Below are 922746 nucleotides of genomic sequence, written 5' to 3' on the forward strand. Positions count from 1 at the left end.
GTGCTGCCTCGACCCGAGGCACTGCCCTATGTGGACGATGTCAATCTGTTTGGCGAGATCCAGATCCGCACTCGGCGTCGCTATCGGGACACGCCTGAAGGTGACTTCGACCCGCTCAAGTACAAGGAGAAGGTCCGTCGGCTGATCGATGAGCACATCACGGTGCTCGACCTGACCCAGAAGATTGCTCCAGCGAGAATCACCGACCCTGACTTTCGGATTCGTCTCAAAGGGGTCAGCGCGGATCGGGCCAAGGCGTCGGAGATGGAGCACGCGGTGCGCCACCACATCCGAGAGCACATCGACGAGGATCCCGCCTATTACGGAAAGCTCTCGAAACGGGTTGACGAGATTCTCGAGAGGCTTGAGGACCGATGGGATCAGATCGCCCTGGAGTTTGAAGAGCTGATTGCCCAGATCAACGCCGGGCGCAGCGACGAGGACAACACAGGGCTCAATCCCAACACCGAACTTCCCTTCCACGGTCTCATGGCCGACAAGGTGGCCAGCTCTAATCCTGATGCCGCTGACCTTCTCATCGAGCTCACCCACAACCTGGTTTCAGATGTCAGCAGGACCATTGGCACCGTGCGCTTTTGGGACAATCCCACTAAGCAAGACGAGCTCCGCAAGAGCATCAAGCGCAATCTCGACCAGAGCGACCTGTTCGACTACAAGAGCCTCGATGAGCTAGCCGTCGACCTGGTCGATCTGGCCAAAGCCAACCAGCACCGGCTCTCATGACTGCTACGGCTTTGGCTTCCATCCACGAGCTACCGGAGCTGGTTGTCGGGGATCTCGCTCTGGTGGTCGCACCGGCCAGTGAGCGGTCCACCATTGAGATCACCGTTGAACGCGACGCCACCCTGGTTCTCAAGGCTCCCCACGACACTTCTGTGGAGCGGGCCACCCAGTTCGTGAACGACAAACGCCAATGGGTGTACCGCAAGCTCGCTGAGAAGGACGCTCTCACCGGCCCGCCGATCACCAAGCAGTTCGTGGAAGGGGAGGGATTCGCCTACCTCGGTCGCAGCTACCGGCTCACGTTCACCGAGGGGGTTTCAGATGTACGCCTCGAACGGGGGCGCTTCCAGATGAACCCGTCTCAGGCCAGCGAGGGCGCTGCTGCGATGCGCCGCTGGTACACCACCACCGGCCCGCATTGGCTCCAAAAGAGAATCCGCCCCTGGGTCAAGCGGATGGGTCAGGACGACGTCAGCGTCGCTGTACGTGACCTCGGCTACCGCTGGGGCTCAGCCCGTCCTACTGACGGCCCCCAAAGCACCAACGTCCACTGGGCCGCTCTCCAACTCCCACCCAGCCTCATCGACTACATCCTCGTCCACGAACTCGCCCACCTCCACGAAGCCAACCACACTCCCGAGTTCTGGTCCATCGTTGCCCGCGTCATGCCCGCCTACGAAACCCACAAGACAGTTCTAGGCACCTTCGGCAAGAACATCTGGCTCGGCTCCGTTGACGAGCAGTAGACAGAACGGCTGCTCAGGAAAGGGAGAAAGGCGTAACCCCGGCCGTTTGCCGAAGCAGGGACGGTTCCGGGGTCTAGACCAGTAACTGTATCGGGCGCTGAAGTGCTGGGCAACGACTATTTTGGGTTCGGCAGCCTGGGCGTCTGTCAGGCCGGTCTGTCGGCCAGAACATCTGGGATGCGGGAAAGACCAGTCATCCAGACGTGGGTGTCGAGGCACATCCATTGAGCGAGTTCGAAGATCACTACGGCATCATCTACCAACCCCCGGCGGTGGATGGGCTTGTGGTGGGCTACTCGATTTCGGAGAAATTGGAGTTGCCTCATACGGGATTCCACATCGGCCCGGATATGAGCCGCGTTACCACCGGAAGGGTGGTTCGGGAACCGCGCATACAGAGCGGGGACCCACATAGTGGTGTGGTAGCGCGGTGAGCAGAGGTATCTCCAGAAACCAAAGTTCAGTTCAGAAATCAGCTCACTGTGGATCAGCGGGCGTCTCCCGCTGTCGGTGGCTCGTTGCTTTGCCTTTCGTATGTCGCGAAGTGCGTTCTTGGCATGCTTGCCAGGAAAGAGCGATGCGCGGTCGTACCAAGGGAGTGACCGTCCTACTGAAGCGGTGAGTTCGGTCAGGGCCTCGTCGAAGCGGTTGCGGAGTACGACTTCGAGCCGACCGAGGTCTTCGAGGAAGGCGGCGGCGATTTGGGCGTTCCAGGCGTAGAGGTCGAGTGCTCGGTTTGGGTCGTTGTCGCAATCGTCCAAGTACGACCGCAGGCAGTCGTAGCTCAAGCGATCCAAGATCACTGTGGGATCGAACGTTGACGGGTTGGGCATCGGCCGGTACCCTCACTTCTGAAGACCCCGGAACCGTCCCTGCTTCGGCAAACGGCCGGGGTTACGTCTTTGTTGGGGGAAGTGAGGGCGGCGGGATGCCGCGATAGCCGCCGTTAGACGGTGGGAATGAGGCTATAGGTTGAGTGGGCTATTTCGGCACGGCGACCTGGAACCCGCGTCTCTCAGTGTGCGGTGGAAGTTCAAGAGCTCGGTGGCGTGGGTTCCAGCGGCTGCGCGATGAGCCGCTAGTGGGGTCTGAGTACCAGGCTGAGCCAGCGGTCGATGGTGGCGGTCCAGCCTTGGGGGATTATCACGGTGGAGGAGGTCTCTTCGATGATGGCGGGGCCGGCGATGGTGGGACCGGGCAGGAGGGTGTGGCGGCGGTAGACGGGGGTGTCGGCCATTTCGCCGGCGAACCAGGCGGGGCGGTAGGAGAGGGGTACGGGCGGTCGAGCGGCTACTTGGTCGGTTGACCAGTCGGGCTTCGGGACAGGGCCGGTGACTCGCACCCGATAGTTGACGAACTCCACCGGGTCGGCCTGGCGGATGCCGTAGAGCTTTTCGTAGAGCTCGTTGAACGCGGCGGCGGCCTCGTCCAAGTCACAGCCATGCAGTGGAACGGTCAACTCGTGGGCTTGGTGGCGGTAGCGGACGTCGATCTCGCGCTCGAGCACGACCTCGTCGGCGGCGAACCCCTCCGCCCCGATCTCGGCGACGGCCACCGCTTCCAGCTCGGTGTAGATGGCCTCGACAACGCCAGCGTCAACGCCGACTGAGTCGATCACCTGGGTGCGGACGTGGTCGGTGACCACGTCGGAGGCCAACAGGCCCACCGCCGAGCCCACCCCAGGGTTGGCCGGGATAACCACTTCGGCGATTCCGAATTCCTCGGCCAAGCGGGCCACATGGACTCCGGCCGCACCGCCGGAAGCCAGCAAAGTGAAGTCGCGGGGGTCGACGCCCCGCTCCAGGGTCACCACCCGCACCGCGGCGGCCATGGTGGCGTTGACCACCTCGTACACCCCGGCGGCGGCCGCCTCCGGGGTAAGCCCCATGGGCTCGGCCAGTTCGGCCAGGGCGGCATGGGCCAGGTCGGCTCGGATGGCCATGCGGCCCCCGAGGAAGAAACCCGAATTGAGGTAGCCCAGCACCAGATCAGCGTCGGTCACGGTGGGTTGGGTGCCCCCCCGGTCGTAGCAGGCCGGTCCCGGCTCGGCTCCGGCGGAGTCCGGTCCCACTCGAAGCGCTCCGCCGCTGTCGAGGTAAGCGATCGATCCGCCGCCGGCGCCTACCTCGGCCAGATCGATCACCGGGATCTTGATGGGATAGCCGGTGTTGATCTGCTTCACGCCCGACGACGCCGTGCCCCCCACATAGAACTCGTGAGCAATGGCGGCGTGGCCGTTCCGCACCAGCCCTGCTTTGGCCGTGGTGCCCCCCATGTCGAAGGAAATCAGGTTGTCGATGCCGCTGAGTCGGCCCACATGAGCGGCGGCCATCACCCCGGCAGCCGGGCCTGACTCCACCAGTTGCACCGGCCTCCGGGCCACGGTGGCGGCCGAGATGATGCCGCCCGAAGAGCCCATGATCTGCAATCGGGCCCCGATGCCCTGGTGGGCCAGTTCGGTGTCCAGCCGGGCGATGTAGCGGGTAACGGTGGGGCCCACGTAGGCCGACATAACCGTGGTGCAGGCTCGGGGCAGCTCCCGGTACTCGGGCCACACCTCGCTGGAGACCGCCACGTAGAGGTCGGGGTCCAGCTCGGCGATGATGTCGGCCACCCGGCGCTCGTGCTCCCCGTTGGCGTATGAGTGAAGGAAGCACACTGCGACTGCATCCACCGGCTCGCGGGCCAATAGATCGGCCAGCGCCGTGCGGGCTTGGTCGACGTCGAGCGGCACCACCACCGAGCCGTCAGGTCCTGTCCGCTCCACCACGTCCACGGTGCGCCGTCGGGGGACGATGGGCGCCTGCTTGGTGTAGAACAGGTCGTACTTCTCGGCGTCGCCCTTGCGCTCGTTGCCGATGATCAAGATGTCGCCGAACCCGGCGGTGGTGACGTAGGCCACCGGGCCCCCCTTGCGCTCCAAGATCAAGTTGGTGGCCAGAGTGGTGGCGTGGACCGCCTGAGTTACCTCGGGGGGATCATGCCCAGCCTCGGCCAAGAGCTCGGCGATCCCGTGAAGCACCCCGGCCGCAGGGTCGTCGGGGGTGGTGAGCACTTTGGCGGTGCAGATATCGCCATCTGAGCGGTCGATCAGCACCACGTCGGTAAACGTTCCGCCGATGTCGATGCCGAGGGCGAGGGTCATCGGCTTCTCAGTGCCGCGGTGGCCGCCGGATCCACCTCCCCGGTCTCGACGTCGACCACCACCCCATAATCCCGGCGGGCGGCTTCAGGCGAGACTCGGCCGTCTCGCACGTCGGCGCCTACCAACTCTGGGTCGCGTTCATAGGGGTCTCCAAAGCCGCCGCCGGCCGAGGTGAGCATGGTGATCATGTCGCCGGCTCGCAGCGGGTAGGCAGTGACCTTGGCGGGCAGCGTTTCTTCGTCGGGAGTGCCTTCGTTGATTACCCAGCCCCCGCCCGCGCCGGGTGAGCCGCCGTATATGCCAGGAGGCGGGCGTCGGCAGCGATCGGTGGCCCGACCGGTGAACTGGCCGTCGCTCAGGATGCGTATGTCACGGCGCGCCCCGGTGCCTCCCCGCCACCGGCCCGGTCCGCCCGAGTCGGTCCACAGCTCGAAGCGCTCGAAGCGCACCGGGTGCTCCTGCTCGTAGGCCTCCACGGTGTGGAACGCCCCCCCGGCACCGAGCACCAGCGGGCCGGTCACGTCCACGCCGTCGCGGTCGGACCGGGCGCCGGAGCCGCCGAACTGGGGGTCCATGAACGCCCAAGGACGGCCGTCGGTTCCGGTGCCGTTCATGATGTAGACGTGGACGTTGCACGAGGCAGCCACCGCTCGGGCCGGGTCGAGTTGGGAGAACGCCCCCAACATGGCCTCCACCACCGCCATGACCGTGGCCATGCGGGCGTTGAGCGCAGCGGGCGGGTTGGGGTTGACCAGGGTGCCCGCCGGCAGCCGCAGCTCCATGGGGCGGAAGGCGCCGTCGTTCACCGGGATGTCGGGGGCCAGCATGCAGCGAACGGCGAACAGCACCCCGGAGGTGGTCTGCGACACCGCGGCGTTGATGGGCCCCGGGGCCTGGGGCGAAGTGCCCTCGAAATCGGCGGTTATGGTCGATCCTCGAACGGTCAGGGCCACATGCACCTCGTGGTCGGCGTCGGGGTTCACGCCGTCGTCGTCGATAATGAACGAGCCGGTGTAGGTGCCGTCGGCCAGCGCCTCGATACCCGCTCGGGTCCGGCGCTCGGTGTAGTCCAACAACTCGTCGGTGATCTCGTGCAGCCGCTCCAGGCCGTAGCGATCGGCCAGGTCGGCCAGCCGGTCGGCCCCCAGGTTGGTGGCCGCGATCATGGCCCGGATGTCGCCCAGCACCTTTTCGGGCGTGCGGCTGTTGGCCGCGATCACGTCCAGCATCGGCTGGTTGGGCTCCCCGGCCAATGCCAGCGGCACAGGAGGTAGCACCAGGCCCTCCTGGAACATCTCGGTGGCGTTGGCCGGCAGACCGCCGGCGGCCATGCCCCCCAGATCGGCCACATGCAAGAGGGCGCAGGTGAAGAACGCCAGGGTGTCGCTTATGAACACCGGACGGAACACCATCACGTCGTTGGAGTGGATCCCACCCCGGTAGGGGTCGTTGGAGGCGTACACGTCGCCCTCGGCCATGGATTCAGGCGGAAAGTCGTCCAGAAGAGAGCGCAGAGACGGCCGCAGGCTGGACAGATGCATCAGCGGGGCACCCATCGACTGGGCGATGAACTGGCCCCGATGGTCGAAAATCGCCGCGGTGGAGTCCCCGCCCTCTTTGACCACCGAGGAGTAGGCCGATCGCACCGTGGTCAGCCCCATCTCCTCGGCGATGGCCCCCAAGGCGTTCTTGACTACCTCCAGCGCGATGGGATCAGAAGGCCGGCCGTCGGTTGTCAAAGCTCGAACGGCCCCTTGCCCATCTGATCTCGGATGGTGACGACCGCCGGGTTGGTCATGGAGCGGCGCTGCCAGTTGGCCCCGTCCACCACCATGGTGTGGCCGCTGATGAACTGTGCGAAGGGGGAGGCCAAGAAAGTGGCGGCCCAGCCCAACTCCCGCAGTTGCCCCACTCGCATGGCTGGCTGGCAGGGGTCCTTCTCGTGGGTGCGGTCGAGGCTGGAGCGGATGTCGGCGGTCATGTCCTCATGGGGGAACAGCCCCGGCACCAGGCCGTTCACCTGGATGCCGTAGGGACCCCACTCCACGGCCAGGCTCTCGGTCATCGACTTGACCCCGGCCTTGGCCGCAGCCGAGTGGGCGAAGCCGGGGCCACCAGTCCAGGCGTAAGACGCCCCGATATTGACGATCGCCCCCGGCGTTCCCGCGTCCAGATGACGGCGGGCGAATTCCCGGGCACAGAAGAAGGTGCCGTTGAGGGTGATGTCAACCACCGTGCGCCACGCGTTGGGCGACATGTCCTCGGCCGGGACCGGGAAGTTGGCCGCCGCATTGTTGATGAGCACGTCGGGCAAGCCGAACCGGTCGGTGGCCGCGTCGAATGCCTCGGCGATCTGCTCGGCCTGGCGGATGTCGCAGCCCACCACCAGCACCTCGGCACCGATCTCCTCTATGGCCGCCTGGCCCGCTTCCAGGTGCTCGGGCTTGCGGCTGGCGATGACCAGGTTGGCCCCCAGCCGGGCGAACTCGGTGGCGATGGCCTTGCCCAGCCCAGTGCCTCCTCCAGTGACGAACACGGTTTGGCCGTCGTAGGTGCCCGGCACCAGGGCGGTGGCGCCCTCCGGGGCGGGCTCGGGCAGTCCGGTGATCTCAGCCATTTGTCATCTCCTCTTCAGGACCGCTTGTACTCAGGGTCGCGCTCTTCGGCCCGGGCCGCTCGGAACTCGGCGAAGTCGTCCGAGCGGTTGATCAGCGTCTGGAAGGCGTACTCGTCGTTCATGGAGCTGCGCAGCCCCTCCATGGCCAGGTTGCGGATCACCCGGCGGGCAAGCTGCACCGAATAAGGCGAGTGAGAGGCAATCTTGGCAGCCATCTCCATCACGGTGTCGTCCAACTCCTCAGGCGCCACAATGCGGGTCACGATGCCGTGGGTGAGGGCCTCCTCGGCGCTTAGCACCCGGCTGGTGAGCACCATGTCGCTGACCAGGCCCGATCCGCAGATCTCGAACAAGCGGCCCATTCCGCCGGTGTCGGGGATCACACCGTGGGTCAGTTCGGGGAGCAAGAAGCGGGCCCCCTCGGCCGCCACCCGGATGTCGCACAGCAGCGCTCGCTGGAACGAACCGCCGATTGCCCACCCCTGCATGGCCACGATGATGGGGGCGTCGATGTCCCAAACCTGCTGGATTCCCCGGTGGCCCCGCTCCATGCCGGCGTGGTGGGCAATGCCCATCTGCCCCCCGCCGATGGCCGACACGTCGCGCCCCGACGACCACGACTTGCCCTCTCCGCGCCACACAACGGCCCGGATGGACTTGTCGGCTTTGATCTCTCCCAAGATGTCGAATAACGCCACGTCCATGTCGTCGTCGAAGGCGTTGTGCTTGGCGGGATTGTTGTTGGTGATGACGGCGATATGCCCGTCCACCGTGAGCTGTACTCGATCGTCGGCCATTCCCTCACCGTAACCGTCGCTCTTGCTTTGGGAAGAATGGGGCCGGTTTGGGTCACAATGGCGGCATGGCGATGAACCTGGACTTGGTGGGAGAGCGGGGCAAGCCGCATCAGCGGGGGTGGCTGCCCCGGGACTGCACCCTGTATGCGCTCAGCGTGGGAGCGGGGTTTGACGATCTGGCCTTCGTGGGGGAACAGGCCGCCGGGCACCCCCAGCAGGTGTACCCCAGTTTCGTGTGCTCGGGGGGTCGGTCGGACAAGGCCAGCAGCGGCGAAGGTAATCCCATGTTCCGATACGGCGACTACCAGGTTCACCAGCTGGTACACGGCGAGCAGGAGCTGACCATTCATGGGGAAATCAGCCCCACCGGGTCGGTGGTCAGCACAGGAACGGTGGTGGGCATCTACGACAAGGGCTCCGGCGCGGTGGTCCACGCCGAAAGCGAGTCGGTGGATGCCGCCACCGGTGAGCCGCTGTTCACCACCGGTTCCAAGCTGTTCGTTATGGGCGAGGGGGGTTTCGGCGGCGACCCCGGCCCCAAAACTCCACCCTGGGATGTCGGCGACGCGCCCCCCGACGCCGCGGTGCACTGGCAGACCCTGCCGGTGCAGTCTCTGCTCTACCGCCACGGCGGCAACGACCCCAACCTCATCCACTACGACCCCACGGTGGCCGCGGCGGCCGGGTTTGACGGCCCCATCCTCATGGGGCTCAACACGTACGGTTTCGCCTGCCGGGCCCTGGTGGAGACGGTGTGCGGGGGCGACCCCCTAGCGCTGGGCTCGATAGGCGGGCGCTTCGCCTCCCCCGGCTACAACGGTGACGTGCTCACCACCCAGATCTGGCGCGATCCTGCCGAAGAGAACGAGGTGCTGTTCCGGGTGGTCTCAAACCGGGGGACCACGGTTTTCGACAAAGGCCGGGCCACGCTGCGTTAAGCAGCAGAGGGGGAAACACAATGAGCAGATTGGTAATCGACGCCGACGGCCACATCAGCGAGCCGCCCGAGCTGTGGGAGGAGTTCTGCGACCCGGATTTCCTGGCGTTCGCCCCCCGGCGGGTGCTCGACAACCAGGGCCGGCCCCGCACCTTCGTGGGGGGCGAGATGGCGCCCTACATCCCCTTCGACTCGCTGGCCTACGACAAAGAGCGCCCCAAGGGCGGTGTCGATCCCCACGCCCGGCTGGCCGACATGGACAGCGAGGGCATGGACATCTCAGTGATTTTCCCCACCACCGGACTCATGTTCGGCGGCGTCGCCGACGCGGCGGTGAACAACGCCCTGTGCCGGGCCTACAACGACTGGCTCCGCACCTACTGCGACACCGACACGTCCCGACTGCTGGGAGTGGCGGTGGTACCCCAAGTGGACCCGGCGCTTATGGTGGCCGAGGCCCGCCGGGCCATCGACGAACTGGGATTCGTAGCGGTGATGCTTCGGCCCAACGTGATTGCCGGTCGCACCCTCGACCATCCGGCCTACGACGGTCTGTGGTCGCTGCTGGCCGACCGGGGCCTCCCCGCCGCCCTGCACGAGGGCACCACCCAGAACGTGCCTCAATCAGGGCTGGACCGCTACGACAACTTCATGTTCCGCCACGTGTGCTCCCACCCCCATGAGCAGCAGATGGGCTGTTTGGAGCTGATCGCCGGCGGGGTGTTGGAGCGCCACCCCGAGTTGCGGGTGGTGTTCTTGGAGTCGGGCTGCGGCTGGGTGGACCACTGGCTCGAGCGCATCGACGAGCACTTGGACTCCTGGGGCCATGCCTCAGCCTCACTGGAGCTGAACGCCACCGAGTATTTCCAACGGCAGTGCTTCATCTCCTGCGACCCCGAAGAGCGGACTGTTTCCGGCGTGATGGACTCGCTCGGCGACGACTGCGTAGTTTTCGCCACCGACTACCCTCACCCCGACGGGGTCTTCCCCGGCGTGGTCAAAGCCCTGGCCGACCGGGACGACCTCAGCGAAATCCGCAAGGACAAGATCCTGGGCCTCAACGCCAAGCGGTGCTTTGGCCTCTGAGAGGGTTCGACAGAATCGAGGACAAGCCATGACCATGGGCAAGAAATGGGCTTCGACCGCAATGTTGCGCTGGATCGCACTGCTGATGGCAGTTGCACTGGTGGCCGGGGCCTGCGGGGGCGGCAACGACGACGATGAGAGCGGCGAGGTTGAGGCGTCTCAGGCCACTGCGGCCGCTCCGGCTCCCGAACCGGCCGACAGCGACGGTGAGACAGAACCGGCACCGGCAGAGAGCGAGCCCGAAGAGGCAGCACCGGCTCCCACCCAACAGCCAGCCGATACTGAGGCCCCGGCTCCAGAGGAGGAACCCGAGGCCACTCCTGAACCCATCGTTTTGACCGACTCGTTCCGAGGCGTGACCTCAGAGTTCATCCTCATCGGCCACTCTTCCATCGACTTCGAGAAGCTGAACGCCGACTTCGGGCTTGACTTGCCCTACCAAAACTTCGGGCCCCCGTTCTTGGCCATGGTGGACTGGTACAACGAGCAGGGCGGTGTCCTGGGGCGGCGCCTTGAGGTGGTTTCCGAGCTGTTCTTGCCGGTGGGCGCCACGACCGCAGAGGAGGCATGCCTCAAGCTGACCGAAGACGTGCAGGTCTTTGCGGTGATCAACGGGTTCGCCGGCCCGGGCGCGGAGCAAGTGAACACCTGCGTTACCGAGTTGCACGACACGATTCTGGTGGGTGGTCTTCCCACCCCGGAGCAGGCTGAGGCCGCTGGCGGGCTGTGGGTCAGCCCCCAGATGAGCCTGGAGCGGCGCAACACCGCAATGGTGTCGATACTTGAGCAAACCGGGCGGATCGACGAGTTGAGCCCGGTCATGATCATCGGCGCCCATCCCGAACAGCAGTCGTTGGTGGACGGCATCGCCGAGGACTTGCGGGCGGCTGGGGCTGAGGTGCCAGTGGTTGGGGTGGTGACCACCACCGGCGACCAATTCGCCACCCAGGCCGAGATGGACGTCTACATTGAGCGAGCCCGAAGCGACGGAATCGTGTCGATTTTGCTTGCCGGCGAGGACGAATACCGCAACTCCCATCTGTGGGACACGGCTCCGGAATTCGTCTATTTGATCGGAAACGGCGATCGGTTGGCCGATTGGCAGCGGGAGCAGCCTGATGGCCTCCAATCCGGCACCTTGGTGCTTACCTCCCGAGGCGGCCCATCCCCGATGGAAGATCCCCGCATCCTGCATTGCATCGACGTAATTGAGGGCGCTTTGGGCATCGAGATCTTGCCCCCCGAAGAGCTGGGCGATGATGACATCCAGCACTGGGCCGGAATGCTCAATGCCTGCCGCGACCTGTCTATGTTCGTCCAGATCGCCGAGGCCGCCGGGCCCGACCTCACCAACGATTCCTGGGTGGCGGCGCTGGACAACGTTCCCGACATTTCGGTTCCGGGAGTCGAGTTTGCCTCGCTCAGTTCTAGCAAGGTGGACGCGGCCGACGAGTTGTTCCTAGTTGAGTACGACTTTGAAGCCCGGGAGTTCATCGAACTGGCTGGCCCCATAGACGTGGGCTAGCGGCGTGTCGAACCAAATCGGCACGTGGAGCGAGCAGGACGAACGCCTATGGGAGTTGGCCAGCAGTCACGGGATGCCGCGTCGGCATTTCCTGGCGCTTCTGGTTGCCGGTGGCGCCGCGGCGGTGGTTGCCGCCTGCGGGGGCGGCAGATCTTCTTCGGTGCCGATTACCGGAAGTCTCACCTCGCCGAATGAGCCGGCCGCGCTGTTCAAGAACCCGTCGCCGTTCATTCAGCGGGGCGCATCGCTCGAGTCTCGCCTGGAGCTGATGCCAGGGCTGATCACGCCCAACGATCTGTTTTTCGTCCGCAACAACTCCTCCAGCGTCAAGGTCTCAGTGGGCGACTGGTCGCTGGTTATCGAGGGCGACGCGGTCAACCAGCGCCTTGATCTCAGCTACGACGACATCCTTCGGCTGCCCAGCCGCTCGCTGGTCGCCTACCTGGAATGCGCGGGGAACCACCGGGTGATGTTCGACCGTCTGCAAGGCCGAGCGGCCGAGGGCACGCAATGGGGGAGGGGCGCGATCGGCAACGGCGAGTGGCTCGGAGTCTCGCTGGCTGATGTTCTGACTCTGGCCGGCTTGGCCGATGACGCCGTCAGCGTGCTGCTGATCGGGCTAGACAAGGATTCTCCTGAAGGTGGCTTCCGGCGCGTGCTTCCTCTTGAGAAGGCTCTGGATCCCGACACAATCCTGGCCTACGAAATGAACGGCGAGCCGCTCCCCCGCGACCACGGATTCCCGTTGCGGGCCATCGTTCCCGGCTGGGTGGGCAGCTCGCAGATCAAGTGGCTGGGCCGGATCGTAGTGTCGTCCGATCCGCAGTGGACCCGCAACAACACCACGTCGTACGTGCTCATCGGCGACGACTATTCGCCCGAGGGTGAGGCCCTGGGCCAGGTCGTGACCGAGCAGAACATCAAGAGCGCCCTGGCCCTGCCCTGGCCAGCCCGGTTGGACGAGGGCCATCACCACCTGCGCGGGTTCGCGCATTCACCCCAGGGGCGAATAACCAGGGTGCAGTGGAGCGATGATGGCGGCACCAGCTGGCAAGACTCCCGGGTACTCACCCCGCAGCCCCAGCATTCGTGGGCCCAATTCGAATTCGACTGGTCGGCCACCGCTGGTGAGCACACCATCACCACCCGGGCCACCGATATCGAAGGCAACACCCAGCCCGACCGGGTGCCGTTCAATCAGAAGGGCTACCTGTTCAACCAGCCCCTACCCCACCCAGTGCGGGTGACCGCCTAGGGAAGATCTACAGCCCCATGTCGTGGTAGTCGGGCATTTCGTAGCGGCCAATGGCCTCGGCTCGGCGGTGGAGGAGGGCGACGGTGTCTTCGATGTTGCGGCCGATGATGAACCGACGTTCCTCCACGCAGTCCACCACGAAGTTGCCGTGCTCGAGCAGGTCGGCCACCTCGGGCTCGTAGCCCCGGACCTCGGTCATGATGTCCTTGAGCTCTTGGAAGGTCATGCTGCGCCGCCCAGTGGCGTCGCCCACCCGGGCGAAGTGGGCGGGGCGGTTGCGCTGGGCGGTGAACAACCCGGTGTCGAGCATGCCGCCCGACGGGTAGAGCACCGAGGCCCGCAGGTCGCTTCCCTCCCGAATCAGGTTGGTGTGCACGGTCTCGGTGAAGCAGCTCACCGCGGCCTTGGAGGCGGCGTACACCGACGCGGTGGGCACGGGGGCGAACCCGCCGTCGCCGGATGAGGTGTTGATGATCTGACCGGGCAGCCCGCCGGCCAACATGCGGGGCACGAATTCGGTGGTGCAGATGGCCACGCCGAACACGTTCACGCTGAAGCACCAGCGCCAGTCGTTGGGCTCCTGCTCCCACGGCTTGCCGCCCCCGCCGGAGGTGACCCCCGCGTTGTTGAAGAGCAGGTTGCACCGGCCGTGGGCGCCGTACACGTGGTCGGCCAGGGCGACCACCGAGCCTTCGTCGGCCACATCGGTGGGCCAGCCCGACACCGGGCCTAAGCCGGAAAGCTCGGCCACGGTGGCCTCTGTGGTGTCGGCCTCGATGTCGGCGATCACCACCGTGGCGCCCCGTCCCAACAGGGCGGTCACGATGCCCTTGCCGATGCCGCCGGCCCCGCCGGTGACCACCGCCACCATGCCGTTGACGTCGAGACGCTCAGTTGGGGTTTCGCTGCTCATGGTGACTCCTGTGATGGCTGACCCGCTGAGGTTTAGCAGTTTTTTCTCTACCCGCCCAACGCTCAGTCGGCGTTGAGGGACTCCCGGGCTATTTGGCCCGGATCGGGTGGCGCCGCGCTGGGCGTGGTGATGTCGATATAGGAGATGACGCCGGTCCACGGGAACGGCGGCTGGTAGTCGTCGTTGACCGGGAAGCCGGCGTCGTGGCCGATGATCAGCCCGGTGCCCCCGTTTTGCCACGAATTGGGGAACGTGCGGTCGAGGTCCAGCCGGGCGGCCACCTCACCGTCCACCAGCAGCTCCACGGTGCTCGAGGCCGGAGAGGTCGGCTGGTACCGGCATTCCAGGCTGGTGGCATCGGTCGGAACCGGCGGGGTGATCAGCTTGAACTGGTCCCCTGAAAGGCACATCCCCAGCACCAGGGCGCCGTCCAGCCCGTAGAGGGCCAGGCCGCTGGTCCAGTCGCCCATGGCCCACACGATGCCCTCGGCCCCGGCCGGCTCCAACGTCACTGAGGCCTCGATGGTGAAGCCCCGCACCAACACTGGCATCACCTCGTCGGCCACCCGGCCGGCGCCCGGTCGGTAACGGGCTTGGGCGGGGGGCGGATAGGCCGGGGGGTAGATGGCCGGCATCCGCCCGGCATAGCCGTCGTCGAGGGGCAGCACGTGGTGGCGCTCAGCGGCGGCCCACCAGGCCGATTCGAGCTCGGCCAGCTTCTCGGGGTGCTCAGCGGCCAGGTCACGAGCCTCGGAGAAGTCGTCATCGAGGCAGAACAGCGCCCAGGTGTCGTCGGTGAACGAGCGGCTTCCCTCCATGAGGGCGACCTCGTCGCCGTGGGCCTCGGCCACATGGTCGGTGGTGGCCTTCCAGCCGTTGAGGTAAATGGCCCGCGACCCCTGGACCTCGAAGTACTGCTCTGATCGGGGAGAGGGGGCGTCGGCATCATCGAACGTGGCCGCCAGGCTGGCCCCGTGTATCGGCATCTGGGCCACTCCGTCCACCGAATCGGGAGCATCCACCCCGCACAGCTCCAACACAGTGGGGGCTAGGTCGATGGCGTGGCAGAACTGGGAGCGCACCTCGCCTCGGGCGGCGATGCCCGCGGGCCAGTGCACCACCAGAGGCGTGCAGGTGCCGCCCAGCCAGGCGTAGCGCTTCCACAGCCGGAACGGCGTATTGCCGGCCCAGGCCCAACCCCAGGCGTAGTGGTTGTAGGTGCGGGGGCCGCCCAAATCGTCGAGCCACTCCAGATTGGCGGCCACCGATTCGGGCAGGCCCTTGGTGAACCGGTGCTCGTTGACCGATCCCACGTGGCCGCCCTCGGCGCTGGCCCCGTTGTCGGAGCACAGCATGACCACGGTGTTGTCCAGCTCGCCGATGGCCTCCAGATGGTTGATCACCCGGCCGATCTGGGCATCGGTGTGGGAAACGAATCCGGCGTACACCTCGTGCATGCGGGCGAATAGGCGCCGGGCGTCGGCGTCGAGTTCGTCCCAGGGCTGCACCCACGACGGCCGTTCGGTGAGCGTGGTGTTCTCCGGGGCGATGCCCGAGGCCAGTTGGCGGTCGAAGGCTCGCTCCCGCCACCGGTCCCACCCGTCGTCGAACATCCCCTGGTAGGGATCCACCCATTCGGGTGCCACGTGGTGGGGGGCATGGGTGGCCACCTCGGCGTAGTAGCAGAAGAACGGCTTGTCGGGGGCGGCGTGCTTCTGGTCGGTGATGTGGGCGATGGCCTGGTCGGCCAGATCGGCGCTGAGGTGGTAGCCGTCGTCATAGTGGGCCGGTGGTTTGATGTAGTGCTGGTCGCGCACCAGGTTGGGAGCCCAGCAGTTGGCTCCGCCGTGGAGCACCCCGTAGTACCGCTCGAAGCCCACCCCGGTGGGCCACAGGGTGAACGGGCCGGCCGCGCTGCGCTCCCCTCGGGGAGCGAGGTGCCACTTGCCGATGGCCATGGTGCCCCAGCCGGCGTCCCGCAGGATTCGGGGCAGCAGGGCGGCCGACGGGGGGATGCGGGCGGTGTAGCCGGGAAACCCCATGGTCATGTCGGACAGGAATCCCATGCCCACCGCGTGGTGGTTACGCCCGCTCAGCAGGGCGGCCCGAGTCGGCGAGCACAGGGCGGTCACGTGGAAGCGGTTGTAGGCCAGGCCGTTGGCGGCCAGCCGGTCGATGTTGGGGGTGGCGATGTCGGCCCCGAAGCAGCCGAGTTGGGCGAAGCCGGTGTCGTCCAGCAGGATGACCAGCACGTTGGGCGCCCCCTGGGGGGCTCGGGTCAGCTCAGGAGGACGAGGAGTGGACCCGGCCACGGTGAGCCCGATGCCGGGTGATGAGAGCGAAGAGGCAGTCATGGCGGGCTGCGGGGACTAGCGCCGTGACCGGTAGTCACTACCGGGGATGGAGGCGAAGGGAAATGGCTCGGGCTGGCGACCCTTGAGCAGCGCGAAACACTCGCCGGTGAGGCTCGAATCGAGGATCGCTATGGCGGCCTCGGCCACCTCCTCGGCGTCCATGATGACCATGCCGGCGGCTTCGAGGCGGTCGCGGTTGCCGCCGAGGAATCCGGTGTCCACCGTGGACGGGCAGATGGCGTTGAGGCTGATGCCCTGCTTGGCAAGATTAGGGGCGGCGCTGCGGACGAGGGCGGCCACCGCATGCTTCGTCATGGAATAGCCCAAGTCCAGCGGAAGGGGGCTGAAGGAGGCCATCGACGCGGTTACCAGCACGTGGCCGCCACCGGCCGCTTCCAACAGCGGCACCGCGGCCCGCAGGCCGAACACCACCCCGTGCTGGTTGATCCCGATGATGCGGAAGTAATCCTCGTCGCTCATCTCGGCGATGTTGCCTAGCCCCATCATGACTCCCGCGTTGAGGTGGGCCACATGCAGATGGCCGGGATTGTCGGCCAACTCCTCGGCCAGCGCGGCCCAAGCCGACGAGTCGGCCACGTCGAGGTGGCGGTACTGTCCGCCGATCTCATCAGCCACCTGCTGCCCGGCGTCGTCGGCCACGTCGGTGCAGACCACCCAGGCACCGGCCTCCGCGTAACGCCGAGCGCAGGCGGCGCCGATTCCCGAGGCTGCTCCGGTCACCAGGGCGGTCTTTCCCGACAGGTCCACGTTCAGCCCCCGTCCTTCTCGGCGCCCCGGGCGAAGGCGTCCTGAGTCTCAAGGTCGTAGAGGCCGTTGATGAACTGGAGCGGCGGCTTGGTGGTGTACTCCTGCTCGGCCCGACTGGGCATGATCTGCTCCCGGTGGCGCAGGTCCCACATGCTCTCGCACCGCCCGGAGTAGTCGTCGGGCTGCTCCAGCATCCAGATGATGCCGTCGGCGGGCACCGAGGTGGGCTCCCAGTCGGTTAGGTCGATGTCGCCCATGTTGGCCAGCGTGCCCTCTGACGCCACCGGGATGTCAATGCGGAAGCAGTTGACCGCGATGCGGTCGGGATAGAGCTGGCGGGCCATGTCGGTGGTCATCCGCTCCAGGGCCAGTTTCGACATGCCGTACGACATCAGGCCGGGAACCGGGCGCAGCGCGGCCTGCGACGACAGGCTTAGGATGCGTCCCCGACCCGCGGCCCGCAGGTGAGGCAGGGCGGCCCGAACGGTGAGCAGCGGAGCTCGCAGGTTGATGTCCATGATGAGGTCGTAGCGCTTGAGGGGAATGTCCACCTCGCCCACGAATGTGACCGCGGCGTTGTTCACCACCACGTCGAGGCGGCCCCACGCCTCCACCGGGGCAGCCACCATGGCCTCGATGTCGTCAGCCGAGGTCAGGTCGGTGGGCACGGCCAAGGCCTCCCCGCCGGCGTCGATCACCGTCTCGACGGTCTCGTCGATGGTGCCGGGAAGCGGCTTGGGCGACGCCTTGGTGGATCGGGCGGCGCACGCCACCTTGGCCCCCTTGGCTGCGGCGGCCACGGCAATGGCCGCGCCCACGCCCCGGCTGGACCCGGTGACCAGTACCACTTTCCCCGCGAGATCGAAGGGCTCAGACATCAGCGCTCCATGGCATGCGTCGCTACCCTAACGAATGACCAGTTCTCGGCTGGAGTGGATCCTGAATGGGCGAGTATCAGCATCTGACGGTGACGCCGGTGGGCGGCTGCATCGGCGCGGAGATCGGCGGGGTGGATCTCGGAGATAATCTGGCCGACGAGGTGGTGGCCGAGATTCGCCAAGCATGGCTGGCCCACTTGGTGGTGTTCTTCCGCAACCAGCACCTGACTCTCGAGCAGTACTCGGCGTTCGCCCGCCGCATCGGCACCCCCGGCCGCTACCCGTTTGTGCCCGGCCTGCCCGACCACCCCGAGATCATCGAGGTCAAGAAGCTGCCCCACGAGACCGTCAACTTCGGCGGTATCTGGCACACCGACACCGCCTACCTGGAACGGCCGCCGATGGCGTCGATGCTGTTGGCCCGGGAGGTGCCCGCCGCGGGCGGCGACACCGAGTTCGCCAACATGTACGCCGCGTACGATGCGCTGTCCGACGGGCTCAAGGAGTTCCTGCGGGGTCTGCGGTCCGTGAACAGCTCTGCGATGGCCGATGTGTCCAAAACCCGGGAAGACCGCATTGCCGACGCCACCGAGGCCGGCCACACCTCAGCCGAGAGCTATGAGGCGGTCCACCCGGTGGTCCGCACCCACCCCGAGACCGGTCAGCCGGCGCTCTATGTAAATGTGGCCCACACCGCCCGGTTCGAGGGCATGACCGAAGAAGAGAGCCAGCCCCTGTTGCGATTTCTGTTTACCCACCAGTCCCGGTCGGAGTTCACCTGCCGATTCCGCTGGGCGCCGGGCTCATTGGCACTGTGGGACAACCGCTGTGCCATGCACAACCCCATCAACGACTACCACGGCCAGCTCCGGGTAATGCACCGCATCACCTTCGAGGGCGACGAGCCCCGCTAGACGATTCGCGAGTCGGAGTCGCTAGGCCAGTGGCGGTCGCGCAGGTATCGCTTCATCAGCTTGCCGTTGGGGTCTCGGGGCAGCGACTCGTCGAAATCCACTCCCCGGGGACACTTGAAGGCGGCCAGCCGGTCGGCACACCACGTCAATAAAGCAGCCTCGGTGTCAGCGCCCGCCCGGCCTGGGTCCACCAGCTGGACCACCGCCCGCACCTCCTCGCCCAGGTCGTCATTGGGCACCCCGATCACGGCTGCGTCGGCCACATCGGGGTGCATGATGAGCGCGTCCTCGATCTCTTGGGGGTAGATGTTCACCCCGCCGCTGATAATGGTATGGGCCACCCGGTCGGTGAGGTACAGGTAGCCCTCCTCGTCGAGGCGGCCCATATCGCCCAGCGTCCGCCAGCCGTTGGGATGGGCCGCGGCCGCGGTTCGCTCGGGGTCGTTGTGGTACTGGAAGTCCCGCCCCCCGTCGAAGTACACCACCCCGACCTCGCCAGTGGGCACCTCATTGCCGTCGGGGCCCACGATGTGTACCGGCTGCAGCGGCCGTCCCACCGAGCCGGGGTGGGCCAGCCACTCCTCGGAGGTGATGGCGCTGTGGCCGATGTCCTCTGTGCCGGCGTAGTACTCGAACAGGTTCGGCCCCCACCACTCGATCATCCGCTGCTTGACCTCCACTGGGCAGGGAGCGGCGGCGTGGATGGCCAATTGGAGGCTGGACACATCGGCGGCCTCTCGGACATCGGCGGGCAGCTTCAGCATGCGGGAGAACATGGTGGGCACGAACTGAGCATGGGTCACCCGGTGCTCGCTGATGAGCCGTAGGCAGTCGACCGGGTCGAACCGCTCCATGAGCACCACGGTGCCCCCCACCCGATGCACGCACATGCAGAACACCAGCGGGGCCGAGTGGTACAGGGGAGCGGGCGACAGGTACACGCTGGTGCGGTCCACGCCGTAGTTGCCCATGGCCAGCGCGGTCTGCACCGCGGGGTTGGCCGGATCACCGATGCCGGTCTGGGCCGTCGGCTTGCGGATGCCCTTGGGCCGGCCGGTGGTGCCTCCCGAGTACACCATCTCTCGGCCCTCGCCCTCATCCGCGATGGGCGCGGTGGGCAGATCGGAGGCGGCCTCGGCCACGCACTCGAACCCGTCTGGGGCGTCGTCCCCGGTGGTCAGGCGCACCGGAACCCTGGCCAAGTCCAGATCGGCCACCACCGGAGCGGTTCGACTCGACGCCACCACCGCGCCAGCCCCGCAATCGTCCAGCACAGCCTGTACCTCGCCCCCAGTGAGGTGGTAGTTGATCGGCGTGTAGACAAGCCCGGCCAGTTGCGCGGCCCAGATCACCGTCATCGACTGCGAGGTGGTCTCCGACACAATGGCCAGATGGTCGCCAGCCCCAAGGCCCCGATCACGGAGAAGGTGGGCCAGCCGGTTGGCCTCCTCGTCGAGCATTCGGTAGGTGATCACCTTGCCGGTCCGGCCCATGATCACCGCTGGGTGGTCGGGCGCCTGGGCTGCGAACCGACGGGGATGGAGCATCTCCGAGTCCATCGGCGGGACGATAGTTGCTCATGCTGTCCGAGGGGTTCTCGGCTGAATCCCGGCTATAGGGTGAGGCCAGCCTTGGGCTAACAGGGAGAAATCAGCCATGTGGCACGAAGAACAGCTGTTGATCGACGGGGAGCTGAGGGCCGCCGATGGGGGCGGCGTCTTCGAGACTTTCAACCCGGCAACCGAGGAGGTGCTCGGGGTGGCCGCCAACGCCACCGATGCCGATGCGGTGGCCGCAGTGGCTGCCGCCCGCCGGGCATTCGACACCACCGACTGGGCCACCGACCACGACTTTCGGGCCCGGTGCCTGCGGCAGTTCCATGCCGCGCTGGAGGGCCATCTTGAAGAGATGCGTGATCTGACCGTGGCCGAGGTGGGCTCGCCGGTGATGCTCACCTACGGCGGTCCGCAGCTCGAGGCCCCGGTGGGGTCGGTCAAGTGGGTGGCCGACATGATGGACGGATACCAGTGGACCGAGGATCTTGGCGAGGTGGAGGCCTACGGCGGTCACCATCGGCGGTGGATTGAGCGGGAGGCAGTGGGCGTGGTGGCCGCCATCACCGCCTACAACTTCCCCGTCCAGCTCAACCTGGCCAAGCTGGCCCCCGCGCTGGCCGCCGGCAACACGGTGGTGTTGAAAGGGGCGCCCGACACCCCATGGTCGGCGCTGGCACTGGGCCAACTGATCGCCAACGAAACCGACATCCCCCCCGGCGTGGTCAACATCTTGACCTCGGCGGAGAACTCGGTGGGCGAGGTGCTCACCACCCACCCCGATGTGGACATGGTGACCTTCACCGGCTCCACCGCCACCGGGCGAAAGATCATGGCCGCGGCCAGCGCCACGGTGAAGAAGACCTTCCTGGAGCTGGGGGGCAAGAGCGCCTATGTGGTGCTGGACGACGCCGACGTGGAAGCCGCGGCCGCCATGAACTCGTTCATGATCTGCACCCACGCCGGGCAGGGGTGCGCCATCACCACTCGAATGCTGGTTCCCGCGGCCATGGCTGACACTGCCGCCGAAGTAGTGGCGGCCACGCTGGCCAACATCCCCTACGGCGATCCCACCGATCCCTCCATGATGATGGGACCGCTCATCAACTCCCACCAGCGCGACAAGGTCCACAAGCTGGTGACCGACGCCATCGACCAAGGGGCGAAGCTGGTCACCGGCGGCAAGCGGCCCGATCACCTGCCGGTGGGCTACTACTACGAGCCCACCTTGCTGGCCGGAGTGGGCGAGGACGATTTGGTGGCCCAAGAGGAGGTGTTCGGACCGGTGCTGGCCATCATCGGTTATGAGGGGGGCGACGACGAGGCCGTTCGGATCGCCAACAACTCCATCTACGGCCTGTCGGGCGCGGTGAACAGCGCCGACCCGGAGCGGGCCCGGGCTGTGGCTCGACAGATCCGCTCGGGCACGATCAGCGTGAACGGCGGCCTGTACTACGCCCCCGACGCGCCCTTCGGGGGCTACAAGCAATCGGGCATCGGCCGGGAGATGGGCGTGGCCGGATTCGAGGAGTTCCTCGAGATCAAGACCCTGGCTGAACCGGCCGCGTAGGCGGCAAGCTCAGGCCGCCATGACTGAATCGGGTGAGTGGGCCAGCATTCCGCACATGGCCCAAAGCGCTGCGGCCCGCTTCGGCGACGCCCTCGCGGTGGTGGAGGGCGACAACTCGGTGTCCTTCGCGGAATTGGGGCAGCAGATCGACCAAGCCGCCGCGGCCATGCAGGCCGCCGGGGTGCAGGCTGGCGACCGGGTGGCGATCTGGGCCCCCAACCGCTTGGAGTGGATCATCGCTGCACTGGGCCTCCAGGCGGCCGGGGCCGCGCTGGTGCCGGTGAACACCCGCTTCAAACCGGCCGAGACCTCCTACATCCTGGCCCGCAGCCGGGCTCGCCTCCTGGTGGCCGAGGCCGGGTTCGCCGGAATCGACCCCGCCGGTCTGTTCCGCCAGACCGATGCCGACCTGTCGGCACTGGAGCAGGTGGTGGTGTTGCCCCCCGGAGAGGCCGACTACGTGCCCGCAGCGGTGTCGTGGGCTGACTTTCTGAGGGCGGGGGAGACGGTATCTCCCGACGGAGTGGAAGCCCGGCGACAGGCGGTGGGATCCGACCAGATCAGCGACATCTTGTTCACGTCGGGCACCACCGGCGCACCCAAGGGCGTGATGATGACCCACGGCCAGACCCTGCGACAGTTCTCTGATTGGTGTGACTTCGCCGATCTGCGGCAGGGCGACCGGTATCTGATCGTCAACCCCTTCTTCCACATGTTCGGCTACAAGGCCGGTTGGCTGGCCTGCCTATTGCGGGGAGCGACCGTGTACCCGATGCCGGTGTTCGACGTCGACCAGGTTTTGGACCTAGTAGAGGCGGAGCAGATCGCGGTGCTGCCTGGTCCCCCCACCGTCTACCAGACGATTCTCGACCACCCCACCCGCCCGACCCGGGACCTGTCCAGCCTGCGGGTGGCTGTCACCGGTGCGGCCGACATCCCGGTGGAGTTGATCCGCCGGATGCACGAAGAGCTGCCGTTCCAGCGAGTCTGCACCGGCTACGGCCTCACCGAGGCCGGCACCTGCACTGGGACCCAGCCCGGCGACGACCCCGAGACCATCGCTACCACCGCGGGTCGAGCCATGCCCGACCTGGAAATCCGGGTGACCGACGGAGACCGGGAGGCCGCTGTTGGCGAGACCGGCGAGGTGTTGGTGCGAGGGTTCAGCGTGATGACCGGCTACTTCGACGACCCCGAGGCCACCGCCGCGGCCATCGATGCCGACGGGTGGCTCCACACCGGCGACCTGGGGATATTGGACGACCGGGGCTATCTGAGGATCGCCGGTCGCATCAAGGACATGTTCATCGTTGGCGGGTTCAACGCCTACCCCGCCGAGATCGAGAACATGCTGCTGGGCCATCCGGCGGTGGCCCAGGCCGCAGTGGTGGGGGTGCCCGACGAGCGGTTGGGGGAAGTAGGCCGAGCGTTCATCGTGTCCCAGTCCGGCGCCTCGGTGGATCCCAACGAGCTGATCGCGTGGTGCCGGGAGCGCATGGCCAACTACAAGGTGCCCCGGTCGGTGGTGCTGCGAGAGTCGTTACCGCTCAACGCCACCGGCAAGGTGATGAAGAGCGAGCTACTGACCGACTCCTAACCCGAAGGCGGCTCAAACTGGAGCTTCAGCTCTCTCCGCAGGGTCTTGCCTGAGGGCAGCCGGGGGACCGACTCCACAAAGTGAACGGCGTGGAGGCGCTTGTAGCCGGCCAGCGTGTCGGCCACCAGGGTCTTCAGCTCCTCTTCGGTGGCAGCAGCGCCATCAGCCAACTGCACAGCGGCGGTCACCGCCTCGCCGGAATCGGGATCGGGCAGCCCGAACACCGCGCAATCCATCACATCGGGATGGCCCAGCAGCACCGCCTCCACCTCGGCGGGGGCCACCTGGAAGCCCTTCACCTTGATCATCTCCTTCACCCGGTCGGTGATGTGCAGCCACCCGTCGGACTCCATCCACCCAACGTCGCCGGTGCGGTACCACCCGTCGGCGAATGCGTCGGCGTTTGCCTCCACCGGCAAGTAGCCGGCCATCATCGCCGGGCTGCGAGCCTGGATCTCGCCGACCTCGCCGGGGGGCAGCACCTCCCCGGTCTCCAAGTGGGTGATGCGGATCTCCACATCGTGGACGGGCGGTCCGGGAGAGTCCAGCCGCCACAGCTCGGGTCGGCGGATCGGGTTGCTGGTGAGCACGGGCGCCTCGCTGGCCCCGTAGGCCGGCATGAACGGAACGCCGGTGCGCTCGGTCACCCGCTGGGCCACGCTCTCGGTCACCGGGGTGGCCCCCCACATGATGTAGCGCAGGGACGACAGGTCGAATTCCTCCAAGTTGGGGTGGTTGGCCATGGCCAGGGCGATGGGGGCTACCGCCATCTCCAGGGTGATGCGGTCGGCCTCGATGGCGCCCAGCATGGCTTCGAGGTCGAACCGGGGGTGGAGGCGCACCGACGAGCCGGCCCACACCGAAGAGAACATGTTGAGCAGGCCCAGGATGTGAAACGGCGGGGTAGTGATCTGGAAGCGGTCCTCATGGTTCAGACCTAGGACTTCACCCCAGATGACGGTGGCCGCGTTGATGCTGGCGTGAGTGTGGCGCACCGCTTTGGGCATGCCGGTGGTGCCCGAGCTGAACATCAACACCGCCTCGGTGTGATCCCAATCGAGGTCCGCCGACGGGGAAATTGCGGGGCCGTCGGCCAGGGCGGCGACCTCGGGGTCGTTGTCGAGGTGGATCACACGGTCGGCCAGCTGGGGCGGGAGGCGCAGGTGGGTGTCACCGTCGGTGACGGCCAAAACCGGCCCGGTGAGGTCGACGGCGTGGGCGGTCTCAGCCTGCTTCCATGCCGAGCTGATCATCACCGCGGAGGCCCCCAGCTTGAGGATGCCGTATACCGCGGTGAAGAACTCAGGCCGGTTTGAGGCCATCACTGCCACGCGCTGATGGGCAGACACGCCCCGTCCGGCCAACAGGCGGGCGAACCCTTCAGCCTGCTGGTTGAATTCCCGATAGCTCAGCGTCTGGTCTTTGAACCGGACGGCCACCCGGTCGGCGTGCTGGTCGGCCGCTTTATCCAGCAGGCTGTGAGCGCTGGCGTTCTTCGGGTAGTCAAGCGGCGGAAATATCGAAGACATCTCTAGGCCGATGGGAAGCCCTTGCCCTCGAGCTCGGGATCGAGGGGCAGGTCGAAGCAGTTGAACGCCACCGCCAGGGTGTCGTAGGCCCCCACGGTGAACAGCAGGTCCATGACCTGGCGGGTATCGAACGCTTCAGCCAACTCGTTCCAAGTGGCATCGCACCAGCCGTGGTCGTGGTGGAGCTCATCCACCGCCCGCAGCAACAGGGCGTCCTCAGGCGCCCACCCTTCAAGGGCATCAGCGGCTGTGCGGTCGATTTCCTCGCCGGTCAGACCCGCCTCAAGAGCGGCGGCCGCATGCTGGACCCACTCGTATTCGCTTCGGCGCAGCCACGCCACTCTCAGCACCACCAACTCGATGGCCCGACCAGGCAAAGAGTTGAAGTACAGCAGATGGCGGTTGAACTCCAGGAATGCCCTGGCCAGCTCGGGATGGCGGGCCATTACCGACAAGGCGTTGTTGGGCCGCCTCACCTGCTGCTTGCGGTCGGTCTTGCGCTTGTCGTAGGCCGATCCCGCAGGAGGCCGCATGGGCTCCATGGCGGCAAATGCCTCCGGCGTCCACTCCGGCAATTCCAGAGGGGCGATTCGCGGTCGGTTGGCCGAGTCTTCAGATTCATCTACTGAGCTGCCCACCCGGTCCTCCTTGGAAGCCTCTGGGGATCGTAACCGACCCCGATTGGGCTCCCATCTCCGTCTAGCCGCTGGCGTCTGGTATGAACGGGGAGGAGGAGTTGTTGTGCGCATAGGACTGATGGTGGGGCCTGAGCGGCGCCGGTACGACACCAAGATCGCTCGCATGATCGAAGCGGCCCAGCAGGCCGAGGCGGCGGGGTTCTCGTCGGTGTGGATCCCCCAGATCCCCGACGAGTTCGATGCCATGACGGCGGCGGCGCTGATCGGCACGGCCACCTCGACGGTGGAGGTGGGAACCGCAGTGGTGGTGGCCCAAACCCGCCACCCCGTTGCGCTGTGCCAACAGGTGCTCTCGGTGCAACTCGCTTGCGAAGGCCGGCTCAGCTTGGGCCTAGGCCCATCGCACCACTGGATCGTGGAGGACATGCTGGGGCTGTCGTATGACCGGCCCGCAGCCCAGATCCGCTCGTACCTCGACGTGCTTGACCAAGCCCTGGCCGGGCCGGGGCCGGTTCAGGTCGACAACGAGCACTTTCAGATAAACAATCCGATGGACGTCACCGACCAGGCGGCCACCCCGGTGCTGTTGGCCGCCCTCGGGCCGATCATGCTGCGGTTGGCCGGAACCCGCACCGATGGCACCACGCTGTGGCTGGCCGATGAACGGGCCATCGGAGAGTTCATCGCCCCTCGGATCACCGAGGCGGCGGCCGAGGCCGGCCGGCCTCCACCCCGCATCGTGGCCGGGGTGCCGGTGTGTTTGTGCCGCCCCGGCGAGGTGGACGCGGCCAAGGCCCGGGCCGAGAGGCTGCTGGCCGAGGCCGAGGTGTCCCCCAACTACCAGCGGTTGCTGGATCGGGGCGACGCCGAGGGGGTGTCCGACATCATGGCCGTGGGGGATGAGGCCGCGGTGATGACGCGACTGCGCTCGTTTGCCGACGCCGGCGTCACCGACCTCTCTGTGCGGGTGCTACCCGTGGGTGACGGCCGCGACGAGCTCATTGCTTCCAGCCGGCGCACCCGGGAGTTTTTGGCCTCGTTGACCCCGGAGATTTGAGATCCGCTAAGCCGCGGGCTGGATCTGGTTGAGGGGGTTCATGCCCGGGCAGCCCTTGGCCCGCTCGGGGATGTCGGCGTAGTCGATGGGAGTGGCCACCTCGGCCTTGGTGGGGCAGAACTGCTCGGCCAGCGGGGCCAGCGCCTCGAGGTCGAAGCCATACACCTCAGCGGCGTTGGTGGTGAGGATCTGCGTGGTCTCCTCTTCAGTGAGGTTGGCGAAGGTGAGCCGCAGGTGCTGGCGGGTGTGGGGATGCGAGCCCTCGATGTGGGGATAGTCGGAGCCCCACATGATCCGGTCGGTGCCCACCGTGCGGGTAGCCAGAGCTTCCGACGGCCGCAGGAATGACGCCCCGATGTAGCACTGGCGGGCGAAGTACTCGCTGGGGGTGAGCGACATGTCGGCCACCGCCTGGCTGCCGAACACGGTCTCAGAGCCGTACTTGGAGTACTTCATCCGATGGAAGAAGCTCTCCAACTTCTCCAGGGTCTCGGGTACCCAGGCGGTGCCGGTCTCGGTGGTCACGTATTTCAGAGTGGGGTAGCGCTCGAACACTCCCGAGAACATGAGGTGCCACAGCGCCCGCTGGGTCCACCAGGTGGCTTCGAGGATGAACATGGCCAACGACGACGGGAAGTGGTTGCCGTAGTTGGGCGACCCGCCACCGGCATGGTGGTTCAGCGGCAGACCTGCCGCCGCGGTGGCCGCCCAGATGGGCTCGTAGGCCTTGGAGTACAGCGGCTCGAACGGTGAGTCGGGCGGAGCACCGGGGATGAGGACGCCGCCTTTCAACCCGTGCTCTGCGGCCCACTCGATCTCTTTGACCGACCCTTCCACATCACCCAAGAACACCTGGGCGATTCCAGCTCGGCGCTCAGGAGCCTGGCTGACGAAGTCGGCCACCCACCGGTTGTGGGCTCGCAGGCCGGCCCAGCGATGCTCGAAGTTGTCGCTATAGGGCGGCGCCTCAAAGGCGGTGGCGGCAGGCGGGGCGAACGGAGGCTGGGTATTGGGGAACAGCACTTCGGCGATGAAGCCGTCGGCCTCCTGCTCAGCTAGGCGATCCGACGAAGACCAGTTGCGATGGCCCCACACCTCGGGGTCGCCATCGACCCCCACCTCCATCGGCGAGCGCTCCATGTCGGCGAACATCTCCTTGCGCCGCTCGTTGTGCCCGTCCATGTAGTCGGCCCACTCGTCGAACTCGGCATGGTAGCGAGACTCCAAGTAGGGCCGGTAAGCCCTCAAGTCAGCACCACAGTGTGTGTCAGCGCTGATGACGATGTGATGATCCATCGGTCTCCTCCGTTGGCTGAGAATTTAGCGGTTGACGTCGACTACCACCCGGCCGCGGATTTCACCGGCGAGGATGTCGGCGGCGGCGGCGGGGACGTCGGCCAAGCCGATAGTTGAGGTCATGGCCTCGAGCCTGGCGGTGTCGAGGTCGCGGGCCAGGCGGTTCCAGGCTTGGGCTCGGCGTTCGGCGGGCTCGTAGACGCAGTTGATGCCGGCCAGGGTCACGGCCCGCAGGATAAAGGGGGCCACCGAGCTGGGGAAGTCCATGCCCTGAGCCAGCCCGCAGGCGGCCACGCACCCGTGGGGCTGGGTCTGAGAAATGATGTTGGCCAGGGTGTGGCTGCCCACCGTGTCGACCCCCCCGGCGAAACGGGCCTTGCCCAATGGCCGAGCTGGACCGGAGAGCTCGTCGCGGTGGATCAGCTCGGCTGCGCCCAGCTCCCGCAGATAGTTGCCCTCGGTGTCGATGCGACCGCTGGAGGCCACTACTTCATAGCCAAGCTGGGCCAGCACTGCGACGGCGACGCTGCCCACCCCGCCAGCGGCACCGGTGACCACCACTGGTCCGGAGTCAGGATTGATGTCGTGCTCCTCGAGGGCCAGCACGCACAGCATGGCGGTGTAGCCCGCCGTACCCACCGCCATGGCCTCATGCGAGGTGTAAGCATCGGGTAGGGGAGTGAGCCATCCTCCGTCCATGGCCGCCTTGGTGGCCATACCCCCCCAATGCGACTCACCAACGTCCCAGCCGTTCACGATCACCCCATCGCCCGGCGACCACGCCGGGTCGTCGCTGCGGGCCACCGTGCCGGCCAAGTCGATTCCCGGGACCATGGGCCAGGTGCGCACGATGGGGGCGCCGTTCACGACGGCCAGGCCGTCTTTGTAGTTGAGCGTGGAGTAGTCCACGTCCACGATCACCGGGTGGTCGGGGAGTTCGGTGTCGTCGAGTTCGGTGATGGCGTGGGAGCGATTGCCGTCGTCGTCTTGGTTGAGCAAAAGGGCTCTGAACATCCCGCCAGCCTGCCTCAGGCAACTCAAGCCCGCCTACCCGAGGACTCCTTCCGCGCGGAGGCTGTTTATTTCTTCTTCTGTCAGGCCGGCAATGTCTTGGAGTACTGCTTGGGTGCTGGTTCCTAGGGTTTCGGCGGGGGTTTGGTCGGTGTTGGCCCGGGAAAACTTGACTGGGAAGGCGGGGCCTAGGCGGTTGGTGGGTTGGGATGCGTGGGGGTGTTGGAGGGGGACTAGGGCTTGGCGGTGTTGGATTTGGGGGTCGTCGTCGGCGGCATAGGCGGAGGCCACCGCTCCGGCGGGGACGCGGATCTTTTGCAGGCGGGCCACCAGCTCCTCAGTGGTCTGCTGCGCCATCCAGGCGGCCACCTCACCGCAGATCTCGGCCCGGTTGTCGGCCCGAACTGGCACATTCGGGCCCAGCTCCCATAGATCGGGCCGACCCATCTCCTCGGTAAGCCGCTTGTACTGGGCGTCGGAGGTGATCACCAGGGTCACCCAGCCGTCTTGGGACTCGAAGGTGTCCAAGATGCCTCGGGGGTCGCCGTTGCCGATGCGGTCGGGCAGGCCTCGCTCGCGGTAGAGGTCCAGGGGCTCGTCCCACAGCATGGTCACCAGGCCGTCGAGCATGGCCACGTCGATGTACTGGCCTTGGCCGTCTATGTCGCGCTGGCGCAGGGCGGCCACCACCCCGAGGGCGCAGAGCGCGGCGGGAAACTGATCGCCGATGGTGGCACCGGCCTTGGTGGGGGGCCCGTCGGGGAAGCCCGACTTGGCCATCAGCCCCGAGCGCCCTTGGATGATGAGATCCATAGAGGCCAGATCGGCGTCGGGCCCGTCGGGGCCGAACCCGGTGATGGACGCATGGATCAGCCGGGGGTTGAGCTCGGACAGGGTCTCATAGCCCAGACCCAGCGAATCCATGACTCCGGGCCGGAAGTTGTCCACCAACACGTCGACGTTGGCCACCAACCTTCGAAATGCGTCCGCCCCCTCGGGCCGACCAAGGTCCAGCACCACGCTGCGCTTTCCCCGCCCCTTGCGCAGGTAGCTGATCCCGATGTCGTCGGGCCCCATGGCCTCCGACTGCTCGCCGTCAGGCCCCACCCACGGTGGAATGCGCCAGGTAACATCCCCACCCGGCGGATCCACCCGAATCACCTCCGCCCCCAATGAAGCCAAGAACCAAGTGCAAACCGGTCCTGAAACCACCCGAGTCAAGTCAACAACCCGAACACCCTCCAACGGCTTCATGTTCCCTTGCTTACCATTTCCCCAAGTCGCAACCCATCTCCGCCGCGACTAGACATTGAGGCCGTGGCCAAACACCCGTTTCACGACGTCGCCATCGTCGGCATAGCCAACTCCGAGCAAGCCCGTGTCCTTGAAGGCCACGATTCCACCACCATCACCTTCCAAGCCGTCCACCGGGTGCTGGCCGACACTGGCCTCACCCCGTGGGACATCGACGGCGTCGCCGCCGGTCCCTTCAGCGGTCCGCTCACCTACTACATGCGCAACGGCCCGTCGTGGCGGCACTACATGGCCCCGTCGATCCCCACCATTTTGGACGCCGCCTCCGCCATCGCCACCGGCCAGTGCCACACCGTGTTGGTGGCCCACGGATCGGCGGGCGTCTACACCGAGCGAGCCTCCACTGCCCCGTGGACCCGGCCGGCCCACGAGTTCGTGGTGGCCTACGGGATGTTCACCGCGGCGGAGTTCGCCCTCATCGCCCAGCGCCACATGCACATGCACGGCACCACCCCCGAGCAGTTGGCCACCGTGGCTGCCACCATCCGCAACAACGGCCATGCCCACCCCGATGCGGTATACCACGGGCGGGGGCCCTTTACTCCGGACGACATCTTGGCGTCCCGCATGGTGTCCGACCCCTTCCACCTGCTCGACTGCGCCATGACGTCCGAGGGGGCCTGCGCGCTGATCCTCACCACCCGGGAGCGGGCCCAAGACCTGCCCAACAAGCCGGTGTACATCCTGGGCGGGGCCTGCGACAGCTTCGGTCCCTCCTACCAGCACCCGCCGGCGTGGGACTTGGCCGGCCCCAGCGGGCGCAACAACGGCTACACCGGCCGATGGGCGGCCCAGAAGTCGTTTGCCATGGGCGAGCTCGGCCCCGCCGATGTGGACGTGTGCGAGTTCTACGACCCGTTCTCGTTCGAGATCATTCGCCAGTTCGAGGCCTACGGGTTTTGCGAGGAGGGCGAAGGCGGCGAGTTCATCATGGACGGCCGGATCGGCCCCGGTGGCCAGTATCCGGTGACCACCGACGGGGGAACCATGTCGTTCAGCCACGGCGGGGCGGCGGTGCAGCAGCTTCAGCGGGTCATTCGGGGGGTGGAGCAGCTGCGGGGAACGTGCGTGACGTCCCAAGTGCCCGATGCCCAGGTGGCCATGTGCTCCAACGGCGGCGCCGGTGCACTGTTCACCGACGTGATGCTGCTGGGAACAGAGACGCCATGAGCGAGATCCTCCAACCCCAGTCGCCCGGCATCCCCTTGCCCGTGCCCACGATTTACTCCCAGCCCTACTGGGACGGCTGCCAGGTCGGTGAGCTTCGCTTCCAGCGATGCCAGGACTGCGGCGCCATCACCATGGACCCGGCCCCGGCCTGCTCGGCCTGCTTCTCGGAGAACCTCGAGTGGGAGGTCAGCACCGGCCTCGGCGAGGTGTACTCCTGGACAACCGTATGGCGCCCCCAGACTCCGGCGTTCACCGTGCCCTACGTGGCGGTGATCGTCACCCTCGACGAAGGCTTCTGGCTGCTGGCCAACCTGATCAACTGCCCCGTAGACGCGGTCCACGTGGGAATGCGAGTGCAGACCACCTTCGTCGAGCTGAGCGAGGAAATCACCCTGCCCTACTTCGAGCCGGCTGACTAGCTAGCTCGAAGGCTCCAGATAGACGTGGGTGGCGGCGGGGACGGCGGCGCGCAGGCGCGCCTCTACCGCGGCTACGGCCGCGGGCATTTGGTCGCCGGATAAGTCATCGGCGAAGTCCACTTCAGCGGCCACCAGGAGTTCCTCGGGGCCGAGGTGCTGGGTGCGGATGTCCACCACCCGGTCGATTTCTGGCGAATCGTCCAGCGCCGCCCGCAGCCGTTCCCGGTCCTCTTCGGTGGCGCTCTCGCCGATCAGCAGGCTCTTCATCTCGATAGCCAAAACGATGGCGATAATTCCCAGGAGCACGCCGATGACCAGGGTGCCCACGCCGTCCCAGCGGGGCTCACCGGTGACCTCGGCCAGCACCACGGCAATGAGGGCGAAGACCAAGCCAAACATGGCGCCAAGATCTTCCAGCAGCACCACCGGCAGCTCGGGAGTGCGGGAGCGGCGGATGAACGTGCCCCAGGAGAGCTTGCCTCGCACCTTGTTGGATTCCACGATGGCGGTGCGAAACGACAGCGACTCGACCACAATGCCGAAGATCAGAATGCCGATGGCCACCCACAGCGATTCCAGCTTGTGGGGGTGGCGAACCTTCTCGATGCCCTCGTTGATGGCGAACAGCGCGCCCAGCGTGAACAGGATTATGGACACCACGAACGACCAGAAGTACCGCTCCCGGCCGTAGCCGAACGGATGCCGGGGGGTGGGGTCCCGTTTGGACAATCGGCCGCCCAACAGCAGTAGGGCCTGGTTGCCGGTATCGGCGCAGGAGTGCACCCCCTCGGCCAGCATGGAGGCCGAGCGAGTCACGGCGAAGCCCACGAACTTGGCGATGGCGATGGCCAGGTTGGCGAACAGCGCAGCCAATACGGCTTTCGTACCTCCTCCGGCGGCCATGCCTAATGGGTAGCACACCGAGGGCGGGTAACCTCTGGTTGTGTTCAGCATTGAGACCGACGGATCGGTGGCCCGCATCACGCTGGCCAACCCGAAGCGGCGCAACGCGCTGAGCTTGGAGTTGATGGAGTCCCTCGTCGAGTCGCTCCACAAACTCGGGGAGCGGACCGACGTCGCGGTGATCGTGATCGCGGCCGAGGGCCCAGCATTCTCCGCGGGCCATGACCTGTCGGAGATGGTCGACCGGGATGCCCAGTTCTACGACGACCTGTTCGAGGTGTGCACCGAGCTGATGGACGCCGTCCACACCGTGCCCCAGCCGGTTATCGCTGAGGTGGCCGGGGTGGCCACCGCCGCCGGATGCCAGTTGGTGGCGGCCTGCGACTTGGCCGTGGCCTCCACTGAGTCGACCTTCGCCACCCCCGGCGTTCGCATCGGCCTGTTCTGCTCCACGCCGATGGTGCCCATCTCTCGAGCGGTGGGCCGCAAGCGGGCCATGGAGATGCTGCTCACCGGCGATCCCATCGATGCGTCTACCGCCGCTGCTTGGGGTCTGGTGAACCGAGTGGTGCCTCCCGATGAGCTGCGGGCCGCGGTCGACGAATTGGCTGGCCGGATCACCCGCTTCAGCGATCACACCATCGCCATCGGCAAGCAGGCGTTCTACCGCCAACTCGATTGCGGCGAGCCCGAGGCCTACGACCTCACCCGCCAGGTGATGGCGGCCAACGCGGCCACTGCTGATGCCCAAGAGGGCATCGACGCCTTCTTGGCCAAGCGCTCCCCCTCGTGGTCGGGCCGCCAGGGGCAGTAGCTTCCCGCTTATGGGAACCGTTTTTGCCACTGTTGACGACCTGCCCGCCGCCGTCGGCCAGCACTTGGGCTATAGCGACTGGATGGAGATCACCCAGGAGCGAGTGAACCAGTTCGCCGACGCCACCGGCGACCACCAGTGGATCCACATCGACCCCGAACGGGCCGCCGCCGAGAGTCCGTACGGGGCCACCATCGCCCACGGCTATCTCACGCTGTCGCTGACCAACATGTTCTTGCCCAGCCTGATCACCGTTGAGCAGCTGTCCATGGGCATCAACTACGGCGTCAATAAGGTCCGGTTTCCTGCTCCCGTGCCGGTGGGATCGCGCATCCGGGTGGGCGCCGAGCTCAGTTCGGTGGACGAGATCGCCGGCGGCGTGCAAGCCGTCATCACCATCACCGTGGAAGTCGAGGGCAGCCCCAAACCAGCCTGCGTAGTGGAGAGCCTCACCCGCTACATGCGCTGAGCCTGGTTGCGACGAGGGCCGGTAGAGTTAGCGGGCGATGGCGAAGCGCAAGCGGTCGCGGACTGCGACGTTGGAGCGGGTGCCGGTCTCGGATCCTCCGGTGCGACCGGGATTGGTGGGGCCGCGGCGGCGGGTGCCTCGGGAGATTGAGCGACCTCCGTATGCCCGAACGGGGGAGCCGGGGCCTGCGACATCATCAGCAGTGCGGAACGCCGACGAGATCGAGGCCATGCGCCGGGCGGGGCAGATGGCCGCTGAGGTGCTGCTGTTCGCCGGTCGGCTGGTGGCCCCTGGAGTCACCACCGACAGCATCGACGCCGAAGTCCACGACGAAATCGTGCGCCGGGGGGCCTATCCCAGCCCGCTCAACTATCGGGGCTATCCCAAGTCGGTGTGTACGTCGATCAACGAGGTCATCTGCCACGGCATCCCCGACAGCCGGGCGCTAGCCGATGGCGACATCGTCAACATCGACGTGACTGTATTCCTCGACGGAGTTCACGGCGACACGTCGGTGACGTTCGAAGTCGGCGAGGTGGACGACCACTCCCGCCTGCTGGTGAGGGAGACGCGGACCGCCATGTACCAGGGCATCGGCGCAGTGAGAAACGGGGCTCCGGTAAGCGCCATCGGGAAGGCCATCGAATCCCATGCCCGGCTCCATCGTCTGGGGGTGGTGCGGGAGTTCATCGGCCACGGAGTGGGCACCGAGTTCCACTCCGGGTTGCAGATCCCCCATTACTACGACCGCGCCCACACCACGCCGCTGGAAACCGGAATGACCTTCACCATCGAGCCCATGCTCACGCTGGGCTCACCCAATCTGTATCTGTGGGACGACGAGTGGACCGCGGTCACCGCCGACCAGCGGCGCAGCGCACAGTTCGAGCACACCCTGTTGTGCCACGACGACGAGGCGGAGATCCTCACCCGAACACCGGCCGGAGAGGGCGCCGCCGAGGTCTACGCCAAAGAGTGAGCCACCTCGGCATTCGCTGAGCGCCGCTCTTCTTGTCAAGATGGGGCCATGGCACTTCCCGTCGAAGACATCCTGGCCATCCAGAAGCTGGCCGCCGACTACAACCACCTGATCGATAGCGGCTCCGCCGAAGCATGGGCCCAGCTATTCGTGCCCGACGGCACGCTGGAGTTCGGCATGCCCGAAGGGGTGAAGGGACACGAGGACTTGGTCGCATTCGCGGCGGCGATCAACCCGGCCACCCGCCACGTGATCAGCAACCTGTCAATTGACGGAGAGGGCGACGAAGCCTCCGCGAGGGTCTACTTGGAGGTGTACTACACCGCTCCTCCCGGCCAGCCTCGCGAGCTGATCATCACCGGCGTGTACCGCGATCACCTGCGCAAAGAGGATGGGCGGTGGCGCTATGTGTCGCGCCAGATGATGCCCGATATGGGCGACTGGGCTCCCGCCCTCGAGACCACTCCCGGGATTTAGTCCCAGTACCAGGCCAGGCCGCGGACCCCGGTCCCGGAGTTGATCATCATCGCCTGGCCAAAGCCGCTGATGAACGAGTCAGCGGGCTGCACCTCGGCGGTGACCGCGTCGAGCAGTTCGACGGCTCGGTCGGGAACCTCGGCGTGGAGGCTGACGAGGTGCAGTTGGGCGTCGCCCTCCGCAGGTCGGGAACGTCGCCATTGGGCCAGGATGCGCTGGTAGGCGGCCTCGTCGCTGAGTGCGGGGCGCAGACGGCCGATCACCCCGTCTTGTATGTCGAACATGGGGCGCAGCCCAAGCAGATTGCCGGCTCGGCCTGCCAGGCCCGGCACCCGGCCGCTGCGGATCAGCTGATCGAGGTTCGCCAGCGCTCCCACCAGCGTGATCCGCTTGGCGACATCCTCCGCACGGGCAACGACATTGTCCAACGCGGCGCCGGACTGGGCGGCTCGGGCCGCGGCTACCGCGACCAGGGCCTGGCCACCGGCTGCGGTTCGACTGTCTACCACCGCGATCGGGCCAGCCGCGCTCTTGGAGGCCAGAACGGCTGATTGATGGGTGATGCTCAGGGTGGACGTCACCGTCACCACCACAACGCCGTCGCCTTGGTCTTGATCGGCGATCGCCTCGACAAAGGCCCCCGGAGACGGGCCCGAAGACGAGTGGGTCTTGGCGGCAAGGATGTCTGAAGTGTCGAGTTCCCCGTCGGCCACTGTGCGGCCGTCCACGGTGATCATGAGCGGAACCACCGCAATGCCCCAGGCCGCCCGCACCTCCTCGGGTAGCGCCGCGGTGCTGTCGGTGATGATGCCGACGGTCACTCGCGGGCCTTTTCGACATCGACGTCGAGAATCGGGCGAACGGTGGCGGCTGAGGCCAGCACCAGCAGACCCGATGCCAAAAGCACCGACCGGGTGCCGGGCAGCCCGGCCCCGTTAAGCCCGTCGCCGATGGCCCCCGCCCCGAGCGCGGCCGCGCCCAGACCGATGCGGATCACCACGTGGAACGCCGAGAAGGCCAGTACCCGCTCTTCCTCCATGGGGATCCGGGCTTGGAGCGCGCTCATCCCCGAGGTGAGGGCCACGGTAGCCCCCGCCCCGAACCCGGCGGCACCGAGAAACGTCAGCCAAACCGTGGGACTCTGGCTCATCAGCGCTACTAGCGCGCCCATGACCAGCGCCCCCCGCCGGGTGAGCACGAGCAGGTCCACGTGCCGGGATTTATGGGTGAGCGCTAGGCCAATACCTGCACCGGCCCCGAACAGCACTATGAGCACGCCGTATTCGATGTCCGATGCCTTCAACTCCTCTTGCACCAGCTTGATGCCGAGTGAGAACAGGGCCCCTAGCCCAACCGCGGCTGCGGCGGTGGCCGGCAAAACCCGACGCACCAGCGGCACTGACCAGGCATCGCGGAGCCGACTGGGGGAGAGGGAAATCTCACTGTCGGAGACGACGACACTGTCTGGAACTGCTTGAGGGGAGGGTTCCCGCCTCTGAAGTCCACCGAGCGCTCGAGCGATGAAGTAAGCGGAGACGCCGAAGGTGAGGGCGTCGATCCAGAAAACCAGGGCGTAGGGGTGCGACCCCAGCCAGCCATCGTCGAGCGGAAGGGCGGCGAACGCCGCGAAAAGGCCCGCGCCGATCGGGATGTTGCCGTAGGACGATCCCATCATGGCGGCGTTGGCCAGCGGCAAATCGGGCTCGTCCACCAGATCGGGGATAGCAGAGTCCCGAGAGGCCAGGAACACCACGCTGGGCGCCTCCAACGCGAACGCCCACAAATACACCCACCACAGTTCCTGCACGAAGGGAACCACCGCGATCATCCCGGCCCGCAGCAGGTCCATGGTGATCATGGTTCGCCGGCGATCCCACCGGTTCACCAGCTTGGCGGCCAGCGTGCCCCCCAGCGCCGCGGGTATGAGCCGAAAGGCCAAGATGCCGCCCACGGCCGCAGCCGAGTCGCTCAGATGGTCGACCAGCGCCATGAGGGCGAAGGTCCCCATCCAGTCGCCGAGCGCGGACGCCCCCTGTCCGATCAGAAGGCGACGGAAGCCAACCTTGTTGCGAAGGCTCAAGGCTCTCGGGTCACTAGACCGGCGAGGACTACGAGAATCAAGGGTTGGTGGGGGTAGCTCCGACCCAGCTGTCGTTGTCGAAAACCAGTCGGTGGGCGGCCGCCTTCAGGCGGTTGGGGGCCGGGAGCGGCTCGTTTCCCAGAACGCGCTTGATCAATATGGGGACGATGATGATGGTGGTGGCGATCGCGGCTTGGCCGTCGGCCACCAGGAGCAGGAATGGGGGCAGCGCGGGCATGGTGATGAACACCACGAGCCCGGTGTGGCGCAGAATCCGGCCCAGGGCCAGCCCGCCCAGCAAGAACAAGGCCGCGGGCCAGGCGATAACCGCGAATGCCCCTAACGCCGGGGAGAGCCCCCGCCCGCCAGCGCCATTGAGGAACATCGACCAGTTGTGGCCGATCACCGACACCGCGCCGGCGAAGGCCATCAAAAGCCAGCGGTCCCCGGCCAAGAATGGCCCTAGAGCACCCTTCCCCACGTCGAGCAGGCCGCCCACCACCAAGGGGATGAATCCGGCTACACGGTAGAGGCCGGTGCCCGACACCGTGCCGGTACCCACTTGGCGCAGGTCCGTTCTGGCCAGCGACTGGGCAATCATGTAGGAGAAAGGAACCGCACCGGCCGCAAAGGCCACGATGAGCACCAGCGTCCCCCACATCATCGTTAGAGATTCTGCCCCATGCCAGGGCTGCTTTGCCACAGGTTGTCGAAGAAGCCTCTCTGGAAGCCCGAAGATGTGGTTCGGCGTGGCAATATGGGGCCGAGATGAGCTCCGGCGAACGAACCCGCTTGTTGTTGATCCGCCATGGCGAATCGGAGGTGACCGTCAAGCAGATCATCGGCGGCGATCTGGCCTGTACGGGTTTGTCGACCCTGGGCCGCCGTCAGGCCGAAGCCCTGGGAGAGCGATACATGCAGGGCTATGAGCCCAAGGTGGATGCTCTGTGGTCGAGCACGCTGCCTCGAGCGATCGAGACGGCCGATCTACTTTCTCCATCACTGGGCGGCTTGAAGGTGCATACCCATCCCGACCTGGTGGAGCGCCGCCCCGGTGAGGCCGATGGTGTCGGCTATCAGGAGTTCGGCTCCCTGTTCGAGTGGACCGGCGATTTCCACCCCCACTTGCCGCTGGCCCCCGGCGGGGAGAGCCTGGCGGCCTTCTCCTACCGCACCGGCCAAGCGCTCTACGAGCTGGTTGAGGGGTACCCGGGCACCACCATGATGGTGGTGTGCCATGGCGGGGTGATCGACATCGCCATGAGGCTCTTCATGGGCCTGGGGATGAACACGCAGTTCGTCCTTTGGACCCTCAACACCTCCATCACCGAGTTCGTGACCACCGACGAGCCCGGCGTGTGGCGACTGGTTCGATACAACGATGCTGCCCACTTGGACGGGATGCCTCCCCGCACCGAACCCGCCGACTAGTCAGATCACCACGACATATCCGGGATCGCTGGCGGTGATCTCTCCCACCACGGCCGCGGTGTGGCCATGATCGGCCAGATGGGCCACTGCGTCGATAGCCGCAACCGGTGAGCAACCGAACAACAGGCCGCCGGAGGTCTGGGCGTCGGCCAACATGGTCAAGACCCGCTGGTCGTCGGTTCCTTTGACCCAAGGGCGCACATGGTCGAGGTTGCGGGCCGTCCCGCCGGGGGCGAACCCTTGATCCAACAGATCCCAGGCGCTGGGGAGCACCGGCACCGCCTCGGCCCGGATCACCGCGCCGGTACCGCTGGCGGCTGCCAGCTTCTGGAGGTGGCCGAGCAGGCCGAAGCCGGTGATGTCGGTGGCCGTGGTGGCCTTGGCTTCAAGGGCAGCCATGGCGGCCCTGTCGTTGAGGCGGGTCATCTCGGCCACACCGGCGGCGTAGGCCTCGGCTAACCAGCCGCCGGGTTGGATCGCTTCTGACTCAGAGCGCTTGACCGCGGTGGCCAAAAGCCCAGTGCCGAGCGGCTTGGTCAGCACCAGCGACTGGCCCGGCTGGGCTCCAGCATTGGTGAGCAGGCTTTTCTCGTCGGCCTCTCCGGTTACCGCCTGGCCGTACATCGGCTCGGGTCCGTCCACCGTGTGGCCGCCGACCACCGCCCATCCCCCCTCCGCGGCGGCCGCCGTCCCACCGGCCAGCACTTCGGTGAGGATTTCCAGGGGAAGCTCGCCCTGGGGCCAGGCCACCAGATTCAGCCCGAACCGCGGAGTACCGCCCATGGCGTAGACATCGGAAGCAGCGTTGGTGGCCGCAATGCGCCCCCACGTGTGGGGATCGTCGACCACTGGAGCGAAGAAGTCGGCGGTCGAGATCAGGGCGCGGCCTTCCCCAAGACGCCATACCGCGGCGTCATCGCCGGTCTCGGTGCCCACGATCAGGTTCTCGTGGGTTGGGGTTGGCAGTGAGCGCACGACCTGCGCCAGCTCGGCTGGCCCGAGCTTGCCGGCTCAACCGGCGCCGTGGCTGTAGGCCGTGAGCCTTCCGGTTTTCGGGTTCACGGTTCCGACGCTACCGGGCCGCCACTGGTTGGAGTGGGTTAGCTTTGCTCTGGTGACTTCTCACGAGCAGGCAGTGCGGTCGATCAAGGCCCTCATGTACACCTATGCCGAATGCGTGGACTTGGCCCGGTTCGACGAGCTCGGCGAGCTCTTCTCCCACGGCGTGCTCACCTCCACCAGCGCAGCCGATCCCGACGATGGGATGTCGGGCGACGATGTTGCCGCCTTCTATCGAGCTACCAACAAGGTCCACGGTGATGGCACGCTGCGCACTCGGCACGTGGCCAGCAACGTGATCGTCGATATCGCCGAAGACGAAAAGACGGCCACCGCCCGCTCGTATTTTGCCGTCCACCAGGGCACCGATGCTCTGCCGTTGCAGCCCATAGTCGCCGGCCGCTACCACGATGACTTCGCGTTGGTCGACGGGCAGTGGCGGTTCGCGTGCCGGATGGTGATCGTCGACCAAATCGGGGATATGCGCGAGCACCTCACCTTTGACCTGTCCGAGGGAGATGTGCGCTATACCGACCACGTGGAGTCAGGATGAGCGACCCCCCGACTCGCCGGGCGCCACCCGGCTGGTACTCTGAGCAGGGCCAGCGCGACTACCGCTATTGGGACGGACAATCGTGGGCTGAATCGAGGGGTGAGGCGGTCGGATTCTCAGCTGCTTGGTCCGACAGCCGATCTTCTCTAAGGAGACAGAGAACGGGCCTTGCCTTCATGGGATCAGCAGTGGCTTTGATGACGGCTGGCTTGCTGCTTCCCTGGGCCCAAGCCGACTCGGGGGACCGGGGAGCGTTGGACAGCGAAATCCCCTGGCTGCTGGGGCTAGGGAGTGCTGCGGACTCCTGGCTGTTGATCCTGGTGGGGGCGGTGATGCTGTGGGCGCTGCTGACTGCGACGTTGGCGGGTAACAGCGCGCGCATGTGGCTGGCGGCTGTAGTTGCCGGATTGGCCGTGATGGGGTTCTGCGTCGCTGAAGGGTTGGCCATCGATGACGACTTGGATGTGGCCGGCGCAAGGGTTGGCCGGGGCCTCTTCGTGGCCTATGCCGGAGGGGCATCGGCGGCAATAGGTGGCGCACTGCTCAGACCAGCCCGATGAGGAAGTTCCGCTAGGCGCCGTCTCCGTCCCCGTCGTCTCCGGTCCCGCCTCCGTTGTCTCCGCTGGCTTCGACAAGGGGGGTGCTCTTGGCGCGGGTCAGCGGCAGCTCCACCACCATTTCGGTGAACTCGCCCGGTTCGGAATTGACAGTGATGGTGCCGCCGTGCTCGCGGATGATGTCGTTGGACAGCGCCAGGCCCAGTCCGGTGCCCTCGTTGGTGGGCTTGGTAGTGAAGAACGGGTCGAAGATTTTCGCGGCCACGTCCGGTGGAATGCCGCCGCCGTTGTCTCGGACACTGAGAATGGCGCTCTCGTCGGTACGGTGGCTCTTCAACAAGATGGTGGGGCTGTAGTCCCCCACCGTGCCCGCTTCCGCCAATTCCTTTTGCTTCTTGTTGGTGGCGTAGCCCGCGTTGGCCACGAAATTCAAGAACACTCTTCCCAAATCTTGGGGAACGACCTCCAGCCGCCCCATATCCGGGTCGAACTCCTCTTCAAGGGTGACGATGAAGTCGGGATCCTGGGCTCGGGCGCTGTGGAAGGCCAACAAGGAATGCTCGTGGATGAGGTCGTTGATGTCGGTCATCTGGGTCTCGCCCCCGCCTCGGCCCATCAACAGCATGTCTTGAACGATCCGGTTGGCCCGCTTTCCGTGCGATTGGATGCGCTGGAGGTTGTCGTTCAGGTCTTGGGTGATCTCCTCGACGAGGTCTTTATCCTCATCGGACAGGTCGTTGGTGAGCTCCTCATAGATCTCGGCCATCTCTTCCAGCAACTCGGCCGACGCTGCGGAGAAGTTGTTGATGAAATTGAGCGGGTTGCGGATCTCGTGGGCAACACCGGCGGTGACCTCTCCCAGAGCGGCCAATTTTTCCCGAGCGACGATCTGGTCTTGAGCCTGGCTCAGCTCTTCCAGCACCGCTTGCAGTTCGTCGTTGCGCTCGCTCAGCTCTTGGGCAAGCTGCTCCACCAAGTTCAGCCGCTGGATTTCCAGGGCGTGGCGGCGGAACACCTCCAGGGCTGATGCCATCTCAGCGATCTCGTCGCGGCCCACAACCTCGATCTCGTCTTCCAAGTCGCCCTTGGCCAGCGTCAGCATGCGGCCGGACAACCGCCCGATACGGCGCAACAGGACACGTCCGACGAACAGCCAGCTGATCAGCCCCGCTCCAATCACGCCGATGACGCTGATGATCACGAGGAGCAGTCGAGCGGTGCTGATTGTCTGCGAAGAGTTCTCAGTGGCTTGGCGTGCCTCGTCGCGGGCCACCTCCACCAGAGATCGAACCTCGTCTAGCAGTTCGACGGCGATTGTCTGGTTCTGAGCAAGCAGCATGTTCTGGCGCTCGATGATTTGCAGGCGGTTGGCCGAGGTTCGAAAAGCGCTCTCGTCGCCGACGCCCAACTGGAGGAGGCGGTTGATTGTTGTATCCAGCCCCGGAGCGACTTCTGAGGCGCTGATTGCCGACAGGCTGATTTCGATGCGGTCGGCCGTCGACTCAAAGCTCTCCTGAAGAGGCTCCACGAAGGCGGCCGAGGACGAGATCAGGGCGCTCCCCATCAGTGCGGATGCCTGGGCCACATCGGCCTGCAACGCGTTCAGATGCCGGTAGAGAAGCAACTCGTCTCCCGACGTGCGGGTGATGGCATCTGTCGGCTCGGAGGCGAAATCGCGATATCCCGTGACTTGGAAGAAGAGCTGGTTGTCGATGGCGGGAAGGATGATGTCGTTGGCCTCGCCTTGTAGAGCCGGAATCTCGCTTTGAAGCCCTTCGGTGATACTCGTCAGGCGGTGGAACTCGGACATGTCGCCGGCAATGGTCGAGATGTTGGCCATCAGAGTTCTGGCCGACTCTCGGATCCTCTTGATGTGCTCGTCACCGGGCATTTGCAGCGATAGGGAATCGAATCGGAATTGGAACTCCAGCTGAGCCGAGCTGACCTCTTGGGAAACAGCGGGAAACTGCTCGATGGTTGCGGTAGTGAGACGGGGGGCGGCGGCAACCAAGGCGTTGCTGAACTCAGCCAACCCGAATGCGCTGGCCAGCCTAGGCACGCTCTCCTCGCTCACCCGGTCTTGGCTTCTGCCCACGTTGCTGAATGAGACCCAGCTGACGATGCTGGCCACGATGGTCAGAGCCACCGCGCCGAAGATCCCGGCATACAGCTGGGTGGAAATCCGGCGATGGACCGCGGGTCGCTGCGCACCGCCGGTATTGGCCTCCGGTTCTGCACTCGGTAGGGCGGTGGACTCGGTCACGGGGTGGTTTCTCCCATAGAAGCCGCCGAGCGGTAGCTCCCGTTGGCGTCGATGACGGTCAAGAAGACAGCGTCCGATCCTTGGTTGTCCAGCTTCCGGTCTTCTTCCTCACCGAAGTCCATGGCGAATCCGTCAATATCAATGAGGCCAGCACCCAATATATTTTCCAAGAAGCAGTCGCGGGTGAGGTCTGCGCCGCACCCTTCAAGCCCTGCGATGGCCATTCGGCCGGCGATATAGCCCTCCAAGGATACAAAGCCCGGTTGTGCGTTCGGGTCGTACGCCGCCAATGCCGCGGTATAGGAGGCCACCACCGGGATCGACAGGTCGGTGGGGAACGGGATCACCTGGGTGACATACACGCCCTCGCCACCGGGGCCGAGTTCGTCGGCCAACGCGTTGCTCCCCACGAAGGAGACCGTCATGAAGATGGGATCGAAGTCGATGTGGCGGGCCCAGGAGATGAGGGCAGCCAAGGGTTGGTAGGCGCCGATCAGGATCACCGCTTCCGGTTCGCCCAACCTCAGGTCGAGCAGCCCCGATTTTACCGCGGTGGTGTTGCGGGGATACACGCCGGTGGCCACCAGGCTCATTCCCCGGCGTTCGAGGGCGGCCAGCGCTCCGTTGTACCCCGCTCGTCCGAACGAGTCGTCCTGGAACATCACCGCGATGCGGGTAATGCCCAAATCGGTGGTCAAGCGTTCGACCATCTCCTCGGTCTCCTGGGCGTAGGAGGCCCGGAGATTGATGATGTTCTCCCAGTGGTCGTCGCGAAGGAATCCAGCCCCGGTGAACGGGGCCACATAGGGGATGTTCGCCTCGGCGGCGACCGGAGTTGCTGAACGAGACGTTGGCGTGCCCACCGCGCCGATGAGGGAGAAAACCTGCTCGTCGTTGATCAGCGCCTGGGTATTGGTGATGGCCGCTTCGGGCTCATAGGCGTCATCTCGGGTGACGAGCTCCAGCGTGCGTCCGTGGACGCCACCGTTTCGGTTGGCTTCCTCGAACGCGGCCATGATTCCCAGGTTCATGTTGATGCCCAGCTCTTGGGCGGGACCGCTGAATGCGGCCGACTGTCCGAACACCACCCGGTCGTCGAAGACGCCGGGCACGCCGCTGGCGACCGGTGCGTCTGGAGTTGCTTGGGGATCCGCGGTGGGGGTCGCATCGGGAGTTGTGGAATCGGAACCGCTCGATCCGCACCCCGACAGCACGACGGCAACAGCGGCGATTGCCAGGGCAGCTAGCCGCGCTCTAGGCAGGTTTCTTTGCGCCGAATGCCTCACGACTCAGGGTGTACGACGAGCTTGAGATGGTTGCGGTCGTTTTCCCTGCGGTATTCCAACTCCTCGCCCATGGTCCGCACCAGATAGACCCCCAACCCTCCGATGGGCCGCTCGGCCAAAGGAAGCGTGACATCGGGCTCGGGGGCGTCGGTGAGCGGGTTGAATGGCGATCCGTCATCGGTGAGGCGGATGGTGAGCGCATGGTCATTGGACTCCAGCTCGAGATCGATCTTCGTAAGACCGCTGGTGTCGCCGTGGGTAAGGGTGTTGAGCACCAACTCTTCCAGAACCAGGTTGGCCCGCATGGTCAGCGTCATCGGCCAGTTGCCCTCTTCAGCCATCTCATTGAGGATGTCCTCGATCAGCGGCAAGACGTCGGAGGGGTGGCCTTGTTCCGGCGGGTGGGATAGGTGCAGGGTTCGTTGCATGTCACCAGCCCTTCATGTCGGGCACGGGAGACAGCGACCGGTCGGGAAGGGTGAACATCAGGGGCGTCGAAGTGTCAGGCAAGTGATGTCGTCGGACTGGGGGGCGTCACCTGCGAAATTCCGTACACACTCGAATACTGCATCGTTGGCGGCTAGAGCGCTGTCGGGCGCGCTGCCGTCGAACACGTCCGCCAGCCGCGTTAACCCGAACTGCTCATTGTCGGCGTTCATGGCCTCGGTCACTCCATCGGTGAACAAAATGACGGTGTCGCCCGGGGCCAAGGTGACCGTCTCCTGGGTGTAGACGATGTCGGGGGCGATTCCGAGTGCCACGCCCTTGGTGAGCGGCAGCTCGGTGACAGTGCCGTCTGCGCTTACCAGCATCGGGGGGTCGTGGCCTGCAATGGAATAGGTGAGCGAACCGCTGTCTGGATTGAACAGGGCATAGATCAGGGTGACGAACATGAACGTGGGGTTGTCCTGGTGGAGCTGGTTGTTGACTTCCTCCAGCACCTTCTCGGGGTCTCGGACGCCGATGGCCGCTCCCTTCAGAGCGGTCCGGCTGGACATCATGAACATCGATGCCGGTATGCCCTTGTCGGATACGTCGGCTACGACGAGGCCGACTTGCTCGTCGAGCTTGAAGAAGTCGTAGAAATCGCCGCCTACGTTGCGGGCCGGCTCCATGTTGGCCGAGACCTCATACGTCTCGGTGACCGGCGGGTTCTTGGGCAGGATGGACTGTTGGAGCTGGCTGGCGATGCTCAACTCGTTTTGGAGGGCCACGAGTTGGTCCCGGGACGAAAGCGCCTCCCGCCACTCGGCCAAATGCTCCAGTGTGCGGCTGATGGTGATCTTGAGGTCGTCGAAGTCGATGGGTTTGGTGACGAAGTCGAACGCGCCCCGATTCATGGCGGTGCGGATGTTGTCCATATCGCCGTACGCGGAGATGATCACCGCCCGGAGATTGGGGTCGACCCCGGGGAGCTGCTGGAGAAGGGTGAGGCCGTCCATCTTGGGCATGTTGATGTCCGACAGCACCATGTCGATGGTTGGATCGGCGTTGAGCTTTTCCAGTGCCTCCACCCCATTCTGGGCGAAGACAAACTCGTACTCGCTCGACCGGATCTGGCGGCGCATCCGCTGCAAGATCAGAGGCTCAAGATCCGGCTCGTCGTCGACGACCAGGATCCTGTAGGTCTGGGTCAAGGGATTACCCCTGTTTGGCGTCTTCTACCGATGGAAAAACGTTGATGATCTGATCGAAGCCACTGATGCGGAACACATCGCCCACCGCTTCGGTCAGAGAGCAGATGCTGAATGACTTGTTCTGCTTGTCGAGGTTCTGGGCCGCCATGAGCAATACGCGCAGCCCGGCGCTACTGATGTACTCAAGACCGCCGAGATCCAGGATGATCTTCTGGTCGCCGGGATCGAACATTCCTTGCAGCGACTCCAGGAAATCCGACGCGTTGGATCCGTCGACCCGGCCGGAAGCATTGACGACCAGTGTGTCGCCGGAGCGGTCGTGGCTGAATTCCATAGTTGGGCCTCTCTCGTTGGGTCCTGTCCTGGGTCATTCTGTCAGCCGGAATCATACACAAGCTAATGGGCTCAGGGCAGAGTGATGCCTAGGGAGTTGCAGATAATACAAGAGACTCGTCGCATCGGGAGCGTTATCGGGGCTGGGAGAGGATAAGCGCACTAGTGGGAACCGCCGTTCCTGCGGTGGCCAACACGTTCTCCACATTGTCGATTTGGTTCACCGAAGTGCCCCGAATTTGGCGCACACCCTCGGCGATGCCGTTGAGACCGTGGATGTAGGCCTCGCCGAGCTGGCCCCCGTTGGTGTTGATGGGCAAGCGGCCATCCCGCCCCAAGTGGCCGTCGCGGATGAAGTCCTTGGCCTCGCCTCGATCGCAGAAGCCAAACTCCTCAAGCTGGGGGAGCACCAGGGGGGTGAAGTGGTCGTAGATGATGGCGGTCTGGATGTCGTCGGCCGACAGGCCGCTTGACTGGTAGAGCTGGTCGGCGCATAGCCCCATCTCGGGGATGCCGGTGATGCTGTCTCGGTAGTAGCTCTTCATCATGTGCTGGTCTTCAGCTACTCCCTGGGCGGCCGAGGCGATGACGGCGGGCTTTTGCTTCAGGTCTTTGGCTCGCTCGGCGGTGGTCACCAGCAGGGCTTGGGCGCCGTCGGTCTCCTGGCAGCAGTCGAGCAGGCGCAGCGGCTCCACAATCCAGCGGCTGTTCTGGTGGTCTTCCAGGGTGATGGGCCGCTGGAAGAAGTGGGCGTAGGGGTTGGTGGCCGCGAAATCCCGGTCGACTACCGACACGCGGCCGAAGTCCTCGGTGGTGGCCCCGTATTCGTGCATGTAGCGGGTGGCGAACATGGCCACCCATGAGGCCGGGGTGACCAATCCGAAGGGCGAGCTCCACGAGAAGCTGACCTCAGACGCTTCGGCACCGGCCGGCCGGTCCTGCACTCCGGCTCCGAAGCGGTGCCAGGAGCGCTCGTTGAAGGCCCGGTAGCACAGCACGTAGTCGGCGGCGCCGGAGTAGATGGCCTGGCAGGCCACCGCGACCACCCCGCAGGCCGCCCCGCCGCCGTGGTGGACCATGGAGAAGTGGGTCAAGTCTTTGATGCCCAAGTTGCGAGCCACTTCGATCTCGGGGTTCTGCTCGGCCGAGTAGGTCACGAAGCCGTTGACCTTCTCGGGGGGTAGGCCAGCGTCCTCGCAGGCGGCCATACAGGCTTCCACGGCCTGGTCCATGGGGGTGCGGCCCGAGTCCTTGGTGAACGGGGTGGCGCCGATGCCGGCGATGGCCGAGTGGTAGGCGTATTTGAGGGTCATGGTGATCTCCTACTGGCGGGGCAGGGCCAGATCGATGGTTCCGGACACGTGGGGGCCCCGGCTGTTTTGACCCCGGAAGGAGATTTCCGCGATGGCCTCGCCGTCGGCTTCCCGCTTGGCGGTGACCGATCCCGACATGGTCATGCAGTCGTAGGGGTAGTTGGGGGCGCCGAGGCGGATCTTCAGGTTCTTGAACACGGCATCGGGACCGGCCCAGTCGCTGATGTAGCGGGCCGAGAGGCCGCTCGACGTCAAAATGTTCATGAAGATGTCTTCGGACCCCTTCTTGATGGCCATGTCCCGGTCGTGGTGGACATCTTGGTAGTCGCGCGACGCGATGGCGGTGGACACGATCAGCGTGGGAGTGAGCGGGATCGGGCAGAGCGGGAGCTCGTCGCCCACGCTCACCTCGTCGAATGTGAGCGTGGTTGGGTTGCGGGGGATCCGGGCGGGCCGGAACACCGGGAGGCTCACATCCTCGTGGGTCTGCATATGCCAGGCCTGAAGCGGCATGCCCACTTTGAGCTGATCGGGGTCGCAGTCGGTGATGTTGGTGACCAGGCGGACGCCCTCTTCCAGCTCCACCAGCCCGATGTTGAGGGGGTAGTCGAAGGAGGGCACCCGGGGGTGGTGGGCCACGACGTAGGAGTACAGAGTTCCTTTGCCAGAGGCTGTGATGTAGCCCATGTCGGTGGACCCGCAGGCGGGGCAGCGGGTGCCGGGCGGGTGCTGGAGGTACCCGCAATTGAGGCACTTTTGGATGCGCAGCTCGCCGGCCCGGCTGCCCTGCCAGAAGAAGTCGGTGTCCTGGTTGCGGCTGGGGCGGGGGCGGGGCGGGCGCTCCGCAGAGCTGTCGCCGTCGCCGGAGCCGGCGGTGCGCCCGGTGCCGGGGCGGAACTTGAGGATGCGGAAGAACATGGAGCCGACGTGGTTGCCGTGCTGGTCGTGGTACTCGGTCTCAGTGGTGACGAAGTGGCCGATGCCCAGAGCGGTCTGCTTCTCGTCGGAAACGTCCACCAGCTTCACGACGCCGGTTAGGTGGTCGCCCAGCTTGAGGTAGCGGTGGTAGACGTGCTCGGAGTTGGTGGCCACCACGCCGACGTAGCCGGCCTCGTCCAGCATGGCGTACACGCCGGAGGCGGGGTCTTTGGGGTCGTTGACCCGGGGGACCAAACCGATCATGGTCCAGGCGTTGAGCATGGCCGGAGGGGCGGTGATCTCCTTGTGGGGGCCTGTGCTGGCTGCATCGGGGTCGGTGTAGAGGGGGTTGGCGTCCTCCATGGCGTCGCACCAGTGGCGAATCATGGGTTGATTGACCGGGTCGCGGGCGGTCGTCGGGGTGCCGGTGCTCCCAACCTCTCGGCGCAGCTTGGCGACGAACGCCTCCTTCTGCGCGTCGGTCATCTCATCGCTCATGGGTTCCTCGTCTTCCTGCCAGCCGGGATGACACTAACGCGGCTGGCAATGGGGGCAGAAAGTAAGGGTGCGAGCGTCGTAGACGCGGTGTTGGAGCGTTGTGGCGCAGCGCAGGCAAGATTGACCAGAGCGGCCATAGCAGGCCAGAGCGTGCTGATGGCTTCCCTCGCCTCCGTCGGCGTTGCGGTAGTCCCGCAGCGTGGTTCCGCCATTGGCCAACCCGATTTCGAGCACCTCCACGAGAGCGGCGTGGAGTCTTGCGGCCGCTGCTCGGCTGATTTGGCGCTTGGCCGGATGGATTCCGGCCATCCACAGAGCCTCGGTTCCGTAGATGTTGCCCACGCCGGCCACCGGCTTCTGGCTGAGCAGTTGGGTGGGGATGCGGCGGCGGCTGTTGCGGAGGGCTTGGTAGAAGCCCTCCGCCGTGAAGTCGGGGCTGAGGGCGTCGGGGCCTTGGGCGGCCAACGTGGGGATGGTGTTGTATTGGCCGGCGGGCACGCAACGGATGCGGCCGAATCGGCGGACGTCCCGGTAGATCAGGGTCTCATCGCCGTCGAGCTGCCACCATGCCCGAATGTAGAGGTCGTCGTCGGGGGGCTGGGCGACGATGGTCAGCGAGCCGGTCATGCCCAGGTGGACAATGAGTTCCCGGCCGTCGTTCAAGCTGGCAATGAGGTACTTGCCCTTGCGGCTGAGTGTTTGGAACGTGGTGCCGATTGCCTCTTTGGCGGGGGTGAACTTCACCGACTCATGGGAGTGGGCATCGTTGACGCGGCGACCGTGGAGTCGGGGGGCCAGCTGACGGCGGATCGTCTCGACTTCGGGCAGCTCGGGCATGGGTCAGCGGGACTTGAGGGCCGCACGGGCCACTTCGAGGTCGTCGGGGTTGGTGACGCCGATCCAGTTTTCTTCGGTGGTGACAACCCTGACGGTTAGCCGGCCACCTTCCATTTCTGTCGCAACGGCGGTGGGGAGGAGGTATTCGGCAGAGGGGCTGTCTTGGTTTTGCTTCAGGAAGCGAGTGAAGCCGGCTTGGAGGGCGTCGAGGAATGCTGGGGAGAAGGCCCACAGGTTCATGGAGACGAGGGTGTCTTCGGGAAAGGTGTGGTCGGCTCGAGAGATGCCTTCTCGTTCCACAATCCCGGTGAGGCGGTCACCGTCCACCTGGCAGACGCCGCGGGTCACCGTGCCGTCAGCGGGAAGGGTGTGGTCGAGGTGGTAGCCGCACAGCCAGGCCTCGTTGTCAGCCATCCCGTGAATGGCGCGGGCGAGGGCCGCGTAGGCGGTAGGGCCGTAGTAGTCGTCGGCATTGCACACCATGAACGGCCCAGAAACCGCCTCGGCGGCCGACAGAACGGCGTGGGCGGTGCCCCACGGTTTGGGCCGGGATGGGCCATTCTCGTCTTGGCGCACATAGGCCATATCGAGATCGCCGGGCAGACCGCCGCGAGCCGCAAAGTGCTGGCGGACGTCGGCCTCGATGTCGCTTCGCACGATGAGCACCACCCGATCAGCGCCCGCAGCCCGGGCGTCGGCGATGGCGAAGTCCAAGAAGGCTTCCCCGTTGGGCCCCACCTGGGCAAGCTGCTTGGTCCCACCGAATCGCGACCCCAACCCCGCAGCCATCACCACCAACGTGAACATCCGCTTCACACCCTATGCCGCGGCGTCGACCAGCCTCCGGCGGACCTCCTGCTGGGCCAAGGCGAGTTCGCTGCCGGCGATTGTGACTTCTTCAGCGGGCCGGCCGGCTCGGGCGAACACCAGCACACAGTTGGTCACTTGCTCGCCCACTGCCTGTTCAACTGCCAAGGAGTAGGCGGCCAACTGATACTGGTAGCGGTCGATCTTGGCTTCAAGCGCATCTACATCTTCGTCGGGGATGTAGTCGGTCTTGTAGTCCACCACCACCAGGCCATCTGGAGTCCGGTACAGCAGGTCGATATAACCCTCCACCACGGTGCCTTCCACTGGGGCGGCCACGAACAGCTCCTTCCAGTGCTCGGTGGTGGCTGCCTCTCGCACGGTGTGGGACTCCAATGCGGACTTGGCCAGGGCGTGAACAGTGCTTCGGGCCTCGGAAACACCCTCGGCTTCGGCTTGGGCCTCAGCCACCGGGCCGAGACGGTCGGGGCTGGCGTCCAAGTCCACGGTTTGCAGCACACCGTGAACCGCGCTGCCCACCTTCGTGCCGTATCGGCCCTTGCGCCATGGCGACCGCTGGTCGTCGCCGTCGCTGGGCCCGTCCTTGGCCAGTCCAGGGAGATCGTCAGCCTCCGAGTCGGCAGCCTCTGCTGGGCTGGCGATAGCTGAGGCGCTCATGACCAGTGGCCGCAGGGCGGCTGCCAACGCGGCATCCCGTCTGCTGCGCCAGTCATCCACCGGCTGGTGGATGCCATCGGCTCCGGCTTCTGGGAGCAAGGCCACGGGTTGCCACTCTGCCTCCGGCAAGTTGGTGGCGTTGGCCGCCACCAACTCAGCCATGGATGCTCCTGAGTTGTTCTCATCACCGTCTAGGTCATCCGACTCAGGCCGGTGAGCGGACACGATCAGGTGATCCTTGGCCCGAGTGAGGGCAACGTACAGCAAGCGCACCTTCTCCGCGCCGTCCATTTGGTCTTCTTGCTCCTGATGCTCGGCGAAGACCTGAGTCCGCAGGACGTTGTTGAAGCGCACGCCGAAGCCGCCGTCTCGGGGCCACACAAGGTTGGAGGTCATCGGGGGTGACTTGGTGTGGGTGCCCGAAAGGATGACGATGGGGAACTCCCGGCCTTTGGAGGCGTGGACGGTGGTGATGCGGACGGCGTCGTCGTCGGTCTCCGACAAGATCACGTCGGTTTCCCGAGCCCGCTCGTCGATTTTGCGCTCCACCCAGGAGACAAACTCCCTCAGACCGCGACCTCCAGCCTCCTCAAACTGCCGGGCTTGATCGATCACAAGATGCAGGCTGCGCCACACATCGCGAGCCCGGTAGTGGCCGAAGCAAGCTGATTCCATGAGCCGCCGTTCTCGCACGATGCGCTCAAGCACCTCGCTGGGACTCGACCAACGCACTTGGCGGTGCTGCTCAGCCAGCCAGTCCATCGCCTCACCCACTGAGTGGTCGGCGAGCAGTGGCTCAGGCCGTGGGGCCTGGTAGTTCCATCGGCCCTGGTGGACAACCTTGAAGGTATACAGGTCGTCGTCGCCGCAGCCGAAGGCCGGGGATCGCAAGGCGTTGACAAGGGCCACCTCGTCGGTGGGATCGGCCAGCGCTCGGACGGTCGCCATCACCTCCCGGATCGCTTGGCTGGCCCAAATGAGCGAGCCGGCTTCGATCCGGTACGGGATGCCATGCCGTTGGAGCGTGGGTTCCAGTTGGGGCAGCGATGTGCGCGACGGGAGGAGAATGCAGATGTCTTGTAGCCGGGCCGAGCGCCAGAGCTCTTCGCCGCTCTCACTTCTGCCATCGCCCACCGACCAGCCTTGGCCTACGGCGGTCAGAATGGCCTCGGCCACCTCGTCGGCTTCGATTTCTCGCAACGTGGCCATGCTGGTCGCCTTGGGATGCTCGGTGTTCAGCACCGCCACCGGTGGACCTTGCGGCGGAGAGCCTCGAACAGCGTCGAGGGCCTGATAGTGGGGTTGGACATGCTCAGCGCGCTCGGCGGGCGGGGCCATGAAGCCCTCGAACACGCCATTTATCCAGGTGAGCAGGGGCTCGGCGGACCGGAAATTACGGGTCAGCGACTTCCGTGTGACGGTGGATGCGTTCCCGGCTTCGGTGAACAGCGCGATGTCGGCCCGGCGGAACCGGTAGATGGACTGCTTGGGATCGCCCACGTAGAACAGTCGGCCAGGACTGTCCCTCAATTGGGTCCAGCTTGAGGTGTCCTCTGGGGGTGTGGCAATGAGCTTGGCCAGATCGATCTGGAGGGGATCGGTGTCTTGAAATTCGTCCAGCAGCAGCCGCTGGTAGCGAGCGGCCAGCGCGGCCCGGACTCCGCTGCCGTGCTGAGGATGACGGAGCAGGTTTCTGGTAATCACCAGCAGGTCGTGGAACTCCAGCACCCCCCGGTGTCGGCGGTCGTCGGCGGCCTCCAAAGTGAATTGGGCCAGCGCCAGGGTCAGCCGTTCGATGACCGCGCTGGCGATCAGCTGCTTGGCCTCATCGACGGTTGCTTCGAGTTCTCCCACCTGGCCGCGCACCTCATCGAGCGGGTGGTCGTCGGGCCAGTTGCCCCTCCGGCCAAGTCTGCCGACCCGGAAGCTGGGCGGCTTGGTTGCGAACAAGACGTGGGTGGTCTCCTCGTTGTCGTCGAGGGCCGCAGCCAATCGACTCGCCCATTGCCCGACCTCATCGAGCCGCAGACGCATCTTGTCGTCGTCATTGAGGCAGTGGTGGGCGAGGTCAGCCGCGGCTTGAAGCTGACGGCATACGTCGCTGACATCGGGCAGGGTTACCGGGCCAATCGCCGGGGACTCGGCGCCCATCCGCTCTTGCACCAAATCCCAGTTGTCGTCGAGCGTTTGGGCGAGGCTCCGAAGGTGCCCGATGTTGATGCCCATTGTCTGGGCCAGGCTCAGCGCCTGCTTATGGTCGGCGCTGTAAAGCAGGCGGGTGCGGGTCTCCTCCCAGCGGTCTTGGAAGGCGTCGAGGGGGCTGACTTCAATGCGAGGGGGCAGTTCGGCCTCGATGGCGTGCTGCGACAGAATGCGGAGCGCGAAGCCGTGAAGGGTGGTGATGGCCGCCCCGTCCAGTTGGTCGAGGGCCTCGGGGTGACGTTTGGACTCAGCCAGCTTTAGGCGCAGGCGGTTCTTCAACTCATCGGCCGCCTTCTCCGTGAAGGTGATGGCTGCGATGTTTTCCATGGCCACCCCGGCATGAAGCAGGGCCAGCACCCGGTCGACCAAGGCGGTGGTCTTGCCCGATCCGGCCCCGGCCTCCACGAAGAGGGTCGCGTCCAAGTCGGTTTCGATGGCCTTGCGGTCGGCTTTGTCGCGGATGGCGCGCTCGGAAACAAGCATGGTCAGCGGGCCTGGCTATCCGGTGGCGGCTCGGCCAGGTAGCGGTAGCTGGCGAGCGCTGCTTGGTCCTGCTTCCGCTCCCAGGCACGGCGTTGGTCCTCGGTACCGAGCCGGTCGGCGTTGCAGTAATCGCAGCGCTGGCTGAAGGGACCGCCGGTCGAGTCTGGATCGGGCCGGTCGCAGAACACCCCGGCTTCGATGCCGTCGACGATGGCGGCCACGACCTCACCAAAGCGGTCCAGCACCCGCTCGTCCAGGGAGTATCCGCAGGTCTGGAAGCCACCGGTGTCGGTGACAAACCAGTACTGGGCTTTCACCGGTGTGCCAGGTTGACCATTGTGGGCTCGGGCGGCCAGCCCGTACACTGGGAGTTGGAGCCGGGTACCCCGCTGGACGGGATCCCAGTCGTCGCGGTGATCTCGACTCTCGTCCAGCCTCCGGTATCGGTTGGCCCTGCCGGTCTTGTAGTCGGTGACCAGCAGGCCCTGGTTGTGGATGCGGTCTACTCGGTCGGCTTGGCCCGTGAATCGGATCTGCTGCCCGCCGGGCAATTCGACTGGAACGGCCTCCAGATCGCTACCACGGATTCCAAAACCCTGCTCGGTGGCGATGGGGGTGGCGTGGAGCTCTTGGCGCTGCTGGTCGTCCTCGTCCAAGAAGCGGTTCAGGTCGGCCATGATCCGGTTTCTCTGGTGTTCCCAGTACACCGGTGCGCCCGTGAGCCCCTTCGATTCCGCTTCGTCGCAGAGTTTGCGGCCGATATCTTCGAGCTGGAGTCGCTGCTGCTCGCTCCATTGCCCACCGGGAGGCGGTACCGCATCAGCGGCTATCTGGGCCTTCATGAACTTCTCGAGTGCCTCGTGGATGAGCGAGCCCTTCTCCAATGCCGAGATTTCCAGCAGTTCCTCTGGCTGTTCGGCGGTTTGCACCCGCAGGACGTATCGGAACAGGTAGCGCATCGGGCAGTCGGCCCATGCCTCCAGGCTGGTGGGCGACAGGGCATCGGGAGCCAAGTCGGATGTGTCGAGGCCGGCCAGGTTGCCGTCGAAGCGGGTGAACAGGGTTGAAGATCGCGCCTTGACCAACGCGGCGCCTCGGGCCAGCACGAGGTCGTCAACCGGTGACGAGTGGTCGGATTGGACCAGGACTTGCAGGCGGAACTCCTGATCAGTGGCCGGGAAGTCGGCCTTCGCCACCCTTCCCGAGAATGAGGCGACGTGCTCGAACCAGGCGGCAGACTCGTGGCTGCTGAGGCTCTCCAGGCTGGTGGTGTCCACGGCTTGGCCTGTCAAGGCCGAAGCGGTATCCAACAGCCAACGTGAAGGGTGCTGTTCGGAGGCGCGTCGTGTGTCACCTCGGGCGTAGACCAACGTGGCAGTTTCAGCTGAGGCCAGCGCGCACAAGAGGTGGCGGTGCTGTTCGTCCAGCCGGTCGGAGAGCAGGGTCAGATCGTCGCCGACCGCTTTGCGCTCCCTGTCTGGCAGCAGCGGATCGTCGAGGGGGCTGTGGGGGAAGGTGCCCTCAGCCAGGCCGACCAGGATGACCCGATCCAGCTCCATTCCCAGCGAGTCGCCAATCCGCCCAGTGAGCACGCCATGGCCCACCCGGCCGATCCGCCCAGTGGGGTTACTCAATTCCGATGTCAGGGTGTGGCGGAAGGTGTCGGGTCGGGGATGGTGCTCGATTTTGTCCAGCTTGGCCAGCCGGCTGAGGATGCCGTCGATCTGCCCAGCAGCTTCTCGTTCACGATCAGGCCAACTCTGGCGGGCCTGGTCATTGCCCAAGTAGTCGTCGATCAGTCCGCTGATCCACTGGTGCCACTGGGTCCAGGTGGCGGGCCTGGGATCGGGGGAGAGGCGGTTTACCAACTCGGCCATGAATTGGGCCAGTGAGTCGGCGTGATCGGCCTCTCGGGAGAGCCGCTCAGCCCGGAATCCGGCTTCGTCCGGGTCTCGCTCTGCCTTTGCTACTTCCTCCCGCAGACGGGCAGCGTGCCGAGCCAGTCGAAGGGTCCACTGGTCGGCGCCTCGGGCCACGCCCGCTTGGCGCGATATCCGCTCCCAGGCCATCACCGGGGCTGGTTCATCGCCACCGGGTACGACAGGAGCCGCGGTCCACAGCAGGGCGAACACCTCGTCTCGGCGGAAGTAGCGGCTCTCCAGATTCAACAGCGCAAGGAGTCCCCGACCCATCAGCGAATCGGCCAGCGTGATTCCGCTGGGGCCGTTGAAGGGAATGCGAGCCGCCTGGAGGTGGCTTTGAAGTTGGCGGATGACCGGCGACCCGCCGCCGCAGAGCACTGCTATCCGGCTGAGGGGAATGCCGTCCCGGGCCGCATTGACCACCTCTCGGGCGGCAACCCGAATCTCCTCGTCAGCGCTGGCTGTGCTGATGATCCGGTGACCGTGGGGTGGGCTGGTCTCGGCGATGGCGTCCACGGCTCCCCCCATGCGAACAACGGACTCCAGCACCGCGTGATCGACGTTGTCGTGTCTGGTGAGTCCGACCACTGTCGTAACCGGTGTCACCTGAGCCAGGCTTGAGACGAGGCGACCTTGGGAGCGGGTGACCCGCTGGGGCAGGTGGACGATGACGGGGCCGAACTCGTCGAGGATTTTGCTGATTGAGCCCGAGCGCAGTTCTTCGATGGCCAGCTCATTCAGGTCTTGGCCGTCGTACCACCGCCCTTTTAGCTTGTCTCGGACTTGGCCGCAGATGCGGACGACATCGGCAGCCCGGTTGCTCTGGGCGGCCAGCACGGTGAGCTGGTCTTCGGACAGCTCGCGCAAGTCTCGGTACGACCGCACGAGGGCTTGCTCGGTGGCCGGGTGACGGGCTGAGGCCCGGAACAGGCCGGGGTCGGCGTTCAGCACCATCCGCACGTTGGCGCTGAGAACGGGTTCGGATAGCGGCCTGCGGCGGTGCTCATCGGCCATCTGTCTCCCCGCCAGGCGTTCCGCCAGGTCGAAGAGCTTGAGGAAATTCACCGCAGCAATCCCCCGGCCTGTGGCCCCCAACGCCCTTCGAACTGCCAACCCAGCGATGTTGGTGGGAACCACGACCGTGACCGGTGCCAACGGGTCGCCGTTCTTGAGCGCGGCAATCTGCTCGCCCAACCACTCAGTGGCAGCCGGCCCATACGGGGTGAAGATCACCTCAATGCTCACGGGTCAGACTCTAGAGACCCTCAGTGACAGTTCCTCAGATCTGGTGCATCAACGGGCTTCGACGCCCCGCCGAACCCCTCCGCGCCCCCGCCTGCGGTAAATATCAATCATCTATATTTACCAAAGCTAAGAATAGATGATTGGACGCCAAGAAACAATCGTTGATGCAACCCCCCCCCGAATTAACGCGGCATGTGGATGCCTTGGGTTGGGTGCTCTGGGTGGTAGCAGTAACCCGGATGATCCTCATCCAAGTAATCTATGCGGAGAATCCACCCGTTTTGGCAGAACAGCTCGTCGTAAAGCTGCCACATCCTCGCACCGCCGTAACCGCGGCATCCTCGCTCCTGCAAACTCCACTCGCAACCATATAGCTCACTCAGAAGTCGCTCTACTTCGTTCGTGTCTTCCGGATGATTGTGGCATTGCCGGAACGTTCCTTCCCAGTAACCGCAGGCAGCTATGAATTCCCCGACCCTCAGTCTTTCAGCCCAAGCTTCCTGATTGGGGGGAACTGGACCGAGATTCTCGGGGATGACGGGCGTCGGCTCTACCGTGCCGTCCGGTTCCGGCTGGGTGCCATGGGTTTGGCATCCAGCCGGAACAAGTTCGGTATCTATACTGAATTGGCAGCGGTATATGTTCAATAGTGCTTCTTGATCTGTAATCAATTGATCGCGAACTGCTATATCCCGGACTGTGGGAGTACCGGAGAATTGACCGGGGTCTTGCGGCGGTAAAGCAGGGGAGCCGTTAGAGCAGCCGCCGGGCACTACCTGGGTGTCCACGCTGAACATGCACCGATAGGTATTCAGTAGAGCCTCTTGATCAGCGATCAATTTGTCGCGGACTTCTATGTCTTGGAGGGTTTGGGCCGAAGCGGTTGACGCAGTGGTGAGGGCCAGTCCTCCGACCACCAATCCAAGCACCAGAGCCAACCCAACCCGCCGAACAGCTCTGCCAGCGCTCCAAACCATCGCCGCACAATAGCCCAGCCCACAGCCACTCCTGGAACTGGCCTCTTCGCCCTTGGGCTGCGGCGCTGACCACGGCGGAGGTCGATCAGGGCACTATAAGGACTCACGGGGCCGTGGAGGGCTGTGGGGATGTCTGCGATGCCGTCGTTGCGGCGGTAGGCGGATGGTCCAGTGGCGGAGGGAGGAGATTACGGTTTGTCCAGTCCCTAAATTACAGAATATCGAGTAAGTGCAGTACAGAATCTCCACTGAATGAGTGACAAGATCTCCGATTCTTGTCGAGTCAGGGGCGGGCTAGATGGGCGTGGGCGAGATGGCTCGGAGACGATCACTGTGGGTCTTGCGGAATCAATTCGTCGGTTTGGGGACGTCGTTGATCTGGTTCATTCGGGTCGGGTCGATGCCCGGTCGAAACCCGCTGTGATGAGGCTCCACGCGGTAGGTGGGCAGAGGGCTGGGGATCCCGAGGGAGAGGCCATATCGCAGCGTGTCGTTGACAACTTGGTCGAACGGCTGTTCCAGTTGGCGGGCCCGCTGCTTGAGGGCTGCAGCGAGATCGTCGTCGAGGGTCAGAGTTGTCCTCATATGGACAACATGATGCGTCGCAAGCTCGATTACAAGGTGGTTTTCGTTGTTGGGTGTCGTTGGTGTCGGTAGGGTGGTGGTCACCACGTGTGGGCGGTGTTTCGGTCCTCCTTTGAGATTTCTTGATGGGAGAGGCTGAGTATGCTTGTGGATGAGACGAGGCGTTTGGCGTTGCTGAGCCGTTTGAGCGAGGTGCTGGGTGAGGAGGAGGCAAAAACGTTGATCGACAGTCTGCCCCCTGTGCGCTGGGAACAGCTCGCCACCAAAGACGACGTCAAAGCGAGCGAAGACCGGATCCGCACCGAAATGAACGGCAAATTCGCCCAAGTCGACGCCGAGTTCGCCAGGGTTCACACCCGAATCGACGGCCTAGAGCACAAAATGGACGGCCTAGAGCACAAGATGGAAGCCGGATTCGAGAGTATGCGGGGCGAGATCGCGGAGCACCGAGGTGAGATCGCGCTTCAGATGGCCAGGCTGACCCGGACGATGGTGTTCATCATGTCGGGGTTCATGTTGACGATCTGGGGCACGATGCTCGGCATCGGGCTGACGTAGCCTCCCTCCGGGTGAGCAGCGGGGTCCGTCCGTAGGCGGTCAGCTGGCTTCGGCGTACACGGCGTAGAGGGGGTCGCCGGAGACTCCCGGGGGGATGCACTGCTGGATTACTGGCTCTCCCCATCCTTCGGCGGCTTCGAAGTAGCGTCGGACTATCTCCATGTGCCCGGCGTCGTCGGCGTAGAGCCAGCCTCGGATGGCTTTGGTGGGGAAGCACCGATTGGAGAACGTGACCACGAACAGGCCGCCGGGGCGCAGGACACGGGCCACGTCGGTGAACACCTCTACCGGCTGAGTCAGGTAGTCCACCGAGACGCAGCAGGTGGCGGAGCCGAAGGAATTGTCGTCGAAGGGGAGTCGCGGGATCTCGTTGAGGTCGTGAATGAGCCACTCGTGGGCCTGCGGATTGGCAGCCAGCTCGACCTCGTTCATTCCGAGGGCCACTAGCCGGTCTGGGGGGTCGATGAAGTGCGAGATCCACGACGACATCAGATCGAGCACCTCTCCGGTGAGCCCCAACTCGCGGTATAGAGCGCCGACCGCGGCGATGGCCTGGTCGTCAATGTGGGTGACCAAACGGGGTGGTGAGTAGAAGAAGTGGTCGGGGCTGGGATCAGCCCGATCAAAGAAGCCCGGTGGGAACACGAGGTGCTGAGCGTAGACGCACAATGCGCGGCAGGCGACGGAGAGGCTTAGCCTGGGTGAGTGAGCGAATTGGATCGCGAGCTGTTGACCTGGGTGGAAGAGTGCTGTGGGCGAGGGGTCGCTGATGCGGTTCGCATTCCGGGGGGTGCTTCCCGCCAGGCGTGGGTGGTGACCCTGGATGACGGGGGGCGGCGGTTCTTGCGGATGGATGCGGGAAGCTCGGCGCTCTCCGCGGTGGGTTACGACCTGGCTCGAGAGGCTCGGGCCTATCAGTGGCTGAGCGACAAGCCGGTAAGGGCGGCCGGATTCTGCGGTGTCAGTCCCGATGGGAAGTCGGTGCTCTTGGATTTCGTGGAGGGAACGCCGGGTTCGTTGGACGATCCTTCTTTGGCCCGGGACTTCATGGAGCAGGTCAATGTCCTTCATGCTCTTGAGCCGCCTGCTGATCTGGCTCATGATGATCTCGCGGTGTGGGCTCAGCTCTATGGGGAGCATTGCCCGGAGTCAGATCCGCTGATCGAACTGGGTTTGCGCCAATTGGTCGATATGGCGCCCGGCCCCCCGGAAAGGGCGGTGCTGGTTCACGGCGACTTAGGGCCGGGCAATGTGATGCACGACGGCCGCCGGGTGACCGGGCTGTGCGATTGGGAGCTGGCCCATGTGGGCGATCCCATGGAGGATCTGGCCTGGATCACGGTGCGGGCCATGCTCACTCCGTTTGTGGACATCGACACGGCCTTCGGGTGGTACGACGGCCCGGTGGACGCCGAGAGAGTGCGCTACTGGCAGCTGGCCTGCCAAGTTCGCAACTTGATCGGACTTGGGGTGGCTGGGGCGGCCGGGGGGGATTTGGGCATGGGCATGCTCTTCTCCACCCTCCACCGCCGGGTGACCGCGGAACTGCTGTGCGAGGCCCTCGAGGTGGTGCCGGAGCCGGTCGAGATACCTGAGCCGTCTGATACTGAATCCAGCGCGGTCTTCGGGGCGGTGCTCGACGACCTGCGCACGGTGATCACCCCTGCGCTGGGCGGATACGCCGCGGCCCGGGCCAAATCGGTGGCCCGGCTGGTGCGATACCTGGACATGGTGGACCGCATTGGACCGACGCTGGCCGACCAAGATCGTCGCGACCGGGTCCGCTTCGACATGGATGATGACGCCGAGGCGGCCCACTACTGGGTCAGAGCCGCCCAGCGGGATGAAGCGCTCATGCGGCCAGCCATGGGCCGTCTCGCAGGAACCCGGCTGGCCCGGATCTAGTCGCCGGCCTTCTCGGCTTGGGCGATCCGCTCTAATGCGGGGGCGTCGGATCGCAGCTTGCCGATCTTGTCGCGGTGGAGCACCTCCTCAGTGCCCTCCGGACATTGCGCCACGAAGGGGCACCAGCCGCACAGCGGGCCGGCAGAGGCCTCGAACTCCAGAGAGATGCAGCTCTCCATGATGGCCAACCAGGTGGTCCGCAGCTCATCGACGGCCTCGGTGAGGTTCTCGTTGGTGACCTCCACCTCGACCACCTTCTGGCCCAGGTAGAGAAGTTGGGCTTTGGCGGGTTTGCGGCCCTCCAACTCTGTCAGCGCGGCGGCGTAGAGGAGCATCTGGGTGGCGTAGTTGGATGAGAACCGCTCGGAGGGGGCCTTGCCCGACTTGTAGTCGGTGACCACCAAACCCCCCTCGGTTTCATCAACCCTGTCGATGATGCCCCGGAATGGGACCCCGTTGATCTCAACCCTTACGTCTTGCTCGGTAGATGCGACATTGACCTCGCGGGGGTCTTCCAGGTCCCAGAGCCCCTCGATGGCCCGCCAGCCGTTCTTGCGGAAGTCCAAACCGCCCCGTTCGTCCAACTCAAGGCCCTGGTAGTCGCGGTGGTTCTCCATCTTGGGCCACAGTTCGCGGGCCAGTTTCTTGGCCCGGTCCACGGTGCGGTTCTCCACCGGCTCCTGCATCAGCTTCTCCAGCACCATGTGGGCGAAGGTGCCGGTAACCGCGGCCTCGCCGGGCGGGTCGGGCAGGCGGTCGACGTAGCGGAACTTCCACCGACGGGCGCACTCCCGAAACGACGACGCGCTGGAGGGAGACAGATACTTGGGCACGTAGCGTTCGGGAATCTCCAAGAGCTTGTCGCCAGTGGGCTCTTCAGCCGACTCGGCCTGTTCGGCGGGTTCGGTCATGGTCATGTCTGTTTACCCGATTTTTCTCTTGAAGGTCAGTAGTCCAGGGCGTCGCGGTCGACCAGCTCGCTGTGGGCGATGAGAAAGTCCTTGCGGCGGCTCACATCGGAGCCCATCAGGGTCTCGAACATCTCCTCCGCGGTCTTGGCGTCGTCGAGGGTGAGCTGGCGCAGGGTGCGGGTTTCGGGGTCGAGGGCGCACTCGGCCAGTTCGTCGGTGTCCATCTCGCCCAGCCCCTTGAAGCGGGACCACCGGATGTTCTCGGCCTTGCGGTTGCCCTTGGCCAGCTCGGCGGTGATCTCGTCCCGCTCGGCGTCGGACCACGCCCGGTGGGTCTGGTCGCCCACCTTGGCGGTATACAGCGGGGGCTGGGCGGCATAAACCTGGCCTGCTTCCAGCATCGGGCGCATGAACCGGTGGATGAGGGTGAGCAGGAGGCAGCGGATATGGCTGCCGTCCACATCGGCGTCGCACAGAATCACGATGCGCCCGTACCGGGCCTTGTCGATCTCGAAGTCCTCGCCGGAGCCGGCCCCCATTGCGGTGAACAGGGCCTGGGCCTCGGCGTTGTCCAGCACCTGCTTCACCGAAGACTTGGCCGCGTTCACCACCTTTCCCCGCAGGGGCAGGATGGCCATGTTCTCGGCATTGCGCCCGGCCTTGGCCGGCCCGGCGGCCGAGTCGCCCTCCACCAGGATGAGCTCGGACTCCGGGCCGTGGACCCGGCAGTCGGCCAGCTTGTCGGGCATTCCGGTGGAGCCCAGCGACGCCGCCCGGCGCTTGTTCTCCAGGGTCTGGCGGGCCGACACCCGGCTCACCACCGCATCGGCGATCTTGGACTGCAAGGCGTTCACATGGCTCTTGGGGCCGGTTTGGAACCAGCTCTCCAATCCGTCTTTGAGCACGTTGTAGACGATGGACTGCACCGGCGGCGTGCCCAGCTCCTGTTTGGTCTGGCCCCGGAACTGAGGCTCGGGCAGGGTGACTTTGACCGCGGCCACCAGACCCTCCTGCACGTCTTCTCGCTGGGCCCGGTCATTGCCCTGCTTGGCCAGGCGGGCCAGCTTCTTGGAGTCGGCCAGCAGGCTGTCGTTCACCGCTCGGGTCAAGGCCCGCTCAAAGCCGGTGAGGTGGGTTCCGCCGTGGGGAGTGGGGATGGTGTTGACGAAGGTGACCACCTTGGCGTCGTAGCCCTTCACCCAGCGCATGGCGATATCCACCTGGCATTGCCGGGTGACCACCGTCATGGCCCCGTCCACCGGAACCTTCTCTTCGAACTCGTCTTCTCCGGGTATGGAGATGACCTCGGTCACCGCCTCTGAAGCCGATAGATGGCCCACCAGATCGGTCAGTCCCCCGTGGGAGATCAAATCCACCGGCTCGTTGTCGTAGCCCCGGCGCTTGTCCTCCACTCTGATCCGCAGGCCGGGCACCAAAAAGCAGGCCTGCTGGGCCCGCTGGCGGATGGTCTCGAAATCCACCGCCGCGTCGGGGTCGAACATGTCCCGATCGGGCCAGAAACGGATGCGGGTGCCGGTCTTGCGGGTGGAGCGCACCCGGCGGAGCTTGTGGCCCTTGGTGAACTTGTCGCCGTCGAGCTGGCCGGCCTTCTGCTTGACGAACCAAAGCTGCCTGGTCGCGCCGTCACGGTCCACTTCGGCCCGGAGCCGAGTCGACAGGGCGTTGACCACCGAGGCGCCCACACCGTGCAGGCCTCCCGAGGCGCCGTACACCCCGCCGCCGAACTTGCCGCCGGAGTGCAGTTCGGTGAGCACCACCTCGAGCGCCGAGACCTTCTTGGTCGGGTGGAGGTCGATAGGGATGCCCCGCCCGTTGTCGCTGACCTCTATCGAGCCGTCGGCATGGAGGGTCACATCGATGCGGGTGGCGAATCCGGCCCCGGCCTCGTCCACCCCGTTGTCGATCAGCTCCCACACCAAATGCATGAGACCGTCGCTCCCGGTGCCCCCGATATACATGCCGGGGCGCTTGCGAACGGCCTCCAACCCCTCCAGGGTGACGATGTCGGCCGCTTCATAGCTACCGTTGCCGTTTCCCCCGTTGGGAGGGGTGAACAAGTCGCCATTCTTGCCCCGGGCGCGGGTGGCCTGCGTCACCATCGGGGCATCCCCACGCTCAAGACCGCCGCGTGGCCGGCGTCGCCATTTTCCAAGGGGAACGGCACAGGGGCTTTGGCCGGCTTGCCGTTGTCGTCCACTTCGGCCAGAAGATCGGCTGGGAGCGTCACCACGGCCATGGCCAGCCGCTCCCCTCCGCCCAGCTGGGTACCGACTCCGTCCCGTCCGGTGGCTGGAATGTCAGTTACCGGGGTGATGTCCACCGAACCGCTTGCATCCACCAAAATCACGGCCTCGTCGCCCACCACACCGGCGGCGGCGATGATCCGGTCGCCATTTTTGAGCTTCATGCCCCTGACCCCCGATGCCCCCCGCCCCTGGACTGGGACCGAATCGAGTGGAGCGCGCAGCGCACGGCCGTCGGCGCTGACCAGCACCATCTCGGCGGTTTCCGGCGCGCAGAAGGCGGCCACCACCTTGTCGTTGGGCTTCAGCTTGATGACTTGTTTGGTCGCCCGGCCCTTGTCGGCGTCGGACAGGTCGACTCGCTTGACCGTGCCCGAGGCGGTGACCAGAACCAAGGGATCGCTGCCCGGCAGAACGAGGGTCAGCACCCCCTCGCTGCGAATGGTCCCGAAAACCTCAGACGCCCCCGCGCCCCGGCTGCGGCCCGTGACTTCGGGGAGGGCCGAAACGGTCGAGGCGATGATCCGGCCCCCCGAGGTGACGGCCAGCACCGCGTCGCCGAGACCGGCCTCCACCGATGCGGTCAACAAATCGTGGCGCCCGAACTGGGACCGCCGCCGCCCCCCGACCGAAGCCCGGCCCACGATGCCGGTGGTGGACAAAGTGATCACACACGGCCCCTCGGCCTTCGGGGTCAGCTCTTCTACCGGAGTGGCCTCGTACACCGGGGCGTCTTGGTGGGCCACGATCTCGGTTCGGCGGTCCTGCCCGAATTGCTCGACCAGCTCGTCCAGTTCCTTCAGCACCAGGGTGCGCTGGCGCTGTTCGGAGCCCAGCAGCTTCTCCAGATCGTCGATCAAGGCGAGCAGCTCGTCGCGCTCGTCGATGATCTTCTGCTTCTCCAGCGCGGTGAGTCGCCGAAGCTGCATGTCCAGGATGTGGGCGGCCTGAACCTCGGTCAGGTCCAAGGCGTCCTGCAATCGCTGCCGGGCCTCGGTGGCATCATCTGAGCTTCGGATGATGGCCACCACCTCGTCGATGTTGTCGAGCGCGGTGATCAGCCCCTCCAAGATGTGGTGGCGGTCTCGGGCCCGGCCCAGGCGATACCGGGTGCGCCGCACCACCACATCGAGGCGATGGTCGATGTAGTGGCGGCACAGGTCGTAGAGGCCCACGGTGGTGGGCACGCCGCCCACCAGCACCACGTTGTTGACCGCGAAGGTCTCCTCCAGCGGGGTGAGCCGGAACAGGTCGTAGTACAGCTTCTCGGGCTCTATGTGTGGCTCGCACTCGATGAGTATGCGCAGACCGTGGTGGCGGTCCGACAGGTTGCGGGCGTCGTGGATGCCGGGCAGCTTGCCGTCGACGATCAGGTCGTTGATGCGCTTCACCACCTTCTCGGGCCCGACCATGTAGGGCAACTCGGTGACCTCGATGCCCTTGCGGCTACGGGTGAGCTTCACCGGCGTCATCTTGGCCTGGACGCGGATCGAGCCCCGCCCGCTCTCGTAGATCTGGCGCAGCCCGCCCTCCTCGGAGTCGATGGCCAGGCCCCCAGAGGGGAAGTCGGGGCCGGGCAGCGCCTTCAACAGCTCGTCGATGGCAGGCTTGGGCCGGCGCTTGGTCATCACCAGCCGGATGGCCGCAGCCACCTCCCGCAGGTTGTGGGGGGCCATGTTGGTGGCCATGCCCACCGCGATCCCGGTGGTGCCGTTCACCAGCAGGTTGGGCAGCCGCCCCGGCAGGCACTCGGGCTCGGTGCTGTCGCCGTCGTAGGTCGGCCGGTGCTCCACGGTGTCCTCGTCGATCTCGGCCAGCATCTCCATGGCCGCGTCGGCCAGACGGCACTCGGTGTAGCGGGGGGCGGCCGGGGGGTCGTCGAGGGTTCCGAAGTTGCCGTGGGGGTCGACCAGGGTGATGGGCCGGGAGAACTCCTGGGCCAGCCTCACGAGGGCGTCGTAGATGGCGGCATCGCCGTGTGGGTGGTACTTGCCCATGGTGTCGCCCACCACCCGGGCACTCTTGCGATGGGGCCCGTCGGGGCGGATCCCCATGTTGAGCATGGAGTAGAGAATGCGGCGCTGCACCGGTTTCAGGCCGTCGCGGGCATCGGGTATGGCCCGGGAGGTGATGACCGACAGGGAGTAGGCCAGAAACGACTCCGACATCTCGTCGGCCACCGGGACAGGCACGATCTCACGGGCGAAATCGACATCCGTGTCGCGATCATCCGACACGCTGTCGAGCGTTAGCTGTGATTGTGGGGGCATGGTTCCCTTAGCGGATTTTGTAGGGGGAAGTTCGGGTTTTACCCCTGATTAGAAGGTACCCGCCAGCAGTGACGATTAGGGGTCAATCAGGCAGATCAACCAAGCAATTTGTTCAAATTTTCGGAATACGAGTGCGGCTGAGGCGCACCGTCTGCCCGAAGGAGCGCACGGCGGCCCGAAGCGCCCGCCAGCCCAGTATGGAAACCGCTCCGGTGGTGCGGTCTCGGTGAGGCACCGGCACCTCGGCCAGGCGGGCGCCCGATCGGGCCAGCATTCCTGAGAGCACCACGTTGGGGGCGAAGGTGTCGTCGGGGATGGGGGCCAGCAGCGGGGCCAGCGCCGACGAGCGCATCAGCCGGTAGGGGCAGTTCACGTCGGCCATACGGCAGCCGAACGCCACTCGGGCGGTGAGCCGGGCCAGCCGGCTGATCGCCCGCCGCCCGGGCGATTGGTTCCGGCTGGTGCGGATGCCGATCACCCCGTCCACATCGTGGCGAATCTCCCACAGCTCACCGAATGAAGCCGCGTGCATCTCGTCGTCGGAGTCGGTCTGGAACACCCAATCGGCGGTCGTCACCCCCCGTCGGTAGCCCCGCAAGATGGTAGGCCCGTGGCCGCTGTTGGGCTTGACGTCCACCACGAGCCGCCGATGGCTCTCGGCCACCGCCCGAAGTACCTGCTCGCTGGCGTCGGTGGCCCCGTCCACGATGGCCACCAGCTCGTAGTCGATGCCCAGGCCGTCGAGCACCCCGAGCCAGCTCTCCGCCACCGACCCGACGATTTCCTCCTCGTTGTACACCGGCATGACCGCGCACAACTCAAGCCGGTCGGCCGCTCCGGTGCCGACCGCTCCCTGGTCGGTCACTCTTGGGTGCTCTGGGCCAGAAGCTGCGCTTCCTTCTCGGCCAAGATGGCGCCGCTCAGGTCGTAGCGGATGGCCGCGGTGTTGGGTTCGGGACCGGCCCAACCGGGCAACAAGCCCCGCTCGTGGCAGAAGAACTGGGCCTCGATGTTGGCGCCGTTCAACTCCGCAGCCTCGGGGTCGGTGGCCAGCCAGGCCACCACTGCGCCGATCACATCGGCGGGCTGGCCGGTGTCCTCGAAGCCGAACTGGGCCATGTCTTGGGCGATGCGCTCGGTGGAGATGTAGCCCGGCTGCACGTTGAAGGTGTTGATGCCCTGGTCGCCGTGCTCCGCGGCCAAGAACCCGGCCACCCGGTGAAAGGCGCCCTTGCTGATGCCGTAGCCCATGCCCCAGCCCCCGTCGCCCGCCGCTTCGGTGGGATCGGCATAACCCGCGGCCGAGGTGATGTTCACCAGCGTGCCGCTACCCCGCTCAATCATCTGGGGCAAAAGCGCCTTGATGAGCACCAGCGGGGCCAGGCAGTTGGCCTTCAGGTGGTGGTCGAGCAGCTCAATCGGGGTGTCGAGCAGGCGGTCCATGTGGCCGGGCCCGATATAGCGCCCGTTGTTCACCACCACATCCACCCGCCCCCAGCGCTCCAACACCGTTGCTGCCGCAGCCTCCAAAGAGTCGAAGTCCAACAAGTCGGCCGCCACAATCAGGGCATCGCCCCCGGCCTCGGCCACCACCGCGGCGGTAGCCGACAGGCTGCCGGGCAGCGGCGAGGTGTCCGACCGCCTCACCGTGGACGAGTGCTCCCGCTGCTCGCCCTCCTGCACGGTGCGAGCCGACACCGCCACATCAAACCCCGCCCGGGCCAAATGCACCGAGCAAGACTTCCCAATCCCCCGGCTAGCCCCGGTCACAAACGCCACTGGTCGTTCAGACATGGCGGATCTCCACGTCGTGCCAGTCGCTTTTCAGCTCTTCGGGAGGTGCGGGGAAGGCGCCGCGGGCCCATTGGGGGCGGGCGGTGCGGGCGGTGATGAGCCAGCCGTCGTCGAAGCGGGCCACGTCGTCGCAGTAGTGCAGGCCCAAGATGAGATCGCCCACGTCCGAGTCCTCCGGGCGCATGTGGTAGGCCACCGCCCAGGTCTCTATGTGGCCCTCATCCGCGCCCTCTTCGAGATCGATGTACTGGTTGCCCATGAAGTGCAGGGTGGCCTCGAACTTGTGCAGCTCTTTCTCGGTCCAGTCGAGATAGGGGTCGAGATCTCCGGAGATCACCGTCCCGGAGATCTGGCAGTCGGGGTGGAAACTCGACCGCACCAGGTCGAAGTCGATGCGGTCGATTCCCCGGGCGTACCGCTGGGGAACTTCTTTGATCAACTCCCGATCCTTCAGCCATCGCACTGTGGTTTCGACGTCCATTTCGCCTCCTTCGACCCGCTCCGGCCCACTCTGCGTCGCGCTACGGTTGCGCTCATGAAAGAGCTGATCTATCACCGGCTGTTCTACCCGGCAGTGGAACGGTACGCCAACAGAGAGGCAATCGTCGACGGTGCCTACCGGACCGACTTCGCCACCCACGGCGAGCGGGTTACTCGGCTGGCCAATGCCATGGGCAGCGAGCTCGGGGTGAAGAAGGGCGACCGGGTGGCCATCATGGCCCTCAACAGCGCGTCCTACCTGGAGCTGTACCACGCCTGCTACCTGGGTGCCGGGATTGTGAACCCGCTGAACTTGCGGCTGGCCGGCCCGGAGCTGGAGTACATCGTGCGGGACTCGGGCACCGAGGTGGTCTTTGTAGACGCCTTCTTCGCCGGGCTGTTTGCCCAGGCCATGGAGGCGGCAGACGACAACCCAATCCGCCAAGTGGTGCTCATCGGCTCAGGCGATGCGCCCCACGATGTGGCCTACGAAGATCTGGTGGCCGCCGGCGCCAATACCACGCCGCCTGAGCCCGAAGAAGAAGACCCGGTGGTGCTCATGTACACCGGCGGCACCACCGGTTTGCCCAAGGGGGTGCTGCTCCAGCAGCGGGCCGAGATGCTCAACGTGTACCACGTGGCCATCGGGCTAGGAGGCACGAGAGACGACGACGTGTTCTTGAGCCAGACGCCGCTGTTCCACGCCGCGTCCATGGCCAGCTTGCTGGTGATTCCGGCTGCCGGCTCCAAGATGGTGACCATTCCCGCCTTCGATCCCGCCGGGGTGATGAACCTCATCGAGGCCGAGGGCATCACCCAAACGGTGATGGTGCCCACCATGATCGGCCTGTGCATCCAACACCCCGAATACCGGCCCGAGCGGCTGGCTTCGCTGCGAGAGCTGGTGTACGGCGCCTCTCCGATGCCCGAGGCCATCTTGAGCCATCTGCTGGAGCACTTGCCCGGTGTGAACCTGCTCCAGGGCTACGGCATGACCGAATGCTCGTCGGTGCTCACGTTTCTCTCGGCTGAAGACCATGCGGCCGGCGGCCCTCGGCTGCGGTCGGTGGGCCGCTCGGTGCTCGGCGTGAACCTGTGCATCCAGGACGAGGACGGCAACGTGCTGCCCTCCGGCGAGATCGGCGAGGTGTGCGCCCGGGGCGGCAACTACATGCGGGAGTACTGGAACAAGCCCGAGGCCACCGCCGAGGTGTTCCGGGATGGCTGGTACCACACCGGCGATGCTGGCTACCTCGACGAAGACGGCTATCTGTTCTTGGTCGACCGGGTGAAGGACATGATCGTCTCGGGCGGCGAAAACGTGTACTCCTCCGAGGTCGAGAGCGCCATCTCCACCCATCCCGGCGTGGCCCAGGTGGCGGTGATCGGGATTCCCGACCCGGTATGGGGGGAGGCAGTCCACGCCGTGGTGGTTCCCACGCCCGACCACGAGCTGACCGAAGAGGAGGTCTGCGAGCACGCCCGCCAGACCATCGCGGGCTACAAGGTGCCCAAGTCGGTGGAGTTCCGGGCTGAGCCCCTGCCCCTGTCCGGGGCCATGAAGGTGCTCAAGCGGGAGCTGCGGGCACCGTACTGGGAAGGCCAGGATAAAAACATCGGGTAGCGGCCAAGAGAAATCGCCCAAGACCGCCACCAGTTGGCGAAAAACGGTGGGTAGGCTCCCACCCATGCAGGTAGATATTCGTCATGCCCCCAGCTTTGCGGTCGCCCGGTGCGCCCTGAGCGGGGGCGAGCAAGTCAAAGTCGAGGCAGGTGCCATGTCGGCCCATTCCTCCGGGATGTCGCTGGAGGCCAAGGTGGAGGGCGGAATGCTCAAGGGGCTCAAGCGGAGCGTTTTGGGCGGAGAGTCGCTGTTCGTGTCCACCTACACCGCTCCCGCGGAAGGCGGCTGGGTGGATGTGGCCGCCAAGCTGCCCGGCGACCTCCGGGTGATCGAGCTGGACGGGTCGCAATCATGGATCATCGAGCGGGGCAACTGGCTGGCCTCCGACGCCTCGGTGGTGATGGACACCAAGTGGGGCGGTTTCAAGTCGCTGGTCGGCGGCGAGGGCGGGTTCATGGCCCACGCCACCGGCACCGGCAACGTGGTGGTGGCCTCCTATGGGGCGATCGACGTGATCTCGCTGGCGGCGGGCGAGACGGTGGTGGTGGACACCAGCCACATGCTGGCCTTCCCCGACACCGTGAGCTACGAGCTCCGCCGGGCCGTGGAGGGCCGCTCGATCCAGTCGATGAAGTCGGGCGAGGGTTTTGTGTTCCACTTCAGCGGCCCCGGCGACATATTGACCCAGACTCGCAACCAGGCCCAGCTCATCGCCTGGATCAACACCGAGATCGGTTCTCGCGAGTAGTTCCAGTTACCGCAGGCAGCAGTCGGCCGGGCAGGGCGTCGGCACAGGGCCCAGCACGAGATCGGCGATCATCTCGACGAACGCGGGGTGGGTGCCCACAGTGGGGACTCGGGTGAACCGCAGTCCGAGCATGTCGGCGTGCTGGCGGGCCTCGATGTCGAGGTCGTAGACCACCTCCATGTGGTCGGCCACGAAGCCGATGGGCACCACGGTCACCGCGTCGGCTCCGCCAACGGCCAGCCGATCCAGCTCGCTGCCGATGTCCGGTTCGAGCCAGGGAACCTGGGGCGGGCCGCTGCGGCTCTGATAGGCCAGCGACCATTGGCTCGTTCCGGTGCGGGCCGTCACCCGTCGGCAGGCCTCGTTGAGTTGGGCCACATAGGGGGCGGTGGCCGCCATGGTGTCGGGAATGCTGTGGGCGGTGAACAACACGGGGGCGGTCGGCTCGGTTTGGCGGGCCGCGGCCAGATGGTCGGCCACGGCCGACAAGAATCCCTCCTGGTCCCAGAACGGCGGCAGCTTGTGCACCACCGGCGCGTCGGGGCCGACCGCGGCCCGAGCCTGTTCGATGTCCTCGGCGTACTGGCGGCAGCCCGAGTACGAGCCGAACGCCGAAGTTACGAATCCCATTGCCCGAGAGATGCCGTCGTCGCGCATCTGGGCCACCGTGTCACCCAGCAAGGGCGACCAGTTCCGGTTGCCCCAGTACACCGGGAGTTCTACCCCGCGATGAGAAAGCTCATCGGCCAAGGCGGCGATCAAATCGCGGTTGCACTGGTTGATGGGGCTGACCCCGCCGAACAGGTGGTAGTGCTCGGCCACTGCGGCTAATCGCTCGTCACCGACGCCCCGCCCCCGGGTCACGTTGCGCAGAAACGGCATCACGTCGTCGGGTCCCTCCGGCCCGCCGAAGGAGACGATCAGGATCGCGTCGATTTCGGCGGCCGCTCCGGGCTGGACAGGGTCGTTTGAAGGGCCAGGGTCGTTTGAAGGAGTAGTGGGCATGATCGGTAGGCTTTTGGGGGCGAGTAGGGGGTTTTGCCGCCCAAAGCGATAGTGCGGTAAACCCGTTTTGAGGGTAGCCGAACTGGGGAGAGGGTTTGCGGGCTCGAGAACGCAGTCGCTTGACGGTTCTTTTAGTGGTGGTGGCCGCCGCCTTGGTGGCCGCCGGCGGAGTCGCGCTCGGACAGTCCGACAGCGGTGACGACCCCGCGCAGCCGGTCGCGGTCGAGTCGGCGATACCGGCGTGGCGAGATCTGGAACGGGCCCAAGAGGACTTGGAATTGGCCTTGGGGGTCCGCGAGTCCGTTCAGATGGCCATGGACCGCACGATGGACGAGCTCCACCTCGAATTGGCCCGGCTCGACAAACTCCACAACACCGATACCGGCCAGCAGCTCCTCATGGACGAGGCCGAGAGACTGGTTGTGCAGGAGTACATATCGGGGGGCGACGTAGAGGACTTTGCCTTCATTCTGGGGGTGTCAGAGGCCACCGATGCCCTGTGGCGGAAAGCACTGCTGTCGGAGGTTTCCGAACTCATTGATCAGGCCTTGGACGCAGTGGACGATGTGTCGGGAGAGCGGGATCGAACCGGGGCCCGAATTGGGCGGCTCAACGACACCATCCCCTATTTGAACAGCCGCCTGTTCGATGCGGATCAGTCGGTGGAAGCGGCCGAGTGGGTGGTGTACATCGCGGAGATCAACGACATGGCCGACCGCGAGATGGCGCAGAATGGGTTCATCCCACCCACCGAACGGCACTGGTACAACCTCCGCTTTTGCGAGTCCACCGATAACTACACCGCCGAGAGCGCCAACGGCCTGTTCTACGGCGCGTACCAATTCGAGCCCCGAACGTGGAGGACCGTGGGCGGTACCGGCAATCCGGCCCATGCCCCGCCCGAAGAGCAAGATGCCCGAGCCCGCCTGCTCTACGCCCGAAGGGGCGACCAGCCCTGGCCCCGGGACTACTGCGGCCGATTCTTGCCCCGGAACTAGTTTCTTGACCTGATGAAGCTGTGGGTGGCGCTGCTCCTCGCTGACTGTGTGCTGGTGGGCATCGGCCTCACCTATCTCACCGGGCTGAAGCTTCGCATCGAGGAGCGGGTGGCCTATGGCGCGGTGATCGGCTTCATGGCGGTCACCCTGGTGGGCTATGCCGCGGCCTGGGCTGTCGGCCGGTTAACCGGACCGGTAATCGTGGCAGCCGCTCTGGTGGCCACCGCGATCTCGGCCACCGGTTGGTGGACGGGCATCCGGCAGATCGGTGCCGAGTGCCGCGATTTCCGGCGCCGGCTGATGCGGCCCATCTCCCGCCCGGAGAACCCGGCGCCCCTTCTCATACTGACCGCCCCGGCCTGGGCGATCACTACCTGGATTTTGAACCAGGCCTACCTTCCCGGCGGCTCAGGGGGCGTGCTGGCCGGCCACCTCTCTTCGTGGACCGACTGGCAGGCCCATCTGACCTATGCCTCGTCGTTCGCCCACGCCGAGAACTTCCCACCCGAGCTGCCCACTGCCTTCGGCGTCGACCGGCTGCCCTATCACTTCGGCATCGACTTCTTCGCCGCCATGCTCGACCGGGCCGGTTTGAGCGCCTTCGGCGGGTTGGAGGTGTCGTCGGGCTATCTGGCGTTTGCCTTTGTGCCTGTGCTGTACCTGGTGGGAGTGAGGCTGTTCTCCAGCCGAGCAGTGGGGGTGACGGCGGTGTTGGTATTCACCCTGTTCGGCGGGCTGGGCTGGCTCCGCTTCTTCGGCGATGTGGCCGACGGGGGTTGGAGCATCATCTGGGATCTGCCCACCGACTACACCCGCCACCATGCCGGCAACATCTTGATGGAGAACGCGGTCACTGGGAACCTCTTCCCCCAGCGACCGACCCTGGCCGGGTTCTCCCTGCTGTTGATCGTCGTGGTGCTCATGCGCGAGGCCCACAAGTCGGGATCTCGCCGGCTGTTCGCCGCTGTTGGGGTGATTGTCGGGCTGATGCCGATATTCCACGTGTACTCATTTGGGATGGCACTGGGATTAGGCCTGATCTGGGCGGTGCTGGCCCACCGCTGGAAGTGGCTGTTGTTCGCCTTGCCCGCGTTGGCCTTCTCGCTGCCCGCCGCACTGTGGATCAAGCCGCTCAATACTGAGATCGTGTGGGAGACCTGGGTAGACGGCCCCTGGATGCAGCCGCCCAGCTACTCCGTCGACCACGACAACCCGTTCGAGTTCTGGTGGCGAAATGCCGGGGTGTTCCTGTTGCTGATGCTGGCGGCTCAGCTTTGGTGGCGCACAATGCCCCGAGTTGTGCTGTGGGGATCGATCCCGGTGTGGCTTTGGCTTATCGTGCCCAACTTCGTGCGGGTGGCCCCATCGCATCCCTGGAACAACACCCACTGGTTCGTCCCGGTGATTCTCCTGGGGTCGCTGTTGGTTGCCGCCGTGCTGGTTCGGCTGGCCTCGATCGGATGGCTCGGGATAGTGGCGGCGGTCGCGCTGTTCTTCACCCTCACTTTCGCGGGCGCGCTGGACATCTGGAAGGCGGTCGACCCCGAAGTGAACGTGTGGCCCCACCCCATTGCCTCGGGCGACGGGGTGGCTGCGGGAGAGTGGGTCCGGGACAACACACCGCCCGACAGCGTTTTTCTGATCGGCTTTGAGCACACCCATCCGGTGCCGGCGCTCAGCGGACGCCAGACGGTGGTGGGATTTGGCGGCTGGATCAACGACCTCGGGGTCACCGACTGGCATTCCCGCCAACATACGGCCCGCACCATGCTGGGCGGCTTAGAAGGGACCGAGAACCTGTTGGATGATTACGGGGTGGACTATGTGGTGGTCGGCCCGATCGAGCGACGGGTCGGGGTCAGCGAGCAGTTCTGGGCGGCCCGAGGCACCCCAGTCTTTGCCCAGGGCAGCTACACCGTCTACGAAGTGAACTGACCAATGCGATCCATGACCCGCGAGCGAGACGTCCCTCTGGAGGGCTGGAGACCGGCGGAACTCTGGCGCCGTCGGCCGGAGACGTCGCTGGCCATAGCCGTGGGGGCGATGGCCGTGGCCGGGCTGGTGCTGCGGCTGGTGGAATTGGCCGAGCGTCCACTGCACCATGACGAGAGCATCGATGCCTGGTACTCGTGGCAGTTCCTAGAGGGCACCTTCGAGGGGTACGACCCCGTGTACCACGGGCCGCTGCGCTTCTATCTGACGGCGGCGTTCTTCTGGGTGTTCGGGGAGTCGCACACCACCGCCCGCATGGTGGCCGTTTTGGCCGGGGTGGGGCTGATCGTGCTGCCGTGGTTCCTGCGCCGGTCGCTCGGACCGGCGGTGACCCTGGGTGCTTCGGCGGTGCTGGCATTCAGCCCCATCGCCCTTTACATGACCCGACTGGGCCGAGAAGATTCGCTAACCGCGTTCATCACGCTGGCCATGATGGTGGTTGTCGTGCGGTTGTTGGACCGCCCTCGGCTCTTGTTGCCCGCCCTCTTCGGGTTCTTGCTGGCCGCGGGCTTCGCAGTCAAAGAGACCACATTCATCGTCGTGTTCATCTTCGGGGGCTTCTTCTTGGCCTTGTTGGCCGAGCAGGCCGCTCAACGGAACGGCGAGGGCCGCGCCAATAGGCCCGGCAGGTTCGCCAGGTGGTCGTGGATGCTGCCGGCCGGACTGGTGCCCATGGGCATCGCCTTCGGGGTCAGCGCCTACTACGAGGCGGAGGTCTTCGTCACTCTGGGCGTCTACGGGGTGCTCATGGCGATGGTCATCCTCATGCAGGCCAGCCCGGCCCAGATTTGGGATCTGCCGGTGGTGCGGGCCGCTCGGGGCGTGCCCTGGTGGGGATGGGCGCTGGCCGCGGTGGTGTTCCTGTTCTTCTTCGCCCTGTGGTTCACGGTCTTCTTCACTAATTCAGCGGGCTTTTTGGACGGCTTCACCGAGGGCATCACCTACTGGCGGGGCGAACAGGACACCAACCGGGGCAGCGAGCCGTGGCACTACTACCTGTACACCATCGGGCTCTACGAGTACTTGGTGTGCATCCTCGCGGTGATCGGCACGGTTCACGTGTTCCGCAATCCCACATTTGTCGGCCAGTTCATGGTGTGGACTGCGGTGGCCAGTTGGTTCTCGTACTCCTGGGCCAGCGAGCGGTTCCCCTGGCTGGCTCTACACATTGTGGTGCCGATGGCCTTTTTGGCCGGCTACGGCGTCCAGGTGCTGTGGCGGGCGAGGAGAAGGGCGTGGATGGTCCCGGTTTGGGTGGTTCTGGCCGGGCTGTTGGCCAGCACGCTGTTCGTCTCCTGGAGATCCAACTATGTGAACCAACGCGACCCGCGGGAGCTGTTGACCCAGGTTCACACCACCCATGACTACGTCGACACCGTGCACCGCATCGAGGCGCTCAATGAGTACAGCAAGTCCGTTGGCGAGGCGCCGGTGACCGTCGCGGTGGACACCGCCATCTCGGTGCCCAACCTGTGGTACTTCCGCGACTACGAGGGGCGCCAATGGACCGACCGCGCTTCGGCGCAACACACCTCTGCTGATTTCGTTCTCGCCCTTCCCGAGAGCGGCATCGCCGGGGCTGCTCCCGATCTGGCCGACCACCAGACGACCCGAATGCCACTGCGGGACTGGTGGGCACCCCAATTCGAGTCGTATCACGACGGCTGGTTCTCGGGTTGGGGCAACTGGCTGATGGACCGGGAGGTGTGGAACGAGGGCACTCTGGGCAGTACCGACTTCGACCTCTCAGTGAGTCCTCGGGCCCTTGCCCTAGAGGCTCGAATGGGCGGGAGCTAGTTCGCCCTCAGGACACGTAGGGCAAGGCCAAAACGACCCGTTCGCCCAGATCACTGTCGCCGGCCACGGTTACCAGTCCCGCGGCCAGCGCACCGGCCGGATCGGTCCGGCCGCAGCACAGCGCGTTGTAGGTGTCCACGTCGGTGTGTACCGTCACGGTGGGGTTTTCGGCCGGTGCTGAGGGCTTGGCCCGGCCGTCGGCAACCGCTACACCTCGGGGGCCATCGGCGTCGCCGTCGATGGCGAACACCACCGTGCTGCCCTCGGGGGCGCCGGCCTTCTTGCCCACCACATAACCCATGTTGCGGGCATGCCAGTCCAAGCAATGCTGGACCACCGGGCCGCTCAAGTGGCCGGGAATGTCCAACGCCCGGCGCATGTCCTGCTCGTGGGCCCAACAGTCGAACACCCGTATGTGCATAAACGTCCGGTACGGGGCATCGCCGATGGGGGTGAAGCCCACCTCGTCCCATTTCTCATCGGGCAATTCCCGCAGCATCTCCAGCCGTTGGGCGCAGACGTCGTTCATCTCGGCCAGCACCTCTGAGCCGGGCCGCGACCGGCGGGGGGCGATTTGGCCCTCGTTGAAGGCGGCGATGCCCTCGAGGCCGCCCTCGGTGGCGGGGGGTTCAGCAGCCTCTCCGGCCAGCATCCGCTCAAGGCCGACGATGTGGCTCACCTGATCGCGCACCGACCAGCCGGGGCACTCGGTGGGGGTGTCCCACTGGTCATCGCTCAAGTCGGCGCCAAGCTGGGCGATGGAATCCCACACCGCTTCGAGCAGTTCGACAACTGGATCGCTCATGTTTGCTGTCCTCTCGATTTCGAGCAGTCGCCCATCACGTCAACCCGACAGTGAACGAGCGGGTGTCTTGGTCGAGCATCTCCCGTACCGATGTGGCCACCGGCCCCCGGATCACCCGCCTGGTGCCAGCGAAGGCTTTCAGGGCAAGGCCCTCGGCCAATCCGGCGGCTTCGCTCATGGCCGCATGCTCCAACTCGTCTTCGGGCACCACCCAGTCCAAATAGCCGACGTCGACCGCTTCGGCCGGGGAGTAAAGCCGGGCCAGCAGCACCGACGAGTGCACGTGGCGAGGCGACAGTCGGTCGCGGGCCAAGGTGACCACCGACGTGGGCAGCACCATCCCGATGGCTGTCTCGTTGAGCCCGACCTTGGTGGGCGTGTCGGCGCCGATGCGCACATCGCAGCTCATGAGCCAGATGGCCCCGGCGGCAAAGGCGTGGCCGGTGCAGGCGGCCACTACGGGGATGGGGAACTCGTAGAGCCGCACGAACAAGTCCATGCCCGCCCGGAACAAGTCTCTGGCTGCCTCGGGGCCCGATTGCATCACCTTCAGGTCGAATCCGGCGGTGAACTTACCGGGCCGGCCCGCCATCACCACCGCTTTGGCCTCTTGCTCGGCCCGGTTCAGGCAGTCGTGCTGGGCGGCGATCACTTCGTGGGTCAAGACGTTGACTTTGCCGTCGTCGAGGCGTATGACGGCGACGTCGCCGGTCAGCTCGTAGCTGACCGATGGGCACGATGTTTCGGACATGGGCGATGAGAATATCGCGGTGCTCATCGGTAGCATCATTAGTCGTGTCGGCTGCCATTTCCGCTCGTGGATTGCGCCGAACCTATGGCGAAGTGGTGGCGGTTGACTCGCTCGATCTGGAGGTTGCCTCCGGAGAGGTTTACGGATTCTTGGGGCCCAACGGCGCGGGCAAGTCCACTGTGGTGCGAATGCTGTGCACCCTGGCGTCGTTGACCGCGGGATCGGCATCGGTGGCGGGCTACGACGTGGCCCAGCAAGGCGATCTGGTGCGGCTCAGCATCGGCGTGGCCCTTCAAGATGCTGCTCTCGACGGCAAGCTCACCGGCCGGGAAACGCTGATGCTGCAAGGTCGCTACTACGGCTTGGAGCGGCCAGACATCGCCACCCGCATTGAGGAACTGGCCCCCTTGTTGGAGATGGACGCCATTGATCGGCGGGTGTCCACCTACTCGGGAGGCATGAAGCGCCGTTTGGATTTGGCTGCCGCGCTGATGCACAACCCCGAGGTGCTGTTCTTGGACGAACCCACCACCGGCCTCGACCCCATTAGCCGGGCGGTGGTGTGGGAGCAGATTCGCGAGTTGAACCGCGACTTGGGCATGACCATCTTCCTCACCACCCAGTATCTGGAGGAGGCTGACGCGCTGACCCACCGGGTGGGCATTTTGAATGAGGGCCGCCTGGTGGCCGAGGGCACTCCCGACGAGCTCAAGCGCACTGTGGGCTCTGATGTTGTGGTGGCCCGAGTAGAGGGGGATCCCGAAGCGGCTGCCCGGGCCATTGGAACGGTGTCCGGGATCAGCCACATCGAGGTGTACGGCAATGAGGTGAGCGCCGCCACCGGCGACGGGGCCTCGGTTATCAGCCCGGTGGCAGTGGCACTGTCGGCTGCCGGCGTGGTGGTGACCGACCTGTCCATTCACCCCACCACGCTCGACGATGTGTTCTTGGAGCTGACCGGAGCCCGAATCGAGGTTGAGGAATGAGCCAAGCTGCCCTAGCCGCCCCTGACCTGATCAGGGCCCGCCCGTCGGGTTTCTTCAGCGACATGGCCTCGGTATCGAGTCGCGCGCTACGGCTCTTGCCCCGTGATCTGGAGGCGATCATCCCCGCCATGCTGATCCCTCTCTTCTTCCTGCTGGTCACCATCGGGGCCATCCAGAACCTGGCTGGCGACGTGGTCTCCGACATCGACTACAAGGCCTTCCAGCTTCCGGTGGCCATCATGACTGCGGTTACCGGGATGTCTCGGGCCAACTCCCTGGTGATCGATATTTCCGACGGCTACTTCGACCGGCTGCTGATGACGCCGGTGAACCGCTATGCCCTGTTGCTGGGGCTGATGGTGGCCGACTTCACGCTGTTCGTTGTGATGGCCATACCAGTAATCGCGCTGGGCTTCGCCATCGGGGTGAGCTTCGGAGCGACGGGAGTGCTGGGCCTATTGGTATTTGTGCTGTTCGGCGCGCTGTGGGGGCTGGCCTTCACCGGCTTCCCTTACGCCATCGCGCTGCGCACTGGGAATCCGGGGGCGGTCAACTCCAGCTTCTTGTTGTTCTTCCCGTTCATGTTCCTGACCACCGCCTGGGTGAGCCGTGAGGTGATGACCGACTGGCTGGCCGCTATCACCTGGTTCAACCCGATGACCTATGCCCTGGAGGGAATGCGCTCGCTGTTCTCAGGCTGGGACGGCTGGGCGTTGGGGAGGGCGCTGCTGGCCATCGCCGTAGTAGGGCTCGTGGCCCAATCACTGGCCTTCCGGTCACTGCGAGGCCGAATCCGCCGCGGCTGATTTGCCGCTTGATTCGGCGGTTCAGGCCGTGGTGGCGGCGGTTGGGCTCGGGTAGGCTGGTGGTTGTGAGCGAAACCGTAGAAGCCCAACTGTTCGAAGTCAGCGAAGCGGCCATCGACAAGGTGCTCGAAATCCGGTCGAACGAGGACGATCCCGAAGCTCTCGGCCTGCGCATCGAGATAACCGGCACCAGCGGCGCCGACTACACCTACGACCTGGCGTTCGAGGAGGTGGCCGACTGCACCGAGGGCCATCGCCACATCATCACCGGTGGACTCACCGTGATGATCCCCGAGGAGTCGGTGGAGAACCTGACCGGCGCCACCCTGGATCTCCCCAACAACCCCATGCAGGGCGGGCTGGTCATCCGCAACCCCAACAAGCCCGATCTATTGGCCGGTGCCGACCTGGAGCTCTCGGGCACGATTCCCGAGCAGCTCCAGCAGCTGTTGGACCAGCACATCAACCCCTCGCTGGCTTCCCACGGCGGGTTCGCCAACTTGCTGGGGGTGGAGGGGTCTACCGCTTACATCACCATGGGCGGCGGCTGCCAGGGCTGCGCCATGAGCGCGGCCACGTTGCGGGAGGGCATCACCGTGATGATCACCGAGGCCATTCCCGAGATCACCGACGTGGTGGACGCCACCGACCACGAGGCCGGCGACAACCCCTATTTCGCCCGGGCCTGAGTCTTTTCCCATCTGAATTGCTCGCCCCTTAGGTACTGTCAGCGCGGCCTGGCAGCCAACTAATTGGGTTGAATCCCCCTGCCATGTCGTCGTTGTCATCGCGGCCTGGAAGAATGGCCCCATGCTTGATCTGTTGATTCGCGGGGGCACGGTTGTCGACGGGACGGGTGCCGCGCCGACCGTGGCCGATGTGGCGATTTCGAGCGGGCGGGTGGCCGCCATCGAGAGCCGTATCGACGCCGATGCTGCTGAGGTGATTGAGGCCGCGGGCCGCTATGTGACGCCGGGGTTCGTGGATGTCCACACCCACTACGACGGCCAGGCCACTTGGGATCCGATCATGGCCCCCTCGGCGTGGCATGGAGTGACCACGGTGGTAATGGGCAATTGCGGAGTGGGATTCGCCCCGGCCGATCCCAGCCGCCACGACTGGCTGATCGAGCTGATGGAGGGTGTCGAGGACATCCCCGGAGCCGCCCTCCACGAGGGGATCACCTGGCGGTGGGAGACCTTCCCCGAGTATCTCGACGAGCTCGAGCGGCTGGGCCGCACCATCGACGTGGCCGCCCAAGTGCCCCACGGCGCCGTGCGGGCTTATGTGATGGGCGAGCGGGGGGCTACCCCTGTGTCGGCCACCGCCGCGGAGCTGGCCGAGATGGCCCGCATTGTGGGCGAGGGAACCCAGGCTGGGGCGGTGGCGTTTTCCACCAACCGACTGCCCCTGCACACGTCGCTATCGGGTGTGCCGGTGCCGGGAACCTTCGCCGACCACGAGGAGTTGGCTGCCATCATGGGCGCGCTCGACGGACAATCGCTGGTGGAGGTGGTGCCGGCGGGAGCGATGGGCGAGGATCCCGATGCCCCCATCCGCGAGGTGGAGCTCTACCGGCGACTGAGCCTAGAGACCGGTCGGGCCATCACCTTCACCATGGTGCAGGTGCATGTCAACCCCGGCCAATGGCGCCAGCAGATGGACATCGTGGAGCGGGCCAACGCCGAAGGGGCCAAGCTGGTGCCTCAGGTGCAGGGCCGCCCCGGTGGGCTCCTGGCCGGCTGGGACCAGTTCAACCCGTTCAAGAAGCGGCCCACCTATGAGCCGCTCGACCACCTGCCGCTTGAGGAGCGCCTTGTTGAGCTGCGTCGCCCGGAAGTCAGAGCCGCCATATTGGCCGAGGACATCCCGGGCGACCCGGCCATGGGCATCTTGCGCCACTCGCTGCACGCCACGTTCCCATTCGACGGCGGCCCGGTATTCGAGCCCGACCCGTCGGACTCGGTGGCGGCTTTGGCTGATCGCACTGGGGCCGACGTGATCGAGCTGATATACGACCTGATGTGCGAGCGGGGAATGCTCCAGGTGTTCTTCACCGGCTATCGCCACGGCGACCTCGAGGATCTGCGGGAGATGATGGTGCACCCCATGACCGTGGTCGGGCTGGCCGACGGCGGGGCCCATTGCAGCGTGATCTCCGACGCCAGCCTGCCCACCTACATGCTCCAGCACTGGGTACGCGACCGGCAGCGGGGACCGAAGCTGTCTATAGCCGAGGCGGTGAAACTGCTCACTTCCGAGCCGGCCGATCTGTACGGCTTCGACGACCGGGGCGTGCTGGCGGTGGGCCGGCGGGCCGACGTGAACGTGATCGACCTCGACGGCATGCGGCTGCATCTGCCTGAAGTAGTGGGCGATTTGCCCACCGGCGCCTGTCGCCTGCTGCAATCCGCCGACGGCTACGACGCCACCGTCTGTGCTGGCCAGGTCACTTTCCGAGACGGCCAGCCCACCGGCCACCGCCCCGGCACCCTCATCCGCAGCTAGCAGCCTCTCCTCGAGCGGCGAGCACCGGGGTAGCTGTGAGAGGCCCGACGTGCCTGGGCCGAAGCGTCTTGGTCGGATTGGGTCAGGAGGCGCCTGAGCAGTGGAGGGATTGCCGACGGCTGACGGTTCGCACTGGTGAATTCGACCCCCAGGTTGGGCGGGAGCTGAGACGGGCCTGGGTAGAGCGCACTCCGCTGGTGATCGAGTTGGACGGCGAACTGCCGCCGGCCGATCCAGTGATGCACGCCCAGTGGTGGGACCTCAAACCGGGTCTGACCATGCCCGCAGAGGTGCTGCGCCATCTGCTGGTTTCCAACACCGTGGACTGCCGCGACCCCGAGCAGCCTCGGTTCGAGTCGAGCGAGCGGGCGTTGGCCTTGGGGGCGCGGCTGGCGGCTGTTGGCGACTCGGGTGATGTGATGACCGATGCCGGGCCAGCGTGGTGCGACGGCGGCCCGTTTACGGTGATGGCGCCTGAGGAACTCGGTGCAGGATGTGCCGGAGTGATTCCGTCGGCGAATCTGGCAGTGGGCAGCCTGGCAGCGCTGACCCCGGTCTCACCCCAGGCTGATCTGGCCGATGACCAACGGGCTGCCGTCGGCCACTTGGGCGGCGCAGCCTGCATTGTGGCCCCGGCCGGGTCGGGCAAAACCCGGGTGCTTACCGAGCGGGCTCGTTTCCTGGTGCGCGACCTCGGCGTCGACCCCCGAGCGGTGTGCCTGGTGGCGTTCAACGTGCGGGCTCGGGCGGAGATGCAAGAGCGCACCGCCGATCTGCCCGGCTTGGAAGTGCGCACCCTCAACAGCTTGGCGTTGGCCATCTGCAATGGCACTGGGCCGTTTGCCCGGCCCCGCGACCACGGCCGAGTGGAGGTGGTGGACGAGCGGGGAGTGCGGGATCTGCTCGACGGGATGGTGCCGCGCAAGCGGCGGGCCATGACCGACCAGATCGCTCCCTGGATCGAGGCATTGGGTGCTTCTCGGCTGGGATTGCTGGACCCCGCCGAGGTGGAAAGTGACTACCACCCCGACGTGCCCGATTTCTCGCTCATCGCGCCCCAGTACGTCGATCTGCTCGATGATCGCGGATTGGTGGACTTCGACCAGCAGATCATTCGGGCCATCGACATCCTGCTGTGCGATCCCGCCGCCCGAGCCGCTGCTCGCCGGACCTGCGGCATCTTGCTGGTGGACGAGTTCCAAGACCTCACCCCTGCCCACCTGTTGCTGGTGCGATTGCTGGCCGGGCCTCGGTCGGACGTGTTCGGGGTGGGTGACGACGACCAGACCATCTACGGCTACTCCGGCGCCTCCCCGGAATGGCTGATCGGCTACCACAAGCACTTCCCCGGAGCGAAGCGCCACGAACTGCACGTCAACTACCGCTGTCCTCCCGAGGTGGTGGCCGCGGCGTCGAACCTGCTCACCCACAACCGCCGCCGCATCGACAAACAGATCACCGCGGCTCCGGGTCGGGCTAGCTCAAACGAAGGCGGCTCTCGCTCGGCGGTCACCGTAGAGACGGCATCCGACGGCGCGCCGGTATTGCGCCGGGCGGTCGAGTCGCTGCTTGATGATGGCGTCAGCCCCCATGAGATCGCCGTGCTGACCAGGGTGAACAGCACGCTGCTGGTGCCCCAGATCGTTCTGGGCGATATGGAGGTGTCCTGCAATCAGCCGGTGGGCCGGCTGTTCTTGGAGCGCACTGGAGTGGCCGCCGCGCTGGCCTGGCTCGACATCGCCACCGCCTCCGAGCGCGATCTGCCGGCCCGGGCGCTGTCGGACGCGGCCCGCCGCCCGCCCCGGGGCATCTCCCCCCGGGTCATCGAGTGGATTGCCGAGCAGCAAAGCACCTTGCAGATCAAGGCCCTGGCCGGTCGCATCAAAGATGAGCGCTCTTCCAAAAAGGTGGGCGAGTTCGCCGACGACGTTGAGATGCTGCGGTCGAAATTCAAGAAGGCAAGCGGCGACGTCACCACCCGATCGCTGCTGGAGACAGTACGAGATGAGATGGGCCTCGGCGGAAGCCTCGACACCCGGCTGGATGCGTCGCGTCGATCGGTAGACCGGTCGGCCCACGGCGACGATCTGCGGGCGCTCATCTCGGTGGCCCACCTGCATCCCGATCCCACCGATTTCCGCCGGTGGCTGACCGACCGGTTGGCCGACGGCTACGAGAGCGAAGGCCATGGTCACGGCGTGCAACTGGCCACCGTCCACCGGGTGAAGGGCCGGGAATGGCCTCATGTGATCGTGTACGAGGCGTCGAAAGGGCTGATGCCTCACCGCCTGGCCGGCGACCTTGAGGAAGAACGGCGGGTGTTTCACGTGGCCATCACCCGGTGTTCGCAGTCGGTAACCCTCATCTGTGGCAACCCGCCCACCGACTTCAAGGGCGAACTGACTACCCGTTGTCAGCCCCCACCCGAACCAGATCCGGAGGCATCAACCGGCCTGCTCACCCCTCCGATGGTGGTCGCCCCGGCCTCGTCGCCGAGGGCAGCGGCGGCAGCCAAGTCGGCGAAGCGGGCCAAGGCCCAGCCCCCCACCGACCCGGTAGGCGCGGCCGCCTTCGACGCGCTGAAAACCTGGCGGCTTAAACGCAGCCGAGCCGACAACGTGCCTGCTTACGTGGTCTTCAGCAACGCCACTCTCATCGAACTGGCCACTCGCCGCCCCACCACCGATTCACAACTGCTGGCCACTCCCGGCATCGGCCCCGCCAAGCTGGCCGCCTACGGCGAGGCGGTAAAGGAGATCACTGGCCAGTTCGCTAAACCGTGACGGCGAGCGCTTCGCGAGCGGCGGCCGCGATCCCGGCGGCGTCGAGGCCGCAATCGGCGAGGATCTGATCGGGCACGCCCTGGGGGATGTACTCGTTGGGCACCCCTAGCACCCGGATGGCGGGCAAGGGGCCCTCGCGGCCAGAGTGAGCCAGGTGGTGGGCGACTGAGCTGCCCGCGCCGCCCTCTCGCCAACCGTCCTCCATGGTCACCACGGCCTTATGGCTGGCGGCATCGGCCAGCATGTCGTCGTCCAGGGGTTTGACGCAGCGGACGTCCCACACGGTGGTCGACACGCCGTCGGCCTCCAACAGCTCGGCAGCTTCTTGGGCGGAAGCCAGCATCTTTCCCACTGCCAGCAGGCACACGTCGGAGCCCTCTTTCACCTTGCGGCCTTTGAGGCCGTGACCCACCTCATCTTCGGGCACCGAAGGGGCGGCAGTCTTGGACCACCGCAGGGCCACTGGACCGGTGGTGATCTCTAGGGCATCGTGCAGCATCTGCTGAATTTCCTGATATGACGACGGCGCCAGCACGGTCATGCCCGGAATCTTGGTGAGCAGCACCATGTCGAGCACCCCGTGGTGCGACGGGCCGTCGTCGCCGGTGATGCCCGCCCGGTCGAGACAGAACACCACCGGCTGGTTGTGCAGTCCCACGTCGAGGTTCACCTGGTCGATGGCCCGGGTCAAGAACGTGGAGTAAATGGCCACCACCGGGCGGAGCCCGCCCATGGCCATGCCAGCGGCCGCGGTCACCGCGTGCTGCTCGGCGATGCCCACGTCGAAGCACCGATCGGGGAACCGCTCGGCGAACGGCAACAGACCGGTGGAGTCGGGCATGGCTGCGGTGATGGCTACCATTTCGGGCCGGGCCTCGGCCTCTTTGATCATCGCTTCGGTGAAGGCCTCGGTGTAGCTCCCCGGCTTGGCTTTCGACATGTCGTGCATGTTCTTGACCGGGTCGTTCTCAGCTGGCGCATACCCCCGACCCTTTTGGGTGAGCACGTGCACCAGGCAGGGCCCCTCCAGATGGGACACCCGGCTGAATACCCGCTCCAGCTTGGCCAGGTCGTGGCCGTCGAACGGGCCGAAATAGCTGATGCCCAGCTCGTCGAAGAACGTGCGAGGCTCCACCATTTCCCGCACCGCCGCCTTGGCCGCCCCCACGGTCCGGCCGGCCAGGTCGCCCACCCAGGGGATGTTCTGAAGGACCTTGCGAACCTGGTTGTCGGTGCGGACATAGCGGGGGTCCATCCGCACCCGCAGCAGGCTCTCCGACAGCCGGGAGATGGTGGGGGCATAGGAGCGCCCGTTGTCGTTGAGCACCAAGGTCACATTGCAGCCCGAGTGTCCGATGTTGTTGAGCCCCTCGAAGGCCACCCCCCCAGTGAGCGAGCCATCACCCACTACCGCAATCACTCGGCGCTGTTCGCCACCGGCGGCCTCTTGGGCGGTGGCCAGGCCGTGGGCGTAGCTCAACACGGTGGAGGCGTGGCTGTTCTCGATCCAGTCGTGGGGGGACTCTTCCCGGCTCGGGTAACCAGACAGGCCGCCGGGCTTGCGGAGTGTCTTGAACTGGTCGGTGCGCCCCGTGAGCATCTTGTGTACGTAGGCCTGGTGGCCGGTGTCCCACAGGATGATGTCGCGGGGAGAGTCGAATACCAGGTGAAGGGCCAGCGTCAATTCCACCACGCCCAGGTTGGATCCCAGATGACCACCGTTGGAGTTCACCGTCTCGACGATGAACTCGCGGATCTCCTCGGCCAATTCGGTCAGTTCTTCGTCACCCAGTCGGCGCAGATCAGCGGGACAGGTGATCTTGCGTAGATGATTGGTGTCCATTTCCCTCCCAGCGGGTTGGGGGATCCAGGTTACCCGCGGTTACGCCACGCGTGGTAGCCCCGGGCGGCCAGCCAGCCCACTCCCAACGCGCCCAGCCCGCCTACTGCGTCGATCCAGTAGTGGTTGGCGGTCACGATGATGGCGAACACCGTGAGCCAGGGGTAGGCGGCGATGGCCCATTTGCCGGCCGGGTTCTCCAGGTGCTTGCGCAGCGCCAGATAGCACCACATGGCCCAGGCGAAATGCAGGCTGGGCATGGCGGCGTACTGGTTGGAGAGCGTTTCGGCCGCGCCCGAGGTGAACGACCACAAACCGCCCAGATCAGTCACCGTGTCCACATATCCGGTGTCGGGCAAATCACCGCCGTAACGGCCGCCCACCGACAGCAGGCGGGGGGGCATCAGCGGGAACAGCGCGAACCCCACCAGGGCTGAGCCGGTGGTCAGCAGCCCGGTGGTGCGCCAGAAGGGGTAGTGGCGGGGGAAGCGCCAGTAGAGCCAGATGAGGGTGAAGGCGGTGACCGCGAAGTGGAACAGCCCGTAGAACAGGTTCCAGAACTGGATAAACGACACCCAGCCGATGAACAGGTCTTGGAGTTCGCGCTCGAAGTACAGGCCGATGCTGCGCTCCCAGTCGATCACCAGCTCGGCGTTGGCCTGGGCCTTGGCCGGTTCCACCGCGGCAGACCCGAATTGGTTCCGCACCCACGAGTAGATGCCGTAGAACGCTCCGATGACGGCCAGTTCCAGATACCAGCGGGGTCGGGTGCGGCTCTTGGCCTTACCACCTGATCGCAGGGCGCCCGGCTTCAGCGAGGACAGCGTCATGGCTCCGGGTGCTGGTGGGGGTCAGCGCTCATGGCGAGAGCGCGTGGCCCGTTGCCAGTAGCGGCCGCCGAAGACCAACGTTGGCAAACCCACCAGGCTGCCGGCCACGGTGAGGAAGTAGAGCAGCAGCCCCATGGCGATAGCCCGCTCGTCGATCACGCCCAAGTCGTGGAGGAACAGCACCAGGGCCCCCTCCCGCAGGCCGAGCCCTCCCAGACTGATGGGCAGCACCTGGATGATGAGCACCGCGGGGATGAACGCCATCAGTTCAGTGGGCCCCAGGCCGTTGATCCCCACCACCTTGGCTGCGCACCCGGCGGCGGCCAGCATGATCGCCTGGTAGGCAAAGGCGGTGATCAGCACTCGACTGGTGTCGCGGGGCTTGGCCCGCAGCTCGTCGATACCCATGTGCAGTCCGTTCACGAAGCGGACCCAGCCGTTGCGCCGGCTGACCAATCGGCCGAACCACTGATTGCCCACCAGCAGCAGGATCAGTCCGAGGGCCAGCAGGGTGAGAACGGCGGTGATGGCGGCCACTCGGGAGGGCGCCCCCAATCCCCGCAGCTCTTCGTCGAGCGCCAAGCCCAACAGCGTGAACACCGGCAGCACAATCCAGCCGCTGAGCCGCTCCAGCAGCACCGAGGCGAAGCTGTGAGGGCCGTCGCCGGTGTCGTTGGAGAGACGGGATATCCGCAGCACGTCGCCTCCCACCGTGGTGGGCACGAAGTTGGAGATGAACATTCCCGCCATATAGTGCGAGAACATGCGCCGGGGCTTCACCTTCAGCCCCAGGGCGACGGCCACCTCATACCACCGGGCAGTGGCCGCCATGTTGCCCAACACGGTGAGCATGAGCGCGCCGATCAGCCAGAACGGGGTGGCCGAGTTGAAGTCGGGCCACAGTTGGCCGGCGTCGAACGAAGGCAGCCACCAGATCAACAAGAAGAACAGGGCCACGCTGATGCCCACCCGGAGCAAGATGCTGAGCACCCGGCGGGCGGTGTGCCTCTCAGTCAAGCCCGGGCTCGCTGACGTGTAGGGGTGACTCCGGGCACGCGCCAGCGGTCGAGGCGGCCATCGGGGTCATTCAGCCAAGGCTATTGCCCCGCCACACCCCCATGGATATTACGGTGAGGCGAATGTCGGGAATACAGGTGTCGGGCCACGGGGGCGAACAGGTCTTGGCCGCATTGGTCCCCTTTGGGGTGCAGGAGCTATTCACCCTGTCGGGGGGCCACATCTTCCCGCTGTATGACGCCGCGGTGAAGCAGGGCGATGTGGTGCTCTACGACGTGCGCCACGAGCAGACCGCGGTATTCGCGGCCGAGGCGCTGGCCAAGCTGACCCGCCGTCCGGGGGTGGCCGCGGTGACTGCCGGCCCGGGCGTGACCAACTCGGTGAGCGCGGTGACCACCGCCTGGCTCAACGGTGCGCCGCTGGTGGTGCTGGGCGGTCGGGCCCCGGAAGCCCGCTGGGGGTCGGGATCGCTTCAGGAGCTCGACCACGTGCCCATCCTGGCCCCGGTCACCAAGCAGTCGCTTACTGCGGGGGGTGGCGACGATCTGGCCGCCGCCACCTACCGGGCGGTTCAGGGGGCCATGACCCCCCATCGGGGGCCGGTTTTTGTGGACTACCCCATGGACGTGCTGTTCTCTGAGGGCGTTGGCACGGTGCCCGACGAACCCATGCCGGTGGGGGCCACCCCCGATTCCGACGCAGTGGCCGCGGTGGCCGACATGGTGGCCGCGGCCCGTCGCCCGGCGCTGCTGGTGGGCACCGACGTGTACTGGGACGGTGCCTGGGAAGAGCTGCGGGCCTGGGTGGAGGCCCAGCGGCTGCCGGCCTTCGCCAACGGCTTGGGCCGAGGATGCCTGCCTGCCGACCACGAGCTGTTCTTCAGCCGCACTCGCCGGATGCTGCGCTCCGACGCCGATCTGGTGATCGTGGCCGGCACCCCGCTCGACTTCCGCCTCTCGTTCGGCCGATTCGGCGACGCCCAAGTGGTGCACCTGACCGACAGCGCCGAGTCGGTGTCCACTCACGCCCAGCCGGCCGCGGCGGTGTCGGGCGATCTGGTTCAAATGATCCGGGCGCTGGCCGAAGGACCCGCACCGGGCCATCCTGGCGATCGAGGCCAATGGGTAGCCCAGCTGCGCGACGCGGAGGACACCGCCCGAGCAGAAGAAGAGGACCTGCTGGCCACTGCGGCCGATCCGATCCTGCCCACCCGGGTGTACGGCGAGCTGCGCCAAGTGCTGGATCGAGATGCGGTGGTGATCGGCGACGGCGGCGATTTCGTGTCCTACGCCGGGCGGTTCGTGAACTCCTACCTGCCGGGCCACTGGCTGGATCCCGGCCCCTACGGCTGTCTGGGCACCGGCCTGGGCTACGCCATGGCCGCCCGGGTGGCCCATCCCGACCGGCAGGTGGTGCTGCTGCTGGGCGATGGGGCCGCCGGATTCTCGCTGATGGACGCCGACTCCCTGGTGCGCCACAACCTGCCGGTGGCCATCGTGGTGGGCAACAACGGCTGCTGGGGCTTGGAGAAGCACCCCATGCGCCAGATGTATGGCTACGACGTGGCCGCCGACCTCCAAGAGGGGTGCCGCTATGACCAAGTGGTGGCCGCTCTCGGCGGTGCCGGAGAGACGGTGGAGCACCCCGACGAGATCGGCCCCGCCCTCAAGCGAGCCCTCGACGCCGGTGTCCCCTACGTGGTCAACGTGATCTGCGACCCGGAACACGCCTACCCCCGCCGCTCCAACCTGGGCTGAGGTCGGCTCACCGGCGGCGGTTCCTGTTCCCGATTGGCGTGGGGGATCGGTAGGCTACGGCGTCATGACAAGGGAGAGAGAACGGCTGTGATTGACGAATCTGTGGTCGCGGGCACACTGTCGGAGGCGCTGCGCACCGGCGGCGAGTTCGCTGAGGTCTTTGTGGAGGACCGGCGCTCTTCGTCGGCGCTGTTGGACGATGGCAAAGTGGAGGAGTTGACCTCGGGCCGCACCCGGGGGGCGGGGATCCGGGTGGTGGTCGGGGAGACCACCGGGTTCGCCCACACGTCCGACCTGACCGAGGCTGGTTTGGCCAAAGCTGCTCGGGCCGCGGCGGCCGCCGCTCGAGGCGGAGGAGGGGGTCACCAGATCGTGGCGCTCGACCGGGTGGATGCGCCCTCACCCAACGAAGTCGAAGTACTGCCCGAAACGGTGGCCAAGGCGACCAAGGTGGATCTGCTGGGCCGGGCCGACGAGGCCGCCCGAGCGGCCGGCTCGGCCATTTCCCAGGTGTCGGCCCGCTACGCCGACGGCCGCCGCCGCATCCTGGTGGCCAACAGCGACGGGCTGCTGGCTGGCGACGACCAGGTGCGCACCCGGTTCGCGGTGTCGTGTGTGGCGGTGGGCGACACCGGCATGCAGACCGGGTTCGAGAGCGTGGGCCGACCCATCGGCTTCGAGCTGTTCGACGAATACGAGGTAGACGCCCTGGCCCGCACCGCGGCCAACCGGGCGCTCACCAAACTGGCCGCCCAGCCCGCGCCCAGCGGCTCGATGCCGGTGGTGATCGGTCCCGGCGGCGGCGGCGTGCTGTTCCACGAGGCCTGCGGTCACGGCCTCGAGGCCGACCTGGTGGCCAAGCAGGCCTCGGTGTTCCGCAACCGGGTGGGTGAGCAGGTGGCCCACCCCGAGGTCACCCTGATCGACGACGGAACCATGGCCCGGGAGTGGGGGGCGTACGCCATCGACGACGAGGGCCGTCCCGCCCAGCGCAATGTGCTCATCGAGAACGGCGTGCTCACCGACTACATGTGGGATCTGCTGAGGGCCCGCAAAGAGGGTCGTGACAGCTCGGGCAACGGTCGCCGCCAGAGCTACCAGCACCTGCCCATGGTGCGGATGACCAACACCTATCTGGCCAACGGCTCCGAGGATCCCGCCGACATCATCGGGTCCACCGACCGCGGCGTGTACGTGGCCCACTTGGGCGGCGGGCAGGTGAACACCGCCACCGGCGACTTCGTGTTCGGCATGAGCGAGGCCTACCTGATTGAGAACGGCGAGATCGGTTCCCCGATCCGGGAGGGCAACCTGATCGGCAACGGTCCCGAGGTGCTGACCGGAATCGAGGCGCTGGGCAACGACTTCGCCATGGGATCGCCGGGCACGTGCGGCAAAGACGGCCAGGGCGTGCCGGTGGGCGACGGCACCCCCACCCTGCGGGTGGCGTCGATGACCATCGGCGGAACCGCGGCGTGACCCCCCGCCCAACGCGGACGAACACCAACCGGACGGCACCATGAATCCCGAGGAGTTGCTGGAGGTTGCCGAGCGCATCGTGGGCTGGGGCCGCGACGGCGAGCAGATCGAGGCGGTGGTCGGCCACAGCCAGGAAACCGAAGTTCGGGTTTACGAGGGCGAGATCGAGTCGCTGTCGGTGGCCGAATCCCAGGGAGTGGGCATCCGGGTCATCGCCGGGCGACGCCAGGGGTTCGCCCACGCGGGCACCCTGGATCCCGACGTGCTGGAAGAGACCTTGGCCGAGGCCCGCGACAACGCGGTGTACGGCGCCCCCGACGAGTTCTTCGGCCTAGCCGAACCCGATGGAGTAGACCCCCCGGAACTCGACCTCTACAACGAAGCCCTGCTGGAGTTCAGCACTGAAGCCAAGATCGACCTGGCCCTGGAGCTGGAGCGGGCCGTGCAGGCGGGCGACCCCCGCATCGTGGGGGTGGAGTCGGCCGACTACGGCGACGCAGTGGGGGCCGACGCCATCGCCACCACCACCGGCATCCGCAGCACGGGTCGGGACACCTCCTGCTATCTCACCGCCTACTCACTGGCCTCAGAAAACGACGAGACCCAGACCGGCTTCGGCTTCTCGGTGGGTCGGGAACCCGGCAGCCTCGATGTAGGGGTGGCCGCGGCCGATGCGGTGGAGCGGGCCACCCGCATGCTGGGTGCGGCCCAACCCCCCACCGAGCGGGTCACTGTGGTGCTCGACCCCTTCGTGACCGCCCAGTTCCTGGGCATCATCGGCGGAACCCTGTCGGGCGAGGCGGTGCTCAAGGGCCGGTCGCTGTTCGCCGATCGTCTGGGCGACCAGGTGGCCGCCGCGGGCGTCACCTTGGTTGACGATCCCACCAACCCGGAAGCCTTCACCGCCTCCGACGCCGACGGGGAGGGGTTGGCCACCCGGCGCAACCAGCTCATCAGCGGCGGCCACCTCGAGCGGTTCTTGCACAACAGCTACACCGGTCGGCGCTCGGGAACTGCGTCTACCGGTTCGGCGGTGCGGGGCTACGCCAGCACTCCCGGCGTGGGCTGCCAGGCGCTGTCGCTGGTGCCTGGCGACCGTCCCCCCGCCGAGCTCATCGCCGGCATCGACAACGGGGTGTTGGTGCAAGGAGTGTCGGGCCTGCACTCGGGGGTGAACCCGGTGAGCGGCGACTTCTCCACCGGGGCCGAGGGACTGCGCATACGCAACGGGGAACTAGCCGAGCCAGTGAGGGAGATCACCATCGCCTCCACCCTCCAGCGGATGCTGCTCGACGTGGCCGCGGTGGGTTCCGACCTCACCTGGCTGCCGATGAGCTCGGCCGGGGTGTCGCTCGTGGTGGCCGAGGTCACCATGTCCGGTGCGTAGTCGGTAAAAAGGGCCATGTCGGTCCTGCACGCCATCCTCCTTGGTATTGCCCAGGGGCTGACCGAATTCCTGCCGGTGTCGTCCAGCGGCCACTTGCAGATCATTCCCTGGCTGGCCGAGTGGGACGACTTCGAGGGCAACGACGACCTCAAGCAGGCGTTTGACGTGGCTCTCCACCTGGGCACGCTGGTGGGACTGGTGGCCTGTCTTTGGCGAGAGGTGTGGGCACTGTTGCGAGATGGCATCAGTGCGGTGGTCAGACGGCACGGATCGATCACCGCCGAAGGTCGGCTGGGGTGGCTGTTGGTGCTGGCCACTGTGCCCGCCGCCGCGGTTGGGGTGGGCCTGCGGTCGGTGATCGACGAGGCCGACGACGAGGTCTGGCTCACCGCGGTCATGCTGGCTGTGTTCGGCATCCTGTTGTGGTGGGCCGACCGCCGCCAGGGACAGCGGACCGCTGGCGACGCGGGAGTGCGCGACGCGCTGCTGCTGGGGCTGGCCCAGGCTTGCTCGCTCCAGCCGGGAGTTTCCCGCTCGGGCGTGATCATGACTGCTGGGCGCCTGTTGGACTTCGACCGGGTGGCGGCCGCCCGGCTGGCCATGCTGATGAGCGTCCCGGTGATCGCTGGCGCCGGGGTGTACCTGTTCATCGACATCGGCGGGTGGGGCGGGATCCCCGCCGATGCCCGGGCCGGATTTGCCTGGGGCACGGCCGCCTCAGCGGTCACCGGATTCGCCGCAGTCAAAGGGCTGCTGGCCCTCGTGCGCACCCGCAGTTTCGGCCCCTTCGCGATATACCGGGTGTTGGTCGCCCTGCTGGTGCTCAGCCTGATTGCCGCGTCGGTTCGGTAAGGCTTGTCATCCTGGTTGCACCAGGGCCAAGGTGATCGAGCCTTGAATCACTGCTGAAGCTACGGGGAGCAACTCTTGGTCGGTGACGGCGATGGTGACGGCGTGCTCGGCTCGAGCAGTCACCACCGCGCTGTTGGCCACGGTGAGGGTGGCTTGGGTTGGGGTGCCGGTTTCATCGGAGATCGGCAAGGTCACCAACACATCCACCCGGTCGCCCGGAGCCAGCAGGGGCATGGCGGTGTGGGCGGGAACGGCCACTTCGATGCGATCACCGATGGGGATTCCGCCCAATCGGGCCGCCGTCACCACGTCGCCGACGTGAAGGGCGGCTGAGGCCACCTCGACGCCGCTCAAGACAGGCACCGCATCAGGGGGCAGCATTTGCACGGGGTACTGGCGGGTCTCGGTATTTCCCTCGTCCAGAGGTTGTCCGGCCTCGATGGTTTGGATGGCCACCACCACCGGAGTGAGCTCCCCCAAAGAGGGGCCGCCCCCGGCCATCCCGGCGACGAGCGCCACCGCCAAACCGGTTATCGCTGCGGCTCCAGCCACCACCAGCCAATAGCTGCGGCGCCCGCCTGGCAATCGGGCGAATAATGAGCCCCGCCACGTGAGAGGTTGATCGACAGTTCCGGGAGTTGCGTCCACGGGCGCGCCCCTCCACCAAGTTTTACAAGGGGGAAGCGCTTGTCAGGCTAGCGGCAGTTGGCTGCCCAGGAAAGGGGCCTCAAGAAGCTGGCTTGGGAGGCTCGATCCCGTTGGTGCGGGCGGAGCAGTCGGGGAGGTTGGGGGCAATGGCTCGGATGGCGCCGAAGAGCACGGCTCGCATCCGGTCGAGGTTTTGGGCGAAGAAGGCGAACACCTCGTCTTGGGTGACCGGCTTGATGTTGGGGTCGTCTTCGAGGCCCGCGTCGTAGTCGGTGACCAGAGCGGCGGTGGCGTAGCAGATGCCCAGTTCGGCGGCCAGCGCGGCCTCGGGATACTGGGTCATGCCCACCACATCCCAGCCGTTGTCGCGGAACCAGCGGGACTCGGCCCGGGTAGAAAAGCGAGGGCCGGAGATCACCGTCATGGTGCCGCCGTCGTGAGCGGTCATGCCCTCGGCCTGGGCGGCGGCCAGCAGCGCCTGGCGGAGCTCGTCGCAATAGGGGTCGGCGAGTGAGACGTGGTTGGTAACGGTGTCGAAATAGGTGTCGGCCCGGCCAGAGGTGCGGTCCACCAGCTGGTCGCACACCACCACATCGCCAGGAGCCAGCTCAGGGCGCAGCGAACCGCAGGCGCTGGGTCCGAAGATGGCTCGGACTCCGGCCTGGCGCAGGGCCCACAGGTTGGCCCGATAGTTGACTTTGTGGGCCGGATAGCGGTGTCCGGGGCCGTGGCGGGCCAGAAAGGCCACCTCGATATCGTCTACAAGGCCGATGGTGAGCGGTCCCGATGGCTGTCCCAAGGCGTCGTCGCCGGGAACTTCGGTTGCATCGTCCAGCAGGGAGTAGAGACCGGAGCCGCCGATGACGCCGATCTCGGGCATGGCTGTCAGTTAGTCGTCGGAAGAGCCTGAGGCGGCCTTGGCTGGCTCGCGGCTGGAGGACTCCGATGAGCTGCTGTCGGACTTCTCAGTGCTGGACTTTTCTGATCCATTGGAGCTGTCGCCGTTGGAGGAGGAGCCGGCCATGGTGGACGACTTGGTACCCGAGCGGCTGTCGTTGCGGTAGAAGCCGTCGCCCTTGAACGTGATGCTGGGGACGCTGAAGACCTTGGCAACCTGGCCCTTGCCGGGCTGGGTGCAGGCGGCGGGGCTGGCGATCGAGTCGGCTTGGGGGCAGGTGGTTAGCGAGTCTTCGGAGAAGGACTGGATGACCTCGAAGCGGGTGCCGCAGGTTTGGCAGCTGTAGTCGTAGGCGGGCACGAGGTTTAAGGATAGGGCTGTGTTTGGTTTTTTGGCTATCTGAGGGGCCTACCATCCTCCGGCAGGCTGGCGGGTCCTGTCCCGGCCCAGCCCGCCGTCCTCGCAGAGCTGCGGGCGGCGGGCGCCCTGAGCCGGGCCACCCCCCAGCCTGCCTGGGGTGGGCGCTCGCCTACTTTTGGGTAGAGAAGGGGAGATATGGCGCGTTTCAGTATTGTTGGCCCGTGGACTGGGAATGGGTTTTGGTCCTTGTGGGGTATGCGTGGGGGATGTTTCCTGGGGCGCTTTTGGTGGGGAGATATACGGGGCACGATCCGACTCGGGAGGGGTCCAAGAATCCGGGGGCCAGCAATGTGTACCGGGTGGCGGGAAGGTGGCCGGCGGCTTGGGTGCTGCTCAGTGATGTTGGCAAGGGAGTCATTGCTGCGGGGATCGGCCTGATATTCGGCGACCAGCTGATAGGGGCGGCGTGCGGGGCGGCTGCGGTCGTGGGCCACATTGTGCCGCTGGGGCGCTATCGCGAAGGGGGCAAGGGGGTGGCCACGTTTGGGGGAATGCTGTTGGCGCTCACGCCGGTGGTGGGGGTGATCCTCATCGGCGTGTGGGCGGTGGCTCTGGCCGCTACCAAACGGGCCGGGGCAGCCTCGCTGGTGGCGGTGGCGGCGGCGCCGATCGCGGTGGCCATTCAGGGGTGGCCGGCACCCGAGGTCGGGGTGGTGATCGGCGTAACGGTGGTGGTTGTCGCCCGCCACCATGAGAACATTCGCCGTATGTGGCGTAGACAAGAACCGGCGCTTTGGTGATGATCCCTCTAGCTGAGGCTCAAGAGCGGGTGCTGGCGGGGTGCGGCATCCTGGACGAGGTCACCCTGTCCGTCGACGACGCTCGGGGATTGGTGACCGCCGAAACGGTGGTGTCCCCTGAGCTCGTGCCCCCGTTCGACAACACGGCGATGGACGGCTTTGCGGTCCGGTCGGCCGATGTGGCCGATGCGCCGGTAATCCTGGCCATCGCAGGCACCATTGCCGCGGGGGTGCCGCCCGACATCACTGTGGCTGCTGGGCAGGCCGCCCGCATCATGACGGGAGCAGTCATTCCCCCCGGCGCCGACGCCGTGGTCATGGTGGAGCTGACCGAGGTCAGCCCTGACGGCACGGAAGTTACGGTGGCCCAGTCAGTGCCCGTGGGCAACCACATTCGCCGGGCCGGTGAAGACTTGACCGTCGGCCAGACGGTGTTCGGACCGGGTGAGGTCCTGACTCCGGGGCACTTGGGGGTGCTCACCAGCTTGGGCAGGTATCAGGTAAGGGTGCGGCCCAAGGCCCGGGTGGGGGTCATGTCTACCGGCGACGAACTGGTTGAGGGGCCGCAGCCGCTTGAGAAGGGCCAAATCCGCGATTCCAACCGGCACACGCTCTTGGCCCTGCTGGCCGAGTCCGGGTGCGAACCGGTGGATTTGGGCAGCATGGCCGATAACGAGGATGAGATTGCCGCCGGCATCCGGGCCGGGGTGGAGAAGTGCGACGCCCTCTTGACCTCGGGCGGAGTGAGCATGGGCGACTACGACTATGTGAAAAAGGTGCTCGACGAGATCGGCGACATGTCTTGGATGCAAGTGGCCATCAAACCGGCCAAGCCCCTGGCCTTCGGCGTGGTCGGGGGCATCCCCGTTTTTGGGCTGCCCGGCAACCCAGTGTCGTCCATGGTGTCGTTCGAGCTGTTCGCCCGGCCCGGTCTGCGCAAGATGATGGGCCATTCTCCCGAAACGTGGCACCGCCAGCCGGTGATGGGCCGCGTAGCAGAGCAGTTGCGCCGCCGACCCGACGGCAAGACCCACTTCGCCCGGGTGCGAGTCGACTACGCCGATGGCGAGTACTTGGCCCGATCGGCTGGTGGCCAGGGCTCGCACCAACTCTCGGCCATGGCCGCAGCCGATGCCCTGGCTGTGCTACCCGACGGCGACGGGCTCGATGAAGGCGATCCGGTGTCGCTTCTGGTACTGCGCTGACCGAAGCCGGTTTGGCTTTCCACAGTGTGTTCGGCGGATTATTCGGCCAGAATGTAACCGTGAGCGTGCCGCTTATCGACACCTTCGGGCGGGTCCACCGGGATCTGCGCATTTCGGTGACCGACCGGTGCAACTTTCGCTGCACGTATTGCATGCCCGCCGACGGGCTCGAATGGCTGCCCCGCGAAGACCTGCTCACCTTCGAGGAAATCGAACGCTTAGCCGCATTGATGGTGGAGAGGTTCGGGATCGACAGCATCCGGCTCACCGGCGGGGAGCCCACCGTGCGGGCCAACCTGCCGGTTTTGGTGGAAAAGCTCGCCGCGCTAGGGGTGGATTTGGCCCTGACCACCAACGGGGCCACGCTGGGGCTGCTGGCCGACAAGCTGGTGGCTGCGGGGCTGCGGCGGATCAACATCTCGCTCGACTCCCTTCAGCCCAACCGGTTTGAGCGCCTCACCCGCCGGGACGATTTGGACCGGGTGCTGGACGGAATCGACGCCGCGGTGGCTGCTGGCCTGGATCCGGTGAAGGTCAATGCGGTGATGATGCGGGGCGTCAACGACGACGAAATCGTGGATTTCGCCCGATTCGGCCGGGAGAAGGGCGTCGAGGTCCGGTTTATCGAGTTCATGCCACTGGATGCCGACCAGTCGTGGAGCAACGACAAGGTGGTCACCCTTGACGAGATCGTTTCCACGGTGGCCGAGGCCTTCCCGCTGGCCCCGGTCGAGCGCTCGCACTCGCCGGCCGCGGTGTGGCACTACGCCGACGGCCAGGGTTCGTTCGGGGTGATCGCCAGCGTGACCGACGCCTTCTGCGGAAGCTGCGATCGGGTGCGGCTCACCGCCGAGGGCATGTTCCGCAACTGCCTGTTCGCCGTAGACGAGCACGATCTCAGGAAGCTGCTGCGCTCAGGAGCGAGCGACGAGGAAATCGCTACGGTCATCTCCGATGTGGTGAAGGACAAGTGGGCCGGACACGCCATCAACCAGGTTCACTTCATCCGCCCCGGCCGTTCGATGTCGCAGATCGGGGGCTGACTATGACCGACGCCGGGTTCACCCACATCGACCCCCTCGGCCGGGCCCGCATGGTGGACGTCACCCCCAAAGAGGCGTCCCACCGCCGGGCCATCGCCCGGGCCAGGGTGTTCATGAGTTCCGACACTGCTTCGGCGGTGGCCCGAGGGGCGGTGGCCAAAGGAGATGTGCTGGCGGTAGCCCGGGTGGCCGGCATTCAGGCGGCCAAGCGCACACCCGAGCTGATTCCGCTGTGCCACCCGCTATTGGTGGGGGCGGTGCTGGTCAACTTCCGGATCGAGGACACCTACATCGAGATCGAAGCCGAGGTGGAAACGGTAGACCGGACGGGGGTCGAAATGGAGGCCCTCACCGCCTGTACGGTGGCCGCGCTGACCGTTTACGACATGTGCAAATCGCGCGACAAAGAGATGGTGATCGGCGAAGTGGCCCTGTGGGAGAAGTCGGGGGGCCGCTCCGGCCACTACCGGCGCCCGGGGGACGACGGCATCGGCTACGACAACTGAATTTGCGCCTGAACCTGCGCTTCGGCTGAGAGCGGAAGACGGGGTGGCAGGGGTGGACTTTTTGTAGTAGAACCGTAACAAGTGTCAGGTCACTGTAACTTCCAACAGCAGCCGGTAACCGCGCGTTTGTTTGCCCTGCGTAGGCGGGTGAAGCGCGACCATTCACCAGCAAGCACCTTGCCGTGGTTTACCATTTCGATTGTAAGGGACCTCCGAGATTGGTGACATCTGTGTTACTTATGATCTTGGCTGCCGCTTGGGCTGCCTTTCTGATACCGCCCTTGATCCGTCGAGCGCGTAACGGTCAGCTTGGCGGCAGGCGTCGGTCCCAATGGGGGATGAACGCCCCGATGCGATCGATACACCCCCGTTTGGCCGAGCGAGGTGCGGTAGCCGCGCCGGTGGTGGCCCTTCGCCCCAACATCGGAATTTCTTCTCCGGTATACGCTTCTGAGATGGCTACTACCCCGATGCGAGGTAGGTCCCTCTCGTCGATTGACGCTCGTCGCCGTCGTCGGCGCATCCTGGTCACGCTCATCTTCAGCGCGCTGGCTACATTCGTGCTGGCCATCTATTTGGGCGGAATCGCCCTCGTGGTCCATCTGCTGGTCGACGCCCTGCTGCTGGCCTACGCCCTGCTGTTGGTGCAGCACCAGCGGACCCGCGAAGAGCGCCTCAGCCCGGTTGACGTCAACGGCTCGGCGAACGAGCCGTGGAGCGCGGCCTCCGGCGAACACCGCTGATCAGCGGACGCGGCCGATTCCACGAGCGGACTCCGCGGACCAGCGGACGCGGCCGATTCCACTCGTTGTTCAGGAGTGGGCCGCTAGTAGGCTGGTCGGGCTTGGGGCTGTAGCTCAGTTGGCTAGAGCGCCTCGTTCGCAACGAGGAGGCCGGCGGTTCGAGTCCGCTCAGCTCCACTCCGCGGTCGGCAAGTACCTTTCTAGCGATGGCCAGTGAATTCGACATTGCGCTGGAGGGGTTCATCCGGCGCCGCTTGGGGGATGTAGACGGCATTCGGGTGGAAGGCGAGGCCCGGGCCATCGGCGGCCAATCGAGGGAGAACTGGCCTTTCGACTTGTTCTGGGAAGACGGCGGGGAGTCGCACCATCGACGCCTGTTCTTGCGGCGCGATCCGGTGGGAAGCGTGCTGGAAACCGACCGACGGATGGAGTACGAGGTGCTGCGGCGGCTGCACGACCAGCCGGTGCGAGCCCCCGAGGTGGTGTGGCTGGATGCCGACGGATCGGAGTTGGGCCGCCCGGCGCTGGTGATGACCCGCTACGACGGGCACAACGACCACTTCATACTGGATGGAGGTTCCAGCCAGCTCGACGAAGACACCCGGGCCGGCATCGCCTCGCAGATGGTGGATTTGATGAATGAGATCCACGCCCTGGACTGGAAGGGTGCCGGGCTTGACGAGGTGCTGGATGTGCCCGCCGACCCGGCAGCCGCGGCTATAGACGAATGGGCCGCGGTGATCGAGCGCCAGTCATTGGAGCCTCAGCCGCTGCTGGCCCTCATTGAGCAGTGGCTGCGCCGCAACCGGCCGGAGCCCGGTGAGATCACCGTTGTCCATGGAGACGTCAAGCCGGGCAATGTGCTGTTCAACGGCGATCAGGTACAGGTCTTGTTGGACTGGGAGACCGTCCACCTGGGCGACCCGGCCGAGGATGTGGGATGGGTGACCAACCCGGTTCGCCGGATTGAGCACCAGATTCCCGGACGCTGGGAGGCCGACGATCTGGTGTCGGCCTATGAGGCTCGCACCGGCCGGACCGTCGACCGGGATGCGCTGCGATTCTGGCAGGTGCTGGCCAACTACAAGCTGGTGGCCATTGTCATGACCGGGGTGCGCAGCTTCTGCGACGGTCGCACCCTTCGGGTGTGGTCCGGAGCCGGACTTCTGGCGAATGTGTTGTTGGCCCAAACCGCGGAGGAATTGCAATGAGACCGACTTTGAGCGAGCAGATAACGGGGGCCCGCCGGGTGCTGGTGGAGTTGGCTGCGCCCGAGGTGGCTGACTCCTATATGCAGGAGCAGATCACTTTCGCGGCCGCGGCCCTGGAGCACGCCGCGGCCCGATGGCCCCATGTGCTGCCCGACTTGGTGACCGACATCCGGGCCCTGGAGGAGGTCTTGGGGGTGGAGCCCCGAGTTCTGGAGGAGGCTGTGCCCGGCGTGGCCGACCATGCCGCCGCCGACGAGTACCACCGGGACCTCCGGGCCCGGCTGAGCGATGAGATCATGAGCGGATCCGTGCCGTCCCCCGCGGTGCGGGCCTACCTGGCCGACTCGACAGAAAGGCTGAGATAGCCATGCTTGGACCCCTTGATGACACCCTTTGGCACCAGATTGCCGAGCCGTTCGAACATGTCGGCACGTCTGATCCCCGCTTCTTCGACCGCTACTGGTTCGCGATCTACGACCCGGCGGGAGAGGCCGCGGTGCAGTTCACCATGGGGTCGTACAACAACATGAACGTGATCGACGGCGGGGTGGTGATGGTGCGGGGCGGCACCCAGCACAACCTGAGGGCGTCGCGGGCGCTGCGCCCCCGCTTCGAGCCCGAGGTCGGGCCGATGCGGGTGGAGCCGATGGTCCCGCTGGAGGAGCTGCGAATAATCCTGGCTCCCGGCGACCATTTCATCGCTTGCGATCTGGTGTGGCGGGCCGAGCTGGCCCCGGAGATCGAGAAGCCCCACATTGAGCGGGAACGGGGGCGGGTGGCCCAGGACTACCAGCGGTTCAACCAGGTCGGAGTGGTCGACGGCTGGATCACCGTGGGAGACGAGGGTCTGACGGTGGAAGGCTGGTGGGGCGGACGAGATCACTCATGGGGAGTGCGTCCCGCCATGGGTATCCCCGAGCCGGTCACTGGCCCGCCCCGACAGCACAGCCAGGCTGGCACGCTGTTCTATTTCCTGTTCTTCTCCACCAACCGGCGGGCTGGCCACGTGCAGATCATGGAGCGGGGCGCCGAGCGGGTGTACCTCACCGGGATGATCCGAGACCGGGATGCCCCCGATGTCGACCGCCACGTCACCAGAGCCGACCTGTCGTTGGACTTTTTTGACGGAACGCGGCGGTTCTCATCGGCCGACATGGCGGTGAGCCTGGATGACGGGCGCTCGCTGCGGCTGCATTCGACGCCGCTGGGCTCGGCGGTGGACATGGCCGGACTGGGCTACAGCGGCGGTTGGAACGACGAGCTCGGCCTCGGCGTGTATCGGGGCGAGTCCTACCTAGAGCACGAGATTTGGGACGTGAGCCATCCCGCCGACGTGGTGAGGGCCTCAGGCGAGGTAGCCACGCCCATGCACCGCATCGCCCCGGTCACCGTTACCACCGACGACCCCGACGAGACCGGCACCGGCAGCCTGACCATGATCGCCAACGGCCGCCTCCCCCAGTACGGCCTGGATTAGGCAGCGATTGAGGATTAGGGGGCGTCGGGGAGGTTGGTGAAGCCGCGGCCGCTGGCTCGGCGGTACCAGCCCTGGGCGGTCATGGTGCCGCCGTCCACCGGGAGGGTCTGACCGGTCATGAAGCGGGACTGGTCGGAGGCCAAGAACAGGGCCACCTCGGCGAAGTCGTCGGGGTTGCCGAAGCGGCACAGGGGGATATTCCGGGTGACCTGCTCGAGGGGACGCTCCCGCAGCATCTGATCCAGCGGGGTTTGCAGGGTGACGGCCATGTCCGGGGCGATGGCGTTGACCCGGATGTTCTGCTCGGCCATCTCCAATGCCACGGATCGAGTAAAGGCAATGATGGCGGCGTTGGACGCCGAGTACACCGCGATTCCGGGCATCGCCCTCATGGCCTCCACCGTGGACACATTCACGATGGTCCCCCTGCCCCCTTCCACCATGGTGGGCAGAAAGGCGCGGGTGCAGCGCAGCACATGGCGGAAGGTGATGTTGATCTGGGCGTCCCAGTCGGCTTCGGTAGTTCGGATAAACGTGCCCCTGCCCGGCCGGTAGTCCCCCACGTTGTTCACCAGTACGTCTGTCCGGCCACCGCCGAACTCCACCGCGGCTCGGTGGAACTCGGCCACCACATCGGCGTCGGTGATGTCGCCCACCACCGCGATGGCCCGCCCCCCGGCGTCGGTGATGTCGCCCACGGCGGCGTTGGCCAGGTCGGGATCAATGTCGTTGACCACCACGGCGGCACCGGCCTCGGCGAACAACCGGGATATTCCGCCCCCGATTCCCCCGCCCCCACCGGTGACGGCCGCGGTCTTGTTGGCTAATGGCGTTGCGCTCGGCATGCGGGCTTTCTAGCGCATCCCGTGTAGCGCTGCTCACATCGCGGAGCCGTTTGCGTTGGGCCGCCGCCGGAGTCGTTGCCAAGATGTCGGCATGGGCAATCGCTTGAACGGCAGGGTGGCCATCGTCACCGGAGGGGCCAACGGATTGGGAGAGGCCATCGCCGGCAAATTCGTTGGCGAAGGGGCAGTGGTGGTGATCGCCGATGTCGACGAGGTGGCCATGGAACAGGTGGGCAGCAAACTGGGAGTAGAAACCTCCTACTGCGATGTGTCGGACCGCGCGTCAGTGCAGGCGCTGGTGGACGGGGTGGTGGAGCGCCACGGGCGGCTCGACATCATGGTGGCCAACGCCGGTATCGCCAACTCCCCCAAGTATTTGGACATAGACGACGAGTTCTGGAGCCGGATGATCGACGTGAACCTGACCGGGGTGTTCTTGTGCAACCAGATCGCGGCTCGCCACATGGTGGCACGAGGCAATGGCGGCGTGTTGTTGAACACCGCGTCCATCCTCGGGGCTGAGGGCAACCCCCAGACGCCGGCATACGCCGCCTCGAAGGCCGGGGTGATCTCGCTGACCCGCAGTGGGGCCATGGCGCTCGGAGAATTCGGCATTCGGGTGAACGCGGTGGGTCCCGGCTACATGAAGACCCGAATGACCGAAGGGTTGCGGGCGGTGCCCGAGTTGGAGAAGTCGCTGGCCGAGATGGTGCCGCTGAACCGATTCGGCGAGGCCGGCGACATCGCCGACGCCGCGGTGTTCTTGGCCAGCGACGAGGCCTCCTACATCACCGGCCACACCCTGTTCGTGGACGGCGGCTGGCTGACCCACCACCTTCCCGCCCGCACCGAGGAGCAAGAGGAGATCCGCGTCCGCGCCCAGGCTGAGGCCGAAGCCCGCTAACGCAGTTCGGAAGGGGCTACTAACGGCGCCGTCGGGCCCGGTCGAGGTCTTGGTCGGCTAGCTCCTCGGCCAGCTCCAGGTAGCGCCGCAGCCGACCAGGGTCTACGTTGCCGGCCACCGCGCAGTCAGGCTCTCCCTGGTGCCAGCAGTCCTCAGCAAAGCGGCACTCATGGTCTAGGGCGTCGATCTCGGCGTAGGCCGCAGCCAAGCCCTCCCATGCATCCCACGGTCCCACGGCGCGGATGCCGGGCGTGTCTACGATCGAACCGCCGCTGGGCAGCGCGATGAGCCGTCGGGCGATGGTGGTGTGGCGGCCCCGGGAATCACCCGCCCGCACCTCCTGAGTGGCCTGCACCTCTTCCCCGACCAACGCGTTGATGAGCGTGGACTTTCCTACCCCCGACGGTCCCAAGAGCGCCATGGTTCGACCTCCCTTGAGCAGGGCGGTCAGGTTGTCGAGGCCATCTCCCCGCAGCGCGGCGGTGACCACCACCGAAGCCCCCGGCGCCAGGGCGGCGGCCTTTTCGGCGTCCCGCTCGGGATGGCGGCGGAGGTCGGCTTTGGCCAGGATTACTGCCACCGCCGCTCCTGATTGCCAGCCGACCACACAGAAGCGCTCCAGCTGAGCTGGATTGATGCGCCGGTCGAGACCGTGTACCACCCCCACCACATCAGCGTTGGCCACCAGTGTCTGGGCCCGGGCGTGCTCGGCCGGGTCTCTCCTCACCACCAGCGTGCGTCGCTCTAGTACCTGTTCTACGGCAAGGTCGTCGTCGGGGCCGGGAGCGACGGTGACCCAGTCCCCGGTCACCGGGGCTACATCGTCCTGAGCTCGTTGAGAATCGGATGACACCCTGATCTGGCTGTCATCGGTCACCACCTCGCACTCGCCCCGGTCAACCTGCACCACCCGGCCCAGGATGCCCGCCTGGCTCTGGGCCAACTCCCGCCACCGCTGGTCGGCGCCCAAGGCCTCCAACGGCGTCATGGGTTCACGAGGCCCACTGCTGCTGAAGGAGGGCGGCGTCGGCCATGGCCGCGCCAGTGTCGTAAGGGTTGTCCCATGCGCCGCCGCCCAGTTCCTTGTAGGCCCGGTGCACGTTGTAGGCCAGCCGCCATGGCTCGTTCCACGACGCGTACTCTCCGGGGTCGATGGCCTGGCAGGCCTGCGAGGCGGTACGCCCGGCCGAGTGGTGGGCCGACGATTCCTCCCATACGTACTCCAGGTATTCCCGCATGGCTCGCACGCCCTCCGTGTCGCAAAGCGGCCCATGGCCGGCCACCACCGTCTCGGGGGCCATCGCCTCGATGGTGGCCAGCGCATCCACCCAGGCTTGGTGGGTTCCCTCCCAGCCGATAGGAGTACACAGGTGAAACACCACATCGCCGGCGAACACCACCCCCTGCTCGGGAACGCTGACGATGAGGTCGCCCGCGGTATGGGCCGGTCCGACATAGCGGATCTCGGTGATCAGGCCATCGAGATCGAGCATCAGGTCGGCGTCGATCACCCGGTTGGGGGGCACCAGTTCCACGTCGTCGAAGTGAAACTCCCGAAATGCCTCGGCTATGCCAGCCAGATGCGGAGGCGGGCTCTCCATTGCGGCCATCGACGCAGCCTGCGCGGGGGTGAACTCGTCGAACCGCTCGGCGCAGCCGGTGTGGGCGATGATCTCCGCATCCTCGAAGATCTTGTTGCCCCAGCAGTGGTCGCCGTTGTGGTGGGTATTCACCACTCGGGCTGGCGCTTCGGGATGGACCTCGGCATAGAGGCTGGCCATTTGGGCGGTGAGTCTCTGGTCATACAGTGTGTCCACCACCATGCCACCACCCGCGGCAATGAACCCCGAGTTGCTCCAGCCCAAGCCCCGGTCGGGTTGCAAGCAGGCAAACAAGCGAGTGCCGATCGGCACGAGTTCCATATTTCGGCTCCAGGTAGTGGGTCTGTATGCCCCAAATGGCGGAAAATCACAATAGCCTTACTTCCACACCACCGGATGAAGAGCGCCGGTGCCACCAACTGATCGGAATCCAGCAATGAGCGAATCCGAAGCTGCCGCACCCGCCGAACGTCAAGCGGCTATCTCCCCGCTTCAAGCGATCTCCGCAGGAATCGTGGCCGCGGGGGCCGCGTTGGGCTTGAGCGAGATCCTGTCGGGATTGAGCCGCAAGATCCCGTCGCTGGTGGTCTCAGTGGCTGAGGAGATTGTGGACATCACCCCCGGGTTCATTGCGCGCTGGTCCATCGACACCTTGGGTAGCGCGCAGAAGCCAGCGTTGGTGTGGGGCATTGTTGTCGTGTCGATTCTGCTCGGCGCGGTGTTGGGCTGGCCCTCCAGCAAGCGCTGGTGGGTGATGCCCGCCGGTCTCGTGGTCTTCGCCGTTGTTGGCGGATGGGCTGCGGCCCGCAACCCCCTGTCCAGCGACGGGCTGGGATGGATGTCGGGGTTGGTGTCGGGTGCATTTGGCATCGCAGTGTTCATGAGTCTGTATGCGGTGGCCCTCTTCACCCGCTTTGCCGGTGATGAAGAGCCTTCGGGTGCCGAAGCCCGACCGGTGCCCATGGTGGGCCGGGGTCGGTTCAACGACCGGCGCCGCTTCGTGGGAGCGGTGGGCATCATGGCCGGAGCCTCGCTGGCCGGCGGCCTGCTCGGGCGGTGGCTGCGGCGGCGGGACACCGTGGAAGGGGCTCGCGAGGGAGTAGCCGAAGCCCTCCAAGGACGCACTATTGCGACACCGACCGCCCGACCCACTCCGGTTCCCACCGCGCAAGTTGGGGACGATGATGCCATGGTCGACTCCTCCCCAGGTTCAACCCCTGAAGCCACACCCGCCGCGGGCGCTGATCCCACGGCCGATCCCACGGCCGATCCCACCGCAGAGGCCACCCCCTCGGTCACCGCCGAGCCGGTGCGGGCGGCCAACTTCGACCACGTCGCCGGGATTGCGCCGCTCATTACCCCTAACGAGGACTTCTACTTGATCGATACCGCCCTGTCGTATCCCCAAGTCGACCCGGCCGACTGGTCGCTGCGGATCCACGGCATGGTGGACCGGGAGGTGGAGATCAGCTTCAACGAGTTGCTCGACTTGGGCTTGGTTCGAGAGCAAGTGACCCTGTCGTGTGTTTCCAACAGCGTGGGCGGCAGCTTGGTGGGCAACGCCGAATGGGTGGGGGTGCCGCTGTCCACCGTGCTGAACCAGGCCGGAGTGCAGCCGGGGGCCACGCAGATCGTGGGCCGCTCCATCGATCGTTGGACCGCGGGCTTTCCCACCGAGGTGGCGTTTGACGGCAGAGTTGCACTGGTGGCCGTGCAGATGAACGGCGAGCCGCTGCCCATCTCCCATGGATTTCCTGCTCGGCTGGTGGTGTCGGGACTATACGGCTACGTGTCGGCCACCAAGTGGCTGTCGGATATCGAGCTCACCACCTGGGAAGGCTTCAACGGCTACTGGATTCCCCGCGGCTGGTCCAAGAGGGGACCGATCAAGACCCAGTCTCGCATCGACGTACCCCGCCGGGGCTCCGTCATCGACCCCGGCCCAACGGCGATTGCCGGGGTGGCCTGGGCACCCAGCCGAGCCATCGAGAAGGTGGAAGTGCAGGTGAACGAAGAACCGTGGGTGGAGGCCGAACTCAGCCGCGAGACCACGATCAACTCCTGGCGACAGTGGATGGTCACCTGGAACGCCACCCCCGGTCGTCACCGGGTGCGGGTGCGGGCCACCGACGGTACGGGCACCACCCAGACATCGGAGATCAGCGACCCGGCCCCCGACGGCGCCACCGGCTGGCACACCATTCAGGTGAGAGCTGAAGAAGCCTGACCTCGGGGGTCTCTACTCCTCGACGAATGTATTGGCGGCGTCGCCCGTGAGCACGTGCTTGAGCACTTTGCCGGAGGCGTTGCGGGGCAGGGGGTCGGTCCGGACTTCCACGTGGGTCGGGACCTTGTAATAGGCCAGCTTCTCCCCGACAAACTGCTGGATTTCGGCTGCATCCAGCGAGACGCCCGCTTGGGGCACCACCACTGCTTTGACCTCCTGGCCCAGCGTTCGGTGGTCCACCCCGATCACGGTGGCCTCATGGATGCCGGGGTGCTCCTCCAGCCGATTCTCGATCTCGATGGGGTACACGTTCTCGCCGCCTCGGATGATCATGTCCCGCACCCGGGAGGCGATGGTCAGCATGTCGCCGTGCATATGGCCGAAATCGCCGGTGCGCAGCCAGTGGCCGTCGAAGAAGGCGGACTCGGTGGCATCGGACTGGTTCCAGTAGCCGGGCATCACGTTGGGGCCTCGCACGCACACCTCGCCGACGGTTCCGTCGGGCACCCGGTGGCCGCTGCTGTCGCGGATCTCCACCTGCACCGTGGGCAGGGGGGTTCCCGCGCACGTGGGGTCGTCGAACAGCATCTGCGAGGTGGCGATGGTGGCCAGCGCGCCGGTTTCGGTGCTGCCGTAGCCCACCTGCATCTGGGGGGCGGCGTCGGGCAGCCGCTCCCGGATGGCCCGCTGGAGCTCGGGCGACCATACCGACCCGCCACCGCCGCAAGCCATCACACTGGAGTGGTCGTAATCGTTCAGCGCCGGGTGCTCCAGCAGCCGCCACACCTGGGTCGTGACGCCGCCCCAGCGGGTGACCCGCTCTTGCTCGGTGAGCTGGAACACCTTTTCCGGATCGAACCGGCCGGTGGTCCACACCGACTTCACGCCGTTGGCCACCATGGCCACCGCCGCCGAGTGCAGCCCAGACACGTGGAACAGGGGACTGCCCACCAGCGAGCATGGCTCAGGGGCATCGGGGTCGGGCGTGCGGGTTGGGCCGCCGGCCAGCATGGCCGAGCGGGCGCCGGAGAAGGCGGTGATGCCCAAGAAGGCGATGATGTTGCGGTGGGTGCTGATCGCCCCCTTGGGCCGCCCGGTGGTGCCCGAGGTGAACAACACCACCGCGGGATCATCCTCTTTGATGGGGACGTCAGGCAGTGGAGCGGCCATGTCGAAGCCCGACAGCCGGTCGTCGAAGTCTTCCTCCACCACTACCGTCGCCATACCCGGGTCGGCTCCGTTGAGACGGGCGAGCCGCTTCTGGTCGGCGATGAGCAGCTTGGGCTCGGTCAACTCCAGCCCATAGACAATCTCGTCGCCGGTCCACCAGCCGTTCATGCCCACCGCGATGGCTCCCAGCGAGATGGCGGCCCACATCCCGATGATCCACTCGGGGCTGTTGGCCCCCAGCAGGGCCACCCGGTCGCCGGGGCCGATGCCGTAGCGATCGGCCATCGCCGCTGCGGCCGACGCCACCAGCCGTTCGTGCTCGGTGAAGGTGTAGCGCCGGCCGTCGTCCCAGATGAACAGTTCCCGATTGCCGTGCTCCACCGATTGGGCCAGTAGCTCCCGCAGATTCCCGGCCCGATTGGCGAACACCTCGTAGACCTCGCCATCAACGGTGTCGGTAGTGGTCTCGAATGGGCTTCCGGGAGCGAGCAGGATCTCTTCAGCCTCTTGAAGGGTCATTCCCATAGGACCCGACGCTAGATGGTGTCCGACCGAGACGGCGGGTCGTCCCTCCGGCCTGCCCGCCGGTAGATTTCCGGCAGATGGATTTCGACCTCAACCCCGCCGAGCGAGATTTCCGCGACGAGGTGCGGACGTGGCTCGAGGAGCACTTGGTGGGAGAATTCGCCGGGCTGCGGGGCCGGGGCGGTATGGGCCAAGAGGACATTCCTGTCGAGCAGCAGATCGCCTGGGAACGGGAAATGGCCGGCGGCGGCTGGCTGGGTATCGACTTTCCGGCCCACCTGGGCGGTCGGGAGTGCAGCTTGTCGGAGCAGGTGTTGTTCCACCAGACCTACGTGGAGGCTCGGGCGCCGGGTCGGCTGCCCAACATGGGTGTCACCTTGTTGGGACCGACGTTGGTGGCCTACGGCACCCCCGAGCAGCAGGAGCGATTCGTGCCGCCGATCCTGTCGGGCGAGGAGTTCTGGTGCCAGGGTTATTCCGAGCCCAATGCCGGATCGGATTTGGCCAACGTGGGCACCAAAGCGATGCTCGATGGCGATCACTGGGTGGTCAACGGCCAGAAGATCTGGACCTCGCTGGCCCAGTATTCCGACTGGTGCTTTGTGGTGTGCCGCACCGATCCCGACTCCGCCCGCCACGCCGGGCTGTCCTATCTGCTGGTGCCCATGGACCAGCCGGGGATTGAGATCCGCCCCATCGTGCAAATAACCGGCGGAACCGAGTTCAACGAGGTCTTCTTCGACGATGCGGTGACCGATGCCGATCTGGTGGTGGGCCAGCCCGGCCGGGGCTGGGAAGTGGCCATGGGCACGCTGGCCTTCGAGCGGGGGGCGTCCACGCTGGGCCAGCAGACCTACTTCCGCCAAGAGCTGGACGCGCTGTTGGCCGAGGCCCGGGCCAACGGCACTGCCGATGATTTGGTGGTCCGCCAGGAGCTGGCCCAGGCCTACGCCACGCTGGAGATCATGCGGTACAACAACCTGCGGATGCTCACCGTGGTCGACGCCGGCGGAGTGCCGGGGCCGGAGATGTCCATCGGCAAGCTGCTGTGGTCCAACTGGCACCGTTCGCTGGGCGAGTTGATGGTGAGGGTGAGGGGGGCGGACGGCATGGCGGTAGCGGCTGACGACGGTGAGGACTACTCGCTGGACTCCTGGCAGCGCACGTTCCTGTACAGCCGAGCCCACACTATCTATGCCGGGTCGAACGAGATTCAGCGGAACATCATCGGCGAGCGAGTTTTGGGCCTTCCTCGGGAGCCGCGATGATTTCAGGTATCAGAAAGAGGAGCAGCCATGGCTGAGGCATACATCATCGACGCGGTTCGCACCCCGGTGGGACGACGGGGCGGCAGCCTCTCGGAGATCCACCCCGCGGATCTGGGGGCCCATCCCATCCTCGGGCTTCTCGATCGCACCGGTGTCGACCCGGCCGCGGTCGACGACGTGATGTACGGCTGCGTGGACGCCCTCGGCCCCCAGGCCGGCGACATCGCCCGCACCGCCTGGCTAGCCGCCGGTCTGCCCGAGCACGTGCCCGGCACCACCATCGACCGCCAATGCGGATCGGCCCAGCAGGCCGTGCATTTCGCCGCTCAAGCGGTGATGGCCGGCGTGAACGACATGGTGGTGGCCGGCGGCGTTCAGAACATGAGCATGATCCCGATTGGCGCGGCAATGACCGTGGCCGAGCACGTGGGGGTGACTGATCCCGATCCCTTCACCGGCTCCGACGGCTGGGTCGACCGCTACGGCACCCAGGAGGTTTCGCAGTTCCGGGGGGCGGAGATGATCGCCGAGCATTGGGACATCAGCCGGGAGCAGATGGAGGAGTTCGCGCTGGCCAGCCATGAGCGGGCCGCCACCGCCACCGACGAGGGCCGGTTCGACAATGAGATCCTGCCCCTGGCCGGCTTGGAATTCGACGAGGGCATCCGACGGGGCACGACTTTGGAGAAGATGGCTGGCTTGTCCACACTGATCGAGGGCGGGCGGCTTACTGCGGCGGTGTCGAGCCAGATCTCCGATGCGGGCTGTGCCATGTTGATCTGCGGGGAGCAGGCGGTGGCCGACCACGGGTTGAAGCCCCGGGCCCGCTTCCACCACCTGTCGGTGCGGGGCGCCGACCCCATCTACATGCTCACCGGCCCCATCCCGGCCACCGAGTACGCGCTGGCCCGAACCGGCATGACTATCGACGACATCGACCTGTTCGAGTGCAACGAGGCCTTCGCCTCGGTGGTGCTGGCCTGGATGGGCGAGCACGACGTGCCCCACGAGAAGGTCAACGTGAACGGCGGGGCCATCGCCCTCGGTCATCCGCTCGGTGCCACCGGAGCCCGGCTGATGACCACTCTGCTGAACGAATTGGAGCGCACTGGTGGCCGCTACGGGCTGCAAACCATGTGCGAGGGCGGTGGGCAGGCCAACGTAACCATCATCGAGCGGCTGTAGCCAGGGCATGACCGAGTTCGCCGACAAGGTGGTGATCGTCACCGGCGCGGCTCGAGGGATCGGCCGGAGCACCGCGGCGTTGTTCGCTGACGCTGGAGCGGTGGTAGTGGGTGCCGACCGCGACGTGGAGGCACTGGAAGCGGTGGAGGGCCTGTCGCTTCGACTGGGCGGCGACGTGGGCGACACCCACGATGCCCATGCGATCATCGACGACACCCTGGAGTCCTACGGCCGACTCGACGTGCTGGTGAACAACGCCGGCGTCTGGGTGCTCAAGCCCACCTCCGAGATCACCCCCGAGGAGTGGGACGACCAGCTCTCCACCAACCTGCGGTCGTTCTTCCTGCTGATCCGCCGGGCCTATCCGACGCTGGCCGAGGTCCGCGGCAGCGTGGTGAACGTGGCCTCCATTGCCGCCCTGCGATTCACCACCCCCCATGTGGCCTACGCCTCGGCCAAGGCCGGTGTGGTCGCCTTGACCAGAGACCTGGCCGCCGAATACGCCCCCAACGTGAGGGTCAACGCCGTGGCCCCCGGCCCCATCGACACCATGCACCTCACCGCCTCGATGACCCCCGAGGAGAAGGACGACTTCGGCCGCCGCTATCCGCTGGGCCGTATGGGCGAACCCGAAGACGTGGCCCACGCCATCTTCTTCTTGGCCTCCCCCAAAGCCGCCTACATCACCGGCACAACCCTCCCCGTCACGGGAGGTACCGAACTGGGAGTGCCCAGCCTGTTCTAGCGGCTAGCCCTCGATTCGGTCGATGAGGCCCCAGGCCAGGGCGGTAGTTACGTCGATCTCGGTGTTGGTGAGGGCGAAGTAGCAGAGGCGCTGGCGGCCGATGCGGCGGGCGATGCTGACGGTGCCGCCCGCGCCGGGCACTAGGCCCATGGCCACTTCGGGCAGGCGGAAGGTGGTATCGGGGTGGGCGGACACGTCGTGGACGTAGGCAGGGAGTTCTACGCCCGCTCCCACACAGGTGCCGTGGATCATGACCCGGGTCTTGGCCGCCAAGCGGTCGATCCAAAAGGCGGCGCTGCGCACCGAGCGCACCCGGTGGGCGGTGCCGGGATCGGGGGTGGTGCCGAACTCGGCCAGGTCGCCGCCGGAGCAGAAGGTGGGCCCGGCGCCGTCGAGCACGATGCCGTCCAGGCTGGGATCGGCCCACGCGGCCCGGAGTTGCTCGACCAAGCCGTCGCGCATCTCGGCGCTGAAGGCGTTGTGGCGCTCGGGCCGGTTGAGGGTGAGCCGCAGGGTGGAGCCGGCGCGCTCGGCCCGCACCGCGGGTTCGGGGTTGTGGGGAACGAGCCGAGTGGGCTGGCTGGCCAGCCACCCCTGAAACTGAGGGCCGGACTGGAGGGTGGAGTAGGCCAGCGACTCGGCCACCAGACCGTCGGCGGTGGATCGGCCTTCGCTCAGGCGCAGCAATTGCACCAGCGCCACCGCCGCGGCTGGCGATGCTGTAGCCGCGGCGGCAATCAGCCCGATCTCGTCGGCGGACGCGGCTGCTGGGATGGGGAGATCACCAGGGGCCAGCACGATGTCGAAGGCGGCGCAGTGCTCGGCCAGCTTCGGAGCGTCGGCGGGGTCGTGATCGGCGGTTACAGAGGCTGCCATCACTGCTGGGGCGCTCTTGATCAGATCGGCCATCTCTTCGTCAGGCCATTGGGAGATGTCGGCGGCGGTGAGCTCTACGAGCATTACCGGGCAGTCAGCCAGACCCAAGTCCTCCCCGGCATAGGGGTGGGACAGGAGTTCGAGGGCCTCAGGCAGGCCCGTGGTCTGGATTGGCGCAGCCATTACTGAGTGACCGCAGACTAGCGCGGGGATTCAGCTGCTTTCGGCGAGCTCTTCGCGCAGGATCCGGCGCAGGAGTTTGCCGGTCTCGTTGTAGGGCAGCTCATCGCGCAGCTCGATGCGGTCCGGGGTGCGAGACGACCGCATCTGGGACTTCACGAAATCTTGGAGCTCGGCGATGTCCGCCGTCTGTCCCTTGGCCGGCACCACCACCGCCGCCACCGCTTCGCCCCACTGCTCGTCGGGCACGCCGACGGCGGCGGCGTCGGCCACCGACGGGTGGCTCAACAGCACGTCTTCGATCTCGCCGGGGGAGATGTTCTCACCGCCTCGCACGATGATGTCGTCGATGCGGCCCTCCACGTACAGGTAGCCGTCGTCGTCGAGCGAGCCTCCGTCGTTGGTGGGGAACCAGCCGTCGGGGGTCACCCGGGAGTTCCGCCCCAGGTACTCGCCGGAGACCTGCTCGCCCCGCACCCAGATCTCGCCGGAGGTGCCGGTGGCAACCGGGTTGCCCTCCTCGTCGCGGATATCCACCTCGATGGCGGGCAGCGGCCGACCCGCCGAGCCCAGCCGGGCCCGCACTGCGGGATCGTCGGAGCGATGGGCCTCGCGGTGTTCTTCGGGGCCGAGCACCGCCACGGTAGAGCTGGTCTCGGTCAGGCCGTAGGCGTTCACGAAGTTGGCCTCGGGCAGCACGTCGAGGGCTCGGGCGATGACCGGGGCGGGCATCTTGCCGCCGCCGTAGGAGAGGGCCCGCAGCGAGGGGAGCCCGCCTCCGACCTCTTCTAAGTGGTCCACTATGCGGGCCAGCATGGTGGGCACCACCATGGCGTGGGTGACCCCCTCGGTCCGGACCAGATTGACCCAGTCGGCGGGATCGAAGTTGGGCAGTTGCACGATGCGGCGCCCGGCGTACACCGAGCTCAAGATCGCGGCCATGCCGGCCACGTGGTAGGGCGGCACCGACACCAGCGTGGCCTCGTCTTCGCCCGCGCCCATGAACTCCACCGAGCCGATGATGTACGACACGAGATGCCGGTGGCGCAGCACCGCGGCCTTGGGGGCCCCGGTGGTGCCGCTGGTGTAGAGGAGGATGGCGATCTCCTCGGGGTCCACGTTCCAATCGCTGTCGGGCGTGGCTCCCTCGGCCCACTGGGCCAAGAAGTCGGGGCGGACAACGGCTCTCACGCCGTCGAGATCGCCGATGGCGGCGAGGGCGTCGTCGTTGCACACCGTGACCGACGGAGCCACCTCGGCAGCCAGATGGCGCAGCTCGGGCACGGTCAGGCGGTAGTTGAGGGGGACGAACGGCACCCCGGCCCAGGCCGAGCCGAACAGGGCGATGGGCAGGGCCTCGCTGCTCACGTCCACCATGCTGACCCGGTCGATTCCCGCCTCGCGGAAGCGCATGGCGGTGGCTCCGGCCCGCTGGAAGAGCTGCTCGTAGGTGAGGCCCCGCCCCTGGGATCCCACCGCGGTGCGGTCGCCGAACCCGCTGGACGCCATCTCCAGCAGCATCATCAGATTCATGGGTCCATCCCGACTGACAATCCTGCTAGCGGCGCTATGGCCTGACTAGTCGGAGGCGGGGAGGGGCTTGGCCTCTTTCAGGCTGAGGGCAGTGCCTCCCAGCGCCAGAGAGCCGTCTCCCGGTTTGGTGCACAAAACCTCGAGGGACTCGTCTTCGTTCACATAGCGTTTGCCCAGCGCGGTGCCTTCGGCAGCGCCGGCGGCAACCTCGCCGTTGCGCTCCGCGTCGGCCGGATCGGCCATCGGCGCGCCGCCACAGGTGATGTCCATGTCGCCGCTCGGTGCTTTGACCACTATGAGCTCGGTATCGCATACCGAGCTCTTGAGGCGGCTACCCGGTTTCAGGTCCATCCCTACCTCCTGAAAGATGTCCTCCAATCTTTTCCCGTCAGACTCAACAGGTACAAACTGCGTTGTGATGGATTCAACCTTGAGCGGCCGCCATCCGGCGCTGGTTTGGGCCGAGTCGGGCCTGATGGGCTTGAGCGGGCCCGAGCACGGGCCTCCGGCGCTGGCCTCTGGGCGCTGGGTGGAGCGGCTCGACGACGTGGTGAGAGACATCTCCACGCTGCGCGGCCAGCCGCTGCGAAGCGATGCCGCCGGCTTTTTGGGAGAGCGGGCGGCACTTGTGGGACGTGGTCGAAGGGGTTCTGTGTCAGTGGGGGGCGCATGCCGCATGGTGGCGGCGGCCGACGGCGTGTTGGCGGTGTCGCTGGCCCGCACCAGCGACTCCGAAGCGGTTCCCGCCTGGCTGGAGTTGGATAGTTCCAGCGACGACGTCTGGGCGGCAGTGGCTACGGGGGTGCGGGACAAGCCGGCGGCCGAACTGTTGGAGCGGGCCGAATGGCTGGGTTTGGCGGCGGGGGAGGTGGTCAGACCGCCACCGCCTGAGGAGCCGTGCCGGTTCACCGACACCGGGCTGGCTGGGCAAAACCGCAATCAGGTGCTGGACGTGAGCTCGCTGTGGGCCGGGCCGCTGTGCGCGTCGCTGCTGGGTGGCTTCGGATTCGAGGTGGTCAAGGTAGAGGCACCAGGTCGACCCGACGGCGCCCGATATGGCTCGCCGGCGTTCTACGAGCGGTTGAACCAGGGCAAGCAGGAAGCGATTATCGACCTTGGGTCCGAGGACGGACGCCGTCGGTTCCAGGATTCGTGCCGAGAGTCAGCCGTGGTGGTCAACGGTTTGCGACCCCGAGTGTGGGCTAACTGGGGTATCGACCCACTGGAGGTGGCCGAGCGTTTTGGGCTGGTGTGGGTGTCGATCTCTGGCCATGGCGACAACCGCGCTGGATTCGGCGACGACGCCGCGGTGAGCGGGGGCCTTTGGCTACAAGACCCGGCTGGCGGACTGCCCTGGTTCGTTGGCGACGCGGCCGCCGATCCAGTGGCTGGTTTGGTGGCGTGCCGAGCCGCAGCCGAGGCCCTGGCCGCAGGTCGGGCGGGACTAGTGGAAGTGGCCATGAGCCAAACGGTGAGCTGGGTAAGAGCAGACGACGACCTGAGCGCACCCGACGCCGAAGTCGTCCGCCGCGGCGACCAGTGGGTAGTGCGAGCCGACGGCGACGAGCAGGTGGTACTGGCTCCCCGAGGAAGTGGTTGAGCTGCTGCCCTGGTTCTTCCGCCGAAGCATGGCGAAAGGACGGTAGGTTGAGACGGTGTTCGCAAGAAAGCCCAGCGGCTCGGGACATCTCGGTGAGGGGCACCACCGCAATGTGACTCGGGGCGGGTACCGGGCGGCGGTGTTCGGGGTGAGCGACGGATTGGTGTCCAACGTGGCGCTGATCCTGGGTGTGGCCGGGGCCAGTTCGGGCCAAGAGCTGGTGCGAATCGCCGGACTGGCCGGGCTGATCGCTGGGGCGGTGTCGATGGCCGCGGGGGAGTACATCTCCATGCAAGCCCAGAGAGAACTGCTGGAGCGGGAGCTGGAGATGGAGCGGCGGGAGCACGTCCGCAACCCGGAGCATGAAGTGGAGGAGCTAGCCGAGATCTACGAATCCCGTGGGGTGGATCCCGACACGGCCCGGGAGATGGCCACCAACATCATGGACGACCCCGAAAAAGCCCTCGAAGTGCATGCCCGGGAGGAGATGGGGATCGATCCCAACGAGCTGGGCAATCCGGTGTTCGCGGCAACGACCTCGTTCTTTTCCTTCGCCCTCGGCGCGGTGCTGCCGCTGTTGCCCTGGTTCTTCGGAGGGGGCAACGGTGCCATAGTGGCGTCGATTCTCCTCGGAGCGGTGGGGGCAGTGCTGGTCGGGAGTGCCCTGGCGTTGGCCACCAACCGGTCGATTGTGCGGGGATCGCTTCGCCAGTTGGTCATTGCTGCGGCGGCGGCCGCTATCACATTTGGTATCGGCTCCGCAGTGGGGGTGGGAGTATGACCGATTGGGAATGGACTTTGGGCGGCCTCGAAAGCGACAAGCCTCCCATTTGGGGCGATGACAACGTGTTGGATCCGTCCAGTGCGCTGCTCACCGACAAGGTGGCCATCGTCACCGGCGGCGCCCGGGGAATCGGAGCGGCCACCGCGGTAGCACTGGCCCGCTTCGGGGCTGATCTGGCCATCTGCGACCGGGAGGCCGACGATATGGCCCGCACCGCCGCCGCGGTGGAAGGGCTGGGCCGCCGCTGCCTCACCGGGCTGTTCGACGTCCGCCATCCCGAGCCCCGCGATGCCTGGCTCGCCGAAGTGGACGAAACCTATGGCCGAGTAGACGTGCTGGTGAACAACGCCGGCGGCACGTTCAATTCCCCGTTTGCCGACATCAGCCTCAAGGGCGAAGCCGCGCTGATCGCCGAGAACTTCACCCAGGTCACCGGGTTCATCCGAGGCTGCATTCCCCTGATGAGCGAGGGCGGGTCGATCATCAACGTCACTTCCATCGAGGCCCATCGGGCCGGTCCCGGCTTCTCCATCTACTCGGCCATGAAGGCGGCCCAGGCCAACCTGACCATGAGCCTGTCGTTGGAGCTGGCGCCGGCGGGTATCCGGGTCAACTGCATTGCCCCCGATGTGATCCCCACCGAGGGCGAGCGCATGCTCGGCGACGAGAGCACCGACGAGAGGTCCCAGTTGGCCCCCCAGCCGTGGCTGGAGGGCGGCTCAGTTCACGACTGCGCCGCCTCGATCGTGTATCTGGCCGGGGACATGTCCCGATTCGTGACTGGATCCACCATCCATGTGGATGGCGGCAACATTGGCGCCGCCGGCTGGAAGCGCCGCACCACCAACCGCTAGTCCACGCAACCCAACCGCCTAGAGTTCCAGCCGGTAAGTCACCGCGGAGGAACTGACATGGACATCGACATCGATCGGGTAACTGAGATAGCCGGCGAAGTCGCCACCCACATGGCCGGAGCCACCACCATGGCCATGGTCCACATCGGCGATGAGCTGGGCTTGTATCAGGCCATGGCGGGAGCGGGGCCGATGACGGCGGAAGCCTTGGCCGTAGCTGTGGGCTGCCATCCCCGACTGGTCACCGAGTGGCTGCGCCAGCAGGCCGCGGTCGAGTTGGTGGAGATCGACGGTCAGGGCGACGACGACGTCACCTTCCAGTTGACCGACGAGGCCGCCGCGGTGCTGGCCTGGGAGGTGAGCCCCGCTTTCTTGGCCGGAGGCATCGGCATGTTCCGGGCGATGTTCGCCGACATGGACGGCATCCTTGAAGCCTTCCGGGGCGATGGCGGTATGGCCTGGGGTGACCACCACCCCTGTCTGTTCACCTCCACCGCCCGGTTCTTCCGCCCCCAGTACGAGATGTACCTGGCCAACGAGTGGATCCCCGCCGCCGACGGCATCGACGAACTGCTCAAGGCCGGGGCCACCGCCGCCGATGTGGGCTGCGGCTGCGGCGACTCGGTGCAGATCCTGGCCTCGGCCTACCCCGAGTCGCACTTCACCGGGTTCGACTTCCACGGCCCGTCCATCGACCAGGCCAGAGAACTGGCCGCCAACGCCGGGCTGACCAACGCATCCTTCGAAGTGGCCGACTCCAAGGGCTACCAAGGCGCCTACGACGTGATCTTCTTCCTAGACTGTCTGCACGACATGGGCGACCCAGTGGGAATCGCCACCCACGCCCGCAACCAGCTGGCCGAGGGGGGCTCGGTGCTCATGGTGGAGCCATTCGCCCTTGACGGCCACGTCCGAAACCTGACCGAGAACCCCATGGCCGCCACGTCGTACGGGGCGTCGGCCGTGTTTTGAGTCCCATGTTCTTTGGCCCAGCCGGTCGGGTTGGGAATGGGTGCACAAGCTGGCGAAGCCGCCATGCGAGAGGTCTTCTCCGCCGCGGGCTACTCCAGCTTCGAGCGGGTCACCGAGTCCAACGCCAACATCATCTACCAAGCCCGCCCCTAGTTTTTCGGATCGCCCAAAACCAGTCCGAGCCGGTAAACTGCGGCGTTCCTGCCCCGTTCGTCTAGAGGCCTAGGACGCCAGATTCTCAATCTGGTAACACGGGTTCGAATCCCGTACGGGGTGCCATTGCCCGTTTTCGCTGGTGGTGGACGGCGAAGAGTTGGCAGGCTAGGGCGGCGGTGCCGTAGGCGAGGTAGCCGACGCCGATGGGGGTGACTGAGCCGCTGATGGCTTGGTCGATTATGGCGGCGAGGCCGGCGCCGAGCATGGCCATGGTGAAGCCGAGCACGGCGGCCGCGGTGCCGGCCATCTCGCCCATGGGCTCAAGCGCCAGGCTCTGGCCCAGGGGGAAGAAAGCCACCATGCAGGCGTTGGCCAGGCTGAAGATGGTGATCCACAGAACAAACGGCGGACGGCCTCCGGTGGCCAGGGCCAGGCCCAGCATGGTTCCCGCGGCGCAGATCTGTAGACAGCCCGCCCCGAGCGCCACCGAGCGAGCCCGGAAACGGTGCAGCGCCCGGTTGTTGAGCAGCGTCACCAGGCCCATGCCCGCGGCCATGATTGAGAAGTAGGGCACGAACCAGTGCTCCTGATCGAAGACGTCGTCGAAGATCAGCTCGGAGCTGGCCAGGAACGAGAAGAAGGCACCGGCGCAGAACATGGTGGCCAGCGTGTAGCCCAGCGTCACCGGGTGGGTGGTTACCGACCGGAAGCCAGCCATCGTCGATCGGAAAGTCAGCGGTCGCCGGTGCTCGGGCTTCAGCGTCTCCTCCAATCGCATCGACCACGCCACGATCACCACGGCGGTGAACACGCTGAAGGCCATCACATACCGCCACGAACCCAGCTCCACCAACCCCTTCCCCAGCGGCGGCCCGGCCACCGGGGCCCAGAAGAACACCGCCATGACCAGGGTCATAACCCGGGCCATGGCGTCTCCGGAGTAGTAGTCGCGCACGATGGCTTGGGCGGCGGTTCGGGGGCCGGCCGCCGCGAAACCCCAAATGAAGCGGCTCACATAGAGCATGCCCAGCGACACCGACAGGGTGGCCATCAAGGAAGCGAGGCCGTACAGCACCATGCTTCCGATGAGGATCCTCTTTCGACCGAGAGCGTCGGCCATCGGGCCATACACCAGGTTGCCGATGCCCGAGCCCACGAAGAACAGCGTGATGGTCAACGACAGGCCAGTGGAGTCCTCGGGCAGGTTGAACGCATCCCGCATTTCCGAGAACGCGGGGAGCAGGGTGTCGATGGCCAGTGCCGACATGGCGCTGACCATGGCAATGAAGAGGATGAACTCCCGCTCGCTCAATCGGCGGCCGGTGTAGGAGGGTGCGGGAGCGGTCACTCCGGCCGACTTCTCATAACGGCGTAGCCTGTTCCCCCTATGACGGAGATGTCAAAGACATTAGAGGGCAAGGTGGCGCTGGTCACCGGGGCGGCCCGGGGGTTGGGTGCGGAGATCGTGCGGCGCATGGTGGCAGCCGGGGCCCGGGTGACCGCGGCCGACAAGCGGGTGGACGACGGGGCCGCGGTTGCTGCCGAGGCTGGGGCGCAGTTCATCGAGCTCGACGTGACCGACGCCGAGCAATGGGCCGCTGCGGTGGATGCGGCCGCCGTCGATGGTTGCCTGGACATCTTGGTCAACAACGCGGCGATCACCCGGGTGGTACCGATCTTGGATTGCGATCCCGCCGATTTCCGCAAGGTGATCGACACCAACCTGGTGGGCACGTTCTTGGGCATCCAGGCCGTTGCGCCCGCCATGGCGTCGAGTGGGGGAGGGTCGATCGTGAACCTGAGTTCGCCCAGCGCTTTCGAGGGCACGGTGGGGATGCCGGCCTACTCCACCTCCAAGTGGGGCATCCGGGGGCTGACCCGCACGGCGGCCCTGGAGCTGGCCGACCTAGGCATCCGGGTCAACGCGGTGGTGCCCGGTGCGCTGCGCACCGCCATGACCCGCCGACCGGGATGGGAAGACGAGGACTATGAGCGCCATTACGGCGCAACCGTGCCGCTGCGACGCATGGCCGAACTCGGAGAGGTGGCCGACCTGGTGGTGTGGCTGGCCTCCGACCAGGCCTCCTACTGCACCGGAGGCGACTACGCCGCCGACGGCGGCTTGGGCGCGGGCTCGCCTGCGCCGGTCTCCGACTAGGAGTCTGATGTCGATGGAGGCCCCACAATGAAGTTCGGGTTCCCGTTCATCTCGCTGCACCCGGGGGCGTGGGTCGAGGTGACCCAGGCCGCCGACGAGGCTGGGTTCGAGTCGTGCTGGATCGCCGACCATCTGGTGTTCCCGGTTGAGATGGAGGGCTCGTTGGGCGACGTCGAACACCCCAATGTCCCGCCCACGGTGCCGGTTTACGATGCCCCGGCCTACCTGTCGTATCTGGCCGGGCTGACCACCCGCATCAACCTCGGGGTGTACGTGTATCTGGTCGGGCTGCGCCACCCGTTCACCACTGCCCGGGGGTTCGCCACCCTGGATCACGTAAGCAATGGGAGAGCGCTGGTCGGCGTGGGCGCTGGATGGCTGCGCAACGAGTGGACGGCAGCCGGGATGGACCCCAAAACCCGGGGGCGTCGTCTGGACGAGGCCCTCGACGTGTGCGTGCGGCTCTGGACCCAGCCGGTGGTGGAGCACCACGGCGAGTTCTACGACTTCGAGCCGGTGGCCTTCGAGCCCAAACCGGTGCAACAGCCCCACCCTCCAGTGCTGGTCGGCGGCCTGTCGGACGCCGCCCTGCGCCGAGCCGCCCGCTTCCAGGGGTGGATGGGCATGTCCGACACCTTCGAGTCGGTGCGCCGAGCCGTTGACCGTCTGGCTGAGCTAGGTGCCCCCGACATCGAGATCACCGCCCAAGGCCGCTGTGAATCATTGGACGATCTGCGCCGATGGGAAGATGCCGGAGTCCACCGGCTGGTCGTCACCCCGTGGGAGAGCACCAGGGGTGCGGTGGATGCCGTTTGGCGATTCGCTGAGCAGTTCATCGCTTGAGTTCTGAAATGTGCCAAAAAGCCCAGTGGAGGGCGTACAATGGAATTTCTGCGCAAACAACGTCTGACTAGGGATTGCCATGGGTCGAGGATCAGAGAGCTTTCAGAAGCGACAGCGGGAAAAGAACAAGCGCGAGCGGGCTGCGGCCAAGCAGGCCCGCCGCCACGGCAAGCTTGAAGTCCCGTTCGAGGAGGAGGTCGAGGCTCCTTCCTCCAACGGAAAATCAGAAGCTGAGCTATACGAGGATTTCCGCCTTCTGAGCGAGAAATACCAGTCCGGGGGAATGGACGAGGAGACCTACGAGAAGCGCCGAGTCGAGATCTTCGAGCAACTCGGCCTCGAGGTCCACTGACCGAGCTCCTCAGCCCCCAGTACTGCTGATAACTGTGCGGCTGGTGGGCATGCCCAACATGCACGACAACCCCGCCGACTGAAGGCCGCCCGCGCCACCGGCCACCAGGATCACGAAATACTCGGGAGAGGGCACGATCGGCACCCGGTCGTTTTCCATGGCCACGCCCAGTTTCTCGAGCACGTCTCTGGTGGGCTGGCGCCTGTAGGGAGGATAGAAGTCCAGCGGCACCCGAGCCTCGGCAAACAGGTGCTCCCGCAACTCCTGTTTGGTGGGCAACAGGCTGGCCACCATCTCGGCGATGACCGGGCTCATCACCAGCACGGTCGGGAAGGGGTTGGGGGCGTCGTGGCCCCCGCACGGCCCGCTGATGGCCAGGCCGTGGGTCACATGGTGCAGCACCTGGTCGGGCTCGTGGTGCATGTCGGTGATGGGCCACATCCCGTTGACGGCCAGCACCGTCACCACATCTTCGTCGGCCTCGAACCCCACCTCGGTGTGGTAGGGCGCCCACGGGGACTCCTCCTCGTTCTCGGCCACGCACAGTGAGGTGGCCTTGCCGGGCCAGCCCAGCGGCGCCTTGTCCACCTCGCCGGGGATGGCCCCGCCGATGTTCACCAAGGCCAGCCGCAGGGCCCGCCCCACGGTGGCGTTGGTGTGCGACCCCGGCCCGAAACACCCCGCGCCGTAGTTGAAGCTCAAACGATGGCGGATCGGACCGTTAACCACCAGCATCGGTCCCACCGGGTTGGTGGTGGTTTGCACCCCGTGAGCGTTCATCTGCGGATCGCAGAAGGCGTCGATGGCGGCGATGAGCACCGGCATCACCTCGGGCGAGCAGCCGGCCATCACCGCGTTGACCGCGATCTTCTCCACGGTGGCCGGCGCATTCAGCGGAGGCACGTCGCTCACCACATGGTCGGCCGCCAGCCCGGAGGCCGCTACCGCCGCCGCTACCCGCTCGGGGGTGGGGGGGACGATGGGCAGCCCATCGGTCATGCCCCGCTCCCGCAGGTAGGCCTCTACCTCGTCAACTCCCCCGTCGACGGCTACCCGCTGAGTCATCTCACCCTTGTCTGGCAACCCGTGGTGGCGACGCCGTGCGTCACGAAACCAAAGCGTCCACGATCTCGTCGAGGCGAGAGGCGATGTCGGCTCTGATGTTTTCCTCCGACCACTCGTCGTAGCCCGACGGCAACACGATCAATGGCTGGTTGTCCACCCGCAGACCCCGGGCGGTGGCCTCGGCCAGGCCCCGGAACTGCTCGGTCACCAAGCCAACCGCCGGAGTTCCCATGGCTTCCAGCGTGCTGCTGGCGTGGATACACCACGCCGTACACGAGCCTCAATTGCCCAAGCCGCTGATCACCGCGTCGACTTCTCGGTGAAAAGCCTCCATCTCCTGCTGGTACTGCTTGGGGTCGGCGCCGTGCATGGGGCCGCTGGCCCGAACCACCACTCCGGCCGCCCCGGCCCTATCCACCAGCCGGCGGGACAGCTCGTCGGCCATGATGGCCATGGACCGCCACATGTCGTTGTCGATGATGCCCACCACCGCGCCGGCCAGCGAGTCCTTGCGGATGGCCAGCGGCTGGGCGGGCTCGTTCACCTCGCCGGTGGGCAACAAGATGGTGGTGGTTTCCATTGAATTCCTCCCGGTGATTCACCGGTCGACTCGCCAGGCAACCCGAGCGAGACCTTCCGGTCCACCCTACCCCGTGCCGTATTGTGTCGCGATGCGCACAACGACGCTGCCCCGGCCGCCGGTCATCATGGAACAGTCACTGGAGGATCCCGATGTGCTGTTGGGCATATTGCAGCGACAGTCTCCCCATCCGCTGACCTTGGCCGGGGCGGAATTCGTCGAGAGCCGGGCTGCGCTGCGAGCCGGAGCCCGCACCGGCGATGTCCCCCCGTTTGTCGATGTGGTCGACGGCGAGCCCCGGATCCCACCGGTGTTCCGCACCACTTGGGGAGCCGAACACGAGGCGGTGGAGGGGGCGGACACCATCGTCAACAACCCCCGGTTCATCGAAGCCGCCCAACAGCTCTATAGCGCCGAGGTGGTGCGGCCCTATTTCACCTACGTCAACATCAACGCTCCCAGCGGTCAGTACGCCCGCCACACCGACATTCCCGCCTTTCGGGGGATTGGCCGCGACCAGTATCCAACCTGGCTGCTCAACTGCATGATGCACTCGGGATGCTTCGACCGCTGGCGGGTGCAGATAGCCACCGCGGTGTGCTGGTACTACGAAGGCTCCGGAGGGGAGTTCACCTACTGGCCCGAGGGCTGGGACGGCGACATGGTGACGGTTGATCCGCCCTGGAACTACGGCGTGATGGGCGACAACGACTACATGCCCCATCGGGTGGAGCCCATCGGCGCCGAGGCCGACTATGCCAAGTACGGCTTTGATGCCACCATCACGCTGACGCCTGATCGGCGGTGGGTGATCGAAGAGCCCGGCCATGAGCCGGTTCGCTATGCCTTCAACGAGGTGCGGGTGTCGCTTTCGTGGAAGGCCTTCGTGTTCGCCGATGCCGCCGATGCCGAGGTGTACGACCGGCACTTGGACGACCTGGACGAACCCACGTTGATCGCCACAATGGCCGAGGACTGCGGTCGCCGGGGCATTGCCGTGCCTGACGGGCCCGACGCGCTCGCTCGCCCCGAGTTCGGCGAGCGGGTCAGAGACACTTATTTGTCGCCTGAACTACGATTCTGACCGCTTCTTGCGGGAGGTTTGTTTCGTGGCTGGTTCCTCACCGGGTTTCAAGGGTCTGCGCTGGCGTCGGTTGGCAATCGTCGGCGCGATGGCGCTGGCGGCTTCTGCTTGCGGCGGGGGAGGAGACAGCGACCGCGGCGATGGTGGTGACGGTGTGGTGGCCGGGGCAACCTCAGCTCCGACAGAGGGCACTGCCGACGGCGAGGATGGCACGGTCGAGGACGACCCCGCCGGTGATGGGGAGCCCGTCGGTGCCGACGAGGGCTCTGTTGCTCCCACCGCCGCGCCGTCGACGCCGGACGAAGAGATACCCCTTTCTGTAGACGACTCGGTCTATGGCGGCACGCTGGTGTTTGCTTTGGAGTCGGAAACCACTGCGGGGTGGAATCCGATCACCACCTCCGCCGCGACATCGGGCCACATCGTGCTGCGGCAACTCTACGACCCGCTGGTCATTGAGGGGGTCGACGGCGAGCCGATTCCGTTCCTGCTGGAGAGCTTCTCGCCCAATGAGGACTACACCGAGTGGACGTTCACGTTGCGCCCGGGGATCGCGTTCCATGATGGCCTGCCGGTGAACTCGGCTGCCCTGGTCCGCCATTTGGAGGAATTGGGGAATGCCACGTTGTCACGACTGGCTATCGAAGAAGCCGAGATACAGAGCTTCGAGGCCATCGACGACTTGACCGTGAAGGTCACCCTGGGAAAGACGTTCGTTGATTTCCCCCTGGGGTTCACCAGCGCGGGGGGCTTTCTGGGGTCGCCGGCCATGTACGACCTTGGTACCGATAGCGCCCGCAACCCGATCGGCACCGGCCCGTTCATGCTGGATGAGTGGGTCGAGCATGAAGTGACCCGCCTGGTGCGCAATCCCAACTACTGGCGCACCGATGCCGAGGGACAACAGCTCCCCTACCTTGACGCCATCGAGTTCCGCCCCTTCGAAGACGACGAGGCCCGGTACAACACCCTTCGGGCCGGCGATGTGGATGCCAGCGTCGACAACGGCGGAAGAAGGGTCGAGGAATACAACGAGGGGTTCAAGACCTTCTGGCAGGACGAGCGGTACTCGGCCACCACTTCGGTGTTGATGAACACCTCGAGACCGCCGTTCGACAATCTGGAGATGCGCCGGGCGCTGGCCCAGTGCACCGACCGGCAGACCCTCAACACCGTTCTGTGGGACGGGCAGCCTCCCGCCACCGGCCCGTTCTCTCCCGGTACCCCCGGCTATCTGGAGGACTCCGGGTTTCCCGACTACGACCCCGATGACGGCCGGGCGGTGTTCGAGCGGTTGGGCGCGCCCAGCTTTGACATCACCACCACGATCACCACGCTGGACCTTCTCCAAGCCGAACTGCTGGTCCAGATGTGGGGCGAGTGCGGGCTGGATGTGAGCATCAACCAAATGCTCCAGACCGAGGCGGTGACCACGGCTGTGTTCGGGAACTTCTCGGTGTTCGTGGCGGTCAACCACAGCGGGTACAGCCTGGCCATGGAGCGGTTCTGGTGGCACAGCGGCTACAGCCCGCCACCCCCGGTTCCGGCCATCAACTTCGGGCGCATCGTCGACCCCCGGATCGACGCCGCGCTCGACGAAGTCATCACCACCGCCGACGAGGGGCGGCAGCGGGAGCTCGCCGAGGAGGTCAACCAGGCGTTTGCCGAGGGCGTCTACAACATCTGGCTCTACCACTCGCGGTGGCTGATCGCCGCCCAAGACTACGTGAACGGCATCGACAACCTGACGATCCCCGGCGGGGGAGAACACCCCAAGATCTTCCTGGGCCGGGTTTTCTTGGCCGAGACCTGGCTGGACGACAGGTAGAAAGCGCATCTTCGCCCGCTGGACTAACGTCTTAACAGCAAGTGACATGGGGGGACCGTGTGATGGCAGATGTTTACCGTGTGATGGCAGATATTTGGCGAGTTTCGAAGCTAGCTCGGTGGCGATGGCTGGCTTTGCTTTGCGCATTGGCGCTGGTGGCCTCGGCTTGCGGAGGCGGGAACGATGATGATGACCCTGGCGGCGGCGTGGCCGCGGAAGCTACCGCCGCCCCCGCTGCGCCCTCGGATGACGGCGATGACGCCCCAGCCCCCAGCGGCGACGGCGGCGACGCCCCCGAGCCCGGCGCGGACGATGACGGTGAGCAAGACGCAGATACCTCAGAGGACACCGCCGCCCCAGAGCCGGAGGCCACTGAAGCACCCGAGGCTGCGCTAGAGCCCCAGTACGGCGGCACGCTGGTGGTTGGGCTGGAGGCGGAGACCACCAATGGGTTGAACCCGGTCAACGCCCAGGCCGCAGTGTCCGGGCACATCCTGTTCCGCGCCCTGTACGACACACTTACCGTCGAGGGCCCCGACGGCGAGGCCGTGCCCAACTTGCTGGAGAGCATGACCTCCAACGACGAGTTCACCGAGTGGACCATGACCCTGCGTCCGGGGATCACATTCCACGATGGGACACCGGCGGACTCGGCTGCGCTGAAGCGCCATTTCGAAGAGCAGGCCAACGGCACGCTGACTGGCATCGTGGTGAGCGATTGGGAAGTCCAATCCATTGACATCGTCGACGATCTGACCATCAAGATGAACTTGGGGAAGCCGTTCGCCCCCTTGCCCAATTATCTGACCAGCCATCTCGGCTATTTCGGGGCGCCGTCGATGCACGACTTGGGTGCGGAGGGTGCGGCCCGCAACCCCATCGGTGCCGGCCCGTTCATGCTGGAGGAGTGGATTCCCAACGAGGTCACCCGGATGGTGCGCAACCCGAACTACTGGCGAACCGACGCCGAGGGCCGTCAGCTTCCCTATCTCGATGCTTTGGAGTTCCGGCCTATCCCCGATACCGATGGCCGGTTCGCGGCCCTTCGGTCCGGCGACCTCGATGCCACCAGCGTGAACACCGGTCTCAGAATCGACGAGTACAACGAGGAGTTCAAGACGTTCTGGCAGTCGGAACGATACAACGAGACCACCTACCTCCTGCTTAACAACTCCCGGCCCCCGTTTGACAACGCGGACTTCCGCCGGGCTCTGGCCCAGTGCACCGACCGCCAGACCTTCAACACCATCCGCTGGGACGGGCAGGCACCGTCCTCCGGCCCCTTCTCGCCGGGAACCCCCGGCTACTTGGAGGACACTGGATTCCCGACCTTTGACCCCGGCGCGGGCAGCGCCACCATTGCCAGCCTCGGAATAAACGATGTCGAGATCGGCACTACCAACGATCCGGCCAACCTCCTCAACACCGAGCTGATCGCCGCCATGTGGGGCGACTGCGGATTGGATGTGACCATCACCCAGGTCGATCAGGCCGAGTTGATCACCAACGCGGTCTTCGGGCTGTTCACCGCCTTCTTATGGCGTCAACACGAAAGCTACGACTTGGCTATAGAGCGGGTCTGGTGGCACAACAAGTTCAGCCAAGGGATCGCGTTGAACTTTGGCCGCATCAACAACCCGACGATTGACGCGGCGCTGGACGAGACCCTGATCACCAAAGACCTCGACCGTCGCAGAGAACTCGCCGAGGAGATCAACCGAGCGTTTGCCGAACAGGTCCACTACATCTGGTTCTACCACTCGAACTGGCTGTTCGCGACCCAAGACCATGTACACGGCGTCGACAACCTCACACTTCCCGGCGGTGTAGAGCACGAGAAGGTGTTCAGCGGGAGAGTGTTCTTGACTGAGGCTTGGATCGAGCAGTAGCGGCAGGTTCCGGCCAAGAAGGGCGCTAGCAGGCCAAGGGGCGGGAGAGGCCGGTGCTTCGGTTCTTCGGAACGCGCTTGGCCCAGCTTGCTCTGGTCGTATTGGCAGTAACGCTGCTGTTCTACTGGATGCTGAACCTGTTGCCTGGCAACCCGTGTGTGGCCGCGTTCGGCGGGGCGGCTACCCAAGAGCAGATCGACGAATGCGAGCGGGATCGCAACCTGGACGACCCGGTGATCGTGCAGTGGGCCAAGTGGGGCGGCGACGTGCTCACCGGCGACTTCGGCAAGTCGTACCTCACCGGGCGGTCATTCGGGGAGGCCCTCAACACCGCGCTGCCTCGAACCCTGCTCCTTTTGGCCTACTCGCAGATCCTGGCGCTGGGCGCGGCCATTCCCCTCGGCCTGTGGTCGGGGTACAAGCAGAACAGCGTGGGCGACAAGATCGCCAGCGGAGGGGCGTTCGCGCTCTTGTCCACCCCGGTGTTCGTACTCGGACTGGTGCTGATCTTGGTGTTCGCCGTGAGGCTGGACTGGTTCGACCTAAGCGGCTACCAGCCGATTTCGGAGGGGCTGGTCGCCCATTTCAAGGTGATGTTCCTTCCCTCGATCACGCTGGCCGCCGGGCTGTTGCCCATCTATCTGAGACTGCTGCGCACTGACGTCATCGGCACCCTGCAAGAGGACTTCGTGGGGACCGCCCGGGCCAAGGGCCTTCCGGTCCGCCACGTGCTCATCCGCCATGTGCTGCGCCCGTCGAGCTTCACGCTGCTGACCATTTTCGGCATCCAGGCGGCCCAGGCGGTGAACGGCGCCATCGTGGTGGAGTTTTTGTTCGATCTCGACGGGGTCGGTTCGCTGCTGGTGAGCTGGGTAGCCGCCCGGGAGTTCTTGCTGGTCCAGACGCTGGTGGCGCTGATTGCGGCGGTGTTTGTGACCGTGACCACGATGGTCGACCTTCTCTACTCGGTACTCGACCCCCGGATACGGCGAAAATGACCGACGTTGCCACCACCGTCGTGACGGGTTCCCAACCCGAAGTCGCCCCTCGGCAGCGCCGTCACAATGTCGCCCTCTGGCTGTCGGTGGGGTGGTTGATCCTGGTGATCGCCAGCGCCGTGCTGGCCCCGTGGCTGGGATTCATCGACGACCCTCACAAGCCGCTGTCCGGGCAGCCTGAAGAGGGGCCGGGGTGGTCGAACTGGTTCGGTACCGATCAGCTCGGTCGGGACATGTTCGCCCGCTCGGTGTGGGGCGGTCGGCTGTCGCTGTCCATCGCCGGTCCGGCGGTGGGCATCGGGATTGTGGTGGGCGGTGTGCTGGGAGTGATGGCCGGCTACTTCGGCAAGTGGATCGACCTGGGAATCAGCAGCGTGGTCAACGTGGCGCTGGCCCTGCCCGCACTTGTATTTGCCCTGTTCATCGTGACCGTGCTGGGCCAGAGCTACTGGAACGTCACCATCGCCGTGACCATCCTGACGATCCCGGCCATCGCCCGCATTGCCCGGGCCCAGGCGCTGCGGTTCGCCGCTCGGGAGTTCGTGACCGTGGCCGACATGATGGGGGCTAAATGGCCCCGTTTGCTTTTCCGGGAAGTGCTGCCCAACGTGGTGCCCGCCTTGGCCTCGATCGCCTTTCTGGCCATGGGGATCGTGATCATCGCCGAGGGGAGCCTGTCGTTCATCGGGGTGAGCGTGGGCTCGCCCAGTATCACCTGGGGCAACATCTTGTCGGCCGGAAAGGGAAGGCTGGAGGATGCCCCCCACATCGCCCTGATCACCGGCGGAGTGATGTTCGTCACCCTCATGGCGTTGAACTTCGTGGGCGACGAGCTGCTCCGACGCCTCGACGTGCGCGAGGCCCGTATCTGAGCTCGCCCCGTCGGCCTACTGCTGCTGTTGTTGTTGCTGTTCTCGGGTGCGGGGGGTCTTGACGGCGGCCAACAGCGAAGGCCGCATCATCGTGGAGGGCTGGCGGGCCGGGTCCATGCGGCGGATCTCCACAGAGGCGTCGACTTCCGGAGCGCCGGGACCGGAGTAGACGCCCCGCAGCGGGGGGACGTCGTCGTAGTCCCGGCCGTGGCCGATCTTGACGTGCTGGCGGCCCACCGCCAACCGGTTGGTGGGATCGAGCGGCAGCCAGCCTTGACCGGGCACAGCTGCCTCGAACCACGCGTGGGTCTGCACTCGGACGAAGTCGCCCTCGATGCTGCCGGTGCGGTCGTTGCTGGAGAACAGGTAGCCCGACACATAGCGGGCTGGGATGCCGATACTGCGGCACAGGGCCACGGCCAGGTGGGCGTAGTCCTGGCAGACGCCGACGCCTGCGGCCAGAACATCGGCGATGGGCTGGCCGATCTCGGTGGCACCGGGCTCATAGGCCAGCCGGTCTCCGACGAACTCGTTGAGCCTCGACACCGCGCTCGCCACATCGGACCCGTCGGCGGTGGCCAGTCCTCGGGCCTGTTGGGCCATGGCCTCGTCCCAGTCGGTGTGACGGGTGGGCTTCAGGAACTCGTCGTGCTCATTGAGAAAACCGGGTTCGCCCAGCGACTCCATCGCAGAAGCGGCGGAGAGGGCTGGCGGGTCTTGGGTTTCCACTGCGGCTTCGGCGACGACCTCCAGGTTGGTGTGCGATTCGGTGACGCCGAAATGGTCTACCCGGGTGCCCCAGTAGTCGGTGAACGACAGCATCCTGGCCGACGGCTCCACCGACACCCGGTAGTCCAAGAGCTGCTGGCGCTCATCGGAAACCGGGCAGGCCCGCAGCTCGTTCTGGGATTCGCGCACCGACGAGTCGAAGGTGAACCTGGTGCGGTAGCAGATGTCCAGCCTCACGACGATGCTCCGGGGCTGATGGCCTGGCTGTGCAGGTCGAAGGCTTCGGCGTTGCGGAAGAAGTGCCCGCTCACCAGGTCGGCCACCTCCCGGACCCCGGTTTCCAGCCCGCTCAGATGTTCGGGCAGGTTGGCCGCCATGGCGTCGAAATCGGCGTACTCCAGCCCCGACCGCAACTGGCTCAGGCGGCGCAGGGACGGGGGTCTGCCGTTTTGGGCGAGGGCTTCAACCTGGGTCTCGCTCATTCGAAAGCAGTAGAGCACCGACCGGGGGAATGAATCGTTGACCAGCAGGAATCGGGCCACATCGGTAGCCAGGGGGGAGGACTGGTGGGCCCGCTGGTAGGCCTCGAGGGCCGATACCGAGCGCAGGGTGAGCGCCATCTCGTCGTACGACGAACCGTCCATGGCGGGGTAGCGGGTTTGGATCAGACGGCAGGTCATCAGCGCCCGCTCCAGGTTCTGGCCCAACACCAGAAATCGGTAGGCCTCTCCTCGGGCCATCGATGTCTCGAACACCCCGTTGAGCGTCTGGCAGCTCACTCGGATGAAGTCGAGGGTTTGGAACGGATCTTGTTCCATGGCTGTGGCGAAGTCTTCCCGACGGAGCCGCAAGTAGAACTGGTTGATCTGCTCCCACAGTTCTGAGGGGATCTGGTCGCGCAAGGATCGAAAGTTCTCCCGGGTGCGGCCGATGCAGAACACCACTGATCCGGCCAAAGAGGGCGAGGCCACCAAACGGGTAGCGGCCGCTTGCACGTCGATGCCCAGCCCGGCCTCACTTCGCAACATCGGCGGCGACGGGATCAGGTTCTCGGCCATGGTCTGCACATCCTCATCCGGTGTCGGCACTTCGAGGCGTAGGGTGCGGATCAGGTTCTGCATGTGGTCGATGGCCTGAGCCGGAGGCTCGGCCACGGTGCTGAGCAGCGTGGCCCGCACCATGCGGGCAGTGTCCTCGGCCCGCTCCAGGTAGCGCCCGGCCCAGAACATGTCCTCCGCGTGGCGGGCCAACATCAGCTTGCCGCGGCCTGATCGCGTTGGCCGGAATCGCCCAGTACCCAGGTGTCTTTGGAGCCGCCGCCCTGTGAGCTGTTGACGATGAGAGATCCCTCTCGCAGGGCCACTCGGGTTAGCCCGCCGGGAATCACCTCCACCTGCTCGCCACTCAGCACGAAGGGGCGCAGGTCGATGTGGCGGGGGGCGAAATGGTCGCCGGCCCAAGCGGGCAGGCGGGACAGGTTCACCACCTCCTGGGCGATCCAGTTGCGGGGATCGGCCAGGATCTTGTCGCGGGCCTCAGCCAGCTCGGCATCGGTGGCCTTGGGGCCGATCACGATGCCGTAGCCGCCCGATTCGGCCACCGGCTTGACCACAAGCTGGTCCATCCGCTCCAGCACCTCAGCCCGCTGGTCTTCCTCCCACAGCAGGTACGTGTCGGCGTTGGGGATGATCGGTGCCTCGCCCAGGTAATAGCGGATCATGTCGGGCACATAGGCGTACACCGCCTTGTCGTCGCCCACCCCGTTGCCCACCGAGTTGGCCAGCGACACCGTGCCGGCCCGGGCCGCGGCCATCAGCCCGGGCACTCCTAGGGTGGACTGGGGGTTGAACACCACCGGGTCCAGGAAGTGGTCGTCGATGCGGCGGTAGATCACGTCCACCCGCTCGAGGCCTCGGGTGGTGCGCATGGCCACGATGTGGTCGTCCACCACCAGGTCGCGCCCCTCCACCAGCTCCACGCCCATGCTCCGGGCCAAAAAGGCGTGCTCGAAGTAGGCCGAGTTGAAGATGCCGGGGGTGAGCACCACCACGGTGGGGTCGTCGCCGCAGGCTGGCGGGGCGATGGAGCGCAGGGCCCGCAAGAGCGAGCGCCCGTAGTGGTCTACCGAGCGGACCGCCAGGTCGGAGAAGGCGGCGGGGAGCAGCTTGGTCATGGCCGCCCGGTTCTCGATCACATAGGAGATGCCGCTGGGGCTGCGCAGGTTGTCTTCCAGTACCCGATAGGCGCCGTCGGCGTCGCGCACCAAGTCGATGCCGGCCACCAAACAGCGGGCCCCCAACGGGACCGCCACGTTCATGGCCTCCCGCTCAAAGCCGGTGCAGGAGGTGATCAGCCGCCGGGGCACGACGCCGTCGTTGATAATGGCCTGCTCGCCGATGTAGATGTCGTCGAGGAACCGGTTGAGCGCGGTGACCCGCTGGATCAGCCCCCGCTCCAGCATGGCCCATTCATCGGCGTCGATGACCCGGGGGAACAGGTCCATGGGCCAAGTGCGCTCGGTGCCCTCGTCGCCGCCATACACCGTGAACGTGATCCCCTGGCGGCGGAACGACTCATTGCGCTGTTCTTCGAGGTCCCGAACCTGCTCCAGCGTCAGCCGGTCGAACCACTCCTGCACCGGCCGATAGTGATCCCGAGTGCGCCCCTGCTCATCAACAGCCTCATCAAAGAAGCCGGGGGCGTCGGACATGGCCGCCATTCTAAGTGGTCGGGTTTCTCCCGCTTGGCGGTCGTGGGGTCGGGCTGGCCGGATTTGAACCGGCGACCCCCTGCTCCCAAAGCAGGTGCGCTGACCAAACTGCGCCACAGCCCGTACTGGCGTCCAGCGTACTCGGAGGCAGGGTGGCGGAGAGAAGCTTGTTTTCGGTTGAGCAGGCCTAGGACAGGGCCTGCTCCACTTGGTCGAGGGCTTCTTCTTCAGACACGTTCAGCGAGAAGCTCAGCTCGGACACCAGCACGTTGCGGGCCTTGGTGAACAGGCTCTTCTCGCCGGCGGACAGGCCCTTGTTCTGGTCCCGCAGGGCCAGATTCCGCACCACCTCGGCCACCTGGTAGACGTCGCCCGACTTGAGCTTCTCCTGGTGGTTCTTGAACCGGCGGCTCCAGTTGGCCGGCTCGCGCACATCCCGCTTGCGGAGCACCTCGAACAGGTCTTCCACGTCCTCGGTGGAGATGGGCCAGCGCATCCCCACCTCTTCGGCCTTGGCGACGGGCACTGAGAGCACCATCTCGCCGTGGGCCATGCGCAGCACCAGGTATTCGGTCTTCTCCCCGAAGGCCTCTTTCATCTCCTTTTTGACCACGGTCGCTGCTCCGTGGTGGGGGTAGACAACCTTGTCGCCTTTTTTGAACGTCATCGTGCTCCGTGGGGGGCTCAGGGGAACCCCATAAGGATGCCATCATCGGATGCGGTTTCGCATCTTGACTGGGAACTCGGTGCTTGGGGGGTTTTTCCGTCGGACTGCATGCAGCGATGCGGTCCAGCGACCAAGATGGGCGGAGATGGCTGCGCTTCGCACTGAGATAACCGAGATCGTCACCGGGCTGGGGATGCTCGGTTTGGCGTCGGTGGACGAGGCGTTGGCGGCCCGGCCCAGCGAGATGGTGGGGGTGGAGGGCCATCACTACGACAAGCTGGTTGCCGCTCGGGCCGACGGCAAGTACGGGTTGCAGTTCGAGGAGGCCTGGGCCAACGGCGTGGCCTTTGCCGCGGCGGAAGACGGTCTGCGGGATCGGCAGCCCAAGCGTGTGGAGTGGAAAGGACCGCACAAACTTCCGGGATATGACCAGGTTCCAGCCGATCTTCGAGTGGACTATGTCTATCTGGTGAGTTGCAAGTACGGATCAAAACTTCTGCATAACGTGTCGCCGTCCCACTTGTTCGATCGGCTGCTTGTTCAGCGGCATGGGCAGAGGGTGGATTGGTATGCCGATGTAGCACCGGATGAATATCAGCATCTCTACCGGGCATGTCGGGGCTACATGGGTGATTCGGAGTTGCCAGCAACAATCGGCGAACTGGATCGGCATGGACGGGGCCGACTGAAGGAAGCATTCCAGGGTGCATGGCCCGAGCCTCTGGCCGAACCATATCGCTGGTTTGCAATCGCGGTGTCGAGGGCCTCTGCGGAGCGGTGGCTTCAGGCGCTAGAAGACCGGGCTCTTCGGGAGCAAACTCTATGGCGCTTGCTGCGGCTTCAGCCCGCGCCTTACTTCGTGTTGGGAACCGATACCAGCTGGGAGCCCCTGCGCTATCGGGTGGACACGCCTTGGGACTTTCGCGTGCGATACCGGTTCAAGTCCCTGGACGCTTGGCCTGAAGCTCGAGGTCAGCCAGTGGTTTGCTGGAGGGCCGATCTGGTGGAGATTTCCACTGGTGCTCCCGTTCATGTCGACGGTCATGTTGAGGTGCGATGGAGCCATGGTCGGTTTAAGGGATCACCAGAGGCGAAGGTCTATTTGGACACCCCCCACTTGGAGACGCCGGGCTATACCGAGCTGTCGTAGTTCTCGATCAGGCCCAGATGGCCATCGGGTAGCCGGTTTCGTCGAGTTCGCCTTGCCCCAAGATCATTGCCGTGCCAGCGGCCATGCGCCGGGCGGTCCAGCCGGCGGCTGCGGCGTCGAGCAGGTCGTCGAGGTTTGCGCCCGAAATGGATGGGGGAGATGGGCTCAGGTTGTCGAATTCTGGTGACAGCGCAGCCATGCGCTCGGCTTGTCCTGCCGGTTGGCGTTTGGAAACCGACATCGGCCCACCGGCCAGCACGGCGAAGCTGGTCTCGGGGTGGACCTCGGCGGCCTGGGGCCGGGCCTGGGGAGAGAGGTCTTCTGGGGTCAGCACGGCTCGCACTTCCCGTACTTTGGGCAGCAGGTGGAACGCTTGGATTGACAGTCCCCGGCCGGTGTGGGCTCGCGCCTGGTGGTTGGCCTCGGCGTGGTCGGCGGCGTTGAGCACGCACAGGGGCGGAGTCCAGAACAGCGAGGAACGGCGGGGACCGAGCAACTCCCGGGCCTCGACATCGGAGCGGCGGAGGTCTTTGCCTGGGAGTCCGATGGGCATGTCAACGCCGACGGCCAGCAGCCTTTGGGACCGGGCTTGGCCCCATACGTCGGCGAACGATGGCCACACCGAGAACGCCACCGGGGAGCCGGGAGTGGTGGCGGTGACAGCCATGACCCATCCGCCCTTGGCCGCATCCACCCCGGCGACCAGCGCGGCGTCACTCAAAGCGGACCTCGAAGATGTTGGGCCAGCGCTTGCCGGTGATGAGGAATGTGCCGGTGTCGGGCCGATAGGCGATGCCGTTGAGAACGTTGTTGCTGTCGGCGTCAGCCGGGTGGGGGCTGATGATGCCGGCCATGTCGGCCTCGGCGATGACTGCGCCGGTGTCCGGGTCGATAATCACGATGCGGTCGGTGAGCCAGACGTTGGCCCACACGTCGTCGCCTATGCACTCCAGTTCGTTGAGCCGGTTGACCGGGCTGCCGTCGGTGTCGACAACCGCCACTGATCCCAGCGTTTCGAACGTCTCCGGGTGGCGGAAGGTGAGCGTGTTCGACCCGTCGCTCATCACAAGGCGGGTGCCGTCGTGGCACAGTCCCCAGCCCTCGCCGGAGTAGGTGAAGCTGCCGGTTTGCTCAAGGGTGTTCTGGTGGTAGACCCCGGCGGTGCCCGCCCGCCAGGTGAGCCAGATGAGCTGGTCGTCGACGAGGGCAAGCCCCTCACCGAAGTGCTGGGGGTCGGCGGCGGTCTCTTGGAGCACCCGCCCAGTGGGCAAGTCCACGATTCGCAGGACCGACTGCCCTCGCAGCCCGGTGCTCTCATACACCAGCCCGTCGAACCACAGCAGCCCTTGGGTAAATGCCGAGGTGTCGTGGGGATGAGTGGCCAGCACCTGGTAGGTGAGCGTTCCCGACCAAGAAGGGGTCGGTGTCGCCGTGGCGGTGGGCACCGCGGTTGCTGGGACAGTGGGCTCAGGGGTCGAGTCTGGAGGTCGGACGGTTGGCCGGGTGGTGGGTTGCGTGGTGGGTTGGACGGTCGTTGGCTGGGGGGTTGGCCCAGTCGTTGGCTGAGAGGTGGGCTGCGCGGTTGGCGGGAGAGTGGGCTGCGCCGTTGGCTGGACGGCGGTCGGTTGGGGGGCCGAGCCGGTCGGCGCCGCGGTTGCCGGGGCGGTGGGATCAGGTGCTGTTGTTGGCTGGGAAGTAGTACCAGCGGTTGCCGAGACGGTGGGGTCAGGAGATGCAAACGGCTCCGGCGATGCGGCTGCTTCCTCAGGAGCCGCCGCCTCAGGTAGAGCTGATGGAGAGGGCGCGTCGGCATCGCAAGCCGCCAGAAGAGCGACCACGGTCAGCAGCCAGATTGCCGCCCAGAACGTTTGGGTACGAGACAGAGCCGCCATTTTTGCCCAAATACGCCCTCAAGTCAGAGGGGTGTCACACTGCACTGGTGGATTTCTCCTTATCCGAGCAGGAGCAGGCGGTTGCCGATCTGAGCCGCCAGATCTTGGGCGACCTGTCGACCCCGGAGCGGCACAAGCACTTGGAGGCCGATGGCTTGACCCACGACGACTACGTGTGGGGGGAGTTGTGCGATGCCGGGCTGGTGGGCGTGTCGCTGCCCGAGGAGTGCGGCGGGGGCGGCTTGGGCTTTCTGGCCACCTGCCTGATGTTGGAGGAGATCGGACGCACCACGGCCCGAGTGCCGTTTCTGGCGCCGGTGGCGGCGATGGCGGTGGCCGAGTTCGACCCCGACGAGGATCTGCTGGCGGAGATGGCCACCGGATCGGCGCTGGTGTCGCCGGCGCTGGTGGAGCCGGGCCGCGACCCCGGTGATCCCTCCGCGACGGCGGTGGAAGCTGGTGACAGTTGGACTGTCAACGGCACCAAGGAGATGGTCCCGTTCGCCGATCAGGCCGACTGCTTCCTGGTTCCCGCAACCACGAGCCACGGAGTCGGGTTGCTTTTGGTACACGACTCCGCATCGGTCGAGGTCGTTCCCCAGGAGGCCACCTCTGGCCTGGTTGAGGGGAAGGTGGTGATGGTCGATGCCCCTGCCGACCGGCTGGGTACCGGCGCCGAGGCGGTGGAATGGCTGGTGCAGCGGTGTACGGCGGCGCTGAGCGCGGTGGCCGTGGGGGTGGTGAGCGAGGCTCTGCGGCTGACCGCGGCCTACACCAGCGAGCGAGAGCAGTTCGGCCGGCCCATCGCCACCTTCCAGGCCGTCGGCCAGCGGGTGGGCGACGCCTACATCGACACTGAGGCCATCCGCCTCACCGCCCTGCAAGCCTGCTGGCGTTTGGACCAAGGGCTGGAGGCATCAACCGAGGTGGCGATAGCCAAGTACTGGGCCGCCGACGGCGGCCAGCGGGTAGCCAACGCCGCCCAGCACCTCCACGGCGGCATGGGCGTAGACCGCGACTACCCCCTGTGGCGCTACTACGTATGGGCCAAGCACCTAGAGCTCTCGCTAGGCGGGTCCACCGCCCAACTCCTGCAAATCGGCAACGCCCTCGCCGCCGGCAGCGCCTGATATCGGCAGCTCTCTTGCGGCCCTTAGGGGAATAACTATATATTTTTATACGATTAGATTCATATAAACTATAGTCGTGTGAGGATGTTCTCAGGCAGAAAGGCGAGGAATGAAGGCAGGGGAGATCCAGCACAGGCTAGCGTCAACCAACCGCTGGTGGGTCGATCCGAAAGGGTGGCCGGACAATGATCCCGACTTGCGTGAGGCCGCTCGCGCTCCTTTCAGCTACACCACCGGAGTGCTCGACGATCTTGTTGCCGGGGGCCTCTATGTCGTGAGAGGACCGAGGCGGGTTGGCAAGTCGGTGACCATGAAGCGGGCCGTCAAAGAGCGGATCGACAGCGGGGTCGATCCGCGGCTGATCGTCCATATGTCGGTTGAAGGATGGAGCGAGGCTGACCTGGAGAGACTGGTGAGCGCTGCATCTCAGATCATGCCGGTCGGTGCGCCCCGGTACTGGTTTCTCGACGAGATCAGCGGTGTGTCGGGCCGCTGGCCCGACAGGGTGAAGTGGCTGAGAGACAACGATAAGCAGTTCCGCTCTGACACCGTTGTTCTCACTGGCTCTTCTTCGTCGAATTTGAAGGAATCGTTGGGGGCGTTGGCTGGGCGAAGAGGCGGGGTGGTTAACCCCGACAGGGTGATCTTGCCGATGGGCTTCCGGTCGTTCGTCGAGCTTGCCGCCCACCAAGCACCCCTGGTGGCAGACTTGGGGCCCGTCCAACCAGGCGACCTCGACTATGACCTCTTGGCAGAGGCTGCCTATGCACTGATGCCCGATCTGCACACGTTGGTCGCCGCGTGGGAGGCATACCTTCAGATTGGCGGCTTCCCGCAAGCAGTAGCTGGCTATGCCCGCGCCAAAGACGCTTCACAGCCGTGGCAGCAGTCAGTGCTGCCCGGCGTTGAATGGGCGCTGGCCCACGCCATCGATCCCGGCCTGCTCGCCAGCTTGCAGGAGGCCATCAATGCAGACGCCTTCAGGAGAGCCCGTCTCTCCAGCATCCAGTCCGGTGAACTTCTGCGTTTACTGGTTGACGGTCTGTGCTCGCCAACGAATCACACTCGCCTTGCCCGTGAAATCGACACCGCGCCGCGCACTGCCTCAGAGCGCATCAGTGATCTTCGAGAGGCGCTAGTCATTTGGCCTGCCTACCAAACTGACGGTACTCGGCTGATGCCAAAGCTCAGGGCTCAGGCCAAGACGTATTTTTGTGATCCCGCTTACACTCGGCTCGTCGGTGACGGTGCCCAAGACTTCACCCGTCTTTCCGAGCAGCAGCTGGGCATGGCTCTTCTGCGAAGCATCGAGCGGCGGCATCCCAGCAGCTATGTCGATTTCGGGAGGCTTCTCTACCACCGCAACCAGACAAGTCGCGAAATCGATTTTGTGGGTGGTGACCTCGGGGATTTGGCGATCGAGTCGAAGTATGTCGACGGTGGTTGGCGCGGCACCGCCGGCCGCACCATCAAAGCCTCCCCGTGGAGAGGCATCGTCGCTACCCGCACGGAGATCAATCTTGAAGATCCCCGGCTCATGGCGGTTCCGACAGCGTTGCTTGCCTGGCTGCTCGACAGTTGACGGCACGGTCGCTTCCGCTGACCTCCTCAGAGCCAAAGGAGGGTTGCTCCCTGGCATTGGGGCGTTAACCTACGCCACCATGAGCGATGCCAAGCGAGACGTCAGGGCCTCCGACAAGTCGTCCCTTCCCATGGTGGTGAGGGCGATGAACAGCTATGGCCGCACCGTTCGCCGCATCCGACCTGGGCACGGTCGGTTCAACGCCGATGCTCTGGTGGAGAAGGCCCAGGAGTCGGCCAAGCTCGACGACTTCGGCCCCGACGGCTGGCAAGAGGGACTCGAGATTCTGGTCGATTCCATCAATAGTGAGGGGAACCTGAGCCAGTTGGGGCGGATGATCCTGGGAGGTCTTATTGACTCCACGCTTCAGATGCGACTGCGGGTTGTCGATTGGTCCAACCAGCACCCAGAAGTGGCTAAAGAGCAGGTGTCCGCCCCGATTGTGGTCACCGGCCTGCCCCGTACCGGCACCACCCTGCTCAGCAACCTGCTGGACCTCGACCCGATGAATCGATCGCTGCTGGCGTGGGAAGGTGGCACGGTGGCCCCGCCGCCCACGCTCTCGGGACACCGGGAGGACCCCCGCATCGCCGAGGCGGCGAAGGGCTCGGGCCAGTTGGCCAAGCTGGCCCCCAAAGTGCAGGCCATGCACCCTATGGCTGCCACTCTTCCCACCGAGTGCGTGACGCTGTTGGGAGGCGAGTTCAAGTCGATCCACTTCGAGACCCAAGGCACGTTCAACACCTACGGGGCCTGGTTCGAGACCTGCGACATGGTGCCGGCCTATGAGTTCCACCGACTGTGCTTGCAGGTGCTGCAATCGGGCATCCCGACCCACCGGTGGTCGTTGAAGACACCCGGCCACATGTGGCACCTGGACGCGTTGTATGCCGTATACCCCGACGCCCGAGTGGTGTGGACCCATCGCGATCCGCTGAAGGTGGTCGGCTCAGTGGCCAGCCTCAACTGCACCCTCCACGCCACCAACACCGACAAGGTGGACTTCGACGCCGTGGGCCGCATCTGGCGAGACAAGTGCCTACACGGCATCAAGGCCGGCACCGAATTCCGGGACCGGCGCGGCTCAGACGACACCGTGTTCGATCTCCAGTACGCCGAGCTGATGGACGACCCTGTGGGCTCAGTTGAGCGCATCTACCGCCACTTCAACATGGAGCTAGACGATCTAGGCCGACGCAAGATGGCCGCCTGGATGGAGGAAAACCCCCAAGACCGCTTCGGCCGCCACCGCTACACCCTCGACCAGTTCGGCCTCTCAGCCGAAGAAGTCCGCCAGCAGTTCGCCCCCTACACCGAGCGCTACGAAGTCCCCTCTGAGGGCTAGATGATGACGGGGCTCTTCCCAGAGATTGAGCCATTCGAGGCTGGCCATTTGGACGTCGGCGATGGCAACAGCGTCTATTGGGAAGCTTGCGGCAACCCGGAGGGCAAGCCTGCCCTGGTAGTGCATGGCGGGCCGGGGAGCGGCTGCACTCCGACGCATCGGCGGTTCTTCGACCCTTCCGTCTACAGGATCGTGCTGGTCGATCAGCGAGGGGCGGGCCGGAGCACTCCGCATGCTGGCGACGAAGGCACGAGCCTTGAGCAAAATACGACTGACCACCTTGTGAGAGACATGGAGGCGCTCCGGTCCCATCTGAGCATCCACCGGTGGCTTATCTTCGGCAACAGCTGGGGGTCGACGCTCGCGCTGGTCTATGGCCAGCGGCACCCCGAACGGGTGTCAGAGATTGTGTTGCTGGCAGTGACGACTTCAGATCGGGACGAGATCCACTGGCTGTACCACGGTGCCGGCCGCTTATTTCCGGACGACTGGGAGCGGTTTCGCGCCGGTGCAGGGGGCAGCGGCCGAGATGACGACCTCGTTGGCGCCTACTACCGCTTGCTCAACAGTCCAGATCCCAGTGTTCGCGAACAGGCTGCCGCGGAGTGGTGTCGGTGGGAGGACGCAGTGGTCTCAGGTACCGAGCCGAATCCCCGATACGACGATCCACGCTTCCGAATGGCCTTCGCCCGCATCGTCACCCACTACTTCCATCACGGGGCCTGGCTCGAACCCCGCCAGATCATCCGCAACGTCCACCGCCTGCACGGCATTCCGGCGGTACTGATCCACGGCCAGCTCGACCACAGCACCCCGATCGCCACCGCCCAAGAGCTTGCCCACGCTTGGCCCGACAGCGAACTCATCGTCGTCGACGCCGGGCATCTCGCCAACGAGCCGGCAATGGTCGAGGCGGCAGTCGACGCTACCAACCGCTTCGGCGGCTAGAGGTGCGGCAGTACTTCGGTTTCGAAGAGGCGGAGGTTTTCCCAGGATAGGGCGGGGTCTAGGCCGCCCATTAGGGGGTGGAACATTAGGGCGTCGAAGTCGCCCATGGCCTTGATCATGTCGATGGCTTCGGCTGGGGAGATGAGGTGGTGCATGCCCATGGCCCGGAGGGCATCGGCGTCGTTCACGGGCTCGTAGCCGGTGGCGGCGCCGGACTCGGCGGCCCATTGGCCGTAGGCGTTCATCTCGTGGAGGGCGTGGGGGGCGACTTGGGCCCAGGTGGCGTCGGGGTCGTGGGTGATGTGCAGGTAGCCGACGCCGCCGGAGGTGGCCGGGCCGGGGTCGTCACGGCCGAGCTTGATCACCTCGTCGCGGTAGAAGTCCCAGAACTCGGGCATGGTGGGCAGGAACCCATCCGCGATGCGGGCCGCCCGCCGGGCCGCCGGTTCGCCGCTGCCGCCCAGCCAGATGGCCGGCCGGGGATTCTGATACGGGGTGGGGGTCACCCGCACGGTGCGGCCCCGGAACTCGAACGGCTCGCCGGTCCACGCCGCCTTGAGGGTCTCCACCATCTCCACGGTGAGCCGCACCCGGTCGCCGGTGGTATACCCGAACATCTCGAACTCCGAGGGCACATACCCCCCGGCCACCGTCACGCTGATGCGCCCCTTGCTGATCCGGTCCAGCACCGCCAGGTCTTCGGCGATCCGCAGCGGGTCGTGCATGGGGGCGATGAGCGCGGCCAGCATGATGTGGATGTTCTCGGTGCGAGCGGCGATGGCCGAGGCCAGCGCCACCAGCGAGGGCAGGTAGCCGTCGTCGGAGCCGTGGTGCTCCGACAGCGTGACCGACACGAAACCCAAGTCTTCGGCCCACACCGCCTGCTCGATGGCGGCGTGGTACAGCTCCTCCACCGGCACCGGGCAGATGTCCGGGCAGCGGAAGTCGTAGCGGATGTTGAGCAGGGCCATGGCCGCCTCCTGTCTGTGGTGCGCTAGCTCTTCTTGAACTCGGTTGGCAGTTTCACCAGCCAGCGTCAGTTCTTGAACTCCGGGATCACGTACTTGCCCATGAGCTCGATGGAGGTCATCACATCCTCGTGGGCCATCTTGTACGGGTTGAACAGGCAGAACAACAGGTCGCAGCCCACCGCCTCGTAGCGCTTGGCGATCTCCACGCACCGGTCGGGGTCGCCAATCACCGCGGCGCCCGACTCCCAGATGTAGTCCATGGTGATCTGGCCCAAAAGGCCCTCGTCGCGGCTCTTGGCCGCATCGCCGGTGTACTCGTAGGTGCCCAGCTCGGCCACCTCCAGGTCGGCCAGGTAGTCGGCCACCGAGGCGATGAGCCCGCCCCCGTAGCCCGGATACCACACAAACGACTCCTCGGCGGCGGCCCGGGCCTTCTCGTTGGTCTCGTTGCAGTGCACCATGGTGAAGGTGGCGGCCCGCTCGTTGCGGAACGCCCCCACCGGCTGGTCGCAGTCGGCGTGGCCCTTGCGGAACGCCTCGAGCCGCTCGGCCAAATCCTCGGGCGGCTGGCCCACGGTGAACGAGCACAGCCCGATGCCCCGCTTGCCGATCTCGTAGTGGCCGGGCACCGAGCTGGTGGCCCCCCAGATGGGCGGGTGGGGATCCTGGCGGGGCTTGGGCAGCACCCGGCGCTTGGGCATCGACCAGTAGTCGCCCTCGAACTCGTACTCGTCGTTGGTCCAGCAGCCCACGATGTGGCGCAGCGCCTCGTCCCACTGGGCCCGGGTCTCGTTGGGGTGGATGTTGAAGCCCTCCAGCTCGGCCCGGGTGGACGAGCGGCCGGTGCCGAACTCCACCCTCCCGTTGCTGATGAGATCCAGCACCGCCACCGACTCCGCCGTGCGCACCGGGTGGTTGTAGGGCTTGGGCAGAAGCCGCACGCCGTAGCCGATCCGCAGGTTCTCGGTGAGGGCCGCGATGTGGCCATACAGCACCTCGGGGTTGGAGCAGTGGGAGTACTCCTCCAAGAAGTGGTGTTCCACCGTCCAGAACGAGTGGAAGCCCATCTTGTCGCCCAGAACGGCTTGTTCGATGGTGTTCTGGTAGGCGTTGTACTCACTCTCACGAGTCCAGGGCCGAGCCACCGGAATCTCGTAGAACATCGCAAACTCCATGCCAATCCCCTTGTGTGTGCGGCGCAGTTCCGGGGCCGATGGTAAACGGCGCGACCCCGAGCAGGCGCATTGGGCTCGGTTAGTGTGCGGGCCATGGCACTAGATCCGGCCGCCAAGGCCGTCATGGACATGATGGAAGAAAACGGCGTGAGCTTTGCGGGCATCGCCTCGATGACCGCGGTGGAGCTGCGCAACCGCATGCAGCTCGGCGACATGCCGGTGGAGGATGTGGCCCGCACCGAAGACCGGGTGATCGCCGGCCCCGACGGCACCGACCTGCCCATCCGCATCTACTGGGCCGAGGTGACCGATGAGGCCCGCCCGGTGGTGGTGTTCTTCCACGGCGGGGGCTGGGTGATCGGCGGCATCGACAGCCACGACGGCCAGGTGCGCGAGATGGTGAACCGCACCGGCATGGTGTTCGTGTCGGTGGACTACCGGCTGGCGCCCGAGGCCAAGTTCCCGGCCGCCGCCGAGGACTGCTACGCCGCCACCCAGTGGGTGGCCGAGAATGCGGCCGACATCGGCGCGGATGCCGCCCGGCTGGGGGTGGCCGGCGACAGCGCCGGGGGCAACCTGGCCGCGGTGGTGGCCCAGATGGCCCGCGACCGGGGCGGCCCGGCCGTCGCCCATCAGTTGCTCGTGTATCCGTGCTGCGACATGGACTCCAACGCCTGGCCGTCGCAGACCGAGAACGGCTTCGACTATTTCCTCACCAAGGAGTCGATGGACTGGTTCTACGACCAGTACGCCGATGTGGCCGACCGCGACAACCCCTATGCCTCGCCCATCAAGGCCGACAGCCTCAGCGGGCTGCCCCCGGCGTGTGTGATCACCGCCGAGTACGACCCGCTGCGCGACGAGGGCGAGGCCTACGGGGCCGCGCTTCAGGAGGCCGGGGTGGCGTGTGAGGTCCACCGCTACGACGGCATGTTCCACGGCTTTTTCGGCATGACCCTGGCCATCCCCGGCGCAGTGGCCGCCCAGGAGGCCGCGGCCGCCGCGGTGACCGCCGCGCTGTCGGCTTGAGCTCGGCGTGACGCCCTGAGCACCGCCGCGGTCGGCTACGACGACCGCTACCGGTTCCGCCTGATGGCGGCCATCGTCCCCGTGCAGTTCGGGGTGAGCATGAGCCTGACGGTGATCGCGGTGGCCGTGGGCGACATCGCCCGAGACCTGAACACCGGAACCGGCGCCGCCAGCTGGACGGTGACCGGCGCCATCTTGGCCTCGGCGGTGTCCACGTCTTTGGGCGGCAAGTTTGGCGACATCTACGGCCACCGCCGGGCCTTCCTCGCCGCGGCGGTGATGCTGGTGGTGGTGACGCCGCTCAGCGGGCTGGCGTGGAGCATCGAGAGCCTCATCGGGTTCCGGGTGGCGGCCGGGGTGGCCAACGGGGTGGCCACCGCCGCGGGCACCGCCATGGTGCTGTTGGCGTTCCCCATCTCCACCCGCTCGAGGGCCATCGGCTGGTACCAGTCGGCGCTGTCGGGGGCGCCGGCCATCGGACTGATCGTGGGCGGGCAGATCGTGGAGCAGTTCGGCTGGCGGTGGGTGTTCGCCTTCTTCGGGGTGATCGCCGTGGTCGGCCTGGTAACCAGCGCCACGGTGGTGCGGCCCATGGGCGGCGGCCTGGAGGTGTCAATCGACTACTGGGGCGGCCTCACGCTCTCGGCCGGGGTGGCTCTGGTGCTGGTGGGGCTCACCCTCTTGGGCAACGACGGGGTGGGCGCCTCGGTGAGCATCGTGCTGATGGCCGGCGGAGTGGTGCTTTTGGCCGCGTTCGCCCGCATCGAACAGCGGGTGCCCGAGCCCATCATCAGCATGGACTACCTGCGAAAGCGCAACTTCAGCATCCCCATCTGGGTGGTGACCCTGGCCAACTTCTCGTTCATGGGCGGACTGGTGATCACCCCGTTCCTGTTCACCGAGCGGCTGGGCTGGGGCCTCGGGGCGGCCACGTTGCTGTTGGCTGTGCGGCCGATCACCTTCAGCTCGTGCGCCTTCGCCGGCGGCTACATCCACCCCCGCCTGGGGGCCCGGATGACCCCGGTGGTGGGATCGTCGCTTCTGGCGGTGGGCATGGTGTTCTTCGCCCTGTCGGCCTGGCAGGCCTCGCTCGGCTGGACGGTGGCGGGGCTGTTCGTGGTGGCCATCGGCCACGGCATCCAGCTCCCGTCGCTCACCACCACCGCCTCCGACGCCGTGGAGCCCGAGGACTACGGCGTGGCCTCCGGCATGCGGGGCACACTCACCCAAGTGGGCGTGACCACCGGCATGCAGACCATGGTCATCGTGATCGGCACCGACATCACCGGCACCTCCCTAGCCAACTCCTACCTCCTAGGCGCCGGAGCCGCAGTACTAGCCGTAGCCCTCTCCCTAGCCATCTCCCCCCGCTCTGTCTAAATTTAATAGAACATATTGGAATAGACGTAAAAAGCCTGTAACTTCAGTTCTGGCAGGGCACTAGTCCAACCTGGGCATCCATAGGCCGAACTGCACCCCTGCATTGGAGAGGTCGAAGGAAATGAGCGTCTCGCAGCGCAAAGAAGGACCCGTGGATGGCGAGAAGGTAAGGCCCTGGGGGTGGCGGCTTGAGCTCGCCACCCCCCGGCCAGCTATGCCCAAGGTCGCTTCACCGCAAAGGGGAGAGGCTAGCAAGGGCTTACGTCGTCCAGTATAGGGACAGGGCCTGTGACGGACAACGGTGTTTCCGGGTCTTTGAGTGCCTCCGAGGTGGCGGAATTACGTCGCGTGCTCTCAACAGAACGCTTCAAGAGCTACCTGTGGGCGACAAGAGGCGATGCGACGCAGGCCATTCAACTCCACGCTTGGAACACAATGGTCAGCGGCGCATTCTACGGGCCGTTGCAGATGGTCGAGCTGGCTCTGCGCAATGCTGTGCATGACTGCGTGTCGGCTGTACACGGTCGGCAATGGCTCGGGGATCGCCAGGTGCTTCAGGGGAATGAGCTGCGCAGAGTCGAGGAGGCCCGCGCTCATGTGAAGCGCGAACGGAAGAATCCAACAGCAGACCGTGTTGTTGCGGAGCTGAGTTTCGGATTTTGGTTGTCGCTGTTCGCTAGGCGTTACGACGGCCTCTGGAATGCCGTATTGAATCGGGCATTCACCCCCACTCCACTGCGGCGCGACCTCTACGCCAGACTGGCTCAACTTCGCGACCTTCGGAATCGGATCGCACATCACGAGCCAATCCACCACTTGGCGCTCAGCGACAATTACGACGGTGCCCTATGGGTGCTTGAGAGGATCTCTCCGGTTGCTGCGACTTGGGTCAGCCAGCACAGCCGAGTGCCTGAGATCCTCGCAGATCCCGACAGGAGCGCTGACAGTTTCTAGCGAGCACCGACAGATTCTGAGCCGACCGGGGCGGCGCGTTCTCAGATCAACGTGTGGCTAGGGGAGCGGCTAGCCGCCGACAGACTGGCTTGGAGCGTTCCAACCCGCAGAATGTGGGACTTTCAACCCGCAGAATGTGGAGTTTTCAACCCGCAGTTTGTGGGACTTTCAACCCGCAGAATGTGGACCGGGTTCAGCTCAAGGCGATGTCGGCGGTACCGATGGGGAGGGGAAGGCCCTGGGGGTGGCGGCTTGAGCTCCAGCTCACCACCCCCCGGCCACCGTGCCCAAGTTCGCTTCACCGAAATCGGGAGAGGCTAGCAAGGGCGTACGCCGCCAAGATTAGTGCATGTCATTGGCGACTCGGCACGCCAATTTCGCCACGAGGCCCTCAGTCGAGTTCGACCAAATCACCTGAAGCGATGTCTCGCTCGGCTTCAGCGATGGCGTTCATAGTGGCCTCATCGGCGAGGATGTTCAGCGTTTCGAGAAGCGATTCGTGTTCCTCGTATCTCATGACGACTGCTGCCGATCTGTGTCGCTCCAGCTCTCCATAGGGCCTTTAGTATTCCATTGTGATTGCCCATGCGCTCGGGTAGTCTGACCTTAGTATTCCCCGCCTGGCCTGCTCCGCAGGGCATGGCGGGGCTATTTTTTGCCACCCGGTTTCTGCGATGGTGCGAAAGGTGATTGAGACGCGTCGCTGGCGCTTGGTCTTTTGGCCGTTCAAGGTGTCGGATTGCCGCTTGGCGATGCCGTGGCGCCACTTGGAGCGAGCATCGCCGTGCAAGAGAACGAGGCTGCGTGGGGCCAGGCAATGCACGTATTCGTCTCCGGTCGATTCGCAGCAGAAGTCCATGTTGACCGCCGAGCCCAAGCTCACGGTGGCGACAACGGGGCCGAAGCAGTCTCTGTCGATGTGGGGGGCGATGCCCTGTCCAGGCAGGTACTCGTTGATGATCGCCTGTTCGAACGGTTGCTGGGAGTTGAGCAACTGCTTCGCTTCTTCAGATGCAGCTTCACGCACCATGTGCGACAGTTGTTCCAGCCACTCGGGCAATGGCCCAATGCGAGCCGATTCATCAAGGCTGCGACTGGTGTAGTCGTACTTGTAGCCGAAGTGCAGCACACGCCGCGACAGGTCCGTGAGCCACTCAGAATTGTCGATATGAGCGAGCAGTCCGTCTTCCTCGGAGGCAGCCAAGAAGTCCGGGTGGTACTCAAGCCCCATCGGCACAGTGGCCGGTTCCGTCAGGACATCAAACAACATGGGCGGGACCCTACCGACACCCAGTGACAGCTTGACCGGCTGTGCTTTCCGCCACGCGTGGCTGGTGACGTGGATCGAGCCTAAGCAGTGACACCCTCCGCCAGGGCGAGCAGTAGGTCGATCACTCGTTGGGCATCGCCTGCTGCAACAAGTTCCAGCGGCCTCTCGTAGCCAAGATCAGGATTGGGTGAGCGCAACCAGAGACTTGCTGCGTTATCGCTCATGACCGACCGGGCCAGGTCGTCGACAGTCGGATGCTCATGGAGCCAATCGGTGTAGTTCCAGCTCTCCATAGGGTCTTCAGTATTCGAGGGCTGAGGAAGTCTCAAAGGACAGTTCGTCGAAGGTTTGGCCGGTGGCGTCGAGATAGAGGCTTAGCGGGCAGGCATCGACTTCGGTGCCATCACCCCACGCCACCGCACCGGAATCGGCCACGATGTGTGCTGAGTGCCAGAAGTCCGGATCGGCCCATGCAGCGAACACGCCGCCGAGTGCCGCGCTGTCCGACATATCGACAACGCCGGTGGTGCCGTCATCGAATCGCAGCCGGAGCTTGTACGGCTCTTGAACCTCGAGTTCAACCACATGGGGCGACAGCATGAGAGAAACGATATTCCCAGCTCCCCACCAACCGCGAACGACTTGCGCCTGTCTCTAGTCGCTTGCTTGGAAGGGGGGCGGGATGAGGTCTTCGTACATGGCCGGGTCGGGAGGCACGACTGCTACCTTGCCGTTGCGCCGCGTCACCACGCCGGTCCCGGTTTGGTACGCCAAAAGATGCGCGTCCTTGGCGGCAAGCTGCAGCGACCGCAAGATGGATTCGGTCAACTCTTCGCCGCTCAAGACAGGAGGATGATCGATAAAGGCCTCTTGGTCGATGTCGCTTGACCCCGTTGAGTTCATGCCTTGCTCGGCAATCAGCGGCACCGGCCCGGTGTTGTCCAACGCTCTCCACTCGTTAGCCCTACCCATGTAGTGCTCACGCAAGTTCCGCAATCCAGAGTCGAAGCGCCTGCGAACCACATATTCAGGCACTTGATGGCCCCCCTGTTTAACCCGCTGCGCTACTCGTCGCACAGCATCCTCGGGGCTGCCAAGACTCAGAAACACCAGCACCACTCGATAGCCGTCGCGTCGCCACTGATCGATGCGCCTCAAGTAGCCGCGGCCCGCCAGGGTGGTCTCGAAAGCGAAGCTGCGCCCCTGGGCAGCCAGACGGTTGATCTCGGCCAGCATCAGCCGGCCGGCAGCGGCTTCCACACCGGTACCGAGATCAAGCGGCGACAAACCAGCGGCGATGAGATCAGCGTTGACGAAGTGCAGACCAGGCACCTCGCTTCGCAGATGCCTCATCGCAAACGTGGTCTTACCCGCACCGTTTGGGCCAGCGATCACGAAGATCTGCTTATCGGCCATGCAAGAACACGATAGGCGGCTCTTCGTCGTTGCTGGCCAGTGCCGCCCCTGCAATGGGTTGGCACTCAAATGGTTGACCGAATGCAGATGAGTTGTTGCGTTTTGTGCCTGAGTACGAGAGAGTGAGTGCGTGACGTCCGCCAATCTGGATCCCGAACGCCAGCAGAATGAGCGCGATGCGGGATCGTTCACGTCCAGGCCTGTGCCTACAGATGAGTGGCTCGGAGATGTGTTCTTCCGCGGGTACATCGGTGCTTCGGGAGAACCGAAGGGCATTATCCCGCAAGACTAGGTTCATCCGCTCGGTGCGGGTTCGAAGACCGTCCGGTCGCAGGTGAACACAGCCTCGGCCCCCACAGCGTCTACCACCTCAAGCCTCCATATGGGTAGCCCTGTTTCTCTGCGGTCGACGATCACAGGCTCAGAAGTGAGCTTCAGCGTGTCAATCCACTCGGCCTCCGGGGTCTTGATCCGCACCAAGTCTCCCTCCTTCAACGGTTGGACCGCATTTGCATTGAACTCATGGGTGTGGAGGCGGTCCAAGAGGTTGAGAAGCTGGTCTTCGGCCGCGGCGGAGCCCAGCGGCCTCATTAGTGCCCGGTACTGCCTTTGGGCGCACATCACCCAGTCACCCAAGTTCTGCTCCCACAGGTCGGTGACATAGCCGTGGCCACCAAGCTCGTAACCCACCCTTTCGAGGAGATGGCCCAAAGCCGTGATCAAATTCATCTGGTAGGTCAACCGGGGATCCTCTAGTGCCCTTTCTCTTGTGCCAACGACCGCCTCGGCCACCCTCTTAAATCCAGCGATCTGCTCCATCAAATCCGCAGGCCCGTCAAAATGAATGTCGATGAGGCTGTGGGGCGCATAGGGGAGGCTTCCCGCCATGAGGTGCACGGTCTTGAGAGCATTAGTGCGAGCCCCCGCAATTCCTCGACTCCCTGCCAGCACAACTCTTGCATTGCTGACGGTCAGGGTTAGCCACGCAACGTAGGCGTTGTGGTCTCGGCGGGTTTTGTGCGGCAGCAGCCAATAGTTCAGCCGAGGGTGGAGTACGTAGAAGGCGGCGGTTATCGCGACCACCGCTGAGGCGCCGCCGGCAATGTTGGCTGCCTTGACCGATCCCTCTTGGCTCCAAAAGACGACTAGACCGATGACTGAAGGGGGAACCGTGAAGATGGCAGCCTTCAGGTAAGCAACCCGGCCTGCATGCTTGATGCGAGCCAGCCAACCCTTGATTCCGCCTAACACGCCCATCGTGCTCGAAATATATCGAGATATACTAGAAAGTCAACGCCTCCATTCAACAGAGGCAAGCCCACCTACACCCGAGCGAAGCGGGTGATGAAGCGGTGGACTTGGGCTGGGGTGTTGCCGGGCCAGAAGGCGTGGAGCAGCCAGGTTGCGCCGGCCTCGGCGAATGGCGCGGTGTCGATCCATGTCGCACCACACCCGACCCTTCAGATTTCATCGATCAACTCGAAGCCGATCACATCGATCTGGCGGTGCTCGGTGTTTATGGTAAAGCCCACACCGATGCGCCACATGTCCCCTTGGTGGACAACGGCGTAGAATTCGCCGTGGTGATCCCTCTTCGCGGGGATGCCAAAAGGGTCAGCCATCAACTCCTTGATGAATTTAAGCCCATCTGCTTTGGCCTCGTCAGGAAGAGGACGCGAGCCACTGAACTTGTTCCAGCGCGATAGGGCATTGGTCTCCCAGAGGTTGTCGTTGCTCATTGTGGGGTTTCGTACTGAGCGATAAGGCTCTTTTGCTCAGCGGGAATCAGCTACAAATTTGCGGCCCCGTGGATGGTCCTTGAGCGCATCGCGAATTGGCTCCAGCTCCTTTGGCAGCCGCTTCGCATACTCCCGCATCGCCTCATGGGGGATGATCTGATTTGCGACTACGGTTCCGCCCTCTGTGACTTCCACCCAGGGCCCCTCCTCGTGAACGAGCGCAACTAGGTCTTTGCCGCTCTTCCCACGGAATCTGGCGACCACGGACCTCATAACATCATCGAGGTCTTGGGGAATGCTGCGGGACCTCGCACCCCTGCTGGGCCTGTCGTGCCAGACATCTGCAACCACAGGCCCGTTCTTCCATGCCTCTATGCTTTCCGGGAACGCCGGAGCACCGTACCAGGCAAGATGCTCTGCCTGGATGAAGAAAAGAAGCTTGTGGAGCTTCAGCTTTGAGAGCCGCGGGTTGCGATTGAGCAGCTCATCGGCAATGGCGAAAGCGCTTGATGCCGCACTCGCGCTGATGCTCATTTCGGGCTCCCAGGCTTCATGGGCGTAACAGTATACGCGTTGGGTGTGACAGCCCCCACGCCTTAGCTGGTGGGCTCGGTTCTGGAAGCAAGCCCGCCTATCCCTGGGCGAATCGGGTGATGAAGCGGTGGACTTGGGCTGGGGTGTTGGCGGGCCAGAAGGCGTGGAGCAGCCAGGTTGCGCCGGCCTCGGCGAATGGCATAGCCCTATTCGTCGACCACCCATGCGCCGGTGCGGTGCTGCACCCGCTCTTGGGACCACAGGCGGCCCAACAGCTCGGCCCCCTCGGTCAGCTTCGCCGCCCGCTCGGCGGGGTCATCGGGCTCGCCGAAGGCCGAGAGCTCCCGGGCCCGGTCGCTGCCGAGGCCGAGCCCGAGGATCACCCTTCCTGCGCTGAGCTGGTCGAGAGACAGCGTGGCCTGCGACACGTTGATGAGCCTGCGACGAGCCAGCGGGGTGACCATCGGCCCGATCCTGATCCGCCGGCTGCGAGTTGCCGCCACAGCCAGGGCCACCCAAGGATCGGCAATCGGCCAGTTGCCCTCAACCGGGCTGAGCACATGGTCCCAGACGAACACCCCGTCGAGCCCGGCCTCATCGGCAGCCTCAGCGATATCCCCAAACGCCACCAGGTCCGCCAACGCCCCGAACAACGGCATCGTCAACCCATGTCGCACCACTTCTGACCCTAGTTTGAGGCGGGGCGAGGAAATTGCCGTGGTGGTCGACTAAGGGTTCGGCTAGTCTGTCCGCAGTACTCCCCGCCTGGCCTGCTCCGCAGGGCATGGCGGGGCTATTTTTTTGCCGGTCCGTCGGTGTCACTCCTCTTTGCTGGTGGCCCGCAAGGGAATAACGGCCTTGGTCGGTGCTGGAAACCTCTCTGTGCAGCTATCGCAGATAGCCTGATGACAAGAGCGCCGAACCTGTGGGCAGCGACCACAACGAAGACAAAGTCCAATGGTCCAGGGTGCTGCAAGCAGTCACTGGGAAAGGAAGCCGGTTTGAAGAACTTTGATCTTGCGGCCCAGTTCGCCGCCGACGCCGACGACCTCGCAAGGGCCCGTGATGGGGCCGGAAGAGCACATCGGTCAGGGAACATAAGCACGGCGGGGAACGAAGTCGAGGAGGCGTGCCGGGACTATTTCAGGCGGATGCTCCCAGACCGCTACTGCGTAACCACCGGTCATCTGATTGACTTCAACGGCAATGTGAGTCCGCAGCAGGACATAATCGTTGCCGATACCACGAGGATGTCCTCTCTGTACACCACCAGGGACGGCACCGAGTACATCCCGGCGACCTCGGTCTTCGCCATCGGGGAGGTCAAGTCGGCGTATTACCACTCGGAGGACTATTTCGGGAAGTATCGGAACACGCTTCAGACGATCGGAGAGATGGACCGGCCCCTAATCGAGAACACCTGTCCTAACGGGGCGATAAATGCCAGCAGCCTGATCACGGACATAGTGCGTCCTCACATAAGCGATAAGTACAACAACCGCTTGTTCTCGTTCCTACTGTGCGTGGATGGCGGGGACTTCGAATTTGCCAAAGTCAGATCCCACCTGCGGGAGACGGATCCGGAGCTAGTGCCATGCGTCTCTGTGCTGCTGGACAGGGGCATGATTCTGTATGCCGAGAAAGATGTGGTGAAGGGGCTGGGAATCACTCCCTATCCCGGCGACCACGGCCCGGAGACGCACAATTGGTGCTGGTTTGAGGGCGTTCCCAAGCCCGGCGGCACCCGGGCGGGGGCGCACCTGTCAATGCTGTACGCGATACTGCTGGACCATCTGCTGAAGTCTGATCTGGGCCACAGCGGCCCCTTCAAGTATCTGGGACAGGACATGAGGATGGGCGACCGCCGCACCCTGCAGTGGGCCGACTAGACCAAATGGGGGATTCCACCAGTTCCTCTACGAAAGCGTTTCTATGCTTGCCAGGAGATCTTTTGGTTCTCTATGCGGGTCCTTCTTTGGAAGTTCATTCCATCATCCACAAGTAGTAGCCGTCAGTCTGGTTACACCAACAAGGTTTCAACCCCCAATAGAAGGATGTGCCAAGATTTCCGGCCATGACGGGTATCGCAAGTGTGAGGGATACATGCCTACCCCGTGAGGAGGTATTGCGGGGAGGGCTGGTCGACAAGCACTTTGCTGCTCAGCTCGATCAGGTGATCGCCAACGCGCCGGGTTACCACGACTACGCCGATGCCGACTCTTTCTTCAAGATCACCCACCCCACCCATGGCCTCAAAGACCTGCTGGCTGGCACGTTCGCCCGCTTATCGAACAACGCAGCCGCCGCAGCCAACGCTGAGCACGCCGTGTACCGCTACGAGACCAGCTTCGGTGGCGGAAAGACCCACGGCCTGATCGCTCTGTGGCACTTGGCCAAAGGCGCCCGGCCCCACAATCTCGACGAGTTCATCGATCCCGCCCTGCTCCCTCAAGAGTGCTCAGCCGCGGCTGTCGTGGGCGACAGCCTCGACCCGGTGAACGGCCTCACCACCGGCGACATCACCACCTACACCCTGTGGGGCGAGATCGGCCGCCAGCTCAGCCCCGAGGCGTGGGCCCTCGTCCAGGCTAGCGACGAGGCTCGCACCGCTCCCGGCAAGCAGGTATGGCTCGAGATGTTCGGCACAGCCCCCACCGTGATCGTTATCGACGAGATCGCCCAGTACCTGCGCCAGCTTGCCTCCTCGGCCAGATCGGACATCAACCAGCTGGCCAGAGCCACTGTCGCCAGTCTGAAGGTGCTGTTCGAGGCGGCCACGGCCGCTCCTGCCGTGCGGGTCATCGTGACCCTGGCCACCGGCACCGCTGCCTTCGGCCAGGAAACCACCGAGATCAGCCAAACGCTGAACGACGTGGCCGCCGAACAGCTCATCACCGAGGCCAACGACGTGATGGAGCGGCCCAAGGGGGCCATTGGCCGGCCCGCCGAGGATCACGAGATCGGCTTCATCCTGCGGCGCCGCCTGTTCTCCGAAGTCGACAACGAGGCCGCAGCAGCCGCCGCCGCCGCATATCAGGAGTTGTACCGCACTCTGGCCCAGCGGGGCGTGGCCGTTGGGGCGGCTACTGCCGACCCGGCCGCATACGCCGAGCGCATCGCTAGCGCCTATCCCTTCCACCCCGCGCTTATCGACTGCCTCGACAAGCGCATCGGCCCAATGCCGGGATTCCAGCGGGCACGGGGTGCTCTGAAGATGCTGGCTGAGGCAGTCGCTGCCCTGTGGGCCGACGGGGTGGACGCCCCCACCATCAATCTGGGCGACCTGCCGCTGCACTACTCCCAGGTACGGGCGTCAATCACCACCTCCATCGACCGTGACGCCCTCGACGGCCCGGCGGTAGCCGACTTCGCCGCCCCGAGCAGCCACGCCGGCGGGGTAGACCAAGAGCGCTGGCCCGCCCAGCGCACCGCCACCCGGGCGTGTACAACGGTCTTCTGCCACAGCGTGGCCGGCGAGCCTCTGCCCGGAGCAGCCCTGCCCGACATCTACGCCGGCACATGCCAGCCCGATGACGATCCTGACGCCATAGACGAGGCGTTGGTGGCCACCAGCCAGGTGGCATGGCACTTGGTGTCCGACGGAGCGACCTGGCGATTCCAGATTGCCCCAAACGCAAACCGGATCATTGCCTCGGAAATGGCAAACGTGGCCAACGCCGACATCACCGAGGAACTCGACCACCGCATCCGCCAACTCTTCCCCACCGACGGCCCAGTGAAGGCGATCCACTTTCCTTCAAGCACCGCCGACGTGCCCGACGAACAACAGCTCCGCCTGGTGGTGTTCTCCCACCTCGACGTAACAACCACTGCCCGCGACGCCCACATCCCGCACGAAAAGGTGGCCAACGTGGCCAATCGGTTCGGCGCGAGAGAGCAGAACCGCACCTACCGCAATGCGTTGGTCTCACTAGTGGCCGACGATGATGCCATCGAGGCCATGCGGGATCGCGTGGGCTTCGAACTGGCTGCCCATCGTGTCACTACGGATACCGCCCGCATGGACCAGTTCGACCGTGACGTGTCGAAAACTCTCAAGTCGCTGGCCGACAAGTCCGTCTTGGAGACCCGTATTGCCATCTGCGCTGCCTACCGCCACTTGTACTATCCGGCGCGCGACCCCGCCAACCAGAATCTTCGTCACCACGACCTACCCGCCCGCGACCAGGGGAGAGTGGAGCAAGCTCAGACCGCAGTGATCATCGAGGCCCTGCGGTCCAATGGCAAGATCACCGATACCGTGCCGACCACGGACCGGTTGGCCGCCGCGGTGGGGTTTAGCCCCAGCCATCCAGAGGTCACTACCGCTCAGCTGGCAGAAGGCCCGTGGCGAGACCACGCCCAAGCCATTGTGTTGAATCCCAGTCTCATCACCGATGCCATCGCCACCGGGGTGCGCTTCGGGGCTTGGGTGTATTACGACCCCGATCAAGGTAGGGCTTGGGGGCTGGGTGGTCCCCCGCCACCCGCTCGCATTGACGGCAATGTGTGGCTCTATACCGAGGAACGGGCCCAAGAGCTGGGCCTGCTCCGCCGACCGGTGGACCAGCCAACCATCAACACCGCGCTGGCCGCCAACGGCGGGAGCATTGACGGTGCTGCGCTCCGCCGCGAGCTGCACAAAGCACTAGACGGTGAACCGGAGAAATCCGAGGTGCTTGAGGCCTTGACCCGAGGTGTGCGTTCTGGAAGCTGTGTGGTTGTCCTGACAGATCCCAGCGGTACCAATAGTGATGATGCGGCGATTGCCGCTGACGAGATCATCGGGACGGAACTGGACAGTCTCCTAGTCTTTACCCCTGAGAAAGCCGAGGAAAAGGGGGTCGGCTCCACACCAGCAGATCGCGGTGGACCTGTCATCGTGCGGGGGGTGGGCGACACCGTGGGAGTCGCCTTTCGCCAGATCGACGACGCCCTCGTCGATCGGGGCGGCGGCCCGGTAGCCGGACTCACAGTTACTGCCACCGCTGACGTCGGAGAAGGTGCCCGAGACCTGCGGGTCCTGGGCTACTGCGTGAGCCAACTTCCCCGGTTCGACTGCCGAGTGACGGCCCAGATCATGGTGGAGTATGACGGCCTACACGGCAGCCTCTCCGCCGAGCTGACCGGCAGCGTCAGCGGATGGCGCCAGGTGGAGGACGCCCTGCTGGGCTTGGCCGACCGAGGTTCCGATGTGGATGGCAAGTTGGCCTTGGAGTTCACTCCGGCGGCACCCATCCCCTACGGCGGTCCAGACTGGGATCAGTTCCGCTCGGTAGTCACCACCAACGACCCCGGCGCAGTAGAGATCATCATCACGCTGGCTGAAGAAAGCAGCCGTGGCTAATGGGCGTGCCTACCACGAGGGAGCGGCGCTTTGTGTTGCGACTCCTTCCCACCGCCGCCGGGGACGGTTGGGGCTTCACCCTCACTGAAACCATCGGCAAGTCCAGCCTGCCAGTGGCCCAAGTGAACTCGGCGCAAGCTGTGGGCTATCGCCGGGCCGTGGTCGACGCGGTAGCCGCATCTGGCTATCTCCCCACTGCGGTTTCGCCCCGGCGATACCGTCCGTTCAATCTGGCTCAGGCACCCGGAGTGCGCCTTGCCCTTACGGTGACTGCTGCCGCCCCGGTGGCCCGACCCGGGCGCCGCCGGGTGATCACCGACGCCATAAACGGCCTGACGACCGAGGAAGCCCTGTACTGGTATGCCCAGTCCACCGGTCCGATCGGGAGGCGGGCGCTGCGGGCGTTGCGCCTGCTGCTAGCCGATGACTGAGCAAGACCGCCCCCGGCTACTCATAGAAGACTGGTTTCCAGTAGCCGAGCTGGGCATCGAGTCGGTGCGGGAAAGCAGCCCAATTCCCGGCCAGTTCCCCAAACTCAAGACCCTCCATGTGTGGTGGGCTCGACGCCCACTGGTAGCTAGCGCGGGCGCAGTGCTAGCCAGCCTGCTGCCCGCTTGGTCTTCTCAACTAGCCACTGAGTTTCATGACCACGACGAATTGGCTACTCCTCTGGCCTATCAGGAGTGGTTCCTCCACCTCTGTGGCATCTGGGGCGACCCGGTGGAAGCGCGCAGGTTGCTTGACGCCGCCAACGCCGCTGGTGTCAAGCTCAAGGGCAACGGCTACGGCTACAAGCAGGCGTACAAGAACTCTCCCGATGCCCAAAATCTCAGCCTCCTACATAAGGTTCTTGAGCATGCTTGGGGACAACTGCCCACGGTGTGCGATCCCACCGCCGGTGGTGGCTCGATTCCTTACGAGGCCGTGCGCTACCGACTTACCACCCATGCCAATGACCTTAACCCGGTGGCCGCGTCGGTGTTGCGAAGCGGAGTGGAGATGTCGGCTCGATATGGCTTTGACATCGCTGCCGATCTGCAGCAATGGGGCGGTGAATTTGTCAGTCGTCTGACTAACCACCTCTTGCCCTACTTCGAGGGGCCGGACACTCAAGAAAGAGTGGTTGCCTACATCTTCGCGCGTGCCGTGGATTGTCCCCGTACGGGCAAGATCGTGCCGTTGGTGAGCGATTGGTCGCTCAGGCGGGGAGATAAACCGGTGGCGGTGCGTTTGCTCACCCGGCGCAACGGCAATGAGTTAGATGCCCCCGAGTTCGAGATCGTCGAGGGCCGGAGCATCGACTTCGATCCTAAGAAAGAGGCCACTTGGTCGCAGGGGAAGGCGGTATCGCCCTGGGACCACCTGACCATCGACAGCAAGTACATCAAAGCCGAGGCCCAAGCCGGCCGCATGAACGAGGTGCTGTACGCGATTGCTATTCGCACCGCCTCTGGCCGAGGCTTTCGGGCCCCCAAACCAGTAGACCTCGACGCGCTGACCGCAGCCGAAGCCGAACTGGAACAGCTTTTGCCTCAATGGGAGCACGCCGACGTAATCCCTGCCGAGTACTTCCCAGAAGGCAACGATAACCGCCCCCTCAGCTACGGCATGCCCCGGTGGCGGGACTTCTTCACCCCTCGTCAGCTTCTAGTCCATGGATGCTTCGTAGATGAGTTCCGCAAGCTGGTTCCTGAGGTTCGCGCCGCCATTGACGGCCCCGGCCGAGCCGATGCAGTGCTCGCTTTACTGGCCACCATGCAGGGCAAGGCACTTAACTGGAACGCTCAGCTAGCTAGTTGGGACGTATCAAGACAGAAAATCCGCTCGGTTTTCGACTCTCACAGCTTTGCCTTCAAGAATACCTTTGCCGAGTTCGAGGGTGGCACCGAACTGTATGCCTGGACCCTGGACCAGCTCACCGACGCGTATGACGGCATCGCCGGGTTGCTCTACCCCGATCACGCATCCGACAAGCTCCTCAGTTACGAGTTGCCCGAGCCCCATGTCATCGTCACCCATGAGAACGCGGGCCATCTGGCATCGATAGTTGACGGATCGCAAACCCTGGTGTGCATCGATCCGCCGTATTACGACAACGTGATGTATGCCGAGCTGTCCGATTTCTTCTACGTATGGGAGAAACGCACTCTGGGCGTGCTGTGGCCCGATCTGTTTGCCGAGCCGCTTACCAACAAACATGACGAGGCGGTCACCAACAAGGCCCGTTTCTCCCACGCTGGGCGGCGGGCCCAAGAACTGGCAGATCACGACTACACCGCCAAGATGGCGGCGATCTTCGCCGAGTGCCGCCGGGTGCTGGCCGATGACGGCGTTCTCACGGTGATGTTCACCCACAAGCGGGCCGACGCCTGGGACTCCTTGGGAACTGCCCTCATCACCTCCGGGTTTACCATTGAGACTTCTTGGCCGGTTCACACCGAACCCGAGAAATCGCTCCACCAGGCCCGGAAGAATTCGGCTAAGTCCACCGTGTTCATGGTGTGCCGTAAGCGCAGCGAAGTCGACGCCAGCCTGGACCGTGTGTACCTCGATGACATCGAGGGCGACATCCGCCGAGCTGCGGGTGACGCGCTGGAACGGGCCGCCAAGCAGGGCCTCACCGGGGTGGATCTCTTGTTGTCAACCTACGGGCCGGCGCTGTCGGAGTTGTCGGCCCGCTGGCCGGTGTACTCCGACGAGGCCGACGCCGAGGGCCGCTCACGGCTGCTGCGCCCTGAAGAGGCCCTGGCTGTGGCCCGAACTGAGGTCACCCGTCGCCAGCGGGCTCGGCTGGCAGGCAGCGGAACCGAGTTCGACCCTCTCACCGATTTCATATTGATGTCCTGGAGCATGTTCGCCGCTCGGGAGTTCCCCTATGACGAAGCCCGCAAGCTGGCGCTGGCCACTGGTGGGCTGGAGGTAGCCGAAGTTGAGAGGGCCAAGCTGATCACCGCCAAATCCGGTTCTGTCACCATAACCCCGCCCCATCAGCGGCTGCGTCGGGATAGCGACAGCCACCTGCCAGGAGTGAACCGGGAGCGCCGCTCTTTCCCGGCGCTGATCGATGCCGTCCACACCGCGCTGTACATCACTGAGCAGGATGGCCCGGCCGCAGCCCGACGGTGGCTCAACGAGCGAAGCCTCACCGTTGACGCCCGATTCCGGGACTGCCTCCAGGCCCTGCTCCGAGCCGTGCCCCGCACCAAGTCGTCCGGCAAATGGAATGTGGACGAGGCCGAGCTGCTGGACCGGCTAGCCACCACCTGCTTCCCCGACTTGGACATTCCCCCCGACCCGCTGGACATCTCCGAGCAACAGCTCTTCTCACCCGATGGCTGAACCCGATCCTTCTTCAGGGCGGTTTGCCGATCTTTCTATCGAGTCCCGTTACACCAGCGACGGTGACCTTCTCGGATCGTTCTATGTGCCGGTGCTTCAGCGGGCGGTGGCTTACGACCGGGTAGCGGGTTACTTCTCTTCCTCGGCGTTTGTGTCGGCTGCCGCCGGGCTGGCCCGGTTCATCCACAACCAAGGCACCATCCGGTTTCTGGTGGGGGCGCAACTCTCTGAAGTCGACCGGGAGGCTCTGCTGGGCCGCACCCCCGTCGACGAGGTGCTCGCCCAGCGTCTGCTGGCCCATCTCGATGTGGGCGCCGATGAGATTGCGCAACAGCGATGGCAGGTCATCGCCTGGCTAGTGCAACAACAGCGACTCAACATCCGGGTGGGCGTGCCTTGCGACCCCAGCGGGATGCCGCTGACCGGCACCCAAGCGGGTCATCGCTATTTCCATTCCAAGTTCGGGGTGGTCACCGATGCCGCCGGAGATCGCTTAGCGTTCGATGGCAGCATCAACGAGTCGGCAGCCGGGTGGCAGGAGAACTTCGAGTCGTTCAGCGTGTACCAGTCGTGGAAACCCGAAATTTGGGAGAACTACGGCCAGCGGTGTGCTGACGACTTTGAGCGCCTATGGGAGGGCAACCCCATCCCCAGTGGCTCGGACGCAAACCGGGGAACGTGGCAGGTATTGCCGCTACCTGAGGCGGCCCGCGATCGGCTATTGCAATTGGTGCCCGAGCACTGGACTCCGCCAGTTCGCGATCCCCTAGAGCCCACACCGCTTAGCGACCAAGAGCGTCAGCGGCTGAACGACATCCGAGAGGCTCCTTCCACCGGTACCGGTGTGGGTCTGGCTTCTGCCGGCATCGTGCCGTGGCCCCACCAGGAGGCCATCGCCCGGCGCATTGTGGACACTTGGCCCCGGTCGTATTTGCTGGCCGACGAGGTGGGCCTTGGCAAGACCATCGAGACCGGGCTGGTTCTGCGAGAGCTGCTGCTGTCGGGTCGAGCCAAAACCGCGCTGTTGCTGGTGCCCGCATCGGTGCTCATCCAGTGGCAAGAAGAGCTGGCCGAGAAGTTCCTGCTGGATGTGCCCCGTCTTGAGGGGCGCGAACTGGTCTACGCCGACGGTCGCCATGAGCGGCTGCAGGCTAGCGCCAACCCGTGGCGGGCCGCACCAGTTCTGCTGGCGTCGTCGCATCTCGCTCGCCGTCGTCAGCAGCGTCCTTACCTGCTGGACGGCGAAGGCTGGGATCTGGTGTTCGTGGACGAGACCCACCACGCCCGCCGTCGGGGCGCCCGGCCCAATGACACTCCCAACCAGCTGCTGGCCACACTGCTGGCCCTCAAGGAGCAGGGGCTATGGCGGGCACTGCTGTTGGCTTCAGCCACTCCCATGCAGCTCCACACCCATGACTTGTGGGATTTGCTCAGCCTGTTCGGCTTGCCCCCCGAGTGGGATATCAGTGCCGAGCCCATGCAGCAGTACTACGAAGAGGTGCAGCAGCCTCTCGCCCATCGCCAATGGCAGTTCCTCAAACAGATGCTGGTTGGCCACTTTGCCACCTCCGAGCCTGACGCCACCGCGGCCCGGGTGCTACGGGCCGACCTCGGGCCGGTACAGGCCCAACGCATTACCCGATTCCACGAACGCCCCTTCTCCGCCTCCGCCCGCCGCCTTCTCGACCCCGACATAACGCCGCACTGGGACCTGTGGCTGAGGTCCAACACACCGGTGCGAGACCGGGTATTTCGCACCACCCGAACCACACTTCGTGCCTACCACGACCAGGGGAAGCTCCCGGCAGACACCGTTATTCCCGACCGGGAGGTGACCGATGAGTTCTGCGACTTGGGCACGGCCCACAGCCTTTACAACCGCATTGAGGGCTACATCACCCGCCACTACGACGCCTACCTCCAAGCTGTCGGCACCCGCAGGCCTCTGGGGTTCATAATGACCATCTACCGTCGGCGGCTCACCTCTAGCTTCCACGCCATCCGGTGCTCGCTGGATCGGCGGAGAGAGGTGCTAGCCGGTCGCCGCGCCGTAGCGGAGCTGTTCGATGCCGACGACGTGGCCGCGCTGGAGACCGCTGATTGGGGCGATGACCTCGAAGAACAGGAGGAGTCCGCCGCCGACCACCTCGCAGCTGAGATAGATGAACTCGACCGCTTCATCGCCGATCTCGACGCTCTGCCACCCGACGAGCCCAAAATGAGTCTGCTGGTAGACCTCTTGGCCCAGAGCTTCGCCGACGGACACCGCACCATCGTGGTGTTTACCCAGTACGCCGACACTCTTCGCTACGTGCGGGATCGCCTAACCCCGATCTACGGCGCTCAGATTGTGTGCTACTACGGCGGGCGAGGTGAGCGTTGGATGCCTGAGAGCCGCCAATGGGTGCCCATTCCAAAAGAAGAAGTAAAGGAGCTGTTCCGGCAGGGCGACGAGGTGCGGATCATGCTGGGCACCGACTCCATGTCAGAGGGACTCAACCTGCAAACCTGCGCTCGGGTGGTCAACTTCGACCTGCCGTGGAACTTCATGCGGGTGGAGCAGCGCATCGGCCGTGTGGACCGCATCGGAGGTCAGCCAAAGGTCGAAGTAACCAACCTGTTCTACTCCGACACGGTGGAAGACGACATCTACCGCCGCATCCGCGATCGGCTCGACTGGTTCACCAACGTGGTGGGAAACGCCCAACCCGTACTCGCCGCCACCGAGTCGGTGTTCGAGCGGGCCGCAATGGGCCGCATCGATCCAGCTACCGCCGCCAATGAGCTGATCGGGACAGCCGATCAGCTCGAACGGGCACCCATCAAGCTGGCCGACCTCGACGCCGTGCCCGAACACGAAACCCAACTGCAACCAGCCATGACCCTCAACGACCTCCGAGATGCCCTACTCAGCATCCCCTCGTGCCGCGACCGCCTCACCCCCCACACCGATTACTCCGACGCTTGGATCCTCTCCCTCGACGACGCCTCCCCCCACCCCGTGACCTTCAACCCCGCCCGCTACCAAGACACCCCCCACATCACCCTCCTCACCTGGGGCAGCCCGTTGCTCAATCGCCTCCTAGACCTGGCCGAATCTGCATAGCTAGCAACAAAGGCTTAGGGGCAAGGGGCAGTTGCACCAAATTCCTCGGCCCCTCAAATTTTCGGAACTAACCGATTTATCTTGCTGTGACGATCCTGGAGAGCATGCACTTGCAGCCATTGCGCTTGGTGTCCTGGTCCACCATCGGGATTGAGTCCAAGCCATCCACTGTCTCTTGCAACAAATCCTTCTAAGTATTAAGATTCACTTGCATCTACAAATCGTGCCGTCACACTTATTTCCGTTTGCAGCACTAGAATATATCCATTAGGGAAAGAAGTGTCTCTTCAGTGCTTGGATCAACATGGTGGTCTGCAGCTCTACCAACGAGCCACACAATTGCAAAAGTGATTCCTGCAGATACCATTAGCCTTAAAGCAATCCAATAGTGACCCAAGAGCGTTGTATTTGTATCCTCACCGCGTGGAATTGCATTGATATATAATTTTGCCAATTTCACTCTATTTGACGGGAACATATCCTTGCTCATCATGATGACATCTACAGTCCCATAAATTTTTTTGTTTCGCAAATTAGCTCCAGCTCCCATCATTCCCAAAATATGTAGAGCAAATGCAATCCACCAAGCGATTACCCAATTTCCTCCAATATCATTGTAGAAACCAATGACAAGCGCGAGAATACCTACTCCAGTCGCAAACAGAAATTGACTCAGGGATTCGATCCTCATCAACGCAAATTGCTGTCTCTCGTACTGATCCCTCGCTTCTTCGATAAATATATCGAGCGACTCTTTATCCCACTGGCCAGGTTCTCCTGGTTTATTGTCCCCATAGTAATTGCCATACGGAGGAAGTCTATATGGTATAACTGCAATCAGGAGATGGGTACAGTATAGACGATAATCATCGTACAGTCTTCTTAGCTTTGTTTTCTCTTTCTTTTCACAAGTCACGAGATGTGCCTAGTAACCACGTTGCAATGGCAGTTCCAACCCACTGGCTATCTTGCAAGAACAGCCATTGTCCAGAGGGATTCATGTCGATTACCCACTTCGTATCTCCATCATCTATCCAATCCTGACTTGAGTATCCAATGTTTAACTTATTAGCCAATGCTAATGAGGCGGATCGGATATCTTTATCTTCAAATGATACAAACCCGTCGTGGCCAGTCGGGGAATACCTCCAGTCTATTGGATCCCCATCTACTACCTCTTTTGTGTAGCACCAAGAATGGTCTCCAACAGTCACAACTCTGAAATGTCGTGCCGCCTGTATTCGTTCTTGATACAGGTATGGTTCAGGCAGAAAAGTCGTATCAAGCCAAGAGGTAAGACTGCTTGTCGGGATGGAAACATGATCTTGACCCATTAGGAAGTTTGAAGGCCCGATTGGTTTAGCAACAATATTTCTAGTTCCTAATATATTGACAGCATGTTGAGGTGAGCATGCTATCGCTGACTTCGGACTCTTTATCCCCATTTCGGCAGCAACTTGTGATAGCAACATCTTGTTTTCTGCAGAGACTAGCCTGTCAATCTCCGTAAGCCATTTCGCACTACTAGTCCTAATGAATGAAATCAGCATGGACAACCATGCTGCCTGCTCCATTGCTTGTCTGCTGTTTGCTTGTATTCCATGAGTCCAACCAGCAGGTGCCAACCTACGGATCCAACCCCGAGATAAATTAGCCTCATGATTGGTGATGCCAATAAGTTCACCTGCGACAACAGCTATGTCGCCTTTCTGAAGAGTCTCAACATCCAAGACGATAGGATTATCTAATCTATCTGCTACATCTTGAACATGCGGATCATTGTAGGAACCAATGATGATGGGCTGAGCAGCGGAAGTGCTCACGAAGGAGGTAATACTCCCAGCAACCAAGATTCTCTATCATTATCAATGGTCTCAAATGCCTTTGTATCAAATGTATTGACACTCCAACTTGGATCATCTTGGCTGTATTCTTCTGAACAGATGAATTTGTCAGTCAGCCTTGACTCATTTCGATTTGATTGGTCAATAATGTCACTTACTATTGGCATTGTTCTCCTTCTAGAGGGGAGTTATGTTGACAACATCACACCTAGGAACCAGGACTCGCGATCATTGTCGATGGTCTCAAGTGATAGGGTGCGATCAGTCCCGATTTTGGCTGCACTTTGCATAGACCCGGCGTCGCTTGGGGGCACGAACAGACAATCAGTCAACATGCCATGGACTTTGCGCTCGCGATCCACGCTTGACGACATTAGCAGTTCGCTCAGGTGTCCAAGGCGTTGACCCCCGAAGTGGTATTGAAGATGCAGTGACAGTCCCGGCAGTCTCAGCCAGATAGCCAGGTAGCTCCGTCTCTTCCGTCATCAGACGGTATCTCAGAGGATCGAACCACTTGCGTGTCCTGCCCTCAGTTCCTCGAGCGGCACTCCATGGCTTAAAACCGAATTGCCATTGCCCCCCAGAGTTATATCAACGGTGTGTAGCTGAGCTTCCGTGCCGCAAGGTCGCCCCGCAGGACTCCGCCGTCGTTATCTCGGAGTTGCCGCCATGCGGCGAATCCTTGGAGTACAGCTTGCTCGACCTCCCAGAGATGGCGCTGTTCGACCTCAAGGCCGGCGGTGAAGGTCTGAAACGTCTTGAGTGCGTGGTAGTCGAGGTGCCGCACGCCTTCGAGAAAATTGTGCTGGCGGGCGTACGCGAACATGAATGCGGCGATCGCCTCTTCGATCACGATTGCCCGGCCACCGTCCTCAACAGCATCTGCCATCGTTCCCTTGAGTCGCTTGCGACTGAAGATCTTGCCTCGGGCCACGGGAGACCAACTCAGCACTGCGGCGTTGGCCAAGTGGAATGCATCGTGGAATCGGTAGCCACTGTCGTCGTAGGTGTTGTCTCCAAGATTGTCAGCAACGCGTTTCCCATTCCAGATCACTTCGATCAGCGGTTCGGGTCCGCCGCTTGGTATCGGGCGAATCGTCACGGTGAACGTGCGGGGAAGCTGATGCCGCCGTGGTAGCCCGGCATCGAAATGTTCTGAAGGCTTCCGGCGCCTCGGCGATTCGCCTCCGCGAGCCGGCCATCGATCAGAAGTCTTATCCAGGTTGTTTCGGGCGATCTCGTCAAGCGAGAGCCCAGCCTTCTCGGCGGCATTTGCCGTGTACCACAGAATGTCCCCGAGCTCCTCTGCAACGTTGTCCTTGAAGAGTTCATACGCATCTCCATCTCGCAGCCACTTCTTGTAGCCGGCGTGCAACGTTCCTATTTCACCGGCGAGTCCGAGTAGCGGACCCAGCAGCGCGTCGTTTTCGTCGTCGCCGATCTGAGGGAAGTGATCGGTTCGTTGGGATCTGCGCTGGTATTCCGCAAGGGTGAGTGATTCGTTCGTCATCAGGAGTCGTTCCCCCATGTGCTTGGTTGTGGGCTGCTTGTGAAGCTCGTGGGGTCTATGGCGCCAGCGCGTGCTCCAAACGCGATTAGGTAGTCCAAAGGCAGCCACCCGTAGCCGCCTGCCCCCCATCCCGGTCCCCAGCTGTTTCGTACCAGCAGAGCTCGGACTCGTTCTTGTGTTCGAGCTCCAACCACCAGCACGGCGTGGTAGGAACCCTGTGGGGCCGTCAACGGAGGCACTTCAATGGTGCCGTTGGACGTGGCTTGCTCAAACTCCGTTGTGACTTCAATTATCAGCGCAACAACGAGACCGATCGCCAGCTTGTCTTCGATGCCATCTTCGATGCCGTCATTGGCGACCGGCACGGGGGACAAGTCGGCCTGGTGCCAGATGGACGTCTGGGCCGCCAACGGAATCTGATCGGCTTCGTGAATGATTGCAATATTGAATGGCCAAGCCGCCGAACTGGGCTGGCCATCCGTCCGGAGGGCGTCGGCGACAGCTTCCAGTGTTGTGCCCTCACGAGATGCCGTGCCGTTCGCGACGCAACTTGACCACAAGGCATCGGGTGCGAGCGGTTCGGGTGGCTGCGTGCGAGATGCTTCATGAGCGGCGGTCACGACAATGGGGATGCACAGCGGTCGGGTTCCTTGGTCGATCGCTGGAGCGAGCATCGGTCTCAAGTCGACTGGCAGCCGAGCCAAGCTGCGCTGCCGCCTCGCGTCGTACCCGGCCATTGCTTAGTGGGGCTCATCCACAGTTACTGCGGTGGTCGAGCGTCGGCGATCCCGCGCTTCTTCCACCCAGTCGTCGTCATCATCGCTGATCTGGTCGATGGCGAACGCCTCTCGCCGCGCCTCGACGGCTGCCGTGATTCGATACTCGTCGATCGGATCGGCGTTGCCGTACTCGTTGCGCAGCACGAGCCGGACCTCTGTCTGACCGGGTTCTTCCAACCGAATGCCGAAGATTCGGCGGCCCACTGCGCCTACGACGATTTTTTCGTCGCGAACCTGCTGTACGGCATCTCCCGATTCGGAGGCATCAAGTCTCGCTAGGCGGCGGCTTCGGATGGCCGCGTCGGTCGTCACCTGAGCGGAGCCATCTGCAATATAGACATCACCGACCACGGTTGCCCGCCCACCAGCGATAGGAATTGGCTCTGGTTTCTCCGCCGGGGCGGGCTTGCGCGCTCGGTCGACGGCTTGGCTTGGGGGCTTGCGGCGTGGTTCAGCCTTCGGTTCAGTCGTCGCCAGTTCTACCCAGCCCAGGAAATTGTCGTCGGCGAAGGGGGGCGGTGGCTGTGTCGCAGAGCGTCGTGGACTTGGGTCGGTACTTGGGATCGACCACCTGTAACCGGTGCTGCGGTCTTCGGGCAACGAAATGATGATCTCGTCATCAGTCCGGACGTTGAGTTGCTGGTCGCGCCAAGCCATATCAACCGGCCAAACGTCTGCAATGCCGACGACAGGTCGGCGTCCGGCGCCAATCGTCTGTTTGACCTTTAGCGGCGGCACTTTGAGCAGCTCTCGCAGATCATTCCGCGTGATCCGTTCAAGGTGGTACAGCTGCCTCGCAGCTGCCTCGTAGCTAACGCCTGCCTCACGGGCGACGGTGTAGATGTCCAGCGGGCCAAGCGAAGTCGTATTGCGCCGCGACAGAATGCTCTGGACGAGTGGGGGCGGCATAAGCAGCGCCCCAGCGAATACCTGGGCAAGTGTCTCCCGCTCGATGTCGGTGCGTCCCAGCACGTCCGCTTCTGTATCGAGTGAAGCATCGTGGCCACCATCGAGTCGCCAGTGGCCGAGCTCGTGCGCCGCGGTGTACCGCTGGATCGGCGTTGAGCGCTCGGTGGTTATGAGGATGCCGCCTGTGCCCTCTGGCAGGTACGCCCCTAACAGCCCATCAAGCGGAAAGAAGGCGAGCCACAACCCGAGGCTTTCGACCAAACCGAACACGTCCACCTGGCGCGTCTGATCCACGCCAGCCTCGTTCAAGAGCCGGTTCGCAGAGCTTGCAGCCATGAGTCGGCGTGTGTGTTCGGAAGCCACGGGCTACTCCGTTGGTTCTGCTCGGATGGCCCCGGGCCGCCCCGCCCCGGCCAAGAATTCAGCAAAGCGCAAGACCTGCTCTTTGTCTTGGTCCGACAGGGCCGCAGTCGCCCTATACAGGGGCGCATTCACGTCGACCTCAGTGTCCTCTTCTCCCAGCAACCATGCCACTGGCCGGCGATAAAGACGGCCGAGACGCCTGAGCTCAAGCGACGAGACGCGACGCTTTCCGGACTCAATCGCCGACACGCTTGCCCGGGGAATATCAAGCACAGCGGCGACATCCTCTTGGAGGAGCCCTATGTACTCGCGCGCCTCCCGTAGCCGTTGTGCGAGTGCCATCTGCTCGCTTGAGTCGGATTCGGGCTCGTCCATGCTCATGATCTGTCCTTTCGTTGGTGTGGCACTTCCAGATCCTCTTGTCCCATCCGTGCGGAGGCAACTGCGATTGCCGTAGCCCAGCCACTTTCATGGGAGGCAGAGACGTCCAACTTCGAGATCCCAAGCGATCGGGCCCGCTCGGCAGCCGAACCTCGCAACGAGACGCTTGGAGCTCCCGATTTCGACGACGAAATTTCGATGTTTCGCGGGTCGAGGTCGCTGATCCCTAGACCGAGGCACTTCATCACTGCTTCCTTCGCCGCCCACCTTGTCGCGAGCCGCTCCGGGTCACCATCGGCCTCAGCACTTTCTTCTGATGTCCAGCCACGGTCAAGAAACGCCGATCCGCCCTCGGAAACAAGTCGGGCCATTCTCGGGACGGATACAACATCAACTCCAACGCCCACGACACCGTTGCGATCCTCAGCCAGCGCCGAGGCTTCGAGTGCAGACGCGAGTGCCGCAGATGGCGATGTCAGTAGAGCATCGACGTCCCTCACAACAGTGCTCCCATTGACTTCAGAAGTGCTTGTGGCTTTGGTCGGTGACTCGGCTCCGCGTCGGCCAACGTTGCATGGACCAGCAGCTCACCGCACTCAGCACCCGTCTGTTCGCACAAGAAGTGCATGAGGCGGCTGAGGCCGACCAAGTTTCCGTATGCCTTTGTGATGAGGTACTGGTGTCGGTACACAGCTGTGCAGTGCAACGTTCCATCGAACAAGGTCAGATCGATATGGACTAAGCAGGGGAAGCCTCTGGTCCGCTGGTCATTAGGCGCATAGACCTGTATTCCTTCTAGCGACTCAGATGTGAGAGCGTCGGCACCAACATCGATGTCAAGCGTGTTGATGGTTCGACGATTTCTGGCGAACTCATTGCGAATGCGGGAGATCCTCAAGTCGAGCTGATTCGTTCCACCGGGTTCCTTCCCCGGATAGGTGATCATTCGTGAGAAATAGGTTCCTCGGCTGTTCGCCGGGACCCTACGCAACACCGGAAGCATTCCCTCGTAACGCTCGTAAAGGTTGTGTGCCGCAGCATCTAGCTCTCGGACAGCCTGCTCATGGAGGTCGGGCGACCATGAGAATCCGGGACTTTGGTAGAGCGAGCTGGGGAAAATGGTTCCTGCGACCGTCTCCACGCTCTGGTCTCCCGCCTCATCGAGCGCTAGATCGAGCACGTCGCGGATGGTCTCGTCCTCTAAGCCGGGACTCTCAACCGTCATCACCAAGTGAACGCAGCGGCCGTTCCGCTGACTGGCCGTGTGCGTTAATGCCTGAAGCCATGCCTCGCTCAGGGTCTTGGTCGCACCGAGTAGTTCGCTCATGACTTGACGAGGGGTGCATCTTGCTTGCGGATTTGTCGATGCAGCATTCGGCTCAGGGCTGTTGGAGTAGCGAAATCATCTTTGGTCAGGTCTTGAGGATTGACGAGACGACCAACTCCGCATGACTCTTCGACCTGGCTGATCACCCACACCGCCGTGAGGCTGGCTACGCCGGCACCTGAGCCGCTCAGAGCCTCACCGACGCTCGTCAGCAGCGCGTTTACATGGATCTCAAGCTCGCTCTCGCTGAGTCCACGGACATTGACCGTGCTCTCAACTTGGCGCTGAGGCGGGGAAATGCTCCCCGTGTCGATGTCATCTGTCATGACACGGATGTTAGATAATCTGACATTTACTGTCAAGCATAAAGTCTCACTGCCGTTATTCGGACCTAGCTAGCGGTCCCGAAACAGGACGGGGCCTGCGCGGACAACGGCAAGCCCCACTTGGGTGGGTAGCCCAGCGTTAGGGGCTCATGGTCGACCCGGTACACCTGTTTGATGCGGCCCGGCCCACCCACTGAGTGCTCGGGGTGAGCGACCCGGGCGTACTTGTCGACTTCGCAGAACAGGTTCTGGCAGTCAATGAGTTGAAGGGAACGACCCCACAGGTCTTGAAACGGTGTAGGCATCGGGGTCGTCTCGAAGAAGTCTGACGCCGAGCCCGCCATTGCCGCGATCACCCCGGCAGCGTCGAGCCCGCCGGTGTCCTCGAAGCACTTGCCAATGCCCCGAAGAGCGCCCGGGCCCGCCACAACGAACTCCATCTCGTCAAGGTCGAAGTGCGGTGAGTAGTTCAGGTCTATGGCGTACTGAAACGCCAAGAACGGCCCGAACGACTGCACCTCGCAGAGCCGCTCATATAGGCACTTCAGCGAACGGGCTTTTTCGAGGTCAGCAAGCACACCGTTCTGAAGCAGCATCTCGACCAGAGACAGGTGGTTGCGATGCTTGCGATCTTCGCCCAGCCGCGGATTCGGCATTATGTACGCTGCCGAATACACGCGTCGGTCTTGATCAAAAAGCTCGTCTAGTGCCTTCGCGTACCCCTCAGCGCTAAAGCCGACCACTGAGGGCTGCCCGACGCGGTCAACCAAGTGCTCCCAGGTGTCGACCCGGTTGAAGATCTTGAACAGCAGAACCCGCAGGATCGTGTCGAGTGTGTCGCGCTCTTGGTCGTAGATCACATGATGGAGCAGGTACTGGCTCACTCGATCCGACGCGCGATACGCATTCGTAAACCTGTAGCGCTCCAGAATGGGATCGTTCGTCCACGGACCAGCCTCTCCGGACACGCGGCGAAAGAAAATCGCCTGCCGCTCAGCCGCCAGCCGCCAATACGACCAGAACACCTCCGTCACCCGCACCCGCCTCCCGTCGAGTTCGATCACACCATTCCCCTCCATGGGAACTTCATCCCACGAATGACCCCCGCTGTCAACGATCTCCGCGAGATTTTGAGTTTTGGCGAAGTCGGCGGGGCGGATGGGGATGCGGGGGAGAGCTAGCTACCCGTTGTCTCTTCGACTCCGATGGCTCCTTCTTGTTGCAGCTCATGGCAGATGTCGACAACCAATTCGAGGTCGAGTCGCAAGCGGTCGGCGATGTCGGAGTAGTAGAGGGTCTCGCCGGTGGCGAAGATGTCGATGATCTCGGCTCTGGCCTCCTCCTTGGTGACCTCGCGCAACTCGATCACTTTCACCTCTGAGGAATGCTCCTCTAGCTGCGCGACCCGCTCTTCGAGGGCGGCTATTCGGGACTCCAACTGCTTGGTCATTGCTTAACCTCGTTTCAGGCTAGGGCGATGTCGGCGGGGCGGATGGGGATTCTGGGTAGGGGGAGGCCGGTAGCAGCTCTTACGGCGGCGGCTACTGCGGCGGAGGAGGAGATGGTGGGGGGTTCGCCTATTCCTTTGGCGCCGTAGGGGGCGTTGGGTTCGGGTTCTTCTACCCAGGCGGCGATGGTTACGTCGGGCATGTCGAGGGTGGTGGGGATCACGTAGTCGGTGAAGGATGCGTTGCGGACCAGGCCGTTGTCCAGCACGATTTCTTCCATTAGGGCCAGGCCTACGCCTTGGGCGGTGCCGCCTTCGATCTGGCCTACTGCTTGGGTGGGGTTGAGGATGCGGCCTACGTCTTGGGCGGTGGTGATGTCGCGGATTCTCACGAGGCCTAGGTCGGGGTCTACGTCGGCGACCACCCGGTGGGCGGCGCAGGCGAATGACACGTGGGCGTTGCCTTGGCCGTTCTCGTCGAGCGCCTCGGTGGGGGCGTGGTGGTATTCCACGTCGGCTTCGTAGCCGGCCCCGGCGGTGATCTGGGCCAGCAGTGCTTCTTGTTGGCCGTCTAGCGACACCACCAGGCCGTCGCGCAGCACTAGGCCGTCGGGGGACACTCCCCAGTCGGCGGCTACGTCGGCCAGGATCTGGTCGCGCACGGCCCGGCAGGCGGCCTGCACGGCCCCGCCCGACATCCAGGTTTGGCGGCTGGCCGACGACGACCCGGCCGAGCCGATGGTGGCGGTTTGGGCCGGGGCCAGGATCACCTCGTCCACCCCCAGCTCGGTGCGGGCGATCTGCTGGGCCAGCGTCACGAACCCCTGGCCCACCTCGGCACACGCGCATGTCACGGTGGCCACCCCGTCGGCCACCCGGCAGGCCGCCGATGAGTCGTCGTCGTAGCCCTCGGAGAACATCAGGTTCTTGAACCCCACGGCGAAGCCCGTTCCCCGCACGGTGTCGGCGGCGTCGGTGGTGCGGCCCGAGCCTCCCGGCAGGTCGCGCCGATCGTCGCTGGGGGGAATGTCCGGGGCAGGGGCCCCGGCGCACTGGCGGATCACCTCGGCCACTGGGAACGTGCCGGTGATCACCTGTCCGGTAACCAGGCGGTCGCCGGAGTCCAGGGCGTTGGTCAGCCTCAGCTCCACCGGGTCCATGCCCAGCGCAGCGGCCAGCTTGTCCATCTGCGACTCGTGGCCGAAGCAGGTCTGCACTGCGCCGAAGCCCCTCATGGCCCCGCACGGCGGGTTGTTGGTGCGGGCCGCCAAGCCCACGATGTGGGCGGCGGGCACCTTGTAGGGGCCGGCGGCGAAGCAGGAGGCGTTGGCGATGACCGCCGATGAGGTGGAGGCATAGGCCCCGCCGTCGAGCACGATGCGGGCCTCCACCTTCACCAGCCGCCCGTCGCCATCGGCGTGGTGGCGGTACCACATCTTGGCCGGGTGGCGGTGTACATGGCCGAAGAACGACTCGTCTCGGCTGTAGACCATCTTCACCGGCTTGCCGGTGTGCAGGGCTAAAAGGCACAGGTGGATCTGCAACGACAGGTCCTCACGGGCGCCGAACGCCCCGCCCACCCCGGCCAGGGTGAGGCGCACCTGCTCCTCGTCGATCCCCAGGCACGCCGCGATCTGCTCCCGGTCGACGTGCAGCCACTGGGTGGAGATGAACAGCTCCACGCCGCCGTCGTCATCGGGCAGGGCCAGGCCCGACTCGGGGCCCATGAAGGCCTGATCCTGCATGCCCACCTCATAGGTGCCCTCCACCACCACCTCGCCGGTTGCGTCCAGGTCGCCGTGGCGGATGTTGATCTCCCGGAAGACGTTGCCGTTGGGGTGGATGGGCGCCGCGGTGGGAGCGGCCTCGGGGTCGGTGAGGGGGTCGGTTACCTCGTAGTTGACCACGATGGCCTCGGCGGCCCGGCGGGCCACGTCGGGGTGGTCGGCGGCTACCACCGCCACCGGCTCGCCCACATAGCGAACCTGCCCGTCGGCCAGCACCGGCTGGTCGGGGTGCTCGAGCCCGTAGGTGAGCCGACCGGGCACGTCGCTTGCCAGCAGCACGGCGTGGACCCCGGCGGTGGCCAGCGCTGGGCCTATGTCGATGCCCAGGATGCGGGCCGAGGCGTGGGGTGAGCGCAGGGTGTGGCCCCACAAGAAGTCGTCGGCCCACAAATCGGACGAGAAGGCGAACCGGCCCTGCACCTTGGGCACCCCGTCGGGGCGGCCCACATCGGCGCCCACCCCTCGGGTGCCGGCGTCGACGATGGTGTCGGCCCCGGCTGCGCCCGCTGAGCTGCCCGCGGCGGTGTTGGCTGCCCCTGTGGTGGTGACTGGCTCAGCGGTCACGGCCCGCTCCGCTTGGTGGTGGCGGCGGAGTGGACGGCGGCCAGGATGCGGCCGTAGCCGGTGCAGCGGCAGAGGTTGCCCGACAGGGCTTCTCGCACGTCGCCGTCGCTGGGCTCGGGGTTGGCCTCCAATAGGTCGTGGACGGCCACGATCAGCCCCGGCGTGCAGAAGCCGCACTGCACTGCGCCCTCGTGTACGAACGCCTCTTGCACCACCGACAATTCGTCGCGCCCGTCGCCCAGGCCCTCCACGGTGGTGATCTCCTGGCCCGCGGCGGTGGCGGCCAGCACCAGACACGAGCAGGTGAGCACGCCGTCGATCAGCACCGCGCACGAGCTGCACTCGCCCTCGGTGCAGGCGTTTTTGGTGCCGGTGAGCCCGAGGCGTTCCCGGAGCACGAACAAAAGGCTCTCGGCTAAATCGGAGTCGGCCACCTCGCAGTCCACCCCGTTCACCCGCAGCGAATAGGGATCAGGCATCGCCGTTGCCTCCTTCAGCGAAGGCCCGCTTCAGAGCTCGGGTGGCCAGCACCGCCACCGCGTGGCGTCGGTAGGCGGCGGTGGAGCGATGGTCGTCGATGGGGGAGGAGGCGGCGGCCACCCGTTGGCCGAATTCGTCGGCCACGGCATCGCTTACCGCGGCGCCGTTGTCCCAGTCGATCCGCTCGGCCACCCAGGCCTCGGCCTCTCGGGCCCGGGGGATGCCGGCGGCCACCGCGCCCAGCGCGCAGCGCACGGTGCGGGCATCGTGGTCGGCCACCAGGGCCAGCCCGGCCATGGAGATCACCATGGCGTTGCGGGGGCCGATCTTCAAGAACTCCTGGCGCCCTCTCGGGCGATCGAGCTCGGCGGCCACGATCAGCTCGCCGGGGCGCAGACTCGTTTGCTTCACCCCGACCACGAAGTCGTCCAAACCCATCCGCCGCTCCCCGTCGGGGCCGGTCACCACGATCTCGGCGTTGAGGGCGGCCAGCACCGGCAGCGTGTCGCCCGCTGGCGAGGCGGTGCCCAGGTTGCCCCCCAGGGTTCCGGCGTTGCGGATGGGCGGCGATCCCACCGTGCGGGCGGCCTGGGCCAGGGCGGGGGCGGCGTCGGCCAGCGCCGTGGTCATCATCTCGGTGTAGGTGACCCCGGCGCCCACCACCACCCGGTTGTCGGCCACGCTCCAGCGGCGCAGCTCGGGCACCTGGGACACGCCCACCACATGGCGGGGACGGCGCAGTCCCCGATTGATCTCCACCATGAGATCGGTGCCCCCGGCCAGCACAGTGGCGTCGGGATGGCTGGCCAAGGCCTCTTGCGCCTCATCGAGGCTCCGGGCCACCACCACGTCGCTCATCGCAGCGCCCTCTGCTGGGCCTCTGAGGCAGGGCGGAAACCGCACCGGGCACGCAATCGGTTGAAACTCACAGCAGGTAAAATCTATTCGCTAAACGCCTTTCTCGTAAGGAGAGTTGGCAATTGCGGGGTACCCCGCTGGCGAAATCTCTGGCAAAATATGACTTCTGTGGCTACTGATATCAGCGTCGATGGTCAGGGCCTGAGCGACCGCCTGGCCGCTTTGGCCTCGATAGGCGAGATCGAGGGCACCGACGGTGCCTGCCGACTGGCTTTGACCGACGAGGATCGGGACGGCCGCGACCTCGTGGTCACCTGGATGCGGGACCTGGGCATGGAGATCAGCATCGACGGCATCGGCAACGTGGTGGGCACCCTGGCCGGGGCCGAGCCGGGGCCGCCGGTGATGTGCGGCAGCCACATCGACACCGTGCGCACCGGCGGGCGCTACGACGGCAACCTGGGCGTTTTGGCCGGCTTGCAGGTGGTGGAGGCGGTGCAGCGGGCCGGCATCACCACCCGCCGCCCCCTGGCGGTGGGGTTCTTCACCGATGAGGAGGGCTCCCGGTTCCCGCCCGACATGCTGGGCAGCCTGGTGTACACCGGCGAGATGCCCCTGGAGGAGGCGCTCGACATCGTGGGCACCGACGGCGCGGTGGTGGGCGAGGAGCTCGACCGCATCGGCTACCGGGGCCCGGCGCCGTGCCCGTCGCCTGCGCCCCATGCTTTTGTCGAATTGCACATCGAGCAGGGCCCGATTCTCGACACCGAAGACATCGTGATCGGCGCGGTCACCGGGGTGCAGGGCATCAGCTGGACCGAGATCACCGTGGCCGGCCAGTCGAACCACGCCGGCACCACCCCCATGGACATGCGCCACGACGCCGGATGGGTGGCCACCCGCATCGCGGTGTTCGTCCACGAGCTGGCCACCGAGTTCGGCCCCCCGCAGGTGTGCACCGTGGGGCGGGTGGAGCTGCACCCCAACCTGGTGAATGTGGTGGCGTCCGATGCGGTGCTCACCGTGGACATGCGCAACACCGACGACGATCTGTTGACCGAGGCCGAGAACCGCCTGGCCGCCTTCCTGGAGGAGCTGGCCGCCGAGTCGGGCACCGGGATCACCTCTCGGCGGCTGGCCCGGTTCGCCCCGGTGGAGTTCGACCCCGACATGATCCGCCTGGTGGAGAAGGCCGCCGCCGAGCTGGGCTTCAGCCACCGCCGGCTGTGCTCGGGGGCGGGCCACGACGCCCAGATGTTCGCCCCGGTGTGCCCCACCTCGATGGTGTTCGTCCCCTCCTGGGAGGGCATCAGCCACAACCCGTTCGAGCACACCGAGCCCGAGCACCTGGAAGCCGGGGCCAACGTGATGCTGCGGGTGATGCTGGAGCTGGCCGAGATCGCCGAGGCCTCCGAAGTGCAGGCCACCTCGGGGGCCACCTCGGGGGCCACCGCCGAAGAAACCGCGGGGGCAACGGCATGAGCGCCAACAACGACAAAACGCTCACCACCCATCTGGAGGCCGACCCCGCCGATGAGCGGGTGTCGCGCCTCTCCAGCAACCTGCGCGAGATCACCGTGGGCGCGGCCCAGCTCGGGCCCATCGCCCGCGACGAGACCCGGGCCGAGGTGGTGGAGCGGCTGCTGGCGCTGCTCCATGAGGGCCACAAGCAGGGCTGCGAGCTGGTGGTGTACCCCGAGATGGCCCTCACCACGTTCTTCCCCCGGTGGTGGATCGACGACGTCGACGAGCTGAACAGCTTCTATGAGACCGAGATGCCTTCGCCGGAGGTCAAGCCGCTGTTCGACGAGGCCGCCCGCCTGGGGATCGGCTTCTGTCTGGGCTACGCCGAGCTCACCCCCGACGGCCACCGCTACAACACCTATCTGCTGGTGGACGGCGAGGGCCATGAGGTGGCCAAATTCCGCAAGGTCCACATCCCCGGCCACGAGAAGCACGAGCCCCAGCGCCCCTTCCAGCACCTGGAGCGGGCCTATTTCGAGCCCGCCGAGGAGACCTTCCGCACCTGGACGGCGTTTCGGGGCGAGATCGGCCTGGCCCTGTGCAACGACCGGCGCTGGCCCGAGACCTACCGGGTGATGGGACTGGCCGACGTGGAGATGATCCTGATCGGCTATAACACTCCTATCCACTACTACCCCGATCCGTCGCAGGACTTCCTGGCCGGATTCCACAGCCGCCTGGTGATGCAGGCCGGCGCCTACCAGAACGGCACGTTCGTGGTGGGCGTGGCCAAGGGAGGCGAGGAGGAGGGGGTGGAGAGCCTGGCCGAGAGCTGCATCATCGGCCCCTCCGGCGAGGTGCTGGCCCAGGCCGCCACCGACGGCGACGAGCTGGTGGCCGCCACCTGCAACCTCAACTGGTGCGCGGCCTACAAGAACACGCTCTACGACTTCAGCCGCTACCGCCGCCCGGAGATGTACAAGTCGATATCCGAGGAGATGCCGGTCATCTATCAAAAGCCATACGTAGAGGGGGCGCCGATCATCGGCGGGGCGCCCCCAACCCAGGGGGAATAGCCATGACAACGCTCACCATCAACGGTCAATCGGTGACCATCACCGGCGATCACGAGCACCTGCTGGCCGCACTGCGCGACGAGCTGGGCATCATGTCGCCCAAAGACGGGTGCTCGCCCAGCGGCCAGTGCGGCTGCTGCGCCGTGCTGGTGGACGGGCGCGCCCGCGTGGCCTGCCAGACGTCGCTGGAGCGCTCGGCCGGCTGCGAGGTGCTGACCCTGGAAGGGGTGTCGGACGAGGAGCGCAACCGCATGGCCGACGTGTTCGCCGCCTGCGGGGCGCTTCAGTGCGGGTTCTGCACTCCGGGCATTCTCATTCGGACGAAGTCGCTGGTGGACCGCAAGGGCTCGGAGCTGACCCGCGAGGAGGCCTCCCGGCACCTGGGCGGCCACCTGTGCCGCTGCACCGGCTACACCAAGATCCTCGATGCGGTGGAGGCGCTGGCCCAGGGCGAGATGCCCGAGGCCGAGGTGCCCGGCGGCGTGGGCAGCCGGGGCATCAAGTACGAGGCCCGGGAGTTGGCCTTGGGCGACCGCGACTACATCGACGACCTGCGCCCCGAGGGGCTGCTGCACGCCGCGCTGCACCTGTCGGAGCACGCCCGGGCCGACATCGTGCGTATCGACACCTCAGCGGCCGAGGCCATCGACGGCGTGGCCGCGGTGTTCACCGGCGCCGATGTGCCCGGCGAGATGCGGGTGGGGATCATCCACACCGACTGGCCGGTGTTCATCCCCGAGGGAGGCCGCACCTCCTATGTGGGCGACGTGCTGGCCATCGTGGTGGCCGAAGACCGGGCCACCGCCCGCCGAGCCGCCGAGGCCATACAGGTGACCTATGAGGTACACACCCCGATCACCGACCCGGTGGCCGCGGTGACCAACGGCTGCGACGACGCGGTGTGGGAGCTCGACGGCAATGTGCTGTCGCGCTCGGTGTACGCCCGGGGCGACGTGGACGCCGCGTTGGCGGCCAGCGCCCACACCATCCACGAGGTGTTCCAAACCCAGCGCATCGAGCACGCCTTCTTGGAGCCCGAGTCCACCCTGGCGGTGCCCACCGACGACGGCGGCCTGCACGTGTACTCCGGCGGCCAGGGGGTGTGGGACGACCGCGACCAGATGGCCTCGGTGCTGGGGATCGACCCCCAGAAGATCACCGTGGAGCTGGTGAGCAACGGCGGGGCGTTCGGCGGCAAAGAAGACATGGCCAACCAGGCCCAAACCGCGCTGGCCGCCTGGCTGTTGGGCCGCCCGGTGCTGTGCACGGTTTCTCGGGAGGAGTCGCTGCGGATGCATCCCAAGCGCCATCCCATCCGCATCGAGGTGTGGGCCGGCTGCGACGCCGACGGCAAGCTCACCGCGCTGAAAGCCCGGATGGTGGGCGACTCCGGCCCGTATGCCTCGGTGGGCATGAAGGTGCTGGAGCGGGCGGCGGGCCATGCCAGCGGCCCCTACACGCTGCCCAACATCGACGTGGAGGCGGTGGCCGCCCGCACCAACAACCCGGTGTGCGGGGCCTTTAGGGGCTTCGGGGCCAACCAGGCCCAGTTCGCCATGGAGGGCGTGATGGACCGCCTGGCCGAGGCGGTGGGCATCGACGGCTGGGAGATGCGGTCGCGCAACGCGGTTTCCCCCGGCGCCATCTGGGGGCCGGGCCAGATCATGGACGACGGCTCGCTGGGGGCACGCGCCTGCCTGGAAGCAGTGAAACCGGCCTGGGACGAGGCTCGGGCCGCCGGCAAATCTGTGGGCTTGGGGCTTGGCCTCAAGAACTCCGGGCTGGGCAACGGCTTCAAGGAGATCGCCAAGGCGGTGGTGCGCTTCGACCACGACTACCACGAGGGCGGCCAGGTGGAGGTGCGCCACTGCTGGACCGAGATGGGCCAGGGCATCCACACCGTGGCCCAGCAGGTGGCGGTAACCGAGCTGGGCGTGAGCGCTGATCGGGTGCGGGTGGTGGTGGACACCACCTATGAGCTGGGCGCGGGCCAGACCACCGGCAGCCGGGGCACGCTGATGGGCGCCGGATCGGTGGCCGACGCCTGCCAGGCCGCGCTGGCCGACGGGTGCCAGCCGGGCGTGGACTACTTCGGCGAGTACCGGGTGGACTGGACCAACAAGCTGTCCGACGGGGTGGAGAACCCCATCATCCACTCCACCTTCGGCTACGCCGCCCAGATGGTGGTGCTCGATGACGAGGGCGCGGTGGAGAAGGTGGTGGCCGCCCACGACGTGGGCAAGGCCGTGAACCCGCTGCTGTGCGAGGGCCAGATCGAGGGGGCCGTCCACATGGGCCTGGGCTATGCCCTCACCGAGGACTTCCCCGCCGATGAGAACGGCTGGCCCACCAACATGACCCTCAAGTCGCTGGGCATCCTGCGGCCCAAGGACATGCCCCCGGTGGACGTGATCCTGGTGGAGTCGCCCCAGCCCGGTGCCCCCTACGGCATCAAGGGCGTGGGGGAGATCGGCCTGGTGCCCACCGCCGGGGCGGTGGCCGCCGCGCTGCGGGCCCACAGCGGAACGTGGCACAGCAGCCTTCCCATGGGGGAGTGAGCGAACCCGTCCCGGCAAAGCGGCTTATCCTTCACTCCTGATGGACACTGGGCACCCCACCGGCACGACGCCCGGGCTGGTCTGCGCCCACCATCACCTGTATTCCGCCCTGGCCCGGGGTATGCCCGCCCCGCCCCGCACTCCCACCGGCTTCACCGACATCTTGGAGCTGATCTGGTGGCGACTCGACCGGGCGCTCGACCTGAACATCATCGAGTGGTCGGCCAAGCTGGGGGCCCTGGAGGCGCTGGAGGCGGGCTGCACCGCCATCGTCGACCACCACGAGTCGCCCAACTCCATCGAGGGCTCGCTTCAGGTGATCGCCGATGCCTGCGCCGAGGTGGGGGTGCGGATCAACTGTGCCTACGGGGTGACCGACCGCCACGGCGCCGACGGCGCCCGGCGGGGCCTGGCCGAGAACGAGCAGTTTCTGCGGGCCGGGGGCCGGGGCATGGTCGGGGTGCACGCCGCCTTCACCTGCACCGACGACACCCTGGAGGCCGCCGCCGGCCTGGCTGCCGATTTGGGCACCGGGGTCCACATCCACGTGGCCGAGGGCCCGGTGGACGCCCCGGCCGCCGAGCGGCTGGCCCAGTTGAGCACCGACGAATGGCTGTTGATCCACGGCGTGCATCTGCCCGATGGCCACCAGCTCAAGGGCACCCTGGTACACAACCCCCGGTCCAATATGAACAACGCGGTGGGCTATGCCCGGCCGATCCGGTTCGACAACCCCATCGCGCTGGGCACCGATGGCATCGGGGCCGACATGCTCGAGGAGTTCCGGGTGGCCTACGCCCGCCACCGGGAGAACGACGTGACCGCCACCCCCGACACCGCGTGGGAGTGGCTGGCCCACGGCTGGGAGCTGTTCCCCGAGGCCCGCTCCGACACCGTCAGCTGGAGCTATGACCCCATCGACCCGTGGCGGCTGGCGTTCACCCCCGGCGTGCGGGCTGTCGACGTGGTGGTAGACGGGGAGACGCTGCTGGCCCAAGGGGTGGCCACCCGGGTGGACCCCGACGAGATCCGGGCCAAAGCCGCCGAGGCCGCTGATCGACTGTTCGCCAAATTGGAGGAGATCGACCCATGAGCTCATATCCCGTGGCCCTCTACCTGCAAGACGCCCACTCGGTGTCCGAGGCCATCGAGTACGTGCAATACGCCGAGCAGAAGGGGTTCGAGGCCGTGTGGCAGGCCGACTCCCGGCTGGTGCGGGAGGCCACCGTGCCCATGGCCGCCTTCGCCGCCTCCACCGACACCATCAAAGTCGGCAGCGGGGTGCTCGACATGTGGACCCGCAACCCGGCCCGCCTGGCCGCCACGTTCTCCACCCTCGACGACCTGGCGCCGGGGCGCATCCTGTGCGGCCTCGGGGCGTGGTGGGATCCGCTGGCCAGCAAGGTGGGCGTGGACCGCCGCCGCCCGCTGGGGGCCATGCGGGAGGTGGTCACCGTGGTGCGGGCGCTGTTGGCCGACGAGAACGTGACCTTCGACGGCGACTACGTGCACCTCGAAGACGTGGAGCTCGACTACGTGCATCAACCCCGCCGCCCCAAAGACGTGCCCATCTACATCGGGGCCACTGGCATGAAGATGATGGCGCTCACTGGCGAGATCGCCGATGGCGTGGTGCTCAACTACCTGGTGTCGCCCGACTACAACCGCCGGGCCATGGACGCCCTGGCCGAGGGCGCGGCCCGAGCCGGGCGAACGGTGGACGACCTGGATCGCCCGCAGCTCGTGGTGTGCTCGCTGGCCGAGGACCGGGGCGAGGCGCTGGACGCCGCCCGCCTGCTGGTGACCCAGTATCTGGGCCAGCAGCCCCACATCATGGCGGCCTCCGGGGTGCCCGACTCGCTGCTGGATCAGGTGAACGCCGTGCTCACCTGGCCCGCCACCATGGAGCAGGTGGAGGCGGCCTCCAAGCTGGTGCCCGACGACATCGTGCAGATGCTGTGCGCGGCGGGCACCGCCGATGAATGCCGGGAAAAGGTGGACGAGTACGTGGCCAACGGGGCAACCTGTCCCATCCTCTACCCCCTGGGCCCCGACGTGCGGGCCATGATCGACGCCTTCTCTCCCGCATAAGCTCGCCGGCATGAACAACCGGGAGGAGTGGAAGCCCTGGCTGGAGGAGCTCGACCGCCGGCGCACTGAGGGCACGGCCATGGGCGGCCCGGAGCGGGTGGAGAAGTACATGCACTCGCGGGGCAAGCTGGACGTGCGCCAGCGCGTCGACCGGCTGTTCGACCCCGGCACCTTTCGGGAGATCGGCCTGCTGGTGGGCACCCTGGAAGACATCCCCTCCGACGGCTTCGTGTGTGGCTACGGCCGCATCGACGGCCGCACGGTGCTGGCCGGGGCCGAGGACTTCACCGTGCTGGGTGGCTCCATCGGCGCGGGCAACACCGCCAAGCGCTACCGGGTGGCCGAGCTGGCCGCCCAGGAGGGCCTCCCGCTGGTGACCATGCTGGAGGGGGCCGGCCACCGGCTCACCGACACCGGGGGCAGCCGCTCACCCGGCGACCTCCAGGCCTACGCCGATCTGAACGGGCAGGTCCCCATGGTGTGTTTGGTGATGGGGGCCTCCGCGGGCCACGGCGCGCTGGCCGCCCCTCTCAGCGACTTCGTGATCATGACGTCGTATGCCTCCATGTTCACCGGCGGTCCGCCGCTGGTGAAGGCGGCCACCGGCGAGGACGTGACCAAAGAGGAGCTGGGCGGCGCCGACGTGTGTACCCGCATCGCGGGCTCGGCCCACAACGAGGCGCTCGACGACGAGGAAGCCATCGACATGGCCCGCCTCTATCTGTCGTACTTCCCCCAGAGGGCCGGTCAGCCGTCGCCCCGCAGCAGCGGCCCCGACACCGAGCCCCGGGTGGTGGAGGAACTGCTCGACATAATCCCTCCCAACGACCGCCGCCCCTACGACATGCATCAGGTGATCGACCACATCGTGGACGACGACAGCTTCTTCGAGATCCAGCCCGCCTACGGCCCGGCCATCATCATCGGCTTGGCCCGCTTCGGGGGGCGTCCCACCATGATCGTGGCCAACAACCCGGCCTACCTGGCCGGCTCGGTGGATGCGGCGGCGGCCATCAAGGCCACCGACTTCCTGGAGGTGATCGGCAACTACGACCACCCGGTGGTGTTTTTGGCCGACAACCCCGGGGTGATGGCCGGTACCAAGGCCGAGCGGGAGGGCATCTTGAAGTGGGGCGGCAAGATGTACAAGGCCGAGCGCCGCCTCTCCAACCCCAAGATCGAGATCACCATGCGCAAGGCGTTCGGCTTCGGCTCGGTGGTGATGGCCCAGAACCCGTTCGACAACCAGACCCAGTCGTTCTCCCTGCCCAGCGTGAACATGGCCGCCATGCCCGCCGATGCCGGCGGCCGCTCAGCCAAGCTCGACGCCGAAACCCAAGCCCAAGTAGAACGCGAGCAGCGCTCTGGTCCCTACCGCCTCGCCGGCCGCCTCGGCAGCGACGACGTGATCGACCCCCGAGACATGCGCAACGCCATCCTCGGTGCCCTTCAACTAGCCGAGAACCGCTAGTCCCAGAGGCGGCGGGCTCGCTGGGCGAGGTCGGCGTGGGCGGCGGCGAGGTCGCAGCCCAGCAACTGGCCGTCTTGGACCACGGGGTTGCCGCCGACGTAGAGGTGGCGGACCCGGCGGTCGGGGCCGAGCACCAGCCCGGCCAGGGGATCGACAACATCCGCGATGTCGTCGCCAGGCCACACCGCGAGATCGGCAGTCATGCCCGGTTCGATCTGGCCTAGGCGGTCGGATACCCCCAAGCAGGCCGCTCCGCCAGAGGTGCCCAGGCGGATTGCGTCGGCGGGCATGAAGGCGCTGGGGTCCATGGCCCGCAGGCGGGCGGCATAAAGCGACTGGTGCAGCTCGGGGAACAGTCCACCCACCTCGTTGGACGCCACCCCGTCTACCCCGAGGCCCACCGGCACACCGGCGGCTTCCAGGTCGGTCACTCGGCAGGTGCCGGCGGCCAAACGGGCGTTGGATGAGGGGCAGTGGGCCACGCCCACCCCGGCAGCACCCAGTCGGGCTATTTCCTCGTCGTTGAACCAGATGCCGTGGGCCAGCCAAACGTCGTCGCCCACCCAGCCCCATTCGTCGAGCTGCTCCACCGGCCGGCGGCCGAACCGCTCCAGGCAGTGCTCTTGCTCATCGATGGTCTCGCACAGGTGGGTGTGGAGTCGCAGGCCGTGTTGTCGGGCCAAAGCAGCCGACGCTTCCATCAGCTCAGAGCTGACCGAAAACGGGCTGCACGGCGCCACCACCACATGCACCATGTCGCCATCGTGGTGTTGGGCAATCACCCGCTCGGTGGAAGCCATTATGGAGTCCAGGTCTTCCACCACATGATCGGGAGGAAGCCCCCCCTGGGATTCGCCCAAGTCCATAGAGCCCCGGCTGAGGTGCAGCCGGATGCCCACGGTGGCCGCGGCGTCGACGATGGCGTCGAACACCGCGTCGTCTCCGTGGGGCACCAGGTAGTGGTGGTCGGAGGCGGAGGTGCAGCCGGTGGCGGCCAGCTCGCCCAACCCGACTAGCGCGGCGGCGGCCACGTCGTCCACCGACAGCCGTCCCCATACCGGGTACAGCTCCACCAGCCAGTTGAACAGATCACAGCCCACCGCCCGACCCCGGGTCATCCATTGGTAGAGGTGATGATGGGTGTTGGCCAGCCCGGCGGTGATGATGTCGCCGTCCACATTCACGACAGCATCGTCGGGTTGGGATTCGACGGTGCCCGTCTCCACGATGACGCCATCGGCGATAGCGATGTCCCCGGGCCAGCGGGCGCCTCGCAACACCGTGCGGGTGGTCATCGCTGCGCCCCAGTAAAGAGCACTGCCGGTTTGGCCTCGGCGGGCGGATCGTCACAAAGGAGGCCTGCCAATCCGGCCGAACCGGTAGGGCTGACGTTGATGCCGGTGGCTGACCGACCAGCCTCGCAGGCCTCGGTGACCACCGGTTCGGGAACCACGACGGGGTGGCCGCCAGTGGTCAACATGGCCTCGGTTACCGCGGCCCAGTCGTAAGTCTCGTCATCAAGAATCCCGGCGGCTGCTGAGGCGGGGGTCGGCGTCCACGGCCACATGACCGCCGAGCGCTGCCGCCGAGCTTCATCCAGCCCACCCAGCTCGGCAGTTCGTTCCCACGCCCGAGCCAGCGGAGCACACCCCTCGGTCTGCACCGCCACCAGAGCGGCCCGCGACTGCCCGATGGCCAGTCCCTGAGCCACCGACGACGCCAGCGCCCCCCCGCCCACCTGCACATACACCCGATCGATGTCCGGAGCCTGCTCAGCCAGCTCATAGCCCAGGGTGCGCCCCCCGTCGATGGTGTAGCCGTTGTCCGGCCCCTGGCAGCCAAAAGGAACCGCGCCCGCGCTGACCGCCTCCCGAAAGCGAAGGTAGGAAGGGTCGCCCTCCTCGCCATCAATCCGGGGACAGGACTCGATTCTCGCCCCCAGCTCTCGTAGTCGAGCCACCACGGCGGGCTCAGCATCCACAGGCACATAAACAGTGATCGGCCACCGCTCAGCAGCAGCCACCACCGCAGCAGCCACCGCAGCATTGCCACAAGAGGCGATAGCCAACGGAGGCCGCTCCCCAGCCCCCCCGTCCCGACGCTCCCGCACCAACAAATGCAACATCAGCCCAAACGTGTGCCGAGCCTTGTGCGACCCCGACACATTGTCGGTCTCGTCCTTAACGGTGATGGACCGCCCACCGATCAGAGACTCTGAACAGGGCGTGACCACAAAGCCGTGCCCGTCAACCCCAGCCACCGCAGCATCGAGCCGCCCCACCTCATCCACAAACCAAGCGTCATCGTCGGCCTCAACCCAAGACCGCAGCATCCGCCGATAACGAACAAACGGCTGCTGGCTGCTCTCGTCCACCGACCAATCCGGCACCGGCAAAGCCAGCACATGATCTTGATCATCACCCCCCCTTCTCCCACAAGCCCACGAGCCAGCATCCGCGACCGCCCCACAAGAACAAACCAGGGGTGGTGGGCTCATCAGCGCCCTCCCAGGGCTGTGGGTGGCGCCGCAGGCGGACGTGGCCGCTCCGACGGCCATGCCGCCGTAGGTGACAGGACCCGCAGCCCGGCCCCTGCCACGGCCCGACCGGAAGGCAAACAGAGCATTAAACCCCAGTACGGGCGTTGAAATCAGCGATCAGCTCGTCCCAAACCGGCACCAGATCCCGAAGCGCCACCCAAAACGCCTGATCCCGCCGGGCATCGAAGTGGGCCAAGTCCACCCCTTGCTGCTCCACCCAAGTGAAGTACCCCAGGTTGAACACCCGATCCCGGTCGCGGTCACTGAGCTGAAGCAGGTGGTCGGTGTCCACCCCGTTAAGCCACCGGCCAGCCACAGTTGCAGCCTCAGCCGCCCCGAATTCGCCCCCAAAGGCAGTGGCCACGGTCTTGTCCCGCTCGGAGCCATAAAGAGCAGCCCCGTCGGTAGCAATGGTCACGATCACGTCGTCGGGCCCGCAGCCCAACGCAGCGGCCATCTTGGCCGAGGCCAGCATGTTGCAGATGGACGACAGCCCCAGGTTGTCCAGGTTGGCGATCACGTCGTCGTCCACCCCTCGCTGGGCCAGCAGCGACCGCCCCTCCGGCGAGGCGAACAACACGCCCAATTCGTCGGTGGCCTGATCCGACACCGCCACCACCACGTCGGTATTGGTCACGTTGTGGATCAGCGGGACGTGCTTGTCGCCGATGCCCTGGATGTTGTGCTCGCCGTAGCCGTTGTACAGCAGCGTGGGGCACTCCAGCGCCTCCACCACTGCGGTGGCCGACCCGTGGCGCTCTTTGAGGGGGTCGCCCGCTCCCAGCGTCCCGGCGGAGCCCGAGGCGGCCACGAACCCGGCCAGCCGAGCCGAGGAATGCCCGTCGGTGTAATGCTCGAACACCCTCTCCACCGCGGCAGCGGTGGCGGTCACGTGGCCCAGGTGGTTGCCGTATTCACAGAACTGGTTGAGGATCACGTTGGCCTCGTCTTCGGCCAGCGCGGCGCAAGCGTCGTAGATCTCCTTCACGTTGCTCTCCGAGCCAGGGGTGCGGATCACATCGGAGGGGTCCGACGTCCAGCGGTCCAGCCATTCGAACCGCTCAGCCGACATGCCCTCGGGAAGCACGGCCACCCCCCGACAGCCCATGATCTTGGAGATGGCGATGCCACCGCGGGCGTAGTTGCCAGTAGAGGGCCACACCGCCCGGTTCTCGGTGGGGTCGAACTGCCCGGTCACCAGGCGAGGGGCGAGGCAGGAGTAGGCGGCCAGCACTTTGTGGGCCCCGATCATGGGGAACCGGTTGCCCAGCAGCATGATTATGGGCGACTCCACCCCCGAAAGCGCCGACGGGATCACCACGTACTCGGGCACCGCGGCCCGCCCCGCCCGGGATGCGTCGTTGTACCAGTTCACCCGCCACAAGTTGGCCGCGTCGGCGGCGTCGGGGTCGACCCCCGCCAAGGCGGAATCAGCCGCCGGCGGATCAGCCAGCTCCGCGAAGGTCGGCAGTCGGATGCCCACTTGGCGGCATCGCTCGACCGCTCGATCGCGCGCAGTGGTGTTGACTACTTCGGTTTCGAGGCCGAAACCCTCGGGAATGCTGTCGAATGTGGTCACGGGCCAACCTGTCGAATCGACGTTGTGATGAATCGGCAGTCAAGTTTCTCGCGACCACCTGAGCGTTACAGGCTACCCTCTTGGGGCTAGCTATTAGGGCCGACCCAAGGAGGGAATGATGGCAAAGAAGTTTTTGCTGAAGCTGCTAGTGGTGACGGCGACAATTGCGTTGGTCGCAGCGGGGTGCGGCGACGACGACGGCGACGACGAAGTGGTCGCCGCGTTCGTCTATGTGGGCCCGCCGGGTGACGCAGGCTGGACGTGGGCCCATGACCAGGGTCGCCAGTTTGCCGAGGCGCAGACTGGGGCGACCACGCTGTTTGTGGAGAGCGTCCCTGAAGTCGCTGAGGACTTCCGCGCGGTAGTGGTGGACTTCATCGAGAACGAGGATGCCGACGTCATCTTCGCCACCTCCTTCGGCTACATGGACCCGATGCTGGAGTTGGCCGGTGAATATCCCGACGTGGTGTTCGAGCACGCCAGCGGGTACAAGATGAACGACACCAACTTCGGCAACTACTTCGGCCGCATGTACCAGCCCCGCTACCTGTCGGGCATGGCCGCGGGTGCGATCACCGAGGCCAACCAGATCGGTTATGTGGCCGCGTTCCCGATCCCCGAGGTTCTGCGGGGCATCAACGCCTTCACACTGGGGGCGCAGCGGGTGAACCCCGACGTGGAAGTCCACGTCACCTGGACGTTCACCTGGTTCGACCCCGCGGTTGAGGGCGACAGCGCGGCGGCCTTGATCGAGGCCGGCGCCGACGTGATCGCCATGCACCAGGACTCCACGGCACCGGGTCTGGCCGCTCAAGAGGCCGGCGCCCGCTGGGTGTCGTACAACTCCGACATGAGCGCCTTCGCCCCTGATGCGTTCATCACCGCACCGGTGTGGAACTGGGGCCCGTACTACGCCCAGATCATCGAGGCAGTGGCTTCGGACGACTACACGCCAGGCGCCTACTGGGGCGGGATGGACGACGGCATCGTCGCCCTCGCTCCGCTGGCCGACGACGTGCCCGCCGATGTCGCTGCGGAGATCGACGAGGTGGCTGCTCAGCTGACCAATGGCTCCTGGGACGTGTTCACCGGCGAGATCAGGGACCAGGATGGCAACGTGGTCGTGGCCGCGGGCGAGACGATGGACGACGGCTCAATGCTGGGCATGAGCTTCTTCGTCGAGGGTGTCGTCGGCAACGCCTCGCCGTGACCTAAGCCGGGAGCCCCCCGGAAAAAGAAATGGCATCAAATGATGCTGACCATGCGGTCTGGCTCCGGGGAATCGAGAAGCGATTCCCCGGAGTGATCGCCTGTGCCGGGGCCGACCTGCGGGTTCGCCCTGGCACTATTCACGCGCTGCTGGGTGAGAACGGTGCGGGCAAGACCACCCTGGTCAACGTGCTGGCCGGGGTGTACCGGCCCGACGGAGGCGAGGTGTGGGTCAATGGCGAGCGGCGCCACTTCCAGTCGCCGGCTGACGCCATCGCCGCGGGCGTGGGCATGGTGTACCAGGAGTTCAGGCTCGTTCCCACTCTGACGGTGGCCGAGAACATCGTGCTGGGCGCCGCTCCCCGGCTGCTTCGGAGCGCGGAGATCGAGAACCGGGTGGCCGAGCTCTCGGCGGCCTACGGCATGGCCGCCGACCCCGGCCGTCCGGTGTGGCAGCTCTCGATGGGCGAGCGCCAGCGGGTGGAGATCCTCAAGGCCCTGTGGAGGGACGCATCGGTTCTGGTCATGGACGAGCCCACCGCGGTGCTCACCCCTGGCGAGGCCGCGGAGTTGGGGGCCACGCTGCGGGCGATGGCCGACGACGGCCGGTCGGTCATCTACATCAGCCACAAGCTGGACGAGGTGGTGGCGTTTTGCGATGAGGCCACCGTTTTGCGCCTGGGCAAGACGGTGGCCACCGTGGATGATTTGGAGACGGTGGATCGGGCCGCGCTGGCCGAGTTGATGGTGGGGTCATCAGAGGGCGGGTATGTGGATCGCCCACCGCCCATCAAGACCGGCAGTGAGGCATTGGTGCTGGAGGGCGTCAACGCCCTCAGCGACCGGGGCTTGCCTGCACTCTCCGACATAAGCCTCACGGTGCGGTCAGGGGAGATCGTGGGCATCGCCGGGGTGTCGGGCAACGGCCAAAAGGAGTTGGCCGAGACCATCGCGGGGCTGCGATCGCCTACCGGGGGTCGGGTGGAGCTTAACCAGAAGGACATCACCCGGATTCCGCCCGGTGCCCGCTATCGCCTCGGCTTGGCCTATGTGCCCGAGGATCGCCTCGGGGTTGGATTGGCCCCCAAGATGTCGGTGGTGGACAACTCAGTGGTCCGCTCGTATCGCTCCCAGCGGCGGGGCCTCATGCTGGTGATGGCTCAGTGTCTTCACTTCTGCCGTGATTTGGTGGAGAGGTTCGGGGTGCGGGTGGGCCGACTCCACGATCCGGTGGCCGGTTTGTCGGGGGGCAATCTCCAACGGTTGCTGCTGGGCCGGGAGCTGGCCGAGCAGCCATCGGTGCTGGTGGCGGCCCAGCCCACTCGGGGATTGGACGTGCAGGGGGTAGCAGCCATCCAAAGCCACCTTGTGGCCCAGCGGGCCGACGGGGTGGGGGTGTTGTTGATCTCTGAGGATCTGGACGAGCTGCTGGCCCTGTCCGATCGTCTCTTGGTGATGTATGAGGGCCGGGTAGTGGCCGAGTTGGACCCGGACGCCACCACCAGGGGCGAGGTGGGTGCCGCGATGGCGGGTCAGGTGTCGGCATGATTCGACCGGTCTTGGCCCGGCGGGAGCAGGTGATCCCCGCTACCCAGGCGGTGGCCTTCTTGGTGGGCATCGCGGTGGCGCTGCTGTTGGGGGTGGTTCTGTTGCTGGCCTCCGGCCACAGCCCGGTTGAGGTGTACGAGCGGATGTTCGACTCCGCGTTCGTGGGCACCGACTCGTTGGCTCGCACGTTGGAGCGGGCCACCCCGCTCGCACTGACCGGTTTGGCCGTCGCGGTGGCCGGATCGATGGGATTGTGGAACATCGGAGCGGAGGGTCAGATGATGGCCGGTGCCACCATCGCCGCCGGCGTGGCCATGGTGGCCGACGGTCTGTCCGGCCCGCTGCTGATTGCGGTGATGGTGGTGTGCGGCGTGGCCGGAGGCATGGTGCTGATGCTCGGTCCCGCGCTGGCCCGGTCGCATCTGGGGGTGAGCGAGATCATCACCACGCTGATGCTGGTTTATGTGGCCATCCGGGTGGTGGAGTGGCTCGAGACCGGCCCGTGGAAAGACCCCGAATCGTTTGGGTTCGCGGTGATCGAGCCGGTGCCGGAGCAGGCGTCGCTCCCAGGGCTGTTCGGCCGGGCCAACATCGGGACGCTCATTGCATTGGGACTGCTGATCGTGTTCTGGCTGGCCGTGTCCCGCACTGCATGGGGATATGAGCTGCGTCTGGCCGGGTCATCGCCCAACACCGCTCGCTACGCCGGGATCTCCCTGCGCCGAAAGATCCTGGCTGCGCTCTTGCTGTCGGGCGGCACCGCAGGCTTGGCCGGTGCAGTGCAGCTCATGGGGTCGGCCACCCGACTGGAATCAGGGTTGTCCAACGGCTACGGCTTTGCCGGCATCATCGTGGCCGCCCTCGCCCTTATGCGCCCATCGGGTGTGGCGGCCGCGGCCTTCGTGTTCGGCGCGGTGCAGGTGGGTGGCCAGAGCATCCAGACCCTCGGGGTCAGCGCGGCCATCTCCGACATATTGCAGGCCATGATCCTCTTCGGCGCCCTGGTGGCTGCGGTGTTCTTCAACTACCGGGTTCGCTGGATCGGGCTTTCTGGAGATTCGGCGACCGCGGAATCAGGGGAACCCGGAACAGCGGTGGAAGGCGCCTGATGTTTGAAGCCGATTCCTCCAGGGAAGGTCTCTAGTGTCTGAAGCGGCCTTGGTCGGGCTGTTTGTGGCCACCGTGCAGTTCGCCACGCTGGTGTTCTTGGCTGCGCTGGGCGAGCTGATCGCGGAGCGGGCCGGGGTGCTCAATCTCGGGGTCGAGGGGATGATGGCCATGGGCGCGGTGAGCGGGTTCATGGTCGGGCTGGAAACCGGCAGTCCGTGGGCCGCGTTCTTCGCCGCGGCTGGGGTGGGCGCCCTGGTGGGCGGGTTCCACGCCCTGGTGAGCGTGGTGCTGGGGGCCGACCAGGTGGTGTCGGGTTTGGCCCTCACCATCGGCGGACTGGGGTTGGCCGCCTATGTGGGGCGCAACGTGGTTGGGGAGCGGCCCGAAACCCAGTTCACCGACCTGGGCATTGCCGGGCTGGCCGACATCCGCTGGTTCGGCGAGATCTTCTTCGACCAGCCGCCGGTGGTGTACCTCGCTGTGCTGCTCGGCCTTGCGGTGTGGTTCGTGCTGGCCCGCACCCGGCTGGGCTTGGCCGTGCGGGCCGCGGGGGAGTCGGCGCCCACCACCGACACCGCCGGGCATTCGGTAGTGGCGCTGCGGTCGGGGGCGGTCATGGTCGGCGGAGCGTTTGCCGGAGCGGCTGGGGCGTTCCTCTCGCTGTATATGGCCCCGGGCTGGACCGAGGGCATGGTGGCTGGCCGGGGATGGATCGCGGTGGCCCTGGTGATCTTCGGGGCTTGGCGGCCGGGACGCCTGGCCTTGGGCGCGCTGTTGTTCGGCTTCACGCTGGCCCTGCAACCTCGCTTGCAGTCCTTCGACATCGAGCTGCTGGGAGTGGAGGTCAACCGGATCTCCCCGGCGCTGCTCGGCATCCTTCCCTTCGTGCTCACCGTGGTGGTGTTGGTGATCATCAGCTGGCGCTATCGTCATCGGCCCTCACCGGCTCCGGCTGCCTTGGGCCTTCCCTACCGCCGGGAAGAGCGCTGAGTCAATCGACACCAGCGGGGAGTAGGGTTCCCCGATGGCTGTGAACACCACCCTGGGTTCGGCGCGCCAGTTCTTGCCCTATTTCGTGGTCACCGGCGCCCTGTCCATGGGCTACGGGTCGGTGTTCACCCTGCTGGCCGAGTTCCGGGAGAAGTTCGGCTTCAGCGAGACCGAGCTGGGGTTCATTGCCGGGGTGGGTTTCTTCGCCGGTTTCATGGCCCAAGTCGGGTTGTCATGGCTTGCCGATCGAGGCCACGTCCGAAGTCTGATTCACATTGGGATGATTGTGGCCATCGTGTCCATGCTGGGTATGGCGGCAGCCGATCAGGCCTGGCAGTTCATGGCGGCTCGCTTCTTCCTCGGCGCCGGAACTGGGGCGGTAGCTCCGGCCATTCGCCGCATTCTCATTACCCGAGACCCGACGAATATGGGCAGCAACCTCGGCGCGATGGGGGCCTTCGATGTCAGCGGCTTTGTGCTCGGTCCGGTGGCCGCGGCGGCGTTCGCGGAGCTCATCAACCTGCGAGCTCCTTTCCTATTCTTGGCTGCCCTATTTGTCGTGGTCTATGTGTGGACCCTGGGATTGGACTTGTCGTCAGGCGGAACGGCCCGAGTTCAGGGCCCCATGTGGCAGTTGCTGACCAGCCGATCGGTGTGGGCCGGGATCTTGGCCGGCATCGCCTTCTACACCACCATCGGTGTGTTTGAAGCCTCGTGGGCAGTGCTGCTCGATGATCTGGGGGCCAGCACGCTCATCATTGCCCTGTCGATCAGCTTGTTCGCCCTACCGATGATCCCTTTGGCCCCCATTGGCGGCAGGTATGCCCAGCGGCGGGGTCCCATCCGGGTCATGGCGTTCACCATCATGGGGGCGGTGGCCTGCATGCTTGTGTACGGCTACGTGGAGTTCCTGTGGGTGCTCATCGCAGTGTCAGCGGCTCACGCCATGTTCGATGCATTCACCATGCCAGCAGGGCAATTAGCGGTGGCCATGTCGGCTCCCACCGAACATGCTGCCGCTGCTCAGGGAATATATGGAGCAGTCGGCTTGATCGTCTCAGGGTTGGCTGCGTTTGCCGCCGGCTCGGTATACGACGTCTGGGGACCTGAGGCGCTGTTCACCGGTTCGTCGGTGATCATGGTGGTGGCATTGGCGGGGGCGATTGCGCTGGGTGCAGAACTGATGGGTCCGGCGAGTCGCCCACCCAGTCAAGCAGCGCCCGCCAGTTCCTAATTGGTGGTGCCCTCGAGCATCGTTGTGCCGACCAGCTCGAACATCTCGTCGGTCACGTGGACGTGCTGGGTGGCGGCGTGGGCGTCTCGGAAGCACTGGTTCAGGGGATGGTCTTCGTAGAGGACTGATCCGCCGCCCCGGCGGTAGGCCATCGACGCCACTTCCACGGCGATGTCAGCGGCATGGGTGGCAGCCGCACGAGCCCGTTGCACCAGTTCGTCCTGCACTGGCTGATCCGCCACTCCCGCCGCCCAAATCTCGTCCAGCACTTCCAGTACCAGGGCCCGGGCGGCACGCAGCCTGGTGTCGGCCTGGCCGAGGTCGCGCTGAAACGCCGGTCGCTCATCGAGGGGGGCCGCGCTGGTGAGGCGGTTTTTGCCCGCCGCGGCGATGGCGATCTCATCCAGCGCCCGCCGGGCGATGCCCAGGCTCACCCCGCAGTGGTCGGGAGTGATCAAGGCGTACATAGGCAACCGGTGCAGGATGCCGCCTCGAGGCGGTGGCTGGGACAGGTCGAACATACGACTGTGGGGTACGAATACCTCTTCAACGCTGTAGTCGTGGCTCAAGGTCTCCTCTAGGCCGCTGACCTGCCAGGTGTCGTGTACGGTCACCTGCTCCACCGGGATCACCGCCCACCGCGGCCCCGACTCGGTGGTGCAACCGGCCACCACCCAGGCGGCTTCGACAATGCCGGAGCCGAATCCCCATCGCCCGGTCAACACCACGCCGTCGGGGGCCGGTGCAGCTCTACCTGACAGTGGGAACGTGCCGGTGAACGGCGGCCAGGCTGCCCCTCCAGTGGCGCTGGCCGCTACTTCGTTGAATCCATCTTGGGGCAAGCGGGCGGCGGCGATGGCCGCAGAAGTGGTTGTGAAAGTCTCGTTCCACCCGGCTGACCCGTCGGCGCGACTGGCGGTCTCGGTGGTCAGGAACTGGGAACGCAGGTCGGCTTCGAGGCCGCCGAGCTCTTTGGGGAGCTTCAGCGTCAGCAGACTCGGACTCTCGGTGCTCATGCTGTCCTCAAGCTGATTCTGCCGGGCCGACCTGCACTGGCAGGCCCGACTGCCAGACCATGCCGGTGAGTGGGTCGACGTCAACCTCGGCGGTGGTGAGGGTGCAGACGTTGGGGTCGGCCCAGCCGTGGGGGATGGACACTGCACCGGGGGCGATCTCGTCGCTGGTGCGGGCTGCACCCACCAATTCTCCGTGGGCGCTGCGCACCTGCACCGGCTGTCCGTCGGCGATGCCGTGGTCGGGATGGATCAGCACCTCGGGGCCGACATCGCCCAAGTCGCGGAGCTGCCCGTTCATGGTCCGCATCTGGCGGCGGGGCAGCAGCACGACCGGTGCGGGGTCGTCGAGGTCGGCCAACTGCGCCACAAGCGGCTCGGGGGCCAGTCGCCAGCGGCCTTCGGGTAGCACCCGGTCGAGAACCCAGCCGTGAACCGGGCGGGATTCGCCGATCAAGCCCCGCCGGGCGGCCAGCACGGTAGCGGCGTCGCTGCGGCCCCGATCGGCGATCAGTTCTAAGAGGTCCTCGTCGGTGGCGGTGTCGGGGTCGACTCCCCGGGGCAGCACGCCCACTCCCAAGCGACGGCCCAGCTCGGCGAAGGCCTGCCACATGAGTCGGCGGTCGGCGCCGGGCGGGACCACTGCCGGGGTGTAGTGGGTGGCGATGGCCGGTTGGTAGGCGTCGAGCATCCAGGGGAGGTCGGCCCGCTCCAGTTGGCCAGCGACGGGCAGCAGGTGGGTGGCCAGCGCGGTGGTGTCGGTTTCCACCACGTCGGCCACCGCCAGCACATCGAGCGATTCGAACGCTGCCTGGGTCCGGTCGCGGTCGGGGAAGGCGATCAGCGGGTTGCCGCCCACCACCACCAGCGCCCGCACGTTGCCGGCCTCGATCTCGTCTACCAAGGCGGCGCACGGGTACTCCCCGAATCGGCGGGGCAGTTCGGGACGGCTGGCCGGCCCGGGTTCGGGCTGACCGTCGGACGGCTGCCAGCTCCGGGTGTCGAGTTGCAGCAGGTAGCCGGGGTTGAACCACATCCCTCCCGGCTGGTCGTAAGAGCCGGTGACCACGGCCAGCGCCCACAGCAGCCACTCGGTCACGTTGGCGTTGCGGCCCATGGAAACGCCGGTGCCCGACAGAACCGACAGCCGACCGGCGGTTCGCACTGCGTCGAGGAGGTCGAGCAGGTCGGCGGGGTCCAGGCCAGTCCCGGTTGCCGCCCGGTCCAGAGTGAAGGGGGCCACCGCGGCGGTCAGGTCTTCGACCCCCACCGAGTGCTCGTTCAAGTAGTCCCAGTCAGCCCCATCCACCAACAGCTCACGCACCAGCCAGCCCAGAATCAGGTGGTCGGTGCTGGGCTGAGGGGCCAGATGACGGTCGGCCAGCCGGGCGGTCTCGGTGCGGCGGGGGTCGATCACCCACACCGGGCCGCGCTTCTGCTGGGTCCGCAGCCGGGTGATGGGGTCGGCCAAGCCGTTGCCGTGGCCGTGGGAGACCACCGGATTTGTCCCCACCAAGAGGAGCATCCGGGCTGCTTCCTGGTCCCACATGGGGGTTATCCCCGACCAGCCGCCCATGAGCTCGGCCACCAGCGGGCGCATGGGGGTGTCGATGGTGGTGGCGGTGTACTTCTGGCGGGAGCCGATGGCACCGAGGAACCGCTCCGCGGCCCTGCGGCCATTGGCGTCGTAGGCCGAACCGCTGGCCAGGTACATGGCCACCGCGTCGGGGCTGCTTTCTTCGATGATGGCGGCCAGTCGGCTGCCTAGGTCGTCAAGGCATTGGTCCCATCCCACGGCCTGATCGCCGATGTGGGGTCGGTCGAGCCGGAGCGGGTGGTGGTGCCATTCGGGGAGTGCTCGTCCCTTCGGACAGGTGTAGCCCTGGGAGATGGGGTGGGCGTCGTCGCCCCTTACCTTTAACACTCGGTCACCCTCGACGGTGACCGTGATGCCGCACATAGCGGTGCAGATGCGGCAGAAGGAGTGAACCTCCTGAGCCCTAGACAATGCCCCGGGCGCGGTCGATGCTCCATTGGCTCGCAGAAGGAGCGTTGGAGCTTGTCTTGTCGGCGATTTCGGCCATGATGCCCTCCCGCTGGGCCATGCCCACCATGCTCTCCAGCCTTCCGGTGTAGGTGGTGGGCTGTTGGAGCATCCACACGATGCCCTCGGCGGAAACCGAGGTGTCGGCCCAAGTGGAGTGATCGGCGTCGGGGGCGTTCATCACAAAGCCCTCGCTGGCCACCGCGGTGTCGATGCGGAAGCAGTTCACCGCGATCCCGTCGTCGGCCAGGATGGCGGCGCTGCTCACGGTCAGGTGCTCCAGTGCGGTTTTGGACATGCCGTAGGCCATCAGCGATGGGAAATAGGCGAGGCCGGCCGCCGATGAGACATTGACGATCCGCCCGCCGCGTTCGGCCAAATAGGGTCGGCAAAGCCGGGTGGCCAGCAGCGGCGCGGTGGTGTTGATGGCCATGGTCAGCTCATAGCGCTTTAACTCAATCTCGAGGTCGCCCACGAAGGTGACCGCGGCGTTGTTCACCAGGGCGTCGATGCGGCCGAAGTGGCTCACCACGGTTTCCACCATGGCCTCGATTTGGTCGGGACGGGACAGGTCGCAGGGCACGGCCAAGCCGTCGCCGCCGGCTTCGTCAACGGCGGCTGCGGTTTCGTCCACCGTGCCGGGCAGCTTGAACCGGGCCGAGTCGGTGGCTCGGGCCACGCAGGCCACCCCGGCGCCCAGCTCTCCGAGGCGGACGGCCAGTCCTCGGCCTACTCCGCGGCTGGCCCCGGTGACGATCACCACCTGGTCGCTGAAGAACTGATCTTGGTTCACCATGGCCTCACATCATCGTCCAGGCCCAAAAAGGGCACCCGCCCCGAGCAGATCACAATCTGGTGGCCGGCCAGCGGCTGGCCGTTCACCGTGCCCACCGCCGGGGCCTCGCGGTGGCCAGGAACGCGGACTTCCCCGGAGGGGAGCACCACGTTCTCTGGGTGGGACAGGTCGTAGGTGTCGGTCTCCGAGTAGTACTGCCCCCGGTAAACGCCGAGGCCGCCGCCGTCCTCCCAGCCCCAGTCGTAGCCGGTGCCGATCATGGCCCAGTCGCGGTGGATCTGGTTGGTCTCGATCTCGTAGACCTCGCCGGCGGAGTCGGTGAACTGCGACCGAACCTGCCGCCAGCGTCGGGTGTCGTCCCAGAAGTCAACCTCGAATTCGGCGGCCACCACCTCGGTCTCGGTGCCGTCGGACTGCCCGATCACCCCGTCCAAATAGTGCTGGCGGCCGTCGCCGGTGCTGTGGACCTGCACGTGGCCGCCAAAGTCGGCGCACGAGAACGGCAGCCAGTAGAACACCGAGCCGTGCTGGGCCCGCACGTCGATGCCGTCCTCGCCGGTGACCGGCTCCGGCCCGGCGGTTTGGGGCCGCACCCCCCAGGAGTGGTCCCGGCCGCCCCACCAGCCCTCCACGGAGTAGTCGGTGCCGTCCAATGTGACGGCCCCGTCCATTCGACCCACCTGGGTATAGCGCCGGTAGTCCTGGGTGACCCGGCCCCGCACCCGGCTGAAGTGGTGGTCTTCTTCTTTGGGGGGCAGAAAGCCAGTCCACGTCAAGTCCATGTCGATGGGGTGGTCGTCGCCTGATGCGGTGAGGCGAACACTCTTGAACGGCTCGATGATCTCGATGTCGAGCGGTCCCACTCCTACCCGGTCGATATCGGGGCGCAGCGCCCGGCTGAAGCGGAAGTTCCGCTGGTTGCTGCCCCGGTCGTCGCGGGGTACCTGGCAGGCCACGAAGCCGTCGAACACGTTCATGTTCATGTACAGCCCCACCCCGATGATCATGGTCAGCGACCCGGCTGGGTCGTAGCACGAGAACCAGTAGCGGTCGAAGAACCGGGGGTCGCTGGTTCCCACGTGATCGAACGTGGTGGGTATCTGATGGCGCAGCGTCTCGTCGAGTCTGGTCAATGGCACGGCGACATCCTATGGGCGCACTGTCGGCGAGGCTCAGGCCACGGTGCCGCTCGACCGCAGCTCCGCGATCTGATGGGGAGTGCGGCCCATGGCAGCCAGCACCTCGTCGGTGTGCTCCCCCAACTCAGGGGCCAGGCTGCGAGGCGCCCATGGGGTGCCGTGGAAGTCGACCGGGGTGGCCAGCATGGTGGTGCCGGTGGCCCCGTCGGGCACCTCCACCAGCGCCCCCGACGGGCCGGTCTGGGGGTCGGCCAGCAGGTCGTCGAGGGTGTTCACCGGGGCCCAGAACATGTCGGGCTCGGTGGCGAAGATCTCGGCCCACTCCTCCAGCGGACGAGCGGCGAAGGCCTCGTCGAGGGCGGCGATCAGCTCCACGGCGTTGACCACCCGGTCGCGAGGGGTGGCGAACCGCTCGTCTTCGATCCACTCGGGGTGGCCCACGGCTCGGGCCAGCGGGGGCCAGTGGCGGTCGCCCTCCAGGCCCACCACCCAGAACCGCCGCCCGTCGCCCGCGGTGTAGTTGTTGATGGCCGGGTTGCCCATGGCCTCCCGGGTGCCCACTGCCATATTGAGGCCCCACATCAACAGCACGTTGATGTCGAAGCCGATGGTGTACATGCCCTCCCGGAACAGCGACGACGACACCATCTGGCCCTCGCCAGTGCGCTCCCGGTGGTACAGGGCCGCGCTGATGGCCGCCGCCCCGGCCAGGCCCACGTTGTGATCGCCCATCCCGCCCCGCTGGAACGGCAGGGCGCCGCCGGGCGGGGTGAGCTGGGCGGCGATGCCCGAGCGGGCCCAGAAGGCGGCGATGTCGTATGCCGGGCGGTCGGCATCGGGTCCTTCGAGCCCGTAGCCGGTGATGGCGCAGTAGATCAGCCCCGGATTGCGGGCGGCGAGTGACTGGTAGTCCAACCCCAGCCGGTCGAGCGCGCTCAGCCGCAGGTTGGTGAGGAACACATCGGCGTCGTCGATGATCTCCGCCGCGATGGCTTGGCCATCTGCTTGGGCCAGATCAACCACGATCGAGCGCTTCGACCGGTTGTCGAGTTCGAACACCGGATTGGTGGGCATGTCCCCGCCCAGCATCCGCTGGAAGGTTCTTGCCGGGTCGCCCGCGGGCGGTTCGATCTTGACCACGTCGGCCCCCCAATCACTGAGGATCCCACCCGCCGCGGGGCCGGCCACCCACACCCCGAGCTCGACCACCTTCACTCCATCCATCGGACCTGTCATGGGTTGAGCATAGAAAGGCTGCGGTGTGGCTCTTACACTCCAACGCCATCAAGGTTCTGTTTGTTTGCACCGGCAACATCTGCCGCTCGCCGATGGCCGAGGTGTTGTTCGCCCATATGGCCCCCGACGCCGAGGTGAGCTCAGCCGGGACCATGGACTGGAGCGGGCAGCCCGCCCACGAGTACGCCATCGCCGCCATGGCCGAGCGGGGGCTGGACTTGTCGGCCCATCGCAGCCGTCGCCTCTCGGAGTATCTGGTGGACGAATCCGATTTGATCGTGGCCATGACCCGCAACCACGGCTGGTCGGTCGAGGCCCGCAGCGAGGCCAAAGCGGCGGCCACGTTCCTCCCCGCTGAGCTGAGCCGTCTCGCCGACCAAGTCGGAAACCGCAACGGGGCTGACTCTCAAACGTGGGTGAACAAGCTGCACAGCCAGCGCGACACCCAAACCAGCAACCGGTTTATCGGCCGGGCCGCCGACGAGATTCCCGACCCCATCGGCGAGTCTTTGCCTTACTTTCGAGTGATTGCCGACCGTTTGGAACGGGAGCTTGCCCCCGCCGCCGCCCGATTGCAGTCATAGCTTCGCCGACACTTTGCGCGCACTCTCAACTAATCCCTAAGGTCTGGCAACTTGCAGTCGGTTGAGGCTCGGCTGCCCATAGCCAAACCCGAGGGGGTCATGCTCATGAAATCGCGTTGGTTGAGGCTTCTTGCCGTCTTGTTGGCGCTCACCGTGTTTGCCGTATCTTGCGGCAACGATGACGACGACGGTCCAGGAGTAACCGCAGGCACACCGGCACCCGCAGCCGAGGAGCCGGAAGACGAGGCGCCCGCGGAGGAGGCTCCGGCCGAGGAAGCTCCCGCCGAGGAAGCTCCTGCGGAAGCCCCCGCCGAAGAGCCTGAAGACGAGCCGGTGGTGACCATCGAGGAGTCCGAAGAGGTGGAAGAGGAAGAAACGGGTGGAGTGCCCACCGGCAACACCGGGTACATCCCTGGTGAAATCCTCACCACCGAATGCTCTGACGGGCGGCCGACAGGCGGCAACCTCACTATCGGCATGTTCGGTGAGATCACCGGATGGGACCCCACCTTGATCCAGGGCGGGGCCTCGCTGGGCGGCACGCAGATGACCGCCATATACGGCGCGCTGTTCTACGAGGACTTCGGCACGGGCCAGCTGATTCCCGGCCTGGCCGAGAGCATCGCCACTGAAGACAATGAGTTGTTCACGCTTAAGCTGCGTGAGGGCGTCAACTTCACCGACGGCACCCCGTTGGATGTCGATGCGTTGATCTGGAACATCGAGCACCACCAGAATCCCGATATCGGGTCGCAGTCGCGGGCTCAGGCCGATCTGATCGCTTCGTGGGAGAAGATCGACGACTACACCATCGAGCTCACGGCCACCAGCAAGAACGCGGTGTTCGCACAGATCTTCGCCTCCCGCATGGCGTGGATGATGTCGCCCACCACCTATCAAGCTGGCCAGGATCCAGAAACCGGCCTCAACTCCGATGTCAACATCAATCCGGAGGGCGTGGGCGCCGGTCCGTTCATGCTCGAGTCGTGGGTCCAAGACGACCAGGCCGTTGTGGTGCGCAACCCGGATTACTTCCGCGAGGGATGCCCCTATCTGGACAGTGTGACCTTCAAGCCCATCATCGAGCCGCCGCAGCGCTACAACGCATTCAATGCCGGCGATCTCGACATTGGCTACGACCGCCATCCCCAGAATCTCCAGGACGCAATCGCCAAGGGCGTCAACACCACCTCCCGGGTTGACAACCACGGCGGATACTGGATGCTCAACAACGTGAAAGAGCCGTTCAACATCCGGGAGTGCCGGGTGGCTGCGGCCCACGCCATCGACTACGAGACCATCAACGAGATCGTGTACGAGGGTCTCAACAACATGATCCGCAGTTTGATGAGGCCGGGCTCTCCGTGGACCGATCCCGAAGCAGTGCTGCCGGGCTTTGACCAGGACGCGTCGCGAGCGGCGCTCGAAGAGTGTGAAGCGCAGCTAGGCGGCCCGCTGGAGTTCCAGACCTACTGCACCACGTCCCCGGAGAACGTGCTCCTCACCGAGACTTTGATTGCCATGTGGAGCGAGGTTGGCATCTCCGCCACCGCCAACTGCGTGGAGGTCGGCGAGATGGTCGGCGCCGTGTTCGGCGGCGAATCAGTGGCCAACCCGTGGGCCATCCCCGTGGGCGACCCCGACTACATGTACGACGTGTACTTCGGCGATTCCACCGAGGACGGCGTTTGCGGTCCCAACGTCTCATCCCGTAACTGGGCCAAGGCGTGCTACCCAGAATTTGACGCCTCGCTCAAGCAAGGACGGGAAGGCGTCACCTTCGAGGAGCGCTACGAGGGCTACAGCCGCTTCCAGCGCGAGTTCGTCTATCAGGTCCCGGTCATCGTGACCAGCAAGGGCGAGGTCGGCTACTACTGGACCGACGAGGTGTCGGGCATATTCCAGACTGACGCCGGCATCATCCTCTTGGAATTCACCGCCAAGGGCTAGCCAAGAAACTCATCTGAGAACGAGGGGGTGGGCACGGTTCCGTGCCCACCCCCTGTTCAATGGGGCATCATCTATGGGGCTGTGCTGAAGCGCAGGGGGAGGTGAAAAGAAGTTGAAGACCATCGGGCGCACCATCATCCGGATCATTCCGGTGCTGATCCTCGTGAGCTTCTTTTCCTCCTTCTATGTGGAGCTGCTGCCCGGTGACCCCACCATTCGCCTGTTGGGCCAAGAGCGGGCCCAGGAGCCTGCCGCCCGGGAGCTGGTCAACCGGGAGCTTCGACTCGACGAAAACGTCGTCGTTCGCTACGGCAAGTGGCTGGGGGATGCGCTTACCGGTGATCTGGGCGAGTCGGTAAGAACCCATGGCCTGAAAGTTTCGGACACCATTCGACAGCGGCTACCCATCACCCTGGAACTGACGGTGGTGGCCCAGGCTCTAGCGCTGATTCTGGCCATTCCATTGGGGGTGTATGCCGCCTATCGGGCGGGACGAAGAGTGGATCGAGCGTTGAACGCAGCATCGTTTGCCGCTATCTCCTTGCCCCAGTTTCTGGTCGGCATCCTGCTGATCTTCATCCTGTTCAATCAGCTCGACATATTGCCGCCCCAAGGGTGGACCCGGCTCACTGAATGGGACTGGTGGGACCATTCCCGCCGCTTGATCATGCCGGTGGTCGCGTTATCCCTGACCGAGATTGCCGTGTTCCAGCGGTTGCTGCGGGCCGACATGATGGCCACCCTGCAAAACGACTTCGTGCTGACGGCCCGGGCCAAGGGCATGTCGCCCGCCCACGTGTTGTTCCGCCACGCCCTGCGACCGTCGTCGTTCTCGCTCATCACTTTGGCGGGGGTGAGCACCGGCCGGCTCATCGGCGGCACCGTCATCATCGAGGTGCTGTTCCAGCTCCCGGGGATGGGGCTCAAGATGGTCGACTCCATTACCGGCAATGACTTGGTGGTGCTACAAGGTCTGGTGCTGGTGGTGGCGGTGGCCTACATCCTGTTGAACATGCTGGTGGAGATCACGTACGCCCTGCTAGATCCGAGGATTAGACGTGGCTGACATCACCGGCGCCGTTGCCGAGCCTGAGGCCGAGCTTGTCGACGATCCCGAGCGGGGTCGCCGCGCTCGCCTCGGTCGGGAGGGAAGTGCCCGACTGGTAGCCGGGCTGGCCTTGCTGCTGATACAGCTCTTGGTTACCTACGACGGCGCGGCCTGGCTTCAGGTGATCCTCGCCCTCGGAGGGATATACGGCATTCTCACCGGTGTAGGACAGCTGATTCGGGCGATTTTTGGGTCGCGGGTCGACGCGACCGTATGGATATCGATGGTTTGGCTGTTCATCCTGGTTCTTTTTGTGTTCTTGCAACTGGGTGGGCTGTTCGACAGCTTGGAGGCCGACTTCCAAGATCGGGAGCGGCCCCCGTCGTTCACCACCGACGAACCCCTGGGCACCGATCGGCTGGGCAAGAGCGTCATGAACCAGAGCATCCGGGGAGCGCGAATCTCCCTGATCGTGGGCTTGGGTGCCGTGGGCATCGGCTTGGCGGTGGGGTCGGTTATCGGTCTGGCTGCGGGCTTCTTCAGGGGGGCAACCGAAGGGACCTTCAACATCATCACCGACGCCGTCTTGGCGTTCCCTGCACTGATCTTGCTGTTTTCCATCGTGGCCATCTTCGGGGGCAGCGTGCTGGTCATCACGCTCGCGCTATCGGTGTTGAGCATCCCCACCATGGGACGACTGTCGCGCGCCAACACGCTGACCTTCGCGGCTCGGGAATTCGTTACCGCGGCCAAGGCCATGGGCGCGTCCAACAGCCGCATTCTGTTCCGGGAGATCATGCCCAACGTGGCCCTGCCGTTGGCCTCCTACGCCTTTATCGTGGTGGCCGTGGTGATCGTGGCTGAGACCTCATTGGCCTTCTTGGGGGTGGGCATCGATCCGATCAGCACGCCCACATGGGGCAACATGATCCAGGAGGGCCGCGATCCGAATTTGCTGGAAAAGGCGCCCCACATCGTGTTCGTGCCCGGGGTGATGATGTTCCTTACCGTGCTGTCGCTGAACCGCATCGGCGAATCCCTCCGAGCCCTCTGGGACCCCCGCGAGGCCAAGCTCTAATCTCACTCGGCATTCCGCGTTAGCTTTTGGTAGTGCGAATCCGCGGAGCCTTCGGGGCGGGCCGGTAGTGAGCGACGCCATTCGATACGAGGCCAATGAGCCCTGCCCTTCGGGGGTTGCTGCCGTCGCTGGACTTCAGGGCGTGGTGCTGGCACTAGCCCCGATCGTGTCGATTGTGGTCATCACCGCCCGGGCCGGAGGACAAGACGCGGGATATTTCTCGTGGTCCCTGTTTGCGGCCATGATTATCGCCGGAGCGCTGACTGCATTGCAGGCCAGTCGTTTCCGGCGGTTCGGCGCCGGGCACATCTTGATCATGGGCCCCACCCCGAACTTCATCGCGATCTCTGTATTGGCCCTGGCCGAGGGCGGTCCGAAACTGTTGGCCAGCCTCACCGTGGTGGCCTCGTTGTTCTACCTGGTGCTGGCTTTCTGGCTGCCGTTCATGCGCCGGGTTATCACCCCAGTGGTCACCGGCACGGTCTTGATGCTGATCGCGGCCACTATCTTGCCGGTGGCGCTCGACCGGCTGGAAGACGTCCCGGCCGACGCACCCGAGGCCACGGGACCGATCGTCGCCTTGGTCACGCTGTTGGTCTTCACCCTGCTGTACTTGCGGGCGTCAGGAGTATGGCGATTGTGGTCGCCGCTCATTGGGATTGTCTCCGGAAGCGTGGTGACCGTGCTGTTCGGCGCCTACGAGGTGGGCTCGGTGGGCGACGCAGCCTGGGTGGGCATTCCCGACTCTGGCGGGTTTCCCGGATTCGACCTCACCCCGGAGGCGAGCTTCTGGTCGCTTCTGCCTGCTTTTGTGGTGGTAACGCTGGCGGGCGGGGTCAAGAACGTGAGTGACAGCGTGGCCATCCAACAATCCTCCTGGCGTCGTCCTCAAGTCCCCGACTTCCGGCTGGTCCAGGGCTCCCTGAACACCAATGGACTGGGCATCTTGTCGGCCGGCATCTTTGGTATACCGCCAACCTCGGTTTATTCGGGGACCAGCGTGTCGCTTATCAGCTTCACCGGAGTGGCGGCTCGTCGCATCGGCTATGTCATCGGCGGCACTCTGGTTGTGCTGGCCTTTTTGCCCAAGCTGACCGCGTTCTTGCTCACCCTCCCCAGCCCAGTGGTGGCCGCCTACTTGCTGGTAACGATCGCGCTGCTTTTTGTGAGCGGCATCCGCACGGTTGTGCAGGACGGCCTCGATTCCCAGAAGGCCATGGTGGTGGGCTTGGCGTTCTCGCTCGGCGTGGGACTCGACAACCAGACAATCTTCACCGACCTGCTCGGCCACAAATGGGGTTTGCTGTTCGACAACGGCATGTTGATCGGGGCATTCGCCGCAGTGGCGATGGTCGTGTTCTTGGACCTGACCAGCCCGCAGCGGCGCAGCCGCCTGGAGGTCGATCTCAGCGTCTCCTCGCTACCCGACATTGATCGCTTCCTCCTGGGGCTTGCCGCGGGGAACAACTGGAACGAGGCTTCCACCCAGCGGCTGCGCTCCGCCGGGGAGGAGGCTCTGCTGAGTCTTGTAGAGACCGAAGAGGCCGGCGAGGAGATGTTGGAGAGCTTGGTACGGTCAAACGAATCCACCGACTCGGCCGCCCGATTGATCATCCAAGCCCGCCCCGAACCCGCCATGGTGGAGATGGAGTTCCTGGCGGTGTTCGACGAGGAGAACCTCGAGGATCGGTTGGCGTGCTTGAACGAAGAGTCCGAGGGATTGCATGAGGGCGAGGTGTCGCTTCGCCTGCTTCGGCACTACGCATCCTCCGTCCACCATCAGAAATACCACGGCCTAGACATCGTCACGGTGCAGGTGAAAGGCACTCGCTAGGGGAACAGTGAGCTCAGCCGAAGCCATCCGCTACGAAACCGACGACCGCTGTCCGCCGTTGGTCGCGTTTACCGTCGGCTTCCAAGGAGTGGCAGTAACCATTACATCGGTCGTGTTGTATGTGACCATCACGGTCCGGGCAGGGGGCCAGGATGAGGGCTATCTGTCTTGGGCAGTCTTCTCTGCGCTGATCATCGTCGGAGCTCTTACCGCGTTGCAGGCCAGCAAGATTCGGCGGTTCGGTTCCGGGCACCTGTTCCTCATGGTGGTGACCCCAACGTTCATAGCCATCTCGGTGCTGGCGTTGGACACGGGGGGCCCAGAAATGCTGGCCAGCCTCATTGTCGTCTCCTCTCTCGCCTATCTCGTGCTGGCCTGGCGGTTGCCGTTCATGCGCCGGGTGATCACGCCGACTGTCTCCGGAACGGTCATCATGCTGATCGCGGTCACGGTCTTGCCGGTCGCCCTCAATCGGGTCGATGAGATTCCCGCCGATGCCCCTGATGCCGCAGGTCCGGTTGCCGCCCTGGTCACGGTGCTCGTTTCCACCGGATTGTCGTTTCGGGTTTCCGGTGTCTGGCGGCTTTGGACGCCCCTCATCGGGATCGCCTCTGGCTGTGCTGTGGTGGCGCTGTTTGGTGCCTATGAATTGGGTTCGGTAGGCGATGCAGCATGGATCGGCGTTCCCAGCAGCAGTGGCTTCCAGGGATTCGAACTGACCCCAGGCCCTGATTTCTGGGCGCTTCTTCCTGCGTTCGTGGTGGTGACGATGGTGGGGGCAATCAAGAACATCGGCGGCAGCGTGGCCGTTCAACAAGTCGGCAGGCGCCAGCCGCGGGTTACCGATTTCCGTTTGGTGCAGGGCTCGCTCAACACCAACGGGCTGGGCGTACTGCTGTCGGGATTTGCCGGGACGCCCCCGTCAACCGTTCACACCTCGCGAACGGTGCAACTCGTCAGCCTCACCGGGGTTGCGTCCCGTCATGTGGGGTATGCCTACGGCATCATCTACGTGGGCTTGGCCTTTCTGCCCAAGTTGACGGCTGTCTTCACCACCATTCCCAGTCCGGTGATGGGGGCGTACATCTTGACCGCGGTAGGACTGCTATTCGTCGAGGGCGTTCGAACGGTTGTGCAAGACGGCCTCGATTCTCAAAAGGCGATGGTGGTGGGGGTGGCGTTTGCGGTGGGCGTGGGGTTGGACACCCAGACAATCTTTGCCGACCTGGTGGGCGGCACTTGGGGGGTATTGCTCGACAACGGCGTGCTCGTTGGGGCACTGGTGGCGATTGCGCTGACGATGTTCTTGGACTTGACCAGCCCGAGAATTCGAGAACGGCTCGAGACCGATCTGAACCTGTCCAAGCTGCCCGAGATCGACGGGTTCCTCCGAGGGCTGGCTTTGAAGCTGGGCTGGAATGAGGCTTCCGCTCAGCGATTGCGCTCGGCGGGCGAGGAGACGTTGATCAGCCTCTTGCAGTCGGAGGAAGTTGAGGGCGCCGAGGAAGTCCCCAGGTTGATCGTCATGGCCCATCTTGAGGGAGAAGCGGTGGAACTGGAGTTCTTGGCGGTGTTCGACGAGGAGAACCTCGAAGACCGGCTGGCGTATTTGAGCGATGAGACCGAGGGAATGGAAGAGGGGGAGATCTCGCTTCGCCTGCTGCGGCACTACGCCTCAACGGTCAACCATCAGAAATACCACGGTTTAGATATCGTTACGGTGCAGGTCAGAAGCTCTGGCTAGCCTCGAAGTGGGAGAGAACATGGCATCGCGAACAGGGGAATCAATCGCGGTTGTCGGGATGGCCTGCCGGTTTCCCGGTGCCAACAACCTGTCCGAGTTCTGGCGCCTGCTGGAAGAGGGCAAGAACACAGTTACAGAGGGGGTTCCCGGTTCGGGCGAGGGGCGAATAGGAGGGATTTTCCCAGACGCCGTTGTCGACAACGATGCCCTTCGCTTCGGCGGATTGATGGACGACATCGACCAGTTCGACGCCTCGTTCTTCCGCATTTCGCCGATTGAGGCCCATTTGCTGGATCCCCAGCAGCGGATGATGCTGGAGACGAGTTGGCAGGCCCTGGAAGACGCGGGGATCGACCATGAGAAGCTCCGGGGCAGCCGCACCGGGGTGTATGCCGGGATCAGCAACAACGACTACCGCGGACTGATAAAAACAGATGCCTTCACCGCCGATGCCGCGCTCAGCCTGTACTCGGTGAGCGGCAGTTCTCTCAACACCGCCATTGGGCGAGTTGCCTTCGCATTGGGACTGCAAGGTCCGGCGATGGCTGTGGACACCGCTTGCTCATCATCGCTGGCCGCGGTCCATCAGGCTGTGTCCGGGCTTCAGAGAGGAGAAGCCGATCTCGCCCTCGCCGGCGGCGTACACATCATTTTGTCGGGCTACCTGTTCCATTTGCGGGGCAACGCCGGGATGCTGGCCCCTGATGGAAAGTGCAAGGCATTCGACGCCTCTGCCAACGGGTTCGTGCGAGGCGAGGGCTGCGGGATCATGGTGCTGAAGAGGCTCAGCGAGGCGGAAGCCGACGGAGACCGGATTTGGGGCGTGATTCTGGGGTCTGCGCTGAACCAGGATGGCGCTTCCACCGGGCTGACCGTGCCCAGCGGAGAGGCCCAGCAACTGGTGATCTCCGAGGCGCTGGCCCGGGCCGGGGTTGCGTCATCACAGGTGGACTACCTCGAGGCGCACGGTACGGGGACGCCGGTGGGCGATCCCATCGAACTGGGGGCTATCGCCGGTGCCTACTGTCGAGATCGCGACCGCGATCAACCGCTGCTGGTCGGGTCTGTGAAGACCAATATCGCTCATCCGGAGTCGGCTGCCGGAGCGGCTGGCTTGATAAAGACGATGCTGGCGATGAAGCAGGGCGTGATTCCCCGGCACCTGCACTTTGAGAATCCGAACCCGGTGATCGACTGGGACCAGGTGCCGTTGAAGGTGACGTCTGAGCCCACACCCTGGCCGGGTGGCTCCGACCGCTTGCCCATCGCCGGCGTGAGCGGATTCGGCTGGTCGGGCACCAACGCCCACGTCATTGTGGAGGCTTATGAGCCTCCGGCGGGCGAGCCCGCACAGCCCGGTGAGGAGCGGTGGCCCAAAGGCGTTCCTCTGCCCATCGCCGTGGCTTCGTCCGAGGACACGGCGGCTACACCGGCGGTTGAGGCCGCCGACACCCGCCCGGCGAGACTGCTGCCCCTGTCGGCGAAGTCGGACAAAGCCCTGAGAGATCTGGCTCAGGGTTATCTGACGTGGCTTAATGGCAATTTTGAACCTTCAACCGACGAGCTGCTCGCCGACATGGCTTGGACCGCCGGGGTGGGTCGGAGCCATTACTCCCATCGAGCTGGGGTGGCGTTCAAAGACGCCGAGTCGCTGCGAGACAGGCTCGAAGCGCTGGTGGGCGCCGAAGATGAGGTGCCGGGATCGCGTACCGATTTGAAGGTGGCCTTTGCCTTCACCGGACTGGGCAGCCAGTGGGTTGGCATGGGGAAGTCGCTCTACGAGAGCGGGCCGGTGGTGCGAACGGTCTTGGATCGCTGTGAGGAGGTGTTCCGCGAGGAGTGCGGCACCTCGCTCTTGGACGTGATGTTCGGCGTGCCCGATGCCGACGGCGATCTGAATGATCCAACGTGGACACAACCCGCCATCTACGCCATGGAGTGTGCGCTGACCGCACTGTGGTCGAGCCTGGGGGTGCGGCCCGACTTGGTGGTCGGGCACAGCCTGGGTGAGATAGCGGCGGCCCACACCGCGGGGGTGCTCAGCCTGGAGGATGGCCTTCGGTTCGCTGTCGGACGGGGCAAGCTCACGGCCGAGCTGGAAGAGCCCGGTGCGATGGCCGCGGTGTTTACCGCAAAATCTGACGTGGCGGCCGCGGTGGAGGAGCAGTGCGCGGTGTCGGGCGATTCGCGGCTGGCCATCGCCGCCGACAACGGGACTCATGTGATGGTGAGCGGACCGGTGGACGATGTGGAGGCGGTGCTGCGGGACTTCGAGGCCAACGAGGTGAGGGTTCGGCGTTTGGAGAGAAGCGCCGGTTACCACAGCGCCATGGTGGAGCCCATTTTGGACGGTGTCGAGGCGCTCATAGCTGGCTGTTCGGTGGCCGCGCCGTCGATCACGTTGATAAGCAGCATGACCGGCCAAGTGCTGGATCCCGACCTATCGATGGACGGAATGTATTGGCGTCGGCTGGCCCGCCAACCGGTGGAGTATCGCAAGTGCGTCGAGACCTTGGCCGATATGGGAGTGGACGTGGTCCTCGAAGTCGGCCCGGGGGCGGTACTCGGCCCCATGACAGTTCTGTCTTGGCCGGACCAGGCTGGCGGCACCGAGCCGGTGGTGGTGTCGAGCATGAAGCGGCCCTCGTCTCGAACGCCGGACCCCGTGGACGGCTGCGGGTTCCTCGACGCGGTGGCGGGGTTGTACCAGGCCGGCGTCGATATCTCCTTCGAGGGCCAATTCGAAGGGGAAACCCGACGCCGTATCTCGATCCCGGGCTACCCGTTCCAGCGTCAGCGCTACTGGGTCGAGACCCCCAAGCGTCGTCGATCCAGCGCGGGGCACCCGCTGCTCGGCATTTGCCACGAATCCCCCCGAGGTGAGCTTCAGTTTGAGACGGAAATGGATTCCTCCGATCCGGGGTGGCTGAATGAACACCGGGTTTATGGGCAGGTGGTCACGCCGGGCGCGCTGTACGGAACGATGGCGGTCTCCGCGCTGGTGGCCAATGGAAACGGTCGGCCATCCACATCGAGGGGCCGCAGCTTCGTGATCGATGATCTCCAACTGCTCAGCCCGATGATCTTTTCTGAGTCGGACTCAGAAGACGGGGCGGTGTCAGAAGGTCGCCAAGTGCAGTTTGTGTTGGACGAGGCCGAACCCAAGGTGCCCACTCGATTCGAGATCTACAGCCGGGGCCCGGGTGAAGACGGGTGGACGCTGCACGCCGAGGGCCTGGCCCATTCGGAAGCCGGGCGGCCTGAGGCGGCCGAAAGCGTCGACTTGGAAGGCCTGAAGGCCGGATTGGAGCCTAAGAACGTCGCGGAGTTCTACCGCTCCCGGCTGAGCACAGGGGTAGAGCTCGGCGCTCCGTTCCGCACCCTTCGGGCGCTTTGGTCCACGGAGGGCGAAGCGTTAGGCGAATTGTCACTGCCTGAGTCCATTGATGCAGGCGGCATCGAAGCGCATCCGCTGCTTCTGGACGGTTGCTTCCAGGTCATGGCCGAGGCCCGCAGTGGGACTGGTGCCGAAGATGGCGTGGCCTACATGCCGTTCGCGTTGGAGCGGCTGTGGTTGAACGGTCCGCTGCCCGACCAGCTCGTTTGTCATGCTCGTTTGAGGACGGCCCCAGAGTCGACAGCCGGGACCCCTGAGGTCTTGACCGGAGATCTAGTGTTCTACGACCAGCGCGGCGCGGTGCTTGGCGGACTGGACGGGTACACGGTGAAGCGGGCCACCCGGGCCGCGCTGTTGTCGGCGGCCGGGAGCTTGGATGATCTCCTCTACGAGATTGTCTGGCGAGACCGCCCCCTCGCCCCCGGGATTCTGCCGGCGGACTTCCTGCCTGCCCCCAGCGCTATTGCCGCGGGCTCAGGGTCGTTCTCCCAGTATCTGGCGGCGGAAGGGGTTGAGGCTGAAAGCCGGGTCGGGTTGCTCTCCGACCTCGAACTGCTGGCGTGGTCATTCGCCCGTATGGCCCTGGACCGGCTGGGTTGGGAGCGCACCGCAGGCGAAACGGTGGTGCCCGAAGACCTGAGGGAGCAGTTGGGGGTCGCCCCCGAGCACGGGCGTTTGTTCCGCCGGATGCTCGAGATGATGGCCAAGGCCGGCGTGCTGGAGGAGGCTGGGGATGGGTTCACCGTGTTGGTTGGCTCCGATGACCCCCTGCCCGAGGTGCTGGACAGTGATCCCTCGACGCGGGCCGACTGGATGGAGGGCCAATACCCCCACGGTGCCGTGGAGATCGGTTTGTTCCGGCGAACCGGCGGAGCTTTGGCCGATGTGTTGGTTGGCGATGCCGATCCGCTGACGCTGCTATTCGGCAGCGGCGAGCCGAGCGCCGCCGACATGTACATCAAGGCACCGATGGCCATGGCTTCAAACCGCCTGCTCGGCGACGCGGTGGCGGCACTGTTAGCCGATTTGCCCGAGAGCCGGCGACTGCGAGTGCTGGAGGTGGGGGCGGGAACCGGGTCGGCAACTGCGTCGGTGCTGCCCGAGCTACCCGCGGAGCGCTTCGACTACACCTACACCGATATTTCGGCGGGTTTCTTCGCCGAGGCGGAGAGACGCTTCGGCGGAGCAGAGGCGTCAATCGACTACCGCGTGCTGGACATCGAAATCGACCCCGTGGAACAGGGCTTCGAGAAGCACGGCTACGACCTGGTGGTCGCGTCCAACGTGCTGCACGCCACCCGCTTTCTGGATGAGACGTTGGGCAATTGCCGGCAGCTGCTGGCGCCGTCAGGCCATTTGGTGGCATTGGAGACTCTCCGCGGCCTGGGTTGGCTGGATCTCTCCTTTGGGCCACTGGACGGCTGGTGGCGCTTCGACGACCACTATCGCCCCCATCACGCCCTGACCAGTCCCGACGTGTGGCTTTGGGCGTTGGGAGACTCGGGATTCGTAACGGCAGAAGTCTTGGGCCTGGACCCGCCTGACACCGGCCGACAGCCCGATCGCGGGGTGATCTTGGCTCAGGGACCGGCCGAGGTGAGCGAGCAGCCCGGCGTATGGATTCTGGCATCGGATTCTGGCGATGCAGCCGAGACCCTGGCGCAGGAGCTGGCATCCCGGAATCAGACGGTGGTGATGGTTGGCGATGGCTCTCCCAGCGGTGACCAGCCCGAACTGGATGAGCCCGGAATCAACCGCGTTTCCCTGGCGATGAGCCAACGGGAGTCGTGGCGGTCGATCTTCGAAGGCCTTTCCTCCGATACCGCACTCCGCGGTGTTGTCCACCTGGTGTCGCTCGACGGCCGGGGGTCGCAGGTGGCCACCGAGCAGCTCGCCGAGGACGCAGCTCAGGCTGGCCAGAGCGCGTTGGCCCTGTTGCAGGGGATGGGTGATGCCGACGTCGCTCCGACCGACGGGGTTTGGCTGGTGACCCAGGGGGCCCAAGTGCTGGAGCACGAGCGCGCCGAGGGCATCGCCGGGGCGATTCTCTGGGGACTCGGGAAGGTGGTGGCCCGCGAAGCGCCTCACCTCACCCCGAGGATGATCGATTTGGATCCCGACCGTCCGATGCCGCTGTCGGACTTGGCCAATGAGCTGCTCTATCCCGACGCGGAGACCCAGATTGCCTACCGCATGGGACTGCGCCAGACGGCCCGATTGGCTCGGGCCGGGGTCGGGTCGGGTCGCCCGAACCTGCCCGATCCCGCGGGAGAAGTGAGCTGGATGCTGGCGGCTGACGCTGGCGGCGACCTGGAAGGGGTCAAGCCAGAGCCTCATCCGCCGGTGGAGTTGGGAGAGCGGGATGTACGAGTGGCGGTGGAAGCCGCCGGGCTCAACTTCTTGGACATGTTCCGCTCTCTGGGAGTCATCGGCGAGGGTCTGCTGGGCGAGGAGTTCTGCGGCCGGGTGGTCGAGGTGGGCGCCGAGGTGTCCACCGTTTCGGTGGGCGACCGAGTGGTGGGACTGGGGTTCGGCACGCTGGGCTCCGAAGCGGTCACCACGGAGGAGTTGGTGGTGCGGGCCCCCTCGGGCATGGCGCCCGCGGCGCTGGCCACGTTGCCCACCGTCTTTGCATCGGCCTTGCTCTCATTCGATCTGGCCGGGCTGAAGGCGGGCGAGCGGGTTTTGATCCACGCCGGAACGGGAGGCGTGGGGTTGGCCGCGGTACAGCTGGCCCAGGCCGCGGGGGCGGAGGTTTTCGCCACTACCAGTGCTCCCAAGCAGTCGTATCTGCGGTCGCTGGGCGTGGAGCACGTGTTCGACAGCCGCCAGACCAAGTTCGGTGAGGAGATTCTTGAGGCCACCGGGGGCGAGGGAGTCCATGTGGTGCTCAACAGCCTCACCGGTCCAGGCTTCATCGACGCCAGCCTGTCCTGTTTGGCCCGAGACGGCCGCTTCGTGGAACTCGCCCGGGTGGACATTCTCAGTGAAGAGGAGATGGCCGCGGCTCGGCCCGACGTGGGCTACTGGATCTTGGAGCTCGACACTCTCAAACAAGAGACCCCAGCGGTGCCGGGAGACGCTCTCCAGCGGGTGGTGGGCCAGGTGGCGGCGGGCGAACTGGCGCCCTTGGTACACACCCGATGGTCGTTGGCCGAAGCGGGCTCGGCGATGAAGTACATGCAGGCGGCCCGCCACATCGGCAAACTCGTCCTCGCTGGTTCCCCCATTGAAACCGGGCAGTTGAGAGACGACCGGACCTACCTGGTGACCGGGGGCATGGGGGGCATCGGATGTGCGGTGGCCGGCTGGCTGGCCGAGCGAGGTGCGGGGGCCATCGTGTTGAACGGGCGACGGCCCCCTGATCCCGAGGCAGAGGAGACCATCAACGGGCTCCGCCAACAGGGAGTGACGGTGGAGGTCGAGCTGGCCGATGCGACCGACCCGTCGGCCCTCGACCAGATGCTGGCCCGGATCGACGCCAACCTGCCGCCGCTGGGGGGCGTGATCCACAGCGTGGGCGTGCTGTCCGACGGCGTGCTGGCCAACCAGACTTGGGAGAAGTTCGAAGAGGTGCTGGGGCCGAAGGTGCTGGGCGCCTGGCATCTCCATCGGGCCACCGAAGACCGCGACCTCGACATGTTCGTCTTGTTCTCCAGCATCGCCGGTGTCATGGGCAATTCAGGGCAGTCGAACCACGCCGCGGCCAATGTGTTCTTGGACCAGCTCGCCGCCCATCGCCGTTCGCTGGGTCTGCCCGGGCAGTCGATCGCCTGGGGGGCGTGGTCGGGTTTGGGTGAGGCCGAAGAGCAGCGGGAGCGAATCGCCGTACAACTCGAAGCCGCGGGCACGGGGTGGATGACCCCTGAACAGGGGATGAGGGCGTTCGACCATCTGGTGCGCCAGGACGTGACCATGGCCATGGCGGCGACGGTCGACTGGCAGGCAGTTGCCGAAGGCTCTGAGGCCCAATCGCTCTTCTTGGAAGAACTGCTGTCGGCCGACGCCTCTGCCGATACCCAGGAATCGTCGGTCGATCTGCTGGAAGCCCTCAGGAATGCCGCCGCCGCGGAGCGCGACCAGATGCTGATCTCACACCTGCAACGAGAGCTGCAAGCGGTGATGCGGTTGCCCGACCTGCCGGAGGATTCCGCCGTGTTCGCCGACCTGGGCATGGACTCGCTGATGGTGGTGGAGCTGCGGAATCGGCTGAACCGGGCATTCGCCGGCGAGTACACCGTGTCCAACACCGCAATATTCGACTATCCGAACATCACCGGACTGGCCCAGCACCTGTCCCAGGAGTTCGGACAGGCCGGCGAAGCCGTCGAACCCCGAGAAGCCGTGCAACCAGCTCTGCCCCGACCTGTCCGCATGGAGGACGAGGGGGTCGCCATTGTCGGTATGGCTTGTCGGCTTCCCGGTGCTGAGGATCTATCGGCCTATTGGCGCCTTCTGGAGGCCGGCGAGAACACGGTGACCGACGGTCGCCAAGACGACGGTCCGTGGGAGGGAGTCCTCGGAGATCCCGCGGCCACCGATGCCATCTACCGAAAGGGTTCGTTCATCGAGGGCCTCGACCGGTTTGATCCCCAGTTCTTCCGGATTGCGCCCAAGGAGGCATGGTCGATCGACCCGCTCCAGAGGATGTTGCTGGAGACCAGCTGGCAGGCGGTTGAGGATGCGGCCATCGACCCCGACCGCCTGAAGGCAAGCCGCGGCGGGCTGTATGTCGGGATCGGTGTCAGCGAATACCGGAGTGTCATCGAGAAACGAGGCCGAACCGGAGGACATCTCAACACCGCGGGAAGCTTGACCGTAGGGCGAGTGGCGTTCTCGCTGGGTCTGGAAGGACCGGCGGTGCCGTTTGACTTGGCCTGCACATCGTCGCTGGTTGCCGTGCATCAAGCGGTGGAGGCTCTTCGGCGAGGCGAGATAGACGTCGCCCTAGCCGGGGGCGCGAATGTCGTCTTGTCGACTGCGGTCACCAATGCCCTGGTCGAAGCGGACATCTTGTCATTGCAAGGGCAGTGCAAGTCGTTTGACGCGTCGGCCGACGGATATGTGCGAGGAGAGGGGTGCGGCGTTTTGGTGCTTAAGCGGCTCAGCGATGCCGAGGCGGACGGAGACCGGATCTGGGGCGTCGTCCGCGGGTCGGCAGTGAATCAGACCGGGGCCGGCCTGGCCGTCACCGTTCCCAGTGGCCGGGCCCAGGAGCGGGTCATGGTCGAAGCACTGGCCCGGGCTGGCGTCGCCCCTGATGAGGTTGACTATGTCGAGGCCCACGGCGTGGGCACGGAAGTAGGCGATTCAGTGGAGGCGAGCGCGATCGCCTCTGTCTACGGCCCAGGGCGCGGGGAAGACCGCCCGGTGTGGATCGGCTCGGTGAAAACCAACATCGGGCACCTCGAAGGCGCCGCAGGTATGGCCGGCCTGATCAAGGTAGTGCTGGGGATGAGGCATGGGTCGGTTCCGAGGCACCTTAACTTCAGCGAACCGAGTCCCGAGATTGCTTGGGAGAGGATGCCGTTGAGGGTTGCCACCGAAGCGATCGACTGGCCAGGAGACCCAGGTCGCCAGGCCTTGGCCGCGGTGAACTCGTTCGGTATCTCGGGGGCCAACTCCCACGTCGTGGTGGAGGGGTACGAAACCACTGCCGGCGACCCCGATGGGTTCAGCTCGCCCTGGCAGCCGATGGGGCCACCGCAAGCCGTGGCCGCCGAGGATTCGCCGTTCGATGAGGGAGCCGAGCCGCCCGAGAGACGGCTGCTGCCGTTGTCGGCCAAGGCTCCGGAGGCGTTGAGAGAGCTAGCCCAGCGGTATCTCTCCTGGCTGGACGAGCACGCTGAGGAGCTTTCGGCCGCTGGCGCCGCAACCGATCCGCTGCTCTCCGACATGGCGTGGACGGCCAGCATCGGGCGAAGCCACTTCTCCCACCGGGCTGGACTGGTGTTCAGCGATGCGGAGTCCCTCCGCCAGCAACTCAGGGCGCTCCTTGAGAGTGATGAACAGCAAGCCCAAAGCGGTGCAGCGGCGCCTGCGAACGGCGATGATCCGCTTGCGGTCGTTGCCGCGGAATATGCCGATGGCCAGGCGATTCAATTTGAGGGCTTGTTCCAGGGCGAGGCACGCCGTCGGATCTCGCTGCCCGACTACCCGTTCCAGCGGCAGCGCCACTGGGTAGAAGCGCGGTGAGAGCCCGGAGGCCCGTAGGTCGATTGACAATTGCCTGCTCCTTGGTACACTTTCCCCGCTTTCAATCTGTGGCAAAGGAGCAGGTCAATGTCATCAACTGAAGAGCGGATCAGGGCCATCGTCGATCAGACTTTGGAAATCGAGGGACGAGAGGCCGGTCAGCCTCTGGATCTGTCTCGCAACGTTGCCGATGCCGGTGTGGCTTCTTCCGACATCGTGGCGTTCTGGCAAATGGTCAACCAGGAGTTCGGCACCGATATCTCCGCTGAGGAGTTCGCCGAGCTCTTGACGCCTCAAGACCTCATCAACCATCTCGATTCCTCTGGTTGATCACCGACACAGATAGCTGGTGGCGCCGGTTCAAAAGCATTGGTGCCATTGCCGTTTTCCACGTCGACCTGAAATCCGATCAGGGGCGCGAGGCCGAAGCTCTGACGTGGCTTGACGGGGAAGAGAGCGCGCGCTGGGAGCGTTTTCAATCCCCCGTCGCTCAACGGCGGTATGTGCTGTGCCGTGCCGCGCTCCGTGCCGTCCTCTGCCGCCAGATCGATTGTCCAAACGAATCGCTGGCATTCCAGGCCGCCAAGCACGGCAAGCCCTTTGCCCTGGTCAACGGCTTGCCCGCTTCCATAAGCTTCAACGTGAGCCACAGCGGCAACCACGGATTGATTGCCGTGGCGCCCCAGGGTCGCCTCGGTGTGGATGTTGAGGAGCGGGCCGCTCGTCGAAGTCTTGAGAACCTCATCGAAGGCGTGTTCAGCCCGCGTGAGAAGGCCGAGTTGGAGTCGCTTGACGGGTGTCAGCAGTTGCACAAGTTTTTTCGCTTCTGGACGATCAAAGAGGCGCTAGTGAAGGCCCATGGCAAAGGACTTTCCATGAAAGTCGCAGAATTGGAGATCCCCGAAGACATGCGCCATGGGGCGACCAAAAGCATCTGCCAGTTTGCTCAGATCCCCGATACGTCCTGGTGCCTGGAAGATATGGGAACGAGGGAATTCGCCGCCGCCATCGCCTATGAAGTAAGCCCGTAGACGTGACGGAGCAGGAATCGGCTTGGAGCGTTCCCGAGCCGCGGTCTGTCCACGAAGTGAAAATGGACGAAGAGTCGTCCATCTTGCTTCGTCGCCACGGAAACCCCGATGGCACTCGACTGATCCTCAGCCATGGGAATGGTCTGGCCATCGACTTCTACTATCCGTTCTGGTCGCTCCTGACCCAAGACTTCGACGTCATCGTCCACGACTTGAGAAACCATGGTTGGAACCCAGTTGGCGGCCTGGAAAACCACAGTGTTCCGACGCTGGTCGGCGACCACGATCGCATACTTGAGGAGATTGGCGAGCAATTCGGCCAGAAACCACAGGTTGGCGTATTCCACTCCGTGTCATGCCTCACGCCCCTCATTTCTGAGTCCAAGGGCAGCGAGTATTCGGCGCTCGTCCTGTTCGACCCGCCTCTATGCAAACCGGGCAGGAACTTTCGGGACTTCGAAGAAGCCGCTATCCGCATGGCGAAGTCGGCCCGGCGCCGCTCGCATCAGTTCAAGACCAAGAGCGCATTCACCGAGCTATTCGGGATATTCCCCACCTACAAGGCGGCGGTGCCTGGCACGGTTGACCTGCTGGCCGACACCACCCTGCGGGAATCCCCCGATGGGGAGGGCTTCGAGCTGCGATGCCCGCGGGAGTACGAAGCGCAGATCATCGACTACGCCAGCGTCTTCGGGGCGTTCATCGACTTCTCAAAGATCCGCTGCCCGGTCAAGGTGCTCGGGGCCGACCCCACGCTGCCCTATTCGTACTTGCCGTCGCTGAACCTCAGCGACATCTCCAGCGTCGACTACGACTTCCTGCCCGACGCCACCCACATGCTCCAGTTGGAGCAGCCTGAAGAGTGCGTTGCCGTCATGCGCGATTTCATCGACTCTGCGCTCGTGTAGCTGGGAGCAAGAAGACCGCAGCCCGCCTCTTCTTGGCACCCCGATACAAGTCAGGTCCGCGGTTGCTCGGTATGAAAGTTGTACCTAGAGTGACGGGCACTCACAAGGGGGGAAGAACTCCATGCGTTCACATCTACTGAAGCTGCTCGCGTTGTTGATGGTCTTCGGCCTAGTGGCCGCGGCTTGTGGCAACGACGACGATGACGGGGTCGCGACTGGCCCTGATGAGCCTGCGGCTGAGCCTGCCGACGACGGCGACGGCGATGAGCCTGCGGCTGAGCCTGCCGACGACGGCGACGGCGATGAGCCTGCGGCTGAGCCTGCCGACGACGGCGACGGCGATGAGCCTGCGGCTGAGCCTGCCGACGACGGCGACGGCGATGAGCCTGCGGACGAAGAGATGATGGCCCCCTGCGAGGCCACAGTGGCGGGCACCAAGATCAACTACGCGGTCTTCTCGCCCAACGCCAACATGGACCCGACCGGCAGTAGCGGCGCCTTGGTTGGCGGAACCCAGTTAGTGAACGTGTGGGACGTGTTGATGGCGTTCGACCCCGCAGCTGGTGTGTCCAACGGCCAGGCCGCAGAATCGCTGACCCCCAATGACGACTTCACCGAGTGGACGTTGAAGATCCGCTCGGGCATCACCTACGGCAACGGCGATGAGTTCGTTGCCCAAGATGTCGTCGACTCGATGCTCCGGTTCTTTGACTCCCGCGGTGACGGCATGACCAACCGGGCGGCCGGCTCGGTGGCCCTCATCGACTTCGACAACACCGAAGTCCCCGATGACAGCACAGTGATATTCCGACTCCATCGGGGTTGGAGCACCTTCCATACGCTGTTGGGCGACGAGCCCGGCATGATCGTGAACCCGCGCATCATCGCCCAGCTTCTGGATGAAGAGGCGGCCAACGCCACCGAGGAAACCAGCGCAGCCCGTCTGGTCCGCAACCGGATGGCCGTCACCCCCGATCTCGTCAACGCAGCCAGCTTTGGCCCCTATGAGGTGGTGGAGGTGGAGCCCAACGTGCGCACCCTGCTCAGGGCCCGCGACAACTACTGGGGTGGCCCGGTATGCATCGAGGAGATCGAGTTCACCTTCCCGGGCAGCTCCACGGCCAACTGGGAGGCCTTCCAGGCTGGCGACTTCAATGCCGCATTCCTGCGTGATCCGCGGGTGTTCGCCGATGCCCGGGAAGCGGGTGCCGTGCTGAGCTCGGAGTTCCAGAACGTTGGCGGACTGTTCCTGTTCAACCAGGGAGTCCGTGGTGCCGATGTGATTGGAAAAGACATCAGAATCCGTCGAGCCGCCCACCACGCCATCAACCGGGAGATCATCAACGATCGGGCCTTCGAGGGCAAGCTCAATACCACTAATGCCATTGCCGACGAGGGCACCTTGCTGTGGTCGCCCGAGTTGCAGGAATGCGCCGATCAGGAACCGGCTTTCGACCCAGATGCCGCCGCGGCACTGGTTGAAGAGGTGAAGGCCGATACCGGCTGGGACGGCTCCCTGTTGCTGGTCCACGCCGACACCGATCCCGGCCCCGAGATTGCCCAAGCGGTGGAGGGAATGCTGGAGGCCGCCGGCTTCGAGGTGGAGGTGGACCTCGGTCCCGTCACCACCGTGTTGATTCCCAGGGTCATTATCCAGGCCGACTATGAGATGGCCGGCTGGGGCTTCAACGCCGACGGTGCAACCTGGGTCGCGTCGCTCAACGACAACCTGCTGTCTACCAGCGGCTCCAACCGGATGGCATTCGCCCACCCGGACATGGACGCTGCGCTGGGCGAGCTCTACGGAGCCGCGACCGTGGATGATCAGCGAGCCGCGTTGGCTGGAGTGCAGTGCGTCTGGTCGGAGCAACTGCCCGCCATGGTCTATTCGGTGACCGAGGAGGGCTTGGTGCTCGCCCCGAATGTCAAGGGCGTCCAGCGGGCAGGCGCCACTATCTTCCTCTTCGGTAACGCCTACATCGAGAACTGATCCGTCAAGCTCGAAGGTCGGGCAAGTTCGAAGGACGGGGACTAGGGCACGGCAGAATCCGTGTCCTAGTCCCCGTTCGCGTCCGGGGGTCGGGGGGCCGCTTCGTTTGCCCGTAGGGGCCTGGTTTTCTAGAGTGTCACGACCTAGCTCAATGAGGGGGATGTGGACATGCGTTCATGGATTTTGAAGCTGCTGGCGTTGCTTATGGTTTTCGGCCTGGTGGCCGCGGCCTGCGGCAACGACGACGATGACGGTGTCGCAACCGCCCCAGACGAGCCAGCTCCCGCCGAGCCCGCCGACGACGGCGACGACGAGCCCGCGCCGGCCCCGGCTGACGATGGCGACGACGAGCCAGCTCCCGCCGAGCCCGCCGACGACGGCGATGACGACAGCGCCATATCGGCTCCTGTGGAAGAGGATGAAGACGTCGCCCCCGCCGTTCCAGCTGAAGAAGAGCTGGCTGGCGGCTGCGAGGCCACGGTTGCGGGCACCAAGATCAACTACGCGAACTTCTCGCCCAACGCCAATATGGATCCGACCGCCAGCAGCGGATCGCTGGTGGGCGGTACCGAGCTGGTGAACGTGTGGGACGTGCTGATGACATTCGATCCCGACGCCGGCCAGTACAACGGCCACGTGGCGGAGTCACTCACCTCCAATGACGATTTCACCGAGTGGACGTTGAAGATCCCCTCGGGCATCACCTACGGCAACGGCGACGAGTTCATCGCTCAAGACGTGATCGACAACATGCAGCGGTTCCTGGAGGGTCGGGGCAACGGCGTGACCAACACCATTGCCGGCTCGGTGCAGGCCATCGACTTCGAGTCCACCGAGGTGCCCGATGACAACACCATCATTTTCCGGCTCCACCAGCCGTGGTCCACGTTCTCGCTCGTGTTGGGCGACGAGGCTGGCATGGTCGTCAACCCGCGGGTGATTGCCCAACTGCTGGAAGAAGAGGCGGCCAACGCCACCGAGGAGACCAGTGCAGAGCGACTGGTCCGCAACCGGATGGCGGTTTCCCCCGATCTGGTCAACGCCGCCAGCTTCGGCCCCTATGAGGTGGTCGAGGTGGAGCCCAACGTGCGCACCCTGCTCAGGGCCCGCGACAACTACTGGGGTGGCCCGGTGTGTATCGAGGAGATCGAGTTCACCTTCCCGGGCAGCTCCACGGCCAACTGGGAGGCCTTCCAGGCCGGGGACTACAACGCCGCATTCCTGCGTGATCCCCGGGTGTTCGCCGACGCCCGCGAGGCCGGTGCTGCGCTGAATACCGAGCTCCAGAACGTGGGCGGTGTGTTCCTCATCAACAATGGTGTGCGAGGAGCCGAGAGGATCGGCCAGGACTTCCGGATTCGCCAGGCCATCCACCACGCCGTCGACCGGCAGCTCATCAACGAGCGGGCTTTCGAGGGCACTGGCATCGTGACCAACGCCTTGGCCCACGAGGGCACGCTGATGTGGTCGCAGGAGTTGCAGGACTGCGCCGACCAGGAACCGGCCTACGATCCCGACGCCGCCGCTGCGCTGGTGGAGGAAGTCAAGGCCGAAACCGGCTGGGACGGCTCCCTGTTCTTCGTCTACACCGACCAGGATCCAGCCCCGGCCATCGGCCAGGCCTTTGAAGGCATGCTGGAGCGGGTCGGCTTCGACGTGACCGCCGAGTATGGAGGCATCACCACCGTCCTCATACCCCGAGTGATCATCCAGGCCGACTACGAAGTGTCGGGCTGGGGCCACAACATGGACGGCGCAGTGTGGGTCTCGTCGCTGAACCAGAACTACCGCTCCGACAGCGCATCCAACCGAACCGGCTTCGGCAACCAGGCTATGGATGACGCGCTTACCGGACTGTACGGAGCAGGCACGCTTGAAGATCAGCGGGCTGCGCTAGCTGCGGTTCAGTGCGTCTGGGCGGAGCATCTGCCCACCATGATCTGGTCGGTGAACGAGGAGGGCTTGGCTCTCGCACCGGAGATCAAGGGCGTACAGCGCTCCATGACCACGCTGTTCCTGTTCGGCAACGCATACATGGAGAACTAAGCGAACTGAGTTCTTAGAGCTCTAGGGGAGGAAGAGCACCGTGCTGCGAGTGGTCGGCTTGAAGCTGATCCGGCTCGTGCCGGTGCTCTTCCTCGTTTCCCTGGCCACGTTCTTCCTGATCGACCTCATACCCGGTGATCCGGCTGCGGTTGCGCTGGGAACCGACGCCACCCTCGAGGACCTAGAAGCCATCCGCAAGTCGCTCGGTCTGGATAAGCCCATCACCGAGCGGTACGGCGACTGGCTGGGCGGGGCGCTGACCGGTGATCTGGGCGACTCGTTGCGTCCCCCCAACGAGCCGGTCTCCGACCTGCTTCAGCGAAGTGCTGGGCCCACGCTGCGCCTCTCCGCCATGGCGCTGGGAATGTCGTTCACCATCTCCATCTTCTTGGGAGTGTGGTCGGCCCACGCCGCGGGGAACCGGGCCGACCGGTTGGTGAGCGGCACCATGTTCACCTTCATCTCGGTCCCCACGTTTTTGGCCGCCTTGCTGTTCATCTTCTTCTTTGTTTTCCGGCAGTCGGTTCCCCGATATCTGTGGTTGATCATCGTTGGTTTGGTTGCGCTGCGGTTGGTTTACCTGGCCATCAGCCGATGGTTGGAGGAGCGCAGAGATTTCTCTGGATGGGCGGGGTATGTGGTCGCTGCCCTGGTGGTCAGCGGACTATTGCTCTGGGTCTTCATCCAATGGCCTGACTTTCCCCGAACGGCGTCTCACCGCTACGACGACAATTGGCGGGAGCAGCTCCGCTCGCTGTTTTTGCCCGCGCTCGCCTTGGCCTTGAGCGAGATCGCCGTGTTTACCCGGCTGCTGCGGGCCGACATGCTGTCCACCCTTCAAGAGCAGTTCGTGCTGTCGTCCCGGGCCAAGGGAATGCCCACATGGCGGATCTTGTTCCGCGACGCGCTCCGGCCGTCGTCGTTCTCCCTAATCACCATTGCCGGCATTACCCTCGGCCGGCTCATTGGCGGCACGGTGATCATCGAGAGCATTTTCGGACTGGAGGGGCTCGGCAAACTGATCGTTGCCTTCGGCGTGCTCCCCAAGAACTACACCGTGGTTCAAGGAGGCGTGCTGGTGTTGGCGGTGGGCTATGTGCTGCTGAACGCCATCATCGATATCTCCTATCAGTACCTCGATCCCAGAATCAGGCGGGGCCGTGTCTGAGGCGGCGTTTGGCACCATCGCCCAAGGCGAGCCAGAGATCCGGGGTCGGGTCTCGGTGCCCCGGCCAATCTGGCAGGCACCGCTCTTGCCCATCGGCATCGCATTGATCTTCTTGGGCACCATGGTGTTCAACGGCATGACCGCGGAGATAAGGGTGTTGCTGGTGCTGGCTGGCATCGCGGCCGGCTATCTCGGATTGGATGCGATTTGCCAAAGACGCTGGGGTGCGGCGTTCGATACCTCCGCATGGCTGTCCGGAGTCTGGTTGGTCATGATCGGACTTGGGGCCATAACTGTGCAGTGGTTGCCGCTGCCCGAATCCAAATTGGTGAAGAATTCGTTCGGTGAAGGACTGCGGCTCCGCCCTGATCTGTTCTCCCGGCACCCCTTGGGTACCAACAGCCAAGAACTCGACCTGCTGGGCGGGGTTATGTGGGGGGCCCGCACCTCGCTCATCATCAGCTTGGGGGCGGTGGCGATCGGGCTGTTGATCGGCGGGGTCATCGGCATCACCGCCGGCTACTTCCGGGGAACACTCGACAGCGGCGTGGGCATTCTGGCCGATTCCATGCTGGCTTTCCCCCCGCTGATCTTGCTGGTGGCTATGGCCACGGTGTTCGAGCAGAACCAGTGGACCATGGCGTTGGAGCTGTCTCTGTTGGGCATCCCCACCTACATCCGATTGTCCCGAGCCAACACGCTGACCTTTGCCCAACGGGAATTCGTGTTGGCGGCCAAAGCCATGGGCTCGGGGGACCGGCGCGTCATTTTCCGTGAGCTGTTGCCCAACGTGGCCTTGCCTCTTTTGTCTTACGCCTTTTTGGTGACCGCGGTGTTGATTGTGGCCGAGGCCTCGCTCAGCTTCCTGGGGGTGGGCATCCAGCCCCCGGAGCCCACCTGGGGCAACATGATCGAAGCGGGCCAGGAGAACTACCAGGACCATCCCCACCTGGTGTTCGTGCCCGGCATCGTGATGTTCATGACCGTGTTCGCCCTCAACCGAGTGGGCGACAAGGCCCGCGAGCGCTGGGACCCCCGCGAAGCCCAGATTTAGGCGGGTCTATCGGCTGATGGCGGCGCGGAAGCGCTCGATGTTGGCCAGCTTGATGTGTTCGTAGCCGCGAACCAGATCGGCGGCTTCGGCGATGGCCACCGCGTCGAGCAAGTCGTCGGGGGCGGCGGCACCGTCGACGGCATGGCGCAATGCGGCGAGGTACTCCTCGGGCAGTCGGCGCTCTTCTCGGCGGACGTGGGCCCGGCCGAAGGGATCGAAGGGGGTGCCGCGCAGGCGCTTGCCCTTGGCCAATAAGCTGAACATCGGTCGCCAGCGCCTCACCGAGAAGGCGATCTTGTCCTTGCGGCCCATGGCGCGCAGGGTGGGCGGGTGCAGCCGCCAGGCCAGCCGGTCGCCGGGCTCAGCAACCGCCATGGCCGGGGCATGGCCGTCGGGGTCGAGCATCAGGCGGGCCACTTCGTACTCGTCTTTGTAGGCCATGAGCTTGAACAGGCCGGCGGCCACTGCCGCGGTCAGGGCAGCCGAGCCGGGGTTCGCCCTTCGCTCAACGGCGGCGAATTCGGCGACCCCGTCCAGATAGCGGGCGGCCAGCGCTCGGTTCTGGAACCTCACTATCTCGGCGGCGAACAGTTCCAGGGCGGCGGCCAACACTGAGTCTCCTTCGGACAGTTCTTCGATGCGGCCGCTCAGCTTGGGGCCCAGCACGCTGGCGTGGTCGTTCTCCAGCGCCCGGGCGTCGTCGGGCACCGGTGCCGGTCGCCCCGCCGCGGTGGTTTCCACCATCTCCTGGTCGGCCACCCACCAGCGTCCCCAGCGGAACGCGGCGGTGTTCAGTTCCACTGCCACTCCGTTGAGTTCTATGGCGGTTTCCAGAGCCTCAGGCGTCACCGGCAAAAGCCCGGTCTGGGTGGCCATGCCCACCACGAACACGTTGGCCCCCACCGCGTCGCCCACCAGTGCTTGGGCCAGGTCGGATGCGCCCGCCCAGAATTGGGCGTCGGCCCGGGTCTCGACCCGCACCCGCTCCAGTAGCTCTTCGGCAGTGGGCATGTCGATCTCGGGGTGGGCCGTCTTGGCACCGGGCGGCACCACATCCAGCGATCCCACCACCGAGGTGCGGGCCGCGTCGGCCGCGTCGAGGCCGGTGGCCGACGCTGCTACCAGCAGGTCGAAGGCCAAGAGCAGGTCGGCTTGGCGGTCACCCAGCCGGTTGCTGCCCGAACGGCCGCTTCGGGTGATGCGCAGGTCGCTGACCACCGGGCCGGCCTTTTGCGACAGGCCGATTTGGTCGAGCCCCTGCACGTTGGACCCGTCGAGCATGGCTGCGGTGCCGATGAGCTGGCCGGTGGTCACCACTCCGGTTCCGCCGATGCCGGTGATGTGGATGTTCACGTCGGCATCGGCCGACTCCGGCGGAGAGGGAATGGGTGTGGGTGGAACCGCCAGCGGGTCGCGGTCGGGAGCCCGTCGGCGCTTGGCCCGCTTCGGCCGGGTAATGGTGATGAACGCCGGGCAGTCTCCCTCCAGGCACGACAAGTCGATGTTGCAGCTGTCCTGGTCGATGGTGGTCTTGCGGCCGAACGGGGTGTCGAAGGGTTGCACCGACAGGCAGTTGGAGACTTCGGCACAGTGGCCGCACCCCTCGCACACCCGGTGGTTGATGGCCACCCGAGTCTGGGGTTGGCTGATCTTGCCCCGTTTGCGGTCCCGGCGCAGCTCGGCGGCACAGCGCTGGTCGTGGATGAGCACGGTCACCCCGTCCACCTCGGCCAGCTCCCGCTGCACGTCGGCCAGCTCGGTGCGGTCTCTCACGTCCACCTCGGAGGGAAGTCCGAGGTGGCGGGTGCGGGCCGGATCGTCGGAGGTGATGATGATGCGGACCACGCCTTGGGCCAGAAGCGACCGGCACACCCGGTCGAGGGGGATGCCGCCGGTGGGATTCTGCCCCCCGGTCATGGCCACCGCCCCGTTCCACAGCAGCTTGTAGGTGATGTTCACCCCCGCGGCGATGGCCGCGGTCATGGCCAGCTGTCCGGAGTGGAAGAACGTGCCGTCGCCCATGTTCTGGATCAGATGGGGGGTGTCCACGAACGGGGCCATGCCGATCCACTGGGTGCCCTCGCTGCCCATGCAGGTGAGCCCGGCGATGTCGCCGTAGCGCTCCTCGCCCCCCAACAGGATCATGGTGTGGCAGCCGATGCCGGCGCCCACCGCGGTACCGGGGTCGGTGACCGTGCTGCGGTTGTGGGGGCAACCCGAGCAGAAGTACGGAGTGCGGTTCACCGCCAGGGGGATTCGCTCCCGCACCGGGGGCTCCGAGGTCAGTCGGTCGCCCAGACGGGCCAATCGGCTGCGCAGCGGGCCCACCAGGTCGTCGGCGTGCAGGGCGCCATGGCTCTTGATGAGGCGCCGGTCGAACTCGTCGAACTCGCCCACGACCCGGGGCCGGTGCGCAGTGTTGTACAGGGCATCTTTGGCCCTCGACTCCACGTTGGGGGTCTTCTCCTCGATGACGAAAACCTCTTCCAGCCCGGCGGCGAAGTCCCTGATGGTGGAAGCGTTGAACGGGATGGGCAGGCCCATGCGCAGCATCCGGATGCCGGCGCTGGAGATCGCTTCGTCGCTGTCCAAGCCGATCACCGCCAGCGCCTCCCGTACCTCCCAGTAGGTGATGCCCGAGGAAATGATGCCTATCCAGGCGTCGGGGGAGTCCACCACCACTCGGTTGAGATGGTTGAGCTCGGCGTACTTCAGAGCCAGGTTGGTGCGGACCTCCACGATCTCCCGCTCGATGTCGAGGGTGTAGGGGGTGAGCAGCCGGGGGTCGGGGCGATGCTGGTAGGGCGCGCCCTCATGCAAGGGGATCTGGGGGTTGACCCGGTCGGGATCGAGGCTCACGTTGGCCGAGCCGTCGGCCACGTTGGCCACGATCTTCAACGCCACCCACAGGCCGGTGGCCCGGCTCATGGCGATGGCGTGGCGGCCCAGCTCCAGCACGTCGGCGGGATCGCCGGGGTAGAGCACGGGGATGTGCAGGTCGGCCAGCACCCCCGCTGAAGTGGACGGAAGGGTGGACGACTTGGCCGCGGGATCGTCGCCGGCCAGCAGCACCACACCGCCTGAGGGATCGGTGCCGGCGAACATGGCGTGGCGGATGGCATCGGAGGCCCGGTCGACACCGGGAGCCTTGCCGTACCAGATGCCGATGACCCCGTCGTAGCGGGCGTCGGGCCTCGACCCGGCGAGCTGGCTGCCCATCACCGCAGTGGCGGCATACTCCTCGTTCACCGACGGCCGCAGCACCACATCGCTTTCCCCCGATTCCCTCACGGCCCGAGCCAGCGCGGAATCGAGCCCGCCCAGCGGCGAGCCGGGGTAGCCGGCGGCGAAAGCTGCGGTGTTGAGGCCTGCCGCCCGATCGGCTCGAAGTTGCTCCAATGGGAGGCGGGCCATGGCTTGAATGCCGGTGAGGAAGACCGTTCCGTAATCGTTGGTAAAGCGATCGGAGAGCCGGTAGCTGCGATTCGACTCGGTGGCCGTCATGTGGAAGTCAGTCTAGGAGCAAGAATGCAAGATTGTGTTGTGCAATTCGTCCATCAACCCGAAGATCAGACAGCAGGGCTGGCAGGGGCGAATGCCGGACGGGTGCCGATGATCTGGGCGGCCTCGAGGCGGGCCATCTCTTCCTCGTCCACCCCGAGCAGGCCGCCCAGCACCTCGGCATTGTGCTCGCCGAGGGTGGGGGCCGGGCGGGCAAACCAGCGATCGGGTTGATGGCCGAATCGCACCGGGAAGGCCGGGAAGCGATGAGTGCCGGCCAGGGGATGTTCAACTGCTTCGTAGAAGCCGCGGGCGTTCACCTGGGGATTGCGATCGCCCCCTCGGCTGATCTCCAGCTCGGCGGCGGGAACACCGCAGGAGTTGAGCCTCTCCACCACCTCAGCGGCCGGCAAACCCCCGCACCATGGCTCGATCAGTTCGTCGAATCGGTGGCGGGCGGCGTAGCGGTCGGCCAGAGCCTCTGAGTCCGGCACCTGGTCCAACCCCAGCTCGGGCGCGGCTGCCAGCAGCCCCTGCCAGTGTTGGTCGGTTTCCACTGACAAGGCGATGTGCTGACCATCAGAGCAGGCGTAAACCCCTTGGGGACAGGCATACGGGTGGTGGTTGGCATCCCGCTCCATGAGATGGCCGGTAGCCGAATGCTCCACAACCTGCTCGGCTGCCGCATTGAGCGCGGTCTCAACCATGGTGGCCTCCACGAAGCTGCCCTTGCCGGTGCGCTCCCGGGCGTGCAGGCCGCAGATCACCGCGTAGGCCGCGTGCAATCCGGCCAATGGATCGGAAGGGCCTCGGGCCAACTGCGGCGCGGTGTCGGGGTAGCCGCTCAGCCAGCACATGCCGCTGACCTGCTCCATGGTTTGGGCGAAGCCCACCCGATCTCGCCACGGCCCGTCCAAACCGAAGGCCGGCATCCGGACCATCACCAGCCGGGGGTTCAGTTTGCTGACCGTGTCCCAGTCCAGTCCGAACTGGTCGATGACCCGAGGGGAGAAGTTCTCCACCAAAGCGTCGGACACCTCGATTAGTCGGCGCAACAGCGCCATGCCCTCCGGCCGGGTCAAGTCCAAGGTCACCGATCGCTTGCCCACGTTGGCATGCTGAAACGTCGGGCCGAACTCCCACCACTGGTCGTCGGCTGGGGTGCGGGCTGAACCGAATCTCATGCCGTCGGGCCGCTGCACCGACTCGATATGGATGACATCGGCCCCCAGAGAGGCCAATACCAGAGTTCCGTAGGGGCCGGCCCAAAAGGCGGTCATGTCCACCACGCGGACGCCGTCCAGGGGAAGGGCATGGGCTGAGGCCGACGGATCTGAGCCTGCCGGTGGGGTAGCGGCCGCGGGGCTGCCGCCCCGCACCATCTCGCCCACCACCTCGTCGGTGTGCTGTCCCAGGCGGGGGGCGGGCCGAAAGGCAACCGACGGATGGGTGTTGTTGCGGTAGGGCACCCGGGGTTGGACGAAGCCACCGCCGGGGTTGGGCACGTACACCCCCCGCTGGGCGAACTGGTCGAACTCGGGCAGGTTGGCGCCGTTGCCGATCGGAGCGACCGGGATGCGCAGCAAGATGGCCTCGTGCACCACTTCTTCGGTGGTGCGAGAGGAGGTCCACTCCCTGATGGCCCCGGCTATGGAATCCCCGGCGGCGATGCGTCCGCCCATGGTGGCTAGCTGGGGATCGTCGGCCCACTCCGGGTGGCCGACCAGCACGGTGAAGTCCTGCCACTGCTGGCCGGTGAACACGCAGAACCCCACGTAGCCATCACGGGTGGGTTCCACTGAAGGCACCTCCAGCAGGGCTTTGGTGTCGTAGTCGCCGGTGAACGAACCCCACAGGGTCTGCACGTTGGTGCAGGTAGGGGTGATGGTCTCCAGCAGGGAGAGGTCCACGTGGTCGCCCTGTCCGGTGCGGCGGGCCCGGCGCAGCGCAGCGGTGGCCGCCACTGCCGCGGACAACCCACCCATCCACTCGCCGATGCGCCCGCCGGCGTTGAACGGGGTCCTCCCCGGTTGGCCCCGGGTGGCGGTCGATCCGGCGATGGCCATGAGCGTGAATTCGTTGGCCGGACGCTGGCTCCACGGTCCACCCCGCCCGAAATTGGACACCGACACCATGGTGGCGTCGGGCCGCCGCCCGGCCAGTACCTCCCAGCCCAAACCCATGGCCTCGAGTTCGCCGGGCTCGGACCGCTCAACAACCAATTCGGCGGTGGCGTACAGGTCCAGCAGCCTGCCGCGCCCCTCTGGTGTCCGGTAGTCCAGCGCCACGGATCTCTTGGTGGTGTTCAAGAACCCGAACAGCGGACCGTGGTCGTCGATGGGGGCGAAGGAAGCCGAATAACTCCGCAGCGGGTCGCCGTCGGGTAGCTCTACTTTCACCACATCGGCCCCCGCGTCGGCCAGCAGTTTCGTGGCATAGCCCCCGGCGATGCCCCAGCCCAGATCGACTACCCGAACCCCGTCCAACGCTGGCCGCCCAACCATGAGTTTGTGACACTAGCGGGCTACCGTCGTTGGCGATGGGTGACAAGAAAACCAGCGTGGTGGACCAGCCTCGGATTGAGGCCGCGGTTCGGGAGTTACTGGCCGCCATCGGCGAGGACCCGAACCGAGACGGCTTGTTGGAAACCCCCGCGCGGGTGGCCCGCATGTACGCCAAGATCTGCGGGGGACTGCACGAAGACCCCGCATCCCACCTGACCCGCCAGTTCGAAGCCGACCACGACGAGATGATCCTGGTGCGCGACATCCCGCTGTACTCGCTGTGCGAGCACCACCTGATCCCGTTTTTGGGCAAAGCCCATGTGGGCTACATCCCCAACGAAGATGGGTGCATCACCGGGCTGTCGAAGCTGGCCCGGGTGGTGGATGGGTATTCCCGGATGCCCCAGGTGCAGGAGCGGCTCACCACTCAGATTGCCGACGCCATAGAAGGCGCCCTCAACCCCCGGGGCGTGTTGGTGGTGGTGGAGGCCGAGCACCTGTGCATGTCGATGCGGGGCATCCGCAAGCCAGGGGCCAACACGGTCACCTCGGCGGTGAGAGGCCTGTTCCGGACCGACATCGCCACCCGAGCCGAGGCCATGAGGTTCATCGACCGCTGAAAACCGTCCAGTGGGCCACTCGCATAGGGCAGCCCCAAAACGCAGGGGTACTCTGAGGCTGTGGAGTCATCGGCAATGGTCATGGGCATTCTGAACGTGACCCCCGACTCGTTTTCCGACGGCGAGCGGTTCTTGTCGCCCGAGGCAGCCGTGGACCGTGGTCGCCAGTTGTTCGAGGAGGGCGCCGCAGTGGTGGACGTGGGCGGCGAGTCCACCCGCCCGGGTGCTGAACCAGTGTCCGTTGACGAAGAGCTGGCTCGGGTAGTGGATGTGGTGGCCGGTTTGGCCCCGCACGGCCGAGTCTCCATTGACACCACCAAGCCCGAGGTGGCCCGAGCGGCGGTGGCCGCGGGGGCCGACATCCTCAACGACGTCTCGGCCTCCCTGCACGAAGTTGCTGCTGAGCTGAACGTGACCTGGATTGCCGTCCATCGCCAGGGCACCCCGGCCACCATGCAGGTCGCCCCTCAGTACGCCGACGTGGTTGCCGATGTGGCTGGTTTCTTGGCTGAGGCCGTTGAACGGGGACGAGCCGCGGGAGTTCCCGAGGTATGGGTCGATCCGGGAATCGGCTTCGGCAAGACCACCGACCACAATTTGAAGCTGCTGGCCAACTTGCGGCAGTTAGCCACGCAGGGAGCACCGCTCGTGCTCGGCGCCAGCCGCAAGCGCTTCATCGGGGAGCTGCACGCTATAAGCGATGGCAGTGATCTGGCGGAGGTGTCGACCGGTGACCGGCTGGAGGGGTCGCTGGCCGCCGCAGCCTGGGCATATGCCCAGGGGGCAACGGTTGTTCGGGCCCACGACGTGGCCGCCACAGTTTGCGCTATGAAGGTGGTGGCGGCGTGAAGGGCAAGTGGGCGGCCGGTATCTGTCCTCGGAACTTCTATTGGATCATGAAGGATCGCCTGGCGATTTGCGAGCGCCCGGGGGGTCGGGGGGATAGCCACCGCCGGGTTCGGCGCACCGAGGAGATCAACTGGATCCGCCAGCAGGGCTTCACTCGGGTTGTGTCGTTGATCCCGTCTACTCACAACCTCCACAACTACAGCGAGCAGAACATCGCTTGGAGCCACTGGCCCATCGCCGACAACGAGGACTACCGGACGCGGCTCGAACCGCTCTTCGCCGAGTTGCACTCTCTTTTGGCCAGCGGGGAGAAGCTGCTGGTCCACCGCCGTGCTCTGGGTGACGTGGTGTGCGGGTTCATGGCCGGATACCTGCTGTGGACCGGGATGGTTCCCAGCGAATCACAGGCGGTGGTAGTGGTGGAGAAGATGACCGAACGCCCCGTCGGCTCGGTGGGCCGCCGCATCGTCAACGCGGCCGCCGCCCTCCCCGAGCCGGAAGCGCACCTGTCTGCCGTTGTTGAGGACGAAGAGGAATCCAACGGCGATGACTGAAGATTGCCTGCAACTTCGCGGCCTGCGGGTGATGGCCCTGTGCGGTGCGCTTCCCGAAGAGAGAGTCCGGGCTCAGCCGTTCGAGTTGGATGTGGACATCGGTGCGGATCTGGCGCCGTCAGGTGAAACCGACGACTTGGGCGACACCATTGATTACGGCGAGGTGTGCGCGGCGGTGTGTGCGGCGGCCGAGGGCGGGCAGTTCACCCTCATGGAGGCCATGGCCCAGAGGGTGGCCGAGGTCTGTCTAGAGGCTGACCGACGGGTGCTTTGGGTCACCGTCGAGGTCCGAAAGCTGCGGCCCCCGGTGCCCCAGCACTTGTCCACTAGCGGGGTCCGCATCACCCGCGACCGCCAATGACCAGGGCTTTTCTCGGCCTAGGATCGAACTTGGGGGATCGGTTGGGCTATCTCAAAGCCGCAGTGGCCTCCATTGGCGACTGCGTCGCCGTTTCCGGGGTATACGAGACCGATCCGGTGGGCGGTCCCGACCAGGGCCGGTATCTGAATGTGGTGGCCGAACTGGACACTCATCGCTCGGCTCGGGGCCTCCTGGAGCTGTGCCGGGCGCTGGAGGCGTCGGCTGAGCGAGTGAGGGACGTGCGTTGGGGTCCCCGGACGCTGGACGTCGATGTTCTATGGGTCGACGGGGAAACCGTGGACGAGCCCGATCTGGTGGTGCCCCATCCCCGGATGTTCGAGCGGGCATTCGTGATGGTGCCCTTGGCAGAGTTGGCTCCCGATCTGGCCGAGGGGTGGACTGATCCCGCCGATGGCGATTGCCGCAGACTGGGCGATTGGGATGAGCTTGAGTCCTCAACGAGCGAGGGCATTTCGTGAGCGCCGTCACCCAGATCCCCATGGTTGAACGGGTGTCAGAGCTGCGGGCCGCATTGGATGCCGCCCGCCGAGATGGCGGCTCAGTCGGCCTCGTGCCCACCATGGGCTATCTCCACGAGGGCCACCAATCGCTGGTGACCCGCTCGGCGAGCGAGAACGACCTGACCGTGGTGAGCATCTTCGTCAACCCGCTTCAGTTCGCCGAGGGAGAGGACTACGGCACCTATCCCCGGGACTTGGACCGGGACCGGGAAATGTGCGCGGCCGCGGGGGCCGGGTTGATCTTCGCTCCCCCCACTGAGGAGATGTACCCCCAGACTCCGGTCACCGCAGTGACGGTCAAGGGGCTCAACGCCTTGCTCGAGGGCCGGTTCCGACCTACCCACTTCGATGGCGTCACCACCGTGGTGGCCAAGCTGTTCGCGTTGTTCGGGCCGGGGCGGGCCTATTTCGGGGAGAAGGACTACCAGCAACTGGCGATAATCCGTCGAATGACCGCCGATTTGTCCTTTCCGGTGGAGGTGGTGGGCTGCCCTACCTTCCGGGAGCCCGACGGTCTGGCGATGTCCAGTCGGAACGTCTACCTGGAGCCCGATGAGAGGCCAGCAGCCACCGTGTTGTGGCGGTCGCTCCAAGCCGGGCGGGAAGCGGTGGTGCAGGGCAGCCGCGACCCTGACGAGGTGGAGGCCGTCATGGCCGCGGTGCTAGCCGCCGAGCCCAAGGCGTCTCCCGACTACGCCACAGTGGTCGATGCCGCCACTCTGGATCGGCCCGATGTGCTGGACGGCGAACTGCGTCTGCTGGTGGCCGCCCACCTCGGCCGAGCCCGTCTCATCGACAACGTCGGAGTCGACTGTGACCGACTTTGACCCTCCGATGAAGGCGGTGCAGGCCGCGGTCAAGCTGGCTTTGGCCGAGGATGTGGGGCCACAGGGCGATCTCACCTCGTCTCTCATCCCCCCCGGAGAAATCGCCGCGGAGATAACCGCTCGAGATGCTGGTCGCCTTGCGGGGCGAGCCTGCGCCACCGAGGTATTCCGGCAGGTGGATCCCTCGGTGACGGTGGAGTGGCAAGCCACCGACAGCGACCCGGTGGCCCCTGATCAGACGCTGGCCGTGGTCGCCGGGCCCCGGGCCTCCGTTCTGACCGCGGAGCGCACGGCATTGAACTTCTTGAGCCACCTGTCGGGTATCGCCACCGAAGTATCCCGGTACGTTGCGTCCGCGGCGTCGGTCGATGGGGGCCGCGCCCGCATCCGGGACACCCGCAAGACCACGCCCGGTCTGCGGGTGCTGGAGAAGGCCGCGGTTCGCGCCGGCGGGGGCGACAACCATCGGATGGGGCTGTCGGAATGGGTCATGTTCAAAGACAACCACCTGGCGGGGATGTCCATTGCCGACGGGGTGGCGGCCGCCCGCAGGAGCTGGCCGGATCGCATCGTCTACGTGGAGTGCGACCGCATCGAACAGGTTGATGAGGCCTTGGCTGCGGGGGCCGATGCCCTGCTGCTGGACAATATGATCCCCGAGGAAGTGCGAGCCTGCGTGGCCCAGGCTGCCGGCCACGGCGCCCTCCTAGAGGTGAGCGGCGGTATCACCCTGGAGACGGTGGCTGAGTACGCAGCCACCGGCGTGGACTTCATCTCGGTGGGCCGCATCACCAACTCGGCTCCGGTGCTTGACATCGGGCTCGATGTTGGCAATGTTCCGGTTAGCGCAGAAGAGGAGTAGACAGGGGTTCCTATGCTGTTGGCCCTCGACATCGGCAATACCCAGACCGTGGTCGGCCTGTACGAGGCCGACCGGGCCGAGGACTGCCGGGCCGAAGATGGGCTGATCGAGAATTGGCGGCTGTCCACCGTTCACGAGCGCACCCCTGACGAGGTGGCCGTTTTGCTGCGGAGTCTGCTGGACAGCGTCGACGTGGTCATGGAGGACGATCTGACCGGGGTGGCGGTGTGCTCCGGGGTGCCCCAGATCCGCGAGAGCGTGCGGATGATGGTGCAGCGTTACTTCGAGTTCGAGCCGGTGGTGATCGAACCGGGCACCCGCAGCGGTATCCCCATCCTGTACGACAACCCCCGCGAGGTGGGCGCCGACCGCATCGCCAACGCGGTGGCCACCCACCACCTCTACGGCGGTCCCGCAGTGATCGTCGATTTCGGGACCACCAACAACTTCGACGTGGTCTCCGAGGCCGGCGAGTTTATGGGCGGGGCCATCGCACCGGGCATTGAGGTCAGCCTGGAAGCGATGGTGGGCCGAGCGGCTGCTTTGGGCCCGGTGGCCCTCACCGAGCCCCGCAGCGTGATCGGCAAGACCACCATGGAGTCGATCCAATCGGGCGTCATCTACGGGTTCGTTGCCCAGATCGACGGCATGGTGACCCGCTTCGCCAAGGAACTGGACGGCGAGGCGATCGTGATCGCCACCGGTGGGCTGGCCCACCTCATCGCCCCGTTGTCGGACACCATCCAATACGTCGAGCCTTACCTGACCCTCCACGGCCTGTGGCTGGTCCACGGCCGCAACCAGTAGGCCGGCTGGTGAGCGTTCCCTACCGGTTCGAGACCACCGCAACCGCCGCTGAGTGCCACCAACGCCACGGCGATATCGAGGCCGGCACCGAGACCGGCCAGACGGTGGCGGTGGCTGGGCGGATCATGCTGCGGCGAGTGCAGGGCAAACTGGCGTTCGCCACGCTTCAAGACGCCACCGGCCGCATCCAGCTGTTCGCCCCGGCCAAGGTCACCCCCGACTACGACGGGTTCTGTGACCTGTCTCTGGGGGACTGGGTTGGGGTAAGCGGCGAGGTGATGAAGACCCGGAAGGGGGAGCTGTCGGTAAAGGTGGAGCAGTGGGTGCTGCTGGCCGAGGCCCAGCGGAGCTTTCCCGACAAGTGGCACGGGCTGACTGACCCCGACATCCGATTCCGCCAGCGCTATGTGGATCTGTGGGTGACCGAGGAGGCCCGCCAGACCTTCCGGCTGCGCTCGGAGATGATGTCGCTCACCCGCCGCTGGCTGGAGGATCGGGACTTCATCGAGGTGGAGACGCCGGTGTTCCACCCGGTGCCCGGCGGCGCGCTGGCCCGGCCGTTCAGCACCCACCACAACGCACTGGATATGGACCTCTTCTTGAGGATCGCGCCGGAGCTGTACCTGAAGCGGCTGGTGGTGGGGGGTCTGGAACGGGTGTATGAGATCGCCCGAGTGTTCCGCAATGAGGGAATCTCCACCCGTCACAATCCCGAGTTCACGATGCTCGAGCTGTACTGGGCCTATGCCGACTACGGCGACATCATGGAGCTGGTCGAGGAACTCGTGGCCCATTTGGCGCTGGAACTGAAGGGCACCACCCAAATCAGCTACGGCGGTCGGGACTTGGACTTGACCCCGCCGTGGCCCCGGGCCCGGTTTGTCGACCTGCTAGCTGAGCACAGCGGTCTGGAGGTGGACCTCGGCACCCCGCTGGCCGAATTGCGATCCCACTGTGCCGACCGGGAGATACCGGTGGAAGACCGCTGGGGGCCGGGCAAGCTCCTCTTGGAGCTCTATGAGAAGACCACCGAGGCCGAGTTATGGGGCCCGGTGTTCGTGTGCGACTACCCCAAAGAGGTTTCGCCGCTGGCCCGGGAGCATCGGGACCACCCCGGCTGGGTGGAGCGCTTCGAGGCCATCGTGGCCGGCCGGGAGCTGGCCAACGCCTTCAGCGAGCTCACCGATCCCAGCGAGCAGCGGGCCCGCTTTGAAGACCAAGCAGCCGACCGGGACGCGGGAGACGCCGAAGCCATGGCCGTGGACCGGGACTACCTGCGAGCCCTAGAGTTCGGCCTCCCCCCCACCGGCGGATTGGGAGTAGGAATGGACCGCCTAGCCATGCTCCTAGCCGACGCCCCCAGCATCCGCGACGTGATCCTCTTCCCCACCCTCCGCCCCGAGCCTCCGGAGCGTTCCTAGGGCTAGCTATCGCCTAGGGGAATGCTGGCTCGATCGATCAGGTGGGCGGTGGCCACTCCGAGGGCCGCGGTCGCCGTGGTAGGAGGCAGCGCCTCCAAGCTGGCCGAGGCCTGCTGGGCGTAGTGCCGGGCCACGTCTAGAGCTTCCTGCACCCCGCCGCTGGCCTGCACCAATTGCAGGGCCGAGCGGACGGTTGCGTCGGACACCGTCCCCCCCAATAGATCCCTGAGCTGGGGGCCGTAGCTAGTGCCCAGCGCCCGGATCACCGGCAGCGTATAGATCCCCTCGTGCAGGTCGTTGCCCGACGGCTTCCCCAAGTGCTCGTCGGTGGCCACGATGTCCAAGATGTCGTCCACCACTTGGAAGGCCAGCCCGTAGTAGCGGCCGAACTCGGTAAGGGTGTCCACCATCGGCCGGTCCAGCCCGGCCACCAGGCCGCCGATGCGACAGGAGGTGGCCAACAAGGAGGCGGTCTTTCCCTCGATGGAGTGGGTGTAGGAGGTCTCGGTGCGGTCGGGGTTGCCGGTGTCCTGTAACTCTCGCACCTGGCCCTCACACAGCCGTCCAATGGTGGCCGCCAGCAGCCCGGCCACCTCGGTGCCCAGTGAGGCCGCCAGCTCTGATGCCCGGGCCAGCAGGAAATCCCCGGCCAGGATGGCCCGCAGGTTGCCCCACTTGGCGTTCACGCTGGCCACATTGCGCCGCACTTGGGCCTCGTCCATCACATCGTCGTGGTACAGCGAGCCGAGGTGAACGAGCTCCACGGCTACACCGCCGGTGAGCACATCGTCTTCGACGGGTGCCGGCTGGGTCTGGCCGATGGACGCCGATGCGATCACGAACCCCGGCCGAACCCGCTTTCCCCCCGCCCGGATGAGATGACCGGCTACTTCGGTGAGAAACGGGTGCTCGGTGTGGATCGACTCCTCCAGCCGGAGCTCCAGTCGTTCCAGGTCGCGCCCCATGGTGGGAATCGGATCGAGGGGGCTGCGAACCACGCATTCAGCGTAGTGGTCTAATCCTCATTTTCTCCCATTCAGCCCGATTCGCGGCGTCTTCGGCGGTGTTGGGTTGGGGGGTGGTTGGGGCTTCGGGAACGAAATCGGGGGGTGAGGGGGTTACACTTCGGGACAAGCCCCCTATTGGGAGACTGCCGTGTTCGAGAGATTCACAGATCGGGCCCGCCGGGTCGTTGTTTTGGCCCAGGAGGAGGCGCGCCTGCTCCACCACAACTACATCGGCACCGAGCACATCCTGCTCGGCCTGATACACGAGGGCGAGGGCGTGGCCGCCAAGTCCTTGGAGTCGCTGGGCATCTCCCTGGAGGCAGTGCGCAACCAGGTTGAGGAGATCATCGGCCAGGGCGGTTCGTCCCCGTCGGGCCACATTCCGTTCACCCCCCGGGCCAAGAAGGTGCTCGAGCTGTCATTGCGGGAGGCGCTCCAGCTCGGCCACAACTACATCGGCACCGAGCACATCCTGTTGGGCCTGATCCGAGAGGGAGAGGGAGTGGCCGCCCAGGTGCTGGTGAAGCTGGGCGCTGATTTGTCGAGGGTCCGTCAGCAGGTCATCCAACTCCTGTCGGGCTACGGAGGCCCCCAGGGATCAGGTGCCTCGGATAAGGCCACCACTGCTCCCGGCGACCGCGGCGAGACTGGATCAGGCTCGCTGGTGCTCGACCAGTTCGGCCGCAACCTCACCAAGCTGGCCCGAGACAGCGGGCTCGACCCGGTGATCGGTCGGCAGCGGGAGACCGAACGGGTCATGCAGGTGCTCTCCCGGCGCACCAAGAACAACCCGGTTCTGGTGGGCGAGCCCGGAGTGGGCAAGACCGCCATCGTGGAGGGCCTGGCCCAGAAGATCGCGGCCGACGACGTTCCCGAGACCATTCGCAACAAGCAGCTCTACACCCTGGACTTGGGGGCGCTGGTGGCCGGATCCCGCTACCGGGGGGATTTTGAGGAGCGCCTCAAGAAGGTGCTCAAGGAGATCAAGACTCGGGGCGACATCATCTTGTTCATCGACGAGCTGCACACCCTGGTGGGCGCGGGCGCGGCCGAGGGGGCCATCGACGCCGCCTCCATCCTCAAGCCCATGCTGGCCCGGGGCGAGCTCCAGACCATCGGGGCCACCACTCTCGACGAGTACCGCAAGCACCTGGAGAAGGACTCCGCTTTGGAGCGCCGTTTCCAGCCGGTGAAGGTGGATGAGCCCACCATCGCCCACACCATCGAGATCCTCAAGGGGTTGAGAGACCGCTACGAGGCCCACCACCGGGTCACCATCACCGACCAGGCGCTGGTGGCCTCGGCCAACCTGGCCGACCGCTACATCTCCGACCGCCACCTGCCCGACAAGGCCATCGACCTCATTGACGAGGCCGGCTCCCGCCTGCGCATCAAGCGGATGGACACTCCGAAGGACTACAAGGACTTCGAGGGCCAGCTATCCCAAGTCGTGGCCCAGAAGAAGAGCGCGGTGGAGCAGCAGGACTTCGAAGAGGCCGGGCGGCTGCGGGACCAGGAGAAGGAGCTGCTGGCCGGCAAGGAGCAGATGGAGGAGGAGATCCGGGCCAAGGGCGTGGATCTGTTCGACGAGGTGGACGAGGAGGCGGTGGCCGAGGTGCTGTCCATCTGGACCGGCATCCCCGTCTACAAGCTCACCGAAGAGGAGACGGCCAAGCTCCTGCGAATGGAAGATGAGCTGCACAAGCGGGTCGTCGGCCAGGAGGACTCCATCAAGGCGGTGTCGCAGGCCATCCGCCGCACCCGGGCCGGCCTCAAAGACCCCAAGCGGCCCAGCGGATCGTTCATCTTCTTGGGCCCGTCGGGCGTGGGCAAGACCGAGCTGGCCAAGACGCTGGCCGAGTTCCTGTTCGGCGACGAGCAGGCCCTCATCGCCCTGGACATGTCGGAGTACATGGAAAAGCACACCGTTAGCCGGCTGGTGGGCTCACCGCCGGGCTACGTCGGCTATGAGGAGGGCGGGCAGCTCACCGAGGCGGTGCGGCGCAAGCCCTTCTCGGTGGTTCTGTTCGACGAGATCGAGAAGGCCCATCCCGACGTGTTCAACACCCTCCTGCAAATCCTGGAGGAGGGCCGCCTGACCGACAGCCAGGGCCGGTCGGTGGACTTCCGCAACACCGTGCTGATCATGACCTCCAACCTGGGCACCCAGAACCTGCGCAAGGCCAACCTGGGGTTCACCAAGGCTGACGAGGCCATCACCTATGAGCGCATGAAGGAAAAGGTCACCGACGCCCTCAAAGACCACTTCCGCCCCGAGTTCCTGAACCGCATCGACGAGGTCATCGTGTTCCACGAGCTGACCCGGGCCGAGGTTACCCGGATCGTGGACTTGATGATCAAGCGGCTCCAGAACCAGCTTGAGGCCCAGGGCATCGGTTTGGAGCTCACTGAGGAGGCCAAAGTGCTGCTGGCCCTGCGGGGCTACGACCCGACGCTGGGGGCCCGTCCGCTTCGCCGGGCCATCCAGCGCCTGGTGGAGGATCCCCTTTCGGAGCGACTCTTGTGGAAGGAGTTCCGGGCGGGCGAGACCATTTTGGTGGATGCCGAGGAAGATCCCGACGAGCCCGGCTCGGAGCGGATCGGCTTCCGGGCGGTCGAGGGCTTCGAACCGCCCCCGGTGGAAGAGTTGGCTGGCGCTTAGTCGAATGCCCGCAGTGGTTCGCAGGGGGGCCGCGAGGCGACGGGCTGGCGTGTCCGCAGCAGTCCAAAGGGTGGCGCTCTTGGTTGTACTGGTTTTGGGACTGGCCGCCTGTCAGGTCGACATCGAGGTCGGTATCGGCTTCAACGAGGACGGCTCTGGGTTGGTCACGGTGGACGTGGCGCTCGATCAGGAGGCAGTTGCGCTGGCCCCCGACATCACCTCCCTGCTGTTGATCGACGACATCGAGGACCCTGCCTCGGGCTGGTCGTACAACGACCCCCGGATCGACGAACAGGGGCGCACCAGCTTCTCGGCATCCAAGCCGTTCGGGTCGCCCGAGCAGCTTGAGTCGGTTTTGGCTGAGATCTTCGGCTCGGAAAACGTGTTCCGGGATTTCACGTTCGAGCGGGCCACCTCCTTTGCGCAAACCGACTATCGGGTGACCGGGGTGGTCGATTTGTCGGAAGGTTCGGATCTGTTTATCGATCCGCGGCTCACCGAGCGCCTCGGCGGCGAACCCCTTGGTCAGCCAATTCCCAACTTGGAGGAGGCGCTATCGGGAGTAGCCGTGCGCTTGGTTTTGGATCTGCCGGTGGGTGCCGAACAAGAGGAGACTTTGGAGCTGGGACAGGGGGCGGTGAGCATCGAGATGACCGCCCAAGAGGAGAGCGGCACCGCGGTGACCCTTCGATGGGTGGCCTGGGCCGCGTTTGCGCTGCTGGGCCTGTCGGTGCTGGTTGCCGTAGCCGGCTATCTGCTGGAGCGCCGGAACCGCATCCGCAGCACCGATCCGAGCGTGCCCCAGGAGCCGTTGGTTCGATCCACCGCCGCGGCTGCGGCCCAGCCCCCGGCTCGCCGGTTGCGGCTGGTGGTCTTGAACCCGCTCGGGGTGCTGTTCGAGCCGTCCGACGAGCCGTCTCAGCTCCTGGCCGATTTCGCCGTCGAGCGCGGCTCAGAGGTGGATGCCGAGAGCGTGGAACAGCTTCATAACCAGGCAGTTCTCGGTCGCATCGCCCCCGCTGAGCTGTGGACCGGACTCGGGTTGGACGACGACCCCGCCGAGCTCACCGAGCAGTACTTGGAGCAGTTCACCATGCGGTCGGGGGCCCGGGACTTTATGGCCGAGATGGCCCGACGGGATTTGCCGGTGGCCTGTCTCACCAACGACATCGCCTCATGGTCGTCGGCATTGCGGGATCGGCTCGAGATCACCGGTGTGGACACCTGGATTGTGAGCAGCGAGGTCGGGGTGTGCATGCCCGCTCCGGGCATCTATGAAGCCCTGCGCCGGACGACAGCGGTTCCCTACGAGAACGCGCTGCTGGTGGATGTGAGAGTTGGGCATCTCGACGCCGCCCATGCACTGGGGATGTCCACCGCGCTGCTGGCCGATTCCCGGCCTCAAGACGGGGAGGCCCCTGGTCACGCGGTGGTGACCAGCTTCTCCGACTTCTTCCGGCGCCGTCCCCGGTCTTAGCCCAGAAGCTGGGCGGCCTGCGTCGCGAAGTAGGTGAGGATTACGTCGGCGCCTGCTCGGCGGATGCCGGTGAGCGTTTCGGCGACGATGGCCTGCTCGTCCAGCCACCCCGATGCTGCGGCCGCCTTGATCATCAAATATTCGCCGCTCACCTGGTAAGCGGCCACCGGCACCACCGAGGCTTCCGCGAACTGTCTCACCACGTCGAGATATGGTCCGGCTGGCTTGACCATGACCATGTCGGCGCCCTCGGCGATGTCCAACTCCAACTCCCGCAGGGCCTCGCGGCTGTTGGCCGGGTCCATCTGGTAGGTCTTCTTGTCGCCGGAGCGGGGAGCCGAGTCCAGCGCCCCCCGGAATGGCCCAAAGAATGCCGACGCATACTTGGCGGTGTAGGCGCAGATGCCCACCTCGGTGTGTCCGTGGTGGTCGAGCGTTTCTCGGATGGCCCCCACCCGGCCGTCCATCATGTCGCTGGGGGCCACGATGTCGGCGCCGGCATCGGCGTGGGTCAAGGCCTGGCGGCACAGCACTTCGACAGTCTCGTCGTTCACGATGGTGCCGTCGGGGGCCACGATGCCGTCGTGGCCGTCGCTGTTGTAGGGGTCGAGGGCCACGTCGGTCATCACCACCGTGGCGGGATGGGCCGACTTGATGGCTCCGATGGTTTGGGGGATGAGCCCGTCGGGGTTCCAGGCCTCGTCGCCGGTGGGGGTCTTGAGCTCATCGGGGGCGGCCTCGAACAGCACCACCCCCTGAACCCCCAGATCGGAGGCCCGCCCCACTTCGCCCACCAGGCCGTCGATACTCCACCGGTTTGTGCCGGGCATCGAGTCGATGGGCTCGTCGGGACCTCGGTGTACGAACAGGGGCAGCACGAGATGGGCTGGGCTCAGTTCGGTCTCGCGCACCATGTCCCGGATGGCCGGGGTGCGCCGGTTTCTCCTGGGCCGGGCGGTGAGCTCCAAATGCGGATGAGCCATGCCCCTATGCTCCCATCTCTGCTCTCTTTGCGCATTGCTGGTGAGCTAAACAAGGGCCATGCGCATTGAGTTGTCGACGGGAACGGCGGCTGAGTTGGTACGGGTTGAGGGGGCTGACCGAGGACTGGTGCTGATCCCCGACCTCATGGGACTGCGGCCCCTGTTCGACGACCACGTGGCTCGCTTGGCCACTGAGCAGGGCTGGACGGTATGCGCTCCCCAAGTATTCGCCGGTCGAGAACACCTGGAGGCCGAGGAGCGGATGGCCGCAGTTCGGGAGCTGGTGGACGACGAGGTGCTGGCCGACGTGCTGGCCGCAGCCGACGCCACCGAGTGCGAAACGGTGGTGCTCACCGGGTTTTGCATGGGCGGCATGTACACCATCAAGGCCGCAGCCACCGGGCGGTTCCACCGGGCGGCCGCGTTCTACGGGATGATCCGAATACCCGACGACTGGCAGGGCTCTGGCCAGGGGGAGCCGCTCGAACACCTGGCCGCAGGAGACCCGTGCCCGCTGCTGGCGATCATCGGCACCGAAGATCCGTTCACGCCGCCCGACGACGTGACCGCCCTAGAGGCGGCTGGTGCGGTAGTCGTGTCCTACGAGGGTGCCGATCACGGATTCGTACATGATCCGGTCCGCCCGGCCCACCGACCCGACGATGCGGCCGACGCCTGGGCTCGGGTCATCGAGTTCCTGAGCCAATAGCGGCGATGGCAACCCGGCCCCCGGTTTGGACGGTCATCGTGGCCGCGGGCTCGGGCAGCCGTTTCGGTGGCGCCAAGCAGTACCTGGAATTGGCGGGCAGCCGGGTGGTGGACCGCAGCGTGGCAGTAGCCGCCCAGGTGAGCGACGGGGTGGTGGTGGTAGTGCCTGCCTCCGATGTGGCCGCTGAGTCAGAGCGGTTGACCGCCTCCGCGGTGGTGGCCGGAGGGCCGAGCCGGGCCGCCTCGGTCCGCAATGGATTGGCCGCAGTGCCCCACGACGTGGCCATTGTGTGCGTCCACGACGCGGCCCGCCCGCTGGCCGGCACCGAGGTGTACCAGAGAGTCATCGACGAGGTGCGATCAGGGGCTGCCGGGGCCGTGCCCGTGGTGCCGGTGACCGATACCATCCGCAGCGTGGACGGGGGAGCGGTTGATCGCAGCACGCTGCAAGCGGTACAGACCCCGCAAGCCTTTGAAGCCGAATTGCTGCGGATGGCCCACGCCGACGCCGCTGAGGCCACCGACGATGCCAGCTTGGTGGAGGCGGCGGGCTATTCGGTGGTCGCGGTAGAGGGCCATCCCCGCAACATCAAGATCACCCATCCCGACGACTTGGCCGCCGCCGAGGCATGGTTGGCGACATGAGCGGGGATATGCGAGTCGGCCACGGATTCGACACCCACCGATTTAGCGACGACCCCGAACGCCCCTTGATCCTGGGCGGGATCCGGTTTGACGACATGCCAGGGCTGGTGGGCCACAGCGACGGCGATGCCGTGGCCCACGCGGTGACCGACGCCCTGTTGAGCGCCGCCGGATTGGGCGACATCGGCGTGCTGTTTCCCGACACCGATGACCAGTGGGCCGGTGCCGACAGCCTGGGATTGCTGGCCGATGCCGTGGCCCGCCTGGCCGATGCTGGTTGGCGGGTTGTGAACGCAGACTGCACCGTGGTGGCCGAGGCCCCCCGCATCGCCCCCCGACGAGATGAGATGCAGGCCCGGCTCAGCGACGTGGTCGGAGCTCCCGTCTTTGTGAAGGGCAAGCGGGCCGAGGCAATGGGCGCGCTGGGGCGGGGCGAGGGCCTGGCTTGCTGGGCGGTGGCCCTCATCGAGCGCCAGTGAGCGCACAGGGTCCGAGAGGCGGCAGCAGGCGAGGTCGGGGCGGCGGCCCCAACAGGGGCGCGAACAAGGGCCCCAACAAGGGTCACAGTAAGGGACGACCGCCAGGTGACCATCAGCGCAGCCGCCGCCAACAGGCCGGTCTGGGCGGTGACCGGATAGAGGGCCGCCAAGCGGTGCGAGAGCTGCTCCTGGCTGGCACCCGCCCGGTGCGTGAGGTTGTGGTCGCCGCCGGTCAAAACCAAACCGGAGCGCTGGCCCAAATCGTGGAGCTGGCCACCGAGCTGCGGGTGCCGATAAAGGAGCTGGCCAGGACCAAGTTCGATTCGATGGCCGTCACCGAAGCCCCCCAAGGGGTGATAGCCCGAGCCGCCCCCCTGACCGAGCACGACTTGGACGAGCTGGCTCGTCCCGCCGATGGCCGTCAGCCGTTCTTGTTGGTGCTTGACGGGGTTACCGACCCGGGCAATGTCGGGGCCGCGCTGCGGACCGCGGAGTGCGCCGGAGTCACCGGCGCAGTCTTGGGGCGGCACCGGTCAGCCCACATCACCCCAGCCGCCGCCAAGGCCGCCGCCGGGGCAATCGAGCACGTACCGATGGCCGTGGTCCCGGGCATTCCCAACGCGCTGGCCCGACTGGCCGAACTGGGCGTGTGGACCGTGGGCCTGGATGTCGCCTCCTCCACCTCGGTATATGAGCTGAGCGTGGCCTCCGAAGCCGTGGCGCTAGTAGTGGGCAGCGAGGGCCGGGGCCTGTCCCGCCTAGCCCGCCAACGCTGCGACGTAGTGGCCACCATCCCCCTGTCAGGCCACCTAGCCTCGCTAAATGCCGCCGCCGCAGTAGCCATAGGCACCTTCGAAGTAGCCCGCCACCGCCAGGGTGAGTAAAGTGCAGGAATGTCAATCAATATAATGTGATTCTAGTGATTGACAATTTCTGAGACTTTGTGTAGCATCATCGTATGGGAACTTTTGCTCTGCCGATTCGGGTTGCCAGCATGGACGGCGGGGAGTCCAAGGAGACCGAGGCGATCGTGGACACCGGCGCTGCCTACACCACCCTGCCCGGTCGGCTGCTACGCGAGATGGGAGTAGAGCCCATTGGTCAGCGCCGATTCCTTTTGGCCGACGGACGACGGGCGATCATGGAATACGGACGAGCATGGGTGACCGTGGAAGAAGAGAGCGAGGTAACCCTCGTTGTCTTCGGTGAAGACAACGGTCCGGCGTTGCTGGGCGCCTACACCCTCGAGGGCCTGGCCCTCGCCGTCGACCCGGTCGAACAACAGCTAGTGCCTACCCAACTCATCTTGTACCAAATAGCCAGTTGACCGCTAGGTCTGGGGTGGGGCGAGGGAGTCGGCGATTAGGGCTTGGACTACGGCGTGGAGGGCCTCGTCGTCGGTGGCGCCTTGCTCGAGCGCCTTGCGGTAGACGGATACTTGGCGGTCGGCCGAGGTGCCGCGTTGGCAGATGGTGCGGGTGTGCTCGATTTCCGACACGCAGTCGAGGGCCTCGGCGTCGGGCCTGACCAACTCGATCATCTCCTCCACCAGGTCGGGCATCGGCACCAGTTCGCCTTTGCCGAAGTCGATCAGGCTGTCGCTGATGCCGTATCGCTCGGCCCGCCACAGGTTCTCGGACACGAGGAAGTTGGCGTAGCTGCGCCACCGGCGGTTCTCCACCTTGAGCCTCCACAGCATCCGCAGCAAGCAGACGTACATGGCGGCCACGGCGATCGTGTCCTCCATTCGCGTGGGCAGATCGGTGACCCTCATCTCCAGAGTGGGGTAGCGCTCCGACGGACGGATGTCCCACCACACTTTGGTGGAGTCCTCGATGACCCCGGCCTGCACCAGCACCTCCACGTGGCGCCGGTACTCGGCCCACGAGTCGAACTTCTCCGGCAGCCCAGTGCGAGGTAGCGACCGGAACATTGCCATGCGGTAGCTCTTGAGGCCGGTGTCTCGTCCTTCCCAGAACGGCGACGAGGTGGACAGGGCCAGCAGGTGGGGCAAGAAATAGGTGACCTGGTTCATTAGATCCACCCGCAGGTCGGGGTCCTCGATGCCGACGTGGACGTGCAGTCCGGAAATGACCAGCCCGCGGGACACGCCTTGGAGATCGTCAGCCAGAGCCTGGTAGCGCTCCCCTTCGGTCACCTTCTGCTGGTGGGGGTGGGCGAATGGATGGGAAGAGGCCGCGATCGGCGCCAGCCCGTAGTCGTCGGCGGCCTCGGTGACCGCCAAGCGCAGCAGTCCGATGTCGGCTCTCAGATGCTTGAAGTCGGTGCAGATGCCGGTGCCGATCTCGAGCTGCGAGCTGAACAACTCCCGGGCGACGAGACCGTGGTGCAGGTCGGCCACCTTCTCCAGAATCCCAGACGGCTGCTCGGTGATGAGGGCTCCGCTCTCGCGCTCCACAAGGAGGTACTCCTCCTCAATCCCCATCGACCAGGCTGGTTCGTCGGCCACGGCGACTCCTTTCCGAGCAATGGCTGAGGACACGCGATATCAGAGCCCGAGACAGGAATCGAACCTGCGACCTGCTGTTTACAAGACAGCTGCTCTGCCGACTGAGCTACTCGGGCCTTTGTTGAGAAAGAGCATAAAGGGTGCGGTTTGGGGAGGGTGCTTGAATAGCGCCTAGTGGTGGGCAACGCTTGTTGGAATGGCCCTCACAAAACGGGATCGGGCGATCTTGGACTTTGAGCGAACCTGGTGGCAGGAGACCGGGTCGAAAGAGGCCGCTATCCGGGCGCGCTTTGAGCTTTCTACCACCCGGTATTATCAGCTGCTGAACGAACTATTGGAAGAGACGGATGCCATGGAGTACGACCCGATGGTTGTACGGCGACTGCGGCGGATTCGCGATCGCCGCAGACGATCCAAATTCGGTCAGACTTCGGTCGGCCGGCAGCCGTCTCGATAACAGTCCGGAGCCACAGGCACTATGGAGTCGAACCGAGCACCTAACAACCAGATGGCCATCAAAGGGGTGGTGCTGGTTCTCGCCCTGATCGCAGCCGGAGCATTCGTGCTGGCCCGCGGCCTCGACGACGGCGAGGATTCCGCGCCGGTTGCCACCCAGCCCACGGCTGAGGCCACGATGGCCCCCGAGGAGATCCCCGACCCAGTCGATACGCCGTCAGACGGCGGCGATGAAGCCGAGACTCCTGCCCCCGCACCTGACGAGACTCAGCCGGCCGCCCCAGCACCCGAGGTGACCCAGCCGCCCGCCCCCGACCCGGAGGAAGAGCTTGAGTGCCGTGATCCGTCCACCATCGGTGTGCTGGTGGCCAACGGCACCGATGTCTCGGGGGCAGCCGGTCGGCTCTCCGGTGAGTTGAACGCCGCGAATTACGTAACGCTTCAGCCGGTAAATGCCAGTCCCCAAACCAGCTCGGCCTTCTACTACCGGGCAGGCTATGAAGTTGACGCCCAGTGCATTGCCAGCCAGCTGGGCGTGGGTGCCGGGCCGTTCTTCCCGATGTCCGATCCTCCTCCCGGCGGAATCACCCTGGAGACACTGGGCAACGCTTACGTCCTGATTCTGATCGGACCCGACAGCCTGGCCCAGCGTCCTGGCTGACAGCCCGATGGCTCTGGCCAGATTGCCAACCGCGGTTTCGGCGGCCGTCTGCTGAATGGCGGAGGCCGCATGCATATCGTTGCTGCGCCCGACAAGTTCCGGGGCACGGCCACAGCCGTTCAAATCGCCGACGCCATAGTCCTCGCCGCCGAGCGGGCCGGGGCCACGGCCGACGCCGTACCCATGGCCGACGGGGGGGAGGGCACGCTGGAGGTGCTGGGAGGGGCCAATCGTACCACCACCGTGACCGGTCCCCTGGGCGACCCGGTGGAGGCCCCGTGGCGGTTTCACCGACACACCGCGGTGGTCGAGATGGCCCGGGCCTCGGGGCTGGCCCTGGTGGGCGGGGCTGAGGCCAACGATCCGGTGGGGGCGACCACTTACGGAACCGGGGAGCTGATCGAGGCGGCGATGGAGCGGGGCGCCCGCCGGGTTTTGGTAGGGGTGGGGGGCTCGGCCACCACCGACGGTGGACTGGGCGCGCTGAGGGCGCTGTACCCCCTACAACGTCTCAAAGGGGTCGAGCTGGCCGTGGCCTGCGACGTGAAGACCCGGTTCACCGACGCCGCCACGGTGTTCGGGCCCCAGAAGGGGGCCGGTCCGACTCAGGTGGAGTTGCTGCGCCGGCGGCTGGAACGGCTCAGCCAGGTGTATGCCGAAACCTACGGCGTGGCGGTGGATGACATCGAGGGCTCGGGGGCGGCTGGCGGCTTGGCTGGCGGCCTGGCGTGTGTGGGCGCCGAACTGGCCAACGGCTTCGAGCTGTTGGCTGAGGAAGTGGACCTGTACGGACGTATCGAGGAGGCCGATCTCGTGGTGACCGGCGAAGGCGCCCTCGACGCCACATCGTTCCAGGGGAAGGTAGTGGGCGGTGTGGCAGAGATGGCGGCGGCCGCCGGGGTGCCGTTGCTGACCGTGGTGGGACGGGTGGACGGCGCCGTTGCCCCGGCCTGCGGGGAGCTGGTCAGCCTGAGCGACCGCTTCGGTGCCGAGCAGGCCATGGCCAACACCGCCCGGCTGGTCGGCCAAGCGGTCCTGGACTATCTGGCCCCATAGCCGAGCCGTTCCCTCAAAGAGCCTGGCGGAAGTATCCGGGCACCTCGATCAGGGGCGGGCGTTCCTGCATGGTGATCTCGGTGTCGCCGAAACCGGGGCGGTGCAGCGTGATGGCGGTATTCACCAGCGTGCGGTCGGCCCGGTGCAGGGCCACCTGCATGACCTCGGTCGCCTGGGACGACAGCTCGTGCAGCGGGCGATTGCGGTGAACGCGGGTGCCCAGGTCCACTTGGGCTATGGCGTTGTAGCCCGCGAGCCGGCACACATCGATGAGCAGTCCCATCTCCACGCCGTATCCTTGGACGAACGGCACCCGCTCCAGCACCTCCCGCCGGCCGGCATACTCCCCCGCCAAGGGCTGGATAATCTCACCCAGTTCGGGGAACAACAGGGCAATAAGCGGGCGGGCCACCAGTTCGGTTGTGCGCCCCCCGCCCCGCTGGTCGGCCCCTACCGGGCGGTGGTAGAAGCCCTTGCAGTAGCCGATGGACTCGTCGATCAACAGCGGCCCCAGCAGGCCGAAGATGAAGTGGGGGCTGAAGTTGGCCACATCGCTGTCGCACCACACGACGAGGTCGCCGGTGGAGGCGTACAGCGACTTCCACAGGGTTTCTCCCTTGCCGGGCTGGTTGCCCAGATGGGCCAGCACGTCGGAGCAAGCCACCACCGTGGCCCCGGCGGCCTCGGCCACCTCGGCGGTGCGATCGGTGGAGTGGTCGTCCATCACGATCAGCTCGTCCACCAGGCCCAGCTTGTCCATGAGCTCGGCGCGGACCACCTCGGCGATGGTCCCGACGGTGGCCTCCTCATTGCGAGCGGGCAAACACACCGACACTCTCGTCGACCCCTTGCGCTCCACTAGGTCGGCAGCCGTGAACTCGCCAGCCGCGAATCTTCGCCGCCCGGTCACTGCCGCCCCCGGCTCACGAGTCGTCTTTGGTGCGTCATCCGAATAGCATCATGGCCCATGAGCGTGACCGTTCGGATACCGACCACCCTGCGTCCTCTGGCCGGAGGAGCCAGTGAGGTCGTCGTTGACGGCGAGAACGTCCGCGACGTGATCGTCTCGCTGGATGCCGCCCACCCCGGTTTCATGGACCGGCTCATCGACGAGTCGGGCGGCCTGCACCGGTACGTCAACGTGTTCGTGGACGATGACGACGTGCGGTTCGCCGACGGATTGGCCACCTCGGTTCCCGACGGCCAGACGGTGGCCATCGTGCCCGCCGTAGCCGGCGGTTGATTTCTCACTGCTCCACTGCTCGAGATTGGCCTACTTGAGTTTGGCGTTTCTCGGACTCCTCGGTAACCTTTAGCAGTCTCATACTGAGAGTGCTAAAAGCCGGCGCGACAAATGCCGGCGCGATAACCATCGGCACTATGCCAAATGGGTGTGGGCCGAAAGTGCAAAAGGGAGAGTTCGAGGATGCCCAAGATCATCTCATTCGATGAGCAGGCCCGACGCTCGCTGGAGTCGGGAATGAACCAGCTGGCCGACGCCGTGCGGGTCACGCTAGGCCCCAAGGGCCGCAACGTCGTTCTGGAGAAGAAGTGGGGCGCCCCCACGATCACCAACGACGGCGTGTCCATCGCCAAAGAGATCGAGCTGGAGGACCCCTACGAGAAGATCGGCGCTGAGCTGGTCAAAGAGGTGGCCAAGAAGACCGACGACGTGGCCGGCGACGGCACCACCACCGCCACCGTGCTGGCCTGGTCGATGGTGCGCGAGGGGCTGCGGAACGTGGCCGCCGGGGCCAACCCCATGTCCATCAAGAAGGGCATCGAGGCCGGGGTGGACGCCGCAGTGGAGGCCATCCACTCCCAATCGGTGGACGTGTCCTCCGACAAGGCCCAGATCGCCAACGTTGCCGCCATCTCGGCGGCCGACGCGGAGATAGGCGAGCTGATCTCCGAGGCCATCGACAAGGTGGGTAAAGACGGCGTGGTCACCGTGGAGGAATCGCAGACCTTCGGCTTGGAGCTGGACTTCACCGAGGGCATGCGCTTCGACAAGGGCTACATCTCGCCCTACTTCGTGACCGACGCCGAGCGGATGGAAGCCGTGCTAGACGAGCCCTACATCCTGTTCGTGGGATCGAAGATCACCGCGGTGCGCGACATCGTCCCGGTGCTGGAGAAGGTGATGCAGGCGGGCAAGCCGCTGCTGATCATCGCCGAGGACGTGGAGGGCGAAGCTCTGGCCACCCTGGTGGTAAACAAGATCCGGGGCACCTTCAACTCCACCTCGGTGAAGGCTCCCGGTTTCGGCGACCGCCGCAAGGCCATGCTCCAAGACATGGCAATTTTGACCGCCGGCCAGGTCATCAGCGAAGAGGTGGGCCTCAAGCTGGAGAACACCACACTCGACCTGTTGGGCCGGGCCCGCAAGGTGGTCATCACCAAAGACGAGACCACGATCGTGGAGGGCGCGGGCGACCGCAGCGATGTGGAGGGCCGCATCTCCCAGATCAAGGGCGAGATCGACAACACCGACTCCGACTACGACCGGGAGAAGCTGCAAGAGCGCTTGGCCAAGCTGTCGGGCGGCGTTGCCGTGCTCAAGGTGGGCGCCGCGACTGAAGTGGAGCTCAAAGAGAAGAAGCACCGCATCGAGGATGCCGTCAGCACCACCAAGGCGGCCATCGAAGAGGGCGTGGTCGCGGGCGGGGGCGTGACCCTGCTGCGGGCCCAAGACGCGGTAGACAGCGCCGCGGGGGATCTCGCGGTGGACGACGAGGCCACCGGCGCCCGCATCGTGTCCAAAGCGCTGGAGGGTCCGCTGACCCAGATCGCGGTCAACGCCGGCCTCGAGGGCGGCGTGATCGTGGAGCGGGTCCGCAATCTGGAGGGCAACTCCGGTCTGAATGCGGCCACCGGCGAGTACGAGGATCTGCTGACCGCGGGCATCATCGACGCCGCCAAGGTCACCCGCTCGGCGCTCCAGAATGCCGGCTCCATCGCCGGGCTGTTCTTGACCACCGAAGCGGTGGTGGCCGACAAGCCGGAGGAGAACGGCGGCATGCCCGGTGGCATGCCCGACATGGACTTCTAGTCCGCATCGCCGCTCGCGGCGGTAACGTCGCGGTATGGCCGAGCTTCATCCCGTTTGTGCGCCTCTGGCGTTCCTGTTGGGAACGTGGCAAGGCACCGGCACGGGGATATACCCCACCATTGAGGACTTCTCGTACACCGAAGAAGCATCCTTCGCCCATGTGGGCAAGCCGTTCGTGGCCTATGGGCAAAAGACCAGAGACGCCGACACCGGCCTGCCCCTCCACGCTGAGGCCGGGTATCTGCGCCCCCAGGGCGATGGTCGGGTCGAGCTAGTGCTGGTGCAGCCGTCGGGAATTGTCGAGCTGCTGGAAGGCACGGTGGAGGGCAGCACCGTACAGCTGGCGTCGACTGCCGTGCTGGGCACCGCATCGGCCAAGCCGGTGACCGCCACCGAGCGGCGCATATGGTTGGACGGCGATGTTCTGCGTTCCTCGGTGGCCATGGCGGCGGTGGGGCGGGAGCTCCAGCACCACGTGGTCTCCGAGATGTATCGGCTGCCATGACTCGAGGGCGCTCTGAGCGGGTGCTGGTGCGCCACTGGGACGGGTCCGAGGAGCACCGGCGCCCCGACGATCTGGTGGTGGAAGAGCCGCTCACCATTGAGCTCGACGCGGTGACAGTGACAACCACCATGCGCACTCCCGGTCACGACTTCGAACTGGCTGCCGGGTTCTGCTTCACCGAGGGACTCTTGGGCGACGCCTCGGTGACCTCTATCCGCTACTGCGCCAACGAGCCGGCGGCCGACACCGAGTACAACCTGGTCACGGTGGAAACCGACGGCGCCCCCGAGCCCACCCCCCGCCTGGGCTTGACCACGTCGGCGTGCGGGCTGTGCGGGGCCGAGAGCATCGAGGCGCTGCGGGAGCGGCTGAGCCCGCTGCCGGTGGGCGGGGCGCCCATATCGGCCGACGTGCTGGCTCAGGTGCCCGAGCGAGTGCGGGCCTTCCAAGAGCTGTTCGGCACCACCGGGGGGGTTCACGCCGCGGCGGCCTTCGGGGCCGACGGCCAGCCCACTTTGGTGCGTGAGGACATCGGCCGCCACAACGCGGTGGACAAGGTGGTGGGCCGAATGCTGCTCGACGGCAACCTGCCCGCCGAAGGCCAAGGGCTGTTCGTGAGCGGCCGGGCATCGTTCGAGATGGTGCAGAAGGCGTGGGCGGCAGGCTTTGGTGTGCTGGTGGCAGTGAGCGCCCCTTCCGCACTAGCGGTGGAGACGGCCGCGGCGGCGGGATTGTGCCTGGCCGGGTTCGTGCGCGACGGCCAACTCAACTTCTACTCCCCGTCTGGATAAGAATCTTGGGCATGCGCCCCCTGCCCAAGCTCACCCCCGAGAACGAGTTCTTCTGGACGGCGGGGGCCGACGGCGTGCTGCGCTTCCAGTACTGCGAGGCCGCCGACCGCTACCTCCATCCCCCCAGAGCGGTATGCCCGGGTTGCGAGGAGGCACCCAAGATCAGGGAGGTGTCGGGGCGGGCCACGGTGGTGGGGGTGACCGTCAACTATCAGCCGTGGCTGCCCGACATGGAGGTTCCCTATGTGATCGGGCTGGTGGCCATCGAGGAGGACCCCCTGGTGCGCCTCACCACCCTCATCGTGGACGCCGAGCCCGACGAGGTGGTTATCGGCCTGCCGGTGTCGGTGCGCTTCGAGCACCACAAGGACGTGTGGCTGCCGGTGTTCGCCCCCACCGGCGAGCCGGTGATTGAGGCGGACGAGTACGCCGAGCCCGCCCCGGCGCCGGTGCGGGCCATGCCTGTTTCCGACAAGTTCGAGTCAAAGGTGGCCATCACCGGGATCGGGTTGTCGCAGGTAGGCCGGCGACTGGGCCGCGACCCCATGGGTCTGGCGGTGGACGCCTGCCGGGCCGCGGTGGCCGACGCCGGGCTCACCATGGACGACATCGACGGCCTATCCACCTATCCGGGCGGCGGCGCCAAGGACGGCGGCCACTCCGAGGGGGGCATCTACCCGGTGGCCGACGCCCTGGGCATCGCTCCCACCTGGTTCTGCGGCACCATGGAAACCCCCGGCCAGAGCGGCGCGGTGGTCAACGCCATGCTGGCGGTGGCCTCCGGGCTGTGCCGTCATGTGCTGTGCTTTCGCACCGTTTGGGAGACCACATCGATCGCCTGGGGCAATCGCCAGAACACCGGGGTGGGCGGCGGAGCCCGCATCTCAGGGGAGATGGAGTGGCGGCTGCCCTATGGGGCCATGTCGGCGGGCAACTGGATCGCCCTCATGGCCAGCCACTATTTCCACCGCTATGGCGCCACCCGGGAGCAGCTGGGGTGGATCCCGGTGACCGAGCGAGCCGGCGCGGCCCACAACCCGGTGGCCATCTACCAAGAGCCCATGACCATCGACGACTACTTGGACGCCCGCATGGTCACCACCCCGTTCGGCCTGTTCGACTGCGACGTGCCCTGCGACGGTTCCACCGCTCTGGTGGTGTCGGCACTGGATCGTGCCTACGACGGCCCCCATCGCCCGGTGCTGGTGGAGGCAGTGGGCACCCAGATGGCGGAGCGGATGTCGTGGGACCAGGGGACGCTGCTGCACGAGCCCATGGTGGACGGCCCCTCTGCCCATCTGTGGAGCCGCACCGACTTGAAACCGGCCGACGTGGATGTGGCCCTGCTCTACGACGGGTTCAGCTTCAATGCCCTTTCATGGTTGGAAGGACTGGGGTTCTGCGGCAAAGGAGAGGGGGCTGCGTTCGTGGAGGGGGGCACTCGTATCGCCCGCGACGGAGAGATCCCGCTCAACCCCCACGGAGGCCAGCTCTCGGCCGGGCGGCTCCACGGCTATGGATTCCTGCATGAGGCGGTGACCCAGCTCCGGGGCCACGGCGGCGGGCGGCAAGTGGACGACGCCGAGTTGGCGGTGGTCAGCACCGGCGGCGGCCATCCCGGCGGGACGTTTCTTTTTGTGCGGGGATGACCTGGCCTCTTCGTCCGAGGCTGATCCGGTCTGCTAGAAGTGGGCCATGGCTGCATACATCATCGTCAATTACCAGGTCGACAACCCCGAGCTGTACGGGGAGTACATGCAGGGCGCCGCGGGCGCTCTGGGCATCGGTGACGGTGCCGAACTGGTTGCCTTCGACACTGAGTCGGAAGTCATCGAAGGAGACTCCGCTGGTCATCAGACCGTGGTGCTCAAGTTCGACTCCAAAGAGAAGGCCCGCGAGGTGTGGGAATCCGACGCCTACACCGCAGTGGTGGGCAAGCGCCACGACGCCACCAGCCGCCATTTCGCCGTGCTGGTGAACGGCTTCGGCGACTGACCATGCACCGGTGAAGGTGATGCGACATCGGGGCTACGGGTGGGTCGCCCTCGTTCTTGTCGGCGCGCTTTTGGCTGTTGGCTGTGGCGGCAGCTCTGACCGCTCGACCGGCGAGAGCGTCCCGGCTGAGCCGACAGAGGTGGCCCAGCCCGACGCGGCGACGGATTCCTTGGCCGACAGCTCGAGCGATGAGAGCGTCCCGGCTGAGCCGACAGAGGTGGCCCAGCCCGACGCGGCGACGGATTTCTTAGCCAATGCTCCTGAGCTGGTGATCGGCACGGTGTTGCCGGAGACCGGTGCACTCAGCTATCTGCATCCGCCGGAGATTTCCGGTGTGAAGCTGGCGGTGGAGGACATCATTGCCGCCGGAGGCCGGATAAGGCTCTTGCAAGGCGATTCGGGCACCGACCCCGACATTGCCGTGGAGACGGTGAACCGGCTGTTGGGGGAGGGCGCCCAGGTCATCGTGGGAGCGGCCGCGTCCGGAGTGTCGCAGTCGATCATCCAGACCCTGTATGAAACCCAGATCGTCCAGTGCGCGGCTTCCAACACATCCCCGTCGTTCAGCACGCAGGACAACGCTGAGTACTACTTCCGCACGGTGGTCACGGCCAGGGCCGATGCCCCGGTCATGGCCGACAACATCGCCCGGGGCGGGGGGACTCACGTGGCCATCTTGGCCCGGTCCGACGACTGGGGGAGGTCGCTGTCGGTTCTGCTGGAGGCGAGCTTGCAAGAACTGGGCATCGCAGCCGAGATCGTGCCGTTTTCCCAGGATGCCCCCAGCTTTGAGGACGTCGCGCAGTCGGTGCAGACGATGGGGGCTGACACTGTTGCGGTGCTTGCCTTTGCCGAGGGGGCTCAGATCCTCCGCAGCTTGTTGGAGAACAATGTGCCGCCCAGTGCCATTCACGCCGGGGCAGGTATGTTCGACCTCGAACTGCCCTCTCGGGTAAGCCCTGGCAATCCGGCCGACTTGGACGGGCTCACCGTGTATGGCGCATCGGGAGGGGATGAGTTCAACGAGAGGCTGTCGGAGACCGTTGGCGGGAATATCATCTTCGGCGGGCAGGCCTACGACTGTGTGACGATTCTGGCCCTGGCCACGCTGGCCGCGGGCACCCATAACGGCCCCGAGCTGATCGCCGTGGTTCCCGATATCACCCGCGGGGGCCAAAAGTGCACGTCGTTCAGAGAATGCGCCGCGCTGCTGGCCGACGGAGTGGACATCGACTACGACGGGGCCTCCGGTCCGGTGGAGCTCGATGATGTGGGCGATACCACGGTTGGCCGCTACGCCGTCGCCAAGGTGCGCGGCGGCAACCTGGAGGTGGTCAAGATCGAGGATGTCGTCCTCGGGGCGTAGGATTCATCGGTGATGAGCGACCTGGAACGCAACGCCGCCGGGCCGGTGGAGCCGTCGATCGGGATCGGCGTTCTCCACCTGTTTGGCAAGCTCGGCTCGACGGCGGAGCCCGAAGCCATCACCGCTGCGGTCAAAGATGCTGAGTCCCAGGGCGTCCAAGTGGTGACGGTGGCCGTGCTCGGCCACAAGGCCGACATCGCGTTCATGGCTCTCCATGCCGATTTGTGGCGGTTGCGGGATTTCCAGACCAAGTTGTGCCAGGGTGGGCTGAGCGCCGTGGATTCCTATGTGTCGCTCACCGAGCTGTCGGAGTACGCCGCAGGGCTGCCCGAGGAGACCAAGCAGGCCCGGCTGTACCCCCAGCTCCCCCCCGAGGGCAAGCCGGCGTGGTGCTTCTACCCCATGTCCAAGCGCCGCAACCCCGATCAGAACTGGTACGAACTGCCCTTCGAGCGCCGCCGGGAGCTCATGTACGAGCATGGGGCCACCGGCCGCACATTCGCTGGCCGGGTGTTGCAGCTCATCACCGGCTCCACCGGTATCGACGACTACGAGTGGGGTGTCACCCTGTTCTGTGAGCACCCTGACGACCTCAAAGAGGTGGTGTACACCATGCGCTACGACGTGGCGTCGGCCCGCTACGCCGAATTCGGCCCCTTCTATGTCGGCATGGTGGCCTCGATCGAGGCGGTGCTCGATCGGCTGGCATAGTAGTAGCTGCAGTAATCATGTAGGCGTGAAAGGCTCGTGGACATGAAGAGAACTCGCTGGTTATGGGCTGTTGTCTTGGTGGCGCTAATCGCCGCGGGGTGCGGCAACGACGACGATGGCGGGGATACCGCTCACCCCGAAAACGAGCTGGTGATCGGCTCGGTGATGCCCGAGACAGGTGCGTTGGCGTTTCTGGTCTCGCCGATGGTCGAGGGTATCGGCTTGGCCATGGAAGACATTGCCGCGGCGAACGGGAATGTGCGGCTCTTGACCGGCGACACCGCCACCGACCCCGACGTCGCCCCCGAGGCGGTCAACCGGCTGCTGGGCGAGGGGGCTCACGTCATCGTGGGAGCGGCGGCGTCAGGGGTGTCGCAGTCGTTCATCCAGACCCTCTACGACGCCCAGATCCCCCAATGCTCCCCGTCCAACACCTCGCCATCGTTCTCCACCCAGGAAAACGCCGCCTTCTACGTCCGGACGGTGCCGCCTGATGAGGCGGTGTCGCCGATCTTGGCCAGCATCGTGGCGGCCGACGGTGCCACCAATGTGGCCATTCCGGCCCGAGCCGACGATTGGGGCAACGCCCTCTCCAGCCTGCTGGTGGACAGCTTCGCCAAGCTTGGAGTGGGCGCCCAGATCATTGCCTATGACGAGGACGCCACCAGCTACGACGCCACGGTTGCGGCCATCGAGAGCATGGGAGCTGACGCAGTGGTACTGGTCACGTTTGCCGAGGGCGCTCAAATTATCCGGGGAATGCTTGAAGTCGGCATCCCGCCCGACGCCATGTACGGCAGCGACGGCATCTACGACCGGAACTTGGCTGAAACGGTGGATCCGTCCAACCCCAACGTGCTCGACGGCTTTGTGGCGGTGACGGCGGGAGGCGGTGATGAGTTCAGCGAGCGCCTGGTTGAACGGACCGGCGGAGACGTGGCCTACGGGGGCCAATCGTACGATTGCGTGGTGGTGTTGGCCTTGGCTGCGCTGGCCGCCGGTTCCACTGCCGGTCCTGCCATCATCGACCAGATTCAGGCGGTGACCCGCGGTGGCCAGAAGTGCTTCTCCTTCGCGGAATGCGCTGGATTGATAGCCGAGGGCGCCGACATCGACTACGACGGCGTCTCCGGGCCGCTGGAACTCGACGACGTGGGCGATCCCACATTTGGCCGCTACCTCATCGCCGAGTTCATCGACGGCGTGCTGACCGTGACCGGTAGCCAGGACGTCGACTTGGCCGAACTGGGCTGAGCCCGAACCACTGATCGCCCGGACTCAGCCCTAGAGCAGGTCGCTAGTTGTTGTAGGCCGTCTCGGCGTGGAGTGACTGGTCGAGGCCGACGCTCTCGTCATCGGCTGAGGCCCGGATTCCCATGGTGCGGTGGAGCACCCAGGTGATGATGAAGGTGGCCGCGAAGCTGTAGGCCATCACCGCCAGAATGGAGATGATCTGGTTGGCCAGCAGCTCGCCTCCGCCGAAGAAGACGCCGTCGATAAAGTCGGCTCCTTCGTAGACGCCGGAGTCGGCGAAGAACCCGATCAACACCCCGCCGATGATCCCGCCAAACATGTGGATGCCCACCACGTCGAGGCTGTCGTCGTACTGATAGCGCAGCTTGAGTCCGATGGCCAGGAAGCACAGCACGCCGGCCGCGGCGCCGATCACGATGGAGGCCAGCGCCCCCACGAAGCCAGCCGCCGGAGTGATGGCCACCAGCGCGGCCACGATGCCCGAGGCCATGCCCAAGGCGGTGGGCTTGCCATCTTTGATGGTCTCGGCCAGCATCCACGAGCACAGCCCCGCCGCCGCCGCCAGGAAGGTGGTCAAGAATGCGTGCGAGGCACCGGCACCGGCGGATAAAGCCGATCCGGCGTTGAAGCCGAACCAGCCGAACCACAGGATGCCGGCACCCAGAAGCACAAGCGGCAGGTTGTGGGGGAAGTCCACATCGCGGGGCCAACCCTTGCGGGGGCCGAGCAACAGCACGACGGCCAGGGCGGCGGCGCCGGCGTTGATGTGGATGGCGGTACCACCGGCGAAGTCGTGGGCCGGAAGCTTGGCGATCCAACCTTCCCCGCCGTAGATCCAATAGACCACCGGCGAGTACACCACGAACGACCAGACGGGCACGAAGATGGCCCAGGCGGAGAACTTCATTCGCCCGGCCACCGCCCCGGAGATGAGCGCAGGGGTGATGACCGCGAAGGTCATGCCGAACACGAATTCCCGCTTGCTCCCAAAGTCATCAACGCCATTCAAAAAAATGGTGTCGAAGTCTCCAAAGAGCGGGAAGCTCCAATCGCCCGAAGCGAACCCGAAGCCGAACAATGCCCACAGCAGGGGAACGATGCCCAGGCAGTAGAGGTTCATGTTCATCATGTTGAGCACGTTCTTCGCGCCGACCATGCCCCCGTAGAACAAGGCCAAGCCCGGCACCATGAACATCACCAGAGCAGCGGAAACAAGTACCCATGCAGTACTGCCCGCGTCACCGATACCGAGTTCCATCACACCCTCCGATAGTTGACGACTATTCCGCCTGTTGGCACCGCCAGTATGTCAGGTTTGGCGTGTCCGGCTCCGAACTGTCCTGAACCCCATCAACCGTGGCGTCGACGGTGGACAAATGCCTTAGCCGCCCCCCACGTCAGACCAGGGGTTTGCAAGTCGGGGTGGATGTCGCCGAATGACGCCGGGGTCAGGTCGTAGATGTCGTCGGGGAATCGGTCGATGGAGAAGTCGTCCCGCTCCACCGGGGCTACGCCGACTGCCCGGAGCACCTCGGTGGGATAGTGCACCGCCTGGCGCAGGAGGGCTAGGGGGTTCTCCCGCTGGTCGTCTATATCGGCGGCCAACAGCCGGGCCACCTGGCCTCCGATATCTGCCGCTGCGGCCGATCCGGCGGCCTCGGCCGCTTCTCGGATCATCGGGCTCATCTCCATAACCCGGCTCTCCACTGCCGACAACACCCATTCGGGCAGGGCTTGTTCAACGCCCTCCGACAGCACCCGGGCGCATTCGACGAGCTGCTGCTCTGCGGCCCGCAGCTCGGCGTTGTTCAAGGGAGTGGAGCCGTCGGGCCGAGACCCAGAGCGGAGTTCAGGTTGCCCGAGCGGAGGCCTTCCAAATCCAGCGTGGCGTACCGGTAACCGGCCCGGCGCACCGCCTCGACCACCGCGGTCCTCTGGGCCACCACATCGGCCAGGTGCTCATCGGGCACTTCAATGCGGGCCACCTCTCCGTAATGGCGCACCCGCAGCTCGGCGAAGCCCAATTTCCGCAGGGCGGCCTCGGCATCGCCCACTGAGGCCAGTGCCCCCAGCGTCACCGGTGTGCCGTAGGGGATCCTGGAGGCCAAGCAGGGAGCTGCGGGCTTATCCCAGGTGCGCAGTCCCAACCGCTTTGACCACTGCCGCACGTCGGCCTTGGAGAATCCGGCGTCTACCAAGGGAAAGACCGCGCCCCGCTCCGTCGCCGCCCGCTGCCCGGGACGGTGGTCGACCAGATCGTCGGTGTTCACTCCCAGTGCCACCGTGGATGAGGTGGCCTCGGCCAGTGGGGCCATCGCCTCCATCAGCGCGTCTTTGCACCAATAGCATCGGTCGCCGTTGTTGGCCACATAGGCGGTCTGCTCCATCTCGGAGGTATGCACCTCGCTCCATCGCAGACCCCACTCGGCGGCCAGCGAAGCGCAGTCCTCGCGCTCTGCTTCAGCCAATGACGGCGATACTGCGGTGACCGCATGGGCCTTGTCGCCCAGCACATCGTGGGCCACCCAGGCCAAGAATGAGGAGTCGACACCGCCGCTGAAGGCCACCATCAGGTTGCCGAACTCAGCCAGGTCGTTGCGAAGCCGCTCCCAGTCGCCCACGCCCCCATTGTGGCCGTTTATCGGCCGCTCATGAAACGGGGAACAGAATATTCGTCGTTTGCCGATCGCTCCCCAGGGCACCTTGTACCAGGCAGTAGCGTGAAAGCAGATGCGGAGATGTCTCGCGCTCGCTGGTCTGGTGCTCTGTGTGATGCTGGCCTGGGTCATCCCCGCTACGGCCCAGTCTGAAGGCGAGGCCGACAGCTCCCAGCCGACTGTGCTGGAGGGCACCCTTCGGCTGGGCTTCGATCAGTACTTCGCCGGAGTCAGCATTGCGGTGGCCGATCAATCCGACAGGAGCGTCGGCCAGGCAGTCACCAATGCAGAAGGCCAATGGTCAGTGGTCGTGCCGGGCGCAGGCACCTACACGGTCACCCTTGACGAGAGCACGCTTCCTGAGGGGATGGGGCTGCGAGAGGGCTACGACGCGACCACTGAGGTGACCGTGGCCCAAGGGGCGTCCCGAGCAGTGGTATTCGCGGTGGGCGAGGCCCCGAAGGGCACTCCGTTCGGGGAGCGGGCGGCGCAAACGGTGTTCAACGGCCTGAAATTCGGCCTGATCATCGCCATGAGCGCCATTGGTTTGTCGCTCATCTATGGAACTACCGGGCTGGTCAACTTCGCCCACGGTGAGCTGGTGACCTTCGGCGCGGTCATCGCCTGGTATTTCAACAGCTCCTGGGGTGAGCTGAACCTGATCGTGGCCGCCCTCGTCACCATGATCGTGTGCGGAATGCTGGGGGCGGGGTTGGAATCGGGGTTGTTCCGCCCGCTGCGGCACCGACGGCTGGGCATCTTCCAGCTTGTGGTGGTCACCATCGGTCTGTCGCTTCTCGGGCGCCAGGTGATCCAGCTGTTCTTTGGCGCTGAGCCGCTTCCCTACACCGACTTCCAGGTGCAGGAGCGATGGGAGTTCGGACCATGGGCGGTAACCCCTCGGGAGCTGGTGACCGTGGCGGTCATCATCGCCATCTTGCTGGCCGTGGGGCTGATGCTCCAGTGGACCCGGTTCGGCAAGGCCACCCGGGCGGTGTCGGACAACGCCAGCCTGGCCGAGGTATCGGGCATCAACGTGAACCGGGTTGTGCTGATGGTTTGGGCCATGGGGGCCGCTTTGGCCGGACTCGGCGGGGTGTTCCAGGGCCTCGACTCCGACATCGATCCGTTTCTGGGCTTCCAGCTCTTGTTGTTGATCTTCGCCGGGGTGGAGCTCGGCGGGCTGGGCACCGCCTTCGGCGCGCTGGCCGGGTCGCTGATCATCGGCATGTCCACCGAGGTGAGCACGCTGTGGATCTCGCCCGAGTTGAAGTTCGTGGTGCCGTTGGCCGCGCTCATCGGTGTGCTGCTGCTTCGGCCCCAAGGCCTGTTCGGGATCAAGGCTCGGGTGGGTTAGGTGGACTTCGGGTATTCCATGAGACGGGCGCGCTGAATGGACTTCGACATCATCTTTGGCAACGCGGCCCGAGCCGCCTTCGGGCCCGAGGCGGTGATCCTGGCCCTGGCTGCCATCGGCCTGAACGTGCATTTCGGCTTCACCGGCCTGTTGAACTTCGGCCAAGTCGGGTTCTTGCTGCTGGGGGCCTATGGCACCAGCGTGTCGGTGGCCACCTTCGGGTGGTCGCTGTGGGTGGGCGTTTTGGTGGGCCTGGTTCTGTCGGCGGCTTTGGCGGTGGCCCTCGGCTTTCCCACCCTGCGCCTGCATGCGGTGATGTTCGCCATCGTCACCATTGCTGCTGCGGAGATCATCCGAATCCTCATCGGCTCCACCGACGCCATCGGCCTCACCGGGGGACCGCTCAGCGTGAGTTTTGACGCCGGAGCGTTCTTCGACCTGAATCCCTATCCCGACGGTCCTCGCGACCGCTACGGCGTCGGCACCTTTGAGTTCACCGGCCAGCAGATGTGGGTGATCACAGTGGGCTGGGTGCTAGTGGCGCTGGTCAGCCTGGTGGTGTTCCTGATCGTGCGCAGTCCGTGGGGACGGGTGCTGAAGTCGATCCGGGAAGACGAGGACGCGGCCCGCAGCCTGGGCAAGAACGTGTTCTCCTACAAGATGCAGGCCCTAGTGATCGGCGGGGTGATCGGCGGCATGGGCGGGGTTATCGACGCCATCAAGACCTCGGGCGCCGACCCCAACGGATTCCGCCCTCAAGTCACTTTCTTCGCCTACACCGCGCTGTTGCTAGGCGGGGCCGCCACCTATGTGGGACCGGTAATCGGCGCCATCTTGTTCTGGTTCCTGCGGGAGTGGATTGAGTCGTTCTTGCGTCAGCTGACCGCCGAGGCGTGGCTGCCGGACGCAGTGGCCGACTTCTTGAACGGGGCCGAGGGGGTCATCAGCGTGGCCATGGTTGGCTTGACCCTGATTCTGCTCATGCTGTTCCGCCCACAGGGGATAACCGGCAATCGCACAGAAATGCAGTTGGATGCCCGATGAACTGACGCCGAAGCCGGGTGAGGCGCGCTCTGGGACCGATTCAGGGCCTGCCGGGACCGAGATCGAGCCAATCCTGACCGTGCCCCCGGTGGCCGGGGTGTCCAAACCTCACCCGATCTTGGTGGTGGATGATCTGACCAGGAGCTTCGGTGGGTTGCGAGCGGTAGACGTCGACCACTTGGAAGTAGAGCGAGGGGTGGTCACCGCCATCATCGGCCCCAACGGCGCGGGCAAGACAACCCTGTTCAATCTCCTCACCGGATTCGACCAGGCCGATACCGGGCACTGGTCGTTCGACGGACAGCCGGTGTCCTCGCCGTCGCCCGACCAGCTGGCTCGCAAAGGCATGATCCGCACCTTCCAGCTCACCAAGTCGCTGGCCAAGCTGACCGTGCTCGACAACGTGCTTCTGGGCGCTCCCAGCCAAGTAGGGGAGCGATTGTCGGCCGCCCCGTTCCGGTCGCGGTGGCAAGAGCAGGAAGAGGCCAACATCGAGAAGGCGGAGGAGTTGCTGGATCGGTTCAACCTGGCCCACATGCGCGACGAATTGGCCGGCACCTTGTCGGGGGGTCAGCGCAAGCTCTTGGAGGTGGCTCGGGCATTGATGGCCGACCCGGTGATGATCATGCTCGACGAGCCCATGGCCGGTGTGAACCCCGCCCTGGCCCAGTCACTGATGCACCACATCACCCAGCTGGCCTTCGAGGGTCTCACGGTGGTGTTCATCGAGCACGCCATGGACGTGGTGACCGGCATCAGCGACTGGGTGGTGGTGCTGGCCCAGGGCCGGATCATCGCCGAGGGACCACCGTGGAAGGTCATCCATGATGAAGAGGTAATCGATGCCTATCTGGGCCGACGCCGAGCGGGGGCAGAATCATGAGCGAGCCAGAATCGTGAGCGAGGCGGAATCGTGAGCGGGGCTGAGGCATGAACGAGTTAGGCCCCCTGATCCAGGTTGACGACATCGTGGCCGGATACCTGCCCGGAGTCGACATCTTGAACGGCTGTTCGTTGGATTTGCATCCCGGTGAGGTCATCGGGATCATCGGCCCCAACGGGGCGGGCAAGTCCACTCTGCTGAAAGCGGTGTTCGGGCTGGTGGACATCCGCTCGGGTTCAGTGAGCATGGCCAACGAGGACATCACCGGACTGCGTCCCCATGAGCTGGTGTCCCGGGGCATCGGCTTTGTGCCCCAAACCGACAACGTGTTCCCCCGGTTGACCATCAAGGAAAACCTCGAGATGGGGGCGTTTCAAGAACCCAGCCAGTTTGAACCGCGTTTCGAGGCGGTGGCCGAGCTGTTCCCCCTGTTGGCCGAACGCCGGGATCAGAGGGCCGACGGGCTGTCGGGAGGGCAGCGCCAGATGGTTGCCATCGGGAGAGCGCTGATGATGGACCCCCAAGTGGTGCTATTGGACGAGCCCTCGGCCGGACTTTCCCCCGCGTATCAAGACCAGGTGTTCGAACAGGTCACCCGCATCGCTCAACACGGGGTGTCGCTGATCATGGTGGAGCAGAATGCCCGGCGCTGTCTGGAGATCTGCGATCGGGGCTATGTGCTCGATCAGGGGACCAACGCCTACACCGGCACCGGTCGAGAGCTTCTCGACGACTCCAAGGTGGTCAGCCTCTACCTGGGCACGCTGATGGGGTCGTGATGGCTGGGGCCTTGTCTTCGGAATTCCATTCAAGGCGTTCGTCTCATTCAGCGGCGGAACACTAGCCTCGGCGGGTAGTGGCCCTAGGCGAGGCGAGAACGAGCGCACTGCGCCGCGATGAGCTATTGGCTGATCGCGCCATGGTGGGCACGGTTCTGTGCCGCGCGCTAGCCCGGCGAACTGACGAGTGGCTCCAGGGCATCTTCTCTGCCGAGGTGACCGATGCCGAGGGGATCGCGCTGGTGGCGGTCGGCGGGTACGGCCGGGCCGAGCTATGTCCCTATAGCGATATCGACCTTCTGCTGTTGCATCGGGACCGTCCCGACATCGGCGACATCGCCACCCGGCTGTGGTATCCGATCTGGGACGAGGGGTTGAAGCTCGGCCATTCGGTGCGGACGCCCAGAGAGACCCGGGAGTTGGCCAAGAGTGATCTGGACACGGCCACCTCGCTGCTGGACGCTCGCCACATTGCCGGTGATGCCGAGCTGACCGCCGACCTGACGGCCGACAACGCGGCCCAGTGGTTGCGCAGCGCCCGGCGGTGGCTTCCCCTGCTGGCTCAGCGGGTGGCCGAGCGCCATCGGCGCAGCGGGGAGGTGGCATACAAGCTGGAGCCCGACCTGAAACAAGGTCGGGGTGGATTGCGGGACGTTCACGCGCTGCGGTGGGCGGAAGCGGCCGTGTTTGAGATGGACGAGGCCGACAGCCGCAAGCTGTGGGCCGACTACGAGGTGATCCTGGCCGCCCGAGTGGAATTGCACCGCACCACCGACCGCCCCGGCGACCAGCTTCTGCTCCAAGAGCAGGATGGTGTGGCTGCTGCGCTGGACTATGCCGATGCCGATGAGTTGATGGCCGCCATCGCCAGCTCGGCCCGGTCGATTGCCTGGCGTAGCGACGAGATCTGGGCTTGGCTGCGGGATTCCGAGCTGCCTCCCGAATGGCGCCGAAGGCTGCGCCGGCGCACCAGTCGCAACAACACGGCGCTGGATGTCGACGTGATGACCCACGAGGGCCGGGCGGTGCTGGCCGATGATGCCGATGCCGCCGACCCCTGTACTGCGCTTCGCCTGGCCCGGGCGGCCGCCACCCACGGACTGCGCATGGACCGTCCCAGCCTGGAGCGTCTCCATGGGCAGATGGCCCCCATGCCCGAACAGTGGCCCGATGAGGCTCGCAAGATGTTCGTGGATTTGCTGTTGACCGGCACCGCGGCCCCGCCGGTGATCGAAGCGCTGGATCAAATGGACCTGTTCGTCCGCATTCTGCCGGAGTGGGCTCCCAATCGCAGCCGTCCCCAGCGCAACGCTTACCACCAGTTCACCGTGGATCGGCACCTGTGCGAGGCCGCTGCCTTGGCCGCCGAACTCGTCGACCGGGTGGACCGCCCCGACCTTTTGGTGGTGGGGGCTCTGCTCCATGACATTGGCAAGGGCTACCCCGGCGACCACACCGAGGTGGGAATGGGGTTGATAGCCGACATCGCCCATCGGATGGGGTACCCGCCCACCGATGTGGACGTGCTGGTGGCCATGGTGGAGCACCATCTGCTGTTGCCCGACGTAGCCACTCGGCGCGATCTGGAAGACCCCGACACCATTGCCGAGGTGGCTCGCCAGGCCCGCACCGTGGAGACGCTGCGTTTGCTGGGAGCGCTCACCGAGGCCGATTCGGTGGCCACCGGTCCCTCGGCGTGGAGCAAGTGGAAGGCCAGCCTGGTGCGCGAGCTGGTGGCCCGCTGCGCCCACGTAATGGAAGGCGGCGACATCGACGAGATCACGTCGAAGTTCCCCACCCCCGAGCAGCGGGGGATGATGGAGGCTGGGGAGCGCCTTGTGCTGGGCGAGGGCGACACCCTGCTGGTGATCGCCCCTGATCAGCACGGCATGTTCTCCCGGGTGGCCGGGGCGCTGGCTCTGAGCGGACTCCGGGTGCTTTTGGCCGCGGCTCACTCTGAGTATGGGATGGCGCTGGAGCGGTTCCAGGTAGAGAGCACCCTCGGGTTGGAGATCGACTGGCCCCAAGTCACGGCCTATGTGGAGCAGGCCCTGGCCGGACGCCTGGCCATTGAGGCCCGACTGGCCGAGCGAATCAGCACTTATGAGGTTGAGCCCGACTTCACCCCCCGGCCGGTGATCGCCCCCAAAGTGAGCGTGGACAACGATTCTTCGTCCACCGCCACCATCATCGAGCTGGCCGCCCAGGCCCGCATCGGCCTGCTGAGCCGGGTTACCAGCGCCCTGTCGCAGCTTGGACTCGACATTCTCAGCGCCAAGGTGCAAGACCTCGGTGGGGATGTGGTCCACGCCTACTACGTGCGCGACGGCGAGGGCAACAAGGTGACCGATCAAGACCACATCAACGAGATCAATCTGGCGCTCCAGCACGCCATCGATACCTCCTCTACCCGGGTATGAGGGCGATAGGGACCACCTAGCGGCGATGACTGACGAAGGCCGGGCCGTAGTAGGAGAGGGCGACCTGCGGCGGTGGTCGGAGGCCTTGGCCGGGATTGCCCGCACCGGGCTGGCCTTCACCGACAACAAATATGAGCAGGAGCGGTTCGAGGAGGTGTTGCACGTGGCGGCCGACATGGCGGCCACGCTGAGCACGGGATGGACGCCGGAAAATTTCGTGGCCGAGTGGATGAAGTCGGTGGGCGACGGCGTGCCCGGCTACGTCACCCCCAAAGTGGCGGTAGGCGCCGTGGTGGGCAACGACGACGGCGAGATCCTGCTGGTGCAGCGGGCCGACTCCGGGGTTTGGCTGTACCCCACCGGCTGGGCCGACGTGGGCTACTCCCCCTCAGAGGTGGTGGTCAAAGAAGTTCTGGAGGAGACCGGCATCGTCTGCGAAGTGGACCGGCCCATCGCCATCCACGACGGTCTGCGCCGGGGGTTCACCACCGTGCCCATGTACTCGATGGTGTTCTTATGCCGGGCGGTGGGCGGCCAACTCGATCCCCATCCCCTGGAGTGCAGCGACGTCGGATTCTTCGGCCCCGAAAACCTCCCCGACGGCGTCCACGGCAGCGACTGGTGGCTGTCCCACTCCTTCGCCGCCATCCGCGGCGAGCCCATCGAGTTCCTCTTCGACCGCCCCCGCACCCCACCCTGGCGCGACGGCCACTCTGAGTAGGCCCTAGAGAAGCCGACTACCGGGATTGGCAGGTGAGGCGACTCAGCTGCGCTGGTCGCGGAGGAATTGCTCGATTTGGTCGACGAACTCGGTGGGGTCGGTGGAGCGCATTTCCTCTATCTCGCCGTTCTCTTCGGCTTCCCGGTCGTAGGCGCTCTCCAGTTCGGCGATGTAGTCGGAGGTCTCGTCGGCTTGTTCGGCCAGTTCGGACACGTGGCGCTCGTAGCCTTCGGCCATCTCCTCAAGCTCGGAGGTGTCCGGTGAGATGTCCAGCAGGGTTCCCAGCCTTCTCACCAGGGCGAGGGAGGCCTTGGGCGATGGGATTTCCGAGGCGTAGCCCGGAACTGCGGCCCACAGAGAGGCGGTGTGCAACCCGGCGTTGGCGCAGGCGTTGTGGAGCACCCCCACGATCCCGGTGGGGCCCTCGTAGCTGGAGGGGGTGAGGCCGAGCTGCGCAGCCATCTCGGGGTTGTCGCTGCTGCCATAGATGGGAGTGGGCCGGGTATGGGGGACATCGGCCAACAGCGCCCCCAACGTGACCACCAGCGGGCTGTCGAGCCGTTGGGCCATGTCCACGATCTGCTGGGCGAAGGTCCGCCATTTGAGCTGCGGCTCGGTGCCCACCAACAGGGCCAGCTCAGTCTCGGCACCATCGGGCGTCTCGGCGCCGGTCACGGTGGCCGCGATCAGGTCGTTGCTGGGCCAGATCAGCGACCGGGAGCCGTCGTCTTCAAGGTGAAGCCGGGGACGGGTGTCGGCGAAATCGTAGAACGGCTCGGGATCCAGGGTGGCTACCTCGGTGGTGTCCCAGCGGCTGGCCAGCCAAGCCAGCGCCCCTGATGCGGCATCTCCGGCGTCGTTCCACCCGGTGAAGGCGGCCACCAATGCCGGTCGCTTGCGGGGGGATTCATCCACCCAGGTGATCAGCGTCACCCGCCCAACCTATCGCCCCGCTCAGAGGAACCTCATCTCGCGCCGGTAGTCTCGCCCCATGGCGGTTGAGATAACTGAGGCCACCGAGGCCACCGCGGAGCTGGTGGAGGCGTTCGAGCGCCTCACCCCCCAGCTCTCGTCGTCCAACCCGCCGCCGTCGGCTGAAGCTCTTGAGACCATCGCCACCTCTGATGCCACCAGGCTGTTGGTCGCCCGAGCCGACGGTGCCATCGTCGGCAGCCTCACCCTGGTGCTGGTGCGTATCCCCACCGGTCTGCGGGCCATCATCGAAGACGTAGTGGTGGATGAGCAGTGCCGAGGCCAGGGCGTGGGCCGGGCGCTCAATGAACATGCGCTAGAAGTAGCCCGTGCCGCGGGCGCGGTGACCGTGGATCTGACCTCTCGCCCGTCGAGAGAAGCGGCCAACCGCCTCTATCTGAGCCTCGGGTTCGAGGTGCGCGACACCAACGTTTACCGCTACAAGCTCTAAGTTCGCCGAGCGCGGCTAGCTGCTGTCGCCGTTGCCGTTGACGCTTACGGGGACCTCGTTGGGGAAGTGGCAGGCCACGTAGTGGTCGGTAGCGATCTCCCGGAGCACAGGTTCCTCTTCGGAGCACAGATCTTGCACCTTCTCGCACCGGGTGCGGAATCGGCAGCCCGACGGGGGGTTGATGGGCGACGGCAGCTCGCCTTCGATCTGGCGGTCGGACACCGGATGGTCGGGATCGGGCTCCGGGATAGAGGCCAATAGCACGTCGGTGTAGGGGTGGGCGGGATGGGCATAGAGGGTGTCGGGTCCGGCCACCTCGCACACTTTGCCCAGGTACATCACCACTACTCGGTCAGAGACGTTCTTGACCACGGCCAGGTCGTGGGCGATGAACACCAGGGTCAGCCCGTAGCGTTCCTTCATCTCCTCCAGGAGGTTCAGGATTTGGGCCTGCACCGATACGTCCAGCGCCGACACCGGCTCGTCGCAGATGATCACCTTGGGGTCGAGCACTAGGGCCCGGGCGATGCAGATGCGCTGGCACTGGCCCCCGGAGAACTGATGGGGGCGGCGGTCGGACACCACCTCGGGGTCGAGCCCCACCGCGTCGAGCACCTCGTTTACCTTCTGGACGGATTGGTCCCCGGTGTCGTTGTGCCAGATGGACAGGCCCTCGGCCACGATGTCCTTCACCTTGCGACGGGGGTTGAGCGAGGAGATCGGGTCTTGGAAGATCATCTGCATCCGGGTGCGGGTGCGGCGGAGATCCTCTTTGGGAAGCTCGGTCATCTCCACCCCGTCGAAGCGCACCGATCCCGCCGTAGGCGAGGGCAGCTGCATCATGGCCCGACCGGTCGTGGACTTGCCGCAGCCCGACTCGCCCACCAAGCCCAGGGTCTCTCCTTCGAGGATGTCGAAGCTGATGCCCGACACGGCGTGGACCACGGCCCGGCGTCCGGCCGGGAACTCCATCACCAAGTCCTCGACGGAAATCAGGGCTTCCTCGCCCCTCATGTGGGCCTTGCCTGTTCCTGCCATTCGAATGTCCTCCCCGAATTCGTGGTCGCTGGCTTATGAGACCGCGGCGGCGGTCAGGTCGAGACCGGCGGCGGTGATCCCGGTCTCCTGGTTGGCGGCCAGAGCCTCGGCGTTCTCCGGCGATCCCACCGGGTAGAAGCAAGCCTGGCGGTGCCCGGTCTGGCCGGTGTCGAACAGCTCCGGCTCATCGGTGACGCACTGCTGTTGGGCGTAGCGGCACCGAGGGGCGAACCGGCATCCCACTAGATCCAGCACCATGTCGGGCGGACGGCCGCTGATGGCGTCGAGACGGGTGTGGCTCTGGTGCTCCACCCGGGGGATCGACTTGAACAGCGCCTCGGTGTACGGGTGGTTCATGTGGTGGAACAGCGTGGTGGTATCGGCGGTCTCCACCATCTTTCCGGCGTACATCACCCCGATGCGTCGAGCCCGGCCAGCCACCACTCCCAGATCGTGGGTGATGAGGATCATGGCCATGCCCAATTCCTCTTGGAGCGAGGCCAGCAAATCCAAGATCTGCTTTTGCACGGTCACGTCCAGCGCGGTGGTGGGCTCATCGGCGATCAGCAGCTTGGGGTTGCAGGCCAACGCGATGGCGATGGTGACCCGCTGGCGCATCCCGCCCGAAAGCTGGTGGGGGTACTCCTTGAGCCGCTTGCGGGGTTCGGGGATGCCCACCTGCACCATGAGCTCGAGGGCCCGATCCATAGCCTCTTGTTTGGATGCTCCGAGGTGATAGCGAATGGACTCGGTGATTTGGACACCCACCTTCTTGACCGGATTCAACGAGGTCATCGGGTCTTGGAAGATCATGGCCATCTGGGTGCCCCAGAAGTGCTTGGCCTCGCTGCGGCTCAGGTTGCGGGTGTCCTTGCCGTCGAAGAACACCTCGGAGCCATCGGGAATGATGGCGTTGCTGGTCAAGATATTCATGATCGATCGCACCAGCACCGACTTGCCCGAACCCGACTCGCCCACGATGCCGATGGTCTCGCCCTTGTCCAGTGTGAAGCTCACCCCGTCGACGGCCTTCAGGATCCCGCGCGGCGTATCGAAGTAGGTGCGGAGGTTCTCCACCTCCAGAAGCGGACGCTCAGCTGCCACGGCATTCCCCCCGTTGTCTATGGGCTGATCTCGATGTGGCCGACATGGTACGCCAATCTCAGAGCCTCTGGGAATCCCGCGGTGATGTGCGGTCATCCCGATTCCGGTCGCCGAGCCGTCGGCCCAACCCGGTCAAGCCGCCGAAGAGGCCGTACTTGCGACGAATCTGCTCGCGGACCGTCATCGGCTGGCCGAACTCATCCAGCACTTCCTCGAGTTGTCCGTCGGGGTCTTCTTTGTCGCGGTCGTAGGCGATGACGGTGGTTCCGGCCAGCCAGTCCGACACCGTGCGGCGGCGGCGGTCGGCAGGGACGGTCACATAGGTGGCCGCGTTGACCACCAGCCCGCCGATAAACACCGGCGGCACGATCCACGAAGCCCCGCCCACCAGCCAACGGGCCGCGCATCGGCCGAGACCGAGGTGGCTGCCGTCTTTGGTGCGCACCGCCCGGAGGTTCAACAGGTCCATGGCCGGGGTCTGGCCCTCGTTCCAGCGCAGGAACACCATCGTGTATACGAAGTGGAAGAAGACGTAGGCCAGCACTGCGGCCGTGGCCCGCCCCCAGGGATCGGGCTGCCACCGGGTGGACACGTCGTCCATGAACCACAGCAACTGGATGACGGTGAGCATCCATTGGATGAAGAAAACGGTGACAGCGTCAATGAGCCGGGCCAACACCCGCCGCCATACGGCGGCCACCGGATACGGCTTCCCGTCGGGGCCGTCCACGATGGTCGCGCCCTCGGGAAATTCCTCGGTGTCCAACGGGGTCTTACGCGGTCTCCGGCGTCTCGACGAAGAATGCTGTCGTGCTCGGGCCTCAGCCTGAGACATGCCGCTCTCAACTCTCATAGCAGTTCTTCAACCAACTCTGAGGGGCGGGCGATCACGGCCTGGTCGCCGCGTACCACCACTGGGCGCTGCATCAGCTTGGGGTGCTCCAGCAGCAACTCGATCACTTGGTCGGCACTCTGGTAGTCGCCGATACTCAGTCCGAGTTGCTTGAAGTGGTTGTCTTCTCGAATCAGCTCGGCGGGCTCGTTGGGCAGCATCTCCAAGAACCGCTCCAGGTCGCCGCGGCTCAGCGGAGTCTTGAGGTACTGGACGACGTCGAACTCGACGCCCCGCGACTCGAGAATCTCGAGCGCGCCCCGAGACTTGCCTCAACCGGGGTTGTGATAAACGACGATCTCGGCCATCCCCCGACGTTATCTCAGTACCGGGAGTACTTCTGTTCTGACCGATTTGTTAGGGGCGCGGATCGGCGGTGGGAGTACGGCACCATCTACCATGGCGTCATGCACGACCTGGTGATCAAGGGCGGTTTGATTGTGGACGGCACGGGGGGTGAGCCGTTCACAGGGGATGTGGCCATCGACGGAGACCGGATCACAAGGGTCTACCCCGGCGGCAACCCCGACTTGGAGGGCAACGAGATCATCGACGCCGCCGGGCTGGTGGTGACCCCCGGTTTTGTGGACTGCCACACCCACTACGACGGCCAAGTGACGTGGGATCCGATCCTGGAGCCGTCGGCCCACCACGGAGTGACTACCGTGATGATGGGCAACTGCGGGGTGGGGTTCGCCCCGGTGCGTCCCGGCACCGAGGAATGGCTCATCCAGCTCATGGAGGGGGTGGAGGACATCCCCGGTGCTGCGCTGTCGGAGGGCATTACCTGGGAGTGGGAGACCTTCCCCGAGTACCTCGACGCCCTAGAGCGCAAGCCCCTGTCCCTCGACATCGGCTGCCAGGTACCGCATGGCGCGGTGCGGGCCTACGTCATGGGGGAGCGGGGGGCCAAGAACGAGCCGGCCACCCCAGAAGACATCGCCCAGATGCGCGAGATCGTGGCCGAGGCGCTGCGAGCCGGGGCCTTCGGATTCTCCACGTCCCGCACCATCGCCCACATGGCCATCGACGGCGAGCCGGTTCCCGGTACCTACGCGGCTGAGGACGAGCTGTTCGGCATCGGCGAGGCGCTGACCGAGGTGGGCCACGGCCTGTACGAGCTAGCCCCTGCCGGAGTGATCGGCGAAGACCTGGCCGCTCCCCACAAGGAGGTCGACTGGATGCGCCGCCTGTCGGCCGCCACCGGCCGCCCGGTCACCTTCGCCCTGGTGCAGGTGGACGCCGCCCCCGAGCTGTGGCGGGAGATTATGGACCTGTCGGCCGATGCTGTCGCCGAAGGCGCTCAGCTCCACCCGCAGGTCGCCCCTCGGTGCAACGGCATCCTGATCGGGCTTCAGACCAACCACGCCTTCAGCAGTCGGCCAAGCTTTGCCGAGATAGCCGAGCTGCCCATCGAAGAACTGGTGGCCGAGCTGCGCCGGCCCGAGCGCAAGGCGGCCATCTTGTCGGAGGAGAGCTCGTTTACCAACCAGTTCGCCGAGTACATGGGCACCCAACTCCACCGGATCTACGTGCTGGGCGATCCCCCCGACTATGAGCCCGGTCCCGAGCGGTCAGTAGCCGCCATTGCGGAGGCACAAAGCCGGGAGACCGAGGATCTGCTCTACGACCTTCTGTTGGAGGACGACGGCCGGGCCCTGCTGCTGTTCCCATTCCTGAACTACAGCCACGGCAACGCCGACGCAGTGCGGGAAATGTTCCTGCATCCCTCGGGAGTGTCGGGGCTCTCCGACGGCGGCGCCCACTGCGGAGCGATCTGCGACGCCTCCATGCCCACGTGGTTGCTCACCTTCTGGGCCCGAGACCGCCAGCGGGGCGAGAAGCTCCCCTTGGAGTATGTGGTGCGCAAGCAGTCACATGACACCGCCCGCCTCTTCGGCCTCACCGATCGGGGCACGCTGGAGCCGGGCATGAAGGCCGACATCAACGTGATCGACCACGAGCACCTGACGTTGCACCCGCCCAAACTGGTGGCCGACCTGCCCGCTGGGGGCCGGCGCTTCGACCAGAGGGCCACTGGGTATGTGGCTACGCTGGTCAGCGGAGTGGTGACCCGCCGCAACGGTGAAGACACCGGGGCTCGCCCCGGCAAGCTGCTCCGAGCCGGAGCCCCGGGCTAGCGGCCGCAAACCAAGAACAAAACGCAGAGCATCAACACTTGGAGGAAGAGCAGTGCTGGATCTGGTGATCGCCAACGGAACCGTGGTGGACGGGACTGGTGCCGACCAGTTCGTTGGCCACATTGGCGTAAAGGACGGCAAGGTGGCGGTGGTTGACCGCAGCGGGGGTCCGGCTCCCGAGGCGGCCAAGACCATCGACGCCACCGGGTTGCTGGTGACTCCGGGCTTCGTGGACTGCCATACCCACTACGACGGGCAGGTCACCTGGGATGACAAGCTCCAGCCGTCGTCCAACCACGGCGTGACCACGGTAGTGATGGGCAACTGCGGTGTGGGGTTCGCCCCGGTGCAGCCCGGCAAAGAGGACTGGCTCATCCAACTGATGGAAGGCGTGGAGGACATCCCCGGAGCGGCCCTCTCAGAAGGCATCTCTTGGGGGTGGGAGAGCTTCCCCGAGTACCTCGACGTTGTCGAGCAGCGCGAGCTGGCCATCGACGTGGCCGCCCAGGTGGCCCATGGCGCGGTACGGGGCTACGTGATGGGGGAGCGGGGGGCCAAGAACGAGCCGGCCACCCCTGAAGACATCGAGGCCATGTACGCCATCGTGCGCGAGGCCATCGAGGCCGGAGCGGTGGGGGTGTCCACGTCCCGCACGCTGGGCCACCGGGCCATCGACGGCGAACCGGTGCCGGGCACTTTCGCCGCCGAGGACGAGCTGTTCGGTCTGGGCCGGGCGCTGGCCGATGCCGGCTCCGGCGTGTTCGAGCTGGCTCCCGCGGGGGCGGCCGGACTGGATCTAGTGGCTCCGCCCAAGGAGATGGACTGGATGCGCCGGCTGTCGGCCCACTTCGACGTGCCGGTGTCGTTCGCTCTGTTGCAACTGGAGGCCGCTCCTGATTTGTGGCGAGAGATGATGGATGAGTCGCTTCGGGCGGTTGACGAGGGCGCCCGAATGTACCCCCAAATCGCTGGTCGCCCCTTCGGGATGCTCATCGGGCTTCAAACCAACCACGCCTTTGCCAAGCGGCCCACGTTCGCATCGCTGGCCCATCTGCCCTTCGATCAACTGGTGGCTGAGCTGCGCAAGCCGTCGGTCCGGGCCGCCATATTGGGCGAAGACGACCTACCCCCCGACCCGACCGTGCTGTTCGACCAGATGCCCAGCATGGTGGCGTCGATGATCCACAAGTTGTATGTGATCGGCGACCCGCCCGACTACGAGCCCACCCACGACCGCACCGTTACCGCCATGGCCGAGGCCCGCGGCGTGGACCCGTTTGAGATGCTGTACGACCTCAGCCTTACCGACGATGGCCGTGCTCTGATGATGCTGCCCATGTTCAACTACGTCGAGGAGAACCACGACGTAATCCGGGAGCAGTTGCTGCATCCGGCCGGGGTGTCGGGGCTGTCGGATGGCGGGGCTCACTGCGGCATGATCTGCGACGCCTCCATCCCCACCTTCATGATCACCCACTGGACCAGGGACCGCACCCGGGGCGAGCAGCTCCCCTTGGAGTGGGTGGTGAAGAAGCAGACCAACGACACCGCCTCCCTGTACGGGCTGGACGACCGGGGCACCCTGGAAGTGGGCAAGCGGGCCGACGCCAATGTGATCGACCATCAGGCGCTGACCTTGCGCTCTCCCCGGGTGGTCCACGACTTGCCGGCCGGGGGCCGCCGCCTCGACCAGCAGGCGGATGGCTACGTGGCCACCGTCGTGGCTGGGGAGGTGACCCGCAGCAACGGGACCGACACCGGGGCCCGCCCCGGCCGGTTGGTGCGCGGCACCCGATAGAAGCCGAATCGCCATGGGCATCGACCTGGATCGCTATCAGATTCGCCCAGGAAACGGCGACGGCACCCCGGCCCGGTTACCCAAAGGCCGCTACCTCAACGAGGAGTATGCCGAGGTGGAGCGGGAGCGGCTGTGGCCATCCACCTGGCAGCTGGCCTGTTTGACCAGTGACGTGGCCGAGCCCGGCGACTGGTTCGAGTACCGCATCGGCGATCAGAGCTACCTGGTGGTGCGAGGCCACGACGGCGAGCTGCGGGCGTTTTACAACGCCTGCCGCCACCGGGGATTCCAACTGTGCGAGGGCAAGGGGAACGCCGACGAGCTGCGCTGCGGGTTCCACGACTGGTGCTACGGCCTGGACGGCACGCTCAAAGAGATCGTCTACCGCAAGCACTTCGGGGTGGTGGCCAACGAGAACCTGTCGTTGGCTCCGGTGCGGTTGGGCACTTGGCATCAGATGGTGTTCATCAACCCATCTCCGGACGGCCCCGACCTTGACGAGTTTCTCGATCCGGTGGCGGCCACGCTGGCCCCCTTCAATCTTGGTGAGCGCAAGCTGACGGTTTGCTGGACCATCCCGCTGGCCGGCAACTGGAAGACCACGGTGGACGCCTTCAACGAGGCCTATCACCTGGAGGGGCTGCATCCCGGCCTGCGGGGGTTCATGGATGCGCTCAACACCACCTACGAGCTGTGGGACCGGGGCCACTCCATGATGAAGATTCCTCTGGGGATCGGCTCTCCCCGATTTCCGGAGGCCGATCAAAACGAGGTGGCCCGAGCCTTCGTGGACAACTACAGCACCATGCTGGGACTCCAGCCTGGCGACGATGTGGACCTGGCTGGCCGGAATGCCCGGGACTGGGCAGTGGGTCTTGTGCGAGACCGAGCGGCCGCCGAGGGGGTGGACTTCAGCCACTACACCGACGAGCAGATCCTCGACGACTACCACTATCTGGTGTTCCCCAACGTGGTGTTGAACGTGCACAGTGACATGTACACCATCTTTCGGGCTCGTCCCGGCGACCACGCCGGGCACTCGCACTTCGACTTCTGGCTATTCCATCGGCTCGGGGATCGAGCAGGATCAGGCCCGCCCCCCGAGATGATCCACTTCCCCGAGGGGACGGTCATCGCCGAAGTGGTGAACCAAGACCTCGACGGCATCGGGCGGGTGCAGGCTGGGATGGCCTCCGACGGCATTGACGAGCTTGTGCTGGGGGATTTCGACTGCCGCCTCGTCAACATGCACGCCGAGCTCGACCGGGTTCTGGCCCCGGCCGGCAGGGGTTCTTCCGAGTAGAAATCCCACCTATAACCGCAGGTAGAGCAAGAGGCTCTGGCGGAAGGGGGTCTGCATCGACAATAATCGGAGGTTTATTCCTTAAGTCAGCGCCATCGGGTTTTTGGCTCTCGATGGCGATACAAATGAGCTTGGGAGGCGCCTCATGTCGGATGTTGTCAGGGCGGCAATCGTGCAAGCCGCGTGGACCGGCGACCAGGAGTCCATGGTCGAGCAGCACGAGAAGTATGTGGCCGAGGCCGCGGCCGCAGGAACGCAGGTGATGTGCTTCCAGGAGCTATTCAACGGCCCCTACTTCTGCCAGGTGCAAGAAGCCGATTACTACAGCTACGCCGAAGCCATCCCCGACGGTCCCACCACCAAGCGGTTCCAGGAGATCGCCGCCAAGCACGGCATGGTGTTGGTGCTGCCGATGTATGAGGAGGAGCAACCGGGGTTCCTCTACAACACCGCAGCAGTCATCGATGCCGACGGCTCCTACTTGGGCAAGTACCGCAAGACCCACATTCCCCAAGTGAAGGGCTTCTGGGAAAAGTTCTACTTCCGCCCCGGCAACCTCGGCTACCCGGTGTTCGACACTGCCGTGGGAAGAGTCGGGGTCTATATCTGTTACGACCGCCATTTCCCCGAGGGTTGGCGGGCGCTGGGCATCAATGGCGCTCAGGTGGTGTTCAACCCCTCAGCCACCAGCCGGGGCCTGTCGGCTTATCTGTGGAAGCTTGAGCAGACCGCGTCGGCCGCGGCCAACATGTACTTCGTCGGAGCCATCAACCGCGTGGGCATCGAGCCTCTCGGCGACAACGACTTCTATGGCACGTCGTATTTCGCCAATCCCCGGGGCCAATTTGTCGAGGATCCAGCGTCAGACCAAGAAGAGGAGCTGGTGATTCGCGACCTTGATCTGGCCATGATCGATGAGACCCGCGCCCTGTGGGCCTTCTACCGCGATCGCCGCCCCGACATGTACGGACCGCTCACCGAGGCATAGGCCAGGTTCCGTGACCACCAACGCCGAGCTCCACCAGCGCTATCAGGCAATTCTTCCCTCCTACGTCAAGCCGCTCTACACCGAGCCCATCAGCATCGAGCGCGGTCAAGGAAGCTATGTGTGGGATGTCGAGGGAAACCGGTACCTCGACTTCTTCGGCGGCGTGCTCACCACCATGGTGGGACACAACAATCCGGCGGTCACCTCGGCCATACAAGAGCAGGCGACCAAGGTGCTGCACACCTCCACGCTGTACCTGTGCGAACCGATGATCGAGCTGGCCGAGGAGATCGCGGCCATCAGCGGCATTCCCGACGCCCGGGTGTTCTTCACCACCTCCGGGAGTGAGGCCAACGACACCGCCATCTTGCTGGCCACCAGCTACCGAAAGTCCAACGAAGTACTGGCCATGCGCAACAGCTACCACGGCCGGTCGTTTACCGCCCAGGCCATCACCTCGCACTCGTCATGGTCGTCGACCGCGCTGTCGGGCCTCTCGGTGAACTTCGTCCACGGGGCGTATCAGCTGCGCAGTCCATTTCGGCATCTGGACGACGACGAGTTCACCGAGGCCTGCACCGACGATCTTCGCCAAGTCCTCGACATGATGACCACCGGGTCGGCGGCCTGCCTCATCGCCGAGCCCATTCAGGGAGTCGGCGGGTTCGCCACCCCTCCGGACGGCTTTTTCGGTTCGATGCACAAGGTGCTGGCCAACCGGGGAATCCTCTTTGTAACCGACGAGGTGCAAACCGGCTGGGGGCGCACCGGAGAGCACTTCTGGGGCTACCAGGCCCACGACATCGTCCCCGACATGCTCACCTTCGCCAAGGGCGTGGGCAACGGGATCACGCTGGCGGGCATCGTGGCCCGAGCCGAGATCATGGACACCATCAAGGCCCTGAGCTTCTCCACGTTCGGCGGAAACCCGCTGTCGACGGCCGCGGGGCTGGCCACGTTGAACTATGTGCGGGAAAACGACCTCCAGGGCAACGCCCTGCGCATGGGCAAGCGGCTGGCCGACGCTGTGCAGCCGGTGGTCGATCGCACGCCGTGGATTGTTGAGTTGCGAGGCCGGGGTCTGATGCAGGCCATCGAGATCGTGGAGCCCGGTTCCATTCAGCCCGACGCCGCCCGAGCCGGCGAATTGCTGGAAGGGTGCAAGCGCAGAGGACTGCTAGTGGGCAAGGGCGGGCTGTACGGAAACGCCCTGCGGATCACGCCGATGCTGGATGTGACCGAGAAGGAGATCGACGAGGGCGTGACCGCCATTCTCGAGACCATCGAGGAAATCGACAAGCAGGTTTGAGGCATGACCACTTTCATCGAGGACGAATAGGGGGCAGAAACCATGACCATTTTGATCAAGAACGGCACGGTGGTGAGCTCGACCGGAGCTGATCCGGCCGAAGTCCTGATCGACGGCGAGGTCATCGTTGCCGTGCTGCAACCGGGATCGGAGCTGGCCCTGTCAGCCGAGAACGGGGCCGACCGGGTGATCGATGCCACCGGCAAGCTGGTCGTGCCCGGAGGGGTGGACGTGCACACCCACATGGAGCTGCCCTTCGGCGGCACCATCGCGTCCGACGACTTCGAAACCGGCACCCGGGCCGCGGCCTGGGGCGGCACCACCACCATCGTGGACTTCGCCACCCAGAGCTACGGGCTCGACGTGCGCGAGTGCTTCGACGCCCGCATGGAGCAGGCCGAGGGCCGCTGCGCCATCGACTACGGCTTCCACATGATCATCGGCGACGTCACCGACGCCGCCCTCAAAGAGATGGACCTGCTGGTGAACGAGGGGGTCACCAGCTTCAAGCTCTTCATGGCCTATCCCGGCGTCTTCTACAGCGACGACGGCCAGATCCTGCGGGCCATGCAGCAGTGCGCCGGCAACGGTGGGCTCATGATGATGCACGCCGAGAACGGGATCGCTATCGACGTGCTGGCCGAGCAGGCCTACGAGCGGGGGGAGACCGACCCGGTGAACCACGGATACGTGCGCCGGGCCGAATTCGAGTCGGAGGCCACCCACCGGGCCATCCAGCTGGCCAAGGTGGGCGTCGCCCCTCTGTACATCGTGCACCTCTCGGCCAAAGAGGCGCTGGAGCAGGTGGCCATCGCCCGCAACAACGGCGCCAACGTGTTCGCCGAGACCTGTCCGCAATACCTGTACTTCAGCCTCGAAGAGCATCTGGACCAGGGCTGGGATGGGGCGGCCTATGTGTGCTCGACTCCGATTCGCTCCCACCATCACCACCATCAAGACGAGCTGTGGAAGGGCTTGCGCACCAACGACTTGGCCGTGGTGTCCACCGACCACTGCCCGTTCTGCATGAAGGAGCAGAAGGAACTGGGCGTGGGCGACTTCCGGGCCATACCCAACGGCATAGGCACCGTCGAACACCGGATGGACCTGATCTATACGGGGGTGGCCTCCGGGGAGATCAACCTGCCCCGCTGGGTGGAGCTGTGCTCTACCACCCCGGCCCGCATGATGGGCCTCTATCCCCGCAAGGGCATCATCCAGCCCGGTTCCGACGCCGACGTGGTGATCTACGACCCCCAGGCAACCTGGACCATCAGCGTGGAGAACCACCACATGAACATCGACCACTCGGCCTATGAGGGGATCAAGGTCAGCGGCCACGTCGACACCGTGTTGTCGAGGGGCCGGATCATCATCGACAACAACCAGTACCTGGGCTCCAAGGGCGACGGGCAATACCTGCGCCGCGGCCTCAGCTCATATCTGATCTAGAACCTGGATTATCGGAGGGGGAATGCGTCAAATCCATCATTTAATCGACGGCCAATCCGTGGCTGGCACCTCGGGGAGGACGTCTCCGATCTTCAACCCGGCCAGCGGCGAACAGACTGGCCGGCTGTCGCTGGCGTCGGCCGATGAGGTGGATGCCGCGGTGGCTTCGTCGCGGGCCGCCTTCGAAGAATGGTCAAACGTGTCGGTTGCCCGGCGCACCACCTTGATGTTCGCCTTCCGGAACTTGGTGGTGGACAACGCCACCGACGTCGCCAGGCGCCTCACTGCCGAGCACGGCAAAGTTCACGGTGATGCGTTGGGCGAGGTGGCTCGGGCCATCGACAACATCGAGTTCGCCTGCGGTCTCGCCGAGCATCTCAAGGGAAGCCACAACGAGGCGGCATCCACCGGAATCGACGTCTACACCGTGCGCCGCCCGCTCGGTGTGGTAGCCGGGATCACGCCGTTCAACTTCCCGGCCATGGTTCCCATGTGGATGGCGCCCAATGCGATCGCCTGCGGAAACACATTCGTGCTCAAGCCCTCGGAGCGCGACCCGTCGGCCCCGATGTTCATCGCCGAGCTGTTCCAAGAAGCGGGCTTCCCTCCGGGGGTGCTGAACCTGGTGAACGGCGACAAGGTGGCGGTGGACCGGCTGTTGGAGCACCCCGATGTGAAGGCGGCCAGTTTTGTGGGGTCCACACCCATTGCCCGCTACGTGTACGCCACCGGGACTTCGCACGGCAAGCGGGTACAGGCACTGGGTGGGGCCAAGAACCACATGGTGGTTTTGCCCGATGCCGATATTGAACTGGCCGCGGATTCGGCGGTATCGGCGGCCTACGGCTCAGCCGGTGAGCGCTGCATGGCCATCTCGGTGGTGGCCGCGGTGGGCGATGTGGCCGACCCGCTAGTGGAGGCCATCAAGCTCCGCATGGAGAAGCTGGTCATCGGCGATGGCACCGATTCGGCATCGGATATGGGGCCGTTGATCACCCGTGAGCACCGCGACCGGGTCGCCGGTTATATCGGCTCCGCTGCCGAACAAGGGGCAACCGTGGTGGTTGATGGCCGCGACACCCGCTTTGACAACGACGGCTTCTTTCTCGGCGTGTCGCTGCTCGACAACGTCACCACCGACATGGACGCCTACCAAGACGAGATCTTCGGCCCGGTGCTCAGCGTGGTGCGGTGCGACACCTACGCCGAAGCGGTTCAGCTCATCGCCGACAACCCATGGGGCAACGGGGCCGCCATCTTCACCCGAGACGGCGGGGCGGCCCGCCAATTCCAATCCGACGCCGACGCCGGAATGGTGGGTATCAACGTCCCCATCCCGGTGCCGGTGGGCTACCACTCCTTCGGCGGGTGGAAGGACTCGCTCTTTGGCGACACCACCATGTATGGCCCCGAGGGAATTCGCTTCTACACCAGGCCCAAGGTCATGACCGCCCGATGGCCCGATCCCTCCACCAGCACAGTTGACCTGGGCTTTCCGACCAATGAGTGAGATTTCGCGGCCGCGCAATTGGATGAGGGGGTAGCGATGGATTTCGGCGTTGTGCTTCAAACCGATCCTCCGGCATGGAGGGTGGTCGAGCTGGCCAAACAGGCCGAGACGCTCGGCTTCAACTACGGCTGGACCTTCGACAGCCACGTCTTGTGGCAAGAGCCCTATGTGATTTACAGCCAGATGCTCTCGGCCACCAACCGAATGGTCGTCGGGCCCATGGTCACCAACCCCGGTACCCGGGACTGGACGGTCACCGCGTCGCTCTTCGCCACGCTGAACGACATGTTCGGCAATCGCACGGTGTGCGGCATCGGCCGGGGCGACTCCGCTATGCGGGTAATTGGCCACAAACCCCGCAGCCTCGCCACTCTGAGTGAGGCCATGCGGGTGATCAAAGACCTGGCTGAAGGGCGCAAGACCGAGTACAACGACACCCAGCAGCACTTCCCGTGGGCCGGGGAATCGGAGCTCAAGGTGCTGATGGCGGCCTATGGCCCCAAGGCGCTGCACCTGTGCGGAAGCGAGACAGACGGGTTCATTCTCCAACTGGCTGATCCCGCAATCGCCGAATGGACTATCAGCGCCGTCCGCCAGGCTGCCGAAGAGGCGGGCCGCGATCCCGACAGCCTGTACATCTGCGTGGCCGCGCCCGCCTATGTGGGCGACAACATCGAGCACCAGCGAGAGCAGTGCCGCTGGTTCGGTGGCATGGTGGGCAACCACGTGGCCGATCTGGTGGCCAGGTACGGCGACCAGGGCGTAGGCGTGCCCCAGGCGCTCACCGATTACATCGCGGGACGGGAGGGCTACGACTACAGCGGGCACGGCAAGGCCGGCCATGAGCACACCGACTTCGTGCCCGATGAGATCATCGACCGGTTCTGCCTCCTCGGCGATGAGGACGCCCACCTGGCCCGACTGAGGGAGTTGGAGTCGCTGGGCGTGGATCAGTTCGCCATCTATCTCATGCACGACCAGAAAGACGAGACCCTCAACGCGTACGGCCAGCGGATCATCCCGGCGATGAGCGGTTAGGGACGCAGCAGTATGCCGAACACCGACACCATGGCTGCTACGGACGATCCCCTAGTACGGGAGCACCGGATCAAGCAGCAAGCGGCCCAGGAGCAGCGCCGCGACACCGTGGTGCGGGTAGTTCGCCAGACGGTGACCTTCGTGGTGTTCCTGGGCCTGCTCGCCGGGCTGTACACCGGCTATAAGGCGTTCGGCCAGTCCATAGACGACGCCCAGCACGAATGGGCCGTGGTGGGATCGGTTCTACCCCGCACCGACGATCTGAACATGCCCCCGGTGGGCGAGATCTTCGGCCAATTCGGCGAGACGCCCGGGGGCCGAGACCAGATCTACGTGAAGATCCTGTTCGACGAGGCGCTCTTCACTCTGCGGGAGGCCTTTGCCGGCTTCATGGTGGGCCTGGTGATCGGCATGGCCATCGCCTTGGCCCTGGCGCAGTGGCGCCGGCTCGAACAGGGCCTGCTCCCGTACGTGATCGCCAGCCAGACCATCCCGCTCATCGCCATCGCGCCCATCATCGTGATCTGGGGGCGCAAGAACTTCGACGTGTTCCCGTGGGAATGGCAGGACTGGATGTCGGTCTCGGTCATCGCTACCTACCTCACATTCTTCCCGGTGGCGGTCAACGGGCTGCGGGGGCTGCAATCCCCCCGGCTGGAGAACAAGGAGCTGATGGAGTCTTATGCCGCCAGCTGGTTTCAGACGCTGTGGCGCCTGCGGCTGCCGGCGTCGCTGCCGTACTTGTTTGCCGCGCTCAAGATCGCGGCCACGGCCAGCATCGTGGGCGCCATTGTGGGCGAGATATCCGCCGGAGTCGAGGGAGGGCTCGGCCGTCGGATCCTGCGCGAGGCGTTCAACTACACCACCGGCCCCGACCGCCTGTTTGCCAGCGTGCTGGGGGCCGCCGTGCTGGGAATCTTCGTGTTCCTGGTGGTGACTGCTGTGGAGCGGATGGTGGTGGGCAACCAGACCCAGGAGTCGACGACATGAGCGAGGTTCCATCCATGGACGAGGCCATGTCCGCAGCTCAGGGGGCGTCTTCGCTGGTGATCGACATCCGCGGGGCCACCAAGGTATTCAACCCCGGCAAGAGCAACCAGGTGGAAGCTCTGGACGAGATCGACCTGTCGGTAGGACCGGGGGAGTTCATCACGCTCATCGGTCCGTCGGGGTGCGGCAAGAGCACCCTGCTTCGACTGGTCGCATCTCTGATTCCCCCGTCCACCGGGACGGTGCAGGTCAACGGCAAGCCCGCAGAGCAGGCCCGCCTCGACCGGGACTACGGCATGGCCTTCCAGACCGCGGGGCTGTTCGACTGGCGCACGGTGACCAAGAACATCGAGCTCCCGCTGGAGCTGATGGGATGGTCCAGGGGCGCCCGGCGGCGCCGGGCCGCCGAGATGCTGGAGATGGTGAAGCTCAGCGAGTTCGCCAGCCACCACCCCTCCGAGCTGTCGGGCGGCATGCAGCAGCGGGTGGCCATCGCCCGGGCGCTGTCGTTCAGCCCGTCGCTGCTGTTGATGGACGAACCTTTCGGGGCGCTCGACGAGATGACCCGCGAGCACATGCAGGACGAGCTGCTGCGGATCTGGGAGGAGACCGAGACCACCGTGGTGTTCGTCACCCACTCGATTCCCGAGGCGGTGTACCTGTCCACCCAGGTGGTTGTGATGTCGCCCCGTCCGGGGGGGATTGCCTCGATCATCGACGTGGACCTGGGTGATCGCAACGCCTCCACCCGCGACGACCCGGCGTTCTTCACCAAGGTCACCGAGGTGCGCACTGCCCTGCGGAAGGTGGAGGAGTGAACACCCTGAAAGGGTTCTCGGCCCCCATCGTGACCGGGGTGGTTCTGCTTGGTCTGTGGGAGGGGGTACTGGCCCTGCTCGACCCCCAGGGGTTCGTGCTGCCAGCGCCGAGCGAGATCGTCGGCGCGCTGATCGACAACTGGGATGCGGTGTTCCAGGGGGCCCGCATCACCGGCTTCGTGGCGGTGTCGGGGTTGATAGCCGGCATCATCCTGGGCGCCCTCGCCGCCTTGCTGGTGACCCGGTTCAGGACCGCGAACGAGACCATCACCCCGCTGGCCGTAGCCGTCAACGCCATTCCGATCATCGCGCTGGCCCCGATCTTCAACAACTGGTTCGGACTCACCTCGCCCCGCTCCAACCAGGCCATCGTGGTGGCGCTGGTGTTCTTCCCGATCTTCATCAACACCACCCGGGGACTCAGCCAGGTGGACCGAAGCCAGATCGAGCTCATGGAGTCGTACGCGGCCAGCCGGTCGCGCATCACCCGCGAGGTTCGGATTCCCAATGCCATGCCGTTCTTTTTCACCGCGCTGAAGCTGGCCGCGTCGCTGGCGGTGATCGCCGCCATCGTCGCTGAGTACTTCGGCGGCCGACAAGACGCCCTCGGCCCGATGATCACGCAATCGGCAGGCCTCACCCGATACGACGACGCCTGGGCAGCGGTGCTGGCCGGCACCGCTATCGGGGCCGTGCTGTATTTCGCCGTCATAGTGCTGGAGCGGGTGGCTATGCCGTGGAGCTCGCTCATCCGCGCCCAAAGTGACGACCGATGACCGCAAACCGCGGGTTGCCTCCGGGCAATTCGCTCACCAGAAAGGAATGATCAGCAGATCAGTGGTGAAACATGAATAAAGGGAACATTCACATGAGGGGGATCTGGCGGTTGCTTGCCCTGCTTCTCGCCTTCGTCGTGGTGGCCGCCTCGTGCGGCAACGACGACGATGATGTGAGCGAGCCCGCGCCTGCACCGGCCACCGAGGCGCCGGCGGCGCCCGAACCGGAGCCCGAGCCAACGGAGGCGCCTGAGCCGGAACCAGTTGAGCTGCAAGAGGTGTCGCTACAGCTCCAGTGGGTCCCGCAGTCGCAGTTCGCCGGCTTCTTTGCCGCTCGCGATCTCGGGTTCTACGAGGACGTAGGCCTGGATGTGACCATCATCGACGGTGGCCTCGACATCGTGCCGGCCACGGTTCTGGACTCCGGAGGAGCCGACTTCGCCATCTCCTGGGTGCCGCGGGGGCTGGTGCCCCGTGAGGAGGGCCTGAACATCACCAACATTGCCCAGGTCTTCCAGCGCAGCGGCACCTTGCAGGTGTCGTTCGTTGACGCCGGCATCACCGGCCCGTCCGACCTGGAGGGCAAGCTGGTGGGCAACTGGGGCTTCGGCAACGAGTTCGAGCTCTTGGCCGGCCTCGTCAGCGTGGGCCTCGACCCGCAGAGCGATGTCACCTTGGTGCAGCAGGACTTCAACATGACCGCGCTCATCAACGGCGACATCGACGCCGCTCAGGCGATGATCTACAACGAGTACGCCCAGGTGCTCGAGACCATCAATCCCGACACCGGCGAGCTGTTCCAGCCCGAGGACTTCTCGGTCATCGACTGGAACGACGTGGGCACGGCCATGCTGCAAGACGCCATCTGGGCCGACGCCGACAAGCTGGAAACCGATGCGGAGTACCGCGACATCGCGGTGCGCTTTGTGGAGGCGTCGCTGCGTGGTTGGATCCACTGCCGCGACAACTTCGACGAGTGCGTCGACATCGTGGTTGGCGCTTCTCCGCCCTTCGGCGGTCCGGCGCACCAGGCGTGGATGATGAACGAGATCAACGCCCTCATCTGGCCATCACCGGGTGGGGTCGGGATCATGGACCAAGCCCTGTATGACCAGACCATCGACGTGGCCACGTCCCAGGGCATCCTCCAAGCCGCTCCCGATGCCGGTGCATTCCGGCGGGATATCGCCGAGGAAGCGGTTGCCAATCTGGAAGCCGCGGGCCACGACGTGTACGGCAACGACTTCGCCCGCCGCACCGTCGAGGTCAAAGAGGGCGGCAATTGATCAACTGACCGAGCCATCGGGAAAACTGGGGCTGTGAAGTTCAGCTTTGGTTTTCCCCTGATGGCCCATCCGCAGAACCCCGAATTCCTGACCGCCGAGGCCGTCTCCGAGTTCGCTCGGGCGGCTGAGGCGGCGGGGTTCGACTCCTGCTCGCTCACCGAGCACCCCCTGCCCAGCGACCCCTGGCTGGCCAGCGGGGGGCACGACGCGCTCGATCCCTTTGTGGCGCTGGCAGTGGCGGCCGGTTGCACCACCCGGCTGCGGCTGCTCACCAACCTGACCCCGCTGCCCTATCGCAACCCGGCCATTCTGGCCAAGACTGTGGCCTCGCTAGACCGGCTCAGCGGCGGCCGGGTGATCCTCGGCGCCGGTGTGGGGTACCTCCACTCGGAGTTCGAGGCGGTGGGGGTGGACTTCGACCAACGTAATTTGCTGTTCGACGAGAGCCTGGAGGTGATGCGGCTCATCTGGTCGGGTGAGACGGTGAACTACCAGGGGCTCAACTTCACCATCTCAGACAGCACCGGTCTCCCTACCCCGGTTCAGTCGCCCGTGCCGGTGTGGATCGGGGGCAACTCCAAACTCTCCCGCCGACGGGTGGCCGAGAGGGCCCAAGGTTGGATGCCCATGCCCAATCCGGCCGCCCTCGCCTCCCGCCGCCGCTCGGCCCACCTGGAAACCCTGGACGAGTTGGCCGAGATGATCGCCTATCTGCACGACCACGCGGCTTCAGTGGGCCGTACCGAACCCATCGATATCAAGTACATGGACCTCGACGTAGGGCCAGTGGGCTCGCCGAGCTGGAACGCCGAGCGCCATCGGGAGAACATCGCCGCCCAAGCGGCCATAGGCGTCACCGCGATGGCCGCCGCCATCACTGGCGATACCCGCTCGCAAATTGTTGAGGCCCTGCATCAATACGGTGAGGAAATCATCGCCTATCGTTAGGCTCATGTTGAGATTCGTCGAGGGAGCTTTGGGCGGTCGCCGCGCAGAGGCCGAAAGGGGATTCCCATGTTGAGATTCGTCGAGGAGATCGTTCTCCTGTTGTTGCGCGACGACGACGGGAAGTTTGTCAACGTGCCCCAGTCGTCTATGGACCGGGCCATCGCCGGTGCGGTGCTCATGGAACTGGCCATGGAGAACCGGATCGACACCGACTTGGAGCACCTGATTCTGGTTGATGACACCCCGGTGGGCGACAGCCTGTTGGACCCGACGCTGGCCATGATTGCCGAAGGGCACGGGGTCGAGGGTCAGGAGAAGGACGCCCGCCACTGGGTGGAGCAGATGGCCCGCCTGGCACCGGAGATCCGCGAGGAAACGCTTGATCGCCTGGTGGAGCGGGGCATCCTCGAGCGCGAGGACGACCGCTTCTTGTGGGTGTTCCGGTCTCGCCGCTACCCGACGGTCGACGGGCACGCCGAGCGGGAGGTGAAGCTGCGGATCATGGGAGTGCTGTTCAGCAACGAGATCCCCAGCCCCCGCGACGTGGTGATCATCTGTTTGGCCCATGCCTGCGGCATTTTCGGGGAGCTGCTCTCCAAGCGGGAGTTGGAGCAGGCCTCCGACCGCATCGAGCAGGTGCGCAAGCTCGATCTCATCGGGCAGGCCATGACCCAGTCGATTCAGGATTTCGAGGTGTGGCTGGCCAACGCCGCCGTTCAGGGCCGCGGGTTCTTCTAGGGCGTCGAACAATGGCCGAGTGGACCGTAGAACCGTTCGGGGGAGTGCTCGGGGCTCGGGTGGTCGATATCGACCTGCGAGACCCGCTGGCCAACGGTGAGCGCGACGAGCTGTACAAGCATCTGCTGGAGCATCTGGTGCTGGTGTTTCCCGGCCAGTCCATCGAAGACGACCACCAGATGGAGTTGCTGGCCCCATGGGGTCGGCCCTACATCCACCCCATCGGCCGGGTGGCCGGCGCGGTTGAGGCCAAGGTGGAGCGCATAGTGGACGACGAGGAACGCCCGCCCTTCCAAGACAAATGGCACACCGACGTGACCTGGGACCCCGACCCGCCGATACTGGGAACGCTGAGGGCCATAGAGATGCCGGCCCGGGGCGGCGACACCTTGTTCGCCAGCATGTACGCCGCCTACGACGGCTTGTCGGAGACCTTGCGGGACCGGCTCGAGGGGGTTACCGCCTGGCACGACATTGGGCCGGGCCAATCGTTCAAGTCCAAGGCGGGCGTCGATTTGTACGAACGGGCCAAGGAGCAATTCCCGGGTGCCGAGCGGCCGGTGATTGCCGTGCACCCCGACACCGGCCGCCGCTTTCTCAACGTCAACAAGAACTTCACCAGCCATCTCGTGGGATTCGACCGGGCCGAGAGCGACGCCGTTCTCGACTATCTCTACGAGCACGCCACCCAGCCCAACTACACGATCCGCTACGAGTGGTCTGAGGGCGACGTGGTTCTGTGGGACGAGCGCTGCACTCAGCATTTTGCCGTGGCCGACCACTACCCCCAGCGCCGCGAGATGGCCCGTCTAACTGTCTCGGCCTTTGCCTAAGCGCTCGCTACTCACATCTGAGCGAACTTGATGATGGTGGCTAGGCTGCGCCCGTGATGTTTGACGACGAGAAATTCGACGTAAAGGCGGCGGCCGCGGGGGCATGGGCGCCCAGCCAATATGGGTCCGATGACGTGCTGGGCACCTACAACGAGGTCAACGAGCAGAAGCGGGCCGACGCCCTGGGGCTGCTAGACCAGACCAGGCCGATCCGCACCTATTCGATGGGCGACGGCATCTGGCCTGGCTATCCCGCCTACAGCTCCCGGGAGTTTGCTCAACGGCTGGTCATCGCGGGTTACGAACCCGGCGAAGGCTTCGAAGGCGAGATCATCAGCGGTACTCAAGGGCTGGGACCGTCGAAGTTGGGCTACTCCGAGGAGCGGGTGTCATACACCTTCAACATGAGCACCAAGATCAACGGATTCACCCATGCGGCGGTGGACGGCACCTTTTACAACGGCCACCAGGGCACTGACTTGGCCCGCACCGACGGGGTGACCGCCATGGACGTTCCCTCGTGGGGGGCGCCCCTGCTTACCCGGGGCCTGATGATCGACGTGGCCGCCCAGGTGGCTGCCACCACCGGCGATGTGGAGACGAACCAAGCCGGGTTGCCCCGGCTCATGGACCGCCACCGCATCACCGTCGAGCAGATCGAGGGCGCCTGCGAGCGCCAAGGGCTGCCCGCTCCCGAGCCGGGCGACGCCTTGTGCCTGCGCACCGGGTGGATCAGCCTCACCCGGGAAGATCCCGAGCGATTCTTGGCCGGTTCGCCCGGTCCGTGGATCGCGGAGAACAAGTGGTTGGCCTCCCACCGCCCGGCGCTGGTATCCACCGACAGCTGGATGTGGGGCTTCTACGACTTCGAGGCCACTGAGGGGTGGATGTCGGCGGGCCATCAGCTCATGCTGGTCAAAGAGGGCATCCGCCTGGGTGAGTCGCTGAGCTGCGAGGAAGTAGCCGCTGCTGGGGTGGACACGTTTGTGTTCTGCCACTCACCGTTCCGGGCAAAGGGGTCAACGTCGTGCTCGTCGCCCCCCATGGCCATTGCCAACCCACCCATTGCCAATCCACTCAGTGACAACCCACCGGAGGAACCATCATGAGCATTCTCGACGGATCGCCCTTGGCCGGGAAGGTGGCCCTGGTCACCGGGGCCAGTCGGGGCATCGGCAAGGGGTGTGCCATTGAGCTGGCCGCCGCCGGGGCCGCGGTATATGTCACCGGACGCACGACCGGCGCAGGCCAGCACCCGCTGCCCGGCACGGTGGGGGCCACCGCGGAGGAGATCACTGCCGCCGGCGGCACCGCGGTCGCCGTGGCCTGCGATCACCGCGACGACGACGCGGTGCGGGCGGTGTTCGACCAGATTGCTGCCGATCACGGACGATTGGACGTTCTGGTGAATAACGCCTTCATCGTCACCGACGAGCTGACCTCCGGGCTGCCCTTCTGGGAGGTACCCATCTCCAACTGGGACGACATGATCGACGTGGGTACCCGGTCGGCTTATGTGGCCTCGGTACTGGCCACCCCGGTGATGATCGGCCAGGGCGATGGGCTGATTGCCAACATCAGCTCGTCGGGGGCGGCCGAATACGCCTGGCATGTGGCTTATGGCGTGGGCAAATGCGCCCTCGATCGCATGACCTCCGACTGTGCCCGCGAGCTCCGGGACACCGGGGTGTCGATGGTCTCGGTGTGGCCCGGCTTTGTGCGAACCGAGCGCATCGACATGGCCGTCGACGCTGGGGTTGAGCTGCCGCCCAGCCTGGACCTGTCGGCGGCGGAATCGTCCCGGTTCACTGGCCGGGCGGTGACCGCCCTGGCCATCGACTCCGATCGGTCTCGCTATACCGGCCAGGCGGTTACCTCTCGGGACATGGCCGATTCCTACGGGTTCACCGACGTTGACGGCAGCTTGCCCGCCGGCCCCCTCCACGACCGCACCAGCTAGCCGGGGGAGCCACCGATGACCGCCGTGAAACCGTTCGCCATCGAGGTGCCTGATGAGGTGCTCGACGACCTGCACCGCCGCCTCGACGCCACCCGGTGGTTCGACCCGCTGCCCGGAGCCGGGTGGGAAGAGGGCACCGACCTGGATTATCTGAAGGAGCTGTGTCGGTACTGGCGCCACGACTACGACTGGAGGGCCGTCGAGGCCCAACTCAACCTATTCCCCCAGTACACCACCACCATCGACAACCAGCGGATCCACTTCATCCACGCCCGCTGCCGCAACCCCGACGCCATGGCCCTGGTCATCCACCATGGGTGGCCCGGCTCGATCACTGAGTTTGCCAAGGTGATCGAGCCGCTGCGGGAGCACTTCCACGTGGTGTGCCCGTCGCTGCCCGGCTACGGCTTTTCTGGGCCTACTTCTGAGCCGGGTTGGACGCCCCGGCGGATGGCCGCGGCCTCGCTGGAGCTGATGAGCCGGCTGGGCTATGACCGATTCGGGGCCCAGGGCGGGGACTGGGGGGCGATGGTAACCACTCAGATGGCACTCCAGGCCCCGGAACGACTCACAGGCATCCATCTGAACCTGATAATCGCGCCTGAGCCTCCGCCCGGATCAGTGCGCGACCTGACTGATGAGGAGAGGGCAGCCCTTTCCGAAGGCCGGACTCGCAACCTGGCGGAACGGGGCTACCGGGTGCAGCAGGCCACCCGCCCACAGACCTTGTCGGTTGGCTTGAACGACTCCCCGGCCGGACTGGCTGCCTGGATCGTCGAGAAGTTCCTGGTGTGGAGCGACATCGGCCCCGACAACGACATCGAGGCCAGCTTCACCAAAGACGAGCTGTTGACCAACGTGATGGTCTACTGGGTGACAGGCACAATCGCCTCGGCCAACCGCCTCTACTACGAGACCCGTATCGGCGGCCGAGGCGCATCGGCCCCCGACAGGCAGGTGGAGGTGCCCACCGCCTACGCCCGCTTCCCCGGCGATGGTATTTTCCCGGCCCGACCGTGGGTGGAGTACTGGTACAACATCGTCCGCTGGACAGAGATGCCCCGCGGCGGCCACTTCGCCTCCCTCGAAGCCCCCGATCTGTACATCGACGACGTGGTCGCAACGTTTGGAGAGCTGGGTCAATCGTGAACAGATTTTTCGCGGCCTACGGACGGTGGGTGGGCAACCGACCATGGATGGCGCTGGGGGCGGTGCTGATTGTCACCGTGGTGGCGGTGGTGGGTTTCAGTCTGACCGCGGAGATGGCCGATGATGCGGAGGCGTTCCTGCCCGACGGCAGCGAGCTGGTGGCGGCCCAGAACAAGCTGGCGGAGAGCTTTCCCGAGTCTGCTGAGCTGGAGGCAGTACAGGTAGTGCTGCGGGGCGACGTGCTGAGCCCGGCCGGAGCGGCCGACGCGGTGGCCGCCACCGCGACGGCGGCCACCCAACCGGAACTGTCCCGCTACTTGTTCCCCGCCCGGCCTCCCACCTCGCCGGGGCACATATTGTCGGCCATCCTCGCCGGTCCCGGAGGCGATCCGAGAGCGGTGAACTTGAAATCGGTGTCTCAGGGTGAGATCAACGCCGCTCTGGCCGATGAGGCCAACGCCGGCCTGGTGGCAGTCCTCGACGATCTGGTGGCCCGAGACCACAACGGCCAGGTGGTGGGCGGCATCGGCGTCGTGACGGTGAACGCCGACGGCGACAGAGAAGGCCTGGCCGAGGCGCAGCTGGCCGCCGACGATGTGGTGCAAGCGCTGGAGTTGGGCGGGCTTGATTCGGCCCGAACCCTGTCGTCGGGCAAGACCGAAAAGGAGTCCAACGACTCATCGGCTTCCTCGCTGGCCATATTGATGCTTCTGGCCTTTGCGGTGATCGCCGTTCTGCTTGTGCTGTTCTACCGCAACGTCAGCGACGTGTTGTTGAGCTTGGTCGGGCTCATCCTCACCATAGTGTGGGCATTGGGCTTTCAGGGCTTGCTCGGCCCTGATGGTTTGGGCCTCATCGGGGCGCCCAGCCTGTTGGCCCAGATGGTGCCGGTGATGCTCATCGGCCTCTGCGTGGACTATGGCATCCAGGGCACGTCGCGCTATCGCGAGATCAGGGCCGAAGGCGCCGGCCCGTCTGAGGGTACGTCGAAATCGGTGGCCTTCGTGATGCTGCCCTTGGGCCTTGCCGGGGTCACCACAATTGTCAGCTTCCTCACCAACCTGTTTGGCGAAATTTCCGGGCTGGCCGATTTCGGGGTGGTCGCCGGCGTGGGCGTGGCCTGCGGGCTGGTTGTGTTCCTCACCGGGGTGCCCGCCGCCCGGGCGATACTGGACCGGCGGGCCCAGGCCAAAGGAAAGCAGCCCAAGATCGTCCCCATCGATCAGGCCATCCCGGGCGCGGGGCCGGTGGTGGAGGCCATTGGCGGAATCACGGTCAAAAAACCGGCGGCCATCTTGGTTCTGGCCGGCATAGTCACGCTGTTCTTCGGAGTCATGACCACCCGCCTGGGCACTTCGTTCAACTCCTCCGACTTCTTGCCCGACGGCACCGAGAGCAAAGAAGACATCGAGTTCCTGTCCAAACACCTGGGGGGCAACAGCGAGCCGGTCACCGTTTTGGTGGAGTCGGATCTCTCCAACGACCGCACCATCCGCAATCTGCTGGATTTCGCCGAGGCTATTGAAGACCCCCTGCAACGCCCCGAGGCGGTCAGCAGTGACATCACTTTGTCGCTTGGCACCTACTTCATCTCGCTGCCGCCAGACGTGATTTCCCAGATCGCGAGCGATATCGAACTGAACCGCAGCAGTCCGCTGATTGTGGAGAGCAGTGCCATCGACCAGTCGCTAGAGCTCATGAGATCGCAAGATCCCGCGGCGTTCGACTCGGTGGTGGCGCTGGGCCCCGAGGGCGGCGACGACCGCACCATTCTCCAGTTCAGCGCGCTCACCGGCGAGTCAGAGCGCACCCGCGCCCTGTTCGACGATGTCGACGGCCTGTGGTTCGGCGACGACGATGACATAACGCCGGTGGCCGGCGAGATAATCTCGCTGGAGGTAACAGACAGCCTCACCGAGAGCCAGGCCACCTCGATTGCGCTCACCATCGTGGGTGCCTTGGTTGTGCTCGTGCTGTTCTTCTGGATCACTGAGTTTCGACCCATGCTGGCGGTGCTGTCGGTGCTGCCCATCTTGTTGGTGCTGGTCTGGGTACTGGGCACCATGGTGCTTCTCGGGTTCGACTACAACGTGATCACCGCGCTGATAACCGCCCTCTCTATCGGCATCGGGGTTGACTACACCATCCACATCACCCACCGATTCGTCGAGGAGCGCGAGGAGCATGGCAAATCCATCGGCGAGGCCATCGGCACAACGATGCGCACCACCGGGGGCGCGCTCATCGGCTCTGCGCTGACCACTGCATTGGGCTTCGGTGTTCTGGTGTTCAGCCCGATACCGCCCATGGGCCAGTTCGGCCTGCTCACCGCTATCACAGTGTCCTACTCCCTGATCGCCGCAATAGTGGTGTTGCCCCCCTTGCTAGTGACCTGGGCCGCCTACCACGATTGGCGCCAATCCAGTCAGGCCGCCGGCTGAGCAGGCTGTCACCGCCGAGGGTCGAGCACCTCTACGTCGTAGGCAATGATCTGGTGGTCGGTGGTGACCAGGGTGAGCAACTCGGCTTGGGCTTGGGCGACGAGCATCCGGTCGAACGGGTCTTGGTGGTGCAGGGGCAAGGCGGCCGCTCGCTCGGCATGGGCTACGGTGATCGGTAGTTCGACAAACCCATTGGCGATGAGGTCCGAAACCATATGGTCCGGGTAGTGGAGTCTGCCTTTTGCACGCTTGATGCCCAGTTCCCATAGTGTTGCTGCCGAGTAGTACACACTGGTTGCTGATCGGATGGATTCCCGGCACCGCTCTCCCATCTGAGAAGAGACGCCTGCTGCCCAGAGTACGGCGTGACTGTCGAGCAGCAGCCTCATGGTTAGAAGAGGTCTTGTTCCGCAGACTCTTCGAACATGGCGAGGATCTCAGGGTCGGAGCCGACGATGTCCTCCTCGTAGATGTGTATCTGGCCATCCAGAAATCCGATCTTCCGCTCCGGTGGTGCCGGGGGCCAAGGAATAATCTTGGCTATCGGCTCGCCGGCCCGGGCCACAATGACGTCGGTGCCGGCCTCTACCTCTCGAAGCAACTCCGACAGGCGGCTCTTCGCCGCATGGATGTTCACCTGCAAGGTAGTCATGGAGCGAGCTTAGCCCGACTTAGTTCATTTATTCGACTGTATTAGAGGCGTTTGCTTGGCTAGCGGAGACAGGCGTGTGGTGAACTTGCCGCCGTGCCCACGCTGCATGACGTTGATTACACCCTTGAGTACCCCTACACCCGCACCACCGGGCCGGTCATCGGTCCGTTCCTGACCGGGTTGCGCGACGGCCGCATCCTCGGGCAGCGGTGTGGCGACCGGGTGCTGTGCCCGCCCATGGAGTTCGATCCGGACTCTTTTGCCACCCTGGAGCCCGACCTGGTTGAGGTGGGCCCTGGCGGGGAGGTGGTGAACTGGACCTGGGTGGCCGAGCCCTCGGCCAAACACCCCTTTGACCGGCCCTTCGGCTTCGCCTTCATCAAGCTGGACGGGGCCGACACCGACCTCGTCCACGCGGTGGACACCGGGGGCGATCCCGAGGCCATGAGCACCGGCATGAGGGTGCGGGCCCAGTTCCGGGACGAGCGCCACGGCTCTGTCGCCGATGTGTACTTCGTGCCCGAGGCCGACGCCGCCGAGCAGGTGATTCAGCCGGGCGACGAGCCGGTGACCATCACCGAGCACCTCATTGGCTTGCGCATAAACGAGCCGCTGTACCCCCACCGGGCCCGGTTCGCCCAAGGGCTGCTGGACGGCAAGATCATCGGCCAGCGCAGCCCGGTCACCGGCAAGGTGTACGTGCCGGGTCGGGGCTACGACAACATGTCCCGGGTGCTGATGAGCGAGGCCGACGAGGTGGAAGTGTCCGATGTGGGCACCGTGGTGGCGTTCACCGAGCTGAACCCGGTGCAGTACTACGGCCAGACCGAGACCGAGCCCTACGTGCGGTGCTCGATCCTGTTCGACGGCACCGACCAGCCGGTGATCGGCATCGACATCCGCGACATGACGGTGGACGAGATGCGGGTGGGGATGCGGATGCGCTGCATCTGGCGCGACCCCGAGGAGCGGTCGGTGGAGGACATCGACAACCGCTACGGCAACATTCCCGAGACGGTGTACGCCCGGTTCGAGCCCACTGGCGAGCCCGATATTCCTGCCGACGAGCTGAAGGAGCACTCATGGTAAGCCTGGCTGAAGACGTGGCCATCGTCGCGTTCTCGCAAACCCCTTCTCACGCCCATTTCAACGACAGCGAGCCAGCAATGATCATGCCGTGCGTGAACTCGGTGATCGAGCAAACTGGCTTGGACCGCCACGACATCGACTTCACCATCGCGGGAAGCTGCGACTACCTGTCGGGGATGCCGTTCGCCTTCGTCATGAACATCGACGCGGTGGGGGCGTGGCCCCCGGTGTATGAGAGCCACGTGGAGATGGACGGGGCGTGGGCCCTGTTCGAGGGATTTGTGCGGCTCCAGTCGGGCGACATCGACACGGTGCTGGTGTCGGGTTCGGGCAAGTGCTCGCCGGGCAGCTACCGGGAGGGGTTCTCGCTCCAGACCGATCCCTACGTTCACGCCCCCATCGGTTTGGACCCCCGAACACAGGCCGGGTTCCAGGCCCAGGCGCTCATCGCCGCGGGCAAGGCCACCGAGCGGGACTTCGCCGAGGTGGTGGCCCGCAGCCACGCCAACGCCAAAGACAACCCCTACGCCCAACTCAGCGGCGACCTGTCGGTGGAGGAGCTGCTGGCTGAGCCCTACGTGCAGCAGCCGCTGCGCCGCCTCGACTGCCCGCCCACCAGTGACGGTGCCGCGGCCATGATCATCGCCCGAGCCGACAAGGCCCGGGAGCTGTGCGACAACCCGGTATGGATCCGGGCCATCGACCACCGCATCGACTCGCACCACCCCACGCTGCGGGACCTCACCGACTCCCCGTCGGTGCGCATCGCGGCCGATCGGGTGGGCCTGCACGACGGCCCGGTGGACATTGCCGAGCTGACCGTGACTTACAGCCCCGAGGAGATCATCCTGCGCGACGCCCTTGGCCTCAACGGCGACACCTCGGTGAACCCCTCGGGCGGGCCGCTTACCGGCAGCCCGTTCATGGCCGTGGGCCTCACTCGGGTGATCGAGCTGGCCCGGGCCATCCGCAACGGCGATGGCGGCCGGGGCGTGGCCCACGCATCCAGCGGCCCGGCCCTTCAACAGAACCTGCTCTGCGTCTTGGAAGGAGACAGCTGATGGCTCCACGACCCTGTGCGGTATTAGGCGTCGGCCAAACCAAATACAAGCGCCGCCGCGACGATGTGACCTTGGACGGCCTGGTACGGGAGGCCGCCCTCCGGGCCTTGGAAGACGCCGGTGCCACCTTCGACGACATCGATGCCATCGTGATCGGCAAGGCGCCCGACGCCCTCGAAGGGGTGATGATGCCGCTCTTGAGCCTGTGCGACGCACTGGGCGCGATCGGCAAGCCCATCCACCGGGTACACACCGCGGGGTCGGTGGGAGCGTCCACCGCCATCTCGGCGGTGAACCTGGTGGAATCGGGGATGTACAACACCGTGTTGACCATCGCCTACGAGAAGCAGTCGGAAGGCAACGCCACCTGGGCGCTGTCGGGCGGCAAGAGCGGCGGGCAGGGCGCGGGCGGCACGTTCGCCCCGTGGATCCGCAACTACATCGCCCGCTCCAAGGCCCCCGAGCACATCGGGTGGATGGTGGCGGTGAAGGATCGGCTCAACGCCCTCAAGAACCCCTACGCCCACCTGCATCTTCCCGACATCTCCATCGAGAAGGTGCGGGAGTCGCCCATGCTGTGGGACCCCCTTCACTTCTTGGAGTCGTGCCCCTCCTCGGATGGGGCCGCGGCGGTGGTGCTGGGCAACGACGACATCGCCAAGAAGTCGGGTCGCCCGCCGGCATGGGTCATCTCCCACGCCAAGCGCACCGAGTTCGGCCAGTTCCCCGGGCGCGACACGGTGAGGCCCCAGGCCGGCGTGGAGTGCTCGGAGGCCCTGTACCGCAAGGCGGGGATCACCAACCCCCGGGAGCAGATCGACTGTGCCGAGCTGTACGTGCCGTTCTCGTGGTACGAGCCCATGTGGCTGGAAGGGCACCTCATCGCCGAGGAGGGCGAGGGGTGGAAGATGACCGATGCCGGCGACACCGAGCTGGGCGGATCGTTCCCGGTGAACATGTCGGGCGGCGTTTTGTCGTCCAATCCCATCGGGGCGTCGGGCATGATCCGCTGCCTGGAGGCGGCCAACCAGGTGCGGGGCACCGCGGGCGAGTACCAGGTTCCGGGGGCCAAGATCTCCATCGGTCACGCCTACGGCGGCGCGGCCCAGTACTACGCCATGTGGATGGTGTCGTCTGAGCTGAACCCCGAGCTGTAACGATGGCTGGCATCGCCGACGGCCGAGTGGTGGTCATCACCGGAGCGGCTCGGGGTCTGGGCCGAGCCCACGCCCTGGAGTTCGCCGCCGAGGGGGCCCGAGTGCTGGTTAACGATCTGGGAGTCGACCGCGACGGCTCAGGCGGCGCGTCGGAGCCGGCCCAGGAGGTGGTGGCCGAGATACGGGCCATGGGAGGCGAGGCCGAGGCCAACGCCGCCGATGTGGCCGACTGGGATCAAGCCGAGGCCATGATCGCCCAGGCCATCGACTCGTGGGGCCGCCTCGACACGCTGGTGTGCAACGCGGGCTTTTTGCGCGACCGGATGCTGGCCAACATGAGCGAGCCGGAGTGGGACGCCATCATGCGGGTCCACCTCAAGGGGCACTTCGCCCCGGCCCGCCACGCGGTGGCCCACTGGCGGGACCGGTCCAAGGCCGGTGAGGACGTGCGAGGGCGGCTCATCAACACCAGTTCCGGGGCCGGGCTTTTAGGATCGATCGGCCAGGGCAACTACGCCGCGGCCAAGGCTGGAGTGGCGGCGCTGACCATCCAGCAGGCGGCGGAGTGGGGCCGCTACGGGGTGGCGGTTAACGCCATCGCCCCCGACGCCCGCACCCGCATGACGGCGGGGATCATGTACACCGAAGAGGCCCCCGAGGGCTGGGACGAGAAAGATCCGGCCAACGCCTCACCGTTGGTGGTGTGGCTGGGGTCGGATTTCTGCGATGTGACCGGTCGGGTGTTTGAGATCGCCGGCGGGGCGCTCAACGTGTGTGACGGGTGGCAGCACGGTCATGTGGTGGACGTGGGGCGCAAGTTTGCTGCTGCTGAGGTGGGTGACGCGGTGCAGGCTTCGATTGCCGGTTCGCCTGAGCCAGCACCGGTCTACGGCGCCAGCTAGCTGGGAATATCCCTAAACGGGATGCCTTTGTCTACTCGGATGTCGGGGGGGAGGCCTAGGACTTTCTCGCTGATGGTGTTGCGCTGGATGTTGTCGGTGCCGCCGCCGATGCGTGATGCCCACTGACCTAAGAACTCGTATTGCCAGCGCCCATCGTCTAGGGCGTTGTCGCCGTGGAGCATCCCGGCCGCGCCGTTCATGGCCATCACCAAGTCGCCCATCTCCCCGAAGTGCAGCGAGATGGCCAGCTTCATTGTGGAGCTCTCGGGACCGGGGAGCTCACCTCGGCTAGTGGCGGTGCGCACCCGGTATCCCTGATACTTCAGGATCTCCATGCGGGTGTAGGTCTTGGCCAGCTCCTGGCGGATGACGGGGTCGCGGTCGGTGCCGGTCTGCTGGGCCAGCTTCACCAACTCGTTGAATCGGGTCCGAGCGTTTGAGCTTCCGATCAGGGCCCGCTCGTTGGACAAGGTGGTCATGATCGGCCCCCAGCCGGTGTTGACCCCGCCGAGGATGTTCTCGTGGGGGATCCGCACATCCGACAAGAAGACCTCGTTGAAGTGGGCCGCGCCGGTGATCTGCACCAGGGGGCGCACCTCGATTCCGGGGGTGTTCATGTCGACCAGGAAGTAGGTGATGCCCCGGTGTTTGGGCTGGTCGGGGTCGGTGCGGGTCAGCAGGATGCCCCAGTCGCTGTACTGGGCCCCCGAGGTCCACACCTTCTGGCCGTTCACCACCCATTCATCGCCGTCGCGCACCGCGGTTGTGCGCAGTCCGCCGAGGTCCGATCCGGCTACCGGCTCGGAAAACAACTGGCACCACACCTCCTCGCCTTTGAGCATGGCGGGCAGGAACCGCTCCTTTTGGGCGTCGGTGCCGTGGCCGATGAGGGTGGGGCCGGCCATGCCGATGCCCACCGCGAACACCCCAGTAGCTGACACCCGCTTGGCCTCCTCCTCTTTGAAGATGCCCTCCTGGATGCCGCCCAGGCCTTTGCCGCCGTACTCGACAGGCCAGGTGATGGAGCCCCAGCCGCCGTCGTACTTGGTGCGCTGCCAGGCCTTGCACCGGGCCACGTAGGCATTCTCAACGTCGGGGTCGGAGATGGTGATGGCCGTCTGGTCGCGGGGACCGCCGCCGTCGGCGGGGACGTTGGCGTCGAGCCACTCAATGCACTCGGCTCGAAAGGCGGCTTCTTGGGGGGTCTCGTCGAAATCCATGCCGCGTCGATGGTAGCCAGAGGGCTCCCGGCAGTCCCCACCGTACGGGGAGGCCTTTTCTCCTTTATTCGGGCTCAGACGGCGGGGAGTGGTTCAATGATGGCCGTGAAATTCTCGATGATCTTCGAAGCCCAGATGGCCGACCCGTCCCGCGAGGTCGAGCAGCAGGTCATCCGCGACTGCGTGGAGCAGGCGGTGTTGGCCGAGGAGGTGGGTTTCGACCGGGTGTGGGCGGTGGAGCACCACTGCTTGAAGTGGTATGCCCACATGAGCGCCCCGGAGATCTTCTTGACCTGGGTGGCGGCCCGCACGTCCCGCATCCGCATAGGCCACGGGGTGGTGTGCATGCCGTTCGGCTACAACCACCCGCTGCGGGCCGCGGAGCGCATCGCCATGCTGGATGTGCTGTCGGGCGGACGGCTGGATGTGGGTGCTGGCCGGGGGGCCACCCTCCAGGAGATGTCGGCGTTCGGGGTGAAGCCCGAGGACACCTACGCCCAGGTGGAGGAGTCGCTGAGGATCATCTCCCACTGCTGGCGCGACGACGAGTTCGAGTGGGACGGCCTGCTCGACATCTCGCCGCACCCGATTCTGCCCCGGCCGGTGCAAGACCCCCACCCGCCGCTGTATCTGGCCTGCACCAAGGTGGACACTGTGCGGCTGGCCGCCGAGTTGGGCATCGGGGCCCTGGTGCTGGGGTTTGCCGGCGCCGACGAGATCCGCCTGATGAAGGAGACCTACGACGAGGCCATCGCCACCCGCACCGGGGAGCGGTTCGTGAGCGACCACCCCAACAACTGGTTCTCGGCGCTGTGCCCCACCACGATCCTCGACGACCGGGACGAGGCGTTCCGCATCGGGGCTCGGGGCCAGCGGTTCTTCGCCGAGGCCATCATGCACTGGAATCTGGGCACGCCCCCGCCTCGGGCCGGCTCAGCCGACGAGGACACCGCTGCGGCCATCGACGAGGCGGTGGGCAACGTCCACGCCAAGATCAGCGAGATGAACATCCCGCTGAGCCCCAACGCCACCAGCACCTTCAACATTGAGCACGCCTACGGCAACTACGAAGACGCCATCCGCTACGTGAGCGAGCTCGAGGCCATCGGCTGCGACGAGATCATGTGCATGATCCAAATGGGCACCATCCCCCAAGAGGTCATGTTAGAAACCATCCGCCAATTCGGCCACCACGTGATTCCGCACTTCCGAGCCAGGGAAGAAGCCGCCGTCCCGGCCTGACCAGTCATTAGTGGTTCATCGCGCTGGACGGCCCAGTTTTGGGATCTCACCAGTTATCCTCGCATCGGGCCCGACGCGACGAGGGAAAGGGCAGTGATGGGCGACTCGGCAGTGCTTGATCTCGAGATGTACTCCAAGAGCGATGCTGCCCGGCTGCTCGGCGTTGCACCCCAGACGCTCGGCAGGTGGCTTGACGGCTATACCGCTGCTGATGGCACGCGTCGGCCGCCCATCCTCGGAGTTGAACCCGTCGCTGGTGATTCCTCCACACCGCGGTTTGTCACTTGGGGTGAGTTCATCGAAGCGGGCCATCTTGCCGCGTACCGAGGGTTCCAGCGCATGCGGCTTCGGAAGCTGAGGAAGTATGCCTCAATATGGCAGAGAAGCTGCGATGTCCCGTACCCGCTCGCCCGCCGCAAACTCTGCACAACTCCTGGCTCTCATTTGAACGACAACGGCACCGTCACGGCCGAATCCGTCACCGCGTTCTTCGACCGGATCGATTTTGAGGGCGATATCCCCGTTCGCTATTGGCCTGACGGGCGCGATGCCCACATCGTGGTCGATCCCCGACGCCAGTTCGGAGCTCCGATTATCGAAGGCACCCGCATGGGCACCGAGGTGCTTCACGGAATGTATACAGCCGGGGACCCGGCAGAGTGGCTTGCCCATGCCTATAGCCTCGACCTCGTACAGGTCGAGGCCGCTATCCGGTTCGAGCAGAGGCTCGCCAACCGCAAGATCATCGCCTACCAAGCCGCTTGACCGCCCGTCCCGCCGCGGCGGGCCGTCGCTGGTTCTTTGATGAAAACCTTGAGGCTCTCGCCAACGCTCTCGAAGCAGTCGGCTTGAACGTCGTATGCCCTGGGCATCCAGCCTGCCCTGACATCTCAAGGGGCACCTCGGATGAACACTGGATTCCGATTATCGCCCGTGCGAGGTGGCCCATCCTGACTCAAGACGAGCGCATTCGCAGCAACCCAACGCAGGCAAGCGCTCTCCGGCTGCACGGTGCAACCGTGTTCTTCCTGACCGGAGGCCATTGGGCCTCCTGGGACAAGCTGCGCCTGATTGCCCGCCATTGGGACAGGACCGAACAAGCAGCTAGCTCAGCTGACAAGGACGGACCGCGGCTGCACAAGATCACCCCGAGCGGCGTAAAGCCAATCCGGGCCTGACCTTTCAGCGCAAGGTCAACACGGGCAGCTGCGTCTCAGGCGTAGCTGTTCAAGTGTAGGTGTCTAGCACTTCGAATCCGAGGCGACGCAACACGCAGACCGCAGAGGTCGGATTGCTCAACCCTCCATTCAGCTTGCGCTCCCATCTAGTCACCCCGGAGGCGATCCCTACGATCGCTTTCGATGGGTAGTACTGCTGCTCCCACACCAACCAATAGCGCCGCGCCGCCCGGTATCCCCATTGCCTTGCGACCCCATCAGCGCCAAGCCTGTCGTACTCGGCTATCGCCTTGAGAACATCGGAACAGGTAATGCCATCGGTCCACCTCATAGGTCTTTCCCACTCATGTCAAGAGAAATCGCCAATAAAGGTTCAGCGCCCAAAGCAAGGAACGAGGCGGGCCGGAGCCCGCCTCGCAACGTGGTGCATATTGCCATTACGGCTCAGCTTGTTGTTGGTGCCCGTGGGCACCGCCAACCATTCCCTTAGCTACGCACCCTATACTCATGAGTCCCTCAGAAACAACACACACAACTTCAGCATCGGAGTGCTAATGCTTCGTCTCGGTCTTGACCTCGGCACCAACAGCATTGGATGGGTGTTATACCGCTTGGACGGTAGCAACCCTCCCCACCCCGTCGAACTGGTCAACGGCGGCGTTCTGATCCATTCCGATGGGCGCAATCCGAAGAATCGTGAATCGAATGCTGCCGAGAGACGAAGCAAACGAGGCCCGCGTCGCAATCGAGACCGAATGTTGCGCCGTCAACGTATTGTTGTGAGGCTCCTTCGCGAATATGGTCTTCTGCCCGATAGCGAAGAAGAGAGAGGGGCTGTTAGGAACCTCAACCCCATTCGATTGCGCGCAGAGGCTCTGGACCGACCGCTCAAGCCGTATGAACTCGGCCGCGTGCTGCTCTCATTTGCCGACCGTCGCGGATTCAAGAGCAACCGGAAGACTGATGGCGGTGAAGACGGCGCGATTCGACAGGATGTCAGCGAACTCCGCCGACGCATACAGCAGTCGGGCGCTCGTACACTCGGCGAATACTTCTGGAAGCGCCACAAACAGGGAAAAACCATACGAGCACGGCTCGGCAATGGCCTATACCCAGACAGGGGGATGATCGAGGATGAACTCGAGGCGATCCAAAAGACACAAATCCCCCATCATCCTGGGCTGGAGCCGGAGGATTGGGACGCAGTTATCAGGGCACTGCTTTTCCAGCGCCAACTACTGCCCGTTGAGCGGGGACATTGCACTCTCATTCCAGAGGAGAGGAGGGCATACAAGGCGTATCCAATCTTCCAGCGATTCCGCATCTTGCAGGAGGTGTTGAATATTGAGGTCACACCTCCAGAGGGCAGTGTTCGTCCGCTTGAGGTGGAGGAGCGCGAGCGGGTCATCAAAAGCCTCCTATCCTGGAAGCAGAGAACATTCGAGCAGCTTGTCAGCGATGCGAAACTGCCCGAAGGCACGACAGTCAACCTAAGGACCACCGCCCGCGAACGAATTGATGGTGATCTCACCGCAAGTGTGCTCAGCAACAAGAAGTGCTTTGGCAAGAAATGGCAGCAGCTCAGCCTTGAAAGACAGCAGGAAATTGTCGAGCGCTTGCTTGAAGATGAGGACTCCGAAGAACTTGAAGATTGGCTTCAGGACGAATTCGAACTCAGCGAGAAGATGGCCGAGGCAGTTGCATCAGCCCGATTGCCACAAGGAACAGGCAATCTGTCGAAAGCGGCAATTGAGGGGTTGCTGCCCCACATGCAGCGTGGTAGGCGCTATCACGAAGCAGTTTCCGATGCTGGGCTTGGCCATCACTCGGATATGCGCGGCGACGGCGATATGGCTCGACTGCCCTACTACGGGGAGGTGTTGGCACGCCATGTTCTTGGTGGGCGGCCAGCCGGACGCAGCGGTCAAGAGCGATATGGCCGAATAGCAAATCCGACAGTGCACATTGCCCTTGGTCAAGTGCGGCGCCTCTTCAATGCGATTGCCGAGCGCTACGGCAAACCAGATGAAGTGGTCATTGAATTGACACGCGAATTGAAGCAGAGCCAGGAGCAGCGTCGCGACTACGAGCGCCAACAGGCTAGGAACCGTGAGCGCAATGACCGCTTACGCGAGCTGGCTGAAGCAGCTGGCAACCCGGAGCCCTCGCCACAAGACATGCGCAAATTGCGTCTTTGGGATGAGCAGGGACCAGTGAACGGCCGGGTTTGCCCCTTTACAGGACAAGCTCTCTCGGTGGGACTGGTGCTTTCCGATGCCACTGAGATAGAGCACCTTCTGCCCTATAGCCGCAGCTTGGACGACAGTATGAACAACACCGTGGTTGCAATGCGAGACGCTAATCGAGAAAAGGGCAATCGAACACCATTTGAAGCTTGGGGCCACGACAGCGAGCGCTACGAGTCCATTCTTTCCCGCGTACGCCTCTTGCCGAAAGAGAAGCAATGGCGCTTTGAGGAAGACGCTATCGAGAACTGGGAAAGGGACGACCGCTTTCTTGATCGACAGCTAAACGAGAACAGCTACTTGTCACGAGTTGTGCGCGAGTACTTGGAAGCCGTGGTCCCCCCAAACCGTGTCTGGGTGACACCGGGCAGGATGACGGCCATGCTTCGACGTCGCTTTGGCTTCAACAGCATTCTCTCCGAAGAGAGCAATGGCAGGAAGAACCGCGATGATCACCGGCACCACCTGGTTGACGCAGCGGCTATCGGCTTGACCTCACGTTCGCAATTGCAACAGGTGGCCCGAGCTACCGGCCGGGGAGACGATGGTGAGAGCATCTTAGAAGCCCTTGAGCTTCCCTGGGCACGTTTTCGATCAGACCTGGAGGCTCTCGTGCAGCGTTGTGTTGTGCGGCACCGCCCTCATCACTTCCAGCCCGGGCGCGGAAGCACGACTGGCAGTCTTCACAACGAGACGGCGTATGGCATTGTTGACGGCCCCGACGAGAAGGGGCAGATGACGCTGGTCGAGACCAAGCCTCTCGATTCGCTCGATGTCGGGAAGCTCGACAACGTCCGTGATCGAGCGCTTCGTGATCGTCTCAAAGCGTTGTGGGAGAGAGTAGATGCAGAGACTGTGGACGAGAGCAGCACGGTCGTGTGGAAGTGCTTTGTTGAGCGTGCGTGGAAAGAGCTTTGCGTAAGGCGCGTACGAGTTCTGACTCATCTGGGAGAAGACAGTCTCGCGTTTATTCGAGATGAGACGGGCCGTGCCTATAAGGCCTACAAGACTGACGGAAACGCCTATATGGATGTGTGGCTGTTGCCCAGCGGCAAGACCGAGGGAGAAACGGTCAGCCGGTTTGATGCACACCAGCCGGACTTCTGCTCTGGAGTGAAGGTCGAATATCCGACCGCGAAGAAGCTCATGCGCCTTCATGTCAACGACATGATTGCTGTCGGCGAGGGCAGCGAGCGCCGCTTTCTGCGTGTTCAAGCGCTTTCAGGACAGAGAATTACAGCCGTTGATCATCGAGCAGCCGGAAAAGCCAAAGAGTTGTCGCCGTACAGAAAGTCGGCAAGCCAGGTGCTTCAAGTGGGACTGCGGAAGATTTCCGTCGATGTTTTGGGACGAGTACAAGACGGCGGGCCATTTGGTCCCGACGGACGAGGCAAGAACGGAATGCATTAGGCCAATGGAACGCCGCGTGCTCGATATCGCTGAGGGCAGACGTTACCTGTCGAAGAGGCGCGGTTCTCTCGCTGTTGTTTGTGATCCGGGCACTCCCGAGGCATCCGAGACGCTCTTGCCGTTCGATGAGATTGAGTCGGTGATTGTGCATACACCGCAGGCTTCGTACTCCAACGGTGCAATCCTTGAACTTTCCCGGCGTGGCATTCCTCTCGTCTGTTGTGATGAAACTCACACCCCGGCTGCTTGGCTTTGGCCAGTTGAGGCAAACTTCGAACAGGGTCGCCGTATGACGGCGCAGGCTGCAATGTCAGATGATCTTCGGGACGATCTCTGGGCTGACATCGTGCGAGCCAAGTTGGAAGCACAGGCTGCCGTTGTACGAGGTGAAGGCTTTCCCGACGACAGGTTGCTTGAATTTGCTCGTGCCGTTCTGCCTGGGGACCGCAGCAACATGGAGGCGCAGGCGGCGCGCCTCTACTGGAGACTCCTGTTCGACGAGTGTTTTCGACGTCGTCGTTTCGGCGACGCCCCGAACGGTCTTCTCAACTATGGCTACGCAGTTCTGAGAGCCTCTGTAGCACGTCAGCTATGTGCAGCAGGGTTGCATCCTTCGCTCGCGTTGCACCACCACAATCGCTTCAACCCCTTCTGCTTGGCGGACGATCTGATGGAACCGTTCCGTCCGGCGGTAGATCGCGCTGTGCTTGCTCTGTGGCGATCTGGACAAGAAGAAGTGACAGCTAAGACAAAGCCAGCACTGGTAGCGGTGATGACTGAGAGCGTGAGCACGGATCGGGGAGTAGCTCCGCTGAGCCGTTGCGTTGAGTGGGCTGCGCAGTCTCTCGCTCAATCAGTAGTCGAAGGTCAGAATCTGTTGCGCCTGCCGCAAGGTGCAGCGATCGTCGGATGAGCACTTTTAGTGGGTACCGCTTCATGTGGATGATGGTTATGTTCGATCTGCCAGTGCTCACCAAACGGCAGCGGAAGCGGGCGACGAGATTCCGCAACGACCTGCTCGACCTCGGATTCGAGATGGCACAGTTCTCGGTATATATGAAGTTCTGCGGTGGCAGACCTGCCGCCGACGCACTCGCGGCCCGTGTCGAGCGCCAAGTGCCATCGGAAGGCCACGTCAGCATTCTCGTGTTCACTGACAAGCAGTACGGACGGATGCGCGTGTTCAGTGGAGGAACCCGTGAGACTCGGCAGACCGAACGAGGACAGCTTGTCTTGCTGTAGAACAAGGTCTGTGGCGGATGCCCACGGGCATTTCCGCAGGTCAACATCCCTTTAGGATCTGAAAGTTATCTAGTTTAGTGGGTTAGGGAATGGTCGGCCACCAAAACCGGCGTTGCTCCGTTGGACGAGAATTTCTCAAGTTTAGTGGGTTAGGGAATGGTCGGCCACCAAAACTGCACCGTCGGGCGCTCTTGGGGCGGTGTCAGTTTAGTGGGTTAGGGAATGGTCGGCCACCAAAACATTCGTGGGTGTGCAGGCCGGAGGCAGCAGAGTTTAGTGGGTTAGGGAATGGTCGGCCACCAAAACTGAATCTGGTCAAGCGACAGCTTCATCGCCAGTTTAGTGGGTTAGGGAATGGTCGGCCACCAAAACGTGAAGCAGACCGACGAGTGGTCGTAGTCGAGTTTAGTGGGTTAGGGAATGGTCGGCCACCAAAACACCGACGGGCGGTTCACCGTGGCCGGCCCGAGTTTAGTGGGTTAGGGAATGGTCGGCCACCAAAACGAAGCACACGCGGGTGAGCCCCGCCTCGGGAGTTTAGTGGGTTAGGGAATGGTCGGCCACCAAAACTCATTCTCACGGTGCCGCTGCCGACCCGCTAGTTTAGTGGGTTAGGGAATGGTCGGCCACCAAAACGGGTTAGGCCTGCTCGTCGAGGTCGCGCCGAGTTTAGTGGGTTAGGGAATGGTCGGCCACCAAAACTGGCACCGGCCCGGCCTGTTGCGTGGCTCTAGTTTAGTGGGTTAGGGAATGGTCGGCCACCAAAACTCGGATCACTATTCAAGATCGAGTTTCGGGGAGTTTAGTGGGTTAGGGAATGGTCGGCCACCAAAACAGCTGAAGCAGACGGTCCAGGTGGCCGGCGAGTTTAGTGGGTTAGGGAATGGTCGGCCACCAAAACAGGACCGGGCCTATCGCCAGGGCCGGGAGGAGTTTAGTGGGTTAGGGAATGGTCGGCCACCAAAACGCCCGGTCGGCAGAAGCTCCGTCGACATCAAGTTTAGTGGGTTAGGGAATGGTCGGCCACCAAAACGCGAACCGCCGCCGCCAAACCGGAGCCGCTAGTTTAGTGGGTTAGGGAATGGTCGGCCACCAAAACAGGGTGGCCGACGAGAAGCGCCTGCGGTATAGTTTAGTGGGTTAGGGAATGGTCGGCCACCAAAACCCACCCGGCGGCGAGGTTGTAGGCGAAGTCAGTTTAGTGGGTTAGGGAATGGTCGGCCACCAAAACGCGTTCTGCGCCGTCTCCGCGAGAGCGCGTAGTTTAGTGGGTTAGGGAATGGTCGGCCACCAAAACGGAGCGTCGGTGGTGGAACATAAAGTGGTTAGTTTAGTGGGTTAGGGAATGGTCGGCCACCAAAACTCTATCCCGTGCGATTGTTGTTGCGGCGTTAAGTTTAGTGGGTTAGGGAATGGTCGGCCACCAAAACGCCGGCGAGATATGGCTGCTCGGCAGCGAGAGTTTAGTGGGTTAGGGAATGGTCGGCCACCAAAACGTAGCCCGCTACAACTCCGCCGTCTACGTCAGTTTAGTGGGTTAGGGAATGGTCGGCCACCAAAACGTGGTGGCGGCGGCTCTGGTGCCGGGCGGGAGTTTAGTGGGTTAGGGAATGGTCGGCCACCAAAACCATCGGGAGCGCATGGGCCGCCTCCGGGAGAGTTTAGTGGGTTAGGGAATGGTCGGCCACCAAAACGGCGGCGGTCATGGGGAAAAGCTGAACAGTAGTTTAGTGGGTTAGGGAATGGTCGGCCACCAAAACACATGAAGTCATTACGTGTGCCGATCCAGCAGTTTAGTGGGTTAGGGAATGGTCGGCCACCAAAACGCCCAGCCCCCTGGTCTCCACTGCCAGCAGAGTTTAGTGGGTTAGGGAATGGTCGGCCACCAAAACTTTTGCAAGTCTGCTAGACTTGTCTCGTCAGAGTTTAGTGGGTTAGGGAATGGTCGGCCACCAAAACGAAGGGAGTCTCAGTGCCAAAGAGAGGGAGAGTTTAGTGGGTTAGGGAATGGTCGGCCACCAAAACGCCGGCGAGATATGGCTGCTCGGCAGCGAGAGTTTAGTGGGTTAGGGAATGGTCGGCCACCAAAACGAGGCCCTGGTGCTCAGCTGAACTCGACGTAGTTTAGTGGGTTAGGGAATGGTCGGCCACCAAAACAGCGGATCGGTTTACGTGTACGCCTACCCCAGTTTAGTGGGTTAGGGAATGGTCGGCCACCAAAACTCGGGCCGGCGGGGAGACGGTGGTGGAGCGAGTTTAGTGGGTTAGGGAATGGTCGGCCACCAAAACTCTGACGCTATGCGTGCCATGTTGTTCGGTAGTTTAGTGGGTTAGGGAATGGTCGGCCACCAAAACTATCGGGCGGACCAGCAGACCGCTGGGCATAGTTTAGTGGGTTAGGGAATGGTCGGCCACCAAAACACCGTCGCCCGCACGTGGACGTATGCCCTCAGTTTAGTGGGTTAGGGAATGGTCGGCCACCAAAACTAGTCCCCCAAGTGGCAGCGGTGTTCGTCCAGTTTAGTGGGTTAGGGAATGGTCGGCCACCAAAACATAGCGGCTTGTGTGGCGGAAACGTCGTCGAGTTTAGTGGGTTAGGGAATGGTCGGCCACCAAAACAGCGTGGGCCGCGACACGAAGCCGCCTCGGAGTTTAGTGGGTTAGGGAATGGTCGGCCACCAAAACAGCGGTGTGGGGCTCCCCCAGTCGCCTACCAGTTTAGTGGGTTAGGGAATGGTCGGCCACCAAAACATCGGCCTGGTCCGGCGGCGGCGGTGCTGGTAGTTTAGTGGGTTAGGGAATGGTCGGCCACCAAAACTCTTCGGCCGCGGCTACCACGAGGAGGTGTAGTTTAGTGGGTTAGGGAATGGTCGGCCACCAAAACGGCGGGCAGGCCGGCCCACAGCTCAGCGGGAGTTTAGTGGGTTAGGGAATGGTCGGCCACCAAAACGCTAGGATGCGGCGCAAGCGTGTAGACCTGAGTTTAGTGGGTTAGGGAATGGTCGGCCACCAAAACCATGCGGCGGCGCTCCTCGAGGCTCGGCTGAGTTTAGTGGGTTAGGGAATGGTCGGCCACCAAAACTGGATGTGGATTGGCTTGGAGGAGCTCAGCAGTTTAGTGGGTTAGGGAATGGTCGGCCACCAAAACAATATCACGACATTGTTCAACGCGAACGTGAGTTTAGTGGGTTAGGGAATGGTCGGCCACCAAAACCTCGTACCTTGCGTGCGAAAATCTAGGGTTGGTGTTGATTGGGTGGTCTAAGGAGAGTGATGGCAGTTGTGCCGTTAAAAAATTTTTTGTGAATTTTGATTTGTGCGTTTCGATCCAGACGTAATTGTCACAGGTGGATTGTATTCTTGCAGGTATGAAGTTCACTGGTTCAGCGAGTGCTGAAACCGCATACAAAAGCAATATTGTCGCCTCAGAGCCAGAAGTGATGGTTCGTGTATTGCGCGTCGAAGTTAGTGAGCTTTCTCTTGAGGATTTGGATAATCGAGTAGAAGTATTGGCGCGAGCTCGCTCGCAGATTGAGGGCCAATTGGCTGAGGCTCTGGCCGAGCGTGCTCGGCGGAGCAGTTCTCGGGCCGCTTCTGCTGTGTTGCGGGAGCGGGTTCTTGAGGCGGCGGGGCGGGCGAGCTCTGACGTGAAGCTGGCGGTGTCGCTTTCGGAGAATTTTCCGGCGACGCTGGAGGCGCTGGCTGCTGGGGAGATCACCTCGGGTCATGCCCGGGTCATTGACCGGGTGGCGGGGAAGCCTGACTATCACAGTGAAGAAGTCATTTTGGGTGCGGCCAAGGAGGCGCCAGCCGATCTGCTATCTCGCTACGCGTTGCGCTGGGAGCGGGCCGAGGTGCGGGATTACACCAAGTACGAGCAGCAGCGTCAGGATCGCCAGGCGTCGATGACGCAGGAGCCGGACGGCTCGTGGAAGTTCTTTGCCCATGTGGACTACATGGCTGGGCGACGGGCCTCGATGGCGTTTTCCAAGATGGTCGAGGCATTTCGCCGTGAGGAGAAGCCTGACAGCAAGATCACGTACTTGCAGCGGAATGCCGACGCCTTTGTGCAGTTGTTCACCCGGGATGGTCCGCAGCGGACTGCGCCGGCGTCTCTGTTGATCATTTCCGAGTACGACACTTCTAGCGGTGAACTCGGACAGCCCCGTCTTGACGATGGGCAGCCGGTTCCCCCGGAGGAACTGGAGCGGCTGATCGCCAACGCCGATGTCTACACCGCATTTGCCGACGCCGACGGGCAGCCGCTCTGGCTAGGTCGGTCGCAGCGGTCGGCATCATTGGCCCAACGGATCGTGCTCGCAGCTCGAGATGGCGGGTGCATCGGCTGTAAGGCCCCATCCGAGCGTTGCGAGGCCCACCACATCAAGCATTGGTCTGATGACGGCTCCACCGATATTCCCAATCTTGCCCAGCTCTGTCCTGGCTGCCATCACCTTGTTCACGACTGCAATTGGCAGGTTTACCGAGACCACCGGGGCCGATACCGAATCAACGCCCCGCCCGACCCTTTCCCCGACCACGGAACCACCACCTACCAACTGGCCCAACACAGTCCAGTTCTCCGTAACTGATCCGGCCCTGCTCACGCACTTGCCCTGCCAACGATGAAGGGTCAGCTAGCAAGGCTGGAAGCTATCCCGAGCGGTCGGGGCCAGCGCGGAGGATGTGGAACTTCACTAAGCAGCGCTGGTCGTCGACCATGGCTTGGCGGTATTCGTCCCAGTCGGGGTGATCGCCTCGCAGGGTTCGGTAGTAGTCCACTAGCGGTTCCAGCGCGTCTGGTCCCGAGATGATCTCGGCCTGGCACTCGATTTGCACCCAGTCGCCGAAGAAATTGCGGGGGAACACGCACAGCCAGCTCCGGGGGTCGCGCCGCAGGTTCTTGGTCTTGTAGGCGGTCTCCCGGGTGCTCATCACCACGGTTTCGTCCACCACGGCCAGGGTTACGGGCGACATCTGCGGGGTGCCGTCCGCCCTTGCGGTGGCTAGTACGGCATTGGTGTTCTCCCGGATGTAGTCCAGAGCCTGCGCTGCGTCCATGGAGGCATCCTATGGGGTGCCTCCCGTGTGGTCTGATGGTGATGGTGGCTCCGCTCCTGCTCTAGCCAGTCTCAGGATCTGGCGCATAGATTGAATGTCGTGACAAGTCGATTCATGAACCCGTTGATACTGGTGCTGATTGGAATCGCCCTAGTGTTCTCGGGCTGTGGAGGCAGCAGCGGCGACGGCAGCATGACGACCGTCGGAGAGTTCGATTTCGCCGGGGATCCCACAGAGATCAATCCCGTCGCTTTGGCCAGAACAGCGAAGGAACAGTCGGAGACCGCGACCTCGTTTCGGGGCGACATGGAGATGAGGATGACTGGCCTGCCCGAGGTCGGCGAGTTCACCATGCAGATGAGTTTGGAAGCAGCTGCCAATGGTGATGTGGCCGCCGTAAGCGAGTGGGTTGAAGACACTCGAGATGGACTTGGTTTTGGTGGCTCAAATGACGTGAGGAGTGAAATACGTTTTGTGGATGGCTTTGTGTACGTATCGTTCCCACAGGAGATGATGGAAGAAATTGCGGATACCCCATGGGCGAGTTTTGATATCGACGAGCTAACTGATGTCGACCTCGACAATTTGGGGAATTTCGATACGAATACACTCTTGAACTACTTGGTCGGCATTGACGATGAAGCCATAGTCACTCTGGGTGAAGATGTCAATGGGATTCCTACCACCCGTATCAGTGGAACGTACACGATGGCTGAGCTGCTGGATCCGCTTCCCGAGGACCAACGACAAGCCATGATGGACTCTCAGCAGTTCTTTTCTGGGATGGCTAACAATGATATGAACGACCTGTTCAAGGCATTCGAGAAGATACCCATTCAACTAGATGTGTGGATTGATCAAAACAACTACATCTTACGTGAGCTCATTGTAATTGATCAGTGGTATGAATTTATCGTCGCTATAGACCCCAGTGCTGAAGATTCCAAAGAGGAAATAGACGATCTTGTCCAGATTATTGACATGTATTTCTATGACTACGGCGCACCGATCACGATCACTGCTCCCCCTGAACAGGACGTGACCCACATCCAAGGGTCCTTTGCTGAGTCGCTGCTGTGAACTGGGATCAATGCCGAGTTTGGGGTCTTCGCGTCGAGGCTGCGGACGACCCCGGAGTCTGGACTACCAGCGGTTCCAGCGGGTGACCAGTTCCAGGGGCTCGCGGCGGGCGGGGCGGAAGTCGGTGCCGATGGTGTGGGCGAAGGGGATGAGGGCGAGCTGCATCACCTCGTCGTAGGGGATGCCCAGCAGCTCGGCCGCTTCCTGCTCGTAGCAGAGGTGGATGGTGGTCCACACCGTGCCGATGCCTCGTTCTCGAGCGGCCAGCATGAACGACCAGGCCGCCTGGATGACCGACCCCACATGGGAGGCCACGGTGACCGGGGGCTGATCCCACACTCGTCCGGCCAGGCACGGGATCAGCATTCCCGGCACCTCGTGGAGGTGCTCGGACAGATGGCCGGCCGAGGCGTACATCTTCTCGTTGGTGGCCTCCAGTTGGGTGGGGTCCTGCACTTCTAGCCGGGGGAGCACCCCCAGGTAATCGCCGGCGACCTCGCCGGCTCGGCGGTACAGATCGGCCAGAGCGGCGATCAGGTCGGGCTCGGTGACCACCATGAACCGCCAGTTCTGCCGGTTCGACCCGGTGGGGGCCTGCACCGCGATCTCCAGGCACTCAGTGATCAGCTCCGGTGCTACCGGCCGGGAGGTGTCCAGCCGTCGACGCACCGCTCGGGTGGTGGTGAGCACCTCATCGGCGCTCAGGTTCAGATGGGCCATGCCCTTGTTCTAGCGGGTTACAGGGAGGGACCGCTCTCTATGCCGGGCATCTCCGGTTCGTACAGCCACGACTCGACCACGGAGACAGCGTCGGGGCCGGCGAGGTCGTCGACGATGCCAAGGAAGATCTCTGTGTTGGTTGTGCCTCCGGCGGTGTGGTCGTAATGGGTGCGAAGGATGTTGAAGAACACATCGTCTCCGGTGTGGGTGCGTAAGGCGTGCAGGGTCAGAGCGCCACGGAGGTACACGGTATTGAAGTCGAACAACTCGTGGATTTCGATGTCGCCTGGGGGCGAGGTTCTCGAAAAAGCCAGTTGGCGGTGCCAGTTGGCCATGACCGACTCGATGCTCTGACCACTGAGATCGGCGTCGAACATGAGTCCCAGATAGGTGGCAAAGCCCTCGTGCAGCCAGATCTGGCTCCAGTCATCGACGGTGACCGAGTTGCCCATCCACTGGTGGGCCAACTCGTGGGCGATGATCTCCGGTTGGAGGAGCAAAGGGCCGTGGACCGACAGCGTCTGGTTCTCCAGGGCGAAACCGAGGGGGAACGGCACCACGATCGTGCCGTAGGCCTCAAACGGGTACGGCCCCAGGATCTCCTCCAAAAAGCTCATGGCCTCGGGAGTGATCGCCAGCGCTTCGCGTATGGAGGGGTCGGAGCCGCGGGGAACGTAGTCGCGGATCAGCACGCCGCTGTTCAGCCGCTGCTCGTGGCGCTCGAAGTCGCCGATGTATATCGCGGCCAGATACGTCGCCATCGGGTCATCCATATGCCACGTGGTCGTGGTCTTCCCATCGGCCGAAGCCTCATCGGTGAGCAGGCCGGTGGCGGCGGCCGTTACCCCGTCGGGGACGGTGATCTGGAAAGTGAAGGTGGCCTTGTCGGTGGGGTGGTTGTTGTTGGGATACCACGTCATCGCGCCTGAGGGCTGGCTGACCGTGTAAATGACGCCGTTGTCCGAGTGCCACCCCAACGTGGCGAACGGCACACCGGGATCGGCAATGGGCTGGGGGGTTCCCGAGTAGGAGACGGCGACCGTGAACGGCGTGCTGGAGGAGATTGCCGCGGCTGGCCACACCGTCATCTCGTATCCCTCACGGGAGAACTCGGCCTGAATCCCGTCAACGGTGACCGTCTCCACATCCAGCCCGTGGAAGTCGAGGTTGAACCTGCCCAGATCGTCGGTGGCCACCGCAGTCAGAGTGACTACCGCTTCCAGGGTATTAGACGAGGGCTCCACATCGAGATCGATGTCGTAGTGGACGACGTCGTAGCCTTCGTTGCCCAGCGAGGGATAGAAGCTGTCGCCCACGCCGGCTGAGGGATCGTCCGGGTCAGGTGGGGTCGTCAGGTTTGGGGTGGTGGGGGTAGGAGCAGGGATTGCCGGTGCTAATGGAAGTGTGGGAGTGGGAAGCGGTGCGAGAGTTGGGGTAGGTGCGGGGGTGGCCGCGGGCGTTGGGGAAGCAGAGGGTATGGGGGTGGCCGCAGGGGCCGGAGTAGTAGGGGGTGCCAGAGGGGGAGGGGGTGCGGGACTATCGCTGCATCCGGCCGACAGCGTGGCCAGAAGAACGAGGCAGACCAGCAGTCTTCTGGCGATCACCCGGTCATCCTACGGGTATCATCAGCCAATGGCGTTGGAGCTCGACCACTATCCCGGCGTCACCTACGACGCCGCTCCTCCTGAGATCAGCGATCTTGAGGAACTGCGGCTGCTCCGAAAATGGGAGACGGCCATCGGCTATCGCATCTTTGCCGCCATGCGCTGGGGACAGATTGGCGACGGCCATATCACTGCCCGCGACCCGATCCTCACCGACCACTTCTGGGTGCTGGGCTACGGGATCCGCTTCGGCGACGCCACCGTCGACAATCTCACGCTGGTGGGCCCCGACGGCCAGGGTGTGGCCGGTCCTCTGGATCAGGGCGTGAACTTCGCGGCCTACTACATCCACTGGCCGATTTTGAATGCCCGTCCCGATCTGGCGTCGGCGGCCCACACTCACACTCCCTACGGCACACCATGGTCGGCCAACGTCGAGCCGTTTCGGGCCATCAGCCAGGAGTCGTGCGCCTTCGTGTTCGACCAATCGCTTTACGACGGCGACAACCTTGAGGTGAATGATGTCCATGGCGGCGAGGCCATCGCCCAGGCCATGGGTCCCAGCCGGGTGTGCATCCTCCGCAACCACGGGCTGCTCACCGGAGGGCGGTCGCCGGGCGAGGCGGTGGGGTGGTTCGTGGCCGCTGAGCGGGTGGCCGAGGTGCATGTGAAGGCACCTGATGCCAAGGCCATCAGCGAGGAGGCTGCCAAAGAAGTCGAGGCCTCGCTGTTCTCGGAGGACAACGGCTGGCGGATGTTCCAGTGGCTGGCCCGCGACCTGGTGCCCGATCCCTCGGTGGTGTTGGGCTGAGGCTGGCCGCCTTGGGCTGAGAAGATCAGTCCAATTCCAGATCGGGCTCTGACCGTGTGGCGAAGGCGGTCTCCAATGCCAGTAGCGCCGCTTGCTGGCCGGCCCCTAGGCGATCGGCTTCGGCGGCGAACGCCTCAGCGGCATCGGCCAGCTGGCGTTCCACTACCGAGAAGGCCACCGGGGGCTCGTTGGCCACGAATGTGCCTGCCCGGCCTCGGCCCTCCACGATACCCTCCCATTCCAACTCCCGGTAGGCCCGGGCCACCGTGCCTGGCGCCAGGCTCAGCTCTTGGGCCAGCGTCCGGATAGGCGGCAGCCGCTCGCGGGGCTTGAGCTGGCCCGACGAGACCATAAGTCGGAGCTGGGCCCGCAGTTGCTCATAGGGGGGGATGCGAGCGCTCTCATCTATCCAGATCCGCATCGTGACATTGTACCAATGTACTAACTCATAAAGCACAAAATAGGCAGAAATGCCCCAGTCTCGGGCAGTTGTTGCCAGTTTTGTATTGACCTGATAGCGTCCCCATCGGCGACCAGAAAGGACGGCATCCATGAAGCTCATCACTGCGGTGGTCAAGCCACATCAGGTCGAAGACATCAAGGAAGCGTTGGCTGAGGTCGGCGTCCAGGGTATGACCGTGAGCGAGGCTCAGGGTTTCGGTCGCCAGGGTGGTCACACTGAGACTTACCGAGGCACCGAGTACAAGGTGTCATTCACGCCCAAGTCCCGCATCGAGGTCGTGGTGGATGATTCCTCATTGACCGCGGCCACCGAGGCCATTGCCGGTGCCGCCCGCACCGGCAAGATCGGCGACGGCAAGATCTGGACTTCCTCGGTGGAGGGCCTGACCCGCATCCGCACCGGCGAGCAGGGCGCTGACGCTCTTTAGATTTCTGCCCCATCTAAAGATCGACCGGCGCCGTATTGATAGCGTCGCGGCCCGGTGTACCTCGACTACACAGACGAGCAGCGATCGCTACGCGATGAGCTGAGGATCTACTTCGCGGATCTGATGACCGACGAGATCCGCGAGTCCCTCCTGGGGGCTCACGAGACCAGTCCGGCACGACAGGAGATCTTCCGCCAACTGGGGCGGGACGGCATGCTGGGCATCGGCTGGCCCAAGGCCTATGGAGGCCAGGGTCGGTCGGCCATCGACCAGTTCATCTTTTTCGACGAGGCCCAGCGGTCCGGCTGCCCCATGCCGTTCGTCACCCTCAACACCGTGGGGCCCACGCTGATGGCCCACGGCTCCGAAGAGCACAAGGCGGCCTACTTGCCGGGCATTCTGGCCGGTGAAATTCAGTTCGCCATCGGCTACAGCGAGCCGGGAGCGGGCACTGACTTGGCGTCGCTCACCACCCGGGCGGTGCGAGACGGTGACGAATGGGTGATCAGCGGTCAGAAGATATTCACCTCGGGCGCCAATGAGGCTGACTACATCTGGCTGGCCTGTCGAACCAACCCCGATGCTCCCAACCACAAGGGCATCTCCATCATCATCGTTCCCACCGATAGCCCTGGATTCTCCTTTACGCCCATCGTGACCGTGGGCAACTCCACCACAACCGCCACCTACTACGACGAAGTGCGGGTACCGGTTGCCAACCTGGTGGGAGCCGAGAACGAAGGATGGAAGCTCATCACCAGCCAGCTCAACCACGAGCGGGTGGGGCTGGCCGCGGTGGGGGCGCTGTCGTTCCAGCTCTATGACGAAGTGGTGGCCTGGGCGGCCGACACCTCGGCTTCAGACGGGGCCGAGACCACGGTGCTGGACCAGGGCTGGGTGCAGATGGACCTGGCCCGGTGCCACGCCAAGCTGGAGGCCATGAAGCTGCTCAACTGGCAGATGGCCGCCGCGGTGGCCGCCGATTCGCTGGCCCCGGCCCGGGCGTCGGCGGTGAAGGTGTACGGAACCGAGGCGGTGAGCGACATCTACCACTTGCTGTTGGGAGTGCTGGGAGCGGGTGCCCATCTCCGAGAGGGAAGCCCAGGGGCTCTCTTGGCGGGACGGGTGGAGGCCGCGGCCCGCACTGCCCAGATCAATACGTTCGGCGGTGGGGTAAACGAGGTCCAGCGGGAGATCGTGGCCTGGACCGGGCTGAAGATGACTCGGGGCGGTCGGCGATGAACTTCGACTTCAGCGAGTCGCAGGAGGCGGTAGCCGCGCTAGCCGAGCAGGTGTTCTCCGGCTCGTCGGGGGCCGACCGGGTGGCCGAAGTGGAACGTACTGAGGAGCGATTCGACCGGGAGCTGTGGGCCGCCTTGGCCGCCTCCGACCTGCTGGGGGTGGCCATCGGTGAAGAGTACGGCGGGCTCGGCCTCGGCATGATCGAGACCGCCCTGGTGCTGCGAGAGCAAGGCCGCCGGGTGGCGCCAGTGCCGCTGTGGCCCACGTTGGTGCTGGGGGCGATGCCCATTGCCGAGTTCGGCGCTCCGGCACTGCGGGATCGCTGGCTGAGGGCGGTTGTCGCAGGCCAGGCCGTGCTCACCGGGGCGTTCTCTGAATGGGGGGCCAACGAGGCGCTTTCTCCGTCGGTGGTCGCGGCCCGCCGCGAAGACGGGACTTGGGAGCTGAATGGAACCAAGCCGGCGGTTCCCGGCGCTGGGGTGGCCGACGCCGTAGTGGTGCCTGCTCGCACCGTTGGAGACGACGATGGCCTGGCGGTCTTTGTGGTCGACCTAGATGCCGACGGCGTAGAGGTAACGCTGAGCGAGACCACCAACCGGGAGCTTCACGGCGAACTCACCGTGCGGTCGGTGATCGTCGGCGATGATGCGAAGCTGGACGGCGCCGACGGTCGATCAATAGTGGAGTGGACGCTGGCCCGAGCCCAGGTGGCGGTAGCCGCGGTGGTGCTGGGCTGCTGCGAGGAGGCCACGGCTATGGCCGCGGACTACACATCCGAGCGAGAACAATTCGGACGCCCCCTGTCCACCAACCAAGGGGTAGCCATGCGGGCGGCCGACTGCTACATCGACAACGACTGCATGCGGGTCACCCTGCTCCAGGCCGCGTGGCTCATCGACGAGGGCCGCTCAGCAGCCGAGATCGCCGATGCTGCCGCGGTGGCCAAATGGTGGTCGGCCGATGGCGGCCAGCGGGTGGTACACGCCACCCAGCACCTGCACGGCGGCATGGGGGCCGACGTCGACTATCCCGTCCACCGCTACTTCCTGTGGGTCAAGCAGTTGGAGAACACCTTCGGCGGCGGGAGCCGCCAGTTGGCCGCTATCGGGCGCGCCCTAGCGGGGTAGCTACCAGCCCTTCCAATTCGGGTCCCGCCGCTCCTTGAAGGCGTTGACCCCTTCGTCGGCGTCCTCGCCGGCCATCAGCACCTCTTGGGCCCACGACTCCATCTCGAACATGGTCTGGCGGCTGGTCTCGAAGCTGCGGTTCACCAGCAGCTTGCTCATGGTCAGGCTCTTGGTGGGCTGGGCGGCCAACCGGTCGGCCCATTCCCGGGCGGCGGGCATCAACTCGTCGGGGGGCACCACCCGGTTGATCAGGCCCATGGCCGCCGCGTCGGCCGCGCTCACGTCGTCGCCGAAGAACATCAGCTCCTTGGCCTTCTGCGGTCCGATCAGTCGGGGCAGCAGATACACCCCACCGGCGTCGGGCACCAGACCCCGGCGCACGAACACCTCGATGAACCGCACCCCCTCGGCGGCAACGACCAGATCGCAGGCCACCGCCATGTGCACCCCCATACCGGCGGCGGTGCCGTTGACCGCGGCGATCACCGGTTTCTCGCAATCCAGGATGGCCGATATCAGCTTCTGGGCTCCGACCTTGATACCCCGAGCCACCTCCATGATGGCCCGGTCGGGGGCATCCGGAGGCTGCACTCGCTCGGGCCGGGCCACCCGCAGGTCGGCCCCGGTGCAAAACCCCTTGCCGTTGGCGGTGAAGATCACTGCTCGCACCGAAAGGTCCTCGCTGATGCGGGCGAACTCGTCGGCCAGAAAGTTGCGCTGGTCGGGGGTGATGGCGTTGTGGGCGTCGGGCCGGTTCAGGGTGAGGGTGAGCACCCCGCCGTCTTGGGCCACCAGGATGTCGCCGCCGAGGACCTCGGTGACGGTTCCGCCTGTGCTCTCACTGCTCATGGTGCCTACCTCGTCTAGCGTGGCCGGTCGTGTCTTGGAACGCCGCCCACCCCAAAGCTAAATGACCACACCGGCGGCGCCCCAACCGATCACCCGGCATCCGGCGATCGGCCTGACCACGCTGGTGATCGCGGCATCTCTGACCGGCATCGGCCTGTCGATCATGACAGTGGGCTACCCGGCCCTCGGCGAGGCGTTCCCCGGCACCTCCGACCCCACCCTGTCGTGGGTGACCAACATCTTCACCATCGTCGGAGCGGCCACCCTGGTGCCCGCCGGTGTGCTGGCCGACCGGCTGGGCCGTCGGCGGATGCTGCTGGTTGGGACGCTGCTGTTTTTGGCCGGTTCGGTTCTGGGCGGGTTGGCACCCTCTGTTGCGGTGCTTATCGGGGCTCGGGCGGTGCTGGCGGTGGCTTCCTCGATCATCAACACCGCCGCGGTGGCCCTGCTGCTGGCCACGATCCCCGCCAACCGGCTGCCGTTGGCCGTTGGCATCTGGGCGGTGGCAGGCGGCACATCCTCGGCGATCGGCCCTCCGGTGGGGGGCTTGGCCATCGAGTGGTTCGGGTGGGAGTGGATGTTCTGGCTGAACATCCCCTTCTGCTTCGTCGTTCTGATTGTGGTGCCGCTGGTGTACCGGGAGTCCCGCAGCGGCGAGACCAAGGCGCTGCCCGACCCCCTCGGTGGAGTGATGGTGGCCGGGGCCACCGCCTTGGTCACCCTGGGCATCGTGCAAAGCGATCCGTGGGGGTGGCTGGACTGGAAGGTGGCGGGCAGCATCGTCGCCGGCCTGGTCGTGTTCGGGCTGTTCGTGCTGCGCACGTGGCACCACCCCAACCCGCTGGTGGAGCTGCGATTGTTCCGCTTCCCCAATGTCCGCCGGAGCAACCTGGCCATGCTGGTCTTCGCGTCCTCGTGGTTCGGCATGTTCTTCGGCTTCACCGTGATCGTCATCCGGTCTTGGGGGTGGACTCCCATTGAAGGAGGCTTCGCGGTGGCGCCGCTGGCGTTGTTCGCCGGGGTCGTAGGCGTGCTCATCGGCCGGGTCGCCCACCGCACCGGCCATCGCATGTTCATCCTGCCCGGCACTGCGATCTATGTGGGCGGCACCGTCATGCTGTGGGTGGTGTTGGGCGATGAGCCCAACGCGGCGGTGTTCGTGGCGGGCATGACCGTGATCGGGGTGGCCACCGGCATGGTGTTCCCCTCCTTGATGGCTGCCGCGGTGGTGGACGTGCCCCCCCACCAGCACTCGTTGGCCTCGGGCATCAACTTCACCTCCCAACGGGTGGCCACCACCATCGGCGTGGCCCTCGGGCTCACCTTCGCCACCACCGCGGCCTCGGCATCGGAGGCCATCGACCTGCTCATGGGCATGGTGATCATCACCGCGCTGGTGTCGCTCCCCTTCAGCGCCCGGATCGACACCCGCCCCCGCCAAGCGCAAGGCTGAGGGCATGTACATCGCCATCGCCGACACCATCACCCTCGAGGATCCGGGCAACTTCCGCGAGTTCCATGTGGCATTGGACGGCGACGTGACCGCCGCAGTGGCTGCATTCGATGGCCGGGCCGCCGCCTCGGAGCGGGACAACCACCTGTGGATCGACATCGCCTTCGTGCGAGAGCTGGCCGGCGACGCCGCCGACGCCGAATGGGAGGCCCAGTTCGACGGCATGCTGGCCTACGCCAACTCCAAAGGCTGGATCGACGAGCCCACCAACCGAGTAGAAGCCCACATCCAGCCTCCGGGCTAGCCGGAGCCAACCCCGGTATTAGCCCTTGAGGGCGGCGAAGAGTTCGGCGACTAGGGGTTGGGGGGCGCCGTGGAGGGAGAGGTGGATGCGGTCGGCGAGGCCGCCGAAGCGGGATTTGATCTCGGCGGCGGCTTCGGTAGGGGTGCCCTGGACGCTGAGGGTGTGGACCATCTCGTCGTCCCACACGTCGCCGATGTCGCCCCAGCGGCCCTGTTTGGTGAGGCGGTTCAGCTCGTCTTGGAGCTCGCCCCAGCCGTGGGCATCGAGCACCACCCGGTAGGCCGGGGTGGAGCCGTAGAAACCGAGGTTGGAGCGGCAGAGCTGTTCCACCCGCCAAGCCTCCGATTCGTCGGCGTCGTCGTCGTACAACCCGACGATCACCCCCACACCGAAGGTGAACTCGTCTCGGCTGCGCCCGGCGGCGGCCAGGCCCGCTTCCACTGCGGGCAGCGTTTTGGTGCGCAGGAAGCGCTCAGAGCAGAACGGGTGGATCAAGATGCCGTCGGCGGTCTCGGCCACCATCTTGGTCATCTTCGGGCCCAACGCCCCGGCCCAGATGGGGGGCGTCCCCCACTCCAGCGGCTCGGGCTCGAAGATCGGGGTGGAGAGCGTGAAGGTGTAGTAGTCGCCCTTGAAGTCGAGGGGATCGCCATCTTGCCACCGGGCGAAGATGGCCTTGGTGGCCGCCATCAACTCTCGCATCTGGGCCACCGGGCGGTCCCACACCGCGCTGTAGCGCTTGGTGATGTGGGGCTTGATCTGCGATCCCAGGCCCAAGGCGAACTTGCCGTCCGACAGCCGATGCAGGTCGAACGACTGGTAGGCCAGGTGCATCGGACTGCGGGGCAGAGCAATGGCCACGTTGGTGTAGAGGTCGAGGCCGGTGTGCTCGGCCGCGGCCAGCAGCGGGAAGAACACGTCGCGCTGGCCCTCGAAGGTGAACACCCCGTCGACCCCCATGGCCTGATAGGCCTCAGCCTGATCCCGGACGCCCGCCAGATCGGCAGATAGCGGCATGTCGATCTTCATGAGTTCCTCCTCGTCTGGCTGCCCACAATGTCGATCTTCACGGTCAGGAGCCCTTCAAGCGGGGGAACATGGGAAAGGGGACCTCCTCGGCGTCCTCCTGTTCGGGCAGGCCACCGGCGAAGACGGGCCACACCGTCTCGGCGGTGTGGGGGTGGGGGAGCGACCAATCGAACTCGTGGTCGATGCCCAGCATGTTGGTGAACGGCCACATCAGGCCCCGGAAGTAGACATGAGTGCCGTTGCGGACCTTCTCCTCGAAGGTCCAGGTGTTCATCAACCGGTAGGCGTCGCCCTGGGCTTTCTTCACCGCGGCCAGGATCTCGGGCATTTCCTCCCGGTCCACCGGCACCAGTTCCCCGCCGGGGCGGGGCTCGAACACCGACATGGCCTCCAGCCAGGCCAGGTTGTCGGCCGGCACCGAGAACGTGGTGGACAGATCGTTCACCCGGTTGTGGATGCCGGGCCGGAACACCAGGCCCACCACCAGGTTCTGATGGGGCACATCAGCGGCCACGTGGCTCCACGGGATCCAGCTCTGGGCCAGCGAGGAGAACTCCCGCACGATCATGTGGCGGCCGTTGGGCAGCGGGTAGGGGCCGGTGTCTCCCGTGCCCAGCCGGGTGTCCAGGTAGAGCAGGAACAGATACTGCTGGAGTCCGGCTACAAATCGGCGGGCCGTGCGGTTCTCGCCGTCGCCGTCCACCGGCCAAGCGGCCTCATAAAGGGTGTCGATGATCTCCGGATCACAGGTTCGCAGCGTGTCGGCCGCGTCCCAGCATGAACGGAAGCCATCATCTCGCCACGGCTCCACCCAGCGGATCCAATAGTCCATGAGGAAGCGCACCCGGTCCTCCACGTCGCCCACCTGGGTGGTGAGCCCCATGGCCGACAGCTCCTCCAGTGCTCGCCAGCCGCCGAACGGGATGCAGACAATGGCGAACGGGTGGGCGTTGGTGGTCTGGGTTCCCGGCCCTCGCATCTTGGCGCCCAGCTCAGACGCATCGAGCACCTCATCGCAGCGGGCCAGAATGTCAGGCCAGCGCAGCCAGGCCTCCATGCCCGAGTAGCCGGTGTACTCCCGCACCGGAATCAGCCCTGAGGTGAGGCCGGTGCGCTTCTTGGAGTTCTCGGACACCAAGATGTCCCAGAACTCCACCATTCGGTTCAGCTCCTCGGTGTCCAGCGGCATGGTCTGCGGCATGGCTGATGACACTAGCCATCGGTTTGGCAGCTAGGTGTGTCGTGGAAGGCAGGCTCGGCCTACGATCCTTCAATGCTTGCGGCGATTATGCGAGAAGTGGGCGAGGTCAATCTGGACGTGTGCGATGACGTCGAGATGCTTGATCTGGGCCCCGATGATGTAGCCATCAAGATCACCCACACCGGGGTTTGCCACTCCGATGTATCGGCCATGAACGGGACCATCCCCCAGGCTCCGCCGGCGGTGCTCGGCCATGAGGGAGCGGGCATCATCGAGGAAGTCGGCTCCAATGTGGACGACCTCGCCCCGGGCGACCACGTGATCGTGATGTGGTCGCCGCCCTGCGGAAACTGCATCTATTGCACGGGTCGCCACCAGCCCAACCTGTGCGTCAACATCACATTCGGCGAGATGGCCCGGATGAAGTTCACCCAGGGCGGCCAGGAGATAGGCGGCATGGCCGGAGCGGGCACGTTCGCCGAGAAGATGCTCATGCCCCGCCAAGGAGTGGTGAAGATCGATGACGACATCCCCTTGGACGTGGCCTCACTCATCGGCTGCGGGGTAATGACCGGAGCCGGGGCCGCATTGAACACGGCCAAGATCAGCCCGGGCTCCTCCGCGCTGGTGATCGGCGCCGGGGGGGTCGGCGTGGCCGCCATTCAGGGCGCCAGGATCGCCGGGGCGGCCGAGATCGTGGCGGTGGACAAGAACCCGGCCAAGCTCGACGAGGCCATCTCCTTCGGGGCCACCCACGCGGTGCTGCCCGAAGACCTGGAGGGGGCCAAGAACGAGATCACCGGCGGCGACGGATTCGACTACGCCCTGGAGTGCGTCGGTGTGCCCGCGCTGATGCGCACGGCCTACGACATGACCCGGCGGGGCGGCACCTGCTGCATCGTGGGCGTGGGCCGCATGGAGGAGATGGTCTCTTTCAGTGCCTTCGAGCTGTTCTACAACGAGAAGACCCTGGTGGGCTCGTACTACGGCGGCACCGATGCGCGCACCGACTTCCACCGACTGCTGCGGTTGTGGAAGAACGGACGGCTCGACTTGGAGAGCATGATCACCCGGCGCATCACCATTGACGAGATCAACCCAGCCCTTGAGGCGGTGCGAAACGGCGAGGTTGTACGCCAGGTCATCGAATTCTGATGGGTGAAGCGGTAGGCCGGGGCAGCCCGGTGTTCTCCGGCATCTCCGGCCAGGGCCGGCTGATGCGATTCGACACCCCCGACGACGTGATCGCGGTGTTCGACGCCGGCGACGACGTCGCCTCGGAGACAGTGGCGCTGGTCAAAGACGCCGGGGCCACGTTCTTGGCCCCCATTGAGGCCGATTTGGCCGGCATTTTGTGCCGGTCGGGTGACATCGAGAGCCACCTGGCCATCATCAGCCGTGACTTCCAGATCCCGTGTCTCATGGGGGTGGAGTTCGACGGCGTGGAGCCAGCCGACGGGACCACCGTGGTTATCGACACTGATGCGGGCACAATTTCTGTAGACGGAGTGGCCTAGCCAATGGCGGAGCGCCTGCGGGCCGACTTGGTGCTGGAGTACCCATTTACTCGGACTACGGGTCCGGTGATCGGGGCCTTCCTGACGGGACTGCGAGAGGGGATCATCCTCGGCATCCGCCGCCCCGATGGGACGGTGCTCTGCCCGCCCACCGAATATGACCCGGAGAGCTCTGAGCCGCTGACCGAGTTGGTGGAGGTAGGCCCGAGCGGCGAGTTGGTGAGTTGGACCTGGGTGGACCCGCCCCGCTCACAGTCTCCCTGGGATCAGCCCCATGGCTTGGGCTTGATCCGCCTGGACGGGGCCGACACTCCCATGGTTCACGGAGTGCTGGTGAGCAGCCCTGGCGAACTGTCGGTCGGGATGCGGGTGACCGCCCGGTGGCGGGCCGAACGCGAAGGCCACATCGCCGATCTTGAGGGCTTTGTGCCCGAGGGAGCCAGCCAATGAGCGCTGATCCCAGCATCCCCCCCGCCGCGCTGTCGGGCGAGGTGCGCCTGCCCGAGAAGCTGGCCGATGTGGAGCCGGTGCGGTCGGTGCGAACCCCCATCCGCCTGGATTATGACTTCATCCCCGGCGACGCCTCATCGGGATATCTGAATGCTTTCGCCGACCGCAAGATCCTCGGCCAGCGCTCCCCCGTGGACGGTGCGGTGTTCGTGCCCCCTCGAGGGGTGGATCCCCGCCACGGTGCGGCCACCCCCGATTATGTGGAGTTGCCCGACACCGGCCATGTGGGGGGCTTCTGTGTTACCCGCCTGCCCATTCCGGGCCGGGACGATCTGGAGATCCCCTATGTAAGCGCCTGGATCCACCTCGACGGCGCCGACATCGGCTTTCTGGGCTTGGTGGCCGGGATCGACACTTCTGAGGTGCGCATGGGCATGCGGGTGCGGGCGGTGTGGAAGCCCGATGACCGACTGGGCCGCACCGCCGAGAACATCTTGTACTGGGAGCCCACCGGCGAACCCGACATCCCTGTGACCGCGGCCGGCACCAACGCCTGGCACGCCAAACAGGCCGCAGGGGAGCAAGGCTGATGCGCGACATTGCCGTGGTATCGGTGGCCCAACACCAGGAGAAGGCGCTCATCCACACCACCGAGGTGGAGCTGATGGTGCCGATCATCAACGAGGCCCGGGGAGCGGTAGGCCTTACCCAAAACGACATCGGCTTCACCTGCTCGGGAAGCAGCGATTTTCTGGCTGGGCAGGCGTTCTCATTCGTCCACACCCTGGACGCGGTGGGCGCGGTTCCGCCCATCAGCGAGAGCCACGTGGAGATGGACGGTGCCTGGGCCCTGTACGAAGCGTGGGTGAAGCTCCAGATCGGCGGGGTGGACACCGCGCTGGTGTACAGCTACGGAAAGTCGTCGCCCGGATCGCTGCGCGACGTGCTCTCCACCCAGCTTGACCCCTACTACCTGGGTCCGCTGTGGCCGGACGCCTTCTCCTTGGCCGCGCTTCAGGCCCGAATCATGCTGGAGTCCGGGGTTGTGAGCGAGCGGCGCCTAGCCGAGATCGCCGTCCGTAGCCTCAACGGCGCGGCCGACAACCCGTTGGCGGTGCGGTCGTCGGCCGACGCCACCGTTGCCAGCGTGCTGGCCGAAGAACCCATCGCCGATCCGCTGCGGCCCAGCGACTGTGCGGCTTCCGCCGACGGAGGCGTGGCCGTGGTGCTGGCCGCGGGCGACCGGGCCCGGGAGCTGTGCGAGCGCCCGGCGTGGATCAAGGGCATCGACCACCGCATCGACCCCCACCAGCCAGGGGTGCGCGACCTGACCCGGGCTCCCAGCGCGGAGAAGGCGGCGGCAGAGGCCGGAGTGGGAGACGATCGCCTCGACGCCGCCGAGCTGGCCGCCCCGTTCACCACCCAAGAGCACATCTTGGAGCTCGAGCTGGGCCTCGGAGACGGCACCGCCGTCAACGCCAGCGGCGGGGCGTTGGCCGGCCACACCATGATGGCTGCTGGCCTAATGCGCGTCGCCGACGCCGCCCGTCAGATCCACGATGAGCAGGCCGACAGGGTGCTGGGCCACGCCGCATCGGGCCTTTTCCTCCAGCAGAACTTGGTGTGTGTGATGGAGGGGGAGTGATGGCCGAGCGCACCGCAGTACTGGGGGTCGGCCAGACCAAGTACCAGACCACCCGAGGCGACATGTCCCTTCCCGGGTTGGTGCGGGAAGCCGCCTATCGGGCGCTGGAGGACGCCGAGCTGGATTGGAACGACATCGACGCCGTGGTGGTGGGCAAGGCTCCTGACTTCTTCGAAGGGGTCATGCAGCCTGAGCTGTATTTGGCTGAAGCGCTGGGAGCGGTGGGCAAGCCGCTGCTGCGAGTCCATACCGCAGGATCGGTGGGCGGATCCACCGCAGTGGTGGCCGCCTCGCTGGTGCAGGCCGGCATCCACCGCCGGGTGCTCACATTGGGATTTGAGAAGCAATCGGAGTCCAACGCCACTTGGGCGCTGTCTTTGCCCCAGCCGTTCTCGGTGTCGATCAACGCCGGGGCTGGCGGCTACTTCTCGCCCATCATCCGCCAGTACATGGCCCGAACCAACGCCCCGGAGCTGATCGGCTGCATGGTGGCGTTCAAAGACCGCCAGCACGCGCTGCGCAACCCGTACGCCCACCTCCAGCAGAAGGAGCTGACCTTCGACCAGGTCGTTGAGTCGCCCATGCTGTGGGAGCCGATCCGGTTTTCTGAGACCTGTCCGTCGTCGGACGGGGCCTGCGCGCTGGTGCTGGGCGACGAGGCCGCCGGGGACGCCTCCACCAAGCCGGTGGCCTGGATCCACGGCGCGGCCCTGCGCAGCGAGGCCAACAACTTCCCCGGACGCGACGAGGTGAACCCCCAAGCCAGCCGGGACTGCGCCGACGACGTGTTCGCCCAGGCGGGCATCACCGACCGGCGGGCCGAGATCGACGAGGTGGAGATCTACGTGCCGTTCTCGTGGTACGAGCCGATGTGGCTGGAGAGCCTGGGGTTCTGCGAGATCGGAGACGGTTGGAAACTGGTTGAGGAAGGCGCCACCCATCTCGACGGCGGGGACCTTCCGGTGAACTGCTCGGGTGGCGTGCTGTCGTCCAATCCCATCGGGGCCTCGGGCATGATCCGATTCGCCGAAGCCGCCCTCCAGGTGCGGGGCATGGCCGGCGACCACCAAGTAGACGGCGCCCGCAAGGCCTTCGGCCACGCCTACGGCGGCGGCGCCCAATACTACGCCATGTGGATCGTGGGCGCCGACAAGCCCACCTCCTGAGCGGGCAAGCTAGTGAGGTGAAGCGCTTCGCCTGGCCGATGGTGGTCTTGTCGTTCTTCTTGTTGCTGGGGGCTTGTGGGGGGGAGGATAGGGGGGATTTGGTGGCGTTTTGTGGGTTGGCTGAGGAGGGGGTGGGGATGCGGCCGGCTGAGGGGGAAGGCGATCTGGCTCGATTGGACGACCTAGAGGATGCGGCACCGCCTGATATTCGAGAGGCGGTGACTACCGTGGCCAACGCTTCCCGGGAGATTGATGAGATCGAAGACCTCCAAGAGCTATTCGAACGGGCCTTCGACCTCGAAGAAGCCGTTGCCACCGCCCGCCAAGAGATTCGCACCTATACCCAGCACCACTGCTTGTAACTGACACGCGGCCCGATGGTGACGGGGTGGGGGTTGGTTGGGTAGGGTCGGGGTGTCTTTTTGGGAGATGGGAGGATCCGATGGGATACCGGGTGGTCGTGGACTACGACCTGTGCGAGAGCAACGCCATTTGCATGCAGGTCGCTCCTGACATTTTCGAGGTGCGCGACGACGACTTTTTGTACCTGCTGAACGAGACCCCAGGGGATGAGGCCCGCGAGCGAGTGAACGAATCGGTCCAACGCTGTCCCAAGCAAGCCATCTCCGTAGCCGAGGAGTAGGCGCCCACTGCGCTCACTAGCGATTGTCGGAGCCTCGCTGGCCGGTACCCGGGCGGCCGAGACGCTCCGGCGAGAAGGATTCGACGGGGCCATCACCATCATCGGCGATGAGCCCCACCAGCCCTACGACCGGCCTCCCCTGTCCAAACAGCTCCTCGCCGGGGAATGGGAGCAAGACCGCATCGCGCTGTCCGACGATGAATCGCTCCAAGATCTAGACGCCGACTGGCGGCTGGGCCGCCGGGCCGCCGGGCTTGACGTTGCCAGCCGCACCGTCACCCTCGACGACGGCTCCGCGGTAACTGCGGACGGAATCCTCATCGCCACTGGGGCCCGGTGCCATGAGCTGCCCACCAACGGCCTCGACGGCATCTACACCCTGCGGGGGCTCGACGACTGCCTGGCCATCCGTGCCGAGCTGGAGGCCTCCCCCCAGCGGGTGGCGGTGGTGGGGGCCGGCTTTATCGGCGCCGAAGTGGCGGCTACTGCCCGGGAGCGGGGTCTGGAAGTCACCGTGATCGAGGCCCTACCGGTGCCGCTGGGCCGAGTGCTGGGCACTGAGATCGGCACCGTGTGCGCCGATGTGCACCGAGACCATGGGGTAGACCTGCGGCTCGGCGTGGGCGTAGACGGCTTCGATGGCCATGGACGGGTAGAGCGGGTGAACCTGAGCGACGGCACATCGGTGGACGCCGACGTGGTGGTGGTGGGCATCGGTGTGGCCCCCAACACCGAGTGGTTGGAGGGATCGGGGCTGGAGTTGGACAACGGGGTGGTGTGCGACGAGACCTGTCTGGCCGCCCCGGGCATTGCCGCTGCCGGAGACGTGGCCCGCTGGCCCAACCGGTTGTTCGGCGAAACAATGCGGGTGGAGCACTGGGACAACGCCATCGCCCAAGGCCAACATGCGGTGCTCCGCTTATTGGCCTCCGACGAAGAGGCCCAGCCCTATACCCCGGTGCCGTGGTTCTGGAGCGACCAGTACGACCGCAAGATCCAACTGGCCGGACGGGCACGGCCCGACGACGAGGTGCGCATCATCACCGGCTCCACCGAGGAACGGCGCTTCGCTGCCCTTTACGGCCGGGCCGGCCGGCTGGTCGGCGTGCTCGGATTCAACCGACCCCGCCACGTGATGAAATACCGCAACCTCATCGAACAGGGCACGAGTTTCGAAGACGCTGTCAAAATCGCCGAGCAGGAATAGACATTCACAGCCACGACATTCCGATACGCGCTGGCGGTGGCTGAGCATTGCGAATAAGAGTGGAGGCATGGGTACTCCCGGGGAGTTCCCCATCAGCGAGCTTGTAGCCCGCACCGGAGTCCCAGCTGCCTCCATCCACCACTATCGGCGGCTGGGCCTTTTGCCCGCGCCCCGTCGGGCTGCCGCCAACCGCTTCCTCTACAGCCAGCGCCACGCCGAAGCAGTAGAGCAGATCAGGGAACTAAGGGAGCGCCACCGCTTGCCGTTGCGCCATATCGCCCAGATCATGAACGCGGAGAACCCTGATCACGCTGAAGTGGCCACTTTGGCCGACAGCGGAGAGCAGCTTCGGGAGGTGGCCATTCAGGAGTTCGCCCTCAGGGGCTACACCGAGGTGAGCGTGGCCGACATCTGCACTCAGGCCGGTGTGGCCAAGGGGACGTTCTACCGCCACTACCGCTCCAAGCAGGACCTGTTCTTCCGGGCAGTGGAAGCGGTGGTGGACAATACCGCCGAGGAATTCGCCGCCTCGATCGACGGCCAGCTCGGGTTGAGTCGTCAGGAGCTCACCCGCCGACTGGCTGAATCGCTCCTTCCTGGCCTGCCCATCATGCTGGAGGTGGCCAAGCGCTCGGTGCAGGGCCAGGTAGAGCACGCCGCCGCCGCCCAGCGGGTGTTCTGGCGGTTGGCCGAGCGACTGGGAGAGGCTCTGTCCGACGATCCCCGGGGACATCGGCTCGCCGGCGCCCTCATCATGGACGCCATCGCCCACATTTTCGCCGAGGGTCTCATGGGTCGATTCGCCGATCGGCCCACCTTTGACAGCTCGGGAGAAGGCAATGCCTTGACAGCCTCGGGTTGAGCGCGTACAAAAAGGTGACCTAATGGTCACTCTTTTGTTTGCAATCGGGTAACGATTGTCAGAACATTGTCAAGAATGGCCTGGTTAGCTCGTTGACCAGCGGGTTAGCCCAGAAAGTACCGGGGGCGTTGTGCAGGCAGAAGTCGGGTTCGATTTGGACTCGATCATGACCCAGAGGGGAGCGGAGAACTTCCCGGTTGTGCTGCGAGCTGTCCCGGCGCGTCCCCGGGCCCACCTGTTGGCTGTCTACGGATTCGCCCGGCTGGTGGACGACATCGGAGACGAATACGACGGCGACCGCTTGGCCGCGCTGGACTGGGTAGAAGAGGAACTCGGTCGAGTCCGCCGCGGCGGGGCCACCCACCCGGTTATGGTCCAGCTCACCCCCCTCCTCACCGAACTGGACATCGACGACGAGCCGTTCCTGGCGCTGATCGAGGCCAATAGGCTGGATCAGCTCAAGCACCGCTATCAGACCCAGGCTGAATTGGCCGAGTACTGCACGCTGTCGGCCAACCCGGTGGGGCGGCTGGTGCTGGCGATTTTCGACGCGGCCACCGCCGAGCGCATCGCCCTCAGCGATGCAGTGTGTACCGGCCTGCAATTGGTAGAGCATCTTCAAGACATCCGGGAGGACTACGTCGAAAAGGGCCGCATCTATTTCCCGGCCGACGAAATGGCCCGTTTCGGCGTGGATGAGGACGATCTGGCCCAGGTTCGGGCAACGGAGCAGCTTCGTCGCTTGGTGGCCCACCAGTGCGACGCCGCCCGGGGGCTGCTGAGCCGAGGCGACCCGTTGGTGGCCTCCCTGACTGGGTGGGCCAAGATGACGGTGGCCGGCTATGCCGCGGGCGGGTTGGCCGCCCTGGATGCCATCGCCGGAGCCGACTATGACGTGCTGGCAAAGCTGCGGACCCCGACAAAGGCCCGCACCGCGGCCCATGCGATTCGACTGGTCACCCCCCGCAGCGTGACCGATGCCAAACTGGTTCGCGCCGGGCGGGACGCCGCCGCTCGCTGGAGGCGAAAGTGAGGACAGCCGACGCCTATCAGCAATGTGAGGAGATCACCCGGACCGAGGCCCGCAACTTCTCCTACGGCATCCGGCTGCTGCCCAAGCCGAAGCGATTGGCCATGTCCGCGCTGTACGCCATGGCCCGGCGCATCGACGATGTGGGCGACGGCCCGCTTCCCCAGGACGAGAAGCTGGCCCAACTGACCGAGCTGCGGGCTGACATTTACACCTTGGCCGACGGCGGGCTCAGTGACCCTGAAGATCCGGTACTGGTCGGGCTGCGCCACGCCATCGACGAGTTCCCCATCCCGGTGGCCGCGCTGAACGAGATCGTTGAAGGGTGCGAGCAAGATGCCGTGGGGAAGGTGTACACCACCATCGAGGAGACAGAGCAGTATTGCCGGCTGGTGGCCGGATCGGTGGGCCGCCTGTCGCTGGGAGTGTTCGGCACCTCCGGCGATCCCGATGAGGCCAGCGAACTGGCCGATGTGCTGGGGGTAGGCCTCCAGCTCACCAACATCTTGCGCGACATCGTGGAAGACCGAGGCATGGGCCGGGTCTACCTGCCATCGGCTGATATCGAGCGGTTCGGGTGCGCCCCCGATCTAACCGGGCCGACCGAAGCGGTGGGTGCGCTGGTGTCGTTTGAAGCGGAGCGGGCCGAGCGGCGGTTCGCCGAGGGGCTGAAGCTGCTCAAGATGCTGGACCATCGCAGCCGGGCCTGCACCGGGGCGATGGCGGGGATCTACCATCGGCTGTTGGCCCGAATTGCGGCTGCTCCCACGGCTGTGCTGGAGGGGCGGATGTCGCTTCCCACCAGGGAAAAGGCGTGGGTGGCTGTCCGCAGCTTGGCCGGAGTCACCTCATGAGCACTGCTGCCATCAAGCCGACGGCCGAGCCGGTCGCAGCGCCGAAGATCGCAGTGGTGGGAGGAGGTCTGGCCGGTTTGGCCGCAGCAATAGCCGCAGCCGACGGCGGGGCCCAAGTAACGCTGTATGAGCGGGCTCCTCGGTTGGGCGGGGCCACCTGGTCGTTCCAGCGCAACGGTCGATGGTTCGACAACGGCCAGCACGTGTTCATGCGGTGCTGCACCGAATACCGGGCCTTTCTGGACCGCTTGGGAGCAACCGACCAAGTGACCGAGCAACCCCGGCTCTCGGTTCCGGTTAGCCGCCCCGGTCGGCGTCGGGCGCGCATTTCCCGCACCGGCGCCCCGGCCCCCCTGCATTTGGCCCGGTCGCTCATGCGCTACGGCCCGCTCTCGGTCACCGACCGGGTGCGGGCGGTTCGCACCGCGCTGGCCCTGCGCCGCCTTGATCCCGATGATCCGGACACCGACGAGATGAGCTTCGGGGGATGGCTGCGATTTCGAGGGGAGTCCGACCGGGCCGTAGCCAGTCTGTGGGATCTGATCTGCTTGCCCACCGTAAATCTGAGGGCCGACGATGCTTCGCTGAGCCTGGCGGTCAAGGTCTTTCGCACCGGGCTCTTGGACGACACCGATTCCGCCGACCTTGGCTGGACACGGGTGCCGTTGTCGGCCCTGCACGGCGATGCCGCTGCCCGGGTGATCACCGACCAGGGAGGAAGCATCCAGCTCCAGGCCCAGGTGGAAGCCGTGGAGCACGGCCCTTCGGTGACGGCGGACGGGGAACGGGTCGATGCTGACGCGGTTATTCTCGCCGTCCCCCACGATGCAGTGGACGACCTACTGCCTCCCGATACCGTCGCCAGGCAAGCCGAGTTAGCCGAACTCGGGATCTCTCCCATTGTCAACGTGCATTTCGTGTTCGACCGCCAGATCATGGACGTGCCCTTCACCGCGGCCCTCGACTCTCCGGTGCAGTTTGTGTTCGACCGCACTGAGGCCGCCCACTGGGCCGGCGATGAATCGGGGGAGACCACTGATGCCCATAGCCGCGACGAGCAGGTCGTGGCTGTGTCGCAGTCGGCGGCCTTTGACGAGATCGGCGACCGGCCCGCCGAGATGATCGAGCGCTATCAGTCGGCGCTCGCCGATCTCTTCCCGCTATCGGCCGAGGCCGAGGTGCTGGATGCCGTGGTGACCCGGGAACATCGGGCCACTTTCGCCGGTCGTCCCGGTACCCGTCGGCTTCGTCCCGGCCCGAACACTGCCATCGCCGGTCTGTTCCTAGCCGGAGCATGGACCGATACCGGCTGGCCAGCCACCATGGAGGGCGCGGTGCGCTCCGGCAACCAAGCGGCCCGCATGGCGCTGGATTTCTGCCGGGGTGCCAACGCGTCGACGCTCTCCTGGCAAGACCAACGAGAGAGGACGATTGCATGAGCGGTGGAACACCGACTCCGGCCATTCTTGAGCGGGCCAAGAATTTGGTCGACCCCGCCATCGCCGCCGCCTTAGGTGGGTTGGGCGACGAGCTGAGAGTGCCCGCCGAATACCACTTTCAAGGGCGGGGCAAGGGGACCCGCCCCGCCCTGGCCATTCTGTCGGCCGAGGCTGTCGGTGCTCCCTCAGAAACTGGGCTTCCCGGCGCGGTGGCCATCGAGCTGATCCACGATTTCTCGCTCATCCACGATGACATCATCGACAACGATGCCGAGCGCCGGCACCGCCCCACGGTGTGGGCCAAATTCGGCGTCGGCGTCGGCGTGGTGGTGGGAGATGCTCTCCACGCCTTGGCCTTCGAGGTGTTGATGGCCGATCCCACCCCACACCGGGTGAAGGCAACCAAGCATTTGGCCGACGCGGTCTCAAGCATGATTGCGGGCCAGAGCATGGACATGGCCTTTGAAGAGAGGTCCAACATCACCCTGGAGCAGTGCCTGGCCATGGAGCAGGGCAAGACGGGGGCGCTCTTGTCCTACGCCTCATCGGTCGGGGCCATCTTGGCTGGGGCCGACGACGACGTGGTCGAGGGATTGGCCGCCTATGGCGCCAACATGGGCATTGCCTTTCAAGCGGTGGACGATCTGCTGGGGATATGGGGCGACCCCGAACGCACCGGGAAACCCGCGGGGGCCGATCTTCGGGAGCGCAAGAAGTCGCTGCCGGTGGTTATCGCCCTCAACAGCGGGACGTCGGTAGCCGGCGAGCTGGCTGATCTCTATGCCCGTCCTCATTTGGAAACCGAAGACATAGAAGCGGCCCGAGCCTTGGTGGATGTGGGGGGTGGTCGGGAAGGTGCCCAGGCGCTGGCCCGGACCCACCTCGGCTTGGCCATGTCGGCCCTCGATTCCGTCTCCCGGAACGACTCGGTTGTTGCCGAGGTGGTGGAGGAGATGCGCTCATTGGCCGAGTTCATCGTGGGGAGGGATTTCTGATGGGAGCCGAAAAGTCCCTGGCCAGGGCCCGCGACCGACTCTTGAGTCTCCAAGACACCCAGGGGTGGTGGAAGGACGAACTGGAGACCAACGTGTCCATCGAGGCCGAGGACTTGTTCCTCCGGGAGTTCTTGGGAATCGCCGACCCGGAGATCACCCGGCAGACCGCGAACTGGATCCGCCACAGCCAGCGGGCTGACGGCACCTGGTCCACCTACTTCCAGGGTCCGGCCGATTTGTCGGTCACCGTGGAGGCCTATTGGGCGCTGCGCTACGCCGGCGATCCGGTGGACGCCGATCACATGGCGAAAGCGGCCGCGTATATCCGAGGCGAGGGTGGCCTGGAACGCAGCCGGGTGTTCACCCGAATCTGGATGGCGCTGTTCGGCCTGTGGCGATGGGAGGATCTGCCCGCGCTGCCGCCAGAGGTGATCCTTCTGCCTAAGAAGGTGCCGTTGAACATCTACGATTTCGCCTGCTGGGCCCGTCAAACCGTGGTGGCGTTGACCGTGGTGGGGGCTCACCGCCCGGTGCGATCGATGGGGATCAGCTTGGACGAGATCCGCACCGGGGCCACTCCCCCGGAAAGAGAGCTCGCGTCGGTCGGGTCGGTAGCCCGGCGATTCCAGCGCCTCGATCAGGTGCTGCACCGATACGAAAACCGCCCCTATTGGCGGCTGCGGGAGTGGGCGCTCAGTCGGGCTGAGCAGTGGATCATCGCCCGCCAAGAGTCCGACGGCTGCTGGGGCGGCATCCAGCCTCCGTGGGTGTACTCGCTCTTGGCCCTGTATGTGCGGGGATACTCCCTGAAACATCCGATCTTGGCCCAAGGGCTGGCCGGGTTCGATGCCTGGACTGTCGTCGAAGATGACATGCGCCGGCTGGAGTGCTGCCAGTCGCCGGTGTGGGACACCTGTCTGGCATTGGTTGCGCTGGCCGATGCCGGGGTGGAACCGGATGACCCCCAGATGGAAGTCGGGGCTCGCTGGCTGCTGGACCAGGAAGTCCAGGTGGTGGGCGACTGGGCCGAGCAGCGTCCTCATTTGGCCCCCGGAGGGTGGGCGTTCGAGTTCGAGAACAACTTCTACCCCGATCTGGACGACACCGCCGAGGTGGCCCTGGCCTTGCGCCGCATCCACCACCCTGACGCCAAGCAGGTGCAAAAGGCGCTGGACCGTGCGGTGGTGTGGACCCAGGGAATGCAGTGCTCTGACGGTGGCTGGGCGGCCTTCGATGCCGAAAACCACTCCCCGCTGGTGGCCGAACTGCCCTTCTGCGACTTCGGAGAGGTCATAGATCCGCCGTCGTCCGATGTGACCGCCCATGTGGTGGAGATGCTGTGCGAGCTGGACGCCGACGGGATGGGCCTGCCGGTGGACCGCCAGGCTGTGGACCGCGGGGTTCAATGGCTGAGCGCCGAACAGGAGGCCGACGGTTCCTGGTATGGGCGGTGGGGGGCCAACCACATCTACGGCACCGGGGCGGCGGTCCCGGCGCTCATCAGCGCGGGAGTGCCGACCGACGATGACCGGGTGGTACGGGCGTGCCGGTGGCTGGAATCGGTGCAGAACCACGATGGCGGCTGGGGCGAGGACATGCGCTCGTATGTCGACTACAACTGGCGGGGCCGCGGTGAGTCCACCCCGTCGCAGACTGCGTGGGCGCTGCTGGCGTTGATCGCGGCTGGTCGAGCTGACGAGGAGGCAGCTCGGCGAGGGGTGGCCTGGTTGGTGGACAACCAGCGCGCGGACGGCGACTGGGACGAGCCCTGGTACACCGGGACCGGCTTCTCCGGGGACTTCTACATCCGGTACCACCTGTATCGCCTGGTCTTCCCGGTGATGGCCCTGGGCCGCTGGGTGCGGGCGACGAGCGGTGGAGAGTGACCCTGATGGTGCTTTGTCCGCTGGCCATGGAGGCCCGAGCCGCCCGGAGGGGCATCCGCCGGGGTGGCGGTGACGCGACCGTGGTTTGCACGGGCATGGGCCCCAAGCCGAGCCGCCGCTTGGAGCCGCAGTACGGCCCGGTGGCGGTGGTCGGCATGGGCGGAGCCGTGGTCGGCGGTATCGAGCCGGGCGACGTGGTGGTTGCCACTGAGGTGTCGGCCGACGACGTAGCGCCGATCGCCTTGCCCCGGGCCGAGTCTGTGGCCAAGAGCTTGGAGGCAGCCGGGTTCACCGTGTACACCGGCCCGGTGGCCAGTGTGTCTGAGTTGGCGGTCGGCCCGAGACGACAGGATCTGGCCGACCGGGGCGCAGTGGCGGTCGACATGGAGTCGGCCTGGCTGATGGAGCGCCATCGCGGCGGACCGGCGGCCGTGGTGCGGGTGGTGACCGACACCCCCGCTCACGAACTACGGTCTCTGACTGCCCCCGCAAGGATTAATCGAGCATTGCGCACCATTCGCCGGTTGACGCCAGTGCTGACCAAGGAGGTCTGCTGAAATGCCTATTCCGCTGAGACAAGCGGCCAAGGTGGGCACCTACGTGTTCAAGAACAAGCTGCGCCGGCGCGAGAAGTTCCCGCTGATCGTGGAACTGGAGCCGCTGTTCGCCTGCAATCTGGAGTGCCCGGGCTGCGGCAAGATCCAGTACCCCACCGAGGTGCTGCGCAAGCGGGTCAGCGTGGACGAGGCGGTGGCCGCCATGGAGGAGTGCGGTGCGCCGATGGTGTCCATCGCCGGGGGCGAGCCCCTGCTGCACCCCCAGATCGCCGAGATGGTGGACGAGCTCATCAAGCGCAAGCGGTTTGTGTACCTGTGTACCAACGCGGTGTTGCTGCGGCGCAAGATCGACAAGTTCACGCCGTCGCCCTACTTCTCGTTCGTGGTCCACGTGGACGGGCTCCAAGAGCGCCACGACCTAGCGGTCGCCCGGGAGGGGGTGTTCGACGAGGTGGTGGAGGCCGTCAACGAGGCCAAGGAAAAGGGGTTCCGAGTCACCACCAACAGCACGTTCTTCAGCACCGACAGCCCAGAAGACGTGCGCAGCGTGCTCGACTTCTTGAACGACGACCTCGAAGTCGACTCCATGATGATCTCGCCGGGGTACGCCTACGAGAAGGCCCCCGACCAGGAGCATTTCTTGCCGGTGGAGCAGACCAAGAGCCTCTTCCGGGACGCTTTCTCAGAGGGCAAGCGCAAGAAGTGGCGGCTGAACCACACGCCGCTGTTCTTGGACTTCCTCGAGGGGAAGGTGGAGTACGAGTGCACCGCCTGGGGCATTCCCAGCTACTCGGTGTTCGGCTGGCAGCGGCCCTGCTACCTCATGTCCGACGGCTATACCGAGACCTATCAGGAGCTGATCGAGACGACCGACTGGGACAGCTACGGCCGCGGCAAAGATCCCCGCTGCGAGAACTGCATGGCCCACTGCGGCTACGAGCCCACCGCCGTGTTCGCCACCATGAAGTCGCTGCGCGAGTCCATTCGCGCTGCGGTAGGGACTGGTTAGCGCGCGTCCGGCAGGGCGGCGGGTCCTGTCCCGGCCCAGCCCGCCGTCCTCGATGAACTCCGGGCGGCGGGCGCCCTGAGCCGGGCCACCCCCCGCCCTGCCTCAGTTCTCCTTCGTTCCCAACGCCTCTTGGACTCGTCTTCGCAATTCGCAGTTGATCTTTTGGCGTTCTTGGTGTTGGGCGACTATCAGCTTGCCTTGGGGGACGGGGTGGGCGTTTAGGAATTCCTCGACCTCGGTGGCGAGGTTGGGGGTGGACAGGGCGGTGATGCCGCCGAGCATTCGGGGGACTATGGCGGTGGGGAGGCGTTGGTTGATTTCGTCCCACTGGTTGGCGATGAATGCCCAGGCTTGGGGGCCGAGGTCGCGGTTTTCTAGGCAGCCTCGGAGCACGAAACCGGCGTCTTGGCTGCGCACGGTTCCGTCGAGGGTGGCGGCCAGGGTGCGGGCCATGAGCGCAGGGTCGTCGAAAGTGGTGAGTGCCATCAGATAGCGCAGTTCGAGTTGGGGGGTGGGGGCGCTTTGGTAGCGGTGGTGGATCTCCTGGTAGTCGGCATCGTCGCCGGTGGCGGCTACCACGGCAATGGCGGCCGCGGCCAGGGCGGGGTCGACGCCATCGGAAGCCATCAGCTCTCGACACCGGGCGATGGCCTCGGCATCGTTGCCGCCCACCGCCAGGGTGCGGGCCAGCACGCCTCGTAGCTCGCCGGTGCGGTCGTCCTCGCCGGCGGCCGGATCCCAGCCCACCCGGCCCCAAACCGGGCTGACCATATCTCGGACCCGCGCTTGCAGGCTGGCTCGCCCATTGTCGGAAACCAGGTGGTCGAGGGTGCCCAGTGTGCCGGCTAGGCGGCGCCACACGGCCAGGTCGTCCTCGGTGGCGGCCATGCGTTCGGCGAAGGCCACGTAATCGGACACGCTCAGTCGGTCGGCCACCGTCAGGGCCCACTGGTCGTCCACCAGCACGTAGCGCTGGAGCGGGTCGAGATCGGGGCCGCCGTCCAGCAGTCGGTCGAGCAATCCGCCCTCGTAGGCCACTCGGTAGAAGCCGTCGGCGGTCGGATTGACCATGACCCAGGCGGGCTCATCGGTGCCCAGAGCCACCGGATCATTCAGCACCAGCCTCTCGGTTCGCGACCCGGCGTCGCTGCCCACGGCTGCCACCACCGGAACCTGCCAGTGGGCGTCGTCGGGCTGGCCGTCGTAGCGGAACCTGCTTTGGCTGAGCGTGACCGTTCCGTCGTCGTCGGCGGTGGCGGACACCACCGGGTGGCCGCCTTGGAAGATCCACGAGTCCATCACGTCGCGAGCGGGCTCACCGGTGGACTCGGCCAGCGCATCCCAAATGTCGTGGGTCTCGGTGTTGGCGTAGGAGTGGCGCCGGAGGTAGTGGCGGACCCCGTCGCGGAACTCGTCGGCCCCCAGGTACTGCTCCAGCATCCGCACCGCGGCGGCGCCCTTCTCGTAGGTGAGCAGGTCGTACATGCCCTCGGCATCGGCGGGAGACACCACCGGGTATTCGATGGCCCGGGTGGCGGCCAGGGCGTCCACATCGAAGGCCGCGGCCCGCGACAAGCCGAAGGCCAGCCAGCGCTTCCAGTCGGGGCGGTAGGCGTCCACCGCCAGCATCTCGCAGAACGTGGCGAAGGCCTCCTTCAGCCAGATGCCGTTCCACCACTTCATGGTGACCAGGTTCCCGAACCACATGTGGGCCAGTTCGTGGGCGATCACGTCCACCGCGGTCTGGCGCTCCTGCTGGGTGGAGGAGTCGGGGTCGATGAGCAGCAGGATCTCCCGGAAGGTGACGCACCCCATGTTTTCCATGGCCCCGAAGGCGAAGTCGGGGATGGCCACCAGGTCGACTTTGTCGCCGGGGTAGTCGATGGCGAAGTAGTCCTCGAAGAAGTCGAGGCAGAACGCCCCGGCGTCGAGGGCGAACTCGGTGAGGTGCCCCTTGCCAGCGGGATGCACGATGCGCAGCGGCGTCCCGTTCACATCCACCGGGTCGGTGGCCTCCAGCGGACCCACGATGAAGGCCAGCAGATAGGTTGACATCTCCATGGTGGGAGCGAACGAAACCTCCCGGTGCCCATCACCAGTGGGCTGGGAATCCACCTCCGCCCCCGAAGACACCGCCATCAGGTTGTCGGGCACCACCAGAGTCACCTCGAACACCGCCTTGAAGTCGGGCTCGTCCCAGCACGGAAACGCCCGTCGGGCATTGGTCGATTCAAACTGCGTGGTGGCGATCACCCGCTCGTTGTCGTCTTCATCGGTGAACGTAGACCGATAGAACCCCCGAAGCTGGTCGTTGAGCGTGCCCGTGAATGACAGGTTCAGCCGAGCCGCCCCCGGCTGAACCGCTTCGCCCAGCCGCAGCACCGCCCGCTCGTGCTCATCGTCGTACTCAACCCCCGCCAGCGCCACCCCGTCCAAATCACCGTCGGCGATCTCCAGCTCAGCCGCATTGAGCACAATCTCACCCAAGGGCTCCAGAACCTCTAGGTCCACACCCACCGTCCCTGTAAAGGTGAACGCCTCCAAGTCCGGTTCCAACCGCAGCTCATACCGCCGTGGCACAACCCCCCGCGGCAGCCGATAGGGGTTCGGAGAGTTATCAGCCATCGGCTGAGACTAGATGACCCACTGGCTAGGTTCTTCGCGGACAATCTTTAGGGAAGCCCCGCTTAGTCAGATCTAGGCCCACACCTCCGACACCCTGATTCCAAGAAGCTCCTCACCCGTGAGCAGGGTGTGCATTCTGGGCGGGACGTTGTCGAGTCGTCCGTAGTGAAGGAACACACGATGATGAATGGCGGCGGCTGCCATCTCCGCAGCCATCCAGGAGAGTCCGTATTCCACAGAGAGCCTGGCAACACTGTTGAGAAAAGGACGCGTATCGAGAACGACCGCAACTAGGGGATCTAGGTCCAGTAGAGCAGCTTGGTCACCGGGTGGCAGTTGCCTCACAAGCTGGCTGATTTGGCCAGGGGTGGTCTGATCGGGCTTACCAGGGTTGTAGAGGCCGCGCAGAAGTCGCCCGTAGGCAGTGGGCGTGACCGCGATCTGGTCCTGAGCGAGTTCTTGTGGGAGCTTGTCTGTGAGGGCTGCGAGGGCCGAATACTCGTCGCAGACAATCACTCCTGTTTCCGTCGTCGAGCTTGGGCCTCATGATTCTGGGCTTCCAGCTCCATTTCGTCGACCTCTCTCAACGCCTTGTCAAGAGCCCCGCTCTTGACAATCGTCTGAATGACCTCGCGGCCTTCCGCACTTATGCGCGATGCGTTCCGCCTGCTGGTAGAAGATTTCGCCGTGTCGGTCATCAGTTGCAGCCTACACACGCCTCACCTTCGTTCATAGGGGCATTTCGGTGGATTTGGCTCCAATCGCAACTCACTCGTTGGCCTGGGTTGCCTCAGCAGGGCTCAGGACTCGAAGTCGCTGTCGTTGAACTTGAGGGTGGCGGCGTTTTCGGTGATGGTGCGTTGGACGTCGTCGTCGAAGCCGTCGTCGGCGGTGGCCTCTACTTCGATGGTTACGGAGACCTTGGCTTCTTCTGCTTGGGCGAGTTGGTTGACTATTGCCTCGGCGATGTCGGCTGCCGTCCTCGTCCAACGGTCGGCCTTGACGGTGACCCGGCCGTAGTAGCGGGTGGGCATCGTTGGCCCAGCGGGGTCTGTTGGCTTTGTACCGGCATCCTCTTGGGCTTCGGGTTCCACGGGGGCAGAAACGCCAGCGCCAGCGTCGCCTTCCATCGCCCTCGCCCGAGCGGCCTGCTCCGCCTCGATTTGAGAGTTGGCGGCATCGGGATGGACCAATAGGCCGCTGGGGGCGATGGCGGCCAGCATTTCACCCGCTCGCAGCCCCACATAGCGCTCCCCATCGTGTCCCTCGGCATAGGCGATCCCGTCGGTGGCCCAAACGGTGGACTGCACCCCGTCGCGGATAGCGTCTTCCAACACTGAGCGGCGCACCAGCCGGGGCAGGTAGAGGTACTGGGTGATGTCGCTCCAAAGCTGGTTGACCGATATGGCCACCTTTTCGTCGCCGGTCTCGCCCGGGTTGTCCCGCCATAGGGGGACACGGTCCAGTTCCCACCGCAGCCGCGTGCCGCCGTATGCCGGGATGAGCGACTCGTCGTGAACCAGCTTGTGGGCCACCCGCTCTGCCAACGGCCCCGACGCGGTCACCCGGGCCTTCTCCCATTGGATCTCTCCAGTCGGCTTATCAGGGGGTAGCGACGGGTTCAGCACCCAGATGTAGGTCTCGGGTATCCGGGACGCCACCGTCTCATCGGCATCGGCCGCTTTCGACTCAGCCTGGCGGGCATTGGGCGGATCGAGGTTAAGCGACTCCGCATCGTCTCGAATGGATTGCCAGGCCAAGTGGTTGCGAACCGCTTGGCGCAACTCCCCCAAGCGGGTGACGTCGGCGGCCAGGAACACCAGCATGTTGCGGTGCTGTCTTGCCCCTCCCGCACGCTCCAACAGGGTTTGCTGGGCCGTCTTGAGCGCTTCGCTCTGCTCCGTCTTGGTGTCGTGGGGCGAGGTCGGGTCCAAAACGACGAGGCGGGCTTCGTCGGTGTCAGGCACATCAGCAGGTGAGCGGGGACAGGGATGGACGCCGGCGAACTGGCCACGGCCGGCCTTGAGGGCTTTGTCGAGCCGGCGGCGGATCTCATCTTCCACATCGGCGTCGTTGAAGTGCCCTTCGGCCCGGTCTCGGGCGATGCGGTTGACGTTGGCCTGGAGGGCATACCAGTAGCGGGCGCCGTCTCGATAGAGGTAGGAGGCCTGGTCGGACAGTTTGCGGAGGGCGTCGCCGAAGATGGCGGGCCGTTCCTCGCCGGGTTGGATGCAGCCGAGCTTGATAGACCGGTCGTCGAGTCCCCTGTTTGCGGCCTGCTGGGATGGGGCCGACCCGAAGTACACCGTGCGGGCCACCTTGCGGGCAGCCAAGAAGCGGCCCAGGTTGGGGTTGTCCTTGTCGAGCTTCAGCGGCAGGGCGTTGTCGCCGTCTACGTCGGCCTCCACCACCGTCCGCCAGTCGGCTTCCAAGTGGCGAAGCAGCTCCTCAGACACCTTGCTGTCGTCGATGGGGATGGTGGACGGCAGGATCAGCAGGTTGGGGTCGTCGTTGATCCAGAGGCTGTGGACAACCTCGGCCATCAATCGCAGCACACCGCGGGTGCGCTGGAATCGCTCAAGGTCGGACCACTCCTCGAAGAGCCGGTCGAACAACTCGGGGTGGACCGGATAGGTGGCCTTCATCCGGCGCTGGTAGTCGCCTTCCTTGCACTCGGAGGGAAACTCGCTGGCTTGCTTCTGGTACAGCTCGCCGAAGCCCTTCACCACTGCGTCGCGCTTCGTTAGCGCCTCTGGTGTCAGCTCCTTGAACAGCCGCCTCCGAACAATCTCGAAGCTCTCTTCGGCGGTGGCCGTGCGCCAGTTGGCCTGCATCCGGGCGAACAGGTTCTCCAGCCGCTTGAGCGCGGCCTGCCCACCCTCACCGCCGACCTCGATCTGCGATGACGGGATGGTGGCCACCAGCAGAGCGCCCGAGGTGTTGTTGGCCGCATCGGTGAGGGCCTGGGCGAAGCTGAAGTGGGCATCGAACGATCCGGCGGGCAACCCGGACATGCCATAGAGCTGGCGGGCATAGCCCACCCACTCGTCGATGAGCACCAGACACGGCGAGAACTCCCGCAACAGCTCGGTCAGGGCCGCGCCAGGACTGGTGCCGGTTTGGTCGGCATCGGCCACCAGGGCATATCCCTCGGCACCGCCAAGCTGATAAGCCAGCTCTCCCCACATGGTGCGGACCACGGTGCCGTCGTCTTTGACCGACGTTTCCCCTGGCAACAGCTGGTGGCCGACCAGCACCGCTCTGTTGATAGTTTCGCCGGGCAATTCCAAGTCATTGCCGGCGAGCAGCTCGTCCACGCCCTTGAGCTGAGTAACGGGTGTTTCTCCCGCCAAGTGGTAGAGGGCGATCAAGGCGTGGGTCTTTCCCCCACCGAAGTTGGTCTGGAGCTGGATGACGGGATCGCCACCGCTCCCGCTGAACCGACGGGCCGCCCCCACAATCAGGCTGGACAACCCCTCGGTTATGTAGGTGCGTCGGTAGAACTCCGCTGGGTCGTCGTACTCAACAGGAGCCTCGCCCCTCCAAACCTGGTGCAGGTCGGCAGCAAACTCAGCGAGTTTGAATCGGCCCGAGGCCACATCGTCATGTGGCTCGACCACCTCTCGCCATGCGGGCAGTCCCGTCTGGGCCAGGCTTTTCTCCTGGGTCGTGCTCTGAGCCGCCGCCTTCTTCTGCGCCCTCTTGGCTTCCTCCTCGAACCTCCGACGCAGCAACTCCTGATGGAGCGTGTCCACTTGTGCGGCATGAGGGCCGGCCCCGACCGACTCCAGCAGAAGCTTGGCCGTGTCCATCGCCCTCAGCGCGCTCTCAGCGGTGAATGCCTCGTTGTGGGCCCACTTGTTGCGGGCATCCTGCAATTCAGAAACGTAGTTGCGTTCCGTCCGCCCCAGTTTCTTGCGGAAAATGGTGTTCCACTCATCCCACATCACCTTCAGCAGGAACTGAGGGTCAAGCGGATTCACCTTGCGGGTCCGCCCCCCGCCTCGGGTGTCGGCTCGTTGCACCCCCGTGGTCCAGTCCTCCCCAAACTCAACCTCGCATTCTCGGGCCACAAACGGCGCCAACCCCTCGCCCAGCAAGACCATCGCCTTGCCCACCCGCTCATGATTAGAAAGTGCCACGCCCTGTTTCTACTCCAAGCAGACGCCCGCAACCCTGTTGCCGCCTGTTTGACTCAGCTCACCGGAAAGCAAAAGGGTCGTGCGATTGCAAGTGGCAGGCAGAACGCGCAAAACCCGGCTGCTCACCGTCCGGAGAGGAGCCGGGCCTACTTCCTCGGGCTACTGCCCTCGGCGTTCTCAATAGTAGTCGCTTAGCGGGCTAAATCCACCCGATTTGCCTCCTGCCGCCTGACGGGCAGCCGCCAGTCCTTGGTGGCGAGGGTGTCCAGGCTGAGAACGGTGACGGCCTGGTCGGTGCCGTCGCAGTCGAGGCCCTTGACGGTGATGCCATGGCGCACGATGTCGTAGGGGTAGTGCCAGTGGCCGTGGACGACGAGCTTGGGCTCGATGGCTTCGACCACCTTGGCTAGAAGATGCTGCACCTGGCGGGAGGCCCGCTCATCGGCTTCGGGGATGGCCCGGCCGGTCAGGAGGTAGCCGAGAGCGGGAAAGTCGTGGCTCAGCAGCACGTCGGCGGGTCCGCCGGCGATGGCCCGCTCGGCCTCGGTTGTCGAGGGCACCTCTTCGACAGGGAACCAGTCGTGGCCCGGCGTGCGGACTGCATGGTCGATGCTGAACGCCCCGCCGAGCGCCAGGAACCGAACTCCGTGCCACTCCCACGAGCAGCCCCGAGGCAGATACCACAGACAGGGGTACATCTCCACCGGATCGGTCGGCTTGCCACCGGGATTGCGGAGCCGGGTGTGGAAGCGGAGGTGCTCATGGTTTTCGTGGTTCCCGTCGATGAAGCAGACCGTGATCCCAGCGACGGCCGCAGTATTTGAGACCTTCTTGGCAAATCCCGTCTGCGGCCACCACCCGAAATCCCCAAGCTGGACAACCATGTCCACCCCCTCAGCCGCCAACTCCTCGATGACGCGCCCCGTCCAAATCGCATTGGCATGCGTGTCGCCAACCAAAGCAACCCGCGGCGACTTGGGGCAGGGCAGGATATGGGCAGTCATTTCAACTCCTCCATCTCGCTCCCATTCGTACCAGCCCGACGTCCGTAGCGGGCGGTGGTTTATGGACCCAGAGGCCTTCTTACGTTCTTGGGCTTCTGCTAGTCCGCAGTCGGCCTTGGCGCGCAAGAGCCCGGCCACTCACCGTCCGGAGAGGTACCGGGCTCCACTTCCTCGGGCTACTGCCCTCGGCCCTTTCGATTCTAGTGGTGCCGTTCTGTCGGGTCAGCTCGTTAAGGGGCAGGTCATCTGAGTCTTGTGGGTTCGTCTGCGGTGGTTCCTGCTGGCCGGGCCCTTGTGTCAAGGCCAGTAGGGTCGTCAGCCTATTCGACATCAAAGATAAATTTTTTTTATGTTCCACCCTCGAACGTACGAGAGGTGTCGGTACAATTCTCGACCGAGGCCGAAGTGAGCTAAGGGAGCAAGGCGATGGCTGGCGTGAGCTTTGAACTGATCTCCGATGAAGAGCAGTGGGAGATATTCGACGACGCGGCTCGCCGGCTCTTGAATGTGGATGGTTCAGAGTTCGCACGGCGGTGGGATAGCGGTGAGTACTCGGGCAGTGACGAGCCAGGAGTGATGCAGGTCGCCATCTTGAGACCAAATGGCTGGCCGCACGCCAGCTGACGCGTTTCGCCCGTTCCGACAGTCGATCCAGGACGCAATCGACTGTTTCGCGCACACCCGCGTCACTGGCAATACGCAGCAACCCGGAGAAATCGGGGTTCTCACGGTAAATCACGGCAAGCCCTTGTCGCTCAATGCAACCGACCGCCAGATCGAGATTACCTGCTCGATCAGCTACAGGATCCTTCAAACAGGCAGTCAGGGCTCCGATAGCTGGAGAGTGTCGACAGTTGGCTATGTGCACACCTTTTGGCTGGATGGAGACTTGGCTGTTGAGTTCCACTGGCACCCGGATGACGGTTCGAAAGTCTGGTTTCCGCATATTCATCCCCGTCTTGCGGGCTCTGGTCGGAATCGAGGAGGAATGCACATCCCCTCAGGTCGGGTGCTTGTCGAAGACGTCTTGATCTTCGCCCATGAGCGCGGCGCAATACCCCTAAATGATGAGTGGGAAGACACTGTCTCGCGAATCAAAAAGCGAGTCGCTCAAGAAGCGACTTGGGGTGCCCCCACATCGCATATCTACCGGACCCAGCCCGAGAAATAGCCGGGTGAGTTCAGGTCGGTCGGATTCGGGCCGCTCTCAGGTGCAGATATCTGATGCTGAGCCCAAGAACTCAAAGGATGAGTTGCAGCATCAATCCCAGTTTGGCGAATTGGAATCTGGCGCCCATTGATCCCACTCCTCTTCGCAAGGAAAGCTGGTGGGCGGGCTGTCGCCGTCGTATAGCCACTGGTCGGGGGTTCCGGTGTTGGCTCCGATGGCGAACCAGTGTCCAGTGATGGTCTGGCGTACCGCGTACCACCCCTGACCGTTGCCCGTTACGTGCAAGGCGATCCCGGCCGGGGTGGGCAGACCATGCTGACGAGCAAAGTGGTCGAAGGTCGCGGCGGGCCCTTCCCCGTATCTGCCGTTCTTGTTGTAGTGCCCCATCTGGTTGGAGGCCAACTGCCTTAGCAAATCCCGAGTTTCTTGAAATTCCCGTCGATCGAGCTGTTGTCCCTCTGCGTCTGTGCCCTCGACTCCTGTGTTCTCTGCCAGTCTCTGCTGCTCGGCTTGATCAGCCGCGGCATCCTGCCGGATCCGTTCTTCTACCCATTTTGTTTCCCGCCAGGCTTCTCGGAAGCCGTCGGCTCGCCCGATCACATGCCCCCAAGGGATGAGAGGGTCGATGCGGCTGGGCCGTCCGCTGGTTCGCAGGACTACCGCCAGCTTCTGCTTCCACCGATTGTCATCGGCAAAGAGGGACACCCGGACTGCCAAGAGTTCGACAGCGACAATCACGGATAGCACGTAGATCATCAGCAAGGCGGCAGGGGTCAGCCACGCCGGCATTAGGAACTCTCGCCAGACAAGGCCGTGATCGTGGTTACTCCAATTTGCGATTAGATGGCCCAGGCCCCAACCAGCGGCAGCCAGACCCCACGCAATGAGGCATGTTGATGCCGACCTGCCATCACCCGTCCTGTTCACCCCAGCTTCTCGGGCAACCAAGGCAACTGCCAGGCAAAAGACCATTATCTGCCCAGGAACCTCAACCCATAGGGGGAACGGCTCAAAATCTGCGATGTAGCTGAGCAACGCCGGGATGGACACTGTGCTGGCCGCTTGCTTCCACAATCGCTTTTGTGTGCCAGTGGCCCTCACGTGTCTGAGCAACGCGAGTCCAGTCGTAGCACACCAGACGCCAAACGGTTTCCACAATCCAGGCCGCCACAAGCCAATTCTTCGTGCCACAAACCATGAGGCCGCGATCCCGCCTACGTACAACGCCCCAAGCATCAGGAGCTTTCGGGATGCAAATGACCGCAGCATCCCCTGAATGTTCTCCCTTAGTGAGCCGCGGCCTTGGCGGTCCATAGCAACGACTACAGCTATTGCCAGAAAGCCCAAGAGCGAAATGGAAGCTAGATCTCGATTATTCAAAAACATACAGACGTTGCTCATCAAATGATATTGCCAGCGGAAGCCCCTGTTTGGTTGCCCCGTACTGCCTGGAAAACACAGTGAAGGAACCTCAGTTTGCTAAGAGTTAATTTGTCGCCAGCAATATTGTTCCTGCGAGGAGGGCGCATCCGATGCTAAAAATGGTTGAGAACATCAAGATGATGAAGTAAACTCTCATACCTTTTAGTAGACCGGCGTTCTGCTTGATTGCTTGTTCATGATAGCCTATTATTCGAATTGTCTTTTGGCAATTATTGGTTAGGCTTAACAATAGTGACTTCAACTGGTTAGTATCTGGCCCATAATTCCATTTTATAATTCTGAAGTGAATGCAAGCTGCGCATCCTATGACAATCAATGCGGTACCAATTGAAACCAAGAACGTAATGGCGTATTCTTTAGGTAATACCTTATTCGAATCGATAATTTGCGACGACAAGAACACAGTGGAAACGATTAGTGCGGATAGACCTACAGAAATCTGCAAGGATGAACTTGAATATCTGTCGCGTTGTTGCTCTTGCCTCTGTCGATGATCTCGAACTTCACTTAGGATCATGTCAGACATGACTTATTCGCACCCAAGTCCGAGTGCAGGCAAAATGTGTTGGGCAATCACTTGGTTTGTCACTACAGCGTTGTGGCGTGGCATTTGCATTAGTGACGGGTAGCTAATCGACCGCGAGGAAGCAGCCTGGTTAGTAGGGGACTGTTGGACACGCAGGGTGGTTAGGGTCAAATTGAAAGGGAGCTGTCGAAGACGCTGACATCGAAGGTCCGGTACCGGCTCCGATTGAGGGCCGAAAATCGTAAGCCAAGAGCTCATTTCGGTTCTATCCCCTTCGCCAGGAGCCACGGGGATCGCGTTCAGGCATGGATGATGGGTGTGAGAGCCGTCCTTCTGAGGCTTGTGCGAACCAATTTGCCCAACGGTCTGCGAACTCGTCAAGGTCTCCTGGAGCCATCCGATTGAATGGCCAAGCAGCTTGGATTCCAGAAATCCCCGGTGAGAGCGCTAATGCGGCTCTTTCACCTGGCTCTAGGGCGAAGGGATCGCCATGCCCAACCTGGCTAATGGGCCTGCGATTGCTGAACATTCGCATAAAGGCTGTCTCAAACCACGCATATTCCATATTCTCTTGAGCATCGCAGTACCAAAGGGAGTGGCTACGGCCTTCGTAGTCGTTTAGGCCATCAGACTGTTCGAGCCAGATCGTAGCCACGGTCATGACATCAAAAAGGGAGTCTTGCCAGTTCCATGCAGCATCTGAAACGGCTTGAGGGACTGATAGGACCAACTCAGCCTTTCCAAGGCGCAATATCTTGGCTCTGGGCATATGTTCTAGTTCAATTGCTGATGCAGAGCCAGTGAATGTGGTCACAATCTCATCGATGATCCGGTCGTATGCCATTTCTGCGGACTTGGCTAGTTGCTGGCGTCGCTCCGCTTCTGTCATGCGTTCGGAATCCTGACGGGCGACTTCTGCTCGCCTGGTCACTTCTGAGTGATGTGCCTCTTGCAGTGCCTTGAACCCAGGCGAGGAGGGCTGTTGAGGCAGCCGGTCGAGTCGGGCCAATAAATTTGCAGCGCTTGGCCTTGCATCAGCGGCCTTGTAGAGGCACTCCTCAATCAAGGCTCCAATTCGCTGCGGTACATGCTCGACCGGTGGGATGGGCGCATGCAGATGTTGTTCCCGGTAGTACCCCGAGGGATCGACTGGGTCGGGATCATTGAACGGTGGATGTCCGGCCGCGATTTCGTAGGCGACGATGCCGAGCGAGTAAACGTCGGATGCATTGGTAGCCCGTTCACTTCGCCACCGTTCGGGGCTTGCATATGGTGGAGACATCGCGTACTTCCGTGTATAGGGCGCGGTCGTAGCCTCCGCGTATCTCGCAATCCCAAAATCCGTCAGGCACCACCTGTCGTCGAGCCAAAGGATGTTCCCGGGCTTGATGTCGCGGTGGACCACCTGCTCGTCCAACGCGGCGAGGCACTCTGAGATGTTCTGGAGCACTTCAATCACGAGTTTTTCGCGGTCGAAGTCCGTGCTTGCCATGAAGTCTCTCAGCGAGCATTCCGCCCTTGGCATCACGATGACGTAATTGTCTTCGAACTCGCCGCTGTCCAGGATGGGGACAACGTTTGGAACGTCGCTGAGCTCCTCGGCTAGGAGGTCGCGATCCGCGCCAGGTGCCTTGGGCACGAACTTGGCCGCAGCTTCAATTTGCCCGTCCGTAGCCTCATGCACCCGGCCAAAGCCGCCCTTGTCGATCTCCTCACCAATTCGCCATTCACGCGACAGTTGAACAACTTGGTCTCTTCTCATTTCCTCAATCGCTCCGAAATCCAACTTTCATCGAAGCCACCGCGGGCCAGGGGAAGCGTCTGATCAACGGTGCCTACCTCGTATTCTACCGAGCCTGCTGACACTGCCTACGCAAGGCGACTCGAAGAAGCTACTCCCTTGGATCAGGAGAAGCCGAGGTCGCCTTGGCCGGTGGGGGGTTTGTTGGCTAGGCGGGTGAGTTCGGGCCAGGCGGAGACGAGGCTGTTGTAGGCGAGGGCGTCGGAGGCCCAGTTCTTGCGCTCACAGGTGTGGTAGAGGCGGTAGGCGAGTTCGCGGGCGGGTTCGGCGAGGCCGCCGACTTGACGGAGGAGGTCGCCAGTGGGCTGTTCGCCGTCGGCTTCGAGGCGGCGGATTAGATGATGGGTAACTTCCCAAGTGGTTAGGCGGGTATCGGCAGTGGGGTCCCAGTCGGGGTCGAGTTCGTCGCGAGACAGCAGGCGGACTTTGCCGCCCCCGGATTCGATGATCCCGGCGTCGACAAGACCAGCGACAGCGGTGTTGCGAGACTTGGAGAGCTGTTCGGCTCTCCCGTAGTCGCCAGGTTCATGGCCGTGCTCGGCGAACCAGGTGACGGCCCAGCGGGTGTCAGCGTCGAGTTCAGCGTCGGCCCCTTCTAGGGTCTCGTCCAGCACTTGATTGATGGCGGCTAGTGCAGCCCGCACGGTCATGGAGGTCCCATCGGCTTCGACCACCTTGGCGTAGCGGGAAAATATCTCCATACCCGGGCCGAGAGCAGCTTGGGCCAAGTCGACCGGGGCGATGTTGCCTTGGCGCATCACCCGTAGTTTGTCGGGGAGTTCGGCGGTGAGTTCGTTGAGGAAGTTGCGCCGAGACGTGAGTGTGGCGTCATCAGGCCGAGGCCGGCACACCAGCACAATGGATGAGGCCAGAGCGTTGCTGTCCAAGGAACGCATACGAGTCGGTTTTTCGCTGCGAACTGGCCAAGTTCCTGTGATGGTGAGTCCAGCTTCCAACAGCCCTTCCAGCATGGTTTCCCATCCTGTGGATGCAGTTACTCCGTCATTGGTTTCAGCCTGCTTGAATGCATACCAGACTGTGAGCGGAAACCGTGTATCTTGAACACTGGAAAGCCGCACAAAGACTTTGCGAAGGCCGCTCTCGAAAAAAAATTCAGCTTCGGTTTTACTGCCTTCGTGTCTATAGGGGGCAGCGATTAACTCCTGCGTCTTAGGAGTGAGAAGCGTAGAACAAACCCCGGGGAATACTGGTCCAAGTAATCGGCGTAGGATGACATAGAAGAAGTCAGAAAGGTCGGCATAGCCGATATTGTCGTAATAGGGAGGATCAGTCGATACAATAGAAGCTTTGAGCTTTACAGAGGCAGCATCAAGTTGCGTAGAATTTCCGGCAATTACAGGAGTGCGAGAGGTTGCTTCAAGAGCATCAGAAGCTATGAAGAATGAAGTTTCGAGACTTCCTGTTGAAGTACACATAGGGTTTGTCTCGGCGAAATCCCAAATCATGGGAATGGCCTGTCTGCCGTAGAAGTGCTGAGCTTTCTCGCCAACTGGGTTCCATCGACAAAGTGAGTTTCCCGCCATAGCGGTTCGGTCGATTGCAAAACTCAGGTACACCGATACGGCTTCGGCATAGGCTTGGGCACCGCTGCCGCCGTCGCGGAGGGGGGTAGAGTCGTCGGGTAGACCGGCGGTTATGGCATCGGCCCGGGCTTTTTCGCGAGCTTCGGAAATAAGGTCAGAGAAGGTGCAGAGGGCGGTGAGCTGGCGATTGGTGAACAGGTGGGCCCATTCGGTCATTCCATATCGCTGTATTCGGAACCCAAGTGCTTCATCGGGCAGGTTGCCGGTGGGGGGATTGTCGGGGGGTGAGACTTTTGCGGTTTGTTCGTGAGCTTCGTCGGGAGCCAGGTAGACCCGCTGGCGCGTGCCTTCAGCGACGATGGCCATGAGTTGGGCACCTATGCGGCCAGCAGCGCCCTCGGCTTTGACGTAGCCGTCCGGGCAGGCTTCTTCGCAACAGATACAGCGGAACTTGGCTCGACCGATTTTGGGCGGGTCGGGCGGCCCGCCACTTCCGGTGCCGATCTCGTATCGGACTTGGCCGTTCACTACCACGGGCTCGACCCAGGCCTGCCGGCTCTTCTTCTTGGACAGCCACCAGCTTGACGCCAGCGGCATGGTTGCCCCGCAGGCCGGATTGGGACAGACAACGGTACGGGTCCAGAGCCAAGCGATGACGGTCGCTTGGCCGCCTCCGTGCTCAGCAGGGAGGTTGATCTTGGGGTAGAGGTGGCCGATGCGGGCTTCAGCCTGATCGCAAATCCACTGTCCGTAGTAGCGGATGTCGGCAGCGAGACCCGATGCTCCAGGCCACGAGCCCGCGGTGGAAGTTCGCTGAGGGTCGGGATGGACCGGGCGCTTGCCAGCGAAGCGGGGTGGGATCTCTATAAGAGCTTTGTTGATGAGCACGGCTACTGGGTTAAGGTCACTTGCGTGGGCTTCCAATCCCAGCCGCTGAGCCTCAAGGGGGATGGAACCGCCTCCAGCGAAGGGGTCGAGCACAGCGGGAAGCTGGCCGTCGCAAGACTTGGCGATCTCAGCTTGGGCCTCGGCCAGTAGCTCGGCGTCGTTGCTGTTTTCCCACTGCACCAGTTGCTCGATGAGGTTGGACAGGCGCTCACGCTCGTCGTGCTGGGCCGCTTCGGTGGGGAACAAGTCAGGCCGAGCTGATGGATCGTCCACCAGCGATGCGAACAACACCGCCCGACATGCTGCCAGTGGCCTCCGCGCCCACCAGAGGTGCAGCGTGGATGGGTGTCCGTGGCGGATGGACTTCTCTCGAGCGGACGCCGCATTGATGGCTTCCAACGGCAACGTCACCTCGATCAGCTTCCGCCGGTACTCCACTGGGGGCGGACCCTACCCTCTCGATGTGAACCTGTCGCATTTGTTCGAAGGCATCTTTCAGGCTGTGGGCAGTTGAGTTCCGTAAGGGATCAGGAGCGCATGCAAGCAAGGTCAGTGACGTACAGCAGGTGGATTGTGAAATACGGCTTTGCTTGGCAAGTTGCCGAAAATCTCAATAGAACTCCTGAACTGTGCCTCCTAGAATGGAACCACCTGAGAATCTAATGAAGTAAGAATATGGTTATGGCAAGACATCAGCATTATGTGGCGCGGGGCTATCAAAGAGGTTTTTCTGAGGGTGAACGTATCGTTTTGATCGACAAGCACAACCGGACCCGAAAGGAAGTTGGAATTAGACACGCATTTGTTTCTAGATCACATAGCTCATTTACTGATAGATCTGGACGAATTCGAGATGACTTAGACAAAGAGTGGGGCCGCATTGAGAATATGGCTATTCGAGATATGCGTCGAGTGACAGAAGCTGATGCCAATCTCGATGGTGAGGCTATTGAAGCTATCAAGGCAATTGCGGCACTGCACTTTGCTCGAAGTGAGTCAATCCGAGATGCCGCTCCTCGGTTGGAGCCAGAAATCATAGATCAATACGCCAAGGATACAGAATCTGACGAGCTACTACAAGAGATGTTCTTTAGGGAACGTGGCAGAATGCCCATGGAAGGAGAACTACGAGATCTAGCTTTGGTGGGAGGTGAAATCCTCGTGGACTCAAATTTAAGTCAAGTCGGCAGTATGCAACACATATACAACCGATCACTTGAGATCTTTGAACCTTTTTATGTTCAACTAATTAGACCGATGAAAGGACAATCTGGTTTTTCGTTCTGTGATTCACCGTTAGTTAATCATTGTAGAACAACAAAGAGAACGGGACCTGGAGATCAACTTGCGATTGGTGACTCTGATCTCTTGTTGATGCCACTAGGTCGTTACATTTGTGCTGCGCTGACGGCCAAACAAGAATCGCATGTCACAGTAACTCCATCGCTTGTGGAATGGATCAACCATTTGACTTGGGAATCTGCAGTCAGGTTCGTTGCCCATCACCCCAGAGAGCACCCGGGCGGTGTGATCCCAAACTTTTCCGAGTGGGTCTCAGGGGCCAATAGCAAAAGTGTCTAGTCGTCGATGTAACTGAAGGCTGTTGGAACAACTAGCCAGTCGTGGTCGATAATGACCTTCCTGCGTTTACTGGACCCTTGATTGAGGCAGCTTGGCTTAGCGGATGGAGGTAGTAGTGTCCCCCTCTTCATGTCGGGGTGAGGCAGCCGTGGGTGGAGAGGATTCGTCAAGTGTTGTGGAAGTGGAAACTCAATACCGGTAACGCCTCCTAGACCTGTTCTTCCGTCCACGCCGGTAGCTACGGCTCCTGTGGCTTCTCCTGCTGTAGTGATAGCGCCCAGCTCTCCTGGGTTTACTCCCGTGGTCGATCAATTCATCAACAATGTTCCTGAGGAGTTCTGGCAGACCCAGGTATAGGCCGATTAGGAGAGTGGCTAGGACGCCAATGGCGAGCGCCCAGATACTGAGCAGGGCCGAAATGAGTCCAGGCCACAAGAGCACGATGACGATGAGGAACGCGGAAATCACAATTGAGAGATTTGAACGGATTCTGTACCAGAACATTGCTCAGGCAATCTACCCAGCATGAGTGACAGTTTCTGGATGGTCCAAGATACTGGGCACATTTTCCCAGGTCAGCGGTTTCCGACCATCCCCAGTCAGAGGATTCGACCATTTGCGACCCTGAGTCGATGAGGTTCCGACCCTCCGCGACCCGATCATTTGGGACACTCCTTCTTGTTTGGCCAGATCGGTCGGGCTGCGCTCGCCATGGGAGATGGCGGGATGCAGGACAGAAGGAGAGAACCATGATTGAAATGCTGACCAACGTTATCGTCGACGTGCGGGCCTGGATGATCGCGGCGCTATCAGGGGTCACGCTCCGCATCGCCTGGAAGACCTATAAGGAGACTTGCTCGGCGCCACGCGCTATCGGCGTGTTGGTGTTGGGGGTGTTCGCCATGGCGCTGCTGACGAACATGATGCCCATTGCGGAATGGACGAGCAGTGACCTCCACGATCAGTTTGAACTGAACAACCAGAGCTGTCTGGAGTGGGGTGCCAATTGCTGATGGTGTGGAGAGTCACCAAGGCGGCCCAGCAAGCTGCCAGTAGGTCTGCCAGTCGAGGGTGCGCTTGTGTTCGGCGGGGCTGGGTTCGGGTTCTCGGTTGGTGAAGGGGTCGTAGAGGTACCGGACTTGGGTGGTGTCGTCGTCGGCGACTTCGACGAGGGCGAGGATGTGTCGGTCGGCTTTGTTTAGGGCGCACAGGATCTCGGATGGGGTGATGGAGAAGTCGGTGGCCCCCGCGACTCGGCCCTTGACTTCGATGGTGAGGATGTGGCCGTCGTGGTTGCGGGTCTCGATGTCGAAGCCCTTGTTGTTGTGGGGCATCTCTACGGGGTCTCGGCCTAGAGATCGTTCGGCGGCGAGTACGGCGTCGATGGCTAGACGGTCTGAACGGGTGGTGTCGATGGCGTAGGAGGGGGGTGGGGTGCCGGCAAGGGTGGCCAACAGCCGCTCGGGAACGATGAAGGCTGCTCCGACTATTCGGGGAGCTAAGGGTGAGAGCTTGCGCTGGCGGGCCAGTTCTTCTTCTCGTCGGTCTAGGCGTTCTTCGGCTTCTTCGGCCCGCTGACGGGCCTTGGCCGAGTTGATGCGGGCGTTGGGCTTGCCGGCCAGCTCGTCGTTCTTGAGTCGCAGGACTCGGGCATCCCAGTGTTTGATCTCTTCATTGAGGCGCTGTCGCACAGCATCCAGGGTTCGGTCAACCTGGGAGTGGATTCGGGCCTCAACTTCCGCGAGATGTTGGGGGACGTTGCGGGAGATGGCGTGGTTGAGGGCCTTGGTGGTGAGCGTGTCCCGTACCCAGTCGGCGGTGGCCAGCGGGGCCACTAATTCGAGTTCGTCGGGCTCTGGGGAGCGGCAGTCCAAGTAGGGGTGCTCACCGGCGTCGGCGATCTCCCCGTCCTCGGTGATCTCCACGTATTCGAATTGCTTGGACACCACTCGGCGCTGGCCGCCGTCGACGGCAGTACCGTCGACGATCTCGTGTTCCAGAAGCACGAGCACTTTGGGCTGCTCGCTGGTGGAATCGGGGTCGATGAGGATGCTGCCTTGCTGGAGCAGCGAGCCGTGGCGTTCCAACAGAGCGCCGATGGTGGCGTCGAGCAGGGGATGGCCGGGCGATACCAGATCGGCCATGGGCCGACCGGGAACAGTGATCTGCTCCCGCTCGAAGCAGATTCGCTCGTAGCTGGCTAACAGCCGGCCGCGGCCCTGGGCAGTGTCCCAGTTCCGCAAGGATGGCGGCACTCGGGAGATTTGGCAGCGACTCGCCTCTCGCCTGGTGACCTTTCCATTGAGCAGGCCGAACGCCCCGAAGAAGAACCGGCGGATGAAGCTGGGTTGCAAGCGCATGGCTTGGGCCCGCTCCATCTGGTCGCGTATGCCGTCGATTCGAGCATCGCTCAGCACATCAGACAGAAGGGACTGCTCTTCGATCAGCTCCCTCATCCGGTCTCCTACCGTGGCGTCGATCACCGCGGTCATACGGAGTTGTTGGATGGCGGGCTCTTCGGCGGTGATCGCCTCGATGAGCAGCTCTCGCAGCGATTTGTCGGAGAAGGCTTCTCCCAGCACGTCGAACACCTTCCCGCCCAAGGCGCCCCGCTGTTCGTCCAGCTTCTCCAGCAGCCGCTCGAACACCTGGCCTTCTCGGGTGTCCTCGGCCACCATGTTCCACAGTCGGCACACCTCGGTCTGGCCGATACGGTGGATGCGCCCGAACCGCTGCTCGATTCGGTTGGGATTCCAGGGCAGGTCGTAGTTCACCATAAGGTGGGCTCGCTGGAGATTGAGGCCCTCGCCGGCGGCATCGGTGGCCACCAAGATGCGTACCTGGTCGTCTTGGGTGAACTGATCCTGCACCCGGCGCCGCTCCTCGCGGCGAACTCCGCCGTGGATGGCGACTACCTCGTCGGTTCGGCCCCGTAGGCGGCCAAGCCTCTCGACCAGATAGTCGAGTGTGTCCCGGTGTTCGGTGAAGATGATCAGCTTCTTGATGCGACCGTTGTTGTCGAGCATTTCGGGGGTGCCTTGCAGGAGTCTGGCTAGCTCGTCCCATTTGCGGTCGTCGCCTCGTTGGTAGACGACCTGGGCTCGTTGGACGAGGCCGTCGAGGTCGCTGATCTCGGCCTTCAGCTCGGCGATGGTGCGGGCGGGCGTGGCCTCCACCTGGATCTGGTCTTCGAACTCCTCGGTCTCGCTGGCCAACAGCTCATCGGGGTCAAAATCGTCGAAGTCCGATGGGCGGTAGCCCTCTGGAACCTCACCCAGCATCTCGATGTCGTCTTTGGTGCTTGGGGTTGGCTCGTCCCTGGCCTGTTCAGCCTCGGCCAAACGGGCTGAGAGGCGCTCGCGTCGTCGTTCCAGAGATCGGAGGATGGCCCGAGGTGATGACGCCAGTCGCCGCTGCAAGATGGTGAGGGCAAAGCCGACCACAGCCGAGCGACGGCCCTGGCCTTCCTTTCGGAGCTGCTCCGCCCGGTTCATCCCGTTGCGGACGTACTCGGTGACGTGCTCGTACAAGTCGAGTTCGGCCGGACTCAGCGTGTACTTGGCGGTGGTGGCCTCCCGCTCGGGGAACAGTCGGGTGCCGTCGAAGCGGAGCAGGTCTTCTTTGATGCGGCGGCGCATCAGGTCTTTGGCCGGCTTGTCGCTGTGGGCGCCCCGGCGGTACTTGCCGGCGAACATGTCCCCGTCCAACAGCGCCATGAACAACTGGAAGTCCTCGGGCTTGCCGTTATGCGGCGTGGCCGTCATCAACAGGAAGTGGCGGGCCACGGCCTCCAGGCGTCGGCCGAGCTTGTAGCGCTTGGTCTGCTCGACGTCGTCGCCCCGATAGGTGGCCGACATCTTGTGAGCCTCGTCCACCACCACGAGATCCCAGTCGGTGCGGTCGAGCTGGGCCTGGAGGTCTTCGTCTCGGGCCAGCATGTCGAGACGGGCGATCAGCCGGGGGCGTTCAGCCAGAGGATTGCCCGAGCGGGAGTCCTCCACCATGGCTCGGGTAAACAGCTCGAACTCGAGGCCAAACTTCTCGCCCAGCTCGTCTTGCCACTGTTCGGCTAACCCGCCGGGGACCACGATGAGGCACCGGTCTAGGTCTCCCCGAACGATCAGCTCCTTTATTAACAGTCCAGCCATGATGGTCTTGCCCGCGCCGGGGTCGTCGGCCAGTAAGAATCTGAGCGGGCGGCGGGGGAGCATTTCCGTATAGACCGCCTCGATCTGATGGGGGAGCGGGTCGACGTCGCTGGTGTAGGTGGCCAGATAGGGGTCGAACAGGTGGGCCAAACTGATCCGTTTGGCTTCGGCCACCAGGGTGAACAGCTCAGGATCGGCGTCGAAAGACCAAGGTCGGCCGTCGCCTTCGAGGGAGAGTTCCTGTTCCTTCGCTCGGTAGACGATCTCTCGCCGGACGTTGCCGCTGTCGTCTTCGTAGGTGAGATTCACCGCATCCGAGCCGATCCACTCGGCGTCGATCACCGTGACCACCCCAATTGGGGCGACGCCTGTGACTCGTGCGCCCTTGGTGAGATCTTCCAACCGGCCCATCGACTGGCGAGCGTAGCCCTACGTCTCTTTTGGGGGCTAGGAGATGCCGAACCAACGACGGCATCTGGAACAGGCTTAGAGCTAGGCGTCGCTGCGGTGGATGGCTCGGGTTTCTAGGCCTAGGTAGCTGGTGATGACGGCGGGGTTGGTACGGACTTCTTCGGGGGTGCCTTGGGCGATGATCGAGCCGGCTTCTAGGCAGTAGACGCGGTCGCTGATCGACATGATGAGGGGCATGTCGTGCTCGACGATGAGCATGGCGGCGTTGAGGTGGCGGCGGATTTCGACGATGAGCGGCCCGAAGGCCTCGGCCTCTCGCTGGGCCACTCCGGCGGTGGGCTCATCGAGGCACAGCATCTGGGCGTTAAGGGCGAGGAGGCCGGCCAGCTCTACGATCCGGCGGGTGCCGGTGGAGAGGTCGGCGATTGGGCGGTCGGCGTAGCGGCCCAGCCCCAGAAAGTCGATCAGATCGCCCGCCTGGGCCTGAGCAGAGCGCTGGCCCCGTCTCGTCCGGCTCGCGGCCATGAGTCCCCCGGAACCCTGCGACGGAGCCGACGAGGCCGCCACCATAACGGTTTCACGCACGGTGAGCTCGGGGAACAGGGTTGCGGCCTGGAATGTGCGGCCCAGTCCTCGCCGGGACCGCTCGGCTGGCTTGAGGCGGTGGATCGGCTGGCCGTAGAGCTCCACGCTCCCTTTGGACGGAACGAAGCCGCCGATGGCGTTCATCAGGGTCGACTTGCCGGCGCCGTTGGTGCCGATGAGCCCCACGATCTCACCGGGAGCCACCTCGATGTTGGCGTTGTCCACCGCCAGCCGGCCGCCGAATCGCACGGAAATCTCGGCTGCTTGCAGCGCCGGGCCGGAGGTGTCGGGCACCAACGCCGGAGCGGGGAGGGCGGCCGGCACAGAATGGGTTTGCTTGGCCGGCGGGGGCGGTCGGCGAGTCTCCAGCCAGGCCACGATCCGGTCGCGGGCGGAATAGGCGATCTGGGCGAGGCCGCTGGGAAAGTACAGAAGGAGAATCAGCAGTCCGACGCCCGAGGTGAACAGGGGGATCAGGCGGTTGGTGGGGGCGAAGGCGGGGAGTCCGATCACCCATAGGGCGCCCAGCACCGGCCCGATGACGGCGCCGATGCCCCCGATGATGGCCATGGAGACCAGCCGCAGCGACTCCCCGGCGCCGTAGAAGCGCCCCGTCAGAGGGACCTCCTGAATCACTCCGGCCAACAGGCCGCCGCCCAGCCCGGCAACGGCCCCGGCCAGAACGAAAGCGCCCAGCTTGGTGCGGGCCGGGCGGACGCCGTAGGCCGCGGCGGCATCGGCATTGTCCCGCAGCGCCCGAATGGCCCGGCCAAAGCTGCTGCGATGGATAGCGGCAATCGCCACCAGCACTGCACACAGAACCCCGAGCAGCAGCCAGTAGTAGGAGCGCTGGCTGTCGAGGTCGAGCCCGAAGACTTGGCCTCGGCGCAAGGGGGCCGAGTTGGAGCTTCCCCCACTGAAGATGGGGCGACGGAACAGATACTCCTCAGTGGCGAGCCCGAGAACAAACGTGGCCGCGGCTAGCAGCAGGCCCCGCACTCGCAGCGCCCCCACCCCCACCAGCCCGGCGAACGCGGCGGCAATCACTGCCCCCACAAGAACCGCGGCGGCAAACGGGATGCCCCCGGCCTCGAAGTCGATCAGCCGGTTGTCGCCCCAGCCGATGTCCATTTGGATGCCTCGTTGGAAGGAGGCCGCGGCCACGGCGCCGATTCCGGCAAAGGCCATCTGGCCCAGCGACAGCTGTCCCGCCCATCCGGTGATAATGGCCACCGACACCGCGCAGATCCCGAAGGCCAAGATGGTGGCGTAGGTGATCTGTCGTGACGGGGTGGAAACGATTATGGGCAACAGGACCGCGGCCAATCCGCCTAGACCCAGGGCGATCTTGCCCAGGTGCCGTACCCACCAGATGGACAGGAGGTGCTGGGGAATGGGGCGGATCTTGGGGGCGAACGAGTACCGGCCGGGAGGGTCGGCGTCGCGGCGTCGTTGGAATGCCACCGCTACGAGCACGCCAATCAGCAAGACGAACTCAAACAGGCCGCCCTCCACCGGATAGTTGAACTTGACCAGCGAGAACGTGACCCCCACCACCACCCCTCCGGCCAGGGCGAGCGGGAACGACCGCATCCGGGCGATGACCGCAGCCGCCAGGGAGTTGGCCATGGTGGTGAGCCCCACGGTCTCCAGCCCGCTCACGCTGCGGTCGGCCGAAAGCAGGATCACCGCGATGGTGGACACCACCCCGGCGATCATCCAGATGGTGAGCGAGACCCGCTTGGGCTTGATGCCCGAAACCCGCGACAGGTCGGGGTTGGCCGCGGTGGCCTGTACCGTTCGGCCGTAGGGGGTGCGGTCGAGCAGCAAGCCGAGTGCGATCGCCACCAGGGGGGCGACGATCAGCGTGCTGAGCTGCGGGCCGGTCACAAAGAGCCCGGCCACGTCGGTCAAGGTTGTGTCGACGATGACGGGATAACGGGTGCCGATGCCGCCGCCGACTTCGGGGTAGGCCAGCAAGATGCCCTGAGCGAGCTGGGCCATCCCGATGGTGGCCACCAGCAGAATCACCCGCGGCGCGGTGAACAGCCGGCGCACCACCCCCACCTCCATCACCGCGGCGAACAGGACGCCCACCGCGATGGCGGCGAGCACCGCAATCCAGAAGGGCACGTTCCAGCGCAGGGCCAACAACGCCAGCAGACCAGCACCGGGAAGGCCCAGGTTGCCGGCCGCGAAATTGATGACCCGGGAGGAGCGGAACACCAAGACGATGCCCATGGCCAGGATCCCGTACACCAGCCCGTTCACCGCTCCGTCGAAGATGAGCTGCCGGTTGGCTTCGAGGAAGCCGAGTGCCATCAGCCCCCCTCGTCGCCCAAGAAGACCGCTCTGACCAGATCATCGCGCTCCGCTAGTTCAGATGCCGGCCCTTCAAACCGCACGTGGCCCTTCTCGATGAACACGGCCCGGTCGGCCAATTCCAGCGCGATGTTTAGCGACTGCTCGACGATGACGATGGTCTGTCCGGTGGATTGGAGGCGCTCGATGTGGCCCATGAGCTCGCCAACCGCAGCCGGGGCCAGGCCCAGCGACAGCTCGTCTATGAGGAGGACCTCGGTTTGGCACAACAGCGTTCGGGCCAGGGCGAGCATCTGCTGTTGGCCGCCCGACAAGGCGTCGGCTCGGTCGTCGAGGCGGGAGCGCAGTTCGGGGAACAGCTCAAGGGCGTGGTCGATTCGGCGCTGTCGCTCGGCCTTGTCGTCCCGCAGCTGATAGGCCCCCATCTCCAGGTTGTGGCGCACGCTGAGCGGTGCCCACACGCCGCTGCCCCCCAGCAGGGTCTGGATCCCCATCTCAGTTCGCTGCTCGGGGGTGGAGAAGGTGACGGTGCGGCCACCCAGGCGCACCACTCCCCGCTCCGGGGTCCCCAGGCCGGCGATAACCCGCAGGATGGTCGACTTTCCGGCGCCGTTGGTGCCCAGCAGGGCCAGGGTCTCGCCCTTGCGGACCTCAAAACCGACGTCGAAGAGCACCTGGACGTTGCCGTAGCTGAAGTCGACGTCGGCCAGTTGCAGGGCGGGGATGTGCTCGGGGTCTTCTCGTTGGCGGTCGTGCTCGGCCTTTTCTTCGAGTATCTCTGCCACGTTGCGCGACAGGTCGCGCCGTATGTGGCGGGCGCCGTTCAGCATGAACGCCCCGCCGACGATGGTGGAGGGCAGGCCGAGCACCAGAATCGTGGTCTTCGGGCCGCTGGCGTCGACCACCATGGCCGAGAGCAAGCCACCTCCAGCCGCACCGATGAAGAAGATGTACAGCGTGGACAGCGCCGAGCCGATGCCCCGAAGCCGGTAGGGAACCACGGCCTGCATGAGGGGTCCGACCATGGCGAACGCGGCGAACATCATCAGCGAGCCGGGAACGTCCAGCACAGCGAACAGCCACGGGTTGGGCATGTTGAACTGGATGGGCAGCAACAGCGCGGAGGGCAGGATTAGCGCGCCGATCAGCGCCATCGCCCGAGTGGGGCTCTGGCGGTAGAGGCGGTCGAACCGCCGCCCGACCAGCGGCATGATGGCGATGACCCCGATCCCGGATGCGGTGGTGAGGGTGCCCCGGCCCAGCGGGCCCAGTCCGTACTCGTCTTCGAGGAACAACGAGGTGAGCACTGGTCGGCTGAAGAGCCCGAAGCCCAGCGCGGCGAAACCGAGGAGCACGGTGCGCAGGGTGGCGACCTTGTTGAGCCGGGCGAACGCGGCTTCGAGCGAGATGGGGGCGGAATCGTCATTGACCTCGGACTGGCCCAACACGTCGGTCTTTTCCCACTGGCCCCGCACCGGCTCAGGGAGCCGGAACGCCAGCACAGCCACCACGGCCACCGGGATCCACAGGGTGTAGTACGTCCACCGCCAGCCGACGAGGGCGGCGATTGCGCCGACCAGCACCGGGCTGATGATGCCCACTGCCCGTCCCGACATGATGGTGGTCGAAGCGATGCGGCCGCGCACGCCGATCGGGTACTGGTCGGCGATCAGGGAGCTGTGGACGGGGAGGGTGTTGGACTTGGAGATTCCGGTTCCGAGCCGAGCGAAGAAGAACACCACCACGTGGCGGGCCAGCCCGGACAGCAGCGAGAAGAAGCCGAACGCCAGGCTGGCGGCCCCGATGACCGGCCCCCGGCGAAATCGGTCGGCGAGCCAGCCCATGGGCAGTGCCCCCAAGAACACGAATGACACCGAGGCCGCGCCCAAGAATACGATGACCCCGTCACCCACCCCGAAGCTGTCGCGGATTTCGGGGGCGAGAACCGACAGAGCGGCCGATTCGAGCTCGTCGAGGCTGTTGAGGATCAACAACACAAGGAAGGTCGCTATTCCGCCCTTGGCCAGCCCCTCTCGCAGCGACATCTCGTCGCCGCCGACACCGGGCAGAACGTCATCGGGAAACAGCACCTCTTCGTCGGTGTCGGTTTGGTCTGTCTGGCTGTCGAGCACCCGGCGGGACAGGGCACCGGCGTCGCCGGCGGCGTCGGTCATCTACCCCCCTTTCCGGTGGTCTGCTTATCGGTGCTGGAAGAGATCCAGGGACTCTTGACGGTGTATGAAGCGAGGATCGGACAGCGCGCCGGCATAGCGTTCGGCCAAGCCATCCCACGAGCCGATTCTGGTGTCCCCGTAGAACGGGAACATGCCGTCCCGCCAGTCGGTGGCGATCACCGTCAAGGCCTTGATCTCGGGCCGGCGCCGGACCAGTTCGAACATGGCCTCATACCAGGCCCATTGGTCGTCGATGTCGCCGATCTCGAGCAGCCCGTCGCTAAACGACTCGGGCCGGTTGGGATCGACCAGATTCCAATCGAAGAAGAAGGGGCACGATTCGGGGATCATCACCGGCTTTTGCTCCTCCCGGCACCGGTCGAGATAGGCGGTGGTCTCGGGGCGCTCGAAGCCGATGGGGGCGAACACGTCCATGGCCGCCCAGTCGACGTACTCGTTGCCGGGCCACCAGTCGAACGGGTCTCGGAACTGGAACGAGCCCGCCGCCGAGCACCACGTGGCGGCCACGTTGTGAGCCTCTTCTCGGCGGAACAGATCGACGATGTGGGGAAAGAGGTCCTTGTAGGCCTCGGTGTCGTGGGGGTCGAAGCTGAGGTTGAACTCGTAGCCGATCCTCAGCCACACCGGAATGTCCAGCTCGCGCAGGCACCGTGCCATGCGGCGCAGCGACTCATCGCACGCGCCGCTGGCCACCACCTTCTCAACCGGGCGAACGTGAAGCCCGACGATCAGCGGGGTCTGGGGACGCTTGGCCAACAGGTTCCCGATCCCTTGGCAGAAGGCGTCGAGGATTCCGTCACTTGTGTCGTGGACGTGGGCATAGGTGCTCACCACGCCCGGCTGGGGTTCGATGGTGGCTTCGTATTCCGAGAGCTCGCCGTCTTCCACCTGATGGGGCCGGTCCTCGACTCCGAGCTGGCCCCAGCAGTGCAGCACTCGACCGGCGGGAGGCTCGAACGGAGCGCCGAAGTCAACTGGTTCGAGGGAACGGTCAGGGGGTTGGACAGTGATCTGCAATCTGTCGGAGTCCGGTCGCATGGCCCCAACCTAATGTGAAAACGTAAGGGGTCAGATCTCTACGGGAGGCGGAACCATGCGCTTACGAATCATTGGGGTACTCGCTGTCCTGTTGCTCTTGGCATCGGCGTGCGGTGGTGGGGATTCTGAATCTGCACCCGACAGCGGCACCCAGGAGCCGGAGACGCAGCCGGTAGACGCCGCTCCCGAGTCCACTCCGGGGGCTACAGAGGCCCCTGAGCCCGCAGCCGAACCAGAAGAGGCTGCACCGGAGGCCACGGAGCCGGATCCGGAGACTCCTGAACCCGCAGAAGAGCCGACCGAGGCCCCTGAGCCCGCAGCCGAGCCTGAGGAGCCGGAGCCGATAGTGCTCACCGACTCCTTCAGAGGCGTCACCTCCGAAGCGATCAAGATCGGGGTTGTCATCATCGATGTCTCCATCTTCGGGCGGGACAACGGCGACGTGGAGGCGAAGTGGCAGGCCGTTATCGATGAGGTCAACGCCAACGGCGGAATCCTCGGCCGTCAGCTTGAGCCGGTTTACGTTTTCTATTCGCCGCTGGGCGATGTCGAGACCGAAGCCGCCTGCGTGCAACTGACCCAAGACGAGCAGGTGTTTGCCGCCATGGGACCGCTCTTGACCAACCTGACCTGCTTCACCGATGTGAATGAGACGATCTTCATCAACACCTTCGGAGTTAGCCAAGAGGAGTTCGATCGGTCGAAGGCTGTCGCTATCGGCCCGGGGGCGCTACCCGCCCGAAGCGCGGCGATAGGAGTCGAAGCACTGATTGGGGCGGGGGCCTTCGACGGCCCCGTCGGCGTGCATGCCGCCACGGACACCGGGTCTGAGCGCGATCACTACGTCGACGCACTTGAAGCCGCCGGAATTGAAATTGTGTCCGAGACTGCCTCGACCGTCGGTTCCGACGACATCGCGGCCTCTGAAGCCGAGATGCAGGCATTTGCCCAACGGTGGCAGGCCGACAGTGCCGAGATCATCTTGGCGGTGGGCATCGGGTCGGGCATCAATGTGATTTCCGGCTTGGATCGGAGCCCCTTCCGGCCCGCAGTCGTCATCACGAATTCAAGCGACCTCGATCCTCAGCTTTATCGCGACCTCGGTTACAGCACAGATGCCCTCGAAGGGGCAATTGCACTCGGCTCGTTGGGATTCGAGGACCTTGCCTTGGCTGGTGAGCCAAGCGTGGCCGCTTGCATCGAGCGTTTCGAGGCAGCATCGGGCGAGACCGTCAACATCAGCCCCGAGGGAGGCGAAGCAGTTAACCTCAACACCACCATCTGGGCGTGCCAAGCGGTGGAGATATTCACCCAAGTCGCCACGGCTGCCGGACCCGACCTCACCAATGATTCGTTCCGGGCCGCCGCCGAGGGTGGTCTCAGCCTCGAGGTGACGGCCAATTCATCGGCATCGATCGCAGCTGGCAAGTTCGACATCGGCGATGGGGCTCCGATTCTCCTAGCCTTCGACGCTGGTGCCGACGACTTCGTCCCCATGAACTAATCCGTGCCCGAATTGCCCATTGCCGAGCGGGTGGCTGAGCTGCTGTCGCGCATGACGCTGGAGGAGAAGGCGGCTCAGGTGGTGGGCGTCTTCCCCGCAGCGTTCATGGGGCCAACCGGGCCCGATCCCGACAGGATGAGCCAGATGATTCCCCACGGTGTGGGCCACCTCTGCATGGGCGGGGGTCTGGCCCGCAAGCCCCGGGACTTGGCCTTGGTTCTCAACGCCATCCAGGAGTGGATAAGGGACAACACCCGGCTCGGGGTTCCCGCCATGGTCCACAATGAGTCGCTGTGCGGCCTGGCCCAAGACTCGGCCACTGCTTTTCCCACCGCCATCGGTTTGGCGGCCACCTTCCAGCCGCAGCTCATCGAGCAGATGGCCTCAGTGGCCAGCCGCGAGGCTCGAGCCGTCGGCATCAATCATGTGCTCTCTCCCGTGCTGGACGTGAACCGCGACGCCCGATGGGGCCGAGTTCACGAGACCTACGGCGAGGACCCCTTCTTGTGTACCGCGATGGGCATCGCTTTCGTACGCGGCATGCAGTCCGATGATCTCAGTACCGGCACGGTGGCTACCGGCAAGCACTTCCTGGGCTACTCCTACACCGAGGGTGCTCTCAACCAGACGGCCAGCCCCATGGGGCCGCGCGCCGTTCACGAGGTTTATGCCCTGCCCTTTGAGGGGGCTATCCGCGACGCCGGGCTGGCGTCGGTGATGAACTCGTATTCCGAGATCGACGGAGTGCCGGTGGCCGCGTCTCCAGAGATCCTCACCGGCCTGCTTCGCGACCAACTCGGGTTCGGGGGCTGCGTGGTGGCCGACTACTCGGCGGTGACCCGGCTCCGCCAGCCCCACGCAGTGGCCGCCACTGATGCCGAGGCGGGAATACTGGCCCTGTCAGCCGGACTCGACATCGAGCTACCCACAGGAATTGGCTATCCCTCGCTGCCCGATGCGGTCCGAAACGGATACCTCGACGAATCGGTGCTTGACCTGGCCGTGGAGCGGGCCCTCACCCAGCGCTTCCAGGTTGGCCTCATGGACTCTCCCACCGTGGATCCCGACCGGGCGGCGGAGGCGTTCAACCAGCCCGAGGCGCTGGAGTTGGCCCGAGCCATCACCGACGCGTCGCTGGTCCTACTGGAGAATGACGGCATCCTTCCCCTCGGTCCCGATGTCGGATCGGTGGCGGTGATCGGGCCGATGGTCGACACGCTGCGGGGCCTGTTCGCGGCCTACACCCCGGCCGCGGCCACCGAACTCGGTATGGCGATGTCCCGCGGTCTCGAGGGGTCGATGGCCGGAGTCTTCGGGGCCTCTGAAGATGGCGACGACTCGAGCTCTCCCGATCCAACCCTCGACGCGGTCACCAAGGTCTTCCACAGCACCGGGGCCATCATCGACCCGGTCGAGCTCGACCAGGCGGTTGGGGACATCTACCCCAACATGGGCACCATTGCCGATGCCATCGCCCAACACACCCCGGTCACGAGCACGAAAGGTTGTGACTGGACCCGACCCGACGAAGACGGCATCGACGAGGCGGTGGCCGCGGCCCGAGCCGCCGACGTGGTGGTTCTGGCCGTGGGCGAGAAGACCGGCTGGGTGGGCGACGCCACCGGAGGAGAGGGGCGAGATCGGAAGACACTTGAGCTTCCCGGTGCCCAGCCCGAATTGGTCCGTCGAGTGATCGCGTCCGGTGTGCCCACGGTTGCGGTGGTGGTCAGCGGTCGTCCGCTTGACATCGCCGAAGATCTGGCCGGCGCCAAGGCCATCCTCCAGGTTTGGCATCCCGGCCCTGAGGGCCCGAAGGCGATCGCCTCGGCCCTGTTCGGCGAGTTGAACCCCGGGGGCAAGCTTCCTGTTTCGTTCCCGGCTGGTGTGGGGGCATCGCCCACGTATCACGGCCACAAGCACGGCAGCGGGTTCTCATCCGACCGGGCCTACGTGGACGGTTCAAGTGCTCCGGTCTGGGCCTTCGGCCACGGTCGCTCCTACACCACCTTCGAGATCAGCGATCTCACCCTGTCGGACACCAGCGCCCCCGCGGGCGATGTGGTTTTGGTCGGCTGTGGGGTGAAGAACACAGGCGACCGCTCCGGAGACGAGGTGGTGCAGCTCTATGTGCGTGACGTGGTCGGCTCGGTGACCCGACCTGTCCGCCAATTCGCCGGGTTCCAGCGGGTGTCGCTTGATCCCGGCGAGAGCTGCCGTGTCGAGTTTGAATTCGACACCAGCCAGCTCGCCTTTCTGAACCGCGACTTCGAATTGGTGGTGGAGGAGGGCGACATCGAAGTGATGGTGGGGCAGTCGTCGACGGATCTCCCCCTCAGGGCCAATCTCGAGCTAACCAACAGTCTCAAGCTCGACCACCGCACTTCGTTTACCACCCCGTCGCGGGTGGTATGAGTGGGGGATATGGATTTTCGTCTCGGTATGGTTGGCCACGGCCACATCACCGGGCAGTTTCTGGGGGCGATGGAGGTTGTTGAGGGGGCCCACGTTGCTGCGGTGGCGGGGAGGGACGCGGGCCGGGCCGGCGCGTTTGCCCAGCAGAACGGCATCGCGGCGAGCTACGGGTCAGTGGACGAGATGCTCCAGGCCGAGGAGCTCGACGCGGTGTATATCTGCACGCCCCATCCTTCCCATGCCGAGGCGGCTATTGCCTGCATTGATGCCGGGGTGGCGGTGCTGGTGGAAAAGCCCATCGCCCCCAACCTGGAGGGGGCGACCCGCATAGTCGACGCCGCCCAGGCTTCCGGCGTCTTCGCCATGGAGGCAATGTGGACCCGGTTCCTGCCCATCTATGAGGTGGTGCGCGGCTGGATCGACGACGGGCGCATCGGCGATGTCCGGCAGATGACGGCCTCGTTTGGCTTTGCCGCCCCGGTGATGCCCGAACACCGGCTATTCAATCCTGACCTGGCTGGGGGGAGCCTGCTCGATGTAGGGGTCTACCCGCTGCACTTGGCCCGGTGGCTGTACGGCGCGCCTCCGGCGGACTACGGGGTGGTAGCCCGTGTGGGCGAGACCAATGTGGATGAGATCGTCTCCATTTCAGCGTCCTATCCGGGGGGCGGGCTGGCCCAGCTCGGTTGTGCCGTGGTGGCCAACCTCGAATCCAGCGCGGTGATCGCCGGCACCGCTGGTTCGATCGAGGTACCGGTCTTTTGGGCCGCCGACCGGGCCATTCTGCGAGCCAGGGGCCAAGAGGAGACCGAGGCGATTCCCCACCCGGCCAACGGGTTCGAATACGAGATCCAAGAGGTGGTGGACTGCGTTCGGGCCGGGCGCACCGAGAGCGAGCGCATGCCGCTGTCGTTGACGCTGGAGACAGCCGAATTGTGCGATGAGATCCGAGCCCGCATCGGGGTTGTATATCCCTTCGAAACCGAAACGGGGCAGTAGTGGAGTACGTGGAGTTTCCCGGGGTCGCCACCCCGGTGAGCCGGGTGGTTCAAGGGGCCATCGGCCTGTTCGCCCACGACGACCCAGCCCGGTTTGCCATGCTGGATGCCGCGGTTGAGGCGGGGATCAATACCTTCGACACCGCGGTCAACTACGCCTTCGGAGGAGATGGTGTAGACGCCATGCTCGGGCGATGGGTGCGTCACCGGGGAGGTCGAGAAGGCATCGTCTTCTTTGCCAAAGGGTGCCACCCCAAGCTTCCCCACTGGGACCGCCCCCGGGTGAACCTCGATGCCATAGCCGAGGATATCGATCTGTCACGTCGCCAGATCGGCGTCGAGCAACTCGACCTGTGGATGTTCCACCGCGATGATCCCGCCATGGATATCGGCATTCTGGTTGAGGCGGTCAACGCTGCCATCGACCGGGGCCACATCGGGGCGTGGGGCGTGTCAAATTGGACCACGGCCCGGGTCGAGGCGGCCGTGGAGTACGCCGATGCCCACGACCTGCGAGGACCAGTGGCCAACAGCGCCCACTGGAGCGTCGTCGACCAGCTTGACGAGCCGTGGGACGACGTGGTCACGCTAACCGGCGCCCACCGGGAGGCCGACCGGGCCTGGCACCAGGAGCGGGGGGTAAAGGTTGTCGCCTGGTCGCCGCTGGCCGGGGGTTTTCTGAGCGAGCGGATCGGCCGCGACGAGCTAGAGGCCGCCACCGAGGGGCATCTGGCCGATACCGCCCGGTGCTACCTCAATGAGGTCAACTGGGCCCGGCGGGAGCGGGCTGCCGAGGTGGGCCGCCAGCATGGATTGAGCCTGAGCCAGGTGGCGCTGGCCTGGGCGCTGCACGCCGAGTTCCAACCGCTGGTGATCGCGGGCAACGCCTCAGTGGAGGAAGTGGAGCAGAGTACTGCCGCCGAGCGGGCGGAGCTGACTGCCGACGAGGTCGCCTACATCTTCTCCGGCTAGATCTCAGCGGGTCTGGCCCTCCACCCCTACCTGGTCGAGCACTTCGCCGCTGTCGTTGTGGCTGTGGGTGAAGCCGAGCTGGCGCTCGATGGCCACCGTGTCCTCTGATCGATAGGCGATGACGTAGGCCCGGCGGAAACCGGCGGTGGAGTTACCGCCGGAGCCGTGCATCACCCGCTCGTTGTGCACGGTCACATCGCCCCGGCTGATGGGCACCGGAACCGGCTCGTCGCCTTCCTGCAATTCGGTTCCCAAGGCGTGGGACTCGCCGCGGTCGCCGAATTGGGGGGTGTGAGGCCGCAGTTCTGGTTCTTTATTGGTGGCCGGCACGAAGCGCATGCAGCCGTTCTCGATGGTGGAATCGTCGATGGCCAGCCAGAACGTGGCAGTGCGGGTGTCGGGGGTATCGGGCCAATAGGCCATGTCCTGATGCCAGGCGAACACTGCGTCGAGCTTGAAGGGCTGCTTGGCCAAAATCTGGTCGTAGTCGATGGCCATACCATCTCCGCACAGCTGGCGGGCAGCTGCGGCCGTTCGGCGCTCGTAGATGTTGCCCCGCCACGCCGGGTAGTAGCGCCGGGGCAGCATCACGTTGATGATCGAGAAGTCTTCGGGTTCCCGGCCGTAGTCGCCGGCCATGTCGCAGTAGTCCTTGCCCGGCACCTCGATCTCCCGGCGCAGGAACCGGTCGTAGACGGCCTCAAGCTCTCCGACCTCGTCATCGGTCAGCAGCCCCCGCAGATGCACATAGCCGTGCTCGGCGAAGTACGCCCTCTCCCCATCCGACACTCGGTACTCGTCCCCGTCGATTCGGCCGCTCATGAGCCTGCTTTCATCTATTCCACCTTAGATTCACGGGTAGACGTCATGGCGAGACGGGTTGAGTTGCCCGTCTTGGTTCTGTTGCCGGGGTGCTCGGTAGCCTCGGTTCGCTATGAGTGAGGCGTTGGATGTGGTGGGGATTGGCAACGCCATTGTCGATGTGATCAGCACTGAGGATCACGAGTTCATCGAGGCCCATGGCCTGGTCAAGGGAGCGATGACGCTGATCGACGACGAGCGGGCCGAGACGCTTTACGGCGCCATGGCGCCAGCCATCGAGACCTCGGGGGGCTCGGCGGCCAACACGGTGGCCGGAGTGGCCTCGTTCGGCGGACAGGTGGGCTACATCGGCAAGGTGCGCGGCGACCAGCTCGGCGAGGTGTTTGCCCACGACATCGGGGCCTTGGGGGTGCGCTTCGAGGTGGCTCCGGCTGCTGCCGGGCCGCCCACCGCCCGGTGCCTCATCATCGTGACCCCCGACGCGGCCCGCACCATGAACACCTACCTGGGGGCCAGTACCGAACTGCATCCCGACGACATCGACCCCGACCTGGTGGGCGCGGCCCAAGTGCTGTACTGCGAGGGCTACATCTGGGACGTGGACATCACCAAGGAGGCCATCCGCAAGGCCATCTCGATCTGCTCGGCCGCCGGGGGGACCATCTCGTTCACGCTGTCAGACAGCTTCTGCGTGGAGCGTCACCACCAGGAGTGGCTCGACTTGGTGGACGGCCCCATCGACTTGCTGTTCGGCAACGAGCACGAGATCTGCACGCTGTATGAGACCGGCGACGACTTCGAGGCTGCGGTGGCCGCGGTGCAGGGACGGTGCCAGGTGGCCGCGCTGACCCGGAGCGAACGGGGATCGGTGCTGGTCACCCCCACCGAAATCATCGAAGTGCCGGCCGCACCGGCGGCTGAAGTGGTGGACACTACTGGGGCGGGAGACCTGTACGCCTCGGGGTTCCTGTACGGCTGGACCCGGGGAATGGATCTGGCGCAGTGCGGACGGCTGGGTTCGCTGGCCGCCACCGAGACCATCAGCCAGTTCGGCGCCCGTCCCTCCGGCTCGCTGGCCCATTTGATCGCTTAGCCCCCCTCGACGGCGGTGCGGGAAGTGTCACCGGCGCCTTCTACCATCGGGGCATGAACCCATTCGAACGGGCTGAGCGAGCCGGAGTTGAGCTGGTTGAGCGCATGGGCGGTCGCTTTGATGCTGCCGTGGTGCTGGGCTCGGGCTGGGCCGAGGTGGCCCACGGTCTTGGCGAGGTAGACGCCGAAGTAGCCGCCGAGACCGTTACTGGGTTCCATCCGCCGTCAGTCCCCGGCCACGGGGGCACACTTCGGGCGGTGACCGTAGAGGGCCGGCGGGTGCTGGTGATGGCTGGCCGGGTCCACCTCTATGAGGGCCATCCACCGGCTGATGTGGTCCACGGCGTGCGGGCCGCGGTAGCCGCGGGATGCTCTACGGTGGTGCTCACCAATGCTGCCGGTTGCATGAACCCCGCCTTCGGAGTGGGCCAGCCGGTGCTGATCAGCGACCACATCAACCTCACCGGTCAGTCCCCGCTGTTCGGCCCGGCCCCGCCCGAGGGCTACGCCATCCGGTTCACCGACCTGACCGATCTGTACTCCTCCCGCATTCGCGACGCCGTGCGTCGCATCGACCCCACGGTGGGCGAGGGCGTCTACGCCGGGCTGGTGGGGCCGCATTTCGAGACCCCAGCCGAGATCACCATGCTGGCCCGTATGGGCGCCGACTTGGTGGGCATGTCCACCGTGTTGGAGGCCATCGCCATCCGCCATCTCGGAGCCGATGTGGCCGGGGTGTCGCTGGTCACCAACGCAGCCGCAGGCATGGGTGAAGCACTCGACCACCAAGAAGTACTGGATGCCGGCCATGCCGCCCAAGGCCGGGTCACCGAAGTGCTAAGCACCGTCATCAAAGTGCTGTGAGTCCCCAGGCCCCGACACCCGAGGAGTGGCTGGCTGCCGACCCCGATCCGGTTACCCGAGCCGAGTTGCAGCAGTTGATCGACGCTGGCGACCAAGCCGGGATCGACGACCGCTTTGGCGACCGTCTCCGGTTCGGCACCGCAGGCATTAGAGGACCGATGGGCGCCGGCCCCAACCGCATAAATAGGGTGGTAGTGCGCCAGTTCGCCGCCGCGCTGGCCGAGTGGCTCGGTGGTAGTGGCGGAGTGGTGATCGCCCACGACGCCCGCCACAACTCCGACGTTTTCGCCGCCGACATCGCTGAGATTCTGGCCGCGGCTGGCTGCTGGCCCGTGACGCTGCCTCCCAACTCGCCTACCCCGGTGCTGGCCTTCGCTGTCACCGAACTCACCTGTGCGGCGGGTGTAATGGTTACCGCCAGTCACAATCCCGTCGGTGACAACGGTCTCAAGCTATACCTTGCTGACGGTGCCCAGGTCATACCGCCCCACGACCAGGCCATCGAAGCGGCCATGGCAGCCCAACCGCTGCCGCCCTTGGACCTGCCCGATCGAGGTCCCGACCCGGAATGGCCGCAAAGGGTCTCAGTTGAAGTGGATTACATAGCAGCCATCTTGGCAAACGTTCCCCGGCTCTACTCGTTCCACCCGCTGGCTTACACCCCTCTTCAAGGCGTGGGGCTGCACTACGTGAACTTCGCGTTGACTGTGCTGGAGAATGGAGAGCCTTTCGTGGTGGAAGACGAAGCCGATCCCGATCCCCTCTTTCGCAATGTTGTGTCGCCCAACCCCGAGAACCACGACACCCTGGCCAAGGTAATCAGGCGAGCCGAGCAGATCGACACCCCTCTGGCCATTGCCAACGACCCGGATGCCGACCGGATGGCGGCCGTGGTGTGGGCTTACGAGAACGAGTGGCGCGTATTGACCGGCGACGAGATCGGAGCGCTGCTTTGCGACTGGATCCTGGGATTGAGGTTCGAGTCCGGTGGCGACGAGCGTGTGGTGGCCTCCAGCATCGTCTCGGGCCGGCTGGTAGGCCGCATCGCCAAGGCCCGGGGCGCTACCCATGTGGAGACGCTGACCGGCTTCAAATGGATCGCCCGGGCCGCCGACAACCTCAAGCCCCGGCCCGGCCACCTGCCCTGGAGGTTCGTATTCGGCTACGAAGAGGCGTTGGGCTTCGCCTGCAACAACAGGGTGAGGGACAAAGACGGCATCAGCGCAGCGGTCCATTTCACCATGATGTGCAGGTGGCTGGCCTACGAAGACGGACGCACCCCAATCGAGCGGCTCGCCGAGCTAATGGACGAATTCGGCCTCCACCGCACCGATCAGGTGAGCGTGGAACTAAACGGCCGCCCCGGGTCAGAACTCATGGAGGCCATCCGAAACGCTCAGCCCAACCGGTTCGGCAACACCGAAGTAGTGCAGACCACCGACTATCGGAATGGCGTAGAGGGCCTGCCCCCCGCCGACGTACTGCGGTTCGATCTGGCTGACGGCAGTCGAGTGTCCCTGCGCCCCAGCGGCACCGAGCCTCAGATCAAGGGCTACATAGAAGCAGTAGGCGACATCACGTTCCCCGACCCCCTCCTAACTCTGAGCGAGGCGGTTCGAGACTTGATTGAAAGGGCAGAGAGCTCCGGTCGCAGATGAGCCCCGTGAGGGCTGTGGGTGGCACCGGTGGCGGACCTGGCCGCACCGACGGCCAGGCCGGCCTCCGGTGACAGGACCCGCAGCCCGGACGCGCGCTGAGGCTCGAAGGAAAAGCTAAGAAGCCAACCCCGCTATCTCGGATCGCTGAGCAGGGCTCATTGCCCAGCTGGCCGCAGTCACGTTAGAAGACACCTGGGAGGGCTTCGTAGCACCACAGATGACCGAGGCCACCGACGGATTTGAGACCAGCCACCCGATGGCCAGCTCCAAGATGCTGTGGCCCTGGTCGGAGGCGTAACTGGTGAGACGGTCCACCGCAGCCAGGTTGTCTTCGCTCAAGAACATGTCCCGCATCTCGCCCTTCCACATCGACAGGCGGGCACCCTCCGGCGGCGTCATCCCCGAGTACTTGCCGGTGAGCAATCCAGACTCCAAGGGGAAGTAGGGAACCACCGTCATGCCGGTGCGGTCACAGGCATCGATCACGCCCTCATCCTCCACGGCCCGGGTCAGCACCGAATAGTGGTTTTGCACGCTGGAGTAGTTGCCCGCCCCAGTCTCCGCGGCGGCGCCAGCCGCTTCGTCGATCTGCTCCGCACTGAAGTTGGAGCAGCCGATCTCCAGCACCTTGCCCTCGTCCACCAGCTCCTGAAGCGCGCCCAGGGTCTCAGCCTGAGGCGTATCGGTATCGGGCATGTGGAGTTGGTAGTGGTCGATGCAGTCGGTGTTCAGCCGGGTGAGGCTGGCCTCCACTGCCTGGCGGATCCAGGCCGGGTCGCCGCCCTTCTGCCCTTCGGGCAGGGCGCCAGGATGCCCGAACTTGGTGGCCAAAATCACCTGGTCGCGCCGACCGCCCAGTGCTGCACCGAGGAACTCCTCCGACTTGCCCCGGCCGTACAGGTCGGCGGTGTCGAAGTAGTTGATCCCGGCGTCGATTGCCGCGTCCACCACCGTCTGGGTGGCATCTGCGTCGATGGTCATGCCGAAGTTGTTGCACCCCAGCCCGACAACCGAAACCGACAAGCTTCCTATGCTGCGCATCTCCATGCGCCTGGACACTACAGGGGATGTCGGTGGGCGGCCTGCTCGTAGACATCGGGCATGAGGTCGCCTTGAAGGCTCCCGGAGCGGACCGCGGCTATCTCATCCACGGCCACGGTGGCGCTCCTCAGGCAGCAGGCGATGCCGACGGTGGGATAGTCGCCCGTGGCGATCACCACATGGCCATAACGGTCGGCGATCCCGAAAGAATCGGCGAAATCTGGTTCGAACAGCGCCGGGGGTCGGGGCCGATCGATCCACAACAGCCCGATCTCTACCGCGTCGAGGCGATAGGCCGACGGAGAGCCGACTGAGGCCAGGTGGGCTCGGATGGGGTCGGTCTCGCTTCTCGGCCCCTCGATGCCCACCAGGCGCCCCCCTTCGATGGTCAAGGTCACCGAAGAGCGGGCGTACCAGCCCATCGGGAGCCAAATGTCGCCGGGGGACATCACCACCGTGCCCTTGGCCGTTCCCACGGCTGGGGCCGTTCCGATCATTCCCCGGGGCCACTGGGCCTCGGTGCCGGGAGCGGCGGCCAGGCCGTCGTGCTTCCACTGGCGAGTCCCGTCAAGACCGATCCGCAGGTCGGTGCCATCGCGATCGCCGACATGCAGCTCTTGGCCGGCTTTCAGCAGATCCATTCCTCTTCTCACTCGGCGGCTCAGACCGGCATGGGGCACGATGCCCCGCAGATCGCCGGTGCTGTTGGCCACCACCGAGAGCATTCGGGCGTAGGCCGGGATCATCGTGTCCAACGGGTCCAAGTAGCCGTTAAACAGGTTGATGATGATGTCGGGTCGGCCTGAAGCCGCCAGATCGGCCCCCGGCCCGGTCGGCGGTTGACCGTCGATCGAGACGGTCTGCGGGTGGGCGCCGACTTGGATCAGCGCCTGGACTGCGCTGGCCTCCAGAACGGGGTCGGTGGTGCCGTCGGTTAGCACCACCCCGACCCGGTCCGGTACCGCCCGGCACAGCTCAAGCTGGCGGGCCAGTACTTCGACGGCCTGTCGGTGTACCGCTCTGTTTTCCATTACCTGCTATCTACAACGTCGAAGCTGGAGGCGCAACTGCGAGTATCCATCAATTCTGCTGCCGGCAGGAGTATTTTTTCAGTATGTTGGGAGAGTATTGCGCGCGAGTTCTATGCAGTGAGCGTGCGTCGGCGATCCTGCTGATCAATGCACGGGATTTGTCGGCGCAGATAGTGGACATTCAGGAGGACACCGGCATCGCCGGTGTGCGGCTGTGCCGGATGCATGCCGATGCGGTTGTCGTGCCGTTGGGGTGGACTCTCGAGGATTCGCGAACCCGGGCACCCGAGCCCGAGTTGGTGCTGCTCGACGATGCCGCGTCCGACTCGTCGGGATCTTCTGGCGCCCGCCGACTTCCCACCATGGACGAAGCCGAAGAAGAGGACATGGACGAGGCTGCGGTAGGAGAGGTTCCCCCGTTGCTCAGCCGGGCGTTCCGGGCGGCTGGCCTGGACTGAGCCGAAACCGTCGGCACGAAATCCGGGTTTGGGGCGCTGGCTTCTAGCGCCGGTCGCTTGAGGGACCATAGGCTGCGGCTATGACCATCGTCGACATTCATGAGAAGCCCAGCGATCTGCTGCTTCCCGATCCCGAGCCCCAGCGGATCCGCTACACGCTCATTTCGGTAGACGACCATTTGGTTGAGCCTCCTTGGCTGTTCGAGGGCCGGGTGCCCGCCCGCTTCGCCGATCGAGCCCCGAAGGTGGTCGAGAGCGATGACGGCGGCCAGCACTGGGAGTTCGACGGCGAGATCTACGCCCAGCTCGGATTGAACGCCCTGGTGGGGCGGGCTGACCGCAACGACTTCACCATGGAACCGGCCCGCTTCTCCGATATGCGCCGGGGTTCCTGGGACATCAAGGCCCGCATCCACGACATGGACCTGGGCGGCATCTGGGCATCGATCTGCTTCCCTAGCCAAATCACCGGGTTCTGCGGACGGGTGTATTCCGACTGCTCCGACCCGGAGTTGGGCTTGGCCGTGACCCGTGCGTTCAACGACTGGGTGTACGAGGAGTGGTGGGGGTCATACCCCGAGCGCATCATTCCCATGGGCATCACCTGGCTCAAAGATGCCGACCTGGCCGCGGCCGAAATCCGCCGCAACGCCGAGCGGGGCTTTGTGGCGGTCACGCTGCCCGAGATACCCCACAATCTCGGCCTGCCGTCCATCCACAGCGACTGGTGGGAGCCGGTGTGGAAGGCCTGCGAGGAGACCGACACCGTGATCTGCCTGCACGTGGCCTCGTCGGGCCACATCATGCCCACCGATCCCGGCGGCCCGCCCATAGGGGTGGGGGCCACCATGTTCCAAATGCACGCCTATGCCGCCGCAGCCGACTGGGTGTGGTCGGGCATCCCTGTGCGTTATCCCAACATCAAGATCGCCATGTCGGAGGGAGGTTGCGGCTGGGTGCCCATCATGTACGACCGGCTTAAGCACCAGATTGAGATCTCCGGTCACGGGCGGGGGGTGTGGCCCGGCGGCACCGACATCGGTCCCCACGAAGTGCTGATGCGCAACTTCTACTACTGCACCATCAACGACCCCTCGTCCATCGACGCGGTGATCGCGCTCAATCTCGACCACACCATGGTGGAAACCGACTATCCCCACGCCGATTCCACCTGGCCCGGCTGCCAGGACACCCTGGAGTCGAAGCTGAGCCACCTGAGCGACGATGTGATTCGCCAGCTCACCCACGAGAACGCCGCCCGCCTGTTCCGTCACCCGCTGCCCGACGTCTGCGTCCCCTAGCTCAGACTCGCTAGCGGCTCGCCTTTGGACGTGACGGGGGGACTGTTGTGAGCCGATTCGGGCATCCGGTCATCGACGCCGATGGCCATGTGCTGGAGATCACCGCGGCCCAACAGCCCCACCTGGAGCGGGTGCTGGGCGCCGACCTGTATGGACGGTATCTGTCGGAGGGCCTGCCCATGCGCAACGCGCAGATGGCCCGCAGCCTCGACGAGCGCCGTCGGACCCGCTCGCCGCAGGGGGCTTGGTGGGGGACCCACACCGCCAACGCCCTGGATCGGGCCACCGCCATGCTGCCCGCCCTGCTGTATGAGCGGCTGCCCGAAGTGGGCATCGACTACACGGTGCTATACCCCACCAACACCCTCACCAGCTGTGCGGTGGACGATGCCGACTACCGCGCCGGCTTGTGTCGAGCGTTCAACGAGTTCTACGCCGACGTGTACAACCCCTACGCCGACCGCATGGCCATGGCCGGCATCATTCCCGCCCACACCCCCGATGAGGCCATCGCCGAGTTGGAGCACTGCGCCGCGCTGGGCTTGAAGGTGGTGGTGTTTGCCGAGGGGGTCATGCGGTCCATCGAAGATCCCGATCATCAGACCCGCTCAGGCTGGCTGTGGCCCGGTCAACGGCACTGGTTCGACTGCTACGGCCTCGACTCCGCCTTTGACTACGACCCGGTGTGGCGCCGCTGCGCAGAGCTCGGCTACGCCGCCACCTTCCATGGCGGACTGGCCTTTCGTCCCGGCATCCACAACTACGTGTCGAGCTACACCGCCAATCACATCGGCCAGTTCCAAGCCCTCATGTACGAGCTGTGCAAGGCCCTGTTCTTGGGCGGGGTCACCCGTCGCATCCCAGAGTTGCCGTTCGTGTTCTTGGAGTGCGGCGTCTCGTGGGGCACCCAGCTTCTGTGCGACATAATCGAGCACTGGGAGAAGCGCAGCTGGGACGCCATCCAGCGCAACTTCGATCCCGCATTGCTGGATCTCGAAGAGCTGGGCGGGTACTTCGAACGCTACGGCGGGGACTTTCGGGCCACCCTCGGAGACGACCTGGCCTCCTACGCCCACGGAATGCCCATCCACGGAGGCACGCCCGAAGAGCCCGACGAGTGGACCCGGCTGGGAGTGGATTCAGAGGAGGAGATCGCCGAGTCGTTCGCGTCGTCGCTCTACTTCGGCTGCGAGGCCGACGATCGGGGCGTGCATGTGGCATTCGGTCCGGCCAACCCCTGCGGCGTGAAGCTCAATGCGGTTTTCTCCTCCGACATCGGCCACTGGGACGTGACCGACATCGGCACGATCATGGACGAGGCCCATGGCCTGGTGGAAGAGGGGCTGATAACTGCGGATGACTTCCGGGCGTTCGTGTTCGACAACCCGTTTCGGATGTATACGGCTATCAATCCCGATTTTTTTGCCGGTACCGTTATAGCCCGATATGGCGTTTGAGCTTCCCCCCCTTCCCTACCAACAAAGCGCGCTCGAACCGTATGTGAGCGCCGAGACAATGAGCTTCCACTACGAGCGGCACCACGCCGGTTATGTGGCCAACCTGAACCGCCTGACCTCTGGCACTCAATGGGAGGGCACCGAGCTTGAGAAGGTTGTCTTGGGTGCCGAGGGCCCGATCTTCAACAACGCAGCCCAGATTTGGAACCACACCTTCTACTGGCATTCGATGAGCCCAGACGGGGGCGGTGTTCCTTCGGGGCCCGTTAGGGCGGCCATTGATGAGTCATTCGGCTCCATGGACGAGTTCCGCCGCCAGTTTGCCGACGCGGCCGTGGGGCTGTTCGGCTCCGGCTGGACCTGGCTGGTGGCCGACGACGACGGACTCGACATCGTGCAGACCGCCAACGCCGACCTGCCCTTGCTCCACGATCGCCGGGCCCTGTTGGTGGTGGACGTGTGGGAGCACGCCTACTACCTCGACTACCAGAACGCCCGGGCCGCCTATGTGGAGGCGTTCTTGGACCACTTGATCAACTGGGAGTTTGCGGCCGAGAACCTCGCTTCCGACTAACCGGAGCGCGCCCACTACCATCGCCGCTTATGGCGACTGCTGAGGTGACCCAGCCCGTTGATCTGTTGGACGGGTACATGTACGCCCAAGACCCCTTCTCGGTCTATGAATGGCTGCGGGAAAACGACCCGGTGTACTGGGACGAGAAGAACGAGATCTGGGGCGTGTCCCGCCACGCCGACTTGTTGGCGGTAGAGAAGAACACCGACCTCTACAGCTCGGCATCGGGCAGCCGGCCCAAGATCGAGATGTCGGACTCCATGATCAACATGGACGACCCCGATCACCAGCGCCAGCGGATGCTGGTGGCCCGGGAGTTCACCCCCCGGGCGGTGCGCAAGCAGGAGGACAAGATCCGGGCGGTGGTGACCGAGCTGATCGACCGGGTGGCCCCCCGGGGATGGTGCGAGGTGGTGTACGACCTGGCCGCCCCGCTGCCGGCCTACATGATCGGCGAGCGGCTGGGCTATCCCGCCGAGATGTGGCACCGGGTCATGCACTGGTCGGAGGCCACCATGCAGGGCGGCGGCGGCCCGGCTTACCACACCATTCAGGGCGAGCGGGCCATCGAAGAGTGGATCGGCGTCACCTACGAGCTGGTGCAGAAGCGCAAGGCCGATCCCCAAGACGACCTCATCTCCATGTGGTGCCACAAGGAACTGGACGGCAAACCCCTGAGCGACGACGACATCATGCACGAAGTGCTCCTCGTGCTGGACGGCGGAGCCGAAACCACCCGCACGGTGATCGGCACCACGTGTTTGGCGCTGATGGAGAGCCCCGACCAACGGCAGATCCTCATCGACGAGCCCGAGGTGATCGGCGAGACCGCGGTGGAGGAGTTCATCCGCTACGTGTCGCCCATCTTGAACATGCGCCGCACGGTGACCGCCACCCACGAGTTGCACGGCAAGACCCTCAAAGAGGGCGATCAGGTGCTCTTGATGTACGCCTCGGCCAATCGCGACCCCGAAGCGTTTGAGGACCCCGATGCGCTGGATGTGCGCCGCGACGCCCGCAGCCACCTCTCCTTCGGCTTCGGCACCCACTTCTGCTTGGGAGCGTCGTTGGCCCGGCTTCAGCTTAAGGTCATGTTCGAGGAGCTCACCCGGCGGCTGCCCGATATGAGGCTGGAGCCCTTCTATGCTCCTCATTACCGTCCCGGGGCGTTCACCCGGGGCCTGGAGGGGTTGAACGTGGAGTTCACCCGAAGCGAGCCCGAGGGCGACGGCGCTTTGGGAATGTTCCCCATCTCGGTGCAGTAATGGCTTCGTCGGCGGCCATTGAGATCCCGCCGATCATCTCGGTGGACGACCACGTCATCGAGCCGCCCCATGTGTGGCAGTCGCGGCTGCCGGCCCGGTACGTGGACATCGGCCCCCGAGTGGTGACCGCCCCGTGCGAGATCTCCTACGTTGGGGGCGTGTTCTCGTGGACAGAGGGCACCGGCCGCCCCACCTCGTATTGGTACTACGAGGATCTCCACTATCCAATGGTCCGCACCCACTCGGCGGTGGCCTTTCCCCGCGATGAGCTCCAGATGGTGGGGATCACCTTCGAGGAGATGCAGCCCGGTGCCTGGCAGGTGGCGCCCCGGCTAGGTGACATGGACATCGGCCACGTGGATGCCTCGTTGTGCTTCCCGTCGTTCCCCCGGTTCTGCGGGCAGGCTTTTGCCGAGGCATCCGACATGGACCTGGCCCTGTTGTGCGTGCAGGCCTACAACGACTGGATGGTGGAGGAGTGGTGCGGTGAGAGCGGCGGGCGGCTGATCCCGCTGTGCCTCATTCCGCTGTGGGACGTGGAGTTGGCCGCAGCCGAGGTCCGGCGCAACGCCGAGCGGGGCGTGCGGGCGGTGTGCTTCTCGGAGATTCCGCCCAATCTGGGCCTGCCATCGATCCACTCCGGGTACTGGGACCCGTTCTTCGCCGCTTGCGAGGAGACCGCCACCGTGGTGTGCATGCATATCGGGTCGTCCTCGAAGATGGTGTCCACCTCGGCCGACGCCCCCGGCGCAGTGGGCTCTGCGCTGGTCCACTCCAACGCCACATACTCATTGGTGGACTTTTTGATGTCGGGGGTGTTCGTTCGCTTCCCTGGCCTCAAAGTGGCCTACTCGGAGGGGCAGATGGGCTGGCTGCCCTACATCTTGGACCGGGTAGACGTGGTGTGGAAGGAGAACGCCGCCTGGGGCGGTGTAGCCGACAAGGTGCCCGAGCCGCCGTCCACCTACTACCGAGACCACGTGTTCGTGTGCTTTTTCGACGACAAGGTGGGACTGGCCAACATCGACGCCATCGGCCTGGAAACCATCACCACCGAGACCGACTACCCCCATTCCGATTCCACCTGGCCGCATTCCAAGGAGCTGCTGGCCTCGCAGATGGCGCACTTGACCCAGCCCGAGGTGGACGCCATCTGCCGGGACAACGCCATTCGGATGCTGGGCCTGGATCTGCCCACCGCCGCCGAGCTGCGGGGTTGAGCGGCAATTTGTCGGCCGCGGTGACTCCTGAATTCGAGGAGCTGGCCGCTGATCTGGGCCAGCACATCATCGAGGCCGGGCTACGGGGGCTTGTGCTGCGATTCGGGGACGAGACCCGGATCGTGGGAGTAGCCGATCGGATGCCACCGGCGGCCACGCTTGAAGCGCCCTTTGACGAGCTTCACGCCGTGCTGTCGGGACTACGGAGCGCTGATGAGCTGCGACACCTGCGGTGGATCGGCAATCCCGAGCCCTACATCGACCTGCTCAGCTCGGATTGATCTCACTCCTCCCCGGAGAGACCGCCTAGCAAGGCCTCGGTGCGGGCCCGGGATTGGTCGTCGGTGTCGTATATGAAGGCCACGAGGTCGGTGACGCCCGCGTCGCGAATTCTCTCTAGCTGCGCGGTGACCGCAGCCTCGTCGCCGGTGATGGCTAGATCCTCCACGCCACGCCTGCCCTCCCGATCGAGCATGCCCCGGTAGGAGGGGATGTCCTTGTAGTGGGCGAAGGTGCGGGACGCGGCTTCATAGCCCGCTTGGGCGTCGTCGGTCACCGAAATGGGAAAGCCGGCGGCCACCCTCGGGGCGGGGCGCCCGGCTTCTGTGGCCGCAGCACCGATGGTGGGCGCCACGTAGTTGGACAGCGTGTTGGTACCGGTGGCCCAAACGAAGGTGCCGGAGGCCAGGCGTCCAGCGTGGCCCAGCATGATCGGCCCCATGGCGGCCACGATGATGTTGGTTGGTGGCGCATGCGACAGCCCTCGCCATCGGGTGGTGTAGATGTCGCCTTGGTAGTTCATGCCTTGGCCTTGCAGCATCGGCCCGGCGATCTCCAGGTACTCCTTCATCTGGCGGGCCGGACGGGCGTAGGACAGGCCCATCAGGTTTTCCACCATTCCCTGGTGGCACAGTCCGATGCCCAGGGTGAAACGCCCGCCGCAGGCTGCTTGGGCGGTTGCGGCCTGCTGGGCCAGAGCGAAGGGGTGGCGCATAGGGGTGGGGGTCACCCCGGTGGCGATCTCGATGCGGCTGGTGGCGGTGCCCACCACCGCCGAGGCAGTGACGGCATCGATCTCGATGTTGGCGATCCAAGCCGTGTCCAGGCCCAGCGCTTCGAACCGCTGGACGTTGTCAACGATTTCGTCGAGACTGGGCGGCCCGCTCATCCCCGGTACCGGCGGATCACCCGTGCCTTCAGCCGCCATCGCCCCAATCCTCATGCCCTGCATCGCTGTGCTCCTATCTCGGCTGATTGCTTGACCGCGAAGTGTTTAGTGGCCAGTTGCTTCTAGCGGAAAGCCGCGGTGCAGGCGGGCCATGGTCGCCATCCCTGCATCCCGTAGAGGGCATAAGCCATGCGATGCTGGTCTGCGGGAGCCGCGTCTCGAGGGTCTACCCCCACCAGGCGGGGGTAATGGATACCGGCCACCCAGTTCCAGGTGCTTTGGAGGAATTGAAAGGCCCCCAGGAATGGCCCCACAGAGCTATAGGCCTGATAGTTGCCCTGGGATTCGCACCGGACGAGGTGATCCCACTGCGCTTGGGTGGTGTCCGCCGGGATCGCGGGGAATCCGGTTGAATCCTCCGGGGCGGTGTCATCCGACAAGAGCGATGGCAGTGACGCCCCGCAGATAGGCCAGGGTTCCCATCCTCGCTCTTCGTAGAGGCGATAGGCCATGCGGTCCTGGTCGTCGGGGGCGGCATCTTGGGGGTTCACACCCACCAGCCGGGGGTAATGGCGAAGAGCCAGCTCGTTCCAGCTGGTTTGTCTGAACTCGTAGGCACCGAAGTGGATTCCGCTGGAATTGACGTGTTGGTAGTCGCCGTTTGCATTGCACTGGCGGAGTTGCTCCCACTGCTCCTCAGTGGTTCCCGCGGGAATTGCCGGCTCGCCGGTCTGGTCTTCAGGGGTTTCTGTGGGGGTGGGCGTTGGCGTGGGGGTGGGCGTCGGGGTGGGGGTGGCCGTTGCCGTTGGGGTCGGGCTGGGCGTACCGGTGGGTGTCGGAGTGGGGGTGGGCTGGGCTGGCTCAGGGCAACCGTTGGGAACCAGTTGGGTGTCGATGTCAAACAAGCAGCGGTATTCGTTGAGCAGCGCCTCTTGGGCGGCAATCAATGTCGCCTGCTCGGTGATGAGCGCCTGCTGACGGGCAATCAGCGCATCCCGTTCATCGGGGTCTTGACCACCTGCCGATGAACCAGCCATCCCAAAGACAAGGGCGATCGCCGCGGTCAACGTCACATAGCGGAACCAGCGTTGGCGTGTGGTCATGGTTTCCTAGGCGACTTGGCGGGGGTCGGTGTGGCCGAGGATGTTGACGTGGCGGAGTTCGCGGACTTGGTCGGACGGGAAGGCCTCGCGCTGATGCATGGTCTGGGTATTGAGCCACAAGACGGACTCGCCGACGCTCCAGTGATGCTCGTAGACGTAGCGGTCTTGGGTGCAGTGGGCGAACAGGTCGGCCAGCAGGGCGGCGCCCTCGTCGGGGCCGTGGTCCTCCACGTCGGCGGCGAAATCCGGTCCGGTGTTGGGCCACACACTGCGGCGTCCGTTGCGGGGGTTGGTCTGCACCAGGGATATGCAGGTGCGATCGGCCAAGAGCGCCTCGCCGTCGGTGGCCTTGAAGTAGCCGCCGAAGTCCAAGCCGTCGCGCAGGCGGTAGACAACGCCGATGTCGTCGATGCGGGCCTTGAATTCGTCGTCCAGGTCTTGGTAGGCGGCCACCAGGTTCAGCCACTTGGTAGCCCCGCCCTCCGACGGCAGCGTCACTGCGTCCAAGTAGAGGAACTCAATCAGCGGCGGGTTGAAGCTGAGGTCGGAGTGGAAGGTCACCACGTCGGTGCCACCGGTGCCGACCACGCCGTCGACGTCCACGTTGGACACCCGGTTGATGCCGGGGAAGCCGGGCAGGCGGGATTTGTCGGCCAGGGTGGGCCGCAAGGGGCCAAATGACTCGCAGAAGTCGGTCACCTGGGCGGGAGTGGGCGGCTCGGGGTTGCGGAACAGCAGGAGCAAGTGTTCGTCCACCGCGTCCCGCAGTTCGCTAACGGATTCTGAGTCCGGAGAAGCGGCGAAGTCGTAGCCGGCTACTTCGGCGCCGAGGGGGGCGTCCAGTGGGGTGATGGTCAGGTTCATCGCGGGTTCTCTATCAGCTTGGTCCGCTCGACTTGGGGGTAGCCCTCCACCCATGTGGCGGGGTCGTCCCAGCGGCCCAGCGGGGGCGGGTGTTCGTCGGGGTCGAGCTTGTCATAGGGGCCAAGGCTGAAGAACAGGTACTCGCAGCCGTCGGGGCCCGACCGCTCCGGGCCGTAGGCGAATCCTCCTCGCACCCAGCGCAGATCGCCCTCCCGGTAGGGCTCTTCACCCTCAACGATGAACTCGCCCTTAGTCACCAGATACACCGTGTCGGACAGGTGCCAGTGGGCCGCCGCGTTGCGGCCCGACCACGACTTCACATGCATGACCCGGTTGCCCGAGGCCGGATCCACCAGCCAGCGCACGAACGGCCCCGGTTCCCGGTCCGGCTCATCAGGGTCGGTGAAATCTTCCCACTCGATGTCGGCGATGCGGATCGGGCGCCGCTCGCCAATGGGACTGTCGCTCACGGCTCCCACGCTAGTGGTCGGCTGCGGCGGGCCCAGAAGTGGGAGCGATCAGCTCGAGGATACGGCTGGGGGGCAGATGTTGCTCGGTGATCTCGACGCCCCAGGGGGAAAGGGCGTCTTCGATGGCGTTGCACACCGCGGCGGGGGAGCCGATGGCACCGCCTTCGCCCACTCCCCGCCAGGGGACGTCGCCCTGCGAGGGCCCCTCGATGTGCTCGATGTCGATGCGGGGTATCTCGGCGGCGGTGGGCAACAGGTAGTCCATGAAGGAAGACGTGATGCACTGCCCGGTGTCGTCATAGACGATCTTCTCGAGCAGCACGCTGCCAATGCCCTGGGCCACCCCGCCTCGGATCTGCCCCTCCACCACCGCGGGGTTGATCATTTTTCCGCAGTCCTCCACCACCAGATAGCGGGGCACGGTCACCAGGCCGGTGCCGGGGTCGAGTTCCACCCAGCACACATGGGTCGACTGGGTCCAGCCGCCAGCGGGGGTCTCGAAATCGAACGAGGCGTCGAACCCGTCGCCCAGCGCCTCGTCCAGGGTGAACGGGGCCATGTACGACAGCCGGGCTACCTCGGCCACGGTCTTGGATCGGTCGGGCGATCCCCTCACGGCCACCACCCCATCGACGATCTCCAGGTCGTCGGGATTGGCCTCCAGCATGCCAGCCACCACCGCCAGCAGCTTGTGACGCACGATGCGGGCCGCGCCCTGGGCCGCCCCGGCGCCCAGCGTGGCTGCCCGGCTCCCGCCGGTGCCCACCATGTTGAACGGCACTTGGTCGGTGTCGCCGCACACCACCCGCACGGCGTCGATGGGCACCCCCAGCTCGTCGGCCACCACCTGAGACAGGGTGGTCTCATGGCTCTGGCCGTGGGGCTGCTGGCTGGTGAACGCGGTCACCGAACCGTCGGGTTCTAGCTTCACCCGAGCCCGTTGCATCGAACGCTGCTCGTAGGTGAAGCCCAGCGCCTGGCCGTAGTTGGTGGGTCCGGGACCGGGTTCCAAGTAGGTACACAGGCCGATTCCCAGATATTTGCCCACTGATCGGGCCTCGGCCTGGGCGGATCGAAAGCTGTGGTAGTCGGCCAATTCCACCGCCCGATCCAGAGTCTGGTTGATGGTCATGAAATCCAGGGTGGGGCCGGTGAGCATCGCTCCGGGGAACTGGTCGTCGTCCATGTAGTTGCGGCGGCGCACCTCCAATGGATCGAGGTCGAGTCGGCGGGCGATTAGATCCATGAGGCGCTCCCGCACCCAGCACTCGATCTCCCACGGCCCCCGGTAGGCCACGAAGGAGGCCTTGTTGGTGGCCACCACCGATCCTCGGAACTGGTAGTGGCGCACCCGAAGGGTGCCGGGCAGCAGCACCTTGATGATGTTGGCGAACAGCGACAGAGGCAGGTTCAAGAACGGGTAGGCCCCGTGGTCCATCACCAGATCGGCCCGCAGGCCGATGACCACCCCGTTCTCGTCGAGCGCGGCCTCCACGCTTACCTGCTCCTCTCGGGCGTGGCCGCCGGCCACCAGGTTCTCGGCCCGGTCCTCCACCCACCGCACCGGCTGGCCCAGAAGCCGGGAGGCGGCGCACACCACCACATCCTCTCGGGTGGGGTTGGACTTGAGGCCGAACGATCCGCCGATGCTGTCGCAAATGATGCGAATCTGGGAGGCGGGCATCCCGAGGATCGCCGCCAAATGCACCCTCAGCGCGTGGGGGTTCTGGTGGGAGACCTCGTAGCGAAGGCTTCCGGTGGACGGATCGTATTCGGCCACTCCGCCCCTGGTCTCCAGGGGGACGCAGGTGTGGCGGTGCTGGGTGAGCGTCTGAGTGATGACATGGGCGGCGGATGAGAATGCCTCGTCGGGATCGCCCCACACCTCCTCGCCAGACCACAGCACGTTGTCGGGGGCTTCATCCCACACCGCGGCGGCGTGTTCGCCCATAGCGGCGGCATTGGTCACCGAAGACAGGGGCTCAATGTCCACCTCCACCGCATCGGCGCCGTCTTCGGCGGCGGCCCGGCTGGTGGCAATCACCACCGCGACAGGATCGCCAGCGAAGCGAACCTTGGTGTCGGCCAAAGGTAGATGGGCGGGCACGATCAGCGGCCCGGTCATCCCCAACCCCATGGGGGAGCAGCACTCGGCAAGATCCTCGGCGGTGATAACCGCCACCACACCCTCAGTGGCTCGGGCATTGTCGGCCTCGACCTCGATCAGCCGCCCGTGGGCCACCGGGCTGCGCACGAACACCGCCTCTAGGAGTCCGGGCTGGTCGATGTCGTCTACAAAACGCCCGGCACCGGCCAAAAGACGCGGGTCCTCCCGTCGGGGAACGCTGGCGCCAGTGAACCGCATGGCCGCTGAGCGTATTAGCTTTTTCGCGTGCTGAGTCGAAAGCTGGTTGCCGAGGGCGTGGGCACGGCTCTGCTGCTCATTGGCGTGGTGGGGTCGGGCATCATGGCCGAGCGGCTGTCGCCCACCGATGTGGGATTGCAGTTGTTCCAGAACGCGGCGGCCACCGCTGCGGTGCTGTTCGCCATCATCCTGATGTTCGGCCCAGTGTCGGGGGCCCACTTCAACCCGGCGGTCACGGTGGCCGACTGGGCGCTGGGAGACTTCCCCCGCCGCCACATCGCCCCCTACATCGCGGCCCAAGTGGCCGGTGCGGTGGTCGGGACGATGCTGGCCAACCTGATGTTCGACCTGAACGCAGTGGACTGGTCGACCAAGGACCGCTCGGCCGGCCACCTGTGGCTGGGCGAGGTGATCGCCACCGCCGGTCTGGTGGCGCTGATCTTCGCGCTGGTGCGCACCGGAAGGGTCCGGTATGTGGCTGGTGGGGTGGCGGCCTACATCGGCGGGGCTTACTACTTCACGTCGTCCACCAGCTTCGCCAACCCGGCGGTGACTGTGGGGCGCATGTTCTCGGACACCTTTGCCGGCATCGAGCCGTCGTCAGCCCCCATGTTCATCGCGATGCAGGTCGTCGGGCTGGTGGCCGCGGTGCTGCTGATCCGGTTCGTGTACCCCCAGGACAAACCAGCAGGGGAGCCCGTCTCCTAACCTCAGACCGTGGAGATAGTGCTTGACGGCCCGGTGCTGGCCGTGGACATCGGCGGCACCAAGGTGGCCGTCGGCGTGGTTGACCCCGACGGACAGGTGCTGGCCCAGCGACGAGGACCATCTCAGGCTCCTGACGAAGAGACTCTGTTTGCCCTGGTAGTGGAGTTGGCTCGGGCGGTGCTGGATGAGCACGGCCAGCCGGTCTCGGTCTGCGGCGTGGGCAGTGGCGGACCGTCACGGGACAACCATCGGCTCCTGTCACCCCTAAACATCGCCGTGTGGCGGGATTTTCCTCTGCGGGACCGACTGTCGGACGCGCTCGACCTGCCGGTAGCGGTGGACAACGACGCCAAGGCCCTCGCCTTGGCCGAGGGCTGGGTAGGTGGAGCCGTAGGGGAGGACAATTATCTGGCCATGGTGGTGTCCACCGGGATTGGGGGCGGCATCGTGTTGAACGGGAAGCTGCTCGACGGGGCAGATGGCAACGCCGGCCATATCGGCCACATCTTCGTGGCCGAGGGCGGTCGGGCCGACGCTGCCGGAGCTGTGGGGCTGTTGGAGGGCCAGGCCTCGGGCACCGCCATCGCCGACCTGCTGAACGGGATCGCTCCCGCTGACGCGCCGACAGAGATGCGGCGGCGGGTGGGGACGTTGGTAGGGCGGGGCGTGGGCTCGGTGGCCAACCTGCTGGATCTGCGATTGGCCGTGGTCGGCGGATCGGTAGCGCTGGGCTATGGCGGTGACTTCTTCGACGCCGCTCAAGCCGAAATCGACAGGATCTGCCGTCTGGTCCATTCCCAAGGCACCCGCATCATCCCCAGCCCCCTCGGCTCCGACGGTGGCCTGATCGGTGCCGCAGCCGTCGCCGCCCGGGCTTCAGCGGGATAGGCCTCAGTCGCTAAAGGTCTGAATGCGCAGGTGGCGGGCCATGGCTGAGCCGGGCGGGCCGAGGAGCATCTGAGCCCGCAGGTTGCGCTTGTGGAACAACTTGACCAGGTCTTCGTTATATCGGTCGGTGTCGCCGTTGGCCAGCACGAACTGCTCCAATTCGGCCTCTCCCTCCAGCCATGTCGCTGGCCGATGCCCGAGCAGCTCGTGGAGGTCGTCCAGGTCGGCTGCTGAGACGGCGTCGCCGATCTCGTCGATGCGGGCCGCGTGGCGGGCCATGCGGAACATGGTGCGCAGCTTGTAGCGCAGGTACTCGTCTTCGATCTGCACCGTTCGCAGGTTGCGCACCAGATGGTTGAGCACCACCTCGGCTCGTGACTCCCGGGGCTCGGGCATCTCCACGGTGGGCAGTTCCACATCGAGGATCTCAGCCAGGGCCTCGGTGGCGAACAGGTTGGTCTCGTAGCACCACTGGAGGTTGGTCATCAGGTCGGAGTCGGGGGCTGGCTCCCGCAGCGCGGCGCTGAACGGGAGCTGGTTGGAGAGGGTGAACATGAAGTGGTGGCGCTGGATGGCTTCCAAGTCCACCGGCTCGCCAGCTAACTGGCCGTAGCGGTCGTAGAGCTTGGCGAAGTTGCCGAAACCGAGCACCGTGTCGCGCTGGCGCCACGCGGCCAAGTCCATCATCGGGTCGCCAATATGACCGATTTCCACATCGAGGACAGCCACCACCCGGCCGTCTTGATGGTGGAATTGCCCGGTGTCCCACACGATGGCCGACTCCCGGCCTCGGGAGAACGGGGGATTTCGCCGCAGCCAGCCCAAACAGAACTCGAGGAACGGGTCGGGCAGCGTCTTCACGCTGCGGTACAGCGCCTCGTACCGCCGCAAACCGAGCAGGCCCGACTCCTCGGGACGCTCTGCTCGCATGATTCCGGCCTCGACGAACGGTCCGATGTCCAAAGCGTGCATTCGGGCCAGGATGTGCAGGTAGTCGTCCACCACCGCGTCGCGCTCGGCATCGGTGCAGTTCTCAAAGTGATTCTCGCCGGGAACCCGGTCCATCACGTAGGCCGTGGGATCGTCAATCCAACCGTGTACTTGGGCCACGGGAATGCCGTGGTCGCCGAGCACCTTTTGCAGCCGCATCTCGTGGTCGAGCGGGAAAACCAGCGGCATGTCGGTGCGGTCGCCCCGCACACACAGTTCCAGCCGCTCGCCGTTTCGCTCCACGTCGGCGAACCACACCGGCCGCCAGCGGGCCTGACGCTCGATATGGGTGACCGTGCCTCCCAGATTGCCCTCCAGCCAGGCCACCACCTTCTCGGTAGCAGCATCAGTGTCTATGGGGTCTTTGGTGACGGTCATGGTGGGCTATTCCTTCACTAATTTGAGTCGGTTGGATATGTTGTTCCGCTGGATGGCGGAGGAGCCGCCGATGATGGGCATGACCAGCACGTCGCGAACGTAGCGCTCCATGTCGAAGTCCTCCACGTAGCCGTAGGCACCCATCACCTGTTGCATCGACAAAACGATGTCCTTGGCGGTGTCGCACACGAACAGCTTGGCCATGGAGGTCTCCACCGCAGCCGGCTTGTCCTCATCCAGCAATCGGGCAGCGTGGTAGGTCATCAGCCGGGAGGCCAATAGCCGGGTGCGGCCTTCGGAGAGCATGTGGCGGATGGACTGGTGGCTGCTGATGGGCTTGCCGAACTGCACCCGCTCCTGGGCGTAGGTCCAAGCGTCCTCCACCGCTCCGGTGGCGATGCCCAGGGCCATGGCGGCCACCTCGATCTTCTCCACGTCCAAACCCGGGCCGGCCAGCTTGGCCCACCCCTGGTTCCAGCCCTCGTCGCCGCCCACGATGTTGCCGGCGGGCACTTCCACATCGTTGAAGGTGACGTCGGTGGTCATCGACCCTTTGAGGCCCATAGCGTGCTGGGGCTCGATGGTCACCCCCGGGTAGCGAGGGGGAATCAGCACGAACGACAGGTTGTGGTAGCGCTCGCCGGAGGGATTGCTATTGACCAGGGCGTAGATGTAGTCGGTGTAGGTGGTGCCCGAGCAGAACCGCTTGGCCCCGTTGATCCGCACCACATCGCCGTCGCGCACCGCGGTGGTGGTGACGCTGGCCAGGTCAGAGCCCACGTCGGGCTCGGTCAGCCCGTAGGAGAACAGCATTTCCCCCCGGGCCACCTTGGGCAGCCACTCTTGGCGCTGGGCCTCGCTGCCCGTCTCCACCAGGTTCATGCCCGCATAGCAGGCCCCGTAGACGTAGCCGCTGCCCACCGCAGTGCTGCGGCGGCACAGTTCCTCGATCACGATCATGGTGGCAGTGATGTCTCGGCCCGAACCGCCATAGTGCTCGGGGATGGTGATGCCGAACAGGCCGAGATCGGCCAGCTTGTACAACACCCCCCGGTCGATTTCGTTGGTCCGGTCCCACTGGCGGGCCAGCTCTCGGGGCATTTCCGCCTCGACGAAACGCCGGACGGTTTCCCGCAACAGCGCGTGGTGCTCAGCTTCTTGGGGGTATTCCACGATCTCTGCTCTAGCGCCCGATGAACTCGGGAGGCTCTTTGGCCATGAAGGCATCCAAGGCGATGGCGAAGTCCTCGGTCAACATGGTGAGCCCCTCGGTGGAGGCCGCCCGATCAACCACCGCGTTGGCCACCTGGCGCAGCCCGGCGTTGATGGACGCCTTGGTGTAGTTGATGGCCATGCGGGCGCCGTCGCGCATGCGCTCAGCCATGGCCTGCACGGTGTCGTCCAATTCGTCGCCGGGCACACACTCGGTGATGAGGCCGATGTCGGCCGCTTCGGGCGCCTTGATGGGGTCGCCGGTGAGCAGGTAGCGCCGGGCCCGGGCGTAGCCCACCAACTGGGGCCACAGCAGCGCGCCGCCGTCGCCGGCCACCAATCCCACCGACACGTGGGGGTCGGCGAACACCGACCGCTCGGAGGCGTAGACGAAGTCGCAGTACAGCGCCAGCGAGCACCCCAGGCCGACCGCGGGGCCGTCCACCCTGGCCAAGATGGGCTTCTCCAGGGTGAGCGCCGACTCGGTGATGCGCCGATCGGCCCGTATCACCCGCTCTACCGCGCTCAGGTCTCCGGCCATGCTGCGCAGCCAGGGAATGTCACCACCAGCGCAGAAGGAACCGCTCGCCCCGGTGAGCACAGCAACATCGGTGTCGGGGTCTCGGTCCAGGTCGGCGAACACCCGGGACAGGTCATCGTGCAGCACCGCGTTTATGGCATTGCGAGCCTCAGGCCGGTTGAGCACCACCGTGGTGATGCGATCGACGGTGGACACCTCCAATGCGCCATAGTCGTCGGGATTCATGGGCTCCTCCTGCGGTTACCGGAATGGGTTCTGGATTTTTGCGCTTCAAGGTGAATCTGCCCGGCAATAGTGCCAGACTTCGTTCCAAGCCAACATTTTCAGGGAGGAGATGCGCATGGCGACCTGCCAGCCGGCAATTTTCAACGATATGGGCAAGTACCAGTGGTACGTGCACCTCAGCCGCGGCGATGGCGCCGACTTGGGGGCGATCAAGTCGGCTATTTCCGATTGCCGCAGCAACTGCGACGCCCAGGGGATCAACCTCGTCATCGGGCTCGGCCCCACCCTTTTGGCCGACCTGACCGACGACGTTCCCGGCGACTTCCAGCCGTATCACACGGTGGAGTCCATCGACGGCAGCGGCCGCGAGGCCAAGGGCACCCAAGAGGAGCTGCTGCTGTGGATGACCCACGACGAGAAGGACATCGTGTGGAAGGCCCAGTGGGACGCCCGCATGGCCCTGATCGCCGGTGGGATGAGCGTGGCTCGGGAGACCCCCACCTTCATCTACGGCGAGAGCCTGGACATGACCGGTTTCATCGACGGCACCGGCAATCCGGAGGATGAGGACCAGCCGGCCGTGGCCATCATCCCCGATGGCGAAGCCGGTGCGGGCGGAAGCTTCATCATCGCCCAGCGCTGGGTCCACGACCTGGTGGCCTGGGAGAAGCAGGACGTGCCCACCCAAGAGGTGAACTTCGGTCGGACCAAGGCCGACTCCACCCGCCTCGACGAGCAGGCCCCGCATTCGCACCTCTCCCACGTGGAGTTGCGCGACGGCGAGACTGCCGATGCGTCCAAGCCCAAGCGGGATGAGATCGCCCGCCGGTCCACCCCTTATGCCTTCCACGATGGCACCGTGGGCCTGTACTTCATGGCCTTCTGCAAGACCCAGGCCCCGTTCCGGGAGCGCATGGATGCGATGTATGGCCGCAACGGCCAGGTGCGCGACATGCTTACTGACTTCTCGAACCCGGCTTCGGGGAGCTACTACTTCGCTCCCTCCGTGGAGTGCCTCGACGCCAGCCTGGCGTAGTAGTCGATAACTCCAACCGGGCCGGCGGGTCCTGTCGCCGGAGGCCGGCCTGGCCGTCGGTGCGGCCAGGTCCGCCACCGATGCCACCCCCCGGCCCTACCGTCGGGACATCTGTGGCTTTGCCATGCTGCGTGGGGGTGAATAGCAGTGTTGGTGGTTGATGCTATGAACGTGATTGGGTGTCGGCCTGATGGGTGGTGGGCTGATCGGGATGGCGCGCTGGTCCGGCTTGTGGGTGATTTGGATGACGCTGGCGTGCCGGCGCTGGTTGTGGCGGACGGGCGACCGGTGCCCAGCCTGCCTTCTGGGCATCATGGCCTTGTCGAGCTGGCTTATGCCTCCCGTCGCGGTCCCAATGCGGCTGATGACCGTATTGCTGATGAGGTGGCTGCCATGGAGGATCCGTCGGCGGCCACCGTGGTTACCTCCGACCGCGATTTAGCCCGCCGGGTGCGCCGCCACGGCGCCGTTGTTGTAGGCGCCCGAGCCTTCCGCGACCGCTTGGACCGCCGCCTGACGTAGCACCGCCTGCTTCCTCAGCGGCGAAATTTGCTGAGGGGTAGGGTGGCGGGGACAACTGAAGCCCAGGGGAGGAGGGCCTATGTTCCCGTCTCGGTTCGACCTTGTCGTGGCCCAGACCGTCGCGGAGGCGGTGGAGGCCAAGGTGGACGCGGGAGAGGGGGGTCGGTTCCTTGCGGGGGGCCAGAGCCTTCTTCCCATGATGAAGATGCGGGTGGCGTTTCCCGAGACGCTCATTGACATCAACCGCATTGCTGGGCTTGGCGCCATTGAGAGGGTCAACGGCCATCTTCAGGTGGGGGCGCTGGTGCGCCATGCCGATGTGGTGGCCTCGGATTCCACGTTTGGAGCTATTGCCGCCGCGGCCCCGTGGGTGGCTGATCCGCTGGTACGGAACCGGGGGACCATGTGCGGGTCGGTGGCTCACTGCGACCCCGAGGGCGACTGGAACTCGGTGCTGCTGGCTACCGGGGCCGATGTGATCGCCCAGGGGCCCAGCGGCGAGCGGTCGATATCCATTGGTGACTTTGTGGATGGTGCGTTCACCTCTACGCTGGGCGAAGACGAGCTGGTGGTTGGGCTTCGCATACCGGTTCCGTCGGGCCGCTCTGGTGGGTCCTATCTTAAGCTGGAGCGCAAGATCGGCGACTACGCCACCGTGGCGGTGGCCTCCCATCTGGAACTGGATGACTCCGGGGCCATCTCCGCCGCCGGACTGGCCCTCACCTCGGTCAACCCCATCAACACCAAGGTGGCTGATGCCGAGGCGCTGTTGGTGGGTCAGCAGCCCTCAGAGGAGCTGTTTGCGCAGGCCGCCGAATTGGCCGCGGCAGCTGCTGAACCCCGTGACGATGTCCGGGGCACCGCCGCCTGGAAGCGCCAGGTGGTCCGCACTTACACCAAGCGGGGGTTGGCCGCTGCCGCCCAGCAGGCCGAAGGGAGCTGACATGGAAGTCAACATCACCATCAACGGTTCCGAGCACTCCAGCGACGTGGAGCCCCGTACCCTGCTGGTGGACCACATCCGTCGCACGGTCGGGCTCACCGGCACCCACGTGGGCTGCGACACCACCAGTTGCGGGGCCTGCACCGTGCTGATGGACGGCACGCCGGTCAAGGCCTGCACGGTGTTGGCTGCACAGGCCGACGGGTCGGAGGTCACCACCGTGGAGGGCCTCAAGGGTGCCGACGGTCTGCACCCCATCCAGTCGGCATTCACCGACGACCACGGCCTCCAGTGCGGGTTCTGCACCCCAGGCATGATGCTGGTGGGCGCCTCGCTCATCGCCGAGAACCCCGACCCGTCTGACGACGACGTGCGCTGGGCCATCTCGGGGAACCTGTGCCGGTGTACCGGCTACATCAACATCGTCAAGGCCATTCAGACGGCGGCCGCTCGGGTGGCCGAATCGTCCAACGGAAGCTGAGGAGCGATCATGGTTGCACCAACAACTCCGGCTGAAATCGGTGGCATCGGTCACAGCGTCCAGCGCAAAGAGGACGCCCGGCTCATCGAGGGCCAAGGGAACTTCCTCGACGACATCGATCTGCCGAACACGCTGCACATGGCTATCCTGCGCTCGCCGCTGGCCCACGCCCGCATCAACGGCATCGACTCCGATGCGGCCACCGCCCTCGACGGGGTGTTGGCCGTGGTCACCGGCGATCTGATGGACCAGCACGGGCTGGCCTGGATGCCCACCCTGTCGGGCGACACCCAGGCTGTGCTGGCCACCGACAAGGTGCGCTACCAGGGCCAGGAGGTGGCCGCCGTTATCGCCACCGATCCCTACATCGCTACTGACGCTCTCGAGCTCATTGAGGTGGACTACGAAGAGCTGCCTCCCATCACCACGCCCCAACAGTCTCTGGAGGAGGGAGCCGCGCTGATCCGGGACGAGAAGGAGGGCCAGACCGACAACCTGGCCTACACCTGGGAGACCGGCGACCAGGGCGCCACCGAAGAGGCCTTTGCCAAGGCCGACCGGGTGGTCACCCTGGAGACCCACTATCCCCGCTCTCACCCCGCCCCGCTGGAGACGTGCGGGATCGTGGCCGACGTCAACTCGGTGACCGGCCAGGCCACCATCTACATGACCTCGCAGGCGCCCCACGCCCACCGGACGCTGTTCGCCATGGTGGCCGGGCTGCCCGAGCAGAACATCCGCATCGTCAGCCCCGACATCGGCGGCGGCTTCGGCAACAAGGTGCCCATCTACCCCGGCTATGTGGTGGCCACCGCGGCATCGCTGCTCATCGGCCAGCCGGTGAAGTGGGTGGAGAGCCGCACCGAAAACCTCATCTCCACCGGCTTCGCCCGCGACTACTACATGAAGGGTGAGCTGGCCGTCACCGATGAGGGACGCATCCTGGGACTGCGGGTGAACATGCTGTCGGACCAGGGGGCGTTCTACTCCGACGCCCAGCCCACCCAGTTCCGGGCCGGGCTGTTCCACGTGGTCACCGGCAGCTACGACTTTCCCGCCGCCCACATCGACTGCAAAGGGGCGTTCACCAACAAGGCGCCCGGCGGGGTGGCCTACCGGTGCTCGTTCCGCATCACCGAGGCTTCCTATCTCATCGAGCGCCTGGTGCAGAACGCGGCCTATGAGGTGGGCATCGATCCCGCCGAGATGCGGCTGCGCAACTTCATCCAGCCCGAGCAGTTCCCCTACGAGACGGCCACTGGCTTCGTGTATGACTCTGGCGACTATCCCACCGCGCTGCGCACCGCCATGGACGAGGTGGGTTATGAGGACCTGCGCCGGGAGCAGGCCGAGGCCCGGGCCGAGGGACGGCTCATCGGCATCGGCATCGCCCACTTCACCGAGGCGGTGGGGGCAGGGCCGTCGCGCACCTACGACATCGCCGGGTTGAAGATGATCGACTCGGCCGAGCTGCGGGTACACCCAACTGGCAAGGCCATCTTGAAACTGGGGGTGAAGACCCAGGGCCAAGGCCACGAGACCACGTTCGCCCAGATCGTGGCCGAGGTGCTGGGTATCCCGGCAAACGACATCAAGGTGGAGCACGGCGACACCGACCACACCCCCTACGGGCTGGGCACCTATGCGTCGCGTTCCACTCCGGTGGGCGGTGCGGCCACTGCGGTGGTGGCCCGCAAGCTGGCCGACAAGTCCAAAAAGATCGCCGCCCACCTGCTGGAAGCGGCCGACGAAGACATCGAGCTGGCCTCGGGAGTGTTCTCGGTGGCGGGCAGCCCCGACCGGTCGGTCACTATCCAAGATGTGGCCCTGGCCGCCTACACCAACCTGCCCGAGGGCATGGAGTACGGCCTGGAAGACGTCACCTACTACGACCCGCCCAACCTCACCTACCCCTACGGCAGCTACATCGTGGTGGTGGAGGTAGACCCCGACACCGGGGTGTGGCAGGTGCAGCGGATGGTGGCGCTGGACGACTGCGGGGTGCGGATCAACCCGATGATCGTGGAGGGCCAGATTTGCGGCGGGCTCACCGAGGGCTTCGCCATGTCGGCCATGCAGTGGATCACCTTTGACGAAGACGGCAACTGCATCGGGGCCAACTTCATGGACTATCTGGTGCCCACCGCCTGGGAGACCCCCAAGTTCGAGCTGCTGGCCACCGAAGTGCCCTCGCCCCACCATCCCATCGGGGCCAAGGGCGTGGGCGAGTCGGCCACCGTGGGATCACCCGCCGCGTTCGTGAACGCGGTGATCGACGCAGTGGCCCACCTGGGCGTCCGCAACATCGACATGCCGGTACTCCCCGACCGGGTGTGGGCCGCCATCGACGAAGCCAGCTAATCAAGGGTGCTCGTCGGGCAGGTCGGAGAGAATAGTGCTCGTGCGGTCCCATAGGTCAAAGCCGTGAACGTCGACGTCATGGCTCGGGCGGTGGAGCTGCGCCAGCAGCGTCGACCGTTCGTGCTGGCCTCGGTGATCTGGCGGCGAGCTCCGTCGTCGGGCCAGCAGGGATCGCAGGCGGTGATCCTGTCCGACGGTTCGGTGCGGGGCTGGCTGGGCGGGGCCTGTGCCGAGCCCTCGGTGATTGTGGAGGCGATGGCCTGCTTGGACCACGGCCAGCCTCGGCTGCTGTGTCTGGGCCCCACCGACGGTCGGGACCGCGACCGAAGCGCCGAATCTGGTTCGACCGACGAGCACAGCGACGGGCTGCGCTCGATTGCCATGGCGTGTGAGTCGGAGGGAGCAATGGAGATCTATCTGGAGCCGAGCCTGCCGGCCCCCCAAGTGGCGGTGATCGGGCGATCTCCGGCGGTGGACGCCATCGCCGCGGTGGCTGCGGCTATCGGCTGGGATGCGGTGATTGTCGACGACGGGGGTCAGCCCGACGACCATGAGAACCCCGACCTGGTGCGCACCAGCCTGGATCTGGGCGGTCTGACCGTCGACCGGGCCACTGCGGTGGTGGTGGCCACCCAGGGGCACTACGACGACATCGCGCTGGCCGCCGCGCTGGCCACCGACGCCGGCTACATCGGCCTGGTGGCATCGGCCAAGCGGGCTGAGGCCATGAACGACTACCTCCGCACCCAAGGGTTCGGCGACGACGATCTGGCCCGCATCTGCGCCCCGGCCGGCTTAAACCTGGGCCGCATCCCCAACCGGGAGATAGCGGCCGGGGTCATAGCCGATCTGGTGGCTCGCCGGGCGGAAGGCCAGCTCTCGATCGACGCCGGGTCAGAATCTCAAGATCGGCCGGTCGAAGCTACCGACCCAGTTTGCGGCATGACCGTGCTGGTGGCCGATGCCCGCTATCGCTCCACCCACAACGGCATCGACTACTACTTCTGCGCTCCCGGTTGCCAACAGCGCTTCGAGGCCCAGCCTGCCGAGTTTGTCTCCTAGACCGCCCCCGCTTGGGCCGGTTCAAGCGGCAGGGTGGAGAACCACATCGAGGGTCTCGGGGGAGCGGAGTACGATGCCGGTGTCGGGGGGCACGTCGCCGGCGAACTCGAAGTGGTCGAACCGTTCGACCATGTACTCCAGGGTGCGCTCCATCTCCAGCTTGGCCAGTAGCGAGCCGGTGCAAGTGTGGGGGCCGGCGCCGAAGGCCCGAACCGGGCCGATCGGGGTGTAGTTGGGCCGCTCGGCGCCCTCGAAGCGGCCCACGTCGAACACACCGGGGTTGTCGAAGCGGTCGGGGTCGTGATTGGCGCTGGCGATGAAGCCCATGAGCTTGTTCTCTGCTGGGATCACCGTGCCGCTGACCTCCATGTCTTGTTTGGTCATACGCACGATGGCCTGTACCGGCGGGCGGAAGCGGAGAATCTCGGTGGCGGCTGAGCTGGCCAGCGAGGGATCGTCCTTCAAGCGCTGCCACTGCTCGGGCTGCAAGATGAGGTGTTTGACCAGGTTGGCCAGTGCCCGGTCGGTGGTCTCGATTCCGGCTGACAATAGGAATGCCGTGAAGCTGCGGACTTCATCGTCGGACAGGCGCTCGCCCTCGTACTCCATGGAGCACAGGTCGGACAGCAGCTCATCGCCGGGACAACCGCGGCGCTCCTCGATGCTGGGGGTGACGAAGTCGTAGAGCTCGTCACGAGCCGTCTCTCCACGGGCGTGGACCGCCGGATCCTGAGCAAAGTTGGAGGTTCCCGCCGCGACGATGTCGTTGTACCAGTTCCGGAAGTTGCTGGCCGCCCCCATGTCCATCAACTCGGCGATGGCTCCCAGCGGCACCGGCTCGGTGAGCCCGGTGCGCAAGTCGGCCACCTCGGGGGCCACCGGCAGTTCGTCGCCGTACTCCCGGACCAACCCCGACACGATCTCCTCGATGGTGGACCCGAGATAGCGGGGGCCGCGCAGGCGCTTGGCCAAAATGGCGTCCTTGCGCCGGTGCTCGTCGCCCGACATCTGCAAGATGGCCCGACCGAAGATGCTGGACGTGCCCGGCCGGTTCATCAGTGCCCCGAAGTTCTCGGTGTCCTCCAGCATGGCGGTGATGTCGTCCCACCGGGTCAGCACCCAGGCTTGGAGCGGCTCAGCCCACACCACCGGGGCCTCTTCCCGCATCCGGCGGAATGCCGGATAGGGGTCGGCCCCCACGTTGTCGGTCAGATAGGCGTTGAAGTCTTCAGCGACCGATCTGGAATCCGGCAACGTGGGGGCCTTTCCACTAAACGATTCGGCTAGCCGATCTCGATGCCGTACTCGCCGTCGAAGCTGTCGGCGTAGAAGCTGAACGGATTGGCCGGCACCATGCCGCCGGAGGCGGTATCGAGCGAGAACGCCGCGCCGCACTGGCTGTGGTTGCTGGAGCTCCAGTCGATCGGGCAGGTGATGCCCATGGTGTCAAATGTGCCCTTCAGAGCCTCGGTCAGGCTCTCGCGGCTCAACTCGCCGGTCTCAGCAGCCCGCTCCACGGCCTGGTGGAACACGTAGCCGTTGAGGAAGCCGTGGGAGAAGTTCAGGTTCAGGTGCTCGCCGTCGTAGCCGGCCAGCGTTGCACACCGCTCCATGTCAGCCGAGGCTGCGATGTTGTTGTTGGCGGTCATGAAAGAGTGGATGCCGAAGGTCTGATCGCTGACCGACTCCGGGCCTTCGGTCCAGATCGAGTTGGCTGCGATGCCGTGGATGCCGATGATGGGAACGTCGGTGATGCCCGAGTCGGCCATGCCCTGCATAACCACCAGGCCCGCGCCCGGCGAGCCGTGGAGGGTCACGTAGTTCACGCCCTGCTCGTCGATGCCTTCTTGCAGTTCCACCATCTGGGCAGTGACCTCAGTGGCACCCGGCGCCACGTACAGGGTGTTGACGTAGGTGCCGCCACCCTTGAGTACCGACTGCTCGACGTAGGCGGCGAACTCGGTGCCGGAGGGCACCTCAAGGCTGATGCCCATGACCACGGCGTTCTCAATGCCGCCGACGGTGGCGGCAATGTGTCCGGCGGCCAGGTCGGCTTGGTCGCCGTAGTGGGCCAGGTTGTTGAAGTACTGGTCACCCTCGAGCTGGATGTCGATGGTCTGGGGTGGGCCAATCACCGGCAGGTTCAGGGCCTCGACGTCGGGCTGGAGCTGGGTGCTGATGTGCGAGCCGCCCAAGCCGAGCAGGGCAATCACCTTGTCGTCTTCGGTGAGTTTGGTGAAGTTGATCGCGGCATTGTCGGCGTTGAACTGGTCATCCTCGGGCAGATAGTCGATCATCCGTCCCAAGATGCCGCCACTCTCGTTGACGCACTCGAAATAGGCCTCGATGCCGTGGCTGTTGAACGACTGCGACGATGCGGTCGGCCCAGTCAGGTCTCCCATCCAGCCGACCTTGATCGAGTCGGAGGTAACGCCGTTGTCCGGGTTGTCGGGAACCGTCATCTCCATGGGCTCTTCTTCCGCTGGAGCGGGTGCCTCAGTGGCCTCTGGTTCTGGTGCCGGTGCCTCTGTCGCGGCAGCGGTCGGTGCCGGAGCAGCCGGTGCATCGTCGTCGTCGTTGCCGCACGCCGCTGCGATTAGCGCGAACGCAAAGAGCACGACTGCCAGTTTGAGCCAGCGATTCAACATGTGGGGTCCCCCTCCATCATTTGTTGTTAACAGCCCGCACTCCAAATGAGGCGCGAACCAGCCGACACCCTAGCTACTGCAATGCCGAAACATGCAAGTCCGAATGTTGGGATATAGACAAAGGGCGCTAGAAGTCAAGGAATCGAGTAGCGGCTCACACCTCGACTTCGGTGCCTAGGTAGGCGGCGATCACCCGCTCGTCCTGTTGCATCTCTGCGGGCGTTCCCTCGGCGATCTTCTGGCCGAAGTCAAGAACCATCACGTGGTCGGCAATCGACATCACCACGCCCATGTCGTGCTCGATGAGAAACACCGTCATGTTGAGGTCGTCCTGGGCGGCGTAGATGTAGCGGATCATGTCCTGCTTCTCGTCCACGCTCATGCCCGCCATGGGCTCATCCAGCATCAAGAGCTCGGGCTCCATGGCCAGCACCCGGCCGAATTCCACCCGCTTCTGCACGCCGTAGGGCAAATCGCCCACCGGCTCCCGGCGGTAAGCGCGCAGGTCTAGCAAGTCGACGACCCGCTCGATGGCCGCTCGAGCAGCCAATTCCCGCTTGATCGCCCGCCGGGTGAACAGACCGCCCTCCATGAGCCCGGTGTGCTCGTGGACATATCTGCCCAGCAGCAGGTTGGTGAGCACGTTCTCGCCCATAAACAGCCCGAGGTTCTGGAACGTCCGGGCCACGCCGAGGCGGGCAATCTGATAAGGGCGGTAGGCCAGCAGGTCCTCGCTGGGTTTGCCCTTCGGGTGGAACTGCACCTGGGCGCCGGGCAGCGGCTTGTAGACACCGGACACCGCGTTGACCAAGGTGGTCTTGCCGGCACCGTTGGGACCGATGAGGGCGAACAGAGAACCCCGCTCCACACTGCCGCTGATCGAGTCGCATGCCCGTACACCACCGAACTGCACGGTCAAGTCGTCGAAGCTCAAGATGGGATCGCTCATGACTCTGCGGCACCGGGTCGCTCGATGGCGGCATACGAGGTGTGCGCCTCTCCGCCGCCCCCCAGATACAGCTCTTGCACCATAGGATTGCCTCGGAGTTCGGCCGCGCTACCCTCCATCAGTACCCGGCCCAGTTCGAGCACGTAGGCGTCGGCCGCGTGCTGGAGCGCCAAACTGGCATTTTGCTCGATGACCAGGATCGAGGTTCCTCGCGTCTCGTTGATCTCGCTGAGCAGCTCGAACAACCGGTGGACAATCTTGGGGGCCAGCCCCAATGACAGCTCATCGCAGATGAGCAGGGACGGCTGCGACATGAGGGCCCGGCCCACGGCCACCATCTGCTGCTCGCCTCCCGACAGCAGACCAGCGGTCTGGTTGAGAAGCGGGCGAAGCTGGGTGAACAGCTCCAGGTTCTGTTCCAGCGACTCGTCAATGCCAGATAGGTCGCTTCGACTGGCCGCGCCGCACAACAAGTTCTCCTTCACCGTCAGATTGGGAAAGAGCTTGCGGCCCTCGGGTACCTGGGCCACGCCGGCTTTCACGATGTCGGGGCTCTTCTTGCCCAGGATCGACTCGCCCCCCAACGTGATGCTGCCCCGGCGCACTCGGCCCTTGTGGAGATAGAGCAGGCTGGTGATCGACCGGACCAGGGTGGTCTTGCCCGCGCCGTTGGCCCCCAAAACGGTTACGAACCCGCCGGGGGGCACGGTGATGTTCACGCTGTCCAAAGCGGTTACGCCCCCGTACACCACCGTGAGGTCTTCGATCCGCAGGTTGAGTCCGTCAGAGCTCATGGCCCTCTCCTCGCCAGTGAGCGGCCCAGCCAATTCTTGAAATCCCTCCAAAGGCCGGCCAGGCCATCAGGCTTGAACATCAGAATGATCACCACCAAGAAGCCCTTGATGGCCAGGTCAATCTCACTGGGGTAGTCGCTGAGGAAGTCGATGTCCCTCACGAACCAGAGTTCCTCTCGGGCCCACTTGAACCACTCGGGCAGGAACCAGAAGAACGCTGAGCCGAAGATGGCCCCCTGGATGCTGGAGAAACCGCCGACCACGATGATGATGGCGTAGTTCAACACGGTCTGGACGTTGAAGCTGTCCTCTCCCCGAGAGCCGATGTAGAACGAGGCCAGCACACCCGACATGGACACCACCGCAGAAGACAGTGCGAAGGCCAACAGCTTGGATCGGGCCACGTTGATGCCCAGCAGCGAGGCGGACACATCTCGGTCGCGCACCGCGGCGAAGGCCCGCCCCTCCCGGGTCCGAACCACGTTCACCATGAACAGAATCGACAGCACCGTGATGGGCATGAGCACCCAGTACCACCGGAATTGACCGGTGATGACGAACTCGCCGTTGTCGTCAGGGTCGATGCCGGGCAGCCAGTGCAGCCACGAGGCGATCCGCGGGGAGTTCTCGCCCTTGAAACGGATGCCGACGAAGCCGAAGTACTCCTGGAGGTATTCCCGCCACACCAGCATCATCACGAAGTGGAATCCGAAGGTGGCCAGCAGCAGGTAGAGGTGCTTGAGCCGCAGGGCGGGCAGACCGGAGATGGCGCCCACGACAGCTCCGGCCAAGGCCGCCGCGGGCAGGGCCAGCCACATGTTGCCGCCGCTCCACTGCACGCCGACGATGCCGCCGACGATGCTGCCCAAAGCCAAGAACGCCACGTGGGCCAGGCTGATCTGGCCGGAGTAGCCCACCAACAGGTTGAAGGCCGCGGCGCCCATGGCGAAGATCAGCACCAGATTCACCACCGCGAACCAGGTCGCCCACGGGAAGTCCATGGGCGGGGTGAAGTCGGAGGCCAGGATGAAGGGCAAAACCAGCAGCCCGAAGGTGGTCAGCGCGGCCCACGACCGGTCGCTGGGGGTGCGCCACAGCCGCATATCCTCACGGTGGGTGAGTTCGCCCCGAGGGGTCCACACCCAGGCCATTCGGGCGACCACGGCCAAGACCACCACCGTGATCAGCGCCTTCCACCAGAAGTTCACGTTCTCAGTGGTCGAGCCCAAGATGAATGGCACTACCGCGGCGATGACGAAGGGAAGGAACCGCTTGATCGTCGACGGGCGGTAAGTCGGGGACTCTTCTTGCTGGGGGGCGGGGTTCTCGACAGCCGTCATTGTTCGCCCCGCAAGAATGCGCCATTCAAGCCCTGGCTCATACCCGCTCCAGGTCCTTTCGGCCCCACAGCCCGGTCGGGCGCACCAGAAGAACCACGAACATCACCGAGAAGGCCACCGGCTCACGCCACTTGGTGCCCAAATGGCCGTTGGCGAACTGCTCGATCACCCCTACCACCAGGCCGCCCACGATGGAGCCGCCCAAAGATGTGAGACCGCCCACCACCGCGGCGGGGAAGGCCCGCAAGCCGATGGCCTCGATGCTGCGGTCGATGGCCCCGGTGACGTGGCCGAACAGCAGCCCCCCTACGCCGGCCATGACCATGGCCGCGGCCCAGGTCATGGCGTAGACCTTGTCGGGATCGATCCCCATAGCCGCGGCGGCCTCGATGTCGTCGGCCACCGCCCGCATGTGCAGCCCCAGTCGGGTGTATTTGAAGAAGAGGAAGAACAGCAGCACGCAAGCTGCCACCACCGCGAAGATGATCAGGTCGACGTGCCTCACGGTGGCCCCGCCGACCTCGAAGCTGCCCTGGGGCAGCAGGTCGAGGCGGGCTCGCTCCGTGGGGCCGTAGAAGATCAGCAAAAGGGCGCGGATGATCGTGGCGATGCCCAGGGTTATCAGCACAATGGCAAAGAAGCCTTGGCCCACCATTCGCCGCATGATCCCGTAATGAACCAATAGTCCGAACACCAGCATGACCAGCAGCAGCACGAACACGCCCAAGAAGAAATTGAGATTCTCGGAAATCAAGAACGTCAGCGCGAAATAGGCCCCGAGCATCAGGAATTCCCCGTGGGCCAGGTTCAACACGTCGGTGCTCTTGTAGACGAGCACGAAGCCGAGGGCCACCACGGCATAGATGGCGCCGAGAGCCAATCCGCCGATCAAAAGCTGCAAGTTGACGCTTGGATCGGCTGTGAAGTTGCCAAAGGCTAAGAGCATGGCCCCCCTAAAATTGACCGGGCGTTGCTGGCCAACGGAGGGCGACGGTAGTTTTCGCTGGCTGGTGTCGGCAAACCAGGCTGGGCCAGCAGAACTTCGCGAATAGAGAGGAATCGGCATGGCTGGCGTATCTGAGGGCTTGGTCGAGCGCATCGCTCAACTGGAGGCTCGGGAGGAAATCCGGGAGCTCGTGGCCCGCTACGGAATGGCAGTGGACGACCGAGACGTCGAGGGGCTGGCCGACATGTTCACCAGCGATGCGAAATTCGGCCAGGCAGACGGCACGGTGGCCAATCAGGGGCGCGAGGCGGTGATCGACTTCTACACCGAGCGCATGGCGGCGTTCGGGGCTACCTACCACTACCCCCACAGCCACGTCATCGAACTCGATCCCGACCGCCCCGGCTGGGCCACCGGAATGGTCAACGCCCACGCCGAGTTGGCCCTCGACGGGCGCACTCTGGTGACTGCGCTTCGGTACTTCGACGAATACCGGGTGGAGGACGGCCGCTGGCGCTTCGTGGAGCGGAAGGTGGCCATGATCTATTACATGGACATGGCTGCGCTGGTCGACGGCGGCCTTTCCGAGTCGGACCGCAAGCGCTACTTCGGCACCGTCGGCCCGTCGGAGCTGCCCGAGAGCCTCGACACCTGGAATAAGTTCTTCGCCGAAGTCGGCTGAGCCTCGGGTCTGGTCAGGCCACCGACATGCCGCCGTCGATGACGATGGCGGTGCCGGTAGTCCACGACGATTCGTCGGAGGCCAAGTGCAGGGCCAGTTGGGCGATGTCTGAGGTGGTGCCCAACCGGCCGATGGGGTGGCGGACCACGGCGGCTTCGATCATCTCATCGACGGTGGCGTCGGCGGCCACGGCCGCGGTGGCCGAGAAACCGCCTCGCTTCTCGTAGGTGGCCCGCACCAGGGGGGTGGGCACTGTGCCCGGGCAGATGGCGTTGACCCGGATCTTGTCGGGGCCGTAGTCCACCGCCATTTGCCGGGTGAGGCCGATTACCCCGGCCTTGGCCGCGGAATAGGCGGCGATGCCCGGCACGCCGATCACGCCGCCGACGCTGGCCTGGAGCACCAGCGAGCCGCCGCCGGCCTCGACGAGATGGGGGATGGCGTATTTGACCGACAGCCACTTCCCGGTGAGGTTCACCCCGATCACCCGGTTCCACTCCTCCAGGCTGAGGTCGCCGGCTCGGCCCGGCCCGTCGACCCCGGCGTTGGAGTACACCGCGTCGAGCCCCCCGAAGGCGGTTACGGCCTGGTCGGTCATGGCTTGGCAGTCGCCGGGCTGGGTCACGTCCACCCGCATGCTGATGGCCTGACTTCCGATCTCGGCCGCGGTGGCGGCCGCGGCGTCGCCGTTGATGTCGGCGCACATCACCTGGGCCCCCTCGGCGGCGAACAGTTGCGCCGCGGCCTTGCCGATCCCCGAGCCTGCCCCGGTCACGATGGTTCTCTTGCCTGCCAGTCTTCCTGTCACGGCGGCGAACCCTACTAGTTTCGCACCATGGCTCAGGAGTTGGTGCTTGCCGAGGCAGACGTCCAGGAGGAGTTCTTCGACCGGGGCTGGACCGACGGGCTGCCGGTGGTGCCGCCCACCCCCGAGCGAGTCCAGTCCATGCTCGACCACGCCGGTTTGGTCCCGAGCGACATCGTGGGCCGCGTGCCCGAGCGGTCTAGGGAGGTAACCGCGGAGAAGGCGGCCGTCAATGCGGTGATGGCTGGCTGCCGACCCGAGTACTTCCCGGTAGTGCTGGCCGGGTTGTCGGCCATGTTCGACCCCCGGTTCGGGTGCCACACCGTGGTGACCAGCACCGGCGGGGCCGCGCTGTGCGCGGTGGTGAGCGGTCCACTGGTGGCCGAGTTGGGATTCAACTCTTCTCGCAATGCCCTAGGGCCGGGCCACCGGGCCAACGCCACCGTGGGTCGGGCTCTGCGGTTGGTGGCCATGAATGTGCTGGGCGCCCGGTCAGACACCCTCGACGGCTCGTCGCTGGGCCATCCCGGCAAGTTCACCATGCTGGTGGCCGAGGAGCCCCCGCCCGAGGGATGGCCGCCGCTGCGGGTGGAGCTGGGCTACGGCGAGAACGACACCACGGTGACCATGTTCCCCTCCGAGAGCCCCCACCAGGTGGCCAACCACCTCAACGGCGATCCCGAGGGGATCCTGTTGACCTTTGCCGCCGCCATGACCAACCCGGCCACTTACGCAGTGGCCAAGAAGCACCAGGTACTGCTGGTGATCGGCCACGAGCACCGACAGATCTTGGCCGAGGCCGGCTGGACCAAGCAGATGGTGCGAGAGTTCTTGGCCGAGCACAGCCGGGTTACCCCCGAGCACTTGAACGCGGGCGGCGTCTTGCAGGAATTCACCGCGCAAAACGACATGACACCCGACCCCGACGGCAAGCTCAACACGGTGCGGGGGCCCGACGACATCTTCTTGGTCACCGCGGGCAGCGCCGGGGCGGGCTGGTCGGCCTACATCCCCAACTGGGCCCCGGTTGTGCACTCGGTGGCCGTCACCCGGAAGGTGGCTGCTCCCGGTGATGGACTACCCTTGGCGTGAAGGAGGTCGCATGTCGTCGGTAACTGTTCTGTCTCCGGTGTACGAAGAAGCCCAAATCGATGAGGTGGCGATGGCCTCCCGGCGCACCCCCAGCGAGCCGGTCGTGATTGGGGTGATCGACAACGCCAAGAACAACGCCAAGGAGCTGCTCACCTACGTGGCTGAGGGCCTGCGCGACCGCCTACCGGTGGCCGACATCGTGGTCCATTCCAAGTCGGCGGCGGGCAAGCCCATCGACGCCGACGACGCCGAGATGCTGGCCGCCCGCGCCCACCTCATCATCTCCGGCCTGGGCGATTGAGGGGCCTGCACGGCGTGCAGTCTGCACGACGCCGTCCACATGGAATCCCGGGGTATCCCCTCGATGCTGCTGATCACCGAGCCGTTTGAACCGGTGGTCGAGTCGTTCGCCCCCACCGTGGGCATGGCCACCTACCCCGCGGTCACCGTGCCCCACCCCGTCTCCACCCTCGACGACGAATCCCTCCAAAAGCTGGCTACCACCATCATCGACGAGGCTCTCAATCGCCTGACCGCGCCGTAGAAGCCCGGGAGGCGTTCGGGCTCACCACCAGGCAACTAAGCGAACTAGGTGGCAAGTTCGACGTCTACAGCCCTAGACAAAACAAGGAGCGATTATCGGTGTATGCGTTCCACGCCCACGTTGGTTGGTGAAGTCAGCTATTGCGCTAAAGATTCTTGTGAGTAAGTGGGACCTCCATTCGACGCAGGGTGGATGCGAGCAGAGAATTCTCGGGCAATGGAAACCTGCACCACATCAGGAAATGGAAAAGCATTGAAAAGTGCCGATGACAAACTGTCACTCCCGTCGGTGCAATGGAGGCATGGACAAGGCGAAGAAGAAAGTTCCGGGCAGACCGGACCGCGACGGCATCTCGCTGATCAAACTGACCACAATTTCACCCGAACACAAAGCGGCAGCACGCTGGTTCGAAGCCGCTGCTTGCCGCACAAGGCCTCTGTTTCAAGTGCAGTTCTGTGAACGTTCAGAAGGGTTCACAGAAGCGCACTATGCCATTCAGGTGCCGCGACTGCCGCGGGCGCTGGTCGGTTCGCACTGTCATGGAGTGCTCAAATCCGGGATGTCAGGCGTGGGTGTTCGGTATTTGCATCGTGATGACTAGATTGAGGGGCGTCTCGTCCATGGAGTTCCGTGGGGACTTGGGGATCGGCCAGAAGGCCATTTGGTTCCAGCTCCTCAGATTGCGTGAGGCTACGACCGCCTTTGTCGGGGCCCTGGAGATCACCAATCGCGCCGACAAGCGCACGAAAGCCGCAGGCGAGCATGTCGGCAACGCTATCGTCGCCAGTGTGAAGGATCGGACTGCTAACGGCGTCGTTGTCCGCGTGGTTCCCGACACAACAGCCGACACGTTGGTAGGGATGGTGTTGGATAACGCCGATCCGAGCGCGCAGACACTTACCGATGAGGACAATGGCTACCTGCCTCTGCAGGATACGGACTACGGTCACCAGGCCATCAGGCACACTATCGGTCAGTATGTCAATGAGATTGCACATACGAACGTTTTGGGGTTGTTCTGGTCTATGCATCAACGCGGCTACCACGGGATGTACCACCAGAATCCCCACAAGCACCTAAACCGTTTTGTGGCCGAATTCTCCCACCTTCACAACGAACTGCCCTTGGACGCGGTCGACCAGATGAGCGGAATGATGAAGTGCATGGACAGCGGGCAGCTCACCCATAGGCGGTTGATCGCTGATAGGCAACACGCTACGAGAAGAGAACAGGAGATGGCTGCATGACGGTTTCTAAGTACGGAACGTTCAAAGACAGCCTAAATGCGCCCGTCCACAGGTGGTTCACCTACCCGGCGGGCTATTCCCACAAATTGGTGGAGGCCAAGGCAGGTGAGTACGGGATCGGCCCAGGCGGGCTCATTGCCGACCCATTCGTCGGTACTGGCACAACATCTCTGGCAGCTAAGCAGATGGGCGTGGACTCGGTGGGCGTGGAGGCGCATCCTTTCGTCTACTGGGTGGCGCAAACCAAACTGGACTACGAGAACGACCTGGACCTCTTGGAGAAGGAGGCCGGGTTGATATCAGAACACTCCCACGACATCCTCTCAGAGGGCTGCCACATGGACGCTCACTGGCCCGATTTGGTCCACAAATGCTTCGATGAGGAGAACTTGGACCGGCTTTACGCCCTTCGCACTGCGGTATTGGACAACGGCGGCGAGCGCCAGGACTTCTTCAAGGTTGCACTCACTGCTGCGCTTAGGGACACAACGTCTGCTGGAGCGGGATGGCCCTACATAGCGCCCAGCAAGTTCGCTGAACGCAAGATACGCCGAAACGCATTTCATGAATTCTCTAGGCGATGCGATCTGATGGCACAGGATGTCGCCCAGATGTTGGCCGCTACCGCCCCCGCGTCGGAACACAGGCTGGTAAACGGCGATGCACGCAGACTGTCCGACTACGTCGAGAAGGCCGACATGATTCTTACGTCCCCGCCCTATCTGAACAACTACGACTACGCCGACCGCACCAGGATGGAGACATATTTTTGGGGCTTATACGACAGTTGGGCTGACATAACGGCCAATGTTCGTGACAAGCTGATGATGGCAGCCACGACTCAGGTGCGAAGAGGAGAGATGGTGGACACGGCAGGTATGCCGCTCGTGGCCTCCCTGGACGCAGTGGTGCATGGCGATCTGCAAGATGCTGTAGAGCGGCTTGAGGAGCTTCGCACGCAGAAATCAGGCAAGAAGTCATATGACATGATGGCGGCGGGCTATTTCGAGGACATGGCGCAGGTCGTTATGCAGGCTCGTGAAGTGTTGAAGGTCGGATGCCCCTTCATCCTGGTGCTGGGTGACTCAGCGCCATATGGCGTTCACGTCCCGACGGATGAAATCATCGGTCGGCTGGCCGTGGGAGCTGGCTTTTCCTCCTACAGCGTAGAGGTCATCCGTACCAGAGGAGACAAGTGGGCAGGCAACTCCCAGCGGCACAAAATCCCGCTGCGTGAGAGCATCGTTACGGTGATTCGCTAATGTCCAATCCCGCCGCAGCACTGGGCCAAGAGGTCGGCAAGCTATTCGAGGCGTCCATCGTGGACCGCCTCCGCCCAGATGTAGAGGTACGCGGCCACACCATCGGCCCGCAACGTATGAAGAACGGCACTGACAACGTGTACCAAATTGACGCTGTGATATCGAACGCAAACGGCCAGCCAGTGATGATCCTGGACCCGAAGTACATACGTTACAAAAAGCACAACCGGGACAAGGGGAGCTGGCTGTGCGTAGCCCACTACAACCTACGCAAGACCTACCCGACCATCAGGAAGACTACTGCTGTTCTAGCCGGAAACTGGTCTAGGACATCGCTTGCGCTCATAGAGAGCTTCGGCATAGAGGTAATCACGGCGGGATTCCAGGGGATGGTGGATGTCCTAGGAGACTTCGGCGTGGAGTTCGACTGGGACGAGAAGGATAGGTCAACGCCCACGAGAGCGCTGGAAGCATTCAACAGGATAGGTGAAGACGGCATGGCGAACCTGGCGTTCGCGCTGACCGACAGCATCATGGACAAGGTCACATCATCCGTCTTGGACGTACTCGATACCGACGCGGCGTCAGTTCAAAGCCGAGTGTCGGCAGTGGAAGTGCTGGTGAAGACAGACCGACATGAGATGCTGCTTATGCAGTTTGACACCGTTGCCGAAACAGTGAGCGGTCTGGTCGACTTTATGGACGAGCGCTCTGATGTGAGCGACCTATTGGAAAGGGGACAGTAATGTCACCGGAGAAGGGGGATTGAGCGCTAGGCACCATCAAATATAAACTCTGCGACAGTGTTTCTACGCTACTCCCGATGATATTCCGGATGCCCTGCCTTGGATGGGTCTGCCGAACATATTTGCCGAGTCTCGCACCTAAACCCTCGCTGGGAATGGCGTTCATCAGAGGCCATCCGCTAGAGGGCACCTTAAACGTGGCATTCTTGGCTCTACTCAGTGATGGGCACTAGGAATACTGGCCCGGAAGTCCGTTGTCCTTCCAATAGCCGTCATTTGGCGTATCCACGAACTCGCTTATGCCAAGTTCGAAGACGGTTAAGGTCTTCTTCAAGTTCCGAGATTTCTGGTAATGGGCGGTTTAATTCTGAACTACGGTCGTGGCTGCCCCTGTCACCGCACCGCGTGAAGGCGGTTTGGAATTCCTGATTATCAGATTCGGTAAATTGCGCGACCACTTTCAAGTTTGTGGGTCTAATTTCCAACCGCCCTCGAACCTGAACTGGACCGATCACGACTTCTTCCAAAGCCCGCTCCCAAACTAGCCGAAGATCTTGATACCAGCTCCTTGCTTCCTTGTGAGATACTTCAGGGTCGCCCTCAGCATAGACTGATCTTAAGTTAGCAATTCCTCTTTCGAGGTAGTTAAGGCGCTCTCCAACCATTTTGGCGTCCCAAGGACTACCATCTCTTATGCGCCCAACGTGCTCTAGGTGCTTTGTCACCCACCTTTCAGTTATTCCAACAGAGGCAGCCTCAGCAGCTCGCTTTAGGTCGACAACAAAGGCAACGTCATGAGTGAAAATAATGACCTGCCTACTGGATGCGAGCTCGATGATTCGTTGGGCGACTTGTTCTCTGCAAACATGATCAAGAGAAGTTACTGGATCGTCGAATACTACGGCTGAGTTACTTGGATCGCCCTCAACCTCTGTAAGGAAACCAGCCAAACCGAGCGCGGTTTGCTCACCTTCGCTAAGGACGGAATCGAGGCGAGCGGGCTGAACTGCATTGACGAGCTTCGCCTGATGTTTGAGGTTGCCTTGCCCACCACCAGTATCAGCAAGCCTCACTCGGTGCAGGCCAAGCCTGAGGGTCTCCTGGCTGAAGTGATGCTTCATGATGTCGCTTACATGGGTACGCGTTAGTTCCGCCGCCCGGCGTGTAATTCCGTGGGTGGAGGTAAGGCGAATTGCATCGTCAATTGTACTGACTTTCCGCAGTACAGATATATGGCTCTCAATGGCCGTTCGCTTCTCTTGAAGGGTTTGGCGCCCGAGGATCTCAGCTTCCTGTTTACGTAATTCATCAAGCTGAGTGCTTGGGTCATCAATTTCAAGATCAGTGAGCTTCTTTCTGGACTCATTAGCCAGTTGGTCTGTTGCCGGGAAATTGGACTCCGAGTGGAAATTCCCAATTTCAAAGTCGTCATTGCCAAGCTCATATAGGATTTGAGCGCGACGGTCTTCAAGGGCTTGGAGCGCTGCCTGCAGCTCAGAATGTGAAGCTTCGCTGCTCGCCGAGATGCTCTGGAGGAAAAGCTCTGTTTTGGTGTCGAAGACTTCGTGATCGCGGGGCTTTGAGAACAGTTGTTCGAAGGCATCCTCTGCATCGCGAGCTTTACGTTCGGAGTCAGCGGCCACGTACTGGTCGAATGCACGTAGCCGATCAGACGCATGTTCGTCCAATTCCTGTTGACATAGGACGCACCGACCCGGGGTTCCTTCGTCTGCGGTGACTGGAAAGTGCTTGTTCGGATATGCAACCTCCTCGCTGAATCGCCGCGCGGCTTCCCACAGAAGGTTCCATGATGCGCTTCCAACTCCACTGATTGCCTCGGACGCGAATCTTGCCGCACTAGCCGCGTCAGCCGCTTCCCGCGCAACTGAAGCCTGCGTCTTTGCGTTCTGCAGTTCGGCCAATTTGTCATCACTTAAGATTTTGTGAGTCTGAGTGATGTGGTCCAATAGGCTTGTTATAGCTGATAGGAGTTGATTCAGATTCGAACGCTGCTTGGCTAAATCCGCCGAAGTAAGATTCGCAATTCGATTTCTGAGAGATGCCAAATGATCGTCGATATCGATTGGGAGTTCTGATGCGAGGTTAATGTCGAGGGCGGTCGTACTTGCCGAAATTGAAGCTACGAATTCAGCAGCCTGTGTTTCAAGTGGGACTGACGGGAGACCAGCCATCGAAGTCGTACAACCATCACGGCGTTTCTGTAGTTCGACGCGGACTCGGTTCGCAACAATCACTAGTTCGTTGAGAAGTGCGATAGAACTTGGACGATAGGCTACTTCGGTCTCAGTTGAAATGTAGTGTTTAGCACACTCAGAGTCGTAAAAGCTCACCCTTGAAAGGAAATCGAGGCGGTCGGAAGGCCATGCTAGCGTTTCTTCTGAGGAATCTATTGAAACAGTGAGCAGAGCCGATTGCTCGGCTGGAGCTTCGAATACGTTTGTCAAAATGTCCATGTCGTGGCGTGCCCGTGTAACTTTTTTTAAAACCCGTGCATAGCCTGATTTTCCGCTACCGTTTTCTCCGTACACAAGTGTAATGCCGTTGGGTGCAAAGTTCAGACCATCTGGCCATGTAAGTGCATTGACAGCTTTAGGTTCAGCGATTCTCGCGATTTTAACTTGTTCGCTCCCTCGACTGATACTCAAAAAATCTGAAACCTCCAATTTTGCGACATCTAAGGAGGCGTTGTCAGCCTCCCGTTCAGCTATATCGGCCAAAGCTGAGACTCGGGCGTCAGATATTTCATTTTTCCGCGCCAGATCTAGTAATGCTTGCTGCTCCCAACATGGCCGCTCTCTTGACCATTCAACAATGGCTTGTATGAGTTCCTCTTGCGCATTAGACATGAGAGTGCAGTTATCTCCTCAGTATATTAGAGTGAAAATGAAGGCAGGGTAAACATATATAGTGCGGTGAACCAAACGGTACCACAATCGAATAGTGTCAGCATATAATCTGACAATAGATCAGTTCGGAATCTCAATCGCTCCAGCTATCAGCATGTAACAATATTTCTCTTGGTATCCATATGGGCGAAATGCCCCGCCAAGACTAACTGTAAACCACCAGTCAGATGATGATTGAGTAAAATTCTTGCCTTCTTGTAAGATATGTGAAGCTTCAAAGGTAACCGGTAGGTCGTAGTCAGTTCCAGCAAATGTGAATCCGGATCGAATCTGTGTCCTACCAGACCAAGTTCGTTTTCGGCGAAAATATGGACCGACTGCTCTAACGAGAACAAGCGATTCCGCTAATCCTTGCCTTTCAATACTTGACCAGCTTATTTTGTCATCCTCCGTGCCAAAGAGTGTATCTTTTTTGTGCTCGCTACGTGTGAGAAGACTAACGACCTTGTTGTTCTCCGCTTTCTTCTCCTTGAGAAGTAGCCATGGCTTGTTTGCTATCAACTGGTTCTCTGGTTGATGGAGTATGGGGGCAGCTTTTTCAATTGGAAGGCGAACTAGGTCGAGAGGTTGAATAGGTCGCCCTACATCGAGTTGGCATTGGTCCTCTGTGATTGCTCCTCCCTGGGCAGTCGACACGGGTCTTACCCAGGTTCCGTTCTTTAGCAAGCCTGCTATGCACCGCTCTTGGTGTTTCCAGGAGTTGGCCATACAGAGCATTTTGACCTCATGCATTGGCAGACCTCATGTGGTGACGGAACAAGTCCGGGGGAGGTGGATGGGGGTTACGTCGCCCCAATGGTGGCCTAGGTATTCGACGACTAGTCGGCGGTGGCAGTGGTCGGGGGTGTGCTCGCTGCATAGTAGAGCCGTCCGAGGGTCGAACATGTCAGGTGACAGCTTGTCTTCGATTTGTCTCTGCACCATGAGGTCGACGAAGCGCTTCTCGTATTCGTCCCAGTTGAACTCCTTCTTCTTGTAGCCCTTGAGCAGTTCTTCGGTGGGGGCGAGCAAATCAGGCTCGTGGACGTACTCGGCTTGACAGAGGTGATCGAGGAAGTACTTGAGGTCGTCTCGCTTTGCGAATCCGGAGAGCTGGCCGGTGTTGTTCAGGCGGACATCGATGAGCCGGCCGACCCCTTCGTCTCTCAGGAGGCCAAAGAAGCTCTCCGCGGTGTGTTTGGTGAAACCGATTGTGCAGATTTCCATGTCGTCACGTCCTCAAGAAGGGTCTGCTGCTGGTGTTTGCCAGTATCTCGGCTCATCTCGGATTCATCAACTAATTCCCCGTCGCCCCGGATATGGGTGACTGTGACAGAAGCATCGGATTCTTCAAGGGCCCAAGTGATGAGCCTACGACGATGACAGTCGGAGGGATCCTCTTCGCTGCACATCATGGCGATTCGATAGGTAGCAGTCCCCTTGACAAGGCGGTCGAGCCCATGCTTGAAGCGCTCGGTCTTGGCTAGCTCGCCGTACAGCACATAATCCTCATCGTCGTATAGCTCGGGTTCGGGAGGGCGCCCCCCAAGTTCCTTGCCGAGGAACAGATAGCGGAATCCAGCATCCTCGAGAGACCGGCGCAGCGGGGCTTGGCTGAAGTGGCCTTGGTAGGAGGAATAGGGCTGGGATCGCACGTCAACCAAAACACCGATCTCGTTGGAGCGCAACAACTCTAAGAAGCGTTCGATGCTGTGGTTGGAATGCCCGATAGTCCACAGACACTCCTGATCGGTCATGGTGCTCAGCCTATGCCCTGGTAGTGACAGTTTGGCGATCCGCTATATTCCAGGGGCAGCGGAGGAAGGCTTCGAACTGGGTGGAGAGGTCGTCGCCGGTGGGGAGTCTGGGCATCCACAAGTAGAGTTTGCCGTCGCCGCCATGCTGGTGGCTAGCGCCTCACAGCAAGCGGCTACCCTGACGGCATGGTTTCCGCCCAAACTCCGGAGACTGACAAGCCACGCACCCCCCAGCGGCCACGCGGACGATCCCCCATCGTCGCAATAATCACCATTGGAGCAGGCGTTCTCTTTGGCGTTCAGCCCCTCCTCAACCTTCTCCCGCTACCAAGCTGGCTTGTGGGCTTACTCATGCTCATCGTTGGGTTTGCAGCGTTTGGTGCGTTTCTTCGCTTCATGAGGCGGCGATACCCAGACGATCCTCGCTATGGCCCGTTCGTCAGGGACGGGCGCGACGCCGCGACGTTTGTCGCATATGTCGGCGTCTTTGTGGGAACGTCCCAGGCCATCAGCTACCTCCCACTACCGATCTGGCTTTTGCTACCGCTGGTATTCATCGTTGGGTTTGCAGCGCTTCTAGTGGTCATTTGCGTTATGGTGCGGCAGCGACACCCCGATGATCCTCGTTTTGCCGGATCATTCGCGGCTGCGTATGCCGGATTATTAGCGGGCTTGTTCTATCGCTTTCTGGGGCGGCGATACCCCGACGACCCTCATACTGGCCGCCAGCGCCGAGACTGAATCCGGTGGCTGTGGCCTGACGCTCTCAGGATGCGCCAGATTTCTGGCCACCCAGTGAAGTCCCGTGAGGTTTCCCTGCGGTCAGATTCATCGACGGGTCGGGCGCCTGGTCCATCTTTCGCCGATTGCTGCAGAGTGAGCGATGGGTCTTGGCACTTATTGGCTCTGGCCGTCACCCGCCTGACCGCTGAATAGCATCGCTCCGCTATAGTGGGCGGTGGAGCTGGGGGGACTCGAACCCCCAAGGAATCGACTTTGGAGGCCGTCCTTGCACCATGCCAGCCCCACCAATGGAGATCCTACTGATCTCTTTGGAACAGCGTCGGATCATATGATTCGGCGCTGTTCTACTTGTAAAGCACTTAAATGTACTGAACGGGTCTACTTCCAGGGGTCGCGCAGGAAAGCCTCGAATTGGGTGGCGAGGTCGTCGCCGGTGGGGAGGAGGTCGTCGGCCTCGTCGATCTGGCGCTCGAGTTGGGCGACGTAGTTCTTGAGGTCGTCATCGCCGGCCACCGCAGTGTCGACCCGTTCTCGCCAGGCGGCCGCGGCCTCGTCAAGCTCGTCGTGGTCGGTGATGATGCCGGTGATCAGCTCGAACCGCTTGAGCAGTGACCGGGTGGCCTCGGGGTTGGGCGGTCCGGGCACGTAGTGGGGTACCGATACTCGCAGGGAGATGACCGGGATGCCGGCCTGGTCCAGAGCATCGTGGAGCGCGCCCACCAGGCCGGTGGGGCCTTCATAGGTGGGGCGGCCCAGGCCGAACATGCGGGCTAGCTCCGCATTGGTGGAGCTGCCCACCACTCCCAGGGGCCGGGTATGCGGGGCGAGGCCGACCATGGCTCCCAGGGTGACCACCAGTCCTGCCCGACACTCGGTGGCCACCTCCACCAGGTAGTCGGCGAAGGTCCGCCACCTCAGGTGGGGCTCCACCCCGTCCACCACCACCAGGGGGTGTTTGGCGCCGTAGCGCTCCACTCCGGCCACCTCGGTGGTCGGCCAGTCGATGACTCTTTTTCCCTCATCGTCCAGACGGACTTCGGGTCGGCGATCCTGGAAGTTGAAGAACCCCTCAGGGTCGATGCGGGCCAGGGGCTCGACGCCGTTGGCGCTTTCCTTCATCAGCCGCACCGCGGTGGTGGCCGCGTCGGCCGCATCGAACAGTCCCTCCAACGCCACCACCATGACCGGGTTGGATAGGGAGGGTTGATCCACCAGCCATTCCAGCTCCGCCACCATGGCCCAAGAATCGCACTGGCTCGGCGGTAGGGCAAGCCAGATAACGGTGAGACAAACTGGATTCATGAAGGGGCTCGGAGTCTTCGACCTCAGCGGAAGGGTGGCGTGCATCACCGGTGGGGCCAGCGGCATCGGCGAGGCCGCCGCGGAGACGCTGGCCGCGGCCGGGGCCGCGGTGGTTCTGGGCGACATCGACGGCGCGGGGGCTGACCGAACCCGGGACCGCATCAATTCGGGTGGCGGACGGGCTATGGCTCTAGCGGTGGACACCACTCAAGCCGACCAGGTAGGTGCCCTGGTTGAGGCGGCAGTGGACGAGTTCGGGCGGCTGGATGTGATGGCCAACGTGGCGGGCGTGGGCAGCTACGGCGACGTGGTGGACGTGTCCGAGGCCGAGCTCGACCGAGTGCTGTCCATCAACTTCAAAGGGGTGTTTTTCGGATGCCAAGCGGCGATGCGGGTCATGGCCCCTCGGGGGTCGGGCTCCATCGTGAATGTGTCGGCCACCGCCATCAACACCCCTGTGGGCGGCTTGTCGGTATATGCGGCTACCAAGGCGGCGGTGGCCATGCTCACCCAGTCGTTGGCGGTGGAGGCCGGGCCCGACGGGGTGCGGGTCAACACCATTGCTCCTGGTTTCACCCTGACCAACTTCGTGGGAGGGCATCTGCGCGACGCCCAGGGCCAGGTGGATCCCGCCGAGATGGACAGCTACCTCAAGCTGATGCGGGACCGCTCGCCGCTGGGCGAGGTGTGCGAGGCGTCAGATCAGGCCAACCTGATCTGGTTCTTGGCCTCGGATGCCTCCCGCTATGTGACGGGCCAGATCCTGCGAGCCAACGCCGGCCAGAGCATCACTTGGTAGCGCCCCGATGAGTCCCAAGCGCACGGTTGAGCTGCGGGCCAACGGTACCGAGTACTCCGCCGAAGCCGAGACCCGCACCACTCTGGCCGACTTCTTGCGCCGCCAGTGCGGTCTCACCGGAACCCACCTGGGGTGTGAGCACGGGGTGTGCGGGACCTGCACGGTGTTGGTGGACGGTGCCGCGGTACGGTCGTGCCTCATCCTGGCCGTGCAAGCCGACGGCTGTGAGGTGTCCACCATTGAGGGCCTGGTGGACACGACCGACCCGGGCAATCCGGTACTGGGACCAGTGCAGCAGGCGTTTGCCGAGGCCATGAGCTTCCAGTGCGGCTTCTGCACGCCGGGAATCGTCATGTCGACCGTCAGCTGGCTGGCCGACCGTCCCGCCGACGCTGATGAGCCATCCGACCGTGAGATCCGAGAGTTCCTGTCGGGCACGCTGTGCCGCTGCACCGGCTACACCAGCATCGTCGAAGGCGTCCGCTTGGCCGCTCAGCGCTCCTCATCGGGCGGGCCGTAGCCCCCACCGCCGGGGGTGGAGACCTCAAAGCGGTCGCCGGGCTGCATCTCGGTGCGGAACACCCCTGGGTAGTCCTCCACTGAATCATCGGTTCGCAGAACGCGGTTGACGCCTACGGCGCCGGGTGCGCCTCCCTCGATGCCATAGGGGGCGACTCTCCGCCGAGACGACAGCACGTTGAGGCTCATGGGCTCCTCGAATCGAGTGCGGCGCACCACCCCGTCGCCGCCTCGGCGCTGGCCCTCGCCCCCGCTGCCCCGGCGGATGGCGAAGTCCTCCACCACCACGGGGTGGCGTTGCTCGAGCACCTCGGGGTCGGTGAGCCGGGCGTTGGTCATCCCGGTGTGCACCGCATCGCAGCCGTTGCGCCGGGCGGTGGCCCCCGCCCCGCCGCACACCGTCTCGTAGTACTGGTGGCGCTCGTTGCCCCACACCACGTTGTTCATGGTCCCCTGAGAGGCGGCCACTGTGCCCACCGCGCCGAACAAGGTGTCCACGATGTGCTGAGATGTCTCCACATTTCCCGCGAAGACCGCGGCGGGCTCGACAGGGCTGATCATGCTGGGCGACGGCATGATCAACTCCACCGGATCCAGACAACCGCTGTTGAGCGGGATGTTGTCATCCACCAGGCAGCGCAAGACATACAAAACCGCAGCTCGACACACCGGCTGGGGGGCGTTGAAGTTCCCCGGATGCTGGTCGCTGGTTCCGGTGAAGTCGACGGTGAGCCTCCGTCGCCCCCGATCGATGCGCAACGCCACCGACACTTGGGAGCCGTCGTCGAACTCAACGGTAAACGAGGCGTCTTCTAGGCGATCGATCAGGCGTCGGACCGACTCGGCGGCGTTGGCCCTCACATGGTCCATGTACGCATGCACCGTTTCCAAGCTGTAGTAGTCGATCACCTCGTCGAGGGAGACGGCGCCCTTCTGACAGGCGGCCAGCTGGGCTTTGATGTCGGCGACGTTGACGTCAGGGTTGCGGGCCGGCCACTCGGCGCCGGTGAGCAGGCCCCGGATCTCCGCCTCCTGGAACCGCCCGTCCCGAGCCAAAACGTCGCCATCGAACAGCACCCCCTCCTCGGAGATGTGCGACGCGTCCGCAGGGGCTGAGCCGGGGACGGTGCCGCCGATGTCGGCGTGGTGCCCCCGGGACGCGGTGAAAAACAAGATCTCATCGCCGTCGGGGTTGAATACCGGCATGACCACAGTCACATCGGGCAGGTGGGTGCCGCCGTTGTAGGGGGCGTTGGTGATGAAGGCGTCGCCCGGCGCCATTTCGGGATGGCGGGCGATGATCGCTTTGACTGCCATGTCCATTGAGCCCAGGTGTACCGGCATGTGGGGGGCGTTGGCGATCAGCTCGCCATCGGGGTCGAACACCGCGCAGGAGAAGTCCAGTCGCTCCTTGATGTTCACCGAAGCGGCGGTGTTTTCCAGCGCCACCCCCATTTGCTCGGCCACGTTCATGAAGAGGTTGTTGAAAATCTCCAGCATCACCGGGTCGGCATGGGTGCCCACCGCGGCACCGGTGCGAGGGGTGATGCGGCGCAAGACGAGTTCGCCGCTGGGGGCCGCCGCCGCACCCCAGCCCGGTTCAACCACGGTGGTTGAGTGGGGATCCACGACAACCGCGGGGCCGTCCACGGCAGCCCCCGGGCCCAGATCGGCCCGGTCAAAGAAGGAGATGTCTTGGGCTTGCCCCTCGAAGCTGGCCTCGTGGTGGGCCAGGGGGCTGGGTTCGGGCAACGATCTGCCCACGGGTTGTCCGGCCAAGGTCTCCGAGAGGCTGCTGCGGCCGATGGCCTCCGCTTGGATCGACTCCAGCACGATCGGCGTCTCTGGGGAGGAGAATCCGAAGCGGGCCCGGTGGAGGTCTTCGAAGGCCGCCACCACCGGCTGGTAGTCGTCGGCGGCCACCTCGAGTGCGGTGTCGGATCCCTCGTACCGCAAGAAATAGCTGGCCTCAATGTGGATGTGGGAGTGGGGCAAGTCGGCGGCTACCTCGGTGTAGGCCGCCGCGGCCAGCTCCCCGATGTCGGTGGCGATGGCGCCCAGCAGTTCCTCGGTGAGGGTTTGGCCCACCGCCCGCTCGGTTACCGTGCGCACGTCGGCCAGGCCGATGCCCAGCGCCGAGAGCACTCCGGCGTGGGGATGGATCAACACGGTGGACATGCCCAGTTCGTCGGCCACCCGACAGGCGTGCTGGCCGCCTGCGCCGCCGAAACAGGCCAGGGTGTAGGCGCTCACGTCATGGCCCTGCTGCACCGAGATGGTTTTGATGGCGTTGGCCATGTTCTGGACCGCCACATCCAAAAACCCCTCAGCAGCCCTCTCCGGGGTCCACAGTTGTCCGGTGGCTTCGGTGATGGCCCCAGCCAGATCGGCGAAGGCAATCCGGGCCGCGGTGGCATCAAGAGGCTGGTCGCCGCCGGGGCCGAACACTGCCGGAAAGTGGTCGGGGTGCAAGCGGCCGAGAACTACATTGGCGTCGGTCACGGTGAGCGGCCCGCCATTTCCGTAGCAGGCCGGGCCGGGTTCGGCGCCGGCGGAGTCGGGGCCCACCCGGAAGCGGCTGCCGTCGAACGACAGGATCGAGCCGCCCCCGGCGGCCACGGTGTGGATCAAGATCATGGGCGCTCGCACCCGAACACCGGCGACGACGGCATCGGTGGTGCGCTCGAAGCGGCCGTCGTAGTGGGACACGTCGGTGGATGTGCCGCCCATATCGAACCCGATCAGGCGGTGGTGGCCGGCCGCCTCACCCGTGCGGGCCATGCCCACTACCCCGCCCGCTGGGCCGGACAGCAGCGCGTCCTTGCCCCGGAAATTGTCGGGGTGGGCCAACCCGCCGTTGGACTGCATGAAGAACAGCGACGTGTCGATCTGGTCTTCCACGGTCTGGATGTGACGGCGCAGCACCGGGGTGAGATAGGCGTCGGCCACGGTGGTGTCTCCCCGGGGCACCAGGCGGATGAGCGGGTTCACCCGATGGCTGGCGGAGACATGCTCGAACCCCACCTCGGCGGCGATCTCGGCCAGACGGGCTTCGTGATCGGGGTAGCGATAGCCGTGCACCAGCACGATGGCCGCCGACCGCAAACCAGCTCGGCGGGCTGCGGCCAGCTGCTGACGGGCATGGTCCTCATCCAGTGATCGCTCAACGGTGCCGTCGGCTCGCACTCGTTCGTCCACCGCGATCACCTGGCTGTACACCATGTCGGGCAGCACAATGTCGAGGGCGAACAGGTCGGGCCGGGTCTGATAGCCGATGCGCAGGGCGTCGGCGAACCCCCTGGTGGTGACCAGCGCGGTGGGCTCGCCCTGGCGTTCCAGCAGGGCGTTGGTGGCCACGGTGGTGCCCATCTTCACCTCGGCCACTTGCGCCGACGGAATGGGCTCATCCGCGCTCAGCCCCAGCAGGGACCGGATGGCCTCGACGGCGGCGTCGCGGTATCGGGGGCTCTCCGACAGCAGCTTGACGGTGACGACGTCGCCATCGGGTTGTCGGGCCACCACGTCGGTGAACGTGCCGCCCCGGTCGATCCAGAAACTCCAACCCTGAGACGTCGCGTCGGCCATGAACCGCTATCCCCCCAACTCGGCGGCCACTCGGTCGGCCACCGCCATGGCATCGGCGATGGCCTCGTCCTGGTTGATGTAGCGGTAGGTGGCCAGCCGCCCGGCGAAATACACCGGGATGTCGAAGTGCTCGGCGATCTTCTGGGCCAGCTCGGTGTTGCGGCGCTCGTTGGCACCGTCGGCGGTCAGCACCGGATAGTGCCGTCGGGGGGCGCCCGGTATTTCCTCGCTAACCACGGTGCCTCCGATTTGCTGCCCGGTGGCGTGCTTGGTCTCCACCGTGCGGGTGTAGGGAACTCGGGTCGACGGGCGGTTGGTGACATAAGCGGGGGTGAGCACGCCGCCGGGGCCGTCGGTCGGTTCATAGCGGGAGCGCATCTCGATGCCCCGCCACTCCAGTTCGCCGGGGCAGCGGGCGAAGTCGTCCAGCGCGGCGGTGATGATTACTGCGTCGTAGTCCTGGCCGAGGCGGTCGGCATCGTCCACGGTGATCTCGGTGTCAAGCGTGACGGCCACGGTGGACAGCACCGACTCGATCACCTCGTTGATGCCGTTGGGTGGGAAGTACTGCCACCGGTCCCGGAACAGCCCCCGGTGGCCGTCGCGGCGCAGCTCCACCCGCTTGGGGGCGAAACGGGCCGACAGCTCGGTGGCCGGGCGGCCCCACTGCTTGGCGGTGTAGTCCCGGATGAACAGGTCGTACAGGGTGCGGCCCATCATCGACACCACGTAGTCCTCGAAGTTGTCGCCGACCGGCTTGGGCGGCAAGGAGGCCAGTTCCCGCTCCACCGTCGGCCATACGGGCAGCACCTCGAGCTCCTCTACCTGAGGAGGCCAGGACAATAGGTTGCTCTCGGCATCGTCAGGCGACAGGAACACCTCGGTGAGCACCTTGTGGTCGTAGGGCCGGGTGAGCCCGTGGGCGTTCACAAACTTGTTCACCGCCTCGTTGTCGGTGTGGAAGATGTGGGCTCCGTTGGGCTCGTACACCACCCCGTTCATGGTCTCGGCCCGGGAGTGACCGCCCACCACGCTGGTCTTTTCCAGAACCTCCACGGCAAACCCCGCATCGGTCAGCAGGCGCCCGGCCACGGCTCCGGTCCATCCGGCCCCGACGATGCCGATTCGCCGCCTCACCGGATAGGCCTCGTGGGGCGTGGCGACATCAGGAACTCCAGTCGGGCGTCTCGGGTACGGTAGGGGGGTTGGGCTCAGTTGCCCGGAAAACGACGATAGCGCAGGGGTAAGACATGTTGGACTGCTTGATTCGGGGCGGAATGGTGGTTGACGGCACCGGAGCGCCGGGTCGGGTAGCCGATGTCGGGGTGCGAGACGGGCGCATCGTGTCCATTGGCCGGTCGGACCAGTCCGCAAACCAGGTGATCGACGCCGACGGGCTGGCGGTGGCGCCGGGATTCATCGACGTTCATACCCACTACGACGCCCAAGTGCTGTGGGATCCCCACCTCACGCCGTCGTCGCTGCACGGCGTCACCACCGCTATCGGCGGGAACTGCGGATTCACCATCGCCCCGATGGTGCCCGACGAGGCCGACTACGTGATGCGGATGCTGGCCCGGGTGGAGGGCATGCCCACCGAGTCGCTGGAGGCCGGGCTGGACTTCGGATGGTCGTCGTTCGGATCATGGCTAGGTCGGCTGGAGGACAACGGATTGGGGGTCAATGCCGGGTTCCTGGTGGGCCATAGCACGGTGCGGCGCCTGGTCATGGGATCGGCCGCGGTGGGCGAGGAGGCTTCCGACGAGCAGCTCGAAGCCATGAAGTCGCTGTTGGGCCAGAGTCTGGCCGAGGGCGGGCTGGGTTTCTCCTCCACCAGGGCATCGGCCCACAACGACCACAACGGCGACCCGGTGCCTTCACGGGCGGCCACCGATGCTGAGATGGTGGCCCTGGCCGGGGTCTGCCGCTACTACCCCGGCACCACCCTGGAGATCATTCCCAGCATCGACTACTTGTGGTCCCCAGAGGCGTACGAATTGATGACCGCCATGGTGCTGGCCGCCGACCGGCCCATGAACTGGAACCTGTTCAACGTGCGCCCCGGCGAGGATGACTACCTGGAGAACCGCTTGGGGTCCGCCGACTACGCCCGGAAGCAGGGCGCCACTGTGGTGGGGCTCATGCTGCCCGACGTCATGCAGATGCGGCTGAACTTCGCTACCGGGGTGCTGTACGACACCTTGCCCGACTGGGCCGAGATCATGCACCTAGACCATGCCGCAAAGGTCGAGGCTTTAGGCCGTCCCGAGGTGCGCCGGCGGCTGGTGGACGGCGCGGCCCAGGCGTCTCACCGCACCTGGGTGCGGTGGGCCGAGACCACGGTGGTGGACGTGTCGTCGCCCTCGTTGGAGGCGCTGGTGGGCCGCACCATCGGTGACCTGGCCGCTGAGCGCAACCAGCATCCCTTCGATGTGATGTGCGATATCTCCCTGGAAGACGATCTGATGACCGGGTTCGGGCCGCCGGTAGTGGGCGATGACGACGAGTCGTGGAAGAAGCGGGCCGAGATGCTGGGCGACCCCCGGGTGCTGGCCGGCGGCTCCGACGCCGGGGCCCATCTGGACATGATGATGACCTGGGGCTGCACTTCGGCGCTGGTGGGCGACACGGTGCGGGATCGGGGTCTGCTCAGTCTGGAGCAGGCGGTGAACCTGGTGACCGACCGCCCCGCCCGCCATTACGGGCTGCGGGGCCGGGGGCGGCTGGCCGAGGGGTGGTGCGCCGACATCGTGGCGTTCGACCCGGCCCGCCTCACCAAGGCCCCGGTCACCACCGCCTTCGACATGCCGGGCGGAGGATGGCGGCTGACCGGCGGTGCCGAGGGCATCGAGCACGTGCTGGTCAACGGGGTGGAGACCCAGCGGGCCGGCGCTCTCACCGACGCCCGCCCCGGCCGGGTGATCCGCTCCGGCCGCGATACCGACACCGTCACCGCTGCCGGCCCCTGATCGGCTGATATCGGCAGGGTGGGGGTCGGGGAGTAGAAAGAGCGGGTGATCGACGGTCCAGATTGGCGGGTGCCGCGCTCGGTGCCCGCGCTGGGCTATCGGGACTACCGGCTGTATTGGACCACCAGCGTGGTGTCCAACATCGGGTCGATGATGTATCTCGCCGCCATCGGCTGGCTGGTGGAGGACATCACCGACGACCCCTGGAAAGTGACCGTGGCGGCCGCTGTCGGCCTAATCCCCTTGCTGTTGATGAGCCCGTTCGGGGGATCTTTGGCCGACCGCTACAGCCGCACTCGCCTGTTCTTGGCCACGGTGGTCGGCCAGATGGTGGTGGCGGTGGCCCTGGCCTGGGTGGTGCAGATCGACGCCGAGACTTTCTGGGTGCTGGTGGCCTTCTCTTTCGGCGGGGGTGCGACCGCCTCGGTGGGAGCGCCAGTGCAGCAGGCCATCGTGGTGGAGCTGGTGCCGAGTGGGGCCATGCGCAACGCCGTCTTCTTGAACTCCACCCAGTGGAACATCTCTCGGGCGGTGGGCCCCATGCTGGGCGGATGGCTCATCCAGTTCTGGGGGCCAGCCGCGGCATTTTGGTTCAACGCGGCCAGCTTTACGGTGCTTGTTATAGGGCTGAGCCTGTTGCCGCCCCGACCCCCGCCAGGGGCATCGTCGAGCTACAGCTTTCTGGCCGATTTCCTGTCAGGATTCCGATACGCCAGAAGCGTCGAGGGTATCCGAGTGGTGATGCTGGCCAGCTTCATGCTGGCTGCCGCCATCTCCCCGACGCAATGGCTCGCCCCCGTGATTGCCGACGACGCCTTCGGCGTGGACGCTGCTGGCTTTGGCGTGCTGCTGGGGGCATTCGGTATTGGATCGCTCATCGGCGCGGTGCTGCTGCTCCAGTTCGACCGAGGAACGCTCTACAGCCGTCTCACGACCATCGGCATCAGTGCGGTGGCGGTGTTCACCATGGTGTTGGCCGTGGTGCCCACCTTCGCGCTGGGCGTGTTGGCTATGGGCGGGGTGGGTCTGGCCTTCATGGTCACCATGCCCACCCTCACCAGCGCGCTCCAAAGCCTGTGCGACGACACCTATCGGGGCCGAGTGATGAGCCTGTGGATGATGCTGTTCGGCTTGGCCGCGCCACTCAGCATCCTGGTGCAAGGAGGGATAGCCAGCGTCATCGGCATTCGCTGGGTGCTGGCCATCACCGCCATCGCGGTGGCTGTCTACCTGGCCAGCCAGCTCACCCGCGGCCGCCTCCGGCACTTGGACACTGCGGGCTGAGCGAGAGCTACTGGAGGATGCCGTTGGGGCGGGGGACGCCTTGTTCTTCGCAGTAGCGGTAGTACATCTCCAGGTTGGACTGGGCGTTGGAGATGTACTCCACGCTGCCGTCGGGGTCGAGGTATTCCACGTCGCCGTAGATGGCTGACACCAGCTCGGTGGGCTCGGTGTTGTCCTCGGGCACGAACAGGGTGTGAATGGAGCCCGGCGGTTCGTAGAGGTAGCTGTGGCTCCGGTTCATGAAGTCGTTCTCCCGATAGCCCCACGCACCGCTCAAGGTGAAGGCCAGCACCGGTCCCCGATGATGGTGGGTCTGCACCGTCATGCCCGCAGGCATGAAGCCGTGGAGCACATAGAGGCCGTCTTCGGCGTTGACCTGGAGCAGCCGCATCCGCGCCCCCAGCGCGGTGTTCTCCACGAACGGCACGTCGTTGATCCCCACGTGGCGGGCCGACGGGGCCACTTGGTCTAAGAGGCTCATAATCAGAGGCTAGCTGTCCACGCCATCGAGGATTCCGGCCAGCCAGGCGTCGGTTCGGTCGTTGGCGGCTTTGGTCAACTTGGTGGGGAACGCGGTGAATCCGTGGGGTGAGGCTGGGTAGATGGCCAGCTCGGCCGGATTGCCGGCGGCCCGCCATCGGGTGGCCATGAACAGGGAGTCGTCGTAGAGGTAGTCGAGGGTGCCCACGGTGAACAGTGCGGGACACAGGTGGTTGAGGTCGGCGTAGAGCGGGGAGATGTCGGGGTTCTTGCGCCCTTCGGTGTCGTGGTCGCCCACGTAGAGGTCCCGAAAGCCGGTGTTGCCCAGCTTGATCTGCGACGGGGTGCCGCTCAGGTCGTACACCCCGAACACCAGATTGGCCCCGATGAACTCCCCGGCGGCATCGTGGCGGTCGCGCAGCCGCACCAGCGTGGTGGCGGCCAGATTGGCTCCGGCCGAGCCCCCGCCGATGAGCAGCGGCACCGAGCCGAACTCGTCGCGGCCCGGCCCCAGCACCCAGAGCGCGGCGGCCTCGCAGTCGTCGGGGCCGGCGGGCCAGGGATGCTCAGGGGCCAGCCGGTATTGGGCGCTGACCACCGCGATCTGGTGGGTGTCGGCCATGTCCCGGTTTCGGCGGTCGCCCATTCTGGGGTGGCCCATGAAGAAGCCTCCGCCGTGGATGTCGAGGTACACCGCCCGGGCCGGGCCGTCGGGGGCGAAGATCCGCAACTCCAGCTCGTCGCCGGCTGCGGCGGCGTAGGTGCGGACGTCCACATCGTCGACGGCGGCGAAGGACACGAGGTCGCCGCCCAGCGACTCGAGATCTCGGGCTTTGGCCAAGCCCTCGGGAGTCGACAAGTCGCTGACCATCGAGTCGAACGAGAACTTTGACAAGAAGTCCAGGGCTTCGGGCGCGCACTCATCAAGAGCTGGGTCGTAAAGCTGGCTCAAATCCATAAGGTGGTTCTAACATCCTCCCGACTCCCGATTACAAAAAAGGGGAAAACCGTGTCGAGTTCTGGTTCGATTTTGGGGAATTCCGTCGTTCGCGTCGAGGATCCCGGGCTGTTGACCGGCGCAGAGCGCTATTACGACGACTTCACTCCCGAGGGCACCGCCTACGTCACGTTCGTGCGCTCGCCGATGGCCCACGCCGCCATCGAGTCGGTGGACACCAGCGAGGCCGAGGCCATGGACGGCGTGTTGGCGGTGTACACCGGTGAGAACATCGGCCTTCCGGCTACCGCCGGATTCCCGATGCTGCCGGTGTTCGAGCGCCCGCAGATCGCCGGCGACCGGGTGCTGTTCGTGGGCGACATCGTGGCCGCCGTGGTCACCGAGACCCGTGAGCAGGGCCTCGACGCCGCTGAGGCCGTGTTCGTGGACTACGACCCGCTGCCGGCCAACGCCGACCCTGAGAAGGCTCTGGCCGAGGGCGCCGAGGTGCTCTGGCCCCAGAACGAGGGCGGCAACCTGGCCTTCCACACCGAACTGGGCGAAGACGACGGGTTGGCCGAAGCGGCCCATGTGGCCGAGGTGAAGATGGAGAGCCAGCGGCTGGCGGCGGTGCCCATGGAGCCCAACGGGATTCTGGTGGAGCCCGGCACCCCTGAAGGCGGCATGACGGTGACCTTCCCCAGCCAGGCTCCCATCGGCCTCAAGGACGGGTTCGCCGGCCTGTTCGGCCTCGACGGTGACAGCGTGCGGCTGATCGCTCCGGCGGTGGGCGGCGGTTTCGGCGCCAAGACCGGCCTGTATCCCGAGTACTTGGTGGCGGCCAAGGCCGCTTTGGAGCTGGGGCGTCCGGTGAAGTGGACCGAGTCGCGCTCTGAAGACATGGTGTCGCTGGTGCAGGGCCGGGGCCACATCCTTACCGCCAAGATGGGCTTCGACGGCGACGGCCGCATCACCGGCATGAACCTGCACTGTTTGGCCGACTCCGGGGCCTATCCGGCCATCGGCAGCTTCTTGCCCATCCTCACCCAGACCATGGCTCAGGGGGTGTACCAGATTCCCAAGGTCAGGTTCGTGGGCGACGCGGTGGTCACCAACACCACCCAGATCGCGGCCTACCGGGGCGCGGGCCGTCCTGAGGCCACCCAGATCTTGGAGCGGGTGCTCGACGTGGGGGCCGACGAGCTGGGCATCGACCCCGCCGAGCTCCGGCGGCGCAACTTCATCGGCGCCGACCAGTTCCCCTACGCCACCGTCACCGGCGCCAACTACGACTCCGGCGAGTACGAGAAGGCGCTGGACGCCGCGCTCGAAGCCTCTGGCTATGCCGATCTGCGGGCCGAGCAGGCCGCCCGGCGGGCCTCGGGCGATTCCAAGCTGCTGGGCGTCGGCGTGTCGGCCTACGTGGAGATCACCGCTCCGCTGGGGCTTCACACCGAGTACGGCCGGGTGGACGTGCTGAGCGACGGCACCGCAGAGATCCGGGTGGGCACCAGCGCCCACGGCCAGGGCCATGAGACGGCGTTCTCGATGATCGTCAGCGATCTGTTGGGCGTGCCCATGGAGAACATCAAGCTCATCCAGTCGGACACCGCCGAGATTCCCCGGGGCGCGGGAACCCTGGGCTCTCGCTCGCTACAGACCGCGGGCAGCGCGGTGTACAAGGCCAGCGAGGAGGTGCTGGCCCAGGCCAAGGAACTGGCTGCCCAGCAACTCGAGGCCAGCGCGGATGACATCGTGGTGGGCGAAGGCGGCCTGCACGTGGCCGGTGTGCCCGCTCAGGCCGCGTCGTGGGCCGATCTGGCCTCGGCGACCGAAGGCGGGGTGATCACCCACGAGCTCGATTTCGACCAGGGCGGGGCCACCTTCCCGTTCGGGGCCCACGTGGCCGTGGTGGAGGTGGACACCGAGACCGGCGGGGTGGAGCTGCTGCGCCATGTGGCGGTGGACGACTGCGGCACCATCATGAACCCGCTGTTGGTGGCCGGCCAGCAGCACGGCGGTGTGGCCCAGGGTGCGGCTCAGGCGCTGTTCGAGTGGGTGCAGTACGACGAGGACGCCAACCCCCGCACCGCGAATTTGGCTGACTACCTCATACCCAGCGCGGCCGAGCTGCCCTCATTCGAGGTGAGCAACACCGAGACAGCCAGCCCGATGAACCCGCTGGGAGCCAAGGGAATCGGCGAGTCGGGCACCATCGGCTCCACCCCGGCCATCCACAACGCAGTGGTCGACGCCGTGTCGCACTTGGGAGTGGCCCACATCGACATGCCCACCACCCCCGAGCGCATCTGGCAAGCCCTGGCCGCCAGCTAGCCGCTGCCATAAGACATTGGGGCCGGCCTTGGGCCGGGTTCAGTCGAAGTCCAGGCCTAGTAGCTTGATGGCGTTGCCGCGGGCGATCTTGTAGACCGCTTCGGGGTCGAGGTGGCCGAACAGGCGGGTGGCCACCTCCTGGGTGTTGGGCCAGGTGCCGTCGGCGTGGGGGTAGTCGGTCTCGAAGGTGATGTTGTCCACTCCCACCCGGTCGAGCAGGTCGATGCCCACGCTGTCTTTGAAGAAGCAGCCGTACACCTGGCGGTAGTAGTAGAACGACGGCGGCTCGGGAATGTTGCGCCGGGCCTGGCTCCACCCCTGGTGGGTTACCCACACGTCGTCGGCCCGCTCCAGGGCGTAGGGGATCCACCCGATCTGGGCCTCGGCGTACATGAGCTTGAGGTCGGGGTAGCGGTGCAGCACGCCGGAGAACAAGAAGTCGACCATGGAGGCCGCGCTGTTGCAGAAGATCAGCGAGGCGGTCACCGCATCGGGGGCGTCATCAGCGGTGGACACCGTGCGGGTGCCCGACCCGATGTGCATGCACACCACGGTGCCGGTCTCCGCACAGGCCTCAAAGAACGGGTCCCAGTAGCCCGAGTGGATGCTGGGCAGCCCCAGCCAGGTGGGCAGCTCGCTGAACGCCACCGCCCGCACCCCCCGCTCGGAGTTGCGGCGGATCTCAGCAGCAGCCAGCTCGGCATCCCACAGCGGCACCAGGCACAGGGGGATCAGCCGTCCCCCGGAGTCGCCGCACCACTCCTCGACCATCCAGTCGTTGTAGGCCTGCACGCACAGAAGCGACAGCTCCTTGTCTTGGCGCTCGTTGAAGAGCTGGCCGCAGAACCGGGGGTAGTTGGGAAAGCACAGCGAGGCATCGGTGTGGTTCATCTCCATGTCGGCGATGCGGGCCTTCGGTTGCCAGCAGCCGGGGCGCATCTCGTCGTAGGTGATGCCCTCGGTGGACAGTTCGTCGTAGGCATAGCCGGCCGCGGCGATGAGCCGCTTCACCGAATAGGTGTGGTCCTCATACAGCCACCAGGCCACGTTGCGGCCCTCGGTGCCGGGGCGCTCCCGATAGGTGCCGCCGTCGAGCACCACCTCGCCCTGGGGCAGGTACTCAATGCGGGGGCCGACGTCTCGGTACTTGGCCGGCAGCCGGCTCGTCCACAGGTGTGGCGGCTCCACCACGTGATCGTCCACGCTGATGATGCGGGGCATCTCGGTGGTAGTCGGGGTCTCGGGGGCCATGGTCATGCTGGGGTCCACACCGGTGTCTCAGGCACCCTGGCAGCACCCAATGCGGCCAGCACTCGGTCGACGAATTCAGGGACGAGCACATCGAGCTGCGTTTTGTTGAACGCCTGGCGGTGGATCACATCGGCGCCCTTGTAGGCCAAAAGGTCGGCAATCTGGTCGATGCAGTTGCCCGGATACCACTTGTACGTGGCGAACGCGGCCACCGGCTTGTGGTGCAGCGATGGCAGCGTCATCAGCTTGGCCGTGCCGCCGGGACGGTGGCCGAACAGCACCAGCCCGTCCACCCAGGTGCCCACTGCCAGCAGGTCGGCCTCGGCGATCTCGGTGAGCTTCAACCCGTGTGCCGGGCGCACTGCCACCTCATATCCGGCGGCCTGGAGTTCCCCGCCGATCATCTCGGCCGCCCGCTGGGTGTTCCCCGTGCGGCTCTCAAAGATCACTACTGCCTTCATGTCTGGAACCTCACGGCTTGACTTCTAGCAGCTACGCCTCCCAAGTGCCACGATGGTGGGATGGGCAAGTACGGGTACTACGTGATCGATTCTGATGGGCACGGGGGTGAGCCGCCCCAGTGGCGCCACGGGATCAGCGCCGAGTGGCGGCCGCAGATGGTGGAGTACGTGGCCAAGATGAAGGAGATATACGGCGACCTGCCCGGAGCCGGATCGCCCATTCACACCGACGACCAGCAGAACTACGGCGAGTACGCCCCCGGCGAGCTCGACTTCGAGACGCCGCTCCAGCGGGAGGGCATGGCCGTGCCCGGTCCCCGGATGACCGACATGGATTTAGAGGGCATCGACGTGACCGTCATGTTCCCGCCGGGATCGGGCGAGGAGTGGGCGCTGGGCGACCCCGGTTTTGCCGACGAGCTGTGCCGGTTGCTGAACGACGCCCGGGCCACTTATGCGTCTTACGACCCTTCCCGCTTGAAGCTGGTGGCCAAGCTGCCCCTGATCGACCCGGAGCGGGCGGCCGCCGAGTTGGATCGGTGCTTTACCCAGTATCCGGATGTGTTCGTGGGCATGGTGACGGCCCAGCACGTGTTGGACCGCAATCTGAACCACCCGGCCCTCGATGCGGTGTGGGAGGTGGCCGACAGCCATGGCGCCGCGGTGTGCGTACACGGTGGGGGACAGGCCCCCGACCAGGTGCCCATCGTGTTGGATCGCTACGACACTCGACTGGAGAAGCACGCCGTGACCCACCCGTTCGGGGCCATGCTGGCCACGATGAACTTCACGGTGGGCGGTATCTTGCACCGGTTCACCAACATGCGGGTGGGCATCATGGAGGCCGGGTGCGGCTGGCTGCCGTTCTGGCTGGAGCGCCTGGACGAGGAGTACGAGCTGATGCCCGACCAGGCCCCCATCCTCGACCGCAAGCCGTCGGAGTACTTCTTGTCGGGACGGTGCTTCGTGGGAGTGGAGTCCACCGAGTCGGCACTGCCCTACGTGATGGACGAGGTGGGCGAAGACATTCTCTGTTACTCGTCGGACTACTGCCACTGGGACTGCGACTTCCCCCACTCGGTGAAGCTGCTGGTGGAGCGGGACGACCTCAGCGACGAGCGCAAACGAAAGATCCTGACCGACAACCCGGCTCGGCTGTTCGGGATCCCCGTGCCCTAGCCGTCCTCAACTGCGGAACTTGGTACTGGCTCTATCCGAAATTTGGTACTGCGAGGTTGCGGAAAATCAATCAGTCCTCGGGCCGAACCAGTCGGGGAGGTCCAGTGGGGGGTGGGGGAGTTCGGTGATGCCGCGTTCTTCGAGGATGGCGGCGTGCTCGGCTTTGTCGGCGGGGGCGGGGCGGGAGTCGCCGAAGTAGATCTCTAGGATCTCAGCACCCTCGTCGCCCACCTTGATGGGGCCGAACGTAGCCAGGTGGGGGAGCTTGATGAGGGTGCCGGCCCGGCACATCTCTTCGTCGAACACCACCTCGCCGTCGATGACGAATATGAAGTGGTCGCTGTTGTGGCCGTGGCGCTCCAGTACCAGGCCGGGGTCGTAGCGGGTGTGGTACACGGCTCGCTCGGGGATCAGCTCCAGCATCTTCAGCCACACCGACACCCGGCGGCCGTCGGCGTGCTGCTGGCTCTTCACCTCGGCGAAGTCCATGTCTTCGGCGTGGATGTAGGACACCTGGGGTTGTTGTTCGCCCATTATCGGAACATCTTCAGCGACCGGCTGTCCGATGTGTCCTCAGGCCGCTCGTCGGCTGCCGACTCGATCGGGTTCAGCTCGTCGGGCGGGGTGAGGGCCAGGCTGATCGGGGAGTCCAGCTCGAAGGGGTCATGGAGCCCCAGCTCGTCGCCGATGTCCCGTAGGGCGGGCAGCACCTCGGTGCCCATCAGCTCGATGCACCGCAGGGAGTCGTCGTGGTTGACGTCCCCGTCGTTGCCCCACAGCATGAGGATCGACGGACGGCAGGTCTCCAGCACCACCCGCAGCTCAGCGATCACCTCGTCGGGGGTGCCGGCCACGATCTCCCGGGCGGCCAGTTGTTGCTCGAACGGGGCGGCTCTTGAGCCCCGCACCACGGAGTTGGCCATCTTGGCGTAGTCGAGCCGTCGGGCCGACGAGCCGTAGCCCGACGGGCTCACCCAGTAGGGGTGGCCGATGCCGGTGAACTCGCCCTGCATCCACATGAACTCCCGGGCGTTCTCCCGGGCCTTGTCGCCGTCTTCTTGCACGTGGACGCGCAGCAGATAGCCCCGATTCTCCGGTCCGGCCTCGTAGCCAACCGCCCGGGCCGCTTGGTCGTAGATCTCCCAGAGCTCGCCGGTGAGATGAAGGGGCGTGTTGAGCGAGATGTAGGGGTAGCGGTGCTGGGCCGCCCAGCGGATGGTCTCGGCGCTGAACACGCCGGGCACCCAGATGCGGGGGTGGGGCTTTTGCAGCACCCGGGCCCAGGGGTTGACCACCCGGTACTGGAAGTGCTCGCCCTCCCAGGAGAACGGCCCGTCGTCGGTCATGGTCTTGACCAGCAGGTCGTGGGCCTCGTTGAACCGCTCCCGGTTGTAGGCCGGGTTGGCGTTGAGGCACACCGACTCCTGGCCGGCGCCCCGCACGATGCCCGAGATGAGGCGGCCCTTGGAGATCATGTCGATCATGGCGATCTCTTCGGCGAACATCAGCGGGCTGTCGTAGGTGGGGAGTGGGTTGCCGAGCTGCACGATCTTGGCGTTCTCGGTGATGGCGGCCAGGATGCTCGACATCACCGTGATGCGGGCCTGCATGCAGAACGGGGCGTTGTGGTGCTCGTTGACCATGATCCCGTCGAAGCCCACCTGATCGGCCAGCTTGTACTCCTCGATGCGCTCGTTGAACAGGCGGCTGCCCTCGGCTGGGTCGTAGTACTTGTTGGAGAACATCACCGAGGTGAAGCCCTCCTTCAAGCCCTCGTCGGCCGGGTAGGCGCTCATGGGCTGCTCGGTGAAATACGACAGGAACATCAGCCTTCTCCTCCGGTGATGATGGCGGCGAGAGATTCGGGGGCTTCGAGGTCGACGGCGTGGCCGCAGTCGGGGACGATCTCCAATCGGGCGTCGGGCAGGGCCTCGACGTAGGCGTGGGCGCACTCCATGGGCACCACGGCATCGTTGTCGCCCCACACCACCAGGGCGGGGACGGCGACGCCTCCCAGCAGGGGCCGCAGCCGGCGGTTGTACATGTAGGGCTTCCACCCCACCCGAGTGGTCATTTCCCGGTTCATGTCCCAGGTGACCAGGGTGTCGTCGCCCAGCGGGTGCTCCTCGGATTCGTCGCCGTTGCGGGGGTAGATCGCCTCGAAGGCCTCGGTGCTGGAGAACGCCGCCTCCACATAGTTGGAGTGCGACACCAAGAACTGGTCGTAGATGCGACCCTTCTCGGGCAGCAGCCCCGCTGCTCCCACCAAAATGAGCCGCTTGAGCAGTTCGGGGGCCATGGTGGCCAACTCGGCCGCCACCCACCCTCCGAATCCGCAGCCCACCAGATCGACGGGCCCAAGCTCTTTGGCTCGCAGCCACTGTCCCACCAACAAGGCCAGATCCCGAGGATGGCGAGCCCAATCGGGCCGCTCCGACCCCTCTGTCCCGCCGTAGCCCGGCAAATCCAGCGCATGCACGGCGTAGTTGGCAGCCAGAGCCTCGTGGATCGGCATCCATCCCGGGTTCCCAAACGAGTGGTGCAGCATCACCAGCGGATCCCCCGACCCCCCAGCAAACTCCCGCATCCCCAGCCCTGCCACAGCAGTCGTCACAGTTTGCATCGCCCCGACGCTATACCGGCTCGACCCGTCAATGACTCGCTAACCTCTTAGGGAAACTCATTGACAGTCTCCACAAAATGAATATAAGCTAATTTCATAGTATTACATTTCACCCACTGGGAGGAAGGAATCTTCGGCTATGGCTGTTGAGTCGATTGCACAATTGGTGGCCCTGCTGGTGGTTTTTCTGGGCATTATCTGGCATCAACAACACAGCACCGACAAACTGCGCGACGAGGTCATCAGCAATGGCCAGCGGCTTGCCAGGATCGAAGGTTTCCTGAGAATCGGCATGCCTGCTCCAGCCGAATCAGGTGGAGCCAAGGCTCCGGCTGCCGGGCCCGTTAACGCCCCTTCAGCGCCAGAGGTCGAAACCGCCGCCGACGGCTAGCGGGCTTCTGCCAGCATCCGCTGGCGACACACAATCGGGCAGGGGAATCCGTTACGGCACGGTAGAAGCGCGATCAGCCGCCGGGGTTGGCGGGGAGGTGGTCGAATTTTTTGGTGGGGCGGGTGCGGGTGTATTCCTCGACTATGGGGCGGAGTTGGGTGGGGCTGGCGCCGTGGAGGATGACGCCGTCGCAGCCGAGGTCGAACTGGCCCCGGATCTTCTCCACGCACTGGGCGGGGGAGCCGGTGGCGGCGGGGGCGAGCCATTCGTCGGGGATGAGGGTGGCGATGTGCTCGAGTTGCTCGGTGGTGGCCACTTGGTCGATGGCGCCTTGGAAGTTCGCCACCAGTTCGTCGGCCAGGAACCGCTCCAGCGCGGCGGGATCCCAGTTGTTGGTGCGGGCCATGAGCTCGGGATAGCCCTGGAGGTAGGTGGCCATGCGGCCCACCGTCTTCTTGAGCCGGATGTCTTCGGGGAGGTGGTCGCCGATAGTGGCGAAGCAACTCCACACCTTCACCGAGGCCGGGTCGCGCCCGGCTTCCTCGGCGGCCCGCTTGACCGTGCCCACCACCCGGGCGGTGGTCTCGTCGGTGAAGAACGTGTGCAGCACTACCGCGTCGAAACAACGGCCGCCAAGGGCCAGGGAATTGGGACCGAAGGCGGTGAGGGCCATGGGGATGTGCTCGCTGCTGGCCCCCATCAGGGTCAGCACCGGGTATTCGCCGATCGGCCCCTCGTGGTTGAAGATGGGCTCTCCCTGCCATAGGCGGCGCATGACGCCCACGAAGTCCTCCATCTGGGCGGTGGTGATGGGGGGCAGGCCGAAGGCTTGGGAGAGGCGGTCGACCCCCCGGCCGAGGCCCAGGCAGAAGCGGCCGGCGGTGAGCTTGTGCATGGTCATGGCGTAGGCCGCGGTCACCACCGGATGGCGGGTGTGGTGATTGGTAGCCGCAGTGGCGATGCCCATGCTCTCGGCGGCCACCCCGACCGCCCCCGACAAGGTGGCCGCCTCTTTGATATTGAACCGTTCGCTGATGAACACGTTGCCAATGCCCAGTTCCTCGGCCTGGCGAACCTCGTCGATCAACTCCCGAGGCGACTCCGGCGCCCCGGCCAAGGTATAGAAGCCAAGCTCGTTCATCTGGGGCATTTGGGGCTCTCCTCTTGGTTTTGCGGGCGGGTTGCAGGTTAGGCCAAGCCGTCGGTTGAAGCCTTGGCCGGAAACTGTCACCGGGGGTTTCTAGGATGCGGGCCTATGGAGATTGTTCTTCTCATCGTGGTCTTGGTCCTGGTAGTTGCCCTGGCCGTTGTCGTGTGGCGGGGGCGCCTCGCGGGGGTTGGCGCTGGGGCCGGCGACACCAACGAGCTCAGAACCCGTGCGGCCCAATTGGAGGTCCAGCTTGCCGAGCGTGACCAGCAGCTCAGCGAGGCGCGAGGCGAGCGCGATGCGGCCCGGGCAGAGCGGGATGAGGTGCGGGACGAGAGGGAGACCGCCCTACGGAGGCTGGCCGCAACAGAGGCTGAGCACGAGGCTCGCAGCGAAGAGCTGGCCAAGGCACGCGAGGAGTTGGAGACCCAGTTCAAGGGCATTGCCGACGACGTGACCAAGGCCAACAGCGAGGCGTTTCTCAAGCAGGCCAAGGAGCAGTTCGAAAACCAGAAGAAGCTCAGCGAGGCCGACCTGAAGCAGCGCCAGCAGGCCATCGACGAGTTGGTCAAACCGGTCAAGGAGAACTTGGAGACGTTCGCGAAGCGAGTCAACGAGATCGAGGAGAAGCGGGAAGGGGCCTACGAAGGGTTGAATACCCAGGTCAAACAACTGCTAGAGACCACTGGCGGTCTGAAAGAAGCTCTCCGTTCACCGCAGGTCAGGGGACTATGGGGAGAGCAGACCTTGCGCAACATCCTCGAAGTGTCTGGCATGAGGGAGCACATTGATTTCTTTGAACAGCACAGCGTCGACACCGACGACGGCAAGTTGCGGCCGGACGCCGTGGTCCGGGTGCCCGGCGGTGTTCAGGTGGTGATCGACGCCAAGACGCCGTTGGACTCCTACTTGGAGGCGCACAGCGAGAAGGACGAACAGCGCCAAGACGAACTACTCCACAGCCACGCCCGGTCGCTCATGGGGCATGCGAAGGTGCTGGGAGACAAGGATTACGCCGCGGCAGTCGACGGTTCACCCGATTTCACGGTCATGTTCGTGCCTGCCGACCCGATCCTGGATGCTGCGGTAGACGTGCAGCCCACCCTGTGGGATGAGGCATGGCAGAGGCACCGCGTGCTCATTGCCACTCCCGGCCTCTTGTTGGCGTTCCTGCGGACGGTTGCTCTGGCCTGGCAGCAGCAGGACCTTCAAGAGAACGCCCAGGAGATTGCCGATGGCGCGACCGCCCTATACGACAGCCTGCGGGTCTACGCCGGCCATGTCGACAATGTGGGCAAGGGATTGCAGCGGGCGGTGAAGGCCTACAACGACAGCATCGGATCGCTGGAAGGCCGCGTGCTCCCCCGGGCTCGCAGGTTCGAGGAGCTGGGCCCAGTCAGTGGAGTCAAGAGGATTGACGATGTCTCGCCGGTGGAGGCCTATCCTCGATCAGTGGCCGCGGCCGAGTTGGTCGAGGCTGAGGCGGTGTTGGAGTTGAATGAGGCAGAAGAGGATTGAGAGGCCGGTTCTGCGTTAGCTGTCAGTGAGCAGGCGCGGGGGGAGGAGCCATTCCAGTAGGCCGGAGTTGTCGGGGTTGAGGTTTACCCGAGCCAAGGCCCCGGTGGGCATGCGCAACTCGGCGCCGGTCAAGTATTCCAGGGCGCTGGACATCGTTGGTTCGTGTCCGACGAGCATGAGCAGCGGGACCTGTCGCTTGCAGGCCAGCTTGACCGTGTTTTCGACCGTGCCGTAGTACAGCTCGTCGACTATCTCGATCGGACAGGGCCAATCACCGGCAGCAATGGCGATCTCCACGGTTTGGCGAGTCCGGACGGCCGGTGAGCACAGCACCAGGTCTGGAATGTGGCCGACGTCAGCGAGGAAGCTGCCGATGGCCGCGGCGGCGACGCGGCCCCGGTTGGCCAGCGGCCGGCTCAGATCGTCAGTCGCTCCGGCATGCCAGTCGGATTTGGCATGCCTCAGAAATATGACTGCGGACATGGTGCAATACGCTAGGCCGGTGGAACAGTCGGTGTACGACGCAGCGGGCGGACAGGTGTTCTTCGACCAGTTGGTCGACCGCTTCTACGACGGAGTGGCCGATGACCCGGTGCTGCGCCCGCTGTATCCCGAGGATCTGGGCCCGTCCCGAAGCCGGCTGGCCGGGTTCTTGGCCCAGTACTGGGGTGGGCCGCCGCACTACAGCACCGAGCGGGGCCACCCTCGGCTGCGGATGCGCCACGCGCCGTTTGAGATCGGGGGCCCCGAGCGTGATGCCTGGATGGGGCACATGCGGGCGGCGGTAGGCGAAGCTGAGATGGCCGACGACATCCGGGCCGCCATGCTGGACTACTTCGAATCGGCGGCCACTCACTTGATCAACAAGCAGCCGCCCCCGGCCCCGCCGGATTCCCGGCAAGTGCCGATCAGCTGACTGGCGCCGCCATTTTGTCGGCGATGACCGGCGACGGCTGGCTCACCGTGTCCAGATCGATGCTGTAGAGCTCGGCCACGTTGGTGAGGGTGAGTTTGCGGCGGTCGGCCTCGCTCACGCCGGCCTCGTCGAACTCCATTGCGGTGAACTCCTGGGACCGCGGCCAGGTGGCTGCGCCGTGGGGGTAGTCGCTGGACCACATGAAGTGGTCACTGCCGGTGAACCGCAGATTGTTCAGCCCGATCGGGTCTTCGATGTAGGTGAGGTACACGTTGCGGCGGAAGTACTCCGAGGGCTTCAAACTCAGCTTGTCGTCGATCCGCCCCCAAGCGCCGCTATAGGTGACATCGAGTCTCTGCTCCAGCCGGGCGGCGTAGTCGATTCCCCCTTCGGCGGCCACGATCCGCAGGTTGGGATGGCGCTCGAACACCCCGGCGGCGATCAGCTCGGCGGTGGTGTGGGCCAGCTCATCGCGTGACGTGATCCCGAAGTAGTAGGTGCCCTCCACGGTGACGCCGTACTGGCTGATTCCCCTGGTTTGGTGACCGGCCAGAATGTGGATGGATATCGGCATCGACCGTTCGGCGGCGGTTGCCCACAGCGGCTCGTATCGGTCGGAGAAGAAGCTGTACTCCCGGGTGGCGGGCGGCGAACTCCAGATGATGGCGCCCCGCAGACCCATGTCGCCGCAGCGGTTGAGCTCGGCCACGCCCACCTCGATGTCCCAGGTGGGGACCATGGCGATGCCGATGATCCGGTCGGGGTCGACGGCGCAGAACTCGGCCAGCCAGTCGTTGTACACCTGGATGCAGGCCAGCTGCAGCTCCACGTCGTCGTATTGCAAAAGCGACAGGCCGGCGGTGGGGTACACCACATCGGCCATCGTGTCGTCCACCCACATGTCGGCCAGCCGGGTCACCGGATCGTGCCCGCCCGTCGCTCCGACCCAGGCATCGGGATCGGCAGCCAGGGCAGCGTCCACCTCCTGGGTGGAGATGCCGGCGTTGCGGGAAAGGGTGAGGTTCACCCCCCGCCCCATCTCCGGAGCCTCGAAGTACCAGTAGTGGTTGTCGGGGTCCTGCACCGCTCTGGGTGCCCGGTCCCGCAGGCGGCTGGGCAAGCGCTCCAGCCACAAGTCGCCGGGTTCGACCACGTGGGAGTCCGATGAGATCAACACGTCGGCAACAGTAACCGCTCTTCTAGGAGGCGGGCAGGTGGGACGTGGCGCCCCGTCCCAGCACCCGCAGGAACACGCCGGAGCGGGGCTTGGGGGCGAAGAAGCTCGATTTGGGCGGCATGAGCCCGTTCTCGTCGGCCACCGCCATCAGCTCGCGCACCGACAGGGGGAACAGCGCGAATCCCACCCGGCTCTCGGCATCGCACCGGCGGGCCAGTTCGTCGAGGCCGAGCGAAGCGGGAACATAGTCCACCGCTCCCGGCTGGCCGAGCTCGTCGGCCCCCAGCACCGGATCGAGGATGGATCGGCGCAACCGCTCCACGTCCAGGCCGTTGACTGCGCCGTTGCCCACGGCAGGGGGCAACTCCATCTGATGCCACGAGCCTCCCAGATAGAGCCCGGCGAAGCCCCTCTTCAGAGGGCGGGCCTGCATGGCGGAGAAAACCGGGGTTACTTCGGCCACATCGTCGAGGGCGGTCAAACAGTCTTCGACCCCTCGATGGTGCTGGTCGACGGCCAGTCGGTGGAAGGCCTGCACATGGAGTTGCTCGTCGGGGAACACCACGGCCAGTGTCCGGGCCAGCACCGGGTTGTCGGGCTCGGCGGCCAGCGCCCGCACCGCGGCGGCCGAGCGGTGGTGGCCGTCGGTGACGTACAACGCATGGTGGTCGAAGGCCGCGGCAAGCTGCTCGGTGTGGCTGTCGGGCACCGTCCAGATCTGATGGCGTACCGCGGTGGATCCGAACTCAAGGTCAGCGGGCGTAGACGAGGTGATGTCGAATAGCTGGTTGCCAAGCTCCGCCGTAGACCGAACGGCCATGGCCACCGGGCTGGATGTGGCGCCCACACCCTGGAGGTGAGCGGTGAGCAAGTCGGCCCTCTCGTCGTGGACGTTCTCGTGAATGCGGATGCGACCATCGTCGAAGCCCCGCACCGGCACGGTGCACACCACCCCGGTCTGCATGCCCTGTTTGTGGGTCAGCCGGTACAGATACAGGGCCGGCCGTCCGGTTGGGCTGAACGCATTGGAGCTGAGAAGGCGGGTAAGGGCGCTGGCACCCTCAATGGCGAGGTCTTGGTGGGAGAGGTCGGTGTTGTCGTAGAGATCCTCTCGGCTTCTGGTGACGTTCATGTAGCTGTAAGGGTTGGCCGCCACCAACGCTCGGCGCTGCTGTGCCGAGAGATTGTCGTAGGCCCGGCTGATCACCCGCTCAGCCCAGTCGGGGTGTACCAGCCAGCCGGCAAAGGGGGCGACCAGAGGCTCGCTCTGCGACTGGGGACGGGCGACGGAGGTGGTGTCGGTCACTGCGCTGCCGCCGGGTGGGTGTCGAGCACCGACGCGCAGATCACATGCTCAATGGATGAGAGGGCGTCCAGCAGCTCGTCGTCAATGGTGCCAGCCACCTCGATGATGGCTACCGCCGCCTCGGAGCCGGAGAAAATCCGATTCTGCATGTTGGCCACATTGAGGTGCTGTCGGCTCAGCTCTTGCAGCACACAGGCCAGCACCCCCACCCGGTCGTGGTGGCGGACGCTCAGCGTGGCGGTTCGATTGGGCACCCGCTCCAAGTTGACGCAATCCAGCACAACACCGTTGCGGTAGGCCTCGATCACCTCGGCGGTGCCCTCCGCCACGGCCATCTGGGCCTGTTCGGTGGAGGCTCCAATGTGGTGGGTGGCGGTCACTTTCGGGTGGCGGGCCAACTCGGATCTGATCTGGCCGACTCCCCCCGAAGGCTCGTCGGCGAACACGTCGAGACCGGCTCGCAGATCAGTGGAATCCAACGCGGCCAACAGCGCGGCCTCGTCAACCACTTCGCCCCGGCTGGTGTTGATGAGCACCGCTTCAGGCTTCATGGCCCCCAGGAACTCAGCATCCACCATCCCGATGGTGTCTTCGCCTCCAGGCACATGCAGCGACACAATGTCGCTGGTGGCCAGCAGCGTGTTCCGGTCGGGCACTTCCTCCACCCCGATGTCGACCAACTGGCGCCGTATGTCTCGGGAGCGGTCGGATCGGGGTTCGGTGATGACCCGCAGGCCGCAGGCTCCGGCCCGTCGGGCCACTTCAATGCCGATGGCGCCCATGCCGATAATGCCCAGGGTGGCGCCGAACAGCCCTCGGGCTTTGCTGTACGACTGCTTGTTCCAGTCGCCCGCCCGGAGATCGGCGGTGGCAGGAGCGATATGGCGGTCGATGGCGAACATCAGCCCGATGGCCAACTCAGCCACCGCGATGGCGTTGCGGCCCGGCACGTTGCACACGAATATGCCCAGTTCGGCGGCCCGATCGGCGGCAATGGTGTTGGTTCCCGCCCCGGCCCGAACCACCAGGCCGAGTTGGTCGGCGGCTTCCAGGGCGGTTGCGGTGACCTTGGTGCTGCGCACCACCAGCACGTCGAACCCGGCGATGTGATCCGGCAGGTTCTCGGCGTTCAGCGAGGGGTCGACCACACATTCGTCGCCCCCGGCCCGCAGCCGCTCGACGGCGCTTTCGGCCAAGCTGTCAGCAAAGAGGATTCGCATCACTCAGACTCCGTGATTGCTCTGCGGGGGATGGGATGCGGCGCAAACTGGTGACAGCTTGTGTGCCGCATTGCGGAACCGTTCCACGTTACGATACTCGCCTTTTTCGGGCTGTGCCCTGCGGATTGGGGGAAACCAGCCGCGGACTCTCCTGCCGAGATCATCGCCAAAGTCATGAGGTGCCGGGGCTGGGCCGGTATTTTCGGCGGCGTGGCAGACAGGCGCGGTCGGGGAGCGGTTCCCCAGAAAGGAAGGCTGGGGCGCACGGCCAAGATGGCCGGGTTGGGGGCCCGGAGCGGCAGAAGGTGGGCTTTAGCCAAGGCCCGCCAGGTGTTCGCCGACGCCGAGCGGTCTGAGGCCCTTGACGCCGAGCGGGAGCTGCGCACCTCGGCCGATGTGGTGGAAGTGCTGGGCAACATGAAGGGTGCGCTGATGAAGATCGGCCAGATGGCCAGTTACCTGGATGTCGGCCTGCCCGAGTCCACCCGGTCGTCTTTGGCCCAGCTCCAGGCTAACGCCCCGCCCATGAGCCCGGCTCTGGCCGAATCGGTGATCGCCGCCGAGTTGGGCGCTCCGCCCGCCGAGCTGTTCGATCAGTGGGATCCTGTGCCCATCGCCGCGGCCTCCATCGGCCAAGTCCACCGGGCCATCACCCCCGACGGGCGGGCGTGCGCGGTCAAGATCCAGTATCCCGGGGTGGCGGAGGCCATTGCCGCTGACTTGGGGTCGGCCCGAATGGTGTTCCGGGCGCTCTCGGTGCTGTTTCCCGGCCTCGACCCCGCTCCCATCGTGGAAGAGCTGCGCCAGCGGCTCACCGAAGAGCTCGATTACGAGCACGAGGCGTTCAATCAGCGCCTGTTCGCCGACCACTACCGGGGCCACCCTTACATCTTCATCCCCGAGGTATACGACGACTTGAGCTCGGCCCGGGTGCTGACCACCGAACTGGCCGCCGGGGCGACTTTTGAGGAAGTGCTGGGCTGGTCCCATGAGCAGCGCAACCGGGTGGCCGAGACCATCTATCGGTTCTCGTTCGGGTCGATCTATCGCTTGTGGGCGTTCAACGGCGACCCCCACCCCGGCAACTACCTCTTCGATCCCGACGGCTCGGTCACCTTCTTAGACTTCGGCCTGGTGAAGCGGTTCACCACCGACGAGATCGAGCAGTTCGAGCGGATGCTCACTGCCATGGTGATCGACCGGGACATTCCCCGGTTCCGGGCCGAGCAGGTGGCCGCAGGGCTGTTGCCGGCCGATGCCCCCTTCAGCGACGACGAGGTGGAGGCGTTCTTCACCCACTTCTACGAGTTCGTGTTGACTGACGAGACCCGGACCTTCACCTCGGAATATGCCGCCGCGGGGGTCAGAGCCATTTTCAACGCCACCGGCGAGCACGCCGAGTTGAAGAAGGTGCTCAACGTGCCGCCCTCGCTGGTGGTGCTTCAGCGCATCAACCTCGGGCTGATCTCGCTGTTCGCCCAACTTGGGGCCACCGCCAACTGGCGGAGGATCGCCGAGGAGCTGTGGCCATTCACCGACCGGGCCCCCTCCACTCCAATGGGCCAAGACGCCCAAGGCTGGCGAATGTCGCTACCGCAGTAGCGAGTACGAGCCAGAGGGGCTCCTAGCCTACGCTTCTCGCCCATGAGCATTTTGGGCAACGAGGTCAGGCGGGTGGAAGACCCCCGGATGCTGACCGACGGTGGAACGTACGTGGCCGATATCCCACTGGAGGGGGCGGCCCATGTGGCGTTCGTGCGGTCGCCCATCGCCCACGCCCGGCTGCTCTCGGTGGAGGTCAGCGAGGCTCAGGGCATGCCCGGTGTGCTCGACGTGGTCACCGGCGACGACCTCGATCTGGCCCCCCGCCCGCCGATGGCCGGTGACACTGCCATGTCGCGCCCGCTGCTGGCTGTCGGCAAGGTGCGCTTCGTCGGCGAGGCCGTGGCCGCCGTGGTGGCCGAGACCGTCGAGCAGGCCACCGACGCCGCCGAAGCAGTGTGGGCTGACTACGACCCGCTGCCCGCGGTGGTCGATGCAGAGACTGCCGCCGACGGCCCCAAGCTGTTCGACGACGCCGAGTCCAACGTGTCCATAGCCCTGCCTCCCGCGGTGGACTTGGACTTCAGCGAGTGCGATGTGGTGATCACCCACCGCATCGTCAACTCCAAGATCTACGCCAGTCCCATTGAAGGCCGGGTGGCCGCGGCCGCGTGGGGTGAGGACGGGCGGCTGACCTGCTGGTCGAGCACCCAGGGGTCCCACACCGCCCAAGGAGCCATCGCCAGCGCGCTGGGCTTGGACCTGTCACAGGTGCGGGTGGTCATCCCCGATGTGGGCGGGGGCTTCGGCACCAAGGCCAGCCCCGGTGCCGAGGAATGTCTGCTGGGATGGTTGGCCCGCCGGGTGGGCCGACCGGTGCGCTGGGCGGAGACCCGCACCGAGAGCCTTCAGTCGCTGGGTCACAGCCGAGCCCAATTCCAAACGGTCACCCTGGGGGGCACCACCGAGGGTCGCCTCACCCACTATCGCTTGGACATGCTGGCTGATGCCGGGGCCTATCCCGGTGTCGGCGCCCTGCTGCCCACCTTCACCGGACTCATGGCGCCGGGCAACTATGACATTGCCAATGTGGCCTGGTCGGCTACCGCAGTGGCGACCAGCACCGCCCCGGTGAACGCGTTCCGTGGGGCCGGCCGCCCCGAGGCCACCGCGGCCATCGAGCGGGCGGTCGATCTGTTTGCCGCCGAGATCGGCATGGACCCGGCCGAGGTGCGCCGCCGCAACTTTCTCTCCCCCGATGCCTTTCCCCTCACCACCCCCACCGGTGCGGCCTACGACTCTGGGGACTACCGGGCTTCGCTGGAAGCCGCGCTGGAAGCAGCCGACTACGAGGGCCTGCGAGCCGAGCAGGCCGCCCGTCGAGAGCGGGGCGACCAACAGCTCCTGGGCATCGGGCTGGCTTCCTATGTGGAGGTCACCTCGCCGATGGGTCCCGTGTGTACGGAGACGGGAAGCCTGGAGCTGCGCCCCGACGGCACGGTGCTGGCCCGCACCGGGGCCACTCCCTTCGGCCAGGGCCATGTGACCACTCTGGCTATGGTGGTGGCTGACACCCTGGGGATCGACATGGACCGGATCGAGATGATCCACGGCGACACCGACGAGATCCCCTCCAGCGACGTCACTGGTGGATCCCGCACCGCCCAAATCGCCGGCTCGGCTCTGTTCGACGCTTCCGAGAAGCTGATCGAGGCGGCCCGCCCGCTAGCTGCCGAGTTGCTGGAGGCGGCGGCTGCCGACGTGGTGCTCGACGCGGAGACCGGTCAATTTCACGTGGTCGGCACTCCGGCCCGGTCGGCGAACTGGGCCGATGTGGCCGCGGCGGCCACCGAGCGGGTGTTCGTGGAGAACGACTTCGAGCAGCACGGCGCCACCTTCCCGTTCGGCACCCATGTGGCCGTGGTAGAGCTCGACTCCGACACTGGCGAGGTAAGGCTGGAGCGGCTGGTGGCGGTGGACGACGCCGGAAACCTGCTCAACCCGCTGCTGGCCCACGGACAGATCCACGGCGGGCTGGCCGCTGGCGCGGCTCAAGCGCTGATCGAAGAGGTCCACTACGACCCCGACGGCAACCTGCTCACCTCCAACTTCGCCGACTACGGGGTGGTCTCCTCCACCGAGCTGCCCAGTTTCGAGGTCCACGAGTCGGTCACTCCCACCCCGCTCAACCCGCTGGGGGCCAAGGGAATCGGCGAGTCGGGCACCGTGGGCTCCACCCCCGCAGTGCAGAACGCGGTGGTAGATGCCCTGTCCCATCTCGGCATCCGTCACCTCGATATGCCCGCCTCCCCTCAAAAGGTCTGGTCGGCCATGGAGTCAGTCAGCTAGCGCTTCCCCTACGCTGGCGGGCCATGAAGTTCGGGATCGGTTTCGCAAACATTCTCCACTGGACCACCGCAGAGGGCGCGGTGGAGTTCGGCCAGGCGGCGGAGGCCGCCGGATTCGACTCGGTGTGGACGGTGGAGCACGTGGTGTATCCCGACGAGTACGCCTCGCAGTACCCCTACGACCCGTCGGGCAAGATGGCGATGACCCCCGACTCCCCGCTGCCCGACCCTCTCATCTGGCTGACTTGGGTGGCGTCGGCCACTACGAGCCTGCGGCTGGGCACCGGCATCTTGATCCTGCCCCAGCGCAACCCGGTGGTGCTGGCCAAGTCGCTCGGCACCCTCGACTCCATGTCGGGTGGTCGGGTCATCCTCGGGGTAGGCGTGGGCTGGCTCAAAGAAGAGTTCGAAGCGCTGGGCATCCCCTGGGAGCGTCGGGGCCAGCGCACCGACGACTACATCGGAGCCATGCGGGCGCTGTGGGACGCAGACAGCACCTCGTTTGACAGCGATCACGCCTCATTCTCCGGGGTCAGCGTGAACCCCAAGCCGGCCAACGGCCGGGTGCCCATCGTGATCGGCGGCCACTCGCGGGCCGCGGCCCGCCGAGCGGGGCGGTTGGGCGACGGCTTCTGGCCGGGACCCCGAGAAGGGGTGTCCATGGCCGAGCTCATCGACGAGATGCGCCAAACCGCCGCCGCAGCCGGCCGGGATCCGGAGGGCATCGAGATCACCGTGGGCTTGCCCAACACACCGATGGACGACCCCGCCGGGCTGATACAGGAGGTGGCCGAGTTGGGAGGCGACCGCCTGATCGTCCCCTCGTTCCTGTTCTTTGCCGACACTGCGAACACCATGGCCGCTTTCGGCCGGCAACTGAGGGATGCAGACCAATGAGCCCAATCGAGCAATGGCACGGCGCCGCCGTCGAGCGGACCGGGCTGGACGACTTCGGTCAGGACGACTACCTCGAGGGCCTCACCGTGCTGGAGGATTCGCTGGAGGCCGAGGCGGCCATGACGGACATCGGCCGCTTTGCCATCGGCGAGATCATCACCGGGGCTCTCATGGGACGCCTCAAGGCCGTAGCCGGGCTGAAAGTCCGACCAGAGGCGGCCGACGTCAATGTCGAGCGGCCTTTGGTCATCATCGGCCTGCCCCGCACCGGCACCACGGCCTTGCACCAACTCATGGCGGCCAGCCCCCACTTCCAGGGATTGGAGCTGTGGCTGGCCGAGATGCCCCGGCCCCGCCCGCCCCGCGACCAGTGGGAGCAGATCGACGACTACGTCAACTGCAAGGCCAAGATGGACGCCATGGCCGAGATGAATCCCGACCAGTCCACCATTCACTTCCAATCAGCCGAGCTCGTGGACGAGTGCTGGAACTTGTTCCGCCACTCATTCGCCAGCGTGACGTTTGAGTGCCTGTTCCGTATCCCCACCTATTCCGCCTGGTGGGCGAACTGCGACATGGGCCCGGCCTACGCCCATCACCGCCGCAGCATCGGCCTGATCGGCGTGGACGAGCCCGACACCTGCTGGCTGCTGAAGGACCCCAGCCATCTCTTCGCCCCCGAAGCGCTGTTCGCCACCTACCCCGACGCCAACGTGGTGATGACCCACCGTGATCCGTTGAAGGCGGTGGCCTCGGTGTGCAGCCTCACTGCCGTCAGCCGCCAGGGATTCGAAGAGCATCCCGACAACATCGCCCACGGGGCCGAGCAGACTGAGCTGTGGGCTCGGGGCATCGAGCGGATGCTGGCCTCGCGGTCCGGGCGGGAGGACCGGTTCTACGACCTACAATTCGCCGACTTCCAGTCCGACCCGCTGGGCTGCGTGGCCGCCATCTGCGACCGGTTCGGATACCAGTTCGACGCCGCCGCCGAGCGGGCCGTGGCCCAATGGGCCGCCGATCACCCGAAGGGTGAGCACGGCGTCCACGACTACAGCCCCGATCAATACGGGCTGCGGGCCGAGGTCGTCCACGAGCGGTATGCCCACTACATCGAGACCTGCGGGGTGACAGTGGAATGAGTGAAATCGATCTGGCCAAGAGCTGGGATGAGTTCTGCGACGCTCTACGCGATGCGGGCCGCCAAGTACTCGACGCATCACCCGACAACGACTTCGACCGAGCCGAGGGGTTGCGCTACGTGACCCGTTTGGCCCGCAACTTCCTGAACGCCAACCTGGAAGAGGCCGATCCGGCTCGAGCCGTCCTCAACCAAGCAGGCGTGAAGATTGGCCTGGACAACCCCGACTACGCCTACGGCGGCGCCCGGATATCGCCCGGCTTCGACTACCGGCTACGGGGCCGACTCAACGACGCCCACTCCATTCGCATGGGGGCGTTCAGCGGTGGTTTGGGTACCCCCGAAGGGCTGATTCGCGACAGCTACCTGACCACCGAGGATCTCGAGTTGGATTCCGACGGCCGGTTCGAGGTGGCCATCAGCTCCGAGCCCCAATCCGGCCCCTGGCTGGCCATGAAGGAGGGCACCAACTCGCTGACCATCCGCCAGACCCTGCTGGACCGGCCCAATCAAACCCCCGCTGAAATGACCCTGGAGCGGACTGACGCGGGAAGCCCGCCTCAGCCGGTGGACCCCGAGCGGCTGGCCGGCGCACTAGGCCGGGCCGGGTTCACCGTGGCCGCGGTGGTGGGTCAGTTTCTGGGATGGACGGCCAGCTTCGCCGCCCATCCCCATGAGGTGCGGCCCATCGACCCCGAGCTCTTGGCCTTCGCCCAGGGCGACCCTGATACGTCGTACAACTATGGCTACTTCGACTTGGGCCCCGACGTGGCTTGGATCATCGAGTTCGAGCCCCCCGAATGCGAATACTGGAACATCCAGCTAGGCAACCACTGGCTGGAATCACTGGACTTCGAGTACTACCCGACCAGCTTGAACCACCACACCGCGGTAGTCGAAGACGACGGCACGGTGCGAGTGGTGGTCGCCCGGCGCGATCCCGGCCACCCCAACTGGCTGGACACCGCCGGCCACTCCCGTGGCGGCCTGGCCCTGCGCTGGGTGGGGGCAGACCACGAGCCCGAGGTCCGCTGCCGGGTGGAAGAGCTCTAAATCTCGTGGCTGGGCCGGCCGGGGCCTGCGGCGGGGTTGCCGCTCATGTCGGCATTTAACTCAGCCTTGGCCATCAGGTCGGCCACCACCGGTTGGAGGGTGGTGGGATCCTGGGAATCGAGTGGCACGTTGGGGCCCAATGCCCAGCCTTCGGCAATCCCCAGTCGACCATTGCCGACCACCCAGACTCGGCCGGTCACGTTGTCGGCCTCGGGGCTGCACAGCCAGGTGACGATGGGGGCGATCCACGTGGGCGACATGGTCTCCTGGACCTCTTCTGAAATGTCGGCGCCGCCCATCAGCGGGGCGGTCAGCCTGGTCAGGGCGCTGGGGGCGATGCAGTTCACGGTGATGCCGTAGCGAACCAGCTCCATTGCCGAGATCACCGTGAAGGCGGCGATGCCCGCTTTGGCCGCGCCGTAATTGGTCTGGCCCACATTCCCGAAGATGCCCGACGGAGATGCCGTATTGATGATTCGTGCTTGGAAGCTCTGCCCGGCCTTGGTCTGCTCCCGCCACCAGGCGGCGGCGTGGTGGACCGGGGCGAAGGTCCCCTTGAGGTGTACTTGCACCACCGCATCCCAGTCGGACTCGCTCATGGAGAACACCATGCGGTCCCGCAGGATGCCGGCGTTGTTGATGAGGATGTCCAGCGTTCCAAAGGTGTCGATGGCCTGGTGGATCATGTCCCGGGCGGCGTCGAAGTCGCTCACGTCGGCGCCGTTCACCACCGCTTCGCCGCCCATTGTCCGGATCTCTTCGACCACTTCACCGGCGGGCCCGGCGTCGCCGCCCCGGCCGTCGGGATCGGCGCCCAAGTCGTTGACCACCACCTTGGCGCCGTGTTGGGCCAGCATCAGGGCGTATTCCCGTCCGATGCCCCGTCCCGCGCCGGTGATCACCGCGACCCGTCCTTCACAAAGCCTGCTCATGATGTCGAACCCCTCGTGCTGTCGAGCCCCTCGCCTCTTCGATGGAGCTTCGCCGACGAACTATAGAAGGGCGTCGGCCAGGGTTCGCCATTGGGCCAGAGGCAGTTCACCCCGGGGGGCGAGCACCTGCACGGCCACGTGGTCGGCGCCGGCGTCGTGGTGGGCCTGGATGCGGCTCCGAATGGCGTCCAAGTCGCCCCAGGCCACGATGGCGTCCACCAGCCGGTCGGACTGCTCGTTCACATCCTCCTCGGTGAAGCCCAGCCGATAGAGGTTGTTCACGTAGTTGGGGAGCCCCAGATACAGGGCCATGTTCTCCCGGGCCAGCGCCCGAGCTGCCTCGGGATCGGTCTCCAAGCACACCTTCTGCTCGGGGGCCAACAGGGCGTCGGGTCCCATGATCTCCCGGGCCAGGGCAGTGTGCTCGGGGGGCACGAAATAGGGGTGAGCGCCCGCGGTACGTTCGGCGGCCAGCGCCAGCATCTTGGGGCCCAGAGCGGCCAGCACCAAGGGCGGGTTTTCGTCGGGGCCGTGCGCCATGTACATAGCCCCCTCCATCTCGTTGAGGTACTCCACCATGAAGGAGTAGGGCTTGGAATAGTCCAGCTTGCGAATACCCTCGATGAAAGGCCCGTGGCTCACGCCGATGCCCAGCAGGAACCGGTTGTCATATGCCTCGGCCACCGTCTTTTGGGCGGCTGCGGTGGTCATGGGGTGGCGGGCGTGGACCTGCACGATGCCGGTGGCGATCTTCAGCGTGCTGGTGGCCCCCAGCATGACCGATGCCGACACGAACGGATCCCGGCCCACTGCCTCGGGGATCCACACCGTGGGCCAGCCCATCTCCTCGAGTTCGGCGACGACCTCCCGTACCCGGTTCGAGGGCTGCTGGTCCAAAACGCCCTGCCACAATCCGATGCTTCCGATGTCCATGGCGGGGAGGCTAGCGGTGACCTGGAATCGGGTCGCATCGGCGGGACTACGCTTCGGGCCGTGCCAAGTTACGAGACCTTGCTATTTGAGGAGTCCGACGGAGTGGCGGTGGTCACGATCAACCGTCCCGAGCGGCTCAATGCCATGGACAACACTGCGTGCGACGAGCTTCGGGCCGTATGGGCTCACCTTCGCTACAACGACGATGTGCGGTGCGTGATCCTCACCGCCGCCGGCGAGCGGGCCTTCAGCACCGGTGTGGATATAACCGGCTCGTGGAAGCAGCCGGCCTCGCCGTTCATGGTGGACGATCCAATCTCCACCGTCGGACCCAAGTCCAACGACTACTGGCGCCCGGTGATCGCCGCGGTCAACGGCATGGCCGCCGGGGGAGCGTTCTATTTGCTGGGCGAGGTGGAGTTCATCATCGCCTCCGACAACGCCACCTTCTTCGACCCCCACGTGAGCCACGGCATGCCCGCGGTGAACGAGCCCATGTTCATGCTCCAGCGGATGCCGCTGGGGGAAGTCATGCGGATGTCGCTGCTGGGCCGCCATGAGCGCATGTCGGCCCAGCGGGCCTTCCAGATCGGGCTGGTGCAGGAGGTGGTGCCGCTGGACGAGCTGATGGACACGGCCCGCTGGTGCGCCGAAGCCATTGTTTCGGCCCCCGAACGCCTCGCTGTTGAGGCCACCATGAAAGGACTGTGGACGGCGCAGTACACCACGTTGGCCAACGCCATGAACAGCGGGGTGGCCTTCTTGAGTCTGGCCGGGGCTGAGGAGGAGATCACCGAGAAGGCCCGGGGCATCAAGGAGCAGACCCGCATCGAGCCCCGCATCCGATGAGCCCTTCTGAGCCCATGGGGCCCGGTGCGCTGGACGGGTTGCGGGTAGTCGATCACACCGACCTGCGGGGTGCGCTGTGTGCCCGAGTGCTGGGTGATCTGGGGGCTGAGGTGATCCGGGTGTCGCCAGTTCCCGATCCCGCCGGCCTGGCCCACGCTCATCGCAATGCCAACAAGGCGCCGGGCGACCCCGCCGAGTTGGAGGCGCTGATGGCATCCGCCGACCTGCTCATCGACAACACCGGCTTGGACCTCGACGAAGTGTCCGGGCGCCATCCTCAACTCGTGGTGGTGGCTCTGACCGATATGGGGATGTCCGGCCCCCGTTCGGACTGGAAATTGGAGCCGCTGCCGGCATTCGCGTCCTCGGGCGGGCACTTCCTGTCGGGCTTCCGGGAGAAGTCACCGTGCTGGCACCCCGGCTATCTGGCTCATGACTGCGCCTCGGTGTTCGGCGCCATCGGCGGGCTGGCCGCGGTGATGGACCGCCGTCGCCACGGCCACGGCCAGGTGGTGGAGGTCAGCGTGCAGGAGGCGGCCCTGTCGGGGCTCAACCCCTGGTCGGTGCTGATCCCCGACTATGTACGGCATTTTCCCGAACTGCCCGATGAGGGTCGCCGCAACGCCGACGGGAACTATTGGATTTTCCCGGCCCGCGACGGCTGGGTGCGCACCGTGATCGGAACCCCCTACCAGTGGACCGGCTTCGTGGAGGTGCTGGGCAACCCCGACGCTCTGACCGGTCCGGAGTGGGCCGATGGGGTGTTTCGAGGGAGAAACCGGGACGTGATCCACATGGTGGCCGACGAGATCACCTCGCAGCGGGACCGATCTGATCTGTTCGAACAGGGCCTGGCCGCAGGCACCACTATCGGGGTGATCCAGTCTCCCAGCGAGTTTGCCGCCCATCCGCAAGTAGCCGGCCGGGGATTCTTCCGCTGCGACGTGGAGGGTTCTGAGGGCTTGCCCATGCCCGATGCCCCCTGGAAGCTGTCGGGCACCCCCGCCGGAGTGCGGAACCGGGCCCCTCAGGCAAAAGACAAGCGAGTTCAGTTCAATGCCCGTTCTGCAGACAATCCGTGGGCACCAGGCTCGTCAAACGGCTCAGGCGGCAACGGGCAATTGTTGGCCGGAGTTCGGGTGGTGGAGTTCGGCATGGCCGCGGTGGTGCCCGAGGGCACCTGGATGCTGTCGGAGCTCGGGGCCGACGTCATCAAGATCGAATCGGTGGCCCATCCCGACTCTTTGCGCTTCGCCGGTCGGGGCGACCTCAACAAGGCCTTCCCGTTCAACGCCGAGAGCCGGGGGCGGCGGTCGGTGGCCCTCGATATGACCACCGAGAAGGGACGAGAACTGGCCCTGGAGCTGTTCATGGCTGCCGACGTGGTAGCCGAGAACCTGCGGGGCGGGTCGCTGGACAAGCTCGGGTTGGGGTGGGATGACATGTCGGCCCGGCGGTCCGATCTGGTGTACGTGTGTTCGCAGGGCTACGGCCGGGGTGGCCCGATGGGCAAGATGCCGGCCTACGGGCCGCTCAACGCCAGCTTCGCCGGTGCCCACTGGCTGTGGAACCACGCCGATGTGCCATTCCCGTGCGGCACCACGCTGAACCACCCCGACCACATTGCGGGCAAGCTGTTGGCGGTGGCGGTGTTGGCCGCCCTCGACCACAAGCAGCGCACCGGCGAGGGTCAGCTTATCGATATGGCCCAGACTGAAGCCGCCGCCTACCTCATTGGCGAGGTGTACATGGGCGCGGCCGAAGCCGGCGCCGATCCTCAGGCCTGCGGCAACCGCTCGGAGGAGGTCGCCCCCCACGACGTGTACCGCGCCGGCGGCGATGACGACTGGGTGGCGCTGGCCTGCCACGACGACGAGTCGTGGCAGCGGTGCTGCGAGGTCATCGGCGTGGAGAACCGGTGGCCGGCCAACGCTGACCGGCTGGCCCACGTCGAGGCGGTGGACGCCGCAGTAGCCGCCTGGATGTCCCGGGGCCTGGCCGCCGAGCGGGCCGAGCGCCTACAGGCCGCCGGGGTGTCGGCCATGGCGGTGATGGGGCCTTATGACCATCTAGGCGATGAGCATCTGGCCGTTCGGGGGGCGCTCGACGTGTTGGAGCACCCGGTTGTGGGCAAAGAAACCCACGTGGCCAATCCCATTCGCTTCAGCCGCACCGCCAAGCGCACCGCCGGTCCGTCCCCGCTTCTCGGTGTGGACACCGTCGAGGTGCTGGGCGAAGTGCTCGGGATCCCACCCGATGAGGTAGAAGCCCTCGCCGAGGCCGGCGTGTGCCGCTGAGCTCGAATCAGAGAACAAGGGAGCAGGAATGAAGGTCTTGGTCATGGGCGGGAGCCAGTTCAACGGCTACTCGCTGGTCATGGAACTCGTCAAGCATGGCCACGAGGTCACGGTGTTGAACCGGGGGCGCACTGCGGTTGACTTCCCCCGGTCGGTTCGCCGGCTGGTGGCGGATCGCACCGACCACGAGCAGGTGCGGTCGGTGCTCGGCGAGGAGAGCTTCGACGTGGTCCAGGACATGAGCGCCTACCACCCCGCCGACGTGGAGCTGATGATCGAGGTGTTCGAAGGGCGCATCGGCCACTACATCTTCGCCTCTTCCACGGTCATCTACGGCCCAACCGACATCCTGCCCATCACTGAGGACCACCTCGTTGACCGCGGTCCCAACCAGAACGAGTACGGGCTGCACAAGCTGCTGTGTGAGGACATCCTGGTCGACGCCTGGCGCAGTCGGGGCTTTCCGGCCACCATCGTGCCGTTCTCCATGGTGTTCGGCCCCCGCAACATCCTCGCCGACCGAGAGCAGCGGATGATCCTGCGGTTGCTGCGGGGCCGGCCCGTGCTCATCCCCGGCGACGGCACCACCCTGGGCCAGGTCGGCCATGTGGACGATCAGTCCCGAGCCCTGCGGATGATGATGCTCCAGCCCCAGACCTACGGGAAGCGCTACAACCTCACCGGCGGGACCTACCAGTCAGACAACGGCTATGTGGACACCTTCGCCGAGGTGCTGGGCGTGAAGGCCAACAGGGTATTCATCCCTGCCCCGGTGATGGACGACCTGTGGGATGGCGCTTTAGTGTTCGAGGAGGGGCGGGCCTCTCCGGTGAACATCGACATCCGCAGCTCTGACACCGCGAGAGCCAATGCCGACCAAACCCGGCGGCGGTTCAAACTGGCCCAGCTCGTGCAGCGCCTAGCCCCGAACCTGCACCGCTGGAACCGCAGCGTCGTGTTCTCCGTCGACCGGCTGAGAGCCGACATCGGCTGGGCGCCGGAATACACCCTGGCCGGCATGGTCGACCACGTGCATCGCTGGATGGTCGCCGAGGACCTCGACCAGAGCCTCGATCTGGACTTCACCTTCGAAGACCAGATTGCCGATCATGTCGGGCGCTGAGAGCGCCATAGCAACTAGGCGGAGTCGGCGGGCCCAGAAGCGCTAAGTAGTCCGGCCATGAACTGGCCTGCGGGCGGGTCGGTCGGGCTGTCCGGCCCCCAGCAGGCGATGGTGCCGTCGGCCCTGATCGCGCAGGAATGGCTGAAGCCGGCTGCGACGGCGGCGAAGAGGCCCGGAGGCGCGTCGGTCTGACCGTTTTCGTTGCTGCCCCAGCAGGTGACGGTGTTGTCGATCCCGAGGGCGCACGAGTGGTAAGCGGTCGATGCAATGGCGGTGAATATGCCCAGAGGCGCGTCGGCATCGCCGTCCCAGCCCCAGCAGGTGATGGTGTTGTCGGTCCTGATGGCGCAGGAATGGCCGGTGCCGACGGCGATAGCGGTGAATTGGCCTGAGGGCGCGTCGACTTGGCCGCGGTTGTTGTCTCCCCAGCAGGTGATGGTGTAGTCGGCTCTGATGGCGCACGAATGGTAATAGCCGGCGGCGATGGCGGTGAATTGGCCGGGAGGCGCGTCGGTCTGACCGTTTTCGTTGCTGCCCCAGCAGGTGATGGTGTTGTCGGCTTTGATGGCGCAGGAATGGATGACGCCGGCTGAGATGGCGGTGTATTGGCCCAAAGGCGCGTCGCCTTGGCCGTACCCGTTGCTCCCCCAGCAGGTGATGGTGTTGTCGGTCTTGATGGCGCAGGAATGGCGTTGGCCAGCTGCGATGGCGGTGAATTGGCCGGGAGGCGCGTCGCTTCGGCCGCGGCCGTTGTTGCCCCAGCAGGTGATGGTGTTGTCGGCTCTGATGGCGCACGAATGGTGATAGCCGGCTGTGATCGTGGTGAACTGGCCCGCGGGTGGCTTGGACGGACTCTCCTTCCCCCAGCAGGCGATGGTGTTGTCGGCTCTGATGGCGCACGAATGGTAAACGCCGGCTGAGATGGCGGTGTACTGGCCCAAAGGCGGATCGGCCTGCCCGTTGTCGTTATTGCCCCAGCAGACGATGTTGGCGATGGTGTTTTCGGCACTGATGGCGCACCAGTGGTCAAAGCCGCCTGCGACGGCGGTGAATTTGCCTTTGGGGGCAAGTGATCGAGCCCTGCCGGACCAGCCCCAGCAGGTGATGGTCTTATCGGCGCTGATGGCGCACGAAGACGATGTGCCGGCTGCGATGGCGGTGTACTGGCCCGAGGGCGGATCGGCCTCCCTACTGTCGTTCTGTCCCCAGCAGGCGATGGTGTCGTCGGTTCTGATGGCGCAGGCGTGGCTGTTGCCAGCTGAGATGGCGGTGAATTGGCCTGGGGGCGCGTCGCTCCGCCCGCGGTCGTTGCTTCCCCAGCAAGTGATGGTGTTGTCGGTTCTGATAGCGCAGGAATAGACGTTGCCGGCTGAGATGGCGGTGAATCGGCCTGGGGGCGGATTGCTTTGGCCACTCCCGTTGTTGCCCCAGCAGGCGATGGTGTTGTCGGTGCCTAGTGCGCAGGAATGTTGATCGCCCGTTGTGACGGAGGTGTATTGGCCTGGGGGCGGATCGCTTTGGCCATGCCCGTTGTTGCCCCAGCAGGCGATGGTGCCGTCGGTCTTGATGGCGCAGGAATGCCCGGAGCCAGATGCGATGGTTGTGGAAGCGCTTATCTCTACTGGGGCGGTGGCGGGTTCGGCTGGTTGGCCGTTTACACAGCCGCCGGGGACGATCTGGGTGTCGATGTTGAATCGGCAGCGGTAAACGTTGAGCAGCGCTTCCTGGGAGACGATGAGGCTGTCGCGGGCGTAGACCTCGTTGGCGTTGGGGGTGCCGGCGAACGGAGTGGGTTCGGCGGCGGGTTCGGCTGGTTGGCCGTTTACACAGCCGCCGGGGACGATCTGGGTGTCGATGTCGAATCGGCAGCGGTAAACGTTGAGCAGTGCTTCCTGGTTGAAGATCAGCTGGTCACGCGTGGTGATGTCGTCGAGCGAGGCGGTTTGCGCCCCGGCGGTTGCTGGCCAATAGAGCGCTGGGACCAGTACGGCAATCGCAGCGATCAGCCGGAAGGCAAATCTCCGTCGTGGGGAGCAGGGCAGGAGGGGCATGGCGTTGCCTTTCACAATTGTGCTTCCGTGGCATATTCGGGTCAGGGGCAGAAGGCAACCTAGCAGTGAGCAGGCAATGGCGCTTCGCTACTCCTGGACCCGCTCGACGGTCAAGATGTAGCTGATGTCTTGTGTTCCCGAGCTCTCGTCGATGTAAATGGCGTATCTTCCAGCCTCAGGGGCAACGAACCGGAGGTGGGCGTTGGTGGAGAACCCCAGACCGGTGTGGGGATCTATGTCTTCGCTCTTCTCTGATTCGCCGGTGTCGCGGTTTCTCACCGTGATGGTGGTGTCGGCCAGGATTGAATCGGTGCTGATCTCAATGACCTCGTCTTCTTCGAGGCTGATCTTGAACCAATCGGTGTCATAGGGGTGGTCGAAGAAACCGTAGAAGACCTCGACATCGCCTTGATCCAACAAGGTGCTGCCGTCAGCTTCATCCCGATAAGGGCGAAGCCTGATTGAGCTGGTCAGCTCGAAATCGAATTCACCATCTGACTCGCTTTTAATTCTCACGAAGTGATTGCCGCTGCGAAGCACTTCAAAGGTGGTTCTTTCGACCCCGGTCTCGGTCTTGTCCTGGGTGACGAGTGTCTTCACTGCATCGGAGACGATGATGACCCCGTCGCTGGTGCCCTTGATGGCGATGGTGACTTTGGTGCCGGCGGCCGCGTTGAAGGTGAAGGCCGGGCTGTCGATGCCCTGGACCCCGGTGACCTGGTGCTCGAAGTCCCCGAATTTTCTCGGAGCCCGACGTTCGGTCTTGTCCTCGGGAGGCCGGTAGCTATTGATCAGCCTCTCGATGATCACCGCATCGTCAGCCGCCGACGTGGCCAGAGCGAATCCTACTTCGCTGAACCTCCACGTGGAGATGCCCACTACTTCTCCTCGCAAGTTGAGAAGGGCGCCGCCGCTTTGCCCGCCGGCTATTGCCGCGTCGGACTGGAGCAGGGTGAGGTTGTAGGTGGTCCATTCGCGCAAGCGAGACAAGATGCCCCGGGTGATGGCGGGTTGGGGGAACAGCTCGGGCTCCGACGGGTAACCCACCAACAGGAGATCGCTGCCCGGAGGCAGATCATCTCGATCAGAGAACGTCAGCGGTCGATAGGGAACGTCAATCGGTCCCAGTACCGCCAAGTCGGCTATGAAGTCCCGTCCGATGACTGGCACGCCCTCGAATTCGGTGCCGTCGGGGAACACCAGCCAGGCCTCGTCATAGGGCCACACCACGTGATTGTTGGTAACGATGTAGCCCCCTTCGATCAAAATCCCGCTGCCGAGCTTTGACGACGTCTCGACCAGTGCGATCGAGGGGGATACCAGCGCGTACACCTCAGCTGGGGACAACTCTTCGCCCTGTGCCGTGGGGGTGGGGCGGGGAGACGGTGTGGGAGTGGGCGTGGGTGTGGTTGTGGGCTCTGGTGCTTGGTGACCGCAGCCCCCCGGGACGACGAGCGTGTCGATATTGAACCGGCAGCGATAATCGTTGAGCAGCGCTTCCTGCGCGTTCACCAGCCAGTCGCGCCGGGTGAGTTCCTCGGCCGTCGGTGTTCCGGTGAACGGTTGGGGCTCGATGGCGGGAAGCCCGGGGGCGCCGTCAACACATCCCCCCGGGAGGAGATGGGTGTCGATGTCGAATCGGCAGCGGTAGATGTTGAGCAGCGCCTCCTGTTCGGCGATCAGCTGATCGCGCCGAGCGACCTCCTCCCAGCTAACCGACTGGGCTCCAGCAGTGTTGGTCACCGAGAGCACCGCCGCGAATATGGCCAGAACAACCGCAACCCGAACAACCAGACGACGCGGCGAAGTGGTAGTAGGTACCACTATTGACCGATGTGTCGATCTCACGGTTTCCCTTCTTGCTGCTTGCTATGCCGAAGATGCCGGGTTCAAGGTCTGGCGAATGCGCCAGATCAGGATACCGGCAACGAGAACGGACAGGCCGGTTAGCACCGAGGGAACGGGCAGAGTGAAAGCCAAGGTGACGCATCCGATGAAGCCGAGGCCGCTCAGCGCCCTGGGCCAACGCCGTTGGGCGGGGGAGAGGGTCCAAGCCGAGGCGTTGGTCACGGCGTAGTAGAACAGCACGCAAAACGAGCTGAAGCCAAGCACGCTGCGCAGATCAGTGAGCGACACCAGCACGATCACCGCGGCGGCCACCGCGATCTCGGCGTAATGGGGCACTTTGTAGGTTGGATGGACCTTGTCCAAGACCCGGGGCAGATCCCCTTCGGCAGCCATGGCGAAGGTGGTGCGACTCACTCCGGCGACAAGGGCGAGGAGTGCGCCGGCCGACGCGATGGCTGCACCCACCCGCACCACCGGGGTGAGCCCGTTCCACGATCCGGCGTCGGTGGCCGCGGCCAGCGGGGCGGCCGCCTCGGCCAGAAGATCAGGGCCGACCGCCCAAAGGGCGGTGGCCGACACTGCGGCGTATACCACCAGGGTGATGCCCAGCGCGGCGGGGATGGCCCGGGGGATGGTCCGGGCCGGATCTTTGATCTCCTCGCCGAGGGTGGCGATGCGGGCGTAGCCGGCGAAGGCGAAGAACAACAGGCCGGCTGACTCCAAGATCCCTCGGGCCCCGCCGGCTCCCCAGTCGGCCAAATGGTCGGCATCGGTGTTGCCCCCGCCGACCGAGGCCGCCACCACCAGCCCGAGGGCGATGAGCACCAGCGAGACGGTGACCCGGGTGGCCTTTGCGGTACGAGTGATGCCCCGGAGGTTGATGGCGGTTACCACCACAACTGCGGCGATGCCTGCTGGCCGAGGAGCCTCGGGGAAGGTGTAGGCCCCAAACGCAAGCGCGGATACCGACAAGGTGGCCGACTTGCCGATGACAAATCCCCAACCGGCACTGAACCCAGCCAGATGCCCCAGGCGCTTGCGGCCATAGATATACGTGCCCCCCGATGCGGGGTAGAGGGCGGCCAACTGGGCCGAGGAGGTGGCATTGCAGAACGCCACCATCCCAGCCACCGCCAGCCCAATCATCAGCCCTGCTCCGGCGGCTGCTGCTGCTGGCCCGATGGCGGCGAACACGCTGGCGCCGATCATCGAGCCCAGTCCCATCACGATCGCGTCCCCGGTACCCAGCCGTCGGGCCAAACGAGTGGGAGGGTCGCTCACAGATCGCAGGATAGAAGGGTGGCAGGCTCATTCCTGCTCCCCTGCGGCGAACAGGTTGCTCTTCCGACAGGATAGGGGCCATGGCTCAAGACCAAGTGACCTACGAGACAGACGGAGCGGTGGCGTCGATCACCCTCAACCGGCCAGAGGTTTTCAATGCCTTGACCGACGAGATGTTCGATCAGATCGTGGCGTTCGTCCGCCAGGCCGAGTCCGACGACGACGTGAAGTGCATCGTCTTGGCCGGGGCAGGACGGGGTTTCACCGCGGGGTTCGACCTGTCCAGCCCCGACGACTTCTACGGTGGGGCGGAGACCAAGGGAGGGCGATTCGCCATTGCCGGGCTGCGCCGTCGCGCCTGGGTGATGCGCGACCTGCTGTATTCGGCCAAGCCCATTGTTGCCCGGGTCCACGGTCCGTGTATCGGGGCCGGGCTGTACCTGGTGCTGGTGTGCGACTTCGCGGTGGTGTCCGATGACGTGGTGTTCGGCCTGCCCGAGGAGCGGTTCGGCTCGGCGGGCACCTCGTGGCTGTATCCCATGCTGGCCTCCCAGATCGGCTTGAAGCGGGCCAACGAGCTGGTGGTGACGGGGCGCAAGTTCGACGCCGCCGAGGCCGAGCGGCTTGGCCTGGTCAACCGGGTGGTGTCCTCAGAGGAGTTGGACGAGGCGGTGGCTGAGCTCACTGGGGCGCTGGCCAGCCTGCCCCGCGACGGCATCGCTACCGGCCGCACCGTGGCCCATCTGGCCTACGACATGCTGGGCATCGGCCAAGCGTTCACCCCCCACTACGGCGTTCATCCCCTGTTCGTGATGGGCACCCGCCGCAGTCCCGATGAGTTTGACTTCCACGAGACGTCGCGGGAGAAGGGCATGAAGGGTGCGCTGGCCGAGCGCGACGAGCGTTTCGGAGGCGACTACTGGGGCTGGTAGGGAGCAGCCGCCGACCGGCGACTATTGAGACTGGTAGGCGACCCTAGGCATCATGGCGGCCTTGGGTTCGTAGGGGACTGACGGGTCGAAGTAGGGGCGGTCGCCGTCCACGGTGCAGCGGCGAATCTCGCGGATTTCGGGATAGTGGTCAGAGACCCCGCGGTGATTGGTTGACCGCTCGTCCCAGATGGCCAGATCGCCCTCGGTCCACGACCAACGGCAGTGGAAGCGGGGTTGGTTGATGTGGCGCATCAAAAAGTCGAGTAGGGCGGTGCTTTCGGCTTCAGTCAGCCCGACCACGTACTGATGGAAGTTGGTGGCCACGTATAGCGCTCGCCGTCCGGTCTCGGGGTGGGTCCTCACCAGCGGGTGGTTGACTCCGGGGTAGGCCTCCCGCAACAGGGGCACCAAGTCCCAGCTTCCCGACTTCTCGGCCATGTTCGTGCAGAACTGCGGGTAGTTGGAGTGGTGGAGCTCCAATCCGTCGATCATGGCCCGCATTGGCTCCGACAGGGCATCGTAAGCCGACGTGATGCTGCACCACATGGTGTCGCCCCCATAGGGGGGTGCGACCACGGATTGGAGCAGAGCAATCTTGGGGGGTACTTCGATCCAGGTCACGTCGGTGTGCCAGTTGTCGGTGGTGGGCAGGCTCTCCGCGTCGTCGCGGATGACAGAGGTACCTGGCTCGGTCACCCCCATCACGGCTTGAAGCGGGTAGATGCTGGGTTGGCCCCACAGGGAGGCCAACTCCAGTTGGTCTTCGGCACTCATGGGCACATTGCGGAACAGGATCACCTCGTGGCGGAGCAGCGCTTCATGAATCTCGGCGAACTGCTGGTCGGTCAGACCGTCTCGGGGGTCCACCCCGGAGATCACCGCGCCCAGTGATCCACCGATCCGGTCAACCTGGATGGTCTCGTAGGACTCCACCGCGTCGAGACTTGGGGTGAGGGTCATGCTCATGGGGCTATTGTGCCATCTCGTCCGACTGCAAGCCGATAAGGAGGAACCTGATGCGCACGATCTTGGACGGGCTCAACTTTTCCGAGGGACCCCGGTGGCGCGACGGCGCGCTGTGGTTCTCCGATATGCACGCCCACCGGGTGATCCGAACCGACCTCGACGGCAACGCCGAGACCGTGGCGGTGGTGGACTGGGACGACCCGTCGGGGTTGGGCTGGCTGCCCGACGGCCGGCTGCTGGTGGTGGCCATGTCCACCCAGAAACTGCTGCGCCAAGAGCCCGACGGCTCGATGGTCGAGCACGCCGACCTCTCGCCGTTGGCTATTGGCGACATCAACGACATGATTGTCCGCTCCGACGGCACCGCCTATATCGGCGACATGGGCCAGAGAATCCACGCCGGCGGTGACCGGCACACCGGCCAGACCTTTAGGGTGACCCCCGACGGTTCGGTGAGCGTGGGCGCGGCCGAGATGGAAGCCCCCAACGGCCACATCCTGACCCCCGACGAGGAGACGCTGATCGTGGCCGAGAGCGCGGCCTTCCGGCTCACCGCCTTCGACGTGGCCCCCGACGGCACCCTGTCCAACCGAAGGGTCTACGCCGAGCTGGTTCCCGAATCCGACCGGGCCCCAGTGGCCCCTCCCGACGGCATCTGCCTCGACGCCGAGGGCGCGGTGTGGGTGGCCGACCCGCTAGGCCTGCGAGTGTTTCGGGTGCTGCCCGGCGGCGAGGTGACCGACTCCTACGACATGGCCCCCAAAGTGCCGGTGGCCTGCGTGCTCGGCGGCGACGACCGCGGCACACTCCTCATCTGCGCCGCCGACGACTGGAAGAGAGAAGTGGTCACCGCGGCGAAAACCGGCGCCATCTACGCCACCGAAGCCGCCGTCCCCGGCGTCGGCAAGCCCTGAGCGGCCGGAGTCATTCGTGGCTGCCCTTGGCGGGTCTACCAGTCCAATGCCCTGGTTAGTAAGACGTTGATGAGGCCGTGAGCGGAGAAGTTCAATAGCCAGCGCAGATGCTTCTGTTGACGGGCTTCGGGATAGTCCGACAGCTCCCCCCAGCCCTTACGCTGGCACCACTTCTCGAAGCCCACATAGACAGCGCCGAACACGACTACAAGGACCAGCGAGGCGACGAGCAAGCCCAATCCGCCGGGCCAAACAGCGAGCACTATGGCCGCGGTGATGTTCGCGGCAGTGATCGACCGGAAGAATCGGGAGCGTCGCAGGTAGAGGATCGTCGGAGTGATGCTGAGAGACTAGATGTCCGCAAGCGAGACCTAGTGGACGCGCCGCTGCTAACTGGTGAAATTACGTCACCGGGGTTGCCGTACCCGGCGTGGGCAAGCCTTAGTCGATGGGCTGGGGTGTCAGCTCGCGCAGGGATACGGAGACGCCGGTATCGGGGCTGAGGCTGACTAGCACTACGGCGGGCTCGCCTTCCAATGACTCGGCGGTGGCGCCGGAGTAGGCGACCAGCGAGGGAGATTCGCGCACTACTTGGTGGCGGTGAATGTGGCCCAGGGCGACGTAGTCCCAGTCGAGGGCGTCGAGGTGGCTGGGGTAGATGGGAGATGAGCGGTACGACGGCGTCTCGTCGGGCATGACCAGGCCGTGGCCCATAGCTATGCACCAGCCATTGTCTGGGCGGGGAGGGAGTCCTTCGAGGGGGTGGAAGCCGGGGTGATGGTCGTCCATCGACTTTCCCCAGACGGTGAGGTCCAACTCGGGGAGGTGCGTGGTGGTTCCCTCAAGGGAGTCGAGGACCGTAACTGGGAGATCCTGGATGTGGGGAGCGAACCGATGGAGCACCGATGTTTCGGGATGGGCATCGTGATTGCCGGCGATCATCACCACTGGGCACGAGAGCCGAGCCAGTTGGGATGCGGCCCAACTCAGCACGTCGTCGCCCACCCGGTTGTGATCGAACAGGTCGCCGGAGATGACCAAGGCATCAACGCGCTCGTCGATGGCCAGGTCCATGGCTGCGGCAAACGCCTTCTCTTGGCGCTTGGCGGGAGAGGTGCCCAGATGGCAGTCCGAGGTGTGCAGCAGCGAGAGGGCTTGGCGTCGTTGGCTTTGGTTGTCGGTCACGTTGCTGGTAGTCCTTGGCTCAACCTGTCGGCGTAGGCTCGCACATAATTTCTTACGGGAGGCAAGGCTATGGCAGAACGGGCCTGCGAGGGCAAGGTTGCGCTGGTTACCGGGGCCAGCAAGGGGGGAACGGGCACCGCGATCGCGGTGCGTCTGGCTGCCGAGGGCGCCCGAGTGGCCATCACCGCTCGCGACGAGCAGGGCTTGGCTGCAACCAAGGAACGCATCGAATCGTTCGGCGGGGAGTGCCTGGTGCTTCCGTCGGACCTAAGCGATCCCTCTGGAGCTCGCACCGAGCTGGTGCCCAGGACAGAAGAGGCATTCGGGCCGATCGACATCTTGGTGAACAACGCCGCCTTCGGTGGGTATTACCCGTTTGAGATGGTTACCCCCAAGCAGCTCGAGCTGAGTTTGCAGGTAAACCTGTGGGCTCCGTGGGAGATGATGTCGTCGGTGGTCGGCGGGATGCGCGAGCGGGGGAGCGGGTCGATCTTGAACCTCACTACCTTCTCCGCTGAATTGCCGCCCGGACCTCCGTTTCCGTCGAGCAAGCCCTCAAAAGCCGGATTCGTATATGGCGGGCCGAAAGCGGCCTTGAACAAGCTGACCGTTTCGGCGGCCAGCGAGTGCGAGGGGCAAGGGGTTTCGGTAAACGCCCTCACCCCCCAAGCGGCCATTGCCACCCCGGCGTTGGTGGAGGCAGGCTGGATCGACGAGGACATGTTCGAACCGCTGGAGACCATGGCCGAGGCCGCCTTGGCCCTGGTTACCGGCGACCCCGATGCGCTCACCGGCCGCATCGCCTTCAGCCTGCAACTCCTGGTGGAGCTGAACCGACCGGTACGCGATCTCATGGGAGAGTCACTAGTGGAGGGCTGGCAACCGACCGATATTCCCGCGGCCATCGCCCGCCAAGAGGCCAACCTCGCTGAGCGGGGTTGGCCCGACGCCTACACCTTCGGGCGGGTCCACAGTCCCCGCCCATGAGCGACGACCTGCTCCTTCGGATCGTCACCGAACCAGAGGTGTATGCCGACCCCTATCCCTTGCTGCGGGAATTGCGGGAGACGGCACCGGTTTACAAACTCAGTTTTGCCGACTACTGGGTGCTCACCCGGTACGACGACTGCCGGATGGCGCTGCGGGATCCCCGGATGGGCAACGCCGAGCCCGGCGACGAGGTGCCGACGCTCACCGCTGAGAGAGTGCGAACTCCGAACGAGGAACGGACTTTCCTGTTCCTGAACCCGCCTGACCACACTCGGCTGCGCTCGCTGGTGAGCCGGGCCTTCACCCCCCGACGGGTCGAAGGTTTGCGGTTGGCGGTGGAGGAGATGACCGACGAGCAGTTGGACTCGCTGGCTGCTTCCGGCGGGGGTGACCTGATCGAAGAGCTGGCCTTTCCCTTGCCGGCCAACGTCATTAGCGAGTTGGTGGGGGTGCCCCGGGCCGATCGCGATTGGTTGCGGCCGTTGGTGTCCGATCTGGCCGGCACCCTCGAGCCGAACCAAAGCCTGGAAAGCCTGGAGCGGGCCGAAGCCTCTGGGGTCAAGGTGGCGGCCTACTTCGATGAGCTGATCGACCAGCGGCGAGCCGAGCCCCGCGACGACCTGCTATCAGCGCTGATCGCGGCCAGCGACGGAGAGGACCGGCTCACCCAGCGAGAGATCGGGCTCACCTTGTCGCTGATCTATGCCGCGGGCTTCGAAACCACCACCAACCTGATCGGCAACATGGTCCACACGCTCATCCGGCATCCCGAGGAGTTGGCCCGGCTGCGGGCCGATCGGTCGCTGGTGCCCGGCGCGGTGGACGAGGTGCTTCGCTATCAGCCTCCTGTGCAGGTGGACGCCCGGTACACCTTCGAAGACGTGGAGATCGGAGGGCACGCCATCGCGAAAGGAAGCATGGTGCTGATGCTTCTGGGGGCGGCCAACCGCGACCCCGACGTGATCGACGATCCCGACCGGTTCGATATCGGCCGCCAAGAGACACCGCTGCTGTCGTTCGGATCAGGCATCCACTACTGCCTTGGTGCTTCACTGGCTCGCCTTGAAGGCCAAGTAGTGCTGGCTGGCCTGCTGGACCGTTTCGAGACCTGGACGCCCTTGGAGGACGATCCCCCCTGGAAAGACAGGCTCACCCTGCGAGGACTGGCCCGCTTACCAGTGGCTCTGTCCTAGCCGAAAGTCAGAAGACGATCGGCACCGAGGCATAGCCCTGCTGGAAGGAACCCGGCAGGCGGACCACCTCGTCGGCGGGCACCTCGAAGTCGGGGATGCGGGCCAAGGCTTCCTCGATGATCACCCGGCCCTCCAAACGGGCCAGATGGGCGCCGATGCAGTAGTGCAAACCATGACCGAAACCGAGCTGGCGAGTCGGACGGCGATGGAGGTCGAAGGTCTCAGAGTCGGGGCCGAACTCCCGCTCGTCCCGGTTGGCCGACTGATACAGCAGAAACACCCGGTCGCCGGGGGCCATCTCCTGACCCCCGATCACCGTGGGACGGCATACGGTGCGGCCCAAGTGCTGGATGGGCACCTCCAGGCGCAGCATCTCCTCGAAGGCGCCCCCGCTGAGTGATGGGTCCTCGGCAAGGGCGGACCGCTGGTCGCCGTTGGCGGCCAGGTGGATGAATCCACCGCCCATCACCTTTGGGGTGGTCTCTACCCCTCCGGTGAACAAGGTGGACAGTTGAATAGCAGCGTCCTGGTCGTCGAACGGATGGCCCAGCACGTTTACTCCTAGCAGGGCCTCGATGTACTCGGGGCACTCGCCGGCCCGCTGGTCGGCCACAAAGCCGCATAGGTACTCGTGGATCTTGGCCCGGGCCGCCGGAGCGCGGTCGTCGTAGCGCATGGTCTGGTTGGCGTAGTCCACCAGCTTCTCCCCGTCGGAAAAGGGGAACCCCAGCACCAGCGAGGTCCCGGCCACCGACACCGGGGAGGCCAGCTCGGTGACAATGTCGAGCCGTCCTCGTTCCAACCCTGCTTCTACGCATTCGGCGGCCACCCGGCGCAGCTCAGCCTCCAGTTCGGCCACCGGGCGCGGGCGCAGTGGGGGATAGAGAATCTTGCGTATTTGGGTGTGAGCCGGCGGGTCCATCTGGGAGAAGCTGAGGAACGGTCCCGCTGGCAGCGGCCCCAGCTCGGCTGAGGCTGGCTGAAGCACCAGATCTCTTAAAAACACCGGCCCCTCGGCGATGGTGAACGACTCCCGGTCGCAGCTCACCTCCCACAACTCGGCGAACCGGGGTAGTGCCCACCCGTGATACTGCTCCAGGCGGTGCACCCCGCCCGCGGCCCGCAGCTCCCGGTAGATAGGCAGCGGGTCGGTGGCCACCTCCAAGGAGAACGGGTCGTAGTCGTTCATTGTGATAGAGACTGCCTTATGGGACTGAGTGACCGCACGCCGCCGACTGCTGAAGAGTACGCCGCCTACCGGGAGCGGTTCTGCAACTGGGGCCGGTGGGGGGACGACGACGAGTTTGGCACCCTCAACCACATCACGCCGGAGGCCCGCCGGGCAGCGGCTGCATTGGTGCAGACCGGGGAGGCGGTGTCGATGAGCCGGCCCATCGACACCCACGCTGGCCCGGCCAACCCCTATCCGGCCCACCACTTCGTGGGGGCGGGGGACTCGGGGGCGATGGCCGACTACTTCGGCATGTTCATCCACGGGTTCGTGCAGACCCACATCGACGCACTGTGCCACCTTCCGGTGGACGGCGGCGGCAAGTTCTGGAACGGCAAGGAGTTCGCCAAGCCTCCCATGCCCGCTGAGCACAGCGGCACCATCGACTTCTGGCGCGACGGCATCGTCACCCGTGGAGTGCTCTACGACGTCCCCCGGTTCCGGGGCACCGACTACGTGGCCCCCGGCGAGCCGGTCCACGGCTGGGAACTGGCCGACGTGGCCGCGACCCAGGGAATCGAACCCCGGCCCGGCGACGCGGTGTGCATCCGCAGCGGCATGGACGTGTACTTCGACAAGACCGGTACATCCCAGGGGATGGGGTCCAACGCCGGGGTCCACGCCTCGGCCATCGAGTTCCTCTACGAGACGGAGGCCTCCTGTCTGACCTGGGACTTCCAAGACGCCCCTCAAGAAGACCAGGGCATTCCCAACCCGATGCCCATCCGCATCGCCCTGCACGTCCACCACGTCCTGTTGCCCTACATGGGCATGCCCATCATCGACAACGCCGACTTCGAGGCGGTGGCCGCCCGCTGCGCCGACCTGGGCCGCTGGGAATTCCAGTACGTGTGCGCCCCGCTGGTGCTCCGCTACGGCACCGGTTCGCCGGTGAATCCGTTGGCAATTCTGTAAGCCAGCACAACGGCTCTGCTGGAACTAGCCAATTGCATGCGCTACGGCGCTGGTGGAGAGGTATGGCCAATAAGTGGCCATATTCTGGCCATTTATTTTCGGGCAGGGTAGGGTGGGCGTATGGATCCAGTGCCCACCCGGCGTATTGCCGCTACTGAGTTCAAGAACCGGAGTCTGGGATTGCTCAAAGAAGTCGCGGAGACCGGCGAACCCCTGACGGTGACCAGCCACGGGCACCCCATCGTCCACATCACCCCTGCGAACGAGAAACCGCTGGGAATCTTGGGGTGCGCCCCGGAATGGCGGGGGTTGATGGACGACCCCGAGTACTCCCCTTATAGCGAGGAGGAGTGGGCGCAGTTCGCCGCAGACCGGACGACGGCCGTTTAGCGCCGAGCCTGCCTGTGATCCTGCTCGACACCCACGTCCTGATCTGGGTGGCTTCTCGGAACACGGCAAAGCTCGACGCGGAGAGGCTGGAGGCGTTGGACGAGGCCATCAGGGAAGGCTCGGCAGCCGTGTCGTCGGTGACGTTTTGGGAACTGGAGCATGCCCGGCGGGACCCCGCCAATAGCGTGTCGTCCTCTTGGTCCACGCGAGAGGCGCGTCAGCGGTTGCTGGCGCGAGGCCTGATCGATGTGCAGCCGACTGCGGAGGTGTTCATCGCGTCGGTAGAGCTGGGAGACACTGGTTTTCACGGCGATCCGATGGACCGCATCATCGCAGCCACCGCCATTGACCGCGGTTGGCCACTGGCCACATTCGACAGGCGCATCATCGCTTGGGCGAACCGAACAGAACGCTTGCGCCTGCACTCCTCATAAAGCCCGGACAGCCCGCCCCCGCCTACCGTCCCACCCTGGTGCTCCACCGGCGACGTCACCGTGGCCCTGCGCGACTACATCAACGGTGCCAGAGAGTGATCGGTCATCCGCCAAGGCACCCCCAGAGCGAAAACCGATCTGGGCCGCTGGGAATTCCAATATGTTTGCGCCCCGCTGGTGCTACGCTACGGCACCGGTTCGCCGGTGAATCCGCTGGCAATCATGTAAAGCGGGATCGTCCTCAGGGGGTGTGGCCTTTGGGGTGTATCTATCGGCATTCAATGTTCTTGCAGCAATGGAGCGGCCAATGGGCGGGAAGGCTGAGCATGGCGACCGTGCTCAAGTAGTCATTGTTGGTGGCGGCATCATCGGCTGTTCTATTGCTTACCACCTCACCCGTCGGGGGGTGACCGACGTATTGCTCATCGAGCAGGGGCAGCTCACCAGCGGTACCACCTGGCACGCGGCGGGGTTGGTCAGCCAGCTCAAGTCGAATCACAGCCTCACCCGTCTGGCCACCTACTCGGCCCAGTTGTTTGAGGAGCTCGAAGCCGAAACCGGCCAGGCCACCGGCTACCGCGCACCGGGATCCATCTCGGTGGCCGCCGACTACGAGCGATGGGAAGAGCTGCTGCGGGGCATGTCCATGGCCCGCACGGTGGGGGTGGACATTCGAGAGATCGAGCTCGACGAGGCCCTCGAGCTGTGCCCGCTGCTCAACATCGACGACTTGGTGGGCGCGCTGTTCATCCCCCGAGACGGCGTGACGTCACCGGTGGACACCACCATGGCCCTGGCCAAGGGGGCTCGGGCCCGTGGCGCCCGCATCGTGCAGGGCATCGCGGTGACCGGAGTGGTGGTGGAAGACGGTCGAGCGGTTGGGGTGGACACCGAGGCGGGCCGGGTAGAGGCCGAGACCGTGGTTTTGGCTGCGGGCATCTGGACTCGCCAGTTGGCCGCCACCGCGGGGGTGAGCGTGCCGGTGCAGGCCTGCGAGCACTTCTACATCGTCACCGAGCCTGTCGAAGGGGCGTACCCCAACATGCCCACGGTGCGCGACCCGTCCAACTACACGTATTTCAAAGAGGAGACCGGCAAGGTGATGGCCGGCTTCTTCGAGCCCCGGGGCAAGGTTTGGAACCTCGACGGCATTCCACGAGACCTCCAGTTCAAGACCTTGCCGGAGGACTGGGAGCACGTCGGGCCGATCTTCGAGAGGGCCATCCACCGCATGCCGGTGCTGGGGGAGGCGGGGCTTCAACTCTTCTTCAACGGGCCCGAGGCGTTCACCCCCGACGGGGTGTACTACCTGGGGGAGTCGCCCGAGGTGGATCGCTGCTATGTGGCTGCGGGGTTCAACTCGGTGGGCATCCAATCGGCTGGCGGGGTGGGCTGGGTGCTAGCCGACTGGATCGTCGACGACCACCCGCCCATGGACCTCTCGGTGGTGGACATCCGCCGTTCCTTCGGGTTCCAGTGCGAACCCGCCTACCTCGACGCCCGCATTCCCGAGAGCCTGGGTCTGCTGTATGCCATGCACTGGCCGTTCCGCCAGTACGAGACGGCCCGGAATATCCGCCGCTCGCCGCTGCACGAGCGCATCGACGCCGCCGGGGCGGTGTTCGGCGAGGTCGGCGGGTGGGAGCGGCCCAACTGGTACGCCGCCCCCGGCCAAGAACGCGAATACCGCTACAGCTGGGGTCCGCAGAACTGGTTCGAGGCCAGCGGGGACGAGTGCGAAGCGGTTCGCAACGCAGTGGGCCTGTTCGACCAGACCTCGTTCGCCAAGTTCACCGTGGAAGGCCCCGACGCCATGGCTCTGCTCAACTGGGTGTGCGCCAACGAGGTGGACGTGCCAGTGGGCCGGGCGGTGTACACCCAGTGGCTCAACGACTGCGGCGGCATCGAGGCCGACCTCACCGTGACCCGCCGGGGCGAGAACTCCTATTGGGTGGTCACCTCGGCGGCTACCGCCACCCGCGACTGGGCCTGGCTGCGCCGGGCTGCCCGGGGCAGGGACGTGGTCATCGAAGACGTCACCGACCACTACGGGGTTCTCGGCGTCATGGGGCCAAATTCCCGGGCTGTGCTCAGCCAGCTCTGCGACGCCGATCTCGGCAACGACGGCTTCCCGTTCGGCACGGCTCAGGATCTCTGTATCGCCGGGGCGGAGGTGTTGGCACTGCGCATGACCTATGTGGGCGAACTGGGCTGGGAGCTCTACGTGCCCAACGAACAAGCCGTGGCCCTGCACGACGCGGTGGTCGAAGCGGGCTCTTCCCTTGGACTGCGCCACGCTGGCTACCACGCCATGAACACGCTGCGCATGGAAGCGGCCTACTGCCATTGGGGCCACGACATCACCGACGAGGACACTCCCCTGGAGGCCGGTCTGGGGTTCGCGGTGGCCTGGGACAAGGCCGGCGGATTCCGAGGCCGCGACGCACTGGCCGCCCAGCGGGAGGGGCCCCGCACCAAGCGCCTCATCAAATTCCGGCTGGAAGACCCCGACTGGCTGCTGTACCACGACGAGCCCATCTACCGCGACGGCCAGATGGTGGGCCGCACCAGCAGCGGCATGTGGAGCTACACCGAGAAGCGGGCGCTGGCCCTGGGCTACGTGGAGTGCGCCGACGGCGTCACCAAAGACTGGGTGGAATCTGGGCGCTTCGAGATCGAAGTGGCCGGGACGCCCATCGCCGCCACCGGATCTATTCGTTCGTTCTACGATCCCCGCAAAGAGCGGGTTCGGCTCTGATTGACAAGGAGCGGCCTACGGTGCGCGACGAAGCCCAGGTTGTGATCATCGGCGGCGGGGCCATGGGCGCCGGCCTCTTCTACCACCTGGCCCACGAGGGCTGGACCGACATCGTTCTGGTGGAGAAGGGGGAGCTGTCATCGGGCTCCACTTGGCATGCCGCCGGACTCATTCCCCATTTCATCGGCAGCCTGAACATGGCCAAATGCCATGCGGTGGCCCCCGACCTCTACGCCAAGATCGAAGCCGAGACCGGGCTGGCCAGCGGCTGGCATGGCACCGGCGCCATCCGCTTGGCGCTCGACCGCCACCAGGTGGACTGGTTCCGCTACGTCAGCGGGATGCTCGATCTGGTCGGGATCGAGAACCACCTGATCGAGCCCTCCGAGATTCTCGACCATTGGCCGTTCATGGACGTGTCCGACGTGCTGATGGGCTGCTGGACGCCCAACGACGGCTGGACCGACCCGTCCAGCGTCACCGCGGCCATGGTCAAAGGCGCCCGCCAGCTCGGCGGCGAGCTCTACCGCCACACGCTGGTCACCGCCATGAACCAGCTTCCCGACCACCGCTGGGAAGTGGTCTGCGACGTCAAGGGCGAGACCCACCGCATCATTGCCGAGCACGTGGTGAACGCGGCCGGGTGCTACGCCCCCCAGCTCGGCGCCATGGTGGGCCTCGACGTGCCCATCGTGTCGGTGATCCACCAGTACCTCATCACCGAGCCCATGGCCGAGATGAAGGAACTGGGCGATTTCGACCCGCCGGTGATCCGCGACCCCCGAGCCTCGGCCTACTACCGCCGGGAGATCGACTCGCTGCTGGTCGGCCCCTACGAGCGGGAAAACGCCCAGACCTATGGGTTGGAGGGGATCGACTGGGACAAGCACTTCTATCTGACCCCGCCCGATCTCGACCAGCTCATGCCCTGGCTGATCGAAGCCGGCAAGCGGATTCCCGCCTTCGCCGACACCGGCATCAAGACGGTGGTCAGCGGGCCGATCACCCACACCCCCGACTCCGGCTACCTCATGGGCCCGGCGCCCGGCCTGCGCAACTACTGGCTGTGCGCGGGGGCATCCATCGGGATCACCCAGGGGCCGGGGGCGGGCAAGTATCTGGCCCAGTGGATGGTGCACGGCCAGACCGAGATCAACGTGGCCGAGATGGACCCGCGCCGGTTCGGCGACCACTGCGGGCCGACCGGGCGCTACGCCATCGAGAAGGCCATCGACGAGTTCCACGAGATGTACGCCACCCGCCTCCCCGGCGAGCAGCGCTTCGCCGGCCGACCCCAGAAGACCGACCCCATCTACAGCCGGCTCGACGCCCGGGATGCCCAGTGGATGGAGATCTTCGGCTGGGAGCGCCCGCAATACTTCGGCGAGCCCGAGGCCCACACCTTCCGGCACTCCAATGCTTTCGACATTGTGGGGGCCGAGTGCCGGGCCACCCGGGAGCGGGCCGGCATCGCCGACCTCACCGCCTTCTCCAAGTTCGAAGTGACCGGGGCCGACGCCGGGGCGCTGCTCGACCGCCTCACCGCCAACCGGATGCCGGCCAAAGACGGGGGGATGCGGCTCACCCACTTCCTGACCGAGTTGGGCGGCATCGAGACCGAGATGACCATCACCCGGCTGGCCCCCGACCGGTTCTATTTGAACTCGGCCGTCGTCGGACAGTTCCACGACCGCGACTGGCTGGCCCACCACGTGGCCCCTGGCGAGGACGTGACCGTTGTCGACAGAACCGACGACATGGGCATCCTGGCCGTCTCCGGTCCTCTGTCCCGCCAGATTCTGGCTCAGCTCACCGACGCCGAGCTGGAGGCCCCCGGCTTCCGCTGGCTCACCGGCCAGCAAATCGACGTGGCCGGCGTGCCGTGTCTGGCCCTGCGGGTGTCGTATGTGGGGGAGCTGGGCTGGGAGCTGCACCACTCCCAAGAACACACCGCCGAGCTCTACGACGCTCTGGTTGAGGTGGGCGAACCGCTGGGCATGGTTCACTATGGCACCTACGCCATGAACACCATGCGCATCGAGAAGGCCTACAAGGCGATGGGCTTCGAGCTGACCACCGAGATCACCCCGGTAGAGGCCGACCTGGGCCGGTTCGTGGACTGGTCGGGCGAGTTCCAAGGCAAGAAGGCCTCCGAAGAGCGGCTGGCCATGGGCGACGACATCGAGATGATCCTCGTGTACTGCGAGGTGGACACCACCGACAACGACTGCCGGGGCAATGAGCCGGTTTACGACGGCGACGAGCTCATCGGGCTGACCACGTCGGGCACTTGGGGCCATTCCGTGGGGCGCGGCCTGGCCTTCGCCTACGTGAAGCCGGAGTACAAAGCGCCGGGGACCCGGTTCGAGGTGCAGCTGATGAGCGACCGCCGTCCAGCGATGGTGTTGGACGGCCCGGCCTACGACCCCGACAACGAGAAACCGAGGGCTTGACATGGCGAGACGCGCAGGAGGCAGGGCGGCCCGAGTAGCCATGCGGGAGGCGCCGCCCGAAGCCGATGCCCGGGCAGTGTGGCCGGGGATGGCCGGCGGAGCCTACAAGCCACTGTCCGATGGCCAGTGCGACGACGTTTTCGAGGCGGCTCTCGGTTTGTTGGCCGACCTGGGCATGGGGCAGGCCACCCCGGAGATCATCGAAGCGGTTACCGCCAACGGGGGCCGGATGGACGACGACGATCGCTTGCGGTTTCCCCCCGACTTGGTGAAGCGGATCGTGGAGGGCGCCTGCAAGGAGTTCACCCTGTTCGGGTTCGACCCCGACCGGGGGGTGGAGATCGGCGGCAACCGGGTCCATTTCTGCACCAGCGGGGCGGCGGTAATGATGCTCGACCACGACACCAAGCGCTTCCGTCACAGCACTTTGGCCGACCTCTACGACGTGGCCCGGATCGTCGACACCCTCGACAACATCCACGTCTTCGTGCGGACGCTGGTGGCCCGCGACATGGAGACCGCTCGGGAGTTGGACATCAATACCGCCTACGCCATCCTGGCTGGCACCACCAAGCCGCTGGGCACGGCCATGTTCCAACCCGAGCATGTTCACGAGTGCATCGACCTTTTCGACATGGCGCTTGGTGCCGAGGGGGAGTTCGCCCGGCGGCCCTTCAGCATCGGCAACAACACCTTCGTGGTGCCGCCCCTGCGCTTTGCCGAGGATTCGGCCCTGTGCCTGATGGAGCAGGCCCGACGGGGCATGCCGATCAACCTGCTGTCGGCGGGCCAGGCCGGGGCCACCTCGCCGGCCGCGCTGGCCGGGTCGCTGGTGCAAGCCCTGGCCGAATGCCTGGCCGGGTTGACCGCGGTGAATCTGGTGGTGCCCGGCCATCCCTGTGTGCTGGGCATGTGGCCGTTCGTGTCCGACTTGCGCACCGGGGCGATGAGCGGGGGCAGCGGTGAGGAGGCGATCATCAACGCGGCGGCCGCCCAGGTGGTGAACTATCTCGGTTTGCCGTCGGGGGTGGCCGCCGGCATGGCCGACTCGAAGCTGCCCGACAACCAGGCCGGTGCCGAGAAGGCCAACGCCATCACCCTGGCGGCTAACGCCGGGGCCAACATGATCAACGAGACAGCCGGAATGCTGGCCAGCATCATGGCCTGCTCGCTGGAGGCCCTGGTGATCGACAACGACATGCTGGGGTCCATCAACCGCACGGTGCGGGGCATCGAGATCACCCCAGAGACCCTGTCTACCCAGGTAATCGCCGATGTAGTACACGGCGAGGGCCACTTCCTTGGCCACTCCCAAACCCTGTCGCTCATGCAGACCGAGTACGTCTACCCCCAAATCGGCGACCGCCTCAGCCCCGACGACTGGGTGGATGCCGGCGCCCGCCTAATGGACGACGTAGCCCACGACTACGTCACTGAAGTGCTCAACCGCCCCAAACCCGACCACATCACCCCCGAAGCCGACGCCCGCATTCGAGAAGCCTTCCCCATCCACCTCGCCCCTATCCGCTGACGAAGCGCGCCGTCGGGTGAGGCTGTTCTAGTCTCGGAACATGGCCTGGGATTTTTCTACTGATCCGGAGTTTCAAGACCACCTCGACTGGCTGACGGAGCTCATGCACAATGAGATCGAGCCGCTGGACCACTACTTCCGAGGGCGGTCCCCGTTCGACAAGACCGACGAGGAGGTGCAGAGCCATCTGCGCCGCATCCAGCAAAAGGTCAAGGACCGGGGGCTGTGGGCCTGCCACCTCAAGCCGGAGATGGGGGGCATGGGGTTCGGCCAGGTGCAGTTGGCGCTGATGAACGAGATCTTGGGCCGCTCCACGTTCGGACCCTCGGCCTTCGGCAGCCAGGCCCCCGACTCGGGCAACGCCGAGATCTTGGCCCACTACGCCAACGACGAGCAGAAGGAGAAGTACCTCAAGCCGCTGCTGGCCGGGGAGATCTCCACCTGCTACTCCATGACCGAGCCCCAGGGCGGGTCTGATCCAAACCACTTCACCTGCACCGCCCATCGCGACGGGGATGAGTGGGTGATCAACGGGGAGAAGTGGTTTGCCTCCAACTATCCGCGGGCTGAGTTCCTGATCGTCATGCTCATCACCAACCCCGACGTGTCGGTGTATCGGGGCTCGTCGATGATGCTGGTTCCCCACGACGCCCCCGGCTTGGAGCTGGTCCGCAACGTGGGCGTGGGCGGTGAGCGCCGGGGCCACGGCGGCCACAGCTACCTGCGGTTCAACGAGTGCCGCGTCCCGATCGAGAATCTCATGGGCGAGGAGGGGGCCGGGTTCAAGATCGCCCAGACCCGCTTGGGCGGGGGCCGAGTACACCACGCCATGCGCTCGGTGGGCACGGCCAAGAAGGCCTTCGACATGATGTGCGAGCGGGCTCTCAGCCGCGAGACCAAGGGCTCGCTTTTGGCCGAGAAGCAGGCGGTGCAGCACATGATCGCGGACTCCTGGGTCCAGATCGAGCAGTTCCGCTTGCAGGTGCTGCACGCTGCCTGGCAGATCGACCAGTCGGACACCTCCAAGGCCCGGCTCTACATCGCCGGGGTGAAGGTGGCCACCCCCCGAGTCCTGATGGACGTGGTTTTTCGCTCCATGCAGATCCACGGTTCACTGGGCATGTCCAACGAGACACCGCTGGCCAACATGTGGATGATGGCCCCCACCTTCGGGGTGGCCGACGGCCCCACCGAAGTCCATAAAGACACCATCGCCAAGCAGGTGCTGAAGGACTACCGCCCCTCCGAGGGCCTGTTCCCCACCGAGCACCTCCCCGCCAAGATCGAGTGGGCTCAACAAGTCATGGCCGAGCGCATTGAAGAGGAACTGCTGAACGCCTGACTCGGGCGCTCGAGCTCCGATTAGCGAGAGAGAAGGTCGGCGACTCGCCAGGAGTTGGCCATGATGGACAGCACGGGGTTTACGCCGCCGTTGGTGACGTGGAGGGAGGAGTCGGCCACGTAGGTTCGCTCGCAGCCCCACACCTTTCCTTGGGGATCGACGGTGCCGCCAGAAGGGGTGTCTGACATTCGGGCTGTGCCGGCTTGGTGCTGGCCGCCGGACAGGATTTGGAAGCCCATTGAGCCGCCGGTCACGTCGCGGGCCCCGGTGGCGGTAATCCACTCCTTGGCCCGGTCGCCCAAGAACTCTGCGGTACGCAGATCCTCTTCGTGCTGCACGCCGAAGAACCGGGCCACCGGCAAGCCCCATTGATCCCGCACCTCAGCCGACAGGTCCAGCCCGGCTGATCGGGTGGGGATCTCCTGGATCGGGCCCATGATCATGATGGTGCGGCGGTAGGTATCCCGCAGGGCCTGGCGGGCTGAGGCGCCCGTCGGCCGCCCATACTCGTCGACTTCGCCAGCGGCCTCGGCTGCCCTTTGGTGGTCGGGTCGGAACCACGAGCCCATCACCCAGTGCTGCACCGGCGACACCGCGTACTCATCCGCGATCATCCCCCCGCCGATGATGCCGTCGTTGTGGTGGCAGTGCTCCCGGGTGGCCATGGCCAGGCCGGGGCCGACGCCGTCGCTGAGCGGCTCGTCGGTGTCGACGTGGCCATGGGCCAACACGTAGGTATGGCCCTGGAGGCATCGGCCAACCCAGCTATTGCCCAGCCCGCTCAACATCAACAGCCGAGCCGTTTCCACCGCTCCAGCGGATAGCACGATCCGATCGGCTCGCACCGTGCGCTGGCCGTACTCAGAGCGCAGTTCCACCTCGCCTCGGTTGTCGTCGATCCGGGCGGCCAGGGTGTCGCACAGGATGTGGGCACCGGCCGCGGTGGCTCGGGGGAGCAGGGTGTTGTGGACGCCGTTCTTGGCGTCCACCGGGCAGGGGTGGCCGACGCACTGGCTGCAACCCGCGCACGCGGGACGATCCCCGTAGGGCCGAGAGTTGACCAGCAGGGGGACGGGCGCAGTGGCCCAGCCCAAGCGGGCCGCAGCTCCAGCCAGCATCTCGCCCCCGCGGTCGGGCGGGAACGGGGGCAGCGGATAGCCGCGGGACCGGGGACCGTCGCCAGTGTGGCCGGGAGCGCCCGCCACTCCCACCTCCCACTCCACCAGGTCGTAGTAGGGCTCGAGATCGTCGTAGGTGATCGGCCAGTCGGCCAGAGTCGAGCCCTCTGGAATGCCGTACTCACTGGCCATGCGGAACGTCTCGGGCGCGAACCGCCACCCTTGGCAGCCGTACAGCCGGGGGCCGCCCCCCAGCAGAACTGCGTTGTTGTGATAGCGGAAATCGTGGGGCTCAAGAGCCTGCTCGCTGTCCCCATCTTTGACGGCCCGGGGATTTCCCACCGGGGTTACGCCCTCGCCGAACCCGAACACCGCGGTGCGGTGGTTGCGCACCGGGTCCCAGCCGATTTCTGTGGACTTGAGGGGGCGGCCTCGCTCCACCACCAGCACCGAGCATCCGGCCGCGGCCAGCACATGGGCAGCCACGCCACCCCCGGCACCGCTACCCACCACCACTGCGTCGTAGTGATCCTGCACCTCGTTCCAACCGATCACCGGGGGCACGGTGTCGACCAACTCCGGCTCGCCGAGGGGGAACCGCTGGTAGCCCAGCTCATCCCAGCACCCCGAGTCGGGATCGGTCAGCCAGCGCAGCGTCTCTTGGTCCATGGTGGCCCTTCGGTCAGCCTTCGCTGACGGTGAGGCGGCAGGCGGCGGGGTCGAGGCCGTCGGCGGTGAAGGTGAGATCTACGACGCCCGGGCCGGTGGGGCGAATCACGGCCAAGGCCTGACCGTCGTAGGTAGTGCAGGTGGAGGATCCAAAGGGCTCGGTGGCCCGATGGTCGGCGCTGGCAAAGCCTTGAACCACCGCGGGACCCTGTACAGAAACTTCAATCGGTCGGTTGGCGCCCGGGTGTACCACGCCGTCGGCGTCGGTCAGGCGCACAGCCACGTAGGCCAGGTCGGCGTCGGTGGCCGCGATTTCAGCGCGGTCGGCCTCGGCCACCAGGCGCAGCGGTCCCGAGGCGGTGCGCAGTGAGCTTCGGGCCGTCTCGGTGCCGTCGGCATACGCGATGGCCACCAGTTCGCCCGGCTCATAGGGGGCCGTGAACTTGGTGCGGAACTCCTCGATGGGCTGGCGGCCCAGGGACTGGCCGTTGAGAACCAACTCAACCTCTTCGGCGCCCGAGTACACCTCGATGTCGGCTGCGGTGCCTTCGTATCCATCCCACGTCCAGCTGTCCACGGTGTCGCTCCACGACCATGGGCTGGAGTAGACGACCTGCTTGTGGGCGTTCTCCAGTCGCTGCACGGCGATGAACGGCTCTTGGCGCAGGCCGAAGACGATCTCCCGGTAGTAGGAGGCCGGGCGCCGGACGCCGGTGATGTGGATATCGCCGGTGTGGGAGACCAGCCAGGGGTACGGCGCCACTATGCCGAAGTACTCCGGCTCCACCTGGTCTTCGTCGTCGTACCCGACGCGCCCGATGCCGACCTCGCCCAGGTATTCCCAGCCGGTCCAGGTGAAGTCGCCCACCAGGTGGGGATGGGCGCAGATGATCGGCCAGTCTCGGCCGAGGTCGACCACGTTGGTCTCCGAGCCGACGATCACCCGATTGGGGAACAGCTCATGGTCGATCAGGTACCGGTTGGAGACGTAGTTGTAGCCCACCACGTCGAGGGAGGCGCACACCTCCTCGGTGCCCTCGGCGATGAGCGGCACCGACAGCAGGCGGTCCTTCGCCTTGGCCCACGCCACCATCTGGGTGTTCACCCCTTGGGAGTCGGTCTCCTCGACGGTGGGCAGCGTGCTTGCATCAGTTGCCTCATCACTGCTCAGCTCGCCCAGGAGATCAGGGATCTGGGAGATCAGCCTTCGGATGGCCAGCATCGGCTGGACCCCGGTGGTCACGTAGCGGTGGGGGTCGAGCGATCGAACGAGCTCGGCGATCTCGCGGGCTCGGGCCGCGCCCAGCGGCGAGCCGACCTCGGGAATCTCGTTGCCGGTGGAGTAGAGCACCACGCTGGGGTGGTTGCGGTCTTTGCGCACCATGGTGGCGACATCGGTCGGCCACCGGTCCTCGAAGCGCAGGGCGTAGTCGAGATCCTTCTTGTTCTCGGTCCACATGTCCCAGGTCTCGTCCATCACGATCACGCCGTGGCGGTCGCAGGCGTCGAGCATGGCCCGGCTCATCGGGTTGTGGGCGCTGCGCAGGGCGTTGAATCCGGCCGCCTTCAATATCTCCACCCGGCGCTCCTCGGCCCGACCGATGGTGGCGGCGCCGATGGGCCCGTTGTCGTGGTGGACGCAGGCGCCCCGCAGCTTGATCGTCTCGCCGTTGATGCGCAGCCCGTGGCCGGGGTCGAGTTGGAGCGAGCGGATGCCGAAGACGGTGATCTCCTGGTCGAGCTCTACTCCGTCTTCGACCACCGAAGTGGTGCAGGAGTAGAGGTGGGGCTGGTCGGGGCTCCAACGATCCGGGTTGGACACCGCCAGCTTCTGGCGGGCCACCACGGTGGTGTGGGGGCGCAGGGTCACCGGGATGTCCCCGGCGGCCACTGTCTCACCGGCCGAGTTGTGGATGTCGCAGGCCAGCCGCACGGTCACCGTGTGGGCGGTGTCGTTGTGCATTTCGGCGGCCACCTCTACCACCGCGCCGCGGTCGTCGATCTCCGGGGTGGTGATCCACACCCCGTCGATCACCAGGTGGACCGGGTTCTTGACCCAGAGGTGGACGGGGCGGTAAATGCCGGCGCCGGAGTACCACCGGGAATCGTCGTTGGCCCGGCAGTGAACCTTGATGTTGTTCTCCTCGCCGTAGCGCAGGAACGGGTCCAAATCGACGGTGAACTCCATGTAGCCGTTGGGTTCGGACGCCGCGATGTCATCGTTCACGTAAACCATGGCGTCGCGGTACACGCCCTCGAACTGAAGGGCCACCCGCTTGTCGCGCCATTCCGCAGGTGCGTCGAAGGATTTGGAGTATTCCCACACGCCGCCGGGGAAGTAGCCGGTGGAATGGGGACCCGAGGGGTCTCGTGGGGTGCTGATGACCGCATCGTGGGGCAGGGTTGCCGGTTCGAGTGTGTTGTTCGGACCCCTCAACTCCGCGAAGGGGCTTGCTTTGGGCCGGACGCCCCAGTCCGCATTGAATGACGATCTCATCAGTGCCTCCCGACGGCACAGAGTAGGGGAAGGTCATCTCGAACCCTTTGCCCCCGCTCTACGAAGGCAAGATCGAAGGCCAGTCGCGGTAGCTTCCCTCCATGACCGTTCGATGGGGTATAGCCGGGCCTGGGGCCATCGCCGTGGGGTTCGCGAATGGGCTCCAGTTGCTGGACGACGCGGAGATCTACGCCATTGGGTCGCGCTCGGCCGACCGGGCCAAAGACTTTGCCGCCCAGTACGGGGCCTCGGCGGCCTACGGCAGTTACGAGGATCTGGCTTCCGATCCGGACGTGGACGCGGTGTACGTAGCCACCCCCCAGTCCCGCCATGAGCAGGACACGCTGCTGTTCTTGGAGGCGGGCAAGCCCGTGTTGTGCGAGAAGCCGTTTGCGCTCAACCGGGCCCAGAGCCAGCGGATGATCGACGCCGCCCGGGAGCGGAGCTTGCTGTTGATGGAGGCCATGTGGAGCCGATTTCTCCCCGCCTATCGGGTGCTGGCCGAACTGCTGGGAGAGCAGGTCATCGGTGAGCCCCAGCTAGTGGAGGCCGACTTCGGGTTCCACCAGCCGTTCGACCCCGACCACCGGCTCTACGACCCCGAGCGGGGCGGCGGGGGGATTCTCGATCTGGGGGTGTATCCCGTGCAGTTCGCCTCATTGGTGCTGGGCACTCCCACCAGCGTGGTGGCCCAGGGCCGCATCGGCCAGTCCGGGGTCGACGAGCAGGTGGCCGCCGTCCTAGGTCACGCGGGCGGCGAGCTGGCAGTGGTGAAGGCGGCCATCGCCACCAACCTGGGCTGCTCCGCCCGCATCGCTGGCACTGAGGGCACGATTGAGATCCCTGCATTCATGCACTGCCCCGGATCGCTCACGGTCGTGCGGGGGTTTGAGCGGGAGGAAATTGACGGCTCTTGGGAGGGCGACGGGCTCCGCTTCCAAGTGGAGGAGTTCCACCGCTGCTTGGCCGCCGGCGAGCTCGAGAGCCCAGTGATATCCCACGCCGAGACACTGTCGATCATGGGCACCCTCGACCAGATCCGCGACCAGATCGGCCTGAGATTCCCGGGGGAGTGAGTGGTTCAGCGCCCGGGGCGGCGAACCACTAGAGATCTCCCTCCCGGAGCTGGGATCTCAGGTCGACCTTTCTGATCTTGCCGGAGGCGGTGCGGGGGAAGTCGGTTACTAGGCGCAGCTCTTCGGGCCATTTCTGACGGGCTAGGCCGGCTTGCTCTAGGTGGGGGGCAAGGGCGGGCAGGTCGATGGGATCGGCGTCGGGTAGCAGCCGGATCACCGCACAGGCGTGCTCCCCCAGCCGCTCATCGGGGGCGGCCACCACCGCCACTTCGGCAACACCGGTAATTTTGCCGATGACCGCCTCGATCTCGGCGGCCGACAGGTTCTCTCCGCCCCGGATGATGATGTCCTTCACCCGGTCGGTGATGGTCAAACAGCCGTGCTCGTCGACGATGCCGATGTCGCCCGTGCGGTACCAGCCGTCTTCGTCAAAGGCGGTGTTCAGCTCGGGGTCGGTGTAGCCCAGGCACAGTTCGGGGCCGCGGGTCACGATCTCGCCGGGATTGCCCGCGGGCAGGTCGCGTCCGCTTTCGTCGACGATCCGCATCTCCACTCCGGGCCGGGGGCGGCCATCGGTGTTGTGGCGAAGCTCAGCCGGTTCTTCATACGCCATGCCGGTGACCGACGGGTGCTCGGTGGACCCGTAGGCCCGGATGATCTTGATGCCGAGCGACTCGGCCCGCTGGCCCAGAGCAGCGGGCACCGGCGCCCCGCCTTGGCCGACCCGAGGCATCAGGGCTGCGTGCTCGGGAGTGAAGTCGGGATGGTCCAAAAGGCTGGTGAGAAAGATCGACGCGCCCACCCCGCCGCCGATGTCGTGGGCCAGCATCACCTCGAGGGCGTGGCCCGGATCCCACCGGTCGGTGAGGTGGATGTCGCCGCCGACGTACAGCGGGCCGAGCACTCCGCCCAGCATCCCGGTGGCGTGGGCCACCGGCGATCCCATCAGGTTGGGCCGGCGGTCGGTCAACCACATGGCCATGTGCTCTAGTTCGCTGAGCAGGGTGTGGTGGTTGTGGATGGCGCCCTTGGGGTCGCTGGTGGTGCCCGAGGTGTAGGCCAGCACCGCGATGTCGCTCGCACTCGGCTCGGTCAGCTCCGCAGCCGGATCACAGGCCTTCACCTCTGCCCAGGAGGCCCGGCGCACACCGGCGGGGACGGGACGGTCGGCCCCTTCGCCCACCACCAAGTGCAGCCGGAGGCTGTTTGGGGCGGCGTGGTCGATGATCTCGGCGTAGTCCACGTGGCCGTAGGCCGCCGGCGAGATGTAGGCCTCGGCACTGCATTCGTCGAGGATGAACGACACCTCCTTGCGCCCGTAGATGTGGGTGATGGGCACCAGGATGTAGCCGCCCATGGCCAACCCGCAGAACGTGGCCACCGCCTCTCTCCAGTTGGGAATCTGAAACGCCACCACTGCGCCCGCCGCGATGCCCTCGCCGCGCAAGAAGGACACCAGCCGGCGGGCCTCGGTGTCGATGTCGGCGTAGGTGCCGTGCCATTCGCGGGTGCGGGAATGGATGTGGATGGCGGCGTCGGGAGCAGCAGCCAGCCACTCGGCCACCCGCCCGCCGAGGGTGGCGTCGGTCCACCATCCCTCGCTCACATAGCGCTGTTCCAGATGGGCGGGCACCGATCGCAGCACCCTACGAGACTCGCTCAAGAGCTCACCTCCGGTGGACGACTCATGGCTCTACTTGATGGCGATGGGGTTGAGGGGCGATCCGACCGCGCCGGGGATGTTGAGCGGCGGAGCGACCAGCATGAACTCGTGGCGGCTGTCGGCCGCGCAGTCGGCGGCTAGGTCGTCGAGCACCCAGAACTCGCCCAAGGGCAGCCCACGGTCCACAAGCGCCCCGCAGTGGACCGGGTGCTTTCGGGCGGTTGGGTCCTCGGGCACCATGACTTCGACCGCGATGGTGTCGGAGGCCACCGCGGAGATGTCGTTGCGGTCGCACCAGTTGAGGGCGTCCACTCCCAACCCGGGGGAGCCGCCGAAGTACTCCCCTTGCTGGTCGGGCGTGAAGCTCGGATCCCACAACGCCATGTAGCCGGTACGGATCAAAGCGATGTCGCCGGGCTCCACTGAGCTTCCTTGGGCCTCGGCGCAGCGGTCCAGCATGGCCGAGTCGATGACCGTGGCTGGGGCCAGCGGATCCGAGCCTTCGGACCGGGCTAGGTCCAACAGCACCGCTCGACCCACAAAACTCTCCCGGTGGTTCTCCATGCCCAGCACCGATGCGCCCCCGAAGGCAGTGACATTGCCGGCCCAGTAGCCGTTGTACATCGTGTCCCGGTAGATCACGTGGGCGAAGCCGTCCCACTGGGTGGAGCCCTGGAGCGGCATCTGGAACATGTCGTCGTTCCACTGGAAGTCGGGATCGGCGGCGCTATAAGGGGAACCCACCACCTGATCGGAGCCGGCCATCAAGAACCAGTGCAGCGGCGCCGGACGGGTGTGGAACCGCGGGCCGCTGGCATCGATGGGCAGAGCCAGGGAGAACACCTTGCCCGACTGCACCAGTGAGGCGGCCCGAACCCGTTGGTCAGGGCCGATCAGATTCTGGGTGCCGCGCTGGTCGTCGTCGCCCCAACGACCCCAGTTGTTGGGCCCTTCGGGCTCATAGCCGCCGACCACCTTGCCGTTGTCGTCCACGGAGTAGTCGGGCGCCGACCAGCTCGTAGCGTATCGGGCGTAGTCTTCTCGACCCATGGGTCCTCCTAAAGCTGAATGAGGCGGGGCACGGTCCCATAAATCAACAGATCGCGGCCGATCTCGGTTGAGAGGTACCTGGCGGAGTCAAACAGCGCATCGAGCACCAGCATTCGCTTGTGCCACAGGTGGAACCGGTGCTCGGCGGTGAAGCCGATCCCGGCCAGCACCTGTTGGGCGTGGTTCGCCGTGGTGAGGGCAGCCTGGCCGGCCAGCGCCTTGGCCAGCGCGGCCAGCATCGGGTCGGGGTCGCGCAGGGCCGCCCTGGCCACCGATGCTGCCCCCTCGATCAGCACCAGCGAATCGGCCAGCTTGTGACGGATGGCCTGGAACGAGGCCACCGGGCGGCCGAATTGCTCCCGGTCTAGGGCGTGCTGGCGCGCCTCGGCCAGCATCCTTCGGGCCCCCGCAATGAGCTGGTGGGCCAAGGCCATCCGGGCGGTGGCCATTGCCGCGTCCCAATTGCCGTTGTTCTCTATCGGTGTCATCAACTCGGTCCGGATTCGGGTCGACAGATGGCGATAGGCGTGGGCGGGGTCGACTCCTGTCGCCTCCCAATTTCGAAGGAAGCCAGCCTCGAACGCTCCCAGCACTGGGCCGGAGCCGTCATCCAAGGCCACAACCACTGCGGCTGCCTGGTTGATCCGCGACGACACCAGACCATTGACAACAAAGGGGTCTTCCTGGAGGAGGATCTTGGGATCGTCTGGATGCGGGTCCGCCGGGTTGTTGTGGAGGGTGGCGGGAAACAACATGCAGATTTCAGGGGTTATGGGAAGGCCGAGGGCATGGGCCACCACGTCGTCGAGCAGGGTGGCAGCCGAGCCGGTGGTGCCGAGAGCAGTGAACGCCATCGCCGCCGCCGGGCCGGGGGCGGCGTCCAACAGGTCGGCCCAGCCCAAGTCGTGGAGTGCCTGGTCGGCCTCGCCTGGACCGGGCGCGTCGGCCATAGCGGCTTCGAAACTGGCAGCTAGCAGAGCTAGGTCGTCGGCGTCGATGGACTGGCTCATGACTCCGGCCCCAAATCAAGCAATCGTCGGGCGACGATGTTGCGCTGGATCTCAGCGGTGCCCCCGTAGATGGAGGCTGCCTTGGAGTACAGGTAGTCGGTGCGCCACATTTCCGCATCGCGACCCTCGTCGAACTCGATGACACCGGGCAGCAGGTCGCGGGCTGTCTCAAACAGCTTCTGCTCAGCCGATGTGATGAGGATTTTGTCGATCGACGTCTCCACCCCGAGCTGCTGTCCCTCAGCGAGCCGATATTGGGTATCGCGGGATCGGCTGCGGAAGGCAAGGATCGACAGGAGTACCTGGCCAACCGCCTGGGCCGAGGAGTCACTGAAGTCGCCGGCATCCGACACCTGGGTGATCAGGTCGCAGAAGCGCCGGTGCAGCAAGGCCCCTCGATGCCAAAACGTGGTGGACCGCTCGTAGGGGAGGATGTCCATAGCTACCTGCCAGCCACCGTCTTCCTCCCCGAGTAGCCGTTCCTCGGGTACGAACACCTCGTCGTAGTAGACCTCGGCGAAGTCGAGGCGACCGTGCATGGTCTCGATCGGGCTGTAGGTGATGCCCGGGGAGTCCACGTCCACCAAAAGGGCGGTGATGCCCCGGTGGGCGCTGTCGGGCTCGCCGGTGCGGGTGAGCAGCACGCAGCGCTGTGAGTATTGGATGAAGCTGGTCCAGATCTTCTGGCCGCTGACCACCCAGCCGCCGTCGGTCTTGGACGCCCGGCACGACAGCGAAGCCAGGTCGCTGCCCGCGTCGGGTTCGGAGAATCCCTGGCACCACATCTCTTCGCCCCGCAGAAACGGCGGTACCAGGCGGGCGGACAGCTCGGGTGGGGCGAACTCGATCACCGTGGGGGCCAGCACTTCGATCATCGTCCAAGCGTTGGGATCGGCCAGCCCTCGGAAGTTGATCTCCTCGCCCACGATGGCCCGCAACAGGGGCGATCCCCCAAGCCCGCCCACCGACTCCGGCCATCCGTAGCGGCCGAACCCGGCGTCGAACAGGGCCCCCTTCACATTGGAGTAGTGCGCCATGTGCGCGTCCATCGAGCCCGCGCCCTGGTACGGCGGGGTGAGCTCGTCGGCGTTGGCGTCGAGCCACGCGGTCAGGTCGCGGCGAAATGTCTCAGGATCCATCGTTGCCAAGGAGTCTGACGTTACGTTACAACGGCGGCTCGCGCACCATCTCCAAATCGGCTGAGCCGCTGTCGGGGACGCGGGGCTGGCGCCACGCCTCGACCGGGAACGACGCCTCGCACAAGGAGAACGCCAGCAGCAGCAGGTTGCGGGCATCGTCGGGGAGATCGTCGAGGTCGAAGGCGTCGCAGTAGTCCAGGATCTCGCTCAGCCGGGGCATCATGGCGTCGTAGAAGGCCTGCATTTCGGCCATCGTGGAGTCCAAGCGCTTCTCGTAGCGCTCCCGCCAGGTGTCGAGGGCCCAGTCGGCGAAGGGTTCCAGATCAGTGAAGTCGGCGGGTAGCGCTGCCGCGGCGGTGTTGCTCATGGTCGTTACCCTCCGCCGTTGGCCGACGAGGGCATCCACGGGTAGCTGGCCGGGCGGCCGCCGGCTTTTACCTGCTCTCGTACCGCGGCGTGGTGGTGACGGCAGAGGATTTCCTGATCGTTGAGCATGAAGGTGTCCACCACCTCGCTCTCGATCATGGTTTGGGTGGCCTCCAGGGTGTTGGCGTCTTGGAAGGCGTATTCCTTGAACGTGGAGAACGCGAACTCCTGGGCGGCGCGCTGGCTGGCGTTCTCGGGAGGCACGAAGTTGAGGGTTGACTCGAACAGGTGCTTGCTGGGGCCGAGCGGCCAATAGGAGTAGGTGAGGTACCAGCCCGTCTCCCAGAACAGGATCATGAAGTTGGGCCACAGCACGAACGAGTCGATTCCCCACGCCCGGTGCTTCGACGGATTGAGCAGCGGGGGAAGGTCTTGGTTGTTGTTGACCGCGGCGGGCTTGTCCCAGGGACCGAACAGGCCGCTGCGCAGCAGGTTCTCGATCGGCTTGACCATGCTGGGATCCTTGGGCGGTGACATCCCGCCCCACGACGACACCATGGAGTGAGGGCTGAACAGCTCGTAGTGGAGACCCTCGTAGCCGAAGCCGGCCAGCTTCTCAGCTTCCTCAGCGGCCGCTTGGCGCTGGTGCAAAACCGGGGCGTGGTAGAACTCCACGAAGGCGTCGATGAACAACTTCCAGTTGCTGTCGATCTCCGAGCGCACCTCGTAGGTCTGGGTCATCTCGCCGAACGGATAGCCGGCCAAGCCGTCGGCCAACGGGGCCAGGGCCTCGGCGAGGGTCTGCTGGGGCTCGGGGTCGAGGTTGACGAAGATGAAGCCCTCCCACACGTCGCAGGCCACCGGCACCAGGCCGAGCGAATCCTTGTCCACGTCGAAGAACTCCGACTCCTGCTGGATGAACGCCAGCGAGCCGTCGAGGTCGTAGCGCCAGCCGTGGTATTTACAGGTGAGCTGGCGGCACACCCCGGAGGTCTCTTCGTTGGGGTAGTCGTCCCACACCAGCTTGTTGCCCCGGTGGCGGCACACGTTGTAGAAGGCCCGCACGGCACCCTGGCGGTCTTTCACCACCAGAATGCTGCGTTTGGCCCAGGGGAACTCCCGGGTGAAGTAGCTGCCCGCCCGCCCCAGACGCTCGACCCGCCCGACGCACAGCCACTCCTTCTTGAAGATGGCGTCGATCTCCTGCTGCCAGTAGTCGGGGTCGTAGGAGTCCTTGTAGGACACTGGGCCGGTTCCCAAGCCGGGGTAATGCTCGGTCCAGCTGCCCTCGGCTGGTTTGGGGAAATGAGCCATGGTGCCTCCTTAGCGCCTGTAGACCTTGCCGTCCTTCATCACGAACTGCACCCGCTGGATCTCGGTGAGGGGGTCGCCGGGCATCCCGATGATGTCGGCCAACATCCCGGGGGCGATGCGGCCGAGGTCAGGGGCGTCGATGAGGTCGGCGCTGACCGTGGTGGCGGCTCTTATGGCTCCCAGCGGGGTCATGCCTCGCTTGATCAGGGTCACCAGCTCCTCGGCGTTGCGGCCGTGCCAGATGGCGGGGGCGTCGCTGCCGGTGGCGATCTTCACGCCAGCCTCGATGGCCTTGGAGATGGTCTGCTTGGCCTGGGGAAATACCTTGGCCGCCTTCTCCTGGAGCTCGGGTGCCTGGTTGCTGACGTCCCAGTTCTCGGTCAGCGCAGTGGTGCTCACCAAGAATGTGCCGGTGTCCACCATGAGCTGGATGGTGTCGTCTTCCATCAAGAATCCGTGCTCGATGCAGTCGATGCCGGCCTCGATGGCCGAGCGGACGGCCTGGTCGCCATGGCAGTGGGTCGCCACCTTGAGCCCCCGGCGATGGGCCTCATCGGCAATGGCGGTCAACTCCTCGGTGGAATACTGCTGCGCGCCGGCTGGCCCGGTGTGCGACATCACGCCGCCGGAACCACAGCACTTGATCAGCTGGGCGCCGTACTTGATCTGGTACCGGACGGCCCGACGGATTTCGTCGATGCCATCGGCCACCCCTTCTTCCACTGTTATCGGCAAGACATCGGGGCCGAGGGCCTGGAACATGGTCGGGTCGAGGTGCCCACCGGTGGGGGTGATGGCGTGGCCCGCAGGCACGATCCGGGGTCCGTCCACCCAACCGGCCTCGATGGCCTCGGCGAGAGCCACGTCGAGCAGATAGCCCCCCGTCTTCACGAAGAGGCCCAAGTTTCGCACCGTGGTAAATCCAGCTCGCAGAGTGCGCCGGGCATTGGCGGTGGCCCGCAGCGTCATCTTGGCCGGGTTGGTCTGCACCGGGTCGAACAGCCCCGCTCCCGGTCCTCCCATGAAGAAATTGACCTCCATGTCCATGAACCCGGGCAAAAGGGTGAGTTCGGGAAGCTCGATAACCTCGTCGCAGTCGCTGGCGATGCCCTTGTCGGAGCCCACCTCGGCAATGCGGTTGCCTTCGACGCGCACAAAGCCGGGCTCGATGATGTCGCCGGTATCGATATCGAGCACCCCTCGCCCGTGGAGGGCGGTGGCTGTCGGGTCGGGCATGGCACGTCCTTTCCGGGTTTGCGGAATGTGTTTGCGATAATAGGGGAATCTCATTCCCAGCCTAACCTTGGCTCGGATTCTCCCGAGGAGGCAGCCATGGCATTCAGCCCCGAGGACCTGACCCTCATCAGCGTCGACGACCACATCATCGAGCCTCCCGATATGTTCGACGCCCATCTTCCCGAGCGCTACAAGGCCGACGCACCCCGCATCGTCCGCCGAGACGACGGCGCCGACGTCTGGCGGTTCGGCAAAGTGGAGGTGCCCAACGTGGCCCTTAACGCGGTGGCCGGTCGGCCCAAGGAGGAGTACGGGGTGGAGCCCCAGTCGCTGGAGGAGATCCGGCCGGGCTGCTTCATAGTGGACGAGCGGGTCAAGGACATGAATGCCTGCGGGGTGTTGGCGTCGATGAACTTTCCGTCGTTTCCCGGATTCGCCGCCCGGCTTTTCGCAGTGGAAGACGAGGAGTTCGGCCTGGCCTTGGTGCGGGCCTACAACGACTGGCACATCGATGAGTGGTGCGGCGCCCATCCGGGGCGGTTCATCCCCATGGCGCTGCCGGTTATCTGGGACGCCCAAAAGTGCGCCGACGAGGTGCGCCGGGTGGCCGACAAGGGCTGCCACTCGCTGTCGTTCACCGAGAACCCCGCCGCGTTGGGCTATCCGAGCTTCCACGATCCGCACTGGGATCCGCTGTGGGCCGCGGTGTGCGACACCGACACTGTGCTGTCGATCCATTTGGGGTCGTCGGGCCAGCTCAGCTTCCCGGCACCCGACTCGCCCCCCGACGTGATGATCACCCTTCAGCCGATGAACATCCAGTCGGCTGCCGCCGACCTGCTGTGGTCCCGAGTGCTCAAGGAGTTCCCCACCATCCGCATCGCCCTGTCGGAGGGCGGCACCGGGTGGGTGCCCTATTTCCTGGAGCGGCTCGACCGCACCTACGACATGCACCACCGCTGGACCGGCCAGGACTTCGGCGGTCGGATGCCCAGCGACGTGTTCCGCGAGCACTTCCTGACCTGTTTCATCTCCGACCACACCGGGGTGTACCTGCGCAACGAGATCGGCATCGACAACATCAGTTGGGAGTGCGACTACCCCCACAGCGACTCGGCGTGGCCCGGCGCCCCCGAGGAGTTGGCCAAGCTGATGAACGAGGCCGGGGTGACCGAGGCCGAGGCGGCCAAGATCACTCACGAGAATGCCATGCGGTGGTATTCGTTCGACCCCTTCGCCCACGTCCCCCGCGAGCAAGCCACGGTGGGAGCTCTGCGGGGGATGGCCGCTGGCCACGACGTGAGCATCCGCTCGATGAGCCGTCGGGAGAAGCTGACCGCCGAGCAGGTGCAGGCCCGCTGGCAGGGCTTGGGCCAAAGCAGCGCCGGCACCGCCGCGGAGCGGGCCAGCTAGTGCCATGAAGCTCGACGGGCAGGGCAGCGCGACCATCTGGCGTGATCGGGCCATCGAGCGGTCGACCCGTTCGGCCCGGGATCGGGCCGCCAAGCGGGTGCAGCAATTCCTCGACGCGGCCCGAGATGTCATCGCGGCCAAGGCGTCCACCGAGTTCACCGTGCAGGAGGTGGTAGACCAGTCGAGGCAGTCGGTGCGCAGCTTCTACCAGTACTTCGACAGCAAGCACGAACTGCTGCTGGTGCTCTTTGAAGAGGAGATGGGCATCGCGGTGGGCCACATACGGGAAGCGACCGCAGACGGCGATCCGCTCGACCGGCTCAAGCGAGTGGTGTTGACGCTGTACGAACTGTGCGAACCAGACAGGGTGTCGGCGCGGCCGCTATTCACCGAGTTCGCCCAGCGGTTGCAGGTCGATCACCCCGAGGAAGTGGTGGCCGCCTTCGCTCCTCTCGTGGACTACGTGGCCGAGATCGTGGAACAGATTGGCCAGGCTGGACTACTGCGAGAGGGCCGCCCCCGCCGAATGGCGGCCATCGTGGTCCAGGCCGCCACCGTCACTGCGGGACGGAGCTCCGGCGTGCGCCAGCCCATCACCGGCGAGGAGGTCTGGCAGTTCTGCCTCCATGCCATCGTCCCCGATCACAAACTGTCATAGTCGACGATTGAGTCGCAGTCGGGGACTGATTGGCAGGTGAGGATGAACCCATCCTCCACCTCGTCGGGCTCCAGGGCCTCGTTGGCCCGCATGGTGACGCTGCCCTCTTTGAGGAAGGCCATGCAGGTGGCGCAATTGCCCGCCTCGCAGGAGAACGGGGGGCTGAGGCCCGCCCGCCGGGCCGATTCGAGCACCGTATCGCCCTCCACGTATTCCATGGTGCGGCGCTTGCCCCTGAAGATGATGGTCAAGCTGATGGGGTTGCTCACTGGGTCTGCTCTCAGCTAACCGTCGGCTCTGGCCGGTTGGGGTCGTGCGGCCGGCCGGCGTCGCGGGTGCCGCTGCGGCGCAGGAAGGTCATCGAGCGGGTGGCCAGAAGCCAGCCCTTGTCGGTGCGGCGGTAGGTGTCGTTGTAATAGCCGATCCGCATGTCGTGATTCGTTTGGTCGACGAAGCACAGCGGCTGGGTGCCGGTGGCCTCGTCGCCGTCGAGGTCGATCTCCGGAGGCCCCACCAAGAACAGGCCCTTAGGGGCGGCGGCCACCAGCCGGGGGAAGTCGGCCAAGGCGTAGGTGTCGCCGAATGCGCTGTAGGTGCCGTCGGGGGTAAACACCTCCATCACGGCGTCGATGTCGTCTTTGGTCATGCCGACGGCATAGCGGGCCAGCATCTGCTCGATCTCGATTATGTCGGCTATCTGCGCCTGATCCATGCGTTCCTCTCGTTGCGGAACGATCATCTCGTTTCCGGGGAGCATGGTACTTTGCCATTTCCTGACTGCCATCTGGCCGGGCGAGCATCAGCGAGGAGATATGACATGACGGCATCGGCTCCTGCCGCCCCCTACTACGACCCCTATGACTTTGAGATCGACGCCGACCCCCACTCGGTGTGGAAGCGGCTGCGTGACGAATGCCCGCTGTACTACAACGAAAAGCACGACTTTTGGGCGCTCAGCCGATGGGAAGATGTGGAAGCGGGCCTCAAGGATCACAGCCGGCTGATCTCAGGGCGGGGCACGGTTCTGGAGTTGCTCAAAGCCGAGGTGGAGATGCCCCCGGGCATGATCCTGTTCGACGATCCGCCCCGCCACGCGGTGTACCGGAGCCTGCTGGCCCGGGTGTTCACCCCCAAGCAGATGAACGCCATCGAGCCCCAGGTGCGGCGGTTTTGCGCCGATACGCTCGACGCCCTCGAGGGCGCGGAGAGCTTCGATGTGATCGAGTCGCTGGGGGCCCCGATGCCCATGCGGGTGATCGGCATGCTGCTCGGCATCCCCGAGTCCGACCAGCAGGCCATCCGCGACCAGATCGACAGCGGGCTGCGGCTCGACTCCGGCGAGATGCCCGAAGCGGGCACCGAAGTTGTGGCCTCCGCCGCGGCCGAGGGGAGCTACGGGGAGTACATCGACTGGCGGATGGAGAATCCGTCGGATGATGTGATGACCCAGCTGATACACACCGAGTTCGAGGACCATACCGGGGTTGTCCGCCGCCTCACTCGGGAGGAGATTCTCAGCTACATCGGCCTGCTGTCGGGGGCGGGCAACGAGACCACCACCAAGCTGATCGGCTGGACCATGCTGATGGTTGGCCTGCATCCCGACCAGCGCCGGGAGGTGGCCGCCGACCCCGGCCTCATCCCCAACACCATTGAGGAGTCGCTGCGCTATGAAGCGCCGTCGCCGGTGCAGGCCCGCTACGTGAACGAGGACGTGGAGTACCACGGCACGACCGTGCCCGAGGGGAGCGCCATCCTGCTGCTCAATGGATCGGCCAACCGCGACCATCGCAAGTGGGGCGACACCGCCGATGACTTCGACATCCACCGCAACATCGACCACCACCTGTCGTTCGGCTATGGCCTTCACTTCTGCTTGGGCGCGGCGCTGGCCCGCCTTGAGGGGCGGGTGGCGCTCGATGAGATGCTCAAGCGCTTCGGTGACTGGACCGTCGACCTCGACCGCTCCGAGCGGGCCCACACCTCAACGGTGCGAGGCTGGGACAAGCTGACGCTGGTGGTCGGCTGAGCCCCTGTTCGATGCGCCGGGGCCGCTAGGGGATCACGTTTTGCAGCTTGAGCTCAATGATCTCGTCGTAGTCGAGGCCCAGAATCCGCTGGAGTATCTCGTCGCCGTGCTCGTTGAACTCGGGGGCCCGGCGGGGGGTGGCCGGTTGGCCCCCATATTGGACCGGGGGCGACACTAGGGTGAATGGGTGGCCCTCGGCTGACTCGTAGTTCTGCACATAGCCGTTGGCCACTGCTTGGGGGTCCACGGCCACCTCAAGGGTGTCCTGCACCGCCGCCCATTGGCCGCTGAAGCCCTCGAGGGCCTCGCGCCACTCGGCCAGGGTGCGCTCGGCGAAGGCCTCGGACAGCAACTCCACCCCTGCCGCGGCATTCTCGGCAATCAATCCAGCGTCGGCGAACCGATCGTCTTCGGCCAGTTCAGGGCGGCCCACCACCGCACACGTCTCGGCCCAATACTTGCCCGCTTGCAGGCAGGTGAGGAATATGAACCGGCCGTCCTTGGTCCGATAGATGTTGCTCAGGGGGTTGCGAATGGGCATGTCTTTGGGGCGGCCCCGCCATGGGGTCTGATGTTGCAACGACATGGCGATGGTGGCCCCCATTGACCACATGCCCACCCCCAGAAGGGACACATCCACGGTGGTGGCCTCACCGGTGCGCTCCCGATGGAACAGGGCGCCCATGATGCCTCCGGCGATGGTCATGGCCCCGATGGAGTCGCCGAACGCCGGACCGGGGGGCCCGACCACCTGGTCGGCCTCTTCAGGAGTGAGCGCGGCGGCCACGCTGGAGCGGGACCAGTAGGCCAGCGAGTCGTACGAGCCCTTGTTGCGGTCGGGTCCCTTTTCGCCTTGACCGCCCCCGTTCACATAGATGATGTCGGGGCTGTGGGCCCGGATGTCGTCGAGGTCGATGCGCAGCTTCTGGCGGACGCTGGGCAACTTGTTGGTGAGAAACACATCGCTGGCCTCGGCCAGTCGATACAAGATGTCGAGACCGGCCTCGGCGGTCAGGTCGAGGCCCAGGCTCTGCTTGCCCCGGTTGGAGTGCTCCAGCAGCACATGGACGCCGCCGCCCAGCGACACCGTGCCGCTGGAGGCCAGGCCCCGCATGGCGTCGCCCCGCTCGACATGCTCGATCTTGACCACCTCGGCGCCCCACTCGGCGAGAATCGCCGAGGCAGCGGGCACAAACGTGTGCTCGGCCACCTCGAGGATGCGGACACCCTGCATCACGTCGGCCATGGGAACCTCCTGCTCAGCGGTGTGGCAGCAGCGGGCTCAGCCTTGCTGCTGGGCGAGTTGGCTGGCGAGGGCGTAGACGCCCTGGTCGTAGGAGAACTCCACCATGTTCCCGTCGGGATCGGCCAGCATGCAGATGTAGCCGATGGGGGGAGGCATGTCGGTGGGGGGCATGGCCAGACATCCTTCGGCGCTGCCCCTGGCGGCGGTTTCCTCCACCGCCTCTCGGCTGGTCAGCTCGATGCCCAGATGGGCGAAGGGGGCCAGCTTGGCCATGGGTGAGCCCTTGAACGGATCGGTCTCGGGAAAGAACTGGGCCAGCACCAGGATGAACGGCGAGTCGGCGGAGTCGCCGTGGCCCAGCCAGGCGCCGTAGCCCATGTGGTCTTCCCGCCGGTCGAGCAGCCGCATCGGGGTGTGGGTGGTGTACCAGTCGATGGTGGCGTCCATGTCGGCCACCCGCAAGGCGATGTGGGTCCAGCGGGCGGCCGGGGGGTGAACGTCGTAAACGGGGTCGTGATCGGTCACGGCAGCCTTACTCGTCGGTCCAGCCGTCGGGGATCTGGGGGTCGTCGCCGCCCTTGGTCCACAGGATGAGGGTGTTGCCCCACGGGTCCTTGAAGGCGGCGTTGAACCCGTTGAACTCGGCCCAGTAGTGGTCGCGCCACAGCTCGGTGGCCCCTCGGGCCACAGCCCGGTCCATGATGGCGTCGGAGGAGTCGTCGTCGCTCACCAGGATCCAGATCCGCACGGTGCGCCCGTCTTCGGACAGGCCCCGGGGCTCCACGCCGGCGGGGTCGGGGTGGGGACGGGCGTTGGCCGCGTTGTGGATCCCCATGTGCAGATTGCCGATCTCGCTCTGAGAGCCGTCGTCCAGCTGGAAGTTCTGGCCGGGGACGATCCGGTGGAACACGCCGGCGGGGCGGGGCTCCACCTCCCAGCCGAACACCTCGTGGTAGAAGACGGCTGACGCCTCGGGGTCATCGGAGGGGAAGTCAACGAAGATGAGAGTGTTTGGGTAGGTCATCGCCTCTATTTCTAGTTGATGTTGTTGGCTATCGCATCGGCCAGCGGGAACGGGGGTGGATGCCGGAGCGTTCGATGACGGATTGGGCGGCCTGGCGGGCCTCGGTGCGCAGCGAATCGGCGTCCACTGTGGTGCAGCGGCCGTCGGCAATCACGAGGCGGCCGGCGACGAAAACGTCGGTGACCGAGCGGCCGCTGCCGGCCCAAACCAGTTGCAGGATCGGGTCGGGGCTGGGCGGTTGCCACTGGATGCCCGAGCGGTCGATCACCACGATGTCGGCGGCCTTGCCCGCCTCCAGGGAGCCGATACGGTCGGCCATGCCCACCGCCTCGGCGCCCGCGATGGTCAAAAGCTCGAAGGCGTGGTGGGCGCCGAACTCGGTGGGGTCGGCGGCGGTGTCTTTGGCCAAACCGGCGAATAGGACGGCGGCCCGCAGGCCGTCGATGGCGTCGCCGGCGTTCTCGGTGTCGCAGCCCAACGCCAGCCGGCCGCTCCGCCGCCACAGCTCCAAGTGGGCGAAGCGCTCGGTGAGCCCTTGGCCCAGCCGGAGGTAGGCCCACGGGCAGGACGCCACCGCGGTACCGGTGCGAACCAGGGTCTCCACCTCGGCGTCGTCGATGTGCACGGCATGGCCCACCAGCACATTGGGGCCGAGCACCCCCAAGCGGTCGAGGTGTACCAGCGGGCGCTGGCCGGTCCGATCCAGATAGCTGGCGGCGTCGTCGGGGGTGGGGGAGAGGTGAAAGCTAAGCCTCCCCCCGGTGGAGCGGGCCAAATCGGCGGCCGCCACCACCAGGTCGTCGGACATCAAATCGTGACCCACCAGGCTGACCGACGCCTCCACCAGGCCGCCGGGGGGATATTGCTTTATGAGATCCCGCTGGGCGTCGATCACCTCGTTAACCGGGCCGGATTGGGGGAGTCCGTCGGCGTCCGACCCCCAGCGGGCGACGGCGCCCCGCACGCCTACCGCGGCCATGGCTTGGGCCACTCGGTCGGGGTGGGCCACCGTGCCGGCATCGATGGTGGTGGTGATCCCGTTGGCCGCGGCCTCAACCAGCCCCAGGGTGGCGGATAGCTCGTCGTCATCGCCGGTGACGTGCTCGTGGACGGGCACGATCCACTCGAAGATGGCCGCGCCGGGGGGCAGGTCGTCGGGGATGGCCGAGGCCACCAGCCGGTCGGCGGTGAGGTGTTGGTGGGCGTTGACGAATCCGGGCACGACCAGCGAGTCGGCCGACCCCCGCTCGGGAGCGCCCGGATGCTGTCGCTTGATGTCGTCGGCCTTGCCCACCGCAGCGATCTTCCCGTCGGCCACCGCCACCGCGCCGCCACTGATGATGGCGCGGTCGGCGTCCATGGTCACGATGTCGCCGGTGATCACCCAGTCGGCTGTTGACACGTCAGTTGACGTTACCGGCGCTGTGTCTGGGAAACAGGAAAAGGGTTAGGCGGTATCATCGGCCCATGAGCGGAAACGGCGCTTCCAACCAACTCGTGGGCCAGCCCGCACTGGACCACCAGTGGTATCCGATCGCCCTTGTCGAAGACATCGCCCCGGGGCCGGTGGGGATCCAGGTGCTGGGCCGCCGCTATGTGCTGTGGCGTTCCGACGACGGATCGCTTACCGCGGCTCCCGACCGCTGCCCCCACCGCGAGGCCCCGCTGTCAGAAGGGCGCATGGTGGACGGCTGCGTGCAGTGCCCGTACCACGGGTGGCGGTTCGGAGCGGGGGGTCGCTGCCAACTGGTGCCGTCTTCGCCGCCGGGAACTCCGGTGCCGCCGAAGGCCCACTTGGAGCTGGTCAATGTGGAGGAACGCTATGGGTTGGTTTGGCTGTGTCCGGGCAAGCCCCTCGGTCAGATCCCGGAAATCCCCCAGGAGGACAACCCCGAGTTCCGCCGGCTCAATACGCCGTTCCAACAGTGGGCGGTTTCATCCACCCGGATCACCGACAACTTCATGGACTTCTCCCACTTCCCCTTCGTCCACACCGCCACCTTCGGTTTGGCCCAGGAGACAGTGATACCGCCGCTGGAGATGGGCGACCTGCCCGATGGCTATCGGGGCTACGTGTACGAAGTGAACGCCAACAACACCAGCGACGCGGGCCAGACCACCACCGGTCAAGACGATGATGTGCTGCACCGCCGGATGACCACCGGATACGTGCTGCCGTTCTCAGTGCGCAGCACCATCGCCTACGAGTCCGGCCTCGAGCACATATTGCTGCTGTTGACCACTCCGATGGACGACGTGAACTCGCTGTTCAACTTCGTGGTGTGGCGCAACGACGACTTCTCAGTGCCTGCTGATGAGATCATGCAGTTCGACCTCGCCATCGGCGCCGAAGACAAGACCATGCTGGAGAAGCTCGAAGGCGTCCTCCCCATGGACCTAACCGCCACCGTCAGCGTCCAATCCGACCGCCCCTCAGTGGAATGGCGCCGCAGCCTCGCCGCCCTTATGGCCGAGGGGGCTTCGGGGGGCTAAGAGCAAGGACAATCAGCGTTGAGATGTTCGCTGAGTTGAGAGCGATTTCTGCCGTCAGTGCCATAGTGATCTGTACAGCCATGCTTCTGTCATGCGGCTCTGGTTTGAACGGAGGCGACGATAGAGCCAATCAGGCCGAAGAACAGCCAGCTCTTGCCGGTCATCAAGCCCCTGAAGTGACTGACGTCGAGTCCATTGACAGGGCAATTCGAGCGAATAGTGAAGTTGAGGCAGTGCTAGACGAAGCTCAGTTCACCATCGAAGGTCACCGCTTGGCATACGTCGAGAACGAGCTGTGGGGCGTCAGCGCCACGCTCAGGCTTGATGAAACAACGAGCCTTGATGGGCCATGGATCACTGTTGATGATGAAGCGCTTGCAGAAACTGATGAGGTAACTGCTGCCAGCTATTCCACTCGTACCGATGTGTACGAGATCAATACAGAACTCATCCTCGTGACGATCCAGCCGGAATCCGGGAAGATACTCACTCTTGTCCCCTTTGAAGAGCCGCCCAGTCCATTGCCAGCAGGCCCGAGTGGTCGACCATGACCTTGGGCAGTTCATCGGGATTATGGGCCGAGGGTGGTGAGAGGGATGACGGTTACTCCATCGGGTCGCATATGGGCGGTTGGGGAATGCTCAACCAGCCAGCCGAGCCCTCTAGCCGGCTGCCTGTTTACGCGGCGGCCTCTATGCGCACGCCGCCCCCGTCGTAAACCTGGATGCTCAATTCATTGCGGCCTCCTCCTTGGGCCCGCGCTGGCGCTCCGGTGTGGTCGGCAATGGGGGTGTTCGAGGGACCTCTCTTGATGAGGTCGGCGATGGTTTGCTCTGGGACGGGGGCGAAGTTCCAGGCGTCGACACCGACGTTGATCTGGCGGTGTTGCTGGCTCCATTTCTCGTGGACGTGTCCGTGTAGCAGCCAGCCTCCGTCGTCTTGGGGGCGCCACTGGGTGTATTTCATATCGTGGCGGTCGTCGAGCTTGTAGGGGAAGTGGCTGAGGCGCACCGCCTGCCCGGCGATGGTATGGGGCTCGGGGTTGTCGATGATCTTGGCTATCCCGCCGATGCGGTAGTAGTCGGCCCGCTCCCAGCGGTGGTCTTTGTGGCCCTGCCAGCACCGGTCGTGGTTACCGGGCACCAGGACCTTGCGCCCCCTGAGGCGGGCGACATGGTTGGCAAGGCCCTGGTCCTTCTTGCCCATCACCAGATCCCCGAGGATCCACACTTCGTCTTCGTCGGCCACCACGTCGTTCCAGCGGGCGACCATCTCTTTGTCCATTGCGTCGGCATCGACAAACGGACGACCGCAGTACCTGATGATGTTGGAATGCCCGAAATGGTGATCGGACGTGTACCACCTGTCCATCAGACCAACGTCGCATCCCCGACAACCAGCGCGCCAATGAAATTCCCCTACGCCAGCAGACCTAACCAGCCACACCGCGAGTGCCAGGACGACTGTTGTAACGAAATGTTATCTACTATTTTGTGGGGATTTCATGTTCGGTTTTGGGATTTTGGGGCGACTGGCCGGAGGGGAAGGGGAATGGGCAAGTTATGCGGAGGGGCGCCTTCAGCTGTGGAGGAGGGCTTGGCGCCAGGCGGCGGTGGTGGCTACCTGGTTGAAGGTGAAGATGTGGAGGCCGTCGATGCCGAGGGGGGCGATCTGGCTGCTGAGGGCTTCCAGGAGGTCGGAAGGGTCGTGGGCTGAGGAGCCGAGCAGCTTGGCCATGGAGCGGCGGTTCTTGCGGAGATAGCGCAGCGACTGGCCGACGCCGAGACGGGCGCCAATGGAGAGCAGCTTGGTCCGCTCCACCGCGCCGGGGATGCCCAGATGCACCGGCAGCGTCAGCCCGTCGTTTCGCTCGGCCTTGAGCCAGGCGATGATCTTGGCCGGGTCGAAGCACATCTGGGTGCTGCAATAGCCCCGCAGCCCGGCCTCTGCTAGCAGTTCCTGCTTGGCGAAGAGGGCGTGGCGGCGGACATCCTCGCTGATGAGGGGGTGGCCGTCGGGATAGGCGGCAACTCCCACCGTGTCGAGGCCGTGGTCGTGCTCGAATAAATCCTTCATGAAGCTGTGAGCGTCGTGGTAGACGCCCGGCTCGGTGGCATCCCCGCCGATCACAAAGGCGGTGGTCACCCCGATGTCCTTGGCCCAGTCGGCCAGTTCCTTGACTTGGCCGTGGCCCCTCATCAAGCGGGCCGAGAAATGGGGGATTGCTTGATGCCCCCGCCTGATCAGTTCTTCGGCCAGCTCCAGCGTGGCTTCCTGGCCCTTGGTGGCCGATGCGGTCACGGATACTCTCGACTTCGGGGGCAGTGCATCGATGGCTTCTGGGGCGCTGTTCAGGGGAATGATCTCGAAGACCGCGCCGCGAATAAGCTGCTGAACGTCGGGATTCGGACCGGTCGGTTGGGGCTCCTCCCACCGCGATAGACTGGCCGAGTCGTTCCGCATAACGGAACTGTACCATAATACGGACCAGAAATGCAATACTTGCAGGCAGCACGGCCTGTTGAGGAAGCGAGTTGGGCATGACGATGGGCGAGAAGTCGAGCAAGGGCCACACGACGGAAACGATGGAGGCAGGACATGGCTGAGGTCCCCGAAAAGGCCAAGTGCGTTGTTATCGGCGCGGGAATCGTGGGCAACTGCCTGGTCGGACACCTGAGCAAGCTGGGCTGGACCGACCTGGTGCTGTTGGACAAGGGCCCATTGCCCAATCCCGGCGGTTCTACCGGCCACGCCTCCAACTTCATCTTCCCGGTGGACCACAACAAGGAGATGTGCTTGCTGGGGGAGCAGAGCGCCAACCAATACCGCGACCTGGGGCTGTCGGTGGACTCCGGGGGCATCGAGGTGGCCCGCACCCAAGAGCGCGTCGACGAGCTCAAGCGGCGGATGACCTCGGCTGTCGCCTGGGGTGTCGAGGCCCACCTGCTGACCCCCGAAGAGGTCAAGGAGTTGGTGCCGTTCGTGAACACCGACATCGTGTTGGAGGGCTTCTACTGCCCCACGGTCTCGGTGGTCGACTCGCTGGAGACCGGCACCCAGATGCGCAACGTGGCGGTGAACGGCGGTTGCCACGTGGCGGCCAACACCGAGGTGCTCGACATCATCACCGAAGACGGCCCCAACCCCGGCGACCGCACCGTGAGGGCGGTGGTAACCGACAAGGGCACTATCGAGACCGAGTACGTGGTGATTGCCTGCGGCGTGTGGTCGAACCGGGTGGCCAACATGGCCGACGCCTACATCCCGCTGGTGCCGGCCGTGCATCAGATGGCCGACGTCGGCCCCCTCGACATCCTGGCCGAGACCAACAACGAGATCGGCTACCCCATCGTCCGGGACATGGACACCTTCTGCTACGAGCGCCAGTCGGCCGGCTCGATGGAGGTGGGCTCGTACGCCCACCGGCCCATCTTCCACCACCCCGATGACATCCCCTCCAACGAGGAAGCCGCCCTGTCGCCCACCGAGATGCCGTTCACCGCCGATGACTTCGACCTCCAGATGGAGCAGGCCATCGAGTTGATGGACATGCTGGGCGACGCCGAGATCAAGTACGCCATCAACGGCCTGTTGTCGCTCACCCCCGACGCCATGCCGTGTCTGGGCGAGCTGCCCGAGGTCCGCAACCTATGGTCGGCGGCGGCCATCTGGGTCAAGGAGGGGCCGGGCATGGCCCAGGTGGTGGCCGAGTGGATGACCTTCGGCTATCCCCGGGTGATCGACGTCCACGGCGCCGATGTGTCCCGCTTCTATCCCGAGGAGCGGGGCGACGACCACATCTGGGCCCGTTCGGCGGAGCACTTCAACAAGACCTACGGCATCGTCCACCCCCAAGAGCAGTGGGAGAGCCGTCGCAACCTGCGGGTCAGCCCCTACTTCTCCCGCCAGCAGGAACTGCGAGCCGAGTTCTTCCAGGCCCGCACCTGGGAGCGGCCCCAGTGGTTCGAGTCCAACGCCGATCTGGTGGACCGCTATGAGGTGGAGGACCGGGAGGTGGAGTGGGACGCCCGGTGGTGGAGCCCGATCACGGTGGCCGAGCACCTCAACCTGCGGGAGAACTGCGGGATGGTCGACCTGAGCGCCTTCCAGATCTTCGAGCTCACCGGGCCGGGCGCGGTGGCCTATGCCGACTATCTGGCGGTGAACAAGGTGGACGTGCCGGTGGGCCGCTCCATCTACACCCCGTGGCTGACCCCCGACGGCGGGTTCCACTCCGACCTGACCATGATGCGGATGGGCGATGAGCGGGTGCGCATCGTGACCGGCGTATTCGACGGCGGGCGCGACGAGTTCTGGGCCCGCCGCCACCTGCCTGTCGACGGCTCGGTGGGCTTCGCCAACATCACCGACCAGATCACCACCCTCGGGGTGTGGGGGCCCAACGCCCCCGGTGTGATCGGCGCATTGACCAGCCAAGACCTCAGCCAGGCCGGGTCGCCCTACGGCTCGCTGGTGGACGTGGAGCTCAACTGCGGCGGTCGCACCATTGAGGCTGTGCTGTTCCGCATCTCCTATGTGGGCGACACCGGCTGGGAGATCTACGCTGCCTGGGACGACGGCCCGGTGCTGTGGGATGCCCTCATGGCGGTGGGCGCCGACTTCGGGCTGCGCCCCACCGGCGGCGGGGTGTACGGCACCTCTGGTCGCCTGGAGAAGGGCTACCGGCTGATGGGCGCCGAGCTGGAGAGCGAGTACAACCCGCTGGAGGCCGGCCTGGCCCGGCCCAAGGTGAAGGCCGCGCCGTTCATAGGCAAAGAGCCCTACTTGGCTGCCCGGGAGATGGGCGATCCCGAGGTGTCGATGTGCGTGCTCACCGTGGAGGATCAGACCGACAGCCAGGGCCGCAAGCGATACATGCAGGGGGGCAACGAGCCGATCCTGACCCAGGACGGCCAGCGAATCACCGACTCCCACGGGAGGGTGTCGCGGGTGACCACCGCGGGGCCGGGCCCGTCGGTGGACAAGCACCTGCTGATGGCCTATCTCCCGGCGGAGTTGGCCCAGCCGGGCACTGACCTCCAGGTGATGTACATGAACGAGCTGTTCCCGGTGAAGGTGGCCAGCACCGGCGCGGTGTTCGACCCCGAAGACACCCGGCTGAAGAGCTAGGGGAGCCGCCGCTATGAGGATCTTGTGCTGTGTGAAGCGGGTGGCAGCGCCCGGGGCCAAGATCAACGTGACCGACGATGGGCTGGCGGTGGACGCCGCCCATCTGGGCTTCGCCACCAGTCCCCACGAGGAGTGCGGGGTGGAAGAGGCCGTGCAGATCACCGAGCGCCACGGCGGCGAGGTGACCGTGCTGACCCTTGGGCCCCCTGAAGCCGCCGAGCAGCTTCGCTATGCCGCCTCGGTGGGTGCCCACCGAGGCGTGTTGGTGGCCACCGACGGCTCGGCCTGGGACCCCCAGCGGACCGCGGCCGCGCTCATCGAGGCCATCCGGGCCTTGGAGGCGGCTGACGGCCCCTTCGACCTGTTGGTGTTCGGCAACGAGTCGGCCGACTCCGGAGGGTTCCAGGTGGGGGTGCGGGTGGCCTATGCCCTGGGCCGGCCCATCGTCAACGGCATCAAGGGCATCGATGTGGATCTTGAGGCCGGCGACGGCGTGGTTCGGGCCCGGCGGGAGATCGACGGCGGCTTTGAGGTGTATGAACTGCCCATGCCGGCCGCCGTCGGGGTAAAAGAGGGCATCAACCTGCCCCGGTACCCCACCATGCGGGGGAGGCTGGCCTCCAAGAAGCTGGAGATTGCCGAGCAGGCCTCCGATGCCGAACCCGGCGGGCAGTCGCTGGTGCGATTGCACCGGCCGAGGGAGACGGTCACCGAGACGGTGATCTTGGGGAATAGCCCCGAGGCGGCTCCGGCCGTGGTGGACGTGCTGGAAGAACTGGGAGTGGTGTGATGCTGCTCGTGGTGTTGGAGCACGACCGGGGCGCCATGGACGAGGCCGCCCGGGAGGCGCTGACCTTCGGGCGGAAGCTGGCCGCCCAGATGGGTGCGCCGCTGCATGCCGCGCTGATCGGCGCCGACGACGCCGAACTGGTGGCCGAGGCCGGGGCCTTCGGGGCGGAAGCGGTGTACACCGCCGTCCACGAGGTGCTGGCGGACTTCGGTCCCGAGGCCTGGGGGGAAGCCGCGGCTGAGATGATTCGACAACTCGATCCGGCAGCAGTGATCGCCGGAGGCAGCGAACGGGGAAACGAGATCATGGCCCAGGTGGCCGCCCGCCTCGATCTACCGATGGTGGCCAACTGCCTCGAAGTAGACCCCAACGGAGGGACAGGGGAGTGGAATATCACCCGCCAACAATGGGGCGGCTCGCTACTGGAGGACGCCCGGCTAGTTTCCGAGCGGCCCCTGCTAACCAGCGGCCTGCACACGCTGGCCGCCGAACAAGCCGAGTCGGCGGTCGAACCTGCGGCACAGGCAGTGGAAGTCGACCTGGACCCGTCGCTGGCCCGCACCATGGTCAAAGACCGAGTGGTGCTCGAAGCCGGGGTGACTTTGTCGACCGCCCCGGTGGTGATCGGCGGCGGCCGGGGCGTGGGATCGCCCGAGGCGTTCGCCCCGCTGGAAGAGTTGGCCGCCATGCTGGGCGGCCGAGTGGGTTGCAGCCGAGCGGTGACCAACAATGGCTGGCGGCCCCACTCTGACCAGGTGGGCCAGACCGGCACCCGCATCACCCCCGAGATCTACATCGCCTCGGGCATCTCCGGGGCCATCCAGCACTGGGTGGGGGCCAAGGCCAGCAAGCACATCTTGGCCATCAACATCGACCCCGAGGCCAACATGGTGGTGAAGGCCGACTGGGCCGTCATCGCCGACCTCCACGAGGTAATCCCCGCCATCACCGAGGAAATCAAGCGCCGCCGAGCCTAAGGCTCAGGGGCAGCGCCGGTCAGGCGCTGAGCTGGGAGGCGAGGCGGTTGGCGGCGGCGGCAACCGCGAGGCCGTGGTCGTGGGCTAGGTCGGGGTCGGGGAAGCGGTAGGCGGGGCCCTGAATGTGGAGGGCAGCCAGCGGTAGGCCGTTCTCGCTGAGCACAGGGGCGGCCACCGAGTTCAGGTCTTCTACAAACTCCTCGTAGACCCAGGCATATCCCAAACTGCGCACTTGGGCCAGTCGATCTCGGATCGCATCGGGGTCAACCACCGTCCACTGGGTGCAGGCCTCAAGCGGTTGGCTTAGACATTTTTCCTGCTGGTCGGCGGGGAGGTGGGCCAGCATGACAAGCCCCGAGGCCACGGAATGCAGCGGGGAATACTCGCCGGTCCAGTCCCGGATTTGGATGTCGGAGGAAATATGGGTTTGGTCCAGGTAATAGGCCTGTCCGCTGTCGATGATCGACAGGCCAGCTACTTCGCCCAGCGCATAGGTCAACTCCAGCAGATGGGGACGGGCCGCGGTGATGAGGTTACGGGTGCCCGACGCCGCTCCGGTGATGTCGATCAAACCGTCGCCCAACTGGTACGCACCCCCGGCCTCGAATTGGGTTACCGCATTCTCGGCTTCCAGCGCGGCCAACAGCCGGGCCACCGTGCTCTTGGGCAAGCTCACCCGATCAGCCAGATCGGTCACTCCCAGCGGCTCTTGCGACAGCGCCCGCAGCAGCATGAACGCCCGCTCAACCGACTGCACCGCCATGGTCGCAGGATACCCCGCGACCAGAACCGTTCCGCGATGCGGAACACCATATTTGAGGAGATTTCTGCTACTCGATGTCTCGGGTCGGGATGCTGGAGTCGAGGGTGTGGTAGTCGGAGGCGTCTTGGGCGTAGATCGCTAGCTCGGTGTGCAATCCGGTGGGCAGATCGAGGGTTCCGGCCCATATCGCAATGCGGCCCAGCTGCTCTGGTGATACGCCAGGGGGCACTGCTTCCACCCGCCAGAACAGCGAACTGCCGCACCGCCGGCAGAATCCGTAGGCCACATCGGGCCATTCTTCGGGGTGGTACCACTCCAGCGTGTCGTCGGAAATCAGGCGAAGTTGGTCGCGCTGGCAACCGGTGGCGGCGGTGAAGTGCCCCGTCCAGCGCCGGCAACGCTCGCAATGGCAGTTCCACACTGGTCGGGCCGGCCCGTCGATCACATACCTCACGGCCCCGCACATACATTGCCCCCTAAGAGACTCAGTCATGAGCTCCTCCCCCTGCTGCTGTTGGTGGGCAGTCACCTCACTCCGGTTGACTGGAAATCTCCGCCTTTCGGCGGGCGATGAAATCTTGGAGCTCGGCGTTGATGGCGTCGTCGATGGGGGGTGGCTGGTAGTCGGCCAGCAGTTCTTTCCAGCGGGTGTTGGCCCGCTGGGCGGCGGTGAGCGAGCCCTCCTCTGACCACTGCTCATAGCTGTTGTTGTCGGCCACCTCGGAGCGCCAGAAGGCGGTCTCGAAGTTGGCCAGGGTGTGGGCGTTGCCCAAGAAGTGGTCGCCGTGGGTGTTGGTTCGGAACGCCTCCATGGCCTGGCCGTTGTCGCTCAAGTCCACCCCGCGGGCGTGGACCTCCATGGCGCCGAGCTGGTCGGCGTCCATGATGAGCTTCTCGTAGCCGAGCGTCAGGCCCCCCTCCAGCCACCCCGCCGCGTGGAGCACGAAGTTGACCCCGGCCTGCACAGTGGGCAACAGCGTGTGGGCCGACTCATAGGCCGCCTGGGCATCGGCGGCCTTGGATGCGGTGAGCTGGCCTCCAGAGCGGAACGGCACCCCGCAGCGCCGGGCCAGCGCGGCCATCACGTAGATGGCCTGGCCGGCTTCGGGGGTGCCGAACGTGGGGGCGCCTGTGGCCATCGACATCGACGAGGCGAACGTGCCGAACACAACCGGCGACCCAGGCCGCACCAGTTGCAGGTAGGCCATGCCCGACAGGGCTTCGGCCAGGGCTTGGGCAGCCAGGCCGGCCACCGTCACCGGCGACATGGCTCCGGCCAGGATGAACGGGCTGATCACGCTGGCCTGGTTGGCCCGGGCGTAGGTCGTGGCTGCCCCCAGCATGGTGGCGTCCCAGCGCATGGGGGAAGAGGCGTTGATCAGCGAGGTCATCACCGTGCGGTCGGCCAGGTCGCCGCCAAAGGCGATGCGGGCCAGTTCCACCGAGTCGTCGGCCCGCTCGGCGCTGGTCACCGAGCCCATGAAGGGCTTGTCGCTGTAGCGCAGGTGGGCGTACACCATGTCGAGGTGGCGCACCTCCACCGGCACGTCAACCGGTTCGCACACCGTGCCGCCGCTGTGGTGCAGGTGGGGGAGGCGGTAGGCCAGCTTCACCACGTTCTCGAAGTCGGCCAGGGTGGCGTAGCGCCGCCCCTGGTCCAAGTCGGTGACGAACGGTGAGCCGTAGTTGGGGACGAACACGGTGGTGTTGCCGCCGATGCTCACGCTGCGCTCGGGGTTGCGGGCGTGCTGGATGTAGGTGGCGGGGGCGCTCTCCGTCACGATCTGGCGGCACATGCCCCGGGGGAACCGCACCAGCTCGCCGTTCACATCGGCGCCCGCATCCCGCCAAAGGTCAAGGGCTTCGGGATAGTCCTGAAAGGCGACGCCCACCTCGGCCAGGATGGTCTCGGCGTTCTCCTCAATTTGAGCGAGGCCGGCCTCGTCGATGATCTCCACCGGCGGCAGGCGCCGCTCCAGCACCGGAGCGGCCAACACCTGGCTGGCCGCTCGGGCCGCCTGGCGGCCGGCCCGACCGCCGCCCCGCCTTCCTTGTCGCTCGCTCATCGCTGCTCCTGGGTCGCATGCTGCCGGCGGGCTGGTCTGCGCCGTTTGGGTCCGGCAGTCTCGCTATCGGTTGTTGATCGCGATGGCAAATCCACCGCTTGCATCAAGTGGGGCGTGGGGGCGGTCTCATGAGGCAGCGACATGGCGGCCACGAACAACTCCTGGAAACGGGCCTCGGTGGCGGTTTCGATCTTGACCACCTCCCGGGCGGCGTGCTCGGTCTCGGCCCGCTGTGATCCCGAAACCAGCATCCGGGCCGCGCCCGCCCCCGACGCGTTGCCCACCCCCTTGACCCCCTCTACCGGCCCGTCGGGCACCAAACCCAGCACCATGGCGTGAACCGGACTGATGTGGGCGCCGAACGCTCCGGCCAACCTCACATCGGCCACCTCGGCGATCCCCGCGTGTTCGAAGAGCAGGTCGATGCCGGCCCGCAACGCGGCCTTGGCCAACTGAACTGCTCGCACGTCGTTTTGGGTTACCAACAGCGGTACCGGCTGGATTTGAAGCACATAAGAAAACGTACGACCGTCGGCGATGATGCGGGGGCTGCGCTCGGCCAACTCGCCGCCGATGACACCTCGGTGGTCGATGATCCCGACGAGGAACATCTCCGCAATCACCTCGATGATTCCCGAACCGCACAGCCCGGACACCTCCAGAGAGCCCAACGCGTCTTCGAAACCGGGGTCGTCGGACCACAGGTCGCAGCCGATCACCTTGAAGCGGGGTTCCAGAGTGGCGGGGTCGATCCGTACCCCTTCGATTGCCCCGGCGGTGGCCCGCTGCCCGCAGCTGATCTGGGCGCCTTCGAATGCGGGCCCGGTGGGACTCGACGCCGCCCACACCTTCTGGCCGTCGCCCAGCACGATCTCGGCATTGGTTCCCACGTCCACCAACAGCTGAGGGCGGGGGGATCGGTGCGGCCCTTCGGCCAGCAGGGCCGCCGCGGCGTCGGCGCCCACATGGCCGGCGATACACGGCCCCACATAGAGGGAAGCGCCGGGCAGGTCCACGCCGATGTCGCTGGCGTTGGCCCACACCCCGTCGCGCACGGCCAATGTGAACGGGGCTGCGCCCAGCGGTGTGGGGTCGATGCCCAGCACCAGATGGTGCATGATCGGATTTCCCACCACCACGAGATCGCAGACGTCGGTTCGGTCGATGCCCGCGGCCTCACAGAGCTCGCCGATCACGTTGTCGATGGCCGACCGCACGGCTGTGGTCAGCTCGGCGGTGCCGCCGGGGTTCAACATGGCGTAGGACACCCGGCTCATCAGGTCCTCGCCGAAACGGATCTGCGGGTTCATGCGCCCTGCGGTGGCCGCCACCTCACCGGTGGCCAAGTCCAGCAGGTAGCCGGCCACGGTGGTCGAGCCCACATCCACGGCCACGCCGAATTCCGCATCGGAATAACCCGGTCGCACGGTGAGCACCCGCCGCTCGACCACCTCGCCGTCTTCGCTCTGCTCGGAGTACCGCCGTCGGGTGTGGACCACGGCGGTGACCGCCCCGTTTCCCGCCGCCATCGCCGAGGACAAGGCGGGCAGTGCTGAAGCGGGAACTTCAACGTCGGACAGGTCCCAGTCGTCGGCCAAGGCGCCGACCAGACGTTCGGCGTCGGAGATCTCGTCGCCCAGCACGGCGATGGGCAGCTCCAGGTAGTGGAGGGTCACCACCGGGTCGAGGGTGATCTCGCCCAGATCGACGGCCTTTCGCACCACCGGGCTGTGTACCTGGCTCTGGGGCGGGACGTCGATCACCATGTCGCCCAGCACGGCGGCCTGACAGCTCAGCCGATGGCCCGCTTCCAACGGTCGGCGTCCTCGGTAGTCGAGCTCGGTGGGGCCGGGCGCCGACAGGGCATCCCCCGAGCTGGTCAGCCCCCACTTGGCGAACTGTCCATTGCCGGGGACCACTTGACAGCGGCCGCACAGCCCTCGGCCTCCGCACACCGAGTCGATGTCCACTCCGGCGCCACGGGCGGCGTCCAACACTGTCGATCCCTCCGGGGCGGCCGCCTCAATGCCGCTGGGGGTGAACACCACACGGTGTTCTGGGCTCATACGGCGACCCGGCGACGTCCCCCTCGACGGCGGGCAGCTCCCTCCCCGGCCGCGGCCGGGTCTCGGTTCTCGGCAATCCACGCCATGCAGTCCTGGTCGTGGCCGGCTAGCACGTCGGCGGCCATCACCGCTTGCTTCACCTCGGCGTGCAGTGGGTTCATGATGGCCGAGGTCATTCCCGCGCCGATGGCCATGGCCAAGAAGGTTCCGGTGATCGCATGGCGGTTGGGCAGCCCGAAGCTCACGTTGCTGGCCCCACAGGTGGTGTTCACCCCGAGTTCTTCTCGGATGCGCCGGACGAGGCGGAACACCTGCTGGCCGGCAGTTCCCATGGCGCCGATGGGCATGACCAGGGGATCGACCACCACGTCGGAGCGGGAGATGCCGTGGTCGGCGGCCCGCTCCACGATCTTGCGGGCCACCTCGAAGCGGACGTCGGGGTCTTCGCTGATGCCGGTCTCGTCGTTGGAGATGGCCACCACCGCGGCGCCGTGGCGGGCCACCAGCGGCAGCACCCGCTCCAGCACCTCTTCCTCGCCGGTGACCGAGTTGATCAGCGGCTTGCCGTCGTACACCGAGATGCCCGCTTCCAGCGCCTCGATGATCGACGAGTCGATCGACAAGGGCACGTCGGTCACCGACTGCACCAGCTTGATGGCCCGGGCCAAAAGCGCCGGTTCATCGGCCAGGGGGATGCCGGCGTTCACGTCCAGCATGTGGGCGCCGGCGGCCACTTGGGCCAGGGCGTCGGCCTCCACCCGGCTGAAGTCGCCGGCCTTCATCTCATCAGTCAGCAGCTTGCGGCCGGTGGGATTGATGCGCTCTCCGATCATCACGAACGGCCGGCCGAATCCGATCACCGCTTCTTTGGTTGCCGAGCTGATCACAGTGTCGGTCACGTTGCTGCCTCCTGGGGGCTAACGGTTGCGTTGTCCGGGTCCCAGCCCCCGGTGGCTACGAATTCTCTGAGCCGCTCCCGGGGGAACGCGGCCTCGAGCTCTTCGGCGGCCCGCAGCGCGGCGCCCTCGGGGTCGTTGGCGTCGCCGGGGATCACCTTGCGCCGCCACTCGCCGACGTATTGTGATGCTTGGGTCTTGCCGGCCACCATGGCGGCTTCGTCAATGGCCCGTTGGAAGCGGCGGGGGAGGATGCGCTGGATCTTTGAGGATCCCGAGCCTGCGTTAACCTGAGCGGGGATGTCCCGCCAACAGATCACCACTAGGTTGTCGTTACTCCCCCGCCGCCGACTCACGCGGCTCGCTCCCGGATCTCTACCAGCGCATCGACCAAACCTCCATAGCCGGTAGCCACCTTCTCGAAGCCCAGCCCCAAGCGATCGGCCGCTTTTTGGGCCAACCGGTCCAGCTCGGGGTCGGGCTCCTGAGACAGGAACACCAGCCGGGTGTAGTTGTTGAAATAGACCTCTTGCAGTTCGGGGTGGTCTGAAATGCCCAGCCCCTCCAGGATCAGCCGCTCGAAGTGGCGCACCAGATAATCGGTCAGATACAAGGTGCCCAACTCTTGGTCGTGCAGCCGTTCGAACACCTCGGCTCCGGCGTAGAGCTCATAGCAGTGGGGGCCGGGCAGGCGCTCCACCCCTTCTTCTTGGCACACCTTGTCGAGCAGGCCGCCGGTGCCGCAGTCGGCATAGCCCACCAGGATGGAGCGGTAGCGGCCGTGGGCGGCGCGCACTCGCTCCCGTACCGCCTCGGGAATCAGCTCGGGGCGGTTGTGCAGCTTGGCCGGAAGGCACTCGAGGTCGATGGCGGAACCGCCACCGTCGCGGTCAAGGGCCGCGATGAGATGCCGCAGTTCCTTGGCCAATGCGCCGCAGGCCACCACGAGCACCCGGTCACTGCTCGACATGGTCACACCGCGGCTCGACGGGCAGCCACCAGCTCTTTGGCGGTCTCGGCGGCGACCGCCGCGTCACGGCAGTAAGCGTCGGCGCCGATGGCCTCGCCGAACTCCTCGTTGAGCGGGGCGCCGCCCACCAACACGATGAATTCCTCCCGAAGGCTCTTTTCGACCAGCGTGTCGATGACCACCTTCATGTACGGCATGGTGGTGGTGAGCAGGGCGGACATGCCCAAGATGTCGGGCTGGTGCTCGTCGAGTGCGGCGATGAACTCTTCCACATCGGTGTTGATGCCCAGATCGGTCACCTCGAACCCGGCACCCTCCAGCATCATGGCCACCAGGTTCTTGCCGATGTCGTGGATGTCGCCCTTGACGGTGCCGATCACCACGCTGCCGATGGGCTCGGCCCCGGTCTCGGCCAGCAGTGGCCGCAAGATGGCCATGCCCGCCTTCATGGCATTGGCGGCCAAAAGCACCTCGGGCACGAACAGGATGCCGTCGCGAAAGTCGATGCCCACGATGCGCATCCCCTCCACCAACGCCTCGTCCAGCACCTTGTCAGCCGGCCATCCCCGGTCCAGCAAGATTCTGGTGCCTTCATCAATCTCTTCGGCGAGACCGTCGTAAAGATCGTCGTGCATCTGCGCACACAGGTCTTCGTCGTTCAGACTCGACAGATCGATGTCGTCGATCTCGGGCGTGTCAGTCATTCGACACACTCCTTCTGTGGTGCTGGACCCCAGGGCGGGTTCCATACTGTGGACCAGTACCGCAATGCGGAACAGTGTCACTGTAGCACGACGAGCGAGCGCTTGCCTGTGTCGGCAGCCACTGCTGGCTATACGGTTCTCGGGTGCCCTCAGTGCTGAAGATTGCGGCGTCAGTGGCGGTCGCTGTGGGGTTGGCGGTTGTGGGGCTAGGGGTCTCTTCGAGCGTGGTCTTGGCTGATGCAGCGGCTGAGCGGTGCTTCGGGGTTCATCGGTTCGGTCAGCAGCCGGTGGATGTGGCGAAGTCGGCGGATGGGTCGGAGGTGCTGGCTCAGGTGCGGTGGGGGTATCACGATTCCATTGGCTGTTATCTGGTGCTCGACGACGAGGCGGTGGGGGTGCTGCGGGCTTCAGGTCGGACGTTGACGTCCAAGGGCGACTGCGGGCGATCGCTCAGCGGCTGAGCGGTGTTTCGGGGTTCATCGGTTTGGACAGCAGCTAGTGGATGTGGCGAAGTCGGCGGATGGGTCGGAGGTGCTGGCTCAGGTGCGGTGGGGGTATCACGATTCCATCGGCTGTTATCTGGTGCTGGACGACGAGGCGGTGTGGGAGCTGCGGGGTGGGCTGCCGGAGGTGGGGCCACAGGCCAGTCTCGGTTTCGGTCGGCGGTTTCCATGCCTGCCGGTTGCTGGAGGGCGGTGCGGCGGTGTGCTGGGGCGAGCGACGAATCTGGGCAGGCTGATGCGCCTGCGGGGCGTTTCTTGTCGGTGTCAGCCGGGGTAGAGCATTCGTGTGGTCTGCGGGACGCCGACAAGGTGGTGTGTTGGGGCAACGACGAGTATGGGCAGGCCGCGGCGCCTGAAGGGCGGTTTGTGGATGTGTCTTCAGGTTGGCGGCATTCGTGCGGAGTGGGGGCCGACGGCGGGGTGGTGTGCTGGGGGTCAGACGAGGATTGGGATGGCGACCCCATCGGGCAGGCCACCGCGCCCGACGGGGGGTTCGCCGCGGTTTCAGCGGGAGGGTGGCACTCGTGCGGACTGCGAACAGACCGCACCGTCACGTGTTGGGGCCACAGCGATTTTGGCGGGGCGACGGAGCCTGGCGGGCGTTTCTTGTCCGTGTCGGCTGGCGACTGGCATTCGTGCGGTCTGCGGATCGACCGCACGGTTGTGTGCTGGGGCAGCAGCAGTTCTGGGCGTACTCACGCGCCCGCCGGGGAGTTCTTGTCGGTGTCTGCCGGCGGGCAGCATTCGTGCGGTGTGCGGGTTGACCACTCGGTGGTGTGCTGGGGGTCGGACGAAGACTGGGACGGGAAACACATCGGGCAGGCCACCGCGCCGGACGGGGAGTTCTTGTCGGTATCGACCGGCCATTGGAATTCGTGCGGATTGCGAACCGATGGCGCAGTGGTGTGCTGGGGCTACGGCGGCTCAGGACTGGCAGAGGTTCCCGAGCCGCAGCCCAGCCCGGTGTCGGCGGGCGGGGGTCATTCGTGCCGACTTGGGATTGATGGCACCGTCGAGTGCTCGGGCGGCGACGACTACGGGCAGGCCACGGCGCCGGGCGGGGAGTTCTTGGCGGTGTCGGCGGGCGGGGGTCATTCGTGCGGACTGGGGGCTGAGCTGGCCGTCGAGTGCTGGGGCGATGACATTTCCGGGCAGGCCACAGTGCCCGATGGGCGGTACTTGGCGGTGTCGGCCGGCGGGCAGCATTCGTGCGGTGTTGGGACCGATCAGACCGTGGTGTGTTGGGGCGACGACTGGGCTGGACAGTCCACGCCGCCGCAAGGACGATTCACCGCGGTGTCGGCCGGCGACTTCCATTCGTGCGGCCTGCGAGCCGATCGGACCATCGGCTGTTGGGGCCGCAACCTCTATGGGCAGGCCACCGCGCCGGCCGGGGTGTTCGCCGCGATTTCGGCTGGTGGTCGCCATTCGTGTGGGTTGAGGGTTGACGGCACCGCGGTGTGCTGGGGCCGCGACGAAGACGGGCAGGCCACTGCGCCGGCCGGAAAGTGTTCACCGCGATTGCAGCTGGTGGTCGTCATTCGTGCGGGTTGAGGGTTGACGGTACTGCGGTGTGCTGGGGCCGCGACGACGACGGGCAGGCGACGCCGCCGGCCGGAGAGTTCACCGCGATTTCGGCCGGGGATAGCTTCTCGTGCGGCTTGCGGACCGACATGGAATCCGTGTGCTGGGGCCGCCAAGGCGAATTCGAAGGGCCGCCCGAGACCCCTGATCGGCAAGTCGAGGTGGTCTCGGCTGGCAGCAATCACGTGTGCCGAATCTATGGGGGTGCCGCCGTCGTGTGCTGGGGCAACGACTACTACGGGCAGGCCACTGCGCCGGTCGAGGAATTCGCCTCGGTGTCGGCTGGTCGGCACCATTCGTGCGGGCTGAGGGTTGACGGCACTGCGGTGTGCTGGGGGTCGGACGAGGATTTTGGGGGCAACGCCGGCGGGCAGGCCACCGCGCCTGAGGGGGAGTTTCAGGCGGTGTCGGCGGGCGGCTTCCATTCGTGCGGGCTGAGGGTTGACGGCACTGCGGTGTGCTGGGGGTCGGACGAGGATTGGGAGGGCGACCACGTCGGGCAGGCCACCGCGCCTGAGGGGGAGTTCTCAGCGGTGTCGGCGGGCAGTTGGCATTCGTGCGGTTTGCGAGCCGACCAGTCGGTTGTGTGCTGGGGTCGGCTGTCCTTTGCGCCTGGCGGGCGGTTCTTGGCGGTGTCGGCCGGCAGCGGCCATTCGTGCGGGCTGCGGATCGACCGCACGCTGGTGTGCTGGGGCGGTCACGGCTCGGGGGAGGCGGCACCACCGGCGGGGGAGTTCGCGGCGGTGTCGGCCGGTGGTGACCATTCGTGCGGTTTGCGAGCCGACCAGGCAGTTGTGTGCTGGGGCTCGAATGAGGATTGGGCGGGAGTACACATCGGGCAGGCCACCGCGCCTGAGGGGGAGTTCTTGGCGGTGTCGGCCGGTAGTTGGCATTCGTGCGGGTTGAGAACCGATGGCGCGGTTATGTGCTGGGGGTCAGATGGCTCCGGGCGCCTTGACGTTCCCGAGCCGCAGCTTGATCCCGTGTCGGTCGGCGGGGGGCACTCCTGTCGACTCCAGGCCGACAGCACCGTGGAGTGCTGGGGCCGCGACCGCTATGGGCAGGCCACCGCCCCGGACGGGCGTTTCCTGTCGGTTTCTGCCGGGACCGGCCATTCGTGCGGTTTGCGGGCCGGGCTCGCCGTCGAGTGCTGGGGCGACGACATCTCCGGGCAGGTCGCGGTGCCCGACGGGCGGTTCTTGGCGGTGTCGGCCGGTGGACAGCACTCGTGCGGGTTGCAGTTGGACCGGTCCGCAGTGTGCTGGGGCGACAACTGGGCCCGACAGGCGACGCCGCCGCAAGGGCGGTTCACTGCGGTAGCAGCCGGCGACTCCCACACCTGCGGCTTGCTAACCGACAAGTCCGTTCGCTGTTGGGGCGGCGACGACCATGGGCAGGCGACCGCGCCTGATGGGGAGTTCGCCGCGGTGTCGGCCGGTTGGCGTCATTCGTGCGGCCTGCTGGTTGATGGCGCCGCAGTGTGCTGGGGCGGCGACGACCATGGGCAGGCGACCGCGCCTGATGGGGAGTTCGCCGCGGTGTCGGCCGGTTGGCGTCATTCGTGCGGCCTGCTGGTCGATGGCGCCGCAGTGTGTTGGGGTAGCGACGACCATGGGCAGGCGACCGCGCCTGATGGGGAGTTCGTGGCGGTGTCGGCTGGTTGGCGTCATTCGTGCGGTCTGCTGGTCGATGGCGCAGTCGAGTGCTGGGGCAATCAAAGCGAAGATGACGGGCAGCCGGAAACGGCCGACGACCAGATTGAGCTGCTCTCGATCGGGGGTGCCCATCTGTGCGGGCTTCGGACTGATCAGACTGCCTTCTGTTGGGGCTACAACAATTACGGCCAGTTGAACGCGCCTGGGAGGGAGTTCGCCGCGGTTTCAGCGGGTTGGCACCATTCGTGCGGCCTGCGGCCCACTGGCACCGTCGTGTGCTGGGGCCATAGCGACTTTGGCCTGTTGGGCGCTCCCGATGGGGAGTTCGTGGCGGTGTCTGCGGGTTGGCGTCATTCGTGCGGTGTGCGAGCCGACCGTTCAGTCGCGTGCTGGGGGTCGAACGACGATCTGGATGGCGACCACATCGGGCAGGCCACCGCGCCTGATGGGGAGTTCTTGTCGGTTTCGGCGGGCCATCAGCATTCCTGCGGTATTGGGGTCGACCAGACCGTCGAGTGCTGGGGTCTGCGGTCTTCCGCACCGGGCGGGCGGTTCCTAACGGTGTCAGCCGGCGCTTCACATACCTGCGGGTTGCGTACCGATCAGAGCGTCGAGTGCTGGGGCCAGAACGTATCCGGGGAAACGTCGGCACCGGATGGGGAGTTCCTTTCGGTGTCGGCCGGCGGTTCCCAATCGTGCGGGTTGCGAACCGACCGAACCGCCGAGTGCTGGGGCGGCAATGATTTCGGGCAGGCCACCGCGCCGGATGGGGAGTTCCTGGCGGTGTCCGCGGGTCCGCGCCATTCGTGCGGGGTGCGGGCCGATCAGAGCGTCGAGTGCTGGGGCTATACCCGGCGACCGTTTACTGGTTCTTTCGACGTCCATGTGTTCTATTGCGCATCCGAGACCCTGGGATATACCGACGCCGACTTGAAGCGAGAAGTCGAAGAGATGAGCAATGTGGCCCAGTTCTTTGCCCGCCAGTCATCGGGCTTGGCGAGTGTTCGCTTCATTCCGGCGGCGGTGATTTCCCCGGATGTGGATTGGGACGGGATCCTGCTGGACACTTGGTACCGCCAGGTGGGTTCTCATCCGTGTGAAAAAGAGATCGAGGAGTGGGGGGATGTCCCCGATGTGCTCGTGCTGACCGGCGCTGAGCTGGGCGGCCTCACGTCTGGCTATGCCTACTGGGGCTCGGATTTCTCCTATGCGACCGTGTCGACGCTTGAGGCTCAGTACGCCAGCTATTGCCCCGGTTATGCCAGACCCCACCGGGTACGGGATCTGGTCGGCGCGGCGCAATGCCCGATCAGCGTGCCGAAGCTGATTGACCTATACGAGGATGTCGTGTTGCATGAGATCGGCCACTCGGTGTTCAAGCTGGACCACTCGCTGGACTGCTCGTTCATGAGCTACGTCTGCGTTGACTATTCGAGGATGGGGTGCGCCCACATATGGCTGCTGGGATGGCCTCCGCCCGATGAGTGTCCGACGGAGCGCTCCGACCAAAGCGGGGAGCGGTCGAAGTTGCTCAGCATTTCCCCCGGGGCCAGCCACTATTGCGGCCTGCGGGCCGACGGCACCATCGATTGCTGGGGATGGAACGACGCCGGTCAAACGAATGCCCCCGGGGGCGTGTTCACCGCCCTGTCCGCCGGGTTGAACCACAATTGCGGTCTGCGAGACGACGGCACCGTCAAATGCTGGGGCGACAATAGCCACGGGCAGGTTGACGCGCCGACCGGCACCTTCATCGCCGTGCGCGCCAACCACAACTATTCCTGTGCCACCAAGGCCAACGGCGTCGAGCAATGCTGGGGAGACCACAACTAGCAACGGCCGATTCATCCTAAAGGCGCTCCTCGGTCCGCTGGCGCCGGAGGCCTGCCAGGTGGCGGGACCGGTTTGAGGCCGGTGTGGCGTGTCCTGACATTTCTGGTCGGTGCGGGATTCAGATGCCGACAACCCTTGCCAGGTACAGCGTGCCCGGCGCGTCTGGTCCTCCGGGTTCGCTGGCGTGGAAGTAGATGGCGGCTGTGGCGGCGCGGCTGTCTTTTCCGGAGTCCCAGTCGTCGAGCACCTGGAGACCGGCCCATTTCCACTGCGCCATCGCTAGGCGGTGAACTCCTGTCGGCCCAGCTTCTTGTTGAAGTACTCGGCCAACTCGGACCTGTCCTTCGCGTCGGCGTCGGCTGTGCCCTCGGCGATCCGCTTCGCGGTCTCGAGTTCGGCCTCTTGGATCTGCTTGATGACCTGCGGCGGGTGCTCGGCGGACTCCTGCGCCGACAAGCTCTGCGCTCTTCGCTTCGGGATGGCGGTGTGGCGGGCCCGCTGGAACAGCCGGCCCAAGTGCAGCCTCTCTGCGCCCATAGCAGTAGTCCCCTTCTGGATGTTGGTTGGCGGTTACGAGCGTAAGCCGAACTAGCGTGCCCGGTGCGCTTCGGCGGCGAATCCGCTGGCGGTCGGAATCCGAGAATGCCAGCCGCTGTCGGCAGCGGACCGCGCTCAGACACCGATGTCCTGGCGCAACAACGGCGAGTGGTCGAGGCGGCCTCAGCGGTCTGTCTGGATGGAAGCGAGCATCTGGGCGCTGTAGTCGGCGAGGTCTTGGGCCATGCCCAGCGCCGGGGACCTGGCGGTGATGTTGGCCGGGTCGATGCCGGCGGCTCGGGCGGCGGCTTTGATGCAGCGGGTGACGGTGCTGGCCGAGAAGTCGAAGACGCGCTGGCCACCATCGGCGTCGGGGGGTCGTATGCGGGCCAGCGCTTGGGCGGCGAACTCTGATATGGGTGCTACGTCCGGTTGGTATGCGGTGGGGTTCGGGACGCGGACTTGGCCGAGCCCGCCGTGTTCGAACACGTCCACGTCCCCCCATTTGAGGGCGAGGATCTGGGAGCAGCCCAGCGAGGCGTCGTGGGCCACGGCGATCATGGCGATGTCGATGTCGCCGCGGTGGCGGGCTTGGCTGGCGGTCTCCAAGCGTTTTCCGGGCAGGTTGCGGCGGGGCTTGTGGGCGGTGTCGATGATCTGGCAGATGTGGTGCCACCGCAGCGGGTCGGGCGGGTCGGGGGCGCCGCTCCGGGCGGCGGCCTGGTCGGCCAGCTCGTTCAGCAGGCGGAGCACCTCGGGGTCGTGGGCCGGGTTGGCGCCGGGCGAGTCGCGGTGCCAGTGGGCCACCGCGGAGTGGTAGACGCGAAGGGTGCCGGGCTTTTTGTCCTGTTCGGCCAGAGCGCCCAGCCACTGCTGTAGGTCGCCGGGGCGGGCGGGGAACTCCGGCAACCCCCGACCCGACGCCCACGAGCGCCAGCTCCTCTGGCCGGTGCGGTAGGCCTTGAGGGTGCTCGCCGACAGCTCGACTGCCTCGTCCTGGCCCATCACCCGGACCCCGGCCCCGCGGCGGGTGCCCCCATGCCGCCGCAGCCGGCCCAGCCGCCGACAGCGTCCCCCGACGGGTGGGGGACGGCAGGGTGAGCGGCTCGGAAATCCACGGCCCCTGATGTAGCGGACCGGCGCAGCGCGGGCCGAATCAGGACAGGCGGCCACCACCGGGGCCGGCTGCGGTTTCGCGCCGGTTCGCCGAAAAGGTGGGCGGCCCCCGAGCGGCAAATGTGCGAGGCGCCCCGCGGCGGTTCGGGGCCGCGGTCTGGCCGATGGCCCGAACAAGGCGCGTTTGAGGGTTCTGGGGCTCTCGCGTGGACCGGTCGCTTTTCGGGCGGGGTCTTCAGCCTGTTAGAGGGGATCGCTGCTGTCGGCTATGGCTGCCCGGTGCTCAATGCCCTACACGCTGGCAAATTGTGCCGTTATTCTGGGTTTTTGCGGACCCTACGGCAATTTTCGGGAACCGCCACTTGTACCCCCCCTGGGACTCGAACCCAGAACCTGCGGATTAAGAGTCCGTTGCTCTGCCAAATTGAGCTAGAGGGGCTTGTTGGGCGGACCGAGGGGATTTGAACCCCCGACCTCCGGGACCACAACCCGGCGCTCTAACCTGACTGAGCTACGGCCCGCACGGTCCGGTCAGTCTAGGGCCGGTTTTGCCGTGCGGGGAAACTGTTTGGCGTCGGGAACCGAGCGCGCTCAGCCCAGCCAGGCGACGATGGCCTCGGCCAGCGCGGGGCCTTGGTCCTCTTGGATGAAGTGGCTGGCCGGGCGGAATTCGGCGTGGGGCTGGCCCGCGGCCCCGGGAATCCGCTCGGTGAAGGCCGCCTGCCCGCCGCCCAGCACCGGATCGTCGGGAGCCCACAGGGTGAGGACCGGCTTGGTCCAGCGTTCCAGTACCTTCCAGGCGGCACGGTTTGCCGGAACGGCGGGATCGTCGGCCGAGATCGGCACCAACATGGGGAAGTGGCGGGCCCCGGCCATGTAGCGCTCTTCGGGGAACGGCGCCCGGTAGGCGTCCTGGGCGGCGTCGCTCAGCTCGGTGGCCGTCGCATTGTCCACCAGCCGCCCGCAGTCGAGGAACTCAACGTCTTGGCTGAACTGGAGCCAGAACTCGAATCCCGCCCCCGGCGACTGCCCTTCGGGCAGACCGGTGTTGGCCAAGATCAGCCGGTCGACCAGATCGGGATTCTCAGCGGCCACCCGCAAGCCGATGAGCCCGCCCCAGTCCTGGCCGAACAAGTGCAGCGGTCCCGCGCCCCGCTCGGCGGCGGTGGCCGCCAAGAACTCCCGCATCCACGCCACGTGGCCCTTGTAGGTATAAGCCGAGCGCTCCACCGGCTTGTCGGATCGCCCAAACCCGATCAGGTCAGGCACCACCACCCGGTACCCACCCGCCACCAGCGGCGGAATCATCTTGCGGTACAGATACCCCCATGTCGGCTCGCCATGCAGCAGCAAGACGGTGGCCGTCTGCCCGTCCAATTCATCGGGCTCCGCCATCACGTAGCCCACCCGCAACCCGTCTACGTCGACATAGCGCGGCTCGTACGGATAATCGCCGGCCACGCCAAACCGTTCCTCCGGAGTCCGCACATACGCAACGCCGCCTCCGGTAGTGAAAATCTCAGGGCTTGGCATGTTAGCTCGAACGGCTTGCTCGGGTTGCGCACTGCCCGGCGTAGGGGAGGTTCTCGGGATCGTCGGGGAGCTTGATCACGATGCCGTCTATGTCGGTGTCTCTGACTTGGGTATACGTGATGTGGCGGGCTTCGGTGGTGAGGCCTCCTTCGCCCCACCAGCCCACAAACGAGCACTCGTGGGTTGGATCAGCGTGGATATCAATTGAGAATGTGCCGTTCACAACCCTGCCGTAGAAGGAGCCATCGGCGTCAGTATGGGCCCAAGCGCTGGTCTCTACTGTTCCTTGCCAGAACCACAGCAAGATGTTCTCCACCGGCTGATCATCGGGACCCAGTACCACGCCTTCGATGAGGTTTGCCGAAATATCGACAGTCTCGTGGCAAGACGACGGGGCTGACGCATCGCCGTACACTTCATCCAAGAGCTCGGCAAGGGCCGGGTCGTACTCAAGCAGCTCAGCTCGAGTGTTGATGTTGTTGTGAGTTCCGCTGGGAGGGCTGTTCAGGTTGAACCAGCCCACGGTCCCCTCGGCCCAGTACTCGTCTTCGTCGGTGGCCGCATAGGTGTTCTCCCAAAGCCCGGCATCCAGCGCACTTTGGTAGGCGGCCTTGATTCGATCGCGGAATTCAGTGTCGCCCATTTGGAACTCGATCGCCATATTGAGAACAGCATGGCCGATTTCATGGATCATGACATCCTCATGGGGAAACACCTCGCTTTCCAGGCAGAGGACGTTTTCCACCGCCGCGGTCATCACCGGGAGAGATGTCGTGGGCCCGAGACCCCCTCCCTTGGTTGTGACGTTCCAGTCTCGGCTGGGGAATTGCTCGTTCAACTGGCTGAACTCTGGGATCTCGGTGATCACGGAGCCTTCGGCCATCAGCGTGACATGCATTCCCGACTCGGCCAGTGCCTCGATGAGGTCGGGCCGGTTCGCCAGCACGTCAAAGAAGAGGTCTCTGGTTGCATACAGCGCCTCGTCGGGCACCGCTGCGGACGTGACGATGGGGATCCCGCCGGCGTCCAGATACTTCTGATAGAAGGGATCGAAACCGAGTTCCGCCGGAGGAGGCCCCAGGGGCGGCAGAGGCGGTTCCACCACTGCGGGGGCGCCGTCGACGCATCCGCCGGGCACGATCTCGGTGTCGATGTTGAACCGGCACCGGTAGGTGTTCAACAGCGCCTCCTGGGCCTGGATGAGGCCGTCGCGGGCCTCGATCTCGACGGCGGTGGGGGTGCCGGTAAACGGAGCGGGCTGGGCTGCGGGCTGGGAGGGGGCGCCGTCAGCGCATCCGCCGGGCACGATCTCGGTGTCGATGTTGAACCGGCACCGGTAGGTGTTCAACAGCGCCTCCTGGTTGGCGATCAGCCCGTCTCGCGCCTCGACGTCCCCCACCGTTTGCGCTGCGGCCGCATGGGGCAGCACAACAACGGCGGTTGCCGCGAGAACAAAACACAGAACCACCCCCCAAAGGGTGCGTATGCGCAACAACGGGCTAGGCATGGCGATGACAGTAACTGAATAGCTGACTCCGCGATTGCCTGTCGTGTCAACGGTGAAGGCGATTCTGCCTTCAATGTGTAGCGCTAACAGCTTCGGGGGTTTTGGGCAAGCAAGGTATACTCTGCGGTATGCCTGATTCGACTACCATCAAGGTCTCGGTTCGGAACCGGGATGCGCTCCGCCAGCTGGCAGAGCGCGAGGGGCTCACGTTCGATGCGCAGCTTGAGAAGATGATTCGGCGGGAGCGCCGTCGCATCATCGGGGCCCAGCTGGCAAGCGCCCCGCTCGATGCTGGCGATGAGGCGGTTCTCGATGCTTCTGCGAGCGATGTCGCTGATGCGAGCCGGTGACGTTATCCGCTGCGATTTCGGGACACCGGCGAGGGGCGAGGCGGGGTATGTCCGACCGGCGATCGTGGTCACCTCAGATGAAGTGCTCGAATTCCGCCAACACGCAATCGCAGTCGTGCCCTGCACGACCACAAAGCGAGGATGGTTGAGCGAGGTCGACATCACCGGCTTCGGTGTCGCCCAAGCGCACCTCCCCACCACCATCAGCATCGACCGCATCGTCGAAACAACCGATACGAACATCGGATCCGTCGCCCTCCAACAGATCCGAGAACTCATCTCCGACCTGCTCGGCCTCTAACCCAGCCGCCCCGCACCTACTCTGTAAGAATCCCTCTCTTGCTGGTCATCTCGATCAGGAGGTAGCTATGTCATTGATGGAAAAGGAGAGGCCGCCCAAAACCCCGCACCAGCCCCTGCCAGCGGCTTGATACGTTTGTTTCGCGCCGTTAAACGCGCCAGCACGCCCCTGTAGCTCAGTCTGGACAGAGCAGATGACTTCTAATCATCAGGTCGCAGGTTCGAATCCTGCCGGGGGCGCAAATCAATATTCCCGGCGGTTTCCATCCGCTTTGGCCTCCTAGGCGAACCTCACCTGTCCCACTGAGCGGACGCAGCCCGCTGCTGTGGGTGGAGGGCGGAGCGGCGGGGGCGGCCGGAGGCCAGACCGGGGGGTCCAACGCGGGCCAGCTGCCCCCGCCGACGGGGGCTGGAGCTGTCCTTATCCCAGGGCGGCTCCCGCCGCCCCCGCCGTGGGCAATCTATTGGATGGTGTCGGACTGCTTCAATGACGCAGACATTATCCACAGGATTTCCATGTGAATGGGCATATGTCTCTACGTTTGGCCGGTGGGCATGCGGTAGCCGACGCGGGGTTCGGTGAAGATGTAAGTGGGGTTGTTGGCGGAGTCGCCGAGTTTGCGGCGGAGGCGTTTGATCACGTCGCGCACCAGCCAGGGCTCGCCCACTCTCTCGGGCCCCCACACCCGGTGCAATAGCGCGCTGTGGGTCATCACTCGGGGGGCGTGGGCGGCCAGTTCATGGAGGATGTTGTATTCGGTGGCGGTGAGCTCGACGGGCTTGCCGTCCACTGCGGCGCGGCGTTGGGCGAAGTCGATGCTCAGCCCGGCGGCTTCATAGGGGGCCGAGGGCTCGCCCTCCAAGAACTCCACCCGCCTGCGCAGCGCGGCTCTGATCCTGGCGGTCAGCTCGGTGGGCGAGAAGGGTTTGACCACGTAGTCGGCCGCGCCCATGTCGAAGGCCCGGGCCACGGTTTCGTCGTGGCCGTATGCCGACAGGAAGATGATGGGCACGTCTGCGGTGGCTTTGATGTCGCTCATCACGTCGATGCCGTCGCGTTCGGGCAACACCAAATCGAGCAGCACGAGGTGGGGCTTGTCCTCGGCCATGATGCGACCGATGTCAGCGGGGTCGCTGGTCGCGATGGGCTCATATCCGGCCCTGGCGAGGACGTCGGTGATGTAGCGAAGCGCCTGGGGATCGTCGTCTACGGCCAACACGCGGACTTGGCGATGGGCCGCGGTCTGCGATCTGAGGGAGTCCAGAGCGGGAGCAGCAGTCGGGGCCTGTGCCGCGGGCAGGGTGAAGGTGAACCGCGCTCCCAGCCCGGGCCCTTCGCTCTCAGCCCAGATGCGGCCCCCGTGGGCCTCCACGATGCCCTTGCAGATGGCCAGCCCGAGGCCCGACCCGGCGAGGCTCGACCCGTGGTCCGGGCTGTGCGCCCGCGAGAATTTGCGGAACAGATCCGGCATCTGCTCCGACGGTATGCCCCGGCCCTGGTCAGCTACCGAGACCGCGACCTGGATTCCGTCGCGCTCTGCGGCCACCACGATCGGCGACCCTTCGGGGGAGTACCCGGCGGCGTTGAAGAGAAGGTTGCTCAGCACCTGCACGATGCGGCGCCGGTCGGCCATCACCAGCGGCAGGTCCGGGGCCAGTTCCACTTTCAAGGAGTTGGCGGCGCCAGCGGTGAGGAACCTGGCCTTGGCGTCGTCCACCAACAGGTGCACCTCGGCGGGCTCGGGGGCCACGGGCAGGGTGCCGGTGTTGATGCGGGCGACGTCCAACAGATCGCCGATCAGGTGGCGCATCTGGTCGGACTGGTCGCGGATGATGCGGAGGAACTGCGTGGTCTCGGCGGGGTCCAGCCCTCCGGCGGTGTCCAAAAGCGTGCCCACCGACCCCAAGACCGCGGCGAGGGGCGTGCGGAGCTCATGGCTCACCATGGCCAAGAACTCGGCCCGCAGCCGCTCCTGCTCCTCCAGCGGCGCCATGTCCTGGAGGGTCACCACGAACGACACCACCTCACCGTCGGCGGAGCGGATCGGGGAGGCGTTGAGCAAAGCGCCGACGCTTCGCCCGTCGGGAACCCGCAGCGCGATCTCCTCGGCCCTGATCATCTCACCAGACATGAGTAGCGCCGAAAGCGGACGCCCCTGAAGCGACACCTCCCGACCGTCGGAGCGCACGCAGGTCACCACCTCCAACAGCTCCTCCAGCGACTGTTCGTCCTCTCGGAGGCCCTCCACGATGCGCACGGCCTCCCGGTTGGACAACGCCAGCGCGCCGGACACCGCGTCGAAGACGACCACGCCCACCGGCGAGGTGTTCACCAGCGTCTCCAGATCGGCCCGAGCCCGCTGCTCATCCTGATGCCGGCGGGCATTGGCGATGACCATCGCGGCCTGGGAGGCGAACATCACCAGGGTCTCCTCGTCGGCGCGGGTGAACTCGGCGCCGCCGTCCTTGTCGCCCACGAACACGTGGCCCACCCGCTCGCCCCGATAGAACATCGGCACCGCCAAAAAGCTGAACACCTCCACCGGCACGGGGACCTCAAACCCAGCGAAGCCCAGCGACCTGACGTGTTCGGCCAGATCGGCCACCCTCAGGGGTTCGGCGATCTCGGTCAGCGACTCGAAGATCTGATAGGGGTCTGGGGTAAGCCACAGCCTTTCGGCCTCCTCAGCGGTTGTCCCCGACGACAAGAAGTCCTGCACCTGCCCGCCTTCGTCGAGCAAAGTCATGACCCCGTAGCGGGCGGCCGTGAGGTGCCGGGCGGAGTCGAGGACCCCTTGGAGCACCGTGTCCAACTCCAGGCTCTCGTTGATGCGCACGCTGGCCTCGCTCAACCGCGTGAGCCGCTCCTCAAGCGCCTCCAACTCCCCATCCCGCTGATCAACGTCAGTCACTGCATCCCTCCTGGCTTCGACACCGCTGTTCGGCGGAAGAGTCCCATTTATCTCTAATCATAGAAAACTATACATAAATTCATACAAATTTCTTGGCAATCCACAGAACCTCCAGATCCGACAATCCCATTCCGGGAACTCCAACAACGCAATGGGGGTCTCATGAAGAGAAAACAGTGAGTAGCAGAGAATAAGAAATCGATTGATGGTCTGAAATGGCGTCGCGCTGTAGCTCCGCCACATCGCCGGAGCGTCAGCTGGACACGGGGAATCTTGGGAAGCGGTGGTAATGTTGCCGTGATTCCTATGATGTACAAATTGTTCTCATAATATATCTATTAATATCTATATGACACTAAGGCGATGGGCGGTCCGGCAGCCGCCGCTGGGGTCAGCAAATACTCATCTTGCGTTGTCGTCAAAGTCGCCGAGTTTGCCGCTCCCGGAAGGGTCGCCCGCAAATGAAGAAGCTCAACTCCGCTGAGATCGACGTGATTCTCGCTCTGCACCAACGCTTCGGGATAGACAAGACCAAAGAGCTGTTCAGTTCGGGAATGATGCGCAGCGAAGTCGATGGGTGGAGCATCCCGAACAAACAGGCCGAAAAAAGACTGGTCCTCGCCGTCCTCGAATACACCGGCGGCAATGTGCAGGGAGCCTGCCGCATCCTCAACGGGGCGAAGATCATAGCGCCCGGCTACAACCCCGACTTCTGGAACGAGTACAACATCGACGCTGTTCGCCGCGCCCCCTGACTCCGTGAGAGCTCTCGGCCTCCTCATCCTTGCCTACGAGTATTTTGCTGCGCCCGGCAAGCTCAGAAAGGTTGTGCTCATTTCCTAGCACTGCTTCCCGTACCATGCTTTCGGGAACCGGTGGGGCTTCGGCGTCGTCAAACAAGTATGACCAAGACGAAAAAGAACATGGCGAAGCTGATCGGAACGCTGATTCTGCTTGGCACCATTGCGCTGGGCTGTGGCTCCTCGGAGACGACCGTTACACCAGGGCCTACCGTGTCGGCTGTCGCGAATGAGCCGGCCGCGACCACCGATCTGGCGCCTCTAACCGATGCGACCCCGGCTGGCGGTGATGAGGTCAATGACCCCATCGATGCGACGCCTGTTGCCGTGGATGAGCCTGCCGGTACGGCCGTGTTGCCGCCGACCGCGGCGCGGCTGCCCGCCGACCCCAATGCGCCTTCACACGAGTGGGTTGCCGGGGTCAACGCGGCTGGGTGGGACTTCCACCGGCACTTGGAGGGCAACGCGGTGTCCAGCCCGATGAGCATCGGCATCGCATTCAGCCTGAGCCGGGCCGGGGCGTCTGCTGACACGGGCGCGGTGCTCGACGGGATATTCGGGTTTCCTGCGGCTGATACCCACGGCGCGGCCAATGCCGTCGGTCTCAGCCTGGCTGGGGCATCGGTAGAGCCCACTGTGTTGGAGGTGGCCAACCGCCTGTTCCCCGACGACGAGTTCTCGCCGCTGCCCGAATTCCTCGATATCGCGTCCAGCCAGTACGGGGCGGGGATCCAGCCCATCGACACCGCCCAGCCCGGCCCGGCGGCCGATGCCGTCAACCGCTGGGTGTCGGACAGTACCCGCGGGCTCATCCCTACCATCGTCAGCGAGGACATGGTCGACGACCAGAAGCTGATTCTGGTGAACACCGTCTACCTCAAGGCCGACTGGGCAGTGCCGTTCTTGGCCGAGTGGACCGACGATGGCCAGTTCACCACCGCCGACGGCGGATCGGTGACCGTTCCGTTCATGCGCGACTACGAGCCGCTCTACCGCCGGTATGTCCGCCTTGGCGATGCCGACGCGGTGGAACTGCCCTATGAGGGGGGCGAGTTGGCCATGTGGCTGATCGTCCCCCACGACGTCGACGGCCTGGCCGCCGTCGAGGAATCGCTCGACGCGGAGGCGCTCGCTGGTCTGCGCGGCGCGGCGAGGGAGGGCTATGTCGATCTCGCCATGCCCAAGTGGGAGCAGACCCTGCCGCCCACCGACCTGTTTGAATGGCTCTGCCCGCGCGAGTTCTGCCCCGGCGCAGGCTTCGACAACATCGCCCCCGGCATCTTCATCACCGGCGCCCTCCACGGCGCCAAGGTGATCGTGGACGAAAAGGGCACCGAGGCCGCCGCGGCCACCGCCATGGGGTTCGCCGAATCGGCCCCGCCAGAGCCCGATCTCACCGTTGTCGCCGACCGTCCTTTCCTGTGGGCCATCACCCACCAAGACACCGGCGCGATCCTGTTCGTCGGCCGTCTTGTCAACCCCGCCGCGTGACCGGCTCCGCGTTCAGCCTTCGAGCCGTCCGACATCGAAACCCGGCAGACAATAGAGAACTTCACACACCGTACGGCTATGTTCGATTTTATGAATAAGACCTTCCGTCACTTCTTGCCCGTGCTCGGGTTCGTGCTGGTTTTCTCGTTGATCGCCGCGTCGTGCGGCAACGACGATGGCGACGGCGCCACCCCAGCGGCCCCTGAAGCCACCGCGGCCAGCACCGAGGCCCCAGCGGCATCTGAGCCGGCAGAGACGGTCACCGTTGTGCATGCACAAGACGGCGGAACCTTGCAGGCCGTGCTGGACCGCGGCCACGTTATGTGCGGCTCTAGAGATGATCTCCCCGGGTTCGCGCTGTTGAACGAAGACGGCGAATACGTGGGCTTCGACATCGACATGTGCCGGGTGCTGGCCGCTGCTGTATTCGGGGACTCCGACGCCATCGAGATCGTGCCGGTGACCAGCGCCGAGCGCTTCACCGCCCTGGCTTCGGGCCAGTTCGACGTGATGAACCGCAATACCACTTGGACGGCGACCCGCGACGGGGACGAGGGTGCCAACTTCAACTTCATCTACTACTACGACGGCCAAGGCCTCATGGTGCCGGCTTCCACCGGCTTCACCACGCTGCAAGACCTCGCCGACGCCAACATCTGCGTGAGCACCGGCACGACCACCGAGCTGAACCTCACCGCGGTGTTCGCCGCCCGAGACATCCCATTCAACCCGGTCACCTTCGAGGGCTTCGACACCCTCGTACCCGCGTACCAGGAGGGCCAGTGCGAGGCGATGACCTCCGACACCAGCGTGCTCGGGGTGTTCAAGTTCGAGATCGAGCAAGATGGCGGCCCCGAACAGCACATCATGGCCGAGATCATCTCCAAAGAACCCCTCGGCCCGGTGGTGCGCGATGGCGACACGCAGTGGGCTCAGGTCGTGAATTGGGCCATCATGGCCACCGTCCAGGCTTGGGAGTTCGGACTCGACTCAACCAACATCGCCAGCTACGACGGCACCGACCCCAACATCTTGAACTTCTTGGGCCGCGACGGCTTCGATCCCGGCCTCGGCCTGCCCACCGACTTCGCCATCCAGGTGGTGTCGCAAGTGGGCAACTACGAGGAGATCTACAACCGCCACCCGCAACTCGGAACGCTGGCCGGCAGCGCCAACGACCTCTGGACCAACGGCGGCCTCATGTACGTCCCACCCTACCGCTAGGGCCACGTTCTCCCAGCTGCTTGAGGGTCGCCGGCGGGGGGGATTCTGACAACCAAGGTGGCTTCGGTATAGCTGCGGGTAGGGTCGGCGGCGGTGCTGTTTCCGACGTTCACGTTTGCGGTGTTCTTTGCGGTGGTGTTGCCGGTGGGGTGGGCGCTGCGGCGGTGGCCGGTGCCGTGGAAGCTGTTTTTGTTGGGGGCGTCGTATTGGTTCTACGCGGCCTGGGATGCCCGCTTTGTGCTGTTGCTGGTGGGCATGACGTTGGGGAACGCCGCGGCGGTGGCCGTCAACGTGAGAGCCGCCACCGATTTGGTTCGCAAAGCTGCGGTGGCCGGCGGGGTGACACTGAGCCTCGGTGTGTTGGCCTTTTTCAAGTACTACGACTTCTTCACCGACAGCCTGGAGCGCAATCTGGGAGTATCCAGCCCAGCACTCGACATCGTGTTGCCGGTGGGGGTGTCGTTCTTCACGTTCCAGGCCATCAGTTACGTGGTGGACGTGCATCGGGGGCGCACCGGCGAGGCCAATCTGCTCGATTTCGCGGTGTATTTGTCGTTCTTTCCCCAGTTGGTGGCCGGCCCCATCGTGCGGGCTACCGAGTTCTTGCCCCAGTTGCGCTCAGAGGCCCGCCCCGACCGGGCGGAGGTGGCCCACGCCGTCAAGCTCATTGGCCGGGGCATGTTCAAAAAGGTGGTGATCGCCGACTTCTTGGCTCGGGCGGTGGTCAACGACACCTTCGAGGCCCCCGGCGAGCACGGCGCGCTGGACATGTTGGCGGGGATCTACGGCTACGCGGTGCAGATCTACGCCGATTTCTCCGGGTACACCGACATGGCCATCGGCGTGGCCTTGTTGATGGGGTTCCGCTTCCCCCAGAACTTCGACGTGCCCTATGTGGCCGACTCCATCCAGGACTTCTGGCGGCGGTGGCACATGACGCTTTCCCGCTGGTTGCGGGACTACCTCTACATCCCCCTGGGGGGCAACCGGAAGGGGCGCCTGGCCACCTACCGGAACCTGCTGCTCACCATGGCCCTCGGCGGCCTGTGGCACGGCGCGGCCGGGGCGTTCATCCTCTGGGGCGTCTACCACGGCGCCGGCCTGGCCACAGAACGCTGGCGGCGAGAGGCCAGACAGGGCCGGGTGCCGCGAGAGGTGAGCCTGAAGGGTTGGCGCTGGGGGTGGGGTTGGCACTGGACCCCCTCGGACACCGCCCGGCTGTGGACACGACGATTCTGGGTGTTCCACTTCGTGTGCCTGGGCTGGGTGCTGTTCAACAGCGAGACCCTGGATAGAGCTGGTGATGTGCTGGCCCGGCTCTACACCGGGTGGGGTACCGGACCTGAGCTGTTGAACCCGCTGGTGGCCTTGGCCATCGTGTCTGCTCTTGTCGCCCAGTTCTTCCCCCGAGAATGGGCCGACAAGGGGTCGGAAGCGTTGGCCAAGGCGCCGATGGGCCTGACCGCGGTGGGCTTTTCGGTGTGGATCATGATCGTCGTCGCCCTCGGCCCCGAGGGGGTGGCCGACTACATCTACTTCCAGTTCTGAGGGCGCTGAACAGCAGCGATGCGAAGAGAGCGGGTGACGAGAATCGAACTCGCGTCATCAGCTTGGAAGGCTGGGGTTCTACCACTGAACTACACCCGCAGGGCTGGCTTGGAATGATAACTGCCCACCGCGGCAATCAGCTACGACACGAGGATTCGAAGGGTCGCCGGTAAAATGCCCATCCTGTGAAGAGCACGGTCGAGACCTTGGACGGCAACCGGGTCAAGGTGTCGGTGGACATCGATGCGGACGAATTCGAGGAGAAGCTGGACGAGGCTTTCCGCAAGCTCGCCCGCCAAGTCCGCCTTCCGGGCTTTCGCCCCGGCAAAGCCCCCCGCCGAGTGCTGGAAGCCCGGCTGGGCCCCCAGGCGGCTCGGGGAGAAGCCCTCAGCGACGCGGTGCCCGAGTACTACGCCCAGGCGGTGGACGACCACGACGTCGACGTGATCGCCGCACCGGAGATCGACATCACCAGCGGGGCCGAGGGCGGCCCGGTCAGCTTCGACGCGGTGGTGGAGGTCCGCCCCCTGGTCACCATCACCGGCTACGACCAGCTCACAGCCGAGGTGCCCAGTCCCGAGCCCACCGCCGAGGAGATCAGCCAGCAGGTGGACCAGCTCCGCAAGCAGTTCGGCGAGCTGGCCCCTGTCTCCCGGCCGGCGATCGACGGCGACAACGTGACCATGGACATCTATGGGTCGTACAACGGCGAGGAAGTCGAGGGCCTCACCGTGGACGACTACGCCTACGAAGTGGGCCAGGGGGCCGTGGTGCCCGAGATCGACGAGGAGCTCCGGGGATCCAAGAGCGGCGACATTTTGGAGTTCAACGCCAAGCACCCCGACCCCGACGAGGACGGGCTCTTGCGGTTCCGCATCCTGGTCAAAGAGGTGCAGGAGACGGTTCTTCCCGATTTCGACGACGAGTTCGCCCGAGAGGCTTCGGAGTTCGACACCGCCGACGAGCTGCGGGCCGACATCTCCGGGAACATCGCCGAGCACAAGCGGGCCGACGCCCTGGCCTCGCTGGCCAACCAAGTGGGCGAGCAGCTCGCCGAGTTGGTGATCGACGACATTCCCGAGGCATTGGTGGACGCCGAGGTGCAGCACCGCCTCCGCACCCTCCAGATGCGACTGGCCAGCCAGGGCGTGGAGATCGACACCTATCTGGAGGCCATCGGCCAGACCGTCGAAGAGATGGCCGAGGCGCTTCGCGAACCTGCCCTTTTGGAGGCGAAAACCGACCTGGCCCTGCGGGCGGTGGCGGCGGCAGAGTCCATCGAGGCCACCGATGAGGACGTGGATTCGGAGCTGGCCATGCTGGCTGCTCAGGTGGGCCAAACCGTCGACGAGCTCAAGTCATCGGTATTCGCTGACGATGAAAGCCGTCTCAAGGGGGTACGATTGGACGCAAAGATGCGCAGGACCCGGGAATGGGTTTTGGAGCGGGTTGAGATAAAAGATCCCGACGGAAACCTCATTGAGCGGTCTAGCCTGAATCCCGACAGCGAGTCTGACCTTCCCCCCACCACCATCGAGAGCCAAACCACATGAGACCTCAGAACTACATGGTGCCCGTCGTGGTCGAGCAGACCAACCGGGGTGAACGGTCGTTCGACCTGTATTCCCGCCTGCTCAAGGAGAACATCATCTTCTTGGGCACCCCCATCGACGACACGGTGGCCAACCTCATCTGCGCACAGCTTCTGCACCTGGAGTCGGAGAACCCCGACAAAGACATCAACCTTTACATCAACAGCCCGGGCGGCGACATCAATGCCATGTTCGCCATCTACGACACCATGCAGTACTTGAAGCCCGACATCACCACCATCTGCTTCGGACAGGCGGCCTCGGCCGCCGCCGTGCTCTTGGCTGCGGGCGCCCCCGGCAAGCGCTTGGCGCTGCCCCACTCCCGGATGCTGATCCACCAGCCCTATGCCGGGGCGTCCGGGCAGGTGTCCGACATCGAGATCGCCTCGCGGGAGATCCAGCGGCTCAAAGACCAGCTCGAGCAGCTTCTGGCCCGCCACACCGGCCAAGACCTCGATAAGGTCAAGCAGGACACCGACCGCGATTACGTGATGACCGCGGAGGACGCCAGGGAGTACGGGCTGATCGACGAGGTCATCTCGTCGCGTGAGGCCGCCGAAAACGCCGGACCGATCACGGCCATCCGGTAAGGGGGATCGAGACAGTGGCGAAGTTCGGAGAGGGCGGCGAGCTGCTGAAGTGCAGCTTCTGCGGCAAGACCCAGAAGCAGGTCAAAAAGATGATCGCCGGCCCCGGCGTCTACATCTGCGACGAGTGCATCGACCTGTGCAACGAGATCATCGAGGAGGAGTTGGCCGAAGGCGCCGACGTCGGATTCAAGGAGCTCCCCAAGCCCCAGGAGATCTACTCCTTTTTGAACGACTACATCATCGGCCAAGAACACGCCAAGCGGATTCTGTCGGTCGCGGTCTACAACCACTACAAGCGGGTCCAGATGGGCTCATCCGACCCCGAGGTGGAGCTGTCCAAATCGAACATCCTTTTGCTCGGGCCCACCGGGTGCGGCAAGACGCTGATGGCCCAGACCCTGGCCCGGATGCTCAACGTGCCCTTTGCCATCGCCGATGCCACTGCGCTGACCGAGGCCGGCTATGTGGGCGAGGACGTGGAGAACATCCTCCTCAAGCTCATCCAGGCCGCCGATTACGACGTCAAAAAGGCCGAGACCGGCATCATCTACATCGACGAGATCGACAAGATCTCCCGTAAGAGCGAGAACCCGTCGATCACCCGGGACGTGTCCGGTGAGGGCGTGCAACAGGCCCTGCTGAAGATCTTGGAGGGCACCACTGCGTCGGTTCCCCCCCAGGGCGGGCGCAAGCACCCCCACCAGGAGTTCATCCAGATCGACACCACCAACGTGCTGTTCATCGTGGGCGGCGCCTTCGCCGGGTTGGAGCAGATCATCGAGAACCGGGTGGGCAACGTCGGGGTCGGCTTCGGCGCCGACATCCGCACCGATGCGGAGCGGGACCACGGGGAGCTGTTCACCCAGGTCCAGCCCGAGGACCTGATCAAGTTCGGCCTCATCCCCGAGTTCATCGGCCGCCTGCCGGTAGTCGGCGTGGTATCCCACCTCGAGCGGGACATGCTGGTGCGGATCCTGGTTGAGCCCAAGAACGCCCTGGTGAAGCAGTACTGCAAGTTCTTCGAGTTCGAGAACGTGGAGCTGATCATCACCGACGAGGCCCTGTCGGAGGTGGCCGAGCTGGCCCTCAGCCGCAATACCGGGGCCCGGGGCCTTCGGGCCATCTTGGAGGAGGTCCTGCTCGACGTCATGTACGAGCTGCCCAGCCGCGACGACGTTGTCCAGTGCGTGGTCAATGCGGAAACCGTCCGCGGCGAGGAAGCCCCTCTGCTGCTCAATGCGGCCAAAGCCCGTTCCAGCGACCGGTCCCGGCGCCAGGCCAGCTGACCTTCTGGCGTGGCTGGACAGCCACGTCAATCTGGAGGCCACCGCGGGCGACACCGACGGCCTGTCGCTAGCTCCGATGCAGGGTCTGCTGGCCGCACTGGGCGACCCCCAGGGCGACTACCCGGCCATCCACATCTCCGGCACCAATGGCAAGGGCTCGGTGGCCGCGATGGTTGGCGCGCTGGCCCAGGCATGGGGGATGACGGTCGGGGTCTACGCCAGCCCCCATGTGGAGCGCATCAACGAGCGCATGACCGTGGGCGGCGACCCGGTGAGCGATGCCGAACTGGCCGAGCTCTTGGGCCATCTGCGGCTAGTGGAGGGTCATTTGGCCGATGGTCACGACGGTGCCCGGCCCTCATGGTTCGAGCTGGTCACCGCGGCCGCCCTGCGCTGGTTCGCCGATGTGGCCGTAGACCTGGCCGTGGTGGAGGTGGGCAAGCTGGGCCGCTACGACGCCACCAACGTGGTGAACAGCCGGGTGGCAGTCATCACCAACATCGGACGCGACCACACCGACGGCCGGTCGGGCTGGGAGGCGGCGGTGATGGGGGAGAAGGCGGGCATCCTCCATTCCGATGTCACTGCCGTGCTGGGGCCGATGGATGCCGAGTTGGTGGCGATTGCCGCCGAGGAGTCGCCGGGTGAGCTGCTGGTTGCCGGCCAGCACTTCGACCTGGAGGAGAACCAACCGGCGGTGGGCGGCCGGCTGATCACGGTTCGCACTCCCCGGGCCTGTTACGACGATGTCTACGTCAGCCAGTTCGGCGCCCACCAGGGGGACAACGCCGCATTGGCCATCGCCGCGTTCGAGGCCCTGGTGGAACAAGAATTGGATGAGCCGGTGTTGGACGCTTTGGGCGACGTGGCGGTCCCGGCTCGATTCGAAGTGGTGGCCCGCCAGCCCTTGGTGGTGATCGACGGCGCCCACAACCCCGACGGCCTTGCCGCGGCGGCGGCCACCCTGGCCGACCAATTCACCGTATTGGGCACGGTCACCTGGGTGCTCGGCATGATGAGCGACAAGGATCCCGACGCCATGCTGGCCGCCATCGGTGCCTCCGGTGCCCGCTGCGACCTAGTGGTGTGCTGCGCTCCCGACTGGCCTCGGGCCCTAGCAGCCGCCGATCTGGCGGATGCGGCCCGGAATCGGGGGATCGACGCCGAGATTGCCACCGACGTGACCGAGGCGATGGAACGAGCCCTGGCACTGTCGGGTGACGAGGACGCGGTGGTGGTGACCGGCTCTCTGTACACCGCGGGTGCGGCCCGCCTTCACCTCGTGCCCCGAGATCAGTAGGGTTCTGGCCGTGTTGATTGACGGGTCGAGATCAGTAGGGTTCTGACGGTGAATCGGACACTGGTGCTGTGCAAGCCCGATGCGGTGGAAAGGGGCCTGGTGGGGGCCATCTTGTCCCGCTTTGAGGCCCGGGGCCTGCGGATCGCGGCCATGCGCCTTTTGACCATCGATGCCGAGTTGGCCGCCCGCCACTACGCCGAGCATGTGGACCGCCCGTTCTACCCCGACTTGGTGGCGTTCATCGGCCGCTCCCCGTCGGTGGCCCTGGTGCTCGAGGGGCCCGACGATGTCTACGCCGTCGTCCGCTCCATGATGGGGGCCACCAACCCCCTGGACTCCCCCCCGGGGACCATCCGAGGCGACTACGGATTGGAGGTCACCGAGAACCTCGTCCACGGTTCCGACAGCAACGCCTCCGCGGAGCGCGAGATCGCCATCTTCTTTCCCGACCTATAAACCGACCTATAGGACACAGCCTCTTGGCCGGTGTGCGATTTCGGGTCGTCTGCTCTAACCTGACGGCATGGTGAAGCGGCGGTTCTCTTCCAGCAGCGGATTGGTGGGCCGCGATGTCGCGATAGACCTGGGCACCGCCAACACGCTGGTATATGTCCGCGGCGAGGGCATCCTCATCAACGAGCCCTCCGTGGTAGCGGTCACCAGCAATGGCATGCCCGTGGCGGTGGGTACCGAGGCCAAGCGGATGCTGGGCCGCACACCGGCCCATATCCAGGCCATCCGTCCGCTCAAAGACGGGGTGATCGCCAACTTCGACATCTGCGAGAAGATGCTCCGGTACTTCATCCAACGAGTGTCTCCCGGGCGTTTGACCCGGCCCCGCATGGTGATCTGCGTTCCCTCCGGCATCACTCCCGTGGAGCAGCGGGCCGTGCAGGAGGCCGCGGTCTCCGCCGGGGCGAAGAAGCCGGTATACATAATCGAGGAGCCCATGGCCGCGGCCATCGGTGCCGGCCTCCCGGTGCAAGAGGCCTCGGGCAACATGATCGTGGACATCGGCGGCGGCACAACCGAGGTGGCCATGATCTCGCTGGGCGGGGTGGTCACTGGCCAGTCGATTCGGATGGGCGGCGATCGGATGGACGAGGACATCATCGCCTTCTTGAAGAAGGAGCACAGCCTCACCATCGGCAACCGCACGGCCGAAGAGGTCAAGATGGTGCTGGGGTCGGCATGGGCGGGGAGCGAGGACCGCTACGCCGAGGTTCGGGGGCAGGACATGGTTACCGGTTTGCCCAAGACCGTGGTCACCTCCACCTCCGAGATCCGCGAGGCCATCTCCGAGGTGGTTCGCTCGATTGTGGACGCGGTCAAAGTGACCCTGGACGAGACTCCCCCCGAGCTGGCTGCCGACATCATGGAGGCAGGCATTGTGCTGGCTGGCGGCGGGGCCCTGTTGAACGGACTCGCCCCTCGCCTTGAGGAAGAGACGGGGATGCCGATCCGGTTGGCGCCCAATCCCCTCCACGCCGTGGCCATCGGCTCGGGCCAGTCGCTGGAGGAGTTTGACGCGCTCGAGGGGCTCCTCTTCTCGTCGTCGTACGACTGATCGCTCGGATCGGCCCCGTGGCAACGGGCACTCGCACAAGAAGATCGCGAGTCACCCTCATATTCCTGCTGCTCAGTTCCGCGACCCTGCTCACCTTGGACGCCCGTGACTTTGAGCCCCTCCAGCGCACCGAGGAGACCCTCACCGACCTGTTCTCCCCGCTGCGATCGGGGGCCGATCGGCTGTTCGACCCGGTGGGCGACGCCTGGACCGGCATCACCGGCTATGACGAACTAGAGGCGGAGAATCAGAGACTGAGCGAAGAGCTGCAAAAAATCGAGGCTCAGCAGATTCTGGACACCGACGCGGCCATCCGTTTGGAGTCGCTGCTTGACGTGCTGGGCCTGCCCTATGTGCAGGACATCGACAACGTCGTGGCCGAGGTGGTGACCGCCGATGTGGGCAACTTCGACCGCTACTCAGTGCAGATCAACCGGGGTTCCGAAGACGGGGTCCGCAACGGGATGCCGGTGGTCACCAGGGGCGGCCTCATTGGCCGGATCGACGGCGATCCCGGTCGTGGGCACTCCCGGGTGGCACTGATCACCGACCCCGGCTTCGAGGTGGGCGTGCTGGTGGTGGGCACCGACGACGTGGCGCTGGCCTCGGGCAGCGGCCGCGGAGAGCCGCTGATCGTGGGCAAGGGGCTGGAGATCGACACCGAGGTGGCCGTCGGGGATGAGGTGGTCACCAGCGGGGTGGACCGCAGCCGCTACCCCGCCGGCATTCCCATCGGCACCGTCTCCGAGATCGACTACGACGAGGCCCGCCTGTTCCAGATACTCACCGTGAACCCCTCGGCCAATGCCGACAACCTGAGCTTCGTGACCGTTCTGCTCTACGACCCCCTGGCCGAGGAATCATGACGAAGGCGATCGCGATGACCAGCGAAAGGGTGTTCCTCAACGACTTGGCAGGGCAAGAACCATGATCATGGTCAGCGCGTACGCTCGAAGCGCCCTGTTCTTGGTGACCGCACTGGTGCTCCATCTGGCGTTGTTCTCCGATCTGCGGGTGCTCGGGGTGGCCCCCGAGGTTCCCCTGGCCATCGCGGTCACCGCCGGCCTCGTCGGCGGGCCGGAGCGGGGGGCGGTCGCCGGATTTGCCATCGGCTTGGGCATCGATCTGTACCTGCCCACGCTGTTCGGCCTCTCCGCTCTCATCTACACCGTGTGGGGCTATGCCGTCGGCCTGCTGGAAGAGCGGATCTTCCGCAGCGCCTGGTGGATAAACGTGCTGGTCGCCGCAGTTGCCACCGCCGGCGGGCTCTTGGTGTACGCGGTGCTCGGCGAGCTGCTGGGCGAAGCCAATCTCTATACCGACCGCCTGTACGTGGTCATGGGGGTGGCTGCGGCCTACAACCTGGTGCTGAGCTTGCCCCTCTTGGGCCTATGGCGCTGGTCGTGGCCCAGGCTTTTGGGAGAAGAGCGATGAGCCCTGAATCGCTCCGCTTGCGATTGAGTTTTTTGGCTCTGTTGGCCCTGTTGGCCTTCGGGGTGCTGGCCGCCCGGCTTTGGTACCTCCAGGTGATGAGTTCGGAGGAGTTTGAGGACATCGCCGTGGCCAACACCATCCGAGTGTTGTATGAGCCCGCCCCCCGGGGGCGCATCTTCGACCGCAGCGGCAATGTGCTGGTGGACAACCGCGAGTCGTTGGTGGTGACCGTGGACCGGTTCACCTACGACACCGAGTTCGACGACGACGGGCAAGAGGAGCTGGTTCTGCGCTTAGCCACCGAGATCAGCCGGGCTGGCCGGCTCACCAAGGTGTTCGAGATCAACGAGGCGCTCGACGATCCCCGCTTTGGCCCGCTCGATTCGGTGCCGGTGGCCGACGACGTCACCGAGAACTTCGAGATCATCTTGGCGGAGCGGGCCGATGAGTTTCCCGGCGTGAGCACCGACCTCCGCAGTGTCCGCACCTATCCCTACGGTGACTTGGCCGCCCACATTCTGGGCTATGTCTCCTTGCTCAGCGAAGAGCAGTTCGAGTTGGTAGCCGACGATCCCAAGACCTATCGGAGAAACGACGAGATCGGACAGACCGGCATTGAGGCGGCCTTTGAGTCGGTGTTGAGAGGCGTTCCCGGCTTCACCCGGCTGGAGGTGGACAACGTCGGCGATCCGGTGCAGGTGATCGAGCAGGTCGATCCGGTTGCCGGTGCCGATGTCCACCTCACCTTGGACATCGACATCCAAGCCCTGGCTGAACAAGAGCTGCTCTCCGGTCTGGCCGAAGCCCGCCAGCAAGAGCGGGACGACCCCGAGGATCTCCCCTTCAAGGCCCCCGGCGGCGCCATGGTGGTGCTCGACCCCAACGGCGCTGAAGTGCTGGCTATGGCGTCATTCCCCACGTACTCGCCGAGCGAGTTCGTCAGCGGCTTCTCTGAAGATCGGTGGGCGGAGCTTCAAGATCCCAACAACCACCAGCCGCTGCACAACCGGGCGTTGGCCGGCATCTACCCGCCGGGGTCCACGTTCAAACTGTTCACCGCCTACGCCGCGCTGAACGGCGGCGTGATCGGGCCTCGGGGAGTGCTGGACACGCGCACCCTCTATGAGGACGCCGGGGTCTACGTGGTGCCGTCCTGTGAAGAGGAGTCGATCGCCTCGTGTACCTTCAAGAATGCTGAAGAGGCCATCTATGGGCCGGTTGATCTGGTCCGAGCCATCACCGTGTCGTCCGACGTGTACTTCTACTACCTGGGCGACACCATGGATCGAGCCGATCGCTTCGACCGGGAAGGCATCCAGCGGGCGGCGCTGCTGTTCGGCTTCGGCGCCCAGACCGGTATCGCGCTGCCCGGCGAGGGGGTGGGCCGGGTGCCCTCCCCAACGGCGGCAGAGGCCGCCGGGGAGCCCTGGCGAACCGGCGACTCCATCGTTTTGGCCATCGGCCAGGGCGTGCTGGGCGCTACCCCATTGCAGCTGGCCAACGGCTATGCCGCGTTCGCCAATGGGGGAACGCTGTACGCCCCCAAGATCGTGGACCGGGTTGAGAACCCGGTCACCGGAGAGGTGGTGCAGGCCTTTGGCGACCGGACGCTCAACCAGGTCTACCTGCCTGAATCCATCCGGAGGCCGATCCTCGACGGCCTGCTCGGAGTGACTAGCGAGGTGGACGGTACCGCCTACTTCGCTTTCGCCGGTTTTCCCCATGAGGAGTGGTCGGTGGCGGGCAAGACCGGCACCGCCGAGGTGGTGGGCAAGGCCGATAATTCGCTGTTCGCCGCCTTCGGCCCCAATCCCGACCCCGAGTATGTCGTCGTGGCGATTATGGAGGAGTCGGGCTTCGGGGCGTCGGTGGCCGCGCCCGCGGTCCGCCGGGTGATAGAGCCCATTGCCACCGACTCGGTGCCCGCGGTGCGAACCATCGACGATCTCGCCGATCTGACCGAGCCGGTTGAAGGCGCGGAAACCGAGGAAGATGGAGTCGAGTCTTCAACAGGGGGGCCGGCCTGATGGCGGTCATCTCCCTGGAGGAGCGCCGTTCCCGGGAGTTGGACTCCCGGAACAGCCAGTACGCGCCGTGGATGCACATCGACGTGCTTTTGATTCTGGCTGCGGCTGGTTTGGCCGCCATCGGCGTGGGGGCCATATACAGCACCACTCGGGGACGAGACCCGGAGAGCTTCAACACCTTCTTCTTGGAGCGGCAATCGCTGTTCGCGGTGGCCGGGGCGCTGTTGATGGTGTTCGCCGCGTGGGTTCCGTATCGAGAGCTGGTCAAGTTCGCGGTGGCCATCTACGGCGTTGGGATTCTGGCGCTGATCGTGGTGCTGGGGCCCCTGGGCGAAGAGGTCAACGGCGCCCGTTCGTGGTTCCGATTCGGTGACTTCCAGCTTCAGCCCTCGGAGTTTCAGAAGCTCGCGGTGATCGTGGCGGTGGCCGCGTTCTTGTCCCGCTACGAAGACCACATGACCGCCCCCCGGGTGTTCTTCGCCGTGGGCATTGTGGCGTGGCCCGGCCTTCTGGTTCTGCTCCAGCCCGACGTGGGCACGGCGCTGATCTACGTATTCATCGGGTTCGTGCTATTGCTGATTGGCGGCATCCGCTTCCGCCAGGTCATCGGCATCGCCTTGATCGCCACCACGCTGGTGGTGCTGATGGTCAACTCCAACATGCTGGAGGAGTACCAGACCAACCGGCTTCGCACCTTTGTGGATCCGACCAGCGGAATCACCGAGGCCGCGTTCCAGCAGCGCCAGGCCCAGATTGCCATCGGCAACGGCGGAGTAAACGGAGCCGGCTACGGCGAGGGTTCCCAGACCTTGAGCGGCTTGGTGCCCCAACAGCACACCGACTTCATCTTCACCGTGATCGGCGAAGAGTTCGGCTTCGTCGGCTCTGCCGTCACCCTGGGCCTGTACGCCATTTTGCTGTTGCGGATACTCCAAGCCGCCCGCCTGGCCCGAGACCGGTTCGGCGCGCTGATCTGCTCCGGAGTCTTCGCCATGATTCTGTTCCAGATGTTCGAAGCGGTGGGCATGACCCTGGGCATCACCCCCATCACCGGGATTCCCCTGCCCCTGGTGTCCTACGGCGGCTCGTCGGCCATCGCCACCCTCATCGGCCTCGGGTTGGTGTTGAACGTCCGCATGCGCCGGTTCGTCTGAACTGGTTCTAGGGCAGTCTCATGCGCCGGTTCGTTTGAACTGGTTCTGCGGTTTCAGCGGCCAAAGGTAGATTGGTGGTGATGTCGCTTTGGCCGGAATTGGAGCTGGTGCTGCCCGAGGTGTCGAAACCGGCGCGCTACATCGGCGGAGAAGGCGGGATGGTGCAACCGGAGCACCACCCGTCGAAGGTGGCGTGGCTGCTGGCCTACCCCGACACCTACGAGATCGGCCTGCCCAACCAGGGCCTTCAGATCCTCTATGAGATCCTCAATGAGCGGGACGACGCGGTGGCCGAGCGGGCCTATGCCCCCTGGGTGGACATGGAGGCCGAGATGCGGGCCGCGGGCCTGCCGCTGTTCTCGGTGGACACCCACCGGCGGGCGGCGGATTTCGACGTGCTGGCGTTCAATCTGTCGGCCGAGCTGGTTTACACCAACCTGCTCAACTGCATCGACTTGGCCGGCGCGCCGGTGCGAGCCGAGCGCCGGGACGAGGGCGACCTGCTGATCGGCGCCGGCGGGCATTGCACCTACAACCCCGAACCGCTGGCCGATTTCGTGGACTTCTTCGTGTTGGGCGACGGTGAGGAGGCGGTCTCTGAGATCAACGCGGCGGTCCGCGACTGGAAGAGGGCCGGCAAGAAGTCGCGCCAGGCCGTGCTGCGGGAACTGGCCGCCGTTGAGGGCGTGTATGTGCCGTCGCTCTACGACGTGGCCTACGACGGCCCGGCGCTGGTGTCGATCACGCCCCGGTATAGCGATGTGCCCGAAGTAGTGGAGAAGCGCACGGTGGCCGACTTGGCCGCCTGGCCCTATCCCAAGCACCAGCTGGTGCCGCTCACCGAGGTGGTTCATGACCGGCTCAACGTGGAAGTGTTCCGGGGCTGCACCCGGGGGTGCCGGTTCTGCCAGGCGGGGATGATCACACGTCCGGTGCGGGAGCGGCCCGCCGAGCAGGTCCGCACCATGGTGGCCGACGGGCTGGCCCGCTCCGGCTACGACGAGGTGGCGCTGACCTCTCTGTCCACCGCCGACTTCAGCGGAATCCAGGAGGTGGTGGCCGCCACCATGGACTGCGGCGCCGGCGAGGTGTCGGTGTCGCTGCCCAGCCTGCGGGTGGACGCCTTCACCGTGGGGCTGGCCGCCCAGATCCAACGGGCCCGGCGCACCGGACTGACTTTCGCACCCGAGGCCGGGTCGTGGCGGATGCGCCAGGTGATCAACAAGCTCATCGACGAGCGCGACCTCTACGGGGCAGTGGAGTCGGCCTTCTCCCAGGGGTGGCGGCGCATGAAGCTGTACTTCCTCACCGGGCTTCCCACCGAGACCGATGAGGACACCCTGGCCATCGGGGAGCTGGCCCGCAATTGCGTGGAGCTGGGCCGGGCCCACACCAAGAACCCCTCGGTTACGGTGTCGTTGGGCGGCTTCGTGCCCAAGCCGTTCACTCCCTTTCAGTGGTTCGGCCAGAACACGGTGGCCGAGCTCCAGCGCAAGGTCTTCTTGCTGCGGGACAACATCAAGCGGAACCGGGGCGTCCAGATGAAGTGGCACGACCCCAAGGCCAGCCTGGTGGAGGGCATCGCCAGCCGAGGCGACCGCCGCATCGGCCGGGTCATCGAAGAGGTCTGGCGCCAGGGCGGCACCTTTCAGGAGTGGTCCGAGCACTTTGACTACGAGCGCTGGACGCAGGCCATGGACCGCCACGGGCTATCGGTGGACTGGTATGTGCACCGCCACCGCACCGAAGACGAAGTTCTGCCCTGGGATCACATTTCGGCCGGCCTGCACAAGGACTTCTTGTGGCAGGACTGGCGCGATGCCCTTAACGAGGTGGGCCTGGAGGACTGCCGTTGGACTCCGTGCTATGACTGCGGGGCCTGCACCGGCTACAGCATCGAGCACATTGTGGCCTCGGCTGTTCCGCCGGCCGGGGGCAGCCAGGGCACCGGCCAGATCCCCACCGGGTACCAGCCTCCCGCGGCAGTGGCCGTGCAGCTCTCTGGCGTCGGCGCCAGGGCCTCGTCTTGAATCCCACAGACTGGCACGTTGGGCTGGGGGCCTCGTTGTGAATCCCAATCAAACCCCCCGCACGCGGGTTCGGCTGCGGTACGGCAAGAATGGTCGAATCCGGTTCACCAGCCATCGGGACATGGCCCGTATCTGGGAGCGCTCGCTGCGGCGGACCGGGCTGCCGGTGGCCCAGACCGAGGGATTCTCACCCCGGGCCAAACTGCACTTCGGACTGGCGCTGGCCACGGGGTACGAGTCGGACGCCGAGTATCTGGACGTCGACTTCAAGTGTGCCGAGATGGCGGTGGGCGAGGTGCTGGACTCCCTGGTCAGCGTGTTGCCTGACGGAATTGCCGCCACCGGGGGAACGGTGCTGGCTCCGGGGACGATGTCGTTGCAGCAGGCGGTCACCAGCTGCGATTGGGACATCGAGCTGTTGGACGCGTCGGCCGACGATCTCGCCCGATGGGTGGATCAGGTGCGCGGGGCGGCTACGCTTATGGTCACGCGAGAACGCAAAGGCAAACAGATCACCGACGACCTGGCCCCTCAAGTGTGTGCCCTGGAGGTCGGTGAGCCGACAAGCCGGGGGGTTCGCCTCTTGGCCACATTGGGCACCCAGCCACGGTCAGCTCGACCGTCGGAGCTCTTTGCCGCTGCCGAATTGCCGTACCGTCCGGTACTGGTTCGGCGCACTCGTCAATGGATTGAGCAGGATGGCGCCCGCTTGGAGCCACTTGAGGTAAGTCTGTGATGTTTGGCAGTTCATCCAGGCCGATTGGCGGACAGGCCCCGAGCAATCGGCGCAGCCCCTGCTCAGCACACCCTGATTGGTGTGCAATGAGAAAGGACTACAGAAATGACCGACTCGAAAGAGCGGACAGTCGAACAAGCCGAGAACAACGCTAGCGAGCAAAAGCCCAAGATCGGCGATTCCCGCCCCGCGCCCGCCCCACCGAAGAACAAACCCCAGATCGGCGATTCCCGCCCCGCGCCCACAGGCAACGGATCGGGCGCCGGCGGGGGCTCAGGTTCAGGGGGCGGTGGATCCGGCGGATCCGGCGGGGGCCCGAGCCGCAAGCGCCGCCGTCGCCGGGGTGGTCGAGGCCGAGGACGAGGGGGTGGGAACCGCCCTATGCAGCCGGTGGAGCACCAAGTGTCCGACGGCCCGGTGGAGCTCGACGAGAAGACTCTGGAGCGCCGGAGAGGCCGCCGCCGCAAGGGCCGTCCGGTGGGCCGTTACATGATGCTGGTCCAGGTTCGCCCCGAAGCCACCCAGATCTCGGTGGTGGAGGGCCGGGCGCTGATCGAGCACTTCGTCTCCCGGCCCGCCGATGATGTGGGCGAGATCCACGGCAACATCTACCTCGGCCGGGTCCAGAATGTGCTGCCCGGGATGGAAGCTGCCTTTGTGGACATCGGCACGCCCAAGAACGCGGTGCTGTACCGCGGCGATGTGGTGTTCGATCCCGATGACGTGGAGACCTCCCAGGGCGCCCCCCGAATCGAGAACTTGCTGGAGGCCCGCCAGACCATTATGTGCCAGGTCACCAAGAACCCCATCGCCCACAAGGGCGCCCGGCTGACCCAAGAGGTTTCGCTGCCCGGCCGGTTCGTGGTACTGGTGCCCAACTCCAAGACCTACGGCATCTCCAAGCGACTGCCCGACAAGGAGCGCAAGCGCCTTCGCAAGGTGCTGGACCGGTGCAAGCCCGAAGAGCACGGGATCATCGTCCGCACCGCGGCGGAGAACATCACCGCCAAGGAGCTGGAGCGCGACGTGAAGCGGCTGGTCTCCCAGTGGGAGAAGATCGACGACCTGAGCAAGCGGAGCCAGGTCCCCGGGCTGCTCTACCGGGAGCCGGAGATGGCGGTTCGGGTCATTCGGGAGGAGTTCAACCAGGACTTCCGCTCGGTTCACATCGACGATCGGCGCCTGTTCGACGAGGTACACGATTACGTGTCCAGCGTGGCTCCCGAACTGGTCGAGAGGCTTGAGTACTACGACGCCGAGAGGGAGCATCTGAGCCTGCTGGAGCGCCATCATGTGCACGAGCAGTTCCTCAAGGCCCTGGACAAGAAGGTGTGGCTGCCCGGCGGCGGGTCGCTGATCATCGAGAGCACCGAGGCCCTTACGGTCATCGATGTCAACACCGGAAAGAACGTGGGCGACTCCAGCCTCGAGGAAACCGTGTTCCGCAACAACTTGGAGGCGGCTCAGGAGATCCCCCGGCAGCTTCGACTGCGCGACATCGGCGGGATCATCGTGATCGACTTCGTGGACATGGAGAAGCGGGGCAACCGCGAAGAGGTCATGAAGGTGTTTAGGGAGTCGCTGGCCTGGGACAAGACCCGCACCCAGGTGCTCGACATCTCCGATTTGGGCTTGGTGGAGATGACCCGCAAGCGCATCGGCGAGGGGCTGTTGGAGTCGTGCTCGACGGCCTGCCCGACCTGCGATGGGCGGGGCCTCGAGCTGGATCGTCAGCTCACCGCCAAGAAGTGAACGCGGTCAGTCCCCGTTGTTGGCGTGAAGCGTTAACGGTTGGGGTTGGCGTCCGGTGGTTCGTCTAGAATTATCCGTCGGACCTGCCGGCAAGTAGTGAGCGAGGCGCAAGCAGGTGTATGCCGTCATCCGCACAGGCGGAAAACAGTACAAAGTGGAACAGGGCCAGGTGCTCGACGTGGAATTGCTGGGCGAGCCCGGGTCTGAGGTCGAGCTGACCCCAGTGCTGCTGGTGGACGGCGACTCGGTGACCGCCGCCCCCGAACAGCTCGGTAAGGCCACGGTCACCGCTACGGTGGTCGACTCGGTAAAGGACCGCAAGATCAACGGTTTCAAGTACAAGAACAAGAGCAATCAGCGTCGGCGGTGGGGTCATCGCCAGCACAAGTCCCGCATTCAGATCACGGCCATCAAGGCCTAGAGGAGCGAACGATGTCCAAGACCAAAGGCGGCGGCTCAACTCGAAACGGCCGCGATTCCAACCCCCAGTACCTTGGGGTCAAGGTGTTCGACGGCACGCAGGTAACCGCGGGATCGATCATCGTGCGCCAGCGGGGGACCCGCATCCATCCCGGGGACAACGTCCGGCGCGGCCGCGACGACACCCTGTTCGCCACCGCCGACGGGCGGGTCAAGTTCGGCCATCGGCGCCGCCGCAAGCTCGTCGACGTCATCACCGACTGACTGGCAGGCTGGGATGCGATGTCCCAGTTCGTAGACGAATGCGGCCTGAACGTGCGGGCTGGCGACGGCGGTGCCGGATGCGTCTCGTTTCGCCGCGAGGCTCATGTGGCCAAAGGCGGCCCCGACGGCGGTGACGGCGGCGACGGCGGCGGCGTCTGGCTGGTGGCCGATCACAATGTGGCCTCGCTGATCGCGTTCAAGGACCACCCCCATCGCCGGGCGGGCAACGGCCGCCATGGTCAGGGCAAGCGCCGCCACGGAGCATCGGGCGATGACGCCATCGTGCGGGTTCCGGTGGGAACCTCGGTGAAAGACCAGGGCGGGGAACCGCTCGCCGATCTCGCGGCCGACGGGGTTCGCTGGCTGGCCGCCTCCGGAGGCCAGGGGGGTCAGGGCAATGCCCGCTTTTCCACCCATCAGAACCGGGCGCCGGCGTTTGCCGAGCAGGGCGAGGCCGGGGAGCAGCACTGGCTGAGGCTGGAGCTTAAGCTACTGGCCGATGTGGCGTTGATCGGCTTTCCCAACGCGGGCAAGAGCACGCTGATCTCCCGCATCTCTGCGGCCCGTCCCAAAATCGCCGATTACCCGTTCACCACCCTCGAACCCAACTTGGGAGTGGTACGCACTGGCGACATCACTGGCGACGACTTTGAGATGGTGGTGGCCGACATTCCCGGCCTTATCGCCGGGGCCAGCGATGGCCGCGGTCTTGGCCATCGCTTTTTGCGCCACACCGAGCGGGCTCGGGTCTTGGTGGTGCTGGTAGACCTGGCTTCGGTGGAGGAGGTCTCGCCCGCCGAGCAGGAGCGGGTGCTGCTGGAGGAATTGGGCGCCTACCGCCCTGAGCTGCTGGAGCGGCCTCGGATCGTGGTGGGCTCAAGAGCCGATGTGGGCCATCTGGACCCCCCGCCCGGGGCCTTGTGCATTTCTGCGGTGACCGGGACGGGCCTGCCTGAGCTGATCAGGCTCATGGCCGATGCCGTGCGGGAGGCCCGAGCCCAGGGCTCTATGGCCCAAGGTGCGGGGCGCTCAGAAGAGGTGGTTGTCCACCGGCCCGTACCCGAGGGGATCAGGGTGGAGCGGGCTGATGACGGCGCCTACGTTGTGGTGGGCCGATCGGCCGAGCGCACGGTGGCATTGTCCGACCTCAACGCCCCCGGGGCGTGGGAATTCGCTCGCCAGCGCCTGGAGAGGCTGGGGGTGAATCGGGCCCTGGCCCGAGCCGGGATCAAATCAGGTGATACCGCCCGGATCGGCGACTTCGAATTCGAATATCACGATGATGACGAGTATTTCAGCGAAGAGGTGTCGTCGTGATTGTCGTGGTGAAAATCGGTACGTCCTCGATCACCGAGGTCGATGGGACCATCAAGTCAGACGCCGTGGCCAAGCTGAGCCGCGAAGTGGCCGCCGCGATAGCAGATGGGCATCAGGCCGTGGTGGTCAGCTCGGGGGCGATCGGCGCCGGATTGCCGGTGCTGGGCTTCGAACAGGGCCGCCCCCGGGACTCGGTCACCCTGCAAGCGCTCTCCGCGGTGGGCCAGAGCAGGCTGATGTCCCTGTACCAGGAGTGCTTGGACAGCTATGGCCTGATTTGCGGCCAGGTGCTGCTGGCCCCCCGGGACTTCCTGGAGCGCCCGCAGTATCTGCACGCCCAGCGCACGCTCAACCGGCTGCTGAAGCTGGGGGTGGTGCCCATTGTCAACGAGAACGATGCGGTGGCCGACGACGCCATCCGCTGGGGGGACAACGATCGCATTTCGGCCTTGGTGGCCCACATGGTGGGGGCGGAGTTGCTGGTGCTTTTGACCGACACCGAGGGAGTCCATACTGCCGATCCCCGCTCGAATGATGAGACCCGGGTCGTGGAGGAGATCACCGATCTAAGCCTGCTGGATGAGTTGGCCGCAGCGGCGGGCGGGGCAGGCACCGACCGGGGAAGCGGCGGCATGTCCTCGAAGCTGGCCGCGGCCCGAATTGCCAGCCTGTCGGGGGTACGGACGGTGATCGCGGCCGCTGATCGCGACCAAGTGGTGGCCGACGCGCTGGACCACAGCCCGGGAGCCGGAACGACCGTGGCTGCCCAGCCCCGGCGGTTGAGTGCCCGCAAGCTGTGGATCGGGTTCGCCATGGTGCCCTCCGGCACCGTGTGGGTGGATGCTGGCGCCCGCCGAGCAATGGTGGAGCGGGGGGCCTCGCTTCTGGCCATCGGCATTAACCGCTTCGAAGGCGCCTTCCAGCCGGGCGATGCGGTGGATGTCCGGGGGCCCGACGATCAGGTCTTTGCCCGCGGCCTGATGGAGGTCTCCTCAGACGACATGGACTCGGTGGTGGGCTTGCGCTCCGACGCGCTGCCTGCCGGCGCGCCCGACGAGGTCATTCACCGCGATTCTTTGACCGTGCTGCCTTGGTGACCTGGGCCAAAGCCCGCTCCATCAAGTTTGCGGCCTCTTCGGCGGCAGCCACCCCCGAGCCTCGGCCCAACACGACGTAGATCCCTCCGGTTACCAGCAAGGCCACCGGAGCGGCCACCAGCAGCGGCAAAGGCTCCAGCCCCCAGGCCAGTACACCGCCCAGTACCGCGGCCGACAGGGCGGCAACGGCCAGGCGCCCCGTCGGACCCCGCACCGGACGGCGGCGGCGCAAAAGGTAGCGGACCCGATGGCGCAAGATGCCGTATTCCAGCCATGCGGCCACCGTGCTGCCCAGGGCCAGGCCCACCGCACCCAGCCGCACCGCGCCGTCGGCCCGCTCGGCATCCGACAGCGGCGACAGCACCTTGAAGTCGCCGAGGCGCTCCACGCTGCCGTTGATCACCGCGTAGGAGTCGAAGCTGAACATCAGCACCACTCCTACCGCAGCAGCCAATGCCACCCGTACCACCGCCACCCGGGCCGGGCCCTTGGCGTCGCCGGCGGCGAAGCAGGCGTTTTGCAGCAGGCGTGACGAAGCCGAGGCCACTAGTCCCAGGCTGTAGGCGGCCAGGATCCACCACACCTGCACGGTCTGGTCGCCGTTGAACTGCCCCCGCTCCAACAGAGCTCCCACAATCAGCCCGCCCAGGGTGATGAACGCCACCGCGGAGAACAGAACATAGAACCCGATGCGGTCCAGCCCGGTTTGCAGTCGCCGCACCAGTGCCTCGGGGTCGTCCTGCTCGCGGGCCATCTCCGGCAGGTCGCTGGCCGCCACGCTCATGGCGAACAGGCTGATGGGCAAAAAGTAGATCACCTGGGCGAACCCCAAAGCCGCGATCGCCCCCCCGGCCAGCAGCCCGGCGAGGATCAAGTCCACATAGGCCGACACCTGCACCACACCCCGACCGATCAGCGCGGGCCCGAACCGGTTGAGCACCACCCCGACATCGGGGCGCCGCCAGTTCAGGCTGAGCCGCAATGTCGGGACCAGCCGGAGCACCAGCGGCACCTGCACCAAGAATTGGAGCGCCCCGCCCAGCACCACTCCCCAGGCGGCCATTCTGGCGATGTCGGAAGCCCGGGTCGCGGGATCCACGTTGTGCCACACCAGCCAGGCCCCCACCATGAACGCCACTTGGGCGACGTTCCAGATCACCGGGGCGGCATAGGACAGAAAGAACCGGCGGTGGGCGTTCAAGACCCCCAGCGCCCACGCGGCCAGCACAATGAAGCCGATTCCGGCGAACATGACTCTGACGAGTTCGACGGTCAGATCAGCGGTGTCGTCTGACAGGCGCCACAGAAGCAGCGACACCAGCGGCTTGGCCAGCACCCATCCGGCCAGCACGACCAGTCCGGTGATCACGGCGAGCAGCCCGAACACCGCTCCGGCCAGCCGACCGGCGTCCTTGCGCCGTCCCTGCTCAACCAGTTGCGAATAGATCGGAATGAACGAGGCCGACAGCACCCCCTCTCCCAGCAGGTTCTGGAGCAGGCGGGGGATGGTCAGGGCGGCCCGGTAAGCGTCGCCCACGCGGCCTGCGCCGATGAACGCGGCCACGGCCACCTCCCGGCCGATGCCGGAGACGCGGGAAAGGAAAATGCCCGCCCCCACCAGGATCGCCCCCTTGCCGCTGGAGCGCGTGGAGTCGTCTGGGCCGTCAAGTCGCTGTTGATCCGCTGGAATGCCAAAACACGCTACCGGAGCAATAGGCGCAGTCGGGTACGCTCGCGCGGTGAGCGCTGATACACCCATGGCCGAGCTGGCCGACCGGGCCAAGGCCGCGGCCCGGGTTCTGGCCACCGCCGACACCGAGACCAAGAACCATGCGCTGTTGCTGGCCGCCGACCAACTGGAGCAGGCCCGCGACGATTTGCTGGAGGCCAACCAGGCCGACGTGGAGTCGGCCACTGCGGCAGGAATGAGCCCCACGCTGGTCGACCGCCTTCGGCTGACCGACTCCCGGCTGGAGGGAATGGCCGGGGGTTTGCGCAAGGTGGCCGGCCTGGCCGACCCGGTGGGGGAGATCGTCGGAGGCTGGGTGGTGCCCTCCGGCCTGCGGATCAGCCAGGTGCGGGTGCCGCTGGGCGTGGTGGCCATCGTGTACGAGAGCCGCCCCAACGTGACCAGCGACGCGGCCGGGCTGTGCCTCAAGTCGGGCAACGCTGCTTTCTTGCGGGGGTCATCCAGCGCGCTGGGCTCCAACTTGGCCATTGCCAGCGTGATGCGAGATGCCTACGAGAAAGCCGGGCTGCCCAGCGACGCCCTAGTGCTGGTGTCCGACACCAGCCATGCCGCCGCGGCTGAGTTCATGCAGCTCCGAGACAGCATCGACTGCCTCATCCCCCGAGGCGGTCCCGGCCTCATCGCCTCCATCCTGGACAACGCCACTGTGCCCTATGTGATCGACGGCGACGGCAACTGCCACGTATACGTCGACGCCTCAGCCGATCTGGACATGGCCCGGCGCATCGTGGTGAACGCCAAGACCCAGCGCCCGTCGGTGTGCAACGCGGCCGAGTCCCTAGTGGTACACCGGTCGGTGGCGGACGAGTTGCTGCCCCCGCTGGCCGACGACCTGGCCGGAGTGGAGCTGGTGGGCGACGAGTCGGCCCGGGCCATCCTGGGTTCAGACCGCATCGGCGTAGCGACCGAGGCCGACTACTTCACCGAGTTCTTGGACCTGAAGCTTTCGGTGAAGGTGGTGGACAGCCTGGATGAGGCCATCGCCCATGTGAACGACACCGGCAGCGGTCACAGCGAAGCCATCATCACCGCCGATCTGGAGGCCGCCGACCGGTTCTGCACCGAGGTGGACGCCGCTGCGGTGCTGGTCAACGCCTCTACTCGGTTCGTCGACGGCGAGGAGTTCGGCTTCGGTGCCGAGATCGGCATCAGCACCCAGAAACTGCACGCTCGGGGGCCGATGGGCCTGCGCCAGCTCACCACCACCAAATACGTGGTCCGCGGTGAGGGCCAGGTGCGGGGCTAGGGCCTTACTGATTTCGGGGCTAGAACGGGCGAGGCATACCCTTCAATCATGAATTTCTCCTTTGCTGACGTCGACTCGGTGCGCAAGGGCCTGAGCGATGTGCAGTATCTGGCCGACGAAGGCATCGCCGGGGTGGTCTATCTGGCCGAGCGCCTGCAGAAGCCGGTGCTCGTGGAAGGCCCGGCGGGCACGGGCAAGACCCAGTTGGCCAAGAGCGTGGCCGAAGCCACCGGGGCCCGGCTCATTCGCCTCCAGTGCTATGAGGGTCTCGACGAGTCAAAGGCCCTGTACGAGTGGAACTACAAGAAGCAGCTCCTGAGAATCCAGGCCGAGCGCCAGGGCGAGGATCCCGAGGGCGAGGGCATGTGGCAGCAGATCGAGGACGACTTGTTCTCCGAGGAGTTCCTTTTGACCCGGCCGCTGCTGGAGGCCATCCGCTCGTCCGATCCGGTGGTGCTGCTCATCGACGAAGTGGATCGGGTGGAGATCGAGACCGAGGCGCTGCTGCTGGAGATCCTGTCCGACTACCAGGTATCCATCCCCGAGCTGGGCACGGTCGCGGCCAGCCAAATCCCACTGGTGTTCCTCACCTCCAACAACACCCGGGAGCTCTCGGAAGCCCTCAAGCGTCGGTGCCTGTTCTTGCACATCGACTATCCCGATCTGGACCGGGAGAAGGAGATCGTGCTGGCCAAGGTGCCCGGCGTGGGCGAGAGCCTGGCCGACCAGGTGGCCCGCATTGTGCGGTCGGTGCGCCAGATCGAGCTGAAGAAGGCGCCGTCGGTGTCGGAGACCTTGGATTGGGCTCGCACGCTGGTACTGCTGGGGGTGGAGCACATCGACGCCGACACCGCGGCCGAGACGGTGAACATCCTGCTGAAGTACCGCAGCGACATCGAAAAGGCGCTCAAGGAGTTCGCCTCGTCCGACGAGGACTTTGTCGCTCCGGTCGCAACCCCATGACGCTCATCAGCTGACCCAGGCCATGAAAGTCGAGCCCGCCACCTCACCGCTGCTGGCGCTGTTGGCCGGGTTCATCTCTGAGCTGCGGGCCGCGGGGCTACCGGTAAGCCTCACCGAGAACCTGGACGCCATGGAGGCCATCCAGCACATCCCGATCGAGGATCGGGATGCGTTCAAGTACGCCCTGGCCGCCACCCTGGTGAAGAACCACGCCCACTGGCGGGCGTTCGAGACGGTGTTCGAGGTGTACTTCTCGCTGCGGGGCGCCGAGTACGACCTGGTGGACGGGGAGTGGCCCGAGGGCATGGACCTGTCCGATTTCGTCGACGGGTTAGACGGCCAGCAGCAACGCCAGGGCGGGGGCGGCGGCGAGGCCATGTCGGCCGAGCAACTGGCCGAGATGCTGTTCCAAGCCTTGATGCGGGGCGACGACGCCCTAATGCGGGCCATCGCCCGCCAAGCGGTGCAGCGCTACGCCGGCATGGAGCCCGGCCGGCCGGTAGGCGGCACCTACTACCTGTACCGAACGCTGCGGAACCTCGACCTCGACGGCGTGCTGGAGCGCTTGATGGACCAGGCCCGCCAAGATGCCCCCGGCGATCTCACCCCCCTCGAGGAGCGGCTAGAACGCGACGAGTTCGAGGCCCGGGTCGACCAGCTTCGCAAAGAGGTGGAGGCCGAGATCCGCCGCCGGCTGGTGGCCGACCGAGGGGTGGAGGCCATGGCCAAGACCCTCCGCAAACCCCTGCCCGAAGATGTGGACTTCATGCACGCCAGCCGGGAGGAGATGATGGCCCTGCGCCGGGCCATCTACCCGCTAACCCGCAAGCTGGCCGTGCGGCTGGCCCGCAAGCGGCGCCACGGCCGCAAGGGCCCGCTGGACTTCCGCAACACCATGCGCCACTCGCTCTCCTACGGCGGTGTGCCGGCCGAGCCCAAATTCCGTTATCCCCGCCCGGCCAAACCCGAGATCATGGTGGTGGCCGACGTGAGCGGCTCGGTGGCCGCCTTCGCCCGGTTCACCCTGCATCTGGTGTACGCCATCAGCAACCAGTTCTCCAAGGTGCGCTCATTCGTGTTCATCGACGGCCTCGACGAGGTGACCGGCTTCTTCGAGGGGGTGGACGACATCGGCGAAGCCGTCCACCGAGTCAACGCTGAGGCCGACGTGGTGTGGGTGGACGGCCACTCCGACTACGGCCACGCCTTCGAGGTGTTCTGGGAGCGCTACGGCAAAGACGTCGGCCCCAAGACCACGGTGATGATCCTGGGCGACGCCCGCAACAACTACCACGCCTCCCAGGCCTGGATCCTCAAGGAGATCGAGCACCGGGCCCGCAAAGTCTTCTGGCTCAACCCCGAGCCCGGCGCCTACTGGGACACCGGCGACTCCATCGTCTCCGAATACGGCGTCCACTGCGACGGAGTCTTCGAAGTCCGCAACCTCCGCCAACTAGAAGGCTTCGTTGAAAACCTGGTGTAGGGCTGCAAGAACTGGACCCCGGAGCTGCCGTCCCAGCAACGCTGACACCTCCAGGAGTAGGGCCGCGGAAGCCGGGCGCCTGAGCCGCCCTCTTCGGGTTGCCAACTCATATTCAGTTGTCAAGGTGCGAATTCCGGCTTGGTCGTCTTTGGTCTCCTGGCAAAGAGTCCCAAGAGATATTGCCGCGGGCATTGCCGGTTTGCCCTGTGGTCGGGCGGTGCTCAGTTGAGCAGCACGGGATTGCGCTGGGGCGGCCTGTGAGCATCCACGCCTGCATCAGGGAAGGGGTCTGGTGGTTGGTGAAGCTCATAACGCCCCGAATCAGGGCACTTGATGACCTGCCAGCCATCGTCGTGGATGTTGTGATGGCAGCGGGCGCAGACCAGCACCAAGTTGTCGAGGTTTGTCGGCCCACCCCAGGACCAGGGCTGAATGTGGTGGGCCTGGCACCAGGCTGGATTTGCGTCGCAGCCGATGCACCCCTTGTCTCGCAATGCCAAGGCCGCTCGCTGGGCCTCGGTGGCAATTCGCCGCTTGCGACCCAGCCACAACTTTTGGGTCTTGGCTCGAAACACACCAGGCAGGATGTCGGCGTCGCAGGCCAGCCGCCGCAACTCTCCCATCGGAATAGGTGTTCCGTCGCACAATCTGGCGTTGACTAACTCCCGGTGGACCATGTCGTAGTCGGCAATCACCAACAGTGCCGTTCGTGGCCTCTGGCCCGACTTCGGCTCCAAGATCAACTCGGCCAAGGCGTCGGCCACTCGCTGCTGCGGTGTCCGGCGATTTTTGGGGTCTTCTTCACGCCACAGCTCCCGCTCCTTGTCGGAAATGGCCAGGGCAAGCCGGTTCCCGGTGATTGGGTCGAACTCTCCGGAAAGAACAAACATGCCGTCTTCCCGGCTCTCAAAGAACCGGCCGGTGCGGTTCTTGCACTGCTTGTCGAGGATCGACTGCCCGTCGTCTTCGGAGTGCTCTCGCTGTTCTTTGCGCACTGTGCGGGCAAACTGGTCGTAGGGCTCATGCTTGGCCGCCTCGGCCAACACAGCTTCATCAATGGGTCCCTCCCATGAAGCCTTGGCGATCAGCCATGCATGCTTCTGCGGGATCTCGCCGGACTCCAACGCCTTCCAAGTCTCAGCCAACCCCGTCAAACTGGCAGCGGTCTCCACCTCGCGCTTGGCCTCCCGCTTGGAAACCTGGAGTTCGTCCCGCGCCGCCATCTCCGCAGCACCCTTACCAAGCTGATCACGCTCGGCGTTGATGAGGCGTACTCTCCATCCGGCCAGTCGGGCCTCAGCACGCCGAACCGAGGACAGAGCGTCTCGCCGTTGCGTCTCCGACATACCCGCCGGGTCCGTCTCCGGAATCTGCAAAGCGACCTCAAAATCCCTGGTCACAACCTCAATTGCCATGCCGAGTACAATATCGACGACCAGTGACAGCTTGTCTGAGCAGGGGTCCGACTTGAATTGGACTAGTTCGATCCTCGTGCCGAAATCGAATCATCGGCGCCTACCGCGGCACTTCCACCCGTCTTCAACGTGAATTCACTCCAGACCCTCGAATCAATCAACTTATCCTGGATGTCCTTGTCGGGAATCGGGGTCGAATTGTGAAGCCGGTGCCGCCGCTTGTTGCCGCAGCTGAGATGAGGGCTGCCGAACACGACTTCGGTCACTCGTGCCAACAGGGCGTGGGGGAACTGCTTTCATTCCTGGCTACAACTACTCCGCCCAGCGGTCGCATTCTTGAACTCGGGACGGGGTTTGGCGTGGGACTGGCGTGGATCTTGACTGGGCTCGGCTCACGGATCGACGTCGAAGTCGTGACCATAGAGCGGGATGCCGAGCGGGTCGCGTCGCTTGCTGAGGCGGATCTTCCTTCCCACGCATCAATAGTGGAGGGCGACATTGAGGCTTTACTTCCAACCCTGGGGCAGTTCGATCTGATCTTCGCTGACGCTGAGGCGGGAAAGTGGACCGGCCTTGAACTCACAATTTCAGCCCTTGCACCACGGGCTCTGCTTCTTGTCGACGATATGGACAACTCTCACTATGGCTCTTCACACGATCGCTCAACGGTTGAGGCTGTCCGAAAGGCGCTGATGACTGACCCTCGTCTGACCGCAGTCGAGTTGAACGCATCGTCCGGCATGATTCTTGCGTCGCGCCGCGCAGAGGAACTCTAGGAGCTTCCCGATTCGGTTCTGGCTAAGACATCAATTGGCCGTGCTGGGTTCAACAACCATCGAATCTCTATCGGCAGCAGCGGTCTTCCAGGCTTCGAGCACCGGGCTGATGTGGTCGGGAAACGCCAGTGTGTCTGGCAGCTCCCAATTCTGGAAGTAGCGTGCCTCACTCACCTCGGAAGGGTTGACATCAAGATGGCCAGGGTGAGTTGCCCGGGCCATGTAATAGATGTTCAGTGTTGACTCGACTGGCCGTTCCCCGGCTGTACCTGGCTGATCTGGATACACATCCATCCAAATCCCTAGGAATCCAGTGATCGTGATGTCGAGACCCACCTCTTCGCGCACCTCACGGATAGCGGTTGCCTCGGGATGCTCGGCGGGATCGCAGAATCCGCCAGGAATGTCCCACGCGCCTCTCCAGGGTTCACTGGCCCGCTTCACGAGGAGAATAGCATTGTTGTGGATCACCAGCGCAGAGGCGCTCGGCTTGGGGTTAAGCCAGTGTGGTTCGTTGCACGCTGGGCAGCACGTGTGTGGAAGGTCGGCCAGCGCATGGCCACAATGCATGCAAAACATCAGACCAGACCCTAATTGGCTCAGGTCAGACTCAGCCTCGGGTGCCGGTTGTCGCATTCCCAGCAGACTCTGCTGAATTGGAAGCTCGCTAATCGCGTCAGGCTCCTCTGCCTTCATAGATCAGGTCCCGCAATTCAGACCAGGTGTAGCTCTCCAGTGGATTGGGACCGTCAGGGTCGCCGTAGCTGTGATCCTCTAACTTGTAGGGCTTCGCCGATTTTGGCTGAGAGAGCACTTGTCGCAGCCCGTCCTCGACCACGGAACGCAGTGTTTGACCAGTGTCCTTGGCATGACGCTTGGCCCGCTCCAGCAGCATGTCGTTGATGTCGATCGTCGTTTTCACACACCCATACTGCCTAAATTCCAAGAGATGGGCGAGCAATATTCCAGCTACTCACCGACGGCCAACATCAAATTCAGCTGGTGTGACTCCTAGCCCTTTTCAGGTCGTCTTATGAAAGCGGCCCCCATCGCTACGCCCACGCCAACTCCAATTGCGATGCCGACACCGATGTCTCCAAGTGCCGCTCCTATGCCTGCACCAATCCCGACGCCGAGAGCGATGCTTAGTCCCATCCGGGGGTTGGGTTTCATCTTTTTCCTCACTGCTTGTCCTTCATACTGCAACAGCCCCCGACTGGCAATCATTGCTGGCGAAACGGCAGTCCCATCCGCCCTTGTGCGGGGGTGGGGCGACTCGGTCCCGGCGACGGGGCGTCACTCGACGGCCGGGGGAGGAATGACGCGACGGCCGTCGGTCACCGTGATGGGGGTGGTGAGCAGGGCGGTGAGTTCGGGGTCGCTGAGGATCTCTGCCGTGTTCTTCCAGGAGTCGATGAGGAGTTCGACTCGTTTGAAGCTCTCGACGCTGGCTGAGGCCAGAATCGTCTGGGTTAGGTCCTCGGAGAAATTCCGAATCTCGTCGGGCGAGAGGAATTCGACCCAGGGGAAGGCGGCCTCAATGGCGTCATCCATTGCCTCAGGGGAGTCGGCGGAAATCTTGCAGAGGAGGCGGGCCAGACACTCGATGGTCTTGGCCCGGCTGAGGTCGCTAGCCGCGAGGCTGAGGTAGAGGTCGGGCGCGTTGCGGCGGCGCAGCACTACGTCGTGCTGGGCGAGGTTGGCCACTACCTCTTTGGGCTGTCGGAGGAACTCGGTGAAAGTGCGCTCGATAACCTGCATAGAGTCAGGATATCTGAGCTAGTTCAGATATCAAGCCAATATCGGCTAGTTAGCTCTCACGGTGGCCTACATGCGGAGTCGTACTCAGCTCCGACTGGCGATTACCACGTTCTCTAGGACTTCGCTGTCGCCGGTGCGGACGTACCACTCCCAGGCGGTGCCGTCGGGGTCGGTGACCCAGGTTTCGGTTTTCTCGGCGAAGCAGCACTGGGTGTCGTCCACTCCGGTGGTGTCGAGGCCCGACCCGCTTAGACGGCGCTCGGCGTCTAGGACCTCCGCAGCAGTCTCCACTTCCACCCCGAGGTGGTTGATCGTGCCCCCGGCGCCGTTGAAGCATTCTTCGTCGTCGCTGCACTCGTTGCCGGCTTCGAATAGCACCAGCTTTAGCGGCGGTTGGTCGATGGCGAAGTTGGCGTATCCCGGACGACGCCGGGCCGGCTCCACGCCGAAGAGGCAGGAGTAGAACTCCACCGCCTCATCGAGGTCGGACACGTTCAAAGCAAGCTGCAATCTCATGACGACTCCTTTGCCATGAACTCTAAGCGGTTCCCGAACGGGTCGTAGATGTAGACCTGTTCGGTTTCGTCGTCCTGGACCTCGAGCACCTCGTAACCCTGGGATCGAGCCATCTTGGCGAGCCCCGTCACGTCCGAGGACACGAAGGCCACATGCGCCTTTTTTGCCGGGCGGAAGTCCTGATCGACCCCCAAGTGCAACTGTCCGCAGGTACCTTCCGGCAGCTCGAACCAGCATCCGCCTCGCTTGGCCAGTTCAGGCGGCTTGGCCACCTCGACCAGTCCCAGCAGCTCGCCATAGAACGCCCTAGCCTTGTCCTCGCCCCCCACTGGGATTGCCACCTGCACATGGGTGATCGCCCTGACCAGCGGCTTCATGTCCACCTCAGTCTTCGAGGGGGATGTTGTAGTGGGCGATGTAGTCGGCGAACCCGGCGCGGATGGTGGACTCGTCGAGGCCGAGGGCGGCGGCGTCGTAGACGTGCTTGCCGAATTTGTCCTTGGGTTTCTCGGCCAGATAGGCGGGGATGGCGTCGGCCAACACGTGGGAGAACTCCAAGCCGAGACGGTCGTAGGCGGCCTGAACCGCGGCCACCGGGTCGCTCATTAGGTCGCGGAACAACAGGTCGGCGATCTGGTCGTCGGGGACCTCCCCCGAGGCCCGCTGGCCCATCACCATGTCCATCATCATCTGGTAGACGAACAACATGATCGGCCCGTTTTCACTTGGGGTTACCGCGTCGCTTCGCATCCAGTGCATGGTGGTGGTGATATTGGCTACCGATCCAAGGAACCTGACCGGGTCGCGGTGGGTCAGAATCACCCGAGCGTCGGGGTAGGCAGCAAACAGATCCGGGAGCGTGCCCATGTGGGCGGGCGACTTCAACAGGAACTGGGCCGGAGCGCCGTCGACGTGCTGCAAGGTCTGCAAGAAGTTCTTGTGCCACCGGTACACCGCCTGAAAGTCGGAGGGCACTCCCCGTTCGGCAAGGTCCCCGATGGAGTGCATCATCGGCCAGTGCCAACTGCGGAACTCGGGCTGGCAGAAGTGGATGCACTCCACCGGCAGGTCGCCGCGCAGCTCGTGCATGGTCATGAACTCGGGCTGGATGTCGGCCCAGAACTCCTGTTCAGGCTCGCTGCACGCCAGCGCGTCAGCCCCCGTGTCTGGAAGCGTGCCCAGCGGGAAATGGGCCTCGTAGCCCCGCACCCCCCGCAATCTGGGGTCCAGCGCCAACAGCTCCAGCAGGATGGTGGTGCCGGTGCGGGGCGGCCCGGAGACGAACACCGGCCTGACGATCTCGGCCTTCAGGGTTTCGGGGTTCGCCTGCCAGTAGTGAACGACACGAAGCCGGTTTTGCAGGTTGCGAATGATCTCCCCCCGGGCGCTCAGCCGCCCCACCACATTCAGCTGGGCATTCTCGTCCAGGGCATCGCACAGCGCCCGGTAGCCAGCCTCCCAGCCGGGTTCGTCGCCGAAGTCCGACAGCCCCACCGAATCAACCGCAACCGCCAGCATCTCGTCGGCATCCAAGCTCACCAGGCGGGCCGGGTCGCCCACCGCGGTCCCAAACAAGTTCATCCGCCGCACCCAGTCCGGGCGCTCCAAGTGGCCGGTTTGTTCCATCGCTTTGCTGACTCCGAGTTGTTTGGGGGAGTCCAGTTCTAACAGAGACAGCCAGATCGGTAGGAGTAGTCAGCGCACCACTAGATGTCGGCGGCCAGGCCGAGCTCGCGGGAGATGACCAGGCGCTGGATCTCGCTGGTGCCCTCGCCGATCTCCAGGATCTTGGCGTCCCGGTAGAACCGAGATACCGGGGTCTCGTCGATGAAGCCGTAGCCGCCGAATATCTGGGTGGCTTCCCGGGTGGCCGACACGGCGGCTTCGGTGGCATATAGCTTGGCGATGGCCGCCTGCTTCTTGAACGGCAGCCCGGCGTCTTTGCGGGCCGCCGCGGCGTAGGTCACCTCCCGGGCGGTCTCGGAGGCCACCGCCATGTCGGCGCACTTGAAGGCGATGGCCTGGTAACTGGCAATGGGCCTTCCGAAAGACTGACGCTGATTGGCGTATGCGGCGCACTCGTCTAAGCAGGCTTGGATGAGGCCCACCGCCAGCGCGGCGATGGCGATGCGGCCATCGTCGAGCGTGGCCAGGAACTGGTGGAATCCCTGCCCCGGTTCTCCCAGCAGATTCGCCTCGGGAACCCGGCAGTCGTCGAATATCAGGCCGTGGGTGTCGGAGGCATGCCACCCCATCTTCCGATAGGCCGGCTCCACCACAAAGCCTGGTGTGCCCGACGGGACGATGATTGACGACACGCCCTCGTCGGTGCGGGCCGTGATGGTGACCAGGCTGGTGATGTCGGTTCCCGAGTTGGTGATGAACGTCTTGGCCCCGTTGATCACCCACTCCGGTGATCCCGACGAGCGGTCGAGCTCGGCCCGGGTCTGAGTAGCCCCGGCGTCGGAGCCCCCGCCGGGCTCGGTGAGGCCGAATCCGCCCAGGGCCCGCCCGGCAACCAGGTCGGGAAGGTACTGCTGCTTTTGGCTCTCGGTCCCGTAGTCGAAGATCGGCTTGGCTCCCAGGCTCACCCCGGCCTCCAGGGTGATCCCCATCGATTGATCGGCCCGGCCGATCTCCTCGATGGCAATGCACAGCGTGGTGAAGTCGGCATCGCCGCCCCCGTACTCCTCGGGGAACACCAGGCCGAACAGGCCGAGCTCGCCCATCGCCCGCACCGTGTCGGTGGGAAAGACGTGGTCGCGGTCCCAATCGGCAGCGTGCGGGGCGATCTCGCGAGCCGCGAAATCGCGCACCACGTTGCGAAACGCCTCCTGCTCGTCGGTGAAGGTCGTCATGCGTGCCGCTCTCCGGCCGCGTCGCCCAAACCGAGTTCTTCAATCGACTGCTCCCGCATGAGGTACTTCTGAATCTTGCCGGTGATGGTCATGGGGAACTCGTCGGTGAACTTCACATAGCGGGGGACCTTGTAGTGGGCGATCTGGCCCCGGCAGAACTCCTTAATGTTGTCGGCATCCAGGGTGGCGCTGTCCCGGAGCTGCACCCACGCCATGATCTCCTCGCCGTATCGGGCATCGGGCACTCCGATCACCTGCACTTCCACCACATCGGGATGACGGTAGAGATACTCCTCGATCTCCCGGGGATAGACGTTCTCACCGCCCCGGATGATCATGTCCTTGATCCGCCCAACGATGTTGATGTACCCATCGTCGTCCATGACGGCCAGGTCACCGCTGTGCATCCAGCCCTGGTCGTCGATGGCCTCGGTGCTGCGGGCCTCGTCGTCCCAGTAACCCAGCATCACCGAATAGCCCCGGGTCATAAACTCACCGGCCTGGCCTCGGGACACGGTGTCGCCGGTCTCGGGATCCACAATGCGGACCTCCACGTGGGGATGAACCCGCCCCACCGTGGACACCCGCTTGTCCAGCGAATCGTCGGCCGAGGTCTGGGTGGAAACCGGTGAGGTCTCGGTCATGCCGTAGGCGATGGTCACCTCGCTCATGTTCATCCGGTCCACCACCTGCTTCATCACCTCCACCGGGCAAGGTGAGCCGGCCATAATCCCGGTGCGCAGCGACGACAGGTCATAGTTGTCGAGGTCAGGCTCGCCCAGCTCGGCGATGAACATGGTCGGCACCCCGTAGAGGCTGGTGCAGCGCTCCTGCTCGCAGGCCCGCAGCGAGGCGGCGGCATCGAATCCTGCTGAGGGGATAACCATCGTGGCGCCGTGGGTGGTGCAGGCCAGATTGCCCAAAACCATGCCGAAGCAGTGATAAAACGGCACCGGAATGCACACCCGGTCGACCGGGGTGTACCCGCAGGCCTCTCCCACGAAAAAGCCATTGTTCAAGATGTTGCGATGGCTCAGCGTGGCCCCCTTGGGGAACCCCGTGGTGCCGCTGGTGTACTGGATATTGATCGGGTCGTCAGGGTGGAGTCCCGCAGAGCGCTCCTCGAGCTGATCGACTGATACCGCTTCGCCAACGGCCAACAAGTCCTCCCAATCCGAGGTCTGGAGGTACACCACCTGCCGGACGGGAACTCCGTCCCACACCTCCTCGACCATGCCGCGGTAGTCGCTGTGGGAGAACGCCTCCGCCGCCACCAGCACGCTGATGCCCGACTGGTTGAGCACATACTCCAACTCGGCAACCCGATAGGCCGGATTGATGGTCACCAAGATGGCGCCAATCCGGGCGGTGGCGTATTGCACCAGCACCCACTCAGCGCAGTTCGGACTCCAAATCCCCACCCGGTCGCCCACCTGCACATCCATGCCCATCAACCCCGCCGCCACCTCGTCAACCGCGGCGGCGAACTCGTTGTAGGTGTAGCGCAGACCCTGCTCGACAGAGACCAGCGCATCCCGATCACCGTGAGCCTCCACCGTGCGGCCCAGGTTGGCCGAGATGGTCTCCTCCAGCAGCGGTGTTGCTGTAGACCCCGAGTCGGATGACAGCTTCATGGGCTTGATCTTCTTTCTGTTGGCCTTGCTATCCGTCTGTTTGCATGGTCTTGTCGGTCACACACCAGTGGCTAGAGAGCCATGTACCTTCGTTGCAGTTCCCTGTCACGGCTGAGCTCGGTGATGTCAAGCTCTTCGACGATCTCGCCTTTGTCCATAATCAGGCCCCGGTGGGCGACCCGGGCGGCGAAGTCGAGATTCTGTTCCACCACAAGCACCGCTATACCACGCTGTGTGTTGATCTGCTCCACGGTGGTCGCGATTTCGTCCAGAATTGATGGCTGGATTCCCTCGGATGGCTCGTCGAGCAACAAGAGCTTGGGCCGGGCCATCAGGGCACGGGCGAGGGCGAGTATTTGCTGCTGGCCCCCGGACAAGCTCCCACCGCGAGCCTTACGCTTCTCGGCCAGTATGGGGAATTGCTCGAATGCCCCTTCCAGCTCATCGCTCTGAGACTTGCCGAAGGCCGAGGCAGCCACTTGAAGGTTCTCAGCAACGGTGAGTTTCGGAAAGATATCCCGTCCCTGGGGTACATGGGAGATGCCCAAGCGGGCTCGCTTGAATGCGCTGAGCGAGCAGAGATCGGTCTGGTCGAAGCTCAGGCTGCCGCCGGTGCATGGAATAGTGCCGCTGATGGCTCGCATCAGGGTGGTCTTACCTGCGCCGTTGCGGCCCAAGACTGCCGCGATTTCTCCCGAGTCCAGCGACAGGCTGACTTCGTGGAGAACCGGAGTGGAGCCGTAACCCGCTCGTACATGGTCTAGGCGGAGCATGGGCTCACTCCCGTCCCAGGTAGATGTCGAGGATGCGCTCATCGCGGGATAAGTCATCGAAGCTGCCCTGGGTGAACAGTTGGCCCCGGTGCAACACGGTGACGGGAGCGCCGAGTTGGCGGACGAACTCCATGTCGTGCTCGACCACGATGACCGACGCCCATTCGCCAAGTTGGGAAACCAGCTCCCCGGTTCGCCGGGTTTCTTCCCGGGTCATCCCCGCGGTGGGTTCGTCGAGGAGCACAACGCAAGGGCTGGTGGCTACCACCATTCCGATCTCCAGCCACTGCTGTTGCCCGTGTGACAGAGTTCCCGCTGGGTTCTGCGCACGACCGCCGAGTTCAAGCCACTCCAACAATTGCTCGGTACGAACGTCGGCTGTAGATCGGTTGTGGGGCATGGCGAAGCAGGCCAACCACAGATTCTCCCGTACGGAGAGCTCTTTGTAGATGGACGCCACTTGAAGCTTGACGCCGATCCCTTGTCGGGCCCGCTGAAAGGCCGGCCACTTGGTGAGGTTCTGCTCGTCCATTAGCACCATTCCGTCGGTCACCGAATATTGCCCCGACAGCAGCCCGAAAAGAGTGCTCTTGCCTGCTCCATTCGGCCCGATCAAGCAGGACACGCCTGTCGGGGGGAACTCAAGGGTCACATTGTCGACCGCGGTGAGGCCTCCAAAGCGCTTGGTGACCATTCGGGTGGCAATCGGGGAGTTGGAGCGCTCTCCGTTGGCCTCCACCATCCAGTCGGGTACCGGTGGTGTCGCAGGTTGGACTTGGGAGGCTTGTGCAGAATCGGAGGAGGCGGGGGGAGTGGACCAGCGGCTTGCTGCTTTGCTGCTTGCAACCGCCCAAGCCTTTGCCGCATTGGCAATCACCCCTCCGGGCAGGAATAGCACGATGAAGATCAGGGTCGCGCCCAGCACGATCGGCTCGTTGTTGCCGTCTGATCCTCCCGCCCAGGAAGAGAGTCCCTCGACGATCAGCACACCGATGAAGGCGCCGGCCACGCTGGATCGACTGCCGACCAATATCCAGATGACCACCAGAGCCGCAGGGGTGAGCGAGAAGACCGGAGGACTGATGAATCGGCCCCACGCCGCGAACAGGGCACCGGCGAATGCGGCGATGCCCCCTCCGATGGTGAACAACGCCAGCTTGTGGGCTCGGACGTTGTAGCCGGTCAACTCAGTGCGGAGCTCGTTGTGCTGCATCGCCACCGCGATACGTCCGAACGGGCGTCGAGAGAGCACTCGGATCCCGACCGCGATCACCAATCCAGCCGCCACGCACACGATGAAGAACTGGACCCTGGTGAGCTCGTGGCTGGCACCACCGGGCAGTCGCCAAGTGAGGCGCGGAATGCGGGTCATGCCGTTGTATCCCCCGAAGGGAGCGTCTCCGATCCGGTATTCCGAGCCTGAAGTGGAGTTGACAAACGCGAACAAGACCAGGCTGGTGGCCAAGGTGATGATGGCGACGTACACGTTGGTGACGTTGCCGTAGAACATGAAGTAGCCCAGAAGCCCGGCGAACGCCGCGCCGACCACCACGGCTGCCGCAACGGCGGTGAGCGATTCACCGGTGTTGTCGGCGAAGTTGATGGCCCAGAACCCGTAGGTGTAGCCCCCGATGCCGTAGATGGCGGCTTGGCCGAAGCTGAAGATGCCGCCGTAGCCCCAGATCAGCACCAGCGAGAGGGCCAAGATCGCCTGAATTGCCCATAGGGACCATTCGAAGGCGGTGAACTCTTCCACCAGGTTTCCGAGGATCGCGGCGGCTGCCAGGGCCAGCCCGGCTACCGAAAGATCAGTGCCCAGCGAGCCCCGGCCCGATCGGGCCCCGGTGCCGGCAAGCCTGGTCAAATGGGCCATCATCGGCTGTCGCGCCTTCCGGTGAGACCTTGGGGCATGAACCGCAGGATGACGATCGCGGCGATGAGCAGCATGGCCTGCCCGATCACCGGGGTGAAGCGGTTGGTGGCCACGTTCTCCACCAAGCCCAACAGCCCGCTGGCCGACACCGTGCCGGCGATGAACGACGGTCCCCCCACGATCACCGTCATGAACGATCGGGCGACGTAGGTGTGGCCCATGGTGGGAATGACCCCCACCAGCGGGGCCAGCAGCGCACCAGCCGCCCCGGCGAGGGCGGACCCCAGTCCGAAGGTCCACATGTTGATCAATGAGGTGTTGACTCCCAGTTCCTGGGCCATGGTCGGCGACTGGGTAGCTGCTCGGGCCAGCAGGCCGTACCGTGTCCTCCGCATCACGGTGAATGTGCCCGCCGTGAGGGCGGCAGCCGCTCCCATGAGGATCAAGTTGTAGGCCGACATGGAGAATTCGCCGACGGCAAAGCTGCCCACGGGAACCACGATCCCCTCGGTGACCGATCCGTAGTGGTTGTCCACCAACTGAACAAGGATCAGCGACACTCCCCAGGTGGCCAGCATGGTGTCGAACAGGCGGCCGTAGAGCCGTCGTATGAGCAGCCGTTCCAGCACGATGCCGAAGACGCCGACAGACAATGCGGCGATCAGCATGGCCAGCCATACGTTCAACCCGCTTCGTACCCCGGAGAGCGTGGCGAACGCGCCCAGCATGATGAACTCGCCGTGGGCCAGGTTGATGATGCCCCGCATTCCGAAGATGACCGCGAGCCCGATGGAGACCAAGAGCAGGATGGAGATCCCTGAGAAGAGATCGAAGCCGAGGTTGAAGAGTCGGTCAAGGGCCATTGAATCGGAGTCTCCCAGGATGCGCTCCGGAGGGCGAGAACTTGGCGAAGGGCCCGGCGGGGAGGGTGCTCGGCACCCTCCCCGCGGGTGGCAGGGCCACTCCCAGCCCGGAGGGGGTCAGGCTTAGTTGGGAGTGAACTGCTCGTTGATGTCCGGGTTTGCAATCAGGTCGCACGACTCTTGCTCGAACGACGGCGGGATGTTGTCGAAGGTCTCGAAGACGTCGAAGCCCCCGGAATCATTGGTGCGAGCCAGACTCACCGGTTGGACCATGTGGTGGGAACCGCCGTCGAGGGCCACTATGCCCTTGGGGCTGTCAAAGCTGACTCCGCTCTCAAGCTGGGCAATGACGGCGTCGCGCTCCAGGGTTCCGGCGGCATTGACCGCGTCGGCCCAAAGATGCCAGCCCTCCCACACGTAGACGGCCAAGTCGGTGATATAGGGGTAATCGGCGCCGTATTCGGCCTCCCAGGCGGCCACGAAAGCCCTGTTCTGCGGAGTATCGAGCTCCTCAAAGTACGGGTAGGCCACGATGATGTTCTCGGCGGAAACGGGATCGAGGGCCACTTGCTCGTTGCCGAGCCCGAAGGTCGTGGACACCACAGGGATGCTCTCGTTGACGCCAGCAGCGGCATATTGGCTGTAGAACGACATGTGGGCGCCGCCGACGAGCAAGGACATCACTGCGTCAGGTTCCGCGCTCTGTACGGCGGAGATGGTCGTGCCGAATTCGGCGACATCGAGCGGGAAGAAGTCCTCGCCCACGATCTCGCCGCCGTGCTCTGCGGCGTAGTGCCTCACCCAGTCAGCGGAGATCTGGCCGTAGTTGTAGTCGGCGGCCAGGATGTACATACGGGGCCCGATGTTCTCAATCGTCCAGGGGATGAGCACCTGAAGCTGTTGGGTGGGCACAACCCCCGTGACGAAGGTGTTGCGATCGCATACACCGCCCTCGTAGAGAACGTTGTAGAAATACAGCAGCTCAGCCTCGCCAAATGTCGGTCGAATCGCTTCCCGGGACGCGCTGGTAATGCCGGCGTGCACCACGGCGAGGTCTTCGGCGACGAGCCGGTCGGCGCCGGTGATGTACTCGTTCTGATCCGACTTGGAGTCAAGGGCGACGAGCTCGAGTTGGCGGCCGAGCACACCGCCCTTGGCATTGATGTCGGCGATGGCCAGACGAGTGGCATCGACCATGGGCGTGCCGTAGATGTTCAGAGGACCGGTCTCGTCGAGCAGGCTTCCCACTCTGATCGGCTCGCTGGTGCTTTCGTCGACGCTCGGCGCTTCTTCTTCCTCGTCGCTGCTAGCCGAAGCCTCGGTTGGCTCCGGCTCAGCTGTGGAATCGTCCTCGGCGGGCGCGGGTTGCTCCACCTGGCTGACTTGGTCTCCGGCAGGCTCGGTCTGGTCATCGTCATCGTTGCCGCAAGCCGCGGCGAACAGAACAAACGTGAACAAGACTGCGGCGATCCGCAGCCACCGACCCCAGATGCGGTGTTCTCTTGGAGCATTCATGGGCAGTGCAATTCCTTCCTCGAGCTGGGGATTCCGATATTCGGGACCCCAGTTGACCCTTTCTCCGAGCACGAATAGCCCAAAGAAAGCTCAAAGTTGTGCGATACGAGTTCATCGCGGCCTCCGCAGGCCCGTAACCCGCGATTGCAGGATTGGAGCCAACTACCCGCGAATGAAGGTTGGCCGCCTGTTCGAGGGCGCTTGAGGGTATGAACCCGGACAAGGAGGCCACCATGTTGACGCGGGAAAGCTACGAACAGCTTCGCTCAACGTTTTCGCTCGACGTGCCGCCGCGATTCAACTACGTCCGTGATGTCGTTGACCGCTGGGCCTCATCACAACCCGACAAGCTCGCTCTTATCGCCGTTGAACCCGATGGGATCACGGCGAACCGGTACACGTTCACCGACATTTCGACCCGGGCTTCCACAGCCGCCGATCTGCTCGCCGAACTAGGCGTCGAAAAGGGCGATCGGGTCTTTGTCATGTTGCCGCGAACCGTGGAGTGGTACGACGTATTGCTCGGCTGTATCAGGCTGGGAGCGATCCCGATGCCCGCCACGATGCAGCTAACGGCCAAAGACATCGCGTATCGCATCAAGAAGGCCGACGCATCGGTGGCCATCACCGATGGCGAAGGCTTTGCCGCCGTAGCAGCGGCATTGGGCGAGTGCCCCGCGGTCAATGCCCGAATCATCGTTGGAGAGCCCCGGAGTAACTGGACCTCCTACCGCGATGCTGTCCTCGTTGATCGCGCCAGCTCCCCGGTTGAGGACACGGCTTCGGATGACCCGATGCTGATCTACTTCACCTCCGGCACCGAGTCCTATCCGAAGATGGTGCTTCACACCCAGGCCTCCTATGGCATAGGCCACGAGATCACAGCACGGTTCTGGCACGACCTCGATGAATCCGATGTCCACTGGACTGTCTCGGACACCGGATGGGCGAAGGCCGCCTGGGGCAAGCTCTTCGGCCAGTGGCGCCTCGGAGCTGCTGTGCTGATGTGGAACATCATCGGCAAGCCCGACTTCGACCGCATGCTCCGCATCATCGGCGAGCAAGGCGTCACCACCCTCTGCGCGCCGCCGACGCTGTACCGGGCGTTTGCCCAGATGGACCTCTCGCAATATGAGCTGTCAGGACTCCGGCACTCGACTGCTGCCGGAGAACCGCTCAACCCCGAGGTCATCAAGGTCTGGCACAACGCCACAGGACTCCAAATCTACGACGGCTATGGACAAACAGAGACCGTGAATATCGTCGCAAACCTTCCGGGCATCGAGGTGCGCCCGGGCTCGATGGGCCTCCCTACTCCCGGTTTCGACGTCCAGATCGTCGACGACGCGGGAAATATCGTGAACGACGGCGACGAGGGCAATATCGCAGTACGCATAGAGCCTGAGCGCCCTGTTGGCCTGTTCAAGGAGTATTGGCGCGACCCGGAGAAGAACGCGCAGGTGTTTCGCAACGGCTGGTATCTCACTGGAGACCGGGCCACTCGTGACCGCGACGGCTACATATGGTTCGTGGGTCGCGCTGACGATGTGATCTTGTCAGCCGCTTATCGCATCGGGCCGTTCGAGGTGGAGTCGGCTCTGCTCGAGCATGAGGCCGTGGCCGAGGCAGCGGTAGTGGGGAGGCCAGACCCGGCGCGTGGGGAAATCGTCAAGGCGTTCGTCATCCTTGCCGACGGATTCCTGCCCACCGCAGAGCTGGGCGAACTGCTCAAGGAGCACGTGAAGGCCACAACAGCACCGTACAAGTACCCACGTGAAATCGAGTTCGTCGACGAACTGCCGAAGACCGTCTCAGGCAAAATAAGGCGAGTTGAGCTCCGCGGGAAGTAATCGGAAAACCAGCCGGCTTGGCGCTATTCGGCAACCAGTCTCGCCTGGATCATTTTGGTGCCGTCGGCGGCAGCTTGCACCTGAATCGAATCCGCGCCCGAGTGGAGATGCGGCCTCATTGTCGCAATCAATTCATCCACCTCAGGGCCGCTCGATGCTGTGCCGCCATCGTGTTGCACAGTAAGCACGAGCTCGCTGTCGCCGAATTCTGCGCAGAGAATGGTGATTTTGACGTCGGCCTGGGTCTCCAGCCAGCGCAAGATGACCCGTACCAACTGCACGGCAGGACATTCGAAGGGCGCGATTGCCTCACATACTGTGCCCCGGACAATTGGCTGCGACCACACCCCTGTTCGAGTTGAATAGTCCTGGAGCTCTTGCAGCAGGGCGACAGGAAGCGCTTCGTCATAGGTTTGCGGCGACAGAACGTGAAGGGCCCGGCGGAGGTTCCCAGCCGCGTCTTGAACCTGCTGTTCGATCTGTTCGGCCAATTCGAACAGGGCCGAATTGTCGCCTCCCGCAGCTCGTAGTTGTGTGGCTGACACACCCATGCTGAACAGCAATTGGCCGACTTCGTCGTGAAGGTCACTGGCAATGCGATGGCGCTCGGTAGCCACCAGGTAATTCATGATCGCTTCGGTTCCAATGGCTGCCCTGAAGGCTGGTGCTGAAGCGTCTGCAGCCTGTCGCATTACTCGCAGCGATCGGTCTCCGATGCTTCCAACGGAGCGAACGCCGGCGTAGAGCACGCCGAGCACCTCATCTCCGCTGGCCACGGGAACCGCGGCTATGCCGCCAATCCCCTCGCCCCTTGAGACAACATCGACAAAGTCTCGGGTGATCTGAGGATCAGTGGCGTAGTCCTCGACGACAACCGAGCGGCCCGTTGACATCACTCGTCCCCCCAGCCCTTGCCCGGCGCAGAAGCTGAGCTGATCGAAGTCTCTCGTCCGAGTCCCCCGTGATGCCTGCATCGACATCGATGTTGACGACGGCGCATCGCAAACTGCGACGCTGGTCAGCGGCAGCCCGAGACACTCGGTAAGCATCTCGACCGTTTGCTCGGCTTGAGCACGGACATCGACCATCCCTGCAAGTGAGTAGGAAAGACGGCGAAGGAGATCGATGACTTCATACTCGGCAGGGGGCTCACCAGTCATAGCAGTCGCAACTGTCTGGCCGTCGCCAAGGCCTCGATCCGATTGCGGGCGTGCAACTTGGTGAGCAGCGATTGGATGTAGGAGCGGACGGTGTTCTCGGCCAAATGCAATTCGGTCGCGATCTCTTTGCTGGTCAGGCCGAGGGCCATAACACACAGCACCTCGTATTCCCGCAGCGTCAGCGATTCGTAGAATCCTCCGTTCTTGCCCAGCGAGACTGCTCGCGTGTGGGGATCTTCCACGAGCGAGGGATCGACGAACAGCTCGCCGGCGAGCACTTTCCTCAGTGCATCGACAAGGTTGCTGCCATCCTTGAGTACGACTCCCACCGCGCCGGCGTTCAGACACGCCCGAAGGGGCTCGCGGTCGTCGAACGCGGTGTGGATCAGGATGCGGGAATGGCTTGACACGTCGGTCAGTGATCGGCACAGATGGGGGGCGAAGTTGTCGCCGAGCTTCAAATCCAAGATGACCACATCAGGCGCCAGAGACTTCGCCAACTCAACGCCGTCTGCACCTGTCATCGCCTCGCCGACCAATGTCAGATCAGGCTCGTTCGCCAAGAGCTGCCGCACGCCATCGATGACTACGGGGTGGTCGTCGATCACCAACACTGAAGCACTCATCACGCTGCCTCAAGCGGCAGCGAGATCCGAACGATCGTCCCGCCGTCCTCGCCAGCCGCCACTTCGAGGTCACCGCCTTGGCGCTGCGCCTGTCTCAGGATCGAGGCGAGTCCCCAGTGGCGATCACCGCGCGGAATGACTTGTAGTTCGAAATCATCGGGCAGCCCGCGGCCGTCATCTTGGATTACCAACGAAACCCTGGTTGTCTCAAAGTGAAGCGTTACCACTACGAGCGATGCCGATGCGTGCTGCTCGATATTGAACAGTGCCTGCCGCGCTGCGCCGATGAGCGCCGCTTCGGCTGGTGTGGGCAGCGGACGCATGTTGCCTCGGACCATAAGGTGGACCTTGAGGTCTGATCGCGACTGGAGGTCGTCGGTCTCGCGTTGCAAGGCAACTGCTACCGCCTCGGTCTGCGAGCTCGGCGCCATGACCTTGAAGGCTTCGCGCATGCGCTTTGTCGCCTCTTGCGCCTGTTCTTCGATCCCCACTGCTACCTGGGCCAAGTGCTCATCTCCGCTATCGCGCAGGCGTTGTGCTGCAACGCTGATTGAGAAGAGGAGCTGGCCAACGTCATCATGCAAATCACTGGCAATCCGCTGGCGCTCGGCATCAACTCGCTGTTGTATCGCAGTCGAAGCGCGAATCGATGCCGCCATCATGGGAGCGATATTTGCGGCGGCTTCGGCGAGAATGGTCTTGGCGCGATCACCGATAGAACCAATGGATCGGATACCTCCGTAGAGAATTCCCACCAGTTCGGTGTCGTACTCAACGGGAACGGCCAGCATCCCGCCGAGTCCCTCGGCATTGACGACATCGACGAAGTGGTTCGTGATCCGGGGATCGTCGGCGTAGTTCTGCACCTCGATCTGTCTCCGCTCGACCATCACCCGGCCACCGAGGCCCTTTCCGGTTGAGACTTGGACTTGGCGGAATCGATCGTTGCGGGCCCCGTGTACGCCCCGCATGGCAAACAGGGACGAGCCTTCTCGAACCGCAACCGATACGAGCGGAAGGCCCAGTATCCGATAGAGATCGACTGCGGTCCTCTGGGCGAGGGCGCCGGGGTCCAAGAACCCCACCAATTCCTCGCTCAGCAGGGCAAGTCGCTCAAGGTCGTCAGCATCCGCCAGTTCGATGGCGCCTAGGTACTGCATCCGGCTATGGCCTTCTGGGCCATCGGTGACAAGGCGAACCCGCCCACATGGTTCTCGTAGGCGCGCCCGACTCTCAAGAGCGTCGCCTCATCCCACTGTTTGCCGACAATGCTCATGCCAACTGGCATCCCTTGTCCACCGGCGACGGGAATCGTCAGGTCTGGATTGCCGGTCACATTCGACACCGCAGTGTTCGGGATCATCTCGAGGGCCCTTGCCACGTACTCGTCGACTGGGGCATCGCTCGATGGGATGGCTTTGGCGGCGAACGGCAGAGTCGGATAGCAGAGCACATCGTACTTCTGGAGGGCGCGATCCACTGCGGCGTTGATCTGGGGCCGCACATTGGAGGCGCGGGCGTAGGCGCCGCCGCCGGTGCGGTCGGCCATGTACTCCGCGCACAAGATCACAAATTTCAAGGTCTGCGACACAAGGTGGGCTTTGGTTTCCCACCCACGCTTGGTGTGCTCGATCTGCTCAGGATCGAACAGGCCTCTGTAGTTCATGCCGTAGCCGTTGCCGCGGATCATCTGCCACATTGCTCCGTCGGTGGCAATGACATTCCAGATGTGCAATGCGTCGCGGTGCTCGGGCATGGAGAAGGTCTCAACGGTGGCGCCGAGGTCCGCGAGACGACTCGCGCTGGCTTCGACAATCGAGTCCGAAACAGGATCGCTGAGGTTTTCCCATCCGAACCCTTCCGACACAACGCCCACTCTCAGGCCTTCGATTCCGTCTTCGATTCCCTCGGCATAGTCGATGTCAGAGGGCGCCTTGGGTTGGCGGGGATCGTTGCCGTCTGGACCGGCAATGGCCGTCAAGAACGTCGCGAGATCGCTCATGTTTCGAGCCACTGGGCCAACGTGATCGATGGTCCACTCGATGGGGTAGATGCCGGTGTACGGCACGAGGCCAAACGTGGGCTTCAGCCCGCAAGTGCCTGAGAACGCCGACGGAATCCTGATCGAACCGCCCTGGTCAGCGGCGATGGCCATGTCGACTTCGCCGGCGGCGACCAATGCGCTGCTTCCGCCGGACGAGCCTCCGGCAGTCTTTGACGTATCCCACGGGTTCCTGATCGGAGCGAGGGCAGAGGTGTGGCTGGCACCCGAGAAACAAAGGTCTTCGCACGCGGCCTTGCCGATGATTCTTCCGCCCGCGTCAAGGATCCGGCGAACGACAGTCGCGTCGACGGTGGGGACATAGCCCTCGAGGATCCGCGACCCGTTCATCATGGGAACCCCCGCCACCGCGGCGTTGTCCTTGATGGCGAAGGTCTTGCCGGCAAGCGGGCCTGTTTTCTTCTCCTGGATGTCGCATTTGACGTACCAGGCCCCCAGTTCGTTGTCGGGGTCATCGGGCCTATTGCTGTCGCGGATGGGTGCCGAGGGTCTGGACTCGTCATACATTGCGTCGACATGGTCATAAGAGCCCAAGGCGCCGGCCACCAGCGCCTGGTGAACCTCGAGTTGATCTTGTCGAAGGCCGAGGCCCCACCGGTCGGCTATTGCCCGGAGCTCATCAAAATCAGGTGTCGGAATAGCCATATGCGCTCCTCTAGTCTTGACCCCAAGCCCACTTGTCCAATCAAACGTAGTTGTGGCAGGGAATACGTCAAGACCCGCGATTGCAGGTATCAGATGGGGAGCGGTTCGCTTGGCTCCAAGCCTCAGTCGTGGCTGGTGACGCCGCCGTCGACGATGAGGGTGGTGCCGGTGACGAAGCCGGCCTCTTCGGACATGAGGAAGCGGACGGCTTTGGCGATGTCGACCGGGGCGCCCACTCGGCCTAACGGGGACTTGTCCACGCAGGCGGCTTTGGTAGGGGCGTCGGCCATCATCTCGGCCGTCATCGGGGTTTCGATGTAACCGGGGCAAACGGCGTTGACCCGGATGCCGTCGGGGCCGAGGTAGTTGGCCAGCGACTTGGTGAGGCCGACCACACCGTGTTTGGAGGCGGTGTATGACGGGATTGTGGGGCTGCCCACCACCGACATGATCGAGCCGATGCCCACGATGGCCGACCCCTCATGGCCGCGCAGGTCGCCCAACAGCGCCTTGGCCACGAACACCTCGGCCCGTAAATTCACCCCCAGCACCGAGTCCCAGATCTCCTCGGTGAGACGGTCGATGTCCATGGAGGTCACGATGCCCGCGGCATGAACCAGCCCGCCGATGCTCCCCAGGGCGTCCCGGGCCGATTCCACCGCGCCGGCCACCGCCGCGCTGTCGGTCACATCCAAGCCAACGGAGTGGGTGGCAACCCCGCAGTCGGCCGCGATGGAAGTAGCGGCTTCCGCCGCCCCCTCGCCGTTGAGGTCCCACAGCGACACCGGCCGCCCGACTTCGGCCAGCGCCCGGGCACAGGCCCGTCCGATCCCCGAGGCTCCTCCTGTGACCACCACTCCGGTGGTCGGCGACATGTTCAGCACAGACATGCGGCCCACCCTATGCGGTGGTCGGCGAGAAGATGACTTCGATCGACGGGCCGAAGGCGTCTAGCCGTGCAGGCCGCACTCGGTTTTGTCGGTGCCGGGCCAGCGGCCGGAGCGGGGGTCGTTGCCGGGGGCCACCGGCTTGGTGCAGGGCATGCAGCCGATGGAGGGGTAGCCCCGCTCCAACAGGGGGTTGAACGGCACCCGGTGCTCGGCGATGTAGTCGGCCACCTGCTCGTCAGACCACGTGGCGATGGGGTTCAGCTTCACCAGGCCCCGCAGGTCGCGCACCACGATGGGCGCCGACACCCGGGTGACGGCCTCCGCCCGGCGCAGACCGCTCATCCAGGCCGACTTGCCGGCAAGGGCCCGGTCGAGCTGTCCGGCCTTGACCGCCGAGCAGCAGTTCTCCGGGTCCATGTTCCACAGCTCCGGGTCGTGGCGGGCCACGGTCATCAGCCGCAGGTTCAGGCCGTAGTGGCGCCGCACCCGCTCGACTGTCTCCAGCGTCTCGGGGAAGTGGAAGCCGGTGTCGATGAACACCACCTCGATGGCGGGGTCCACCTTCACGGCCAGATCGATCATCACCGCGTCGGTCATCGACGCGGCCAGCGACAGGTGGGGCGAGAAGTTGTCCACCCCCCACTGGATGACCTTCTCCGCGGGGAGGTCCTCGAACTCCTCGTTCAGAGCAGCCAGTTCAGCGTCGGTGAAAGACGGAATGGTCAGGTTGCGCATTCGGAATCGGTGATCGGGTTGAACGTTGTCGGGGGCCTCAGGTGGCGCATTCAGAATCGCCGATCACGGCTTCGTAGGGACCGGTCTCGTCATAGTCGACGTAAAACTCAGGGCCGACTTCGGGGAGGGGGAAATCGTCGAGGTCGGTGAGGCCTTTGCCCACCTCGCGGGAACCGCCTTTGCGCTCCAGCCAGTGACGGAACTCTTCGCCGGCCTCTCGCTCGGCGGTGAACTGGCGCACCACCCGCACCACGGCCTCGGGAGCATTGCGGGCCGGCAAACGCAAGGCCTTGGTGCCGAAGTGGATCTGGGAGTCGCCCACATAGCCACCCAGCAGCATCTGGTATCCCGGTGCCGACCGGCCGTGAGCCCGGCGCTCGGCCCCGAAAAATCCGATGTCGGAGGCGTGATGCTGGCCGCACGAGTTGGTGCAGCCCGAGATATTGATCCGCAGACCGCCCACCTCGGCCAGTCCCTCCTCGTCCAAGCGGGTGCCGATGGCGTCGGCCAGACCTCGAGACTGGGTGACGGCCAGGTTGCAGGTGTCGGCGCCGGGGCAGGCCACCACGTCGCGCAGCAGCTCCGCGCCGGGCTCGGCCATGCCGATGGCCGACAATGCCTCGAACAGCCGGGGCAGCTGACTCTCGGTGAGGTCGCGGAAGACGATGTTCTGGCGGTTGGTCACCCGCCCCTCCGCACCCAGCTCCCGCTGGATGTCGGCTAGAGCGTCGAACTGGTCGGCGGTGATGTCGCCAAGGCGGGCCCAGGCGTAGGCCGAGACCGTGCCCTTGGCCGCACCCCGAACCACATTGGCCTGCTCCCACCGCTCGTAGGGCGACCGGCCGCCGATGGACACCGGCACTCCTTGACCCACCGGCGTGGCCTCCACCTCGGCATGGCGCCCGGCGGGGGCATCGCCGTGAACCTTCACCAAATCGGGGATCCCGCCCGGCCAACTGGAGGAGGCCAGCAAGAACTTGCGCTCCCGGAAGATGCGGCGCTGGAGCTCTTCGAAGCCCAGTTTCTCCACCAGCCACTTCATGCGGGCCCTGAGCTTGTTGTCCCGGTAGCCGTCGTGGTCGAACACCCGCAGGCAGGCCTCGATAGTGGGCAGCAGATCCTCTCGGGAGGTGAAGTCTTCCAGGGCCAGCGCCGGATGGGGATTGGCCCCCAACCCACCGGCCACGAACACCCGGAATCCGGCCTCGACCCCGCCGTCCACCTCCCGGGTGGCGGCGATGATGCCCACGTCGTTGAACATGGCCTGTCCGCAGTCGGTGGCGCAGCCCGAGAAGTTGATCTTGAATTTGCGGGGTAGGCGCTGGGCGTAGGGATGGCGCAGGAAGTGGAGGGCGGTGGCCCGGGCCCAGGCGGTGATGTCCAGCACCTCATGGGGGCAGGCACCGGCCAGGTGGCAGCCCTGCACGTTGCGGACGGTGTCGCCGCAGGCCTCCCGGGTGGTGAGCCCCACGGAAGCCAGAATCCGCATCACATCGGGAACGTCGTCGATGTCCACATAGTGGAATTGGATGTTCTGGCGGGTGGTGATGTGGCCCCAGCCCCGAGAGTAGGTGCGGGCGATGTGGGCCAAGGCCTCGAAGTGCTCGGGGTGGGCGATGCCAGCGGGGATCTTGACCCGCACCATCTGGTTGGTGCCGCCTTGGCGCTGACCGTAGATCCCGTTGTTCAGCCGGAACACCCGCATCACGTCTTCAGGGATCTCTCCGGCCTTGTAGCGGACCAGCATCCGCTCGAACTTGTCGATGTCGGCTTGCTGTGCGGGGTCGATTACCGCGGTGTTGTCGATTTGGACCGTGACCATCGGCCTCTCTTTTTCGTGTGGGGCTTTGGGATGTTGGAAGAGGGGTGGGGTTCAGGCAGAAACTGAATCGGGCTAGAACTAAATCGGACTACTTTGATCCGATTACTTGTTTATCAGGATAGCGCCCTGAAATCAAATCCCGAGTGATTTGATCCGAATTATCCGAAAAAGGGGTGGATCAGGGGATTCAGACGCTGAGCCGCTCGGCGACTCGGAAGGCGAGCTCTAGGCTCTGGGCCCCGTTGAGGCGGGGATCGCACATGGTCTCGTAGCGCCGCTCCAAGTCGTCGTCACTCAGAGCCTCGGCACCGCCCACGCACTCGGTCACGTCGTCGCCGGTGATCTCCACGTGGATGCCGCCCGGCCAGGTTCCGGCCTCGGCGTGGGCGGTGAAGTAGCGGTCGATCTCGGCCATCACGTCCTCGAAATGACGGGTCTTGCGCCCGCCGGCGGTGGTGTAGGTGTTGCCGTGCATGGGGTCGCATTCCCACAGCACCGGATGGCCCGCGTCGCGCACCGCGGTCAGCAGAGGGGGCAGCTGATCGGACACCTTTTCGGCGCCCATGCGGCTGATGAGGGTGAGGCGGCCGGGAATGCGATCAGGATTGAGCGACTCGCACAGCTCGAGAATCTCAGCCGGCGATGCGGTGGGCCCGAGCTTGCAGCCCAGCGGGTTCTTGATGCCCCGCATGAACTCCACGTGGGCGCCATCGAGCTGGCGGGTGCGCTCGCCGATCCACACCATGTGGGCCGAGCAGTCGTACCACTGGCCGGTGATGGAGTCCTGGCGGGTGAGGGCCTCCTCGTAGTCGAGCACCAGCGCCTCATGGCTGGTGTAAAAGTCCACCTGGTGCAGTTCCGGGGCATCGGTGGAGATCCCGCAAGCGGCCATGAACCTCAAGGCGGAGTCGATCCCATCGGCTACCTTCTCGTAGCGCTGCCCCTCGGGGCTGGCCGCAATGAACTCCTGATTCCACACGTGCACCTGGCGGAGATCGGCGTAGCCCCCCTTGGTGAACGCCCGCAACAGGTTGAGGGTGGACGCCGACTGGTGGTAGGCCCGCACCAAGCGCTCGGCGTCGGCGGTGCGGGAGTGCTCGGAGAAGCTGATGTCGTTGACCATGTGTCCTCGGAAAGACGGCAGCTCCACGTCGTCCACGACTTCGGTGGACGACGACCGGGGTTTGGCGAACTGCCCGGCGATCCGGCCGATCTTCACCGTGGGCACGCCCGCCGAGAAAGCCAGTACAACCGCCATTTGCAGGATGACTTTGAGCTTGTCTCGGATGCTGTCGGCGGTGACCCCATCGAAAGACTCGGCACAGTCGCCGGCTTGGAGGACGAAGGCTCGGCCGGCGCACGCCTCTCCGAGCTGGCTTTGGAGCTGACGGGCCTCCCCGGCGAACACCAGTGGGGGGAGTTCGGCCAGGGTCTTGCGCACGTGGTTCAGCGATGCCTCGTCGGGCCACTGCGGCTGTTGGGATGCCGGCCGATCCCGCCACGAGGAGGGATTCCAGGCGGTCTGGAGCGTGCTGGCCGCTTCAGCGGTGCCCGAACTCATAGCAAAATGGTCGCCTCTGGCCGACTATGGGGCAAAACCAATTTGGCGACAGGCTTCCGGCGGCCGTTACGCGGCGTCGATGTCCAGCAGCTCGGCTCGAGCCCGAACCGAGTCCAAGGACCGCCCGATGATGCGGCGAACAGCCTCAGAGGTGAGGTCCAGGGCTTCGCCGATCTCCCGGTAGCTGTGCTTTTGGCCGTCGATGAGGCCGTAGCGCATTTCGACCGCGAAGCGGGACCGATCGTCCAGCGCCTCCAATAGCCCGACCAGCATGGCGGTCTGATCGGCGGCCATGGCCAGGTCTTCGGGGCCGGCGCCGGTGTCGGGCTGAAGGTCCATCAGCTCGCTGCTGTTGTCGTCGCCCACGGTGGTGTTCAAGGAGGTGAGCGAAGTGAGCCGATGGAGCAGGGCGTGCTCGGAGTCGAGCTCTTCGCCGCCTCCGGTGGCTTGGCGCACCGCAGCCCGCAGGCTGGCTGCCCGCTCGCCCGGCAGCCGGATCAGATTGGCCTTCTGGTCGAGCGCCCGGCCGATGGACTGGCGGATCCAGAATGTGGCGTAGGTGGAGAACTTGAACCCCTTGCGCCAATCGAACTTCTCCACTGCTCGATCCAGTCCCAGATTGCCCTCCTGAACCAGATCCAGCAGTTCCATGCCGGTGGGCAGGGGGTACTTCTTGGCCACGCTCACCACCAACCGCAGATTGGCCCGGATAAAGCGATCCTTGGCCTTGGCTGCTTCCCGGACTTGAGTGTGCAGCCGGGGGCTGCTTTCTCCGGCGTCCAATCGGGCCTGGGCCTCGCGGCCCCGCTCGATCGTCTGGGCAAGTCGTACTTCGTCTTCTTTGGTGAGGAGCGGCACCAATCCAATTGCGTTGAGGTAATGGCCTGTTGAATCGTCCATGTGTTCCTGTCTTGTTGTCTTCGTGAAGTGCAACCGATCCGCCCTCTCATTTGTTCCCGGTTGCCGTTCACTGTTGTTGTACGAAATTACTGCTGCGTCGTGGAGACGCCCGCATGATTTATTCGACTCGCGGCGGCTCGGGGGGTAACAAGAATCCGGTCTTTTGTTTCGTACACTGCAAGCTGTGAGCCGCATCGGGATCTTCGGGGGAACGTTCGACCCAATCCATGTCGGCCACCTCGTGGCGGCTGTTTGGGTGCGGGCCGAGCTGGAGCTCGACCGGGTGGAACTGGTGGTGGCCAACGAGCCGTGGCAGAAGCTGGACCGGCCCCGTCTGAGTCCGGCTCAAGATCGACTGGCCATGGTGAAGGCGGCAGCAGAGGGAATCGATGGGGTAGCGGCCTCGTCAATAGAGATCGACCGGGGAGGCCTTACCTACACCGTGGACACCCTGGAGGCGTTTCGGAACGACAACCCCGACGGCTCGCTGTTCCTCATCTTGGGCAGCGATGCCGCGGGGGGCCTGGACACCTGGCACCGCCACGAGGAGATCGCCGAGATGGCCGAATTGGTGGTGGTGGACCGGCCCGGTGCGATTGGCCAGCGCCCGTCGGTGGCTCACCGGGTGGTGGACTGTCCGCTGCTCGACCTGTCGAGCACCTCGGTTCGGGAGTGGGCCGACGCCGGCCGCCCGCTCGACGGCCTGGTGCCTGCGGCCGCGCTGGCCTACTGCCGTGACAAGGGCCTGTATGGGTGAGCGCGGCCGTCTTGGCCGGTGGCGATGGGGCTGGCCTTTGGTGCTCTTGGGGCTGGCCGCGGCGGTACCGCTGCTGGTCTGGTTGGGGTGGTCGGCCATCTCTGGCAGCAGCGACGGTACCGACGTGAGCGCGCCAGTCGATCCCGCCGCTCCCGGCTACGAGGCATTCGTGGACCCGACGCCCACGTTGCTGTTGATCCACGCCAACGGCGACCGCCTCGAAGCGGTCACGCTGCTGGTGCTGACCGATCCTGGAGTCGAAGGGGCGCTGTTGTTCATCGCACCGGAGACAAGCACCTCCGATGGGCGCCTCAGCGACCGCTGGGCCCAATCCGGCAGCACCGGGGTGGTCGATTCGGTGGCCGAACTGTTCGGTATTCGCCCGGGCGAGTTGCAAGTGGTGGGCGATGACGGATGGGCGTCGCTGGTGGCTGCGGTGGAGCCGGTTGCCTTGCTCAGTCCCATACCGCTGGTTGGCTCCGACGGGGAGGTCCTATATGAGGCCGGATTAGTGACCCTGGCTGCGGACGAGGTTGGCCCCTACCTGGCTGGGCGCAGCCCGGGCGAGTCCCCGCAGGCCGGCTTTGTTCGCCACTTTTCGCTCTGGGCAGCTTGGCTGGAGCAGGTGGGGGAGTCAGTCGCACCCGACGTGATTCCCGGTGAGACCGACCGGGGAATGGGACGATTCGTGCGCAGTTTGGCTGAGGGCCGAAATCTCTTCACCACTACAGGCGGCAAGGTCACCGACAACGGGGCGGTGGTCTTGAATCCAGATCACGACGCGAATCTGGTGAACGAGGCCATCGGGTTCCCCCTCCTCGCTTCGGGCGACGGCGTGCCCAGGGTCCGGTTGCTGAACGGGGTGGGCGACCTTGATCTCACCAAGACTGCCGCCCGGGCGCTCAGCCGGGCCGGGGCCCAGATCACGATCATCGGGAATGCCTCGCAGTTCGGTTGGCAGACCACCAAGATCGCCTACCACGACGCGGGCTTCGCCTCTCTCGCGGAAACCTATAGAGACGCCCTGGGGGCCGGGTCGGTGGTCGCCGAGGAGCAGCCCAATGTCTCCTTCGATATCACGGTGACGTTCGGAGAAGATTTCTCCCGGTTGGCGACGGGGGATGGATAGAGTGAGAGCGTGATCGCTGCATGAGTGCAAAACCCGCCCCAAGAGCAATGCGGGCTCAGACATGATGGCCGCATGAGCGTCAACACCGTTGACTCAACGGTCGTGGAGGATTGGGTACAGGCCGCAGCGGCCGCGGCGGAAGGAGGGCCAGGCGCCGACACGGTCATCATTGATGTGGGCGACGTGCTGGTCATCACCGATCACTTCGTGATTACCAGCGGAGCAAACACTCGGGCGGTGCGAGCGCTGGCCGAGCGGATCGAAGAAGCGGTGGATGCCTGCGGCGGCCCCAAGCCCATCTGCATCGAGGGCCTCTCCGACTACGAGTGGGTGCTGATGGACTACGGCGACTTCGTGGTCCACATCTTCACCGCCTCAGCCCGCGACTACTACGCCCTAGACCTCCTCTGGAAAGACTGCCCGACGCTTACGGCTAACCCGTTGCCGTCATAGCCACAGGGTGTCGATCGGGGCCAGGTAGAGGCGGTCGCCGACTTTGAGGGTCTGCGGGCCGGTATGCAGCAGCACCCCGGCTCGGAACGCCTCAGGCTCTACCCGGTCCAACTTGTCCCGCAACCAGGCCACATGGCTGAGCATCCGGGCTGTCGGCGAGCCGGTGGCCTTCACCTCTATAGCAACTACAGCCCCCGATGGCTGTTCGATCACAATGTCGACCTCGTGGCCGTCTCTGTCCCGCCAGTAGTGGAGCCGATCGGGCACGTTGGAGCTGTCTTGCTGGCGGGCAATCTCGCTGACAACGAACGACTCAAGCAGTGGGCCTGCCATGGTCGAGTTTTGGGATGACAGGGCTGAAGCGTCCAAGCCCAGCAGCGCTGTGGCCAAACCGGTGTCGGTGATGTGCAGTTTTGGACGACGCACGGTTCGCTCGAGATGGTTGCGAGACCATGAGGGCACCTGTTCTGCGAGAAACACCGTGGCCAGCCAATCGAGATACGAGGTGAAGGTCTGGCGGTTCACTCCCAAACGGCTCGTGGCCTCAGCCACATTTAGTTCGGTGCTCGTGCTGGCGGCCACCCACCGGGTCATCTGCTCCAGCACGCCGGTCCGGCGAATGTCCGTCAGGGCCGCAAGATCGCGTTGCGTCACGGTTTGGACATAGCTGGAGAACCAGTTCCGGCGTTGTTGGGGACTCATATCGGTGGTCGCCGGATACCCTCCACGGCACACTCGGTGCATGTAGTCGTCTCGGGCGAGTTCTGAGACGCGGGCGAGGTTGAACTCCCGGTTGAACCAGTCTTGGACCGCACCGGGTTTGGTTCCGCATCGCTCGGCTTCCGAGAATGGGTGAAGCCGTAGGATCGCGGCCCGGCCGGCCAACGACTCGCTGATCGTGGGCACGGTGAGGAAGTTCGTGGATCCGGTGAACAGGAATCGCCCGGGAGTTGGGTTTTCATCGACGATGATCTTGGCTGCCCTAACAAGCCGGTCTCCGCCGAGTTGGATCTCATCCACGACCAGAGGGAAGGAATGTGCCGTGAGAAAGAACCGTGGATCGTCAAGCGCGGCCTCAAGCGTCGCCTCGTCGTCAAGTGTTTGGTAGGTGCCGCCCCGTTCATGAGCGATCTGTCGGGCAAGCGTCGTCTTGCCCGATTGCCGAGCCCCGTGCAGAACAACAACCCGAAACACTTCGAGCGCCTCTTCAACCATGGTGCCCATGTGCCGTGGGATCAGATCCACGTAGGCCACCCTACCAGGCTAAAAGCATTTCTGCCAGAGTGCTAATAGCAGTTTTGCCACATCTCTGGTGTTGATTTTGCCGACATTTGTTCGCCAGCCCGTTGCCGTCTTGGGAGCAGCCCGATATAGTGGCCACGGGTCCCCAACCCGGCTACTGGTCAGAGCATTGGTCCCGTAGGACGCCGGGTGGGGACCCGCAGCACGTCTGAACCCTACCCGGGAAACCGAAGTTTTCAATACTGTCAGTAAATTTCAGCCAATTACTGTTCGCGCAAGAGGCGGCCGGGGGAGGTGCCGGTTTCTTTGTCCTCTTGGATGGTGACTTCGCCGTTGACCAGCACGTAGTGGTAGCCCGAGGCCCGCTGCACTCGACGCCATTCGCCGGCGGGCATGTCGTGGACCTTCTCGCTTGGGCTGATGGCGAGGCTGTCGAGGTCGTACACGATCACATCGGCGGCTTGGCCCGGTGTCAGGGTGCCCCGGTCGGTGAATCCGGCGCATTGGGCGGGAAGCCCGGCCATGCGCCAGTGGGCGTCCTCCAGCGAGATGATCTCGCGGTCGCGCACCCCGTTGATGAGCAGCTCGGTGGGCCACCGGCCTGCGGTCAAAAAGCGGGTGTGGGCCCCGCCGTCAGACACACCGGGCAGCGCCCACTGATAGTTCAGCAAGTCGACCAGATGGTCGGGGTTGTTGAAAGAGCCGCTGGCGTAGAACGTGGCCGCCAGGTTGTCGGCCACCGCGACGTCCAACATGGCGTCCACCGGATGCACCCCCAAGTCGGCGGCGATGTCGCCCACCCGGGTCTCGGCATAGCGCTGGTACTGAGGGCTGGAGGATTCCAGCAGCACGATGTCGGCGATGGGGCAGGTGACGGCAATCGACTCAGACTCCCGCAGTGCCGGACGGCGGGCGGGGTCGGCCAGCTTGGCCAAACGCTCCTCAACGGTTCCCAGGGTGGCCTCCCGCCACGCCTCCATGTCGTCCCACAGGTTCCACTCCTCGAAGGTGAAGGCCAGCCCCACGTCGGTGGTCACCGCCTGGCCGTAGATCGGCAGGCCTCGGAGGCGGCAGCTCTCCACCCATTCGATCTGCTTGAGGTGCTGCTCGGGCCGCTGGGCGTTGGGGGTGATCACGTTGAACAGCACGGGGCGACCGCTGATGTCGGCCAGGCGCTCGTAGGTGCGGCGATGCTCGGTGCGGGTCTCGTCGGCGGGGTCGGGGGCGAAGGTGGCCTGGATGAACCCCTGGTTGCGCTCGGCCAGCACCTCGGCCAACTGGAACAGCGTCTCGTTGGGCATCACGTCGGTGTTCATGGGGTTGCCATCGTGGTCGCGCTGCACGTTGGAGTCGCGCAGCCGCTGCACCGACCAGCCGCCGGCGCCGACGTTCATGGCCTCGTGCAGCAAGGCTCGAAGCTGGGCGTGCTCTTCGTCGGTGGGCATCTCGCCGGCCTTGGCCCGCTCATAGCCCAGCACCCAGTTGAGGGCGGGGTTCAGCGGGAAGAAACTCCGCATGTTGACCGCCTTGGGGGTGCGGTCCACCGCGTCCAAGAACTCGGGGTAGCTCACCCAGTCCCAGGGCATCCCCGCGGCCATGGCGTCGAACGGAATGGCCTCGGTACGGGTCATGGTCAGCATGGCCCGCTCCCGATCTTCGGGGGCAACGGGGGCAAATCCGAACCCGCAGTTGCCGATGACGATCGACGTCACCCCGTGCCACCCCGACAGCGTGCAGTACGGATCCCAGAAGAGCTGGGCGTCGTAGTGGGTGTGGAGGTCGATGTGACCGGGGGCCACGATCATCCCGTCGGCGTCCAATACCTCATCGGCATCAGAGGCCTTGAGCCGGCCGATCTTGGCGATCTTGCCGTCTTTGACGCCCACATCGGCCCGGAGCCGCTGGGCCCGGGTCCCGTCGATCACCATTCCGCCAGCAATGATCGTGTCGTACGTCGCCATTTCGTCCCCCTGGGTGTGCGGTGACCTTCAGCATAGTGAAGCAGTTCGAGCCCGATAATTTCGGCACCCCGTCGATGGGCAGACGGACCACTAGCGTGGCCCAAATGAAAGGCCGCCCGTGGTTGAGCCGGTAGGGCGCCGCTCCTGGCTGGCGCTGGGGGCGGCCACCGCGGCGGCGTTCATGGTGGTGGTGGACGTGTCCATCGTCAACGTGGCCTTCCCGTCTATCCAGAGGTCCCTGAATGCGTCCAGCGCCGCGTTGTCGTGGATTGTGAGCGGTTACTCCATCACGGTGGGGTCGTTCCTGCTGCTGTCGGGACGGCTGGCCGACCGCCAGGGGCGGCGCAAGATGTTCAATCTCGGGCTGGCGATCTTCGCTTTCGGATCGCTGTTCTGCGGGATAGCACCCCAAGTGGAGGTTCTGATCGCCGCCCGGGTGGTGCAGGCATTGGGCGGATCGCTGATCATGCCGTCGTCGCTGGCCATGGTGCTGCCCGAGTTCCCGGTGTCCCGGCGCTCGGCGGCCATCGGGATGTGGGGGGCGATGGGCGCGCTGGGAGCGGCCTTTGGACCATCGATAGGAGCGCTGTTGATCAATGGGCTGGGTTGGCGGTGGATCTTCTACGTCAACCTGCCCATTGCCGCTCTGGTGTTTACGGCCACGGCCCGTTTGGTGCGGGAGTCGCGCGATGAGGACACCAAGGGCCGCCTCGACGTGGTGGGGGTGCCGGTGGGCACCTTGGCCCTGGCGCTGGTGATGGTGGCCATCGTCCAAGGCGAAGGGTGGGGTTACGGCGACTACCGCATCATCGTCTTCACCGTGGTGGGAGTGGTTCTGCTGCCGTTCGTAATCTGGCGGTCGCGCTCGCATCCCAATCCGCTGCTCGACCTGAGCTTGTTCAGCTATCGCTCCTTCTCGGCGGCCACCGCCTCCTTCGGCTTATACGCGCTGGGGTTCGTACCCGGGTTCTTGATGAGTTCGCTGCTGCTCCAAGACCTGTGGGGGCTGACTGTGCTGGAGGCCGGGCTCGGGCTGACGCCGGGGCCGATCATGGCATCGGCGCTGTCGGTTCCCATCGGGAGGATGGCCGACCGCTGGGGCCACCGCTGGCTGCTGACCTCGGGTGTGGTGCTGTGCGGGCTGTCTTACGCAATGCTGCTGGCTTGGGCCGGGGAGTCTTCGGCCTACTTCTCCGTGTTCTTGCCCGCCAACGTGATTTTGGGCATCGGCGTGGGACTGTCCATAGCCACGTTCGTCAGCGCGGCCATGAGCGATGTCCCGCCACCTCGCTTCGCCATCGCCAACGCCACCACCCGCACCGTGCAGCAGGTGTGCTTCGCCCTGGGCATCGCGGTGGTGATCGCCCTGTTCAACTCCGCCCCTAGTGGCGATCCGTTGGGCGGATTCCAGCGGGCCTGGATCTGGGTCATCGCCACCTACGCGGCCTCGGCGGTGGTGATCATGGTCGCTTTCCCCTCCGGTACCGCCCTCCTTCGACGTGGACTGCGGGGCGGCCAATCCAGTGTGAGACGCTAAAACCATGTCGGAAACTGTTGAGACTCGCCTGGCTGCGCTGAGCACCGAGGAGAAGGCCGACCTGGTGGCCGGTGAGGCCATCTGGACCACCAAGAGCTTCCCGGAGGCGGGCATTCCCGCCATCGGGGTGACCGATGGCCCCAATGGGGCCCGGGGCGGCGGGCTGCTGGGCACCGGCACGGCCACGGCCTGCATTCCGGCCGGGGCGGTATTGGGGGCCACCTGGGATCCCGAGCTGGTCGAACGGCTGGGCGGGGTGCTGGGCGACGAGGCCCGGGCCAAGGGATGCCGGGTGCTACTGGCCCCCACCATCAACCTGCACCGCAATCCTCTGGGCGGCCGCAACTTCGAGTGCTACAGCGAGGATCCGGTTCTTTCCGGGCAGGTGGCCGCGGCGTTCGTGAGGGGTGTGCAGTCCCGACGGGTAGCCACCACCCCCAAGCACTTCGTGGCCAACGACTCTGAGTTTGAGCGCAACACCATCGACTCCCAGGTGGACGAGCGCACGCTGCGAGAGCTGTACCTGGTGCCGTTTGAATACGCAGTGCTCGAAGGCGGCACTTGGGGGCTGATGAGCGCGTACAACCGGCTCAACGGCACCTTCTGCTCGGAGAACGAATGGCTGCTCACCCAGGTGCTACGGGAGGAGTGGGGTTTCGACGGGTTTGTGGTGTCCGACTGGTTCGCGGCCCGGTCCACCGCGGCGTCGGCCCGCGCCGGGCTGAGCCTGGAGATGCCCGGGCCTGGCCAGTGGTACAACCGCGGCCCGATCGGCGAGGCGCTGGCCGCGGGGGAGATGGACGAGGGCCATCTCGACCGAATCGCCGGGGATGTGCTGCGCCTGCTGGAGCGCACCGGGGCATTGGACGGCGACGACGGCTGTGAGCCTGGTCAAGAGCACGAGTTGGATCGTCCTGAGGACCGGGCGCTGTTGAGGGGAGCGGCCGCGGCGGGAACGGTGCTGGTGGCCAACAACGGGGTGCTGCCGCTGGATCCGACCACGGCGGGGTCGGTAGCGGTGATCGGCCCCAACGCCCGCAAGGCCCAGATCATGGGCGGGGGATCGGCCACCGTGCAGGCATATCGCAATGTGAGCCTGATGGACGCTCTGGGTGAGGAGTACCCCGATCTCGACGTCCGCTATGCCCAGGGCTGCGACATCGAGCGCTCGCTAATCGCGTTGTCGGCCCCGATGCTGAGAGGCAAGCTCCGGGTGGAGTACTTCAACGGCCACGACTGGTCGGGCCCGGTGGTGCATTCGCGCGAGTCGGCCTCGGGTGAGATGGTGTTCTTCGGCGAGCCGGGACCGGGAGTGAACCCCGAGGCGTTCTCGGTGCGGGCGTCGGGTGTGCTGGTGGTCGAGGACACCGGGGAGCACACCCTGGGGCTGGTTCAGCTCGGACGGTGCCGGGTATTGCTCAACGGCGAGGTGGTGCTAGACGCCACCGAGGGCGACTACGACCGGGGCGACGACTTCTTCGGCATGGGCTCAGAGGTGATCTCCGCTGAGGTGCAGCTCACTGCGGGCCGCGAGACGCCCATCGTCATCGAATACTCCAGCCGCGACAGCTTCATGCTGTGCGGAGCCCGGGTGGGCCTGAAGTCGCAGGTAGATCGGGACTTGATCGCCGAGGCTGAGGAGGCCGCGGCCGCCGCCAACGTGGCCGTGGTGGTGGTGGGCACCAACGCCGACTGGGAGACCGAGGGGCGCGACCGCGACTGGTTCGACTTGCCCGGCGACCAGCCCGAGTTGATCCGCCGGGTGGCGGCGGCCAACCCGAACACCGTGGTGGTGGTGAACACCGGGGGAGCGTGCAACCTGGACTGGGCCGACCAGGTCGCCGGAGTGCTGGTGGCCGGGTTCGGCGGCCAGGAGATGGGCTACGCAGTGGCCGACGTGCTGTTCGGTGCGGCCGACCCTGGCGGGCGCATGGCGATGACCGTGCCAGCCCGCAACGAGCACAGCCCGGCATATCTGAACTATCCCGGCGAGAACGGGGTTGTGCGCTACGGCGAAGGCCTCTACATCGGCCACCGCTGGTTCGACGCCCGGGCCATCGAGCCCGCGGTGCCCTTTGGCCACGGCCTGTCGTATACCACCTTCGAGTGGTCAGAGCCCCGGGTGTCGGGCGGGGGCGACACCGAGGTGGCCGACCCGGTGGTAGTGGAGGTGGACGTAGTCAACACCGGTGACCGCTCGGGCAGCGACGTTGTGCAGGTGTATGTGGAGCCGCCGCCGTCACTGCTGCACCGCCCGGTGCGAGAGCTCAAGGGGTTCGCCAAGGTCCATCTGGCCCCCGGCGAGCGCACCACCGCCCGCATCGTCCTCAACCGGCGGGCCTTCTCCTACTACGACCCCGGCGACCAGTCGCCGCCGGGCTTGGAAATCGGCAACCCGGTTCCCGCCGGGGAATCCAAAAAGCGCACCGACCCCGGCTGGTACGTCGACCCCGGCACCTACACCATCTGGACCGCCCGCTCCAGCGCCGACCTAGTCCACCCCGCCGAGGTCAGCCTGGGTGCTTGACTGGCTATCGGCTCCACCACCTCTCGAATGGGAGTCCGAGATAAGCGGGTCAAAGTGCTTGAGTCGAGCAAATGGGTCAGCACCATGCGTGCTCTCGGTTGTCGAGCTCGGCGTCAGCCAGCGCATTGAGCGCGGCGGCGACTCTTGTGGTGCGAGCATTGCATGCGGCTAGGAGCGCAGCGTTGACTGTTGCCTTGTCGGTTTCGGTGCCCAACTCTGCCCCGGCCGCAGAAAGAGCCTTCTCGTCAATGTCGATCAAGTGCTTTGCCACGGCTGGGAGCATATTCGCATCGTAAAGCGTATTTACACCGGCACGGGGTGAGGCCAGCAGCGAGTTTGACGGTGGTGGAGCTGACGCAATACCCGGGGAGTTTCAGTAGGTGATGGTTGCCCTCAGATTGCTCCATGAGATGACGTGACTTGATCGACAACCCGAAAAGCGTAGGTTCGTTGAGCTTCTCCCACTCGCAGGCACACCCGGTAGCCACCGGCTTGGGGGAATCCCACGATTCCCGTCATGGCCAGGGGGCAGTGGATGTCCGATCCGGGGGTGCGGCCGGGAGGACGCCCGGCTTCCATCCCCATGACCTGCTCCAAGACGCGTCGGCCATCTTCGTCTTCGATCCACAACTCGACGTGGTGGGGGATGTTCGTCTCTGACCAGGGGACCATTACCGAGATGGCGATTCCGATATGAAGCGGCTGAGGCTGCTCACCCTCCTGATAGGTCCGGGTGATGGTGTCCCACCCGGCCCCGCTCAGGTACAGCAGCCCGTTTTGCACCTCGGCGTGATTCGCCAGGATGAGCAGTTCGATTTCGGCCATCTACCGCAACTTGCCTTGAGTCGTTTACAATTGTAATACGAGAGTATATATGGAGCAGCGTGCCTTTGTGGATAAGCGGGTGGGATTGGGACGACTCGAATGTAGGAGAGTTGTCTCGTCACGGCCTGGATCGGCGTACAGTGCTGGATGTGGCCGCGGAGAATCCCCGGTTCCGGCGCAACAAGCGGAAGCGGGCTGCGACCCATCAGATGATCGGACCAGATCGGGGCGGCCGGTTTTGGACCGTTTGCATTTTGCGCTTACACGGCGAGCGTTGGCGGGCGATCACTGGTTGGCCGTCGACGCCATCGGAGATCGAGTGGCACCGGAAATCAAGTTGATAGGGGGAACCGTATGACCGACTCAGAAGTCGCAGAGCTGCATCAGCACCGTGACGACCCTGATGAATGGGGTGATGAGCCAGAGGACGTGCTTGTCCGGCCAGCGGTTAGTGAAGTGGTGTCTTTCCGTTTGCCCAGCGACGAACTCGACTGGCTGCAAGAAACAGCTCAAGGCCGGGGCGAGAGCCTGTCGGAGTTCATACGCGACTCCATCAGGATGAGGCGGAGCGCATGGGAGCCAGCAACTATAGAATCTGTCACCTTTGGCCATGAAAAACTGACCCTCTTCGCTGCGGTGTTTTCATCTTCGCTGGTTTCGAAGAGTTGGGTACCTGATTGCCCGCCCGCAACACAGAACCAGACCAGGCGTGAAGGAGTGCTTCCCATCTTGAACCCTCAACTCTCGATGGCGATCCACGGGATTCCGCGAGGCGACGAATGGCCTGACAAGAGCGAGGATGCGGACCGGATTGGAAAGAGAGACGCGCAGGTCGGTTGAACCTCCGACACAGCGTGGAGGGCAGCGATGAGAGAAGCAGTGACTAGCTGCGAGTTCTTCGGATGCGCACCGGGTCGGTGCCTGTCGGCAGTGCAAGACAGATGTTTCAAAGAGGAGGCGGTGCTCACGGGGGCGAGCGGCGGCGATCAGACGACTTGCGATTATTTCGGATGTGAGCAGGATGCCAAGTGCGGCGACCCGTTAGACGGCAGGTGTGCCAGCGCTACGAAAATCGGAATTAACGAGTTCAGCGATTTGATGGAGTCCAGCCCCGGCCGGTCGTATCTGCGTGCCGCGGGATGGGACGTATAGCCCTGAACTGGCCGCAGGGATCTTCTGGGTGACCTGGCAATGGGGACGGTTGGCTGCGGCGAGGTTCCCGAGCGCTCTACCAGTCTCGGGGAGCACGTTGAGGGCAATCTTCTCGTTTCGGTCGACCAGGGGATTTAGGTATCCAAGTGGCTTTTGGGAATGGCGGCTACCTGGCGATGCTGCTCGTGACCGTCACGATCAATCCCGTGGGGCCGGCGGGGGGCGCGGCCAGTTCCGCGAGGCCGGAGACGGGTAGATGCTGTTAACGCAGGTGTCGGAGGGTGGCCGCGCCCCCTGTTGGTTCCGCGGTCGGGACTAGAGCAGGTGACTTCTAACCAGCAGGTCGCAGGTGTGATACTTGCCGTGGGCGCTGAAACAGACCGACTCGCCCTGAGCAGTCACAGACGCGACTTCCAATGATGGTGAGCAGGATCGGGAGACACGACTGAGGGACGGGCGATTGCGGAGGAGGCTGGTTTGATGCAGCGGGAACAACAGGTGGTGCTCGACATCCTCCTTGACAACATCCGGGACGACTACGCCGAGGGCAAGGGCGATAAGGGGGCTCTGCCGCGACAGGCCGTGGACAATGCATCCGTAGAGTCGCTTCGGGCCTTCGTTGAGATCCACGAGGAACTCTCCCGCCTGGTCGGTCCCAGCCACATCAGGACGAGGTATACACATGGAACGGCAACGGGAGGCTATGGCGTTTCCTACTATCGGGACCCGATCATCACTAAGGCGACCAACCGAACCAATCTTGAGATTCAGGCAATTTGCCTGCCCACGAAACCCAAGTGGAGAGGTGTTCTTGAGGTCTATTTCAGCGGTCATGCCCAAGCGCCGGTGGAGTCCACAGACATCGAGACGGTTGGGCGACGTGCAGGACAGCCGGTCTACCGCGCGAGGAATGTGCCCACTCCCCAATTCGTTAGTCAGACGATCGACGCATTCGGACGCAGTTCAATCCTGAGTTGACGGGGCCTTGGGTGCGTTCCGCTCTAGCAACAGCAAACGGTGGAACTCTCAGTCGAGACGAGCAATGGGCGACTGGTCCAACTCCTCGAGGTGGATACTGATTTTGGTCCTCGATGACTTCATCCCAAACGCTTCGCGGGTGAACTCCCGGCGCGTTGTGATCAGGCCGTAGTGTTTCAATTCCCTCATTGCATGCTGCCTGAGGTACGGGCTGATTGCGTACTTCTTTGATGTCAGACTCTCCGACAGCCACACGGCGTCGGTCTTCGAACCATTGTTGGACTCGTCCATTAGGGCGAGCCAGAATGCCAGCGCTCGTCCGCTCAAAGCGGCCAGCCATGCGTTCGTCCACCATGAAGATTGGAGCCGGCGGTACGTCGGCGTGCTTCCCTTGGCAGGGCGCGACGATGGCTTGGTGTACGGATCTCCCATCCCAGACTCATGCAGGACCGTGACTGTCGACGGACGGCCAGGCCTCTCCTGCTTCTCGATGAAGCGGTGAGTCGCGAGCCAACTCAGAGCTTCGTACACACGCCGCTTGCCGTTGGTTGAGTATTGGGGTAGTCCCAGCAGCTGGGCCCAGTCGGTCGCCACGAAGGCCGTATCGTGCTTCCCGCCAGGGCTTGCCCATATGAGCGACAGGTAGAGCTTGAGGCGCACGTCGCCGCCGCGACCGCCGCCGGAGCCAAGCATCTCCATCATCGGGGGCACGGCATCTCGTTCGCTTTCGCGCCGAAGGAACTCGATGCGGATCGGGCACTCGCGGAGGTCGCGGTTCTTGAGACTCAATCGCTGCGCCAGGTTGGCGCCCGCTGATTGCGCGAACCCCAGCCGCAGCTGATCATCCGCCGAGAGATAGGGGTTCGGAGGCTGATCATCAACTTGAAGCTTCATCTCACGCGGATTCTTCGTCGCCTGTGTTGGTCGGGCCAGGGCTCATACCGCAGTGAAGCACAAGCAATTACGTAAACCATTACTCAAGCACAAGCCAGCACCAGAGGTGCAAACGGTATACTTAGGACTAAAGCAAACGTCTCGGTTGACCCATATCCTAGTGTAGCACCCGCGGGCCTTCTATGGCATAGTTGGATCCCTGCTGACGTCTTCCCCCCGATTGCCAGGATGCCACCTGTGAGCCCACCATATCCCGACACCAACCCGAACAATCCTGTACCGGGCGGCCTGCTCGATACGACCTACCTCGTCTACGTCGATGACTCGGGAGATGAGTACCAAGACCTCCTCACCGGGCTGGCGATCCCAGTTGCAGTGTGGGCGGACACACTGCAAGCCTGGAAGAAGTTCAGGCGCTGGGCTGCGAAGCGCTTTGACATCCCGACCAGCACCGAGCTTCACGCTCTGAACCTTGGCACCAACTCAAACGCAGGACGGGACAAGCTCTCTGCGCTCAAACCAGGCGATCGAAACCAGATCACGAAGGCCGCTTTCAGCACGATCGGGTCGATTGCGGAACTGCGGGTCTTGACCGTGTTCGCGCCAGTACCAGGGGGGTCGGGGAAGCTCTACTCGCAACTCGTCGAATTCGTCGAGGAGTTCTGCGCGTTCCACGACTCACACGCCGTCATCTGGTACGACGGCACAGCAGGGAACCAGGCCCAAACTAACCGAGCCGTCCACAGAAATCTCCCGTACTCGCGCCGAGTGCTCGAAGATCCGAGGGGCTATGACAGCTCCGAGAGCCATCTGATTCAGATGACAGACTTCATCGCCCACTCGGCGCACCACGCGGTGCTCAACGACCGTGGCACCGGCCCCGCAGACTCATACATGCGCCAACATGCCTACTCCAAACTGCTGCCCGCAGACGACGCCCCAGGCCACGTCTGGCCTGGTGGCATCGATGCCGACGGCTTCCCTTGCTTCACACACCAGCTTGGTATCCGCGGCTACCCCTAAAAGCACGATGGGCCCCCAGTGACGGGGACCCTCGCAAACCACTCTCGTGGCTCAGACCACCGATATGAGCACTTGGTGCTCCGGTGACCTCTATGAAGAAAAGGATACACGAGGCACCGAAAAAAGCACAAGCAATTCACCTCAGGGGGACTGTCCGGTTCCTGCTGGGGAATCCAAAAAGCGCACCGACCCCGGCTGGTACGTCGACCCCGGCACCTACACCATCTGGACCGCCCGCTCCAGCGCCGACCTCGTACACGCCGCTGAGATGCACCTTAGCGACTGACTTCGCCAGTGCCGTCAGCTTTCCTTGACGATGAAGGCGTTGTCTTGGATCTCTTCTTCGATGGGCGTGTTGCAGCGGATGACGTTGGCCAAGGTGATGCCGCGAACATGATCGAGCAATTCGGGATTGGCCGAGAAAAACGGGTCGTTCTCGTACCAGAAGCGGTCGCCGTTGCGCAGGCGGCGGAATTGGTTGGAGATGATGGTTTGGAGGGTCTGGCCTACCAACGCTCCCGGCACATGGTCTTCGGCCAAGGCCGCAACCCACAGGTCTAGGTCGTCGACGCCTCCGTAGGCCTCTTGCAGGGCTTGCTGAACGTCTGGATCAGACGAGATGTCGGCAAAGCTCTCCACGGGAGACAAGCCGAAGGCGCGGCGCACCGTGTTCAGGTCGCCCACGCCGTGGTCGCGGCCCCGCTGGATGTTTAGGGCGGCCAAATCGAAGGCGGGCGAGACCGGTCCTCGAAGGAGCATGTTGCGGACTTCGCCGATGATCAGCGAATCGACCTCCTGGGCTGATTGAGAGGCGGAGCCAAGCAGAATGGCCGAGATGCCGTGCTCCTCGACATGCGAAGGGTTGAAGAAGGCCTGGGCCAGGCTGATGTGGGTTTTCTCTCCGTCAGCGTTGAGCAGAAGGAGATCGGGGGAGAGCAGGGTGTGGCCGACCCGATAGGCCGCAGCGGAGAACTCGCTGGCAATGGCGGGGTTGACACTGGGGTCGTAGCCGGAATATGGACCGATGGCATCGGGTCCCAATAGCAGGGGCAGGAACTCGTTGAAGGTGATGGCTTGGATCTGGGCACCGACGATTTTGCGGGCCAGTTGGTAGATATCATCGCCGGTCAGACTCGGGTCCAAGGCGGCGATGATGTCGGCCAGCCGGTTGTGCTCCCGGACGAAAAGCGTATGCATCGAGATGAGCCCGATTTGCTCGTTGACCCGTAGGTCACCGGCGATGAACAGGTTTGTCAGGTGGCTGCCCCCTTCGTTGTCAAGCCCCCGTTCGTTGTAGGGCAGGAACCGTCCATCGTGGGAAGTCTTCAGCCGGCCCGTTCCGTCGTTGGTGCGAAGAGCCTGAGCCCGGTCGTCGTCTGAGCCGTAGACCTGGGAGCCGTCGATGAGCGCGGTAAGGGCATTGATTTGCTGACGGGGGTTTAGCCGGTCGGTGCCGGTTGCAGGGTCGAAAACAGAGCGGTCGAGGTGAATCGAGGTCTGGCCAGTTCCCCGGGGGTCGAATATCGGATCACCCCGAGGTACGGAGATCGGGAAGGGCTCCTCGTTGTTGTTGAGGCTGAGGGAGATGTCGTGGTCGATGAACTGTCCCCATTGCCACGTGATGTCGCTGGCTCTCGACGAGTTGGGCACTGATTCATCTTGGGCGAACACTAGGTTGCTGATAGTGCGGGGATTGGGCCGTGAGGTGGTGGGCGCCGATACGCCGTCGGCGTAGGAATTGGGAGCCAATTTCAGAAGAGCTGTGCCCGCCATGCCCCAGGTCGGATAGACGGCATTGTTCCCCTCACCGTTCATGGACCGGTTCTCAAACGGAGTTCCGTCGGTGGCGGAGACGGTTAGCGCGTCGACTTCTCGCGCGGCCAGGCAGACCATGACTTCTTCCTGCTCGTCGGCTTCGGGCTCGACGGCGGGCTCGGGTGCCGGGGCTGGGGCCGAAATGGTGAGCGGGGAGGTGACCAGCCAGATCCCGGCCGAGGTGGCGACCGGGAAGAAGCGACGCTGGGCCAGCAGACGCTCACCCCATGTGGTGTCGGCTTGCTGTTGCTGGAGGGTGAACTCGACTCGCCCGTCGTCGGAGAGGCGGGCCGAGATCCGCACTTGGCCAATCGCTTCGATCGTCAGCGCCGTGCTGTCGAGCCATTCGGGGAGGTCGACGGGGAAGTAGTGCTGGTCGGGCCGCCGCCGTTCGCCCCACGAGCGGCCGTTTCGCTTCTGTAGGGCGAACTCCAACTGTCCGCCATCGAGTCTCCGGGCCGCAATCCGCACTTCGACTTCACTCGCCTGGGCCCCTGCGGTGGACATGACCGGGGCCAGTCCAGCAGCAAGGACCACCAGTGCGATGGCGGACGCGGCGATATGTCGAAACAGCGAACACGACATTGGGAAGCTTCCTGTAGGAGCAGACAAGCCAAACAACACAGAACCTGGGTTACGGACCTAAATTTCCTAGTTCGAAATGGAAGTTCAGACAAGTATTAACGTTGATAAATTTATAGGAAGTACGGATAAACCAACGTGAGGAAGCGGCAAAGTGTGAGGTTAGGGGTTTCGCTTCCCGAGCTAGCGGTGGAGCTGATGGGACTCGAACCCACGACCTCTTGCATGCCATGCAAGCGCTCTAGCCAACTGAGCTACAGCCCCGCAAAGAGGGAACTCTACCAGTCCCCTAAGGCCATACCCACATGGGATAACGGTTATTGGCCTTGTCCTGAGGCTCGGTAGATTGAGCGGCGATGGACGGCTACGACCCGGCGGCTATCGAGCCCAAATGGCAGCAGCGCTGGATCGACGACGCCACCTACGACATCGACAACGACGATCCCCGGCCGTCGTACTACGTGCTGAGCATGTACCCCTATCCCAGCGGCCCGGCCCACATCGGCCACGTTCGCAACTACACGTTCGGGGACCTGCTGGTGCGCTACCGCACCATGCAGGGCGACGGGGTGCTGTCGCCCATCGGCTTCGACAGCTTCGGCCTGCCGGCGGAGAACGCCGCCATCAAGACCGGCACCCACCCCCGCGAGCACACCGACGCCAACATCGAGCGGCTGTCGTCGTCGCTGCGCCGCATCGGCGCGGTGTACGACTGGCGCCGGACGCTGAGCAGCCACGACCCCGACTACATCCGCTTCACCCAGTGGATCTTCCTGAAGTTCTACGAGGCCGGCCTGGTGTATCGGGCCACCGCCCCGGTGAACTGGTGCCCCGGTTGCCAGACGGTTCTGGCCAACGAGCAGGTGTTGGCCGACGGCACCTGCGAGCGCTGTAGCAACCTGGCCCAGCAGCGGGAGCTGGAGCAGTGGTTCTACCGCATCACCGCCTACGCCGAGGAGCTGCTGGAGGGCCTCGACGGCCTGGACTGGCCCAACCGGGTCAAGACCATGCAGCGCAACTGGATCGGCCGCTCCGAGGGGGCCGACTTCACCCTGCCGATTGCCGATGAGGCTGGCAATCCCCGCCACGACGTCGAGGGGATCCCGGTGTTCACCACCCGGCCCGACACCAGCTTCGGCATGACCTTTGCCGTCATGTCCCCCGAGCACGACCGGGTGCCCGAGTTGGTGACTGAGGATCGCCGAGCCGAAGTGGAGGCGTTCATCGCCGAAGTGTCCGAGCGCAGCGAGTTCGAGCGACTGTCGGTGGGCGGCCCGGCCGACAAGCGGGGGACAGACACCGGCACCCGGGTGATCAACCCGTTCAACGGCCAGCCGATTCCGCTGTTTTTGGCCGACTACGTGCTCACCACCTACGGCACTGGGGCGATCATGGCCGTGCCTGGCGAGGATCAGCGAGACTGGGACTTCGCCACCGCCTACGGCTTGCCCATCATCCGCACCGTGGAGCCCTCCGAGGATTTCGATGGCGAGGCTTACACCGGCGACGGGCCGTCGATCAACAGCGAATGGCTCGATGGAATGTGGATGGACGAGGCCAAGGCCGCGGCCATCGACTGGCTGGAAGACCAGGGCATCGGCCAGCGCAAGGTGAACTACCGGCTGCGAGACTGGCTGCTGTCCCGCCAGCGTTATTGGGGCTGCCCCATCCCCATCGTGTACTGCGAGGCGTGCGGGGCGGTGCCGGTGCCCTATGAGGACTTGCCGGTGGGGCTGCCCGATGACGTGGCCTTCATGCCCACCGGCCGCTCGCCGCTGGTGGATCACCCCGGCTTCTTGCACACCGAGTGCCCGGCCTGCGGCGGCCCGGCCCGGCGGGAGACCGACACCATGGACACCTTCGTGGACTCGTCGTGGTACTTCTTGCGCTTTGCCGACCCCGACAACTCCGAGATGCCGTTCAGCACCGAGGCGCTGGAGCGATGGCTGCCCGTCGACCAGTACATCGGCGGAGTAGAGCACGCCATTTTGCACCTGATGTACGCCCGATTCTTCACCCGGGCGCTTTCTGATCTGGGAGTGGCCCCCGCCGGGCTGAGAGAGCCCTTCCAGCGGCTGTTCACTCAGGGCATGGTGCGGATGGGCGGGGGGAAGATGTCCAAGTCGAAGGGCAACCTGGTGTCGCCCGAGGACATCATCGACGCCCACGGGGCTGATTCACTGCGTCTGGCCATATTGCAGGTGAAGCCTCCCGCCGAGGATGTCGACTGGGAGGACTTCGGCTTGGAGGGGTGCGCCCGGTTCCTGGGCCGGCTGTGGCGGCTGGCCGCCGGGACCGCCGAGCGGGCCAACCCGGCCCGTACCGGCGCGGCCACTCCGGCCGACGATGCCATCGACGCGGCTACTCACCGGCTCATTGACCGCATCACCGCCGAGTTCGACCGCTGGTCGTACAACACCGCGGTGGCCGGATGCATGGAGTTCACCAACGAGCTGTACCGCTACGTGCAGACCGACGACGGTCCCCACCACGACACGCTGGCCTTCGCCATCGACTCCCTGCTGCTGGTGATGGCCCCCATGGTGCCCCACATCTGTGCCGAGCTGTGGGAGATGCGCCGAGGCGGCAACATCCACGCCGAACCGTGGCCGACTGCCGATGAGGCCAAGCTGGTGCTGGAGACGGTGACCATGGTGGTGCAGGTGAACGGCAAGGTGCGCGACCGCATCGAGGTGGCCTCCGACATCGCCGACGCCGAAGCCGAGGCGCTGGCCCTGGCGTCAGAGCGGGTGAAGGGCTACTTGGACGGCGGCGAGCCTCGGCGGGTCATCGCCCGCCCGCCCAAGTTGGTCAACGTGGTGGTGTAGAGGTCGGCCAAACCGCCGCTAGACGTCCCAGACCACATGAAGCTCCTCTGGGCCGCGGAACGCCACCCCCCGGATGAGCGGCGGTTCGGCGTCGGGGTCGAGGCGCAGCCCTGGCAGCCGATCGAGAATGGCTGGCAGCGCCACCCGCATCTCCAGGCGGGCCAGGTGCATGCCCAAGCACAGGTGCCGGCCCCAGCCGAACGCCATGTGGGGCACCGGCTGCTCCCGGTCGGGATTCCAGCGGTCGCCGTCGGGGTACACCCTTTCGTCGCGGTTGGCCGACGTCATGGTCATCATCAGCCGGGTGCCCGCCGGGATCGGGCAGCCATCCACCTCGGTGTCCTCCGTGGCTTCCCGGGTGGCCAGGGGGGCTGAACTCTCCCACCGCAGGGTCTCCTCGATCACCTGGTCGAGGAGCGACCAGTCGGTCTGGAGCCGGTCGAGCCAGCCGTCGTGGGTCAACAGCACGGTCAACGCGATGCCCAGCTCCCGGGAGGTGGTCTCGGCCCCGGCAGGCATCAGCAGCAGCAAGAAACCGTAGATGTGCTCGTCGTCAAGGCGCTGTCCGTCGATCTCGGCGTGGATGATGTCGCTGATCAGGTCGTCTCGAGGGTTGACCTTGCGGTCCTCCACGATAGGACGGAGGTAGTCCCTCATGGCCTGGGAGGCCTCATGGCCTACTTCTGGATACAGGGGGCCGGCGCTCACCTGCTCAGACCACAAGCGGAACTGGTCGGCGTCGTCCAGCGGCACCCCCATGATCCCGGCGATCACCCGAGTGGGGAACCGCTGGGTGAGCTCGGCCACCAGATCGGCCCGCCCCCGAGGAGCGATGCCGTCGAGTAGCTCGTTGACTATGGGCGCCACCAGCTCGGTCTCCCAGCGGGCCAGCGCCGACGACCGGAACGCCCGGGACACCAGCCCCCGATAGGCGGTGTGCTCGTCGCCGTCCATGCCCAGCATGAGCGGCCCCATGAACGGGCCCATCGACTCGGCCACCACCCGGGTGGAGAACACCGCGCTGTTGCGCAGCACCGCCTCGGTGTGGTCACGGCGGTACAGGTTCAGCATGCGCCCGCCGAAGCCGTCGTCGCGCACCTCGGGGGGCTCGGCCCGGCCTCGGTCCCACTCCTTGTGGGGGTTGATGGCGGCCTCTTCGGCCTGGGCCAACCCCTCGTGAAAGTCCGACGGCTCCTGCGCATCCATAGCCGAAGACTCTATTCGGGCGACCGTCCCGGGATGGCTCGAAGCGCCTCGCGCACTTCGGCCCACGGTCCGTTGGAGCGGAGGCCCTGGCCGAACGACATGCGGTCTATCAGCCCTCCGTAGCTGGCGGCCACACCGCGGGCCAGGTTCTGGGGCTCGGCCACGACGCCGAACGTTCCCAGCATGGTGTCGTCGATCACGTCGGCCATCTCAACCCACTGGCCCTGCTTGGACATGCGGTTCAGTTCGTCTTGGGCGTCGCCCCAGCCGTGGTGGTCGAGCACCGGGCGGTAGGCGGGCGTCGAGCCGTAGAAGGCCAGTTGCTGGCGGGCTGCCTGGGCGGCCGAGGCCATCTCCTCCTCGGTTTCGCCAGTGACGATGAACACCGGCATCGACACTTCGATGTCCATGGGATCGCGGCCCGATCGGGCGGCCCCCCGCTCGAGGGCGGGCAGCGACACCTCCCGCACGTAGCTCGGGGTGGTGAACCCGTGGCTGATCCAGCCATCAGCCGACTCGCCGGCCGCCTCGGTCATGAGGTCGCCCACCGCGGCCAGGTGGATGGGGGGCTGGCCGAAGGGATTGGCGCCGGGGCTGAACATCGGCGTCATGAGGGTGTGCTGGTAGAACTCGCCCCGAAACGACAGCTTCTCACCGGTCTCCCAGCATTCCCAAATGGCCTTGATGGCGTCAATCATCTCCTTCATGCGGGCCGCGGGATGAGACCAGGGCATGGAGAATCGCTTGGTGATGTGGGGCTTGATCTGCGAGCCCAGCCCGAGAATGAAGCGCCCGCCGGAATAGGCCTGAAGATCCCACCCCAGGTTGGCCAAGATCATCGGGTTGCGGGCGAATGACACCGCGATCGAGGTGCCGAGTTGAATGCGGCTGGTGTGCTCAGCGGCCAGCACCAGCGGCAGGAACGGGTCGTGGTCGAGCTCGGCCGACCAGACCCCGTCGTAGCCGGCGGCCTCCAAATTGCGGGCGTTTTCGGCGGCATCGCCTAAAGGCCCGACCGACCCCTTTCTGGCCGCTCTGGTGACTAGGCCTCCGTCTAGCTTCATGTTCTGTCCTCTCGGGTGGTGGGCGTGGTCACTTGCTTTCGTCCTGGTCGCGCAGGAAGCGCTCCAGTTCTTCGGCCAACTCGTCGCCGCTGGGGATTTCGTTGCCTTGTTCTCCCACCGCGGTGTCGTAGGCGCTTTCCAGCTGGCTGAGCAGGCGCTGGTGGCTGGCGTTTTGGGCGATCATGGTGTCGAGCCGCCTCGAAACTTCCAACCCCTCGGCGATCAGCGGCGCCGGGTCGAACCGGAGGTCGGCGGCGGCTCGCAGTCCCTGGAACAGCGCTGCGGTGCCGGCCGGGAACGGCGAGCCGGCCGCGTAGTGGGGCACCTGGGCCCACACCGATACCGTCTCCATACCCGAAGCCTCGAATCGCTTGGCCAGCACCGCGCTGATACCAGCGGGAACTTCCAGGGTTCCCTGGGGGGCGCCGAACCGCTCGATCAGCTCGGGGGAGGTGCCGGTGGCCGACAACCGCACCGGACGGGTATGGGGTACCGCCGCGGGGTAGGCGCCGATCGACACCGTCCGGGCCACCCCCAATTGCTGCACCAGATCGTCGACCGCCGTGCAGAACGCCTGCCAGCGGAAGTCGGGCTCGGGGCCGCGGAGGATCAAGAACTCCCGCTGGTCGAGGTCGCTCACCACCTGGAGTTGTATGGCCGGCCAGCTGATGTCGTCCACCCGGCCGTCTCGAACCGTCATGGTGGGACGACGGGCCCGGTGGTCGATGAGCAGATCGGCATCGAAGCTGGCCACCGGCCGCTCGTCGTGGCCCTTCACCATGATCTCAGCGGCGTGGCGCATGCCAAAACCGGCATCCACCCACCCGTCTAGGGCGATCACCAGCACAGGATCGGCAATGTCCACTTGGTCGGGTTCCAAGTACACGGTTGCCAGATCGCTGCTCATGCCACTTGCTCCGCGGCAACGGTGGCCATCTCGGTGAGCGCGTCCACCCGGGCGGCGAAGCTCTCGGCCCCCTGGGGCGGGGCTTTGTCGCCCATCGCCCCGCCGACATACCGGCTGTACACCCCTTCGAGGATGCAGGCCAGCTTCCAGTAGCCAAAGGCCATGTAAAACCCGAAGTTGTCGATGTCGCGCCCGGACGCCTCCGAGTAGAGGTCGAACATCTCGGCTCGGCGGGCGAATCCGGCCTCGCTGGTGGGGGGATCGTCCAATGCCGACTCGGGGTCGTCGGGCTCAGCCCAATACACCAGAAGCTGGGCCACATCGGCGTTGCGGTCGCCCAGAGTACACAGCTCCCAGTCGAGCACGGCCAAGACCTGGCCCTGGTCGTTCAACATGCAGTTGTCCAGGCGGTAGTCGCCGTGGACGATGCCGGCCTCTCCCTGTTCGGGGATGCGGGCCACCAGATGGTCGTGAACCTCTTGGATCTGGGGTCGGTCCTGGGTTTTGGATTCCTCGAACTGGCGCAGCCAGCGCCGGAGCTGGCGGGCGATGTAGTCCTCCTTGCGCCCGAGGTCGCCCAGTCCCACCTCGTCCACGTCCACCGCGTGGATGTGGGAGAGCGTCTCGGCAATCGACTTGGAGGCGGCCCAGCGCACTTCCGGGGCCAGCCCAGCCGCATGTTTGCGGTTGCGCACGACCCTGCCGTCCACAAAGTCCATGACATAGAACGGGCGGTCGTTTATCTGTTCGTCTTCGCACAATCCGAAGGCTTGGGGCACCGGCACGTCGGTGTCGGCCAGGGCGGCGATGATCTTGTGCTCCCGGCCCATGTCGTGGGCGGTGGCCAGCACCTGATACAGCGGTGGCCGACGCAGCACGTAACGCTGGCCGTCGGCGCCGGTGGCCTTGAACGTGAGGTTGGAATGCCCGCCGGCGATCAGCTCGAACGACAGCGGCAGGACCACGCCGGGCACGTGGGCCTCGAACCACGCGCTGACCGCGTCGTACTGAATTCCCCGGATGTGGTCCATGCGGAAGGTCACGCTAGCGTTCAATCTGGTTCAATGAGAGGTAGCCGATGGCTGATGTGACTGATGCGACGTTTGCGACTGAGGTAGTCGAGCGCTCCCATACCGTGGCGGTGGTGGTGGATTTGTGGGCGCCGTGGTGCGGGCCGTGCAAAACCCTCGGGCCGATCCTGGAGCAGGCAGTGGCGGCCACCGGCGGCGCAGTGGAGCTGGCCAAAGTCAACGTGGACGACAACCCCCAGACGGCCCAGGCCTTTCAGGTGCAGAGCATCCCCGCGGTGTACGCGCTGCGCGACGGCAAAGTGGTGGACGGGTTCATCGGCGCCCAGGGCGAGGCCGCGGTGGCCGAGTTCGTGCAGCGCTTGCTTCCCACCGAGCAGGAGAGCGAAGTGGACGCGCTGGTGGCCGCAGGCGACGAGGCCTCTCTTCGGCGGGCCTTGGAGCTCGACGCCGACCATGAGGGCGCCGTGGTGGGACTGGCTGAATTGCTGGTGGCCCAAGAGCAGGGCGAGGAGGCTCTCGTCCTCCTGGAGCGGATTCCCGAGACCGCCGAGGTCCGCCGGGTGGCCGCTCTGGCCCGCACCGGCGTCGGGGCCGGCAACGGCGATTTCGAAGCCCGGCTAGAGGACCTGCTCGGCCAGGTGAAGGCCGACCCGATTGCCCGACAGGAGTTCGTCGACTTGTTGGAGATCATGGGCGCCGACGATCCCCGCACCTCCGTCTACCGCCGTCGCCTCACCACCCAGCTCTACTGAGCGACAGTAATTCTCATTTAGTGCTGATATTGTAGAGGTACTTCCCCTCTTGCTGAGACGGCGCGCCGCGCCCGGAAACAACCATGGAGCACCCATCGCTTCCTCCTCCTCGGTTGACCCCGGCGGAGCGGGTTCGGGAGATGTGGGACGACTACCGCCATCTGATCACCGGTCCCCGGCTGCTGATGGCGGGGGCCGGACTCGTGATAGCCATCGCCGTGGCCGCCTACCTGATGGTCGGTGCCAATGGCGCTCCCCGACCAGAGGCAGTCATTCCCATGGCCACGCCTTTGCCGGCCCCCTCGACTCCCATGGCCGAGCCGACCCCAATCCTGGTTCACGCTGCCGGTGCGGTCCAGGCCCCGGGGGTGTACCTCTTTCGGGGAGAGGCCCGAGTCCACGACTTGGTCACCGCAGCCGGGGGGCTGACCACAGATGCCGACTACGACCGGGTCAACCTCGCTGCTGTGCTTTTCGACGGGCAGTGGATGTACTTCCCTCGGTTGGGCCAGACCACCGTGCCCGCTCCGGTCGGTGGAATCGGGTCGACTGGCGGCGGCAGCGGGCCCGCTCGATCTGGACCTCTCAATCTCAACACCGCCAGCGCTGAGCAGTTGGAGTCTCTGCCGGGGATAGGGCCGGCCATTGCCGCAGCCATCATCGAGTACCGCCAGGGCAATGGCGGGTTCGCCTCAGTTGACGGGTTGCTGGCGGTGTCGGGCATTGGTCCCAGCAAGCTTGAGTTGATCCGCGAGCTCGTCGCCGTGTGAGCGCCCGACCGCGATGAGTGACCGACGGCGATGAGTGACCGACGGCGATGAGTGACCGGCACGCAGTAGCCCTCGCCGTGGCCGCCATGGTCGGCGCGTGGTGGTCGGCGGCTGTTCCGCTGATCCCGGCGATCGCCCTCGGCGTGGTGGCCTTGGCCGTCCGCAAGCCGTGGCTGCTGGTGGCTGTGGTTATGCTGCTCAGTTCTTCGCTGGGGGCCCGGGCCTGGGCCGGCCTCGACCCGGTGGCGCCCGCGGCCTACCGCGGCGAGGCCACCTTGGTGTCCGATCCGGTTCCGGTGGGCCAGGGAATGCGGGTTGACGTGCGGTCGAACGGACGGCGCTATGAGGCGTGGGCCTACGGCCGAGCCGCCCGCGACCTGAGCGAGCGGCTGGCCGGAGACCGCATCACGATCACCGGCAGTGTCCGCCCGATCCAACCCCTTCCCCACTACCAAGCGGCTCGCCACATCGCCAACCGGCTGAGCATCGACCGCATCCACAGCCACGCAAGCGGGTCACCGCCCTACCGGTTGGCCAACTGGCTGCGCCGGACCATCGCCGGAGGAGCAGAGTCGCTGGACGACGACCGCCACTCGTTGTTTACCGGGCTGTCCTACGGCGACGACCGCTATCAGTCGCCGGTGGTGTCCGACGACTTCCGGGCCGCCGGTCTCACCCACCTGCTGGCCGTGTCGGGCCAGAACGTGGCCTTCGTGCTCATCTTGGCCCGCCCTTTGATCGAGCGGTTCGACTATCGGGGCCGCTGGGTGCTCACCCTCGGAGTCATCGGTTTCTTCGCGCTAGTCACCCGGTTCGAGCCCTCGGTGCTGCGGGCCACCGTGATGGCGGCCATCGCGGCCACCGCCACCCTGCTGGGACGCGACGCGTCCAGTCGCCGGGTGCTGGCCCTGGCCGTGGCGCTGTTGGTGCTGGTCGATCCGCTGTTGGTCCATTCGGTGGCCTTCCGGCTGTCGGTGGCCGCCTCCGCGGGCATCATCTTGTGGGCGCCCCGCCTGGCCGAGCGCCTCCCCGGTCCTCGGTTGTTGGCCGAAGCGCTGGCTGTGACCGTCTCGGCCCAGTTGGCCGTGTCGCCGCTGTTGATTGCCACCTTTGGCGGGGTGCCGGTGGCCTCTCTGCCCGCCAACCTGCTGGGCGCGCCGGTCGCCGGGCCGATCATGATGTGGAGCCTGTCGGCCGGGGTCGTTGCTGGACTGGCGGGCGGCCCACTGGCCCATGTCATCCATTGGCCCACCGACATGGGAATCGGCTGGATTCAGTCGGTAGCCGGCTGGGCGGCATCAGCTCGACTCGGCGAGCTTCGAATTCCACACCTGCTGGTCGTGGTCGTCGGCGTGGCGGGCTGGTGGTTGGCCCGGCGACGATTGCTGCGGGCGGTGGCCGCGGCCTCGCTGGCCGCGGCCCTGCTCTTGCCAGCGCTGGCCCTGCGGGTCTCGGACCCTCCATTCCACGCCGAACTCGACTCCGGGGTCGAAGTGTGGCGGGAGCACAACACGACGGTGGTGGCGCTCGGATCCAATCGCTCCACCGAGAGGCTGCTGGAGGATCTGCGCCGTGCCGGTGTCGGTGCCATCGACCTGGCCGTGGCCGACCGGGGCACAAGAGCCCAGCGCGACCAGGTCATTGCGCTGAAAGAGCGGATGTGGGTGGGAGCCGTCGTCGCCCCGCCCGGCCATCGGATCGGCGGCGCCACCACCGTGCGCGTCGGCCAGCGCATATTGGTCGGCAGCCTCGATGTGGCCGTGGCGTCCCACGATCCCCGGCTGGTGGTGACCGTCACTTCGTCGGCATCCCAAACCGTCGCCGGCGCGGTGTAGCGTCGCCGTCGTGATCGTGGAGCTCGGGTCCCATCGCTTTGACGTGACCACCCGGGCCCTGGTGATGGGCATCTTGAACCGCACGCCCGACTCGTTCTACGACGCCGGCCGGTACTGGGACTTCGACGCCTTCTTGGCCAAGGCAGACAAGCTGGTGGCCGAGGGGGCCGATTTCTTGGACGTTGGCGGGGTGAAGGCCGGACCCGGACCGGAGGTGACCGAGGCTGAGGAGATGGACCGGGTGGTGCCGGCCATCGAGGCGCTGAAGAAGCGCTTCGACCTGCCCCTGTCCGCGGACACCTGGCGGGCGTCGGTGGCCCGGGAGAGCTACGCCGCCGGGGCGGTGGTGGGCAACGACATCAGCGGTTTCGCCGACCCCGACTATCTCTGCGCTGCCGCCGAAGCCGGGGCCTCGGTGGTGGCCTGCCACGTGCGTTTGGCTCCCCGGGTGGCCGATCCCGAACCGGAATACCACGACCTGATGGGCGAGGTGAGTCGGTTTCTGGCCGAGCGGGCCCGGTGGGCGGTGGACGCGGGCATTCCCCCCCAGCGGGTCATGCTCGACGCCGGTCACGACCTGGGCAAGACCCCGCAAATGTCGGCTGAGCTGCTTCGCCGGACCGACGAGATGATGGCGTTGGGCTACCCGCTCTTCCTGTCGGTGTCCAACAAGGGTTTCTTGGGGGCGCTGACCGGTACCGAGGTGGGGGACCGGCGGGAGGCCACACTGGCCGCCCACGCCCTGGGAGTTGGTTTGGGCTGTCGAGTGCTGCGGGCCCACGATGTGGCCGGCACCCGTCGGGTGGCCGACTTCATGAGTTCAGTCCTTCAACACCAGCGGGAGAGCCCATGAGCGTGGTTTCAACTGGTCGGGAGGACTCCCCATGACTGCCACCGTGGTCCTGTTGCACGGGGGTGACGACGTATTGCTGTCGGGCGCGGTGCGCGACCGGGTGGCCGAGCTGGTGGGTGACGGTGATCGTTCTTTGATGGTGGCCGAGCTGACCGAGGCCGCCTACCTGGAAGACGAGGACTATCACATCGCCCCGCTGGTGGACGCGGCCCAAACCCCGCCGTTTCTCACCGACCGGCGGGTGGTGGTGGGCCGGGAGCTGGGCCGGTTCTCCGCCGCTGACTCCCTCGCCCCCCTGCTGGGCTACCTGGAGAATCCGCTGGACACCACCGATCTGGTGCTGGTGTGGGAGAAGGGGCCGGCACTCCAGAGGCTGGGCGCGGTGCCCAAGCGCTTGTCGGAGGCGGTGGCCGCGGCCGGCGGGGGAGTGATCGGCGCCGGGGTTCCCCGGGGCCGTGACGGCGCTTCCCAATGGATGGACGAACAGATCGCCGCGGCGGGACTGCGGCTTAGGGCCGGGGCCAAGCGGCTGCTGGCCGATCACTTGGGAGAGGACTTGAGCCGCCTGCCCGCGGTGCTGGCCACCCTGGCCTCTACCTATGGACCGGATCGGGCGTTGGAGGCCGACGATGTGACCCCGTTTGTGGGGGAAGCCGGATCGGTGCCCCCCTGGGAGCTGACCGACGCGGTGGAGTCGGGCAACATCCCTGAAGCCTTGGAGAAGCTGCACCGGATGCTTCATGCCGGGGGCCGCAACGAGATGCAGGTGCTGGCCTCGCTGCACAACCACCACGCCCGGCTGCTGCGCCTCGACGGCACCGAAGCCGCCGACGAGAAGGAGGCGGCCGAGCTGCTGGGCATCAAGGGCTCCACCTTCCCGGCCCGCAAAGCACTGCGCCAAACCCGCAAGCTGGGGGCCAAGAGAGTGGCCCGGTCGATCGAGCTGCTGGCCCAAGCCGACTTGGATCTCCGGGGGGCCACCGCGATTCCTCCGGAGGCGGTGCTGGAGGTGCTGGTCGCCCGCCTGACCCAGCTCAACCGCTAGAGGCTGAGGGCTGGTACGGCCTACTCGGCCTGTAGCCGCGCCAGGCGCTTCATCAGGCGGGATTTCTTGCGGGCCGCGGTGTTGGGGTGCAGCACGCCCTTGCTGGCCGCTTTGTCGATGCGCTTGATGGCCATGCGGGCGGCCTCGGCCGTCTCGGCGGCGTCGCCCTGTTCCGCGGCAGCCTCCGCGGTCCGAGTGCGGGTGATGATCTCCGAGCGCACGGCCCGGTTGCGCTGACGGCGCTTCTCGTTCTGGCGGTTGCGCTTTATCTGGCTCTTGATGTTTGCCACAGAATGACCACACTACCGCCCGCTTCGTCCCAGTAACCACATGGGAACCAAGGGGCGGTAGCGTTTCTGGTTGTCGTGTCCCTAGATCTCTCTCGAATCCGCAACACCTCGATCATCGCCCACATCGACCACGGCAAGTCCACGCTGGCCGATCGCATGCTGGAGATTTGCGGGGCGGTCGACCCCCGGGAGATGCGCGCCCAATACCTCGACTCCATGGACCTGGAGCGGGAGCGGGGCATCACCATCAAGCTCCAGAGCGTCCGCCTCGACCACGACGGCCATGTGATCAACCTCATCGACACCCCCGGCCACGTGGACTTCGGCTACGAGGTGAGCCGATCTCTGGCGGCCTGCGAGTCGGTGATCCTGCTGGTGGACGCGGCCCAGGGCATCGAGGCCCAGACGCTGGCCAACTGCTACCTGGCCATGGAGAACGAGCTCGAAGTGGTGGCTGCTCTCAACAAGATCGACCTGCCCGCCGCTGAGCCCGAGCGTCGGGCCGCCGAGATCGAGCAGGTTCTGGGCATCGCCGCCGAAGACGTGCTGCACATCAGCGCCAAGACCGGCGAGGGCGTGGCCGAGTTGCTCGACGCGGTGGTGGCCCGCACTCCGCCCCCGGTGGGCGATCCCGACTCCCCGCTCCAGGCGCTGATCTTCGATTCCCACTTCGACCAGTACCGAGGGGTGGTCAGCTCGGTGCGGGTGATGAACGGGCGGCTGGGCTCGGGGGCCAAGATCCGATTCATGCAAGCCCGCACCGACCGGGAGGCCGACGAGATCGGGGTATGGAGCCCCCAGCCCACGCCGATCGACGAGCTAGGGCCGGGAGAGGTGGGTTACCTCATCGCCGGCATGAAGAACGTGGCCGAGGCCCGCTCAGGCGAGACCGTCACCACCGCCCGCGACGGCGCGGCCGACCCATTGGCCGGCTACCAGGAGCCCAAGTCGATGGTGTTTTGCGGCCTTTATCCCATCGACGGCGACGAGTTCGCCGCCCTGCGCGACTCCCTGGAGCGGTTGCGGGTGAGCGACTCCAGCTTCAACTACCAGCCCGAGTCGTCGGGCGCCCTGGGGTTCGGCTTCCGCTGCGGCTTTCTCGGGCTGCTCCACATGGAGATCGTGCGGGAGCGCCTGGAGCGGGAGTTCGGCCTCAGCCTCATCGCCACCGCACCCTCGGTGGCCTACCGGGTGGAGCTGGACAACGGCGATGAGCTGGAGGTGGACAACCCTTCGGCCATGCCCCCGGCAGCCGAGATCCGGGGCATCCAAGAGCCCATGCTAGCCGCCACCATCATCGCGCCCGCCGACCACACCGGCACCCTCATGGAGCTGTGCCAGGCCCGCCGGGGAGAGATGAAGAAGCTGGAGTACCTGTCGCCCGAGCGGGTGGAGCTGGCCTACCGGCTGCCGCTGGCCGAGGTGGTGGTGGACTTCTTCGACCAGCTCAAGAGCCGCACCCAGGGCTACGCCAGCCTCGACTACGAGCCCGACGGCTACACCGCGGCCGACCTCACCAAAGTGGACATCTTGCTCCAGCACGAGCCGGTGGACGCCTTCAGCTCCATCGTCCACCGGGATTCGGCCTATTCCTATGGCCGGCGCATGACCACCAAGCTCAAGGAGCTGATCCCCCGCCAGCAGTTCGACGTGCCCATCCAGGCGGCCATCGGCGGCAAGATCATCGCCCGCGAGACGGTGAAGGCCTTCCGCAAAGACGTCACCGCCAAGTTGTACGGCGGCGACGTGACCCGCAAGCGCAAGCTGTTGGAGAACCAGAAGGCGGGCAAGAAGAAGATGAAGGCCATCGGCCGGGTGGACGTGCCCCAGGAGGCGTTCATTTCCGCCCTTCGGCTCGACGATTGAGGCGATCCGGTCGGCGTCTGCTGGGTGGCCCATCGGGCCAGGCCGGTAGTATTCAAGCCTTATGGGAACCCAAGGCGAGACGCTCTCGGCCCGCAAGGCCGCGGTGCTGAGGGCCGTGGTGGAGGGATACATCTCCACCACCCAGCCCGTGGGCTCCTCCCATGTCTCTGAGATGGCCGACTTGGGCGTCTCCCCGGCCACGGTCCGCAACGAGATGCTGGCCCTGGAGCAGGCCGGATACCTGAGCCAGCCCCACACCAGTGCGGGCCGCATTCCCACCGAGAAGGGCTACCGCCATTTTGTGGACACCCTCACCGATGTGTCCGGCACTCTGGGCCGCACTGAGCGCCAACAGGTGCGAGCTTTCTTCGACACGACCCACAGCGAGCTCGAGCAGATGCTGGCCGACACCAGCGCCCTTTTGGCCGACCTCACCGCCTATGCCGCCTTGGTGGTGGCCCCCCAGCACTCCACCGCCACCATCCGGTCGGTGAACTTGGTGGACCTGTCGGAGCGTCTGGTGATGGCCCTGGTGGTGTACGAGAACGGGTCGGTGGACAAGCGCACCATCGAGGTGGACCGGCCGGCCGACTCGATGGAGATGGCACGGGCGTCTACCCAGCTCACCGACCTGCTGGCGGGAAGCCCGGCCGGTGCCCTGCGAGATCGCGGGCTGGCCTATGCCCTGACTCCGCTGGCGGCCCGGGTGCTTGACTCGCTGGCCGATCTCAGCGACGCCGAGGAGCAGCTCTACGTGGGCGGGGCGGCCAGCGTGGCCGGGCTGTTCGACGCCACCGAGACGGTTCGCTCGGTTCTGGGAATACTGGAGAAGCAGTTGGTGGTTGTGTCGTTGGTGAGAGACATCCTGGATCGAGGCCTCACGGTGGCCATCGGCTCAGAAACCGGAGTGGCGCCGTTGGCCGAGTGCTCGCTGATCGTGGCCCCCTACGAAGTCGCCGGCCAGCCGGTTGGCTCCATCGGGGTGCTGGGCCCCACCCGCATGAACTATCCCCAGGCACTGGCGGCGGTGGCGGTGGTGAGCCAGAACCTGGGCCACAGGCTGTCGGCCCCCTAACCCATGGCTTCTGACTTCTACGAGCTGCTCGGCGTGGGCCGAGACGCCACCGAGGACGACCTCAAAAAGGCGTTCCGCAAGCTCGCCCGCCAATACCATCCCGACGCCAACCCCGACAATGCCGAAGCCGAGGCCCGGTTCAAGGAGATCGCACTGGCCTATGAGACGCTGAGCGACCCCCAAAAGCGGGCCCACTACGACCGCTTCGGCACCGCGCCGGGAGCGGCCGGTGGGGGTGACCCGTTCTCGGGCATGAACCTGAACGACATATTCGACGCCTTTTTTGGGGGCTCGAACCCGTTTGGCGGCAGCCCGTTTGGCACTGCTGGCGGGCGGGTGCGGACCGGTCCGCAGCGGGGTGCCGATCTCGAGGCGGTGCTGACCCTCGAATTCGAAGAGGCGGTGCTGGGCACCGACGCCGAGGTGACCGTGCGCACCGCCACCGTGTGCGAATCGTGCGACGGCCGGGGCGCAGCTGAGGGCACCCAGCCGGTCACCTGTGGCACCTGCGACGGCATGGGCCAGGTGCAGCGGGTGCGCCAGTCGATTCTCGGCCAGATGGTGACCCGCACGGTGTGCGAGACCTGCTCGGGGTCCGGCGAGGTGATTTCCGACCCGTGCCGTGAGTGCGGGGGCGATGGCCGGGTAGTGGGCGACCGGGACTACACGGTGACCGTGCCCGCCGGTGTGGGCCACGGGTCAACGCTGCGAGTGGCTCGCCGGGGCGCGGCCGGGCCTCGGGGCGGCCCTCCCGGCGACCTGTACGTGCACATCGAGGTGCGACCTCACCCCCGCTTCGAGCGCGAGGGCGACCATTTGGTTGATCACCTCAACCTGACCATGGTCCAAGCCGCCCTCGGGGTCAACATCAAGTACGAGACGCTCGACAGCGTGGAGGATCTGGACATCCCCGCCGGCACCCAGACCGGTCAGGTGTTCCGCATCAGAGGCCGAGGCGTGCCCCGCCTAGAGGGCCGGGGCCGGGGAGATCTCTTGGTACAGGCGGTTGTGGAGACCCCCACCGGGTTGAGCGACGAGGAGATCGACCTGCTCCACCAGCTAGCCGAGCTGCGGGGCGAAGAGGTGGCGCCCACCACGAGGAAGCGACGCCGTGAAGCCCGGCGGAAGTGACGGCCCCCACGTATTCGTCGAAGACCTAGAACGCCCCGAGCTGCGCGACGAGGACTATCACCATCTAACGAAATCACTGCGGCTGCGGCCCGGCGACCCCTTCACTGCTTCTGATGGGGCAGGTTCATGGCGGGTGTGCCGCCTGGGGTCCGGTCCTGAGGGCGAGCCTGAGCCAATCGGCGAGGTGGTGTTCGTGGAGACCCCCCAGCCGCCCCTCACCATCGGCTTCGCCCTCATCAAAGGAGGCCGCCCCGAGCTGGTGGTGCAAAAGCTCACCGAATTGGGCGTCGACGCCATCGTCCCGTTCACCGCCGAGCACAGCGTGGTTCGCTGGGAAGCTGACCGGGCCACCCGCCACACCGAGCGCCTCCGCCGAGTGGCCCGAGAAGCAGCCATGCAAAGCCGCCAAGTCCGCCTCCCCGAAATCGGCGAGCCCACCGACTTCGCCACCCTCGCCGCCCACCCCGGCACCATCCGAGCCGACATCACCGGCACCCCCCCATCCCTCACTCACCCCACCGTCCTCATAGGCCCCGAAGGCGGCTGGTCAGAAACCGAACGCCACCAACTAGGCGCCATCCGCCTCAGCTCATCCGTACTGCGCTCGGAGACAGCGGCCATCGGAGCGGCCGCACTGCTCACCGCCCTTCGCGACGGATTGATGTCGGCTTACTAAGAGCGCTCGCCAATTGGCGTGTAGTTGCGCTCTTTGGAGCCGGTGTAGACCTGGCGGGGTCGGGCTATGCGGCTGTCTTGTTCGAGGAGCTCTACCCAGTGGGCCAGCCAGCCGGCGGTGCGGGCGATGGCGAACAGCACGGTGAACATCTCGGTGGGGAAGCCCATCGACTGGTAGATGAGGCCGGAATAGAAGTCCACGTTGGGATACAGCCGGCGGCTCACGAAGTAGTCGTCGGCCAGGGCCACTTCTTCCAGCTTGAGGGCGATGTCGAGCAGCGGGTTGGAGCCGGTCACCTCGAACACGTCATAGGCCGCTTGCTTGATGATCCGGGCCCGGGGGTCGTAGTTCTTGTACACCCGGTGGCCGAACCCCATCAGGCGGGTTTGGCCGGCTTTGACCGCTTTGATGAACGGGTCGATGTTCTCGTAGCTGCCGATCTCGTCGAGCATCTCCATGACGGCCTGGTTGGCTCCGCCGTGGCGGGGTCCGTACAGCGAGCAGGCCGCGGCGGCGATCACCGAGTAGGGGTCCGTATGGGCGCTGCCCACCACCCGGGCGGTGCTGGTGGAGCAGTTCTGCCCGTGATCGGCGTGGGTGATGAGCAAAAGGTCGAGCGCCCGTCTGAAGGCTGGATCGCACTCATAGGTGGGCTCGGCGATCTTGAACATCATCGACAGGAAATTGGAGGCGAAGTCCAGATTGTTGTCGGGGTAGACGAACGGCAGGCCGGTGTTGAACCGGGCCCCGGCGGCGGCCACGGTGGGCACCTTGGCGATGAGCCGCACAATCTGGTGCATGCGGTTCTCGGGGTCTTCGATCTCCTTGGCCTCGGGATAGAAGGTGGACAGCGCCGCGATGGTGGACACGAACATGCCCATGGGGTGGGCGTCGTGGAGGAACGACTCCATGAACCGCTTGCGGAAGCGCTCATGGATATAGGTGTGGTGGGTGATCTCGTCCATCCACACGGCGTATTCGCCGGGGGTGGGCAGTTCGCCGTGGAGCAACAGGTAGGCCACCTCCAGATAGGTGGAGTGCTCGGCAAGCTGCTCGATGGGGTAGCCCCGATAGCGAAGGATCCCGTTCTCGCCGTCCACCTCGCTCACCGCGCTGGTAGTGGCCGCAGTAGTGCTGAAGGAAGGATCCAAGAACCAGACGTTGGGGAGTAGTTTGCGCCACGCTGCGGCATCCACACCACCGTCGACAATCGGAACCTCTATTGCCTCACCGGTCCGATTGTCGGTGATTGTTATGGACTCAGGCACGCACGGCTCCTTTCCCTGCTCCCTCCGGCGCTGCCGCAGCATACCCCAGGATGCCGCGATGGCCCTAGGGAGAGCGCTTCGCTGGGGTCGAAGAGGGATGTCAAAGGGGGGTGTTGTCGTGGCGGCGGCGGGGGAGGGCCTCCCGCTTGGACTCCAGCAGCTCCAAGGCCGCGGCCACCTCCGCCCGGGTGTCGGCCGGGTCGATCACCGCGTCGATCGAGCCCCGCTCGGCCGCGATGTAGGGGTTCAGGTAGCGCTCCTCGTAGGCGGCCTCCAGCTCGGCCCGCTCCTCGGGGCTGGACCGGCGGTGGACGATCTCCACCGCTCCCCGGGCGCCCATTACCGCGATCTCCGCTGAGGGCCAGGCCAAAGCGATGTCGTTGCCCATGTGACGGGAGTCCATCACGATGTAGGCCCCGCCGTAGGACTTGCGCAGGGTCACGTTCACCCGGCCCACCGTGGCCCGGGCATAGGCGAAGGCCAGCTGGGCGCCGTGGCGGATGATGCCCCGCCACTCCAGGTCCTTGCCCGGCTGGAAGCCCGAGGTGTCCACAAAGGTGACCAGCGGCAGGTTGAAGGCGTCGCAGAACGACACGAACCGGGCGCCCTTCTGGCTGCACGCGATGTCGAGGGTGCCGGCCAGGCTCTGGGGCTGGTTGGCCAGTATCCCCACCGGGCGACCGGCCACGGTGGCGAAGGCGCACACCAGGTTGGCGGCCCAGTCGGCTTTGTATTCCAAAAGGTCGCCGTCGTCGGCCACCGCCCGGGCCACGTCGCGCACGTCGTAGCTGCCCAGCGGCGATTCGGGCAGCAGGTCGCGCAGTTCCGGGGTGGGGCGATCGATGGGGTCGTCAATGGGCCAGCGGGGGGGCAGCTCGTCGGCGTGGGCGGGCAGCAGGCTCAACAGCGCGCCCACCAGATCCGAGGCGGCCTCTTTGTCCTCCACCAGGAAGGCGGCCACACCGCTGCGGCGGGAAAGCTGTCCGGCGCCGCCCAGGGTCTGGTTGCTGATGGCCTCTCCGGTGAACTGGGTAACCATGCGAGGTCCGGAAACAAAGGCGTAGCTGTCTTCGGTGGCGATGGCGATATCGGCCAGGCCCAGCAGCAGGGCGGGCCCCGATACGGCCGGACCGGTGGCGCAGAAAATGATGGGCACCTGTCCTGAGCAGTTCACCACCGCCTTGGCCACCCGTCCCCATCCCATGGTGGCCGCGATGCCCGAGTCGATGTCGGCGCCCGATGAGGAGATGAATCCCACCAAGGGAAGGCGGCGCAGAAGGGCCTCCTGGGCCGCCCGCTCCAGAGTCTCGCTGTCGGCCGGGCTCAGGGCCCCGCGGTCGGCATCGTTGTCCTCCACCTCGAAGGCCACGCATTCCCGGCCGTCGTAGGAGTCCAGCCAGGCTCGGGCCGATCCCGGTGACCCGGCCCGCAGCGGGACCCTGTTCGGGCGATTCCCGGTGGCAGTCGTGGCATCAGACATGGTCGGCATCAGTCTCGCACTGGGCTCAGCTCGGGTACACCCCGGCCTGGTCATAGCCGTGGGTGCCCACCACCTCGAAGATCACGTCGCGCACCGCCCGGGTGATGGCCGACGGGGCGACCTGGCGACTGAAGATCATGCCCACCGAGCGGGGGACCAAGCCAGTGATGGGGATGCGCCGCCACGGGCCGTCGTCGGGAGCGGCGGTGGCCGGCAGGATGGCCGCGCCGAACCCGTCGTGGACCAGGGTGGCGATCATCCGCATGCCGTCGATCTCCGCCCGGGTGGTAAGCACCACGCCCTGTTTCTTGAGCTCCGAGTCGATCTCGTCCCGAAAGGCAGTGCCCTCCGGGGTCAACAGCAGCTCATGGCTGGTCAATTCGGTGGGCGTGACTGATGATTTGCGGGCCAGCGGGTGGTCGGGCGGGGCGATGAGCAGGCGGTCTTCTTCGAACAGCTCTTCAACCCGGATCTCCGACTCGCGCAGGGGCAGGTTCACCACTGCGCTGTGCAGGTGCCCGGCCACAACCTGGGGGAGCAGGCTGGTGGTGGTGGCGGTCAGCACCTGGAGCCGGATGTTGGGATAGGTGGCCTCCAGCGCGGGCAGCACGATGGGGATCAGCCATCGGGCGGTGGAATCGATGATGCCCAGCCGGGTGACGCCGGAGATGTCATCGCGCATGGCGGCCATGTCGTCGGCGATGGCGTCGGTCTCGGCCCGGATGCGCCGGGCTCTCGCCACCACCGCCTCCCCCTCCTCGGTGAGGGTGCCGGCGTCGCGGTCCACCAGGCGGGTGCCCAGTTCCTCCTCCAATCGGGCGATGTGCTTGGACACGTTGGACTGCACGGTGTGCAGCGACCGGGCCGCTTTGGAGAACGTCTTGTGCTCGGCTATCGCCAACAATGCATCGAGCTGGCGGATGTCCATAGTGGCAAATCTACGGTCAGCGGTGGGAGCGGATGTCCATAGCGGCTGGGGCGGCGGGCCCGGTCAGCCCTTAGTTCGCTGGCGGATCAGGTTCAGCGCGCTGCCCGCCTGGAACCACTCGATCTGATCGCGCGACAGGGTGTGCTCGGTGGTGATCTCGATGGTGGTCCCGTCGGGCTTGGCCACCTGGACCCGCACGGGGGTGCCGGGGGCCAGCTCGGCCAGATCGAGAATCGAGATTCGGTCGTCCTCGCCGATGTGGTCGTAATCGTCGGGGTTGGAGAAGGTGAGGGCCAAAACGCCCTGCTTTTTGAGGTTGGTCTCGTGGATGCGGGCGAACGACCGGGCGATCACTGCCGCGCACCCCCGGAAGCGGGGCTCCATGGCGGCGTGCTCCCGTGACGAGCCCTCGCCGATGTTCTGGTCGCCCACCACCACCCAGCGCTGGCTCGCAGCGTGGTAGGCGGCGGCGACGTCGGGGAACGACCCGGTGGAGCCGTCGAGCTGGTTCTTTCCCTCGCCGACTGCTCCGGTGAAGGCGTTAACCGCTCCCAGGTACAGGTTGCCGGAGATGTTCTCCAGGTGCCCCCGATAGCGCAGCCACGGCCCGGCCATGGAGATGTGGTCGGTGGTGCACTTGCCCTGGGCCTTGAGCAGCACGGGCAGATCGGTGAAGTCCTCGCCGTCCCAAGCGGCAAACGGCTCAAGCAGCTGGAGCCGCTCCGAGTCGGGCGACACCCGCACCTCCACCGCGCCGCCGTGGGCGGGCGGGGCGACGAACCCGCTGGCGCCGGGGTCGAAGCCCTGGTCGGGAAGCTCGGTGCCCGGGCCCACCATGAGCGCCACTTCGGTGCCGTCGGGGGCGGTGATGGTGTCGTTGGCCGGGTCGAAGTCCAGCGTGCCGGCCAGGGCCAGGGCCACCACCGTCTCTGGGGAGGTCACGAAGGCGTTGGTGGAGGCGTAGCCGTCGTTGCGCTTGGGGAAGTTCCGGTTGTAGCTGGTGACGATGCTGTTGGGGGTGCCCTCGGCCACGTCGTCGCGGCTCCACTGGCCGATGCACGGTCCGCAGGCATTGGCCAAAACGGTGGCCCCGATGGCCTCCAGGTCAGCCAACAGGCCGTCGCGCTCGATGGTGGCCCGCACCTGCTCGGAGCCGGGGGTGACCATGAGGGGCGACTGGGCGGTGAGCCCGTGGGCTGCGGCGTGGCGGGCGATGCTGGCCGCCCGAGTGATGTCCTCGTAGCTCGAGTTGGTGCACGACCCCACCAAGGCGGCGCTCACCTCCAGAGGCCAGCCGTTCAACTTGGCCTCGGCCCCCAGCTCGCCTACCGGGCGGGCCCGGTCGGGTGTGTGGGGACCGTTGATGTGCGGTCCCAGCTTCGACAGGTCGATCTCCACCACCCGGTCGAAGTAGCCGCCGGGGTCGCCTAGCACGGCGTCGTCGGCGCGCAGGTTGTGGGCTGCGGCGTTGGCCGCGTCGGCCACGGCCTCGCGGCCGGTGGCCTTAAGGTAGCGGGCGATGGCGTCGTCGTAGGCGAACAGCGAGGTGGTGGCGCCGATCTCGGCCCCCATGTTGCAGATGGTGGCCTTGCCGGTGGCCGACAGCGAGTGGGCGCCCGGCCCGAAGTACTCCACGATGGCGCCGGTGCCGCCGGCCACGGTGAGGATCTCGGCCACCTTCAAGATCACGTCTTTGGGGGCGGCCCAGCCGTCGAGCTCGCCGGTGAGGTGGACGCCGATGAGCTTGGGCCAGCGCACGTTCCAGGGGAATCCGGTCATCACATCCACGGCGTCGGCGCCGCCCACGCCCACCGCCACCATGGCCAGACCACCGGCGTTAGGGGTATGGCTGTCGGTGCCGATCATCATGCCGCCGGGGAAGGCGTACTGCTCCAGCACCACCTGGTGGATGATCCCCGAGCCCGGCTTCCAGAACCCGGCGCCGTAGCGGGCGCACACCGACTCCAGAAAGTCGTACACCTCCTCGTTGTTGTCGAGGGCGGCGGCCAGGTCTCGCTTAGCGTCGATGCGGGCCGATATGAGGTGGTCGCAGTGGGTGGTGGTGGGCACCTGCACCTCGTCGAGCCCGGCGGTCATGAACTGGAGCCACGCCATCTGGGCGGTGGCGTCCTGCATGGCCACCCGGTCGGGGCGCAGATCCACGTAGGTGGCTCCCCGCTCCGGGGTGACAGTGGGGTCGTCAAGGTGGTTGACCAGGATTTTCTCGGCCAAAGTTAGTTCCCGGCCAAAACGCGCCCGGGCGGCGTCGACCCGCTCGTCCAGGGTGGCGTACACGTTTTCAATCAGCTCAATGGGGGTGGAGGCGGCTACCGGCATACCTCCGATCCTACGGGCTTTCCGGCGAAATGGCCGTGTCGCAGAACCGGCCGTTTGAGGGGTATTACTTGGTCCAGTAGCGGTGTTGGCCCACGGGTATTACTTGGGCCAGCGGCGGTGTTGGCGGCGGGAGCGGGGGGAGCGGTCGCCGAGGGCCCAAGCCCGGCGCCAGGGGGAGACGTTGGGGCCGGTGAGGCCGGGGGTGGTACCGGCGTGGGCTCGGCGGCGGGCTTGGTACCAGTCGGTGGAGCACTCGTCGGCCAGGGTGGCCACGGCTACCTCGATGCGGGCCGCGAACCGTCGGGCGTTGTCTTCTTCGGTGGGTACTAGGGGATCGCCGAACGTGATCGTGGTGGCCGACACCTTGGGCACGTTGCGGCCCTTGGGCAGGATGCGATCGGTGCCCTCCACATGGACCGGTACCACCGGCACACCGCAGCGCACGGCCAGATAGCCGGCCCCGCCCAGGAAGGGCTGGCCCCAGCCATCCGGGCTTCGCCCGCCCTCGGGAAAGATGAGCAGGCTCCAGCCGTCCTCGATGAGCGACGCGGCCAAACGGGCCGAGCGCCGTCCCACTTTGGAGCGCTCGATGGGGATGGCTCCGATGACCAGGGCCGACGCCGCCGATTTGAGCGCCCCGGTGAAGAAGTAGTCCGACGCCGCGCCCACCACCAGCCGGTTTCGCCACTTGGGGGGAATTGAGGTGAACAGCAGGGGAGTGTCGATGTGGCTGTGGTGGTTGGCGGCGAAGATCACCGGCCCCTCCAGGCGCTCCAGCCGGTCGAGCCCCTGGCGCTGGGGCCGGGCCAGAGCGGCCATGGCCGGTTGCATCACGACTTCGGTGATAAGCCGCCGGGCCGCTCGGGCCGCTGGCTTGCGGGCCCAATCGGTGTCGTAGTCGGCCCCCCGTTTCTTGGATTCGGGCGCAGGCGGTACTCCGACGGGCGGTCGGGCCGCCCGGTAGGGGAAGTCCAGCTTCGAGATGGCGCGTCTAGCTGACATCGGCCATCAGGATCGGGGGGTTGTGGAGGTGGGTGACGGTGGGCTGGCGGCCCACGGTGTCGCTGGCGATCTCCAGGGCGTCTTGGAGCGTGGACGCCGGGCGGAAGCCCATGCGCTGCACCGCCCGGGTGTCGCCGCCCACGATGATGACCTCGCCCAGGTGCTGAAGAGCATGCGCCCCCCAGTACCACATGTAGAAGGGGTGGACCCCGTGGTAGGCGTACGAGGTGCGGTACAGGTGGATGTACCACTCGTCTTCGGCGAACTGGCGCTCGTATTTGGCCTCGATCTCCACCGGGTCGGTGGTGTCGGCCAGCACCTGCTCGAAGAAGTCGATGTAGCTGGGGTGGTGCACCGGGTGGAACTCCCACCGGGTGGGGTGTCCCATGATGACCACGCCGCCCTCCCGCACCAGCGGGCGGCCCCGGTAGAGGTTGAAGAAGTAGCCCAGCCCCAGGCACATGACCAGGATGGGGTTCATCACCGAGTTCACGTTGTAGGGGCAGATGTAGGGCAGGCCCATGGTCAAGATGTCGGTCTGGCCCTCCACGGGCACCAGGTGCTGGGCGTACACGTTCTCGGTGGTCACCTTGTGGACGGCCTCCACTTCGCCGGCCTGCACCGAGGTCAGCTCGTAGGGGGCCCGCCAGGACTGGAAGATCTGCCGGGCCATCTGGGGCGGGGCGTATTTGAGGCCCGACGTCATGGCTACGAACGCGGCCCGGTCTTTGGCGTTCCACTCCCACTCCCGTTTTTGGAGCATGGCCAGCGGACCGTCCACCCCGAAGGTGTTGTTGTTGACCGTGGTCTCGATCTGGAAGATCTTCACCCCGGCGTCGCGCAGCACCTTGCCCATGCGCCAGTTGGAGGCGTGCAGCTCAGAGCGGTGCTGGTCCATGAAGGAGCGGGACTCCTGCATGGTCTTGACGTTGTGGTGGTGGCGCAGCCCCTGGTAGCCGGCCAGGCCGGTGGCGGTGCTCTTGTGGCCGCCGTCCATGGCCACCAAGTTGATGTTCACGTACACCACCAGATCGCTGTCGGCGGCCCGCTTGGAGAACTGCACCTCCTCGCCGTGGGGGGTGGTACCCAGCATGACCATGCCGTCGGGATCCTCGGCGTCATGGTTGTAGAGGCACCCAGAGGGGGCGAAAGCGTCATAGGTGCGGTCGCCCACCGCATGGCGCAGCTCGGCCTCGGTCATGCGCCGGTGCAGGGCCAAAGCGGCGATGACGTGGACATCGTCCACCCCGGCCGCCGCGGCCATCTCCAGCACCTGCTCGATCACCATCTGGCGGATATCGGGTCGGCGCATGGGCGGCAGCGGCAGGGAGATGTCGTCGAAGGCAATGGTGAGCTTCATGCCCGGCCGCAGCTGGGCGGGCAGCGGATCCTGGTCGATGGGGTTGAGCAGCGCCCGGCGAATCGCCCCCTCGGGATCGGCCAGCCCCAGCAGCGGCTCGGCGGGATAGACGACCCGGCTGCGCCCGGCGGGGAGCTTCTCGGTGCGGAACCCCTCGCCGTGGTGGAACAGGATCGGCGGGGTGGAGCGGTCCACCTCGAGCACCATGCCCGGACGGGGGGTGGGCCGAACCCGGTCTTTCATGATGCCTTCCGGGCCCCGATGGGCAACAGCTTGCGGGGGCCGCCGGGCGCCTTGTCGAAGTACTCGATGAGCCACCCCCGCTTGCGGGCCAGCATGGCCAGCTTGGGCTCGGGGTTCACCGCCACCGGATAGCCCACGGCCTCAAGCAGGGCCAGGTCGCTGGCCGAGTCGGCGTAGGCCACCGACTCCGACATGAGCAGCCCCTCGGCATTGGCGAAATCCCGCAGCACCTCGGCCCGCGACTCGCTGGTGGGCGGCACCTCGGCTAGTTGGCCGGTGTAGATGCCATTGGAGTGGGCCAGCTCGGCGCACACGATGTGATCGAACAGGGGGCGCAACGGCTCCACGATGAAGTCCAGCGCGCCGGTGATGAGCACCGTGGTGTGACCGGCAGCCCGGTGTTGGCGCACCCGGCGGATGGCGGCGGGATAGGCCTGGGTCAAGATCAGATCGCTGAACATCTCGCCGGAGTCCTCGGCCATCTGCTCCACCGGCGCTCCCTCGTAGCGACGGTAGAAGTGGCGAAGGAAGTCGCTGCGGTCCCGGTGGTCCAGCGCCAAAAGCGACGGCGCCTCCAGCAAAATCTTGGCCACCAGCCGGGCTCGGTCGTCGAGGGGGAGGCGCCGAGTGGCCAGCCAGCCGTAGGCCATGACCACGTTGGCCGCGATGATGGTGTTCTCCAGGTCGAATGCCGCCATGTGCCGATCGGGGGACAGCACCTGGGCTCGCTGGCGGTCTTTGCGAGACGGTCCCGACCGCGTCGAAGGGGCCGTCTTGACCCGGCCCTGGGCCACCACGGTGGGCAAATGAATGTCGGTCACGTAGTGGGGCCAGTCGATGATCCGGGGGTCGAAGCAGTACAGCTCCTTGTCGTCGTCATCCAGGCTGTCCCACAGCTCGAGCAGCCGCTCTACTCCGAACAGGGCCTCGCACTCGGTGTAGGCCCCGTACAGTTCCACATAGCCCAGGGCTCGCTCTACCTGGTCGCGGCGCTCGTCGAGGTCGGCGGTGATCTCGGCCTGGCGGCCCCTGATGGGCAGCCGCCCCAGCACCCGCTCACCGGCGTTCAGCCCGGTCCGCAGCCGTTTGAGCTGGCGGACCACCCGGCCCCGGCCCGGATAGGTCCAGTTGGGCGGGGGGATGGGCTGGTCGCGGTCGTCATAGATGGGGTTCTCGCTGAACCAGCCGTGAGCCAGGTCGACCAGCTGGTTGAGCCGGAACGGGTTGATCGCGCCCGACGCCACCTGGATCACCGGTCGGTCGGGGTCGTGGCCTCGGGCGGCCACCGCGCAGATGGCCGCGGCCACCAGATCCACCGGGATCACATCCAGCACCCCCTGGGGGATGCCGGGGAAGTCGGTGAGCAGCCCCCGGCCGTAGCCGATGATGATGGGCTCGGCCATGCGGAACCCTCGGATCCACCCCGGGAACGGCTCGGCGTAGGCCGACTCGATGATCGACGGCCGCACGGTGGATACCTTCAGGTCGCCCTTGATCTCGGCCACCGCGGTTTCGGCCAGCGCCTTGGTGAAGGCGTAGGCATCGGGGAAGCCCAGCGAGGCGGCTCGCGACCGACCGGCCTCCACCATCTGGTCGTGGACCCACTTGCTGCGGAGCTGCTCGGTCTTAGCGGCCAGCGCCGGGGTGCCGGCCGCACCCAGTTCGTGGCGGGCCCGGCTGCGGAACTCCTCGAGGCGGCTGGGGTCACGGCTCTCGGTTTCGGTGGTGATGCGCCGGCGCTGGCTGGCTTCGGCTTCGTCTTGCCACGAAACCGGCACGTACATGGGACCGTCGGCCAGGGGCTCCTCAGGGGCGTTTCCCCGGCGGCTGCCGGCCACATAGCAGGTGGACACCGCGATGAAGTGGGGGGACGCCCCCATATCGTTCAGCATCTCCACCAGTCGAACCGGGCCCAAGAGGTTGACTTCCACCGCGGTGTCCAGCGGATTGTCGAACGCCACCGCGGCGGCTGAATGGACGACGATGTCACAGCCGGCGATCAGCTCCCGACCGGCGTCGTCGAGGCCCAGCCCGTCGATCCCCACGTCACCGGCCACACCGGTGATCCGCTCCTGGCACAGCCGCTCGAACTCGTCTGTGCCCATGTCGTCGCGCAGCCGGTCGAACACGTCGTTGCGGATGATCTCGCGGCGGATGCGCTGCTCGGCCCCCCGGCGGCCGGGGCGCACCAGCAGCACCAGCTCTACCTCGGGCATGCACCGCAACAGCCGCTCCACCAATGCGGTGCCCAAGAATCCGGTGGTGCCGGTGATCGCCAGCCGCTTGCCGGCCAGCGCATCAGAGATCATCGCAGTGTTTTACCAAATCCAGGGGGCATTCCCCGAATGCGCATGGGCAGTCCCGGCACCTGTTGTCCCGGCGCTCAGAGTTCGGTGCGGCCGTGTTTCTGGCGGCGTTCGTAGCGCTCGGTAGCCAACGCGACCAAAGTCTCGATGAGCTGCGGGTAGGGGAGGCCCGATGCCTCCCATAATTTGGGGTACATGCTGATGGGAGTGAAGCCGGGAATGGTGTTGATCTCGCTGAGCAGCATCCCCCGTCCGGCGGGCTCATAGAGGAAGTCCACCCGGGCCATGCCCTCGCATCGCAGGGCCTGGTAGGCGACTACGGCGAGGCGCTGGGCTTGTTCGGCAGCCTCGTCCGGGATCTCGGCAGGAACCAGCAGCTTGGCGCCGTCTGTGAGGTACTTGTCGGCGTAGTCGTAGAACTCGGCACCGGGCACGATTTCGCCGGGAATGGACGCCTTTGGCTCTTGGTTGCCCAGCACCGACACCTCGATCTCGTGGCCTGAGATGGCTTCCTCAACGATCAGCGTTTCGTCGTATTGGCTGCCCACCTTCAGGGCCTTGACGACGCCGGACTCGGTGGTAGCTCGGCTCACCCCCACCGACGAGCCCATGTTGGCCGGCTTCACGAACAGCGGCAGCCCCAGCTCGGCGATGGCCGTCTCGGCCACGGCTTCGACGTCGGCGCCGGCCGATGCCGTCTGGTACCGGCACTGGGGGAGCCCGTGCTGGGCGCACACCAGCTTGGCCATGGCCTTGTCCATGCACAGCGCCGAGGCCAGCACCCCCGATCCCACGTAGGGCACGTCGGCCACCTCCAGCAGACCCTGAAGAGTGCCGTCCTCGCCCATTGGCCCGTGAACCAGGGGGAACACCACCGTATCGGGCTCGGCGAAAATCTCGGCCGGGGCCACGCTGAGACCGTCGGCATCCAGCCGGTCGGGAAGAGGATCGGAAAGCTCGGCCAGCCGCCATTGCCCCTCTCGGGTGATGCCCAGCGCCACCACCTCGAAACGGTCCTTGTCGGCCGCGGCAGCCACATGGCGAGCCGACACGCAGGACACGTCGTGCTCGGCCGACCGGCCTCCAAAAAGCAGCACCAAACGGGTGCGGGTTCCCACAAGCCGACGGTACCCCACCGATTGCCCCGACAGTGGGAGGCTAAGGGAGTGAAATTGTCGGCGTCAGAGGTGGCCCTGGCGGTCGGTGGCCAGCTGGTGGGTCCTGATGTCGTGATGGCCGGAGCCTCCATCGACTCCCGCACGGTGATTCCAGGCGAGCTGTTCGTGCCGGTGGTGGCCGAGCGCGACGGCCACGACTTCATCGACCACGCGGTGGCCGCCGGCGCGACCGCCTACCTGACCTCGAAGTCGCCTCAAGGGGGCACCGCGGTGGTCGTGGACGACACCGCCAAGGCGCTGGCCGAATTGGGCCGCCACGCCCGCAACCAGTTCGACGGACCAGTGGTGGGGATCACCGGGTCAGTAGGCAAGACTTCGGTGAAGGACATGGCCGCCGCGGCCATTGGCGCCGACCGCCCTACCCACGCCAGCCCGATGTCGTTCAACAACGAGCTGGGGGTGCCGCTGACGCTGGTTAACCGTCCGGAGGGCGCCGAGGTGGTGGTGGTGGAAATGGGCGCCCGCGGCGTGGGCCACATTGCTTGGCTCTGCACACTGGGCCGGCCCTCCGTCGGCGTGGTGACCGCAGTGGGGGCGGCTCACACCGAGCTGTTCGGGACCGTGGAGGCGGTGGCCGAGGCCAAAGGCGAACTGGTGGAGGCCTTAGACCGCTCCGGTGTAGCGGTGCTCAACGCCGACCAACCGCTGGTGGCGGCCATGGCCGAGCGGACCGAAGCCGATGTGTTGACCTTTGGTCGGGCTGGCGGCGACGTGCGGGCCACGGACGTGAATATGGACGACGGGCTGCGGCCCCAGTTCCGACTGGAGACCCCGAGTGGACAGGCCACGGTGGCGTTGGCGGTGTGCGGTGAGCACATGGTGGACAACGCGTTGGCCGCCGCGGCGGCCGCGTTGGCGGTCGGGGTGGGGGTGGATGAGATTGCCGCCGGGCTGGAGGAGGCTCGGCTGGCGCCTTGGCGCATGGAGGTGACCACACTGGCGTCGGGAGGGGTGCTGATCAACGACGCCTACAACGCCAACCCCATGTCGATGGCTGCCGGACTGCGCTCGCTGGCCGCAGTCGACCGCCTACGCCGGGTGGCGGTGCTCGGGGAGATGGCTGAGCTGGGGGACCGAGCCGCAGCCGAGCACGCCGCCATTGGCTCATTGGCCCGGGAACTGGGGATCGAGGTAATCCCGGTGGCCACCGCCGAGTACGGGTTGGCCCCGGTGGCCGACGCCGATGCCGCAGTGGCCGCTCTCGGCCCGGTCGATGGCGATACCGCGGTGCTGGTCAAGGCCAGTAGGGCAGTTGGGTTAGAGGCGGTGGCCGCCGCGCTGGCTGACGGCTGAGGACGGCCGCAGCTCGCGGCGGCTGTGGGTGGAAGTACTGTCGGGGTTTTGGCGACGGAGGAGGCGGAGATGGACTTTCGTGAGTGGTCGGTGCAGGAGTGGGCCGCAGCGGTGCAGAGCCGGGAGTTGTCGGCCCGGGAGATGGTGGAGGCTTCGCTGGCGGCCATCGAGGCCCAGCAGGAACTGAACGCCTTTGTGGCCACCGACCCGGAGCGGTCGCTGGCCGAGGCTGACGAGATCGACGCTCGGCTGGCCTCTGGCGATGAGGTCGGGCCGCTGGCTGGCATTCCGTTTGGGGTCAAAGATTTGGAGGACGCCGCTGGCTATGTGACCACGCAGGGTTCGTTCCTGCATGCCAGCGACCCCCCGGCGGAGGCCGACAGCATTCTGGTGGAACGGTTGCGGGCCGCAGGCGGTGTGGTGATGGGCAAGACCAACACCCCGGAGTTCGGCTGGACCGGCGACACCTACAACCCCGTGTTCGGCGCCACCGGCAACCCGTGGAACCCGAAGCGCTCGCCCGGCGGGTCGTCAGGAGGGACCGCGGCCGCCCTCATGGCCGGCCTGGTGCCGCTGTGTACTGGCTCCGACGGAGGCGGCTCCATCCGCATTCCCGCCGCAGCCTGCGGTTTCAGTGGCTTCAAGGCCAGCCTCGGTCGGGTGCCGGTGGAGGGGACGTATCGGCTGTGGCCTCTCTCGGTCCACGGTCCGATGGCGCTGCGGGTGGCCGACGTCGCCTTCGTGCAAGACCTGGTGATGGGGCCGTCGCCCCGCGACCTCGACTCGCTGCCCCGATCCGGCCGGTCGTGGCACCAGGCGCTGGACGAGGGCTGGCAGCTCCAGCGGGTGGTGTGGTGCCCATCGCCCGACGGCAAGCCGTCCGACGCTGAGGTGGTGGCGGTGTGCGAAGCCGCAGTGGCCCAGATCGAAGCGGCCGGCGTGGCGGTGGAGGTCCGGGAAGAGGGTCTGTTCAAGGATCCGATCTGGGAGTACGTGCTGCTGTCGGCCAACGCGGTGTCGGGCGAGCTGGGCGAGCTGACCGACGAGCAGATGGAGCAGATCACCCCCGGACTGCGCTACTACTTCGGGTTGTCCACCAGTCCCCAAGTGGCGGATTTCAACCGAGCGCTCGACCTCTTCTACGAGATGTCCGAGACGCTCAACGGGGTGTTGGCCGACGCCGACCTGCTCCTCACCCCCACCGTGGCCGGCCATTTCCCCGAGTGCGGGGGCCAGGGGCTGGTCAACGGCGAGCTGGTAGACAACTGGATCCGCCACACCTACCCGTACAACCTGACCCGGCTGCCCGCGGGCAGCGTCCGGGCCGGTTTCGCCGCCGACGGCATGCCGGTGGGGCTCCAACTAGTGGGCCATCAACTCGGCGACGTGCGGGTGCTTCAAGCCATGGCCTACTGCGAAGAACTCTTCGCCCCGCCAATGTGGCCTGAGCTATCCTGAACGACCCCCGGACCGTTAGCTCAGATGGCCAGAGCGCTCGCCTCACACGCGAGAGGTCACTGGTTCAAGTCCAGTACGGTCCACCATCGTTGATCGATAACTTTCTGCTTAAATCACCGAGTTTGGTCGATCTGCCTCTTGACGTTGACAGATATATGCGAGTAGGAATTTAGGTAGGGCAACTATTCAAGTTTATTCAAGCTGTCCATGGCGGCGAACAGGAGGACCGAACCCCATATCGAGAACGGGGTTGAGTTAGCGGCCTCTGCGAGCTGGCTAGCCCCGAATCTCTGGGCATCGAAACACACTGACCGCACATCGGGGCGCCGCTAGTAAATCAACACCAAATGGGGGGACCGTTATGGACGACGCAGACGCTACGGCGTCGGGGGGATCGCGGAGCCGCAGAAGCCCTGATGACACCGACGTAGACCTTACGGAGGCCACCCAGGCCCTTCATGATTGGGAGGCCGAAGAACATCGGCTGCGGGATGAGGCAATCCACAACCGCAAGCCCTTTGAAGGTCTCCAGATCGATCCCGACATCGACTTCTACCCGGAAGTCGCCGACCGAGAGCCCGGTGACAAGAACATTGTGCGATGGGGCTTCGACATCCATCCGCAAGTCACGTTCTGGTCGGCGGGATTCCTTCTGGTCTTCATCGGCTGGACGCTGATCTTCCAGGACACGGCGAGCGATGTATTCGGGGAGATCCTCTCGTTCATCAACGAGAAGCTCGGGTGGCTCTACGTCATCGACTTCAACATCTTCTTGTTCATGGCGCTGTACTTCGCGTTCAGCCGGTACGGAAAAATACGGCTCGGAGGTCCGTACGCCCGTCCGGAGTTCTCCACTGGAGCGTGGTACGCCATGCTCATATCGGCGGGCATCGGCATCGGGCTGATGTTCTGGGGCGTGGCCGAGCCGATCTACCACTTGGCGTCGCCACCCCCACTGTTTGGTGCAGAGCCGGGCACCGGAGAGGCCGCCAAGGCCGCGGTGGCCACCACGTTCCTGCACTGGGGCATACATGCGTGGGCGCTGTATGGGCTGGTGGCGCTGGCGTTGGGCTTCTTCGCCTACAACCGTGGGCTGCCGCTCACCTTCCGCTCGATCTTCTATCCCATCCTCGGACCGAGGATCTACGGGAACTGGGGCAACGCCATCGACACCCTGACCGTCGTGGCCACCCTGTTCGGCCTGGCCACCTCGCTGGGCCTGGGAGCGCAGCAGGCCGCCGCCGGGCTCAACAAGCTCTACGACCTGCCCTCGGGCACCGGCTTCCAGATCGTGCTCATCGCCGCCATCACCGGCCTGGCCACCATCTCGGTGGTGGCGGGGCTCGACGCCGGGGTCAAACGGCTCAGCCAGCTCAACATCTATCTGGCCGGGGCCTTCCTGGTGTTCGTGGCTCTGGTGGGTCCGACGCTGTTCATACTCTCGCTGTTTGTCCAGAGCACCGGCTACTACATCCAGATCATCCCCGAGTTCGGCTTCTGGAACGAGGCTTTCACCGGCACCAACTGGCAAGCCGGTTGGACCATCTTCTACTGGGGATGGTGGATTTCGTGGTCGCCGTTCGTGGGCATGTTCATCGCCCGCATATCCAAGGGCCGCTCGGTGCGAGAGCTTTTGACCGGCGTCATCTTCTTGCCCTCCGCCCTGTGCTTCCTGTGGTTCTCCGTCTTCGGCGGAGCGGCCATCGACTTGCAGCTCAGCGGCGAGCGCGACGTTGCCACCGCAGTCAACGACAACGTGGCCACGGCCCTGTTCGACATGCTGGAGGCGTTCCCGCTCACCGAAGTCGTGTCGCTGATCGGGGTCCTGCTACTGGTGTCGTTCTTCGTCACCTCCTCCGACTCGGGGTCGCTGGTGGTAGACCACCTCACCTCGGGAGGCAAGCTCGACTCGCCGAAGCCCCAGCGAGTGTTCTGGGCGATCATGGAGGGCGCGGTTGCCGTGGTCCTGCTGCTCGGCGGAGGACTGTCGGCCTTGCAGACCGCGGCGGTGTCCACCGGCCTTCCCTTCGCTCTGATCCTCCTCATCATGCTGTGGAGCCTGAAGAAGGCGTTCAACGAGGAGCTCGACCTGTTGGAGAGCCACTACGACGAGGCTCTCTTCCGCTCTCGCCATAGCGGCCTGATAGAGGAGGTGAAGTCCCGGCTTGAGGCCGGGCCCACGGAAGCCTCTGAGGTCAGACAGGAGGCCCCATGACTAAACGGCATGCAACAAATCGACGCATCTTTGGCCGGACGCCGGTAATCCTCGTGGCCGTACTGGCCGTGCTGGCCCTGGTGCTTGCTGGCTGTGGGACCGATGAGAATGACGGCACCGTCACGATGGCCCGAGCCGACTGGAACAGCGGCCACATGCAGGCCGCCATCTACGCCCAGCTCATCGGAGAGCTCGGCTATGAGGTGAGCGACCCGGCCGACAACACCCGCGACCCCAACGGGTTCTACCCCGCACTGGCCAGCGGGCAGTTCGACCTTTGGGTCAACGGCTGGTTCCCCGTGCACGATATCTACCTGGAGGGCGAGCGGGTAACCGGCGAGACCCTCGAACTTCCCATCGAGCCAGTGGGCTACCAGGTGCGCTCAGGAGCACTTCAGGGCTACATGATCGACAAGGCCACGGCTGACGCCATGGGGATCACCTCCATGAGCCAGCTGGCCGACGCATCAGTAGCCCGAGTCTTCGACCACGACGGCGACGGGCTCGCCGACCTGATCGGCTGCAACGACGGCTGGGGCTGCCAGACGGTCATCGACTCTCACATCGATGATCTCGACTGGGGCGACAATGTCGAGCAGATCTCCGGCGATTACAACAGCCTGGTGGCCGGAGTACGGGAGAGCATCGCCGCCGGCGAGCCCGTGCTGTTCTACGCCTGGACGCCCAACTGGACCTACGAAGTACTGACACCAGGTGAGCAGGTCGTGTGGCTCGAGTCGCCCGCCCTCGACGATGAGGAGGGGACCACCGAGGTGCGGGGCCTGCGGGGCTGCGCCTCTGATCCCTGCAACCTCGGCTGGGCCGTCAGCAGCATTCGTGCGGTGGGCAACGAGGACTTCCTCGACGACAACGAAGACATACGTCGCCTGTTGGAGGTTGTGACCATTCCGCTGGAGGACATCGCGGCCCAAAACGCCAAGATGGCCGCCGCCGAGCTGGGCTATTCCGAGAATCAGATCAACGCTGACGCCGCCGACTGGATCGGGGCCAACCGCGACACCGTCGACGGGTGGCTGGCAACCGCAAGGGGCTGACCCGGCACACTTTGTGAGAGTGCATAATTCACTCCGCCGAGCGCTGGTAGCCCTATTGGCTCTGGTGCTGGGCGCCTTGGTGCTGCCCTTGGGCGCTTCAGCAGCCGCGCAGGAAACCTCCGATGACGCGCCCCAGGTTCGCCTGGCCCGGGCCACTTGGGACACCGGCTGGTTCCAGGCGGAGGTCTATCGGCTGCTGCTGGAGCGGCTGGGATATCAGGTCGATGGTCCCACCACGATGGACAACGCCGAGTTCTATGCCGCGGTCGCCGAGGGCGAGGTCGATCTGTGGGCCAACGGCTGGTTCCCGGCCCATGACGTGTTCATTCCCGACGACGCGCCGGTCTCGGCGGTCGGCACAACCGTGGACGATGGGGCGTTGCAGGGCTACTTCGTGGATGCGGCGACCGCTGGCGCTCACGGGATTTCGAATCTGGGCGATCTGTCCGATCCTGCGGTGGCCGAGTTGTTCGACCTTGACGGGGACGGCGTGGCCGATCTTGTGGGCTGCAATGTGGGATGGTCGTGCGCGGCCACCATCGACCACCACCTGGAGACCTACGGCCTGACCGCCACGGTGGAGCATGTGCAGGGCGACTACTCCCCTTTGATAAGTGAGACCATCGAGCGCTACCGGGCCGGCCAGCCAGTGCTCTATTTCACCTGGACCCCCAACTGGACGGTGGGCGAGCTGGTTCCCGGCTCAGACGTGGTGTGGCTGGAGACCCCGTTCCCGTCATTGCCTCCGGACCAGGCCTCAGCGCTCGACCAGACGACGATCAGCGGGATACCGGGATGCGCCAACGACCCCTGCCAGACCGGATGGCCTCCCAACGACATCCGGGCGGTGGCCAACACCGATTTCCTAGCCGCCAACCCTTCCGTCGGCCGCCTGCTGGAACAGGTGGTCATCCCGCTGGCCGACATCTCCGCGCAGAACGTGCGCATGGTGACCACGGGCGGCGATCCCGCCGACATACGGCGCCACGCCGAGGAGTGGGTGGCGGCCAATCAGTCAACGGTCAATCGCTGGGTCTCTTCTGCTGACCCCGATGCGGTGGGGATCGCCGGGCCTTCCGTCGACGAGTCCGGGCCCGGAGGAACCCTGAAGGTGGCGGCCCGAGCGCTGCCACCGTTTGTGATCTATGAGAACCGCACCTACAGCGGCTTCGAGGTCGAGCTGGTGCGGCTGGTCGCGGCCAAGCTGGGCATGGGAGTCGATATCTATGCGGTTGACACCACCGCCAAGCAGATCGACGACATCGACCGGGGCGTCGCCCGGCTCGGGCTGGGCGGGGTGGCCGTCACCGAGTCCCGCGAGGAGGTGGTGGACTTCTCACTGCCGGTGTTGGACTCCGGGCTGACCATCCTGGTGCCCAACGATTCGTCGCGGGGCATCGGCGATCGGATCGCCTCCTTCTTCCGGGCCGTGTGGTCGTCAGACCTGCCGTGGCTGATGATCGTGTTCGGGGTGGCGGTGCTGGTAGCCGCGCACTTGATCTGGTTGTCGGAGCGGCATCACAACCCCGACTTCGCGGCTCCCTACCGCCGAGGCATCTGGGATTCGTTCTATTGGTCGGTGGTGACCATGAGCACCGTCGGGTATGGCGACAAGGTGGCCCGGGGGACGCGGGGCCGGGTGCTGGCGCTGGTGTGGATTGGCCTGGGCACCCTGGTGTTCGCCAGCTTCACCGCGGCCATCGCCTCCTCGCTGGCGGTGAACGAGCTGCGATCCGAGATTTCCGGACCCTCCGATTTGGCGGGCAAGCGGGTGGCCACCGCCACCCACTCGGCCGCGGAAACGTATCTCCCCTCCATCGGGGTGGGCCCAGTGCTGGTGGGCAACATCGATGACGCCTACCCCCTCCTGCTCGACGGAGAGGTGGATGCGGTGGTGTTCGACGCCCCAGTGCTCCAGTTCCACGCCGCCCGCGAGGGCGACGGAGAGGTCACCACGGTGGGGTCGGACTTCCAAAGGGTTCAGTACGGCTTCATGCTCAGCCCTGACGATGCCGAGCTGCGCGAGCACATCAACCTGGCGATATTGGACTTAGTCGAGAACGGAATCTACGAGCAGCTCCACGACACCTGGTTCGGCCCCCAACGCTGAAACTGCCCGCCCTGTCGGGGAGTGCCGCCAATTGAAGGGCCGCACCGGAGTGGCGGTGGCGGTTTCATAGCGGAGTGTGGGGGAGGGTGACGGTGAAGCGGGCACCGCCGAGGAGGGAGTCCTCGACGGTGATCTGGCCGCCGAGTTCGGTGACGAGGGCTTTCACCACCGCGAGGCCCAGCCCGGCGCCTCCGGTGTCGCGGCTGCGGGCTTCGGACAAGCGGGTGAAGCGCTCGAAGATCCGGTCGCGGTCGGCCTCGGCGATTCCGGGGCCGTCGTCGTCGACGGTCAGCACCGCTTCTTGGCCTGACGTCGAGGCCGGGTCTGAGGTTGAGCGGGTGGTCAGGCTCACCGCGGCGCGCTCACGGGCATGGCGGGCGGCGTTGTCGAGCAGATGGGCGACGATGCGGCCGGCGCGGTCAGGCGATGCCGTTACCCTCCCGGCAGAGACGGCGCTCACGTCGATGGGGATGGCCCGGCTCCTCGCGGCCTCTTCCAGTACGACGTCGTCGAGGTCGATTGCCTGGGCCAGTACCGGGCTGCGGCTCTCGTCGTGGCGGGCCAGAACCAGCAGGTCGTCGACGATGCGCTGCAATCGCTGGGTCTCGTCGAGCACGCCGGCCGCGAGATCGCCGACTGGTGTGTCGCCGGGCCTGCGCAGGGCAACCTCGGCTTCGCTGCGCAGCACGGCAACCGGCGTTCTCAACTCGTGGGAGGCGTCGGACACGAACTGGCGCAGCCGGGTGTCGCTGTGCTCGAGTCGGTCGAGCATGGTGTTCATGGTGGTGGCCAGCCGGTCGATCTCGTCGCCGGTGCCGGGTTGGGGAACCCGTTCGCCCAGCGTCCCGGCGTTGATCTCCCGGACCTGCTCGGTGATCCGTTCCACCGGGCGCAGAGCCCGCCCGGTGAGCAGCCAGGCCACCAGCACCACGGCCAGCACTGCCAACGGGGCAACCAACCACATGATCGACTGGATGCGGTCAACGCTTCGGATCACATTGCCCACGTCGGCGGCGACCACGAAATCGGTGCCGCCAACGTTGCGACTGGCAAAGGCGATCTGCTGGGAGGCTCGGTCCGCATCGTTGTCGAGGCCGGCGCGGCCCAGCTTGTCGGCGAACCCGGGTGTCTCGAACCCGCCCGCTTTGTACACCAGGTCGTTCAGGCCGAAGACGGTGATGACTGGAGAATCCACAGAGGCCGGCTCCAGCAGCCTCACCTCAGCGCGGTCTCCGAGGGAGAAGGCCGCCAGAGAGCCGTTGCCCATGACCACCGGCACGCCCGACTGGCGGTTCGACCGGGTGATGCGGAGCAAGCCATCGAGATGTCCGAGGCGGTCGAGGTCGCCCAAGGCCTCACGGATGCGCCGCGCTTCGTCTCGCAGGTAGGAGGCCTCGCTGGCGCTGAATCCGCTCATGTCGACTTCCGCCGGGCTGCTCTGGAGCGGGCTGCCCTCTGATTGCACGGACTGCTCAGCCGGGACTGCGCCAACCGCGGTTGGCTGGCGCATCAGGTCGAGCAGGTGTTCGATGTTCTCAGCCTGGGCGGCGGCTTCATCGTCGAACACGTCGTTGAGCAGTGCCTGCTCCACCCGGTTTGGGCCGAACACAGTGGCCGGTATCAGCACCAGCGCCGCGGCCAGCCCGACCAGCACGGTCATCCGGACCCGCACCGTCAGCCGGGGCCGCCGCCGACCTGCCGCCAGCCGGGGCAGCTTCATCTGGTCACCTGGTAGCCGACACCGCGGACGGTGCGGATCGAGCGGGCGCCGAACGGCCGGTCGATCTTGCGCCTCAGATAGCCGATGTAGACCTCGACGATGTTGGGATCTCCGTCGAAGTCGAAGCCCCAGACCGCGTGGAGCAGCTCCTGTTTGGGAACCACCTCGGGGGCCCGGCTCATCAGCGTTTGCAGCACCACCAGCTCTCTAGGCGTCAGCTCGATGTCGGTGTCGCCCCGCAGGCATCGGCGGGTGCTCGGGTCGAGGCTCAGGTCGCCCACTTCCAGAACGAGCGAGGGCTGGCCCTGCCCCCGGCGCATCAGCGTCCGCAGGCGGGCCACCAGCACCACCAGCGAGAAGGGCTTGCGGAGGTAGTCGTCGGCGCCGAGATCGAGGCCCTCGGCCTCGTCGTACTCGCCGTCTTTGGCCGTCAGCATCAGAATCGGCACCCAGTTGTCCTCCGCCCTCAGGGTGCGGCAGATCTCATAGCCGTTCATGCCCGGCAGCATGATGTCCAACACGACTGCCGAATACAGCCCCTCTCGGGCCCGCCACAGGCCGTCGAGCCCGTCGTAAACAGCATCAACGCTGAAACCCTCGGCTTCGAGGCCGTGTTGGATTGCCGTCGCCAGCCGCTGCTCGTCTTCGACAACCAGAATCCTCACTCTCCAAGTCTGCCTGAATTGCCTTGATCGGTTTTCGCGAACCTGAGAACGCTCTCAGGCGCTCTCAGCCTGGTCTCAGGAGGTGTTTGCCATCGTGGGGGCACCCCCTAAAGGACCGGGGAGGCCCGGTCTGGAGAACCCCCAAGACAAGGAGACAGAAATGTCCACCACTAACACCTCCCCCATCGAGAGCGCCGGGCCGCCGGAAGCCGCGAAGCCCAAGTGGCGGTCGCGTCTGCGGCGCCACCCGGTGCTGGTCGGCGCCGCTGCGATCGCAGGGCTGGCCCTGGTGATCGCCGGCTGGGGCGCCATTGGCGCTAGCGCCCAAAGCGACGTGCCAGCCCCCGCCGACGACGGCGACAACACGTCGTATGAGGAGTGCGTGGCCGCCGCCCTCGCCGCGTTCGGCCCGCCCGAAGAGGCCTCCAGCGCGGGCAGCGACGATACCGGGACAACCCCTCAAGCGCCGGACATCGAAGAGCCGCATCCGAACAGCCCAGCCCACGAGTGGTGTACTGCCGACTGCCCTGAAGACGAGCAGTGCGCCCGGCCCAAAGAGTTCATCGTCGTCCGCGACGAGGATGTCGAGACGGTCAGCTTCGAGAACCCCGATCCAGAAGGCGACCCCGTTTCCGAGATCCCCAAGCCGAAAGAGGCCCCCGCCTTCTAGCCCCAACCCGGGGTCTCGCACCCTGCGAGACCTCCCATCTCCCTGCCCCACTGGGCCGGGCTGCTCCCCCCGCAGCCCGGCCCAGTCGTCGTTACAGCCCCTCTGCTCCGCAACAGCCTTCGCGTGGACCCGTAAGCCGGTGTTATCGCCAACCACCTATGCTGCAAGCCCGCCCCTTTCCGCTCCCCCCGACCGGGGCGGCTCGGGGAAGCTGAGAGAAGAGCATCGATGGACTTCTGGGATCAGATCGAAGTCAACGACGAAATGTTCGACGTTGACGCCGTGGAGGCGGGCGCGTGGGTGCCCGGCCCGTACGGTCTCGGCGACAAGCGGGGGACGTTCAACGAGGTAACTCCGGTCCGCACCGCGGCTGCGCTGGCCCGGCTCGACGTCTCCCGGCCAGTCAAGACCTACAACCTGTCCGAGACCCTCTTCAACGACTTCCCCGCCCACGGCGACCTGGCCTACCAGCAGCGGTTGGCCATCGCCGGGCTTCAACCCCCGGCTGGGATGGATGCCTTCAAGAAGCAAGGCGGCGTCGTCATCCAAGAGGAGACGTTCGGCCCCAACCGGATGAGCGTGACCGAGGAGCGGGTGTCGCTCGACTACAAAATGGGCACCAATATCAGCGGGCTCACCCATTGCGGGGTGGGCAACATGTTCTACAACGGGCACCGCGGCCCGGAGCTCGCCCGGCCCTGGGGGGTGGTGGCGCTGGACACCGCCACCATGGGGGCCGTAGTCACCCGGGGGGTGGTGGCCGATGTTGTGGGGTTCAAGGTGGCCACCGGGGTAAACAGCGACGTGTTCGAGGCGCCGAACGGCCGCCCGGTGCTCAACACCGGCTACCGGATCACGGTGGAGGACATTGTGGCCGCGCTGGCCTGGTTTGGGGTCAGAGATCCCATCGGGCCGGGCGACGTGGTGCTGGTCCGCACCGGCTGGCGTCATCTGATCGGGTCCGATCCCGACCGTTATCTCACCGACATCCCGCCCGGCCCCTACCTGCGGGAGTGCCGTTACCTGGCCCGAAACCGCCCGGCACTCCTCGGCAGCGATACATGGTGCTTTGAGACCACCGATCCCGGCGTGAACGGCGGCCACTCCATGGCCGCCCACCAGGAGCTGCTCATGCGATTCGGCGTGCGCATCGGCGAGGCCGTGCCCACCTGCTCGCTGGTGGACGACGGGGTCCACGACTTCGTTTTCTGCTTCAACCCCCAGCGGGCCAAGGGCGCGGTGTCTTCCAACGCCCCGCCTCTGGCCCTGGCCAATCCGCCTAGCTGAAGCACGGTAGGGATCAGTCGGTCACCGCAGTGCTCGCTGTGGCCTGAGAGCACTGCTTGGGCCAGACTTTGCCCATGCCCACGATCACTACCAACGACCTCAAGAACGGCATGACGCTGAATCTGGACGACGGTCTGTTCAACGTGGTCGAGTTCCAGCACGTCAAGCCGGGCAAGGGCGGGGCGTTCGTGCGCACCACTCTGAAGAACGCCCGCACCGGCGCCGTGGTCGACCGCACGTTCCGGGCGGGGGAGAAGGTGGAGCGGGCCAACATCGACCGTCGGGAGATGCAGTACCTGTACTCCGACGGGGAGAGCTTCGTGTTCATGGACAGCGAGACCTACGACCAGCTCCATGTGAGCGCCGACGTGCTGGGCGACGCGGTCAACTACCTGGTGGAGAACAACTCGGTGATCCTCGGCATGTTCGGTGCCGAGATCGTAGGCACCGACCTGCCCGCCGCGGTTGAGCTGGACATCGCCCAGACCGAGCCCGGCGTCCAGGGCGACCGGGTGTCGGGAGCCACCAAGCCGGCCACCTGCCAGACCGGCCTGGTGGTGCAGGTGCCCCTATTCTTGAACCCCGGCGAGCGCATCAAGGTGGATACCCGCACCGGCGCCTATATCAGCCGGGCATGAGCACGCCGCACCCTGCCTTCGGAGTCCGCGGACTCTGGCCGGTGGGAGCGCGGCCATGACCACACCCGACCCACTGGTTTCGGGGTCACAGCGCCATCAGGTGCGGGAGCGGGCCTTGGGGCTGCTCTATGAGGCCGAGGTCAAGGGCGTAGAGATGGCCGAGCTGCTGGCCGCTCAAGAACTCCCCTTGGAGCCCTACGCCCACACCCTGGTCACCGGCACGGCTTACCACCAAGGCGACATCGATACCTGCTTGGAGGAGCTGTCCGACCGCTGGCCGGTGTCCCGTATGCCCGCCTTGGACCGGGCCATCTTGCGCATGGCCAGCTTCGAGCTGTCCCATAGCACTGACATCCCCGTGGCCGTGGTCATAAACGAGGCCGTGGAGCTGGCCCACGAGTACTCCACCCCGGCCTCGGCCGGCTTCATCAACGGGCTGTTATCGCAGGTGGCATCGGTGGTCCGCCCCTCAGAAGATGGATAGAAATACCATCCCCCAACTGAACACCGCCGGGTGTATAGTGCCTGGAACAGCCGTGAAGTGGGTCCGGTGAGGCTCACACGGATGAGAGGAATCTGAGCTTGGCAGAACGCGAGCGTCGGCGAACGCCCCCGTATGGGGGCGTTTTCGTTGCCCGCACCCGGGTGATGGACGCCGACGAGATCGGTCGGGCTATCTGGCGGATGGCCCACGAGATCGTCGAGCGCAACCACGGGCTCGACGGCGTGGTGCTCATCGGGCTTCAGACCGGCGGGGTGTGGCTGGCCGAGCATCTGGTCGGCACCTTGCAGGAGATCGAGGGGGAGCAACCCCCGCTGGGTACCTTGGATGTGGCCTTCCACCGCGACGACATTGGCCTGCGGCCCCTGCTTCCCGAGGCCCCCACCCGCATTCCGGTCAACCTCGATGGCCAGGCGGTGGTGTTGGTGGACGACGTGCTGTTCACCGGGCGCACCATCCGGGCCGCGCTCGACGCCCTCAACACCTATGGCCGCCCCCGGGCCGTGCAGCTCGCGGTGATGATCGACCGGGGCCATCGGGAACTGCCCATCCGCCCCGACTTTGTGGGCAAGAACCTGCCCACTCGCCGCGACGAGATGGTGGACGCCCACCGCGAGGGCGTGGACATCGGAGGGATCGTCAAATGAAGCACCTCTTGTCGATCAACGATCTTGGTGCGGAGGGCATCGACGAGGTATGCCGTCTGGCCGACCACTTCACCGAGGTGTCGCAGCGGCCCATCCCCAAAGTTCCCGCCCTGCGAGGCAAGACGGTGGCCATGTTGTTCTACGAGGACTCCACCCGCACCCGGCTCTCGTTTGAGGTGGCCGCCCGGCGCCTGTCGGCCGATGTCATGGGGTTCAGCGTGTCCAGTTCCTCGGTGAACAAGGGGGAGTCGGTGCGCGACACGGTGAACACCATCTCGGCCATGGGCCCGGATGCCATCGTGGTGCGCCACCGGTCGGCCGGGGTGCCCCAGCAGACCGCGGCCTGGACCCATGCCAGCGTGATCAATGCCGGGGACGGCTGGCACGAGCATCCCACCCAGGCCCTGCTCGACTGCTACACCATCCGCGACCGGCTGGGATCGGTGGCTGGTCGCCGCATCGTCATCCTGGGCGACATCAAGCATTCCCGGGTGGCCCGCTCCTGCGTGATGGCCTTCACCGAGCTGGGGGCCAAGGTCACGCTGGTGGCGCCTCCTACGCTGCTGCCCCCGGCGGTGAACTCGTGGCCGGTCGACGTCAGCTTCAGCCTCGACGCTGTGCTCAGCGACTGCGACGTGGTGTACGGGCTGCGGGTGCAATCCGAGCGCCAGTCGGAGGCCCTGTTGCCGTCGCTGCGGGAGTACACCGCCCAGTGGGGGCTCACGGTGGCCCGGGCCGCCCGCCTGCATCCCGACGCGCTGGTCATGCATCCTGGCCCAGTCAATCGGGGCGTGGAGATCGCCCCCGAACTTCTCGACCAGCCCAATGCCACCTTGAACGAACAGGTCCGCCACGGAGTAGCGGTGCGGATGGCCGTGCTCTACCTCCTGCTGGGCGCTGACCCCGAGCCGCGTACGGAGGTTGACCACCCATGAGCACCGTCATCAAAGGGGGCTTGGTTGTCGACCAGACCGGAGAGCGCACCGCCGATGTGGTGGTCGACGACGGCCGGGTTGTCGCCGTTGGCCCCGACCTGTCGGGCGATCTGGTCTTGGACGCCGGCGGTTGTGTGGTGGCCCCCGGGTTCGTCGACCTGCACACCCATCTGCGCCAGCCCGGGTCTGAGGAGGCTGAGACCATCGAGTCGGGGGGATGGGCCGCCGTCCGGGGCGGGTTCAGTGCGGTGGTGGCCATGCCCAACACCAACCCGCCCATCGACTGCGCGGCGGTCGTGCAGGAGGTGCTGGCCCTGGGCAGCAAAGCACCGTGCGACGTCTACACCTCGGGGGCCATCACCGTGGGCCGAAAGGGAGAGCAACTGGCCCCCATGGCGGAGATGGCCGCCTTGGGTGTGCGGCTGTTCACCGATGACGGCAACGGGGTCCAAGATGCCGGAATCATGCGCCGGGCCATGGAGTACGCCGCGGGGTTGGGGGCGATACTGGCCCAACACTGCGAAATCGACTCCCTGGCCGCGGGGGGCCACATGCACGAGGGGGAGTGGTCCAGCCGCCTGGGCATTCCCGGCGTGCCTGCCGAGGCCGAGGAGCTCATGGTCATGCGGGATATTGCCCTCAGCCGCTTCACTGGCGCACCGGTCCACTTCCAGCACTTATCCACGGGAGGCTCTGTCGCCATGGTTCGGGCTGCCCGCCAGGCCGGATTAGCGGTCACCGCCGAGGCAGCCACCCACCACTTCACTCTCACCGACGAGGCCTGCTCCTCTTACGACTCAGTGTTCAAAGTCAACCCGCCTCTGCGCCCGGCCGATGATCGGGACGCGGTGCGAGAGGGCCTGGCTGACGGGGCGCTCGACGCCATCGCCACCGACCACGCGCCCCATACCCCCGACGCCAAAGAGCTGCCCTTTGATCAGGCGCCTCCGGGGATGCTCGGACTGGAAACCGCGTTGGCCTTGGCGCTGACCGAGCTCGACCTGCCCATCGCCGAGGTGGTGGGGCTCCTCAGCTGGAAGCCGGCAGCCATCGCGGGGTTGAAGGGCGTGCACGGCGGGCCGATCGCGCCCGACGGGCCGGCCAACCTGTGCGTGTTCGACCCCAACGAGGAATGGACCGTCGATCCCCACGACCTGGCCAGCCGGTCTCGCAACACCCCCTATGCCGGACGCCGGGTCCGCGGCCGGGTTCGCCACACCATCGTGGGCGGGACCCCGGTACTGGTTGACCAGGATATGCGGCCATGATCAGGCCGGTGCGGGCTTCGGCTTCAGAGGCCAGAACGTGATCCGCTCGGCAGCACTGGTGCTCAGCGACGGGGAGGTGTTCGAGGGGGAGGCCATCGGCGCTGAGCCGCCTGACGGGGTCACCTCCGGCGAGGTGGTGTTCAATACCGTGCTCACCGGCTACCAGGAGGTGATCACCGATCCGTCCTACGCGGGACAGATCATCACCTTCACCTATCCCCACATCGGCAACTACGGCGTCACTCCGGACGACCACGAGAGCCGCCGCCCGTTCTGTCGCGGCGTGATCGTGCGGGACATGGCCCGCCGCCGCTCCAACTGGCGGGCCACCGGCGACCTGGAAGCCTTCCTGGTCGAACAGGGCATCGCCGGTCTGGCCGGGGTGGACACCCGACGGCTCACCAGCCACATCCGCGACGCCGGGGCCATGCCGGGCGCCTTCGGGACCGCGGCCGAGTCCGACATTCGAGCCGCGGCGGTGGCCGAGCCCGGCACCGACGGGGTGGACCTGGTGGCCACGGTGACCCGGTCTGAGCCCGAGCACTTCTCCAGCACCCGGGACGACGGCCGTCCCCCCCGCCGGGTGGTGGCTCTCGACTACGGGCTGAAGGCCACCATCGTCCGCCACTTGCAAACCATCGCCGAAGTGGAGGTGGTGCCGGCCGACACCGCGGCCGCCGACATCTTGGCCCGGCAGCCCGACGGGGTGTTCTTGTCCAATGGGCCCGGCGACCCCGAGGCGGTGGTCGGGGCGACCGACACCATCGCCGCGCTGTTGGGCGAGGTCCCGATCTTCGGCATCTGCCTGGGCCACCAGCTCTTAGCCGCGACGCTGGGCGGGGAGATCGAAAAGCTCCCCTTTGGCCACCACGGCGGCAACCACCCGGTACGCAACCTGGCCACCGGTGCGGTGGAGATCACCAGTCAGAACCACAACTTCTGCGTGGCCGACAGCTCCATTCCCGGGGCCGATATCACCCATATCAACCTCAACGACCACACCGTGGAGGGCCTGCGCTGCCGGGACCTGCCCGCGTTCAGCGTGCAATACCACCCCGAAGCCGGCCCCGGCCCCCACGACTCCCGCTATCTCTTCCATCAATTCGACGAACTCATGGAGGACCAACAGAGGGCGGTGGGTGGCGCCGGAGGCGGACCTGGCCGCTCCGACGGCCAGGCCGCCGTAGAGCGACAGGACCCGCCGCCCGGAGGATCAACCGATGCCTAAGCGGACCGACATCGAGTCGATCCTGCTCATCGGCTCGGGCCCCATCGTGATCGGCCAAGCCTGCGAGTTCGACTACTCCGGCACCCAGGCCTGCCGGGTGCTCCGCGAAGAGGGCTACCGGGTGGTGCTGGCCAACTCCAATCCGGCCACCATCATGACCGACCCCGAGTTCGCCGACGCCACCTATGTAGAGCCGCTCAGCGCCGAGGTACTCACCAGCATCATCCAGCGAGAGCAGCCCGACGTTCTGCTGCCCACTCTGGGCGGCCAGACCGCGCTGAACCTGGCCATGGAGCTGATCGAGTCGGGAGTGGTCGACAAGTACGGGGTGGAGGTGATCGGGGCCAACCAAGACGCCATCTCGACAGCCGAGGACCGGGCCAAGTTCCGCCAGGCCATGATCGACATTGGCCTGCCCGTGCCCCCCTCGGCCACCGCCCACACCCTGGATGAGGCGATGGCGGTTATGGAGCGCATCGGGCTGCCGGTGATCATCCGCCCGGCCTACATCCTGGGCGGCACCGGCACCGGCATCGCCCACACTCCCGAACAGGGGCGGGAGATGGCCGCCCAAGGCTTGGCGGCCAGTCCCATCAGCGAGATCCTCATCGAGCAGTCGATCGCTGGCTGGAAGGAATACGAGCTGGAGGTGATGCGCGACCGGGCCGACAACTGCGTGGTGGTGTGCACCATCGAGAACCTCGACCCCATGGGAGTCCACACCGGCGACTCCATCACCGTTGCCCCGGCCCAGACCCTGTCTGATGTGGAGTACCAGGTGCTGCGGGATGCGGCCTTCGCCTGCATCCGCCGGGTGGGAGTGGAAACCGGGGGCTCCAACATCCAGTTCGCGGTCAACCCCGACAACGGGGAGTTCGTGATCATCGAGATGAATCCCCGGGTGTCGCGGTCATCGGCGCTGGCCTCCAAGGCCACGGGCTTCCCCATCGCCAAGATCGCCGCCCGCCTGGCGGTGGGCTACACCCTCGATGAGATTCCCAACGACATCACCGAGAAGACCCCGGCGTGCTTCGAGCCGGTCATCGACTACGTGGTCACCAAGGTGCCCCGGTGGGCGTTCGAGAAGTTCTCCGGGGTGTCGGGGGTGCTCAACACCCAGATGCAGTCGGTGGGGGAGGTCATGGCCATCGCCCGCACGTTCACCGAGTCGCTGCAAAAGGGGCTGCGCTCGCTGGAGCTGGGCCGCCACGGCCTAAACGCCGACCCGGCCGAGGTCGCCTACGACGCCCTCAGCGACGAGGAGCTCCTAGCCGCCGCCGCGGTGCCCACCCCCGAGCGGGTCTTCCAACTGGAGGTCTTGCTGCGGAGGGGGATCACCGTGGCTGAGCTGTTCGAGGTCACCAAGGTCGACCCGTGGTTCTGCGACCAGATCCTCCAGATCACCGAGGAGCGGGCCGCGCTGACCGAGTGCGGGTTCGAGGCCATGGACCCCCGATCGTGGAAGCGGGCCAAGCAGTTTGGGTTCTCCGACGAGCAGCTCGGCTATCTCTGGGAGGTGCCGGCGGGCGAGGTCCGGGCCGCTCGCATCGCCGCCGGAGTGGAGGCCACGTTCAAGACGGTGGACACCTGCTCGGCCGAGTTCGAGGCCGAGACCCCGTACCACTACTCCACCTATGAGGACGTCAGCGAGGTCGAGCCCTCTGATCGGGCCAAGGTCATCATCTTGGGATCGGGTCCGAATCGGATCGGCCAGGGGATCGAGTTCGACTACTGCTGCGTCCACGCCTGCTTCGCGCTGTCGGAGGCCGGCTACGAGACCATCATGGTCAACTGCAATCCCGAGACGGTGTCCACCGACTACGACACCAGCGATCGCTTGTATTTCGAGCCGCTCACCGAAGAGGACGTCCACAATGTGATCGACGCCGAGCTCCGGTCGTCGCAGATCGCGGGCGGCCCCGGCATCGCCGGGATCGTGGTGTCGCTCGGCGGTCAGACGCCGCTCAAGCTGGCCAGCGTGCTTCCGGCCGGACTGGTGGTGGGCACCAGTCCCGACAGCATCGATTTGGCCGAGGACCGGGAGCGGTGGAATGCCCTGTGTGCCCGTCTCGACATTCCCCAGCCGGCGGGGGGTATCGCCACCACGGTGGAGGAGGCCCTCGAGGTGGCCGGCCGCATCGGCTACCCCGTTCTGGTGCGGCCCTCCTATGTGCTGGGCGGTCGGGCCATGGTCATCGTCTATGCCGATGACGATCTGCGAGACGCCATGGCCGAGATGGCGGCCTCCGGCTCATTGGGCCGGGAAGGAGGGCTCTCGGCTGAGCGGCCGGTGCTGATCGACCGCTTCTTGGAAGACGCCACCGAGGTCGACGTGGACGCCATTCGGGACATGTCGGGCGAGGTGCTCATCGGCGGCGTGATGGAGCACGTGGAGGAGGCCGGGGTTCACTCCGGCGACAGTGCCTGCATGCTTCCCCCGGTCCACCTCTCTGAGGCCACCGTGGCCCTGCTGGAGCGTCACGTGAAGGACATCGCCCACGCCTTGGAGGTGGTCGGGCTCATCAACGTGCAATTCGCGGTCAAGCAATACGGCACCGGCGCAGCCGACCAGGTGTTCGTGCTGGAGGCCAACCCCCGGGCGTCGCGCACCGTGCCGTTTGTGGCCAAGGCCACCGGCGTGCCCCTGGTGAAGGTGGCCACCCGGGTCATGATGGGGGCCAGCCTGGCCGATCTGCGCCAGGAGGGGCTGCTGGGCCGCCGGGCCAACGGCGACCACATCTCGGTCAAGGAGGCGGTGCTGCCGTTCAGCCGATTCCCCGAGGCCGATGCCATTTTGGGCCCGGAGATGAAGTCCACCGGCGAGGTCATGGGCATCGACCTGCGTCCCGGCCTGGCCTTCGCCAAGAGCCAGATCGCGGCTGGGGCGCCGCTCCCCGCCCACGGCATGGTGCTGATGTCGCTGGCCGACCGGGACAAGGCCGACGGCGTGGAGATGGCCGAGGTGTTCACCGGATTGGGCCTGTCTATTGCGGCCACCTCTGGCACCGCGGCTGCGCTGTCCGACGCCGGCGTTCCGGTGGCCGAGGTGGTGGCCAAGGTGGGAGAGGGAGGTCCCGACGTGGTGGAGTTGATCGACGGTGGCCGGGTGCAGCTGGTGGTCAACACCCCGAGGGGACGGGGCTCTCGGGCGGACGGCGACCACATCCGCCGGGCGGCCAGCCGCAACCGGGTGCCCCTGCTGACCACCGCCTCCGCTGGTTTGGCGGCTGCCGATGGCATGGCCGACTGGTCTCGCCACTCGCTACGGGTGCGGTCGCTTCAGGAGTACCACCGAGGGGTGACCAGCGATCAGCTGGCCTTGGAGTTGTGAGCCGCTAGTGGTCAGAGGTCGAATGCCGGAGCTGGAAACCGCCATCGGCTCGGTTCGGCTGCCCAATCCGGTCATGACTGCCTCGGGCACGGTGGGCCACGGCGCCGAGCTGGCCCGCTATCTGGACTACTCAGAGTTGGGGGCGGTGGTGGTCAAGTCTTTGGCCCCCTACGAGTGGGCCGGCAACCCTCCGCCCCGGGTTCACCCCGTTTCCGCGGGGATGATCAACAGCGTGGGCCTGCAGGGCCCAGGTTTGCCCCGATGGCTGGACGATGAGCTGCCGGAGCTGGCCGACAGTGGCGCCCGGGTGGTGGTGTCGATCTGGGGGCGATCCCTAGACGACTATGCCGCCGCTGCCGAGATTTTGGCCCGCGCTGATAGCGACGCGGTAGTCGCGGTGGAGGTCAACGTCTCCTGTCCCAATCTGGAGGATCGGGGCCGCATGTTCTCCCATTCAGGGGCCATGACCGAGGCCGCGCTGGCGGCCACCGCAACCTGCGGCCTTCCCCGATGGGCCAAGCTCAGCGCCACCGGCGACCTGGTGGAGATTGCCGCGGCTGCGGTGGAAGGCGGCGCGGAGGCCCTCACCCTCATCAACACCCTGTTGGGCATGGTCATCGACACCGAGGCTCGCCAGCCCCTGCTGGGCGGCGGCGGGGGAGGGGTGTCGGGCCGGGCCATGGGCCCGGTAGCGGTGAGGGCGGTTTACGACGTGCATGCGGCCTTGCCCGACGTGCCCATCATTGGAGTGGGGGGTATCGCTTCGGGAACCGATGCGGTGGAGATGCTGATGGCTGGGGCCCGCGCCGTTCAAGTAGGCACCGCCACCTTCGCCAACCCCCGGGCCCCGGCCAAGGTCTTGCGGGAACTGGCCCGCTGGTGCACCGCCCACGGCGTGAGTCGACTGGACGAGCTGATTGGAGCTGCCCATGAGTAAAGCAACGCGCGACCCCCGCTTGGCCATTGCCTTGGACGTGGACCATCTGGATCTGGCCTGCTTGATGGCCGATGCCGTACACCCCTGGATGGGGGTGGCCAAGGTCGGATTCGAGCTGTTTGCCACCGCTGGTCCCACAGCCATTGGGGCCATGACCGATCGGGGATACGAGGTGTTCGCCGACCTCAAATTGGCCGACATCCCCAACACGGTGGAACGAGCGGCAGCCCAAGTGGGCCGAGCCGGGGCCCGCTGGCTGACTGTCCACGCCTTCAGCGGGGCTGATGTGCTCAAGGCCGGAGTCGAGGGTCTGGCCGAGGGCAGCGGCGGGTCTGCTGAGGTTCTAGGGGTGACGATTCTGACCAGCGATGCCGACCGGTCCCGAGATGTGCTCGAAGAGCGGGTGGCGCTCGCCCGCGATGCTGGCTGCGGCGGCGTCATCTGCTCTGCCGCCGATATTGAAGTAGTCAAAGAAGTCGCGCCCGAGTTGAAGCGCGTGGTGCCCGGCATCCGGCTTCCCGACTCCAGCCATGACGATCAGGCCTCGGTGGCCACCCCCGAGTCGGCTATCGCCGCAGGGGCCTCCATATTGGTGATCGGCCGAACCGTGACCTCGCCGGTCCAGGGGATGACCGTCGACTCAGAGCACTTGGTCCATGCGCTGGTGGAAATGGCCGACAGAGCCCGGTTGGTCGCCACCAGCATCGGCCATCTGTAGCCACAATTTCCCCAAAATCCCCAATAAGACTTGAAGTGCAAACTACAATGGTGTAATGGCAGGACCCCCACAACTGACAGCAGAGCAGCGCCAGGCCGCGTTGGCCAAGGCTGGCGAGGTGCGCCGCAAGCGTGCTGAAGTCAAGGCCAAGCTCAAGATGAGGTCGATTTCGCTATCCGACCTGCTGGAACAAGCGGAAACCGACGAAGTGGTCGCCGGCACCAAGGTGCTCGCCGTCCTGGAATCCCTTCCAGGCATGGGCAAGGTTCGGGCCCGCAAGATGATGGACGAGATCGGCATTGCCGATAGCCGTCGTATCCGCGGGCTGGGCGATCAGCAACGGGCCTCATTGCTGGCGCGCTGCGGCGACTAAATCAGCCACTGATAATCGTGCTGTCCGGCCCCGGTGGGGTCGGTAAAGGGACTATCGCGGCTGCACTTGTAGACGCGGACCCAAAATTGTGGCTCAGCCGCTCGTGGACCACCCGTGCTCGCCGTCCTGGAGAGCCGGAAACCGCCTATGTGTTTGCCGACGAGGCCGAATTTCGGTCCAAGGCCGCGGAGGGCGGATTCGTGGAATGGGCGGAGATCGCCGGAAACCTCTACGGCACGCCGCAGCCCGATCCGCCCGAAGGCTGCGACGTCTTGTTGGAAATCGACGTCCAGGGCGCGGCCCAAGTGCGGGAAAGCCGTCCCGAAGCCTTGTGCATCTTTGTGGAGGCCCCTTCGCCCCAGGAGCAGGAATCCCGACTGCGGGGCCGGGGCGATTCTGAGAGCCATATCGCCAAACGGCTGGCGCTGGCCGACTCGGAGCGAATCCAGGCCTATGAACTCAACGCCATTCACGTCGTGAACGACAGTCTCGCCGAGGCAGTGGCCGCGGTCGCCGCTCTCATCGAAAATGCCCGCCGGGAGCGGTCGGTCAATGACGATTAATGCCACCGGTCCTGGTAACATTTATCCGCTCTCCCTAGTGCCTGTTGGAAGAAGGCTGCACTGATGACCGAACAGCACGACACCATGATGTATCCGACCATCGAGGAACTCCTGGGCCGCACCGACTCCAAGTTCCGCCTGGTCACCCTGGGGGCGCTGCGGGCCTGCCAGATCAACTCCTATTTCGGTCAACTCGGCGAGGGTTTGGGGGCGATGGTCCCTCCCCAGGTGCTGACGATGTCCCGAAAGCCTCTGTCCATTGCCTTCGAGGAGATCGCGGTCGACAAGATCATCGCGGTGGATCCCCCCGAGGTGCCCGAAGAGGATGTTCTGGCCGACACCTTGATCCCCACCGGTGATGCCGACCTCGGCGGCGATGACCTCGACAGCGCCGATCAGGGCGAGGCCGCTCTCGACTCTGCCTCCTGACCGGGCCATGATGGCGGTCGCCGGCAAGCGAATCGTGTTCGGTGGCCCATGACCGCGGTCGCCGGCAAGCGAATCGTGCTCGGCGTGAGCGGTGGGATCGCGGCGTACAAGGCGGTTGAGATCTGCCGTCGGCTGATGGACGGCGGTGCCCACGTCATCCCGGTCCTGACCAAAGGCGCTACCCGGTTCGTGGGCCGCACCACCTTCGATGCGCTGGCCTCTGAGCCAGTTCGCATGAGCCTGTTCGATGAGGACGACCCCATCCCCCACACCACCTTGGGCCAGACCGCCGACTGCGTGGTCGTTGCCCCGGCCACCGCCCGGGTGATCGGCGCTTATGCCGCGGGCATCAGCTCCGACCTGCTGACCGCCACCCTCATTGCCACCCGGGCCCCGGTGGTGATCTGCCCGGCCATGCACACCGAGATGTGGGAGCACCCGGCGGTGGTCGACAACATCGCAATGCTGGCCGAGCGGGGCGTCCACATCGTCGGACCAGAGTCGGGCCGATTGGCCGGGGGAGACGAAGGCGCCGGGCGCCTCTGCTCTCCAGCCGACATTGTGGCTGCGGTAGGGCGAGTCCTCGATTCCGGCGGCCAGCGAGCCGATATGGCCGGATTGTCGGTGGTGGTCACCGCGGGAGGCACCCGGGAGCCCATCGACCCGGTGCGCTACATCGGCAATCGCTCCTCGGGCAAGCAGGGCTATGCCTTCGCCGACGAGGCCGCTAGCCGGGGGGCCAAAGTCACCGTTGTCACCACCGTGGACCGGCCAGGTCCTCCGAGTGCCACCGTGGTCAGAGTCGACACCGCGGAGGAAATGGCCGCGGCGACCACCAAAGCCGCCAAGGAGGCCGATGTGGTGATCATGGCCGCGGCGGTGGCCGATTTCCGCCCGGTTGACCCCGTCGATGTGAAGCTCAAAAAGCGCGACGGAGTGCCCGCTATCGAGTTGGAGCCCACCCCGGACATCCTGGCTGCGCTGGGGGCGGCCAAGCCGCAAGGCCAGACCCTGGTGGGATTCGCCGCCGAGACCTGCGATGTGGCCGGCAACGCCGCGGCGAAGCTAACCGGCAAGGGCGCCGACTACATCGTGGCCAATGATGTGACGGCAGAAAACGCCGGTTTTGCCTACGACACCAACGAAGTGCTGGTGCTAGCTTCCGATGGTCGGATCCACCCGGTCGGGCTGCGATCCAAGCGCCAAGTGGCCCAAGCCGTTCTCGACTTGGTGGTGGCCGACCGAACCAGCCGAGCCGATGTGCAGGAGAATCAATGAGCCAAGGGACCAATGGCCGCTACCGCTTCACGTCTGAATCGGTCACCGGCGGTCATCCTGACAAGATCGCCGATCAGATTTCCGACGGGGTGCTGGATGCCCTGCTCGAAGTAGACATCGGCAGCCGGGTGGCGTGCGAGACCCTGGTCACCACCGGGCTGGTCGTGGTGGCCGGTGAGATTTCCACCGATGGTTACATCGACATCCCCCGAGTGGTGCGCGACACCATCACCGGGATCGGCTACGACCGGGAGGACTACGGCTTCGACGGCAACACCTGCGGCGTCATGGTGTCCATCGACGACCAGTCACCCGACATTGCCCAGGGGGTGGACCGGCTCGACCCGCTGGAGCAGGGCGCCGGCGACCAGGGGATGATGTTCGGCTTCGCTTGCGACGAGACCCCCGAGCTGATGCCCCTGCCCATCCACATCGCCCACCGGATGGTGGAGCGCCTGACCGAGGTCCGCCGCTCGGGGTGTGTGCCCTACCTGCGGCCCGATGGCAAGAGCCAGGTGACCTTCGAGTACGAGGGCACCCGGCCCGTGGGCCTGACCACCGTGTTGATGTCGGCCCACCACCGCGACGGGACCGATCTGGCGGAGATGAAGGACGACCTCAAAGAGCAGGTCATAGACCCGGTGGTTCCCGAGCAGTTCCGCGACGACGGCTACGACGTGCTGGTCAACCCCACTGGCAAGTTCGTGAGGGGCGGCCCGGTGGCCGACGCCGGGCTGACCGGGCGCAAGATCATCGTCGACACCTACGGGGGCATGGCCCGCCACGGCGGGGGCGCCTTCTCGGGCAAAGATCCCAGCAAGGTGGACCGCTCGGCGGCGTATGCAGCCCGCTGGGTGGCCAAGAACGTGGTGGCCTCCGGGGCAGCCGCCCGCTGCGAAGTGCAGGTGTCCTATGCCATCGGCATCGCCCGCCCGGTGTCGGTCATGGTGGAGACCTTCGGCACCGAGACGGTGGATCCGGTCAAGATCAGCCACCACGTACAGGAGATCTTCGACCTGCGGCCGGCGGCCATCATCCGTGATCTGGAGCTGCTGCGGCCCATCTACCGGAACACGGCCGCCTACGGCCACTTCGGACGCAGCCCCGAGAGCACCTTCACCTGGGAGCGCACCGACCGGGTGGACGACCTCCGCTCAGCGCTGGGCTTGTCGTAGTTGCACGTCCGGGTTCTTCCCGACGTTGTCGCCATAGACCGCGAGTTCACGTACACGGTTCCTGAAAGCTGGATCGACGACCCCCGCTTCGGGGTGGGGGCGATGGTTCGGGTGGTGTTTCATGGTCGGCGAGTGGGCGGTTGGATCACCGATGTGGGGGTGGAGCCTCCCGAAGGGGTGGAACTCGCGCCCCTAGCCAAACTCAGCAGCCGGGGACCCGACCGCGGGCTCATCGAACTCAGCCAGTGGGCCGCCTGGCGATGGGCCGGTCGCCGGGTCCACTTCCTGCGGACCGCCTCGCCGCCACGCGTGGTGACCGCCTTGCCCCGACCCCCGCGTACCCGGCTGGTGCCCACGGACGACTATGCCGATCTCTTCGAGGATGATGGTCGCACCCTGCGCCAGGGGCCGGCCGACGACCCCCTGCCCATCGCACTGGCTGCTGCGTCCCGAGGACAGGCGCTGATCTTGGTGCCGGACCACCACCGGGCAGATGACCTGGCCAGGCGGCTGGGCCGGGAGGGTGCTTGGGTCGCCCGCCATCCCGACGACTGGGCGGCGGCCGCCGCGGGGGCCACCGTGGTGGGCACGGTGTCAGCCGCATGGGCGCCGGTCCCTGATCTGGCCGCGGTGGTGGTGATCGATGAACACGACGAGGCCTATCGCTCGGAGGCGGCCCCCACGTGGAGCGGTCGGGATGTGGCTATCGAGCGGGCCCGACGAGCTGGGGTGCCCTGTGTGCTGCTGTCGTCGGTGCCCAGCCTGGAGGCGCTGCGATCCCGATCAGTGATGCGCCCGTCGCGGGACGCTGAGCGGGCCAGTTGGCCGCTGGTCGAGGTGGTGGACCGCCGCAGCGAGAACCCGGGGCGGGCCGGCTTGTATTCCCCGAAGCTGGTGCAGGCGCTGCGCGACGGCAGCCGGGCGGCCTGCGTGTTGAACCGCCGGGGTCGGGCGCTGCTGCTGGCCTGTCACCTGTGTGGCGAGTTGGCCGTCTGCACCGAATGCGGTTCGTCGATGCGCCAGACCGACGACAAGCAGTTGGTGTGCCGTGCTGCCGGCCATGTCCGCCCCATCGTGTGCCCGGAGTGCGGCAGCACCAAGATGCGCAATCTGCGAGCCGGGATCAAGCGGGTACGCGAGGAGGTGGAGGCGCTGGTTCGCACGCCCGTGGCCGAGGCCACCAGCAGCGGGTATGTCGGCCCGCCCACCGCCCGCGTGGTGGTGGGCACCGAGGCAGTGCTGCATCTGGGCCGTCCGTTCGACGTGGTCGCCTTCCTGGAGTTCGACCAAGAGCTCCTCGCCCCCCGATTCCGAGCCCGCGAGCAAGCCATGGCCCTCATCGCCCGAGCCGCCCGCATCACCGGCCCCCGTGATGTTGGCGGGCGCATCCTGCTCCAGACCCGCCTGCCCGACGACCCCGTAGTGCAGGCCGCGCTCCGGGCCGATCCAGCACTATTGGCCCGATCTGAGCGAGACCGCCGCCAAGAGCTGGGCCTGCCTCCCTACGGGGCTATCGCAGTGGTTTCCGGCCCGGAGGCAGGCGAGTTCATAGAACGTTTCGGCACCCCGCTGGGTATTCAGATCGCCCCCGACTCCGGCGGGCAATTCTTCCTGCGGGCCCCCGCCTACGACACCCTCTGCAACGCCCTCGCCTCAGTGGAACGCCCCTCTGGCCGCCTCCGCATCGACGTCGACCCCATCAGAGCGATCTAGTCGAGGGTGCGACCCTCCAAGGTCGAAATCCGCTCCCCGTGGTTTCTCAGGCTGTCATCGGTGCGCTCCATGGAGCGATTCAAGATGGCCTCAAGGCTGTCGAGGCGATGCTCGATGCGCCGCAGATAGAAGCCGAGGATGCTGACAATGCTCGCCCCATAAACGCTCAGCATGACAGTTGTTGTGACATCCATATTCGCTTGTCTTTCCTGCTGGATGTGCCTCGGGGGAAGCCTTCTCACTCTATCCCAGGAACACGACAATTTGTTTCAGGTTTGCGGCCGAACCTCCAGGATTCGGTAGCCCCGGCGGGAGCTGAGCCGGGTGGTGGGCCAGCCTTCTTGGTTGAGCCACCGGGCTAGGGAGTCGGAGCCTAGGTTCTTGTTCACCACCAGGTAGGCCCGCCCCTCCTCTGTTAGCCGGCCCAGCCAGGTCCCCAGCACCTCGTAGAGGGCGGCCTTGCCGATGCGGATGGGCGGGTTGGAGTAGATGGCGGCAAAGCGCACCTCGGAGGCCACGTCGTCAGGAAGGGACACTGCGGCATCGGGTCGGCCGTGGCCATCAAGGTTGGTCCGACACAGTTCCAGCGCCCTGGAGTTCACGTCGATGGCCCACAGCGGCGCCTGCGGAGCCCACTGGCCCAGCGCTACCGCGATCGGACCGTAACCGCATCCCAGATCTAGTAGCGGGCCCTGTTGGGGTGGGCGGGGGGCCTCGGCCAGGAGATATCGGGTGCCCCAGTCCACCTCGTCAGCCGCGAACACTCCCCGGTCGGTGGCCAGCTCCACATCCAGATCTCCCACCCGCAAACGGGCACTTCCCGGCCGGCGCTTTCCGCCCGGCGAGGCGCTGTAGTAGTGCGAGTCGCCCACGGTTTGACGGTAACCTGCTTTCATGGCCCCACTGCGGATACGGGTGTATGGCGACCCGGTTTTGCGGCGCGTGGCCGAGGAAGTGACCGACATCGACGGGGCCATGGCCGGTCTGTGCCAGGAGATGCTCACCGCCATGTACGAGGCCCCCGGCATCGGTTTGGCCGCTCCGCAGGTGGGGGTGTCGCAGCGGTTCTTCGTGTACGACTTCGGCGACGGTCCCGGCGTGCTGGTCAATCCCGAGATCACCGAGAGCGACGGCGAGTGGACCTACAACGAAGGCTGCCTGTCGGTGCCCGAACTGTCGTGGGAGATCGTCCGCCCTCGCAGTATCCACCTGAAGGCCTATGACCTGGACGGCAATGAGGTCTCCCTCGAGGCCGAGGATCTCGAGGCCCGCCTGTTCCAGCACGAGCTGGACCACCTGGAAGGCAAGATCCTGCTCGACTACCTGGACGAGGAGCAGCGCCGGGAGGCCAAGGGCATTCTCCGAGAGCGGACAATGAGTGGGTCGAGTCGTCCCCCCGGCACCGGCGACGGGTTGTCGCTGCCGTGATCGACTCCTTGCTGTTGGTGGGCCGGGATTGCCGTGATCGACCCGCCGGCTGACATTCGCCGGCTCGCCTACCTCGGCACTCCTCATGAGTCGGTGCCCTTTCTGGAAGCACTGGCCGCAGCGGGATTCGAAGTGACCATGGCCGTGACCCGGCCCGACAAGCGCCGGGGGCGGCGGGCGGAACCCACCCCCAGCCCGGTGAAGGCCGCCGCCCAGGAGCTGGGTATCCCGGTTTCCTCCGAGGTGGACGCTGTGCTGGACGCCGATGCCGACCTGGGAGTGGTAGTGGCTTTCGGGCAGATCATCAAGCCCCACGTGCTGGACCAGCTAGCCATGGTCAACGTCCATTTCTCGCTGCTGCCCCGCTGGCGGGGGGCGGCCCCGGTGGAGCGGGCCATCCTGGCCGGAGACCAGACCACCGGGGTGTGCCTAATGGAGGTGGCTGAAGGCCTGGATACCGGCCGGGTCTACCGCCGAGTCGAGATCCCCATTGGGCCCGATGTCACCGCGGAGGCGTTGCGGGCTGACATGGTTGCCGCGGCCGTGCCCATGCTTGTAAATGCCTTGCAAGTGGGCCTGGGGACCCTCGAGGCCCAGGAGGGCGAGCCGGTCTACGCCGCTAAGATCACCCGAGACGAGCTCCGCCTCGACTGGGGGCAGTCGGCGGAGTCCTTGTATCGGCAAGTTCGGGTGGGCGGGGCGTGGACGACGTGGAGGGGCAAGACCCTCAAGGTCTGGGCGGCTCAACCGGTGGAGGGATCGCAGCCGCCCGGCGAGCTCGACGGCGCCTGCGTGGGTACTGGCCAAGGATTGCTGAAGTTGGTGGGAGTGCAGGCTGAAGGCAAGTCCCGGCAAGCTGCTGAGGACTGGCTCAGGGGTGCCCGTCCGAACCCAGGCGACCGGCTCGGATCGTGAGCCGCGCCCAATCGGTTCGGGCGTCGGGAAATGCCCGAGCCGTTGCCGCCAATCTCCTTAACCGGATTGAGCGAGATGGCGCCTACGCCAACCTGGTGCTGGCCTCGGCCGACTTGCCCGAACGCGATGCCGGGTTGATCACTGAATTGGTCTACGGGGTCACCCGCATGCGCCGGGCGCTGGACCACCTCATCGACGGCTTCGTGTCCGACCCGCCCGATCTCACCACCCGCAACCTGCTGCGGATCGGGACCTACCAGCTCCACATGATGGACACCCCGGCCTATGCCGCGGTGAGCGAGACCGTCGAAGCCGCATCTCGCCGCCAACGGGGATTCGTCAACGCGGTGCTGCGCCGGGTGGCAGATGTGGATCTAGCCTGGCCCACCGACGCCATCCGGCTGAGCTATCCGGATTGGATGGTAGAGCGCTTGAAGATCGATCTCGGCGAATCAGAAGCCCATGTTGCGCTAGAGCAGATGAACCAGCCTGCCCCGGTCACGACCCGCCCCGACGGCTATGTCCAAGATCTCGCCTCCCAGTGGGTGGCGGAGTTGGTCGATCCTCAGCCGGGAGAGCGAGTACTGGACATGTGCGCCGGCCCCGGCGGCAAAACCACCACATTGGCCGGCAGTGCGGCCACGGTGGTGGCCGCTGATCATCGCCGACATCGGGCCTTGTTGGTAGCGGCCAATGCCGCCAAGACAAGCGCAACCCTGGCCGGAGTGGTAGCCGCCGACGGCCGCTGTCCGCCATTTCGCCCCCACTCCTTTGACCGGGTGCTAGTAGACGCACCGTGTTCCGGCCTGGGCGTGCTCGGGCGCCGGGCCGACGCCCGCTGGCGATTGGGCCCCGACGACGTGAGGGAACTGGCTCGCCTCCAGGCCCAGTTGGTAAGAGCCGCATTCGACCTAATCCGCCCAGGGGGAGTGGTCGTCTACAGCGTGTGCACGATGACAAATGCCGAGACGGTAGACATTGACAACATGGTGGCTCGCGAACATCCCGATGCCGTGCCAATCCCCATTGCAGATGTCCGCTGGCGCCCCCAAGCCCGCGGCGCCCTAGTCCTCCCCCAAGACCACAAAACCGACGGAATGTTCGCTGTCAAATACCAAACCCCCCTACCTACCCCAAAGCCCAGTTCGGAGTAGCTCGGGAAAGCACCGGGTAGGCGTGGTGGGGGGTGGCCCGGCTCAGGGCGCCCGCCGCCCGGAGCTTGTCGAGGACGGCGGGCTGGGCCGGGACAGGACCCGCCACCACGCCGGTTCAACCCAGTACCCTGACCGGCAATGACAGACCAAGAAACCGCTGGACTGGCCGCCAAGGTACTCACGGTGTCCGACGGCGTAATCGCTGGCACCCGCCAAGACGGCTCGGGCGATGCTCTGGTGGAGATGCTCACCGGTGAGGGCTATGAGATCGCCGACCGCCGAGCGGTGGAGGACGGCGTCGAGTCGGTGCGAGACGCCCTGCTGGACATGTCCGAAGGGTTTGCTGGCCTCATCGTCACCACCGGGGGAACCGGCTTCGGCCCCCGAGACCTCACCCCGGAGGGCACCGCCGCCGTGCTGGAGCGCCGAGCCGACGGCCTAGCCGAAGCCTCCCGGTTGGTGAGCCCGTTCGGCCGCCTGTCCCGGGCCATCGCCGGCACGAGGGGCACGGCGCTGATCGTGAACCTGCCCGGCTCGCCCAAGGGCTCGGTGGAGTGCCTAGGCGCGGTGCTCGACGTCATTCCCCACGCCCTGCGCCTGCTGGCCGACGAACCGACCGAGCATTGACCCTGAAATCGCACAACCCTCTAGAGCTGATGGACCTGGCCCTCGAGGCCGCCCGGTCGTGTCGGCTGGTTACCTCGCCCAATCCCTGGGTGGGGTGCGTAATCGATACGACAGACGGCCTGTTCATCGGGGCCACCTCGCCGCCGGGCGGCAACCACGCCGAGATCAACGCACTGGAGGCGGCGGGCGAGCGGGCCCGGGGCGCCGACCTCTACACCACCCTGGAGCCCTGCGACCATCACGGTCGTACCGGGCCGTGCACCGATTCCATCGCGGCTGCGGGTATTGCCCGGGTGTTTGTGGCTGTCGAGGATCCCGACCCCGCGGTGTCGGGCCGGGGAATTGCTGCCCTGCAAGAGGCCGGAATCGCGGTGGAGACGGGTATCAGGGCCGACAAAGCCGCCGAGCTGCTTGCCCCCTATCTCAAGCACCGCCGCACCGGGCTGCCCTGGGTGGTGTTGAAGCTGGCTGCCACCTTGGACGGTCGCATTGCCGCCCCCGACGCCACCAGCCAGTGGATCACCGGCTCCGCGGCCCGCATCGACGCCCATCGCCTGAGAGCCGAGAGCGATGCGGTGCTGGTGGGGGCGGGCACGGTGCGGGCCGACGATCCTGCTCTGACGGTGCGCGACTGGCAGCCTCCCTCCGGTGTGACTCCCCGCATCGATCAGCCGCGGCGAGTGGTGTTGGGCACCGCCCCGCCGGATGCCCGCGTGCACCCTGCTTTGGAGATGGACGGGCCGCTGGAGCAGGTGCTTGGCGAACTGGGGGAGCAGGGGGTGATCCAGCTTCTCGTTGAAGGGGGTGCGGCCACCGCGGCCGCCTTCCACCGGGCGGGCTTGGTGGACCACTACGCCGTGTATCTGGCCCCGGCCCTGTTTGGCGGCGACGACGCCCGCCCGATGTTCACCGGCCCAGGCGCAGCCTCGGTCTCAGACTTGTGGCGAGGCCAGATTCATGCGGTCACCCCGCTAGGACCCGATCTGCGCATCGACCTGCGGCCCTGAATCGCCGGAGATTCAGTATTTGACCCAAGACCCCGCAATGCAGCCCAGTAGCGTTGACGTCATGCTCTCGTTGGTTTTGCCCAAGGGGTCGTTGGAAAAGGCGACCTTAGAGCTCTTCGACGCCGCCGACATCCCCGTGCACCGCAGCTCGGATGTGGCCTACAAGGGCACGATCAACGACCCCCGCATCACCCAGGTCCGCATCCTCCGTCCTCAGGAGATCCCTCGGTATGTGGCCGAGGGGCTGTTCGATTTGGGCATAACCGGGCGCGACTGGGTGGCCGAGACGGGCAGCGATGTGGTGTCGCTGGGCAAGCTCCAATACTCCAAGAACACATCGCAGCCGATCCGTATGGTGTTGGCAGTGCCCGGCGACTCGCCCTGGGAGTCGGCCGAGGATCTTCCCCAAGGGGTGAAGATCTCCAGCGAGTATCCCGCGTTGACCAAGCAGTTCTTCGACGATTTGGGCATCGAGGCCGACATCGCCCTGTCGTACGGGGCCACCGAGGCCAAGGTCCCCGACATCGTGGACGCGGTGGTGGAGATCACCGAGACGGGGCGGGCGCTGCGGGCCGCCGGCCTCAAGATCATCCACACCATCCTCACCTCTTACACCGAGCTGGTGGCCAACCCCGAGAGCTACGCCGATGCCGAGCGGCGCCACGCCATGGAGCAGATCCACACCCTTCTGGGCGGGGTGCTGGAGGCCAGGGGCAAGGTGCTGGTCAAGATGAACGTGCCGGCCACCAGCTTGGACAAGGTCATCGACCTGCTGCCGTCCATGAAGGCGCCGACGGTCAACGAGCTGTTCGGGGGCCACGGCTACGCGGTGGAGACGGTGGTGCCCAAGGTCGACATCAATGTCTTGATCCCCGACCTATGCGACGCCGGGGCTAGCGACATCATCGAACTGCCTCTGGCCAAGATCGTCCATTGAGCCTGTCTGAGCTGGGAACTCCGCTCACCGGTCGGGTGGCGAGCTTCGACGGCGCGGCCGGGTGGGGCGTGATCGTCGCCGACAGCGGCACCGAATACCCGTTCCATTGCACCGCGATCGCTGACGGGACCCGCACCATCACCGCAGGTATCGCGGTGAGCTTTCAATTGGCCCCCGGTCACCGGGGTGTTTGGGAAGCGGCTGGAATTACCCCTGGTTAGCCCTCGGCGTCATCTTGTTCTGAGCCATCTTCTTCTTCGTCTTCAGCGTCTCCGGCGGCACCCTCCATCGCCCGTGACACCTGCACGAACGCCATGCGGATCTGATGGAGGGCATCTTTGAGGGTGGCCTCGTGCTCGCCGAGTCGGCCTTCCAGCCCCTCCACCAGCGAGCCGAGGGCGTCGATGGCCAATCGGGCCTCTTCCAGGTTGGGCGGCTGCTGGCTGAGATGTATGGCCCCCAGCTCATAGAGGCCCATGGCATGGTTGCCCACCACCACCGAAGCGGGGGTGTTGGCGATCTGCTCTCGAGCTTCGGCGAGCTGCTGGGCTAGTTCTTCGGCTTGGGCCCGCTCCTCGTCGCTCAGCCCGGCCAGCGGGTCGTCAACTTGATCGGGGGAATCGTGGGGCGGTGGGGTGGAAGATCCCCTCCGGCCGTCGTCTACCGGTATCTCGCCTCCAGGCGTCCACAGTGTGCTCATCGTCTTTCCTTGGCTCCTTTTCGCCTCGTCTGGCGTGATCGTCCCCTAACGCTGATACTCTTACGCCGCAACTTCGGCGCGCAAACGGGGTGGAAATTATCCCGGCGTGCCAACCCCAATAGTCGAGAGAGAGGAACATGCGCATTGCAGAGCGGTGATCGGCCATAGCTTCGGCAGATGCTGAGCCCCGGATCAACGACCGGATCAGAGCAAGAGAGGTGCGGCTCGTTGGTCAGGACGGACAGCAGATAGGCATTCGCCTGCTGCCTGAGGCGTTGGACATGGCCCGTGATGCCGGCTTGGACTTGGTGGAGGTCGCCGAGAAGGCGAACCCGCCGGTCTGCCGGATCATGGACTACGGCAAGTACAAGTACGAGGCCGCCCAGCGGGCCAAGGAGTCCCGGCGAAACAGCACCAACATCGTTGTCAAGGAGATGAAGTACCGGCCCAAGATCGGCCCCGGCGACTTCGATACCAAGACACGCAAGGTGCGGGGTTTTTTGGAAGAGGGCTCCAAAGTCAAGGTCACGATCATGTTCCGCGGCCGCGAGGTGCAGCATCCCGAATTGGGGCGGCGCATTCTCGATGACATTGCGGCCGAGGTGGAAGAAGTGGCCAAGGTCGAGGTCTATCCGAGGCTGGATGGCCGCAACATGGTCATGGTGCTTGGTCCGGTGAAGAAGAAGTCTCGCAAGCAGGCCGCTCGGTCTGCTCGCCCACCGGTCGAGGAGACCGCAGCAACCGATACTGCTCCCTGAAGCGCAGGAAACTGACATGCCCAAGATGAAGACCCACCGAGGCGCGGCCAAGCGGTTCAAGACCACTGGCACCGGCAAGATCCGCCGGCGCAGCGCCTACAAGAACCACATCCTCGAGAAGAAGGCCCCCAAGCGCAAGCGCCAGCTGCGCGGCCCAGCCCAGGTGTCGGCCGCCGACGCCCCCGCCGTGAAGCGCCAGTTGGGCTTGTAGGGCCTGACACGAGCAAGAGTTCAAGGAGAAGCACACGATGGCTAGAGTCAAGCGCGCCGTTACCGCCCGCAAGCGCCGCCGGGCGGTGGTGAAGCGGGCCAAGGGGTATTACGGCAACAAGAGCCGCACGTTCCGGGGGGCCAATGAGCAGCTGATGCACAGCGGCCAATACGCCTATCGGGATCGCCGGGCCCGCAAAGGCGAGTTCCGCCGCCTGTGGATCCAGCGCATCAACGCCGCCTGCCGCCAAAACGGGACCACCTACAGCCGGTTCATCAACGGCCTGAAGCTGGCCGAGGTGGAGGTCGACCGCAAGATCTTGGCCGAGTTGGCCGTTAATGATCCGGCGGCGTTCGCCGCGTTGGTAGAGGTCGCCAAAGCTGCGGCCGAGGCGGAGCAAGACGCCGCCTCGGTGGGGTAGCACTGGCCCCCAGCAAATCCCTCAGCGCCCGTAACCCACGGGTGGCCGAACTTCGCCGACTTGCCCGCAACCGACGTGACCGCGCCTCGGCCGGCAAGTTCGTCATCGACGGGCCGCAATTGCTGGTCGAAGCGGTGGCTGCCGGTTTGGAGATCGTCGAGGTGTTCGTGGAGCCCGTGATCGACTTGTGGGCCGATCTGGGAGTCTCCATCGACGCTCCCACCTGGACGGTGGGCGACGGCGTGCTGGCCAAAGTCGGCTCGGTGGTCACCCCCCAGGGAGTCATGGCCACCGCCCGTATCCCCGACGTCGCTCCCGTGGCCGACGGCGATTTTGCCGTCGAGCTGGCCGGAGTCGCCGACCCCGGCAACGCCGGCACCATCGTGCGCACCGCGGTGGCCGCCGGGGCCCAAGCGGTGGTGTTCAGCCCAGAATCAGTGGACCCCTGGAATCCCAAAACCGTCCGGGCATCGGCCGGTGCGTTGTTCCGAGTTCCGTTGGCCGAGACGGGACCGAAAGGGGAGCGTGTGGGCGCCGACCCCCACCGAGGCGACCCCTACGACCAAGCCGACCTCACCGGCCCCCTCACTCTGGTGGTGGGAAACGAAGCCCACGGCCTCGATCAAACCGTGGCCATCGACCGCTGGGTATCCATCCCCATGGCCGAGTCGGTGGAGTCCCTCAACGTCGCCTCCGCCGCCGCCATCTTGTGTTTCGAGATCGCCCGCCAACGCCGCGGCTGAGCTGCCGTAGTTGAGGTCTAACCGACGACGGGGCCGATGGCGGCGGGCTGAGCTCTGAGGGCTTCAATCTCAGCTACAGCCTCGTCGGAGAGCTCGCGGATGCCGATGAACTCTTCGAGGTTGTAGTGGAGGTTGATGATCCGCATCTCCTCGCGGCTCAACACGATGTGGTCGAGGCCGGGTTGGTGCAGGCCTCGCTGGGCTCGCTGGAGGTTGGACAGGTCTTGGTCGAACACCAGGTTCATGGAGGCCTCCTCGGCGGGGATCACAGCCTGCATCGGCTGGGCCCGTTCGGTGCCCGGCGACCGCCGGTCGAGATGCAGCAAGTCCATGTAGGCGTCGTCGGGGGTGTCGCCGGGGCGGGACCGCAGCACGGTGATGCTGTCGCACATCACGATCACCGTGATGTTGGGGAACAGGTTGAACTGGAACAGGTCCAGCATCTGCGATTGGTCGAAGCTGTCCAGATCGAGGCCCTTTTGGGCGGTCTGGACCCGTACCAGCTCCTCCAGCACGTCGCGCACGCCACCCCCGTCGGGCACCGGCGGGCATTGCCCCGGGTTCTCGGAGTCCTGGCCATAGCGAGCGCCTTGGGTGACGATGATGGACTCCCATATCTCCTGGTCGGTGGCTCCGTCGCGCAGCCGGGGGCTGGGCACCCCGTAGGGCTGGTGCAGTGAGCCGTGGCGGCCGTAGAGGCGGTTCACCGAGTTGACGTCGTCGCAGCTGGGCAGCATCTCCCGGTGGATGCCCTGTACGTGGTAGGTCTCGCTGAACGCCTCAATGAGGGTCTTCCAGTTGCACGGCAGCGGCACGGTGAGGTCGTAGGCGCAGGCGTACTCGTCCATGCGAGCCCACTCCAAAAGGCCGGGAATGGCCTCCAGGTACTCGTCGAGGGGCTCGGCGTCCATGTCCAAGTTCACGAACACCAGCGGACCCCATGTGCCCACCTGCACCGGGAACAGCGGGTAGTCGTCGTTGCGCAGGGCCCCGAAGCCCCGGCGCGACGGCACCTCCCGCAGCTTGCCGTCCAAAGTCCAGCTCCACCGGTGGTAGATGCAGCGCAGCTCGGTCAGCCCCGACCCCGATCCGGTGCACAGCACATTGCCCCGGTGGCGGCACACGTTCTGGAACCCCCGCAGCACCCCGTCGTCGCCCCGCACCACCAGCACCGAGAGATTGCCCACCGAGTACTCGAACCAGTCGCCCGGCTGGGGCACATGGTCCACCGTGCAGGCCAGCTGCCACGCCTTGGGCCACACATGGGCCATCTCCAATTCGGCCCACTCCGGGGAGATGTATCGGTGGGTGGGTACCTCAACGGGGGTACGCCGGGGCGGCACTGGTCCGATAGCCGTTCCCACCGGGGCTTCGTTGGTGAGTTCCGGACCGATCTGGATTTTCGCCATGGCAGAAGCGTAGGCCGTGTTGACCAAGGCCACTCCAGCAGTCCCGTAGTCTTTATCCCGTATGGGTCCGGGCGAAGCCATTGTGTTCACAGTCGGGGCGCTGGTTGCATTGGGCACGCTTCTCGCGGCCATCCAGACCGTGGTGGTGCCCCGAGCCGAGCGCAGCTTATTGATCCGCTTTGTGTACGTGGGCATGGGGATCCTGTTCTCGGTGCTCGCCCGCCGCAGAAAGACCTATGAGGCCAAAGATGCGCTTCTAGCCCGCTACGCCCCGACCACGCTCATGTTTCTGCCGGTGGTTTGGGCCACCGGGGTGATCTACGGGTTCTCGCTGATGTTCTGGGCGCTGGATGTGCGCCCCTATCGCGAGGCCCTGACCCTGAGCGGGTGGTCGCTTACCACCTTGGGCTATCGGGTGACCACCGACTTCTTCACCCTGACGCTTGCGGGGTTCGAAGCGCTCATCGGCTTGGGCATCGTGGCGTTTTTGATCAGCTTCCTGCCCACCATGTACAGCGCGTTCAGCTCCCGGGAGGCGGCCGTGGCCCGCCTGGAGATCAGAGCGGGAACCCCGCCCACGCCCGAGGCCATGATCATCCTGGCCCACGAGACCGGCGGCCTCGAAGACATGGGGGACACCTGGACCGAGTGGGAGCACTGGTTCATCCAAATAGAAGAAACCCACCAGACCTATCCCGCATTGGCCTACTTCCGGTCGGTGCGCTCCGACCGGTCGTGGGTGACCGCGGCCGGCTGCATCCTGGACAGCGCCGCCATCATGTTGTCGACAGTGGCGGTGCCCCATTCGCCTGCCGCGCCGTTCATGATCCGGGCGGGGTACGTGGCGCTGCGCAACATCGCCGAGTTCTTCGCCATCGAATACGATCCCGACCCGTTGCCCACGGCCCCCATCACGGTGCGCCGCCACGAGTTCTACGAGACCTACGAGGCCCTCCAGCAAGCCGGAGTGCCCGTGGTGGAAGACCGCGATCAGGCGTGGCGCGACTACGCCGGGTGGCGGGTGAACTACGACGACTGCCTGGTGGGGCTGGCCTCCATCACCTCGGCCCCGCCGGGCAAGTGGAGCACGGATCGGCCCTCTACCTACCACCGGCTGCCGCTGTTCTATCGCCCGCTGCGTCGTCCGCTGCCGCCCCTGTTGCGTGAGATCCGGCGCCGGGGTTTCGGCCCGGGGCGGCGGCGGTGATTTCTCTGCCGACGCCACTAGCAATGAGGCTGGCGCCATGAAGACCCGCATCACCGAGCTTCTGAACATCGACATCCCCGTGGTGCAGGCCCCGATGGGCTACATCGCCCGGGCCCAGCTGGCCTCGGCAGTGTCCAACGCCGGGGCCATGGGCATCATCGAAACCTCCTCGGGCCAGCTTGACGACATCAAGGTGGAGATCGCCAAAATGCGCGACCTCACCGACCGTCCCTGGGGCGTGAACATCGCCCAGCTGCTGGTGCCCGATGCCACGGTCATCGATTTTGTCATTGAGCACGAAGTGGCGTTCGTGACCACCTCGGCGGGCGACCCCAACCGGTTCACCGCGATGCTGAAAGACGCCGGGATCACTGTTTTCCATGTCGTGCCCACATTGCGCGGCGCTCTCAAAGCAGTGGACGCCGGCGTCGATGGCCTCATCGTGGAGGGAGTGGAGGGCGGCGGGTTCAAGAATCCCCACGGCTCGTCCACCATGGTGCTTGCCCCGCTGGTTGTGGCCGAAGTGGACGTGCCGGTGATCGCCGCGGGCGGGATCTGCGACGGCGTGTCGATGGCGGCCGCCTTTGCTCTAGGGGCCGACGGCGTGCAGATGGGCACCAGGATGCTGTCGGCCGCCGAGTCGCCGGTGCACGACAACTGGAAGCAGGCGGTGGTGGCTGCGGCCGAGACCGACACCGTGCTGTTGAACCGGTTCGGCCGTCCCGGCATGCGGGCGCTTCGCACCGAGCTCACCGCCGAGATGGAGCATCACGACCAGGTGCAGATGCCCGGCCTCGACCGGCTCATGGACCAGTACTTCGGTGGGCAGATGGACGTGGCCGTCCCCTTCGGCGGCCAGGTGATGGGCCGCATCGACGAGGTGCGTCCGGTGGCCGACATCTTGGGCGAGGCCTGGGACGACTGCCAGATTCGGTTGCGCCAACTGGGCCAGGCCGCGGCGGTATAGCCAGGGGGTACCGGGAAATGCGGCGCGGTACCCCTTCAGTCACAGCACTATCACCCCGTCGAGCCCGGCCATGAGGCTCTTCGGCCTCTCCGGCGTTCGCCAAGCGCAGATCCGCCTGCCCCGGGTGTGGCTGCTCGGCCCCGATCCCCGGGGCGTGCGCCAATCACTGGGGGCATTGTGCATTCTGGCGGTGACCAGCGTGGTCGCCGGTGTGGTGCTGGGCCGAAGCCACGAGCGATTGGCCGAGCTGCCCGGGCTGCTGCTGTTGGTGCCGGCGGCCATTGCGCTTCCGGGGAAGATCTTCGGAGCACTGGGCAGTCGGCTGGGCACCGCCATCCACACCGGCACGTTCCGGCTGTCGCTGCGGTCGTCCAGCGTGGTGGGCCAAAACGTGTGGGCCTCGCTGGTCTTGACGCTCCTTATGACGCTGGTGCTGGCCCTTTTGGCCTCGGCGATGGCGTCGAATCTCGGGGTGGAGAACGCCATCGGCGTGGCCGACTACGTGGTCATCTCGGTGGTGGGCGGGATGCTGGCGTCGGTGTTCGTGCTGCTGGTGACGCTGGGCATGGCCACCGGATCGGTGCGCTGGGGGCTCGACCCCGACAACGTGACCGCCCCCATGGTGACCGCAGCCGGCGACGTGCTGGCGCTGCCCGCGCTCATCTTGGCCTCCTACCTGGTGCGAATCGACACCGTCACCCCGGTGATCGCCGGGCTGTTGGCGGCCGTCACGGTTGTATCGTCGGCCGCCGCGCTCCGCTCCAAGGCCCCCGAACTGCGGACCGTTCTGAGGGAGTCGATCCCGGTGCTGGTGCTAGCCGGATTCTTGTCGCTGATGGCCGGGGTGACGGTGGAGAACCGATTCGAGGTGTTCTCCGAGCGCCCCGTGCTGCTGGTTCTGATTCCCGGCTTCCTGGCCACCGCCGGCGCCCTGGGCGGCATCTTGACCAATCGGCTGTCCAGCAAGCTCCACCTGGGTTTGATCGGCCCCTCGGTTGTGCCCCATCGGGGAGCTCGCACCGATGTGGGGGTGACCATCGGGCTGGCGCTGCCGGTATTCGTGATCGTGGCCCTGGTGTCGCAGGGAGCGGGATCGCTGGTCGATCTGGCCGGGCCGGGGGTGGGACGGCTGGTGGGGGTGGCGCTGATCGGCGGAATCCTGGCGGTGGTCGTGGTGGTGGCCGTGGCCTACTACGGGACCATTGCCGCCGTCCGCTTCGGAATCGATCCCGACAGCGTGGGCATCCCGACGGTGACCGCGGTGCTCGATTTGGTGGGCGCCCTCACGCTGGTGTTCGCCATCGAGGCTGTTGGGGCGGGGTGAAAGGCAAATGACTGATTCCAGTGCTGATGGCTATCTTGGAGAGACCTGACAATGGACGATAAACCCCGCAACCTTCGGGCCATGCTCGCCGAGGCCAAGGACCTCTCCGAGCTGATGGTCGATTTGGCCTACGCCGCCCTGTACTTCGGCGACCCGGACATGGCCACCGAGGTGGACGAACTCGAAGTGCAGATGACCGAGCTGGTCAAAGACATGCGGGCGGTGTGCATCATGGCGGTTCGCCATCCCCGCGAGGCCGACGGCATGTCGTCGGTGCTCCAGGTGATCAGCGCCATCGAGCGGATCGCCAACGATGCGGTGGACATCTCCCGGATCGTGACCCGCCGCTTGGGGATTCCCGCCGAGCTGGTGGCCCATTTGTCCAGCGCCGAGGAGATATCGCACCGCTTGGTGGTCCACGAGGGCTCCCATATGGTGCGCCGGCCCCTCGGCGATTTGGAGCTGCCCGTGGTGGCCGGGATGCGGGTCATGGCCATCCGGCGGGAACGCAGCTGGATCACCGACGTGCGTGGCGACCAGCTCATGATGCCCGGCGACGTGCTGTTCCTGCGGGGCTCGCCCGATGGGATCATGCGCCTGCACCAGCTGGCCGCCGCGCCCATGTGGGAGGAGCCGGTGGCCCCCGAGGATCCCTGGATCTCGGATCTGGATCGGGCGGTGGACGTGCTGGTGGAGATGAAAGACCTGTCGGAGGCCGCGGTAGGGCTGGCCTACTCGGCGCTGGTCCTCAAGGATCGGGGCTTGGCCGCCCAGGTGCGGCTTCTGGAGGGACGCCTCGACGAGATGAACCACCAGTTGGAGCTGTGGGTGCTGCGGGCCGCGTCCAACAACATCGACCCCTCACCGCTGCGGGGACTGCTTCACCTCGGCCAAGCCGCCGAGGACATCGGCGATCAGGCCCGCCAGATGATCTCGCTGGTGGAGCTCGGCGAAGAGGTCCACCCCATCTTGGAGATCGCCCTCGGCGACTCCGACGAGGTGGTGGTCGAGCTGCCCGTGGCCCGCCTCAGCGGCGCCGACGGGACCTCGCTCAAAGAGCTGGCCCTCAACATCGAGCCCGGTTTTACCGTGCTAGCCATCCGCCGGGCCGGCCGCTACATCTACCGCCCCGGGGGCAGCGCCGCGCTGTACGCCGGCGACGAGATCATCGCCAGCGGCCCCGACGAAGGCCGCGAAGCCCTAGCCGAACGCTTCGGCTGGAACCTGGTGCGAGAAGAAGAAGGCCTAGAAGACGAACTCCAGCCCATGGGCTCGTAGTCTGGCCTGCGGCCCATCATTGGTCGCGCCAGCCCAACAGATGCTGCCGGTATACCAACATCGCTTTCTCCCGCTTCCCAGTTGACAACCCGCCCTCGTCAGCCAACCGCTCCACCTTCACCACAGCCTCCTGCCAAGCCTGCTCATTCTGCTCGCTGCGCCGCTGCCAACGCCCCGCATACCACCGCTCATCCTGCTGCCCCATCACCCGACCCCACCCAAAGCACCCGCATACCCACCGCCCCCCGCATCCCCGCAGGTCACAACCCTAGATTCCATACCAACAACCCTACCGACGCCTATGACAACTTCATGCCAGCACCCCGCACTGCTGAGTTTTAGGACTGAAAATAACTGAATAATCATAAAAGACTCTTGACTGAACCAGTCCTGGTATGGGCATACTTGTCAGGTGGCAACGCCGGTACTAGTGCGGTTCAGCAAGAAGCAGGTCGAAGCGATTGACCGCCTTGTAGCGGAAGGAGTAAGGGAGTCCCGCCCCGAGGTGATCCGCCTGGCAGTGGAGAGTCTGGACGAGGCCATCTGTCGGATGCGGACCAATCTGGAGGTCGAGCAGGCCAATCGCCAGCAGCGCCAAATAGAACCCGAGGGGATCTCGACTGTGGCCGTAGAAATAGCCCTAGCCGGACGCGAGCGGTGGGTGTGGACGGAGGATGGTCGGTGCATCCCGGAACAGGTAGCCGAAGAGCGGAGCATCCCCATTGCCCAATGCCCTCCCCGCCCCAGCCTGGACCGAATCGAGGCGATTCCTAGAATCCGGTTGGAGTTCAGCAAAGCGCAGCATGAGGCGATCGACCGCCTGGTGGCCGAAGAGGTCGGCGTCACTCGTCCCGAAGCAATCCGTCGAGCAGTAGAGCGCTTGGCCCATGTCGTTGGCCGATCCCGCCGCATCGACGAGGAGATCGCCGAGTTTGAACGCCAGCCGCCCGAATACGTATTCGAGAATTGGGTCTGGACTGAGGATGGCGATGTAGTCCCGGAGTCCGTGGCCATCGAAGAAGGCATTCCCATTGCAGATGGTCCTCCCCGCCACACACCAGCTAGCACGGGGAGCTGATGAGGCAGGGTGATATCTGGCTCATGGAGCAGCCATTTGAGGATCCACGCCCCGTAATAGTCATTTCCCGCAACTGGGCTATTTCTCATCTGAACAAAGTTGTAGTGGCCCCCATCACGAGGACGCTTCATTCTGCTCAGACAGTGATTTCTGTCGGCCGCGAACAAGGGCTGAGATATGACAGCGTTGCCACGTTCGACAATCTCATCTCAATACCACAGTCTCAGCTAACCCATCAGATAGGAGCTCTCAGCGACGGTGGCCGCGATCAAATGTGCTACGCCCTCATGTCAGTGGCTGATTGCTGAATCTGCGCACGTCTACATCCGCAGGGGTGTAGGGACTACCGCCGGAGGTTTGGGAGGCTCTTGCCAAGGGGGTCGCAGGTATCGGCGTCCGGTGTCGGGGTGTTTTTCGATGGCCCAGTTTCGGTGGTGGACTTTTTGGTGGCAGTCGTGGCATACGAGCACGAGGTTGTCGGGTTGGGTGGGGCCTCCGTGTTGCCATTCCACGATGTGGTGTGACACGCACCATTCCGGTTCCTTCCGGCAGCCGATGCATCCGCCGTCTCGGGCTTCGAGGGCGGCCCGCAGGGCGAAGTTGGGGTGGCGGCTGGTTGATCCCATCCAGATGGGCTCAGTGCTTGCTTCTTTGAACAGGCCGCACAAGATGTCGGCGTCGCAGGCCAGCCTGTGGAACTCGTTTGGCGGAAGCGGGGTGCCATCGGCCAGACGAGGGCGACCCAGCTTGTCGTCCACCAAGTCGTAGTCGGCCATCAACAACAGCGTGGCGCCCTGAGGCTGCTCGCTTCCGTCAGCAGAGATCGTGCGGGTGATGAGGCGCTCCAAAGCATCGGCCCGGCGGTGACGATCGGCGGTGTGCTCGCGGCGGTTGTCGGCCCGCCAGTCGTCGTCGGTCGCCTTGTTCAGCGCCTTGCGGATCCGCGCCGCCGCAACCGGGTCGAACAAGGCGAAAAGCTGCCACATCCCGTCGTCTCGCAAAGAGAAGCTGGCCGTGCGGGCCCTGCGCTGGCGCTCAAACCGCTTGGCCCCATCATCGCCAGCCAACTCGTTCTGATGGTCGCGCACCGTCTTGCGCAACTGCTCCGGCGACTGCGTCTCAGCCGCCTCCAGCATCTTGGCCTCATCCAACGGCCCATTCTGCGCCGCAGTCCCCAGAATCCGAGCGTGCTCCGAATTGATCCGACTGTCCACCAACGCGTCCCGGGTAGCCGACAGCTTGTCCAACTGCTCGGCCTCACGCAGCGTCCGATCAGCCTGATGCCTCGACTGCCGCAGCTCGGCCCTCAAGGAGTTCGCAGCGTCAAAGGAGCTGCTGCGCCTGGTCTTCTCAGCCACCACCTCAGCCAAAAACCCCTCCAACCGATTGCGAGCCTGCCCAATGTGCCGTAGCCGAACATCCAATGCTGAGTCGTCTAGCCCGGCCACGTCAACGGCATCAACATGCACGCCACTCCCAGGATTCCCGCAGGTCACAGCCCCAATATCCATACAACAATGATATTGAAGGCAGTGACAGTATCTCTTTACCATCAGAATTGCTTGAGTTTTCTTTAGGTATCCCTCCGCCCGAGATCGTTCGTCTCGGCTAACGGAACGGAACATTGGGTAGGGTGCCGGCTGTGTCGGAGGGGGACGCAGGAAGGGCGAGCGCTCCCGGCGGAAGTCCCTTTGTCGATGGGCAGCCGCTGTTGCTGGACGGGTTTGATGACCGGCATCTTCACCTGGAGATCCTGCGCTGGCTGATCAACCCTGAGATCGACCAGGTCGATTTGGCCGTCTCCTTCATCATGAAGAGTGGCGTGAAACTCATCGCCGGCCACCTGGAGGCTGCGCTTCAGCGGGGAGCGTGGGTTCGGATCATCACTACTGATTATCTGTCCATTACCGATCCCGATGCCCTGACTCAGTTGCTAGATCTGGCTGATCGCCCCGATCTCAGTGATGCCCAACTTCAGGTGAAGGTCTTCCACGATCCGAAGGTGTCGTTCCATCCCAAGGCGTACTTGTTCCGGTCAACCGACAGCTCGGTCGCCGGGGGATTCGTGGGGAGTTCCAATCTGAGCTGGTCGGGCATACGAAGCGGGGTGGAATGGAACCTGGGCGTGGACCATGTTGGGCCGCTGGTCGAGAGTTTCGATCGGCTGTGGTCCGATCCCCGTTGCGCCTCAGTCGATGCCCGCTGGGTTGCCAAATACCGAAGAGAGCGACCTCCTGAGAGTATCCCCCGTACTCCACCCCCCGAAGCAGGTATCCCTATTGAGCCACCTAGCCAGCCGGTCAGTCCATGGCCTGTTCAGGTCGAAGCGCTCAGAGCTTTGGAAGAGACAAGGGACCGGGGCTATCGCCGTGGTTTGGTGGTTATGGCCACTGGGCTGGGAAAGACATTGCTAGCTGCGTTCGACAGCAGTCGCCCCGAGTTCCGCCGGGTCCTGTTCATTGCCCATCGAGAGGAGATTTTACGCCAGAGCCGGGACGCGTTTCGCCAAGTGCGGCCCGAGGGCCGATTTGGGTTCTTCTTGGGTGCTGACAAAGACTCCGAGGCCGACGTGGTATTTGCCAGCATTCAAACGCTGCACCGACACCTCAACCGCTTTGAGTCTGACCGGTTCGACTATGTGGTGGTCGACGAGTTCCACCACGCCGCCGCCCCCACCTATCGCCGGGCCATTGAGAGCTTCCGCCCGAAGTTCCTGCTCGGCCTTACCGCCACGCCTGACCGGCTCGACGGCGCAGACTTGCTCGCGCTCTGCGGCAACAACCTGGTGTTCGAATGCGATCTGGTTGAGGGCATCAGGCAGGAGCGGCTGGTGCCCTTCCAGTATTGGGGAATCAAAGACGTAGCTGATTACGCCCCAATCCCATGGCGCAGTGGCCGCTTCGATCCCGAAAAGCTGGCCGAGGCCATCGAGACCGAGCAGCGGGCCGAACAGGCGCTGGCAGAATGGCGGGAAAGGGCAACCGGCCCGACGCTGGCGTTCTGCACGACCATCGCTCACGCCGAGTTCATGGCAGAGTTCTTCAACCGAAGGGGAGTGCGGTCTGTTTCCGTGCACAGCGGCCCGCACTCGGCCCCTCGCCAGAGCGCGGTCGAGGACCTTCGGAATGGGGCAATCCAAGTGCTGTTCGCAGTTGACGTGTTCAACGAAGGCGTCGACGTCCCAGAGATCGGCACGGTCCTGATGCTGCGGCCCACCGATTCACCTGTGATCTTTATGCAACAGCTCGGACGGGGGCTTCGCCTTTCCGAGGACAAAACAGCGCTTCAGGTGATCGACTTCGTGGGAAACCACCACAGCTTCTTGATGAAGCCCAGAGTCCTCTTGGATTTGAGTTCGGCGGAAGGCAGACGGTCAGACAGAGCACTGGATGAGGTGATCGAAAGTGGGGACTTCGAGTTGCCTCCAGGATGCTCGGTGGAGTTCGAGTTGAGGGCAGTGGAACTGCTGCGTCAGATGCTCTTTCAGCGGGCTGACAGGAGGCGATCAACCGTTCGCGAGGAAGCAGCGGCGTTGGAAGAATTTTGCCGCAACTACTTGGAAGAGCACGATACGAGACCCACCGCAGCACAAGCATCACGTTCCCAGGGGATCAAGCCGGGGAGCGGTCCGATCAAGCGGGCGGGGGGTTGGCATCGCTATCTGAGCCGCCAAGAGTTGCTATCTGATGACCATCAGATAGCTGTCGATGAGGTTGGGACCGTGTTGAGAGCGCTGGAAACAGAGCCCATCACCAAGTCCTACAAGTTGGTGGCGTTGCAGGCAATGCTTGAGTTAGGAGGGGCATTCGAGCCGGTTTCGGTGGCTCAGGTGGCAGAACGGTCCCTACGGGCAATTCGGGAAGACCGCCGGCTCCGGGCTGACATCCAGATCAAGGAGATCCCCAACTTGGATGAGGTGTCGGCTGAGAAGTGGCGGGCCTACTGGTTGAAGTGGCCGCTTGAGCACCTGTCCAACAAGCCAGGCAAGTCCCTGTTCAGCCACGAATCCGGTGAAGACGGCGGAACGATGGCACCAACATTCTCGGTGCCCGAAGAGAATCAAGATGTCTTTGAGGAAATGGCCTTTGAGATCGTGGACTGGCGGCTCCAGAACTATCTCTTGAGCAGCGCTGTTGTGCCACCGGCTTCGGAGTTCTCCCATCAACGAAATGAGGAGCCGCCAGCCCAAGCCGCCGGAGGGGTGGCTAGCTGAGATTGGGGCAGGCCGCCCTTGGGCGGGGGTCGGTGGTGGGTTGGCTTTGAGGGGTTAGATGGTGAACCGCTTGCGGCGTCGGGAGGATGACAGGAGCTGGGAGATGCCGGCTAGGAGGAGGCCGGCGATGATCAGGGCGGCGCCGGTGAGGAGGAGGGGGCGGCTTTCTACGCCGGTAGCGGGGAGCTCGTCCATGGTGCCGTCGTCCATGTCATCGGCCATGCCGTCGTCCGTGTCATCCATGTCGGTGGCCACTGCGGTTATCCGGCCTTGGCCGGCTTCGGGGTAATCGGCGGGGGTGATGGTGCCGTTGAGGCCGTCGCTGATGTAGGTGGCCAGCGACTGCTGGTCGGTGAGGCCCAGGTGGGTGCGGGGGCCGTCGCCGAACAGGTATTGGTCGCCGCCGTTGGCCAGGAAGTCGAGCGTTACCAGGGCGATTGCGGGGGCGCCGTCCACCACGGCGCCGTCGCTCACCAGCGCGGTGCCGTCATCCAGGGTGATCGACTGCACTCGGGAGCCCTCGGTGGTCACGGTGTCGTCATCGATCTCCTGGGGGGTGCCCGCAGGGTCGTAGACGAAGCTCAGACCGGCCACTTGGGCAAAGCGGCCGCTGGAGTGCCCCGATACGGCGTTCTCCAACAGCACCTTCACCTGTGCGGCTGACACGTCTTCGATCACGGTGATCAAGTTGCCGAACGGGGAGACGTTGAACGTCTCCAGCAGGCTGATCGGCCCCACCGGGATCACCGAGTCGTTGCGGATCCCGCCCCCGTTTTGGAGGGCTATCACCGGCTGGGGCACGCCGAAGTCGGCGGCCAGCCGCTGCCCGTTCCACAGCAGGGCGTCGGCCACCAGGTTGCCCTGGTTGGTCTCATGGGTGCGGATGCCCGGCGAGCGGCGGCCATCGAGGGGCACCTCGGTGGTGCCCACCGGGACGGCGGCCAGCTCTTCGAGAGCGGCGGCCACGGGGGTGGTCACCTGGGCCACCACGTCGGGATGGGGCTCCACCGCGTCGGACTCGCTGCCGCCGGCCACCCGCCGCAGCCCGCTGGTTTCGTCGATGGCGGCCACGTTTCCGTCGGCGTCGATGGTGAGGACGAGCCGGCCCACGTAGGTGTAGTCGCCCGGCGTGGTCACCACCGGCACGCTGGTCCCGTCGGCCTGGGTGGCGGTAAGGGGGTAGGGGCCGTAGGGATCGCCGTCGCCGGGCAGCAGCACAGTGCTGTCGTCGGCCAACAGCGCGCTGCTGCCGCCGGCCACGATGACATCCACACCGGTGAGCTCAGCAGCCAGCGCAGTCTCGGCGCTCAAGGCCTGCAAGTGGGTGGACAGCACGATGATGTCCACACCGTCGCCGGTGAGGCGGTCGATCTCGGCCTGCACAACCTCGCCCACATTGGACATCACCGCCACATTGCGGGGGCTGGAGATGAAGGGGAGACCGGTCGTAGTGGCACCGATGATGCCGACGCGCCGGCCCTGCTTCTCCACCACCACCGACTTGGCGATCCGGCCCTCATCCACCAGCGCGGCCAAAACCGGCTCCTCGGAGAAGTCCAGGTTGGCGCTGATCAACGGGGCGTTGATCTCGGAGATGAACCGGGCGAGGAAGTCGGGGCCCCGGTCGAACTCGTGGTTGCCGATGGTGAGGGCGTCGTAGCCGATGAGGTTGAGGGCCAGCGCGTCGTAGAACGGGCCATCCTCATCCAAGCTGGCCGACAGCTCGGGGCCGCTCAAAAGGTTGTCGCCCGAGCTGATGGTGATCACCGCTGCACCGTCGTCGGTGGCCTGGGTTCGCAGTTGGTGGACCAGGGTGGCGAAGCGGGCCGCGCCGCCGTAATCGGGCAGATCCGATGACGCTTGCACCAGCTGCGACTCGCCGTCGTTGTGATGCAGGATCACCAGCTTCAGATCGCCGCTGTCAGAGGCCGCGTCACCGTCATCTTGCGCATTGGCCGCTACCGCGCCCAACAGGGCGGTAACCAGCCCCAACGTGATCAATGCCCACACAAACCGTCGGATTCTCACTGATCGACTCCTTCGTCGTTGTTGGATTCCCAAGGGGGTCAACCGGTCGGCACCTCATCGGTTTGACGCCCGCGACACACTGCCACGAGGAGACTTCTCCGTGTCAACGCGGGTACGAACCCCACTTGAACATCACAAGACAATCAGGGGCGGATCACCTCGGGGGCCCAGTTGGACTCGAAGCCGATGCCCGACAGCCAGGTCTCCACCAGCTTGCCGTTCTCGGCCCGAAAGGCCTGCACCCAGTCCCACTGGTTGCCGTCCACTTTCCAGGTGCCGATGGCCACGACGTGGTCGTCTTCGGCGATGAGCCGGTAGCGCAGGTCGGTGAACTCGGCCTGGCTGCACAGCGCGGCCACCTGCTGCTGGTACTCCTCGGCGGTCACTGATCGGGTGCCGCCCATCTCGTGGCGGACGTAGACCGGCCCGGCCAACTCCGGCACCAAGTCCGGGTTCTGCGCCCCCCACATCTCGTCGTACCACCGCCGCAGCACGGCTTTGGTCTCTTCAGCTGTTCCTCGATCAGACATGGCTTGAAGCTACGGCAGCGGGGCGGCAGGTGCCGCGTCGGAAGCCGAGGGCCGGTACCGTCGCAGTGTGAGCGACGTCGCCCCTGCCTCTGCCTCGGGGATATTCGCGTCGCTGTCCAACCGGGACTACGCCATGTTGTGGTGGTCGGGGCTGGTGGCCTTCCTCGCCGTGGGCATGCAGATCCTGGCCCGGGGGTGGCTGGCCATCCAGCTCACCGACAGCAACTCCAGCTTCGCCCTGGTGCTGCTGGCCTTCGGCATCGGCATGGTCACCGTCACCCCGTTCGGGGGAGTGGCCGCCGACCGGTTCGCCCGCCGGGCCCTCATCCTCGGCTCCCACCTCTCGCTCACCTTCAGCGCATTGTGGCTGGGGATCATGGTGGTGTTGGGCCTGGAGGAGTTCTGGATGCTCTTGCTGGCATCGCTCATCCAGGGGGCGTCGTTTGCGTTCATGGGTCCAGCCCGCATGGCCATGACCGGCGAAGTGGTGGAACGCGAACTCCTGTCCAACGCCATCTCGCTCACCCAGCTGACCGTGGCCAGCACCCAAACAGTTGGGCCAGCCCTGGCCGGATTTCTGGCCGACACGCCCAATTTCGGGCTGGCCGGGGTGTACCTGCTGAGCGCGGGCCTCACCGCAGTGGGGACCATCCCGGTACTCCTGCTTCCCACGTCGCGGCCTGAGCGGCTAGAGGCCCATAGCCCCTTCGAGGAGATCGCCGAGGGAGTGGCCTACGTCGCCCGGAGCCCCTATCTGCGGGTGGTGGTGATCTCCACCGCGCTCATGCTGCTGGTGGCCATGCCCTATCTGGCGTTTCTGCCCAAGTACACCGAGAGCGTGTTCGGGGTGGGAGCGCTGTGGCTGGGCGTTCTCCAGGGGGCCAACGCCCTCGGCGGCACCGTCACCGCCCTCCAAGTGGCCCGAATGCGCGACAACACCCAGCTTTGGCGGCTGCGGATCACCAGCCTGATCGTGGTGGCCGCCGGAGTGGCCGTTCTGGCCATCACCCCCAATCACCTGGTGGCACTGCCGGTGCTGTTCGTGCTGGGCGGCGCGGCCACCACGTTCCAAACCACCAACATGTCGATGTCGCTGCTGCTGTCCGAGCCGGTGTACCACGGCCGGGTTCAGAGCCTGGTCATGATCTCCTTCAGCGCCCAGAGCCTGATCGCATTCCCGCTCGGCGCCCTCGCCGACCAGATCGGGCTGCGGGAGATGCACGGCTACATGGCCGCGGCCACCGTGCTGGTCGTGGTGTATTCGGTACTCGCCGGGCGCCAAGCCCGCCGCTTGACTCAAGCAGCCAGAAGCCAAGCGCAGGTGGCCAGCGGCTCCAGCTAGGCCCGGGCGCTGACCATCCAGGCGGCCCCTCCCATGGTGATTCCGTCGGGTGTGCGGCGGCGCTCGACCATGGCGCCGAGGGCGGCCTTGACCCGGTCGATCACGTGTACGTCGGCGTTCTCGGGAATGGCCGTGCCGGGCAGGAGGTCCATGTAGTAGCGGACCAACTCATCGGTGGTCCCATCGCCGATGCTCAGCGGCAGGTCATGGGGGGTGATGTCGATGTCTACCAGCCCGGCCCCGGTGAGGATTGAGCTGATCCGATTGGCCGAGGCCAACGAGAACGGCCCGGGTGCGTCGGGGTCCATCGGCGCAGGCGGGCCCAGCACCTCGGCTACCGCCTGCCCCGGCTCGGTGACCCAGGAGTTCTCGCTCGGCGAGCGCCAGCAGACGAAGCTCAAGCGCCCGCCGGGCCGCAGCGCCCTCCTCAGATTGGTGAATCCGGCCACCGGCTCGGCGAAGAACATGATCCCCATCCGGGAGAAGGCGCCGTCATAGTGGCGGGGCTCGAACTGATGAGCACCCGCATCGGCCACCACAAACGAGGTGTTGGCCAAACCGGCGTCAGCGGCCCGGCGGCGGGCCTCATCGAGCATGGGGGCCGACACATCCACTCCGGTCACGTGACCGCTGTCGCCCACCAGTCGGGCCAGCTCCAGGCTGGTGGTGCCGGTGCCGCAACCGATGTCCAGCACGTGCTCGCCGGGGTCGGGATGCAGCCGGGCAATGGCGGCTTCCCCAAGGGGGGCCAGCATGCCATCCAGCCTCTCCCGATACTCGACCCACACCGGTCCCCGGTCGTTCCAATAGCTGCGGAGTTCCTCGGCTACGTCGGTCACCGCCTCAGTCTTTCAGATCACCTCAGCAGTCGGTTATCTGAAATCGACTAGCTGCTGCCCCGCCAGCGATCTGAAGCTGCCGCAGCCGCTTGCCTGCGAGTCTGTTCACCAATCGGGCTACAGTCCTCGGCGGTGAAACCTGCTCCTTTTGAATACCACGCTCCCGAGACGGTGGCCGACGTGGTTGGGCTGTTGGCCGAGCACGGTGATGACGCCAAGCCCCTGGCCGGCGGCCAGAGCCTGGTGCCCCTGCTGGCCATGCGCCTGACCCGCTTCGAGCACATCGTGGACTTGAATCGGGTGGACGAGCTGTTCGGCGTAACCGCCGACAACGGCGGTGTCCGCATCGCGGCCATGACCCGCCAGGCCGCCGTCGAAACCGACGCGGCGGTGGCCGATCGCGTGCCGCTGCTGCACATGGCCACTCCCCACATCGGCCATTTCCAGATCCGCAACCGGGGCACCATCGGCGGCTCCATCGCCCACGCCGACCCGGCGTCGGAGTATCCGGCGGTGATGCTGGCCCTAGACGGGGTGGCCGAGATCGCCTCGGCATCGGGCACCCGGGAGGTGCCGGCCGCCGAGTTCTTCGATTCCACGTTCATGACCGCGGTGGCCCCCGATGAGCTGCTGGTGGCCCTCCGGTTCCCCTCATGGGACCAACCGGCCGGGTTCGCTTTCGATGAGATCGCCCGGCGCAGCGGCGACTTCGCTTTGGCCGGCGCCGCGGTGGGCATCGGCACTGATGCGGCGGGCCGAATCAACCGGGCTGCGGTGGGCATGCTGGGCGTCGGGGCCATCCCGCTGCGGGCGTCGTCGGTGGAGGCGGCATTGATGGGGGTGGCCGCCGCCGATGCCGACCCCGCCGAGATCGGGCGTCTGGCGGCCGACGACATGGACCCCATCGGCGATGTGCACGCCAGCGTCGAATATCGCCGCCAGGCCGGATCCACCCTGGTGGGTCGGGTGCTGGCCGATGCACTGGCCCAAGTGAGCACGGAGGCTGGCAATGGCTGATCCGATTCCCCTTTCGATGACGGTCAACGGCCGGACCCGGCGAGGGCTGGGCGAGCCCCGGCTCACGCTGGCCGACTTCCTGCGGGAACAGGCCCAGTGCACCGGCGTGCATTTGGGCTGCGAGCACGGGGTGTGCGGCTCGTGCACTGTGCTGATGGACGGCGACGCGGTGCGCTCCTGCCTCTTGTTCGCCGTGCAGGCCGACGGGGCCGACATCACCACCGTGGAGGGGCTCGCCCCTGACGACGAGACGCTTCACCCGGTGCAGGAGGCGTTCCGCGACTGCCACGGCCTCCAGTGCGGGTTCTGCACCCCCGGCTTCGTGGTGTCGGTGGTCGCCTTCTTGGAGGCCAACCCCGATCCCTCCGACGAGGAGATCCGCCACGGCATCTCCGGCAACCTCTGCCGCTGCACCGGCTACCAGGGCATCGTGGCCGCCACCCGCCAAGCCGCCGCGGTCATGAAGGGGGGGCAATCATGACTCAAGGCGCAGCAGCCGCCCGCTATGTCGGCCAGTCGGTCAAGCGGCTGGAGGATCCCCGCCTGGTTACCGGGCACGGGCGCTATGTGGACGACATTGTGCTTCCCGGCATGCTCCATGTCGCCTTCGGGCGCAGCGACTTGGCCCGAGCCACCATCACCCGTCTCGACACCTCGGCGGCCGAAGCGCTCGACGGGGTCCACGCCGTTTTCACCGGTGCCGACCTGAACTCCTACAACGACTCGCTGCGAGCTTCGCTGCATCCGCCGGAGTCACCCGCGCCCCCGGCCAACATGCTGGCCGACGGAGATGTGCGCTTCGTGGGCGACCCCTATGTGATGGTGGTGGCCGAGAGCCGGTACATCGCCGAAGACGCCCTCGAGCTGGTCGACGTGGAGTTCGAGCCGCTCGACCCGGTGGTGGACTACGAAACCGCGGCCGAATCCGACGATCTCGTCCATCCCGAGTTGGGGAGCAACCTGGCCCACGACCTGCCCGTGCCCAATCCGGCCCAACAGGAGGCCTTCGAGAACGCGGCCCACATCATCACCGAGACTTGGCACCAGCATCGCCAGACCAACGTGCCCATGGAGACTCGGGGCATCGTGGCCTCCTGGCAGCCCCACGCCGGGGTGATGGAGGTGTGGGCCTCCACCCAGAGCCCCCATGAGCTGCAGCTCGTCGGCGCCCGGGTGCTGGGCATCGGCGAGCACAAGATGGTGGTGAACTTCGGAGATGTGGGCGGCGGTTTCGGCCAGAAGATGTTCTTGGGCCGCGAGGACATGGCGGTGCTGGTGGCGGCCAAGCTCCTGGCCAGCCCGGTCAAGTGGATCGAAGACCGGCGGGAGAACCTGCTGGCCTCCAACCACGCCCGCATCGAGCAGATGGCGGTCACCATGGCGGTGGACGAGGACGGCAACTTCTTGGCCGCCGACTTGGACCAACTCGAAGACGACGGGGCCTATCCGCTGGGCGGCCCGGCTACACCGGGGGCCATGGCCACCATGCTGTACCCCGGCCCGTACCGGATGGGACCGGTGAGTTGGCGGGCCCGCACGGTGTACACCAACACCTGCGGCCGAGGGGCCTATCGGGGACCGTGGCAGATGGAGAGCGTGGCCCGCGAGCAGATGATCGACCGGGTGGCCCGAGAGATCGGCATGGACCCCCTCGAGCTGCGCCGCCGCAATGTGTTGACCCCCGACGACCTGCCCTATCAGGTGTCCACCGGTCTGTTCTTCGAGACCACCATCTCCCCGGAGAAGACCCTGGATCAGGCCGCCGAGATGATCGGCTACGACGACTTCCGGGCCGAGCAGGCCAAAGCCCGCGAGGAGGGCCGCTATCTGGGCCTCGGCATGGCCCTCTACATCGAGCCCACCTCGATGGGCATGGGGCCGCTGGGCACCGAGTCGGCCATGTTGCGGGTGGAGGTCGACGGACACGTCAACGTGTTTATGGGCACCGGTTCCCACGGCCAGAGCCTGGAGACCACCATCGCGCAACTGGTGGCCGACGAACTCGGGGTGCGCCCCGAAGACGTGACCCTGCACCAGGGCCATGGCTCGGGTTACGGGTTCGGCACCGGCGGCAGCCGATCGGCGGTCATCGCCGGGAGCGCGGCCCGGGGCGCGGCCTCAGGGGTGCGAGAGAAGGTGGTGGCCATCGCCGCCCACCTGATGGAGGCCTCCGCCGACGACTTGGAGGTGGCCGACGGAGTTGTCTCGGTCAAGGGCACGCCGTCGGCCTCGATGACCATGGCGCAGGTGGCGGCCACCGCCTACCAGAACTCCGACGCGCTGCCCGAGGGCATGGAGGCCGGCCTTGAGCACACCGCCCGCTACAAGGCACCGCCCAACACCCACTCCAACGCCTGCCACATCTGCACCTGCGAGCTCGATCCGGGCACCGGCAAGGTCACGCTGCTGCGCTACGTGGTGAGCGAAGACTGCGGGGTCCTGATCAACCCCATGGTGGTGGACGGCCAAATCGCCGGGGGAGTGGTACAGGGAATCGGTGGCGTGCTCTATGAGCACGCGGTGTACGACGAGAGCGGCAACCCGCTGGCCTCTACGTTCCTCGACTATCTGGTGCCCACCGCGGCCGAAGTACCCGAGTTGGAGACCGGCCACGTGGTGGTGCCCTCCGATACCCCCGGCGGGCACAAGGGAACTGGCGAGGGAGGGGCCATCGGAGCACCCCCGGCGGTGTTCAACGCGGTAGCCGACGCCCTGGCCCCCTTTGGGGTGTACCCCAACCGCCAGCCGCTCGACCCCAACGCGGTGCTGAGCCTGATCGCCTCGTCCAACGACTCATAGGAGTGTCCAGCCAATGAGGTTCGCCCTGTTCTACGAGATCCCCGTGCCCCGCCCCTGGGACGAGGACAGCGAGCGCCGGGCCTACGCCGAGGTGCTGGAGCAGGCAATCCTGGCCGACAAACTTGGCTTCGACAGCGTGTGGACGGTGGAGCACCACTTTTTGGAGGAGTACTCCCATTGCTCCAACCCCGAGGTGCTCTACGGTGCCATCGCGGCCCGCACCGAGAACATCCGCATCGGCTACGGAGTGCGGCTCGCCCCCAAGCCCTACAACCACCCGGTGCGCTCGGCCGAGTCGGCCGCCACCCTGGACGTGATCAGCGGCGGCCGGGTGGAGTTCGGCACCGGCCGGTCCAACAGCCGGGCCGAGCTGGAGGGATTCGGCATCGACCCCAACGAGACCCGGGCCATGTGGACCGAAGCGGTGAACCACATCGCCGGCTGCTGGATGAACGACGAGTACAGCTTCGAGGGCGATTACTGGTCGATGCCCCGGCGTCGGGTGATCCCCAAGCCCCTCCAGAAGCCGTGCCCGCCCATGTGGGCCGCGGCTGGCAGCGATGAGACCCACCACATCGTGGGGTCCATGGGGATGGGGCTGCTGTCGTTCAGTGTGTTCGTGCCCATGCCCGACCTGAAGAACAAGATCGACATCTACCGCAGTGCTATTGCCGACTGCGCCGACCCGGTGGGCGGGCGCATCAACAACCGGGTGGCCAGCTTCACGATGGTCCACTGCGCGCCCACCACCGACGAGGCCTACGAGGTGGGGCGGCAGTCGTTCGAGTGGTATCCCATCGCCGGGTTGCAGCTCTCCGCGTCGATGCCCGCCTGGCAGGCCGACCGCAACCTCGAGTTCAACGACTTCCAGTACCTGGGCGCGATCACCGAGATGCTCGACAGCGGCATGGCCGAGGAGGCCATGAACCTGGAGGGGCTGGTGGAGATGGGCACCGCGCTGATCGGCGACCCCGACCAGGTGATCCGCCTGGCCAAGGGCTATGAGGAGATCGGCACCGACCTGCTGTTCTGCGCGGTGCAGCCCTACAACATCCCCCACGACAAGGTCATGGAATCCATCGAACTCCTCGGCCGCCACGTTTTGCCGGCGTTCGACCATTAGCTCGTCGCCACCTGCCTCGGAACCGGGAGCGGTCGGGCCCCGCACACCCAAAGCCCAAAAGGGCCTCGGCATGTGGGCCGCGGTCGTCGGCATCTTCTTGTTCAGCTGGGGACCCGTCTTCGTCCGCGACAACGAGTTCGGCGCGCTGCCGTTCGCGTTCTGGCGGCTGATCGGGGCGGCGGCCTGGGCGGTGGCCGCGCTGTACCTGCGGGGCGGGCGGCTCGACCGCCGAGTGCTGCGCCACTCCCTGGCCGGCGGGATGGTGTTCACCGTCAATGCGATCACGTTCTTCACCGCCATCAAGACCACCTCGGTGGCCAACGCCATGGTCGTCGGGGCCACCGCTCCCATCTTCTTGCTGTGGGCCGCCAGCCGAGTCTTCAAGGAGAGGATCAGCTACCGGGTGATCCTGGCTACCCCGGTGGCCATTGCCGGGATGGTGCTGATGCTGTTGGGTCGCTCGGCGGGCTCCGGCGAGGGATCGCTGTCCGGCGATGTGCTGGCGGTGGTGGCCATGTTCGCCTTCGCCGGCTATCTGATTGCCTCCCGCATTGCCCGCAACCACCTGAGCGCCTTGGAGTACCAGGCCGGATGGTCCACCATCGCCGCCGCCTTGATGCTGCCCATCTCCCTGCTGTCGTTCGACCCCCTGGTGATCTCCGACGGCTGGAGCTGGGGGGTGGCCGCCACCATGGCGGTCACCGCCGGTCTGGCCCACCTGATGGTCAACTACAGCCACCGGTTCGTGCCCCTGCGGGCCATATCGCTGCTGAACATGGCCGCGCCGGGCCTGGCTGTGCTGTGGGCCTGGTTCTTGTTCGACGAGCAGCTTGGCGGGTTGCAGTGGCTCGGGGTCCCCTTAGTGGTGATTTCGGTGCTGGCCGTCATATTGGATGAGTGAGCCAGCTTGTGGGCAGGGTAAAATTACAGGTCGATCCGGGGTAGCTCAACCGGCAGAGCAAGCGGCTGTTAACCGCTAGGTTGTGAGTTCGAGTCTCACCCCCGGAGCCAAACCGGCACCAGATCAACGGGCGTGTCGCTCTAGGCTGTCAGCGGGCCCGTAGCTCAGTGGTCAGAGCAGGCGACTCATAATCGCTCGGTCGCGGGTTCGATCCCCGCCGGGCCCACATCTTCTTCCTCGGCCTCCTCTTCCTGCCAGCGGCGGGTGAGCCAGCCGAGGCGGTGGGCGACGTACAGGCCGATCATGGCCAATGCGATGCCCACGAAGCCGTCGATCACCCAGTGGTTGCCGGTGAGCACCACGGCCACTGACATCAGCAGCGGGGAGGCCACCGCGAAGACCCGCACCGGGATCGACCGAACGGTGCGGAACAAGATCACCCCGGCCAGAACATTCCATCCCACGTGGAAGCTGGGCAAAGCGGCGTATTTGTTCACTACCGACGGGGGCTGGAGGTACTTGTAGGAGGTGGACAGCTCGGTGACCGTATCGGTGAACCCGTCGAAGAAGCGGGGCGGGGCCACCGGGAAGAAGGCGAAGAACACCAGGCCCAGCGCACCCGAGACGATCATGGCGTTGCGCATCAGCGTGTAGCGGCTCCGGTTGTAGTGGTACAGCAGCAGCAGAGCGCCGATGATCACCGGCCAGTGCAGCCAGATGTACACCCAATTGAAGAAGGTGACCAGCCAGTGGTAGTCGAGCACGGCCGACTGCGACCACGCCTCCAGGTCCAAGCCGAGGGTGGATTCGAAGGTGAGCAGGTCATAGGCGTTTTTGAACGCGGCGACTTCCGCCCCTTTGGTGAGCATCCGCACCCCGAAGTAGATGAGCGCGGCCACGGTCACGATGAAGACCTGGCCCGGGAAGTAGCGCCAGCCCCGAGCGCTGCCGGCAATCTCCGGCGCAACGATGATCTTGAGCCGACGAACCATGGGATAACTATGTTACCGAATCGTTACCGGCCCGTCGCAAGGAGTTCGCGGCGAGGTTACCTGTGGTCAGGCAGTTCTCAGATCTCTCCCAGCCAGGCGGGGGCCCGGTCGAGCAGGAACTCGCTGATCTCGGCCACCTTGGGCATGACGCCGCCAAGGCACTCCTGGCCGGTGAACATGCCGGTGATCGAAACCTCCACCCGGGCTGTAATGGAGATGCTCCGTTCCGGGGCGTCGGTGACCGCGGCGTAGGCATCGATGGCCGACACGTCCAGCGGCAGGTCCATGCCGCCGATACCGGCCAGGTCGGTGGCCAAAAGCAGCAGATCGGGGCCGTCGGGCAGCGGCGGCAGGCTCCACGACACCACCATGGGAAGCTTGAAGTCCTCGGTGGGCTCCACACCCTCGGGCAGTTCCATCACATGGTCCTCAAAGCTCAGCATCACCCGGGGATCCACTTCGAGGGCGATGTGCACGTCGAGCGGGCCACCGCAGGCCACCGCCGGGTGCAGATCAATCTCCCAGGCCTGGCGCATGGAGTAGGTCTCCACGAAATGGCGATCATCGTGGACATGGAAGCCGTGATCAACGGCATGGTCCTTGAGATCGGCGATGAAGGTAGCGATATCGACGACAGCCAAGAACCCCACACTGCCACGAAATTAACCGTGTTGGCTATCCATTAGCGGTTAGCGTCATCCGGTGGACGGCGACGAGATTCTGGCGGTATTCGACCGGGCAGCCACCGGGGTGGCCGAGGCGGTCGCCCGAAAAGACGGCTGGAAGATGACCGGCGACCGGGAGGGTCAGTACAGATTCGACGTGGCTGCCGATGAAGCGGCCCGAGAGGTGCTGGCCGAGGCCGGCTTCGGGGTGTACAGCGAGGAATCGGGATTGCACGATGCCGACCGGGAGCTTGTGGTGGTGCTCGACCCGGTGGACGGCTCCACCAACGCGGCGCGTGGCTTGCCGTGGTACTCCACCAGCTTCTGCGCGGTCGACTCCGAGGGGCTGGTGGCTGCGCTGGTGCTCAACCTGGTGAGCAACAAGGCCTACCGAGCCGTTCGAGGCCGAGGGGCCACCGTGGACGGTCGCCCGCTGGCCCCTCCCACCGAAGGCGAACCCCGCCGGGGATCGGGGCCCTCGGGTCAGAAATCTCTGGGGGAGGCCACAGTAGGGCTCACCTACATTCCCCCCCGCCACCTGGGCTGGAGGCAATATCGGGTGCTGGGGTCCATTGCCCTGGACATGTGTGCGGTGGCCGAGGGGGTTCTCGACGCCTACATCGACTGCACCAATGAGGGCCACTCCACCTGGGACTATCTGGGCGCCGCATTGGTGTGTGCCGAGGCCGGAGTGGCCATGGGCGAGGCCTGGGGGCGAGAACTCCTGCCCGACGATCTCGCCGAGCGGCGCTACCCGGTGGTGGCCGCCACCCCGCCGCTGCTTGCCGAGGTCTTGGCCCAGCGGCGCACATTCGGCGCCGACGATCCCGCCGCTATTGGTGCGGGAGGATCTCCGTCTCCGGTCTAATCTGGCCGTCGCACCGGGCGCGTAGCTCAGATGGCAAGAGCGCTTCCCTTACAAGGAAGAGGCCGGGGGTTCGAGTCCCTCCGCGCCCACCTCACTCCTGTACTGGCTGCCTGTATTGGTAGACCGTATCGGTGGGCGGTCGGTCAGACCTTCTTCGGATCGGGGATGCCGGGACGGGTGCCTTCCTTGTGCTCGACAAACTCGATGAGGTAGCCGTCGAAGTCCTTCACGTAGGCCATGATCACCGGCCATCGGTCGAGATGGGTGGGCTCCATGACCGACTCGCAGCCGGCGTCCATGGCGCGCTGATAGAGCCGATGGCAGTCCGATGTGTTGATGTAGATCTTCCACATGGCGGTGCCCATGTCGATAGGGCCCTCGTTGTCGAGGTGCTGGGCCAACTGGAGGCGTGACCCGCCGTGAGGCGACTGGATCACGGCCTCAAGCGCGCCGGGAATCTCGAGGCGGTGCTGGAGCTCGAGCTCGCACACATCCACCCAGAACCCCAGGGCCCGGTCCATGTCTTCGACGTTGATGCAGTACTGCGCGAGGATCTGCGTCATGTGCCCTCCTTGAGCGTGCCATTGGCGAATCGTCGCCGGTGTGACAGTACAGTGTGATCAGCGCTCTAGCTGGTGCACTCAGCCGAAATTCGAGAGGGAGCCGTCCAATGCCCAACCCCGTCGCCGGCGTTGACCAGAGCAACGCCCCTTACATAATCGTCTCATCCGACACCCACGCTGGATTGTTCGTCGAGGACTATCGCGAGTACCTCGAATCGTCGCTCCACCCCGAGTTCGACGAGTGGCTGGTCACCCGCCACCAGCACCGGGCCATGGTCGAGGAGATCAACGGCGAATATGTCGAGCAGTGGGAACGCGAGAACGAGATCGGGTTGAAGGGCGCCTACGACCCCGAGATCCGCGACAAGACCCTTGATGCCGACGGAGTGGCCGGCGAGATCATCTTCGCCGACGGCGACGCCGTCACTGGGATGGAGGCTCCGCCGTTCGGGGCCGGTCTATCAGCCGGGCAGATCACCGACTCCCGTCAGGCCTGGGCCGGTGCCCGAGCCCACAACCGCTGGCTCGAGGAGTTCTGCGCCACCAACCCGCCTCGCCGCGGAGGGGTGGCCTTGGTGCCGATCACCCACGGTATCGAGGAGTCGGTGAACGAGATCGAGGCGCTGGCCGGCAAGCCCGGCGTGAAGGGCATCATGATCCCGACCATGTGGCATGAGCATCCGTCATACGGTCACGAGAGCTACGACCCCGTATGGGCAGCCTGTGCCGAGGCCGGACTGGTCGTGCACACTCATTCGGGCGAGGCCGATAGGCCGTCTTACAACGAGAACATGGCCCAGTACATGCTCGAGGTGGCGTTCTGGACCCACCGGCCCCTGTGGCAGCTCCTCTTCTCTGGGGCCTTCGACCGCCATCCGGGCCTCCGCTATGCGCCGGTGGAGTGCGGCTCATGGTGGCTGGGCGACCTGCTGTTCAAGGCCGATGCCATGTTCGGCGGGCGCAACTGGAAGGTCAAGAAGATGAGCTCACAGACAAAGGGCCTCATCCAGCGCCTGCCTTCGGAGTACGTCGGCACCAACGTGTTCATCGGCGCTTCCACCATGAGCAAGGTGGAGCTGCGGCGGCGCTACGTCAACGGCGTGGATGCGCTTATGTGGGGCACCGACTATCCCCATCCCGAGGGGAGCTGGCCCAACACCATCGAGCGCTTGGAGACCGACTTCCAGCAGATCCCCGTGGAGGAGACCCGCTTGTTGCTCGGGCTCAACGCCGTGCGCTGCTACAACCTCGATATTGATGGATTGAGCCAGATCGCCAGCCAGATCGGCCCTACCCCCGAGCAGCTCAACCAGGATCTCAGCCTGCGGACCGAACCCAACGCGATCCGCGAGGCCCGGTTCTGGTTCGACGACTACAACATCGAGTGGCCTGAGTAAACCGCCCCCTGGGGCGAGGGCTACGTGTCGGCCAGGGGGAAGATCGGTTCGGGTCGGCCTTGGACTCCGGCATTGATGGCTAGTAATTCGCCCGGCTGAAATCCATCTCGACCTGGTTCCGAGGGGTCGGTGCCGCCTGCTCCGATGGTGGTGACATACAGCGTTGACAGGTCGGAGCCTCCGAAGGCTGGCATCGACGGTTTATGCAATGGGAGCTCGATGCGGCGGTCGACCCTCCCATCCGGGGTCACCCGAATCACCGCCCATCCGTACACCGACGCTGACCAGTAGCAGCCGTCGGCATCAACGCAAGCTCCGTCAGGCTTGCCCGGCAAACTCGAGTAGTCGAGAAATAGCCGCTCGTTCGTTGCCTGGCCAGTGTCGAGGTCGTAGTCGAATGCCAAGACACAGTTGGTTGGAGTGTCGGCGAAGTACATCCGCCGTCTCTCTTGGTCGAATGCCAATCCGTTGGTGACACCGATATCGGAGCGCAACGTCGCCCATTTTCCCTTGGGTTCAACCTGGTAGAGCGCTCCCGTGGTTCTTCCTGCGGAGGTGTCGGCATACATCGAGCCAACGACGTATCGCCCTACCGGGTCACAGCGACCGTCGTTGAACCGATTTCCCGTACCTGCTTCTTCAATTTCACACCAACTCGTGATCTCATTCGTCGGCCAATCGAGGACCACCAACTCGTGCTCGCACGCCACCAAAAGCCGGTCGGGATCGGTGGTGAGGACGAATGACCCCGGCCGACCCGGAAGCGTTCTCGAGACAGTGACCCCTGTCTCGGGATCAAGCCGGTGGATGGCCCGTCCGTCGATGTCAGCCCAATAAAGCGCCCGCTCGCGGTCGCTCCACACCGGGCACTCTCCCAGTGCGGCGGGAGTGTGGCCGACAGCCTCAATCATTGTCATTTCGTACTCCGACGTTGACAGTTTGACGACGTATTCATAACCTCCCAACAGTTTCATCAGCAAGGCCGGAGCGACAGTGAAGGGATTCGACCCCAAGTTCATCGACTTGCCGGACTACATCCTCGGGATCACCAAGGAGATCTGGGAGGATCGCGGCGTTGATGCCCTCCACCGCTATTACGCGCCCAAGATCACGGTCCGCTCACCCGATGGGGTGGTCATCGGCAATGAAGGGGTCATAGGTGCCACCTTGGCCACCCTCGCTGAATTTCCCGACCGACAGCTGCTCGGCGAGGACGTCATCTGGAGCGGGGATGAGGACCGCGGGTTCCTGTCGTCCCACCGCATCTTCTCCACGGCAACCCACCTCGGCGAGGGAGCCTACGGACCGGCGAGTGGTACCCGTTTGGGCTATCGCATCATCGCCGACTGCGCCTGTCGGGAAAATCAGGTCTACGACGAGTGGCTCATCCGAGACCAAGGAGCGATCGTCCGCCAACTGGGTTTGGATCCCAAGCGATTCGCGGCCGATCAGATTGCCAACGAAGGTGGAATTTCAAGGGCAAAACAACCCTTCAGCCCGGCAATCGACCAAGAAGCCCTCTACCAGGGGACCGGCAACGACCACGAGGCCGGCGCCCAGTACGCCGAGGCTTTGGAGCAGATCATGAATGGCCGTTTGGCGGTGATTCCCGAGGTCTACGATCGAGCCGCCCATCTCGAATTGCCTGGTGGGCAGACCGGTCACGGGTGGGGCGACGCTGATGCGTTCTGGCTGGGGTTGCGCAGCGCATTTCCCGATGCGGACTTCCGCATCCACCATCGGATCGGACGAAGCGATAAGGGAATGGCTCCTCGGGCTGCGTTGCGGTGGTCGCTCCACGGCGCTCACGATGGTTGGGGAGCATTCGGAGCCCCGACTGGGTCGCCAGTTCACGTCATGGGCCTGAGCCACGCCGAGTTTGGTCCCCGGGGGCTGCGGCGCGAATACGTACTCTACGACGAAACCGCCATTTGGAAGCAGATACTCCTGCATACCGGGTAAGAAAACCTTGGAAATTGCTGCGGTTTGACAGTATGTATACGTATTCATAATGTCTCGGTCCGTGGGGGCCAGGCCGGAGGAGAAATCCTCTGCTGAGGTGCGGAGCCGTCCGAGGGTCAACCGTTACGGCGGTGACAGGACATGAAGATCGGCGCGGCCACCATGCCCGACCGTCGCCGACCCATGGGAGTCATATGAGCACGCCTCCCAAAGGAGATATGGTCGTCGACCCCGACGATTTTGCCCGACGGGTAATCCAGCCGACTGATTTCGTGGCTGATACCGAGGCTTTCGTGGATGTGCGGCTCCCACGATCTGCGGGCAAGGCCAGCTATTCGTTCATCGGGCCGGGGGTATCGCAGAACGAAGATCAGACCATCAACCTCGCCGAGTCCCACGGCTTCCAGATCGGTGCCGCGAGCATGGGCCATGGGGTTGTCAACAACCAGCACCTCCACTTCACCGCCGAGGTGCTCGTCTGCACCCGAGGCCGCTGGCGAGTGAACATTGGACAGCACGCAGAACAGCAGTTGGAGATCGGGGCCGGAACCGTGTTCTCTGCTCCGAACTGGGTGTTCCGCGGTTTCGAGAACATCGGCGCCGATGATGGCTGGCTGTTCACCGTGCTTGGAGGGGATGACACTGGAGGCATCATCTGGGCGCCGGATGTACTCCGGGAGGCGGCCAAGACGGGCTTGTACCTGCGGCCAGACCATTCGCTGCTAGACGCCGCCAACGGAGCGCCTCCCGAAGACGTCGTCGTTCCGCTGGACGCCGAACTGCTGGTCGGGGTGGACACCTATAGCGATGATGAGCTCGCCGCCCGAACCGTGGCGCTGGAAGACCTCCAGTGGTCAGACAATGCGCTGCTCTCAAGCGTGATGGCGGGTTGTACCAGCGCGCTGGCGCCAGTTATCGGGTATGGCTTGACCGAGGACCGGCGCCACAGAACACCAATCAGCGCACCCCATGGCTTCTCGGTGGAATGGCTGCGGGTTGCTCCCGGATCGAGCACCGGAGTCCACCGTCACCATCACAGCCAGGTCTTGTTCACCGGCGAAGGCCATTGGGAGATCGAAGTCAATCGAGGTGGTGACGCGATCAGCGCCCAACCGGCCGAAGGCTCGGTGGTCTCGATTCCCGCCTCTGCCTGGAGGAATCTCAAGAACACCGGCCCTACTGATGCAGTTGCGCTTGTGGTCTGCAGTGGCGACCAGCGAGTTGTCATCGAATGGGATCCAGAGATCGTGACCGCGGCTGAGGCAATTGGCTGGGGTCACGACGCCGCGGGCTACTTGGCTCCGCTGGCGCTTCTCGGAAGGCCGCCGCAATGAGCTGGCCCACGATCTACCTACGTAGAACAACAACCAAGGAGGGGTAAGACCCATGTACATACAGCAACGCAGGTGGTGGCGGATCTTCGCCATCATCCTTGCTTTCACCCTGATTGTCGCGGCCTGTGGCAACGACGATGACGATGACGGTGCTGGCGCCGCAACTGGTGACAGCGGCACCGAGGAGCAAGCACCGGCACCTGAGCCGGAGCCGGAACAGGAGCCGGCACCCGAGGATGAGCCGGCGCCAGCCCCGGAGCCCGAGGATGAGCCTGAGGCAGAGGCACCGGCACCCGAGCCTGAAGCCGAGGTCATGCTGATCTCTGACGAGTGCGCCATCCCGGATCCGAGCGAATCGATCGAGATCGATGCCATGGGCTGGGAGTTCCCGATCATTACGCAGTACGCCGACGAACTCGAAGACTGCGAAGAGGGCAACTATTCGTTCAACTACCAGTTCCTCGACTCTGTCGAAGCTCGCAACGCCATGACTCAGGATGCGGCGTCTGGTTCGCCCAGCTTCGAGTTGTATCAGGGTTCCAACGCCTTTATCAGCGAGTTGGCCAATCAGGGCTTCATTCGGCCGCTGAACGACCTCGTGGACAAGTATCGGGACGAGTACAACCTCGGCCAGATCGATGATGCGTTCTGGGAGATGGCGTCGCTCGATGGCAACATCTACGCCATACCCATGGTGTCCAACACCATGCACGTCTTCTACAACGAGCCGGCTCTCGCCGATCTCGGACTCGATGTGCCGACAACCTTCGACGAGGCATTCGAGACGTGTGCCGCCATCATTGACTCCGGCTACGACATCGGCTTCTTGTACATGCTCTCTGCTGGCTGGGCCTGGCAGATCGAATTCGACAGCGTTCTTGGATCTTTCGGCCAGACGTCGATTGACCCGGTGACCGGTCAGCCGAACTTCAACAGCCCCGAGGGCATCGAGGCCGCCACCCTCTTGCAGCGCATGTGGCAAGAGTGCGCGCCCGACGCATCCGGCTCTTACAGCACCGATGACGTGCAGGCCGCGTTCCAGACCGGTGAGGCCATCCTGGGCCACACCTGGGCCTCGCGGGCTGGCGCGATGGACGATCCCGAGGCTTCGACCGTGGTGGGAGAAATCCAGTTCGCCCCCGCGCTCGGTACCGGCGGGGCAACCCTGGCCGCTCCGGCCTACATCGATGGCTGGATGATTCCGGCCAACACCCCAGAGGACAGGGTCGAGGCAATCTTCCTGGCCATGCTGGCCGCCACCGACTTGGAGAGCCAAGAGGCTGCGGCTCAGTTCGGCCTGGTTACCCGCACAGGTGTGAGCCACCCCGACGGCCCGCGCGACGCTGCCGCCGCTGAGGCCAGCCTGGTGAACGGCCGAGGTGCCGACCTCACCCACCCGGCGGCGGGCATCGCCCGAGCCAAGTTGGGTGAGGCTCTGGTCACCATCCTCGACGGCACTCCTGTCGAAGAGGCGTTGGCTGCAGCTGAAGAGGCTTACCTCGCCGAGGCCGCAGAGCAGGGTTTGCTCTGAGCCTGGCAATGTTGTCCTAACGGGCAACACCAATTCCCCCTCCTGCGGGGCGGTGTCCATGAGGCGCCGCCCCGTACGGGGGCGGGGGACGGGGCATATACGACGAGGAGCATCAGTTGACCATTCACGACGACAACAGGGCTGCGCTCGCGCCGCTGCGCCAGGCGATGTATCACTGGGTCGACGGGGGAGTGCAGACCGCTTTGTCGAAGACCTTTGCGGCTGATGCGCGGATCCATCTGGCGTTTCCGTTCGAGGATCTCGACGGTCCTGAAGCGCTGTGGGACGAGGTCCTCATTGCATTGGCCTCGGCCATGCCCGATGTTGAGCGCCGCGACTTCATCGTGATGGCTGGCGATGACGACCAAGGCGACAACTGGGTTGGCTGTTGCGGCCATTACACCGGCACATGGTTGGGACCGTTCCTGGATATACCCCCGAGCGGACATCAGGCTGCGATGCGCTATCACGAGTTCTTCCACCTGGTTGACGGGCGCGTGGTCGAGATGCAGGCGCTGTGGGACATCCCAGAGCTGATGATGCAGGCTGGTGTGTGGCCGATGGGGCCCAGCCTCGGTCGGGTGTGGCAGGTGCCTGGTCCGGCGACCCAAGATGGCGTTCACCGCGGTCCGAGGGATGCGGCGGACTCGCGGGCTAGCGTCGATTGGGTGACGGGCATGCTGACCGACATGGGTCGCCATCCCACTGAGTCTGAGCAGGTGATGCGTCTCGATCACTGGTGGCACCCAAAGTTCAGCTGGTACGGCCCCGCCGGTATCGGGACGGGAAGAGGAGTAGATGGTTTCCGCAACTGGCACCAGGTCCCGTTCCTGGCCGCCATGCCCGATCGTCGCGTTGATTTCAGCAGTGTGAGCCACTTCTTCGGCGACAACGACTATGTCGGGGTCACTGCCTGGCCGGGAATGGCGATGACAGTCACCGGTGACGGCTGGCTTGGCATCGCTCCCACCGGCCAGGAGATCACCATGCGCAGCCTTGATTTTTGGCGGCTGGAATCCGATCCGGCCACGGGCCGGCGGTCGATCCGCGAGAACTGGGTGCTCGTCGACCTGCTCCACGTGTGGGACCAATTGGGGGTGGACGTCTTTCGGCGGATGAGGGAGCTGGCGCGGCCTCATTGCCGTAGCTGATCGGAGATGTGAGCATCCAGGGGCGGCCGCTTCCGGTTCCCGATGAGGTGCTCGGCTACTGCGAGGAAGGCGAGGCGCACCAACTCGTAGCCGACGGAGGCATCGACAGCGACCGCGCTGGAGCGATCCCGGCCCTGTCGGGCGGGGGCGCGCTGGGCAACGGGCGAATGCACGGCGTGCCGCAGATGCTCGAGTGCTACCTCCAACTCTCGGGGCGGGCCGGAAACCGCCAGCGCAGCGTGGAGACCGCACTGGCATGTCATTCTTCTCCCCACTACGGGGGTGCGGTGGTCTATACCGTTGCTGGAGGATGACGTGGTGAGCTGGACGATTGAGGTAGACCGCGAGACGTGCATCGGCAGCGGGGTGTGCCTGGTGTACGCCGCGGGCACATTCGTCCACGATGACGAGGCCAAGGCGGTGGTGATTGATTCCCCCACGGACGATCTTGAGTCCATTCAAAACGCGGTTCAGGGCTGTCCTACCCGAGCCCTCCGACTGATTGTCGACCAGAAGGCCTGACATGTTGATCCTGCTGTTCATGGAGGCCCGATGAGCGAACGACCTGGCTTGGACCGAGAGCGGATGCGGGAGCTGTTCGATCTGCGGAACAGCATCGTGATGTTCACCGGTGGCAACTACACCGACGACCCCTATCCCATCTGGCACGATCTGCGAGAACAGGCGGCGGTGCATCCAGGGACGCCCCACGAACTAAACGGAATCGAAGACGATCTCTTCTTCCACGGCCTCCCGTTTCCCGAGTGGCCGCACTTCACCGCCTTTTCTTGGGCGGCGTGCGATGAGGCATACCGCGATGACGTGGTGTTCGCCTCGTCGGCCACCGCGGTTGACCCTGAGTATGAGGGTGGTTTGCGAGGTTACGAGTCGAGCCTGTTGACGATGGGCGGCGCAGAGCACCGGCGATACCGGTCACTGGTGCAGCCCTCGTTCGTACCGGCCAAAGCCCAGTGGTGGATCACCAATTGGATGCAGGCCACCGTCGATGCTCTAGTTGACGCGATCCTGGAAGAGGGCAGGGCCGAGCTCAACGTCGACTTCTGCGCCCCGATTCCGGTTATCACGATCACTGGGAGTTTCGGGATCCCTGTCCACCAGGCGCTCGACGTGCGGGAGACGGTGTCCGACCCCCAAAAGATGATTGAGTTCTTGGTGCCGATCGTCGAGGCCCGGCGCAACCAGCCGGCCGATGATCTGATCAGCGTGCTGGTCGAGGCGGAGTACACCGACGAAGACGGCGAGATCCATCGCCTGTCTGACGATGAGATCTACTCATTCGCGACCCTGCTGCTGGCGGCTGGATCGGGCACCACCTGGAAGCAGATGGGGATCACGCTGGCCGCGCTGCTCCAGCGGCCCGAAGTCCTCGCCGCGGTCCGAGACGACCGCAGCCTGCTCAAGCCAGCCATCGAGGAGTCGTTGCGGTGGATGCCGACCGATCCCGCTTTTGCCCGATGGGTGGCCGAGGACATTGACTTCCACGGCACCCATATCCCCAGGGGCTCGATCCTGCACATCAACCTCGGAGCGGCCAATCGCGATCCGTCGCGCTGGGACCGGCCCGACGAGTACGACATCTACCGGCCGCTCAAGCCCTCGCTGGCTTTCGGCAGCGGCCCCCACGTCTGCCTGGGTATGCACGTCGCCCGCGCCGAGATGACAATCGGAATCGGAGCGCTGCTTGACCGGTTGCCGAACCTGAGGCTTGATCCTGATGCCGATCCGCCCCGTCCGCTGGGATTTTACGAGCGGGGCGTTATGGAGATTCCCGTGATGTTCGATGCCTGATCAGGGGCCGGCGCTTGCTGGAGTGCCGTCGGATCAGCTGCCCGGTGTCCTGGCTATGGGGGACAGCGATGTGACTGCGGTATTCGTATCGCTGTCGGCCCGCCATCCCGACGGACGCGATGCCGAGTATCTGGAGTGGCACAGTCTCGACCATCGACCTGAGCAGCATCGGTTGCACGGACTCCGCGGATCGATGCGGTTCGTGTCCACGCCAGAATGTCGATCGATCCGAGTCGCGGCCGACGCCCGGTATGAGGCCACCGATCACGTCATGGTGTACCTGTTTGTCGACCAAACCCCAATGGATGCGTTTTATGGACTGGGAGAGGAGCTCTTCAGCGCAGGACGGATGCAGCACCGGCTGCCCGCGGTGGAAGCGGATCTCTATCTGTTACAGGGCAAGGCGGCAGCACCGAGTGCGGTAGCTGGTGCCGATGTCCTTCCTTGGCGTCCCGCACGCGGGCTGTATCTGCTCATCGAACTTGGAGCCACCGCGCCTGACCATCTGGTTGAGATTGACGGAATTGCCGGCGTGTGGTGGGCAGCCGCTGATTCAAACGAGATCGAGAGGCGGGCCTGGTTCGGATCCCTCACTTCGAGCGACGAGGGTGTGAAGCAGGTCAGCTTCTGCTTCGCCGACGAGGATCCAATCGATGTCGCCCACCGGATCCAGCCGGCATTGGAGGATCGATGGGCTGATGGCTCGGTGAAGCCCCTGTTGGCCGCGCCCTTCCACACAGTCGTCCCCTTCGAATGGGACCGCCACCTGCCCTGACCTGCTTGCGCCATGGCCCCGTTAGATTGGTGTCCTATGAGCGACGACTACATCTTGTACGACACGTCTGGGTCGATTGCGACGATTACCTTGAATCGACCCGACTATCTGAACGCCATTGTCAAGCCCATGTGGACGCAACTCGACCATTACGTCGCCCAGGCCAACCGCGATCCTGATGTGAAGGTGATTGTGCTGCGTGGGGCTGGGCGGGCGTTTTGTGCCGGGTTCGATTTCGGAGCCGACGGCGATATCGCCGCAGTGCGGGGCGAGGGCCGGGCTTGGGATCCAGGACGAGATGCCATCGGGGTCACCAATCGATGGGATGCCCCCGTTCCCAACTTCATGGGACTCTGGTCGAGCCCGAAGCCGACCATTGCCCAGGTGCACGGGTGGTGTGTGGGCGGCGGTTCCGACATGGCCCTTTCAGCCGACCTTGTTATCGCGGCAGAGGACGCGCAGATCGGCACGCCCTATTCCCGGATGTGGGGCTGCTACCTCTCTGCGATGTGGATTTACCGCCTAGGTCTGGCCAAGGCGAAGGAATATGCGCTCACCGGAAAACCGCTCAGTGGAACCGAAGCAGCTCGGGTGGAGCTCATCAACCAGGCAGTTCCGGCCGACCAACTCGATGGGGCAGTACAGGAGTTGGCCGAACAGTTATCGAGCATCCCGTCGTCTCAACTGGCCGCTATGAAGCTGGTCGTCAATCAGGCCTACGAGGGGATGGGGCTGCGCAATTCCCAGGTGCTCGGATCGATTCTCGACGGGGCGATGCGCAACACCCCCGAAGCACTGGCCTTCATCGAGACGGCCATGACCGAGGGTGTCCCCGCCGCAGTGGCCCAACGCGACGGCCCCTTCGGCGACTACAGCCAGCGCAAAGCCTGACCGGGGGAAGATCTTAGGGATCAGCGCTGGTGTCGAGATCGAGAATGCTCTGGTAGGCGTCCACGGTTTCCTGGTTGAAGGCAACGAGGCGGACTTCGTTCACCTGAGTGGTAGTGGCGCGGAGAGTCTCCACCGCGATGGCGACCGCGGCGTCGATCGGGTACCCGAAGACACCAGTAGAGATGGCCGGGAAGGCGACAGTCTCCGCCCCGACCTCGTCTGCCCGGGCCAGTGACTCCCGGTAGCAGGAAGCCAGCAGCTCCGGCTCATTGTGCCCACCGCCGTGCCATACCGGACCGACAGTGTGAATGACCCATCGAGCCGTCAAGTTGAACCCCGGCGTGACCTTCGCCTGCCCCGTCTCACACCCACCCAAGGTGCGGCAATACTCCACCAACTCCGGCCCCGCCGCCCGATGAATCGCCCCATCCACCCCACCACCCCCCAACAGCGTGTGGTTGGCTGCATTGACGATTGCATCGACGTCCTCAGCAGTGATGTCGCCAAGGACCAGCTCCAAACGCGGGCTCAAATCAGTTCCTTCCGCGCTGCGATGGGCATTCACGAGCAGATGGTAATGGTTGTAGGTTGTGGCCTCTATGGCGGGGGAGAGGCACTACTACATCGAGGCGTTTGAGACGGTTGAGTTCAGTTCTTATCGGCAATATCTGTCGCCGTTTGCTGATCGGTATACCACTGAGTCAACGATCTTCGGCTTGTACTGCGGTCGCCTGTATCCGCTGAAGGCGTCCCACGAAGAGGATCCCGTTCCCAACTATTGGAAGTTGCGCAATGGCGTCCTGCTGTACGACGTTCCGGAGCAGCCGGTCGAGATTGTTGGCCCTGACGCCGTCCGGGTGCTGGAGCGAGTTCTTGTGTGCCAAGCGGAGACACTCGGAGTGGGGCGATGCCGCTATGCCCTCGCCTGCAATGAGGACGGCACAATCGTCATGGACGGCGTGGTCATGCGGGTGGAGGCGGATCGCTACTGGTATGTCAAGGCCAACGGCGAGTTCGTGAGTTGGCTCAAGGCCGCCGCCATCGGGCTAGATGCCGAAGTGTCCGATCCAAAGTCACAGGTGCTCCAGATCCAGGGGCCGAAGTCGCTCCATGTGCTGAATGCCGCCATCGGCGGCGGGTTGTCAGCCGACTTCAAGTACTTCCGGGCCGGGTTCTTCGATATCGGCGGCCAAACGCTGTGGGTGTCTCGCACTGGATGGACCGGTGAAGTGGGGATCGAGATCTACAGCAACAGCGGCCCAGAGCCCACCGACCACGATGCCCTGTGGGATCACTTGTTCGTGAGCGGTGAGCAATTCGGCATGGAGTTCAGCACATCCTCGTCGATGGGAATTCGCCGAGTCGAGGCTGGCATCTTGGACAACGGCAGCGACATCGAGCCAGATATGACCCCGTTCAGCGCCGGCCTTGGACACTTTGTCAACTTCGACAAGGGAGACTTCATCGGCCGGGCCGCGTTGGAGACCGCCGACCGCAGCCAGCTACTGCTTGGACTGGCTTGCCCGACCGCAACGCCAGAGACCTTTATGGCCGTTCATTTTGAGAGCGCTCCGGCAGGGCACATAACCATCGGCACATGGTCGCCCACGCGGGACGAGGGAGTCGGCTACGTGCGCTTCGACCGGCCGTTGCCCGGGGACGAGTGGACGGGCAAAGGGGTTCAGTTGCAGGACCATGACGGCGAACTGCACGACGCGACAGTGGAGTTTCTGCCCTTCATCGACAAGGAGAAGCAACTGCCCCGAGCCGGGTGGAACGGGTGAGCACCAGAGCAGGGGAGCAGCAGCGATGAGACTGGGAATCCATCTTCCCCAATACGGTCGAGCGGCATCTCCGGAAGCCATTGCGCGGATCGCGGTGCGGGCTGAGGAGATCGGGCTTGCCGACGTGTGGGTCAGCGATCACCTCGTCTACCCGGCCGACCAGGGATACCCGGCTTCGTACTTGTTCGATCCGCTGCTCACCTTGGGATGGGCCGCGGCGGCCACTGAGCGGATCGGGCTGGGCACCAGCGTGATGGTGGTGCCCCAGTACCACCCGCTCCATCTGGCCAACAGCCTGGCCAGCCTCGACCAGCTGAGCGGGGGACGTCTTACCGTTGGCGCTGGCGTGGGGTGGTCGGCCGCTGAGTACGCGGCCCTGGATCAAGACTTCCGCACCCGGGGAGCGCGGATGGGCGAGGCCTTGGAGATCATGCGGTTGGTGTGGTCGGAGTCACCGGCCACCTACCAGGGGAATCACTATCAGTTTGAAGACATCAAGGTGCTGCCCCAGCCCGCTCATCGGATTCCGATTTGGATCGGCGGCAGCAGCCAACCGGGCTATGACCGTGCCGCTGCGGTGGGCGACGGCTTCCAAGGGCTCAGCACTCCACCCGAGGACTTGGCGAACATTGTGGCCGACATCCGGGCGAAGCTGTCCACCGACCGCCCCGATGCCCAGTTCACCTTCTCGTATCGCACCGGTTGGGATCCCCAGGGCATGGATCCGGCTCAGATTCGCGATGAGCGGGACCGCTACGGCGAAGCGGGCGTGGACCACGTGGTGTCGGCCCCGTGGAGGACCGATGCCGATGCTTGGATCCGTTCAATGGAGCTGTTGGTAGAGATCGTGGAGCCGGATCTGGTCTAGCGCCTCAGGTGATTTCTACGGAGGTGGCCACGATTGTTTGGCGGTCGTAGTGGGCCACCTCACCCGCCAGCTCTACTTGGGTCTCGCGCATCTCGGAGTCGTATGGTGAGCCCCCAACCCGGAAGGTGAACGTTCCGGGCTCGGTGACGAGGGCCATGTCGAGGCCATGGAAGGCCAGTCGGCTGGGGTGGACGGTGAAGGTGACTGTGCGGGTCTGGCCTGCGGGGATGGCCACTCGGGCGAACCCGATCAGCTCGCGGATGGGCCGGGCGACAGAAGCAACCTCGTCGGTCGCGTAGAGCTGCACGACCTCATCACTATCGCTTGATCCAGAGTTGGAAACGGGCACTGCAATCGTGGTGGCTTCAGTCGTCGACCCGGGTGTCACTGAGGGCTCGCCATATTCGAATGTGGTGTACGACAGGCCGTGCCCGAACCAATAGAGCGCGTCGGAATCACAATCAACGTAGCTGCCGTAGAACTCCGATCGGTCGCCCCGTCGGCGCATGTCGTAGTGCAGCGGAATCTGACCGACGTGTTTGGGCAGAGAGACCGGGAGACGTCCCGCAGGGTTGACGGTACCGACCAGCACATCGGCAATGGCCGCGCCGCCTTCCTCGCCCGGGAGGATCGACCAGAGCAGGGCATTGGCGGCCGCAGCCTCATCGGCGAGCGTATGGACCCGTCCACTGATCACGACGACGACGGTTGGGGTGCCGGTGGCCGCGACCTCGGCTACGAGTTGCGACTGCACTCCGGGAAGGCCCAGGTGGGTGGCGTCGCGGGCCTCGCCCACGGTGGCGTCGGCAACCAACCCCGATCGGGCGCCTACGCACACAATGGCGACGTCGGCCGACGACGCAGCCGCAACGGCATCCCCGATTCCCGATACGTCGTCGCCGGCATCGGCACACCCCGCTACGTAAACGACCTCAGCGCTGGGTAGAGCGGCCCGCAAGCCTTGGAGCGGCGTCACATGGGGGGTGAAGTGCGGTCCCGGGGAGAACGTGCCACCGGCCTCGGGCAGCTGGTCGAGCCCTTGTTCCATGCCGAGAGCCTCCATGGCCTCTAGCATTTCTGCACTGCGGTTCTGGTAGATGATTTCCAGATGGGCGGGATAGTGGTAGTCGCCCTGGAGAAGCCGAGGATCGTCGGCGTGGGGGCCGATGACCGCCACTTGTGAGATCGAGGGGTCGAGAGGCAGCACTCCATCGTTTTCCAGCAGGATCACCCCTTCAGCGGCAGCCCGCCGGGCCAACGCCCTCTGGTCGGGGGTGTCGAAGACGTTGGGCGCAGATTCGGCGTCCACATAGGGGTTCTCAAACAGCCCGAGCCGGAACTTTTGGGCCAGCACCCGAGCACACGACTCGTCGATGGTTGACTCGTCGATTCGGCCTTCTCGGACTGCGGTTGGCAGGTGCTTGTAGCAGTCAAGGGCGGGGAGCTCGATATCCAGGCCCGCGCTTAGGGCTTGGATGGCCGACTCAGTGGGATCTGCCGCGGTCATGTGGTTGAAGTGGAGTTGCATGACCGCGAAGTAGTCGGCCACTACCGTGCCGTCAAAGCCCAGTTCGGCGCGCAATAGTTCAGTCAGCAGTGCTCGGCTGGCCGCAACTGGGACGCCATCGACCGAGGAGTAGCTGTTCATAATCGACGCCAGGCCGGCCTCGCGGATGGCGGCCGCGAACGGCTCGGCGTACACCTCGCGCAGCTCTCGATCGCCGAGGTGGACAGGCGCTTGATTTCGGCCTCCGAGGGAGTATCCGTAGCCCAAAAAGTGCTTGCCGGTGCATACAACGCCGTTGGCCAGGTCATCGGTTTGGAGGCCCGTCACATAGGCAACCCCCATCCGAGCGCACAGCTCGGGGGATTCTCCGTAGGTTTCCTCCACCCGTCCCCATCGGGGATCCCGGGCGACGTCTAGAACCGGGGAGAGGTTGTGGCGGGCGCCAACGGCGGTCATTTGGGTGCGGATCACCTCCGCCACCTCGGCCATCAGATCCACATTCCAAGTGGCGGCCAAGCCCAGCCCCTGGGGGAACGTGGTGGCGCCGCGGTGGAGGAATCCGCCGACGCCTTCCTCGTGGATAACGGTGGGAATCCCCAGCCGGGTGCGCTCTACCAGCACATTCTGGATGTCGTTGCCGAGTTGGGCCGATTCGTTGGCCAGAAGGCCGGTGCTCGCTCCGATGCGGGTGACTTGGCCGATACCGTCGGCCAGCATCTCGGCTGCATGGTCGGCATCGAAGGTTTCGTCTTGAACCAGCGCAGTAAGCCAAATAGCTCCGAGCTGGGCAACTTTCTCCTCAAGCGTCATCCGGCTCAAAAGATCGGCCACGCGGTCGTCAATCGTGGCGTGAGGGTCGCGGTATACCTCGGTCATGTCTGTCTCCTCATGTATCGGCCCTGATGGGTTCACATCGCTGAGGTGAAGCCGCCGATCTGCTTGGGGTCGGTGTCGAAAGACCTCACCATGGCATGAAGCGAGTAGGAGGCCACCAGGCGCCCGTCCTGGGCGAATATGCGGCCTTGGCCCTGCACATGGCCCCGGCCGGCGTAAATGGCGGGATTCTCGTAGAGGTGCCAGTCGCCGGCGTCGGCATCGTCATGGAAAGACATGTCAACGGTCATGGGGCCGGTCGACAAGGTCTTGTGGGCCAGCGCCTCGGTGATGCCCTGGAAGGGTCGCATCGACGCGCCAATGGTGTAGTGGGTGGTGGCCTGGGCCAACAGGGCAGCCTGCATGACCGGGGACTCAGGGCGGTCGCGATAGCGCATCCACACGAACAGCTCCGGGGGCCCCACATCATCGGGGTCGAAGTTGTAGGCCCCGTCCACCACCCGGATGTCGCGTCCGATCACCTGGAAGTCCCGCAGCGGACACTCCAGCGGTCCAGGCACATCGGGCATCTCCGCGGCCACCCGGTAGACGTCCTCGGCGCCGCTGTCGAGCAGTACCAACCCCACCGAGCACAGCTTGTCGTGCTGGACGATGCGGGTCTCCACGGTGGAGTAGGTCCGGCCTTGGCGCAGCACGTCTACTTCGACAGCCAGAGGGGAGTCGAAGCGGGCCGCTTTGGTGAACACCATCGAAGCCGACACCACCCGTTGGTCGGGCACGGTCTTGGACGCCGCCACGATGCCTTGGCCCAACAGTTGGCCTCCCTCGATCACCTGGCGGGGCCGGAAGCGTTCGGGAATATCCACGAAGGTGCCCAGGGGAGGGTCGGGGAATGACGGGCTGACAAATCGCCCCTCACCGTCGGGAACCACGTCGATCAGCCGGGCCAAGTCGGCGGCCGTACCCCAAACCGGGAAGCGGTAGGCCACCACGTCGCCGTCGTCCTCGGCCACCTCTTCGAGGAGCGCGACTTGCACCCGATCGGTGTAGAAGGCCACGTGACCCTCAAGACCCGCCACTTCGGGGAACGGTTGTTGGTAGGCCCAAACCACGTTCTCCCCGGTTTCGTCGCCAACGGTCAGCGACCAGTAGTCGGCCTCGCCCTTGAACGGGCACACCGTGTTCAGGTCGGACTCGGCGAAGTGCTCCCACACCACATCGCCCATCGGGAAATAGAGCTGGTCTTGATGATCCGACTCTTTGACGATCAAGCAGAAGTCACTCTCGGCCACCACCGCACCGTTGAACGTCGCTCGCCCCTGGCCCGACCACGGGACGAGGTCGATGGCATATCCGGGGTACTGACTCCAGGCAGACTCAATCTCGCTCATAACGAGAGCGTATTGCTAGCGTCCCCGCCTAAGGGAGCGGGAGAGAGAAGTTGACCATGGTTCAACCAATGGAGGGCATTCGCATCCTGGATGTCTGCGATCACACCTTTGTGCCCGCCGCTTCGGCGGTGCTGGCCGACTGGGGCGCCGATGTCATAAAGATCGAGCACGCCCAGCGGGGCGACGCTGCTCGGGGCCTCGCGTCCAGCGGGGCGCTCGACCTCAGGGGTCAGGTCCACGCCATCATGGAACACGCCAACCGGGGTAAGCGCAGCCTCGGCCTCGACCTCCAAACCGAGGAGGGGATGGCGATACTGCACCGGCTCATCGCCATTTCCGATGTCTTCCTCACCAACAAGCCGCCCAACGTGCGCGAGCGGCTGCACATCACCGAGGAGGAGGTGCGGCCCCACAACGAGAGCATCGTGTACGCCGCGGGCACCGCGTGGGGTCCCAAGGGGCCCGAGGGCGATCGGGGAGGCTACGACATGACCTCGTTTTGGGTGCGTTCGGGGGCGGCCATGGGCACCTGGTACACCGACGATGAGCGCATGCCTTCTCAGCCGGGACCGGCCTTTGGCGACTCGATCGGTGCCATGACCATTGCCGGGGGAATAGCCACCGCGTTGTTCCACCGAGAGCGGACCGGAGAGGCGGTCGCGCTGGAGGTGTCGCTGCTGGGCACCGGACTATGGGCTATGGGAGCGGGCGTGGCCATGTCACACGTCAACAACACGCCGTGGCGGCCGGTCGACCTCAGCGGTCTCACCCAGCCGCTCCTCGGCAACTACGTCACCGCCGACGGCTACACCATCAACATCACCTGCCTCCAGCCTCTCCCGTATTGGCAGGAGTTCTGCCGGGTGATCGACCGCCCAGAGCTGATCGAGGACGAGCGATTCGCCACCTATGACGCGCTTATGGCCAATGCCAAGCCGGCTCGGGATGTAGTGGAGGAGGTGGTGGAGAGCCGCACCCTGGAAGAAGTGCGGGAGCTCTTTGCCGACTTCTCCGGACAGTGGACGCCGGCGCTCGACACCCTCGAGATAATCGACGACCCGCAGGTAGAGGCCAACGGCTACGTTCAAGATGCCGTAAGTGAAAACGGGATTCCCTTCAAGTTGGTGGCGGTTCCCGTCCAGTTCAACGGGGAGCCGGCCGCCCCGGGACGGGCACCGGGGTTCAACGAGCACGGCGACGAGATCCTCACCGAGAACCTGGACATGGACTGGGATGAAGTCATCGACCTGAAGGTCAAGGGGGTGGTCGCGTAATGAAGGCCGCAGTCGTATATGAGGCCGGGGCGCCCATCGATGTGGTGGAGTTCACCTCTGGCACTGTCGGTCCCCATGATGTTCGGGTCAGGGTTGGGGCCAGTGGCCTGTGCCACTCAGATGTCGCGGTGCAAACCGGAGACCTGCCGTTCCCTCTCCCGATGATCCTCGGCCACGAAGGCGCGGGCGTCGTGGAGGAAATCGGAAGTGAGGTCACGACTTGCCAGGTGGGCGACCATGTGGTGCTCTCGGCCCTGATCCACTGTGGGGTGTGCCGGAACTGCCTCAAGGGCCGGCCCAACCTGTGCTCCGCGAATCTGGATCTGACTTTCACCGGCACCGATTCCGCTAACGGTGAGCCGCGCATGGCCGATTCCGATGGCCGCGGTCTCTACCAATTCTCAGCGATCGGCACCCTCTCAGAAGAGCTCGTCTGCAACGAGAGGCGTGCCATGCCGATCCCTGGCGATGTGCCGCTGGAGATTGCCGCGATGACCGGATGCGGCGTGCTGACCGGCACCTCGGCCGTGTTCAACCGGGCCAAAGTCCAACCGGGCTCGTCCGTGGTGGTGATCGGCTGCGGCGGTGTGGGTCTCAACGTCATCCAGGCGGCTGCGCTGGCCGGGGCCAGTGCGATCATCGGGGTCGACCTCCACGACGACAAACTGGCCATGGCCCAGGGATTCGGGGCCACCAACCTCGTTAAGAACGACAGCCCAGAGTCGACGGTGGCGCATATCTTCGAGCTAACCGGGGGCGAAGGCGCCGACTATGCCTTTGAGGTCGTCGGCATACCGTCGCTGGTGCGACTGGCCTGGGATTGCCTCCGTCAGGACGGCACCGTCGTGGCCATCGGCGTCCAGCCCGTCGGGGCGTTGACCGAGCTCCCCGGCCTGGAGTTCTGCATGACGGAGAAAACCCTCATGGGCTGTGTGTACGGCACATCGCGCCCCACCACCGACATTCCGATGTTGGTGGAGATGTATCGCCAAGGCCAGCTTGAGATCGAAAAGCTCATCACGCACCGTTTCGAGCTTGAGGAGATCAACGGTGCCGTGGAGAAGATGGAAGACGGCCACAACGCCCGCGGGGTCGTCGTATTCTGAGACGCAATGTCGGACTCGGTGGGCCGCGTCGCGGCCATTATCTGCGTCTCTGCTCTAGGGGCAGCTCTGCTGCTGTCATGTGGGTCGTCTGCTGAACAATCGGGCCAAGCTCCCAGAGATGCCCAGGTGCTCGACAGCGCCGCCATGAGTCCGACCCCCGCTGCCGAAGCGACTCATGTCGAACCCGAACCAACCGCTGAAGCCCCAGTGGTGACTCCAGCCCCTGAGATCCCCACTGCCACTCCTGATAGCGAAACCCCTGTCGCCGACGAGCCAGACCAGACTGCCACCGGAGTTGGCTACATCGAAGAGGTCTACACCGACCACCAGCGCCCGACTCCGGCGAGCGGAAATGACGCCGGCCGGGACAGCCGCACACTTCGAACCTTGGTTGTCTATCCCGCCGCGGTTGATGACGCGTCCGTAGCCGTTGAGGGGGCGGGACCCGTGGGAGGCCCCTACCCGCTGGTGTTGTTCGCCCATGGGTTGGGCGGCAAGCCGGAATGGAACTTGGAGCTTCTTTCTGCCATAGCCGCCGGTGGGCACGTGGTGGTGGCCCCGGAGTTTCCCCGAACATCGGGGCGGAATTCCCCTGGCCCCGACCCCGCTGACACCGGATCTCAGCCGGGGGACTTGAGCTTTTTGATCGACACCCTCGTCCAACTCGGCAGCGACCCACAATGGCCGCTGGCCGGCATGGTTGACGACAGCCGAATCGCGGCAATCGGGCATTCCAATGGAGCGATAACCGTGCTGGGCATCGGAGCCAACAGCTGTTGTCGAGACGAGCGGGTTGACGCGGTGGTGGCCATGGCGGGACCGCCAGCGCCCTTCGACGGCGAGTACGACTTCACTGCTACGCCGCCTATCTTGATCATTCACGGCACCAAGGACCCATTGATTCTCTACGCGACCTCACCAGTGCTGTTCAATGAGGTCTCAACAATCAAGGGCCTGCTGACCCTTGAAGGCGGGGACCACGGATCGTGGCTGGGTTCGGGCAGCGACTTCTTCGACGACGTGGTTACTACCATCCTGGATTTCTTAGCCGTGGCTCTCGGCGGCGACGGCCAAGCGGCGGTCCGCTTGCAACAGCCCCGCTCGTCACCCAATGCAGAGTTGGTGTTCGCGGCCGAGGCCGATTCCGGTTTGACCGTGGAGGTCGAGATGCCCGAGCTCAACCGCCAGGCATGGGCCGAGCCGACAACCGGGCTGGTCGACGGGCAGACCGTGGTGGTCACCTGGAGCGGTTACCTCCCCGAACAAACCGTGAACGTTCTCCAGTGCTCGCAAGGCGGCACCGAAGGCTCGGGGGCCTGCGACTTCACCAACGCCAGGATCTTGCATCCCAATCCCACTGGCGATGGATCGGTGGAGTTGACGATCATCGCCGGGGTAGTCGGCACCGGGGTATGCGATGCCACCGTGGACGATTGTGTGATCGCGGTCAACGACTCGGGGATTCTTGAACCGGATGCCACGATCCGAATTCCGATCAGCTTCGCTCCTTAGGCCCGAACCTCAACTGAGCGGGGGCCGCGGAACTCGAAGCCGTGGATTTCGATCTGCTGGTGAGGCTCGAGGGCCAGATTGGGGAAGCGGGCGAAGAGGCGTTCCACTCCCACCCGTACTTCCTGGCGGCCGAGCCATTCGCCGAGGCAGCGGTGGGTGCCAAGGGCGAAGGCGGCATGAGTGCCCTCTCGGCGGTCGAGGTCGATCTCAGCGGGGTTCGACCAGTGCGACTCGTCGAGGTTGATCGACCGCAGCACCCCGCTCACCAGTTCTCCGGCCTTGATGGACGATCCGCTGATCTCGAGATCCTGGGTGGCCTGGCGGGTGATGGTTCCAACTGGGCTATAAACCCGGAAGACCTCTTCGATGAGCCGGCGCAGCTTGGCCGGAGCGGCATCAATCTGGGCCTTGAGATCAGGGCGGGTCAAAAGAACCCAGGTCACCATGCCGATGCCGTCTCGGGGCTCGTTGATGCCGCCGGAGATCATCAGCCGCACGTTGTTGACGATCTCCTCGGGCGTTGCCCCCTCCCGGACAAACCAGGAGATCGCCGAGTCGTCATCCCCGGCCGACGCGATCCGCTCGGCGATGGCCGCCCCCAAGTCGGCCTTGGTTTGCTCGCCGATGGCGGTCAGCCCCGGGTCGTTCTCGAAATTGGCCAGATCGGTGCAGAGTCCCTCGCACCACGACCACATCCGGTCATATCCGTGGGCATCGAGTCCCAGCACGGTAGCCAGGGAGCCCGCGGAGAGGGGCTGGGCGTAGTCGGTCATCAGCTCAAAACCGGCCGGGTCGACCGCGTCGAGCAGTTGGTCGGCCATTGGCCCGAGTTCTGCGGTGGCGAAGGTGCCGCTGCGTCCGCCGGGCTGAAATGGCGGCTGCATGATGGCCTGGAGGCGGGTGTGCTTCGGGGGATCGCAGGTGAGCATGTTCTGCCCCAGTGCCCGGGCCAGAAACGACGGTTCGGTCGCCGCGCTGAACAGTTCCGGATTATCCTCCATGTAGACCACGTCATCCCATCGGGTGACCAGCCACATCTCCATGGCCGGCACCCAGGCCACCGGCTCCTCGGCCCGCAGCCGAGCCAGAATCGGATCGGGGTCGCTCTCCAATTCGGCCAGCGTGATGTCGGTGCCTAGCGTCATAGACCGACTGCAAGCATAGGATTCCGGGCGTCTAAGGGGTGGCAGTATGAAACTTGAAGGCAAGGTAGCGATCGTCACCGGAGCAGGGGGCGCCGGAGTGGGAGGGTTGGGGGTTGTCTACGCCCGAGCCCTTGCCGCCGAGGGCGCCGCGGTGGTGGTCTCAGACATCGACGGCGAAGCGGCAATCCGCACTGCCGAAGACATTGCTTCGTCCGGGGCTCAGACCATTGGCGTTCGCTGCGATGTCGCTCTTGAAACAGACATCGAAGCCATGGTGCAGGCCGCCACCAGCGCATTCGGCGGGGTGGACATCCTGGTTAACAACGCCGGCTTGGCCCGGGGCAAGTGGAGCGACGCTTTGCCGCTCTCCAAGGACGAATGGTTGGAGATCCTGGCGGTGAACACCGTCGCCCCCATCATGTGCGCCAAGGCCTGCGCGGCGTCCATGCGAAGTCGGGGCGGTGGGGTCGTCGTGAATCAATCGTCGAACGGCGCTCTGATGGACGCCGGGGCCTACACGGTGTCGAAGCTCGCGCTCAACGGTGTCACTCGCGTGCTGGCCGATGAGTTTGCCGACGACAACATCAGGGTCAACGGCATCGCACCGGGAATGATGACCGCGAAACTCCCCGAGCAACAGGTCAAAACACTCTTGGCCCGCCAGACCGTCCGACGACAGGGTCAGCCCGAAGATCTCGTGGGACTGCTGCTGTATCTGTGCTCAGAAGAGTCGAGCTTCATGAACGGTCAAACCGTGGTGATCGACGGCGGTATGGCCCGCAGCCCGAAGAACTGATCCAAGACCCACTATCTGACACCAGCGGAGGTGTGGGGCAAACTGGGGACATGGCCAACGCTGAGCTCGTTATCGACGTCGACACCCACGTGACTGAGCCCCCTGACACCTTTGTTTCCCGGGTTCCCGCCAAATTGAAAGACCGGGTGCCCCGGGTGGAGCGCACCGACGAGGGCAAGGATCACTGGTTCGTGGGAGGAGAGGTGTTCTCGTCGGTGGGAATGACCGCGGTGGCCGGTTGGCCGGAGCCATTTCCTGCGGGCCCTTCGGTGTTCGAGGAGATCCACCCGGCGGCCTATGACGCCAGTGAGCGATTGAAGCTAATGGACGAGCAGGGAATCTGGGCCCAGGTGCTCTATCCGAACGTCGGCGGCTTTGGGGCGCAGCACTTCTTGAAGCTGAAAGACCGCGAGCTCATGCTGGCCTGCGTACAGGCCTACAACAACTTCCAATTGGACTGGATCTCGCCCGATCCCCGGCGATTCGTGGCCGTCATCTCGACCCCCTTCTGGGACATTGACGACACGGTGGCGGAGGTCGCTCGGTGCGCCGAACTCGGCCACCGGGCTGTTTTGTTCACCGGCGAGCCGCAGCGATTCGGGCTGCCGTTGCTGGGCGACCCCCACTGGGATCCGCTGTGGTCGGTGGCCCAGGAGGCCGGTCTCCCCATCAGCTTCCACATCGGCAGCGGCGACACCACCACCGGGTTCACCCCTGAGCGGATGGCGGCCCATGGCAAGCCTTCGACATACGCCTACGCGTCGCTGGAGATGTTCCTGAAAAACGGCATCCAGCTCACCGATCTACTGGGATCTGGTGTGCTGCCTCGTTATCCCGACCTCAAGTTCGTGTCGGTGGAAAGCGGCATCGGCTTCATCCCCTTCGTGCTTGAGGCGGTTGACCACTCCTTCAATGAATGCGGTGGACTCGACCATGCACCCAACTTCGAGATGCTGCCCAGCGAGTACTTCCGCCGCCAGGTCTACGCCTGCTACTGGTTCGAGGAGACCGCGCCCCAGCGACTGCTCGACAAGATCGGCGTCGACAACGTGCTGTTCGAGACCGACTTTCCCCACCCCACCTGTCTCTACGGAAACGTCCGCGAGCGGATCGAAGCTTCGCTTGCCGGCCACAGCGAAGAAGTCAGGCGCAAGCTGCTCTGGGAGAATGCGGCTGCCCTCTACAACATTGAGGGCCCGGAAGGGTAGGGCCGGGAAGCGGACGAGGTGTCCCTAGTCAGCCGCGCGTCGCCCAAGGGAGGCTGCGTCCTAGGCGGCGAGGGAGTCGAATTGGCCCAAGATCAACTCTTTTAGGCTGCGGAGTCGGGATTCGACGTAGGTTTGATTTAGCGGCGAGCCGGCGACCGCTAATCCGCACAAACCGCTCGCGGCGGCATCGGTGAGTGCCATCAGACGGCCGGATGTCTCTCGGTCGAACTGGGATCCGAAGAATGCGGCGCAGGCATCGGCGAGCCCCTGGAATTCCCGAGCGCCATACCATTCTGCTAGTTCGTCTGATCGTTCCTCCATTGCGTAGTAGGAACTGAATGCTGCGCAGTAGCGGAATGCGGATTCTTGCGATGGATATGCGGCAAAGAGAGCATTCAGACAGTGCCGAGCAGCATCGAGTCCGCTGACTCCAGTAGGAACTCCTGCTCGTGTGGCTTCGAGAATTGACTCCAGCATTTGGTTGTACACGACGAATGCAATCGCGCCGCATTCAGGGAAGTGGCGATAAACGGTGACTCTGCTCACCCCCGCCTGCTCAGCAATTTCCCCCATAGTCGTCGAAGCAATGCCCTGCTTGAGAAATAGCACCCGTCCCGCTTCAACGATTGCAGAACGACTATTCGTTTCTAGATCCTCATGATCGGAGCGGTATTTTCTGAGCTTGCTGGAGTCTGCCATTCAAGTAACCATACACTTCAGGAATCATTGTGTCGCATCCAAGAATGAGGGCCTCATTATCGGGCCCACCTTACTGAAATCTCATCGTTAGGCAATAAAATAGTTACAAAACCGTTATGTTTGCTCGTGCGGCATTGACCGACAAGTGGTTCTGAGGGCAGATGTTCGAACGACGCGCCTACATGCTGGATATTTCAAGAGACCGTGTTCCGACGCGGGACACCCTGGAGTGGTTGGCGGACGCATTAGCAGCACTTGGATTCAATGAGATCCAACTCTACGTGGAGCACACCTACGCCTACACCGACCACAAAACAGTGTGGGAAGGAGCTTCACCCCTAACCGCTGACGATCTGAGATGGCTGGATCGTGTCTGCGAGGTCCGCGGCATCGACCTGGTGGGCAACATGAACTGCTTTGGCCACATGGGGCGTTGGCTGGCCCACGAGCGGTATCGCGGTCTTGCCGAATGCCCGGAGGGCGCGCCTGCGCTCTTCGGCTCAGGCGCCATGCCGCCGGGGTGTCTCGCTCCGACGGTCGAAAACGCCGCGTTCGGTGTGGCTCTCGCCCGGGAGTTGGCCCGATCCATTCGCAGCCGCCGCCTCCACATCGGAGGTGACGAGCCGTTCGAGTTGGGAGAAGGCGTATCGGCTTCGGACGTTGCTGAGCGGGGCCGGGAAACCGTGTATATCGAGCACCTGTCGAGGATTATCGCCCCGCTCGTAGACGATGGCTATGAGGTGATGTTCTGGGCCGACCAATTCCGCCGAGATCGCTCCCTTGTCTCCAGAATTCCCCAGGGGGCGATCCCTGTTGTTTGGAACTACGAGGCCCCTTCGGATAGCGGGTGGATGTCGTTTCTGCCGACCGAGCTGATCGACCGGCTTGGTTTGCCTGAGGACATGCATCTGGGGTTCGAGTCCCATGCCCGTTTGTTCATCGAAGCGGGGAAGCCCTTTTGGGTGGCTCCTGGTACCAGCAGTTGGAACACCCTTATCGGTCGCAATGTGAATGCGGCCGCCAACATCGCCGACGCCGTGGCGGTCGGCACCTCCTACGGGTCGCCGGGATTCCTGTTGACCGACTGGGGCGACAACGGGCATTTTCAACCGCTGGCGGTCTCCCTCCCGTCCATGGTGCGGGGCGGCGCGGCCGCCTCCGGAGCGCCCATCGACGACGAAGCCGAAGTGGCCCAGCGCATCGATGAGCTCTTGGGCTGCGAGAAGGGAGTCGGAGCGCTGATTGATCGCTTGGGCTGTATCGGCGAAGAGTTGGGGATGGTGTCTCCCAACTCCAGTCCCATATTCACGTCGCTGTGCTCCATCGGAATCCCCGGTTTCGGAGAGCCTGACCCCGCGGGAGTCGCCCATGGGATGGAGATTCTCTCAGAGGCCAGGGAGCGGTTCTCCCAGCCAATTGGCGGTCCTCGGGGCCCGGTGGTGGCTGCTGAGATGGCGGCGGTGTGTCAATTTGCCGAACTCGGGCTGCGGCGGCTCGCCGCGGAGCACGGCCTGGATGTCAAGGCTCCCGTGGCCCGCGATTTCGACGAGGCGGTGCAGGCCCAGCGAGCCGCATGGCTGCTTTCCAGCCGACCTGGTGGCCTAGACGATTCGATCGACAAGCTGATCGGCCAGTCAGCAGCTGGTTAGAGTTTCTCAACCATGGAGATCCGGCAACTGGCAGGGGCCCTGGGCGCGGAGGTGCTTGGACTCGATCTGACTGGGCAGATTTTCGACACCGACTTTGTCGCGGTGCGCGACGCGCTCCATGTCAACGGGGTCATCTGCATCCGTGATCAGGGGGAGATGACCCCAGAAGACCAGCTCGCCTTTGCTGCCCGGTGGGGAGAGATCTCAATCCACCCCTACGTGCCGTCGATCGAGGGGTATCCGGGGATCATGAAAATCTACGACCCGAACCCCATCACCCAGACGTGGCACTCCGACTCGACCCACATGAGTGACCCCCACGCCTACACCCTGCTCTTGGCCCGGGTGCTTCCCAAGGTGGGCGGCGACACGATGTTTGCCAGCGCAGTCAGGGCGTTCCAGTCTCTGTCCCCTCGACTTCAAGACATGCTCCGCACGCTCTCCGCGGTTCACGAGGGCACCAGCCTGGCCGCCGATGCCGGCTTGGACCACGAAGCGGTGATGGCTGTCCACCCGGTGGTGAGGGCTCATCCCGACACCGGTGGCGAAGCGCTGTTCGTCAACGACAACTATGTGACCCGCATCGATGGGTGGACCCCGGAGGAGAGCCAGCCCTTGCTGGAATACCTCTACAGGGTCATCGGGCGCTACGAGAATACGTATCGACACCGTTGGCGCGACGGCGACCTAGTGATCTGGGACAACCGGTCTACTCAGCATGCCGTAGTAGGCGATGTGGCTGGCGAGGAGCGCGTGCTCCATCGGGTCACCATTGCCGGAAGCGCCCCCGCTTAGAGGATTAGCGGGTGAGGCTGGCCAGCTGATCCAGGTGCTCGGCGGTCGTGCCTTTCCGGGCCTGGGCGGCCCAGGCCCGCTGGGTGAGGGGAGCGAGATTGTGGTCGTCGTAGTATCCGTCGGCTCCGTGCAACTGATGGGCGCCGGCCAACACATCCAGCAGGAATTCGTTGCCGGTCACCTTGGCGGCTGACACCAGATAGTCGCGCTGCGGGCCGGGAGGGGCGAGGGCCGCCTCCGCAGTGGCCAGCTCCATGGCCTCGACAGCAATGGCCATGTCGACAAAGCGATGTCGGGCGACCTGGAAATCACCCACGGTTTTTCCATAGAGCGGCCGGTTCAGAGCGTCCTGTGCCGTCAGGGAGAGGACTTGCCGGGCGTCGGCGGCCATATCGGCACAAGCGGCGAGCACGGGATCATCGCTTTCACCGCTGGGGTGAGGGTTCGCGGGTGGGTCTTCGCTCAAGAGGGCAGCCGCGATCATGTCCCGGTGGGTCTCGTTGGCCCCCACGGAGATCGTCGGGTGGAGGGCCTCCAAGGCGTCGTAAGCATACGGAGGCCCTTCGTCGAACAGCGGCGTCCATTCCGTCTGGGTTGGTCCTGCGGCCGATCGGGCAGTGCGGGCGATGTCTTGGAGCAACTCGGTGGCTGTCACCTTCACGACCGACGCCTCATATCCCACCGGGCGGCCCGCGATCTCGTAGTCGATCAGTCGTTGGCAGAAAGCTCGGACCTGAGCCGCGCCCCCGTGGAGTCGGGCCCGCTGCCAATCGGGAACCCCCGTGGGGAGCCGCATCAGCCATTGTTCGATCCATCCGTAGTGGGCCAGAGAACCACGCTCCGCGCCAACCGCGGCCATGACCTGAGGCCAGCCGTATCCCACTTCGCCCAGCAGACAATTCTCGTCAAGCCGTACCCGTTGGAAGGCAACCTCACCCAGAGTCCAGCGGTTGACGGTAGGCCTTCGACGCACGTGAACTCCGGGAGCATCCAGGGGTACCAGGAACATCGACATCGAATTCCGGGGTTGGGCCTCGGTGTCGGTAACCGCCAACACCACCGCAACGCCGGCTTTGTGAGCCCCGGTTACGTGCGACTTGGTGCCCGACAACTCCCAACCCTCAGCGCCACGTATGGCGGTTGTTGAGATGGCGGCCAAGTTGTTGCCCGCACCGGCTTCGCTATAGGCGATCGCGCCCATCATTTGGCCTGAGACCATGGGCGTTAGCCAACGCGCCTTTTGGGCCTCGGTTCCATAGCGGGACAGAACGAATCCGCACAGCGTGACCCCGGTATCGATGGACGGTGCACCGAAGAAAGCAGCCTCCAGGTCGTAGACGTGCTTCCAGGCTCGGGACTTGCCGAGCCCACCGTCGACTACCGGAAGAGAGACGGCCAGCATGTGCCGCCGAGCGGCTTCTCGTTGATGACGCTGTTCGAAGGCCCAGTCAAGGCCGGTGAGGTCGGTGGGGTCGACGTGGCCGGCTACCACGTCGGGGGCCATCTCTGAGTTCAGAAACTCCCTGATGTCATCGCGCCATGGGAGCAGTTCAGGGCTCAGTCGAAGTTCGGTCAGCCGCATTGTCCAGGGCGAAGCCTCGGTAACGGTTCAGCAACGGGCGCAGTGCCCGTGAAGGTCGAGGCTGTGTTGGATAGGGGTGAAGCCGGTTCGGTCTGCGATCTCACTCAGGCTTTTGTCCACCAAATGTTCGATGTCGCTGTCGAGATGAATGTCTTCAATGTTGCCGCAGCTGACGCAGATGAGGTGGTGATGGTGGCCGAGCAACGGTTCGGCCAATTCGAAGTGGGAGTAATCACCTCCCGAGTTGATCCGCCGGATGACACCGCAGCGAACCAGTATGTCGAGGTTGCGATAAGCCGAGCTCCGGGCCATTTTGGGATCTGCTCCCACGATGTCGGGCAACGTCATGGGCTGCCCGGCTCGGGCCAGGATCTCAACCAGTTGCTTTCGACCTTTGGTATAGCGGTGATCTTGCTGGGCCAATCGGTTGCTGATTTGGGAGTGCAGCTCGATGAGGGAATTCCTGTCGATCGCGCCCGGTAGTGGTTGCCCAGTCATTCGCGTTCTCTATTTTAGGGGCTTACCTCGGATGGCACCGACGCACTTCTTGAACAACCCTTCGGCGAGGATGTGGATCCAGTCAGTCCCGCAGTAGTCCCTAGACATTGTTCACGGCGGGCGCACCGGCATTTCCACCAATACCGACAGCATTCGCATACCACCAGGGGGAGGGCGAATACCACCCCCATGATCGCAATGAGCTGGCCGATGATGTACAGCGCGTGGACTATTGCCGCCATGGTCTTCCTTTTCGCCGGAGCGCCTTTCGAATGGTCTGTTTGCCATTGACGCCGACCCGGGAATAGGTTTGCAGGAATGGGACTCATTATCAATTCTTCTAGACGAGTTGCCTTTCGTGCGGCGCTATTGCTGGGCGCACTGGCCTTGATTGCTTCGGGGTGTGGGAACGACGATGCGGCTGAGTCCGAAGGTGTCCCGACAATCGTGGTCACAACATCGATATGGGGCGACGTGGTGGCAAATGTGGTCTGCGATGGGCTGGCCGACGTGGTCACCCTCATTCCGACTGGCGGAGACCCCCATTCCTTCCAGCCCTCGCTGCAAGACCGGGGCCGGATGGAAAGCGCCCCGCTGATTGTGGCCAATGGTCTCCATTTGGAAGAGGGCCTTGAGGACACTCTCGAAGCGGTGGAGGAAGCCGGGACGCCGATATTCCATATGGCAGACCACATCTCGACCATCGAATTCGGTTCGAATACCGTGCAAATGGGCCACGACGACGACCACGAGGACGACCACGGCCACGAGGACGACCACGACGACCACGACGAGCACGACGACGACCACGACGAGCACGACGACGACCACGAGGACGACCACGGCCACGAGGACGACCACGACGACCACGAGGACGACCACGGCCACGAGGACGACCACGACGACCACGACGAGGACGACCACGACGACCACGACGACCACGACGACCACGACGACCACGACGAGCACGACGACCACGACGAGCACGACGACCACGACGAGGACGACCACGAGGACGACCACGACGAGGACGACCACGACGACGACCACGAGGACGACCACGACGAGGACGACCACGAAGACGACCACGAGGACGACCACGACGAGGACGACCACGAAGACGACCACGGCCACGCCCACGGCGGGGAGGACCCCCACGTGTGGTTTGATCCCATTCGAGTCGCCGATGTGTTGCCCGCGCTCAGCCAAGCCCTGGCCACGCAAGCGGGCCTCGATGCTGAGGCTCTAGATGAGTGCGTTGCGGCCTATCGCGGCGAGCTAATTGCTGTGGACGACGAAATCGAAGGCATCTTGGCCCCGCTGCATCCTGAGGATCGTTTGTTGGTCACCAACCACGATGCCCTCGGTTACTTCGCCGATCGCTACGGGTTCCAACTGATTGGGACCGTCATTCCGGGTGGCTCCACCCTGGGCGAGGCCAACCCCGCGGGGCTCCAGGAACTGGTTCATGTGATCGAAGAAACCGGTGTAGCGGCCATCTTCTCGGAGACGACGCACAGCACCGATGACGCTGATGCCCTCGGCCGGGAGGCCGGTGTCAAGGTGCTTTCCTTGAATACCGGATCGCTGGGTCCCGCGGGCAGTGGCGCTGATACCTACATCGGGTTCATGCGCAGCAACGCACAAGTGATCGCTGAAGGGCTCGGTTGATCAACTCGGTCACTAGATTGGGCTAGTGGAGTTTCTGACCAGTCCATTCGACTGGTGGATCGAGCCCTTCGTCGACAACATCTTCATGCGAAAGGCCCTGTGGTCGGGGCTGCTGGCGGTGCTGGCTACCTCACCGGTCGGAACTTGGGTGGTGCTTCGAGGAATGAGCTTCTTCGGCGAGGCCTTGGCCCATGGAGTGCTGCCCGGCCTAGCCATCGCCTTCATCGTCGGGGGCGACCCAACGTTGGGTGCGCTGGTTGCTGCGCTGGTCATGATTTCCGGCATCAACTTGATCCGCAACCACTCTCCGCTTCCTGACGACAGCTCAATCGTATTGCTCTATGTGGGGTTCTTGGCCTTAGCAGTTGTGATCATGTCCAGCAGCTCGGGGGCGTACTCCGGTGATCTCAGCCGATTCTTGTTTGGCTCTATCACCGGAGTCACCGACAACGACCTTCTTCGCCAGCTGATCATCGCCGGAATCGCATTGTTGGGGATCTTGTTCTTTCACCGTGCCTTCCTGGTAATGACCTTCGATGAGGTGCAGGCTCGGCTGATGGGGCTTCGACCCCGCCTGGCCCACGCTGCTCTGCTAGCGCTTTTGGCCATTTCTATCGTGGCGTCGTTCCAGGCAGTGGGGAACTTGCTGGTCTTTGCCTTCTTGGTGGCACCACCATCTACTGCCGCCATGTTGGTTCGCCGTATTCCAGTCATCATGATCACCGCGGTTGTTATCGGCGCCGTTTCCGTGGTCGTCGGCTTGCTCATCAGCTATCACCACGACACCGCCGCTGGCGCCACCATGACCCTGGGCACAGTTGTGCTGTTCTTGTTCGCCCTGCTTATCCGTTCGCTCTCCGGCAACTACAGCGTGAGGCTGGCCACCTAGACCACCAGCACCAGGGTGGCCGTTCCGGCTAGTACCGGGTGGGTGCCGTCTCGGGCCAACCACACATCGCACTCGATGGTGCCGTCATCGCCGACGGCGGTCACGGTGCCGCCGGCCTCCAAGCGGTCACCGGCGAAGACGTTGTCGAGAAAACGCACACGGATCTTCTGGATGCGCTCGGCGCCTCCGGCCCAATCGCCCAGCATGTTCATCACGTAGCCCAGGTTGTTGGGCCCTTGATTCACCGGTTGGTCGCCCATGCCCAGCTCTCTAACGGTGTCGACATCCCAGTGGATGGGGTTGGAATCGCCTAAAAGAGCGGCCATCGTCTTCATCTTCTCGGCGTCAACCGACTCGATAATCATCGGAGGCAGCTCGTCGCCCACTGATGGTCTTGGAAATGCGCTCACTAGGACCTCCTGGGGAAGATAAATGAATTGGACACCACCGACGACACCTCGCCATCGGGGGCAACGACCTCCAGCTGAAAGGCCACAATGTCGAAGGTCCCCGTGCGCTCCCCTTGCTTGCGGACTGCGCCGGTGATCTCACCCCGCACGGTGTAGGTGGCACCGATCTCCAAGGGGCGCAGCTGTTGAATGTCGCATTCGCCGAACATCGGGCCATCGTCGGCCGACGCGTAGCAAAGGGTGAACATCTCGTCGATTGAGATGCCCAAGCCGGCCATGGCCGCGTAGTAGCAAAACATGGGATGGGCGATGCCGTCGGTCCGCTGGGGCGCGCCGATGACGTCGTTGGTCAGCCAAACCCGCCACGGGTCCACGGCATAAGTTCCACCGGGAAACTGCCTTCCCACCAGTGATTCCAGTTGTTCAACGGTCGGAGTCTCTGTTGTCGAAGTCATCGGGTCACCACCGGCAGGCTTCGGGGATGGCCGGATGGTCGGGGGCTGGGTATTTGCGGTGCAGGGGCTGCACCACCTCCTCGCCGAAGCGCTGGATCTGCTCCCGGGTGGCTTCGAACGAGGGGCCAGTGACCATGCGGAACTGCACGGTGAAATACTGCACGCCCAGCTCCTCGTGATACTGCTCCAAGCGCTCCCGGCATTGGGCGGGGGAACCCACCACGATGTGCTCTCGGGCCGATTCGGTGGTGATCTTCTCGGGGGAGTCGAATTCGGGATGGTGGGCGAGGATTCCCTGCTCGCAATAAAAGCGCATCTCGGGCACATAGTGGCTGCCGTACTGCTCGGCGGCCTGCTCGAAGGTGTCGGCCACCCATGCCTTGCGCATGAGGACGATGAACGGCTCCTTGCCGTGCTCGATGGCCTTGGCCCGATAGGCGCCGGCCTGCACATCCCACGTCTCTTTGAGGATGGGAAAGTCGTCACACGTCCACGACTCGGCGTAGACCCCGCACCGCTCGATGGCCGCAGGGAGTTGGCCGCCGCCCCAGAACGGGAACCGGGGCTGCTGGTAGGAATTGGGGGACAGCAGTCCGTCGTTCACCTGGTAGAAGTCGCCATCCCAGCTGAACCTCTCGCCCTTGGACTGAAGCGCCTTGTCGATGATGGCCACGTTCTCCAGATAGCGGCCCAGCATCCGCTCCGACGGAACGCCGAACTGCCCCCAGTAGCCGGCGTGGAATCCGCGACCCCAGGTCATGTACAGCCGGCCCCGGGAGATGTTGTCGATGATGGCGCACTGCTCGGCCACCTCCATGGGGTGATAGAGCGTGTTGACCAGGCAATACGAGCCGATGGCCACCTTGCTGGTCTCCCGGGCCAAGATCATCAGCAGATTCAGGGGCGAGCCGAAGTACGACTCCGTGCGGCCATGGCGATCGGGCACCTGAATGGAGTGGAACCCCGACTGCTCGGCCAGGATGCCCTCTTCGATCATGGCGTCGAGGGCATCGGCCGCGCTTTCGGGTTCAGGCAGGGGCTGGTCGTAGTACCCGTGGTTGGTGTCGATCAGATAGCCGATGCGCAAGGTGGACTCGCTTTCTGGGATCGGGAATTCTATTTGGGTAGAAGCTAGTAGCCGCCGCTGCGTAGGCGTACGCTGAGCCGCCAAGAACCAGGGTCGGGCAAAGGAGCGCACTGTGGCCATTCACACCGAGATCGATGACCAGGGCATCGCCGTGGTCACCATGGACAATCCGCCGGTCAACGCTCTCAATATCGCCGACACCTATCGGCTAGCTGAGATCTTTCGAAGCTACAAGAACGACTCCAGCGTGCGGGTTGCCATCCTCACCGCGGTGGGGCGGGGATTCAACGCCGGGGTGGATATCAAAGAGATGCAGGCCATGGAGGGGTTCGAGGGGGTCCTCGGAACCGGAGACGCCTGCTATGAGGCCTTCGGAGCGGTGTATGACTGCGCGGTTCCCGTTGTCGCCGCGATTCAGGACTTTTGTCTGGGGTTGGGCATCGGCCTCGCCGGGAACTGCGACTTGGTTGTGGCCGCCGAAGGGGTCAAGTTCTCGATGCCCGAAGTAGACAATGGGGCCCTGGGGGCTGCCACCCACACCGCCCGGCTGGTGCCGGAGAAGATCATGCGCTGGATGATGTACAGCTGCGAGCCGGTGGCTGCCGAAGACCTCCAGCGGTGGGGGACCGTGCTCAGCGTTGTCCCCGGCGATCAGCTCATGGACGAGGCCCGCAGTGTGGCAGGGGTGATCGCGTCCAAGCCGCCCGGTGTCATTCGCAAGGCCAAGTGGTCGATCAACGGGATTGACCCAGTGGACGTCCACCGCAGCTACCGGTTCGAACAGGGATTCACCTATGAGCTGAATCTCATGGGGGAGGGCGACAAGGCCCGGGAGGCATTCGTTCGGGGCGAACGCGAATCCAACAAGGCCGCGCAGTAAGGCCGGCTTCAGCTGCGCAGTCGTTCGGGATCGATGTCACCGGGCTGCCAGCCGGGAAGCAGCTCGGAGCCGTCAAGAGTCCTGACGGGGCGGTTGAGCTCGCAGATCAGCGACAGGGAGTAGGTGATCCTGCCGCTGAGCTCTTGGGGTTCGGCAGTGCATAGGGCCAAGATGGCCTCGCACATGGTCTCCATGGGCTCGAGGCTCTCGGGCGGCAAGTTCACGTAGTCGCCGGCGCCGGGGGTCATCACCGCCGCTTCTGGCGACAACGCGTTAACTGTGATCATGTCGTCCCAGGTCTCCGCGGCCAGCCCGGTGGTCCAGCGGTTCAGGGCCGCCTTGGTCGACCCGTACAGGCATCCGGTCATCGTCGGTCCGCTGGCCCGATTGGGCGGCAGATCAGGGGACTCGGCCACTCCCGAGGAGATGTTCACGATGGCCCCCCGCCCGAGCTCTCGCATTCCCGGCAGCACCAGGCGGGCCAGGTCCCACGGAGCCCACACATTCAGCTCGTAGGCGATGCGCCACCGCTTCTCGGTCAACTCCGTAAACGGTTGGTAGAAGGCTCGGGCGGCGTTGTTGACCAGTATGTCGATCTTGCCGTCCAGCTCCTCCTCGGCTTGGGCCACGATCTCGGCTCGGTCCAACGAAGGATCGGACAGGTCGGCGGGGATGCCAACTGCCCGGCCTCCGCTCGACCGGATGGCCGCCACCAGCTGCTCCAGCGACCCAGGCAGGCGATGGTCGCCGTCGGCCCGGGTGCGGGCGACCGCAGCCACCGCTGCTCCTTCGGCCGCCAACCTCAGCGCGGCGCCCTCGCCGATGCCCCGACTCGCTCCGGTGACCAGAGCCACCCGTCCCTCACACGATCTGCCCATGCCGCCAAACTAGCGGCCTCATCACTACTGTCAGGTACCAGTGCAAGCTGGAGAGCTATTCGACACGGTCATCGTGGGTGGGGGCTCGGCAGGGTCGGTGCTGGCTGCCCGGTTGTCGGAAGACCCCTCCCGACAGGTGTTGCTTTTGGAGGCTGGTCCCGACCACGGCACGCAGTTGCCTCCAGAGCTGGCCGATATCACGGTGTCCTCGCACCCCGACCACGACTGGGGCGACGAAGTCAGGCTGCCCGGAGGGCGAACACAGCCCTATCCCCGGGGGCGGGTGCTCGGGGGCAGCTCAGCGGTGAACGGCGGCATCGCAGTGAGAGCCATGCCGGCAGATTTCGATGCCTGGGGTTTCGACGAATGGCGTTGGGAAGCGATGCTGGGCAGCTTCCAGCGGCTGGAGTCCGATCCCGACGGAGAAGATCAATGGCATGGCCGGTACGGCCCCCTGCCCATCGCCCGAACGCCCCAGGCGGAGCTCAATCCGGTGCACGCGGTGTTCTATGAGGCTTGCGAAGTAGCGGGCCATGGCTACATCTCCGACCACAACGCACCAAATTCGTCTGGTGCGGGCCCCCTGCCTCGAAACCGCCGAGGTCTCCAGCGGGTGTCGGCCGCTGACGCTTACCTGACTCCAGAGGTCCGGAGCCGCCCCAACCTGGAGGTTCGGGGCAATTGCCTGGCGCTGGCCATGCGCTGGAGGGGCAACCGGGTCACGGGGGTGGAAACGGTCGTTGACGGCCAAGCAGAGACAATTCCCGCTCACGAGGTGATCGTGGCCGCTGGTGTAGTCCAGTCGCCGATGCTGCTGTGGCGCTCTGGCATAGGCCCGGCTTCGGAGCTGGCCGGTTTGGGCATCGACGTGATCGCCAACTGCCCTGGAGTGGGGGCCAACTTCTCCGATCACCCGGCGGTCTACCTGTTTGCGGCTCCCAGGCCGAAGATGGTCTCTCCCGAAGATGTCACCATTCAGACCCTGCTGCGGTTCACCAGCTCGACTGGTCCCGCCAACGACCTTCAGCTCTTTCCGGTCGGGATGATCGACCTGTCGGCCAATCCCCGGCGCCAAGCCGATGCTGGAGGCCTCGACACGATTTTTGCCTTCAACGCCGCCCTGCAACGGGTGGAGATTCGGGGATCAGTCCGTCCGGTGTCGGCCGATCCCGTAGACCCACCGGCCATCACCTACCCCTTTTTGGCCCACAAGCCTGATCTCGAGCGTCTGGTTGAGGCCTTCGAGCTGGGACTGGAGCTGCTGTCGTCGCCCTCATACCAAGAGGTGGCGAAGGGACCGGTCTTCTTGCCCCCAAGACTGGCCCGCGAGGACCTGTTGGCCCATGTGTTCGCCAACCACGTGGCCTTCTACCACGGGGCGGGCACGTGCGCGATGGGCCCGGCCGATAACCCGACTGCGGTGGTCGGGCCCCGCGGTCAGGTCTGGGGAACTGAGGGGCTGCGGGTTTGCGACGCTTCGATCATGCCGGAGACCCCTAGAGCCAACACGAACTTGAATGTGATCGCGGTAGCGGAGCGGATGGCTGAACTGATCTAGCAGAGAGCTCGATCAGGCCGCGGTGAGGCTGAGTCCCAGGACCTCTTCCGGGGCAGCGAAGCTGAGACCGAGCGATTCCGCCACCGCCGGTTCAGTGACCTGCCCTTGGCATATCGAGAGCCCAGCTCGAAGTCCGGGATTTGACCGCATGGCCTCTCTCGGTCCCAGATCGGCCAGCATGGCGATATAGGGGAGGGTGGCATGCTCCAGCGCGAACGTCGAGGTGCGGGGTACGGCTCCGGGCATGTTGGCGACGCAGTAGTGGACCACGTCGTAGGCCAGGTAGGTGGGATTGGCATGGGTTGTGGGTCGGGAGGTCTCGATACAGCCGCCCTGGTCGATGGCCACGTCCACCACTGCGGATCGGGGCCGCATCTGCTTGACCATCTCAGTTGTGACCAGATGCGGAGCTCGGGCCCCTCGCACGAGGACTGCGCCGATCACCAGATCGGCCCCGAGAACTGCCTCCTCCAGGGCGCCTCCGCTGGAGTGAAGGGTGTGCAAGGCCGAGCCGAAGCGCGAGTTCAAGTCTTCCAAAACGGAGATATCTCGGTCGATCACCGTGACGTCGGCACCAAGGCCGACGGCCATCTGCACTGCGTTGCGGCCAACCACGCCTCCGCCGAGGATGACCACTCTGGCAGGGGCAACGCCCGGTACTCCGCCGAGGAGCACTCCTCGGCCCCCTTGCGATGACTCCAAGCAGTGCGCCCCGGCTTGAATCGACATGCGCCCCGCGACTTGTGACATGGGGGCCAGCAAAGGCAGACCACCGTTGGGACCGACAACCGATTCGTAGGCGATGGCCGTGACCCCCCGGTCGATCAGCTCGGCAGTTTGGACCGCGTCTGCCGCCAAGTGGAGGTATGTGAAGAGAACCTGGTCTTCGTTCAGGCGGGCCCGTTCTTCGGCTTGGGGCTCTTTGACCTTGACGATCAGGTCGGCCTGATCGAACACCGATGGGGCAGAGTCCGCGATTGTCGCGCCGTGGGTGATGTACTCCTCATCGGTGAAACCCGCTCCGTCACCGCAGCCGCGCTCGACAAGAACTTGATGGCCGCGACCGACGAGGTCGGCTGTGCCTCCCGGTGTCAACGCCACCCGGCGTTCTTCGCTCTTGATTTCCTTCGGTATCCCAATGCGCATCTCGTGCCTCCGCCGCAAGCCGATTGCTATGGTGATATTTTATCCGCGATAGGGGTGAATAATTCTTGAAAAGATGCGGAGAATAGGGCCAAAGTCGAATAATCTCTCCGTCTAGATTCAATCTTGCGGTTATTTTATGTTCTACAAGATTTGAGTGCTTTTCTCGTCGCAAGGAGTTAGGCCAATGTCGGAGTTGGACTCAATTGACCGATCAATCCTCAACGAGCTCCAGAGCGACGCGCGGATGTCCAACGCAGAACTCGCCGACCGAGTGGGGTTGTCGCCCTCCGCCTGTTATCGCCGGGTCCGCCGCCTGGAAGCCGAAGGGGTGATCGCTGGCTACGTGATGATTGTCGATCCACAAGCCATCAACCGCTCTCTCGACGTGTTCGTTGAGATCTCGCTGGTGAGCCAAAGCGAAGCATCTCTGCGCCAGTTCGAGAAAGAGGTGGTGGAGTGTCCGGAAGTGATGTCATGCCATTTGATGGCCGGTGATGCCGACTATCTGCTCCACCTCGCGGTTGCCGATCAACGTGACTTCGAGAGGATCCACAATCAGTACTTGTCGCGCTTCAGCGGCATGGGTCGCCTCCGGTCGAGCTTCGCCATCCGCTCTGTATGGGAGACCACCCGCCATGAGCTCTAGCCTCAGTACATGACCACGGCCGCCCAACACTCCTACGACTCCTACGAAGCCCTCGCGGAGGACTATTTCGAGCGGGGCTGGACCGACGGGCTGCCCATCATGCCCCCCACCCCCGAGAAAGTGGCCGCGTTCTTGGAGAGCGCTGGGCTCTCCGGAGATGAGGTGCTGGGCACGGTTCCCACCCGGGAGGTGACTTGCACCGCGGAGCAGGCAGCCGCGAACGCGGTTATGGCTGGCTGTCTGCCCGAGTACTTTCCCGCGGTGGTGGCCGCGGTGCGGGCTCACTTGCACCCCAAGGGAAACTGCCACTCCACCACGGGCACGCTTTCGGGCGCGGCCCAGGCCGTGATCATCAACGGGCCTGTTCGCAACGAGCTGGGCGTGGCTTCGGCTGCGGGCTGTTTCGGTCCGGGATTCCGGGCCAACGCCACCATCGGCCGGGCGCTTCGCCTGGTAATCCGCAACGTGTGCCGGGGCATCCCCGGGTTCTTGGATCGGGCCAGCTATTCCACGCCGGCCCGCTACTCCTTCTGCTTCGGGGAGAACGAGGAAGCCTCCGATTGGGAGCCGCTCCACGTCCAGCGGGGGCTGGACCCGGAGCAGAGCGCGGTGACCGTCCACTCACTGATGAAGATGGTCGAGGCCACCGACTTCACCAGCCGCACCGCCGAGGGGGTGTGCGACACGCTGGTGACCAATATCCGGGCCAACGGCATCGCCGGGGACTCGTGGCTGGGCGAGGACGGCAACGTGGTGATCGTGATCGGCCACGAGCACCATCGCTTCTTTATTGAGGAAGGGTGGTCGAAAACCGATATCCAGCAGCATCTGTGGCCCCGGCTCAACGCGCCCGCCACCAGCGCCACCGACCGCATGGCCCGCATCGGCAAGCCCGAAGGCATCTTGATCGTGGCCGCCGGAGGCGCTGGCATGGGAGCCAGCTGGCTCTTGCTACCCCACCTCGCCCTGGCCATAACCGAAGCCGTCTCCTAGCCGCTGCCCGCACCCGCACCAATCAGCTAGTCTGAAAATATGACTGCCCTCATCGGCCTCGACCCGACGTCCGGTCCATTTGACCGTACCGACGACCACGATTTCTCTCCCCGACCGGCCAGCCTGGACGGGGCGGTGGTCGCCCTGGTGGCCAACGGCCTCGGCGAGGGGGAGATCTTCCTAGATGCCCTCTATGACGAGTTGAACAAATTGAGCGATCTGCAAGCCCCGCTCAAGGTGGTCAAGAGTTCGGTGTCCATTCCCCCTGATCCGGGAGACTGGAGTCGGTTGACCGAGGAGGCAACCGTCGCCATCACCGGCTTCGGAGGTTGAGGCAGCTGTAGTGCCCGCAGTTTGCGGGACGCAGTGGAGTTGGAGTGGGCTGGGGTTCCCAGCGTCGCCATCGTCCATGAGGAGATGCGGGGATCGGCCCAGGCCATCGCCCGAGTGAGCGGATGCCCCGACTACGAGTTCCTCACCGCCGACTATCCGTGGGTTCCCATCGCCATCTGGTCGAAAGAGGAGTGCCTGGACCTGGCCGAGATCATGGCCCCCAAGGTCTTGGCCGCGCTGACCGGCCAGAGCTGACCGTTACTTCGCTGAAGCGGAGTTGGTTGAAGAGATAGCGGCCGCGCCGAAGACACCAACCGCGGCCACCGCCGCGCCCAGCCAAAAGGCGTTGGCAAACGCCTCTCCCGTGAAACTCTCTCCCACGGCCAGCACCAGCACTTGGACGCCAGCGGCTGTCCCCAGGCTGGTGAGCGTCTGGAACATCCCGGTTGCTGCCCCCAGGCGGTCCATCGGAACTGCCCCCACCACCGACACCTGGTAAGCCGGCCCAGCCACCCCCAGTCCTCCGCCCGCCAGGGCAAGGCCCAGCACGACTAGCACCACGGCATCGACCAGCGATCCCGCGGCAAAAGACACCATGGCCAACACCACCAGCACGCTTCCCAAACAGGACGTCCACCGCTCACCCCTAATGGCGGTCAGCCGACCGCCCACCGGAGAGCTGAGGCTGAAGAAGATCAGGCGAACTACCAAGAACATCGTGGCGGCGGTCAGCGTGTACCCGTAACGCTGCTGCAAGATCTGGGGCGCAAGGATGAAACCGCCCATATAGGCCGCGTTGGCCGTGGCCGAGGCCACCACTGGCCCGGCATAGTTTCGGCGGCGGAACCACTCGAGTGGGACCATCGGATGAGCCGAGCGCCGCTCGATGGCCACGAACGTCCAGATGGTTGCCGGCACGAAGGCCAAGAGCACTATTGCCATTGGGTGGCTGAAGCCCAGTGTGGCGCCGCGGTCCAGAGCCACCATCAAGACGACTACCGCAGCAACCAGGCTGAGCGCGCCCGCGACGTCAACCGGTTTGGCCTCGCCAGCACGAGTGGGACGCACCACGATGGTGGCGGCGATCAAACCGAGCGCGGCGATAGGGGTATAGATCGCGAAAATTGCCCGCCAGCCCAGCGCATCCACCAGAGCACCCCCGGTGACCAAGCCGATGGCCGGTCCTCCTACTGCGGCGAACTGGAACCAGCCCATGGCCCGAGCCCGTTGATTCACCGGAAAGGCAGCCATCAATATGGCCATCCCGTTGGGGATCATCATGGCTCCACCCAGTCCGAACAACGCCCGAAAGGCAATGAAACTAAGGGCGTCCCACGCCAGCCCGCACACTCCCGTAGCTGCGGTGAACACCGTCAGGCCGAGGATCAGCATTCGCCGGTGGCCCCATGAGTCGCCCAGAGTCCCGAAAACCGTGGTCCCCGCCGCCAACCCTAGAAATGGAGCAGAGACCGCCCACGACAGCGTGGCGTTGGTGGTGCCCAGATTCTCCGCGATGTCCGACAGCGAGGCCCCGATGATGGTCATTGTGGAGCCGAACACCACCTGGCCAGCGAGCAGGGTTACCAGCAGCCGCCAGGCATACGCCGCATCATGCGGCTGTTGATGAGTTGTTGGGGAGCTCAGTCTTTCAGCTCGATCAGAATCTCGTAGTAGGACTCGGTGCCGGTATTGACTGCGGTCTCGATGCCGCCCTTGGAGATGAACATGGGCTGACCGGGGATGACGTCGCCCTCAACCAGGCCGGAGAATTCCCCGGCCGTGTCCGGCTCGAAGTCTCCCGCAATCTTGTCGCCTGCCACTTGAACCAGCACATAGTCGTGATCGTGCCGGTGAAGATCTGACCTCTCGCCAGGGTCGAGACGCATCTCCCAAATCTTCACCCGGTCGTTTTCCATCAACAGCTTGGTCGCCACATCGCCGAATACTCGCTCTGTGCTCATGCCTGCATCGTAGGCTCACTCCATGGCCGATGCAGTGCAGCCAAGAGTGCGGTATGCCATGTCGGAGATCGGCGAGGAGGGCGAAGGGCCGCGGCTGGCCTTGCTGGAGTCCATTCTCGACGGGCCGACCTTTGCCCGGCTGGAGAAGATAGGGGCGGGTGCCGGTTGGCGGTGCGCCGACGTGGGAGCTGGCCGAGGCTCGGTATCGCAGTGGTTGCGGGACAGGGGAGCTGAGGTGGTGTCGGCTGACATCATGCCTCGGTTCTTGAGCGGCCCTGACGTTCGGACTCACGACATATGTGACGGTCCGGTGGAGGATTCGGCCTTCGACTTGGTCCATTGCCGGGCACTGCTCGCCCATGTGGCCGACTTCGATGCCGCGGTGGACAACTTGGTGTCGTCGGCTCGACCAGCGGGATGGGTAACGGTCGCCGAGCCTGACTACGGGACCATGATGGAGTGCGATCCCGACCATCCCCGAGCTGACGTTTTTCGTCGTTTCCGTGAGCGGTCGGCTTCGGGCAGTCGGATGGACTCCTTCGTCGGCCGCAAGGTTCACGAGGTGCTGGGAGCTCGATTGGACGATGTGTCCTCAGAGGGGCTGACCGACATTGTGAGCGGGGGTTCGCTTCGAGCCCGGTACCGCCGTTTCACGATGGAGGTGGCCCGCCCGCTCAGCGCTCGACGCGACGATTACGACGAAGCCGACTACGACGAACTGTTGGCCTGCTTTGACGATCCAACCTTTCGCTACATCGATTGCCTGTGGGTTGCGGTCTGGGGAAAGAGACCCGCGGGGTAGGCGCGTGGTAAGCCATCGGGATGGCTGAAGAGCTCAATCACGATTTGCCCGATGGGATGACCGACTGGATTGCCGAGGCGGGTGGCGGTCGCATCACTCATTTGAAGCGCCACATCGCCCGGCGGGAGGCGTGGGTGGTAGATGTCACCCGCCCCGACGGTTCGGTTGGCGAGTACTTCCTGCGCCTCGACCGTGAAGGAGATGGCAGCGGCACCCACTCGGTGAAGAGCGAGGCCAAGGTGCAGACCGCACTGGTCGAGACCGGCATGAAGGTGCCCGCCATCTGCGCCTGGAATGAGGACCTCCAAGCCGCGTTGCACGAGCGGATGCCGGGCCGGGCCGATTTGGACAACGCCGAACCCGAAGAGCAGGCCTCGGTACTCGAGGACTTCATCCAGCAGTTGGTTCTGCTTCACTTGCTCGACCCCGACTCGCTGGGGCTCGACCACATGCCCATACCCACCACCTCGGCCGAGTGCGCGCTGGGCGAAATCGACTTCGTCGAGCAGTTCCTCGGCGGCATGGTCACTGATCCGCTGTACACCTATTCGCTCCAGTGGATCAGGAACAATGTTCCCGAGCGCCTCGACCGCGTGAGCCTCTTGCAGGGTGACACCGGACCGGCCAACTTCATGTTCAACGAAGGGCAGGTGAGCGCCATCGTCGACTGGGAGTGGGCTCACTTCGGCGATCCCATGGAGGACTTCGGCAACATCTGCACCCGGGAGTTCTACTGTCCTTCGACCCCCGAAGAAGGTCTTGGCCCGCTCTTCCGTCGGTACGAAGAGCTGTCCGGAATCCCGGTACACCTCGACTCGGTTCGCTACTACCGGGTGCAGCAGTTCGTGCGATCCATCGTGTCACTGGCTCGCATAACGGTGATCAATGACCCCCAGATGCCCAACGCTATGAACTGGGCCTACCGCTACATCTGTGAGCGGGCCACCTGTGAGGCGCTGGCCGACGCCATGGGAATCGAATTGGAGCGGCCCGAGCTTCCTGATGTTGAGATGGCCAGCTCTCTTGAAGGTGTCATCATCAGCAACCTGCGGGAGGAAGTCCTGCCTGCGGTGGACGGCGACTTTCCCCGCCACCGGTTGGAACACGCCACCCTGTTGGTGGAGTGCTTGGACCGGCAGAAGCAGATCGGTCCCCAACTCGCCGACATCGAATTGGACGAGATCGCCGCTCTCATTGGCCACCGGTCCGACACGCTTGAGGATGGGCTGATGGCTCTGGACAAGGCCATCCAGGGTGGGGAAACAGAAGACGAGGCTGAGTTGCTCCGTTATCTAGCCCGCCGGGCCTGGCGGTTGGAGCATCTATGGAAGCCGGTGGTGGACCTGTTCCCCGACCGGACCTTCTCGAGAATCGACTAGCTAGCGCCGGGTCATCATCTCGATCATTTCCACCAGATAGCCGTTGGGATCGGCCCGCTTGGCTTGGGCGGTCTCCTTCAGGGCGGGGGCAGCGAAACCTTCGAAGTCATCATTGCCCAGCTTGGCAATCAGCGCCTTGGCCACATCCGCCGGGTCCATGAACGCATCAGGGGGCTGGGGGAACGGGTCGTCGTTCCCCGGCTTCGGGGTGGAGAACTCAGTGGCGGTGGAGCCAGGGGTGAACAGATGGGCCCGAACACCGGTCCCGGCTAAATCAAAATAGAGTCCTTCGGTGAACAGATTGAGCGCGGCTTTGGCCGCGGCATAGGCCCCGGTTCGAAACGCCATCGACTGGGTGCCCATCGATGACACGTTCACGATGGTTCCCGAGTCCCTTTCCAGCATGTGGGGCAACAGCGCCAGGGTGAGCCGAGCAGAACCGGTGAAGTTCACCGCCATCGTCTCGTCCAATTCCTCCGGTGTGAGGCGCTTCATCGACCGCCGCCTAGGGGCGCCGGCATTGTTCACCAGCACATCAATGGGCCCCATCTCGGCCCAGGCGCGATCGGCGAACGGGGCCACGCGGTCCAAGTCGGCCAGATCCAGCGTCCACCAGCAGCCATCACCGCCGGCGTCTCGCACGTCGCCCAGAACCTGTTCGAGGCGGTCGCCTCGGCGGGCGGCCAATCCCACGAACGCCCCTGCCCGGGCAAGTTCAACCGCCAGGGCGGCCCCGATGCCCGATGACGAACCGGTGATCAGTACTCGTTGCCCGACCGGATCCCAGCTCATCCTGCGGTCATTCCGGCATCGATGCTCAGCACCGCTCCATGGATTCGATGGCCCTCATCTGAGACCAGGTAGGCCACCAAAGATGCGATGTCATCGGCTTGAGCCTGGCCGCGGAAGCCTAGGTAGCGCCCCATGAGATCCGGATCGGGGTCTTCGGGAAAGGTGAACGTCTCCATCAAATTGGTTTCCACCCCGCCAGGGGCGATGGCATTGACCCGAATTCCGGTTTTCATCGTCTCCATGGCCATGGCCTTGGTCATCAATACCACCGCTCCCTTGCTGGCGCAGTAGGGCACGGTATAGGCCTGTCCCATCAGCCCCGCGTTGGAGGCGATGTTCACGATGCAGCCTTCCGATGACTCCAAGTGGGGGAGAGCGGCCTGTGACATCCAGAACACCCCCTCAACGTTCACGCCCATGATCAGATCCCACGCCTCCTGGTCTACGTGTTCCACCCGGTGGCCCCGGGCCACCCCGGCGACGTTGCACAGCACGTCGAGGCGACCGTGGTCAGCCACCACAGTGGCCACCAGTTCTTGGCAGGCGTCTCGGCTGCGTACGTCGGACACCACCGGATGGAACGCGGTGCCCTCCTCCATCATCCCCGCGGTTTCCTCCAACCCAGCCGCATTGATGTCACTGCCGACTACCACCGCCCCTTCGCTGGCCAATCGCACTGCGGTGGCCTGGCCGATGCCCGACCCGGCTCCGGTGACCAAAGCCACTCTTCCCGAAAACTTCATCATCTTGCTCCCTGATCTATTGCGGTGAATTAAGGCAGCCCCGCCCCGGGAATCTCCACTTGCACGGTCTCTATTCGGGCTTGACCCAGGCCTTGCACCTCATCAGGATGGGATCCCGGAGCTGTTACCAGGAACAACGTGCGACCGTCGTCGCCGCCCAGCATGACGGCGAAACAGTTGAGCTCCGTCTCCACCCGGTGGGTGATCTCACCACCCTCGAGTACCCGCAGGGCGGCTCGGCCCACCGCATCGGCGTACCAGATTCCTCCCTCGGCGTCGTAGCAGCAGCCGTCGGGGACGGTTCCGGGCACCGCGGCCCACAGCCGTCGGTTCTCCAATCGGCCTTCGGGCCCGATGTCGAATGCCGTGAACTGGGTGCCAAAGCTCTCTCCCACGATAAAGGTGGCACCGTCGGGGGTGATCACCGCGCCGTTGGGGAACAGCAGGTCGCCAGCCGAGGCTTCAGCCGTCCCATCGGGCTGCACTAACGCCAGGGTGGCTGCGGCCACGTCTTCGCCGCCGTGCAGGTCGAACCCGAAGTTGCCCACATAGGCCCGTCCTTTCGCGTCCACCGTCATGTCGTTGCACAGCGAGGTGGCAATGCCGGAGAGGTCGGCATGCTCGTGAAGGGCCATGCCGTCGTAGCGCATCACCCGGCGGTCCCGCATCGACACCACCAAGAGGTCGCCGTCGGGCATCCATCCCAACCCCGACGGCTGGCCGGGCACCTCGACGATCACCTCGACGGTTCCGTCTAACGAAGCGGCGTTCACCGAGTACTGATAGAAGTCCGAGAACCACAGGCGGCCGTCATGCCACCGGGGACCCTCGCCGAAGTCGATTCCACCGATGAACGGCTCGGGACTGGGAAGCATCTCCATGCCGGGGGACAATAGCGACTGTGAACGAACTCGCTGTTGTAGACCTCACCGATCCGGGGTTCTGGTCGAATCCCTACCCGGTGTTGGCGGGGGCCCGGAGTCGGCATCCGCTGGCTCGGGGAGTCGATGGGAGCCTGATCGCGTTGAGCTTCGACGCGGTGGAATGGGTCTTGCGCGACCCGCGGTTTTTGACCACCGACCTCTTGGCCCCTCGGGGGATCACCGAGGGGCCAATCGCCGAGTGGTGGGGGCAGGTCATGTTCTCCGCCAACCCACCGGAGCACACTCGGCTGCGCCGACTGGTCAGCCGGGCGTTCACACCTCGGGCGGTGGAGTCGCTTCGTCCCCGTGTGGCGCAGATCACCGAAGACTCGTTGGACAGTTTCCACGGCCCCACCGCGGACTTGGTAGCTGAGTTCGCCCACGAGCTGCCGATCAGGGTGATGGCCGCCATGCTCGGGGTTCCCTCCGGCGATCACCATCGCTTTGCGGCCTGGACCGCCGATCTGGGCTTGGTCTTCTCCTCGGTCCACACCCCTGAGTTGCTGGACCGCTTGGAGGCGGCCATCAACGGCCTCAACCAATATGTCGCCGAGCTGATTGCCGATCGCCGAGCACAGCCGGGCGATGACATGCTCAGCGGCCTCATTGCCGCCGAGGCCGACGGAGATGCATTGAGCGAAGCTGAGTTGGTGGCGATGGTGGAGAACCTGCTCTTCGCCGGCCACGACACCACCCGCTCCATGTTGATGATCGGGGCCGCGTTGCTGCTTTCCCATCCCGACCAGCGGGCCTTGTTGTCCAACGACCCGAGCCTGGCTGCGCAAGCAGTCGACGAGATCCTCCGCTACGAGGCCCCGGTGCTGGGGTCGGGGCGGGATGCCGCCGAACCCTTCGACCTGTTTGGTGTCCCGGTGGCGGCCGGGGAGACGGTTACCACGATGTCATTGGCCGCCAATCGCGACCCCGATGCCTTCGATGATCCTGATCGGTTCGATATCCGCCGCCCAGGAGGCAAGTTGATGAGCTTCGGCCAGGGCATTCACTACTGCCTGGGAGCGGCCCTCGCCCGGTTGGAAGGCCAAGTGGCCTTTCCGATGCTGTTGGCGCGATTTCCCGGAATGGAGTTGGCTGCCGAGCCAGCTTGGGTGCCCTATGCCTCGATACGCCGATTTGAACAGCTCATCGTGACGATAGATTGAAACTGAGATGTTTCACCTGGTGAGGTCGCGAGTGATCAACTCGGTGAGCGGCATGTTCGCCCACGCAGACATACCGCTGAGGCACACCGGCGATTTTCCCGGCGACCCTGGACTCTGCGGTCCCGATTCCGTGAGCTGGCGGGTAATCGGCGACGTGAGTGTCTTCGTGGGTGGGATCCGGGCCCTGTTGATTCAGGCCGCCCATCCTGAAGTGGTGGCCGGGGTGGACGACCACAGTCGGTATCGCGACGACCCCTTGGGCCGCCTCAGCCGGACGTCGTTCTACGTCACATCGGCCACCTACGGGGCCATGCCCGAGGTGGAAGAGGCCGTCGACCTGGTGAAGACGGCCCATCAGGGGGTGAGCGGCACCTCGCACCGAGGCCAGCCCTACAGCGCATCGACTCCCGAATTGGCCGCATGGGTTCACAACACCCTCACCGACTCCTTCTTGGAGGCCTACCAGCGCTTCGGAGGGCGCTTGAGCGAAGCAGAGGCCGATCAATTTGTGGGCGAGCAGACGACGGTGGGGGAGATGCTCGGGGCAGGGCCGCTGCCGACCACCGCCGCCGATCTTCGAGCGTGGATCACTGGGCACCCGGCGATGGCTCCGAGTCCCGGCATGCGAGCGGCGATCAGCTTTCTACGAAGTCCTCCGATTCCCGCGGCCCAGAAGGCGGGGTACCAGATCCTGTTGAACGGGGCCATCGCCACCATCCCCCGAGAGCTCACCCCGACCTTGGAGCTGACCGCGGTTCCCGGGGCGCGAGCTGCCAGCACGGCGATGGTCCTGGGACTGCGGCGCATCATGAAGAACAGCCCCGCCTGGCAGGCCGCCCTCGAGCGTTGCGGTGTGCCCTATGACCGGCGACTGTTTAGAGACAAAGCCGTCTAGGCGGCCAGCAGTCCGGCCAAATTCTCCCGCATTATCAGGCGGATATCACTTGGCGGGAGACTGGATAGCCCCTCGGCGAACTCCAGCGGCTGGGCGAGGCCTTCGGCGTGGGGCCAGTCGGAGCCGAACAGCACTTGGGATACCCCGATAGAGCGGGCCAGATCGGCCACCGGCTCCTCGTGGTGGGGCGAAACGAACACATGGCGGCGGAACACGTCGCTGGGCTTCTCGGTCAGCGGACCCCGCAGCCAGGGGCCGTTGCGGCCCATGCGGTTCATCTTGTTCATGGCCGCCATCAGGTAATCCACCCACAAGCTGCCGTTCTCCACGCTCATGATCCGCACGTTGGGAAACGCCTCGAACAGGTTGGCGTAGATCAGCGCGGCCATCGTCTCCATGATCGGCCGGTCGCCGTAGAAGCAGGTCCACTGCAACGCCGACTGCCGGTGTGAGGGGGGATTGGGCTCCTCTCCCCAGTGCACCGACATCGACTGGTTGTAGCCCGATTCGCCGATGTGAAAACCGACCACTGCTCGGGCCTCGTTGATGCGGGCCCAGAAGGGGTCGAACATCGGATCGGCCAGATTCCGGCCGGCTGCGGGTCCCGGGCGTAGCGAAACGACCCGAGCTCCCCGGTCCAGTGCCCATTCCAACTCGGCCACTGCCCGATCGGGATCGACCAGCGACAGCAGGGGAGGGGCATGGATGCGGCCATCTCGATTGAGGCCCCACTCGTCGTCCAGCCAGCGGTTGAAGGCGGAGAGGTTGGCGTAGAGGAGGCCAGGGTCGTCAACCATGTAGTGCTCCACGCACACCGCCAGGGTGGGAAACAACACCGCAGCCTCAATGCCTTGATCGTCGAGCACCTCCACCCGAGCCGAGCGTGTCACATATTCCGGGCGATGAGGCTCAGACACCCGAGTACCCCTGATGTTTGCACCGCCCTCCCCTCGCTTCATGGCTTGCAGCATTTCCCGCAGCATTCCCGGCCGCGGAGCGGTGTCGAAGTTGCGGTGTTCTAGGAAGGTAAACCGCTGGTCGCCGATGTACACCTCCTCAGAGCCATCGGTCTCGATCACGGGCCTTACCGCCTTCTCGGCGAATGCCGGATCGATATAGCGGGTAAAGGCATCTCGGGGTTCGTAGTAGTGATTGTCGGCGTCGAACGCCCGATATCCCAGATCCATGCCCACAGGTTAGGGCGGGCCGAGGCGGGCAAGTAGGGTAGCCCCGGCAAACACCGCCCGATCACCGAAGGAGACGCTGAGATGGGACGGCTGGACGGCAAAGTAGCGATAATCACTGGAGCAGCTCGGGGCCAGGGCGAGGCCGAGGCCCGGCTTTTTGCCTCCGAAGGAGCCAAAGTTGTGCTCGGGGACGTTCTCGACGACGACGGCGAGCAAGTAGCGGCCAGTATCGGAGCGAACGCCCGATATGTGCACCTGGATGTTTCCCAAGAGGCCGACTGGGACGCGGCCGTTGAAGCGGCCGCCAGCATGGGCTCTTTGAGTGTCCTGGTCAACAACGCCGCCATCCTGCGGCCCGCAGCCATCGAGGAAACCACCCTCGACGACTACATGGCGGTCATCAACGTCAACCAGGTGGGCACCTTTTTGGGGATGAAGGCGGTGTTGGAGTCTATGAAGATGGCCGGCGGGGGCTCCATCGTGAACATCAGCTCCATCGATGGCCAGCAGTCCAAGAACGGCCTCATCAGCTACTCCGCCTCGAAGTTCGCCATCCGGGGCATGACCAAGACCGCGGCCATCGAGTGGGGCCGATTCGACATCAGGGTCAACTCCATCCACCCCGGCGGGGTGAACACGCCTATGGGCAACCCGAGGAATGATCCGCGGGCCGAGAAGGAGCCCTACATCTACCACGCTATTTCCCGAGTTGGAGAGCCCATCGAGATCGCCTACGCCGCCTTGTTCTTGGCCAGCGACGAATCGTCTTACGTCACTGGTGCCGAGCTGAACGTGGACGGCGGCTGGCGAGCCGGGCTGGTCACTCCCGGCCTTCCCGGCACTGATCACGTGGTCGACTACGGCTACGACACCGACTGACGATCATCCATTTCCTACCCTCACTTTGAGCGAAAAACCTCTCTGGGAAGCCCCCAGCGCAGCGCCTAGCCCCGATTACGGCGCCGGGGCCGACCGCCTGGCTTTGACCGAAGCAGCTCGTCGAGTGCTGAACGCGGTGAGGGTTACCACAGCCACCGGGAGTTCCCTCACCGAGGCCACTGAACTCCTGGAACGAGCCGCGACCTTGGTGGAAGCGGAGCAAATGAAGGGGCTCCACCAACAGGGCGTGATGGGGGAGCTGACGGCCAGTTTCGAATCCCGCGACCCGATGGCGTTCTTTCCCTTCAGCCCCATCATCGGCCGCTTGAACCCGGCATCCCCGCCGGTTGAGTTATGGGCAGAGGGAGAAGAGGTTCATGGAAGAATGAACCTGTCTCCGGTCTATGCCGGCCCTCCCGGCTTGGTCCACGGCGGGATCATCGCCGAGATCTTCGATGAGCTCTTAGGGGTGGTCAACGTGGTCAACAACAAGGGGGGCTACACCGGCACACTCAAAGTGGTCTATCGGCGACCCACGCCTTTGCTGAGGGAAATAAGGCTCCGAGCCTGGCCCTCTGTCGAAGAAGGCCGCAAGCTGTACGCATCCGGTGAAATGGTGTGCGACGGAACGGTGACCGCCACTGCTGACGGCGTCTTCATTCGGGCCAACCGTCAGCTCTTTGAAGATATAGAAACCCCACAGGAGAACCCATGACTGACACCGGCTTTGAAACCAGCGCGGCGGTTCAAGAACTGCTCGACACCATGAAGGGACTCGATCAGGAGTTTCTCTCCGGTCCCAAGGCTCTGGCCGATGATCAGGCTGTGTTGGAGGGCTACCGGTGGATCTTCTCCATCACCCAGGTGGCGCTCGACGTCTATGTGTGGGCCGACACCAATCGGCCCCGGTTCACCGAGATCGTGGGTCCGTACAAGAAGTGGGGCGGCGACAACTCCGATGCGTTCTACTTCATGACCCGAGTCGACCCCTCCCGCACGTATCGGGTGACCGTGGATCCCGGCGACGCGGTGTACCTGTCGCTCACCGTGTACGGCGGCCCTGATGACGGCCGCTACTCCGAGCGCATCGTCGGAACACTCAACACCACCCAAATGACCGCCAATCCCGACGGCACCTACGAGATGACGGTCAGCCCGAACAACCACGACGGCAACTTCCTGAAGCTGGCCCCCGACGCCGTGGTGGCCTGCACCCGCGACTACATGAACGACCCCGTCAACGGCGAGAAGGCCCGTTGGCACATCGAGTGCTTGGATCCGGCCCCGCTGTGGAGCGATGTGCACACCGACGCCGAGGTGGCCCGGCGCTTCCAACATGCCACCACGTGGGTAAAGGAACAGGCCGCCATGGTCCCCATTCCGCTAGGCACCCTCAACCACATCGACGATCCCTTTCCGGTGCCCACCGAGACCTTCGGCTGGGCCGCGGGGGACGCCTCCTACGCCATGGGAGCGTTCGAGCTCGACGATGATGAGGCCCTGGTGTTGAAGGGCCGCTCACCGGAGTGCGTGTTCTGGAACATGTGCCTGTGGAACCAGTTTTTGCACTGCTTCAACTACGACTACGACGACGTCACCACCAATGGCTCCAAGGTGGAGTTGGACCCCGACGGGTCGTGGACCATCGTTATCGCGGCGAACGATCCGGGTGTGCCCAATTGGGTGTCCACGCAGGGCCGGCCCCATGGGCGCATCTGGTTCCGCTGGTTCCTGCCCGAGCAGACCCCCGACCCGATCAGCGCCGAGGTGGTGAAGCTGGCCGAACTGAGCTAGTGCTCTAGTTCGACGGCAAAGCGGTCGGTATAGAAGCTGAGCGCTTGGCGGCGCTCTTGGGCCGTCATGTCGAAGTCGGCCAGGTCGTAAATCACCCGACCGTGCTTGCCGCGAGGATGATCGGACATGTAGGCGTCCATGGCTGCCTTGACGCCCGAGGTGAACGGCTGGTCGGCCAGCTTGTAGATGCGCTCCACCATGGCCACGTCGTCGGCCATGAACTCATGGAACAGCACATCGATGGACTGGTCGGGCGGTACCAAGTCTCGGTCGTCGGTGCACGACTGGAGCATGTCCTGGATGAGCTGAGCCCACCACTGGCCGATGGCGCAGACATCAACCGGATGAGTGGCGCTCATGCGGGCCGAATAGCAGATCATGGTGGCGAACGAGGCCGTGATCGACACCGGGTCGCGGTGGGTGAACACCACGGTGGCGTCGCCGAACACATTCATGAGCGGGGCAATCTGCTCCAGGTGTTGCGGCGACTTGAGCACCCAGCGCTCCCGGGGTGGGCGCTGGTGGGTCAGCACCTTCAGGATGCGCTTCAGGTACTGGTAGTGGGGGGTTTGGTCGTGTTCCTTGTAGTACGACCGCCAGGTGGGCAAAACGGCCAGGCAGTCGAACAGCATCGTGGAGAAGTCGATGCCCAGCAGGTGGATCTCCTCGTGGACATGATCCCAGGTCATCTCGTGCATGCGGGCGTAGTGGGGCATGGCCGTGTTGTGGATCACCAGCCCGTTCTTGGCCCGCTCGATGCGGCCTTCTACGGTTCCGGCCTCCTCTGGAGGTGGGACCGGCTCCATGGCCTCCCACCAGGGCAATGAACGCAGCGCGGGGTCGGCGGAGATGAGGTTGTGCAAATGCGTGGTGCCGGTGCGGGGCAGCCCGGCGATGACGATAGGCCGGTCGATGGGGACATCCAGGGCATCGGGGTGGTCCTTGATGTACTGCTCGATGCGCAGTCGGTTGGCGGCAAACGCGGTGAGTTGGCTGAAGCCGCTCACCCGGCCCATAGGGGAGTGGTCGGCCTCGGTGTCCAGTGAGTGGCACAGCACCTCGAGCGGGGCCCGGAACTCATCGGGGCCGAAGTCGCTGAGCCCGGTTTGGGCGGAGGCCGCACCCAGAATCGCCTCGGGGCTCAGCTCGATCTGATCGGCCATCGGCGCGGTCTGCTCCATCATCTGGACAATCTCAGGAGGCAGTGCCGGTTCGACAAGGTCCTCAATGCGGATAGGGGTAGGACGGTCGCTCACGTCCGGCAGGATAATCTCACCGCCCATGGATCTTGGACTCCAAGAAGCGCGGGTGATTGTGACCGGGGGGAGCCGGGGAATCGGGGCGGCCGCGTCCCGGATCTTCGCGGCCGAGGGCGCCCGGGTGGCGGTGGTTGCCCGGACCCCTTCCGATGTGGAGGCGGTGGCTGAGGAAATCGGCGGGATCCCGGTGATCGCCGATTTGTCGACAGCGGCGGGCGTGGCGGCGGCTATAGATGAAGCCATGGCCGGATTGGGCGGAGTGGACGTGTTGGTCAACAATGCCGGCTCCTCCACCGGGGGGTCGATCCTCGACGCTGATGAGGAGGCGTGGCAGGAGACCATCGACCTGAAGCTCATGGGGTACGTGCGGGCTATGCGAGCGGTGTTGCCGGCCATGCAAGAGCAGGGCTCGGGGTCAATCGTGAACGTGCTCGGGGTGGCCGGCACGGAAGCGTCCCCCGGCTATGTGCTGGCTAGCATCGTGACCGCGCTAACTCATGTGACTGCTTCGGTGGGACAGCTGATGGCCCCCGACGGTGTCCGAGTGGTGGCAGTACACCCCGGGCCGACAGCCACTGACCGGTTGATGGAAATGGTGGCCAACGCAGCCGACTCGCAGGGGCTGAGTCCCCAGGAATTCGCCGACAAAGTGCTCGGGGGCCGGATTCCCCAGGGCCGAGTGGGCCGAGCCGACGAGGTGGCCCGAACAATCGTGTTCGCGGCCTCGGAGGCCTCCGGGTTCACCAACGCCAGCCAGCTGTACGTGGACGGCGGCTCAGCGGCCAAGATCTGAGCCGAAACAGAAAGGGAAGAGACCAATGCCCCAACATGTGCCGGAGGTCGAGTGGACCGAGGACGCCCTGGAACTGCGGAAGTTCGTGTTCGACTACTGGGGTGAGAACAGGCGGGCTCCCAATCTGGCCGCCATGCATGCCGGGACGGGGATCGAACGGCGCCGTTTGGTGGAGGCGCTCAAGCTCCTCCAGTTGGGGATCGTGTTCGTGATCGACGAGACATCGCCCAACTGCGACATCTTGAAGGCTCCGCCGTTCTCGGCCTTCCCCAGCCAGGTGGAGATGTTCATCGACGGGGAGTTCCACAGCTATATCGGCTGCGCCCACGAGGGCATCGGAGTGTCGTGGACCCCGTACTTCCGAGGCAAAGAAGTGGAGTTGCGGACCTACGATGCCCACACGCTGGAGCCCATCACCCTGGTGTCGAAGGACTTCAAGCTGATCTCAGCCGAGCCCTCCGAGCCGCTGATCCTGTGTACGGAGGTGATCTGGGACTGGGTGAACACCGACATGAAGCACATGTGCGACCACACGAACTTCGTGCTGAACCGTGAGAACGGGGCCGCCTACGAGGCGTCTATCGGGCGGCGGGGCATCTACTTCACCGTCGATCAAGTAGCCGAATACATCTCCTTCGTGCTGAACATCCGCATCTACGACTACCACTGGCCGGCCCTGAGCATGGACCCTCCCATGATCATCGACCGGCTGCGCGAGCTCGATATCGACCTGAGTCCCTGGGGGCTATAGAGCGGGGAGCCAGTTCGCTAGCCGGCGGCCTTCTGGCGGCGTCGGTGAGCGGTGAGGATCGCCTCGGTGTAGCCGTTGGGCTGCTCACGACCTTCGAGCACCAATGCAAGAGCCGCGCTGAACGGGATGCTGGCGGAGAAATCGCCGCTCATGGGCTCATAGTCGGGGTCGTCGGCGTTCTGGCCGTCTACTACTGAGGCCATTCGCCGCATGGCCTCTACTACCTGCTCTTCAGACAGCAGACCGTGGTGAAGCCAGTTGGCGATGTGCTGGGAGGAGATTCGCAGGGTGGCCCGATCCTCCATCAACGCCACGTTGTCGATGTCGGGCACCTTGGAGCAGCCCACCCCCTGGCCCACCCACCGAGTCACGTAGCCCAAGATGCCCTGGGCGTTGTTGTCCAATTCCCGCTGGATCTCGGCGGGAGACAGCTCGCGGTCCGGCGGAAGCACGGCCGGGGTCAGCATCGCCTCGACGGCGGCGTCGCGGCTTGCGGAAGAGGCAGCCAATTCGCGTTGACGGGCAGCCACATCGGTCTCCAGGTAATGCAGGGCGTGAAGGGTGGCCGCGGTAGGGGAGGGCACCCATGCGGTGGTAGCCCCTGCCCGCGGGTGCCCGATCTTCTCGTCCAGCATGGCGGCCATGTCATCGGGCCGCGCCCACATCCCTTTGCCGATTTGTGCGTGCCTCGGCAAACCCATGGCCAGCCCGGCGGCCACGTTGGCCTCCTCGTAGGCGGTCAGCCATTTTGACTCTTTGATCTCCGCTTTGGGGATCATGGGGCCAGCGTCCATGTTGGTGTGGATGTCGTCTCCGGTGCGGTCCAAGAACCCGGTGTTGATGAACACCACCCGCTCGGAGGCTTCGGCGATGCAGGCACCGAGGTTGAGCGACGTCCGGCGCTCCTCGTCCATGATCCCCATCTTCAGCGTGTTTGCCGGCACCCCCAGAACGCTTTCGATCTCCGCGAACAGATCCCGTACCAGAGCGGTCTCGCGGGGGCCGTGCAGCTTTGGGATAACGATGTAGACCGATCCGGTATGGCTATTGCGATGGGGCCCGGCTCCAGTCAGATCGAACTTGGCACACCAAGAAGCCACCGCCACGTCGATGATCGTCTCCGGGATCGGCTGGCCGCCTACTTGCACCATGTCGGCGTCCATATGCAGGCCCACGCTGCGAATCAGCATGACGCTGCGCCGCCGTACCGTCTTCGGATTTCCCGAGGGATCAATCGCCGCAGTATCGGCATTCAGACTGCGAGTCATGGACTGGCCGCCCTTGGCAAACGAGGCTGTGAGATTGCCCTGCATCAAACCAAGCCAGTTGGCGTAGGCCAAAGCCTTGTCATCGGCGTCCACCGCGGCTACCGAATCTTCTAGATCCATGATGGTGGTCAGGGCCGACTCCATCATCACATCGGCAATACCCGCCGGATCGTCTCGGCCGATGTCGTGGTTTCGGTCGAAAACCAGCTCGATGTGGAGGCCGTGCTGTTGCAGCAGCACCGTCTCGGGCGCCGATGCGTCTCCCGTGTAGCCGACGAACTGTTCGGGATCGGCCAGCTCGGATGACACGCCGTCGGACAGGTCAACCCGCAACCGACTGTCGGACACCGCATAGGCCACTGCGTCGGCGTGCGACCCTGAAGCCAGGGGGATATGGCTGTCTAGCAGCGATCGAACCCGGTCGATCACCCGCTGGCCTCGCACCGGGTTGTACGGCCCGGCTCGGCCAGCTCCTCCTGATTCGTCAATGGCATCGGTGCCATAGAAGGCGTCGTACAGGCTTCCCCAGCGGGCATTGGCCGCATTGAGGGCATAGCGGGCGTTGTCCACCGGCACCACCAGCTGCGGCCCGGCCATCCATGCAATCTCGGGGTCGACTCCTTCGGTGGCCACCGGCTCTGGTACGGCGTCGTCAACGAGATAGCCGATGGAGCGCAGGAACGCACTCGCCTCCCCGGGCTGGGTGTTGGGGTCTTGGTACCAGGCGTCAATCCGGGCCTGGAGATCGTCTCGTTCGTCGCGGCATGCGTGAATTCGCGGTCGAAATCGCTCAACGATCTTGCCGAATGCCGACCAGAACTGCTCAGGATCTACACCGGTACCAGGTGCCAGCTGGCGGGTTACGAATCCGGCCAGAGGGCTGGCCACCTTGAGCATTCCGATCGTCTCATAGACCACGATAAGTCAGAGTAGGTCCGGGCGAGCCTGTTTTCTCAAGCAAGGTCAAGATTCCCGCGAATAAAGGTGCAGTTAGAAGCGGCGCGGTTGCTAGCCTGCCCGTTCAACAGCCCTCTAGCTATCAAAGAGGTATCAGCATGGCCGTCAACGCTGCCGGTTCGTTCGATGCCGAGGTCCGATCCACCCAGGCGTGGATGGCTTCGCCCCGTTTCGAGGGGGTGACCCGGCTGTACTCAGCCCGTCAGGTAGTGGAGCAGCGCGGCGCGATTGACCATAGCTACACCGTGGCTCGCGTCGCTGCCGACCGCTTCTACGCTCGTCTGCGAGAGCTCTTCGACCAGGGCCAGTGTATTTCCACGTTCGGCCCGTATTCGCCGGGTCAGGCCGTTGCCATGAAGCGAGCGGGGATCGAGGGCATCTACCTGGGCGGATGGGCTACGTCGGCCAAGGGCTCTTTGCACGAGGATCCCGGTCCTGATCTGGCCAGCTACCCCTTGGGGATGGTGCCCGACGAGGCCGCTGGACTGGTGCGGGCGCTGTTGACCGCCGACCGCAACCAGCGCTTCGCCCGGTCCCGGATGTCCGCATCCGAGCGCTCGGCCAACCCGGTGGTCGATTTCACCCCCAGCATCATCGCCGATGCCGACACCGGTCACGGCGGCGATGCCCATGTCCGCAATCTGATCCGCCGCTTCGTGGAGGCCGGCGTTCCCGGCTATCACATCGAAGACCAGAAACCCGGCGTCAAGAAGTGCGGCCACCAGGGGGGCAAGGTTCTGGTGCCGTGCGATGAGCAGATCAAGCGGTTGAACGCAGCCCGATTCCAACTCGACGTGATGGGGGTGCCCGGCATCATCGTGGCCCGCACCGACGCGGAGGCGGCCAACCTGTTGGACGGCGGGACCGACGAGCGCGACCAGCCGTTCATCATGGGGGCGACCCAGCTATCGGTTCCCTCGTACAAGGACGCCTATTTGGCGGTACTGCGCCGGCTGGCCGAGGTCGGTGTTGAGGGTGTGAACGGCCATCTGCTGTATGCCGTGCCCGAGAGCCGCTACAAGCGGGCGATGGGATGGCTTGATCAAACCGGCGTCAACCAGATCATCGAGAAGACGGCGGTCACCTACCACTCCTCGCCCGACCCCCGGGCCGACGACGCGGTTGACCGGGTCTCCGATGCCCTGGCCGAGGCGTGGCACCGGGCTTCGGGGCTGGCCACCTATGCCCAGGCAGTTGCCGACCAGCTGGTGATGCGGTCCGCGGAGGGGGAGGCCTTCGGGATGGATGTGGGGGAGTGGCTCAGCTACGCCCGCACGGTTGACACCGACACCGCTCGGGAGCGGGCTGTGGAGATGGGTCTGGATGTGGCCTGGGATCCCGAGGTGGCCCGGACCACCGAGGGGTACTACCAGGTGCAGGGCGGGATCCCCTATGCGGTGGCCAAGTCGCTGGCGGTGGCCCCGTTCTGCGACTTGCTGTGGATGGAGACCAAGACGGCTGATCTGGAGGATGCCCGGGAGTTTGCCGAGGCCGTCCATGCGGTTTATCCGGACAAGATGCTGGCCTACAACCTGTCGCCGTCGTTCAATTGGGACACCACCGGCATGACCGAGGACGAGATGCGGCAATTCCCCGCCGAGCTGGGACGCCTGGGGTTTGTGTTCAACTTCATCACCTACGGCGGCCACCAAGTGGACGGGATGGCGGGGGAGGAGTTCGCCGCCTCCCTCCAACAAGACGGAATGCTGGCCCTGGCCCGGCTTCAGCGGAGGTTCCGCCTGGTGGACTCCCCGTATAGGACCCCGCAGACCCTGGTTGGCGGGCCTCGACTTGATGCCGCGCTCATGGCCAGCTCGGGGCGTACCGCCACCACGCGAGCCATGGGCAAGGGCTCAACCCAGTTCCAGCACCTGGTGCAGACCGAGGTTCCCACCCGCGAGCTCGAGGCCTGGCTGGAACGCTGGGCCGCCCACAACACCATCGACGCCCAGCTGAAAGTGAAGCTGCGGCCCTATACCGCCGGATCGGAGATCCTCGAACTGGTGGTGTACAGCGGCGACAACGACTTGGCCAACGTGGTGTTCGGGGTGCTCACCGACCGACGGGGCCGGGCCATCTTGTCGGTGCGTGATCAGAACACCCACAGCCCGGCACTGCGTCGCAAGCGGCTGATGGCGCTCATGCACCTGTACCTCATCCGCCGCTATAGCGCGGTGTCGATCCAATACCTCACCCCTACCGAGGACAACTATCGCCAAGCTGTGGGGATGAAGGAGCTCGGCTTCTTCGCGTCGGTCTCGGACGAAGTGGGGGAGATCATCGTTGCCGATGTGGACGAGGCGGTAGTGACCAAGCTGGTGAGCGAGGACGACGCCTTGCAGGAGCTCATCCAGGGCAGGGGCGCCTAGTCGACCCGCACACGGCCCATTGCCGAGCGTAAGCCAAGGGTCAGCACTCCGGTTAGGCCGGCAATCCCAGTAAGCAGCACAAGCCCGGCGCCGAAACCACCGATGTCGGCGAGAACGCCGAACAAGATCGGTCCGGTTACGCCACCGGCTTCACCCACGGTGAAAAACAATCCACCGGCCGCTCCCATATTGCGCTGCGCTACGCCGGGGAGCTGCATCATCACCACAAGGGCAACCGGTACCGCCAGCCCTCTGCTCATGCCGATGATGGCCAACCCAGCCAAGGTGGCCGCTTTGACGTCCACATAGAGCAGAATGGAGGCGATGGCGAACACGGCATAGACCCCGGCCATGACCGCGATCCGACTCCCTTCTGGGATCAGGCGCGGCCCAAGCAGCGCACCGACGATGCTGAGAGCAGTGACCGCGCCAGCCAGGTAGCCCGCTGCTGAGCTGGAGAATCCCCGGTCTTCGATCACGGTCGGCAGCCATCCATTGAGGGCGTGGTTGAAGAAGAACATGCCCAGGGCCACGATCAGCATGAGCTTGACGGCTCGATGACGCAAGAGGCCCCTGGCGCCAGTAAAGCCGTGGTCGGGATTGGCATCGCGGTCCACCCCAGGGGCGAGCTTCTCTCCGGCGGAAGCGGCCGCCAGCCAGACCGCGATGACCGCCACGGTGATGAGGGCGTAGACCATGAGCGTGGCCCGCCAGCTCTGGTCGAACGCGGGCATGAGGAGGCTGTTGGCGGTAACCAGGGGCAGGACTCCGCCGATGGCCGGTGCAGACATGGTGATCCCCATGGCCAGCGCTCGCTCTTCCTCGTCGAACCACACGCTGATCAGCTTGGGAGCACCCACCGAAACCAGCGGCCCGCCGAGGCCGAACAATGCCACTGAGCCAAACATGCCGATGAAGTTGGTGACGACCGGACGCAACAGCGCGGAGGCAGAGATGATCACGGTGGCGATTCCCAGCGAGCGGCGCAGTCCCAGCCGATCGACGAGTGCCCCTGATGGCATCGCCGCAACGAGAAACACCAGAGGCCAAGCCCCCAGAATCGTGCCCATGGCCCCCTTGCTCAGACCCAAGTCTTCTCGGATCACGTTTACCAGCGGGGTCATGCCGAACACCGCTATCCCGAAGGAGAAATACACCAGCCACAGTGCCCCCAGCATCACCCAGCGATAAGGATGGCGATGGTGGAGCACGTCGGGACCGTAGCAACCAACTGTCGTTCACTTATCATGCTGGCTCTATGGGTACAGCAGTAGTAACCGGTGCCGGGCAGGGGCTCGGACGGGCAATCTCCAAGCGGCTGGCCGCCGACGGCCACCACATTGTGGCGGTAGACCTGAATCCCGAGGCCGCCGCGGCCACTGCGGACATGCTCAACGGCGAATGGCGGCAGTGCGATGTCTCCGACCCGGAATCGGTGGCCGCACTGGCCGAGTCACTGGACGCGGTGGACGTCCTGGTGAACAACGCCGGGATCTGGATTTTCGCCAAGCTGGACACCATGACCCCAGACGACGTGCGCCGGGTGCTGGAGGTGAATGTGATGGGGGTCTTCTACTGCACCCAGGCATTGGCGCCGCTGATGGGGCCGGGCTCGGCCATCGTCAACCTCTCGTCTAGCGCGGCCCATTCCAACTCCCCGGGAGTGGGCATCTATCCGCCGTCTAAAGCCGCGGTGGAGAGCTTCACCAAGCAGTCCGCCCTCGAGTTGGCCCCTCGGGGCATACGGGCCAACGCCGTCGGTCCGGGAATGATCCAAACCGAGGGCACCCGGGTCAACTATGAGGGAGACAAGGGCGACCAGCGAGCCCGGGCCGTGCCGCTGGGCCGAACCGGCCGTCCCGACGACATCGCCGATGTAGTGGGGTTTTTGGCCTCCAACGACGCTCGCTATGTCACCGGCCAGGTCATCTACGTAGACGGCGGACTCAGCGCCGGGCGGGCCGCGCTCTAGTTGCTGCTGGCCAGACTGGCGTTGTGGCCCCGCCAGCGGTGATAGCGGGCCCAGAGCACCAGTAGCGACGGGAGAACCGTGAACGTGGCTATCAGGCCGAACAAGATGGCCACCGCCGCGAGTATCCCCAGTTCCTGCATCGGCACGAGCGGAGAGAAGAGCAGCGCCAACAGTCCGAGGGCGGTGGTGAGCGCGCTGGCCAGAAGGGCCCCGCCGGTGGTGGTCATCGCGTTCCGTATGCCGTCAACCACCTGTTCCGCTTCCTCATGCTCCTCCAAGAAGCGATGCGTCAGGTGGATCGTGTAGTCAACGCCAATCCCGATCGTGAGCACCACCATGAGCGCGGTGCCCATGTTGTAGGAGATCCCAAACACCCACATGGCCCCCAGCAGCCAGGCCAGGGTTACCGCAATGGGGATGATGGTGATCAACCCGAGCGCGGGGCGGGATCGGCTGATACTGAAGTACGCCACGAGGATGGCCAGGGCGGCGGCGATGACCAGACCCACGCTGAGCGCTTGGCTGGCGGCCAGTTCTTCGGTGATCAAGGCGATAAGGGCGTCGCCTCCGGTGACGGTTATCACTCCGCTGGCACCTCCCCAAAGCGACTCGAGTTCGTCGATCAACACTTGGAGTGCCTCGTTGTCCTCCACCGCGACAGGTATCTGAATGATGGTGCGGTCGAGGCCGTTGGCGCGGAGGTCTATCACCTCTGCGAATCCCTCTGGGTCGGCCCGTCGCAATTGTTCCCAGGCCCCACGGACCTCTTCGCCGGGGGCCCCATTGCCCGCGGCCAAGTTCTCGAAGGCGGCCGCGACGTCGGAGTCGTAGCGGTCGCCGGCTTGTCCGCTCCGGTCTGTCCAGTCGGCCAGCAACGTCCCAGCAGAGGCCAGTGGAGGCCCCACGATGCCGTTCGGTCGGCGTTGTGAGTCAACCAGGGTGGAGTGGAGGTCGGTTAGGTCCTGAACGGCTCGGTTGCTGGCGAGGTCGGTTTCGATAAGCACCGTCATGAGCGTGGCGCTGCCGTCGAAGTTCTCTTCTAGGAAGTCGAAGCTCTTGAACGTGTCGGAGTCCTTGGGCAGGAAGTCCTTGACGGCAAAAGTGGTGCTGAGGTTGCCGGCCGCCACCACGGCCAGCACCGTTACGACGATGACCGCGCTCAGGACTGGAATCGGGCGGCGCACAACGGCGGTGGCAACGCGCGGCAGAACCGCGGCCGCTCCGGGAATGGTGTCGGCCACGGGACGGGTTGTGGGCTTCTTTCCCTTGGCGGCCAGTCGCCGATCCAGCACCAGTCGGGCGGCTGGCACGAAACTGGTCATCACGATCCAGCCCGAGATGACTCCGATGCTGGCGATGATTCCGAAGTCTGCGATGGGTTCGAACCGGCTGCTCAGGTTGGCCAGCAGGCTGACTGCGGTGGTGCCCGCAGCGAGCAATACCGGCACCCCGCAGAGTCGGACAGATCGGGCTATGGCCCGGCCAGAGGCGTCGTCGTCGGGCTCGGGGTCATCCCGTAGCCCTTCTCGATAGCGGCCAATGATTTGAAGGGCGTAGTCCACCGACAAGCTGATCAAGAGGACGGGAACCAGCGTGAGGAGGATGTTGTCGGGATCCACGATGCCGGCGCCGCCAGGGGAGAGCCAGGATATGGCGCCGAGCGTCCAGAGGATCGTCATGCCGAGGCCCAACATGGTGATGTGGACGTCGGACTGGGTTCGGTAGAACAGGGCCAGCAAGACCACGATGATGACGAGGGCGATCACGGTGAGAACCACGAGGTTCTCCTCCCGGGCATCCTTGCCCTCGGCGTCGCTCTTGGCCAGGGTGATGATCGTCACGTCGAGGGGTGACGCATCGAATGAATCCGCAATCTCGTGGGCCCGCAACTGCGCCGTCTCCTGGCCGAGGGCGTCGCCGACGTCATCGAGGATGATCAGGGAAAGCCCGGCAATGGGGATGCCGGCGTCATCACGGGCTACGAATCGGCCCAGCAGGTCGTTCAACTCGGCCCGGTCGGGATCCTGCGCCAACTGGGCGAGGCCGAGGGAGACTTGGGCATCGGTAATCGTGTCCAGGCTGATGCCCACATCGGCCGCGGCGAGCTCGATGAGCTGGACGTACCCATAAAGGGGCTCGTCTACCAAAAACGGCGCGATCTCCGGATCGCTGACGATGGCGGTTTGCAGATCCTTGACGGTCCGCAGAGAATCAGCACTTAGGACGTCGCCTTTGGCCAGAATCTGGACAACCCGCAAGTCTGCCGCCGCGGGGAAGCTCTCCCGGATGACGTCGGTGGCTTCGGCTAGGTCGCTGTCAGCAGGAAGGAAGATGCCGGTAGAGTCGATTGGCCCCTCGGGCTGATCTCGAACGAGGAACCCGGCCAGGAGGGCCAGCGTCACCGCCCCCAATGCCAGAAGAACCAGGGTGGGCGACTTCTGGATTGTGCGGGCCTGCCAGCGAAACATGTTTCAATCCCAGAGGAAAGCCTGTCGGTCAGTAAAGATCACCACTTGCTGGACTCCTCGGCGTAAACGTGGTCGGGCAGATGGTAGGTGATGCCCTCGTCGTGGTACCACGACCCCGACATAAGCGTGGTGAAGTTGGAAATGTTGCTCTTGCGGGCGATCTTGGGGAGTAACCGCGACGTGAGACGGTCGTACCTGGCCTGTGCGCGGAACCAGGGAAGCACGCCGAAGGTGGACTGCTTGGGATAGTTCAACGAGTTGGCCAGCGAGTCCCCGATGAGCGCTCGCGACACCTTGTAGACGTATTGCGACAGCTTTTGCCCCTCGGCTGGGTCGTTGATGCCAACCACGAGGGGGGCTGAGTTGACCAGCGAGTTGGCCAGAACGATCGATGAAGTGCTGGGCTCTGGTTCGCACAAAGTGCCTATTTCGTAGAGCTTCAGCGCGTCTGCTTCACCGTCGAAGAGGATCGACTCAGGAATCCCCATGAGAAGTCCCGAATAGCGCCATGTAGCCATAAAGCTCGCCGCCTCTTCTTCGCTGAACTTTGCCCCCAAACTCCTCATGTGCTTGAGCAGCCGGGCAGAGAAAGCGGTGATCGCGTAGCCCACATGGGCGGCGCTCAACGGGATGCCCAGAGCATCCGTATCCCAGTCTTCTGAGTCCTTGAGCAAGTACCGGACTTGGGCATGGACGAGGCGGATCCGGAACGACAGCCTCCATCCGTCGCCTTGGGGCCCCATGCCGCCGGGAAGGAAGATCTCCACCATATGGCGGTTGTTTTGCTGAAGGCGCCGCACACCTTGGTCGCGCAGACGGCCGGTGACGAAGAACGACTCGCTGATGTTGGTGGAGAAGCCTTCCACCAGAACTCCGGCCAGCATCCCGGCCACAACCATCTTCCGGTTCCGGTGGAACATGTGAATGCCGGGGGTCAATGCGGGAAGATCCAGCCAGTCGGGTGGGGTCAGGACATCGTCAAAGAGCGCGTGGACCTCCGAGGGCGCTTCAGGACGCTCGTTCCCGTCGGGGACGCTCATGTAAGCCGAGATAATCTGGTTGGACTCCGAGCGCTTCAGTTTGGACAGAGCCTCGACGGCGGCATCAGCTAAGGGGTCGCCGACCATTGTGTGCGCGACGTAGTTCTCGGCCATTTCAGGTTCGAGGTCACGGGCTCGCGCGCAGCCGGGGTTGTCGTAGTCGGTCGGAATTTCCATCAGCGTTCTTGGGACAGCTTACTTTGCGGGCTCAGGGGTCATAGAAGTCCCGGTGGCTTGACATAAGTGGGTGACAGAAGCCCCAAGAACTTTACATAACATGTATTCTCAACGTTTTGGGCAAGAATTACTGAAACGTAAATTCATTGAAATTAGCTGTTGACATCTGAAAGTTAGAAGAATAGAGTGCTCTAGCTGGCTTGAGCCAGCGCTATCGGCCCCCACCGGCCCTTGTCGAGATGCGTTGAACGGAAGGGTCGTATGGGTGCCGTCCACCGAATGGGGCTGGCCGCAGCGCTGCTGTTGACTGCCTGTGCGAGCAACGGCGCCGATCCGCCCGAAGCCTCTTCGGCGCCTGCTCCGTTGGCACCTGCTCCTGCGGTGCTGTTGACGGACCCCGGCCAGAAAGAGGCCCCCGAACCCAATGCCGCCCCATCCCTGACGATGCCGTTCGCAACAGGACTCGCCCCCGATCCCGGGCTGGCGATGCCATTACCGGGAATCACGGTGACTCAGACCCCGGGGTTACCCAAGGATTGGACACTCAGTCCCCGCGCCAGTCGCGCCAGCGTTTCAGGTCCGGTGGTCAACCACCCACCCGGCCATTCCCACTCCCACTCCGCGGCCGATGGGTCGAGTTCGGATTCGAATTGGCGGGACATTCCCCCTGGGGCCGCCGATGAGGGCGGGATCAGCCCCGGTGAGTACCAGCTGCCTCCAGCGTCGGTAGAGAGCGCGTGGACGGAGGACTCTTCTGGCGGGTACCAGGTGATTCGGCCCGCCACCCTGGAGGAATTGGACGGGTTTCGGGTGGTCTCACCGCCTCCGGAGGCCTTGGACTGGATGACCCGGTGCGTGAACCATCACGCAGACCCGTCGGTTGTCTCGCCATGGCCCCAGGATGTGCGGGTATCGCAGGCCGTGCTGGGCTGCACCACCAGTGCAGGCTTGATGGAACAGGCCATACAGCGTTACGGCGCGGACCGCGAGTGTGTGCAGCAGGCCTATTCCGACGATTACAGCGTGGTCGGCGGGCAGGGCAACTCTTGGACGCAGTGCCCGACCATTGGAAATCCGACCCCGCTTGACGGGCGCCCTTTCGCGGAAAAATGCCGCGACGCCGTGCTTCGGGGCTTGGAGATCAAGGGGCATCCCCGGCGGGAGAGGACCGCCGCCGATGCCTGTGAGCTATTCGAAGCCGACCTTGCTGCCCACCTCGCAGTTCCGGGAACAACCCGATTGTGTGTCGAGCACTGGGTTTTGAACGCCGTGCTCAATGCCGAGGCCCCCGGCGCGGTGCCCGGACTCCACCAGCACGCGGGGGTGAACACCAGTGGGACGTGCTAGTCGCATGCGGGCGGCCGCCGCCGTTGTGGCCGCCGCGCTGTTCGCGCTGTTGCTCAGCGCGGCGCCGGGAGCTGCCGATCTCAAGCTTGATCTTGGTTGGCCCTCGTGCGATGCCGCGTCGCCGGGCCAGTGGTGCTGGACTAGCCGCACCTCAGTGGTCCACGAGTACTCCCACGTCAACCAGTTCGTCGAGTACGCCGGCACACCCCACGGTGAACAGCCGACCGGGAGTTCCCATTCCACCTCTTGTGTCGTTCACAGCGCGAGTGCGGGGTGCGGTCACAGCCCGCCCGCGGCCAGCACCCCAGGAGCGTGGTACGAGTTTGCGGGCCACTGGTGGACGCCGCAGACGTACTCCTGGTCGTACACCGGGTACTGGAAGCCCGAGCCTCCCCCGCCGACGGCTACGGCCATTCCGACGGCTACGGCCATTCCGACGGCTACGGCCATTCCGACGGCTACGGCCATTCCGACGGCTACGGCCATTCCGACGGCTACGGCCATTCCGACGGCTACGGCCATTCCGACGGCTACGGCCATTCCGACGGCTACGGCCATTCCGACGGCTACGGCCATTCCGACGGCTACGGCCATTCCGACGGCTACGGCCATTCCGACGGCTACGGCCACTGCGGATCCGACAGCCACTGTGGTTCCGCCTCCCCCACCCCCACCCCCACCCCCACCCCCACCTCCGCCTCCCCCGCCTCCGGAGAAGATCTGCTCGTCGGCGTGGACCGACCAGACCCGGATGTCGCTGCTGGGGCGGGTGCGGTGGGAGTCGATGGTTCCCTACGCCGGAGGATTCACCGGATACCACCATCCGGAGGTACCGGGTGGAAAGCTGTTTCTGACCGCGGCCTCGAAAGCGGGCCACGCGGTGCGCCATTGGACGGCCCTGCAACCGGGGTCAACGCTCGACGTGCTGGATGCCCCGGTGAACGGATGCCTGTGGACGGCCACCGGCGTCGGGGTATCGCTTCGAGAGTTGCTTCCCTACGAGCCCGCTGATCTAGCCAAGCTGAAGTCGCCGGGCAGCGTGGCCGCGAAGGACATGGCCATGAAGGCAGCCGCACTGTGGGATCAGCTGAGTGCGCTGCGCAAGCAATGGTTCCGAGACGCTTTCTCCCGCAACGACCCTTCCATCGTTTGGTGCTCGCCAGGTGAATTACCCCCGTGGACCGTGCCGGAAGACGGGGTGTTGTCGCTGTCTCCCGCCTGGACAGCGAACCACGGTCACTGCCGGTGGTCGATCCCCCGTCGGGGCTTCTGGGTGTGGAGCCTGCAAGTTCAGTACATCTCTGAGCAGGGCCATCGCCACACTCTGGTCTTGGCCGATGATCTGTCCTGGTTCCGCGAATCAACCGAGTATCTCGGCCAAAGGATCACCATATGGTGAACCGTCCTAGCCGCGAGCAGTGGTCGCCCACGTCATGGCCGGTTGCCCTCCGCTGGCGCCTGCTGGCTGCGGCGGTCGTCTTGGTGGTCACCGTGGTGGCGATCGCGGCCCTGTCTCGAGACGGCGATGACGCCGCGGAAGTTTCGGTTGTGGTGGCGGCCCAGCGGTGGGCCGAGGGCCACCCACCAGGCGATCACGCCACGGTGAATATGCCAGCCGACATAGCCGCGCTGCTTATCCGGCCCTCAGATCTGACCGACGCAGTGGCCGCAGTCGATGTGCCCGAGGGCACGCTGGTCTCGCCCAAGATGCTGCGTCCCCGACAAAACGGAGACGACAACCGCACGACCGCGCTGATGCGGTTCATGGTGAGCACGGAGATGTGGGCCGGTACCGGTCCGGCGGCCGGAGACCGGGCCGTGTTCTCCCCCTCCTCCGGTGGATGCGCCGCCGCCCTGGCCACCTTGTTGGCGGTGGGAGATGAAGGCGCCGCCACCCGCGTGACCATCGAGGCCACCCCCGAACTGGCCGCGGTGCTGGCCGATGGGCAGTGGTGGATATGGGAGTCGCCTCCCGGAGGCTGGCCGCAGTGCCAAGCCAAGACCACCCCCGACGCTGTTCGCGCTGATGAGGCGACCAGCTGATGTTGTTGACCATAAGAGACCGATCGCTCGACGGTGAGGCCGTGGAGCAGGTGGTGGACGGGGTGCTGGAGGGCATGGCCAGCACCGCTCCTGGTGTGGTTTTGGCCACCTCCCCAACCGAGGTTGATCAGGCTTCGGCTGCCGGCCATCCCACCGTGCTCTTCATGCGAGACGACGAACCGGAACTCCGCCTGGAATCGGCGGTGGCCTCAGCCGCTGCGGTGTTGTGGATCACGGCCGCCGACAGCACCGACGTCCGCTCCCAACTACGGCTCGATTCAGGGGCTCGCCGTTCCACGCCGATTGTGTCGGTGGTGGTGTCCGACGATCAGCCCGACACCGATCGGTTCCGCCGCCAGCGGGTCTTCACGCTCTGGGTGCCCACCGAGCCGGCCCGGAGCCACCTCCGTCGGCTGCACCGGCTCGGGCGTCGGATGGCATGGACCGCCGTCGCCCCCCGCCGGCTCGATCCGCTCGACCGCGAGACCCACCTGTGGTCGGCTTCCCAAGCCGCCCAGACCCGGCTGTCCGATCTGCTGGAAGAAACCGGAGTCGAGGAGTTCCAAATCCGGGGCGGCGAGTGCATGTTCGTCCACCGGGCCGAGGGACAGCGCGAACGCCGGAACTCCCCGTTTGCGTCCAATGACGAGCTGATCGAAACGGCCCGGCACCTGGCCAGCTTCTCCGGAGGGCAGCCGCAGCGCTTCGACATGCTCGACAGCCGGCTGGACATCCGCCTCGGCGACCGGTGGCGGCTGCACGCCGAAGCGTTCATGTGCCACCCCCCCACCATGGTGCTGCGGTCGAATATGGCCGGCAAGGCCACGTTGGAAGACCTCAATGTGGCCCCACCATCGCTTCAGAAGATCTTGGCGGGGGCGGTGTCGGGACCAATCCGGGCCAACGTCGTGGTGGCCGCGGCCATGGGGGGCGGCAAGACCACGCTGTGCCAGGCCCTGCTGGCCACCGTCGACGGCTCGGAGAGGATCGACACCATTGAGGACACTCCGGAGCTCCGCTTGGCCCAGTACGGAATCCACCCCAACAGCTTTGAGCGCCTCACTCGGGATGCCAACAACGACGGTGTGGGAAGGGTCACCATGAGCGACCACATCCGTGACGCCAAGCGGGCCAACTCGTCCAAGCTGGTGATCGGCGAGACGAGGGGCGAGGGCACCCTCGCGCTGCTCGACGCCATGAGCAGCGGGCTTAACGGCTGCCTGGTCACGCTGCACAGCCAGCCAGGTGCAGGGGTGCTGGCCAAGTTGGTGTCGTACGCGTGCGGCGAGGGGGCCGATCCTCGGTTCGCCCGCCAGCAGATCGCCATCGCCGTCCACCTGCTGGTGTGGATGGGCCGCAACGAGCTTGGTGAGCGGGTCATATCCGATGTCACCCAGATCGTCAGCTACGACGATCGCCAAGATGTCATCGACACCCGGTGCCTGTGGGCCCTTGGCCCCGGCCAGCGGTGGTCGGCCCCAGTGGGCCGGCCCCACGGCCACATCGAGCGTCTGTACCAGTCAGTGGGGATAAACCTGCGACCGGCCGATAGCCCGACACCAGGAACCGACAGGAGGCCGGCGGCGACTTCTCTGTCGGTGGCGGCTTCTTCGGTGAGAAGTCAGTGACTGGGCAAGCCGCGGCCGCTTTGGCCGCCGGGTTCGCCGTGATGGTGTTGGTTTGGTGGCCAACGTCGGCTGGAACCCCCTCGGCCCTCCTCATGGGGAGTCTCATGCTGGCCCAACGGCGCTCGCTGCGAGCCGGGGTGTTGCTGGCCGCGGCCCTGGTCATTTTCGGATTCATCGCCGGGCTGGTTCTGGTGGGGGCAATGACCGGCGTGGCCGTCATGGTGCTGACCGGCGTGGGCATCTGGGCCATCGCGGTGCAGATCAGGTCGCGCCGCAGTTTGCGGGAAGCCGACGAGCTGGCCCAGCTGACCAACGGTCTGGCCAACCAGGCGTTGGTGGCGCCCACCGTGGTGGAAGCCGTCCGCCAAGCCGCGCCGCTGATTCCCGGCCGGGTCGGTGCGGCTGCCCTGCTCATGGCGGCCGAGTGCGAGACCGGCGGCCTGGTCGAAGCGGCCAACCGCTTCTCCACCACCATCCGACGACCCATTGCCGAGATGCTGGCCTCTGTGCTGGCTGAGGCATTTCGGGGCGGTTCGCAGTGGGTGGGTTTGGCCGGCGTCTTGGCCGACGAGGCCATGGAGGCGGCCGAGACCGCTCGCCACTTCCATCGCTATGTGGCTGCCCTCATGCCGCAAATCGCGGTCACCGTGGTGATGGCGGTCGGCATGCTGGCCATCAGCGGCTTCGCGGCCAAAGACGTGGGTCGCTGGCTTACCTCATCGGTTGGGCAACAGTTTCTGCTGCTCTTGGCGCTGCTGACCGCCGCGATCTGCGCCCGGGTACTGGCCCCAGCCTGGCGGGCGGGCCGATGATCTTTATCGCCGGTGTCTCGGGAGTGGCCGCGGCGACGGTATTGCTGCTGACCCCGCCTAGCACCACCAGCCCGGCCGCAATTCAGGCCGCCGCTATCGGCTGGTCGCCCAGCCACATCTCGATGGCGAGCTGGACGCTGTCGGCGGCCGGTGCTGTGGTCGGCGGGCTCGTCGGGCTATCGACGTTTGGCTGGGCTGGAGGTTTGACTCTGGCCGTTTTGGCCGGAACGTGGCTGCCGCGCCTGGTGCCCGCGGCCATTCGGTCGCTGGCCGCGGCGGCCTACCGCCGTGAACGGGATCAGAAGGTGCTCGAGTGGATGCGCAAGCTGCGGCTGTTGACCTCGGCGGGACAGCCCATCAACGCAGCCGCAGTCAACGCGGCCTTGGCGGTATCGGGTCGGGCTTTCACCCTGGCCCAAGGGACCATCGGGGCTGCTCTGGAGGCCGGACGGGATCCGCTGCCTGCGGTCACCGCAGCCATCGCCGGCTCCCCCGCCGAGCCCCTGCTGGCCTCGGTGGTGGCCGCCGAGCGGGCCGGGGCGGCGTCGTCTGACCTATTGGACAAGTCCCTGTCCCGATCGGTTCGGACCCTGGAGTCCGAGCGACGCCTGGCCATCGACCAGCTCAGCCGGGCCATCGGTACCACGGTCACCCTGGTGGCCGCCGTTGCTGGTCTCACCGTCATGGCCGCCGTGATCTTCGTGCTCTGAGGCGCGCCAATTGCCCTGTACCAAAGGAGAAATCACCCATGCAATCAGCCATCGTCCAGATGATCTTGATCGTGGTGGCCATTGCCGCCGCCGCCATCGTGGCCATCATCGTCTACGCCCAACTCAGCGATAACGCTCCCAAAGAGGGGGACAACGTCGACTTGGACCGGATCACCAGCAAGACGCTGTGTGAGGCAGTGAGCGGAACTTGGGCCCCTTCAAGTCCAAGTGGACCTCCAGGATCATGCACCTAACCAGCCATGGCCACATCTCTGGTCGTCCTGCGTAGCGCGGTGCTGCTGATGTTCTTGCTGGCGGTGGTCACCGGACTGTACGTGCGCCACGTCACCCGGCTGTCGGTCGGCGCGGCCGCCCAGTCAGCCGCGGTTGCCGCTGCCCAGGCTGCGACTGACGTGGGATGGCAGTGCCAGTCCGCCCCCCCGTTGGAGGCCGAGGCGGCTGCGGCCCAAGCGGCGCTGAGCCAGTCCCAGCATCTCGCGGTGCAGCCGGTGGCCGTCGAGGTGAGAGCCGACGCTTGCAATCTCATCGCCTCGGTTACCGCCGCGCCGTTGAATGCCCGGGTATCGGCCCTGCACACCACCGCCACAGCTTGTCGATCAGCCACCAGCGCCGCTGCCCTCAGCGTCCCCGGCTCGTGTTGAGGGAAACCTGATGAGCGACGCCATCGCGTTCTTGTTGATACTGCCCGCGTTGGTGCTCGGCATCGTGGTGCTCGATGCCGCCGGGACGCTGGGCACGGCCCGGTACCGGACATCGGCCTTCACCGAGGCCGCCGCCGTTTATGCCGCCGATACCCTGGCCGCAGCCAGCGGCACCACCGTGGAGCCGTCGGCTCGAGCGCGGTGGGACGAGGTGGCGGCCACCGTGGAGCAGTCCGGCTTGGCCGCCACCGCCGGGGTCTGCAACCAAACCGACGCCGCGTTCGAGGTCAGCCTGATCTCCCAGCCCCGCCTTTCCCGCAGTCCCGGCGCGACGCCGTCGGTGGCTGCTGTGGTGAGCTGCCCGGTGGAGCTCGGTCGGTTATTCAAGACCGAACGGGTCATGGCTGTGGGCATCGAGCCGGTCGACTAGGCCGATGTACTCCGCCATTGTGCTTTTGTCGCTGGGAATGGCGGTGGCCGTGGCCAGCGGGTCGTTGGCCGATCACGCCGAGTTGATCACTGGTCGCAACCTGGCCGCCGACCGGGCCGAGCGGGCCGCAGAAGCCTTTGTCGCCGGTTGCGGAAGCCGGGGATGCGACCCGGGCACGGTTAACACAACCCGCCTCGACGGCACCATCCTGACTGGATGTGTCGGTCAAGCCGGGGGAGGCTCCGTACTTCGAGTGGAAGCCCGCATCCCCTGGGGCCCGCGGGTGTTCACCGGTCTCACCCCGGCGACGGGTGCCGTGGCCATCGACCTCGGCGGATTGGGAGTTCCCGCAACCACTGCGCTGGGCCCGTGCTGAGGAAAGCCCACCAGCAGTTCTGCCCATGAACGTCAATGCGGTAGCGTGACCGCCGGTGTCCCGCAGGATTGAGATTGAGCTGACCAGCCAGCGGCCCGATGGGTCTTGGACATGGCGGGCCGCGGGCGCACGTGAGCCGAAGGGCGAGATGGCGGGCGATCTGATCGCCTTTGCCGCCAAAGTGGGCGACGAGCTGACCGTCGAGGCCGAGTTCCACATGGACGGCATCGAGATCATCGAGGCCTTCGAACCCAAGGCCAAGCGTCCCCTGCCGGAAACTTTGGAGATCTTGGGCTCGGGCCGAGATCAGCCGCTGGTGACCACCCAGTTGGTGGCCAATCGCAAGAACCGGGACCGAGACCGAGACTCCGGCGATCGAAGGGGACGTCAGGACCGCCGCGGCCGGGGCGATCGCCGGGATCGTGATCGCCGGGAAGCTCGCCACGACGATGACCGTCCCAAGGCCAAGCGCCTGCGCCCCGCACGCACCCACCGCCAGGCGTTGATCGACAGCCTGCCCGAGGAGCAAAAGCCAGTAGCCGAGAAGATGATGCGAGACGGCATCGCCTCGGTGGAACAAGCCCTTCGGGACCAGCGCAAGAAGGCCCGCGACGCCGCCCAAGCCAAGAAGAAAGCGGCCAAGGAGGCGTCTGAGGCAGTGGCAGAGGCCAAGCCGGAGGAGGCGTCTGAGTCCGAGGCCGAGGCCAAGCCGGAGGTGGCTTCTGAGACTGAGGCGGAGGCCAAGCCGGAGGAGGCTTCTGAGACTGAGGCGGAGGCCAAGCCGGAGGTGGCTTCTGAGACTGAGGCGGAGGCCAAGCCGGAGGAGGCTCCTGAGACTGAGGCAGAGGCCAAGCCGGAGGAAGCCCCCGAAACCGAGGCGAAAACCAAACCGCCTAGGCGAGCTGGGAAAGAAAAGAAGTCCGATTCCGAGCCCGCCGATGAGTTCCTGGCCTCAGCCCGCAAGCTGCTCCCTCAAATGCGATCCGCGGAGTGGCGAGATCGGGTTGAGGCCGCGCTGGCCGAAATCGACGATATTGACCTGCGCGATCTGCGGTCGGTCGTGGTCGCCGCTGAGGACGGGGCAACCGACGATGAGGCCAAGGCGTTGGCCGAAGAGCTGCGCAACAAGCTCACCGAGCGAGTCGACCGAGAGCACGCCGAATGGCTGGCCGAGGTGGCGGCCACGCTGGCCGATGGACGAATGGTGCGGGCCCTGAGGCTCAGCTCACGGCCCCCGAAAGCCGGAGTGCCCCTTCCCCAAGACATGGTCAACCGGTTGACTGAGGCGGCCAGCGCCGCTTTGGCCAGCGACACACCGTCCAAGCGTTGGATCACCGTATTGGGTGCGGTGGCGTTCTCGCCGGTGCGCCGAACGGTTCAGCCCCAGGGTATCCCGGAGAACCCCGACAAAGAATTATTGGCTGAAGTCACAAAGCTGTCGGAGCGGGTGCCCCATATCGCTGCCCTGTTCGGCGTGGAACCCACCCCGCCCCCCAGACGCGGCCGTCGCGGTGCCGGTGCCCAAGCCGCTAGTCGGAGATAACGTCGCTCGCCGGTGCTCAGGCCGCTAGCCGGAGATAACCCGGTGGTCGGCTAAGAACTGAAGCAGGCCGTCGACCAAGTCCCACTCCTCCAACTCGTCGAGGGCCACCCATGCCGCGTCGGTTGCATCGGTACCCGCGGTCGGCACCGCATCGGGCGCCACCGTGACCCAGAAGTCCACCACCACGTAATGGCGTCGGCGGCCGATGAGCTCGGTCCAGCCCACGGCCTCGCCCACCTCCCCCTCCAGCCCGGTTTCCTCAAGAAGCTCCCTGTGGGCTGCATCGGCCAGACTCTCTCCCCGCTGCACGCGGCCACCGGGCACCGACCACAGGCCCTCCCCCGGCGGAGTGCCTCGGCGGATGAGCAGAATGGATTCGCCGTTTACCACCACCGCCCCCACACATAACTCCGGCCCGCTCATGACTCCTGGTCTTGGTCGAGCCGGGTATGGACGATCAGGGCGTGGGCGGTCATTTTGAACGTCTCAAAGAAGTTCTTGGCTTCGCGGTGGCCCGGCAACACGAAGGCGTCGATCGCCACGAGCTCCTGGTCGCGAGCCCACTGCATCAGACTGTCGAACAGCGACTCCCCCACTCCTACCGAGCGGGCTTCCGGGGTAACGAACAGCTCTTCGATCCGGGCAATCGGCGATCCGTCCAGGCGGACAACCCGCTGGGCCCATCCGTATCCCACCACCGTGTCGTCCCAGATGCCTGCCACCAATACCGTCTCAGGATCAGCAATCAGCCCTGCGAGATGGTCTTCAAGCGGCTCTGGTGCGGCCTCGGTGGCCATCCATCGTTCTCCGCCCCGGTATTCCAGGGCTTCGCGACGAGCTTCCCGAGCCAATCCGGCTATGGCACCGATCTCTTCGGTACGGGCTGGTCGGGCCGCGCCGTCTTTTGGCCGCTCACTCACTGTTCAGCCAGGCAGGGGATCGGGAGGATCGGCGCGGGTGTCGGTCGGAGCAGAGGAGTGGCCCAAGGCCATGCGACCCAACAGCCGAGCTGCTTCCAGTTGTCGACGACCTTGAGCGGCCAGCTCCGCGCTCGGTTTGTCCGACTCCAGAAGGAGCCCCAAAGGCGCGAACACCAGTGCATCGAGCATCCGGTCCAACGCCTCCCGGTGCGAATCGGGGTTCTCCGTCGAGCTCATAACCGGGCCAGCGATGGGCAGGGTTCCTCCCCCGACGGGCACCGGGGGTTGTTGCGGGGACCGAACTGGCTGGAGCTGACGATCAGAAAACAGCCCTCGCACATCCACTCGTTGTCTCGCTTGGGTGCGACTTGGCCCGCGGCCTCCGGCACTGGGTCGGGGGTGTCCTCATCCTCGTCCTCGTCGTCGCCCGCGGCCAGGCGATCCTTCAAGATGGTGTCGAGATCGGCCTCCACGTTGTCGGGGTCAATGTCCTCCCCGTCACCGTCCTCGTCGTCAGACATCGTCGAACTGCGGGTCGGTCCATTGTCGGCCTCTTCTTCCTCGTCTTCGAGGTCGTCGTCCAAGTCACCGTCGAGCTCTTTGTCCAGATCGCCGTCGAGGTCATCATCCAGGTCGTCGTCGAGGTCACCATCGAATTCGCCGTCGAGGTCATCTTCGATGTCACCATCACCGAATTCCTCTACGGGGATGTCCTCGTGCTCGTCAGGGTCAGTCATTCTCCCCTGGTCCCTTTCTCAGGTATTGCGATCAGCGCGGATCATAGACACCTCAGGAGTTTCCCGATGCTGACTACGGCCTGCTGTTCTCAGGTATTGCGATCAGCGCGGATCATAGACACCCCTGCCCCGCGATGTGTGCTCATTAGCCATCAATATTCATTACTGGTCAATATTGTGAGGGCTTACGCCCGCTCTTTGACTTGGCGTCGCTGTTCGGCTCGGCGTTCAGCGTCCAAGCGGCCCAAGGGGGGCTCCTCGCTGAGGTCGACGAACTTCATCATCTCCGCGATTGCCGCGTGACCGGCCTCGTCTTTGATGAGCCGCCACATCTCTTGTCCGACCTTCCGATACACGGAGTGGCCTTGGGGGGTGGTACGCAGCTCGATGAGATGCATGGCCGATCGGGCGTTCAAGCTCATCGCAAAGCGCACCTTGTAGGCGAAGCACACCGCGTAGGGGGCCTGCTCGGGAAAGTCTCGGTCCAAGAGGTGGTAGAGAGCCTCTGAGCGCTCCATGACCTTGTCGAACATTGGGGCGCAGCCCGCGGCTTCTACCGCCTCAGGACGGGTGAACCCGTGTTGAGGAGTGAGCTTTTGCCACTCCATGGTGAGCATTCGATGGCGCTGGAGATCTCGAAAGGCGCCGTAGTCCGACAAGACGTCGAACCGATAGAAGGGCCGTTCCAAGGCCCGCCCCGGCTTGTGGCGGCGGTTGGCCCTCGTTCCCGCGTAGGCCCGCACCACCGACATCCGGTCTTCGACGCCCATGGCCCTCACCTCCCGCTCGAGCTGTTCCTCGGGCAGGTGGGTGTAGGGATACAGCATGGAGGCCACCATCTTGACCTCGGCTTCTGGGTCGAAGTCCACCAGGCGAACCGATGGGACATCATCGGCAGGCAGATCCGGGGGTACCAAATGTTCGGCCACGCTCTCCACCGACTCTCGGACGTCGCCCAGATAGCGGGTCCACTCCACACCCCGATCTTCCAGGTCCACTCGCTTCAAGAATGAGGGGATCACCTTGCGCAGTTCGCCCAGCATCAGATCGGCATACGCCTGGACCTCGGGGAGATCATGAGCCCGCATCCGCAGCAGAAGCAGCTCGTACGACTGGCCGGTGCCGTAGATGCCCACGTTTGACACGGTCGCCGCCGGCAGCATCCCCCGAACCGCGTCCAGTGCTTTGGCTCGAACCGCTTGGCGGTAGGCGAAGTCAGAGGAATTGGAGTCCTTGGGGGTGTGCTGGCGGTAGAAATCGGTCATGGCCGGCAGGAGTTGGCCGTAGGACTCGAACATCCGGTCCATATCGCTCACGTAACGTCCCGAAAGGGGCGACTCCCCCACCTGGGGGTCGCGGTAGTAGCGATAGCGCCCCCCGATCCGGGCCAGGTAGTCGATGTATCGGGTGGACTGCTCCAAATACGACATCAACCGGCCCCATTCCAGCACCTTGGTCAAGATGTTGGAGGCCTGCTCGCAGGCCAAGTGCACGCCGCCCAGCTGGGCCACCGAGTCGTCCCCGTACTCGAAGAACACCCGATCGTAAAGCTCCTCGGCCCGTCTGAGGCCGACGGTGGCATCGATGGTCATGTCGCCGCTGATGTCCAACTCGCCGACGAACTCGTCCAAAAACAGCCGCCGCAATGACTTGGCCGACCGGCTGTAGCGGGCGAACAGCGCGCCCTTGACCACCTCCGGCAGGTTCACCAGCGCGAACACCGGCTGGTCGAGGTTGGTGAAATACCGGCGGAGGATGTCCGCCTCCTCACTCGTGAATTGTTCGGCCACGTATTGAGTCATCGGCGATGTAGCGGGTCTTCAGCGACGTACTGGGTCATTGCAGGCTTTGAGCCAGCTCATCGGCAGCCCGGTTCAAGGCGTCGGGATCCAACCACAAATCAGCCACCGTCATGGCCATGATCTTCGCTCCATCGAGCACCGCCTGGTCGCCGCTCTCCGATTCTGCGTAGTGGGCGAATTCCGGGGTGTGGATGGCCACATGCTCCGGGGCGACCTTGATCATCGGATGGATCGACGGCACTGCGTAGCTCACATTCCCCATGTCGGTGCTGCCCACAACGGCGGCCGACGACTTGGGCTCGCGGACGATCCGCCCCATTGAGGAGGCATTGCGGGCATAAAAGTCCATCAGCACCTGGCTGTCGATCAGATCGGCGAAGATCGGTGCTTGGCGGTGACACTCGATGTCTACTCCGGCTGCCGCCGCCCCGGCTTCGAGGCAGGCCACCACCCGCTCTTTCAACGCGGCCAGGCTGTCTAGCTTTGGAGAGCGGATATACCACTCGGCCGCGGCATCGTGAGGAACGATGTTCGGTTTGTCCCCGGCCCGGGTGAAGACTCCGTGGATGCGTTCATCGGGCCGTATGTGCTGGCGAAGCGCGGCCACGTTCATATACCCCAGCACCGCACCGTCAAGGGCATTTCTCCCCAGATGAGGTGACGCCGAGGCGTGGGACGGCCGACCGGTGTACGTCACCTCGAGTTGCTCCACCGCGATGGTGTTCATGCGGACGAGCTCGTGGTTGGCGGGGTGCACCATCATGGCAGCGCTGATGCCGTCAAAGGCCCCTCTCTCCAGCAGGTACTGCTTGCCACCGCCGCCTTCCTCCGCAGGGGTGCCAATAATGCTGATGCGTCCCCCCAACTTGTCGGCCAAAGCGGCTGCGGCCAACCCGGCACCCAGTCCGGCCGCGGCGATGATGTTGTGGCCGCAGGCATGTCCGATCTCGGGCAAGGCGTCGTACTCGCAGATCACCGCAACATGGGGACCGGTGCTTCCCGCCGTGGCTACGAACGCCGTGTCCAGGTCAAATGCCGATCGCTGCACGTCAAGTCCTTCGTCCTCCAAGACGGTGCAGAGCAGATCGTGGGCGGCGTGCTCCTCAAAGCAGAGTTCGGGGGTTTCGTGGATCTGGTGGGAGACGCTGAGCAGACGGGGTGCTCGGGCATCGACCTCCGAGGCCATCTGCTGCTTGACCGCATCGGGCGTCACGGGGCGAATGCTACTTGTCTTGTCGTGGATCGTCGCGGTTATACCGTCCTCATCACACCACAACAATGAGCGCGGCCGGCTCCACTCGTATCGACAGATTGGCGGCACGCTGAACCGGCTGGCCGTCCAATTCCACCATCAGCGGCTGCTTGAGCACTGTCTGGAAGGCCCCAGTGCGGTGGTAGCGGATGTTGGGATGGGGCAGATGGTCCCCGGTGCCGACCCGGCGCCGGGCTCGCAGCCGGTCCCCGGCCGATAGCCGGCCGTGGGAAACGTCCAGCAGCCCGTCGCCGGGGTGGGCCTTGGGACCCAGATTCCAGCTTCCCCACCATGCGGCGTTCATGGCCACCAGCGCCTCCCCGGCCCACCCTCTGCGTCGGGCCGTCAAGTGAGCGCTGAACCAGAACAGCCGGCCGTCAAGCAAAACGGCACCGATGTCCACCGCGAACCGCCATGCTTCCGGGGAGCGGATGGCATCGGGGTCGCCTCGGCCGCCGAGAGTTCGACACAGGTCGCCTCCCAGCAGGCCCAGTTCGGGCAGCGGCCGGTTGGTCCGTCGGGCTTCTTCAATCAGGATCCGGGCCTCGGCGTCGGTGCGAACCAGCACGCCATCCGGCCCCAAGCCTCCTGGCATCCCCCAACTCTCACCCCGTTGAATCGGCATCGGTTTCTGAATCGGCAATGACTTCTGAATCGGCCCGGGCTTCTGAATCGGCATCGGCTTCCTCTGGGGCCTCTTCTCCTTCAACTTCTCCTTCAACGGCTCGGCGGCGTTCTCGGCGGTCTCGCATCCATCCGATGACGATGGCCGCCTCGTAGAACAAGTACATGGGTACCGATAGCACCATCAGCGTGAACGGATCACCGCTGGGGGTGATCACCGCTACGAGGGCCACGATTCCGACGATGGCGAAGCGCCGTCCCCGGATCAGTTGCCGGTAGTGGAGGATCCCGGCGAGCTGCAAGAACACCAGCAGAATGGGGAACTCAAAGCCGATGCCGAAGGCCGCCATCATTTTGACCACGAACGACAGGTACTTGGCGGGGGAGAATCCGGTCACCAGGTCCTCTCCCCCTATTGAGGCCAAGAAGTTCAGCGCCCGGGGGATGCTCCAATAGGCCAGGCCGGCCCCCAGGGCGAACAGCAGGGCGCCGGCTACGGTGAACGCGGCTGCATGTCGCCGTTCTCGGGGGTAGAGGCCGGGCTGAACGAATCTCCACACCTGCCAGAGCACCACCGGAATCGCCAGGGTCAACCCTCCGTAGCCCGCCACCATCAGCCGCACCGAGAAGGGCTCCAGCGGGTCGAGCACCAGTAGCTCGCACCCGCCGAACAGGTTCTGTCTTTCCGCCTCTTCGCTCACCGCTTCTTCGGGGATCACATCGCAGTAGGGCTGGACCAGCCAGTCGAGTATCTGGGGGTAGAACACCCAGCACACCACCGCGCCGGCCACCACGGCCAAGACGCATTTGATGAGCCGCACTCGCAACTCGGCCAAATGCCCCATCAGGGGCATGGTCCCGTCGTCGGACCGGGAGCGGCCCGCGGTGGGATCGCTCACTGGTTACTCGGCGGTGGGTCGCTTGCCGGTTCGCTTGCCGGAACGTTGGCCGAAACATTTGCCCGTTCGCCAGCCGTTTCGCCAGCCTGTTCGCTTGCCGGAACGTTGGCCGGTTCGCTGGCCGTTTTGCTCTGCTCTACGGCCTGTTCTCCCCGACGCCGAGCCTCAGCCTCGATGGGCTCGTCTAGGGCGTTTTGCAGCTCTTGCTGAAATCCGGTGGAGATCCGGCGGACCTGGCGGATGACATTGCCGATCTGACGGGCCGCTCCGGGCAGCTTGTCGGGCCCCAGAACCACAAGGGCTACCACCACGATCACTGCCACTTCGGCCCATCCGAGGTTTCCCACGCTCCGAGGCTACCCCTCCCATTCCCCGGTGGGGTTGTTCGATCACCGGTCAGCAGCGCAAGATGAACCGATGGCTCCCCGGATCTCCCCCTTGCATATGCCCCCGATCGGGTTTGCCCATCGGGGGGCTCGGGCCCAGGAGCGGGAGAATACGTTGGCGGCGTTTTCCTTGGCGTTGGAGATGGGGGCTGCCGGTCTGGAGAGCGACGTGTGGGTGACTGTCGACGGCCACGCGGTGCTGGACCACGATGGAAGGGTGCGCTCGGGTCGGCTGAGGCGGCGGCGCCCCATCCCTGACTGCCGCCGCGACGAGCTGCCCGACCACATTCCCACCCTGGCCGAGCTGTACGACGCCTGTGGTACCGATTTCGAGCTGTCGCTCGACCTCAAGGATGCCGATGCCGCACCCGCGGTGATCGCCACCGTGGACGGGGCCGGGGTCGGCACCGGGCGTCAACTCCGCGAACGCCTGTGGTTGTGCCACCCCGACGTGGACACCCTGGTCGGGCTGCGGGACCAGTGGCCCGATGTGCGCTTGTGCAACTCCACCCGGCTGAGCCGCATGGACCACGGCCCCGAGCGGCGGGCCGCCGTGCTGGCCGAAGCCGGAATCGACTCGGTCAACCTCCACCAAACCGACTGGACCGGTGGCCTGGTCACCTTGTTCCACCGGTTCGGGGTCCTGTGCTTCGGATGGGATGCCCAACAGCCCCGGGTGCTCAACGAGCTGCTGGATATGGGCATCGACGCGGTGTACAGCGACCATGTCGACCGCATGAGGCACGCACTGGCTGCCTGGTACCCTGACGAGCGATGAGCAATCAAGCCGCCCCCACGAAAGACCTGATTGCTCACCACAGAGAGCCCATCAACTTTGTTGAAGTCGCAGCCAGGTACAAGAACGACGAATTGGTGCTAACCGGGATTACCTGCCGATTCGAGCACGGGACTTCCACCGCTCTGATTGGGCCAAACGGTTCGGGCAAAACCACGCTGCTGCGAGTGATGTGCGGTCTCACGCCGCCGTGTCAGGGCGCGATCAACCCCGACCCATCCAAGAAGTCAGTCGCGCTGGTGGCCCAGCTACCGGAGCGGAAGGCGTGGCTGCCGGTCACGGTGAACAATGTCTTGCGCATGTCGCGCTACCGCGACCGAGGTCTGGTCAAGCGCATTGGCCCGGCCGATCGGAGCATCATCGAGGAGGCGGCGGAGCGGCTGGAAGTGCTTGGGCTGTTAGACCGCCAATTTGGCGAGCTATCGGGAGGACAGCGCCAGCGGGTGATGGTCGCCCAGGCCTTGGCTCAGAATGCCGATGTGCTCTTGATGGACGAACCCATTACCGGTCTCGACCTGCCGAGCCAAGAGACGATTCTGCGGATTATCGACGACGAGCGCGGGCGCGGGCGGATCGTGGTCATCACCACCCATCACATGGATGAGGCGGAAGTCTGCGACCAAGTGCTTCTCCTAGCCACTCGGATGGTCGCAGTAGGAACCCCCGGAGAGGTTCTGACCAATAAGAACCTGCGAGAGGCTTTTGGAATCCGCACTGCTCACGGTGATGGCAGGGACGACATGTTCTTCGACGAGCATGCTGGCCATTCCGAAGAGATGATCCACGTGTTGGATGATCATCGCCACGGCCACCACTGAGCGGCGGCTGCTCACATTCGGATTTCAATCACAGTCTGCCAAACTCGTTGACCGGCCAAATGCGCAGGAAGGCGTGTCCCACGATCAGGTGCTCAGAGATGGGACCGAACGACCGGCTGTCGGTGGAATTGGCCCGGTTGTCGCCCATGACGAACACCTCGCCCGCCCCAACCAGGCAGCCATCATTCACCAGGGGAGCGCATTTGGCCGGCATGGTGCCCGCGGTGATGCCGGATGACTCCAGATAGGGCTCGTGGAGACGCCGGTCGTCTATGTACACATTGCCTTCGACGAACCTGATGACCTCTCCGGGGAGGGCAATGACCCGTTTGATGAGGTCATCGGTCTGTTGGCCGCTCACTCCCTGCGGTCGCTCAAACACCACAAGATCGCCGCGATTGATGTCATGGAGGTCGTAGCCCAGCTTGTTCACCAACACCCGGTCGCCGTTGCTCAGGGTGGGCTCCATGGAAGTGAAGCGGATGTAATACGCCTGAAAGAGCACGGCCCGCAATATCAAGGCCAAAGCCAGTGCTCCGGCCAAGACGGCCACCCACTCGATGGTGACCCGCAGGCCGGACTTGCCCGGCTTGGACTCTGGGGCGTCTCCGGTCTCCTCCGAGGAGTCTGCGACATCGCCGGGTGAAACTGACTCTCTTAGCGTGGGATTGGACTCGTCGCTCATGATGTGAGGGCCCTCTATTGGTCCTCTATTGGTATCGGGCCAGAACCCGCCGAGCAGCGAGCTGTGCCTGGTCGTCGGCCACCGGCGGGTCGGCATGGCGCAGCTCGGCTTGAGTGCCGAGTTGGAGGAGCAGCCGCTCCAACCGGCCGATCTCGCTGACCGGCAGTGTGGCCTCAATCGCCCCCCTGTCCAAATGCACCTGCTCCTCGGTCGGGTACCGCTCCAGCACCCACGAGGCGGAGGGCGCCAGCCGCAGCACCACCCGGGGATCGGTGTCCCGGGCTTGGAAGGCCGACGGCGAGCCCGTCTCGTCGGGAGGGGCGAAGACTGACTCCATGATTTCCAGGGACCTGATCCGGTCGATGCGGAATACCCGTACTCCCCCGGCTTGCTCGCAGTGCCCCTGCACGTACCAGTTGCCCATCTCTGAGAACACTCGGTAGGGGTGAATGACACGATCGGATTCCTGGCCCCTTCCAAAGCTGAAGTAGCGGATCTGGACGTGATGGCAGTCGGCGGCCGCGGCCAACAGCGGCTCAACCCACTCATCGGCCGATTCCCCCAGGCTCACCGCCAGATCCTCGCCGACGCTCACCCCCAGTCCGTCGGCCAGCTTGGCCAATCCCCGGCTCAATGGGCCATCGGGATCGGCCTCAGACAGCAGGGCCTCCCCGGCCCCGATCAACCCCAGGGCCTGGCTTTGCGTAAGCCGCAGCGGACGAGAGAAGTAATCCGCATTGCTGATCGCCACCCAGCCGCCATTGTCCTCGTCATCCAAGCCCATCACGTATATCAGCTCGTCCGGGGTGAAAGGGTGCAGCCCTACCACGAACAGCACCTTCACCAGGTCTTCTCGCAGCTCCGCTTCGGGATAGTCGAATCGCTGGGACACCTCGCTCAGCTCAGCTGCGCCTTGGGACATGATCCAGGGGACCAACTCGAGCATCCGCCGAAGCCGGTCCCCCGCGCTCAATCGGCTCATCGGCTGAGCTCCTCAAGCCAGGTCACTAGGTCGGCCCGCAACTCGGGTGGTCCGAGAAGCTCAGCGTGCTCCAGGAACTCCAGGACCAGTGACCGGAAGGCATCCGGACTGCGAACTGCCACCTCGAAAATTGCGGAACCGTCGGGATCCCTCTCCGAAGGCTCTTGGCCGAGACGCCGCGCCGCCCAAACCGCTTGATCGGGGTCGACCTTCAGCCGAGCGGTGATCGCCGGGTCAGGTCCGAACTTCCACGGTTGGATCGGCACCCAGCCAGCGGTGCCCTCGGGCTGCTGGAAGCCACCGGGAAGGCCCAGTTCGACGTCGCCTTCGATCCGGTCTACCCGGAACGTGCGCTTGTCGTCGCGTCCCCGGTCATGGCCCACTACGTACCAGTGACCCTGATCGAAGGCCAAAGTCCAGGGCTCTACCGCACGGGGCTGCCCGCCGTAGGTGAAATCGGCCACCCGCTGCTCGGTGACGGCCCGAAAGAGATCGACCAGCGCGGGGTGGACCGGCACCGCGGCCAGCTCGGCGTCGGTTCCCTCCCCTACCCGGCCGCCCAGCTTCCACAGCGCCTCCGATCCCGAAACCCCATCGAAGCGGACCGCAGTGGCCGCCCGGTGCAGGGCGGCCAGCTCGTCGACCTCGAAGTCCATCTCCGGCAAGGAGTAGTCCTGTTTGCGGATGCGGTACCCCAAGGTCTCTCGCTCCTGACCGGGCACCGTTCCGGAGATGACCGGAATGCCGACATCGATCAATTGGTTCATATCCCGATGGAACGCCCGCTTGGCTGCCGAGAGGTTCTCCGGATAGCCGGCCGAGTCTTGTCCCCGGGCGATTCCCACCCTCTCGTGCAGTTCCTCGATGGACAAAAAGCGCGTTGCGTCGATCAACGCGGCAATGAGTCGCAGCAAGCGCTCCAATCTGACCTGCTCCGGCTTTCGCCTGGCCATCACAGGGATTCGATCAGTTTCTCGACCCGCTCGTCGTGGGCGCGGAACGGGTCCTTGCACAGAACAGTCCGCTGGGCTTGGTCGTTCAACTTCAAGTGCACCCAATCCACGGTGTAGTCCCGCTTGCGCTCCTTGGCCCGCCGGATGAACTCACCCCGGAGCCGGGCCCGGGTGGTGGCCGGCGGATTCTCGACGGCACGGTTGATCTCGTCGTCCATGCACATCCGCTCGGTCATGCCCTTGTTCTGCATCCGGTAGAAGAGGCTGCGCGACCGATTCACATCGTGGTATTGGAGATCCAACAGCGCCACTCGGGAGTCGCTGAGGGCCAGACCATGGCGTTCTCGGTAGGCCTCGATGAGGTGGTGCTTCATCACCCAGTCGCACTCCCGGGTCAAGTTGAGGGGATCCTTGGCTATCTGGGTCAGACAGTGCTCCCACATTTGCAGGGCCTGCTTCTCTTGGGGGTCCAGGTCGCGGCTCTCGGCGTATTTGAGGGCGCGGTCGAGGTATTCCGACTGGATTTCCAGGGCGCTGACCTCGCGACCGCTGGCCAGGCGGATGCGGCGGGTGCAGGTTGGGTCATGGCTGATCTCCCGAATGGCCCGAATGGGATTGTCCAGCGTCATGTCCCGCAGCGCCACCGACGGATCTTCCAGCATTCGCAGCAGAATGCTGGTGGACCCCGTCTTCAGGAACGTGGCGTACTCGCTCATATTGGAGTCGCCCACGATGACATGAAGTCGCCGATAGCGCTCGGCATCGGCGTGAGGCTCATCACGGGTGTTGATGATCGGGCGGGAACGGGTGGTCGCGCTCGATACCCCCTCCCAGATGTGCTCGGCCCGCTGGCTTATGCAGTACGCAGCCCCCCGGGCGGTCTGGAGAACCTTGCCCGCCCCGGCGTAAATCTGGCGGCTGACCAAGAAGGGAATCAGCACCTCGGCGTACTCGGTGAAATCGTCGCGTCGACTGGTGAGGTAATTCTCGTGGCAGCCGTAGCTGTTGCCCGCGGAATCGGTGTTGTTCTTGAACAAGTAGATGTCGCCCTGGATGCCCTCTTCCCGCAGCCGCAACTCCGCGCTCTCGATGAGTGTTTCCAGGATGCGCTCGCCGGCCTTGTCGTGGGCCACCAGGTCGTAGACCGAATCGCACTCCGGCGTGGCGTATTCGGGGTGGGAGCCTACGTCGAGGTACAGCCGGGCGCCGTTGACCAAGAACACGTTGCTGCTGCGCCCCCAGGACACCACCCGGCGGAACAAGTAGCGGGCCACTTCGTCGGGGCTGAGCCGTCGGTGGCCCCGAAGCGCGCAGGTCACGCCATACTCGTTTTCTATCCCGAAGATGCGCCGGTCCATCAGTCCAATAACCTGGCCAGCTCGTCGCCTTCGATCCTCTGAAACGCTCTCCGGCCGGTTTCCCGCACCAGGATGGCCACTTCGAGGTCGTCGGCTTCCAGGGTTCGCTCCTGGCCGCTCAGCGCGGCCGAAGAGGCCTTGACCGCATCACCCACTTCCCAATCGCCGTCGTAGGTCTGACCCAGCCGCTCAGCAATGGAGTCGGCCTCTCCCCCCAGCACGGTGTACCCGGATTCATCGTTGACGGTGCCGTCGTAGAGCACGTGGAACATCTGATCCCCACCGGGCTCCGATCCCACTTCAGCCACCAAGATCTCCACCTCCATCGGCTTCATCTCGTGGGTGAAGGTCTGGCCCAACACCTGGGCGTACTGATTGGCCAGACTCCGGGCGTCCACATCCTCGCGGCTGTAGGTGTAACCCTTGAGGTCGGCGTGGCGCACGCCGGCGATGCGGAGCTGATCGAACTCGTTGTAGCGGCCGACGCCGGCGAACGCGATGCGGTCGTAGATCTCGCTCACCTTGCGCAGGGTGTTGGACTGGTTCTCCGCGCAGATCACGATTCCGTCCTTCACGCTGAGCGCGGTCAGGGCCCGGCCCCGGGCGATTCCCTTGCGGGCGAAGTCGGCCCGATCCTTCATGAGCTGCTCAGGGGCCACGTAGAAGGGCATGGTCATCGAGAATCACCCCTGTGATTCTCAAGACCGGCCAAAACGGTCATGAGCCACCCCCTCGGGTCTCCAGGCTGTCCAGCAATTCGCGGAACCGGGCTTCCACGTCGGCATCGTCCACTCGTTCGAATCCCTGGGCACCGATGACTGCCACCACTGGGTAAATGCCCCGCACCAAATCGGGGCCCCCGGTGGCCGAGTCCTCCTCAGCCGTACGGAACAGGGCCGACACCGCCAAATCGATCATCTCATCGGCATCGGCATCGGGTCGATAGCCCAGCTTGATGACCGTTCCCGCGTGAAGGCTCCCCGACCCTCCCACCGCATACTCCCGCTCCTCGTAGCGACCCCCGGTCACGTCGTATTGGAACAGCCGGCCGATATCGCGGGATCGGTCATAGCCGGCGAACAGCGGGACTACGGCAAATCCCTGCATGGCGGCGGGCAGGTTGTTTCGAACCATCATGCCCAGCTGGTTGGCCTTGCCGTCCAGGCTGAGGGCCTTGCCCTCCACTTTCTCGTAGTGCTCGAGCTGCAATTGGAACAGCCGCACCATTTCCATGGCCGGCCCGGCCGCCCCGGCGATGGCCACCCCGGAGAATTGGTCGGCCGGGAACACCTTCTCGATGGTGCGATGGCTGATGAGGTGCCCCGCGGTGGCCCGGCGGTCTCCGGCCATTACCACGCCCTGCTGGCAGCGGATGGCGACCACCGTGGTGGCGTGGGTTATGGCCAAGTCGGCAGCCGGGGCGTCGGGCGTCGGCGGCGAGAGTCCGGCGGAGCGCAGCAACGCCGCAAAGTTGGGGCCCGGGTCGCCCCCGGCTTCAAAGAGGGGCAGCGTCACAGTTGGCAGACTACCGCTACTGGCCGCCCTTTTGGATATAGGACTTCACAAAGTCCTCGGCATTGGACTCCAGCACCTCGTCGATCTCGTCCAACAGCTCGTCGAGCTCTGCCTTCAGCTCCTCGCCCTGCCCTGAGACCGCCGGAGCGTCTTCGACGTCAGACTGCTCTCGTTGAGGTGCGGGTTTCTTGATTTGTTCTCGTTCCGCCATCTCATCCCCTCATGCGCGGGTGGCTGCCGATCACGATATCGCACTCTCCCCGAAGTGAGGACAAACCGAAGTGGATACAAATTATCGGGATGCCCTAGCGGGGGCTTTGTTCTCCCAGGCGCTTCAGCAGATCGGCGGCGGTGTGGCAGTCGGCCAGAAGGTCGCGGACGTGGTCGGCCGTGCCCCTGGCGGGTTCCATCATGGGCACTCGCCGGAGCGGCTCGTCGCCCACGTCGAACACGATCGAGTCCCAGTTGGCGGCCACGATGCTGGGGGCCCACCGCTTGAGGCACTGGCCCCGGAAGTAGGCCCGGGTGTCTGTCGGCGGCTCGGAGATAGCCGCTCGGGCATCCTCCACAGGCACCAGAGTCTCCAGCCCCACTCGGCCGGCCACCGATTTCTCGGGCCGCAAATCGTGGTACTGGAGATCGAGCGCGGCCAGGCGGGCGTCATCGGGCCGCAGGCCATGGCGCTGGGCCAATCCCCGTATCAGCTGGTATTTGGCCACCCAGTCGAGTTGGCGGGCCAGCGACATGGGATCGGCCTCCAAACCGGCCAAAACCTGTTCCCAGCGGTCGATCACCAGGTCGCCCACCGGGCCGCCCACCGCGTCGAGCCCGTGGCTGTCGGCGTATTTGCGGGCCTGGTCCAGCAGGTCCCACTGGATCTCCAGCGCGGTGGCGCTGGTGCCGTCGGCCAGCTCCAGGGTCTTGTCCAGGCTCAGGTCGTAGGACACCTGCCGCATGGCCTGCACCGGTGTCCGGAAACGGAACTCCCGGGGCAAGACGTTGTCCTCCACCATGGCCAAGACGATGGCGGTGGTCCCCACCTTGAGGAAGGTGGCCACCTCCGACATGTTGGCGTCTCCGGTGATGACGTGCAGCCGGCGGTAGAGCCGGGCGTCGGCGTGAGGCTCGTCCCGGGTGTTGATGATCGGACGCTTGAGCGTGGTCTCCAGCCCCACCTCTTCCTCGAAGAAGTCCGCTCGCTGGGTGATCTGAAACGGCACCTCTGCGGTGGTGAGGCCAGGAGCCTCCGAGCCCACCTTGCCCGAGCCGGTGAAGATTTGGCGGGTCACCAGGTGGGCGGTGGCATGGACCACGATTTGGGAGAAGGGGGTAGTGCGGGCCATGAGATAGTTCTCGTGGCAGCCGTAGCTGTTGCCCTTGCCGTCGGAGTTGTTCTTGTACACCACCAGCTCTTGGCCCTGGGGCAGAACCCGGGCGGCCGACTCCATAGAGCGGATCAGAATCAGCTCGCCCGCCTTGTCGAAGCGGGTCACATCGAGGGCGTTGCTGCACTCGGGGGTGGACAGCTCGGGATGGGCGTGGTCCACGTAGTAGCGGGCGCCGTTGGTGAGCACCGCGTTCACCAGGTGGGTCTCGATCTCGGGGGCCAGCGATCCCAAGGGGGCGATGCCCCGGATGTCGTTGCCGGGCATCTCGTCTTCGAAGTCCCAGGACACCCCGGATGCAGGCCCTCCCTCACCGGTGCGCTCCACCTCTGAGAGGTAAGAGTTAATGAGCAGCGATGAGGCGGTGATCGGGTTGGAGTCCTCGGTCCCGGTGTGGGCGATCCCGAACTCGGTCTCGATACCGCAGATCTTGGGAACGGCCATGCCTGGCACGCTAGTTGACTTGAGCCGAAGGTCTGGCGGCAATCGAAGGTCAGAGGTATTGGCCGGGGCCAACCCCCTCGATGGAGCGCCCGCCCTGGTTTGTCTCCTCGTTGGACAAGAGTGTGCGGACAAACACGATCCGCTCCCCCTTCTTGCCCGATATCTTCGCCCAATCGTCGGGGTTCGTGGTGTTGGGCAGATCCTCGTGCTCCCGGTATTCCTGATACACCGACTCCAAGAGGTCGTTGATGTGGATGCCCGGCGCGCCGCCGGCAATGGAGCGCTTGATGGCTAGCTTCTTGGCCCGCCGCACGACGTTCTCGATCATGGCACCAGAGGCGAAGTCCTTGAAGTACATGATCTCTTTGTCGCCGTTCTGGTAGGTCACTTCCAAGAACTGGTTGCGCTCCTCCTCCAAGAACATCTCGACCACGGTCTGCTCGACCATGGCCTGAATGGCCTTGTCCGGGTCTCCCCCGCCCAACCCCTCCACCATCTCGGCGGCGAGGGGCACCTCCGCAGTGAGATAGCGGGCGAAGATGGCGCCGGCGGCGTCGGCATCGGGACGCTGGATCTTGATCTTCACATCCAGGCGACCGGGTCTCAGGATGGCGGGATCGATGAGGTCCTCCCGGTTGGAGGCGCCGATCACAATCACATTGCGCAGCGCCTCCACCCCGTCGATCTCGGCGAGGAGCTGGGGGACCACGGTGGACTCCATGTCGGAGCTGATGCCCGTGCCCCGAGTGCGGAACAGCGACTCCATCTCGTCGAAGAACACGATGACCGGCCAGCCTTCGGCCGACTTCTCCCGGGCTCGCTGGAACACCAGCCGGATCTGGCGCTCGGTTTCGCCCACGTACTTGTTCAAGAGCTCGGGGCCCTTGATATTGAAGAAGTAGGAGCGGGCCTCCCGATCCGAGTTGATCTGGGCGACTTTGCCGGCCAAGGAGTTGGCCACTGCTTTGGCGATCAGGGTCTTGCCGCAGCCGGGCGGGCCGTACAGGAGGATGCCTTTCGGAGCGGGAAGCTGGTACTCCGCGAACAGCTCCTGGTGCATGAAGGGCAATTCCACCGCGTCGGTGATCTGCTCGATCTGCTCGTCCAGTCCTCCGACCTGGTCGTAGGTGACGTCAGGCACCTCTTCCAGCACCAGATCTTCCACTTCGGGGCGAGGCAGGCGTTCTATGAGCAGCCCTGAACGGGAGTCCATCAGCGCGGTGTCTCCGCTGTTCAGCGGCTGGTCGATCAGCTCCGTGGCCAGCTCCACGACCCGCTCCTCGTCGGCCCGCCCGACGATGATCGCCCGTCGCCCACAGATCAACACCTCTTTGACGGTCACCACCTCGCCGGTGCCATCGCCCACCCGCGACAGCACCACGTTCAGCGATTCGTTGAGGACCACCTCTTGGCCTCGGCGCAGCCCATCGATCGCGATCTCCGGGTGCAGCGCGACCCGCATCTTGCGCCCCCCGGAGAACACGTCGACCGTGCCGTCGTCGTTGTGGTCCAAGAACGTTCCGTATGCCGACGGGGGCTGGGTGAGCTTGTCCACTTCATCGCGCAACGCGGAGATGTGCTCGCGGGCTTCGCGCAGGGTATAGGTGAGCTTCTCGTTTTGGGAGACGGCCTTGGCCAGCTGCCCCTTGGTCTCCAGCAGCCGCTCTTCCAGAGTGCGAACGCGTTTGGGGGCATCTTGCAACCGTTGGCGGAGCACAGCCAGCTCTTTCTCCAGCGCGGCCATCTGCTCGGCCGGAGACGTCTCTTCCTCCGGCCTCTCCTCGTTCGCCGCGTTGCCCTCTGCCATACCAACCCGACTTTACACGCGCTTTTTCAATTTCCGCTGTATGGCCAAGGTTGACTTCTGGTCGGTTACACTGAGAGCCCACCCAGCGTCTACCATGCTTGCCGTTCGCTGCTTGTAATGAAAGGGCCGGAGCACCGATGCAAATGAAGGTCTGGATCGATCAGGATCTCTGCACTGGTGACGGTCTCTGCGAGGAGATCGCCCCCGATGTTTTCACGCTGCTCGACGACGGCCTGGCCTACGTCAAGGAAGGCGACACAGTCTTCAGTGAACCGGGCGGCGTCGAAGGACTCGCTATCGTGCCCGAGGGGCAGGAAGAAGCCACCATCGAATCGGCCGAGGAATGCCCGGGAGAGTGCATCTTCATTGAGGTCTGAGCCCGACCTCTTGGCTCCCGAACCCTCCAGCTAGTCAGCGAGCCTTCTGACCGCGGTCACGAAACCGGTGTGGCCCACCATTCGGTGCTCGGGTCTCACTGCGTCTCCTTTGATGTGCCAGCCGCGGTGCAGTATTTCCACCGTGGACGCGCCAGCCCAGGGTCCGGCCTCGCAGGCTTCTCGCAACTGCGCAGCCTGCACGATGCTCGGGGTGTAGGCCGCCAGGATGCCGCCGGGATGCAGCGAGGCGGCTGCGTGGGGCACCACTTGCCAGGGCTCGGGCAAGTCCAACACCACCCGGTCGAGTCCCGTGGCGTCAATCCCCTGGTAGCAGTCTCTGATCTCGGTGTGGTAGCGCTCGGCGACCTCTGATCCCAAAAAGCCCGTCACGTTTTCCATCGCCTGCTGGGCAAAGTCCTCCCTGATCTCATAGCCCAGCACTGTCGCTCCGGCTCTCAGCAGGCTTATCGACAGCGCCCCCGACCCCACGCCAGACTCCAGCACCCGAGCGCCGGGAAACACGTCGGCCAGCATCAAGATGGCCGCGCTGTCTTTGGGGTACACCACCTGCGCTCCCCGGGGCATCTTCAGCACGTAGTCGCGGAGGGTCGGACGCCAAATGGTCAGCTCGGCGTTTCGGGATGTGCGTACCTGCATGCCTTCGGTGCCACCGATCAACGCATCGTGGGACACCGATCCCGCATGGGTGTGGAATTGTTGGCCCTCGGCCAGCGTCACCAGATATCGGCGGCCCTTTCGATCGGTGAGCAGGACCAACTCGCCGTCTTGGAGCGCTCGGCTCACCGGGATTCGTCGGGAAGGTGGGTGATGACCAGGCTTTCGCCGGGGCGCAGCTCCTCGGTAAGCACCGCTCTCAGGTGGCGGGTGCTGGCCACCCGCCTCAACAGGCGGAACCCCCAGGCCACCGCGCCCAGGATGAGCCATGCTCGGCTTCCGCCCATTACCCCGCGTCGGATGGCTTGCCGGCGCACATATCCCAGCGGGTCAAGCATCTTTCCTGTCCGATTTCCCTGGCCGATCAGACCCGGCGGACTTCGACTACGGTCCGGCTGGCCCGACCGCGCCGCCGTCCCAGCAGGAAGGCCAAAACCGCCATTACCGCCACGATCGCTATGACTGAGGCCAGCATCGGGGTGCGAGCCGCTTCTGCGGTGTGGTCCAGGCTGTGCTTCAGATCTTCAAACTTTGCCCGGATGTCGTCCCTGTTGATCGACCCGCGTTCCATATCCACGTCATCCACGTCGCTCATCAGCGGCCTCCTCTCGATATGCGTGTCCTGGCGGCCACCAGTGCCGCCAGCACGGCAAGCAGTCCAACGAGCACCATCAGATAGGGCAGGGCGCTCATGTTGCCGTCGAACACCCCAGAAGCCTCGGTCTGGAGCAAGCGCAATCCAGCTACGGACAGGAATACAAGTCCCACGCCGATGCTCAGCGCGCCGAGAATGCCGAGCTTCAGCGTCTTGCCCAGTTGGGTGAGCGGCGTAACGATCTCCTGTCGGCCATAGCCGATGAGCAGCGTCTTCAGCTCGGACAACACTTCGTTGGGCGAGTTCCCTTTTCGGGCAGCTTTTGAACGTTTGGCCACGGCCACCTCCTGCAATCGGTCAGCCTATCCCGGTGGTTTCCACTACCCCATCTCGATTCGGGCTCGGATGACCTCCTCGGCGTCGGCCAGGAGTTCAGCCAACAGGCTCAAGCGGCGGGCCGGGCTTTCCGCGGTCAAGAGCCTCTGTCGGTCCAGTGGTCCATTGGGAGACAGGGCGGCGAGCTGCCATATCGCGATCGCGGGGTCGTCGGACACCTCGAAGGTGGCCGGAAGTCCGGGCGCACCCAATTCGGATTGCAAGGCCAGAACCCGGCGCCACGTGGCCGTCACCGGAGGGAGCTGGGCGGCAATCTCCTCCCCGTCGTCGTCTCCGTCGGAGGCATCGGGCCAGTCTTGGACCTCGGCTCGGGGATACGGATCGTCTTCCAGCCAACGGGAAACCCGAATTCGGCGCGTACCACCGACAACCAGGCCCCACCGTCCGTCGGGGAACTCCTGGGCATCGATGATGTTGGCCACGGTTCCGGCACTGGTGCGGATGTCACCGCCGCCTACCTCGCTACCCCGCTCGATGAGCACCACGCCGAACTCGCGGGCCCCGTCCAGACAGTCCCGGGTCATCTGCCGGTAACGGGGCTCGAACACGTGGATCGGCACAACCATCGTGGGGATCAGCACCATCCCCAGCGGGAACATGGCCATCGTGCTTGTCTCGGTCTCAGGCTCGGTCATTTATTTGGTCATATGGCGAAGGTCTTTTCCGAGCCCGGTCAGCTGTTTCGGATCGGTTGGAGGCCGATGTCGTCGAGGCTCGGTTTTGCCGCCAAGGTGGCCAGATGGCGCACGATCTGCTCTTCCAGGTTTCGGATAGCCCGGTTGTCGTCGGTGCCGGGCTGGTTGGCAATGAAGGTAAACGTCACTTCTTGGCCCAAGCCGATGTCGATGTAGCCCATCATTGCGGTGACGCTTGATGTTCCGCCCGAGAACGCCGTGATCCGCCCCGGATCTCGGACACCGGCAAACCGATTCCCAAGTGGGCCGGCTTCAGCTGCGGTCGGGAGGAGCTCGTGGAACAGCGGGCTGAACTCCTCGCTGTCCAGCAGTGAGGTGAACACCGGGCAGGTCGCAACGTTGGCCGGATCGAGTCCCGAGCCGTCGAATTGGAGCAGTTGGAGCTGGTCGACGTCGATTCCCGCGTTGTTGAGCGTGTTCTCCACCGCTTGGAAACCGGCGCTGGTGCTGCCGGTGCCCGTCGCGGCCAGGCCGATCTCCTTGAGCAGCAGCTCGATGGTTTCGATATCTCGGTTGGCGAGGATCTGGCCATAGAGATCCGAGAGTGGCGCCGACTCGATCGCCGCCATCACATAGACCTCTTCATCGTCGGGCACCGCTTCAGAGCGGGGGCTGCGGCGGATGACCACGTCGCGCGCTTCAAGCATGTCGTCGAACAGCGCGGCCGCGTAGAAGGGCGGATCCTCTGCGGCCAAGTAGACGTTCGCCTCATCTTGTTCGCCCGCTCCATCAGCCTCATCGGTTGCCTGTTCAGACCCCGGGACGGGGAACTGCACCCAGCCGTCGTCGAATTGCAGCGCTAGCAAGGTGCCGATCGTCTCGGAGTCGATGACGCTCTCCGGCCAGGACGGGACGTAGCGGAGATCGTCGTAGCGAGTGGCATCACCCACCACCGCCCCGGTCACCAGGGTCAGACCGTCATCCACCAGCTTCTGGGCCAGCTCTTCGATGGGAGTGTGAATCCGGCTTCGGTCCTCGGTCAGCGTTGCCAGGAATTCCTCGGTGAACAGCCGCGGATCGCCCCCGCCCACCAAGTAGATGTCGCCGTTCACGACTCCACCGTCCATCGGAACGGTGGATTGGACCGAGGTGGTGAATGTGTGTTCAGGGCCGAGCACCTGGTGGGCCGTGGCCAAGGTGAGCAAGACCAAGGCTTCGGAGGGCATCACCTGGGTGTTTGCCCCGCTCTCATAGAACGGGGGGTCGCGGCCGTCAAGGGTGATGGAGAGACAGGCGGCCGTGGGGGCGGTGGCCATCAGGTCGTCCAGGGTGGTGAAGAAGTCGGGCTCGGTGAGCGACGGGGTCAGCAGCTCCCGCAGGCGAAGGGTGGATATCAAGGGCGTGCCCACTCCGGGCGGGACCGTGTCGTCAGCGGCCACTTCGCCGAGATTTTCGTGAAGCCGGTCGCTCAGATAGTTGGAGCCGAGAAGCGACCCGAGGGCGACCGCCAACAGCAGAAGGGGCATCAGGATTCGACGCACTGCGGGTATCCTAGGTTGCCCCTGGGCCACCGGGCGTGCCGCTGGCCATCTCGCCGATCACGTCCCGGCTCACAGGTGGCGCTTGCGCCATCGGGCGTACCACCACAGGTGGTGCAGCGCTCGCACGGCCCGGTCGGCGGAGGGGAAGCAGTAGCGGTTTTCGGTTGCCATGGCAGCCGGCCCGGCATTGCCTGGCTGGGTGACGGCCAGTTCGGTGGCGGCCAGGATGGGCTTGCCGGTTTGGGCTGAAGCCTCGGCCGCCGCCGTGGCAAAGCGGCTGTCTTGACGCTCGTGGTACTCGCAGATTCGGGCCAGCTCGGCCGAGTGGAAGTACGGGCCTGACCGCAGATGGGAGGCGGTGTTGGCCTGGATGCCCATTCCCAAATAGACGACCGCGTCGACTTCAGGATGCCCGGCTACCAAGTGGATCGCCTCCGGGATGGTGTCGCGGCTCTCGCCTCCGGCCAGGTCAATGGGGTTGTGGCGGCTCCAGCGGGGCGGCACTAGCCGGTCGATGGCCGCCTCCAGATCGGCAGGAAGGGGGATCAGCTCCAGGCTGGACTTCGATACCGCATCAGCGGCGATGACGCCCCACCCTCCTGCGCTGGACAGCACGACCGTGCGAGGACCAGCGGGCAGCGGCTGGGTGGCGAAGGCGGCGACGGCGTCGAACGCCTCTTCGATGGTGGCAGCCCGCACTGCGCCGCTCTGGCGCACCATGCCGTCGAAAATTCGGTCGTCGGTGGCCAACGCCCCGGTGTGGCTGGCCGCAGCCTGCGCACCGCGAGGAGTTGTCCCACCCTTGACCAGCACCACCGGCTTCGCCTCGGATGCCTTGCGGATGGCGGCCGCGAATCGCTGGCCGTCGCTCACTCCTTCGACATAGGCCGCCATGGCCTTGGTGTGGGGATCGCCGGCAAACCAACTCAGGTAATCGACCACTCCCACCATGGCCGCGTTGCCGGCGCTCACCGCCCGACTGATGCCCACTCCGCTGAGCGCGGCGTAGTTCATGAAGGCTGACACCAGATTGCCTGATTGGCTGGCCACCGCGATCGGACCGGGGGGCGGCACTGGTGCCACGATCTGAGCGGCCAGCTTGGCCGGGGTGGAGATCAACCCCTGTCCGTTGGGCCCGGCCACCGTCATGCCCAGAGAGCGGGCCAGATCGATCAGCTCCTTCTCGGCCCGGGCACCCTCGGCGCCGGCTTCCCGGAAACCGCCTGAAGCGATGAAAGCCGCCCCGATGCCCCGGCTGGCTGCCGACCGCAGGATGTCGGGGCAGGTCTGAGGGGGTGTGCAGACCAGAACCAAGTCTGCTGCCCCCTCGGGCACTTGTTCGACCGATGCCAGCGTGGTGAGCCCCAAAATGGTCGGCTGCTCGGGATTGGTGGCGAACACCGGCCCGTCGAATCCCCCCGCCAACACGTTGTGAAGAGCGACGAAGCCGAACTTCCCCGGATGGGTGGAAGCACCAGCCACCACGATGCCTCGGGGGTTGAAGAACAGGTCGAACGGCGTGGGGCTCATGGGCTGCTCACCACGACCAGAGCGTCCACCGCCACCGGCTGGCCGTCGCGAATGATCAGGGGGTTGACATCAATGGCCTGGACGCCGTCTCCGCCCGCCGCTTCAGCCAAACCCAAGAGAGTCTGTGCCAGCGCGTCCCGGTCCACTGCCGGCTCGCCCCGCAGCGGACCCAGCAATTCAGGAATCCCCAGGTCATCGATCATGTCCTGGCAATCGGCCTGACTTGCCGGCAGCAGTCGGAACACCGCCTCCCCGATTGCCTCGGCCAGCACGCCGCCCAGGCCGAGCATGAGCGCGGCGCCGAATTGCTCGGTGAGCACGACGCCGGCGATGAGCTCCCGATGCCCGACCACCATCTCCGACACCAGCAAGGCCACCTCGCCGTCATCCTCGGTGGCCGCGGCCAATAGATCCTCTGCGGTGAACCGCACCGCATCGGGTCCGTCCAGCCCCAACCGCACCAGCCCCCGCTCGCTTTTGTGAGCCAGCGACGGGCCGCACAGCTTCAGAGCCACTGGGCCGCCGATCTCTTGCGCCGCGGCCACCGCTTCGTCCGCCGACTGAGCCAGCTTGTCTCGACTCACCACAACGCCGTGGCTGGCCAGAAGCCGCTTCGACTCGAACTCCGACAACACCCCCATCTCAAAACAAGCTACCCGCCTGCCTGGTCTTCCCCCACTCCCTGGGCAGGAGTACCAGCATCACGGGCTTCTCGCTCTCCAGGAGTCTCCTGCTTCACTCCGACGGCACTAGTAGCAGTCAGTATGGCCAGCGAATATGTTATGTAACCCTCGCCTATCTTCTAGGGTCACACCCGTGGCTGTCGGAGTCGGCGGCCAGCCATGACCCAGCGGTCATGACCCGTCAGGAGTTCAAGCTGTGCAGATAGTGATCGCGATCGTTGTTGGACTCGCCCTCACCCAGTTGGCCAATCTGGCCACCACTGTGTATCTGCACCGCGACTTGGCCCACAAGGCAGTGCAGCTGCATCCCGCGCTCCGCAGCTTCTTCAAGGTGTTCTTGTGGGCAGCGACTGGGATCTCAGCCCGCCAGTGGGCCGCAGTCCACCGCAAGCACCATGCGTTTACCGATACCCCCGAAGACCCCCACTCCCCGGCTCGGCTGGGCTGGCTGCGGGTGCAACTCACCAATGCCGCCCTCTACCGGCGCTCGGCCCGCGATCCCCAGACCACGGAGCGCTACGCCAAGGACATTCCGGTTACTTTGCCCGACCGATTGCTGCTCAACCGCGGGATCATCGGATTGGCCTTGGGGATCGCCATCTTGGTGTTGTGGCTGGGCTGGATTCCCGGCGTGGTGGCCGTAGCGGTTCACACCGTGGGGTACATCGGCTTGGGAGGCTCGGTGAACGGGGTGGCCCACACCTTCGGGCGCCGACCGTTCGACAACAGCGCCACCAACGTCACCTGGCTGGCCTGGCTGACCTGCGGCGAGGGTTACCACAACAACCACCACGCCGCTCCCACATCAGCCCGCTTCGCTCGCCACTGGTACCAATTCGACCTGGGCTGGTGGTTCATCAGCACGGCCAGCCGCCTGGGCTTGGCCCGGATTCGCCACTCAGATGTTGATGCTCTGGCCGCTCGGGCCACGGTTTCTGTGCCGGTTTGACCCGCCATAGACCCCCTCGTAGACCCCCTCATTGATCCCCTTTAGAGTAACAACCTGTTTTTTCCACTGGCGGCGCGTTCTGTCGGACTAGCGTGCGGAGAGTGAGCAGGTATGGGGCCGCTTTATCTGAGCATCCCGACTCGGCCAGCGCGGTCGGCGAGGTGATCGGCGAGATTCTCGAAGCGGTAGGCCCATCACCGGATTTGGCCGTGCTGTTCGCCTCGGCAGCCCACCGTGATGCTATCGGGGAGATGGCCGATGCCATTCACCAAGTCCTGTCTCCGTCGGCCCTTATCGGGGCCACGGCGGTGTCGGTGATCGGCGGCCCCCTCGAAGTAGAAGAACGCCCCGCGGTCTCGCTTTGGGCCGCGGCCCACTGTCCGGTCCAGCCGGTGCGGCTCGAAGCAGTCCGCAGCCATGAGGGATGGGCCGTTGGCGGGATGCCGGCCGACGCGGAGGGCACGCTGCTAGCCGTACCCGACCCGTTCACGTTCCCCAGCGATGCCCTGTTGAATGCGGGGCCCGCGGTGACGGTGGTGGGCGGGCTGGCCTCCGCCGCCAGCCGACCGGGAGACAACCGGCTGATCCTCAATCACGAGGTCTACGACGACGGTGCGGTGGCCGTGCTCCTCGACCCCGGCGTCGAGGTCCGCACCGTGGTCTCCCAGGGATGCCGGCCCATCGGCCAGCCATTCACCGTGACCAAGTCCGAGGGCAACATCGTGACCGAGATGGGCGGGCGCACCGCCGTCGACCGGCTGCGGGAGACCCTGCTGGGATTGGACGAAGACGACCGGGCACTCGTGGCGAAGGGTCTGCATGTGGGCGTCGTGATCGATGAGCACAAGTCAGAGTTCGATCGGGGTGACTTTCTTATCCGCGGGCTGATCGGCGCCGATGAGCAGACTGGCGCCTTGGCGGTGGGCGACGCGGTAGAAGTGGGCACCACGGTTCAATTCCAAGTGCGGGACGCTGCTACCGCCGACGAAGACCTCCGAGAGCTGATGGCCGACGCCTCGGCCGGATCGGCCCTGGTGTTCACCTGCAACGGCCGGGGCACCCATTTATTCGACGGCCCCGACCATGACGCAGCCGTGGTCCACGAGGCCCTCGAAAGAGCGCCGGTGGCCGGAATGTTCTGCGCCGGCGAGCTCGGACCAATCGGCGGTCACAATTTTCTCCACGGGTTCACCGCTTCGGTGGTGTTGTTCCCTTGACAACCTGAAAGGATCGAACCGTCTATGGCTGCGTACCCCGCTGCTCTCGAAGCCCAGGGCATCAGCGTCATCCGAGGCCTGGCCATGGATGCTCCCCACCAAGCCCGCTCCGGGCACCAGGGAACCGCCATGGCCATGGCCCCGCTGGCCCATGTGCTGTGGACTCGCATAATGCGCTACGACGCCGACGATCCGGCTTGGCCCGATCGTGACCGGTTCGTCCTCAGTGCCGGTCATGCCTCGATCCTGCTCTACTCCATGCTCCATTTGACTGGCCAGGGGCTGACTCTCGAAGACCTGCGGGACTTCCGCCAATGGGGCAGCCAGACCCCGGGACATCCCGAAGTGGGCCACACCGCAGGGGTGGAGGTAACCACTGGGCCACTCGGTCAAGGAATCGCCAACGCGGTGGGTATGGCGGTCGCCGAGCGCTGGCTGCGCCACCGCTTTGGCGCTGATATTTGCGACCACCGAGTGTTTGCCCTGTGCAGCGACGGAGATCTCTCCGAGGGAATCAGCCATGAGGCCTCCTCACTGGCCGGGCACCAGCGTCTCGACCGGCTGATCTGCATCTACGACGACAACCGGATCACCATCGACGGGCCCACCGATCTCTCTTTGTCCGACGATGCCGCCCAGCGGTTCGCCGCCTACGGCTGGCACGTTGTGGACTTGGGCGAGGCGGCCGACGACCTTGACGCTCTGGAAGCAGGCATCCGAACGGCTATGGCAGTTGACGACGCCCCGTCGATGGTCATCGTGCGCAGCCATGTGGCCTATCCCTCCCCCGGTCAGACCGACAACCATGAGGCCCACGGCTACTCGCTGTTCGACGACGAGATCGCCGCCACCAAGGCGGTGATGGGGCTGCCCACCGACGAGTCCTTCTATGTGCCGGCCGATGTGGTCGATGCCTATCGGGCTGCTGGCCGCCGGGGGGCCGCTGAGCGGTCGGCCTGGCAGCAGCGGGTGGAAGCCCTCGGCCCCCAGCGCTCGGAGTATGAGGCCTGCCTGGCCGGCCGGGGCCTGGCGGGCTGGGAGAACAAGCTGCCGTCATGGCCGGCCGGCGAGTCGGTGGCCACCCGCAAAGCCAGCTCCGCTTGCCTCAATGCCATGGCCGACGTGGTCCCCGGCTTGGTGTCCGGCGGCGCCGACCTGACCGGCAACACCGGCACCAGCCTCTCCGATGCCGACCCGCTCAACTCGGCCCATCCCGCTGGCCGCCAGCTTTATTTCGGCATCCGGGAGCACGCCATGGGTGCGGTGCTGAACGGCGCCGCCCTGCACGGCGGGCTGGTGCCCGTGGGCGGAACCTTCCTGGTGTTCAGCGACTACATGCGGCCCGCGGTGCGGTTGGCCGCGCTGTCGGAGGCCCACAGCATCTTCGTCTGGAGCCACGACTCGGTGGGCGTCGGCGAGGACGGCCCCACCCACCAGCCGATTGAGCACGTCATGTCGCTGCGGGCCATCCCCGGCCTGCGGGTGTTCCGACCGGCCGACGGCAACGAGGTGGCCCAGGCATGGCGGCTGGCCGTGGATTTGGACGGCCCCAGCGCCATGATCCTGACCCGTCAGAATGTGCCCACCCTGGAGGGGACCGCAGCGACCGACGGCGTGGCCCGAGGGGCCTACACCCTGGTGGACGGCCCCAACCCCGACGTGATCCTGGTGGGCACCGGCAGCGAGGTGTCGGTATGCGTGGCCGCGGCCGCCGCTCTGGAAGAGCAGGGCGTGGCCGCCCGAGTGGTCTCGATGCCCTGCTGGGAGCTGTTCGCCGCCCAAGGTCCCGCCTACCGGGCCGAGGTGCTCCCGCCCGGCGTGCCCAAGCTGTCGGTGGAAGCGGGGGTGACCCTGGGCTGGGAGAGGTGGGTGGACCTCCCGGTGGGCATCGACCGGTTCGGGGCGTCGGCCCCAGGTTCGGTGGTGCTGGACAAGCTGGGCATGAACTCGGCCAATGTGGCGGCCCAAGCGGCGGCCCTGATCGAGAGTCAGGAGTAACGACAATGAGCAGTCTCCACGACCTGTATCGCCACCACGGCCAGAGTCCCTGGCTGGACAATCTGCGCCGGGACTGGATCGACAACGGGGAACTGGTCCGCTGGGTCGAGCGCGGGGTCCGGGGGCTCACCTCCAATCCCAGCATTTTCCAGAAGGCCATGACCTCGGGAACCGACTATGACGAGCAGTTCGCCGAGCTGCTGTCCGACGGTCTGAGCGTTGCCGATGCCTACTGGGAGCTCGTGCTAACCGACATCGGCGGCGCCATCGACGCGCTGGCCCCGGTTCATGAGGCCAGCAACGGCGTCGACGGCTTCGTCTCGGTGGAGGTCGATCCCAAGCTGGCCCGCGACACCGAGGGCACCCTGACCGCGGCCCGGGCGCTCAACCAGCGGGTTGACCGTTCCAATCTGTACGTGAAGATTCCCGGCACTGCTGAGGGCCTGCCCGCCATCCAGGCCATGACGGCCGAGGGCCGCAGTGTCAACGTGACCCTCTTGTTCTCCCTGACCCGCTACGCCCAGGTCATCGAGGCCTACCTCTGTGGCCTGGAGGCCTGCGAGGGCGACTTGTCGTCGGTGTCCGGGGTGGCCTCGTTCTTCATCAGCCGCACCGACACCGAGGTCGACCGCCGGCTCGAGGCCATTGGTACCCCCGAAGCCCTGGCCTTGCGAGGTCAAACTGCGGTGGCCCAAGGCCAGGTGGCCTACCAGATCTTCAAAGAGAAGTTTGCCGGACCCCGATGGGAGGCCTTGGCCGCACGGGGGGCGCGGGTGCAAAGGCCGCTTTGGGCTTCCACTTCCACCAAGAACCCGGCTTATCCTGACACCCTCTATGTCGATCAGCTCATCGGACCCGACACCGTGAATACGCTGCCCGACGCAACCCTGGAGGCGTTCACCGACCACGGCACGCTGGCCCGCACCGTGGACGCCGACCCCGACGCGGCCCAGGCGGTTCTGGATAGAGTCACCGACGTCGGTGTGAATCTGGAAGCCGTGGCCGACCGGCTGGAGGACGAGGGGGTGTCGGCATTCGTGAAGTCATTTGACGATCTGCTCGAAAGCTTGACCACCACCGCCGACCGGTTAATGGAAGGCGCTCGGTGACAATCGCCACGCCAACCAGTCGAGACCTGCTGGAACTGAGCCTCGATGACCTGATGGCCCGGGCCCGGGCGGTGCGAGATCGGGTGCACGGCACTCGGATCACCTATTCCCCCAAGGTGTTCATCCCCCTCACCATGCTGTGCCGGGACAAGTGCGGCTATTGCACCTTCGCTCAGCCGCCTGCCCGATTGGAGTCGCCGTACCTCAGCGAGCACGAGGTGCTGGCCATTGCCGAATCGGGCGCGGCCGCCGGTTGCCACGAGGCGCTGTTCACCCTGGGCGAGCGCCCCGAGCTGCGCTACCCCGACGCCGCCAAGTGGCTGGAGACCCACGGCTTTGCCTCTACGGTGGACTATCTGGCCCACACCGCCCGCCTGGTGGTGGAAAAGACCGGGCTACTCCCCCACGCCAATGCTGGCGCGCTCTACCCCGAGGAGTTGGCCCTGCTCCGCAAGACCGCCCCATCGCAGGGGATGATGCTGGAGACGCTGGCCGACCTGGACTGCCATCGAGGATCGCCCGACAAGACCCCCGAGCGGCGGCTGGCCACCCTGGAAACCGCTGGCCAACTGGCCATCCCGTTCACCACCGGAATCCTGGTGGGCATCGGTGAGACTCGGGCCGACCGGGTCGACGCTCTGGAGGCCATCGCCGAGTCCCATCGGCGTTGGGGCCATGTTCAAGAGGTCATCGTCCAGAACTTCCTGCCCAAGCCGGGCACCGCCATGCACGGGGCCCCGCCTTGCGATGGCGACGAGTACATGGAGGCCATCGCCCTGGCTCGCCTGATCCTGCCCGAGGAGATCCACCTTCAGGCCCCGCCCAATCTCTCTGACGATTTCGGTCGGCTGCTCGATGCGGGCATCGATGACTGGGGAGGGGTATCCCCGGTGACCGCCGACCACGTGAACCCCGAGCGCCCCTGGCCGGCCCTCGAACGTTTGCGAGCGGTCACCGAGGCCAAGGGGTTCGCCTTGGCCCCCCGGCTGACCGTGTATCCCGAGTACACCCTCGACTCTGGCCGGTGGCTGGATGAGGACATGCGATTCCCGATGCTGGACCGCAGCGATGCCGAGGGCCTCGGGCGGCCCAATGACTTGGGCTGGTACTCCGGTGCTGATGCCCAGCCACCGATGCTGTTGGCCGCGCCTGCTACCAACGGTGCCCCCGCGGGACACGCCACTGCCGGCGGAGCAGTGGGCGAGGTGGTCGCTGGAGTCCGGGCTGGTCAAGAGGTTGGGGTGGACGAGATCGTCACCTTGTTCAGCGCCCGCGGGCCCGAAGTCCAAGCAGTGGCCGCGCTGGCCGACGAGCTCCGCTGTGCCGCGGTGGGCGACGAGGTCACCTGGGTGTCCAACCGCAACATCAACTACACCAACGTGTGCACGTTCAAATGCCGGTTCTGCGGCTTCTCCAAGGGGCCGCTATCGCTCAACCTGCGAGGCGACCCCTACCTGCTGAGCTTGGACGATATTGCCGAGCGCACCGTGGAGGCGGCCGATGCCGGGGCTACCGAGGTCTGTCTCCAAGGCGGCATCCACCCCAATTTCGACGGCGACTACTACATCGACGTGACCCGGGCGGTGAAGGACGCCGTGCCCGACATCCATGTCCACGGCTTCACTGCTCTTGAGGTGACTGAGGGCGCCCGCCGACTGGAAGAGCCGCTGGCCAAATATCTGCGCCGACTGATGGACGCCGGGCTGCGTTCTTTGCCGGGTACCGCGGCGGAGATCCTCGACGACGAGGTCCGGGCGGTGATCTGCCCCGACAAGATCGACACCGGCGAGTGGCTGGAGGCCCACCGCACTGCCCACGGCCTGGGACTCCGATCCAACGTGACCATCATGTTCGGCACGGTCGAACAGCCGGTCCACTGGGCTCGCCACCTGGTCCGCACCCGCGAGCTCCAGAAGGAAACCGGCGGATTCACCGAGTTCGTGCCGCTGCCCTTCGTTCACATGGCCGCTCCCATCTACTTGCAACGCCGGTCCCGTCGAGGTCCCACCTTCCGAGAAGCGCTGCTGATGCACGCCGTGGGCCGCATCGCCTACCACGGCTGGATCCACAACATCCAGGCCTCATGGGTCAAGCTCGGCATGGCCGGCGCGGCCCAGATGCTCCAAGCCGGCGTCAACGACTTAGGCGGCACCCTCATCAACGAGAACATCTCAAGGGCCGCCGGCGCCTCCCACGGCCAAGAAGCCACCGAAGACGACCTCCAAGCCCTCTGCACCCCCCTAGGCCGCCCCCTCCGCCAACGAACCACCCTGTACGACGAGATAGCCAACGCCTAGTCCTCCAGGATCGAGATCGCCTTTTCTACTGACCGGCGGGCTCGGGTTAGTTTTTTCTCTTCTTCGGGGCGGGTTGTGGCGCCTTCTTCCACGGCGTCGCGCAGCACTGACATGGCCAGGTCGTCGAGTTGTTCGGCGATGTGCTCGAGCTGGGTGCGGATGTGCTCAGCGGTCATGGGTTAGAACTTCGTCCACGATTTCTAGGGGGTGGCGCACGGCTACCCCAGCGTTGGCCAAATGGATGGTGCAGCCGGGGTTGGCGCTGGCCACTATATTGGCGCCGGAACGGTCGATGGCCTCCAGCTTGCGCTCCCCAATCGATTTGGCCAGCTCCGGTTGCATGGCGGCATAGGCGCCGCCCGCACCGCAGCACAGGCCTTCGTCGTCCAGGGTTACCACCGTGGCGTAGCGGGCCAACACCTCGGCCACCGGCTGGTGGGTCCGCTGCACATGGCGCAGGTGGCAGGGGTCGTGGACCGCGACGGTAAAATCCTCGTCTCGGTTCCCTGCCGATGGCAGTTGGTCGGCGTGGGTCGCCAGCCACTCGTGGACATCCTGCACCCGCTCGCTGAAGGCGACGGCCTCTGGGGTGCCCAAGTGCTTCCCGTACTCCTTGAGAACAGCTCCGCAACCGGCCGAGTCCACCAGAATCGGGGCTGAACCCTCCAGGGCCTTCATCGTTCGGGCGGCCAGGGCGTGGGCATGATCTTCCAAACCAGCATGGAGCGACAACGCTCCGCAGCACGCCGCTCCTGGCCCGGGCAGGGCCACCCCGGCGCCGGCCGACTCCACCACCCGCTTCACCGCGGCATGGGTTGATCGCTGCCAAGCGTCCATCACGCAGCCGGTGAACAGCCATACGTCGTCGCCGGTCGTTCGAAGCCGCTCTTGCGCCAGGGGAATCTTGGGCAGCCCCAGCCGTTTCGACGGCACCAGCCTCAGCCGTTGGACCACGGCCAGCCCCCTAGACAGCAGATTCAACAGCCGGCGATGGCCGAGAACTCGGAATCCCCACCGGCGCCAGTCCACGCGCCGCCGTCGGGCCAATTCAGCTTGCGTGGCCTCCATCATCGAGCCGAAGGGCACCCCGGATGGACAGGCCGGCTCGCATCCCCGGCACTGCACACACGAGTCCATCGAGGCCAAGAAGGCCTCGTCCACGGCCATGCCATGGTCTTGCACCTGCCGCATGGCGCTGATGCGCCCCCGCGGCGAGGCCCACTCTTCGCCGGTCACCCGAAATGTCGGGCAGTGGGGCAAACACAGCCCACACGCCACACAGGAAGCCAGCTCCTCGGGATCGATTCCGAGCGATATCTTCGCCGTCATCCCGCCGCCAGTGGATCGCGCCCGGGATTGAGCCGACCTCGGGGGTCGAACGCCGCTTTCAACCGTTGATGCAGAGCAACTACCGTCGCGTCAGGGTCGGGATCCGGGCAGGGCTCAGACACATAGGCCATCCCGGTACCGATCTGCACCAGAAAACTGCCCGGAAACCCCTCAGCCTCCAGCGCTCCAGTCGGCACCCGATAGGCCGGCAGAGGTGGCGGTCCATCGGTGGGCTCACATCCCAGCGAGCGGGCCAGTTCGGTCTCGGACTCCACATCCGATTCGTGGCCCTCCAAATGGACCCATGTCATTTGGCCGTCCCACAGGATGGAAGACGGCCAGTACAGGCTGCGACGCAGCTCCGTCGGATCGCACGGTCCCGCCAGCCATTGCTGCACCGCCGGCCGGGGCCAGGTGCGCAGTATCACTTCACCGAGCAATCCCAACGTGCCTAGCGATCCCACCAGAAGGCGGCACAAGTCGAAGCCCGACACGTTCTTGACGGTCGGCCCGCCTGCTTTGACCAGTCGCCCATCGTCGGCCACGTAGACCGCCTCCAACAGGGCGTCGCGAAGCCGCCCTCGGCCCAGAGCATGCACGTCATCACGGCCCACAGCCAGCACACCGCCCACGGTGGCTCCTGCCAAAACCGGCAGGTTGGCCCGCTGGCCGGCTTCGGCCAGCGCGGCGTCGAGTCCTTCCACCGGCGTACCGGCCCCCACCCGGATCGTCATATCGGCGGGATCGAAACCCCGCACTCCAGCCGGAGCCCGCACCAAGCGGGTCTCCTCCGGGCAATGACCGCCAATCTCCCAGTGGGTACGCCCGCCGACCACCGCCACCGGGCCGTCGTCGCCCACCTCGGCGGCGAACGACTCCAGCTCTTCTCCGGCCTCATCGCCGGTCACCTAGCCCCACACCCCCTCGGGAACCTTGTCGAGCGCGTTCACCTCGGCGCAGCCTGCTCCGGTGGGCAGCACTTTGCCGGGGTTGGCCATTTCGTCGGGGTCGAACGCCCGCCGCAGTCGAGCCTGGGCGTCCAAGTCGGCCTCGCTGAACATCAGCGGCATGTAATCGCGCTTTTCGATGCCGATGCCGTGCTCGCCCGACAGCACCCCGCCCGCGGCCAGCGAAGCCTCAATGATGGCCGATCCCGCCGCGTGCACCCGGTCCATGACCCCCGGCTCCCGGCGGTCGTACAGCAGCAACGGGTGGAGGTTGCCGTCGCCGGCATGGAACACGTTCATCACCTGCAAATCGTGCTCTTCGACGATCTCGTACACCTGGTTCATCACCTCGGCCAATCGAGTTCGGGGCACCACCGTGTCGTGCAGGTAGTAGTTGGGCTTGATCTGGGCGATGGCCCCGAACGCGCTCTTGCGCCCTTTCCAAATCAAGGCCCGCTCGTCGTCGTCGGCCGCCCGACGGACACTCCCGCCCCGCTCGACGGCCAACTCGGCCACTCGATCGGCCTCCGCCGCCACCCCGCCGGGCAGCCCGTCAACCTCCACGATCACCACCGCAGCCGCATCGGTGGGAAAGCCAGCCCCCACAAAGTTTTCCACTGCCCAGATGATGTTCTTGTCCATCATCTCGATGGCCGCAGGCACGATGCCGTCGGCGATCACCGCGCTCACCGTCTGCGCCGCGGCGTCAACTGAGTCAAAGGCCAAGAGCAGGGTCTGTACTGCGGGCGGATTCGGGGTGAGCCGCACCGCGATGGAAGTTGTAATCCCGAGCATCCCCTCGGAGCCCACATACGCCCCCCGGAGGTCCAACCCGGGGGCCCAACCGTCGGGATCGCCCAGCACCACGGCCTCGCCCGACATGAGCACCACTTCGGCGGCCAGCACATGGGCGCTGGTCACCCCGAGGGCCAAACAGTGGGGGCCGCCGGCGTTGGTGCCCACATTTCCCCCCAGTGAGCACACCTGTTGGCTGGAGGGATCGGGAGCAAAGTGCAGGCCATGGGGGGCCAGGGCCCGGCTGAGGTCCAGGTTGATCATGCCCGGCTGCACCCAGGCCACTCGCCGGTCGGCATCCACCGACAGCAGGCGATTCATCTTGGTGGTGACCACCACCACCGGCTCCTCCAAGGGCACCGCTCCCCCGGCCAATCCGGTGCCCGCGCCCCGGGGCACCACCGCCCGGCCATGGTGCCGGGCCGCGTCCACACAGCCCTGCACCTCGGCGGTATTGATCGGGAAGCACACCGGGCCGGCCTGTCCTCCTTCAAAAATCGAGGCATCCCGGCCCATAATCGAGCGCTCCAGCGGGGCTATCCTCACCCGGTCGGGGGGCAGCACTCGCCGAAGATCTCGCATCAAAGGGTCGGCCTTCCGAAACTTCATCCGCCAGTAGAATACCGGCAGTGAGTCAGTCAGGATGCAAGCACTCCAAGCACTTCTAGGGGGAAGGATCGCAAGGTCGGGCGTGGAGTTGCTCGCCTCGTTCCGGCCGCGCCGAGCCTTTCCCGCCGTGATGGTGCTTTCCATCGTCACCGGGGCACTTGTCGGATTGTTGGTCGCCGGCTTCGAACAACTCACCGTCGAGGTGCTGCTCAAGAGGCTTCTGGAAGGACCGCTTTGGTGGCAGGCGGCCGCTCCTGCTGTCGGCTTGTTCGGCGCGGTGGTCATCCTGCGCTACCTCGGGCGCGGCGCCACTCCGTCGACATCCGACGAATACGTGCGGGCCTTCCACGAGCGCCACCCCCGACTGCCCCTGTCCCAGCTTCCGGCCAAGCTGCTGGCCGGCGTGGCCACCATTGGCCTGGGGGGATCGGTCGGCCTAGAGGGTCCCTCGGTGTATGCCGGTGCCACCGTCGGTCAGAGCACCCAGGGATTGTTTTCCCGGTGGCTGCGCCGGGAAGAGACCAAAATGCTGCTCACTGCGGGGGCAGCAGCGGGCATCGCCGCCGTGTTCAAAACCCCCGCCACCGGGGTGATCTTCGCATTGGAGGCCCCTTACCGCGACGATGTGGCCCGTCGTGCGCTGCTGCCCGCCCTGCTGGCTTCGGCGTCGGGCTATCTGGTGTACGTGGCCTTGCTGGGCACCGACCCGGTTATCGATCTGGGCAGCCACGACAGCAACCTCAGCATCATCCACTTGGGCGGGGGCGCGCTGCTCGGTTTGGTGGCCGGATTGGGCGGCCGGGGATTTGCCTGGCTGGTGCGACAGGCCAAGGAATTGGAGCAGCAGTTCCCCTTCGGCGTTCGAATCCTGGTCGGCGGGGCGGTGCTGGCCGGGCTGGTGGTGGCCACCGAAGCCGTGTTCGACCAGCCTCTGAGCCTGGGCCCCGGGGTGGAGGCCACCGAATGGCTGCGAGGTGGCGAGCACACGCTGCTGCTCATCGGCAGCTTGCTGGCCTTCCGGGTGGTCGCCACCCTGACCACCGTGGGTGCCGGAGGCACCGGCGGGTTGTTCATCCCCCTTGCGGTTCAAGGGGTGATCGTGGGCAGCTTCGTGGGCCAAGCCTTGGGAACAGCCGACATGGGGCTGTACCGCACGCTGGGGTTGGCCGCCTTCTTGGGTGCCGGATACCGGGCACCCATCACCGCCGTCATGTTTGTGGCCGAGAGCACTGGCACGTCCGCGTTTGTGGTCCCGGCGCTCATTGCTGCCGCAGTGTCGCAGCTGGTGGCCGGATCCAGCTCGGTGGCCTCCTACCAGTTGGACAAGCGGGAGGGTCTTGTGGAGCGCCGGCTCGCCTTGCCGCTCACCTCCGCGCTCACCACCGACACCCTCACCGTGCCCCCCGATGCCACCGTGGGCGAGTTGGTGTACATACACCTACTGGGTCGACGCGAGCGAGAGGTGCCGGTGGTGGACGGTGGGGCCTACGTCGGGATGTGCGGCTTGGAGCAGATGAGCGAGTTGGAGCGCGACGCGTGGAACGACACGCTGGTCGCCGACATCGCCCGGCGTGATCTGCCCACGGCCCGTCCGTCGTGGACGTTGCGCGACGCGGTGGCCCAGATGGACGGCAATGACACCGATCAACTTCCGGTGACCGACGACGACGGCACGTTCATAGGAGTAGTGCGAGCCGACGACATCCTTCGGCTGGACGAGATCCTCGACGAGACCGAAGGCGTATGACCGGGGCCGTATGACCGGGGCTTTGGAGGCTGTCAGCTAGGAAAAAGCTCGTCGACGCTATCGGTTGAAGGCGTATCCCGGTACTCGCACCAAGGCTTGGCACCCACCTTGACAAGGCGGCACTCCTCCCCGGGAATTGCTCCACACTCCACGCACGGATCTTCGTTCTCCCTGAACATAACGTCGAAGTCGTCGCTTGTGTGCTTCAGCGCGCGGGCTTCTTCGTAACGACGGTGGCGTCCCTTTTTCATGGGCGGCTCCGCAATATCGAGCCGGCGGCATTTCGGCACCGGCAGTAGAGGGTACTGCGCCCCCCTAAGCTTTCATGCGGGCCAGTCTAACCACTCCGCTCCCAGCTTTTGCACACTGCCAGCATGAACTGGCGATACAGACCCGATTGCCGGAGCCGGGATGACCAGCACCTCAGGCGTCCAGCACCTTGTGGCGAGCCTCCTCGGCGCTGACCAGCGGCGGTTCGGTGGACCACGGAAAGTTGATCCACTGGTCGGTGCGCTTCCACACATAGTCGCATTTCACGAGGGAATGGGACTTCTCGTAGAGCACCGCTGAGCGCACGTCGCCCACTCGGTCGACACAGAAGTCGTAGACCATCTTGAGGGTGTGGCCGGTGTCGGCCACATCGTCGGCAATCAGAATCTTGGAATTGCGGTGGTCCACCAGGTCGACGGCCGGCGGGAGCATCACCGGAACAGGAAGTCGCTCGTCCACCCCGGTGTAGTACTCGCAGTTCATCACGTAGATGTTCTTGATCGACAGGGCGTAGCCCAGCGATCCGGCGCAGAACAGGCCGCCCCGGGCGATGGCCAAGATCATCTCGGGGCGGTATCCGTCATCGGCTACCAGAGCGGCCAACTCTCGCACCGCACGGCCATAAGAGTCCCAGTCCAGCCATTCTCGCTCTGTCATCTTGCCTGTCAGCCTCCTATATCGGGCGCCCGGAGCGCTCCTCCAAGACGAGTTTGCCAAGGCTGTCGAAGGCTACTGCCGCGGTTCCGTCCAATAGCTGTTGAACAGGCGCCGCGACGATATCGGCCCGCCATCCCTTGAGCGCCCGGCAGTCAGGGTCGCCCCGGAGCAGCGCCTCGATGTCGCTGCGGGTGGCCACCAGGGTGGGGTCCAGATCGGCTTCGGCGGCGTGCTGGGCCGCCCACGAGGTGATGAGGTTGACCGCCGGCTTGAGAGACGGGTCCAGTTTGGGCGTTCTTTTGCGGGGCTCGATCTCGAGGTCTGCGCCTCGAATCTGGTCGACGAATTCCAACAGCTCTTTGTCGGCTCCCTTGCGGAGGTTGCGGGGCTCCACGCCGCGGATATCCCGCAGCTGATTGAGCGTTCGGGGGAGGCGCTGGGCGACCACCGCCACCCCCAAATCCGACAGAACGTGGCGAACAGGCTGGTTCGTGCGGGCCGCGTATTCCTCCCGCCATTTGGCCACCGCCTGGGCCAGGGCCCGGGGTCGGCCCTCCATGCGGCGGACTTCCTTGATCCGGAGCCAGGCGTTGTCGGAGGTCCGCCCGGCGTCGGCCCGCTCCAGCAGGAGCGCGCACTCCTCTTCGGCCCACTCCAGGCGCCCCCGAGCCCGCAGCTCCTGGTGCAGCATGTCGCTGATCTCCAACAAGCGCTCCACGTCGGCGGCGGCGTAGGCCAGCATGGGCTCGGGCAGCGGCCTTTGGAACCAGTCGGACATGCGGGCCTCTTTGGGCAGTTCCACTCCCAGCAAGCGCTCGTGAAGCGCGGCCAGCGATGGAGTGCGGTAGCCGATGAATCCTGCCCCGATCTGGGTATCGAACATGCGGCGGGGTTGCGTGCCGCACTCGTGCTGGAGCACCTCCAAGTCCTGTTCGGCGGCATGGAGCACCGCCAAGCCATCACCTTCCAGCAGCTCGGCCAGCGCAGCCATGGGCACTTCCAGCGGGTCGATGATGGCCAGCTGGTCGTGCCAGGCAATCTGAACCAGCGCCACCCGGGGGTAGTAGGTGCGCTCTCGGTGGAACTCGGTGTCCAGGGCATAGGCGTCGGCGGCCGAGGCATCGGCCACCACCGCCGCCAGCTTGCGCCGAGAGGTGATCGGGTCGGGGGGGCCGGAAGCGCGCTTCAATCGCCTGTCGGCCCGAAGTCGTAGGGGTAGCCAGCTTCCACCCACCCATTGGTTCCGCCGGCCACGTTGGTGCACGACCAGCCAAGGGCAGTCAGATACTCAGCGGCTTTCAGGCTGCGCCCACCCAAGGCGCAAATCAAGTACAGGTGCTGATCGGGCAGTTCTCCGGCCCGTTCGGGGACCGTGTCCAGCGGAATGAGAACCGCGCCGGGCACGCGGGCTTCGGCGTATTCCTCGGGCTCGCGCACGTCGATGAGCACTATGTCGTCTGACAGGTCGTCTGACAGCAATGCGGCTAGTTCCGCCACCCCGATTTCAGGAATCTCCACCCGGCTGAGGTTAGTGGCCCGATGAGAGGTCTTCGGGGCTGTCGATGTCGGCCACGGCCGATGCGGGCGCGGGCACGTCGACAACGGTGGCTTCATCGAGCAGCGAGGCAACGGCGCGCCGGCCGGATTGGAACAGATGCTCCGCCAGCGCGGCTGCTTGGGTATCGATGGCCAGCGGAAGATAGTGGCGGCGTTGGTCAGTGAACACCGCCGCCGCTACAGCCGTGGAGGGCGGCGCCTCGATGACTGCCTGCACGAGCACCGCAACGTCTTCAGCGCCGATGGCGGGAAGGTCGCAGGGCAAGATCACCGTCACGGGATGGCGGGCACGGCCCAACGCGGTGGCCATTGCTCCCAGGGGGCCTTCACCAGGCCAGCGGTCGGCGACGTGCTGGGCATCGGAGGCGGCCGCGGCGCTTTCCAGCCGAGGATCAGTCCCGCCAACGATGAGGCGTTGCGAGGCCTCAGCCAGTGCGGCCAGGGCACTGGATATCAGCCACCGACCCCCCACTTCGATGAACGCTTTGTCGGTGCCCATTCGCCGGCTCTGGCCTCCGGCGAGCACTGCACCAGTGAATTCAGTGGAGATCTCTATCCCCCATAGTTCATACGGGTGTCCTCCATGCGGAGGACGGGGGTGTCCTCGTCGGCCTGGAAGCCGCAGTCCACCACCTCGCCGATGAACAGGGTGTGAGCCCCGGTGACCACCGTGTCGCGCACCTCGCAGTCGATATAGGCGGGAGCGCAGTCCAATATGGGCGCGCCGGTGACCCCGTCGTGGAATCCGAACCCGTTGAGGGTCATGGCCGCAAGATCCACCTCCACCGGCTTGGTGAACTTTCGAACCATGGCCCGGTCATCTCGGGCGATCGTGCACAGGCTGAACACTCCGCCCTCGGTGATGAGCTCGTGGGTGTAGGCCGGATGCTCCACTCCGATCCCCACCAACTTGGGCTCAAAGGCCAGCTGGGTTGCCCAGTTGAGGGTCATGCCGTTGCGGCGCTCCCCCGCTCTCGATCCCACCACGTAGAGGCCGTAGGGCAGGCTCCACAACACTCGCCGGCGGAGGCGGTCGTAGGAGTCTTGGTCCTCGGGATCATCCCCGACATGTTCGGGAAACGGGCCTATGGGTCCGGTGCCGCCTGGTGCCGCCATGTCAAGCCTCCAGGTCTTGGGGAGGCCACGATGGGTCGAGTTGGTGGAGGAACAATCGACAGCGCTCTTCTTCGTCTTGTTCGCCGATAGCGGCCGCAGTGGCTTGCAATCCCGCCAGGGACCGCAAAAAGCCCCGGTTCACCTCGTGGACCCAGCGCACAAAACCCGATCCCCGCCAGCCGTTCTGGCGCAGCCGGTCAAGCCCCCGGTGGTAGCCCACCCGGAACGCGGCGTAGGCCTCGGTGTCGTCGCGGGCCAGCTGTCCCAGGCGGGCCCAGCCGTCCAAGAAGCGGGGGTACTGGGCCACCACTTCGGCCACCCCATCCCTTCGGCGGTCTTCAGGCAGCCTCATCGCCTCGGCCAGAGCGGCCACCGCGTGGGGCGGCTCGGGATCCAAAATCGTCTCGGGCGGCCCCGTCCGAGTGAGATTCACCGGCGCATCTGACATGGCGCAATCCTTCTACGGTCAGTGGATGCGCACCAAGCGCAGGACATCGGTGGCCTCGGTCATGCCGGCCACCACCGCCACCACATCGCCGGGTGCGACGTGTCCGGCCTCTTCGGCCATGTCCAGGGCTTCGGCCACCCGGGCCTCATAGCTCCCGACCTCGTGGGCCAACATCGGGGTGACCCCCCAGCTCAGCGTCAGCTGCTGGACGGTGCGCTCCGAGGCGCTGAAACCCAATATGGCGGTCTGGGGGCGGAAACGGGCCATCGACCGCACGGTGAATCCAGAGGCCGAAATGCAGACGATGGCCGCCAAGTTGAGCTCGTTGGCCGCGGTAGCCGCCGCCCCGGTCATGGCGTCGGTCACCGAAGTGGGCGCGTCCACGTCGGTCATGCGCAGACGGCGGATGTTCTCCCCCCAGCGCACATAGTCGAACTCTTCGTCGGCCCGCTCGGCGATTCGGGCCATGGTGGCCACTGTGGCCGCAGGGTGGGCGCCGATGGCCGTCTCAGCCGACAGCATCACCGCACTGGTGCCGTCGAACACGGCGTTGGCCACGTCGGACACCTCCGCCCGAGTCGGAGTCGATGCCTGGACCATGGAGTCCAGCATCTGAGTGGCGGTGATCACCGGTAGACCGCCCGCAATGCAGTCGCGGATGATCCGCTTTTGAAGGTGCGGGGTTTCCTCCATCAGGCACTCGGTGCCCAGATCGCCGCGAGCCACCATGATGCCCGCCGAGGCGTCAATGATGTCGTCGAGGTTATGCACGGCTGCCTGGGTCTCGATCTTGGCGATGACCAGCGGGCCGGCGGGATGGGGCTCGACTCCGACCCGGCGGATGTCGTCGCCCGACCGGACGAACGATACGGCCACCATGTCCACCGAGTTGCTCACGAACGCGTCCAGATTTCGCAGGTCTTCGGGCGTGGGTGTGGACATGCTGAGGCGGTCGGATGGAATGCGGAATCCGGGCCGCCCATGGATCACGTCGCCGTGGAGGACTCGGGCCGTGGCCTTGTCGCCGGATATGTCGGCGATTTCCAACAGCACCTGTCCGTCGCCGAGGGCCACTTGGTCGCCGATGGCAATGTCGTGAAAGAGGTTGTCGTAGTCCACTTCCACTACCTCGGCGGTGCTCAAAGTGTCGCCCACCCTGATCCCCACCTCGGTATCGGCCAACAGCTCCACGCCTTCTTGCCCGAAGCTGGCCGTACGCACCTTCGGGCCGGGCAAGTCCACCAGGACACCCACCCGCCGACCGGCTTCTTGGGCCACTTGGCGCACGAGGCACATCCGCGTCAGAGCCTCGTCCAGCGTTCCGTGGGCCAAACCGATGCGAGCCACGTCCATGCCGGCATCCACCATGGCCCGCAGCATCTGCGGGGATTCCGACGCCGGGCCAATGGTGGCGATGATCTTGGTGCGTCGGGTCACGGGCATTAACGCTACCGCCCTATCAGGCCGACTTTGCGGTCTACGAGGGCTCGTTCACCGGCGGTTACCGGTGGGTTCGGTTAGTTCATGCGGGCCCGGGCGCGCACGGCCAAGTGCCGAAGCTGCTCCTCATCATCATCTTCCGCGGCCTCGGCTAGTGCCTCGAACCGCTGGGCCGCTACTTCGAACCGTCCTCGCTCCATGTTGATCAGACCAAGCTGCTTTGCCTCTTCAGCAGGCGCCGAGGGGCACATCGTCCGCAACTCCAGTACCCACTCCAGATTGGCGTAGTCCCGGCGCTGGGCGTAGATGGCCCGAAGATTCCCCAGTATCCGCTCCATGATCGATGAATTGTCAACCGGGGCCAAGAATGCGGGATGAAATCCCTTCTGCCCGCCGGTGATCTGGTGGAAGAGCTCTTCGCAACCCTGGGCATCGAGCAGCGCGCCACCGGCAAACACGTCGATGTAGGTGTCGGGCTCGGTTCGGTCCCGGATCAAGAAGTGGCCGGGCAGTCCGATTCCCTCGAACTCGAAGCCCGTGCGGGCCCCTACTGCGATGGTCAGCACGGCAAGGCTGATGGGAATGCCGGTGCGCCGGCGCATGACCTCGTTTAGAAACGAGTTGCGGGGGTCGTAGTAGTCCGCCCGATTGCCGTGGAACCCCAGCTCGCTGAACAGCGAGTGCAGCATTTGGCTTCGACTGGAGCGGTCGCAGCTATCGGCGAGAGAGTCGAGCAAGTCGAGCTCGGCGTCGAGGTCCATGTCTGGACAGCCGTGGGCGGCAATGCACAGTGCCCCCTCATGGAGGGCGAATTTCTCGTGCTCAAGCAGTTGCCTGAATCTCTCGGCCGGCTCCCATCCCACAGGTAGTGAATCTATCCCGACAACTAATCTTTCGCTGGTGTCCGCTTGGCTGTTCTTGGACCACGAGGGGCCGATACCTATCGCCCACCGGGGCGGGGCCGCGGAGGGGCCGGAAAACACCATGGCTGCGTTCTCGGCCGCCGTCGAGCTTGGCTATCGCTACTTGGAGACCGACGTGCACGCCACCCGCGACGAGGTACTGGTGGCATTCCACGACGAGGGCTTGCAACGGCTCAGCGGTCGCCCTGAGTCCATCGCTGAATTGGCGTGGCGGGATTTGGAGACGGTGCGGGTGGGCGGAGGACAGGCCATTCCCCGCTTCGAGGAGCTGCTGGAGGCCTGGCCCGAGGTCAGGATCGCGGTCGACCCCAAGCACGACCAGGCCACTGAACCGCTGATCGACACCTTGCATCGGGCCAACGCCATCGACCGGGTGTGCGTCGGATCGTTCTCGGGGCGCCGACTGGCCACCGCCCGGCGCCTGGGCGGACCTCGGCTATGCACCGGTCTCAGCCCGAAAGAGGTCGGCCAGCTCCAAGCTGCGGCCACCGGGTTGCCTGTGCGCATCAAAGCCGGGGCGTGCGCCCAAGTGCCCCCTACGGCCAAGGGCATGCCTCTGGTTTATCGGCGGTTTGTCGATGCCGCTCACGACCAGGGGCTGGCGGTGCACGTGTGGACCGTGGACGACGCCGACGAGATGCACCGATTGCTGGATCTGGGGGTGGACGGCATCATGACCGACCGTCCTACAGTGCTTCGAGAGGTGCTCATAGCCCGCGGCACCTGGTCGTGAGTGCCTGATTTCGGCCCGAAATCGGGCTGGAGGTTGTGGTTAATTTTAGGTTTCCTGGGGATTTCTACTCACAGCGGTGGAAAACCCTGTGGATTTTGTTTTTCCCCTTGACCTGGGTTTTCTGCGCGCTATGGTATGCCCACCTACCAGAGACAAGCGGAGTAGCTGGAAGAGCAGGAGCCCGAAAGGGTGAGGGTTCGACAGAGTTCCGCAAGGCCACTGGAACGGGCCGAGGAAGTCGGTGGCACCACCGAAAGCCGAGGGCTGGGAACGAGGCCAGGTGCCGCGAGGAACTGGGAGGTAGGGACCGGGGAGCCGGAGGGCGCAAGCCAACCGGAGCGCCGGGACCGAACGGGACGGCCCCGAGAAGTCGACCGGTTTCGACCGGGAGGCTACTCGGGGCCTCCTACTTTTTGGGGCCTCCTACTTTTTGGGGCTAGCCACTAGGGTGCTCGCCATGTCAGGACCTGCTGTCGCACTGCTGCACGGGCTAGCCGGTTCGGCCCGGCGAACCTGGGGGGACAACGCCTGGTTCGATCTATTGGCCGACGCGGGCCGCGAAGTGATCGGCGTCGACCTGATGGGCCACGGCACCGCCCCCAAGCCCCATCATCCCGAGGGCTACGCCGAATTCGAGCAGCACGTGATCGATCACTTCCCCGAAGAGGCCATCGACGCCGTCGGGTTCTCGCTAGGGGCCTACACCCTGTTGTCCATCGCCTCCCAGACGCCCGAGCGATTTCACAAGCTGGTGGTGTCCGGGGTGGGCAAGAACCTGTTCGAGCGAGACGAGGACCACAGCCGCATGATCCTTCACGCGGTGACCGGCGAGCCCGACCCCGAGAACCCCGAGGCCCTCCACTTCTCCACCTTGGCCGACGACCCCGAGGCCGACCGGGAGGCCCTGGCCGCGTTGCTGGCCAGCCGCACGGCCTTTGACACGAGCTGTTTGGGCAGTGTCAACGTTCCCACCCTCGTGGTGGTGGGCGACAAGGACTTCGCCCACCCCGCCGATCAGCTCGTGGATGCCCTCCCCGACGCCCGCCTAGTGGTCCTGAAGGGTGTCGATCACTTCGCCACCCCCAAGTCCTTCGACTTCATCGACGCCGCCCTGGACTTCCTCGACGCCCAACCGTTCTAGGTCGGCCCAACCGCTAGCGCAGCTGTTGGGCGGTGGGCACCAGGGGGGCGGGCAGGAGGGTGTCGCCGGTCAGGTATTGATCTACCGCGGCGGCGCAGGCTCGGCCTTCGGCGATGGCCCACACGATCAAGCTCTGGCCTCGGCCCATGTCACCGGCCACGAACACGCCGGGCACCGTGCTCATCCAGTTGTCGTCGCGAGCCACGTTTCCCCGGGCGGTGATCTCTACTCCCAGGTCGTCGAGCAGACCGCCGGTTTCGGGGCCGGTGAAGCCGAGGGCCAAAAGCACCATGTCGGCTTTGAACTCCCGCTCGGTGCCCTCGATGGGGTCAAAGCTCATGCGCCCGCCTTCGAATGACTGCTGCACGTCGATGGTGTGCAGCGCCTCAACCTGGCCGCCCGATCCGGTGAACTCCACGGTGTTGATGGCGTAAATCTGGGTGCCGCCCTCCTCATGGGCCGACGACGACCGGTACATGAGCGGCCACGTGGGCCACGGGGTGGAGTCGTCCCGCTCGTCGGGCGGGCGGGGCAAGATCTCAAATTGGTGGATGGAGGCTGCCCCGTGGCGGTGGGCGGTGCCCAGGCAGTCGGCACCGGTGTCGCCCCCGCCGATGATGATCACATGCTTGCCCGCGGCCGAGAACGGGTGCTCGTCCAGGTCGCCCTCTTGAACTCGATTGGCCGGGGGAAGGTACTCCATAGCCTGGTAGATGCCCTCCAGCTCCCGACCGGGAATGGGCAGGTCGCGCCACTGGGTAGCCCCGCCGGCCAGCACCACCGCGTCGTACTGGCCGGTGAGCTCGGCCGCGCTGATGTCGACCCCCGCGTTCACCCCCGTCTTGAACACCGTGCCCTCGGCCTCCATCTGGGCCAGCCGGAGGTCGAGGTGGCGCTTTTCCATCTTGAACTCGGGGATGCCGTAGCGCAGCAGCCCGCCGATGCGGTCGGCCCGCTCGAACACCACCACGTCGTGGCCCGCCCGGGTGAGCTGTTGGGCGGCGGCCAGCCCCGCCGGCCCCGATCCCACCACGGCCACCGATCGGCCAGTGCGATCGTCGCACACCACCGGGGTGATCCACCCCTCCTCCCAGGCCCGGTCCACGATCTCCACCTCAACCTGTTTGATGGTCACCGGGTCTTCGTTGATGCCCAGCACGCAGGCCGCCTCGCACGGCGCCGGGCACAGCCGCCCGGTGAACTCGGGAAAGTTGTTGGTGGCGTGCAGCCGCTCGATGGCCTCCCGCCAGTTGTCCCGGTACACCAAGTCGTTCCAGTCGGGGATCAGGTTGCCCAGCGGGCAGCCGTTGTTGCAGAAAGGGATGCCGCAGTCCATGCAGCGCGAGGCCTGGGTGCGCACCGACTCGTCGTCGAAGTCCCGGTAGACCTCGTTCCAGTCCTTGATCCGTACCGGTACCGCCCGGCGCGTCGGCAGCTCCCGACCGTGCTTGATGAATCCCCTGATGTCACCCATGGGCGGCCGCCATGATGGCTGCTTCGGCGTCGGTGCCGGTGCGCTCGGCCTCGGCCAGCGCCCCCAGCACCCGCTTGTAGTCCTTGGGCATCACCTTCACAAACCGGTCGATCTCGGTGGACCAGTTGGCCAGGATCCTCTCGGCCACCGTCGAGCCGGTGTTCACCATGTGCTGGCTGACGCGATCCCGCAGCCACTCACGGTCGCCGTTGTCGGGCGCCTCCAAGTCCACCATCTCCGGGTTCACCTTGGCGGGGAATACGCCATCGGGGTCGTACACGAAGGCGATGCCGCCCGACATGCCGGCGCCGAAGTTCCGGCCGGCGGGTCCGAGCACCACGGCCCGCCCGCCAGTCATGTACTCGCAACCGTGGTCGCCCACACCCTCCACCACTGCGACAGCACCGGAGTTGCGGACGCAGAACCGCTCCCCCACCAGTCCCCGGAGGAAGAGTTCGCCGCTGGTGGCGCCGTAGCCGATCACATTGCCCGCGATCACGTTCTCCTCGGCAACGAACCGAGCCTGCGGATAGGTGGTCACAATGATTCGCCCGCCTGACAGGCCCTTGCCCACATAATCGTTGGCGTCGCCGGTCAGCTTCATGGTGATGCCCCGGGGCAGAAACGCTCCAAAGCTGTTGCCGGCCGATCCGGAGAAGTTGATGCGGACGGTGTCGTCGGGCAGGCCGTCGGCCCCCCATTTGGACGTCACCTGGTGGCCGAGCATGGTGCCCACTGTTCGGTTCACGTTGCCGATGGGGAGGTCAATCTCCACCGGGAGGCCGTCTTCCAAAGCGGCCTCGGCCATCAAGATGAGCTGCTGGTCGAGGGCGCGGTCGAGGCCGTGGTCCTGAGGTTGCGTGCAGTGCCGATCAGCCCCAGGATCGATGTCAGGGGCGTACAAGATGGGCGACAAATCGAGTCCCGACGCCTTCCAGTGGTCCACCGCGTCGCTCACGTCCAGGCACTCCACCCGACCGACGGCCTCGGCCAAGGTACGGAAGCCGAGCATGGCCAACAGCTCGCGCACCTCCTCGGCGATGTACTCCATGAAATTGATGACGAACTCGGGCTCGCCGGTGAACTTCTTGCGCAGCTCGGGATCCTGGGTGGCCACCCCCACCGGGCAAGTGTCCAGATGGCAGACCCGCATCATCACACACCCCGCGACCACCAGGGGCGCAGTGGCGAACCCGAACTCCTCGGCCCCCAGCAGCGCCGCGATCATCACATCCCGGCCCGTCTTGAGCTGGCCGTCGGTCTGCACCACGATCCGATCCCGCAGCCGGTTCAACAGCAAGGTCTGCTGGGTCTCGGCCAAACCCAGCTCCCACGGGGTGCCGGCGTGCTTGATGGACGTCAACGGAGAGGCTCCGGTGCCGCCGTCGTGGCCCGAGATCAGCACCACGTCGGCATGGGCCTTGGACACCCCGGCGGCCACCGTGCCCACGCCCAACTCCGAGACCAGCTTCACGTGGATGCGGGCTTCCGGGTTGGCGTTCTTCAGGTCGTGGATCAGTTGGGCGAGGTCTTCGATGGAGTAGATGTCGTGGTGGGGCGGCGGGGAGATGAGTCCCACGCCGGGGGTGGAGTAGCGGACCTCGGCGATCCATGGCCACACCTTGTGGCCGGGGAGTTGGCCGCCCTCGCCCGGCTTGGCCCCCTGGGCCATCTTGATCTGGATGTCGTCGCTGTTCACCAGGTACTCGCTGGTCACGCCGAACCGCCCCGATGCGGCCTGTTTGATGGCCGACCGGCGCAGGTCGCCGTTGGGGTCGGGCACATAGCGGCGGGGATCCTCGCCGCCCTCGCCGGTGTTCGACTTCCCGCCGATGCGGTTCATGGCGATGGCCAGGGTCTCATGGGCCTCGGCCGAGATCGACCCGTACGACATGGCCCCGGTGGAGAACCGGGTGACGATGCTGGAGACCGGTTCCACCTCCTCGATGGGAATCGGCTCTCGCACCCCGGTGCGGAACCGGAACAGCCCCCGCAGGGTGGCCAGGCGCTCAGACTGGGCGTCCACCTTCTCGGTGTACTGCTTGAAGATGTCGTAGCGGCCCTCCCGGGTGGCGTGCTGGAGCTTGAACACCGTCTCAGGGTTGAACAGGTGGTACTCGCCCTCCCGTCGCCACTGGTACTCCCCTCCTCCTTCCAGGGTGCGGTGGGCCCGCTCGTCGGGATTCTCGGGGAAAGCAATGCGGTGTCGCAGCCTGACCTCCTCGGCCAGCTGCGGGAAGCCGATGCCCCCCAGGCGGCTGACCGTACCGGTGAAGCACTCCTGAATGATGGGGTGCCCCAGGCCGATGGCCTCAAAGATCTGCGCCCCCACATACGACTTCACCGTGGAAATGCCCATCTTGGACATGACCTTGAGCACCCCTTTGTCGCAGGCCTTGATGTAATTGCGGTGAGCCAGATCCTTGTCGTCGCCGGGCGAGAAGCCGCACAACCCCTCGTCGATCATCTGGTCGATGGTCTCGAACGCCAAATAGGGGTTGATGGCCGTGGCCCCGTAGGCCTGAAGCAGGCAGATGTGGTGTACCTCGCGGGCGTCGCCGGTCTCGACCACCAGCCCCACCCGGGTGCGGGTCTTCTCCCGGATCAGATGGTGGTGCACTGCGGCGGTGGCCAGCAGCGACGGGATCGGGGCTGAGTCGGCGCTGGCCCCCCGGTCCGACAGCACGATGATGTTCTTGCCACCCTCGATGGCCCGGCTGACCTGCTCGCGGATGCGCTGGATGGCGATGCGCAGCCCCGGCCCGCCGTCGTCCACCGCATACAGGCAGGGCACCACCTCGGTGTGCCAATGGTGGTGGCCACCGGGCCCATCTACGTCAACCAGATTGGCCAGCTGCTGGTCGGTGATCACCGGGTGGGGGGTGAAGATCTGGCGGCACGAATCGGGCTGGGGATCGAGCAGGTTGCCCTCGGGGCCCAACCAGCCGCAGGTGGCGGTGATGATCTCCTCCCGGATGGCGTCCAGCGGCGGGTTGGTCACCTGGGCGAAGAGCTGCTGGAAGTAGTCGTACAGCAGCCGCGACCGGTTGGACAGCACGGCCACCGGGGTGTCGGTGCCCATCGACCCCAGCGCCTCCTTGCCGTCGCGGGCCATCGGGGCCAACAGGATCTTGAGCTCTTCGTGGGTGTAGCCGAACATCTGCTGGCGGATCAGCAGCGGGGTGTTGTCCGGCTCGGGCAGAGCGCGTTCAACCAAGTCATCTAGGTCCACCTGGTTGTCAGCCAGCCACTGGCCGTAGGGGTGGGCCGAGGCCAGCTTCTGCTTGATCTCGGCATCGCGCACGATGCGGCCCTCGGAGGTGTCGATCAGGAACATGCGACCGGGCTGCAAGCGGCCCTTCTCCACGATGGCCGCCGGGTCGACGTCCATCACCCCGACCTCAGACGCCATGATCACCAAGTCGTCGTCGGTCACCCAGTAGCGGGAGGGGCGCAGGCCGTTGCGGTCGAGCACCGCGCCGATCAGGGTGCCGTCGCTGAACACGATGTCGGCGGGGCCGTCCCACGGCTCCATCAATGAGGCGTAATAGCGGTAGAAGGCTCGAAGTTCGGGCGACATCGACTCATGGTTCTCCCACGGTTCGGGGATCATCATGAGCACCGCCTGAGGCAGCGAGTAGCCGCCCATGTACAACAGCTCCAGCACCTGGTCGAAGCTGGCGGTGTCGCTCACCCCCTCGGCGCACACCGGGAACAGCCGCTCGAGGTCGCCGGGCAAATGCGGCGAGCTCAACAGCGCCTCTCGGGTTCGCATCCAGTTGCGGTTGCCCTGCACGGTGTTGATCTCGCCGTTGTGGGAGATGAACCGGTAGGGGTGGGCCAGCGGCCAGGACGGGAAGGTGTTGGTCGAGAACCGGGAGTGGATCATGGCCAGGGCGCTGGTCACTCGGGTGTCGCTCAAATCGGGGTAGAACTCCCCCAGCTGCGGTGTGGTGAGCATGCCCTTGTACACGATGGTCCGGTTGGACAGGCTGGCGAAGTAGCCATAGGTCAGCTTGCGGGTCTTCGACCCCAGTGCCCCGGTATCGGCCTGGTCATCGGTCTCATAGGCGACCTCGTTGCGAATCCGGGTGCGCACGATGTAGGCCCGCCGCAAGAGGGCGTCAGCATCGAGCCCGTCGCTGGCGTAGAACGGCTGCCAGAACGAAGGCATGGTGGCCAGCGCCTGCGCCCCCAGCTCGTCGGGACAGGTAGGCACCTCCCGCCAACCCAGAGAGGTCAGCCCTTCTGATGTCGCGATCGCATCCATGGCATCCCGGGCGTGGGCCGCTGCCTCAGGAGTGTCGGGCAGAAAGCCGATGCCGGTGGCGTAATGCCCTGCCGCCGGTAGATCGAAGTCGCACACCTGGCGGTAGAAGTCGTCGGGCACCTGGATCAGCAATCCTGCGCCGTCGCCGGTGTTCACCTCCGCGCCCAGCGCCCCCCGATGCTGGAGATTGCACAGCGCGCCGTAGCCGACGGACACGATCTCGTGGCGGGGCCGACCCTTCAGATCCACCAGGAACCCAACCCCGCACCCGTCGTGCTCGTTGACGGGGTCGTAAAGACCCTGGGGATGTGGCAGATCAGGAATCTGCGGCCGGTTCCTCATTGCGTCCTTTCCAGCGTGTTTGCGGTGCGCGCTTAGACGACGTTGGCCAGCGGCAGGGCGGTAATTTTACCGCTGGAACCCGGCTTCCTTCCAAGTCTGTTGTGTGTGACAGGGGGTGTAGGTGCATGATTGAAGGGTGGATTCGCCTGTTGAGGATGGGGCTGGAGTGGCTGTAGACGGCCAAGATGACGGCGTAGCGGGGCTTCTCGCCTTCATTGACGCCTGTCCGACGCCGTTCCACGTGGTGGAGCGGGCCGCCGCGGAATTGCAGGCGGCCGGATTCACCCCGATGGACGAAACCGCCGACTGGCCCGACGCCTCGGGGAGCCGCTTTGTGTGCCGAGACGGCAGCCTGGTGGCTTGGCGTCACCACACCTGCGAGGCGGGTTTCCGCATCATCGGCGCTCACACCGACAGCCCCAACCTGCGCATCACCCCCCAGCCCGACATCGGCCAGGCCGGTTACCGCCAACTCGGAGTGGAGGTATACGGCGGAGCGCTGATCAACAGCTGGCTCGACCGCGACCTGGGGATGGCTGGCCGGCTGGCCACCCCGTCGGGCACCCGGCTGTTCCGCATCGACCAGCCCGTGTTGCGGGTGCCGCAGCTGGCCATTCACTTGGACCGCGAGGTCAACCAGAAAGGGCTCCTGCTCAACCCCCAGACCCACCTGGCCCCGGTATGGGGGCTGGGGCTGCGGACGCCCGGCGAGTTCGCCAACGTGGTCGCCGAGGCCGCCGGTCTGGCCTCCGACGAGGTGCTGGCCTGGGATGCCATGCTCCACGACCTCACTCCTCCGACGGTCGCCGGCATCGACGACGAGTTCATCTTCGCCCCTCGGATCGACAACCAGGTGTCGTGTTGGGCCGGACTCCAGGCCCTGCTCGACGCCCCCGCCGATGCGGTCCCCAGCGCGGTGTTGTGCCTGTTCGACCATGAGGAGGTGGGCAGCGTGTCGGCCCAGGGTGCTACGTCCCCGCTGCTGCCCACCGTGTTGGAGCGGATCGCCGGCAGCCGCGACTCGCTGCATCCCGCCCTGGCCCGATCGTTGTGCCTATCGGCCGACGGCGCTCATGCCACCCATCCCAACTATCCCGAGCGCCACGAGCCCGACCACCACATCGCCATCGGCGACGGCCCGGTGATCAAGCGCAACGCCAATCTGCGCTATGCCACCGACGCGGTGGGCGAGGCCGCGTTCGCCGCTGCCTGCGAGAAGGCCGGGGTAGGCCACCAGATCTACGCCCACCGCAACGACATGCCCTGCGGCTCGACCATCGGGCCGTTCGCGGCGGCCACGACTGGGGTGACCACCGTGGATGCCGGAGTCGCCCAGCTCTCCATGCACTCCGCCCGCGAGATGTGCGGGTCCCAAGATCCCCTCGACTTCGCGCTGGCCCTCAGCGCGTTCCTCAGCGCCGCAGCTTGACCCTGCTCAGATAGTCTTCGCGCTGGCCCTCAGCGTCGGAGCTGCACTCGAGAAATCCGACGGGTTCGCTCGTAGGCCGACACCATCACCAAGAAGATGGCGAAGAACTCCAGGCGGCCGATGAGCATCATCGACATCAGCACTGCCCGGGCCGGGCGGGAGAACACCAAGTAGTTGGAGGTGGGCCCGGCGTCGCCTAAGGCCGGTCCCATATTGCTCAACGCGCTTATGGCCGCAGACGAGGAAGTGATCAGGTCTTGGCCTAACGCGGCCAGCACCAAGGTGGCCATAAGCGCTGACAACGCGTAGAGGGCCACCAGCCCCGCCACCCGCTGGAGTATCGGCTCCGACACCACCATTTGGCCGAGCTTCACCCGAGCCACCACCCTGGGATGCTTCACTCGCAGCAGCCCGACCCGCATGTATTTCGCCATAACTTGGGCCCGCAACACCTTCAGCCCCCCGGCGGTGCTCCCGGTCATGCCCCCCATCACCATGAGGGGCAGCAGCAATGCCTGTGCCCCCGGCGTCCAAGCTGCGAAATCGCCGCCCGGATTGGCACTGGAGGCGTTGCCGAAACCGCCGCTGGTGCCCAAGGTCACTGCGCCGAAGATCCCATTGCGGAGACTGTTGGACAGATCGGACAGATCGTTCAGCCAGTTCAGCAGCGAGGCGAACAACGCGACCGCGAATATCACAAGGAGATAGGTGCGAAACTCAGAAGACCGTCCATAGACCCTCGGGTTGCCCGACACCGCCCGCCAGTGGAGGGTGAAGCTCACTCCGCCCACCAGCATTCCGACAATCATCACCGCTTCCACCGCAGTGCTGTCGAAGTGGCCGATCGAGTCGTCGTAGGGCGAGAAACCCCCGGTGCCTGCGCTGGTGAAGGAATGGGCCACTGCGTCGTAGAGGCTCAACCCGGCGATCATCAGGGCGGCCGCTATCGCCAGGGTGATACCACCGTAGAGCGCCCACAACCGCCGAGCGGTGGAGCTCACCCGAGGCGCCAGCCGGTCGGAAGTGGGACCGGGGGCCTCCGCGGTGATGAGGCTCAGCCCGCCGACCCCCAGGAACGGCAGAATGGTCACCGCCAGCACCACCATCCCCATGCCGCCGTACCACTGCATGATCTGGCGCCACATGAGCACGCCTCGGCCCGTCCCCTCGATGGGGCTGAGCACGGTGGAGCCGGTGGCGGTGACGCCCGACACCGCCTCGAACAGGGCGGTGTCAAAGCTCCCCAGCTCGCCGGAGAACCACAGCGGCAGCGCGGCGAATAGCGACAAGCCGATCCACGTCCATGCCACCGCCGCAAATACCGAGGCCGGGGGCATGTCCTCGTCGAGTCGAGTGAAGACAACCAGCAACCCCCCACCGGCCAGGGTGATCAGCGCACCCATGCCTAGAGCGACCTCATTGTCCGATGTGGACGACCCCCACTCCACCAAGGTGGCCAAGATCAACCCCGGCACCATGAACAGCAGCCCCAGCCCCACCACGAACCCCACCCTGCTGGTCACATTCCAGGGTCGGTCCACCAGCAATTGGGACACGGCCCATTTCACCGCCGCCTTTCCCCGACGGGCAGCCGCCACTACCGCGGTCATGGCCCCAGCCTCATCGTTTCGGCCTCATCGTTCCAGCCTTATCGTCTCAGCTTCATCCGCTGGACCTCGCCTATACCCCAGCCGATTACCACCACCACCGGGTAGATCGACAGCCGGCCTAAGAACATCAGAGCAATCAACACCCCTCGAGCCGGGGCGGCCAGCACCGTGGCATCGGCGAAACCCGAGAGATCGCCCAATCCAGGTCCGGCGGTCGCCAGTGCGGAGATCGACCCCGACACCGCCGTCGGTAGGTCTTCTCCCAGCGAGGCGATGCCGAACACCCCCGCGGCCGCGGCCAGGACCCACAGAATCTGGAAGTTGTGTACCCGGGTGAGAGATGCCTCCGAAGCCACCGCTCCCGACACCCGCACCGGCACCAGTGCCCGGGGATGGAGTTGCAGCACCAGTTCGCGCCGCACGATGCCCAGAATCTCGATCACCCGGAGCACCCGGAATCCGCCTCCGGCCGAGCCCGCCATCGAGCCCACCCCGATGAGCAACAGCAGCAGAACTTGGGGCGCGGACACCCAAGGGCCCCAATCTGCGACCCGGAAACCAGTGGTGCTGATCGACGAGGTGACGACAAAGAACGACTCCCGGATAGTGTCGGCACCGCCGCCGGTATCGGTCCACGTCCACGTCGCCACCAGCACCGTCGACCCAACGATCAGGCAGGCGTAGAGCTTGAGTTCGGTCGATCGCCACAGGGCTCGCACGTGCCCCCGCACCATCCACACCAGTGCAGCCACCGACACGCCGGCCAGGGCCATGGCCCCCGCGCCCACCCACTCGATGGCCGCCGAGTCGAAGTGGGCGAATGAGTCCCGATAGTTGGCGAATCCGCCGGTGGAAGCAGTGGTGAGACCAAAGGCGGCGGCGTCGAATAGGCCCATACCGGCCGCGGCGTAGGCCGCGAATACCAGGATCGTGAAACCTACATAGGTCGAGACCACCCTTTGGGTGTTGTGCGACCACGTCCTCGCCAGCACCGCCCGCCGCCCCCGGCCCTCAGCAACCTCGCTGAGCCGCCGCTGTCCCCCGAAGGCGGGTACCACCACCAGGGCCAGCATCAAGCCGCCCAAGCCGCCCAGCCACTGGGTCAAGGCCCGCCATGTCAGCAGCCAGTTGGGCAGCGCCTCGGGGTCCACCACGGTGAGCGATGTGGTGGTGAACCCGGCCACCGACTCGAAGATTGCGTCGTCCACCCGGCTGACTTCTCCGGAAGCCAAATACACCACAGTGGAGATCACCACGAAGGAGGAGGCCGTGGCCACCACGGTGGTCAGCACCCTGACTGCGGAGCGATGCCAGGGGAAGCGAACCCGAGACGGGTCGCTCATCGGCGGCTCACCCGAAGAAGCGCTTCACTTCGTCAACCGTGTCCAGACGGGCAAGATCATGGCCCATCACCCGAAGAAGCGCTTCACTTCGTCAACCGTGTCCGGTCGCGCGAAAACGACGATGTGGTCGCGGCTTCGAAGCTGGCTGCGGCCTCGGCCGATCTGCGCCTTGCCGTCTCGCACATAGGCGCCGACAAGCACGTCTTTGGGCAGGCCCAACTCTCTCACCATGGCCCCATCGGCCTTCGACCCTGCCTTGATCTCGGCCTCGATGACTTCGAAGTCGCCCGACAAGTAGGTGGCCACTTGGGCCACCTCGCCCCGAACGTAACGAAGCACGCCGTTTGCGCTGACCGTGCGAGGCGACAAAGCCACGTCAATGCCCACATCGCGCAGCAGCGTGCGCAGCGCCAGGTTGTGCAGCACGGCGATGGTCTCGCTCGCTCCCATCGACTTGGCATAGAGGCAGGCCAGGATGTTGGCGTCGTCCTTGCCGGTAAGAGCAATCACCGCATCGAACTTGCCGACATCTTCAGATTCCAGCAACTCGGCATCGGTTATGTCGCCGTGAATCACCAACACGGCATCGAGCTCCTCGCTCAACTCTTGGGCTCTCTCCAGGTTCCGTTCGATGAGCACGACCTCGGCATGGCGCTCGCTCAATCGACGGGCCACGATCTCGGCCGTGCGGCCCCCACCCAGCAGCATCACTCGGCGGTGGGTGCCGGGTGCCAGGCCCAAGAGCGGCAACAGGGTCCCTCGGGCCCGCCGCTTGCACACCACCCGTAGAAGATCGTCGGGCTCCAGGGTGGTATCGGCCCGGGGAATCTGGGTCTTGCTTGCCCGGGTGAGCACGGCCACCAGGAAGTCCCAGTCGGGCTCATACTCCGCAGCGATGTCGGCCAATCGCCGATTGGCCCAGGGTGCGTTGGCGGTCAGCTTCGCCCCCACCACCACAACCTCACCTTCGGCCATCACCGTAACGTCGGTGGCCCCCGGATACGACAGGAGGTCCATGATCTCGTGGGCGGTCTCCTCGTCGGGGTCGATGATGGTGTCGGCCTGCATCGCCTCCCGCAGCTCCCGGGCGTCCTTCTCCCGCAGGTTGCGGGCCTGGATGCGGGCGATGGTGCGTCCCACCCCGTGCTGCTTGGCCAGCAAGCAGGCCACTAGGTTCACCTCGTCGTGGGCGGTGACGGCCACCAGCAGGTCGGCCTTGTTGATGCCCGCCTCGACGAGAACGTGGGGATGGGTGCCGCTCCCTTCCACCGCCAGCACATCCAGATCTTCAGCCAAGTTGTGCAGCTTCTTGGCGTTCAGCTCCACGACCGACACGGTGTTGCCCTCTTCGCTCAGGATCTGAGCGACGTAGGAGCCAACTTCGCCAGCGCCCACGACCACGATGCGCACTGCTACATCCTTACTGAAAATCCACGAGGGTGCGAGCACTCCCCCGGTTCTCGGCTGGCACGCCGATCACCGCCGGGTTCGGCGCGACAGCGCTTTGCTGAACACCCGCACCCGCTCCTCAGTGATAACCGCGTCCATGGTCACGTCGCCGGGGTGCGACGGCACCCCATCCACCAACTGCAATTCGTAGGCCAGTCCCACCACCAGCGGTTTCGCTGGCCGGGGGCCGTTCAGCAGAAAGGCCAGCGCCCGGTCGTAATACCCCTGGCCCCGACCGGCCCGATGGCCAGCCGCGTCGAATACCACCAGTGGTGCTAACACCACGTCCAGCTCTCGGGCCGACACCAGGGCTTCGGGGTCGACATCGGGCTCGGGTATCCCGAAGCGATTGTGCACCATGGCGGTATCGGGTCCGCCCGGGGCGAACTGCATGGGGGCGGGATCGCGCAAAACTGGGAAGTACACATCGATGCCTCGGAGACGACAGGCGGTCACCAACGGCGCGGGGTCGAGTTCGCCATCATCGGCGATCGTGGCCGAAACCCGCTTCGCTCCGTCGAGCCAGCCGAGGGATGTCATCGCGTTGCACACCGCTCGCGCCGCACCCTCGGGATCGGGGAATAGGCGCCGGGCCTCCCGGGCTTCGGTCCGCATCCGGCTGAGGCTGACCACGATTCCAGATTATCCCGAATTACCCGAAATCAGACATCCCAAATGGCAACCTTGGCAGGGCACTTTGCCGCTGGCTAACTTCGCCTAGTTATCTCAATCAGGGGGTCAACGTGGACGCCGTACCGTATCTAGCCGGATTGAGCGCGATCCTTGCGCTCGCACTCGCTTTCTTGTTCTACAAGCTGGTGAAATCCGCCCCTCCGGGCAACGACCTAATGGTCAGGATCATGACCGAGATCCAGTCCGGGGCTCGGGCTTTTCTCAAGCAGGAGTACACCTGGGTGGCCGGATTTGTGGTCATCATGGCCGTGCTCATTCCCGTGCTCACCGGCGTGGAGCTCACCTTTATCAGCTACATCCTGGGCGCGGCGCTCTCTGCGAGCGCCGGATACGTGGGGATGAAGGTGGCCACCATGGCCAATGCCCGCACCACCCAGGCCGCCTCCGAAGGTCCAGCCAAGGCCCTGCCCTTGGCGTTCCGAGGCGGCGCGGTCATGGGCTTCTCCGTAGCTGGCCTGAGCCTGCTGGGCCTTGCCTTCACCTACTTGCTGTTCGTGGAGTGGCTCACCGTGGACGACCCGTTTGAGATCTTCACCGCCTTCGGCCTCGGGGCCAGCTCCATCGCCCTGTTCTCCCGCGTGGGGGGAGGCATCTACACCAAAGCCGCCGACGTGGGCGGCGACCTGGTGGGCAAGGTCGAGGCCGGCATCCCCGAGGACGATCCCCGCAACCCGGCCACCATTGCTGATGCCGTGGGCGACAACGTGGGCGACGTGGCGGGCATGGGCGCAGACCTGTTTGAGAGCTATAGCGGCTCGATCATCGCCCCCATTGCCCTCACTGCGTTCTCCTTTGCGGTGGCTGGCAGCGAGGCCACCGGTAGCGACATCGGCCTGGCCCAGCTCATGTTCCCCTTGGCCGTGGCCTTCGTGGGGATGCTGGCCGCGATCGTGGGCTCGTTCGCAGTACGGGGCAGTGCCCAAGCCGACGTCAAGAGCCTGTCTCGCCAACTTCACATGGGCACCAACGTGGCCATGGGCCTCACCGTGGTAGGCACCATCCTGGTCGGCTTGTGGTTCTTCACTGGCGACGAGTTCGACGGCTGGTGGGGGCTGCCCATTTCGGTCATTGGTGGTCTGGCGGTGGGCTGGGCCATCGGCAAGGTCGCCGAAATATGGACCAGTGATCACTACCCCCCCGTGCGCAAGATCGCTCAGCAGTCCGAGACCGGCCCGGCCACCACCGTGCTGTCGGGCATCAGCGCGGGCATGGTGTCGGTCGCTGCCTCGGTCATTTTGATCGGCGCCGGCGTGTTGGTGGCCTACTGGGGCGGCCAACAGACGCTGGGCGACACCACCGGCGCTGGCATCTACGGCATCGCGGTGGCCGCCATCGGGATGCTCGCCACCACTGGCGTGGTGGTATCAGTGGATGCCTACGGCCCCATCGCCGACAACGCCGGGGGTATTGCCGAGATGTCCAAGCTGGACCCCAAGGTGCGGGATGTAACCGACGCCCTCGATTCGCTGGGCAACACCACCGCGGCCATCGCCAAGGGCTTTGCAGTGGGCTCGGCAGCCCTCACCGCCCTGGCCCTGTTCAAGACGTTCGAGGTAGCCCTCCAACTGGAGGACCCCACCTTTGTTCTCTCCCTCGACGTGGGCAAGGTGGACGTGTTCATCGGGCTCTTCTTGGGGGCCATGCTGCCGTTCTTGTTCGCCGCACTCACCATCGATGCCGTAGGGCGGGCGGCCAACAAGATGATCGAGGAGGTCCGCCGCCAGTTCCGGGAGATCCCCGGTCTGCGGGAGGGCGCAGAGGGCGTCAAGCCCGACTCGGCCCGGTGCGTGGCTATCTCCACCCAGGCCTCGCTGCGGGAGATGCTGGTACCCGGAGCCCTGGCCGTGGCCGTGCCCCTGATCCTGGGGTTCATCGACGTCGACACCCTGGGCGGCTTCTTGGCCGGCGCCCTGGTGACCGGCTTTGCCCTGGCCATCTTCATGGCCAACGCCGGCGGGGCCTGGGACAACGCCAAGAAGTACATCGAGGCCGGCGCCCACGGCGGCAAGGGCTCAGAACCTCACAAGGCCGCCGTGGTGGGTGACACCGTGGGGGATCCGTTCAAGGACACCTCCGGGCCGTCCATGAACATCCTCATCAAGGTCATGACCATCGTGTCGCTGGTCTTCGCCTCGGCCTTCGTCTAGAACCATTGCCGAACGGGCACCGGATCGGCCTATAATCAGATCGGTCTTACGACCATCCCAAGTGAGCCGGAGCGAGGGTGGTAGAACCCCTTTGAGGTGTACCTCGCTCCGGCCCATGCGGGATTCTATTTGCCAGCAGCTGCAAGTCGGCCCTTTCCAGTAACTTTCATCCTGTGGATTTTCAGTCCGACGCTGTTACTCATCAGCCAGCTAGCCGTGACAACATAAGTCGATGCCGATAGCAAAAGTCCGCGATCTCGACCTGTACTTCGAACTGCACGGGTCGGGGCCGCCCCTGCTCAACATCAGCGGCAGCGGCGGCGACCTGCGCATGACCGCCCCCGACCTGAACCCGCTCAACGAGGCCTTCACCGTGGCCCACTACGACCAGCGGGGCCTGGGCCAGACCTCCACCCCACCGCTGCCGTGGACCATGGCCGACTACGCCGCCGACGCGGTTGCCTTCTTGGACTTCTTGGGCTGGGACTCGGTGCCGGTGGTGGGCACCAGCTTCGGCGGGATGGTGGGCATGAACATGGCCGTGCTCCATCCGGGGCGGATCAGCAAGATGGTGCTCAACTGCACCTCCCCCGGTGGCCCCGACTACAGCTCCTGGCCCCTGCACACATTGGCCGACCTCGATCCCGATGAGCGGGGCGAGGTGGCGCTGGAGATCATGGACACCCGCTATGAGCGGGGTGGCCCGCTGCCCCCCGGAGTGGAGTACTTTGTCGCCGCCTCCCGACCCGACGGCCCCGCCCTGCCGCTGGAAACCCCCGGCGCGCTGGGCCAACTAGAAGCCCGCCGAGGCCACGACGTGGTCGACCGCCTGGGCGAGATCGACGTGCCCACCCTGGTGTGCGCCGGCGTCCACGACGGCATCGCCCCCATGCGCAACAGCGAACTGCTGCGAGACCGAATCCCCAACGCCCGCCTGGCCACCTTCGACGGGGGCCACATCTTCATGATGCAAGACCCCACCGCCTACCCCGCCATTCTGGAGTTTCTGGCCGAAGACTGAAGTCCCCCTCACGCCCTACGGTGTTTGCGTGAACCGGGAGCGGGCGCTGCGAACGCTGGGGCTGGAAAAAGGGGCGCGGGCCGAGGACGTCAACCGGGCGTATCGAGCGCTGATCCGCCAAGCCCACCCCGATGCCGGGGGCAGCACCGCGGTGGCCGCTCGCATCACCGAGGCCTACCACTGGCTCCAGCGGGCCGGAGTTGAGCCTCCCCAAGCTCCCACGCTCCCTCCCCCGCCTCAGCCAGACCCGCCAGCGACCGAGAAGTCCGACGACAGCTATGCACTACGGCTCCCGCCGGGCGACATATTCGCCCGGCTGGTCGAGGCAGGACACCAACTGGGTGAGGTGAGCTATATCGACCGCGACGCCGGCATCGTGCAGGTCACTTTCACTGCCCACAACGGAGTTGTCTGCCAACTGGCGGCCACGGTCGTCTCAATGCCGTCCCGGGCCAGCCGGGGCGAAGCCAGAGTCGAATTCACCCTCGATCCCCTGGCCAGCGGCGAGGCCCCGCCCATCGACCAAGTAGTCGCCCGATTCGCCCGCATCTTCCAGCGCACAAGCCTCTAGCTCAAACTGTCACTGGTCGCCGCCCAGCCCTGCCTGCTCCGCGTCTTCGGTAGCCGCTTTACCGGCCACCAGGTCGAGCTGGCCCGCGGTATCGAGGCCACGTCGGGGATCGGCTACCAGGCCACGGGATCGAGCCAGCCGGCCACCAGGCCACGGGATCGAGGTCACACCGGCGATGGTCTAGCCGGATTGGTGCGATTTGCGGGGGGGGGGGGGGGTAGCTTGCCCGGCCATGTGTAAAAGATGGATGAATTGTGTTGTGGCCGTGGCTATTGCTGTGGGCGCGGTTGTCGCGGTCGGGACGCCGGTGTCGGCCCAGGCCGGGGTTTCTGCTGAGGACATCGCGGTGCGCGACCAGCTCATCGCCGACCAGGAGAACCTGCTGAACACCTACCGATGCCTGTTCGGCACCGACACCGATGTCGTCCCCGGCGGATGCGACAACCCCGACACCATCTCCCCCGGCGCCGCCCCCCCAAACCCCACCCAAAACGACCTCGACATCCGAGACGGCCTCATCCAAAACCAAGAAGCCCTCCTCAACACCTACCGCTGCCGGTTCGACGTCGACACCCAACTCGTCCCCAACGGCTGCCCCGACACCCAGACCACCCCCACCCCGCCCGCCAACACCTACACCGCCATCGCGGCCGGCAGCACCCACACGTGCGCGCTCCGCACCGACGCCACCGCCACCTGCTGGGGCAACAACTGGTACGGGAAGGCCGACGCGCCCGAAGGCCGCTACACCGCCATCACCGCCGGCGGCGGCCACACGTGCGCGCTCCGCACCGACGCCACCGCCACCTGCTGGGGCAACAACACCTCTATCACCTACAACCCTGACTATGAGCTCCAAGTCACCGGGCAGGCCGACCCTCCGGAGGGGACCTTCACCGCCATCGCAGCCGGCGGCAGCCACACATGCGGGCTCCGCACCGACGCCACCGCCACCTGCTGGGGCATCAACGACCACGGGCAAGCCACACCTCCCGACGGCACCTTCACCGCCATCACCGCCGGCGAATACCACACGTGCGCGCTCCGCGCCGACGGCACCGCCACCTGCTGGGGCAACAACGACGACGGGCAAACCGACCCGCCGGAAGGGACCTACACCGCCATCGCAGCCGGCGGCGGCCACACGTGCGCGCTCCGCGCCGACAGCACCGCCACCTGCTGGGGCAACAACCGGTACGGGAAGGCCGACCCGCCGGAAGGGACCTACACCGCCATCGCAGCCGGCGGCGGCCACACGTGCGCGCTCCGCGCCGACAGCACCGCCACCTGCTGGGGAGCCAACTTTCCTCTCCACATCATGAGTTATTCCGTATCGATCGGATCTGAACTCGGTGGGCAGGCCACCCCTCCCGACGGGATCTACACCGCCATCGCAGCCGGTGGTCAGCACACGTGCGCGCTCCGCGCCGACGGCACCGCCACCTGCTGGGGCATCGACATAGTGCCAGGCGGGTACGGGGGCACAAGACCTGGCGGGCAGGCCACACCTCCCGAGGGGACCTTCACCGCCATCGCAGCCGGCAATTACCACATGTGCGCGCTCCGCGCCGACGCCACCGCCACCTGCTGGGGTAACAACGACGAGCAGGCCACACCTCCCGAGCAGGCCACACCTCCCGAGGGGACCTTCACCGCCATCACCGCCGGCCAATTCCACACGTGCGCGCTCCGCACCGACGCCACCGCCACCTGCTGGGGCAACGACGACGACGGGCAGGCCACACCTCCCGAGGGGACCTTCACCGCCATCGCAGCCGGCGGCAGCCACACATGCGGGCTCCGCACCGACGCCACCGCCACCTGCTGGGGCAACGACGACGACGGGCAGGCCACACCTCCCGAGGGGACCTTCACCGCCATCGCAGCCGGCAAGTACCACACGTGCGGGCTCCGCGCCGACGCCACCGCCACCTGCTGGGGCAGAAACTGGGACGGGCAGGCCGACCCGCCGGAGGGGACCTTTACTGCCATCACCGCCGGCGAATACCACACGTGCGCGCTCCGCGCCGACGCCACCGCCACCTGCTGGGGCGACCTTGGAGCCGGGCCGGACGGCCCGCCGAGCGGGCGGTTCACCGCCATCGACTCCGGCCATCATGCGTGCGGGCTGCGGCCCGACGGCACCGCCACCTGCTGGGACGTCAGCAGATATCGCTACGACAACACCCCGAATGGGTATGCCGACGCGCCCGAGGGTACCTTCACCGCCATCACCGCCGGCCACGGACAGGCGTGCGGGCTCCGCAGCGACGGTTCCATCATCTGCTGGGGCACCTGGTCGTTCGTCGTGCCGAGAGGCTGACCGTCGCCGAGCCGGGCCCGAACCCGCCCGAGGACACCCTGGCGGTTCGATAGGGTCGGCCTGGCTAGCTCCGCTTGGGTCGTATCGAGCGCTCGGCGCAGTCCGGGCCCGTTCGCTTTGTCGTGGCTTCATCCTCCCAACCAGCAGAGCCTAGGAGCATCGATGCCCGGGGAGGTTCAAAGCTCCCGGGTGTCATTGTTGTGGTTGTTGTGCTGTTGGCCGCGGTTGTGGTCCCGCGGGCGACAGCGGCGGGTCAAGCCGTCGCTGATCTAGCGGCTGAGCGGCACCGTGCGATCGCCGAGCAGGAGAACTTGTTGAACGTTTATCGGTGTGTGATGGGCGCTGACATGGAGGTGGTGCCGGGCGGTTGCGCGAAGGGGTGGCCGGTCGATGTCGTGGCACCTGGCCGGCATCGGGGTGTGGCGACCATGAACGACATTGCTGTCCAAGATGCGCTGATCGCTTCCCAAAAAGTGCTGCTTCAGAGATACCGCTGCTTGTTCGCCGCGGAAATCGGTATCGCGCTGGACGATTGTAGGGCTGCGTCGAAGTGGTCGGATGTGGGTCGCGCCGTTGACCGCGAAGCACAGCGATTGGCGGAGTTGGCGCATCGTTGGGACGGCTCGGCGCGTGTTGTGCTGGCGGTCGTGTTGCCAGACGGCTCGATCCGCGGCGTGAACCGGCATCTGCTCGTGCGGTCGGCCAGCGCGGTGAAACCGGTGTGGGCCGCGGCGGCAATGGCGGCCGCGGGCCGAGACGCTGTGGATCGGTATGCCCATGGCGCGTTGGCGTTGTCGGACGACACGGCGGCCGGGCGGCTAATTGATTTGGCTGGCGGGATAGACGCGGTGAACGCCTGGGCGGCCGAAACGGCCAAGCTGGGGAATACTCGTCTGGCCCATTGGTTTGAGCGGCTGGCATCGTCGGGTCTGCGGCCGAACCTGACCACCGCGCAAGACTTGGCGTTGTTCTATGCGCGGCTGCACCAAGGCGAGCTGTTGGGGATAGCGGAAACCTCCGCGCTCCAAAGGTGGCTGCGCGACACGCCCCGACAGCTCTCAGGATTCGACGGCGCCCTACCCGACCGGCTGCCGCGGGCGATCGCCGACCGGGTCGTCCACAAAACGGGATGGCTTCCCCCCGGATGCTGCCGCATCAACGAGAGCGTGATAATCGACGCCGGGCTGGTCACGCTGCCCGACGGAGGATGGTTCGCCATCGCCGCAGCCAGCTCCACCACCAAAGGCAACTACTCCACCTCCGTCAACTGGGTAGCCCTGGCAGCCTGTCGCATCTACGTAGCAATCAGCCAAGACACACACCACCAATGCCACCGGCCCCAAGACCCCAACCCCCAGTAGCCGACACACCCTGATAGCCCCCCAGGAGAAACTGCTCAACACACCGAGGAAGTGACCGCCAGCGTTGCGGCCCCACACCCCCTGAGGAATTGGATGGGTTGAACTTGGTCAGGAACTCGGCCAGCGCATCCCCTCATTCCACGACGGCATGGTCGCTGTACCTGCATGAGCCGCCGGGTCTCTCCGGCCCCTTTCTGCTGCGGTTGCTCAAGCAAGCTGGCTACACACGAGACGACTGGTTGAACCGCTAAGCCCCAAAGCACCCGCCATTTCGCTCCAAACTGTCACTGGTGGTTCGTAGAGTGGTCGGCCCATGTCGGCTGTTGCCCCACCGTCCGAGCGATGCAGCGCCATTGCCCAGCCCGCGCTGTGGAGCATGCAGGAGCCAATCGTGCTTGAGCTGGCCCCTGAGCGGGTGGACCTGGGCGACGGGGCATGGGTGGACACGATGACTGGCTTTGTGCGGGGCGGCGACACTCTGATGGACACGCTGGTGAACACGGTCCCCCTATCCACCGGAAGACGGCCCATGTACGACAACATGGTGGACGTTCCCCGGCTGTCAGGCCATCTCTCCACCGCCGTAGTGGGCTCATCCGTACCCGTGATCAGCGAAATCGCGGCGATGCTGGGCGATCGCTACCAAAAGGCGTTCACCCGAGTGGGAATCAACCTCTACCGCAACGAACGCGACAGCGTGGCCTGGCATGCCGACAAGATCGGCCGGATCATGCACCAGCCCGTCATCGGCCTGGTGTCGCTGGGCGCAGCCCGCCCCTTCCTGCTCCGCCCCCTTGGCGGCGGCAAGTCCCGAAAGTTCGTCCTCGGCTCTGGCGACCTACTAGTGATGGGCGGCAACTGCCAGCACCGCTTCGAGCACGCCGTCCCCAAGCAAACCCACCCCACCGCCCCCCGCCTCAGCATCACCTTCCGCCACGAGCTTCCTAAAATGAAGAGCTGACAACACCGCTGTGCCCGCTACACACTGCCGGTATCCACACCGTAGAACGTATGGGAGTCGATGGCGCCGCCGACGATAAGGTCCGAGGGGACATGAGCAACTACACGTTCAAAGTCCTGTACCGGACGGCGATATGGTCATGGGCGGTTTCTGCGGTGAGCAGCTTCCTTCCGTGGGTGAGGGTGAAGAGCGGGCATGCTTTTGTCTTCGATGTGACTGGGGTGGAGATTGTCGAGGGTATTGCTGTCCTTTTCCTCGCGGTCGCAGCGACTGTCGCAGTGGTGGGGTTCAAGCGGTCCCGGTGGAAGTGGGCGATCTATGTGCCCCCGCTGGCGGGTCTCGTGGTTACGGTGATAGCGATGTACGGCACGATCCTGGTGAGCCTGCTGGTGGGCGACATGCCCACAGGGGATGAAGCCAGGGTCGGGTTTGGCCTGGTGATCCTTTTGTTCGCCGGGCCGCTGGCGCTCGCCACTTCGTCGGCGATGGCCTGGGAGGTCTTCAAATCGAGGGAAACCTCGCGGGACTTCTTCGCAGCTCCGAAACTCGACACCGGGCTTCCGTGGTGGCGCGCCAGCGAGGCCGAGCGCAGATGAGGCGGCTACGCGACACCTGGACTCGTTGCTCTTCTAGCGGTGATGGCTGTCGACACGCCCTAGTCCGACCGCCAAATCAACTCCTTCCCCTTTTCTCACCAGGTCACCTCCAACCCCTTGCCTCTGCTTGCGCGGGCAGGGTCAGAGTCATCCCCTCGCGGTCTCTCGGCAGAGATTGATGAGAGCGACCTCCTCGCGAAGCTCCTCGCACCGGGCGTCTATCCCGGCTTTATCGGCAGGCAGGGAAAGGCCAAGAGCTCTCCGCATTTGCAAGTAATCGTCCTCCCCTTTGGGCTGAGGAGGACGTCTATCGCAGATCTTTTTGATCTCGGCCACAGCCTCGGCGAGGGTAAGTCAGCCTTCTTCAACTCCGTCTATCGCCAAAAACATCTCGCTGAGATCCTCATCCACGAGTGGCATGCTGCCTCCCCTCAGCCTCCTTGTGGACTACCGGCTAGTTCGGCAATCTCTATCGATGGTTGCGACAACCGAAACTGTCACTGGCCGTTCCTAGAGTGGACGGCCCATGCCGGTTGCATTTCTACGAACTGAACCTGACCCGGGTCTCGGACACCGTCCCAGAGCGAACTCGCCCCACCACCCCCGCCTCAACATCATCTTCCACCATCAACTTGCCGAATAGGAGATCTGATAATGCCAAACCATCCGGCGGATGACTTCGCAGCCGAAGCCCTGGCCAGTTTGCGTACGCTGACTTCCAATCCCTCATCCACCTTTCGCGCTGGGCAGCTTGAGGCCATCGAGCAACTCGTCGTGAACCGACGCCGGGTCCTCCTGGTGCAGCGGACTGGTTGGGGAAAGAGCGCGGTCTATTTCATCGCTACTCGGCTCTTGCGCGATCAAGGTGCGGGTCCCACCCTGTTGGTGTCTCCTTTGTTGGCATTGATGCGGAACCAGATCGAAGCCGCTCAGCGCATGGGTGTCCGGGCGACCACAATCAATAGCTCCAACCAGGAGGAATGGGAGGCGGTGTATGCCGCCATTGCCTCGGACCAGATTGACATTCTGTTGATCTCACCGGAGCGGCTAGCCAATCGGGATTTCCGCACCGAGCACCTCCCGTCGCTCGCCCAGCGGGGCGGTCTTTTGGTGGTCGACGAAGTTCACTGCATTTCCGATTGGGGACACGACTTTCGGCCCGACTACCGACGAATCAAGGGAGTCTTGGACCTGCTTCCTCAAGGAATTCCCGTCTTGGGCTGCACTGCGACGGCCAATGATCGGGTCGTGGCAGATGTAGCTGAACAGCTTGGGGCTGAACTGGATCGCGTTCGAGGTCCCCTGGGTCGTGAGGGGCTCCGGCTCCGCGTCTACGAACCAGCACCCCAGCAGAAACGACTGGCGTGGATGGCTGAAACGATTCCCAAGCTGCCTGGGACCGGCATCGTCTACTGCCTCACGGTCCGTGACGCGGAGAGAGTTGCAGCCTGGCTTTCCTCTCAGGGAATAATCGCTGTCGCCTACTCGGGCGATTCTGCCAAAGACAGCCGATTGGAGATCGAGCAACAGCTGCTAGGCAATCAGGTGAAGGTCGTCGCTGCGACTTCCGCACTGGGAATGGGATTCGACAAACCCGACCTCTCCTTCGTCATCCACTATCAGGCACCGGGCTCCCCAATTGCCTACTACCAGCAGGTGGGAAGGGCCGGGCGTAATCTGACCGAGTCGTGGGGCATCCTGCTTCAGGGCTACGAGGACGCTGCCATCCAGAGCCACTTCATCGACACGGCGTTCCCGACCGTTGACCAAGCCCATGAAATTGTGGGGCTGCTGGAACGAACGGCAAGCCCCTTGAAGCTCTCTGAGGTCGAGCGGGCTGTGAACGTCCGACGCTTGCGACTTGAGCAGCTCCTGAAGATTCTGGAGGTCGACGGCGCAGTTGAGCGTGTCCCTGCCGGTTGGCAGCGAACGCTTCAACCGTGGAACTACGACAGTGAGCGGGTTGAAGAAGTCACTGGCCTGCGGTGGGAGGAACAGGCTCAGATGGCTGAATATGCCAGCACTGGCCAATGCCGAATGAACCTACTCAGGTCGTACCTGGACGATCCACAGACGCATCCTTGCGGAATCTGCGACAACTGCCTCTCAGACCGCAGAGAGCTCGGGGTGAGCACTCAAGCGGTTCAGGCCGCAGTCGACTTCCTACGGGGAGCAGAGCTCGCGATTAAGCCCCGAAAACAGTTCGCTGGCGGGGGCAGTATCCCCACGGATCAACGCTGTGAATCTGGTCGCGTGCTGGCCTTGTGGGGTGATGGTGGCTGGGGAGCACTCGTCCAAGAAGGCAAGGCTGAAGGACGATTCGACGACAAACTGGTTGAGGCTTCAGCGAACTTGATCCTAGAGAACTGGAAGCCTGACCCTGCACCTGCCTGGGTGACCTATGTGCCTTCCCTCAAGAATCCTGAGCTTGTCCGAGGATTCGCCCGGCTCATCGCCCAGGAACTGGGGCTGCCGTGCCATGATGCAGTTGTCAAAACCCAGGAGACCCAGCCGCAGAAGTTCATGCAGAACAGTGCCAAGCAATACGCAAACATCAAGGATGCATTCAGGATCACCCCAGAGGTTCCTTCCGGGCCCGTACTGTTGGTGGACGACATCGTGGACTCCCGGTGGACGTTCACAGTGATTGCTGCGCAGCTTCGAGAAGCTGGTGCTGGACCGGTTTACCCGTTCGCCCTGGCAGATACGGCGGGAAGGTCGGCGCGTGACTGAGTTTGGGCGAATCGGGAGTGGGAGCACGGCTAACCAGGACTCGTTGGCTGCGCTGTTGCTTACCAGCAGGCTGGCTTCAGAAGGGGTCAAGCCGTTTACCTCTGCGGAGTACTGGCAGCAATCTGAAATCGCCAGCCGACCAAGCGCGCTCTTTGACACACCGCCTGAAGCGCTGTGCAGCGTGCATGGTCTTGCCGAAGAGATGGCTTCCAGGATTGCCGCCCTTCTTGATCGAGCCATTGCGATGGCCTTTGAGGTCGACCGGTTGAAGCAATCGGGCATTCACACCATCACTCCTTTTGACGAGCACTATCCATGCCTGTTCCGGTATCGGCTGAAGGAGAAGGCCCCGGTGGTGTTACACGCTGCTGGCCCCCTTGATCTCTTCGACCGTTCAGGTCTCGGAGTGGTCGGAAGCCGGGATATCGGCGAAGAGGGTGCTGAAGTCGCCAAGGGCGCGGCTCGGTTGGCTACCCGGCTGGGTTTGCCGGTGGTGTCCGGTGGTGCTCGAGGAGTGGATCAGCTGGCCATGAACGCGGCTGTTGGTGAGGAGGGAGCAGCGGGTGCCGCGATCGGCTTTCTGGCCGACTCGATGGAGCGCCAGCTCAAACGGCCGGACACCCGACGGGTGATCCTCGATGGCCGTGCTCTGTTGTGTACTCCCTATAAGCCCGACGCCCGTTTCACTGCGGGAACAGCCATGGGTCGGAACAAGCTCATCTATGCCGGTTCGGTGACGACGCTGGTCGTGGCCAGCGACGATGAATCCGGCGGAACATGGGCCGGAGCAGTCGAAGCCCTCAAACACGGATTCGGACCGGTCGCCGTGTGGCGGGGGCCGGGTGAGGGTCCAGGCAACGAACGCCTGGAGAAGCTGGGGGCCGTGCCGGTTGGCTCGTTGGACGAGTTGGAGGACTTGCTCATCAATGCGCGAAACAAGCCGATGCCTGACGAAGGGCAGATGCCAATTGAAGGAGAGGCTCGGCTTCCGTTCTCCTCAGAGTTCAGCAACCAGAGCTGAGAACAATTCGGAGCCGACGACGATTCAGCTCAGGTTGAAGACCGTTCTGATGCCGATGCTGGCTCGGAGGTCGTCTAGGCCGGCGTTGATCTCGTTGATGGGGCGGCGGGCGGTGATCATGGGTTCTAGGTCGAGGCAGCCGTTCTGCCATAGGGCCAGCAGGCGGGGAACTTCTCGCTGGGAGTTGCAGCCGCCGAACAAACAGCCCAGCAGCTTCTTCTCCGCAGTGAGATACATGACGGCGGGATTGATGGTCACGGTGTGTTCTAGGGCGGGCGCGCCCACCATTACCGTGGTGCCGCCGTTGCGGGTGGCGGCCAAGCCGGCTTCCACCAGCGGGCCGGCCCCGGCGGCGTCGAAGGCGTAGTCGGCGCCGATCCCCTTGGTGGCCTCCTGTACGTGGGCCACAACATCGGTCTCGGTGGGATTGAGCAGGTCGGTGGCCCCGAAGGCCACCGCGGCGTTGCGGCGGTCGGCCACCGGGTCGGAGGCGAAGATGCGGGACGCACCAGCCAGGCGGGCACCCTGCACCACCGACATGCCCACACCCCCGAGGCCCATCACCAACACGGTGGCGCCTTCTTCCACTTGGGCAGTGTTGAGCACCGCGCCCACGCCGGTCTGGATGGCGCAGCCGATCACCGCAGCTACTTCCAGGGGCACGTCGGGATCGATTTTCACCGCCGCCGATTCGGCCACCAGGGTCAACTGGCCGAATCCGGCCACGCCAAGGCCCCGGTATACCGGCTGGCCGTCCATCGTGAACGGAATCGAGCCGTCGGGCATCGTTCCCATGAACATCGACGCCGCCGACGCGCACAGCGTCATCTCCCCCCGCACGCACCAGTAGCACGTCCCGCACGGGCCGAACGGCGACAGCATCACATGGTCACCCTCGGCCAGGGAGTTCACCCCGGGACCCACCGCTTCGACGATCCCGGCGGCCTCATGGCCCAGGATGATCGGGGTCATCATCTCGGGGGCGTCGATCATGGTCAGATCGGAGTGGCACAGCCCGCAGTGGGTTACCTGCACCCGCACCTGCCCCGGTCCGGGATCGACGCAATCCACATCAGCCATCACCAATGGAGAAGCTGGCGATGCCAGCAGTGCTGCCTTCATGGAAGTCTCTTTTCTGGGTCTATTTCTTGCCGGCCTTCCAGCCGGTGGTGGCACCGGAGACCATGCCGTAAGGGCCTGATGGCCACCGGAAGCAGTCCACCATGAGTTGGTCCACTTCCTCCCGGCTGGCGATTCCCTCGGCCACCACCGCGTTGGCCTCGCGGATCATGGCCCCGTACACCCGGTTGGTGACATAGCCCCAGCTCATAGCCGAGTCCTTGATCACCACCGGGTTCTTGCCCGCGGCAGTCGCCAGACGGCAGATGGTCTCGGTGGTTTCGTCGGAGGTTTGCGGCGCCCTCACGATCTCGGCCAGCTTCATCACCGGCGGCGGCGATGCCCAGTGCCAGCCGATCACCCGGTCGGCCCGGTCGGTGGCCACCGCCAAGGCCTGCACCGGATACCCGCTCGAGTTGGACGCCAAGATCGTGTGTTCAGGGCACTCGTGGTCGAGGTCTCGGAACAGTTTGATCTTGAGGTCCAAGCGCTCGGGGACCGCCTCGATGATCACGTCGACGGCCGCAGCCGCATCCCGGTCGGTGGTGAATACGATGCGGGCCAGCGCAGCTTCGGCCTCGGCCTCGGTCATCTTGCCCCGGGCCACTGCCCCTTGGATGCCGAAGCGGCCCTCGGAAACCAGACCGGGCGCGGCAGCAACGACGTCGGGGTCGATATCGAAGGCCACCACCGGATGGCCGGCGATGGCCATCACCTGGGCGATGCCCGAGCCCATCACCCCCGAGCCGATGACCCCTATCTTCTCGGTTCCGGCGGTCACGACAGGTGTGTGTTGAACCAGGCCGCCATGCGCGACCAGCCGTCGGCCGCGGCGTCGGCGTTGTACGACGGCCGCTCGTCGCACAAGAAGCCGTGGTCGGCTTCGGCGTAGCGCACAATCTCGGTGGGCTGGGCGTTGGCCTCAAGGTCGGACCGAAGCTGCTCCACTCCCTCGACGGGGATCATGCCGTCGAGGTCGCCGAACAGGCCCAGCCACGGGCACTGGAGATCGCCGTGGCGATCGGCCAGCTTGGGCTGGCCGGGGGTGAATCCGTCGGTGACGATGGCGCCGCCGTAGTAGGTGACCGCCGCACCCACCGGTCGGCTGATAGCGGTGAGGAACGTCACCCGCCCGCCCATGCAGAACCCCGTGATGCCCACCTTGTCAGACGAGATCCCCTGGCTGGCCAGGTAATCGAGGGCGGCGTCCACGTCGGTGAGGGAATGCTCGTCGAGGAGGTTGCCCATCATCTCGAAGATCTTGTCCATCTCGTCGTAGCCGGCCAGATTGTTCTCGTAGCGGTGATATAGATCGGGGGCCACCGCCAGATAGCCTTCGGCCGCGGCCCGCCGGGTCACGTCCTCGATATGGCCGTTCAGTCCGAAGGCCTCCATGATGACGATGACCGCGGCCTGCGGATCGCCGTCGGGCCGGGCCACGTACAGCCTCATCGGGCCGTCGGCTGTGGTGAGTTCTACGTTCTCAGTTTGCATGGCAGCCGATGGTAGTTCTCGGTTCGACCAGTGGCCTATTGGTCAGGACGGGGGGCATAAACCGGGTCGGATCGATCCCGGCTGCCTCGCAAAAAGCGCTCGTCAAACGGCCGGAACTGCTCCTCGCGCACCCACTCGGTGGTGGCCACTCGCCTTTGGATCAGCCATGGCCCGCCGTCTCGCCGGGTCACGTCATCGATGAAGCGAAAGCCCACCGACAGGTTGAGCTCCGGCGGGCCTCCCTCGGTCCAATGGCGGGCGATGCCGTGGGCTTCGGAGCGGGCCCACTGCACGGTGCCCCCATCGGCCGAGGCCTCCGATTTCGGGTCGACTTCTACGAGTACATTCAGCACGGTGTGGACTGAGCCGGTGTACCGGCGCAGCAGGCGCTCGCTCCACTCCAGATACTCGTCCACGGTGCCCTCGAAGGTGCCATGTGAATCGGTGGCATCGGGGTGGTAGCACGAGCGCACTAAATCCATATCGAGGCGGTCCACCCCCCGGCAATACCGATACAGCAGCTCGGTGATCTCCTGTTTGGCCAAAAGCTCGGCAAACTGGGCCTGGCTGTCCACGACTGCCATTCTGCCCCGCGATCCCGTCATCCGTATGGTTAGACTCCAAAGCGAGTTGGCTGCGAACCCCGAGCCCGAAGCCTCATGGCACACCGACCCATTCGGGCGGCACGAGGCCCGTTGGTGGAACGGCACACAGTGGACGGAGAAAGTCCGCGACGGAGATCAATCGGGGATTGACCCGCCGGGCATCGCGGTCGCCCCCCGGGGGATTCCCCTCAACGAACCGGCCTCTCCCATCCCCGGTCGCCGGTCGATTCGCCTGTTCGGAAAGCACCTGCCCGGCGCAATGCTCTTGGCCTCGGTGGCTCTGGCCGCGGTGATCGTTCTGGTGATCGTTGTGGCTGTGGCCATCTAGCCGTCTTCAGAACCCTCTGAATATCTCTGTCGATACCTCTTGCCATAGTGTCCTGCCCGTGGGCAAGAGAGAGATCATCCTGCACGAGTATGTCGACATCATGGGTCAGGCGGCATGGCCCTACATGGAGCACATCAAGATCCAGAACCGGGACGCCCGGGTCGGTTTCGAGCTGCTGGGCACCTGGTACACCATGGGAATCACTGCCCGCTGGCCCCAGGTGGTGAATCTGTGGGACTCCGGCGGCTGGGACGGTTGGCTGGAGCGGGTGGACCGGCTCAACTTGAAGCGCAAGTCCAACAACCTGCTCGACGACTGGTGGGAAGAGGCCTACAAGCTACGCACCGGCGGCTACGACCGGGTGCTGGGATCGGTGCCCGAGTCGCCCCCGGTGGCGTCGGTGCTCGCCGGGGAAGTGCGGGGCACGCTGTACATCCACGAGCTCACCGAGGTGAGGCCGGGTTCAGCCCGCGACTATCTGGCCGCCATGGCCGCCGACTACCTGCCCGCCGCGGCCGACTACGGCTACACCTGCATGGGTCTGTGGGAGGTGCTGCACCACGACTACGAGGTGTGCACGGTGTGGGCTGCTTCTCCCGAGGCCTACATTCGCTTGAACAAGGCCGCCGACGCCGCCAACGGCTTTGACGAGGGCACCGACGGCGACGATCGGTTGGTGGCGTGGCGGGCGACTGCCCAGCAGTACACCACCCGCTTTCGGGAGGAGCTGATGACCCCGGCACCCGGTACCCTCACCGGCCCCGAGGCCTACGAAGACGACACGTATATCAACAGGACTTAGGCAAGACAGGAGTATCAGCTATGCGGGGCATCTTGTTCGATGGCGAAGGAGCGGTTGTAGTCGACGAGCTGGGGACGACCGATCTCGAGCCCGACCAAGTGCGGGTGCGGATCGGGGCCGCCGGGGTGTGCCACTCCGACGTGTCGGTGATCAACGGGACGTTCGGACAGATGTTCTCTCCCCCGTTCGTGATGGGCCACGAGGGCGCTGGTCAGGTCGTCGCGGTGGGCAGCGATGTCACCACCGTCGAAGCCGGTGACCACGTGGTGATCGCCACCATCGACAACTGCGGACGCTGCTCGGTGTGCGCCACCGGCCATCCCACCTTGTGCCAGACCTCCAAGCTCGGCGCGGCCATCGCCAAGCGCAACGAGACCGGCGAAGAGCCCGGCCCCGGCGACCTGCCCGCCTACTTCACCTACCAGGGCGAGGCGATCATGGGTTTCGCCAACACCGGAGTGTTTGCCGAGGAGGTGGTGGTCGGCCAGGGCCAGGTGGTGGCCATCGACAAGCGGGTGCCCTTCACCAGCGCCTGCCTCATCGGCTGCGGCGTGCTCACCGGCACCGGCGCCATCTTCAACCGGGCCCAGGTATATCGGGGCGATTCCGTGGCGGTGATCGGTGTGGGGGGCATCGGCCTCAACGTGATCCAGGCCGCCCGTATCGCCGGGGCCACCAAGATCGTCGCCGTCGACAACAACCCGGCCAAGGAGGGCTTCGCCCGCCAATTCGGCGCCACCCACTTCGTGGACTCGGGCCAAGCCCCGTCGGTCGAGACCGTGCGGGAGATCACCGGAGGCGGGGTCGACTGCTCGGTGGAGTGCGTGGGCAATACCTCGCTGATGATGGACGCGGTGGAGATGCTGCGCCCTGGCGGCAGCATGGTGATCTTGGGCGTGGCCGGCATGGACGCGGTCATGGAGCTCGCCCCGTTCAAGCTCTACCAGAACAAGTCGATCATGGGCTGCCGCTACGGATCGGCCCGCCCTGCGTTCGACATCCCCGCGCTGGTAGATCTGTATCTGGACGGCCGCCTGCTGCTCGACGAATTGGTGTCGGCCACCTATGACCTGGCCGAGCTCGACAAGGCGTTCGACGACCTCGAGGCCGGCAAGCTGGCCCGAGGAGTTCTCGATCTGAGCTAAGAGCTCAGGCCGCCGGCGTCTCGGTGATGTCGGCGTCGAGGTCTAGGTCGAAGTACTTGGCCGGGTTCTCCAGCAGCACCTTGCGGGAGATCGACTCGTCCACCTTGGTGAAGTTCTCCTCGATGAACTCCTGGGAGTCGGGGAACGACCCCACCGAGTGGGGGAAGTCGGTGCCCCACATGATGTTGTCCCACGGGATGATGTCGACCATGTCGAACACCACCGGGTCGCGGATCACGCTGAAGTGGAAGTGGTCGAGGATCTGCTCGCTGGGCTTGCGTTCATAGCTCACTTTGAACCAGTCGCCGAACAGCTCGTAGTTGTCATCCATGAAGTAGAGCGTGCCCGGCAGCCAACTGGCGTTGGTCTCGGCGAAGTAGAACTTGATCTCCGGGAACCGCTCCAGCACGCCGGCGGCGATGAGCTGGGCCATGCAGTACACCGGGGAGTGGCTCCCGGCCCGCTGCACCAGTGCCGACGCCCACGGGCTGTCAGATGTTCCCTTGGCCGCCGATTGGAGCGGGGCCTGCCCCGCGCCGAAGCCGAAGTGGGGGGCCAGCTTGAGACCCAGCTCCAGGCTCTTCTCCCAGAACCGGTCGTCCACCGGATCGGCGTAGGGCGAGCCGTTGGGAAAGTTGTAGAACGCCACCGACGGCAGGCCGGCCTCGGCGACGAACTCCAGCTCCTCCACCGCGTGGTCGATGCCGGTAATGGGGGTCACTGCGTTTCCGATGAGCCGGTCGGGGGCCACCGAGCAGTAGTCATGGGCCAAAAACGTGTTGTAGGCCCGGATCATCGAGCGGTACACGTCGGGATCCTTGATGCCCTCAAGGAATCGGCTGGCGAACACCGGCGGGAACAACACCTCGGCATCGATGCCATCGAGATCCTGCTCCCTGAGGCGCTGTTCGGCCGGGCCGGCACCCTCAGCCGGACTGCCGTCGGCGTTGAAGTAGGTGCCCCCGGAGAACTTCACCTTGTCGCGCCCGGCGATGTTCTGGCCGTTGCGGAGCAGCGGCTGGCCCTCGATCAGCCAGCCCTCTCCCCCCTCGGGGAGGTGGATCAGGCGGGGTGCCCGGTCCTTGTATCGCTCGGGTACGTACTTCACGAATACATCGGGAGGCGTCTCCACATGCCCATCAGCGCTAATTACCTTGTACTTTCGGCCCATGACTGGAGCATATTCGCGTCAACCAGAGTCCAAGAAAGCGGGACAGCCCAAGAGACTGACAAAAAAGACCTGGATCGTTCTGGTCATGGTGCTGGGTTTGGTGGCAACGGGCTGCTCCTCCAACGACGACGCTCCGGTCACGGCGCCGGCGCCTGAGCCCACTGCGGCACCCGAAGCAGAGCCCACGGCGGCGCCCGCGCCGACTCCTGAGCCCACTGCGGCACCCACACCTGAGCCCATCCCCGAGCCGACGCCGGCACCCACAGCAGCCCCGGCACCCACAGCAGCCCCGGCACCTGAGCCCACCCCCGAGCCGACGCCGGAGCTCACTCCCGAACCGCTGGTCGCGCTCAACGAGTTCGGCGCGTTCCCTGTTGGAGTCAGAACCCTAGAACTAGGCGAAGAACCCGGCGAGCAGCCCCTTTCTGTTTGGTACCCCACCGATTCAGACGCAGTGGCCGGCATGGAGACTGAGATCTATGACTCTGCCCAAGCAATTCCGGCAGCGTTTAGGTCCCTGATCCCCGAGAGCATGCAAAGTGCAATTGAGACCAATTCCTATCGCGACGCACCGCTGGCCGACGGGGGCCCCTATCCGGTGGTTATCTACAGCCACGGGTTTGGCGGGCACCGTGACGTTGCCATCTTCTTGACCACCCATTTGGCTTCCCACGGCTTCGTGGTTGCATCCGCCGAGCACATTCACAGGAATCTGCCCGCCCAGGCGTTTGGGACCGCAGAGTCCAACCCCGAGAAAGACCAAGCCGATGTGGCCAACACCCTGGCCGCACTGGAATCGGCACTAGGAAACGCTGTCGACACCGCCAGGGTCGGGGTGATCGGACATTCCGCGGGGGCCAGAACCGCAATGGGCGCGTTGGCCAACGAGTCCGTTTTGGCCGCCATACCACTGGCGGGCGGCGGTGCGGTTCCGCCCGAGGGGGCCGACAAGCCGATTTTGGTGATCGTGGCTGAACTAGACATCACCGTGCCCACCGCCAGAAGCCTCGAGAGTTACGAATCAGCCCCCGGACCCAAGACGTTTGTGAACCTGGCCCAGGCCGGCCACAACAGCTTCACCGATAGCTGCCCCGTCATCCTCGCCGGAGGTGGCCTGGGCATGCTCGAACCCCTCCTCGGCGCGGAGCAGGTAGCCCGGGCCGAAGACGGATGTACTCCAGAAAACGCCCATCCTCTAGCCATGCAGGCCGCGCTCAAGCACCTGACCACCGCATTTTTCCTGGCCAATCTGACCGATCGACTCGACGTCGGGGTCACCCCCGAGTTTGCCGACCTCATCGACGGTGTCGACTTGGCCGATTACCGCGAAGGCGGCTGAGGCTGGAAAATCAGGAGACTTAGGCCAGCCAGCCTCAGTCCAGACCGAGGTGGCCGCGCACGAAGCGGCGGTAGCCGGCGGCGCTCCAGTTGTCGTGGTCTTCGCCCCAGCCGACGGTCTCGCCGAACGTCCATTCGCTGAGGCAGTTCCACGTCCACAAGTTGGGGTTGAGATGGACGCCGATGCGGTTCACCGACCGGCTGGTGGCCACCAGTTCCCGGCCTGACTCGTCCACCGCCTCGATGCGTACCACGGTGGGCGCGCCGGTGCCGGGATCGCGCTCCAGCACGTCGCGTCGGCCCTGGCCGGGAACCAATCGGGAGTACTCGCCGTCGCGCAGGTAGTAGCCATGAATGACCGTGCAGTCGGGGTCGTCGCCCTCGCCGTAGGCCATGGTCAAGGCGTGGAAGCCGTCGGTGTCCGACGCGGTGGCGTAGCTGTAGCCGCCCCGAACGGCACCGTGGAGGGTGGCGCCGAACTGGCTGCGCGGCCCCCACGACCGATCCCTCATCCCGTAGGCGTCCACCTCGTAGGTGTCATCGCCCAGCCGGATGGTGCCCTGGTAGCGGCCCGGCTGGTCGAGGTGGCCGTCGCCCAAGTAGTTGGGCGGGCACACCGCGGTAAAGGTCAAGTCCACCTCGGCCTCACCGTCGTCTTGGCATAGGAATCTGATCCGGTACTGCTTCAGGGGCTCGATCGCCTGGTAGCGGATGCCGTTGGGCAGCTCGATATCGCTCAGCGGCTGATCGGGCAGGGGCAGGTGCCAGAAATTCTTGGCGTAGCGGCAGTTCCAGATCTGGTCGCCGCCGGTGTCCCAGAAGAACGCCCCGCCAGAGGTGATCTTCTGATTGGGCCGGAAGAACGGGTAGAGCTGGCCCGACAGCTTGTGCTCGGGTGCGGCGAAGGTGAACCAGCAGGTCTCGGTCCAATAGGGGTCGTCAGAAGTAGGCGGATGGAACTCATCGTCGGGATGAGTGGCTGTGCCAGTAGAGGGGTTAGTGGACATGGGGTGCCATGCTATGGGAGTGACCCTCGGTCCTGACGATCTGGTGCTCAGCTCGGGTTCTGTGGACAATCCCCCCATCGAAGTGCTGGTGGAGGCCGCGGTGGCCGGGGGTTTCGCGGGTCTGACCCTGTGGCCCGCGGTCTACCCGCCCGATCCCGCCATCGGGGAGCGCATCCGCGACGCCGGGCTGGCCGTGGTCGACATGGATGCCGCCATCGTGTGGGTGGGCCCCGGAGACCCTGGTGGGCCCTACTACGAGGAGGCCCCTCGAGAGGCGGTGTTCGAGGCCGCCGCCGCACTGGGGGCCTCCGGGGTGAACTCGCTGTTGGTCTGCCCGGGTTCGGCGACCAGGGAGCAGGTGGTGGAGGCCATGGCCGAGCTGGCCGACCAGGGGGCTTCCGTCGGGGTGGACGTGTATATGGAGTTCAGCCGCAACCGGCCTGTTCCCGACCCGCTGGCCAGCGCCGAGGTGGTGGCCGCCACTGGTCGGGCAAATTGCGGGCTCACCGTGGACTTCTGGCATGTGTTCTACGGCCCCGGCGACTTCGCCGATTTTGCCTCGATTCCTGGTTATCTGATCGGGGCCATCCAACTCAACGACGCCCCCGCAGACCCTCCGGATGACTTGGCGTTCGCCACTCGGTATCTCCGTAGTGTGCCCGGTGAAGGGGCGATGGACGTGGCCGGCGCGCTGCGAACCATTCGGGGTGCTGGCTGCCAAGCGCCCATCACCCTGGAGGTGTTCGACTCGGGACGCCTAGAGGCCCTCGGGCCGGTGGACTTTGCCCGCCTGCTGGGCGACGCCACCCGCCAGGTGCTCGCTGAGGTTGACGGCTAGCTAGATCCCCATTCTCACCGGCAAGCCAGCAGCTCGATAAACCGCGTCGATCAGCTCCATGGTCTTGATCGACTCCGACGGGGGATACCGGTTGGGGCCGCCTTCTTCGACACAGGCTCGAAAAGCCCGAAGCTGGCAGGTGTAGGTGCCCACCTGCTCAGCCGGTTCGTGGTGGACGGTGCTGCCGTTGGTATTGGTGACGGTGAGGCCGCTTCCCCACATGGGGGCCAGCGGGTTGTCGATGAGGAGACGTCCCTTTGCGCCGGTCACCACCACCTCGGCCCGGAACTCGAAGTCGAACGCCTCAGGGTCAATGTCGTCGGGGTCGCCCAACTCGGCCTTGCGGTCGGTGCCGGTGAACTCCGAGAGCATGGACGCGGTGGCCCCGCCATGGCGATAGCGCAGCTCGGCGGTGGTGCGCCGGTCGACGTCGGGCGCCATCTCCTCGCACTCGGCCCGCACCACGTCGAGCTCGCCGAAGGCCCGCAGGTTGCTGAGGGCATACGAGCCGGTGTCCATGAGGGCGCCGCCAGCCAGGTCGTAGCGGTAGCGGATGTCGTCGGGGCCGTGCATCGATGGGAAGACCATGGCCGCTTCCACGTGGGTCACGTCGCCTACCACGCCGGAGGCCACCAGCTCGATGGCTCGCTCGGCTTGGGGATGGAAGCGCCAGTGATAGGCCTCCATCACCACCAGTCCGGTTTGTTCAGCAGCCTCGGCCACTTGGCGGGCTTCGTCGGCATTGGCGGTGAACGGCTTCTCCAACAAAACGGGCTTGCCCGCCTCCAGCGCCGCGATGGTCCAGCGGGCGTGGTGGGAGTTGGGCAGGGGGTTGTACACCGCGTCGATGTCGTCGGAGGCCAGCAGGTCGTCGTAGCTGTCGAACACCCGGGGAATGCCGTGCTCGTCGGCATAGGCTCGGGCCCGCTGCGGATCGCGGGCCGCCACCGCGTCCACCTCGACGCCGTCAACCTCTTTGGCCGGTTCGATGATCCCCATCGGCCCGATCCACGCCGCTCCCAACATCCCAAGTCTCATGGCAGGAGACTAGAGAGATCAGGCTGCGAATGCGGCTTGGAGGTCTTTGGCCAGCTCAGGGCGGCAGATGAGGATGCCCCACTGGGCTAGGTCGCCGCGGTTGTAGCGCAGCGGGGAGCCGTCGAGGTGGGACGCGTGCAGTCCGGCGGCCAAGGCGATGGCCACCGGGGCGCAGGTGTCCCATTCATAGAGCCCGCCGGCGTGAACCCAGGCGTCGGCCTCACCGGTGACCACGGCCATGGCCTTCACCCCAGCCGAGCCCACGCCATACACGTCGGCATCCAGATGGCGGGCCAGGCGGTGGCCGTCCCATCGCACTCGGGAGCGGGACATCACCACCAGCGGTCGCTTTCGGCCAGAGTCGGCGGGGGGCCCGTCAGAGCTCATGGTGCTGAATGTGCGGCCCCAGGGAGGTACCGAAACCGCCCCGGCTGCTGGCTCGCCGTTCACCGCCAATCCGACGTGGACCGCCCAGGTATCGCTCCACTGGTCGGCGTAGTCAGACGAGCCGTCCAGCGGGTCGACGATCCATACCCGCTCAGAGTCCAAGCGAGTGCCGTCGTCACGGCCTTCTTCGGATAGCACGATGTCGTCGGGCCTGAGCTGAGCCAGCGCCCCGGTGAGATAGCGGTGGCTCAGCTGATCGCCGGCCATCTCCCGGTGGAGGTAACCGGCCCGGGATTCCTCCATCTCATCTGACAGGGCTTGGAGCTGTTCCCCGGCCTGTTGGGCCAACCAGTGGGCCAGTTCGTGGTCACTTGGCTTGTGGTCTGTGGGCTCTGGAGTATCGCTCACGGGGCCAGCACAATCGGCCGCCAGTCCAGCACCGGCACCGGGTTGGCGCCGCCTCGCTCGGCCTGCACGATCACGGTGAAGGCCAGCAATCGGCCATTTGCTACCGGCTCGGCCGCATCAAGGGTGGCGGTCATGTCCACCACATCGTCCTCGAATACCGGGCCGGTGTGGTCGCACAGGTGCCACCCCACCACGGTGGCCGCGGTGGGCAGCAGGCGTACCAGTCCGGCCTGGGCCAATCCCACGGTGTGGCCGCCGTACACCAGCCGCTTGCCCCCCTGGCCGAGCGACGCATCACGGTGGGGCGGTGCCAGATTCTGGGTGAGCCGCACCAATGCGGGGGCATCGGTGACGGTGTCGCGCAGTGGATCGCGCCGAGTCTCGCCGATCGGCCACTCCTGGGGCTTGCCGAGGGGGGCCAGATCCCAATCAGTAGGGGCAGCCTCGACAAACGGGGCCATGTCGAGTTCTTTGGGGGTGTCCCCCAAGTCATCGCGGTGGCCGGTGGCCGCATCAGAGCGGCGGCGGACCAGCGCACACCGCTCGAAGTCCAGCACCAGACGACCCTGGTCATCGTGGCTCTGCACGCCGAGCAGCACCAGGCCCCGAGGAGGACGGTCGGGCCGGGCGGAGGCCTCTCGCAGGCCCCGAACGGTCACCACCGTGGTGAGCGTGTCGCCCACTCGCACGGTGCACAGCTGGCGCACCCCCCGGTAGAACAGGTTGGCCACCACCTTGCGGGTGGCCACGGTGGACTGGCCGATGGCCACTTGCAGCACCAGGGCGGAGTTGACCACCGCCCCCGGCTGTCCGGTAACGGCCTCGGCCAGCGGACGGCTCAGGCTGATGGCCAGCGGGTCGCCACAGATGGCCTGATAGGCGGCAGCCTCGCCCGGTCCGATGGTGATGGCCGGGGCGGGATCAAGTCGCTCGCCCACCGTGAAATCCTCGAACCAGGGACCGTCCCCTGCCGGTGCAACCACGCCCCGCAGTAAACCACGCCAGCCGCTGTTCCCCTAGTCTCAGCCCATGGCAGCAGTTGCAATCGAAGACATCCCGGCCATCATTGAGGTGGCCATCAACGGCATCACCAGCCCTGAAATCAACCCCAACGTGCCGCTGAACCCCGAAGAAATCAGGGCCGACGCGCTGGCCTGCTTCGAGGGGGGTGCGGCCATCATCCACACCCACAACCACGACATCAGCCTCACCGGGGCTGACGCCGCCAACCCCTACATCGAGGCCATGGCGCCGGTGTTGGCCGACCGTCCCGACGCGCTGTGGTATCCCACGCTCACATCGGGAGACCACCAGGCCAAGTACGCCCACATGGCCATGATCGCCGCCGAGATGCCCCTCCGCATGGTGGCCGTCGACCCCGGCTCCACCAACATCGGCGGCGCCGGGCCCGACGGCCTGCCGGTGGGCGGCACCTACAAGAACGACTACGCCGAAATCCGGGCCAGCTTCGATTTGTGCCGCGACAACGGCTGGGCCCCGGCGATGGCCATCTACGAGCCCGGATTCTTGCAGTGCGTGCTCACCTATCACCGGGTGGGACAGCTGCCCGCGGGATCAATGGCCAAGCTCTATTTCGGAGCCGAGTGGGGGCTCTCCCGCCGGTCCAAGGGGGTTACCTTCGGCCTTCCTCCCACCAAACACGCCCTGCTGGCCTATCTCGACATGCTGGAGGGAACCGGCATTCCTTGGTCGGTCTCGGTGTGGGGCGGCGACCTCATGGCCACCCCAGTGGCCCGGCTGGCCCTCGAACTCGGCGGCCACCTTCATGTGGGCATCGAGGAGTTCTACGACCCCGACCGCTCCCCCACCAACCAGGAGCTGCTGGCCGAAGCCGTGGCTCTGTGCAACGAAGTAGGCCGCCCCCTCGCCACCTGCACCGAGACAGCCGAGATGCTGGATTTGCCCTAGCGGCCTAGATGCAGGTGTTCTCCAGCGCGCCGAGGCCCTCGATCTCGGAGCGGATCACGTCGCCGGGTTTGAGGTAGAGACCCTGGGCGTGGCCAACGCCTCCAGGGGTGCCGGTGAAAATCAGATCGCCGGGGTGCAGGGTGAGGATCGACGACAAGTAGGCCACCATCTCGGCCACCGGTCGCATTAGGAAGCTGGTGCGGCTGTCTTGGCGCAGCTCCCCGTTTATGCGACATGAGATAGCCAGGTCATCCGGGTTGGCCACCATGTCGGGGCTCACAAGCGCGGGGCCGGTGGGGCCGAAAGACTCCCGAGACTTGCCCAGGTTGAACTGGGGCGGAGTGGCCTCCACTTGGAGGGCTCGGTCGGAGATGTCCTGTCCGATCATCAGTCCGGCTACCCGATCCCAGGCTTGGGCCTGGTCGACGTCTCTGGACTCGGTCCCAATTACCGCCACCAACTCACACTCATAGTCGCACTGGTCTCCCACTAGCGCGACCGGGGCGGCAGGGCCGACCAGACAGGAGGGGTACTTGGTGAACACCACCGGTGCCTCGTTGGTGGTCCGGCCCAGATAGTCCACTTCATCCATCTCCTCCACGTGGTCGCGGTAGTTGAGCCCATAGCCGAACACCTGCTTGGGGTGTGGCACCGGCGGCCCCAGATCGGCCGCGCCCAGCTGCCCGTCTGGTGTTCCTCGGCCATCCCAGCTTCGGTGTATCTCGTCAAGACGGGTCAAGGCATCCATAGGGTCGATGCCCAGTGCCCAATAGTCGTCTCCATCGAGCAGCACAGCCTGCCCAGCCCAGTTGGCCAGTCGAAAGCTCATCGCGTCCTCCTCTTCGGGTGCAGCATTCGGGGCTAGAGCTCCGCGGCCAGTTCCACCGCGGAGCGCATGGCCCCTTCCAGGAATCCGGGCTGGGCGCAGTCGCCCACTGCGTGGACTTCGACCCCGGCGGCCCGAAACTCGTTAGCCAGCGTGGGGTCGGCGGCCAGCTCAGAGGTCACCACCACCAGGTCGGCGGTCGCGGTCTGCTCGGCGCCGTTTGAGCGCCACACCACTCCCTCGTCGGTGACGGCCACAACCTCGGCACCGGCCATCAGATTCACTCCGGCCTGGCCCAGATCATGGACCACTCGCCAACGACCGGGCAGTCCGAGGGAGTAGCCGAACGCCGGACCCGACTCGATGAGCGTGACCTCGGCCCCCTGGTGAAGGGCGGTCTCGGTCACTCCGAGGCCGGGCAGGTCGCCGCCCAGCACCGCCACTCGGTCGGCATCCAGCGGGTTGCCGTCGAGCAGCCACGGGGCCAGGTCGTCCACCCCCCATACGTTGGGACCGTCGATGCCGTCGACCGCGGGGCGCCCCCACTGCGCCCCCACCGCGACCACCACCGCGTCGGCGGACAGCGCACTGGCGGCGGCGGCGTCCAGACGGGTGTTGAGCCGCACGTCCACCCCGAGCTGGTCGAGCTGGCGCTCGAACCACTCCATGAGCTCGGCGTTCACGTCGCTGGTGGCCGAGGCCAGCGCCCACCGGCCGCCGAGCCGGTTGGACGCCTCGGCCAGGATCACTTCGTGGCCGCGCAGGGCGGCCACCCGGGCCGTCTCCATGCCTGACGGGCCACCGCCCACTACCAGCACTTTCTTGGCCGCAGGCGCGGCCTCGGCGGTGAGCTCGTCCTCCCGGCCCAGGAAACCGTTGCCCGCGCACCGGGTGCCCACCCGCAAGAAGATGTTGCCGATGCAGCGGTAGTGGTACACACAGGGGCGCACGTCATCGGCCTGGCCCGCGGCCAGCTTGTTGGGCAGGTCGGGATCAGCCAGGATCTTGCGGCCCATGGCCACGAAGTCGTACTTGCCCTCGGCGATGTGGCTGTCGGCCGCTTCGGGGCTGATCCGGCCCACCGCTATCACCGGCACGTCCACCTCGGCTTTCACTGCGGCCGCGTTGGGCACGAGCAGCTCGGGCACGTGGGGGCCGTAGGAGTCGGTGGGGCCAGTGGCGATGCCGGGGTCGTGGTAGGCCGACACGTGGATGGCGTCGGCCCCCGCAGCGGCCGCCACCCGGGCGTTGTGGAGGGCGTCGTCGAGGATGATGCCGTCGATGCCCACCTCGGTGCTGTTGAGCCGCACCCACACCGCGTAGTCGTCGCCCACCCGCCGGCGGATCTCGGTGAGAATCTCCACTAGGAACCGGGCCCGGTTGTCCACCGAACCGCCGTACTCGTCGTCGCGGCTGTTGATGGTGGGCGACAAGAAGGCGTCGATGAGGTAGCCGTGGCCGCTGTGCAGCTCCACCGCGTCAACCCCGGCCTCCCGGGCCCGCACGGTGGCTGCCGCGAACTGGTCGATCACCGTGGCGATGTCGTCGTGGTCCATCACCCGGTAATGGGGGTTGGAGGTGGGCGCCATGAACGGCTCGGCCATCATTGCCCCCTCATCGGCGGTGACCATCCCGTAGAGCGGGTCGACAGTCATCGGTCCCGGCTCCGACGGCACCCACATCGGCCTTCCCGCCATGGTGTCTTGGAGGCCCATCTTGCCGGCATGGGTGAGCTGCATGGCGATCTTGCCGCCGTGGGCGTGGACCCGGTCGGCTGCCCGCTTCCACGACGGGATGAACCGGTCTTCGGAGATGGCGGTCTGGCGCTTGTTGGAGCAGCCCACCGGGTGGGCCACCCCGACCGAGCCCAGCATGACCACGGCCATGCCGCCCTTGGCTCGGGCTTCCAGGTAAGCGGCCTGGTCGTCGGACACCTCGCCGTTCTCATCGCCCAGCTCCTCGCCCATGGGGGCCATGATCAGCCGGTTGCGCAGCTCCAGCGTGCCGATTCGTCCCGGAGAAAGCAGATGCTCGTAGCTCATTAGTGCTCCTAGCTCATAGATGCTCGTAGCTCTTGGCCCCATCATGGCCCAGCTACGCCAGCTCGGTCAGATTGACACTGCCACAAGAGCACTTGCTCTAGAACTGCCGACCACACCTCTCACCGCCATATTCTCGCTGGGTGTCTTTGATCGCAGCGTGGGGGCTCACCAAGAAGTTCGGCGATTTCACCGCGGTCGACGGCATCAAATTCGAAGTCGAACGGGGCGAGGTGTTCGGCTTTCTGGGGCCCAACGGCGCGGGCAAGTCGTCCACCATGCGGATGATCGGCTGTGTGTCCGACCCCACCGGCGGGGCCCTGCGCATCTTGGGCATGGACCCCGCACGCGAGGGAACGAAGATCCGTTCTCGTCTCGGGGTGGTCCCCCAGCAGGACAATCTCGACGAAGAGCTGTCGGTGGCCGAGAACCTGTACGTGTACGGGCGCTACTTCGACCTTCCCCGCCCCGTGCTGCGCACCCGCATTGCCGAGCTGTTGGAGTTCGTGCAGCTCAGCGAGCGGGCCGACGACCACGTGGAGCCGCTGTCGGGGGGCATGAAACGGCGCCTCACCATCGCCCGGGCCCTGATCAGCGAACCGGAGGTGCTGTTGCTGGATGAGCCCACCACCGGCCTCGACCCCCAGGCCCGCCACGTGGTGTGGGAGCGGCTTTGGACGCTGAAGCGCCAAGGGGTTACCCAGGTGCTCACCACCCACTACATGGACGAGGCCGAGCAGCTCTGCGACCGCCTGGTGGTGATGGATCGGGGCGAGATCGTGGCCGAGGGGTCGCCCCGCCAGCTCATCGAGCGCTACTCCACCCGGGAGGTGGTGGAAGTGCGCACCCACGGCCAGGTGACCGTGATGGCCGAAGCGTTGCGCCGCTTGGGCGAGAGCCCCGAGGCCCAGGCGAGGGAGGAGCTCTACGAGCGGGTGGAGGAGCTGCCCGATCGGGTGCTGCTCTACACCGACCAGGGCGAACGGCTGGTTGCTTTGCTGGGCGAGGTCGAGCACGAGAGCGTGCTGGTGCGCCGGAGCACCCTCGAAGATGTGTTCTTGCACCTCACCGGCCGCTCGCTGGTGGACTGATGACCCGCGCCGCGGTGGTTCCCAGTACAAGGCTGGCGGTGGAGTATTGGCTCATTACGTATCGGCGGAACTGGAAGGGGTCGATTCTCACCAGCTTCTTGAGCCCGGTTTTGTTCTTGGCCGCCATGGGATTGGGCCTGGGCTCGCTGGTTGACGCCGAGGTGGGTTCTGGCCGAGACCTTGGCGGGCTGGACTACTTGGATTTCTTGGCTCCTGGGCTGTTGGCCGGCAACGCCATGATGCTGGCGGTCAACGAGTCCACCTACCCGGTGCTGGGCGGCTTCAAGTGGTACCGCACCTACATGGCCATGGCCGCCTCCCCGCTGCGGGGCCGCGACATCCTGCTGGGCCACTTCACCTACATGGCCTTCCGGGTGACCTTGGCCAGCTTCGTGTTCCTGGGGGTAATGGCCGCTTTCGGATCAGTGTCGTCGCCGCTGGCGGTGTTGGCCCCGTTCTGCGCCGCCCTGTGCGGCATGGCCTTCGCCACCCCCACCGCGGCCTTCGTCGCCACTCGGATCAATGCCGACAACTTCAGCACCTACACCCGGTTCGTGATCATGCCCATGTTCTTGTTCTCGGGGATCTTCTATCCGGTATCCCAACTCCCCATCGTTCTTGAGCAGCTCGCCTGGCTCACTCCGGTGTGGCACGGCGTGCGGCTGTGCCGGGCGCTGAGCACCGGCAGCGGGGTGAATTGGGAGTTGGCCGGCCACTTGGCCTATCTGGTGGCGCTCATACTGGCCGGAACCCTGGTTGCCAGCCGGACCTTCACCAAGAGGCTGTACGAATGAGCCTGGTGGGCCAGGGGCGGCGCCCAAATCGGCTGGGATTGGCCTCGGTGGCCGGATTGCTGCCGTCGCGGCGATTCGCCCGCGTCGTGGAGCGCAACATCACCGTGTACCGGCGCACTTGGGTCACGTTGTTGTCGGGGTTCTTCGAGCCGGTCTTCTACCTGCTGTCCATCGGCATCGGCATCGGCGAGCTGGTGGGCGACGTGACCGTCGGGGGACGCACCATCGACTACCGCACGTTCGTGGCGCCGGGACTCTTGGCCACTTCGGCCATGAACGGCACCTTCTACGACAGCACCATGAACATGTACTACAAGCTCACCTGGGCCAAGATCTACGACGCGGTGCTGGCCACCCCGGTGGGCGTGGTGGACCTCGCCCTAGGGGAGATGGGATGGTCGGTGTTGCGGGCCACCCTCTACTCCGGCGGCTTCCTGGGCGTCATGGCCGGGCTGGGGCTGGTGGACTCCGTGTGGGCTATCGCCGCTTTGCCGGGGGCGACGCTGATCGGCTTCACGTTCGCCGCCTTGGGCATGGCCGCCACCAGCTACATGCGAAGCTGGAACGACCTCGACCTCGTTACTGTGCCCCTCATCGTCCAGTTCCTGTTCTCCGCCACGTTCTTTCCCCTCGACACCTACCCCCGCGCCGTGCAGTTCCTGGTGCAAGCCACCCCCCTCTACCACGGCGTGGCCATGGAACGAGCCTTCATCGCCGGCGACATCAGCGTGGACCTGATCGTCCACATCGCCTACCTCCTAGCCCTAGCCGCAATCGGCGCCACCATCGCCAGCCGACGCCTCGGCCAGCTCTTGACGCCGTAAGGGTGTCAGAGGCGGGTTGGGCGAACTTCAGGAAGTCCGTTGCACTTCCTCGCCTTATAGGCGTAGATTAGGCGTATGCCGAGGATGCAGGTTTACCTGCCGATAGAGTTGCACGAAGAGGTAAAAGCCCGCGATCTGCCCGCCTCCGAGCTTCTGCAAGACGCGATTCGAGCCGAATTGAGACGTCAGGAATTGCTCGATGAGACCGACCGCTATCTGGCCGAGCTGATCGCAGAAGTTGGTCCGCCGACTGAGGAGGAGATGGCCAGGGCGGAAGCACTCGTGGCGCGCATCCAAAGAGAGTGCCAGATCAAGCCTGTTGCGCCAAGACCGCTTGATGCCCCGGCTCATTCTTGACTCCGGGGGCGTAAGCCGTCTGGCTCGCCGAAGGTCAGACTCCGTGGGCTTGATAAGCGCCTTCCAGTCCAGTGGCCTGTGGCCTCCAACCGTGCCCACCGTGGTTCTCGCCGAGTCGCTCTCCGGGCATCCCCGAACTGATGTGCCCGTGAGCCGGCTCATCAAGCTCTGCGAAGTCGACGAGCGAGTGCCCCGGTCGGCGGCGCGACGAGCAGGCGAGCTCCGTGCTCTGGCCAAGCGAGGTTCGGCGGTCGACGCCATTGTGGTCGCCCTCGCCGAGCCAGGCGGCGCAGTGCTCACCGGCGACCTTTCCGACATGCGTGCCCTAGCCGCCCACGCCGACAACGTCCACGTCTACCGGGTGTAACCCCGACGACAAGCAGTCCCCTCTAGCCGGGCTGGCGGATGATGGTTCCGGGCTCTATGAGGGAGTCGGGGCCGATGCCGTCGAGTTTGAGGGCTGTAAGCATGTGGAACTCGTCGTCGTTCTGCACGGTATGGTCGATGGAGGTCACTCTGGTGGAGACTGCCTGATCTCCGATATCGGCTACCAGGGCGTCGCCCACTTGGACTCGGCCGGCGGTAGGCCGGCCGATTACGAAGAAATCGTCGGCTGACATGGCCTCGGTGCGGACCACCTCAAGCCGGAACAACTCCTTGCTGCGGCGCCAGCGCTTGAAGAACGTCTTCCAATTGCGGGGCTGGTCGTCCCACTCCCCCTCCACGATGCCCGGCGACGTTCCCATAGAGGGCAAACTAGTGGAATGACCGACCGGTACACCATCATCTCGGCCGACTGCCACGCCGGGGCCAATCACGAGACCTACCGCGGATTTCTCGAGTCGAAGTACCACGACGATTTCGACGCCTGGCGGGAGAAGTACCGCAACCCGTTCCGCGACCTCCAAGACGGCGGCCGGATCCGCAACTGGGACAACGATCGTCGTCTCGGCGACCTGTATGCCGACGGCCAGGTGGGCGAGGTGGTGTTCCCCAACACCGTGCCCCCCTTCTTCCCCAGCTTCATCCTGTTCGCCCGCCCGCCCCGGGCCGATCAGCTCGAGCACCGCCTGGCCGGCATCCGGGCCCACAACCGCTGGCTGGCCGACTGGTGCGCCCAATATCCCGACCAGCGGGCTGGCATCGGCCAGACCTTCTTGAACGACGTGGACGAGGCCATCAAAGACGTGGAGTTCATCGCCGCCAACAACCTGCGCGGCGGCGTGCTCATCTCGGCCATCCCGCCCGATTGCAAAGATCTGGCTCCCCTGTACGACCCGGTGTACGACCCCTTCTGGGCCGCTTGCGAGGATCTAGGGGTGATCGTCAACAGCCACGGCGGCACCGGCGTCCCCAACTACGGGAAGTACTCGGTGGCCGACCTGTTGTTCATCACCGAGGTGAGCTTCTACTCCCACCGGCCCTTCTACCAGCTGCTGTTGTCGGGAGTGTTCGAGCGCTTCCCCAAGCTCAAGTTCGTAATGACCGAGCAGGGCTGCGCCTGGCTGTTGGGGGCCCTGTCCCACATGGACGAGACCCTGGCCAAGATCCGCGACACCGGCCGCATGGGCGAGATGCGCTACGACGAGAGCCACATCCTGCCCAAGAGCGCCACCGAGTACTTCCAGCGGAATTGCTGGGTGGGCATCAGCCAGCCGGGCCACGATGACGCGGCGGCCCGCGAGGTGCTGGGGGTGAACAAGGTGATGTGGGGCTCCGACTACCCCCACAACGAGGGCACCGGCCCCTACACCCGCGAGCACTTGCGCCAGGTGTTCTGCGACACCGGTCCCGTCGAACTCCAGCAGATTCTGGCCGGCAACGCCGCCGACCTCTACGGCTTCAATCTCGACGCCCTGGCCCCGTTGGCCGCCCAGCACGGCCCAACCCATGACGAGATCGCCACGCCCCTCAACGAGCTTCCCGCCGAGCCCAACGAGGCCCTGCTCAAAAACGCCGTCGCGGCCTGACGCCGTCGCCGCCTGGTGCGGCTGACAGCAGCCAAGAACCCTTGGCCAACTTCCCTGCGGCTCGGGCCCCGCGCCGCGGCGCCAGGAACCGATCAGCATCACCGGGCGTCGTTGTGGGGTGATGAAGACTGTCTGTTGGATGGTTTCAGAAGTTCCCGAAGGCGAGCTGTCGATTTCCCCGGAAACCGCGCCGGCAGAGGAGGCCATTTCGCTGGCCAACTTCGACGACCTGTACCGGGCAGAGTACGAACCGATGGTTCGGCTGGCCCGAGGGCTGGTGGACGCCCCGGCGATCGCAGAAGAGATCGTGCAGGACGCCTTCGCCAAGGTGTACGAGCGCTGGAGCCGCCTCGACCAGCCCGGCGGCTACCTGCGCACCGCGGTGGTAAACGGCGCCCGCAGCGAATTGCGAAAGCGGGAGGTGAGGCGGCGGATCGGCCTTCGGCCGTTCATTTCCCCTCAGCCCGAGAATCAGGACTACCTCCTTGATGCCCTCGACCAGCTCTCACCCCGCCAGAAAACCGCTCTTGTCTTGAAGTTCTACGCCGACATGTCCGAAAAGGAGATCGCCCAGGCCATGGGGGTACGGCCGGGCACAGTGAAAAGCGCCACCTCCCGAGGACTGGCCGAGTTGCGAAAGGTGGTCGAGCAATGAGCGACGAGCGCCGCCCCCCTGAGAATCCGACTGAATCCGACGACCAGGCCCTCGGTGAGGCCTTGGGCTCCGCCATCCGTGGACGGGTCGATACCCCGTCCGCCCGGCCGCCGGTGTCCTCGATAGCGGAGCGGGCCGCCGCCCGGGCCAAGGCCCGCAACGCCCGACGGACGGTCGTGGGCATCGCGGCGTCGATTGCCCTGGTGGCCGGCGGCATCGCCGCCTGGAATGCGCTGGACGACGATCAGCCCACCCAGGTGATCGTGGTTGACGAGCCCCCGACCACCTCCGAACCGGCTCCGACCGCTGACCCCGTCGACGGACTCCCCGATACGCCCCCGGTCACGCCCGCCGACAGCTCCGGGCCGGCCACGCCGGAGAGCTTGTCCACTGGGCCGGTGCTCGAATGGACGGAATTCGATCCGGCCTCGGTGTTCGGCGCTGATGTGACTCACATTGGCCGAATCCACTCGGTAGGCGATGGCCGTGTGCTGGCCCTGGTATACGGCCCCAGCGGCAGCCAGGTGCTGGTGTCGGCCAACGGCGTGGACTGGGCAGTGGTCCCGATGCCGCCGGACTTCGACCCCGAGCACATCGATATCACCAGCAGTCGTTGGCTGGTTACCGGATTGGGGGCCAACCGAGGCACATTCCAGGGTCCGGGCCTCCTCTCCGACGACCAGGGCCCCACCCCAGCGTCGGAAACCGCCCCGATTCCGTCGCTGCGACACCAGGCATTTTTCTCCGACGACCAGGGTGCCACATGGACCGACTTGGGCTTCTCGCTTGATCCCGCCGAGGAGTCGGCGCGGGTAGCCGCGGCGCTGGTATCCGGCGAGAACATGGTGGTGGCGGTGAACAGCCGCAAACATCCCGATGTCGCCTCGGTGATCGTGGCCCGGGGCCTAGTGCCCGACAAGGAGTCGATCCGGGGATGGACGAGCGTGGAGGGCGATACGGTGAGCTTTACCCGCGACGAGTCGTCCGCCCCCGAGTCGTTCGAGCTGACCGCAGAAGAGGAAGCCTTGCTCTTCGGCGGGATACGGGAGCACGCCCGCCTCTACTACAGCGATGGCGGTCCCGCCCAGGTAGTGGCAGAGTTCCCGGGCGCCGCCACCGGTGGCTATGGCACCGACGACGGCTTCCATCTTGCGCTGCTGGGCTACTACCAGGATGAGCAACTGCTCACCTCGTCCGATGGCCTTCAATGGAGCCAAGCGCCCCTGCTCTATAGCGATGGCGCACCGGACTGGGGATACGCCTCGTGGCACTCATCCCCGGAGCAGACCATCTGGACTTCTGGCCAAACCGGCCGCGACTATCGGATCGAGCTGGCCGAAGGCGTCTACGCCCCTCCGTTTGTCGCTGAACTCCCCAACGGCATAGCCGCTGTGCATCGCTTGGCGGTCGGACCCGCGGGTATCGCCACCGTGGCTATCCCCGGCGGCACGCCCGAACTTCTTGGGGCCTCCCCCGAACTCCGGTTGGCCCAAGACGGCTACGAGCTTCGATACAACGAGCCGGTGGGCGGCTTCACCCTGTGGGACTTGTCCGAGGACGCCCCGGTCTATGAGTTCGACTCCGAAGCCCTCGACGGCAACACCCCGCCTGAGGGCTTTCGGCCGGTCGAAGACGAAAGCGGTGGAAGCGGCTACTTGGTCTTCCAAGACCCGGAAACCGGGGACGACCTGGTGACGTTCAACTTGGACGACCTGGAAGCTGCCCTGCTCGAATCCTTGCCCCAACCCGGTGATGAGCCGACCCCTCCGCCAGACCAGCCCAAACAACCAGACCCATGGGTGGGCTGGTCAATCGACGGCTCCGCCTGGGGCTGGCAGACCATCTCCGATGCCTTCAACGTCGCCGACTCCGAAACCGAGTTCGCCAACGTGGAGCTGGCCGTCGGCGCCGACTTCGTTCTCGCCCGGGTTGAAACCTTCGAAGCCGAGCCCTCCGATGCCACCAGCGACGGCGACGGAACCGTCTCCCTCACCGGCCAGCCCCCCCGCTGGTTCATCGCCAGAATCGGCTGACGGCGTGGCGGCTGTGGGCGGTTGGTGTGTTCCCCCTCCGCGCCAACCGCCCGCACTGCCGTACACCACCTTGCTGCATAGATGACATAGATGTGGCATCTTGTGTCCGGTGATCGCGATTTCAACCCGGTATGCCCTGCGAACAGCATTTGGTGTTGCCTTGCTAATCGCAATCACGACCAGCGGGATCACAGCGTGTAGTTCGTCGGAACCCAACGAAGTCATCGTGTCCAGCGAACTGACCCCCGTTCCTCCTCAGGCGCCAACCGCTGCGCCTGTCGCCGGAACCCCGGCTGTTCCAGAGCAAGAATCTGCTCAGTTGGACATTTCTCAGGAATCAGGGCTTGTTTGGACTGAGTTCGACCCTGTCGAAGCTCTCGGCCCCGGCCTGGGCGAGTTCAACAGAATCGAGTCGGTCGGCGACGGCCGGGTGGTCTTTTTGACGTTCGGCCCCAGCGACAACCGGGTCATGGTCACGGAGAACGGCACGGACTGGACCGAGGTCCCCCTGCCGGCTGACAACATCATTCCCGGGCACATCGACATCGCCGGCAACCGCTGGCTGATCACAGGACTGATCCTGAACAGCGCGGAATCTGTCGGCATCCCCTCCGATCAAGTCTTCTTCTCCGACGACCAAGGGGCCACCTGGACCGAGTTGGCCTTCAGCCCCGATGCCCCCGATGGCATTTCGGGGGTGGTCGCTGCAATGGCAGCCGGAGAGCGCATGGTTGTGGCCGCGTGGTATCCCCCGCCACGCGACCATTCCGAGGAAGAGAACGGCGGCTTTGTTCCCAGCACCGCGGTTTTCAACCGCCTCGGCATCTTCTTCAGCGACGGCGGCCCTGTTGAGCTGGTGGCCGAGTACCCAAGCTGGAACGCAACCGGCTATGCCACCGCCGACGGCTTCCACCTAACCCTGTTCAGCGAAGAAGAGAATGTCCGACTGTTCTCGCCCGATGGCCGCCAGTGGGTCGAGGGTTCCCCTGGCTATGAGGATCTCGAGGGCACCGCATTCAGCTCGGGTAATTCCGGGTTGATCTGGACCACCGACCCGGCGTACGACCAATACCGAGTCGAGCGATTCACCGGCGTCTTCGGCCCTGCTCCAGTGGCGACCCTCCCCGACGGGATCAGTTGGGTCAGCGACGTGGCCGTGGGACCTGCGGGTGTCGCCGCCGTCGCCCAGCCGGGAACGCCCCTCGGTGCCGAACTCCTCCCTGCATTGCGGATCGAAAAAGACGGCTACGAACTGCGGTACAACGAGCCTGAAGGCGCTATCACCCTGTGGGACTTGTCGCGAGACGCCGCGGTCTATGAGTTCGGTTTGGATCTGTTCGACGAGGAGATGCCAGTGCCCGAAGGCACCCGGGAGGTCGATGTCGGCGACAACGGCCCCGACGGCCTCGACCTGCTGGTGTTTGAAGACCCCGAAACCGGAGATGATCTCGTGGCATTCAGCCGCGAGGAGCTGTTCACGCAGATCATGAGTGCTCTCCGCAGCCCCACTACCGATATGGCTGCCCGGCTTGAGCAGCCAGGACCAGAGGTGGGGTGGTGGACCGGAGGCGGCGGTTGGACGTGGCAGACCTTTTCCGAGGCCTTCGGCCTCACCGGACTGACCGCGATGGAGAGCGCCCTCACCGAGGTCAATCTGGCCGTTGGCGGTGATTTCGTGGTTGCCCGGGTGCAGACCCACGAAGCCGGAGACGTCCGAACCGACAGTGGCGAGTACTCCGACGCCCCGCCCGGCGAAGACGGCCGATCGACAAGCATGAGCTTTTCTCCCCAATCCCCTCGCTGGTTCATCGCCAGGGCAGACTGACCGCAATGTTGATGGCACGACCAGTGGCGCTTGCCGCTGCCGCAGTTGCCGTGGCGATGGGCACCGTCGCGGCCTGCTCCCCTTCAGATACCACCGAGGTAGTCGTCCCCAGTGAGCAGACTCCTGCTCCCATCCCGGAACCAACCGCAGCACCCATCGTCGGGACCCCGGTTGCACCAGAAAAGGATCCTGCTCCGCAGGACACTCTTCAGGAATCGGGGCTGGAATGGATCGAGGTTGATCTCAGCGGAGTGTTCGACCTCGATGTGGATGAGTCCCTAGAGCTCGAATCGGTCGGCGACGGCCGAGTGCTCGCCGTTGTCGCCAGTCCCGACGTTGTGAACAGTGTGCTTGTCACCGACAACGGGGTGGACTGGTCCGCGCTTCCCATTCCGACCGGCTTCAACCCCTCGGATATCGACATTTCTGGCGACCGCTGGGTGATTCAGGGATGGGATACACGTGAAGATGCGCCCCACACCCGCATCTTGTTCTCCGATGACCAGGGATCCAATTGGACTGAGTTGGTGGTTGACCTTGACCCGTTCGATGGCACGGCTTGGATCGCCAACGCCATCGTGATGGGAAGGCTCATTGTGATGGTGGTCCAGAGCGACACCTGGCAGCCTGACACTGCCCAAGCCCTTGATGACGACATGGCCTACGAGCCAAGTGTGGCCAGTGTCCACCTTTTCTTGAGCGACGGTGGGCCAGCCGAGTTGGCAGCCGAATTCCCGGGTTGGGCTTCGGGTGGCTATGGGGCGTCTGACGGCTTTCACCTGCTCATATCCGACTCCGGCAACGACTATCTGCTGGATTCCCCGGATGGCAGTCAATGGAGCAGGACGACTGTTGACGTTCACATCACCGACAGTGCGCGCCATGAGCTCTGGACCGCTGATCCGACCGACGGGGAGTTCAAGGTCGAGCGCTTCGAGGGCGTCTTCGGAACAGACCCGGTGTTGACACTGCCTGACGGCATCGGGTGGATGCCTGATCTGGCCGTCGGACCTGCGGGAGTTGCCGCAGTGGGAGGACCGGTGTCGCCTTACGACGAACCTGAAGAGGATTTCATTCTGCCCGACATCAGCTTCGAAAAGGACGGCTACGAACTCCGGTACAACCAACCTGAAGGCGGCATCACCCTGTGGGACTTGGAGGAGGACTCGGCCGTGCATGTGTTCGACGCTGAGACCCTTCGACAGGAGGAACCGCCAGAGGTAGTGCGTGAAGTCGAGGGCGACGACGGATCCGTGCTCGTGATATTCCTCGACCCCGAAACCGGGGCCGAGCTCGTGGCCTTCCTCAGTGAGGAGTTGGAGGAGGCACTCATGGAGGCGACGACCAAGCAAGAGGAAACAGCCGTTTACCACCGATACCAGCCCGAAGAGTTCTTGATCGGCTGGTCGCGAGAGGGCATCGATTGGGAATGGCAGACCCTCCAAGAGGCGTTTGGCCTGCCCGAAAGCACCCCAGACGACAACTCCTTCACAGAGGTCCAGGTGGCCGTCGGCCGCCACTTCGTGATCGCCAAGGTTCAGACATTCGTGTTCCCCGAAGCCGACTTGTACAAGGACGCCGAGATCGGAGTCGGCGATGGTCAGTCTCTGACATCCTCTGGTCCCCTCACCGCTCCCGCCTTGACCACGCCTCCCAGCCGCTGGTTCATCGCCCGGGTCGGCTGACGACGGGGGTGCTGGCTGCCCCATAGACTCGGCGCATGATCATCGATGTGGATACCCACTGGGAGATCACGGGGGACTCGGCGGGGGTTGATCCGATGAAGCAGTGGGCCGATCAGATCCCCGACAATCGGACGCATCTGGCCAACGCCATCGCTGGCGACCTGCTCCAGGTGCTGCCCCCGGAGCGAAGGCCCGGACCGGCGGAGTTGCTGCCCAAGCTGTTCGAACGGGCCAAGGAGTCGGGCGGGCCGGTCATCTTGCACCCCCGCCATGACTCCACTGCCGCCGAGCGAGTGGCGTGGATGGACTCGGTGGGCATCGACCACTGCCTGGTGAACCCGGGCGGCTATTGGCAAAAGCTCGACTACTTGCGCCCCGACGATCGGGTGATCGCCGCCCAGCGGTGCAACGACTTCCTCACCGAGCAGCTTTGGGACCAGCGCGACCGCCTCCACACGGTGGCCACCATCGACTTCTCCGACCTGGACCACGCGGTGGCCGAGCTGGAGCGGTGCCGGGAACGGGGCGCCCGGGCGTTCTTCCTCTACACCTTGCGGGGCGCGCCCGTCGGAGGTCCGCCCGGCCACCCCGACTGGGACAAGGTGTGGGCCGCGGCTACCTCGCTGGGCATGGTGGCGGTGATCCATGTGGGCAACACCGAGGCCGACTTCTCGAAATGGGCCGACATCGGCTGGGACCTGCCCGACGGCGCCGGCGTGGGCGGGCTGATCCGGCTGGCCAACACGCAGCGTTTGCACGCCGCTCAGAACCTGGTGGCCAGCCTGCTGTTCGGCGGGGTGTTCCATCGGTTCCCCAACCTCACCGTGTTGGTTGAGGAGATGCGGGCCGGATGGCTCCCCTGGTACGTGGCCACGCTCTCGCGCCAGTGCTTGTCATCGCCGTCTTTGGGCGATTGGCCGTGGCCGGTCAGCGGCGAGGAGATGCTGCACCGCAACCTGCGGCTTACTCCCCTACCCGGCTTCGGCGACACCGACGCCCTCGATGTGCTGGCTGAGCTGCCCGACATGGTGGTGTTCTCCTCCGACTACCCCCACCAGGAAGGCAACGCCGACCCCATTGAGCTATACCGCCCCGCGCTTGACGAACTCGATGACAAAGTCAAGGCCGCGTTCATGGGAGCAACAGCCGCCGATTGCTTCGCCCGCATCGGCGATCCCCTGCCTGCGGTGGCCTAAAGCTACCTAGGGCTCAGCAGCTGCCTAAGACTCAGCGCCCCACGGGCTGCATGTAGAACGTGATGCCGCTGGGGGCTTCTTGCTCGGTGAGGGCGTCGCGGGCTGCGGCCAAGGTCTTGCCTGCCTCGGTCTCCTCATAGAACCAGGCCTCCGCCTGCCGTGCACCCGGAGGCGGGCCGCTGGCCAGCTCAAGGGCGGCCTCCTGGTAGTAGGCCCGGATGTCATGGGCGATGGCGATGGTGTCCAACCGGGGGCCATACACCTCTTTCCAGTGTTCTCCGGCAGCCACCCGCTCGAGGTCGGCCAGCGCTCCAGCCACGCCGTCGGCGTCGATGGCCCGGCCCACCTCGGTAGCGCCCCGTTGGGCCACCGCCCGGTCGTAGGCGGCCCGAAGACCCTGGGCTTCGTCAATAGACGGCGCGATATCGGGGTCGTAGCGGGGCGGCAGCGCACAAGCCAGCGGCGTCTCCACCGCTTCCACCACTTCGGGATAGTCCACCAGCACTGGGCCCGAGGGGGCATCAAGCAGATCGAATGCTGCGGCAAGCACACCGTGTTGGAATTGGGCGTTGTCGGGCATGCCCAACGGGCGACCCAGGGGGAACTCGCAGTACAGCACCCTGGGAACGTTCATCCGCTCAGCCACCGGTCGCATCGACGCCAGCACCACCGTGGCGATCCCAGCTTCTTCCAGTACATGGGCCAGCACACACACGGTGCGCGTGCACAGCGGTCAAACCGGGGTCAATATGGCCACGTCCACCCCGTCGGCCCGCAGTTCGGCCGCCGCAGCCGGACCGGTGTCCAGCCGCACCTCCGACACCGTGTCGGGCTGGTTGCCGGCGAACGCCACATGCCGGGGCGCCACTGCCCCGATAGTCCCGTCAGCGGCCAGTTCCTCCAGGCGGTCGATCGGATACACCACGTTGTGATCGGAGACATACGCAGCCCGGTCGAAGTTCGAACTCCAGTGGCCCAAGATCAGCTCCCGGTCACCCCGGTCGAGCATCCGGTAGCTGGTATCCCCACGACCCACGAAGCGATCCTGATCGGCCCGGTGCAGCCCCGCGCTGGTCACTATGGCCACCGTGGCCTCATTGAGCGGCGGCGGAGACGCCCACGGCGTGGCTTCGAACTCCGGCACCGGCAGGTTGGCCATCATGTCGCGCATCACTTGGTCACTGGACATGGGCCTACTCTGCCACAGGGCTAGATCCCGGTTAGCTGCTGAACGGTGAGCAATTCTTTGCGTAGCTCGGCGTAGCGGGCCCTGACCTCCCGGCCGTCAACCCCAATCGGGGGCTCGACAGTCGCACCCTGGCCGAGTGTCCAGTCGGCGGCCACTTCAGCAGGGCTACGCCCAGCTGACACCGCGGCGGCCTGCACCGCCGCCCCCAGAGCCACCGTCTCGTCTTCGTCGGGCACGATGATCGCTTCGCCGTGCAGCGCCGCAGCCCGAACCCGGTAAGCAGCCGAGCGAGCACCCCCACCGATGAGGTGCAGCCTGCCGCCGGTGCTCACCCCTGCGCTCCGCAGGGCATCGAGCCCGTCGAACAGCCCACACAACACACCGTCGTGGGCGGCTAGCGCCAGCTGCTCGCGGGTGGTGTCGTTGCGCAATCCGGCGAAGAGCCCGGTGGCATCGGGCAGGTCGGGGGTGCGCTCTCCGTCGAAGTAGGGCACCAGCGTTGGTGTGCCCGGGCCGTCATCGGCGGCCAGTGCCAGATCGGCCAGGCCGGCAGCGTCCACACCGAGCCAGCGGGCCACGGTATCGGTGACCCGGGTGGCGTTGAGGGTGCACACCAGGGGCAGAAACGCTCCGGTGGCGTCGGCGAACCCGGCCACTGCCCCTGACGGGTCGCTGGTCGGAGTGCGGGAAACGCTATAGGCCGTGCCCGACGTGCCCAGAGAGATTACCGTGTCGCCCGGTTTCAGTCCGAGGCCGAGGGCCGCGCCCATGTTGTCGCCGGTACCGGGGCCGACGAGGGTTGCATCGCCCAATCCCAGTGTGGCGGCCGCCTCCGGAGTAAGGGTCCCGGCAGCCTCATCGGGTCCCAGTATCCGGGGCAGCCGCGACAGCCAGCCCGCGGGATCGTCGACCACCAACCCCAGCAGATCGGGAGCCATCTCATTGGCATCAGCATCGAACCAGCCTGTGCCCGAAGCGTCGCCCCGGTCGGTGACATGGGCGCCGGACAGCCGCCAAGTGAGCCAGTCGTGGGGCAGCATGATCCGGGCGATCCGGCTGGCCATCTCGGGCTCGTGCTCCAACACCCAGGCCAGCTTGGCGATGGTGAACGAGGCCAGCGGCACCGACCCACAGCGCTGGGCCCACTGCTCTGGGCTGTGGCGAGCCACAAGATCACGGGCTTGGGCCGCCGATGTGGTGTCGTTCCACAGCTTGGCCGGGCGCAGTACCTCGCCGTCGTCGCCCACCAGAACCAGGCCGTGCTGCTGGCCGGCCACGCTGATGGCCACCACTCGGGCCCGGTCGGCCTCGGTAAATTGGGCGAAACACTCGGCCAGCGCCTCCCACCAGTTGCGAGGATCCTGCTCGCTCACCGGCGGATCCCAACGCACGTGGGCATGCGGAGCGCTGGCTCTGGCCGTCAACTGGCCCGAGTCGCGCGCTCGCAGTTCGACCTTGGTCGACTGGGTGGACGAGTCCACCCCCGCCACCAACTCCATCAACTCGGCGTGGTCCAGATGATGCGGTTCACCTCGTTCTCAAGGCGCTCTTGGCGTCCCGACACCGGCTGGGGATCGAGCCCGTCGGCCACCGCCTGGTCGGCCAGGGTGGCCAAGTCCACCTCGCCCTTCATGATGTCGACCCCCAAGCCCGACTCCCACCGGCCGTAGCGGAGGTTGCGGGCCTGCTCGATGGTGCCGTCGGCCAGCATGGCCTCGGCCACCAGCAGGGATCGGGCCAGCGTGTCGATGCCCCCGATGTGGCCCCAGAACAAGTCGTCTCGAGCCATGCTCTGGCGCCGAAGTTTGGTATCGAAGTTGAACCCGCCGGTGGTGAATCCCCCGCCTCGCAAGATCTCGTAGAGGGCCAGAGAGAGCTCGTCCACCGAGTTGGGGAATTGGTCGGTGTCCCACCCGTTCTGCGGGTCGCCCCGGTTGGCATCCACGCTGCCGAAGATGCCGTTGTCCACCGCATAGGCCACCTCGTGGTGGAACGAGTGCCCCGACAGGGTGGCGTGGTTCACCTCGATGTTCACCTTGAACTCGTCGACTAGGTCGTAGCGCTCCAAGAACCCGTGGACCGAGGCGCAGTCGTAGTCGTACTGGTGCTTGGTTGGCTCTTGCGGCTTGGGTTCGAGCAGCAGCGTGCCGGTGAATCCGATCTTGTGCTTGTGCTCAGCCACCAGCGTCAGAAAGCGGGCGAGCTGGTCGGCCTCTTGGCGCAGCCGGGTGTTGAGCAGCGTCTCGTAGCCCTCGCGCCCTCCCCACAGCACGTAGTTGGCCCCATCGAGGCGATGGGTGGCCTCGAGCATGTGTCGTACTTGGGCCGCGGCGTGGGTGAATACATCTGGATCGGGGTTGGTGGCAGCTCCAGCGGCGTAGCGGGGATGGCTGAACAGGTTGGCCGTGCCCCACAGCAGCCGCACACCGGTGGCCTCCATCTTGTCCGCGGCCCGCTCCACCATGGCGTCGAGGTTGGCCCGGCTCTCAGCCAAGGAGTCGCCCTCGGGGGCCATGTCCACGTCGTGGAAGCAGTAAAACGGCGTGCCCAGCTTCTCGAAGAACTCGAAGGCGGCGTCTTGCTTGGCCCGGGCGGCGTCCATCGGATCTTGGCCGGGCTCCAGCCAGGGGCGGTCGAACGTGCCGTGGCCGAAGATGTCGCTACCCGGCCAATTGAAGCTGTGCCAGTAGCACACCGCGATCCGAAGATGGTCTTCCATTCGCCGCCCCAGCACCTGCCGTTCGGGGTTGTACACCCGATAGGCCAGTTGGCCGAGTCCGGCGCTACCCCCGGCATGGGCCACCGGTTCGGGAACGGTGTCAAAGAAGTCGGTCATTAGGGGGCTCCGTCACGACGAGAAATCTGCCGCCTGATTCTAAGGTTCGCCACACGAAGCCGCTCGATTGCGCGTACGCTGGCGGGGTTGAAATCAAGCGACAAGCATGAGAGGCGGGTCCATGTCTTTTCCATCCGATCTTGAGATCGCCCGCGGGGCGAATCTGAGACCGCTCACCGAGATTGCCGAAGAGGCTGGCATCCCAGTTGAGATGCTGGAGCCCTACGGGGCGGGGGCGGCCAAGATCAGCCTGGACGCCATCGAGGCGTTAGCCGACCGACCCAAAGCCCGTTATGTGGTGGTGACCGCCATCACTCCCACCCCGCTGGGCGAGGGCAAAACCACCACCACCGTGGGGTTGGGCCAGGGGTTCGGCCACATCAACAAGCGCGCCACCATCGCCATCCGCCAGCCCTCACTGGGGCCGACGTTCGGCATCAAGGGCGGCGCGGCTGGCGGCGGCTACAGCCAGGTGGTGCCCATGGAGCTGTTCAACCTCCACCTCACCGGGGACATGCACGCGGTGACCGCGGCCCACAACATGTGCTCAGCCATGCTGGATGCCCACATCTACCACGGCAACGAATCGGGCCTGGATCTGCACAACATCACCTGGCGCCGGGTGGTGGATATCAACGACCGGGCCTTGCGCAACATCGTCGTGGGCCTGGGCGGGCGGCTCGACGGAGTCCCCCGGGAATCAGGCTTCGACATCACCGCCGCCTCCGAGGTGATGGCCACCCTGGCGCTGGCCACGTCGCTGTCGGACCTGCGGGCCCGGCTGGGCCGGATCGTGGTGGGCTACACCAAAGCGGGCGACCCGGTGACCGCCGAAGACCTGAAGGCCGCCGGGGCCATGGCCGTGCTGTTGAAAGACGCCCTCAAGCCCAACCTGATGCAGACCCTGGAGGGCGGCCCCGCTCTGGTGCATACCGGACCGTTTGGCAACATCGCCACCGGCAACTCCTCCATCGTGGCCGACCGCATCGCCATCCGCACCGGTGATTTCCTGGTGACCGAGGCCGGGTTCGGCGCCGACATGGGCGCTGAGCGATTCTTCAACATCAAGTGCCGCTACTCGGGCATCGACCCCGATGCCGCGGTGATGGTGGCCACCGTGCGGGGGCTCAAGGCCCACTCCGGCAACCACCGGATCGTGGCCGGGCGTCCTCTGCCCGAGGCACTGCTGGCCGAGAACCCCGACGAGGTACACGCCGGGGGCGACAACCTCCGCAAGCAGCTCTCCAACATGAAGGCCCACGGTGTGACCCCGGTGGTGGCCATCAACGCCTTCCCCGGCGACCACGACGCCGACTTGGCCGCCATCGCCGAGATCGCCGACGAGTACGGCGCCCGCTGCGCGGTCACCACCCACTTCTCCGACGGCGGTGCGGGGGCGGCCGAGCTGGCCGAAGCTGTGGCCGAGGCCTGCGAGGAGCCCAGCTCCTTCAAGGTGCTGTACGAGGACGATCTCTCGCTCAAAGACAAGATCGCCGCGGTGGCCACCACCGTGTACGGCGCCGATGGCGTGGAGTACTCGGCCACCGCCAACCGCCAGCTCGACACCTACGAGTCGGCCGGCTTCGGCCACCTCCCGGTGTGCATCGCCAAAACCCACCTGTCCATCTCGTCCGACCCCTCCCTCAAGGGAGCCCCCACCGGCTGGACCCTGCCGGTGCGGGAAGTGCGGGCCTCGGTGGGCGCCGGTTTCGTCTACCCCATCTGCGGCGACATGCGAACCATGCCCGGCCTCGGCCGCCAACCCGCCGCTATGGGCATCGACCTCGACGAAAACGGAGAGATCGTCGGACTGAGCTGACCGCAGTCGAGGCGGCCGAGGGCAGATAGGCTTGATTTACCTCAGGGTGCCGCTGAGGAAAGGGGGTGCAAATGGCGAGGCGGGAACGTTTGACCGTGCCGATGGTGCGGGACAACGGGAGCCTGCGAAAAGCGACGTGGGAAGAGGCCCTATCGCGGGCCTCGGCCGGGTTCAACCAGGTGCTGTCTGAGCATGGGCCGCAGGCGTTCGGAATGTTCAGCTGCTCCAAGGCCACCAACGAGATGAACTACATCGCCCAGAAGTTCATCCGAACGGTGGTGGGCTCCAACAACATCGACTCCTGCAACCGAACTTGACACGCTCCCTCGGTCGTCGGTCTGGCGACAGTGTTCGGAGCGGGAGGGGGCACTTGCTCCTATCAGGAGGTTGAGGAAACCGACGTGATCCTCTTGTGGGGGTCCAATGCCCGCGAGGCCCACCCCATCTTCTTCCACCACGTGCTCAAAGGCCTCGACAACGGTGCCCGCATGTACTGCGTCGACCCCCGCTACACCTCTTCGGCCCAATTCTCCGACGTGTGGGTGGGCATCGACGTGGGCACCGACATCGCCCTGGCCAACGGCATCGCCCGAGAGATCGTCCACGCCGGTTTGGCCAACCAAGACTTCATCGCCCACTCCACCCAGGGATTCGAGGCCTACGCCGCCTCGGTGGAGCCGTTCACCCCCGACGCAGTAGCCGCCATCTGCGGCATTCCCGCCGAGGTGGTGGTGGAGATGGCCCACGCCTACGCCACCGCGGAAACAGCCCAGATCCTGTGGACCCTGGGCATCACCGAGCACCACAACGCGGTCGACAACGTGCTGTCTCTGTGCAATCTGGCCCTGCTCACCGGCCATGTGGGTCGGTGGGGTTCGGGCCTGGTGCCACTGCGGGGCCAGAACAACGTGCAGGGCGGCGGTGACATGGGGGCCATCCCCAACAAGTTCCCCGGCTTCGCCGGCGTGGACGATCCTGATCACCGGGCCCGATTCGAGGCCGCTTACGGCCGAGAGCTCAACCCAGTTCCTGGGTTGCACCTCACCCTCATGTTCGAGGCCATGGAACGGGGCGATCTGCGGGCGCTGTATGTGATCGGCGAGAACCCAGCCGATTCAGAGGCCGACGTGGCTCACGCCCGAACCCAGCTTGAGGGCCTGGACATCCTGGTGGTGCAGGACATTCTGATGACCCGCACCGCGGAAATGGCCGATGTGGTGCTGCCCGCCTCGGTGGCCTGGGCGGAGAGCAACGGTACCGTCACCTCCAGTGAGCGACGGGTGCAGCGTGTACGGCCCGCGGTCTCTCCCCCCGGCCAAGCCCGCCACGACATCGACATCTTGTGCGACATGGCCGAGGCCATGGGTGATGAACTCGGGCCCCGCGACCCGGAGGCGGCGTGGGACGAGCTCCGCTCTTTGTCGGCGATGCATGGGGGGATGGCCTGGGAGCGCCTAGAGGCCGCTGGCGGCCTGCAATGGCCGTGTCCTGATGAGGACCATCCCGGTAGTGCCTTCCTCCACGGCTGGCTGTGGGCCGACGACCTGGAGGGCCGCGAACCGGCACCCTTCTCGGTGTTAGAGCACGAGGGGCCCACCGAGGAGTTGAGCGAGGAGTTCCCCCTGCGGCTCACCACCGGGCGGGCGTTGGATTCTTACAACACCGGGGTGCAGAGCGGTAATTATGACTCACCGCTGCGGTTCGCTGGCCTGGATTTGAACGCTCACGATGCCGCGGGCTTAGGCATCGCCGATGGCGACCGGGTGCGGGTCTGCTCCCCCCGAGGATCAGTGGAGATGAACGCCCGGGTGGTGTCAAGCCTGCCGCAAGGGCTGGCCTTCACCACCCTCCACCATCCCGAACTGATCGACGTGAACGTGCTCACCAACCCCGACTGGGATCCCAAATCTGGCACCGCCGAGTTCAAGGCGGCAGCCGTCCGGGTAGAGCGGATTGCTTCTCAGCAGACCGCCGCGACCGCAGGCACCTCCGTTGGCTGATCTTCATTTCGGCGAAGACCAGCCCACCAAAGCCGAACAGGCCGCCATCGACGCCATCGTTCCCCAAGCCAACGCGGCCACCGTTGTCGAAACCGAGCGGATCGTTCGCGGAGGCCGCAGCCGGCGCCATGGCCTTCGCCACCTGCTGTTGCCGGTGCTGCACTCGCTCCAGCACGAGATCGGCTGGATCAGCCCCGGTGGCCTAAACGGGGCGGCCGAGCGGCTGGGGGTTCCCCCCGCCGAGGCCTATGGCGTGGCCACCTTCTACGAACTGCTCCGCACTAGCGACCCCGGTCACCGCGACGACGTCGTCCATGTCTGCGTGGACCCGGTGTGCGCTCTGGTCGGAAACGATGAGCTTCGGGCCTCGTTAGAAGCCGATGGGGCCAAGGTCCACGACAGTCCCTGCCTCGGCCAGTGCGAGCGGGCCCCGGCCCTGTTCGTCCAGGGTGTTGGGCGGCCCGATCGGGTGCCGGCCGACGATGGCGAGGACTTCCATCTGCCCCAAGCCGGGGACTCCGGCCTGCGGGTGCTGAGCCGGGTGGGTGTGGTCGATCCCACCTCCCTGGACTCCTATCGGGAACATGGCGGCTATGAGGCCCTCACTGCGGCCGTTGTCATGGGACCAGACGCGGTCATCGCCGCCATATCCGACTCAGGGTTGTCGGGCCGGGGCGGAGCGGCCTTCCCCACCGGGATCAAGTGGCGGGCCGTGGCCGACGAGCCCGGGCCCGACAAACACGTGGTGGCCAACTGCGACGAGTCGGAGCCGGGCACCTTCAAAGATCGCATCGTCTGCGAGCACGATCCGTTCGCAGTCATCGAGTCGATGACCATCGCCGGACTGGCCACCGGTTCGCCCCACGGGTGGATCTATATCCGAGGCGAGTACCCCCGGGCCACCGCCCGACTGGAGGATGCCATCGTCCAGGCCCGGGCCGCGGGTCTGTTGGGCGACGACGTGGCCGGCAGCGGGCAACGCTTCGACATCGAGGTTCGCCGGGGGGCGGGGGCCTACATATGTGGTGAGGAGACAGCCCTGTTCAACTCCATCGAGGGCTTTCGGGGCGAACCCCGCAACAAGCCCCCCTTCCCCACCACCCACGGCCTGTTCTCCCAGCCCACTGCCATCAACAATCCTGAGACTCTCATCAACGTCTTGGACATCGTGATCGACGGTCCCGACACCTACCGCTCAGTGGGCACCGAGCGCTCCCCCGGCACTCGGTTGTTCTGCTTGTCGGGTCGGATAGGGGTTCCCGGGCTCTACGAAGTGCCGTTCGGCACCACCCTGGGAGAGCTGCTCGATTTGGCCGGAGGGCCGACCGGGCAGTTGGCCGCGGTGCTACTGGGCGGCGCGGCCGGAGTGTTCGTCGGTCCCGATGCCCTCGACATGCCTCTCACCCTGGAAGACACCCGTGAAGCGGGCGCCACCCTGGGGTCGGGGGTGGTCACCGTGTTCGACGATGCCGTGGATATGGAAGCTGTGGTAGTCCGAATTGCCGAGTTCTTCCGGGACGAGTCGTGCGGCCAGTGCGTGCCCTGTCGGGTGGGCACCCAGCGCCAACACGAGGTGTTGGTCGAGCTGCAAGCCTCCGGCCAGCCTCTGGCCCCTCAGCGATCCGAACTCATCGACGACATGGCCCTGGCCATGGTGGACGCCTCCATCTGCGGCCTGGGCCACACCGCCGCCTCCGCGGTGCGTTCCGCTTTGGCGCTGGGCCTGATAGGAAATAGCCAGTGAGCGGCGTCATCACCGAGACCGCGGTCACCATCCGGGTCGACGGCCAAGAGGTAGCCGTGCCCGAGGGCGCGACCATCCTGGATGCCTGCGACGCCGCCGGCGTAGAAACTCCGACCATCTGCTACGGCCCCACCCTCACCCCGGTCAACGTGTGCCGGGTATGCGTTGTTGAATTGGACGGCAGTCGGGCCCTGGTGCCCTCCTGCTCCCGTCCCGCCGAGGAGGGCATGGTGGTCCACACCGACAGCGAGCGGGTACGGCACAGCCGCAAGATGGTGCTGGAGTTCCTGGCCACCGGGGTCGACGTGTCCCAGGCCGACGAGTTGGGCCAGTGGGCCGAGCACTACGGGGCCGACCCCGACCGCTACGTCCCCGGCGGCCAGACCATGAACGAGCCGGTGCGAGTGCAGGACAACCTCTACATCCGGGACTACGACAAGTGCGTGCTGTGCTACCGCTGTGTGGAGGCCTGCGGCGACGACGCCCAGCACACCTACGCCATCTCGGTGGCCGGCCGGGGCTTCGGCGCCCGCATCTCCACCGAGTTCGACGTGACCCTGCCCGACTCGGCCTGCGTCTACTGCGGCAACTGCGTAGCCGTGTGCCCCACCAACGCCCTCCAGTTCAAGACCGAGTTCGACCTGCGCCAAGCCGACGACTGGCGCCCCGAGGACCAGACCGTCACCCAAACGGTGTGCTCCTACTGCGGCGTCGGCTGCAACCTCGAACTCCACGTCCAAGACAACCAAATCGTCAAATGCACCTCCCCCGACGACCACGACGTAACCCAGGGCAACCTCTGCATCAAAGGCCGCTTCGGCTGGAACTACGTGTAGCTCAGATATGACAGGTAGAGGGCGGTCTCTCATGGCGGGAGCCGTTGCACTGGCTTTGACAGCCGCGGCGTCCTGTGGCGATGCGAAGACCTCGCCGGACACTTCGCCACCCGTCCCCACTGCGGCTGCTCCCACCGTGCCAGTGCCCGACGACCCCACTCCCGCAGCGTCTCAGTCGGGCACCGGCATCTCCTCAGCGGCCACCGCTGAACCCGAACCCGTTCCTTCGGCGTCTCCGTCAGCCGCCAGCACCCCTTCCGCGGCCACCCCGGAGCCGGGGCCGTCCTCTGTGGCAGAGCAGATTGAGTGGACCAGCTGCTTCGGCCTCGAGTGCGGCTTCGTAAACGTGCCCGCCGACTACCGGTCGCCTGATGCCGGCACCATCAAGATCGCCGTCAATGTGCGCCGGGCTGCTGATCCCAGTCAGCGAATCGGCTACCTGCTGGTAAACCCCGGAGGTCCCGGTGGCAGTGGCGTCGAGTTTGTCGCCAACGTCGGACGCTCCTCTTATGCACTGCACGAGCGCTTCGACATCGTGGGGTTCGACCCCCGCGGTGTTGGCGGATCCGAACCCGCCTTCGCCTGCGGAGCCTCCGGCGAGCAACTCGAACTGCTCGCTGCCATCGACATGCCCATCGACAGCCCCGACGACATCGCGTTCGGGGAAGCCGCTGCCAACCTGTGCATCCAGTCCATGGGCCCCATTGGCGGCCTCTTGCACAGCGAATATGTCGCTCGCGACATGGACGAGATCCGCAAGGCCTTGGGAGTCGAACAAATCTCCTATCTGGGATTTTCTTACGGCTCGACTCTCGGCGTCTGGTACGCCACGCTCTTTCCTCAGTCTGTGCGCGCGATGGCGGTCGACGGTGCCGACAATCCAATTGACCCGGCCAGCACCCGGCAGGAACGCGTCGAAGAGGCTACCGAGGAGATCGCGGCCTTTGCTGGCCTTCTCGACCAAGCCCTGGCCGCATGCGACGACCCGCAGTGCCCGATCTACAACCAGGGAGATCCGGTCGCCTACTTCAGGCAGGCTGTTTTGGGGCTGGATCTGGTCAATCAGGCAGCCAGCGGCAACCCCTGGGCGAGAGTGCTGGGAGTCATCCTCACCCTCTATAACGAGGACTCCTGGCCTCTCTTGTGGCAGGGGCTGTTCCAGCTCCATGAGAAGGACGACCCGTCGATCCTGCTGGAGTTCGCCTTGCGGCAACTGGGCGATGATCCCACAGCTGCCAGTTTCACCGAGCACGTCAATTGCCTGGACGACCTAGCCTTGTACCCAGAATTGGACCGCGACACCCGACTGGCCGACGCCGCGGCCATTGAGGCCGTCGTCGAAGAGCGGTTCCCGCTGCTAGCTCTGATCGACCCCTCGTTCCCCAGCGCCTGCCCGTTCTACGACCAATTCGCCCCCGACCCCCTCCAAGGCCCCCTCGACGGCCGAAGCGTGCCCATCTTGGTGATCGGCAACCACTCCGACCCGGCCACTTCCTTCGGTGAGTCCGAAGAACTCGTTACCGAGACGCTCACCAACGGCTATCTGGTAGAAACCATGCACCCCGCTCACGTCGTCTTCCCCCACAACCGCTGCGTCAACGATCACGTCCACCGAGCGCTAATCGACGTGGCGTATCCCGACAAGCGCCGGGTCGTCTGCGAGCCGCAGGAATGACAGGCGACGACAGCCAGGTCCCGTTACGTCATTATCCAATGCAACTCCCCCGACGACCACGATGTCACCCGGGGCAACCTAGACATAAAAGCCCGCTTCGGCTGGACCTACGTGTAGCTCAGGTATGACAAGTAGAAGGCGACAGTCGTTGACGGATTTGGGATTTGGGGGGGGGGGGGGGGGAACTACGTTCAGCCCGGATGACAGGTAAAGGGCGTTCTCTGGTGGCGGGAACCGTGGCATTGGCTCTGCTGGCCGCGTCCGTGCTGGTTGCCGTCAGCGCCCAGGAGGCGACCGCGCAGTCGGCCGATCAGAGCGCGGCGGAGCGTTGCTCGGAGTTTCACCTCTTTGGCGCCGAGCCGGTGGACGTGGCCAAGACCGCCGACGGCGAAACCGTGCTGGCCCAGGTCCGGTGGGGATTCCATGACAGCATCGGCTGCTTCCTCACCCTTGACGACGACGCGTTGGCCGCTCTGCGGGCCGCGGACCCGCCCCCGAGCCTGCCAACGGGTGAGACCGACGACTCTCGGCGCTGTTTTGAGCATCACCGGTTCGGGGCCGAGCCGGTAGATGTGGCCAAAACCGCCGACAACCAGACCGCGCTGGCCCGCCTGAGCTGGGGGTATGACGACAGCATCGGCTGCTTCTTGGCCTTCGATGCGGCCGCGGTCAACACGCTGCGCGCCATTGAACAAGCCCCCGACGCCCCCGGCACCCCCGCCGACCTCACCGCTGTTGCCGGCAACGGCCAAATCGCGGTCAGCTGGGCCGAGCCTGCCGACACCGGCGGATCGGCCATCACCGTTTACACCCTGGCCTACAAGGCCACCACCAGCGGCTGCCCGATCACTCTCGACGCCACCTGGACCGTCCGCACCATCTCCAACACCTCCGTCACCATCACCGGCTTGACCAACGGCACCGCCTACCGGCTGTGCGCCAAAGCCGCCAACACCGCCGGAGACAGCGACTGGGTTGGCACCACCGCCACACCCGCCACCACCCCGGGCGCTCCCGCCAACGTGGACGCCGTCTCCGGCGACGGCGAGCTCACCGTGTCGTGGACCGAGCCCGCCGACACCGGCGGATCGGCCATCACCGTTTACACCCTGGCCTACCAGGCCGGCGCCACTGCATGCCCGGCCGACGCCGACGCCGCCTGGAACCCCCGCATCACCTCCAACACCTCCGTCACCATCGTAGGCCTGGCCAACGGCACCGCCTACCGGCTGTGCGTCAAAGCCGCCAACACCGCCGGAGACAGCGGATGGGTCGCCACCACCGCCACTCCCGCCACCACCCCGGGCGCTCCCGGCAACGTGGACGCCGTCTCCGGCGACGGCGAGCTCACCGTGTCGTGGACCGCTCCCGCCAACAACGGCGGAGCGCCCATCACCGACTACACCGTGGCCTACCAGGCCGGCGCCACTGCATGCCCGGCCGACGCCGACGCCGCCTGGAACCCCCGCATCACCTCCGAAACCACCGCCACCATCGCAGGCCTGGCCAACGGCACCGCCTACCGCGTGTGCGTCAGAGCCACCAACAGCGCCGGAGACAGCGGATGGAACAGCACCACCGCCACCCCCGCGGGAAAGCGCATCGAGTGGACTAACTGCGGCGCCGACCTCGAATGCGGCTTTGTGGACGTACCCGCCGACTACCGGTCACCCGAGGCCGACACCATCAAGATCGCTGTTAACGTGCTCCGGACTGCCTCTCCCGAGCAGCGGATCGGCTACCTCCTGGTGAACCCCGGAGGTCCCGGCGGCAGCGGTGTGGAGCTTGTCGCCGGCGGCGACCGCTTCGCCGATCAACTGCTCGAGCGTTTCGACATCGTGGGGTTCGACCCCCGCGGCGTCGGCGCATCCGAGCCCGCCTTCTCCTGCGGGGCCTCCGGCGAGCAACTCGAACTGCTCGCGGCAATAGACATGCCCATCGACAGCCCCGACGACGTTGCGGCTGGAGAAGCGGCCGCCAACCTGTGTATCCAGTCGATGGGCCCCGTCGGCGGCCTCCTGCACAGCGAATACGTTGCCCGGGATATGGACGAGATCCGCAAGGCCCTGGGTGTCGAGCAGATCTCCTACCTGGGATTCTCCTACGGCTCGACCCTCGGCGTCTGGTACGCCACGCTCTTTCCTCAGTCTGTGCGGGCGATGGCAGTCGACGGCGCCGACAACCCGGTTGACCCGGCCAGCACCAGACAGGAACGCATCGAGGAGTACATTGAGGAGGTTGCCGCCTTTGCCGATGTGCTGGATCAGGCATTGTTCGCGTGCGACGATTGGCAGTGCCCGATCTACAACTGGGGGAACCCGGTCGCGTATTTCAGGAAGGCTGTCACCAAGCTTGACCTGGTAAACCAGGCAGCCAGTGGCAATCCGCGGGCTGGTGTCTTGGGTGTGCTCACCACGCTGTATAGCCAGGATTACTGGCCCTATTTGTGGCACGGGCTGTTTGAGCTCCAAGAGGACAACGACCCGTCGATCTTCCTGGAGCTCGCATTGCTGCATCTGGGCGAGGATCCCGCCGCGGCGAGCTTCACCGCGCACGTCAACTGCCTGGACAGCCTGACCTTGTACCCGGAACTGGACCGCGACACACTGCTGGCCGACGCTGAGGCCGCCGGGGCCGTTGTGGAGGAGCGGTTCCCCCTGTTGGCGATGTTGTCCCCCCCTCTACCCAGCGCCTGCCTGTTCTACGACCAATTCGCCCCCGACCCCCTTCAAGGCCCCCTTGACGGCCGAGGCGTGCCCATCCTGGTGATCGGCAACCACTCCGACCCGGCCACTTCCTTCGGCGAGTCCGAAGAACTCGTTACCGAGACGCTTACCAACGGTTATCTAGTAGAAACCACGCACATCGCTCACGTCGTCTACCCCCACAACGACTGCGTCAACCACCACATCCACCGGGCGCTAATTGACGTGGCGTATCCCGACAAGCGCCGGGTCGTCTGCGAGCCGCAAGAGTAGGGGCGACGACAGCCAGTCCCTTTGCTTCACCACCCATTGCGCCTCCCCCAACGCCCACAACGTCACCCACGGCAACCCCTGTATCAAACGCCGCCCCGGCTAGAACTACGTGCGAAGCGACGTAAGATTTAGACATGGTCCTGCTGCTCATCCTACAACTGGACGCACTTGCCAACTTGGAAATAAAGAGATTAGACTGAAAGTTATCTAAAGTATATGGCTACGACTGAAGCTGGATTGGCCGACACGAAGCTGCTCACCGCCGACGACCTGCTGCGGTTGAGCGGTCAAGGCGTGCGCGGCGAGCTGGTGCGGGGAGTGCTTCACGAGACGATGGCATCAGGACACCGACATGGCAAGATCGCGGTAAACGTTGTCATGGAGCTGGGCAACTTCGTAAGGCCCAGGAAGCTGGGCTCGCTAGTGGCCTCCGATTCGGGCGTGTGGCTGGAGCGCGACCCCGACACCGTGCGCGAGCCCGACGTGGCGTTCACCTCAGCAGAGAAGATCCCACTGGACGCAGAGATCGACGGCTACGCCGAAGTCGTTCCCGACCTGGTGGTGGAAATCGTCTCACCAAGCGACAGCCGCCGCTGGGCCCGCGACCGAGCGCAGATGTGGCTTGGCCACGGAGCCCCGCTGGTGTGGATAGTCCACCCCGACACCCGAACCATCGATGTGTACCGCCCTGGCGCGGACTCCACGACCCTGCAAGAAGACGACTCCCTCGAAGGCCACGACGTCCTCCCCGGGTTTACCTGCTCTGTCAGCACAATCTTCGACTGAACGTCTCGGCAGACTCGCCCAGCGGAAGAGGTTGGTGACCAGCCTGTCTTCACCGGGGCAACCTCTACAAGAGAAGCCACTTCGGCTGGGAACGGGCGCAGGGCTCTTACCGTGTGATCCAGAGTCCGCCTGGAGACTTAGGTCAAACTGAATTCTGAACCCTGGGGGAAGAGCCGCTCACACAACTCAAAATACTCTTCTCCAAGTTGTGCAAGTGCCTCGCGAGTGACGGCATCAAGCCCGGGAACAGGCGCGTCGACAAATCCAGAACCGACCTCCTGTGCTCTCCTTGCGGAGACAAGCTGGGATGGAGGCTGCTCGCCAAAATCGTGAACCGTTGCCATCCGCGCCAGCGTATCCCGGCGGTGGCGCTCCCCCTCCGACCCATCAAGTACTCCCTATGGGGAGTGAACAGCAACCTGGAACTCTCCGTGCAAGACAACCGGATAGTCAACGGAGATAATGGCAAAGCTGATCGCTGTTGTGTCGAGAACCCGGACCCATGAGTCCTAGCTGGTGCGGCGATTCCACAACTCCCGGGCGATATCCCAAAGCTGGACGATGCCGATCACCCGTTTTTGGTCGTCAACTACAACTACGAAGTCATAGGTGCTGAAGTAGTCGAGCAACTCGTCACTCATCTTGTCCTGCTGGCTGCGGACTAGCCCATCCCAGGGAGTCTCCATTGCATCGCTGACGGATGCGCCGGATTGTGCCCAATCCCTTGCCCATATCGCAATCTGGCGGGAGGTGATCGCACCGACCAGATGCTTGGACTCGTGGTCGGTTACAACCGGGAGTTGATCGAAGCCTTTGTCGTCAATGATGCCGATGGCTTCAGCGAGTGAGGTTTCCTTGATGACACAAACCGGCTCCGAGACCATCATCTGCCCAAGGGTGACTTCTCGACGCATGCTGGATTCACACATATGAGACATGTCCACCTTATGACCCGTTCATATGTTGAGCCATTTCGGGGGATGTTGTCACTGGCGTCGGTAGACTGGGGGCATGGATTTAGGTGTTCTCACCAGGGGAAACAGCACAAAGACCAAAGGCGAGTCACGAGGCAGCGGAAGCGCCACGGTGGATGTTCAGCTGGCTGAATTTGAGGGGCTGGGGTCGGGTGAATTGGTCAAGTTGATCCTCCAGGCCGACAGTGCCCGTCGGCAGTTGGATGGCTATCTGACTGCCCTGTTGGGGCGGTTTGGCGATCTGGAAGGGCAGGACGCGGTTGAGGAACTGTGTCGTCAGTTTGGGCTTGGGCGTCATCGGGCCCGCCAGCAGGCCAAGACTTCTAATTCGCTCAAGGCGTTGCCTGACACGTTGGAGGCGGCCAAGCAGGGGTGGATCTCTATTGATCACGCCCGGGTGATGGGCGAGTCGCATCTGCGGGCGCCGCTGTCCAAGGACCAGGAGTTGGAACTGGTCGTCGTGGCCATTTCCGAGGACCTCGACGAGTTCAAGAAGACTGTGGCTCGCAGCGAAGACGAGCGCCGGGCCGATGACGGGTTGACCCGCCACGAGCGTCAGCGCGAGCGCCGTAGCGGCAAGGTGTTCGACGGGGACGACGACATGGTCGTGTTGCACGCCGAGTTTGATCGCATTGCCGGAGAGCGGGTCAAGGCTGCGCTCCACGACCTGAGTGATCGCCTCTTTCGCGAGGACGCCAGGTCTGGGAGCGACCGCACTCACGAGCAGCGCAACGCCGATGCCCTCGTAGCGCTTATCACCCAACGACCGGCCCGAGCCGATAGTTCCGATGTCAACTCCAACGGCAGCGGTTGCTGCCCCGTCGGCGATTCGGACGCTGTGTCCAGCGATGATTCCGAGGGTCACGACGTCGGCTCCGAAATTGCCCCCCAGGCCACGACACTGATCGTCTCCGTCGACTACGACACATTGAGCGGCCAGCTCAAGAGTGCCGGGCTCATCGACGGCACTCCTATCGACATCGACGACCTCCGCCACATCGCCTGCGACGCCGGCATCGTGCCCGCCATCTTCGCCGCCGACGGCCAGCCGCTCTACATGGGAAGAAAACAAAGGGCCGTCACAGCCGCCCAGAAATTGGCCCTGATTGCCCGCGACAAGCAATGCATCGGCTGCGGCATGAGAGCCAGCGCCTGCGAGGCCCACCACATCGTCTGGTGGGACGACAACGGGCCCACCGACATCACCAACCTCGTGCTGCTATGCCCCAAGTGCCATAGGAAGGTCCACAAACACGGCTACGCGGTGGTTGAAGACGCCGCCGGGCAAAACAAGCTGAAATCCCCCCACCGCGCAATCGACCGAGATCGCGCTCGAGGTCCAACGGAAGCTGTCGCCGCCTAGCGCATTGCGCTTGCCAGCGTCTGAGCCGGCCAGCCTCCAACCCTTAACTTCGCAAGAGCCAGCATGGTTACGCGGGACGGGCGCCGAAGAACTCAAGACTCCTTGCCGTACACCCAACTGGCTAGCTCGGCATCGGAGCTCATGGCCACGAACAGCACAAGCGGCCAATGGTGCTCGTGGTTGGCGACCAGTCTGAGCCGGTTCTCCCAGTCTTCCGAATACTCACGGAGGGCCTTTATGAATTCCTCGACAGCCACCTCAGAGTCGGACCCATCGGCAGCAATTGGGGTACCTGGGAAAAAGACAGACCACCCGTCTGCTTCAGCCATCGCCTCCGGCCTGCCCAACTGCCGAGAATCGGCCAATAGTCCGTGCAAACGGTCTCGCTCTACCAGCGCAACCCGACTACCCCGGCGCTCGACCCCCGCTGCCTTCCCTGCTTCGGCAGCATCGAGCACCTCGCGAAGTCTGCGGCTGGTTTCAGAATCGGCAAGGAATTGCACGGCCATACCCTGTTTCGAGTCTTACGTACTCCTAGGACATAACCTACGTAAGAGGGTGACCTGAAGCAGGGCTTATTTGCCGCACGCTGCTGGGCGTGACGAGAATGCCGGATTCAATATCGACTTGTATCTATATTGGCTTCACTCTATAATTTCCAAGTGGCATGGGAAGTCAACGGGACCGATGAGTTCGCCGACTGGTTCGGTGGACTCACTGAGCCGGAAACCGACGAAGTCATAGCCGTCGTTGAACTCCTCGCCGAACAGGGTCCAGAGTTGAACCGCCCATACGCCGATCGAGTCAAGGGATCGAAGTATCACAACATGAAGGAATTGAGACCGCGTGGTGTGGCCAGCTACTTCCGGATCTTGTTCCTGTTCGACCCCCGACGTGAAGCGATCCTCCTCATTGGGGGCGACAAGAGTGGCCAATGGGATCGTTGGTACGCGGAGGCCATTCCACAGGCCGAGCAGCTCTACGAGGAATACCTGAAAGAACTGGCCGCCGATGGCCTCATCAATGACACCGACTAGAAGGGACTCTCACATGGGAAACCGCAAGTTCAGCGATATCGCAGGCGAAATCAGCCCTGAGCGCCGCGCTCGCATCGACGCCATCAAGGAAGAGGCCAGAGCAGATGCCGTGGCTCTTAACCTGGCCGAACTCCGTCGGCACCGCGAGATGACCCAGGTCGAACTGGCCCAGCGACTTGAGCGGACTCAGGCGTCGATCTCAGCCATGGAAGCCGCAGGCGACAATCTGTTGTCCACCTACCGCGCGGCTATCGAAAGCATGGGAGGTCGCCTCGAGCTGGTAGCCGTTTTCGACGACGAGCGAATCGTCATCCCAAACCCTGCCTAGCTGCGCGACTGACCCCGCCCTGAAAGCCCAAATGACAGTTAGCTAGAAGGTCATTGTGGAACCGCAGCGTTTGCGAGAGAATTCCGGGCGATGACTGCTATCAAACTGGACGGCGAAATGCTGTCGGCTGAGATCAAGGAAGGGCTGCGGGAGCGGATTGCTGCGCTGGCTGAGAAGGGCGTAACCCCGGGGTTGGGCACGCTGCTGGTGGGGGACGATGGGCCTTCGGCCAATTACGTGGCCATGAAGCACCGTGACAGTGAGGAGCTGGGGATGGGGTCTCGGGAGGTGCATCTGCCTGCGGATGCCACCCAGGAAGAAGTCGACGCCGTGGTGGACGACTTCAACGCCGACCCGGCGGTGGACGCTTACATCATGCAGTACCCGTTCCCGGACCAACTGGACTACGAGACGGCGCTGTTAAGGGTGTTGCCGGAGAAGGACGCCGACGGGCTGCACCCGGTGAACTTGGGGCGGTTGGTGCAGGGAGTGGATGCTCCGCTGGCCTGCACGCCGCGGGGGATCCAGCTGATGCTGGAGCGATACGAGATCCCCATCGCCGGCCAGCACGTGGTGATCATCGGCCGAGGTCTCACCATTGGGCGGCCGCTGGCCAACTTGCTGTCGCTGAAGCGGCCCAATGCCAATGCCGCGGTCACCGTGGTGCATACCGGGGCGGGCGACATCTCGCGGTACACCAAGAACGCTGACATCCTCATCGCCGCGGCTGGGGCGCCCCGCATGGTGAAGGCCGACATGGTCAAGCCTGGTGCCGCGGTGGTGGCCGCCGGGGTGAGCTTCGCCGACGGCAAGCTGGTGTCGGATGTGGACGACGATGTGGCTGAGGTGGCGGGCTGGCTTTCGCCTCGAATCGGCGGGGTGGGGCCGATGACCCGTACCATGCTGATGGCCAACACCGTGGCCGCTGCCGAGCGGGCTGTGGGCTGAACGGCCTCGGTCCGACAAGAAGCAGCAACCAAGGAATCCCGAACAAGAACCAGGAAGCACAGACATGGCCGACGCCTACATCATCGACGCAGTTCGCTCCCCCATGGGCCGCTTCGGCGGCGGGCTGAGCCACCTCCACCCCGCCGATCTCGGCGCCAACATCTTGAGCGGGCTGATTGAGCGCACCGGTGTGGATCCTGGGGCAGTGGACGACTGCATCATGGGCTGCGTCGGCCAGATCGGCGCCCAGGCCTTCAACGTGGCTCGCAACGCCTGGCTGTCGGCCGGGCTGCCCGAGCACGTTCCGGCAGTCAGCATCGACCGCCAGTGCGGGTCGTCGCAGCAGGCCGTGCACTTTGCCGCCCAGGGCATCATGTCGGGCACCCAAGACCTGGTGGTGGCCGGCGGGGTAGAGGTCATGAGCCTCATCCATCTCAATAGCCAGGGCGACGTGGGCCCCGATTTGGGCATGCGCTATCCGTTCGACGGCGACGGCTGGGCCAATCGCTTTGGCGACGAGGAGGTCCACCAGTTCCGAGGCGGCAATCTCATCGCCGAGCGGTGGGAAGTCACCTTGGAAGACATGAATGGCCTGGCCCTGCGCAGCCACCAGAACGCCGCCCGGGCCTGGGAGGAAGGGCGTTTCGAGCGGGAGGTGCTGGCGGTAGACGACTGTACCCGCGACGAGGGCATCCGGCCCGACACCTCCATGGAGAAGATGGCCAAGCTGCGGCCATTCTCCGAGCACGGCCCGCTGACAGCGGCAAACTCCAGCCAGATCACCGACGGCTCGGCCGCGCTGCTCATCGCCTCCGAGAAGGCGGTGGCCGAGCATGGCCTTACCCCTAGGGCCCGAATCCACACCATGGCTGTGGTGGGCAGCGACCCAGTGCTCATCCTCACCGGCCCCATCCCAGCCACCGCCAAAGTGCTGGAGCGCGCCGGCATGGCCCTCGACGACATCGACCTGTTCGAGTGCAACGAGGCCTTCGCCTCAGTGGTTCTGGCCTGGGCCAAAGACACCGGCGTGGACATGGACAAGGTGAACGTGAACGGCGGGGCCATTGCCCTGGGCCACCCCCTGGGAGCCAGCGGTGCCCGAATCATGACCACGCTGCTCAATGAGCTGGAGCGCTCTGGCGGCCGCTATGGGCTCCAGACCATGTGCGAGGGCGGCGGACTGGCCAACGCCACCATCATCGAGAACCTGGCTGCGTAGTCAAGAGAGATCCACAAGGAGACAGCGAAAGACATGGGCATTCACATCGACCACATCTCATTACTCGTGAAGGACCTCGACCAGGCTGAGGCCGACTGGCGCCAGATCCTCGAAGTGCTGGCACCGGGCCACACCATGAAGGTCACCCGGGGGGAGGGGGCCGACGACATGGACGGAACCCCTATGGCGTGGGTCACGTTCCAGAACCCCGACCCCACCGGCGTGTCGATTCAGCTCTGGTCTCCCGCCGAGCCCGGCCACTGGCCCGACAAGGTGTTGGCCAAGAAGGGCGAGTACGTCCACCACATCGCCTTCTGCTCCGACGATTTCGACACCATGATCGACGGGGTGCGCGACGCCGACATCCCGCTGGTCATGGAAGAACCCAGCCATCCCGACACCCAGCCATGGCTCAAGTGGAACTTCATCCCCCCCAACAAGGCCCACGGACCCCTCATCGAGCTAGCCACCCGCTACCTGTCGGTCGGCGAGGAGTGGCTCCCCCACCCCGACAACGCCGAGAACCAGCCCCTAGCCGACGAACTCCGCGGGCGTTACTCCGGATAGTTCCTAGTTTCCGGCAGAACGCGGTAGGTCGCTACTAGACATGACCGACTCCCCGGTCGCCATCACCATGCCGGTGGAGGACGGGCTCTCCATCGGATGGCTTACCGATCTGGTGGTTGACGCCGAACAGGCTGGCATCGAAACCGCGCTGGTAGGCGAAGTGGCCGGTCCCGAGGTGTTCGCCACTCTGGGCGCCATGGCCGCCCGCACCGAGCGCATCCGACTGGGCTCAGGCATAGTGGCCGCCTACACCCGCTCCCCCGCCCTCACCGCCATGGGCTTCGCCACCCTGGCCTCCCTGGCCCCCGGCCGGGTAATCGCTGGCATCGGGGCCAGCAGCCCCATTGTGGTCGGGCGGTGGCACGGTGGTGATTTCGAACGGCCCTTGGCCACCGTGCGGGAATTCATCGCCCTCCTTAGAGCCGCCTTAGCGGGCGAAAAGCTGAACCACGACGGCCCCCGGTTCCGATCCAAAGGCTTCCGGCTCGACCTGCCCGCGGTAGATGTGCCCGTCTGGCTGGGGGCCATCAACCCCCGCATGCTGGCTCTGGCTGGCGAAATAGCCGATGCGGCGTTCATGACGTGGTGCCCGCCTTCGGAAGTGGCTCCCAAGCAAGAGATCGTCAAAGCCGCGGCCACAGAGGCGGGGCGAGATCCCTGCGATGTATCTACCGTGCTCTCGTTTTGGGCCTACGCCGGTCCCAGTCCCGAACAAGCGCTGGAGCGGATGCGCCGCCAGGTGCTGGCCTACTCCATGGTCCCCACCCATCAGCCCGCCTTCGTCGGCACCTTCGACAACCTGCCTGAAGTCGCCGAGGCCTGGCAGAGCGGCGACCGGGCCGCGGCGTTGTCGATGGTGCCCGACGAGGCCGTCCTGGCCCAATGCGCCCTCGGACCCGACATGCTGGCCGACCGCATCGCCGCCTACCGGGCTGCGGGCGTCGACCTGCCCATCGTGCTACTAACCGGAGCACATGTGGGCGACGACATCGGCCCGCAGGCCACGGTGGACGCGCTGAGTCGGATTGCCAAGCCCTGACTGTGGTCGCCAGTTGGTCGGCGTTCCCGCAAGGGCGGTGGGTGGCGCCGGTGGCGGACCTGGCCGCACCGACGGCTAGGCCGGCCTCCGGTGACAGGACCCGCCGCCCGGACACTGCCGCGGCGATATCCCAGGTGGCGTTGAGTCGCCGCATTCATAAAGTGCCGCCCACCGGCCCACGCTCTTAGTATCCCCCCATGACCAAATGCGACGTTGTCGTCATCGGCGCCGGGGCAGCCGGACTTAGCGCCGGGGCCCTTCTGGCCGCTGAGGGCAAGTCGGTGACCCTCCTGGAGCGATCCCCCTTCTTGGGCGGACGGGCTTTGGCGGTGGACGACGAGGGCTTCAAGGTGAACCTCGGCGGACACCTCATTGAGGACCCCGGCTCGGGCCTGACCAAGGTGTTCGAGCACGTCGGCAAGGAACTCATCCACGGCGAGGTGTCCCACGACATGCCGATTTGGGACAACGACACCCAAACCTGGGGGTCGATCCGCGACCGCTATCCCGACAAGACCGAGGTGAAGAAGGTCATCAAGGCCATCACCGAGAGCACATGGGACGAGTTGGAGGAGTGGGACGACCGCCCCATGCGGGAATGGCTGGCCCAGTACACCTCCGACCAGGGGGTTTACGACCTATATGAGTTCATCGCCGTGCTGGAGTGCATGACCGACGAGTGGTACGACCACTCGGCCAGCGACAACCTGTGGGTGCGCAAGATGCACTATGAGGAGCGGCACATGGCCGCCTACTCGTGCTGGCCCGGCCAGGGCTGGGACGGCATGTGGCAAGACCTGGCCGACGGCTTCACCGAGCACGGCGGCGAACTGCGCATGCAGACCGCGGCCGGCCGGGTGCTGATCGAGAACGGGGCGGTGGTCGGGGTGTCCATCCCCCATGAGCCCACCGTGCCCAACGACTGGGACATCGGCGAGGTGATCGAGTGCGACGCGGTCATCTCCACCCTGCCGGTGTGGAACGTGTTCAACGTGGTGCCCGAGTGGGAGCTGCCCGACTGGTACACCAGCCAGATCCGCTACCTGGCCCAAGACCAGTACCGGGTGACCATGCTCAACCTGTATTTCGCCACCGAAGAGCCGGTGACCATGTTCGACCCCCGAGAGCTGGCCACCTGGCTGGAAACCCCCCACAGCCCCACGCCGGGCTATATGTACGACCAGGCGGCCATGGATCCCCAGGGCATCCCCAACGGACTCCACCTGTACTGCACCGGTGGCATCGTCCCCGGCTCAAAGGGGCGGGACCGGCGCTACATCGAGGACATGTACAACCGCCTCGAACAGGGCCTCTACGTGATGTACCCCGGCCTGGCCGAACATGTGTGGAAGAGGCGCCTGTTCGTGTTCGACCCGGCGTTCGGCGTGGCGCAAAAGCCCATGCTGGTGGGCAAGTTCCGGCCCCACTGGCGGGCCCCCACCGTGGACGGCCTGTACTTCGCCAGCGAGACCTTCCGCAGCCGGGGCATCGGCACCGACCGCTCGGCCCGAGCCGCTCTCACCTGCGTAGAGGACATCTTGGGCCGCCGCATCCCCACTTTCGGAGACGGCTGGCGCTACTAAGGAAGCAGCCCCACTAGACAACGATCGATCCAACACAAGGAGCAACCAAGCACATGGAGTTCACCCTCACCGACGAGCAGACGATGTTCCAAGAGATGGTCCGCAACTGGGTCGAGAAGGAATGCCCCAAGGACGCAGCCCGCGACTACGAGGCCCAGGAGTTCGAGTATCCGTTCGAGCTGTGGGACAAGATGTCCGACGCCGGGTTCCATGCCATCGGCCTGCCCCCCGAGCTGGGCGGCCAGGGCGGCGACGTGGTCACCCAGATGATCCTCACCCGGGAGCTGGCCCGCTCGCTGGCCGGGCTCACCTGGATCTTCGGCATCTCCTCCTTCTGCGCCAAGTCGATCAACAAGTTCGCCTCCGATGTGGCCCGCGAGGAGCTGATCCCCCAGCTGGCCGAAGGCAAGCTGCGGGTGGCCATCGCCGTCACCGAGCCCTCTGGGGGCACCGACCTGATGGGGGCCATGAAAACCCGGGCAACCAAGGTGGACGGCGGCTGGAGCATCACCGGCCAGAAGATCTGGTCGACCGCGGCCCACGTGTCCGACTACCTGTTCTTGATGGCCCGCACCGAGGACATCCAAGACAAGCCGGCCCGAGGGGTGACCCTGTTCTTGGTGAAAAACCCCGCTGAGGGCCTGGAGTGCCGCCAGATTCCCAAGGTGGGCATGAAGTCGGTGGGGTCGTGCGAGGTGTTCCTCGACGACGTGTTCGTGCCCGACGAATACGTGGTGGGCCAGCCCGGCCAGGGCTTTTACCAAATGCTGTCCACCCTCAACAACGAGCGGATCATGGTGGCCGCCCTGTGTACCGGCATCATCGACGGCTGCATCGAGGAAACCCTCAGCTACCTGATGGAGCGGGAGGCCTTCGGCAAGAAGATCGGCTCGTTCCAGGTGTGGCACCAGAACCTGGCCGACATGGCGATGATGCAAAAGCAGTCGGAACTGATGACGTACTACGCGGCGTGGAAGTCGGAGTCGGGCGAAGACTGCGGCCGGGAGGCCAACATGGCCAAGGTGGTGGCCTCGGAGTACGCTGGCAAGTGCTCCGACATCGCCATCCAGGTGCTGGGCGGCATGGGCTACGCCCTCGAGACCCATCCCCAGCGCTACTGGCGAGACAGCCGCCTCTACCGCATCGGGCCCATCACCAACGAGATGGCGAGGAACAGCATCGCCGAGACCTTCGGGCTGCCCAGAAGCTTCTAGTGGCTCAAGTTCTGGATGGCCGGGTGGCGCTGGTAACCGGCGCTGGGCGGGGTATCGGGTTGGCGGTGGCGGCTCGTTTGGCCCGCGATGGCGCTGCGGTAGCGGTCAATGACGTCGACGACGATGTTGCCGAAGAAGCAGCAGCGGCCATCGTTGCCGACGGCGGGCAGGCCGTAGCCGCAGCGGGGTCGGTGGTCGATAACGACGACGTGGCCGCCATGCTGGGCACCGCCCAGGACTCCTTCGGCGGCCTCGACATCCTGGTGAACAACGCGGGGATCACCGCGGACGCCATGGCCCACAACATGACCGACGAGCAGTGGGACCTGGTGTGCGATGTGGCGTTGAAGGGCACCTTCAACTTGTGCCGGGCCGCCTTTCCACTGCTGCGGGGCAGCCGGGACAACCCGCCGGGCCACCATCGCAAGGTGGTCAATATGGCCTCCATAAATGGGATCTACGGCATCGCGGGCAACGTCAACTACTCAGCAGCCAAGGGCGGGGTGATCGCTCTCACCAAGTCGCTGGCCCGGGAGTGGGCCCGCCACCGAATCAACGTCAACGCGGTGGCCCCCGGATATATCGCCGGCACCCGCCTCACCGGGGCCCGCGACCACGACACCGGATTGGGCATCCCCGAGGAGATCATCGAGCGCATCGAAGCCCAGATCCCCATCGGTCGGGCTGGCACTCCTGAGGATGTGGCCGGCGCCGTCGCTTGGCTGGCGTCGGGCGACTCCGACTATGCAACTGGACAGGTGATTGAACTTCATGGAGGACGAGAGATGGTGGAACTCCTGTGAGCGCTGAGAAGCTGACCACTCTTGAGGACGCGGCTGCTCTGGTGCGCGACGGCGACCTCGTGGCCATCCAGAACATGGCCACTCAGGCCGCGCCCATGGCCCTGGTCCGGGAGCTGATCCGACAAGGCCGCAAGGAGCTCGGGGTGGTGTGCCTGGTAGGGGGAATACCTGTGGACTGGCTGGCCGCGGCGGGGGCCATGAACCGCCTTATCGGCGCGGCGGTGTCGATGGAGCAGTTCGGGCTGTGCCAGCGCTACCGCAAGGCAGTGGAGGCCGGAGCTATCCGCGTGGAGGAGCTCTCGGAGACGGCACTGAACGCCCGACTGGGCGCGGGCGCTCGGAATTTGCCGTTTCTGCCCACCCGGGGGCTGATCGGCACCGACTTGATCGACGTGAACGACAACCTGGTCATGCTCGACGACCCGTTCGGCGGACCGTCGGTGGTGGCCTGCAAGGCGCTGGTGCCCGACGTGGCCCTGGTTCACGCCCACAAGGCCGACCGGTTCGGCAACATCGGCTACGAGCCCACCGCGCTGTGGCCTGACCTGGGGATCATGCCCAAGGCGGCTACCACGGTGATCGTCACCGTTGAGGAGATCGTGGACTCCGAAGTGCTGCGAGCCGACCCCGACCGCACGGTGCTGCCCGGCTTCATGGTGGACGCAGTGGTGGAAGCCCCGTTTGGCGCTCACCCCACCTCGTTCTACCCCCGCTATGGGTACGACACGGCGATGCATTTGGAGTGGATCGGTTCAGCCCGCGACGACGAGGCCGTGGCCGGGTTCATGGAGAAGTACGTGACCGGCACCGCCGACCACGCGGCCTACCTGGAAGCCGTAGGGGGATCTGAGCGGTTAACGGCCGTGGAAGCTTGGGAGGCCTCGTGAGCGATTGGCAGAACAGCCCTCCGGCTGACGACTGGACTATCGATGAGCTGATGATCGCCCGGCTGGCCGCCTGCTTCGCCGACGGCGACCAGGCCTGCAACGGCATGGCCTCGTTCGTGCCGGTGAGCGCCTTCTGGCTGGCCCGACTCACCCACGCTCCCGACCTAGTGTGGCTGGCCGGAGCGGTTGGACTCGAACCCCGGCCCGACCGGGTACCCGCCTCCACCTTGGAGGCGCCGCTGTGGCGGGACTCCATCATGTACGTGGAGCAATACGGCGACTTCTGGACCATTGCCCTGAACGGCCGATGGCTCACCAAGTTCTGCGTGGGGTCGGCCCAGCTCGACCGCTACGGCAACGGCAACAACTCGATCATCGGCACTGACTATCACGCTCCCCGAGTGCGGCTACCGGGCACCGCCGGTTTGGGCGACATGGGATCAATCGGCAAGGCCCTCTACTACTGGAACCCCAACCACAACCCCCGCTCACTGGTGGAGCAGGTGGACTTCATCTCCTGCGCCGGGTATCTGGGCGGCGGCTCAGAGCGGGCCGACACCGGATTGGAAGGCGGACCTGAGCTGGTGATCACCAACCTCTGCGTCCTCGACTTCCACCCCGAAACCCGCCACATGCAGGTGGCATCGCTGCACCCTGGGGTCACCTTCGAGCAGGTGCAGGAGGCCACCGGCTTCGAGTTGCCCGCCCCTGAAGGGGAGTTGCCCATTACCGCGGCGCCCACCGTCGAGCAGGTGCGGCTGATCCGCGAGGTGATCGACCCCGACAACATGCGCCGCCGGGAATTCGGAGGATGAGAGACCGAGCCATGTGCTGCGACACGTACCCTCATGCAGTCAGGAACAGGGGATGAAGGACCTCGAGATCGGCGTTCCCGGCCAGATCATGCCCCCGGCCCACCGGGCAGTGGAGTTGGGCCAGCGGGCTGAGGCCGACGGATACGACGCCCTGTGGTGGCCATGCCATCTGATGGGCTGGCACCCCGACTCGATATGGACCCCGGATATGAGCCCGCTAGCCGCGGTGCAGCCCAGCGGCCACGTGTATTTCGACCCATTGGTGATGATGGGCGCAGTCGGTGCCCAAACCGAGACCATCAAAGTGGGGGCCGTAGTCACCGACCTGATCCGCCGCCACCCGGCCATGGTGGCCAACATGGCCCTCACCCTCGACCACCTCACCCAAGGCCGGGCCATACTGGGGCTGGGCTCGGGCGAGCGGATGAACGTGACCCCCTATGGCATGGACTTCGACCGCCCCGTGGGCCGTCTGGAAGAGGGCATCGAGATCATTCGGGCACTGTGGGACGCCGACGGCCCCATCAACTACGAGGGCAAATTCCACCAACTCAACGACGCCGTGCTCGGACTATCTCCCTACGGCAACACTCCTCCGCCCATCTGGACGGCAGCCCACGGCCCCCGGATGCTGAACATCACCGGGAGGCTGGCCGACGGCTGGCTGCCCACCAAGCTCGCCCCCGAGGTGTATGCCGATTCGCTGGCCACCATCCGCCAGTCGTCGATGGAAGCGGGCCGAGATGCCGAGGCAGTCACCCCTGGACTGCTGGCCTACGTGCTGGCCGCTCCCGACGAGGCCACGCTGCGGCGCATGCAGGAGGCCCCGCTGCTGCGGGCCATCATGGTGATGCTGCCCCCGCAGATCTTCCGTGAGCTGGGGGTGGAGCCCCCCGAGGGCTTCCACGACCTGATCCCCGCGTCGGTGCCCCGAGAGCAAGCCGAGGCCATCATCGACGGCATCCCGCCCAAGGTGGTGGACTACTACTGCTTCTGCGGCACTCCCGAGCAGATCGCCGAGGAAGTCCGCACCTATTACGACGCCGGTCTGCGCCACCTGATCATGTGGAACGTAACCGCCTTCGGCGACCCCGAGTTGGCCGGCTGGTCGTTCCGGGCCATGCGCGAAGTCAAGGACATACTGAGGGCCGGCTAATGAGCACAGAAAGATCGAACAGAAGCCCGCTGGCGGTGGTGAAGGAGTACTTCGTCGCACTCAATGACGAAGACTGGGACCTGATGGCCTCGGTGCTGCACCCCGAGCTCGACCTGATCCCCTCCGGGTCGCGTCCCCGCATCGGCTCCGACAAGGCCATCGCCATGTTCCAGAAGATCTTCGAGCGGTTCCCGGTCCACCAAGACAACCCCACTCGGTTCCTAGAAGCCGGCAACACCGTGGTGGTCGAGATCACCTTCAACGGCGCAACCCAGGACGGCCATGAGGTGGCGTTCGACGCTGTAGACATCTTCGACGTCGACAACGGCCGCATCAGCCGCCTCTCCCAGTGGTTCGACACCGCTGCTTTGGCTTCAATGTTGGGGGGCTAGGGGCCAACGGGTGCGGACCGACTTCGCGGCACTTACGCTGTGGGCCTGACACGCCGAGAGTGGGTGGAATGAAGAGTCCGGCGATCGAAGTGACCGGCTTGCACAAGTCCTACGGCGCAATCGAAGCCGTCGCAGGCGTGGACCTCCATGTGGAGGAGGGCGAGATCCTGGCCTTTCTGGGGCCGAACGGCGCGGGCAAAACCACCACGGTCGAGATTCTGGAGGGTTTCCGACCGCGTACCGCGGGGCAAGTATCCGTACTTGGCCAAGACCCGGCCACGGCCGGATTGGATTGGCGGGAGCGCATCGGGATCGTCTTGCAGGAGTCGCAGCCCGAAGAGTTCCTGAAGGTCGCTGAAACGGTGACCATATGGGCTGCGTACTTCTCCGACCCCCGCCCGGTAGGCGAAGTGCTTCAGCTAGTCGGATTGACCGAGCAACGCGACCAGCGAGTGGGGCGCCTGTCTGGAGGTCAGCAGCGACGGCTTGATTTGGCGCTGGCATTGGTGGGAAATCCCGAACTGTTGTTCCTCGACGAGCCCACCACCGGATTCGACCCGACCGCTCGTCGAGAAGCTTGGGCCATGATCGACGGCCTGCGCGATCTGGGGGTGACAGTTCTGCTCACCACCCATTACATGGACGAGGCCCAGAACTTGGCCGACCGGATCGCGGTGATCGCCGCTGGTCGCATCATCGCACGAGGAACCGCCGAAGATTTGGCTGTGACCGCCTCTATGCAAACCCGCATCTCCTGGGATTCCCAAGAGGTGCCGTTGGCCGAGCTGCCCGAGCCGCTTCGTGGAGCCGCGGCGGTGTCAGTTGACGCGGGCGAATCCCGGGAGCCAGGCACCACCTCCGCTGAGGGTCCGACAAGGATGGTCATCTTGACCGACGACGTCACTGACACCGTGGCCGCGCTGTTGCAGACAGCGGGGCGGCTGGGCCGAAAGATCGATTCACTCGAGGTGTTAGCCCCCACCCTGGAGGACACCTATTTGTCCCTGATCGGCGAAGCCGACAAAGCAGGAAGTCTTGATCATTGAGCAGCCGGGGACTTCGGCAACTGGCCGCTCAGACTCGCGTCGACTTCACCCTGCTGTGGCGCAACCCGCTGGCCAGCTTCTTCACGGTGGTCCTTCCGCTCATTTTCTTATTCGTTCTAACCGCCCTGTTCGGCAACGAATTGGTCACGCCGGCTGGCCCCAGACTCGCCAGTCGCTTTGTGCCCGGCATCATCGCCCTCTCGGTGGTCCAAGCCTCTTTTGTGAACCTGGCTGTGGTCACCGTATTCCGTCGGGAGACCAGCATCCTCAAGAGGGTGCGAGGCACGCCGATACGGCCTTGGGTGTTCATGGGAGGACTGGTGGCCACCTCCTACGCAGTGATCGCTTTGATGGCGGTCCTGATGGCGTTGATCGGCTGGGCGGTTTACGACGTTGATCTGTTGTGGGAGGCGGTCCCGGGTTTGATCGTGACCCTGCTCATCGGGGGCGCGGTGTTCTGTGCTCTCGGGCTGGCATTCACCAACGTTGTCCCCAATGAGACGTCCGGGCCCCCTTTCCTCAATTTGGTCGTATTGCCGCTGTATTTCGTCTCCGACGTCTACGTACCCGCCTCCGACGACACGCCCCGGGCCATCACCCTGATCGGAGACATATTCCCCATCAGACACCTGGCGGTGGCACTGCAAAGGGGTTTCGATCCGCTCACCGACGATTCGCTGTGGCCGTTGACCAATTGGCTGGTCATGGCCGCGTGGGGCGTGGCCGGTGCCCTTATCGTCACCCGGTGGTTCCGCTGGACTCCCCGCGACTGACTCGCTGAGAATTGGCCCTGAAATGTCCTCCGTAGTGGTCGTCGGATCGGGGGCCGCCGGGTTGACTGCGGCGGTGGCGGCGGCGCAGACAGGGGCTGAGGTAACCGTGGTGGAGCGGGCGCCGGTGCTGGGCGGGACCACCGCCCTTTCGGGGGGACTGGCCTGGATGCCCGCAAACCGGCTGATGGTCGCAGAAGGGGTCGACGACTCCCTTGCCGAAGCTCGCCGGTACTTGCACGCGCTGCGGCTGGGCGACGTGGACGACGACCTCGTGGACTACTTCGCCAATCAAGCACCGGAGGTGGCCGATTGGCTGGAGTCAGCCACTGGATTGTCGTGGCAGACGGTCCCCTACCCCGACTATCACCCCGAACTGCCCGGCGGGAAGCCAGGCCATCGTCCCCTGGAACCCCAGCCCCGTGAGGTGCCGCCTGACCTCGACCAGCGAATCCGGACTGCTCCCAATGTGACCGCGCCCATCACCTACCGGGAGCTGGCTACCGGAAACATCGACTGGGACGAGGTGGCCGACCGGTCCCGCCGCGGCGTGATCACCATGGGCCGATCGATGATCGCCTCACTGACAGAGGCTGCCGAGGCCGCCGGAGCGGTGATCCTCACCGGAACCAAGGTGGACGGCTTGGCCCAGTCGGGCGGCACGGTGAATGGGGTACGGATCGGCGATGAGGTATTGGCCGGCCAGGTGATCTTGGCCTCCGGGGGCTTCGAGCGAAACCCCTCGCTAGTGCAGGGGTTCCTGCGGGGGCCGATGACCGGTCCGGTGGGAGCCCCCGGCATGGACGGAACTGCGCTGCGCCTGGCTCTGGCCGCCGGGGCCGAGCTGGGCAACATGGCTGAGGCCTGGTGGTGTCCAGCTATGACCGTGTCCGATGAGACCATCGACGACCAACCGTTCCACCGCTTGGTGCTCACCGAGCGTGCCCGGCCCGGATCACTGATGGTGGACTCTCGGGGGCGGCGGTTTGTCAACGAATCCCGCAACTACAACGACGTGGGCCGAGCCATGCAGACCTTCGACCCCACCGGATTCCAGTACCCGGCGACCACCGCCTGGCTGGTATTCGACGCCAGCTACCGCCGCCGCTACCACTTGGGCCCAATGCGCCGAGACGACCCCGATCCTGAGTGGCTACGTCGAGCCGACAGCCTTAGCGAGCTGGCTGCTGTCATCGACGTAGACGGCGAAGAGCTCACCGCCTCGGCAACTCGATTCAACCAGCTCGCCGCCACCGGCGACGACCCCGACTTCGGCCGAGGCCGCTCCATCTACGACCGCTTCGTCGGCGACCCATCAGCCCCCCATCCCACCCTCGGCCCAGTCGACGAACCACCCTTCTACGCTGTCCGCCTCCACCCCGGATGCCTAGGCACCAAAGGCGGCCCTAGAACCAACATCCACGGCCAAGTCCGCCACCAAGACGGCAGCCTCATCGAGGGCCTCTACGCCGTAGGCAACGCCTCCGCCAGCCCCCTCGGTGCCGCCTACCCCGGCGCAGGCGGCACCATCGGGCCACTACTTGTGGTTGCCCACGCCGCCGGTACAGCAGCTGCCAGCTAGCATGTCCGGCGGCCAGATTGCCTGCCATCGAGTTAGAAACGCGATTTCCCATGCCAGATACCGAGAGTCAGCGGCCTAGCACCGCGCATGACCAGCGGGCTAAGGACGATTGGGACGCATTAGCCCACCATTACGACAGCCGCCATGGGGATGTGGGCAATGACTGGCACCGGAACCTGGTGCTGCCCACCACCCTCAACCTGCTGGGCGACATCCAGGGCAAACGAGGAATCGACCTCTGCTGCGGCAGCGGCGTCCTGGCCCGCCAGCTCGCCGCCCGTGGGGCCCAGGTCACCGGCGCCGACAGGTCGAAAACCTTCCTCTCCCTCGCCAACAAGTACGACGGCAGCGCCGATGTGGAGTGGCTCTGCTTCCCGCTAGCCGACATCGCCGAGCACGTCGAGCCGAACTCTTTCGACTTTGTGGCGTGCACGATGGCGCTAATGGACATCCCGGCCAGCGAAGACCTCTTCGCCGCCATCTCCCACTGCCTGAAGCCCCACGGAGTAGCGGTGGTGGTCACGATGCACCCAGTGTTCAAGAACCCCAGCAACCTGGAATTCGCAATCGAAGGAGAACTCGCGACCGGTGATCAACGGGAAGGAATCATCATCTCCCACTACCTCACTCCGATGGCCCAGGAAGTCGAAGGAATGCCCGGTCAGCCCCAAAAGCAGCTCAACTTCCATCGCTCCATCTCCCATGAGCTGAATCTCGCCTTCGACGCTGGCCTAGCTGTGGACGGCTTCACCGAAGTCACCAAGAGCGCCCTAGAAGAGACCCCCACCCAACACACCGACTTCTTCATCCCGCCCACCCTCGAAGACGAAATCCCCGTACTCCTAGGACTCCGCTTCAGGCCATCACCCTGGTAGGCCTGTTCGAAGCCTGAGCTCCTGTGGATATGTGGATATCACTGTGGATTCAGTCATTATCAATGATTTTCAATATACAGAGAAGTTTGCAGTCGGACCACTAGGATTGGAAGAGATGGGCAAAATCGTCTTTGGCGACAACCTGCCGGTGTTGCAAGGCTTGCTCGACGGCAGCGTCGACCTCATCTACATTGATCCGCCGTTCAACACCGGCAAGCGCCAGGAGCGCGACCGGATCAAGACGGTGCACGATGAGGCCAATGGTGACCGGACCGGCTTCGCTGGGCGCCGCTATCAGACGATCCACCTCGGCAAGTCAGGCTATGAGGACGCCTTCGACGACTACTTGGGCTTTCTTGCCCCCCGATTCGAGGAAGCCCATCGGGTGCTCGCCGCCACCGGCAGCTTCTTCCTGCACATCGACTACCGCGAGGTCCACTACTGCAAGGTGCTGCTCGACCAGATCTTCGGCCGAAACTCCTTCATGAACGAGATCATCTGGGCCTACGACTACGGGGCCCGCTCCAAGAAGAAGTGGTCAGCCAAACACGACAGCATCCTGTGGTACGCCAAAGACCCGTCCGACTACACGTTCTGCTACGAGGAGATGGACAGAATCCCCTACATGGCCCCCGGCCTGGTCGGCAAGGAGAAGGCCGCCCGGGGCAAGACCCCCACCGACGTATGGTGGCACACCATCGTCAGCCCCAACGGCAAAGAGAAAACCGGCTACGCCACCCAAAAGCCCCTCGGCGTCCTCGAGCGCCTCGTGAAGGTCCACTCCAAACCCGGCGACCTCCTACTCGACTTCTTCGCCGGCAGCGGCACCCTAGGAGAAGCCGCCGCCAACCACGGCCGCGACTACCTCCTCATCGACAACAACCCCGAAGCCATCCAAACCATGATCAACCGCCTAGTCCCCACCAACCCTGAGCTCGTGGGCTGCGACACGCTGCTTGACAAGGCATAGGGCTGAACTCTTCACCTGACCGATCCCATCTCGTAGACCCTGAACCGGCGGGTTGTTGCCCCGGGTTAGGTTTCAACAACTCCTTGAAAGATGTGCTCGTGATGCCAAGCGAGGTATGGATCCCCTGGGCGCTCGGCCTGCTCGGGAATGATCAATTTCCGCTTGAGCGCTTGACCGAAGTACTGATCGACCCCAGGATCGGCGCGCGTGCTGATTTCGAGGTTTGGTGCCCGGTGGACCCTCAGTCCACCGTTGACTGTGATTAGACCCGAGTCGAAGGCAGCGTCATGTGTCGGGCAGGCGGCGACCCCGTTTCGGTGGTCCATGCGCTCCCGGTCAGTGCACGCAGACCAGGGCTTGATGTGCGATGCCACCAATAGCTTGTTTCTGGGGAGAGACCGAGGGGAGAACCCGCAGAATCCGCAGCTATGGGCAAAATTCTCCAAGACCTGTTTGGCAAACCTGTGCTGGCCGACGCGGATCTCATGCTCCGCGATGCGGGTTGTTTCTTCCTCATTGGCAAGCAAACGGGCCCGCCTCTTTGCGGCCTTGACCTCCAGGACGGCGTCAAAAGTGTGCTGCCGCGAAAGCTCTTCTTGTCCCAACAAGTCAAAGCTCTTGATGCCTTCCAAGGCAAGGAAATCAGGCAAGCGCTCAGGCCCTACTCCCATGTCACGGGCTGCGAGGAGCACCCGGTTGTACAAGTGGGGAAACTGATCGGGATCCGCGGCCATCTCGATGAAGAATCTCCACTCGTGAGCACCGGCATTGGCGCGAGAACCGTCCAGGTTCATCATTTTGTTGTTCACTGACCCAGGAGGTCGGACGAACAGTTCGGCTAGGTCGTGCAAGATCTTTGGTGCTCGATGCATCGACCCCCCTCCAAAGCGGTGAGGATCCATGACGAAGAAGAGCCCGTAGCACAGGATTGCTTCAACCGGAGTAAACGGCTCTTGGCGTGGCTTCTGCTGTCGCCTAAGTATCTGGCTCCATTGCGACCGGGCTTGCTCGACGGTGAGGTCGAGGTAGTCGCTCAGCGATCGCACCCTGCCAACGTAGCCGGCTGTTGCTTGAGGCCACACGATGCGACCCCTTGTACCTCTGAAATCTGGCAAATTGCCTGCTCAGCCGGCGCGGAGAGTGAAGTCGCTCATAGGATCAGCCCATGACGGCACTCGCGCCAGCGCCGACTATCCCAACATCATCATCTCTGGCGTCTCGATACGCCCGTGCTCTGGTAATGCCCGAAGTAGCGGTCAGGCTCCCCGCCGTCAGGGTCATGGAGTACGGGGTTACGCGACTGCCCGCTGGTCGCGTCTCGGGAGAGCGGCTCTATGACTCAGAGCACTTCTTGTTCTGGATGACTGTGATTGAGAACATGCCTGAATACACCTTCCAGCGGGCCCTGAGTTACGCCGATCCAGCAAACGTCGAAGAGTTGGCGCAGTTGGCAGGCAGACTCCGATTGGAATCGGTGGAGCCGGGCTACTGGTACCCCAGTGAAGACGAGGTATTTGCACTTTTCTCAAAGTCAGGTGAATTCGAAGGAGTGCGGGTTTCAACGCGATCGGGAGAATCCACACCTGAAGGAGCAGATTGCATCGCAAGCATGTGGTTCCCGCCCATCCTGCTGGAGAGGATGAGCTTGGCACTGTTGGCGGCTGCTTACCGGAACGCGCGAGACGACGGGTTCGCGCCACTCAACGCTGAACTTGCCGCCATCGTGCTTCCTGTCGTCGAGCAGATGGACAAATTTGCCGGACCCGCGGTGTTTATGCCTGACACCGAATACGGCCTCGGCGGCCTCTTGGAAGCCCGCCACGCCCTCAGAAGCGGCCATGCCTCCGCGTCGGCATCCGATCTCGCGACACTCGACGATCTTCTCGCCACTCATGGTGAGCGATACCGCGAATACCTCGGAGGGAAGGACGCCTACCGGCTGAGGGTTCAACTCTAGAAATTCAGCGGGCACCTACCAGGAGTGTCGTATCTCAACCGCAGATACCCTCGTGGGGGGCTGGGAGGGTTAGGAGTAATGGGATTGCGGGTTGGGCTGGCGATTCTGGGCATTGTGGCCGTGGCCGTGCTCGTGGTTGCTTGCGGGGGGACTGAGCAGGCGGTGTTGCCGTCGGAAACACCCCTGCCGACCTCTACGGAGGCTGCCAGCACTCCAGTGCCCGTGACACCCCCTCCTACAAGGGCTGCGGCCACACCAGTTCCAGCGACACCGACTTCAACGACGGTCTCGCTGACCCCACTGGCTTCGCCTTCTCCTCCTCCCACTAGCGCGCCAACTACGCCAACCCCACCAGCAACTCTGACCCCGCCTGCGCAGCTAGAGGTATTTGTGGGCGGCACCGACGACATCACCTCTCGGGTGGTGGAGAAGTTGGGGTCGATCCCTTCGGCTGAGACCATGACCGCCCTCGGTTACCTGGTGGCCAACGCCCTTGTGCCCGATGAGGGAGAGGGGGCACCGCGGATTTCAGTAGTCGAGGGGCCAGTCATCGGCGATCTGGGGGAGATCACTTTGGATGCGGTGGGGTTGGCGGATGATTCGATTCTCGGTTACCGGCTGCGTATCTTCGCCCACCTGCCGGAGGCCGAAGGTGGCTTCACCCTTAAGACAGTGGAGCGCACCTTTCTGTGTTCACGCGGGGTAATCGGCGATCTCTGCCGCTGAAATCAGAAGGGCTTTGCAGGGATGATCGATGGGCCAGGCGTGGACCCCATTTGAGGAAGCGCAACTGATGATCGTGCTGCTGTTATTCGCGAGTGGGCACTTACCAGGGTCGGCGTATCTCAACACGGGAGCTGGTGACTTCATCCGAAGCAGTGAACAACGGCAGGTCAAGATGTTCGGCGAGCACGAGGGCGGACCATGAGTCGAGGGCATCCACTGCTCCTACACCCGCCCGCGAGATGGTTTCTGCTACCAGAGGGCGAACCGGGAACCATTCGTGTACTGCGGATAGAGCAAGCCCGATCTCTACTTGAACCCTCTCCGGATTGCCCTCATGGCGAGCTGCCACAAAGCGACCAATGGTCATCGCCGACCAATCCAAAGCCAGGAACTCTGCGCCAACTGGCACCGTCCCATTCAGCACACCAGCCGCAGCCAACACTCCCCCGGCGTCGCAGACGACGCTACTGGGCATCTAGGTCGCGCAGTTGCTGGCGGATGGATTCGAACTCTGAACGGTCCATCGGCGGGTAATCGCCGGACAATTCAGCAGGTGACAAGCGTGACGCGATGCGA

General features: G+C 65.2%; 825 protein-coding genes, 14 tRNA genes, 3 pseudogenes and 1 CRISPR repeat array (2 of these 843 only partly in view). Of the genes and pseudogenes, 479 read left to right on the top strand and 363 right to left on the bottom strand.

Annotation, left to right across the window (positions count from 1 at the left end):
- Window positions 1-744, top strand: the 3' portion of a protein-coding gene (locus tag ACOGJC_RS11625) for a type I restriction endonuclease subunit R (protein WP_419845158.1). The gene continues 2496 nt to the left of window position 1, outside the view; only the last 744 of its 3240 coding nucleotides appear in the window; its start codon lies beyond the left edge, outside the window; the stop codon is at window positions 742-744.
- Window positions 741-1490 (top strand): M48 family metallopeptidase, encoded by a 750-nt coding sequence (locus ACOGJC_RS11630; protein ID WP_419845159.1) that lies wholly within the window; start codon window positions 741-743, stop codon window positions 1488-1490. The genes ACOGJC_RS11625 and ACOGJC_RS11630 overlap by 4 nt, the downstream gene beginning before the upstream one ends.
- 146 nt (window positions 1491-1636) lie before the next feature.
- Here the strand turns inward: ACOGJC_RS11630 and ACOGJC_RS11635 are convergent, their stop codons facing one another.
- The 5 genes from ACOGJC_RS11635 to ACOGJC_RS11655 all read right to left on the bottom strand — a co-directional run bounded on the left by ACOGJC_RS11635 (window position 1637) and on the right by ACOGJC_RS11655 (window position 8049).
- Complete coding sequence (locus ACOGJC_RS11635; protein WP_419845160.1) at window positions 1637-2323, bottom strand: hypothetical protein; 687 nt, start codon at window positions 2321-2323, stop codon at window positions 1637-1639.
- Window positions 2324-2568: 245 nt separating this feature from the next.
- The gene (locus ACOGJC_RS11640; RefSeq protein ID WP_419845161.1) at window positions 2569-4635 is read right to left on the bottom strand and encodes a hydantoinase/oxoprolinase family protein; all 2067 of its coding nucleotides are present in this window, start codon (window positions 4633-4635) and stop codon (window positions 2569-2571) included.
- Window positions 4632-6374, bottom strand: a complete 1743-nt coding sequence (locus ACOGJC_RS11645; RefSeq protein WP_419845162.1) for a hydantoinase B/oxoprolinase family protein — start codon at window positions 6372-6374, stop codon at window positions 4632-4634. The genes ACOGJC_RS11640 and ACOGJC_RS11645 overlap by 4 nt, the downstream gene beginning before the upstream one ends.
- On the bottom strand, window positions 6371-7252 hold the full coding sequence (locus ACOGJC_RS11650; RefSeq protein WP_419845163.1) for an SDR family oxidoreductase: 882 nt from the start codon (window positions 7250-7252) through the stop codon (window positions 6371-6373). Before ACOGJC_RS11650 ends, ACOGJC_RS11645 begins: the two co-directional genes overlap by 4 nt.
- Before the next feature lie 14 nt (window positions 7253-7266).
- Window positions 7267-8049: an enoyl-CoA hydratase/isomerase family protein gene (locus tag ACOGJC_RS11655; RefSeq protein ID WP_419845164.1), complete on the bottom strand. Its 783-nt coding sequence runs from the start codon at window positions 8047-8049 to the stop codon at window positions 7267-7269.
- Between the two features lie 65 nt (window positions 8050-8114).
- Between ACOGJC_RS11655 and ACOGJC_RS11660 the strand changes: the two genes are divergently transcribed.
- Genes ACOGJC_RS11660 through ACOGJC_RS11675 form a run of 4 tightly spaced genes read left to right on the top strand, consistent with a single transcriptional unit; the run spans window position 8115 to window position 12852 of the window.
- Window positions 8115-8987 (top strand): MaoC/PaaZ C-terminal domain-containing protein, encoded by an 873-nt coding sequence (locus tag ACOGJC_RS11660; RefSeq protein WP_419845165.1) that lies wholly within the window; start codon window positions 8115-8117, stop codon window positions 8985-8987.
- Window positions 8988-9007: 20 nt separating this feature from the next.
- Window positions 9008-10072: an amidohydrolase family protein gene (locus ACOGJC_RS11665; RefSeq protein ID WP_419845166.1), complete on the top strand. Its 1065-nt coding sequence runs from the start codon at window positions 9008-9010 to the stop codon at window positions 10070-10072.
- Between the two features lie 28 nt (window positions 10073-10100).
- Window positions 10101-11597: a hypothetical protein gene (locus ACOGJC_RS11670; protein WP_419845167.1), complete on the top strand. Its 1497-nt coding sequence runs from the start codon at window positions 10101-10103 to the stop codon at window positions 11595-11597.
- Between the two features lie 4 nt (window positions 11598-11601).
- Window positions 11602-12852: a sulfite oxidase gene (locus ACOGJC_RS11675; protein ID WP_419845168.1), complete on the top strand. Its 1251-nt coding sequence runs from the start codon at window positions 11602-11604 to the stop codon at window positions 12850-12852.
- Window positions 12853-12859: 7 nt separating this feature from the next.
- Here the strand turns inward: ACOGJC_RS11675 and ACOGJC_RS11680 are convergent, their stop codons facing one another.
- The 4 genes from ACOGJC_RS11680 to ACOGJC_RS11695 form a co-directional block, all read right to left on the bottom strand.
- On the bottom strand, window positions 12860-13765 hold the full coding sequence (locus tag ACOGJC_RS11680) for an SDR family NAD(P)-dependent oxidoreductase (protein ID WP_419845169.1): 906 nt from the start codon (window positions 13763-13765) through the stop codon (window positions 12860-12862).
- A gap of 62 nt (window positions 13766-13827) precedes the next feature.
- Window positions 13828-16119 (bottom strand): arylsulfatase, encoded by a 2292-nt coding sequence (locus ACOGJC_RS11685; protein WP_419845170.1) that lies wholly within the window; start codon window positions 16117-16119, stop codon window positions 13828-13830.
- Between the two features lie 15 nt (window positions 16120-16134).
- Entirely contained in the window at window positions 16135-16887 is a 753-nt protein-coding gene (locus ACOGJC_RS11690) for an SDR family oxidoreductase (protein ID WP_419845171.1), read from the bottom strand.
- Between the two features lie 2 nt (window positions 16888-16889).
- Complete coding sequence (locus ACOGJC_RS11695; RefSeq protein ID WP_419845172.1) at window positions 16890-17765, bottom strand: SDR family NAD(P)-dependent oxidoreductase; 876 nt, start codon at window positions 17763-17765, stop codon at window positions 16890-16892.
- Between the two features lie 65 nt (window positions 17766-17830).
- On the opposite strand from ACOGJC_RS11695, the gene ACOGJC_RS11700 reads away from it, so the two are divergent.
- On the top strand, window positions 17831-18679 hold the full coding sequence (locus tag ACOGJC_RS11700; protein ID WP_419845173.1) for a TauD/TfdA dioxygenase family protein: 849 nt from the start codon (window positions 17831-17833) through the stop codon (window positions 18677-18679).
- On the opposite strand, the gene ACOGJC_RS11705 is transcribed toward ACOGJC_RS11700, so the two are convergent.
- A complete protein-coding gene (locus ACOGJC_RS11705; protein WP_419845174.1) occupies window positions 18676-20238 on the bottom strand; it encodes an acyl-CoA synthetase in 1563 nt (520 codons plus the stop codon). The two genes, ACOGJC_RS11700 and ACOGJC_RS11705, sit on opposite strands and share 4 nt — an antisense overlap.
- A 97-nt stretch (window positions 20239-20335) precedes the next feature.
- On the opposite strand from ACOGJC_RS11705, the gene ACOGJC_RS11710 reads away from it, so the two are divergent.
- Window positions 20336-21802 carry an aldehyde dehydrogenase family protein gene (locus ACOGJC_RS11710; RefSeq protein WP_419845175.1) on the top strand — a complete coding sequence of 489 codons (1467 nt, stop codon included), beginning with the start codon at window positions 20336-20338 and terminating at the stop codon, window positions 21800-21802.
- A 19-nt stretch (window positions 21803-21821) separates the two neighbouring features.
- Window positions 21822-23399, top strand: coding sequence for a FadD3 family acyl-CoA ligase (locus ACOGJC_RS11715; protein ID WP_419845176.1), 1578 nt, complete (start codon window positions 21822-21824; stop codon window positions 23397-23399).
- Here ACOGJC_RS11715 and ACOGJC_RS11720 read toward each other — a convergent pair.
- Entirely contained in the window at window positions 23396-24928 is a 1533-nt protein-coding gene (locus ACOGJC_RS11720; RefSeq protein WP_419845177.1) for a class I adenylate-forming enzyme family protein, read from the bottom strand. The two genes, ACOGJC_RS11715 and ACOGJC_RS11720, sit on opposite strands and share 4 nt — an antisense overlap.
- Before the next feature lie 2 nt (window positions 24929-24930).
- Window positions 24931-25566, bottom strand: coding sequence for a carboxymuconolactone decarboxylase family protein (locus tag ACOGJC_RS11725; RefSeq protein ID WP_419845178.1), 636 nt, complete (start codon window positions 25564-25566; stop codon window positions 24931-24933).
- Between the two features lie 103 nt (window positions 25567-25669).
- On the opposite strand from ACOGJC_RS11725, the gene ACOGJC_RS11730 reads away from it, so the two are divergent.
- Window positions 25670-26623, top strand: a complete 954-nt coding sequence (locus ACOGJC_RS11730; protein WP_419845179.1) for a TIGR03564 family F420-dependent LLM class oxidoreductase — start codon at window positions 25670-25672, stop codon at window positions 26621-26623.
- Between the two features lie 6 nt (window positions 26624-26629).
- On the opposite strand, the gene ACOGJC_RS11735 is transcribed toward ACOGJC_RS11730, so the two are convergent.
- Genes ACOGJC_RS11735 through ACOGJC_RS11745 form a run of 3 tightly spaced genes read right to left on the bottom strand, consistent with a single transcriptional unit; the run spans window position 26630 to window position 30184 of the window.
- A complete protein-coding gene (locus ACOGJC_RS11735; protein ID WP_419845180.1) occupies window positions 26630-27919 on the bottom strand; it encodes an amidohydrolase family protein in 1290 nt (429 codons plus the stop codon).
- A gap of 24 nt (window positions 27920-27943) precedes the next feature.
- Window positions 27944-28933 (bottom strand): MDR family oxidoreductase, encoded by a 990-nt coding sequence (locus ACOGJC_RS11740; RefSeq protein WP_419845181.1) that lies wholly within the window; start codon window positions 28931-28933, stop codon window positions 27944-27946.
- A 33-nt stretch (window positions 28934-28966) separates the two neighbouring features.
- Window positions 28967-30184 (bottom strand): CaiB/BaiF CoA transferase family protein, encoded by a 1218-nt coding sequence (locus ACOGJC_RS11745; protein WP_419845182.1) that lies wholly within the window; start codon window positions 30182-30184, stop codon window positions 28967-28969.
- Between the two features lie 63 nt (window positions 30185-30247).
- Between ACOGJC_RS11745 and ACOGJC_RS11750 the strand changes: the two genes are divergently transcribed.
- Window positions 30248-31414 (top strand): thiolase family protein, encoded by a 1167-nt coding sequence (locus tag ACOGJC_RS11750; RefSeq protein WP_419845183.1) that lies wholly within the window; start codon window positions 30248-30250, stop codon window positions 31412-31414.
- Window positions 31411-31833 carry a Zn-ribbon domain-containing OB-fold protein gene (locus ACOGJC_RS11755; RefSeq protein ID WP_419845184.1) on the top strand — a complete coding sequence of 141 codons (423 nt, stop codon included), beginning with the start codon at window positions 31411-31413 and terminating at the stop codon, window positions 31831-31833. Before ACOGJC_RS11750 ends, ACOGJC_RS11755 begins: the two co-directional genes overlap by 4 nt.
- Here ACOGJC_RS11755 and ACOGJC_RS11760 read toward each other — a convergent pair whose 3' ends face one another.
- Window positions 31834-32736 carry a cation diffusion facilitator family transporter gene (locus ACOGJC_RS11760; RefSeq protein ID WP_419845185.1) on the bottom strand — a complete coding sequence of 301 codons (903 nt, stop codon included), beginning with the start codon at window positions 32734-32736 and terminating at the stop codon, window positions 31834-31836.
- Window positions 32737-32776: 40 nt separating this feature from the next.
- Between ACOGJC_RS11760 and ACOGJC_RS11765 the strand changes: the two genes are divergently transcribed.
- From ACOGJC_RS11765 to ACOGJC_RS11780, 4 genes are read left to right on the top strand one after another with little or no spacing between them, the layout of a single operon-like run.
- Window positions 32777-33550, top strand: a complete 774-nt coding sequence (locus ACOGJC_RS11765; protein ID WP_419845186.1) for an enoyl-CoA hydratase — start codon at window positions 32777-32779, stop codon at window positions 33548-33550.
- A gap of 10 nt (window positions 33551-33560) precedes the next feature.
- Window positions 33561-34019: a MaoC family dehydratase gene (locus ACOGJC_RS11770; RefSeq protein WP_419845187.1), complete on the top strand. Its 459-nt coding sequence runs from the start codon at window positions 33561-33563 to the stop codon at window positions 34017-34019.
- Window positions 34020-34056: 37 nt separating this feature from the next.
- Entirely contained in the window at window positions 34057-34998 is a 942-nt protein-coding gene (gene map, locus ACOGJC_RS11775; protein ID WP_419845188.1) for a type I methionyl aminopeptidase, read from the top strand.
- 48 nt (window positions 34999-35046) lie between these two features.
- Window positions 35047-35475 carry a nuclear transport factor 2 family protein gene (locus ACOGJC_RS11780; RefSeq protein ID WP_419845189.1) on the top strand — a complete coding sequence of 143 codons (429 nt, stop codon included), beginning with the start codon at window positions 35047-35049 and terminating at the stop codon, window positions 35473-35475.
- Here the strand turns inward: ACOGJC_RS11780 and ACOGJC_RS11785 are convergent.
- The 3 genes from ACOGJC_RS11785 to ACOGJC_RS11795 are packed head-to-tail and all read right to left on the bottom strand — an operon-like array spanning window position 35472 to window position 38219.
- Window positions 35472-36296: a DegV family protein gene (locus ACOGJC_RS11785; protein WP_419845190.1), complete on the bottom strand. Its 825-nt coding sequence runs from the start codon at window positions 36294-36296 to the stop codon at window positions 35472-35474. The genes ACOGJC_RS11780 and ACOGJC_RS11785 overlap by 4 nt on opposite strands.
- On the bottom strand, window positions 36293-37555 hold the full coding sequence (locus tag ACOGJC_RS11790) for an MFS transporter (RefSeq protein ID WP_419845191.1): 1263 nt from the start codon (window positions 37553-37555) through the stop codon (window positions 36293-36295). Before ACOGJC_RS11790 ends, ACOGJC_RS11785 begins: the two co-directional genes overlap by 4 nt.
- A 37-nt stretch (window positions 37556-37592) precedes the next feature.
- Complete coding sequence (locus ACOGJC_RS11795) at window positions 37593-38219, bottom strand: glycerol-3-phosphate acyltransferase (RefSeq protein ID WP_419845192.1); 627 nt, start codon at window positions 38217-38219, stop codon at window positions 37593-37595.
- Between the two features lie 104 nt (window positions 38220-38323).
- On the opposite strand from ACOGJC_RS11795, the gene ACOGJC_RS11800 reads away from it, so the two are divergent.
- Complete coding sequence (locus ACOGJC_RS11800; protein ID WP_419845193.1) at window positions 38324-38986, top strand: histidine phosphatase family protein; 663 nt, start codon at window positions 38324-38326, stop codon at window positions 38984-38986.
- On the opposite strand, the gene selD is transcribed toward ACOGJC_RS11800, so the two are convergent.
- On the bottom strand, window positions 38987-40048 hold the full coding sequence (gene selD / locus ACOGJC_RS11805) for a selenide, water dikinase SelD (protein WP_419845194.1): 1062 nt from the start codon (window positions 40046-40048) through the stop codon (window positions 38987-38989).
- Between the two features lie 52 nt (window positions 40049-40100).
- On the opposite strand from selD, the gene ACOGJC_RS11810 reads away from it, so the two are divergent.
- Window positions 40101-40598 (top strand): nuclear transport factor 2 family protein, encoded by a 498-nt coding sequence (locus ACOGJC_RS11810; RefSeq protein WP_419845195.1) that lies wholly within the window; start codon window positions 40101-40103, stop codon window positions 40596-40598.
- Between the two features lie 197 nt (window positions 40599-40795).
- Window positions 40796-41158, top strand: a complete 363-nt coding sequence (locus ACOGJC_RS11815) for a hypothetical protein (protein ID WP_419845196.1) — start codon at window positions 40796-40798, stop codon at window positions 41156-41158.
- Window positions 41159-41168: 10 nt separating this feature from the next.
- Here ACOGJC_RS11815 and ACOGJC_RS11820 read toward each other — a convergent pair whose 3' ends face one another.
- From ACOGJC_RS11820 to ACOGJC_RS11875, 12 genes are all read right to left on the bottom strand, one after another.
- Complete coding sequence (locus ACOGJC_RS11820) at window positions 41169-43418, bottom strand: sensor histidine kinase (protein ID WP_419845197.1); 2250 nt, start codon at window positions 43416-43418, stop codon at window positions 41169-41171.
- Entirely contained in the window at window positions 43415-44632 is a 1218-nt protein-coding gene (locus tag ACOGJC_RS11825) for an ABC transporter substrate-binding protein (RefSeq protein WP_419845198.1), read from the bottom strand. The genes ACOGJC_RS11820 and ACOGJC_RS11825 overlap by 4 nt, the downstream gene beginning before the upstream one ends.
- 68 nt (window positions 44633-44700) lie before the next feature.
- Window positions 44701-45132, bottom strand: a complete 432-nt coding sequence (locus tag ACOGJC_RS11830) for an ATP-binding protein (protein ID WP_419845199.1) — start codon at window positions 45130-45132, stop codon at window positions 44701-44703.
- Between the two features lie 57 nt (window positions 45133-45189).
- On the bottom strand, window positions 45190-46341 hold the full coding sequence (locus ACOGJC_RS11835; RefSeq protein ID WP_419845200.1) for a PP2C family protein-serine/threonine phosphatase: 1152 nt from the start codon (window positions 46339-46341) through the stop codon (window positions 45190-45192).
- A 4-nt stretch (window positions 46342-46345) separates the two neighbouring features.
- Window positions 46346-46675 carry an STAS domain-containing protein gene (locus ACOGJC_RS11840; protein ID WP_419845201.1) on the bottom strand — a complete coding sequence of 110 codons (330 nt, stop codon included), beginning with the start codon at window positions 46673-46675 and terminating at the stop codon, window positions 46346-46348.
- Between the two features lie 133 nt (window positions 46676-46808).
- A complete protein-coding gene (locus tag ACOGJC_RS11845; protein ID WP_419845202.1) occupies window positions 46809-47987 on the bottom strand; it encodes a lipid-transfer protein in 1179 nt (392 codons plus the stop codon).
- Window positions 47988-47996: 9 nt separating this feature from the next.
- A complete protein-coding gene (locus tag ACOGJC_RS11850) occupies window positions 47997-49403 on the bottom strand; it encodes an OB-fold domain-containing protein (RefSeq protein WP_419845203.1) in 1407 nt (468 codons plus the stop codon).
- Between the two features lie 33 nt (window positions 49404-49436).
- The gene (mutM, locus tag ACOGJC_RS11855) at window positions 49437-50240 is read right to left on the bottom strand and encodes a bifunctional DNA-formamidopyrimidine glycosylase/DNA-(apurinic or apyrimidinic site) lyase (RefSeq protein WP_419845204.1); all 804 of its coding nucleotides are present in this window, start codon (window positions 50238-50240) and stop codon (window positions 49437-49439) included.
- 3 nt (window positions 50241-50243) lie between these two features.
- Window positions 50244-51047, bottom strand: a complete 804-nt coding sequence (locus ACOGJC_RS11860; protein WP_419845205.1) for a nucleotidyltransferase family protein — start codon at window positions 51045-51047, stop codon at window positions 50244-50246.
- Between the two features lie 12 nt (window positions 51048-51059).
- Complete coding sequence (locus ACOGJC_RS11865) at window positions 51060-54410, bottom strand: UvrD-helicase domain-containing protein (protein ID WP_419845206.1); 3351 nt, start codon at window positions 54408-54410, stop codon at window positions 51060-51062.
- A gap of 2 nt (window positions 54411-54412) precedes the next feature.
- Window positions 54413-57577 (bottom strand): PD-(D/E)XK nuclease family protein, encoded by a 3165-nt coding sequence (locus ACOGJC_RS11870; RefSeq protein ID WP_419845207.1) that lies wholly within the window; start codon window positions 57575-57577, stop codon window positions 54413-54415.
- A gap of 1325 nt (window positions 57578-58902) precedes the next feature.
- On the bottom strand, window positions 58903-59139 hold the full coding sequence (locus tag ACOGJC_RS11875) for a CopG family transcriptional regulator (protein ID WP_419845208.1): 237 nt from the start codon (window positions 59137-59139) through the stop codon (window positions 58903-58905).
- Window positions 59140-59280: 141 nt separating this feature from the next.
- Between ACOGJC_RS11875 and ACOGJC_RS11880 the strand changes: the two genes are divergently transcribed.
- Window positions 59281-59697 carry a hypothetical protein gene (locus ACOGJC_RS11880; protein ID WP_419845209.1) on the top strand — a complete coding sequence of 139 codons (417 nt, stop codon included), beginning with the start codon at window positions 59281-59283 and terminating at the stop codon, window positions 59695-59697.
- Between the two features lie 39 nt (window positions 59698-59736).
- Here the strand turns inward: ACOGJC_RS11880 and ACOGJC_RS11885 are convergent, their stop codons facing one another.
- Window positions 59737-60342, bottom strand: coding sequence for a class I SAM-dependent methyltransferase (locus tag ACOGJC_RS11885; protein WP_419845210.1), 606 nt, complete (start codon window positions 60340-60342; stop codon window positions 59737-59739).
- A gap of 60 nt (window positions 60343-60402) precedes the next feature.
- Here ACOGJC_RS11885 and ACOGJC_RS11890 point away from each other — a divergent pair, with 60 nt between their 5' ends.
- The gene (locus ACOGJC_RS11890) at window positions 60403-61602 is read left to right on the top strand and encodes a phosphotransferase (RefSeq protein ID WP_419845211.1); all 1200 of its coding nucleotides are present in this window, start codon (window positions 60403-60405) and stop codon (window positions 61600-61602) included.
- Here the strand turns inward: ACOGJC_RS11890 and ACOGJC_RS11895 are convergent.
- The 6 genes from ACOGJC_RS11895 to ACOGJC_RS11920 form a co-directional block, all read right to left on the bottom strand.
- The gene (locus tag ACOGJC_RS11895; RefSeq protein ID WP_419845212.1) at window positions 61599-62519 is read right to left on the bottom strand and encodes a RecB family exonuclease; all 921 of its coding nucleotides are present in this window, start codon (window positions 62517-62519) and stop codon (window positions 61599-61601) included. The genes ACOGJC_RS11890 and ACOGJC_RS11895 overlap by 4 nt on opposite strands.
- A gap of 29 nt (window positions 62520-62548) precedes the next feature.
- Window positions 62549-64633 (bottom strand): DNA gyrase/topoisomerase IV subunit B, encoded by a 2085-nt coding sequence (locus ACOGJC_RS11900; RefSeq protein WP_419845213.1) that lies wholly within the window; start codon window positions 64631-64633, stop codon window positions 62549-62551.
- Window positions 64627-67014 (bottom strand): DNA gyrase/topoisomerase IV subunit A, encoded by a 2388-nt coding sequence (locus tag ACOGJC_RS11905; RefSeq protein ID WP_419845214.1) that lies wholly within the window; start codon window positions 67012-67014, stop codon window positions 64627-64629. The genes ACOGJC_RS11900 and ACOGJC_RS11905 overlap by 7 nt, the downstream gene beginning before the upstream one ends.
- Window positions 67015-67159: 145 nt before the next feature.
- Window positions 67160-67912, bottom strand: coding sequence for a glycosyltransferase family 2 protein (locus tag ACOGJC_RS11910; protein ID WP_419845215.1), 753 nt, complete (start codon window positions 67910-67912; stop codon window positions 67160-67162).
- Window positions 67909-68841, bottom strand: a complete 933-nt coding sequence (locus ACOGJC_RS11915; protein WP_419845216.1) for an SDR family NAD(P)-dependent oxidoreductase — start codon at window positions 68839-68841, stop codon at window positions 67909-67911. Before ACOGJC_RS11915 ends, ACOGJC_RS11910 begins: the two co-directional genes overlap by 4 nt.
- Window positions 68834-69322 (bottom strand): nuclear transport factor 2 family protein, encoded by a 489-nt coding sequence (locus ACOGJC_RS11920; protein ID WP_419845217.1) that lies wholly within the window; start codon window positions 69320-69322, stop codon window positions 68834-68836. Before ACOGJC_RS11920 ends, ACOGJC_RS11915 begins: the two co-directional genes overlap by 8 nt.
- 54 nt (window positions 69323-69376) lie before the next feature.
- On the opposite strand from ACOGJC_RS11920, the gene ACOGJC_RS11925 reads away from it, so the two are divergent.
- Window positions 69377-70945, top strand: a complete 1569-nt coding sequence (locus ACOGJC_RS11925) for a long-chain-fatty-acid--CoA ligase (RefSeq protein WP_419845218.1) — start codon at window positions 69377-69379, stop codon at window positions 70943-70945.
- A 64-nt stretch (window positions 70946-71009) separates the two neighbouring features.
- The gene (locus tag ACOGJC_RS11930; protein ID WP_419845219.1) at window positions 71010-71693 is read left to right on the top strand and encodes a TIGR00266 family protein; all 684 of its coding nucleotides are present in this window, start codon (window positions 71010-71012) and stop codon (window positions 71691-71693) included.
- 6 nt (window positions 71694-71699) lie between these two features.
- Here ACOGJC_RS11930 and ACOGJC_RS11935 read toward each other — a convergent pair whose 3' ends face one another.
- Complete coding sequence (locus tag ACOGJC_RS11935; protein ID WP_419845220.1) at window positions 71700-72698, bottom strand: ferrochelatase; 999 nt, start codon at window positions 72696-72698, stop codon at window positions 71700-71702.
- A 119-nt stretch (window positions 72699-72817) separates the two neighbouring features.
- Here ACOGJC_RS11935 and ACOGJC_RS11940 point away from each other — a divergent pair, with 119 nt between their 5' ends.
- Genes ACOGJC_RS11940 through ACOGJC_RS11950 form a run of 3 tightly spaced genes read left to right on the top strand, consistent with a single transcriptional unit; the run spans window position 72818 to window position 77485 of the window.
- On the top strand, window positions 72818-73696 hold the full coding sequence (locus tag ACOGJC_RS11940; protein ID WP_419845221.1) for a transglycosylase family protein: 879 nt from the start codon (window positions 72818-72820) through the stop codon (window positions 73694-73696).
- Between the two features lie 12 nt (window positions 73697-73708).
- Window positions 73709-75631 (top strand): hypothetical protein, encoded by a 1923-nt coding sequence (locus ACOGJC_RS11945; RefSeq protein ID WP_419845222.1) that lies wholly within the window; start codon window positions 73709-73711, stop codon window positions 75629-75631.
- A 12-nt stretch (window positions 75632-75643) separates the two neighbouring features.
- The gene (locus ACOGJC_RS11950) at window positions 75644-77485 is read left to right on the top strand and encodes a flippase activity-associated protein Agl23 (RefSeq protein ID WP_419845223.1); all 1842 of its coding nucleotides are present in this window, start codon (window positions 75644-75646) and stop codon (window positions 77483-77485) included.
- Window positions 77486-77492: 7 nt separating this feature from the next.
- Here the strand turns inward: ACOGJC_RS11950 and ACOGJC_RS11955 are convergent, their stop codons facing one another.
- Window positions 77493-78290, bottom strand: coding sequence for a maleylpyruvate isomerase family mycothiol-dependent enzyme (locus ACOGJC_RS11955; protein WP_419845224.1), 798 nt, complete (start codon window positions 78288-78290; stop codon window positions 77493-77495).
- Between the two features lie 34 nt (window positions 78291-78324).
- Window positions 78325-79068, bottom strand: coding sequence for a crotonase/enoyl-CoA hydratase family protein (locus ACOGJC_RS11960; protein ID WP_419845225.1), 744 nt, complete (start codon window positions 79066-79068; stop codon window positions 78325-78327).
- A gap of 17 nt (window positions 79069-79085) precedes the next feature.
- Between ACOGJC_RS11960 and ACOGJC_RS11965 the strand changes: the two genes are divergently transcribed.
- The 5 genes from ACOGJC_RS11965 to ACOGJC_RS11985 all read left to right on the top strand — a co-directional run bounded on the left by ACOGJC_RS11965 (window position 79086) and on the right by ACOGJC_RS11985 (window position 86124).
- Window positions 79086-80027, top strand: a complete 942-nt coding sequence (locus ACOGJC_RS11965) for an ATP-binding cassette domain-containing protein (protein ID WP_419845226.1) — start codon at window positions 79086-79088, stop codon at window positions 80025-80027.
- Window positions 80024-80833 carry an ABC transporter permease gene (locus tag ACOGJC_RS11970; RefSeq protein ID WP_419845227.1) on the top strand — a complete coding sequence of 270 codons (810 nt, stop codon included), beginning with the start codon at window positions 80024-80026 and terminating at the stop codon, window positions 80831-80833. Before ACOGJC_RS11965 ends, ACOGJC_RS11970 begins: the two co-directional genes overlap by 4 nt.
- A 65-nt stretch (window positions 80834-80898) precedes the next feature.
- Window positions 80899-81522 carry a NifU family protein gene (locus ACOGJC_RS11975; protein ID WP_419845228.1) on the top strand — a complete coding sequence of 208 codons (624 nt, stop codon included), beginning with the start codon at window positions 80899-80901 and terminating at the stop codon, window positions 81520-81522.
- Between the two features lie 121 nt (window positions 81523-81643).
- Entirely contained in the window at window positions 81644-83341 is a 1698-nt protein-coding gene (locus ACOGJC_RS11980) for an N-acyl-D-amino-acid deacylase family protein (RefSeq protein WP_419845229.1), read from the top strand.
- 35 nt (window positions 83342-83376) lie between these two features.
- Window positions 83377-86124, top strand: a complete 2748-nt coding sequence (locus ACOGJC_RS11985; RefSeq protein WP_419845230.1) for an ATP-dependent DNA helicase UvrD2 — start codon at window positions 83377-83379, stop codon at window positions 86122-86124.
- Here the strand turns inward: ACOGJC_RS11985 and dxs are convergent.
- Genes dxs through ACOGJC_RS12000 form a run of 3 tightly spaced genes read right to left on the bottom strand, consistent with a single transcriptional unit; the run spans window position 86114 to window position 89811 of the window.
- The gene (gene dxs / locus ACOGJC_RS11990) at window positions 86114-87967 is read right to left on the bottom strand and encodes a 1-deoxy-D-xylulose-5-phosphate synthase (protein WP_419845231.1); all 1854 of its coding nucleotides are present in this window, start codon (window positions 87965-87967) and stop codon (window positions 86114-86116) included. The two genes, ACOGJC_RS11985 and dxs, sit on opposite strands and share 11 nt — an antisense overlap.
- Window positions 87968-87996: 29 nt before the next feature.
- Window positions 87997-88794 (bottom strand): phosphatase PAP2 family protein, encoded by a 798-nt coding sequence (locus tag ACOGJC_RS11995; RefSeq protein ID WP_419845232.1) that lies wholly within the window; start codon window positions 88792-88794, stop codon window positions 87997-87999.
- Window positions 88795-88815: 21 nt separating this feature from the next.
- Window positions 88816-89811, bottom strand: coding sequence for a lysylphosphatidylglycerol synthase transmembrane domain-containing protein (locus tag ACOGJC_RS12000; protein ID WP_419845233.1), 996 nt, complete (start codon window positions 89809-89811; stop codon window positions 88816-88818).
- A gap of 122 nt (window positions 89812-89933) precedes the next feature.
- On the opposite strand from ACOGJC_RS12000, the gene ACOGJC_RS12005 reads away from it, so the two are divergent.
- From ACOGJC_RS12005 to ACOGJC_RS12020, 4 genes are all read left to right on the top strand, one after another.
- Window positions 89934-91568 carry an acetolactate synthase gene (locus ACOGJC_RS12005; protein WP_419845234.1) on the top strand — a complete coding sequence of 545 codons (1635 nt, stop codon included), beginning with the start codon at window positions 89934-89936 and terminating at the stop codon, window positions 91566-91568.
- Window positions 91569-91655: 87 nt separating this feature from the next.
- Complete coding sequence (locus ACOGJC_RS12010) at window positions 91656-93047, top strand: TldD/PmbA family protein (protein WP_419845235.1); 1392 nt, start codon at window positions 91656-91658, stop codon at window positions 93045-93047.
- 40 nt (window positions 93048-93087) lie between these two features.
- Window positions 93088-94434 carry a TldD/PmbA family protein gene (locus ACOGJC_RS12015; RefSeq protein WP_419845236.1) on the top strand — a complete coding sequence of 449 codons (1347 nt, stop codon included), beginning with the start codon at window positions 93088-93090 and terminating at the stop codon, window positions 94432-94434.
- A 15-nt stretch (window positions 94435-94449) separates the two neighbouring features.
- A complete protein-coding gene (locus ACOGJC_RS12020) occupies window positions 94450-95286 on the top strand; it encodes an undecaprenyl-diphosphate phosphatase (protein ID WP_419845237.1) in 837 nt (278 codons plus the stop codon).
- Window positions 95287-95292: 6 nt separating this feature from the next.
- Here ACOGJC_RS12020 and ACOGJC_RS12025 read toward each other — a convergent pair whose 3' ends face one another.
- From ACOGJC_RS12025 to ACOGJC_RS12035, 3 genes are all read right to left on the bottom strand, one after another.
- Window positions 95293-95838: an SAF domain-containing protein gene (locus ACOGJC_RS12025; protein ID WP_419845238.1), complete on the bottom strand. Its 546-nt coding sequence runs from the start codon at window positions 95836-95838 to the stop codon at window positions 95293-95295.
- A gap of 175 nt (window positions 95839-96013) precedes the next feature.
- Window positions 96014-96814 (bottom strand): S-methyl-5'-thioadenosine phosphorylase, encoded by an 801-nt coding sequence (locus ACOGJC_RS12030; RefSeq protein WP_419845239.1) that lies wholly within the window; start codon window positions 96812-96814, stop codon window positions 96014-96016.
- A 9-nt stretch (window positions 96815-96823) separates the two neighbouring features.
- A complete protein-coding gene (locus ACOGJC_RS12035) occupies window positions 96824-97192 on the bottom strand; it encodes an FmdB family zinc ribbon protein (protein WP_419845240.1) in 369 nt (122 codons plus the stop codon).
- 248 nt (window positions 97193-97440) lie between these two features.
- On the opposite strand from ACOGJC_RS12035, the gene ACOGJC_RS12040 reads away from it, so the two are divergent.
- From ACOGJC_RS12040 to ACOGJC_RS12080, 9 genes are all read left to right on the top strand, one after another.
- On the top strand, window positions 97441-97992 hold the full coding sequence (locus tag ACOGJC_RS12040; RefSeq protein ID WP_419848233.1) for a glycerol-3-phosphate acyltransferase: 552 nt from the start codon (window positions 97441-97443) through the stop codon (window positions 97990-97992).
- The gene (glp, locus tag ACOGJC_RS12045; RefSeq protein ID WP_419845241.1) at window positions 97992-99197 is read left to right on the top strand and encodes a gephyrin-like molybdotransferase Glp; all 1206 of its coding nucleotides are present in this window, start codon (window positions 97992-97994) and stop codon (window positions 99195-99197) included. Before ACOGJC_RS12040 ends, glp begins: the two co-directional genes overlap by 1 nt.
- 59 nt (window positions 99198-99256) lie before the next feature.
- Complete coding sequence (gene moaA / locus ACOGJC_RS12050) at window positions 99257-100240, top strand: GTP 3',8-cyclase MoaA (RefSeq protein ID WP_419845242.1); 984 nt, start codon at window positions 99257-99259, stop codon at window positions 100238-100240.
- A gap of 2 nt (window positions 100241-100242) precedes the next feature.
- Window positions 100243-100746 carry a cyclic pyranopterin monophosphate synthase MoaC gene (gene moaC / locus ACOGJC_RS12055; protein ID WP_419845243.1) on the top strand — a complete coding sequence of 168 codons (504 nt, stop codon included), beginning with the start codon at window positions 100243-100245 and terminating at the stop codon, window positions 100744-100746.
- Between the two features lie 350 nt (window positions 100747-101096).
- Entirely contained in the window at window positions 101097-101489 is a 393-nt protein-coding gene (locus ACOGJC_RS12060; RefSeq protein WP_419845244.1) for a hypothetical protein, read from the top strand.
- A gap of 103 nt (window positions 101490-101592) precedes the next feature.
- Window positions 101593-101666, top strand: a tRNA-Ala gene (locus ACOGJC_RS12065).
- Between the two features lie 29 nt (window positions 101667-101695).
- A complete protein-coding gene (locus tag ACOGJC_RS12070) occupies window positions 101696-102700 on the top strand; it encodes a phosphotransferase family protein (RefSeq protein ID WP_419845245.1) in 1005 nt (334 codons plus the stop codon).
- Complete coding sequence (locus ACOGJC_RS12075) at window positions 102697-103065, top strand: hypothetical protein (RefSeq protein ID WP_419845246.1); 369 nt, start codon at window positions 102697-102699, stop codon at window positions 103063-103065. Before ACOGJC_RS12070 ends, ACOGJC_RS12075 begins: the two co-directional genes overlap by 4 nt.
- Before the next feature lie 2 nt (window positions 103066-103067).
- The gene (locus ACOGJC_RS12080) at window positions 103068-104177 is read left to right on the top strand and encodes a hypothetical protein (protein ID WP_419845247.1); all 1110 of its coding nucleotides are present in this window, start codon (window positions 103068-103070) and stop codon (window positions 104175-104177) included.
- Between the two features lie 14 nt (window positions 104178-104191).
- Here the strand turns inward: ACOGJC_RS12080 and ACOGJC_RS12085 are convergent, their stop codons facing one another.
- Window positions 104192-105022: an SDR family NAD(P)-dependent oxidoreductase gene (locus ACOGJC_RS12085; RefSeq protein WP_419845248.1), complete on the bottom strand. Its 831-nt coding sequence runs from the start codon at window positions 105020-105022 to the stop codon at window positions 104192-104194.
- 91 nt (window positions 105023-105113) lie between these two features.
- Between ACOGJC_RS12085 and ACOGJC_RS12090 the strand changes: the two genes are divergently transcribed.
- Complete coding sequence (locus ACOGJC_RS12090; RefSeq protein WP_419845249.1) at window positions 105114-105926, top strand: SDR family NAD(P)-dependent oxidoreductase; 813 nt, start codon at window positions 105114-105116, stop codon at window positions 105924-105926.
- A 19-nt stretch (window positions 105927-105945) separates the two neighbouring features.
- Here the strand turns inward: ACOGJC_RS12090 and rsgA are convergent, their stop codons facing one another.
- Entirely contained in the window at window positions 105946-106914 is a 969-nt protein-coding gene (gene rsgA, locus ACOGJC_RS12095) for a ribosome small subunit-dependent GTPase A (protein WP_419845250.1), read from the bottom strand.
- Window positions 106915-106918: 4 nt separating this feature from the next.
- Window positions 106919-107848 carry an MBL fold metallo-hydrolase gene (locus ACOGJC_RS12100; protein WP_419845251.1) on the bottom strand — a complete coding sequence of 310 codons (930 nt, stop codon included), beginning with the start codon at window positions 107846-107848 and terminating at the stop codon, window positions 106919-106921.
- A 115-nt stretch (window positions 107849-107963) separates the two neighbouring features.
- Here ACOGJC_RS12100 and ACOGJC_RS12105 point away from each other — a divergent pair, with 115 nt between their 5' ends.
- The gene (locus ACOGJC_RS12105; protein ID WP_419845252.1) at window positions 107964-109754 is read left to right on the top strand and encodes a molybdopterin-dependent oxidoreductase; all 1791 of its coding nucleotides are present in this window, start codon (window positions 107964-107966) and stop codon (window positions 109752-109754) included.
- Window positions 109755-109766: 12 nt separating this feature from the next.
- On the opposite strand, the gene ACOGJC_RS12110 is transcribed toward ACOGJC_RS12105, so the two are convergent.
- Complete coding sequence (locus tag ACOGJC_RS12110; protein ID WP_419845253.1) at window positions 109767-111449, bottom strand: class I adenylate-forming enzyme family protein; 1683 nt, start codon at window positions 111447-111449, stop codon at window positions 109767-109769.
- A gap of 77 nt (window positions 111450-111526) precedes the next feature.
- On the opposite strand from ACOGJC_RS12110, the gene ACOGJC_RS12115 reads away from it, so the two are divergent.
- From ACOGJC_RS12115 to ACOGJC_RS12125, 3 genes are read left to right on the top strand one after another with little or no spacing between them, the layout of a single operon-like run.
- On the top strand, window positions 111527-112717 hold the full coding sequence (locus tag ACOGJC_RS12115) for an acyl-CoA dehydrogenase family protein (protein WP_419845254.1): 1191 nt from the start codon (window positions 111527-111529) through the stop codon (window positions 112715-112717).
- A gap of 27 nt (window positions 112718-112744) precedes the next feature.
- Window positions 112745-113902: an acetyl-CoA C-acetyltransferase gene (locus ACOGJC_RS12120; RefSeq protein ID WP_419845255.1), complete on the top strand. Its 1158-nt coding sequence runs from the start codon at window positions 112745-112747 to the stop codon at window positions 113900-113902.
- A 7-nt stretch (window positions 113903-113909) separates the two neighbouring features.
- Window positions 113910-114647, top strand: coding sequence for an SDR family NAD(P)-dependent oxidoreductase (locus ACOGJC_RS12125; RefSeq protein WP_419845256.1), 738 nt, complete (start codon window positions 113910-113912; stop codon window positions 114645-114647).
- Window positions 114648-114650: 3 nt separating this feature from the next.
- Here ACOGJC_RS12125 and ACOGJC_RS12130 read toward each other — a convergent pair whose 3' ends face one another.
- The 3 genes from ACOGJC_RS12130 to ACOGJC_RS12140 are packed head-to-tail and all read right to left on the bottom strand — an operon-like array spanning window position 114651 to window position 117587.
- Window positions 114651-115706, bottom strand: a complete 1056-nt coding sequence (locus ACOGJC_RS12130; protein WP_419845257.1) for an enoyl-CoA hydratase/isomerase family protein — start codon at window positions 115704-115706, stop codon at window positions 114651-114653.
- Window positions 115707-115736: 30 nt separating this feature from the next.
- On the bottom strand, window positions 115737-117236 hold the full coding sequence (locus ACOGJC_RS12135; protein WP_419845258.1) for a class I adenylate-forming enzyme family protein: 1500 nt from the start codon (window positions 117234-117236) through the stop codon (window positions 115737-115739).
- A gap of 45 nt (window positions 117237-117281) precedes the next feature.
- Window positions 117282-117587: a hypothetical protein gene (locus tag ACOGJC_RS12140; protein WP_419845259.1), complete on the bottom strand. Its 306-nt coding sequence runs from the start codon at window positions 117585-117587 to the stop codon at window positions 117282-117284.
- Between the two features lie 67 nt (window positions 117588-117654).
- Here ACOGJC_RS12140 and ACOGJC_RS12145 point away from each other — a divergent pair, with 67 nt between their 5' ends.
- From ACOGJC_RS12145 to ACOGJC_RS12165, 5 genes are all read left to right on the top strand, one after another.
- Complete coding sequence (locus ACOGJC_RS12145) at window positions 117655-118836, top strand: CoA transferase (RefSeq protein ID WP_419845260.1); 1182 nt, start codon at window positions 117655-117657, stop codon at window positions 118834-118836.
- Between the two features lie 55 nt (window positions 118837-118891).
- Entirely contained in the window at window positions 118892-119617 is a 726-nt protein-coding gene (locus tag ACOGJC_RS12150) for a VIT1/CCC1 transporter family protein (RefSeq protein ID WP_419845261.1), read from the top strand.
- The gene (locus tag ACOGJC_RS12155; RefSeq protein WP_419845262.1) at window positions 119614-120474 is read left to right on the top strand and encodes an SDR family NAD(P)-dependent oxidoreductase; all 861 of its coding nucleotides are present in this window, start codon (window positions 119614-119616) and stop codon (window positions 120472-120474) included. The genes ACOGJC_RS12150 and ACOGJC_RS12155 overlap by 4 nt, the downstream gene beginning before the upstream one ends.
- A gap of 57 nt (window positions 120475-120531) precedes the next feature.
- Window positions 120532-121446 (top strand): class I SAM-dependent methyltransferase, encoded by a 915-nt coding sequence (locus ACOGJC_RS12160; protein WP_419845263.1) that lies wholly within the window; start codon window positions 120532-120534, stop codon window positions 121444-121446.
- A gap of 203 nt (window positions 121447-121649) precedes the next feature.
- Window positions 121650-121725, top strand: a tRNA-Glu gene (locus ACOGJC_RS12165).
- Here ACOGJC_RS12165 and ACOGJC_RS12170 read toward each other — a convergent pair.
- Entirely contained in the window at window positions 121685-122824 is a 1140-nt protein-coding gene (locus ACOGJC_RS12170; protein WP_419848234.1) for an MFS transporter, read from the bottom strand. The two genes, ACOGJC_RS12165 and ACOGJC_RS12170, sit on opposite strands and share 41 nt — an antisense overlap.
- On the opposite strand from ACOGJC_RS12170, the gene ACOGJC_RS12175 reads away from it, so the two are divergent.
- The 4 genes from ACOGJC_RS12175 (at window position 122745) to ACOGJC_RS12190 (ending at window position 124955) form a co-directional block, all read left to right on the top strand.
- The gene (locus ACOGJC_RS12175) at window positions 122745-122930 is read left to right on the top strand and encodes a hypothetical protein (RefSeq protein WP_419845264.1); all 186 of its coding nucleotides are present in this window, start codon (window positions 122745-122747) and stop codon (window positions 122928-122930) included. The two genes, ACOGJC_RS12170 and ACOGJC_RS12175, sit on opposite strands and share 80 nt — an antisense overlap.
- Window positions 122931-122989: 59 nt before the next feature.
- Window positions 122990-123760 carry an SDR family NAD(P)-dependent oxidoreductase gene (locus ACOGJC_RS12180; RefSeq protein ID WP_419845265.1) on the top strand — a complete coding sequence of 257 codons (771 nt, stop codon included), beginning with the start codon at window positions 122990-122992 and terminating at the stop codon, window positions 123758-123760.
- A gap of 27 nt (window positions 123761-123787) precedes the next feature.
- Window positions 123788-124603, top strand: coding sequence for a TIGR03619 family F420-dependent LLM class oxidoreductase (locus ACOGJC_RS12185; protein WP_419845266.1), 816 nt, complete (start codon window positions 123788-123790; stop codon window positions 124601-124603).
- A gap of 79 nt (window positions 124604-124682) precedes the next feature.
- Window positions 124683-124955: a hypothetical protein gene (locus ACOGJC_RS12190; protein WP_419845267.1), complete on the top strand. Its 273-nt coding sequence runs from the start codon at window positions 124683-124685 to the stop codon at window positions 124953-124955.
- A gap of 9 nt (window positions 124956-124964) precedes the next feature.
- On the opposite strand, the gene ACOGJC_RS12195 is transcribed toward ACOGJC_RS12190, so the two are convergent.
- Together ACOGJC_RS12195 and ACOGJC_RS12200 are read right to left on the bottom strand one after the other, a co-directional pair.
- Window positions 124965-126020, bottom strand: coding sequence for a hypothetical protein (locus ACOGJC_RS12195; protein ID WP_419845268.1), 1056 nt, complete (start codon window positions 126018-126020; stop codon window positions 124965-124967).
- Between the two features lie 40 nt (window positions 126021-126060).
- Window positions 126061-126600 carry a UGSC family (seleno)protein gene (locus ACOGJC_RS12200; RefSeq protein ID WP_419845269.1) on the bottom strand — a complete coding sequence of 180 codons (540 nt, stop codon included), beginning with the start codon at window positions 126598-126600 and terminating at the stop codon, window positions 126061-126063.
- 91 nt (window positions 126601-126691) lie between these two features.
- On the opposite strand from ACOGJC_RS12200, the gene ACOGJC_RS12205 reads away from it, so the two are divergent.
- The 5 genes from ACOGJC_RS12205 (at window position 126692) to ACOGJC_RS12225 (ending at window position 133271) form a co-directional block, all read left to right on the top strand.
- Window positions 126692-127684, top strand: coding sequence for a hypothetical protein (locus tag ACOGJC_RS12205; protein ID WP_419845270.1), 993 nt, complete (start codon window positions 126692-126694; stop codon window positions 127682-127684).
- 88 nt (window positions 127685-127772) lie between these two features.
- On the top strand, window positions 127773-129512 hold the full coding sequence (locus ACOGJC_RS12210) for an ABC transporter substrate-binding protein (RefSeq protein ID WP_419845271.1): 1740 nt from the start codon (window positions 127773-127775) through the stop codon (window positions 129510-129512).
- 206 nt (window positions 129513-129718) lie between these two features.
- Window positions 129719-131401: an ABC transporter substrate-binding protein gene (locus ACOGJC_RS12215; protein WP_419845272.1), complete on the top strand. Its 1683-nt coding sequence runs from the start codon at window positions 129719-129721 to the stop codon at window positions 131399-131401.
- 53 nt (window positions 131402-131454) lie between these two features.
- On the top strand, window positions 131455-132399 hold the full coding sequence (locus ACOGJC_RS12220) for an ABC transporter permease (RefSeq protein WP_419845273.1): 945 nt from the start codon (window positions 131455-131457) through the stop codon (window positions 132397-132399).
- Window positions 132396-133271 (top strand): ABC transporter permease, encoded by an 876-nt coding sequence (locus tag ACOGJC_RS12225; protein ID WP_419845274.1) that lies wholly within the window; start codon window positions 132396-132398, stop codon window positions 133269-133271. The genes ACOGJC_RS12220 and ACOGJC_RS12225 overlap by 4 nt, the downstream gene beginning before the upstream one ends.
- A 15-nt stretch (window positions 133272-133286) precedes the next feature.
- Here the strand turns inward: ACOGJC_RS12225 and ACOGJC_RS12230 are convergent, their stop codons facing one another.
- The 5 genes from ACOGJC_RS12230 to ACOGJC_RS12250 form a co-directional block, all read right to left on the bottom strand.
- Window positions 133287-134237: a transglutaminase family protein gene (locus tag ACOGJC_RS12230; RefSeq protein WP_419845275.1), complete on the bottom strand. Its 951-nt coding sequence runs from the start codon at window positions 134235-134237 to the stop codon at window positions 133287-133289.
- Complete coding sequence (locus ACOGJC_RS12235) at window positions 134234-135253, bottom strand: alpha-E domain-containing protein (RefSeq protein WP_419845276.1); 1020 nt, start codon at window positions 135251-135253, stop codon at window positions 134234-134236. The genes ACOGJC_RS12230 and ACOGJC_RS12235 overlap by 4 nt, the downstream gene beginning before the upstream one ends.
- On the bottom strand, window positions 135253-136710 hold the full coding sequence (locus ACOGJC_RS12240) for a circularly permuted type 2 ATP-grasp protein (RefSeq protein WP_419845277.1): 1458 nt from the start codon (window positions 136708-136710) through the stop codon (window positions 135253-135255). The genes ACOGJC_RS12235 and ACOGJC_RS12240 overlap by 1 nt, the downstream gene beginning before the upstream one ends.
- Before the next feature lie 48 nt (window positions 136711-136758).
- Window positions 136759-136833: transfer RNA gene (locus ACOGJC_RS12245), tRNA-Pro, on the bottom strand.
- Between the two features lie 64 nt (window positions 136834-136897).
- The gene (locus ACOGJC_RS12250; RefSeq protein ID WP_419845278.1) at window positions 136898-137377 is read right to left on the bottom strand and encodes a CarD family transcriptional regulator; all 480 of its coding nucleotides are present in this window, start codon (window positions 137375-137377) and stop codon (window positions 136898-136900) included.
- A 145-nt stretch (window positions 137378-137522) separates the two neighbouring features.
- Here ACOGJC_RS12250 and ACOGJC_RS12255 point away from each other — a divergent pair, with 145 nt between their 5' ends.
- Entirely contained in the window at window positions 137523-138527 is a 1005-nt protein-coding gene (locus tag ACOGJC_RS12255) for a hypothetical protein (RefSeq protein ID WP_419845279.1), read from the top strand.
- Between the two features lie 7 nt (window positions 138528-138534).
- Here the strand turns inward: ACOGJC_RS12255 and ACOGJC_RS12260 are convergent, their stop codons facing one another.
- Window positions 138535-139248: a DUF429 domain-containing protein gene (locus ACOGJC_RS12260; protein WP_419845280.1), complete on the bottom strand. Its 714-nt coding sequence runs from the start codon at window positions 139246-139248 to the stop codon at window positions 138535-138537.
- Complete coding sequence (locus ACOGJC_RS12265) at window positions 139241-139972, bottom strand: glutaminyl-peptide cyclotransferase (RefSeq protein WP_419845281.1); 732 nt, start codon at window positions 139970-139972, stop codon at window positions 139241-139243. Before ACOGJC_RS12265 ends, ACOGJC_RS12260 begins: the two co-directional genes overlap by 8 nt.
- Window positions 139973-140466: 494 nt before the next feature.
- Between ACOGJC_RS12265 and ACOGJC_RS12270 the strand changes: the two genes are divergently transcribed.
- The 4 genes from ACOGJC_RS12270 (at window position 140467) to pip (ending at window position 145424) form a co-directional block, all read left to right on the top strand.
- On the top strand, window positions 140467-141549 hold the full coding sequence (locus tag ACOGJC_RS12270; RefSeq protein ID WP_419845282.1) for an acyl-CoA dehydrogenase family protein: 1083 nt from the start codon (window positions 140467-140469) through the stop codon (window positions 141547-141549).
- A gap of 109 nt (window positions 141550-141658) precedes the next feature.
- Window positions 141659-143131: an AAA family ATPase gene (locus ACOGJC_RS12275; RefSeq protein WP_419845283.1), complete on the top strand. Its 1473-nt coding sequence runs from the start codon at window positions 141659-141661 to the stop codon at window positions 143129-143131.
- 79 nt (window positions 143132-143210) lie between these two features.
- Window positions 143211-144476: a sulfotransferase family protein gene (locus ACOGJC_RS12280; protein WP_419845284.1), complete on the top strand. Its 1266-nt coding sequence runs from the start codon at window positions 143211-143213 to the stop codon at window positions 144474-144476.
- A gap of 3 nt (window positions 144477-144479) precedes the next feature.
- Window positions 144480-145424: a prolyl aminopeptidase gene (pip, locus tag ACOGJC_RS12285; protein WP_419845285.1), complete on the top strand. Its 945-nt coding sequence runs from the start codon at window positions 144480-144482 to the stop codon at window positions 145422-145424.
- On the opposite strand, the gene ACOGJC_RS12290 is transcribed toward pip, so the two are convergent.
- Window positions 145421-146395, bottom strand: a complete 975-nt coding sequence (locus tag ACOGJC_RS12290; protein WP_419845286.1) for an LLM class flavin-dependent oxidoreductase — start codon at window positions 146393-146395, stop codon at window positions 145421-145423. The two genes, pip and ACOGJC_RS12290, sit on opposite strands and share 4 nt — an antisense overlap.
- 65 nt (window positions 146396-146460) lie before the next feature.
- Window positions 146461-147570 (bottom strand): LLM class flavin-dependent oxidoreductase, encoded by a 1110-nt coding sequence (locus ACOGJC_RS12295; RefSeq protein ID WP_419845287.1) that lies wholly within the window; start codon window positions 147568-147570, stop codon window positions 146461-146463.
- 93 nt (window positions 147571-147663) lie between these two features.
- On the opposite strand from ACOGJC_RS12295, the gene ACOGJC_RS12300 reads away from it, so the two are divergent.
- From ACOGJC_RS12300 to ACOGJC_RS12310, 3 genes are all read left to right on the top strand, one after another.
- Window positions 147664-148599, top strand: a complete 936-nt coding sequence (locus tag ACOGJC_RS12300; RefSeq protein WP_419845288.1) for an alpha/beta hydrolase — start codon at window positions 147664-147666, stop codon at window positions 148597-148599.
- Between the two features lie 63 nt (window positions 148600-148662).
- Window positions 148663-149979: an MFS transporter gene (locus ACOGJC_RS12305; protein ID WP_419845289.1), complete on the top strand. Its 1317-nt coding sequence runs from the start codon at window positions 148663-148665 to the stop codon at window positions 149977-149979.
- A gap of 288 nt (window positions 149980-150267) precedes the next feature.
- On the top strand, window positions 150268-150933 hold the full coding sequence (locus tag ACOGJC_RS12310) for a hypothetical protein (protein WP_419845290.1): 666 nt from the start codon (window positions 150268-150270) through the stop codon (window positions 150931-150933).
- Between the two features lie 391 nt (window positions 150934-151324).
- On the opposite strand, the gene ACOGJC_RS12315 is transcribed toward ACOGJC_RS12310, so the two are convergent.
- From ACOGJC_RS12315 to ACOGJC_RS12355, 9 genes are all read right to left on the bottom strand, one after another.
- On the bottom strand, window positions 151325-151450 hold the full coding sequence (locus ACOGJC_RS12315; RefSeq protein ID WP_419845291.1) for a hypothetical protein: 126 nt from the start codon (window positions 151448-151450) through the stop codon (window positions 151325-151327).
- 45 nt (window positions 151451-151495) lie between these two features.
- Window positions 151496-152203, bottom strand: a complete 708-nt coding sequence (locus ACOGJC_RS12320) for an alpha-ketoglutarate-dependent dioxygenase AlkB (protein WP_419845292.1) — start codon at window positions 152201-152203, stop codon at window positions 151496-151498.
- Between the two features lie 80 nt (window positions 152204-152283).
- Window positions 152284-152496 carry an MbcA/ParS/Xre antitoxin family protein gene (locus ACOGJC_RS12325; protein ID WP_419845293.1) on the bottom strand — a complete coding sequence of 71 codons (213 nt, stop codon included), beginning with the start codon at window positions 152494-152496 and terminating at the stop codon, window positions 152284-152286.
- A gap of 7 nt (window positions 152497-152503) precedes the next feature.
- On the bottom strand, window positions 152504-152803 hold the full coding sequence (locus ACOGJC_RS12330; protein ID WP_419845294.1) for a DUF2442 domain-containing protein: 300 nt from the start codon (window positions 152801-152803) through the stop codon (window positions 152504-152506).
- A gap of 54 nt (window positions 152804-152857) precedes the next feature.
- Window positions 152858-153619 (bottom strand): AAA family ATPase, encoded by a 762-nt coding sequence (locus ACOGJC_RS12335; RefSeq protein WP_419845295.1) that lies wholly within the window; start codon window positions 153617-153619, stop codon window positions 152858-152860.
- A 294-nt stretch (window positions 153620-153913) separates the two neighbouring features.
- Entirely contained in the window at window positions 153914-154876 is a 963-nt protein-coding gene (locus tag ACOGJC_RS12340; protein WP_419845296.1) for a hypothetical protein, read from the bottom strand.
- A 203-nt stretch (window positions 154877-155079) separates the two neighbouring features.
- The gene (locus ACOGJC_RS12345) at window positions 155080-155358 is read right to left on the bottom strand and encodes a hypothetical protein (protein WP_419845297.1); all 279 of its coding nucleotides are present in this window, start codon (window positions 155356-155358) and stop codon (window positions 155080-155082) included.
- A 36-nt stretch (window positions 155359-155394) separates the two neighbouring features.
- Entirely contained in the window at window positions 155395-155892 is a 498-nt protein-coding gene (locus tag ACOGJC_RS12350; RefSeq protein ID WP_419845298.1) for a Panacea domain-containing protein, read from the bottom strand.
- Window positions 155893-156098: 206 nt separating this feature from the next.
- Complete coding sequence (locus tag ACOGJC_RS12355; protein WP_419845299.1) at window positions 156099-156551, bottom strand: LLM class flavin-dependent oxidoreductase; 453 nt, start codon at window positions 156549-156551, stop codon at window positions 156099-156101.
- A gap of 342 nt (window positions 156552-156893) precedes the next feature.
- Here ACOGJC_RS12355 and ACOGJC_RS12360 point away from each other — a divergent pair, with 342 nt between their 5' ends.
- From ACOGJC_RS12360 to ACOGJC_RS12380, 5 genes are all read left to right on the top strand, one after another.
- Window positions 156894-157781 carry a DUF6602 domain-containing protein gene (locus ACOGJC_RS12360; protein WP_419845300.1) on the top strand — a complete coding sequence of 296 codons (888 nt, stop codon included), beginning with the start codon at window positions 156894-156896 and terminating at the stop codon, window positions 157779-157781.
- A 185-nt stretch (window positions 157782-157966) separates the two neighbouring features.
- A complete protein-coding gene (locus tag ACOGJC_RS12365) occupies window positions 157967-161239 on the top strand; it encodes a DUF499 domain-containing protein (RefSeq protein ID WP_419845301.1) in 3273 nt (1090 codons plus the stop codon).
- A gap of 32 nt (window positions 161240-161271) precedes the next feature.
- Window positions 161272-161670 carry a DUF7680 family protein gene (locus tag ACOGJC_RS12370; protein ID WP_419845302.1) on the top strand — a complete coding sequence of 133 codons (399 nt, stop codon included), beginning with the start codon at window positions 161272-161274 and terminating at the stop codon, window positions 161668-161670.
- On the top strand, window positions 161663-164578 hold the full coding sequence (locus ACOGJC_RS12375) for a DUF1156 domain-containing protein (protein ID WP_419845303.1): 2916 nt from the start codon (window positions 161663-161665) through the stop codon (window positions 164576-164578). Before ACOGJC_RS12370 ends, ACOGJC_RS12375 begins: the two co-directional genes overlap by 8 nt.
- Complete coding sequence (locus tag ACOGJC_RS12380; RefSeq protein WP_419845304.1) at window positions 164571-167684, top strand: DEAD/DEAH box helicase; 3114 nt, start codon at window positions 164571-164573, stop codon at window positions 167682-167684. Before ACOGJC_RS12375 ends, ACOGJC_RS12380 begins: the two co-directional genes overlap by 8 nt.
- A 253-nt stretch (window positions 167685-167937) precedes the next feature.
- Here the strand turns inward: ACOGJC_RS12380 and ACOGJC_RS12385 are convergent, their stop codons facing one another.
- The 14 genes from ACOGJC_RS12385 to ACOGJC_RS12450 all read right to left on the bottom strand — a co-directional run bounded on the left by ACOGJC_RS12385 (window position 167938) and on the right by ACOGJC_RS12450 (window position 180259).
- Window positions 167938-168600, bottom strand: a complete 663-nt coding sequence (locus ACOGJC_RS12385; RefSeq protein WP_419845305.1) for a hypothetical protein — start codon at window positions 168598-168600, stop codon at window positions 167938-167940.
- The gene (locus tag ACOGJC_RS12390; RefSeq protein WP_419845306.1) at window positions 168590-169507 is read right to left on the bottom strand and encodes a hypothetical protein; all 918 of its coding nucleotides are present in this window, start codon (window positions 169505-169507) and stop codon (window positions 168590-168592) included. Before ACOGJC_RS12390 ends, ACOGJC_RS12385 begins: the two co-directional genes overlap by 11 nt.
- Before the next feature lie 607 nt (window positions 169508-170114).
- Window positions 170115-171038 (bottom strand): MazG nucleotide pyrophosphohydrolase domain-containing protein, encoded by a 924-nt coding sequence (locus tag ACOGJC_RS12395; protein ID WP_419845307.1) that lies wholly within the window; start codon window positions 171036-171038, stop codon window positions 170115-170117.
- Complete coding sequence (locus ACOGJC_RS12400) at window positions 171038-171775, bottom strand: C1 family peptidase (RefSeq protein ID WP_419845308.1); 738 nt, start codon at window positions 171773-171775, stop codon at window positions 171038-171040. The genes ACOGJC_RS12395 and ACOGJC_RS12400 overlap by 1 nt, the downstream gene beginning before the upstream one ends.
- 3 nt (window positions 171776-171778) lie before the next feature.
- Window positions 171779-173020: an ImmA/IrrE family metallo-endopeptidase gene (locus ACOGJC_RS12405; protein ID WP_419845309.1), complete on the bottom strand. Its 1242-nt coding sequence runs from the start codon at window positions 173018-173020 to the stop codon at window positions 171779-171781.
- A 72-nt stretch (window positions 173021-173092) separates the two neighbouring features.
- On the bottom strand, window positions 173093-173470 hold the full coding sequence (locus tag ACOGJC_RS12410; protein WP_419845310.1) for a helix-turn-helix domain-containing protein: 378 nt from the start codon (window positions 173468-173470) through the stop codon (window positions 173093-173095).
- Entirely contained in the window at window positions 173467-173970 is a 504-nt protein-coding gene (gene acpS / locus ACOGJC_RS12415) for a holo-ACP synthase (protein ID WP_419845311.1), read from the bottom strand. The genes ACOGJC_RS12410 and acpS overlap by 4 nt, the downstream gene beginning before the upstream one ends.
- The gene (locus ACOGJC_RS12420; protein WP_419845312.1) at window positions 173967-174797 is read right to left on the bottom strand and encodes a hypothetical protein; all 831 of its coding nucleotides are present in this window, start codon (window positions 174795-174797) and stop codon (window positions 173967-173969) included. The genes acpS and ACOGJC_RS12420 overlap by 4 nt, the downstream gene beginning before the upstream one ends.
- Complete coding sequence (locus ACOGJC_RS12425) at window positions 174794-175123, bottom strand: hypothetical protein (protein ID WP_419845313.1); 330 nt, start codon at window positions 175121-175123, stop codon at window positions 174794-174796. The genes ACOGJC_RS12420 and ACOGJC_RS12425 overlap by 4 nt, the downstream gene beginning before the upstream one ends.
- A 65-nt stretch (window positions 175124-175188) precedes the next feature.
- Window positions 175189-176202, bottom strand: coding sequence for a nucleotide kinase domain-containing protein (locus tag ACOGJC_RS12430; RefSeq protein ID WP_419845314.1), 1014 nt, complete (start codon window positions 176200-176202; stop codon window positions 175189-175191).
- Window positions 176203-176300: 98 nt separating this feature from the next.
- Window positions 176301-176573 (bottom strand): hypothetical protein, encoded by a 273-nt coding sequence (locus tag ACOGJC_RS12435; RefSeq protein WP_419845315.1) that lies wholly within the window; start codon window positions 176571-176573, stop codon window positions 176301-176303.
- 14 nt (window positions 176574-176587) lie between these two features.
- A complete protein-coding gene (pucD, locus tag ACOGJC_RS12440; protein WP_419848235.1) occupies window positions 176588-178840 on the bottom strand; it encodes a xanthine dehydrogenase subunit D in 2253 nt (750 codons plus the stop codon).
- Between the two features lie 77 nt (window positions 178841-178917).
- Window positions 178918-179400 carry a (2Fe-2S)-binding protein gene (locus ACOGJC_RS12445; RefSeq protein WP_419845316.1) on the bottom strand — a complete coding sequence of 161 codons (483 nt, stop codon included), beginning with the start codon at window positions 179398-179400 and terminating at the stop codon, window positions 178918-178920.
- A complete protein-coding gene (locus ACOGJC_RS12450; protein WP_419845317.1) occupies window positions 179393-180259 on the bottom strand; it encodes an FAD binding domain-containing protein in 867 nt (288 codons plus the stop codon). Before ACOGJC_RS12450 ends, ACOGJC_RS12445 begins: the two co-directional genes overlap by 8 nt.
- A gap of 159 nt (window positions 180260-180418) precedes the next feature.
- Here ACOGJC_RS12450 and ACOGJC_RS12455 point away from each other — a divergent pair, with 159 nt between their 5' ends.
- The 6 genes from ACOGJC_RS12455 to ACOGJC_RS12480 are packed head-to-tail and all read left to right on the top strand — an operon-like array spanning window position 180419 to window position 188919.
- Window positions 180419-181741, top strand: coding sequence for a Zn-dependent hydrolase (locus ACOGJC_RS12455; protein WP_419845318.1), 1323 nt, complete (start codon window positions 180419-180421; stop codon window positions 181739-181741).
- The gene (locus ACOGJC_RS12460; RefSeq protein WP_419845319.1) at window positions 181738-182799 is read left to right on the top strand and encodes an N-carbamoyl-D-amino-acid hydrolase; all 1062 of its coding nucleotides are present in this window, start codon (window positions 181738-181740) and stop codon (window positions 182797-182799) included. The genes ACOGJC_RS12455 and ACOGJC_RS12460 overlap by 4 nt, the downstream gene beginning before the upstream one ends.
- 2 nt (window positions 182800-182801) lie before the next feature.
- Window positions 182802-185357, top strand: a complete 2556-nt coding sequence (locus tag ACOGJC_RS12465) for a molybdopterin cofactor-binding domain-containing protein (protein ID WP_419845320.1) — start codon at window positions 182802-182804, stop codon at window positions 185355-185357.
- 40 nt (window positions 185358-185397) lie between these two features.
- Window positions 185398-186450, top strand: coding sequence for an amidohydrolase family protein (locus ACOGJC_RS12470; RefSeq protein WP_419845321.1), 1053 nt, complete (start codon window positions 185398-185400; stop codon window positions 186448-186450).
- Entirely contained in the window at window positions 186447-187448 is a 1002-nt protein-coding gene (locus ACOGJC_RS12475) for an LLM class flavin-dependent oxidoreductase (RefSeq protein WP_419845322.1), read from the top strand. Before ACOGJC_RS12470 ends, ACOGJC_RS12475 begins: the two co-directional genes overlap by 4 nt.
- A gap of 10 nt (window positions 187449-187458) precedes the next feature.
- A complete protein-coding gene (locus ACOGJC_RS12480; protein WP_419845323.1) occupies window positions 187459-188919 on the top strand; it encodes an acyl-CoA carboxylase subunit beta in 1461 nt (486 codons plus the stop codon).
- Here the strand turns inward: ACOGJC_RS12480 and ACOGJC_RS12485 are convergent.
- The 3 genes from ACOGJC_RS12485 to ACOGJC_RS12495 form a co-directional block, all read right to left on the bottom strand.
- A complete protein-coding gene (locus ACOGJC_RS12485; RefSeq protein ID WP_419845324.1) occupies window positions 188916-190214 on the bottom strand; it encodes an 8-oxoguanine deaminase in 1299 nt (432 codons plus the stop codon). The genes ACOGJC_RS12480 and ACOGJC_RS12485 overlap by 4 nt on opposite strands.
- Window positions 190211-191308, bottom strand: a complete 1098-nt coding sequence (locus ACOGJC_RS12490) for a PLP-dependent lyase/thiolase (protein ID WP_419845325.1) — start codon at window positions 191306-191308, stop codon at window positions 190211-190213. The genes ACOGJC_RS12485 and ACOGJC_RS12490 overlap by 4 nt, the downstream gene beginning before the upstream one ends.
- Window positions 191309-191543: 235 nt before the next feature.
- Window positions 191544-193037: a pyridoxal-phosphate dependent enzyme gene (locus ACOGJC_RS12495; protein ID WP_419845326.1), complete on the bottom strand. Its 1494-nt coding sequence runs from the start codon at window positions 193035-193037 to the stop codon at window positions 191544-191546.
- Between the two features lie 118 nt (window positions 193038-193155).
- Between ACOGJC_RS12495 and ACOGJC_RS12500 the strand changes: the two genes are divergently transcribed.
- The 5 genes from ACOGJC_RS12500 to ACOGJC_RS12520 are packed head-to-tail and all read left to right on the top strand — an operon-like array spanning window position 193156 to window position 199128.
- Complete coding sequence (locus ACOGJC_RS12500) at window positions 193156-194247, top strand: BMP family ABC transporter substrate-binding protein (RefSeq protein WP_419845327.1); 1092 nt, start codon at window positions 193156-193158, stop codon at window positions 194245-194247.
- Between the two features lie 29 nt (window positions 194248-194276).
- On the top strand, window positions 194277-195794 hold the full coding sequence (locus ACOGJC_RS12505; protein WP_419845328.1) for an ABC transporter ATP-binding protein: 1518 nt from the start codon (window positions 194277-194279) through the stop codon (window positions 195792-195794).
- Window positions 195791-196903: an ABC transporter permease gene (locus ACOGJC_RS12510; RefSeq protein ID WP_419845329.1), complete on the top strand. Its 1113-nt coding sequence runs from the start codon at window positions 195791-195793 to the stop codon at window positions 196901-196903. Before ACOGJC_RS12505 ends, ACOGJC_RS12510 begins: the two co-directional genes overlap by 4 nt.
- Before the next feature lie 34 nt (window positions 196904-196937).
- On the top strand, window positions 196938-197894 hold the full coding sequence (locus tag ACOGJC_RS12515) for an ABC transporter permease (protein WP_419845330.1): 957 nt from the start codon (window positions 196938-196940) through the stop codon (window positions 197892-197894).
- Between the two features lie 34 nt (window positions 197895-197928).
- Window positions 197929-199128, top strand: a complete 1200-nt coding sequence (locus ACOGJC_RS12520; protein ID WP_419845331.1) for an MFS transporter — start codon at window positions 197929-197931, stop codon at window positions 199126-199128.
- Here ACOGJC_RS12520 and ACOGJC_RS12525 read toward each other — a convergent pair.
- From ACOGJC_RS12525 to ACOGJC_RS12545, 5 genes are read right to left on the bottom strand one after another with little or no spacing between them, the layout of a single operon-like run.
- Window positions 199125-200144: an acyl-CoA dehydrogenase family protein gene (locus ACOGJC_RS12525; RefSeq protein ID WP_419845332.1), complete on the bottom strand. Its 1020-nt coding sequence runs from the start codon at window positions 200142-200144 to the stop codon at window positions 199125-199127. The genes ACOGJC_RS12520 and ACOGJC_RS12525 overlap by 4 nt on opposite strands.
- Window positions 200145-200151: 7 nt before the next feature.
- On the bottom strand, window positions 200152-202149 hold the full coding sequence (locus ACOGJC_RS12530) for a molybdopterin-containing oxidoreductase family protein (RefSeq protein ID WP_419845333.1): 1998 nt from the start codon (window positions 202147-202149) through the stop codon (window positions 200152-200154).
- Entirely contained in the window at window positions 202142-202981 is an 840-nt protein-coding gene (locus ACOGJC_RS12535; RefSeq protein ID WP_419845334.1) for an SDR family NAD(P)-dependent oxidoreductase, read from the bottom strand. The genes ACOGJC_RS12530 and ACOGJC_RS12535 overlap by 8 nt, the downstream gene beginning before the upstream one ends.
- A complete protein-coding gene (locus ACOGJC_RS12540) occupies window positions 202975-204120 on the bottom strand; it encodes a hypothetical protein (protein WP_419845335.1) in 1146 nt (381 codons plus the stop codon). The genes ACOGJC_RS12535 and ACOGJC_RS12540 overlap by 7 nt, the downstream gene beginning before the upstream one ends.
- A 33-nt stretch (window positions 204121-204153) precedes the next feature.
- Window positions 204154-205356, bottom strand: a complete 1203-nt coding sequence (locus ACOGJC_RS12545) for a CaiB/BaiF CoA transferase family protein (protein ID WP_419845336.1) — start codon at window positions 205354-205356, stop codon at window positions 204154-204156.
- Between the two features lie 23 nt (window positions 205357-205379).
- On the opposite strand from ACOGJC_RS12545, the gene ACOGJC_RS12550 reads away from it, so the two are divergent.
- The 14 genes from ACOGJC_RS12550 (at window position 205380) to ACOGJC_RS12615 (ending at window position 231383) form a co-directional block, all read left to right on the top strand.
- The gene (locus ACOGJC_RS12550) at window positions 205380-205940 is read left to right on the top strand and encodes a hypothetical protein (RefSeq protein WP_419845337.1); all 561 of its coding nucleotides are present in this window, start codon (window positions 205380-205382) and stop codon (window positions 205938-205940) included.
- 105 nt (window positions 205941-206045) lie between these two features.
- The gene (locus ACOGJC_RS12555) at window positions 206046-207890 is read left to right on the top strand and encodes an ABC transporter substrate-binding protein (RefSeq protein ID WP_419845338.1); all 1845 of its coding nucleotides are present in this window, start codon (window positions 206046-206048) and stop codon (window positions 207888-207890) included.
- 112 nt (window positions 207891-208002) lie between these two features.
- Window positions 208003-208956 (top strand): ABC transporter permease, encoded by a 954-nt coding sequence (locus ACOGJC_RS12560; protein WP_419845339.1) that lies wholly within the window; start codon window positions 208003-208005, stop codon window positions 208954-208956.
- On the top strand, window positions 208949-210016 hold the full coding sequence (locus tag ACOGJC_RS12565) for an ABC transporter permease (protein ID WP_419845340.1): 1068 nt from the start codon (window positions 208949-208951) through the stop codon (window positions 210014-210016). The genes ACOGJC_RS12560 and ACOGJC_RS12565 overlap by 8 nt, the downstream gene beginning before the upstream one ends.
- Before the next feature lie 67 nt (window positions 210017-210083).
- Window positions 210084-211850: a uracil-xanthine permease family protein gene (locus ACOGJC_RS12570; protein ID WP_419845341.1), complete on the top strand. Its 1767-nt coding sequence runs from the start codon at window positions 210084-210086 to the stop codon at window positions 211848-211850.
- A 7-nt stretch (window positions 211851-211857) separates the two neighbouring features.
- Window positions 211858-213594, top strand: coding sequence for a uracil-xanthine permease family protein (locus ACOGJC_RS12575; RefSeq protein ID WP_419845342.1), 1737 nt, complete (start codon window positions 211858-211860; stop codon window positions 213592-213594).
- Between the two features lie 19 nt (window positions 213595-213613).
- Window positions 213614-223186, top strand: a complete 9573-nt coding sequence (locus ACOGJC_RS12580) for an SDR family NAD(P)-dependent oxidoreductase (RefSeq protein WP_419845343.1) — start codon at window positions 213614-213616, stop codon at window positions 223184-223186.
- 87 nt (window positions 223187-223273) lie between these two features.
- Window positions 223274-223516, top strand: a complete 243-nt coding sequence (locus ACOGJC_RS12585) for an acyl carrier protein (RefSeq protein WP_419845344.1) — start codon at window positions 223274-223276, stop codon at window positions 223514-223516.
- Window positions 223513-224217: a 4'-phosphopantetheinyl transferase family protein gene (locus ACOGJC_RS12590; RefSeq protein ID WP_419845345.1), complete on the top strand. Its 705-nt coding sequence runs from the start codon at window positions 223513-223515 to the stop codon at window positions 224215-224217. Before ACOGJC_RS12585 ends, ACOGJC_RS12590 begins: the two co-directional genes overlap by 4 nt.
- Window positions 224218-224219: 2 nt before the next feature.
- Window positions 224220-225125 carry an alpha/beta fold hydrolase gene (locus ACOGJC_RS12595; protein ID WP_419845346.1) on the top strand — a complete coding sequence of 302 codons (906 nt, stop codon included), beginning with the start codon at window positions 224220-224222 and terminating at the stop codon, window positions 225123-225125.
- A 121-nt stretch (window positions 225126-225246) separates the two neighbouring features.
- Entirely contained in the window at window positions 225247-227115 is a 1869-nt protein-coding gene (locus ACOGJC_RS12600; protein ID WP_419845347.1) for an ABC transporter substrate-binding protein, read from the top strand.
- A gap of 168 nt (window positions 227116-227283) precedes the next feature.
- Window positions 227284-229161: an ABC transporter substrate-binding protein gene (locus ACOGJC_RS12605; protein WP_419845348.1), complete on the top strand. Its 1878-nt coding sequence runs from the start codon at window positions 227284-227286 to the stop codon at window positions 229159-229161.
- A gap of 40 nt (window positions 229162-229201) precedes the next feature.
- Window positions 229202-230329 (top strand): ABC transporter permease, encoded by a 1128-nt coding sequence (locus ACOGJC_RS12610; protein ID WP_419845349.1) that lies wholly within the window; start codon window positions 229202-229204, stop codon window positions 230327-230329.
- A complete protein-coding gene (locus tag ACOGJC_RS12615) occupies window positions 230322-231383 on the top strand; it encodes an ABC transporter permease (protein WP_419845350.1) in 1062 nt (353 codons plus the stop codon). Before ACOGJC_RS12610 ends, ACOGJC_RS12615 begins: the two co-directional genes overlap by 8 nt.
- 6 nt (window positions 231384-231389) lie before the next feature.
- Here the strand turns inward: ACOGJC_RS12615 and ACOGJC_RS12620 are convergent, their stop codons facing one another.
- The gene (locus ACOGJC_RS12620; RefSeq protein ID WP_419845351.1) at window positions 231390-234887 is read right to left on the bottom strand and encodes an indolepyruvate ferredoxin oxidoreductase family protein; all 3498 of its coding nucleotides are present in this window, start codon (window positions 234885-234887) and stop codon (window positions 231390-231392) included.
- Between the two features lie 65 nt (window positions 234888-234952).
- Window positions 234953-237388, bottom strand: coding sequence for a CaiB/BaiF CoA transferase family protein (locus ACOGJC_RS12625; RefSeq protein ID WP_419845352.1), 2436 nt, complete (start codon window positions 237386-237388; stop codon window positions 234953-234955).
- Between the two features lie 35 nt (window positions 237389-237423).
- Between ACOGJC_RS12625 and folE the strand changes: the two genes are divergently transcribed.
- Genes folE through lysS form a run of 9 tightly spaced genes read left to right on the top strand, consistent with a single transcriptional unit; the run spans window position 237424 to window position 244210 of the window.
- Complete coding sequence (gene folE, locus ACOGJC_RS12630; RefSeq protein WP_419845353.1) at window positions 237424-238008, top strand: GTP cyclohydrolase I FolE; 585 nt, start codon at window positions 237424-237426, stop codon at window positions 238006-238008.
- A gap of 60 nt (window positions 238009-238068) precedes the next feature.
- Window positions 238069-238857, top strand: coding sequence for a dihydropteroate synthase (gene folP / locus ACOGJC_RS12635; RefSeq protein ID WP_419845354.1), 789 nt, complete (start codon window positions 238069-238071; stop codon window positions 238855-238857).
- On the top strand, window positions 238854-239411 hold the full coding sequence (locus tag ACOGJC_RS12640; RefSeq protein ID WP_419845355.1) for a hypothetical protein: 558 nt from the start codon (window positions 238854-238856) through the stop codon (window positions 239409-239411). The genes folP (ACOGJC_RS12635) and ACOGJC_RS12640 overlap by 4 nt, the downstream gene beginning before the upstream one ends.
- Complete coding sequence (folB, locus tag ACOGJC_RS12645; protein ID WP_419845356.1) at window positions 239404-239772, top strand: dihydroneopterin aldolase; 369 nt, start codon at window positions 239404-239406, stop codon at window positions 239770-239772. Before ACOGJC_RS12640 ends, folB begins: the two co-directional genes overlap by 8 nt.
- Complete coding sequence (folK, locus tag ACOGJC_RS12650; protein WP_419845357.1) at window positions 239769-240251, top strand: 2-amino-4-hydroxy-6-hydroxymethyldihydropteridine diphosphokinase; 483 nt, start codon at window positions 239769-239771, stop codon at window positions 240249-240251. The genes folB and folK overlap by 4 nt, the downstream gene beginning before the upstream one ends.
- Window positions 240248-241120: a pantoate--beta-alanine ligase gene (gene panC, locus ACOGJC_RS12655; RefSeq protein WP_419845358.1), complete on the top strand. Its 873-nt coding sequence runs from the start codon at window positions 240248-240250 to the stop codon at window positions 241118-241120. Before folK ends, panC begins: the two co-directional genes overlap by 4 nt.
- Window positions 241107-241982 carry a carboxylating nicotinate-nucleotide diphosphorylase gene (gene nadC / locus ACOGJC_RS12660; protein WP_419845359.1) on the top strand — a complete coding sequence of 292 codons (876 nt, stop codon included), beginning with the start codon at window positions 241107-241109 and terminating at the stop codon, window positions 241980-241982. The genes panC and nadC overlap by 14 nt, the downstream gene beginning before the upstream one ends.
- Before the next feature lie 12 nt (window positions 241983-241994).
- On the top strand, window positions 241995-242789 hold the full coding sequence (locus ACOGJC_RS12665; protein WP_419845360.1) for a type III pantothenate kinase: 795 nt from the start codon (window positions 241995-241997) through the stop codon (window positions 242787-242789).
- Window positions 242729-244210 (top strand): lysine--tRNA ligase, encoded by a 1482-nt coding sequence (gene lysS / locus ACOGJC_RS12670; RefSeq protein WP_419848236.1) that lies wholly within the window; start codon window positions 242729-242731, stop codon window positions 244208-244210. The genes ACOGJC_RS12665 and lysS overlap by 61 nt, the downstream gene beginning before the upstream one ends.
- Window positions 244211-244212: 2 nt before the next feature.
- On the opposite strand, the gene ACOGJC_RS12675 is transcribed toward lysS, so the two are convergent.
- Window positions 244213-245208 carry a polyprenyl synthetase family protein gene (locus ACOGJC_RS12675; protein ID WP_419845361.1) on the bottom strand — a complete coding sequence of 332 codons (996 nt, stop codon included), beginning with the start codon at window positions 245206-245208 and terminating at the stop codon, window positions 244213-244215.
- A gap of 157 nt (window positions 245209-245365) precedes the next feature.
- On the opposite strand from ACOGJC_RS12675, the gene ACOGJC_RS12680 reads away from it, so the two are divergent.
- A complete protein-coding gene (locus ACOGJC_RS12680) occupies window positions 245366-247879 on the top strand; it encodes an ATP-dependent Clp protease ATP-binding subunit (RefSeq protein ID WP_419845362.1) in 2514 nt (837 codons plus the stop codon).
- A 70-nt stretch (window positions 247880-247949) separates the two neighbouring features.
- Window positions 247950-249356, top strand: coding sequence for an HAD family hydrolase (locus tag ACOGJC_RS12685; protein ID WP_419845363.1), 1407 nt, complete (start codon window positions 247950-247952; stop codon window positions 249354-249356).
- Here the strand turns inward: ACOGJC_RS12685 and hemB are convergent.
- Window positions 249353-250339 (bottom strand): porphobilinogen synthase, encoded by a 987-nt coding sequence (hemB, locus tag ACOGJC_RS12690; protein WP_419845364.1) that lies wholly within the window; start codon window positions 250337-250339, stop codon window positions 249353-249355. The two genes, ACOGJC_RS12685 and hemB, sit on opposite strands and share 4 nt — an antisense overlap.
- A 58-nt stretch (window positions 250340-250397) precedes the next feature.
- Between hemB and ACOGJC_RS12695 the strand changes: the two genes are divergently transcribed.
- The 5 genes from ACOGJC_RS12695 to ACOGJC_RS12715 all read left to right on the top strand — a co-directional run bounded on the left by ACOGJC_RS12695 (window position 250398) and on the right by ACOGJC_RS12715 (window position 253498).
- On the top strand, window positions 250398-251048 hold the full coding sequence (locus ACOGJC_RS12695) for a dienelactone hydrolase family protein (protein WP_419845365.1): 651 nt from the start codon (window positions 250398-250400) through the stop codon (window positions 251046-251048).
- 5 nt (window positions 251049-251053) lie between these two features.
- On the top strand, window positions 251054-251692 hold the full coding sequence (gene ispD, locus ACOGJC_RS12700) for a 2-C-methyl-D-erythritol 4-phosphate cytidylyltransferase (RefSeq protein ID WP_419845366.1): 639 nt from the start codon (window positions 251054-251056) through the stop codon (window positions 251690-251692).
- A gap of 8 nt (window positions 251693-251700) precedes the next feature.
- Window positions 251701-252171 (top strand): 2-C-methyl-D-erythritol 2,4-cyclodiphosphate synthase, encoded by a 471-nt coding sequence (gene ispF / locus ACOGJC_RS12705; protein ID WP_419848237.1) that lies wholly within the window; start codon window positions 251701-251703, stop codon window positions 252169-252171.
- The gene (gene rlmB, locus ACOGJC_RS12710) at window positions 252168-253055 is read left to right on the top strand and encodes a 23S rRNA (guanosine(2251)-2'-O)-methyltransferase RlmB (RefSeq protein ID WP_419845367.1); all 888 of its coding nucleotides are present in this window, start codon (window positions 252168-252170) and stop codon (window positions 253053-253055) included. Before ispF ends, rlmB begins: the two co-directional genes overlap by 4 nt.
- A 74-nt stretch (window positions 253056-253129) precedes the next feature.
- Window positions 253130-253498 (top strand): aspartyl protease family protein, encoded by a 369-nt coding sequence (locus ACOGJC_RS12715; RefSeq protein WP_419845368.1) that lies wholly within the window; start codon window positions 253130-253132, stop codon window positions 253496-253498.
- 3 nt (window positions 253499-253501) lie between these two features.
- Here the strand turns inward: ACOGJC_RS12715 and ACOGJC_RS12720 are convergent, their stop codons facing one another.
- On the bottom strand, window positions 253502-254641 hold the full coding sequence (locus ACOGJC_RS12720; protein ID WP_419845369.1) for a carboxylate-amine ligase: 1140 nt from the start codon (window positions 254639-254641) through the stop codon (window positions 253502-253504).
- Window positions 254642-254684: 43 nt separating this feature from the next.
- Window positions 254685-254757 (bottom strand) — tRNA-Thr (locus tag ACOGJC_RS12725).
- An 80-nt stretch (window positions 254758-254837) separates the two neighbouring features.
- On the opposite strand from ACOGJC_RS12725, the gene ACOGJC_RS12730 reads away from it, so the two are divergent.
- The 3 genes from ACOGJC_RS12730 (at window position 254838) to ACOGJC_RS12740 (ending at window position 256814) form a co-directional block, all read left to right on the top strand.
- Window positions 254838-255098, top strand: a complete 261-nt coding sequence (locus ACOGJC_RS12730) for a DUF3263 domain-containing protein (protein WP_419845370.1) — start codon at window positions 254838-254840, stop codon at window positions 255096-255098.
- A 21-nt stretch (window positions 255099-255119) separates the two neighbouring features.
- Entirely contained in the window at window positions 255120-255758 is a 639-nt protein-coding gene (locus ACOGJC_RS12735) for a LytR C-terminal domain-containing protein (protein WP_419845371.1), read from the top strand.
- Window positions 255759-255827: 69 nt separating this feature from the next.
- A complete protein-coding gene (locus ACOGJC_RS12740; protein WP_419845372.1) occupies window positions 255828-256814 on the top strand; it encodes a glycerate kinase in 987 nt (328 codons plus the stop codon).
- 13 nt (window positions 256815-256827) lie between these two features.
- Here ACOGJC_RS12740 and ACOGJC_RS12745 read toward each other — a convergent pair whose 3' ends face one another.
- Window positions 256828-257724 (bottom strand): glucosyl-3-phosphoglycerate synthase, encoded by an 897-nt coding sequence (locus ACOGJC_RS12745; RefSeq protein ID WP_419845373.1) that lies wholly within the window; start codon window positions 257722-257724, stop codon window positions 256828-256830.
- Window positions 257725-257781: 57 nt separating this feature from the next.
- Here ACOGJC_RS12745 and ACOGJC_RS12750 point away from each other — a divergent pair, with 57 nt between their 5' ends.
- The 9 genes from ACOGJC_RS12750 (at window position 257782) to ACOGJC_RS12790 (ending at window position 266488) form a co-directional block, all read left to right on the top strand.
- Complete coding sequence (locus tag ACOGJC_RS12750) at window positions 257782-258057, top strand: ubiquitin-like small modifier protein 1 (RefSeq protein WP_419845374.1); 276 nt, start codon at window positions 257782-257784, stop codon at window positions 258055-258057.
- Between the two features lie 183 nt (window positions 258058-258240).
- Complete coding sequence (gene groL, locus ACOGJC_RS12755) at window positions 258241-259866, top strand: chaperonin GroEL (RefSeq protein ID WP_419845375.1); 1626 nt, start codon at window positions 258241-258243, stop codon at window positions 259864-259866.
- Window positions 259867-259900: 34 nt separating this feature from the next.
- Entirely contained in the window at window positions 259901-260371 is a 471-nt protein-coding gene (locus ACOGJC_RS12760) for an FABP family protein (protein ID WP_419845376.1), read from the top strand.
- Window positions 260368-261162: a formate dehydrogenase accessory sulfurtransferase FdhD gene (locus tag ACOGJC_RS12765; RefSeq protein ID WP_419845377.1), complete on the top strand. Its 795-nt coding sequence runs from the start codon at window positions 260368-260370 to the stop codon at window positions 261160-261162. Before ACOGJC_RS12760 ends, ACOGJC_RS12765 begins: the two co-directional genes overlap by 4 nt.
- 11 nt (window positions 261163-261173) lie before the next feature.
- Window positions 261174-262811, top strand: a complete 1638-nt coding sequence (locus ACOGJC_RS12770; RefSeq protein ID WP_419845378.1) for a thiolase C-terminal domain-containing protein — start codon at window positions 261174-261176, stop codon at window positions 262809-262811.
- Between the two features lie 46 nt (window positions 262812-262857).
- Window positions 262858-263157 carry a DUF1330 domain-containing protein gene (locus tag ACOGJC_RS12775; protein WP_419845379.1) on the top strand — a complete coding sequence of 100 codons (300 nt, stop codon included), beginning with the start codon at window positions 262858-262860 and terminating at the stop codon, window positions 263155-263157.
- A gap of 19 nt (window positions 263158-263176) precedes the next feature.
- Window positions 263177-264523, top strand: coding sequence for an ABC transporter substrate-binding protein (locus ACOGJC_RS12780; protein ID WP_419848238.1), 1347 nt, complete (start codon window positions 263177-263179; stop codon window positions 264521-264523).
- 12 nt (window positions 264524-264535) lie between these two features.
- A complete protein-coding gene (locus ACOGJC_RS12785) occupies window positions 264536-265234 on the top strand; it encodes a chlorite dismutase family protein (protein WP_419845380.1) in 699 nt (232 codons plus the stop codon).
- Window positions 265235-265276: 42 nt separating this feature from the next.
- A complete protein-coding gene (locus ACOGJC_RS12790) occupies window positions 265277-266488 on the top strand; it encodes an ABC transporter substrate-binding protein (RefSeq protein WP_419845381.1) in 1212 nt (403 codons plus the stop codon).
- 43 nt (window positions 266489-266531) lie between these two features.
- Here the strand turns inward: ACOGJC_RS12790 and ACOGJC_RS12795 are convergent, their stop codons facing one another.
- From ACOGJC_RS12795 to larE, 3 genes are all read right to left on the bottom strand, one after another.
- Window positions 266532-267746, bottom strand: coding sequence for an ammonium transporter (locus ACOGJC_RS12795; protein WP_419845382.1), 1215 nt, complete (start codon window positions 267744-267746; stop codon window positions 266532-266534).
- Window positions 267747-267838: 92 nt separating this feature from the next.
- On the bottom strand, window positions 267839-268300 hold the full coding sequence (locus tag ACOGJC_RS12800) for a hypothetical protein (RefSeq protein ID WP_419845383.1): 462 nt from the start codon (window positions 268298-268300) through the stop codon (window positions 267839-267841).
- On the bottom strand, window positions 268297-269109 hold the full coding sequence (gene larE / locus ACOGJC_RS12805; protein ID WP_419845384.1) for an ATP-dependent sacrificial sulfur transferase LarE: 813 nt from the start codon (window positions 269107-269109) through the stop codon (window positions 268297-268299). Before larE ends, ACOGJC_RS12800 begins: the two co-directional genes overlap by 4 nt.
- A gap of 109 nt (window positions 269110-269218) precedes the next feature.
- On the opposite strand from larE, the gene ACOGJC_RS12810 reads away from it, so the two are divergent.
- The 6 genes from ACOGJC_RS12810 to ACOGJC_RS12835 all read left to right on the top strand — a co-directional run bounded on the left by ACOGJC_RS12810 (window position 269219) and on the right by ACOGJC_RS12835 (window position 276349).
- Window positions 269219-270502: an ABC transporter permease subunit gene (locus tag ACOGJC_RS12810; protein ID WP_419845385.1), complete on the top strand. Its 1284-nt coding sequence runs from the start codon at window positions 269219-269221 to the stop codon at window positions 270500-270502.
- A gap of 36 nt (window positions 270503-270538) precedes the next feature.
- Window positions 270539-271546: a branched-chain amino acid ABC transporter permease gene (locus tag ACOGJC_RS12815; protein WP_419845386.1), complete on the top strand. Its 1008-nt coding sequence runs from the start codon at window positions 270539-270541 to the stop codon at window positions 271544-271546.
- Entirely contained in the window at window positions 271536-272429 is an 894-nt protein-coding gene (locus tag ACOGJC_RS12820; RefSeq protein WP_419845387.1) for an ABC transporter ATP-binding protein, read from the top strand. Before ACOGJC_RS12815 ends, ACOGJC_RS12820 begins: the two co-directional genes overlap by 11 nt.
- A 47-nt stretch (window positions 272430-272476) precedes the next feature.
- Entirely contained in the window at window positions 272477-273208 is a 732-nt protein-coding gene (locus tag ACOGJC_RS12825; RefSeq protein WP_419845388.1) for an ABC transporter ATP-binding protein, read from the top strand.
- A 77-nt stretch (window positions 273209-273285) separates the two neighbouring features.
- Window positions 273286-275628, top strand: a complete 2343-nt coding sequence (locus ACOGJC_RS12830) for a [protein-PII] uridylyltransferase (protein ID WP_419845389.1) — start codon at window positions 273286-273288, stop codon at window positions 275626-275628.
- Between the two features lie 25 nt (window positions 275629-275653).
- A complete protein-coding gene (locus ACOGJC_RS12835; RefSeq protein WP_419845390.1) occupies window positions 275654-276349 on the top strand; it encodes an NUDIX hydrolase N-terminal domain-containing protein in 696 nt (231 codons plus the stop codon).
- Between the two features lie 42 nt (window positions 276350-276391).
- On the opposite strand, the gene ACOGJC_RS12840 is transcribed toward ACOGJC_RS12835, so the two are convergent.
- Window positions 276392-277282, bottom strand: coding sequence for a PAC2 family protein (locus tag ACOGJC_RS12840; RefSeq protein WP_419845391.1), 891 nt, complete (start codon window positions 277280-277282; stop codon window positions 276392-276394).
- A gap of 58 nt (window positions 277283-277340) precedes the next feature.
- Here ACOGJC_RS12840 and ACOGJC_RS12845 point away from each other — a divergent pair, with 58 nt between their 5' ends.
- Window positions 277341-277772 (top strand): GNAT family N-acetyltransferase, encoded by a 432-nt coding sequence (locus tag ACOGJC_RS12845; protein WP_419845392.1) that lies wholly within the window; start codon window positions 277341-277343, stop codon window positions 277770-277772.
- 15 nt (window positions 277773-277787) lie between these two features.
- Here ACOGJC_RS12845 and ACOGJC_RS12850 read toward each other — a convergent pair whose 3' ends face one another.
- The 4 genes from ACOGJC_RS12850 to ACOGJC_RS12865 all read right to left on the bottom strand — a co-directional run bounded on the left by ACOGJC_RS12850 (window position 277788) and on the right by ACOGJC_RS12865 (window position 280967).
- Window positions 277788-278810 carry an ABC transporter ATP-binding protein gene (locus ACOGJC_RS12850; RefSeq protein WP_419845393.1) on the bottom strand — a complete coding sequence of 341 codons (1023 nt, stop codon included), beginning with the start codon at window positions 278808-278810 and terminating at the stop codon, window positions 277788-277790.
- A gap of 33 nt (window positions 278811-278843) precedes the next feature.
- Complete coding sequence (locus ACOGJC_RS12855) at window positions 278844-279914, bottom strand: ABC transporter ATP-binding protein (RefSeq protein ID WP_419845394.1); 1071 nt, start codon at window positions 279912-279914, stop codon at window positions 278844-278846.
- A gap of 58 nt (window positions 279915-279972) precedes the next feature.
- Window positions 279973-280680, bottom strand: coding sequence for an RDD family protein (locus ACOGJC_RS12860; RefSeq protein WP_419845395.1), 708 nt, complete (start codon window positions 280678-280680; stop codon window positions 279973-279975).
- Between the two features lie 83 nt (window positions 280681-280763).
- On the bottom strand, window positions 280764-280967 hold the full coding sequence (locus ACOGJC_RS12865) for an ArsC/Spx/MgsR family protein (protein WP_419845396.1): 204 nt from the start codon (window positions 280965-280967) through the stop codon (window positions 280764-280766).
- A gap of 246 nt (window positions 280968-281213) precedes the next feature.
- Here ACOGJC_RS12865 and ACOGJC_RS12870 point away from each other — a divergent pair, with 246 nt between their 5' ends.
- The 19 genes from ACOGJC_RS12870 (at window position 281214) to ACOGJC_RS12960 (ending at window position 304284) form a co-directional block, all read left to right on the top strand.
- On the top strand, window positions 281214-282947 hold the full coding sequence (locus ACOGJC_RS12870) for an N-acyl-D-amino-acid deacylase family protein (RefSeq protein WP_419845397.1): 1734 nt from the start codon (window positions 281214-281216) through the stop codon (window positions 282945-282947).
- Between the two features lie 52 nt (window positions 282948-282999).
- Window positions 283000-284745 carry an N-acyl-D-amino-acid deacylase family protein gene (locus tag ACOGJC_RS12875; RefSeq protein ID WP_419845398.1) on the top strand — a complete coding sequence of 582 codons (1746 nt, stop codon included), beginning with the start codon at window positions 283000-283002 and terminating at the stop codon, window positions 284743-284745.
- 13 nt (window positions 284746-284758) lie between these two features.
- Window positions 284759-286048 (top strand): aromatic ring-hydroxylating oxygenase subunit alpha, encoded by a 1290-nt coding sequence (locus ACOGJC_RS12880; protein WP_419845399.1) that lies wholly within the window; start codon window positions 284759-284761, stop codon window positions 286046-286048.
- A gap of 145 nt (window positions 286049-286193) precedes the next feature.
- Window positions 286194-287036, top strand: a complete 843-nt coding sequence (locus ACOGJC_RS12885; protein ID WP_419845400.1) for a nitrilase-related carbon-nitrogen hydrolase — start codon at window positions 286194-286196, stop codon at window positions 287034-287036.
- Between the two features lie 10 nt (window positions 287037-287046).
- Entirely contained in the window at window positions 287047-288345 is a 1299-nt protein-coding gene (locus tag ACOGJC_RS12890; protein WP_419845401.1) for an aspartate aminotransferase family protein, read from the top strand.
- 42 nt (window positions 288346-288387) lie between these two features.
- Entirely contained in the window at window positions 288388-289797 is a 1410-nt protein-coding gene (gene hydA / locus ACOGJC_RS12895) for a dihydropyrimidinase (RefSeq protein ID WP_419845402.1), read from the top strand.
- Between the two features lie 22 nt (window positions 289798-289819).
- Complete coding sequence (locus tag ACOGJC_RS12900; RefSeq protein ID WP_419845403.1) at window positions 289820-291307, top strand: CoA-acylating methylmalonate-semialdehyde dehydrogenase; 1488 nt, start codon at window positions 289820-289822, stop codon at window positions 291305-291307.
- Window positions 291308-291343: 36 nt separating this feature from the next.
- Entirely contained in the window at window positions 291344-292345 is a 1002-nt protein-coding gene (locus tag ACOGJC_RS12905; protein ID WP_419845404.1) for a TIGR03842 family LLM class F420-dependent oxidoreductase, read from the top strand.
- 12 nt (window positions 292346-292357) lie between these two features.
- Window positions 292358-293335: an ABC transporter permease gene (locus ACOGJC_RS12910; RefSeq protein WP_419845405.1), complete on the top strand. Its 978-nt coding sequence runs from the start codon at window positions 292358-292360 to the stop codon at window positions 293333-293335.
- Entirely contained in the window at window positions 293332-294153 is an 822-nt protein-coding gene (locus ACOGJC_RS12915) for an ABC transporter ATP-binding protein (protein WP_419845406.1), read from the top strand. Before ACOGJC_RS12910 ends, ACOGJC_RS12915 begins: the two co-directional genes overlap by 4 nt.
- Window positions 294150-294929, top strand: coding sequence for an ABC transporter permease (locus ACOGJC_RS12920; RefSeq protein WP_419845407.1), 780 nt, complete (start codon window positions 294150-294152; stop codon window positions 294927-294929). Before ACOGJC_RS12915 ends, ACOGJC_RS12920 begins: the two co-directional genes overlap by 4 nt.
- 92 nt (window positions 294930-295021) lie before the next feature.
- Window positions 295022-296215, top strand: coding sequence for an ABC transporter substrate-binding protein (locus ACOGJC_RS12925; protein WP_419845408.1), 1194 nt, complete (start codon window positions 295022-295024; stop codon window positions 296213-296215).
- Window positions 296216-296248: 33 nt separating this feature from the next.
- The gene (locus ACOGJC_RS12930; protein ID WP_419845409.1) at window positions 296249-297163 is read left to right on the top strand and encodes an LLM class F420-dependent oxidoreductase; all 915 of its coding nucleotides are present in this window, start codon (window positions 296249-296251) and stop codon (window positions 297161-297163) included.
- Between the two features lie 66 nt (window positions 297164-297229).
- On the top strand, window positions 297230-297901 hold the full coding sequence (locus tag ACOGJC_RS12935) for a GOLPH3/VPS74 family protein (RefSeq protein ID WP_419845410.1): 672 nt from the start codon (window positions 297230-297232) through the stop codon (window positions 297899-297901).
- An 11-nt stretch (window positions 297902-297912) separates the two neighbouring features.
- Window positions 297913-298734, top strand: coding sequence for a TauD/TfdA dioxygenase family protein (locus ACOGJC_RS12940; protein WP_419845411.1), 822 nt, complete (start codon window positions 297913-297915; stop codon window positions 298732-298734).
- A 56-nt stretch (window positions 298735-298790) separates the two neighbouring features.
- Window positions 298791-299843 (top strand): cyclase family protein, encoded by a 1053-nt coding sequence (locus ACOGJC_RS12945; protein WP_419848239.1) that lies wholly within the window; start codon window positions 298791-298793, stop codon window positions 299841-299843.
- Window positions 299840-300694, top strand: a complete 855-nt coding sequence (locus ACOGJC_RS12950) for an SDR family NAD(P)-dependent oxidoreductase (RefSeq protein WP_419845412.1) — start codon at window positions 299840-299842, stop codon at window positions 300692-300694. Before ACOGJC_RS12945 ends, ACOGJC_RS12950 begins: the two co-directional genes overlap by 4 nt.
- 15 nt (window positions 300695-300709) lie before the next feature.
- Complete coding sequence (locus ACOGJC_RS12955) at window positions 300710-301843, top strand: epoxide hydrolase family protein (protein WP_419845413.1); 1134 nt, start codon at window positions 300710-300712, stop codon at window positions 301841-301843.
- Window positions 301840-304284 carry an efflux RND transporter permease subunit gene (locus tag ACOGJC_RS12960; protein ID WP_419845414.1) on the top strand — a complete coding sequence of 815 codons (2445 nt, stop codon included), beginning with the start codon at window positions 301840-301842 and terminating at the stop codon, window positions 304282-304284. Before ACOGJC_RS12955 ends, ACOGJC_RS12960 begins: the two co-directional genes overlap by 4 nt.
- Before the next feature lie 8 nt (window positions 304285-304292).
- On the opposite strand, the gene ACOGJC_RS12965 is transcribed toward ACOGJC_RS12960, so the two are convergent.
- Window positions 304293-304673, bottom strand: coding sequence for a type II toxin-antitoxin system VapC family toxin (locus ACOGJC_RS12965; RefSeq protein WP_419845415.1), 381 nt, complete (start codon window positions 304671-304673; stop codon window positions 304293-304295).
- A gap of 2 nt (window positions 304674-304675) precedes the next feature.
- A complete protein-coding gene (locus ACOGJC_RS12970; RefSeq protein ID WP_419845416.1) occupies window positions 304676-304936 on the bottom strand; it encodes a type II toxin-antitoxin system Phd/YefM family antitoxin in 261 nt (86 codons plus the stop codon).
- Window positions 304937-305029: 93 nt separating this feature from the next.
- Here ACOGJC_RS12970 and ACOGJC_RS12975 point away from each other — a divergent pair, with 93 nt between their 5' ends.
- From ACOGJC_RS12975 to ACOGJC_RS12990, 4 genes are read left to right on the top strand one after another with little or no spacing between them, the layout of a single operon-like run.
- A complete protein-coding gene (locus ACOGJC_RS12975; RefSeq protein WP_419845417.1) occupies window positions 305030-306025 on the top strand; it encodes a Zn-ribbon domain-containing OB-fold protein in 996 nt (331 codons plus the stop codon).
- Window positions 306019-307086, top strand: coding sequence for a lipid-transfer protein (locus tag ACOGJC_RS12980; protein ID WP_419845418.1), 1068 nt, complete (start codon window positions 306019-306021; stop codon window positions 307084-307086). Before ACOGJC_RS12975 ends, ACOGJC_RS12980 begins: the two co-directional genes overlap by 7 nt.
- On the top strand, window positions 307086-308243 hold the full coding sequence (locus tag ACOGJC_RS12985; protein ID WP_419845419.1) for a thiolase domain-containing protein: 1158 nt from the start codon (window positions 307086-307088) through the stop codon (window positions 308241-308243). Before ACOGJC_RS12980 ends, ACOGJC_RS12985 begins: the two co-directional genes overlap by 1 nt.
- A gap of 2 nt (window positions 308244-308245) precedes the next feature.
- Complete coding sequence (locus tag ACOGJC_RS12990) at window positions 308246-309145, top strand: SDR family oxidoreductase (protein WP_419845420.1); 900 nt, start codon at window positions 308246-308248, stop codon at window positions 309143-309145.
- Here the strand turns inward: ACOGJC_RS12990 and ACOGJC_RS12995 are convergent.
- The gene (locus ACOGJC_RS12995) at window positions 309142-310365 is read right to left on the bottom strand and encodes an acyl-CoA dehydrogenase family protein (protein WP_419845421.1); all 1224 of its coding nucleotides are present in this window, start codon (window positions 310363-310365) and stop codon (window positions 309142-309144) included. The two genes, ACOGJC_RS12990 and ACOGJC_RS12995, sit on opposite strands and share 4 nt — an antisense overlap.
- Before the next feature lie 105 nt (window positions 310366-310470).
- Between ACOGJC_RS12995 and ACOGJC_RS13000 the strand changes: the two genes are divergently transcribed.
- From ACOGJC_RS13000 to ACOGJC_RS13030, 7 genes are all read left to right on the top strand, one after another.
- Entirely contained in the window at window positions 310471-311607 is a 1137-nt protein-coding gene (locus ACOGJC_RS13000) for an LLM class flavin-dependent oxidoreductase (protein WP_419848240.1), read from the top strand.
- A 96-nt stretch (window positions 311608-311703) separates the two neighbouring features.
- Window positions 311704-312372 (top strand): DUF433 domain-containing protein, encoded by a 669-nt coding sequence (locus ACOGJC_RS13005; RefSeq protein WP_419845422.1) that lies wholly within the window; start codon window positions 311704-311706, stop codon window positions 312370-312372.
- Entirely contained in the window at window positions 312369-312785 is a 417-nt protein-coding gene (locus ACOGJC_RS13010) for a hypothetical protein (protein ID WP_419845423.1), read from the top strand. The genes ACOGJC_RS13005 and ACOGJC_RS13010 overlap by 4 nt, the downstream gene beginning before the upstream one ends.
- 464 nt (window positions 312786-313249) lie before the next feature.
- Complete coding sequence (gene cas9, locus ACOGJC_RS13015; RefSeq protein ID WP_419845424.1) at window positions 313250-316441, top strand: type II CRISPR RNA-guided endonuclease Cas9; 3192 nt, start codon at window positions 313250-313252, stop codon at window positions 316439-316441.
- A gap of 4 nt (window positions 316442-316445) precedes the next feature.
- Window positions 316446-317354, top strand: a complete 909-nt coding sequence (gene cas1 / locus ACOGJC_RS13020; RefSeq protein ID WP_419845425.1) for a type II CRISPR-associated endonuclease Cas1 — start codon at window positions 316446-316448, stop codon at window positions 317352-317354.
- Window positions 317351-317683: a CRISPR-associated endonuclease Cas2 gene (gene cas2, locus ACOGJC_RS13025; RefSeq protein ID WP_419845426.1), complete on the top strand. Its 333-nt coding sequence runs from the start codon at window positions 317351-317353 to the stop codon at window positions 317681-317683. The genes cas1 and cas2 overlap by 4 nt, the downstream gene beginning before the upstream one ends.
- A 71-nt stretch (window positions 317684-317754) precedes the next feature.
- Window positions 317755-320897: a CRISPR direct-repeat array (repeat unit 36 nt; unit sequence AGTTTAGTGGGTTAGGGAATGGTCGGCCACCAAAAC).
- A 295-nt stretch (window positions 320898-321192) separates the two neighbouring features.
- A complete protein-coding gene (locus ACOGJC_RS13030) occupies window positions 321193-322275 on the top strand; it encodes a DUF222 domain-containing protein (protein ID WP_419845427.1) in 1083 nt (360 codons plus the stop codon).
- 61 nt (window positions 322276-322336) lie between these two features.
- On the opposite strand, the gene ACOGJC_RS13035 is transcribed toward ACOGJC_RS13030, so the two are convergent.
- The gene (locus ACOGJC_RS13035; RefSeq protein WP_419845428.1) at window positions 322337-322744 is read right to left on the bottom strand and encodes a PPOX class F420-dependent oxidoreductase; all 408 of its coding nucleotides are present in this window, start codon (window positions 322742-322744) and stop codon (window positions 322337-322339) included.
- A 114-nt stretch (window positions 322745-322858) separates the two neighbouring features.
- Here ACOGJC_RS13035 and ACOGJC_RS13040 point away from each other — a divergent pair, with 114 nt between their 5' ends.
- Window positions 322859-323824 carry a hypothetical protein gene (locus tag ACOGJC_RS13040; RefSeq protein ID WP_419845429.1) on the top strand — a complete coding sequence of 322 codons (966 nt, stop codon included), beginning with the start codon at window positions 322859-322861 and terminating at the stop codon, window positions 323822-323824.
- Between the two features lie 63 nt (window positions 323825-323887).
- Here the strand turns inward: ACOGJC_RS13040 and ACOGJC_RS13045 are convergent, their stop codons facing one another.
- Both ACOGJC_RS13045 and ACOGJC_RS13050 read right to left on the bottom strand, forming a co-directional pair.
- The gene (locus ACOGJC_RS13045; RefSeq protein WP_419845430.1) at window positions 323888-324544 is read right to left on the bottom strand and encodes a nitroreductase family protein; all 657 of its coding nucleotides are present in this window, start codon (window positions 324542-324544) and stop codon (window positions 323888-323890) included.
- 17 nt (window positions 324545-324561) lie between these two features.
- Window positions 324562-325860, bottom strand: coding sequence for a M1 family metallopeptidase (locus ACOGJC_RS13050; protein ID WP_419845431.1), 1299 nt, complete (start codon window positions 325858-325860; stop codon window positions 324562-324564).
- Between the two features lie 316 nt (window positions 325861-326176).
- On the opposite strand from ACOGJC_RS13050, the gene ACOGJC_RS13055 reads away from it, so the two are divergent.
- Window positions 326177-326959, top strand: coding sequence for a class II aldolase/adducin family protein (locus ACOGJC_RS13055; protein ID WP_419845432.1), 783 nt, complete (start codon window positions 326177-326179; stop codon window positions 326957-326959).
- Between the two features lie 25 nt (window positions 326960-326984).
- Here ACOGJC_RS13055 and ACOGJC_RS13060 read toward each other — a convergent pair whose 3' ends face one another.
- Window positions 326985-327380 carry a GntR family transcriptional regulator gene (locus ACOGJC_RS13060; RefSeq protein ID WP_419845433.1) on the bottom strand — a complete coding sequence of 132 codons (396 nt, stop codon included), beginning with the start codon at window positions 327378-327380 and terminating at the stop codon, window positions 326985-326987.
- Between the two features lie 130 nt (window positions 327381-327510).
- Here ACOGJC_RS13060 and ACOGJC_RS13065 point away from each other — a divergent pair, with 130 nt between their 5' ends.
- Genes ACOGJC_RS13065 through ACOGJC_RS13075 form a run of 3 tightly spaced genes read left to right on the top strand, consistent with a single transcriptional unit; the run spans window position 327511 to window position 330218 of the window.
- Window positions 327511-327849, top strand: coding sequence for a P-II family nitrogen regulator (locus ACOGJC_RS13065; RefSeq protein ID WP_419845434.1), 339 nt, complete (start codon window positions 327511-327513; stop codon window positions 327847-327849).
- A 54-nt stretch (window positions 327850-327903) separates the two neighbouring features.
- Entirely contained in the window at window positions 327904-329091 is a 1188-nt protein-coding gene (locus ACOGJC_RS13070) for an acyl-CoA dehydrogenase family protein (protein WP_419845435.1), read from the top strand.
- Window positions 329088-330218, top strand: a complete 1131-nt coding sequence (locus ACOGJC_RS13075; protein ID WP_419845436.1) for an acyl-CoA dehydrogenase family protein — start codon at window positions 329088-329090, stop codon at window positions 330216-330218. Before ACOGJC_RS13070 ends, ACOGJC_RS13075 begins: the two co-directional genes overlap by 4 nt.
- On the opposite strand, the gene ACOGJC_RS13080 is transcribed toward ACOGJC_RS13075, so the two are convergent.
- Window positions 330219-331067, bottom strand: coding sequence for an enoyl-CoA hydratase/isomerase family protein (locus ACOGJC_RS13080; RefSeq protein WP_419845437.1), 849 nt, complete (start codon window positions 331065-331067; stop codon window positions 330219-330221).
- Between the two features lie 61 nt (window positions 331068-331128).
- Between ACOGJC_RS13080 and ACOGJC_RS13085 the strand changes: the two genes are divergently transcribed.
- Together ACOGJC_RS13085 and ACOGJC_RS13090 are read left to right on the top strand one after the other, a co-directional pair.
- The gene (locus ACOGJC_RS13085) at window positions 331129-332520 is read left to right on the top strand and encodes an MFS transporter (RefSeq protein WP_419845438.1); all 1392 of its coding nucleotides are present in this window, start codon (window positions 331129-331131) and stop codon (window positions 332518-332520) included.
- A 4-nt stretch (window positions 332521-332524) separates the two neighbouring features.
- A complete protein-coding gene (locus ACOGJC_RS13090) occupies window positions 332525-332824 on the top strand; it encodes a hypothetical protein (RefSeq protein ID WP_419845439.1) in 300 nt (99 codons plus the stop codon).
- A gap of 18 nt (window positions 332825-332842) precedes the next feature.
- On the opposite strand, the gene ACOGJC_RS13095 is transcribed toward ACOGJC_RS13090, so the two are convergent.
- Window positions 332843-333853 (bottom strand): TIGR03617 family F420-dependent LLM class oxidoreductase, encoded by a 1011-nt coding sequence (locus ACOGJC_RS13095; protein WP_419845440.1) that lies wholly within the window; start codon window positions 333851-333853, stop codon window positions 332843-332845.
- Between the two features lie 43 nt (window positions 333854-333896).
- Complete coding sequence (locus tag ACOGJC_RS13100; RefSeq protein WP_419845441.1) at window positions 333897-335054, bottom strand: hypothetical protein; 1158 nt, start codon at window positions 335052-335054, stop codon at window positions 333897-333899.
- Between the two features lie 72 nt (window positions 335055-335126).
- Between ACOGJC_RS13100 and ACOGJC_RS13105 the strand changes: the two genes are divergently transcribed.
- The 17 genes from ACOGJC_RS13105 to hpnH all read left to right on the top strand — a co-directional run bounded on the left by ACOGJC_RS13105 (window position 335127) and on the right by hpnH (window position 350314).
- Window positions 335127-336209, top strand: a complete 1083-nt coding sequence (locus ACOGJC_RS13105; protein WP_419845442.1) for a Zn-dependent alcohol dehydrogenase — start codon at window positions 335127-335129, stop codon at window positions 336207-336209.
- Window positions 336209-336571 carry a PEP-utilizing enzyme gene (locus tag ACOGJC_RS13110; protein WP_419845443.1) on the top strand — a complete coding sequence of 121 codons (363 nt, stop codon included), beginning with the start codon at window positions 336209-336211 and terminating at the stop codon, window positions 336569-336571. Before ACOGJC_RS13105 ends, ACOGJC_RS13110 begins: the two co-directional genes overlap by 1 nt.
- Before the next feature lie 3 nt (window positions 336572-336574).
- Window positions 336575-337021: a Zn-ribbon domain-containing OB-fold protein gene (locus ACOGJC_RS13115; RefSeq protein ID WP_419845444.1), complete on the top strand. Its 447-nt coding sequence runs from the start codon at window positions 336575-336577 to the stop codon at window positions 337019-337021.
- On the top strand, window positions 337018-337611 hold the full coding sequence (locus ACOGJC_RS13120) for a Zn-ribbon domain-containing OB-fold protein (RefSeq protein WP_419845445.1): 594 nt from the start codon (window positions 337018-337020) through the stop codon (window positions 337609-337611). The genes ACOGJC_RS13115 and ACOGJC_RS13120 overlap by 4 nt, the downstream gene beginning before the upstream one ends.
- Window positions 337611-338666: a lipid-transfer protein gene (locus tag ACOGJC_RS13125; protein WP_419845446.1), complete on the top strand. Its 1056-nt coding sequence runs from the start codon at window positions 337611-337613 to the stop codon at window positions 338664-338666. The genes ACOGJC_RS13120 and ACOGJC_RS13125 overlap by 1 nt, the downstream gene beginning before the upstream one ends.
- On the top strand, window positions 338666-339832 hold the full coding sequence (locus ACOGJC_RS13130; protein WP_419845447.1) for a thiolase domain-containing protein: 1167 nt from the start codon (window positions 338666-338668) through the stop codon (window positions 339830-339832). Before ACOGJC_RS13125 ends, ACOGJC_RS13130 begins: the two co-directional genes overlap by 1 nt.
- A gap of 17 nt (window positions 339833-339849) precedes the next feature.
- On the top strand, window positions 339850-340194 hold the full coding sequence (locus ACOGJC_RS13135; protein WP_419845448.1) for a hypothetical protein: 345 nt from the start codon (window positions 339850-339852) through the stop codon (window positions 340192-340194).
- 80 nt (window positions 340195-340274) lie between these two features.
- Complete coding sequence (locus ACOGJC_RS13140) at window positions 340275-340475, top strand: ferredoxin (protein ID WP_419845449.1); 201 nt, start codon at window positions 340275-340277, stop codon at window positions 340473-340475.
- 37 nt (window positions 340476-340512) lie between these two features.
- Window positions 340513-341682, top strand: a complete 1170-nt coding sequence (locus tag ACOGJC_RS13145; protein WP_419848241.1) for an NAD(P)/FAD-dependent oxidoreductase — start codon at window positions 340513-340515, stop codon at window positions 341680-341682.
- A gap of 67 nt (window positions 341683-341749) precedes the next feature.
- Complete coding sequence (locus ACOGJC_RS13150) at window positions 341750-342544, top strand: TetR family transcriptional regulator (RefSeq protein WP_419845450.1); 795 nt, start codon at window positions 341750-341752, stop codon at window positions 342542-342544.
- Between the two features lie 130 nt (window positions 342545-342674).
- Window positions 342675-343577, top strand: coding sequence for a squalene synthase HpnC (gene hpnC / locus ACOGJC_RS13155; RefSeq protein WP_419845451.1), 903 nt, complete (start codon window positions 342675-342677; stop codon window positions 343575-343577).
- On the top strand, window positions 343574-344428 hold the full coding sequence (locus ACOGJC_RS13160) for a phytoene/squalene synthase family protein (RefSeq protein WP_419845452.1): 855 nt from the start codon (window positions 343574-343576) through the stop codon (window positions 344426-344428). The genes hpnC and ACOGJC_RS13160 overlap by 4 nt, the downstream gene beginning before the upstream one ends.
- The gene (gene hpnE, locus ACOGJC_RS13165; protein ID WP_419845453.1) at window positions 344425-345867 is read left to right on the top strand and encodes a hydroxysqualene dehydroxylase HpnE; all 1443 of its coding nucleotides are present in this window, start codon (window positions 344425-344427) and stop codon (window positions 345865-345867) included. Before ACOGJC_RS13160 ends, hpnE begins: the two co-directional genes overlap by 4 nt.
- Window positions 345864-346862 carry a polyprenyl synthetase family protein gene (locus ACOGJC_RS13170; protein WP_419845454.1) on the top strand — a complete coding sequence of 333 codons (999 nt, stop codon included), beginning with the start codon at window positions 345864-345866 and terminating at the stop codon, window positions 346860-346862. The genes hpnE and ACOGJC_RS13170 overlap by 4 nt, the downstream gene beginning before the upstream one ends.
- Window positions 346862-348748, top strand: a complete 1887-nt coding sequence (gene shc / locus ACOGJC_RS13175; RefSeq protein WP_419845455.1) for a squalene--hopene cyclase — start codon at window positions 346862-346864, stop codon at window positions 348746-348748. Before ACOGJC_RS13170 ends, shc begins: the two co-directional genes overlap by 1 nt.
- Window positions 348749-348753: 5 nt before the next feature.
- Window positions 348754-349305, top strand: a complete 552-nt coding sequence (locus ACOGJC_RS13180; RefSeq protein WP_419848242.1) for a hypothetical protein — start codon at window positions 348754-348756, stop codon at window positions 349303-349305.
- A 1-nt stretch (window position 349306) separates the two neighbouring features.
- Window positions 349307-350314, top strand: coding sequence for an adenosyl-hopene transferase HpnH (hpnH, locus tag ACOGJC_RS13185; protein ID WP_419845456.1), 1008 nt, complete (start codon window positions 349307-349309; stop codon window positions 350312-350314).
- 102 nt (window positions 350315-350416) lie between these two features.
- On the opposite strand, the gene ACOGJC_RS13190 is transcribed toward hpnH, so the two are convergent.
- The 5 genes from ACOGJC_RS13190 to ACOGJC_RS13210 all read right to left on the bottom strand — a co-directional run bounded on the left by ACOGJC_RS13190 (window position 350417) and on the right by ACOGJC_RS13210 (window position 358085).
- Complete coding sequence (locus ACOGJC_RS13190; protein ID WP_419845457.1) at window positions 350417-352939, bottom strand: M1 family metallopeptidase; 2523 nt, start codon at window positions 352937-352939, stop codon at window positions 350417-350419.
- A 72-nt stretch (window positions 352940-353011) separates the two neighbouring features.
- A complete protein-coding gene (locus tag ACOGJC_RS13195; RefSeq protein ID WP_419845458.1) occupies window positions 353012-353455 on the bottom strand; it encodes a hypothetical protein in 444 nt (147 codons plus the stop codon).
- Window positions 353452-353637 (bottom strand): hypothetical protein, encoded by a 186-nt coding sequence (locus ACOGJC_RS13200; protein WP_419845459.1) that lies wholly within the window; start codon window positions 353635-353637, stop codon window positions 353452-353454. The genes ACOGJC_RS13195 and ACOGJC_RS13200 overlap by 4 nt, the downstream gene beginning before the upstream one ends.
- A gap of 102 nt (window positions 353638-353739) precedes the next feature.
- Window positions 353740-357081 (bottom strand): Swt1 family HEPN domain-containing protein, encoded by a 3342-nt coding sequence (locus ACOGJC_RS13205; RefSeq protein WP_419845460.1) that lies wholly within the window; start codon window positions 357079-357081, stop codon window positions 353740-353742.
- 191 nt (window positions 357082-357272) lie between these two features.
- A complete protein-coding gene (locus ACOGJC_RS13210) occupies window positions 357273-358085 on the bottom strand; it encodes a metallophosphoesterase family protein (RefSeq protein WP_419845461.1) in 813 nt (270 codons plus the stop codon).
- 426 nt (window positions 358086-358511) lie between these two features.
- Here ACOGJC_RS13210 and ACOGJC_RS13215 point away from each other — a divergent pair, with 426 nt between their 5' ends.
- Entirely contained in the window at window positions 358512-358709 is a 198-nt protein-coding gene (locus ACOGJC_RS13215) for a hypothetical protein (protein WP_419845462.1), read from the top strand.
- On the top strand, window positions 358687-359256 hold the full coding sequence (locus ACOGJC_RS13220) for a hypothetical protein (RefSeq protein ID WP_419845463.1): 570 nt from the start codon (window positions 358687-358689) through the stop codon (window positions 359254-359256). Before ACOGJC_RS13215 ends, ACOGJC_RS13220 begins: the two co-directional genes overlap by 23 nt.
- Window positions 359257-359346: 90 nt before the next feature.
- Here the strand turns inward: ACOGJC_RS13220 and ACOGJC_RS13225 are convergent, their stop codons facing one another.
- The 3 genes from ACOGJC_RS13225 to ACOGJC_RS13235 all read right to left on the bottom strand — a co-directional run bounded on the left by ACOGJC_RS13225 (window position 359347) and on the right by ACOGJC_RS13235 (window position 365896).
- Complete coding sequence (locus tag ACOGJC_RS13225) at window positions 359347-360045, bottom strand: hypothetical protein (RefSeq protein WP_419845464.1); 699 nt, start codon at window positions 360043-360045, stop codon at window positions 359347-359349.
- 1445 nt (window positions 360046-361490) lie between these two features.
- Window positions 361491-363011 carry a protein kinase domain-containing protein gene (locus ACOGJC_RS13230; RefSeq protein ID WP_419845465.1) on the bottom strand — a complete coding sequence of 507 codons (1521 nt, stop codon included), beginning with the start codon at window positions 363009-363011 and terminating at the stop codon, window positions 361491-361493.
- A 119-nt stretch (window positions 363012-363130) separates the two neighbouring features.
- On the bottom strand, window positions 363131-365896 hold the full coding sequence (locus ACOGJC_RS13235; protein WP_419845466.1) for a DUF1156 domain-containing protein: 2766 nt from the start codon (window positions 365894-365896) through the stop codon (window positions 363131-363133).
- A 243-nt stretch (window positions 365897-366139) separates the two neighbouring features.
- Between ACOGJC_RS13235 and ACOGJC_RS13240 the strand changes: the two genes are divergently transcribed.
- Entirely contained in the window at window positions 366140-367039 is a 900-nt protein-coding gene (locus tag ACOGJC_RS13240) for a DUF4238 domain-containing protein (protein ID WP_419845467.1), read from the top strand.
- A 749-nt stretch (window positions 367040-367788) separates the two neighbouring features.
- A complete protein-coding gene (locus ACOGJC_RS13245) occupies window positions 367789-368052 on the top strand; it encodes a hypothetical protein (protein ID WP_419845468.1) in 264 nt (87 codons plus the stop codon).
- Window positions 368053-368064: 12 nt separating this feature from the next.
- Here the strand turns inward: ACOGJC_RS13245 and ACOGJC_RS13250 are convergent, their stop codons facing one another.
- The 4 genes from ACOGJC_RS13250 to ACOGJC_RS13265 form a co-directional block, all read right to left on the bottom strand.
- A complete protein-coding gene (locus ACOGJC_RS13250) occupies window positions 368065-371598 on the bottom strand; it encodes a helicase-related protein (RefSeq protein WP_419845469.1) in 3534 nt (1177 codons plus the stop codon).
- Between the two features lie 81 nt (window positions 371599-371679).
- Complete coding sequence (locus tag ACOGJC_RS13255) at window positions 371680-374505, bottom strand: ABC transporter permease subunit (RefSeq protein ID WP_419845470.1); 2826 nt, start codon at window positions 374503-374505, stop codon at window positions 371680-371682.
- Window positions 374505-376679, bottom strand: coding sequence for an ATP-binding protein (locus ACOGJC_RS13260; RefSeq protein WP_419845471.1), 2175 nt, complete (start codon window positions 376677-376679; stop codon window positions 374505-374507). The genes ACOGJC_RS13255 and ACOGJC_RS13260 overlap by 1 nt, the downstream gene beginning before the upstream one ends.
- A 24-nt stretch (window positions 376680-376703) precedes the next feature.
- Window positions 376704-377738 carry a hypothetical protein gene (locus ACOGJC_RS13265; RefSeq protein WP_419845472.1) on the bottom strand — a complete coding sequence of 345 codons (1035 nt, stop codon included), beginning with the start codon at window positions 377736-377738 and terminating at the stop codon, window positions 376704-376706.
- Window positions 377739-377793: 55 nt separating this feature from the next.
- Here ACOGJC_RS13265 and ACOGJC_RS13270 point away from each other — a divergent pair, with 55 nt between their 5' ends.
- The 4 genes from ACOGJC_RS13270 to ACOGJC_RS13285 are packed head-to-tail and all read left to right on the top strand — an operon-like array spanning window position 377794 to window position 383624.
- Entirely contained in the window at window positions 377794-379242 is a 1449-nt protein-coding gene (locus tag ACOGJC_RS13270) for an ABC transporter substrate-binding protein (protein ID WP_419845473.1), read from the top strand.
- 3 nt (window positions 379243-379245) lie between these two features.
- Complete coding sequence (locus ACOGJC_RS13275; RefSeq protein WP_419845474.1) at window positions 379246-381654, top strand: glycoside hydrolase family 3 N-terminal domain-containing protein; 2409 nt, start codon at window positions 379246-379248, stop codon at window positions 381652-381654.
- Between the two features lie 9 nt (window positions 381655-381663).
- A complete protein-coding gene (locus tag ACOGJC_RS13280; protein WP_419845475.1) occupies window positions 381664-382653 on the top strand; it encodes a Gfo/Idh/MocA family protein in 990 nt (329 codons plus the stop codon).
- Window positions 382653-383624 carry an aldo/keto reductase gene (locus ACOGJC_RS13285; protein ID WP_419845476.1) on the top strand — a complete coding sequence of 324 codons (972 nt, stop codon included), beginning with the start codon at window positions 382653-382655 and terminating at the stop codon, window positions 383622-383624. Before ACOGJC_RS13280 ends, ACOGJC_RS13285 begins: the two co-directional genes overlap by 1 nt.
- Before the next feature lie 3 nt (window positions 383625-383627).
- Here ACOGJC_RS13285 and ACOGJC_RS13290 read toward each other — a convergent pair whose 3' ends face one another.
- Window positions 383628-384446: a phytanoyl-CoA dioxygenase family protein gene (locus tag ACOGJC_RS13290; protein ID WP_419845477.1), complete on the bottom strand. Its 819-nt coding sequence runs from the start codon at window positions 384444-384446 to the stop codon at window positions 383628-383630.
- Window positions 384447-384558: 112 nt separating this feature from the next.
- Between ACOGJC_RS13290 and ACOGJC_RS13295 the strand changes: the two genes are divergently transcribed.
- The 3 genes from ACOGJC_RS13295 to ACOGJC_RS13305 are packed head-to-tail and all read left to right on the top strand — an operon-like array spanning window position 384559 to window position 388060.
- Entirely contained in the window at window positions 384559-385539 is a 981-nt protein-coding gene (locus tag ACOGJC_RS13295; RefSeq protein ID WP_419845478.1) for an adenosine kinase, read from the top strand.
- A 53-nt stretch (window positions 385540-385592) separates the two neighbouring features.
- A complete protein-coding gene (locus tag ACOGJC_RS13300; RefSeq protein WP_419845479.1) occupies window positions 385593-386402 on the top strand; it encodes a purine-nucleoside phosphorylase in 810 nt (269 codons plus the stop codon).
- Window positions 386399-388060: a phospho-sugar mutase gene (locus tag ACOGJC_RS13305; protein ID WP_419845480.1), complete on the top strand. Its 1662-nt coding sequence runs from the start codon at window positions 386399-386401 to the stop codon at window positions 388058-388060. The genes ACOGJC_RS13300 and ACOGJC_RS13305 overlap by 4 nt, the downstream gene beginning before the upstream one ends.
- 114 nt (window positions 388061-388174) lie before the next feature.
- Here the strand turns inward: ACOGJC_RS13305 and ACOGJC_RS13310 are convergent, their stop codons facing one another.
- On the bottom strand, window positions 388175-389101 hold the full coding sequence (locus ACOGJC_RS13310; protein ID WP_419845481.1) for an aldo/keto reductase: 927 nt from the start codon (window positions 389099-389101) through the stop codon (window positions 388175-388177).
- A 17-nt stretch (window positions 389102-389118) separates the two neighbouring features.
- Window positions 389119-390132 (bottom strand): hypothetical protein, encoded by a 1014-nt coding sequence (locus ACOGJC_RS13315; RefSeq protein ID WP_419845482.1) that lies wholly within the window; start codon window positions 390130-390132, stop codon window positions 389119-389121.
- 173 nt (window positions 390133-390305) lie between these two features.
- Between ACOGJC_RS13315 and ACOGJC_RS13320 the strand changes: the two genes are divergently transcribed.
- The 7 genes from ACOGJC_RS13320 (at window position 390306) to ACOGJC_RS13350 (ending at window position 396688) form a co-directional block, all read left to right on the top strand.
- Window positions 390306-390590 (top strand): hypothetical protein, encoded by a 285-nt coding sequence (locus tag ACOGJC_RS13320; protein ID WP_419845483.1) that lies wholly within the window; start codon window positions 390306-390308, stop codon window positions 390588-390590.
- 80 nt (window positions 390591-390670) lie between these two features.
- Window positions 390671-391891: an amidohydrolase family protein gene (locus ACOGJC_RS13325; RefSeq protein ID WP_419845484.1), complete on the top strand. Its 1221-nt coding sequence runs from the start codon at window positions 390671-390673 to the stop codon at window positions 391889-391891.
- Between the two features lie 47 nt (window positions 391892-391938).
- A complete protein-coding gene (locus ACOGJC_RS13330; RefSeq protein ID WP_419845485.1) occupies window positions 391939-393348 on the top strand; it encodes an amidohydrolase family protein in 1410 nt (469 codons plus the stop codon).
- Window positions 393338-393922, top strand: a complete 585-nt coding sequence (locus ACOGJC_RS13335; protein WP_419845486.1) for a superoxide dismutase — start codon at window positions 393338-393340, stop codon at window positions 393920-393922. Before ACOGJC_RS13330 ends, ACOGJC_RS13335 begins: the two co-directional genes overlap by 11 nt.
- Before the next feature lie 29 nt (window positions 393923-393951).
- Window positions 393952-395187, top strand: a complete 1236-nt coding sequence (locus ACOGJC_RS13340; protein WP_419845487.1) for a cytochrome P450 — start codon at window positions 393952-393954, stop codon at window positions 395185-395187.
- Window positions 395187-396407 (top strand): amidohydrolase family protein, encoded by a 1221-nt coding sequence (locus tag ACOGJC_RS13345; RefSeq protein WP_419845488.1) that lies wholly within the window; start codon window positions 395187-395189, stop codon window positions 396405-396407. Before ACOGJC_RS13340 ends, ACOGJC_RS13345 begins: the two co-directional genes overlap by 1 nt.
- Window positions 396404-396688, top strand: a complete 285-nt coding sequence (locus ACOGJC_RS13350) for a hypothetical protein (protein ID WP_419845489.1) — start codon at window positions 396404-396406, stop codon at window positions 396686-396688. Before ACOGJC_RS13345 ends, ACOGJC_RS13350 begins: the two co-directional genes overlap by 4 nt.
- 2 nt (window positions 396689-396690) lie before the next feature.
- Here ACOGJC_RS13350 and ACOGJC_RS13355 read toward each other — a convergent pair whose 3' ends face one another.
- The 5 genes from ACOGJC_RS13355 to ACOGJC_RS13375 are packed head-to-tail and all read right to left on the bottom strand — an operon-like array spanning window position 396691 to window position 402377.
- Window positions 396691-397638: a TIGR03564 family F420-dependent LLM class oxidoreductase gene (locus ACOGJC_RS13355; protein ID WP_419845490.1), complete on the bottom strand. Its 948-nt coding sequence runs from the start codon at window positions 397636-397638 to the stop codon at window positions 396691-396693.
- Between the two features lie 59 nt (window positions 397639-397697).
- Window positions 397698-398678, bottom strand: a complete 981-nt coding sequence (locus tag ACOGJC_RS13360; RefSeq protein ID WP_419845491.1) for a transglycosylase family protein — start codon at window positions 398676-398678, stop codon at window positions 397698-397700.
- A gap of 6 nt (window positions 398679-398684) precedes the next feature.
- Window positions 398685-399542 (bottom strand): TauD/TfdA dioxygenase family protein, encoded by an 858-nt coding sequence (locus ACOGJC_RS13365; protein WP_419845492.1) that lies wholly within the window; start codon window positions 399540-399542, stop codon window positions 398685-398687.
- Window positions 399539-400012 carry a cupin domain-containing protein gene (locus tag ACOGJC_RS13370; RefSeq protein ID WP_419845493.1) on the bottom strand — a complete coding sequence of 158 codons (474 nt, stop codon included), beginning with the start codon at window positions 400010-400012 and terminating at the stop codon, window positions 399539-399541. The genes ACOGJC_RS13365 and ACOGJC_RS13370 overlap by 4 nt, the downstream gene beginning before the upstream one ends.
- A 10-nt stretch (window positions 400013-400022) precedes the next feature.
- On the bottom strand, window positions 400023-402377 hold the full coding sequence (locus tag ACOGJC_RS13375; RefSeq protein ID WP_419845494.1) for a xanthine dehydrogenase family protein molybdopterin-binding subunit: 2355 nt from the start codon (window positions 402375-402377) through the stop codon (window positions 400023-400025).
- A 27-nt stretch (window positions 402378-402404) separates the two neighbouring features.
- Here ACOGJC_RS13375 and ACOGJC_RS13380 point away from each other — a divergent pair, with 27 nt between their 5' ends.
- Window positions 402405-403085, top strand: coding sequence for an MIP/aquaporin family protein (locus ACOGJC_RS13380; RefSeq protein ID WP_419845495.1), 681 nt, complete (start codon window positions 402405-402407; stop codon window positions 403083-403085).
- Between the two features lie 9 nt (window positions 403086-403094).
- On the top strand, window positions 403095-403973 hold the full coding sequence (locus tag ACOGJC_RS13385; protein ID WP_419845496.1) for an ROK family protein: 879 nt from the start codon (window positions 403095-403097) through the stop codon (window positions 403971-403973).
- A 3-nt stretch (window positions 403974-403976) separates the two neighbouring features.
- On the opposite strand, the gene ACOGJC_RS13390 is transcribed toward ACOGJC_RS13385, so the two are convergent.
- Genes ACOGJC_RS13390 through ACOGJC_RS13400 form a run of 3 tightly spaced genes read right to left on the bottom strand, consistent with a single transcriptional unit; the run spans window position 403977 to window position 407319 of the window.
- On the bottom strand, window positions 403977-405341 hold the full coding sequence (locus ACOGJC_RS13390) for a phosphotransferase family protein (RefSeq protein WP_419845497.1): 1365 nt from the start codon (window positions 405339-405341) through the stop codon (window positions 403977-403979).
- A 6-nt stretch (window positions 405342-405347) separates the two neighbouring features.
- The gene (locus ACOGJC_RS13395) at window positions 405348-406514 is read right to left on the bottom strand and encodes an acyl-CoA dehydrogenase family protein (protein ID WP_419845498.1); all 1167 of its coding nucleotides are present in this window, start codon (window positions 406512-406514) and stop codon (window positions 405348-405350) included.
- Window positions 406515-406524: 10 nt separating this feature from the next.
- Window positions 406525-407319: an enoyl-CoA hydratase/isomerase family protein gene (locus ACOGJC_RS13400; RefSeq protein WP_419845499.1), complete on the bottom strand. Its 795-nt coding sequence runs from the start codon at window positions 407317-407319 to the stop codon at window positions 406525-406527.
- Window positions 407320-407434: 115 nt separating this feature from the next.
- Here ACOGJC_RS13400 and ACOGJC_RS13405 point away from each other — a divergent pair, with 115 nt between their 5' ends.
- The 6 genes from ACOGJC_RS13405 (at window position 407435) to ACOGJC_RS13430 (ending at window position 413724) form a co-directional block, all read left to right on the top strand.
- Window positions 407435-408355 carry a Dyp-type peroxidase gene (locus ACOGJC_RS13405; RefSeq protein ID WP_419845500.1) on the top strand — a complete coding sequence of 307 codons (921 nt, stop codon included), beginning with the start codon at window positions 407435-407437 and terminating at the stop codon, window positions 408353-408355.
- A 147-nt stretch (window positions 408356-408502) separates the two neighbouring features.
- On the top strand, window positions 408503-408877 hold the full coding sequence (locus tag ACOGJC_RS13410) for an NYN domain-containing protein (protein WP_419845501.1): 375 nt from the start codon (window positions 408503-408505) through the stop codon (window positions 408875-408877).
- 79 nt (window positions 408878-408956) lie between these two features.
- Window positions 408957-409820, top strand: coding sequence for an FAD binding domain-containing protein (locus tag ACOGJC_RS13415; protein ID WP_419845502.1), 864 nt, complete (start codon window positions 408957-408959; stop codon window positions 409818-409820).
- Window position 409821: 1 nt separating this feature from the next.
- Window positions 409822-410301 carry a (2Fe-2S)-binding protein gene (locus tag ACOGJC_RS13420; protein WP_419845503.1) on the top strand — a complete coding sequence of 160 codons (480 nt, stop codon included), beginning with the start codon at window positions 409822-409824 and terminating at the stop codon, window positions 410299-410301.
- A 9-nt stretch (window positions 410302-410310) separates the two neighbouring features.
- The gene (locus ACOGJC_RS13425; protein WP_419845504.1) at window positions 410311-412662 is read left to right on the top strand and encodes an aerobic carbon-monoxide dehydrogenase large subunit; all 2352 of its coding nucleotides are present in this window, start codon (window positions 410311-410313) and stop codon (window positions 412660-412662) included.
- 63 nt (window positions 412663-412725) lie between these two features.
- Window positions 412726-413724, top strand: a complete 999-nt coding sequence (locus tag ACOGJC_RS13430; protein WP_419845505.1) for an XdhC family protein — start codon at window positions 412726-412728, stop codon at window positions 413722-413724.
- A gap of 21 nt (window positions 413725-413745) precedes the next feature.
- Here ACOGJC_RS13430 and ACOGJC_RS13435 read toward each other — a convergent pair whose 3' ends face one another.
- The 6 genes from ACOGJC_RS13435 to ACOGJC_RS13460 all read right to left on the bottom strand — a co-directional run bounded on the left by ACOGJC_RS13435 (window position 413746) and on the right by ACOGJC_RS13460 (window position 420401).
- The gene (locus ACOGJC_RS13435) at window positions 413746-414978 is read right to left on the bottom strand and encodes a cytochrome P450 (RefSeq protein WP_419845506.1); all 1233 of its coding nucleotides are present in this window, start codon (window positions 414976-414978) and stop codon (window positions 413746-413748) included.
- Between the two features lie 29 nt (window positions 414979-415007).
- A complete protein-coding gene (locus tag ACOGJC_RS13440) occupies window positions 415008-416372 on the bottom strand; it encodes an ABC transporter substrate-binding protein (protein ID WP_419845507.1) in 1365 nt (454 codons plus the stop codon).
- Between the two features lie 154 nt (window positions 416373-416526).
- Window positions 416527-417321, bottom strand: coding sequence for an ABC transporter ATP-binding protein (locus tag ACOGJC_RS13445; RefSeq protein ID WP_419845508.1), 795 nt, complete (start codon window positions 417319-417321; stop codon window positions 416527-416529).
- On the bottom strand, window positions 417318-418115 hold the full coding sequence (locus tag ACOGJC_RS13450) for an ABC transporter ATP-binding protein (RefSeq protein ID WP_419845509.1): 798 nt from the start codon (window positions 418113-418115) through the stop codon (window positions 417318-417320). Before ACOGJC_RS13450 ends, ACOGJC_RS13445 begins: the two co-directional genes overlap by 4 nt.
- Window positions 418112-419455 (bottom strand): branched-chain amino acid ABC transporter permease, encoded by a 1344-nt coding sequence (locus ACOGJC_RS13455; protein ID WP_419845510.1) that lies wholly within the window; start codon window positions 419453-419455, stop codon window positions 418112-418114. Before ACOGJC_RS13455 ends, ACOGJC_RS13450 begins: the two co-directional genes overlap by 4 nt.
- Before the next feature lie 37 nt (window positions 419456-419492).
- Complete coding sequence (locus tag ACOGJC_RS13460) at window positions 419493-420401, bottom strand: branched-chain amino acid ABC transporter permease (RefSeq protein ID WP_419845511.1); 909 nt, start codon at window positions 420399-420401, stop codon at window positions 419493-419495.
- Between the two features lie 118 nt (window positions 420402-420519).
- Here ACOGJC_RS13460 and ACOGJC_RS13465 point away from each other — a divergent pair, with 118 nt between their 5' ends.
- Entirely contained in the window at window positions 420520-421083 is a 564-nt protein-coding gene (locus ACOGJC_RS13465; RefSeq protein WP_419845512.1) for a nuclear transport factor 2 family protein, read from the top strand.
- Window positions 421084-421096: 13 nt separating this feature from the next.
- Here ACOGJC_RS13465 and ACOGJC_RS13470 read toward each other — a convergent pair whose 3' ends face one another.
- Entirely contained in the window at window positions 421097-421891 is a 795-nt protein-coding gene (locus ACOGJC_RS13470) for an SDR family NAD(P)-dependent oxidoreductase (protein WP_419845513.1), read from the bottom strand.
- 27 nt (window positions 421892-421918) lie between these two features.
- On the opposite strand from ACOGJC_RS13470, the gene ACOGJC_RS13475 reads away from it, so the two are divergent.
- The 6 genes from ACOGJC_RS13475 to ACOGJC_RS13500 all read left to right on the top strand — a co-directional run bounded on the left by ACOGJC_RS13475 (window position 421919) and on the right by ACOGJC_RS13500 (window position 426779).
- Window positions 421919-422980: a hypothetical protein gene (locus ACOGJC_RS13475; protein WP_419845514.1), complete on the top strand. Its 1062-nt coding sequence runs from the start codon at window positions 421919-421921 to the stop codon at window positions 422978-422980.
- Window positions 422981-422990: 10 nt separating this feature from the next.
- Window positions 422991-423524 carry a UGSC family (seleno)protein gene (locus ACOGJC_RS13480; RefSeq protein ID WP_419845515.1) on the top strand — a complete coding sequence of 178 codons (534 nt, stop codon included), beginning with the start codon at window positions 422991-422993 and terminating at the stop codon, window positions 423522-423524.
- 301 nt (window positions 423525-423825) lie between these two features.
- The gene (locus ACOGJC_RS13485; protein ID WP_419845516.1) at window positions 423826-424125 is read left to right on the top strand and encodes a hypothetical protein; all 300 of its coding nucleotides are present in this window, start codon (window positions 423826-423828) and stop codon (window positions 424123-424125) included.
- Between the two features lie 19 nt (window positions 424126-424144).
- Window positions 424145-424771 carry a transposase gene (locus ACOGJC_RS13490; RefSeq protein WP_419845517.1) on the top strand — a complete coding sequence of 209 codons (627 nt, stop codon included), beginning with the start codon at window positions 424145-424147 and terminating at the stop codon, window positions 424769-424771.
- Window positions 424768-426033, top strand: a complete 1266-nt coding sequence (locus ACOGJC_RS13495) for a DNA methyltransferase (RefSeq protein ID WP_419845518.1) — start codon at window positions 424768-424770, stop codon at window positions 426031-426033. Before ACOGJC_RS13490 ends, ACOGJC_RS13495 begins: the two co-directional genes overlap by 4 nt.
- Window positions 426033-426779: a hypothetical protein gene (locus tag ACOGJC_RS13500; RefSeq protein WP_419845519.1), complete on the top strand. Its 747-nt coding sequence runs from the start codon at window positions 426033-426035 to the stop codon at window positions 426777-426779. Before ACOGJC_RS13495 ends, ACOGJC_RS13500 begins: the two co-directional genes overlap by 1 nt.
- Window positions 426780-427051: 272 nt before the next feature.
- On the opposite strand, the gene ACOGJC_RS13505 is transcribed toward ACOGJC_RS13500, so the two are convergent.
- From ACOGJC_RS13505 to ACOGJC_RS13530, 6 genes are all read right to left on the bottom strand, one after another.
- Entirely contained in the window at window positions 427052-429646 is a 2595-nt protein-coding gene (locus ACOGJC_RS13505; protein WP_419845520.1) for an AAA family ATPase, read from the bottom strand.
- A gap of 120 nt (window positions 429647-429766) precedes the next feature.
- Window positions 429767-430438, bottom strand: a complete 672-nt coding sequence (locus ACOGJC_RS13510; RefSeq protein ID WP_419845521.1) for a dual OB domain-containing protein — start codon at window positions 430436-430438, stop codon at window positions 429767-429769.
- A gap of 9 nt (window positions 430439-430447) precedes the next feature.
- On the bottom strand, window positions 430448-430912 hold the full coding sequence (locus tag ACOGJC_RS13515; protein WP_419845522.1) for a DUF488 family protein: 465 nt from the start codon (window positions 430910-430912) through the stop codon (window positions 430448-430450).
- Complete coding sequence (locus tag ACOGJC_RS13520; RefSeq protein ID WP_419845523.1) at window positions 430852-431442, bottom strand: DUF488 family protein; 591 nt, start codon at window positions 431440-431442, stop codon at window positions 430852-430854. Before ACOGJC_RS13520 ends, ACOGJC_RS13515 begins: the two co-directional genes overlap by 61 nt.
- Before the next feature lie 959 nt (window positions 431443-432401).
- Window positions 432402-432469 (bottom strand) — tRNA-OTHER (locus ACOGJC_RS13525).
- A gap of 95 nt (window positions 432470-432564) precedes the next feature.
- Window positions 432565-433488, bottom strand: coding sequence for a PAC2 family protein (locus tag ACOGJC_RS13530; protein WP_419845524.1), 924 nt, complete (start codon window positions 433486-433488; stop codon window positions 432565-432567).
- Here ACOGJC_RS13530 and ACOGJC_RS13535 point away from each other — a divergent pair.
- Both ACOGJC_RS13535 and ACOGJC_RS13540 read left to right on the top strand, forming a co-directional pair.
- Window positions 433487-434287 carry an SDR family NAD(P)-dependent oxidoreductase gene (locus ACOGJC_RS13535; RefSeq protein ID WP_419845525.1) on the top strand — a complete coding sequence of 267 codons (801 nt, stop codon included), beginning with the start codon at window positions 433487-433489 and terminating at the stop codon, window positions 434285-434287. The two genes, ACOGJC_RS13530 and ACOGJC_RS13535, sit on opposite strands and share 2 nt — an antisense overlap.
- A 7-nt stretch (window positions 434288-434294) precedes the next feature.
- The gene (locus ACOGJC_RS13540; RefSeq protein ID WP_419845526.1) at window positions 434295-434807 is read left to right on the top strand and encodes a (2Fe-2S)-binding protein; all 513 of its coding nucleotides are present in this window, start codon (window positions 434295-434297) and stop codon (window positions 434805-434807) included.
- Here ACOGJC_RS13540 and ACOGJC_RS13545 read toward each other — a convergent pair.
- Window positions 434780-438391: a hydantoinase B/oxoprolinase family protein gene (locus ACOGJC_RS13545; protein WP_419845527.1), complete on the bottom strand. Its 3612-nt coding sequence runs from the start codon at window positions 438389-438391 to the stop codon at window positions 434780-434782. The genes ACOGJC_RS13540 and ACOGJC_RS13545 overlap by 28 nt on opposite strands.
- A gap of 6 nt (window positions 438392-438397) precedes the next feature.
- Window positions 438398-439528, bottom strand: coding sequence for a UDP-galactopyranose mutase (locus tag ACOGJC_RS13550; RefSeq protein WP_419845528.1), 1131 nt, complete (start codon window positions 439526-439528; stop codon window positions 438398-438400).
- A gap of 113 nt (window positions 439529-439641) precedes the next feature.
- Between ACOGJC_RS13550 and ACOGJC_RS13555 the strand changes: the two genes are divergently transcribed.
- Both ACOGJC_RS13555 and ACOGJC_RS13560 read left to right on the top strand, forming a co-directional pair.
- Window positions 439642-441360 carry an N-acyl-D-amino-acid deacylase family protein gene (locus ACOGJC_RS13555; RefSeq protein ID WP_419845529.1) on the top strand — a complete coding sequence of 573 codons (1719 nt, stop codon included), beginning with the start codon at window positions 439642-439644 and terminating at the stop codon, window positions 441358-441360.
- Between the two features lie 45 nt (window positions 441361-441405).
- Window positions 441406-442644, top strand: coding sequence for an MFS transporter (locus ACOGJC_RS13560; RefSeq protein WP_419845530.1), 1239 nt, complete (start codon window positions 441406-441408; stop codon window positions 442642-442644).
- 7 nt (window positions 442645-442651) lie between these two features.
- Here ACOGJC_RS13560 and ACOGJC_RS13565 read toward each other — a convergent pair whose 3' ends face one another.
- The gene (locus ACOGJC_RS13565) at window positions 442652-443125 is read right to left on the bottom strand and encodes a 2,4'-dihydroxyacetophenone dioxygenase family protein (RefSeq protein WP_419845531.1); all 474 of its coding nucleotides are present in this window, start codon (window positions 443123-443125) and stop codon (window positions 442652-442654) included.
- Between the two features lie 9 nt (window positions 443126-443134).
- On the bottom strand, window positions 443135-444082 hold the full coding sequence (locus tag ACOGJC_RS13570; RefSeq protein ID WP_419845532.1) for an alpha/beta hydrolase: 948 nt from the start codon (window positions 444080-444082) through the stop codon (window positions 443135-443137).
- 51 nt (window positions 444083-444133) lie between these two features.
- Here ACOGJC_RS13570 and ACOGJC_RS13575 point away from each other — a divergent pair, with 51 nt between their 5' ends.
- Window positions 444134-446395 (top strand): xanthine dehydrogenase family protein molybdopterin-binding subunit, encoded by a 2262-nt coding sequence (locus ACOGJC_RS13575; RefSeq protein WP_419845533.1) that lies wholly within the window; start codon window positions 444134-444136, stop codon window positions 446393-446395.
- 39 nt (window positions 446396-446434) lie between these two features.
- On the opposite strand, the gene ACOGJC_RS13580 is transcribed toward ACOGJC_RS13575, so the two are convergent.
- Window positions 446435-447646, bottom strand: coding sequence for an amidohydrolase family protein (locus tag ACOGJC_RS13580; protein WP_419848243.1), 1212 nt, complete (start codon window positions 447644-447646; stop codon window positions 446435-446437).
- 2 nt (window positions 447647-447648) lie between these two features.
- Window positions 447649-448107: a flavodoxin family protein gene (locus ACOGJC_RS13585; protein WP_419845534.1), complete on the bottom strand. Its 459-nt coding sequence runs from the start codon at window positions 448105-448107 to the stop codon at window positions 447649-447651.
- Window positions 448108-448167: 60 nt separating this feature from the next.
- On the opposite strand from ACOGJC_RS13585, the gene ACOGJC_RS13590 reads away from it, so the two are divergent.
- Window positions 448168-449286 (top strand): amidohydrolase family protein, encoded by a 1119-nt coding sequence (locus ACOGJC_RS13590; protein ID WP_419845535.1) that lies wholly within the window; start codon window positions 448168-448170, stop codon window positions 449284-449286.
- 66 nt (window positions 449287-449352) lie between these two features.
- Here the strand turns inward: ACOGJC_RS13590 and ACOGJC_RS13595 are convergent, their stop codons facing one another.
- Genes ACOGJC_RS13595 through ACOGJC_RS13605 form a run of 3 tightly spaced genes read right to left on the bottom strand, consistent with a single transcriptional unit; the run spans window position 449353 to window position 451909 of the window.
- The gene (locus tag ACOGJC_RS13595) at window positions 449353-449820 is read right to left on the bottom strand and encodes a cupin domain-containing protein (protein ID WP_419845536.1); all 468 of its coding nucleotides are present in this window, start codon (window positions 449818-449820) and stop codon (window positions 449353-449355) included.
- Window positions 449820-451112: an LLM class flavin-dependent oxidoreductase gene (locus ACOGJC_RS13600; protein WP_419845537.1), complete on the bottom strand. Its 1293-nt coding sequence runs from the start codon at window positions 451110-451112 to the stop codon at window positions 449820-449822. The genes ACOGJC_RS13595 and ACOGJC_RS13600 overlap by 1 nt, the downstream gene beginning before the upstream one ends.
- A complete protein-coding gene (locus ACOGJC_RS13605; RefSeq protein ID WP_419845538.1) occupies window positions 451112-451909 on the bottom strand; it encodes an alpha/beta fold hydrolase in 798 nt (265 codons plus the stop codon). Before ACOGJC_RS13605 ends, ACOGJC_RS13600 begins: the two co-directional genes overlap by 1 nt.
- Before the next feature lie 139 nt (window positions 451910-452048).
- On the opposite strand from ACOGJC_RS13605, the gene ACOGJC_RS13610 reads away from it, so the two are divergent.
- Entirely contained in the window at window positions 452049-452300 is a 252-nt protein-coding gene (locus ACOGJC_RS13610; RefSeq protein ID WP_419845539.1) for a hypothetical protein, read from the top strand.
- A 73-nt stretch (window positions 452301-452373) separates the two neighbouring features.
- Here ACOGJC_RS13610 and ACOGJC_RS13615 read toward each other — a convergent pair whose 3' ends face one another.
- On the bottom strand, window positions 452374-453450 hold the full coding sequence (locus ACOGJC_RS13615) for a TIGR03857 family LLM class F420-dependent oxidoreductase (protein ID WP_419845540.1): 1077 nt from the start codon (window positions 453448-453450) through the stop codon (window positions 452374-452376).
- 105 nt (window positions 453451-453555) lie between these two features.
- Between ACOGJC_RS13615 and rmuC the strand changes: the two genes are divergently transcribed.
- A complete protein-coding gene (gene rmuC, locus ACOGJC_RS13620; RefSeq protein WP_419845541.1) occupies window positions 453556-454965 on the top strand; it encodes a DNA recombination protein RmuC in 1410 nt (469 codons plus the stop codon).
- Window positions 454966-454980: 15 nt separating this feature from the next.
- On the opposite strand, the gene ACOGJC_RS13625 is transcribed toward rmuC, so the two are convergent.
- Window positions 454981-455448, bottom strand: coding sequence for a SixA phosphatase family protein (locus ACOGJC_RS13625; RefSeq protein ID WP_419845542.1), 468 nt, complete (start codon window positions 455446-455448; stop codon window positions 454981-454983).
- 19 nt (window positions 455449-455467) lie between these two features.
- On the opposite strand from ACOGJC_RS13625, the gene ACOGJC_RS13630 reads away from it, so the two are divergent.
- Complete coding sequence (locus ACOGJC_RS13630) at window positions 455468-455881, top strand: globin (protein WP_419845543.1); 414 nt, start codon at window positions 455468-455470, stop codon at window positions 455879-455881.
- Here ACOGJC_RS13630 and ACOGJC_RS13635 read toward each other — a convergent pair.
- From ACOGJC_RS13635 to ACOGJC_RS13645, 3 genes are read right to left on the bottom strand one after another with little or no spacing between them, the layout of a single operon-like run.
- Window positions 455874-457058 (bottom strand): amidohydrolase family protein, encoded by a 1185-nt coding sequence (locus ACOGJC_RS13635; RefSeq protein ID WP_419845544.1) that lies wholly within the window; start codon window positions 457056-457058, stop codon window positions 455874-455876. The two genes, ACOGJC_RS13630 and ACOGJC_RS13635, sit on opposite strands and share 8 nt — an antisense overlap.
- Window positions 457059-457080: 22 nt before the next feature.
- Window positions 457081-458364 carry a DUF1015 family protein gene (locus ACOGJC_RS13640; RefSeq protein ID WP_419845545.1) on the bottom strand — a complete coding sequence of 428 codons (1284 nt, stop codon included), beginning with the start codon at window positions 458362-458364 and terminating at the stop codon, window positions 457081-457083.
- Entirely contained in the window at window positions 458361-459584 is a 1224-nt protein-coding gene (locus ACOGJC_RS13645; protein ID WP_419845546.1) for a phosphoglycerate dehydrogenase, read from the bottom strand. Before ACOGJC_RS13645 ends, ACOGJC_RS13640 begins: the two co-directional genes overlap by 4 nt.
- A gap of 210 nt (window positions 459585-459794) precedes the next feature.
- Here ACOGJC_RS13645 and ACOGJC_RS13650 point away from each other — a divergent pair, with 210 nt between their 5' ends.
- The 5 genes from ACOGJC_RS13650 to ACOGJC_RS13670 are packed head-to-tail and all read left to right on the top strand — an operon-like array spanning window position 459795 to window position 466562.
- Window positions 459795-461186 (top strand): ABC1 kinase family protein, encoded by a 1392-nt coding sequence (locus ACOGJC_RS13650; RefSeq protein WP_419845547.1) that lies wholly within the window; start codon window positions 459795-459797, stop codon window positions 461184-461186.
- A 42-nt stretch (window positions 461187-461228) separates the two neighbouring features.
- A complete protein-coding gene (locus ACOGJC_RS13655; protein ID WP_419845548.1) occupies window positions 461229-463475 on the top strand; it encodes a xanthine dehydrogenase family protein molybdopterin-binding subunit in 2247 nt (748 codons plus the stop codon).
- Window positions 463476-463498: 23 nt separating this feature from the next.
- The gene (locus tag ACOGJC_RS13660; RefSeq protein WP_419845549.1) at window positions 463499-464371 is read left to right on the top strand and encodes an LLM class F420-dependent oxidoreductase; all 873 of its coding nucleotides are present in this window, start codon (window positions 463499-463501) and stop codon (window positions 464369-464371) included.
- Window positions 464368-465510: a sulfotransferase family protein gene (locus tag ACOGJC_RS13665; protein ID WP_419845550.1), complete on the top strand. Its 1143-nt coding sequence runs from the start codon at window positions 464368-464370 to the stop codon at window positions 465508-465510. Before ACOGJC_RS13660 ends, ACOGJC_RS13665 begins: the two co-directional genes overlap by 4 nt.
- Window positions 465507-466562: a DUF1214 domain-containing protein gene (locus tag ACOGJC_RS13670; protein WP_419845551.1), complete on the top strand. Its 1056-nt coding sequence runs from the start codon at window positions 465507-465509 to the stop codon at window positions 466560-466562. Before ACOGJC_RS13665 ends, ACOGJC_RS13670 begins: the two co-directional genes overlap by 4 nt.
- Here ACOGJC_RS13670 and ACOGJC_RS13675 read toward each other — a convergent pair.
- Both ACOGJC_RS13675 and ACOGJC_RS13680 read right to left on the bottom strand, forming a co-directional pair.
- Window positions 466559-467494, bottom strand: coding sequence for an SDR family oxidoreductase (locus ACOGJC_RS13675; protein ID WP_419845552.1), 936 nt, complete (start codon window positions 467492-467494; stop codon window positions 466559-466561). The genes ACOGJC_RS13670 and ACOGJC_RS13675 overlap by 4 nt on opposite strands.
- A 60-nt stretch (window positions 467495-467554) precedes the next feature.
- Entirely contained in the window at window positions 467555-468427 is an 873-nt protein-coding gene (locus ACOGJC_RS13680) for an LLM class F420-dependent oxidoreductase (protein WP_419845553.1), read from the bottom strand.
- 60 nt (window positions 468428-468487) lie between these two features.
- Between ACOGJC_RS13680 and ACOGJC_RS13685 the strand changes: the two genes are divergently transcribed.
- Genes ACOGJC_RS13685 through ACOGJC_RS13695 form a run of 3 tightly spaced genes read left to right on the top strand, consistent with a single transcriptional unit; the run spans window position 468488 to window position 472696 of the window.
- On the top strand, window positions 468488-469276 hold the full coding sequence (locus ACOGJC_RS13685; RefSeq protein ID WP_419845554.1) for an enoyl-CoA hydratase/isomerase family protein: 789 nt from the start codon (window positions 468488-468490) through the stop codon (window positions 469274-469276).
- On the top strand, window positions 469273-471573 hold the full coding sequence (locus ACOGJC_RS13690) for a CoA transferase (protein ID WP_419845555.1): 2301 nt from the start codon (window positions 469273-469275) through the stop codon (window positions 471571-471573). The genes ACOGJC_RS13685 and ACOGJC_RS13690 overlap by 4 nt, the downstream gene beginning before the upstream one ends.
- Window positions 471574-471601: 28 nt before the next feature.
- Entirely contained in the window at window positions 471602-472696 is a 1095-nt protein-coding gene (locus tag ACOGJC_RS13695) for an NAD-dependent epimerase/dehydratase family protein (protein WP_419845556.1), read from the top strand.
- 14 nt (window positions 472697-472710) lie between these two features.
- Here the strand turns inward: ACOGJC_RS13695 and ACOGJC_RS13700 are convergent, their stop codons facing one another.
- The 3 genes from ACOGJC_RS13700 to ACOGJC_RS13710 all read right to left on the bottom strand — a co-directional run bounded on the left by ACOGJC_RS13700 (window position 472711) and on the right by ACOGJC_RS13710 (window position 477876).
- The gene (locus ACOGJC_RS13700) at window positions 472711-474747 is read right to left on the bottom strand and encodes an RCC1 domain-containing protein (protein ID WP_419845557.1); all 2037 of its coding nucleotides are present in this window, start codon (window positions 474745-474747) and stop codon (window positions 472711-472713) included.
- 87 nt (window positions 474748-474834) lie between these two features.
- On the bottom strand, window positions 474835-476490 hold the full coding sequence (locus ACOGJC_RS13705; RefSeq protein ID WP_419845558.1) for a trypsin-like peptidase domain-containing protein: 1656 nt from the start codon (window positions 476488-476490) through the stop codon (window positions 474835-474837).
- A 126-nt stretch (window positions 476491-476616) separates the two neighbouring features.
- Window positions 476617-477876 (bottom strand): APC family permease, encoded by a 1260-nt coding sequence (locus ACOGJC_RS13710; protein WP_419845559.1) that lies wholly within the window; start codon window positions 477874-477876, stop codon window positions 476617-476619.
- An 80-nt stretch (window positions 477877-477956) separates the two neighbouring features.
- Between ACOGJC_RS13710 and ACOGJC_RS13715 the strand changes: the two genes are divergently transcribed.
- Entirely contained in the window at window positions 477957-478808 is an 852-nt protein-coding gene (locus ACOGJC_RS13715) for an enoyl-CoA hydratase/isomerase family protein (protein WP_419845560.1), read from the top strand.
- 21 nt (window positions 478809-478829) lie between these two features.
- Here ACOGJC_RS13715 and ACOGJC_RS13720 read toward each other — a convergent pair whose 3' ends face one another.
- Window positions 478830-479774 (bottom strand): TauD/TfdA dioxygenase family protein, encoded by a 945-nt coding sequence (locus ACOGJC_RS13720; protein WP_419845561.1) that lies wholly within the window; start codon window positions 479772-479774, stop codon window positions 478830-478832.
- 50 nt (window positions 479775-479824) lie between these two features.
- On the opposite strand from ACOGJC_RS13720, the gene ACOGJC_RS13725 reads away from it, so the two are divergent.
- Complete coding sequence (locus ACOGJC_RS13725) at window positions 479825-480688, top strand: SMP-30/gluconolactonase/LRE family protein (protein ID WP_419845562.1); 864 nt, start codon at window positions 479825-479827, stop codon at window positions 480686-480688.
- Window positions 480689-480723: 35 nt separating this feature from the next.
- Here the strand turns inward: ACOGJC_RS13725 and ACOGJC_RS13730 are convergent, their stop codons facing one another.
- Both ACOGJC_RS13730 and ACOGJC_RS13735 read right to left on the bottom strand, forming a co-directional pair.
- The gene (locus ACOGJC_RS13730) at window positions 480724-480951 is read right to left on the bottom strand and encodes a hypothetical protein (protein ID WP_419845563.1); all 228 of its coding nucleotides are present in this window, start codon (window positions 480949-480951) and stop codon (window positions 480724-480726) included.
- A 178-nt stretch (window positions 480952-481129) separates the two neighbouring features.
- On the bottom strand, window positions 481130-481873 hold the full coding sequence (locus tag ACOGJC_RS13735) for a metallophosphoesterase family protein (protein ID WP_419845564.1): 744 nt from the start codon (window positions 481871-481873) through the stop codon (window positions 481130-481132).
- Between the two features lie 69 nt (window positions 481874-481942).
- On the opposite strand from ACOGJC_RS13735, the gene ACOGJC_RS13740 reads away from it, so the two are divergent.
- A complete protein-coding gene (locus tag ACOGJC_RS13740; RefSeq protein ID WP_419845565.1) occupies window positions 481943-482860 on the top strand; it encodes an SDR family NAD(P)-dependent oxidoreductase in 918 nt (305 codons plus the stop codon).
- Window positions 482857-484056: a cytochrome P450 gene (locus tag ACOGJC_RS13745; protein ID WP_419845566.1), complete on the top strand. Its 1200-nt coding sequence runs from the start codon at window positions 482857-482859 to the stop codon at window positions 484054-484056. The genes ACOGJC_RS13740 and ACOGJC_RS13745 overlap by 4 nt, the downstream gene beginning before the upstream one ends.
- Window positions 484057-484063: 7 nt before the next feature.
- Here ACOGJC_RS13745 and ACOGJC_RS13750 read toward each other — a convergent pair whose 3' ends face one another.
- Entirely contained in the window at window positions 484064-485245 is a 1182-nt protein-coding gene (locus ACOGJC_RS13750; RefSeq protein WP_419845567.1) for a cytochrome P450, read from the bottom strand.
- 18 nt (window positions 485246-485263) lie between these two features.
- Here ACOGJC_RS13750 and ACOGJC_RS13755 point away from each other — a divergent pair, with 18 nt between their 5' ends.
- From ACOGJC_RS13755 to ACOGJC_RS13785, 7 genes are all read left to right on the top strand, one after another.
- Window positions 485264-486202 carry a cyclase family protein gene (locus ACOGJC_RS13755; protein WP_419845568.1) on the top strand — a complete coding sequence of 313 codons (939 nt, stop codon included), beginning with the start codon at window positions 485264-485266 and terminating at the stop codon, window positions 486200-486202.
- A gap of 120 nt (window positions 486203-486322) precedes the next feature.
- Window positions 486323-486592 (top strand): type II toxin-antitoxin system Phd/YefM family antitoxin, encoded by a 270-nt coding sequence (locus ACOGJC_RS13760; protein WP_419845569.1) that lies wholly within the window; start codon window positions 486323-486325, stop codon window positions 486590-486592.
- A 14-nt stretch (window positions 486593-486606) separates the two neighbouring features.
- On the top strand, window positions 486607-487026 hold the full coding sequence (locus ACOGJC_RS13765; RefSeq protein WP_419845570.1) for a PIN domain-containing protein: 420 nt from the start codon (window positions 486607-486609) through the stop codon (window positions 487024-487026).
- 307 nt (window positions 487027-487333) lie between these two features.
- Window positions 487334-489784, top strand: a complete 2451-nt coding sequence (locus tag ACOGJC_RS13770) for a GcvT family protein (protein WP_419845571.1) — start codon at window positions 487334-487336, stop codon at window positions 489782-489784.
- Between the two features lie 20 nt (window positions 489785-489804).
- Window positions 489805-492237: an FAD-dependent oxidoreductase gene (locus tag ACOGJC_RS13775; protein ID WP_419845572.1), complete on the top strand. Its 2433-nt coding sequence runs from the start codon at window positions 489805-489807 to the stop codon at window positions 492235-492237.
- 1 nt (window position 492238) lies between these two features.
- Window positions 492239-493768, top strand: coding sequence for a trimethylamine methyltransferase family protein (locus ACOGJC_RS13780; protein ID WP_419845573.1), 1530 nt, complete (start codon window positions 492239-492241; stop codon window positions 493766-493768).
- A gap of 40 nt (window positions 493769-493808) precedes the next feature.
- Window positions 493809-495110: an acyl-CoA dehydrogenase family protein gene (locus tag ACOGJC_RS13785; protein WP_419845574.1), complete on the top strand. Its 1302-nt coding sequence runs from the start codon at window positions 493809-493811 to the stop codon at window positions 495108-495110.
- Window positions 495111-495130: 20 nt separating this feature from the next.
- Here the strand turns inward: ACOGJC_RS13785 and ACOGJC_RS13790 are convergent, their stop codons facing one another.
- Both ACOGJC_RS13790 and ACOGJC_RS13795 read right to left on the bottom strand, forming a co-directional pair.
- The gene (locus ACOGJC_RS13790; RefSeq protein ID WP_419845575.1) at window positions 495131-496897 is read right to left on the bottom strand and encodes a GMC oxidoreductase; all 1767 of its coding nucleotides are present in this window, start codon (window positions 496895-496897) and stop codon (window positions 495131-495133) included.
- 13 nt (window positions 496898-496910) lie between these two features.
- Complete coding sequence (locus tag ACOGJC_RS13795; protein WP_419845576.1) at window positions 496911-499394, bottom strand: glycoside hydrolase family 2 TIM barrel-domain containing protein; 2484 nt, start codon at window positions 499392-499394, stop codon at window positions 496911-496913.
- Between the two features lie 101 nt (window positions 499395-499495).
- On the opposite strand from ACOGJC_RS13795, the gene ACOGJC_RS13800 reads away from it, so the two are divergent.
- The gene (locus ACOGJC_RS13800) at window positions 499496-500470 is read left to right on the top strand and encodes a Gfo/Idh/MocA family protein (protein WP_419845577.1); all 975 of its coding nucleotides are present in this window, start codon (window positions 499496-499498) and stop codon (window positions 500468-500470) included.
- 28 nt (window positions 500471-500498) lie between these two features.
- Here ACOGJC_RS13800 and ACOGJC_RS13805 read toward each other — a convergent pair whose 3' ends face one another.
- Genes ACOGJC_RS13805 through ACOGJC_RS13835 form a run of 7 tightly spaced genes read right to left on the bottom strand, consistent with a single transcriptional unit; the run spans window position 500499 to window position 508248 of the window.
- Complete coding sequence (locus ACOGJC_RS13805; protein WP_419845578.1) at window positions 500499-502133, bottom strand: AMP-binding protein; 1635 nt, start codon at window positions 502131-502133, stop codon at window positions 500499-500501.
- Window positions 502134-502163: 30 nt separating this feature from the next.
- Window positions 502164-503183 (bottom strand): cyclase family protein, encoded by a 1020-nt coding sequence (locus ACOGJC_RS13810; protein WP_419845579.1) that lies wholly within the window; start codon window positions 503181-503183, stop codon window positions 502164-502166.
- Window positions 503184-503191: 8 nt separating this feature from the next.
- Window positions 503192-504193 (bottom strand): acyl-CoA dehydrogenase family protein, encoded by a 1002-nt coding sequence (locus ACOGJC_RS13815; protein WP_419845580.1) that lies wholly within the window; start codon window positions 504191-504193, stop codon window positions 503192-503194.
- Window positions 504190-505332 carry an acyl-CoA dehydrogenase family protein gene (locus ACOGJC_RS13820; protein ID WP_419845581.1) on the bottom strand — a complete coding sequence of 381 codons (1143 nt, stop codon included), beginning with the start codon at window positions 505330-505332 and terminating at the stop codon, window positions 504190-504192. The genes ACOGJC_RS13815 and ACOGJC_RS13820 overlap by 4 nt, the downstream gene beginning before the upstream one ends.
- Window positions 505333-505357: 25 nt before the next feature.
- Window positions 505358-505699, bottom strand: a complete 342-nt coding sequence (locus ACOGJC_RS13825) for a hypothetical protein (RefSeq protein WP_419845582.1) — start codon at window positions 505697-505699, stop codon at window positions 505358-505360.
- A gap of 5 nt (window positions 505700-505704) precedes the next feature.
- Window positions 505705-507012, bottom strand: a complete 1308-nt coding sequence (locus tag ACOGJC_RS13830) for an aromatic ring-hydroxylating oxygenase subunit alpha (RefSeq protein ID WP_419845583.1) — start codon at window positions 507010-507012, stop codon at window positions 505705-505707.
- A gap of 9 nt (window positions 507013-507021) precedes the next feature.
- A complete protein-coding gene (locus ACOGJC_RS13835) occupies window positions 507022-508248 on the bottom strand; it encodes an amidohydrolase family protein (protein WP_419845584.1) in 1227 nt (408 codons plus the stop codon).
- Window positions 508249-508344: 96 nt separating this feature from the next.
- On the opposite strand from ACOGJC_RS13835, the gene ACOGJC_RS13840 reads away from it, so the two are divergent.
- Together ACOGJC_RS13840 and ACOGJC_RS13845 are read left to right on the top strand one after the other, a co-directional pair.
- Window positions 508345-509661: an amidohydrolase family protein gene (locus ACOGJC_RS13840; RefSeq protein ID WP_419845585.1), complete on the top strand. Its 1317-nt coding sequence runs from the start codon at window positions 508345-508347 to the stop codon at window positions 509659-509661.
- A gap of 4 nt (window positions 509662-509665) precedes the next feature.
- Window positions 509666-510319 (top strand): TetR/AcrR family transcriptional regulator, encoded by a 654-nt coding sequence (locus ACOGJC_RS13845; RefSeq protein WP_419845586.1) that lies wholly within the window; start codon window positions 509666-509668, stop codon window positions 510317-510319.
- Here the strand turns inward: ACOGJC_RS13845 and ACOGJC_RS13850 are convergent.
- Both ACOGJC_RS13850 and ACOGJC_RS13855 read right to left on the bottom strand, forming a co-directional pair.
- Window positions 510304-510603 carry a 2Fe-2S iron-sulfur cluster-binding protein gene (locus ACOGJC_RS13850; RefSeq protein ID WP_419848244.1) on the bottom strand — a complete coding sequence of 100 codons (300 nt, stop codon included), beginning with the start codon at window positions 510601-510603 and terminating at the stop codon, window positions 510304-510306. The genes ACOGJC_RS13845 and ACOGJC_RS13850 overlap by 16 nt on opposite strands.
- A complete protein-coding gene (locus tag ACOGJC_RS13855) occupies window positions 510600-511031 on the bottom strand; it encodes a nuclear transport factor 2 family protein (RefSeq protein WP_419848245.1) in 432 nt (143 codons plus the stop codon). Before ACOGJC_RS13855 ends, ACOGJC_RS13850 begins: the two co-directional genes overlap by 4 nt.
- 105 nt (window positions 511032-511136) lie before the next feature.
- On the opposite strand from ACOGJC_RS13855, the gene ACOGJC_RS13860 reads away from it, so the two are divergent.
- Window positions 511137-512348, top strand: a complete 1212-nt coding sequence (locus tag ACOGJC_RS13860) for a cytochrome P450 (RefSeq protein WP_419845587.1) — start codon at window positions 511137-511139, stop codon at window positions 512346-512348.
- Window positions 512349-512373: 25 nt separating this feature from the next.
- Here ACOGJC_RS13860 and ACOGJC_RS13865 read toward each other — a convergent pair whose 3' ends face one another.
- The 4 genes from ACOGJC_RS13865 to ACOGJC_RS13880 are packed head-to-tail and all read right to left on the bottom strand — an operon-like array spanning window position 512374 to window position 516020.
- Entirely contained in the window at window positions 512374-513594 is a 1221-nt protein-coding gene (locus ACOGJC_RS13865; RefSeq protein ID WP_419845588.1) for a CaiB/BaiF CoA transferase family protein, read from the bottom strand.
- A 36-nt stretch (window positions 513595-513630) separates the two neighbouring features.
- Window positions 513631-514119, bottom strand: a complete 489-nt coding sequence (locus ACOGJC_RS13870; protein WP_419845589.1) for a VOC family protein — start codon at window positions 514117-514119, stop codon at window positions 513631-513633.
- 7 nt (window positions 514120-514126) lie between these two features.
- Window positions 514127-514618 (bottom strand): VOC family protein, encoded by a 492-nt coding sequence (locus tag ACOGJC_RS13875; protein ID WP_419845590.1) that lies wholly within the window; start codon window positions 514616-514618, stop codon window positions 514127-514129.
- A 28-nt stretch (window positions 514619-514646) separates the two neighbouring features.
- Window positions 514647-516020 (bottom strand): amidohydrolase family protein, encoded by a 1374-nt coding sequence (locus tag ACOGJC_RS13880; protein ID WP_419845591.1) that lies wholly within the window; start codon window positions 516018-516020, stop codon window positions 514647-514649.
- A 65-nt stretch (window positions 516021-516085) separates the two neighbouring features.
- On the opposite strand from ACOGJC_RS13880, the gene ACOGJC_RS13885 reads away from it, so the two are divergent.
- Entirely contained in the window at window positions 516086-517111 is a 1026-nt protein-coding gene (locus tag ACOGJC_RS13885; RefSeq protein WP_419845592.1) for a Rieske 2Fe-2S domain-containing protein, read from the top strand.
- A gap of 23 nt (window positions 517112-517134) precedes the next feature.
- Complete coding sequence (locus tag ACOGJC_RS13890; RefSeq protein ID WP_419845593.1) at window positions 517135-517662, top strand: hypothetical protein; 528 nt, start codon at window positions 517135-517137, stop codon at window positions 517660-517662.
- A gap of 127 nt (window positions 517663-517789) precedes the next feature.
- Here ACOGJC_RS13890 and ACOGJC_RS13895 read toward each other — a convergent pair whose 3' ends face one another.
- On the bottom strand, window positions 517790-518482 hold the full coding sequence (locus tag ACOGJC_RS13895) for a metallophosphoesterase (RefSeq protein ID WP_419845594.1): 693 nt from the start codon (window positions 518480-518482) through the stop codon (window positions 517790-517792).
- A 207-nt stretch (window positions 518483-518689) separates the two neighbouring features.
- Window positions 518690-519574, bottom strand: a complete 885-nt coding sequence (locus tag ACOGJC_RS13900) for a methylenetetrahydrofolate reductase (protein WP_419845595.1) — start codon at window positions 519572-519574, stop codon at window positions 518690-518692.
- A 135-nt stretch (window positions 519575-519709) separates the two neighbouring features.
- Between ACOGJC_RS13900 and ACOGJC_RS13905 the strand changes: the two genes are divergently transcribed.
- The 3 genes from ACOGJC_RS13905 to ACOGJC_RS13915 are packed head-to-tail and all read left to right on the top strand — an operon-like array spanning window position 519710 to window position 524008.
- Window positions 519710-522241, top strand: a complete 2532-nt coding sequence (locus tag ACOGJC_RS13905; protein WP_419845596.1) for a GcvT family protein — start codon at window positions 519710-519712, stop codon at window positions 522239-522241.
- A gap of 13 nt (window positions 522242-522254) precedes the next feature.
- Window positions 522255-523031 (top strand): electron transfer flavoprotein subunit beta/FixA family protein, encoded by a 777-nt coding sequence (locus tag ACOGJC_RS13910; protein ID WP_419845597.1) that lies wholly within the window; start codon window positions 522255-522257, stop codon window positions 523029-523031.
- Entirely contained in the window at window positions 523031-524008 is a 978-nt protein-coding gene (locus tag ACOGJC_RS13915) for an electron transfer flavoprotein subunit alpha/FixB family protein (protein WP_419845598.1), read from the top strand. Before ACOGJC_RS13910 ends, ACOGJC_RS13915 begins: the two co-directional genes overlap by 1 nt.
- 19 nt (window positions 524009-524027) lie before the next feature.
- Here the strand turns inward: ACOGJC_RS13915 and ACOGJC_RS13920 are convergent, their stop codons facing one another.
- The 8 genes from ACOGJC_RS13920 to ACOGJC_RS13955 all read right to left on the bottom strand — a co-directional run bounded on the left by ACOGJC_RS13920 (window position 524028) and on the right by ACOGJC_RS13955 (window position 531473).
- Window positions 524028-524771 (bottom strand): IclR family transcriptional regulator, encoded by a 744-nt coding sequence (locus ACOGJC_RS13920; protein ID WP_419845599.1) that lies wholly within the window; start codon window positions 524769-524771, stop codon window positions 524028-524030.
- A 67-nt stretch (window positions 524772-524838) separates the two neighbouring features.
- Window positions 524839-525237 carry a GFA family protein gene (locus ACOGJC_RS13925; protein WP_419845600.1) on the bottom strand — a complete coding sequence of 133 codons (399 nt, stop codon included), beginning with the start codon at window positions 525235-525237 and terminating at the stop codon, window positions 524839-524841.
- 64 nt (window positions 525238-525301) lie between these two features.
- Window positions 525302-526837 carry a trimethylamine methyltransferase family protein gene (locus ACOGJC_RS13930; protein ID WP_419845601.1) on the bottom strand — a complete coding sequence of 512 codons (1536 nt, stop codon included), beginning with the start codon at window positions 526835-526837 and terminating at the stop codon, window positions 525302-525304.
- On the bottom strand, window positions 526834-528903 hold the full coding sequence (locus tag ACOGJC_RS13935; protein ID WP_419845602.1) for an ASKHA domain-containing protein: 2070 nt from the start codon (window positions 528901-528903) through the stop codon (window positions 526834-526836). Before ACOGJC_RS13935 ends, ACOGJC_RS13930 begins: the two co-directional genes overlap by 4 nt.
- Complete coding sequence (locus ACOGJC_RS13940; RefSeq protein WP_419845603.1) at window positions 528900-529802, bottom strand: dihydropteroate synthase; 903 nt, start codon at window positions 529800-529802, stop codon at window positions 528900-528902. Before ACOGJC_RS13940 ends, ACOGJC_RS13935 begins: the two co-directional genes overlap by 4 nt.
- A complete protein-coding gene (locus ACOGJC_RS13945; RefSeq protein WP_419845604.1) occupies window positions 529799-530155 on the bottom strand; it encodes a virulence factor in 357 nt (118 codons plus the stop codon). The genes ACOGJC_RS13940 and ACOGJC_RS13945 overlap by 4 nt, the downstream gene beginning before the upstream one ends.
- Window positions 530152-530769: a DUF1638 domain-containing protein gene (locus ACOGJC_RS13950; protein WP_419845605.1), complete on the bottom strand. Its 618-nt coding sequence runs from the start codon at window positions 530767-530769 to the stop codon at window positions 530152-530154. The genes ACOGJC_RS13945 and ACOGJC_RS13950 overlap by 4 nt, the downstream gene beginning before the upstream one ends.
- Before the next feature lie 2 nt (window positions 530770-530771).
- Complete coding sequence (locus tag ACOGJC_RS13955; protein WP_419845606.1) at window positions 530772-531473, bottom strand: corrinoid protein; 702 nt, start codon at window positions 531471-531473, stop codon at window positions 530772-530774.
- A gap of 143 nt (window positions 531474-531616) precedes the next feature.
- On the opposite strand from ACOGJC_RS13955, the gene ACOGJC_RS13960 reads away from it, so the two are divergent.
- The 4 genes from ACOGJC_RS13960 to ACOGJC_RS13975 are packed head-to-tail and all read left to right on the top strand — an operon-like array spanning window position 531617 to window position 537048.
- On the top strand, window positions 531617-531934 hold the full coding sequence (locus ACOGJC_RS13960; protein ID WP_419845607.1) for a hypothetical protein: 318 nt from the start codon (window positions 531617-531619) through the stop codon (window positions 531932-531934).
- 43 nt (window positions 531935-531977) lie between these two features.
- Window positions 531978-532253, top strand: a complete 276-nt coding sequence (locus ACOGJC_RS13965) for a hypothetical protein (RefSeq protein WP_419845608.1) — start codon at window positions 531978-531980, stop codon at window positions 532251-532253.
- On the top strand, window positions 532238-533530 hold the full coding sequence (locus tag ACOGJC_RS13970) for an RCC1 domain-containing protein (RefSeq protein WP_419845609.1): 1293 nt from the start codon (window positions 532238-532240) through the stop codon (window positions 533528-533530). The genes ACOGJC_RS13965 and ACOGJC_RS13970 overlap by 16 nt, the downstream gene beginning before the upstream one ends.
- Complete coding sequence (locus tag ACOGJC_RS13975; RefSeq protein ID WP_419845610.1) at window positions 533527-537048, top strand: RCC1 domain-containing protein; 3522 nt, start codon at window positions 533527-533529, stop codon at window positions 537046-537048. The genes ACOGJC_RS13970 and ACOGJC_RS13975 overlap by 4 nt, the downstream gene beginning before the upstream one ends.
- A 118-nt stretch (window positions 537049-537166) precedes the next feature.
- On the opposite strand, the gene ACOGJC_RS13980 is transcribed toward ACOGJC_RS13975, so the two are convergent.
- The 7 genes from ACOGJC_RS13980 to ACOGJC_RS14010 form a co-directional block, all read right to left on the bottom strand.
- A complete protein-coding gene (locus ACOGJC_RS13980) occupies window positions 537167-537325 on the bottom strand; it encodes a hypothetical protein (protein WP_419845611.1) in 159 nt (52 codons plus the stop codon).
- 2 nt (window positions 537326-537327) lie between these two features.
- Entirely contained in the window at window positions 537328-537585 is a 258-nt protein-coding gene (locus ACOGJC_RS13985) for a hypothetical protein (protein WP_419845612.1), read from the bottom strand.
- 183 nt (window positions 537586-537768) lie between these two features.
- Window positions 537769-538590, bottom strand: a complete 822-nt coding sequence (locus ACOGJC_RS13990; protein ID WP_419845613.1) for a hypothetical protein — start codon at window positions 538588-538590, stop codon at window positions 537769-537771.
- A gap of 476 nt (window positions 538591-539066) precedes the next feature.
- A tRNA-Lys gene (locus ACOGJC_RS13995) sits at window positions 539067-539140 on the bottom strand.
- Window positions 539141-539144: 4 nt separating this feature from the next.
- Window positions 539145-539222: transfer RNA gene (locus ACOGJC_RS14000), tRNA-His, on the bottom strand.
- A 70-nt stretch (window positions 539223-539292) separates the two neighbouring features.
- The gene (locus ACOGJC_RS14005; RefSeq protein WP_419845614.1) at window positions 539293-540234 is read right to left on the bottom strand and encodes a haloalkane dehalogenase; all 942 of its coding nucleotides are present in this window, start codon (window positions 540232-540234) and stop codon (window positions 539293-539295) included.
- A 1-nt stretch (window position 540235) separates the two neighbouring features.
- Window positions 540236-541741, bottom strand: coding sequence for a hypothetical protein (locus ACOGJC_RS14010; protein ID WP_419845615.1), 1506 nt, complete (start codon window positions 541739-541741; stop codon window positions 540236-540238).
- Window positions 541742-541869: 128 nt separating this feature from the next.
- Between ACOGJC_RS14010 and ACOGJC_RS14015 the strand changes: the two genes are divergently transcribed.
- The 3 genes from ACOGJC_RS14015 to ACOGJC_RS14025 all read left to right on the top strand — a co-directional run bounded on the left by ACOGJC_RS14015 (window position 541870) and on the right by ACOGJC_RS14025 (window position 542631).
- Complete coding sequence (locus tag ACOGJC_RS14015) at window positions 541870-542091, top strand: hypothetical protein (protein WP_419845616.1); 222 nt, start codon at window positions 541870-541872, stop codon at window positions 542089-542091.
- Window positions 542069-542392, top strand: coding sequence for a type II toxin-antitoxin system PemK/MazF family toxin (locus tag ACOGJC_RS14020; RefSeq protein ID WP_419845617.1), 324 nt, complete (start codon window positions 542069-542071; stop codon window positions 542390-542392). The genes ACOGJC_RS14015 and ACOGJC_RS14020 overlap by 23 nt, the downstream gene beginning before the upstream one ends.
- A gap of 164 nt (window positions 542393-542556) precedes the next feature.
- A tRNA-Arg gene (locus ACOGJC_RS14025) sits at window positions 542557-542631 on the top strand.
- A 296-nt stretch (window positions 542632-542927) separates the two neighbouring features.
- On the opposite strand, the gene ACOGJC_RS14030 is transcribed toward ACOGJC_RS14025, so the two are convergent.
- Window positions 542928-545303 (bottom strand): ATP-binding protein, encoded by a 2376-nt coding sequence (locus ACOGJC_RS14030; RefSeq protein WP_419845618.1) that lies wholly within the window; start codon window positions 545301-545303, stop codon window positions 542928-542930.
- Window positions 545304-545764: 461 nt separating this feature from the next.
- Between ACOGJC_RS14030 and ACOGJC_RS14035 the strand changes: the two genes are divergently transcribed.
- From ACOGJC_RS14035 to ACOGJC_RS14050, 4 genes are all read left to right on the top strand, one after another.
- Window positions 545765-546058, top strand: a complete 294-nt coding sequence (locus ACOGJC_RS14035; RefSeq protein WP_419845619.1) for a hypothetical protein — start codon at window positions 545765-545767, stop codon at window positions 546056-546058.
- A gap of 168 nt (window positions 546059-546226) precedes the next feature.
- A complete protein-coding gene (locus ACOGJC_RS14040) occupies window positions 546227-547594 on the top strand; it encodes a serpin family protein (RefSeq protein WP_419845620.1) in 1368 nt (455 codons plus the stop codon).
- A gap of 90 nt (window positions 547595-547684) precedes the next feature.
- Window positions 547685-548818: an amino acid ABC transporter substrate-binding protein gene (locus ACOGJC_RS14045; RefSeq protein WP_419845621.1), complete on the top strand. Its 1134-nt coding sequence runs from the start codon at window positions 547685-547687 to the stop codon at window positions 548816-548818.
- Window positions 548819-548911: 93 nt separating this feature from the next.
- On the top strand, window positions 548912-550366 hold the full coding sequence (locus tag ACOGJC_RS14050; protein WP_419845622.1) for an MBOAT family O-acyltransferase: 1455 nt from the start codon (window positions 548912-548914) through the stop codon (window positions 550364-550366).
- A 28-nt stretch (window positions 550367-550394) separates the two neighbouring features.
- Here ACOGJC_RS14050 and ACOGJC_RS14055 read toward each other — a convergent pair.
- Window positions 550395-550465 (bottom strand) — tRNA-Gly (locus tag ACOGJC_RS14055).
- An 86-nt stretch (window positions 550466-550551) separates the two neighbouring features.
- On the opposite strand from ACOGJC_RS14055, the gene tig reads away from it, so the two are divergent.
- The 17 genes from tig to proB all read left to right on the top strand — a co-directional run bounded on the left by tig (window position 550552) and on the right by proB (window position 568932).
- The gene (gene tig / locus ACOGJC_RS14060; RefSeq protein WP_419845623.1) at window positions 550552-551919 is read left to right on the top strand and encodes a trigger factor; all 1368 of its coding nucleotides are present in this window, start codon (window positions 550552-550554) and stop codon (window positions 551917-551919) included.
- Window positions 551916-552548, top strand: coding sequence for an ATP-dependent Clp protease proteolytic subunit (locus ACOGJC_RS14065; protein ID WP_419845624.1), 633 nt, complete (start codon window positions 551916-551918; stop codon window positions 552546-552548). Before tig ends, ACOGJC_RS14065 begins: the two co-directional genes overlap by 4 nt.
- A gap of 14 nt (window positions 552549-552562) precedes the next feature.
- A complete protein-coding gene (gene clpX / locus ACOGJC_RS14070) occupies window positions 552563-553834 on the top strand; it encodes an ATP-dependent Clp protease ATP-binding subunit ClpX (protein ID WP_419845625.1) in 1272 nt (423 codons plus the stop codon).
- The gene (locus ACOGJC_RS14075) at window positions 553785-555134 is read left to right on the top strand and encodes a bifunctional folylpolyglutamate synthase/dihydrofolate synthase (protein WP_419845626.1); all 1350 of its coding nucleotides are present in this window, start codon (window positions 553785-553787) and stop codon (window positions 555132-555134) included. The genes clpX and ACOGJC_RS14075 overlap by 50 nt, the downstream gene beginning before the upstream one ends.
- Before the next feature lie 48 nt (window positions 555135-555182).
- On the top strand, window positions 555183-555590 hold the full coding sequence (ndk, locus tag ACOGJC_RS14080; RefSeq protein ID WP_419845627.1) for a nucleoside-diphosphate kinase: 408 nt from the start codon (window positions 555183-555185) through the stop codon (window positions 555588-555590).
- Window positions 555591-555657: 67 nt separating this feature from the next.
- Window positions 555658-556701, top strand: coding sequence for a rod shape-determining protein (locus ACOGJC_RS14085; RefSeq protein WP_419845628.1), 1044 nt, complete (start codon window positions 555658-555660; stop codon window positions 556699-556701).
- A gap of 17 nt (window positions 556702-556718) precedes the next feature.
- The gene (gene mreC / locus ACOGJC_RS14090) at window positions 556719-557567 is read left to right on the top strand and encodes a rod shape-determining protein MreC (protein WP_419845629.1); all 849 of its coding nucleotides are present in this window, start codon (window positions 556719-556721) and stop codon (window positions 557565-557567) included.
- A 67-nt stretch (window positions 557568-557634) separates the two neighbouring features.
- The gene (gene mreD / locus ACOGJC_RS14095; protein ID WP_419845630.1) at window positions 557635-558135 is read left to right on the top strand and encodes a rod shape-determining protein MreD; all 501 of its coding nucleotides are present in this window, start codon (window positions 557635-557637) and stop codon (window positions 558133-558135) included.
- Window positions 558132-560162, top strand: a complete 2031-nt coding sequence (mrdA, locus tag ACOGJC_RS14100) for a penicillin-binding protein 2 (protein ID WP_419845631.1) — start codon at window positions 558132-558134, stop codon at window positions 560160-560162. Before mreD ends, mrdA begins: the two co-directional genes overlap by 4 nt.
- Window positions 560162-561316 carry a rod shape-determining protein RodA gene (gene rodA, locus ACOGJC_RS14105; protein ID WP_419845632.1) on the top strand — a complete coding sequence of 385 codons (1155 nt, stop codon included), beginning with the start codon at window positions 560162-560164 and terminating at the stop codon, window positions 561314-561316. Before mrdA ends, rodA begins: the two co-directional genes overlap by 1 nt.
- Window positions 561317-561396: 80 nt before the next feature.
- On the top strand, window positions 561397-563346 hold the full coding sequence (locus tag ACOGJC_RS14110; protein WP_419845633.1) for a TIGR03960 family B12-binding radical SAM protein: 1950 nt from the start codon (window positions 561397-561399) through the stop codon (window positions 563344-563346).
- Window positions 563347-563383: 37 nt separating this feature from the next.
- Entirely contained in the window at window positions 563384-564082 is a 699-nt protein-coding gene (locus ACOGJC_RS14115; RefSeq protein ID WP_419845634.1) for a TIGR03936 family radical SAM-associated protein, read from the top strand.
- Window positions 564083-564187: 105 nt separating this feature from the next.
- Window positions 564188-565834 (top strand): Rne/Rng family ribonuclease, encoded by a 1647-nt coding sequence (locus tag ACOGJC_RS14120; protein ID WP_419845635.1) that lies wholly within the window; start codon window positions 564188-564190, stop codon window positions 565832-565834.
- A 115-nt stretch (window positions 565835-565949) separates the two neighbouring features.
- Window positions 565950-566255 (top strand): 50S ribosomal protein L21, encoded by a 306-nt coding sequence (gene rplU, locus ACOGJC_RS14125; protein WP_419845636.1) that lies wholly within the window; start codon window positions 565950-565952, stop codon window positions 566253-566255.
- 11 nt (window positions 566256-566266) lie between these two features.
- Window positions 566267-566518: a 50S ribosomal protein L27 gene (rpmA, locus tag ACOGJC_RS14130; RefSeq protein ID WP_419845637.1), complete on the top strand. Its 252-nt coding sequence runs from the start codon at window positions 566267-566269 to the stop codon at window positions 566516-566518.
- Window positions 566519-566536: 18 nt separating this feature from the next.
- Window positions 566537-567835 carry a GTPase ObgE gene (gene obgE / locus ACOGJC_RS14135; protein ID WP_419845638.1) on the top strand — a complete coding sequence of 433 codons (1299 nt, stop codon included), beginning with the start codon at window positions 566537-566539 and terminating at the stop codon, window positions 567833-567835.
- Complete coding sequence (gene proB / locus ACOGJC_RS14140; protein ID WP_419845639.1) at window positions 567832-568932, top strand: glutamate 5-kinase; 1101 nt, start codon at window positions 567832-567834, stop codon at window positions 568930-568932. The genes obgE and proB overlap by 4 nt, the downstream gene beginning before the upstream one ends.
- Here the strand turns inward: proB and murJ are convergent.
- Entirely contained in the window at window positions 568895-570691 is a 1797-nt protein-coding gene (gene murJ, locus ACOGJC_RS14145; RefSeq protein WP_419848246.1) for a murein biosynthesis integral membrane protein MurJ, read from the bottom strand. The two genes, proB and murJ, sit on opposite strands and share 38 nt — an antisense overlap.
- Between murJ and ACOGJC_RS14150 the strand changes: the two genes are divergently transcribed.
- From ACOGJC_RS14150 to ACOGJC_RS14160, 3 genes are read left to right on the top strand one after another with little or no spacing between them, the layout of a single operon-like run.
- Window positions 570672-571928 (top strand): glutamate-5-semialdehyde dehydrogenase, encoded by a 1257-nt coding sequence (locus tag ACOGJC_RS14150; RefSeq protein WP_419845640.1) that lies wholly within the window; start codon window positions 570672-570674, stop codon window positions 571926-571928. The two genes, murJ and ACOGJC_RS14150, sit on opposite strands and share 20 nt — an antisense overlap.
- 48 nt (window positions 571929-571976) lie before the next feature.
- A complete protein-coding gene (locus tag ACOGJC_RS14155; RefSeq protein WP_419845641.1) occupies window positions 571977-572891 on the top strand; it encodes an AAA family ATPase in 915 nt (304 codons plus the stop codon).
- 22 nt (window positions 572892-572913) lie between these two features.
- The gene (locus tag ACOGJC_RS14160) at window positions 572914-574374 is read left to right on the top strand and encodes a VWA domain-containing protein (RefSeq protein ID WP_419845642.1); all 1461 of its coding nucleotides are present in this window, start codon (window positions 572914-572916) and stop codon (window positions 574372-574374) included.
- 221 nt (window positions 574375-574595) lie between these two features.
- Here the strand turns inward: ACOGJC_RS14160 and ACOGJC_RS14165 are convergent, their stop codons facing one another.
- Window positions 574596-575789: a DUF222 domain-containing protein gene (locus ACOGJC_RS14165; RefSeq protein ID WP_419845643.1), complete on the bottom strand. Its 1194-nt coding sequence runs from the start codon at window positions 575787-575789 to the stop codon at window positions 574596-574598.
- Window positions 575790-575989: 200 nt separating this feature from the next.
- On the opposite strand from ACOGJC_RS14165, the gene ACOGJC_RS14170 reads away from it, so the two are divergent.
- Window positions 575990-576565 (top strand): O-methyltransferase, encoded by a 576-nt coding sequence (locus ACOGJC_RS14170; protein ID WP_419845644.1) that lies wholly within the window; start codon window positions 575990-575992, stop codon window positions 576563-576565.
- Between the two features lie 30 nt (window positions 576566-576595).
- On the opposite strand, the gene ACOGJC_RS14175 is transcribed toward ACOGJC_RS14170, so the two are convergent.
- The 12 genes from ACOGJC_RS14175 to ACOGJC_RS14230 all read right to left on the bottom strand — a co-directional run bounded on the left by ACOGJC_RS14175 (window position 576596) and on the right by ACOGJC_RS14230 (window position 588358).
- A complete protein-coding gene (locus ACOGJC_RS14175; protein WP_419845645.1) occupies window positions 576596-577261 on the bottom strand; it encodes an NUDIX hydrolase in 666 nt (221 codons plus the stop codon).
- Window positions 577242-577487, bottom strand: coding sequence for a type II toxin-antitoxin system VapB family antitoxin (locus ACOGJC_RS14180; RefSeq protein ID WP_419845646.1), 246 nt, complete (start codon window positions 577485-577487; stop codon window positions 577242-577244). Before ACOGJC_RS14180 ends, ACOGJC_RS14175 begins: the two co-directional genes overlap by 20 nt.
- Window positions 577488-577861: 374 nt before the next feature.
- Entirely contained in the window at window positions 577862-578326 is a 465-nt protein-coding gene (locus tag ACOGJC_RS14185; protein ID WP_419845647.1) for a hypothetical protein, read from the bottom strand.
- Window positions 578327-578410: 84 nt separating this feature from the next.
- Window positions 578411-578842 (bottom strand): ArsI/CadI family heavy metal resistance metalloenzyme, encoded by a 432-nt coding sequence (locus ACOGJC_RS14190; protein WP_419845648.1) that lies wholly within the window; start codon window positions 578840-578842, stop codon window positions 578411-578413.
- Window positions 578839-579219 (bottom strand): VOC family protein, encoded by a 381-nt coding sequence (locus ACOGJC_RS14195; RefSeq protein WP_419845649.1) that lies wholly within the window; start codon window positions 579217-579219, stop codon window positions 578839-578841. The genes ACOGJC_RS14190 and ACOGJC_RS14195 overlap by 4 nt, the downstream gene beginning before the upstream one ends.
- Before the next feature lie 7 nt (window positions 579220-579226).
- Window positions 579227-580423, bottom strand: coding sequence for a sulfotransferase family protein (locus ACOGJC_RS14200; RefSeq protein WP_419845650.1), 1197 nt, complete (start codon window positions 580421-580423; stop codon window positions 579227-579229).
- Between the two features lie 125 nt (window positions 580424-580548).
- The gene (locus ACOGJC_RS14205; protein ID WP_419845651.1) at window positions 580549-581700 is read right to left on the bottom strand and encodes an acyl-CoA dehydrogenase family protein; all 1152 of its coding nucleotides are present in this window, start codon (window positions 581698-581700) and stop codon (window positions 580549-580551) included.
- Window positions 581697-583334: an AMP-binding protein gene (locus ACOGJC_RS14210; RefSeq protein WP_419845652.1), complete on the bottom strand. Its 1638-nt coding sequence runs from the start codon at window positions 583332-583334 to the stop codon at window positions 581697-581699. The genes ACOGJC_RS14205 and ACOGJC_RS14210 overlap by 4 nt, the downstream gene beginning before the upstream one ends.
- Window positions 583335-583405: 71 nt before the next feature.
- Window positions 583406-584107 (bottom strand): ABC transporter ATP-binding protein, encoded by a 702-nt coding sequence (locus ACOGJC_RS14215; protein WP_419845653.1) that lies wholly within the window; start codon window positions 584105-584107, stop codon window positions 583406-583408.
- A 4-nt stretch (window positions 584108-584111) separates the two neighbouring features.
- Window positions 584112-585971 (bottom strand): ATP-binding cassette domain-containing protein, encoded by a 1860-nt coding sequence (locus ACOGJC_RS14220; protein WP_419845654.1) that lies wholly within the window; start codon window positions 585969-585971, stop codon window positions 584112-584114.
- Between the two features lie 8 nt (window positions 585972-585979).
- Window positions 585980-586843: an ABC transporter permease subunit gene (locus ACOGJC_RS14225; protein ID WP_419845655.1), complete on the bottom strand. Its 864-nt coding sequence runs from the start codon at window positions 586841-586843 to the stop codon at window positions 585980-585982.
- 123 nt (window positions 586844-586966) lie between these two features.
- Window positions 586967-588358 carry an ABC transporter substrate-binding protein gene (locus ACOGJC_RS14230; protein WP_419845656.1) on the bottom strand — a complete coding sequence of 464 codons (1392 nt, stop codon included), beginning with the start codon at window positions 588356-588358 and terminating at the stop codon, window positions 586967-586969.
- Window positions 588359-588591: 233 nt separating this feature from the next.
- Between ACOGJC_RS14230 and ACOGJC_RS14235 the strand changes: the two genes are divergently transcribed.
- Window positions 588592-590208: an acyl-CoA synthetase gene (locus tag ACOGJC_RS14235; RefSeq protein WP_419845657.1), complete on the top strand. Its 1617-nt coding sequence runs from the start codon at window positions 588592-588594 to the stop codon at window positions 590206-590208.
- Window positions 590209-590231: 23 nt separating this feature from the next.
- Here ACOGJC_RS14235 and ACOGJC_RS14240 read toward each other — a convergent pair whose 3' ends face one another.
- From ACOGJC_RS14240 to ACOGJC_RS14250, 3 genes are read right to left on the bottom strand one after another with little or no spacing between them, the layout of a single operon-like run.
- Window positions 590232-591368: a histidine kinase gene (locus ACOGJC_RS14240; protein ID WP_419845658.1), complete on the bottom strand. Its 1137-nt coding sequence runs from the start codon at window positions 591366-591368 to the stop codon at window positions 590232-590234.
- Window positions 591365-591982 carry a response regulator gene (locus tag ACOGJC_RS14245; RefSeq protein ID WP_419845659.1) on the bottom strand — a complete coding sequence of 206 codons (618 nt, stop codon included), beginning with the start codon at window positions 591980-591982 and terminating at the stop codon, window positions 591365-591367. Before ACOGJC_RS14245 ends, ACOGJC_RS14240 begins: the two co-directional genes overlap by 4 nt.
- Before the next feature lie 11 nt (window positions 591983-591993).
- Window positions 591994-593022: a histidine kinase gene (locus ACOGJC_RS14250; protein WP_419848247.1), complete on the bottom strand. Its 1029-nt coding sequence runs from the start codon at window positions 593020-593022 to the stop codon at window positions 591994-591996.
- Between ACOGJC_RS14250 and ACOGJC_RS14255 the strand changes: the two genes are divergently transcribed.
- Complete coding sequence (locus ACOGJC_RS14255; RefSeq protein ID WP_419848283.1) at window positions 592951-593145, top strand: hypothetical protein; 195 nt, start codon at window positions 592951-592953, stop codon at window positions 593143-593145. The two genes, ACOGJC_RS14250 and ACOGJC_RS14255, sit on opposite strands and share 72 nt — an antisense overlap.
- Here ACOGJC_RS14255 and ACOGJC_RS14260 read toward each other — a convergent pair.
- The 6 genes from ACOGJC_RS14260 to ACOGJC_RS14285 form a co-directional block, all read right to left on the bottom strand.
- Complete coding sequence (locus ACOGJC_RS14260) at window positions 593142-594701, bottom strand: amidase (RefSeq protein ID WP_419845660.1); 1560 nt, start codon at window positions 594699-594701, stop codon at window positions 593142-593144. The two genes, ACOGJC_RS14255 and ACOGJC_RS14260, sit on opposite strands and share 4 nt — an antisense overlap.
- A 122-nt stretch (window positions 594702-594823) precedes the next feature.
- On the bottom strand, window positions 594824-595591 hold the full coding sequence (locus ACOGJC_RS14265; protein ID WP_419845661.1) for an SDR family NAD(P)-dependent oxidoreductase: 768 nt from the start codon (window positions 595589-595591) through the stop codon (window positions 594824-594826).
- Window positions 595592-595651: 60 nt separating this feature from the next.
- A complete protein-coding gene (locus ACOGJC_RS14270) occupies window positions 595652-596326 on the bottom strand; it encodes a phosphoadenylyl-sulfate reductase (protein WP_419845662.1) in 675 nt (224 codons plus the stop codon).
- 37 nt (window positions 596327-596363) lie between these two features.
- Window positions 596364-598148: a nitrite/sulfite reductase gene (locus tag ACOGJC_RS14275; RefSeq protein WP_419845663.1), complete on the bottom strand. Its 1785-nt coding sequence runs from the start codon at window positions 598146-598148 to the stop codon at window positions 596364-596366.
- A 187-nt stretch (window positions 598149-598335) separates the two neighbouring features.
- Window positions 598336-599709, bottom strand: a complete 1374-nt coding sequence (locus tag ACOGJC_RS14280) for a class II 3-deoxy-7-phosphoheptulonate synthase (protein ID WP_419845664.1) — start codon at window positions 599707-599709, stop codon at window positions 598336-598338.
- Between the two features lie 66 nt (window positions 599710-599775).
- The gene (locus ACOGJC_RS14285; protein WP_419845665.1) at window positions 599776-600609 is read right to left on the bottom strand and encodes a sigma-70 family RNA polymerase sigma factor; all 834 of its coding nucleotides are present in this window, start codon (window positions 600607-600609) and stop codon (window positions 599776-599778) included.
- A gap of 184 nt (window positions 600610-600793) precedes the next feature.
- On the opposite strand from ACOGJC_RS14285, the gene nadD reads away from it, so the two are divergent.
- The 3 genes from nadD to rsfS all read left to right on the top strand — a co-directional run bounded on the left by nadD (window position 600794) and on the right by rsfS (window position 602948).
- On the top strand, window positions 600794-601366 hold the full coding sequence (gene nadD / locus ACOGJC_RS14290) for a nicotinate-nucleotide adenylyltransferase (RefSeq protein WP_419845666.1): 573 nt from the start codon (window positions 600794-600796) through the stop codon (window positions 601364-601366).
- Complete coding sequence (locus tag ACOGJC_RS14295; RefSeq protein WP_419845667.1) at window positions 601359-602495, top strand: LytR C-terminal domain-containing protein; 1137 nt, start codon at window positions 601359-601361, stop codon at window positions 602493-602495. Before nadD ends, ACOGJC_RS14295 begins: the two co-directional genes overlap by 8 nt.
- 72 nt (window positions 602496-602567) lie before the next feature.
- Window positions 602568-602948 carry a ribosome silencing factor gene (gene rsfS, locus ACOGJC_RS14300; protein WP_419845668.1) on the top strand — a complete coding sequence of 127 codons (381 nt, stop codon included), beginning with the start codon at window positions 602568-602570 and terminating at the stop codon, window positions 602946-602948.
- Here rsfS and ACOGJC_RS14305 read toward each other — a convergent pair.
- Both ACOGJC_RS14305 and ACOGJC_RS14310 read right to left on the bottom strand, forming a co-directional pair.
- Complete coding sequence (locus ACOGJC_RS14305; RefSeq protein WP_419845669.1) at window positions 602943-604193, bottom strand: ATP-binding protein; 1251 nt, start codon at window positions 604191-604193, stop codon at window positions 602943-602945. The two genes, rsfS and ACOGJC_RS14305, sit on opposite strands and share 6 nt — an antisense overlap.
- 260 nt (window positions 604194-604453) lie before the next feature.
- On the bottom strand, window positions 604454-606151 hold the full coding sequence (locus ACOGJC_RS14310) for an N-acyl-D-amino-acid deacylase family protein (RefSeq protein WP_419845670.1): 1698 nt from the start codon (window positions 606149-606151) through the stop codon (window positions 604454-604456).
- 118 nt (window positions 606152-606269) lie between these two features.
- Here ACOGJC_RS14310 and ACOGJC_RS14315 point away from each other — a divergent pair, with 118 nt between their 5' ends.
- On the top strand, window positions 606270-607688 hold the full coding sequence (locus ACOGJC_RS14315; protein ID WP_419845671.1) for an MFS transporter: 1419 nt from the start codon (window positions 606270-606272) through the stop codon (window positions 607686-607688).
- 4 nt (window positions 607689-607692) lie between these two features.
- Complete coding sequence (locus tag ACOGJC_RS14320) at window positions 607693-610215, top strand: glycoside hydrolase family 3 protein (RefSeq protein ID WP_419845672.1); 2523 nt, start codon at window positions 607693-607695, stop codon at window positions 610213-610215.
- Between the two features lie 76 nt (window positions 610216-610291).
- Here ACOGJC_RS14320 and ACOGJC_RS14325 read toward each other — a convergent pair whose 3' ends face one another.
- Window positions 610292-610486 carry a hypothetical protein gene (locus ACOGJC_RS14325; protein WP_419845673.1) on the bottom strand — a complete coding sequence of 65 codons (195 nt, stop codon included), beginning with the start codon at window positions 610484-610486 and terminating at the stop codon, window positions 610292-610294.
- Between the two features lie 122 nt (window positions 610487-610608).
- Window positions 610609-611040, bottom strand: a complete 432-nt coding sequence (locus tag ACOGJC_RS14330; protein ID WP_419845674.1) for a DUF6941 family protein — start codon at window positions 611038-611040, stop codon at window positions 610609-610611.
- Between the two features lie 354 nt (window positions 611041-611394).
- Between ACOGJC_RS14330 and ACOGJC_RS14335 the strand changes: the two genes are divergently transcribed.
- Window positions 611395-611880 (top strand): ribbon-helix-helix domain-containing protein, encoded by a 486-nt coding sequence (locus ACOGJC_RS14335; protein WP_419845675.1) that lies wholly within the window; start codon window positions 611395-611397, stop codon window positions 611878-611880.
- A gap of 792 nt (window positions 611881-612672) precedes the next feature.
- A complete protein-coding gene (locus ACOGJC_RS14340; RefSeq protein ID WP_419845676.1) occupies window positions 612673-613170 on the top strand; it encodes a hypothetical protein in 498 nt (165 codons plus the stop codon).
- Between the two features lie 48 nt (window positions 613171-613218).
- Here the strand turns inward: ACOGJC_RS14340 and ACOGJC_RS14345 are convergent, their stop codons facing one another.
- Window positions 613219-614064: a hypothetical protein gene (locus ACOGJC_RS14345; RefSeq protein ID WP_419845677.1), complete on the bottom strand. Its 846-nt coding sequence runs from the start codon at window positions 614062-614064 to the stop codon at window positions 613219-613221.
- 228 nt (window positions 614065-614292) lie between these two features.
- Here ACOGJC_RS14345 and ACOGJC_RS14350 point away from each other — a divergent pair, with 228 nt between their 5' ends.
- Window positions 614293-615087: a DUF3800 domain-containing protein gene (locus tag ACOGJC_RS14350; protein WP_419845678.1), complete on the top strand. Its 795-nt coding sequence runs from the start codon at window positions 614293-614295 to the stop codon at window positions 615085-615087.
- A 64-nt stretch (window positions 615088-615151) separates the two neighbouring features.
- A complete protein-coding gene (locus ACOGJC_RS14355) occupies window positions 615152-615373 on the top strand; it encodes a hypothetical protein (RefSeq protein ID WP_419845679.1) in 222 nt (73 codons plus the stop codon).
- 14 nt (window positions 615374-615387) lie between these two features.
- Here the strand turns inward: ACOGJC_RS14355 and ACOGJC_RS14360 are convergent, their stop codons facing one another.
- The gene (locus ACOGJC_RS14360) at window positions 615388-617487 is read right to left on the bottom strand and encodes a peroxidase family protein (RefSeq protein ID WP_419845680.1); all 2100 of its coding nucleotides are present in this window, start codon (window positions 617485-617487) and stop codon (window positions 615388-615390) included.
- A 187-nt stretch (window positions 617488-617674) separates the two neighbouring features.
- A tRNA-Ala gene (locus tag ACOGJC_RS14365) sits at window positions 617675-617748 on the bottom strand.
- Window positions 617749-617840: 92 nt separating this feature from the next.
- On the opposite strand from ACOGJC_RS14365, the gene leuS reads away from it, so the two are divergent.
- The gene (gene leuS / locus ACOGJC_RS14370; protein ID WP_419845681.1) at window positions 617841-620312 is read left to right on the top strand and encodes a leucine--tRNA ligase; all 2472 of its coding nucleotides are present in this window, start codon (window positions 617841-617843) and stop codon (window positions 620310-620312) included.
- An 18-nt stretch (window positions 620313-620330) separates the two neighbouring features.
- Here leuS and ACOGJC_RS14375 read toward each other — a convergent pair whose 3' ends face one another.
- Genes ACOGJC_RS14375 through ACOGJC_RS14390 form a run of 4 tightly spaced genes read right to left on the bottom strand, consistent with a single transcriptional unit; the run spans window position 620331 to window position 624532 of the window.
- Window positions 620331-621518, bottom strand: a complete 1188-nt coding sequence (locus tag ACOGJC_RS14375) for a cytochrome P450 (RefSeq protein WP_419845682.1) — start codon at window positions 621516-621518, stop codon at window positions 620331-620333.
- An 11-nt stretch (window positions 621519-621529) separates the two neighbouring features.
- The gene (locus ACOGJC_RS14380; RefSeq protein ID WP_419845683.1) at window positions 621530-622582 is read right to left on the bottom strand and encodes a TIGR03617 family F420-dependent LLM class oxidoreductase; all 1053 of its coding nucleotides are present in this window, start codon (window positions 622580-622582) and stop codon (window positions 621530-621532) included.
- A gap of 28 nt (window positions 622583-622610) precedes the next feature.
- Entirely contained in the window at window positions 622611-623489 is an 879-nt protein-coding gene (locus ACOGJC_RS14385; RefSeq protein WP_419845684.1) for a proteasome assembly chaperone family protein, read from the bottom strand.
- Window positions 623486-624532, bottom strand: coding sequence for a phosphotransferase family protein (locus ACOGJC_RS14390; protein ID WP_419845685.1), 1047 nt, complete (start codon window positions 624530-624532; stop codon window positions 623486-623488). The genes ACOGJC_RS14385 and ACOGJC_RS14390 overlap by 4 nt, the downstream gene beginning before the upstream one ends.
- A gap of 35 nt (window positions 624533-624567) precedes the next feature.
- Here ACOGJC_RS14390 and ACOGJC_RS14395 point away from each other — a divergent pair, with 35 nt between their 5' ends.
- The 5 genes from ACOGJC_RS14395 to holA all read left to right on the top strand — a co-directional run bounded on the left by ACOGJC_RS14395 (window position 624568) and on the right by holA (window position 629775).
- Window positions 624568-625272, top strand: a complete 705-nt coding sequence (locus ACOGJC_RS14395) for a tetratricopeptide repeat protein (RefSeq protein WP_419845686.1) — start codon at window positions 624568-624570, stop codon at window positions 625270-625272.
- 83 nt (window positions 625273-625355) lie between these two features.
- A complete protein-coding gene (locus tag ACOGJC_RS14400; RefSeq protein WP_419845687.1) occupies window positions 625356-626042 on the top strand; it encodes a helix-hairpin-helix domain-containing protein in 687 nt (228 codons plus the stop codon).
- 47 nt (window positions 626043-626089) lie between these two features.
- On the top strand, window positions 626090-627877 hold the full coding sequence (locus tag ACOGJC_RS14405) for a ComEC/Rec2 family competence protein (protein WP_419845688.1): 1788 nt from the start codon (window positions 626090-626092) through the stop codon (window positions 627875-627877).
- A 10-nt stretch (window positions 627878-627887) separates the two neighbouring features.
- Window positions 627888-628730, top strand: a complete 843-nt coding sequence (folP, locus tag ACOGJC_RS14410) for a dihydropteroate synthase (RefSeq protein WP_419845689.1) — start codon at window positions 627888-627890, stop codon at window positions 628728-628730.
- A 31-nt stretch (window positions 628731-628761) separates the two neighbouring features.
- A complete protein-coding gene (holA, locus tag ACOGJC_RS14415) occupies window positions 628762-629775 on the top strand; it encodes a DNA polymerase III subunit delta (protein WP_419845690.1) in 1014 nt (337 codons plus the stop codon).
- Window positions 629776-629795: 20 nt separating this feature from the next.
- On the opposite strand, the gene rpsT is transcribed toward holA, so the two are convergent.
- Window positions 629796-630065 carry a 30S ribosomal protein S20 gene (rpsT, locus tag ACOGJC_RS14420; RefSeq protein WP_419845691.1) on the bottom strand — a complete coding sequence of 90 codons (270 nt, stop codon included), beginning with the start codon at window positions 630063-630065 and terminating at the stop codon, window positions 629796-629798.
- 75 nt (window positions 630066-630140) lie between these two features.
- On the opposite strand from rpsT, the gene lepA reads away from it, so the two are divergent.
- The 4 genes from lepA (at window position 630141) to ACOGJC_RS14440 (ending at window position 634813) form a co-directional block, all read left to right on the top strand.
- Window positions 630141-631931 carry a translation elongation factor 4 gene (gene lepA / locus ACOGJC_RS14425; protein ID WP_419845692.1) on the top strand — a complete coding sequence of 597 codons (1791 nt, stop codon included), beginning with the start codon at window positions 630141-630143 and terminating at the stop codon, window positions 631929-631931.
- A gap of 61 nt (window positions 631932-631992) precedes the next feature.
- On the top strand, window positions 631993-633006 hold the full coding sequence (gene hrcA / locus ACOGJC_RS14430; protein ID WP_419845693.1) for a heat-inducible transcriptional repressor HrcA: 1014 nt from the start codon (window positions 631993-631995) through the stop codon (window positions 633004-633006).
- Window positions 633007-633009: 3 nt separating this feature from the next.
- A complete protein-coding gene (dnaJ, locus tag ACOGJC_RS14435) occupies window positions 633010-634137 on the top strand; it encodes a molecular chaperone DnaJ (protein WP_419845694.1) in 1128 nt (375 codons plus the stop codon).
- Window positions 634118-634813 carry an RsmE family RNA methyltransferase gene (locus ACOGJC_RS14440; RefSeq protein ID WP_419845695.1) on the top strand — a complete coding sequence of 232 codons (696 nt, stop codon included), beginning with the start codon at window positions 634118-634120 and terminating at the stop codon, window positions 634811-634813. The genes dnaJ and ACOGJC_RS14440 overlap by 20 nt, the downstream gene beginning before the upstream one ends.
- Here the strand turns inward: ACOGJC_RS14440 and ACOGJC_RS14445 are convergent.
- The 8 genes from ACOGJC_RS14445 to ACOGJC_RS14480 form a co-directional block, all read right to left on the bottom strand.
- A complete protein-coding gene (locus ACOGJC_RS14445) occupies window positions 634810-636123 on the bottom strand; it encodes a citrate synthase (RefSeq protein ID WP_419845696.1) in 1314 nt (437 codons plus the stop codon). The two genes, ACOGJC_RS14440 and ACOGJC_RS14445, sit on opposite strands and share 4 nt — an antisense overlap.
- 58 nt (window positions 636124-636181) lie before the next feature.
- Window positions 636182-637561 carry an acyl-CoA carboxylase subunit beta gene (locus ACOGJC_RS14450; RefSeq protein ID WP_419845697.1) on the bottom strand — a complete coding sequence of 460 codons (1380 nt, stop codon included), beginning with the start codon at window positions 637559-637561 and terminating at the stop codon, window positions 636182-636184.
- A 25-nt stretch (window positions 637562-637586) separates the two neighbouring features.
- Window positions 637587-638489 carry a LysR family transcriptional regulator gene (locus ACOGJC_RS14455; RefSeq protein ID WP_419845698.1) on the bottom strand — a complete coding sequence of 301 codons (903 nt, stop codon included), beginning with the start codon at window positions 638487-638489 and terminating at the stop codon, window positions 637587-637589.
- A gap of 63 nt (window positions 638490-638552) precedes the next feature.
- The gene (locus ACOGJC_RS14460) at window positions 638553-640826 is read right to left on the bottom strand and encodes an aconitate hydratase (protein WP_419845699.1); all 2274 of its coding nucleotides are present in this window, start codon (window positions 640824-640826) and stop codon (window positions 638553-638555) included.
- Window positions 640827-640925: 99 nt separating this feature from the next.
- Window positions 640926-641828: a lysophospholipid acyltransferase family protein gene (locus tag ACOGJC_RS14465; protein WP_419845700.1), complete on the bottom strand. Its 903-nt coding sequence runs from the start codon at window positions 641826-641828 to the stop codon at window positions 640926-640928.
- Window positions 641818-643431 carry a lactate racemase domain-containing protein gene (locus tag ACOGJC_RS14470; protein ID WP_419845701.1) on the bottom strand — a complete coding sequence of 538 codons (1614 nt, stop codon included), beginning with the start codon at window positions 643429-643431 and terminating at the stop codon, window positions 641818-641820. The genes ACOGJC_RS14465 and ACOGJC_RS14470 overlap by 11 nt, the downstream gene beginning before the upstream one ends.
- On the bottom strand, window positions 643428-645740 hold the full coding sequence (locus ACOGJC_RS14475) for an HAD-IB family hydrolase (protein WP_419845702.1): 2313 nt from the start codon (window positions 645738-645740) through the stop codon (window positions 643428-643430). Before ACOGJC_RS14475 ends, ACOGJC_RS14470 begins: the two co-directional genes overlap by 4 nt.
- A 74-nt stretch (window positions 645741-645814) precedes the next feature.
- A complete protein-coding gene (locus ACOGJC_RS14480; protein WP_419845703.1) occupies window positions 645815-646855 on the bottom strand; it encodes a D-alanine--D-alanine ligase family protein in 1041 nt (346 codons plus the stop codon).
- 48 nt (window positions 646856-646903) lie between these two features.
- Here ACOGJC_RS14480 and ACOGJC_RS14485 point away from each other — a divergent pair, with 48 nt between their 5' ends.
- From ACOGJC_RS14485 to proX (ACOGJC_RS14510), 6 genes are all read left to right on the top strand, one after another.
- Window positions 646904-648208 (top strand): UDP-N-acetylmuramoyl-tripeptide--D-alanyl-D-alanine ligase, encoded by a 1305-nt coding sequence (locus ACOGJC_RS14485; protein WP_419845704.1) that lies wholly within the window; start codon window positions 646904-646906, stop codon window positions 648206-648208.
- Between the two features lie 69 nt (window positions 648209-648277).
- On the top strand, window positions 648278-649666 hold the full coding sequence (locus ACOGJC_RS14490) for an amidase (protein ID WP_419845705.1): 1389 nt from the start codon (window positions 648278-648280) through the stop codon (window positions 649664-649666).
- A 9-nt stretch (window positions 649667-649675) separates the two neighbouring features.
- A tRNA-Val gene (locus ACOGJC_RS14495) sits at window positions 649676-649752 on the top strand.
- A gap of 275 nt (window positions 649753-650027) precedes the next feature.
- Complete coding sequence (locus tag ACOGJC_RS14500; RefSeq protein WP_419845706.1) at window positions 650028-651881, top strand: BCCT family transporter; 1854 nt, start codon at window positions 650028-650030, stop codon at window positions 651879-651881.
- Window positions 651878-652936: a glycine betaine/L-proline ABC transporter substrate-binding protein ProX gene (proX, locus tag ACOGJC_RS14505; RefSeq protein ID WP_419845707.1), complete on the top strand. Its 1059-nt coding sequence runs from the start codon at window positions 651878-651880 to the stop codon at window positions 652934-652936. Before ACOGJC_RS14500 ends, proX (ACOGJC_RS14505) begins: the two co-directional genes overlap by 4 nt.
- A gap of 19 nt (window positions 652937-652955) precedes the next feature.
- Window positions 652956-655046: a glycine betaine/L-proline ABC transporter substrate-binding protein ProX gene (gene proX / locus ACOGJC_RS14510; RefSeq protein WP_419845708.1), complete on the top strand. Its 2091-nt coding sequence runs from the start codon at window positions 652956-652958 to the stop codon at window positions 655044-655046.
- Between the two features lie 64 nt (window positions 655047-655110).
- Here the strand turns inward: proX (ACOGJC_RS14510) and ACOGJC_RS14515 are convergent, their stop codons facing one another.
- The gene (locus ACOGJC_RS14515; RefSeq protein ID WP_419845709.1) at window positions 655111-656766 is read right to left on the bottom strand and encodes a sensor histidine kinase; all 1656 of its coding nucleotides are present in this window, start codon (window positions 656764-656766) and stop codon (window positions 655111-655113) included.
- Complete coding sequence (locus ACOGJC_RS14520) at window positions 656763-657431, bottom strand: response regulator transcription factor (protein WP_419845710.1); 669 nt, start codon at window positions 657429-657431, stop codon at window positions 656763-656765. The genes ACOGJC_RS14515 and ACOGJC_RS14520 overlap by 4 nt, the downstream gene beginning before the upstream one ends.
- Window positions 657432-657591: 160 nt before the next feature.
- Between ACOGJC_RS14520 and ACOGJC_RS14525 the strand changes: the two genes are divergently transcribed.
- The 17 genes from ACOGJC_RS14525 to ACOGJC_RS14605 all read left to right on the top strand — a co-directional run bounded on the left by ACOGJC_RS14525 (window position 657592) and on the right by ACOGJC_RS14605 (window position 675123).
- Window positions 657592-658101, top strand: a complete 510-nt coding sequence (locus ACOGJC_RS14525; protein WP_419845711.1) for a hypothetical protein — start codon at window positions 657592-657594, stop codon at window positions 658099-658101.
- A 228-nt stretch (window positions 658102-658329) separates the two neighbouring features.
- Window positions 658330-659388, top strand: coding sequence for a cyclase family protein (locus tag ACOGJC_RS14530; RefSeq protein ID WP_419845712.1), 1059 nt, complete (start codon window positions 658330-658332; stop codon window positions 659386-659388).
- A gap of 74 nt (window positions 659389-659462) precedes the next feature.
- Window positions 659463-660026 carry an elongation factor P gene (gene efp, locus ACOGJC_RS14535; RefSeq protein ID WP_419845713.1) on the top strand — a complete coding sequence of 188 codons (564 nt, stop codon included), beginning with the start codon at window positions 659463-659465 and terminating at the stop codon, window positions 660024-660026.
- Window positions 660027-660081: 55 nt separating this feature from the next.
- A complete protein-coding gene (nusB, locus tag ACOGJC_RS14540; RefSeq protein WP_419845714.1) occupies window positions 660082-660510 on the top strand; it encodes a transcription antitermination factor NusB in 429 nt (142 codons plus the stop codon).
- A gap of 98 nt (window positions 660511-660608) precedes the next feature.
- Window positions 660609-661175: a bifunctional pyr operon transcriptional regulator/uracil phosphoribosyltransferase PyrR gene (gene pyrR, locus ACOGJC_RS14545; protein ID WP_419845715.1), complete on the top strand. Its 567-nt coding sequence runs from the start codon at window positions 660609-660611 to the stop codon at window positions 661173-661175.
- Window positions 661172-662110, top strand: coding sequence for an aspartate carbamoyltransferase catalytic subunit (locus ACOGJC_RS14550; protein ID WP_419845716.1), 939 nt, complete (start codon window positions 661172-661174; stop codon window positions 662108-662110). The genes pyrR and ACOGJC_RS14550 overlap by 4 nt, the downstream gene beginning before the upstream one ends.
- Window positions 662107-663378, top strand: coding sequence for a dihydroorotase (locus ACOGJC_RS14555; protein ID WP_419845717.1), 1272 nt, complete (start codon window positions 662107-662109; stop codon window positions 663376-663378). The genes ACOGJC_RS14550 and ACOGJC_RS14555 overlap by 4 nt, the downstream gene beginning before the upstream one ends.
- 37 nt (window positions 663379-663415) lie before the next feature.
- Window positions 663416-664606, top strand: coding sequence for a glutamine-hydrolyzing carbamoyl-phosphate synthase small subunit (gene carA / locus ACOGJC_RS14560; RefSeq protein ID WP_419845718.1), 1191 nt, complete (start codon window positions 663416-663418; stop codon window positions 664604-664606).
- Window positions 664599-667937: a carbamoyl-phosphate synthase large subunit gene (carB, locus tag ACOGJC_RS14565; protein ID WP_419845719.1), complete on the top strand. Its 3339-nt coding sequence runs from the start codon at window positions 664599-664601 to the stop codon at window positions 667935-667937. The genes carA and carB overlap by 8 nt, the downstream gene beginning before the upstream one ends.
- Before the next feature lie 22 nt (window positions 667938-667959).
- Window positions 667960-668874 carry a dihydroorotate dehydrogenase gene (locus tag ACOGJC_RS14570; RefSeq protein ID WP_419845720.1) on the top strand — a complete coding sequence of 305 codons (915 nt, stop codon included), beginning with the start codon at window positions 667960-667962 and terminating at the stop codon, window positions 668872-668874.
- Window positions 668867-669592 (top strand): orotidine-5'-phosphate decarboxylase, encoded by a 726-nt coding sequence (pyrF, locus tag ACOGJC_RS14575; RefSeq protein WP_419845721.1) that lies wholly within the window; start codon window positions 668867-668869, stop codon window positions 669590-669592. The genes ACOGJC_RS14570 and pyrF overlap by 8 nt, the downstream gene beginning before the upstream one ends.
- A gap of 55 nt (window positions 669593-669647) precedes the next feature.
- A complete protein-coding gene (gene mihF, locus ACOGJC_RS14580; protein ID WP_419845722.1) occupies window positions 669648-669965 on the top strand; it encodes an integration host factor, actinobacterial type in 318 nt (105 codons plus the stop codon).
- A gap of 17 nt (window positions 669966-669982) precedes the next feature.
- On the top strand, window positions 669983-670528 hold the full coding sequence (locus ACOGJC_RS14585) for a guanylate kinase (RefSeq protein WP_419845723.1): 546 nt from the start codon (window positions 669983-669985) through the stop codon (window positions 670526-670528).
- 63 nt (window positions 670529-670591) lie between these two features.
- Window positions 670592-670957 carry a DNA-directed RNA polymerase subunit omega gene (gene rpoZ, locus ACOGJC_RS14590; RefSeq protein WP_419845724.1) on the top strand — a complete coding sequence of 122 codons (366 nt, stop codon included), beginning with the start codon at window positions 670592-670594 and terminating at the stop codon, window positions 670955-670957.
- 48 nt (window positions 670958-671005) lie between these two features.
- The gene (gene coaBC / locus ACOGJC_RS14595) at window positions 671006-672235 is read left to right on the top strand and encodes a bifunctional phosphopantothenoylcysteine decarboxylase/phosphopantothenate--cysteine ligase CoaBC (RefSeq protein WP_419845725.1); all 1230 of its coding nucleotides are present in this window, start codon (window positions 671006-671008) and stop codon (window positions 672233-672235) included.
- Window positions 672232-673410, top strand: coding sequence for a methionine adenosyltransferase (gene metK / locus ACOGJC_RS14600; RefSeq protein WP_419845726.1), 1179 nt, complete (start codon window positions 672232-672234; stop codon window positions 673408-673410). The genes coaBC and metK overlap by 4 nt, the downstream gene beginning before the upstream one ends.
- Complete coding sequence (locus ACOGJC_RS14605; protein WP_419845727.1) at window positions 673411-675123, top strand: hypothetical protein; 1713 nt, start codon at window positions 673411-673413, stop codon at window positions 675121-675123.
- Here ACOGJC_RS14605 and ACOGJC_RS14610 read toward each other — a convergent pair.
- Window positions 675120-675317: a hypothetical protein gene (locus ACOGJC_RS14610; protein ID WP_419845728.1), complete on the bottom strand. Its 198-nt coding sequence runs from the start codon at window positions 675315-675317 to the stop codon at window positions 675120-675122. The two genes, ACOGJC_RS14605 and ACOGJC_RS14610, sit on opposite strands and share 4 nt — an antisense overlap.
- 75 nt (window positions 675318-675392) lie before the next feature.
- A complete protein-coding gene (locus ACOGJC_RS14615; protein WP_419845729.1) occupies window positions 675393-675995 on the bottom strand; it encodes a class I SAM-dependent methyltransferase in 603 nt (200 codons plus the stop codon).
- Between the two features lie 22 nt (window positions 675996-676017).
- Here ACOGJC_RS14615 and def point away from each other — a divergent pair, with 22 nt between their 5' ends.
- The 7 genes from def to ACOGJC_RS14650 all read left to right on the top strand — a co-directional run bounded on the left by def (window position 676018) and on the right by ACOGJC_RS14650 (window position 681412).
- The gene (gene def, locus ACOGJC_RS14620; protein WP_419845730.1) at window positions 676018-676551 is read left to right on the top strand and encodes a peptide deformylase; all 534 of its coding nucleotides are present in this window, start codon (window positions 676018-676020) and stop codon (window positions 676549-676551) included.
- A gap of 33 nt (window positions 676552-676584) precedes the next feature.
- Window positions 676585-677466 (top strand): methionyl-tRNA formyltransferase, encoded by an 882-nt coding sequence (locus ACOGJC_RS14625; RefSeq protein WP_419845731.1) that lies wholly within the window; start codon window positions 676585-676587, stop codon window positions 677464-677466.
- Window positions 677463-678620 (top strand): transcription antitermination factor NusB, encoded by a 1158-nt coding sequence (locus tag ACOGJC_RS14630; RefSeq protein ID WP_419845732.1) that lies wholly within the window; start codon window positions 677463-677465, stop codon window positions 678618-678620. The genes ACOGJC_RS14625 and ACOGJC_RS14630 overlap by 4 nt, the downstream gene beginning before the upstream one ends.
- A 138-nt stretch (window positions 678621-678758) precedes the next feature.
- Window positions 678759-679247, top strand: coding sequence for a MogA/MoaB family molybdenum cofactor biosynthesis protein (locus ACOGJC_RS14635; RefSeq protein ID WP_419845733.1), 489 nt, complete (start codon window positions 678759-678761; stop codon window positions 679245-679247).
- Between the two features lie 29 nt (window positions 679248-679276).
- Window positions 679277-680254 (top strand): bifunctional diaminohydroxyphosphoribosylaminopyrimidine deaminase/5-amino-6-(5-phosphoribosylamino)uracil reductase RibD, encoded by a 978-nt coding sequence (gene ribD / locus ACOGJC_RS14640; RefSeq protein ID WP_419845734.1) that lies wholly within the window; start codon window positions 679277-679279, stop codon window positions 680252-680254.
- 61 nt (window positions 680255-680315) lie between these two features.
- A complete protein-coding gene (hisG, locus tag ACOGJC_RS14645) occupies window positions 680316-681191 on the top strand; it encodes an ATP phosphoribosyltransferase (RefSeq protein WP_419845735.1) in 876 nt (291 codons plus the stop codon).
- A complete protein-coding gene (locus ACOGJC_RS14650; protein WP_419845736.1) occupies window positions 681188-681412 on the top strand; it encodes a cold shock domain-containing protein in 225 nt (74 codons plus the stop codon). The genes hisG and ACOGJC_RS14650 overlap by 4 nt, the downstream gene beginning before the upstream one ends.
- Here the strand turns inward: ACOGJC_RS14650 and ACOGJC_RS14655 are convergent.
- A complete protein-coding gene (locus tag ACOGJC_RS14655) occupies window positions 681409-681891 on the bottom strand; it encodes a DUF1844 domain-containing protein (RefSeq protein WP_419845737.1) in 483 nt (160 codons plus the stop codon). The genes ACOGJC_RS14650 and ACOGJC_RS14655 overlap by 4 nt on opposite strands.
- A 191-nt stretch (window positions 681892-682082) precedes the next feature.
- On the opposite strand from ACOGJC_RS14655, the gene infC reads away from it, so the two are divergent.
- From infC to ACOGJC_RS14675, 4 genes are read left to right on the top strand one after another with little or no spacing between them, the layout of a single operon-like run.
- On the top strand, window positions 682083-682649 hold the full coding sequence (infC, locus tag ACOGJC_RS14660) for a translation initiation factor IF-3 (RefSeq protein ID WP_419848248.1): 567 nt from the start codon (window positions 682083-682085) through the stop codon (window positions 682647-682649).
- 16 nt (window positions 682650-682665) lie between these two features.
- The gene (gene rpmI / locus ACOGJC_RS14665; protein ID WP_419845738.1) at window positions 682666-682860 is read left to right on the top strand and encodes a 50S ribosomal protein L35; all 195 of its coding nucleotides are present in this window, start codon (window positions 682666-682668) and stop codon (window positions 682858-682860) included.
- Window positions 682861-682897: 37 nt separating this feature from the next.
- Window positions 682898-683281: a 50S ribosomal protein L20 gene (gene rplT, locus ACOGJC_RS14670; protein ID WP_419845739.1), complete on the top strand. Its 384-nt coding sequence runs from the start codon at window positions 682898-682900 to the stop codon at window positions 683279-683281.
- A 41-nt stretch (window positions 683282-683322) separates the two neighbouring features.
- On the top strand, window positions 683323-684024 hold the full coding sequence (locus ACOGJC_RS14675) for a TrmH family RNA methyltransferase (protein WP_419845740.1): 702 nt from the start codon (window positions 683323-683325) through the stop codon (window positions 684022-684024).
- A 17-nt stretch (window positions 684025-684041) separates the two neighbouring features.
- Here ACOGJC_RS14675 and ACOGJC_RS14680 read toward each other — a convergent pair whose 3' ends face one another.
- Entirely contained in the window at window positions 684042-685433 is a 1392-nt protein-coding gene (locus tag ACOGJC_RS14680) for an aromatic ring-hydroxylating oxygenase subunit alpha (protein ID WP_419845741.1), read from the bottom strand.
- A gap of 61 nt (window positions 685434-685494) precedes the next feature.
- Here ACOGJC_RS14680 and ACOGJC_RS14685 point away from each other — a divergent pair, with 61 nt between their 5' ends.
- From ACOGJC_RS14685 to ACOGJC_RS14700, 4 genes are all read left to right on the top strand, one after another.
- Entirely contained in the window at window positions 685495-686640 is a 1146-nt protein-coding gene (locus ACOGJC_RS14685; RefSeq protein WP_419845742.1) for a hypothetical protein, read from the top strand.
- 37 nt (window positions 686641-686677) lie between these two features.
- Window positions 686678-687607: an NAD(P)H-dependent flavin oxidoreductase gene (locus ACOGJC_RS14690; RefSeq protein ID WP_419845743.1), complete on the top strand. Its 930-nt coding sequence runs from the start codon at window positions 686678-686680 to the stop codon at window positions 687605-687607.
- A 70-nt stretch (window positions 687608-687677) separates the two neighbouring features.
- On the top strand, window positions 687678-688931 hold the full coding sequence (locus tag ACOGJC_RS14695; protein ID WP_419845744.1) for a magnesium transporter: 1254 nt from the start codon (window positions 687678-687680) through the stop codon (window positions 688929-688931).
- A 51-nt stretch (window positions 688932-688982) separates the two neighbouring features.
- Window positions 688983-690209, top strand: coding sequence for a potassium channel family protein (locus ACOGJC_RS14700; RefSeq protein ID WP_419845745.1), 1227 nt, complete (start codon window positions 688983-688985; stop codon window positions 690207-690209).
- Window positions 690210-690225: 16 nt separating this feature from the next.
- On the opposite strand, the gene ACOGJC_RS14705 is transcribed toward ACOGJC_RS14700, so the two are convergent.
- Window positions 690226-690414, bottom strand: coding sequence for a hypothetical protein (locus tag ACOGJC_RS14705; protein ID WP_419845746.1), 189 nt, complete (start codon window positions 690412-690414; stop codon window positions 690226-690228).
- Between the two features lie 207 nt (window positions 690415-690621).
- Between ACOGJC_RS14705 and ACOGJC_RS14710 the strand changes: the two genes are divergently transcribed.
- Together ACOGJC_RS14710 and ACOGJC_RS14715 are read left to right on the top strand one after the other, a co-directional pair.
- Window positions 690622-691287, top strand: a complete 666-nt coding sequence (locus ACOGJC_RS14710; RefSeq protein ID WP_419845747.1) for a ribbon-helix-helix domain-containing protein — start codon at window positions 690622-690624, stop codon at window positions 691285-691287.
- Complete coding sequence (locus ACOGJC_RS14715) at window positions 691287-691595, top strand: type II toxin-antitoxin system PemK/MazF family toxin (protein WP_419845748.1); 309 nt, start codon at window positions 691287-691289, stop codon at window positions 691593-691595. Before ACOGJC_RS14710 ends, ACOGJC_RS14715 begins: the two co-directional genes overlap by 1 nt.
- 12 nt (window positions 691596-691607) lie before the next feature.
- On the opposite strand, the gene ACOGJC_RS14720 is transcribed toward ACOGJC_RS14715, so the two are convergent.
- The gene (locus ACOGJC_RS14720; protein WP_419845749.1) at window positions 691608-692798 is read right to left on the bottom strand and encodes a DUF222 domain-containing protein; all 1191 of its coding nucleotides are present in this window, start codon (window positions 692796-692798) and stop codon (window positions 691608-691610) included.
- A gap of 131 nt (window positions 692799-692929) precedes the next feature.
- Here ACOGJC_RS14720 and ACOGJC_RS14725 point away from each other — a divergent pair, with 131 nt between their 5' ends.
- A complete protein-coding gene (locus ACOGJC_RS14725; protein ID WP_419845750.1) occupies window positions 692930-695500 on the top strand; it encodes a DEAD/DEAH box helicase family protein in 2571 nt (856 codons plus the stop codon).
- Between the two features lie 54 nt (window positions 695501-695554).
- Here ACOGJC_RS14725 and ACOGJC_RS14730 read toward each other — a convergent pair whose 3' ends face one another.
- Together ACOGJC_RS14730 and ACOGJC_RS14735 are read right to left on the bottom strand one after the other, a co-directional pair.
- Complete coding sequence (locus ACOGJC_RS14730) at window positions 695555-697528, bottom strand: 5'-nucleotidase C-terminal domain-containing protein (RefSeq protein ID WP_419845751.1); 1974 nt, start codon at window positions 697526-697528, stop codon at window positions 695555-695557.
- 143 nt (window positions 697529-697671) lie between these two features.
- Window positions 697672-698058, bottom strand: coding sequence for a nuclear transport factor 2 family protein (locus ACOGJC_RS14735; RefSeq protein WP_419845752.1), 387 nt, complete (start codon window positions 698056-698058; stop codon window positions 697672-697674).
- Between the two features lie 67 nt (window positions 698059-698125).
- On the opposite strand from ACOGJC_RS14735, the gene ACOGJC_RS14740 reads away from it, so the two are divergent.
- A complete protein-coding gene (locus ACOGJC_RS14740; protein ID WP_419845753.1) occupies window positions 698126-699400 on the top strand; it encodes an MFS transporter in 1275 nt (424 codons plus the stop codon).
- Here the strand turns inward: ACOGJC_RS14740 and ACOGJC_RS14745 are convergent.
- Window positions 699397-700239, bottom strand: coding sequence for a class I SAM-dependent methyltransferase (locus ACOGJC_RS14745; protein WP_419845754.1), 843 nt, complete (start codon window positions 700237-700239; stop codon window positions 699397-699399). The two genes, ACOGJC_RS14740 and ACOGJC_RS14745, sit on opposite strands and share 4 nt — an antisense overlap.
- A gap of 132 nt (window positions 700240-700371) precedes the next feature.
- Here ACOGJC_RS14745 and ACOGJC_RS14750 point away from each other — a divergent pair, with 132 nt between their 5' ends.
- The 7 genes from ACOGJC_RS14750 (at window position 700372) to ACOGJC_RS14780 (ending at window position 706305) form a co-directional block, all read left to right on the top strand.
- A complete protein-coding gene (locus ACOGJC_RS14750) occupies window positions 700372-701256 on the top strand; it encodes an FAD binding domain-containing protein (protein ID WP_419845755.1) in 885 nt (294 codons plus the stop codon).
- Complete coding sequence (locus ACOGJC_RS14755; protein ID WP_419845756.1) at window positions 701249-701737, top strand: (2Fe-2S)-binding protein; 489 nt, start codon at window positions 701249-701251, stop codon at window positions 701735-701737. The genes ACOGJC_RS14750 and ACOGJC_RS14755 overlap by 8 nt, the downstream gene beginning before the upstream one ends.
- Complete coding sequence (locus ACOGJC_RS14760; RefSeq protein WP_419845757.1) at window positions 701734-704055, top strand: xanthine dehydrogenase family protein molybdopterin-binding subunit; 2322 nt, start codon at window positions 701734-701736, stop codon at window positions 704053-704055. Before ACOGJC_RS14755 ends, ACOGJC_RS14760 begins: the two co-directional genes overlap by 4 nt.
- A gap of 13 nt (window positions 704056-704068) precedes the next feature.
- Window positions 704069-705178, top strand: coding sequence for an LLM class flavin-dependent oxidoreductase (locus ACOGJC_RS14765; RefSeq protein WP_419845758.1), 1110 nt, complete (start codon window positions 704069-704071; stop codon window positions 705176-705178).
- 70 nt (window positions 705179-705248) lie between these two features.
- The gene (locus ACOGJC_RS14770) at window positions 705249-706079 is read left to right on the top strand and encodes a DMT family transporter (protein WP_419845759.1); all 831 of its coding nucleotides are present in this window, start codon (window positions 705249-705251) and stop codon (window positions 706077-706079) included.
- A gap of 34 nt (window positions 706080-706113) precedes the next feature.
- Window positions 706114-706189: transfer RNA gene (locus ACOGJC_RS14775), tRNA-Asn, on the top strand.
- A 43-nt stretch (window positions 706190-706232) separates the two neighbouring features.
- A tRNA-Ile gene (locus ACOGJC_RS14780) sits at window positions 706233-706305 on the top strand.
- On the opposite strand, the gene ACOGJC_RS14785 is transcribed toward ACOGJC_RS14780, so the two are convergent.
- Window positions 706265-707071 carry a phosphatase PAP2 family protein gene (locus tag ACOGJC_RS14785; protein WP_419848249.1) on the bottom strand — a complete coding sequence of 269 codons (807 nt, stop codon included), beginning with the start codon at window positions 707069-707071 and terminating at the stop codon, window positions 706265-706267. The genes ACOGJC_RS14780 and ACOGJC_RS14785 overlap by 41 nt on opposite strands.
- A 77-nt stretch (window positions 707072-707148) precedes the next feature.
- Window positions 707149-707712 carry a hypothetical protein gene (locus ACOGJC_RS14790; RefSeq protein ID WP_419845760.1) on the bottom strand — a complete coding sequence of 188 codons (564 nt, stop codon included), beginning with the start codon at window positions 707710-707712 and terminating at the stop codon, window positions 707149-707151.
- Window positions 707713-707773: 61 nt separating this feature from the next.
- Between ACOGJC_RS14790 and ACOGJC_RS14795 the strand changes: the two genes are divergently transcribed.
- Both ACOGJC_RS14795 and ACOGJC_RS14800 read left to right on the top strand, forming a co-directional pair.
- Entirely contained in the window at window positions 707774-708604 is an 831-nt protein-coding gene (locus ACOGJC_RS14795; protein WP_419845761.1) for an inositol monophosphatase family protein, read from the top strand.
- Between the two features lie 15 nt (window positions 708605-708619).
- Window positions 708620-708693 (top strand) — tRNA-Val (locus ACOGJC_RS14800).
- Window positions 708694-708747: 54 nt separating this feature from the next.
- On the opposite strand, the gene ACOGJC_RS14805 is transcribed toward ACOGJC_RS14800, so the two are convergent.
- Window positions 708748-709167 carry a VOC family protein gene (locus tag ACOGJC_RS14805; RefSeq protein ID WP_419845762.1) on the bottom strand — a complete coding sequence of 140 codons (420 nt, stop codon included), beginning with the start codon at window positions 709165-709167 and terminating at the stop codon, window positions 708748-708750.
- A 107-nt stretch (window positions 709168-709274) separates the two neighbouring features.
- Here ACOGJC_RS14805 and ACOGJC_RS14810 point away from each other — a divergent pair, with 107 nt between their 5' ends.
- Entirely contained in the window at window positions 709275-710564 is a 1290-nt protein-coding gene (locus ACOGJC_RS14810) for an amidohydrolase family protein (RefSeq protein WP_419845763.1), read from the top strand.
- Between the two features lie 20 nt (window positions 710565-710584).
- On the opposite strand, the gene ACOGJC_RS14815 is transcribed toward ACOGJC_RS14810, so the two are convergent.
- Window positions 710585-711475 (bottom strand): SMP-30/gluconolactonase/LRE family protein, encoded by an 891-nt coding sequence (locus ACOGJC_RS14815; RefSeq protein WP_419845764.1) that lies wholly within the window; start codon window positions 711473-711475, stop codon window positions 710585-710587.
- 82 nt (window positions 711476-711557) lie between these two features.
- Here ACOGJC_RS14815 and ACOGJC_RS14820 point away from each other — a divergent pair, with 82 nt between their 5' ends.
- The 9 genes and pseudogenes from ACOGJC_RS14820 (at window position 711558) to ACOGJC_RS14860 (ending at window position 720017) form a co-directional block, all read left to right on the top strand.
- Window positions 711558-712526: an ester cyclase gene (locus tag ACOGJC_RS14820; RefSeq protein WP_419845765.1), complete on the top strand. Its 969-nt coding sequence runs from the start codon at window positions 711558-711560 to the stop codon at window positions 712524-712526.
- A gap of 194 nt (window positions 712527-712720) precedes the next feature.
- Window positions 712721-713860, top strand: a complete 1140-nt coding sequence (locus ACOGJC_RS14825; RefSeq protein ID WP_419845766.1) for a cupin domain-containing protein — start codon at window positions 712721-712723, stop codon at window positions 713858-713860.
- A gap of 52 nt (window positions 713861-713912) precedes the next feature.
- Entirely contained in the window at window positions 713913-715391 is a 1479-nt protein-coding gene (locus ACOGJC_RS14830; RefSeq protein WP_419845767.1) for an ABC transporter substrate-binding protein, read from the top strand.
- Window positions 715392-715507: 116 nt separating this feature from the next.
- Window positions 715508-716542 (top strand): ester cyclase, encoded by a 1035-nt coding sequence (locus tag ACOGJC_RS14835; protein WP_419845768.1) that lies wholly within the window; start codon window positions 715508-715510, stop codon window positions 716540-716542.
- 44 nt (window positions 716543-716586) lie between these two features.
- A pseudogene (locus ACOGJC_RS14840) lies at window positions 716587-716856 on the top strand (thiolase C-terminal domain-containing protein); the annotation flags it as partial.
- A gap of 4 nt (window positions 716857-716860) precedes the next feature.
- Complete coding sequence (locus ACOGJC_RS14845) at window positions 716861-717064, top strand: ferredoxin (protein ID WP_419845769.1); 204 nt, start codon at window positions 716861-716863, stop codon at window positions 717062-717064.
- 30 nt (window positions 717065-717094) lie between these two features.
- Window positions 717095-718351 carry a cytochrome P450 gene (locus tag ACOGJC_RS14850; protein ID WP_419845770.1) on the top strand — a complete coding sequence of 419 codons (1257 nt, stop codon included), beginning with the start codon at window positions 717095-717097 and terminating at the stop codon, window positions 718349-718351.
- Complete coding sequence (locus ACOGJC_RS14855) at window positions 718344-719126, top strand: hypothetical protein (protein ID WP_419845771.1); 783 nt, start codon at window positions 718344-718346, stop codon at window positions 719124-719126. The genes ACOGJC_RS14850 and ACOGJC_RS14855 overlap by 8 nt, the downstream gene beginning before the upstream one ends.
- Before the next feature lie 36 nt (window positions 719127-719162).
- Window positions 719163-720017, top strand: a complete 855-nt coding sequence (locus tag ACOGJC_RS14860) for a crotonase/enoyl-CoA hydratase family protein (protein ID WP_419845772.1) — start codon at window positions 719163-719165, stop codon at window positions 720015-720017.
- 13 nt (window positions 720018-720030) lie between these two features.
- Here ACOGJC_RS14860 and ACOGJC_RS14865 read toward each other — a convergent pair whose 3' ends face one another.
- Window positions 720031-720549 carry an O-acetyl-ADP-ribose deacetylase gene (locus ACOGJC_RS14865; RefSeq protein WP_419845773.1) on the bottom strand — a complete coding sequence of 173 codons (519 nt, stop codon included), beginning with the start codon at window positions 720547-720549 and terminating at the stop codon, window positions 720031-720033.
- Window positions 720550-720616: 67 nt separating this feature from the next.
- On the opposite strand from ACOGJC_RS14865, the gene ACOGJC_RS14870 reads away from it, so the two are divergent.
- Both ACOGJC_RS14870 and ACOGJC_RS14875 read left to right on the top strand, forming a co-directional pair.
- Window positions 720617-721801 carry an aminomethyltransferase family protein gene (locus tag ACOGJC_RS14870; RefSeq protein WP_419845774.1) on the top strand — a complete coding sequence of 395 codons (1185 nt, stop codon included), beginning with the start codon at window positions 720617-720619 and terminating at the stop codon, window positions 721799-721801.
- Window positions 721802-721826: 25 nt separating this feature from the next.
- The gene (locus ACOGJC_RS14875) at window positions 721827-722669 is read left to right on the top strand and encodes an LLM class F420-dependent oxidoreductase (RefSeq protein ID WP_419845775.1); all 843 of its coding nucleotides are present in this window, start codon (window positions 721827-721829) and stop codon (window positions 722667-722669) included.
- 4 nt (window positions 722670-722673) lie between these two features.
- Here ACOGJC_RS14875 and ACOGJC_RS14880 read toward each other — a convergent pair whose 3' ends face one another.
- Complete coding sequence (locus ACOGJC_RS14880) at window positions 722674-725052, bottom strand: beta-glucosidase family protein (RefSeq protein ID WP_419845776.1); 2379 nt, start codon at window positions 725050-725052, stop codon at window positions 722674-722676.
- Window positions 725053-725084: 32 nt separating this feature from the next.
- Window positions 725085-726401 carry a DUF427 domain-containing protein gene (locus tag ACOGJC_RS14885; RefSeq protein ID WP_419845777.1) on the bottom strand — a complete coding sequence of 439 codons (1317 nt, stop codon included), beginning with the start codon at window positions 726399-726401 and terminating at the stop codon, window positions 725085-725087.
- 56 nt (window positions 726402-726457) lie between these two features.
- Here ACOGJC_RS14885 and ACOGJC_RS14890 point away from each other — a divergent pair, with 56 nt between their 5' ends.
- Genes ACOGJC_RS14890 through ACOGJC_RS14900 form a run of 3 tightly spaced genes read left to right on the top strand, consistent with a single transcriptional unit; the run spans window position 726458 to window position 730293 of the window.
- Window positions 726458-727675: a CaiB/BaiF CoA transferase family protein gene (locus ACOGJC_RS14890; RefSeq protein ID WP_419845778.1), complete on the top strand. Its 1218-nt coding sequence runs from the start codon at window positions 726458-726460 to the stop codon at window positions 727673-727675.
- Window positions 727675-728781 carry a zinc-binding dehydrogenase gene (locus ACOGJC_RS14895; RefSeq protein WP_419845779.1) on the top strand — a complete coding sequence of 369 codons (1107 nt, stop codon included), beginning with the start codon at window positions 727675-727677 and terminating at the stop codon, window positions 728779-728781. The genes ACOGJC_RS14890 and ACOGJC_RS14895 overlap by 1 nt, the downstream gene beginning before the upstream one ends.
- Before the next feature lie 6 nt (window positions 728782-728787).
- Entirely contained in the window at window positions 728788-730293 is a 1506-nt protein-coding gene (locus ACOGJC_RS14900) for a neocarzinostatin apoprotein domain-containing protein (RefSeq protein WP_419845780.1), read from the top strand.
- Here the strand turns inward: ACOGJC_RS14900 and ACOGJC_RS14905 are convergent.
- A complete protein-coding gene (locus ACOGJC_RS14905) occupies window positions 730290-731438 on the bottom strand; it encodes a cytochrome P450 (RefSeq protein ID WP_419845781.1) in 1149 nt (382 codons plus the stop codon). The genes ACOGJC_RS14900 and ACOGJC_RS14905 overlap by 4 nt on opposite strands.
- Window positions 731439-731484: 46 nt before the next feature.
- Here ACOGJC_RS14905 and ACOGJC_RS14910 point away from each other — a divergent pair, with 46 nt between their 5' ends.
- Both ACOGJC_RS14910 and ACOGJC_RS14915 read left to right on the top strand, forming a co-directional pair.
- The gene (locus tag ACOGJC_RS14910; RefSeq protein ID WP_419845782.1) at window positions 731485-732234 is read left to right on the top strand and encodes an SDR family NAD(P)-dependent oxidoreductase; all 750 of its coding nucleotides are present in this window, start codon (window positions 731485-731487) and stop codon (window positions 732232-732234) included.
- 50 nt (window positions 732235-732284) lie between these two features.
- Window positions 732285-733442 (top strand): amidohydrolase family protein, encoded by a 1158-nt coding sequence (locus tag ACOGJC_RS14915; RefSeq protein ID WP_419845783.1) that lies wholly within the window; start codon window positions 732285-732287, stop codon window positions 733440-733442.
- Between the two features lie 60 nt (window positions 733443-733502).
- On the opposite strand, the gene ACOGJC_RS14920 is transcribed toward ACOGJC_RS14915, so the two are convergent.
- Window positions 733503-734141, bottom strand: coding sequence for a TetR/AcrR family transcriptional regulator (locus ACOGJC_RS14920; RefSeq protein WP_419845784.1), 639 nt, complete (start codon window positions 734139-734141; stop codon window positions 733503-733505).
- A 161-nt stretch (window positions 734142-734302) separates the two neighbouring features.
- Here ACOGJC_RS14920 and ACOGJC_RS14925 point away from each other — a divergent pair, with 161 nt between their 5' ends.
- A complete protein-coding gene (locus ACOGJC_RS14925) occupies window positions 734303-735790 on the top strand; it encodes a glycoside hydrolase (RefSeq protein ID WP_419845785.1) in 1488 nt (495 codons plus the stop codon).
- Window positions 735791-735802: 12 nt separating this feature from the next.
- Window positions 735803-736585: a TauD/TfdA dioxygenase family protein gene (locus ACOGJC_RS14930; RefSeq protein WP_419845786.1), complete on the top strand. Its 783-nt coding sequence runs from the start codon at window positions 735803-735805 to the stop codon at window positions 736583-736585.
- 4 nt (window positions 736586-736589) lie between these two features.
- On the opposite strand, the gene ACOGJC_RS14935 is transcribed toward ACOGJC_RS14930, so the two are convergent.
- Window positions 736590-738167, bottom strand: a complete 1578-nt coding sequence (locus tag ACOGJC_RS14935; protein WP_419845787.1) for an acyl-CoA dehydrogenase — start codon at window positions 738165-738167, stop codon at window positions 736590-736592.
- 27 nt (window positions 738168-738194) lie between these two features.
- Window positions 738195-738665, bottom strand: coding sequence for a Fur family transcriptional regulator (locus tag ACOGJC_RS14940; protein ID WP_419845788.1), 471 nt, complete (start codon window positions 738663-738665; stop codon window positions 738195-738197).
- A 318-nt stretch (window positions 738666-738983) separates the two neighbouring features.
- On the opposite strand from ACOGJC_RS14940, the gene ACOGJC_RS14945 reads away from it, so the two are divergent.
- Window positions 738984-740336: a metal ABC transporter solute-binding protein, Zn/Mn family gene (locus ACOGJC_RS14945; protein WP_419845789.1), complete on the top strand. Its 1353-nt coding sequence runs from the start codon at window positions 738984-738986 to the stop codon at window positions 740334-740336.
- Between the two features lie 25 nt (window positions 740337-740361).
- A complete protein-coding gene (locus ACOGJC_RS14950) occupies window positions 740362-741225 on the top strand; it encodes an iron chelate uptake ABC transporter family permease subunit (RefSeq protein ID WP_419845790.1) in 864 nt (287 codons plus the stop codon).
- Here the strand turns inward: ACOGJC_RS14950 and ACOGJC_RS14955 are convergent.
- Genes ACOGJC_RS14955 through ACOGJC_RS14965 form a run of 3 tightly spaced genes read right to left on the bottom strand, consistent with a single transcriptional unit; the run spans window position 741222 to window position 743177 of the window.
- Complete coding sequence (locus tag ACOGJC_RS14955; RefSeq protein WP_419845791.1) at window positions 741222-741635, bottom strand: MaoC/PaaZ C-terminal domain-containing protein; 414 nt, start codon at window positions 741633-741635, stop codon at window positions 741222-741224. The genes ACOGJC_RS14950 and ACOGJC_RS14955 overlap by 4 nt on opposite strands.
- Window positions 741635-742090, bottom strand: a complete 456-nt coding sequence (locus tag ACOGJC_RS14960) for a hypothetical protein (protein WP_419845792.1) — start codon at window positions 742088-742090, stop codon at window positions 741635-741637. The genes ACOGJC_RS14955 and ACOGJC_RS14960 overlap by 1 nt, the downstream gene beginning before the upstream one ends.
- Before the next feature lie 4 nt (window positions 742091-742094).
- Window positions 742095-743177, bottom strand: coding sequence for an LLM class flavin-dependent oxidoreductase (locus ACOGJC_RS14965; protein ID WP_419845793.1), 1083 nt, complete (start codon window positions 743175-743177; stop codon window positions 742095-742097).
- 112 nt (window positions 743178-743289) lie between these two features.
- Here ACOGJC_RS14965 and ACOGJC_RS14970 point away from each other — a divergent pair, with 112 nt between their 5' ends.
- Window positions 743290-744057: an enoyl-CoA hydratase family protein gene (locus tag ACOGJC_RS14970; RefSeq protein ID WP_419845794.1), complete on the top strand. Its 768-nt coding sequence runs from the start codon at window positions 743290-743292 to the stop codon at window positions 744055-744057.
- 8 nt (window positions 744058-744065) lie between these two features.
- Here the strand turns inward: ACOGJC_RS14970 and ACOGJC_RS14975 are convergent, their stop codons facing one another.
- A complete protein-coding gene (locus ACOGJC_RS14975) occupies window positions 744066-744935 on the bottom strand; it encodes an SDR family NAD(P)-dependent oxidoreductase (protein ID WP_419845795.1) in 870 nt (289 codons plus the stop codon).
- Between the two features lie 40 nt (window positions 744936-744975).
- Here ACOGJC_RS14975 and ACOGJC_RS14980 point away from each other — a divergent pair, with 40 nt between their 5' ends.
- Window positions 744976-746493, top strand: coding sequence for a GMC family oxidoreductase (locus ACOGJC_RS14980; protein WP_419845796.1), 1518 nt, complete (start codon window positions 744976-744978; stop codon window positions 746491-746493).
- Between the two features lie 12 nt (window positions 746494-746505).
- On the opposite strand, the gene ald is transcribed toward ACOGJC_RS14980, so the two are convergent.
- On the bottom strand, window positions 746506-747639 hold the full coding sequence (gene ald / locus ACOGJC_RS14985) for an alanine dehydrogenase (protein WP_419845797.1): 1134 nt from the start codon (window positions 747637-747639) through the stop codon (window positions 746506-746508).
- 184 nt (window positions 747640-747823) lie between these two features.
- Between ald and ACOGJC_RS14990 the strand changes: the two genes are divergently transcribed.
- The 3 genes from ACOGJC_RS14990 to ACOGJC_RS15000 are packed head-to-tail and all read left to right on the top strand — an operon-like array spanning window position 747824 to window position 749866.
- On the top strand, window positions 747824-748285 hold the full coding sequence (locus ACOGJC_RS14990) for an Lrp/AsnC family transcriptional regulator (protein ID WP_419845798.1): 462 nt from the start codon (window positions 747824-747826) through the stop codon (window positions 748283-748285).
- Window positions 748286-748294: 9 nt separating this feature from the next.
- A complete protein-coding gene (locus tag ACOGJC_RS14995; RefSeq protein WP_419845799.1) occupies window positions 748295-749278 on the top strand; it encodes a hypothetical protein in 984 nt (327 codons plus the stop codon).
- A gap of 39 nt (window positions 749279-749317) precedes the next feature.
- Entirely contained in the window at window positions 749318-749866 is a 549-nt protein-coding gene (locus ACOGJC_RS15000) for a UGSC family (seleno)protein (protein ID WP_419845800.1), read from the top strand.
- Between the two features lie 3 nt (window positions 749867-749869).
- Here the strand turns inward: ACOGJC_RS15000 and ACOGJC_RS15005 are convergent, their stop codons facing one another.
- Both ACOGJC_RS15005 and ACOGJC_RS15010 read right to left on the bottom strand, forming a co-directional pair.
- Window positions 749870-751174: an MFS transporter gene (locus ACOGJC_RS15005; protein ID WP_419845801.1), complete on the bottom strand. Its 1305-nt coding sequence runs from the start codon at window positions 751172-751174 to the stop codon at window positions 749870-749872.
- Between the two features lie 77 nt (window positions 751175-751251).
- The gene (locus ACOGJC_RS15010; protein ID WP_419845802.1) at window positions 751252-751572 is read right to left on the bottom strand and encodes a hypothetical protein; all 321 of its coding nucleotides are present in this window, start codon (window positions 751570-751572) and stop codon (window positions 751252-751254) included.
- Between the two features lie 22 nt (window positions 751573-751594).
- On the opposite strand from ACOGJC_RS15010, the gene ACOGJC_RS15015 reads away from it, so the two are divergent.
- Both ACOGJC_RS15015 and ACOGJC_RS15020 read left to right on the top strand, forming a co-directional pair.
- Entirely contained in the window at window positions 751595-752374 is a 780-nt protein-coding gene (locus ACOGJC_RS15015) for a class I SAM-dependent methyltransferase (protein ID WP_419845803.1), read from the top strand.
- A 20-nt stretch (window positions 752375-752394) separates the two neighbouring features.
- Complete coding sequence (locus ACOGJC_RS15020) at window positions 752395-753753, top strand: phosphotransferase family protein (protein WP_419845804.1); 1359 nt, start codon at window positions 752395-752397, stop codon at window positions 753751-753753.
- Here ACOGJC_RS15020 and ACOGJC_RS15025 read toward each other — a convergent pair whose 3' ends face one another.
- From ACOGJC_RS15025 to ACOGJC_RS15035, 3 genes are read right to left on the bottom strand one after another with little or no spacing between them, the layout of a single operon-like run.
- Window positions 753754-754545, bottom strand: a complete 792-nt coding sequence (locus ACOGJC_RS15025; protein WP_419845805.1) for an SDR family NAD(P)-dependent oxidoreductase — start codon at window positions 754543-754545, stop codon at window positions 753754-753756. It abuts the gene before it with no gap.
- On the bottom strand, window positions 754542-755288 hold the full coding sequence (locus tag ACOGJC_RS15030; RefSeq protein ID WP_419845806.1) for an SDR family NAD(P)-dependent oxidoreductase: 747 nt from the start codon (window positions 755286-755288) through the stop codon (window positions 754542-754544). The genes ACOGJC_RS15025 and ACOGJC_RS15030 overlap by 4 nt, the downstream gene beginning before the upstream one ends.
- Before the next feature lie 29 nt (window positions 755289-755317).
- A complete protein-coding gene (locus tag ACOGJC_RS15035; RefSeq protein WP_419845807.1) occupies window positions 755318-756169 on the bottom strand; it encodes an SMP-30/gluconolactonase/LRE family protein in 852 nt (283 codons plus the stop codon).
- Between the two features lie 20 nt (window positions 756170-756189).
- Here ACOGJC_RS15035 and ACOGJC_RS15040 point away from each other — a divergent pair, with 20 nt between their 5' ends.
- Together ACOGJC_RS15040 and ACOGJC_RS15045 are read left to right on the top strand one after the other, a co-directional pair.
- Entirely contained in the window at window positions 756190-757371 is a 1182-nt protein-coding gene (locus ACOGJC_RS15040) for a cytochrome P450 (protein WP_419845808.1), read from the top strand.
- A gap of 19 nt (window positions 757372-757390) precedes the next feature.
- Complete coding sequence (locus tag ACOGJC_RS15045) at window positions 757391-758266, top strand: oxygenase MpaB family protein (RefSeq protein WP_419845809.1); 876 nt, start codon at window positions 757391-757393, stop codon at window positions 758264-758266.
- Here the strand turns inward: ACOGJC_RS15045 and ACOGJC_RS15050 are convergent.
- Entirely contained in the window at window positions 758263-759453 is a 1191-nt protein-coding gene (locus tag ACOGJC_RS15050; RefSeq protein ID WP_419845810.1) for an amidohydrolase family protein, read from the bottom strand. The genes ACOGJC_RS15045 and ACOGJC_RS15050 overlap by 4 nt on opposite strands.
- An 81-nt stretch (window positions 759454-759534) precedes the next feature.
- Here ACOGJC_RS15050 and ACOGJC_RS15055 point away from each other — a divergent pair, with 81 nt between their 5' ends.
- From ACOGJC_RS15055 to ACOGJC_RS15065, 3 genes are read left to right on the top strand one after another with little or no spacing between them, the layout of a single operon-like run.
- The gene (locus tag ACOGJC_RS15055) at window positions 759535-760332 is read left to right on the top strand and encodes a glucose 1-dehydrogenase (protein WP_419845811.1); all 798 of its coding nucleotides are present in this window, start codon (window positions 759535-759537) and stop codon (window positions 760330-760332) included.
- A gap of 25 nt (window positions 760333-760357) precedes the next feature.
- Entirely contained in the window at window positions 760358-761047 is a 690-nt protein-coding gene (locus ACOGJC_RS15060; RefSeq protein ID WP_419845812.1) for a PaaI family thioesterase, read from the top strand.
- Window positions 761044-762126 carry a DUF1214 domain-containing protein gene (locus ACOGJC_RS15065; protein WP_419845813.1) on the top strand — a complete coding sequence of 361 codons (1083 nt, stop codon included), beginning with the start codon at window positions 761044-761046 and terminating at the stop codon, window positions 762124-762126. The genes ACOGJC_RS15060 and ACOGJC_RS15065 overlap by 4 nt, the downstream gene beginning before the upstream one ends.
- On the opposite strand, the gene ACOGJC_RS15070 is transcribed toward ACOGJC_RS15065, so the two are convergent.
- Entirely contained in the window at window positions 762123-763382 is a 1260-nt protein-coding gene (locus ACOGJC_RS15070) for a sulfotransferase family protein (protein ID WP_419845814.1), read from the bottom strand. The two genes, ACOGJC_RS15065 and ACOGJC_RS15070, sit on opposite strands and share 4 nt — an antisense overlap.
- Window positions 763383-763407: 25 nt before the next feature.
- Between ACOGJC_RS15070 and ACOGJC_RS15075 the strand changes: the two genes are divergently transcribed.
- On the top strand, window positions 763408-764178 hold the full coding sequence (locus tag ACOGJC_RS15075; protein ID WP_419845815.1) for an SDR family NAD(P)-dependent oxidoreductase: 771 nt from the start codon (window positions 763408-763410) through the stop codon (window positions 764176-764178).
- Between the two features lie 25 nt (window positions 764179-764203).
- Entirely contained in the window at window positions 764204-764929 is a 726-nt protein-coding gene (locus tag ACOGJC_RS15080; RefSeq protein ID WP_419845816.1) for a hypothetical protein, read from the top strand.
- Between the two features lie 17 nt (window positions 764930-764946).
- On the opposite strand, the gene ACOGJC_RS15085 is transcribed toward ACOGJC_RS15080, so the two are convergent.
- Complete coding sequence (locus ACOGJC_RS15085; protein ID WP_419848250.1) at window positions 764947-767118, bottom strand: malate synthase G; 2172 nt, start codon at window positions 767116-767118, stop codon at window positions 764947-764949.
- Window positions 767119-767252: 134 nt separating this feature from the next.
- On the opposite strand from ACOGJC_RS15085, the gene aceA reads away from it, so the two are divergent.
- A complete protein-coding gene (aceA, locus tag ACOGJC_RS15090) occupies window positions 767253-769523 on the top strand; it encodes an isocitrate lyase ICL2 (RefSeq protein ID WP_419845817.1) in 2271 nt (756 codons plus the stop codon).
- On the opposite strand, the gene ACOGJC_RS15095 is transcribed toward aceA, so the two are convergent.
- The gene (locus ACOGJC_RS15095) at window positions 769520-770734 is read right to left on the bottom strand and encodes a CynX/NimT family MFS transporter (RefSeq protein ID WP_419845818.1); all 1215 of its coding nucleotides are present in this window, start codon (window positions 770732-770734) and stop codon (window positions 769520-769522) included. The genes aceA and ACOGJC_RS15095 overlap by 4 nt on opposite strands.
- A gap of 47 nt (window positions 770735-770781) precedes the next feature.
- Here ACOGJC_RS15095 and ACOGJC_RS15100 point away from each other — a divergent pair, with 47 nt between their 5' ends.
- Window positions 770782-771495 (top strand): SDR family NAD(P)-dependent oxidoreductase, encoded by a 714-nt coding sequence (locus ACOGJC_RS15100; protein WP_419845819.1) that lies wholly within the window; start codon window positions 770782-770784, stop codon window positions 771493-771495.
- On the opposite strand, the gene ACOGJC_RS15105 is transcribed toward ACOGJC_RS15100, so the two are convergent.
- Window positions 771492-773963: an efflux RND transporter permease subunit gene (locus ACOGJC_RS15105; protein WP_419845820.1), complete on the bottom strand. Its 2472-nt coding sequence runs from the start codon at window positions 773961-773963 to the stop codon at window positions 771492-771494. The two genes, ACOGJC_RS15100 and ACOGJC_RS15105, sit on opposite strands and share 4 nt — an antisense overlap.
- Before the next feature lie 38 nt (window positions 773964-774001).
- The gene (locus ACOGJC_RS15110; protein WP_419845821.1) at window positions 774002-775180 is read right to left on the bottom strand and encodes an oxygenase MpaB family protein; all 1179 of its coding nucleotides are present in this window, start codon (window positions 775178-775180) and stop codon (window positions 774002-774004) included.
- 261 nt (window positions 775181-775441) lie between these two features.
- Here ACOGJC_RS15110 and ACOGJC_RS15115 point away from each other — a divergent pair, with 261 nt between their 5' ends.
- Window positions 775442-776527 (top strand): hypothetical protein, encoded by a 1086-nt coding sequence (locus ACOGJC_RS15115; RefSeq protein WP_419845822.1) that lies wholly within the window; start codon window positions 775442-775444, stop codon window positions 776525-776527.
- A gap of 279 nt (window positions 776528-776806) precedes the next feature.
- On the opposite strand, the gene ACOGJC_RS15120 is transcribed toward ACOGJC_RS15115, so the two are convergent.
- Complete coding sequence (locus ACOGJC_RS15120) at window positions 776807-777175, bottom strand: hypothetical protein (RefSeq protein ID WP_419845823.1); 369 nt, start codon at window positions 777173-777175, stop codon at window positions 776807-776809.
- A 1-nt stretch (window position 777176) separates the two neighbouring features.
- Between ACOGJC_RS15120 and ACOGJC_RS15125 the strand changes: the two genes are divergently transcribed.
- From ACOGJC_RS15125 to ACOGJC_RS15170, 10 genes are read left to right on the top strand one after another with little or no spacing between them, the layout of a single operon-like run.
- A complete protein-coding gene (locus tag ACOGJC_RS15125) occupies window positions 777177-777926 on the top strand; it encodes a hypothetical protein (RefSeq protein WP_419845824.1) in 750 nt (249 codons plus the stop codon).
- Complete coding sequence (locus ACOGJC_RS15130) at window positions 777920-778570, top strand: hypothetical protein (RefSeq protein WP_419845825.1); 651 nt, start codon at window positions 777920-777922, stop codon at window positions 778568-778570. The genes ACOGJC_RS15125 and ACOGJC_RS15130 overlap by 7 nt, the downstream gene beginning before the upstream one ends.
- Complete coding sequence (locus tag ACOGJC_RS15135) at window positions 778570-780198, top strand: ATPase, T2SS/T4P/T4SS family (protein ID WP_419845826.1); 1629 nt, start codon at window positions 778570-778572, stop codon at window positions 780196-780198. The genes ACOGJC_RS15130 and ACOGJC_RS15135 overlap by 1 nt, the downstream gene beginning before the upstream one ends.
- Window positions 780195-781010, top strand: a complete 816-nt coding sequence (locus ACOGJC_RS15140) for a hypothetical protein (protein ID WP_419845827.1) — start codon at window positions 780195-780197, stop codon at window positions 781008-781010. The genes ACOGJC_RS15135 and ACOGJC_RS15140 overlap by 4 nt, the downstream gene beginning before the upstream one ends.
- Window positions 781007-781720, top strand: a complete 714-nt coding sequence (locus tag ACOGJC_RS15145; protein ID WP_419845828.1) for a hypothetical protein — start codon at window positions 781007-781009, stop codon at window positions 781718-781720. The genes ACOGJC_RS15140 and ACOGJC_RS15145 overlap by 4 nt, the downstream gene beginning before the upstream one ends.
- Before the next feature lie 38 nt (window positions 781721-781758).
- A complete protein-coding gene (locus ACOGJC_RS15150) occupies window positions 781759-781974 on the top strand; it encodes a hypothetical protein (protein ID WP_419845829.1) in 216 nt (71 codons plus the stop codon).
- A 6-nt stretch (window positions 781975-781980) separates the two neighbouring features.
- Window positions 781981-782382 carry a hypothetical protein gene (locus ACOGJC_RS15155; protein WP_419845830.1) on the top strand — a complete coding sequence of 134 codons (402 nt, stop codon included), beginning with the start codon at window positions 781981-781983 and terminating at the stop codon, window positions 782380-782382.
- A 10-nt stretch (window positions 782383-782392) separates the two neighbouring features.
- On the top strand, window positions 782393-782812 hold the full coding sequence (locus ACOGJC_RS15160; protein WP_419845831.1) for a hypothetical protein: 420 nt from the start codon (window positions 782393-782395) through the stop codon (window positions 782810-782812).
- A 4-nt stretch (window positions 782813-782816) separates the two neighbouring features.
- Window positions 782817-783188: a hypothetical protein gene (locus ACOGJC_RS15165; protein ID WP_419845832.1), complete on the top strand. Its 372-nt coding sequence runs from the start codon at window positions 782817-782819 to the stop codon at window positions 783186-783188.
- Window positions 783189-783243: 55 nt separating this feature from the next.
- A complete protein-coding gene (locus tag ACOGJC_RS15170; protein WP_419845833.1) occupies window positions 783244-784731 on the top strand; it encodes a hypothetical protein in 1488 nt (495 codons plus the stop codon).
- Window positions 784732-784755: 24 nt separating this feature from the next.
- On the opposite strand, the gene ACOGJC_RS15175 is transcribed toward ACOGJC_RS15170, so the two are convergent.
- The 9 genes from ACOGJC_RS15175 to tatB form a co-directional block, all read right to left on the bottom strand.
- On the bottom strand, window positions 784756-785154 hold the full coding sequence (locus tag ACOGJC_RS15175; protein WP_419845834.1) for an NUDIX hydrolase: 399 nt from the start codon (window positions 785152-785154) through the stop codon (window positions 784756-784758).
- Window positions 785151-785651 (bottom strand): N-acetyltransferase family protein, encoded by a 501-nt coding sequence (locus ACOGJC_RS15180; RefSeq protein ID WP_419845835.1) that lies wholly within the window; start codon window positions 785649-785651, stop codon window positions 785151-785153. The genes ACOGJC_RS15175 and ACOGJC_RS15180 overlap by 4 nt, the downstream gene beginning before the upstream one ends.
- Window positions 785652-785654: 3 nt before the next feature.
- The gene (locus ACOGJC_RS15185) at window positions 785655-785888 is read right to left on the bottom strand and encodes a hypothetical protein (protein ID WP_419845836.1); all 234 of its coding nucleotides are present in this window, start codon (window positions 785886-785888) and stop codon (window positions 785655-785657) included.
- Window positions 785885-786388: a hypothetical protein gene (locus tag ACOGJC_RS15190; RefSeq protein ID WP_419845837.1), complete on the bottom strand. Its 504-nt coding sequence runs from the start codon at window positions 786386-786388 to the stop codon at window positions 785885-785887. Before ACOGJC_RS15190 ends, ACOGJC_RS15185 begins: the two co-directional genes overlap by 4 nt.
- Window positions 786389-786573: 185 nt before the next feature.
- Window positions 786574-788190, bottom strand: coding sequence for an FAD-dependent thymidylate synthase (locus tag ACOGJC_RS15195; protein WP_419845838.1), 1617 nt, complete (start codon window positions 788188-788190; stop codon window positions 786574-786576).
- Between the two features lie 34 nt (window positions 788191-788224).
- Window positions 788225-789403, bottom strand: coding sequence for a M20 family metallopeptidase (locus ACOGJC_RS15200; RefSeq protein ID WP_419845839.1), 1179 nt, complete (start codon window positions 789401-789403; stop codon window positions 788225-788227).
- Window positions 789404-789455: 52 nt separating this feature from the next.
- Window positions 789456-790037: a hypothetical protein gene (locus ACOGJC_RS15205; protein WP_419845840.1), complete on the bottom strand. Its 582-nt coding sequence runs from the start codon at window positions 790035-790037 to the stop codon at window positions 789456-789458.
- Window positions 790038-790047: 10 nt separating this feature from the next.
- Complete coding sequence (tatC, locus tag ACOGJC_RS15210) at window positions 790048-790965, bottom strand: twin-arginine translocase subunit TatC (RefSeq protein WP_419845841.1); 918 nt, start codon at window positions 790963-790965, stop codon at window positions 790048-790050.
- Entirely contained in the window at window positions 790962-791312 is a 351-nt protein-coding gene (gene tatB, locus ACOGJC_RS15215) for a Sec-independent protein translocase protein TatB (RefSeq protein WP_419845842.1), read from the bottom strand. Before tatB ends, tatC begins: the two co-directional genes overlap by 4 nt.
- Before the next feature lie 70 nt (window positions 791313-791382).
- On the opposite strand from tatB, the gene ACOGJC_RS15220 reads away from it, so the two are divergent.
- Window positions 791383-792129: a glycerophosphodiester phosphodiesterase gene (locus ACOGJC_RS15220; protein WP_419845843.1), complete on the top strand. Its 747-nt coding sequence runs from the start codon at window positions 791383-791385 to the stop codon at window positions 792127-792129.
- Entirely contained in the window at window positions 792126-792965 is an 840-nt protein-coding gene (locus tag ACOGJC_RS15225; RefSeq protein WP_419845844.1) for a metal ABC transporter ATP-binding protein, read from the top strand. The genes ACOGJC_RS15220 and ACOGJC_RS15225 overlap by 4 nt, the downstream gene beginning before the upstream one ends.
- Window positions 792966-792993: 28 nt before the next feature.
- On the opposite strand, the gene lepB is transcribed toward ACOGJC_RS15225, so the two are convergent.
- From lepB to arc, 9 genes are all read right to left on the bottom strand, one after another.
- Entirely contained in the window at window positions 792994-793650 is a 657-nt protein-coding gene (lepB, locus tag ACOGJC_RS15230) for a signal peptidase I (protein WP_419845845.1), read from the bottom strand.
- A gap of 25 nt (window positions 793651-793675) precedes the next feature.
- Window positions 793676-794632, bottom strand: a complete 957-nt coding sequence (locus ACOGJC_RS15235; RefSeq protein ID WP_419845846.1) for a helix-turn-helix transcriptional regulator — start codon at window positions 794630-794632, stop codon at window positions 793676-793678.
- Complete coding sequence (locus tag ACOGJC_RS15240) at window positions 794629-795585, bottom strand: helix-turn-helix transcriptional regulator (RefSeq protein ID WP_419845847.1); 957 nt, start codon at window positions 795583-795585, stop codon at window positions 794629-794631. The genes ACOGJC_RS15235 and ACOGJC_RS15240 overlap by 4 nt, the downstream gene beginning before the upstream one ends.
- Entirely contained in the window at window positions 795585-796943 is a 1359-nt protein-coding gene (gene pafA / locus ACOGJC_RS15245) for a Pup--protein ligase (protein ID WP_419845848.1), read from the bottom strand. Before pafA ends, ACOGJC_RS15240 begins: the two co-directional genes overlap by 1 nt.
- Complete coding sequence (gene prcA / locus ACOGJC_RS15250; RefSeq protein ID WP_419845849.1) at window positions 796943-797620, bottom strand: proteasome subunit alpha; 678 nt, start codon at window positions 797618-797620, stop codon at window positions 796943-796945. Before prcA ends, pafA begins: the two co-directional genes overlap by 1 nt.
- Before the next feature lie 40 nt (window positions 797621-797660).
- Window positions 797661-798458, bottom strand: coding sequence for a proteasome subunit beta (prcB, locus tag ACOGJC_RS15255; protein WP_419845850.1), 798 nt, complete (start codon window positions 798456-798458; stop codon window positions 797661-797663).
- 16 nt (window positions 798459-798474) lie between these two features.
- Entirely contained in the window at window positions 798475-798669 is a 195-nt protein-coding gene (locus tag ACOGJC_RS15260; protein WP_419845851.1) for a ubiquitin-like protein Pup, read from the bottom strand.
- Window positions 798670-798763: 94 nt separating this feature from the next.
- A complete protein-coding gene (dop, locus tag ACOGJC_RS15265; protein ID WP_419845852.1) occupies window positions 798764-800287 on the bottom strand; it encodes a depupylase/deamidase Dop in 1524 nt (507 codons plus the stop codon).
- A gap of 49 nt (window positions 800288-800336) precedes the next feature.
- Window positions 800337-802094, bottom strand: coding sequence for a proteasome ATPase (arc, locus tag ACOGJC_RS15270; RefSeq protein WP_419845853.1), 1758 nt, complete (start codon window positions 802092-802094; stop codon window positions 800337-800339).
- Window positions 802095-802237: 143 nt separating this feature from the next.
- Here arc and ACOGJC_RS15275 point away from each other — a divergent pair, with 143 nt between their 5' ends.
- Window positions 802238-802471, top strand: coding sequence for a ferredoxin (locus ACOGJC_RS15275; RefSeq protein ID WP_419848251.1), 234 nt, complete (start codon window positions 802238-802240; stop codon window positions 802469-802471).
- A gap of 30 nt (window positions 802472-802501) precedes the next feature.
- On the opposite strand, the gene ACOGJC_RS15280 is transcribed toward ACOGJC_RS15275, so the two are convergent.
- From ACOGJC_RS15280 to ACOGJC_RS15315, 8 genes are all read right to left on the bottom strand, one after another.
- Window positions 802502-803275 carry a tRNA (adenine-N1)-methyltransferase gene (locus ACOGJC_RS15280; RefSeq protein ID WP_419845854.1) on the bottom strand — a complete coding sequence of 258 codons (774 nt, stop codon included), beginning with the start codon at window positions 803273-803275 and terminating at the stop codon, window positions 802502-802504.
- Window positions 803272-803484, bottom strand: coding sequence for a hypothetical protein (locus ACOGJC_RS15285; RefSeq protein ID WP_419845855.1), 213 nt, complete (start codon window positions 803482-803484; stop codon window positions 803272-803274). Before ACOGJC_RS15285 ends, ACOGJC_RS15280 begins: the two co-directional genes overlap by 4 nt.
- Window positions 803485-803510: 26 nt before the next feature.
- On the bottom strand, window positions 803511-803741 hold the full coding sequence (locus ACOGJC_RS15290) for a hypothetical protein (protein ID WP_419845856.1): 231 nt from the start codon (window positions 803739-803741) through the stop codon (window positions 803511-803513).
- Window positions 803741-804094, bottom strand: a complete 354-nt coding sequence (locus tag ACOGJC_RS15295) for a hypothetical protein (protein WP_419845857.1) — start codon at window positions 804092-804094, stop codon at window positions 803741-803743. The genes ACOGJC_RS15290 and ACOGJC_RS15295 overlap by 1 nt, the downstream gene beginning before the upstream one ends.
- A 27-nt stretch (window positions 804095-804121) precedes the next feature.
- Window positions 804122-804772 (bottom strand): LON peptidase substrate-binding domain-containing protein, encoded by a 651-nt coding sequence (locus ACOGJC_RS15300; RefSeq protein WP_419845858.1) that lies wholly within the window; start codon window positions 804770-804772, stop codon window positions 804122-804124.
- 38 nt (window positions 804773-804810) lie between these two features.
- The gene (locus tag ACOGJC_RS15305; protein WP_419845859.1) at window positions 804811-806313 is read right to left on the bottom strand and encodes a D-alanyl-D-alanine carboxypeptidase; all 1503 of its coding nucleotides are present in this window, start codon (window positions 806311-806313) and stop codon (window positions 804811-804813) included.
- A gap of 69 nt (window positions 806314-806382) precedes the next feature.
- On the bottom strand, window positions 806383-807843 hold the full coding sequence (locus ACOGJC_RS15310; RefSeq protein WP_419845860.1) for an acetate--CoA ligase family protein: 1461 nt from the start codon (window positions 807841-807843) through the stop codon (window positions 806383-806385).
- Window positions 807840-808484, bottom strand: a complete 645-nt coding sequence (locus ACOGJC_RS15315; RefSeq protein ID WP_419845861.1) for an acetate--CoA ligase family protein — start codon at window positions 808482-808484, stop codon at window positions 807840-807842. Before ACOGJC_RS15315 ends, ACOGJC_RS15310 begins: the two co-directional genes overlap by 4 nt.
- 238 nt (window positions 808485-808722) lie before the next feature.
- On the opposite strand from ACOGJC_RS15315, the gene ACOGJC_RS15320 reads away from it, so the two are divergent.
- From ACOGJC_RS15320 to cofH, 5 genes are all read left to right on the top strand, one after another.
- Window positions 808723-809475 (top strand): fatty acid desaturase, encoded by a 753-nt coding sequence (locus ACOGJC_RS15320; RefSeq protein ID WP_419845862.1) that lies wholly within the window; start codon window positions 808723-808725, stop codon window positions 809473-809475.
- Between the two features lie 101 nt (window positions 809476-809576).
- Entirely contained in the window at window positions 809577-810692 is a 1116-nt protein-coding gene (locus ACOGJC_RS15325; protein WP_419845863.1) for an FIST signal transduction protein, read from the top strand.
- A 24-nt stretch (window positions 810693-810716) separates the two neighbouring features.
- Window positions 810717-812690, top strand: coding sequence for a transketolase (gene tkt / locus ACOGJC_RS15330; RefSeq protein ID WP_419845864.1), 1974 nt, complete (start codon window positions 810717-810719; stop codon window positions 812688-812690).
- A 5-nt stretch (window positions 812691-812695) separates the two neighbouring features.
- Entirely contained in the window at window positions 812696-813799 is a 1104-nt protein-coding gene (gene tal / locus ACOGJC_RS15335) for a transaldolase (protein ID WP_419845865.1), read from the top strand.
- A 53-nt stretch (window positions 813800-813852) separates the two neighbouring features.
- Window positions 813853-816096: a 5-amino-6-(D-ribitylamino)uracil--L-tyrosine 4-hydroxyphenyl transferase CofH gene (gene cofH / locus ACOGJC_RS15340; protein WP_419848252.1), complete on the top strand. Its 2244-nt coding sequence runs from the start codon at window positions 813853-813855 to the stop codon at window positions 816094-816096.
- On the opposite strand, the gene ACOGJC_RS15345 is transcribed toward cofH, so the two are convergent.
- From ACOGJC_RS15345 to ACOGJC_RS15360, 4 genes are read right to left on the bottom strand one after another with little or no spacing between them, the layout of a single operon-like run.
- On the bottom strand, window positions 816093-816272 hold the full coding sequence (locus tag ACOGJC_RS15345) for a hypothetical protein (protein WP_419845866.1): 180 nt from the start codon (window positions 816270-816272) through the stop codon (window positions 816093-816095). The genes cofH and ACOGJC_RS15345 overlap by 4 nt on opposite strands.
- Complete coding sequence (locus tag ACOGJC_RS15350; RefSeq protein WP_419845867.1) at window positions 816262-817425, bottom strand: (Fe-S)-binding protein; 1164 nt, start codon at window positions 817423-817425, stop codon at window positions 816262-816264. The genes ACOGJC_RS15345 and ACOGJC_RS15350 overlap by 11 nt, the downstream gene beginning before the upstream one ends.
- Complete coding sequence (locus ACOGJC_RS15355; protein WP_419845868.1) at window positions 817422-818333, bottom strand: FAD-binding protein; 912 nt, start codon at window positions 818331-818333, stop codon at window positions 817422-817424. Before ACOGJC_RS15355 ends, ACOGJC_RS15350 begins: the two co-directional genes overlap by 4 nt.
- Window positions 818334-819776 (bottom strand): FAD-binding oxidoreductase, encoded by a 1443-nt coding sequence (locus tag ACOGJC_RS15360; protein WP_419845869.1) that lies wholly within the window; start codon window positions 819774-819776, stop codon window positions 818334-818336.
- Between the two features lie 82 nt (window positions 819777-819858).
- Here ACOGJC_RS15360 and ACOGJC_RS15365 point away from each other — a divergent pair, with 82 nt between their 5' ends.
- Window positions 819859-821523, top strand: a complete 1665-nt coding sequence (locus tag ACOGJC_RS15365) for a chloride channel protein (RefSeq protein ID WP_419845870.1) — start codon at window positions 819859-819861, stop codon at window positions 821521-821523.
- A gap of 423 nt (window positions 821524-821946) precedes the next feature.
- On the opposite strand, the gene ACOGJC_RS15370 is transcribed toward ACOGJC_RS15365, so the two are convergent.
- The 8 genes from ACOGJC_RS15370 to ACOGJC_RS15405 all read right to left on the bottom strand — a co-directional run bounded on the left by ACOGJC_RS15370 (window position 821947) and on the right by ACOGJC_RS15405 (window position 827874).
- Entirely contained in the window at window positions 821947-822450 is a 504-nt protein-coding gene (locus ACOGJC_RS15370) for a phosphoribosyltransferase (RefSeq protein ID WP_419845871.1), read from the bottom strand.
- A 16-nt stretch (window positions 822451-822466) separates the two neighbouring features.
- On the bottom strand, window positions 822467-823639 hold the full coding sequence (locus ACOGJC_RS15375) for a ribonuclease D (protein WP_419845872.1): 1173 nt from the start codon (window positions 823637-823639) through the stop codon (window positions 822467-822469).
- Window positions 823636-823968 (bottom strand): rhodanese-like domain-containing protein, encoded by a 333-nt coding sequence (locus tag ACOGJC_RS15380; RefSeq protein ID WP_419845873.1) that lies wholly within the window; start codon window positions 823966-823968, stop codon window positions 823636-823638. Before ACOGJC_RS15380 ends, ACOGJC_RS15375 begins: the two co-directional genes overlap by 4 nt.
- A gap of 10 nt (window positions 823969-823978) precedes the next feature.
- A complete protein-coding gene (gene mobA / locus ACOGJC_RS15385; RefSeq protein WP_419845874.1) occupies window positions 823979-824533 on the bottom strand; it encodes a molybdenum cofactor guanylyltransferase in 555 nt (184 codons plus the stop codon).
- A gap of 26 nt (window positions 824534-824559) precedes the next feature.
- Window positions 824560-825123, bottom strand: coding sequence for a flavin reductase family protein (locus ACOGJC_RS15390; protein ID WP_419845875.1), 564 nt, complete (start codon window positions 825121-825123; stop codon window positions 824560-824562).
- Window position 825124: 1 nt separating this feature from the next.
- The gene (locus ACOGJC_RS15395; protein WP_419845876.1) at window positions 825125-825571 is read right to left on the bottom strand and encodes a DUF3151 domain-containing protein; all 447 of its coding nucleotides are present in this window, start codon (window positions 825569-825571) and stop codon (window positions 825125-825127) included.
- A gap of 18 nt (window positions 825572-825589) precedes the next feature.
- A complete protein-coding gene (gene pyk, locus ACOGJC_RS15400; protein WP_419845877.1) occupies window positions 825590-827008 on the bottom strand; it encodes a pyruvate kinase in 1419 nt (472 codons plus the stop codon).
- An 80-nt stretch (window positions 827009-827088) separates the two neighbouring features.
- On the bottom strand, window positions 827089-827874 hold the full coding sequence (locus ACOGJC_RS15405; RefSeq protein WP_419845878.1) for a SirB1 family protein: 786 nt from the start codon (window positions 827872-827874) through the stop codon (window positions 827089-827091).
- 37 nt (window positions 827875-827911) lie between these two features.
- On the opposite strand from ACOGJC_RS15405, the gene ACOGJC_RS15410 reads away from it, so the two are divergent.
- A complete protein-coding gene (locus ACOGJC_RS15410) occupies window positions 827912-828667 on the top strand; it encodes a glycerophosphodiester phosphodiesterase (protein WP_419845879.1) in 756 nt (251 codons plus the stop codon).
- A 457-nt stretch (window positions 828668-829124) separates the two neighbouring features.
- Window positions 829125-829808, top strand: coding sequence for an alpha/beta fold hydrolase (locus ACOGJC_RS15415; RefSeq protein ID WP_419845880.1), 684 nt, complete (start codon window positions 829125-829127; stop codon window positions 829806-829808).
- A gap of 13 nt (window positions 829809-829821) precedes the next feature.
- Here ACOGJC_RS15415 and ACOGJC_RS15420 read toward each other — a convergent pair whose 3' ends face one another.
- Window positions 829822-831282 (bottom strand): glutamate synthase subunit beta, encoded by a 1461-nt coding sequence (locus ACOGJC_RS15420; protein WP_419845881.1) that lies wholly within the window; start codon window positions 831280-831282, stop codon window positions 829822-829824.
- A complete protein-coding gene (gltB, locus tag ACOGJC_RS15425) occupies window positions 831275-835867 on the bottom strand; it encodes a glutamate synthase large subunit (RefSeq protein ID WP_419848253.1) in 4593 nt (1530 codons plus the stop codon). Before gltB ends, ACOGJC_RS15420 begins: the two co-directional genes overlap by 8 nt.
- Window positions 835868-836030: 163 nt before the next feature.
- Here gltB and ACOGJC_RS15430 point away from each other — a divergent pair, with 163 nt between their 5' ends.
- The gene (locus ACOGJC_RS15430) at window positions 836031-837323 is read left to right on the top strand and encodes a M18 family aminopeptidase (RefSeq protein WP_419845882.1); all 1293 of its coding nucleotides are present in this window, start codon (window positions 836031-836033) and stop codon (window positions 837321-837323) included.
- A gap of 29 nt (window positions 837324-837352) precedes the next feature.
- Here the strand turns inward: ACOGJC_RS15430 and ACOGJC_RS15435 are convergent, their stop codons facing one another.
- The 4 genes from ACOGJC_RS15435 to ACOGJC_RS15450 all read right to left on the bottom strand — a co-directional run bounded on the left by ACOGJC_RS15435 (window position 837353) and on the right by ACOGJC_RS15450 (window position 842358).
- Entirely contained in the window at window positions 837353-838933 is a 1581-nt protein-coding gene (locus ACOGJC_RS15435) for a TrkH family potassium uptake protein (protein ID WP_419845883.1), read from the bottom strand.
- 38 nt (window positions 838934-838971) lie between these two features.
- Window positions 838972-840276: a TrkH family potassium uptake protein gene (locus ACOGJC_RS15440; RefSeq protein WP_419845884.1), complete on the bottom strand. Its 1305-nt coding sequence runs from the start codon at window positions 840274-840276 to the stop codon at window positions 838972-838974.
- A 66-nt stretch (window positions 840277-840342) separates the two neighbouring features.
- Entirely contained in the window at window positions 840343-841686 is a 1344-nt protein-coding gene (gene trkA, locus ACOGJC_RS15445) for a Trk system potassium transporter TrkA (RefSeq protein WP_419845885.1), read from the bottom strand.
- Between the two features lie 66 nt (window positions 841687-841752).
- Window positions 841753-842358 carry a 5-formyltetrahydrofolate cyclo-ligase gene (locus ACOGJC_RS15450; RefSeq protein WP_419845886.1) on the bottom strand — a complete coding sequence of 202 codons (606 nt, stop codon included), beginning with the start codon at window positions 842356-842358 and terminating at the stop codon, window positions 841753-841755.
- 110 nt (window positions 842359-842468) lie between these two features.
- Here ACOGJC_RS15450 and ACOGJC_RS15455 point away from each other — a divergent pair, with 110 nt between their 5' ends.
- The 3 genes from ACOGJC_RS15455 to ACOGJC_RS15465 all read left to right on the top strand — a co-directional run bounded on the left by ACOGJC_RS15455 (window position 842469) and on the right by ACOGJC_RS15465 (window position 846157).
- Entirely contained in the window at window positions 842469-844565 is a 2097-nt protein-coding gene (locus ACOGJC_RS15455; RefSeq protein WP_419845887.1) for a sodium-translocating pyrophosphatase, read from the top strand.
- Between the two features lie 232 nt (window positions 844566-844797).
- Entirely contained in the window at window positions 844798-845586 is a 789-nt protein-coding gene (locus tag ACOGJC_RS15460) for an alpha/beta fold hydrolase (protein WP_419845888.1), read from the top strand.
- A 28-nt stretch (window positions 845587-845614) separates the two neighbouring features.
- Entirely contained in the window at window positions 845615-846157 is a 543-nt protein-coding gene (locus ACOGJC_RS15465) for a hypothetical protein (RefSeq protein WP_419845889.1), read from the top strand.
- Between the two features lie 9 nt (window positions 846158-846166).
- On the opposite strand, the gene ACOGJC_RS15470 is transcribed toward ACOGJC_RS15465, so the two are convergent.
- Entirely contained in the window at window positions 846167-846325 is a 159-nt protein-coding gene (locus ACOGJC_RS15470) for a hypothetical protein (protein WP_419845890.1), read from the bottom strand.
- A gap of 97 nt (window positions 846326-846422) precedes the next feature.
- Between ACOGJC_RS15470 and ACOGJC_RS15475 the strand changes: the two genes are divergently transcribed.
- From ACOGJC_RS15475 to ACOGJC_RS15500, 6 genes are all read left to right on the top strand, one after another.
- On the top strand, window positions 846423-848480 hold the full coding sequence (locus ACOGJC_RS15475) for a hypothetical protein (protein WP_419845891.1): 2058 nt from the start codon (window positions 846423-846425) through the stop codon (window positions 848478-848480).
- Window positions 848481-848908: 428 nt separating this feature from the next.
- The gene (locus ACOGJC_RS15480) at window positions 848909-849841 is read left to right on the top strand and encodes a serine hydrolase (RefSeq protein WP_419845892.1); all 933 of its coding nucleotides are present in this window, start codon (window positions 848909-848911) and stop codon (window positions 849839-849841) included.
- A 313-nt stretch (window positions 849842-850154) separates the two neighbouring features.
- Complete coding sequence (locus ACOGJC_RS15485) at window positions 850155-850802, top strand: alpha-ketoglutarate-dependent dioxygenase AlkB (RefSeq protein ID WP_419845893.1); 648 nt, start codon at window positions 850155-850157, stop codon at window positions 850800-850802.
- Between the two features lie 92 nt (window positions 850803-850894).
- On the top strand, window positions 850895-851398 hold the full coding sequence (locus ACOGJC_RS15490) for a hypothetical protein (protein ID WP_419845894.1): 504 nt from the start codon (window positions 850895-850897) through the stop codon (window positions 851396-851398).
- Between the two features lie 654 nt (window positions 851399-852052).
- The gene (locus ACOGJC_RS15495; protein ID WP_419845895.1) at window positions 852053-854131 is read left to right on the top strand and encodes a RecQ family ATP-dependent DNA helicase; all 2079 of its coding nucleotides are present in this window, start codon (window positions 852053-852055) and stop codon (window positions 854129-854131) included.
- On the top strand, window positions 854124-855152 hold the full coding sequence (locus ACOGJC_RS15500; protein WP_419845896.1) for a DNA-processing protein DprA: 1029 nt from the start codon (window positions 854124-854126) through the stop codon (window positions 855150-855152). The genes ACOGJC_RS15495 and ACOGJC_RS15500 overlap by 8 nt, the downstream gene beginning before the upstream one ends.
- A gap of 24 nt (window positions 855153-855176) precedes the next feature.
- Here ACOGJC_RS15500 and ACOGJC_RS15505 read toward each other — a convergent pair whose 3' ends face one another.
- Genes ACOGJC_RS15505 through ACOGJC_RS15520 form a run of 4 tightly spaced genes read right to left on the bottom strand, consistent with a single transcriptional unit; the run spans window position 855177 to window position 858349 of the window.
- Entirely contained in the window at window positions 855177-856274 is a 1098-nt protein-coding gene (locus ACOGJC_RS15505) for a Zn-dependent alcohol dehydrogenase (protein WP_419845897.1), read from the bottom strand.
- A gap of 19 nt (window positions 856275-856293) precedes the next feature.
- The gene (locus ACOGJC_RS15510; protein WP_419845898.1) at window positions 856294-857052 is read right to left on the bottom strand and encodes a 3-hydroxyacyl-CoA dehydrogenase family protein; all 759 of its coding nucleotides are present in this window, start codon (window positions 857050-857052) and stop codon (window positions 856294-856296) included.
- Complete coding sequence (locus ACOGJC_RS15515) at window positions 857049-857765, bottom strand: dienelactone hydrolase family protein (RefSeq protein ID WP_419845899.1); 717 nt, start codon at window positions 857763-857765, stop codon at window positions 857049-857051. Before ACOGJC_RS15515 ends, ACOGJC_RS15510 begins: the two co-directional genes overlap by 4 nt.
- 35 nt (window positions 857766-857800) lie before the next feature.
- Complete coding sequence (locus ACOGJC_RS15520) at window positions 857801-858349, bottom strand: nuclear transport factor 2 family protein (protein ID WP_419845900.1); 549 nt, start codon at window positions 858347-858349, stop codon at window positions 857801-857803.
- 25 nt (window positions 858350-858374) lie between these two features.
- Here ACOGJC_RS15520 and ACOGJC_RS15525 point away from each other — a divergent pair, with 25 nt between their 5' ends.
- From ACOGJC_RS15525 to ACOGJC_RS15535, 3 genes are read left to right on the top strand one after another with little or no spacing between them, the layout of a single operon-like run.
- A complete protein-coding gene (locus tag ACOGJC_RS15525) occupies window positions 858375-858698 on the top strand; it encodes a DUF2510 domain-containing protein (RefSeq protein ID WP_419845901.1) in 324 nt (107 codons plus the stop codon).
- A gap of 58 nt (window positions 858699-858756) precedes the next feature.
- On the top strand, window positions 858757-859500 hold the full coding sequence (locus ACOGJC_RS15530; RefSeq protein WP_419845902.1) for a hypothetical protein: 744 nt from the start codon (window positions 858757-858759) through the stop codon (window positions 859498-859500).
- Window positions 859501-859520: 20 nt separating this feature from the next.
- Window positions 859521-860645, top strand: a complete 1125-nt coding sequence (locus tag ACOGJC_RS15535; RefSeq protein ID WP_419845903.1) for a zinc-binding dehydrogenase — start codon at window positions 859521-859523, stop codon at window positions 860643-860645.
- Between the two features lie 4 nt (window positions 860646-860649).
- On the opposite strand, the gene ACOGJC_RS15540 is transcribed toward ACOGJC_RS15535, so the two are convergent.
- Window positions 860650-861816: an amidohydrolase family protein gene (locus tag ACOGJC_RS15540; protein WP_419845904.1), complete on the bottom strand. Its 1167-nt coding sequence runs from the start codon at window positions 861814-861816 to the stop codon at window positions 860650-860652.
- On the opposite strand from ACOGJC_RS15540, the gene ACOGJC_RS15545 reads away from it, so the two are divergent.
- Complete coding sequence (locus ACOGJC_RS15545) at window positions 861815-863155, top strand: alpha/beta hydrolase family protein (RefSeq protein WP_419845905.1); 1341 nt, start codon at window positions 861815-861817, stop codon at window positions 863153-863155. The two genes, ACOGJC_RS15540 and ACOGJC_RS15545, sit on opposite strands and share 2 nt — an antisense overlap.
- Before the next feature lie 34 nt (window positions 863156-863189).
- Here ACOGJC_RS15545 and ACOGJC_RS15550 read toward each other — a convergent pair whose 3' ends face one another.
- Window positions 863190-864161: a hypothetical protein gene (locus tag ACOGJC_RS15550; protein ID WP_419845906.1), complete on the bottom strand. Its 972-nt coding sequence runs from the start codon at window positions 864159-864161 to the stop codon at window positions 863190-863192.
- A 13-nt stretch (window positions 864162-864174) separates the two neighbouring features.
- Here ACOGJC_RS15550 and ACOGJC_RS15555 point away from each other — a divergent pair, with 13 nt between their 5' ends.
- On the top strand, window positions 864175-864999 hold the full coding sequence (locus tag ACOGJC_RS15555; RefSeq protein ID WP_419845907.1) for a sugar phosphate isomerase/epimerase family protein: 825 nt from the start codon (window positions 864175-864177) through the stop codon (window positions 864997-864999).
- Here ACOGJC_RS15555 and ACOGJC_RS15560 read toward each other — a convergent pair whose 3' ends face one another.
- Genes ACOGJC_RS15560 through ACOGJC_RS15570 form a run of 3 tightly spaced genes read right to left on the bottom strand, consistent with a single transcriptional unit; the run spans window position 865000 to window position 867770 of the window.
- Window positions 865000-866037: a Gfo/Idh/MocA family protein gene (locus tag ACOGJC_RS15560; RefSeq protein ID WP_419845908.1), complete on the bottom strand. Its 1038-nt coding sequence runs from the start codon at window positions 866035-866037 to the stop codon at window positions 865000-865002.
- An 18-nt stretch (window positions 866038-866055) separates the two neighbouring features.
- Window positions 866056-866832, bottom strand: a complete 777-nt coding sequence (locus tag ACOGJC_RS15565) for a 3'(2'),5'-bisphosphate nucleotidase CysQ (RefSeq protein ID WP_419845909.1) — start codon at window positions 866830-866832, stop codon at window positions 866056-866058.
- Entirely contained in the window at window positions 866829-867770 is a 942-nt protein-coding gene (locus ACOGJC_RS15570; RefSeq protein ID WP_419845910.1) for an acyl dehydratase, read from the bottom strand. The genes ACOGJC_RS15565 and ACOGJC_RS15570 overlap by 4 nt, the downstream gene beginning before the upstream one ends.
- A 91-nt stretch (window positions 867771-867861) precedes the next feature.
- On the opposite strand from ACOGJC_RS15570, the gene ACOGJC_RS15575 reads away from it, so the two are divergent.
- Entirely contained in the window at window positions 867862-868761 is a 900-nt protein-coding gene (locus tag ACOGJC_RS15575; RefSeq protein ID WP_419845911.1) for a 3-keto-5-aminohexanoate cleavage protein, read from the top strand.
- Window positions 868762-868765: 4 nt separating this feature from the next.
- On the opposite strand, the gene ACOGJC_RS15580 is transcribed toward ACOGJC_RS15575, so the two are convergent.
- Window positions 868766-869590, bottom strand: a complete 825-nt coding sequence (locus ACOGJC_RS15580; protein ID WP_419845912.1) for a fumarylacetoacetate hydrolase family protein — start codon at window positions 869588-869590, stop codon at window positions 868766-868768.
- Between the two features lie 32 nt (window positions 869591-869622).
- Complete coding sequence (locus ACOGJC_RS15585; RefSeq protein ID WP_419845913.1) at window positions 869623-871629, bottom strand: FAD-dependent oxidoreductase; 2007 nt, start codon at window positions 871627-871629, stop codon at window positions 869623-869625.
- A gap of 140 nt (window positions 871630-871769) precedes the next feature.
- Here ACOGJC_RS15585 and ACOGJC_RS15590 point away from each other — a divergent pair, with 140 nt between their 5' ends.
- From ACOGJC_RS15590 to ACOGJC_RS15610, 5 genes are all read left to right on the top strand, one after another.
- Window positions 871770-872717 (top strand): ABC transporter ATP-binding protein, encoded by a 948-nt coding sequence (locus tag ACOGJC_RS15590; RefSeq protein WP_419845914.1) that lies wholly within the window; start codon window positions 871770-871772, stop codon window positions 872715-872717.
- Window positions 872717-873511 (top strand): ABC transporter permease, encoded by a 795-nt coding sequence (locus tag ACOGJC_RS15595; protein ID WP_419845915.1) that lies wholly within the window; start codon window positions 872717-872719, stop codon window positions 873509-873511. The genes ACOGJC_RS15590 and ACOGJC_RS15595 overlap by 1 nt, the downstream gene beginning before the upstream one ends.
- Entirely contained in the window at window positions 873508-874335 is an 828-nt protein-coding gene (locus ACOGJC_RS15600) for an ABC transporter permease (RefSeq protein ID WP_419845916.1), read from the top strand. Before ACOGJC_RS15595 ends, ACOGJC_RS15600 begins: the two co-directional genes overlap by 4 nt.
- A 75-nt stretch (window positions 874336-874410) precedes the next feature.
- Entirely contained in the window at window positions 874411-874692 is a 282-nt protein-coding gene (locus ACOGJC_RS15605) for a hypothetical protein (RefSeq protein ID WP_419845917.1), read from the top strand.
- 43 nt (window positions 874693-874735) lie between these two features.
- A complete protein-coding gene (locus tag ACOGJC_RS15610; protein WP_419845918.1) occupies window positions 874736-875059 on the top strand; it encodes a hypothetical protein in 324 nt (107 codons plus the stop codon).
- Between the two features lie 22 nt (window positions 875060-875081).
- Here ACOGJC_RS15610 and ACOGJC_RS15615 read toward each other — a convergent pair whose 3' ends face one another.
- On the bottom strand, window positions 875082-875438 hold the full coding sequence (locus ACOGJC_RS15615; RefSeq protein ID WP_419845919.1) for a hypothetical protein: 357 nt from the start codon (window positions 875436-875438) through the stop codon (window positions 875082-875084).
- Window positions 875439-875456: 18 nt separating this feature from the next.
- On the opposite strand from ACOGJC_RS15615, the gene ACOGJC_RS15620 reads away from it, so the two are divergent.
- The 6 genes from ACOGJC_RS15620 to ACOGJC_RS15645 all read left to right on the top strand — a co-directional run bounded on the left by ACOGJC_RS15620 (window position 875457) and on the right by ACOGJC_RS15645 (window position 884056).
- Window positions 875457-876662, top strand: coding sequence for an amidohydrolase family protein (locus ACOGJC_RS15620; protein WP_419845920.1), 1206 nt, complete (start codon window positions 875457-875459; stop codon window positions 876660-876662).
- A gap of 139 nt (window positions 876663-876801) precedes the next feature.
- Complete coding sequence (locus tag ACOGJC_RS15625) at window positions 876802-877317, top strand: SigE family RNA polymerase sigma factor (protein WP_419845921.1); 516 nt, start codon at window positions 876802-876804, stop codon at window positions 877315-877317.
- On the top strand, window positions 877314-879350 hold the full coding sequence (locus ACOGJC_RS15630) for a hypothetical protein (protein ID WP_419845922.1): 2037 nt from the start codon (window positions 877314-877316) through the stop codon (window positions 879348-879350). Before ACOGJC_RS15625 ends, ACOGJC_RS15630 begins: the two co-directional genes overlap by 4 nt.
- A 319-nt stretch (window positions 879351-879669) precedes the next feature.
- Window positions 879670-881175: a hypothetical protein gene (locus ACOGJC_RS15635; protein WP_419845923.1), complete on the top strand. Its 1506-nt coding sequence runs from the start codon at window positions 879670-879672 to the stop codon at window positions 881173-881175.
- A gap of 5 nt (window positions 881176-881180) precedes the next feature.
- Window positions 881181-882860, top strand: a complete 1680-nt coding sequence (locus tag ACOGJC_RS15640; protein WP_419845924.1) for a hypothetical protein — start codon at window positions 881181-881183, stop codon at window positions 882858-882860.
- A gap of 35 nt (window positions 882861-882895) precedes the next feature.
- Window positions 882896-884056: an amidohydrolase family protein gene (locus ACOGJC_RS15645; protein ID WP_419845925.1), complete on the top strand. Its 1161-nt coding sequence runs from the start codon at window positions 882896-882898 to the stop codon at window positions 884054-884056.
- A 31-nt stretch (window positions 884057-884087) separates the two neighbouring features.
- Here the strand turns inward: ACOGJC_RS15645 and ACOGJC_RS15650 are convergent, their stop codons facing one another.
- Genes ACOGJC_RS15650 through xylA form a run of 4 tightly spaced genes read right to left on the bottom strand, consistent with a single transcriptional unit; the run spans window position 884088 to window position 888081 of the window.
- Window positions 884088-884771, bottom strand: a complete 684-nt coding sequence (locus tag ACOGJC_RS15650) for a hypothetical protein (protein ID WP_419845926.1) — start codon at window positions 884769-884771, stop codon at window positions 884088-884090.
- Between the two features lie 18 nt (window positions 884772-884789).
- Window positions 884790-885245 (bottom strand): glycine/sarcosine/betaine reductase selenoprotein B family protein, encoded by a 456-nt coding sequence (locus tag ACOGJC_RS15655; RefSeq protein WP_419845927.1) that lies wholly within the window; start codon window positions 885243-885245, stop codon window positions 884790-884792.
- A gap of 20 nt (window positions 885246-885265) precedes the next feature.
- A complete protein-coding gene (gene xylB, locus ACOGJC_RS15660) occupies window positions 885266-886744 on the bottom strand; it encodes a xylulokinase (RefSeq protein WP_419845928.1) in 1479 nt (492 codons plus the stop codon).
- Window positions 886744-888081, bottom strand: coding sequence for a xylose isomerase (xylA, locus tag ACOGJC_RS15665; RefSeq protein WP_419845929.1), 1338 nt, complete (start codon window positions 888079-888081; stop codon window positions 886744-886746). Before xylA ends, xylB begins: the two co-directional genes overlap by 1 nt.
- Window positions 888082-888202: 121 nt before the next feature.
- Between xylA and ACOGJC_RS15670 the strand changes: the two genes are divergently transcribed.
- The 8 genes and pseudogenes from ACOGJC_RS15670 (at window position 888203) to ACOGJC_RS15705 (ending at window position 899919) form a co-directional block, all read left to right on the top strand.
- Complete coding sequence (locus ACOGJC_RS15670) at window positions 888203-889900, top strand: formate--tetrahydrofolate ligase (protein ID WP_419845930.1); 1698 nt, start codon at window positions 888203-888205, stop codon at window positions 889898-889900.
- 71 nt (window positions 889901-889971) lie between these two features.
- A complete protein-coding gene (locus ACOGJC_RS15675; protein WP_419845931.1) occupies window positions 889972-891900 on the top strand; it encodes a molybdopterin oxidoreductase family protein in 1929 nt (642 codons plus the stop codon).
- A 148-nt stretch (window positions 891901-892048) separates the two neighbouring features.
- Window positions 892049-893227 (top strand): annotated as a pseudogene (locus ACOGJC_RS15680) (NAD(P)H-dependent oxidoreductase subunit E); the annotation flags it as partial.
- Window positions 893228-893398: 171 nt separating this feature from the next.
- A pseudogene (locus tag ACOGJC_RS15685) lies at window positions 893399-893644 on the top strand (NADH-ubiquinone oxidoreductase-F iron-sulfur binding region domain-containing protein); the annotation flags it as partial.
- A complete protein-coding gene (locus ACOGJC_RS15690; protein WP_419845932.1) occupies window positions 893641-894480 on the top strand; it encodes a 2Fe-2S iron-sulfur cluster-binding protein in 840 nt (279 codons plus the stop codon). The pseudogene ACOGJC_RS15685 and the gene ACOGJC_RS15690, both read left to right, overlap by 4 nt.
- Window positions 894481-894511: 31 nt before the next feature.
- A complete protein-coding gene (locus tag ACOGJC_RS15695; protein WP_419845933.1) occupies window positions 894512-896155 on the top strand; it encodes an alpha/beta fold hydrolase in 1644 nt (547 codons plus the stop codon).
- 200 nt (window positions 896156-896355) lie between these two features.
- Window positions 896356-899133 (top strand): alpha/beta fold hydrolase, encoded by a 2778-nt coding sequence (locus ACOGJC_RS15700; RefSeq protein ID WP_419845934.1) that lies wholly within the window; start codon window positions 896356-896358, stop codon window positions 899131-899133.
- A gap of 216 nt (window positions 899134-899349) precedes the next feature.
- Window positions 899350-899919 carry a Uma2 family endonuclease gene (locus ACOGJC_RS15705; protein ID WP_419845935.1) on the top strand — a complete coding sequence of 190 codons (570 nt, stop codon included), beginning with the start codon at window positions 899350-899352 and terminating at the stop codon, window positions 899917-899919.
- Between the two features lie 509 nt (window positions 899920-900428).
- On the opposite strand, the gene ACOGJC_RS15710 is transcribed toward ACOGJC_RS15705, so the two are convergent.
- Entirely contained in the window at window positions 900429-900833 is a 405-nt protein-coding gene (locus ACOGJC_RS15710; RefSeq protein WP_419845936.1) for a CBS domain-containing protein, read from the bottom strand.
- Window positions 900834-900930: 97 nt separating this feature from the next.
- Here ACOGJC_RS15710 and ACOGJC_RS15715 point away from each other — a divergent pair, with 97 nt between their 5' ends.
- Entirely contained in the window at window positions 900931-902256 is a 1326-nt protein-coding gene (locus tag ACOGJC_RS15715) for a DUF222 domain-containing protein (RefSeq protein ID WP_419845937.1), read from the top strand.
- A gap of 92 nt (window positions 902257-902348) precedes the next feature.
- Here the strand turns inward: ACOGJC_RS15715 and ACOGJC_RS15720 are convergent, their stop codons facing one another.
- Entirely contained in the window at window positions 902349-902765 is a 417-nt protein-coding gene (locus ACOGJC_RS15720; RefSeq protein WP_419845938.1) for a prevent-host-death protein, read from the bottom strand.
- Between the two features lie 153 nt (window positions 902766-902918).
- On the opposite strand from ACOGJC_RS15720, the gene ACOGJC_RS15725 reads away from it, so the two are divergent.
- From ACOGJC_RS15725 to ACOGJC_RS15810, 18 genes are all read left to right on the top strand, one after another.
- Window positions 902919-903293, top strand: a complete 375-nt coding sequence (locus tag ACOGJC_RS15725) for a type II toxin-antitoxin system RelE/ParE family toxin (protein WP_419845939.1) — start codon at window positions 902919-902921, stop codon at window positions 903291-903293.
- Window positions 903294-903306: 13 nt separating this feature from the next.
- On the top strand, window positions 903307-903621 hold the full coding sequence (locus tag ACOGJC_RS15730; RefSeq protein ID WP_419845940.1) for a helix-turn-helix domain-containing protein: 315 nt from the start codon (window positions 903307-903309) through the stop codon (window positions 903619-903621).
- A gap of 90 nt (window positions 903622-903711) precedes the next feature.
- Window positions 903712-904569: a bifunctional 5,10-methylenetetrahydrofolate dehydrogenase/5,10-methenyltetrahydrofolate cyclohydrolase gene (locus tag ACOGJC_RS15735; RefSeq protein ID WP_419845941.1), complete on the top strand. Its 858-nt coding sequence runs from the start codon at window positions 903712-903714 to the stop codon at window positions 904567-904569.
- Window positions 904570-904633: 64 nt separating this feature from the next.
- On the top strand, window positions 904634-905788 hold the full coding sequence (locus ACOGJC_RS15740) for an acetyl-CoA C-acetyltransferase (RefSeq protein WP_419845942.1): 1155 nt from the start codon (window positions 904634-904636) through the stop codon (window positions 905786-905788).
- Between the two features lie 33 nt (window positions 905789-905821).
- The gene (locus tag ACOGJC_RS15745; RefSeq protein WP_419845943.1) at window positions 905822-906355 is read left to right on the top strand and encodes a VOC family protein; all 534 of its coding nucleotides are present in this window, start codon (window positions 905822-905824) and stop codon (window positions 906353-906355) included.
- 40 nt (window positions 906356-906395) lie between these two features.
- Window positions 906396-907394: an LLM class flavin-dependent oxidoreductase gene (locus ACOGJC_RS15750; protein WP_419845944.1), complete on the top strand. Its 999-nt coding sequence runs from the start codon at window positions 906396-906398 to the stop codon at window positions 907392-907394.
- A 197-nt stretch (window positions 907395-907591) separates the two neighbouring features.
- A complete protein-coding gene (locus ACOGJC_RS15755; protein ID WP_419845945.1) occupies window positions 907592-908977 on the top strand; it encodes a phytoene desaturase family protein in 1386 nt (461 codons plus the stop codon).
- A gap of 53 nt (window positions 908978-909030) precedes the next feature.
- On the top strand, window positions 909031-910191 hold the full coding sequence (locus ACOGJC_RS15760; protein WP_419845946.1) for an acyl-CoA dehydrogenase family protein: 1161 nt from the start codon (window positions 909031-909033) through the stop codon (window positions 910189-910191).
- On the top strand, window positions 910191-910994 hold the full coding sequence (locus tag ACOGJC_RS15765) for an SDR family oxidoreductase (RefSeq protein ID WP_419845947.1): 804 nt from the start codon (window positions 910191-910193) through the stop codon (window positions 910992-910994). The genes ACOGJC_RS15760 and ACOGJC_RS15765 overlap by 1 nt, the downstream gene beginning before the upstream one ends.
- Window positions 910991-911881, top strand: a complete 891-nt coding sequence (locus ACOGJC_RS15770; protein ID WP_419845948.1) for a CoA transferase subunit A — start codon at window positions 910991-910993, stop codon at window positions 911879-911881. Before ACOGJC_RS15765 ends, ACOGJC_RS15770 begins: the two co-directional genes overlap by 4 nt.
- Window positions 911878-912696: a CoA-transferase subunit beta gene (locus ACOGJC_RS15775; protein WP_419845949.1), complete on the top strand. Its 819-nt coding sequence runs from the start codon at window positions 911878-911880 to the stop codon at window positions 912694-912696. Before ACOGJC_RS15770 ends, ACOGJC_RS15775 begins: the two co-directional genes overlap by 4 nt.
- Window positions 912697-912748: 52 nt before the next feature.
- Window positions 912749-913852, top strand: a complete 1104-nt coding sequence (locus tag ACOGJC_RS15780; RefSeq protein WP_419845950.1) for an LLM class flavin-dependent oxidoreductase — start codon at window positions 912749-912751, stop codon at window positions 913850-913852.
- On the top strand, window positions 913852-914244 hold the full coding sequence (locus tag ACOGJC_RS15785) for a nuclear transport factor 2 family protein (protein WP_419845951.1): 393 nt from the start codon (window positions 913852-913854) through the stop codon (window positions 914242-914244). Before ACOGJC_RS15780 ends, ACOGJC_RS15785 begins: the two co-directional genes overlap by 1 nt.
- A gap of 68 nt (window positions 914245-914312) precedes the next feature.
- Window positions 914313-915290 (top strand): ABC transporter ATP-binding protein, encoded by a 978-nt coding sequence (locus tag ACOGJC_RS15790; RefSeq protein ID WP_419845952.1) that lies wholly within the window; start codon window positions 914313-914315, stop codon window positions 915288-915290.
- The gene (locus tag ACOGJC_RS15795) at window positions 915287-916063 is read left to right on the top strand and encodes an ABC transporter permease (protein ID WP_419845953.1); all 777 of its coding nucleotides are present in this window, start codon (window positions 915287-915289) and stop codon (window positions 916061-916063) included. The genes ACOGJC_RS15790 and ACOGJC_RS15795 overlap by 4 nt, the downstream gene beginning before the upstream one ends.
- 22 nt (window positions 916064-916085) lie before the next feature.
- Window positions 916086-917642 carry an FAD-dependent oxidoreductase gene (locus ACOGJC_RS15800; protein WP_419845954.1) on the top strand — a complete coding sequence of 519 codons (1557 nt, stop codon included), beginning with the start codon at window positions 916086-916088 and terminating at the stop codon, window positions 917640-917642.
- A 50-nt stretch (window positions 917643-917692) separates the two neighbouring features.
- Window positions 917693-918517, top strand: a complete 825-nt coding sequence (locus ACOGJC_RS15805) for a class I SAM-dependent methyltransferase (RefSeq protein WP_419845955.1) — start codon at window positions 917693-917695, stop codon at window positions 918515-918517.
- A gap of 115 nt (window positions 918518-918632) precedes the next feature.
- On the top strand, window positions 918633-919487 hold the full coding sequence (locus ACOGJC_RS15810; protein WP_419845956.1) for a DNA-methyltransferase: 855 nt from the start codon (window positions 918633-918635) through the stop codon (window positions 919485-919487).
- A 65-nt stretch (window positions 919488-919552) separates the two neighbouring features.
- Here the strand turns inward: ACOGJC_RS15810 and ACOGJC_RS15815 are convergent, their stop codons facing one another.
- Window positions 919553-920533 carry an HNH endonuclease gene (locus ACOGJC_RS15815; protein WP_419845957.1) on the bottom strand — a complete coding sequence of 327 codons (981 nt, stop codon included), beginning with the start codon at window positions 920531-920533 and terminating at the stop codon, window positions 919553-919555.
- Between the two features lie 119 nt (window positions 920534-920652).
- Here ACOGJC_RS15815 and ACOGJC_RS15820 point away from each other — a divergent pair, with 119 nt between their 5' ends.
- Window positions 920653-921444 (top strand): hypothetical protein, encoded by a 792-nt coding sequence (locus tag ACOGJC_RS15820; protein ID WP_419845958.1) that lies wholly within the window; start codon window positions 920653-920655, stop codon window positions 921442-921444.
- 390 nt (window positions 921445-921834) lie between these two features.
- Window positions 921835-922170, top strand: a complete 336-nt coding sequence (locus ACOGJC_RS15825) for a hypothetical protein (protein WP_419845959.1) — start codon at window positions 921835-921837, stop codon at window positions 922168-922170.
- Between the two features lie 464 nt (window positions 922171-922634).
- Here the strand turns inward: ACOGJC_RS15825 and ACOGJC_RS15830 are convergent, their stop codons facing one another.
- On the bottom strand, window positions 922635-922746 hold the 3' portion of the coding sequence (locus ACOGJC_RS15830; protein WP_419845960.1) for a FitA-like ribbon-helix-helix domain-containing protein. Its footprint extends 107 nt past the window's final position; 112 of the gene's 219 nt are visible here — the last part of the coding sequence; the start codon falls outside the window, past its right edge — the gene reads right to left on this strand; the stop codon is at window positions 922635-922637.

Origin of the sequence: Candidatus Poriferisocius sp. (assembly GCF_965204015.1) — a bacterium.
GTDB lineage: Bacteria > Actinomycetota > Acidimicrobiia > Acidimicrobiales > Bin134 > Poriferisocius.

Excerpts from the sequence above, each read along its gene's own strand:
- ACOGJC_RS11630 (WP_419845159.1), top strand. The coding sequence starts at position 741 with ATGACTGCTACGGCTTTGGCTTCCATCCACGAGCTACCGGAGCTGGTT.
- ACOGJC_RS11635 (WP_419845160.1), bottom strand. The coding sequence starts at position 2,323 with ATGCCCAACCCGTCAACGTTCGATCCCACAGTGATCTTGGATCGCTTG.
- ACOGJC_RS11640 (WP_419845161.1), bottom strand. The coding sequence starts at position 4,635 with ATGACCCTCGCCCTCGGCATCGACATCGGCGGAACGTTTACCGACGTG.
- ACOGJC_RS11650 (WP_419845163.1), bottom strand. The coding sequence starts at position 7,252 with ATGGCTGAGATCACCGGACTGCCCGAGCCCGCCCCGGAGGGCGCCACC.
- ACOGJC_RS11655 (WP_419845164.1), bottom strand. The coding sequence starts at position 8,049 with ATGGCCGACGATCGAGTACAGCTCACGGTGGACGGGCATATCGCCGTC.
- ACOGJC_RS11660 (WP_419845165.1), top strand. The coding sequence starts at position 8,115 with ATGGCGATGAACCTGGACTTGGTGGGAGAGCGGGGCAAGCCGCATCAG.
- ACOGJC_RS11665 (WP_419845166.1), top strand. The coding sequence starts at position 9,008 with ATGAGCAGATTGGTAATCGACGCCGACGGCCACATCAGCGAGCCGCCC.
- ACOGJC_RS11670 (WP_419845167.1), top strand. The coding sequence starts at position 10,101 with ATGACCATGGGCAAGAAATGGGCTTCGACCGCAATGTTGCGCTGGATC.
- ACOGJC_RS11680 (WP_419845169.1), bottom strand. The coding sequence starts at position 13,765 with ATGAGCAGCGAAACCCCAACTGAGCGTCTCGACGTCAACGGCATGGTG.
- ACOGJC_RS11685 (WP_419845170.1), bottom strand. The coding sequence starts at position 16,119 with ATGACTGCCTCTTCGCTCTCATCACCCGGCATCGGGCTCACCGTGGCC.
- ACOGJC_RS11695 (WP_419845172.1), bottom strand. The coding sequence starts at position 17,765 with ATGTCTGAGCCCTTCGATCTCGCGGGGAAAGTGGTACTGGTCACCGGG.
- ACOGJC_RS11700 (WP_419845173.1), top strand. The coding sequence starts at position 17,831 with ATGGGCGAGTATCAGCATCTGACGGTGACGCCGGTGGGCGGCTGCATC.
- ACOGJC_RS11705 (WP_419845174.1), bottom strand. The coding sequence starts at position 20,238 with ATGGACTCGGAGATGCTCCATCCCCGTCGGTTCGCAGCCCAGGCGCCC.
- ACOGJC_RS11710 (WP_419845175.1), top strand. The coding sequence starts at position 20,336 with ATGTGGCACGAAGAACAGCTGTTGATCGACGGGGAGCTGAGGGCCGCC.
- ACOGJC_RS11715 (WP_419845176.1), top strand. The coding sequence starts at position 21,822 with ATGACTGAATCGGGTGAGTGGGCCAGCATTCCGCACATGGCCCAAAGC.
- ACOGJC_RS11720 (WP_419845177.1), bottom strand. The coding sequence starts at position 24,928 with ATGTCTTCGATATTTCCGCCGCTTGACTACCCGAAGAACGCCAGCGCT.
- ACOGJC_RS11735 (WP_419845180.1), bottom strand. The coding sequence starts at position 27,919 with ATGGATCATCACATCGTCATCAGCGCTGACACACACTGTGGTGCTGAC.
- ACOGJC_RS11740 (WP_419845181.1), bottom strand. The coding sequence starts at position 28,933 with ATGTTCAGAGCCCTTTTGCTCAACCAAGACGACGACGGCAATCGCTCC.
- ACOGJC_RS11745 (WP_419845182.1), bottom strand. The coding sequence starts at position 30,184 with ATGAAGCCGTTGGAGGGTGTTCGGGTTGTTGACTTGACTCGGGTGGTT.
- ACOGJC_RS11755 (WP_419845184.1), top strand. The coding sequence starts at position 31,411 with ATGAGCGAGATCCTCCAACCCCAGTCGCCCGGCATCCCCTTGCCCGTG.
- ACOGJC_RS11760 (WP_419845185.1), bottom strand. The coding sequence starts at position 32,736 with ATGGCCGCCGGAGGAGGTACGAAAGCCGTATTGGCTGCGCTGTTCGCC.
- ACOGJC_RS11770 (WP_419845187.1), top strand. The coding sequence starts at position 33,561 with ATGGGAACCGTTTTTGCCACTGTTGACGACCTGCCCGCCGCCGTCGGC.
- map (WP_419845188.1), top strand. The coding sequence starts at position 34,057 with ATGGCGAAGCGCAAGCGGTCGCGGACTGCGACGTTGGAGCGGGTGCCG.
- ACOGJC_RS11780 (WP_419845189.1), top strand. The coding sequence starts at position 35,047 with ATGGCACTTCCCGTCGAAGACATCCTGGCCATCCAGAAGCTGGCCGCC.
- ACOGJC_RS11795 (WP_419845192.1), bottom strand. The coding sequence starts at position 38,219 with ATGATGTGGGGGACGCTGGTGCTCATCGTGGCCTTTGCGGCCGGTGCG.
- ACOGJC_RS11800 (WP_419845193.1), top strand. The coding sequence starts at position 38,324 with ATGAGCTCCGGCGAACGAACCCGCTTGTTGTTGATCCGCCATGGCGAA.
- ACOGJC_RS11815 (WP_419845196.1), top strand. The coding sequence starts at position 40,796 with ATGACGGCTGGCTTGCTGCTTCCCTGGGCCCAAGCCGACTCGGGGGAC.
- ACOGJC_RS11830 (WP_419845199.1), bottom strand. The coding sequence starts at position 45,132 with ATGCAACGAACCCTGCACCTATCCCACCCGCCGGAACAAGGCCACCCC.
- ACOGJC_RS11840 (WP_419845201.1), bottom strand. The coding sequence starts at position 46,675 with ATGGAATTCAGCCACGACCGCTCCGGCGACACACTGGTCGTCAATGCT.
- ACOGJC_RS11845 (WP_419845202.1), bottom strand. The coding sequence starts at position 47,987 with ATGACCCTCAAATACGCCTACCACTCGGCCATCGCCGGCATCGGCGCC.
- ACOGJC_RS11850 (WP_419845203.1), bottom strand. The coding sequence starts at position 49,403 with ATGAGCGATGAGATGACCGACGCGCAGAAGGAGGCGTTCGTCGCCAAG.
- mutM (WP_419845204.1), bottom strand. The coding sequence starts at position 50,240 with ATGCCCGAGCTGCCCGAAGTCGAGACGATCCGCCGTCAGCTGGCCCCC.
- ACOGJC_RS11860 (WP_419845205.1), bottom strand. The coding sequence starts at position 51,047 with ATGTTCACGTTGGTGGTGATGGCTGCGGGGTTGGGGTCGCGATTCGGT.
- ACOGJC_RS11865 (WP_419845206.1), bottom strand. The coding sequence starts at position 54,410 with ATGCTTGTTTCCGAGCGCGCCATCCGCGACAAAGCCGACCGCAAGGCC.
- ACOGJC_RS11875 (WP_419845208.1), bottom strand. The coding sequence starts at position 59,139 with ATGAGGACAACTCTGACCCTCGACGACGATCTCGCTGCAGCCCTCAAG.
- ACOGJC_RS11880 (WP_419845209.1), top strand. The coding sequence starts at position 59,281 with ATGCTTGTGGATGAGACGAGGCGTTTGGCGTTGCTGAGCCGTTTGAGC.
- ACOGJC_RS11895 (WP_419845212.1), bottom strand. The coding sequence starts at position 62,519 with ATGACCATGACCGAACCCGCCGAACAGGCCGAGTCGGCTGAAGAGCCC.
- ACOGJC_RS11900 (WP_419845213.1), bottom strand. The coding sequence starts at position 64,633 with ATGGTGACGCAGGCCACCCGCGCCCGGGGCAAGAATGGCGACTTGTTC.
- ACOGJC_RS11915 (WP_419845216.1), bottom strand. The coding sequence starts at position 68,841 with ATGTCTGAACGACCAGTGGCGTTTGTGACCGGGGCTAGCCGGGGGATT.
- ACOGJC_RS11920 (WP_419845217.1), bottom strand. The coding sequence starts at position 69,322 with ATGGACGTCGAAACCACAGTGCGATGGCTGAAGGATCGGGAGTTGATC.
- ACOGJC_RS11925 (WP_419845218.1), top strand. The coding sequence starts at position 69,377 with ATGAAAGAGCTGATCTATCACCGGCTGTTCTACCCGGCAGTGGAACGG.
- ACOGJC_RS11930 (WP_419845219.1), top strand. The coding sequence starts at position 71,010 with ATGCAGGTAGATATTCGTCATGCCCCCAGCTTTGCGGTCGCCCGGTGC.
- ACOGJC_RS11935 (WP_419845220.1), bottom strand. The coding sequence starts at position 72,698 with ATGCCCACTACTCCTTCAAACGACCCTGGCCCTTCAAACGACCCTGTC.
- ACOGJC_RS11945 (WP_419845222.1), top strand. The coding sequence starts at position 73,709 with ATGAAGCTGTGGGTGGCGCTGCTCCTCGCTGACTGTGTGCTGGTGGGC.
- ACOGJC_RS11950 (WP_419845223.1), top strand. The coding sequence starts at position 75,644 with ATGACCCGCGAGCGAGACGTCCCTCTGGAGGGCTGGAGACCGGCGGAA.
- ACOGJC_RS11955 (WP_419845224.1), bottom strand. The coding sequence starts at position 78,290 with ATGAGCGATCCAGTTGTCGAACTGCTCGAAGCGGTGTGGGATTCCATC.
- ACOGJC_RS11960 (WP_419845225.1), bottom strand. The coding sequence starts at position 79,068 with ATGAGCACCGCGATATTCTCATCGCCCATGTCCGAAACATCGTGCCCA.
- ACOGJC_RS11970 (WP_419845227.1), top strand. The coding sequence starts at position 80,024 with ATGAGCCAAGCTGCCCTAGCCGCCCCTGACCTGATCAGGGCCCGCCCG.
- ACOGJC_RS11980 (WP_419845229.1), top strand. The coding sequence starts at position 81,644 with ATGCTTGATCTGTTGATTCGCGGGGGCACGGTTGTCGACGGGACGGGT.
- dxs (WP_419845231.1), bottom strand. The coding sequence starts at position 87,967 with ATGGACACCAATCATCTACGCAAGATCACCTGTCCCGCTGATCTGCGC.
- ACOGJC_RS11995 (WP_419845232.1), bottom strand. The coding sequence starts at position 88,794 with ATGACGCTGTCCTCGCTGAAGCCGGGCGCCCTGCGATCAGGTGGTAAG.
- ACOGJC_RS12005 (WP_419845234.1), top strand. The coding sequence starts at position 89,934 with ATGTCGGGAATACAGGTGTCGGGCCACGGGGGCGAACAGGTCTTGGCC.
- ACOGJC_RS12015 (WP_419845236.1), top strand. The coding sequence starts at position 93,088 with ATGAATCCCGAGGAGTTGCTGGAGGTTGCCGAGCGCATCGTGGGCTGG.
- ACOGJC_RS12020 (WP_419845237.1), top strand. The coding sequence starts at position 94,450 with ATGTCGGTCCTGCACGCCATCCTCCTTGGTATTGCCCAGGGGCTGACC.
- ACOGJC_RS12030 (WP_419845239.1), bottom strand. The coding sequence starts at position 96,814 with ATGCCCGAGATCGGCGTCATCGGCGGCTCCGGTCTCTACTCCCTGCTG.
- glp (WP_419845241.1), top strand. The coding sequence starts at position 97,992 with ATGATCCCTCTAGCTGAGGCTCAAGAGCGGGTGCTGGCGGGGTGCGGC.
- moaC (WP_419845243.1), top strand. The coding sequence starts at position 100,243 with ATGACCGACGCCGGGTTCACCCACATCGACCCCCTCGGCCGGGCCCGC.
- ACOGJC_RS12060 (WP_419845244.1), top strand. The coding sequence starts at position 101,097 with ATGCGATCGATACACCCCCGTTTGGCCGAGCGAGGTGCGGTAGCCGCG.
- ACOGJC_RS12070 (WP_419845245.1), top strand. The coding sequence starts at position 101,696 with ATGGCCAGTGAATTCGACATTGCGCTGGAGGGGTTCATCCGGCGCCGC.
- ACOGJC_RS12075 (WP_419845246.1), top strand. The coding sequence starts at position 102,697 with ATGAGACCGACTTTGAGCGAGCAGATAACGGGGGCCCGCCGGGTGCTG.
- ACOGJC_RS12080 (WP_419845247.1), top strand. The coding sequence starts at position 103,068 with ATGCTTGGACCCCTTGATGACACCCTTTGGCACCAGATTGCCGAGCCG.
- ACOGJC_RS12085 (WP_419845248.1), bottom strand. The coding sequence starts at position 105,022 with ATGCCGAGCGCAACGCCATTAGCCAACAAGACCGCGGCCGTCACCGGT.
- ACOGJC_RS12090 (WP_419845249.1), top strand. The coding sequence starts at position 105,114 with ATGGGCAATCGCTTGAACGGCAGGGTGGCCATCGTCACCGGAGGGGCC.
- rsgA (WP_419845250.1), bottom strand. The coding sequence starts at position 106,914 with ATGACGCCGTTGGAGGCCTTGGGCGCCGACCAGCGGTGGCGGGAGTTG.
- ACOGJC_RS12100 (WP_419845251.1), bottom strand. The coding sequence starts at position 107,848 with ATGGAACTCGTGCCGATCGGCACTCGCTTGTTTGCCTGCTTGCAACCC.
- ACOGJC_RS12105 (WP_419845252.1), top strand. The coding sequence starts at position 107,964 with ATGAGCGAATCCGAAGCTGCCGCACCCGCCGAACGTCAAGCGGCTATC.
- ACOGJC_RS12110 (WP_419845253.1), bottom strand. The coding sequence starts at position 111,449 with ATGGGAATGACCCTTCAAGAGGCTGAAGAGATCCTGCTCGCTCCCGGA.
- ACOGJC_RS12115 (WP_419845254.1), top strand. The coding sequence starts at position 111,527 with ATGGATTTCGACCTCAACCCCGCCGAGCGAGATTTCCGCGACGAGGTG.
- ACOGJC_RS12120 (WP_419845255.1), top strand. The coding sequence starts at position 112,745 with ATGGCTGAGGCATACATCATCGACGCGGTTCGCACCCCGGTGGGACGA.
- ACOGJC_RS12125 (WP_419845256.1), top strand. The coding sequence starts at position 113,910 with ATGACCGAGTTCGCCGACAAGGTGGTGATCGTCACCGGCGCGGCTCGA.
- ACOGJC_RS12130 (WP_419845257.1), bottom strand. The coding sequence starts at position 115,706 with ATGGCTGCGCCAATCCAGACCACGGGCCTGCCTGAGGCCCTCGAACTC.
- ACOGJC_RS12135 (WP_419845258.1), bottom strand. The coding sequence starts at position 117,236 with ATGAATCTGATGATGCTGCTGGAGATGGCGTCCAGCGGGTTCGGCGAC.
- ACOGJC_RS12140 (WP_419845259.1), bottom strand. The coding sequence starts at position 117,587 with ATGGACCTGAAACCGGGTAGCCGCCTCAAGAGCTCGGTATGCGATACC.
- ACOGJC_RS12145 (WP_419845260.1), top strand. The coding sequence starts at position 117,655 with ATGGATTCAACCTTGAGCGGCCGCCATCCGGCGCTGGTTTGGGCCGAG.
- ACOGJC_RS12155 (WP_419845262.1), top strand. The coding sequence starts at position 119,614 with ATGACCGATTGGGAATGGACTTTGGGCGGCCTCGAAAGCGACAAGCCT.
- ACOGJC_RS12160 (WP_419845263.1), top strand. The coding sequence starts at position 120,532 with ATGGACATCGACATCGATCGGGTAACTGAGATAGCCGGCGAAGTCGCC.
- ACOGJC_RS12175 (WP_419845264.1), top strand. The coding sequence starts at position 122,745 with ATGCCCGAGCCCACGAAGAACAGCGTGATGGTCAACGACAGGCCAGTG.
- ACOGJC_RS12170 (WP_419848234.1), bottom strand. The coding sequence starts at position 122,824 with ATGCGGGATGCGTTCAACCTGCCCGAGGACTCCACTGGCCTGTCGTTG.
- ACOGJC_RS12180 (WP_419845265.1), top strand. The coding sequence starts at position 122,990 with ATGACGGAGATGTCAAAGACATTAGAGGGCAAGGTGGCGCTGGTCACC.
- ACOGJC_RS12185 (WP_419845266.1), top strand. The coding sequence starts at position 123,788 with ATGAAGTTCGGGTTCCCGTTCATCTCGCTGCACCCGGGGGCGTGGGTC.
- ACOGJC_RS12190 (WP_419845267.1), top strand. The coding sequence starts at position 124,683 with ATGGGTCGAGGATCAGAGAGCTTTCAGAAGCGACAGCGGGAAAAGAAC.
- ACOGJC_RS12195 (WP_419845268.1), bottom strand. The coding sequence starts at position 126,020 with ATGACTCAGCGGGTAGCCGTCGACGGGGGAGTTGACGAGGTAGAGGCC.
- ACOGJC_RS12205 (WP_419845270.1), top strand. The coding sequence starts at position 126,692 with ATGCGCACAACGACGCTGCCCCGGCCGCCGGTCATCATGGAACAGTCA.
- ACOGJC_RS12210 (WP_419845271.1), top strand. The coding sequence starts at position 127,773 with ATGGCGCTGGCGGCTTCTGCTTGCGGCGGGGGAGGAGACAGCGACCGC.
- ACOGJC_RS12225 (WP_419845274.1), top strand. The coding sequence starts at position 132,396 with ATGACCGACGTTGCCACCACCGTCGTGACGGGTTCCCAACCCGAAGTC.
- ACOGJC_RS12235 (WP_419845276.1), bottom strand. The coding sequence starts at position 135,253 with ATGTTGGCCCGCCACGCGGAGGACATGTTCTGGGCCGGGCGCTACCTG.
- ACOGJC_RS12240 (WP_419845277.1), bottom strand. The coding sequence starts at position 136,710 with ATGTCCGACGCCCCCGGCTTCTTTGATGAGGCTGTTGATGAGCAGGGG.
- ACOGJC_RS12250 (WP_419845278.1), bottom strand. The coding sequence starts at position 137,377 with ATGACGTTCAAAAAAGGCGACAAGGTTGTCTACCCCCACCACGGAGCA.
- ACOGJC_RS12255 (WP_419845279.1), top strand. The coding sequence starts at position 137,523 with ATGGCTGCGCTTCGCACTGAGATAACCGAGATCGTCACCGGGCTGGGG.
- ACOGJC_RS12275 (WP_419845283.1), top strand. The coding sequence starts at position 141,659 with ATGAAGGCAGGGGAGATCCAGCACAGGCTAGCGTCAACCAACCGCTGG.
- ACOGJC_RS12280 (WP_419845284.1), top strand. The coding sequence starts at position 143,211 with ATGAGCGATGCCAAGCGAGACGTCAGGGCCTCCGACAAGTCGTCCCTT.
- pip (WP_419845285.1), top strand. The coding sequence starts at position 144,480 with ATGACGGGGCTCTTCCCAGAGATTGAGCCATTCGAGGCTGGCCATTTG.
- ACOGJC_RS12290 (WP_419845286.1), bottom strand. The coding sequence starts at position 146,395 with ATGGCCCTGCTCAACATCCGCTACGACTTCCGCTGCCCGGACATCTGC.
- ACOGJC_RS12295 (WP_419845287.1), bottom strand. The coding sequence starts at position 147,570 with ATGGAGTTTGCGATGTTCTACGAGATTCCGGTGGCTCGGCCCTGGACT.
- ACOGJC_RS12300 (WP_419845288.1), top strand. The coding sequence starts at position 147,664 with ATGGCACTAGATCCGGCCGCCAAGGCCGTCATGGACATGATGGAAGAA.
- ACOGJC_RS12305 (WP_419845289.1), top strand. The coding sequence starts at position 148,663 with ATGGCGGCCATCGTCCCCGTGCAGTTCGGGGTGAGCATGAGCCTGACG.
- ACOGJC_RS12315 (WP_419845291.1), bottom strand. The coding sequence starts at position 151,450 with ATGAGATACGAGGAACACGAATCGCTTCTCGAAACGCTGAACATCCTC.
- ACOGJC_RS12320 (WP_419845292.1), bottom strand. The coding sequence starts at position 152,203 with ATGTTGTTTGATGTCCTGACGGAACCGGCCACTGTGCCGATGGGGCTT.
- ACOGJC_RS12325 (WP_419845293.1), bottom strand. The coding sequence starts at position 152,496 with ATGGAGAGCTGGAACTACACCGATTGGCTCCATGAGCATCCGACTGTC.
- ACOGJC_RS12330 (WP_419845294.1), bottom strand. The coding sequence starts at position 152,803 with ATGCTGTCGCCCCATGTGGTTGAACTCGAGGTTCAAGAGCCGTACAAG.
- ACOGJC_RS12335 (WP_419845295.1), bottom strand. The coding sequence starts at position 153,619 with ATGGCCGATAAGCAGATCTTCGTGATCGCTGGCCCAAACGGTGCGGGT.
- ACOGJC_RS12340 (WP_419845296.1), bottom strand. The coding sequence starts at position 154,876 with ATGGGCGTGTTAGGCGGAATCAAGGGTTGGCTGGCTCGCATCAAGCAT.
- ACOGJC_RS12345 (WP_419845297.1), bottom strand. The coding sequence starts at position 155,358 with ATGAGCAACGACAACCTCTGGGAGACCAATGCCCTATCGCGCTGGAAC.
- ACOGJC_RS12350 (WP_419845298.1), bottom strand. The coding sequence starts at position 155,892 with ATGAGCATCAGCGCGAGTGCGGCATCAAGCGCTTTCGCCATTGCCGAT.
- ACOGJC_RS12355 (WP_419845299.1), bottom strand. The coding sequence starts at position 156,551 with ATGCCGTTGTTCGGGGCGTTGGCGGACCTGGTGGCGTTTGGGGATATC.
- ACOGJC_RS12365 (WP_419845301.1), top strand. The coding sequence starts at position 157,967 with ATGACGGGTATCGCAAGTGTGAGGGATACATGCCTACCCCGTGAGGAG.
- ACOGJC_RS12375 (WP_419845303.1), top strand. The coding sequence starts at position 161,663 with ATGACTGAGCAAGACCGCCCCCGGCTACTCATAGAAGACTGGTTTCCA.
- ACOGJC_RS12380 (WP_419845304.1), top strand. The coding sequence starts at position 164,571 with ATGGCTGAACCCGATCCTTCTTCAGGGCGGTTTGCCGATCTTTCTATC.
- ACOGJC_RS12395 (WP_419845307.1), bottom strand. The coding sequence starts at position 171,038 with ATGACGAACGAATCACTCACCCTTGCGGAATACCAGCGCAGATCCCAA.
- ACOGJC_RS12400 (WP_419845308.1), bottom strand. The coding sequence starts at position 171,775 with ATGGCCGGGTACGACGCGAGGCGGCAGCGCAGCTTGGCTCGGCTGCCA.
- ACOGJC_RS12410 (WP_419845310.1), bottom strand. The coding sequence starts at position 173,470 with ATGAGCATGGACGAGCCCGAATCCGACTCAAGCGAGCAGATGGCACTC.
- ACOGJC_RS12420 (WP_419845312.1), bottom strand. The coding sequence starts at position 174,797 with ATGAGCGAACTACTCGGTGCGACCAAGACCCTGAGCGAGGCATGGCTT.
- ACOGJC_RS12425 (WP_419845313.1), bottom strand. The coding sequence starts at position 175,123 with ATGACAGATGACATCGACACGGGGAGCATTTCCCCGCCTCAGCGCCAA.
- ACOGJC_RS12430 (WP_419845314.1), bottom strand. The coding sequence starts at position 176,202 with ATGGAGGGGAATGGTGTGATCGAACTCGACGGGAGGCGGGTGCGGGTG.
- ACOGJC_RS12435 (WP_419845315.1), bottom strand. The coding sequence starts at position 176,573 with ATGACCAAGCAGTTGGAGTCCCGAATAGCCGCCCTCGAAGAGCGGGTC.
- ACOGJC_RS12445 (WP_419845316.1), bottom strand. The coding sequence starts at position 179,400 with ATGCCTGATCCCTATTCGCTGCGGGTGAACGGGGTGGACTGCGAGGTG.
- ACOGJC_RS12450 (WP_419845317.1), bottom strand. The coding sequence starts at position 180,259 with ATGAGCGACGTGGTGGTGGCCCGGAGCCTCGATGAGGCGCAAGAGGCC.
- ACOGJC_RS12455 (WP_419845318.1), top strand. The coding sequence starts at position 180,419 with ATGACTTCTGTGGCTACTGATATCAGCGTCGATGGTCAGGGCCTGAGC.
- ACOGJC_RS12460 (WP_419845319.1), top strand. The coding sequence starts at position 181,738 with ATGAGCGCCAACAACGACAAAACGCTCACCACCCATCTGGAGGCCGAC.
- ACOGJC_RS12465 (WP_419845320.1), top strand. The coding sequence starts at position 182,802 with ATGACAACGCTCACCATCAACGGTCAATCGGTGACCATCACCGGCGAT.
- ACOGJC_RS12470 (WP_419845321.1), top strand. The coding sequence starts at position 185,398 with ATGGACACTGGGCACCCCACCGGCACGACGCCCGGGCTGGTCTGCGCC.
- ACOGJC_RS12475 (WP_419845322.1), top strand. The coding sequence starts at position 186,447 with ATGAGCTCATATCCCGTGGCCCTCTACCTGCAAGACGCCCACTCGGTG.
- ACOGJC_RS12480 (WP_419845323.1), top strand. The coding sequence starts at position 187,459 with ATGAACAACCGGGAGGAGTGGAAGCCCTGGCTGGAGGAGCTCGACCGC.
- ACOGJC_RS12485 (WP_419845324.1), bottom strand. The coding sequence starts at position 190,214 with ATGACCACCCGCACGGTGTTGCGAGGCGCCCGCTGGCCCGGGGACATC.
- ACOGJC_RS12500 (WP_419845327.1), top strand. The coding sequence starts at position 193,156 with ATGGCAAAGAAGTTTTTGCTGAAGCTGCTAGTGGTGACGGCGACAATT.
- ACOGJC_RS12505 (WP_419845328.1), top strand. The coding sequence starts at position 194,277 with ATGGCATCAAATGATGCTGACCATGCGGTCTGGCTCCGGGGAATCGAG.
- ACOGJC_RS12510 (WP_419845329.1), top strand. The coding sequence starts at position 195,791 with ATGATTCGACCGGTCTTGGCCCGGCGGGAGCAGGTGATCCCCGCTACC.
- ACOGJC_RS12520 (WP_419845331.1), top strand. The coding sequence starts at position 197,929 with ATGGCTGTGAACACCACCCTGGGTTCGGCGCGCCAGTTCTTGCCCTAT.
- ACOGJC_RS12525 (WP_419845332.1), bottom strand. The coding sequence starts at position 200,144 with ATGAGCACCGAGAGTCCGAGTCTGCTGACGCTGAAGCTCCCCAAAGAG.
- ACOGJC_RS12535 (WP_419845334.1), bottom strand. The coding sequence starts at position 202,981 with ATGGTGAACCAAGATCAGTTCTTCAGCGACCAGGTGGTGATCGTCACC.
- ACOGJC_RS12545 (WP_419845336.1), bottom strand. The coding sequence starts at position 205,356 with ATGACAGGTCCGATGGATGGAGTGAAGGTGGTCGAGCTCGGGGTGTGG.
- ACOGJC_RS12555 (WP_419845338.1), top strand. The coding sequence starts at position 206,046 with ATGAAATCGCGTTGGTTGAGGCTTCTTGCCGTCTTGTTGGCGCTCACC.
- ACOGJC_RS12580 (WP_419845343.1), top strand. The coding sequence starts at position 213,614 with ATGGCATCGCGAACAGGGGAATCAATCGCGGTTGTCGGGATGGCCTGC.
- ACOGJC_RS12585 (WP_419845344.1), top strand. The coding sequence starts at position 223,274 with ATGTCATCAACTGAAGAGCGGATCAGGGCCATCGTCGATCAGACTTTG.
- ACOGJC_RS12600 (WP_419845347.1), top strand. The coding sequence starts at position 225,247 with ATGCGTTCACATCTACTGAAGCTGCTCGCGTTGTTGATGGTCTTCGGC.
- ACOGJC_RS12605 (WP_419845348.1), top strand. The coding sequence starts at position 227,284 with ATGCGTTCATGGATTTTGAAGCTGCTGGCGTTGCTTATGGTTTTCGGC.
- ACOGJC_RS12620 (WP_419845351.1), bottom strand. The coding sequence starts at position 234,887 with ATGACGGCCACCGAGTCGAATCGCAGCTACCGGCTCTCCGATCGCTTT.
- ACOGJC_RS12625 (WP_419845352.1), bottom strand. The coding sequence starts at position 237,388 with ATGGTTGGGCGGCCAGCGTTGGACGGGGTTCGGGTAGTCGATCTGGGC.
- folE (WP_419845353.1), top strand. The coding sequence starts at position 237,424 with ATGGGTGACAAGAAAACCAGCGTGGTGGACCAGCCTCGGATTGAGGCC.
- folB (WP_419845356.1), top strand. The coding sequence starts at position 239,404 with ATGACTGAAGATTGCCTGCAACTTCGCGGCCTGCGGGTGATGGCCCTG.
- folK (WP_419845357.1), top strand. The coding sequence starts at position 239,769 with ATGACCAGGGCTTTTCTCGGCCTAGGATCGAACTTGGGGGATCGGTTG.
- ACOGJC_RS12665 (WP_419845360.1), top strand. The coding sequence starts at position 241,995 with ATGCTGTTGGCCCTCGACATCGGCAATACCCAGACCGTGGTCGGCCTG.
- hemB (WP_419845364.1), bottom strand. The coding sequence starts at position 250,339 with ATGGCTCATCCGCATTTGGAGCTCACCGCCCGGCCCAGGAGAAACCGG.
- ACOGJC_RS12695 (WP_419845365.1), top strand. The coding sequence starts at position 250,398 with ATGCGCATTGAGTTGTCGACGGGAACGGCGGCTGAGTTGGTACGGGTT.
- ispD (WP_419845366.1), top strand. The coding sequence starts at position 251,054 with ATGGCAACCCGGCCCCCGGTTTGGACGGTCATCGTGGCCGCGGGCTCG.
- ispF (WP_419848237.1), top strand. The coding sequence starts at position 251,701 with ATGCGAGTCGGCCACGGATTCGACACCCACCGATTTAGCGACGACCCC.
- ACOGJC_RS12715 (WP_419845368.1), top strand. The coding sequence starts at position 253,130 with ATGGGAACTTTTGCTCTGCCGATTCGGGTTGCCAGCATGGACGGCGGG.
- ACOGJC_RS12730 (WP_419845370.1), top strand. The coding sequence starts at position 254,838 with ATGGCCCTCACAAAACGGGATCGGGCGATCTTGGACTTTGAGCGAACC.
- ACOGJC_RS12735 (WP_419845371.1), top strand. The coding sequence starts at position 255,120 with ATGGAGTCGAACCGAGCACCTAACAACCAGATGGCCATCAAAGGGGTG.
- ACOGJC_RS12740 (WP_419845372.1), top strand. The coding sequence starts at position 255,828 with ATGCATATCGTTGCTGCGCCCGACAAGTTCCGGGGCACGGCCACAGCC.
- ACOGJC_RS12750 (WP_419845374.1), top strand. The coding sequence starts at position 257,782 with ATGAGCGTGACCGTTCGGATACCGACCACCCTGCGTCCTCTGGCCGGA.
- groL (WP_419845375.1), top strand. The coding sequence starts at position 258,241 with ATGCCCAAGATCATCTCATTCGATGAGCAGGCCCGACGCTCGCTGGAG.
- ACOGJC_RS12760 (WP_419845376.1), top strand. The coding sequence starts at position 259,901 with ATGGCCGAGCTTCATCCCGTTTGTGCGCCTCTGGCGTTCCTGTTGGGA.
- ACOGJC_RS12765 (WP_419845377.1), top strand. The coding sequence starts at position 260,368 with ATGACTCGAGGGCGCTCTGAGCGGGTGCTGGTGCGCCACTGGGACGGG.
- ACOGJC_RS12770 (WP_419845378.1), top strand. The coding sequence starts at position 261,174 with ATGCGCCCCCTGCCCAAGCTCACCCCCGAGAACGAGTTCTTCTGGACG.
- ACOGJC_RS12775 (WP_419845379.1), top strand. The coding sequence starts at position 262,858 with ATGGCTGCATACATCATCGTCAATTACCAGGTCGACAACCCCGAGCTG.
- ACOGJC_RS12780 (WP_419848238.1), top strand. The coding sequence starts at position 263,177 with ATGCGACATCGGGGCTACGGGTGGGTCGCCCTCGTTCTTGTCGGCGCG.
- ACOGJC_RS12785 (WP_419845380.1), top strand. The coding sequence starts at position 264,536 with ATGAGCGACCTGGAACGCAACGCCGCCGGGCCGGTGGAGCCGTCGATC.
- ACOGJC_RS12790 (WP_419845381.1), top strand. The coding sequence starts at position 265,277 with ATGAAGAGAACTCGCTGGTTATGGGCTGTTGTCTTGGTGGCGCTAATC.
- ACOGJC_RS12795 (WP_419845382.1), bottom strand. The coding sequence starts at position 267,746 with ATGGAACTCGGTATCGGTGACGCGGGCAGTACTGCATGGGTACTTGTT.
- ACOGJC_RS12810 (WP_419845385.1), top strand. The coding sequence starts at position 269,219 with ATGCGGAGATGTCTCGCGCTCGCTGGTCTGGTGCTCTGTGTGATGCTG.
- ACOGJC_RS12815 (WP_419845386.1), top strand. The coding sequence starts at position 270,539 with ATGGACTTCGACATCATCTTTGGCAACGCGGCCCGAGCCGCCTTCGGG.
- ACOGJC_RS12820 (WP_419845387.1), top strand. The coding sequence starts at position 271,536 with ATGCCCGATGAACTGACGCCGAAGCCGGGTGAGGCGCGCTCTGGGACC.
- ACOGJC_RS12825 (WP_419845388.1), top strand. The coding sequence starts at position 272,477 with ATGAACGAGTTAGGCCCCCTGATCCAGGTTGACGACATCGTGGCCGGA.
- ACOGJC_RS12835 (WP_419845390.1), top strand. The coding sequence starts at position 275,654 with ATGACTGACGAAGGCCGGGCCGTAGTAGGAGAGGGCGACCTGCGGCGG.
- ACOGJC_RS12845 (WP_419845392.1), top strand. The coding sequence starts at position 277,341 with ATGGCGGTTGAGATAACTGAGGCCACCGAGGCCACCGCGGAGCTGGTG.
- ACOGJC_RS12850 (WP_419845393.1), bottom strand. The coding sequence starts at position 278,810 with ATGGCAGGAACAGGCAAGGCCCACATGAGGGGCGAGGAAGCCCTGATT.
- ACOGJC_RS12865 (WP_419845396.1), bottom strand. The coding sequence starts at position 280,967 with ATGCTGCCCAACGAGCCCGCCGAGCTGATTCGAGAAGACAACCACTTC.
- ACOGJC_RS12870 (WP_419845397.1), top strand. The coding sequence starts at position 281,214 with ATGCACGACCTGGTGATCAAGGGCGGTTTGATTGTGGACGGCACGGGG.
- ACOGJC_RS12880 (WP_419845399.1), top strand. The coding sequence starts at position 284,759 with ATGGGCATCGACCTGGATCGCTATCAGATTCGCCCAGGAAACGGCGAC.
- ACOGJC_RS12885 (WP_419845400.1), top strand. The coding sequence starts at position 286,194 with ATGTCGGATGTTGTCAGGGCGGCAATCGTGCAAGCCGCGTGGACCGGC.
- hydA (WP_419845402.1), top strand. The coding sequence starts at position 288,388 with ATGACCATTTTGATCAAGAACGGCACGGTGGTGAGCTCGACCGGAGCT.
- ACOGJC_RS12900 (WP_419845403.1), top strand. The coding sequence starts at position 289,820 with ATGCGTCAAATCCATCATTTAATCGACGGCCAATCCGTGGCTGGCACC.
- ACOGJC_RS12905 (WP_419845404.1), top strand. The coding sequence starts at position 291,344 with ATGGATTTCGGCGTTGTGCTTCAAACCGATCCTCCGGCATGGAGGGTG.
- ACOGJC_RS12910 (WP_419845405.1), top strand. The coding sequence starts at position 292,358 with ATGCCGAACACCGACACCATGGCTGCTACGGACGATCCCCTAGTACGG.
- ACOGJC_RS12915 (WP_419845406.1), top strand. The coding sequence starts at position 293,332 with ATGAGCGAGGTTCCATCCATGGACGAGGCCATGTCCGCAGCTCAGGGG.
- ACOGJC_RS12925 (WP_419845408.1), top strand. The coding sequence starts at position 295,022 with ATGAGGGGGATCTGGCGGTTGCTTGCCCTGCTTCTCGCCTTCGTCGTG.
- ACOGJC_RS12935 (WP_419845410.1), top strand. The coding sequence starts at position 297,230 with ATGTTGAGATTCGTCGAGGAGATCGTTCTCCTGTTGTTGCGCGACGAC.
- ACOGJC_RS12940 (WP_419845411.1), top strand. The coding sequence starts at position 297,913 with ATGGCCGAGTGGACCGTAGAACCGTTCGGGGGAGTGCTCGGGGCTCGG.
- ACOGJC_RS12945 (WP_419848239.1), top strand. The coding sequence starts at position 298,791 with ATGTTTGACGACGAGAAATTCGACGTAAAGGCGGCGGCCGCGGGGGCA.
- ACOGJC_RS12950 (WP_419845412.1), top strand. The coding sequence starts at position 299,840 with ATGAGCATTCTCGACGGATCGCCCTTGGCCGGGAAGGTGGCCCTGGTC.
- ACOGJC_RS12955 (WP_419845413.1), top strand. The coding sequence starts at position 300,710 with ATGACCGCCGTGAAACCGTTCGCCATCGAGGTGCCTGATGAGGTGCTC.
- ACOGJC_RS12965 (WP_419845415.1), bottom strand. The coding sequence starts at position 304,673 with ATGAGGCTGCTGCTCGACAGTCACGCCGTACTCTGGGCAGCAGGCGTC.
- ACOGJC_RS12970 (WP_419845416.1), bottom strand. The coding sequence starts at position 304,936 with ATGACTACCTTGCAGGTGAACATCCATGCGGCGAAGAGCCGCCTGTCG.
- ACOGJC_RS12980 (WP_419845418.1), top strand. The coding sequence starts at position 306,019 with ATGGTAAGCCTGGCTGAAGACGTGGCCATCGTCGCGTTCTCGCAAACC.
- ACOGJC_RS12985 (WP_419845419.1), top strand. The coding sequence starts at position 307,086 with ATGGCTCCACGACCCTGTGCGGTATTAGGCGTCGGCCAAACCAAATAC.
- ACOGJC_RS12990 (WP_419845420.1), top strand. The coding sequence starts at position 308,246 with ATGGCTGGCATCGCCGACGGCCGAGTGGTGGTCATCACCGGAGCGGCT.
- ACOGJC_RS12995 (WP_419845421.1), bottom strand. The coding sequence starts at position 310,365 with ATGGATTTCGACGAGACCCCCCAAGAAGCCGCCTTTCGAGCCGAGTGC.
- ACOGJC_RS13005 (WP_419845422.1), top strand. The coding sequence starts at position 311,704 with ATGGGCGACTCGGCAGTGCTTGATCTCGAGATGTACTCCAAGAGCGAT.
- cas1 (WP_419845425.1), top strand. The coding sequence starts at position 316,446 with ATGGAACGCCGCGTGCTCGATATCGCTGAGGGCAGACGTTACCTGTCG.
- cas2 (WP_419845426.1), top strand. The coding sequence starts at position 317,351 with ATGAGCACTTTTAGTGGGTACCGCTTCATGTGGATGATGGTTATGTTC.
- ACOGJC_RS13035 (WP_419845428.1), bottom strand. The coding sequence starts at position 322,744 with ATGGACGCAGCGCAGGCTCTGGACTACATCCGGGAGAACACCAATGCC.
- ACOGJC_RS13040 (WP_419845429.1), top strand. The coding sequence starts at position 322,859 with ATGAACCCGTTGATACTGGTGCTGATTGGAATCGCCCTAGTGTTCTCG.
- ACOGJC_RS13045 (WP_419845430.1), bottom strand. The coding sequence starts at position 324,544 with ATGGCCCATCTGAACCTGAGCGCCGATGAGGTGCTCACCACCACCCGA.
- ACOGJC_RS13055 (WP_419845432.1), top strand. The coding sequence starts at position 326,177 with ATGGCGTTGGAGCTCGACCACTATCCCGGCGTCACCTACGACGCCGCT.
- ACOGJC_RS13060 (WP_419845433.1), bottom strand. The coding sequence starts at position 327,380 with ATGCGGATCTGGATAGATGAGAGCGCTCGCATCCCCCCCTATGAGCAA.
- ACOGJC_RS13065 (WP_419845434.1), top strand. The coding sequence starts at position 327,511 with ATGAAGCTCATCACTGCGGTGGTCAAGCCACATCAGGTCGAAGACATC.
- ACOGJC_RS13075 (WP_419845436.1), top strand. The coding sequence starts at position 329,088 with ATGAACTTCGACTTCAGCGAGTCGCAGGAGGCGGTAGCCGCGCTAGCC.
- ACOGJC_RS13080 (WP_419845437.1), bottom strand. The coding sequence starts at position 331,067 with ATGAGCAGTGAGAGCACAGGCGGAACCGTCACCGAGGTCCTCGGCGGC.
- ACOGJC_RS13085 (WP_419845438.1), top strand. The coding sequence starts at position 331,129 with ATGACCACACCGGCGGCGCCCCAACCGATCACCCGGCATCCGGCGATC.
- ACOGJC_RS13090 (WP_419845439.1), top strand. The coding sequence starts at position 332,525 with ATGTACATCGCCATCGCCGACACCATCACCCTCGAGGATCCGGGCAAC.
- ACOGJC_RS13095 (WP_419845440.1), bottom strand. The coding sequence starts at position 333,853 with ATGAAGATCGACATGCCGCTATCTGCCGATCTGGCGGGCGTCCGGGAT.
- ACOGJC_RS13100 (WP_419845441.1), bottom strand. The coding sequence starts at position 335,054 with ATGCCGCAGACCATGCCGCTGGACACCGAGGAGCTGAACCGAATGGTG.
- ACOGJC_RS13105 (WP_419845442.1), top strand. The coding sequence starts at position 335,127 with ATGCTTGCGGCGATTATGCGAGAAGTGGGCGAGGTCAATCTGGACGTG.
- ACOGJC_RS13110 (WP_419845443.1), top strand. The coding sequence starts at position 336,209 with ATGGGTGAAGCGGTAGGCCGGGGCAGCCCGGTGTTCTCCGGCATCTCC.
- ACOGJC_RS13115 (WP_419845444.1), top strand. The coding sequence starts at position 336,575 with ATGGCGGAGCGCCTGCGGGCCGACTTGGTGCTGGAGTACCCATTTACT.
- ACOGJC_RS13120 (WP_419845445.1), top strand. The coding sequence starts at position 337,018 with ATGAGCGCTGATCCCAGCATCCCCCCCGCCGCGCTGTCGGGCGAGGTG.
- ACOGJC_RS13125 (WP_419845446.1), top strand. The coding sequence starts at position 337,611 with ATGCGCGACATTGCCGTGGTATCGGTGGCCCAACACCAGGAGAAGGCG.
- ACOGJC_RS13130 (WP_419845447.1), top strand. The coding sequence starts at position 338,666 with ATGGCCGAGCGCACCGCAGTACTGGGGGTCGGCCAGACCAAGTACCAG.
- ACOGJC_RS13140 (WP_419845449.1), top strand. The coding sequence starts at position 340,275 with ATGGGATACCGGGTGGTCGTGGACTACGACCTGTGCGAGAGCAACGCC.
- ACOGJC_RS13150 (WP_419845450.1), top strand. The coding sequence starts at position 341,750 with ATGGGTACTCCCGGGGAGTTCCCCATCAGCGAGCTTGTAGCCCGCACC.
- hpnE (WP_419845453.1), top strand. The coding sequence starts at position 344,425 with ATGAGCACTGCTGCCATCAAGCCGACGGCCGAGCCGGTCGCAGCGCCG.
- ACOGJC_RS13170 (WP_419845454.1), top strand. The coding sequence starts at position 345,864 with ATGAGCGGTGGAACACCGACTCCGGCCATTCTTGAGCGGGCCAAGAAT.
- shc (WP_419845455.1), top strand. The coding sequence starts at position 346,862 with ATGGGAGCCGAAAAGTCCCTGGCCAGGGCCCGCGACCGACTCTTGAGT.
- ACOGJC_RS13180 (WP_419848242.1), top strand. The coding sequence starts at position 348,754 with ATGGTGCTTTGTCCGCTGGCCATGGAGGCCCGAGCCGCCCGGAGGGGC.
- hpnH (WP_419845456.1), top strand. The coding sequence starts at position 349,307 with ATGCCTATTCCGCTGAGACAAGCGGCCAAGGTGGGCACCTACGTGTTC.
- ACOGJC_RS13190 (WP_419845457.1), bottom strand. The coding sequence starts at position 352,939 with ATGGCTGATAACTCTCCGAACCCCTATCGGCTGCCGCGGGGGGTTGTG.
- ACOGJC_RS13200 (WP_419845459.1), bottom strand. The coding sequence starts at position 353,637 with ATGACCGACACGGCGAAATCTTCTACCAGCAGGCGGAACGCATCGCGC.
- ACOGJC_RS13210 (WP_419845461.1), bottom strand. The coding sequence starts at position 358,085 with ATGACTGCCCATATCCTGCCCTGCCCCAAGTCGCCGCGGGTTGCTTTG.
- ACOGJC_RS13215 (WP_419845462.1), top strand. The coding sequence starts at position 358,512 with ATGGCTGGCGTGAGCTTTGAACTGATCTCCGATGAAGAGCAGTGGGAG.
- ACOGJC_RS13220 (WP_419845463.1), top strand. The coding sequence starts at position 358,687 with ATGGCTGGCCGCACGCCAGCTGACGCGTTTCGCCCGTTCCGACAGTCG.
- ACOGJC_RS13225 (WP_419845464.1), bottom strand. The coding sequence starts at position 360,045 with ATGCCGGCGTGGCTGACCCCTGCCGCCTTGCTGATGATCTACGTGCTA.
- ACOGJC_RS13240 (WP_419845467.1), top strand. The coding sequence starts at position 366,140 with ATGGCAAGACATCAGCATTATGTGGCGCGGGGCTATCAAAGAGGTTTT.
- ACOGJC_RS13245 (WP_419845468.1), top strand. The coding sequence starts at position 367,789 with ATGATTGAAATGCTGACCAACGTTATCGTCGACGTGCGGGCCTGGATG.
- ACOGJC_RS13250 (WP_419845469.1), bottom strand. The coding sequence starts at position 371,598 with ATGGGCCGGTTGGAAGATCTCACCAAGGGCGCACGAGTCACAGGCGTC.
- ACOGJC_RS13255 (WP_419845470.1), bottom strand. The coding sequence starts at position 374,505 with ATGGCACTCGGCTTCCTCGAAGCCAACCGGCAGCTCATCTTCGACGGA.
- ACOGJC_RS13260 (WP_419845471.1), bottom strand. The coding sequence starts at position 376,679 with ATGACCGACGCCGCCGGCGACGCCGGTGCCCTGTCCCGCCGGGTGCTC.
- ACOGJC_RS13265 (WP_419845472.1), bottom strand. The coding sequence starts at position 377,738 with ATGCGACCGGACTCCGACAGATTGCAGATCACTGTCCAACCCCCTGAC.
- ACOGJC_RS13270 (WP_419845473.1), top strand. The coding sequence starts at position 377,794 with ATGCGCTTACGAATCATTGGGGTACTCGCTGTCCTGTTGCTCTTGGCA.
- ACOGJC_RS13280 (WP_419845475.1), top strand. The coding sequence starts at position 381,664 with ATGGATTTTCGTCTCGGTATGGTTGGCCACGGCCACATCACCGGGCAG.
- ACOGJC_RS13290 (WP_419845477.1), bottom strand. The coding sequence starts at position 384,446 with ATGAGCGGCCGAATCGACGGGGACGAGTACCGAGTGTCGGATGGGGAG.
- ACOGJC_RS13295 (WP_419845478.1), top strand. The coding sequence starts at position 384,559 with ATGAGTGAGGCGTTGGATGTGGTGGGGATTGGCAACGCCATTGTCGAT.
- ACOGJC_RS13300 (WP_419845479.1), top strand. The coding sequence starts at position 385,593 with ATGAACCCATTCGAACGGGCTGAGCGAGCCGGAGTTGAGCTGGTTGAG.
- ACOGJC_RS13310 (WP_419845481.1), bottom strand. The coding sequence starts at position 389,101 with ATGCGCAGCATAGGAAGCTTGTCGGTTTCGGTTGTCGGGCTGGGGTGC.
- ACOGJC_RS13315 (WP_419845482.1), bottom strand. The coding sequence starts at position 390,132 with ATGGAAAACAGAGCGGTACACCGACAGGCCGTCGAAGTACTGGCCCGC.
- ACOGJC_RS13325 (WP_419845484.1), top strand. The coding sequence starts at position 390,671 with ATGACCATCGTCGACATTCATGAGAAGCCCAGCGATCTGCTGCTTCCC.
- ACOGJC_RS13335 (WP_419845486.1), top strand. The coding sequence starts at position 393,338 with ATGGCGTTTGAGCTTCCCCCCCTTCCCTACCAACAAAGCGCGCTCGAA.
- ACOGJC_RS13340 (WP_419845487.1), top strand. The coding sequence starts at position 393,952 with ATGGCGACTGCTGAGGTGACCCAGCCCGTTGATCTGTTGGACGGGTAC.
- ACOGJC_RS13345 (WP_419845488.1), top strand. The coding sequence starts at position 395,187 with ATGGCTTCGTCGGCGGCCATTGAGATCCCGCCGATCATCTCGGTGGAC.
- ACOGJC_RS13355 (WP_419845490.1), bottom strand. The coding sequence starts at position 397,638 with ATGCAGGGCATGAGGATTGGGGCGATGGCGGCTGAAGGCACGGGTGAT.
- ACOGJC_RS13360 (WP_419845491.1), bottom strand. The coding sequence starts at position 398,678 with ATGACCACACGCCAACGCTGGTTCCGCTATGTGACGTTGACCGCGGCG.
- ACOGJC_RS13365 (WP_419845492.1), bottom strand. The coding sequence starts at position 399,542 with ATGAACCTGACCATCACCCCACTGGACGCCCCCCTCGGCGCCGAAGTA.
- ACOGJC_RS13375 (WP_419845494.1), bottom strand. The coding sequence starts at position 402,377 with ATGCGGTTCACTGGCGCCAGCGTTCCCCGACGGGAGGACCCGCGTCTT.
- ACOGJC_RS13390 (WP_419845497.1), bottom strand. The coding sequence starts at position 405,341 with ATGACCGTCACCAAAGACCCCATAGACACTGATGCTGCTACCGAGAAG.
- ACOGJC_RS13400 (WP_419845499.1), bottom strand. The coding sequence starts at position 407,319 with ATGAATCCCGACGACTATGGCGCATTGGAGGTGTCCACCGTCGATCGC.
- ACOGJC_RS13405 (WP_419845500.1), top strand. The coding sequence starts at position 407,435 with ATGGCGACCTGCCAGCCGGCAATTTTCAACGATATGGGCAAGTACCAG.
- ACOGJC_RS13415 (WP_419845502.1), top strand. The coding sequence starts at position 408,957 with ATGTTCCCGTCTCGGTTCGACCTTGTCGTGGCCCAGACCGTCGCGGAG.
- ACOGJC_RS13420 (WP_419845503.1), top strand. The coding sequence starts at position 409,822 with ATGGAAGTCAACATCACCATCAACGGTTCCGAGCACTCCAGCGACGTG.
- ACOGJC_RS13425 (WP_419845504.1), top strand. The coding sequence starts at position 410,311 with ATGGTTGCACCAACAACTCCGGCTGAAATCGGTGGCATCGGTCACAGC.
- ACOGJC_RS13440 (WP_419845507.1), bottom strand. The coding sequence starts at position 416,372 with ATGTTGAATCGCTGGCTCAAACTGGCAGTCGTGCTCTTTGCGTTCGCG.
- ACOGJC_RS13445 (WP_419845508.1), bottom strand. The coding sequence starts at position 417,321 with ATGAGCGATCCCATCTTGAGCTTCGACGACTTGACCGTGCAGTTCGGT.
- ACOGJC_RS13450 (WP_419845509.1), bottom strand. The coding sequence starts at position 418,115 with ATGAGCTCTGACGGACTCAACCTGCGGATCGAAGACCTCACGGTGGTG.
- ACOGJC_RS13455 (WP_419845510.1), bottom strand. The coding sequence starts at position 419,455 with ATGACGGCTGTCGAGAACCCCGCCCCCCAGCAAGAAGAGTCCCCGACT.
- ACOGJC_RS13460 (WP_419845511.1), bottom strand. The coding sequence starts at position 420,401 with ATGCTCTTAGCCTTTGGCAACTTCACAGCCGATCCAAGCGTCAACTTG.
- ACOGJC_RS13465 (WP_419845512.1), top strand. The coding sequence starts at position 420,520 with ATGGCTGGCGTATCTGAGGGCTTGGTCGAGCGCATCGCTCAACTGGAG.
- ACOGJC_RS13475 (WP_419845514.1), top strand. The coding sequence starts at position 421,919 with ATGGCTCAGGAGTTGGTGCTTGCCGAGGCAGACGTCCAGGAGGAGTTC.
- ACOGJC_RS13485 (WP_419845516.1), top strand. The coding sequence starts at position 423,826 with ATGGACAAGGCGAAGAAGAAAGTTCCGGGCAGACCGGACCGCGACGGC.
- ACOGJC_RS13490 (WP_419845517.1), top strand. The coding sequence starts at position 424,145 with ATGGAGTTCCGTGGGGACTTGGGGATCGGCCAGAAGGCCATTTGGTTC.
- ACOGJC_RS13495 (WP_419845518.1), top strand. The coding sequence starts at position 424,768 with ATGACGGTTTCTAAGTACGGAACGTTCAAAGACAGCCTAAATGCGCCC.
- ACOGJC_RS13500 (WP_419845519.1), top strand. The coding sequence starts at position 426,033 with ATGTCCAATCCCGCCGCAGCACTGGGCCAAGAGGTCGGCAAGCTATTC.
- ACOGJC_RS13505 (WP_419845520.1), bottom strand. The coding sequence starts at position 429,646 with ATGTCTAATGCGCAAGAGGAACTCATACAAGCCATTGTTGAATGGTCA.
- ACOGJC_RS13510 (WP_419845521.1), bottom strand. The coding sequence starts at position 430,438 with ATGCATGAGGTCAAAATGCTCTGTATGGCCAACTCCTGGAAACACCAA.
- ACOGJC_RS13515 (WP_419845522.1), bottom strand. The coding sequence starts at position 430,912 with ATGGAAATCTGCACAATCGGTTTCACCAAACACACCGCGGAGAGCTTC.
- ACOGJC_RS13520 (WP_419845523.1), bottom strand. The coding sequence starts at position 431,442 with ATGACCGATCAGGAGTGTCTGTGGACTATCGGGCATTCCAACCACAGC.
- ACOGJC_RS13535 (WP_419845525.1), top strand. The coding sequence starts at position 433,487 with ATGAAGGGGCTCGGAGTCTTCGACCTCAGCGGAAGGGTGGCGTGCATC.
- ACOGJC_RS13530 (WP_419845524.1), bottom strand. The coding sequence starts at position 433,488 with ATGAATCCAGTTTGTCTCACCGTTATCTGGCTTGCCCTACCGCCGAGC.
- ACOGJC_RS13540 (WP_419845526.1), top strand. The coding sequence starts at position 434,295 with ATGAGTCCCAAGCGCACGGTTGAGCTGCGGGCCAACGGTACCGAGTAC.
- ACOGJC_RS13545 (WP_419845527.1), bottom strand. The coding sequence starts at position 438,391 with ATGGCCGACGCGACGTCTCAGGGTTGGAGTTTCTGGATCGACCGGGGC.
- ACOGJC_RS13555 (WP_419845529.1), top strand. The coding sequence starts at position 439,642 with ATGTTGGACTGCTTGATTCGGGGCGGAATGGTGGTTGACGGCACCGGA.
- ACOGJC_RS13565 (WP_419845531.1), bottom strand. The coding sequence starts at position 443,125 with ATGAGCCTCTTAGACCAAGTGGCCCCGTCGGCCCGCCACGTGGGGATC.
- ACOGJC_RS13570 (WP_419845532.1), bottom strand. The coding sequence starts at position 444,082 with ATGGATTTGAGCCAGCTTTACGACCCAGCTCTTGATGAGTGCGCGCCC.
- ACOGJC_RS13580 (WP_419848243.1), bottom strand. The coding sequence starts at position 447,646 with ATGGCCCCCGAGACCCCGACTACCACCGAGATGCCCCGCATCATCAGC.
- ACOGJC_RS13585 (WP_419845534.1), bottom strand. The coding sequence starts at position 448,107 with ATGAAGGCAGTAGTGATCTTTGAGAGCCGCACGGGGAACACCCAGCGG.
- ACOGJC_RS13590 (WP_419845535.1), top strand. The coding sequence starts at position 448,168 with ATGGGCAAGTACGGGTACTACGTGATCGATTCTGATGGGCACGGGGGT.
- ACOGJC_RS13595 (WP_419845536.1), bottom strand. The coding sequence starts at position 449,820 with ATGGGCGAACAACAACCCCAGGTGTCCTACATCCACGCCGAAGACATG.
- ACOGJC_RS13600 (WP_419845537.1), bottom strand. The coding sequence starts at position 451,112 with ATGTTCCTGTCGTATTTCACCGAGCAGCCCATGAGCGCCTACCCGGCC.
- ACOGJC_RS13605 (WP_419845538.1), bottom strand. The coding sequence starts at position 451,909 with ATGCAAACTGTGACGACTGCTGTGGCAGGGCTGGGGATGCGGGAGTTT.
- ACOGJC_RS13610 (WP_419845539.1), top strand. The coding sequence starts at position 452,049 with ATGGCTGTTGAGTCGATTGCACAATTGGTGGCCCTGCTGGTGGTTTTT.
- ACOGJC_RS13615 (WP_419845540.1), bottom strand. The coding sequence starts at position 453,450 with ATGCCCCAGATGAACGAGCTTGGCTTCTATACCTTGGCCGGGGCGCCG.
- rmuC (WP_419845541.1), top strand. The coding sequence starts at position 453,556 with ATGGAGATTGTTCTTCTCATCGTGGTCTTGGTCCTGGTAGTTGCCCTG.
- ACOGJC_RS13625 (WP_419845542.1), bottom strand. The coding sequence starts at position 455,448 with ATGTCCGCAGTCATATTTCTGAGGCATGCCAAATCCGACTGGCATGCC.
- ACOGJC_RS13645 (WP_419845546.1), bottom strand. The coding sequence starts at position 459,584 with ATGCGAATCCTCTTTGCTGACAGCTTGGCCGAAAGCGCCGTCGAGCGG.
- ACOGJC_RS13655 (WP_419845548.1), top strand. The coding sequence starts at position 461,229 with ATGAGCATTTTGGGCAACGAGGTCAGGCGGGTGGAAGACCCCCGGATG.
- ACOGJC_RS13660 (WP_419845549.1), top strand. The coding sequence starts at position 463,499 with ATGAAGTTCGGGATCGGTTTCGCAAACATTCTCCACTGGACCACCGCA.
- ACOGJC_RS13665 (WP_419845550.1), top strand. The coding sequence starts at position 464,368 with ATGAGCCCAATCGAGCAATGGCACGGCGCCGCCGTCGAGCGGACCGGG.
- ACOGJC_RS13670 (WP_419845551.1), top strand. The coding sequence starts at position 465,507 with ATGAGTGAAATCGATCTGGCCAAGAGCTGGGATGAGTTCTGCGACGCT.
- ACOGJC_RS13675 (WP_419845552.1), bottom strand. The coding sequence starts at position 467,494 with ATGAGCAGGCTTTGTGAAGGACGGGTCGCGGTGATCACCGGCGCGGGA.
- ACOGJC_RS13680 (WP_419845553.1), bottom strand. The coding sequence starts at position 468,427 with ATGGACATCGGAAGCATCGGATTGTGGCAGGGCGTTTTGGACCAGCAG.
- ACOGJC_RS13690 (WP_419845555.1), top strand. The coding sequence starts at position 469,273 with ATGAGCCCTTCTGAGCCCATGGGGCCCGGTGCGCTGGACGGGTTGCGG.
- ACOGJC_RS13695 (WP_419845556.1), top strand. The coding sequence starts at position 471,602 with ATGAAGGTCTTGGTCATGGGCGGGAGCCAGTTCAACGGCTACTCGCTG.
- ACOGJC_RS13700 (WP_419845557.1), bottom strand. The coding sequence starts at position 474,747 with ATGCCCCTCCTGCCCTGCTCCCCACGACGGAGATTTGCCTTCCGGCTG.
- ACOGJC_RS13715 (WP_419845560.1), top strand. The coding sequence starts at position 477,957 with ATGGCTCAAGACCAAGTGACCTACGAGACAGACGGAGCGGTGGCGTCG.
- ACOGJC_RS13720 (WP_419845561.1), bottom strand. The coding sequence starts at position 479,774 with ATGAGCATGACCCTCACCCCAAGTCTCGACGCGGTGGAGTCCTACGAG.
- ACOGJC_RS13725 (WP_419845562.1), top strand. The coding sequence starts at position 479,825 with ATGCGCACGATCTTGGACGGGCTCAACTTTTCCGAGGGACCCCGGTGG.
- ACOGJC_RS13740 (WP_419845565.1), top strand. The coding sequence starts at position 481,943 with ATGGCAGAACGGGCCTGCGAGGGCAAGGTTGCGCTGGTTACCGGGGCC.
- ACOGJC_RS13745 (WP_419845566.1), top strand. The coding sequence starts at position 482,857 with ATGAGCGACGACCTGCTCCTTCGGATCGTCACCGAACCAGAGGTGTAT.
- ACOGJC_RS13750 (WP_419845567.1), bottom strand. The coding sequence starts at position 485,245 with ATGAACGACTACGACCCGTTCTCCTTGGAGGTGGCCACCGACCCGCTG.
- ACOGJC_RS13755 (WP_419845568.1), top strand. The coding sequence starts at position 485,264 with ATGGGACTGAGTGACCGCACGCCGCCGACTGCTGAAGAGTACGCCGCC.
- ACOGJC_RS13760 (WP_419845569.1), top strand. The coding sequence starts at position 486,323 with ATGGATCCAGTGCCCACCCGGCGTATTGCCGCTACTGAGTTCAAGAAC.
- ACOGJC_RS13770 (WP_419845571.1), top strand. The coding sequence starts at position 487,334 with ATGGGCGGGAAGGCTGAGCATGGCGACCGTGCTCAAGTAGTCATTGTT.
- ACOGJC_RS13780 (WP_419845573.1), top strand. The coding sequence starts at position 492,239 with ATGGCGAGACGCGCAGGAGGCAGGGCGGCCCGAGTAGCCATGCGGGAG.
- ACOGJC_RS13785 (WP_419845574.1), top strand. The coding sequence starts at position 493,809 with ATGGCCTGGGATTTTTCTACTGATCCGGAGTTTCAAGACCACCTCGAC.
- ACOGJC_RS13790 (WP_419845575.1), bottom strand. The coding sequence starts at position 496,897 with ATGGACCAAGAGACGCTGCGCTGGCTGACCGATCCCGACTCGGGGTGC.
- ACOGJC_RS13795 (WP_419845576.1), bottom strand. The coding sequence starts at position 499,394 with ATGAGATCGTCATTCAATGCGGACTGGGGCGTCCGGCCCAAAGCAAGC.
- ACOGJC_RS13800 (WP_419845577.1), top strand. The coding sequence starts at position 499,496 with ATGACCGTTCGATGGGGTATAGCCGGGCCTGGGGCCATCGCCGTGGGG.
- ACOGJC_RS13810 (WP_419845579.1), bottom strand. The coding sequence starts at position 503,183 with ATGGGTCGAGAAGACTACGCCCGATACGCTACGAGCTGGTCGGCGCCC.
- ACOGJC_RS13815 (WP_419845580.1), bottom strand. The coding sequence starts at position 504,193 with ATGAGCCAGTCCATCGACGCCGACGACCTAGCTCTGCTAGCTGCCAGT.
- ACOGJC_RS13820 (WP_419845581.1), bottom strand. The coding sequence starts at position 505,332 with ATGGATCCTGAGACATTTCGCCGCGACCTGACCGCGTGGCTCGACGCC.
- ACOGJC_RS13825 (WP_419845582.1), bottom strand. The coding sequence starts at position 505,699 with ATGAGCAACACCGCCGCGGCAGCGCTACCCGCCGACTTCACTGATCTG.
- ACOGJC_RS13830 (WP_419845583.1), bottom strand. The coding sequence starts at position 507,012 with ATGGCTCATTTCCCCAAACCAGCCGAGGGCAGCTGGACCGAGCATTAC.
- ACOGJC_RS13835 (WP_419845584.1), bottom strand. The coding sequence starts at position 508,248 with ATGCCCGACCCGACAGCCACCGCCCTCCACGGGCGAGGGGTGCTCGAT.
- ACOGJC_RS13840 (WP_419845585.1), top strand. The coding sequence starts at position 508,345 with ATGGCATTCAGCCCCGAGGACCTGACCCTCATCAGCGTCGACGACCAC.
- ACOGJC_RS13845 (WP_419845586.1), top strand. The coding sequence starts at position 509,666 with ATGAAGCTCGACGGGCAGGGCAGCGCGACCATCTGGCGTGATCGGGCC.
- ACOGJC_RS13855 (WP_419848245.1), bottom strand. The coding sequence starts at position 511,031 with ATGGATCAGGCGCAGATAGCCGACATAATCGAGATCGAGCAGATGCTG.
- ACOGJC_RS13860 (WP_419845587.1), top strand. The coding sequence starts at position 511,137 with ATGACGGCATCGGCTCCTGCCGCCCCCTACTACGACCCCTATGACTTT.
- ACOGJC_RS13865 (WP_419845588.1), bottom strand. The coding sequence starts at position 513,594 with ATGGCCGACGTGATGCAGGGTGTCCGCATCCTCGAGGTGGCCGAGCAC.
- ACOGJC_RS13875 (WP_419845590.1), bottom strand. The coding sequence starts at position 514,618 with ATGACCTACCCAAACACTCTCATCTTCGTTGACTTCCCCTCCGATGAC.
- ACOGJC_RS13885 (WP_419845592.1), top strand. The coding sequence starts at position 516,086 with ATGAGCGGAAACGGCGCTTCCAACCAACTCGTGGGCCAGCCCGCACTG.
- ACOGJC_RS13890 (WP_419845593.1), top strand. The coding sequence starts at position 517,135 with ATGTTCGCTGAGTTGAGAGCGATTTCTGCCGTCAGTGCCATAGTGATC.
- ACOGJC_RS13895 (WP_419845594.1), bottom strand. The coding sequence starts at position 518,482 with ATGGACAGGTGGTACACGTCCGATCACCATTTCGGGCATTCCAACATC.
- ACOGJC_RS13900 (WP_419845595.1), bottom strand. The coding sequence starts at position 519,574 with ATGCGGAACGACTCGGCCAGTCTATCGCGGTGGGAGGAGCCCCAACCG.
- ACOGJC_RS13905 (WP_419845596.1), top strand. The coding sequence starts at position 519,710 with ATGGCTGAGGTCCCCGAAAAGGCCAAGTGCGTTGTTATCGGCGCGGGA.
- ACOGJC_RS13910 (WP_419845597.1), top strand. The coding sequence starts at position 522,255 with ATGAGGATCTTGTGCTGTGTGAAGCGGGTGGCAGCGCCCGGGGCCAAG.
- ACOGJC_RS13915 (WP_419845598.1), top strand. The coding sequence starts at position 523,031 with ATGCTGCTCGTGGTGTTGGAGCACGACCGGGGCGCCATGGACGAGGCC.
- ACOGJC_RS13920 (WP_419845599.1), bottom strand. The coding sequence starts at position 524,771 with ATGGCGGTGCAGTCGGTTGAGCGGGCGTTCATGCTGCTGCGGGCGCTG.
- ACOGJC_RS13925 (WP_419845600.1), bottom strand. The coding sequence starts at position 525,237 with ATGTGCGGGGCCGTGAGGTATGTGATCGACGGGCCGGCCCGACCAGTG.
- ACOGJC_RS13930 (WP_419845601.1), bottom strand. The coding sequence starts at position 526,837 with ATGAGCGAGCGACAAGGAAGGCGGGGCGGCGGTCGGGCCGGCCGCCAG.
- ACOGJC_RS13935 (WP_419845602.1), bottom strand. The coding sequence starts at position 528,903 with ATGAGCCCAGAACACCGTGTGGTGTTCACCCCCAGCGGCATTGAGGCG.
- ACOGJC_RS13950 (WP_419845605.1), bottom strand. The coding sequence starts at position 530,769 with ATGTCGAGCAGTGACCGGGTGCTCGTGGTGGCCTGCGGCGCATTGGCC.
- ACOGJC_RS13955 (WP_419845606.1), bottom strand. The coding sequence starts at position 531,473 with ATGACTGACACGCCCGAGATCGACGACATCGATCTGTCGAGTCTGAAC.
- ACOGJC_RS13980 (WP_419845611.1), bottom strand. The coding sequence starts at position 537,325 with ATGGCGCAGTGGAAATGGGCCGGTCTCCAGGTGCTCGACGACTGGGAC.
- ACOGJC_RS13985 (WP_419845612.1), bottom strand. The coding sequence starts at position 537,585 with ATGGGCGCAGAGAGGCTGCACTTGGGCCGGCTGTTCCAGCGGGCCCGC.
- ACOGJC_RS13990 (WP_419845613.1), bottom strand. The coding sequence starts at position 538,590 with ATGGGCCAGGACGAGGCAGTCGAGCTGTCGGCGAGCACCCTCAAGGCC.
- ACOGJC_RS14005 (WP_419845614.1), bottom strand. The coding sequence starts at position 540,234 with ATGCCAAGCCCTGAGATTTTCACTACCGGAGGCGGCGTTGCGTATGTG.
- ACOGJC_RS14010 (WP_419845615.1), bottom strand. The coding sequence starts at position 541,741 with ATGCCTAGCCCGTTGTTGCGCATACGCACCCTTTGGGGGGTGGTTCTG.
- ACOGJC_RS14015 (WP_419845616.1), top strand. The coding sequence starts at position 541,870 with ATGCCTGATTCGACTACCATCAAGGTCTCGGTTCGGAACCGGGATGCG.
- ACOGJC_RS14020 (WP_419845617.1), top strand. The coding sequence starts at position 542,069 with ATGTCGCTGATGCGAGCCGGTGACGTTATCCGCTGCGATTTCGGGACA.
- ACOGJC_RS14035 (WP_419845619.1), top strand. The coding sequence starts at position 545,765 with ATGAAGAAGCTCAACTCCGCTGAGATCGACGTGATTCTCGCTCTGCAC.
- ACOGJC_RS14040 (WP_419845620.1), top strand. The coding sequence starts at position 546,227 with ATGGCGAAGCTGATCGGAACGCTGATTCTGCTTGGCACCATTGCGCTG.
- ACOGJC_RS14045 (WP_419845621.1), top strand. The coding sequence starts at position 547,685 with ATGAATAAGACCTTCCGTCACTTCTTGCCCGTGCTCGGGTTCGTGCTG.
- ACOGJC_RS14065 (WP_419845624.1), top strand. The coding sequence starts at position 551,916 with ATGAGACCTCAGAACTACATGGTGCCCGTCGTGGTCGAGCAGACCAAC.
- ACOGJC_RS14075 (WP_419845626.1), top strand. The coding sequence starts at position 553,785 with ATGCGGCCAAAGCCCGTTCCAGCGACCGGTCCCGGCGCCAGGCCAGCT.
- ACOGJC_RS14085 (WP_419845628.1), top strand. The coding sequence starts at position 555,658 with ATGGTGAAGCGGCGGTTCTCTTCCAGCAGCGGATTGGTGGGCCGCGAT.
- mreD (WP_419845630.1), top strand. The coding sequence starts at position 557,635 with ATGGTCAGCGCGTACGCTCGAAGCGCCCTGTTCTTGGTGACCGCACTG.
- mrdA (WP_419845631.1), top strand. The coding sequence starts at position 558,132 with ATGAGCCCTGAATCGCTCCGCTTGCGATTGAGTTTTTTGGCTCTGTTG.
- rodA (WP_419845632.1), top strand. The coding sequence starts at position 560,162 with ATGGCGGTCATCTCCCTGGAGGAGCGCCGTTCCCGGGAGTTGGACTCC.
- ACOGJC_RS14110 (WP_419845633.1), top strand. The coding sequence starts at position 561,397 with ATGTCGCTTTGGCCGGAATTGGAGCTGGTGCTGCCCGAGGTGTCGAAA.
- ACOGJC_RS14120 (WP_419845635.1), top strand. The coding sequence starts at position 564,188 with ATGACCGACTCGAAAGAGCGGACAGTCGAACAAGCCGAGAACAACGCT.
- rpmA (WP_419845637.1), top strand. The coding sequence starts at position 566,267 with ATGTCCAAGACCAAAGGCGGCGGCTCAACTCGAAACGGCCGCGATTCC.
- obgE (WP_419845638.1), top strand. The coding sequence starts at position 566,537 with ATGTCCCAGTTCGTAGACGAATGCGGCCTGAACGTGCGGGCTGGCGAC.
- murJ (WP_419848246.1), bottom strand. The coding sequence starts at position 570,691 with ATGGGTGTATCAGCGCTCACCGCGCGAGCGTACCCGACTGCGCCTATT.
- ACOGJC_RS14155 (WP_419845641.1), top strand. The coding sequence starts at position 571,977 with ATGAATTTCTCCTTTGCTGACGTCGACTCGGTGCGCAAGGGCCTGAGC.
- ACOGJC_RS14160 (WP_419845642.1), top strand. The coding sequence starts at position 572,914 with ATGAAAGTCGAGCCCGCCACCTCACCGCTGCTGGCGCTGTTGGCCGGG.
- ACOGJC_RS14165 (WP_419845643.1), bottom strand. The coding sequence starts at position 575,789 with ATGGCAATTGAGGTTGTGACCAGGGATTTTGAGGTCGCTTTGCAGATT.
- ACOGJC_RS14175 (WP_419845645.1), bottom strand. The coding sequence starts at position 577,261 with ATGAAGGCAGAGGAGCCTGACGCGATTAGCGAGCTTCCAATTCAGCAG.
- ACOGJC_RS14185 (WP_419845647.1), bottom strand. The coding sequence starts at position 578,326 with ATGCAGGTTATCGAGCGCACTTTCACCGAGTTCCTCCGACAGCCCAAA.
- ACOGJC_RS14190 (WP_419845648.1), bottom strand. The coding sequence starts at position 578,842 with ATGAGATTGCAGCTTGCTTTGAACGTGTCCGACCTCGATGAGGCGGTG.
- ACOGJC_RS14195 (WP_419845649.1), bottom strand. The coding sequence starts at position 579,219 with ATGAAGCCGCTGGTCAGGGCGATCACCCATGTGCAGGTGGCAATCCCA.
- ACOGJC_RS14200 (WP_419845650.1), bottom strand. The coding sequence starts at position 580,423 with ATGAACTTGTTTGGGACCGCGGTGGGCGACCCGGCCCGCCTGGTGAGC.
- ACOGJC_RS14205 (WP_419845651.1), bottom strand. The coding sequence starts at position 581,700 with ATGACGACCTTCACCGACGAGCAGGAGGCGTTTCGCAACGTGGTGCGC.
- ACOGJC_RS14210 (WP_419845652.1), bottom strand. The coding sequence starts at position 583,334 with ATGAAGCTGTCATCCGACTCGGGGTCTACAGCAACACCGCTGCTGGAG.
- ACOGJC_RS14215 (WP_419845653.1), bottom strand. The coding sequence starts at position 584,107 with ATGCTCCGCCTAGACCATGTACGAGCGGGTTACGGCTCCACTCCGGTT.
- ACOGJC_RS14225 (WP_419845655.1), bottom strand. The coding sequence starts at position 586,843 with ATGGCCCTTGACCGACTCTTCAACCTCGGCTTCGATCTCTTCTCAGGG.
- ACOGJC_RS14230 (WP_419845656.1), bottom strand. The coding sequence starts at position 588,358 with ATGAATGCTCCAAGAGAACACCGCATCTGGGGTCGGTGGCTGCGGATC.
- ACOGJC_RS14235 (WP_419845657.1), top strand. The coding sequence starts at position 588,592 with ATGTTGACGCGGGAAAGCTACGAACAGCTTCGCTCAACGTTTTCGCTC.
- ACOGJC_RS14240 (WP_419845658.1), bottom strand. The coding sequence starts at position 591,368 with ATGACTGGTGAGCCCCCTGCCGAGTATGAAGTCATCGATCTCCTTCGC.
- ACOGJC_RS14260 (WP_419845660.1), bottom strand. The coding sequence starts at position 594,701 with ATGGCTATTCCGACACCTGATTTTGATGAGCTCCGGGCAATAGCCGAC.
- ACOGJC_RS14265 (WP_419845661.1), bottom strand. The coding sequence starts at position 595,591 with ATGTCTGTGCTGAACATGTCGCCGACCACCGGAGTGGTGGTCACAGGA.
- ACOGJC_RS14270 (WP_419845662.1), bottom strand. The coding sequence starts at position 596,326 with ATGCGCAACCTGACCATTCCGTCTTTCACCGACGCTGAACTGGCTGCT.
- ACOGJC_RS14275 (WP_419845663.1), bottom strand. The coding sequence starts at position 598,148 with ATGGTCACGGTCCAAATCGACAACACCGCGGTAATCGACCCCGCACAG.
- ACOGJC_RS14280 (WP_419845664.1), bottom strand. The coding sequence starts at position 599,709 with ATGAGTTCGGGCACCGCTGAAGCGGCCAGCACGCTCCAGACCGCCTGG.
- ACOGJC_RS14285 (WP_419845665.1), bottom strand. The coding sequence starts at position 600,609 with ATGGACGATTCAACAGGCCATTACCTCAACGCAATTGGATTGGTGCCG.
- ACOGJC_RS14295 (WP_419845667.1), top strand. The coding sequence starts at position 601,359 with ATGGGTGAGCGCGGCCGTCTTGGCCGGTGGCGATGGGGCTGGCCTTTG.
- rsfS (WP_419845668.1), top strand. The coding sequence starts at position 602,568 with ATGAGCGTCAACACCGTTGACTCAACGGTCGTGGAGGATTGGGTACAG.
- ACOGJC_RS14310 (WP_419845670.1), bottom strand. The coding sequence starts at position 606,151 with ATGGCGACGTACGACACGATCATTGCTGGCGGAATGGTGATCGACGGG.
- ACOGJC_RS14320 (WP_419845672.1), top strand. The coding sequence starts at position 607,693 with ATGTCGGAAACTGTTGAGACTCGCCTGGCTGCGCTGAGCACCGAGGAG.
- ACOGJC_RS14330 (WP_419845674.1), bottom strand. The coding sequence starts at position 611,040 with ATGGCCGAAATCGAACTGCTCATCCTGGCGAATCACGCCGAGGTGCAA.
- ACOGJC_RS14335 (WP_419845675.1), top strand. The coding sequence starts at position 611,395 with ATGACCGACTCAGAAGTCGCAGAGCTGCATCAGCACCGTGACGACCCT.
- ACOGJC_RS14340 (WP_419845676.1), top strand. The coding sequence starts at position 612,673 with ATGCAGCGGGAACAACAGGTGGTGCTCGACATCCTCCTTGACAACATC.
- ACOGJC_RS14345 (WP_419845677.1), bottom strand. The coding sequence starts at position 614,064 with ATGAAGCTTCAAGTTGATGATCAGCCTCCGAACCCCTATCTCTCGGCG.
- ACOGJC_RS14350 (WP_419845678.1), top strand. The coding sequence starts at position 614,293 with ATGCCACCTGTGAGCCCACCATATCCCGACACCAACCCGAACAATCCT.
- ACOGJC_RS14355 (WP_419845679.1), top strand. The coding sequence starts at position 615,152 with ATGAGCACTTGGTGCTCCGGTGACCTCTATGAAGAAAAGGATACACGA.
- ACOGJC_RS14360 (WP_419845680.1), bottom strand. The coding sequence starts at position 617,487 with ATGTCGTGTTCGCTGTTTCGACATATCGCCGCGTCCGCCATCGCACTG.
- leuS (WP_419845681.1), top strand. The coding sequence starts at position 617,841 with ATGGACGGCTACGACCCGGCGGCTATCGAGCCCAAATGGCAGCAGCGC.
- ACOGJC_RS14375 (WP_419845682.1), bottom strand. The coding sequence starts at position 621,518 with ATGGATGCGCAGGAGCCGTCGGACTTTCACGAGGGGTTGGCCCAGGCC.
- ACOGJC_RS14380 (WP_419845683.1), bottom strand. The coding sequence starts at position 622,582 with ATGAAGCTAGACGGAGGCCTAGTCACCAGAGCGGCCAGAAAGGGGTCG.
- ACOGJC_RS14385 (WP_419845684.1), bottom strand. The coding sequence starts at position 623,489 with ATGAGCAGCGATCTGGCAACCGTGTACTTGGAACCCGACCAAGTGGAC.
- ACOGJC_RS14395 (WP_419845686.1), top strand. The coding sequence starts at position 624,568 with ATGGCTGATGTGACTGATGCGACGTTTGCGACTGAGGTAGTCGAGCGC.
- ACOGJC_RS14400 (WP_419845687.1), top strand. The coding sequence starts at position 625,356 with ATGGAGCACCCATCGCTTCCTCCTCCTCGGTTGACCCCGGCGGAGCGG.
- ACOGJC_RS14405 (WP_419845688.1), top strand. The coding sequence starts at position 626,090 with ATGAGTGACCGGCACGCAGTAGCCCTCGCCGTGGCCGCCATGGTCGGC.
- holA (WP_419845690.1), top strand. The coding sequence starts at position 628,762 with ATGACTGCCACCGTGGTCCTGTTGCACGGGGGTGACGACGTATTGCTG.
- hrcA (WP_419845693.1), top strand. The coding sequence starts at position 631,993 with ATGGGAACCCAAGGCGAGACGCTCTCGGCCCGCAAGGCCGCGGTGCTG.
- dnaJ (WP_419845694.1), top strand. The coding sequence starts at position 633,010 with ATGGCTTCTGACTTCTACGAGCTGCTCGGCGTGGGCCGAGACGCCACC.
- ACOGJC_RS14445 (WP_419845696.1), bottom strand. The coding sequence starts at position 636,123 with ATGCTGCGGCAGCGCCGGAGGGAGCAGGGAAAGGAGCCGTGCGTGCCT.
- ACOGJC_RS14450 (WP_419845697.1), bottom strand. The coding sequence starts at position 637,561 with ATGTCTGATGCCACGACTGCCACCGGGAATCGCCCGAACAGGGTCCCG.
- ACOGJC_RS14455 (WP_419845698.1), bottom strand. The coding sequence starts at position 638,489 with ATGGACATCCGCCAGCTCGATGCATTGTTGGCGATAGCCGAGCACAAG.
- ACOGJC_RS14460 (WP_419845699.1), bottom strand. The coding sequence starts at position 640,826 with ATGCCGGTAGCCGCCTCCACCCCCATTGAGCTGATTGAAAACGTGTAC.
- ACOGJC_RS14465 (WP_419845700.1), bottom strand. The coding sequence starts at position 641,828 with ATGTCAGCTAGACGCGCCATCTCGAAGCTGGACTTCCCCTACCGGGCG.
- ACOGJC_RS14470 (WP_419845701.1), bottom strand. The coding sequence starts at position 643,431 with ATGAAAGACCGGGTTCGGCCCACCCCCCGTCCGGGCATGGTGCTCGAG.
- ACOGJC_RS14475 (WP_419845702.1), bottom strand. The coding sequence starts at position 645,740 with ATGATCTCTGATGCGCTGGCCGGCAAGCGGCTGGCGATCACCGGCACC.
- ACOGJC_RS14490 (WP_419845705.1), top strand. The coding sequence starts at position 648,278 with ATGGACTTTCGTGAGTGGTCGGTGCAGGAGTGGGCCGCAGCGGTGCAG.
- ACOGJC_RS14500 (WP_419845706.1), top strand. The coding sequence starts at position 650,028 with ATGGACGACGCAGACGCTACGGCGTCGGGGGGATCGCGGAGCCGCAGA.
- proX (WP_419845707.1), top strand. The coding sequence starts at position 651,878 with ATGACTAAACGGCATGCAACAAATCGACGCATCTTTGGCCGGACGCCG.
- ACOGJC_RS14515 (WP_419845709.1), bottom strand. The coding sequence starts at position 656,766 with ATGAAGCTGCCCCGGCTGGCGGCAGGTCGGCGGCGGCCCCGGCTGACG.
- ACOGJC_RS14525 (WP_419845711.1), top strand. The coding sequence starts at position 657,592 with ATGTCCACCACTAACACCTCCCCCATCGAGAGCGCCGGGCCGCCGGAA.
- ACOGJC_RS14530 (WP_419845712.1), top strand. The coding sequence starts at position 658,330 with ATGGACTTCTGGGATCAGATCGAAGTCAACGACGAAATGTTCGACGTT.
- efp (WP_419845713.1), top strand. The coding sequence starts at position 659,463 with ATGCCCACGATCACTACCAACGACCTCAAGAACGGCATGACGCTGAAT.
- nusB (WP_419845714.1), top strand. The coding sequence starts at position 660,082 with ATGACCACACCCGACCCACTGGTTTCGGGGTCACAGCGCCATCAGGTG.
- ACOGJC_RS14550 (WP_419845716.1), top strand. The coding sequence starts at position 661,172 with ATGAAGCACCTCTTGTCGATCAACGATCTTGGTGCGGAGGGCATCGAC.
- ACOGJC_RS14555 (WP_419845717.1), top strand. The coding sequence starts at position 662,107 with ATGAGCACCGTCATCAAAGGGGGCTTGGTTGTCGACCAGACCGGAGAG.
- carB (WP_419845719.1), top strand. The coding sequence starts at position 664,599 with ATGCCTAAGCGGACCGACATCGAGTCGATCCTGCTCATCGGCTCGGGC.
- ACOGJC_RS14570 (WP_419845720.1), top strand. The coding sequence starts at position 667,960 with ATGCCGGAGCTGGAAACCGCCATCGGCTCGGTTCGGCTGCCCAATCCG.
- pyrF (WP_419845721.1), top strand. The coding sequence starts at position 668,867 with ATGAGTAAAGCAACGCGCGACCCCCGCTTGGCCATTGCCTTGGACGTG.
- mihF (WP_419845722.1), top strand. The coding sequence starts at position 669,648 with ATGGCAGGACCCCCACAACTGACAGCAGAGCAGCGCCAGGCCGCGTTG.
- rpoZ (WP_419845724.1), top strand. The coding sequence starts at position 670,592 with ATGACCGAACAGCACGACACCATGATGTATCCGACCATCGAGGAACTC.
- coaBC (WP_419845725.1), top strand. The coding sequence starts at position 671,006 with ATGACCGCGGTCGCCGGCAAGCGAATCGTGCTCGGCGTGAGCGGTGGG.
- metK (WP_419845726.1), top strand. The coding sequence starts at position 672,232 with ATGAGCCAAGGGACCAATGGCCGCTACCGCTTCACGTCTGAATCGGTC.
- ACOGJC_RS14610 (WP_419845728.1), bottom strand. The coding sequence starts at position 675,317 with ATGGATGTCACAACAACTGTCATGCTGAGCGTTTATGGGGCGAGCATT.
- def (WP_419845730.1), top strand. The coding sequence starts at position 676,018 with ATGGCCCCACTGCGGATACGGGTGTATGGCGACCCGGTTTTGCGGCGC.
- ACOGJC_RS14635 (WP_419845733.1), top strand. The coding sequence starts at position 678,759 with ATGACAGACCAAGAAACCGCTGGACTGGCCGCCAAGGTACTCACGGTG.
- ribD (WP_419845734.1), top strand. The coding sequence starts at position 679,277 with ATGGACCTGGCCCTCGAGGCCGCCCGGTCGTGTCGGCTGGTTACCTCG.
- hisG (WP_419845735.1), top strand. The coding sequence starts at position 680,316 with ATGCTCTCGTTGGTTTTGCCCAAGGGGTCGTTGGAAAAGGCGACCTTA.
- ACOGJC_RS14655 (WP_419845737.1), bottom strand. The coding sequence starts at position 681,891 with ATGAGCACACTGTGGACGCCTGGAGGCGAGATACCGGTAGACGACGGC.
- rpmI (WP_419845738.1), top strand. The coding sequence starts at position 682,666 with ATGCCCAAGATGAAGACCCACCGAGGCGCGGCCAAGCGGTTCAAGACC.
- rplT (WP_419845739.1), top strand. The coding sequence starts at position 682,898 with ATGGCTAGAGTCAAGCGCGCCGTTACCGCCCGCAAGCGCCGCCGGGCG.
- ACOGJC_RS14680 (WP_419845741.1), bottom strand. The coding sequence starts at position 685,433 with ATGGCGAAAATCCAGATCGGTCCGGAACTCACCAACGAAGCCCCGGTG.
- ACOGJC_RS14685 (WP_419845742.1), top strand. The coding sequence starts at position 685,495 with ATGGGTCCGGGCGAAGCCATTGTGTTCACAGTCGGGGCGCTGGTTGCA.
- ACOGJC_RS14690 (WP_419845743.1), top strand. The coding sequence starts at position 686,678 with ATGAAGACCCGCATCACCGAGCTTCTGAACATCGACATCCCCGTGGTG.
- ACOGJC_RS14695 (WP_419845744.1), top strand. The coding sequence starts at position 687,678 with ATGAGGCTCTTCGGCCTCTCCGGCGTTCGCCAAGCGCAGATCCGCCTG.
- ACOGJC_RS14700 (WP_419845745.1), top strand. The coding sequence starts at position 688,983 with ATGGACGATAAACCCCGCAACCTTCGGGCCATGCTCGCCGAGGCCAAG.
- ACOGJC_RS14705 (WP_419845746.1), bottom strand. The coding sequence starts at position 690,414 with ATGGGGCAGCAGGATGAGCGGTGGTATGCGGGGCGTTGGCAGCGGCGC.
- ACOGJC_RS14715 (WP_419845748.1), top strand. The coding sequence starts at position 691,287 with ATGAGGCAGGGTGATATCTGGCTCATGGAGCAGCCATTTGAGGATCCA.
- ACOGJC_RS14720 (WP_419845749.1), bottom strand. The coding sequence starts at position 692,798 with ATGGATATTGGGGCTGTGACCTGCGGGAATCCTGGGAGTGGCGTGCAT.
- ACOGJC_RS14735 (WP_419845752.1), bottom strand. The coding sequence starts at position 698,058 with ATGTCTGATCGAGGAACAGCTGAAGAGACCAAAGCCGTGCTGCGGCGG.
- ACOGJC_RS14755 (WP_419845756.1), top strand. The coding sequence starts at position 701,249 with ATGGCTGATCCGATTCCCCTTTCGATGACGGTCAACGGCCGGACCCGG.
- ACOGJC_RS14760 (WP_419845757.1), top strand. The coding sequence starts at position 701,734 with ATGACTCAAGGCGCAGCAGCCGCCCGCTATGTCGGCCAGTCGGTCAAG.
- ACOGJC_RS14765 (WP_419845758.1), top strand. The coding sequence starts at position 704,069 with ATGAGGTTCGCCCTGTTCTACGAGATCCCCGTGCCCCGCCCCTGGGAC.
- ACOGJC_RS14770 (WP_419845759.1), top strand. The coding sequence starts at position 705,249 with ATGTGGGCCGCGGTCGTCGGCATCTTCTTGTTCAGCTGGGGACCCGTC.
- ACOGJC_RS14785 (WP_419848249.1), bottom strand. The coding sequence starts at position 707,071 with ATGGTTCGTCGGCTCAAGATCATCGTTGCGCCGGAGATTGCCGGCAGC.
- ACOGJC_RS14805 (WP_419845762.1), bottom strand. The coding sequence starts at position 709,167 with ATGACGCAGATCCTCGCGCAGTACTGCATCAACGTCGAAGACATGGAC.
- ACOGJC_RS14810 (WP_419845763.1), top strand. The coding sequence starts at position 709,275 with ATGCCCAACCCCGTCGCCGGCGTTGACCAGAGCAACGCCCCTTACATA.
- ACOGJC_RS14815 (WP_419845764.1), bottom strand. The coding sequence starts at position 711,475 with ATGATTGAGGCTGTCGGCCACACTCCCGCCGCACTGGGAGAGTGCCCG.
- ACOGJC_RS14825 (WP_419845766.1), top strand. The coding sequence starts at position 712,721 with ATGAGCACGCCTCCCAAAGGAGATATGGTCGTCGACCCCGACGATTTT.
- ACOGJC_RS14830 (WP_419845767.1), top strand. The coding sequence starts at position 713,913 with ATGTACATACAGCAACGCAGGTGGTGGCGGATCTTCGCCATCATCCTT.
- ACOGJC_RS14850 (WP_419845770.1), top strand. The coding sequence starts at position 717,095 with ATGAGCGAACGACCTGGCTTGGACCGAGAGCGGATGCGGGAGCTGTTC.
- ACOGJC_RS14855 (WP_419845771.1), top strand. The coding sequence starts at position 718,344 with ATGCCTGATCAGGGGCCGGCGCTTGCTGGAGTGCCGTCGGATCAGCTG.
- ACOGJC_RS14860 (WP_419845772.1), top strand. The coding sequence starts at position 719,163 with ATGAGCGACGACTACATCTTGTACGACACGTCTGGGTCGATTGCGACG.
- ACOGJC_RS14870 (WP_419845774.1), top strand. The coding sequence starts at position 720,617 with ATGGCGGGGGAGAGGCACTACTACATCGAGGCGTTTGAGACGGTTGAG.
- ACOGJC_RS14875 (WP_419845775.1), top strand. The coding sequence starts at position 721,827 with ATGAGACTGGGAATCCATCTTCCCCAATACGGTCGAGCGGCATCTCCG.
- ACOGJC_RS14880 (WP_419845776.1), bottom strand. The coding sequence starts at position 725,052 with ATGACCGAGGTATACCGCGACCCTCACGCCACGATTGACGACCGCGTG.
- ACOGJC_RS14885 (WP_419845777.1), bottom strand. The coding sequence starts at position 726,401 with ATGAGCGAGATTGAGTCTGCCTGGAGTCAGTACCCCGGATATGCCATC.
- ACOGJC_RS14890 (WP_419845778.1), top strand. The coding sequence starts at position 726,458 with ATGGTTCAACCAATGGAGGGCATTCGCATCCTGGATGTCTGCGATCAC.
- ACOGJC_RS14895 (WP_419845779.1), top strand. The coding sequence starts at position 727,675 with ATGAAGGCCGCAGTCGTATATGAGGCCGGGGCGCCCATCGATGTGGTG.
- ACOGJC_RS14900 (WP_419845780.1), top strand. The coding sequence starts at position 728,788 with ATGTCGGACTCGGTGGGCCGCGTCGCGGCCATTATCTGCGTCTCTGCT.
- ACOGJC_RS14905 (WP_419845781.1), bottom strand. The coding sequence starts at position 731,438 with ATGACGCTAGGCACCGACATCACGCTGGCCGAATTGGAGAGCGACCCC.
- ACOGJC_RS14910 (WP_419845782.1), top strand. The coding sequence starts at position 731,485 with ATGAAACTTGAAGGCAAGGTAGCGATCGTCACCGGAGCAGGGGGCGCC.
- ACOGJC_RS14915 (WP_419845783.1), top strand. The coding sequence starts at position 732,285 with ATGGCCAACGCTGAGCTCGTTATCGACGTCGACACCCACGTGACTGAG.
- ACOGJC_RS14920 (WP_419845784.1), bottom strand. The coding sequence starts at position 734,141 with ATGGCAGACTCCAGCAAGCTCAGAAAATACCGCTCCGATCATGAGGAT.
- ACOGJC_RS14925 (WP_419845785.1), top strand. The coding sequence starts at position 734,303 with ATGTTCGAACGACGCGCCTACATGCTGGATATTTCAAGAGACCGTGTT.
- ACOGJC_RS14930 (WP_419845786.1), top strand. The coding sequence starts at position 735,803 with ATGGAGATCCGGCAACTGGCAGGGGCCCTGGGCGCGGAGGTGCTTGGA.
- ACOGJC_RS14935 (WP_419845787.1), bottom strand. The coding sequence starts at position 738,167 with ATGCGGCTGACCGAACTTCGACTGAGCCCTGAACTGCTCCCATGGCGC.
- ACOGJC_RS14940 (WP_419845788.1), bottom strand. The coding sequence starts at position 738,665 with ATGACTGGGCAACCACTACCGGGCGCGATCGACAGGAATTCCCTCATC.
- ACOGJC_RS14945 (WP_419845789.1), top strand. The coding sequence starts at position 738,984 with ATGGGACTCATTATCAATTCTTCTAGACGAGTTGCCTTTCGTGCGGCG.
- ACOGJC_RS14960 (WP_419845792.1), bottom strand. The coding sequence starts at position 742,090 with ATGACTTCGACAACAGAGACTCCGACCGTTGAACAACTGGAATCACTG.
- ACOGJC_RS14975 (WP_419845795.1), bottom strand. The coding sequence starts at position 744,935 with ATGGGCAGATCGTGTGAGGGACGGGTGGCTCTGGTCACCGGAGCGAGT.
- ald (WP_419845797.1), bottom strand. The coding sequence starts at position 747,639 with ATGCGCATTGGGATACCGAAGGAAATCAAGAGCGAAGAACGCCGGGTG.
- ACOGJC_RS14990 (WP_419845798.1), top strand. The coding sequence starts at position 747,824 with ATGTCGGAGTTGGACTCAATTGACCGATCAATCCTCAACGAGCTCCAG.
- ACOGJC_RS14995 (WP_419845799.1), top strand. The coding sequence starts at position 748,295 with ATGACCACGGCCGCCCAACACTCCTACGACTCCTACGAAGCCCTCGCG.
- ACOGJC_RS15010 (WP_419845802.1), bottom strand. The coding sequence starts at position 751,572 with ATGAGCACAGAGCGAGTATTCGGCGATGTGGCGACCAAGCTGTTGATG.
- ACOGJC_RS15015 (WP_419845803.1), top strand. The coding sequence starts at position 751,595 with ATGGCCGATGCAGTGCAGCCAAGAGTGCGGTATGCCATGTCGGAGATC.
- ACOGJC_RS15020 (WP_419845804.1), top strand. The coding sequence starts at position 752,395 with ATGGCTGAAGAGCTCAATCACGATTTGCCCGATGGGATGACCGACTGG.
- ACOGJC_RS15025 (WP_419845805.1), bottom strand. The coding sequence starts at position 754,545 with ATGAGCTGGGATCCGGTCGGGCAACGAGTACTGATCACCGGTTCGTCA.
- ACOGJC_RS15030 (WP_419845806.1), bottom strand. The coding sequence starts at position 755,288 with ATGAAGTTTTCGGGAAGAGTGGCTTTGGTCACCGGAGCCGGGTCGGGC.
- ACOGJC_RS15035 (WP_419845807.1), bottom strand. The coding sequence starts at position 756,169 with ATGGAGATGCTTCCCAGTCCCGAGCCGTTCATCGGTGGAATCGACTTC.
- ACOGJC_RS15050 (WP_419845810.1), bottom strand. The coding sequence starts at position 759,453 with ATGGATCTGGGATATCGGGCGTTCGACGCCGACAATCACTACTACGAA.
- ACOGJC_RS15055 (WP_419845811.1), top strand. The coding sequence starts at position 759,535 with ATGGGACGGCTGGACGGCAAAGTAGCGATAATCACTGGAGCAGCTCGG.
- ACOGJC_RS15065 (WP_419845813.1), top strand. The coding sequence starts at position 761,044 with ATGACTGACACCGGCTTTGAAACCAGCGCGGCGGTTCAAGAACTGCTC.
- ACOGJC_RS15075 (WP_419845815.1), top strand. The coding sequence starts at position 763,408 with ATGGATCTTGGACTCCAAGAAGCGCGGGTGATTGTGACCGGGGGGAGC.
- ACOGJC_RS15080 (WP_419845816.1), top strand. The coding sequence starts at position 764,204 with ATGCCCCAACATGTGCCGGAGGTCGAGTGGACCGAGGACGCCCTGGAA.
- aceA (WP_419845817.1), top strand. The coding sequence starts at position 767,253 with ATGGCCGTCAACGCTGCCGGTTCGTTCGATGCCGAGGTCCGATCCACC.
- ACOGJC_RS15100 (WP_419845819.1), top strand. The coding sequence starts at position 770,782 with ATGGGTACAGCAGTAGTAACCGGTGCCGGGCAGGGGCTCGGACGGGCA.
- ACOGJC_RS15105 (WP_419845820.1), bottom strand. The coding sequence starts at position 773,963 with ATGTTTCGCTGGCAGGCCCGCACAATCCAGAAGTCGCCCACCCTGGTT.
- ACOGJC_RS15110 (WP_419845821.1), bottom strand. The coding sequence starts at position 775,180 with ATGGAAATTCCGACCGACTACGACAACCCCGGCTGCGCGCGAGCCCGT.
- ACOGJC_RS15115 (WP_419845822.1), top strand. The coding sequence starts at position 775,442 with ATGGGTGCCGTCCACCGAATGGGGCTGGCCGCAGCGCTGCTGTTGACT.
- ACOGJC_RS15130 (WP_419845825.1), top strand. The coding sequence starts at position 777,920 with ATGGTGAACCGTCCTAGCCGCGAGCAGTGGTCGCCCACGTCATGGCCG.
- ACOGJC_RS15135 (WP_419845826.1), top strand. The coding sequence starts at position 778,570 with ATGTTGTTGACCATAAGAGACCGATCGCTCGACGGTGAGGCCGTGGAG.
- ACOGJC_RS15145 (WP_419845828.1), top strand. The coding sequence starts at position 781,007 with ATGATCTTTATCGCCGGTGTCTCGGGAGTGGCCGCGGCGACGGTATTG.
- ACOGJC_RS15150 (WP_419845829.1), top strand. The coding sequence starts at position 781,759 with ATGCAATCAGCCATCGTCCAGATGATCTTGATCGTGGTGGCCATTGCC.
- ACOGJC_RS15155 (WP_419845830.1), top strand. The coding sequence starts at position 781,981 with ATGGCCACATCTCTGGTCGTCCTGCGTAGCGCGGTGCTGCTGATGTTC.
- ACOGJC_RS15160 (WP_419845831.1), top strand. The coding sequence starts at position 782,393 with ATGAGCGACGCCATCGCGTTCTTGTTGATACTGCCCGCGTTGGTGCTC.
- ACOGJC_RS15165 (WP_419845832.1), top strand. The coding sequence starts at position 782,817 with ATGTACTCCGCCATTGTGCTTTTGTCGCTGGGAATGGCGGTGGCCGTG.
- ACOGJC_RS15175 (WP_419845834.1), bottom strand. The coding sequence starts at position 785,154 with ATGAGCGGGCCGGAGTTATGTGTGGGGGCGGTGGTGGTAAACGGCGAA.
- ACOGJC_RS15185 (WP_419845836.1), bottom strand. The coding sequence starts at position 785,888 with ATGAGCTCGACGGAGAACCCCGATTCGCACCGGGAGGCGTTGGACCGG.
- ACOGJC_RS15190 (WP_419845837.1), bottom strand. The coding sequence starts at position 786,388 with ATGACTGACCCTGACGAGCACGAGGACATCCCCGTAGAGGAATTCGGT.
- ACOGJC_RS15195 (WP_419845838.1), bottom strand. The coding sequence starts at position 788,190 with ATGACTCAATACGTGGCCGAACAATTCACGAGTGAGGAGGCGGACATC.
- ACOGJC_RS15205 (WP_419845840.1), bottom strand. The coding sequence starts at position 790,037 with ATGCCAGGAGGCTTGGGGCCGGATGGCGTGCTGGTTCGCACCGACGCC.
- ACOGJC_RS15220 (WP_419845843.1), top strand. The coding sequence starts at position 791,383 with ATGGCTCCCCGGATCTCCCCCTTGCATATGCCCCCGATCGGGTTTGCC.
- ACOGJC_RS15225 (WP_419845844.1), top strand. The coding sequence starts at position 792,126 with ATGAGCAATCAAGCCGCCCCCACGAAAGACCTGATTGCTCACCACAGA.
- lepB (WP_419845845.1), bottom strand. The coding sequence starts at position 793,650 with ATGAGCGACGAGTCCAATCCCACGCTAAGAGAGTCAGTTTCACCCGGC.
- ACOGJC_RS15235 (WP_419845846.1), bottom strand. The coding sequence starts at position 794,632 with ATGAGCCGATTGAGCGCGGGGGACCGGCTTCGGCGGATGCTCGAGTTG.
- ACOGJC_RS15240 (WP_419845847.1), bottom strand. The coding sequence starts at position 795,585 with ATGGCCAGGCGAAAGCCGGAGCAGGTCAGATTGGAGCGCTTGCTGCGA.
- pafA (WP_419845848.1), bottom strand. The coding sequence starts at position 796,943 with ATGGACCGGCGCATCTTCGGGATAGAAAACGAGTATGGCGTGACCTGC.
- prcA (WP_419845849.1), bottom strand. The coding sequence starts at position 797,620 with ATGACCATGCCCTTCTACGTGGCCCCTGAGCAGCTCATGAAGGATCGG.
- ACOGJC_RS15260 (WP_419845851.1), bottom strand. The coding sequence starts at position 798,669 with ATGGCGGAACGAGAACAAATCAAGAAACCCGCACCTCAACGAGAGCAG.
- dop (WP_419845852.1), bottom strand. The coding sequence starts at position 800,287 with ATGGCCGTTCCCAAGATCTGCGGTATCGAGACCGAGTTCGGGATCGCC.
- arc (WP_419845853.1), bottom strand. The coding sequence starts at position 802,094 with ATGGCAGAGGGCAACGCGGCGAACGAGGAGAGGCCGGAGGAAGAGACG.
- ACOGJC_RS15275 (WP_419848251.1), top strand. The coding sequence starts at position 802,238 with ATGAAGGTCTGGATCGATCAGGATCTCTGCACTGGTGACGGTCTCTGC.
- ACOGJC_RS15285 (WP_419845855.1), bottom strand. The coding sequence starts at position 803,484 with ATGCTTGACCCGCTGGGATATGTGCGCCGGCAAGCCATCCGACGCGGG.
- ACOGJC_RS15290 (WP_419845856.1), bottom strand. The coding sequence starts at position 803,741 with ATGAGCGACGTGGATGACGTGGATATGGAACGCGGGTCGATCAACAGG.
- ACOGJC_RS15300 (WP_419845858.1), bottom strand. The coding sequence starts at position 804,772 with ATGACCGAGCCTGAGACCGAGACAAGCACGATGGCCATGTTCCCGCTG.
- ACOGJC_RS15310 (WP_419845860.1), bottom strand. The coding sequence starts at position 807,843 with ATGAGCCCCACGCCGTTCGACCTGTTCTTCAACCCCCGAGGCATCGTG.
- ACOGJC_RS15315 (WP_419845861.1), bottom strand. The coding sequence starts at position 808,484 with ATGGGGGTGTTGTCGGAGTTCGAGTCGAAGCGGCTTCTGGCCAGCCAC.
- tkt (WP_419845864.1), top strand. The coding sequence starts at position 810,717 with ATGGCTGCGTACCCCGCTGCTCTCGAAGCCCAGGGCATCAGCGTCATC.
- tal (WP_419845865.1), top strand. The coding sequence starts at position 812,696 with ATGAGCAGTCTCCACGACCTGTATCGCCACCACGGCCAGAGTCCCTGG.
- cofH (WP_419848252.1), top strand. The coding sequence starts at position 813,853 with ATGGCCCGGGCCCGGGCGGTGCGAGATCGGGTGCACGGCACTCGGATC.
- ACOGJC_RS15345 (WP_419845866.1), bottom strand. The coding sequence starts at position 816,272 with ATGACCGCTGAGCACATCCGCACCCAGCTCGAGCACATCGCCGAACAA.
- ACOGJC_RS15350 (WP_419845867.1), bottom strand. The coding sequence starts at position 817,425 with ATGACGGCGAAGATATCGCTCGGAATCGATCCCGAGGAGCTGGCTTCC.
- ACOGJC_RS15360 (WP_419845869.1), bottom strand. The coding sequence starts at position 819,776 with ATGAAGTTTCGGAAGGCCGACCCTTTGATGCGAGATCTTCGGCGAGTG.
- ACOGJC_RS15370 (WP_419845871.1), bottom strand. The coding sequence starts at position 822,450 with ATGACAGAGCGAGAATGGCTGGACTGGGACTCTTATGGCCGTGCGGTG.
- ACOGJC_RS15390 (WP_419845875.1), bottom strand. The coding sequence starts at position 825,123 with ATGGCGGCACCAGGCGGCACCGGACCCATAGGCCCGTTTCCCGAACAT.
- ACOGJC_RS15395 (WP_419845876.1), bottom strand. The coding sequence starts at position 825,571 with ATGTCAGATGCGCCGGTGAATCTCACTCGGACGGGGCCGCCCGAGACG.
- ACOGJC_RS15415 (WP_419845880.1), top strand. The coding sequence starts at position 829,125 with ATGTCAGGACCTGCTGTCGCACTGCTGCACGGGCTAGCCGGTTCGGCC.
- ACOGJC_RS15420 (WP_419845881.1), bottom strand. The coding sequence starts at position 831,282 with ATGGGTGACATCAGGGGATTCATCAAGCACGGTCGGGAGCTGCCGACG.
- ACOGJC_RS15435 (WP_419845883.1), bottom strand. The coding sequence starts at position 838,933 with ATGACCGCGGTAGTGGCGGCTGCCCGTCGGGGAAAGGCGGCGGTGAAA.
- ACOGJC_RS15440 (WP_419845884.1), bottom strand. The coding sequence starts at position 840,276 with ATGAGCGACCCGTCTCGGGTTCGCTTCCCCTGGCATCGCTCCGCAGTC.
- ACOGJC_RS15460 (WP_419845888.1), top strand. The coding sequence starts at position 844,798 with ATGCCGATAGCAAAAGTCCGCGATCTCGACCTGTACTTCGAACTGCAC.
- ACOGJC_RS15480 (WP_419845892.1), top strand. The coding sequence starts at position 848,909 with ATGAACGACATTGCTGTCCAAGATGCGCTGATCGCTTCCCAAAAAGTG.
- ACOGJC_RS15485 (WP_419845893.1), top strand. The coding sequence starts at position 850,155 with ATGTCGGCTGTTGCCCCACCGTCCGAGCGATGCAGCGCCATTGCCCAG.
- ACOGJC_RS15490 (WP_419845894.1), top strand. The coding sequence starts at position 850,895 with ATGAGCAACTACACGTTCAAAGTCCTGTACCGGACGGCGATATGGTCA.
- ACOGJC_RS15495 (WP_419845895.1), top strand. The coding sequence starts at position 852,053 with ATGCCAAACCATCCGGCGGATGACTTCGCAGCCGAAGCCCTGGCCAGT.
- ACOGJC_RS15505 (WP_419845897.1), bottom strand. The coding sequence starts at position 856,274 with ATGAAGGCAGCACTGCTGGCATCGCCAGCTTCTCCATTGGTGATGGCT.
- ACOGJC_RS15515 (WP_419845899.1), bottom strand. The coding sequence starts at position 857,765 with ATGCAAACTGAGAACGTAGAACTCACCACAGCCGACGGCCCGATGAGG.
- ACOGJC_RS15520 (WP_419845900.1), bottom strand. The coding sequence starts at position 858,349 with ATGGCAGTCGTGGACAGCCAGGCCCAGTTTGCCGAGCTTTTGGCCAAA.
- ACOGJC_RS15525 (WP_419845901.1), top strand. The coding sequence starts at position 858,375 with ATGGTTAGACTCCAAAGCGAGTTGGCTGCGAACCCCGAGCCCGAAGCC.
- ACOGJC_RS15535 (WP_419845903.1), top strand. The coding sequence starts at position 859,521 with ATGCGGGGCATCTTGTTCGATGGCGAAGGAGCGGTTGTAGTCGACGAG.
- ACOGJC_RS15545 (WP_419845905.1), top strand. The coding sequence starts at position 861,815 with ATGACTGGAGCATATTCGCGTCAACCAGAGTCCAAGAAAGCGGGACAG.
- ACOGJC_RS15540 (WP_419845904.1), bottom strand. The coding sequence starts at position 861,816 with ATGGGCCGAAAGTACAAGGTAATTAGCGCTGATGGGCATGTGGAGACG.
- ACOGJC_RS15550 (WP_419845906.1), bottom strand. The coding sequence starts at position 864,161 with ATGTCCACTAACCCCTCTACTGGCACAGCCACTCATCCCGACGATGAG.
- ACOGJC_RS15555 (WP_419845907.1), top strand. The coding sequence starts at position 864,175 with ATGGGAGTGACCCTCGGTCCTGACGATCTGGTGCTCAGCTCGGGTTCT.
- ACOGJC_RS15560 (WP_419845908.1), bottom strand. The coding sequence starts at position 866,037 with ATGAGACTTGGGATGTTGGGAGCGGCGTGGATCGGGCCGATGGGGATC.
- ACOGJC_RS15575 (WP_419845911.1), top strand. The coding sequence starts at position 867,862 with ATGGCAGCAGTTGCAATCGAAGACATCCCGGCCATCATTGAGGTGGCC.
- ACOGJC_RS15580 (WP_419845912.1), bottom strand. The coding sequence starts at position 869,590 with ATGAGCTTTCGACTGGCCAACTGGGCTGGGCAGGCTGTGCTGCTCGAT.
- ACOGJC_RS15585 (WP_419845913.1), bottom strand. The coding sequence starts at position 871,629 with ATGAGCTACGAGCATCTGCTTTCTCCGGGACGAATCGGCACGCTGGAG.
- ACOGJC_RS15595 (WP_419845915.1), top strand. The coding sequence starts at position 872,717 with ATGACCCGCGCCGCGGTGGTTCCCAGTACAAGGCTGGCGGTGGAGTAT.
- ACOGJC_RS15600 (WP_419845916.1), top strand. The coding sequence starts at position 873,508 with ATGAGCCTGGTGGGCCAGGGGCGGCGCCCAAATCGGCTGGGATTGGCC.
- ACOGJC_RS15605 (WP_419845917.1), top strand. The coding sequence starts at position 874,411 with ATGCCGAGGATGCAGGTTTACCTGCCGATAGAGTTGCACGAAGAGGTA.
- ACOGJC_RS15615 (WP_419845919.1), bottom strand. The coding sequence starts at position 875,438 with ATGGGAACGTCGCCGGGCATCGTGGAGGGGGAGTGGGACGACCAGCCC.
- ACOGJC_RS15620 (WP_419845920.1), top strand. The coding sequence starts at position 875,457 with ATGACCGACCGGTACACCATCATCTCGGCCGACTGCCACGCCGGGGCC.
- ACOGJC_RS15625 (WP_419845921.1), top strand. The coding sequence starts at position 876,802 with ATGGTTTCAGAAGTTCCCGAAGGCGAGCTGTCGATTTCCCCGGAAACC.
- ACOGJC_RS15630 (WP_419845922.1), top strand. The coding sequence starts at position 877,314 with ATGAGCGACGAGCGCCGCCCCCCTGAGAATCCGACTGAATCCGACGAC.
- ACOGJC_RS15640 (WP_419845924.1), top strand. The coding sequence starts at position 881,181 with ATGTTGATGGCACGACCAGTGGCGCTTGCCGCTGCCGCAGTTGCCGTG.
- ACOGJC_RS15645 (WP_419845925.1), top strand. The coding sequence starts at position 882,896 with ATGATCATCGATGTGGATACCCACTGGGAGATCACGGGGGACTCGGCG.
- ACOGJC_RS15655 (WP_419845927.1), bottom strand. The coding sequence starts at position 885,245 with ATGTCCAGTGACCAAGTGATGCGCGACATGATGGCCAACCTGCCGGTG.
- xylB (WP_419845928.1), bottom strand. The coding sequence starts at position 886,744 with ATGGAGTTGGTGGCGGGGGTGGACTCGTCCACCCAGTCGACCAAGGTC.
- xylA (WP_419845929.1), bottom strand. The coding sequence starts at position 888,081 with ATGACCGACTTCTTTGACACCGTTCCCGAACCGGTGGCCCATGCCGGG.
- ACOGJC_RS15670 (WP_419845930.1), top strand. The coding sequence starts at position 888,203 with ATGTCTTTTCCATCCGATCTTGAGATCGCCCGCGGGGCGAATCTGAGA.
- ACOGJC_RS15695 (WP_419845933.1), top strand. The coding sequence starts at position 894,512 with ATGGCGGGAGCCGTTGCACTGGCTTTGACAGCCGCGGCGTCCTGTGGC.
- ACOGJC_RS15700 (WP_419845934.1), top strand. The coding sequence starts at position 896,356 with ATGACAGGTAAAGGGCGTTCTCTGGTGGCGGGAACCGTGGCATTGGCT.
- ACOGJC_RS15705 (WP_419845935.1), top strand. The coding sequence starts at position 899,350 with ATGGCTACGACTGAAGCTGGATTGGCCGACACGAAGCTGCTCACCGCC.
- ACOGJC_RS15710 (WP_419845936.1), bottom strand. The coding sequence starts at position 900,833 with ATGCGTCGAGAAGTCACCCTTGGGCAGATGATGGTCTCGGAGCCGGTT.
- ACOGJC_RS15715 (WP_419845937.1), top strand. The coding sequence starts at position 900,931 with ATGGATTTAGGTGTTCTCACCAGGGGAAACAGCACAAAGACCAAAGGC.
- ACOGJC_RS15720 (WP_419845938.1), bottom strand. The coding sequence starts at position 902,765 with ATGGCCGTGCAATTCCTTGCCGATTCTGAAACCAGCCGCAGACTTCGC.
- ACOGJC_RS15730 (WP_419845940.1), top strand. The coding sequence starts at position 903,307 with ATGGGAAACCGCAAGTTCAGCGATATCGCAGGCGAAATCAGCCCTGAG.
- ACOGJC_RS15735 (WP_419845941.1), top strand. The coding sequence starts at position 903,712 with ATGACTGCTATCAAACTGGACGGCGAAATGCTGTCGGCTGAGATCAAG.
- ACOGJC_RS15740 (WP_419845942.1), top strand. The coding sequence starts at position 904,634 with ATGGCCGACGCCTACATCATCGACGCAGTTCGCTCCCCCATGGGCCGC.
- ACOGJC_RS15745 (WP_419845943.1), top strand. The coding sequence starts at position 905,822 with ATGGGCATTCACATCGACCACATCTCATTACTCGTGAAGGACCTCGAC.
- ACOGJC_RS15750 (WP_419845944.1), top strand. The coding sequence starts at position 906,396 with ATGACCGACTCCCCGGTCGCCATCACCATGCCGGTGGAGGACGGGCTC.
- ACOGJC_RS15755 (WP_419845945.1), top strand. The coding sequence starts at position 907,592 with ATGACCAAATGCGACGTTGTCGTCATCGGCGCCGGGGCAGCCGGACTT.
- ACOGJC_RS15760 (WP_419845946.1), top strand. The coding sequence starts at position 909,031 with ATGGAGTTCACCCTCACCGACGAGCAGACGATGTTCCAAGAGATGGTC.
- ACOGJC_RS15780 (WP_419845950.1), top strand. The coding sequence starts at position 912,749 with ATGAAGGACCTCGAGATCGGCGTTCCCGGCCAGATCATGCCCCCGGCC.
- ACOGJC_RS15785 (WP_419845951.1), top strand. The coding sequence starts at position 913,852 with ATGAGCACAGAAAGATCGAACAGAAGCCCGCTGGCGGTGGTGAAGGAG.
- ACOGJC_RS15790 (WP_419845952.1), top strand. The coding sequence starts at position 914,313 with ATGAAGAGTCCGGCGATCGAAGTGACCGGCTTGCACAAGTCCTACGGC.
- ACOGJC_RS15800 (WP_419845954.1), top strand. The coding sequence starts at position 916,086 with ATGTCCTCCGTAGTGGTCGTCGGATCGGGGGCCGCCGGGTTGACTGCG.
- ACOGJC_RS15805 (WP_419845955.1), top strand. The coding sequence starts at position 917,693 with ATGCCAGATACCGAGAGTCAGCGGCCTAGCACCGCGCATGACCAGCGG.
- ACOGJC_RS15810 (WP_419845956.1), top strand. The coding sequence starts at position 918,633 with ATGGGCAAAATCGTCTTTGGCGACAACCTGCCGGTGTTGCAAGGCTTG.
- ACOGJC_RS15820 (WP_419845958.1), top strand. The coding sequence starts at position 920,653 with ATGACGGCACTCGCGCCAGCGCCGACTATCCCAACATCATCATCTCTG.